The 922,746-nt window shown below is 58.7% G+C and carries 844 protein-coding genes, 11 tRNA genes, 1 other RNA gene and 17 pseudogenes (2 of these 873 only partly in view); 387 read left to right on the top strand and 486 right to left on the bottom strand.

The window, feature by feature from the left end; all coding sequences use genetic code 11:
- From BLU63_RS24720 to BLU63_RS24710, 3 genes are all read left to right on the top strand, one after another.
- On the top strand, positions 1–914 hold the 3' portion of the coding sequence (locus BLU63_RS24720) for an iron-containing alcohol dehydrogenase (RefSeq protein ID WP_083376489.1). It extends 253 nt beyond the left edge of the window; 914 of the gene's 1,167 nt are visible here — the last part of the coding sequence; its start codon lies off the left edge, out of view; its stop codon occupies positions 912–914.
- A gap of 13 nt (positions 915–927) precedes the next feature.
- Positions 928–1,242: an NIPSNAP family protein gene (locus BLU63_RS24715; RefSeq protein ID WP_083376488.1), complete on the top strand. Its 315-nt coding sequence runs from the start codon at positions 928–930 to the stop codon at positions 1,240–1,242.
- A gap of 142 nt (positions 1,243–1,384) precedes the next feature.
- On the top strand, positions 1,385–2,368 hold the full coding sequence (locus BLU63_RS24710) for a cyclase family protein (protein ID WP_083376487.1): 984 nt from the start codon (positions 1,385–1,387) through the stop codon (positions 2,366–2,368).
- On the opposite strand, the gene BLU63_RS24705 is transcribed toward BLU63_RS24710, so the two are convergent.
- From BLU63_RS24705 to BLU63_RS24695, 3 genes are all read right to left on the bottom strand, one after another.
- On the bottom strand, positions 2,361–3,290 hold the full coding sequence (locus BLU63_RS24705; RefSeq protein WP_077749438.1) for a LysR family transcriptional regulator: 930 nt from the start codon (positions 3,288–3,290) through the stop codon (positions 2,361–2,363). The two genes, BLU63_RS24710 and BLU63_RS24705, sit on opposite strands and share 8 nt — an antisense overlap.
- A gap of 82 nt (positions 3,291–3,372) precedes the next feature.
- Positions 3,373–4,956 carry an aldehyde dehydrogenase (NADP(+)) gene (locus BLU63_RS24700; protein ID WP_083376486.1) on the bottom strand — a complete coding sequence of 528 codons (1,584 nt, stop codon included), beginning with the start codon at positions 4,954–4,956 and terminating at the stop codon, positions 3,373–3,375.
- 166 nt (positions 4,957–5,122) lie between these two features.
- Positions 5,123–6,061, bottom strand: coding sequence for a cyclase family protein (locus tag BLU63_RS24695; protein WP_083376485.1), 939 nt, complete (start codon positions 6,059–6,061; stop codon positions 5,123–5,125).
- A gap of 584 nt (positions 6,062–6,645) precedes the next feature.
- On the opposite strand from BLU63_RS24695, the gene BLU63_RS24690 reads away from it, so the two are divergent.
- The 6 genes from BLU63_RS24690 (at position 6,646) to BLU63_RS24665 (ending at position 13,341) form a co-directional block, all read left to right on the top strand.
- A complete protein-coding gene (locus BLU63_RS24690; RefSeq protein ID WP_083376484.1) occupies positions 6,646–6,921 on the top strand; it encodes a hypothetical protein in 276 nt (91 codons plus the stop codon).
- Between the two features lie 286 nt (positions 6,922–7,207).
- Complete coding sequence (gene mgtA, locus BLU63_RS24685; protein ID WP_083376483.1) at positions 7,208–9,928, top strand: magnesium-translocating P-type ATPase; 2,721 nt, start codon at positions 7,208–7,210, stop codon at positions 9,926–9,928.
- A gap of 187 nt (positions 9,929–10,115) precedes the next feature.
- Positions 10,116–11,771 carry a Na/Pi cotransporter family protein gene (locus tag BLU63_RS24680; RefSeq protein WP_083376482.1) on the top strand — a complete coding sequence of 552 codons (1,656 nt, stop codon included), beginning with the start codon at positions 10,116–10,118 and terminating at the stop codon, positions 11,769–11,771.
- Positions 11,759–12,133 (top strand): SLOG family protein, encoded by a 375-nt coding sequence (locus BLU63_RS24675; protein WP_010455279.1) that lies wholly within the window; start codon positions 11,759–11,761, stop codon positions 12,131–12,133. Before BLU63_RS24680 ends, BLU63_RS24675 begins: the two co-directional genes overlap by 13 nt.
- Positions 12,134–12,149: 16 nt before the next feature.
- The gene (locus BLU63_RS24670) at positions 12,150–12,917 is read left to right on the top strand and encodes a hypothetical protein (RefSeq protein ID WP_010455281.1); all 768 of its coding nucleotides are present in this window, start codon (positions 12,150–12,152) and stop codon (positions 12,915–12,917) included.
- Positions 12,918–13,023: 106 nt separating this feature from the next.
- Entirely contained in the window at positions 13,024–13,341 is a 318-nt protein-coding gene (locus tag BLU63_RS24665) for a DUF2388 domain-containing protein (protein ID WP_083376481.1), read from the top strand.
- 63 nt (positions 13,342–13,404) lie between these two features.
- On the opposite strand, the gene BLU63_RS24660 is transcribed toward BLU63_RS24665, so the two are convergent.
- Both BLU63_RS24660 and BLU63_RS24655 read right to left on the bottom strand, forming a co-directional pair.
- On the bottom strand, positions 13,405–14,325 hold the full coding sequence (locus BLU63_RS24660; protein WP_083376480.1) for a pyridoxal-phosphate dependent enzyme: 921 nt from the start codon (positions 14,323–14,325) through the stop codon (positions 13,405–13,407).
- Between the two features lie 100 nt (positions 14,326–14,425).
- A complete protein-coding gene (locus tag BLU63_RS24655; RefSeq protein ID WP_083376479.1) occupies positions 14,426–15,217 on the bottom strand; it encodes an SDR family NAD(P)-dependent oxidoreductase in 792 nt (263 codons plus the stop codon).
- Between the two features lie 124 nt (positions 15,218–15,341).
- Between BLU63_RS24655 and BLU63_RS24650 the strand changes: the two genes are divergently transcribed.
- Together BLU63_RS24650 and BLU63_RS24645 are read left to right on the top strand one after the other, a co-directional pair.
- Positions 15,342–16,289 (top strand): GlxA family transcriptional regulator, encoded by a 948-nt coding sequence (locus BLU63_RS24650; protein WP_010455289.1) that lies wholly within the window; start codon positions 15,342–15,344, stop codon positions 16,287–16,289.
- A gap of 349 nt (positions 16,290–16,638) precedes the next feature.
- Positions 16,639–17,298, top strand: a complete 660-nt coding sequence (locus BLU63_RS24645) for a methyltransferase family protein (protein ID WP_083377297.1) — start codon at positions 16,639–16,641, stop codon at positions 17,296–17,298.
- A 105-nt stretch (positions 17,299–17,403) separates the two neighbouring features.
- Here the strand turns inward: BLU63_RS24645 and BLU63_RS24640 are convergent, their stop codons facing one another.
- From BLU63_RS24640 to BLU63_RS24610, 7 genes are all read right to left on the bottom strand, one after another.
- Positions 17,404–18,072 carry an HAD-IA family hydrolase gene (locus BLU63_RS24640; RefSeq protein WP_083376478.1) on the bottom strand — a complete coding sequence of 223 codons (669 nt, stop codon included), beginning with the start codon at positions 18,070–18,072 and terminating at the stop codon, positions 17,404–17,406.
- Between the two features lie 53 nt (positions 18,073–18,125).
- Positions 18,126–18,527 (bottom strand): response regulator, encoded by a 402-nt coding sequence (locus tag BLU63_RS24635; RefSeq protein ID WP_010455297.1) that lies wholly within the window; start codon positions 18,525–18,527, stop codon positions 18,126–18,128.
- A 111-nt stretch (positions 18,528–18,638) separates the two neighbouring features.
- Complete coding sequence (locus BLU63_RS24630) at positions 18,639–20,246, bottom strand: GMC family oxidoreductase (RefSeq protein WP_010455299.1); 1,608 nt, start codon at positions 20,244–20,246, stop codon at positions 18,639–18,641.
- A 59-nt stretch (positions 20,247–20,305) separates the two neighbouring features.
- Positions 20,306–21,523, bottom strand: coding sequence for a mandelate racemase/muconate lactonizing enzyme family protein (locus BLU63_RS24625; RefSeq protein WP_083376477.1), 1,218 nt, complete (start codon positions 21,521–21,523; stop codon positions 20,306–20,308).
- A gap of 1 nt (position 21,524) precedes the next feature.
- Positions 21,525–22,844 carry an MFS transporter gene (locus BLU63_RS24620; protein ID WP_010455304.1) on the bottom strand — a complete coding sequence of 440 codons (1,320 nt, stop codon included), beginning with the start codon at positions 22,842–22,844 and terminating at the stop codon, positions 21,525–21,527.
- An 84-nt stretch (positions 22,845–22,928) separates the two neighbouring features.
- A complete protein-coding gene (aldA, locus tag BLU63_RS24615; RefSeq protein WP_083377296.1) occupies positions 22,929–24,353 on the bottom strand; it encodes an aldehyde dehydrogenase in 1,425 nt (474 codons plus the stop codon).
- A 137-nt stretch (positions 24,354–24,490) separates the two neighbouring features.
- Positions 24,491–25,423, bottom strand: coding sequence for a LysR substrate-binding domain-containing protein (locus tag BLU63_RS24610; RefSeq protein WP_010455308.1), 933 nt, complete (start codon positions 25,421–25,423; stop codon positions 24,491–24,493).
- A gap of 185 nt (positions 25,424–25,608) precedes the next feature.
- On the opposite strand from BLU63_RS24610, the gene BLU63_RS24605 reads away from it, so the two are divergent.
- Both BLU63_RS24605 and BLU63_RS24600 read left to right on the top strand, forming a co-directional pair.
- Positions 25,609–26,787, top strand: coding sequence for a hypothetical protein (locus BLU63_RS24605; RefSeq protein ID WP_010455309.1), 1,179 nt, complete (start codon positions 25,609–25,611; stop codon positions 26,785–26,787).
- A gap of 213 nt (positions 26,788–27,000) precedes the next feature.
- Complete coding sequence (locus tag BLU63_RS24600; protein ID WP_010455311.1) at positions 27,001–27,876, top strand: LysR substrate-binding domain-containing protein; 876 nt, start codon at positions 27,001–27,003, stop codon at positions 27,874–27,876.
- A 63-nt stretch (positions 27,877–27,939) separates the two neighbouring features.
- On the opposite strand, the gene BLU63_RS24595 is transcribed toward BLU63_RS24600, so the two are convergent.
- The 4 genes from BLU63_RS24595 to fae all read right to left on the bottom strand — a co-directional run bounded on the left by BLU63_RS24595 (position 27,940) and on the right by fae (position 32,382).
- Positions 27,940–29,304: an MFS transporter gene (locus BLU63_RS24595; RefSeq protein WP_010455313.1), complete on the bottom strand. Its 1,365-nt coding sequence runs from the start codon at positions 29,302–29,304 to the stop codon at positions 27,940–27,942.
- Between the two features lie 90 nt (positions 29,305–29,394).
- Positions 29,395–30,828, bottom strand: a complete 1,434-nt coding sequence (locus tag BLU63_RS24590) for an NAD-dependent succinate-semialdehyde dehydrogenase (protein ID WP_083376476.1) — start codon at positions 30,826–30,828, stop codon at positions 29,395–29,397.
- A complete protein-coding gene (locus BLU63_RS24585) occupies positions 30,825–31,859 on the bottom strand; it encodes an aldo/keto reductase (RefSeq protein WP_083376475.1) in 1,035 nt (344 codons plus the stop codon). Before BLU63_RS24585 ends, BLU63_RS24590 begins: the two co-directional genes overlap by 4 nt.
- A 10-nt stretch (positions 31,860–31,869) precedes the next feature.
- Entirely contained in the window at positions 31,870–32,382 is a 513-nt protein-coding gene (fae, locus tag BLU63_RS24580; protein WP_010455319.1) for a formaldehyde-activating enzyme, read from the bottom strand.
- Positions 32,383–32,674: 292 nt separating this feature from the next.
- Between fae and BLU63_RS24575 the strand changes: the two genes are divergently transcribed.
- On the top strand, positions 32,675–33,616 hold the full coding sequence (locus BLU63_RS24575) for a class I SAM-dependent methyltransferase (RefSeq protein ID WP_083376474.1): 942 nt from the start codon (positions 32,675–32,677) through the stop codon (positions 33,614–33,616).
- A 137-nt stretch (positions 33,617–33,753) separates the two neighbouring features.
- On the opposite strand, the gene BLU63_RS24570 is transcribed toward BLU63_RS24575, so the two are convergent.
- On the bottom strand, positions 33,754–34,527 hold the full coding sequence (locus BLU63_RS24570) for a helix-turn-helix transcriptional regulator (protein ID WP_010455323.1): 774 nt from the start codon (positions 34,525–34,527) through the stop codon (positions 33,754–33,756).
- A gap of 111 nt (positions 34,528–34,638) precedes the next feature.
- On the opposite strand from BLU63_RS24570, the gene BLU63_RS24565 reads away from it, so the two are divergent.
- Entirely contained in the window at positions 34,639–35,742 is a 1,104-nt protein-coding gene (locus BLU63_RS24565) for an extracellular solute-binding protein (RefSeq protein WP_083376473.1), read from the top strand.
- 65 nt (positions 35,743–35,807) lie between these two features.
- Positions 35,808–36,935, top strand: coding sequence for a DmpA family aminopeptidase (locus tag BLU63_RS24560; RefSeq protein WP_083376472.1), 1,128 nt, complete (start codon positions 35,808–35,810; stop codon positions 36,933–36,935).
- A gap of 48 nt (positions 36,936–36,983) precedes the next feature.
- Here BLU63_RS24560 and BLU63_RS24555 read toward each other — a convergent pair whose 3' ends face one another.
- Both BLU63_RS24555 and BLU63_RS24550 read right to left on the bottom strand, forming a co-directional pair.
- On the bottom strand, positions 36,984–37,436 hold the full coding sequence (locus tag BLU63_RS24555; RefSeq protein ID WP_083376471.1) for a cupin domain-containing protein: 453 nt from the start codon (positions 37,434–37,436) through the stop codon (positions 36,984–36,986).
- A gap of 145 nt (positions 37,437–37,581) precedes the next feature.
- Positions 37,582–38,031 carry a winged helix-turn-helix transcriptional regulator gene (locus tag BLU63_RS24550; protein ID WP_010455332.1) on the bottom strand — a complete coding sequence of 150 codons (450 nt, stop codon included), beginning with the start codon at positions 38,029–38,031 and terminating at the stop codon, positions 37,582–37,584.
- Positions 38,032–38,238: 207 nt separating this feature from the next.
- Between BLU63_RS24550 and BLU63_RS24545 the strand changes: the two genes are divergently transcribed.
- The 5 genes from BLU63_RS24545 to msrA all read left to right on the top strand — a co-directional run bounded on the left by BLU63_RS24545 (position 38,239) and on the right by msrA (position 41,852).
- Positions 38,239–39,021, top strand: a complete 783-nt coding sequence (locus tag BLU63_RS24545; RefSeq protein WP_083376470.1) for an SDR family NAD(P)-dependent oxidoreductase — start codon at positions 38,239–38,241, stop codon at positions 39,019–39,021.
- Between the two features lie 171 nt (positions 39,022–39,192).
- Positions 39,193–39,612 carry an organic hydroperoxide resistance protein gene (locus BLU63_RS24540; RefSeq protein ID WP_010455335.1) on the top strand — a complete coding sequence of 140 codons (420 nt, stop codon included), beginning with the start codon at positions 39,193–39,195 and terminating at the stop codon, positions 39,610–39,612.
- Between the two features lie 548 nt (positions 39,613–40,160).
- The gene (locus BLU63_RS24535) at positions 40,161–40,613 is read left to right on the top strand and encodes an Ohr family peroxiredoxin (RefSeq protein WP_077749454.1); all 453 of its coding nucleotides are present in this window, start codon (positions 40,161–40,163) and stop codon (positions 40,611–40,613) included.
- Positions 40,614–40,722: 109 nt separating this feature from the next.
- On the top strand, positions 40,723–41,175 hold the full coding sequence (locus BLU63_RS24530) for an Ohr family peroxiredoxin (RefSeq protein ID WP_083376469.1): 453 nt from the start codon (positions 40,723–40,725) through the stop codon (positions 41,173–41,175).
- Between the two features lie 170 nt (positions 41,176–41,345).
- Positions 41,346–41,852, top strand: a complete 507-nt coding sequence (msrA, locus tag BLU63_RS24525) for a peptide-methionine (S)-S-oxide reductase MsrA (protein WP_010455339.1) — start codon at positions 41,346–41,348, stop codon at positions 41,850–41,852.
- A gap of 152 nt (positions 41,853–42,004) precedes the next feature.
- Here msrA and ptrR read toward each other — a convergent pair whose 3' ends face one another.
- Complete coding sequence (gene ptrR, locus BLU63_RS24520) at positions 42,005–42,883, bottom strand: putrescine utilization regulator PtrR (protein WP_010455340.1); 879 nt, start codon at positions 42,881–42,883, stop codon at positions 42,005–42,007.
- Between the two features lie 101 nt (positions 42,884–42,984).
- Between ptrR and BLU63_RS24515 the strand changes: the two genes are divergently transcribed.
- Positions 42,985–44,376, top strand: coding sequence for an aldehyde dehydrogenase family protein (locus BLU63_RS24515; RefSeq protein WP_083376468.1), 1,392 nt, complete (start codon positions 42,985–42,987; stop codon positions 44,374–44,376).
- Positions 44,377–44,451: 75 nt separating this feature from the next.
- On the opposite strand, the gene BLU63_RS24510 is transcribed toward BLU63_RS24515, so the two are convergent.
- A complete protein-coding gene (locus tag BLU63_RS24510; RefSeq protein ID WP_083376467.1) occupies positions 44,452–45,396 on the bottom strand; it encodes an aldo/keto reductase in 945 nt (314 codons plus the stop codon).
- Complete coding sequence (locus tag BLU63_RS24505) at positions 45,383–46,669, bottom strand: NTP/NDP exchange transporter (RefSeq protein WP_083376466.1); 1,287 nt, start codon at positions 46,667–46,669, stop codon at positions 45,383–45,385. The genes BLU63_RS24510 and BLU63_RS24505 overlap by 14 nt, the downstream gene beginning before the upstream one ends.
- 100 nt (positions 46,670–46,769) lie before the next feature.
- Here BLU63_RS24505 and BLU63_RS24500 point away from each other — a divergent pair, with 100 nt between their 5' ends.
- Positions 46,770–47,558: an alpha/beta hydrolase gene (locus tag BLU63_RS24500; protein ID WP_083376465.1), complete on the top strand. Its 789-nt coding sequence runs from the start codon at positions 46,770–46,772 to the stop codon at positions 47,556–47,558.
- A gap of 82 nt (positions 47,559–47,640) precedes the next feature.
- Here BLU63_RS24500 and BLU63_RS24495 read toward each other — a convergent pair whose 3' ends face one another.
- A complete protein-coding gene (locus tag BLU63_RS24495; RefSeq protein ID WP_083376464.1) occupies positions 47,641–48,618 on the bottom strand; it encodes an NAD-dependent epimerase in 978 nt (325 codons plus the stop codon).
- A 610-nt stretch (positions 48,619–49,228) separates the two neighbouring features.
- On the opposite strand from BLU63_RS24495, the gene rfaH reads away from it, so the two are divergent.
- From rfaH to BLU63_RS24415, 15 genes are all read left to right on the top strand, one after another.
- On the top strand, positions 49,229–49,765 hold the full coding sequence (gene rfaH, locus BLU63_RS24490; RefSeq protein WP_083376463.1) for a transcription/translation regulatory transformer protein RfaH: 537 nt from the start codon (positions 49,229–49,231) through the stop codon (positions 49,763–49,765).
- Between the two features lie 27 nt (positions 49,766–49,792).
- Positions 49,793–50,953, top strand: coding sequence for an outer membrane beta-barrel protein (locus BLU63_RS24485; protein WP_077749462.1), 1,161 nt, complete (start codon positions 49,793–49,795; stop codon positions 50,951–50,953).
- A gap of 12 nt (positions 50,954–50,965) precedes the next feature.
- Complete coding sequence (locus BLU63_RS24480) at positions 50,966–51,499, top strand: polysaccharide biosynthesis/export family protein (protein WP_077749463.1); 534 nt, start codon at positions 50,966–50,968, stop codon at positions 51,497–51,499.
- A gap of 2 nt (positions 51,500–51,501) precedes the next feature.
- Positions 51,502–53,817: a GumC family protein gene (locus BLU63_RS24475; protein ID WP_077749464.1), complete on the top strand. Its 2,316-nt coding sequence runs from the start codon at positions 51,502–51,504 to the stop codon at positions 53,815–53,817.
- 168 nt (positions 53,818–53,985) lie between these two features.
- Complete coding sequence (locus tag BLU63_RS24470; RefSeq protein ID WP_077749465.1) at positions 53,986–55,377, top strand: undecaprenyl-phosphate glucose phosphotransferase; 1,392 nt, start codon at positions 53,986–53,988, stop codon at positions 55,375–55,377.
- 47 nt (positions 55,378–55,424) lie between these two features.
- Positions 55,425–56,765 carry a UDP-glucose dehydrogenase family protein gene (locus BLU63_RS24465; protein ID WP_077749466.1) on the top strand — a complete coding sequence of 447 codons (1,341 nt, stop codon included), beginning with the start codon at positions 55,425–55,427 and terminating at the stop codon, positions 56,763–56,765.
- Between the two features lie 13 nt (positions 56,766–56,778).
- Positions 56,779–57,483 (top strand): WecB/TagA/CpsF family glycosyltransferase, encoded by a 705-nt coding sequence (locus tag BLU63_RS24460; protein ID WP_077749467.1) that lies wholly within the window; start codon positions 56,779–56,781, stop codon positions 57,481–57,483.
- 2 nt (positions 57,484–57,485) lie between these two features.
- Positions 57,486–58,568, top strand: coding sequence for a glycosyltransferase (locus BLU63_RS24455; RefSeq protein WP_083376462.1), 1,083 nt, complete (start codon positions 57,486–57,488; stop codon positions 58,566–58,568).
- Positions 58,565–59,677: a glycosyltransferase gene (locus BLU63_RS24450; protein ID WP_083376461.1), complete on the top strand. Its 1,113-nt coding sequence runs from the start codon at positions 58,565–58,567 to the stop codon at positions 59,675–59,677. The genes BLU63_RS24455 and BLU63_RS24450 overlap by 4 nt, the downstream gene beginning before the upstream one ends.
- Positions 59,674–60,987 (top strand): O-antigen ligase family protein, encoded by a 1,314-nt coding sequence (locus BLU63_RS24445; RefSeq protein ID WP_083376460.1) that lies wholly within the window; start codon positions 59,674–59,676, stop codon positions 60,985–60,987. The genes BLU63_RS24450 and BLU63_RS24445 overlap by 4 nt, the downstream gene beginning before the upstream one ends.
- 17 nt (positions 60,988–61,004) lie before the next feature.
- The gene (locus tag BLU63_RS24440; RefSeq protein ID WP_077749471.1) at positions 61,005–61,958 is read left to right on the top strand and encodes a glycosyltransferase family 2 protein; all 954 of its coding nucleotides are present in this window, start codon (positions 61,005–61,007) and stop codon (positions 61,956–61,958) included.
- A gap of 15 nt (positions 61,959–61,973) precedes the next feature.
- Positions 61,974–63,392: an oligosaccharide flippase family protein gene (locus BLU63_RS24435; RefSeq protein WP_077749472.1), complete on the top strand. Its 1,419-nt coding sequence runs from the start codon at positions 61,974–61,976 to the stop codon at positions 63,390–63,392.
- Between the two features lie 30 nt (positions 63,393–63,422).
- Entirely contained in the window at positions 63,423–64,478 is a 1,056-nt protein-coding gene (gene galE, locus BLU63_RS24430) for a UDP-glucose 4-epimerase GalE (RefSeq protein ID WP_083376459.1), read from the top strand.
- 5 nt (positions 64,479–64,483) lie between these two features.
- Entirely contained in the window at positions 64,484–65,956 is a 1,473-nt protein-coding gene (locus BLU63_RS24425) for a family 16 glycosylhydrolase (RefSeq protein WP_200666442.1), read from the top strand.
- A gap of 513 nt (positions 65,957–66,469) precedes the next feature.
- Positions 66,470–67,519 (top strand): acyltransferase family protein, encoded by a 1,050-nt coding sequence (locus tag BLU63_RS24415; protein WP_083376457.1) that lies wholly within the window; start codon positions 66,470–66,472, stop codon positions 67,517–67,519.
- 27 nt (positions 67,520–67,546) lie between these two features.
- Here BLU63_RS24415 and treS read toward each other — a convergent pair whose 3' ends face one another.
- Complete coding sequence (treS, locus tag BLU63_RS24410) at positions 67,547–69,613, bottom strand: maltose alpha-D-glucosyltransferase (protein ID WP_083376456.1); 2,067 nt, start codon at positions 69,611–69,613, stop codon at positions 67,547–67,549.
- A gap of 505 nt (positions 69,614–70,118) precedes the next feature.
- Positions 70,119–71,522, bottom strand: a complete 1,404-nt coding sequence (locus BLU63_RS24405) for an MFS transporter (protein ID WP_083376455.1) — start codon at positions 71,520–71,522, stop codon at positions 70,119–70,121.
- Between the two features lie 129 nt (positions 71,523–71,651).
- On the opposite strand from BLU63_RS24405, the gene BLU63_RS24400 reads away from it, so the two are divergent.
- Positions 71,652–72,551, top strand: coding sequence for a LysR family transcriptional regulator (locus BLU63_RS24400; RefSeq protein ID WP_083376454.1), 900 nt, complete (start codon positions 71,652–71,654; stop codon positions 72,549–72,551).
- A 91-nt stretch (positions 72,552–72,642) separates the two neighbouring features.
- Positions 72,643–74,325 (top strand): dihydroxy-acid dehydratase, encoded by a 1,683-nt coding sequence (gene ilvD / locus BLU63_RS24395; protein WP_010455353.1) that lies wholly within the window; start codon positions 72,643–72,645, stop codon positions 74,323–74,325.
- A 118-nt stretch (positions 74,326–74,443) separates the two neighbouring features.
- Here the strand turns inward: ilvD and BLU63_RS33885 are convergent, their stop codons facing one another.
- Entirely contained in the window at positions 74,444–75,169 is a 726-nt protein-coding gene (locus BLU63_RS33885) for a methyl-accepting chemotaxis protein (protein WP_404940707.1), read from the bottom strand.
- A gap of 132 nt (positions 75,170–75,301) precedes the next feature.
- A pseudogene (locus tag BLU63_RS33880) lies at positions 75,302–76,057 on the bottom strand (MCP four helix bundle domain-containing protein); the annotation flags it as partial.
- A gap of 227 nt (positions 76,058–76,284) precedes the next feature.
- On the opposite strand from BLU63_RS33880, the gene BLU63_RS24385 reads away from it, so the two are divergent.
- Positions 76,285–77,145: a CAP domain-containing protein gene (locus tag BLU63_RS24385; protein ID WP_010455357.1), complete on the top strand. Its 861-nt coding sequence runs from the start codon at positions 76,285–76,287 to the stop codon at positions 77,143–77,145.
- Between the two features lie 38 nt (positions 77,146–77,183).
- Here the strand turns inward: BLU63_RS24385 and BLU63_RS24380 are convergent, their stop codons facing one another.
- The 4 genes from BLU63_RS24380 to BLU63_RS24360 all read right to left on the bottom strand — a co-directional run bounded on the left by BLU63_RS24380 (position 77,184) and on the right by BLU63_RS24360 (position 79,628).
- Positions 77,184–77,543 carry a hypothetical protein gene (locus tag BLU63_RS24380; RefSeq protein WP_077749483.1) on the bottom strand — a complete coding sequence of 120 codons (360 nt, stop codon included), beginning with the start codon at positions 77,541–77,543 and terminating at the stop codon, positions 77,184–77,186.
- Between the two features lie 392 nt (positions 77,544–77,935).
- A complete protein-coding gene (locus BLU63_RS24370) occupies positions 77,936–78,436 on the bottom strand; it encodes a CinA family protein (RefSeq protein WP_077749509.1) in 501 nt (166 codons plus the stop codon).
- Positions 78,437–78,507: 71 nt separating this feature from the next.
- The gene (locus BLU63_RS24365) at positions 78,508–78,780 is read right to left on the bottom strand and encodes a hypothetical protein (protein WP_077749485.1); all 273 of its coding nucleotides are present in this window, start codon (positions 78,778–78,780) and stop codon (positions 78,508–78,510) included.
- A 125-nt stretch (positions 78,781–78,905) separates the two neighbouring features.
- A complete protein-coding gene (locus BLU63_RS24360) occupies positions 78,906–79,628 on the bottom strand; it encodes a cysteine hydrolase family protein (RefSeq protein ID WP_083376452.1) in 723 nt (240 codons plus the stop codon).
- Between the two features lie 152 nt (positions 79,629–79,780).
- Between BLU63_RS24360 and BLU63_RS24355 the strand changes: the two genes are divergently transcribed.
- The 6 genes from BLU63_RS24355 (at position 79,781) to katG (ending at position 88,398) form a co-directional block, all read left to right on the top strand.
- The gene (locus BLU63_RS24355) at positions 79,781–80,674 is read left to right on the top strand and encodes an AraC family transcriptional regulator (RefSeq protein ID WP_083376451.1); all 894 of its coding nucleotides are present in this window, start codon (positions 79,781–79,783) and stop codon (positions 80,672–80,674) included.
- Positions 80,675–80,809: 135 nt separating this feature from the next.
- A complete protein-coding gene (locus BLU63_RS24350) occupies positions 80,810–81,382 on the top strand; it encodes a hypothetical protein (protein WP_083376450.1) in 573 nt (190 codons plus the stop codon).
- Between the two features lie 389 nt (positions 81,383–81,771).
- The gene (locus BLU63_RS24345; RefSeq protein ID WP_083376449.1) at positions 81,772–83,070 is read left to right on the top strand and encodes a sialidase family protein; all 1,299 of its coding nucleotides are present in this window, start codon (positions 81,772–81,774) and stop codon (positions 83,068–83,070) included.
- Positions 83,067–83,681, top strand: a complete 615-nt coding sequence (locus BLU63_RS24340) for a hypothetical protein (protein ID WP_010455373.1) — start codon at positions 83,067–83,069, stop codon at positions 83,679–83,681. Before BLU63_RS24345 ends, BLU63_RS24340 begins: the two co-directional genes overlap by 4 nt.
- 31 nt (positions 83,682–83,712) lie before the next feature.
- Positions 83,713–85,749, top strand: a complete 2,037-nt coding sequence (locus tag BLU63_RS24335; protein WP_077749489.1) for an LTA synthase family protein — start codon at positions 83,713–83,715, stop codon at positions 85,747–85,749.
- Between the two features lie 390 nt (positions 85,750–86,139).
- Positions 86,140–88,398: a catalase/peroxidase HPI gene (gene katG, locus BLU63_RS24330; RefSeq protein ID WP_077749490.1), complete on the top strand. Its 2,259-nt coding sequence runs from the start codon at positions 86,140–86,142 to the stop codon at positions 88,396–88,398.
- Between the two features lie 122 nt (positions 88,399–88,520).
- On the opposite strand, the gene BLU63_RS24325 is transcribed toward katG, so the two are convergent.
- Complete coding sequence (locus BLU63_RS24325) at positions 88,521–89,270, bottom strand: glucose 1-dehydrogenase (RefSeq protein WP_077749510.1); 750 nt, start codon at positions 89,268–89,270, stop codon at positions 88,521–88,523.
- Between the two features lie 197 nt (positions 89,271–89,467).
- Here BLU63_RS24325 and BLU63_RS24320 point away from each other — a divergent pair, with 197 nt between their 5' ends.
- The 3 genes from BLU63_RS24320 to tspO all read left to right on the top strand — a co-directional run bounded on the left by BLU63_RS24320 (position 89,468) and on the right by tspO (position 91,811).
- A complete protein-coding gene (locus tag BLU63_RS24320) occupies positions 89,468–90,391 on the top strand; it encodes an AraC family transcriptional regulator (protein ID WP_083376448.1) in 924 nt (307 codons plus the stop codon).
- A gap of 97 nt (positions 90,392–90,488) precedes the next feature.
- On the top strand, positions 90,489–91,304 hold the full coding sequence (locus tag BLU63_RS24315; RefSeq protein WP_083376447.1) for a DUF1206 domain-containing protein: 816 nt from the start codon (positions 90,489–90,491) through the stop codon (positions 91,302–91,304).
- 63 nt (positions 91,305–91,367) lie between these two features.
- Positions 91,368–91,811: a tryptophan-rich sensory protein TspO gene (gene tspO / locus BLU63_RS24310; RefSeq protein ID WP_083377295.1), complete on the top strand. Its 444-nt coding sequence runs from the start codon at positions 91,368–91,370 to the stop codon at positions 91,809–91,811.
- Positions 91,812–91,845: 34 nt separating this feature from the next.
- On the opposite strand, the gene BLU63_RS24305 is transcribed toward tspO, so the two are convergent.
- Entirely contained in the window at positions 91,846–92,304 is a 459-nt protein-coding gene (locus BLU63_RS24305; protein WP_083376446.1) for a winged helix-turn-helix transcriptional regulator, read from the bottom strand.
- Positions 92,305–92,429: 125 nt separating this feature from the next.
- Between BLU63_RS24305 and BLU63_RS24300 the strand changes: the two genes are divergently transcribed.
- The 4 genes from BLU63_RS24300 to ycaC (BLU63_RS24285) all read left to right on the top strand — a co-directional run bounded on the left by BLU63_RS24300 (position 92,430) and on the right by ycaC (BLU63_RS24285) (position 95,972).
- Positions 92,430–93,713: an MFS transporter gene (locus BLU63_RS24300; protein WP_083376445.1), complete on the top strand. Its 1,284-nt coding sequence runs from the start codon at positions 92,430–92,432 to the stop codon at positions 93,711–93,713.
- The gene (locus BLU63_RS24295) at positions 93,710–94,669 is read left to right on the top strand and encodes an EamA family transporter (protein ID WP_077749495.1); all 960 of its coding nucleotides are present in this window, start codon (positions 93,710–93,712) and stop codon (positions 94,667–94,669) included. Before BLU63_RS24300 ends, BLU63_RS24295 begins: the two co-directional genes overlap by 4 nt.
- Positions 94,670–94,720: 51 nt before the next feature.
- The gene (locus BLU63_RS24290; protein WP_010455390.1) at positions 94,721–95,176 is read left to right on the top strand and encodes a VOC family protein; all 456 of its coding nucleotides are present in this window, start codon (positions 94,721–94,723) and stop codon (positions 95,174–95,176) included.
- A gap of 163 nt (positions 95,177–95,339) precedes the next feature.
- Positions 95,340–95,972 carry an isochorismate family cysteine hydrolase YcaC gene (gene ycaC / locus BLU63_RS24285; RefSeq protein WP_077749496.1) on the top strand — a complete coding sequence of 211 codons (633 nt, stop codon included), beginning with the start codon at positions 95,340–95,342 and terminating at the stop codon, positions 95,970–95,972.
- A gap of 200 nt (positions 95,973–96,172) precedes the next feature.
- On the opposite strand, the gene BLU63_RS24280 is transcribed toward ycaC (BLU63_RS24285), so the two are convergent.
- Positions 96,173–97,081, bottom strand: coding sequence for a glycine betaine ABC transporter substrate-binding protein (locus BLU63_RS24280; RefSeq protein WP_083376444.1), 909 nt, complete (start codon positions 97,079–97,081; stop codon positions 96,173–96,175).
- Between the two features lie 318 nt (positions 97,082–97,399).
- Between BLU63_RS24280 and BLU63_RS24275 the strand changes: the two genes are divergently transcribed.
- Positions 97,400–99,436 (top strand): NADH:flavin oxidoreductase, encoded by a 2,037-nt coding sequence (locus BLU63_RS24275; RefSeq protein ID WP_083376443.1) that lies wholly within the window; start codon positions 97,400–97,402, stop codon positions 99,434–99,436.
- 68 nt (positions 99,437–99,504) lie between these two features.
- Here the strand turns inward: BLU63_RS24275 and BLU63_RS24270 are convergent, their stop codons facing one another.
- A complete protein-coding gene (locus tag BLU63_RS24270) occupies positions 99,505–100,281 on the bottom strand; it encodes a pyrroline-5-carboxylate reductase family protein (protein ID WP_077749499.1) in 777 nt (258 codons plus the stop codon).
- On the bottom strand, positions 100,271–100,978 hold the full coding sequence (locus tag BLU63_RS24265; protein WP_010455399.1) for a TetR/AcrR family transcriptional regulator: 708 nt from the start codon (positions 100,976–100,978) through the stop codon (positions 100,271–100,273). The genes BLU63_RS24270 and BLU63_RS24265 overlap by 11 nt, the downstream gene beginning before the upstream one ends.
- Before the next feature lie 730 nt (positions 100,979–101,708).
- On the opposite strand from BLU63_RS24265, the gene BLU63_RS24260 reads away from it, so the two are divergent.
- A complete protein-coding gene (locus BLU63_RS24260) occupies positions 101,709–102,002 on the top strand; it encodes a fructose-bisphosphate aldolase (protein ID WP_083376442.1) in 294 nt (97 codons plus the stop codon).
- A 53-nt stretch (positions 102,003–102,055) separates the two neighbouring features.
- On the opposite strand, the gene BLU63_RS24255 is transcribed toward BLU63_RS24260, so the two are convergent.
- The gene (locus BLU63_RS24255) at positions 102,056–102,478 is read right to left on the bottom strand and encodes a hypothetical protein (RefSeq protein WP_010455404.1); all 423 of its coding nucleotides are present in this window, start codon (positions 102,476–102,478) and stop codon (positions 102,056–102,058) included.
- A gap of 200 nt (positions 102,479–102,678) precedes the next feature.
- Here BLU63_RS24255 and BLU63_RS24250 point away from each other — a divergent pair, with 200 nt between their 5' ends.
- Entirely contained in the window at positions 102,679–103,128 is a 450-nt protein-coding gene (locus BLU63_RS24250; RefSeq protein ID WP_083376441.1) for a hypothetical protein, read from the top strand.
- A gap of 120 nt (positions 103,129–103,248) precedes the next feature.
- Here BLU63_RS24250 and BLU63_RS24245 read toward each other — a convergent pair whose 3' ends face one another.
- The gene (locus BLU63_RS24245; RefSeq protein WP_010455408.1) at positions 103,249–103,713 is read right to left on the bottom strand and encodes a GNAT family N-acetyltransferase; all 465 of its coding nucleotides are present in this window, start codon (positions 103,711–103,713) and stop codon (positions 103,249–103,251) included.
- Positions 103,714–104,082: 369 nt separating this feature from the next.
- Here BLU63_RS24245 and BLU63_RS24240 point away from each other — a divergent pair, with 369 nt between their 5' ends.
- From BLU63_RS24240 to BLU63_RS24225, 4 genes are all read left to right on the top strand, one after another.
- Entirely contained in the window at positions 104,083–104,580 is a 498-nt protein-coding gene (locus BLU63_RS24240) for a hypothetical protein (RefSeq protein WP_083376440.1), read from the top strand.
- Positions 104,581–104,659: 79 nt separating this feature from the next.
- Complete coding sequence (locus tag BLU63_RS24235; RefSeq protein WP_042932767.1) at positions 104,660–105,091, top strand: hypothetical protein; 432 nt, start codon at positions 104,660–104,662, stop codon at positions 105,089–105,091.
- Positions 105,092–105,348: 257 nt separating this feature from the next.
- Positions 105,349–105,699, top strand: coding sequence for a DUF6152 family protein (locus tag BLU63_RS24230; RefSeq protein WP_077749504.1), 351 nt, complete (start codon positions 105,349–105,351; stop codon positions 105,697–105,699).
- On the top strand, positions 105,699–106,211 hold the full coding sequence (locus tag BLU63_RS24225) for a DUF6644 family protein (RefSeq protein ID WP_083376439.1): 513 nt from the start codon (positions 105,699–105,701) through the stop codon (positions 106,209–106,211). The genes BLU63_RS24230 and BLU63_RS24225 overlap by 1 nt, the downstream gene beginning before the upstream one ends.
- Positions 106,212–106,364: 153 nt before the next feature.
- Here BLU63_RS24225 and BLU63_RS24220 read toward each other — a convergent pair whose 3' ends face one another.
- The 5 genes from BLU63_RS24220 to BLU63_RS24200 form a co-directional block, all read right to left on the bottom strand.
- Positions 106,365–106,841, bottom strand: coding sequence for an NUDIX hydrolase (locus tag BLU63_RS24220; RefSeq protein WP_083376438.1), 477 nt, complete (start codon positions 106,839–106,841; stop codon positions 106,365–106,367).
- A gap of 115 nt (positions 106,842–106,956) precedes the next feature.
- Positions 106,957–107,505 carry a cupin domain-containing protein gene (locus tag BLU63_RS24215; RefSeq protein WP_007946335.1) on the bottom strand — a complete coding sequence of 183 codons (549 nt, stop codon included), beginning with the start codon at positions 107,503–107,505 and terminating at the stop codon, positions 106,957–106,959.
- 417 nt (positions 107,506–107,922) lie between these two features.
- Positions 107,923–109,206: an NAD(P)/FAD-dependent oxidoreductase gene (locus tag BLU63_RS24210; protein WP_010455430.1), complete on the bottom strand. Its 1,284-nt coding sequence runs from the start codon at positions 109,204–109,206 to the stop codon at positions 107,923–107,925.
- A 52-nt stretch (positions 109,207–109,258) separates the two neighbouring features.
- On the bottom strand, positions 109,259–110,749 hold the full coding sequence (locus BLU63_RS24205) for an aldehyde dehydrogenase (protein WP_083376437.1): 1,491 nt from the start codon (positions 110,747–110,749) through the stop codon (positions 109,259–109,261).
- A gap of 222 nt (positions 110,750–110,971) precedes the next feature.
- Positions 110,972–112,348: a glutamine synthetase family protein gene (locus tag BLU63_RS24200; RefSeq protein WP_010455434.1), complete on the bottom strand. Its 1,377-nt coding sequence runs from the start codon at positions 112,346–112,348 to the stop codon at positions 110,972–110,974.
- A gap of 280 nt (positions 112,349–112,628) precedes the next feature.
- Between BLU63_RS24200 and BLU63_RS24195 the strand changes: the two genes are divergently transcribed.
- From BLU63_RS24195 to BLU63_RS24175, 5 genes are all read left to right on the top strand, one after another.
- Complete coding sequence (locus tag BLU63_RS24195) at positions 112,629–113,390, top strand: gamma-glutamyl-gamma-aminobutyrate hydrolase family protein (protein ID WP_077749123.1); 762 nt, start codon at positions 112,629–112,631, stop codon at positions 113,388–113,390.
- A gap of 349 nt (positions 113,391–113,739) precedes the next feature.
- Positions 113,740–114,882 carry a polyamine ABC transporter ATP-binding protein gene (gene potA / locus BLU63_RS24190; RefSeq protein ID WP_077749122.1) on the top strand — a complete coding sequence of 381 codons (1,143 nt, stop codon included), beginning with the start codon at positions 113,740–113,742 and terminating at the stop codon, positions 114,880–114,882.
- 29 nt (positions 114,883–114,911) lie between these two features.
- Positions 114,912–115,793, top strand: coding sequence for an ABC transporter permease subunit (locus tag BLU63_RS24185; RefSeq protein ID WP_167362304.1), 882 nt, complete (start codon positions 114,912–114,914; stop codon positions 115,791–115,793).
- Complete coding sequence (locus BLU63_RS24180; RefSeq protein ID WP_010455442.1) at positions 115,790–116,674, top strand: ABC transporter permease subunit; 885 nt, start codon at positions 115,790–115,792, stop codon at positions 116,672–116,674. Before BLU63_RS24185 ends, BLU63_RS24180 begins: the two co-directional genes overlap by 4 nt.
- Positions 116,675–116,882: 208 nt before the next feature.
- A complete protein-coding gene (locus BLU63_RS24175) occupies positions 116,883–117,980 on the top strand; it encodes a polyamine ABC transporter substrate-binding protein (RefSeq protein WP_083376435.1) in 1,098 nt (365 codons plus the stop codon).
- Positions 117,981–118,131: 151 nt separating this feature from the next.
- On the opposite strand, the gene thpR is transcribed toward BLU63_RS24175, so the two are convergent.
- Positions 118,132–118,671: an RNA 2',3'-cyclic phosphodiesterase gene (gene thpR / locus BLU63_RS24170; RefSeq protein WP_083376434.1), complete on the bottom strand. Its 540-nt coding sequence runs from the start codon at positions 118,669–118,671 to the stop codon at positions 118,132–118,134.
- A gap of 60 nt (positions 118,672–118,731) precedes the next feature.
- Between thpR and BLU63_RS24165 the strand changes: the two genes are divergently transcribed.
- Entirely contained in the window at positions 118,732–118,926 is a 195-nt protein-coding gene (locus BLU63_RS24165; protein WP_010455448.1) for a hypothetical protein, read from the top strand.
- 14 nt (positions 118,927–118,940) lie between these two features.
- On the opposite strand, the gene BLU63_RS24160 is transcribed toward BLU63_RS24165, so the two are convergent.
- Positions 118,941–119,294, bottom strand: a complete 354-nt coding sequence (locus tag BLU63_RS24160) for a DUF1428 domain-containing protein (protein WP_010455450.1) — start codon at positions 119,292–119,294, stop codon at positions 118,941–118,943.
- A gap of 16 nt (positions 119,295–119,310) precedes the next feature.
- On the bottom strand, positions 119,311–120,378 hold the full coding sequence (locus tag BLU63_RS24155; RefSeq protein WP_083376433.1) for a hypothetical protein: 1,068 nt from the start codon (positions 120,376–120,378) through the stop codon (positions 119,311–119,313).
- Between the two features lie 423 nt (positions 120,379–120,801).
- Here BLU63_RS24155 and BLU63_RS24145 point away from each other — a divergent pair, with 423 nt between their 5' ends.
- The gene (locus BLU63_RS24145) at positions 120,802–121,071 is read left to right on the top strand and encodes a hypothetical protein (RefSeq protein ID WP_083376431.1); all 270 of its coding nucleotides are present in this window, start codon (positions 120,802–120,804) and stop codon (positions 121,069–121,071) included.
- A gap of 2 nt (positions 121,072–121,073) precedes the next feature.
- On the opposite strand, the gene BLU63_RS24140 is transcribed toward BLU63_RS24145, so the two are convergent.
- The 3 genes from BLU63_RS24140 to BLU63_RS24130 form a co-directional block, all read right to left on the bottom strand.
- Complete coding sequence (locus BLU63_RS24140; protein WP_010455457.1) at positions 121,074–121,706, bottom strand: Vgb family protein; 633 nt, start codon at positions 121,704–121,706, stop codon at positions 121,074–121,076.
- A 35-nt stretch (positions 121,707–121,741) separates the two neighbouring features.
- The gene (locus BLU63_RS24135) at positions 121,742–122,962 is read right to left on the bottom strand and encodes a helix-turn-helix domain-containing protein (RefSeq protein WP_083376430.1); all 1,221 of its coding nucleotides are present in this window, start codon (positions 122,960–122,962) and stop codon (positions 121,742–121,744) included.
- Positions 122,963–123,151: 189 nt separating this feature from the next.
- Entirely contained in the window at positions 123,152–123,982 is an 831-nt protein-coding gene (locus BLU63_RS24130) for an AraC family transcriptional regulator (protein ID WP_083376429.1), read from the bottom strand.
- A 136-nt stretch (positions 123,983–124,118) separates the two neighbouring features.
- Between BLU63_RS24130 and BLU63_RS24125 the strand changes: the two genes are divergently transcribed.
- The 3 genes from BLU63_RS24125 (at position 124,119) to BLU63_RS24115 (ending at position 125,497) form a co-directional block, all read left to right on the top strand.
- The gene (locus BLU63_RS24125; RefSeq protein ID WP_077749112.1) at positions 124,119–124,637 is read left to right on the top strand and encodes a carboxymuconolactone decarboxylase family protein; all 519 of its coding nucleotides are present in this window, start codon (positions 124,119–124,121) and stop codon (positions 124,635–124,637) included.
- Positions 124,638–124,667: 30 nt separating this feature from the next.
- A complete protein-coding gene (gene grxC / locus BLU63_RS24120) occupies positions 124,668–124,919 on the top strand; it encodes a glutaredoxin 3 (protein ID WP_083376428.1) in 252 nt (83 codons plus the stop codon).
- Between the two features lie 146 nt (positions 124,920–125,065).
- Complete coding sequence (locus tag BLU63_RS24115; RefSeq protein WP_083376427.1) at positions 125,066–125,497, top strand: nuclear transport factor 2 family protein; 432 nt, start codon at positions 125,066–125,068, stop codon at positions 125,495–125,497.
- 72 nt (positions 125,498–125,569) lie between these two features.
- Here the strand turns inward: BLU63_RS24115 and BLU63_RS24110 are convergent, their stop codons facing one another.
- Complete coding sequence (locus tag BLU63_RS24110) at positions 125,570–126,775, bottom strand: NAD(P)/FAD-dependent oxidoreductase (RefSeq protein WP_083376426.1); 1,206 nt, start codon at positions 126,773–126,775, stop codon at positions 125,570–125,572.
- Positions 126,776–127,032: 257 nt separating this feature from the next.
- Between BLU63_RS24110 and BLU63_RS24105 the strand changes: the two genes are divergently transcribed.
- From BLU63_RS24105 to BLU63_RS24080, 6 genes are all read left to right on the top strand, one after another.
- Positions 127,033–127,602 carry an RrF2 family transcriptional regulator gene (locus BLU63_RS24105; RefSeq protein ID WP_010455470.1) on the top strand — a complete coding sequence of 190 codons (570 nt, stop codon included), beginning with the start codon at positions 127,033–127,035 and terminating at the stop codon, positions 127,600–127,602.
- Positions 127,603–127,635: 33 nt separating this feature from the next.
- Positions 127,636–128,037 carry a hypothetical protein gene (locus BLU63_RS24100; RefSeq protein WP_010455472.1) on the top strand — a complete coding sequence of 134 codons (402 nt, stop codon included), beginning with the start codon at positions 127,636–127,638 and terminating at the stop codon, positions 128,035–128,037.
- 11 nt (positions 128,038–128,048) lie between these two features.
- Positions 128,049–128,588: an HD domain-containing protein gene (locus BLU63_RS24095; protein ID WP_077749107.1), complete on the top strand. Its 540-nt coding sequence runs from the start codon at positions 128,049–128,051 to the stop codon at positions 128,586–128,588.
- A 208-nt stretch (positions 128,589–128,796) separates the two neighbouring features.
- Positions 128,797–130,413, top strand: a complete 1,617-nt coding sequence (locus BLU63_RS24090; RefSeq protein WP_083376425.1) for an arylsulfatase — start codon at positions 128,797–128,799, stop codon at positions 130,411–130,413.
- A gap of 69 nt (positions 130,414–130,482) precedes the next feature.
- On the top strand, positions 130,483–131,751 hold the full coding sequence (locus tag BLU63_RS24085; RefSeq protein WP_083376424.1) for an OmpP1/FadL family transporter: 1,269 nt from the start codon (positions 130,483–130,485) through the stop codon (positions 131,749–131,751).
- A 48-nt stretch (positions 131,752–131,799) separates the two neighbouring features.
- Positions 131,800–132,474, top strand: coding sequence for a DUF3313 domain-containing protein (locus BLU63_RS24080; RefSeq protein ID WP_010455479.1), 675 nt, complete (start codon positions 131,800–131,802; stop codon positions 132,472–132,474).
- 33 nt (positions 132,475–132,507) lie between these two features.
- Here the strand turns inward: BLU63_RS24080 and ligD are convergent, their stop codons facing one another.
- The 3 genes from ligD to BLU63_RS24065 are packed head-to-tail and all read right to left on the bottom strand — an operon-like array spanning position 132,508 to position 137,492.
- Positions 132,508–135,108, bottom strand: a complete 2,601-nt coding sequence (gene ligD, locus BLU63_RS24075) for a DNA ligase D (protein ID WP_083376423.1) — start codon at positions 135,106–135,108, stop codon at positions 132,508–132,510.
- Positions 135,105–136,097, bottom strand: a complete 993-nt coding sequence (locus tag BLU63_RS24070; protein WP_083376422.1) for a methyltransferase — start codon at positions 136,095–136,097, stop codon at positions 135,105–135,107. The genes ligD and BLU63_RS24070 overlap by 4 nt, the downstream gene beginning before the upstream one ends.
- Before the next feature lie 9 nt (positions 136,098–136,106).
- A complete protein-coding gene (locus tag BLU63_RS24065) occupies positions 136,107–137,492 on the bottom strand; it encodes an iron-containing redox enzyme family protein (protein WP_083376421.1) in 1,386 nt (461 codons plus the stop codon).
- A 192-nt stretch (positions 137,493–137,684) separates the two neighbouring features.
- Between BLU63_RS24065 and BLU63_RS24060 the strand changes: the two genes are divergently transcribed.
- The gene (locus BLU63_RS24060; protein WP_077749101.1) at positions 137,685–138,125 is read left to right on the top strand and encodes a cupin domain-containing protein; all 441 of its coding nucleotides are present in this window, start codon (positions 137,685–137,687) and stop codon (positions 138,123–138,125) included.
- A gap of 123 nt (positions 138,126–138,248) precedes the next feature.
- On the opposite strand, the gene BLU63_RS24055 is transcribed toward BLU63_RS24060, so the two are convergent.
- Positions 138,249–138,971 carry a tellurite resistance TerB family protein gene (locus BLU63_RS24055; protein WP_083376420.1) on the bottom strand — a complete coding sequence of 241 codons (723 nt, stop codon included), beginning with the start codon at positions 138,969–138,971 and terminating at the stop codon, positions 138,249–138,251.
- Positions 138,972–139,369: 398 nt separating this feature from the next.
- Here BLU63_RS24055 and pcsA point away from each other — a divergent pair, with 398 nt between their 5' ends.
- From pcsA to BLU63_RS24030, 4 genes are all read left to right on the top strand, one after another.
- Positions 139,370–140,092, top strand: coding sequence for a phosphatidylcholine synthase (gene pcsA, locus BLU63_RS24045; protein WP_010455490.1), 723 nt, complete (start codon positions 139,370–139,372; stop codon positions 140,090–140,092).
- 6 nt (positions 140,093–140,098) lie between these two features.
- Entirely contained in the window at positions 140,099–140,485 is a 387-nt protein-coding gene (locus tag BLU63_RS24040) for a DUF488 domain-containing protein (RefSeq protein WP_010455492.1), read from the top strand.
- A gap of 130 nt (positions 140,486–140,615) precedes the next feature.
- Positions 140,616–141,074 (top strand): GNAT family N-acetyltransferase, encoded by a 459-nt coding sequence (locus BLU63_RS24035; RefSeq protein WP_083376419.1) that lies wholly within the window; start codon positions 140,616–140,618, stop codon positions 141,072–141,074.
- Between the two features lie 91 nt (positions 141,075–141,165).
- Positions 141,166–142,092 carry a universal stress protein gene (locus BLU63_RS24030; RefSeq protein ID WP_010455496.1) on the top strand — a complete coding sequence of 309 codons (927 nt, stop codon included), beginning with the start codon at positions 141,166–141,168 and terminating at the stop codon, positions 142,090–142,092.
- A 136-nt stretch (positions 142,093–142,228) separates the two neighbouring features.
- On the opposite strand, the gene BLU63_RS24025 is transcribed toward BLU63_RS24030, so the two are convergent.
- Positions 142,229–143,041: a class I SAM-dependent methyltransferase gene (locus BLU63_RS24025; RefSeq protein ID WP_010455498.1), complete on the bottom strand. Its 813-nt coding sequence runs from the start codon at positions 143,039–143,041 to the stop codon at positions 142,229–142,231.
- Between the two features lie 37 nt (positions 143,042–143,078).
- A complete protein-coding gene (locus tag BLU63_RS24020; RefSeq protein ID WP_010455500.1) occupies positions 143,079–143,348 on the bottom strand; it encodes a DUF4242 domain-containing protein in 270 nt (89 codons plus the stop codon).
- A 183-nt stretch (positions 143,349–143,531) separates the two neighbouring features.
- Here BLU63_RS24020 and BLU63_RS24015 point away from each other — a divergent pair, with 183 nt between their 5' ends.
- Complete coding sequence (locus BLU63_RS24015; RefSeq protein ID WP_083376418.1) at positions 143,532–144,524, top strand: AraC family transcriptional regulator; 993 nt, start codon at positions 143,532–143,534, stop codon at positions 144,522–144,524.
- Between the two features lie 9 nt (positions 144,525–144,533).
- Here BLU63_RS24015 and BLU63_RS24010 read toward each other — a convergent pair whose 3' ends face one another.
- From BLU63_RS24010 to BLU63_RS24000, 3 genes are all read right to left on the bottom strand, one after another.
- Positions 144,534–145,742, bottom strand: coding sequence for a cytochrome c biogenesis protein DipZ (locus BLU63_RS24010; RefSeq protein WP_083376417.1), 1,209 nt, complete (start codon positions 145,740–145,742; stop codon positions 144,534–144,536).
- 172 nt (positions 145,743–145,914) lie between these two features.
- Entirely contained in the window at positions 145,915–146,127 is a 213-nt protein-coding gene (locus BLU63_RS24005) for a hypothetical protein (RefSeq protein ID WP_010455503.1), read from the bottom strand.
- A 48-nt stretch (positions 146,128–146,175) separates the two neighbouring features.
- Positions 146,176–146,442: a DUF2790 domain-containing protein gene (locus tag BLU63_RS24000; RefSeq protein ID WP_083376416.1), complete on the bottom strand. Its 267-nt coding sequence runs from the start codon at positions 146,440–146,442 to the stop codon at positions 146,176–146,178.
- 307 nt (positions 146,443–146,749) lie between these two features.
- On the opposite strand from BLU63_RS24000, the gene BLU63_RS23995 reads away from it, so the two are divergent.
- From BLU63_RS23995 to BLU63_RS23975, 5 genes are all read left to right on the top strand, one after another.
- On the top strand, positions 146,750–147,490 hold the full coding sequence (locus BLU63_RS23995; protein WP_010455506.1) for a response regulator: 741 nt from the start codon (positions 146,750–146,752) through the stop codon (positions 147,488–147,490).
- A complete protein-coding gene (locus BLU63_RS23990; protein WP_083376415.1) occupies positions 147,487–148,797 on the top strand; it encodes a sensor histidine kinase in 1,311 nt (436 codons plus the stop codon). Before BLU63_RS23995 ends, BLU63_RS23990 begins: the two co-directional genes overlap by 4 nt.
- A 105-nt stretch (positions 148,798–148,902) precedes the next feature.
- Positions 148,903–149,535, top strand: a complete 633-nt coding sequence (locus tag BLU63_RS23985) for a CDP-alcohol phosphatidyltransferase family protein (RefSeq protein ID WP_083376414.1) — start codon at positions 148,903–148,905, stop codon at positions 149,533–149,535.
- Positions 149,522–150,121, top strand: coding sequence for a lysophospholipid acyltransferase family protein (locus tag BLU63_RS23980; protein WP_077749092.1), 600 nt, complete (start codon positions 149,522–149,524; stop codon positions 150,119–150,121). The genes BLU63_RS23985 and BLU63_RS23980 overlap by 14 nt, the downstream gene beginning before the upstream one ends.
- On the top strand, positions 150,118–151,065 hold the full coding sequence (locus BLU63_RS23975) for a phosphatidate cytidylyltransferase (RefSeq protein ID WP_010455511.1): 948 nt from the start codon (positions 150,118–150,120) through the stop codon (positions 151,063–151,065). The genes BLU63_RS23980 and BLU63_RS23975 overlap by 4 nt, the downstream gene beginning before the upstream one ends.
- 128 nt (positions 151,066–151,193) lie before the next feature.
- Here BLU63_RS23975 and BLU63_RS23965 read toward each other — a convergent pair whose 3' ends face one another.
- From BLU63_RS23965 to BLU63_RS23955, 3 genes are all read right to left on the bottom strand, one after another.
- Positions 151,194–151,949, bottom strand: coding sequence for an HvfC family RiPP maturation protein (locus BLU63_RS23965; RefSeq protein WP_083376412.1), 756 nt, complete (start codon positions 151,947–151,949; stop codon positions 151,194–151,196).
- A complete protein-coding gene (locus BLU63_RS23960) occupies positions 151,942–152,781 on the bottom strand; it encodes an HvfB family MNIO-type RiPP peptide maturase (protein ID WP_083376411.1) in 840 nt (279 codons plus the stop codon). Before BLU63_RS23960 ends, BLU63_RS23965 begins: the two co-directional genes overlap by 8 nt.
- A gap of 144 nt (positions 152,782–152,925) precedes the next feature.
- Positions 152,926–154,260: an acetamidase/formamidase family protein gene (locus tag BLU63_RS23955; protein ID WP_077749089.1), complete on the bottom strand. Its 1,335-nt coding sequence runs from the start codon at positions 154,258–154,260 to the stop codon at positions 152,926–152,928.
- Between the two features lie 486 nt (positions 154,261–154,746).
- On the opposite strand from BLU63_RS23955, the gene BLU63_RS23950 reads away from it, so the two are divergent.
- Positions 154,747–155,793 (top strand): class I SAM-dependent methyltransferase, encoded by a 1,047-nt coding sequence (locus BLU63_RS23950; protein WP_010455519.1) that lies wholly within the window; start codon positions 154,747–154,749, stop codon positions 155,791–155,793.
- Positions 155,794–155,872: 79 nt separating this feature from the next.
- Positions 155,873–156,724 (top strand): NAD-dependent protein deacetylase, encoded by an 852-nt coding sequence (locus BLU63_RS23945; RefSeq protein ID WP_083376410.1) that lies wholly within the window; start codon positions 155,873–155,875, stop codon positions 156,722–156,724.
- A 104-nt stretch (positions 156,725–156,828) separates the two neighbouring features.
- Here BLU63_RS23945 and BLU63_RS23940 read toward each other — a convergent pair whose 3' ends face one another.
- Positions 156,829–157,731, bottom strand: coding sequence for a LysR family transcriptional regulator (locus tag BLU63_RS23940; RefSeq protein WP_077749088.1), 903 nt, complete (start codon positions 157,729–157,731; stop codon positions 156,829–156,831).
- A 150-nt stretch (positions 157,732–157,881) separates the two neighbouring features.
- Between BLU63_RS23940 and BLU63_RS23935 the strand changes: the two genes are divergently transcribed.
- From BLU63_RS23935 to BLU63_RS23925, 3 genes are read left to right on the top strand one after another with little or no spacing between them, the layout of a single operon-like run.
- A complete protein-coding gene (locus tag BLU63_RS23935; RefSeq protein WP_010455522.1) occupies positions 157,882–158,580 on the top strand; it encodes a CoA transferase subunit A in 699 nt (232 codons plus the stop codon).
- Positions 158,581–158,613: 33 nt separating this feature from the next.
- Positions 158,614–159,279, top strand: coding sequence for a CoA transferase subunit B (locus BLU63_RS23930; RefSeq protein WP_010455523.1), 666 nt, complete (start codon positions 158,614–158,616; stop codon positions 159,277–159,279).
- Positions 159,280–159,290: 11 nt separating this feature from the next.
- A complete protein-coding gene (locus BLU63_RS23925; RefSeq protein WP_083376409.1) occupies positions 159,291–160,472 on the top strand; it encodes an acetyl-CoA C-acetyltransferase in 1,182 nt (393 codons plus the stop codon).
- Between the two features lie 404 nt (positions 160,473–160,876).
- Here BLU63_RS23925 and BLU63_RS23920 read toward each other — a convergent pair whose 3' ends face one another.
- From BLU63_RS23920 to BLU63_RS23910, 3 genes are all read right to left on the bottom strand, one after another.
- Positions 160,877–162,196 carry an Nramp family divalent metal transporter gene (locus BLU63_RS23920; RefSeq protein WP_077749086.1) on the bottom strand — a complete coding sequence of 440 codons (1,320 nt, stop codon included), beginning with the start codon at positions 162,194–162,196 and terminating at the stop codon, positions 160,877–160,879.
- Between the two features lie 77 nt (positions 162,197–162,273).
- Positions 162,274–162,798: a DUF3833 domain-containing protein gene (locus tag BLU63_RS23915; RefSeq protein ID WP_010455527.1), complete on the bottom strand. Its 525-nt coding sequence runs from the start codon at positions 162,796–162,798 to the stop codon at positions 162,274–162,276.
- Positions 162,799–162,808: 10 nt separating this feature from the next.
- Positions 162,809–163,342 carry a chalcone isomerase family protein gene (locus tag BLU63_RS23910; protein ID WP_010455529.1) on the bottom strand — a complete coding sequence of 178 codons (534 nt, stop codon included), beginning with the start codon at positions 163,340–163,342 and terminating at the stop codon, positions 162,809–162,811.
- Positions 163,343–163,506: 164 nt separating this feature from the next.
- Here BLU63_RS23910 and BLU63_RS23905 point away from each other — a divergent pair, with 164 nt between their 5' ends.
- The 4 genes and pseudogenes from BLU63_RS23905 (at position 163,507) to BLU63_RS23890 (ending at position 166,185) form a co-directional block, all read left to right on the top strand.
- Positions 163,507–164,301 (top strand): hypothetical protein, encoded by a 795-nt coding sequence (locus BLU63_RS23905; protein WP_083376408.1) that lies wholly within the window; start codon positions 163,507–163,509, stop codon positions 164,299–164,301.
- A 56-nt stretch (positions 164,302–164,357) separates the two neighbouring features.
- Entirely contained in the window at positions 164,358–165,281 is a 924-nt protein-coding gene (gene yddG, locus BLU63_RS23900; protein ID WP_083376407.1) for an aromatic amino acid exporter YddG, read from the top strand.
- 36 nt (positions 165,282–165,317) lie between these two features.
- Positions 165,318–165,506, top strand: a pseudogene (locus tag BLU63_RS23895) (glutathione S-transferase family protein); the annotation flags it as partial.
- Between the two features lie 91 nt (positions 165,507–165,597).
- Entirely contained in the window at positions 165,598–166,185 is a 588-nt protein-coding gene (locus BLU63_RS23890) for a DcrB/PsbP domain-containing protein (RefSeq protein ID WP_010455538.1), read from the top strand.
- A gap of 3 nt (positions 166,186–166,188) precedes the next feature.
- Here the strand turns inward: BLU63_RS23890 and BLU63_RS23885 are convergent, their stop codons facing one another.
- The 3 genes from BLU63_RS23885 to BLU63_RS23875 form a co-directional block, all read right to left on the bottom strand.
- A complete protein-coding gene (locus BLU63_RS23885) occupies positions 166,189–166,905 on the bottom strand; it encodes an alpha/beta hydrolase (protein ID WP_077749083.1) in 717 nt (238 codons plus the stop codon).
- Between the two features lie 184 nt (positions 166,906–167,089).
- Positions 167,090–168,202 carry a succinylglutamate desuccinylase/aspartoacylase family protein gene (locus tag BLU63_RS23880; RefSeq protein WP_083376406.1) on the bottom strand — a complete coding sequence of 371 codons (1,113 nt, stop codon included), beginning with the start codon at positions 168,200–168,202 and terminating at the stop codon, positions 167,090–167,092.
- Positions 168,203–168,404: 202 nt separating this feature from the next.
- Positions 168,405–169,184, bottom strand: a complete 780-nt coding sequence (locus BLU63_RS23875; protein ID WP_077749081.1) for an ABC transporter substrate-binding protein — start codon at positions 169,182–169,184, stop codon at positions 168,405–168,407.
- 245 nt (positions 169,185–169,429) lie between these two features.
- On the opposite strand from BLU63_RS23875, the pseudogene BLU63_RS23870 reads away from it, so the two are divergent.
- Positions 169,430–170,075 (top strand): annotated as a pseudogene (locus tag BLU63_RS23870) (type 1 glutamine amidotransferase).
- Positions 170,076–170,265: 190 nt separating this feature from the next.
- Here BLU63_RS23870 and BLU63_RS23865 read toward each other — a convergent pair.
- Positions 170,266–170,700 (bottom strand): rhodanese-like domain-containing protein, encoded by a 435-nt coding sequence (locus BLU63_RS23865; RefSeq protein WP_083376405.1) that lies wholly within the window; start codon positions 170,698–170,700, stop codon positions 170,266–170,268.
- Between the two features lie 102 nt (positions 170,701–170,802).
- Between BLU63_RS23865 and ftrA the strand changes: the two genes are divergently transcribed.
- Positions 170,803–171,777 carry a transcriptional regulator FtrA gene (gene ftrA, locus BLU63_RS23860; protein ID WP_010455550.1) on the top strand — a complete coding sequence of 325 codons (975 nt, stop codon included), beginning with the start codon at positions 170,803–170,805 and terminating at the stop codon, positions 171,775–171,777.
- A gap of 109 nt (positions 171,778–171,886) precedes the next feature.
- Here ftrA and cobF read toward each other — a convergent pair whose 3' ends face one another.
- Together cobF and BLU63_RS23850 are read right to left on the bottom strand one after the other, a co-directional pair.
- The gene (cobF, locus tag BLU63_RS23855; protein WP_010455552.1) at positions 171,887–172,642 is read right to left on the bottom strand and encodes a precorrin-6A synthase (deacetylating); all 756 of its coding nucleotides are present in this window, start codon (positions 172,640–172,642) and stop codon (positions 171,887–171,889) included.
- On the bottom strand, positions 172,642–173,202 hold the full coding sequence (locus BLU63_RS23850) for a histidine phosphatase family protein (RefSeq protein WP_083376404.1): 561 nt from the start codon (positions 173,200–173,202) through the stop codon (positions 172,642–172,644). The genes cobF and BLU63_RS23850 overlap by 1 nt, the downstream gene beginning before the upstream one ends.
- Positions 173,203–173,543: 341 nt before the next feature.
- Between BLU63_RS23850 and BLU63_RS23845 the strand changes: the two genes are divergently transcribed.
- The 8 genes from BLU63_RS23845 to BLU63_RS23810 all read left to right on the top strand — a co-directional run bounded on the left by BLU63_RS23845 (position 173,544) and on the right by BLU63_RS23810 (position 181,949).
- The gene (locus BLU63_RS23845; RefSeq protein ID WP_077749076.1) at positions 173,544–174,398 is read left to right on the top strand and encodes a MurR/RpiR family transcriptional regulator; all 855 of its coding nucleotides are present in this window, start codon (positions 173,544–173,546) and stop codon (positions 174,396–174,398) included.
- A gap of 2 nt (positions 174,399–174,400) precedes the next feature.
- Complete coding sequence (locus BLU63_RS23840) at positions 174,401–175,045, top strand: isochorismatase family cysteine hydrolase (RefSeq protein ID WP_010455557.1); 645 nt, start codon at positions 174,401–174,403, stop codon at positions 175,043–175,045.
- Positions 175,042–176,373, top strand: a complete 1,332-nt coding sequence (locus BLU63_RS23835) for a glutamine synthetase family protein (protein ID WP_077749074.1) — start codon at positions 175,042–175,044, stop codon at positions 176,371–176,373. Before BLU63_RS23840 ends, BLU63_RS23835 begins: the two co-directional genes overlap by 4 nt.
- The gene (locus BLU63_RS23830; protein ID WP_083376403.1) at positions 176,357–177,109 is read left to right on the top strand and encodes an N-formylglutamate amidohydrolase; all 753 of its coding nucleotides are present in this window, start codon (positions 176,357–176,359) and stop codon (positions 177,107–177,109) included. The genes BLU63_RS23835 and BLU63_RS23830 overlap by 17 nt, the downstream gene beginning before the upstream one ends.
- Positions 177,110–177,165: 56 nt before the next feature.
- The gene (locus BLU63_RS23825) at positions 177,166–178,515 is read left to right on the top strand and encodes an APC family permease (RefSeq protein WP_077749072.1); all 1,350 of its coding nucleotides are present in this window, start codon (positions 177,166–177,168) and stop codon (positions 178,513–178,515) included.
- 119 nt (positions 178,516–178,634) lie between these two features.
- The gene (locus BLU63_RS23820; protein WP_083376402.1) at positions 178,635–179,651 is read left to right on the top strand and encodes an arginine N-succinyltransferase; all 1,017 of its coding nucleotides are present in this window, start codon (positions 178,635–178,637) and stop codon (positions 179,649–179,651) included.
- A 61-nt stretch (positions 179,652–179,712) separates the two neighbouring features.
- Positions 179,713–180,747 carry an arginine N-succinyltransferase gene (astA, locus tag BLU63_RS23815; RefSeq protein ID WP_010455566.1) on the top strand — a complete coding sequence of 345 codons (1,035 nt, stop codon included), beginning with the start codon at positions 179,713–179,715 and terminating at the stop codon, positions 180,745–180,747.
- 332 nt (positions 180,748–181,079) lie between these two features.
- Positions 181,080–181,949 carry an isocitrate lyase/PEP mutase family protein gene (locus BLU63_RS23810; RefSeq protein WP_010455567.1) on the top strand — a complete coding sequence of 290 codons (870 nt, stop codon included), beginning with the start codon at positions 181,080–181,082 and terminating at the stop codon, positions 181,947–181,949.
- A 176-nt stretch (positions 181,950–182,125) separates the two neighbouring features.
- Here BLU63_RS23810 and BLU63_RS23805 read toward each other — a convergent pair whose 3' ends face one another.
- Positions 182,126–183,367: a M20/M25/M40 family metallo-hydrolase gene (locus BLU63_RS23805; RefSeq protein ID WP_083376401.1), complete on the bottom strand. Its 1,242-nt coding sequence runs from the start codon at positions 183,365–183,367 to the stop codon at positions 182,126–182,128.
- 123 nt (positions 183,368–183,490) lie between these two features.
- A complete protein-coding gene (locus tag BLU63_RS23800) occupies positions 183,491–184,564 on the bottom strand; it encodes a diguanylate cyclase (protein ID WP_083376400.1) in 1,074 nt (357 codons plus the stop codon).
- Positions 184,565–184,746: 182 nt separating this feature from the next.
- Here BLU63_RS23800 and BLU63_RS23795 point away from each other — a divergent pair, with 182 nt between their 5' ends.
- The 3 genes from BLU63_RS23795 (at position 184,747) to hglS (ending at position 188,740) form a co-directional block, all read left to right on the top strand.
- A complete protein-coding gene (locus tag BLU63_RS23795; RefSeq protein ID WP_083376399.1) occupies positions 184,747–186,201 on the top strand; it encodes a flavin-containing monooxygenase in 1,455 nt (484 codons plus the stop codon).
- Positions 186,202–186,223: 22 nt separating this feature from the next.
- On the top strand, positions 186,224–187,171 hold the full coding sequence (locus BLU63_RS23790; RefSeq protein WP_010455571.1) for an alpha/beta fold hydrolase: 948 nt from the start codon (positions 186,224–186,226) through the stop codon (positions 187,169–187,171).
- Between the two features lie 177 nt (positions 187,172–187,348).
- Positions 187,349–188,740: a 2-oxoadipate dioxygenase/decarboxylase HglS gene (gene hglS / locus BLU63_RS23785; protein WP_083376398.1), complete on the top strand. Its 1,392-nt coding sequence runs from the start codon at positions 187,349–187,351 to the stop codon at positions 188,738–188,740.
- A gap of 171 nt (positions 188,741–188,911) precedes the next feature.
- Here the strand turns inward: hglS and BLU63_RS23780 are convergent, their stop codons facing one another.
- The gene (locus BLU63_RS23780; RefSeq protein ID WP_083376397.1) at positions 188,912–189,589 is read right to left on the bottom strand and encodes a type 1 glutamine amidotransferase domain-containing protein; all 678 of its coding nucleotides are present in this window, start codon (positions 189,587–189,589) and stop codon (positions 188,912–188,914) included.
- 416 nt (positions 189,590–190,005) lie between these two features.
- Here BLU63_RS23780 and BLU63_RS23775 point away from each other — a divergent pair, with 416 nt between their 5' ends.
- From BLU63_RS23775 to BLU63_RS23740, 7 genes are all read left to right on the top strand, one after another.
- Positions 190,006–190,521 (top strand): Hcp family type VI secretion system effector, encoded by a 516-nt coding sequence (locus tag BLU63_RS23775; RefSeq protein WP_033058787.1) that lies wholly within the window; start codon positions 190,006–190,008, stop codon positions 190,519–190,521.
- 131 nt (positions 190,522–190,652) lie between these two features.
- Entirely contained in the window at positions 190,653–192,695 is a 2,043-nt protein-coding gene (gene tssI / locus BLU63_RS23770; protein ID WP_083376396.1) for a type VI secretion system Vgr family protein, read from the top strand.
- The gene (locus tag BLU63_RS23765; protein WP_083376395.1) at positions 192,685–193,422 is read left to right on the top strand and encodes a DUF4123 domain-containing protein; all 738 of its coding nucleotides are present in this window, start codon (positions 192,685–192,687) and stop codon (positions 193,420–193,422) included. The genes tssI and BLU63_RS23765 overlap by 11 nt, the downstream gene beginning before the upstream one ends.
- A complete protein-coding gene (locus BLU63_RS23760) occupies positions 193,422–198,068 on the top strand; it encodes an RHS repeat-associated core domain-containing protein (protein WP_083376394.1) in 4,647 nt (1,548 codons plus the stop codon). The genes BLU63_RS23765 and BLU63_RS23760 overlap by 1 nt, the downstream gene beginning before the upstream one ends.
- A gap of 7 nt (positions 198,069–198,075) precedes the next feature.
- Positions 198,076–198,408 (top strand): hypothetical protein, encoded by a 333-nt coding sequence (locus BLU63_RS23755; RefSeq protein WP_010455584.1) that lies wholly within the window; start codon positions 198,076–198,078, stop codon positions 198,406–198,408.
- 378 nt (positions 198,409–198,786) lie between these two features.
- Entirely contained in the window at positions 198,787–199,137 is a 351-nt protein-coding gene (locus BLU63_RS23750) for a hypothetical protein (protein ID WP_083376393.1), read from the top strand.
- A gap of 608 nt (positions 199,138–199,745) precedes the next feature.
- A complete protein-coding gene (locus BLU63_RS23740; protein ID WP_083376392.1) occupies positions 199,746–200,348 on the top strand; it encodes a hypothetical protein in 603 nt (200 codons plus the stop codon).
- A 91-nt stretch (positions 200,349–200,439) separates the two neighbouring features.
- On the opposite strand, the pseudogene BLU63_RS23735 reads toward BLU63_RS23740, so the two are convergent.
- The 8 genes and pseudogenes from BLU63_RS23735 to BLU63_RS23705 form a co-directional block, all read right to left on the bottom strand.
- Positions 200,440–201,092, bottom strand: a pseudogene (locus BLU63_RS23735) (VanW family protein); the annotation flags it as partial.
- Positions 201,093–201,371: 279 nt separating this feature from the next.
- A complete protein-coding gene (locus BLU63_RS23730; RefSeq protein ID WP_083376391.1) occupies positions 201,372–201,950 on the bottom strand; it encodes a hypothetical protein in 579 nt (192 codons plus the stop codon).
- Positions 201,951–202,036: 86 nt separating this feature from the next.
- A complete protein-coding gene (locus BLU63_RS33090; protein WP_010455603.1) occupies positions 202,037–202,210 on the bottom strand; it encodes a hypothetical protein in 174 nt (57 codons plus the stop codon).
- 11 nt (positions 202,211–202,221) lie between these two features.
- Complete coding sequence (locus tag BLU63_RS23725; RefSeq protein ID WP_083376390.1) at positions 202,222–202,464, bottom strand: hypothetical protein; 243 nt, start codon at positions 202,462–202,464, stop codon at positions 202,222–202,224.
- A 62-nt stretch (positions 202,465–202,526) separates the two neighbouring features.
- Entirely contained in the window at positions 202,527–203,582 is a 1,056-nt protein-coding gene (locus BLU63_RS23720; RefSeq protein WP_083376389.1) for a lipocalin-like domain-containing protein, read from the bottom strand.
- Positions 203,572–206,043 (bottom strand): FtsX-like permease family protein, encoded by a 2,472-nt coding sequence (locus tag BLU63_RS23715; protein WP_083376388.1) that lies wholly within the window; start codon positions 206,041–206,043, stop codon positions 203,572–203,574. Before BLU63_RS23715 ends, BLU63_RS23720 begins: the two co-directional genes overlap by 11 nt.
- 1 nt (position 206,044) lies before the next feature.
- Positions 206,045–206,713 (bottom strand): ABC transporter ATP-binding protein, encoded by a 669-nt coding sequence (locus BLU63_RS23710; RefSeq protein ID WP_077749058.1) that lies wholly within the window; start codon positions 206,711–206,713, stop codon positions 206,045–206,047.
- 179 nt (positions 206,714–206,892) lie between these two features.
- The gene (locus BLU63_RS23705; RefSeq protein ID WP_083376387.1) at positions 206,893–208,590 is read right to left on the bottom strand and encodes a sulfatase-like hydrolase/transferase; all 1,698 of its coding nucleotides are present in this window, start codon (positions 208,588–208,590) and stop codon (positions 206,893–206,895) included.
- A gap of 388 nt (positions 208,591–208,978) precedes the next feature.
- Between BLU63_RS23705 and BLU63_RS23700 the strand changes: the two genes are divergently transcribed.
- The 17 genes from BLU63_RS23700 to BLU63_RS23620 all read left to right on the top strand — a co-directional run bounded on the left by BLU63_RS23700 (position 208,979) and on the right by BLU63_RS23620 (position 227,778).
- Positions 208,979–210,331, top strand: a complete 1,353-nt coding sequence (locus tag BLU63_RS23700) for a UDP-glucose dehydrogenase family protein (RefSeq protein ID WP_010455615.1) — start codon at positions 208,979–208,981, stop codon at positions 210,329–210,331.
- Entirely contained in the window at positions 210,328–211,386 is a 1,059-nt protein-coding gene (locus BLU63_RS23695; RefSeq protein ID WP_010455617.1) for an NAD-dependent epimerase, read from the top strand. The genes BLU63_RS23700 and BLU63_RS23695 overlap by 4 nt, the downstream gene beginning before the upstream one ends.
- On the top strand, positions 211,383–212,129 hold the full coding sequence (locus BLU63_RS23690; protein ID WP_010455619.1) for a sugar transferase: 747 nt from the start codon (positions 211,383–211,385) through the stop codon (positions 212,127–212,129). The genes BLU63_RS23695 and BLU63_RS23690 overlap by 4 nt, the downstream gene beginning before the upstream one ends.
- The gene (locus BLU63_RS23685; protein ID WP_010455621.1) at positions 212,130–212,777 is read left to right on the top strand and encodes a CpsD/CapB family tyrosine-protein kinase; all 648 of its coding nucleotides are present in this window, start codon (positions 212,130–212,132) and stop codon (positions 212,775–212,777) included. It begins immediately after the preceding gene.
- 22 nt (positions 212,778–212,799) lie between these two features.
- Positions 212,800–213,825 carry a polysaccharide biosynthesis/export family protein gene (locus BLU63_RS23680; protein WP_010455623.1) on the top strand — a complete coding sequence of 342 codons (1,026 nt, stop codon included), beginning with the start codon at positions 212,800–212,802 and terminating at the stop codon, positions 213,823–213,825.
- A gap of 17 nt (positions 213,826–213,842) precedes the next feature.
- Positions 213,843–215,435, top strand: a complete 1,593-nt coding sequence (locus BLU63_RS23675; RefSeq protein WP_010455625.1) for a GumC family protein — start codon at positions 213,843–213,845, stop codon at positions 215,433–215,435.
- Positions 215,432–216,520 carry a glycosyltransferase family 4 protein gene (locus tag BLU63_RS23670; RefSeq protein ID WP_083376386.1) on the top strand — a complete coding sequence of 363 codons (1,089 nt, stop codon included), beginning with the start codon at positions 215,432–215,434 and terminating at the stop codon, positions 216,518–216,520. Before BLU63_RS23675 ends, BLU63_RS23670 begins: the two co-directional genes overlap by 4 nt.
- On the top strand, positions 216,517–217,884 hold the full coding sequence (locus BLU63_RS23665) for an O-antigen ligase family protein (protein WP_083376385.1): 1,368 nt from the start codon (positions 216,517–216,519) through the stop codon (positions 217,882–217,884). The genes BLU63_RS23670 and BLU63_RS23665 overlap by 4 nt, the downstream gene beginning before the upstream one ends.
- Positions 217,881–218,849: a glycosyltransferase family 2 protein gene (locus BLU63_RS23660; RefSeq protein ID WP_077749053.1), complete on the top strand. Its 969-nt coding sequence runs from the start codon at positions 217,881–217,883 to the stop codon at positions 218,847–218,849. Before BLU63_RS23665 ends, BLU63_RS23660 begins: the two co-directional genes overlap by 4 nt.
- A complete protein-coding gene (locus tag BLU63_RS23655) occupies positions 218,842–219,978 on the top strand; it encodes a glycosyltransferase (RefSeq protein WP_010455633.1) in 1,137 nt (378 codons plus the stop codon). Before BLU63_RS23660 ends, BLU63_RS23655 begins: the two co-directional genes overlap by 8 nt.
- Before the next feature lie 12 nt (positions 219,979–219,990).
- Positions 219,991–220,992, top strand: a complete 1,002-nt coding sequence (locus BLU63_RS23650) for a polysaccharide deacetylase family protein (protein WP_083376384.1) — start codon at positions 219,991–219,993, stop codon at positions 220,990–220,992.
- Entirely contained in the window at positions 220,989–222,293 is a 1,305-nt protein-coding gene (locus BLU63_RS23645) for a lipopolysaccharide biosynthesis protein (protein WP_077749050.1), read from the top strand. Before BLU63_RS23650 ends, BLU63_RS23645 begins: the two co-directional genes overlap by 4 nt.
- Positions 222,290–224,209 (top strand): hypothetical protein, encoded by a 1,920-nt coding sequence (locus tag BLU63_RS23640; RefSeq protein ID WP_083376383.1) that lies wholly within the window; start codon positions 222,290–222,292, stop codon positions 224,207–224,209. Before BLU63_RS23645 ends, BLU63_RS23640 begins: the two co-directional genes overlap by 4 nt.
- A gap of 86 nt (positions 224,210–224,295) precedes the next feature.
- Complete coding sequence (locus BLU63_RS23635) at positions 224,296–224,985, top strand: GNAT family N-acetyltransferase (RefSeq protein WP_010455641.1); 690 nt, start codon at positions 224,296–224,298, stop codon at positions 224,983–224,985.
- Between the two features lie 4 nt (positions 224,986–224,989).
- Positions 224,990–226,207, top strand: a complete 1,218-nt coding sequence (locus BLU63_RS23630) for a GNAT family N-acetyltransferase (protein WP_010455642.1) — start codon at positions 224,990–224,992, stop codon at positions 226,205–226,207.
- On the top strand, positions 226,179–226,970 hold the full coding sequence (locus tag BLU63_RS23625; RefSeq protein WP_083376382.1) for a ChbG/HpnK family deacetylase: 792 nt from the start codon (positions 226,179–226,181) through the stop codon (positions 226,968–226,970). Before BLU63_RS23630 ends, BLU63_RS23625 begins: the two co-directional genes overlap by 29 nt.
- 115 nt (positions 226,971–227,085) lie before the next feature.
- Positions 227,086–227,778 carry a GNAT family N-acetyltransferase gene (locus BLU63_RS23620; protein WP_083376381.1) on the top strand — a complete coding sequence of 231 codons (693 nt, stop codon included), beginning with the start codon at positions 227,086–227,088 and terminating at the stop codon, positions 227,776–227,778.
- A gap of 2,012 nt (positions 227,779–229,790) precedes the next feature.
- Here the strand turns inward: BLU63_RS23620 and BLU63_RS23615 are convergent.
- Complete coding sequence (locus BLU63_RS23615; RefSeq protein WP_083376380.1) at positions 229,791–230,597, bottom strand: class I SAM-dependent methyltransferase; 807 nt, start codon at positions 230,595–230,597, stop codon at positions 229,791–229,793.
- A gap of 179 nt (positions 230,598–230,776) precedes the next feature.
- Between BLU63_RS23615 and BLU63_RS23610 the strand changes: the two genes are divergently transcribed.
- The gene (locus BLU63_RS23610) at positions 230,777–231,163 is read left to right on the top strand and encodes a hypothetical protein (protein WP_083376379.1); all 387 of its coding nucleotides are present in this window, start codon (positions 230,777–230,779) and stop codon (positions 231,161–231,163) included.
- Positions 231,164–231,166: 3 nt separating this feature from the next.
- On the opposite strand, the gene BLU63_RS23605 is transcribed toward BLU63_RS23610, so the two are convergent.
- The 5 genes from BLU63_RS23605 to BLU63_RS23585 form a co-directional block, all read right to left on the bottom strand.
- Positions 231,167–232,594 (bottom strand): sigma-54-dependent transcriptional regulator, encoded by a 1,428-nt coding sequence (locus BLU63_RS23605; RefSeq protein WP_083376378.1) that lies wholly within the window; start codon positions 232,592–232,594, stop codon positions 231,167–231,169.
- Positions 232,563–234,056 carry a sensor histidine kinase gene (locus BLU63_RS23600; RefSeq protein WP_083376377.1) on the bottom strand — a complete coding sequence of 498 codons (1,494 nt, stop codon included), beginning with the start codon at positions 234,054–234,056 and terminating at the stop codon, positions 232,563–232,565. The genes BLU63_RS23605 and BLU63_RS23600 overlap by 32 nt, the downstream gene beginning before the upstream one ends.
- A 103-nt stretch (positions 234,057–234,159) precedes the next feature.
- The gene (locus BLU63_RS23595; protein WP_083376376.1) at positions 234,160–235,191 is read right to left on the bottom strand and encodes an SCO family protein; all 1,032 of its coding nucleotides are present in this window, start codon (positions 235,189–235,191) and stop codon (positions 234,160–234,162) included.
- A complete protein-coding gene (locus tag BLU63_RS23590) occupies positions 235,188–237,995 on the bottom strand; it encodes a multicopper oxidase domain-containing protein (RefSeq protein ID WP_083376375.1) in 2,808 nt (935 codons plus the stop codon). The genes BLU63_RS23595 and BLU63_RS23590 overlap by 4 nt, the downstream gene beginning before the upstream one ends.
- Before the next feature lie 186 nt (positions 237,996–238,181).
- Positions 238,182–239,630, bottom strand: coding sequence for a sensor histidine kinase (locus BLU63_RS23585; RefSeq protein ID WP_083376374.1), 1,449 nt, complete (start codon positions 239,628–239,630; stop codon positions 238,182–238,184).
- A 292-nt stretch (positions 239,631–239,922) separates the two neighbouring features.
- Between BLU63_RS23585 and BLU63_RS23580 the strand changes: the two genes are divergently transcribed.
- The 4 genes from BLU63_RS23580 to BLU63_RS23565 are packed head-to-tail and all read left to right on the top strand — an operon-like array spanning position 239,923 to position 245,552.
- Entirely contained in the window at positions 239,923–241,269 is a 1,347-nt protein-coding gene (locus BLU63_RS23580) for a hypothetical protein (protein ID WP_083376373.1), read from the top strand.
- Between the two features lie 35 nt (positions 241,270–241,304).
- On the top strand, positions 241,305–243,551 hold the full coding sequence (locus BLU63_RS23575; RefSeq protein WP_010455667.1) for an Ig-like domain-containing protein: 2,247 nt from the start codon (positions 241,305–241,307) through the stop codon (positions 243,549–243,551).
- A 60-nt stretch (positions 243,552–243,611) separates the two neighbouring features.
- Positions 243,612–244,073, top strand: coding sequence for a curlin (locus BLU63_RS23570; RefSeq protein WP_077750527.1), 462 nt, complete (start codon positions 243,612–243,614; stop codon positions 244,071–244,073).
- A 27-nt stretch (positions 244,074–244,100) separates the two neighbouring features.
- Complete coding sequence (locus tag BLU63_RS23565) at positions 244,101–245,552, top strand: curlin (RefSeq protein ID WP_010455670.1); 1,452 nt, start codon at positions 244,101–244,103, stop codon at positions 245,550–245,552.
- Between the two features lie 284 nt (positions 245,553–245,836).
- Here the strand turns inward: BLU63_RS23565 and BLU63_RS23560 are convergent, their stop codons facing one another.
- The 21 genes from BLU63_RS23560 to BLU63_RS23455 all read right to left on the bottom strand — a co-directional run bounded on the left by BLU63_RS23560 (position 245,837) and on the right by BLU63_RS23455 (position 269,717).
- On the bottom strand, positions 245,837–246,196 hold the full coding sequence (locus BLU63_RS23560; RefSeq protein ID WP_010455672.1) for a DUF6124 family protein: 360 nt from the start codon (positions 246,194–246,196) through the stop codon (positions 245,837–245,839).
- A 1,205-nt stretch (positions 246,197–247,401) separates the two neighbouring features.
- Positions 247,402–248,268, bottom strand: coding sequence for a CsgG/HfaB family protein (locus BLU63_RS23550; protein ID WP_010455674.1), 867 nt, complete (start codon positions 248,266–248,268; stop codon positions 247,402–247,404).
- 31 nt (positions 248,269–248,299) lie between these two features.
- Positions 248,300–248,719 carry a curli assembly protein CsgF gene (locus tag BLU63_RS23545; RefSeq protein ID WP_010455676.1) on the bottom strand — a complete coding sequence of 140 codons (420 nt, stop codon included), beginning with the start codon at positions 248,717–248,719 and terminating at the stop codon, positions 248,300–248,302.
- The gene (csgE, locus tag BLU63_RS23540) at positions 248,716–249,108 is read right to left on the bottom strand and encodes a curli production assembly/transport protein CsgE (protein ID WP_077750410.1); all 393 of its coding nucleotides are present in this window, start codon (positions 249,106–249,108) and stop codon (positions 248,716–248,718) included. The genes BLU63_RS23545 and csgE overlap by 4 nt, the downstream gene beginning before the upstream one ends.
- Positions 249,105–249,644 carry a type II secretion system protein gene (locus tag BLU63_RS23535; RefSeq protein ID WP_010455681.1) on the bottom strand — a complete coding sequence of 180 codons (540 nt, stop codon included), beginning with the start codon at positions 249,642–249,644 and terminating at the stop codon, positions 249,105–249,107. The genes csgE and BLU63_RS23535 overlap by 4 nt, the downstream gene beginning before the upstream one ends.
- Positions 249,619–249,993 carry a type II secretion system protein gene (locus BLU63_RS23530; protein WP_042932745.1) on the bottom strand — a complete coding sequence of 125 codons (375 nt, stop codon included), beginning with the start codon at positions 249,991–249,993 and terminating at the stop codon, positions 249,619–249,621. The genes BLU63_RS23535 and BLU63_RS23530 overlap by 26 nt, the downstream gene beginning before the upstream one ends.
- Positions 249,994–249,996: 3 nt before the next feature.
- Positions 249,997–250,470: a type II secretion system protein gene (locus BLU63_RS23525; RefSeq protein WP_042932743.1), complete on the bottom strand. Its 474-nt coding sequence runs from the start codon at positions 250,468–250,470 to the stop codon at positions 249,997–249,999.
- Positions 250,471–250,472: 2 nt separating this feature from the next.
- The gene (locus BLU63_RS23520) at positions 250,473–252,308 is read right to left on the bottom strand and encodes a type II secretion system protein GspD (RefSeq protein ID WP_077750408.1); all 1,836 of its coding nucleotides are present in this window, start codon (positions 252,306–252,308) and stop codon (positions 250,473–250,475) included.
- Positions 252,305–252,823 carry a hypothetical protein gene (locus BLU63_RS23515; RefSeq protein ID WP_010455686.1) on the bottom strand — a complete coding sequence of 173 codons (519 nt, stop codon included), beginning with the start codon at positions 252,821–252,823 and terminating at the stop codon, positions 252,305–252,307. The genes BLU63_RS23520 and BLU63_RS23515 overlap by 4 nt, the downstream gene beginning before the upstream one ends.
- A complete protein-coding gene (locus BLU63_RS23510; protein WP_010455688.1) occupies positions 252,823–253,371 on the bottom strand; it encodes a GspMb/PilO family protein in 549 nt (182 codons plus the stop codon). The genes BLU63_RS23515 and BLU63_RS23510 overlap by 1 nt, the downstream gene beginning before the upstream one ends.
- The gene (locus BLU63_RS23505; protein WP_010455690.1) at positions 253,358–253,903 is read right to left on the bottom strand and encodes a PilN domain-containing protein; all 546 of its coding nucleotides are present in this window, start codon (positions 253,901–253,903) and stop codon (positions 253,358–253,360) included. The genes BLU63_RS23510 and BLU63_RS23505 overlap by 14 nt, the downstream gene beginning before the upstream one ends.
- 1 nt (position 253,904) lies before the next feature.
- The gene (locus tag BLU63_RS23500) at positions 253,905–254,708 is read right to left on the bottom strand and encodes a hypothetical protein (RefSeq protein WP_083376371.1); all 804 of its coding nucleotides are present in this window, start codon (positions 254,706–254,708) and stop codon (positions 253,905–253,907) included.
- The gene (locus BLU63_RS23495; protein ID WP_083376370.1) at positions 254,689–256,395 is read right to left on the bottom strand and encodes a GspE/PulE family protein; all 1,707 of its coding nucleotides are present in this window, start codon (positions 256,393–256,395) and stop codon (positions 254,689–254,691) included. The genes BLU63_RS23500 and BLU63_RS23495 overlap by 20 nt, the downstream gene beginning before the upstream one ends.
- An 84-nt stretch (positions 256,396–256,479) precedes the next feature.
- The gene (locus BLU63_RS23490; protein ID WP_083376369.1) at positions 256,480–257,013 is read right to left on the bottom strand and encodes a response regulator; all 534 of its coding nucleotides are present in this window, start codon (positions 257,011–257,013) and stop codon (positions 256,480–256,482) included.
- Positions 257,014–257,232: 219 nt separating this feature from the next.
- Positions 257,233–258,189, bottom strand: a complete 957-nt coding sequence (locus tag BLU63_RS23485) for a peptidylprolyl isomerase (protein ID WP_331716948.1) — start codon at positions 258,187–258,189, stop codon at positions 257,233–257,235.
- An 11-nt stretch (positions 258,190–258,200) separates the two neighbouring features.
- The gene (locus tag BLU63_RS23480) at positions 258,201–259,751 is read right to left on the bottom strand and encodes a cytochrome c/ABC transporter substrate-binding protein (protein ID WP_083376368.1); all 1,551 of its coding nucleotides are present in this window, start codon (positions 259,749–259,751) and stop codon (positions 258,201–258,203) included.
- A gap of 9 nt (positions 259,752–259,760) precedes the next feature.
- Positions 259,761–260,381, bottom strand: coding sequence for an SCO family protein (locus tag BLU63_RS23475; protein ID WP_083376367.1), 621 nt, complete (start codon positions 260,379–260,381; stop codon positions 259,761–259,763).
- Positions 260,378–261,034, bottom strand: a complete 657-nt coding sequence (locus BLU63_RS23470) for an SCO family protein (RefSeq protein ID WP_042932740.1) — start codon at positions 261,032–261,034, stop codon at positions 260,378–260,380. Before BLU63_RS23470 ends, BLU63_RS23475 begins: the two co-directional genes overlap by 4 nt.
- A gap of 13 nt (positions 261,035–261,047) precedes the next feature.
- Positions 261,048–263,000: a cytochrome D1 domain-containing protein gene (locus tag BLU63_RS23465; protein ID WP_083376366.1), complete on the bottom strand. Its 1,953-nt coding sequence runs from the start codon at positions 262,998–263,000 to the stop codon at positions 261,048–261,050.
- 77 nt (positions 263,001–263,077) lie between these two features.
- Positions 263,078–268,903: a manganese-oxidizing multicopper oxidase MnxG gene (gene mnxG, locus BLU63_RS23460; protein ID WP_083376365.1), complete on the bottom strand. Its 5,826-nt coding sequence runs from the start codon at positions 268,901–268,903 to the stop codon at positions 263,078–263,080.
- Between the two features lie 205 nt (positions 268,904–269,108).
- Positions 269,109–269,717, bottom strand: coding sequence for a lytic transglycosylase domain-containing protein (locus BLU63_RS23455; RefSeq protein ID WP_010455720.1), 609 nt, complete (start codon positions 269,715–269,717; stop codon positions 269,109–269,111).
- A 195-nt stretch (positions 269,718–269,912) separates the two neighbouring features.
- Between BLU63_RS23455 and gspG the strand changes: the two genes are divergently transcribed.
- The 3 genes from gspG (at position 269,913) to BLU63_RS33560 (ending at position 272,292) form a co-directional block, all read left to right on the top strand.
- Entirely contained in the window at positions 269,913–270,347 is a 435-nt protein-coding gene (gene gspG / locus BLU63_RS23450) for a type II secretion system major pseudopilin GspG (RefSeq protein WP_077750400.1), read from the top strand.
- A 16-nt stretch (positions 270,348–270,363) separates the two neighbouring features.
- Positions 270,364–271,551, top strand: a complete 1,188-nt coding sequence (locus BLU63_RS23445) for a type II secretion system F family protein (protein ID WP_010455722.1) — start codon at positions 270,364–270,366, stop codon at positions 271,549–271,551.
- 150 nt (positions 271,552–271,701) lie between these two features.
- Positions 271,702–272,292, top strand: a complete 591-nt coding sequence (locus tag BLU63_RS33560; RefSeq protein WP_186543554.1) for a hypothetical protein — start codon at positions 271,702–271,704, stop codon at positions 272,290–272,292.
- Between the two features lie 146 nt (positions 272,293–272,438).
- Here the strand turns inward: BLU63_RS33560 and BLU63_RS23440 are convergent, their stop codons facing one another.
- A complete protein-coding gene (locus tag BLU63_RS23440; protein WP_010455724.1) occupies positions 272,439–273,335 on the bottom strand; it encodes a LysR family transcriptional regulator in 897 nt (298 codons plus the stop codon).
- Positions 273,336–273,496: 161 nt separating this feature from the next.
- On the opposite strand from BLU63_RS23440, the gene BLU63_RS23435 reads away from it, so the two are divergent.
- Together BLU63_RS23435 and BLU63_RS23430 are read left to right on the top strand one after the other, a co-directional pair.
- On the top strand, positions 273,497–274,516 hold the full coding sequence (locus tag BLU63_RS23435; protein ID WP_077750467.1) for an alpha/beta hydrolase: 1,020 nt from the start codon (positions 273,497–273,499) through the stop codon (positions 274,514–274,516).
- 155 nt (positions 274,517–274,671) lie between these two features.
- On the top strand, positions 274,672–276,108 hold the full coding sequence (locus tag BLU63_RS23430; RefSeq protein WP_010455727.1) for a mechanosensitive ion channel family protein: 1,437 nt from the start codon (positions 274,672–274,674) through the stop codon (positions 276,106–276,108).
- Between the two features lie 209 nt (positions 276,109–276,317).
- On the opposite strand, the gene ycaC (BLU63_RS23425) is transcribed toward BLU63_RS23430, so the two are convergent.
- The 5 genes from ycaC (BLU63_RS23425) to BLU63_RS23405 form a co-directional block, all read right to left on the bottom strand.
- Complete coding sequence (gene ycaC / locus BLU63_RS23425) at positions 276,318–276,944, bottom strand: isochorismate family cysteine hydrolase YcaC (RefSeq protein WP_010455729.1); 627 nt, start codon at positions 276,942–276,944, stop codon at positions 276,318–276,320.
- A gap of 68 nt (positions 276,945–277,012) precedes the next feature.
- On the bottom strand, positions 277,013–278,851 hold the full coding sequence (locus BLU63_RS23420) for an amidohydrolase (RefSeq protein ID WP_010455731.1): 1,839 nt from the start codon (positions 278,849–278,851) through the stop codon (positions 277,013–277,015).
- On the bottom strand, positions 278,848–279,441 hold the full coding sequence (locus tag BLU63_RS23415; protein ID WP_010455733.1) for an antibiotic biosynthesis monooxygenase: 594 nt from the start codon (positions 279,439–279,441) through the stop codon (positions 278,848–278,850). Before BLU63_RS23415 ends, BLU63_RS23420 begins: the two co-directional genes overlap by 4 nt.
- A complete protein-coding gene (locus tag BLU63_RS23410) occupies positions 279,434–279,850 on the bottom strand; it encodes a DoxX family protein (protein WP_010455734.1) in 417 nt (138 codons plus the stop codon). Before BLU63_RS23410 ends, BLU63_RS23415 begins: the two co-directional genes overlap by 8 nt.
- 1,250 nt (positions 279,851–281,100) lie before the next feature.
- Positions 281,101–282,021, bottom strand: a complete 921-nt coding sequence (locus tag BLU63_RS23405) for a LysR family transcriptional regulator (RefSeq protein ID WP_010455735.1) — start codon at positions 282,019–282,021, stop codon at positions 281,101–281,103.
- A 157-nt stretch (positions 282,022–282,178) separates the two neighbouring features.
- Here BLU63_RS23405 and BLU63_RS23400 point away from each other — a divergent pair, with 157 nt between their 5' ends.
- Positions 282,179–282,619, top strand: a complete 441-nt coding sequence (locus BLU63_RS23400) for a helix-turn-helix domain-containing protein (RefSeq protein WP_010455736.1) — start codon at positions 282,179–282,181, stop codon at positions 282,617–282,619.
- 55 nt (positions 282,620–282,674) lie between these two features.
- On the opposite strand, the gene BLU63_RS23395 is transcribed toward BLU63_RS23400, so the two are convergent.
- Positions 282,675–283,499 carry an alpha/beta fold hydrolase gene (locus BLU63_RS23395; RefSeq protein ID WP_077748146.1) on the bottom strand — a complete coding sequence of 275 codons (825 nt, stop codon included), beginning with the start codon at positions 283,497–283,499 and terminating at the stop codon, positions 282,675–282,677.
- A 32-nt stretch (positions 283,500–283,531) separates the two neighbouring features.
- Positions 283,532–284,107, bottom strand: coding sequence for a flavodoxin family protein (locus BLU63_RS23390; protein WP_010455741.1), 576 nt, complete (start codon positions 284,105–284,107; stop codon positions 283,532–283,534).
- A gap of 429 nt (positions 284,108–284,536) precedes the next feature.
- Between BLU63_RS23390 and BLU63_RS23385 the strand changes: the two genes are divergently transcribed.
- Positions 284,537–287,389, top strand: coding sequence for an ATP-binding protein (locus tag BLU63_RS23385; protein ID WP_083376364.1), 2,853 nt, complete (start codon positions 284,537–284,539; stop codon positions 287,387–287,389).
- Here BLU63_RS23385 and BLU63_RS23380 read toward each other — a convergent pair.
- Positions 287,354–288,838: an ATP-binding protein gene (locus BLU63_RS23380; protein WP_083376363.1), complete on the bottom strand. Its 1,485-nt coding sequence runs from the start codon at positions 288,836–288,838 to the stop codon at positions 287,354–287,356. The two genes, BLU63_RS23385 and BLU63_RS23380, sit on opposite strands and share 36 nt — an antisense overlap.
- Positions 288,839–289,023: 185 nt before the next feature.
- Complete coding sequence (locus BLU63_RS23375; protein WP_042932737.1) at positions 289,024–289,974, bottom strand: GlxA family transcriptional regulator; 951 nt, start codon at positions 289,972–289,974, stop codon at positions 289,024–289,026.
- Positions 289,975–290,315: 341 nt separating this feature from the next.
- On the opposite strand from BLU63_RS23375, the gene BLU63_RS23370 reads away from it, so the two are divergent.
- A complete protein-coding gene (locus BLU63_RS23370; RefSeq protein WP_010455748.1) occupies positions 290,316–291,038 on the top strand; it encodes a pirin family protein in 723 nt (240 codons plus the stop codon).
- Between the two features lie 195 nt (positions 291,039–291,233).
- Here BLU63_RS23370 and BLU63_RS23365 read toward each other — a convergent pair whose 3' ends face one another.
- Complete coding sequence (locus BLU63_RS23365) at positions 291,234–292,109, bottom strand: LysR family transcriptional regulator (RefSeq protein WP_083376362.1); 876 nt, start codon at positions 292,107–292,109, stop codon at positions 291,234–291,236.
- 114 nt (positions 292,110–292,223) lie between these two features.
- Between BLU63_RS23365 and BLU63_RS23360 the strand changes: the two genes are divergently transcribed.
- Both BLU63_RS23360 and BLU63_RS23355 read left to right on the top strand, forming a co-directional pair.
- Positions 292,224–293,441 (top strand): YbfB/YjiJ family MFS transporter, encoded by a 1,218-nt coding sequence (locus BLU63_RS23360; RefSeq protein WP_083376361.1) that lies wholly within the window; start codon positions 292,224–292,226, stop codon positions 293,439–293,441.
- A 138-nt stretch (positions 293,442–293,579) separates the two neighbouring features.
- Complete coding sequence (locus BLU63_RS23355) at positions 293,580–294,578, top strand: NAD(P)H-quinone oxidoreductase (RefSeq protein ID WP_083376360.1); 999 nt, start codon at positions 293,580–293,582, stop codon at positions 294,576–294,578.
- Here BLU63_RS23355 and deoC read toward each other — a convergent pair whose 3' ends face one another.
- Positions 294,579–295,262 (bottom strand): deoxyribose-phosphate aldolase, encoded by a 684-nt coding sequence (gene deoC, locus BLU63_RS23350; protein WP_077748138.1) that lies wholly within the window; start codon positions 295,260–295,262, stop codon positions 294,579–294,581.
- Between the two features lie 127 nt (positions 295,263–295,389).
- Between deoC and deoR the strand changes: the two genes are divergently transcribed.
- Positions 295,390–296,154: a DNA-binding transcriptional repressor DeoR gene (deoR, locus tag BLU63_RS23345; protein WP_083376359.1), complete on the top strand. Its 765-nt coding sequence runs from the start codon at positions 295,390–295,392 to the stop codon at positions 296,152–296,154.
- Here the strand turns inward: deoR and BLU63_RS23340 are convergent.
- The 3 genes from BLU63_RS23340 to rbsK (BLU63_RS23330) are packed head-to-tail and all read right to left on the bottom strand — an operon-like array spanning position 296,147 to position 299,504.
- A complete protein-coding gene (locus tag BLU63_RS23340; protein ID WP_083376358.1) occupies positions 296,147–297,205 on the bottom strand; it encodes an aldose 1-epimerase family protein in 1,059 nt (352 codons plus the stop codon). The two genes, deoR and BLU63_RS23340, sit on opposite strands and share 8 nt — an antisense overlap.
- Positions 297,202–298,533, bottom strand: coding sequence for an L-fucose:H+ symporter permease (gene fucP, locus BLU63_RS23335; protein ID WP_010455761.1), 1,332 nt, complete (start codon positions 298,531–298,533; stop codon positions 297,202–297,204). The genes BLU63_RS23340 and fucP overlap by 4 nt, the downstream gene beginning before the upstream one ends.
- A gap of 44 nt (positions 298,534–298,577) precedes the next feature.
- Entirely contained in the window at positions 298,578–299,504 is a 927-nt protein-coding gene (gene rbsK / locus BLU63_RS23330) for a ribokinase (RefSeq protein WP_083376357.1), read from the bottom strand.
- A 336-nt stretch (positions 299,505–299,840) separates the two neighbouring features.
- Here rbsK (BLU63_RS23330) and BLU63_RS23325 point away from each other — a divergent pair, with 336 nt between their 5' ends.
- Positions 299,841–300,794 carry an alpha/beta hydrolase gene (locus BLU63_RS23325; RefSeq protein ID WP_083376356.1) on the top strand — a complete coding sequence of 318 codons (954 nt, stop codon included), beginning with the start codon at positions 299,841–299,843 and terminating at the stop codon, positions 300,792–300,794.
- Here BLU63_RS23325 and BLU63_RS23320 read toward each other — a convergent pair.
- A complete protein-coding gene (locus BLU63_RS23320; protein WP_083376355.1) occupies positions 300,766–302,580 on the bottom strand; it encodes an ABC transporter ATP-binding protein in 1,815 nt (604 codons plus the stop codon). The two genes, BLU63_RS23325 and BLU63_RS23320, sit on opposite strands and share 29 nt — an antisense overlap.
- A 188-nt stretch (positions 302,581–302,768) precedes the next feature.
- Positions 302,769–303,128 (bottom strand): DUF6124 family protein, encoded by a 360-nt coding sequence (locus BLU63_RS23315; RefSeq protein WP_083376354.1) that lies wholly within the window; start codon positions 303,126–303,128, stop codon positions 302,769–302,771.
- A gap of 231 nt (positions 303,129–303,359) precedes the next feature.
- Between BLU63_RS23315 and BLU63_RS23310 the strand changes: the two genes are divergently transcribed.
- Entirely contained in the window at positions 303,360–303,836 is a 477-nt protein-coding gene (locus tag BLU63_RS23310; RefSeq protein WP_083376353.1) for a phage virion morphogenesis protein, read from the top strand.
- 87 nt (positions 303,837–303,923) lie between these two features.
- On the opposite strand, the gene BLU63_RS23305 is transcribed toward BLU63_RS23310, so the two are convergent.
- Positions 303,924–304,949, bottom strand: a complete 1,026-nt coding sequence (locus BLU63_RS23305; RefSeq protein ID WP_144443463.1) for a putative phage abortive infection protein — start codon at positions 304,947–304,949, stop codon at positions 303,924–303,926.
- Between the two features lie 323 nt (positions 304,950–305,272).
- Between BLU63_RS23305 and BLU63_RS23300 the strand changes: the two genes are divergently transcribed.
- From BLU63_RS23300 to BLU63_RS23290, 3 genes are all read left to right on the top strand, one after another.
- Entirely contained in the window at positions 305,273–305,674 is a 402-nt protein-coding gene (locus BLU63_RS23300; protein WP_083376351.1) for a hypothetical protein, read from the top strand.
- Between the two features lie 66 nt (positions 305,675–305,740).
- Positions 305,741–306,556 carry a hypothetical protein gene (locus BLU63_RS23295; protein WP_083376350.1) on the top strand — a complete coding sequence of 272 codons (816 nt, stop codon included), beginning with the start codon at positions 305,741–305,743 and terminating at the stop codon, positions 306,554–306,556.
- Positions 306,475–307,539, top strand: a complete 1,065-nt coding sequence (locus tag BLU63_RS23290) for a hypothetical protein (protein ID WP_144443462.1) — start codon at positions 306,475–306,477, stop codon at positions 307,537–307,539. Before BLU63_RS23295 ends, BLU63_RS23290 begins: the two co-directional genes overlap by 82 nt.
- Before the next feature lie 71 nt (positions 307,540–307,610).
- On the opposite strand, the gene BLU63_RS23285 is transcribed toward BLU63_RS23290, so the two are convergent.
- The gene (locus BLU63_RS23285) at positions 307,611–308,846 is read right to left on the bottom strand and encodes an RES family NAD+ phosphorylase (RefSeq protein ID WP_083376348.1); all 1,236 of its coding nucleotides are present in this window, start codon (positions 308,844–308,846) and stop codon (positions 307,611–307,613) included.
- Between the two features lie 331 nt (positions 308,847–309,177).
- Positions 309,178–310,452, bottom strand: coding sequence for an RES domain-containing protein (locus tag BLU63_RS23280; RefSeq protein WP_083376347.1), 1,275 nt, complete (start codon positions 310,450–310,452; stop codon positions 309,178–309,180).
- Between the two features lie 165 nt (positions 310,453–310,617).
- Between BLU63_RS23280 and BLU63_RS23275 the strand changes: the two genes are divergently transcribed.
- The 9 genes from BLU63_RS23275 (at position 310,618) to BLU63_RS23235 (ending at position 317,327) form a co-directional block, all read left to right on the top strand.
- Positions 310,618–311,637 carry a phage protease gene (locus tag BLU63_RS23275; RefSeq protein ID WP_083377294.1) on the top strand — a complete coding sequence of 340 codons (1,020 nt, stop codon included), beginning with the start codon at positions 310,618–310,620 and terminating at the stop codon, positions 311,635–311,637.
- 8 nt (positions 311,638–311,645) lie between these two features.
- Positions 311,646–312,014: a head decoration protein gene (locus BLU63_RS23270; protein ID WP_083376346.1), complete on the top strand. Its 369-nt coding sequence runs from the start codon at positions 311,646–311,648 to the stop codon at positions 312,012–312,014.
- 11 nt (positions 312,015–312,025) lie between these two features.
- Positions 312,026–313,006 carry a major capsid protein gene (locus BLU63_RS23265; protein ID WP_083376345.1) on the top strand — a complete coding sequence of 327 codons (981 nt, stop codon included), beginning with the start codon at positions 312,026–312,028 and terminating at the stop codon, positions 313,004–313,006.
- 3 nt (positions 313,007–313,009) lie between these two features.
- On the top strand, positions 313,010–313,441 hold the full coding sequence (locus BLU63_RS23260) for a gp436 family protein (RefSeq protein WP_083376344.1): 432 nt from the start codon (positions 313,010–313,012) through the stop codon (positions 313,439–313,441).
- Positions 313,441–313,929, top strand: a complete 489-nt coding sequence (locus tag BLU63_RS23255; protein ID WP_083376343.1) for a Gp37 family protein — start codon at positions 313,441–313,443, stop codon at positions 313,927–313,929. Before BLU63_RS23260 ends, BLU63_RS23255 begins: the two co-directional genes overlap by 1 nt.
- Complete coding sequence (locus tag BLU63_RS23250) at positions 313,926–314,144, top strand: hypothetical protein (RefSeq protein ID WP_083376342.1); 219 nt, start codon at positions 313,926–313,928, stop codon at positions 314,142–314,144. Before BLU63_RS23255 ends, BLU63_RS23250 begins: the two co-directional genes overlap by 4 nt.
- Before the next feature lie 7 nt (positions 314,145–314,151).
- Positions 314,152–315,573: a phage tail sheath subtilisin-like domain-containing protein gene (locus BLU63_RS23245; RefSeq protein ID WP_083376341.1), complete on the top strand. Its 1,422-nt coding sequence runs from the start codon at positions 314,152–314,154 to the stop codon at positions 315,571–315,573.
- Positions 315,574–316,098, top strand: a complete 525-nt coding sequence (locus BLU63_RS23240) for a phage major tail tube protein (protein ID WP_083376340.1) — start codon at positions 315,574–315,576, stop codon at positions 316,096–316,098.
- Between the two features lie 83 nt (positions 316,099–316,181).
- Positions 316,182–317,327: a hypothetical protein gene (locus BLU63_RS23235; RefSeq protein ID WP_083376339.1), complete on the top strand. Its 1,146-nt coding sequence runs from the start codon at positions 316,182–316,184 to the stop codon at positions 317,325–317,327.
- 29 nt (positions 317,328–317,356) lie between these two features.
- Here BLU63_RS23235 and BLU63_RS23230 read toward each other — a convergent pair whose 3' ends face one another.
- The 5 genes from BLU63_RS23230 to relB form a co-directional block, all read right to left on the bottom strand.
- Complete coding sequence (locus BLU63_RS23230; protein WP_083376338.1) at positions 317,357–318,625, bottom strand: phospholipase D family protein; 1,269 nt, start codon at positions 318,623–318,625, stop codon at positions 317,357–317,359.
- A 43-nt stretch (positions 318,626–318,668) separates the two neighbouring features.
- Positions 318,669–319,325, bottom strand: a complete 657-nt coding sequence (locus tag BLU63_RS23225) for a hypothetical protein (protein ID WP_083376337.1) — start codon at positions 319,323–319,325, stop codon at positions 318,669–318,671.
- Between the two features lie 430 nt (positions 319,326–319,755).
- Positions 319,756–320,637, bottom strand: a complete 882-nt coding sequence (locus BLU63_RS23215) for a FitA-like ribbon-helix-helix domain-containing protein (RefSeq protein ID WP_083376336.1) — start codon at positions 320,635–320,637, stop codon at positions 319,756–319,758.
- Between the two features lie 699 nt (positions 320,638–321,336).
- Complete coding sequence (locus BLU63_RS23210) at positions 321,337–321,606, bottom strand: type II toxin-antitoxin system RelE/ParE family toxin (RefSeq protein WP_083376335.1); 270 nt, start codon at positions 321,604–321,606, stop codon at positions 321,337–321,339.
- Complete coding sequence (gene relB / locus BLU63_RS23205; protein ID WP_083376334.1) at positions 321,596–321,787, bottom strand: type II toxin-antitoxin system RelB family antitoxin; 192 nt, start codon at positions 321,785–321,787, stop codon at positions 321,596–321,598. Before relB ends, BLU63_RS23210 begins: the two co-directional genes overlap by 11 nt.
- A gap of 562 nt (positions 321,788–322,349) precedes the next feature.
- Here relB and BLU63_RS23200 point away from each other — a divergent pair.
- Positions 322,350–322,712: a DUF6124 family protein gene (locus BLU63_RS23200; RefSeq protein ID WP_083376333.1), complete on the top strand. Its 363-nt coding sequence runs from the start codon at positions 322,350–322,352 to the stop codon at positions 322,710–322,712.
- 114 nt (positions 322,713–322,826) lie between these two features.
- Here BLU63_RS23200 and BLU63_RS23195 read toward each other — a convergent pair whose 3' ends face one another.
- From BLU63_RS23195 to BLU63_RS23180, 3 genes are all read right to left on the bottom strand, one after another.
- Entirely contained in the window at positions 322,827–323,030 is a 204-nt protein-coding gene (locus tag BLU63_RS23195; RefSeq protein ID WP_083376332.1) for a hypothetical protein, read from the bottom strand.
- A gap of 75 nt (positions 323,031–323,105) precedes the next feature.
- A complete protein-coding gene (locus BLU63_RS23190) occupies positions 323,106–323,399 on the bottom strand; it encodes a hypothetical protein (protein WP_083376331.1) in 294 nt (97 codons plus the stop codon).
- Positions 323,400–323,840: 441 nt separating this feature from the next.
- Positions 323,841–324,893 carry an AraC family transcriptional regulator gene (locus tag BLU63_RS23180; RefSeq protein WP_083376330.1) on the bottom strand — a complete coding sequence of 351 codons (1,053 nt, stop codon included), beginning with the start codon at positions 324,891–324,893 and terminating at the stop codon, positions 323,841–323,843.
- A gap of 165 nt (positions 324,894–325,058) precedes the next feature.
- Between BLU63_RS23180 and BLU63_RS23175 the strand changes: the two genes are divergently transcribed.
- The 3 genes from BLU63_RS23175 (at position 325,059) to BLU63_RS23165 (ending at position 327,059) form a co-directional block, all read left to right on the top strand.
- Positions 325,059–325,910 (top strand): 3-hydroxybutyryl-CoA dehydrogenase, encoded by an 852-nt coding sequence (locus BLU63_RS23175; RefSeq protein ID WP_010455783.1) that lies wholly within the window; start codon positions 325,059–325,061, stop codon positions 325,908–325,910.
- Entirely contained in the window at positions 325,897–326,502 is a 606-nt protein-coding gene (locus BLU63_RS23170) for a TetR/AcrR family transcriptional regulator (protein ID WP_083376329.1), read from the top strand. The genes BLU63_RS23175 and BLU63_RS23170 overlap by 14 nt, the downstream gene beginning before the upstream one ends.
- Before the next feature lie 143 nt (positions 326,503–326,645).
- Positions 326,646–327,059, top strand: coding sequence for a VOC family protein (locus BLU63_RS23165; protein ID WP_010455786.1), 414 nt, complete (start codon positions 326,646–326,648; stop codon positions 327,057–327,059).
- A 56-nt stretch (positions 327,060–327,115) separates the two neighbouring features.
- On the opposite strand, the gene BLU63_RS23160 is transcribed toward BLU63_RS23165, so the two are convergent.
- On the bottom strand, positions 327,116–328,342 hold the full coding sequence (locus BLU63_RS23160) for an RtcB family protein (RefSeq protein WP_083377293.1): 1,227 nt from the start codon (positions 328,340–328,342) through the stop codon (positions 327,116–327,118).
- Between the two features lie 598 nt (positions 328,343–328,940).
- Between BLU63_RS23160 and BLU63_RS23155 the strand changes: the two genes are divergently transcribed.
- The 3 genes from BLU63_RS23155 to BLU63_RS23145 all read left to right on the top strand — a co-directional run bounded on the left by BLU63_RS23155 (position 328,941) and on the right by BLU63_RS23145 (position 330,355).
- Positions 328,941–329,141 (top strand): hypothetical protein, encoded by a 201-nt coding sequence (locus BLU63_RS23155; RefSeq protein ID WP_077748130.1) that lies wholly within the window; start codon positions 328,941–328,943, stop codon positions 329,139–329,141.
- Between the two features lie 142 nt (positions 329,142–329,283).
- The gene (locus BLU63_RS23150; protein WP_083376328.1) at positions 329,284–329,991 is read left to right on the top strand and encodes a metallophosphoesterase; all 708 of its coding nucleotides are present in this window, start codon (positions 329,284–329,286) and stop codon (positions 329,989–329,991) included.
- An 88-nt stretch (positions 329,992–330,079) separates the two neighbouring features.
- Positions 330,080–330,355, top strand: coding sequence for a hypothetical protein (locus BLU63_RS23145; protein ID WP_010455793.1), 276 nt, complete (start codon positions 330,080–330,082; stop codon positions 330,353–330,355).
- A gap of 276 nt (positions 330,356–330,631) precedes the next feature.
- Here the strand turns inward: BLU63_RS23145 and BLU63_RS23140 are convergent, their stop codons facing one another.
- From BLU63_RS23140 to BLU63_RS23110, 7 genes are all read right to left on the bottom strand, one after another.
- Positions 330,632–332,275, bottom strand: a complete 1,644-nt coding sequence (locus BLU63_RS23140) for a fatty acid--CoA ligase (protein ID WP_083376327.1) — start codon at positions 332,273–332,275, stop codon at positions 330,632–330,634.
- A 31-nt stretch (positions 332,276–332,306) separates the two neighbouring features.
- Positions 332,307–334,085 carry an acyl-CoA dehydrogenase C-terminal domain-containing protein gene (locus tag BLU63_RS23135; protein ID WP_083376326.1) on the bottom strand — a complete coding sequence of 593 codons (1,779 nt, stop codon included), beginning with the start codon at positions 334,083–334,085 and terminating at the stop codon, positions 332,307–332,309.
- Between the two features lie 7 nt (positions 334,086–334,092).
- Positions 334,093–336,612, bottom strand: a complete 2,520-nt coding sequence (locus BLU63_RS23130; RefSeq protein WP_083376325.1) for an efflux RND transporter permease subunit — start codon at positions 336,610–336,612, stop codon at positions 334,093–334,095.
- 31 nt (positions 336,613–336,643) lie between these two features.
- On the bottom strand, positions 336,644–337,717 hold the full coding sequence (locus BLU63_RS23125; protein WP_083376324.1) for a WD40/YVTN/BNR-like repeat-containing protein: 1,074 nt from the start codon (positions 337,715–337,717) through the stop codon (positions 336,644–336,646).
- A gap of 149 nt (positions 337,718–337,866) precedes the next feature.
- Positions 337,867–339,225, bottom strand: coding sequence for a DUF1329 domain-containing protein (locus tag BLU63_RS23120; protein WP_010455826.1), 1,359 nt, complete (start codon positions 339,223–339,225; stop codon positions 337,867–337,869).
- A gap of 41 nt (positions 339,226–339,266) precedes the next feature.
- Positions 339,267–341,270: a DUF1302 domain-containing protein gene (locus BLU63_RS23115; protein WP_010455827.1), complete on the bottom strand. Its 2,004-nt coding sequence runs from the start codon at positions 341,268–341,270 to the stop codon at positions 339,267–339,269.
- Between the two features lie 127 nt (positions 341,271–341,397).
- On the bottom strand, positions 341,398–341,964 hold the full coding sequence (locus BLU63_RS23110; RefSeq protein ID WP_010455828.1) for an RBBP9/YdeN family alpha/beta hydrolase: 567 nt from the start codon (positions 341,962–341,964) through the stop codon (positions 341,398–341,400).
- A gap of 355 nt (positions 341,965–342,319) precedes the next feature.
- Here BLU63_RS23110 and BLU63_RS23105 point away from each other — a divergent pair, with 355 nt between their 5' ends.
- The gene (locus tag BLU63_RS23105; protein WP_010455830.1) at positions 342,320–343,372 is read left to right on the top strand and encodes an AraC family transcriptional regulator; all 1,053 of its coding nucleotides are present in this window, start codon (positions 342,320–342,322) and stop codon (positions 343,370–343,372) included.
- Positions 343,373–343,614: 242 nt separating this feature from the next.
- Here the strand turns inward: BLU63_RS23105 and BLU63_RS23100 are convergent, their stop codons facing one another.
- From BLU63_RS23100 to BLU63_RS23065, 8 genes are all read right to left on the bottom strand, one after another.
- Positions 343,615–344,625, bottom strand: coding sequence for a YeiH family protein (locus BLU63_RS23100; protein ID WP_083376323.1), 1,011 nt, complete (start codon positions 344,623–344,625; stop codon positions 343,615–343,617).
- Positions 344,622–344,948, bottom strand: coding sequence for a Rieske (2Fe-2S) protein (locus BLU63_RS23095; protein ID WP_083376322.1), 327 nt, complete (start codon positions 344,946–344,948; stop codon positions 344,622–344,624). Before BLU63_RS23095 ends, BLU63_RS23100 begins: the two co-directional genes overlap by 4 nt.
- Positions 344,945–345,610: a DsbA family oxidoreductase gene (locus BLU63_RS23090; protein ID WP_077748122.1), complete on the bottom strand. Its 666-nt coding sequence runs from the start codon at positions 345,608–345,610 to the stop codon at positions 344,945–344,947. The genes BLU63_RS23095 and BLU63_RS23090 overlap by 4 nt, the downstream gene beginning before the upstream one ends.
- Positions 345,607–346,935 (bottom strand): MFS transporter, encoded by a 1,329-nt coding sequence (locus tag BLU63_RS23085; protein WP_083376321.1) that lies wholly within the window; start codon positions 346,933–346,935, stop codon positions 345,607–345,609. The genes BLU63_RS23090 and BLU63_RS23085 overlap by 4 nt, the downstream gene beginning before the upstream one ends.
- Positions 346,936–347,025: 90 nt before the next feature.
- Positions 347,026–348,078, bottom strand: coding sequence for a BKACE family enzyme (locus tag BLU63_RS23080; protein ID WP_010455839.1), 1,053 nt, complete (start codon positions 348,076–348,078; stop codon positions 347,026–347,028).
- 87 nt (positions 348,079–348,165) lie between these two features.
- A complete protein-coding gene (locus tag BLU63_RS23075; protein ID WP_083376320.1) occupies positions 348,166–349,014 on the bottom strand; it encodes a TauD/TfdA dioxygenase family protein in 849 nt (282 codons plus the stop codon).
- Between the two features lie 13 nt (positions 349,015–349,027).
- The gene (locus BLU63_RS23070) at positions 349,028–350,008 is read right to left on the bottom strand and encodes a quinone oxidoreductase family protein (protein WP_010455841.1); all 981 of its coding nucleotides are present in this window, start codon (positions 350,006–350,008) and stop codon (positions 349,028–349,030) included.
- 342 nt (positions 350,009–350,350) lie between these two features.
- Positions 350,351–350,548, bottom strand: coding sequence for a hypothetical protein (locus BLU63_RS23065; protein ID WP_083376319.1), 198 nt, complete (start codon positions 350,546–350,548; stop codon positions 350,351–350,353).
- Between the two features lie 443 nt (positions 350,549–350,991).
- On the opposite strand from BLU63_RS23065, the gene BLU63_RS23060 reads away from it, so the two are divergent.
- Both BLU63_RS23060 and BLU63_RS23055 read left to right on the top strand, forming a co-directional pair.
- Positions 350,992–352,434 (top strand): permease, encoded by a 1,443-nt coding sequence (locus tag BLU63_RS23060; protein ID WP_083376318.1) that lies wholly within the window; start codon positions 350,992–350,994, stop codon positions 352,432–352,434.
- 22 nt (positions 352,435–352,456) lie between these two features.
- Entirely contained in the window at positions 352,457–352,699 is a 243-nt protein-coding gene (locus BLU63_RS23055) for a thioredoxin family protein (RefSeq protein ID WP_010455847.1), read from the top strand.
- 268 nt (positions 352,700–352,967) lie between these two features.
- Here BLU63_RS23055 and arsJ read toward each other — a convergent pair whose 3' ends face one another.
- The 7 genes from arsJ to BLU63_RS23020 all read right to left on the bottom strand — a co-directional run bounded on the left by arsJ (position 352,968) and on the right by BLU63_RS23020 (position 357,635).
- Positions 352,968–354,188 (bottom strand): organoarsenical effux MFS transporter ArsJ, encoded by a 1,221-nt coding sequence (arsJ, locus tag BLU63_RS23050; RefSeq protein ID WP_010455849.1) that lies wholly within the window; start codon positions 354,186–354,188, stop codon positions 352,968–352,970.
- Between the two features lie 9 nt (positions 354,189–354,197).
- A complete protein-coding gene (locus BLU63_RS23045) occupies positions 354,198–355,202 on the bottom strand; it encodes an ArsJ-associated glyceraldehyde-3-phosphate dehydrogenase (protein WP_010455851.1) in 1,005 nt (334 codons plus the stop codon).
- Positions 355,203–355,225: 23 nt separating this feature from the next.
- On the bottom strand, positions 355,226–355,501 hold the full coding sequence (locus BLU63_RS23040; RefSeq protein ID WP_077748113.1) for a protein-tyrosine phosphatase family protein: 276 nt from the start codon (positions 355,499–355,501) through the stop codon (positions 355,226–355,228).
- 12 nt (positions 355,502–355,513) lie between these two features.
- Positions 355,514–356,230: an arsenical resistance protein ArsH gene (gene arsH, locus BLU63_RS23035; RefSeq protein ID WP_010455860.1), complete on the bottom strand. Its 717-nt coding sequence runs from the start codon at positions 356,228–356,230 to the stop codon at positions 355,514–355,516.
- Between the two features lie 112 nt (positions 356,231–356,342).
- On the bottom strand, positions 356,343–356,813 hold the full coding sequence (locus tag BLU63_RS23030; protein WP_010455861.1) for an arsenate reductase ArsC: 471 nt from the start codon (positions 356,811–356,813) through the stop codon (positions 356,343–356,345).
- Between the two features lie 27 nt (positions 356,814–356,840).
- Positions 356,841–357,212 carry a metalloregulator ArsR/SmtB family transcription factor gene (locus tag BLU63_RS23025; RefSeq protein ID WP_083376317.1) on the bottom strand — a complete coding sequence of 124 codons (372 nt, stop codon included), beginning with the start codon at positions 357,210–357,212 and terminating at the stop codon, positions 356,841–356,843.
- 9 nt (positions 357,213–357,221) lie between these two features.
- Positions 357,222–357,635: an arsenate reductase ArsC gene (locus BLU63_RS23020; RefSeq protein WP_083376316.1), complete on the bottom strand. Its 414-nt coding sequence runs from the start codon at positions 357,633–357,635 to the stop codon at positions 357,222–357,224.
- 476 nt (positions 357,636–358,111) lie between these two features.
- Here BLU63_RS23020 and BLU63_RS32855 point away from each other — a divergent pair, with 476 nt between their 5' ends.
- The 8 genes and pseudogenes from BLU63_RS32855 to BLU63_RS22980 all read left to right on the top strand — a co-directional run bounded on the left by BLU63_RS32855 (position 358,112) and on the right by BLU63_RS22980 (position 362,808).
- Complete coding sequence (locus BLU63_RS32855) at positions 358,112–358,489, top strand: hypothetical protein (RefSeq protein ID WP_156877439.1); 378 nt, start codon at positions 358,112–358,114, stop codon at positions 358,487–358,489.
- Between the two features lie 492 nt (positions 358,490–358,981).
- Positions 358,982–359,209: pseudogene (locus BLU63_RS33410) on the top strand (recombinase RecT); the annotation flags it as partial.
- Between the two features lie 34 nt (positions 359,210–359,243).
- Positions 359,244–359,492, top strand: coding sequence for a hypothetical protein (locus BLU63_RS33405; protein ID WP_010455865.1), 249 nt, complete (start codon positions 359,244–359,246; stop codon positions 359,490–359,492).
- Complete coding sequence (locus BLU63_RS23000; RefSeq protein ID WP_083376315.1) at positions 359,492–360,154, top strand: lambda exonuclease family protein; 663 nt, start codon at positions 359,492–359,494, stop codon at positions 360,152–360,154. Before BLU63_RS33405 ends, BLU63_RS23000 begins: the two co-directional genes overlap by 1 nt.
- Positions 360,155–360,156: 2 nt before the next feature.
- Complete coding sequence (locus BLU63_RS22995; RefSeq protein ID WP_083376314.1) at positions 360,157–360,399, top strand: hypothetical protein; 243 nt, start codon at positions 360,157–360,159, stop codon at positions 360,397–360,399.
- Complete coding sequence (locus tag BLU63_RS22990) at positions 360,396–360,857, top strand: hypothetical protein (RefSeq protein ID WP_083376313.1); 462 nt, start codon at positions 360,396–360,398, stop codon at positions 360,855–360,857. The genes BLU63_RS22995 and BLU63_RS22990 overlap by 4 nt, the downstream gene beginning before the upstream one ends.
- Positions 360,858–360,932: 75 nt before the next feature.
- Positions 360,933–361,277: a hypothetical protein gene (locus BLU63_RS22985; RefSeq protein WP_083376312.1), complete on the top strand. Its 345-nt coding sequence runs from the start codon at positions 360,933–360,935 to the stop codon at positions 361,275–361,277.
- A gap of 229 nt (positions 361,278–361,506) precedes the next feature.
- Entirely contained in the window at positions 361,507–362,808 is a 1,302-nt protein-coding gene (locus BLU63_RS22980; protein WP_011920678.1) for an ISL3-like element IS1411 family transposase, read from the top strand.
- Here BLU63_RS22980 and BLU63_RS22975 read toward each other — a convergent pair.
- The gene (locus BLU63_RS22975; RefSeq protein WP_146381596.1) at positions 362,797–363,480 is read right to left on the bottom strand and encodes a DUF2971 domain-containing protein; all 684 of its coding nucleotides are present in this window, start codon (positions 363,478–363,480) and stop codon (positions 362,797–362,799) included. The genes BLU63_RS22980 and BLU63_RS22975 overlap by 12 nt on opposite strands.
- A gap of 173 nt (positions 363,481–363,653) precedes the next feature.
- Here BLU63_RS22975 and BLU63_RS22970 point away from each other — a divergent pair, with 173 nt between their 5' ends.
- On the top strand, positions 363,654–364,019 hold the full coding sequence (locus BLU63_RS22970) for a hypothetical protein (protein ID WP_083376310.1): 366 nt from the start codon (positions 363,654–363,656) through the stop codon (positions 364,017–364,019).
- Positions 364,020–364,041: 22 nt separating this feature from the next.
- On the opposite strand, the gene BLU63_RS22965 is transcribed toward BLU63_RS22970, so the two are convergent.
- Both BLU63_RS22965 and BLU63_RS22960 read right to left on the bottom strand, forming a co-directional pair.
- Positions 364,042–364,275, bottom strand: a complete 234-nt coding sequence (locus tag BLU63_RS22965) for a hypothetical protein (RefSeq protein WP_144443485.1) — start codon at positions 364,273–364,275, stop codon at positions 364,042–364,044.
- A gap of 59 nt (positions 364,276–364,334) precedes the next feature.
- Entirely contained in the window at positions 364,335–365,033 is a 699-nt protein-coding gene (locus BLU63_RS22960) for a hypothetical protein (RefSeq protein ID WP_083376308.1), read from the bottom strand.
- Between the two features lie 47 nt (positions 365,034–365,080).
- On the opposite strand from BLU63_RS22960, the gene BLU63_RS22955 reads away from it, so the two are divergent.
- Positions 365,081–366,886: a DNA cytosine methyltransferase gene (locus BLU63_RS22955; RefSeq protein WP_083376307.1), complete on the top strand. Its 1,806-nt coding sequence runs from the start codon at positions 365,081–365,083 to the stop codon at positions 366,884–366,886.
- A gap of 19 nt (positions 366,887–366,905) precedes the next feature.
- On the opposite strand, the gene BLU63_RS22950 is transcribed toward BLU63_RS22955, so the two are convergent.
- Complete coding sequence (locus tag BLU63_RS22950; protein WP_083376306.1) at positions 366,906–367,556, bottom strand: hypothetical protein; 651 nt, start codon at positions 367,554–367,556, stop codon at positions 366,906–366,908.
- Positions 367,557–367,618: 62 nt separating this feature from the next.
- Between BLU63_RS22950 and BLU63_RS22945 the strand changes: the two genes are divergently transcribed.
- From BLU63_RS22945 to BLU63_RS33395, 3 genes are all read left to right on the top strand, one after another.
- A complete protein-coding gene (locus BLU63_RS22945) occupies positions 367,619–368,200 on the top strand; it encodes a BAR domain-containing protein (protein ID WP_083376305.1) in 582 nt (193 codons plus the stop codon).
- Positions 368,201–368,289: 89 nt separating this feature from the next.
- Complete coding sequence (locus BLU63_RS33400) at positions 368,290–368,508, top strand: hypothetical protein (RefSeq protein WP_231990908.1); 219 nt, start codon at positions 368,290–368,292, stop codon at positions 368,506–368,508.
- A 63-nt stretch (positions 368,509–368,571) separates the two neighbouring features.
- Positions 368,572–368,871: a hypothetical protein gene (locus BLU63_RS33395; RefSeq protein WP_231990907.1), complete on the top strand. Its 300-nt coding sequence runs from the start codon at positions 368,572–368,574 to the stop codon at positions 368,869–368,871.
- Positions 368,872–368,891: 20 nt separating this feature from the next.
- Here BLU63_RS33395 and BLU63_RS32850 read toward each other — a convergent pair whose 3' ends face one another.
- Both BLU63_RS32850 and BLU63_RS22935 read right to left on the bottom strand, forming a co-directional pair.
- Positions 368,892–369,269: a hypothetical protein gene (locus tag BLU63_RS32850; RefSeq protein ID WP_144443486.1), complete on the bottom strand. Its 378-nt coding sequence runs from the start codon at positions 369,267–369,269 to the stop codon at positions 368,892–368,894.
- Positions 369,262–369,648 (bottom strand): DUF6864 domain-containing function, encoded by a 387-nt coding sequence (locus BLU63_RS22935; protein WP_083376304.1) that lies wholly within the window; start codon positions 369,646–369,648, stop codon positions 369,262–369,264. Before BLU63_RS22935 ends, BLU63_RS32850 begins: the two co-directional genes overlap by 8 nt.
- Positions 369,649–369,806: 158 nt before the next feature.
- On the opposite strand from BLU63_RS22935, the gene BLU63_RS33390 reads away from it, so the two are divergent.
- Both BLU63_RS33390 and BLU63_RS22930 read left to right on the top strand, forming a co-directional pair.
- The gene (locus BLU63_RS33390; protein WP_231990906.1) at positions 369,807–370,208 is read left to right on the top strand and encodes a hypothetical protein; all 402 of its coding nucleotides are present in this window, start codon (positions 369,807–369,809) and stop codon (positions 370,206–370,208) included.
- The gene (locus BLU63_RS22930; RefSeq protein ID WP_231990968.1) at positions 370,094–371,275 is read left to right on the top strand and encodes a tyrosine-type recombinase/integrase; all 1,182 of its coding nucleotides are present in this window, start codon (positions 370,094–370,096) and stop codon (positions 371,273–371,275) included. Before BLU63_RS33390 ends, BLU63_RS22930 begins: the two co-directional genes overlap by 115 nt.
- A 69-nt stretch (positions 371,276–371,344) precedes the next feature.
- Here the strand turns inward: BLU63_RS22930 and BLU63_RS22925 are convergent.
- The 9 genes from BLU63_RS22925 to thrS form a co-directional block, all read right to left on the bottom strand.
- A tRNA-Pro gene (locus BLU63_RS22925) sits at positions 371,345–371,421 on the bottom strand.
- An 89-nt stretch (positions 371,422–371,510) separates the two neighbouring features.
- Positions 371,511–371,867, bottom strand: coding sequence for a MerR family transcriptional regulator (locus BLU63_RS22920; protein ID WP_003179985.1), 357 nt, complete (start codon positions 371,865–371,867; stop codon positions 371,511–371,513).
- A complete protein-coding gene (gene ihfA / locus BLU63_RS22915; RefSeq protein ID WP_002553164.1) occupies positions 371,848–372,150 on the bottom strand; it encodes an integration host factor subunit alpha in 303 nt (100 codons plus the stop codon). The genes BLU63_RS22920 and ihfA overlap by 20 nt, the downstream gene beginning before the upstream one ends.
- 3 nt (positions 372,151–372,153) lie before the next feature.
- Positions 372,154–374,535 carry a phenylalanine--tRNA ligase subunit beta gene (gene pheT / locus BLU63_RS22910; RefSeq protein WP_083376302.1) on the bottom strand — a complete coding sequence of 794 codons (2,382 nt, stop codon included), beginning with the start codon at positions 374,533–374,535 and terminating at the stop codon, positions 372,154–372,156.
- Between the two features lie 26 nt (positions 374,536–374,561).
- Positions 374,562–375,578 (bottom strand): phenylalanine--tRNA ligase subunit alpha, encoded by a 1,017-nt coding sequence (gene pheS, locus BLU63_RS22905; protein WP_007905876.1) that lies wholly within the window; start codon positions 375,576–375,578, stop codon positions 374,562–374,564.
- A 109-nt stretch (positions 375,579–375,687) separates the two neighbouring features.
- Entirely contained in the window at positions 375,688–376,044 is a 357-nt protein-coding gene (rplT, locus tag BLU63_RS22900; RefSeq protein WP_007905879.1) for a 50S ribosomal protein L20, read from the bottom strand.
- A gap of 28 nt (positions 376,045–376,072) precedes the next feature.
- Positions 376,073–376,267, bottom strand: coding sequence for a 50S ribosomal protein L35 (rpmI, locus tag BLU63_RS22895; RefSeq protein WP_002553160.1), 195 nt, complete (start codon positions 376,265–376,267; stop codon positions 376,073–376,075).
- A 60-nt stretch (positions 376,268–376,327) separates the two neighbouring features.
- The gene (gene infC / locus BLU63_RS22890; RefSeq protein ID WP_169857083.1) at positions 376,328–376,879 is read right to left on the bottom strand and encodes a translation initiation factor IF-3; all 552 of its coding nucleotides are present in this window, start codon (positions 376,877–376,879) and stop codon (positions 376,328–376,330) included.
- Complete coding sequence (gene thrS / locus BLU63_RS22885) at positions 376,879–378,801, bottom strand: threonine--tRNA ligase (protein ID WP_010455934.1); 1,923 nt, start codon at positions 378,799–378,801, stop codon at positions 376,879–376,881. Before thrS ends, infC begins: the two co-directional genes overlap by 1 nt.
- 372 nt (positions 378,802–379,173) lie before the next feature.
- Between thrS and BLU63_RS22880 the strand changes: the two genes are divergently transcribed.
- Complete coding sequence (locus BLU63_RS22880) at positions 379,174–379,476, top strand: hypothetical protein (protein ID WP_083376301.1); 303 nt, start codon at positions 379,174–379,176, stop codon at positions 379,474–379,476.
- A gap of 290 nt (positions 379,477–379,766) precedes the next feature.
- Positions 379,767–379,979, top strand: coding sequence for a cold-shock protein (locus tag BLU63_RS22875; RefSeq protein WP_007905882.1), 213 nt, complete (start codon positions 379,767–379,769; stop codon positions 379,977–379,979).
- Positions 379,980–380,051: 72 nt separating this feature from the next.
- Here BLU63_RS22875 and BLU63_RS22870 read toward each other — a convergent pair whose 3' ends face one another.
- Both BLU63_RS22870 and BLU63_RS22865 read right to left on the bottom strand, forming a co-directional pair.
- Positions 380,052–380,372 (bottom strand): I78 family peptidase inhibitor, encoded by a 321-nt coding sequence (locus BLU63_RS22870; protein WP_077748043.1) that lies wholly within the window; start codon positions 380,370–380,372, stop codon positions 380,052–380,054.
- Between the two features lie 167 nt (positions 380,373–380,539).
- Entirely contained in the window at positions 380,540–380,845 is a 306-nt protein-coding gene (locus tag BLU63_RS22865; protein ID WP_010455941.1) for a hypothetical protein, read from the bottom strand.
- A 132-nt stretch (positions 380,846–380,977) separates the two neighbouring features.
- Between BLU63_RS22865 and BLU63_RS22860 the strand changes: the two genes are divergently transcribed.
- Positions 380,978–381,190 carry a hypothetical protein gene (locus BLU63_RS22860; protein WP_010455943.1) on the top strand — a complete coding sequence of 71 codons (213 nt, stop codon included), beginning with the start codon at positions 380,978–380,980 and terminating at the stop codon, positions 381,188–381,190.
- A 32-nt stretch (positions 381,191–381,222) separates the two neighbouring features.
- Here the strand turns inward: BLU63_RS22860 and BLU63_RS22855 are convergent, their stop codons facing one another.
- The 8 genes from BLU63_RS22855 to BLU63_RS22820 form a co-directional block, all read right to left on the bottom strand.
- Positions 381,223–382,251, bottom strand: coding sequence for a nucleoside hydrolase (locus tag BLU63_RS22855; RefSeq protein ID WP_010455945.1), 1,029 nt, complete (start codon positions 382,249–382,251; stop codon positions 381,223–381,225).
- A 43-nt stretch (positions 382,252–382,294) separates the two neighbouring features.
- Positions 382,295–382,699 carry a D-ribose pyranase gene (rbsD, locus tag BLU63_RS22850; RefSeq protein WP_077748040.1) on the bottom strand — a complete coding sequence of 135 codons (405 nt, stop codon included), beginning with the start codon at positions 382,697–382,699 and terminating at the stop codon, positions 382,295–382,297.
- Positions 382,696–383,613: a ribokinase gene (rbsK, locus tag BLU63_RS22845; RefSeq protein WP_010455949.1), complete on the bottom strand. Its 918-nt coding sequence runs from the start codon at positions 383,611–383,613 to the stop codon at positions 382,696–382,698. The genes rbsD and rbsK (BLU63_RS22845) overlap by 4 nt, the downstream gene beginning before the upstream one ends.
- Positions 383,614–383,637: 24 nt before the next feature.
- Complete coding sequence (locus tag BLU63_RS22840; RefSeq protein WP_010455951.1) at positions 383,638–384,657, bottom strand: LacI family DNA-binding transcriptional regulator; 1,020 nt, start codon at positions 384,655–384,657, stop codon at positions 383,638–383,640.
- 3 nt (positions 384,658–384,660) lie between these two features.
- Complete coding sequence (locus BLU63_RS22835) at positions 384,661–385,638, bottom strand: ABC transporter permease (protein WP_010455954.1); 978 nt, start codon at positions 385,636–385,638, stop codon at positions 384,661–384,663.
- A complete protein-coding gene (locus BLU63_RS22830; protein WP_083376300.1) occupies positions 385,635–387,188 on the bottom strand; it encodes a sugar ABC transporter ATP-binding protein in 1,554 nt (517 codons plus the stop codon). Before BLU63_RS22830 ends, BLU63_RS22835 begins: the two co-directional genes overlap by 4 nt.
- Positions 387,189–387,243: 55 nt before the next feature.
- A complete protein-coding gene (locus tag BLU63_RS22825) occupies positions 387,244–388,200 on the bottom strand; it encodes a sugar ABC transporter substrate-binding protein (RefSeq protein ID WP_010455958.1) in 957 nt (318 codons plus the stop codon).
- Between the two features lie 175 nt (positions 388,201–388,375).
- Positions 388,376–388,813 carry a hypothetical protein gene (locus tag BLU63_RS22820; RefSeq protein ID WP_077748038.1) on the bottom strand — a complete coding sequence of 146 codons (438 nt, stop codon included), beginning with the start codon at positions 388,811–388,813 and terminating at the stop codon, positions 388,376–388,378.
- Between the two features lie 346 nt (positions 388,814–389,159).
- Here BLU63_RS22820 and BLU63_RS22815 point away from each other — a divergent pair, with 346 nt between their 5' ends.
- The 3 genes from BLU63_RS22815 (at position 389,160) to BLU63_RS22805 (ending at position 391,402) form a co-directional block, all read left to right on the top strand.
- The gene (locus BLU63_RS22815) at positions 389,160–390,248 is read left to right on the top strand and encodes an asparaginase (RefSeq protein WP_010455963.1); all 1,089 of its coding nucleotides are present in this window, start codon (positions 389,160–389,162) and stop codon (positions 390,246–390,248) included.
- Positions 390,249–390,417: 169 nt separating this feature from the next.
- Positions 390,418–390,708, top strand: coding sequence for a DUF1654 domain-containing protein (locus tag BLU63_RS22810; RefSeq protein ID WP_042932723.1), 291 nt, complete (start codon positions 390,418–390,420; stop codon positions 390,706–390,708).
- Between the two features lie 4 nt (positions 390,709–390,712).
- Positions 390,713–391,402, top strand: a complete 690-nt coding sequence (locus BLU63_RS22805) for an endonuclease (RefSeq protein ID WP_083376299.1) — start codon at positions 390,713–390,715, stop codon at positions 391,400–391,402.
- Positions 391,403–391,460: 58 nt separating this feature from the next.
- On the opposite strand, the gene BLU63_RS22800 is transcribed toward BLU63_RS22805, so the two are convergent.
- Together BLU63_RS22800 and BLU63_RS22795 are read right to left on the bottom strand one after the other, a co-directional pair.
- Positions 391,461–392,372 (bottom strand): siderophore-interacting protein, encoded by a 912-nt coding sequence (locus tag BLU63_RS22800; RefSeq protein ID WP_083376298.1) that lies wholly within the window; start codon positions 392,370–392,372, stop codon positions 391,461–391,463.
- 101 nt (positions 392,373–392,473) lie between these two features.
- Positions 392,474–392,839 carry an SPOR domain-containing protein gene (locus BLU63_RS22795; RefSeq protein ID WP_010455972.1) on the bottom strand — a complete coding sequence of 122 codons (366 nt, stop codon included), beginning with the start codon at positions 392,837–392,839 and terminating at the stop codon, positions 392,474–392,476.
- 250 nt (positions 392,840–393,089) lie between these two features.
- On the opposite strand from BLU63_RS22795, the gene csrA reads away from it, so the two are divergent.
- Positions 393,090–393,284, top strand: a complete 195-nt coding sequence (gene csrA, locus BLU63_RS22790; RefSeq protein WP_007938114.1) for a carbon storage regulator CsrA — start codon at positions 393,090–393,092, stop codon at positions 393,282–393,284.
- 185 nt (positions 393,285–393,469) lie between these two features.
- Here the strand turns inward: csrA and BLU63_RS22785 are convergent, their stop codons facing one another.
- Positions 393,470–393,925, bottom strand: a complete 456-nt coding sequence (locus BLU63_RS22785; protein ID WP_077748036.1) for a DUF2214 family protein — start codon at positions 393,923–393,925, stop codon at positions 393,470–393,472.
- Between the two features lie 457 nt (positions 393,926–394,382).
- Positions 394,383–394,577 (bottom strand): hypothetical protein, encoded by a 195-nt coding sequence (locus BLU63_RS22780; protein ID WP_010455982.1) that lies wholly within the window; start codon positions 394,575–394,577, stop codon positions 394,383–394,385.
- Positions 394,578–394,768: 191 nt separating this feature from the next.
- Between BLU63_RS22780 and BLU63_RS22775 the strand changes: the two genes are divergently transcribed.
- Positions 394,769–396,334 carry a methyl-accepting chemotaxis protein gene (locus BLU63_RS22775; RefSeq protein ID WP_083376297.1) on the top strand — a complete coding sequence of 522 codons (1,566 nt, stop codon included), beginning with the start codon at positions 394,769–394,771 and terminating at the stop codon, positions 396,332–396,334.
- A gap of 117 nt (positions 396,335–396,451) precedes the next feature.
- Here the strand turns inward: BLU63_RS22775 and BLU63_RS33075 are convergent, their stop codons facing one another.
- Together BLU63_RS33075 and BLU63_RS22770 are read right to left on the bottom strand one after the other, a co-directional pair.
- Complete coding sequence (locus tag BLU63_RS33075; RefSeq protein WP_167362280.1) at positions 396,452–396,628, bottom strand: hypothetical protein; 177 nt, start codon at positions 396,626–396,628, stop codon at positions 396,452–396,454.
- A 79-nt stretch (positions 396,629–396,707) separates the two neighbouring features.
- A pseudogene (locus tag BLU63_RS22770) lies at positions 396,708–397,961 on the bottom strand (IS3 family transposase).
- Between the two features lie 373 nt (positions 397,962–398,334).
- On the opposite strand from BLU63_RS22770, the pseudogene BLU63_RS22765 reads away from it, so the two are divergent.
- Both BLU63_RS22765 and BLU63_RS22760 read left to right on the top strand, forming a co-directional pair.
- Positions 398,335–398,543, top strand: a pseudogene (locus tag BLU63_RS22765) (hypothetical protein).
- Positions 398,544–398,624: 81 nt separating this feature from the next.
- Complete coding sequence (locus tag BLU63_RS22760) at positions 398,625–398,999, top strand: hypothetical protein (RefSeq protein WP_083376296.1); 375 nt, start codon at positions 398,625–398,627, stop codon at positions 398,997–398,999.
- Here BLU63_RS22760 and BLU63_RS22755 read toward each other — a convergent pair.
- From BLU63_RS22755 to BLU63_RS22730, 6 genes and pseudogenes are all read right to left on the bottom strand, one after another.
- Positions 398,996–400,444, bottom strand: coding sequence for an O-antigen ligase family protein (locus tag BLU63_RS22755; protein ID WP_083376295.1), 1,449 nt, complete (start codon positions 400,442–400,444; stop codon positions 398,996–398,998). The two genes, BLU63_RS22760 and BLU63_RS22755, sit on opposite strands and share 4 nt — an antisense overlap.
- Before the next feature lie 239 nt (positions 400,445–400,683).
- Positions 400,684–401,189, bottom strand: a pseudogene (locus BLU63_RS22750) (lysis protein).
- On the bottom strand, positions 401,186–401,611 hold the full coding sequence (locus tag BLU63_RS22745; RefSeq protein WP_083376294.1) for a cell wall hydrolase: 426 nt from the start codon (positions 401,609–401,611) through the stop codon (positions 401,186–401,188). Before BLU63_RS22745 ends, BLU63_RS22750 begins: the two are co-directional and overlap by 4 nt.
- Before the next feature lie 75 nt (positions 401,612–401,686).
- Positions 401,687–401,926 (bottom strand): hypothetical protein, encoded by a 240-nt coding sequence (locus BLU63_RS22740; protein WP_144443411.1) that lies wholly within the window; start codon positions 401,924–401,926, stop codon positions 401,687–401,689.
- 197 nt (positions 401,927–402,123) lie between these two features.
- Positions 402,124–402,478, bottom strand: a pseudogene (locus BLU63_RS22735) (hypothetical protein).
- Positions 402,475–402,804: an MFS transporter gene (locus BLU63_RS22730; RefSeq protein WP_083376292.1), complete on the bottom strand. Its 330-nt coding sequence runs from the start codon at positions 402,802–402,804 to the stop codon at positions 402,475–402,477. The pseudogene BLU63_RS22735 and the gene BLU63_RS22730 overlap by 4 nt, the downstream one beginning before the upstream one ends.
- A gap of 311 nt (positions 402,805–403,115) precedes the next feature.
- On the opposite strand from BLU63_RS22730, the gene BLU63_RS22725 reads away from it, so the two are divergent.
- Positions 403,116–403,565 (top strand): hypothetical protein, encoded by a 450-nt coding sequence (locus BLU63_RS22725; protein WP_083376291.1) that lies wholly within the window; start codon positions 403,116–403,118, stop codon positions 403,563–403,565.
- 183 nt (positions 403,566–403,748) lie between these two features.
- Here the strand turns inward: BLU63_RS22725 and BLU63_RS22720 are convergent, their stop codons facing one another.
- The 4 genes and pseudogenes from BLU63_RS22720 to BLU63_RS33385 all read right to left on the bottom strand — a co-directional run.
- Positions 403,749–403,982, bottom strand: a complete 234-nt coding sequence (locus tag BLU63_RS22720; RefSeq protein ID WP_231990905.1) for a hypothetical protein — start codon at positions 403,980–403,982, stop codon at positions 403,749–403,751.
- A gap of 3 nt (positions 403,983–403,985) precedes the next feature.
- Positions 403,986–404,135 carry a hypothetical protein gene (locus BLU63_RS32840; RefSeq protein WP_156877437.1) on the bottom strand — a complete coding sequence of 50 codons (150 nt, stop codon included), beginning with the start codon at positions 404,133–404,135 and terminating at the stop codon, positions 403,986–403,988.
- A 160-nt stretch (positions 404,136–404,295) separates the two neighbouring features.
- A complete protein-coding gene (locus BLU63_RS22715; protein WP_083376290.1) occupies positions 404,296–404,766 on the bottom strand; it encodes a hypothetical protein in 471 nt (156 codons plus the stop codon).
- A 59-nt stretch (positions 404,767–404,825) separates the two neighbouring features.
- Positions 404,826–405,131: pseudogene (locus BLU63_RS33385) on the bottom strand (tyrosine-type recombinase/integrase); the annotation flags it as partial.
- On the opposite strand from BLU63_RS33385, the gene BLU63_RS22705 reads away from it, so the two are divergent.
- Positions 405,063–405,272 (top strand): hypothetical protein, encoded by a 210-nt coding sequence (locus BLU63_RS22705; protein ID WP_083376289.1) that lies wholly within the window; start codon positions 405,063–405,065, stop codon positions 405,270–405,272. The pseudogene BLU63_RS33385 and the gene BLU63_RS22705 sit on opposite strands and share 69 nt — an antisense overlap.
- Before the next feature lie 98 nt (positions 405,273–405,370).
- On the opposite strand, the gene BLU63_RS22700 is transcribed toward BLU63_RS22705, so the two are convergent.
- Positions 405,371–405,447 (bottom strand) — tRNA-Val (locus tag BLU63_RS22700).
- A 183-nt stretch (positions 405,448–405,630) separates the two neighbouring features.
- Here BLU63_RS22700 and BLU63_RS22695 point away from each other — a divergent pair.
- Positions 405,631–406,914, top strand: coding sequence for an NAD(P)/FAD-dependent oxidoreductase (locus BLU63_RS22695; protein ID WP_010455992.1), 1,284 nt, complete (start codon positions 405,631–405,633; stop codon positions 406,912–406,914).
- A gap of 120 nt (positions 406,915–407,034) precedes the next feature.
- On the opposite strand, the gene BLU63_RS22690 is transcribed toward BLU63_RS22695, so the two are convergent.
- From BLU63_RS22690 to BLU63_RS22670, 5 genes are all read right to left on the bottom strand, one after another.
- Positions 407,035–408,006, bottom strand: a complete 972-nt coding sequence (locus BLU63_RS22690; RefSeq protein ID WP_083376288.1) for an XdhC family protein — start codon at positions 408,004–408,006, stop codon at positions 407,035–407,037.
- Between the two features lies 1 nt (position 408,007).
- On the bottom strand, positions 408,008–409,243 hold the full coding sequence (locus tag BLU63_RS22685) for a c-type cytochrome (RefSeq protein ID WP_083376287.1): 1,236 nt from the start codon (positions 409,241–409,243) through the stop codon (positions 408,008–408,010).
- Between the two features lie 2 nt (positions 409,244–409,245).
- The gene (locus tag BLU63_RS22680) at positions 409,246–409,785 is read right to left on the bottom strand and encodes a (2Fe-2S)-binding protein (RefSeq protein ID WP_083376286.1); all 540 of its coding nucleotides are present in this window, start codon (positions 409,783–409,785) and stop codon (positions 409,246–409,248) included.
- On the bottom strand, positions 409,778–412,609 hold the full coding sequence (locus BLU63_RS22675; protein WP_083376285.1) for a xanthine dehydrogenase family protein molybdopterin-binding subunit: 2,832 nt from the start codon (positions 412,607–412,609) through the stop codon (positions 409,778–409,780). Before BLU63_RS22675 ends, BLU63_RS22680 begins: the two co-directional genes overlap by 8 nt.
- Positions 412,610–412,793: 184 nt before the next feature.
- Entirely contained in the window at positions 412,794–413,735 is a 942-nt protein-coding gene (locus BLU63_RS22670) for a LysR family transcriptional regulator (protein WP_083376284.1), read from the bottom strand.
- A 125-nt stretch (positions 413,736–413,860) separates the two neighbouring features.
- On the opposite strand from BLU63_RS22670, the gene BLU63_RS22665 reads away from it, so the two are divergent.
- Genes BLU63_RS22665 through aldA (BLU63_RS22650) form a run of 4 tightly spaced genes read left to right on the top strand, consistent with a single transcriptional unit; the run spans position 413,861 to position 418,626 of the window.
- Positions 413,861–415,156, top strand: coding sequence for an MFS transporter (locus tag BLU63_RS22665; RefSeq protein ID WP_010456004.1), 1,296 nt, complete (start codon positions 413,861–413,863; stop codon positions 415,154–415,156).
- A gap of 16 nt (positions 415,157–415,172) precedes the next feature.
- Positions 415,173–416,357, top strand: coding sequence for an L-rhamnonate dehydratase (gene rhmD, locus BLU63_RS22660; protein ID WP_077750338.1), 1,185 nt, complete (start codon positions 415,173–415,175; stop codon positions 416,355–416,357).
- A gap of 14 nt (positions 416,358–416,371) precedes the next feature.
- Positions 416,372–417,172 (top strand): aldolase/citrate lyase family protein, encoded by an 801-nt coding sequence (locus BLU63_RS22655; RefSeq protein ID WP_083376283.1) that lies wholly within the window; start codon positions 416,372–416,374, stop codon positions 417,170–417,172.
- A gap of 20 nt (positions 417,173–417,192) precedes the next feature.
- The gene (gene aldA, locus BLU63_RS22650) at positions 417,193–418,626 is read left to right on the top strand and encodes an aldehyde dehydrogenase (RefSeq protein ID WP_083376282.1); all 1,434 of its coding nucleotides are present in this window, start codon (positions 417,193–417,195) and stop codon (positions 418,624–418,626) included.
- Between the two features lie 146 nt (positions 418,627–418,772).
- Here aldA (BLU63_RS22650) and BLU63_RS22645 read toward each other — a convergent pair whose 3' ends face one another.
- From BLU63_RS22645 to leuC, 22 genes are all read right to left on the bottom strand, one after another.
- Positions 418,773–421,196, bottom strand: a complete 2,424-nt coding sequence (locus tag BLU63_RS22645; protein ID WP_083376281.1) for a TonB-dependent receptor — start codon at positions 421,194–421,196, stop codon at positions 418,773–418,775.
- 67 nt (positions 421,197–421,263) lie between these two features.
- Positions 421,264–422,214, bottom strand: a complete 951-nt coding sequence (locus BLU63_RS22640) for a FecR domain-containing protein (protein WP_083376280.1) — start codon at positions 422,212–422,214, stop codon at positions 421,264–421,266.
- The gene (locus BLU63_RS22635) at positions 422,211–422,720 is read right to left on the bottom strand and encodes a sigma-70 family RNA polymerase sigma factor (protein ID WP_083376279.1); all 510 of its coding nucleotides are present in this window, start codon (positions 422,718–422,720) and stop codon (positions 422,211–422,213) included. The genes BLU63_RS22640 and BLU63_RS22635 overlap by 4 nt, the downstream gene beginning before the upstream one ends.
- A gap of 249 nt (positions 422,721–422,969) precedes the next feature.
- Positions 422,970–423,046 (bottom strand) — tRNA-Asp (locus BLU63_RS22630).
- A gap of 105 nt (positions 423,047–423,151) precedes the next feature.
- Positions 423,152–423,228: transfer RNA gene (locus tag BLU63_RS22625), tRNA-Asp, on the bottom strand.
- A 55-nt stretch (positions 423,229–423,283) separates the two neighbouring features.
- Positions 423,284–423,359: transfer RNA gene (locus BLU63_RS22620), tRNA-Val, on the bottom strand.
- A 182-nt stretch (positions 423,360–423,541) separates the two neighbouring features.
- Positions 423,542–424,315 carry an SDR family oxidoreductase gene (locus BLU63_RS22615; protein WP_010456018.1) on the bottom strand — a complete coding sequence of 258 codons (774 nt, stop codon included), beginning with the start codon at positions 424,313–424,315 and terminating at the stop codon, positions 423,542–423,544.
- Positions 424,312–425,523, bottom strand: coding sequence for an O-succinylhomoserine sulfhydrylase (locus tag BLU63_RS22610; RefSeq protein WP_010456020.1), 1,212 nt, complete (start codon positions 425,521–425,523; stop codon positions 424,312–424,314). The genes BLU63_RS22615 and BLU63_RS22610 overlap by 4 nt, the downstream gene beginning before the upstream one ends.
- A 66-nt stretch (positions 425,524–425,589) precedes the next feature.
- Positions 425,590–427,095 carry an amidophosphoribosyltransferase gene (gene purF, locus BLU63_RS22605; RefSeq protein WP_010456022.1) on the bottom strand — a complete coding sequence of 502 codons (1,506 nt, stop codon included), beginning with the start codon at positions 427,093–427,095 and terminating at the stop codon, positions 425,590–425,592.
- 41 nt (positions 427,096–427,136) lie between these two features.
- Entirely contained in the window at positions 427,137–427,697 is a 561-nt protein-coding gene (locus tag BLU63_RS22600) for a CvpA family protein (protein ID WP_083376278.1), read from the bottom strand.
- 98 nt (positions 427,698–427,795) lie between these two features.
- Positions 427,796–428,458: an SPOR domain-containing protein gene (locus BLU63_RS22595; RefSeq protein WP_010456026.1), complete on the bottom strand. Its 663-nt coding sequence runs from the start codon at positions 428,456–428,458 to the stop codon at positions 427,796–427,798.
- A complete protein-coding gene (gene folC / locus BLU63_RS22590; RefSeq protein ID WP_010456028.1) occupies positions 428,442–429,749 on the bottom strand; it encodes a bifunctional tetrahydrofolate synthase/dihydrofolate synthase in 1,308 nt (435 codons plus the stop codon). Before folC ends, BLU63_RS22595 begins: the two co-directional genes overlap by 17 nt.
- The gene (gene accD / locus BLU63_RS22585; RefSeq protein ID WP_010456031.1) at positions 429,746–430,666 is read right to left on the bottom strand and encodes an acetyl-CoA carboxylase, carboxyltransferase subunit beta; all 921 of its coding nucleotides are present in this window, start codon (positions 430,664–430,666) and stop codon (positions 429,746–429,748) included. The genes folC and accD overlap by 4 nt, the downstream gene beginning before the upstream one ends.
- A gap of 209 nt (positions 430,667–430,875) precedes the next feature.
- A complete protein-coding gene (locus tag BLU63_RS22580; RefSeq protein WP_010456034.1) occupies positions 430,876–431,499 on the bottom strand; it encodes a phosphoribosylanthranilate isomerase in 624 nt (207 codons plus the stop codon).
- Between the two features lie 63 nt (positions 431,500–431,562).
- Positions 431,563–432,387, bottom strand: coding sequence for a tRNA pseudouridine(38-40) synthase TruA (gene truA, locus BLU63_RS22575; protein ID WP_077750385.1), 825 nt, complete (start codon positions 432,385–432,387; stop codon positions 431,563–431,565).
- Between the two features lie 309 nt (positions 432,388–432,696).
- Positions 432,697–435,318, bottom strand: a complete 2,622-nt coding sequence (locus BLU63_RS22570; protein ID WP_083376277.1) for a FimV/HubP family polar landmark protein — start codon at positions 435,316–435,318, stop codon at positions 432,697–432,699.
- Positions 435,319–435,526: 208 nt separating this feature from the next.
- Positions 435,527–436,537: an aspartate-semialdehyde dehydrogenase gene (locus BLU63_RS22565; protein ID WP_010456038.1), complete on the bottom strand. Its 1,011-nt coding sequence runs from the start codon at positions 436,535–436,537 to the stop codon at positions 435,527–435,529.
- A 269-nt stretch (positions 436,538–436,806) separates the two neighbouring features.
- Entirely contained in the window at positions 436,807–437,919 is a 1,113-nt protein-coding gene (gene asd, locus BLU63_RS22560) for an aspartate-semialdehyde dehydrogenase (protein WP_054052925.1), read from the bottom strand.
- 69 nt (positions 437,920–437,988) lie between these two features.
- Positions 437,989–439,071, bottom strand: coding sequence for a 3-isopropylmalate dehydrogenase (gene leuB / locus BLU63_RS22555; RefSeq protein ID WP_083376276.1), 1,083 nt, complete (start codon positions 439,069–439,071; stop codon positions 437,989–437,991).
- Positions 439,072–439,122: 51 nt separating this feature from the next.
- A complete protein-coding gene (locus BLU63_RS22550; RefSeq protein ID WP_077750382.1) occupies positions 439,123–439,890 on the bottom strand; it encodes a class I SAM-dependent methyltransferase in 768 nt (255 codons plus the stop codon).
- 139 nt (positions 439,891–440,029) lie between these two features.
- Positions 440,030–440,674: a 3-isopropylmalate dehydratase small subunit gene (gene leuD, locus BLU63_RS22545; RefSeq protein WP_010456042.1), complete on the bottom strand. Its 645-nt coding sequence runs from the start codon at positions 440,672–440,674 to the stop codon at positions 440,030–440,032.
- 11 nt (positions 440,675–440,685) lie between these two features.
- Complete coding sequence (gene leuC / locus BLU63_RS22540; protein WP_010456043.1) at positions 440,686–442,104, bottom strand: 3-isopropylmalate dehydratase large subunit; 1,419 nt, start codon at positions 442,102–442,104, stop codon at positions 440,686–440,688.
- A 142-nt stretch (positions 442,105–442,246) separates the two neighbouring features.
- On the opposite strand from leuC, the gene BLU63_RS22535 reads away from it, so the two are divergent.
- Together BLU63_RS22535 and BLU63_RS22530 are read left to right on the top strand one after the other, a co-directional pair.
- Positions 442,247–443,137, top strand: coding sequence for a LysR family transcriptional regulator (locus BLU63_RS22535; RefSeq protein ID WP_010456044.1), 891 nt, complete (start codon positions 442,247–442,249; stop codon positions 443,135–443,137).
- 66 nt (positions 443,138–443,203) lie between these two features.
- Positions 443,204–446,482: a PAS domain S-box protein gene (locus BLU63_RS22530; RefSeq protein ID WP_077750381.1), complete on the top strand. Its 3,279-nt coding sequence runs from the start codon at positions 443,204–443,206 to the stop codon at positions 446,480–446,482.
- A 50-nt stretch (positions 446,483–446,532) separates the two neighbouring features.
- Here the strand turns inward: BLU63_RS22530 and BLU63_RS22525 are convergent, their stop codons facing one another.
- From BLU63_RS22525 to gltX, 10 genes are all read right to left on the bottom strand, one after another.
- The gene (locus BLU63_RS22525) at positions 446,533–446,976 is read right to left on the bottom strand and encodes an Hsp20 family protein (RefSeq protein ID WP_010456046.1); all 444 of its coding nucleotides are present in this window, start codon (positions 446,974–446,976) and stop codon (positions 446,533–446,535) included.
- Positions 446,977–447,108: 132 nt separating this feature from the next.
- The gene (locus BLU63_RS22520; protein WP_083376275.1) at positions 447,109–448,068 is read right to left on the bottom strand and encodes a tRNA dihydrouridine synthase; all 960 of its coding nucleotides are present in this window, start codon (positions 448,066–448,068) and stop codon (positions 447,109–447,111) included.
- Between the two features lie 172 nt (positions 448,069–448,240).
- On the bottom strand, positions 448,241–448,678 hold the full coding sequence (locus BLU63_RS22515; protein WP_010456048.1) for an acyl-CoA thioesterase: 438 nt from the start codon (positions 448,676–448,678) through the stop codon (positions 448,241–448,243).
- Positions 448,679–448,726: 48 nt separating this feature from the next.
- Positions 448,727–449,560, bottom strand: a complete 834-nt coding sequence (locus tag BLU63_RS22510) for an alpha/beta fold hydrolase (protein ID WP_010456049.1) — start codon at positions 449,558–449,560, stop codon at positions 448,727–448,729.
- Positions 449,561–449,591: 31 nt separating this feature from the next.
- Complete coding sequence (locus BLU63_RS22505) at positions 449,592–450,131, bottom strand: TetR/AcrR family transcriptional regulator (protein ID WP_008151286.1); 540 nt, start codon at positions 450,129–450,131, stop codon at positions 449,592–449,594.
- A 183-nt stretch (positions 450,132–450,314) separates the two neighbouring features.
- A tRNA-Glu gene (locus BLU63_RS22500) sits at positions 450,315–450,390 on the bottom strand.
- An 80-nt stretch (positions 450,391–450,470) separates the two neighbouring features.
- Positions 450,471–450,546 (bottom strand) — tRNA-Ala (locus tag BLU63_RS22495).
- A 53-nt stretch (positions 450,547–450,599) separates the two neighbouring features.
- Positions 450,600–450,675 (bottom strand) — tRNA-Glu (locus BLU63_RS22490).
- 79 nt (positions 450,676–450,754) lie between these two features.
- A tRNA-Ala gene (locus BLU63_RS22485) sits at positions 450,755–450,830 on the bottom strand.
- Positions 450,831–451,019: 189 nt separating this feature from the next.
- Entirely contained in the window at positions 451,020–452,501 is a 1,482-nt protein-coding gene (gene gltX / locus BLU63_RS22480) for a glutamate--tRNA ligase (protein ID WP_008037650.1), read from the bottom strand.
- A gap of 220 nt (positions 452,502–452,721) precedes the next feature.
- On the opposite strand from gltX, the gene BLU63_RS22475 reads away from it, so the two are divergent.
- Entirely contained in the window at positions 452,722–453,771 is a 1,050-nt protein-coding gene (locus tag BLU63_RS22475) for an HlyD family secretion protein (protein ID WP_077750244.1), read from the top strand.
- 49 nt (positions 453,772–453,820) lie between these two features.
- A complete protein-coding gene (locus BLU63_RS22470) occupies positions 453,821–455,311 on the top strand; it encodes an MDR family MFS transporter (RefSeq protein WP_174604235.1) in 1,491 nt (496 codons plus the stop codon).
- Positions 455,312–455,458: 147 nt separating this feature from the next.
- On the opposite strand, the gene uvrB is transcribed toward BLU63_RS22470, so the two are convergent.
- Positions 455,459–457,474: an excinuclease ABC subunit UvrB gene (uvrB, locus tag BLU63_RS22465; RefSeq protein WP_010456056.1), complete on the bottom strand. Its 2,016-nt coding sequence runs from the start codon at positions 457,472–457,474 to the stop codon at positions 455,459–455,461.
- A gap of 336 nt (positions 457,475–457,810) precedes the next feature.
- Here uvrB and BLU63_RS22460 point away from each other — a divergent pair, with 336 nt between their 5' ends.
- Positions 457,811–459,007 (top strand): amino acid aminotransferase, encoded by a 1,197-nt coding sequence (locus BLU63_RS22460; RefSeq protein WP_010456058.1) that lies wholly within the window; start codon positions 457,811–457,813, stop codon positions 459,005–459,007.
- A gap of 179 nt (positions 459,008–459,186) precedes the next feature.
- Positions 459,187–459,387, top strand: a complete 201-nt coding sequence (locus tag BLU63_RS22455) for a hypothetical protein (protein WP_010456060.1) — start codon at positions 459,187–459,189, stop codon at positions 459,385–459,387.
- Here the strand turns inward: BLU63_RS22455 and BLU63_RS22450 are convergent.
- Complete coding sequence (locus tag BLU63_RS22450) at positions 459,384–459,614, bottom strand: hypothetical protein (RefSeq protein ID WP_010456061.1); 231 nt, start codon at positions 459,612–459,614, stop codon at positions 459,384–459,386. The two genes, BLU63_RS22455 and BLU63_RS22450, sit on opposite strands and share 4 nt — an antisense overlap.
- A 227-nt stretch (positions 459,615–459,841) precedes the next feature.
- Between BLU63_RS22450 and BLU63_RS22445 the strand changes: the two genes are divergently transcribed.
- Positions 459,842–459,917, top strand: a tRNA-Asn gene (locus tag BLU63_RS22445).
- Positions 459,918–460,079: 162 nt separating this feature from the next.
- Positions 460,080–461,132 (top strand): annotated as a pseudogene (locus BLU63_RS22440) (tyrosine-type recombinase/integrase); the annotation flags it as partial.
- Positions 461,133–461,399: 267 nt separating this feature from the next.
- Here BLU63_RS22440 and BLU63_RS22435 read toward each other — a convergent pair.
- From BLU63_RS22435 to BLU63_RS22425, 3 genes are all read right to left on the bottom strand, one after another.
- Entirely contained in the window at positions 461,400–464,486 is a 3,087-nt protein-coding gene (locus BLU63_RS22435) for an efflux RND transporter permease subunit (RefSeq protein WP_077750246.1), read from the bottom strand.
- The gene (locus BLU63_RS22430; protein ID WP_083376273.1) at positions 464,483–465,604 is read right to left on the bottom strand and encodes an efflux RND transporter periplasmic adaptor subunit; all 1,122 of its coding nucleotides are present in this window, start codon (positions 465,602–465,604) and stop codon (positions 464,483–464,485) included. The genes BLU63_RS22435 and BLU63_RS22430 overlap by 4 nt, the downstream gene beginning before the upstream one ends.
- A gap of 177 nt (positions 465,605–465,781) precedes the next feature.
- On the bottom strand, positions 465,782–466,402 hold the full coding sequence (locus BLU63_RS22425; RefSeq protein WP_010456071.1) for a TetR/AcrR family transcriptional regulator: 621 nt from the start codon (positions 466,400–466,402) through the stop codon (positions 465,782–465,784).
- 87 nt (positions 466,403–466,489) lie between these two features.
- Between BLU63_RS22425 and BLU63_RS22420 the strand changes: the two genes are divergently transcribed.
- On the top strand, positions 466,490–468,007 hold the full coding sequence (locus BLU63_RS22420) for an efflux transporter outer membrane subunit (protein ID WP_083376272.1): 1,518 nt from the start codon (positions 466,490–466,492) through the stop codon (positions 468,005–468,007).
- Between the two features lie 226 nt (positions 468,008–468,233).
- Here BLU63_RS22420 and BLU63_RS22415 read toward each other — a convergent pair whose 3' ends face one another.
- A complete protein-coding gene (locus BLU63_RS22415) occupies positions 468,234–469,751 on the bottom strand; it encodes a nucleobase:cation symporter-2 family protein (RefSeq protein ID WP_010456075.1) in 1,518 nt (505 codons plus the stop codon).
- A gap of 254 nt (positions 469,752–470,005) precedes the next feature.
- On the opposite strand from BLU63_RS22415, the gene BLU63_RS22410 reads away from it, so the two are divergent.
- Positions 470,006–470,287 (top strand): BrnT family toxin, encoded by a 282-nt coding sequence (locus BLU63_RS22410; protein WP_083376271.1) that lies wholly within the window; start codon positions 470,006–470,008, stop codon positions 470,285–470,287.
- Between the two features lie 3 nt (positions 470,288–470,290).
- The gene (locus BLU63_RS22405; protein WP_010456079.1) at positions 470,291–470,623 is read left to right on the top strand and encodes a BrnA antitoxin family protein; all 333 of its coding nucleotides are present in this window, start codon (positions 470,291–470,293) and stop codon (positions 470,621–470,623) included.
- 94 nt (positions 470,624–470,717) lie between these two features.
- Here BLU63_RS22405 and BLU63_RS22400 read toward each other — a convergent pair whose 3' ends face one another.
- The 3 genes from BLU63_RS22400 to BLU63_RS22390 all read right to left on the bottom strand — a co-directional run bounded on the left by BLU63_RS22400 (position 470,718) and on the right by BLU63_RS22390 (position 475,119).
- A complete protein-coding gene (locus tag BLU63_RS22400; RefSeq protein ID WP_083376270.1) occupies positions 470,718–471,545 on the bottom strand; it encodes an arylamine N-acetyltransferase family protein in 828 nt (275 codons plus the stop codon).
- A gap of 111 nt (positions 471,546–471,656) precedes the next feature.
- A complete protein-coding gene (locus BLU63_RS22395) occupies positions 471,657–472,451 on the bottom strand; it encodes an exodeoxyribonuclease III (protein ID WP_083376269.1) in 795 nt (264 codons plus the stop codon).
- Positions 472,452–472,548: 97 nt separating this feature from the next.
- Positions 472,549–475,119, bottom strand: coding sequence for a bifunctional diguanylate cyclase/phosphodiesterase (locus BLU63_RS22390; RefSeq protein ID WP_083376268.1), 2,571 nt, complete (start codon positions 475,117–475,119; stop codon positions 472,549–472,551).
- A 420-nt stretch (positions 475,120–475,539) separates the two neighbouring features.
- Here BLU63_RS22390 and BLU63_RS22385 point away from each other — a divergent pair, with 420 nt between their 5' ends.
- Positions 475,540–475,842, top strand: coding sequence for a hypothetical protein (locus BLU63_RS22385; RefSeq protein WP_371859415.1), 303 nt, complete (start codon positions 475,540–475,542; stop codon positions 475,840–475,842).
- Between the two features lie 53 nt (positions 475,843–475,895).
- On the opposite strand, the gene BLU63_RS22380 is transcribed toward BLU63_RS22385, so the two are convergent.
- The 4 genes from BLU63_RS22380 to BLU63_RS22365 all read right to left on the bottom strand — a co-directional run bounded on the left by BLU63_RS22380 (position 475,896) and on the right by BLU63_RS22365 (position 480,597).
- The gene (locus BLU63_RS22380) at positions 475,896–477,302 is read right to left on the bottom strand and encodes a DUF1254 domain-containing protein (protein WP_083376267.1); all 1,407 of its coding nucleotides are present in this window, start codon (positions 477,300–477,302) and stop codon (positions 475,896–475,898) included.
- A 141-nt stretch (positions 477,303–477,443) separates the two neighbouring features.
- Entirely contained in the window at positions 477,444–479,015 is a 1,572-nt protein-coding gene (locus tag BLU63_RS22375) for a sensor domain-containing diguanylate cyclase (protein ID WP_083376266.1), read from the bottom strand.
- A gap of 65 nt (positions 479,016–479,080) precedes the next feature.
- Positions 479,081–479,872 carry an aldolase gene (locus tag BLU63_RS22370; RefSeq protein ID WP_083376265.1) on the bottom strand — a complete coding sequence of 264 codons (792 nt, stop codon included), beginning with the start codon at positions 479,870–479,872 and terminating at the stop codon, positions 479,081–479,083.
- A 20-nt stretch (positions 479,873–479,892) separates the two neighbouring features.
- Positions 479,893–480,597 carry a haloacid dehalogenase type II gene (locus BLU63_RS22365; RefSeq protein WP_077750254.1) on the bottom strand — a complete coding sequence of 235 codons (705 nt, stop codon included), beginning with the start codon at positions 480,595–480,597 and terminating at the stop codon, positions 479,893–479,895.
- A 108-nt stretch (positions 480,598–480,705) separates the two neighbouring features.
- Here BLU63_RS22365 and BLU63_RS22360 point away from each other — a divergent pair, with 108 nt between their 5' ends.
- On the top strand, positions 480,706–481,554 hold the full coding sequence (locus BLU63_RS22360) for a LysR substrate-binding domain-containing protein (protein WP_083376264.1): 849 nt from the start codon (positions 480,706–480,708) through the stop codon (positions 481,552–481,554).
- 110 nt (positions 481,555–481,664) lie between these two features.
- Complete coding sequence (locus BLU63_RS22355; protein WP_077750256.1) at positions 481,665–482,132, top strand: hypothetical protein; 468 nt, start codon at positions 481,665–481,667, stop codon at positions 482,130–482,132.
- A 71-nt stretch (positions 482,133–482,203) separates the two neighbouring features.
- Here BLU63_RS22355 and BLU63_RS22350 read toward each other — a convergent pair whose 3' ends face one another.
- Positions 482,204–483,955, bottom strand: coding sequence for a L,D-transpeptidase family protein (locus BLU63_RS22350; protein WP_083376263.1), 1,752 nt, complete (start codon positions 483,953–483,955; stop codon positions 482,204–482,206).
- An 81-nt stretch (positions 483,956–484,036) separates the two neighbouring features.
- On the opposite strand from BLU63_RS22350, the gene BLU63_RS22345 reads away from it, so the two are divergent.
- From BLU63_RS22345 to BLU63_RS22305, 9 genes are all read left to right on the top strand, one after another.
- Positions 484,037–484,741, top strand: a complete 705-nt coding sequence (locus tag BLU63_RS22345; protein ID WP_010456104.1) for a murein L,D-transpeptidase catalytic domain family protein — start codon at positions 484,037–484,039, stop codon at positions 484,739–484,741.
- Positions 484,742–484,900: 159 nt separating this feature from the next.
- Complete coding sequence (locus BLU63_RS22340; RefSeq protein WP_077750258.1) at positions 484,901–486,601, top strand: copper resistance system multicopper oxidase; 1,701 nt, start codon at positions 484,901–484,903, stop codon at positions 486,599–486,601.
- 10 nt (positions 486,602–486,611) lie between these two features.
- Positions 486,612–487,499, top strand: coding sequence for a copper resistance protein B (locus BLU63_RS22335; RefSeq protein WP_083376262.1), 888 nt, complete (start codon positions 486,612–486,614; stop codon positions 487,497–487,499).
- 56 nt (positions 487,500–487,555) lie between these two features.
- Positions 487,556–487,927 carry a copper homeostasis periplasmic binding protein CopC gene (copC, locus tag BLU63_RS22330; RefSeq protein ID WP_010456110.1) on the top strand — a complete coding sequence of 124 codons (372 nt, stop codon included), beginning with the start codon at positions 487,556–487,558 and terminating at the stop codon, positions 487,925–487,927.
- A 3-nt stretch (positions 487,928–487,930) separates the two neighbouring features.
- The gene (gene copD, locus BLU63_RS22325; RefSeq protein ID WP_083376261.1) at positions 487,931–488,866 is read left to right on the top strand and encodes a copper homeostasis membrane protein CopD; all 936 of its coding nucleotides are present in this window, start codon (positions 487,931–487,933) and stop codon (positions 488,864–488,866) included.
- A gap of 85 nt (positions 488,867–488,951) precedes the next feature.
- The gene (locus BLU63_RS22320) at positions 488,952–489,344 is read left to right on the top strand and encodes a hypothetical protein (protein WP_083376260.1); all 393 of its coding nucleotides are present in this window, start codon (positions 488,952–488,954) and stop codon (positions 489,342–489,344) included.
- A gap of 104 nt (positions 489,345–489,448) precedes the next feature.
- On the top strand, positions 489,449–489,871 hold the full coding sequence (locus tag BLU63_RS22315; RefSeq protein ID WP_083376259.1) for a hypothetical protein: 423 nt from the start codon (positions 489,449–489,451) through the stop codon (positions 489,869–489,871).
- Positions 489,872–489,969: 98 nt separating this feature from the next.
- On the top strand, positions 489,970–490,239 hold the full coding sequence (locus BLU63_RS22310; RefSeq protein ID WP_010456118.1) for a heavy-metal-associated domain-containing protein: 270 nt from the start codon (positions 489,970–489,972) through the stop codon (positions 490,237–490,239).
- A 160-nt stretch (positions 490,240–490,399) separates the two neighbouring features.
- Positions 490,400–491,191 carry a transporter substrate-binding domain-containing protein gene (locus BLU63_RS22305; RefSeq protein ID WP_042932713.1) on the top strand — a complete coding sequence of 264 codons (792 nt, stop codon included), beginning with the start codon at positions 490,400–490,402 and terminating at the stop codon, positions 491,189–491,191.
- Between the two features lie 133 nt (positions 491,192–491,324).
- On the opposite strand, the gene BLU63_RS33380 is transcribed toward BLU63_RS22305, so the two are convergent.
- Positions 491,325–491,525: a hypothetical protein gene (locus BLU63_RS33380; RefSeq protein WP_083376258.1), complete on the bottom strand. Its 201-nt coding sequence runs from the start codon at positions 491,523–491,525 to the stop codon at positions 491,325–491,327.
- Between the two features lie 536 nt (positions 491,526–492,061).
- Here BLU63_RS33380 and BLU63_RS33375 point away from each other — a divergent pair.
- Positions 492,062–492,270, top strand: a pseudogene (locus tag BLU63_RS33375) (hypothetical protein).
- Between the two features lie 383 nt (positions 492,271–492,653).
- Positions 492,654–493,247: a TIR domain-containing protein gene (locus BLU63_RS22290; RefSeq protein WP_231990904.1), complete on the top strand. Its 594-nt coding sequence runs from the start codon at positions 492,654–492,656 to the stop codon at positions 493,245–493,247.
- A gap of 129 nt (positions 493,248–493,376) precedes the next feature.
- On the opposite strand, the gene BLU63_RS22285 is transcribed toward BLU63_RS22290, so the two are convergent.
- Positions 493,377–494,264, bottom strand: coding sequence for a TIR domain-containing protein (locus tag BLU63_RS22285; RefSeq protein WP_083376256.1), 888 nt, complete (start codon positions 494,262–494,264; stop codon positions 493,377–493,379).
- A gap of 599 nt (positions 494,265–494,863) precedes the next feature.
- Between BLU63_RS22285 and BLU63_RS22280 the strand changes: the two genes are divergently transcribed.
- From BLU63_RS22280 to BLU63_RS22245, 7 genes are all read left to right on the top strand, one after another.
- Positions 494,864–496,828, top strand: coding sequence for a hypothetical protein (locus BLU63_RS22280; RefSeq protein ID WP_083376255.1), 1,965 nt, complete (start codon positions 494,864–494,866; stop codon positions 496,826–496,828).
- A gap of 705 nt (positions 496,829–497,533) precedes the next feature.
- Positions 497,534–497,752, top strand: coding sequence for a hypothetical protein (locus tag BLU63_RS22275; RefSeq protein WP_083376254.1), 219 nt, complete (start codon positions 497,534–497,536; stop codon positions 497,750–497,752).
- 69 nt (positions 497,753–497,821) lie between these two features.
- Positions 497,822–499,054, top strand: a complete 1,233-nt coding sequence (locus BLU63_RS32830; protein ID WP_144443412.1) for a HEPN domain-containing protein — start codon at positions 497,822–497,824, stop codon at positions 499,052–499,054.
- Between the two features lie 260 nt (positions 499,055–499,314).
- Positions 499,315–499,611: a hypothetical protein gene (locus BLU63_RS22265; protein ID WP_083376252.1), complete on the top strand. Its 297-nt coding sequence runs from the start codon at positions 499,315–499,317 to the stop codon at positions 499,609–499,611.
- A gap of 255 nt (positions 499,612–499,866) precedes the next feature.
- Entirely contained in the window at positions 499,867–500,115 is a 249-nt protein-coding gene (locus BLU63_RS22255; protein ID WP_083376251.1) for a hypothetical protein, read from the top strand.
- 157 nt (positions 500,116–500,272) lie between these two features.
- Positions 500,273–501,001 carry a hypothetical protein gene (locus BLU63_RS22250; RefSeq protein ID WP_083376250.1) on the top strand — a complete coding sequence of 243 codons (729 nt, stop codon included), beginning with the start codon at positions 500,273–500,275 and terminating at the stop codon, positions 500,999–501,001.
- Between the two features lie 22 nt (positions 501,002–501,023).
- On the top strand, positions 501,024–501,731 hold the full coding sequence (locus BLU63_RS22245) for an SOS response-associated peptidase family protein (RefSeq protein WP_083376249.1): 708 nt from the start codon (positions 501,024–501,026) through the stop codon (positions 501,729–501,731).
- Here BLU63_RS22245 and BLU63_RS22240 read toward each other — a convergent pair.
- From BLU63_RS22240 to BLU63_RS22075, 34 genes are all read right to left on the bottom strand, one after another.
- On the bottom strand, positions 501,728–501,958 hold the full coding sequence (locus tag BLU63_RS22240) for a hypothetical protein (RefSeq protein ID WP_083376248.1): 231 nt from the start codon (positions 501,956–501,958) through the stop codon (positions 501,728–501,730). The genes BLU63_RS22245 and BLU63_RS22240 overlap by 4 nt on opposite strands.
- A 207-nt stretch (positions 501,959–502,165) precedes the next feature.
- On the bottom strand, positions 502,166–502,960 hold the full coding sequence (locus BLU63_RS22235; RefSeq protein ID WP_083376247.1) for a DNA adenine methylase: 795 nt from the start codon (positions 502,958–502,960) through the stop codon (positions 502,166–502,168).
- 150 nt (positions 502,961–503,110) lie between these two features.
- Positions 503,111–503,653 (bottom strand): lysis system i-spanin subunit Rz, encoded by a 543-nt coding sequence (locus BLU63_RS22230; RefSeq protein WP_083376246.1) that lies wholly within the window; start codon positions 503,651–503,653, stop codon positions 503,111–503,113.
- Positions 503,635–504,198: a glycoside hydrolase family 19 protein gene (locus tag BLU63_RS22225; RefSeq protein ID WP_083376245.1), complete on the bottom strand. Its 564-nt coding sequence runs from the start codon at positions 504,196–504,198 to the stop codon at positions 503,635–503,637. The genes BLU63_RS22230 and BLU63_RS22225 overlap by 19 nt, the downstream gene beginning before the upstream one ends.
- Before the next feature lie 57 nt (positions 504,199–504,255).
- Entirely contained in the window at positions 504,256–505,302 is a 1,047-nt protein-coding gene (locus tag BLU63_RS22220) for a phage late control D family protein (protein ID WP_083376244.1), read from the bottom strand.
- Positions 505,303–505,401: 99 nt separating this feature from the next.
- The gene (locus tag BLU63_RS22215; protein WP_083376243.1) at positions 505,402–505,608 is read right to left on the bottom strand and encodes a tail protein X; all 207 of its coding nucleotides are present in this window, start codon (positions 505,606–505,608) and stop codon (positions 505,402–505,404) included.
- Positions 505,583–506,446: a phage tail protein gene (locus BLU63_RS22210; RefSeq protein WP_083376242.1), complete on the bottom strand. Its 864-nt coding sequence runs from the start codon at positions 506,444–506,446 to the stop codon at positions 505,583–505,585. The genes BLU63_RS22215 and BLU63_RS22210 overlap by 26 nt, the downstream gene beginning before the upstream one ends.
- 12 nt (positions 506,447–506,458) lie before the next feature.
- Entirely contained in the window at positions 506,459–509,191 is a 2,733-nt protein-coding gene (locus tag BLU63_RS22205; RefSeq protein ID WP_083376241.1) for a phage tail tape measure protein, read from the bottom strand.
- Between the two features lie 148 nt (positions 509,192–509,339).
- Complete coding sequence (locus BLU63_RS22200; protein ID WP_083376240.1) at positions 509,340–509,660, bottom strand: phage tail assembly protein; 321 nt, start codon at positions 509,658–509,660, stop codon at positions 509,340–509,342.
- Positions 509,661–509,673: 13 nt separating this feature from the next.
- Positions 509,674–510,177: a phage major tail tube protein gene (locus tag BLU63_RS22195; RefSeq protein WP_083376239.1), complete on the bottom strand. Its 504-nt coding sequence runs from the start codon at positions 510,175–510,177 to the stop codon at positions 509,674–509,676.
- A gap of 12 nt (positions 510,178–510,189) precedes the next feature.
- Complete coding sequence (locus BLU63_RS22190) at positions 510,190–511,356, bottom strand: phage tail sheath subtilisin-like domain-containing protein (protein ID WP_083376238.1); 1,167 nt, start codon at positions 511,354–511,356, stop codon at positions 510,190–510,192.
- Between the two features lie 104 nt (positions 511,357–511,460).
- Positions 511,461–511,886: a tail fiber assembly protein gene (locus BLU63_RS22185; RefSeq protein WP_083376237.1), complete on the bottom strand. Its 426-nt coding sequence runs from the start codon at positions 511,884–511,886 to the stop codon at positions 511,461–511,463.
- 11 nt (positions 511,887–511,897) lie between these two features.
- Positions 511,898–513,442 (bottom strand): phage tail protein, encoded by a 1,545-nt coding sequence (locus tag BLU63_RS22180; protein WP_083376236.1) that lies wholly within the window; start codon positions 513,440–513,442, stop codon positions 511,898–511,900.
- Positions 513,435–514,043: a phage tail protein I gene (locus BLU63_RS22175; RefSeq protein WP_083376235.1), complete on the bottom strand. Its 609-nt coding sequence runs from the start codon at positions 514,041–514,043 to the stop codon at positions 513,435–513,437. The genes BLU63_RS22180 and BLU63_RS22175 overlap by 8 nt, the downstream gene beginning before the upstream one ends.
- Positions 514,040–514,927 carry a baseplate J/gp47 family protein gene (locus BLU63_RS22170; RefSeq protein ID WP_083376234.1) on the bottom strand — a complete coding sequence of 296 codons (888 nt, stop codon included), beginning with the start codon at positions 514,925–514,927 and terminating at the stop codon, positions 514,040–514,042. Before BLU63_RS22170 ends, BLU63_RS22175 begins: the two co-directional genes overlap by 4 nt.
- A complete protein-coding gene (locus BLU63_RS22165; protein WP_083376233.1) occupies positions 514,924–515,250 on the bottom strand; it encodes a GPW/gp25 family protein in 327 nt (108 codons plus the stop codon). The genes BLU63_RS22170 and BLU63_RS22165 overlap by 4 nt, the downstream gene beginning before the upstream one ends.
- A 5-nt stretch (positions 515,251–515,255) precedes the next feature.
- Positions 515,256–515,474 carry a hypothetical protein gene (locus BLU63_RS22160; protein ID WP_083376232.1) on the bottom strand — a complete coding sequence of 73 codons (219 nt, stop codon included), beginning with the start codon at positions 515,472–515,474 and terminating at the stop codon, positions 515,256–515,258.
- A gap of 56 nt (positions 515,475–515,530) precedes the next feature.
- Positions 515,531–516,088, bottom strand: coding sequence for a phage baseplate assembly protein V (locus tag BLU63_RS22155; RefSeq protein WP_083376231.1), 558 nt, complete (start codon positions 516,086–516,088; stop codon positions 515,531–515,533).
- A complete protein-coding gene (locus tag BLU63_RS22150) occupies positions 516,085–516,603 on the bottom strand; it encodes a hypothetical protein (protein WP_083376230.1) in 519 nt (172 codons plus the stop codon). The genes BLU63_RS22155 and BLU63_RS22150 overlap by 4 nt, the downstream gene beginning before the upstream one ends.
- The gene (locus BLU63_RS22145) at positions 516,596–517,261 is read right to left on the bottom strand and encodes a hypothetical protein (protein ID WP_083376229.1); all 666 of its coding nucleotides are present in this window, start codon (positions 517,259–517,261) and stop codon (positions 516,596–516,598) included. Before BLU63_RS22145 ends, BLU63_RS22150 begins: the two co-directional genes overlap by 8 nt.
- On the bottom strand, positions 517,258–517,578 hold the full coding sequence (locus BLU63_RS22140) for a head-tail joining protein (RefSeq protein ID WP_010462367.1): 321 nt from the start codon (positions 517,576–517,578) through the stop codon (positions 517,258–517,260). Before BLU63_RS22140 ends, BLU63_RS22145 begins: the two co-directional genes overlap by 4 nt.
- A gap of 2 nt (positions 517,579–517,580) precedes the next feature.
- Positions 517,581–518,576 carry a major capsid protein gene (locus BLU63_RS22135; RefSeq protein WP_083376228.1) on the bottom strand — a complete coding sequence of 332 codons (996 nt, stop codon included), beginning with the start codon at positions 518,574–518,576 and terminating at the stop codon, positions 517,581–517,583.
- A 62-nt stretch (positions 518,577–518,638) separates the two neighbouring features.
- Complete coding sequence (locus BLU63_RS22130) at positions 518,639–518,983, bottom strand: head decoration protein (protein ID WP_083376227.1); 345 nt, start codon at positions 518,981–518,983, stop codon at positions 518,639–518,641.
- Positions 518,980–520,134 (bottom strand): head maturation protease, ClpP-related, encoded by a 1,155-nt coding sequence (locus BLU63_RS22125; RefSeq protein ID WP_083376226.1) that lies wholly within the window; start codon positions 520,132–520,134, stop codon positions 518,980–518,982. The genes BLU63_RS22130 and BLU63_RS22125 overlap by 4 nt, the downstream gene beginning before the upstream one ends.
- A complete protein-coding gene (locus tag BLU63_RS22120) occupies positions 520,131–521,612 on the bottom strand; it encodes a phage portal protein (protein ID WP_083376225.1) in 1,482 nt (493 codons plus the stop codon). The genes BLU63_RS22125 and BLU63_RS22120 overlap by 4 nt, the downstream gene beginning before the upstream one ends.
- On the bottom strand, positions 521,612–521,818 hold the full coding sequence (locus BLU63_RS22115) for a phage head-tail joining protein (protein ID WP_010462377.1): 207 nt from the start codon (positions 521,816–521,818) through the stop codon (positions 521,612–521,614). Before BLU63_RS22115 ends, BLU63_RS22120 begins: the two co-directional genes overlap by 1 nt.
- 1 nt (position 521,819) lies before the next feature.
- Complete coding sequence (locus BLU63_RS22110; RefSeq protein WP_083376224.1) at positions 521,820–523,835, bottom strand: phage terminase large subunit family protein; 2,016 nt, start codon at positions 523,833–523,835, stop codon at positions 521,820–521,822.
- 4 nt (positions 523,836–523,839) lie between these two features.
- Positions 523,840–524,442, bottom strand: coding sequence for a terminase small subunit (locus BLU63_RS22105; RefSeq protein WP_083376223.1), 603 nt, complete (start codon positions 524,440–524,442; stop codon positions 523,840–523,842).
- Between the two features lie 166 nt (positions 524,443–524,608).
- Positions 524,609–524,953, bottom strand: a complete 345-nt coding sequence (locus BLU63_RS22100; RefSeq protein ID WP_083376222.1) for a phage holin family protein — start codon at positions 524,951–524,953, stop codon at positions 524,609–524,611.
- 527 nt (positions 524,954–525,480) lie between these two features.
- The gene (locus BLU63_RS22095; RefSeq protein WP_083376221.1) at positions 525,481–525,840 is read right to left on the bottom strand and encodes a PA0613 family protein; all 360 of its coding nucleotides are present in this window, start codon (positions 525,838–525,840) and stop codon (positions 525,481–525,483) included.
- Positions 525,833–528,049 carry a VapE domain-containing protein gene (locus BLU63_RS22090; protein WP_083376220.1) on the bottom strand — a complete coding sequence of 739 codons (2,217 nt, stop codon included), beginning with the start codon at positions 528,047–528,049 and terminating at the stop codon, positions 525,833–525,835. The genes BLU63_RS22095 and BLU63_RS22090 overlap by 8 nt, the downstream gene beginning before the upstream one ends.
- A complete protein-coding gene (locus BLU63_RS22085) occupies positions 528,039–528,266 on the bottom strand; it encodes a TraR/DksA family transcriptional regulator (protein WP_083376219.1) in 228 nt (75 codons plus the stop codon). The genes BLU63_RS22090 and BLU63_RS22085 overlap by 11 nt, the downstream gene beginning before the upstream one ends.
- Entirely contained in the window at positions 528,259–528,777 is a 519-nt protein-coding gene (locus BLU63_RS22080; protein ID WP_083376218.1) for a phage regulatory CII family protein, read from the bottom strand. Before BLU63_RS22080 ends, BLU63_RS22085 begins: the two co-directional genes overlap by 8 nt.
- Positions 528,778–529,107: 330 nt before the next feature.
- Complete coding sequence (locus BLU63_RS22075; RefSeq protein WP_083376217.1) at positions 529,108–529,368, bottom strand: hypothetical protein; 261 nt, start codon at positions 529,366–529,368, stop codon at positions 529,108–529,110.
- 79 nt (positions 529,369–529,447) lie between these two features.
- On the opposite strand from BLU63_RS22075, the gene BLU63_RS22070 reads away from it, so the two are divergent.
- Positions 529,448–530,179, top strand: a complete 732-nt coding sequence (locus BLU63_RS22070; protein WP_083377291.1) for a LexA family protein — start codon at positions 529,448–529,450, stop codon at positions 530,177–530,179.
- A gap of 12 nt (positions 530,180–530,191) precedes the next feature.
- On the opposite strand, the gene BLU63_RS22065 is transcribed toward BLU63_RS22070, so the two are convergent.
- Positions 530,192–531,484 carry an FHA domain-containing protein gene (locus BLU63_RS22065; protein WP_083376216.1) on the bottom strand — a complete coding sequence of 431 codons (1,293 nt, stop codon included), beginning with the start codon at positions 531,482–531,484 and terminating at the stop codon, positions 530,192–530,194.
- A 152-nt stretch (positions 531,485–531,636) separates the two neighbouring features.
- Between BLU63_RS22065 and BLU63_RS33070 the strand changes: the two genes are divergently transcribed.
- From BLU63_RS33070 to BLU63_RS22025, 7 genes are all read left to right on the top strand, one after another.
- A complete protein-coding gene (locus tag BLU63_RS33070) occupies positions 531,637–531,813 on the top strand; it encodes a hypothetical protein (protein WP_167362279.1) in 177 nt (58 codons plus the stop codon).
- Positions 531,810–532,400: a hypothetical protein gene (locus tag BLU63_RS22060; RefSeq protein WP_083376215.1), complete on the top strand. Its 591-nt coding sequence runs from the start codon at positions 531,810–531,812 to the stop codon at positions 532,398–532,400. Before BLU63_RS33070 ends, BLU63_RS22060 begins: the two co-directional genes overlap by 4 nt.
- A gap of 10 nt (positions 532,401–532,410) precedes the next feature.
- Positions 532,411–532,695 carry a phage antirepressor KilAC domain-containing protein gene (locus tag BLU63_RS22055; RefSeq protein ID WP_083376214.1) on the top strand — a complete coding sequence of 95 codons (285 nt, stop codon included), beginning with the start codon at positions 532,411–532,413 and terminating at the stop codon, positions 532,693–532,695.
- Positions 532,696–532,853: 158 nt separating this feature from the next.
- The gene (locus BLU63_RS22045) at positions 532,854–533,174 is read left to right on the top strand and encodes a pyocin activator PrtN family protein (RefSeq protein WP_083376212.1); all 321 of its coding nucleotides are present in this window, start codon (positions 532,854–532,856) and stop codon (positions 533,172–533,174) included.
- A gap of 66 nt (positions 533,175–533,240) precedes the next feature.
- Positions 533,241–533,660, top strand: coding sequence for a hypothetical protein (locus tag BLU63_RS22040; protein ID WP_083376211.1), 420 nt, complete (start codon positions 533,241–533,243; stop codon positions 533,658–533,660).
- Complete coding sequence (locus tag BLU63_RS22035) at positions 533,657–533,878, top strand: hypothetical protein (RefSeq protein WP_083376210.1); 222 nt, start codon at positions 533,657–533,659, stop codon at positions 533,876–533,878. The genes BLU63_RS22040 and BLU63_RS22035 overlap by 4 nt, the downstream gene beginning before the upstream one ends.
- A 414-nt stretch (positions 533,879–534,292) precedes the next feature.
- Positions 534,293–534,562 (top strand): pyocin activator PrtN family protein, encoded by a 270-nt coding sequence (locus BLU63_RS22025; protein ID WP_083376208.1) that lies wholly within the window; start codon positions 534,293–534,295, stop codon positions 534,560–534,562.
- A 174-nt stretch (positions 534,563–534,736) separates the two neighbouring features.
- Here BLU63_RS22025 and BLU63_RS22020 read toward each other — a convergent pair whose 3' ends face one another.
- Positions 534,737–536,050 (bottom strand): DUF2002 family protein, encoded by a 1,314-nt coding sequence (locus BLU63_RS22020; protein ID WP_083376207.1) that lies wholly within the window; start codon positions 536,048–536,050, stop codon positions 534,737–534,739.
- 110 nt (positions 536,051–536,160) lie between these two features.
- A complete protein-coding gene (locus BLU63_RS22015; RefSeq protein WP_083376206.1) occupies positions 536,161–537,264 on the bottom strand; it encodes a tyrosine-type recombinase/integrase in 1,104 nt (367 codons plus the stop codon).
- 102 nt (positions 537,265–537,366) lie between these two features.
- On the opposite strand from BLU63_RS22015, the gene dusA reads away from it, so the two are divergent.
- Positions 537,367–538,386, top strand: a complete 1,020-nt coding sequence (dusA, locus tag BLU63_RS22010) for a tRNA dihydrouridine(20/20a) synthase DusA (protein WP_083376205.1) — start codon at positions 537,367–537,369, stop codon at positions 538,384–538,386.
- 53 nt (positions 538,387–538,439) lie between these two features.
- On the opposite strand, the gene BLU63_RS22005 is transcribed toward dusA, so the two are convergent.
- Positions 538,440–539,273: an undecaprenyl-diphosphate phosphatase gene (locus BLU63_RS22005; protein ID WP_077748253.1), complete on the bottom strand. Its 834-nt coding sequence runs from the start codon at positions 539,271–539,273 to the stop codon at positions 538,440–538,442.
- A 499-nt stretch (positions 539,274–539,772) separates the two neighbouring features.
- Here BLU63_RS22005 and BLU63_RS22000 point away from each other — a divergent pair, with 499 nt between their 5' ends.
- The 6 genes and pseudogenes from BLU63_RS22000 (at position 539,773) to BLU63_RS21975 (ending at position 545,204) form a co-directional block, all read left to right on the top strand.
- On the top strand, positions 539,773–540,240 hold the full coding sequence (locus BLU63_RS22000) for a hypothetical protein (RefSeq protein ID WP_186543547.1): 468 nt from the start codon (positions 539,773–539,775) through the stop codon (positions 540,238–540,240).
- An 89-nt stretch (positions 540,241–540,329) separates the two neighbouring features.
- Positions 540,330–541,631, top strand: coding sequence for an ISL3-like element IS1411 family transposase (locus tag BLU63_RS21995; protein WP_011920678.1), 1,302 nt, complete (start codon positions 540,330–540,332; stop codon positions 541,629–541,631).
- 3 nt (positions 541,632–541,634) lie between these two features.
- A pseudogene (locus BLU63_RS21990) lies at positions 541,635–541,940 on the top strand (winged helix-turn-helix domain-containing protein); the annotation flags it as partial.
- 28 nt (positions 541,941–541,968) lie between these two features.
- Positions 541,969–542,730, top strand: a complete 762-nt coding sequence (locus BLU63_RS21985; protein ID WP_010456245.1) for an EAL domain-containing protein — start codon at positions 541,969–541,971, stop codon at positions 542,728–542,730.
- Positions 542,731–542,759: 29 nt separating this feature from the next.
- The gene (locus tag BLU63_RS21980; RefSeq protein ID WP_010456247.1) at positions 542,760–543,449 is read left to right on the top strand and encodes a winged helix-turn-helix domain-containing protein; all 690 of its coding nucleotides are present in this window, start codon (positions 542,760–542,762) and stop codon (positions 543,447–543,449) included.
- 360 nt (positions 543,450–543,809) lie between these two features.
- Positions 543,810–545,204 carry an undecaprenyl-phosphate glucose phosphotransferase gene (locus BLU63_RS21975; protein WP_042932702.1) on the top strand — a complete coding sequence of 465 codons (1,395 nt, stop codon included), beginning with the start codon at positions 543,810–543,812 and terminating at the stop codon, positions 545,202–545,204.
- 298 nt (positions 545,205–545,502) lie between these two features.
- On the opposite strand, the gene BLU63_RS21970 is transcribed toward BLU63_RS21975, so the two are convergent.
- From BLU63_RS21970 to galE (BLU63_RS21945), 6 genes are all read right to left on the bottom strand, one after another.
- On the bottom strand, positions 545,503–547,581 hold the full coding sequence (locus BLU63_RS21970; protein ID WP_083376204.1) for a YjbH domain-containing protein: 2,079 nt from the start codon (positions 547,579–547,581) through the stop codon (positions 545,503–545,505).
- Positions 547,578–548,339, bottom strand: a complete 762-nt coding sequence (locus BLU63_RS21965) for a capsule biosynthesis GfcC family protein (protein ID WP_083376203.1) — start codon at positions 548,337–548,339, stop codon at positions 547,578–547,580. The genes BLU63_RS21970 and BLU63_RS21965 overlap by 4 nt, the downstream gene beginning before the upstream one ends.
- The gene (locus BLU63_RS21960; protein ID WP_083376202.1) at positions 548,336–549,001 is read right to left on the bottom strand and encodes a YjbF family lipoprotein; all 666 of its coding nucleotides are present in this window, start codon (positions 548,999–549,001) and stop codon (positions 548,336–548,338) included. Before BLU63_RS21960 ends, BLU63_RS21965 begins: the two co-directional genes overlap by 4 nt.
- Positions 549,002–549,015: 14 nt before the next feature.
- The gene (locus BLU63_RS21955) at positions 549,016–550,125 is read right to left on the bottom strand and encodes a polysaccharide biosynthesis/export family protein (protein WP_049870749.1); all 1,110 of its coding nucleotides are present in this window, start codon (positions 550,123–550,125) and stop codon (positions 549,016–549,018) included.
- Between the two features lie 86 nt (positions 550,126–550,211).
- The gene (locus BLU63_RS21950; protein WP_083376201.1) at positions 550,212–550,454 is read right to left on the bottom strand and encodes a hypothetical protein; all 243 of its coding nucleotides are present in this window, start codon (positions 550,452–550,454) and stop codon (positions 550,212–550,214) included.
- A gap of 141 nt (positions 550,455–550,595) precedes the next feature.
- Positions 550,596–551,612, bottom strand: coding sequence for a UDP-glucose 4-epimerase GalE (galE, locus tag BLU63_RS21945; protein ID WP_083376200.1), 1,017 nt, complete (start codon positions 551,610–551,612; stop codon positions 550,596–550,598).
- Positions 551,613–551,922: 310 nt separating this feature from the next.
- Here galE (BLU63_RS21945) and galU point away from each other — a divergent pair, with 310 nt between their 5' ends.
- Both galU and BLU63_RS21935 read left to right on the top strand, forming a co-directional pair.
- Complete coding sequence (gene galU, locus BLU63_RS21940) at positions 551,923–552,756, top strand: UTP--glucose-1-phosphate uridylyltransferase GalU (protein WP_010456264.1); 834 nt, start codon at positions 551,923–551,925, stop codon at positions 552,754–552,756.
- 27 nt (positions 552,757–552,783) lie between these two features.
- A complete protein-coding gene (locus tag BLU63_RS21935; RefSeq protein WP_010456266.1) occupies positions 552,784–553,191 on the top strand; it encodes a phosphohexomutase domain-containing protein in 408 nt (135 codons plus the stop codon).
- Between the two features lie 4 nt (positions 553,192–553,195).
- Here the strand turns inward: BLU63_RS21935 and BLU63_RS21930 are convergent, their stop codons facing one another.
- The 8 genes from BLU63_RS21930 to BLU63_RS21895 form a co-directional block, all read right to left on the bottom strand.
- Positions 553,196–554,347 carry an SGNH/GDSL hydrolase family protein gene (locus BLU63_RS21930; protein WP_083376199.1) on the bottom strand — a complete coding sequence of 384 codons (1,152 nt, stop codon included), beginning with the start codon at positions 554,345–554,347 and terminating at the stop codon, positions 553,196–553,198.
- 39 nt (positions 554,348–554,386) lie between these two features.
- On the bottom strand, positions 554,387–555,424 hold the full coding sequence (locus BLU63_RS21925; RefSeq protein WP_083376198.1) for an acyltransferase family protein: 1,038 nt from the start codon (positions 555,422–555,424) through the stop codon (positions 554,387–554,389).
- Between the two features lie 12 nt (positions 555,425–555,436).
- The gene (locus BLU63_RS21920; protein ID WP_010456273.1) at positions 555,437–556,540 is read right to left on the bottom strand and encodes a hypothetical protein; all 1,104 of its coding nucleotides are present in this window, start codon (positions 556,538–556,540) and stop codon (positions 555,437–555,439) included.
- Positions 556,540–557,760 carry an MATE family efflux transporter gene (locus BLU63_RS21915; protein WP_083376197.1) on the bottom strand — a complete coding sequence of 407 codons (1,221 nt, stop codon included), beginning with the start codon at positions 557,758–557,760 and terminating at the stop codon, positions 556,540–556,542. The genes BLU63_RS21920 and BLU63_RS21915 overlap by 1 nt, the downstream gene beginning before the upstream one ends.
- The gene (locus BLU63_RS21910; RefSeq protein WP_042932696.1) at positions 557,757–558,869 is read right to left on the bottom strand and encodes a polysaccharide pyruvyl transferase family protein; all 1,113 of its coding nucleotides are present in this window, start codon (positions 558,867–558,869) and stop codon (positions 557,757–557,759) included. Before BLU63_RS21910 ends, BLU63_RS21915 begins: the two co-directional genes overlap by 4 nt.
- 14 nt (positions 558,870–558,883) lie before the next feature.
- Positions 558,884–559,966: a glycosyltransferase gene (locus BLU63_RS21905; RefSeq protein ID WP_010456278.1), complete on the bottom strand. Its 1,083-nt coding sequence runs from the start codon at positions 559,964–559,966 to the stop codon at positions 558,884–558,886.
- A 96-nt stretch (positions 559,967–560,062) separates the two neighbouring features.
- Positions 560,063–562,291 carry a polysaccharide biosynthesis tyrosine autokinase gene (locus tag BLU63_RS21900; RefSeq protein WP_083376196.1) on the bottom strand — a complete coding sequence of 743 codons (2,229 nt, stop codon included), beginning with the start codon at positions 562,289–562,291 and terminating at the stop codon, positions 560,063–560,065.
- Between the two features lie 44 nt (positions 562,292–562,335).
- Positions 562,336–562,776, bottom strand: coding sequence for a low molecular weight protein-tyrosine-phosphatase (locus BLU63_RS21895; RefSeq protein ID WP_042932693.1), 441 nt, complete (start codon positions 562,774–562,776; stop codon positions 562,336–562,338).
- Between the two features lie 306 nt (positions 562,777–563,082).
- Between BLU63_RS21895 and BLU63_RS21890 the strand changes: the two genes are divergently transcribed.
- Positions 563,083–564,048 (top strand): glycosyl hydrolase family 5, encoded by a 966-nt coding sequence (locus BLU63_RS21890; RefSeq protein WP_083376195.1) that lies wholly within the window; start codon positions 563,083–563,085, stop codon positions 564,046–564,048.
- Positions 564,049–564,073: 25 nt separating this feature from the next.
- Here BLU63_RS21890 and BLU63_RS21885 read toward each other — a convergent pair whose 3' ends face one another.
- Entirely contained in the window at positions 564,074–564,457 is a 384-nt protein-coding gene (locus BLU63_RS21885; RefSeq protein WP_010456286.1) for a hypothetical protein, read from the bottom strand.
- 340 nt (positions 564,458–564,797) lie between these two features.
- Between BLU63_RS21885 and tal the strand changes: the two genes are divergently transcribed.
- A complete protein-coding gene (tal, locus tag BLU63_RS21880) occupies positions 564,798–565,724 on the top strand; it encodes a transaldolase (protein ID WP_010456288.1) in 927 nt (308 codons plus the stop codon).
- A 112-nt stretch (positions 565,725–565,836) separates the two neighbouring features.
- On the opposite strand, the gene rssC is transcribed toward tal, so the two are convergent.
- Both rssC and rssB read right to left on the bottom strand, forming a co-directional pair.
- Positions 565,837–566,319 carry an anti-sigma factor antagonist RssC gene (gene rssC, locus BLU63_RS21875; RefSeq protein WP_007935262.1) on the bottom strand — a complete coding sequence of 161 codons (483 nt, stop codon included), beginning with the start codon at positions 566,317–566,319 and terminating at the stop codon, positions 565,837–565,839.
- Positions 566,319–567,500: a two-component system response regulator RssB gene (gene rssB / locus BLU63_RS21870; RefSeq protein ID WP_010456296.1), complete on the bottom strand. Its 1,182-nt coding sequence runs from the start codon at positions 567,498–567,500 to the stop codon at positions 566,319–566,321. Before rssB ends, rssC begins: the two co-directional genes overlap by 1 nt.
- A 276-nt stretch (positions 567,501–567,776) precedes the next feature.
- Between rssB and BLU63_RS21865 the strand changes: the two genes are divergently transcribed.
- Positions 567,777–568,076, top strand: a complete 300-nt coding sequence (locus BLU63_RS21865) for a PilZ domain-containing protein (RefSeq protein ID WP_010456298.1) — start codon at positions 567,777–567,779, stop codon at positions 568,074–568,076.
- A gap of 61 nt (positions 568,077–568,137) precedes the next feature.
- On the opposite strand, the gene BLU63_RS21860 is transcribed toward BLU63_RS21865, so the two are convergent.
- Positions 568,138–568,827 carry an MlaA family lipoprotein gene (locus BLU63_RS21860; protein WP_010456300.1) on the bottom strand — a complete coding sequence of 230 codons (690 nt, stop codon included), beginning with the start codon at positions 568,825–568,827 and terminating at the stop codon, positions 568,138–568,140.
- A 200-nt stretch (positions 568,828–569,027) separates the two neighbouring features.
- On the opposite strand from BLU63_RS21860, the gene BLU63_RS21855 reads away from it, so the two are divergent.
- Together BLU63_RS21855 and BLU63_RS21850 are read left to right on the top strand one after the other, a co-directional pair.
- Positions 569,028–569,648 carry a phosphatase gene (locus BLU63_RS21855; RefSeq protein ID WP_077748234.1) on the top strand — a complete coding sequence of 207 codons (621 nt, stop codon included), beginning with the start codon at positions 569,028–569,030 and terminating at the stop codon, positions 569,646–569,648.
- 109 nt (positions 569,649–569,757) lie between these two features.
- Entirely contained in the window at positions 569,758–570,021 is a 264-nt protein-coding gene (locus tag BLU63_RS21850; protein WP_008151367.1) for a DUF4404 family protein, read from the top strand.
- Between the two features lie 172 nt (positions 570,022–570,193).
- Here the strand turns inward: BLU63_RS21850 and queF are convergent, their stop codons facing one another.
- Complete coding sequence (queF, locus tag BLU63_RS21845) at positions 570,194–571,024, bottom strand: NADPH-dependent 7-cyano-7-deazaguanine reductase QueF (RefSeq protein WP_077748233.1); 831 nt, start codon at positions 571,022–571,024, stop codon at positions 570,194–570,196.
- 61 nt (positions 571,025–571,085) lie between these two features.
- Complete coding sequence (gene copI / locus BLU63_RS21840; RefSeq protein WP_010456308.1) at positions 571,086–571,610, bottom strand: copper-resistant cuproprotein CopI; 525 nt, start codon at positions 571,608–571,610, stop codon at positions 571,086–571,088.
- 155 nt (positions 571,611–571,765) lie between these two features.
- On the opposite strand from copI, the gene BLU63_RS21835 reads away from it, so the two are divergent.
- Complete coding sequence (locus BLU63_RS21835) at positions 571,766–572,446, top strand: heavy metal response regulator transcription factor (RefSeq protein ID WP_010456310.1); 681 nt, start codon at positions 571,766–571,768, stop codon at positions 572,444–572,446.
- Entirely contained in the window at positions 572,446–573,795 is a 1,350-nt protein-coding gene (locus BLU63_RS21830) for a heavy metal sensor histidine kinase (RefSeq protein WP_083376194.1), read from the top strand. The genes BLU63_RS21835 and BLU63_RS21830 overlap by 1 nt, the downstream gene beginning before the upstream one ends.
- A 103-nt stretch (positions 573,796–573,898) precedes the next feature.
- Here the strand turns inward: BLU63_RS21830 and BLU63_RS21825 are convergent, their stop codons facing one another.
- The 3 genes from BLU63_RS21825 to BLU63_RS21815 form a co-directional block, all read right to left on the bottom strand.
- Entirely contained in the window at positions 573,899–575,143 is a 1,245-nt protein-coding gene (locus BLU63_RS21825; RefSeq protein WP_010456313.1) for a lipoprotein-releasing ABC transporter permease subunit, read from the bottom strand.
- A gap of 65 nt (positions 575,144–575,208) precedes the next feature.
- Complete coding sequence (lolD, locus tag BLU63_RS21820; RefSeq protein ID WP_167362278.1) at positions 575,209–575,892, bottom strand: lipoprotein-releasing ABC transporter ATP-binding protein LolD; 684 nt, start codon at positions 575,890–575,892, stop codon at positions 575,209–575,211.
- A gap of 7 nt (positions 575,893–575,899) precedes the next feature.
- Positions 575,900–577,150, bottom strand: a complete 1,251-nt coding sequence (locus tag BLU63_RS21815) for a lipoprotein-releasing ABC transporter permease subunit (protein ID WP_010456317.1) — start codon at positions 577,148–577,150, stop codon at positions 575,900–575,902.
- A 94-nt stretch (positions 577,151–577,244) separates the two neighbouring features.
- Between BLU63_RS21815 and BLU63_RS21810 the strand changes: the two genes are divergently transcribed.
- The gene (locus BLU63_RS21810) at positions 577,245–577,823 is read left to right on the top strand and encodes a PilZ domain-containing protein (RefSeq protein ID WP_010456319.1); all 579 of its coding nucleotides are present in this window, start codon (positions 577,245–577,247) and stop codon (positions 577,821–577,823) included.
- A 14-nt stretch (positions 577,824–577,837) separates the two neighbouring features.
- Entirely contained in the window at positions 577,838–578,560 is a 723-nt protein-coding gene (locus tag BLU63_RS21805; protein WP_010456321.1) for a glycerophosphodiester phosphodiesterase, read from the top strand.
- Positions 578,561–578,602: 42 nt separating this feature from the next.
- Here the strand turns inward: BLU63_RS21805 and sthA are convergent, their stop codons facing one another.
- Both sthA and BLU63_RS21795 read right to left on the bottom strand, forming a co-directional pair.
- A complete protein-coding gene (gene sthA, locus BLU63_RS21800) occupies positions 578,603–579,997 on the bottom strand; it encodes a Si-specific NAD(P)(+) transhydrogenase (RefSeq protein ID WP_083376192.1) in 1,395 nt (464 codons plus the stop codon).
- Between the two features lie 207 nt (positions 579,998–580,204).
- Positions 580,205–581,191 (bottom strand): FAD:protein FMN transferase, encoded by a 987-nt coding sequence (locus tag BLU63_RS21795; protein WP_083376191.1) that lies wholly within the window; start codon positions 581,189–581,191, stop codon positions 580,205–580,207.
- 204 nt (positions 581,192–581,395) lie between these two features.
- Here BLU63_RS21795 and tcuC point away from each other — a divergent pair, with 204 nt between their 5' ends.
- On the top strand, positions 581,396–582,694 hold the full coding sequence (gene tcuC, locus BLU63_RS21790) for an MFS transporter (RefSeq protein WP_083376190.1): 1,299 nt from the start codon (positions 581,396–581,398) through the stop codon (positions 582,692–582,694).
- Between the two features lie 166 nt (positions 582,695–582,860).
- Here tcuC and BLU63_RS21785 read toward each other — a convergent pair whose 3' ends face one another.
- Positions 582,861–584,324 (bottom strand): glyceraldehyde-3-phosphate dehydrogenase, encoded by a 1,464-nt coding sequence (locus BLU63_RS21785; RefSeq protein WP_042932690.1) that lies wholly within the window; start codon positions 584,322–584,324, stop codon positions 582,861–582,863.
- 363 nt (positions 584,325–584,687) lie between these two features.
- Between BLU63_RS21785 and mfd the strand changes: the two genes are divergently transcribed.
- Genes mfd through BLU63_RS21770 form a run of 3 tightly spaced genes read left to right on the top strand, consistent with a single transcriptional unit; the run spans position 584,688 to position 591,418 of the window.
- A complete protein-coding gene (mfd, locus tag BLU63_RS21780; RefSeq protein WP_010456331.1) occupies positions 584,688–588,137 on the top strand; it encodes a transcription-repair coupling factor in 3,450 nt (1,149 codons plus the stop codon).
- Positions 588,138–588,147: 10 nt separating this feature from the next.
- Entirely contained in the window at positions 588,148–588,714 is a 567-nt protein-coding gene (locus BLU63_RS21775; protein ID WP_010456333.1) for a CsiV family protein, read from the top strand.
- A 10-nt stretch (positions 588,715–588,724) separates the two neighbouring features.
- Positions 588,725–591,418 (top strand): DEAD/DEAH box helicase, encoded by a 2,694-nt coding sequence (locus tag BLU63_RS21770; protein WP_010456335.1) that lies wholly within the window; start codon positions 588,725–588,727, stop codon positions 591,416–591,418.
- Between the two features lie 125 nt (positions 591,419–591,543).
- Here the strand turns inward: BLU63_RS21770 and BLU63_RS21765 are convergent, their stop codons facing one another.
- Entirely contained in the window at positions 591,544–594,600 is a 3,057-nt protein-coding gene (locus BLU63_RS21765; protein WP_231990903.1) for a DEAD/DEAH box helicase, read from the bottom strand.
- Between the two features lie 21 nt (positions 594,601–594,621).
- Here BLU63_RS21765 and BLU63_RS33370 point away from each other — a divergent pair, with 21 nt between their 5' ends.
- Positions 594,622–594,858: a hypothetical protein gene (locus BLU63_RS33370; protein WP_231990902.1), complete on the top strand. Its 237-nt coding sequence runs from the start codon at positions 594,622–594,624 to the stop codon at positions 594,856–594,858.
- A 49-nt stretch (positions 594,859–594,907) separates the two neighbouring features.
- Here BLU63_RS33370 and BLU63_RS21760 read toward each other — a convergent pair whose 3' ends face one another.
- The 3 genes from BLU63_RS21760 to BLU63_RS21750 form a co-directional block, all read right to left on the bottom strand.
- Positions 594,908–595,645 (bottom strand): S-methyl-5'-thioinosine phosphorylase, encoded by a 738-nt coding sequence (locus BLU63_RS21760; protein ID WP_083376188.1) that lies wholly within the window; start codon positions 595,643–595,645, stop codon positions 594,908–594,910.
- Positions 595,646–595,657: 12 nt separating this feature from the next.
- Positions 595,658–596,656: a beta-N-acetylhexosaminidase gene (gene nagZ / locus BLU63_RS21755; RefSeq protein WP_174604236.1), complete on the bottom strand. Its 999-nt coding sequence runs from the start codon at positions 596,654–596,656 to the stop codon at positions 595,658–595,660.
- 170 nt (positions 596,657–596,826) lie between these two features.
- A complete protein-coding gene (locus BLU63_RS21750) occupies positions 596,827–597,534 on the bottom strand; it encodes a TetR/AcrR family transcriptional regulator (RefSeq protein ID WP_010456345.1) in 708 nt (235 codons plus the stop codon).
- A 229-nt stretch (positions 597,535–597,763) separates the two neighbouring features.
- Here BLU63_RS21750 and lexA point away from each other — a divergent pair, with 229 nt between their 5' ends.
- Positions 597,764–598,372, top strand: coding sequence for a transcriptional repressor LexA (gene lexA, locus BLU63_RS21745; RefSeq protein ID WP_046026989.1), 609 nt, complete (start codon positions 597,764–597,766; stop codon positions 598,370–598,372).
- A 10-nt stretch (positions 598,373–598,382) separates the two neighbouring features.
- Entirely contained in the window at positions 598,383–598,856 is a 474-nt protein-coding gene (gene sulA, locus BLU63_RS21740; RefSeq protein ID WP_083376186.1) for an SOS-induced cell division inhibitor SulA, read from the top strand.
- A 93-nt stretch (positions 598,857–598,949) separates the two neighbouring features.
- Here the strand turns inward: sulA and BLU63_RS21735 are convergent, their stop codons facing one another.
- From BLU63_RS21735 to BLU63_RS21705, 7 genes are all read right to left on the bottom strand, one after another.
- Positions 598,950–599,183 (bottom strand): hypothetical protein, encoded by a 234-nt coding sequence (locus BLU63_RS21735; RefSeq protein WP_010456352.1) that lies wholly within the window; start codon positions 599,181–599,183, stop codon positions 598,950–598,952.
- A gap of 106 nt (positions 599,184–599,289) precedes the next feature.
- Positions 599,290–599,814 carry a DUF6586 family protein gene (locus BLU63_RS21730; protein WP_083376185.1) on the bottom strand — a complete coding sequence of 175 codons (525 nt, stop codon included), beginning with the start codon at positions 599,812–599,814 and terminating at the stop codon, positions 599,290–599,292.
- Positions 599,815–599,955: 141 nt separating this feature from the next.
- Entirely contained in the window at positions 599,956–602,589 is a 2,634-nt protein-coding gene (gene topA / locus BLU63_RS21725) for a type I DNA topoisomerase (protein ID WP_010456356.1), read from the bottom strand.
- Between the two features lie 114 nt (positions 602,590–602,703).
- Positions 602,704–602,940 (bottom strand): DUF1653 domain-containing protein, encoded by a 237-nt coding sequence (locus tag BLU63_RS21720; RefSeq protein ID WP_010456358.1) that lies wholly within the window; start codon positions 602,938–602,940, stop codon positions 602,704–602,706.
- Between the two features lie 100 nt (positions 602,941–603,040).
- The gene (fadA, locus tag BLU63_RS21715) at positions 603,041–604,216 is read right to left on the bottom strand and encodes an acetyl-CoA C-acyltransferase FadA (RefSeq protein ID WP_010456360.1); all 1,176 of its coding nucleotides are present in this window, start codon (positions 604,214–604,216) and stop codon (positions 603,041–603,043) included.
- Positions 604,217–604,248: 32 nt separating this feature from the next.
- Positions 604,249–606,396, bottom strand: coding sequence for a fatty acid oxidation complex subunit alpha FadB (gene fadB / locus BLU63_RS21710; RefSeq protein ID WP_083376184.1), 2,148 nt, complete (start codon positions 606,394–606,396; stop codon positions 604,249–604,251).
- Between the two features lie 540 nt (positions 606,397–606,936).
- On the bottom strand, positions 606,937–607,374 hold the full coding sequence (locus tag BLU63_RS21705) for a hypothetical protein (protein ID WP_083376183.1): 438 nt from the start codon (positions 607,372–607,374) through the stop codon (positions 606,937–606,939).
- Between the two features lie 104 nt (positions 607,375–607,478).
- Between BLU63_RS21705 and BLU63_RS21700 the strand changes: the two genes are divergently transcribed.
- Complete coding sequence (locus tag BLU63_RS21700) at positions 607,479–607,916, top strand: universal stress protein (RefSeq protein WP_083376182.1); 438 nt, start codon at positions 607,479–607,481, stop codon at positions 607,914–607,916.
- A gap of 128 nt (positions 607,917–608,044) precedes the next feature.
- Here the strand turns inward: BLU63_RS21700 and BLU63_RS21695 are convergent, their stop codons facing one another.
- Positions 608,045–609,964 carry an ATP-binding cassette domain-containing protein gene (locus tag BLU63_RS21695; RefSeq protein WP_077748223.1) on the bottom strand — a complete coding sequence of 640 codons (1,920 nt, stop codon included), beginning with the start codon at positions 609,962–609,964 and terminating at the stop codon, positions 608,045–608,047.
- Positions 609,965–610,177: 213 nt separating this feature from the next.
- Between BLU63_RS21695 and BLU63_RS21685 the strand changes: the two genes are divergently transcribed.
- The gene (locus tag BLU63_RS21685) at positions 610,178–612,106 is read left to right on the top strand and encodes a transglycosylase SLT domain-containing protein (RefSeq protein ID WP_083376181.1); all 1,929 of its coding nucleotides are present in this window, start codon (positions 610,178–610,180) and stop codon (positions 612,104–612,106) included.
- Between the two features lie 74 nt (positions 612,107–612,180).
- On the opposite strand, the gene BLU63_RS21680 is transcribed toward BLU63_RS21685, so the two are convergent.
- Positions 612,181–613,215, bottom strand: coding sequence for a Fic family protein (locus BLU63_RS21680; RefSeq protein WP_083376180.1), 1,035 nt, complete (start codon positions 613,213–613,215; stop codon positions 612,181–612,183).
- Between the two features lie 68 nt (positions 613,216–613,283).
- Positions 613,284–615,050, bottom strand: coding sequence for an ABC transporter transmembrane domain-containing protein (locus tag BLU63_RS21675; protein WP_083376179.1), 1,767 nt, complete (start codon positions 615,048–615,050; stop codon positions 613,284–613,286).
- 256 nt (positions 615,051–615,306) lie between these two features.
- Between BLU63_RS21675 and BLU63_RS21670 the strand changes: the two genes are divergently transcribed.
- The gene (locus tag BLU63_RS21670; protein WP_010456379.1) at positions 615,307–615,486 is read left to right on the top strand and encodes a PA1571 family protein; all 180 of its coding nucleotides are present in this window, start codon (positions 615,307–615,309) and stop codon (positions 615,484–615,486) included.
- 184 nt (positions 615,487–615,670) lie between these two features.
- Here BLU63_RS21670 and pdxB read toward each other — a convergent pair whose 3' ends face one another.
- Positions 615,671–616,813, bottom strand: a complete 1,143-nt coding sequence (gene pdxB, locus BLU63_RS21665; protein WP_083376178.1) for a 4-phosphoerythronate dehydrogenase PdxB — start codon at positions 616,811–616,813, stop codon at positions 615,671–615,673.
- 333 nt (positions 616,814–617,146) lie between these two features.
- Between pdxB and BLU63_RS21660 the strand changes: the two genes are divergently transcribed.
- The gene (locus tag BLU63_RS21660) at positions 617,147–618,556 is read left to right on the top strand and encodes an MATE family efflux transporter (protein ID WP_083376177.1); all 1,410 of its coding nucleotides are present in this window, start codon (positions 617,147–617,149) and stop codon (positions 618,554–618,556) included.
- Here the strand turns inward: BLU63_RS21660 and tusA are convergent.
- Together tusA and rlmM are read right to left on the bottom strand one after the other, a co-directional pair.
- Positions 618,553–618,804 (bottom strand): sulfurtransferase TusA, encoded by a 252-nt coding sequence (gene tusA / locus BLU63_RS21655; RefSeq protein WP_007907805.1) that lies wholly within the window; start codon positions 618,802–618,804, stop codon positions 618,553–618,555. The genes BLU63_RS21660 and tusA overlap by 4 nt on opposite strands.
- Before the next feature lie 166 nt (positions 618,805–618,970).
- Complete coding sequence (gene rlmM / locus BLU63_RS21650) at positions 618,971–620,044, bottom strand: 23S rRNA (cytidine(2498)-2'-O)-methyltransferase RlmM (RefSeq protein WP_010456393.1); 1,074 nt, start codon at positions 620,042–620,044, stop codon at positions 618,971–618,973.
- Positions 620,045–620,266: 222 nt separating this feature from the next.
- Here rlmM and acnA point away from each other — a divergent pair, with 222 nt between their 5' ends.
- From acnA to BLU63_RS21630, 4 genes are all read left to right on the top strand, one after another.
- On the top strand, positions 620,267–623,008 hold the full coding sequence (acnA, locus tag BLU63_RS21645) for an aconitate hydratase AcnA (protein ID WP_077748217.1): 2,742 nt from the start codon (positions 620,267–620,269) through the stop codon (positions 623,006–623,008).
- Positions 623,009–623,252: 244 nt separating this feature from the next.
- Positions 623,253–624,044, top strand: a complete 792-nt coding sequence (locus BLU63_RS21640; RefSeq protein WP_010456396.1) for a CPBP family intramembrane glutamic endopeptidase — start codon at positions 623,253–623,255, stop codon at positions 624,042–624,044.
- Positions 624,045–624,147: 103 nt separating this feature from the next.
- Entirely contained in the window at positions 624,148–625,713 is a 1,566-nt protein-coding gene (locus tag BLU63_RS21635) for a methyl-accepting chemotaxis protein (protein ID WP_010456398.1), read from the top strand.
- Between the two features lie 196 nt (positions 625,714–625,909).
- Entirely contained in the window at positions 625,910–626,413 is a 504-nt protein-coding gene (locus tag BLU63_RS21630; protein ID WP_083376176.1) for a hypothetical protein, read from the top strand.
- 134 nt (positions 626,414–626,547) lie between these two features.
- Here BLU63_RS21630 and BLU63_RS21625 read toward each other — a convergent pair whose 3' ends face one another.
- On the bottom strand, positions 626,548–627,234 hold the full coding sequence (locus BLU63_RS21625; RefSeq protein ID WP_083376175.1) for an alpha/beta family hydrolase: 687 nt from the start codon (positions 627,232–627,234) through the stop codon (positions 626,548–626,550).
- Between the two features lie 95 nt (positions 627,235–627,329).
- Between BLU63_RS21625 and ccoN (BLU63_RS21620) the strand changes: the two genes are divergently transcribed.
- The 8 genes from ccoN (BLU63_RS21620) (at position 627,330) to ccoP (BLU63_RS21585) (ending at position 634,250) form a co-directional block, all read left to right on the top strand.
- Positions 627,330–628,754, top strand: coding sequence for a cytochrome-c oxidase, cbb3-type subunit I (gene ccoN / locus BLU63_RS21620; RefSeq protein WP_010456403.1), 1,425 nt, complete (start codon positions 627,330–627,332; stop codon positions 628,752–628,754).
- 10 nt (positions 628,755–628,764) lie between these two features.
- On the top strand, positions 628,765–629,373 hold the full coding sequence (ccoO, locus tag BLU63_RS21615) for a cytochrome-c oxidase, cbb3-type subunit II (RefSeq protein WP_010456405.1): 609 nt from the start codon (positions 628,765–628,767) through the stop codon (positions 629,371–629,373).
- 21 nt (positions 629,374–629,394) lie between these two features.
- Positions 629,395–629,595 carry a cbb3-type cytochrome oxidase subunit 3 gene (locus tag BLU63_RS21610; protein ID WP_102594714.1) on the top strand — a complete coding sequence of 67 codons (201 nt, stop codon included), beginning with the start codon at positions 629,395–629,397 and terminating at the stop codon, positions 629,593–629,595.
- On the top strand, positions 629,592–630,545 hold the full coding sequence (gene ccoP, locus BLU63_RS21605; protein WP_010456408.1) for a cytochrome-c oxidase, cbb3-type subunit III: 954 nt from the start codon (positions 629,592–629,594) through the stop codon (positions 630,543–630,545). The genes BLU63_RS21610 and ccoP (BLU63_RS21605) overlap by 4 nt, the downstream gene beginning before the upstream one ends.
- Before the next feature lie 483 nt (positions 630,546–631,028).
- The gene (ccoN, locus tag BLU63_RS21600; protein WP_010456410.1) at positions 631,029–632,471 is read left to right on the top strand and encodes a cytochrome-c oxidase, cbb3-type subunit I; all 1,443 of its coding nucleotides are present in this window, start codon (positions 631,029–631,031) and stop codon (positions 632,469–632,471) included.
- The gene (gene ccoO / locus BLU63_RS21595; protein WP_010456412.1) at positions 632,471–633,079 is read left to right on the top strand and encodes a cytochrome-c oxidase, cbb3-type subunit II; all 609 of its coding nucleotides are present in this window, start codon (positions 632,471–632,473) and stop codon (positions 633,077–633,079) included. Before ccoN (BLU63_RS21600) ends, ccoO (BLU63_RS21595) begins: the two co-directional genes overlap by 1 nt.
- Before the next feature lie 5 nt (positions 633,080–633,084).
- The gene (locus BLU63_RS21590; protein WP_003175465.1) at positions 633,085–633,270 is read left to right on the top strand and encodes a CcoQ/FixQ family Cbb3-type cytochrome c oxidase assembly chaperone; all 186 of its coding nucleotides are present in this window, start codon (positions 633,085–633,087) and stop codon (positions 633,268–633,270) included.
- Entirely contained in the window at positions 633,267–634,250 is a 984-nt protein-coding gene (gene ccoP / locus BLU63_RS21585) for a cytochrome-c oxidase, cbb3-type subunit III (RefSeq protein ID WP_010456414.1), read from the top strand. Before BLU63_RS21590 ends, ccoP (BLU63_RS21585) begins: the two co-directional genes overlap by 4 nt.
- A gap of 55 nt (positions 634,251–634,305) precedes the next feature.
- On the opposite strand, the gene BLU63_RS21580 is transcribed toward ccoP (BLU63_RS21585), so the two are convergent.
- On the bottom strand, positions 634,306–635,307 hold the full coding sequence (locus tag BLU63_RS21580) for a metallophosphoesterase family protein (RefSeq protein WP_083376174.1): 1,002 nt from the start codon (positions 635,305–635,307) through the stop codon (positions 634,306–634,308).
- 517 nt (positions 635,308–635,824) lie between these two features.
- Here BLU63_RS21580 and ccoG point away from each other — a divergent pair.
- The 8 genes from ccoG to BLU63_RS21540 all read left to right on the top strand — a co-directional run bounded on the left by ccoG (position 635,825) and on the right by BLU63_RS21540 (position 644,388).
- The gene (gene ccoG / locus BLU63_RS21575) at positions 635,825–637,240 is read left to right on the top strand and encodes a cytochrome c oxidase accessory protein CcoG (protein WP_010456417.1); all 1,416 of its coding nucleotides are present in this window, start codon (positions 635,825–635,827) and stop codon (positions 637,238–637,240) included.
- 11 nt (positions 637,241–637,251) lie between these two features.
- Positions 637,252–637,791 (top strand): FixH family protein, encoded by a 540-nt coding sequence (locus BLU63_RS21570; protein WP_010456420.1) that lies wholly within the window; start codon positions 637,252–637,254, stop codon positions 637,789–637,791.
- Positions 637,792–637,965: 174 nt separating this feature from the next.
- Positions 637,966–640,416 (top strand): heavy metal translocating P-type ATPase, encoded by a 2,451-nt coding sequence (locus BLU63_RS21565; protein ID WP_083376173.1) that lies wholly within the window; start codon positions 637,966–637,968, stop codon positions 640,414–640,416.
- Positions 640,417–640,438: 22 nt separating this feature from the next.
- The gene (gene ccoS / locus BLU63_RS21560; protein WP_042932684.1) at positions 640,439–640,657 is read left to right on the top strand and encodes a cbb3-type cytochrome oxidase assembly protein CcoS; all 219 of its coding nucleotides are present in this window, start codon (positions 640,439–640,441) and stop codon (positions 640,655–640,657) included.
- Positions 640,650–641,333 (top strand): sulfite exporter TauE/SafE family protein, encoded by a 684-nt coding sequence (locus BLU63_RS21555; RefSeq protein WP_042932683.1) that lies wholly within the window; start codon positions 640,650–640,652, stop codon positions 641,331–641,333. The genes ccoS and BLU63_RS21555 overlap by 8 nt, the downstream gene beginning before the upstream one ends.
- Positions 641,334–641,513: 180 nt before the next feature.
- A complete protein-coding gene (gene hemN / locus BLU63_RS21550) occupies positions 641,514–642,896 on the top strand; it encodes an oxygen-independent coproporphyrinogen III oxidase (protein WP_010456429.1) in 1,383 nt (460 codons plus the stop codon).
- Positions 642,897–643,025: 129 nt separating this feature from the next.
- Positions 643,026–643,760: a fumarate/nitrate reduction transcriptional regulator Fnr gene (gene fnr, locus BLU63_RS21545; RefSeq protein WP_010456431.1), complete on the top strand. Its 735-nt coding sequence runs from the start codon at positions 643,026–643,028 to the stop codon at positions 643,758–643,760.
- 79 nt (positions 643,761–643,839) lie between these two features.
- On the top strand, positions 643,840–644,388 hold the full coding sequence (locus tag BLU63_RS21540; RefSeq protein ID WP_010456433.1) for an adenine phosphoribosyltransferase: 549 nt from the start codon (positions 643,840–643,842) through the stop codon (positions 644,386–644,388).
- A gap of 136 nt (positions 644,389–644,524) precedes the next feature.
- Here the strand turns inward: BLU63_RS21540 and BLU63_RS21535 are convergent.
- The 5 genes and pseudogenes from BLU63_RS21535 to dnaX form a co-directional block, all read right to left on the bottom strand.
- Positions 644,525–645,671 (bottom strand): annotated as a pseudogene (locus BLU63_RS21535) (acyl-CoA dehydrogenase family protein).
- Positions 645,672–645,792: 121 nt separating this feature from the next.
- The gene (gene recR, locus BLU63_RS21530) at positions 645,793–646,395 is read right to left on the bottom strand and encodes a recombination mediator RecR (RefSeq protein ID WP_010456436.1); all 603 of its coding nucleotides are present in this window, start codon (positions 646,393–646,395) and stop codon (positions 645,793–645,795) included.
- 65 nt (positions 646,396–646,460) lie between these two features.
- Entirely contained in the window at positions 646,461–647,495 is a 1,035-nt protein-coding gene (locus BLU63_RS21525; protein WP_083376172.1) for an NADP-dependent oxidoreductase, read from the bottom strand.
- A 255-nt stretch (positions 647,496–647,750) separates the two neighbouring features.
- Complete coding sequence (locus tag BLU63_RS21520; RefSeq protein WP_007933349.1) at positions 647,751–648,089, bottom strand: YbaB/EbfC family nucleoid-associated protein; 339 nt, start codon at positions 648,087–648,089, stop codon at positions 647,751–647,753.
- Positions 648,090–648,156: 67 nt separating this feature from the next.
- A complete protein-coding gene (gene dnaX / locus BLU63_RS21515) occupies positions 648,157–650,238 on the bottom strand; it encodes a DNA polymerase III subunit gamma/tau (protein WP_077748209.1) in 2,082 nt (693 codons plus the stop codon).
- A gap of 144 nt (positions 650,239–650,382) precedes the next feature.
- On the opposite strand from dnaX, the gene BLU63_RS21510 reads away from it, so the two are divergent.
- Positions 650,383–651,132 carry a substrate-binding periplasmic protein gene (locus BLU63_RS21510; protein WP_083376171.1) on the top strand — a complete coding sequence of 250 codons (750 nt, stop codon included), beginning with the start codon at positions 650,383–650,385 and terminating at the stop codon, positions 651,130–651,132.
- A gap of 141 nt (positions 651,133–651,273) precedes the next feature.
- On the opposite strand, the gene BLU63_RS21505 is transcribed toward BLU63_RS21510, so the two are convergent.
- Entirely contained in the window at positions 651,274–652,974 is a 1,701-nt protein-coding gene (locus BLU63_RS21505) for a putative bifunctional diguanylate cyclase/phosphodiesterase (RefSeq protein ID WP_083376170.1), read from the bottom strand.
- A gap of 303 nt (positions 652,975–653,277) precedes the next feature.
- Here BLU63_RS21505 and BLU63_RS21500 point away from each other — a divergent pair, with 303 nt between their 5' ends.
- Positions 653,278–653,592, top strand: coding sequence for a helix-turn-helix domain-containing protein (locus BLU63_RS21500; RefSeq protein WP_010456454.1), 315 nt, complete (start codon positions 653,278–653,280; stop codon positions 653,590–653,592).
- Positions 653,593–653,774: 182 nt separating this feature from the next.
- On the opposite strand, the gene ffs is transcribed toward BLU63_RS21500, so the two are convergent.
- From ffs to BLU63_RS21470, 6 genes are all read right to left on the bottom strand, one after another.
- Positions 653,775–653,871, bottom strand: an RNA gene (ffs, locus tag BLU63_RS21495) — signal recognition particle sRNA small type.
- Between the two features lie 184 nt (positions 653,872–654,055).
- Positions 654,056–655,222, bottom strand: a complete 1,167-nt coding sequence (locus tag BLU63_RS21490) for a zinc-binding metallopeptidase family protein (protein ID WP_077748206.1) — start codon at positions 655,220–655,222, stop codon at positions 654,056–654,058.
- 168 nt (positions 655,223–655,390) lie between these two features.
- On the bottom strand, positions 655,391–657,748 hold the full coding sequence (ligA, locus tag BLU63_RS21485) for an NAD-dependent DNA ligase LigA (protein WP_083376169.1): 2,358 nt from the start codon (positions 657,746–657,748) through the stop codon (positions 655,391–655,393).
- A 91-nt stretch (positions 657,749–657,839) separates the two neighbouring features.
- On the bottom strand, positions 657,840–658,694 hold the full coding sequence (zipA, locus tag BLU63_RS21480) for a cell division protein ZipA (RefSeq protein WP_010456461.1): 855 nt from the start codon (positions 658,692–658,694) through the stop codon (positions 657,840–657,842).
- Between the two features lie 258 nt (positions 658,695–658,952).
- Entirely contained in the window at positions 658,953–662,441 is a 3,489-nt protein-coding gene (gene smc / locus BLU63_RS21475; RefSeq protein WP_083376168.1) for a chromosome segregation protein SMC, read from the bottom strand.
- Between the two features lie 2 nt (positions 662,442–662,443).
- Positions 662,444–663,103: a GntR family transcriptional regulator gene (locus tag BLU63_RS21470; protein ID WP_010456464.1), complete on the bottom strand. Its 660-nt coding sequence runs from the start codon at positions 663,101–663,103 to the stop codon at positions 662,444–662,446.
- Positions 663,104–663,369: 266 nt separating this feature from the next.
- Between BLU63_RS21470 and xdhA the strand changes: the two genes are divergently transcribed.
- The 4 genes from xdhA to guaD all read left to right on the top strand — a co-directional run bounded on the left by xdhA (position 663,370) and on the right by guaD (position 669,490).
- Positions 663,370–664,824, top strand: a complete 1,455-nt coding sequence (gene xdhA, locus BLU63_RS21465; RefSeq protein ID WP_010456467.1) for a xanthine dehydrogenase small subunit — start codon at positions 663,370–663,372, stop codon at positions 664,822–664,824.
- Positions 664,817–667,216 carry a xanthine dehydrogenase molybdopterin binding subunit gene (gene xdhB / locus BLU63_RS21460; protein WP_083376167.1) on the top strand — a complete coding sequence of 800 codons (2,400 nt, stop codon included), beginning with the start codon at positions 664,817–664,819 and terminating at the stop codon, positions 667,214–667,216. The genes xdhA and xdhB overlap by 8 nt, the downstream gene beginning before the upstream one ends.
- A 115-nt stretch (positions 667,217–667,331) precedes the next feature.
- Entirely contained in the window at positions 667,332–668,177 is an 846-nt protein-coding gene (gene xdhC, locus BLU63_RS21455; protein ID WP_077748203.1) for a xanthine dehydrogenase accessory protein XdhC, read from the top strand.
- A gap of 8 nt (positions 668,178–668,185) precedes the next feature.
- Complete coding sequence (gene guaD, locus BLU63_RS21450) at positions 668,186–669,490, top strand: guanine deaminase (protein WP_010456473.1); 1,305 nt, start codon at positions 668,186–668,188, stop codon at positions 669,488–669,490.
- Between the two features lie 157 nt (positions 669,491–669,647).
- Here guaD and BLU63_RS21445 read toward each other — a convergent pair whose 3' ends face one another.
- Entirely contained in the window at positions 669,648–670,412 is a 765-nt protein-coding gene (locus tag BLU63_RS21445; RefSeq protein WP_010456474.1) for a GntR family transcriptional regulator, read from the bottom strand.
- A gap of 360 nt (positions 670,413–670,772) precedes the next feature.
- Here BLU63_RS21445 and BLU63_RS21440 point away from each other — a divergent pair, with 360 nt between their 5' ends.
- Positions 670,773–671,963: a benzoate/H(+) symporter BenE family transporter gene (locus BLU63_RS21440; protein WP_083376166.1), complete on the top strand. Its 1,191-nt coding sequence runs from the start codon at positions 670,773–670,775 to the stop codon at positions 671,961–671,963.
- A 93-nt stretch (positions 671,964–672,056) separates the two neighbouring features.
- Here BLU63_RS21440 and BLU63_RS21435 read toward each other — a convergent pair whose 3' ends face one another.
- Positions 672,057–672,359, bottom strand: a complete 303-nt coding sequence (locus tag BLU63_RS21435; protein WP_083376165.1) for a 50S ribosome-binding protein YggL — start codon at positions 672,357–672,359, stop codon at positions 672,057–672,059.
- A gap of 74 nt (positions 672,360–672,433) precedes the next feature.
- Here BLU63_RS21435 and BLU63_RS21430 point away from each other — a divergent pair, with 74 nt between their 5' ends.
- From BLU63_RS21430 to BLU63_RS21410, 5 genes are all read left to right on the top strand, one after another.
- Entirely contained in the window at positions 672,434–674,758 is a 2,325-nt protein-coding gene (locus BLU63_RS21430) for a hypothetical protein (protein ID WP_083376164.1), read from the top strand.
- The gene (locus BLU63_RS33180) at positions 674,724–676,802 is read left to right on the top strand and encodes an integrase (RefSeq protein WP_102595701.1); all 2,079 of its coding nucleotides are present in this window, start codon (positions 674,724–674,726) and stop codon (positions 676,800–676,802) included. The genes BLU63_RS21430 and BLU63_RS33180 overlap by 35 nt, the downstream gene beginning before the upstream one ends.
- 8 nt (positions 676,803–676,810) lie before the next feature.
- Complete coding sequence (locus tag BLU63_RS21420) at positions 676,811–677,425, top strand: hypothetical protein (RefSeq protein WP_083377289.1); 615 nt, start codon at positions 676,811–676,813, stop codon at positions 677,423–677,425.
- A gap of 106 nt (positions 677,426–677,531) precedes the next feature.
- The gene (locus BLU63_RS21415; RefSeq protein WP_229801689.1) at positions 677,532–678,839 is read left to right on the top strand and encodes a tyrosine-type recombinase/integrase; all 1,308 of its coding nucleotides are present in this window, start codon (positions 677,532–677,534) and stop codon (positions 678,837–678,839) included.
- 293 nt (positions 678,840–679,132) lie between these two features.
- Positions 679,133–679,375 (top strand): hypothetical protein, encoded by a 243-nt coding sequence (locus BLU63_RS21410; protein WP_083376162.1) that lies wholly within the window; start codon positions 679,133–679,135, stop codon positions 679,373–679,375.
- A gap of 91 nt (positions 679,376–679,466) precedes the next feature.
- On the opposite strand, the gene BLU63_RS21405 is transcribed toward BLU63_RS21410, so the two are convergent.
- Positions 679,467–680,057 (bottom strand): TetR/AcrR family transcriptional regulator, encoded by a 591-nt coding sequence (locus BLU63_RS21405; protein ID WP_083376161.1) that lies wholly within the window; start codon positions 680,055–680,057, stop codon positions 679,467–679,469.
- Between the two features lie 194 nt (positions 680,058–680,251).
- Here BLU63_RS21405 and BLU63_RS21400 point away from each other — a divergent pair, with 194 nt between their 5' ends.
- From BLU63_RS21400 to BLU63_RS21390, 3 genes are all read left to right on the top strand, one after another.
- The gene (locus tag BLU63_RS21400) at positions 680,252–680,965 is read left to right on the top strand and encodes an SDR family oxidoreductase (protein ID WP_083376160.1); all 714 of its coding nucleotides are present in this window, start codon (positions 680,252–680,254) and stop codon (positions 680,963–680,965) included.
- A gap of 10 nt (positions 680,966–680,975) precedes the next feature.
- Positions 680,976–681,881: an alpha/beta fold hydrolase gene (locus tag BLU63_RS21395; RefSeq protein ID WP_172962176.1), complete on the top strand. Its 906-nt coding sequence runs from the start codon at positions 680,976–680,978 to the stop codon at positions 681,879–681,881.
- A gap of 104 nt (positions 681,882–681,985) precedes the next feature.
- A complete protein-coding gene (locus tag BLU63_RS21390; protein ID WP_083376159.1) occupies positions 681,986–683,311 on the top strand; it encodes an epoxide hydrolase family protein in 1,326 nt (441 codons plus the stop codon).
- Between the two features lie 268 nt (positions 683,312–683,579).
- Here BLU63_RS21390 and BLU63_RS21385 read toward each other — a convergent pair whose 3' ends face one another.
- The 5 genes and pseudogenes from BLU63_RS21385 to BLU63_RS32815 all read right to left on the bottom strand — a co-directional run bounded on the left by BLU63_RS21385 (position 683,580) and on the right by BLU63_RS32815 (position 688,605).
- Positions 683,580–685,016 carry an IS1182 family transposase gene (locus BLU63_RS21385; RefSeq protein ID WP_083376154.1) on the bottom strand — a complete coding sequence of 479 codons (1,437 nt, stop codon included), beginning with the start codon at positions 685,014–685,016 and terminating at the stop codon, positions 683,580–683,582.
- 153 nt (positions 685,017–685,169) lie between these two features.
- Positions 685,170–685,310 (bottom strand): annotated as a pseudogene (locus BLU63_RS33365) (integrase); the annotation flags it as partial.
- Positions 685,311–685,659: 349 nt separating this feature from the next.
- Positions 685,660–686,460: a hypothetical protein gene (locus tag BLU63_RS21375; protein WP_083376158.1), complete on the bottom strand. Its 801-nt coding sequence runs from the start codon at positions 686,458–686,460 to the stop codon at positions 685,660–685,662.
- A 91-nt stretch (positions 686,461–686,551) separates the two neighbouring features.
- Positions 686,552–687,853 carry an ISL3-like element IS1411 family transposase gene (locus BLU63_RS21370; protein ID WP_011920678.1) on the bottom strand — a complete coding sequence of 434 codons (1,302 nt, stop codon included), beginning with the start codon at positions 687,851–687,853 and terminating at the stop codon, positions 686,552–686,554.
- Between the two features lie 89 nt (positions 687,854–687,942).
- Positions 687,943–688,605, bottom strand: coding sequence for a hypothetical protein (locus tag BLU63_RS32815; protein WP_146381609.1), 663 nt, complete (start codon positions 688,603–688,605; stop codon positions 687,943–687,945).
- A 211-nt stretch (positions 688,606–688,816) separates the two neighbouring features.
- On the opposite strand from BLU63_RS32815, the pseudogene BLU63_RS33360 reads away from it, so the two are divergent.
- Positions 688,817–688,999: pseudogene (locus tag BLU63_RS33360) on the top strand (transposase); the annotation flags it as partial.
- A 120-nt stretch (positions 689,000–689,119) separates the two neighbouring features.
- Here BLU63_RS33360 and BLU63_RS21360 read toward each other — a convergent pair.
- On the bottom strand, positions 689,120–689,704 hold the full coding sequence (locus BLU63_RS21360) for a hypothetical protein (protein WP_144443500.1): 585 nt from the start codon (positions 689,702–689,704) through the stop codon (positions 689,120–689,122).
- Between the two features lie 123 nt (positions 689,705–689,827).
- The gene (locus tag BLU63_RS21355) at positions 689,828–690,361 is read right to left on the bottom strand and encodes a hypothetical protein (RefSeq protein WP_197678973.1); all 534 of its coding nucleotides are present in this window, start codon (positions 690,359–690,361) and stop codon (positions 689,828–689,830) included.
- Positions 690,362–690,948: 587 nt separating this feature from the next.
- Between BLU63_RS21355 and BLU63_RS21350 the strand changes: the two genes are divergently transcribed.
- Positions 690,949–691,929 (top strand): IS5-like element IS1384 family transposase, encoded by a 981-nt coding sequence (locus BLU63_RS21350; RefSeq protein ID WP_010466230.1) that lies wholly within the window; start codon positions 690,949–690,951, stop codon positions 691,927–691,929.
- Between the two features lie 134 nt (positions 691,930–692,063).
- On the opposite strand, the gene BLU63_RS21345 is transcribed toward BLU63_RS21350, so the two are convergent.
- Positions 692,064–692,783, bottom strand: a complete 720-nt coding sequence (locus BLU63_RS21345) for a hypothetical protein (RefSeq protein ID WP_083376155.1) — start codon at positions 692,781–692,783, stop codon at positions 692,064–692,066.
- Positions 692,784–693,116: 333 nt separating this feature from the next.
- Between BLU63_RS21345 and BLU63_RS21340 the strand changes: the two genes are divergently transcribed.
- Positions 693,117–694,553, top strand: a complete 1,437-nt coding sequence (locus BLU63_RS21340) for an IS1182 family transposase (RefSeq protein ID WP_083376154.1) — start codon at positions 693,117–693,119, stop codon at positions 694,551–694,553.
- Positions 694,554–694,952: 399 nt separating this feature from the next.
- Positions 694,953–698,105, top strand: coding sequence for an AAA family ATPase (locus tag BLU63_RS21335; RefSeq protein WP_083376153.1), 3,153 nt, complete (start codon positions 694,953–694,955; stop codon positions 698,103–698,105).
- A gap of 134 nt (positions 698,106–698,239) precedes the next feature.
- Here the strand turns inward: BLU63_RS21335 and BLU63_RS21330 are convergent, their stop codons facing one another.
- On the bottom strand, positions 698,240–699,220 hold the full coding sequence (locus tag BLU63_RS21330) for an IS5-like element IS1384 family transposase (protein ID WP_010466230.1): 981 nt from the start codon (positions 699,218–699,220) through the stop codon (positions 698,240–698,242).
- A gap of 81 nt (positions 699,221–699,301) precedes the next feature.
- Positions 699,302–700,603 (bottom strand): ISL3-like element IS1411 family transposase, encoded by a 1,302-nt coding sequence (locus BLU63_RS21325; RefSeq protein ID WP_011920678.1) that lies wholly within the window; start codon positions 700,601–700,603, stop codon positions 699,302–699,304.
- A gap of 141 nt (positions 700,604–700,744) precedes the next feature.
- Between BLU63_RS21325 and BLU63_RS21320 the strand changes: the two genes are divergently transcribed.
- Positions 700,745–702,148, top strand: coding sequence for a hypothetical protein (locus tag BLU63_RS21320; RefSeq protein ID WP_083376152.1), 1,404 nt, complete (start codon positions 700,745–700,747; stop codon positions 702,146–702,148).
- Positions 702,149–702,632: 484 nt separating this feature from the next.
- Here BLU63_RS21320 and BLU63_RS21315 read toward each other — a convergent pair whose 3' ends face one another.
- The 17 genes from BLU63_RS21315 to BLU63_RS21235 all read right to left on the bottom strand — a co-directional run bounded on the left by BLU63_RS21315 (position 702,633) and on the right by BLU63_RS21235 (position 719,659).
- Positions 702,633–703,838, bottom strand: a complete 1,206-nt coding sequence (locus tag BLU63_RS21315; RefSeq protein ID WP_083376151.1) for an MFS transporter — start codon at positions 703,836–703,838, stop codon at positions 702,633–702,635.
- On the bottom strand, positions 703,838–704,578 hold the full coding sequence (locus BLU63_RS21310; protein ID WP_083376150.1) for an alpha/beta fold hydrolase: 741 nt from the start codon (positions 704,576–704,578) through the stop codon (positions 703,838–703,840). The genes BLU63_RS21315 and BLU63_RS21310 overlap by 1 nt, the downstream gene beginning before the upstream one ends.
- A gap of 42 nt (positions 704,579–704,620) precedes the next feature.
- Complete coding sequence (locus BLU63_RS21305) at positions 704,621–705,478, bottom strand: cache domain-containing protein (RefSeq protein WP_083376149.1); 858 nt, start codon at positions 705,476–705,478, stop codon at positions 704,621–704,623.
- The gene (panC, locus tag BLU63_RS21300; protein WP_083376148.1) at positions 705,475–706,359 is read right to left on the bottom strand and encodes a pantoate--beta-alanine ligase; all 885 of its coding nucleotides are present in this window, start codon (positions 706,357–706,359) and stop codon (positions 705,475–705,477) included. The genes BLU63_RS21305 and panC overlap by 4 nt, the downstream gene beginning before the upstream one ends.
- Positions 706,360–706,363: 4 nt before the next feature.
- A complete protein-coding gene (locus tag BLU63_RS21295; protein ID WP_083376147.1) occupies positions 706,364–706,915 on the bottom strand; it encodes a glutathione peroxidase in 552 nt (183 codons plus the stop codon).
- A 24-nt stretch (positions 706,916–706,939) separates the two neighbouring features.
- Complete coding sequence (locus BLU63_RS21290; protein ID WP_083376146.1) at positions 706,940–708,064, bottom strand: acyl-CoA dehydrogenase family protein; 1,125 nt, start codon at positions 708,062–708,064, stop codon at positions 706,940–706,942.
- 42 nt (positions 708,065–708,106) lie between these two features.
- Entirely contained in the window at positions 708,107–708,907 is an 801-nt protein-coding gene (locus BLU63_RS21285; RefSeq protein WP_057005059.1) for a crotonase/enoyl-CoA hydratase family protein, read from the bottom strand.
- Positions 708,904–709,977, bottom strand: a complete 1,074-nt coding sequence (locus BLU63_RS21280) for an acyl-CoA dehydrogenase family protein (RefSeq protein ID WP_077748097.1) — start codon at positions 709,975–709,977, stop codon at positions 708,904–708,906. Before BLU63_RS21280 ends, BLU63_RS21285 begins: the two co-directional genes overlap by 4 nt.
- Positions 709,977–711,125: an acyl-CoA dehydrogenase family protein gene (locus BLU63_RS21275; RefSeq protein ID WP_083376145.1), complete on the bottom strand. Its 1,149-nt coding sequence runs from the start codon at positions 711,123–711,125 to the stop codon at positions 709,977–709,979. Before BLU63_RS21275 ends, BLU63_RS21280 begins: the two co-directional genes overlap by 1 nt.
- 110 nt (positions 711,126–711,235) lie before the next feature.
- A complete protein-coding gene (locus tag BLU63_RS21270) occupies positions 711,236–712,543 on the bottom strand; it encodes an amidohydrolase family protein (protein ID WP_083376144.1) in 1,308 nt (435 codons plus the stop codon).
- A gap of 112 nt (positions 712,544–712,655) precedes the next feature.
- Positions 712,656–713,933, bottom strand: coding sequence for a cytochrome P450 (locus BLU63_RS21265; protein WP_083376143.1), 1,278 nt, complete (start codon positions 713,931–713,933; stop codon positions 712,656–712,658).
- Positions 713,934–714,072: 139 nt separating this feature from the next.
- Positions 714,073–714,576, bottom strand: a complete 504-nt coding sequence (locus BLU63_RS21260; protein WP_172962145.1) for a carboxymuconolactone decarboxylase family protein — start codon at positions 714,574–714,576, stop codon at positions 714,073–714,075.
- Between the two features lies 1 nt (position 714,577).
- The gene (locus tag BLU63_RS21255; protein WP_083376142.1) at positions 714,578–715,753 is read right to left on the bottom strand and encodes a thiolase family protein; all 1,176 of its coding nucleotides are present in this window, start codon (positions 715,751–715,753) and stop codon (positions 714,578–714,580) included.
- Positions 715,750–716,652 carry a 3-hydroxyacyl-CoA dehydrogenase gene (locus BLU63_RS21250; RefSeq protein WP_083376141.1) on the bottom strand — a complete coding sequence of 301 codons (903 nt, stop codon included), beginning with the start codon at positions 716,650–716,652 and terminating at the stop codon, positions 715,750–715,752. Before BLU63_RS21250 ends, BLU63_RS21255 begins: the two co-directional genes overlap by 4 nt.
- 13 nt (positions 716,653–716,665) lie before the next feature.
- Entirely contained in the window at positions 716,666–717,517 is an 852-nt protein-coding gene (locus tag BLU63_RS21245) for a fumarylacetoacetate hydrolase family protein (protein ID WP_083376140.1), read from the bottom strand.
- The gene (locus tag BLU63_RS21240) at positions 717,517–718,581 is read right to left on the bottom strand and encodes an amidohydrolase family protein (RefSeq protein WP_020300781.1); all 1,065 of its coding nucleotides are present in this window, start codon (positions 718,579–718,581) and stop codon (positions 717,517–717,519) included. The genes BLU63_RS21245 and BLU63_RS21240 overlap by 1 nt, the downstream gene beginning before the upstream one ends.
- A 346-nt stretch (positions 718,582–718,927) precedes the next feature.
- On the bottom strand, positions 718,928–719,659 hold the full coding sequence (locus BLU63_RS21235) for a TetR/AcrR family transcriptional regulator (RefSeq protein WP_083376139.1): 732 nt from the start codon (positions 719,657–719,659) through the stop codon (positions 718,928–718,930).
- Between the two features lie 183 nt (positions 719,660–719,842).
- Here BLU63_RS21235 and BLU63_RS21230 point away from each other — a divergent pair, with 183 nt between their 5' ends.
- On the top strand, positions 719,843–721,474 hold the full coding sequence (locus BLU63_RS21230) for an ATP-dependent acyl-CoA ligase (RefSeq protein ID WP_083376138.1): 1,632 nt from the start codon (positions 719,843–719,845) through the stop codon (positions 721,472–721,474).
- 116 nt (positions 721,475–721,590) lie between these two features.
- Here the strand turns inward: BLU63_RS21230 and BLU63_RS21225 are convergent, their stop codons facing one another.
- Complete coding sequence (locus BLU63_RS21225; protein ID WP_083376137.1) at positions 721,591–722,391, bottom strand: SDR family NAD(P)-dependent oxidoreductase; 801 nt, start codon at positions 722,389–722,391, stop codon at positions 721,591–721,593.
- Positions 722,392–722,492: 101 nt separating this feature from the next.
- Here BLU63_RS21225 and BLU63_RS21220 point away from each other — a divergent pair, with 101 nt between their 5' ends.
- Positions 722,493–723,233 carry a DUF2889 domain-containing protein gene (locus BLU63_RS21220; protein ID WP_083376136.1) on the top strand — a complete coding sequence of 247 codons (741 nt, stop codon included), beginning with the start codon at positions 722,493–722,495 and terminating at the stop codon, positions 723,231–723,233.
- A gap of 84 nt (positions 723,234–723,317) precedes the next feature.
- Here the strand turns inward: BLU63_RS21220 and BLU63_RS21215 are convergent, their stop codons facing one another.
- The 4 genes from BLU63_RS21215 to BLU63_RS21200 form a co-directional block, all read right to left on the bottom strand.
- Positions 723,318–723,893, bottom strand: coding sequence for an aromatic-ring-hydroxylating dioxygenase subunit beta (locus BLU63_RS21215; RefSeq protein WP_020300786.1), 576 nt, complete (start codon positions 723,891–723,893; stop codon positions 723,318–723,320).
- Positions 723,894–723,982: 89 nt separating this feature from the next.
- A complete protein-coding gene (locus BLU63_RS21210; RefSeq protein WP_083376135.1) occupies positions 723,983–725,383 on the bottom strand; it encodes a Rieske 2Fe-2S domain-containing protein in 1,401 nt (466 codons plus the stop codon).
- 123 nt (positions 725,384–725,506) lie between these two features.
- On the bottom strand, positions 725,507–726,505 hold the full coding sequence (locus BLU63_RS21205; RefSeq protein ID WP_083376134.1) for a fumarylacetoacetate hydrolase family protein: 999 nt from the start codon (positions 726,503–726,505) through the stop codon (positions 725,507–725,509).
- Positions 726,502–727,203 (bottom strand): SDR family NAD(P)-dependent oxidoreductase, encoded by a 702-nt coding sequence (locus tag BLU63_RS21200; protein WP_083376133.1) that lies wholly within the window; start codon positions 727,201–727,203, stop codon positions 726,502–726,504. The genes BLU63_RS21205 and BLU63_RS21200 overlap by 4 nt, the downstream gene beginning before the upstream one ends.
- 139 nt (positions 727,204–727,342) lie before the next feature.
- Here BLU63_RS21200 and BLU63_RS21195 point away from each other — a divergent pair, with 139 nt between their 5' ends.
- Entirely contained in the window at positions 727,343–727,741 is a 399-nt protein-coding gene (locus tag BLU63_RS21195) for a Zn-ribbon domain-containing OB-fold protein (RefSeq protein ID WP_083377286.1), read from the top strand.
- Complete coding sequence (locus BLU63_RS21190; protein ID WP_083376132.1) at positions 727,741–728,931, top strand: thiolase family protein; 1,191 nt, start codon at positions 727,741–727,743, stop codon at positions 728,929–728,931. Before BLU63_RS21195 ends, BLU63_RS21190 begins: the two co-directional genes overlap by 1 nt.
- 9 nt (positions 728,932–728,940) lie before the next feature.
- On the opposite strand, the gene BLU63_RS21185 is transcribed toward BLU63_RS21190, so the two are convergent.
- The 6 genes from BLU63_RS21185 to BLU63_RS21160 form a co-directional block, all read right to left on the bottom strand.
- Positions 728,941–729,726 carry an IclR family transcriptional regulator gene (locus BLU63_RS21185; protein WP_083376131.1) on the bottom strand — a complete coding sequence of 262 codons (786 nt, stop codon included), beginning with the start codon at positions 729,724–729,726 and terminating at the stop codon, positions 728,941–728,943.
- 88 nt (positions 729,727–729,814) lie between these two features.
- Entirely contained in the window at positions 729,815–731,401 is a 1,587-nt protein-coding gene (locus tag BLU63_RS21180) for an MFS transporter (protein ID WP_083376130.1), read from the bottom strand.
- A gap of 38 nt (positions 731,402–731,439) precedes the next feature.
- Positions 731,440–732,324, bottom strand: a complete 885-nt coding sequence (locus BLU63_RS21175) for a fumarylacetoacetate hydrolase family protein (protein ID WP_083376129.1) — start codon at positions 732,322–732,324, stop codon at positions 731,440–731,442.
- A gap of 1 nt (position 732,325) precedes the next feature.
- Positions 732,326–733,276, bottom strand: coding sequence for a VOC family protein (locus tag BLU63_RS21170; protein ID WP_083376128.1), 951 nt, complete (start codon positions 733,274–733,276; stop codon positions 732,326–732,328).
- Positions 733,277–733,342: 66 nt separating this feature from the next.
- Positions 733,343–734,101 carry an SDR family NAD(P)-dependent oxidoreductase gene (locus BLU63_RS21165; protein ID WP_083376127.1) on the bottom strand — a complete coding sequence of 253 codons (759 nt, stop codon included), beginning with the start codon at positions 734,099–734,101 and terminating at the stop codon, positions 733,343–733,345.
- A 51-nt stretch (positions 734,102–734,152) separates the two neighbouring features.
- Positions 734,153–734,389, bottom strand: a complete 237-nt coding sequence (locus tag BLU63_RS21160; protein WP_020300797.1) for a ferredoxin — start codon at positions 734,387–734,389, stop codon at positions 734,153–734,155.
- A 362-nt stretch (positions 734,390–734,751) separates the two neighbouring features.
- Here BLU63_RS21160 and BLU63_RS21155 point away from each other — a divergent pair, with 362 nt between their 5' ends.
- The 4 genes from BLU63_RS21155 (at position 734,752) to BLU63_RS21140 (ending at position 738,537) form a co-directional block, all read left to right on the top strand.
- Complete coding sequence (locus BLU63_RS21155; protein ID WP_083376126.1) at positions 734,752–736,014, top strand: MFS transporter; 1,263 nt, start codon at positions 734,752–734,754, stop codon at positions 736,012–736,014.
- Between the two features lie 27 nt (positions 736,015–736,041).
- On the top strand, positions 736,042–736,362 hold the full coding sequence (locus tag BLU63_RS21150; protein ID WP_020300799.1) for a 2Fe-2S iron-sulfur cluster-binding protein: 321 nt from the start codon (positions 736,042–736,044) through the stop codon (positions 736,360–736,362).
- A 20-nt stretch (positions 736,363–736,382) separates the two neighbouring features.
- Entirely contained in the window at positions 736,383–737,618 is a 1,236-nt protein-coding gene (locus BLU63_RS21145; protein WP_083376125.1) for an NAD(P)/FAD-dependent oxidoreductase, read from the top strand.
- Between the two features lie 85 nt (positions 737,619–737,703).
- Positions 737,704–738,537 carry an oxidoreductase gene (locus BLU63_RS21140; RefSeq protein ID WP_083376124.1) on the top strand — a complete coding sequence of 278 codons (834 nt, stop codon included), beginning with the start codon at positions 737,704–737,706 and terminating at the stop codon, positions 738,535–738,537.
- 43 nt (positions 738,538–738,580) lie between these two features.
- On the opposite strand, the gene BLU63_RS21135 is transcribed toward BLU63_RS21140, so the two are convergent.
- The 5 genes from BLU63_RS21135 to BLU63_RS21115 form a co-directional block, all read right to left on the bottom strand.
- Positions 738,581–738,931: a nuclear transport factor 2 family protein gene (locus BLU63_RS21135; protein WP_083376123.1), complete on the bottom strand. Its 351-nt coding sequence runs from the start codon at positions 738,929–738,931 to the stop codon at positions 738,581–738,583.
- Positions 738,932–738,938: 7 nt separating this feature from the next.
- Positions 738,939–740,255 carry an MFS transporter gene (locus BLU63_RS21130; protein ID WP_083376122.1) on the bottom strand — a complete coding sequence of 439 codons (1,317 nt, stop codon included), beginning with the start codon at positions 740,253–740,255 and terminating at the stop codon, positions 738,939–738,941.
- A 32-nt stretch (positions 740,256–740,287) separates the two neighbouring features.
- Positions 740,288–741,076 carry an SDR family NAD(P)-dependent oxidoreductase gene (locus BLU63_RS21125; protein ID WP_083376121.1) on the bottom strand — a complete coding sequence of 263 codons (789 nt, stop codon included), beginning with the start codon at positions 741,074–741,076 and terminating at the stop codon, positions 740,288–740,290.
- An 85-nt stretch (positions 741,077–741,161) separates the two neighbouring features.
- Positions 741,162–742,193, bottom strand: coding sequence for a hypothetical protein (locus BLU63_RS21120; RefSeq protein WP_083376120.1), 1,032 nt, complete (start codon positions 742,191–742,193; stop codon positions 741,162–741,164).
- A gap of 51 nt (positions 742,194–742,244) precedes the next feature.
- Positions 742,245–743,522, bottom strand: a complete 1,278-nt coding sequence (locus BLU63_RS21115; RefSeq protein WP_172962146.1) for a cytochrome P450 — start codon at positions 743,520–743,522, stop codon at positions 742,245–742,247.
- 182 nt (positions 743,523–743,704) lie between these two features.
- Here BLU63_RS21115 and BLU63_RS21110 point away from each other — a divergent pair, with 182 nt between their 5' ends.
- Positions 743,705–744,370, top strand: a complete 666-nt coding sequence (locus tag BLU63_RS21110) for a TetR/AcrR family transcriptional regulator (protein ID WP_083376119.1) — start codon at positions 743,705–743,707, stop codon at positions 744,368–744,370.
- Between the two features lie 821 nt (positions 744,371–745,191).
- On the opposite strand, the gene BLU63_RS21105 is transcribed toward BLU63_RS21110, so the two are convergent.
- From BLU63_RS21105 to BLU63_RS21070, 8 genes are all read right to left on the bottom strand, one after another.
- Positions 745,192–746,796 carry a phytoene desaturase family protein gene (locus BLU63_RS21105; protein ID WP_083376118.1) on the bottom strand — a complete coding sequence of 535 codons (1,605 nt, stop codon included), beginning with the start codon at positions 746,794–746,796 and terminating at the stop codon, positions 745,192–745,194.
- 98 nt (positions 746,797–746,894) lie between these two features.
- Complete coding sequence (locus BLU63_RS21100) at positions 746,895–747,716, bottom strand: SDR family NAD(P)-dependent oxidoreductase (protein ID WP_083376117.1); 822 nt, start codon at positions 747,714–747,716, stop codon at positions 746,895–746,897.
- Positions 747,717–747,746: 30 nt separating this feature from the next.
- Positions 747,747–748,565, bottom strand: coding sequence for an enoyl-CoA hydratase/isomerase family protein (locus BLU63_RS21095; protein WP_083376116.1), 819 nt, complete (start codon positions 748,563–748,565; stop codon positions 747,747–747,749).
- Complete coding sequence (locus tag BLU63_RS21090; RefSeq protein ID WP_083376115.1) at positions 748,562–749,533, bottom strand: VOC family protein; 972 nt, start codon at positions 749,531–749,533, stop codon at positions 748,562–748,564. The genes BLU63_RS21095 and BLU63_RS21090 overlap by 4 nt, the downstream gene beginning before the upstream one ends.
- A gap of 46 nt (positions 749,534–749,579) precedes the next feature.
- The gene (locus tag BLU63_RS21085) at positions 749,580–752,111 is read right to left on the bottom strand and encodes an efflux RND transporter permease subunit (RefSeq protein WP_083376114.1); all 2,532 of its coding nucleotides are present in this window, start codon (positions 752,109–752,111) and stop codon (positions 749,580–749,582) included.
- A gap of 35 nt (positions 752,112–752,146) precedes the next feature.
- The gene (locus BLU63_RS21080) at positions 752,147–753,277 is read right to left on the bottom strand and encodes a YCF48-related protein (RefSeq protein WP_083376113.1); all 1,131 of its coding nucleotides are present in this window, start codon (positions 753,275–753,277) and stop codon (positions 752,147–752,149) included.
- Positions 753,278–753,372: 95 nt separating this feature from the next.
- Entirely contained in the window at positions 753,373–754,740 is a 1,368-nt protein-coding gene (locus tag BLU63_RS21075) for a DUF1329 domain-containing protein (protein ID WP_083376112.1), read from the bottom strand.
- A gap of 30 nt (positions 754,741–754,770) precedes the next feature.
- Positions 754,771–756,432 carry a DUF1302 domain-containing protein gene (locus tag BLU63_RS21070; protein ID WP_083376111.1) on the bottom strand — a complete coding sequence of 554 codons (1,662 nt, stop codon included), beginning with the start codon at positions 756,430–756,432 and terminating at the stop codon, positions 754,771–754,773.
- A 420-nt stretch (positions 756,433–756,852) separates the two neighbouring features.
- Between BLU63_RS21070 and BLU63_RS21065 the strand changes: the two genes are divergently transcribed.
- Positions 756,853–757,698, top strand: coding sequence for an SDR family oxidoreductase (locus BLU63_RS21065; protein ID WP_083376110.1), 846 nt, complete (start codon positions 756,853–756,855; stop codon positions 757,696–757,698).
- Positions 757,699–757,769: 71 nt separating this feature from the next.
- The gene (locus tag BLU63_RS21060; RefSeq protein WP_083376109.1) at positions 757,770–758,654 is read left to right on the top strand and encodes a DMT family transporter; all 885 of its coding nucleotides are present in this window, start codon (positions 757,770–757,772) and stop codon (positions 758,652–758,654) included.
- Between the two features lie 60 nt (positions 758,655–758,714).
- Here the strand turns inward: BLU63_RS21060 and BLU63_RS21055 are convergent, their stop codons facing one another.
- From BLU63_RS21055 to BLU63_RS21020, 8 genes are all read right to left on the bottom strand, one after another.
- Positions 758,715–759,902: a phosphotransferase family protein gene (locus BLU63_RS21055; protein WP_102594486.1), complete on the bottom strand. Its 1,188-nt coding sequence runs from the start codon at positions 759,900–759,902 to the stop codon at positions 758,715–758,717.
- A complete protein-coding gene (locus tag BLU63_RS21050) occupies positions 759,899–760,936 on the bottom strand; it encodes an amidohydrolase family protein (RefSeq protein ID WP_083376108.1) in 1,038 nt (345 codons plus the stop codon). Before BLU63_RS21050 ends, BLU63_RS21055 begins: the two co-directional genes overlap by 4 nt.
- Positions 760,937–761,145: 209 nt before the next feature.
- The gene (locus tag BLU63_RS21045) at positions 761,146–762,507 is read right to left on the bottom strand and encodes a DUF1329 domain-containing protein (RefSeq protein ID WP_083376107.1); all 1,362 of its coding nucleotides are present in this window, start codon (positions 762,505–762,507) and stop codon (positions 761,146–761,148) included.
- A 27-nt stretch (positions 762,508–762,534) separates the two neighbouring features.
- The gene (locus BLU63_RS21040; RefSeq protein ID WP_083376106.1) at positions 762,535–764,202 is read right to left on the bottom strand and encodes a DUF1302 domain-containing protein; all 1,668 of its coding nucleotides are present in this window, start codon (positions 764,200–764,202) and stop codon (positions 762,535–762,537) included.
- Positions 764,203–764,266: 64 nt separating this feature from the next.
- Positions 764,267–765,757, bottom strand: coding sequence for an aldehyde dehydrogenase family protein (locus tag BLU63_RS21035; protein WP_083376105.1), 1,491 nt, complete (start codon positions 765,755–765,757; stop codon positions 764,267–764,269).
- Entirely contained in the window at positions 765,754–767,373 is a 1,620-nt protein-coding gene (locus BLU63_RS21030) for a GMC family oxidoreductase (RefSeq protein ID WP_083376104.1), read from the bottom strand. The genes BLU63_RS21035 and BLU63_RS21030 overlap by 4 nt, the downstream gene beginning before the upstream one ends.
- A gap of 52 nt (positions 767,374–767,425) precedes the next feature.
- On the bottom strand, positions 767,426–767,635 hold the full coding sequence (locus tag BLU63_RS21025) for a ferredoxin (RefSeq protein ID WP_083376103.1): 210 nt from the start codon (positions 767,633–767,635) through the stop codon (positions 767,426–767,428).
- Complete coding sequence (locus BLU63_RS21020) at positions 767,632–768,912, bottom strand: cytochrome P450 (protein ID WP_083376102.1); 1,281 nt, start codon at positions 768,910–768,912, stop codon at positions 767,632–767,634. Before BLU63_RS21020 ends, BLU63_RS21025 begins: the two co-directional genes overlap by 4 nt.
- A 239-nt stretch (positions 768,913–769,151) precedes the next feature.
- On the opposite strand from BLU63_RS21020, the gene BLU63_RS21015 reads away from it, so the two are divergent.
- Positions 769,152–769,775: a TetR/AcrR family transcriptional regulator gene (locus BLU63_RS21015; RefSeq protein ID WP_083376101.1), complete on the top strand. Its 624-nt coding sequence runs from the start codon at positions 769,152–769,154 to the stop codon at positions 769,773–769,775.
- 5 nt (positions 769,776–769,780) lie between these two features.
- Here BLU63_RS21015 and BLU63_RS21010 read toward each other — a convergent pair whose 3' ends face one another.
- Complete coding sequence (locus tag BLU63_RS21010; RefSeq protein ID WP_083376100.1) at positions 769,781–770,692, bottom strand: LysR family transcriptional regulator; 912 nt, start codon at positions 770,690–770,692, stop codon at positions 769,781–769,783.
- Positions 770,693–770,834: 142 nt separating this feature from the next.
- Between BLU63_RS21010 and BLU63_RS21005 the strand changes: the two genes are divergently transcribed.
- On the top strand, positions 770,835–771,740 hold the full coding sequence (locus tag BLU63_RS21005) for a helix-turn-helix domain-containing protein (protein ID WP_083376099.1): 906 nt from the start codon (positions 770,835–770,837) through the stop codon (positions 771,738–771,740).
- A gap of 61 nt (positions 771,741–771,801) precedes the next feature.
- On the opposite strand, the gene BLU63_RS21000 is transcribed toward BLU63_RS21005, so the two are convergent.
- The 8 genes from BLU63_RS21000 to BLU63_RS20965 form a co-directional block, all read right to left on the bottom strand.
- Entirely contained in the window at positions 771,802–772,728 is a 927-nt protein-coding gene (locus BLU63_RS21000) for a quinone oxidoreductase family protein (RefSeq protein ID WP_083376098.1), read from the bottom strand.
- A gap of 94 nt (positions 772,729–772,822) precedes the next feature.
- Complete coding sequence (locus tag BLU63_RS20995; protein ID WP_083376097.1) at positions 772,823–774,070, bottom strand: MFS transporter; 1,248 nt, start codon at positions 774,068–774,070, stop codon at positions 772,823–772,825.
- 11 nt (positions 774,071–774,081) lie between these two features.
- Positions 774,082–774,903, bottom strand: coding sequence for an SDR family NAD(P)-dependent oxidoreductase (locus BLU63_RS20990; protein ID WP_083376096.1), 822 nt, complete (start codon positions 774,901–774,903; stop codon positions 774,082–774,084).
- Positions 774,904–774,962: 59 nt separating this feature from the next.
- The gene (locus tag BLU63_RS20985) at positions 774,963–776,327 is read right to left on the bottom strand and encodes a phosphotransferase family protein (protein ID WP_083376095.1); all 1,365 of its coding nucleotides are present in this window, start codon (positions 776,325–776,327) and stop codon (positions 774,963–774,965) included.
- A 38-nt stretch (positions 776,328–776,365) separates the two neighbouring features.
- On the bottom strand, positions 776,366–776,815 hold the full coding sequence (locus BLU63_RS20980; RefSeq protein WP_083376094.1) for a nuclear transport factor 2 family protein: 450 nt from the start codon (positions 776,813–776,815) through the stop codon (positions 776,366–776,368).
- 33 nt (positions 776,816–776,848) lie between these two features.
- Positions 776,849–777,667, bottom strand: coding sequence for an SDR family NAD(P)-dependent oxidoreductase (locus tag BLU63_RS20975; RefSeq protein WP_083376093.1), 819 nt, complete (start codon positions 777,665–777,667; stop codon positions 776,849–776,851).
- A gap of 62 nt (positions 777,668–777,729) precedes the next feature.
- Positions 777,730–779,082 carry a DUF1329 domain-containing protein gene (locus tag BLU63_RS20970; RefSeq protein ID WP_083376092.1) on the bottom strand — a complete coding sequence of 451 codons (1,353 nt, stop codon included), beginning with the start codon at positions 779,080–779,082 and terminating at the stop codon, positions 777,730–777,732.
- Positions 779,083–779,148: 66 nt separating this feature from the next.
- The gene (locus BLU63_RS20965) at positions 779,149–780,819 is read right to left on the bottom strand and encodes a DUF1302 domain-containing protein (protein WP_102594091.1); all 1,671 of its coding nucleotides are present in this window, start codon (positions 780,817–780,819) and stop codon (positions 779,149–779,151) included.
- A 230-nt stretch (positions 780,820–781,049) separates the two neighbouring features.
- Here BLU63_RS20965 and BLU63_RS20960 point away from each other — a divergent pair, with 230 nt between their 5' ends.
- The 3 genes from BLU63_RS20960 to folE (BLU63_RS20950) all read left to right on the top strand — a co-directional run bounded on the left by BLU63_RS20960 (position 781,050) and on the right by folE (BLU63_RS20950) (position 785,877).
- A complete protein-coding gene (locus BLU63_RS20960; RefSeq protein ID WP_083376091.1) occupies positions 781,050–781,499 on the top strand; it encodes a hypothetical protein in 450 nt (149 codons plus the stop codon).
- A gap of 196 nt (positions 781,500–781,695) precedes the next feature.
- Positions 781,696–785,259: an indolepyruvate ferredoxin oxidoreductase family protein gene (locus BLU63_RS20955; RefSeq protein WP_083376090.1), complete on the top strand. Its 3,564-nt coding sequence runs from the start codon at positions 781,696–781,698 to the stop codon at positions 785,257–785,259.
- A 60-nt stretch (positions 785,260–785,319) separates the two neighbouring features.
- Complete coding sequence (folE, locus tag BLU63_RS20950) at positions 785,320–785,877, top strand: GTP cyclohydrolase I FolE (RefSeq protein ID WP_083376089.1); 558 nt, start codon at positions 785,320–785,322, stop codon at positions 785,875–785,877.
- A 39-nt stretch (positions 785,878–785,916) separates the two neighbouring features.
- Here folE (BLU63_RS20950) and BLU63_RS20945 read toward each other — a convergent pair whose 3' ends face one another.
- Genes BLU63_RS20945 through BLU63_RS20925 form a run of 5 tightly spaced genes read right to left on the bottom strand, consistent with a single transcriptional unit; the run spans position 785,917 to position 792,085 of the window.
- Positions 785,917–786,672, bottom strand: a complete 756-nt coding sequence (locus tag BLU63_RS20945; protein ID WP_083376088.1) for an SDR family NAD(P)-dependent oxidoreductase — start codon at positions 786,670–786,672, stop codon at positions 785,917–785,919.
- Positions 786,673–786,690: 18 nt separating this feature from the next.
- Complete coding sequence (locus tag BLU63_RS20940) at positions 786,691–787,743, bottom strand: phosphotransferase family protein (RefSeq protein ID WP_083376087.1); 1,053 nt, start codon at positions 787,741–787,743, stop codon at positions 786,691–786,693.
- Positions 787,740–789,035 (bottom strand): acyl-CoA dehydrogenase family protein, encoded by a 1,296-nt coding sequence (locus BLU63_RS20935; protein WP_083376086.1) that lies wholly within the window; start codon positions 789,033–789,035, stop codon positions 787,740–787,742. The genes BLU63_RS20940 and BLU63_RS20935 overlap by 4 nt, the downstream gene beginning before the upstream one ends.
- A 24-nt stretch (positions 789,036–789,059) precedes the next feature.
- Positions 789,060–789,797, bottom strand: coding sequence for an SDR family NAD(P)-dependent oxidoreductase (locus tag BLU63_RS20930; RefSeq protein WP_083376085.1), 738 nt, complete (start codon positions 789,795–789,797; stop codon positions 789,060–789,062).
- Positions 789,798–789,847: 50 nt separating this feature from the next.
- Positions 789,848–792,085 (bottom strand): CoA transferase, encoded by a 2,238-nt coding sequence (locus tag BLU63_RS20925; RefSeq protein WP_083376084.1) that lies wholly within the window; start codon positions 792,083–792,085, stop codon positions 789,848–789,850.
- A gap of 193 nt (positions 792,086–792,278) precedes the next feature.
- On the opposite strand from BLU63_RS20925, the gene BLU63_RS20920 reads away from it, so the two are divergent.
- Positions 792,279–792,686 carry a VOC family protein gene (locus BLU63_RS20920; RefSeq protein ID WP_083376083.1) on the top strand — a complete coding sequence of 136 codons (408 nt, stop codon included), beginning with the start codon at positions 792,279–792,281 and terminating at the stop codon, positions 792,684–792,686.
- Here the strand turns inward: BLU63_RS20920 and BLU63_RS20915 are convergent.
- The 3 genes from BLU63_RS20915 to BLU63_RS20905 are packed head-to-tail and all read right to left on the bottom strand — an operon-like array spanning position 792,683 to position 795,477.
- Complete coding sequence (locus BLU63_RS20915; RefSeq protein WP_083376082.1) at positions 792,683–793,462, bottom strand: SDR family oxidoreductase; 780 nt, start codon at positions 793,460–793,462, stop codon at positions 792,683–792,685. The genes BLU63_RS20920 and BLU63_RS20915 overlap by 4 nt on opposite strands.
- Positions 793,463–793,486: 24 nt before the next feature.
- Entirely contained in the window at positions 793,487–794,518 is a 1,032-nt protein-coding gene (locus BLU63_RS20910; protein ID WP_083376081.1) for an oxygenase, read from the bottom strand.
- Positions 794,519–794,535: 17 nt separating this feature from the next.
- The gene (locus BLU63_RS20905) at positions 794,536–795,477 is read right to left on the bottom strand and encodes a Rieske 2Fe-2S domain-containing protein (RefSeq protein ID WP_083376080.1); all 942 of its coding nucleotides are present in this window, start codon (positions 795,475–795,477) and stop codon (positions 794,536–794,538) included.
- Positions 795,478–795,798: 321 nt separating this feature from the next.
- Here BLU63_RS20905 and BLU63_RS20900 point away from each other — a divergent pair, with 321 nt between their 5' ends.
- From BLU63_RS20900 to BLU63_RS20890, 3 genes are read left to right on the top strand one after another with little or no spacing between them, the layout of a single operon-like run.
- On the top strand, positions 795,799–796,278 hold the full coding sequence (locus BLU63_RS20900; protein WP_083376079.1) for a MarR family winged helix-turn-helix transcriptional regulator: 480 nt from the start codon (positions 795,799–795,801) through the stop codon (positions 796,276–796,278).
- On the top strand, positions 796,271–797,452 hold the full coding sequence (locus BLU63_RS20895; protein WP_083376078.1) for an HlyD family secretion protein: 1,182 nt from the start codon (positions 796,271–796,273) through the stop codon (positions 797,450–797,452). Before BLU63_RS20900 ends, BLU63_RS20895 begins: the two co-directional genes overlap by 8 nt.
- On the top strand, positions 797,445–798,971 hold the full coding sequence (locus BLU63_RS20890) for a DHA2 family efflux MFS transporter permease subunit (RefSeq protein ID WP_083376077.1): 1,527 nt from the start codon (positions 797,445–797,447) through the stop codon (positions 798,969–798,971). The genes BLU63_RS20895 and BLU63_RS20890 overlap by 8 nt, the downstream gene beginning before the upstream one ends.
- Before the next feature lie 6 nt (positions 798,972–798,977).
- On the opposite strand, the gene BLU63_RS33990 is transcribed toward BLU63_RS20890, so the two are convergent.
- Positions 798,978–800,630, bottom strand: a complete 1,653-nt coding sequence (locus BLU63_RS33990; protein ID WP_083376076.1) for a methyl-accepting chemotaxis protein — start codon at positions 800,628–800,630, stop codon at positions 798,978–798,980.
- A gap of 652 nt (positions 800,631–801,282) precedes the next feature.
- On the opposite strand from BLU63_RS33990, the gene BLU63_RS20880 reads away from it, so the two are divergent.
- The 7 genes from BLU63_RS20880 (at position 801,283) to BLU63_RS20845 (ending at position 810,924) form a co-directional block, all read left to right on the top strand.
- Positions 801,283–802,095: a DUF7014 domain-containing protein gene (locus BLU63_RS20880; protein WP_154501346.1), complete on the top strand. Its 813-nt coding sequence runs from the start codon at positions 801,283–801,285 to the stop codon at positions 802,093–802,095.
- Positions 802,096–802,124: 29 nt separating this feature from the next.
- Complete coding sequence (locus BLU63_RS20875; protein WP_083376074.1) at positions 802,125–803,837, top strand: hypothetical protein; 1,713 nt, start codon at positions 802,125–802,127, stop codon at positions 803,835–803,837.
- Between the two features lie 384 nt (positions 803,838–804,221).
- Positions 804,222–806,009 carry an ATP-dependent nuclease gene (locus BLU63_RS20870; RefSeq protein ID WP_083376073.1) on the top strand — a complete coding sequence of 596 codons (1,788 nt, stop codon included), beginning with the start codon at positions 804,222–804,224 and terminating at the stop codon, positions 806,007–806,009.
- Positions 806,006–807,277 carry an ATP-binding domain-containing protein gene (locus BLU63_RS20865; protein ID WP_083376072.1) on the top strand — a complete coding sequence of 424 codons (1,272 nt, stop codon included), beginning with the start codon at positions 806,006–806,008 and terminating at the stop codon, positions 807,275–807,277. The genes BLU63_RS20870 and BLU63_RS20865 overlap by 4 nt, the downstream gene beginning before the upstream one ends.
- Positions 807,278–807,947: 670 nt before the next feature.
- Positions 807,948–809,435 carry a SulP family inorganic anion transporter gene (locus tag BLU63_RS20855; protein WP_083376071.1) on the top strand — a complete coding sequence of 496 codons (1,488 nt, stop codon included), beginning with the start codon at positions 807,948–807,950 and terminating at the stop codon, positions 809,433–809,435.
- An 11-nt stretch (positions 809,436–809,446) separates the two neighbouring features.
- Entirely contained in the window at positions 809,447–810,298 is an 852-nt protein-coding gene (locus BLU63_RS20850) for a universal stress protein (RefSeq protein ID WP_083376070.1), read from the top strand.
- A 92-nt stretch (positions 810,299–810,390) separates the two neighbouring features.
- Positions 810,391–810,924, top strand: a complete 534-nt coding sequence (locus BLU63_RS20845; RefSeq protein WP_083376069.1) for an NUDIX hydrolase — start codon at positions 810,391–810,393, stop codon at positions 810,922–810,924.
- A 33-nt stretch (positions 810,925–810,957) separates the two neighbouring features.
- Here the strand turns inward: BLU63_RS20845 and tnpC are convergent, their stop codons facing one another.
- The 7 genes from tnpC to BLU63_RS20810 all read right to left on the bottom strand — a co-directional run bounded on the left by tnpC (position 810,958) and on the right by BLU63_RS20810 (position 816,317).
- Positions 810,958–812,493: an IS66 family transposase gene (gene tnpC / locus BLU63_RS20840; protein ID WP_083376068.1), complete on the bottom strand. Its 1,536-nt coding sequence runs from the start codon at positions 812,491–812,493 to the stop codon at positions 810,958–810,960.
- Between the two features lie 61 nt (positions 812,494–812,554).
- On the bottom strand, positions 812,555–812,890 hold the full coding sequence (tnpB, locus tag BLU63_RS33355) for an IS66 family insertion sequence element accessory protein TnpB (protein WP_009684097.1): 336 nt from the start codon (positions 812,888–812,890) through the stop codon (positions 812,555–812,557).
- Positions 812,887–813,219: an IS66-like element accessory protein TnpA gene (gene tnpA / locus BLU63_RS33860; RefSeq protein WP_083376067.1), complete on the bottom strand. Its 333-nt coding sequence runs from the start codon at positions 813,217–813,219 to the stop codon at positions 812,887–812,889. Before tnpA ends, tnpB begins: the two co-directional genes overlap by 4 nt.
- A gap of 37 nt (positions 813,220–813,256) precedes the next feature.
- Entirely contained in the window at positions 813,257–813,523 is a 267-nt protein-coding gene (locus tag BLU63_RS20825) for a BPSL0761 family protein (protein ID WP_231990900.1), read from the bottom strand.
- A gap of 205 nt (positions 813,524–813,728) precedes the next feature.
- Complete coding sequence (locus BLU63_RS20820; protein ID WP_083376066.1) at positions 813,729–814,511, bottom strand: SIR2 family NAD-dependent protein deacylase; 783 nt, start codon at positions 814,509–814,511, stop codon at positions 813,729–813,731.
- 270 nt (positions 814,512–814,781) lie between these two features.
- Positions 814,782–815,198, bottom strand: a complete 417-nt coding sequence (locus BLU63_RS20815; RefSeq protein ID WP_083376065.1) for a hypothetical protein — start codon at positions 815,196–815,198, stop codon at positions 814,782–814,784.
- Between the two features lie 438 nt (positions 815,199–815,636).
- Entirely contained in the window at positions 815,637–816,317 is a 681-nt protein-coding gene (locus BLU63_RS20810) for a hypothetical protein (protein ID WP_083376064.1), read from the bottom strand.
- A gap of 162 nt (positions 816,318–816,479) precedes the next feature.
- Here BLU63_RS20810 and BLU63_RS33855 point away from each other — a divergent pair, with 162 nt between their 5' ends.
- The 3 genes from BLU63_RS33855 to dacB all read left to right on the top strand — a co-directional run bounded on the left by BLU63_RS33855 (position 816,480) and on the right by dacB (position 819,729).
- Positions 816,480–816,761, top strand: coding sequence for a helix-turn-helix domain-containing protein (locus BLU63_RS33855; protein ID WP_020302641.1), 282 nt, complete (start codon positions 816,480–816,482; stop codon positions 816,759–816,761).
- Between the two features lie 357 nt (positions 816,762–817,118).
- Positions 817,119–817,463, top strand: a complete 345-nt coding sequence (locus BLU63_RS20800) for a YggL family protein (RefSeq protein WP_007971486.1) — start codon at positions 817,119–817,121, stop codon at positions 817,461–817,463.
- Positions 817,464–818,268: 805 nt separating this feature from the next.
- A complete protein-coding gene (gene dacB / locus BLU63_RS20795; protein ID WP_083376063.1) occupies positions 818,269–819,729 on the top strand; it encodes a D-alanyl-D-alanine carboxypeptidase/D-alanyl-D-alanine endopeptidase in 1,461 nt (486 codons plus the stop codon).
- Between the two features lie 134 nt (positions 819,730–819,863).
- On the opposite strand, the gene BLU63_RS20790 is transcribed toward dacB, so the two are convergent.
- A complete protein-coding gene (locus tag BLU63_RS20790; protein ID WP_083376062.1) occupies positions 819,864–822,266 on the bottom strand; it encodes a sensor domain-containing diguanylate cyclase in 2,403 nt (800 codons plus the stop codon).
- 141 nt (positions 822,267–822,407) lie between these two features.
- Complete coding sequence (gene rlmKL / locus BLU63_RS20785) at positions 822,408–824,684, bottom strand: bifunctional 23S rRNA (guanine(2069)-N(7))-methyltransferase RlmK/23S rRNA (guanine(2445)-N(2))-methyltransferase RlmL (protein ID WP_010456487.1); 2,277 nt, start codon at positions 824,682–824,684, stop codon at positions 822,408–822,410.
- Positions 824,685–825,215: 531 nt separating this feature from the next.
- On the opposite strand from rlmKL, the gene rmf reads away from it, so the two are divergent.
- Positions 825,216–825,431 (top strand): ribosome modulation factor, encoded by a 216-nt coding sequence (gene rmf, locus BLU63_RS20780; RefSeq protein WP_003223300.1) that lies wholly within the window; start codon positions 825,216–825,218, stop codon positions 825,429–825,431.
- A 314-nt stretch (positions 825,432–825,745) separates the two neighbouring features.
- On the opposite strand, the gene BLU63_RS20775 is transcribed toward rmf, so the two are convergent.
- Positions 825,746–826,765 carry a quinone-dependent dihydroorotate dehydrogenase gene (locus BLU63_RS20775; protein ID WP_083377282.1) on the bottom strand — a complete coding sequence of 340 codons (1,020 nt, stop codon included), beginning with the start codon at positions 826,763–826,765 and terminating at the stop codon, positions 825,746–825,748.
- 231 nt (positions 826,766–826,996) lie between these two features.
- Here BLU63_RS20775 and BLU63_RS20770 point away from each other — a divergent pair, with 231 nt between their 5' ends.
- The 7 genes and pseudogenes from BLU63_RS20770 (at position 826,997) to cobA (ending at position 837,257) form a co-directional block, all read left to right on the top strand.
- Positions 826,997–828,208, top strand: a complete 1,212-nt coding sequence (locus tag BLU63_RS20770) for a CmpA/NrtA family ABC transporter substrate-binding protein (RefSeq protein WP_010456499.1) — start codon at positions 826,997–826,999, stop codon at positions 828,206–828,208.
- A gap of 15 nt (positions 828,209–828,223) precedes the next feature.
- Positions 828,224–828,799, top strand: coding sequence for an ANTAR domain-containing response regulator (locus BLU63_RS20765; RefSeq protein ID WP_008146285.1), 576 nt, complete (start codon positions 828,224–828,226; stop codon positions 828,797–828,799).
- 370 nt (positions 828,800–829,169) lie between these two features.
- On the top strand, positions 829,170–830,381 hold the full coding sequence (locus tag BLU63_RS20755; protein WP_077748200.1) for a nitrate/nitrite transporter: 1,212 nt from the start codon (positions 829,170–829,172) through the stop codon (positions 830,379–830,381).
- A gap of 7 nt (positions 830,382–830,388) precedes the next feature.
- Entirely contained in the window at positions 830,389–832,059 is a 1,671-nt protein-coding gene (locus BLU63_RS20750; RefSeq protein ID WP_083376061.1) for a bifunctional protein-serine/threonine kinase/phosphatase, read from the top strand.
- Between the two features lie 428 nt (positions 832,060–832,487).
- A pseudogene (locus BLU63_RS32810) lies at positions 832,488–833,744 on the top strand (NAD(P)/FAD-dependent oxidoreductase); the annotation flags it as partial.
- A 2-nt stretch (positions 833,745–833,746) separates the two neighbouring features.
- Positions 833,747–836,461 carry a nitrate reductase gene (locus tag BLU63_RS20745; protein ID WP_083377281.1) on the top strand — a complete coding sequence of 905 codons (2,715 nt, stop codon included), beginning with the start codon at positions 833,747–833,749 and terminating at the stop codon, positions 836,459–836,461.
- 10 nt (positions 836,462–836,471) lie between these two features.
- The gene (cobA, locus tag BLU63_RS20740) at positions 836,472–837,257 is read left to right on the top strand and encodes a uroporphyrinogen-III C-methyltransferase (protein ID WP_083376060.1); all 786 of its coding nucleotides are present in this window, start codon (positions 836,472–836,474) and stop codon (positions 837,255–837,257) included.
- A gap of 75 nt (positions 837,258–837,332) precedes the next feature.
- Here cobA and BLU63_RS20735 read toward each other — a convergent pair whose 3' ends face one another.
- The 8 genes from BLU63_RS20735 to ppsA all read right to left on the bottom strand — a co-directional run bounded on the left by BLU63_RS20735 (position 837,333) and on the right by ppsA (position 845,390).
- Entirely contained in the window at positions 837,333–838,367 is a 1,035-nt protein-coding gene (locus BLU63_RS20735; RefSeq protein ID WP_010456516.1) for an OmpA family protein, read from the bottom strand.
- Between the two features lie 107 nt (positions 838,368–838,474).
- Positions 838,475–839,065: an RNA polymerase sigma factor SigX gene (sigX, locus tag BLU63_RS20730; RefSeq protein WP_010456518.1), complete on the bottom strand. Its 591-nt coding sequence runs from the start codon at positions 839,063–839,065 to the stop codon at positions 838,475–838,477.
- A gap of 87 nt (positions 839,066–839,152) precedes the next feature.
- A complete protein-coding gene (locus tag BLU63_RS20725) occupies positions 839,153–839,977 on the bottom strand; it encodes a mechanosensitive ion channel family protein (RefSeq protein WP_008027407.1) in 825 nt (274 codons plus the stop codon).
- Between the two features lie 2 nt (positions 839,978–839,979).
- Entirely contained in the window at positions 839,980–840,228 is a 249-nt protein-coding gene (locus BLU63_RS20720; protein WP_007944521.1) for a hypothetical protein, read from the bottom strand.
- Between the two features lie 63 nt (positions 840,229–840,291).
- A complete protein-coding gene (locus BLU63_RS20715) occupies positions 840,292–841,287 on the bottom strand; it encodes a zinc transporter ZntB (protein WP_083376059.1) in 996 nt (331 codons plus the stop codon).
- A gap of 26 nt (positions 841,288–841,313) precedes the next feature.
- Positions 841,314–841,805, bottom strand: coding sequence for a ribonuclease E activity regulator RraA (gene rraA / locus BLU63_RS20710; protein WP_010456528.1), 492 nt, complete (start codon positions 841,803–841,805; stop codon positions 841,314–841,316).
- Positions 841,806–841,926: 121 nt separating this feature from the next.
- A complete protein-coding gene (locus BLU63_RS20705; RefSeq protein ID WP_083376058.1) occupies positions 841,927–842,916 on the bottom strand; it encodes an alpha/beta fold hydrolase in 990 nt (329 codons plus the stop codon).
- A 98-nt stretch (positions 842,917–843,014) separates the two neighbouring features.
- Entirely contained in the window at positions 843,015–845,390 is a 2,376-nt protein-coding gene (gene ppsA / locus BLU63_RS20700) for a phosphoenolpyruvate synthase (RefSeq protein WP_010456532.1), read from the bottom strand.
- A gap of 174 nt (positions 845,391–845,564) precedes the next feature.
- Here ppsA and ppsR point away from each other — a divergent pair, with 174 nt between their 5' ends.
- A complete protein-coding gene (gene ppsR / locus BLU63_RS20695) occupies positions 845,565–846,383 on the top strand; it encodes a posphoenolpyruvate synthetase regulatory kinase/phosphorylase PpsR (RefSeq protein WP_077748193.1) in 819 nt (272 codons plus the stop codon).
- Positions 846,384–846,506: 123 nt separating this feature from the next.
- Here ppsR and BLU63_RS20690 read toward each other — a convergent pair whose 3' ends face one another.
- Positions 846,507–847,916 carry an aminotransferase-like domain-containing protein gene (locus BLU63_RS20690; RefSeq protein WP_083377280.1) on the bottom strand — a complete coding sequence of 470 codons (1,410 nt, stop codon included), beginning with the start codon at positions 847,914–847,916 and terminating at the stop codon, positions 846,507–846,509.
- Between the two features lie 136 nt (positions 847,917–848,052).
- Here BLU63_RS20690 and BLU63_RS20685 point away from each other — a divergent pair, with 136 nt between their 5' ends.
- Complete coding sequence (locus tag BLU63_RS20685) at positions 848,053–848,940, top strand: DMT family transporter (protein ID WP_167362299.1); 888 nt, start codon at positions 848,053–848,055, stop codon at positions 848,938–848,940.
- A 105-nt stretch (positions 848,941–849,045) separates the two neighbouring features.
- Here BLU63_RS20685 and prpD read toward each other — a convergent pair whose 3' ends face one another.
- From prpD to BLU63_RS20655, 6 genes are all read right to left on the bottom strand, one after another.
- Positions 849,046–850,530: a 2-methylcitrate dehydratase gene (gene prpD / locus BLU63_RS20680; protein WP_083376056.1), complete on the bottom strand. Its 1,485-nt coding sequence runs from the start codon at positions 850,528–850,530 to the stop codon at positions 849,046–849,048.
- A 175-nt stretch (positions 850,531–850,705) separates the two neighbouring features.
- The gene (prpF, locus tag BLU63_RS20675; RefSeq protein ID WP_010456542.1) at positions 850,706–851,896 is read right to left on the bottom strand and encodes a 2-methylaconitate cis-trans isomerase PrpF; all 1,191 of its coding nucleotides are present in this window, start codon (positions 851,894–851,896) and stop codon (positions 850,706–850,708) included.
- A gap of 54 nt (positions 851,897–851,950) precedes the next feature.
- Entirely contained in the window at positions 851,951–854,548 is a 2,598-nt protein-coding gene (gene acnD / locus BLU63_RS20670) for a Fe/S-dependent 2-methylisocitrate dehydratase AcnD (protein ID WP_010456544.1), read from the bottom strand.
- 203 nt (positions 854,549–854,751) lie between these two features.
- A complete protein-coding gene (gene prpC / locus BLU63_RS20665; RefSeq protein WP_077748190.1) occupies positions 854,752–855,879 on the bottom strand; it encodes a bifunctional 2-methylcitrate synthase/citrate synthase in 1,128 nt (375 codons plus the stop codon).
- A 152-nt stretch (positions 855,880–856,031) separates the two neighbouring features.
- A complete protein-coding gene (gene prpB / locus BLU63_RS20660) occupies positions 856,032–856,922 on the bottom strand; it encodes a methylisocitrate lyase (protein WP_010456549.1) in 891 nt (296 codons plus the stop codon).
- A complete protein-coding gene (locus BLU63_RS20655; protein ID WP_010456551.1) occupies positions 856,919–857,641 on the bottom strand; it encodes a GntR family transcriptional regulator in 723 nt (240 codons plus the stop codon). The genes prpB and BLU63_RS20655 overlap by 4 nt, the downstream gene beginning before the upstream one ends.
- A gap of 299 nt (positions 857,642–857,940) precedes the next feature.
- Here BLU63_RS20655 and rloA point away from each other — a divergent pair, with 299 nt between their 5' ends.
- From rloA to pabB, 4 genes are all read left to right on the top strand, one after another.
- Positions 857,941–858,477 carry a retropepsin-like aspartic peptidase RloA gene (gene rloA / locus BLU63_RS20650; RefSeq protein WP_010456553.1) on the top strand — a complete coding sequence of 179 codons (537 nt, stop codon included), beginning with the start codon at positions 857,941–857,943 and terminating at the stop codon, positions 858,475–858,477.
- A gap of 5 nt (positions 858,478–858,482) precedes the next feature.
- Positions 858,483–860,018, top strand: coding sequence for an osmotic stress tolerance membrane protein RloB (gene rloB, locus BLU63_RS20645; RefSeq protein ID WP_077748188.1), 1,536 nt, complete (start codon positions 858,483–858,485; stop codon positions 860,016–860,018).
- On the top strand, positions 860,018–861,004 hold the full coding sequence (locus BLU63_RS20640; protein ID WP_083376055.1) for an alpha-L-glutamate ligase-like protein: 987 nt from the start codon (positions 860,018–860,020) through the stop codon (positions 861,002–861,004). Before rloB ends, BLU63_RS20640 begins: the two co-directional genes overlap by 1 nt.
- Before the next feature lie 239 nt (positions 861,005–861,243).
- Positions 861,244–862,581: an aminodeoxychorismate synthase component I gene (pabB, locus tag BLU63_RS20635; protein ID WP_083376054.1), complete on the top strand. Its 1,338-nt coding sequence runs from the start codon at positions 861,244–861,246 to the stop codon at positions 862,579–862,581.
- A 48-nt stretch (positions 862,582–862,629) separates the two neighbouring features.
- On the opposite strand, the gene thrH is transcribed toward pabB, so the two are convergent.
- Positions 862,630–863,247 (bottom strand): bifunctional phosphoserine phosphatase/homoserine phosphotransferase ThrH, encoded by a 618-nt coding sequence (gene thrH / locus BLU63_RS20630; RefSeq protein ID WP_010456561.1) that lies wholly within the window; start codon positions 863,245–863,247, stop codon positions 862,630–862,632.
- Positions 863,248–863,419: 172 nt separating this feature from the next.
- On the opposite strand from thrH, the gene BLU63_RS20625 reads away from it, so the two are divergent.
- The 3 genes from BLU63_RS20625 (at position 863,420) to BLU63_RS20615 (ending at position 867,044) form a co-directional block, all read left to right on the top strand.
- Positions 863,420–864,160 carry a phosphoadenylyl-sulfate reductase gene (locus BLU63_RS20625; protein WP_010456562.1) on the top strand — a complete coding sequence of 247 codons (741 nt, stop codon included), beginning with the start codon at positions 863,420–863,422 and terminating at the stop codon, positions 864,158–864,160.
- A gap of 562 nt (positions 864,161–864,722) precedes the next feature.
- Positions 864,723–866,258 carry an NCS1 family nucleobase:cation symporter-1 gene (locus tag BLU63_RS20620; RefSeq protein WP_077748186.1) on the top strand — a complete coding sequence of 512 codons (1,536 nt, stop codon included), beginning with the start codon at positions 864,723–864,725 and terminating at the stop codon, positions 866,256–866,258.
- A gap of 57 nt (positions 866,259–866,315) precedes the next feature.
- Positions 866,316–867,044 carry an aspartate/glutamate racemase family protein gene (locus BLU63_RS20615; RefSeq protein WP_010456567.1) on the top strand — a complete coding sequence of 243 codons (729 nt, stop codon included), beginning with the start codon at positions 866,316–866,318 and terminating at the stop codon, positions 867,042–867,044.
- 96 nt (positions 867,045–867,140) lie between these two features.
- Here BLU63_RS20615 and BLU63_RS20610 read toward each other — a convergent pair whose 3' ends face one another.
- Positions 867,141–868,064, bottom strand: coding sequence for a LysR family transcriptional regulator (locus BLU63_RS20610; RefSeq protein WP_010456568.1), 924 nt, complete (start codon positions 868,062–868,064; stop codon positions 867,141–867,143).
- A gap of 125 nt (positions 868,065–868,189) precedes the next feature.
- On the opposite strand from BLU63_RS20610, the gene BLU63_RS20605 reads away from it, so the two are divergent.
- Complete coding sequence (locus tag BLU63_RS20605; protein ID WP_083376053.1) at positions 868,190–868,936, top strand: 3-oxoacyl-ACP reductase family protein; 747 nt, start codon at positions 868,190–868,192, stop codon at positions 868,934–868,936.
- A gap of 119 nt (positions 868,937–869,055) precedes the next feature.
- Here the strand turns inward: BLU63_RS20605 and BLU63_RS20600 are convergent, their stop codons facing one another.
- Entirely contained in the window at positions 869,056–869,751 is a 696-nt protein-coding gene (locus tag BLU63_RS20600; protein ID WP_010456572.1) for an HAD-IA family hydrolase, read from the bottom strand.
- Positions 869,752–870,003: 252 nt separating this feature from the next.
- Between BLU63_RS20600 and BLU63_RS20595 the strand changes: the two genes are divergently transcribed.
- From BLU63_RS20595 to BLU63_RS20585, 3 genes are all read left to right on the top strand, one after another.
- Entirely contained in the window at positions 870,004–874,878 is a 4,875-nt protein-coding gene (locus tag BLU63_RS20595; protein ID WP_083376052.1) for an RHS repeat-associated core domain-containing protein, read from the top strand.
- Positions 874,868–875,269, top strand: coding sequence for a hypothetical protein (locus BLU63_RS20590; protein WP_083376051.1), 402 nt, complete (start codon positions 874,868–874,870; stop codon positions 875,267–875,269). Before BLU63_RS20595 ends, BLU63_RS20590 begins: the two co-directional genes overlap by 11 nt.
- Positions 875,270–875,589: 320 nt before the next feature.
- Complete coding sequence (locus BLU63_RS20585; protein WP_083376050.1) at positions 875,590–875,985, top strand: hypothetical protein; 396 nt, start codon at positions 875,590–875,592, stop codon at positions 875,983–875,985.
- Between the two features lie 580 nt (positions 875,986–876,565).
- On the opposite strand, the gene BLU63_RS20575 is transcribed toward BLU63_RS20585, so the two are convergent.
- The 7 genes from BLU63_RS20575 to BLU63_RS20545 all read right to left on the bottom strand — a co-directional run bounded on the left by BLU63_RS20575 (position 876,566) and on the right by BLU63_RS20545 (position 879,638).
- A complete protein-coding gene (locus tag BLU63_RS20575) occupies positions 876,566–876,778 on the bottom strand; it encodes a hypothetical protein (RefSeq protein WP_083376048.1) in 213 nt (70 codons plus the stop codon).
- A gap of 106 nt (positions 876,779–876,884) precedes the next feature.
- Positions 876,885–877,067 (bottom strand): hypothetical protein, encoded by a 183-nt coding sequence (locus tag BLU63_RS20570; RefSeq protein ID WP_083376047.1) that lies wholly within the window; start codon positions 877,065–877,067, stop codon positions 876,885–876,887.
- Between the two features lie 127 nt (positions 877,068–877,194).
- Positions 877,195–877,623, bottom strand: a complete 429-nt coding sequence (locus tag BLU63_RS20565) for a glycine zipper domain-containing protein (protein ID WP_010456581.1) — start codon at positions 877,621–877,623, stop codon at positions 877,195–877,197.
- Positions 877,624–877,816: 193 nt separating this feature from the next.
- A complete protein-coding gene (locus BLU63_RS20560) occupies positions 877,817–878,188 on the bottom strand; it encodes a hypothetical protein (RefSeq protein WP_010456583.1) in 372 nt (123 codons plus the stop codon).
- 337 nt (positions 878,189–878,525) lie between these two features.
- Positions 878,526–878,711, bottom strand: coding sequence for a hypothetical protein (locus tag BLU63_RS33350; protein WP_010456584.1), 186 nt, complete (start codon positions 878,709–878,711; stop codon positions 878,526–878,528).
- Positions 878,712–878,898: 187 nt separating this feature from the next.
- A complete protein-coding gene (locus BLU63_RS20550; RefSeq protein ID WP_083376046.1) occupies positions 878,899–879,219 on the bottom strand; it encodes a YbjQ family protein in 321 nt (106 codons plus the stop codon).
- A gap of 329 nt (positions 879,220–879,548) precedes the next feature.
- Positions 879,549–879,638: transfer RNA gene (locus tag BLU63_RS20545), tRNA-Ser, on the bottom strand.
- A gap of 307 nt (positions 879,639–879,945) precedes the next feature.
- Here BLU63_RS20545 and BLU63_RS20540 point away from each other — a divergent pair.
- The 3 genes from BLU63_RS20540 to BLU63_RS20530 all read left to right on the top strand — a co-directional run bounded on the left by BLU63_RS20540 (position 879,946) and on the right by BLU63_RS20530 (position 882,705).
- Positions 879,946–880,635, top strand: coding sequence for a crotonase/enoyl-CoA hydratase family protein (locus BLU63_RS20540; protein ID WP_010456588.1), 690 nt, complete (start codon positions 879,946–879,948; stop codon positions 880,633–880,635).
- Positions 880,636–880,849: 214 nt separating this feature from the next.
- Positions 880,850–881,572: a lysophospholipid acyltransferase family protein gene (locus tag BLU63_RS20535; protein ID WP_077748178.1), complete on the top strand. Its 723-nt coding sequence runs from the start codon at positions 880,850–880,852 to the stop codon at positions 881,570–881,572.
- Positions 881,573–881,733: 161 nt separating this feature from the next.
- Positions 881,734–882,705: a magnesium and cobalt transport protein CorA gene (locus tag BLU63_RS20530; protein ID WP_010456592.1), complete on the top strand. Its 972-nt coding sequence runs from the start codon at positions 881,734–881,736 to the stop codon at positions 882,703–882,705.
- Between the two features lie 54 nt (positions 882,706–882,759).
- Here the strand turns inward: BLU63_RS20530 and BLU63_RS20525 are convergent, their stop codons facing one another.
- The 3 genes from BLU63_RS20525 to BLU63_RS20515 form a co-directional block, all read right to left on the bottom strand.
- Positions 882,760–883,488 carry an amidotransferase gene (locus BLU63_RS20525; RefSeq protein ID WP_010456594.1) on the bottom strand — a complete coding sequence of 243 codons (729 nt, stop codon included), beginning with the start codon at positions 883,486–883,488 and terminating at the stop codon, positions 882,760–882,762.
- A 95-nt stretch (positions 883,489–883,583) separates the two neighbouring features.
- Complete coding sequence (locus BLU63_RS20520) at positions 883,584–885,728, bottom strand: 3-hydroxyacyl-CoA dehydrogenase NAD-binding domain-containing protein (protein WP_077748177.1); 2,145 nt, start codon at positions 885,726–885,728, stop codon at positions 883,584–883,586.
- A 25-nt stretch (positions 885,729–885,753) separates the two neighbouring features.
- A complete protein-coding gene (locus BLU63_RS20515; RefSeq protein ID WP_083376045.1) occupies positions 885,754–886,959 on the bottom strand; it encodes an acetyl-CoA C-acetyltransferase in 1,206 nt (401 codons plus the stop codon).
- 598 nt (positions 886,960–887,557) lie between these two features.
- On the opposite strand from BLU63_RS20515, the gene BLU63_RS20510 reads away from it, so the two are divergent.
- Positions 887,558–888,379: a c-type cytochrome gene (locus BLU63_RS20510; protein WP_010456607.1), complete on the top strand. Its 822-nt coding sequence runs from the start codon at positions 887,558–887,560 to the stop codon at positions 888,377–888,379.
- A 120-nt stretch (positions 888,380–888,499) separates the two neighbouring features.
- Here BLU63_RS20510 and BLU63_RS20505 read toward each other — a convergent pair whose 3' ends face one another.
- The 10 genes from BLU63_RS20505 to BLU63_RS20460 all read right to left on the bottom strand — a co-directional run bounded on the left by BLU63_RS20505 (position 888,500) and on the right by BLU63_RS20460 (position 897,640).
- A complete protein-coding gene (locus BLU63_RS20505; RefSeq protein ID WP_010456609.1) occupies positions 888,500–889,315 on the bottom strand; it encodes a transglutaminase family protein in 816 nt (271 codons plus the stop codon).
- Positions 889,312–890,262 carry an alpha-E domain-containing protein gene (locus BLU63_RS20500; RefSeq protein WP_010456611.1) on the bottom strand — a complete coding sequence of 317 codons (951 nt, stop codon included), beginning with the start codon at positions 890,260–890,262 and terminating at the stop codon, positions 889,312–889,314. The genes BLU63_RS20505 and BLU63_RS20500 overlap by 4 nt, the downstream gene beginning before the upstream one ends.
- A 12-nt stretch (positions 890,263–890,274) precedes the next feature.
- Positions 890,275–891,684 carry a circularly permuted type 2 ATP-grasp protein gene (locus BLU63_RS20495; protein ID WP_010456613.1) on the bottom strand — a complete coding sequence of 470 codons (1,410 nt, stop codon included), beginning with the start codon at positions 891,682–891,684 and terminating at the stop codon, positions 890,275–890,277.
- A 393-nt stretch (positions 891,685–892,077) separates the two neighbouring features.
- The gene (locus BLU63_RS20490) at positions 892,078–892,419 is read right to left on the bottom strand and encodes a ribonuclease E inhibitor RraB (RefSeq protein ID WP_010456615.1); all 342 of its coding nucleotides are present in this window, start codon (positions 892,417–892,419) and stop codon (positions 892,078–892,080) included.
- A gap of 214 nt (positions 892,420–892,633) precedes the next feature.
- Complete coding sequence (locus tag BLU63_RS20485) at positions 892,634–892,867, bottom strand: hypothetical protein (protein ID WP_083376044.1); 234 nt, start codon at positions 892,865–892,867, stop codon at positions 892,634–892,636.
- A 175-nt stretch (positions 892,868–893,042) separates the two neighbouring features.
- Entirely contained in the window at positions 893,043–893,918 is an 876-nt protein-coding gene (speE, locus tag BLU63_RS20480) for a polyamine aminopropyltransferase (protein ID WP_010456619.1), read from the bottom strand.
- Positions 893,919–894,165: 247 nt separating this feature from the next.
- A complete protein-coding gene (locus BLU63_RS20475; RefSeq protein WP_010456621.1) occupies positions 894,166–894,357 on the bottom strand; it encodes a PLDc N-terminal domain-containing protein in 192 nt (63 codons plus the stop codon).
- 64 nt (positions 894,358–894,421) lie between these two features.
- Positions 894,422–894,952, bottom strand: a complete 531-nt coding sequence (locus BLU63_RS20470; RefSeq protein ID WP_010456623.1) for a hypothetical protein — start codon at positions 894,950–894,952, stop codon at positions 894,422–894,424.
- 246 nt (positions 894,953–895,198) lie between these two features.
- Positions 895,199–895,717, bottom strand: coding sequence for an ankyrin repeat domain-containing protein (locus BLU63_RS20465; RefSeq protein WP_010456625.1), 519 nt, complete (start codon positions 895,715–895,717; stop codon positions 895,199–895,201).
- A 96-nt stretch (positions 895,718–895,813) separates the two neighbouring features.
- On the bottom strand, positions 895,814–897,640 hold the full coding sequence (locus BLU63_RS20460) for a long-chain-acyl-CoA synthetase (RefSeq protein ID WP_083376043.1): 1,827 nt from the start codon (positions 897,638–897,640) through the stop codon (positions 895,814–895,816).
- Positions 897,641–897,984: 344 nt separating this feature from the next.
- On the opposite strand from BLU63_RS20460, the gene BLU63_RS20455 reads away from it, so the two are divergent.
- Positions 897,985–898,263 (top strand): DUF3509 domain-containing protein, encoded by a 279-nt coding sequence (locus BLU63_RS20455; RefSeq protein ID WP_010456630.1) that lies wholly within the window; start codon positions 897,985–897,987, stop codon positions 898,261–898,263.
- Between the two features lie 205 nt (positions 898,264–898,468).
- Here the strand turns inward: BLU63_RS20455 and mtnC are convergent, their stop codons facing one another.
- The 5 genes from mtnC to aroC are packed head-to-tail and all read right to left on the bottom strand — an operon-like array spanning position 898,469 to position 902,630.
- Positions 898,469–899,152 carry an acireductone synthase gene (mtnC, locus tag BLU63_RS20450; protein ID WP_010456631.1) on the bottom strand — a complete coding sequence of 228 codons (684 nt, stop codon included), beginning with the start codon at positions 899,150–899,152 and terminating at the stop codon, positions 898,469–898,471.
- 4 nt (positions 899,153–899,156) lie between these two features.
- Positions 899,157–899,702 (bottom strand): 1,2-dihydroxy-3-keto-5-methylthiopentene dioxygenase, encoded by a 546-nt coding sequence (locus BLU63_RS20445; protein ID WP_010456634.1) that lies wholly within the window; start codon positions 899,700–899,702, stop codon positions 899,157–899,159.
- 34 nt (positions 899,703–899,736) lie between these two features.
- A complete protein-coding gene (locus BLU63_RS20440; protein ID WP_010456636.1) occupies positions 899,737–900,363 on the bottom strand; it encodes a methylthioribulose 1-phosphate dehydratase in 627 nt (208 codons plus the stop codon).
- Complete coding sequence (locus tag BLU63_RS20435) at positions 900,360–901,505, bottom strand: MFS transporter (RefSeq protein ID WP_010456638.1); 1,146 nt, start codon at positions 901,503–901,505, stop codon at positions 900,360–900,362. The genes BLU63_RS20440 and BLU63_RS20435 overlap by 4 nt, the downstream gene beginning before the upstream one ends.
- A 33-nt stretch (positions 901,506–901,538) precedes the next feature.
- Entirely contained in the window at positions 901,539–902,630 is a 1,092-nt protein-coding gene (gene aroC / locus BLU63_RS20430) for a chorismate synthase (RefSeq protein WP_083376042.1), read from the bottom strand.
- Between the two features lie 129 nt (positions 902,631–902,759).
- On the opposite strand from aroC, the gene BLU63_RS20425 reads away from it, so the two are divergent.
- The gene (locus BLU63_RS20425; RefSeq protein ID WP_083376041.1) at positions 902,760–903,713 is read left to right on the top strand and encodes an alpha/beta hydrolase; all 954 of its coding nucleotides are present in this window, start codon (positions 902,760–902,762) and stop codon (positions 903,711–903,713) included.
- A gap of 99 nt (positions 903,714–903,812) precedes the next feature.
- Positions 903,813–904,604, top strand: coding sequence for a hypothetical protein (locus BLU63_RS20420; RefSeq protein WP_010456644.1), 792 nt, complete (start codon positions 903,813–903,815; stop codon positions 904,602–904,604).
- Positions 904,605–904,730: 126 nt separating this feature from the next.
- Here the strand turns inward: BLU63_RS20420 and prmB are convergent, their stop codons facing one another.
- Positions 904,731–905,639 (bottom strand): 50S ribosomal protein L3 N(5)-glutamine methyltransferase, encoded by a 909-nt coding sequence (prmB, locus tag BLU63_RS20415; RefSeq protein ID WP_083376040.1) that lies wholly within the window; start codon positions 905,637–905,639, stop codon positions 904,731–904,733.
- A 238-nt stretch (positions 905,640–905,877) separates the two neighbouring features.
- Between prmB and BLU63_RS20410 the strand changes: the two genes are divergently transcribed.
- The 10 genes from BLU63_RS20410 to BLU63_RS20365 all read left to right on the top strand — a co-directional run bounded on the left by BLU63_RS20410 (position 905,878) and on the right by BLU63_RS20365 (position 918,945).
- Positions 905,878–906,468, top strand: coding sequence for a cysteine hydrolase family protein (locus tag BLU63_RS20410; RefSeq protein ID WP_010456648.1), 591 nt, complete (start codon positions 905,878–905,880; stop codon positions 906,466–906,468).
- 130 nt (positions 906,469–906,598) lie between these two features.
- Positions 906,599–906,919, top strand: a complete 321-nt coding sequence (locus tag BLU63_RS20405) for a hypothetical protein (protein ID WP_083376039.1) — start codon at positions 906,599–906,601, stop codon at positions 906,917–906,919.
- Between the two features lie 87 nt (positions 906,920–907,006).
- Complete coding sequence (locus tag BLU63_RS20400; protein WP_010456652.1) at positions 907,007–907,564, top strand: Smr/MutS family protein; 558 nt, start codon at positions 907,007–907,009, stop codon at positions 907,562–907,564.
- Between the two features lie 77 nt (positions 907,565–907,641).
- Positions 907,642–908,187, top strand: a complete 546-nt coding sequence (folE, locus tag BLU63_RS20395) for a GTP cyclohydrolase I FolE (RefSeq protein ID WP_003204506.1) — start codon at positions 907,642–907,644, stop codon at positions 908,185–908,187.
- A gap of 101 nt (positions 908,188–908,288) precedes the next feature.
- On the top strand, positions 908,289–908,660 hold the full coding sequence (locus BLU63_RS20390) for a glutathione S-transferase N-terminal domain-containing protein (RefSeq protein ID WP_010456661.1): 372 nt from the start codon (positions 908,289–908,291) through the stop codon (positions 908,658–908,660).
- Positions 908,661–908,994: 334 nt separating this feature from the next.
- On the top strand, positions 908,995–910,344 hold the full coding sequence (locus BLU63_RS20385) for an NCS2 family permease (RefSeq protein ID WP_042932677.1): 1,350 nt from the start codon (positions 908,995–908,997) through the stop codon (positions 910,342–910,344).
- A 72-nt stretch (positions 910,345–910,416) separates the two neighbouring features.
- On the top strand, positions 910,417–911,046 hold the full coding sequence (locus BLU63_RS20380) for a LysE family translocator (RefSeq protein WP_010456665.1): 630 nt from the start codon (positions 910,417–910,419) through the stop codon (positions 911,044–911,046).
- 208 nt (positions 911,047–911,254) lie between these two features.
- A complete protein-coding gene (locus BLU63_RS20375) occupies positions 911,255–914,854 on the top strand; it encodes a calcium-binding protein (protein ID WP_083376038.1) in 3,600 nt (1,199 codons plus the stop codon).
- Positions 914,855–915,088: 234 nt separating this feature from the next.
- Positions 915,089–916,975: a hypothetical protein gene (locus BLU63_RS20370; RefSeq protein WP_231990899.1), complete on the top strand. Its 1,887-nt coding sequence runs from the start codon at positions 915,089–915,091 to the stop codon at positions 916,973–916,975.
- A 110-nt stretch (positions 916,976–917,085) separates the two neighbouring features.
- Complete coding sequence (locus BLU63_RS20365) at positions 917,086–918,945, top strand: hypothetical protein (RefSeq protein WP_231990898.1); 1,860 nt, start codon at positions 917,086–917,088, stop codon at positions 918,943–918,945.
- Positions 918,946–919,101: 156 nt separating this feature from the next.
- Here BLU63_RS20365 and uraH read toward each other — a convergent pair whose 3' ends face one another.
- A complete protein-coding gene (gene uraH / locus BLU63_RS20360; protein WP_010456673.1) occupies positions 919,102–919,455 on the bottom strand; it encodes a hydroxyisourate hydrolase in 354 nt (117 codons plus the stop codon).
- Positions 919,456–919,873: 418 nt separating this feature from the next.
- Here uraH and puuE point away from each other — a divergent pair, with 418 nt between their 5' ends.
- The 4 genes from puuE to BLU63_RS20340 all read left to right on the top strand — a co-directional run.
- Complete coding sequence (puuE, locus tag BLU63_RS20355) at positions 919,874–920,800, top strand: allantoinase PuuE (RefSeq protein WP_008031461.1); 927 nt, start codon at positions 919,874–919,876, stop codon at positions 920,798–920,800.
- Entirely contained in the window at positions 920,797–921,312 is a 516-nt protein-coding gene (uraD, locus tag BLU63_RS20350) for a 2-oxo-4-hydroxy-4-carboxy-5-ureidoimidazoline decarboxylase (protein ID WP_010456677.1), read from the top strand. The genes puuE and uraD overlap by 4 nt, the downstream gene beginning before the upstream one ends.
- A gap of 90 nt (positions 921,313–921,402) precedes the next feature.
- Positions 921,403–922,398, top strand: coding sequence for an allantoicase (gene alc, locus BLU63_RS20345; protein ID WP_059404692.1), 996 nt, complete (start codon positions 921,403–921,405; stop codon positions 922,396–922,398).
- A gap of 116 nt (positions 922,399–922,514) precedes the next feature.
- A protein-coding gene (locus BLU63_RS20340) for an ureidoglycolate lyase (protein ID WP_010456681.1) crosses the window boundary here: on the top strand, positions 922,515–922,746 show its 5' end (the start). Its footprint extends 272 nt past the window's final position; 232 of the gene's 504 nt are visible here — the first part of the coding sequence; the start codon lies at positions 922,515–922,517; the stop codon falls past the right edge of the window.

The following is a 922,746-nucleotide window of genomic DNA, read 5'->3' as shown; positions in this document are numbered from 1 at the left end:
AAAACCACGACTGTGACTCGGTGATCGGCGTCGGTGGCGGCAGCAGCATCGACACCGCCAAGGGCGTGGCAGCCATGGCCACCAACCCCGGCAACATCCTCGACTACGAGGGCTACGACAAACTGCTGCACCCACCCCTGCCGATCTTCGCGATCCCGACCACCTCCGGCACTGGCAGCGAATGCACCGCCTCCACCGTGTTCACCAACACCAAGACCCTGTTCAAAACCGTGATCATCAGCCCGGCGCTGTTTCCGAAACTGGCGATTCTTGATGCCGAGCTGACGCTCAAACTTCCACCGTCGATCACCGCTGCGACGGGCATGGACGCCTTGACCCACGCCATCGAATCCTACGTGTCGAAGCAGGCCAACCCGGTCAGCCAGGCCCTGGCGCTGCAAGCGATCAAGATGATCTGCACGCACCTGCCCAAGGCATTTTTCAGCGGCTCCGACCTGCACGCCCGGGAACAGATGCTGCTTGGGTCGTTCCTCGCGGGCGTAGCCTTCGCCCAATCGAAACTGGGCAACGTGCATGCGATTTCCCATACCTTCGGCGGCGTCTTCAACATTCCCCACGGCATCGCCAACGCCACGCTGCTGCCCTACGTCATCGAATACAACCTGGCGGCCTGCCCGGAGCTGTTTCGCGAGATTGCCATCGCCATGGGCGAAGACATCGACGGCCTGAGCCTGGCCCGCGCCGGGCACAAAGTGGTGGACCACGTGGTGGCGCTGAACAAGGCCATCGGCATTCCCGACAACATCAAGGACCTGGGCGTGGACCTGGATTACATGCCGCAAATGGTCAGTGACTCGATGCGCAGCGGCAACGTGCTGGTCAACCCACGCCTGACCACCGCCGCCGACATTGAGCGAATCATCAGCAACGCCTGGCACGGCATTCATTCCTGAAGAGAACACGCCCATGTTTTACGAAATGCGCACCTACACGATTCAAATCGGAAAAATGCAGACCTACCTCAAGCACTTCGAGGAAGCCGGGCTACCGGTGATCTCCCGCTACACCACGCTGGTGGGCTGGTGGTACACCGAAATCGGCGAGCTGAATCAGGTGATCCACATCTGGGCCTACGAGAGCCTCGACGACCGGATCAACAAACGCGCGGCGCTGTATCAGGACCCTGACTGGCTAGAGGGTTTCGTGCCGAAAGCGTTCCCGATGCTGGAAAAGATGGAATCGAAACTGCTGATCGCCGCCGATTTCTCCCCGATCAAATAAACCCCTGTGGGAGCGAACCTGCTCGCGATAGCGGTATGTCAGACGCATCAAGGTTAACTGGCACTCCCCATCGCGAGCAGGCTCACTCCCACACGGGGATTTGTACTGGCCTGCCGAATCGGCTCAAACCAAGGACAACCTCATGTGCGACCACAATCCCAACAATACCGCCGCCGACCGATCTCCCGACATCAAGGCCTTGCTCGAAGGCCTGCCCACTAACTGGGGCAAATGGGGGCCGGACGATGAAGTCGGTGCCCTGAATTACCTGCAAAGCGCCGAGATCCTCCGGGGCATCGCCTCGGTGCGCCAAGGCAAGACCTTCACCCTGCAAGTGCAGATCGGCCATCCCAAGGGCGAGCCGTTGTGGCCCGGCCGACGCCCGTCGATGCGTGTCAACGTGCTGGACAAGGGCCACTTCCTGGCGGGCAAGACCCACTTTGACGGTCACGTGGAATACGCCGACGATGTGATCTTCATGCACCTGCAAGGCTCGACTCAATACGATGCGCTCGGCCACGTCTGGCACGACAACAAACTGTGGAACGGCTACGACGCCATGAGCACCATCGGCAGCATGGACAAGGCCAGCATCCTGCCGATTGCCGAACGCGGAATTGTCGGCCGCGCGGTGCTGATCGACATGGCGCGCCATCGCGGCAAAGCGGTGCTGGACAAGGGGGAGACCTTCAATCACCTGGACCTGCTGGCCGCAGCAAAAGCCCAGGGCATCGAGATCGAGAAACGCGACATCCTGATCATCCGCACGGGTTGGATCGGCTCGTTCTATGAGCGCGAACCGGAAGAGTTCTACAAGGACTTCGCCGAGCCGGGCCTGACCTTCAGCCGCGAGCTGGTGGAGTGGTTTCACCAGATGGAAATTCCCAACCTGGTGACCGACACCATGGCCAACGAAGTGGCGGTCGACCCCTCCTCGGGCGTGTTGATCCCGCTGCACAATGCCTTGATGCGCAACCTCGGCGTGACCTTCACCGAAGTGGCGCTGCTCGACGACCTGGCCAGTGATTGCGCCGAAGACGGCCAGTGGCAGTTCCTCTACACCGCCGCGCCGTTGAAGATTGTCGGCGGGACCGGTGCGCCAGTGAATCCGATTGTGATCAAGTAGTCAGGTCCTGCTTCAGCTCGTTGATCAGCAGGGTCGCTGCCGGAGACAGGTCGGCGCCGACCCGGCTGATCACACCATAAGGCTCGATCAACGCGCGCATGGACACCGGCAATTTCACCAGCAAATCGTGTTGCTCGCAGAATTGCGCGACTTCCACCGGGATCACCGCCAGCAAGGTCGGGTCCTGCTGCACCAACAGAATGGTGGCGAAGGTCGATGAGGTTTCCAGCGGATAACGCGGAATCTCCAGCCCCGCCTCATTTAACTCACGCTCCAGGGCCTGGCGCATCGGCATGTCCTTGGGGTAGACCACCCAGCGGTAATCGCTCAGTTGCGACAACTGCAACGACTCGGCACGGGCCAACGGATGGTCTTTGCTGGCGACCACCGCCAAGGGCTCTTCGCTGAGTTCGATGCAGTCATAAGCGTCCGAGCGCTGGCCGACGCTGGTGCGACAGATCGCCAGGTCCAGCCGCCCTTGATCCAGCAAACCGAGCAAGGTGGCGCTGGTGTTTTCCACCAGTTCCACGGACAACTCCGGCTGCTTGAGCCTTAATTCGCTCAGGGCCCGGGTCAGCAACGGCACCGCGCCCATGATCACGCCTACCGACAACCGCCCGCCCTGGCCCTGCATGATGCTGAGCATTTCCTCGCGCAAATGTTCGACGTCGCTGTAGATCAGCCGTGCATAACGAATCATGCAACGGCCCATTTCATTAGCAACCAGGCCCTTGGGCTGACGTTCGAACAGCGGCATCCCAAGCAACGACTCGACTTCGTGCAAGGCCTTGGTGGCGCCGGACTGGGAAATCGAAATGTGCTCGGCGGCCTTGTGCAACGAGCCACGATCGTCCAGCGCGATCAGCAACCGCAGTTGTTTGAGTCGAAGCCGCGAAGCGATGCTGCCAAGTGAAGGAACCATATCGGTGTGTGCTCGATTCAATGGACAAATCCGTCAGGCCCACGCCGCCATTTGCCGCCATTTGCCGGCGTGGGCAAAGTGGTTAGCTCAGGGGCGCCCTGCTCCACTGGCCATCGACCAGTCGATTGAGGCTCAGCGGGTTAGCGTTTTGCAGCGCCTGGGGCAGGTACTCATCAGGATAGTTCTGGTAGCAGACCGGCCGCAGGAAGCGATCAATGGCCAAGGTGCCGACTGAGGTGCCGCGGGCATCCGAAGTGGCTGGATAGGGTCCGCCATGCACCATCGCATCACTGACTTCGACGCCGGTCGGGTAGCCGTTGAGCAGCAAGCGTCCGACCTTGTCTTCGAGTAGCGGCAACAGGTCGCCGAAGCGATCCAGGTCCGCCGGGTCGGCAATCAGCGTGGCGGTCAGTTGACCGTGCAAACTGCCGAGCACGGCGCGCAGTTGGTGCCGGTCTGCGACCTCCACCACCACCGTGGCCGGGCCGAAGATCTCTTCCTGCAACAACGGATCGCCGTCGAGCAACAACTGTACGTCGGCCTTGAACAGCTGCGGTTGCGCCTTGGATTTGCCCTGCGGCTGACCGGCGAGGTGATCGACCCGTTCGTGGGCCACGATGTGTTGAAGACCTGCGCGATAGCTGTTCAGGGCGCCGGCGTTGAGCATGGTCTGGGCCGGTTGGCTACCCATGTTTTGCGCGAATACGTCCAGGAACTCGCTGAACTGCGGCGAGTGCAGGCCGATGATCAGTCCGGGGCTGGTGCAGAACTGGCCGCAGCCGAGGTTGATCGACGCGGTCAGTTCCTCGGCGACTTGGCTGCCACGGGTGTTCAGCGCCTCAGGCAGCAGGATCACCGGGTTGATACTCGACATCTCGGCGAACACCGGGATCGGTTGCGGGCGCGCGGCGGCCAGGTCGGACAAGGCTCGACCGCCCTTCAATGAACCGGTGAAACCGACGGCCTTGATGCCATCGGCCTTGACCAACCCCTGGCCGACACCCGCGCCGTAAATCATGTTGAACACGCCCGAAGGCATGCCGGTGCGCTGTGCCGCGCGCACGATGGCGCCGGCCACGCGGTCCGCGGTCGCCATGTGCCCGCTGTGGGCCTTGAACACCACCGGGCAACCGGCGGCCAGCGCAGAAGCGGTATCGCCGCCGGCGGTGGAAAACGCCAGTGGGAAATTGCTCGCTCCAAACACGGCGACCGGGCCGACGCCGATGCGGTACTGACGGATGTCCTGTCGCGGCAACGGTGTGCGTTCGGGTTGAGCCTGATCGATCCGCGCACCGAGAAAATCACCCCGGAGCAACACCTGCGCAAACAAGCGTAACTGGCCCGTGGTGCGATTGCGCTCACCGCGAATCCGCCCTTCGGGCAAGGCGGTTTCCTGGCACACCAAGGCGATAAAATCGTCACCCAGCGCATCGATTTCATCAGCTATTGCGCCAAGAAACTCCGCACGTCGTAACGGCAACAGCTGACGAAACGGGGCAAAAGCTCGCGAGGCGGCCGTCACTGCCAGCTTGACTTCCTGATCATTGGCCTGATGAAAAACATAGGGCAGTGCTTGCCCGGTGCTGGCGTCGAAACTCTGCAACGCTTCGCCGCCCAGAGCGCTGCGCTGCCCGTCGATAAACTGCTGGCCCAAAATAGCGGACATCAAAAACTCCCTCGCCGGCGTTCGGCAGGCGATCATTCGAATTGAAGGGGTACGCCTATGGCGCACGCTTCACTCTATTGGCCGGGCTGATGGGCAACAAATGACAACAACGGGCCAGGGGATGAGTATTCGTCATCCCCCCGCCCGTCATCGGTGGTACCAGGTGTCAGTGAATCGCGACCGGGTTGATGTTGACCTGGGTCGAGCCCTTGTACAGCGGCTGTCCGAGGACAAACATGAACTCCCAGGCCTTGTCCTTCACCAGCGCGCGGCTGTCGATCAATTCAAGGTTGTAGATGCCGTTCTTGGCCAGCATGAACTGGTTGACCGGGAACTCCTGGCCGTCTTTCGCCGGGTAGATCTCCGAGGCCCAGGTGTCGCCGCCGAACGCGACGATCTGCTTGTCTGCCAGCCATTTGGCCGCGGCCATGCCGATGCCCGGCTCCACGGCGAGGAATTTCTCGTTGTCCTTGCCCAGCAGTTCCAGCCAACCGGTGTTGAACAGCACCACGTCGCCCTTCTGAATGCTGATGCCTTGCAGGTCCAGTGCCTTCTGGATGTCGGCAACGCTGAACTCGGTTTTCTCCGGCACGATGGCGCTGCCGTACACGGCGGTCATGTCCAGCACCACGCCACGGGTGACGATGGGCGGGACTTTTTCGATGCCGAGTTTTTTCACGCCTTCGACGGTGACGAAGTCCGCCGCACGGTTGCCGTTGTAGTAGACATTGTCGATGCCGATATGGCCGATGCCGTTGAGTTGGGTGCCGACACCGGTCCAGCCGACCACCAGTTCATCGTTAAAGGTGAACTTGTTAGGCCCCATGGTGGTGCCACCCGCCTCGCCCGGCTGGATGTTGGTCAGGTGAAAACTGCGGTGACGGAAGGCTGGCAGAGTCTTGTCGATGGGCACGGCCAGCGGATAGGTTTTGCCGCTCTTGATCAATTGGGAGGCGTTGATCACCGACTCCGCGTTTAGCAGATTCAGCGCGCCGATTTCATCGTTGGCACCGTATTTCGAGGGGTACCATTTTTCGGCATCCGCCGCGTGAGCTGCATGGAGGGTGAACAACAGGGCAAACGGCAGTACCAATCGGGTCAGCATGAGCGGGTCCTTGTGAGGTTGCAGTGGACCCAAGGTACGCAGCCCGTCTGTGGGGAAACAGACAGGGATGGGCAATACAATTGTTCTGGATTATCACGAGTGCCATCGGTGGGATGTGAGCCTGCTCGCGACAGCGGCAGGTCAGCCGGCATCGACGTCGGCTGACCTGCCGCTGTCGCGAGCAGGCCCACTCCTACAGGGAATGTTGTAAGCCGGAGGGTCATTAGGGGGCTGGCAGCCATTTCGTATGCAACTAACTGTCAATTAGCTGAACCAGTTCTAACTTCAATATCAAGTTTCGATGTTTTCCCCATTCATCTTGGTATTTGGCGGGTATTGGCGGTTGACTTCACCCACCTCCCTGAGTAAATTGCCCGGGCCTTCGACGAAGGCCTTTTTTCAACTCACAAAAGAATCCAATGGACACAGTATCTAGTCGCTGTCGGGTAACTGCGAATTCGCGGAGCCTGGCACATAACCCAGTAAATGACGGGACTCGATTTTTCGGTCGGGTGAGCTGCGCTAGAGCTTGATGCTCCACCGTAACTTGCCTCACCGGCGTCCGTCCGGTCCAGAGGCATGTTATGAACTTCAAAACCACCGTAATGCCGGGCGTGCGCGCCTTTGCATCGACCATGCGGGTCAAGCTGTGCCGTGAGCGCCTGTTGACGACGCGGATCAGCGCCCCGTTTTCCACCCCTTCTGCCCCTGCCACGGCACACCCTCGTGCCAACTGGCGCGTCTGCCCGATGACGGGTCGGCTTCAGCAACGCTGGAGCTTCGACGACAGCCAGGAACCACCGAGTCGGCGCATCGCGCGGATGCTCGGTCTTACCTTCGAGACCCGCGCATTCAGTTGACCTGAAGACACTTTAACGTTCTTCCCCCAGCGTTTTCCTTGATAGGGAATTCGGCAACTTCTTATTGCCTGTTAAAACACAAAGTTATCGGAGTTAGTTATGGACGAAGCCAGTAGAAGGTTCGCTGCGCATCAACTTTCCATTGATACGCAGCGAACGTTAAAACACAAGAAAACAACACTTTCGAAATTGATCGCCTGTTTGCGACTCGACATACATTCGCTCGCCTATGAATAGTTGAGCGAGCCGTGTGTCGTGCCGCAAGACGGCGGCAGGAGCACACACAATGACGACTGTAAAAACGCCGAATACTCGCGCCAAAGGCGCCAGCAGCGATAACGCCAAACTGTCGATGCGCGCCGCCCGGGAAGCGCAAAACAACCTGACCGTGACCCTCGCCAATCTCAACGCCACCCCTGACGGTTTGACTGAACTCGAGGCCGAAGGCCGGCTAGCCCGCGCAGGCTATAACGAGGTCGCCCACGACAAGCCGCCTCACGCCATCGTCCAACTGCTCAAGGCCCTGAACAATCCCTTCATCTATGTCCTGCTGACCCTGGCAGGCATCAGTTTCTTCACCGATTACTGGCTGCCGATCAGCCAGGGCGAAGGCGACGAAGCGGACCTGACCAAAGTCATCATTATCATGACCATGGTTACCCTGAGCAGCCTGCTGCGGTTCTGGCAGGAATACCGCTCGGCCAAATCCGCCGAAGCCCTCAAAGCCATGGTGCGCACCACCGCAACCGTGCTGCGACGCGGACAAAACGGCAACACCCCGGTGCTGCGCGAAGTGCCGATGCGCGAACTGGTGGCCGGCGACATCGTTCAGCTCAGCGCCGGGGACATGATCCCGGCGGACATCCGCCTGATCGAATCCCGCGACCTGTTCATCAGCCAGGCGGTGCTGACCGGCGAAGCCTTGCCTGTCGAGAAGTACGACACCCTGGGCGACGTCGCACAGAAGTCGGCGACCCGCAGCGCTGCCGATCAATCCAACCTGCTGGACCTGCCGAACATTTGCTTCATGGGCACCAACGTGGTCAGCGGCACGGCCAAAGCGGTGGTGGTCGCAACCGGCCCGCGTACCTACTTCGGCTCGCTGGCCAAAGCGATTGTCGGTTCGCGGCTGCAAACAGCCTTCGACCGCGGGGTGAACAGCGTCAGTTGGTTGTTGATCCGCTTCATGCTGGTCATGGTGCCGATCGTGTTCCTGCTCAACGGTTTCTCCAAGGGCGACTGGAGTGACGCGTTCCTGTTTGCGCTGGCAGTCGCGGTCGGCCTGACCCCGGAAATGCTGCCGATGATTGTCAGCGCCAACCTGGCCAAAGGCGCGATGGCCATGGCCAAGCGCAAAGTGGTGGTCAAGCGCCTCAATGCGATCCAGAACTTCGGTTCGATGGACGTGCTGTGCACCGACAAGACCGGCACCCTGACCCAGGACAAGATCATCCTTGAGCACCACGTCGACAGCAACGGCCGGCGCGACGACACGCTCCTCGAACTGGCGTGGCTCAACAGCCATCACCAGAGCGGTCTGAAAAACCTGATGGACCAGGCGGTGGTGCAGTTCGCCAATGCCAATCCAAAATTCAGGGTGCCGTTTGCCTACAGCAAGGTCGATGAGTTGCCGTTCGACTTCGTCCGTCGGCGCCTGTCGATCATCGTCAAGGACAGCCGCGACGATCACCTGATGGTGTGCAAAGGCGCGGTCGAGGAAATGCTGAGCATCGCCAGCCACATTCACGAAAACGGCACGGTCGTGGCACTCGATGCACAGCGCCGCAAAGACCTGCTGGCCCTGGCCAACGAGTACAACGAGGACGGTTTCCGGGTGCTGCTGGTCGCCACCCGCGAGATCCCGAAAGCGCAGAGCAAAAACCAGTACAACACCGCGGATGAGCGCGAGCTGGTGATTCGCGGCTTCCTGACCTTTCTCGATCCACCGAAGGAAACCGCGGGCCCGGCGATTGCCGCGCTGCGCGACATGGGCGTGACCGTCAAGGTGCTGACCGGCGACAACGCCGTGGTGACTTGCAAGATCTGCCGCGAAGTCGGGCTGGAACCCGGTACGCCGCTGCTCGGGCCAGACATCGAGAACATGGACGACACCACCCTCAAGCTGCGGGTCGAAGAACGCACGGTGTTCGCCAAGCTGACGCCGCTGCAAAAGTCCCGGGTGCTCAAGGCGTTGCAGGCCAATGGTCACACCGTGGGCTTCCTCGGCGACGGCATCAACGACGCCCCTGCCCTGCGCGATGCCGATGTCGGTATTTCGGTCGACAGCGGCACCGACATCGCCAAGGAATCGGCCGACATCATTCTGCTGGAGAAGAGCCTGATGGTGCTGGAGGAAGGCGTGCTCAAGGGCCGCGAGACCTTCGGCAATATCATGAAGTACCTGAACATGACCGCCAGCTCCAACTTCGGCAACGTGTTCTCGGTGCTGGTGGCCAGTGCGTTCATTCCGTTCCTGCCGATGCTGTCGATCCATCTGCTGCTGCAAAACCTCATGTACGACATCTCTCAGTTGTCGCTGCCGTGGGACAAGATGGACAAGGAGTTCCTGCGCAAACCACGCAAGTGGGACGCGAAAAACATTGGCCGTTTCATGCTGTGGATCGGGCCGACCTCATCGGTCTTCGACATCACCACTTTCGCCCTGATGTGGTACGTGTTCGCCGCCAACAGCATGGAAATGCAGGGCCTGTTCCAGTCCGGCTGGTTCATCGAGGGGCTGCTGTCGCAGACGCTGGTAGTGCATATGTTGCGCACGCAGAAGATTCCGTTCTTCCAGAGCACGGCGGCGTTGCCGGTGATCCTGATGACCGGGTTGGTGATGGCGCTGGGTATCTACATTCCGTTCTCGCCACTGGGTACTTTGGTCGGCCTGCAACCGCTGCCGTGGGCGTACTTCCCTTGGCTGGTCGGCACCCTGCTCAGCTACTGCGTGTTCGCGCAGATCATGAAGACGATCTACATCCGCCGCTTCAAGCAGTGGTTCTGATGGCCTGAGCCCCCGAAATCCGGGGGCAATCCCAAATGACCTGAACACCACAATCCCCTGTGGGAGCGAGCCTGCTCGCGATAGCTGACGGACATCCAAAAGAGATGTCGACTGATGCACCGCTATCGCGAGCAGGCTCACGCCTAAAGGGGAATGCGCTTAACCCTATCGAAAAGGGAGAGTCCTGATGTCGGGAACGACTCTACTGATCAACCTCGCAGGCTCCATCGCACTCTTGCTGTGGGGCACTCACATGATTTCTTCGGCGTTGTTGCGCGGCTTCGGCACGCCGCTGCGCCAGTGGCTGGGCCACAACTTGAACAACCGCTGGATGGCGCTGCTGTCGGGTATCGGCATCACCGGCATCCTGCAAAGCAGCACCGCCGTCAGCCTGATGGCGACGTCGTTTACGGCCGCCGGGACCCTGGGCCTGGGGCCGGCGCTGGCGGTAATGCTCGGCGCCAATATCGGTTCGACCCTGGTGGTACAACTGCTCAGCGTCGACGTTTCAATTCTCACCCCCATCGTGTTGCTCGCGGGTTTGATGGTGTTCCGGCTGCGCGATGACTCACGCTACGAAAGCGTCGGCTGTGCGCTGATCGGCCTGGGGCTGATGTTGTTGGCCCTGCGCATGCTCAGCTCAACCCTGGCGGACGTCGAAGGCACGCCGGTCTTCCAGCTGATCATGCAGAGCCTGGACGGCGATCTGCTGATTGCGTTGCTGGTGGCGCTGATCCTCACCTGGCTGTGCCATTCCAGCGTGGCGGTGGTGTTGCTGATCGTCTCGCTGGCCGCCACCGGCTTGCTGTCGGGAACCACCCTCGTCGCGCTGGTGCTCGGGGTGAACATTGGCGGTGCGCTGCCTTCGGTGATCAATGCCGGTTCGAGCGTCGGCCGGCGCTTGCCGCTGGGTAATCTGCTGGTGCGTGCGGTCGGTGCCCTGGCGGTGTTGCCGTTTGCCGGGCTGCTGGCCGAGCTGAAGCTGGAGCCGTCGGTGCTGGTGGTGTCGCTGCACAGCGGTTTCAATCTGCTGCTGGCGCTGGTGTTCATCGGCCTGACCGATGTACTCGCCAAAGGGCTGACCCATCTGCTGCCGGCCCCCGAGCGGGATGTCGATCCGGGCATGCCGCACTACCTCGACGAAGCGGGTCTGGAAGTGGCCAACATCGGCCTGTCCAACGCCGCCCGGGAAGCGTTGCGCATGGCCGACATGCTCTCGGCAATGCTCGGCCGCCTGGTGCAGCTGTTCCACACCTCGGTGCCCGCCTGTGCCGATGAAGTGCGACGCGTCGATCAGTCTCTGGACCTGCTGGGCGCGGCCATTCGGGCTTACCTGGCGGACATCGGCAAGGAAGGCATCAGTGACAGCGATGCCGATCGTTCCCAGGAAATCCTGCTGTTCGTGATCAACCTCGAACATGCCGCGGACATTCTTTCCAGCAGCCTGACGCAGTTGGCCATGCGCCGCTTGCGCCGTGGCGAACAGTTCTCGGCGTTCGAGCGGGGCAACATCGCGCCGCTGCACGACGCACTGCTGGAAAGCCTGAGCCTGGCGATCACCGTGTTTCTGCGTGAAGACATTCCCACCGCGCACCACTTGATCCATCGCAAGGAGACGGTCAGAAGGCTCGAAGCGCACGCCAGCCGCGAGCACTTTCGCAAGTTGCAGGAAGACAAGAACACCTGGGCGGAGTCCGGCGACATCTTCCAGCGGGTCCTGCGCGATTACCGCCGCGTGCATCACCACATCGCCGCCCTGGGCTATCCGCTGCTGGAGCGTGCCGGCGAGCAACCGGTCGAGAGCACCGACCTGACCAAGGAGAATTCCTCATGCGCCTCTTGATCTGCGCGGGCCGCTATTACGCCGACAGCCGTCTGTGCCGACGGGTCCTCGACGCCTTCCAGCGCCTGCACCCCGTGCGTGTGCTGATCCATGGTGGCAATCAATACCTGGGCGGTGACATCGAAGAATGGGCCCGGGAACACGGTGCCGACATCGTGCGCTACCCGCCCAACTGGCAGCGCCACGGCAAGTTGGCTGAACGCCTGCGCAACCATTTCATGTTGCTCGACAGCCGACCTGACGTGGTGATCGCCCTGCCCGGCGGCGAAGACACCGAAGAGTTGGTCGCCCGGGCCCGGACGGCCGGCTTGCAAACCCTATCGGTAGAGGATCGGGGGCTGACCGCCGCCGCCATCAAATAACTTCGAGATAAACTTCATGCAAAACCCCACTCGTCTATTCGCGTCCTTCGTGCGCAGCCTGCCAGCCGCTCAAGGCCGGCGCCTGCGCCGCAATCTGTTGTTCGTCAGCCTCACTCTGAGCCTGATTGCGGTGCTCAGCATCATCTCCAAAGCCAACGCTGCCGGCGGTGCATATACGGTGGATGACGCCGGAATCAATGCGCCCGGCGAATGCAACATCGACGCCTGGTATCAAAACGGTCGGCACGGCTCATCCAGCAGCGTGGTGTCACAGGACTGCACGCTCAAAGGCCTGCCCAACGTGCAACTCGGTGCCGCCGTGCAGCACGACCGCGACGACGGGGACTCGGAAACCCGGTTGAGCCCGCAATTCAAGGCGCAAATTTTCTCCCGGGAAGACCTTGGCCTTGAGTTGGCGCTGGCGGGGTCGACTCACTTTGCCTTCAATCGGGCCCACGCCTTCGATGGCGTCGACCTGAACCTGCCCTTCACCTACCAACCTTTCGAAACCCTGCGCCTGAACCTCAATGCCGGCTGGACCCATGCCTATGACGATGGCGAGCAAAACCATCGCTGGGCCTGGGGCACCGGCGTCGAATACGACCTGGCCCGTTCCCTGACGCTGATTGCTGAACGCTACGGCCAGCAAGGCGGCGAACAGGCATGGCAGGCCGGGCCAAGGTTGCATGTCGGTGAGCGCATCGACGTCGATCTGGTGGTGGGCCGCAACCTGACGGGGGAACGGGACCAGTGGCTGACCACCGGAGCAACGCTGCGGTTTTGAACGATTAGGTGCGGATAACGCATCCACAGGGAACTCCTGACGTTCGCCAGGCATCCTAAATGATGAAGTACTCCTTTTTTTGCTTCACGCTTCAGAGGACATTGCTATGCGCCGTCTGATTATCATCTCCTCATTCATGTTGTGTTTGCCCTTCGGTTCGGCCTTCGCCAAAGTGGACGCCGGCGATGTCGCCACCTCTGCGGGGGTTTCCGCATCACTGTACTCGACGTTCAAGGACCACAAACTGGCGATTCCTGCCCGTGATGACGCCTCCAGCTTCGTTGCCAGTGGCGGTACGATTCGCGGTGTGTACCTGGAGTCGGTGTTGAATCAGATTCGCCAGGAAAATCCCGGACTCGAAGCCAGCGACGAAGAGCTGGCCAGAGCCATCCTCATCCACGAAGGCGTTGCTGCTGGCCAATGAAGGTTGAAAAGGTAACGGTGGGGCTCGCGACAGCCGGATAGTCTCCAGCCCTGCCCCTTTGCTTCACCCCGCGGACAAGCGCGCCCACCCGGCCACCAGCTGCGCGCTGATGCTGACGCCGCCACACACCACAATCACCACGTCATGGGCTTCGGCGATCGCCGGATGGTCAAGATAGGCCACCGCCAATGAAACGCCGCACGCCGGTTCGACCAACTGGCGCAGGTCGTTGGCGTAACGCACCACGCCCATGATTGCCTCGTCATCACTGAGCACCACGCATTCGTGAGGAAAGTCGAGGATGTGCTGCACCGGCCACGCGGCCACTTTCGCAGCGCCCAACGATGTCGCGACGGTGTCGATACGCGGCAGCCTGACGGGATGTCCGGCCTCGATGGCGGCGGCAAAGGAGGCCGCGCCTCGGGTTTCGCAGGTGATGATCCGGCAGTCCATGCGATGGTGCCGGATCAAACCTGTCAGCAACCCCGCCAGTAATCCGCCGCCCCCGACCGACGTCACCAGCGCATCGACTTGAGGGCAATCCTCGAGGACTTCATCAATCAGGGTGCTGTGCCCTTCCCACAGCACGGGATGATCGAAGGCGGGCACGTACTCGATATCCGCATCCTGTGAAAACGCTTTGGCCCGTTGGTTGGCCTCGTCCCAGACCTTGCCGTGAACGATGACCTCGGCGCCGGTTTTCCTGATCCTGGCACGGGTGGTTTCCGGGGTGGTGTGCGGCACAATAATGCAGGCTTTCAGCCCGAGGGCAGCGGCGGCCATGGCGGTGGCAAAACCGGCGTTGCCGCCGGAAGGACAGACGACTTTGCTTTTGCCTTGGTCCTTTGCCTGACTGCACAGAAGGCCCATGCCGCGTAATTTGAACGAGCCGCTGGGTTGCAGGTTTTCCAGCTTGAGCCAGATGCGCCGGGTCGGCGTTGACAAGCCAGGGTGCAGAATCAAAGGCGTTCTGATGTGAAGCATTGTGTGCTCCCTCGGCAGCACCGGCCTGTCGAGGTTTCGGCGAGCCGGTGATGAACGATCCTTCTCCAAGCTTAGTTCACCCTGCCCCAGGGCTATCGGTTTACCGGTAGCGCGGTGCCGACGATGAGTGGCCGAACGAGCCTGACAGCACTTGGCGCTGGGCTTCGTAAACGTCCCATTTATCAGCCTCGTGCAGGCCCGGGATGGTCACCACCTCACCCTTCGCCAGGCCGACCAGCGCCGCATCGACCATGTCCTCGGCGGACATCACGATCTCTTGTGGCAGGTTTTCCACCGGGTTGCCGGCCTCGCTCCAGAAATCCGTGGCAGTTGCGCCGGGCAACACCGCCTGAACGCGTATGGCTTTGTCGGCCAGTTCGTGGTGCATCGATTGGCTCAAGCCCAGCACGAAAGCCTTGGTCCCGCCGTAAACGCCGTTGAGGATTTCTGGAGCGATTGCGACGATGGAGGAAATGTTGATCACGGTGCCGGTGCCCCGTGCGACGAAGCCGGGCACCACGGCATAGGACAGACGCATCAGCGCGGTGACGTTGAGGCTGATCATGGCGTCCATGTCGTCCACCGGGCTGCCGAGCAACGGCATCACGCCACCAACACCGGCATTGTTGACCAGCAAGGTGATGCTCGCGTCGTTGCGCAGAATGCTTTCAACCCGTAGCAGACCGGCCTTGTCTTTGAGGTCGGCAGCAACCACTTCCACGGCGCGGCCGGTTTCGTTGCTCAGATGATTGGCCAAAGCGTTGAGTTTGCCCTGGCTGCGGGCGACCAGAATCAGGTCGTAACCCTGCCGGGCGAGACGGTCGGCGTAGACCGCGCCAATGCCCGAAGAAGCGCCAGTGATCAGTGCAGTGCCTTTGGATGAAAGAGCCATGTTCAATTTCCTTCACAGTGAGGCGATAAGGTCGCCGGGTGTGAACTGTTATAAATTGACTGACGCTCGTCTCAAATGACGTTTAAAGTACGTTTTTCGGACATTGGCTTTTGAGGGCACCATCATGACTTCCGTGGCGTTCGTGGTTTTCGAGGGGTTCCAGTCCATGGCGTTGGCGGCGATGCCTGTGTTCGAATACGCCAACTTCAGCGCTGGCGAAGCGCTTTACGAGGTCAGCGTGATCTCTGAGGAGGGTCGCTCCCTGCGGGCTTCCGGCGGCTTGAGTGTCGGCACCCAGGCGTTTGATGAGCGGGTGTTCGACACGGTCATCGTGGTCGGCGGCGATTCGATTCTCGAGCAGGCGCCCGAGGGTGTGTTGGCGTACCTGCGCGACAGCGTGAAAACCGCCCGGCGCACGGCGTCGATCTGCTCGGGGGCATTCGTGCTGGCCCAGGCCGGCCTGCTCGACGGACGGCGGGCCACCACGCATTGGGCCTATGCGCGGGACCTGCAAGCGCGGTTTCCCTCGATCAAAGTGGAAGATGATCGTATTTACGTGGTCGACGGTTCCATCTGGACCTCCGCCGGCATGACCGCGGGCATCGACCTGGCGCTGGCGATGGTTGAAAAGGATCATGGCGCCGACCTGGCCCGTTCGGTGGCGCAGAAACTGGTGATGTACCAGCGCCGCGCGGGTGGTCAGTCGCAGCATTCGGCCTTGCTGGAACTGGAGCCCAAATCCGACCGCATTCAGACCGTCCTCGGCTACGCCCGGGAACACCTGACATCGGCGTTATCGGTGGAGCAACTGGCGGAAGTGGCACGCCTCAGCCCACGGCAATTCAGCCGCACCTTCCGCGCCGAGACCGGGCAGTCCCCGGCCAAGGCCATCGAAAATCTGCGCCTGGAGGCGGCGCGGCAAATGCTCGAGCGCGGACGGCTGACCCTCGACCAGATCGCCGCCGAGGCCGGCTTCACCGACCGCCGCCGCATGCGCGAAGCCTTCCTCCGGGCGTTCGGCCAACCGCCGCAGGTCATTCGGCGTAATGCCAGGTTGCAGATGACGGCGTGAGCATTAGCGCGGGGGAAGCGCTGCTCGCAGGTCGACCGTTTTATACAGCGGCATTAATCACAGGGCCACGCCATCGGCCTGGGCCAGCGGCATCAACCTTTGCATCGCCACCTCGAAGGGGTCCATCCACGCAGGCATCGGGGGCGACCCCTCGTCGAGCGGCTCGAAAAATCATCCCAGTGAATCGGAATCACCAGCCCCTTCCAGGGTTTTCTCGCAGACCCGATTCAAACGGTCCATGCACCTCTGCTTTTGCCTGACCGAAACGTTTCCTGACGCCAGCCCAAACCGGCGAATCGGCATGAACATCTACACTGAAGACATCGGTGCAAAGCGGGAATGGGTGCCCATGAAAATCTCGGCCAGGCTGGCGTTTTTCGCCATCGTTTCCACCCTCGCCTACCTCGGTCTCGCGGTGTGGGGAATCGGCGGGTTTGCGGCGTTTTTTGCCCATGGCTCGCTGGTGGTCGTGGCCATTGCAACCTTGGCGATGGCGGTTGCCTCGTTGTTCACCGAGGTCAATCTGAGCTCCGGCGAACGTGAAGATCGGGCCAATCGCTGGGTGTTGCCGGCATTCGGCGTCATCGGATTACTGAGCGGATTTCTGCCGGCCTATACCGATCGGATCGACGTCTGGACCTTCGGTGGCGAGGATGTGCGCTGGTTGGGGGCATTGCTGTTCATCGGCGGCGGCGCGCTGCGGATGTGGCCGGTGTTTGTCCTGGGCAAGCGTTTCAGCGGGTTAGTGGCGATTCAACCGGGGCACCGTCTGGTAACCGAAGGGATTTACCGCCGCTTGCGCAACCCCAGTTACCTGGGGATGTTGGTCATCGCCGTGGGCTGGGCGCTGGCGTTTCGCTCGGGGGTCGGGCTGTTGCTTGCGGCACTGACGGTAATTCCGCTGATTGCGCGGATTCATTCGGAAGAGGCGTTATTGAAGGCGCAGTTCGGGAATGAATATGAGGCTTATTGCGCCCGGAGTTGGCGGTTGATCCCCGGGATTTATTGACCCTGCACAGTCCCAATGTGGGAGCGAGCCTGCTCGCGATAGCGTCGGCACATCCAGCATCTGTTTGACTGAAAGACCGCTATCGCGAGCAGGCTCACTCCCACATTAGAGTGGGTGCAAGCGGATATGGTTGTCGGGAGCCACTTGCGCCGCAACGGAGTCATAGCCGGCCAATGTCGCATGCACCGTCTGAATCGGATGGTCATGAGTCGAGGTAATGATCACAAGATCCGCCCCTGCCGCCTCCGCCGCCAGAATGCCCACGGCGGCATCTTCAAAGATCAGACAGTCAGTCACCTCGAGGCCTAGCCGTTGAGCCGCCAGGCGATAGCCCGCTGGGTCCGGTTTGCCGGCGCTGACGTCTTCGGCGGTGACCATAACATCGGGTTCGGGAATCCCTGCTGCCGCCATCCGGCGCACCGCCAGTGCTCGCGGTGCCGAGGTGACGATGGCCCATTGATTCTTGGGCAGGGACCTGAGGAAGTTCGCCGCACCGGCCACTTCGACCACCCCCTCCACGTCCTCGATTTCCGCTTCGGTGATCCAGTCGGCTTGGGCCTTGGCATCCACCCCGGACAACGCCAGACGATTAATGGTGTCGATGGCGCGGGCGCCGTGAATGGTCGGCAGAAAGGACTCGACATCCACGCCGTGCTGCAAGGCCCAAGTGGTCCAGATCCGCTCCGCGGCGGCGATGGAATTGAGGACGGTGCCGTCCATATCGAACAGGAACGCGCGATACGGGGTCTTGAAAACGGAGTTGTGGGCAGACAAGGATAAGCTTCCTTCGTGTGTCAGGCAGGTCCGTTAATGTACACGAGCGACACTTACTGTCGCGACTTGAAGGCCGCCTCGACACAATCCAGCAGTTGTCCCAACGCCCAGGGTTTCTTGATGAACGACACCTTATGCCGGACCCCGGAGGATTTGGGAGTTTCAAAACCGGACATGATCATGATCGGCTTGCCGGGCCAGCGATCGCCGAACTCATTGGCCAGATCCGCGCCGTTCCGCTTTCCGGGCATGGTGATGTCCGTCAACAACAGACCGACCTCGTTGGCGTGTTTTTTCAGGTATTCCGATGCGGCATCCGCGCTGACTTGCGGTTCAACCATGAAACCTTCTTCCTGAAGAATTTCACAGAGAAACTCAAGAATAAGCGGGTCATCTTCAACCACCAGAATCAACCTGCCAGGAAGCTGCTCGCCCGCCGTCGGTGTTGGACACATGACTTTGCCACTCCCTGATTACCTAATGAATTCGCAGGCTCAAAACCGCTGCCTACAGGTATGAGCAGCGGATCTGCAGGAAATTCATTTTTGATACACCGAGGCGATAAATCAGGCGTCCTGCAGAATCAGATCGGCCCCCTTCTCTGCCACCATCAACACGGCCGCATGGGTATTGCCGGACGTCACGTTAGGAAAAATGGACGCATCGACAATGCGCAAGTTGTCTAATCCATGAACTTTAAGGCGTTTGTCGACCACCGACCGCTGCTCGTCCGTGCCCATCGCACAGGAGCCGCACAGGTGATAAATCGAACCGCTGTTTTCTCGAAAATACTGCAGCATCTGTTCGTCACTTTCGATGGCGGGCCCCGGCAATACTTCCTCGACCGTGATGCCTTTGAGTGCGGGGGCCTGCATGATTTTGCGCATCAAGCGGCTGCCCTGAATCACTTCATCGATGTCCTTTTGCGTGCTCAGGTAATTTGGATCGATCAGCGCCGCGTCCCGAGGATTTTTTGAAGCAATCTCGATGTGGCCCCGACTGGTCGGACGGCAGGGGTTAAAGCACAACAGGAAGCCGGAGTAGGGTTCGGGCTTGAGGCTGGCTTTGTTGTTTTTCGGAATCTGGTACGAAAGCGGGTTGAAGTACAGCTGCAAGTTCGGGTTGGCCTGCTGTTCATTGCCACGAAAGAACCCACCCGCCTGATTGACGCTCATTGCCAATGCGCCCTTACGGGTGAACAGGTATTTCAAACCCAGCTTGAACTGGCCGAACAACGAACTCAGTTGATCATTGAGCGTTGGGATATTGGCTTTGTAGTAATAACTGGCGCACAGGTGGTCTTGCAGGTTTTGTCCTACCGCTGGCAAGTGCTTGATCAACGGAATGTTGTGCCTGGCCAGCAGCGCCTGATCGGCAACACCGGACAATTGCAGAATCTTCGGAGTGTCCACGGCGCCGGCACAGAGGATGACTTCCTTGTTCGCGGTAAAGGTCCGCACCACGCCATGCTGGCTAATGGAAATCCCTGTCGCACGGGCGTTATCGAACAGCACTCGATCGACCAACGCATAATGCTCGACCGTCAAGTTCGGTCGACTCAATGCCGGATGCAGGTGCGCAAAACTGCTGGAGCAACGCTGGCCGTTGCGGGTATTGACGTCGTAGATCCCCGAGCCTTCGAACCTCGGCCCGTTGAAATCATCGCTGTGCGGGTAGCCGAGTTCGTCGCAACCTTTGAGGAACACATCGCAAATGGGATGAGTCTGGCCCTTCATCGGCGTAATGCTGATCGGACCGCTGCCGCCGTGATACTCCGTGTCGCCCAGCGGATGGTTTTCCAGTTTACGGAAGTACGGCAGCACGTCCTTGAAGCTCCAGCCTTCATTGCCGTTGGCCGCCCAGTCGTCGAAGTCATGGGCCTGGCCACGGACATAGATCATCGCGTTGATCGAGCCCGAGCCGCCCTGGACTTTTCCGCGAGGCGCATAGATTTCACGGTTGTTCAGCTGTTTTTGCGGCTGGCTGTAGTACATCCAGTTGAAGGTCGGGTTGTAATACATTTTGGCGAAGCCAACCGGGATCTTGAACCACAGGGAACTGTCCTTGCCGCCGGCCTCCAGCAACAGTACCGAGTGTTTGCCCGAAGCCGAGAGCCGATTGGCGAGGATGCAGCCTGCGGCGCCAGCGCCAGCGATGATGTAGTCGTAAGTCATGCACGGTTACCGCGTAAGTCGTTTTACAAAAAGCCGCCCGTCATGGGCGGCAAATCCCGTCAGCCGCGGGCTGGCGATATGTCTTTGACGTCAGCCGGCATCGGCGCCATTTGCAGGTGCAGGCGCTCACCGGTGTAGGGCGAATGCTTGCGCACCACGTCCATGTTCAACTCCACGCCCAGGCCTGGTTCGGTGGACGGAATGATGTAGCCGTCCTCCCATTGCAGCGGCTTGGTCAAGACCTCGGCGTGGAAACCGCCCCAGGTCATGATGCTTTCCTGAATCAGGAAATTCGGCGTACAGGTCGCCAACTGGAAACTGGCGGCGGCACCGATCGGTCCGTTGTAGAGGTGTGGAGCGATTTGGGCGTAATAAGCCTCGGCCATGCTGGCGATTTTTTTCGCTTCCAGCAGACCGCCGCAACGGGCGACGTTCATCTGCAGGATCGAGGCGCCCCCGGCCTGCAGCAGCTTGAAGAATTCGTACTTGGTGGTCAGGCGTTCGCCAGTGGCAATCGGGATGCTGGTCTTGGCCGCGACTTGTGCCATGGCGGCTTCCTGACCTGGCGGCACCGGTTCTTCGAACCACAGCGGATCGTATTTTTCCAGACGTTTGGCCAGGCGAATCGCCGAGGACGGCACCATTTGTCCGTGGGTGCCAAACAGCAGGTCGCACTTGTCGCCCACCGCTTCGCGGATCTTGCGGCAGAAGGTTTCGCAGCGTTCCAGCACTTCCAGGGAAATCTGGTGCCCGGAGTACGCGGTGTAGGGCCCGGCGGGGTCAAACTTCACGGCGGTGAAGCCTTTGTTCATGTTCTCGATGGCGCACTCGGCGGCCAGGTCCGGGTCGTCGTAGTCGTACTCACCTTGGCTGTTGACCGGGTACAAGTAGGTGTAGGAACGCAGGCGTTCGTTGACCTTGCCGCCGAGCAATTCGTACACCGGCTTGTTGGCGGCTTTACCGATGATGTCCCAGCACGCCATCTCCAGGCCGCTGACCACGCCCATCATGGTCAGGTCCGGTCGCTGGGTGAAACCACTCGAGTACGCCTGGCGGAAAAAGCGTTCGATGTGATGCGGGTCGTGGTTGAGCAGGTAGCGTTCGAACACGTCTTCGATGATCGGCAGCATGGCTTTGGGGCCGAAGGTCGCGGCGTAGATTTCACCGACGCCTTCGATGCCGCAATCAGTCTTGAGCTTGACGAACAACCAGTACATGCCGCCGACGTGCGGTGGTGGTACGGCAACGATATGAGTTTCAAGGGCGACGATTTTCATCTCAGGCACCTGTCTTGATTGAAGATTTACGGTTAATACGAGCGCGCAAGGTCAGGGCCGCCAGGGTCCCGAGCAGGCCGACGAAAGCGATGTAGCCGAAATACAGCTTGTAACCAAAGGCGCCGGGGTAATGCTCGGTGAGGTAGCCGTTGATCAAGGGAATGAAGGCGTCGGGCAAGTACCCGACCACCGAGACAATGCCAATGGCCAGGCCGGTGATACGCAGCGGAACGTTGCAGGTGTCGAGAATCGCCCAGTACAGACCACGAATGGCGTAGGTCATCAAGCCGATGAAGATCACAGTGCCGACCAGCAGCCCCATGCTGTTGAGCGCCGGGAATACGATCAGACCGACCATCGCCAGCGTCGCGAGAAACAGCGCCACGATCAGTACCGAAATGTTCGAGAACCTGTCACCCAGCCAGCCTCCGCCGATGCCGCCGATAGGCCGCATCCACAGTTTGATGGTGGTGATGGTGCCGGCCATCACTGCGGTCATGCCGCCGCCTTGCAGGTAATCGGAGAAGCTGTAGGTCGCCCAGAAGATGTGATAGCCGCAGAACACGATGGCGGTGACCAGCCACAGCTCAGGAATTTTCACCAGGGTGGTCAGGTCGCTGAGCAGGTTGTACTTGCCCTTCTCCACCGCCGCCGTGTCTTCCATGGACTTTGGGTCCTTGATCAGTACCAGCACACAGCCGATGGCAATACAGGTGAAGGCATAGAGATAAACCACGTGCTTGAAGCCCTCGGCAGCTGACTCGCCACGGGTTTCGGTGGCGAAGGCAAACAGCCCGAGTGCGATGGTTGCCAGCAAGGCTTCGACCAGCCCGCGACCGCCATCGAGGATGCCGAAGAACCGGCCCTGTTCAGTGTGATGAGCGATCATCTTCACGCGCTTGAGCACCGAGGCCCAGAAGGTCAGGCCGGTGGTCAGGCCCCAGCATCCGAAAATGATCATCAAGCCTGTCATCGACGGCGCAGTGGAATACCAAAGGCCTAATACACCGGTGGCGACCAACGAGAAGAAAATCAGAAAACGTGGTGCGATTCGGTCGGCCAGCCAACCACTGGGCAAATAACTAAGGAGAAAGATCGTGCCCAGCATCGAATACAGATAACCCAGCTCGCTGTGGTTGATCTGGAACACGTCGAGCATGGTGGTCTGGTAGACCTGGCGCAGATACAGAATGGGATAGATCGCGCCGGCGGCCAGCACCAGGAGCATCAGTTGGACGTAACGACTTGCCTTGTCGCTGTGACTTTTTGAACCCGCGTTCGAACCCTGAACAGCGGCAGCAGTGGATGCATGCTTGGACATCTGGAAGACCTCGGGCAGCCCGGTGGTCCGGACGCCCCTGATAATTGTTTTTATAGGTGATGCGTGAGGCGTGTTGCAGGTGGATCAGTACTTCATGACCACAAGACGGGTCTGAGTGAATTCGAGCATGCCGTGCTTGCCGTCATCGCCGCCCAGACCGGAGCATTTCCAGCCGGCGTGGAAGCCCTGGTAAGGATCGGCCGGCGTGCGATTGACGTACAACTCGCCGGCTTCAATGGCGTTGGCGACTTTCATCGTGGTGCGGTAATTCTCGGTGTACAGCACCGAAGACAGGCCGAACTGATGGTCGTTGGCCATGGCCAGCGCTTCGTCGATGTCGCGGTACTTGAGGACCGGCAACACCGGGCCGAAGATTTCCTCTTGAACGATTTCCATGTCCTGGCGGCAGCCGCTGAGCAGCGTCGCCGGATAAAAATGACCGCTGCCTTGCGGGATAAAACCGCCTGTTTCCAGTACAGCACCGTCGGCGATGGCACGTTCGACCATCTGGTGGATGTTCTGCTGCGCACTGGCGCTGACCAATGGCCCCATCAAGCTGGCATCGGTCGCGCGATTGCCGGATTTCACCGCGCCCATTTTGGCTTTGAGCAGTACGAGGAATTCGTCATAAACGCTTTCCTGTACGTAAACCCGCTCTACGGCCGTGCATAACTGGCCACAGTGGGTGGTCTTGGAGGCGACGATTGCAGAAGCGGCGGCTTCCAGGTCGGCGTCGGCCTCAATGATCGCCGGCGTCTTGCCGCCCAGTTCCAGCGACGGCTTGGCAATGTTGGCCTTGCAGTAATCGAGCACGATGCGCCCGGCGTTGACGCTACCGGTCAGGGTGATCAGACCGACAACCTTGTGGGTGCATAAGACAGCGGCCGTGGCGTGATCCATGGTCAGGATATTCACCACACCGTCCGGCAGGCCGGATTGCTGCACCGCCTTGGCGATCTCGAATGCCGAGGTCGGGGTGTTGTTGCTCGGGCGCACGACCACGGTGTTGCCGGCAATCAGCGCCGGGGCGATTTTGCGCAGCAAGGTGTAGACCGGGTAGTTGAACGGAATCAGGCACGCGACCACGCCAATCGGTTCACGGTGCAGGAACAGGTTTTCGTTCGGGCTGTCGCTGGGAATGATCTCGCCTTCGATCCGGCGCGCCCACTCGGCGTGATAACGGGTGATCTGTGCGGCATAACGGGCTTCATTACTGGCGTCGGCGACACTCTTGCCGGATTCGGCAGCCAGGGCTTCACCGATGTGGTCGGCGCAGGCGTCAAGGGCGTCGGCCAACGAACGCAAGTGTTCGGCGCGCTCAATGCTGGTGAGTTTCCCCCAGGATTTCTGCGCGGCGGCGGCCGCGTTGACCGCAGCCGTGGTTTCATCGGCCGTGGCCGCCGAGACGTGCCCCACCAAGGCTTCGGTCGCCGGGTTGTACACCGCGATCAGCGCCTCGCTGGCAGGTTCGACAAAGTGACCGTTAACAAAATTTCGCTCGATTCGCATGTGCATCGCCCATCGTTGTTTTTATCCAGTGCTTGCAGTCTTGGCATCTGAATGGCGTTGAACAAACGATTTATTGAGCGATGTAACATGCTAAAAATGCAGGTTACTCCATAGACGAGTGAGTTTCCCTGCGGGAATCAGCTGGCGGCGGTCGACGGCTCGAGCTGCCTGTGCGCCAACCAGATCTCTTCCTGGAGCCACTGACTGAACACTTGTAATTGCGGCATCAGTGTTTGCTCCGGCCGAGTGACGAGCCAGTAGGATTGATGGCCGTCGACATGCACGTTGAGTACCTGGGTCAACTGCCCGCTGGCCAATTCCGAAGCAACCATGTGCCAGTCGGCGATGGTGATTCCCAGGCCGTCGATCGCCGCGCGGATCGCCAGGTCCAGCAGGTCGAATTCGTACCCGCCCTGGGTGTCGACACCGGTGATACGCGCGGCGTCCAGCCAATGTTTCCAGGTCAGGTAGCGTTGGTCTTCCCGGGCCAGTACATGCAGCAAGGTCAGGCGATTGAGGTCGATGCCCTGCCCGCTCCACTCCCGCGCATACAAGGACGGAGCACACACCGCGATATGGCGCTCCTGGATCAGCAGCGAACTGTCCAGGCCATCCCATTCGCCATCGCCGAACCGGATCGCGCAGTCCAGTGTGCTGGTTTCGGCCAGGCTGTCCTGCAAACGCGTGGTGATGCTTAATTCCAGTTCCGGATGCTTCTCGCGCAGACGCCCCAGACGCGGCATCAGCCAGCGATTGGTGAAGGTGGGAGGCGCGTTGATGTGCAGGCGATTGGAATGGGTTTTCTGCTGGATGCTGCGCACCGTCAGTTCGATTTTGTCGAAGGATTGATGCAGCGCCCGCAGCAAGATCCGACCGGCACTGGTCAGTTCGAGGTGATGGTGTCGCCGCTCCAGCAAACTCTCGTCGAGCTGTTCCTCCAGCTGACGCACCTGGCGGCTGACAGCGCTCTGGGTCACGTTCAACAGCTCGGCGGCGCGGGTGAAGCTGCCCGTGCTGCCGGCCACTTCAAAGGCTTTAAGCGCGTTGAGGCCGGGCATTTTGCGTTTCATGGAAAGGCACTCAATTAGGGTGACAAGACGCAAAGCATCCCATGCCCGCCGCGCATTGTCCTACAGGATTTTCTCAGTAACATGCATTTGGCGAAGGTTCTCTCACATTTTTTATCGTTTGTTCAACGCATCGCTCATCGCAAGACTGGCCGGCATCTCTAATAAAAATAACCGAGAGTGGCCCCATGCATTTCCCTGATTCCCTGCGCCTTAGTCCGTCTTTCCTTGCTTTGCTCTGCTCCTTTGCCGCCCCTGCCATGGCGGTACAGGTCACTGACAACCTCGACCTGGGCGGCGCGATTCGCGCCCGGTGGGATTACGACCCGGATCGCGACATTCAGAAGTTCGGCCTGGACACCGTGTTCCTCAGCGCCAAGTACAACTCCGACACCTGGATCGGCGAGGCTCAATACCGTTTCTACGGGCGCTCCTATCCCTATCAGTACACTAAAGACTATGGCGATATCCAATTCGCCAAACTTGCGTGGGTCGGCTACAAGTTCAACCCCGAGCAGCAAGTGCACGTGGGGCTGGACACCGTGCCATTCGGCTTGCAGCCGTACTTCGGCAGTACCTTCTACGAAACCCTGGGCAACGTTATCGGCCTGGAAGATGTACAACAGATCGGCGCCAGGTACATTCAGCAAAGCGGTGACTGGAACCTGCAGGCTGGCTACTACTTGCGCCCGGCATGGCAAGGCAAAGGCACCAGCAAAGGCGTGACATTCTCCAGCGTAGTGTCCGAGGCAGACAGCTACGTCGCCGACGGCAGCGATAACCAGGAACGCAACACCGTCGTGCTGCGAGTCGCCAAGGCACTGGACCTGGGGCCATGGAAATCCGAAGTCGGGCTCTCCGGTCTGACCTCGTCCCTGGAGAACAAAGACACTCACAATGACGGGCGCCGCAACGCAGTGGCCGTGCATTACCTGGGCAAGAACGGCCCCTGGGGCGTGCAGCTGCAAGCAGCGCGACAGCAGATGTCACCGCGCAATCCGGGGACCGATGAAGTGGTGACGCTGGGTGGTTATGACGGCACCTACAACGTTGCCAGTCGCGGCAATCTGTACGTGGCAGATGTGAGTTATGACGTGGCCGGCAAATACCTGTTCGATCAGGTCAGCGGCGTGAAGCTGTACGTCAACTACAGTGCCTTCGATAAATCCGCCGACGATTTCAAGACCTCGCAACGGGTGATCCTCGGAACTTCGTTCTCACTGAGCAAACTGTGGGTCGCGACGGAGTGGATCTACGGCAAGAACGACCCCTACATCGGAGGCAGCAGCTACACCCAGAGCCTGGGGGCGGGTGGTAGCGACCAGTGGGAAAACCAGCTGTATATGAACATCGGCTATTACTTCTGATCAGGCGTTTTCGGGCGTCTGAGGGCACCCTCGCCAGCCAGCTCGCGCCCACAAGGATCACCGAACCTGTGGGTGCGGGCTCGCCCGCGAAGACGCCCGTCCAGACAACACTTGCATCAGCCCCCTCCTGATAGTCAGATAGGCCGCTCAAACAATCCAAAAATAATAAACCGGCCCGACGTGACACCCGAGGCAGGTGCGGAGCCATCTCCCATGCGACAACTGCCCTCGCTCAACATGCTGCGCGTCTTCGAAGAGGTTGCGCGGCATCGCAGCTTCAGCCAGGCCGCGCTGGGGCTGAACGTCACCCAGGGTGCCGTCAGCCGCCAAATCAAACAACTCGAAGACTACCTCGGCGTAGCGCTCTTTATCCGCACGCCCCAGGGTTTGTCATTGACCGAAGCAGGCATCGCCCTCTCCCCCCACCTGACGGAAGCCTTCGATCATATCGAACGGGCCTTGCAAGCCGTGCGTGTACCCAACCTGCGCCAGCGTCTGCGCATTCTTGCCCCACCCACCTGGGCGACACGCTGGTTGTCGGCGCATCTGCGCGAATTCTGCCAGCGTTATCCGGACATCAGCCTGAGCGTGACCAATCAGACCGGCCACGACAACCTCGCGGACATCGATTGCCACATCCGCTTCGGCCTCGACACCGCCAGTCATTGCAGCAGTCAGTTACTGGTGATGGAACGGCACATCGCGGTGGCCAGCCCGGAGCTCTTCAGCGACGGGCAACCGCCGGACCTGCGCCAATTTCCATTGCTGCACATTTTGCACGACGGCAAGCGATTGAAGGTCTGGGAGAACTGGTTGGCGGCGATGGGACGGGACGATGTGGATGCCGCTCAGGGGCTGGAATTCAGCACCTTGGACCAGGTGATTCACACGGCATTGGCTGGCGGCGGGTTGGCGGTGATTGACCGGCAAATGATCGAGAAGGAACTGGCCCATGGCAGTTTGTTGCCGATCACCCCGGTGGAAGTGGTCGGGCCGTATGGGTATTGGCTGGATGTGGCGAACGACAAGCAAGGATTGTCGAAAGTACGGTTGTTCAGGCAGTGGCTGGAACGGGTCAGTAATCCCTGAGGCCATCGACGTTCCTTGTGGGAGCGAGCTTGCTCGTTCCCACATTGGGACTTTGACCGTCTGTTAAACCGGGGCAACTGCCTTCACTGCCACCGTTGCCCCACCCTCTACCGGACTCTGCGCCTTGCACGCCTGGCTCAGCGTCAACGATTTAGTCTCCGGCGCCCAAGCCCAGGACAGCAACGCACCCAGCGCCAGAATCGCCGCCAGAATGCCCATCGTCGGGCTCAGGCCAATCCCCGCTACGCTCACCGGCAACAGGAACGTACTCACTGCCGAGCCCAAACGGCTGACCGCGGTCGCCAGGCCAATCCCGCTGGCCCGCACTTCGGTGGGAAAGCTCTCGGCCGGGAACACGCCCACCAGGTTGCTGACCGCGGACAACACCAGGGTAAACAAGCCAAACACCAACACCATCAAGAACGCAGCGCTACTCGGCAACACCGCCAACCCGAACAACGCAACGGCCAGAATAATGAACGAGTTGATCAGGAACCCCCGGCGGGAGAATTTGATCGTGCACCAGATCCCGATCAGCGCACCGAGGATCAGCAGCATGTTCAGCATCAGTTCGGTGCCAAAACCTTCGGCCAGGCCCATTTTCTGCAGAATCGACGGCAGAAAGGTGTAAATGGCGAAGTACGGCATCACGATGCAGACGAAGAACAGGCAATTGAACGCGGTGCGTTTGCGGTATTCACGGCTGAACAGCACGGCGTAGCCGGAACGGGTTTCGGTGGATCGGGTTTCGTCGAGTTCAATGTTGTCGCCCAAGTGCTTCTTGACGATCGCTCGTGCCTCGGCGATTCGGCCCTGATTCACCAACCAGCGCGGCGACTCTGGCGTGCCAATGCGGGCAATTAGGATCAACGCTGCCGGAATGGCCGACGAAGCCAGCATCCAGCGCCAGGCATCGTCGCCCAGGCTGAGCATGGCGGTGCCGACGAATGTCGCAGCGACGTATCCGAAGGTCCAGATCACGCTGAATGATCCCAGCAGCACACCGCGATGTTTCTTCGGTGCAAACTCGGCCAACATGGCGTGACCGACGCTGAAATCACCGCCCAACCCGATGCCGATCAACACTCGGCAGAGAAATAACCCCATCGCCGTTTCCGCATAGAACTGCATCAAAGAAGCGAGGGTGATCAGCACGAAGCTGACCAGGAAGATTTTCTGCCGCCCCACTTTGTCGGAAATCCAGCCGAAAAACAGACTACCGAGAAACAGCCCGATCAAGGCCGAAGCACCGATCAACCCTTGCCAGAACGCATCAAGCTGCATCTGTGGACTGAGCAATGTGAATGCAATACCGATCAGGCCAAGGATGTAGCCATCGGTAAAGTGCGCGCCGAAGGTCAGGCCGGCGATTTTCAGGTGAAAGCGCCCGATGGGCAGGTCGTCGATTTTTGTTGGTTGAACGGACATGTGCGTCTCCCATTGTTGTTATTGACGGAGAAATGAAACCGTTAACTTGTGTGGGCGCGAGCCCGCTCGCGCCCACAGGAGTTTGAGACCTTAAAGGCCACCCATCAGCAGGTATTTGATTTCCAGGTAGTCATCCAGACCGTACTTCGAACCCTCACGCCCCAGGCCCGATTCCTTGATGCCACCGAACGGCGCCACTTCCGTGGAAATGATCCCTTCGTTGATTCCGACCATGCCGGCTTCCAGGCCTTCGGCCATGCGCCAGACGCGGCCGATATCGCGGCTGTAGAAATAAGCCGACAAGCCGTAGGGCGTGTCGTTGGCCTTTTGCAGCACTTCGGCTTCGTCCTTGAAGCGGAAGCACGCCGCCACCGGCCCGAAGGTCTCGTCCTGGGCGATGAGCATGTCGCTGTTGGCTTCGGCGAGGATGGTCGGCTCATAAAATGTGCCTCCGAGCGCGTGGCGACGGCCACCGCACAACAGCTGGGCGCCCTTCTCCAAGGCATCGCCGACATGCAGTTCGACCTTCGCCAGCGCCGCAGCGTTGATCAACGGACCTTGTTCGGTTTCACCATCCAGTGCGCTGCCAACGCGCATGGCCGCCACGGCTTCGGCGAGTTTGCCGGTGAAGGCTTCGTACACGCCGTCCTGAATGAAGAAGCGGTTCACGCAGACGCAGGTTTGCCCGGTGTTGCGAAATTTCGAGGCCATGGCGCCTTTCACGGCCGCGTTCAGGTCGGCGTCGTCGAAGACAATGAACGGCGCGTTGCCACCCAGTTCCAGAGAGACTTTTTTCAGGGTGTCGGCGGCCTGGCGCATCAGCAGTTTGCCGGTGCGGGTGGAGCCGGTGAAGGACAGCTTGCGCACAATGCCGGAGGCTTGCAGTGCCCCGCCAATCGCGACCGCGTCACCAGAAACAACGTTAAACACACCGGCCGGTATGCCCGCCTGCTCGGCCAATACGGCCAGGGCAAACGCCGACAAAGGCGTTTCTTCCGAGGGCTTGAGAATCATCGTGCAACCCGCCGCCAATGCCGGGCCGACTTTGCGGGTGACCATGGCCAGCGGGAAATTCCACGGGGTGATTGCCGCGACCACGCCAATGGCTTCCTTGACCACGATGATCCGCGCGTCTGCCTTGTGGCTCGGTATAACGTCGCCATAGGCGCGCTTGGCTTCTTCAGCGAACCACTCCAGAAAGCTTGCGGCGTAGACGACTTCGCCCATGGCTTCAGCCAGCGGTTTGCCCTGTTCGCGACTGAGCAACGTGGCCAGGTCCTTCTGGTTGCTCAACATCAACTCGCTCCAGCGCTTGAGCTTCTGGCTGCGCTCCTTGGCGGTCAATTTGCGCCAGGCAGGCAAGGCACGATTGGCGGCGTCGATGGCCAGGCAAGTTTCCTCTGCTCCGGCTTTTTGTACGTCGGTGATTAACTCCCCGTTCGCCGGGTTGAAAACCGGGTAAGTCGGACCATCGCTGGACCACTGGCCGTCGATGTAATTGCCGTTACGGATCAGTGCGCTCATGCCACAGCCTCGGTCAGATTGAAGCGTTCCAGACCTGGACGGGCCGAACGCAAGATGCGCTTGCCGGCGGTGTAATCGTTGATCACGTCGCACGGGGTGTAGTTGCGTTCCAGTTCCTGCAGTTCTTCGGCGTCAAGCCTGGTCTCCAACGCCGCCAGGGCACTGTCGAACTGTTCAGTGGTGTCGGCGCCCACGAGCATGCAATCCACGCCCGGATGGTTGGCGACCCAGGCCTGCGCGATCTGGGCGTTGGATACACCACGAGCACGGGCCACACGTTGTACCGAATGCGCGATCTGGAACGAGGCTTCGTCGCTGTACATCTGTTGGGTAAAGAAGTCGGTCTGGTTGCGGGTCGATTGCACATCACCGGTCAACAACCCGCGAGCCAAAGGACTGAACACCGAGACGCCCAGGCCCTGATCGCGGCAGAACGGAATCATCTCGCGCTCTTCTTCGCGGTAAGCGCAATTGAGCTGCAGCTGCATGTTGATCGGCTTGACCCAACCATTGCGCTCGCAAGCCATGAGGATCTTTGCAAGTTGCCCGGTAAGCATGGTCGACACGCCGATGTAGCGGGCCTTGCCGGAACGCACGATGTCGTTCATGGCGCTCATGGTTTCTTCGACCGGGGTGTTCACATCGAAGTAATGCAGCATGAATACATCGACGTAATCCATGTTCAGACGCTTTAACGAGGCATCGATGCTGTCCATGATGTGCTTACGCGAATGACCGCTGGCGTTGATCCCGGTGCGGGTGCCGTAACCGACTTTGGTGGTGATCACCAGGTCTTCGCGACGGGCCAGGCGCTTGACGATACGCCCGACCACTTCCTCGCCGACACCGGCAGAATAGAAGTCGGCGAGGTCAATGAAATTCACGCCGTTGTCCAGCGCGTGCGCAACGATCGGCTCGCTTTTCTTCTCATCGAAGATCCACGGTTTCCAATCCGGGGTGCCCATGTTCATAGTGCCCAGGCACAGGCGGGAGACTTGCAGGCCAGAGTGGCCCAGACGAATGTATTGCATGGCGCGGACCTCAGGCTTTTGGCGTGTAGAAAGGGTTGCTGATGTGATTGACCACGTCCGCCAGTTGCGCGGTTTCCGGCTTGCCGGTCAGCGCGGCACGGATCGCCGTGCGGCAGGCGTTATAGTTGTTCAGGTAGACCGCATCCAGGTCATCACAGGCCGGGTTGACCCAGTTCGCGGTGACGATCGCCCACTCGTTTTCGGCCTCCGGTGGCAAGGTGCCGTCGAGCAGTGCTTCCAATACGGCCTTGGCAATCCCGGCCTGCGATGCACCCCATGTGGCGTTACCGTGCAAGTCGCTGTTGATCGCGGCTTTGTTGACGTAGAGGGTCATCGGTTTGACCGGAATATTGGGCTGCGCGATGACCATGAAGGGGCAATGTCCCTGGCTTGGCGACGCTAGGCTGTTGGCAAACGCCTGCCCCGCCGGCCCGTTGCGCGGACCGATCAGAATGTTGATGTGCGCGGCGTTGACGCCCGGACCTTCGAAACCTTCACCGATGTACAGATCGAGTTCTTTCATGGGGTTATTTACTCTTCAGAGATAGAGGTTGAGCACAGATGCACGCCGACCGTCGCGGCCGCGTGACAACAGGCGGGAATTGAAGAGCGCAGGACGTGACAATGAGGATGAGTCATGGGGGCAAACGCTCTTTTTGTTGTTGATGAGCTGTGTTTGCGATTTTTTAACACTGGCAGGTTGAGCGGCCGTAACCATTAAAAGTCATGAGGGCATGAGGTTTGGTAATACCCGGCAGAACTGCGGCGCAATTGTGTTTAAAATGCCGCCCCCACCCATTGCTGGCCCCTGCCCGATGAACGCTGACGCTCTCTCCCCCCTTCACGACCATTTGCTGACCGCCCTGGCCGATGCTCCCGCGGAAACCCGCCGGCTGTTCCATGGCCGGGGCCGGTGCTGGCCCGGGCTGGAGCAATTGACCGTCGACTGGCTGCAGGGGGTGGTGCTGGTGTCGCTGTTCAAGGAGCCTGAAGCGGCGCAGCTGGAAGCATTGAAGCGGTTGCTGATGACGATCACTGAATCGGCGCAGTGGCAACAATCAGGGGCGCACACCCTGTTGCTGCAACACCGCTACCTGCTGCAAAGCACCACCGAATGGCTGCTTGGGGAAGCGATCGAGGAATTGATCATCACCGAGGGTGGCCTGCGTTATCGGGTGGACCTGGGCCGCAAGCAGAACACCGGGTTGTTCCTCGACATGCGCTACGGCCGCGACTGGGTGCGGGCCAATGCCGCAGGCAAGCGCGTGTTGAATCTGTTCGCCTACACCTGCGGCTTTTCGGTCGCCGCCATCGAGGGAGGCGCCGAACACGTGGTCAACCTGGACATGTCGAGCCCGGCGCTGAACCGTGGTCGCGACAACCATCGGCTCAATGGCCATGACATGAGCAAGGTGAGTTTTCTCGGCCACGACTTGTTCAAGTCCTGGGGCAAGGTGATCGGCAAGGGCCCTTACGACCTGGTCATCATCGATCCACCGTCCTTTCAGAAAGGCAGTTTCCTGCTGACCAAGGATTACCAGCGCGTGCTGCGTCGGCTGCCGGAGTTACTCAGCCCCGAAGGGACGGTGCTGGCGTGCATGAACGATCCGGCGTTCGGCGCGGACTTCCTGATCGATGGCGTGATGCGTGAAGCGCCGGGCTTGCGGTTCGAGCGGCGGCTGGAGAATCCGCCGGAGTTTCCGGATGCTGATGTTGAATGCGGGTTGAAGGCGTTGGTGTTCACACTGAAGGACTGAGTGCTGCTGACTGTGGGAGCGACGATTCGACTTGCTCGCGATGGCGGTGGGTCAGTCGATATCTGTGTTGAATAATAAATCGCTATTGCGAGCAGGCTCGCTCCCACAGGGGGGCTGGTGTGAGGCTACTGCTTGGGTCAACGCGGCTGCAACACCAGCGCAAACAGCTCGCCGTGACCGTTCACATTGAGCTTGTGATAGAGGTTGCGTCGATGCACTTTCACCGTCTCCGGCGAGATGCCCATTTGCTGGGCAATGGCTTTGCTGGAGAAGCCTTGGAGAATCAGTCGAGCCGTTTCGACTTCGCGTACTGACAATCGCGCATCGAAGCGATCCAGCAAGGTGTCCAGATCGCCGGCCACGGCCTCGGCAGTCGTACCTTGCGGCGGCATCAATTGCTGGTGCCGGCGCATGGCGGACAGCACCCAATCGCGCACGCACAGCAACCGCCCTTGCTCTTCAAGCGTGAACCGCGTCGAGCGACCCAGCGATAAGCCGAGCACGGCGCCGTCGATGTTGACCATGAACTGCAGCTCGTCACCGCCGACCACCGAGCGGAAGTAGCTCAGGTAATACTCGCTCTGCTGAAACTGGTCGGGAGCCACCGAGTCGAGGCTGTGCAGGCCATCGGCAATGCCCGCGCAAGCCGCCTGGTAAAACGGATCGAGCAGGTACATGCCGGCGCTGTAGTCCGCCAGTTCTTCGTGTTCGGTGGCACCACCTTTTGAGTCGAAGTCGATCAGCAAGCGGGGCACTCGCCCCTCCCGCATCACCGCCACCAGTGCGTTGTCCAGCGGCACCAGCAGCCGCAGCGTGTCGACCAGCGCGCGCCAGAAACCGTCCTGACCCAACGCGCCAAATACCCGCGCCAGTCCTTGGTGCACCGGCAACTCTTTCAACAACGCGTCCACGCACTACCCCTTTCGAGTAACCCATGATGGGAATGGGTGTGTACCCCGCCTGCCGATACGCTGCAAGCACCTGTTCATCACCGGCCTGCAGCAGGCCAGGAGTGCCGCATCATGAGTCGTCACCGTCAACAGATCAATCTTGGACTGAGCGCCTGTATGTGCGTTTCGCTGTCGGCGGTCGCTGCCGAGGCACCCACGGTTCATGTCTACAACTGGTATGACTACATCGGCCCCACCACCCTGCACGACTTCAAGCGCGACACCGGAATCGAGCCGGTTTACGACACCTTTGACAGTGCCGAAGTGCTGGAAGGCAAACTGCTCACCAGCCGCAGCGGGTACGACGTGGTGGTGGCGAGTAACTTCAGCCTGCCGACCCTGATCAAGGCCGGCGCCCTGGCACCACTGCCTCGCGCACAGATGCCGGATTTCAAGAACATGGACACCGAGCTGCTGGCGAAACTGGCCAACAACGATCCGGGCAACCAGTACGCCGTGCCGTACCTGTGGGGCACCAACGGCATCGGCTACAACATCGACAAGGTCCGTGCCGCACTGGGTGACAAGGCGCCGGTGGATTCCTGGGACCTGGTGTTCAACGAAGAGAACCTGGCCAAACTCGGCCAGTGCGGGGTGGCGATGCTCGACTCGCCGTCGGAGATGTTGCCGGTCGCCCTGCACTACCTGGGCTTGCCGCCGAACAGCACTAGCCCCGAGGACTACAAAAAGGCCGAAGCACTGCTGCTCAAGCTGCGTCCGCACATTGCCTACTTCAACTCGTCGAAGTTCATCAGCGACCTGGCCAACGGCAACATCTGTGTGGCGGTGGGCTGGTCCGGCGCGATGCTCGAAGCCAAGACCAACGCCGAGCAGGCCAAGAATGGCGTGAAGATCGCTTATAGCCTGCCGAAGGAAGGTGCGCCGGTCTGGTTCGACACGCTGGTGTTGCTCAAGGACGCACCGCATCCAGAGCAAGGCCTGGCCTTCATCGACTACCTGATGCGCCCCGAAGTCATCGCCCCGGTCAGCGATCACCTGTCCTACCCCAACGGCAACCGCAGCGCGACACCGCTGGTGGCTGAATCGACCCGCAACAACCCCGCTGTTTATCCGTCGGCCGAAGCACTGGCGACGTTATTCACCCTTCAACCGTTGCCGCCGGCCATCGAGCGGGTGCGCACACGGATCTGGAGCAAGGTGAAGAACGGGCAGTAATTCAGGCTGCTACAGGGATCGCATCAGCCACGCATTTTTTGAATAAATTGAAGATGAGAGAACCGATGAAACCACGTGCCCGCGACTTGAACATCCAGTTCGGCCAACTGCAACCCGGCCCCCTCAACGCCATCACCGATGTGCCCGGCGTGCGCGTCGGCCACAGCGATGTCCGCGGACGGACCGCCAATGGCCGCGACATCTGCACCGGCGTGACCCTGATCGAACCGCGTGCCGGGTCCACCAATCAGCAACCGTGTTTTGCCGGCGTCCATGTGCTCAACGGCAACGGTGACGCCACGGGTCTTGAGTGGATTCGTGAAGCCGGCTTGCTGACCAGTCCGATCGCCTTCACCAACACCCACAGCCTGGGCGTGGTGCGTGATGCGCTGATTGCCCTGGATCGTCAGGCTCAGCCCGATGACGGACGACTTTACTGGAACATGCCGGTGGTGCTGGAGACCTTCGACGGCCTGCTCAGCGACATCAACGGTTTTCATGTGAAGCCTGAACATGTGGCCGAGGCCCAGCGCAATGCCGTCGGCGGACCGGTGACGGAAGGCGCGGTGGGCGGTGGCAGCGGGATGATCTGTCACGAATTCAAGGGGGGCATCGGCACGTCTTCGCGCCAATTGAGCAAGGCGCAGGGAGGCTGGACCGTCGGTGCGATCGTCCAGGCCAACCATGGCATTCGCAATGAACTGCGCGTCGACGGTTACCCGGTCGGTCGCTATATGGAACAGGCTGACTCACCGTTCCTCAGGGCATCGCTGCCTTATCCGGGCATGGGCTCGATCGTCGTTTGCCTGGCCACCGATGCGCCGCTGCTGCCGCATCAATGCACGCGCCTCGCACAGCGCGCCAGCCTCGGGCTTGCCCGCACCGGCGGCGGCAACGAAGACCACAGCGGCGACATTTTCATCGCCTTTGCCACCGGCAACCAACACGTGCCACCGGCCGCTTATGAAGGCAAAGGTGCCCCCACCTGCAACAACCTGAGCATGGTCAACAACGACCACATCAGCGAGTTGTTTTTGGCCGCGACTGAAGCGGTGGAGGAAGCGATCATCAACGCCGTGCTGGCGGCTGAAACGACGGAAGGTAACGGCCACACCGTACCGGGGCTGGACGCGAAAACACTGCTCAAGGCCCTGCGTCAGGCGGGTTGGCCGGGGGAAACAGTCGGGATCTGAATACGCTTTAACGAAGACGCCCGATGCAGTGCATCGGGCGGCTATCGCTTATTTTTCCAGGATCAACAGCGGCGTGTCTTTTTTCACCAGGTACGTCGCCAGCTCCGAAGCTTTGCCGTCACCGACGTTCTTCGCGACATGCGCAGTGCCTGCGGGGATGTACAAGGAGTCACCGGCCTTGAGCGTGACGGGCGCCCGCCCTTCGAGTTGATACTCAAACGTGCCCGAGATGACGTAGGCGACCTCCACCCCAGGATGAGAATGCTTGGGGGAAGTGACGCCCGGGTCGAAATCGACACGCACCTGAATCACCTCAACCTTGGAAATATCGAGGTCCTGGCGCACCAGGTCCGTGCGGTGCAGGCCTGTCTGCCAGCTTTTTGCCGGAGTGGCTTGCGCCGGCGCTTTGGCTTCTTCAGCCGCGAAAGCGTTGAGTGATACGGCGGCAGCCAGGGCGATGCCGAGCAGGCCTGCGGTGTGACGGGAGTTGATACGGGACATCGCAATTCTCCAATGAATGCCGCGGTTGCGGTGGCTTCATTACGAGGTCGCGGTGTATCGCGCAAGTGTCGAGAACAGCATGGTTTTGTATGCCCAGGTAACTACCGGCGCCGGGGATACGTTCGGATACAACCGCAGATGCGCGTCAGTGCGCTACGCCGAATCTGGTCACGATGTCTTCTGGCTTGAGCTGTCGCCCGTCCATTGAAACCAACTGCAATTTCTGGATTGGCTGACGATCCTGTGCGTCGACCATGACGGATCCCGCTTCGCCGGGTTCGTACAAAAACTCGTTGCCCCACTGCGACAAGGCAATCAGGACGGTTTGCAAAGCCCTGCCCTTTTCAGTCAGCACGTACTCCTTGTAGATGCTTCCATCAGCCGCCGGCTCCATCCGCATCACACCTTCTGCCACCAGGCCTTTGAGGCGGGTGCTCAGAATGTTTTTCGCGACATTCAGGCTTTTCTGAAAATCGCTGAAGCGTTTTGTGCCTGAGAGTGCATCGCGAATGATCAGCAAGGACCACCAATCGCCAATGAGGTCCAGGGATCGAGCGACCGGACACGGACTGCCCTGCAAGCTTTTGCGCTTCACGTAAACGAACCTCCACCAAAAGGGTGCCAACGCTGACGATAATTCGGTCAGATGGCAGGTGGTTGCATAATACAACCCATGCTGGTAAAAATCACTTCCATTGGTTTCATAATGAAACCGACAACCCGATTTCGAGTGATTCCCTGTGCCAGACGCACAGTGATTTCGCCCTCAATGGTTGCATGATAAAACCGTAGGAGATTCCCAATGAAACTGGCTGGAAAAACTGCATTCATCACCGGCGGCAACAGCGGCCTGGGCCTGGCCACCGCCAAACTGTTCATCGCAGAAGGCGCAAAAGTGGCGATCACCGGGCGCAGTCAAAAAACCCTGGATGAAGCCCGGGAGGCGTTGGGGCCAAACCTGCTGGCGATCCAGGCGGACCTGACCGACGTGAAAGAGATCGAGCGCGCCGTATCAGAAGCCGTCGCAGCATTCGGCAAGCTGGACATCGTGTTCGCCAATGCCGGTATCGCCGGACAGACCCCGGTTGGCGGCACTTCGCTGGAAACCTTCCAGACCATTATCCAGACCAACCTCACCGGCACTTTTTTCACCGTACAGGCAGCCGAACCGCACCTCAATCCGGGGGCTTCGATCATTTTGAACGGGTCGGTGCACGCTGTGATGGGATGGCCGGGTTACAGCGCCTACGCAGCAAGCAAGGGCGCCGTTCGTTCCATGACACGGGTGATGGCCGCAGAATTTGCGCCGCGCGGCATTCGCGTCAACCAGATTACCCCCGGAGCTGCACGCACACCGGTCTGGAACCCCCACACGGTGAAAGTGGGAATGGATGCGCTGGAGGAGAAACTGAACACCACAATCCCGCTCGGTCGCATTGGCGAAGCGGAAGAAGTGGCCACCGTCGCCTTGTTCCTCGCCTCCAGCGACTCTTCGAATGTCGTCGGTGCGGAGATTGTTGTCGACGGCGGTGCAACCAGTTCGCCATTGGGCGCACCGGCTCACCGAAAAAACTGGCAGGCGTAACGGGTTTGTATCGGCGTGTATGTTCGCTGACGATCTTACACAGCGATACACAACCAGCGGATCAGGACACATAGGCACTACATAAAGGTGGAACAGTGGGGGCTTCTCCCGTTCGTCCGTAACGCGGCGACATAAACGGTGAGGCCCCCAACCCTTTAGCAGGAACCCGTCATGATCAATGAAATCGACACCGTGCTGTATACCGGAAAGACCCACACCACTGGCGGCCGCGACGGCGAATCGAAGAGTTCGGATGGACGTCTGGACATCAAGCTTTCCCCGCCAGGCTCTTCAGGGGCTGGGACCAATCCCGAACAGCTATTGGCTGCAGGCTGGTCGGCCTGTTTCATCGGCGCGATCGGTAAAGCGGCTGCCGCGCTGAAGGTGACCTTGCCGAGCGGTGTCGCCGTTGATGCCGAAGTGGATCTGGGCAAGACCGACAACGCCTTTTTCCTCCAGGCACGCCTCAATGTCAGCCTTCCTGGTCTCGATCCTGTTGTCGCACGGGCGTTAGTCGATGCCGCCCATCAAACCTGCCCGTACTCCAAAGCGACCCGTGGCAACATCGACGTCACGCTTAATCTGGTTTAAACCGGGCCCATAATGCGGCCTGCCATCCCGGCAGGCTGTACCGAGTTTTTCCCCATAGCATTTATCCATCCTGCCGCCGTTGATCAAGGACGAAATCGGTCTAAAAAGTCCGGTTTGCGTTTCGCAGCCTTTGCTATTCTAAAACCTGTAGGTGAAGACGCAGACTGATGCGCAAGAGGATAGCGAGGAAGCGTGGGGCGCGCTCCTAAGGGTACACGGTTAGAAAGATTCTCCGAGTTGAGATCCAGCCCTTATGCCGTGTGAAGCAGGACAGCACAAAACTGTTCTGTCAGAAGCCTGATAAACCTTGTAAGCCAGAGACCAGCGCTGGCCACCTACTCTATTTCGAAGCCCTCCTTGTGCGGGCTTTTTCGTTGTGTGCAGGACCGGCAGCCAATGCCACCCCCCTCAATCCAACCGTTCGTCGCCAAGCAGGCCTTTCCCCTATTGACTTCAATTGGCGACTGCGCGAATATTATTTACATCGCATACGATACAAACGTATACGCCATACAAACAAACCTAGTACACCTTTGAGGATTCATCCCATGAGCAAGATCGAAAAAGTCCTGGCCTCCGGCAAAACCCACACCACCATGAGCAGCACCGGTACCACTTCGCGCGGCCATAACGGCAGCCTCGACATCGTGCTTTCGTCACCTGGCAGCGACAAGCCCGTTCATGAATTCAAAGGCACCCAGCCACACCCGAAAGCCGAGCAACTGTTTGCCGGTGCCTGGTCGGCCTGCTACATCGCCGCCGTCGGTCTGGCTGCCAAACAGCGCAACGTCGAGCTTCCCTCCGATGTGTCCGTCGATATCGAAGTCGACCTTGGCCAGACCGGCGACGCTTACTTCCTCCAGGCACGCCTGACGCTGCGCGCTCCAGGTCTGGATCAGGCCGTCGCGACAGAAATCGCCCACGCCGCAGACCAGATCTGCCCGTACTCCAAAGCAACACGCGGCAACATTGACGTGGCCCTGAACGTAGTCACGGCCTGATAAACAGCGACGCTTTGACATCATTTGGCTTTCAAGAAACATCATACATATCGCATGCGACTAAAGCGCATACGAAAACAAACCCATTAAAACATTCAGGTAATCATCCATGAGCAAGATCGAAAAAGTACTGGCCACCGGCAAAACCCACACCACCGCCAGCAGCACCGGTAACACCTCGCGCGGCCACAACGGCAGCCTCGACATTGCCCTCTCGTCGCCCGGCAACACCCAGCCTGCGCACGTGTTCGCCGCCACCCAGCCGCACCCGGCCGCCGAGCAATTGTTCGCCGGCGCATGGTCGGCCTGCTACACCGCCGCTGTCGGGCTGGTGGCCAATGACCTGAACGTTGTGCTGCCGGCGGACATGTCTGTCGACATCGAAGTCGACGTCGGCCAGACCGGTGCGGATTACTTCCTTCAAGCTCGATTGACCCTGCGCGTGCCCGGCCTGGCGGACGACGTTGCAAAGACCCTGGCACACACCGCCGACCAGATCTGCCCGTACTCGAAGGCGACCCGTGGCAACATCGACGTGGACTTGAAAGTCCTCACGGCGTGATGCACCGCACGGCGGGTTCGACGTTACCCTGCACGTCGACCCGCCGGGAGGCAGCAACGAATTTCTCGGACGCGACCTGTCTGATGCAGAATGAGTTCACGCCACTGCCGACCTCGATCGAGCGCCTGCGCAACAACCTGATCACATCAATGAACACTGAGGAGTAAGCGATGACCACGCACACTGAAACCGCAATCCTGGCCGGCGGCTGCTTCTGGGGCATGCAGGATCTGATAAGGAAACAGAAAGGCGTGCTGTCGACTCGAGTCGGCTACTCCGGCGGCGACGTGCCCAATGCAACGTATCGAAACCACGGCACCCATGCCGAAGCAATCGAGATCGAGTTTGACCCGGCCATTACCAGCTACCGCCAGATCCTTGAGTTTTTCTTCCAGATTCACGATCCGTCGACCGCCAATCGTCAGGGTAACGACATCGGTCTCAGCTACCGTTCGGCGATTTTTTATCTGAATGAAGAACAGAAGGCAGTGGCCGAGGACACCGTGGCCGATGTGAATGCATCCGGTCTCTGGCCCGGCAAGGCGGTCACCGAAATCGCGCCCGCCGGCCCTTTCTGGGAGGCAGAGCCGGAGCATCAGGACTACCTCGAACGGCTGCCGACCGGTTACACCTGCCATTTCATTCGGCCGAACTGGAAACTGCCCAAGCGCGCATGACGCGGTACACCCTGGGTTCCGGCAGCGGCGTCCAGGCACCGTGGCATCAGGTATTGGCCTCGCAGGGCAGGCTAAACAGCACGCCGACCGACGTCAGTCTCAATACCCTTGTGGGAGCGAGCTTGCTCCCGCAGGGTTTGCGTTTAAAGGATTCAGGCGTCTTGCTGCACCACGCCGCGTTCTTCCAGCAAGCGCACAAACATGGTCAGGCTTTGCGACACCGTCCCTCTGCGCCACACCAGCCAGGTGCGCAAAAACCGGAAGGCTGGCGACAACGGCCAGACACTCACCGTGGTGCAGCCCGGCATGCTTTCGAGCATGCTGCGCGGCATCAGCGCCAGGCCGGCTCCGGCGCTGACGCAGGCCAGCATGCCGTGATAGGACTCCATTTCGAAGATTTTCCCGGGCACTGCCGAGTCCTTGGCGAACCAGCTTTCGAAGTGGTGGCGGTAGGAGCAATTGGAGCGAAACGCATAGATGTTTTCGCCGTTGACCTCCCGCGCGCGGTGGATCGGGGCATGGTTGAGCGGCGCGATCAGCACCATTTCTTCCTCGAATGCCGGCACGCCTTCCAGTGCCGGGTGCAGCACCGGGCCGTCGACAAAAGCAGCGGCCAGTCGGCCCGACAGCACACCGTCGATCATGGTCCCGGACGGTCCGGTGGACAGATCCAGCTCGACCTTGGCGTGCTTCTGGTTATACGCGGCCAACAGCTCGGGGATGCGCACCGCCGCCGTGCTTTCCAGCGACCCTAGCGCAAAGGTGCCTTGGGGTTCTTCACCGGCCACCGTCGCCCGGGCTTCCTGCACCAAGTCGAGAATGCGCCGGGCGTAATCGAGAAAACTCCAGCCGGCGGGCGACAGGCGCAGACGGCTTTTCTCGCGGATAAACAGGTCCACGCCCAAGTCCTGCTCCAGTTGCTTGATCCGTGTCGTCAGGTTCGACGGCACGCGATGGATGTGTTGGGCAGCCACGCTGATGCTGCCGTGCTCGGCCACTGCTTTGAAAATTTCCAGCTGAACCAGATCCACAGTCATTCTCCAAACGTGAACGATATGCTCAGCATTATTCAGTTTCCAGAAAACTAACGCCACCGTAACCTGAGCGCATTCCCACCTAGCAGGACGGTGCCATGACCAACGTTTCCAGTCTCACCCACGCCATTTCGATCAACCCCGCCACCGGCGAGCAGATCGGCCACTACCCATTTGAATCCGCTTCGGCGCTGCAAGCCGCACTGTCCCGAGCCGCTGACGGATTCCGTGTCTGGCGCAGCACAGCGGTGGCGCAACGCTCACAGCTTTTGATCGCCCTGGCGCAAGCGTTACGCGGTAACGCCGCAGCGATGGCGAACATGATTACTCTGGAGATGGGCAAGCCGATTACCCAGGCCCGCGGTGAAATCGAAAAATGTGCCCAGCTCTGCGAGTGGTACGCCGAACACGGCCCGGCCATGCTGACCGCCGAGCCGACCCTGGTTGAAGGCGGCAAAGCACGCATCGAATATCGTCCGCTCGGCCCGATTCTCGCGGTGATGCCGTGGAATTTCCCGATCTGGCAGGTCCTGCGTGGCGCCGTACCCGCGCTGATCGCCGGCAACACCTACGTGCTCAAACATGCGCCAAACGTGATGGGCAGCGCTTACCTGCTGCAGGAAGCCTTCAAGCAAGCCGACTTCCCTGAAGGTGTGTTCGAGGTCATCAACGTCACGCCAGAGGGCGTCTCCACGGCGATCGCTGATCCTCGCATCGCAGCGGTGACCCTCACCGGCAGCGTGCGCGCCGGCATGGCCATCGGTGCGCAGGCCGGTGCAGCGTTGAAGAAATGCGTACTGGAACTGGGCGGTTCTGATCCTTTCATCGTGCTCGACGATGCCGATCTCGACGAAGCCGTCAAAGCCGCGGTGATTGGCCGTTATCAGAACACCGGGCAAGTCTGCGCGGCAGCCAAACGCTTGATCGTCGAACAAGGCATCGTCGAGGAATTCACGCGCAAGTTCGTCGAAGCCACGGGCAAACTGGTGGTCGGCGATCCACTGGCCGCCGACACTTACATTGGCCCGATGGCTCGCTTCGATCTGCGTGATGAACTGGATCAACAGGTGCGCGACACCCTGGAAGAAGGCGCGACATTGTTGCTGGGCGGCAAAAAAGCTGAAGGCCCGGGCAACTTCTACGAGCCTACGGTCTTCAAGGATGTCACCGACCAAATGACTTCGTTCAAGCAGGAACTGTTCGGCCCGGTCGCCTCGATCATCACCGCACGCGATGCCACCCATGCGCTGGAACTGGCCAATGACAGCGAATTCGGACTCGCCGCGACGATCTACACCGGCAACGTCGAACGTGCCCAGCAGATGGCCGGCGAACTGGAAACCGGTGGCGTGTTCATCAATGGCTATTGCGCAAGCGACCCGCGCGTCACCTTCGGCGGCGTGAAGAAAAGCGGTTTTGGCCGCGAGCTGTCGCACTTCGGCGTGCGCGAGTTTTGCAATGCGCAGACGGTTTGGCTGGATCGCCGCTGATCACCTCCAGTGGCCCGGGAGTCTTTTCACGCCCGGGCCTCTGCGCTTTATTCGTTCAGAAAATAGACCTTGTCGTTAACCGACGATATCGATCAACTGCTCGCGCTGCGCACCGGTCAGCATCGGCCCGAAACCGGCGCCGGCGTTGTCCGCCATGTAGCGCGGGTTGCCGGTACCGGGAATCACGCAGGTCACCGCCGGATGCGACAGCAAGAACTTCAGCGCCATCTGCGGCCAACTGTTGACCCTCACGTCCGCCGCCCAGCGCGGCAAGGGTTTGTCCTTCAAGCGGCTGAGCAGGTTGCCGCCGCCGAACGGCCGATTGCAGATCACCGCCACGCCACGTTCGCGGCACAGCGGCAGGATGCGTTTCTCGACGCCGCGGTCATCCAGCGCATAGTTGATCTGCAAGAAATCCAACGGCTCGGCCTTGAGCACCGCTTCCACCTCGTCATACGCCGACGCCGTGTAATGGGTGATGCCGATGTAGCGGATGCGCCCTTCTTCCTTCCATTTGCGCAAGGTCGGCAAATGGGTTTGCCAGTCCAGCAGGTTATGGATCTGCATCAGATCGATGCGATCGGTTTGCAGCAGTTTGAAGGACTGCTCCATCTGCGCGATGCCTTCTTCGCGGCCACGGGTCCAGACCTTGGTGGCCAGGAAAGCGGGCGAACGTGGCTCATGAATCGACAGCAACTCACCGGTCGTCTCTTCCGCGCGGCCGTACATCGGCGAGCTATCGATTACCTTTCCGCCCTTCTCGAACAATGCGCGCAGAACGGCGGGCAACTGCTTGTAGGCGGGGCTCGAAGGCCCGACATCAAACCCGCGATAGGTGCCCAACCCGACAAGGGGCAATGGCTCGGAGCTGGAAGGAATGGCGCGGGTCAGCATGTTCTTGCCTCCTGTGTCCTTCGACGGCGTGGTTGCAGCGAAGGCCGGGCCGAAGGTGAAAACCGCCGAAGCACCGGCAGCCAGCGTGAGTATTTGGCGACGTGTGTATTCATCAGTGTGGCTCATGGAATGACCCTTCCACCTTTTTGCTTTCAACCTGTTTTTCCTGATGCCTGGCCAGCCACAGGCATAACCAGCCCCACAGCCCGGCAAACGGCACGATCACCAGCGCCACCAGACCAAAACCGGCGCCCAATGCCGTCAGACCGACCGACAACCAGCCACTGGCGGCGTCTCCGCCGCGATACACCAGGGTTTCGATCACATTCTTGGCCTTGTACTTTTCCTCGCGGCTGACCACGGTCCACAACACTTCACGCGCCGGCCGCACGATAGCGAACTCGACCGCACGACGCAGCCCCTGCGCCAGGGCGACGGTAGCGGGCACGGGCGCCAGCGCCATGGCGCTAAACGCCACGATGGTCGCCAGCGGCAATGCCACCAGCGCCCCGCCGACACCGACCAGCCGAATCAACGGCGCCGTCAACAGCAGTTGAAAGATCAAGGTCAGCGCCGACACGATCAAATCGACCACGGCGAAGAATTGCGTCCGGCTGGCCACATCAGCATAGCTACCCGCCACAATCCTTCCCTGCTCGAAATACAACAAGGTCGCGGCGCTGGTGTGCAGCAACATGAACAACACCAGTCCCAGCAGATAAGGCGAACGCGTAATCAACGTGATCCCGGCCAGCATGCTGCCGCCCATGCGCCGATCCTCCATCAAGCGGCTGCCGGACTGCGATTGGGTGCGCGAGAGCAGCGCCCGATAGCAGCGCACCGCGACTTCCAGCAGCAACGCCGCCGCGACGGTCAACGCCACCGGGCCCAATCGCGTGGCCATGGTCGCGGCCAGCAACGGCCCGATGAACGTGCCCAGGGTGCCACCCGCGGCGATGAACCCGAATAACCGTCGCCCTTGTTCACTGGAAAACCGGTCGACCAGCACGCTCCAGAAAATGCTGACGATGAACAGGTTGTAGATGCTGATCCAGACGAAAAACACCCGCCCGACGGCCACCGGCGCAATGCGATTGGCGATCAACACACCAAACACCATCATCGACGCGGCGATCACGCGATAGATCAACGGCACGAACCGCGTGGCCGGCAGCCGCGACGCCAGCAATCCGAACACCGGCACCATCAGCAACATCACCACGAACGTCGCCGTGAACAGCCACTGCAATTTGTCGGCACCGCCCTCAAGGCCCAGGGCATCGCGCAACGGTCGCACCAGGTAATAACTGGCCAGCACGCAGAAATGGAACGCGAACCCCAGCATCAGGGCGGTTCTTTCGCCGGGCTGCACGTCGAGCCATTTTGCCGCGATGGGCATGGGCGCCCTCCTCTGTAGCCGGACTTGGTGTGCCCCACTACCGATGAACTAAACTCTGGCTCCGATCCAGTGGATTGGGTTTCTCAGCCCAGAGCCGTCAATGTCGCCCACTAAAGTTAGCCGAATGCAACGAACCCTGGTGTTAATCGTCGTCATCCTGGTCGCGTTGTACCTGGCGCTCTGTGCAGCGCTGTTCGTGTTTCAGCGCGCGCTCATCTACTTCCCGCAGCCCAGCGCCATCGAGACGTCCGAAACGCTGCTCAAGCTGACGGTGGACGATGTGGACGTGGCGGTGTCGATCAGGCCCCACGACGGGCCGAAGGCGTTGATCTATTTCGGCGGCAATGCCGAGGATGTTTCTCGCAACCTGCCAGGGTTCGCCCAGGCATTCCCGGAGCATGCGATCTATTTGCTGCACTATCGAGGTTTCGGGGGTAGCTCCGGCTCGCCTTCGGAGGAGTCAATTCAGCGCGATGCCATGACCTTGTTTGACAAGGTCTACGGCACTCATCCGCACATCGCCGTGGTCGGACGCAGCCTCGGTTCGGGGGTCGCCGTGCGCCTCGCCAGCCAGCGGCCGGCCTCGAGCCTGATCCTGATTACGCCCTACAACAGCCTGGAAGACCTCGCCGTGCGCCAGTTCCCGTGGTTTCCGGTGAAGTGGTTGCTGCAGGAGCGCTTTGAATCTTGGAAGTACGCGGCGCACATCACGATACCGACGCTGCTGATCGCGGCGGAGCACGATGAAGTCATACCGCGTTCAAGCACCGAGCTGCTCTACACGCATTTCGCCAAAGGCGTGGCCACGCTGCGAGTCGTACCGGGGGTGGGCCACAATTCCATTTCCGAAAGTCCCGAATACCTGAAATTACTTGGCGACGCGCTGTGAACAACGCCTGTCTATGACCTGTAGCAGCTGCCCTGCTGGCTTCTCGAACCGGTGGATTTCGTGTCGGATTGAAGCGCCAGACTCAGACCTGGTAGAAGTCGCGATACCACGTCACAAACTGCTTCACGCCTGCATCAACCTCAACCTGGGGCGAGAAACCGACCCAGTCTGCCAGCGCCGACACATCGGCCCATGTCTTGACGACATCGCCCGGCTGCATCGGCAAATAATTGCGCTGCGCTGTTATGCCCAGCGCCGCTTCCAGGCATTCGACAAAATCGAGCAACGCGACCGGTTTTCCACGCCCGATGTTGAAAATCCGGTTGACGCCATTTGCCTCCTTGTCCGGGACCGGCGGCTTCGCAAGCAACCGGGCGATGCTTTCGACAATATCGTCGACATAGGTGAAATCACGCGCCATCTGGCCATGGTTGTAGATATCAATCGGCCGGCCATTGAGCATCGCTTCGGTGAACGTGAACAGCGCCATGTCTGGACGTCCCCAAGGACCGTACACGGTAAAAAAACGCAGGCCGCTGGCACGAATCCCATAGAGATGGCAGTAGCTGTGGGCAAGCAATTCATTGGCGCGCTTGCTGGCAGCGTACAGCGACACCGGTTGATCGACCGGGTCGTCGACGCTGAACGGGAGTTTGCTGTTGGCGCCATACACCGAACTGCTCGACGCATAGATCAAGTGCACAGGCCGGTAGTGCCGGCAGGCTTCGAGCACGTTCAGGAATCCCACCAGATTCGATTGCGCATACACATCCGGGTTATCCAGCGAATAACGAACCCCCGCTTGCGCCGCCAGATGCACGACCTCGGTGAACTTATTGTCTTCGAATAACGCCATCAAGGACGGCTTATCGACAATGTCCATCCTCTGAAAACGGAAACCTTGCAATTCGCTCAGTTGCTTGAGCCGGGCATGTTTCAATTCCACGCTGTAATACGCGTTGAGGTTGTCGATACCAACAACATCACGCCCTTCCAGGCACAATCGTTTGACCGTGTGATACCCGATGAAACCTGCCGCGCCAGTCACGAGAATAGTCATAATACCGCCCCGTTCGCCTAATCACAGGCAGTTAGTTATAGCGTTGCAATTACCATGGATCCAAGTTTAATAACTGGCCCCATCAGGGTGGCATCCTTCCAGTGTGCCCGCCCTCCACGATGACTATTTATAGGTAAAAAAGTTTAATCCGTTCGACGGAAACTTAATTTGCTTTAAAAACAATCACTTGAGCATTGCTGAGTGCACTTTTGGATGAAAGGCATGTTTTTTGACAAGGAACGTTTGACAGCTTATCGTGAGTGGTCAATAACTACACGGGTCTGATGAAACAGAATCCGAGTGCAGTTTGTTCGTTCATCGCTGCTTCTCAGACAACTTCTGAAATCTTTGTTTTTTGCGGCCCCTTCGTATGGACCGTGCGGTAGCTTTGCCTCCGAATAATGACTCAAGCTATATATCCAACAGGCTGTCAGATATAGCGGACATTCATTATCACGCTGTTACGCTTATGTAACACCACCTGATTCAATATTGACACACACCTTCGCCCCTCACATAAAAACAACAACTCTGCCTGGCTTAATTACTTCTCGGGCCTCTATAGAGCCACTGCCTGCCTAAACTTTCGATATATACGGAGTTTACCAGCATGCCAGCAATCCGTTCCGAACGCTCTAACTGGTACCTTCTGCAGTGCAAGCCTCACCAGGATGAACGAGCCCACCTAAACCTGCTTCAACAAAACTATGTCGTATTTCACCCCCAACTGTTGAGTGAACGCCTGATTCGCGGCAAATATCAGAGGGTGCGCGAATCCCTTTTTCCCGGGTATCTGTTTATCCATCTTGGCGGTAATGACAACTGGGCGCCCATACGCTCCACTCGGGGCGTCAGTCGTTTCGTCGAATTCAATCATGGTCCTGCGACGGTGGCTGAGAACGTCATCGAGCACCTGCGTGCGCGCTGTTTCGAATCATCGGTATCCCCAGATGCCCCGCCCCTTACGCCCGGCGACCACCTGCAAATTATCCGTGGACCACTGTCGACACTCGAGGGGATTTTCATCACCTCACATGGGGCTGAGCGCGTCATGATCCTGATGCAGTTTCTGAATCGGGACCAGGCGATCTGCATGCCCTTGAGTGACCTCGAACTTCAGCACCCCTCGTTTCAATCCAATATCTGACTGATCGCTTATTCCAGGAGCCAGGACATGGCCTTGAATTCACGCTGCCCTTTTGCACTGATCATGGCCTCCCTCTACCCTGGAATGGCCTGGAGTATTGATCCGGCACCTATTGATGTTTACGGGTTCGATTTCACACCTACCTTTCTGTTTTCAGAAAGCTATGACGATAACTTTCGAGAACTGGAGAACAACAAACAGTCCTCGATGGTCACGAAGCTGGCGCCCTCTTTCGAACTCAAGGCCGAAGATCGCAACAGCGCTACCCGACTGACCTGGCAGCCCATCCGCTACATTTATCACGACGAGTCGGATGCCTCGAACACCGCACAACGGGTGCGGGCGGACAGCATCATGGAGTTCACTGACCGGCACCGTCTGAAGCTCGACGCCGAATACCGCAAGTGGGAGCGCACCGAGGACACGGCGGTCGACGGCATCAACGACAAGCTCAATAACAAAAGAGTCGGTGGCCTCTATACCTATGGCGCCAGGAGCGCTGACAACCAGATCGATTTTGGCGCCAGTTACGCGGAACTTCGCTACGACAACGCCGACGGCATCAATGACGACAAAGAGCGCAATACCGCCGCCCTGACCAGTACCTGGTATCACCGCATCGGTAGCAATACCCGTGGCCTGCTCGAGTACGACCACACCAATTTTGACTACCAGGAACCCAACAGCCCGCGCAGCAGCAAATCCAACGCGGTACTCGCCGGTGCCGTCTGGGACATTACCGCAAAGACCACCGGTAAAGTCCGTGTCGGTTATGAGAAAAAGGACTTCGACAGCAGCGAATCCAAAGACCTCGACAACCCCACCTGGCAAGTGGACCTGCAATGGAAACCACGCACTTATTCGACATTCACCCTTGTGGCCCGCCAGGCTCTCGCCGAGGGCGACGACGGTGCCGATGCCGTCAAGTCCACCTTCACCCAGGTCGGTTGGCGCCATGGCTGGACCGAACGGATCACCACGATTGCACAGGCCGGGTACGGTCGTTATGTCTACGAAGGCGAAAGCCGAACCGACAACTATCAGGACTACAACCTGGCCGTGGTGTATGCGATGCGCCGCTGGCTGGACATCGAGCTCGGCTATCGATTCCGCGACAACGACTCTGATGCCGACGACCAAAGCTACACCCGCAACGTTGTTCAGATCAGCTTCAACGTCAGCCTTTAAGAGGGTTTCGACATGAACTCACGCACCCTGGGCTTATTGCTCGCACTGCTTGTGCTACCCGATACCTACGCCGCAGACCCTGATACCCAGTACAAACTGGCCGCTGGCGATGTCTTGCGCATCATCGTGTTCGGCGAGCCGGAGCTGAGCATTAAAAAAATCCGCCTCAGCGATGCCGGCACATTTTCCTATCCGTTCCTGGGTGAGATTTCCGCCAAGGGACTCACACCCGGCCAGGTCGAAAAGATCATCGTCGACGGACTCAAACAAGGCTATCTGAACGACCCGAAAGTCAGCTTGAGCCAGATCGAATACCGCTCGTTCTACATCAACGGCGAAGTGAAAAAACCCGGCAGCTATCCCTTCATACCCGGACTGACCCTGGAAAAAGCCATCGCTCTGGGCGGTGGGCTGACCGAGCGAGCTTCCATCAAACGCGTGACCATCTTGCGCGGTGATGGCGGCCCGACCCTCACCGATGAGGTCACGCGAAACACCACGATTGCCCCCGGCGACACCATTTCCATTGCACAAGGCTTTTTCTAATCATGGACAACAGCCCTAGCACCTACGTCGAACGTCCTCTGCAAACGCATCTGCATCAGCAGTACAGCGACGACAAGGACACCATTGATCTTCTCAAACTCTGGAGGGTGATCTGGCGCGCCAAATGGAGCATCGGATGGTTTGTCCTGCTGTGCGGTTTGCTGGCGGTCGTTGTGGTCTCGAACATCACCCCGCAATACGTCGGCAGCACCACCTTGCTGTTCAACGATAAAACCCCGCCGCTGATGTCCTTCCAGCAAGTCAAGGACTCAGGCAGCAACGCCACTGATTACTTGCAGACACAACAGGCGCTCCTGCAATCACGGGACCTTGCCGAACGAGCGGTAAAAAAACTCGAGCTGACGACCAACCCGGTCACCGATCCGCGCCAGCAATCGAAGCCATGGTTCACGCCACGCCAATGGCTGGCCGACCTGAACCTTGATCAATGGATCCCGGGGCTGGGCGGCCTGTTGAAGCCGATGAAAGCTGAGCCAAGTGAAGATGATGTCTTCAATCAGGTCACGCAGAACCTCATGCTGCACACCAGCGTCAAGTTCGTCGGCAAGAGCCAACTGCTCGAAATCGAGGTCGAGCTGCCAGACCCTGTCCTGGCGGCAGCGGCGGCCAACGCGTTGGCCCATGGCTTTACCGACAGTCAGCTCGACACCAGCGAAAAGTCCTCGCAGACCACCACCGCGTGGATGAACACACGATTGGTCAAACTGCGCGACAACCTGCGTGTTGCCGAGAAAAAGCTTCAGGGCTACCGGGAGGAACAAGGCCTGGTCGATGTCGGCGGGGTTGCCACCATCAGCGCCAACGAACTGGAAATGACCGGCAATCGCATGGTCGACGCCCGCCGCAACCGCGCTGAAGCCGAGAGTGAATACCGCCAGGCGAAAGCCCTGAGCAACGGCGACCTGAGCCGACTCTCCAGCGTGCCGGCAGTCTTGAGTAACCCGCTGGTCCAGCAATTCCAGGCGGACCGAGCCAAGGCGCAAGCCAAGGTCGATGAGCTGTCAGGACGCTATGGCCCGAAACACCCGAGCCTGATTTCCGCGCAATCGGAATTGCGCGCCGCCACCACCAGCCTGCAATTGCAGGTGCAGCAAGTGGTCGCCGGGATCGAACGGCAATACCAGCTGGCCTCAGCCAGTGAAGCTTCGCTGCGCCAATCCTTCAACAGCAACAAGGCGCAGATCCAGGACATCGCCCGCAAGGAATTTCAGTTGCGCGAATTCCAGCGGGAAGTCGACAGCACCCGTGCACTGTATGAAACCTTCGTCACCCGCTTGAAAGAAACCGCGGCCACTGCCGATATGGACTCCACCAAAGTGCGCATCGTCGACCCGGCGATTGTGCCAGTGGAAGCGAGCAAGCCACGTAAAACATTGATTGTCGGGATCGTCGGGTTGGTGGCTGCAGTGATCGGCGTCGCGTTGGCGCTGCTCTTCGACAGCCTGAGTAACACCTTTAAAACCGACGAGACGATTGAAAGCACGCTTAACATTCCTCTGCTCAGCGTGGTGCCGCTGGTGATGAAGAAAAGTCGCCGGCAATTGGCGCGCTTGTTCGAAGACAACGACAACCCGCGCTTTTCCGAGACCATCCGCAATCTGCGCACCTGGCTGATGTTGCAAAGCAGTGAAATGCCGTCGCAGGTGGTACTCGTGACGTCGACCGTTGCCGGTGAGGGTAAAAGTACCATTGCCACCAACCTGGCCAGTTCCCTCACTTCGCTGGAGCGAGTGCTGCTGATCGATGCCGACATGCGCCAACCGACCCTTTCACTGAACTTCGATTTTCCGCCTGACAGCCCGGGACTGGCCAATGTCATTGCGGGCACCGCCAGGCTTGAAGACTGCATCGTTTCGGTGGGCAATCTGGACATGCTGCCTGCTGGCATGGTCATGCCGCCTTCGCGTGATCTGTTCACCGCGCCGCGCCTGCCTTCCCCTGCCGAATCGCTTAACCCGTCACGCCAGCCTCCACCGCAGGATCTGCTCAGTTCGCCGCGCATGGCGCGCATGCTTGAGGCGCTGAAGTCGCGTTACCGCCACATCATTATCGACTCACCGCCTGCGGAAATGATCAGCGATGCACTGTTGCTGGCCAAGCATTCGGATGCGGTGATCTATGTGGTCAAGGCCGACAGCACGCCGATCAGTCAGGTGCAGAAGGGCATTGCCATGTTGCAGCAAAGCCATGTGCCGGTATTTGGCACCGTGCTCAACCAGGTAGACCTGCGCAAGGCGCGCAAGTACGGCTACCACCATTCCAAGACGTTTTATAACTACGACTTCGCCCCCCGCTGACACCATAAAATCTGCGGCGAGGCCGAACGGGGCAAGCCCCCTCACCACAGTCTTTCTGCCATCACCACACATTGCTTCACCTCTGCCGAGCTACGGAAAAGCCTGCGGGAGCCACGCCGTGCGCGCCCATCAGCGCTGATGCATTAATTCTGCCTTGAGGTTAAGCCCATGACTCCTCTCTATACCGCTCACATGACACACCGCCGAGGCCTGACGTTCTGGGGGCAGTGGTTGTGTGCACTGACGCTGGCGACTTCGCTGCTGATGCTGCTCGTGTATTGGCGCGTTGGCAGCCTCACCAGCGAATACCGCATCCTGATAGTTCTGACGGTGCTCGGATCGGTGCCGATCTACAGCGTGATGCAGGTTTACCACAAGCGTCACGGCCTGGTGGTCGGGCTCGGCCGGTTGCTGGCCGGCTGGCTGATCCTGCTGGCCGTGCTGGCGGCCATTGCCTTCATCACCCAGACCAGCGCGATTTACTCGCGCCAGGTCATCATGGTCTGGGCGGTGCTGGGCTTTGTCGCCCAGGCTGCGATGTTTCTGCCCCTGCATTACTTCGCCCGGTTGCACTCGCGGATGGTCTGCAACGAGCGTCGTGCGGTGATCATCGGCACCTGCCCGACCGCCCATGAACTGGCGAAAAAACTCTCCAGACCAAACCGTGCGCTGGTCATGGGTTTCATCGCCGCAGCCGACAATAGCGGCCCGGCCCCCAGCATCCTGCCGTTGCTCGGCCACGTCGATTCGATCCGCGAAATCATCACGCGCCTGGATGTGCGCCGCGTTTACATTGTCCTGCCGATGACGCATGCCGCCACCATCGAAGCGCTGTACATCGACCTGCTGGACATGAATGTCGACGTGGTCTGGATCCCGGATTTCGGCAGCATGGTATTGCTCAACCATTCGATCTCGGAAATCGAGCGGATGCCCGCCATTTACCTCAACGAAAGCCTGATCAGCTCCCATCCGGCCAGCCTGTTTTGCAAAGACCTGTTCGAACGCAGCCTGGCCGCCGTGGCCATTATTGTCCTCAGTCCGATGCTCTTGACGGTGGCGATCGCCGTCAAGCTGACTTCCGCCGGTCCCGTGCTGTTCAAGCAAAATCGCCATGGCTGCAACGGCGAAGTGATCAAGGTCTGGAAATTTCGTTCGATGCGCCTCCACGACGATAGCGAAGTGCACCAGGCCACCCGTGACGATGAACGCGTCACGCTGATCGGACGTTTTCTGCGCCGCAGTTCCATTGACGAGTTACCGCAGCTGTTCAACGTGTTGTTCGGGCAAATGGCCCTGGTCGGTCCTCGCCCGCATGCGGTCACCCACAACATTTACTACACCGGCAAAGTGCGCGCCTACATGGCCCGTCACCGCCTCAAACCGGGGATTACCGGATTGGCCCAGATCACCGGGCATCGAGGCGAAACCGAGACGGTGGAAAAGATGCAGCTGCGCGTCGCCCAGGACCTCAACTACATCAACCAATGGTCGCTGTGGCTGGACATCAAGATCCTCATCAAGACCCCCTTCACGCTGTTCTCGAAAAACATCTACTGACCCCTGCCCCCTCGTTGATCACTGTCACGCCGACCTGAGGTTTGATCATGAATGTGAGCGTATTTGGTATTGGTTACGTGGGCCTTGTCCAAGGCGCCGCGCTGGCGGAAGTGGGCCATAACGTCCTCTGTGTGGATGTCGACGCCGACAAGGTACAGGCGCTGAAGGACGGCACGCTGCCGCTCTACGAGCCGGGGCTGAAAAGCCTGGTCCACAGCAATTACCAAAGTGGCCGGCTGCAGTTCGGCACTGATCTCGCCAGCGCTGTCCACCATGGTGATGTGCTGTTGATTGCCGTGGGGACACCGCCGGATGAAGACGGGTCGGCAGACCTCAAACATGTATTGAGCGTTGCGCAAACCATCGCGCTGAACATGGACCGGCATCACATCATCGTCGATAAATCCACCGTCCCCGTCGGGACCGGTGACCGGGTTCGCGCGCACATCGAGCAGGTGCTGGCCGACACCGGTCGCTGCAATCTGACCTTCGACGTGGTCTCCAACCCCGAGTTTCTCAAGGAAGGCTGCGCGGTCGAGGACTGCATGCGCCCGGACCGGATCATCATCGGCACCGACAGCCAACACGCCGAGGAGGTCATGCGCGAACTGTATGAACCGTTCAATCGTAACCGCGAAAAGATCATCGTCATGGACCTGCGTAGCGCCGAACTGACCAAGTACGCCGCCAACAGCATGTTGGCAACCAAGATCAGTTTCATGAACGAAATGGCCTGCCTCGCCGAAAAACTGGGTGCCGATATCGAGATGGTCAGACACGGCATCGGCTCTGATCCGCGCATCGGTTATCAATTCATCTATCCGGGTGTGGGCTACGGCGGGTCGTGCTTTCCCAAGGACGTGAAGGCGCTGATACAGGCCGCCGCCAGCGTCGACATCGATGCTCGGGTACTCAAGGCCGTCGAGTCGCGCAACCACGAACAGAAGGCCAGCCTGTACACGAAGATTTTCAATCACTTCGACGGCGCCCTTCGCGGCAAGACCTTTGCCCTGTGGGGGTTGAGTTTCAAACCCAACACCGACGACATGCGCGAGGCCCCCAGCCGGGTACTGATGGAAGCCTTGTGGCACGCCGGCGCCAGCGTCCAGGCGTTCGACCCCAAAGCCATGGAGGAGGCCCAGCGCATTTACGGTTCACGCGACGACCTGACCCTGGCCGGCACCAAGGAGGCGGCCCTGAAAAATGCCGACGCCTTGATCATCGTCACCGAGTGGCAATCGTTTCGAGCCCCGGACTTCGACTTGCTCGGCCGGCAGCTCAAGCACCCGCTGATTTTTGACGGACGCAATCTGTTCGATCCGCAGCGGTTGAGCAAACGGGGTTTTACCTACGTCTCCGTGGGCCGACAGACCCGCTCAGTCATCTGAAAGGAGCGGCGCCATGATCAGGCTGGAACTAGTCGGGCAATACTCAACGAAGTTACTGGAGGCCAACCAGGCCTATTCCTTCATCAACTTCGCGTCCATTGGCAGTGTTTTCGAGCAGCCCCCGAACACCGTCACCTATTTTTGCGACGGCATGCTGATGTCGACTTTCATGTCGCGTGTGACCGGCAGGAGGATCGGACGGGTCAGCTTTGACTTCACGTCCATCGCCGACCTTGTACTGCGCAGCGCCGAGCAACAGGGCAAGCGCGTGTATTTCGTCGGGGCCCGGCAAGCGGAACTCGAACTGTTCGTCAGCAAGATCAAGGCCCTTTACCCACGGCTGACCCTCGCCGGTTACCACAACGGTTACTTCAATGCGTCCCAGGCCGAGGGCATTCAGGCCGACATCTGCCGCAGCGAAGCGCACATCCTGATCGTGGGCCTGGGTGCCGGACTGCAGGAGCAGTTCGAGCAGGACGCGTTGCGCGCGGGGTTTCGCGGGGTCGCCTTCACCTGTGGCGGGTTCATTCGTCAGGAGGCCCTGGCCACGCGCAACTATTACCCGGCGCTGATCAATCGCCTGCATATGCGCGCGTTTTATCGCATGTATCGCGAGCCCCATACGATCAAGCGCTACCTCATCGACTACCCGAATAACTTTGTGCACCTGTTGGCGCTCATCGCGTCACGAAAAGTCGCCATCAGCGTTGAGGAATGACCATGCACATCCTGTTTATTCTCAAGGATTTCAAGGTGGGCGGCGGCGTCGAGCGCGTCCAGCAACGGCTGTCCGAGCAGTTTCTCAAGGATGGCCAGCGCGTGAGTTTCTTCGTCATGAACGGCGACACGCCGGACACGGAAGGTGTTCAAACGCTCGGCAGCGCCAGCGGCAGCGGCATCGTCGGCCTGCTCAAGTCCATTGTGCAGTTGCGCCGGCTCATTCGCCGTGAGGGCGTCACCCACGTGATTTCCGCCAAGGAGCAAGCCAACCTCTGCGCCTGGTTCGCCACCTTGGGCAGTCCTTGCAAAGTCATTTACAGCCGCCACGCGGCACTGGATTGCACTGAACAGAAAACCGGCCCTTCAAGCCTGCGCCTGCTCTATACGTTGTACCTCTGCGGTAGCGGCAAAGTGGTCACGGTCTCCACCGCCTTGCGCCAGTCCCTCATCGACGTGATGCCCTGGGGTCGGCAACGGATCCGCTATTGCCCCAACGCTGTCGTCACCGAACAACTGCTTCAAGCCGCACAAGCGCCGTTGTCCGCTGATTTGCCCCGCGACTATTGGCTGAGCCTGGGCCGCCTGGTGGAACCTAAAGGGTTTCATCTGTTGCTGGATGCCTACGCCCTGGCGTTGCGCAGCGAAACACTGCCGGATCTGGTGATTGTCGGTGACGGTCCGTTGCTCGACGCACTGACCACTCAGGCAGCCCGACTGGGCATCACGCACCGGGTGCATTTCACCGGATTCCTGAGCAACCCCTATCCGCTACTGAGGCACGCACGGCTGTTCATTCTGAGCTCCGTGCAGGAAGGCATGCCGACCGTCCTGATCGAGGCGCTGGCACTGGGCACGCCCGTGCTGGCATGCGACTGCGAGACCGGCCCGAGGGAACTGCTGGACAACGGTCGACTGGGTCAACTGGTCGCCGTCAACGACGTACCGGCGCTGGCGCGGGGAATGCTTCAAAGCCTGACCGCACAAAGCGGCGTTGCACCTAGCGCAAAAATGCTCAGTGACGCCATCCATCCGTACACCAGCCAGCACGCCGCGCAAGCGTACTACCAGGTATGGAGCCAATGAAAAAGCTGCTGATTATCCTGCATGACCTCGGCGCAGGCGGGGCTGAAAAAATGATGGCGCGCCTCGCCGGCGCCCTGGTGGACGCTGGCAATGACGTGACCTTGCTGTTGCTCACCGGCGGCGGCCTCCATGCGGCGAACCTCGACCCGCGTGTCAAGAAAGTTGAACTGCAAAGCCAACGCACCGCACGTGCGGTGCCGGCACTCGCGCGATTTCTGCGCGCCAATCGCTTTGACGCGCAACTGGCGGCCCTCACGCACGTCAACGTGGTGGCGATCGCCGCAGCCGTGCTGTCCGGCACGCTGGCACGCCTGCACGTCAGCGAACGCAATGCGTTTTCCCATGACAAACACGTCAACCCCGACTTCATGGTGCGGGTCGCGTATCTGGTGGCGCCACTGCTGTATCGGCTCATTCCCAACCCGGTGATCTGCGTCTCGCGCGGTGTCGCCCAGGACCTGGTCGATACCACCCTTGCGCGTCGCCAGGACGTGACCATTGCCGACAACCCGGTGCTCGATAACGACTTCCGCGACAAGTCGCCTGGGCCGCCAAGCCACCGCTGGCTGCTGGAAAAAACCGGCTCGGTGATTGTCGCCGTGGGGCGCCTGGTGCCGCAAAAAGGCTTCGACACCTTGATTTCAGCGTTCGCCGCGTTGCCGGATTCCGACGCCCGCTTGATCATTTTTGGCGAAGGCCCGCTCAGGGCGCAGTTGCTTGACCAGGCCCGGACGCTGGGCGTGGCGGATCGCTTCGACCTGCCGGGTTACACCTGTGAGCCTCTGGCAGAAGTGGCCGCGGCGGATTGCTTTGTGTTGTCGTCACGCTTCGAGGGCAGTCCCAATGCGCTGGTAGAGGCCTTGTCCACGGGTACACCGGTGGTGGCGACGCGCTGCCCCCATGGTCCTCAGGACATCCTCATCGGCGGCCTCGTCGCACCGCTCGTCCCCGTCGACGACCCGATCGCGCTGTCGCAGGCGGTTGCCCTACAACTCTCCACACCACGGGACCTGCAACGTCATTCCCGCCTGGATGCGGCCACCCGGTTCATGAATGCCAGCGCGGTGCAGACCTACCTCGCCGCGTTGCTCGGGAGTCCATCATCATGAGCACACTGCAGATCAGGTATTCGACGTTGCGCGATGGCTTCACCTTGTTTGGCGTGCTGTTCTACATCCAGGTGATCACGTTTGCCCTCAGTCTGGGGGGCGCCTCCAGCTTCGGCGACATCGATAAAGACCTCGAAGGCAACGTCGCCAACCAGATCTGCGGCCTGATCACACTGTTGGTGCCCTTGTTCTTCTTCATCAGCAACAAGGTGTTCCTCAGCAAAACCTTTTACCGCAGCAACTTCTTTCTGCTGGTGTTCATGCTCTGCGTCATCGCATCGATCGGCTGGTCCCACGACCCGATGCTGAGCCTCAAGCGGTTCATTGCGATGCTCAGCGTGGTGTTTTTTGCCGGTTTCATTGCCTACAACTACCCCCTTGAAAAAATCACCTTCATGCTCGGCTGTGCCATCGGCGTGGCGGCGTTGATCGGATTGATACTCGCCGTGGTCATGCCGGGCGTCGCGTTCTTGTCCGGTGGTATTCGCGACGGCGCATTCAAGGGTATTTTTGCCGAAAAGAACGCCGGCGCCCGGCTCAACGCGATTGCCATCCTGCTGTTGCTGCCGATGATCCGCCAACGCAACCGCTGGGCCCTCTTCTGCTCGTTTTTTTCGCTGATTGCCATCCTGCTTGCCCAGTCGGCGACAGGCGTGGCATTGATTCTTTCCGGCACGTTGAGCTACTGGTATTTCCTCACCCTGATCCGCCTGCGTATCAACCGCTCGCAGTGGCTGTTCTTCGGTTGCACGCTGGTGTTCCTGCTGGTTTGCCTGCTGCTGTACAACCACCTTGCGTGGCTGCTGGAGATCGCCGGCCGCGATCCGTCGCTCACGGACCGCACGCTGATCTGGGAGCTGCTCGCGCCCTTTGTCGACCAACAATGGCTCAAGGGTTACGGCTTTGGCGCCTTCTGGGCCAGTCCCGACGCCAATGCGTTCATCCTTCGCTGGGGCTACATCGGCAACGCCCACAGCGGCTACATGGAGACCCTGCTCAACGGCGGCGTTATCCAGTTGACTGCACTGGCGTTGCTGCTGGGCGAAGCGCTGTTCAAACAATACCGCGCCGTGACGGCGAACCAGGCGGCGCAGTTTCGCGCCAGTGCCCTGGTGATCATCGGCTTGTTCGTCGTCACCAATTATGTGGCGTACGTGATTCCCAACTACCGCTCCGCCGAGTTCCTGGTGTTCTGCACCCTGGCCCTGTCCTTTCGGCGTCACCACGCGACCTACCCCGAATTATCACCGACACCCCTGCGCCAGCGTCCGTCTGGCGGGGGATTCCCGCGCGATTCAGCCCAGGCGTAATCAAAGGAGAAACACCCGTGTCAGACCAAACCTCCCCTCTAGCGCATTCAGTGTGCGTCGTAATCCCGATGTACAACGGCGCCGGCAGCATCGAGCAAACGCTGACGTCCCTGGTCGAGCAAACCCGGCTGCCCGATCACGTGATCGTCGTCGACGATGGCTCCACCGATGACGGCCCCCAACGGGTCAAAGACTTCGTGGCGCCGTTTCGCCTGACGCTGTTGCAGCAAGCCAACGAAGGCCAGGCCAGCGCCCGCAACCACGGATTGCGGCACTCGGAAGAGACGTTTGTGGCGATGCTCGATGCCGATGACCAATTTCGTCCACAAAAGCTGGAGCTGCAACTGGCCCTGTATGACGAACTCACTCGTCAGGGACGGTCGGTGGGGCTGATCGACTGCTACACGCAGGTCAATTACAGCGACGGCCGGCGGCAACTGGACAACCGGCGCAAGAACGGCCGGCATTTCTACGATTTCATCCACGCCAACGTCGTCAATGGCGTCTCCACCGCGCTGGTCAAGCGCGAGGTGATCATGCAACTCGGCGGCTTCGATGCCAGCCTGCGTTACTCCGAAGACCGCTACATGTGGACCCGGATTGCCGAACACTGGGAGATCCACACGGTGCCGCAGGTGCTGCTGGAGCGCACGGTCAACGGCGGCAACATGACCGCGCAGCCGAAGAAGTACTACCAGAACAAGATCCGGTTCATCGAGGTGTACCTGGCCCGCTATGGCGCGCAGCTCAGCAAGCAGCAACGGATCGATTTCGTGCTGGGCAACCACACAGATTTTCTCAATGCCTTTTCCCGACGCGACGAGCATGCCGAGGTGCTCGACGTGTACCGGCGAATGCTTGAGTGCTCCTGGCAAGCACTGATCTTCGCCAACGGCAAACCGACCTTGCGCTACCTCTATGCCCGCGCCAGAACCTTGCGCAAGGCAACGGCGTCAACCACCGCTCATTGAACCGGTCCCACACCCATGGCCAATCATCGCCTCATTACCCTAGGGTGGATCTTCACCGAGAAATTCGGCCTGATCTTCCTGTCCATGATTACGTTTGTCGTGTATGCCAGGCTGCTGTCGCCGGCAGAACTGGGTGTGGGCACGGTCATCATTGCCATCGTCGAGTTGATCGGCCTGGTGTACTCATCGGTTCTGGAAGACCCGCTGGTACGACTTGAACGGCTGGAGGACAAACACATCACCACGGCCTTCTGGGCGGCGGTGCTCGTCAGCCTGGTGTCCATCGTCGTCATCTCGGGCGCAGTGATGCTGTACACGCCCGACCCGGTGCTGCAATGGATGACGGCGGTGGCCTCGGTGAAAATCCTGTTCACCATGATGGCGCGCGTCTACGTGGCGCAGATGCGCCGCAACGGCAACTTCAAGATGCTGGCGTCACGCACGTTACTGGGCAAGGTGTTTGGCGGTGTTGCCGGCATTGCTGTCGCACTCTGGGGTCTGGGGGCATGGGCGGTAATTGCCCAAGCGGTGATCATGGAACTGGTATCCATCATCGTATTGATGCTCGGAGACCGGCGCCGCATTGCCTTCCATATCGATGGTCCGGTCTTGCGCGAACTGTTGAAGTCCGGCGCACCGGTTGCCATCAACGCACTGAGTTCACAAACACTTCAGCGCGGGGTCAACGTGGTGCTCGGGATGACGGCCGGCGTCAACGCGGTCGGAATGTTCAACATGGCCATGCGCATCATCGAGCTGCCGCGCACTGCGATTTACAACGGCCTGTTGAGCTATGCGCTGCCGGCATTCGCCCGGCGTAGCGCGGAGCCGTCGCGGCTCCTGGGGATCATTGGCGATTCAACCGCCGTCAGCGGCTTTCTGTTGACGCCCCTGTTCATTGGCATCGCGCTCACGGCAAACGACCTCATCCCGTTGATATTCGGCGCCAAGTGGACCGACGCCATTCCCCTGCTGCAAGTGCTGGCCTGCACGGCGGCCATTGGCAACACCGCCATGTACGCCACGACGGCACTGGTGGCAGTCAACCGCAGCCACCTCACGATCAAGGCTGAAGTGGCAACCACCGTTCTCGCGCTGGCGCTGGTCTACACCCTCGGCAACCTGTATGGCGGCATGGCCGCTGCCCTTGCTCTGCTGGCGCGGATGCTGATCATCACGCCGCTGCAAATCCGTGGGCTCATCGCGGCCATCGGTTACGGCTGGCAGCGGTTCTTCGACTCCAATTACCGCAGCGTGATTGCTTCGGTCGTCATGGCCGCAACCGTCCTGTCTGTTTCACCGCAGCTGGGTTTGCACGGCTATCTGCACCTGTTCTGCAACATCGTGGTTGGCGCGCTGAGCTATGCCGTGGCGTATAGCGTCATGCACCCGCGCTGGCCGCAAGAATTCAAATCGGTTTTCACCGCCCGCTGAATTCAATCCCTGAGACAGGAAGACCTCACCATGCGCAAAACTACGTTGATTACTGGCGGGGCCGGCTACATCGGTTCCCATACCGCGTTGGCGCTCATCAACGCCGGGCACAATGTGCTGGTGCTCGACAACCTGTGTAACAGCTGTCGAGAGTGCATCGGGCGTCTTGAGTTGCTGACCCACACCCGTGTCGATTTCGTCAATGGCGATATTCGCGACCCCATCCTGCTCGACGATATCTTCAGCCGCTACGACATTGATGCCGTGGTGCACTTTGCCAGCCTCAAATCCGTAGAAGAAAGCGTGCGCAAACCACTGGACTACTACGCCAACAATGTCGCCGGCACGCTGAACCTGTGCCGGGCGATGGCGCGCAATAACGTGTTCCAGCTAGTGTTCAGCTCATCGGCCACGGTGTACGGCGAGCCCACACGCACGCCGATTGCCGAAGATTTCGGCACCGGCAAGCCGGTCAATCCCTATGGACGCACCAAGCTCATGATCGAGGAGTTGCTCACCGATCTGTGCCACTCCGATCCGCGCTGGAGCATCGGGTTATTGCGCTACTTCAACCCGATTGGCGCGCACGAAAGCGGGATGATCGGCGAAGATCCCAGAGGCCGACCCAACAATCTGTTGCCCTGCCTGACGCAGGTAGCGATCGGACGAATGCCCGAACTCACGGTGTACGGGTGCGACTACCCAACCGTGGACGGGACGTGCGTGCGCGACTACATCCACGTGGTCGACCTTGCCATCGGCCACCTCAAGGCGCTTGAGGTGTTGCAGCACCACAGCGGCATCAATTTCTGGAACCTGGGCACTGGCATTGGCTACAGCGTGCTGCAGATCATCCAGAGTTTCGAGGACATCACCGGCATCACCATTCCCTACCGTTTCGCACCGCGACGCGAAGGTGACATCGCCAAATGCTGGGCCGATCCCAGCAAGGCCGGGCGGGAACTGGGCTGGACCGCGCAGCGCGATCTTCAACAGATGATTATCGATACCTGGCGGTGGCAGTCGTGTAATCCGCAGGGGTATCAGTCTTCATTCGAAACGCCAGTGCTGAGTGCCGTGAAGTGATGCCGATGTTTAATGCCTCTGTGCTGGCCCTGCTGCTATCGGTGTCGATGGTTTGCAACGCCGCACAAGCGCCCCCCGGTGTACCCACCACCGGGCTCGTGCTGTGGCTGGATGCGGCCGATGCATCTTCAATGACCCTGGATGCGCAGAACCGTGTCCAGCACTGGAGCGACAAATCCGGCGAGTCCCATCACGCCACAGTGGACGATGCCGCCTCGCAGCCACAGCGGATGGCAAACGCCCTGAACGGTCATTCGGTCGTGCGCTTCAGTGGCGTGTCGGCGTTTGTGGGTAAAACCATTCGCAGCGCCAAAGGCCCTGTGACGGTATTGATTGTGTCCCGTCGATTGCCCGAGCAAGCCGAGGCCGATCCCTGGCAACGGTTGTTCAGCTCACGCCCACAAACCGCCCACAACGATAACGTGTTGCCGAACTTCGCCATCAGCCTGCAACAGACCACCGCGTATGTGCCGACCGTCTCCGTCCTGGAGCTTTACGATGTGCCGATTGGTCCGTATGCCGTCGGGCGCAATGTGGTCGGCAATGCCGACAACTTTCGCGGCGACATCGCGGAAGTGTTGGTGTACGACCGTGCGTTTGCCTCCCTCGCAGAACGCCAGCGCGCATTTCAGTACCTGGCGGATAAATGGTCAGTTGCCATTCCCAAACAGGCCGATACCTGGACCCGTGTCGGACCGCTGGGCCGATTGCCGGCCCAGACCAACGCCAACCTGCCGCTGTCCGACCAGGTCAATGCCGGCCAGTGGGTGCTCGACACGAAACTGTCCGACGACTTCAATGGCACCACCCTCGATCTCGAACGCTGGCACGTCAACAACGCCATAGGGAACGAGTCGCTCGGACGCAAACCGGCACTTTTCACCCCGGCCAATGCCAGCGTCCACAATGGCAACCTGAACATTGTTTTTCGCAAGGAAACCCTGCCGCAGAAATACGTACAACTTGGTTTCAAGGACTACACCTCAGCGATGGTCCGGACCAACGAGCGCGGGTTCTACGGGTATTACGAGGCACGCGCCAAACCCATGAACTCGGCCGGTTCCAGCGCCTTCTGGCTCGCGTGGACGGGCATGACGGACAACGCCACCGAGATCGACATCTTCGAAATCGGCGGTAAGACGAAAAACGCAGCGTTAGACCGTTCGTACAACATGAACGCCCACCTGTGGGCCACGCCGCATAGCACCGAGCATATCGCCGACGGCAGCGTCTGGATCAGTCCCTGGCGCCTGGCGGATACCTTCCATGTCTACGGCTTCGACTGGCAGCCCGACACCCTGCGTTGGTACGTCGATGGCGTGCTGGTCAGGGAATCGAAAAACAACCATTTCTTCTTCCCGATGCAGGTTGTGTTTGACAGTGAGGCCATGTGGCAGTGGTTCGGCGTGGTCGACGATGCTGACCTGCCCTCTACCTTCCGCGTCGACTACGTCAAGGTGTGGCAACGGCGTCGATAGCCATTCAATCGTCGCCTGGCTGACGTCGGCTCAGGTGATAGATACGACCTGTTTATCCTGACAGCGCCACCGCCCTGAACTTTCTTTCGACCGCAGGGGTCGACCGCGTTCCAGCCTCCTCCGTGCCACCGACGATTCCCGTACCGGGCGTCTCAACCGGCTCACGGCGACGGTTAAATAACAAAAATGGATGATCACGATGAATTGCCTTATCTGTGTCGGCGTGGCGGAACGCATTCAGTGTCAGGGCCCGTGGGAGGAAAGGGATTGCCCGGATTGCGGGCGCTATCGGGTGTCCGATGAGCTCCTTTTGAACTTGATGGATCAGGGCCAGATCTTCGATATAGACAAAACCAGACGTTGGCTCGACAGCCGACGCAAAGAAGAAGGCATGACACCTTCAATAGAACTCCACGAAGCGCTACTGCTGCTATAGCGTTCAGCCCGGATCAAATTTCAATCGGCAACGTGGTCAGTTTCCATTCAGCGCTAACACGTCTGGAGCGCATAGACATGATCAAAGGCCGGCTGAAAGAACTGGACTTGCTGCGTTTTCTCGCGGCAATCGCAGTCGTGTTTTTTCACTATGCTTTTCGGGGGTATGCAAAAGGCGACATGTCAGTAATGCCCTACCCGTTGTTGGCCGAGCCTGCCAAATACGGTTATCTGGGCGTCGAACTGTTTTTCATGATCAGCGGATTCGTCATTCTGATGACCGCTTCGGGCAATAACCTCAAGGCATTTTTTATATCCCGTGTCGTTCGTCTCTGCCCTGCTTTCTGGGTGTGCTGCACCCTGACGTTCCTGATCACACTTGCCATCGGCCGGCCAAGATTCACGGCTGATATTTACCAATACATGATTAACATGACATTCCTTGGCGACTTGATGGGTGTGCCACCGATTGACGGGGTCTACTGGTCGCTGTTTGTCGAAATAAAGTTCTACCTGATGATCTCCATTCTGTTGGGCTTCAAGAAAATAGAAAAAATAGAGACCTTCCTCGTACTGTGGCTGTTGGTCTCCGCCACCGCAGAAGTCCTGGCTTTTGAAAAGCTGCGCTCGATATTAATTACCGATTACGCGGCCTATTTCATCGCGGGCTCGACGTTCTACATTATCTGGGCCAAGGGATTCACAACGACACGGGTGCTCCTGTTGGCAGGGTCATTGGCATTGGCCAACTACACCGCCATTGCCTGGGCCCAACTGCTCGAATCAAAATATTCAACCGAATTCGATCTTCTGATCGTATGCGGCATGGTTACCCTGTTCTTCATGACCTTTCTTTTGATCGCAACGAATAAAACGGCAGCCATCGGTGCATTGAACTGGACGGCATTAGGCGCGCTCACTTATCCCCTTTACCTGCTCCATCAAATGATCGGCTTTATGATCTTTAACCTTGCCTATCCGGCGATGAACCCGCACGTACTACTGTGGGGCACCATCGCCTTGATGATCAGTGCGTCTTACATCATCCACAAAAAGATAGAAACGCCCATGGCCAGGCAGATCAAGAAAATCCTTTCATTGTCCTTCAAGCGTGTCGAAGCTGATTAGCGCCCAACTGGGCGCCAACCGACGCCCTCAAATCATCGGCGAAGTGCTCACGACGCGCAGTGCCAACCCTTCGTAGGCATCCAGCGTAATGGTGAAATCACCCTCAGGCGTGAGATCACCTTCGACTCGCTCGTTGATGATGTCGACCACCGGGCCCGGCGCAATATTGGGCAGGTGCAAGGTTTCGGTGATCGGCGTCGAGCCGAAGTTCAGCGCAGTGATTTGCGTGCCTTTACCGGCCGGCAATTCGTGGACCATGACCAGCAGGCCCGGGTGCTGGACATCGGGAATCAGGATCTGCCGACTGGCGGCGATATCGTAAGCGCGGCGCGCGGCGAGGATCCTCTTGAGTTGCGAGACGAACGAATCGGAGTCCTTCAACTGGCTGGGCAGGCTGCCGTACAAAGTTTTCGGCCGTGGCATTTGCCCTGCGGACAGCGGTGCGTCCGGATTGAGGTCCACCAGGTCGTAGGCGCCACGATGAATCCAGCGCGTGTCGCCGTCACCCATCAAATGCTCAACCTGTTCCGCCGGCAACGGCAGCGCGCCGACCAGGTCCCAGCCGGACAGCGCAAACACGCCCGGTTGCATGGCGTTGTACATCACCAACAGCAAATGTACCTGGCGAATCTGTTGGATGTCCGCCTCGGTGATAGCGTCGAGATCACGAATTCCCAGCGCTGCCGTGATGATGCTGGCGGTGGTGCAAGACACGCCGTTGGTGACAAATTTCAGGTTGTAGGGCGCGTGCTCGCCCGCCAGACGTTCGTACATCTGCTCGCGAATGTGTTCACGCAGGATGTTGCCCGGGAAGCTCTGGCCCTGATAGAGGTAGGTGTCATGGGCGTGCAGCGTCCAGAAATGCACCAGCTCCAGGGTCAGCTCGTCGTGGTTTTGCAAGGCATGGATCAGCGATCCCGGGTCGATGCCGAGGGTGTGCATCTGCCGCAGCATCAAGCGCAGGAACTCGGTGTCGCCCATCAGCAGCGCGTGCTGGTAGGCCGGTCGGGTGATGAAGTCATAGGAAAGGTCGGCGCCGCCATGGGACATGTTGGCGATGTCGTCGACGGTCAGGTTGAGCTCCTGGAAACTGAAACCGCCGGCCTTGCGGATCGCCCCGGCCAGCAGCTGGTTACCGGTGATCGATAACGGGTGGCTTTCAGACCAGGCCGTACCGTCGAGCTTGCGCTCCACGCCGAGGAATCCGTTGGCGTCCAGGCGCAGGATTTTCGCGCCCATGACGTCAATGGCGTGCAGCGCATCGCCGATGATCATCTGCTGCGCGGCGAAGGTCGGGTCCAGCCAGTTCAACGACGGCTGCCCTTCCTTGAAGTAATGCAGATAGACCCAGCGTCGCGGCTTGCCATCGACGCCGATCACGATTGGCGTCGCGCTCCAGTCGGTCTCCTTGACCCCGGGTTCGAAGAAAATCACCCGTTGCAACTGGCCGACGATGTAGTGCTTGTCCCGGAGCACGTCGACCTGTAGCGGACTGAGATTTTGCGCATCACGGCCATCGGCGATGTCCGGCAGCAACGGCCAGTCCTCTTCGCGGATTTCGACCATGTGGTAGAGGCCCGGATAGTCTTCATAGGCCATCTCGGCCAGGCGGAAGTCTGCGCCTTTGCCGGTGTGCGAAGGGATCACGTCATCGATGATCACCGCATTGTGCGCGGCGGCCATGCGCACCAGCGCCTGGAGCTGCGCCTCGGTGCCCAGTTCCGGGTCGATCTCGAAACTGACGCGGTCAAAATTGCCGTCAATGGTCGGCGTGCGTTGGGTGCCTGTCAGGCCGCCCGACATTTTCAGCGGCCCGTTGTGAATGCCCTGGATGCCGATTTTCGACAGGGCATGCCATAAGGTTTCGTCGCCCAGGGCTTCCAGCACGCTGCCGTCTTCGCGGGTGACGATGGACGCCGGGTAGGCGGTGAACCACACCGAGGCCAAGGCGGAAGCATCACGGGGCCGGGTATGGGCGTAAGGCTGTTGCCACAGTCGACCTTGCCCCGAATAGAGCTTGGCCCGCTGCCTGGCGGCATGCAGCATCGATTGTTCAACCAGCCAGGTCACATGGTTTTTGTCAGCCGCGGTCATAAAAGCAATCACCTGTTGTCGGGGAAAAAGTGCGCGTGGCCATCCCATGCGTACCTGCACCGATGGACCCGTCCTTTTCATATGAGGCCCTGGGTCGGCATTCGTTGCATCACGCGGTGACGATTCAGAATCCGCTTGCTGTTGCAAGTCATACCTGTGGGTGAATCCTTAACACCTATATATCCCTTCGAAGCAACCTAGGCATAAGTGACGTAATTTCGCCTCTGTTGCGGTACGCGTGTAGCGGAAGGCGGGTCTGATCGTTTGATGCAGAACCGTGTTGCCGACGGTGGCTTTGATTTCGGTTCCGACACGAACTCGGACTTCTGCTACGCCTGCCGCTGATCAAGCACCCATTCAATGCTCGACAACAAAACCCCTCACCACAAAAGCTCCACGCTCAGGTGAACAGCAAGACGTCCACAAGGGGCTTTTTCAGTTCCTGAATAACGCTTCCCAAACGCCCGCCAACCCGTTTTTTTGGCGGGCGTTTTTTTCTTCTGCGTTACGCCACCACGGGTTCTCTTTTCAGCGCGGGCAACGCAATGGCGAACGCCAGGCCAATCAGCCCCGCCGCGACCGCAAAGGTGATCGCCATGCCGTGGGCGACCGCTTCCGGGGCTGCATGGGTGATGTCGGGCGTCGAGGACGCCAGCGCAAACACCGCGCCCATGACCGAGGCGCCGGTGATGAGGCCGAGATTGCGTGACAGGCTCAACAGTCCGGCAATGACGCCGCGCTGATCCTGGCTCACATCGGTCATGATCAACGTGTTGTTTGCCGCCTGGAACAGCGCATAACTGGCAGTCATCACTGCAATCGGCGCGAGGTAGCCGATGATGCCGACACGCGCCGGGATCAGCGACAACACGCACGCGCCGAGCGCCATCGCGACGAGCCCCGCCACCGTCATGCGCCGGGCGCCTAAACGATCCACCAGACGACCTGCAGGGACGCCAGCCAATGCAGCCACCAGCGGACCGACGGACAACACGAGCCCGACCAACGCAGCATTCAAACCGAGTGCGCCCGAGAGATAAAACGGCCCGACCACCAGCGTCGCCATCATCACCGTCGAGACAAGCATGCTCATGGCCAGGCTCGCGCTCAATCCCCGATCACGCAACAGCGCCAGTTTGATCAGAGGCGATGCAACTGTCGCCTCGACGAACAGGAAAACGCCTGCCCCGGCAACAGCGATGAGCAATAACGCAAGGTTCAGCGAACCCCAATCGCCTTCGCCCCATGTCATGGCCAGCGCATACGCACCGAGCGTCAGGGCCAGCACCAGCGTGCCGACCAGATCGAATGCGCCGCGCTGAACCTTCGGCGCTTGGCGATCGGCGGGCAAATAGCGATAGGCGAGCACAGCGTTCAAAACACCCAGCGGCAGGTTGACCAGGAAAATCGCCTGCCAGCCGAAGCCGGAAATCAACACGCCGCCGAGCGACGGCCCCAGCGTCGTGCCGATCGCCGACACCGTGCCGAGCAATCCCATGGCGCTGCCGGTCTGCGCCTTGGGCACCGTCTCACCGACCAACGCCACGGTGAGCGCCAACATGATCGCGGCGCCCAGACCTTGCACGGCCCGGGCGGCGACCAGCCACCCCAGCGACGGCGCCAGGCCGCACGCCAGCGAAGCCAACGTAAAAATGGCGATGCCGGCGAGCATCAAGCGGCGACGACCGACGATGTCGCCCAAACGTCCAACACTGACGATCAAGGTGGTTATCGCGAGCAGATAGGCCAGGACGATCCACTGCACTTGCTGGAATGAAGCGTCCAGTGCCTGGGACAAGGTGGGCAAGCCTGCATTCGCGATGCTGGTGTCGAGCGAAGGCATCAGCATCGACAGCGAGAGGCTGGCCAACGCCCAGCGGACCGAACCGGAGGATGCGATAAGTTTCATGGTAGGGCTCACTTGTGAACTGTTGACCTTCAGCGTATGCCGGCGCCTGACAAGGCGGAAGACGCACCGTTTGCACTTGATACCTGCATACAACGCCATGTCACCATCCGGCCGTGCTAACGTTAAAGCATGACGACCCCCGACCTGAACCTGCTGATTACCCTCGATGCGCTGCTCACAGAAGGCAGTGTGGCGCGTGCCGCCCAACGACTGCGGCTGAGCCCGTCGGCGATGAGCCGGGCGCTGGCGCGACTGCGTGAAACCACCGGCGATCCCCTGCTGGTCCGCGCCGGTCGCGGCCTGGTGCCGACACCCCGGGCACTGGAACTGCGCGAACACGTCAGCCAACTGGTGCAGCACGCCGAAGCGGTACTGCGCCCCGCCGAGCAGCTGGACCTCAAGCACTTGGTACGCACCTTCACCCTGCGCACCAGCGACGGCTTTGTAGAAAACTTCGGGCCGGCGTTGATTGCTCGCCTCAGCGAAGAAGCACCGGGGGTACGGCTGCACTTTTTGCAGAAACTGAACCAGGACAGCACCCTGCTGCGGGACGGCACGGTCGATCTGGAAACCGGCGTTGTGGCGGACACCACCAGCCCGGAAGTGCGTACCCGCGCGTTGTACCAGGACCGTTTCATCGGCGTGGTACGGCCGGGGCATCCACTGAGCAAGGGCAAGATCACGCCCGCCCGGTATGCGGCCGGCCGGCATGTCCTGGTCTCGCGGCGCGGACGGGACCAAGGGCCAATGGATGATGCGTTGGACACGCTTGGACTGACCCGTGAGATCGTCACCATCGTCGGCGGTTTTTCCGCGGCCCTGGCGTTGGCCCGGGCCTCGGACCTGATCGCGACGGTGCCCGAACGCCACACCCACACGCTGCGCGCCGGCCTCCACAGTTTTCCCCTTCCGGTCGCCACGCCAGTGATCACCATTTCAATGCTCTGGCACCCGCGAATGGACGCCGATGCCGCGCACCAGTGGTTGCGCGGATGTCTTCGGGCGGTGTGTGCGGGATCGCTGGATTAGCAAACTGATTTTTGTCGCCGCCGGGTCTAGACTCTATGCGTTGCTTCGGGCCACACCGGTCGGGCCAGCGATCTGGATAGAAGGGAACGTCATGAGCGACAAAGACAATTTGCGTAAGTACTCCTCTCAAGTGGTCGACGGCGTGGAGCGCGCGCCCGGCCGTTCCATGCTGCGGGCCGTGGGCTTCACGGATGAAGACTTCAAGAAACCGCAGATCGGCATCGCCTCGACGTGGGCGATGGTCACGCCGTGCAACATGCACATCGACAAGCTGGCCATCGAGGCCGAAAAAGGCGCGAATGCCGCGGGCGCCAAGGGCGTCATTTTCAACACCATCACCATTTCCGACGGCATCGCCAACGGCACCGAAGGCATGAAGTATTCGCTGGTGTCGCGGGAAGTGATCGCCGACTCCATCGAAGTGGTGGCCGGTTGCGAAGGCTTCGACGGGTTGGTGACCGTGGGCGGTTGCGACAAGAACATGCCGGGGTGCCTGATCGGGATGGCGCGGCTGAATCGCCCGTCGATCTTCGTCTATGGTGGCACCATCCGCCCGGGCGCTGGCCACACCGACATCATTTCCGTGTTCGAGGCCGTGGGTCAGCACGCCCGGGGTGACATCAACGAGATTCAGGTCAAGCAGATCGAGGAAGTGGCGATCCCCGGCCCCGGCTCCTGCGGCGGCATGTACACGGCCAACACCATGGCCTCGGCCATTGAGGCTTTGGGCATGAGCCTGCCCGGTTCCAGCTCCCAGGACGCCGTCGGCAGCGATAAAGCCTCGGACAGTTTCCGCGCCGGCCAGCAGGTCATGGAGCTGCTCAAGCTGGACCTCAAACCGCGCGATATCATGACCCGCAAGGCATTCGAGAACGCCATCCGCGTGGTGATCGCCCTCGCCGGCTCGACCAATGCCGTGCTGCACCTTTTAGCCATGGCGCATGCCGTGGATGTCGAACTGACGCTGGATGATTTTGTCGAGCTGGGCAAGATCTCCCCGGTCGTGGCCGACCTGCGTCCCAGCGGCAAATACATGATGAGTGAACTGGTGGCCATCGGCGGCATCCAGCCGCTGATGAAACGCATGCTCGCAGCCGGCATGCTGCACGGCGATGTGTTGACGGTGACCGGCAAGACCCTGGCCGAGAACCTGGAAAACGTGCCCGACTACCCCGAAGGCCAGGACGTGATTCTGCCGTTCGATCAGCCGGTCAAAAAGGACTCTCATCTGGTGGTGCTGCGCGGCAACCTCTCGCCGACGGGCGCTGTGGCCAAGATCACTGGCAAGGAAGGTTTGCGCTTTGAAGGCACGGCGCGCGTGTATCACGGTGAAGAAGGCGCGTTGACCGGGATTCTCAATGGCGAAGTCCGGGCCGGCGACGTCATCGTCATTCGCTACGAAGGCCCCAAGGGAGGGCCGGGCATGCGCGAAATGCTCTCGCCGACGTCGGCAGTCATGGGCAAAGGGCTGGGCAAGGATGTCGCGCTGATCACCGACGGCCGCTTCTCCGGTGGCTCCCATGGTTTTGTGGTGGGGCATATCACGCCGGAAGCCTTTGACGGCGGGCCGATTGCGCTGATTGAAGATGGCGACAGGATCACCATCGATGCTGAGACCCGGCAGATTACGGTGGATGTTTCAGACGCGGAATTGGCCGAGCGCAAGACCCGTTGGGTGCGGCCGGAATCCAAATACAAACGCGGGGTGTTGGCCAAGTATGCGAAGACTGTGTCAAGTGCTTCGGAGGGTGCTGTGACGGATAAATATCTTTAAGGGATAGGTTCTGCGCTGTCTGATCTGGCGCATACGCGAGCAGACCCGCTCTTGCATGGGGTCTGTTCGCGAAGAGGCCTTCAATAACACCAAGAATCAATGGATCAGTGCACAAGCCTCAAAGCCGAAACCGATCCACCGACTGCGACAGCTTGCCCGCCAAGGTCGACAGCTCATCAGTCGTCGAAGCCGTCTGACCAATAATCTTGCTGTTGCCCTCCGACATCCCGGCAATCATGTCCACCTGTTGGGCAATTTCGTTACTGGCCAGGCTCTGCTCGCCGATCGTGCGAGTGATGTCATTCACCAGCTCAGTGGTATTGAGCGTGGCTTCGAGGATTTCGCGGATCGCGCGCTCGACGTCGGCGGTCACGGCCATGCCTTTGTCGACCTGCGCCACGCCCGCCTCCATGCTGGTCACCGCCTCGCGGGTGCTTTGCTGGATGCGCGCGACCATGCTGGCAATTTCCTGCGTGGAGGCACTGGTGCGTCCTGCGAGACTGCGGACTTCGTCGGCCACCACGGCAAAACCACGGCCCTGTTCACCGGCGCGAGCAGCTTCGATGGCGGCGTTGAGGGCCAGCAGGTTGGTTTGATCGGCGATTCCCTTGATCACCTGAATGATGCTGAAAATCCCCTCGGACTCCTTGTCCAGCGTGCGGATCACCTGGGCTGACTGCTGCGCCGAACGCGCAATGCCATCCATATCATTGACCACCTGATGAATCACCCGACCACCGTCCTTGGCCAATGCCTCGGCCTGGTTGGCCATGTTCAGCGCGCGTTCGGCGTGACGGGTGACTTCCTCGATGCTGGCAGTCATCTCACTGGCGGCAGCGGCCATGGTGCTGGCGGCGACGCTTTGCTGCTGGCTGCTGTCCGCAACCTGATGGCAGCCACTGCTTAACTGCACGCTCATGCCGCTGACGCCATGCGCATTGCTGCGAACCACCTCGATCATGCCGCGCAAGTCACGCTGCATGGTCGCCAGGCTGCGGATCAAGGCGCTCGCTTCGTCATTGTGGGTCGGTTCGACAATCGGCTCGCTGAGGTTGCCATGGGCGATGCTTTGGGCAATGCGGCTGGCGGTCTGCAACGGCCCCATGATGCTCAAAATCACCCAGCGTCCCTGGATCAGCAGTAACAACAGGCTGGCGATCAGCACGATACCCAGCGTGAAGTTGGCGCTGCTGATGGCCTGCTCGGTGTTTTTACTGGTCTGTTGGGTGCTGGTTTCGATCACCTCGCTGAGGGCTGCCATCTGGTCTTCCAGTTGGCTGAACGCGGTATTGAACGTGCCGAGTTCCTTTTGCGCGGAATCCGGATTTTCCAGCGCCAGACCGACAATGCGCTCGGCGGCGCTGATGTAGGTGTCGAGGCTCGGCTTGACCTTGCTCAAGCCCGCCTTGATGGTGTCGTTGACCGGCAACTTGAGGTTTTCACCCAGCACTTCACGAAAATGCGCCGCATGCTCCTCGATGGAGCTGTGCACCTCGGCTTTGCTGCTGGTGCTTTTGCCCAGTCCGACCACCATCGCGGACAGCACATCGGCGCGCAGTGCGTCGTGCATCATGTCGGCTTCGAGGTGATTGCGCAGCGCGGTCAAGCTGACCTCGTTGTCCTTCACCGCTTCGGCCATCCGGGTGTTTCCCACGTAACTGACCAGGCTCACGATCAGCGCGGTGAGCAAGCTCGTACCAATCAGCAGCAACAAACGTAATTTTATAGACATGGGGTAGCCCTCTCGGTACGTCGCTTTTATGAACACGTTATCGGCGGCGCCCGCCACTCTTTGATGCCTGACGCCGGACTTTCAGTGTTTTGCGACATGCGGTAGTCACCGCCGCTGTCTCCAGCGCAAATTTCCCCTCTTCACGCCTGAACCTAGTGCCTGAACGCAAGTCTTAGCCGAGCCGTGAATTCCCATTGCCGCTGTCATCTCATCAGAGCTGCCGTCCCATGCGCCAACCTCGCCTTGCCTTGCGTTTTGTCTCGCTCTGTTTCATGCCTTTGCTTGCTTTGTTTGCCAGTCCTGCTTATGCCAGTGGTGAACGGCAACTGGTGGAAGCCATCAACGACTACCGCGCCCACCCGCAACGTTGCGACAGGCGCCCGGCCCAACGTTTGGCCCCGCTGTCATTGAAGTCGAACCTGGCGTTGCCGATTGGCTATGGCGGCGGTTTGCGCGATCGATTGAAGGCTTCAGGCTATGCAGCGGTGACGGTGCGCACCCTGCGTGTGGTAGGCGCGCAGGACGCCGACGAAGCGTTTGACCTGTTTCAGGACGAGTATTGCGGGGCGCTGCTGGATAACCAGTACGCCGACATTGGCGTCAGTCGAGCCCGAAGCGAGTGGCAGATCGTGCTGGCGCAACCCGTTCTCGATAGCCGTGTGGGTGATTCGCGTGCGGCGAGCAAGGGGCTGTTGGCGCAGGTCAATGCCGCCCGGGCCAAATCACGGATGTGCGGTCGTCAGCGCTACCCCGCCGCACGACCGCTGAGCTGGAACCCCGCCCTCGGCGCCGCGGCGCAAGGGCACAGCAAGGCCATGGCCTATGGCAATTACTTTGCACACCGTGACCCCGACGGTGATGGCCCGGCGGATCGAGCAAGGGCCGCCGGTTACCGAGGCCGGCAGATCGGCGAAAACATCGCTGCCGGGCAGAGCTCACCGGGCAAGGCAATGGCAGGCTGGCTGGCCAGCCCCGGGCATTGCGCCAACTTGATGAACCCGATGTTTACCCAGGTGGGCGCGGCGTATGCAGCAGACGCACGCAGTGATGAAGGGGTTTACTGGACGATGATGTTTGGTGCGCCGTGATCCTGATTCTGCGCTGACGCTTCCGATTCGCTCCAGGGCTAGCGCTTGCGCGCCAGGCGTTGCTGCCAATTGCCGCCATTGGCGCGCTGGCATTGTTCTTCAGAATCAAACTGCACATGGGCCGCGACCGATCTGACGTGTACATCCGCTTCGCTTAATGCTGTAGCCGTCAGTTCGACCATGCGTTCGCCCTGCCCGCTCGCCAGCGCCTGATCCTTGTTGGCCTGGGTGTCGAAAACCCAGACAATCCTCAGGCTGGAAGGAAACTCCTCATAATCGACTTCGTGGGTCAGCCATTCAAAGCCGACGATGTGCGCTTTGGCCGTTTCACACGCCTCAGTCAGGGTGGCAATCAGGCGACGCTCGATGTGTGCTTGATCGCGTTTGCTTAAACCCATGGGGAATCCTTTGATGGTCGAAATGTTAAACCGCTGTCAATCGTTCACTTCTTGGGGCAATCGATGCTCCCTGCCAATCAAACCGATTTCGCCGGACTCCAGGGGTTCCTGAGTCGGCCCACAAAAGGCCCCGCCAGCCACTGTCTGATGGAAGCGACAAGATCGGCAGAGCCCGAAACCCGGTACATTTTCCCCTTGTTGAATAGTCCTCAACAGCTCCAGCCGCAACCCTTCCAGATCCTCTGATCGAGCGCCCATGCGCTTGGCGGTAGCGACCAGGTCATCCAGAGGCATCCCGTCGTCCAACAGGGCCCAGATCGTTAGCGCTGATGGTTTTGTTCATGCTATCGAACCCCGACTCACTCGAACGGGATAACCGAAGTGTTCATCATCTAGCCCCGCTCGCCGTTGAGCATGGCCTGATGAAACGTCGGCAATTCTTTCAAAGCATACAACGACGCCTGCTGAAGCACGGACTCCCGACTGCCAGAAAATCGCTGTTTGCGGCTGAATACCGCCATTTCCTGCCCTGCCATGAAGGCCCATGCAAAGCAAACCGTGCCGGCTGGAATACCATCAACATCCTCTGGCCCCAGCAGCCCTGTCGTGGACACCGCCACGTTGGCCGGGCTGTCACGCAGCGCGCCGATGGCCATTTCCCGAGCCACTTCGCAGCTGGTGAGATTAAAGGTCTCGATAGTGATTGCACTGACTGCGAGCAAGCGTTGCTTGGCCTCGGGTGAGTAAACCACGTAGCCGCTTTCAATCAGCTCACCGCTGCCGGGCACCTGGGCCAGCAGCGTGATGATACTGCCCGCCGTGCAGGATTCTGCGGTGGTCAGCCGCAACGACTGTTGACGCAGATAATCGACGACTGTTTCAACGATCGACATCGCACTTAACCCGTTTTCCGTGTTTAACACCGAATCAAACTTCAGCCTCAGCTGTGCACCGGCGAAGCTCATCAACCGCTCCTCTTTCTTAGTGCTCGGTGATAATCCTCGCCCGCGATGGCGCGCAGATACGCTTGATCGGCCTCAACCCTGAGGTCGCGCCATTCCTGCCAGCTCACGATTCCCAGGCGATCCATCTCGTCAGACTGGCGAATCAGCTCCTCGTGATACGCATCGGGGCACTCCATGCGCAGCTTCAAGTCCTCAAGGACAAGATGCCAGGTGTTGAGCGCACGCAGCTTTTGCTCTTGCGCCGGAGTCAGCAGATTGGCAAACGAGTGCATGGCAGCGCCCCCCGAGAGTTCTTTCAGAATGGATCAATCCATCGTGAAAGCGGTTCAGGTGCACCGACCAAAGGCAGTTTTTCAAGGCTGCGCCCCAATGGTGAGACGCAGTCCATTGCCATAGCTTATTTCCCCTTAAGAAACTCGACCGTTTGCGCCGTACTCCACAACGCATTGGCGATGTAGCGATAGTTGATCAGCGCTGCCAGGTAGCCATCGCCCTCGGGAGTCGTCGGGCCGGCGGTGGCGTCCCGAACCACGGTCACTTCGAAGCCAAGCTCCAGCAGTTCACGCAAGTGCGACTCGACACAGAGGTTCGCCGCCATGCCCGCCAAAATGATTTGCGACACGCCGTGCTTGCGCAGCTGCAACGCCAGGTCATTGGTTTCCGGGCCGTACACCTTGTGCGGTGACGCGATGATGGTTTTGCCGTCGAGAATGTAGGGCTTGTACTCGGGCATGAAGTCGGCACCGGAGTTCTCGAAACCGTCGAGGGTCAGCGGCCCCTTGCGATCAAACATGCAGATACTGTGCATGACCTTCTCAAGCGGTCCGCCGAAATGCCAGTCGTGGTCACATGGATAGTAGTAGTGCGGCGAAACGGCGACCGTGATGCCCGCGCCCTTGGCGGCCGCAAACAGCTGGCCGATGTGCTTGACGGTATCGTGCTCGACGATGCTTTTTCCAAACACGCCCCAGCTCACGCCTTCGGGGCTGAGGAAGTCGATTTGCGGATCGATCACCACCAGCGCGGCCCGCGAGAGATCAAGCTTCATGCCGGGATCTGGCAGCGCAGGCTCTGCCGGGTCTGCATACTGGGGGGCGATGCGGTTCGAATCGTTGCTCATGACAGTGGACTCCGGTCGATAACAGGAAAATCGCTCTGCGCCATGGCGCCCGGGTGGGGCGTTGTCTACCATCGGCGAGAACTTCATCCTATTGCCCTGCCCTGCGCGGCTTTTGCCTGGACGTGCAGAGTCTTTACCCGGTCGTCTCTATCATGGATATCCTGTCCGAATTCTTCGAACGCACCAACCTTCAGGGCAGGCTGTTCTTCTCTGGCAGGGTCGATGGCACGCTGGTGCTCGACAAGCCTCCTGGCATGGCGTTCATCCATGTCATCAGTGAAGGCGGGATCGACATGGTGCAACCCGGCCTGCCGAAGATTTCCATCACCGAACCCAGCGTGTTGTTTTGCCCGAGCAGCTGCCGCTACCAGTTGCGCGCCAGTTCGGCACACGGCGCCGAGCTAATCTGCGCCTCGTTCCAGTTCGGGCGCAACGCCCTGCAACCCTTCCCTCTGGGCCTCAAGGAAACACTGGTTTTCCCGTTCAGTGAACTGCAGAACATCACGCCCGTGATCGGCTCACTGCTTGCCGAATTCAAGGATCAGGCCCCCGGCAGAACCAAAGCGCTCAACCTGTTGCTTGAGTACATTTTCGTGGTGTTGGTGCGCCGTTCGGTCGTCGAGCAAAAGATTTCCAGCGGCCTGCTTTATGCGCTTCAGGATGGGCGACTTGGGGCGGTTTTCCAACGTGTTCACCAGGAGCCGGAGGCGCTGTGGACTGTCGAGAAACTTGCTGGCCTGGCGAACATGTCCCGGTCGAAATTCTCTGCGTACTTCACGCAGATCATGGGTGCATCACCAATGGGCTACGTGACGGCCTGGCGGATGAAAGTGGCCCAGGACCTGCTACGCGACGGGGTTCAGATCAAAGTGGTTGCCGCATCGGTTGGATACAGCTCGCAAGCTTCTTTCTCCCGTACTTTTCTCAACGTGATTGGCTGTCCACCGGCTGAATGGTTGAAACGTGATGCCGCTGGGGAGGTGCCGCGGGTGACCGCGCGCGTGCAGCGGGTTCGGTCGGATGACGCGGCAAATGAAACTGCGTGAGCTCGCGCTTTTGTGTCTTCTAGCGCCTTGAGTTTTATACTTCTGTCCCGGTGGCCAATACACCGGGGTGCGGTATCACCACCTCCCATGGAAGACGTCCGCGCACGACAAATCAATCGAATGGAATCCATCACAATGAGTTTCACTGCTATACAAAAAGTCTCCACTAAAGCCTGGTTCGCGCTTGCGGCCCTGGTGACAGTTCTAAGCGGCATTGCAACGATTTACGCCACGTTTCACGAAACCAACCCCAACAATCCCCGCTTCATAGGTCGCTGGACGACCGATTACACCTACCCGATCACCAACGGCACGTTCGAATTCAAGGGAATGACGGAGTACTTCCGCAACGGACGGTACAACGTCAATGGCGTTGTCTTTGTGGACGGAACCGTTGAAGCCAAACCTTACCGGCTTGAGTACAGCGTAAACGGAGCCGGCAGCTGGACGGCCGATTCCAGCCTGCTTTCGTTCACATTGGCTGACATGAAATCAATTCCCAAGTCTTACGTAATCAACGGCACAGCCATTTCCCCCTTGCTGGTTGCCAAGTTTGCCGGGCCCTCCTTGCCAAACTTTAGCGACGGCTTAGCGTCCGGCGCTTCCGACGAACTCAAAATCCTGATGATCAAGGACAATGAGATAACGCTTGAGGGTAAAGACCCGGCAGGGAATGCCTTCACCCTACAGACGTACAGACAGCGCTAGGTTTCAGCAGAAAAAGCGTTTGTGCCTGTGCTGCTGTCTTCGCGGGCAAACCACGCTTCCACAGAGATAGGGGTCGATCACGTCTTGTGTGAACGACGCAGGTCAACCGTAGGAGCGTGGCTTGCCCGCGAAGAGGCCGGAACAAACAGCACATATTCCGAAGACGTCCCTGTTACCGCCCCAGCCTTTGCGACCAACGGCGTAATTCACCTCAAGCCCGCCACAATCCCTCTGGCCCGACAGTCTCCGGCGCTCAATCAAACTGAACGCGACGACATGGCTGGCCGCTACAAATACCTGCTTACAATTTAGCCAGTCATAAAACCCGATCGTGTACTAACGAGTGTTAGTTTGGCCGCCTTATCGGTCCATGAGATGCCAACGTAGTCATGCGCATCAAACTTCCCAGTTTTCCTGCCTTCTGTGCTTACCTTCTACTGTCCTGCCTGTTTGCGACCGCGTGGATCATCAATCCTGCCAATACGCACTCTTCCTTTGCCCTGATCAGCCCCGTGATGGCAGTGGCCGGCAAAGTGGCCAAGCCCATCTATACCAGCCGTTTCGCCTCCTCCGGGTTGGTGGATTTCGTGCATTCCTCGGCGGTCACCGCACTGCCCGACGGCAGTCTGATGACGGTCTGGTTTGCTGGCTCCCGCGAAGGCGCAGCCGATGTACAGGTGCGCTCCGCTCGGTTCGACTCGAAAACCGGCGAATGGGGTGCTGAACAGGTATTGGCCACTCGGGACTCGACCCAACAGGGCACTCGAAAATACATCCGCAAGCTGGGCAACCCAGTGGTGGCGCTCGCGCCGGATAATCGGGTGTGGTTGTTCTACGTGTCCGTGTCCATGGGTGGCTGGGCCGGTAGCGCGGTCAACGTGATGGTGTCCGATGACTTCGGTGAACATTGGTCCGCTCCGCGCCAACTGATCACCTCGCCCTTTCTGAACATCAGCACCCTGGTCCGGTCGGCACCGGTGTTTCATGCCGACGGCTCCATCGGCCTGCCGGTCTATCATGAGTTCCTGGGCAAGTTTGCCGAGTACCTCTACCTGAGCGCAGACGGCGATGTAATCGACAAATTCCGCATCAGCCACGGCATGAATTCATTGCAACCCGCGGTGGTGCCGCTGGATGGCCAGCGCGGCATCGCCTTGCTGCGTTATGCCGGCAACACCCACCACCGTGTCCTGGCGACCCGCACTGAAGACGCCGGGCAAACCTGGAGCGAACCTTATCCGCTCGACCCCTCGAATCCGAATTCCTCGTTGGCTGCCGTCGCAACACCCGAACATGGGTTGCTGGTGGCGCTCAACGACCTGCAGGAGGGGCGCTTCAAGCTGAGCCTGTATGGGACCGACGCCAAAATGGACGATTGGCGCTCATTACGCGACCTGGACAAATCCCCGGATCCACTGGGCGCGCCATTTTCTCCCGAAGCCTACAAGGAGATCATCGGCAGAGAATTCCGCGGTTCCAGCGGCGCACGCCGCCATTCACTGGAAGCGGAGTTCCTGGATAACCTCGACAACCGTGTCTGTAAAACCCAGGGGTGTGAATTCGAATACGAATACCCGTATTTCATCCGCAGTCCTGACGGTATGTATCACTTGGTTTATTCCTGGAACAACACCTTCATCAAGCACGTCACCTTTAACGATGCATGGCTTAGCGAGCGCCTCAAATGATCAGCCTGTGGCAAGCCCATCTCAGCTTCGCAATGATCATCTTCCTGCTGCTGCCGTCGTTCGGCTTGTCCAGGAACTGGCGGATCGCACTGCTGGCCGCCTTGCTGGCCGTCAGCTTCTTCTCGCCGGACGGCTTGTCGTTGGCCGCGTATTTGCGCAGCTACATTGATGACCTTGCGATCACCACCCTGGTGTTCATGGCGTGGGGCTGCTTGCGTCGACTGGACATGCTGCCACCGGCACGCGGCAAAACCGGCGTATTGATCCTCTTCGCCGCGATGGCCCTGGTGTTGTACCCGGCCACTCTGGGCATGAGTGATGTGGACCCCTATCGGTTAGGCTACAGCCCGCGCCCCATGTTGATTTTCTTCGCAGTGCTGACGCTGGGCCTGTTTTACCTGCGCAATGGCCTGGCCGTCTTGATGCTGGCCAGCGCAACCCTGGCCTTCATCGCCGGGATCAAACCTTCGCAAAACTATTGGGATTACCTGGTTGATCCGCTGTTGGGTCTGTATTGCTGCGGGGCACTGCTGACGCTTGCCCTGCGCTGGACCTATCGCCGCTCAAGCAAGCGGCGCGGTGCAGTGAGCGACGAACTCAAATCCGTTTGAGATTTAACGACTTTTTAACAGGGGAACAAGGATGGGTTGGCTGCACTCGAGACGTTTACATTATTGGCTAGGCGCTACAGCGATTGCGTTTGTGCTGTTTGCACTGCTGAGGATGGCGTTCTTCTTCGGCTTTTCCGGGTTCGAACCCAAAGCCCTGATCGACACAAAGGGCGTCTGGGAAACCCTGAGCATCGGCTTCAGTTTCGATCTGCGCCTGGCCATCCTGACCATGTTGCCGTTGGCGCTGCTGGCCTGGATGCCTCGCTGGAACCTGCTCCGCAGCCGCCTGCTGCGCCGTATCGCACGCGTCTATCTGGTCGCCGCCCTGAGCGTTTTGCTGCTGATCTACATCATCGACTTTGGCCACTACGCCTACCTGGGCGTGAGGATCAACGCCACCGTGCTGCGCTTCATCGAGGATGCGCAGATCTCCCGCGACATGGTTTGGCAGACTTACCCGGTAATCTGGATTTCACTGGGCTGGCTGGTAACGATCGCGCTGGTGACACTGGCCCTGGTGCGTCTGGAACGCGTCACGCTGGACCGCCCTCGCAAAGCCATTCGCAAGCTCTCCGCGACGTGGGGCGGTGCGTTGATGGTCGTCCTGGTGCTGCTGGGCATTTTGGGTCGTGTCGAAAACATGAACCTTGAAAACCCCGTTCCGTTGCGCTGGAGCGATGCGTTCTTCTCGGGTAATAACCAGATCGCCGCACTCGGCCTGAACCCGGTGCTGTTTCTCTACGATACGGGCAAAGTCGGCCAATCGCGTTATGACGAGGCGCAAGTGCGCGAACATTACGCGGTCATGGCCAACTACCTGGGCGTCGACAAACCCGACCCCCAGACCCTTGATTTCGTGCGGCACCAAGCCCCCCAACCGTACAAAATCCCGGGCTCACGTCCCCCGAACGTGATGTTCATCATGCTTGAATCGCTGGGCACCAGTGCCGTCGGGGCCTACGGCAACCCGATCAATCCGACGCCCAACCTCGATCGGTTGGCCACTCAGAGCTGGTTCTTCGAGCACTTCTACGTACCCGTAACGGGGACCGCGAAAACCGTCTGGGCCAGCATCAGCGGGGTGCCTGATGTCACGCGACAGGAAACCGCGACGCGTAATCCGCTGATCACCCAGCAAAACACGCTGATCAATGCGTTTACCGGTTACGAGAAGATCTACACCATCGGCGGCAACTCCGGCTGGGCCAACATGAATGCCCTGATCCGGCAGAGCATCGACGGCGTGCGTCTGTTCGAAGAGCGGGACTGGAAATCGCCGGTGGTGGACGTCTGGGGTATTTCCGATCTGGACCTGTTCAAGGAAACCGACCAGATCCTGCAAGCACTGCCCAAGGACAAACCGTTCTTTGCCTATGTGCAGACGGCCGGCAACCACCGTCCGTTCACGATCCCAAAAAGCAATGACGGCTTCGAGGTCAAGCACCCTACCCTGGCCGAAGTGCAGGCCGCCGGATCGCGCAGTGTCGAGCAGTACAACGCCGTGCGCCTGCTGGACTTCAACCTCGGCCGCTTGATGGAAATCGCCAAGGCCGGTGGCTGGTACGAAAACACCATCTTCGTGATGTTTGGCGACCACAACACCCGTATCGCGCAGATCCCGTTCCTGGCACCGGCCTACGAGCAACTGGGCCTGGAGAGCAACGCGGTGCCGATGATCATCCACGCACCAGGCTTGATCGGGACGCGCCAGGTCAAGGAAGCGGTCGGCCTGGTGGACCTGCTGCCCACCGTGGCGGGGATGGCCGGCCTTGAGTTTCGCAACAGCGGCATGGGCCGTGATATCCAGCAGCCCGCGCGCGAGGGTGAACGCGTGGTGCCGCTGGTATTGCGTGAGGGCACGTTCCCGCTGATTGCCGGCGTGACTCAACACTACATGGTGCAGATGGAGCACGACGGCAGTTCGCCGACCCTTCACGACCTGGCCTCGATGACGCCACGGGACAACGTTGCCGAGAAAAACCCTGAAGAGTTCAAACGCCTGTCGGCGCTGACCCGCGCCATGCATGAAACCTCACGGTTGATGCTGTACCAGAACGTTCGAAAGTAACCGTTCAAGCCCCGCAAACCCGCGTCTATGCTCCAGATAGACGCGGGCCCTCCCCGCGACACCCGTAAAAGACTCTGTCTATTACTCCCCAATACTCCACCTATTAGCTGACTTCCCAAGTGGGGTCTAACCTGTATCCAGCGCTGGCGGAACAAGCTGGCCGGTTTAGTGCTGATAAGGAGACAGGAATGAGTCCGAAGCTTGACTAGGCCACCCGTGGGCCACCGCGCAGGCAACTCGATTGCCGCAGTTCAGAATTCCCGTGTGGTCCAGACAATCAGTTGATCCAACTGTGGGTCCTGCAGCCTATGTCATTGAATTCGCTCGTTGCTATCTAACGCCCACCCCGGGCCGATAGCCGGATGAAACACGACCAAAGGTAGCTCACACATGGCAAATGAATCGAAATGCCCGTTCAATCACGCCGCTGGCGGTGGCACGACGAACCGCGATTGGTGGCCGAACCAACTGAATCTGAAGATCCTGCACCAGCACTCGTCCCTGTCCGATCCCATGGACGAGGGCTTCAACTACGCCGAAGAATTCAAGACCCTGGACTTTGAGGCGGTCAAGCGCGACTTGACGGCGCTGATGACCGATTCGCAAGACTGGTGGCCAGCGGACTTCGGTCACTATGGACCGCTATTCGTTCGCATGGCTTGGCACGCCGCAGGCACGTACCGCACGGGCGACGGTCGGGGCGGCGCCGGCTCGGGCCAACAGCGCTTCGCACCGCTCAACAGCTGGCCGGACAACGTCAGCCTCGACAAGGCGCGCCGGCTGCTCTGGCCGATCAAGCAAAAGTACGGTCGCAAAATTTCCTGGGCCGACCTGATCGTCCTTACCGGCAACGTCGCGCTGGAGTCCATGGGCTTCAAGACCTTCGGTTTTTCCGGTGGCCGTGCGGACGTCTGGGAACCCGATGAAGACGTCTACTGGGGCTCGGAAAACAAATGGCTGGGCGGCGACACCCGCTACGGCAAAGACGACAATGCTCCCGTGGAAGCACCCGGTGACGGTCCACTCGTGGCCGAACCCGGTAAAAACGAGGAGAGCCGTACCGAGCACGGTCGCAACCTCGAAAACCCGCTGGCCGCCGTGCAAATGGGCCTGATCTACGTCAACCCCGAAGGCCCGGAAGGCGAGCCAGACCCGGTCAGATCCGCCATAGACATCCGCGAAACCTTCGGCCGCATGGCAATGAATGACGAAGAAACCGTGGCGCTGATTGCCGGCGGCCACGCCTTCGGCAAAACCCACGGCGCCGGCCCCGCCGACAACGTAGGCGCCGAACCTGAGGCGGCGGGCCTCGAAGCACAAGGCCTTGGCTGGAAGAACAGCTTCGGCACCGGCAAAGGCCCGGACACCATCACCAGCGGCCTGGAAGTGACCTGGACCACCACACCCACCCGGTGGAGCAACAACTACCTGGAAAACCTGTTCGGCTTCGACTGGGAACTGAGCAAAAGCCCGGCCGGTGCGCACCAGTGGGTTGCGAAAAACAACGCGGGCGCCGGCACCATCCCGGATGCTTTCGACCCGTCCAAACGGCGTAATCCCACCATGCTGACCTCAGACCTGGCCCTGCGATTCGACCCGATCTACGAACCGATCTCTCGGCGCTTCCTGGCCAATCCGGATCAGTTGGCCGACGCCTTCGCCCGTGCCTGGTTCAAACTGATCCACCGTGACATGGGCCCCCTCTCCCGCTACCTCGGCCCGGAAATGCCCGGCGAAGAACTGCTGTGGCAAGACCCGATCCCAGAGGTCGACCATGCTTTGGTCAACGACAGCGACGTCGCAGCGCTCAAGAGCAAAGTGCTTGCCTCGGGCCTGAGCGTCTCGCAATTGGTATCAACAGCTTGGGCAGCGGCTTCCACCTTCCGTGGCTCCGATAAACGTGGCGGCGCCAACGGCGGTCGTCTGCGTCTGGCGCCGCAGAAATCCTGGCAAGCCAACCAGCCTGAGCAACTGGCGAACGTGCTGGCGAAACTGGAGAGCATCCAGAGCGAGTTCAACAACAGCGGCAAGAAAATCTCGCTGGCGGATTTGATCGTTCTGGCGGGTAATGCAGGTGTCGAACAGGCCGCAAAAAATGCCGGCCACAGCGTCACCGTGCCGTTCACACCCGGGCGGATGGACGCCTCGCAAGAGCAGACGGATGTCGAGTCTTTCGGCTTCCTCGAACCCATCGCCGATGGCTTTCGCAACTACCTCAAATCCCGTTACAGCGTGTCGGCCGAGCATCTGTTGATCGACAAGGCGCAACAGCTGACGCTCACCGCGCCAGAAATGACCGCGCTCGTGGGTGGTCTTCGCGTGTTGAACACCAACGTCGGGCAAACAAAACACGGCGTGTTCACCCAGCAGCCAGAGGCATTGACCAATGACTTCTTCAAGAACCTGCTGGACATGGGCGTGGAATGGAAACCGACCTCAGAGGCCAACGAGGAGTTTGAAGCACGCGATCGCAAAACCGGTGAGTTGAAGTGGACCGGCACGCGGGTTGATCTGGTCTTCGGCTCTCATGCGCAATTGAGGGCGCTGGCTGAGGTGTACGCGAGCAGTGACGCGAAAGAGAAGTTTGTGAAAGACTTCGTGGCGGCGTGGACCAAGGTGATGAACCTGGATCGCTTTGATGTGAAGTGATGCCGTTGTTGAATCTGTGACGCCTGAAAGGGGCCACCTCGATCCAGTGATACGGAGAGGGGTGGCCCTTTTGTCATTTGCGGGTGCCTGTCACCCCGCACCGGTCGCAATCATCACAGTATTCAGTAACCCACTCCACGAACACCACCCGATGCCCGAATGGATTCGCCGGTGACCCAATGCGAGTCGTCGGATGCCAGGAAAACGGCCAGCGGCGCAATGTCTTCGGGCTCACCGAAACGGCCAAGCGGCGTACCGGCGATCAGCTGTTCACCAAACGCTCCGGCGAAGTTGCCCTCCGTCGCCGGCGTATTGGTGTGACCGGGCAAGATCGAGTTGACCCTGATCCCTCGCGGCCCGAGCTCTCTGGCCAAGGCAAACGTCAATGTATCAACCGCGCCCTTGGTGGCCGAATAAACGCTGGAGGCCAAGTAGGGATCGGTGCTGAGAATTGAGCTGATGTTGATGATGCTGCCCGAGGGGCCAAGCAGCTTGACGGCTTCTCGGACCGCCAGGAGATACCCGAGCACATTCAGATTGAATTGCTGGTGGAACGCGTCCTCGGTGAGGTCTTCGATCATTTGAAATACCGCGACGCCCGCATTGTTCACCAGAATATCCAGCGCCCCGAAGTCCGCCTTGACCGTGTCGAACAGGCGGACCACATCGGCTGATTGGCTGATATCCGCCTGAATGGCGACGGCTTTACCGCCCTGCCCCTGAATCTGCGCGACCACCGCATCGGCGTCGGCTTTGCTCGACGCGTAGTTCACAACGACCGTTGCTCCTGCCGCGCCCAATGCTTTGGCAATACCTGCGCCGATGCCTTTCGATGCGCCCGTGACAACAGCAATTTTTCCTTCAAGTTTCATGAGGCTGACCTTTACCTGAGTTGATTGATCCATCGCAGGTCTGCCTGCCATCAGGTTTTGAAGGCCTGAACGCAACCTGCCGCTTGCCCCCAGTATCCGGGCAGGCGAAGGACAAACGTTTGCCAGTTGTTATCGAATGCTTGCCTATTCTTCTCGCATGGCTTGCCCTGCTCGCGGCGATGGCTCATGTTCAGCGCATGAATCCTGCGATCGAAGAACTGCGCCGCCTCGTGATGCGCGCGGAAAACAAGTGGACGGACACCGGGCTGCCGCGTGTGACGATGGTCCAGGCGGAGGCGTGTGCGAGCCAGGTGTATCAGCCGATGCTGCACCTGGTGCTCCAGGGTGCGAAAACCTTGTCTATCGGCGATCAGGTTTATCAGTATCTGCCGATGACTTACTTCCTCGTGCCGGTGGACGTGCCCGCCACCGGTGAGATACACCCCGGCGGACCAGGCTTGCCCTATCTTGCGATCAGCCTGACCCTGGACCCGAACGTCATCGCGACGCTGCTGGCAACCGACATCAAGACGACCGCGCCGCCACCCGCAAGCCGCTTTGCGGCGGTGCCGGCACAGGCTGAAATGATCGACGCCTGGTTGCGCATGATGCGGCTGATGGACCGCCCAAACGAAGCCGCGGTACTGGCGCCGATGCTTGAGCGGGAGATTCTGTTTCGAGCCTTGCAAGGACCGCTAGGGCCGATGTTGCGTGAAATTGCTCGCCCGGATGGCCGTCTGGCGCAGATACGCCGCGCCACCCAATGGATCCGTGAGCACTACACCGAACCCTTTCGCGTCGAGCCACTGGCGACCATGACCGACATGAGCGTTGCGGCGTTTTATCGGCATTTCAAATCCATCACAGGTATGACGCCCATTCAATATCAAAAGCGCCTGCGCCTGCTCAGGGCTCGCTGGTTATTGCTGTTCGACCCTCGCGATGCTGCTTCAATTGCCTTCACCGTGGGGTATGAAAGCGCATCACAATTCAGCCGGGAATATGCACGCCTGTTCGGCATGCCACCGGCGCGTGATGCTGCAAGGTTCAGGGCGCCCGTTGTCCCGGGTGATACTGAGATGACAACACTTGATCTGCAGCCTGAGCTTAATCCTGCCTGACAATATCGACCGAGGGGTTGGTCGAACCCTATCTTCAATCGAACCCCTCCACGCCTGAAAGGTCTGCTCCTGTAGTACTTCTCTGGAATGAGCTCTCATGTCTGCGCACCAAAGCCTTGTTGTACTCGCTCGGGGAGGCTATGCCGCTCGCGGCGTTCTTTACCTGATCATTGGCATCTTCGCGCTGCTGGCGGCTCAAGATTCGACAAAACCCAAAGACAGTCACAGGAGCCTGGAGGCCGTGTTAAGCCAGCCTTTCGGTTACGTTTTAGTCGGATTGGTGGTGGCAGGCCTGCTCGCCTTCGCCTGTTGGCGAGTGCTGCAAGCCCTGCGCGACGTTGATCATCACGGTCACGAAATGAAGGGGTTGGTCATTCGGGCAGGACTGTTGGCAGGAGGTTTGGTCAACGGCGCGCTGGCGTTTTTTGCGTTGGGCTTGCTCATCAGCGGCATCAGCAGCTCGGGCGATTCCGGCGGTGGGCAGACCAAGGATCTACTGGCGCACCTGTTGTCCTGGGAACACTCGAATGTCGTGGTCTACCTCGTCGCGCTCATCCCTCTGGGCGTAGGCATTGCTCACATCATCAAGGGCTGGAAGTCGTCGTTTGAGAAATATTTCGAAGCGGACGAAGACGTCATGCGCTACGTCCGTCCGGTGTCTCGATTCGGTCTTATCGCCCGTGGCGTCGTGTTCATCGAAATAGCGCTGTTGCTGATCATCAGCGGCTCCCGCTATAAAGCCATGGACCCGCCCGGAATGAAGGAGGCCCTCGATGCGCTGCAGAACCTGCCGGCCGGCGGCGTCATCTTGATGGTGATGGCCCTGGGATTGATCGCCTTTTCGGTGTACAGCTTGTCCGAAGCCGCCTGGCGCAAGATCAACATGGATGTGCCAGGCGTACCGGGCGCCTAGCGGCATGAATGGCCGACCGGTTTTTACAACCCCCACACAGCTGACCTCAACGAAGGACTGATGATGACCTTTCTGATTTTTCTTTTAGCCTGCGGCGCGGCGGCCAGTACTGGCCTTCTTTTCAAACCGGGCCAGTGGTACGAATCACTCGTCAAACCGAGCTTCACGCCACCCAACTGGCTGTTTCCCGTCGCCTGGTCGATTATCTATCTGTTGCTCGCCTGGGCCGGTTACCGGTTGTCCCTGATACCTGGAAGTCAGGTGGTGCTGGCGTTATGGGCGGCGCAAATTGCCCTGAATACGCTGTGGACACCGGTGTTTTTCGGCGCACACCGCATTTTCGCCGCGATGGTGATCCTGACGCTGCTCTGGCTGGTGGTCGCAGCGATGGTGGTGATGGCGATGCGGCTAGATGTGATCACAGGCTTGATCCTGTTCCCCTACCTTGTGTGGCTTTGTGTGGCGGCAGCGTTGAATTTTTCCATCTTGCGCAATAACCGCGGATAGCGAACTTCGAGCAGCTAACTCGACTGCTGTTGTTTCACGACTCGCCGTCGACAAGTCTCACCCTGTGGCAGTCAGAAGGCCCCAGTTTTTGCCCGCTTGATGAACGAACATCCATCGGCATCAGAGCCTGGCCGGTCGCGTTGTCCAACAGTACAGAACGCGTTTCCTGCGGCTGGAACAGGAAACGTTCGCCCCACTGCCTCATGCTGACCACCACCGGAAAGATCTCACGTCCTTTGTCCGTCAGGACGTACTCCTTGTAGGCGCTTCCATCTGACGCCGGTCGAACGTCGAAGACCCCGACTTCAACCAATGCTTTCAGTCGCGAGGCCAGGATATTTTTGGCCACGCCCAGGCTCTTCTGAAATTCGCTGAATCGGCGAATATCGTCAAAGGCGTCGCGAAGGATCATCAGCGACCAGCGATCCCCAATCACCTCAAGTGTTCTTGCTACCGGGCATTCGCTGCTTTGCGGTGAAGTGCCTTCGACCATCGTATTTACCTTTTGGATAACGGTTGCCAAGTCTGCCGACCAAGCTGGTTGCAATTTGAAACTTGATTCAGCAATAATCGAATCCGGTTTTTAATTGCAACTAGCTTAACGCCATGGAGGCGCTTATGACAGCAGATGCCGACGCAATAGCCAAACGTAGCACCGGGCAGCCTGTGGGATTGCCGCCTGCGGAAACCGGAGAATGCAGTAGGACTGGCCAATCCTCGGGGCTTTCTCCGTCACTCACGTTATTGTTTTCTGTCACCTGCGCGCTGGCCGTCGCCAATGTTTACTTTGCCCAACCCTTGCTCGCCTCGATGGCTAAAAGCCTGGGGGTCACTTCAGGTGTGATCGGGTTCGTGGTGACGGCCACTCAGGCCGGATACGCGCTGGGGTTGTTGTTCATCGTACCGCTGGGCGACAGGGTCAACCGTAAACGGCTGATTTTGACTCAAGTGATGCTGTCTGCCCTCGCGCTGGCGGCCGTCGGCGCTTCACAGCAGTGGCTGGCTCTCTTGGGCGCCATGATTGTGATGGGCTTACTCGCCGTGGTGGTTCAGGTGCTTGTAGCCTATGCCGCCGCGCTCGCAACGCCCTCACAACGCGGGCAGGCCGTGGGGACCCTAACAAGCGGAGTTGTCCTGGGCATTCTTCTGGCGCGGTTTATCTCTGGGCTGATCGCCGATCTGGCGGGCTGGCGCGCCGTCTATTTCGTGTCCTCAGGATTGATGCTGACCCTCGCGGCGGTCCTGTGGAAAGTGGTGCCCGCCACGGCGTTGCCACGCAATCATGACACCTACCTCGCGCTGATCCGGTCGCTCTTCAAGCTGTTCATGACCGAACCGGTTTTGTGGGCCAGGGGCCTGTTGGCCTTGCTGATCTTTGCCGCTTTTTCAGTGCTGTGGACCTCTATGGTGCTGCCGTTAAGTGCTCCGCCGCTGTCGCTTTCACACACGGCCATCGGCCTGTTTGGCCTGGCGGGCGTTGCCGGCGCCCTGGCTGCCAGAAGAGCCGGCCAGTGGGCCGATAGAGGTTGGGGTCAACGCGTGACCGGCCTTTCGCTGGGGCTCCTGGCGCTTTCCTGGTTGCCCATCAGTTTTGCCGAGACGTCCCTGATCGCGCTGGTTTTCGGCGTGGTCGTGCTCGACTTCGCGGTGCAAGCCGTGCACGTCACCAATCAGAGCTTCATTTTTGCGGCACGACCCGACGCGCAAAGTCGGATGGTCGGCGCCTACATGTGCTTCTACTCGGTCGGCAGTGCGCTGGGGGCGGTCGCCGCAACCCAGGTTTATGCGCGTTGGGGCTGGATGGCAACAAGCGTGCTTGGCGCCTTGATCAGCGCTGCGGCTTTGGCGCTGTGGATTTTTACGAGTCACCTATCACCGACCAATCAAGGAAGATCAGCATGAAAGCCAGGCACCTGCTACTCGCCATCTCGATTACGGCCATCTGGGGTGTGAATTTTTCAGTGATCAAACTGGGCCTCACCACCGTTGACCCGCTGATTCTTGCCGGCATTCGCTTTACGCTTTGCGCACTTCCAGCGATCTTTTTCATTCCGAAACCCGATGTACAGTGGCGCTACATCATTGGTTACGGTCTGGTCTTCGGCATAGGACTCTGGGGCGTCGTCAACCTTGGTATCAAGTCGGGCCTCTCCGCTGGCATCGCTTCGCTGGTGCTTCAGTTCAGCGCTTTTTTCACGATTCTGCTGGGCTCATGGGTATTCAAGGAGACCATTTCCCGCTACCAACTGGCGGGCATGGGCATCGCCTTCTGTGGCTTGTTGAGCATCATCTCGATTGTTGACGGGACAGTGACGACGGCAGGGCTGATGCTGGTGCTGCTGGGCGCGGTGGCCTGGAGTGCGGCCAACGTAATCAACAAAAAAGCCAGAACAACTCAGGTCTTTGCTTTCCTGGTGTGGTCCAGTGCTTTTTCGCCCATCCCTCTTTTCGCGCTTGATTACGCGGTCAACGGCTCGACGGGTTACAGCGCATTGGTGAATCAACTCGACTACCGTGCCGTCCTGTCGATCCTGTTCCAGGTCTACCCCAACACCCTGTTCGGCTACTGGGTGTGGAATTCACTCCTGAAACGATACCCAGTGTCTACCGTCGCGCCGTTATCGTTATTGGTGCCGGTATTCGGACTGCTGGGTTCAGTCATGATTTTCAATGAGCCCCTGTCATTCAACAAAATCGTTGCTGTCGTTCTCATCGTATCGGGGCTTGGCGTCGGTTTATACGGACAGCGTTTGCTCAGTGCCGTGCTCAGGCGAGCAGACCGACGCCATAGTGCAGCAGAAGCAAGTGCATCGCTGCCTCATGGACGGGCAACCAAGGCCACACGAAAATTCTTCTAATGCCGAGGCAGCGGTCGTTACCATGGACACGGGTTCAACCGGAGGAATGCAATGGAGCTGAAGTTCAGTCACGTCGATGTACTGGTCAAGAACCTCGAAGAAGCCTGTGCTTACTACGCACAGATACTGCAAGCCAGGATCTCTAAAACGCTTGTCTGGGAACGCGGTGGTCTGCACGTGCGCTACGCGATTGCGTTGATCGGTGCGGAGCGATTCATGCTGGTACAACCGCTGGCGGGGAACCTGAAGGCGCTTCTGGATTGCGCGGGCGAAGGCATGATTTACCGCCACTGCTACTCCACACCGGACATCGAGAAGGCCTATGACGAATTGATCGCCGCGGGTGTTCAGCCAGAAGACGAGAACGGAAAACCACTCGCCCGCGCGAACCTGCAATCTCCGTCCGGGACCCGCATCATCTGGCTGCCCAAGCGCTTCGGGCACTTCTCCATCGAGATATTGGAAGACAAGGCGTTGGAGGCCTTTATCGAGGATGCGTTTGCCTGAATGGGGCTGCGGTGAATGTCCGCTTTCGCGGGAGTGGGCCTCGATTGTCCCATCCGAGTTGACAGTCAAACCGTTTTCACCCTCTTTTTCCCTTTCCTGTAGATCATTAATCTGAGCCCATGTTGAACGAAGCCACTTACCCCTACAGAGAAAGGATTTCATCATGAGCAACGCCACATACAACCGCCTGAACAAAGACGACGCCGTAGTCCTGATGATCGACCACCAGACCGGTCTGATCTCCCTGGTGCAGGACTTCTCGCCGAACGAGTTCAAGAACAATGTGCTGGCTCTGGCTGACGTGGCCAAGTTCTTCGAACTGCCGACCATCCTGACCACCAGTTTCGAACAAGGCCCCAATGGTCCGCTGGTCCCGGAGCTCAAGGAAATGTTTCCGGACGCGCCCTACATTGCCCGTCCTGGCCAGATCAACGCCTGGGACAACGAAGACTTCGTCAAGGCGATCAAGGCGACCGGCCGCAAACAACTGATCATTGCCGGTGTCGTGACCGATGTGTGCGTGACCTTCCCGACGCTGTCGGCCCTGGCTGAAGGGTTTGAAGTGTTCGTGGTCACGGATTCTTCCGGCACCTTCAACACCACCGTGCAACAGGCGGCGTGGAACCGCATGACGCAAGCCGGTGCGCAAATGATGAACTGGTTCTCGGTCGCCTGCGAGTTGCAGGGCGACTGGCGCAACGACATCGAAGGCCTGGGCAACTTGCTGTCCCAGCGCATTCCGAACTATCGCAACCTGATGAACAGCTACTCGGCCATGGCAGCGCGCCAGGCATAAAGAAAACGGGCGATGATGACCTCATCGCCCGTTATCTTGTCAGCTTCATGGGACAGTCAGACACGCTGCCTTCTATGAATTGGCAGGAGTGGAGCATGACCGTTGTCGAGATCGAAGAGCGGCATTGACGAGGTGGCGGTTGTGTAAGCAGTGAGAATGAAAACAAGGCCGCCTTCGCGGCCTTGTGTGTTTCCAGGTGTTCAAGGCTGTCGCGTGCTGACTCGCTGCCCGCCTTGCTCGAACATCGCTTCGAAACGCGGTTTGTTGGCCGCGTAATAAGCGGCCACGGCCTGGTCAGAGGAGGTTTGGCGTGCCTGCATCATCAGCGCTTCCAGGTCCGCCAGGGGGATCGAGTAATGAGCGAAGAAATACGCCACTTCCGGGTACTGCTGGCTGAAACCTTTGCGCGCCATGGCGTGAATCTGCTCGGCGCCACCAAAGATATGCTTGGGATCATCCAGGTAACGCAGTGACCACTTGGAGAACATCCAGTGTGGGCTCCAGGCATTGACCAGGGACCATTTGTCACGTTTGAGGTTGCGGTCCAGCTCATTGAGCATGCCGGTTTCCGAGGAGGCCACCAGCTTGTACCCGTCGAGCTTGTATTCTTCCATGGCCTTGACCGTGAGCTTGTATTGGCCATTGCCGACTTCAGAGGTGAGGATCTTGCCGTCGAGTTTTTCCCGGACCTGCGGTTTGTTCAGATCCTCGACGCTCGCCACTTCACTGATGGGCACCGAGGTGGGCACGGCCATGCCGATCCGCCCTTCATACAGCACGCCGAGGTCTTCCAGCCGGTCCTTGTACTTGTCGTAAAACGCCTTGTGGGTACTCGGTAGCCACACCATCGGGATCAGGTCGATATTACCGTTGGCCAGCGCCTGGAATTGAATGCCAATGTCGGCCATCACCAGTTTGACCGGTTGCTTGAGATGTTCCTGCAACGCGGTGCTGGCCAGTTTGACGGTGATTTCGGTGTCGGACCAATTGACCCAGCCAATGCGCACGGGCTCGGGTTCAGCAGCCTGTGCCAGTGCTGCACTTGCTCCAAGCGCAAAGCCGAAAAGGCAGGCACAGGCTTTTTTTCGATACGGCGAACGAGCGTTCATCAGGCGTCTTCCTATTGATGTGGGATAGGCAGGTTGTCTTCATTTGAACGGCCTTACGGTCGTGAACAGTGCAGTCTTCGCTGCTTTAAGCCCGGGCAGCGCAGCCCTCTTCTTCTGCCCCTCGCAATCCCATGCATGTCATCCATCCAGAACACTGACGACGGGGTCTCTGCACCCTTTCGAGCTTGATCTTATCGACGAGTTTTGCGGCGCGCAAGAAAAATGTACACCTGTGTCAACGATGATTGACACAGGTGTACAGTTATCCTAATTTCAACTCGCCAAGCCCGATAAAGCCCCACTACGGAGCGCACCACGATGTCCAGCGATCCCTTGCTGCAACCCTACAAGATCAAGCACCTGACCCTGAAAAACCGGATCATGACCACCGCGCACGAACCGGCCTACCCGGTCGATGGCATGCCGCAGGCGTTGTATCGCGCTTACCATGTCGAACGCGCCAAAGCCGGCGTGGCCCTGACCATGACCGCCGGCTCCGCAGCCGTGTCCCGAGACAGCCCTCCGGTGTTCAACAACGTGCTCGCCTACAAGGACGAAGTGGTCAAATGGATGAAGGACCTGACCGACGAATGCCATGAACACGGCGCGGCCGTGATGATCCAGCTGACACACCTGGGCCGCCGTACCCGCTGGGACAAAGCCGACTGGTTGCCCGTGGTATCGCCCTCGCACCGACGCGAGGCTTCGCACCGGTCCTTCCCGAAGAAGATGGAAGACTGGGACATCGAGCGGATCATCAAGGACTACGTGGATGCCGCCGAGCGCATGAAGGCCGCCGGTCTTGATGGCCTGGAATTACAGGCTTACGGGCACCTGATGGATCAGTTCTGGTCACCGCTGACCAATGACCTCGAAGGCCCTTACGGCGGTTCGCTGGAAAACCGAATGCGCTTTACGTTCGACATCCTCAGGGGCATCCGCCAGCGGGTCGGGGAAGATTTCCTGCTGGGTGTGCGCTATACGGGTGATGAACAACTGCCGGGCGGCTTCAATGCCAGCGAGGGCATGCAGGTCTCACACATGCTCAAGGACAGCGGGCTGGTGGACTTCCTGAACGTCGTGCGCGGCCACATCGACACCGACGCGGGCCTGACCGACGTCATCCCGATCCAGGGCATGCGCAATTCCCCGCACCTGGACTTCGCCGGCGAGATTCGCTCCGCCACGGGTTTTCCGACCTTCCACGCCGCGAAGATTCCCGACGTTGCCACTGCGCGTTACGCCATTGCATCAGGCAAGGTGGACATGGTGGGCATGACCCGCGCGCACATGACCGACCCGCACATCGTGCGCAAAATCATCGAGAAGCGTGAAGAGGATATCCGCCCGTGCGTGGGTGCGAATTACTGCCTGGACCGGATCTATCAGGGTGGCGCCGCCTATTGCATCCACAACCCGGCGACCGGCCGGGAAACCACGATGCCCCATGACATTCCCAAAGCGGCGGTGAAGCGCAAGGTCCTGGTCATCGGTAGCGGCCCCGCAGGTCTGGAGGCGGCGCGCGTGGCCGGCGAGCGCGGCCACGATGTCACCGTGCTGGAAGCGGCCGACCGCCCTGGCGGCCAAATCCGGCTGACGGCGCTGAGCGAGCGCCGACGCGAAATGATCGGCATCATCGATTGGCGGATGAGCCAGTGCGAGCGCCTGGGCGTCAAATTCCACTTCAACACCTGGGCCGAGGCCGACACGGTATTGGCCCATGAACCGGACGTGGTAATCGTTGCCACCGGCGGCCTGCCCCATACCGAGGTGCTGTCGCAGGGCAATGACCTGGTGGTCTCGACCTGGGACATCATCTCCGGCGATGTAAAGCCTGGCCACAATGTCCTGATCTTCGATGATGCCGGCGACCACGCCGCCCTGCAGGCGGCCGAAGTCATCGCGCAAAGCGGTGCGACCGTCGAGATAGTCACCCCAGACCGGTCTTTTGCACCCGAAGTCATGGCGATGAACCTGGTGCCCTACATGCGCAGCCTGCAGGACCTGGCCGTCACCTTCACCGTCACCTATCGGGTCGAGTCAGTCGAGAAGCGCGATGGCAGGCTCATTGCGACGTTCGGCAGCGATTACGGAAAGGTCCACAAGCAACGCGTGGTCGATCAGGTCGTCGTCAACCACGGCACGATCCCCCTGGATGACCTGTATTTCGACCTTCGTCCTCATTCGAGCAATGAAGGCGCAGTCGAACAGCACGACCTCATCGCGGGCAACGCACAGCACATCGTCACCAACCCGCAAGGGCGTTTCCAGTTGTTCAGGATTGGTGATGCGGTGTCCGCTCGAAATACCCACGCGGCGATCTATGACGCGTTGCGACTGGTGAAAGATATTTGACTCGACAGCCTCCTTCCCTGAGCGGAAGGAGGCGCTTCGGGCGCAAAGTGTGGGCACGGACCGATCGACTACATGCCTCGCCGGGCCACTTGCGCGCCTTCCTGCACGGCACGCCCCACCATGGCTTCGATGCCCTGATCAGCCATCGACTGCAGCACGGCCGCCGTCACCCCGCGATAAGCCATCAAGTTTTCAATCATTTGCCGGGGATCGTGGCTGGCGAGTAATTGACCGCCGCCCACCACCACACCTTGTGCGGCTCGTTGTGCGATGGCGGCCGGGATGCCCGCCGCCACCGCCTGATTCATCAACGCCTGATGCAACATCGCCGCCAAGGCAGGCCCGGTGCCGGACAGCGCGCTGAGGTAATCGATACAGTCCTCATCCGGCACTTCATCCGCCGTGCCCACGCATTCGAACAACCGTTGCACCAGCGCTCGGTCCTGCTCGCACAGGCTGGCAGGACAGCACCAAGGCGTGAACGATTGCCTGATTTCCACCGCCGCATTCGGCATCGCACGTACCACCACTTCGGCGCCCGTTGCCGCGCGAATAGCCGTCGCCGGGACCCCGGCCATCAGGGAAATCACGAGCTTGCCCCTGGCGTTTATCTGGAGTTGGCGAAATTGTTCTGGCCGGATCGACAGCACAACGATATCGCTGAGATCCACCAGCTGCTGGTTGTCAGCCAGCAGCCGCACCGGTGGTTCGAACGTGTGGGTGCCGGATCGGTTCGAGACCAGCAAACGATCAGGACGGATAAAGCCGGTATCGAGCAGCGCCTGCGCAATCGCGCGGCCCAGCCAGCCGGTGCCACCGATGATGCCCAGGGTTCTATTCTGCATCGGGGGTGGCCTCCTCAAAGCTGTCGACCCGTGACACGAAAACCCCCGGCTCTTTTTCTGCGTAGCCGAATTTCCCATAAAACCGGTCGAGCTCGCGCCGCTTCGGTGCTTTGCCGGTAAATACGGTGACGTACTCAGGGATTCGCCGGAAACGTACGACGATATCCTCAGTGGTTTTCATGGAGATGTAGCCGATCTGGGTGAGATAGATCGTTCTGGCCCGAGCGTCGGCGGCCGCAACCTCATAACCGAACCGTCGGAACATCGCGGCCAGGGCATTGATTCGCGCTTCATCAGCCAGCGCGATTTCGGCGGACACCTCAGCCGATTGCAGCGCCCAGCTGCGCACGGCAAATTCAAACTGCGAGTCAAACAAATCAGGGTTTAACCAGCATTCGAAAACGTTGAGGATCGCTTCGGAAATACTTTCTGAATAACTCTCGCACTGGCCAATCAGGCCGCCGGTGTTCTTGTCCCGCCACCGCGCCAGCAGCGCCGCGAGCAACTGCTCCCGGTCTTCATAAAACCAGTAGAAACTGGTGCGCGACAAATTCAGCCGCTTGGCTAACGGCATCACCCGCACGGCGTCCACACCGGATTCCTTCAGCGCATCGTAAGCCGCGTCCAGCCAGCCATTGACGGAGCCACGCCAACCCGCTTCTTGCGCCTTGATTCGCGTCTTTCCTGCCTGCGGCATTTTGGCTTCCTCTTTGATATCTGATGTCCCGGCAACTGTACGCGGCTGCGTGCAAGGCGTACATAAAATGTACATCAACGTACATTTTTTAGACGGCGGTGGACACTGGAATTATTTTCAAGAGGGGGCATCGGCCTGACTCCACTGCTCACCAGGACTTCACCCTGACAATCGTCGAATCTTGACGTCCGAATTTCACGTAGGAAACCGCCCCCTGTGGCGAGGGAGCTTGCTCCCGCTGGGCGGCGAAGCAGCCCAAAAATCCGACAACATTTTAAACATGCCCACATCCCGTAGCAGCTGGCGAAGCCTGCGTTCGGCTGCACAGCTGCTGCAAATCCGGCACGCACGGTTCAGCTGGCATTAAACACGTTCTGATTTCCCGACTGTTATTCAGCTGAATGCAGGATCCGCCATCAGCCACAAAGTAACGATTTTGGTCCTACACACCCGTTTGCAGGCACCAAAATCGCCGCCTATATTCGACCCGTCGCTGACCAAAGTTAGCGATTGGGTTTCGCAGCCCTACAGAATAGAATCAGCCGGCACCGTCATAAGACACCCAGGCGAGCTTCGCCTGTGTCGCAGTTTATGGCGGCTGTGCGTGGGAGACTTTCGAGTCTGCCGGGTTTGATTCTTCCTGGTCTGCGAACCCGCGCACAGTTGCCACCCATTTTGTTTCGCAGCAAAAAAGGTGGCGGTTCATTCCTTTAATAAAGAATCTTATCCAATGCCAACAAACAATCCGCCCCGCCGCTTCACCCCCATGTCTCAACTCGCTACTGACTACCCCGTCCTGCTCATCGACTACGACGCCCCACTGCGCGAACTCCACAACTGCCTCAGCGAACGCCTCAACGCCGTCCTCAAATACCTCAACCTCATGGCCTGCACCAGCCTCCCCGACTATGCCGAACACGACATCAACACCGTCACCAACATCGCCCGGATCATGGTCCAGGATGTGAGCGATGTGTTTCGGGTGATTGAGCAGCGCGGGTTTGATGCACCCAAGAGTCAGTGATCAAAGTTGAGTCGTAAAAAAACCCGCACTGAGTTGCGGGTTTTTTGTGTTGTTCAGGCCTGTCGAGTTGGCGAGTGAATTGTCTTCTCTATCAGCGCCGCGACATCCTTCGCACCAAAACACCGGAATTTAACGCTGCCAGCGCCGGTATCCAGACGGATGATCTTCGTCATGAACCCGCCTTCAATAGTGACCTTTCGGATGAATGCCAGTGGGAGCTCAATATCCAGCGTCCCGTCCTGAACAAGACGGTTCATGGCATTGGCACTCAAACGAACCATTTTTTGCGTCAGCTCCATCTTCCCGCCAACCCAAAGTCCTCCGTATGCTTCCTTGAAGGCCTCCAGCACATCGCCCAACGCGTCCACATCCCCTGCCTCGGCCATGGAATACAAATCGTCCACGTTGCCGTAATTCACCTCGGCATCGGCCACCAGAAAATTGACCAACTTCGACTTCAAAACCTGTCCAGTCATCCTTGCCTCTCCATTATTGGAAAATGGCGACAGGACTATTTACTCAAATAGTTCTATCACCTTTTCCTGTCACCTTTTTCTTGCCTTTTCTGCCTGGAACTTTACTACAAAATGATGTCGATATGATGGCGCACCACGACATCTTGTCAGTGGGGCTACCAGAGTCAGGCTGATTCCTGATAAAACCATGGACGTATGTGATGAGACTGATCCTTGCTGTGTTTTTGATGCTTAGCGGGTATGCCTACGCGGGTTGTGCCAACATCAGCGACAGTGACCAGCGCAACTACTGTAATGCCAAATCAGGTAACGGGAGTTGTGCGAGTATCAACAACTCGGATTTGCGCAATGCCTGCAACGCGGAGACCGGCAGCGGCAGCGGCAGCGGCAGTTGCGCCAACATCAATGACAGTGACCAGCGCAACTACTGTAATGCCAAAATAGGCAATGGGGGCTGTGCGAATATCAACAACTCGGATTTGCGCAATGCCTGCAACGCGGAGACCGGCAGCGGCAGCGGCAGCGGCAGTTGCGCCAACATCAATGACAGCGACCAGCGCAACTACTGTAATGCCAAAATAGGGAACGGGAGCTGTGCGAATATCAGCAACAGCGACCTGCGTAACCAGTGTGATTCATTGAAGCGATGATCAAACAGTTCATCGAGTGAACCAAGTAGAAGCCACAACCGATTTCAGCCACAAATTACCCGCATCACTGCGGGTTTTTCATGACCTGTATTTACCCCTGCCCGCCTTCCCCGATCAAGGCTAAAGCCTCTTCGCCATAGGCACACACGCCAACTGAAGCCCTGAAGGCGCATGGTAAACAGCAGGTTCGTCACCCACGAAACCGCAGCGCCGGTAAAAATCAGTCGCGTTCAACGTAGCGTCCAGATTGACCGCCTTCAGGCCCAACTCCCGCGCCAGGCATTCCAGATGGCTGAGCATCTTCAAGCCGATGCCTTGTTGCATGAAACCCGGCAGCACAAAGATCGCGCCGATTTCGCTGTTGTCCAGATCAAGCATCCCTGTCGCCACTGGTTCACCTTGAATGCAGCCCAGGTAAAAGTGCTTTTCCATTAAGTCGCCATACCCATCTTTGGCGGCTCCGACGGTCCAGGCGAGCATTTGTTCTGCGGTATAAGCGCCGATGCATTGGTGCCGTATCGCTTGAAGGCGGATATCGAATGCGGTCTGGGCATCGCTTGGTTCGGCGCGTCTGATCTCAAACATTTCATTCTCCTTGAGCCATCGGTGGACGGAGAACTAAAAAGCCCCGTCCATCTCTGGCGGGGCCTTGGGTAACTACGTCAAATCTGATGAACGCGTGACCTCACGGCCCGCCAGCGGCGGTCATGGAGGAACACATCATGTTCATGCGGGAAATGTAGATCATGGGTCGATAGTGTTTTGGATGAACGGGGTTGTCAATTTTGATGGGGAAAATAAATGCGTTCCCTTGTACATATTTCGCTCCTCACACTCTCTTTTTCTGTCTTGGAACTTTTTAACCAGATGATGTCGATATGATGGCGCACCACAACATCAATCAGTGGGCCAACCAGCGCCAGGCTGTTTCCTGGAAAACCATGGACGTGTGTGATGAGACTGATTATTGCAGCGCTTTTGATGCTTAGCGGGTATGCCCACGCCAGTTGTGCCAGCATCAGTGACAGTGACCAGCGCTACTACTGTAATGCTAGAGCAGGTGGCGGGAGCTGTGCGGGTATCCGTAACTCAGGTTTGCGCATTGCTTGTTATGCGGAGACCGGCAACGTCAGAGGCAACGGCAGCGTCAACGTCAGAGGTAATGGCAATGGCAATGGCAACGGCAGCGGCAACTTCAGCGGCAGTTGTGCCGCCATCAGCGACAGTGACCAGCGTTACTACTGTAATGCCAAAGCAGGTAACGGAAGCTGTGCGGGGATCAATAACTCAGATTTGCGTAATGCTTGTAATGCGGAGACCGGCAACGGCAGTTGTGCGGGCATCAATGACAGTGACCAGCGCTACTACTGTAATGCCAAAGCAGGTAACGGAAGCTGTGCGGGTATCAGAAACAGCGACCTGCGCAACCAATGTAATGCCTTGAATCACTGAGAGCACGGCTCATCCGAGTCCCCATTCATCCTGGGCCACTCCGCGCCATGCGGCTCCCGGGCAATCAAGGAAGTGTGCAATGAGACTAATACTCGCAGTGATGCTGATGTTCAGCAGCTACGTTTACGCCAGTTGCGAAAACATCAGCAACGATGACCAGCGTAACTATTGCAAGGCGCGTGAGGGCCGAGGCGGTTGTCAGAATATTAAGAACGACGACCAGCGCAACGCCTGCAAAGCGGAAACGGAGGGTACGAGTGATTGTGGAAACATTCGCGACAATGACCAGCGCAACTATTGCAAAGCCAAGCAGGGTTCGGGAGGGTGCCAAAACATCAAGAACGACGACATGCGCAATGCCTGCAAAGCGCAAACAGAAGGTACGAGTGACTGTGGAAACATTCGCGACAATGACCAGCGCAATTACTGCAAGGCCCAGCAAGGCTCCGGAGGTTGCCAGAACATCAAGGACGACGGTCTGCGCAATCAGTGCAAATCCATGGCGCCTTAGCTGAACGGCACAGCGACAGCCGCGTGATAAAGGTGACAGGTCTTTTATTTAAATAGATCTGTCACCTTTTCCACCTACGTCCCCTTTTACCTAGAAACCACCCTCCGTGGCGAGGGAGCTTGCTCCCGCTGGACGGCGAAGCCGTCCCGGCCTCCCCTCATCAAGAATCTGTACTATTTTTAAGACTCTCTGGATTGACCTGTTCCCGATCAGAACAGGTCGACGGTCATCAATGATCCGTAACAGGAGATTGCATCATGAAGCGCTTGCTTGGGGCTCTTGGGTTCTCAACGTTACTGGTGGCATCGACGGTGTTCGCTCATCACGGCTGGAGTGAGTATGACTCGAGCAAACCCTTGCAGTTGAACGGAACGATCGAGGAGTCCGGTTATTCCCACCCGCACGGGTTCATTCGCCTGAAGACCGACGACAAGACCTGGAGTGTCGTGCTTGCGCCGCCATCGCGCATGGAAAACCGGGGGCTTTCCAGGGAAATGCTGAGTGTCGGAAAACGGGCTACGGTGGTGGGCTATCAGAATCGCAACAACCCCGATGAACTGCGCGCAGAACGCATCACGGTCGACAACAAAACCACTGAGTTACGTTGATGCAGACAACTGGCACCCGCGGTGGATCGGGTCTGGACGGCTGGCTGGACGATGTGGGTGACTCGCCACTCGGGTTGGCCATGCGAAGCGAGTTATGGCTGTATCCGATCGTCGAGGTGGTTCACATCATTGGCTTCGTGGTGCTTGTCGGCTCGGTCGTCATGTTCGATCTGCGGGTTCTCGGGCTGTCGAGAGATCTTCCGGTGACGGCACTGGCCCGCCACCTGCTGAGGTGGGGAGTCGCGGCCCTGCTGTTGATCGTCCCGGCGGGGCTGATGATGTTTTCAGCCCATCCGCACGACTTCGCATCTAACAGCGTTTTTATTCTGAAGCTGTGCTTGATCGGTATTGCGGGCCTCAACGCGGCTCTTTTTCATGTGGGTGTCTTTCGGTCAGTAGCCCGATGGAACACCGACGCCGCGGCGCCAGGAATAGCAAAAATCCAGGCGATATTTTCGATTATGTTATGGATCAGCGTGGTGCTCTGCGGACGATTGCTGGCTTACACCTGACTGGGAGACATCAAAAAAAGTACCAGATCTATGCATCAAATAGATCCGATTTCCGCGTTTACTGGATTGGTCATCGCGATGCTGACCAACGCTTCGGCAGTCAATGTCATTTTCGCTCCTTGAAAGGTGATCGCATCCTTGGCGATCAATAAGTTAAACAGCGCTATTGCTAATGACCGAGCATCCGTCCGGCAGCACAACCTTCTTCAGCAACTCGTATAGCCCAGCAGGCACCAACGGCGTTTCGCCAGTAATACTGTCGAGCGCCAGCCACTTCGCTACAAAGGCAGCGCCATCGCTTTCTTGAGCATCCAAGTGGAGCAGTTCATAGACGCTGGCATCCACGAATTTCGCATCGTAGACCTGCACGATTTCGTGCCCGGGCGTGCCGGCATAGGTGAAGATGTTTTCGAGTGTGCCCAACAGGCGAACATCGGTAATGGATAAGCCAAGTTCTTCATCGACTTCACGTAGTACGGCTTGGGCGCTGGTTTCGCCGAACTCGATTCCGCCACCGATTGGGCGCAAGAAGGGCTTTCCAGTAACGGGGTCGAGTGCTTCGTTGACCAGTATCCTGCCATCGTGATGGAAGATGCAGAGTGCGAGGGCTCGGATGCGGGGCGTGGTCATGAGGTGAAGTCCATTTGCTTTGATCAAACCCTGTAGCAGGTGCGTCCATTGGGCATGGCTGTTGGCCGCGGACGCAGCCTTCGGCAGCTGCTAAAGGATGGCGTCCGTTTTGATATCAGAAGTTGGCCGGGGTGTTAGCGCTGATGATTTCCGCTTCATCCTGGCCAATATTGCGAAACTTGTGAGGCAACGTCGTCGGGAAGTAATAGCCGTCGCCAGCGTTGAGCACGCTGATCTGACCATCAACCGTCAACTCAACCGTCCCCCGCGTAACCAGCCCGCACTCCTCGCCTTCCGAGTGCACAATCGGCTCTTCCCCCGAACTCGCGCCAGGCGCGTATTGCTCGCGCAAAAGGCGCATCTGCCGACTCGGCACCGAAGCGCCAATCAACAGCAGCCGCAACCCATGACGCCCAAGATCCGGCTGTTCATTGGCGCGGAATACGTATTGATGCTCACGCGGCGGTTGGTCGAAGGTGAAGAAATCCGCCAAGGACATGGGAATGCCTTCGAGCAGTTTTTTCAGGGAGCTGACGGAGGGACTGACGCGATTCTGTTCGATCAGGGAGATGGTGGCATTGGTGACGCCGCTACGTCGGGCCAGCTCGCGCTGGGACAGTTTGTAGCTTTCGCGTACTAATTTGAGTCGTGAGCCCGTGTCCATGACAGCCTTATGCGAGAAATACTTAAGGGTTATGGGGGTGGATGGCGGGCGACTTTTGGCCGCGAAAGTACCGCTTCCCTGTCCCGGAAATGTGAAAGGCGGGTATTAAATCACGTTTGGTGGTGTTGCTCAGCAGGTTCGATAACTGGTTAGTGAAAAAGCTGAGGGTGCTCATGTCAGACCGTTTGGCGATGTGGGTTCTGGGGGTGTCAGGCGACATTGATGGTGGCTGATCTGACGCCATCGCGAGCAGGCTCACTCCTACAGTTTGGGCCGGGCGTACACACATTCTGTGCACGCCACAGATCTCCTGTAGGAGTGAGCCTGCTCGCGATGGCGGTGTGTCTGGCGACGTCGATGTTGACTGTGCCGCCGTCTTCGCCAGCAAGCTTGGCGCCTACAGGGATTGCGTTGGGCTTAGATCCCGAACCGATCACGCAGCGCGTAATACGCGGCGCCCATGGCAGTGAGTGGCGCCTGGAAGGTGCGGCCGCCGAGCATCGGCATGTGCGGGAGCGAGGCGAACGCGTCGAAGCGTTCGGCGTCGCCGCGGATCATTTCCGAGATCAGTTTGCCGGCCAGGTGCGAGCAGGTGACGCCGTGGCCGCTGTAGCCTTGCATGTAGTAGGCGTTTTTCTCGATGCGACCGAATTGCGGCATGCGGGACATGGTCAGCAGGAAGTTGCCGGTCCAGCGGTAGTCGATCTTCACGTCCTTCAGCTGTGGGAAGGTCTTGAGGATTTTCGGCTTGATCAGTTGCTCAATGTCGTCCGGTTCGCGGGCACCGTAGACCACCCCGCCACCGTACAGCAGGCGGTTGTCGGCGGTGAGGCGGTAGTAGTCCAGCAAGTAATTGCAGTCTTCGACGCAGTAGTTGTTTTTGATCAGGCTGCGCGCCACCTTTTCCGACAACGGTTCAGTGACGACGATTTGCGAACCGCACGGCATGCTTTTGCGCGTGACGCGGTTGTCGAGGTCTTGTGGCAGGTAGGCGTTACCGGCGATCAGCAGGTACTTGGCGCGTACGACGCCTTTGGCGGTGCGCACGGTGATCGGTTCGCCGTAGGTGATTTCCACGGCCGCCGATTGCTCGTAGATTTTGCCGCCCAGGCCGATGATGGCCGAGGCTTCGCCGAGGGCCAGGTTCAGCGGGTGGATGTGGCCGCCCTGCATGTCGAGCAAGCCGCCGACGTAGTTGTCGCAACCGACTTCGCGCTTGATGTCGGTCGCGTCGAGCATGGTCAGGTTTTTGTTGCCGTAACGCTCCCAGCTGCTTTTCTGCTCGGCCAGGCCTTTGAGCTGCTTTTTGTTCAGCGCAGCGAAGATGCCGCCCGGCTTGTAGTCGCACTGGATGTCGTAGTGCTGTATGCGCTGACGAATGATGTCGGCGCCTTCGAAGATCATGCTGCCGAGGACTTCGGCGGTTTTGTCGCCGTAGCGTTCTTCGATGACATCAACGTCGCGGCTGTAGGAGTTGACCAGTTGGCCGCCATTGCGACCGCTGGCGCCGAAACCGACTTTGGCGGCTTCGAGCACGGTCACGCTGTAGCCCGCTTCGCAGAGGAACAGGGCCGAGGACAGACCGGTGTAGCCGGCGCCAATGATGCAGACGTCGCAGTCCACAGCTTGTTCCAGGACGGGGAAGTCGCCGGTGAAGTTGCGGGTTGCGGCGTAGTAGCTATTTACATGAGTCTGTTTCATAGGTTTCTCCGATGGTCGCCGACACAAGCCGGCGGCCGCCGTTGTAGAAGTATTAGAGCTTGATCCAGGTCGCTTTGAGTTCGGTGTATTTGTCGAACGCGTGCAGCGATTTGTCCCGACCGTTACCCGACTGCTTGTACCCGCCGAACGGCGCGGTCATGTCGCCGCCGTCGTACTGGTTGACCCAGACACTGCCGGCGCGCAAGCCACGGGCGAAGGTGTGGGCCTTGCTGAGGTTGCTGGTCCATACGCCGGCGGCCAGGCCGAAGATGCTGTCGTTGGCAATCGCCAGGGCTTCTTCAGCGGTGTCGAAGGTGATCAGCGACAGCACCGGGCCGAAGATTTCTTCCCGGGCAATGGTCATGGCGTTGGTCACGCCGTCGAAAATCGCCGGCTCCACGTACAGGCCACCGGTGGCTTCGAGGGTGCGACGGCCGCCCGCGATCAGTTGCGCGCCCTGGTCTTTGCCGACCTGGATGTAGCGCAACACGTTGTCCAGTTGACGCTGATCGACGACCGCACCGACGGTGGTTTCCGGATCGAGTGCGTGCCCCGGTTTCCAGGCTTGCAGCGCTTCCACCAGCAGCGGAATGAACTGCTCGCGAATCGAACGCTCCACCAGCAAGCGCGAGCCGGCGGTGCAGACTTCGCCCTGGTTGAAGGCAATGGCACCGGCCGCCGCTTGTGCTGCCGCGCGCAAATCCGGCGCGTCGGCGAACACCACGTTCGGGCTCTTCCCCCCTGCTTCGAGCCAGACGCGTTTCATGTTGCTTTGCCCGGAATAGATCAGCAGTTGCTTGGCAATCGCGGTCGAGCCGGTGAAGGCCAGCACGTCGACGTCCATGTGCAACGCCAGCGCCTTGCCGACGGTATGACCGTAACCCGGCAGGACGTTGAACACGCCTTTGGGGATGCCAGCATCCAGCGCCAACTGAGCGATGCGGATGGCGGTCAGTGGCGACTTTTCCGAAGGCTTGAGGATGAACGAGTTGCCGGCCGCGAGCGCCGGGGCGAACTTCCAGCTAGCCATGATCAACGGGAAGTTCCACGGCACGATGGCGGCGACCACGCCCGCTGGCTCGCGGGTGATGAGGCCCAGTTGATCATGCGGCGTGGCGGCGACTTCGTCGTAGATTTTGTCGATGGCTTCGGCGCTCCAGCGGATCGCGTTGGCGGTCGCCGGGATGTCGATGTTCATCGAGTCGTTGATCGGCTTGCCCATGTCGAGGGTTTCGAGCAGGGCGAGTTCTTCCTGGTTGGCCAGGATCAGATCGGCGAAGCGGATCAGGATGCGCTTGCGCTCGGCCGGGGCAAGGTTGGCCCAGATACCGGATTCGAAGGTACGGCGCGCGACGGCCACGGCTTCGTTGGCATCGGCTTCGTCGGTGCTGGCGACGTTGGTGAGGAAGCGACCGTCGACCGGGCTCATGCATTCAAAGGTGTCGCCGCTGAGTGCCGGGCGGTATTGGCCGTCGATGAATGCGCGGCCTTCGATAGTGAGGGACTGGAAGCGTTGTTCCCAGTCGCTGCGAGTGTTTGTCATGGTTGTGACTCGACGCAGAGGAATAAGAAGTCGTTGGAAGGTGGTGTATCAGGCGAATGCATCGCTGACTGAGCGGCCGTCTTCGCGGGCAAGCCTCGCTCCTACAGGTATTGCAGCGTGCACGGCTTCTGCGCCAGGCACTTCTCCCTGTAGGAGCGAGGCTTGCCCGCGAAGAGGCCCTCACATTCAATATCGAAAGTAATTGCCCCACCGCTCAACCCATCAAACGGTATGCAGATACCAGTTGTACTCAAGGTCGGAGATGGAGTTCTCGAACTCGGCCAGCTCGCTTTCCTTGCACGCCACGAACACGTCGATGTACAGCGGGTCGATATAACGGGCCATGACTTCGCTGTCGTCCAGCTCGCGCAATGCATCGCGCAGGTTGTTCGGCAGGCTCTGCTCGTTTTGCTCGTAGCTGTTGCCTTCCACCGGGGCGCCCGGCTCGATCTGGTTGGTCAGGCCGTGGTGAATACCGGCCAGCACCGACGCCATCAACAGATACGGGTTGGCATCGGCACCCGCCACGCGGTGTTCGATGCGCACCGAATCGGCGGAACCGGTCGGCACACGCACGGCAACGGTACGGTTGTCGATGCCCCAGCTCGGCGAGTTCGGTACGTAGAACTGCGCGCCGAAACGGCGGTATGAGTTGACGTTCGGGCACAGGAAGGCCATCTGCGCCGGCAGGGTCTCGAGCACACCGCCGATCGCGTGTCGCAGCGCGGCGTTCTGCTCGGGATCCTCGCTGGCAAAGATGTTGTTGCCTTCTTTGTCGAGAATCGAAATGTGCACGTGCAAACCGTTGCCCGCCTGGCCCGGATACGGCTTGGCCATAAACGTGGTGTCCATCTCGTGGTCGTAGGCGATGTTCTTCACCAGACGCTTGAGCAACACCGCGTAGTCGCAGGCCTTTATAGGGTCGTTGACGTGATGCAGGTTCACTTCGAACTGCGCCGGGGCGCTTTCCTTGACGATGGCGTCGGCAGGAATGCCCTGCTCTTTCGCTCCTTCAAGGATGTCTTGCAGGCAGTCGACGTATTCATCCAGGTCGTCGATCAAATACACCTGGGTCGACACCGGACGCTTGCCCGAGACCGGCGAACGTGGCGATTGCGGGCGACCGTTCACGTTGTCCTGGTCGATCAGGTAGAACTCAAGCTCGAACGCCGCGCAGATGGTCAGGCCCATGTCGTCGAACTTGCGCACCACATTGGCCAGCACTTCACGCGGGTCAGCGAAGAACGCCTCGCCTTCCAGTTCGTGCATGGTCATCAGCAACTGCGCGGTTGGACGCTTCTGCCACGGCTCAATGCTCAGAGTGCCAGGGATGGGATAGCAGATTCGATCCGAGTCGCCGATGTCCAGACCCAGGCCGGTGCTTTCCACCGTAGAACCATTGATGTCCAGAGCAAACAGAGACGCCGGCAGGTTAATGCCTTTTTCGTAAACCTTATGAAGACTGGTGCGTTCGATGCGCTTGCCGCGCACCACACCGTTCATATCCGCAATCAGAAGGTCGACGTACAAAACCTCAGGATATTTCTTAAGGAATGCGTTTGCTTCGTTGAGTTGAACGGTACGCAGAGGGACCGACATGATGCACCTATTAGCTGTTAATTATTATGTTCACTACCTTGTTGCGAGCCCAGTCAACCCGAACGGCAAAGTGAAGTCAATAGCGAACACTTGGCCTCTCCACCTTTATTTTCGGGCCTTTTCGGGGGACGAGAGTGCCATAACGGTCTTGAGCACCGCGTAAACCCTGAGGATCGGACGATCGGCGTTTAGAATTTTTTACATGAGAGTTGTTAATTAAAATCAACAAGGCTAAGCTCCGGAAAAGCTCGTTCAAGTGTGAAACTTCGAGGTGATAAAAATGGCATTCAAGCCATTGATCGGCGTTACAGCGTGCGTCAAACAGATTGGCCTGCACCCCTACCACATCAGCGGCGACAAGTACTTGCGTGCTGTCAGCGTTGCGGCTTTGGGGCTGCCCGTCGTTATTCCTTCCCTAGGCGAATTGACCGATATCGACGACCTGCTCGCGCAGCTCGACGGTCTGTTGCTGACCGGCTCGCCCTCGAATGTGGAACCCTTCCACTATCAAGGCCCGGACAGTGCCCCCGGCACGGATCACGATCCGGCGCGGGACGCCACCACCCTTCCTTTATTGCGTGCAGCCATTGCGGCGGGCGTGCCGGTGCTCGGCATCTGCCGCGGCTTTCAGGAAATGAACGTGGCGTTCGGCGGCAGCCTGCACCAGAAGGTGCATGAACTGCCCGGCATGCTCGATCACCGGGAAGCGGACAGTCCCGAGCTGGCGGTGCAATACGCCCCGGCGCATACCGTGACGGTGCAACCGGGTGGCGTGTTCGAAGCGATGGAGTTGCCCGCCGAGTTCAGGGTCAATTCGATTCACAGTCAGGGTATTGATCGATTGGCGCCAGGCCTGCGCGCCGAAGCGGTTGCGCCGGACGGTTTGATCGAAGCCATTTCGGTGGAACACAGCCAGGCGTTTGCCGTCGGCGTGCAATGGCACCCGGAATGGCAGGTCCTGTCGAACCCGCCCTACTTGAGCATTTTCCAGGCGTTCGGTGATGCGTGCCGGCGACGGGCCGCGTTGCGTAAAACCCGCTGACTTAAAACAACCCTTTACTGCCCCCGCGAGTCAGGCGGGCGTGTCTTTGCGCGTCCGTGACTTGCGACAACAACACACTGCGATAACAACAAGTACTACCAGGCAGCCAGGACGGCGGCGCCGAACAAGCCCGATCGATGCGGATCAGGCGAGCGCAACCTCTTGTAGGAGCGAGGCTTGCCCGCGAAGGCGGAGTGTCAGTCGACATCATCGTTACCTGATACACCGACTTCGCGGGCAAGCCTCGCTCCTACAGGGTTCGTGCTCCGACTGAACCTTTCCGGGCTAGCAATCCACTCTTAAGTCAGGCCGCGTTGGCCCGACGACTGAAACCTGTTGGGAGTTTCACATGGCAAACGCCTCCAGCATCTACAGGAAGGCTCTTGAGGGTCACCAGGCACCGAAAAAGGTGCTGGTGAAAGTCGACCGCGTCACCAAGAAATTCGACGAAACCACCGCGGTGGATGATGTCTCGCTTGAGATCCATCAAGGCGAAATCTTCGCCCTGCTCGGTGGTTCCGGCTCCGGCAAATCGACCCTGCTGCGCATGCTCGCAGGCTTCGAGCGCCCGACCGAGGGACGGATTCTGCTCGACGGTGTCGACATCACCGACATGCCGCCGTATGAACGGCCGATCAACATGATGTTCCAGTCATACGCCTTGTTCCCGCACATGACAGTGGCGCAGAACATTGCCTTCGGCCTCAAGCAGGACCGTTTGCCCGCCAGCGAAATCGACGCCCGCGTTGAAGAGATGCTGCGCCTGGTGCACATGACCCAGTACGCCAAACGCAAACCCCATCAATTGTCCGGCGGTCAGCGCCAGCGCGTGGCCCTCGCCCGCTCCCTGGCCAAGCGTCCGAAGCTGTTGCTGCTCGACGAACCGATGGGCGCCCTGGACAAGAAGCTGCGTTCGCAGATGCAACTGGAGCTGGTAGAAATCATCGAACGGGTCGGCGTGACCTGCGTGATGGTGACTCATGACCAGGAAGAGGCCATGACCATGGCTGAGCGCATCGCGATCATGCACCTGGGCTGGATCGCGCAGATCGGCAGTCCGGTCGACATTTATGAAGCACCGGTCAGCCGCATGGTCTGCGAGTTCATCGGCAACGTGAACGCCTTCGAAGGCACGGTGGTGGAAGACCTTGAAGGTCACGCGATCATTCATAGCCCGGACCTGGAACAGAAGATTTACGTCGGTCACGGCGTCAGCACCTCGGTGCAGGACAAGTCGATCACCTACGCGATCCGCCCGGAAAAAATGTTGGTCAGTACCCTCAAGCCGGACACTCGCTACAACTGGTCCGAAGGCAAGGTGCATGACATCGCCTACCTCGGCGGTCACTCGGTGTTTTACGTGGAATTGCCTGGCGGCAAAGTCGTGCAATCGTTCATGGCCAACGCCGAACGCCGTGGCGCGCGACCGACCTGGGACGACAAAGTCTACGTGTGGTGGGAAGACGACAGCGGCGTGGTACTGCGCTCATGAAAACACTCAATCAGCGGTTCATGCGGCTGATGCCGAGTGGTCGAAAGCTCGTCATCGGGATTCCTTTCCTGTGGCTGTGCCTGTTTTTCCTGTTGCCGTTCTTCCTGGTGATGAAGATCAGCTTCTCGGAAGCGGCCCTGGCCATTCCTCCTTACTCCGAGATCTACACCTTCGCCGAGCAGAAATTCCAGCTGCTGCTGAACCTCGGCAACTACTCGCTGCTGACTCAGGATGAGCTGTACATCTCGGCCTACTTCGGCTCGTTGAAGGTCGCGTTTTTGAGCACATTGATGTGTCTGGTGATCGGTTTTCCGATGGCCTACGCGATCACCAAGGCCAACAAGGAAACGCAAAACGTTTTGCTGCTGCTGATCATGATGCCGACCTGGACCGCGATCCTGATCCGCGTGTATGCGTGGATGGGCATCCTGAGCAACAACGGTTTGCTCAACGGTTTTTTGATGTGGACCGGGCTGACCGATCACCCGATCGAGATCCTCAACACCAACACGGCCGTGTATATCGGTGTGGTTTACGCCTACTTGCCGTTCATGGTGCTGCCGCTGTACGCCAACCTGGTCAAGCACGATCAAAGCTTGCTGGAGGCGGCGTCGGATCTGGGTTCGAGCAACTTCAATAACTTCTGGAAAATCACCGTGCCGCTGGCCAAGAACGGGATCATTGCCGGTTGCATGCTGGTGTTCATTCCGGTGGTCGGTGAGTTCGTGATTCCGGAGCTGCTGGGCGGCCCTGAGACGCTGATGATCGGTCGCGTGCTGTGGCAAGAGTTCTTCAATAACCGCGACTGGCCGGTGGCGTCTGCCCTGGCGGTGGTGATGCTGTTGATCCTGATTGTGCCGATTCTGCTGTTCAACCGCAGCCAGGCCAAAGAGATGGAGGCACGGGGATGAAACGCTTCGGATTTTCAAAGTTCATGCTGATTTTCGGCCTGTCGTTTATCTACTTGCCGATGCTGATTCTGGTGATCTACTCGTTCAACGCTTCCAAACTGGTGACGGTCTGGGGCGGCTGGTCGTTCAAGTGGTACGCCGGTCTGCTCGACAACACGCAACTGATGGGCTCGGTGGTGCGCTCGCTGGAAATCGCCTGCTACACGGCGATTGCGGCGGTGGCGCTGGGGACGTTGGCGGCATTCGTGCTGACTCGCGTGACGCGCTTCAAGGGTCGCACCTTGTTTGGCGGTCTGGTGACCGCGCCGCTGGTGATGCCGGAAGTCATCACCGGCCTGTCGCTGTTGCTGCTGTTCGTGGCGATGGCGCAGTTGATCGGCTGGCCGATGGAGCGTGGCATCGTCACCATCTGGATCGCCCACACCACGTTCTGTGCGGCGTACGTCGCGGTGGTGGTCTCGGCGCGTTTGCGTGAGCTGGATTTGTCCATCGAAGAAGCGGCGATGGACCTTGGGGCGAAGCCGTTCAAGGTGTTTTTCCTGATCACCATTCCGATGATCGCGCCGTCACTGGCGGCCGGCGGCATGATGTCGTTTGCCCTGTCGCTGGATGACCTGGTGTTGGCGAGTTTCGTCTCGGGGCCGGGTTCGACGACCTTGCCGATGGAAGTGTTCTCGGCGGTGCGTCTGGGAGTAAAGCCTGAGATCAACGCCGTGGCCAGCCTGATTCTGTTGGCCGTTTCGATCGTGACCTTCATGGTCTGGTACTTCAGCCGCCGTGCCGAAGCCACCCGCAAACGTGCGATCCAGGAAGCGATGGACCAGACCGCGAGCGAATCGTGGCAGCAACCTGAAAAGCGAATGGTGGAAGCGACGGTTTAGGTTGTTGAGTTAACTGTGGCGAGGGAGCTTGCTCCCGCTTGAGTGCGCAGCACTCAACCAATTGGCAGGGTCGCCAGAATTCTTGGGGCCGCTTCGCAGCCCAGCGGGAGCAAGCTCCCTCGCCACAGGTTGTGTATTGCCCCACAGGTTTTGTGTTTACCGCATTTTTGCTTTGTGTCACTGAATAAAAAAGAATGGAGTTGTACCGATGAAAATGTTTGGCAGGACTCTGCTGACACTGTCCTTAGTGGGCGCGATTGCCACCGTTGCCCAGGCCAATGACAAGGTTCTGCGCGTCTACAATTGGTCGGATTACATCGCCCCGGACACCGTCAAGAAGTTCGAAGACGAGACCGGCATCCGCGTGACCTACGATGTGTTCGACAGCAATGAAACCCTTGAAGCCCGCCTGCTCGCCGGTAAGTCCGGCTACGACATCGTGGTGCCGTCCAACAGTTTCCTGGCCAAGCAGATCAAGGCCGGGGTCTATCAGGAACTCGACAAGTCGAAGCTGTCGAACTGGAAAAACCTCAACCCGGTGCTACTGAAAAACGCGTCCGCCAGTGACCCGGATAACGGCCACGCTTTCCCGTACATGTGGGGTTCGATCGGCATTGGCTTCAACCCGGCCAAGGTCAAGGAAGTGCTCGGCGCCAATGCACCGACCAACTCCTGGGACTTGCTGTTCAAACCGGAAAACGCGGAAAAACTGAAAGCGTGCGGCATCAGCTTCCTCGACTCGCCTACCGAAATGCTCCCGGCGGCCCTGCACTACCTGGGATATCCGGTGAACTCCCAGGACAAGGCTCAGATCGCCGAAGCCGAAGCGCTGTTCATGAAAATTCGGCCGTCGGTGGCCTATTTCCATTCGTCGAAGTACATCTCCGACCTGGCCAACGGCAACATCTGCGTCGCGGTCGGTTACTCCGGGGACGTGCTGCAAGCCAAGGCGCGCGCCCAGGAAGCGGGCGACAAAGTGAAGATCGATTACAGCATTCCGAAAGAAGGGGCCGGCAGCTTCTACGACATGGTCGCGATCCCCAAGGACGCGGCGAACGTGGAGAACGCCTACCTGTTCATGAACTTCCTGATGCGCCCGGACATCATCGCCGAGATCACCAACAACATCGGCTACAGCAACGCCAATTCGGCGGCCACACCGTTGGTGGACGAGGCCATCCGGGATGATCCGGGGTCGTATCCGCCGCAAGCGGTCATGGCGACGCTGTATGCGATTCCGGATATGCCGATCGGCGTTCAGCGCGTGATGACTCGGGGCTGGACGCGAGTGAAACTCGGGAAATAGTCGCTCAATGATCGTTCCCACGCGTGGGAACGATCACTATCAAAGTTTCCGTTCACGTAGCGCCTTACCACCGCTGCATCCTCTCTGACGAACGGCCTCACCTGGCTTCCTCGGTTAAGGTGAACTTAGGCGCCCTCCTCGGGCGCCTTTTTTATGCGGGGGCCAGCGGCCATTCCGCCAGCGCCCGATACCGCCCCTTATGGGATTCAAACAAGACAAAGCGATCAGCCCGCAGGAAAAATTCGGGCGGCATCGCGGACTCAGGCACCGGCATTCGATAATCACGCATCAACGTCAGGTGCGGCCGAAACGCCTTCGGCGTCTCTTCAACGCCAAACGGCAACATCGCCTGTTCCAGCGCATACACCAGACGCAACAACTCCGGCGGTGCCTGCTCCGGCGCCAGGACCAACACCCCTGCCCGGCGCCAGACCTCCATTCGATCCAGCGCCAACCTCAGCGGTACACCCGGTATGTGGACCTTCCCGGCCGCCGTACAGATCTCGCCAATCTGCGCCACGCCGACAGCCCCCAAAAACAACAATGTCAGGTGAAAGTTTTCCGCCGGCACCGGACGCCCGCTGCGCAGCTCAAGGGCGCTGCGCCATTGAGCAATGGCCTTGCGCTGCTCCGGCGGGCAATTGAGTGCGAAAAACAGCCGCTTGAACGGTTCACGGGATTCGTCAGTCATGCCTGGCAGCTCCTGACATGCACGTTATAGTTGAACCAACCGAATCAACGGGAGGGGGCCATGCGACAGATCATCAGCAAAGAGCCATGGTGGGCAATGCCACCGAAACCGGGGCAGGATGAGTCCGAGCTGGAATGGGGCTGGCTGGTTCACTATAGCGAAGGTGAGCCGCGCTTCGAATTCGTCAGGGAGCGGCCGACGGACAGCGAGATCCGCAACCGCAAAAGTTGCAGGATCACCCCGTCGCCGGAGTGATCCTTTCGACGGGATCAGGCCTTCACGATCATTTCAAAACCACCAAAGACCAGGCGCTGGCCATCGAAGGGCATCGGATTGACGTCCGGCTGCATTCGCGGATCGTTCATCATTTTGTCCATGCCCGCGTTACGGGTGGCCTTGTCCGGCCAGATGATCCAGCTGAACACCACGGTTTCGTCCTCCTTGAGTTTCACCGCCATGGGAAACGAGGTTACTTTGCCGTCCGGCACGTCGTCGCCCCAGCATTCAGCGACGCTGAGCGCGCCGCACTCCTTGAAAATAACGGCGGCGGTTTCGGCGTGTTTCTTGAATTTTTCGCGGTTGGCGGTGGGCACGGCAGCGAGGAAGCCATCAACGTAGGACATGGTGTTTCTCCTTCGGTTATGGAACGGTCTGCTGGGTAGTCGATTCTGTCGGGCTCCAATCGACAGCGCCGCCGCCCGAACTGACCGACGGTACGTCGGCGCTCTCCGCCAGGTTGCCCTCGATCTGCGCCGCCATGTACAGCGTCCCCGCCATGACGCCGGAGGTCGGGTTCTGCACCAGTTTCATCCAGGCCTTGTCGAACGTATTGCCCAGGCTGGCGCGAATCAGCGCTTCGCTGTCCGGCCGGTCATTGGCCTGAATAATCGCCCGAATGCCGGCTACCCCCACCGAAATCAGGGCGCCGGCCAGTTTCCCGGCTGCTGCGGCCACCGCACTGGCCGCGCCTCGCGGGGCCATTTCGGCCTCCATCCGTTGACTGGCGCGCTTGGCCACCGGCGCCATGGCGGTGTCGGTCGAATCAACGCCTTTGTCGCCCCCCGCCTTGTGGATCTTCTCGATCAACGCCGCGTAAGCCGGCAACGAATTCAGCGGTTGGGTGTGCACGACTTGATACAGCGACGCATCACGCGCGGGCGGTGGCCCGAGTGCTATCGCGGGGATTTTCTGGATGCGGCCGTTGAGCTGGGCCATCGGCACGCCGTGGCGCTGGGAGATTCGCTGCAGTTCCTCCTGAAGAATGTCCACGTAGAAGGCCGTCGCCAAGCCGAGAATCGCGTCGGGATCGATCTCTACCGCGACCGGCGCCAGCACGCGTTTCTGGTATTGCTCCAGCAGGTAGGCCGCCAGGCGCTTGGCCGAGGCATCCTGCTCACCCTTGGCACTGAGGCTGTACCAGCTGACCTTCACCGATAGCCATTCCTGGGTCCAGTAACTGCTGAACCAGGGAATGAAGTTCTCTTCGGTCAGTTGGTAGACCCGCATGCGCCAGTAATCCATGGCGCCCCGGGCATAGATTTTGGTCTGCTCGGTCGCGGACTGCGACGCGGCGACAATCTCCTGGTCCACCTGCCGCCACGTGCTTTGCGACACCACCACGACCGGCGCCACCACCGGGGCACGCACAGGCGTGGCGCATCCCGCCAACACCACCATCACGGGGACGATCAGCGAACGCAGGTTCAAGATCGCGGTTCCTACAGTGTTCCCCGGACGGTATGTCCGGTGTTCAAAGGACTGTTTATTTGAGTATAGGTGGCGGGGTTTGTTCGCTTGGAGCTGGTGGTGTTTTCCAGGGCCTCATCGCGAGCAGGCTCGCTCCCACAGTGGTCTGGTGGTGAAACACAGGCTTGCGAACGACGCCAATCCCTGTGGGAGCGCGCCTGCTCGCGATGGGGCCCTGAAGATCACCATCAACGGCGTCGATACTCACCATCGCGACGATTGCCTTCCGCTAAAAAACCGCCAGGCGCAGGATCAACCCATCCCAAGGCAAAAGCCCACACCGGAGGGGAAAATCATGTTGATCCATCTGCTGACCTGCCTGGCCCTGACGGCCGTTACGCTGACTGTCTTTTCCTACATCGTCCTCGCCAAGGAGCGCAGATTATGATCCACGCCATTAGCCTTTGCGTAAGCTTCCCGGTGTTCGGCAGCAACTTCTATTCGCAGCCATTCGTCTCTCGCAAAGAGCTGTCACTGGTGTTCGACAAAAACTTCGAGGCATTGCTGATACCGGCAGCCGCGAACCACTTCAACAATGAAGTGGTCGGGCTCAACGATCAATTCCGGTTCCTCAATGACGTGTTGGTTGAACACCTGCTGGAGATCGAATTGGCCCAGAGCGCGCCTCGGTCTTCGCGTCAATTCACGTTTTAGGATCAGGCGGGCCGACGAACGGCCCTCACCTTTCCACTATTGCCTCCGCCGCAAAAAAATCGGTCCGCACCGTCGGACTCAAGCCCTGACACGCCGACACCGGTTGGTAGCGTGAGGCTTTCCAGCACCTCGCCGGTGTTCGGGTCTACTCGCCGCAATTCACCTTCCTCACCTTCCCAAGTGCCGTGCCAGAGCGCGCCTTCCACCCAGGTCACCCCGGTGACGAACCGGTTGGACTCGATCGTGCGAAGAATCTTGCCGGTGTCGGGGTCGATTTGATGGATCTTGCGTTCGCGATACTGGCCCACCCAAAGCGTGCCTTCAGCCCAGGCGAGCCCTGAGTCGCCCCCACCGCCGGGCGCCGGAATGGTGCCGAGTACACGACCATTCGAAGGATCGATCTTCTGAATGCGATCCTCGGCGATCTGGTACAGGTGCCGGCCGTCAAAGGCTGTTCCGGCATGCGCGGCGACATCAATGGAACGAGGCGTCTTACCGCTTACAGGGTCGAGGGCGTTGAGTTTTTCTCCGGAGGCGAACCAGACATGCTCGCCGTCATAAGAAACGCCATGCACGGCGTCGACGCCCGGAAAAGGTCCGTATTCGTGAATGATCTCGGCAGATGATTGCTTCATGGTTGCATCCTCTTCGTTGGGTGGTGAGATGGATCCTAGTCACCCGGCACCCAAGCTGTGAGTAACAAAGTCGTCGCGAATCCAGGCAGCGGCGGCGTCATCCAGCGTCGGGCGCGCCCGCGACCAAACGATTGCACTTTGCCGGCGGTTGCCAGCGAATCGAGGGCCCGTTGCACCGTGCGTTGACTGGCCTTCAGCGCCAGGGCCAGCGCCGAACTCGACCACGATTCGCCGTCGGCCAGGAAGGCCAGCAGCGCCGCCTGGGGCTCTTCGACGGGCCACGCCAGTACGACAACGTCATCAGCACTCTCTGGTTGCAGCGCAAACCCGCGTTTCGTCGCACTGATACCGGCCAGGGGTTTCAGCGCTTTGCGAAGCCGACCGATTTCGACGCGCAGTCTGGCGCGATGAGATTCATCGGTTAGCTTCTGGCGAAAGGCCTGGGTGATCAGTGTTTCCCGCGCCACATCCTCGGGCCAGGCTTCGGCCAACGCCCGCACGAGGGTGAACAACACCGGTCGTTTGGCCAGGGACACCGACATCCCCGCGCCGCGCACGCCGCATCGGCACGCGTCGACGACCAGAGACGGTGAACTCAGCAATGCTTCCACCTCATCCAGCCGCAGGGGGCGTTCTTCACCCCGGGCAATCAGTCGCGCAGCGGGCGTGTCGAGGACTTGAGCGGCGTGTTCAACCTCGGCGGTGAGCGCGGGAATACCGGCGTCTGAGGCCGCACGTTCGGCCCTTTCGAGCGCAGACCGCGCCCTTCTTGTTTCGAGTCGCCGCACGGCGATCCCGGCCACCACTAATTCATGAACGACGCGCAATGCCGGCGGCAGCGGTGCGGGGTCGAGCTCGGCGAGCAAACGGTCGACTTCATCCAGACGCCCGATCAACAACAAACGTCGAACCTGCAAATACCGCGCATGGGCCGCATTCGCGCCATCGCCATGCGCCTGCAAGGTCACTCGCGCCGCTTCGAGCGCCTTCACCGGCCAGCCGAGATCCCGTGAAGCCAGGGCGATTTCGGCCTCGGCGACCACGCACCGCGCCCGGGCCACAGGCGCTTTCGGACCGAAGGCGCGTGCGGCGCTGCGCACCAACGCCTTGGCCCGGACCAGATCGCCCAATTGCGCCATGGCGATGCCGCGAAGCGCCAGCGCAGGGGCATCGTCGCGCAAGGCAACCCGGTTCAGCGCACCGAGGGGATCGCCCGCCGCGAGTGCGTGCGCTGCGGCGGTGATCAGTGAGTCCATTTGAATTGCGCCACAGGTGTCACTCCCACGGTTCGGTGCCCGTAGATGAGTCTATCTCACGCCCACCCAACCTGTGGGAGCGAGCCTGCTCACGAAAGCGGTGGGTCAGGCGCTATCGATGTTGGATGTGCCGACCTCTTCGCGAGCAGGCTCGCTCCTACAGGGAACGTGCTTGACCAACGGGGGTGGTCACCGCGGGCGTTTGGCGTCTTGCAACCACTCGCGCGGGCTGGCACCGGTTTTACGACGAAACGCCCGGGCCAGCGCCGAGGGGCTTTCGTAGCCGACTTCATCGGCGATCAGCGCGATGGACTTGCCCTCACGCAAGCGTTTCTGCGCCAGGCTGATCCGCCAGCTCACCAGATAGTCGACCGGCGTCTGCCCCACCACCGAGCGAAAGTAGTCGGCGAAACTGGCCCGGGACATATTGGCTGCCGCCGACAGTTCGGCCACGGTCCAGGCCTTGCCGGGCGCGTCGTGCATCAGGCTCAAGGGGCGCGCCAGGCGTGGGTCGGCGAGACCGGCCATCATCCCGGGCGTCTGGTCACGGCTGGTCAGGATGTGCCGCAACAACTGAATCACCAGCAGTTCGAACAGCCGATCCATCATCGCTTCGCGACCACAAATGCCGCCGAACGCCTCGCTGAACAGCCAGTCCAGCGTGCCGGCCAGGGTCGGGATGCTGTCGAGTTTGAGCACCAGGTATTCAGGCAGCGCGGCCGCCAGGGCGTTGCCCGCCCCACCGTCGAACTCCAGAGAGGCGCACACCAATTGAGTGCCCGACGCTTCGCTGGCGAACAAGCGGTGACGATAAGGTCGCGGGAAAAAAATCAGCGTCGGTTCATTGAGCTGCAGGACTCGCTCATCAGCCAGTTTGAGCGTCAGTTCGCCAGTCTGAAGCAAATGCAGGTGTCCGGTGGCCTGGTCGCCATCGAAGGACGTGACGCCGCAAAAATCGCCACTGTGGAAAGTGCCGGCACTGACACCGAAATGCGTGAGCAAGGTGGACAAGCGATCCATGGAACGACTCCCCGGGGAACATATCTGGACGATCTGTCGCATATCCTCGACGATTTGCACCCTCAACGCCAGCGCAGATCCATAGCATGGACCCCGTACCCAGCGCATACCGCGCTTGAATCGACGGAGTCTCAACATGAGCCGCATCGCCCCCCTGAACCTTGAACACGCCACCGACACCACTCGCCCGCTGCTGGAAGGCGTGCAGAAAAAAATCGGCTTCTTGCCCAACGTCTTCAAGACGCTGGCCCATGCCCCCGCCGTCCTGTCGGCCTATCTGCAACAGTCGGTGGCCTTGGGCAAAACATCCCTGAGCGCCCCTGAAAAAGAAGCCATCTTTCTGGCCACTTCGCAGGTCAACGGTTGCGACTACTGCCTGGCGGCGCACACCGTATTTGCCGGCAAGGCCGGGCTGTCCGCGCAAGACATCGTCAGTGCTCGACACGGCCAACTCAACGCATTTGCCACGCTGGCCCGGCAAATCACCGAAAGTCGCGGCCACCTGAGTAACGAGCAGATTGAAGCGGCGCGTGCAGCCGGCATCACCGATGCCAAGATCATCGAGGTGGTCGCCCACATTGCCTCGCAGACACTGACCAACTACCTCAACAACCTGGCCCTGACCGACATCGACTTCCCTGCCATCGATGCTTGAGGCGGATGTCTGACCCGAGGAGTACACCCCATGAGCACTGTGACGCTTTACACCACCGACACCTGCCCTTATTGCCGCAATGCCAAGGCGCTGCTGGCCAGCAAAGGCATCGCCAGCCAAGAGATCAATGTTCAATCGGACCCCGAAAAATTCCAGGAAATGCTCACCCGCAGCGGTCGTCGCAGCGTGCCGCAGATATTCATCGGTGACACGCATGTCGGAGGCTTCGACGACCTGGCCAAACTGGACCGTCAAGGTGCCCTGCTATCGATGCTGGCCTGAAGCTGCAATCCAAACCCCCTCCCTTTAACCGGCAAGACTTCTATCAGCCCATAGAAGTCTTGCCACGTCGTATTGCCACTATTCATTAAATTTCTGCTAGGTTGTACGATGACCGATGAGTAATTCATAACAACAAGGAACTACCCATGAAAAAAGTGAAAGTGCTGATTGGTTTTCTGTGCCTCTTCAGTGGCTACGTGATGGCAGCCCCTGCTCCGGGCGAGAAGGATGTGGCGCAGGCGGTGGACCATCTGACGCAAGCCATGCTCAACAAGAACATCCCCGAACTGAAAGCGCTTACTGCTGAGAACCTGACCTACGGGCACTCGAGCGGCAAGGTCCAGGACAAGAAAGACTTCATCGCCGATATCGAAACGGGCAAGAGCGCTTTCAAAACCCTGGAAATGCAGAACCAGACCATCACCGTCTCGGGTGATGTAGCGCTGGTTCGTCATCATTTTTCGGCACAGGCGATCAAGGGCACCGAGGTGGTCCCGACTGAAATCGAAAACTTCCAGATCTGGCAAAAGAAGTCCGGCAAATGGTTGCTGGTAGGCCGGCAAGCCTTCCGCATCTGAATAAAAAAATCCCGCCCAAGGTGACTTGAGCGGGATTTTTCATACAGGCAGCCTTATCGAGACAGCTGCTTATCAGGCCACAACCGGAATCATCGGGTCCGCAGCCGCCAGCGCAGTTGCGCGGTCAGCGGCCGGCGGATAGATCCACACCGTATTGATCTGGGTCTTCAGCGATTTGCCTTCCTCCTTGACCAGTTTCACCTGGCGATCCCAACCCTCGGTGTACACCGCGCCCCACGCGCCCAGATCCAGACAGGTAACGTACTTGGGCTGGCTGTACGCCTTCGGCGCCACGCCCAGGATTTGCGCAGCGACGTTGTTGCCGGCATGACGGCCCAGCGAGATCGCGTGTTGGCAGGTCATCATGGCGTAGTTGCCGATGTCATCCGCGGCGGCATAAGCCACATCACCGGTGGCAAAGATGTCGTCCTGACCGATGACTTTCAGGTGGGCGTCAACGTGCAGGCGACCGAGGTGGTCGCGTTCGGCCGGGATCTGCTCGGTCAGCGAGCTTGCCCGCACCCCGGTGGTCCAGACCACAGTCTTGGCGTCGATGCGTTGGCCATCGGCCAGGGTCACACCGTTTTCATCGACAGCAACGACCGACGACTTCAAGCGCCATTTCACGCCCAGCTCAGTGCTGGCTTCGGCGATCGACTGGCTGATTTCGCTGCCCATGGACGCCCCGACTTTTTCACCGCGATCGACAATGATCACTTCAATGTCAGCGTCCTCGCCGAGGATGGCCCGCAGACGCGCCGGCATTTCAGTCGCCGTTTCAATCCCGGTAAAGCCGCCACCGGCCACAACCACGGTGTTTCGAGCTGTGCTTTGCGGCAGGTTGGCCAGGGATTTCAGATGGTTTTCCAGGCGTATCGCCTGTTCAATCTGGTCCACGTCAAAGGCGTGTTGGGCCACGCCCGGAGTGTTGGGTAACGCGAGACCGCTGCCGGTGGCCAGAACGAGTTTGTCGTAGCTGCACACCTGTTCGGCACCCGATGCATCGGTGTAGCCGACTTGTTTTTGCTGCACGTCGATGGATTGCGCTGCGCCCTTGATGAACTTCACACCGACGGCATCGAACAGGTCGCCAAGGGGTGCCGCCAGTTGATGAGCATTCGGCTCGTAGAAGCGTGGACGCACCCGCAGCTCGGCCTGAGGCGCCAGTACCGTGACGTCTACGTGGTTGTGATCATGGATGTCCAACAGGCGCGTGGCGCTCAATGCCGTCCACATGCCACCGAAACCTGCGCCGATGACCAGAATGTGCTGTTTCATTGTTTTAACTCCGAAGAAGACCAAAGACTGAACTCGTCGCCGAGCTGACAACGGCGACTATAGTGATCCGAGTTACAAGACGCAACGACCTTCTATCGATGGTTATCATCACACATTCAGATACCTCGACAATCCAGACGCAAGCTTCTATCCATATGCAGCACGGGACAGACAGGCGATCAAGGGCATGCCGATGCTTCGTTGCACCCCTGACAATCGGCTGGTAACATTGGCGACTCTTTCAGTCGGAGATAACCATGTCTCTCTACAGTGCGGGCGTTGAGTACGGCATTCACTGCCTGCTTTTTCTGGTAGGCGATTACGGCGACAGCCGTGAGGCGAGCGTGCGCGACCTCGCTGAGCTGCAAGGCGTGCCGCTGGACTACCTGGCGAAAATCTTCACCAAACTGGCCAAGGCCAAACTGGTGGTCGCGACCGAGGGCGTGCGCGGCGGGTTCAAACTGGCGCGGCCGGCGGACGAAATCAGCGTGCTGGACATCGTTAACGCCATTGATGGCCAGAAGCTCATCTTCGATTGCCGTGATATCCGTGGGCGTTGCGCGTTGTTTGAAGGCTCCCCGCCGACGTGGGCAGTGGAAGGTCATTGCTCGGTTCACGCCGTCATGATGACCGCGCAGCAACGCATGGAAGACGCCCTCGCCCAGCAGACCATTCTCGACCTTGCCCGCAGGGTCGGACGTAAAGCCCCGGCCGAGTTCGGCGCCCAGGTGGACAACTGGATCAATGATCGTCGGGAAAGGAAAACGGTGACCGGCACTCAGCCCGACGGCGAACAGATCATCCCGGTGACCGATATTTCCGACTGACGATTCGTCTGGGGCGCTCTATGATTAAGGCCCATGACGACCTCTGCTCCGATCCGCTCACCCTGCCCGCCCGGCGCCTGCATCTGCGGGCGAGACCCGTTGCTGGAAACACCGGGCGCGGACGTGCGCATCCTGTTTCTGACCCGACAGGAAGAAAAGCGTCTGCTCGATCGTCTGGAAAACCTGGAAAGCCTGGCTGACCTCGAACGCTTGCAAAACCGCATGTACGCACAACTGGGCATCCGTGTGGACATCGTCCCCAGCTTCAATGAAGTGCGTACCATGCGCGGCATCGGCATCACCCTCGGCGAGTTGCCGGGCTTGTGCCGCAAGACCCGCCAGTCGATCCCCGCCGCGATTCGCCGCAGCCTGGAGAAACGCCCGGAGATCGCCTTCGAGATCCTCAACGCCAATGACCTGTTGCGCGACGCGTGAGGTCCGTACCGATGAACCCCCTTCTCGAATTCCCCGTGACCGACGAAATACTGACGTCCTACGCCCTGGCGATCGGTGCCGATTTGTTGGGTTATCGCAATCACATTTACCGGGTGCTGAACTTCTACCGCGCGATCAGCGGCATTGAAGGCCTGCCCTCCGAAGCCGTGCAGATCGCCGGGGCGTTTCACGACCTGGGCATCTGGACCGATCAAACCATTGATTACCTGGAACCCTCGGTGCGCCTGGCCACCGACTACCTCGCCAATCGGCAACTGTCGCACTTGAGCGGCGAAGTGACGGCACTGATCCTGGAACACCACAAAGTGCGGTCCTATGCTGCCGACCATGCGCTCAGCGTCGAGCCCTTCCGACGCGCCGATATCATTGACGTGTCGCTCGGCCTGCTGACGTTCGGCCTGCCGCGGGCCTACATCAAAACGGTGAAGTCGGTACTGCCCAATCATGGTTTTCACGGGATGCTGCTCCGGCAAACCGCACGGCAATTCCTGCGCTCCCCGCTCAAACCGCTGCCAATGTTTCGCTGGTGATGGAGTCGTCGGGCAGGGATTGGTGCGAAAAGATCAGTTGAATCCGGCCATCGCCGACCATGCTGTAAAGCTCATGAGACAGCTGCCCATCACTGTCAATTACTACTGGATATTTCCCAGTTCATACCTACGCTCTTTCGGGGGATACCCCATTTAAAAAAGGTCGGGGGGCCTGACTTCGGTACTTATCAGTACGCAGGAGCTGCTCATGAACCAGACAAAATTAACCCGGTTGTTTGCTGTTTCAATGTTGTTGTCTGCAATGGTTCTACCCGGCATCACCCAAGCGGCCGACAAACCCGCCCCCAACATCGTGGTCATCATGGGCGACGATATTGGCTGGTCCAATATCGGCGTCTACAACCAGGGCATGATGGCCGGCCGGACCCCCAATCTCGACCAGCTCGCTGCAGAAGGCATGCGCTTTACCGACTACTACGCCGAAGCCAGTTGCACCGCCGGGCGTGCCAATTTCATTACCGGTGAACTGCCGATCCGTACCGGCATGACCACGGTCGGCCAGGCCGGCTCACCTGTCGGTATTCCCGCTGAAGCGGTCACCATTGCCACCGCGCTCAAGGCCATGGGTTACTCCACTGGCCAGTTTGGCAAAAACCATCTGGGCGACTTGAACGAATTTCTGCCCACCGCGCACGGGTTCGACGAGTTCTTCGGTTACCTCTATCACCTCGACGCCATGGAAGACCCGGCACACCCCAACTATCCGCAAGAACTTCTGGCCACCGTTGGCCCGCGCAACATGGTCCACAGCTGGGCGACCACCACCGACGATACGACGGTGATGCCGCGCTGGGGCAAGGTCGGCAAACAGAAAATCGAAGACGCCGGTACGCTCTATCCCGAGCGGATGAAAACCGTCGACGACGAAATCCGCGACAAGGCTTTCACCTTCATCGACAAGGCCAAGACCGATAACAAACCGTTCTTCCTGTGGCTGAACCCGACCCGCATGCACATCGTCACGCACCTGTCCGACAAGTACGAAGCGATGCGCAATTCGCAGAATGGCTGGTCGGAGCAGGAAGCCGGCATGGCGCAGCTCGATGACATCGTCGGCGACGTCATGGCCAAGCTGAAAAAAGACGGCATGGATGACAACACCATCGTGATTTTCACCACCGACAACGGCGCGGAAAACTTCACCTGGCCGGATGGCGGCACCACACCGTTTGCCATGGGCAAAGGCACCGTGATGGAGGGTGGCTTCAGGGTTCCGGCGATCGTCCGCTGGCCTGGCAACGTACCGGCCAACACCGTGGCCAACGGCATCATGTCCGGCCTGGACTGGTTCCCGACCCTCGTTGCCGCCGCCGGCAACCCGAACATCGCCACCGAGCTGCTCAAGGGTAAGCAATTGGGCGACAGAACGTACAAGGTCCACCTCGATGGCTATGACCAGACACCGATGATCACCGGTAAAGGTCCGTCGAACCGGCATGAAGTTTTCTACTTCGGCGAAAGTACGCTGGGTGCGATCCGTATCGATGACTTCAAGTACCGCTTCATCGATCAGCCCGGTGGCTGGCTGGGGGCTAAGGTCACGCTGGACATGCCGGTCCTGACCAACCTGCGGCTCGACCCGTTTGAACGCGCCGGGTGGCCGGAAAACATGGCAGCCAGTGGCTCACTGGAGTACTTCGAGTGGTTCAAGTTCCAGTTCTGGCGCTTTGTGTTTGTACAGCAGCAGGTGGTCAAACTGGCTGAAACGGCGGTTGAGTTCCCACCCATGCAAAAAGGCGCGAGCTTCAACCTGGAAGCGGTCAAAGCCAGGATCGAAGCAGCCCGGGCGGCCATGGCCAAGTAGACAGGCGAATTACACGGGTGGCGGATGCCAGCCACCCGCGTTCATGACGGACATCCGCTGAGGTGATCCATGCAATTAAAAACAGCCGTCCTACCCGCCTTCACCCTGTTTGCGCTGTGCTGCCAGCAGGCCCAGGCCGGCGGCATCATGCTCTATGAAATCGGCACCGATAACGTGGGGCTTGCCAACGCCGGTGCCGCCGCCCGTGCACAAGGCCCTTCCACCATCGCCAGCAATCCGGCGGGCATGAGTTATCTGCCAGGTACGCAAATTACCGGCGGATTGCAGGTGCTCTATGGCGACCTGAGCTTTGATCGCGACTCAAACACCAACGGCACGGGCAGCGGCAGTGGCAATGCCTTCGACCCGATTCCCGGCGGCAGCTTTTTCATCAGCCATCAATTCGATGACCACTGGAGCGTCGGTTTCGGCAATTACGGCGACTTCGGGTTGGCGGCCAATTACGACAACAACTGGTCCGGGCGCTATTTTGCGCAGAACGTCAGCCTCGCCGGTTTGTCGTTTGTGCCCAGCGTGGCGTATCGCTTCGATGATCAATGGTCGGTGGGCGTCGGTGTGAAAGCCATGTACGGCATGCTGCAAGCGCAAACCGCGATCGATCGTTCACCCTTTGGCTTCACCGACCGCAGCGACGGCCAGTTCAAGTACAAAGACAACGATTGGGGTTTTGGGGCGAATGTGGGAGTGATCTACGCCCCGCAACCCGGCACCCGTATTGGCCTGGCCTACACCAGCAAGGTCGATCTGGACTTCGAAGACCGGCTGGATGTGAAAGGCGACGGCCGTTTGCTGGAGCGCGTCAACAACACCAATACCCAACTCGACATGACCGTGCCGCAAACCGCGACCCTGAGCCTGTTCCAGCAACTCGACCCGCGATGGGCCTTGCTCGCCTCCGTCAACTGGCAGGACTGGTCCGAGTTCGGCGATATCGCGGTGCAAGTCGACACCACCGCAGTCGGTTCACAATCGACCACCGTCGACGCCCATTTCAAAGACACCTGGCAACTGGCCCTGGGCGCGCAGTACCAGGCCACCCCGCAGCTGTTGTGGAATTTCGGCGTGGCTTACGACAGCAGCGCCGTTTCCGACGGCAACCGCACGTTTACCGTGCCCATGGACGAATCCTGGCGCGTTGCGGCTGGGGCCACCTATGCTCTGAACAAGGTCACCGACATTAACGTCAGCTGGGCCATGGTCTGGCTTGGCGACATGCCGGTCGACCAGACCAAGTCCACGTCGGGCACTCGAACTTCCGGTCAATTCGACAATGCCTGGATTCAAGCGGTGACCGGAAACATGACCTGGCGTTTTTGATGCCTGCAATCGAAAAAAAAAGACAACCCCCATGGAGCACACACCACAATGAACCTGTCCCGGAAATTATTCATCGGCGTCGCATTGACCAGTCTGCTACTCGGGGGCTGCACCTCGAAAGTCACCGAAAAAGACCAGTACTCGGGCTTCCTTACCGACTACAACAACTTGCAGCAAGTCACCACCACCAGTGGCGAAACCGCGATGCGCTGGGTGAGCCCGTCCTGGAATCCAAACGCCTACGACACCGTGGTCTTCAACAAACTGGAGCTCTATCCGGCGCCCAAGCCGACCGAGCGGGTCAATCGGCAAACCCTGGATGAACTGCAGAACTACATGACCAGCAAGGTCAAAGGTGTGTTGGGGCAGAAATACCGCGTGGTATCGAGCGAACAATCAGCGCCGGGCGGTTCAAAAAAACTGATCATGCGCGCGGCGATCACCGGGGTGAATGCCGAAAACGAAGGTATGAGATGGTATGAAGTGGTGCCTGTCGCGGCCGTTGTCGGTGGTGTTTCCGCTGCCAGCGGGCATCGGGATCAGGACTCCACGTTGTTCATCGAGGCCGAGTTTAAAGACGCCAGCACCAACCAGACCGTGGCCAAAGTCGTGCGCAAAGTCTTCGGCAGCACGCTGTCCAATGCCAGCCAGGAAATCACCGCCAAAGACTTCAAGGTGGCGATCGACAAACTGGCCAGCGATTTGCAGGCGTTTGTCCGGTAGCGGCAGCTGCAAAGAGCGCGACTAACCAAGACGCTATTTTTTCATTCCGACCCGCCGACGCATGTCGGCGGTGATGGTTTGCCGGGTTTTCTTCAAGTCTGCCCAAGGTTCATCACCCACTTCAGCCAGTCGTTCCTGCACGTTGTGGATATTCCACTGATTACCGCCCTTGAGCTCTGCCACCTCTTCCCGAAAAATCGGCACTGACACCGGCAACCCTTCGCGGGTGCGGGCGGCATAGGCGCAGATGGTAGTGGCACCCAGTCCATTGCGCAGGTAATCGATGAAGATCCGTCCGACGCGATTCTTCGGCCCTGACACCGCCGAAAAGCGCTCCGGCAGCAACTTCGCCATGTGGCTGACAATTGCGTGGCTGAAGTCCTTCACCTCGTCCCAACCGTGCTTGCGGGTCAGCGGCACCACCAGGTGAATCCCCTTGCCGCCGCTGGTCTTGAGGAAGGCCTTGAGCCCCAGCTCATCCAGCACCGACAGCGTCAGCTGAGTCGCCTCGACCATGCTTTTCCACGGCAGCGCCGGGTCCGGGTCGAGGTCGAGAACGAAGCGGTCAGGTTTGTCGAGATTCTCCGTGGTAGCGTTCCAGGTGTGCAGTTCCACCGTGCTCATCTGCACGGCGCCAATCAGCGCTTCGGCGTTGTTGATGATCATCACCGGTTGGCCGGTGACGTCCTTGTCCAGCGTGGTGATGCCCGGAATGGCCAGGCGCTCGGCGTTTTTCTGGAAGAACAGCTCGCCCGCGATGCCATCCGGGGCGCGCACCAGCGCCACCGGCCGATCCTTGAGCTCGGGCAGAATCCATTCGGCGACGCTGGCGTAATATTCCGCCAGCTGCACTTTGGTGGTGCCGCTGCTTGCATCGATCACCCGATCCGGGTGGGTGATGCGCACCTTGCCGTCGCCGAGGCCGACTTGTGAGGGCGCGGGCGCTGCCTTGGCCGTTTTCTTTTTCGTCGCGGTGGCCGGTTTGTCAGCGGCGGATTTCCTGCTGGTCTGGGCTTTCACGGCTTTCGCACGCTCCTCGGTGATGTCTTCGGCGGGCTTGTCATCGCGCAAGCCATGGAATACGGCATGGCGCACCGATCCGTCCTTGGTCATCTCGGCGAACGCGACTTCGGCGAGCAACACCGGTTTGAGCCAATGCACACCCTTGGCGTCGAAACCGGTCGGCGGATTGACCACCGCCGGTTTTTTTACCTGCAACGGTTTGAGCTGTTCATAAATGTGCTTGAGCGTGGTCTCGTTGAAACCGGTGCCGACCTTGCCAGCGTAGCGCAACTCGCCACTGTCCCGGTCATGCAATCCCAACAGCAGCGCGCCGAAGGCATTGCGCGCACCTTTGGGATCGGTGAACCCGACCACGACGAATTCCTGCCGATGTTTGCACTTGAGCTTGATCCAGTCACTGCTGCGCCGTGACACATAAGGCGACCCCAGGCGCTTGCCGATCAGCCCTTCCATCTGCATTTGGCAGGCACTGTTGAGCAAGGCTTCCGGCTCCTCGCCGAACGCGTCGGAGAAGCGCAGCAAAGGATCTTTATTGGGTTTGAGCACCGTTGCCAGCGCGACCCGCCGCTCCTCGACCGGCACCTCGCGCAGGTCCACGCCATTGAGGTAAGGCATGTCGAACAGGTAATAAAGGATGTTGCCGCTGCGATTGGATTCAAAGGCATTTTGCAGCGCCTGAAAGTCCGGCACACCCTGCTCGTTAGCCACCACCATCTCACCGTCGAGCCAGGCGGACTCCAGGCCCAGAGCGGCCAGCGCCTCGGCCTGTTTCGGCAATTTGTGGGTCCAGTCGTGGCCGTTGCGGGTGAAGAGTTTCACCTCGTCGTGGTCGATGCGCGCCATGATCCGGTAGCCGTCGAACTTGATCTCATAGCTCCACTCGCCCGGCGGGGCTTTTTCCACCAGCGTCGCCAATTCCGGTTTGAGCTGGTCGGGCAGCTTGGCCTTGTGAGCCCCGGTGAGTTGCGCCGACCGCTGTTTAGCCGCGACCTTGCGCGCCGGCTTCTTCACCGGTTTGGGCTTGGCGGCGGTCTTGGCCTTTTTGGGGACAATGGTGCGGTCACTGAGCACGCTGTCGGGTTCGGCGGCGACCACGTCGTAATCACTCTCGGGTTTCGCCGCGCTGTCCTGATGCTTGATCAGAAACCACTGCTCCTGCTTGCCCGGCATGTGCGTGCGAACCAGGTTCCACAAGCCGCCGAGTTTCTCGCCTTGCAGCTCGAACTTGAGCTTGCCTTTGGCATAGGCCTTGGCCGGATCTTCCTGGGGGATCCACACGCCCCGGTCCCAGACAATCACATCGCCGGCACCGTAATGCCCTTCCGGAATGCTGCCCTCGAACGTGGCGTAATCGATCGGATGGTCTTCAACGTGGACCGCCAGGCGCTTGACCTTGGGGTCTAGCGAGGGGCCTTTCGGCACGGCCCAGCTTTTCAGTGCGCCATCGAGTTCCAGGCGAAAGTCATAGTGCAACCGCGAGGCATCGTGCTTCTGGATACAGAACTGCAAGGCATGGTCTTTCGCAGTTTTCTTGCCTGAACGTTTCGCGGCGGGCTCAGAGGTCGCCGAAAAATCGCGCATGCGGTTGTAATCATCCAGATTCTTGTTCATGGCGCACCTGTTGGCTCGACGCGTCCCCCAATGCCGGGGCCGATGCGCGTGACGATCAAGGCCACGACCGCAATCCGCTCCACCCGTTGATAGCCGGGCGTCAGCAACTCTTCACCGAACACATCGGGATCGAGTTCGCGATAGGTCCAGCCGAACATCGGCGATTCAAGGCGCGGGGTCAGTGCCTCAAGAAACGGATCCTGGCCATCGATCATTGCCACCCCGGTGTACAGCACCAAAGAGCCACCGGGCGCCAGTCGAAGCAACGCCTGCTCGACAATGCGCAACGATAACTGCGCACCGAGAGCGCCGCCACCATGCCGGTAAGCGCGCTCGGTGGGGTCGGCCATGTAGGGCGGATTGGCGACGATCAGGTCGAACTGGCCGTCGACGTCCTGCAGCACATCGCTGGCCTCGACCGTGACGTTAGCGACTTCCGCCAGGGCCGCGTTGACCGCCGTCAAACGCAGCGCCGCGGGATTGATATCGACGGCCAGCACCTCGGCTTCACGGCGTGCGCGGGCAATCACAATCGCCCCGACACCCGCGCCGCAACCAATGTCGACGGCGCGCCGGATCGGCGCGAAGGATTGTTGAAGATGAGCGTGGATCAGCTGCGCAAACCGGTAGCTGTCCGGTCCGAAAAACACCGCGTCCGCCGCGTCGGTGGGAAACCCCGAGTGCACGAACAGCAAATCATCGAGGCTGGACCAGCGCACGCGGCTTTTCAGTCGGCCGTTGCTTTCTTGCAGCACGCCCGCCTCCTGCAACTGCCGCTGTTCATCGGTCGACAGCAGGCCCGGTTCGAATGAGCGCGACCAGCCGAACACGTCGCGCAAGGTCCGGGCGTTTTGCCCAAAGGCACGGTCGTTGACCCGCTGGTGCGTGAGCGGCGTCGGGGTGATAAACCGGTAACCATCGGCCTGCAAACGGCGCCCCAGCTGCACCAGCGCCAGATCGGCAGCGCCCAGTTGTTCTTCCTGATTCATGCCGTGCTCCTATCGCAGGCTGGATTTGAGTTCGATGAACCGTCGCGTAGCCATCAGGCCGGCTGGATGGGAATGCCGATGGGCCGACAACCACGGGATCAGCACGGGCATCTGCTCGTGTGCGGCAAGCCCCTCCAGCGAGGTTTGCAGGCTCTGGATATCCGGGTCGTTGTCGGGCACTGGCGGTTCTGTCGCGACACTCGTGCCTCGGCGGACCGCTGTGGCTGAGCGCTCAGGCGTCCAGTTGCCGGCAATCCAGTCATGCAGCAGCTGTTTTTCATAGGGGCTGAATACGCCGAACATGGCGGCACCATCCCCCTCGATCAACTGCCAGAAGCGACTGGCCTGAGGATCCTGTCCGCGCTTGATCCAGCCCTTTTTTTCCATGGCGGCAAGGAACCCTGGCAACTGCTCCGGCGCGGACAGCCATTGGTTGACGGTCTTGCCTTCAAAACGGCAGTAGTCGGAATGCATGTGCTGGCCGAACGGACGCTTGCGCTCAAGCATGTTGAGCAACTCGGCGTCGAGGTCGAACGATTCGATGATCGCGCGACTGCCCTGCCCCAGATCATTGAGTCGATAACCCAGCGCGACCCGACGCAGAAAGTCTTCGCGATCGCCTTCCACCGGCAGCAGTTGCAGCACCGACTGCACGGCTTTTTGCGCGTGGCCGGTGCTGGCGTTGTCGATGGTCACGTGCAGGGTGAAGTAATACGGATCGATGCCCAATTCGCTGAGTTCATAGGCGCTGATCAGCAGGTGCAACGGCAGCTGTTCGTAGCCCAGGTTGTAGCCGATCACCTCCGGCAAAAACTCGTCGGCGGATTCGCCCAGCGCCAGTTGTATCGCGCCCTGCAGGTAATGCTCGTCGGCGATCACCCCAGGGTCTTGCAGACCATGTTCGGCGAGCAGCTTGCGGTAGATCACCACATGATTCTGCGCCGGGTTGCCGTCGCCGAGCTCTTCCAGATAGGTGCAGATCAGCCCTTCGAAACGCGGGTCGCGCCACTGACGCAACAGGCCGTACAACCAGGCGCCGTCGACCAGTTTGGTCGGGGCCACGGCTTGCAGGAAAAACAGCGCGTGGGCCTTGTTAGTGAAAAACTGCCGGGGCCCGCCTTCTTTGCGTTGTTGCAGGTAGTCGGCGTATTGGCGGGCAACGTCGACGCTGTGGTGTTCGACGAACGATTGCAGGGCCGACAGGTCCGTTGGCATTTCTTGAGGCAAGTGGGTGGCGTGTTCCAGCTGCACCTCTAGAAAGCTTCGCGCCAGAGCACGCCGTTGCTCGGAGTCGACGCCCAGCAGCAGGTGTTCATAGGCTTGTTTAAGGCTCCCGGCGGCCGGGATCGGGTGTTCGTGGGCGGGCCGCGATTCAAGTCGTGTCAGGGCAGTCATGGGCGCATCTCTCGGTCTAAGGCCAGTGGCAGGACGTTGAATCAACACGTCTCTACATCAGCAGAGCGATTTGCCCGGAGAAAAATTCAATCGACGTTGAAATCGCCCTGACGGACGGACCTGTGCAGCACCGCCCGCCCGGCGCACGCGGCCTATAATCAGCGGGTGCGGGGTCATCTTCGGAGAGCAGTCATGCGAACGGTGCACGTCATCGAGCAATCGCCGGCACCCGTAAATGTCGTGGGCGAGGCGATCACCATCCTCGCGGGCGGCGACCTCAGCAAGCCCTTTGAGATGCATATTCAGGAAGGCGTGCAAGGTGGAGGGCCGCCGCTGCACTTTCATCCGTGGGACGAGGCGTTCTATGTGGTCGACGGCCAGGTCGAAGTGACCGTGGCGGGCAAGTCCACCACCGTCTCGGCCGGGGGGTATGTGCATATCCCCGGGGGTTCGATTCATGCCTACAAGAACATCAGCCCTACCGCGAAGATGATTGGCGTGGTGTCGGATCCGCGGGGCGGGCAGTTTTTTGCGGCGGTGGATCAATTAAGGGTTCCGGAGGATTTACCGCGGATACTGGAGATTGCCGAAGCGTACGGGGTTATTTTCCTGGTGCCCAAACCGGCAGTTTGACCGCGTTATCGTTCTTCGCTAGCAGGCTAGCGCCCACAGGGACCTTGCGCACACCGCAAATCCACTGTGGGCGCTGGCCTGCTAACGAAGGCGGCCTGAAAGACAACCCGGTTTAACGGGCCCCTAAACCGCACCACCCTTGGCCTGCTGCTCCAGATGCACTTGCAGCTCAGGGTCAATCTTCAGCGCCGCCGCCAGCTCATCCAGATAGTTGCGCTCGGCATCCTGCTGATCGTCCACCAGCATCACGCTGGCCAGGTACATCTCTGACGCCATGCCAGGATCCGTCGCCGACTGCGCCACATCGGCGGCATCCAGCGGCCGGGCCACTTCGTCATCCAGCCATTGCTGCAATTGCGGGTCTTCGGTGTGACGTCCCAGTTCGGTACTGATCATCTGTTTCTCGGCGTCGTCGATCCGGCCGTCGGCCTTCGCTGCAGCAATCAACGCCCGCAGCACAGCATGGCTGTGCTCCTCGACTTCCGGGCCGGACAAAAGGTCTACAGTACGCGGTGCCTGTTGCGGCGCAGCCGCCTGACTGCGTTGCCATGCCTGATACGCCTGGAAGGCCATCATCCCGAGCGAAGCCAGGGCCGCATAGTTGGTGCCGCCACTTGAGCGGGTGCGGGTCGAGCCGCCCAGCGGTGAGCCGCCGCCGAGCAGGCCACCGAGCAAACCACCCAATCCGCCCCCGCCCGTGGCTGAACCACCGCCACCGCCCAACAAGCCGCCAAGCAACCCGCCCAGACCGCCGTCGATGCCGCCCTGGGCAGATGCGCCACCCTGTCGCTCCCTGGAGCCCTGGCCGGCCCGCAGGAGTTGTTCGAGCAAATCGCTGGTGTTCATGACGACGTCCTCATCGATGGGAGTGACCCGGTCAGGCAACAATAGTCCTCGCCGGCAAATGCGCCATTACCGTTTGGCCTGTGGCGAGGGAGCTTGCTCCCGCTAGAGTGCGTAGCACTCACAAAAACCGGCATTGCTGCCACATTTTTTGGGGCCGCTACGCAGCCCGGCGGGAGCAAGCTCCCTCGCCACAAAAACGGGTAAGTCTGTGTGCCAGTGTTCAGTGAACAGCACTGCAGATTAATCCAAAGTATTTTTTGCCGGCCCAGCTAAGATTTACTGGCGGTGAACCTTATTCCCGGATTTCCGGTCGATACCTGCAACCGAACCGGTTTGCCGCCGCCCTTGATAATGAGGGTGATGACTGGCTTGCTTCATCTTTCTGGAGAACGCCCCCCGTGATATCCACCCTACACATCGCCAGACTCAAAGCATGGGGCGCCCATGGTTTTACCGCCACCGGCGTGGTCACTGCCTTCCTCGCCACCCTCGCCTTGCTGGAAAACCAGGCCACCAACTGCCTGCTGTGGCTGGGCGTGGCCCTGATCGTCGATGGGCTGGACGGTGCCCTGGCACGCAAGGTCAATGTGCAGTCGGTGTTGCCGAGTTTCGATGGATCGATTCTCGATCTGGTGATCGACTACCTGACGTATGTGTTCATCCCCGCGCTGTTCATCTATCGCTACATCCCCTTGCCGGACTACACGCTGCTGCTGACCGTGTCGCTGATTCTGGTTTCGTCGCTGTTTTGCTTCTGCAACGTCAACATGAAAAGCAAAGACAATTACTTCCAGGGCTTCCCCGCCGCCTGGAACGTCGTGGCCCTGTGCCTGTACATCATCGCCCCGTCGCCATGGATTACCTTCCTGACGATCATTGGCCTGGCCTTGCTGACCGTGACCCGCATGAAGTTCCTGCACCCGTTTCGCGTGCGCAAGTTCATGCCGATCAACATTGCCGTGACCGCCATCTGGCTGCTGTGCAGCTTGTCGCTGGTGGTCAATCACCCGGTCATCAACCCGATGGTCATGGGGCTTTGGCTGCTGATGTCGGCTTACTTCCTGGGGATCTGCATCTGGCGCACCGCCATGGAGTGGTTCGACGGATCGCGCCAAAAGTAACGCAGCATGGCCATCCATATCGTTCGACTCGGCTCGCCGCGCCTGCCTGATGAAGGGTTGCGGATCGGCACGGTACGCCGCCCCCCTCGTGGTGTACCGAAGGCCGAGTTCGCCCGTCGGGACTTTTATGATGTGTGGCAGCCACTGCTGTCGCCGAGTGCGGAACTGGTGGCCGAAGCCAAAGCGGCCACCGATGACAAAGCCTGGGAGGCCTTTCGGCGCAAGTTCAAGGCGGAAATGAACCACCCGGCGCCCAGTCAACTGCTGGATCTGCTGGCCGCCCTCTCCCATCAAACCGCGCTGGCGGTTGGGTGTTATTGCGAGGATGAAGCGCATTGCCATCGTTCTGTGTTGCGGGAGTTGCTGGCAGCACGCGGCGCACAGATTGCCTAGATCCCTGTGGGAGCGAGCCTGCTAGCGATGACTGCTTTCCAGCCGATGTAGATGTCGACTGACACTCAGCCATCGCGAGCAGGCTCGCTCCCACAGGGGAATTGGATGTTCAAAGGACTGAGGTAGCACCATGAAACCGCAAATACGGCCCGCCACCGCAGCTGACGCGTCCGCCATCAGCCAGGTCATCATCCAGTCGCTGCGCCAGTCCAATGCCCTGGACTACCCACCCGACATCATCGAGCAGGTGGAGAAGAGCTTTTCCACCGAGTCCATTCGCACGCTGCTGACCCAACGCCAGGTTTTCGTCGCAATGATCAACAGTCATATCGTGGCCACGGCCAGCCTTGATCGCGATGTGGTGCGCAGCGTCTTTGTCGACCCGACTCAACAAGGACGCGGCCTCGGGAGGCAATTGATGGCCACGATCGAGTGCATCGCCGCCGAAGCCAAAATCGAGGTCTTGCGCGTCCCCTCCTCCATCACCGCAGAAGCCTTCTACTTCAAGCTGGGCTTTCGAAAAGTCCGCGACGAATTCCACGGAGCCGAGCGCACGATCATCATGGAACGGCGACTGACCTCCCTCTGACTGCCACGCCCACCCAACCTGCGCCGGTCTGACGGACGGGAGGTCGATCATGGTCAATACTTAGGGGATTGAACGACGCGGGAGGTTCGACATGTCTGGTCAATCACGCTTCATGCTGGTCGCCTCGCCACTGATGGAACACAGCCCCGCCTTCGACAGAGCCGCGGCGCTGGCCAAGGCTGAAGATGCGGCGTTGCACATCGTGGCGTTCGATTACCTGGAAGGCCTGGCCACCGCCAGCCTGGTCAACGAAAAGGCCTTGGAACAAATGCGTCTGGGCTACGTTGATCGACACCGCCAGTGGCTCGAAGAACAGGCCCGTCCCCTGCGCAAGATCGGCGTCCACGTCACCACTGAGGTGGCGTGGGTCGAACGCCCGCTGGAAGAAATCCTGATTCACCTCAAAGAGCAGCCGATGGACGTGCTGATCAAGGCGCTGGAGCACGAATCACTGCTGTCGCGGTTGTTGTTTACCCCGCTCGACGTGCATTTGCTGCGTGAATGCCCGGTGCCGCTGCATTTTGTCAGCCATGCCGTTCACGCCCTGCCACGCAAGGTTGTCGCGGCGGTCGATCCTTTTCATCGCGATGATCACTACAAAACGTTCAATGACCGGATCCTGCACGAAGCGTCGAAGCTGGCGAGTGCCTGCAACGCCGAGCTGGACGTGGTCTACGCCTATGACCTTTCCTCGATCAGCGCAGACGAGTTCGGCTTTGACAACGGCTCGGCGTTTTTCAATTCCGGCAAGGCCAAGACCCTGTTCGACTACCAGGAGGACGCCTTCAACGAATTGGCCGAGCGCAACGGCATCGCGCCCGAGCAGCGGCACATGATCATGGGTAACCCGGCCAAGGTCCTGACCCGCTATGTCGACGCCTACGACGTCGACGTGATCGTCATGGGCCGGGTCGGCCATCGCGGTCTGGGCCGGTTGATCGGCAGCACAGTGGAACACCTGCTGTACAAAATGCCCTGCAGCGTGTGGGTGGTGTACACCGAGCGGGTGGATGAGTAACGCCCTCTACAAAACACCGCATCCCCTGTAGGAGCGAGGCTTGCCCGCGAAGACGGAGTATCAGTCGACAACGATGTTGCCTGACGCTCCGTCTTCGCGGGCAAGCCTCGCTCCTACAGGGTTTTGTGTTGTCTGGTTAACGTCGGGTGATGACGACCTCCAGGTATTCACTCGGCACCACCACCGATTTCTCTCCCGCTCTGTTCATCCGGTTGATCAGCTCAGTCAGGTCGCTTTCAAAGGCTTGGGCTCCCTCGGGAGACAGCGCCGCGAAGGCCTTGTGGACCGGGCCGTACCAGGTGCGAAACGTATCGATGAAGTGCGCCGCCGAGCGATAACGGAAGTTGAAGGTGCGGCGCGTCACCTGGACCTGAAAGTCACGCTCATCGAAGTGCGAGTGCAACCAGGCTTCGGTTCCCCAGTTTGAAGGCGGTTGTGCGCCTGGCGGTGGCGGCAGGTGTTTGCCCAGAGTCTTGAACATCTGGCCGACAAAACCTTCAGGCGTCCAGTTGGCCAGGCCGATGCGACCGCCAGGACGGCAGACCCGCGCCAGTTCTGAAGCCGCTTTGGCCTGATCCGGCGTGAACATCACGCCGAAGGTCGAGAGCACCGCATCGAAGCTGGCGTCTTCGAACGGCAGCGCCTCGGCGTCGGCGACCTGGAAGGTCACCTCCAGGCGCTCGGCCCGGGCCCGGTCTTCGCCGCGCTCCAGCAGCGCCGCCACGTAGTCGGTCGAGGTGACGTTGCAACCTCGGCGTGCAGCGGCGAGCGTCGCATTGCCGTTGCCGGCGGCCACGTCCAGCACGCGTTCGTCGCAGAGCAAGTCACAGGCTTCAGCCAGTTGCTCGCCGACAATTTGCAGGGTGGTGCCGATCACGGCGTAATCGCCGCTGGCCCAGGAGACCATCTGGCGGTTTTTCAGGGCAGTGAGATCAAGGGGGGTGCTCATTAAATCTGCTCCGTAAGGATTGGAACGCAAGCCCGGCTTACTCCGCCGTGGTCGGATCGATGATGTTCATCACCTGGGAAATGCGGTTGGCCGGGAAACCGCTCTGCCTCGCGTGCTCCTGGATCAGCGCTTCGCTCGGCGAGATGTATACGCAGTACAACTTGTCACCCGTGACATAACTCTGAAGCCACTGCACCTGCGGCAAATCGCGCAATGCCCGGCAGGACTTTTGCGAAGCGGCTTTCAAATCCCTTTCTGACAGTGTTCCAGCACCTGGAATCTCGCGTTCTATGACGAACTTTGGCATGGCAACCTCTCAGTCTTGTTATTGATGACAGGGTCGGCAGTGGCCCTGTAGGCAAACTATCGCTCCGGCGCGGGCCGGCGTCCTGCCCGATCGTCGGGCAACACTGCCCGATCGTCCGGAGAATTCACGTTACCCGGCAACGCGCTCACAATCAGAAAGCCCTTAGTCGCATGGGAAGTCACCATGGACGCCCTGTCCCAAACCCTGCGCGTCGTCCGCCTGGTCGGCGCGATTTTCATCAATGCCAGGTTCACGGCGCCCTGGTGCTACCAGTCGCCCAGTGCCGACACGGCGGCCCCCTTTCTGGAGCCCGGCGCCGAGCGGGTGGTGATATTCCACCTGATCACCGAAGGCGAGTGCTATGTCGAGATGGGAAACGCTGCGCCGCTGCGCCTGACCGCCGGCGATGTGGTGGTATTCCCTCAGGGCGATGCCCATCGCATGAGCTCGCAACCGGGGCTGACGCCGGTCACCGGCAAGCGGCTGGACGTGGTGCTGGCGCGCCGTCCACGGCAACTGAGTTACGGCGGAGGCGGCGCGGTCACGCGGCTGGTGTGCGGTTATCTGGCCTGCGATACGCGGTTGGCGGGCATGTTGCTGACGGGATTGCCGGCGGTGGTCCGGGTCAATGTGCGCGGCTCCAATGCCGGAATCTGGCTGGAATCATCGGTCCGTTATGCCTTGGCCGAAGCACGCTCGCCCAGGCCCGGGGGCGAAGGTGTATTGGCGAAACTCGCCGAGGTGTTGTTCATCGAGGTGTTGCGCCTGTACATGAACGAGCGCGGTGAAGGCCGGACCGGCTGGCTGGCGGGTGTGGGTGACCGGATCGTCGGTGCCGCCCTGAATGCGCTGCACAAAAAACCCTGTCACGCCTGGACCCTGGATGAACTGGCGCGAACCGCCGGCACCTCAAGGTCGGTGTTGGCGGAACGCTTTGCACAGTTGGTGGGGAGTTCGCCGATGCAGTACCTGACGCAGTGGCGGATGTTGCTGGCGGCGAACCTGTTACGCAGCAGTAACAGTTCGTTGATGCGGATTGCCGAAGAGGTGGGCTACCAGACCGACACGGCCTTCAGCCGTGCCTTTCGTCGAGAGTACGGCGCGCCACCGGCGGCGTGGCGGCGCAATCAGGAGAAAAAACCAATGGCCCGCGGCGCGCAGCCTGTGAGCCATTGATGTCGAGGGTTACGCCGAAGGTGCCTTGGCCTCTTCCAGCAGTTGCTGAATCATTTTCTCCTGGGTTTCGTAGGCGCCTTCACCGAAGTGGGTGTAACGCACCTGGCCCTTGGCGTCGATCAGGTAGTGAGCGGGCCAGTACTGGTTGTCGAAGGCGCGCCAGATCGCGTAGTTGTTGTCGATGGCCACCGGGTAGGTGATGCCGAGCTTTTTCACCTGATCCTTGACGTTGTCGATGATGCGCTCATAACCGTATTCAGGGGTGTGGACGCCGACGACCACCAGGCCATCCTTCTCGTATTTCTTCGCCCAGTCCTTCACATACGGCAGGGTGTGCTGGCAGTTGATGCAGTCGTAGGTCCAGAAGTCCACCAGCACCACTTTGCCTTTGAGCGAATCATTGCTCAGCGCTGGCGAGTTCAGCCACTGGACGGCACCGGACAGCGACGGCATGGCACCCTGGGCGTTGTCCATGGAGTCGGCCCTGACCTTGCTGACGAAGTAGTCGACGACTTTCGGCACGCTTTCCATCACGCCTTTTTCGAGGCTGCTAACGCCTTCGGACGAGGTGCCGGCCAACAGTGTCCGGTCGGCACCGGTGGAAATCACCGCCACGGTCGCCAGCACGGCAACACCGGCACCACGACGCAACCAACCAGTGACCGGGATCGACACTTTCAAGCGATTGACCAAACCGCGACCGGCGAAGATCAAGGTCCCCAGGGACAGTGCGCTGCCCAGGCCGTAGGCCAGCAGCAACAGGCTGGTCTGTGCGTTCGCACCCTGGAGCATGGCGCCGGTGAGAATCACCCCGAGGATCGGTCCGGCACACGGTGCCCAGAGCAGCCCTGTGGCCACACCGATCATGACCGAACCCAGCGGGCCGGACATTTTGCGGGTGTCGGGATCAAGGCGATTGCCCAGCGCCACGAACGGACGGGCCATCCAGTCACCGACACGGGCGGAAATCAGCGACAGAGCAAACAATCCCATCACGAAGAGCGCGACGTGACGACCGGTGTTGTTGGCTTGCACCACCCATTCGCTGCTGACCACCGCCAGGCTGGCGATCAGGGCAAAGGTCAGGACCATGCCGCCGAGGGTCAGCAGAATGGATGAACGGGTGCGTTTGACACCAGCGAACAGGAACGGCACCACCGGGAGGATGCAGGGGCTGAGGACGGTCAATATGCCGCCCAGAAAAGCGATGAGAAACATGGTAATCACCTTGAAAATAGAGAAGAACGACACACCGCCTACCCCCTGTAGGAGTGAGCCTGCTCGCGATGGCGGTGTGTCAGATAACACTGATGTCGATTGACACTCCGCCATCGCGAGCAGGCTCACTCCTACACTGGAATTGTGGTGTTCACAAAACCGGGTTCGGGCATCAGGCCTTCTGGTTTTCCTGTAGCTGACCTTGCGGCGTGCGGCTCGAGCCGTCCTGTGCGAGGAAGGCATGAGCGCCCTGCTCGGCCACCGGCGTCAGCTGGAAGCAGGTCGCACTGCCACAGCTTTTCTGTTCAACAGCGGCATTGGCATGGGCAGCCGCGCCGGCTGCGGAGAAAGCAACAGCGGTCAAAAAGCGGGTGACGTTGTTCATGGTGTTCTTCCTGTTTCAAAGGGGGGTGGCAATCGCTCAGCGAAGGACTCAGTTGTCCGCGTTGCAGCCGTCAGCAAATTTGCGGTAATCCAGCACCTGGGTTTTGTGCTGGGAATCGAGGTAGATCAGCTGGGCATTCACAACCCCGCAGGAAGGCGCGGCGTCTTCTTTCAACGACAGCACTTTCTTGATGTCCAGGTGGGTGCCGTAGGTGTAGGTTTTGGCGGTGACATCGGCGGCTTCGGCGCGGGCCGACAAGGTGCAGATGTTCAGGGCGGCAAACAGGCAAGCGGCGTAGATGGCTTTGGTGTTCATGGCGGTTTCCTCAAGGCTTCAATGGGTAGGTCGTTCGATTGAGCAGAGGCGGTGTGGGTTGCCTCGATGGAACCCATTAGAAGCTCGCGAGGTATCTCGTCTGTGTCGAAAACAGCCGCGTGTAAATCGGTACGTATCAAAGCCGGCCCCTGATACAGAGCGATACAAAACCCCTGGAAAACCGCATTTTTGCCTTTGCATGTATCCGTCGCTACGCCAGATACACTGCAATACAAAGGGCTGCGGGCGAGCGGGCCAAGGCCCGATAGACTGCGCAACATCCCCCATTGATAGAGGCTTGGCCCCCATGGAACACGTCGATCACATTCTCATCGTGGACGATGACCGCGAGATTCGGGAACTGGTAGGCAACTACCTCAAGAAGAACGGCCTGCGCACCACGGTCGTCGCCGATGGACGCCAGATGCGCAGCTTCCTTGAGTCCACGCCGGTGGACCTGATCGTGCTCGACATCATGATGCCGGGCGACGACGGCCTGATGCTCTGCCGCGAGTTGCGCGCCGGCAAACACAAGGCCACGCCGGTGCTGATGCTCACTGCCCGCAACGACGAAACCGACCGCATCATCGGCCTGGAAATGGGCGCCGACGATTACCTGGTCAAGCCGTTCGCCGCCCGTGAACTGCTCGCGCGAATCAACGCCGTACTGCGCCGCACGCGGATGCTGCCGCCAAACCTGGTGGTCACCGAAAGCGGTCGCCTGCTGGCGTTCGGGCGCTGGCGCCTGGACACCTCGGCCCGGCACTTGCTGGACGAAGACGGCACCATGGTCGCGCTCAGCGGTGCGGAATACCGATTGCTGCGGGTGTTCCTCGATCACCCGCAGCGGGTGCTCAATCGCGACCAGTTGCTCAATCTGACCCAGGGCCGCGACGCCGATCTGTTTGACCGTTCCATCGATTTGCTGGTCAGCCGCTTGCGCCAACGCTTGCTCGACGATGCCCGCGAACCGGCCTACATCAAAACCGTGCGCAGTGAGGGCTACGTCTTTTCCCTGCCGGTGGAAGTGCTCGGTGCGCCGTCATGAACCTCACCCTTCGTTGGCCCCGCACCCTGGCCTCGCGCCTCTCGCTGATCTTTCTGATTGGCCTGATCCTGGCGCAGGCGCTGTCCTTCGGCGCGCAGTATTACGAGCGTTACGAAAGCGCGAAAAACACCATGCTCGGCAATCTGGAAACCGACGTCTCGACTTCCATCGCCATTCTTGACCGCTTGCCAGCCGAAGAACGCATGGGTTGGCTGCAACAACTGAACCGCCGCAACTACCGTTATTTGCTCGACGAAGGCTCGCCGGGCGTGGCCATGAGCGACACGCCCATCGCAATGACATCGATCAAGGACGCCATCGGCAAGGATTACCCGATGACCGTGACGGACATTCCCGGCGAACAGAAACACTTTCAGGTGCACCTGAAACTCGCGGACGGCAGCCCGGTGACCATCGACGTCAGGCCATCGATGGTGCCGTTGTCGCCGTGGTTGCCCATCGTTCTGCTGGGCCAGTTGGCGCTGATGATCCTCTGCACCTGGCTGGCGGTGAGAATCGCCATCCGCCCCCTCACCCGCCTTGCCGAGGCCGTGGACAACCTTGATCCCAACACCCACGCGGTGCACCTGGACGAAAAAGGCCCGACCGAAGTCGCCCACGCCGCCATCGCCTTCAATTCGATGCAGGCACGCATCGCCGCGTACTTGAAGGAGCGCATGCAACTGCTGGCGGCGATTTCCCATGACCTGCAAACCCCCATCACCCGCATGAAACTGCGCGCCGAATTCATGGACGACTGCAGCGAAAAAGACAAACTGTGGAGCGATCTCAGTGAGATGGAGCACCTGGTGCGCGAAGGTGTGGCGTATGCCCGCAGCGTTCACGGCGCCACCGAAGAAAGCCGCCGCACCGACCTCGATTCATTCCTCGACAGCCTGGTGTTCGACTACCAGGACGTGGGCAAAGACGTGACCTTGGGTGGCAAAAGTGGCGCGGTGATCGACACCCGGCCCCATGCCTTGCGGCGGGTACTGGTAAACCTGACGGATAACGCTCTGAAGTTCGCCGGCGCCGCCGAGCTGTGGGTGGAAGCGAAAAACGGCGGCCTCTCGGTGAAGATCATGGATCGCGGACCGGGCATTGCCGAAGAGGAACTGGCCCACGTGATGGAGCCGTTTTATCGGGTAGAGAATTCGCGCAATCGCAGCACCGGCGGCACGGGGCTGGGGTTGGCGATCGCGCAGCAATTGGCGTTGGCGCTCGGGGGATCGTTGACGTTGAGCAATCGCGAGGGTAGCGGGTTGTGTGCGGAGTTGAAGTTACCGCTTCGACCTGGCAGTCAGTAAACAGACACAAAGGCCAAGGAAAGCCTTTATATTGTCGGACACCGTCGTGCAGCAGCCGACGGCGATGCCCTGATAGCAACCGACACTTATATGGATATTGGCAAAATGGATGACAACAGAAGGCCCATCAAGACGCGCTCTGCGGGCTGGGCGAAATACATCACCGACCTTCTGGTGAAACGAGACATCTCCCCCAATCAGATCTCCGTCGCCAGCATCGCCTTCGCGCTCGCCGGGGCGGTGGCACTGAATCTCGATAACGGGCTCATCGGCTCGATCCTCTGCGCCGTCGGCATTCAATTGCGCCTGCTGTGCAACCTCTTCGACGGCATGGTGGCGATCGAGGGCGGCAAGAAATCCGACATCGGCAGCCTCTACAACGAATTCCCCGACCGCATTGCCGACAGCCTGCTGATCGTCGCGCTGGGGTATGCCATCGGCTACGCCGATCTTGGCTGGTTCGCGGCGCTGGCCGCGGCACTGACGGCGTATGTCAGGGTGTTCGGCGGTTCGATTGGCCTGAAGCAGAGTTTCATCGGCCCAATGGCCAAGCAGCATCGAATGGCCGTGATGACTGTGGCCCTTCTGTTGAATGCTGTCGAGGCCAGCGTTTATGGCACTCACTACGTGCTGTTGATCGCGCTGGTCATCATAGCGGCCGGATCCGCCGCGACCTGCGTCACGCGAACCTTGGCCATCTCGCGCCAGCTGAAGGGGAATGCTCATGTGGATCAGTAACGCGCTGATTTCTGTTCTTCGCTTCCTGATCGGCGTCACCGCCCGATGGGAAAGCCCGCCGGACCTGACACGCCAGCGCATCTATTTCGCCAATCACTCCAGTCACATGGACACCCTGGCAATCATCGCGGCGCTGCCCCCGGAAGCCCGGGTGAACGTGAAACCGGTCGCCGCTGCGGATTACTGGGGAAAGAACAAATTTCTGTCGTACATCTCGCAAAAAGGCCTGAACGCAGTGCTGATCGAGCGTAACCCGGCGCCCGGCGTCAACGTGCTGGAGCCGATTTTCGATGTGGTGCGCGCCGGCCATTCGATCATCATCTTTCCGGAAGGCACGCGTGGCAGCGAGGCGTTGCCCGGTCCTTTCAAATCAGGGCTGTACCGTTTGGCCGAGACATTCCCCGAGGTGGATCTGGTGCCCATCTACCTGGAAAACCTGCATCGCTCCATGCCGAAAGGCAAACACGTCCCGCTGCCCATTATCTGCACGATCCGTATCGGCGACCCGCTGCCGAGGATAAGCGGCGAGGAAAAACAGGTGTTTCTGGATCGGGCGCGTGAAGCGATTGTGAGGTTGTCGGAATGAATCTTGACGAAAAGTTCTTGTGGTTCTTCGGCGCCATTGCCGTCCTGCTGGCAATCGCTTCGGTCATCGGCCGAATTCTGGCGAAGCGCGCCAAAACAGAAAGCTCGATGTCCACCATCGAGAACCTCAACCAGCGGGTGAATGCCTGGTGGGGCATGGTCATCATCTTCTTCGTGTCCTACCTGCTGGGCGGGAACGCGACGGTTATTCTGTTCGGCTTCATTTCGCTGTTCGCGCTCAGGGAGTTCATTACCCTGACGCCGACCCGGCTGGGCGACCATAACGCGCTGTTTTCGGCGTTCTTCATTCTGATCCCGCTGCAATACGTGCTGATCGGCACGCACTGGTATTCGCTGTTCACCCTGTTGATTCCGGTGTACGCGTTCCTGCTGTTGCCGGCGATTGCGGTGCTGAGCCAGGACACCGACGCTTTTCTGGAACGGGCGGCCAAGATTCAGTGGGGGGTGATGATTTGCGTCTACTGCATCAGCCACGCGCCGGCCCTATTGCTGCTGGACCTGGAAGGTTTCAAGGGGCAGAACGCGCTGCTGCTGTTCTATCTCGTGTTCGTCGTGCAACTGAGTGACGTGTTGCAGTACGTGTTCGGCAAACTATTGGGCAAGCACAAAGTTGCGCCGCTGGTGAGTCCGTCGAAAACGGTGGAAGGCTTGGTCGGTGGCGGTCTGTCGGCCACGTTGATTGGCGGGTGCATGTTCTGGATGACCCCGTTCAGTTTCTGGCAGTCGCTGCTGATGTCGCTGGTGATCGTGGTGATGGGTTTTCTCGGTGGGCTGGTCATGTCCGCCATCAAGCGCAGCCTGAGCGCGAAGGATTGGGGAACCATGATCAAAGGGCATGGCGGCATGCTGGATCGGATGGATTCGATCTGCTTCGCGGCGCCGATTTTCTTTCACCTGACGCGGTATTTCTTTTCCGCCCCATAAAATAGACACCATCCCCTGTCAGTGATCGTTCCCACGCTCTGCGTGGGAATGCAGCCCGGGACGCCCCGCGTCCCTGAAGCGGACGCGGAGCGACCGGTGAGGCATTTCCACGCAGAGCATGGGAACGATCATGCAAACCCAATCACCCCTTCCCCATGCATCTGCCGCAACAATGCCGTGCCACTCGCCATAAACTCCGGCGATCCAACGGCCCCCGCCTCCACTGCCAGCCCTTCCAACTGCGCCTGCCCGTCCAGCTCGGGAAATGCCTCGATCCGCTGCAACAACCGCCACGCCAGCGGGCTCAGCTCGGAAAATTTCACACTCCAGTCCTCGGCTCGACGCACCAGCAGCAAAGTCGGTTGAACCGGTGGCGCTTCCGGTTGATGATCCGGCCCCACCAACTGCACCGGCCAGGCATAAGCCAACGGCCACGCCAACGGTGACACCAGCAACGGTCGCGCCAGAATCAACGCCACATCACTCGGCGGCAACGGCTCGGCTTCGGACTGTTGCAACGCCATTTCGACCCACTCGTAATGCGCCAGCTCCACCATGAACGGAGGCCACACACCTTCGCCCAATGCACTCGGTTCCGAGGCCAGGAACTCGACAAACTCCTGGGCGATTTCGCCGAATTTCGGGGTACGCGCACGACAGTCCCGCAGGAAGATCCGTACCAGCGAACGCCAGCGCTCATCACCAAGAATCTTGATCAGCACCGGAAAGGTCCCGCTGAGCAACAACGACAGGTTGGAAAAAATCAGGTCGCGGTAAACCTGTGCCCGCGCCACATCCATCCCGGCTGGCGGCGCGCAATGGTCCGGGTCACGCAGGTACAGACCCAATGTGTTTTGCTGGTCAAACAGGCCTGGCTTATCCAAGGTTCACCCCCTCGGCCTGCAAGCGACGAATAGTCTGCAATTCAGTCACCAGTTCAGAGAACGCGGGGAAGTTGAAATCCCGCTCCAGCAATGTCGGCTGTGCGCCAAACCGGGCGTAGGCCTGGGCCAGCAACGACCAGACCACCGGTTTCACCGACGCGCCATGGGTGTCGATTTTCAACGTGTCGGACTCATCGAAGTGCCCGGCCACGTGCATCGCCACCACCCGGCCCGAATCGATGCCGGCCAGAAAGGTCTGCGGATCGAAGCCATGGTTGATCGAGTTGACGTAGACATTGTTGACGTCCAGCAACAGGTCGCAATCGGCTTCACGCAACACCGCGTTGGTGAACGTCACTTCGTCCATATCCTGCTGCGGCGCGGCGTAGTAGGAGACGTTTTCCACCGCCAGGCGCCGGCCGAGAATGTCCTGGGCCTGGCGAATTCGCGCGGACACGTGGTGCACCGCTTCTTCGGTAAACGGCAACGGCAACAGGTCGTAAAGGTGACCGTCATCGCTGCAATAACTCAAGTGCTCGCTGTACAGCGGCACGTTGTAGTGATCGAGGAACACCCGCACTTCCTGCAAAAACCCGACGTCCAGCGGTGCCGGCCCACCCAGCGACAGCGACAAGCCGTGGCAAGACAACGGAAAACGCTCGGCCAGGGCCCGCAGCGCATGGCCATGGGCGCCGCCGATGCCGATCCAGTTTTCCGGCGCGACTTCCAGGAAATCGTAATCGCCGGTACGGGCGGCCTGGAGGTCCTTCATTAATCCGCGACGCAAGCCAAGCCCGACGGTCGCTTTCGCTGAGGTGATGGGGGTCTGCATGGTGTCGATCTCAAGGGTTGCCAGTACGGAGTCACAGTTAACCGAAGCGATGTATCGGGGCTGTGTTCCGGTTCGGCAGAACATCGTGGCGGTTGTATCGCCGACGGGCCTGTACACACTCCGGTACAGACCCTTCGGCAGGCGTTACGCCAGGTCGTATTTCTCGCGTACCAGATGGCCGATGCCGATGCGATCGAGCACGTTCATCGGGCACAGGAAGGTCACGCGCACGGTGCCCGGCAGGCGGCTGATGTCGATCGAGCCGGTGATGGTCGCGCGGTTGAGCACTTCGTCATACGGCAAACCGGTGACCGAAGCGGCACGTTTCAAGCCGTTCTCGACGGCGACGTTGAGGTTCTCGCCGCTGCCGATAAAGGTGATCGGCCCGCTCTGCTCGATTTCATGCTGACCCCAGCGCTCGCCCAGTTCGCGGACTTTCTGCCGTTGTCGGGCATTCATGGGCCGGGCCATCGGCGGCAGATCGTCGAGGTTTTGCAGGAGGATCGGCCCGTCCAGGGTCAGGTTCTTCACCACTTGCACCACCACTTCGGTTTCCCCGGAGCAGTCGGTGGCGTGCCCTGCGATCTCGCCGTTGCCTTGCTGGGCATGCATGTCACCCATGTACACACCGGCCCCCGGCACTTTCACCGGGCAGATCAACACGCAGCCTTCGCGGATCGAGTTGGTGTCCATGTGGCCGTCGGTCTTGGCCGCGTGCAGCTCTTCGCGGGTCATGCCGAAACGGTGTGGGGCGTTGATCAGGTATTGGCCGAAATCGGCGCAGTTGTGCGAATCGGGCAAGTCACGGGACGGCGTGGTGCCGATGTTGCCGAGGAACGGGCGCATGTGCGCGGCAACTCCGGGGATGTCGGCACGGGCCAGAGACAGGATCGAATGCTGGGCGGCGAATTCCGGCAGCGCCGACATTTCAGAGGCATTGCCGGCCAGTCGGTTGGCGACGTCCTGGTTGACGGTCAGGCTGACCTGATTCTGTGCATCGAACACGATCACGTAGCCATGGCTGAAGCGAAACGCACTGACCTCGGCGCCGCAGTTGTTACAGCGAATCGACTCCTCGCCAATGCCTTCGACATGACTGGCCGGGTGGTCGGTGCCGCACTTGGAGCAAAATTTGGCGACAAACGGGTCGCCGTTGTAGCGCCCCTCAACAAAGCTCATGACCCCGGACGACGTCGCCAGCGAGGTGACGCGCATGCTCTTGATCTTGATCGCCACGGCGTCGCCGATTTCCGCGCCAGCGATGGCCACCGGTTGCGTCACTTCGTGGCCGCCCTCGAAGGCGGGCGTGATCATCGGGCCCCAGCAACCCGGCGGTGTGCCGGTAATCAGGGTGCCGCCGTCGGCGAGCGGGCCGAGCATCGGCTGGCTGGGGCCAATGAGGCCGTTGGTGTACTGATCGACGCGCAGATGGTTGACGGGAGCGGATTTCAGGTCGGTTTCAGGCACGAGCGTGGTCATTATTGTTCCCTTCACGGAGTCACGAGCAAAGACGGCCGTCTGTTGCGACGACCCTGAAAAGTGCCTCGACAGCCCCGGATTTCGGGCGCTGGGTAGCCTTTACAGTTCATCGCAGGTTTGTATCTGGTCTGTGTTCGGTGGGAGCCGCGAATGAAGTGGAATGTATCGGGACGGCGGCTGGATACAGTGCGATACACGTCGCAAATTCTTGTAGGAGCGAGGCTTGCCCGCGAAGACGGAGTGTCAGGCAATACTTTTGTCGACTGACACGGCGACTTCGCGGGCAAGCCTCGCTCCTACAGGGGATTTGTGTCGGCCAGGGGAATGGCGCTTTCGTCGCTTCAGGCCGCCGCGCACGGGGCTCGGACTAAACTTACTGCACGCGGGACGTGCACAGCGTCCTGTTCATTCCCACGACCACCGCCCAGAGGTGCGCCTCGATAAACAAGGCCTCTGGACCGTGATCCTGCTGAAGGAGCACATGTGATGGACGAGGCCAGACTCAATGACTTCATGGGCAAACTGGTGAACGACATGGGCGGCGCGGCGATGCTTGCCAACGTCATCCTCGGCGAAGAGCTCGGCCTGTACCGGGCCATGGCCGACAGTCAGCCGATCACCCCTGAAGCACTCGCCGACAAAACCGGCTGCAACCCCCGCCTGCTGCGCGAATGGCTCAGCGCCCACGCCGCGTCCGGTTACATGGAACACGAGGGCGGCCAGTTCCGCCTGCCCGAAGAGCAAGCCCTGGCGCTGGCGATCGAAGATTCGCCGGTCTATATCGCCGGCGGTATCGGGGTGGTCGCGTCGTTTTTCCATGACAAGGACAAACTGGTCAACGCCATGCGCGGCAACGGCGCCCTGGCCTGGGGCGATCACCATCCGTGCATGTTCAGCGGCACGGAGCGGTTCTTCCGCCCCGGGTACAAAGCGCACCTGATCGCCGAGTGGCTGCCGGCCCTGGAAGGCGTGGTCGCCAAATTACAGGCGGGCGCCAAAGTCGCCGACATCGGCTGCGGACACGGCGCCTCCACGGTGATCATGGCCCAGGCGTTCCCGGACTCGCGGTTCGTCGGCTTCGACTACCACGCACCGTCCGTCACCGTCGCGACCCAGCGCGCCGAAGAAGGTGGCGTGTCCGGGCGTGCGCGGTTCTTTCAGGGCACGGCGAAAAGCTTCCCCGGCGACGACTATGACCTGATCTGCTATTTCGACTGCCTGCACGACATGGGCGACCCGGTGGGCGCGGCGAAACACGCCTATGACGCTCTGAAACCAGACGGCACGGTGCTGCTGGTGGAACCGTTCGCCAACGATTCGCTGGACGACAACGTCACCCCGGTTGGCCGGCTGTTCTACGCCGCCTCGACCTTCATTTGCACGCCGAACTCGCTGTCCCAGGAAGTCGGCCTTGGGCTCGGCGCTCAGGCGGGTGAAGCGCGGTTGCGCAAGGTCTTCACCGAAGCGGGGTTCAAGACTTTCCGGCGGGCCACGGAAACGCCGTTCAACCTGATTCTGGAGGCGCGAAAATAACCACGCCGCTCACGGGCTCGCATTCGGCAGGTTGGCAAGTGCTACGCTGCAAACACTCAAGATACCCGGAGTGTTGAACATGCTTGACCGCCGCATCCGCGAACAACTCGACCGGCTCCAGCAGCTGATGGCCGAGCAGCCGTTCATGGTCCTGACCGGCGCCGGCATCAGCACCCCGTCGGGCATTCCAGACTACCGCGACAACCAGGGCGTTCGGCGTGGCCGGCAACCGATGATGTATCAGGAGTTCCTGTCGGCCCCGGAATCACGGCGCCGCTATTGGGCGCGGGCGATGCTCGGCTGGCCGCGCGTGCGCCAGGCTCAACCGAACGTGGCCCACGAAGCCCTGGCCAGTCTGCAAAGCAGCCGGCAGATCAGCGGGCTGATCACTCAGAACGTCGACACCTTGCACGATCAGGCCGGCAGCCATGATGTGATCGAACTTCACGGCAGCTTGAACCGGGTGCTGTGCCTGGACTGCGGACAGCGCAGCGAGCGGGATTCGATCCAGCACCTGATGGAGGCGCAGAATCCCTATCTGGCCGGGGTCGATGCGGTGCAGGCGCCGGACGGCGACACGTTGCTGGATCCGGCGTTCGAGGCGCGGTTCCAGGTGCCGCACTGCCCGCATTGCGCGGGTGAGCGGATGAAGCCGGACGTGGTGTTTTTTGGCGAGAACGTCGCGCAGGTGACGGCGGCCAAGGCCATGGCAGCGGTGGAACAGGCGGCGGGATTGTTGGTGGTGGGCTCTTCGTTGATGGCGTATTCGGCGTTTCGCTTGTGCCGGGTGGTGGCGGATCAAGGCAAGCCGTTGATGGCGGTCAATCTGGGCAAGACCCGGGCAGATGACCTCCTGGATATGAAGATTGAGGCCTCGTGCGAACAGCTGTTGCCCTTGCTGGCACAGCACCTCTCCCCCTCATCACCCTAAACCCCTGTAGGAGCGAAGCTTGCTCGCGAAGGCGTCGTGTCAGTCGACTTCAATGTTGAAGGTGCCTTTTCGCGGGCAAGCCTCGCTCCTACAGGGGATTGTGATCAGGGCATGGACACTCGCTCACCCAGATTCTCGGCTTTGAGGATATCGAACAACGCCTGCGCCGCCGCCGACAGTTCCACTCCTGGCTTGGTCAGCACCCCGATCGCCCGCTCCACCACCGGGTCGCGCAAGGTAATGCACCGTGCGCCCAACTCGCGCATCTGCCCGGCGCACAGGGCTGGCACGGCGCTGACGCCCAATCCGCTGGCCACCATCCTTCCGACTGTCGCCAACTGATGGCTTTCAAACTCCACCGGCAATTTCATCCCCCGGGCCTGCAAGTGTTCTTCCAGCATCACCCGTACCGTCGACGGACGCTGCAAGGTAATGAACGGTTCCTTGAGCAACGTCTGCCAATCAATGTCGTGCCGTTGCGCCAAGGGAGAGTCGTCCGGTACCACGGCAACGAAACGGTCCATATACAACGGCGTGAATGCCAGCGATGAACTCTGCGACGGCTCAAACGCCACCCCCAGCTCCACCTGCCGGTCGCGCACCATTTCCAGCACTTGCTCGTTGATCACGTCGTTCACCGTGACGTTGACCTTGGGATAACGGGCGCGAAAAGTCTTGAGGATCGGCGGCAGCAGATTGCCGGCAAACGACGGCATTGCCGCCAGGGTCACGCGCCCGCGCTGGAGGGTGAAACGCTGGCGCAGTTCATCCTCGGCGTTGTCCCAATCCGCAATCAACCGGCGAGCGAGGGGCACCAGGGATTCGCCTTCCGCCGTCAACGCCACATTCCGTGTGTTGCGGGTGAATAGCCGGCCGCCCAGCCCCTCCTCCAGGGCTTTGATGGTCAGGCTCAAGGCCGATTGCGACAGGTGCAACCGCTCGCAGGCCACGGCGAAACTCAGGCTCTGGGCCACGGCCAGGAATGCGCGGATCTGCTTGACTGTCATGGGCGCGGGCTCCAACGTATTAAAGATAAGTGATTGGTGAGTTTTATCTATCAATCAACCTTAAAAATCAACTTAACAAATAAATCATCCAGCGAGACACTCCTACCCATACGGCTAGCCAGCCGCCCACAAAGAATAAAAGAGGTGCATATGGCAGGTTTCGACAAGCGCGTGAGTTCCTATGAGGAAGCTCTGGCAGGTCTTGAAGACGGCATGACCGTGATCGCCGGCGGCTTCGGCCTGTGCGGGATCCCGGAAAACCTGATCGCCGAGATCAAGCGCAAGGGCACCCGTGACCTCACCGTGGTTTCCAACAATTGCGGCGTCGACGGTTTCGGCCTCGGCGTGTTGCTGGAAGACCGGCAGATTCGCAAAGTGGTGGCCTCCTACGTCGGTGAGAACAAACTGTTCGAAGACCAACTGCTCAAAGGCGAAATCGAAGTCGTCCTGACCCCGCAAGGCACCCTCGCCGAAAAAATGCGCGCTGGCGGTGCCGGCATCCCCGCTTTCTTCACCGCCACCGGCGTTGGCACTCCGGTTGCCGATGGCAAGGAAGTGCGCGAATTCCATGGCCGCAAGTACCTGATGGAAGAATCCATCACCGGTGATTTCGCCATCGTCAAAGGCTGGAAAGCCGACCACTTCGGCAACGTGATCTATCGCCACACCGCCCAGAACTTCAACCCGCTGGCCGCCACTGCCGGCAAGATCACCGTGGTCGAAGTCGAAGAAATCGTCGAACCCGGCGAGCTGGAACCGTCGCAGATCCACACCCCTGGCATCTACGTCGACCGAGTCATTTGCGGCACGTTCGAGAAGCGCATCGAACAGCGCACCGTGCGTAAGTGATCCCCAGCCCCCGGACCTGAAGGAAAAATAACAATGGCACTTTCCCGCGAACAAATGGCTCAACGCGTCGCCCGCGAAATGCAGGACGGCTTTTACGTGAACCTGGGCATCGGCATTCCGACCCTCGTTGCCAACTACATCCCTGAAGGCATGGAAGTCATGCTGCAGTCGGAAAACGGCCTGCTCGGCATGGGCCCCTTTCCTACTGAAGAAACCATCGATGCCGACATGATCAACGCCGGCAAACAAACGGTGACCGCGCGTATCGGCGCGTCGATCTTTTCCTCGGCCGAGTCCTTCGCGATGATTCGCGGGGGTCATGTCGACCTGACCGTGCTGGGCGCCTTTGAAGTCGACGTGCAAGGCAACATCGCCTCGTGGATGATCCCCGGCAAACTGGTCAAGGGCATGGGCGGCGCCATGGACCTGGTGGCCGGCGCGGACAACATCATCGTCATCATGACCCACGCGTCCAAGGACGGTGAGTCCAAGCTTCTGTCCAAATGCAGCCTGCCGCTGACCGGCGCCGGGTGCATCAAGCGTGTGCTGACCGACCTGGCTTACCTTGAAATCGAAAATGGCGCGTTCATTCTCAAAGAACGTGCGCCGGGCGTCAGCGTCGAAGAGATTGTCGCCAAGACCGCCGGTAAACTGATCGTGCCGGATCACGTTCCGGAAATGCAGTTCGCTGCCCAGTGAGGAATTCTTCCATGCAAGACGTCGTTATTGTTGCCGCCACCCGAACCGCCATCGGCAGTTTCCAGGGCTCGCTGGCCAATGTGTCCGCCGTTGACCTCGGTGCCGCGGTGATCCGTCAGCTGCTGGCGCAAACCGGCCTGGACGTTGCTGAAGTCGATGAAGTGATCATGGGCCAGGTGTTGACCGCCGGTGCCGGGCAGAACCCGGCGCGCCAGTCCGCGATCAAGGCCGGCCTGCCGTTTACCGTGCCGGCGATGACCCTGAACAAGGTCTGCGGCTCGGGTTTGAAAGCCTTGCACCTGGCCACTCAGGCGATCCGCTGCGGCGACGCCGAGGTGATCATTGCCGGCGGCCAGGAAAACATGAGCCTGTCCAACTACGTCATGCCCGGAGCCCGCACTGGCCTGCGCATGGGGCACGCGCAAATCGTCGACACCATGATCAGCGACGGCCTGTGGGATGCGTTCAACGATTACCACATGGGCATCACCGCCGAGAACCTGGCGGACAAGTACAACCTGACCCGCGAGCAACAGGACGCCTTCGCCGCGGCCTCGCAGCAGAAAGCCACAGCTGCCATCGAAGCCGGGCGTTTTGTCGATGAGATCACACCGATCCTGATCCCGCAGCGCAAGGGCGATCCGCTGTCCTTTGCCACCGATGAACAACCGCGTGCCGGCACCACCGCTGAAGCGCTGGGCAAACTGAAACCGGCCTTCAAGAAGGACGGTTCGGTGACTGCCGGTAACGCCTCGTCCCTGAACGACGGTGCCGCCGCCGTGATCCTGATGAGCGCCGACAAAGCCAAGGCCCTGGGTCTTCCAGTGCTGGCGAAAATCGCCGCTTACGCCAACGCGGGCGTCGACCCGGCAATCATGGGCATCGGCCCGGTCTCGGCCACGCGCCGTTGCCTGAGCAAGGCTGGCTGGTCCATCGACCAATTGGACCTGGTCGAGGCCAACGAAGCCTTCGCCGCGCAATCCCTGGCGGTGGCCAAGGATCTGGAATGGGACTTGAACAAGGTCAACGTCAACGGCGGCGCCATCGCCCTCGGTCACCCGATCGGTGCGTCGGGCTGCCGGGTGCTGGTGACCCTGCTGCACGAAATGATCAAGCGCGACGCCAAGAAAGGCCTCGCCACCTTGTGCATTGGTGGTGGTCAGGGCGTGGCTTTGGCGATCGAACGGGCGTAAAGCGTTCAACAGACTGCGCGGGGACCCACGAAGAACCGCGCAGTCTGGTAACACCCCCGGTGTTCCTGCGTTGCAGGCTTTTGTGGCGAGGGAGCTTGCTCCCGCTGGGTTGCGAAGCAGCCCCAAAATCCCGGCAATTGTCGAAGATTTTGCGAGCGCTTCGCGCTCGATCGGGAGCAAGCTACCTCGCCACAGTCAGTATCTGTCTGGGCTGACAGTCATCAGAAGCACCGGGTTCTTTTTTGCCCCAGCCTTCAGGCAAATCTCACCAGGTTCAGCGTGGGCAACGGGCCGCCCGGAAAACCGCGTTATCGTTCATCGCGAGCAGGCTCGCTCCCACAGGGTTTTGTGTTCACCTCAGATCCACTGTGGGAGCGAGCCTGCTCGCGATGAGGCCGGCCCAGTCACCCCAAAAATTGCAAGATCAACCAGCTATTCGCCCCACTGATCACCCCAAACAACCCCCACGCCAACACCCGCGTCGGCCAGCGATTCACAAACGGTCCCATCAATTTGTGATCGTTGGTCATGCGAATCAGCGGGTACAACGCAAACGGCAACTGCAGACTCAACACCACCTGACTCAACACCAGCAACTTGCCGATCGCATTGTCACCCATCAGCCAGACGCCGATGAACGCCGGGATCAACGCCAGCCCCCGGGTAATCAGCCGTCGTTGCCAGCACGGGATCCGCAGGTTCAGATAACCCTCCATGATCACCTGCCCCGCGATGGTCCCGGTAAACGTCGAACTCTGCCCGGACGCCAGCAAGGCCACCCCGAACAACACACTGGCCAAGGCGCCGCCCACCAGCGGGTCGAGCAAGTGATAGGCGTCCTGGATGTCCACCACATCGGTATGCCCGCTCTGATGAAAGGCCGCCGCGGCGAGGATCAGGATCGCCGCATTGACCAGCAGCGCCAACGCCAGAGAGCCAATGGTATCGATCCGCGCCAGTTTGACCGCGTCCCGCTTGCTGGCCAGGTCCTTGCCGATCATTCGGGTCTGTACGATCGAGGTGTGCAGGTACAAGTTATGCGGCATCACCGTGGCCCCGAGGATGCCAATGGCCAGGTACAGCGGCGCGGCATCGCCAATGGCTGAAAGGGACGGCGTAAACCCACGGGCGACGTCCGGCCAGTACGGCTTGATCAGCAGCAACTCGACGAAGAAGCACACGCCGATGGTGCTCACCAGCACCAGCATGATCGCTTCCAGGCGGCGGAAACCACGGTTTTGCAGGGCCAGCACCAGCAGCGTGTCAAACGCGGTCAGCGCGATGCCGACAGTCAGCGAACAACCCAGGAGCAAGTGGAAGGCCAGCGCGCAACCGAGCACTTCCGCCAGATCGGTGGCGATGATCGAGATTTCCGCCAGCACCCATTGAGTCCGCGCGGTCCGTGTGCTGTAGCGCTCCCGGGACAGCTGCGCCAGATCGCGGCCGGTGGCGATGCCCAGGCGCGAACACAGACACTGCACCACCATCCCCGCCAGACTCGCCAGCAGCACCACGAACAACAGACTGTAACCAAAACGCGAACCGGCCTCGATGGCGGTCGCCCAGTTGCCCGGGTCCATGTAGCCGATGGACACCAGCAAGCCAGGACCGGCAAAGCGCAGCATGCGTTTGAAAAATGAAGCGTTGGGATCAACTGCAACGCTGCCCGCCACTTCCGGCGGGCAAAATGGCGCAGTGCCAACCTTGGGCAAACTGAATTTCACGGACACATCCGTCGACAGGTGGAAAAGCGCAGCTTAGACGTTTCAGCCCCTGCGCCCAAGGGGCAAATGCCCGGGTATCAGGCGCCGTGGCGGCGGAAGAACAAGGTCACCTGGCCCAATTCAACACCAAACTTGGTCATGGCGGAGCGATTGGCCATGGTGTTTTCGTCCAGCAAGTACATCCAGTCGTCGAAATGCACCTGGTAGACCTTGTCGTCCACCGGCAGGCTCAGTTCATAGCGCCAGTGCAGCGCGTTGCCGGCGACCTCACCGCGAGACTCGCCGACCACATCGCCGGCCGTACCGCGCCAACGGCCAGGGCCGTCCGGGTACAACGTCCAGACACGGGTCTGCTTCGTGCCGTCGCTGTAGGTAAAGGCTTCATGCATGATCAGGTTCTGACCGTCCATTCGGCTGTTGATCAGCACATGAAAGCGTTTGACCACCTCGCCCGAGCGCTTCTGGAACATTCCCCAGCCATCCACTCGGCCGACGAAGAACCCGGGTAGATCGAGCTTGGGGTTTTGCTCGCTGTAATGCTGCACATCGACGCTGCAACCCGCCAGGCAGACGCACAACACCAGCAGCAGATTTTTCAACATGTCATGCACCTCAAGGCTTGGCGCTGCCCAGCAACTGCTGGCGCAACTCCGGATTACGTGTACGTGGGTCGAGCCAGATATCGAAAAAGGCCCGGGCGAATTGCGGGTCTTTCACTTCGTGTTGCGGCTGCTGGCCGACAAAGAACCGCGCGCCCTGCCCCGGCAAATAAACGCCGGTAATGCGCATGCCGGCTTTTACGTCGACGAACGACTGTTGCATCTGCACCTTCCAGCGCTCGAGTTGCTCGGTGCTGACCGAGGCGCCGGACAACCGCTTGATTTCATCGACACTGGCCTGCACCAAATCATCGCGGGAAATGCTGCGCTGATAGATCAGCTCCAGGGCAAACGGCTGGTCTGGCGCCAAAGGCCGGGCCGCACTCCAGAGCCGAGCGTTGTAGACATCGAATCCGAACACCCGAAACTCGCCGGCGCCGATGATCTGCGCGCCGGGCAATGCCTCCTGCCAATTGGCCAAGGCCTGGGTGCATGACAATCCCAGCAACAACACACCGTGATACAGGCGCAACCGGAGTCTGTTCATCGCGTTTTTCTCACCATGGGCATCTGTTAAAAACCTATACGCAAAGCTACGTTTTGTACAATTATTTGAGTTGCAAGTTTTGTATACAAAACCCCCTCATTCCTAGAGCAATCCTGCGTCCGCAGTGCTAACGTTGGCGCCTCACTCAGGTCGGAGACGTGTGCGTGCTGATGCTCAAGCTGCTGGTGATTCCAGGCTTCCTCTTGTTGATTTCCCTGGCAGGCAAACGCTGGGGCCCCAGCGTGGCCGGTTGGCTGTCGGGATTGCCGGTGGTGGTCGGGCCGATTCTGTTCTTCCTTGCCATCGAACAAGGCCAGGTGTTCGCCGCTCAATCAGCGACGGCGGCGTTGTCGGCGATGTCCGCGATGATTGCCTTCTGCGTGACCTACGCCCAGGTCGCTCAACGGGCAGGATGGCCATGGGCGTTGACCATTTCACTGCTGGTCTGGTCCGCCGTGGCCGTGGTGCTCTCGCTGATACCCCCCTCGCTGATGTTCTCGGTGATCGCGGCCGCCACCGCGCTGCTGGCGGCGCCGTACCTGTTTCCCAGTGTGCAACCCATCGTTACAGGCCCGGCGCCGAAGTCCGACAGACTGCTGCTGCGCATGATGGCCGGCGCCCTGCTCACCCTCGCCGTGACCTTACTCGCCAGCACCGTCGGCGAAGGCTGGAGCGGTTTGCTCGCGGTGTTCCCGGTACTCGGCAGCGTGATGGCGGTGTTTTCCCAGCAAACCCGCGGCCCGGCGTTTACGGCAGCATTGCTGCGGGCGACGGCGACCGGCATGTATTCGTTCGCGGCGTTTTGCCTGGTGTTGGCGCTGGCGTTGCCCGACATGGGCATGAGCGCCTTTGCCCTCGGTGTTGTGGTGTCCGTGGGGATGTTGGGCATAACCAGGCGCTTGCTGGCGCGACCGATCAACTCGACGACCGAGACTGGACGATCAGCGATCAAACGCTAAGCTCCTTCACATCCAGAGGGCCAGGATGTCGCCCGCTACGTGCTGAAGGAACAGACATGAGTCTCGCATCGTCCCTCGTCCGTCCCCCCCACTCAGCCACCGCCGTTGGCGTGATCGCGATAGTTCTCTGGTCCTGCCTCGCGCTGTTGACCACCCTCACCGAAGGCATTCCGCCCTTTGAACTGCTGACACTGAGCTTCGGCATAGCGTTTGTGGCGAGCCTGGTGATTCTGGGTCGACGCGGGCTCGCCGGCTTCAGTAGCTGGCGACAGCCCTGGGCGGTATGGGTGACCGGGTTCGTGGGCATTTTCGTTTATCACGCGCTGTATTTTTTCGCGCTCAAAGTAGCCCCGGCGGCCGAAGCCAGTCTGATCAACTACCTGTGGCCGCTGTTGCTGGTGCTGCTCTCGGCGTTCTCGGCCGGGGAAAAGCTGCACAAGCGGCAAATGCTCGGCGCGCTGCTGGGGCTGGCCGGCACCGCGTTCATCATGCAACAACACGGCCCGGAGGCTGGCGCATCGATGCCCATCGCCGGTTATCTCGCGGCCTTCGGCTGTGCGGTGATCTGGGCCGGTTACTCGGTGATCAACCGACGGTTCAACAACGTGCCCAGCAGCATCATCGGCGGGATCTGCGGTATGTCGGCCGCGTCTGGTCTGATTTGCCATCTGGCCTTCGAAACCACGGTACTGCCTGATCCCGGCCAATGGACCGCGATTGTGGTGCTTGGCCTCGGGCCGGTCGGGCTGGCATTTCTTGCCTGGGACCACGCCACCAAACACGGCAGTCTGGCGACGCTGGGGGCGCTTTCCTATCTGGCACCGTTGATATCGACGTTATTGCTGCTTGCCGTGGGACGCAGCCAGGCCGGTCCGATCCTGATCGTGCCTGCCGTGTTGATCATCGCGGGGGCGGTGATCGCCACGTCGAGCGCAAGCGATAGAGCGCCCGCAACACGTTCAATTGTTCCGAACGAGTAAAGCTGCCTAACCCGATGAACGTTGCCCTGCTACTCGTCTGGCTACGCGCATTACATCCTCGGGGAGAACGGCCTGGCGGCCGACCCGAACGTCAAGCGTCTGTTCGATGAAATCAGCGCCCGCCCGGGCGCCCAGCGTGCGCAGGGTCTCAGGGAGAAATGGGTGCTCAAGGCCGAGTTCAACGAAGAAACCCGTCATAACCTGTTAGCGCAAAATCAGGCCTGAGACTGTGGTGAGGATGGTTTTCGGCAGCTGCTACAAATCGTGTTCCATGGGATGATTGCGGCGAATGCGCGATCATCCCTGGAGTTTCCGAATGTCATTGTTGAGTAAAAAAGCCGTTGTCCTGTTACTGACGGCGGCCGCCAGCCTGGGGGCGTTGAATGCCTCTGCCGCCAAGGCCACCGCCAGCGATAAAGCGCCAGCGCAAGTGGTCTCGATGCTCGGCGGCAAGTTCAAGTTCACCCTGCCCAAGGGCTTCATCGCCAACCCGCTCCCGGCCGGCGACGCGGCTACCGGTACAGCCGGGGCAACGGGCACCATGTACACCAACCAGACCACCAAAACCGTCGTAATCGCCGCTGAAAACACCATCCCCGGTGGCGCCAACGTCAAGGATAACGACGGTCCGTTCCTCGACTCCGCAGCGGCCGACTTCGCCTCAGAACAAGCCAAGGCGCTGCCGGACTTCACCAAACTCAGCGAAAAAAGCCTGACGCAGAAAGGCACCGGTCTGGGCTTGCGGCAGATCGACAGCACCGCCACCCAGGGCGGCGGCAAAACCCTCGACACCACAGTGATGGCCGCGTCCAACACGCGCATGGCGATCGTTCAGGTGATTTCCCGCCTCAGCGACAACGGCGGCCACGAGACGCTGGTCAAGCAGATCGTCAGCGGCAAATAAGCTTCAGGGGTTGAGGCGCTGCAACCAGGCGCTCAAATCCTGCATTTCGGTGGCACTGATGCTGTGACCGACACCGGGGTAGGCATGAAACTCAGGCTTGAGAGACAGGCTCTGTAACAGGTTGTTGGCCTCGGTGCCGTCGATGTACGGCAAGCGTTTGTCTGCCGTGCCATGACCGATGAAGATCGCCAGCTTCTGGCGTTTTTCATCCGGTTTGAGTTCGGATTTCAGCACCGGCAGAATCCGCCCGCTCAGCGCCGCAATCCCGCCGACGGCTTCGGGATGACGCAGCGCCACCTCGTAGGACATGATCGCGCCCTGGCTGAAACCCACAAGGAATACCTTGTCGGGTTCGGTGTGATACTTCTTCGCCGCCTGTGCAATGAAGTCCAGCAGCACCTGGCCGCTGGCCTTCAGATCATCGGTCTCACCGTTGTAGGCAGCGTTGCCCTTCTCGCGAAACCACTTGTAACTGCCCTCCTCCATCACCATCGGTGCCCGCACTGACAGGAAGGTGTATTGCGCAGGCAATTGATCCTTGATATCGAACAGGTCCTGCTCGTTACTGCCGTAACCGTGGAGGAAAATCACCAGGGGCTGGTGGCGGGACTCGGGATGCGCCTGCTCAAGATATTTGAGCGGCAGATCAGTGTGCAGCGGGGGTTCAGCGTGGACGGTGGCCGAGGCCAGCAGCGTCAGCAGAGCGAGAAACTTCAACATAAACCTTCCTTCACAAGTGCAGGATTCGGGGGGAGCCTAACACTGTGCGCACAGCAAGGGGATTTGTGGCGCTGTTGATGCCGTCTTCGCGAGCAGGCTCGCTCCCACAGTGGATGTGTGTCGCACATCAAACCTGTGGGAGCGAGCCTGCTCGCGAAGAGGCCTTTGGCAATGGCGACAACCCTCAGTCGTTAACCAGTTTCCCCACCCGAATCACCTCACGCCCCGCCACCTTCGCCTGCCACGTCCCCGGCTGCGTATACCGCCCGCGATCAATCGCAAACAACACACCGCTGGTCCCGGCGCGCACGGTTGTCACGCGGTCGCTCAGCGGATCAACCACCTCAAACAGCGCATCGCCCTTCTCCACCCACTCACCCGAATCACGCAGAAAACTGACCACCCCGTGATGCGGTGCAAACAGGTATTCGGTGCCCTCGAACGGCATGCCTTCACAGCACTCGCTGGGTGCCGCAGGCCAGGTGCCCGTGATGAAACCCTGCTCGGCGAGGAACCCCAGAATCGCCTCGCAATTGGCCTGGGCCTGATCGACTCGCGTATCGCCCATGCTGCCCAGTTCCAGCGTCGTCGCCAGATTGGCCGGGGGAATCGCCGCCTCGGGGAAGGCCCGCGCCAGGCGCAGCCACGGCGACGAACAGGACTCATCGAATGAACTGCCGCCGGAGTCTTCACAGAGCAACGCCACCCCGGCCTTAAGACGCGCGGCCAGGGATTGCCACTGCGGCCAGTGTTGTGGCAACGCATACAAATGAATGGCCGCATCGAAATCGCAATGCAGGTCCAGCGTGATGTCAGCCTCGCAGGCGTGCCGCAGCAGCAGGCGGTGCATGGCTTCCAGCTGCGAAGCCGGTGCCGGCAAGTCGTCGAGGACTTGGCCCATGGTCCGGCGAATCAGCGCGATGTTGGCCTGCGCATCTTGACCCAGCTGGTCGCCAATCAATGCGGCCACCGGGGTACTGAGTTCAACGAAGGCGCGGTTGAAGTTCTTGCCGCTGCCCAGCTCGAAGCGCCCCATATGGCTGCCTTGCAGGTGCTGGTCAAGACCGATCGGATTGGCCACCGGCACCAGCTCGATCACGCCCTGCAACTGGCCCCGGGTTTCGAGTTCCGCCAGGCGTTTCTTCAGCTCCCAGGCTGTGCGCATGCCGGGCAACTCGTCAGCGTGCAGGCTGGCCTGGATGTAAACCTTGCGAGGACCCGCGCCGTAACGAAACACGCTGAGGGTGCGTTCGGTGCCCAGGTGGCTCCAGGGCAGAGGATGGTCGATGCGTTGCATGGTCACTCCTGAATGGCTGAACGGCGAAAATCACCTGTGGGAGCGAGCCTGCTCGCGAAAGCGGTGTGTCAGTCAACATAAATGCAGCTGACCTACCGATTTCGCGAGCAGGCTCGCTCCCACAAGGGATTTCATTTCAACACAGAGAGGGCATAAAAAATGGCAACCGCGTCAACGGTTGCCACTTTTTTGAACGGCGTGATTACTGGCCGTAAACGTCAAAGTCGAAGTACTTGTCTTGCACTTGCTTGTACTTGCCGTTGGCGCGGATTTCGGTGATGGCGGTGTTGAATTTGTCGGCCAGCGCAGTATCGCCCTTGCGCACAGCGATACCGGCGCCGCCGCCGAAGTACTTGGCGTCTTCGTAGGTCGGGCCGACGAACGCGAAGCCTTTACCGGCGTCGGTTTTCAGGAAACCGTCGTCCAGGTTGACCGAGTCGGCCAGCAGCGCGTCTACGCGACCGGACACCATGTCCAGGTTGGCTTCCTGCTGGGAGCCGTAGCGAACCAGGTTGATACCGGCCGGAACCAGCACTTCGGTGGCGAAGCGGTCGTGGGTACTGGCGCGCAGCACACCCACTTTCTTGCCCTTGAGTTCGGTCAGCGGGTCCTTGATGTCGGTGCCTGCCTTCATCACGAAACGAGCCGGGGTGTGGTAGTACTTGATGGTGAAATCGACGTTCTTCTTACGATCGTCAGTGATGGTCATGGACGACAGGATCGCGTCGATTTTCTTCACTTTCAGTGCCGGGATCAGGCCATCGAATTCTTGCTCGACCCAGGTGCACTTCACTTTCATCTGCTCGCACAGCGCGTCGCCGATATCGACGTCGAAACCGGTGAGTTTACCGTCAGGGGTTTTCATCGAGAATGGCGGGTAACCGGCTTCGATACCGATGCGGATCGGCTTGGCGTCATCGGCCACGGCGGTCAGGGACAACATCGACAGTGCCAAGGCACCAAACATCACTAGCTTCTTCATTTATAACTCCTGTGTGCGGAGGCTTTTATTGGCAGCTTTCGAATGACTTTCGGTCGGTGAAGATCGAAGTGGCCGGCAGTCTAGAATGGCTTCTAATGGGCAAATTGTTTTTAAGCGACAAATACTTATAGAAACGTGGCTGCTCCATTCAAAGCCCTTGAAGCGTGCGCCAAGGCGGTGCAAGGACTGTAGGACAAGCCCTTTTTTCAGACAAAACCTACACGCAAAAACTACAGAGAGTACCGATGCCCACCTTGAATCTGATCCAGCACCACCCCGCCGAAGGTCCAGGCGCCATTGCCAATTGGGCAGCGTCCAGAGGGGTGACGCTGAACATCTTACGCGCCGACCTCGGCCAGTTACCGCCGGTTAGCGCGGCGCCCGTGATCGTGCTGGGCGGACCTTATGAATCCAACGCCGGGCCGGCGTGGCTGGAAGCAGAACGGCAGTGGCTGGCGGCAAGCCTGGATCAGGGCGCGGCGGTGTTTGCGATTTGTCTGGGGGCGCAGTTGCTGGCGCTGAGTCTGGGAGGAAACGTGCGGCGGATGGATCGGTCCGAAACCGGCTGGACCACCGTGACGTTCGTCGATGGCCGGACGCTGAAGGTGCTGGAGTGGCACGAAGACGCAATCGACTTGCCGCCTGATGCGCAAGTGCTGGCCAGCAGCGATCAATGTGAACAGCAGATGTATCGCGGGGGGCCGACGCGGGTGGGCTTGCAGTTTCATCCAGAGTGGAATGCGGAGTCGGTGGCGATGCTCAATGCGCACTTTGGAGAGGAGTCGCCGTTGCCTCGGGGGGCAACAGGACAGCGCCGCCCATGCAGCCGTGTTCGAATGGTTGCAGGCAACGCTGGATGGCTGGTGGGCAGCGTGCTCAAGCAGTCGCTGAACTAAGGATCGACGGGCTCCTGTGGCCAGTGAGCCTTTGTGGCAACGGAGCTTTTGTGGCGAGGGAGCTTGCTCCCGCTGGAGTGCGAAGCGCTCCCAAAAATCTTCGACAATTGCCAAGATTGCGGGGCTGCTGCGCCACCCAGCGGGGGCAAGCTCCCTCGCCACGATGGTTCAGCGGTGTCTGAATATCAGCATTCGCAACCGATAGCGGTGGTGGCAGGCCGCTGCACCGCAACACTCAGTTCCAACCCCTCATCCAGCCACCCGGTCACGCCGCCGATCATCTCCTTGACCGGGTAACCCAGCGCCGCCAGCTTCACCGCCGCCTTGTGCACACCGTTACAGTGCGGCCCGGCGCAATAGACCACAAACAAGGTGGACGTCGGGTAACCCGCCAGGCTCTCGGCGGTGAGCAGGCGTCCCGGAATGTTGATCGCGCCGGGCACATGCCCGCGTTCGAACGCCAACGGTCCGCGAACGTCCACCAGGACAAAATCCACATCGCCGGACTGCTGGCTGCCGTACACGTCGGAACAATCGGTTTCAAAGGTCAGACGGTTGCTGAAGTGCATCAGGGCAATGGCCGAAGGGGCTGCGGGAATGGCGCGGACCTGGCTGGTCATGGGCTGTACTCCAAAGTCTTGAGTGGGTATGAGAAGACTTTATCCGCCCGACGCTTGCGGCTACAGTGGCGCACAAGACACTTACCGGGAACTTTCCGCCAAATGCAACCGAACCCTGGATTGGTCGCGATTCTGGTCTACGACGGCCTCTGTACGTTCGAATTCGGCATCGCCGTGGAGATCTTCGGCCTGGCGCGGCCGGAGTTCGACTTCCCTTGGTATGAGCATCGTATCGTCGCCGTGGATCAGGGCCCGATGCGCGCCATGGGCGGGATTCAGGTGCTGGCCGATGGCGGCATGGAACTGCTCGAAGAGGCCCGCACGATCATCATTCCCGGCTGGCGCGATCGCAACGCGCCGGTACCGGAACACGTGCTCGCCGCCCTGCGCCAGGCGCATGCGCGGGGAGCGCGGTTGCTGTCGATCTGCTCCGGTGTGTTTGTGCTGGCGGCGACCGGCCTGCTGGACGGGCACGGCGCCACCACCCATTGGCGCTATGCCGCTGAGTTGGCCGAACGTTTTCCGAACATTCGGGTGGACCCGGATGTGCTCTATGTCGATTCCGGTCAATTGATCACCTCGGCGGGCAGCGCGGCGGGGATCGATGCGTGCCTGCACCTGGTGACGCGGGACTTAGGCACGCAGGTGGCCAACTCCGTGGCGCGGCGCCTGGTGATGTCGCCGCAACGCACCGGCGGTCAGGCGCAGTTTATTCCTACGCCCGTCAGCCCGACGCCGCGCAGCGATTTGTCCCGTGTCATGCAGTGGGCCCGGGAACGCTTGCACGAACCGCTGGAGGTTCGCGAACTGGCGAGCGAGGCGGCCATGAGTGAACGCACGTTCCTGCGTCGGTTTACCGAGGCCACCGGCATGCCGCCCAAGGCGTGGTTGCAGCATGAGCGGCTGGCGCGGGCGAAGGAGTTGCTGGAGAGCACCGGGCAAAACACCGACCAGATTGCCGCGCAGTGTGGGTATCGCTCGGTGGAAAGCTTTCGCGTGGCGTTTCGTGGGGTGGTGGGCGTGCCGCCGTCAGTGTATCGGGAGCGGTTTGGGCGTGGGGTCAAAGCCATTATTTGAGGTGCGGTTGAGGGCCTCTTCGCGGGCAAGCCTCGCTCCTACAGGTATTGCGTCGCCTTTGTAGGAGCGAGGCTTGCCCGCGAAGACATCAGCTCAGGCACCGTTTACCTCAAGGCTTGCGCAACAGGTAAGTATCCATAATCCACCCATTCGCCACCCGCGCCGCCTTGCGCACCCGCTCAATCTCCGGCGCCACGTCCTTGAGCTTGCCGCTGATCAGGATTTCATCCGGCGTCCCCAGATACGCGCCCCAGTAAATCTCCGTCTCCTGATCCGCCACTTGATGGTAGGAATCCTCGGCATCGAGCATCACCACGAGGCTGTCGGCATCGCTCACTTGCCCCGCTGCCAGCCGTCGGCCGGTGGTGATTTCAATTGAGCGGCCGATGCGATTCAGCGGTACCTTGTGCTGCGCCGCCAGCGCCTGAACGCTGGTGATTCCGGGGATCACGTCATACTCGAACGCACAACGGCCCGAGGCCAGGATCGCCTGCAAAATCCGCAGGGTGCTGTCGTACAACGCCGGATCGCCCCACACCAGAAAACCGCCGCACTGGCCGTCGGACAGTTCCTCATTGATCAGCCGCTCGAAGGTCTGCTGCTTGGCAAGGTTCAGATCGTCGACACTGGTCTTGTAGTCCACCTCCCCGCGCTCGCGTTCCGGGCTATGGGCTTGGACGAAGCGGTAGTCGTGACCGGTGATGTAGCGCTCGCAGATCTCACGGCGCAGGTCGATCAATTTGTCCTTGCTCTGGCCCTTGTCCATCAGGAAAAACACGTCGACGAGGTTCAGCGCCTTCACGGCCTGCATTGTGATGTAGTCAGGGTTGCCGGCGCCGATGCCAATGACCAGCAGCTTCTTCATCAAATTTCTCCTCCAAGCAAGCGCAGGCGCCAGCGGCCGGTGAACCGCAACTCGACGGCCGACAACGGTTCGACGTCGATCAGGTTGAATGCCTTGGCCTGCAACACCTGCGTCAGTGCTGCGCGAATGACAAAGGGATGGGTGATGGCAAGGACATGCCCCGGTGTTGCCACAAGGGCCTGGAGCCACTGCGCCACGCGTTCACAGAGTTGCGCGACCGACTCACCGCCATGGGGCGCCGAGGTCGGATCATCTAGCCAGGTTTGCAGTGCCTCGGGTTCGGACTTTTGCAGGTCATTGATCCGCACCCCGCTCCACCGTCCGAAGTCACAATCCCTCAGGGCCGAAACGATTTCAACGTCATTGCCAAACAACTCGGCGGTCTGCTGCGTGCGCAACTCCGGTCCACAGAGCACCCGTGGCGCCCCCTCGAACTGACCGCTGCGCGATCCCTTTGCCAATTGGCCATAAAATTCCAACGGCTCATTCGTAGGAAAACTCGCCAATTTTTGTGCGACTGTTCGCGCGTGGCACATCAGGGTCAAACGGGTTGCCTGCACGGTTTATCACCCTGTCGATGAAATGGAAAACGGCTCGATGCCGCCGATAATCACGCAATTGTGCCGCAAGACGCTTGATCCAGGGCGTTTCGTTTGCATCAGCACCGACGGGACGCGAGCTTGTTTAACCCATTAAGTTAGGCAATCTCTGACACCCGTGTGGGCGATGGACTACAAAGCCAGTCGACTTCCGTGTAGCCCTCAGCGCACGGGCTTTTCGCCCCATTTTGGGGCCTTGAAAAACCACGGAAAGTTTCGCTAGACATGTAGCATGCGCTACATAAATACTGTTTTAGCGATTTATGAAACAAAACCGACATACCCATCCAGCAGGAGCCCGGATGCCCTCTCTCAGAGACCTGATCACCGATCCCGCCCTGGACCTTACGCCGGCGGAACGCAAAGTCATCCGTGCCTTGCTGGACCAATACCCGCGTAACGGGCTGGGGCCGATGTCACGCTTGGCCGAACATGCCGGTGTCAGCGACCCCACCATTGTGCGGCTGGTGAAAAAACTGGGTTTCAGCGGTTACGCCGATTTCCAGGATGCCTTGCTCAGTGACATGGACCACCGCCTCCGGTCCCCCAGCGCCCTGTTGCAGCTTCGTTCTCATGTTCAGAAAGACGACGCCTGGAGCCATTACCTGGCGGAGACCCATCGGGCGCTGGTGGATACCCATGCGCTGACCCAACCCGAAGATGTGCGGATTCTGGTGCAGTGGCTGCTCGATACCCGTCATCAGGTTCACTGCTTTGGCGGGCGCTTCAGCAGTTTCCTCGCCAATTATTTGCTCAACCATTTGCGCTTGCTGCGCCCGGGCTGTTTCGCCCTGGAAGACAACGCACAACTGCCGGACCGGCTGTTCGACGTGCAGCGTCAGGACGTGGTGCTGGTGTTCGACTATCGCCGCTACCAGTCACAGGCCCTGCGCGTAGCCAATGCGGCGAAAAGCCGATACGCCCGGGTGGTGTTGTTCACGGACATCTATGCTTCACCGCTGCGGGAAATGGCCGACCTGATTATCAGTGCGCCGGTGGAATCGGTGTCGGCCTTCGACACCATGGTTCCGGCGCTGGCCCAGATCGAGGCGCTGATTGCCTGCCTGACCCTGCGCAGCCCGGAGCTGGCCGATCGCCTGGAAGGCATCGATGCCCTGCGAACCGATTTCGCCACCCACCTGCTGGAGGATAAATAAGGATGTTCACGCTCCCCCACCACTCGCCCCGGGACTTGCCGTTCACTGCCGATCACACCGCGCTGTTGCTGGTGGACATGCAGCGTGCCTGGCTCGAACCGCAGTTCGACCCGCACCTCAACGGACCGGATGGCGAGTACTTCCTGACCCGCACCCACATGCAGGTGGTGCCCAATCAACGCCGATTGCTCAGTGCCTTTCGCAGCGCGCAGCAAAATGTGCTGCACACGATCATCGAAAGCCTGACCGCCGATGGCCGCGACCGCTCGCTGGACCACAAGCTCTCGGACATGCACTTGGCCAAGGGCAGCCCCCAGGCGCGGATCATCGACGACCTGACGCCGACAGAAAACGAAATCGTCTTGCCCAAGACTTCTTCCGGGGTCTTCAACTCCACCAACATCGACTACGTGTTGCGCAACCTTGAAACGCGGCACCTGATCATCGCCGGCATCGTCACCGACCAGTGCGTGGACATGGCGGTGCGTGACGCCGCCGACCGTGGTTACCTGGTGACGCTAGTGGAGGATGCCTGCGCGACCTACACGCCGGAGCGTCATCAAGCCTGCCTGAACGCGATCAAGGGTTACTGCTGGATCACCGACACCCAGACCGTGCTCGGCCGGTTGCAGGAGATGCAAGCATGAGCGAACGCCTGTCGCCGCTGCCCATGACCACCCTTGTCACCACCGACTTGATCGGCGTGACCCGTGGCCGTTCGTTTCCCACGGACGAACTTGAACATTACCTGGCGACGGGCTGCGGCTGGGTGCCGGCCAACAGCGCCCTGACTCCGCAAGACATCATCGCCTCCACCAACCCGTGGGGCGCCTATGGCGATCTGCGGCTGATTCCCGACCTGAGCAGCCGGGTGACAGTCAGTAACGGCCCGGATGCCGCGGCCCCGGCGCTGGACTTCATCCACAGCGACATTCACGAAACCGATGGCCGCCCGTGGGGCGCCTGCCCACGCACGTTGTTGCGCAATGAAGTGCAGCGGTATCGCGCCGAATTGGGCTTGCAGGTCAACGCCGCGTTCGAACATGAATTCAACCTGAGCAGCGGCGCGGCCGATCAGCTGGCGTTCTCCCTTGAGGCCCAGCGTCAGGGCGCCGAGTTCGGTGGCTGGCTGCTCAGCGCCCTGCGCGCCGGTGGCGTCGAACCGGAAATGTTCCTGCCCGAATACGGCAAGCATCAATACGAAATCACCTGCCGCCCCGCCCTCGGCGTGGCCGCTGCGGACCGTGCGGTGAACGTGCGCGAGATCACCCGCGAGATCGCCCGGCAGATGGCCCTGGACGTGAGCTTCGCGCCGAAGACGTCCGAGCATGCCGTGTGCAACGGCGTCCATCTGCATGTCAGCCTGTTGGATCTGGACGGCCAACCGCTGATGTACGACGCCGGCACGATCAATGGCCTGTCGACCCTCGGCCAGCACTGGGCCGCCGGCATCCTGCATTACTTGCCAGCGCTGTGCGCGTTTACCGCACCGACACCGGTGTCCTACGAGCGCTTGCAGCCGCATCACTGGAGCGCCTCCTACGCCTGCCTCGGCCAGCGCAACCGCGAAGCGGCGCTGCGGATCTGCCCGACCGTGAGCCTGGGCGGCAAATCGGTGGCGGCGCAATACAACCTGGAATTTCGCGCCATGGACGCCACGGCGTCGCCGCACCTGGCGATGGCCGCGCTGCTGATCGCCGGTCGCCTGGGCATCGAGCAACGCCTGGCCTTGAACGCGATCACCGATGAAATCCCCGATTCCCTGAACGAAGAACAACGCCAGGCCCACGGCATCGTCGCCCTGCCCGCCTCCCTTGCCGAGGCGCTCGAGTGCCTGCGCAACAGCGAGGCGCTGATCGAAGCCCTGCCGAGCGCGTTGATGGACACCTGGTTCGCCCTTAAAACCGAGGAACTGACGCTGACGGAACAGCTGTCCCCCGCCGAACGCTGTGAGCACTATGCACGCCTGTACTGAATCCGCTGAACTTGGCCAGTACACCGAGCCCGCGTACACCCTGAGCCGCGAAGACTCGGCGCACCCGTTGATTCTGGTGTGTGAACACGCCAGCCGTTTTATTCCACCCGGGTTGAATGACCTGGGCCTGAGTCACGACGCGGCCCGCGAGCATATCGCATGGGATATTGGTGCGCTGGCGCTTGCTGAAGGTTTGTCCCAGGCACTGGGGGCGACGTTGCTGGCGGCCAATTACTCACGACTCTTGATTGACCTCAACCGCCCGCCCCATGCCCCGGACAGCATCCCGCTGCAGAGCGAGATTTATCCGATACCGGGTAATCGGGATCTGGACGAAGTCACGCGCGAGTACCGCCGCGAATGCCTGTTCAAGCCGTTTCATGCCCGGCTGCAAACCTTGATCGACCAACGAATCGCCCAAGGGCAGCCGGTCCGGGTGGTCGGCATTCACAGTTTCACCCCGGTTTTCCACGGCCAACCGCGCGCGCTGGAAGTCGGCGTGCTGTTTGGCGAAGCCAGGGACTATGCCCAACGATTGATTGACGGGTTGAGCCAGCACCCCTTGAAGGTTGCCAGTAATGAGCCGTACAAAATCAACCCGCTGGGCGACATGACCGTGCCGGTCCACGGCGATGCACGGGGACTGGAATCGGTGTTGATCGAGGTGCGCAACGATCTGCTGCGCACCGCTGAAAACGTCAGTCGCTGGGCAGGTTATCTGGCTCCGCTGTTGTAAGAAATCGCGTCAAACCCGCAGCATGCAGCTGCTTTCATCCCAAGGAGTAGGGCTTCATGGAATTAGAAGAATTCGGCTACAAGCAAGAGTTGCAACGTAGCCTGTCGCTGACTGACCTGGTGGTGTACGGGATGATCTTCATGATCCCCATCGCCCCGTTCGGTGTGTACGGTTACGTCAACGCCGAAGCACCCGGCATGGTGCCGCTGGCCTACATCATCGGCATGGTGGCGATGCTGTTCACCGCCCTGAGTTACGGCAGCATGGCGCGGGCCTTTCCGATTGCCGGCTCGGTGTATTCCTACGCGCAACGCGGCCTCAACCCCCATGTCGGGTTTATCGCCGGCTGGCTGATGCTGCTCGATTACCTGCTGATTCCACCGCTGCTCTACGTGTACGCGGCCATGGCGCTGAATCACCTTTACCCCGACATTCCCAAGGTCGGTTTCATTCTGGCGTTTCTGGTCAGCGCGACCTTCGTCAACCTGCGGGGGATTACATTCACTGCCCGCATGAACATTGTCTTTCTTCTGGCGCAACTGGTGGTGCTGGGGATCTTCCTGTTCTACGCCTGGAATGCGCTGCACAGCGGCGGCGGTAACGGTCAACTGACCCTGGCGCCGCTGTACAACCCGGACACCTTCAATTTCGCCCTGCTGATGCAAGCCGTGTCGATTGCGGTCCTGTCCTTCCTCGGTTTCGATGCGATCTCCACCCTCGCCGAAGAAATCAAGGGCGACCCTGGCCGCAGCGTCGGCAAGGCAGCGCTGATTACGCTGCTGGTGATGGGCGTGATCTTCGTCGTGCAAACCTGGATTGCCACAGACCTGGCGGCCGGCATGGGCTTCACCTCCGCCGACACCGCGTTCTATGAAATCGCCGAAATCGCTGCCGGCAGCTGGCTGGCAACCCTGACTGGCGTGGCCACCGCCCTGGCCTGGGGCGTGGCGGTTGCCATCACCTCGCAAGCGGCGGTATCGCGTCTGCTGTTCGGCATGGCCCGGGACGGCAAGCTGCCGAAAGTGCTGGCCAAGGTTCACCCGAAACACAACACCCCCTACCTGAGCATTTACCTCGTAGCGGTGCTGTCGCTGGTGATCTGCTACCTGTTCATCAACTCGGTGGACACCCTCACTTCGCTGGTGAACTTCGGCGCGCTGAGCGGTTTCATGTTGCTGCACCTGACCGTGATCAATTACTACTGGCGTCGGCAGAAGTCCGGCCAGGTGATCCGTCACCTGGTCTGCCCGGTGGTTGGCTTCATCATCGTCGCGGCCATCATGTACAACATGGGGGTCGATGCACAAAAACTCGGACTGATCTGGATTGCCCTGGGCCTGGTGTATCTGTTTTTCCTCAACAAACTAGGCGCCAGCACAGCGTTGCCCGACCCGAGCAACGGCTGACAAGAAAAAGAGCGGCGTCTGACAAGAAATCAGGCGACCGCCGATTTAATGCGTGGAAACCGACAGTGATAGTCAGGTTCGGCACACAGCGCCGAACCCTTTGATACAGGAGTACATCCATGCTGGTCTTACGCCCAGTCGAGTTAGCCGACCTGCCCCAGTTACAGCAACTGGCGCGCGACAGCCTGGTCGGAGTCACGTCCTTGCCGGATGACACTGAACGCCTGCGCCTGAGGATTCTCGACTCCTGCGCCTCGTTCGACAAAGACGTGGAAGGTCATGGCCCGGAGAACTATTTCTTCGTGCTGGAGGATCTCGCGGCCCGGCGTCTGGTGGGGTGCTCGGAGATCCTTGCCACCGCCGGTTTCAACGAACCGTTCTACAGTTTGCGCAACCGTCACTTCACCAGCGCCTCCCGGGAGCTGAACATCGAGCACGGCGTACCGGCGTTGTCGTTGTGTCAGGACCTCAGCGGCCACACCTTGCTACGGGGCTTTCACATCGAAACAGCGCTGGTGCGCACAGCGTTTTCGGAGTTGCTGTCCCGGGCGCGCCTGTTGTTCATTGCCGCCCATTCGCAGCGTTTTGCGCAAGCGGTGATCACCGAGATCGTCGGCTTCAGCACCGAGGAGGCGCAATCACCGTTCTGGGATGCGCTCGGCAAGCATTTCTTCGACCTGCCCTACGCCGAAGCCGAGCGGCTCTGCGGTCTGGAGAGCCGGACCTTCCTCGCCGAACTGATGCCGCAATACCCGATCTACGTGCCGATGCTGCCCCAGGCTGCGCAGGATTGCATCGGCCGGATCCACCCCGATGGCCAGGAGGCCTTCGATATTCTTGAGCGTGAGGGATTTGAAACCAACAGCTACATCGACCTGTTTGACGGTGGGCCGACGCTGTACGCGCGCACCTCGAACATTCTCTCCATCGCCCAAAGCCAGACCGGCACGGCGCAACGGGCTTCACTGATCGATGCGTGCGGCCGTTACCTGGTGAGCAATGACGCGCTGAAGGACTATCGCGCGATCGTCGCCGAGTTGAATGTCCAGGCCGGGCAACCGGTGGAGTTGAGCGCCGAGATGTGTGCCGCCCTGAACGTCACCGATGGCAGCCCGATCCGGCTGATTGCCCTGTGAGCAGCACCCGGCCCCATGCCCAACGACAGCGCCCGAACTGGCGCGAAGAAGGAGCTGCATCATGATTGTCCGCCCGGTTCGCATCACCGACCTGCCCGCCTTGATGGATCTGGTGCAACAGGCCGGCCCCGGGTTTACCACCCTGCCGGCCAACGAAGAACGCCTGGTGCACCGGGTGCGCTGGGCCCAGCGGACCTTCGCCGAGCAGGTCGAGCGTGCCGATGCCGATTACCTGTTCGTGCTGGAAGATGACGATCAGCAAGTGGTCGGCATCAGTGCGCTGGCCGGTGCCGTTGGCCTGCGTGAACCCTGGTACAACTATCGGGTCGGGCTGACCGTCAGTTCGTCGCCGGACCTGGGTATTCAACGGCAGATTCCGACGCTGTTCCTGAATAATGAAATGACCGGGCAATCGGAAATCTGCTCGCTGTTCCTGCGCCCCGATCAACGCCACGGCAGCAACGGTCGATTGCTGTCCCTGGGGCGCTTGCTGTTCGTGGCCGAGTTCCCGCACCTGTTCGGCGACAAACTCATCGCCGAACTGCGCGGCAGCGCCGACGAACACGGCTGTTCACCGTTCTGGGACAGCCTGGGCCGGCACTTCTTCAAGATGGATTTCAGCCACGCCGATCACTTGTCGGGGCTGGGCAGCAAATCGTTCATCGCCGAACTGATGCCGCGCCAGCCGCTTTACACGTGCCTGCTCACCGAACAGGCCCAGGCCGTCATCGGCCAGGCCCACCCAAACACCGAACCGGCACTGAAGATCCTCAAGGCCGAAGGTTTTGTGCATCAGGGTTACATCGACATCTTCGACGCAGGCCCGGTGATCGAAGCCCCGGTCGCGAAAATCCGCACCGTGCGCGACAGCCAACCGCTGGTTTTGGCTATCGGCACGCCCGACGAGCAGGCCCCGGTGTGGCTGATCCACAATCGCCGCCTGGAAAACTGCCGCATCACCACCGCCCAGGCCAGGCTGGTGGGCAACAGCCTGGTCGTCGACCGACTCACGGCCAAACGCCTGCAACTGCAACCGGGTAACTCGGTGCGGGCCGTGCCGTTACCCAATCGGCAACAGCAGGCGGTGGCAGCGTGATCAGATCCTGAGTCCTCCCCCACCCTTGTGGTGAGTGGGTTCACCTGTGGCGAGGGAGCTTGCTCCCGTTGGGCTGCGAAGCGGCCCCAAAACTGCCACCCTAATCTATTTTTCCAGACACACCGCCCCCATCGTTTACGACTGCTGTGCAGCCGAACGGGAGCAAGCTCCCTCGCCACAGGTAAACCCGCTCGTCACAGAGGTCCGCGTCTATCTGAGCCCCCAGCAAAATTCGTCATCATCTTCCCCTCCTTCGCGTGATAGCCTTTTGTTCCTTCGGCGTTGACACCTTTGCTCAAGCCTTTCCATTCCTTTGTATTGGTGGAACTCATATGTCCAGGCTTTCTCATCAAGATTTGCGCCGTAACTTCCGCGAGCTGTTTGCTTCCAACACCTGCTATCACACGGCGTCGGTCTTCGACCCGATGTCGGCCCGCATTGCCGCTGACCTGGGGTTTGAAGTGGGCATCCTCGGCGGTTCTGTTGCCTCGTTGCAGGTGCTGGGCGCTCCCGACTTTGCCTTGATCACTCTCAGCGAGTTCGCCGAACAGGCCACGCGCATCGGACGAGTGGCCCAATTGCCAGTCATCGCCGACGCCGACCACGGCTATGGCAACGCGCTCAACGTGATGCGCACCATCGTCGAACTGGAACGCGCCGGCATCGCCGCCCTGACCATCGAAGACACCCTGCTGCCGGCGCAATTCGGCCGCAAATCCACCGACCTGATCGGCGTGGCGGAAGGCGTCGGCAAGATTCGCGCGGCACTGGAAGCCCGGGTCGACTCGGAAATGGCGATCATCGCGCGTACCAACGCCGGGATCCTGCCGGTTCAGGAAGTCATCAGCCGCACCTGTCATTACCAGCAGGCCGGTGCGGACGGGATTTGCATGGTGGGCGTGCGGGACTTCGATCACCTCGAACAGATTGCCGAACACCTGAGCGTGCCACTGATGCTGGTCACCTACGGCAACCCGCTGCTGCGCGATGACAAACGCCTGGCCGAACTGGGCGTGCGGGTGACCATTGATGGTCATGGCGCGTACTTCGCGGCGATCAAGGCAACGTATGACAGCCTGCGCGAACAACGGCAGATCTTTACCCAGGCGTCGGATTTGAGCGCTACCGAGCTGACTCATACGTATACGCAGCCTGAGGAATATATCCGTTGGGCGGAAGAGTTCATGAGTGTGAAGGAATAGCGCTGCTGCTTGTTGCGCTGTAGGACATCGATTTTACTAACACCAAAAATCCCTGTGGCGAGGGAGCTTGTCGGATCGCCGCACCGTCCCGCTGGGCTGCGAAGCGGCCCCACGAAAAGGGGAGGACTGCTGCACAGTCCCGCGGGAGCAAGCCCCCTCGCCACAGGGAACAATTTTCAGCGCTTCGCCAACTCCATGATCATCCGCGACAGCAGATAAATCCGCGGCGCTACGCTCTCTACCTCCGCGTATTCTTCAGGCGTATGAATATTGCCGCCGACAATCCCGAACCCATCCAGTGTCGGCGTACCCACCCCGGCCGAGAGGCTGGCGTCTGCCGCCCCGCCGCTGCCTTCTTCCGTCAACTTGCGCCCGATCTCGCCGTAAATTCCCTGAGCGATGGCCATCAGCCGATCCGATTCCGCCGTTTGCGGCATCGGTGGCAAACCGCGTTGTAGCGTGGTGGTGACTTCGGTATCAGGAATCAGCTTGTCCTTGGACACCCGCGCCAGGTCCTTCTCGATCCGGTCGAACTCTTCCGGTACCGCCGCCCGCACGTCGGCCTTGGCCGTGGCCTGGTCCGGAATCACGTTGGTGCGATCGCCCGACTTGATCACGGTGAAGTTGATGGTGGTTTTCTTCTCGGCGTCGCCCAGTTTGCCGAGTTGCAGAATCTGGTGCGCCGCCTCCATCGCCGCGTTACGCCCCAGCTCCGGCGCAACACCGGCATGTGCGGCTTTGCCTTTGACTTCCACCACCGCCGTCGCGCTGCCTTTGCGCCACACCACCAGGCCATCCGCCGGGCGGCCCGGTTCGAGGTTGAGGGTCACGTCGTGGGCCTTGGCGGTTTTCTTGATCAGGTCGGTGGCGATGTCCGAGCCGGTCTCTTCGCTGGCATCGAGCAGGAAGGTAATTTGCGCGTAGTCCTTGAAGTCGAGGTTTTTCAGGACTTTCAGTGCGTAGATCCCGGCGACGATGCCGCCCTTGTCGTCCATCACGCCCGGCCCGTAGGCGCGGCCGTCCTTGATATGAAAAGGGCGCTCGGCGGCCGAGCCTTCCTTGAACACGGTGTCCATGTGCGCCATCAGCAGAATTTTCGCCTTGCCGGTGCCTTTGAGGGTCGCGATCACGTGGCTGCTTTTGTCCGGTGTGTTGGGTACCAGTTCGATGGTGGCGCCGAGTTTTTTCAACTCGTCGATGGCGATGTCGCGCACTTGCGTCAGGCCGGGTTCATAGCCGGAACCGGAGTCGATGTTTACCAGACGCTCCAACAGTTTCAGGGCTTCACCCCTGTACTGTTCGGCGTCGGCGAGGACTTGTTTGTGGGGTTCGGCGAAGGCTGCAGGGGCGAATGCGCCGAGGGCGAGGGTCAGGCCAAGGCTGGTGGCCAGCAGGGAACGAGGGAGATTGAGCGTCATGAATCGATCCTTGTTTCGTGTCGGGGGTCAAAAACACCCTACCTGACTACGGCGCAAGGCTCTAGACCGAATGCGACGCACACGAACCTGAGGCCGATCCCGCAGGCGGATGTGTGCAGGCCCTCAGACCGGGTCGAGCAGCTCGTGATGGGGTTTGCCGTCTATGCGGTAGATCACGCGGTTGCGGCCGGTGGTCTTGGCTTGGTAGAGCGCCTGGTCGGCATCATTGAGCCACAACGTGGCGTCGGTGTGTGACGGGTCGAATGCCGCCAGGCCAATGCTCAAGCTGACTTTCAGCGCCGGGTTCTGCTCGTAGCCCAGGGTCGCGAAGCGATCACGCAAGGCGTCCATGGCAGCCGCTGCGCTGTCGAGGGGCAAATCCGGGAGGAGCACGCAGAATTCGTCGCCACCATAGCGCCCCGCCACATCGGTCGCCCGCAGGTTCTGCTTGAGCATCTTGCTCAGTTGCCGCAGCACGATGTCCCCGGCGACGTGGCCGTAGGTGTCATTGATGGTCTTGAAATGGTCGATGTCGATCAACGCAATCGCCCCGCCCTGCTGCTGGCGTTGGCAACGCTGGAATTCAACTTCCAGCTGGTCTTTCCAGGCGCCATGGTTCAGCAGGCCGGTGAGGCTGTCGGTACGGCTCAGGGCCAGCAATTCGCGTTTTTGGCGGCCCAGGGTGGTGGCCTGTTGAAAACAGATCCAGCCCAGCGCCAGCGGATACAGGCTCAGCAAGGGCAGACAGGCGTAGAGCTGCAACGGGCTGGTTTGCGCAACGAAGGCCGGTGTGAACACCAGCAGGCCGACACCCACCCCGAGAATCTGCGCAACCGTGCCCACCAGCAGGAACCGCAAACCGCCGATCGCCACGTTGTTCATGGCCATCATGGACAGCGTCGCCGCGCTCGGCAGCGGATTGAACTGCATGGCAGCGACCCAGAATCCACCGAGAAAGGCATCGACGAGAATGTTGCGATGTTCGGCGTGAAACGGCACCTTCGCCCGACGCGCCCATTGATAGGCAACATGCGGCCAGAGCACGCCATTGACCACCATCAGCCCCCAGACCCATGGCGCCGGGTTGAGTGGATACATCGCCGCGCCTACGCACAACAGGCCCAAGGCCAGGCCCAGGGTTCGCGATGTATAGAGTCTTCTGGCCAGTGAAAGCCCTTTTCCTCCCGTTTTTCCCATAAGGGCCTCTGCGTCACACAACGGAACCCGAAAAAACACGGGGTGCGGGTGTAGTGGGAGTCTATCAGGGCAACGTTAAATAGCCATCACCGGCGGGCAGCCTGAATCCTGCGCAGTCTTTGTCGGCCATGTTTGGGCTATACATGAAGGAAGAGTTGGATAAACAACGATAAAGGAGACCCATGCAGACTTTTCAGGTGTTGATCATCGGCAGCGGTTTTGGCGGTCAGTGCGCGGCGATCAATCTGCTCAAGGCAGGCATCGACGATTTTCGCCTGCTGGAACGACGGGACTTTTTTGGCGGCACCTGGTGCCAGAACACCTACCCCGGCGCGGCCGTCGATGTGCCCTCGCCGCTCTATTCGCTGTCCTTCGCCCCTTACCGCTGGACGCAAATGTTCGCCGGCCAGGCTGAACTGCATCACTACACCCAGTACGTGGTGGAGCACTTCGGCCTGCGGGACAAGGTCGAACTGCAAGCCAATGTCGAGCGCATCGAATGGGACGCCGACGACCAGCGCTGGGCGGTGCACACCGGCGCCAAAGGCACGTTTTACGCGCAGTTCCTGATCAACGCGACGGGGCCGCTGAGTCAACCGGTGGTGCCTCATTTCGAAGGCCAGGAACGCTTCCAGGGCAAGACGTTTCACACCAACAACTGGGATCACACCTTCGATTACCGGCACAAACGTGTCGCCATCGTCGGCAGCGGCGCCAGTGCGGCTCAGGTCATTCCGACCATTGCACCAGACGTCGAGCACCTGCATGTGTTCCAGCGTACGCCGCACTGGGTGTTGCCCCGCGCCGACCGTACCTTCGGGCCTTTCCAGCGTTGGCTGCTGGGCCTCAAACCGGCATACAAACTGCTGCGCTGGATGCTCTACTGGCAGTTCGAATCCCGGGTGATTGCTTTCAAATACTCGAAACCGGCGATCCGCATGGTCCAGCAACACGCCCTGCGCTTCCTCAAGCGCCAGGTGCCTGACCCCGAATTGCGCCGCAAACTGACACCGGACTTCACCATCGGCTGCAAGCGAGTGATCGTCTCTAGCACCCTCTACCCGGCACTCGGGCGCAGCAACGTGACGCTGCACAGCCGCGAACAAGGCATCGCGTCCATCGACGAAACCGGCATCGTCACCCAGGACGGTCAGCACATCGACCTGGACCTGATCGTCTGGTCCACCGGGTACGACGCCACCGACGGGGTGATTTCCTACCCGGTCACCGGTAAAAACGGCACCCGGCTCAAAGACGTCTGGGCCCAGTACCCGCGGGCTTATCTGGGCACCAGCCTGCCGGACTTCCCCAACTTGTTTATCGTCACCGGGCCCAATACCGGCATCGGCCACACCTCGGCGCTGTTCATCATCGAGTCACAGATGAATTACATCCTCGATTGCATCCGCACGCTGAAAGAAAAGGGTTTGCGCAGCATCGAAGTACGCCCCGAGGCAGAACGTACCTACACTGAGATGATCCACCGTGAAATGGAGCGTACCGTCTGGAAGTCCGGGGGCTGCCACAGTTGGTATCAAAGCAAGAGCGGTCATGTGATCGCCATGTTCCCGGGGTTCAGTTTCAGCTATCACCGGTTGACCCGGGCACTGAAACCCGCCGACCACATTTTGTCCTGAACACGTAAAAGGAAGATGCCTGATGCTTGTGTTGGTTGTCCTTATCGCGGTTTTTGTGGCCTGGAGCTGGCTAAGTTACCCGGCCATCGGCTATTGGCTCTATGACCTGAATATGGCCCTGGAAGCCAAGCTGTATCGGCTGCACAAAATCGTCGTACCCATCACGGAAATGACCGTCTCGACCTGGCAAGGCGGGCCCTATGAAGCGTCCAGCAGTGTGCTGATGCTGCACGGTTACAGCGCCGACAAGAACATCTGGCTGCGCTTCGCCCGGCATTTTGTCGGCAACTATCGGGTGATCATCCCGGACATCGCCGGTCACGGCGAAACCGGCTTCAAGGCCGGTGGCGGCTATGACATCCCGCTGCAGGCCAAGCGGATGATTCAGCTGCTGGACGTTTGCGGAGTCGAAAAGGTCCATGTGATCGGCAATTCGATGGGCGGCTACATCGCCGCGTGGCTGGCGGCGACGTACCCGGACCGGATTGCCTCCGTCGCCCTGATCGACCCGGCTGGCGTCACCGCCCCCGAGGCCAGCGACCTGGAGCGACATCTGGCCAAGGGGCACAACCCGTTTCTGATCAACTCGCGGGAAGAATTCCAGCGCTTCTACGCGATGACCATGGCCGAGCCACCGTGGGTGCCGGGCGTGGTGCTGGACGCCATCGCCCAGCGTTATGAACAGAGTCGTGATGAGCTGGAAGAAATCTTCAACGACTTCCGCGCCAGCCCGCCGATGGAGCCCAAACTCCCAGACATCAAGTGCCCGGCGCTGCTGCTGTGGGGGCGCAAGGACCGTCTGATCGATGTCAGCAGCGTGGCGGTCTGGAGTAAAGGCATTGCTGATTTGCGCGTGGACATCTGGGACCACATTGGCCATATGCCGATGGTCGAACAACCGGCCAATACGGCACGGTTGTATCGGGAGTTCCTCGGATCGCTGCGTTCGGAGAGCCGTTCGCACCTATAGTCGCCAATCAATCCTGCAGGACCGCCGCCCGCTCGCTCCTACAGGGTTTGTGGGCAGCCAATAGTGCGAAGCAGTCCTTGGCAGAATGAAGTCCGTAAGATTCTTCGTTTGTCGGCGTTGCAGAAGGCTGCGATCTTTTCCCCCATCCTTCACGTCACCGCGCCAGGAATTTTTTTCATGAGCCACCCAAGCTTCGTCAGCCCTGACCTGATCCGCCAACGCTTCTCCAAAGCGATGTCCGACATGTACCGCGAAGAAGTGCCGCTGTACGGCGCGCTGATGAAGCTGGTGGAGCAGACCAACCGTCACGTGCTCGACAGCGATCCGCAGGTGGCCCGCCAGCTGAACAGCACCGGCGAAATCGAGCGGCTGGACCTGGAGCGTCACGGCGCAATCCGCGTCGGTACCGCTGGCGAACTGGCCACCCTCGCCCGATTGTTCGCGGTCATGGGCATGCAACCCGTGGGCTATTACGACCTGACCCCGGCCGGCGTGCCGGTGCACTCCACCGCGTTCCGCGCCGTGCATGAAACCGCCCTGCAAGTCAGCCCGTTCCGGGTGTTCACCTCACTGCTGCGCCTGGAACTGATCGAAGACCTGGAGCTGCGAGCCTTCGCTCAATCGGTGCTGGATAAACGCCAGATCTTCACCCCGACAGCCCTTGCCCTGATCGACCGCGCCGAAAACGCAGGCGGTCTGAACGAACAAGAGGCGCAGGACTTCGTCGAACAGGCGCTTGAAACCTTCCGCTGGCACCACAGCGCAACCGTCACCGCCGAGCAGTACCAGAAACTCAGCGCACAGCATCGCCTGATTGCCGATGTGGTCGCGTTCAAAGGCCCGCACATCAATCACCTGACGCCGCGCACCTTGGACATCGACATCGTCCAGGCGCAAATGCCCGCCCACGGCATCACGCCCAAAGCCGTGATCGAAGGCCCGCCCCGCCGTCAGTGCCCGATCCTGCTGCGCCAGACCAGTTTCAAGGCGCTCGACGAGCCGATTGCCTTCACCGATCAAGCCGGGACACGTGGCAGCCACAGCGCACGCTTCGGTGAAATCGAACAGCGCGGCGCGGCGCTCACCCCGAAAGGCCGGGCACTTTACGACCGCCTGCTCAACGCAGCCCGTGATGAGTTGCAGGACTTCCCCAACGAGGCCAATGCCGCACGCTACAACGCGCTGATGACGCAGCACTTTGCAGAATTCCCTGACACGTATGAAGGCATGCGCCAACAGGAACTGGCGTACTTTCGTTATTTCGTCACGGAAAAAGGCCTGGAGGCGGATGAGCTGAAATCGTTGTCGCTAGACGATTTGCTCAGCGGCGGGTACTTGCGGGTCGAACCGTTGGTGTATGAAGATTTTCTGCCGGTCAGTGCGGCGGGGATTTTCCAGTCGAACCTGGGGGATGCGGCGCAGGTGAATTATGGCGTGCATTCGAACCAGCAGGCCTTTGAACAGGCGCTGGGGCGGCCGACCATTGATGAATTGGGCTTGTATGCCGAGACGCAGCGGCGTTCGATCGAGCAGTGTTTTGAGACTTCGAGATTGTCGCGTCTGATTTGACTCCACGAACTGCCAGCCAATTGCAATGTGTGGCGAGGGAGCTTGCTCCCGCTTGAGTGCGCAGCACTCACAAAATCTCCGTCATACGTAGAATTTTTGGGGCCGCTTCGCAGCCCAGCGCGAGCAAGCTCGCTCGCCACATAGAATCTTCAATCCGCTGAGATTCCGTGTTTAGCGGAGTTTTGCCAACAGCGCCTCAGCGGCAGCCTCGGACGACGCCGGGTTTTGCCCGGTGATCAGCAGGCCATCGGTGAGCACATAACTTGCCCAATCCGCGCCCTTGGAATACTCACCGCCCTTCTCTTTCAGCATGTCCTCCACCAGAAACGGCACGACCTTCGTCAGTTGCACCGCCTCTTCCTCAGTGTTGGTGAACCCCGTCACCCGCTTCCCTTTGACCAACGGCTGGCCATCCGCACCCTTGACGTGACGCAGCACACCCGGTGCATGACAAACGGCCGCGACCGGTTTACCCGCCTTGATGAACGCTTCGATCAGCGCGATCGAGTTCTTGTCTTCGGTCAGGTCCCACAACGGCCCATGACCGCCCGGATAGAAAACCGCATCGTAATCTTGAGCCCTCGCGGTGCTCAGAAGCGCGGTAGACGCCAATGCAGACTGGGCTGCGGAGTCTTTGCGAAAGCGATCAGTGGCAGCAGTTTGTGCATCTGGCTCGTCGCTTTTCGGGTCCAACGGCGGCTGGCCACCCTTGGGCGAAACCAGGGTCAGCTGTGCACCGGCATCCTTGAAGGCGAAGTACGGCGCGGCGAATTCTTCCAGCCAGAAGCCGGTTTTCTTACCCGTGTTGCCCAATTGATCGTGGGACGTTAAAACCATCAGGATTTTCATGTCGTTCTCACTCCACTTCCAGGTTGTTTGGACGCTCGACGGCGCTGTTTTTATGGACCGCTCAGCCCATCGATTCGTTGCACTGAGTTCCAGACACCTTCACGTGATGGCGCAAAGCCTTGCTGTGCAAGAAGTTGCGCACTGCTCGCACCAAACACGCTTGCAGGATCGCTGATCGCCCGGCCTGCCAGGCTCTCCAGCCAAGTGCGCAAGTTCTTGCGCAGTGCTGCGCAAGAACTTGCGCACATTCATGCGGCGCTCCTTGCAAAAACCTTCCAGGCACTTTAAAAAAATCCTCAATACCTTGATTTGTATAGCCTTAACCGTTTCTGGCACGGACCTTGATAACAGTCAGGTACCCACCGGGCGATACCGCCTCCCGGGCACTCTCACTATATTCAGCAAGGAGCACATCCATGGCTACTCCAGCGTACATGTCCGTCACTGGCGAAAAACAAGGTCTGATCACCGCCGGCGCATTCACCGCCGACTCGGTTGGCAACACTTATCAAGAAGGTCACGAAGACCAGGTCATGGTTCAGGCTTTCAGCCACGACGTGATCATCCCGCGTGACCCACAGTCCGGCCAGCCAACCGGTCAGCGCGTTCACAAGCCAGTCGTGATCACCAAGGTCTACGACAAGGCTTCGCCACTGCTGCAAGCTGCTCTGACCTCCGGCGAGCGCATGAGCGAAATCGTTATCCAGTGGTACCGCACTTCGGCTCAAGGTACCCAAGAGCACTATTACACCACCAAACTGGAAGACGCGATCATCGTCGCCATCAACAACAAAATGCACAACTGCCAGGATCCGTCGAACTCGCACTTCACTCACCTGGAAGAAGTGCAATTCACCTACCGCAAAATCACCTGGACCCACGAAGTATCCGGTACTTCGGGTTCCGATGACTGGCGTCTGCCGGTCGCCTAAGTCAGGCTGACCGTCACAAGCATCGGCCAGCTCTGCTGGTCGATGTTGTTTCCGCCCTTCCAGAATTTCGCGTCCGTTGACCCGGTTTCCGGGTGTCAGCGCATGCCGCAGCACTGCACGAGGAACAAGGGATGTTCGCGCCGGCCAATCAAACTCACTTTGCCCTGACCATCGAAGGTCTTTCCAGCGACTTCCAGGTCTTTTCCCTGCAAGGTCGGGAAGCCATCAGCCAGCCTTTTGTGTTTGAGGTGGAGCTGGTCAGTGAACAGCCGTCCCTGGACCTCGAGACCCTGCTGCACAAACCGGCCTTTTTGCAGCTCTCGCCTGACGGCAGCGGCATCCATGGCCTGATCTATCGCGCCGCCCAAGGTGATTCCGGCAAACGCCTGACCCGCTACGCGGTGACCCTGCGCCCGCAACTGTCCTACCTTGCGCACCGCATCAACCAACGCATCTTCCAGAACCTCAGCGTGCCGAAAATCATCGGCATGGTCCTTGAAGAACACGGCATCCAAAGCAATGCCTATGAATTCAAAGTCGGGGCGATCTATCCCGAGCGCATTTATTGCGTTCAGTACGATGAATCGGACCTGCAGTTCATCCAGCGCCTGTGCGAGGAAGAAGGTATCCACTACCACTTCCAGCACAGCGCCACGGCCCACAAACTGGTGTTCGGCGATGACCAGACGGTGTTCCCGAAACTCGCACCCGTGGCCTACCAGCAAGACTCCGGCATGGTCGCCAACAACCCGGTAATCAAGCGCTTCGACCTGCGCCTGGAAACCCGCACCAGCCGCACCACCCGCCGCGACTACGACTTCGAAAAACCGCGCCTGACCCTCGAAAGCGAAAACCGCGGCGACGCCCTGCCCGACCTCGAAGACTACGACTACCCCGGTCGCTTCATCGACCGCGAGCGCGGCAAACACCTGGCCAAGCGCAACCTGGAACGCCACCGCAGCGACTTCCAACTGGCCGAAGGCAAAAGCGATCAGCCGTTGCTGGTCAGCGGCCATTTCCTGGCCCTGACCCAACACCCTAAGCCTAAATGGAACGACCTTTGGCTGCTGACCGAAGTCCTGCACGAAGGCAAACAGCCGCAGGTGCTGGAAGAATCGGTCACCAGCGACACCACCAGCCTCAAGGGCGATTTCCACCAGGGTTATCGCAACCGCTTCCAGGCCACCCCATGGGACGTGCCGAACCGCCCGCCGCTGACACAAAAGAAACCGCGCATCCTCGGCAGCCAAAGCGCCGTGGTTACCGGGCCCAAAGGTGAAGAGATCCACTGCGACCAGTACGGCCGCGTCAAAGTGCAATTCCACTGGGACCGCGAAGGTCAGGCCGACGACAAGACCAGCTGCTGGCTGCGCGTCTCCTCCGCCTGGGCCGGCGCCCACTACGGCGGCATCGCCATCCCGCGGATCGGCATGGAAGTGCTCGTCACCTTCCTCGAAGGCGACCCCGACCAACCGCTGATCAGCGGCTGCCTGTACCACAAGGAAAACGTCGTCCCCTACCCGCTGCCGGCGAACAAAACCCGCAGCACTTTCAAAACCCTCAGCTCCAAGGGCGGTGGTGGCTTCAACGAACTGCGCATCGAAGACAAGAAAGGCCAGGAACAAATCTTCCTGCACGCCCAGCGCGACTGGGACGAAAACGTCGAACACGACCAGAAAATCCGCGTCGGCAACGAACGCCACGACACCGTCGAGCAAAACAGCTACAGCGAATTCAAGGCCGAAGAACACCACACCGTCTACGCCGACCGCAAAGTCGAAGCCCGGGCGAACGACCACCTGACCGTGGGCGTGAACCAGCACATCAAGATTGGTACCGGGCAATTCATCGACGCGGGCCAGGAGATTCACCTGAGCAGCGGCATGAAAGTCGTGTTGGAAGCCGGCAGTGAACTGACCCTGATCGGCGGTGGCAGCTTTATCAAGATCGACGCCAGCGGCGTGACCATGAGCGGGCCGGTGATCAACATGAACTCCGGGGGTGGGCCGGGAAGCGGGACGGGGGCTGCGCCGTTGTTGCCGGGGGTGTTGAAGCAGACGGATGCGGATAAGGCTGGGGCGGTTTTGACACCGGCGCAGATCAATACGTTGAAGCGGAATGCGCCGTTCTGTGAAGAGTGCGAGAAGTGTAAGGCAGGTGCTTGTGCGATCTGATCTGTTGACGCCACAAGCGTGGCTTGCTGAAAAACCGTTGCAAGCAGACGAACGCCTGTACCTGATCGTCAGCGCCGCCAGCGATGCTGAAGCGCTCAAGACGCTTTATCAAAATGAACCCATGACCCAAGCGACCCCGATCTGGGGCGGAACGCCCTACGCGGGCTGGCAACAGGTCATGCCCTACCTCGTCGAGTTGAAACCCACCTCCGGTTTTCTGCAGTGGATTGCCGAATCGGATGCGCGGGACTGGGGTTGGCTGGCGGTTTCATCCAGCACGCCTGAGGTGGTGTTCGAACACCTTCGCAGTTTGACCCAGGTGCGTATGCCCGATGGGACCGAGGTGTTTTTCCGGTTTTGGGATGGGCGGCATATCTTGCCGATTCTTGAAGGATTGGGTGATGCGGCGGGTGAAGTGCTGCCGGTGTTTGATCGGTATTTGATTAATGGGAAGCGTCTGGAGGTTGGGCCGCGGGTTGTGCCGCCAGCGAAGGATTGGCCGTGGTGGGAAGTGCCCAAGACGTTGCTCGATGGCTTGGCCAAGAAAAACCCGTCAACCCTGATTGGCAACTTGATGCAATGGCTGGAAGAGGAACGTCCAGACATCTACGCCGCTTACCCTGAGAGCAACCTGAAGCTGAAAATCGCACGTTTCGTGGGTCGCCCGGATGCTCCGCAAAACCTGAATGAAGTACTGTTAAACCACCTGATTCTGGAGCAAGGCTGATGGATCGCGTTGCCTACGTTGACAACCAACTGAGTACGTTCAAGGACAGTCTGAAGCTGTATCAGGAACAAACCAAAACCTGGTACGCGAAGGTCGCCGATAAAGGCAGCCGCGCAACAGACCTACCCTCCCTGCTCGGCATGGAACGAGTGATAAAGGTTGCCGGCACCAGTAAATCGGTCAGCATGACCGACGGTGACTTCTCCTCTAACGTGGCTCAGTGTCCCCTCAAAGGCCCGCTGCTGATCGAAAGCAAATTCGAATCGGTCTATGACATTCCGCTGGGCGATATCGAAGTCGAAATCGTCGCGGTAGAAGGCGGCGCGATCAGCAAGGTCAAACTGGATGCTCAAGGCAAAGCGGCCTGGACAGGTGGTGTGCCCGGCAAGTTCTACAAGATCCGCGTTCACAATGAAGTGACATCGGCGCAGATTGATACGTTGTTCAGCTCCTATGGCGGTCTCACCGCGGACCTGGAAGGCTTCCTGCGCAAGGAGTGGGCCGGTTTCAAACCGCAATGGTCCAACGTATCCGCCTCAGGCACCGCCATGGCCGTCGGCAATGGCATTCTTGAGGGTGGTTGGGAAGCGATCAAAGGCGTCTGGGACGGCATCAGTCTGGTGCTCGACATCCTGCAAGACCCGAGCAAGTTTGCGAAGGATCTCGGGGCTGGCACCCAGAAACTTATCGATCTGGCCAAACAAGCGCCCGACGTCATGAAAAAGGCCATGTTGCTGGCCAGCGACGAGGCCGCCCTGTTCCTGATGGTACGTAGCGCCGTTATCTGGCTCGCGGGCCTGCCACCGATGAAGATGGCCGGCGACGTCGCGAAAATGACCACGGCGGCGGTTGTCGGCATCGCCATCGATATCGTCATTTCGATTGTACTGACCATTGCGGCTGAAGGTACTGGCGTCATCTACCTTGCTGCACGGTTGAAGAAGTACGGCGAAATCATCATCAAGGCGGTCACCGGTTTTGTGGAGTCGGTGTTCAAGATCATCAAAGGCTTCATGGAATACGTCACGAAGTACACGGCTGTTGCGGCGCGTGGTGTGACGGCGCAGATGAAGAAGGGTTTGGCGCAGTTGCGTTTTGACGGGAAGAAAAACGCCAAACTGGGCAAAGGGAAGACCGGCGATGACGTTTCCAGACAGGCGACGACACCTGCCGACAAAAGTGCTGAGCCCGCCGCTAAAACCTGTACAGACAAGTGCCCCGTTTCGATGGTCACCGGCGAAGAGCTGTTGACGCTGAGTGATGGCCAGCTCGACGGTTTGTTGCCCTTTGAGTGGACGCGCCTGTACCGAACCAGTGCCGTGGAAATCGATTGTGGTCTGGGTTACGGCTGGAGCCATGCGCTGGCCCACCGTATCGAAATCAACGGTGACGAGGTCATCTGGACTGACCACGAAAACCGGGCCACGCCATTTCCGTTGCCGAGCCAGCAACGCCCCGCCATCACCAACAGCCTGTCCCGGGCTGCGATTTTTATCGGTGACGACCCATCGGAACTGGTACTGGCGCAGGCGGGCAACCGTCCTTCGTTCTACCACTTCCGCTTCAACAGCAAAGGCGCAACCCTGATCGCCATCAGCGACAGCTATGGCAACCGCTTGCATATCACCCGTGACATTCACGGCCGGATCAAACGCCTCGATAACGGTGCCGGTCGCGCCCTGCTCTTGCGTTATGACCGTAAGCACATCGTTGCCGTCGACTATCAGCAGTTCCTTCCGGCAGACAATCTGGAAGACGCCTGGAACACCGTCCAGACGTTGGTTACGTACAGCTATGACGCCCAGCATCGCCTGATCGAAGCGAAGAACGCTGCCGGCGAAGCCGAGCACTATCGCTACGACGATCAACACGTGATTCTTGAGCGGGAACTGGCAGGCGGCGCCAGTTTCTTCTGGGAATGGGAGAGCGAAGGCAAGTTGGCTCGCTGCATCCATCACTGGGCGAGTTTCTCGCAGATGGAAGCGCATTACGCCTGGGACGATAAAGGTAGCGTGACCGTTACCAACGCCGATGGCAGCGAAGAGGTCTACACCCACGACGATAAAGCGCGATTGATCAGCAAGGTTGACCCCGACGGAGCTGAACACCTCAAGGCCTATGACGAAAAAGGCCAATTGATCGCGGAAAAAGACCCACTGGGTGCCGTGACCGAATACCGGTATGACGAAGACGGCCTGATGACGGCTGTCATTCCCCCAGAAGATGAACCTGTTACTTACGAATACAGCAATGGATTCGTTAGCGATGTTCATCGCGGCAAAGCCACGTGGAAGTATCAACGCAACAACCAGGGCGACATCACTCAACAGATTGACCCGGATGGCAACGCCACCCTCTATAGCTACGATCGCCAGGGCCGTCTGCTGGAAATCCGCCACCCCGATGGCAGCCGCCATCAACTGGGTTGGAATAACCTCGGTCAACTGCTGGAAGAAAGCCTGCCCGACGGCGGCCAGCGCAAATACCGCTACGACGCCTTGGGCCGGCAGATCACCCGTCAGGAAGAAACCGGTGCGATCACCCACTACCAATGGGACGCCGCCAATCGCCTCGCACAGATCACCCTGCCCGGTGGCGCAACCCGGGCGTTTGCCTACAACGCCTACGGCAAAGTCACCGCCGAGCGTGACGAACTGGGTCGCATCACCCGCTACGAATACGCCGATGGCCTGCACCTGGTCAGCCGCCGCCTCAACCCGGATGGCAGCCAGCTGCGCTACCGCTACGACAACTCGCGCCTGTTGCTGACCGAGATCGAAAACGAGCGTGGCGAGCATTACCACCTCGACTACTACCCTAACGGCCTGATCCAGCAGGAAACCGGTTTCGACGGTCGCCGCACCACCTACGAGTACGACCTCAACGGCCAGTTGCTGAAGAAAACCGAATTCGGTGACGACGGCAGCGAACTGATTACCGAGTACCAGCGCGATGCCGCCGGCCGCTTGCTGGTAAAAACCCTGGCCGATGGCGAAGAAATTCACTACAGCTACGACGCGTTCGGGCGCCTCGTAAACGTCGACGACGGCCACTGGCCGCTCGCCTACGAATACGACCTGCAAGATCGTCTGATCACCGAGCACCAAGGCTGGGGCACGCTGCGCTACGAGTACGACAAACTCGGTCAACTCAGCCACTGCCGCCTCCCCGATGGCAGCAAACTAGATTATCGCCACCAATCCGGCGGCCGACTGAACAGCATCGACCTCAACGGCTCGCGCCTGACCACGCATCAATTCAGCGCCGGTCGCGAACTACAGCGCCAACAAGGCCTGTTGCTGAGCCAATACCAGTACGACGAACAAGGCCGGTTACAGGCCCACACCGTCAGCCAGCAGGAACGCAACCTGTTCCGCCGCCGCTACGCCTATGACGCCAATGGCAACCTCGCCGGCATCGACGACAGCCGTAAAGGCAATCGCAGCTACCACTACGATCCGCTCGATCGGCTGATCAACGTTCGCGGCAGCACCCCGGAAAGCTTCGCCCACGACCCGGCCGGTAACTTGCTGGGCCAAGGCGACCAAATCAGTGCGAACCTGGCCAACGTCAAAGGCAACCGTCTGCTGATGCAGGGCGACCGTCACTACGACTACGACGCCTACGGCAACCTCACCCGCGAACGTCGCGGCACCGGGCAAAAACTCGTCACCGAATACAACTACGACTGCCAGCACCGCTTGATCGGCGCCAGCCTGCCGGGTGGCAGCGTCGCAACCTACAAATACGACGCCTTCGGCCGCCGTATCGAAAAAACCGTCGATGGCAGCACCACCGAATTCCTGTGGCAAGGCGAACGCCTGATCGCGGAAAGTGCCAATGACCGATATCGCACTTACATCTATGAGCCGGGCAGCTTCCGGCCGCTGGCAATGCTCGACGGTGAAGGCCCGCTGAAGGCCACACCGTATTACTACCAACTCGACCACCTCGGTACACCGCAGGAACTGACCGACTACAGCGGTGAGATCATGTGGTCTGCCAAGTACCGCGCTTACGGGAACCTCGCAGCCCTCGACGTGGCTGAAATCGACAACCCGTTGCGCTTTCAGGGGCAGTACTTCGATGCGGAGACAGGCTTACATTACAACCGGCATCGCTACTACAATCCGGGGACCGGGCGGTATCTGACGCCGGATCCGATCAAGCTTGCGGGTGGGTTGAATAACTACCAGTACGTGCCTAACCCTACGGGGTGGGTGGATCCGTTGGGGTTGGTAACTACAAAACCTCAATGCCCTGGAAATACCAAGACAAAAGTACCGATTAACCATAAACAAAATGGGGATTTGGACTGGAATGGAGTCGATAAAAAAGGACTAACTCGAGCAGACCACGTACGTCGACATGGCGCGGACGACCCCACCAGACCGGTACCTCATGGTGTCTTTACAGAGGAACCAATAAAAGCGACGGAAAATGCGTGGGCGATAGCCAAGCGCGATGGTATAACCCCATACGTCGAACAACCTGGTAACGGAAACTGGATTTACGATGTCCCATACCCAAATGCAGGATTTAAAGGTGGACTCCCAGGCGCAGCGGACGGTCATCCGGTATTGAACTCAATTAGAATTGTAGTTAAACCAAACACAAATAACGTTGTTACCGCATTCCCGATGTGAGGATCATATGGAAAAAATATTCTATGCTGCAGATGCATATGTGAGCACATACGGTCAAGGCGCAGACTTGATAATTATAAAATCGCCAGAAGGCACTATATACGGAGCCGCCTGCGAGTTTGATATATGCACAAAAGACATAACTAAAGTCTCTATTCAACAAGGTGAGACTTTTGATGCTAGTGATAAAAAATTTGAAGAAGCTGAATGGCTTGAATATACAGATGACATAGGAACCACTCCCGCCGGATGGGAAGACATCGTAAACGCAGGTCTATCGGATTTTGTATCCGGATACCAACTAGAAAGTGAAGTTGTAATTCACAGATTCAAAAAATAAAAAAAAATTGACAAAAAGGGGACAGATTTATTTTCACTAGAGAAAATAAATCTGTCCCCATTTTCATACTTACAAAAAGATATCGACCTTAATTAATATAAAATCAACACTCCAACCGATGAAAAAAACCGAAGCATCTAACAAACTAATAGAGTTTGATTTTTATTTTTCTGATGGCAGAGAGTGGTGTCCTGCAGAGTATTTGAGTATTTAAGAGATAAGGGGCTTTTAAATGGAAAATTTAAAATGATAAGCTGGACTAGTCCTGATAATACATTATTGCACCCGACAAATGAACCGCAAAACAGATTATCGTGAAAGGAAAAAAGGGGACGGATTTTTTTCTCCCGTGAATATTTGCCGGAGCAATACGTAAACATGCACGAAGAAGCCTTCAAGAATCAAGGAGGCTCCTTTGTCGTTATTGACGAATGGATTGAACGCTCCAGCTATCCAACATTCCCTCCTAGGAAATTTGTAGGATTGCCGTCCGAAATGGACAATGTGGTTGCTAAGTACAAAGCTAGTGGTGGTAATTGGGAAGTGCTCAACAGGGAGCTCAATCTTGGCTCTGCAGACCTTTCATCTGCCAAAATCTATCTCGTCAAAATCAAGCCTGATGATCCTAGATTTAAATATGAAATTCCAAATGGCAATGAAGCAGGTGCTTATCCAAAAAAATGGGTGCCTGGAGGCGAGACAAAAGTGGAACAAAGGAAGCAGCTCTGATTGGATCTGAAAAAATCAATCACGGAGCGGACATGAATAAACTTTTGAGCCAATTTGATGACTGGGAACAACTTCAATGATCAGCAATTTTGAAAAAGCGTTAAACAGAGATGAATTCCAGAGTACTTCAGAGGTATCGGCATTTATTTCACAAAAGATCCTGACTGGGGAACTCAGTTACACATCATTAACTGGCAAGGACTTTGCGGCTTTCTCAAGACACAAAAAAATCCAGCGTCAGTTCTAAAAAATGCATTTGAAAAATACGTAACGACTGTAAAAAGCACCGTAGAAGACGCGAACGATCTTCTCGAAAATATAGGGTGCTATTACTCCATGCGAAAAAAAGCCCCAGCTTTATCGGAAGATGGATTTGACCTAATCAGGGATATGTCTAGCAAGGAAAAACTGACAATATCTAAATGTATGGAATTCCTGCGCCAAGAAATAAACAAAACGACGAACGCACAGGACATCGAGCTTTACAACAGGCGACTATCAAAGCTGATTAATGATGGCGGACCAACTGATTTAGAGAATCTTTAACAATAAAGATCTCCGAAAAAGCGGTTAAATAGACGGATTTATTTCATGACGGGAGCCTACCGATGCCTTATTCCGAACTGAAAAATGCAATTCAGCGTGCCGGCTTCACCATTAGCGAATTCTCGGACCAGCGAGTATTTTTCGGCTGCTGGTCACTCACTGTCGAAGGTTATGGACAAAGCTACTTGATCGTCAACGAAGGACGTGAGGGTTGGATGATATTCTATCTTAAGGAATCAGGTGGGGCATTTATTGAGCTGGATAAAAAAGAATCTGCCTGGATGGACGACATTGACAGGGCGACCCAATGCCTTATCTGGCTTTCCGGCTCCCGCCTACCTCAGGAGTCCAAGGTCCGAAATTATTACGTAATTGCCGAAAAGGATCTTGTACCGGAGCTCCCCCATAGTTCTGAGTGGCCAAAGTTGATCGGGTATTGTTACGCCGATGACTATTTTCTTTTTTTTGAAGGCAAGGGACATGGATTGGGTGGATCTGCTGTCCCAGCTCACAAGGCCAATAATGCTGAATGGTTGAAACTTTTCTCTGCGCTAAATGCAGAGTGGTTCTTAGAGTTACTGGAAACTTCCCGGTTCGCGTCGGAAGAAGCATTTACCCTGGCACTGACCGCCAAAATTGGCTCGCTTGACGCTCGTAAATATTAAGAAAAATTTAGTGTTCAAGCACGCCTGTATCCGCTTCTACAGGCACAAATTTAAACAACAAAAAACGTGAGATCTTATGATCACCCGTTTTTCATCCATTCACCACCAACAAACTCTCCCCAACCTCACACTTAACAACCACCCAATTCCTATAAAGCCGCTCATTCCCCAACACCTCACTCCCCTGCCCTTTACTCCGCACCTCCCGCCAAATCTCATTCCCCCGAAACACCCGCCCACCCTCGCGCAAAAACCGATGCCCAACCTGATAAATGTGATACCAACCTCCACGCACCCGATCACACAACAATTCCCCTTCCAACTGCTGCTCGCCCACGTTCAACTTCAACTGAAAATGCCGATCCGTCGGGTTATGCAATACCAGATCAACGTAGTTATAAAAAATCGCCGCCCCTGAACCGAATGGCAGTACCCGACCGTCATCAGGAAACCGATCGAAGCTGTGGTTTGACCGCTCCACCACTAAAAGCGGCGACTGAATGGCTACCAAATGACAGGTCCATACCTTCGACGTAACCGCGTTTGCGGGTCAGTCGGCCGACCAGGCGGCAGAGGGAAAAGTATTCACCCGACGCGATGACTATGCCGTAATTGATGACACGGCCTGTTTGAGGTTGATGACTTTGTTGTGTTGCAGCGCAAAATATCGGAGTTGCCGAGTTTACGAGTCAGCTTGGAGGTGTGTTTGAGGTAGCGAAACGGCAAGCGGGATTCGGCGTTGATGTATCGCACCTGGGAGGTGTTCGCCCAGTGTAATGGCCTCGGCAATCCATGCACTGGTAAAGAGCCTTGCCACTGGGCGAACGGGAAGTATTTTAATGGAAGTTGGCGAAGTTGTCCGCATACATAATCATGAAATTTATCGATACAACATTAATTAAATGTCATCTTAAATATTATTTGTACGACAACAAAAACTCACCAGTTCGACCATTAAAACTGATTGTTCTTATACAAAAAAACTGTACGAGAACAATCAATATATAGAGCTAATACTCAACTTCAGTGTTTGCTGGTCACTGTGAGGATATCGGTGTAGGTCACGACGACACTCTGTCCAACTTTCAGGTCTTTCAATTTTGCTTGAACTTCGGGTCGTACAACGTCGATGGTCTTGGACTGGCCAGCAGGATTTTCAAAGGTCAGCTGGTTTTTCTTCAAGTCGATTTTGGTGATTTTCAGCTGAACCTGCACCTGACGGTAGGCTTCGCCGCCCGGGTTGTCGCTGCCGGGGGCGGCACGGACTTCGCCGGTGCGCTCGATGGTGCCTGGCAAACCTTTGTCGACATCGGTGTCGAGGTGGGCGGCGACGGAACTGGTGACCTTGATGTCGACTTGATCGCCGACTTTCAGATTACCGAGGTTTTTCGCCTTATCGGTCAGCTGTACATGGACCTGACGACCTTCCGGCCCTTCCAGGACAACCCGGTGATTAGCCGCGTCGACCGAGACGACTTTGGTGGTGACTTGATCCGCTTCCACAACGGCAGACAGCGGAATATCCGCAGCCATGGCGCCAAGACTGGCGGCAGACAGCAAGGTAGCGAGGGTGATGGCTTTCGTCAGTGCGTGGAGTTTCATAAGCATACTTTCCCTGTGATTGGGTGGCAGCAGACGGCTCTGGCCCGAGGGTCAGCGCCGACTGTGCAACTCAGCATAGACGCAGTTCAGGGATTTTTTGCAGTTTCTTGCGCGGTGGATTCACCGCTTTGCGTGCCCTTGCCGCTTTCCTTGCGCCGGGTCGGATCGGTGGGGCGCAGGGCATCGTTGTCGCGTTCGACTTCGCCGGGTGGTCGCGGTTCGTCAGGGTGTTCGGCGGTGTCGGGGGATTGGGGTTTCATGGTGGTTCTCCTCAGGCTTCGGGATCATCGACTTGTTGTGCAACGTTCACCGCGGGCGAGTCTTTGTGGGATTGCTCGGCCTTGGCCTTCAAGGTCTGCCACTGTTCCAGGTCAATGGCGCCCTGCCCCAGCAAGTCGTCGGCCACCCGCAGCAGTTCGCTGTAGTGGGCGTCGGGGGATTGCTGCCAGTAGGCCTTGTCTTCAAACAGGCGCTGCCAGGCATCGAGGTCAGGTGGTTTGAGGTCTTCGCTCATGACGGGCTCCATTGAATGGGCTTGTTAACTTAGGAGGCCGTCGCCGAACCGAGAGTTCCGACTCAATACCCGGTCATTTCCAGATAACCCGTGCCACCTTTGAATTGCACGGGGCCTTCCCAGTAGGGAATGCGCAAATCCATCCAGGCGTTGGGATTGAGGGCGGTGATGGAGATGTCGAGGTGTTTGGCCGGGATTTTGATCGCCCAGCGCACCGGCATTTCACGCCCGGCGACTTTGGCGGTGTCTTGCGGTGTGAGGCTGATGTCCGAGGCGTGCAATGACTGAGCCTGGCCTTGAGCATCGATCCACGTGCCTGTGAGGTAAGGCGCGCCGTCCTTTTGCCGCATGCGATAAAGCATGACCTGTTCGCCGCTGTCCAGGTGCAGCGAAAACCAGTCCCATCCTGTCTGGTTCGCAGTCAGTGGCTGACTGCTCCACTCGCGATCGAGCCAGGCCGGACCGCTGACCTGATAAGTCTTGCCGTCGATTTCCAGCGCGCCGCTGGCCTGGAAAAACGGTTGGCTGTAGTAATACGACGCCTGCCCTTGTTCGGATTTCTGACTGAAACCCTTGTCACCCTGAAGCACCAGCGGGCGGGTGGACGTTAGCCGCAGTTGGTAGCTGAAGCCCTTGTCCCGGGCGCTGAGTTGCAGGTCCGCCAAGGCATCGGCCCCCTGACTGCTGAAGCGCCAATCGTCGATCCAGGCATTGAACGGTGCGAGACTCACCCCCGCCTGCCCCACGCCACCACGGGCGTAACGTTCGGCCGCGTGATGGGCCGTTGCCGACGTCACGGCTGCGTGCCCCAGCCAAATGGTCTGATTGCCCCAACCCGACTGCTCCGGGACAGCTTTCAACGCGCTGCGAAACAACGTCCATTGCACGCCGAACTCGCGACCCTGATCGTCCTTGAGATTGGCAGTGACGTACCACCATTCGATGCGAAAGCCATCGTGAGGACCGTGATCTGCCGGGAAGCTGAATTCTCGCCCGGGCACTACCGGTGTGAATACGGAGGCGTCACCACCCAGACCTGCGAAGCCTTTCTCGTCAGGCGCGGGGTTGTCGCAGCCGCTCAACAAAACCAATAGCAACACGCCGACCTTAATCCTCATGCGCAAACGTCCTCAGCAGATCCGCCGGTTGAGTGCGGTACAGCGAATACAGCGGCCACGCCGACGCCAGTAACGTTGCGAGCAACGCCAGCCCCATCAATTGCAGCAGCTGCAACGGAAACACCCGCAACGGCAATCGCCAGCCAAACGCTTGCACGTTGATCACCGTGTCCAGGCACCACGCCAACGCGATCCCCAACGGCAATGCCAGCACCAGCGTCAGCGTCGCCAGCAGCCAGGTTTGTCCGAGGTTGAGCAGCATCAATTGCCGGCGCGTCACGCCCAGCGCCCACAGCGGCGCGAGTTGGCCGAGGCGGCTCTGGCTCTGCGTCAGCAGGCTGATGAACAACGCCACACCGGCGACGGCCAGGGTCAGGCTGTTGAGCGCGGCGGTGGCGGCGAAGGTGCGTTCGAACACTTGCGTGGACCAGCCCTTGAGGCGCGCCTGATCGACGATACGGCTGTCGTCCAGGGTAAAACGGCTTTGCAGCGTTTTGAGGAATGGCGCAATCAACGCGGGCTCGATGCGCAGGTTGAAACGATTGGGCGTGAGCTGCGGCCACCCGCGCAGCAAATGGTTGGCGTTCACCAGAAGGTGCCCCTTGGGGTTGCCGTAGTCGGCGTAAATCCCGACGATCCGAGGTGACCACGGGCCGCCCGGTGTGGGGATGGTCAAATGATCGCCGAGCCGCACCTTCAACCGGCGGGCCAGTTGTTCGCTGAGCATCAGCGCATCGTCCTTGGCCAAGCGGTCCCAGGGATTGTCGCCCAAGGCTTCCAGCAGCGGCCAATGCTGGCGATAGGTCGGGTGATCGATCACGCCGAAGATATCCGCCGGCCAGCCTTGCAGCTGGATCGATACCTGCCAGTTGGGCAGCACGGCAGTCAATGAAGGTTGCTGTTTGAGCCAGCTGTGCAGCTCTCGGGACTGGGCCGGGTTTTGCGGATTGACGTAAAGTTCGGCGGTCAGGCGTTGTTCGAGCCAGTCGTTGAAGGTCTGGCGAAAACCGGCGGTCATGCTGCCGGCACCGATGTTCGCCGCCAGCGCCAACAGCAGCGCCATCAGCGCCAGGCTCAGCGCCGGCAGTTGCTGACGGCAGTCGGCGAGAAACCATTGGCCGAGCACCGAATGACTGCGGCTCAGTGCCAGGTTCAAGACCAGATTCAGCACCACCGGCAAGGCCAGTGCGGCCCCGATCAGCAGAGCTGCCATCAGCACAAAACCACTGGCCAGGCTGTCCCCCCGGAACAAGGCGATAAGCGCGATGACAACGGCCAGTGCCGCGACCCAACCCTGACGCCGTAACCAGCGCGCGTGAGCCTGATGCCAGGCTTGCGGGTCGGCCAGGGCCAGCAACGGCAGGCGCGCCGCCCGCAGCAGACTGTTGGCCCCGGCCAGCAGCGCACCCAGCAGGCTCAAGCCCACCCCGCTGAACCACCACCACGGACTGAGGCTCAACTGCCCCGCCACTTCGGCGCCGTACAAACCGCGCAGACTGGCGGCCACGTCCGGCAACAACACGCTGGCCAGCAGGTAGCCGCTGGCGACGCCGGCAATACCGCCGATCATCGCCAGTGCTCCGAGTTCAACCACCAGACAGGTGATCAGCATTTGTGCGCTGACCCCACAGGCGCGCAGGGTTCTGAGCAAGCCTCGACGTTGCTCCAGCGCCAGCCCGATTGCGGCGTGAACGATGAACAGGCCGACCACGAAGGACAGAAAACCCAAGGCATCGAGGTTCAAGTGAAAGCTTTCCGTCAGCCGCGAGAGATTGTTTTCTTCACCGCTGGTTTTGAGCTGCAACTGGCCTTTGTATTGATCGGGCAGTGCGGCGCTGAAATCCTTGGGCAACAACAGGCGTGACAGTTGCTCCGGCAGGCCGAGAATCTGCTGGGCGAAGCCGATGTCCACCAGCAACATGCCGGGGGCCATATCGGTTTGGACGTGCAGCGGTGGCAGAATCTCGCCATTAGAGCTCACTGGCCGCTCACCTTCGTGCAGACCCAACGTCTGCAAGGTCTGCGGTGAGATCCAGGTGCGGCCCGGCGGGGTGAAAAATTCGACAATCTGCTCGATCGCCAGCGACCGCCCTGCCACCGCCGAGCCGGCCGGCAGCGACACCGGTTCGATGCCCATCAGCTGCAGACGTTGTTCCTCATGGCCCTTGAGCGTCACCCGCCCTTGCAGCACGGGCGAGACCGGCCAGCCCGCGCGACGCAGGTCGACAAACACTTGCTGGGAAAAGGTCGCGCCACTGGGCGCACTGAGGCTGGCCTGCGGTTCACCGCCGATCAACTGACTGGCTCGCGCATAACTTTCACGTGCCTGGCTGTTCAGCGCCTCTACACCGGTCAGCAGGCTGGTGGCGAGCCAGAGCCCGGTCAGCACACTGAAAAATTGCACCGGGTGCTGCCACCAATGGCTGAGCAACGCCCGCAGCGTTTCGCGAAAGACGCGCACCTCAGTGTTCGCCCGCGCCAGCCAGACGGCCGCGATGCAGCACCACTTTCTCCGCCAGCCGTGCGGCAACGCGATGACTATGCGTGACCATCAACAAGGTGGTCGGACTGTCGTCGAGCAATTCCAGCAACAACTTCAACACTTCATCGCTGGTGGCTTCATCGAGGCTGCCGGTGGGCTCGTCGGCCAGCAACAATTTGGGCTTCGACGCCAGGGCGCGGCCCAAAGCGACTCGCTGCTGTTGCCCACCGGAGAGCTGCTCCGGGTAACGCCGCAGCAAATCACTCAAGCCCAGCCGCTGCACCAGGTGCGCCTGCCAGCGCGGATCATGCCGCCCGGCCAGGCGTGCCTGAAAAGCCAGATTGTCCTCGACCCGCAAGCTGCCGATCAGGTTGAACTGCTGGAACACCAGGCCGATTTCAGTCCGTCGCCAGTTCGCCAGCTGCCCTTCGTTCATCTGGTCCAGCCGATGCTCGCCGCTTTGAATGCTGCCGCGATCGACCTTGTCGAGGCCGGCGATCAAGTGCAGCAAGGTGCTCTTGCCACTGCCCGACTCACCCATCAGCGCCAGGCTGCTGCCGGGTTTCAATGTCAGGTCGACACCTTGCAGCACCGGCAAAGGACCTTGCGGAGTGGCGTAGCTTTTGAAGACGCCTTGGACCTGAAGCATGAAGGGAGGCTCGCTGAAGTCAGAGCGCCTAGGATAGCCGAGAGTACATCCGAAAACTTCTCTCTGATCTGGCTGACGCCATCGCGAGCAGGCTCACTCCCACAGGGGACTTGTGAACGACAGACACCCCTGCAGGAGCGAGCTGCTCGCGATGAGGCCGGATCAGTCAACCAAAAACCTCACTGCCCCACCGCAACATTTGTAGGCGCCTGCGAAGGCGTCACAATGCTGTTCAGATCAATATACTTCCACTCAGGCTTCGCCCCCAGCCGCGCATTGAACCGATAGTTGAACGTAAAGTCGTCCGCCGTCGGCACACTCAACGGCTTGCCATAAACCGCCTCGATCCCCGCCAGGTCATAGCCCATCAACTGCAACAATGTCGGGAAGATGTTGTAGTGACTCGACCGATCCTTGTTCGCGGCCAGCGCTTTCTGCCAATCCAGCGTGCGCAACTGATCCCCTTGAATCACCACCAGCGGCACCAAGCCCTCCTCCGCCACCGGATCACCGCCGCAGTGCAAATTCAACCCGGGATTGCCCCGTTCATGCAGGTCCTGCCCATGGTCCGAGGTGTAGATCAGCAGCGCATTGCTCATGTCTGCCTGGGCAAACACCCGTGAGAAAAACTCCCCGACGTTCCACAGCAAGGTGTTCTTGTAGGCGTTGCGGTAGAGCACCCAGTCATCCGGCTGACCGTTGAAACCATCGCGCTTGCCGGTGTCCGCGATCTCGACAAACTGCCCCCGAGGCAATGTCGGACGATAGGCCATGAACGCATCCGGGTACTTGTCATGCACCGGAAAATGCGCGCCCACCTTGTTGATCACCACCAGCTCGGGCTTGCCGTCGTTGAGCAGGTCGATCAGTTTCGCCGCGGCCGCCATGTCGCGATCACGCACGCTGGCCTGGTCGAATTGCACAAACTCGTCGATGTCCTTTTTCTCGGCGTCGTTCATCAGGTTCTGCAAGTTGCCCCCGGTGCGCTGGGCATCGATGTAGACGGTGCGCAGGCCGGCCTTCTTCGCGTACTGCCAGATCGACGGCATCGTGCTGTTGATACGCATGTAGTCGGCGCGGGTGCCGCCGTACCGCAGGGTGATGTTGGTGTCGGCACTGCAATTGGCAATGGACGCGGCGTAACCGTAATTGAAGATCGCGACGCCCGGGCGCGGTTCCTTGAGGTTGCTGTGCACACCGAACGGGGCGTTGATGTCCAGGTAGTTGCCGGAAATGCTTTCGTCGATGATCAGAACGATGTCGTGCCCCGGCGGCGCGTCGTTGCGCGCCAGGCTCACAGGCTCGCGTGGGCCGACGGTGTTGTGCAGGGCTTCATAGGTGAACAGGTTCAAGTAGGCCAGCGGCGTGTACATGATCGGCAGGCCACGGGCGCCTTCGCCGGCTCGCACGAACAACACCGCACTGAGCAGCAGCACTCCGAGCACCGGCGCCGCCACCAGCAACGCACCGGGCAGCGGCATTCGCCGACGCGGTTTGAGCCCGATACCAAACAACAGCAGCAAGCCGCCGACCACCCCGCTGATGATCGCGTCGCGGTACTGGTACGCCGCCTCCTGAATGAACCCGCCGGAATACACCAGCGACACGAAGCTGCTGTAGGTCAGGTAGTCGGCCGTGACGCGGGTATAGACATCGAAAAACACGGCAGACACAAACATCATCAGAGCTAATAGATGACGGATCAGCGTCTGGCGAATGTACGCGGTCATGAACAGCGCCACGGTCAGCCCGATAAACATCCCGCCAAACAGCAGCACCGGCAAACCCATTCCCAACGCGCTCAGGCGCTCCAGGTAATAGTCGTAATTTTTGAATAAGTAGAGAACTAAGAGCAGTTCTTTGAGATATCGAATCATAGTATTTCCGATGCTCGCGGCCGTCCGTTGGCCAATAGATTGTCAGCCATTTTTTGACACTAGCACCGGGCCATCAAAGCGCAAGAAATGTCGGGTTTTTACACAAAGCGTCAAAAAAACGTTGACTCAAATCTGACACACCTGACCGGCTACAACCCTTGTGTTTCAAGCCCTACGACCGTTTATCGTTTTCTTCGAATTGTGAAAAACCCGTCAAAACCGCGGCAAATCCAGCAGTGGCAAGCACTTGATGGCAAAACGCCCCAAAAATGGGGCTGTTATAGCTGCGCAACATGTCATTTTGCTGACACGTTTTCCCAACGCTGGGCTATACCCCTTTTGACAGTCTTATTTCAGTTCTTTCAACCGTCTTACGAGGCACGCCAATATGGACGTGAGCGTATTTGGTACGGGCTACGTCGGCCTGATACAAGCAGCGGCACTGGCCGATGTCGGACATCGTGTCTTATGTGTCGACATCGATCCCAACAAGATCAAGCAATTGCAACAGGCCGTGCCGCCGATCAGCGAACCGGGGTTATCCGGTACGCTGGAAGAGAACATCAAGGCCGGCCGTTTGCTGTTCACGACCCAGGCCAGCGATGCGGTCGAACACGCCGAGCTGATTTTCATCGCCGTCGGCACGCCCGCCGATGAAGACGGGTCGGCCGACCTCAGTCACGTACTGAATGTGGCCCGCCAGATCGCCAGTTACATGGAGGCCGATCGCACCCTGATCATCAAGTCCACCGTGCCGGTCGGCACCGCGGACCAAGTGGCCGCCACCGCCCACGAAGAACTGCTTCGTCGCGGCAAGAGCACCCTCAATGTGCGGGTGGTCTCCAACCCCGAGTTTCTCAAGGAAGGCAGCGCCCTCGCCGATTGCATGCGCCCGGACCGGATCATCGTCGGCACCGACGACGAGGAAGCCCGCGGCCAGCTCAGCGAGCTCTATGCGCCGTTCTGCCGCAACCATGAAAAGCTCATGTTCATGGACAACCGCAGTGCCGAGCTGACCAAATACGCGGCCAACGCGATGCTCGCCACGCGCATCAGCTTCATGAACGAACTGGCGAACCTCACCGAGCTGCTGGGGGCCGATATCGAAGCGGTTCGCAAAGGCATCGGTTCGGACCCACGCATCGGTTACCACTTCATCTACCCAGGTTGCGGTTTCGGTGGCTCGTGCTTCCCCAAGGATCTGCGCGCCCTGCTGCATACCGCCGAACACAACGGCATGCCGCTGCGCTTGCTGCGTAGCGTCACCGACGTCAACGACAGCCAACGCCACATTCTCTTTAGCAAACTCAAAGCACAATTCCCCGATGGGCTGGCCGGCAAATCCATCGCGATCTGGGGCCTGGCGTTCAAGCCCAACACCGATGACATGCGCGAAGCCCCCAGCCGTTACCTGATGGATGCGTTATGGGCTGAAGGCGCGAGCGTGCAGGCCTATGACCCGGAAGCCATGTCCGAATGCCGACGCATCTACGGCTACCGCAATGACCTGCACCTGTGCGCCACCCGCGACGACACGCTGGAGGACGCCGACGCCTTGGTGATCTGCACCGAGTGGAAAAACTTCCGCGTGGTCGACTTTGAATTGCTGGCAAGCAAACTGCGTTCGCGGGTGATCGTCGACGGTCGCAACCTCTACAACCCGGAACAGGTGGCGGCCGCCGGTTTGCACTACAGCGGCATCGGCCTGCGGCACATCGTTCCCGAGGCGCCGCGGCCATGAAGATTCTCGTCACCGGAGCGGCCGGTTTCATTGGTGCCCATTGCGTGTTGCGGTTGATCCGTGACGGGCACCAGGTGTTCGGCCTCGACAATTTCAATGATTACTACGACCCGCAACTCAAACACGACCGCGTGAATTGGGTGCAGGAGCAGGTTGGCGCTTTCCAGCTCGCGACGGTTGACCTGGCCGACGGTCCTGCCATCGAGGCCCTGTTTGTCCGTGAAAAGCCCGAGGTGGTGATTCATCTCGCGGCCCAGGCCGGGGTGCGTTACTCCCTGGAGAACCCACGGGCTTACCTCGACAGCAATTTGAGCGGGTTCCTCAACATTCTCGAAAGCTGCCGCAACCACCCGGTCAAGCACCTGGTCTACGCCTCGTCCAGTTCGGTGTATGGCGCCAACCAACACACGCCTTACTCGGTGAAGGACGGCGTCAACCATCCGCTGTCGCTGTACGCCGCGACCAAGAAAGCCAACGAGCTGATGGCCCACAGCTACAGCCACCTGTTCGGCATTCCCTGCACCGGCCTGCGTTTTTTCACCGTGTACGGGCCCTGGGGTCGGCCGGACATGTCGCCGATCCAGTTCGCCCGGGCGATTGCCGAAGGGCAGCCACTGAAGTTGTTCAACTACGGCGAACACCAGCGCGATTTCACCTACATCGACGACATCATCGAGAGCATCGCACGCCTGATCGACCGTCCACCGCAAGCCAACGCCGAATGGGACCGTGAACAACCGGACCCGGCCAGCAGCATGGCGCCGTGGCGGATCTTCAACATCGGCGGCCAGCACCCGGTGGAACTCAAGGATTACCTGGCGCTGCTGGAAAAACACCTTGGACAAAAAGCCCTCGTCGAGTTGCTGCCACTGCAGCCAGGCGACGTGCTCAACACCTGCGCCGATGCCAGCGACCTGGCTCGGGCAACCGGATTTCAGCCTTGTATCGAGCTGGATGAAGGACTCGGGCGCTTCATCGCCTGGTTCCGCGATTACTACCCACTGCCTATCGCCCACGCGCCGCTAGCGGCTGAACTTCAGCGGAGGATTCTATGACTGGACATGAAAAAACGGTGCCGATGCAACAGATGCGCCGAGACAAGCGCCTGGACCCGGAGCACCGAATGCGCCTCGACACCGCGATCCATATGCAGGGTCGTGGCTGGATGACCGGCCGTGACGGCGGTCGCCCCTGGACGCTGTCGCGCACCAATCGCGTGGTCGCCTGCCTCGGTGCGTTGGTGATTCTGCTGCTGATCTCGCCCATCTTGTTGGGCCTGGCACTGGCGATCAAATTCAGCAGCCCGGGACCGGTGATGTTCGTGCAGAAACGCACGGGCTACCGCGGTCGCATGTTCGGCATGTACAAGTTCCGCACCATGGTGGCCAACGCCGAGGAGCTCAAAGAATCCCTGCGTCACCTGAACAAGCACGGAGCCGACGCGATCGATTTCAAGATCGACAAGGACCCGCGCATCACCGGCATCGGTGGTTTCCTGCGGCGCAGCAGCCTGGATGAGCTGCCAAACCTGATCAATGTGGTGATGGGCGACATGCGCCTGGTGGGCCCGCGGCCAACCTCGTTCAACGCCTACCGCTACAAGGACAATCACCTTGCACGCCTGAGCATCTACCCCGGCATGACCGGCCTGTGGCAGATCTCCGGGCGCAGCAACATCGACTTCGACCAGCGCGTTGAGTTGGACCTCAGCTATATCGCCGAGCAGAGCCTGTTGCTTGATCTGAAGATCCTGTTGAAAACCCCCTTCAAAGTATTCAGCGGCCACGGAGCGAGTTAAATGGACGGTTCATCAGCCAAAAGCCTAAGCATTGCCAACCCGAGCGAGTCCAACCTGACCTCGACCGTGCTCGATCAAGATCTGCGGATCCTATTTCTGACCGCCGCCAACCCCGGCGCCGGCACCACCACCAGTGCCCTGGCGCTGGCCAGTCAGCTGGCGAAAATGAGCAGCGGCGAAGTGTTGCTGGTCGATGCCAGTCAGTCATCGACCAACCTCACGCAACAGATGGGGCTGACCAAGGAGCGCGGTTTTCGCGACCTGCTGTTCAACACCCAGAGCCCGCCCCTGCTGCAGGACTGCGTGGTGAACGTCTCCAGCCTGCCCTTCCACATCCTGCCCAACGGCCGGTATGTGCGTGGCACCGAGCACCTGACCCCTGAACGCCTGGGCCCGTTGCTCGATCAGCTCGGCAGTCAGTATCGCTTTGTGGTGATCGACGGCGACGCGGTGTATTCCGCCGCCGACACCATGATCATCAGTACCCAGGTGGACGGCGTGATCATGGTCGTGCGCTCCGAAGACACGCGCTGGGAAGTAGCCCAGGCGGCGGTTCAGCGCTTGACCCAGGCCGGCGCGAAACTGGTCGGCAGCGTCTTCAACCGGCGCAAGTACTACATGCCGAAATGGCTCTACAAAAACCTGTGAGCAATCAGAAAAGGATGACGACATGAACGCCAAAATGCTTGTCCTGCTGTTGCTGCCGCTTGCAGGTTGCTCCAGCACTTCCGAAACCCAGAACATGCCGGTGAATATCCTCACGGCCTCACCGGCCAACGCCCAGGCCACTGACATGCCCAAGGTCGAACAGACCTTGCGGCCACAGGATGTGCTGGACGTGATCTTTCACATCAGCACCAGCGGCTCGGACGCCTACCGCATCCAGTCCGGCGACCAGATCGGCCTGAACTTCACCGCTGCCAGCCAGCTCAACGGCAATCAACTGGTGCTGCCCGATGGCACCATTGAACTGCCGGGCGCCAACACCTCGGTGAAAATCGCCGGGCTGACGTCCGAACAGGCGCGTGAGGAAATCCAGCGCGCCTACCAGCGCAAACAGCTGTTCCAGCCTAACCGCAACCAGTTGTCCGTGCAGGTCATCAGCCCGCTGAGCAACGAGTCGAACCTCAAAAGTGCCCTGAACCACCCCGCTACCGGCATGAGCCGGGAGATCACCGTGGGCACCGACGGTTACGCCAGCTTCCCGGAAATCGGCGCCGTGCCGCTGCAAGGCATGACCGTCAATCAACTGGAAACCTTCCTCAACCAACGCTACGCGAAGCTGCCGGGGCGGATGACCGTCGACGTGCTGCTGAAGTCCACGGCGGGTAACGAAATCTATGTGCTGGGCGAAGTTGGCCAACCGGGGTCCTACCCGATTCGCCGGCCAGTCTCGGTGCTTGAAGCGCTGACCCTGGCCCGTGGCAGCAACACCAAGGCGCGGCTCGATTCGGTGATGATCATGCGCCGCAATGGCAACCAGGTGCAGGCCGTGCGCTACGACGTCGAAAAGGCTTTGGCCGGCGATGCGTCGCAGATTGCGTACCTGCAACCGGACGACATGCTCTATGTGCCGAAGACCAAACTGGCGAGCGCCGGTGAGCTCGCGCGGCAACTGGCAGACGTGGTGTTGTTCCAGGGCGTGGGCTTCAGCTTCGGCTACCGCGTCGACAACAAAGACAGTGACAGCAACTAACTCTCAGGTGACCGACCATGAATCCAAAGGAAAACTACCTGCACGAGTTCTTCAGGATCTTTTTCGCCAACAAGCAGTTGGTGAAACGAGTCTTCCTGGTCTTTGCAGTGATCGCGCTGGTCCTGCCGCTGATGCTCAAACAGAGCTTCGATATCACCGCCCAGGTGATCGTGCAGTCCAAAAAACTCTCACAGGGAGACGCCACAACCTCCCTCAACCAGGAGAACGCCTCGTTCATTCCACCGTCCCTGGCGGACATGGAAACCGAGAGCAATATCCTGCGCTCGCCGGCGTTGATCCGGCAGACCATCAGCGAGTTGCGCGACAAGGGTGAGTACACGCCTACCCCTGGCGTTTTCAACAAACTGGTGACCCAGCCGTTCAAGCAGTACGTGACCACGCCGCTGCGTGAATACGTGATCAACCCGATGAAAGCCACCCTGGGCCTGGAAACCGACCCGGTACGCGACACGGCGCTGGATGCCCTGACCCAACAGGCGATCGACAGTCTGAAAATCGAGACCCTGCCAGGCTCCAACGTGATCTCCATCATCTACAGCTTCGACAATCCAACCCAAGGCACCAATTTCGTTGCAGCCTTGCTGCAGAACTACCTGACGAGCCGTCAGGCACTGCAATCGATCGATTTGCCGCAGTCGTTCTACGAAACCAAGAAGAAGCAATACCAGGTGCGTCTCGATGGCCTGGAAGGCACTCGGCTGGGCTTGCTTGAAGCGGTCGGCTCGTCCGATCCGAAGGAAGAAATCACCTTCCGCCTCAATGCCATCAACACCGAGGAGCAGGCGCTCAACCTGTACCGCGATCGCCTGCTGCAAAGCCAACGCTGGCTCGACTACCTGAAAACCAGCCTGGCCGCAGCGAGCAACTCGAAACTCAACGACTACACCTTCCCCTACACCTTCACCACCACCGTGGACAATGTGGCGTTCGAGGATCGTGAGATCAAACAGATGGGTGAGGCCCTGACCACACAGGTCAGCCGCTATATGAACGACCTGGCGATCTTCCAGCCAAGCAGCGAACCTATGTTGCTGACCCGCGAGCAAATCGCCCGCACCCGTCAGCAGTTTCTGAAAGTGGTCAGCAACCGGATTCAGGAACGCAACACTGATCTTGCGATTGTCAGCTCGGTGATCGACCAGAAAACCAAGCGCATTGCCGAGTTCAAGGAGCGCATCCACCAGTTGCAGGAAACCCAGAGCAAGCTGCGGCAGATGGACACCGAGATCAACGCGTTGCACGCGGCGTTCTCGACCTATGCCCAACGCTTCGCCGAAAGCAGCAGCGCACGTTCGCTGGACAACGACCTGTCCAACGCACGGGTGCTCAGCCCGCCGTATGAGCCCACCGAAGCGGCGTTCCCGAAACCGATGCTGATCATTCCGTTCGGCTTGTTCACCGGTCTCTTGCTGGCGATTGCCCTGGTCTACGTGCGTGAGTTCTTCGATCACCGTTTCAAACACCCAGCGCAAATCACCCACGAACTGGGCTTGCCGGTGCTGTTGGTGATCAACGATCAGAACGTGGAACCCACCAATCCGCACAGCAACTGGTCCTTACCGCGCCTCGTGCATTGGGTGCGCAATTGAACGCGCCGCTCATCCCTTCCCTGCCGATCATTCATTTGCTCAGCAGCGGCGGCTTCTACGGGGCTGAGCGGATGCTGCTGGACCATTGCCTGGCGACGCCGGGGCAGCACCAAGTGCTGTTTCTCGATGCGCCGCCAGACTTGATCGCGCGGTTTCGTCAGGCGGGGGTCGACTGCCGGGGTTGCGCGGGGTTGGGGGAATTACTGGCGCATTTGCGCCAGCGCAGGGCGGAACGGCCGTTGATCAATACGCACAACTTCAAGGGCCTGTTGTTTGGCTGGGTGGGCGCAACGTTATTGCGCCTGCCGCTGGTGATTACCCAGCACGGTTTCACACCGCGCAGCCGCAAGCAGAAGTTCTACACCTGGCTGAGCCTGCAACTGTGCCGCACCGCGTCGGTGAATCGCGTGGTCTGCGTTGCCGAAAGCATCGCCGTGCTGTGCCGTCAGGCCAGCGTCCGGGCGGAAAAGCTGCAGGTGATTCCCAATGGTCTGCCGGCGACTGACGGACTGTTGCCGCGTCACGCGAAACGCCAGCGTTGGCTGGCCGGTTACGTCGGGCGGCTGAGCAGTGAAAAGGGCCCGGACTTTTTTCTCGATGCGCTGATTCCACTCTGCCGGCAACACCCGCAACTGGACGCCGTGATGCTCGGCGACGGCCCGGAACGGGAGACGCTGCTGGCGCGTATCAACGAAGCGGGTTTACAGGACCGCATCACCCTGCCGGGTTACCAGACCGACATGAGTGTGTGGTGGCGACAACTCGATGCGCTGGTGATCAGCTCGCGCACCGAAGGCACGCCGATGATTCTGCTCGAAGCGATGCAAGCCGGTGTGCCGGTGGTGGCGTTCGGCGTCGGCGGGATCCCCGATGTGCTGCAAGACCGGCACAACGGCCTGCTGGCGACACCCGCCGACAGCGCCGCCCTCGCCCGCCAGATCGGCTCGTTGCTGACTGAACCGGCCATGGCCCGCGACCTGATCGACAACGCAAAACGTACGCAATTGGACCGTTACGACCTCAAGGCCCTGGCCGAACGCTGGTCGCAACTTTATCTCCGTACTGCACGGGAGGCACGCGCGTGATCTTTCCGCTCTCGATCGTCAGTTTGTTTGGCCTGGTCTGCCTCGCTTTGCTGGCCAGCCCTTATCCGTATCTGGCGCCGGGAGCGGTGCTGGGCCTGGTCGGTGTCGCGCTCCTTTACCGAAAACCCACCTGGGGTTTGCTCGGGATCGCGGCGCTGGTGCCGTTCGAAGGTTTCTTCAAGGACAGTTCGCTGTCGGGCACCAAGTTCCTCGGCGCGTCACTGGCCGTGATCCTGATGCTGCAACTGGCCATCCACCAGATACCCTCCGAACGCCTGCGCAGCAACATCTGGCGCTACCTGATCTGGTTCATGGTCTTGTACCTGCTGAGCGTGATCAACACCGACAACATGGGCATGTCCATGGGGCACCTGCGAGAACTGAGTGTCGGCCTGGTGCTGTTTGTGATCACCCTGCTGATCGGCCGCGAGCTGAACATGGACCTGTTCGCCAAGATGGTCACCCTCAGTGTCACGGCGACCTGCGTGTTGGCGATGTTCTCCAGCAAATACCAAGACCAGGGGCGCGCCGCCGGCCTGCTGGAAGACCCGAACGCCTTTGCCATGCTGATCGCCTTCGCCGTGCCGCTTGCCTTGCTGCTGGTGGTGCGCAGCCCGCACTTTCTGCATCGAATTTTCTGGGTCGCTTGCTGCATTTTGCTGCTGGGCGGCATGACCAAGACTGAATCCCGTTCGGGGCTGGTGGTGCTGTTCCTCAGCCTGATGATCGGCGTCTGGCATTACCGCGCCGAGCTTAAACGCATCCGTCCTCGGCACCTGGGGTTTGCCATGCTGGGCCTGGTGATCGTGATTCCGCTGGCCATTTATGCGATGCCCAAGGGTTACATCGAGCGCATTCAGTCCTTGAGCATCTTGAGCGCCGGCGCCAAGAGCCAGGACCAATCCCTCGGCCGTCGCGCCTCGTACATTGTGGTCGGCAGCGAGATGATCCGCGAGAACCCGTTGCTGGGCACCGGCCCCGGGACGTTCCCGCTGCACTACGCCACCACCGGTTATGCCAAGGCGTTTTCGGCCAACCGCAAAATCGGCGACCTCTACCGTCGCGCCCACAACACCTACCTGGAAATCTTCAGTGAGCTGGGGATTCCCGCCGGCCTGTTGTTCGTCGGCATGCTCGGCCTCGGTTTGTACAACCTGGTCCGCGCCCGTCGTGCATGGATGCAGCGACGCAACCGCGAACAGGCGGATTTGCTGACGCACCTGAGCATGAGTTTCCTGTCGTTGACGCTGTTTTTGATGTTCCTCAGCGCACCCAATCAGAAGTACGTGTGGATCATGCTCGCCCTGACCAGCGTGCTGCGTTTGAAAGCCGAAGAAAGCCCACTCGCGGAGGCCAAGGCATGAGCCGCATCAGTATTGTTATTCCGATGTACAACGAATCTCGCCACATCGCTCGGACCTTGTTGGCTGCGCAACGCGCTGCCATCGCCGCCGGTCTGGAATGCGAGCTGATCGTGGTCGATAACGGTTCCGACGATCAGGGCCCGCAGATAGCCCGGCAATTCGGCGCTCAGGTGCTGGTGCTGCCGGGCGTGCTCATCGGCGCCTTGCGCAATCGCGGTGCGGCCATCGCCACCGGCGATTGGCTGGCTTTCATCGATGCCGACGTCGAGATGCCCGAGGACTGGCTCACTCTGTTGTTGAAAATCGAGCCCGCGGTTCAGGTCGACGTCCTCGGGCTGGACTTGCACACCCCGGCCGAAGCCCCCTGGTATGCCAATGCCTGGCAACGTCGCACCTTGCGTCCGAACAACGAGACGGTGCAGACGGTGCGCTGGCTGCCCAGTTCCAACCTGTTGATGCGCCGCCCCTGGTTCGACAAGGTCGGCGGCTTCAACGAAACCCTGCGCACCGGCGAAGACAAGGATTTCACCATGCGCCTTTCCCACGCGGGGGCTCGCCTGCTGTCGGTCAATCAGACCGTCGCCCTGCATTGGGGTTATGAGGGCAGCTGGCGTGAATGGATGGGCAAGGAATTCTGGCGTCAGGGCAGCCATCTGCAGTTACTGCGCCGCCATGGGCTGAGCATGCGTCTGCTGCGCTTCCCGCTGGTGTCGCTCGCCGCCTGGATGTTGGATTTCCTGGCAATCTCCGCCCTGCTCGATGGCTTCCCCCACCATGCGGCGCTCATGGTGTTCCTGACCAGCCTACCGGCGCTGGCCTTGAGCATGCGCCAGACCTTCAAACACCGTGATCTGCTATTGACCCTGCAACTCTGGGGCCTGCATTGGTTGCGTCTGCACCTGGCCGGTGCCGCGTTTGTTCTCAGTTTTTGTCATTGGAAAGCCAGGAGGCCTGCCCGTGGCTGAATTCATTTTCTGGTTGTGCCTGTTGCTGCCGGTTTACGCCTATCTCGGTTACCCCTTGCTGTTGACGCTGCTGGCGCCATTGTTTGCGGCGCGGCGTAACGCAATCGCGGAACCGATGAACATCAGCATCGTGATTGCCGCGCACAACGAAGCGCGGCACATCGAACACAAGTTGCGCACGTTGCTCGCTCAGGATTATGAGCCGGCCTCGCTGCAGATCATTCTGGCCAGCGACGGTTCGACCGATGACACCGTGGCCTGTGCGCGCAAGGTGATCGACCCGCGCATCACCATCCTCGACCTGCCTCGCCAGGGCAAGGCCGCGACCCTGAATGCCGGCGTGGCGTTGAGCACCGGGGATATTCTGGTATTCACCGATGCCGACAACCAATGGTCCCGCGACACCCTCGGTCACCTGCTGGCGCCGCTGTGCGATCCCCAGGTTGGCGCGTGCGCCGGGCACATGGTGATCCCGGTCACGGGCGGTGGCCTGAGTATCGGCGACAGTCTCTATCGGCATTACGAAGGCTGGCTGCGCAGGGTGGAAAACCGCACCGGCTGCATGGTCTCCGCCGACGGCGCCCTGCTTGCCCTGCGCCGCGAGTTGTTCCAGGAGGTGCCGGCCGAGGTCAACGATGACTTCTTCATCAGCACCTGCGCGCCGGTGGCGTTCAAGCGCATTGTCTATGTGCCCGAAGCGCAAGTAATCGACCAAGGCGTCGATGAAGCAGACAAACAATTCCGCCGCCGTCAGCGCGTCACCGTCGGGGGCTTGCAAAGCCTGGCCCAACGTAGCGAGCTGCTCAATCCGCTGAAACATGGCCTGTATTCGATTGCCTTGATCAGCCACAAGTTGATCCGCCGTCTGGCACCGATTCTGTTGCTGCCGCTGTTGCTGAGCAATTTCTGGCTGTGGGAAGAACACGGTTTCTATCGCCTGAGCCTGATCGCGCAACTGCTCGGTTACGCCGTGGCCATCGCCGGCCTGCTGGATTCGCAACACCGGCTGCCCAAACCTTTCCGCCTCGCCGCGTTCCTGCTAGTGACCCTGGCCGGGATGAGTATCGGTCTGTGGCAGTTCCTGCGGGGGCAGCGGTACGCCCAGTGGAACCCTGAGCAAAACCGTTGAAAGGACTGAGCCATGGCGATCAAACAACTATTAAAACGTACCAGTGGCTGGCTTTATCTCAACTCGCCGGTGGGCCGCAATCAACTGCAAGGCGCCGGTGTGATCCTGATGCTGCACCGGGTGCTGGCCAGCGACCACGCCGCCGAACTGCCCCATCGCAATGAGCTCTGTGTCGGGCCGAAAGCCTTCGAACACTTGCTGGTGTGGCTGAAAAAACACTTCGACTGCGTGTCGTTGATGGATATTTTGCAACCCGGCACGGTGAGATCGGATCGCCCGAAAATCACCCTGACCTTCGACGATGGTTGGCGCGACAACGCCCTGAACGCCTTCCCGTTGCTGCAAAAATACCAGGTGCCTGCGAGCATTTTTCTCTCCACCGATTTCATCGGCAGCCGCCAGCGGTTCTGGTGGGAGAGCATCGGCGAAACCCTCTGGGGCAGCCACGGTGAACGGGCGCGGATGCAATTGATCGATTGCCTGCGACAAGTCGGTCGGCCGTTGCCGGTAGCCTTCGATGAACTGGATGTGGAACGTCGCAGCCTGGCCTTGCTGCATTTTCTGCACAGCCTGAAAACCCTCAGCCCTGCTGACTTGAATCGCCTGACCGACGAGTGCCCGGACGAGTCATTGCCCCAGGCGCTGGACTGGCAGCAGGTGCGCATGCTGGAAGGCTCGGGGCTGGTGCGGTTCGGTCCCCACGGCGCCAGCCATGCGATTCTCACCGGCCTCGATGATCAGCGTTTGCATGAAGAACTCAGCCGCAGCCGCGACGCCTTGCACAATGGCTGCAACCGTCCGCTGCCGGTCTACTGCTACCCCAACGGCGACAACGATGCGCGGGTACGCGAACACGTTGCCGATCACGATTACCCGTTCGCCCTGGGCACCGGCACCGGGATCTATCGGGGCACCGATGACCCCTTGAACCTGCCCCGTTTCGGCGTCAGCCAACGGGTGGCGCGCAATCCGCAGCTGCTGTCCTGGCGCCTGTTCCGTGGGGCCCGCACATGAGCCGCAGCCATTACCTCAAGCATCTGGCCCTGAGCATGGGCACCAAACTGGCGATGATCGGTTTGCGGCTGATGCGCAACGTGTTGCTCGCAAGGATCCTCGGGCCGAGCGAACGGGGTTTGTTTGCCCTGCTCAGCACCTTGCCCGACCTGATCAGCGCCGCCACCAGCGGCGGGCTGAATTCGGCGGTGGGTTTTCAGGCGGCCAAGCAACGCCCCATGGGGTTGCTGCTGAGTCAGGTGCTGGTGTTCGGTTGCTTGCTGGCGGGTCTTTTGACTTTGCTGGTGGTCGCCCTGGTGCGTGAGTTCGGCAGTGAACTCGACATCACCACGCAACTGGGCCTGCTCGCCTGGCTGTTGTTGCTGGCGGTGCCGCTGACCGTACTCAAGAGCGGACTGCTGACCTTGCACAACGCCTCTGGCGGCGTGGTGGCCTTCAACGCGTTGCGCCTGGTGGAATCCCTGGCGCCGCTGCTGTTGTTCCTCGCCTTGTTCTGGATGTGGAAAGACGCCGCGCTGGAAGCAGCCCTGATCAGTTGGCTGGCAGGCATCAGCCTGGTGGTACTGGCGGGCTGGTTCTGGCTCAAACGCGCTCAGCCCCTGAAATTGCAATGGGACCGCGCCAGCCAGAACGAGCTGCTGCGCTACAGCGCTCGCAGCCATCCCGACCTGCTGTTCCAGCAAGTGATCCTACGCTCCGATTACCTGTTCATCGGCGCCCTGCTCGGCAGCACCGCGCTCGGTCATTACGCCATGGCCAGCGCCGCCGCCGAGTTGCTGCTGATTGTCCCGGAAGCCGTGACCACGCCGTTGATGAAACGCCTGCTGCAACAGGAAGAAGGCATCGACAAAGTGACGCCGCTGGCCCTGCGCCTGACCGCCACGGTGATGCTCGGCGCCTGCGTGACCATGGCGGTGATCGGCGAATGGCTCATCGTGACGCTATTCGGCGCGGCCTATCAGCCGGCGTATCCGGCCTTGCTGGCACTGCTGCCGGGCCTGTTGGGCCTGTGCTACGCGAGCATCCTGCGCCTGGACTTGCTGGGCAAAAACCGTCCCGGCACGATTTCGCTGTTGATGGGGCTGGGCGCCTTGCTGAACCTGGCGCTGAACCTGGTGTTGATTCCGGCCTACGGGATCGTCGGCGCGGCGGCGGCCTCGTCCATCGCCTACCTCGCGGTCACCCTCGCGCTGCTGGTGATGTACTGCCGGTTGAGCGGCGTGCCGGTCTGGCAAACCCTGATCATCCTGCCCAGCGATGTAACGCCGATGCTGCACATGCTGCAACGGAAGTCGGCATGAAACGCCTGGTCCTGCTGTTTAGCCTTGGCCTCGCGCTGAGCGCCCAGGCGGCGCCCATGCGTTGGGCCGATATTCGCGACGGCAGCCTGTACCTGCAACCGGATCGTCCCGACACGCTGACCATTCGCTGGGCGCCGGCGTGGCAGGCGGATGCCAACGAAGAACGCCTGTACCTGCTCGACGGCCAGGGCAAACTCCAGGGCGAGCGCCTGATCGCCGCCAGCGAATCGCGCGGCAGTCAGAGCTGGCCGTTGACCCCGAGTGCCTCCAGCTATCAACTGGAAATTCCGGGCTACAGCTTCCGTCGCTACCGGGTTGAACACGACGAACACACGGTGGCGTTGTTCGCCCCGGCCAAGGTGCATTTCAGCGCCGAAACCCACAACGGCGATGAGCTGTACTTCAAGGTAGCGCCGGGTGAGCGCGCAGTGCTGGCCGGCAAGTTCCACGGCGGTGTCAGCGCCTTGCAAGCGCAGCGCGTGGGCGACGGCAAACAAGTGGCGCTGACGCTGAAACCGTATCGGGGTTATTGGCAGTTCGACAAGGTCGAGTTGCCCGTCGCCACAGAAGCACAGGTCTGGCGCTTGCGCCTGCAAGGCAGCGGCAAGGTGGCGTTCTGGCTAGATGGCACCGCCAACCTCTTCGCCCAGAATCCGCAGCAACTCAAGCCCCTGCGCGAGGACGATGGCCAGGTCCGGCTGACATTGCACAATAAAATGCTGGGGCCGACCCCGAACCTGGGCATCGCCCTGCCCTACGTCAAGGTGCCGGAATCGAGTTATGCAGTGCTCGATGCACTCAAGCCACAGGCGGGCACTTACTACAGTTTCGTCGACATCACGGCGAAGAATCCGCACTACGAAGATGAATTCCGTCGGCTGTATCAGGACCGCTTCGGCATCACCCAGGACATCACCTTGTTGGCCGGGAGCCAGCGCCAGGCTGACTTGCGCGCCGACACCCTGAGCAACGCCGGGCTCGACGCCTGGCTCGCGTCGACCCGGGCCCTGGGTGGCAAAGGCACGCACTACATCGGTTTTGCCGACGAGCCGAACCTCAATTACCCGGACTACGCCAACTACCAAAGCATCTTCAACAGCATGGCCCGGCAAGTGCGCAGCAATCCCGCCAATGCCAAGGCCGGCGTGCGCATCGCCATGCCCGCCAGTTCGCGGCTGGTCAACGGCCCGTTTGCTGACAACGCCGCCGACAAACGCGGCATCGATTGGGCCAAACGCTTGCTGGCCGAATCCGGCGACAACATCGATGCCCTGGCCTGGCACGAATGGATGATTCGCGACCTGCTGGCAACACGGGTCTACCGTGACAGCGTGCGCCGCGCCGCCGACCTGGTCGGCCTCGACGCCCAGGGCCGGCCGCGCAAAGCCTTGCTGCTGGACCAGACCAACATGTCCAGCGGGTCCAGCCTCAGTCCTTACGATCAGGAAACCCACTTCGCGTCGTTGTGGTGGACGTCGGTCGTCATCAACTCGTCTCAGGATGGCTTGCTGGAAATGCTGAGCTGGTTCCAGGCTGCCGACGAACCGAACTACCCCAAAGGCATGTTGCGTGTCCTCGGCGACGATCGCTTCGAGCTCAAGCCTGTGGGTCTGGCTCAGCAGTTCATCCGCCAGCATTGGCTGCACGACGTGATGCTCCTCGATAACGACGCCTTCGAGGTCGACGTGCTGGCCATGGCCGAGGACAAGAAGCGCAACCTTCTGGGCGTCAATAAAGCCACGCGCTTGCAGCGTGTGGCCCTGACTGGAGTCCAGTGTCCGCTGGCCAACGGTTCATTAAGCTACTTCGGTGCCGACAACCGCGCCCGCGACGCACCCTTCAATTGCCAGGACGGTCGCGTCAGCTTCGAGCTGCCAGGACGGACCCTGTTCAATCTCAGCTGGAGCGCCTCATGAATTGCCAAGTATTGAATAGCGAAATCGGCCATTGGCCGCACCTCGCATCACTCCACTCGCGGCCGAGACCGTCAGGAGTCAATAACATGAGCGTTTTGCAGAAACTCAGCCAACACATCAGACAAAAGGGTTGGCGTGCCACCCTCAATAAAATCTGGAAGCACTACGTGTTTTCCCACGAGGAACTGTTGTGGATGGAGCGCGATCTGGTCACTCCGGTGCCGCCTTACAAACTCAGGCCCTACCCGCCGCTGCAGGTAGTGCGCATCACCCCGGAAAACGCCGTGGCGTTCACCCGTTACTTCGGTGACCGCGTGGAGACCATGGCCGAACTGGCCCGTGAAGGCTACACCGGGCATATGCACCTGGACGACAAGGGTGATGCGGTGGCCTTCATCTGGGGCGCGGCGCGCAACTATCACGACAAGCACTACTACGGCTGCTGGTTTCCGGTGAAAGAAGGCGAGTTCTTCGAATTCGGCGGCGAGCTGACCCGCGCGTACTGGGGCACCGCGCTGTCGATGGACGTGCAGACGCAATTGTGGAAAGCCATGCTGGACCAGGGTTGCCACACAGTGGTGGATGTCTGTGAGTCCCACAATGTCCCTGCCCTCAAGCTGCACATACGCACCGGCTACAAGGAACAAGGGCGGATCATGAACGTCTACGAGCTGTTTGGTCGCTGGCGCTTCTACCGCGAAACCCATTACAGCGGCTCACGCCTGGATGCCTTGCGCAAACCGGCACGTGAACCCGCCACAGCAGCGGTGAGCTGACCCTATGGCAGCACGATTCGAATGGCGCACTTCGTTGTGCGCCGCTGATTTCCCGGAAACGGCTTATGAAGCGTTGCGTCTGCGAGTGACGGACCACACACCGTTCAACACACTGGCCTGGATGCGTGCATCCGAACAGGCCCTGACCACCGGGCAACGTTTGCATGTGTTGCTTGGCTGGCAGGGTCATGAGCTGGTCTTGTGTTTGCCGTTAGTGGCCTCCGTCGAGCGTTTCGCCAGGCTGCCGTTTCGCGTGCTGCATCACCTTGGCTACCCACTCGCCGACCGCCTCGCGCTCCTTGCAAAAACGGACTCGGAGAATATCCGCAAGGCACTGATCGAGATCCGCCGACAACTTCCCCACGCCCTGCTGCAACTCAACGAGTTGTCGGAACCGGTCGGCGAAGAAAGCGTGCTGACCGAGTGGATGGCGCACAGCTCGACCGGTGAACGGCGCCTTAGCTGTCGGGTGCCGGTGCACGTGATCAGCGACGCGGACCACCAGGAAGTTTCGGGTGACCCCCGCTATAAACTGCGCCGCGCACGCAAACGCATCGCAGCCTGTGGTGCCCAGGTTCGACGGATCACCCCCGATGCGTCGACCATGGGCCCGTTGTTGCAGGCCATCAGTGAAGTCGAAGCGGTCAGTTGGAAAGGCGATGAAGGCGTCGGGATTTTCGCCGACGAACGTCACCGACAATGGATGGACCGAGCCTTCACCGCCCTCGCCGAACAGGGGCTGGTGCGGGTCGTGGTGCTGGAGCTGGACGGGCGCTGCATCAGCTACCGCCTCGGGTTGCTGGAACAAGGCCGGTTGTACGATTACAACCTGGCGTTCCTGCCGCAATACGCCGATCTGGGCAGCGGTCGGGTGCTGCTCGACGAGTGGATTCGCTGGGGGCTGGACGAGCACTGGCGCTGGATCGATGCCTCGCGGGTGAGCCTGGAAAATTCCAGCCATCAACTGCACGAACGCATGACCGGGCAACTCGAACACTGGCGCTGGAGTTTCTATTCCTGGCGCCCCAGCGGTCTGGCGCTGGGCCTGGCCCTGAGACTCTGGCAGCGGCTCAAACCCTTGTTGCAGAAATGGCAAGCCAAACGGGCAGCAGCGACCGTTGCCACTGCACCGGCGCCCGTTGCCGCAGTGGTCAAAGCAACGAAGCCAACCGACACAAACAGGGAGGGCGACCATGCCTCGCCAAGTCATAGTCAACGCTGACGATTTCGGTCTCAGCCCGTGCGAAAACGCGGTAATCCTGGGCGCCTTCCAGGCGGGGGTGATCAGCTCCGCCACGGCCATGGCCAATATGCCGGCCTTCGAAGCGGCGTGCGTCATGGCCCAGCATCCGTTGCTCAAGGACCGGATCGGCCTGCATTTCAACCTCACGTATGGGCGTCCGTTGAGTCAGTCGATTCTGGGTCGAAGGAACTTCTGTGACAGCCATGGGGTGTTCGATCTCAACCTGTCCCGCCATCGCCTCTGGCTCAGCCGGGGGGACCGCGACGCAGTGCTGGAGGAGCTCAACGCCCAATGGCAACGCTGCGTGGACAACGGTGTACGGCCCAGCCACATCGATTCCCATCAACACGTTCACAACATCTGGCCCATTGGTGAGATCGTCGCCCGCTTCGCCGCGAGCCAAGGGGTGCCCGTGCGCCTTGCGCGCAATCTGGGGCAAAACCTGAGCTTGCCCAAGCGCGTGTTCAAGACCTTGCTGAATAATCGTCTGCAAAGTCTGGCGGGTGTGACCGCGGATTATGTGTGCACACCGGTGGACCTGCGCAATGAAGCCATGCCGACCGATGGTGTGCTGGAAATCGTGGCTCATCCGACTCAGCTTGGCGCTGATTTCGGTGATGCCTATTTGCAGCCAGAAGAGTCTCTAACCCTTGTTCTAGAGCGGCGTCTTCACGGTGTGCCGCGGGCTTCCTATGGTGTTTTGAACAGCCATTTGGTGACCGGTGAAGCCGCGCTCGAATGAGTTACATACGTTGCAACACATTCAAAGCTGGCGCTTTGATATGAACTTTCAAGCTTGACCTATACCCATCAAAAGCGTTTCCACCCACACCCTGGCTTAGGCTAAGGAGAGCGTCATGAGCATCATCGAAAAGCTTCGCGAACGCATAAAACAAAAGGGCCTGAGCCGCACGTTCAAAACGCTGTGGAAACGCTACGTGTTCTTCCATTGGGAGCTTTTATGGATGGAACGGGACCTGATCAGCCCGGTACCGCCGCACAAACTGCGTCCCTATTCGGGACTGCGCATGGTGACCATCACCCCCGAAAACGCCAGCGCCTTCGGCAAGCATTTTGGTGACCGCGTCGGGACCATGGCCGAACTCGCCACCGAGGGTCACACCGGGCACATGTATCTGGACGAAGAAGGCCACGCTGTTGCGTTCATCTGGGGCAGCGTCCGCGACTACCACGACCGTCACTATTACGGCTGCTGGTTCCCGGTCAAACCTGGTGAGTTCTTCGAGTTCGGCGGCGAAATGGCCCGCCCCTACTTCGGCACCAGCCTGTCGGTGGATGCTCAGGTAGACCTCTGGGCGGCAATGGCAGCCCAAGGCTGCAACAAGGTGGTGGACGTCTGCGAAACCCACAACATCCCTGCCCTGAAGCTGCACATCCGCATGGGCTACCACGAACAGGGTCGCGTTACCCACGTCTACGGCCTGTTCGGACTCTGGCGCTTCTACCGCGAAACCCGCTACACCGGCTCACGGCTTGATCCGCTGCGCAAACCGGGACGGCCAGTGGTAACAGGGGCGGCTAGCGCCTGATATCCGATAGACAGACCGAGTTGCGGCCATCGCGAGCAGGCTCGCTCCCACAGTAGATCCTCAGCGCACGCAGATTTTGTGTTCGACGACGATCCAATGCAGGAGTGAGCCTGCTCGCGATGGCGGCGGCACATTCAGTATTGATGTGACTGACAGAGAGCTATCGCGAGCAGGCTCGCTCCTACAAAGGATCTTTAGCGCACGCAGACTTTGTGTTCGACGACGATCCAATGCAGGAGTGAGCCTGCTCGCGATGGCGGTGGCACATTCGGCATTGATGTAACTGACAGATAGCTATCGCGAGCAGGCTCGCTCCCACAGTGGATCTCCAGCGCACGCAGATTTTGTGTTCGACGACGATCCAATGCACGAGCGAGCCTGCTCGCGATGGCGGCGGCACATTCGGCATTGATGTGACTGACAGAGAGCTATCGCGAGCAGGCTTGCTCCCACAGTGGATCTCCAGCGCACGCAGATTTTGTGTCCGACGACGATCCAATGCAGGAGCGAGCCTGCTCGCGATGGCGGCGGCACATGCGGCATTGATGTGACTGACAGAGAGCTATCGCGAGCAGGCTCGCTCCTACAGTGGATCTTCAGCGCATGCAGATTTTGTGTTCGACGACGATCCAATGTAGGAGTGAGCCTGCTCGCGATAGCGGCGGCACATTCGGTATTGATGTGACTGACAGAGAGCTATCGCGAGCAGGCTCGCTCCTACAGTGGATTTTCAGCGCATGCGTATTTCGTGTTCGACGACGATCCAATGTAGGAGTGAGCCTGCTCGCGATGACGGCGGCACATTCGGCATTGATGTGACTGACAGAGAGCTATCGCGAGCAGGCTCGCTCTCACAGTGGATCTCCAGCGCACGCAGATTTTGTGTCCGACGACGATCCAATGCAGGAGTGAGCCTGCTCGCGATGGCGGTGGCACATTCGGTATTGAGGTGACTGACAGAGAGCTATCGCGAGCAGGCTCACTCCCACAGTGGATCTCCAGCGCACGAAGATTTTGTGTTCGACGACGATCCAATGTAGGAGTGAGCCTGCTCGCGATGGCGGCAGCACATTCGGCATTGATGTGACTGACAGAGAGCTATCGCGAGCAGGCTCGCTCTCACAGTGGATCTCCAGCGCACGCAGATTTTGTGTCCGACGACGATCCAATGCAGGAGTGAGCCTGCTCGCGATGGCGGCGGCACATTCGGTATTGAGGTGACTGACAGAGAGCTATCGCGAGCAGGCTCGCTCCTACAGTAGATCCTCAGCGCACGCAGATTTTGTGTTCGACGACGATCCAATGCAGGAGCGAGCCTGCTCGCGATGGCGGCGGCACATTCAGTATTGATGTGACTGACAGAGAGCTATCGCGAGCAGGCTCGCTCCTACAGTGGATCTGCGGTGCACACGGGCTTTGTGTACGGAGGGATTCAAATGTGGGAGCGAGCCTGCTCGCGATGACGGCGGCACATTCAGTATTGATGTGACTGACAGAGAGCTATCGCGAGCAGGCTCGCTCCCACAGTAGATCCTCAGCGCACGCAGATTTTGTGTCCGACGACGATCCAATGCAGGAGTGAGCCTGCTCGCAATGGCGGCGGCACATTCGGCATTGATGTGACTGATAGAGAGCTATCGCGAGCAGGCTCACTCCCACAGTGGATCTCCAGCGCACGAAGATTTTGTGTCCGACGACGATCCAATGCAGGAGTGAGCCTGCTCGCGATGACGGCAGCACATTCGGCATTGAGGTGACTGACAGAGAGCTATCGCGAGCAGGCTCGCTCCCACAGTGGATCTCCAGCGCATGCGTATTTCGTGTTCGACAACGATCCAATGTAGGAGTGAGCCTGCTCGCGATGGCGGTGGCACATTCAGTATTGATGTGACTGACAGAGAGCTATCGCGAGCAGGCTCGCTCCTACAGTAGATCTCCAGCGCACGCAGATTTTGTGTTCGACGACGATCCAATGTGGGAGCGAGCCTGCTCGCGATGGGCGCGACTCGGTCTCAGCGCTTCACCCCCACCCACGTAAAACACAACGGCAACTGCGCCGTCTGCCGCTCATACCGGTCATAGAGTTCCTCGCGGTTGGAATGCGGGTACTCCTTGAAATGGCTGATCTGCAGTCCCGCCTCGATGGCGCCGGTGAAGATGGCGCCCAGGGTGTGGACGAACCAGTAGGACGACGCGGTGTGCTGGTCGACTTTGCCTTCGTAGACGATCGGCTGGTCCTGCACGAACGGCTCGCTGCGAAAGTACGAGCTGTCCAGACGATAGGGATCGGCGGCCTCGGGGTCGACCATTTCCAGGAAGGGGTGGGTTTCGTACACCACCAACGCACCGCCGGGCTTGAGGGTCTGCGCGACATGGTGGAAGAATTCGCCGATGTCGGGCATCCAGTTCAAGACGCCGATGGTGATCAGCGCCACGTCGAAGCGGTCATGCAATTCAGCCGGCAGGTGATGGATGTCGGCCTCGATGAATTCGGGCTCATGGGGTGAGAGTCCAGCCAGTTCCCGCGCCTGATCGAGAAACGCGTCGGACTGGTCGACGCCCACCACGCTGCGAGCCCCCAGCGCAAACAGCGAAAGACTTTCCCGCCCGTTGTTGCAGCCCAGTTGCACCACGTCCTTGCCATCGACGCCGACCTGCTCCAGTACACCGCGAAGTGTGTCATCGATGCAGCAAAAATCGCGATGACTGACCACCTTCACCAGAGCCTGCCAATCGGGCGCGTCCTTGTGGTGTCGGGCGGAGTCGTTCCAGGCGTCGCGGTTGCTGGCGATGGCATTTTTTTTGGTCGGCATTTCCATTGCACACTCCAGAATCCGGGTCATTGTTGACCGGCACGAGTCTAGATCAGGGTGCTGAAAAACCCCATTGGGCGTTTGTTGGAATGTTGTAATCCGGGCGCCGCGAACGCGTGCCCGTAGGGCAGCTATAGTTAATGGCCTTGGGGAAGTGCGGGAAAACCGATTTCGCAGGTGTTGCCATGAAAAAAACTGATCTGACGCTGTTGTTCGCCCTCAGCCTGACCGCCCTCACCGGCGCCCAGGCGGACGATACCCTGACACCCACCACTGACTACAGCAGTGAGTTCAACTATTACGGGGCCGACCAGCCCTTCGCCCACCCGGTGCCGCCCTCCCTGAGCACCGTGCCGCCTCGGTCATACATCCCGACCGCACCTCAGGATTTCATCCCGATTGCCAGCCAGCATGAGTTCCACGACTCAATATTACCGACCGTCGCGGATGCCTCAGTCCGGGTATTCATCCGCTCCTACGATCCGGTACGTGGCGTCTACGTCAACCAGGAAGTCCTCGACCCCACATGCGTGCTCGAATGCCTCATCCGTCAGGGGGCTACATTGCAATAAACCTCACCACTGGCGTTTGTCCGGGCGTGCGAGGCCGAGCTTTTCGATCCGGTAACGCAGCATGTCGCGGCTCAGGCCCAGCAAGCGTGCGGACTTGGTGACGTTCCAGTCGGTCTTGTCGAGCATCTTGCGCACCATGTCGCGCTCCACTTCCGGCAGGTTCATCGACTCGGTGCCGTTGTAGGCCGGTCGCGGTTCGTGGTGCTGGGGTTCTTGCAGTACGATCGGATCATCCACCAGGCTCAGGCAGACGTTGAGCTGATGGGCGGCAATCGTATCGCTTTGCGCCAACAACACGGTTTGCTCGAGCATGTTGCGCAATTCGCGCACGTTGCCCGGCCAACTGTAGCTGAGCAGCAACTCTTCAGCCTGGTCACTGAAATGCAGGTGCGATTTGCCATAGCGTTTGCCGTGGATCGCCAGGAAATGCCGGGCCAGCAGCAGGATATCGGCGCCGCGGGCATACAGGCGCGGCACCTTGATCGAAATAATGCGCAAACGGAAGAACAGGTCACGACGGAACTTGCCCTGTTGCACCATTTGTTCGAGGTTGCAGTTGGTCGCGCTGATTACCCGCAAATCGACCTTGCGTTCCTTGACCGAGCCGACCCGGCGGATGGTTCGGTCTTCCAGCAGCTTCAGCAGTTTGGCTTGCAGCAGCAGGTCCATTTCACCGACTTCATCGAGGAACAGCGTGCCGCCATCGGCTGCTTCCACCAGACCAACTCGACGGTCCTTGGCGTCGGTGAAGGCGCCCTTCTCGTGGCCGAACAGTTCCGACTCCACCAGATTGGAAGGGATCGACGCGCAGTTGAATTCAATGAACGGACCTTTGCTGCGCGGACCGTCGAAGTGCAGCGCCCGGGCCACCAGTTCCTTGCCGGTACCGGTCTCGCCTTCCACCAGCACGGGCGGCAGGTCGGTGTTGGCCATGCGCCGCTCGGCGTCGAGCAACTGGGTAATGGTGTTTTTCAAGTATTGCATCGGCGCCGATTCGCCGATCAATGCCTGTACGCCTGACTTCTGCGCCTCGCGCTCCTGATAAAACGACAGCGTGCGCTCCATTCGATCAGTGGCCAGGGCCTTGTCCAGCAGCAGCTTGAGCTCCGGCAAGGCCACCGGTTTGGTGACGTAATGAAAAGCGCCCTCTTTCATCGCCACCACGGCATCTTCGACGTTGCCGTAGCCGGTCATCATGATCACCTTCAGATCCGGCGCGCTGATGCGCAGCTTCTGGATCAGGTCGTGACCGCTCATGCCCGGCAGCGAGTTGTCGGTCAGCACCACATCAGGGGTGAACGCACCCATTTTATCCAACGCCTCTTCAGCCGAATGGCAGACCGTCACCTCGAAGTCTTTGCGCTCCAGGTAGGTCTGAATATTCTCGGCCAGGAGTTCATCATCCTCGACCAGCAGTATGCTGTGCTCCATATTCCCCTCCCGTTGCCACTTTGAAATTGAGACAGACGCGGGTTCCTTCCTGCTCCTGGCTGGTCAGTTCGACCGAGCCCTCGAAACGCTCCATTATTCGTTTGACGAGGGCCAGGCCAACGCCCAACCCTCCCTGTTTGGTGGTGAAAAACGGCTTGAAGACCGATTCTTGCTGCTGCTTGCTCATGCCTTTGCCGGTATCGCTCAAGGTCATGCGCACCAGTCCGGGTCGGGGTTGTTCAATGGCGATAGTGAGCATGCCGCCCTTGGGCATGGCCTCCAGGGCATTGGCGAACAGGCTATTAAGAATCTGGGTCAGCAGCACCTGTTGGCTGACGACCGGCGGACAGGATTTCGGTGTGAAGTGCACGTGCACGTTTGAGCGCCTGATCAGCGCGTCAAACGCGCTCAGAGTGTCATCAATGGCCAGCACCAGGTCCACCGTTTCGGAGTCGTCGTTTATCGGTCGCAACGACACCAACAACTCCCGGACCCAGCGTGACATGCGATCGACCTGGTTGATGATGTCGCCGATGTTTTTCTGCGCACTCTGGCTGGCGATTTCCTGGGCCAGTTCGGCGCTGGAGCGTATGTTCGCCAACGGATTGCGCAAGCTGTGGGCGACGGCCGAGGACATTTCTCCCAAGGCGACGAAGGTCTCGTTAGTGATCAATTGTTTTTGCTGGCTCTGCAGCAACACGGACGCACGCCGCACGATCCAGAACAGCCCAAGGTAGATAAGCAGGCCACCAAGCAAGGTCGCCAGCCAGATCGCCTTGAAACCACGCTGAATGCGTTCCACCAGGTCCGCCGGTTCCTTGTAGATCTCGACCATGGCAATGACCTTGCTTTTGTCGGCATTGAACATCGGGATGTAATTCTCGATGAACAGGTACTTGGGCTCGCGCAACAGCATCTGTTCGGGACGTTCCTCGTCGATCTGGTGATAGCTGGTGGAGACCGGTTCCTTCATTTCAAAGGATTCGTCCAGTTCTTCATCACCTTCGACGCGCATGCCAATCATCTGTGGATTGGTCGACCAGACCACCGTGCGATCCAGGGCATACACCACCGCCAACAGCGTGTCCGGCAAGTGTTCGACGTGATCGAGAAACTCAATGCGGGCAGCGGCACGGGCACCAGGGTTTACGTCGGGATAGGCGTTGTCTTCGCGCGGATCGAGCATCTCGCCCATGGTTCTTTTCAGGGTGATGCCGGCGTGGCGAATTTCCGCATCACCGATGGCCTGAATGAATTGCGCAGTCAGCATGGAATCACGCTCGATGCTCTCATCGACAACAAACCGCGTGGACACATAACCCAACCCCATCGCCACCGCCGCAATGATGAGAAAGCTTCCCAGCGAAAACCAGCGCAGCAGATTGAACTGTCCACTTCGACTTTGGCCTTCTGCTGCCGGGGCGTCCGGCGCAGGTACTTTTTGTTGTTCCAGTATCTGCATGGGTCTTGTCCAGGGTGCTTGCATCAAGCCTTTTCAGTCATGTTTCGGATCAGTGTAGGTGGCATTGATCGTGGTCGACGGCTTCACTGATAGTATTTCGCCGCTATGGCACCTGCGCCGCTTGTAGCGGTTGCTGGCGATCGGTTTCTTCCTGCAAAAAACCCAGAATTGACTGCGCAGCATTCTCATCCAGACGCAGATTAGGCATCGGGATTTTGTCGAAGCGTTCAAACAGTGCCAGCGCGAGCGGGTCCTTTTCAGCGAGCATGCGGTCCGGTTCGCGAATCCAACGGTTGAGCCAGGCCAGATCCCGTTGGCGCGTCACGCCGACCAGGTCCGGGCCGATGCTGCGCATGCCGATGCCCTGCCCGTCCAGCGGACCCAGGCTGTGGCACGACGCGCATCGGGTGCGAAACAGTTCTTCGCCATTGCTCGGCGGGCGAATCTCGGGCGCATCGGCGTAACTTTGCTCAATGCTGGGTTTCTTCCAGTTCTGCAAGGTGTTGGCCAACTGGTCGGCGAGAATCCACGGGTTCTCGAACGGCGAGGCTTTCATCCAGCGGCCGGTGCCCTGGTTGCCGACGATCAGGCTCAGGTTGTGGTCTTTGCTGCGTCCGTTGTCGACGCCCTCGATGAACAGCCCGAGTTTTTTTCGCAGGTCGGTGACCGCTTCGAATTCACCGGTCAGAAACGTCCAGCCCGGCCCGACCTTGAAGCGTTGTGCGTAAGCCTTGAGCACCTCGGGGGTGTCGCTGAGCGGGTCGATGCTGATGGAATAGAAGAAGATGTCCTGGCCGACCCGGTCGCCCAGCAACTTTTGCACCTGACGCAGGCGTGCGGTTTCCAGCGGACAGGAATCACTGCAAGAGGTGAAGATGAAGTTGATCACCACCACTTTGTCCTTGATCAAGTCATCGAAGAAACGCACCTGCCGACCGTCCTGATCGGTCAGCAGGGTGTTGGGGAAGTATTCGCCACCCCAGGGCGTCGCCGATTCCCTCGGCGACAGTATCCCGTCATGAGCGAGCAGCACCCGAGCCGCCAACAGACAGGTCACCAGGACCAGAATCAGGTGCATGCCCAAGGCGCGGGAGCGCGGCGTATGCGCCGGTGTGTCGGCGCGCCTGCGCTTCATTTTTTCACCGCCACTTGTGGGCCGAAGCCGTCGCCATTGCGGAAGGTTGGCAGCGCAGCGGAGTTGACATAGCGCACGCCATCCCAGCTCGGCAACGGTGTCGGCATCAACTGGAATTGCCCGGGTTTCTCAATGTCCCAGCGCAGCAGCATCGAGTTGTCTTCGTGCTGAGTGTTGTGACAGTGCTCCATGTACGTCCCGGCAAATTCGCGGAAGTTGATCGCCACCTCGACGCTGTCCAGGCCGTCGTTTTCCGAGCCGATGCGGTACACGTCCTTGCGTGCCCATTTTTCCCATTCCGGTGGCGCCTTGCCGCCGCGGCTGAGAATGATCCCCTCCTCGAAATGCACGTGAACCGGGTGACTCCAGCCCTTGCCGCCGGCCTTGATGTTCCACACTTCCAGGGTGCCGAAGCCACTGACGCCGGCATCGGTTGGACCGGTTTTCAACTGGGTCGCCGTATTCAAGCGACGCGGGTCCATGTGGAAGCCGAAACCGCCATCGGTCTTGACCGTCCACGGCGCTTCATCGGTGCCGTCGGAACGTCCGAAGGTGAAGGTGCGGTGGCGCGCCTGGGACAGCAGGACCTTGTCGGTCGCATTGTCGCGGTGGATTTTCAGCGGGATCATCACCAGGCCTTCGGCCTTGCCCGGTTTGGCCGGTTCGTAGGCTGCCGGGTCCATGGCCAGGTCCTGACCGGTGTAGGCCTTGACGTTCAGTTGCAAGACCTTGCCCACGCCCGGGTCACCCTTGTCCCACTGCGGGCCCTTGCTCGATTGCTTGATCACCGCAAGGTATTTCTCCGACAGCACATCGGCCAATGGCACGGGTTCTTTCGGGCCCTTGCCGTCGTCGTGCACCAGCAGGTTGACCACGAACAGTTTGTCGCCGGGCTTGATGCCGTTTTTCGCGAAGTTGACGATGATGTCGAAGCGCTCGGCGATGCCCTGGGTCGGCAGGATCGCGTTGTGATTCTGTTTATCACCGTCGGCATCCAGGTCCAGGGTGCCGTCGAACGGCACGCTGTGTTCCATGATGTTGCCGTCGTTGGCAATCAGGTGAAACGGCACGCGGGCATAGGACACGCCGGAGTTTTTCGGGCCGGGGAACTCGCCGCTGCTGCCCTTGACCTCGCGGACAATGGCGAACTTGAAGTAACGCGACACCGAGCCGTTGAGGATGCGGAACCGGTAGCTGCGGGCGCGTACATCCAGGGTCGGTTTCCACTGCCAGTTGACCAGCACCTGATCACCGAGGAAGCCGTCGGTGTTGAACGGGTTGAACCACAACTGGCCGGCCTGATCCCAGGCCTTGTCGGCGAACACCAGGTTGACGTCGTAGTCACGGTTGCCCCACGGCAAGGCGCTGCCGCTGGGGAAACGCAGGTTGACACCGTCGTTAACCGATTCGTTGCCACGGTCCAGGGCGCTGTAGTAATTCATCATCGCCGCGTTGCCCTTGTAGACGTTCTGCGCGGTGAAATCGAGCATGTGGTCGTGGAACCAGTGGGTGCTCATGGTTTCGCGCCAGTCGCCGCGGATCTTGATCGTGCCGTGGTCGCAGGTCTTGCGGCTGGGGCTGATGTCGTTGGTCCACAGGGTTTCCCCCGGCGAGCAAGGGAACGCCGCGCGCGGATCATGGGCGTCGGTGTTGATGCTGTCGTAGCCGGCCAACTGGATCGGCCAGCGATAGTCGTAATACTGCCCCGGGAAGAAAAAGGCGTTGGCATAGCCATCGCTTTCCGCCGGTGCGTGACCGTTGTGCTCGTGAGTACTGATGGTGTGCAGACCGAACCCCATGTTGGCGGCAGGGTCGATCGGCAAGCCGTTGTAATGACGCATCAGCACCGGCTGACCGTAACGCACCATCAGCAACTTGGGCGGTAACGTGCCGTCAAAGGTCCAGACCGAGTTGTGGTTCTGCACTGGCATGCTCGGGTGGAAACGCGCATCGACGCCTTTGGCGGTGCCCGCCGTGGCTGGCACGCCGGCGACGTTGTGATAAAGGCCACCGGGGCCAAACTCACCCAGCGCATAGCCGTGCATCTGATGACTGTCACGCCAGCCGCTGTTGAGCCTCGCCCCGGTTTGCACGGTTTTATAGGCCATTTGCGGGTAGAACTCGTTCCATCGTTGATGCGACCAGCCTTTTCCTGGCGGACGGCCTTCGGCTGACGAGCCGATATGGCGGTTGAGGAAGACTTCGATCTGCGCCTGCCACGGGTTGCGGTCCACCACGTTGGAGTACTGGCTGGGGAACGGCGTCAGCCCCGGTTGACGCATAAAGGCATCGAGTGCCGCGCTCGGTGGCGCACTGCGGGCCGCGTTGGTGGGGTCCTGTTGTGGCAGCGGGCCAACGGTAGCCGGTGGAAAGCCCAACGGCGCCGCCGGTGTAGTGGGGTCGAGTTTTTCCGGACCGAACTCCTCGAACAACACCATCTGCTGAGTGAACGGCTGAGCGCCGAACAGCGGGCTCGGCTTGCCATTGGTGGGGTAGTTGAAACTGGTTTGCACCGTCGGCGGCAGGACGTTTTCCTGGCGCGTGGTGTCTCGGCTGCCTTTGACGCCATCGGGCAAATCGAAGGAGTCTTCGTTGGCCTCGGGCATGGTCAAGATGGCGTTGAGCGCGGCGGCTTCATCAGCCGGTTCGTCGTAGTAAGCCGAAGGATCGGTAGGTTCTGGCTGTCGCTCGTCATCGATCGGGCTGGCACGCAGGTTCGCTGTGCCGAGCGTCATTGTCAGGAGGACGCTCAACGGCGTCAGCAGGCCGAACCACTTGAAGGGGTACCGCGCGTTTCTGTCCATCACCAGCCGCCTCGAAGTCTTGAAGGGGGTAGTGGTGGTTTTGCAAGGACCTCGCCAGATTTGTAACAGTTTTATACAAAAGCATTAACACTCAAGAAAACAATGGCTTATCAATATCAATGTGCCGCGACCGGGGAAAACGACTGGGTCCAGACACCCGCTAGCGGGGAAAGTTCATACCCGATTTCAGGGAATCCGCTTGAACGACAAGCGGACACTCGTGCCCTCGCCCTCACGGCTGCCCAGGTTTACCGCGCCGCCAAAACGTTCCATGATCCGCTTTACCAGCACCAGCCCGACACCCAGCCCGCCTTGCTTGGTGGTAAAGAAAGGCCGGAACGCCATCCTGCGCTGTTCTTCGTTCATGCCCTTGCCGGTGTCGCTCACGACAACGCAAATTCCCCGGGTGTCGGTCGACTCCAGGGTGATGCTCAGTGTGCCGCCCCTGTCCATCGCTTCCACGGCATTGGCCAGCAAACTGTTGAGGATCTGCGTGAGTTGCACCTGCTGGCTCAACACCATCGGCGTCTCCTGCGGCTCGAACACCACCTGCACACCGGCCTTGGCAATCTGATGCTCGAAGGCCATGAGGCTGTCATGCAGGGCCGCCACCAGGTTCACCGGCTCGGCGTCATCATTGAGCGGGCGTAAGGACTGCAGCAATTCCCTGACCCACTTCGACATGCGATCCACCTGACCGATGATGTCGTTGATGTTCTTGTGGGCCAGGCCAGTGTCGAACTCCAGGGCCAGTTCGGCGCTGGAGCGTATGGTCGCCAATGGGTTGCGCAGGCTGTGGGCCACCGCCGAGGACATCTCCCCGAGCGCCACGAAGGTTTCGTTGGTAATCAGTTGTTTTTGTTGCACTGCCAGCAAAATGGCTGCCCGGCGCACGATCCAGTACAACCCGAGATAAATCAGTCCGCCGCCCAGGGCCGTGGCCAGCCAGATCAGTACCAGGCCGCGCTCCATGCGATCGATCAGGTCCCTGGGTTCCTTGTAGATCTCGACCATCGCCGTGACGGTATTGCCATCGGCATCGAACAGCGGGATGTAATTCTCTATGAAGATGTAGTCCGGGGGCGTGATGAACTTCTGCTCCATGCGGCTTTTGTCGACGTTGTGATAACTGGCCGACACTGGAGTCTTGGAAGCGAAGGCCTGGTCCAGGTCTTCGTCGGCATGGATCGTGGTGCCCATCAGTGCCGGGTTGGTGGACCAGATCACCATGCGGTCAGGGGCATAAATGTTCGCCAGAATCACGTCTGGCAAATGCTGGATATGGTCGAGGAATTCACCACGGGCGCTGGCGCGGGCCATCGGGTCGACGTCAGGAAAGTCCCTGTCCTTGCGCGGGTCCAGCAGCTCGCCCATGGTTCGCACGTTGGGGATCGAGACATGGCGCACCTCGGCGGAGGCAATCGCTTGAATGAACTGGGAGGTGAGCAAGGCATCGCGCTGCACGCTTTCGGTAATCACGAACCGCGTCGACACCGCGCCCAGCGCCACGGCCACCGTGCCGATCACGGCCATGCTGATCAGCGAGAACCAGCGCAGCAGATTGAACGGCTGTTTGCGCGAGCTCAGGCGGATATCGCCCTCTTCTTTCAGGAGGGTGGTGGTCTGACTGGTCATGGACGTTGTTCCCGGAAACTCCCTATAGGGTTATAGCCCACTGTCCGGTCTTTGCCCGACATCGGGTTTTGTCCCCCCCACCCAATTCCCCACATACCCCACTGCCCCCACCTACCCCCAATGCTGGGGACAGTCGCCCGCTTACGCCCTCGCCCCCGCGAAACCGTTTGCGCGCTCCACGCCTTCACTGCGGGCCTCTACCGGCCGTTTTGAAAGATTGGTATGGAAGTTGCCGAAGCCCTCCCAACTGACCCATCCCTACGGGGCAGGTACTCTGATAGAGGGAATACTCATGCACCCTTTACTGTCCAAAACGGCGGCCGCCCTGGTTGTCAGCGCTCTCGCCCAAAGTGTTGCCCAGGCAGCGCTGTTTGCGGTCGACCCCGGTCCCTATGTGCCAGCCAACGGCTCGTTCGCCGCCTGGTATCAGGACACCCATGGTCGAACCCTCGATCTGTGCCTGTCCAAGGCCGTCAGTTCGCGAGTCCCCGGCGCTCCCGGTGCACAGTCGTACATGTGCAACTTGCTGCCGACTCCCGGGGTTTTTGATGATGCGCAACCGGTCGTCTTTCCGACCAACTTCCCCGACGAAGCATTCTGGTTCACAGGCGACGGCGCCATTGTCGATGCCGCCCGGGGCATCGACCTGACCTACGTCAGTGCCATCGAAGCGGCCTTCAGCGGCGGCGACCCGGTCGAAGGTGATCAAATCAGCTTTGCGCGCATCCGCATCCGGGTGGACGTGCCCACCGCTGGCACCTACGTGATCACCCACCCCTACGGCGTCGATGTATTCAACGTCGACACCCCCGGGCGGCGGGCGATCAACATGACCCGGGACATCGGCATCGGCTCACCGAAAACCTACGACGGCGCTCTCAAGGGTGACATCGGACCGTTCCTGCGCAGTGTCAACGGCCCTTACACCGAAACCAATCCGGTGACCGGTGCTGCGGAGCAATTCGTCGGCGACCCGAACCTTTCGGAAGCCTTCACCGGCAGCCCTTTCAATACCAACTACATCCGCATCGAAGGTCCGAACGGACTGGACTTGCGCACCACGGTAATGGCCATCTCCGGCAAGTTATCGACGGTGGTCCGTCCGACTCCGATGATCACCCAGCGCAGTACCTACTCGCGCAAGGCCGGTGAAAGCGCCCCGGTGGCCCAACAAGACGTGTTCGTCATGGCCCCGCCGCCACCAGCCACTGTGACCCTGGACAGCAACAACCCGGCGCTGCACCTGACCGAGGCTGACACCACCGGAAACTGGTATGCGCAGTCCTCGAACAACCCGACGTTGCCGAGCACTCTGCAAGTGACGGCCGACAATCACCTGGCCATCCCCAGCAGCACGCCGACCACCTTGTCCATGCCCCTGACCGACCTGGTGGTGATCCAGCGTGCCGAGTACAGCCTGAGCTCCGGGCAATTGACGCTCGTGGCCTCGACCAGCGATGAAACCTCGCCGCCAGTGCTCACCGCCACCTCCGCCAGCGGTGCCGCCATTGGCGCCCTGAGTGGCGATGGCGCAGTGAAATCCCTGGCGACCGGCATCTCGCCGATTCCACCCGCCAAGGTTCGAGTGACGTCATCCAATGGCGGCAGCGACATCGAAGAAGTGGTCATCGTGCAATGAACGCTCACATGCGCAGATCCTCATCAGGAGGCATCATGAACAATTGGCCACGCCTGGCGCTCAACGCCCTGGGACTGACTCTATCGCTGTCCGGCAGTGCATTCGCGCAACTCGCGGCTGTCGACCCCGGCCCTTATACCTTCGCCACCGGGAAATTCCCGATGTGGTATCAGGACAACAATTTACTCTCGATGGAACTGTGCCAGTCCCGGGCAGTGAGCTCACGGGTAGGGACCACTGTGCCGCCGGCCTACATGTGCATCCTGCTGGCTGAGCCGGGCATTTACGACGATGCCCAGCCAATGATCTTCCCCGACAACTGGCCGCCGGAAGCGTTCTGGTTCCTGGCTGAGACTGCGATCCCGCAAATTGGCAACAGCGGCTATGAACTGGATGCCTACGTCGCCGGGATCGAGGCTGCATTCGGTGGCGGCAATCCGCTCGATGGCGATCAAGTGGCCTTCGCGCGGATTCGCGTTCGGGTCTCGGTGCCCACTGCCGGGGTGTACACCATCACTCACCCTTACGGGGTCGAAACGGTCAACGTCACCACGCCTGGCCGTCGTGCCATCAACATCACCCGGGACATCGGCATCGGTGCGCCTGGAAATTTCAGCGGCACGCTGAATGGCAACATCGGGCCGTTCCTGCGCAGCGTCAACGGTCCTTATACCGAGGTGAACCCGGACACCGGCGCCATCGAAACCTACGTTGGCGACCCGAACCTCACCGAACAGGTCACCGGCAGTCCCAATGACACCAACTTCGTCCGCATCACAGGTCCGGCCGGGACCATTCAAACCAACTTGTTCAACTTGTCCGGTAAAGTCCTGGACAGCCGTGCGCAAACCCCCGTGGAAGTTGATCGCGCTACTTACCGGCGCACCACTTCGGGTACAGGCACCAGCACCCGGGTCGAAGTCTTTGCCAAATCAGACAACAGTTCGACCCTGTGCTTTCGCGAAACCATCGCTCTGGTGCCGGGTCCGCCACTTTCGCCATGCCAGACCAACCTGTTGGGCGACAACAACGGCGGGTTCTTCGGTCAGCACCTGGCCAGCGGCACGCTGCCTTCGATCGTGGTCGTCACCGCCACCAATCCGTCGGGCACCACCCGGCCGACGGCGGTATCGAGCAAGGTCACTGACCTGGTGAAAATCCAGACCGCTCGCTACAACTGGAGCGATCACAGCCTGCTGATCGAGGCCACCTCCACGGATGAAGTGGCCGTGCCGGACATGGTTGCGCAAGGTTACGGACGTCTGTCGAAATCCGGCACCCTGCAACGACTGACCATTGCAGACCTGACTCAGCCACCGGCTACCGTCACCGTCAAATCCGCTGCTGGCGGCAGTGACACCGAACCAGTCGTGGTGGTCGGGACGGCTCCGGATACCGGTGAGAACCAGGCGCCGCTCTCGGTCGCCGACACTGGCAGCACCAGCTTCGGCGTGCCGCTGACCCTCAACCTGCTGGCCAACGACAGTGATCCCGATGGCAACACGCCGCTGAGCATCACCGCGCTGACCCCACCGGCTGCCGGGCAAGGCACCGTGGCATTGAGCGGCACGACTTCGGTGGTCTACACCCCGCCAGCCGTGGTCAATGCACCGCTGACAGCGACCTTCACCTACAAGGCTCAAGACGTCAAAGGCCTGGCCTCGACCGCTCCGGCGACCGTGACCATCACCGTGGCGCCGAACCAGTCTCCGGTGGCCGTCGCCGACAGCATCGCGACCCTCGGCGTGGCGATACCGATCAACGTGCTGGCCAACGACACCGATCCGGAAGGCAACGTGCCGCTCGCCGTCGCCAGCCTGACCCAACCGGCACTCAATCGCGGCAGCGTCAGCACCGATGGCACCGTCATCACCTACACCCCACCAGCGACGGTCACTACGGCCTTCACCACAACCTTCACCTACGTCGCCCGGGACAGCTTCGGCGCCCTGTCGGCTCCCGCTACCGTCACGGTGCAAGTCTCGCCACGGCCTGCTGCGGAAACCTTCACGGTCACCACGGCCACGGTGTCGGCGCGCTCCAACAACCGCTTTACCTGGGACTTTGCAGGTACCTCATCGGTGATTACCGGCAACGTCATCACCGTCAAGGTCAGCACCCCGACAGGGCTGGCAACTCTAGGCACCACCACGGTGCCGGTGACCGGTCGCTGGCGGTTGACGGTGAGCAACAGCACCACGGTGATTCCGTCGGCGAACCCGACAGCCACCATCACCTCGTCCCAAGGCACCGTGCGTACCGTGACGGTCATCTCCAACTGAGCCCTCGCCCCACCCGCCGATTCGGTGGGTGGGGCCGGCCTCTTCCCACAGGACAGCGCCATGAAAACGCCGACCGCCGCCCTGCTCTGCCTGCTTCTGCTTTGCAGCAGTGCAGGCGCGCGTGCCGACGATTTGATGGAGAACGACGACCTGGCACCCTCCGCCGACCTCGGCGAGTTGCCTCCACCGGTTGGCCAGCACGCGCTGATCGACCAGAACGGCCAGGCCAACGTGGCGCTGGTGCAACAGAACGGCCAGTCGTTGCTCGGCACCATCGTCCAGTCGGGCAGTAACCAGGAAGCCTGGATCCTGCAACAAGGCAGCGACCTCATGGCATTGATTACCCAGCAAGGTTCCGGCAACGCCGCCTCAATCACGCAAAACGGCAGCCACAACCGCGCGCAGATTTCGCAGAACGGCAATAACAACGACGCCAGCATCGACCAGGCCGGTACGGGACTTTCAAGCGCCGTGACCCAGTCGGGAAATGGCATGAGCGTTTCGGTCAAACAATATCGCTAAAGCACTGCACCACTTGGAGGTTTCATCATGTTCAAACTGACGCCCCTCACCGCTGCCATCCTGGTCATTGTCAGTGCCCAGGCAATGGCCGACGACAGCGTTTCCAACCAGTCCCAGGTCGGCACCGCCAACATTGCCGAAGTGAAACAGACCGCGGCCCCGTTCAGTACCGCAGCCCAACAGCAACTCGGCGAGGGTAACGATGCCATGGCGGTGCAAGACACCGCCACCGGCACCATCACCCAGGATCAGGCCGGCGACTTCAACGCCGGTTACGCTGAGCAACTGTTCGAGAACGGCAGCACCATCGTCCAGCAACAGGTCGGCAGTCTCAACATCAGCCATGCCAGTCAATCGATCGGCATGGGCGAAAACCAGGCGCTGCAACAACAGACGGGCAGCGGCAATTTCTCGTTCCTCTATCAGGACAGCCAGGAAGCCACCAAAGGCCAGACCTTCCAGTTCGGTGACGCCAACGAGGCCAATATCGAGCAGATTCAACTGGGCATCGCCAACAACGCGACGATCATCCAGTACGGCACCGCCAACTACGGCACCACTGAGCAGATCGCGCACATGGGCGGCGAGATCGGCATCAACCAGGCCGGCGAAGGCAACTATGCCTATGGCGACCAACGCGACGGCAACGGCGGCGTCATCACGATCAACCAGTTCGGCGACTTCAACGGCAGTGAAGTCTGGCAAGGCGGGCAAACCGCTAATAGTCAAGCCACCGTCAACCAGTACGGACAAACCAACGAAACCGTGGTCGACCAAAGCTTCGGCCAAAACAACAACGCCCAGGTCCTGCAAGTTGGCGACGTCAACGCCATCTACGCCGACCAGTTCGACTCCGTCGGCTCGGTGCTCGCGCTGTACCAGCAAGGCACCGGCAACGTGCACTTCACCTACCAGAGCGGCGACAGCCATGTGCTGAACGCCACCTCCGTGGGTACCGAAAACAAGGTCTACGCCAGCAACTGGAAAGGCCCGCAACTGGGCGGCCAATTCGGCAGCAACCAGCGTGCGACCGTCACCCAGGCCGGCAATGGCAACATCGCCAGCTTCAACCAGGATGGCGTCGGCCACATCATGACCACCAACCAGACCGGCACAGGCAACAAAACCACCATCAGCCAGGCCGACTCCTATAACGAGCTGTACTTCGACCAGAACGGCAGCGACAACATCCTGATCGCCGACCAGCGCGGCACCACCAACCTGGCCCAGGGCACCACCAACGGCACCGGCAACACCACCGAGTTCGACCAGTCCGGCACGGGCAACCAGGCATTCACCACGCAGCTGTATGGCAGCGACAACATGATCAGCGTCAAACAGGCTGACACCATGAACGTCGCCTACGTGACCCAGGGCGGTACCGGGAACATGGCCAGTGTTGATCAGAGCGGCGTGACCCAAATGGCGACGGTTCAGCAGTTGGGCAGTGACAACCGGGCGACTGTGTTGCAGCAGTAATCGCAAGGCATAAAAAACCGCGGCCCTCGGGGGGGGGCGCGGTTTTTTTGTGTGAGGCTGAGGCGAATTGGATGCCTGACAAGCCGCTTTCGAACGATTCGCGGCCCACTTGATGAACTCATACTGTGGCGAGGGAGCTTGCTCCCGCTGGACTGCGCAGCAGACCTAAACCCGGCAAACGCATCTCCATTGACACACCGCATTCACTGGTTTTACGACGGCTTCGCCGCCGAGCGGGAGCAAGCTCCCTCGCCACAGAAACCCTCCCGCTCCAAACTCAGCGTTTACGCCTGCGGAACGACGTTATCCAGCGCCCGATTCACCGCCAGCTCGCCCAGCATAATGATTTGCTGAAGGGCCAGCATCGTGTTGCGTTGCGGGCCTTCGAGAAACCCGGCGAAGTCGCTGGCCATGACACTGGCTGAAGCCAGGGATTCGCAGGCATTGACCAACAGGGTTTCAGTGTCGATATCCGGGGCGATGAGGTAAATGGTGCTGGGCTTGCGTGGCGGGATCGCGCTTTTCAGCGGATTGAGATAGTGATCCAGCGCACGGTCGGCGGCTTCGTTGAGCTTCTTTGGGTCGAGGGGATCGTAGGGGGAAACGTCGTCGGAGTGCGGGGGGTTGGGTGTGGCTTTGAACATGGTGAATCTCCATTTATACCTATTGGAACCACCGGCACCTGTCGCTAAACAAGTAAGGGTGGCGGCTGTACGCAGGTTAGCGAACCGAGAGGTATAAGACCCGGCAGACCCGAGGGTCTCCCGCGCACAGCCACCATATCGAAACTGCAGACATCCGCCTGCAATAAAGATAGAGCGTTGTTGCGCTTATACCTGTTCAGGTCGCTAAACCCGGCCGCTGAATTCAGCGACCCGGAAACGATAAAGACCAGGCACAAAGCGCACAAGCCGGCGGATTCTGGCGCAGTCGTAGGCAACGGCGCAAGGAACTGTAGCTTTCAGGAAGTAACGCTAAACACAATTAAACACACCCCTCAAATCAGCACACATTCCCTGTAGGAGTGAGCCTGCTCGCGATGGCATTGGATCAGCCGACATCAATGTTGAATGACACACCCCCATCGCGAGCAGGCTCGCTCCCACAGGGAATGACCTACATCTGCAAGTGATTGTTCGGCTGTCAGACCGCCTTCGCGGGCAAGCCTCGCTCCTACAGTGGAATGGGTGTACCTGCAAGAGATTGGTCGGCTGTCAGGCTGCCATCGCGAGCAGGCTCACTCCTACAGTGGAATGTGGGTACCTGCAAGAGATTGGTCGGCTGTCAGGCCGCCTTCGCGGGCAAGCCTCGCTCCTACAGTGGAATGGGTGTACCTGCAAGAGAATGGTCGGCTGTCAGGCCGCCTTCGCGAGCAGGCTCGCTCCTACAAGGTTTGGTGCATGCCTGAAAGAAAATGGTCGGCTGTCAGGCCGCCTTCGCGGGCAAGCCTCGCTCCTACAAGGGGTTCGGTGTACACGCTTCGCTTTTCACCACTCATTAGGCCGAGCGTTAGCTCGCCTGCTTTTGATCTTGATCTGCTCGCCCCGTCGGGAGGCCGAGTGGAGGCGTTCATCTGGGGGGTGGGCGCGTAGCGCCGTGCGGCGAAGCCGCACACATCGAGAGGAGGTCGAAGCGAAGCCGACCGGAGGCGATGCCCCCAGATGAATGCCGGAGCGAGGGTACGCCGAGCCCAGGCGAGGGGCCGGACGTTGGGGCGAAGCCTTTTGCTTACTTTTCGGCGTTTGGAAAAGTGAGTCGCTGTAAGAGCGAAACCATAAGCAGCCGCTACCGCAGCAATGGATATGTACTCAGTCAACAAGAACCAGGTCGGCCCGAAGGCCGCCTAGGTTCACTCTTCCTCACCCTCAGGCACAACCTTGTTCTGGGTCAGGTAACGATCCAGCGTCGCATTGTTGTCAGGTGAAGAATTATCCCCCGCCACCTGCCACAAACGCCGTTCGATCCCCTGGGCCAACAGGTGCCCGACAGCCGCCTCGATCGCCGACAACACACACAACTGCGCCGGCTCGTTCGTGGTGTACCCGACCTCAGCCTCAAGCAACTTCTTGAACTCGATAAACTTGAACACCCCGGCACTGCGGCCCACGGAATAAATCGTCTTGCTGGTCATCACATTCGCCAGCACCTGCCCACTGCGTACATCCACCGCCCGCAGGTTGACCGTGACCTGATCTATCCGATACTCCCGGGAAATATCGATCCCCAGGTAGCGCGCCCCTTCCCCGCCACTGCGCACATTGGTGTCGTAGGCGATGATCCCGCCTTCGAGCATCATGTTCGCCGCTTGCAGCGGTGGCAGCTCGCCCTGAATGTTCACCGGCGTATTGGGCTTCTTCTGCGAGGCGCGGATGATCTTGCGCTCGGTCAGCAGGTTTTGCAGCCCTTCACGTTCCAGCACCACAAACCAGCCGCTGGCCTGCAACGCATCCATCAACATGCTCGCCGCGCCCTGGGTCACGCTGGTCGAAAACGAACTGGCCGGGGTCGGTTTGTACTGCCCGGTCTGGTCCCGGAAGCCGTACACCACCGCCATCAACCGGCCCTTGGGTCGTGGCATGTTGATCAAGTCGTAATAGGTCGACGCCCGGGGTGTCAGGGTCGGTGATTCGGTGTCCTGCTCGGCACCCACGTTCTCGCGCAAACTGCACCCTTGCAATGCCGCCAACATCAGCCCCAGCGCTATTATTTTTTTCATGTCCGTCTCTCCCCATCAACCCTGATCCCCGTCAAGGGGCGAGGCCATTCACCTGGATTTCCGAAATTTCACCGGTCGCTCGGTCGGTCACTTCAATGGTCAGTGCACCGGAGTCGTCGACGACGTTGACGATAAAGGCGTCGGTGGACAGGCTCCCGGTGTTGCCCGTGGAGATGTTGTCCAGCAACTGCCCCAGCAGCCGCGACTGCAACTGGCTGGTGAAGCGTTCGAGGGCCGAAGTCCCGGCCACAGACGTGCGGTTTTTCAGGTCAGGATCGTCGTAGTCGTTTTGTGCCTGGGCGTTGTTCAGCAACCAGGTGCCGTTCAACGGGTTGCCGCCGAACGAAGGGTTGATGGGCGTGTAAACCAGCTCCGTGGCCTGCACCAGGCTGCAACTGCCCAGCCCGATCAACCAGAGCCCGAGGTTCCGTGAGACCGTTGTCGTTTTCATAATTCGTCCCTCTCAAGGTCCGTAGTGTCCTGCAACAAGGCTTCCAGCTTGCGCTGGACAATCTGTCCGCGAACCCAGTCGGCGGCGTCATAGGCCTCGTCCTTGAGTTCCACGGTGTTCGGCGGCAGGAAGCGTCGATAAACCAGTCGCTGCTGATATTCCACGGTCACCAGGCTGCCCCAGCGTGCCGAAGGTCGTTCGCGTACCACCAGGTTGAAATCCATCGGACTGGTGGCACGCAGGCGTTCACTGAACGAGTAGTAAAAGTCGTGGCCGATGTGCGAGATCGTGTCATCGACGATAAAGCCCAGCATCTCGTCTTCCTCCCCGGCGCTGGCGAACGTCGCCACGCATGCGAGGATCAGGGCCGGCAGCCAGTGGCGGTTCATGGCGACACCGCCTGAGGCGATCCGGCCTGGGTTTTCACCGGCCCCGAAGCACCATCGAGGAAGGCTTTCTCGGCCACGAACTGCCAGTCCTTGTAGCTCGCCATGCCGGTGAAGTCCGACCACTGGCTGGGAAAATCCGACTGCTTCAGCGGCAGGTCCGTGGAAGGACTGCTGAGGCCGGTGATGCGTCCGTCGAACCCACGCATCAGCGTCCATTCACCGCCGCCGATCGGGTCCGGGTAGAGCTGGCGAATGTGATGTTTAGGCGTTGGAAAACGCTCGTCCTGCAACAGGTCTTCAAGTTCTTTCGGGTACTGCGCCAGCCCCGGAGAACTGCGGTAATAACTGCGCAACGCCTGGGCGTATTGCGTGCCGACCCACAGCAACTGACGTTCGCGATCACGGCGCGAGGCGGTTGACCACAACTCGCCGGCACTGGCCAGGCCCATGCCCATCAGCATGATCAGAAACAGCACGCCCAGGTACGTGAACCCGGCCTCGTCGGCGGGCTTACCACTCGGAATAAAGGCTGCCATCACGCGCCCTCCCTGTGGCACCGCTTTTGATATCGGCGACCCCGCCCGGTACGCCGTCAGGCGGCGCGACCAGCACCCAGAGGTCCTTGCGTTCGGAAATCGGGTCCATCGGCGGGTTGCGCAAGTAGCGCTGCTCCACCAGTTGTTCCAGGGAATCGGGATAGCGCCCGGTGTCGCCGTAGTAGTGATCCAGGGCTTCGCGCATGGCCGACAGGCTCTGGCGCAGCGTGGTTTCTTTCGAGGCCTCGAGGCTGTTGAAATAACGTGGCAAGGCGATGGTCATCAGGGTCGCGATGATTGCCATGACCACCATCAGCTCCAGCAGGGTAAAACCCTTTTCCCGACGCATGATTCACCACTCCTTGTACGCGATGCCGTTGAGACCCTTGCCGCGTGCATGGGAGTAAACGTCAAAGACGTCTTCGCCCTCCCGCGGGTTCTGAGCCGTACTGTCGTAAGAGCGCAAGCCCCAACCACCTTCATCGTCACGCTTGACCGGCGTCAGCGGGTCATGGGGCACGCGCCGTAAAAAGTAGAACTTGGCACCCTTGGCGCTGCGCACATCACGCACACCTTCCACCAACACTTGCAGGTTCGGTGGATAGCCGCTGCTGTTCAGCGACTTCTCGATGTAACCGGCGTCGAAGGCGCGTTTGTAGGCGTCGATGGCGTCGCGGATCTGGTACAGCGCCGCACGCAATTCCTGCTCTTTGCCCCGGCGCACCACGGTCTCGGTAAGCGGCGCGGCCATGCCGGCCAGCAGGCCGATCAGGGCCAGCGTCACCACGACTTCGATCAAGGTAAAACCACGTTGCGAGGCGTTCATGATCAAGGCTTCTCGACGACAACAGTGGTGGAATTGACCGCAACCGGCCGATCGATGTGTTCATTCTGAATCGGCGCCTGCATCCGCCGGTCAGGCGCCTGGATGTGCATGCTGGTTTCGGTGCCGGTGGGGAATTCCATGTCCGACGGGCTCTGGTACGGCAGGTTGCGCACGATGCGCGGGGTGATGGAGAGCACCAGTTCCGATTTGCCGACGGTGTCCTTGTTACTGCCGAACAACCGGCCAAGACCGGGAATGTCGCCCAGGCCCGGAATCTTGTTGCCGGTGGCGCCATGGTCGTTACGCACCAGGCCAGCAAGGATCTGGGTTTCGCCGTCATGCAAGCGCAGCGTGGTCTGGGCATTGCGGGTGTCGACCTGAACCGGAATCGTGCCTTGGCGGGTCGGTTCCAGTGGCGTGGCGTTACTGACTTCGAGTGCGATCTTGATCGCCACTTCGTTGTTCAGATGGATGGTCGGCTGCACTTCGAGCTTCAGACCGACGTCCAGGTAGGTGACGCTTTCAGTGATCACCGGACCTTGGGTCGACGGCACGGAGGTGGCGCTGATGATGGGCACACGCTGACCGATGTGGATGCGCGCCTGTTCACGGTTGCTGACGCGAATCACCGGGCTGGCCAGGGTGTTGATGTCATTGTCCTGGGCGTTGATCTTGGCCTGAGGCGATGGCGAGATGGTGATCCGGCTGGAGTTGATGCCTTTGAGTTGATCGAGCAGGGTCACGGCCGAGCCGTCGCTGTTGACCACGCCGAAGGTGTTCGGCCATTGCAGTCCCAGGTCGAGAATCCGCTGAGTCGCGACTTCCATCACCTCCACTTCCAGCACCACTTCAGGGTTGGACTGGTCCTGCGACTGCAAGAGTTTTTCGGCCATGCGTATGGCGTCTTCGGTGTCGCGCATGGTCAGGGTGTTGAGGCGTTCATCGACGAACACGTCACGGGTCTTGAGCATGGTCTTGATCATGTTCAGCGCGGTGTTGGCATCGATGCTGGTCAGGTAGAACGTGCGCATCACCAGCTCTTGATAATCCTTGAGCTTCTGCGGCGAGTCCGGGTAGATCAGCAAGGTGTTTTCATTCACCACTTTCTGATGCAGCTGGTTCTGTTGCAGCAGCAGTTCCACGGCGTCTTCGATGCGCACGTCACGCACGAAGATGGTGGCTTTCATGTCCGGGCGCAGATCCTTGTCGAAGATGAAGTTCAAACCGGCGACCTGGGACAGCACTTCGAAGATGGTTTTCAGGTTGGCGTCGCGAAATTCCAGGGTCACCGGCCGGTCGAGACGGGTGCGCAGTTGCGGATAAGGAATCACGTTGCGGCTTTGCACCAGACGAATATTGTCTTGCAACTCCAGGGCACCGCCATTCTTGGGGTCCAGTTCGAGGATCTGTTTCACCTGACGGTCGGCGCCGTAGATGTCGCCGCGACGCAGGTCACCCCGGGCCAGTTCGAGTTTGTCATCAAGACTGCGCATGTGCTCTAGCTGGCGCATTGAATCCTGGGCGCGGCGGTTGTTGGGTTCAATGGTCAACACCCGGCCATACTCCAGACGGGCCGAAGCGAAATCACGCTGGGCGCGATCCATGTCGGCCTGGGTCAACAATGCCGTCACGGCACGGGCACGGCCGCTGGTCAGGGCCAGGTGCAGCTCGGTATCCCGAGGGTTTTCCTTCAGCCCTTCCTCAATACGCGCCAGGCCGGCTTCGTACTGCCCCGACTCCATCAGGTCGGTTGCTTCCTGCTTGGCGACCTGCGCCGAACTGCACGCAGCCAGCCCTGCGCATATACAAAGGTTCATCAACAAACGGGAACTGTTCATTGCGTGCTCCCCACAGACAAGGTCTGGGACAAATGCAGAGGCAGGTAGACAAAGCTGAGTTCCACATCGGAAATCCCCTCGATCCGCCAGGTGTCGTCGATCACATCCCCTTTGCGCACGACGTATATTTTCTCGCCGTTCTGCAAAAACACTTGCAGGTCGGAACGGTCATTGAGCTTGCCGACGAACTGGAAAGGCATCGGCGGTACGCTGGGGACTGGCACCACCGGGGTCTGGTTGACGGGTTGTTCGGTGACGCTGGCCAGCATCGGTGCAGCCTTCCAGCTGCGGGCGGCGAACAGATCGCCGGACGGGCTCAGGTCCTTGATCACCGCGGGTTTGCCACTGGCTGAAGCGGCCGGCAGCGTGCCGCGAATTTTGCTTTTGGCGGGCGTGGCAGCGGTCGCAACCGACGCCTCGCCTTCGTCCGAAGGCATGAAGTAATCAGGCCCCCAGGTCAGCGCCGCGGCTACGCCGAAGAACGCCACCCAGCCCACTACGCGTTTGGTATTCATCATGACCTCGACAGGTAAAGGGTCATGCGGATCCGCCCGGTAAGGTCGGTGTCGGCGATTTTTTTACGCTGAAACTCCACGTCCTCCACCACCACGGCCGGCAACTGGCCGAGCAACGCGTGCAGGAAGCGCCGCAGTTGCGGGTAGCTGCCCCGCACCGGCAGCAGAATCTGATAACGGGCCAAGTGGGTCTTGGGATCGATGCCTAGTGAATATTCACCGCGCGCCAGGGTGATGTGTTCCTGGGCCGCCAGCGCGTAGATCTTGTCGATGGCCACCGTGGCCTGGGGCTGCGACGGCAGTTTGCTGCGGAAGTCGTCGAGCTGACGTTGCGGCACCACCGGGGCGGCGACACTGCCGTCTTCAACCTTGGCCAGGTACTCGCCGGCTTCGCGGGTCTGCTGGCTGAGGGTTTGCAACGAATTCCAGTCCGGCATCAGGCCACCCAGGGCCCAGGCCAGCGCGAGCAGCAACATCGCCAAGCCTGCCAGGCCGGGCATACCCAGGCCTTGCAGGTATTCGTGGACGATCAATCTAGGGATTCGCATCGCCGATCTCCCAGCTAGCCGACAGGTTGAATTGCACCGGTTGTTCCGGCGATTTCACGACAATTTCGTGGCTGAGCAGCGACACATCGGAGAGCTCGTCGCTGGCTTCGAGACGGCGGTGGAAGTCGAGCATCGCTTCCAGGTCCCGTGCTTCGGCGCTGATGCGCACCTGACCCTTGCGGGCATCCGGGGTCAGGGTCAGCAAAGCGATGTTGTCGCGCGGCATCGCTTCGAGCATGGCGAACAGACGTTCCCAGGGCCGGCGCAGTTGCTGCGAGACCTTGCGCATTTCTGCCAGGTTCTGTGCTTGCTCGCGGGTTTCGGCCGGGCTCAAAGTGACTTTGCTGCCGGTGTCGCCGGTGAGTTCGCGCTGGGCACTTTGCAGATGGCCTTGCTGTTGCGAGGTCTGTTCGGCGACGTGCTGCTGGGCGACAAAACAGGTCACCACCAGCACCACGCCGCCCGCCAGCAGGCTCCAGCCCAATGGGCCCGAGCGGCGGCGCGGCTGGAAGTCGAGCGTCAGGGCGCGCATATCAGGCCACCGCCCGGGACATCACGTACAAACAATCGTGTACGGCTGTCCGGTCTTCTTCGAGGGTGCGCAAGTGCACACCGGGTACGTCGGGCTGTACCTCGATCCGCGCTGGCGCGTGCAGGTAAACGTTCAGCGGCCGTTCGCTGGTGGAGGCTTGCAACTGGCTTTCCCGGCCGATCAGCGCGGTCAGTGCGGCATCGCTGTCGCTGCTGCCCACCGAACGCACCGAGGTCCATCGCCCTTCCCTGGCCAGCAGCAAGACACTGCGTACCGGCTCGGCGACCACGAACAGGAAGTCACCGGCGTCGAGGCTTTTATCGAAGTGATTGAACGCCGCCATCAGGTACGGCTGTACCGACCGCAGGCGCAGGCCGCGACCGCTGACCAGATTGCGCAAACGCGTCAGCAAGTCTTGCGGCAGCGCGGTGGCGATCCGGTCGTAACCCGCAGGTTCAGCCGACAGCACCATGCTCCAGGGTTGGGCCGGTACACCGTAGAGGTCTTCGAAACACAGTTGGGCAAACCCGAGCAATTCGTCGGGGCTGCTGATCTGTTCGCTCCAGGGCACCAGGCAGAAGCGGCTGAAGTGACCGGAGACCACAACGCTCAGTTCCGCACCGGCCGGGGCGTGTTCGCCCAGCAAACGGTCGAGGGTTTCGAGGGCGACGGCCCAGGCATGGAAGCCTTCGTCGATAAAGCCGACGCTGCCCAACCACAAGGTGTCGCCACCCTTGCGCTGACCCAGGCCGACACCACTGGCGCCGAGTACGGCGACATAACGATCACGAGACAAAAGTGACACGATTGATCTCCTCGAGCGTGGTCCGCCCCTCAGCTACCAGTTCCAGAGCGGACTCGCGCAACAAGCGCAAGCCACGATTGCAAGCGTGTGCCTTGATTTTCGAAACGGGTTGGCGCTCGACGATCATCTGCCGCAGTTCGTCGTCCAGGTGCAGCAGCTCGGCAATCGCGGTCCGCCCGCGATATCCGGTGCCGCGGCAATGGCCGCAGCCTTTGCCATGGACGAAGTGGTAGTGATCGACCTTTTGCGGATCGAGCCCTGAGAGGCGTAGTTCTTCATCGGTCGGGGTGCTCGGCGCGCTGCAACTGGCGCACACCAGGCGGATCAGCCGCTGGGCGAGCACGGCGTTGAGGGCCGAGACGAGGCTGTAAGGGTCGATTTCCATCTGGGTGAACCGGCCAATCACGTCGAACACGTTGTTGGCGTGAATGGTGGTGAACACCAGGTGCCCGGTCAGGGCCGATTGCACGGCGATCTGTGCGGTGTCGGGGTCGCGGATCTCACCGACCATGATCTTGTCCGGGTCATGGCGCAGGATCGAGCGCAGGCCACGGGCAAAGGTCAGGCCTTTCTTTTCATTGACCGGGATTTGCAGCACGCCCGGCAGTTGGTACTCCACCGGGTCTTCAATGGTGATGATCTTGTCCACGCCGTGGTTGATCTCGGTAATCATGGCGTAGAGCGTGGTGGTCTTGCCGCTACCGGTCGGGCCGGTCACCAGCACCATGCCGTAGGGTTCGGCGGCCAACCGGCGCAGCTGGCGCAGGGTGTTTTCTTCAAAGCCCAGGGCTTGCAATTGCACGCCGCTGACCTTGTCCGCCAGGTCCTGTTTGTCGAGCACCCGCAGCACCGCGTCTTCGCCAAAAATGCTCGGCATGATCGAGACCCGGAAGTCGATCTGCCGGCCGCTGATGCCGATCTTGAAGCGACCGTCCTGGGGCACGCGTTTTTCGCCGATGTCCAGTTCGGCCATGACTTTGACCCGGGAGATCACCTGCTCGGCGAACTCGCTGCCCTGGATTTTGCTGATGTTGTTCAGTACGCCGTCGATCCGGTACTTGATCACCAGACCGCTGCCGGTGGTGCCCAGGTGGATGTCGCTGGCGTGCATTTTCAGCGCGTCGTAGAGGGTCGAGTTGACCAGTTTGACCACCACGCTGGCGTCTTCACTGATGCTGGTCAGGGACAGGCTTTGCAGGGTGTCGATTTCGACATTGGCGTCGGCCTGGGCGTTGAGCGATTCCACCGCGTGGAAACTCTCTTCGTGACGCGCCAGGTAGGCTTTCAGGTCGTCGGCATGCACCAGGTACAGCGGCGCGCCGTGCAGGCAGTCGTCGATCCACGCCAGACGGGTTGTGTCGAACGGGTCGGCAAACACGCCAATGACCGCATCGTCATGACGCAGCAGGATGAATTCGCGCTTGAGGCATTGGGCCAGGGTGACCCGGTCGAACACCGGGGTGGCTTGAAACAGGGTGTCGGTGTCGAGCACCGGATAATGCAGGGTAGCGCCGAGGCACTGGATGAAGGGCATGGGGGCCAGTTCGCACAACCCCCCGAGGGCCTCCAGAACCCGCTCGCCGGAACTGGTTGCCAGGGCCCGGGCCTGGGCCAGTTGTTCACTGGAAAAGCGAGACGGTACACATTCCAACTGCGCCGGTTCTACGGCAAGGGATAGACGGTCCATGGCATGCTCTCCAACGCCGGGGGCTTTGAGCCCTGTCGACGCGGCAGGCCATTGCGGCGTATGCCGGAACGTCTTGTCGCGCCACTACTCCCCGGTGAGCAATTGTTGGTCGTCTGGTGCCTTGGAGGTCGATGGAGTTCGTCGACGATCTGCCAGCACCCAACTGCCGTCGTACAACTGCAGCGGGAAGCTTTCGGTCCTGCTCTGGCGTCGTTCGACGAATCCTTCGGACTTGCTCATGCCTGCTTTGGGTTCGCGCTCCATCCCCAAAAGGTCACAGACTGCACGGGCCAATTCCGCCAATGGAAACGGTTTGAACAGGATATGGCTGACTCCCAGTTGCCGGGCCCGCTCACAGACTTCAGTGGTTGGGTGTCCGGTAATCAGCACAAAATGGCAGTTCCTGTTCTGGCGGACGGCATCGAGCACCTGAAAGCCTTCCATGTCTGGCAAGCGGTAATCGAACACCATCACATCGGGTGAAAAACTTTTGGCTTCGCCGATAGCTGTTTCACCGTTGTGAGCTATCCGGACTTCCAGCGCTTGCGCCTGCAGGTAACCCTGGAGGTTTTCCGCCAGCAGCTGTTCGTCTTCAACAACCAGTACTTTGTTTAACAAGGTGGACTCCTTGAAACCGCAGGTCCGATATTCGTGCCTGGGAGTACGCGCCTTAATTAGGCTAACGCACACTTCATGCCAGACTGAGCGCCGGTTTTCGACCGCTTCATCTCTATGATTTTCATGAAAAAATCTTTTCCTTCAGGAACCCCGTCCCCCAAAGGCGGGGAAGCGCTCGGAATTGCCCCTGAAGCTTTCCCCACATTTGGGGGGGAACCTTCAATCGTCGTCAATCCGCTCGATTCGATTGCTTGATCGCAACTGCCCCAGAACTTGTAGACGAGCCTGGGACTTTTGCTGTCGGGCAAGGTAAGCCCGAACCATTTCAAGTCCCTGAGCTTCTGAGACATCGGCCGCCTCCTGGTGGTTCTGCAGGTAGATCAAATGCCAGCCCAACGGTGTGCGCACTGGCGCGCTGACGGACCCCGGCGCCAGCGCAAATGCCGCGGCTTCGAATTCCGGCATCATGCGCCCACGGGGGAAATAGCCCAGATCCCCGCCTTCGGTGGCGGAAGCATCTTCGGAGCCGGCCCGGGCAATGCTGGCAAAGTCCTCGCCCTGGCTGATTTTCACCCGCATCTCCTCTAAGCGTAGCCGGGCGGCTTCAACGGTGGCGGCATCGGCGCCCTGAGGCACTTTGACCAGGATGTGCCGCGCCTGGATTTGCTCGGGAGTGCTCATTTCGGCGCGGTGTTCCTCGTAGAACGCGCGGACCTGTTTTTCGTCCGGCTCAGCCACCTGGAGCAGGTCGGCGAACACCTTTTGCGCCGCGAGCTCACGGCGCGTGTACTCGATAAAGGTGGCTTCGTTGAAACCGGCGTCTTCCAGCCGGCGGGCGAACACCTCGGCCCCCCCCATCGCTTGCCGCGTCTGCTCAACCTGGCTTTGTACGACCTCATCGCTGATCTTCACCCCGCGTTTGCGCGCTTCCTGCCACAGCAACTCCTTGTCGATCAGCGCATCCAGTGCTTTCTGGCGCAATTGCTTGTACGCCTTGGGGTTGCGAATGCTGCCCACTGCGCGGCCCTGGTCCTCCAGGTATTCGGCAAAATAGCGCTCGAGACGGAACTCGGAAATTTCCTCGCCATTGACCCGTGCGGCAGCCGGGCCGTTGCTGCAGAAGGCCACGGGGACCCACATCGTCAGCAGAATCAGCAGCGTCTTGAGTTTCATCATCAGCCCTCTTTTCAGGGTGTCACGGCAATCGGTTTGTACGGTGCGACCAGAAAGAAGCGCTGGTCGGGCAAATCTACGGTGACGATGTGGGCACCGCTCAAGCCCAGTCGGCGACCCGGACCGAAGCTGAGCAGCGGGGTCAGCCCGGTGTCGAAATCGTGCAACCCTTCCAGGGCACTGATGAGTTTTTCGCGGCTGGCGTCGCGCCCGGCCTGTTTCATGCCTTCGCTGAGCAGCAGCATCGAACTGTAGGCGCCGACTTGCAGCACCGCGTGCTCACCGCCGAGCCCCTGGTGCTTGCGCAGTTGCGTCAAGGCCAGGCGCCCGGCCAGCGTCCAGTCACTGGGCACGAACGGATAGGCCAGAAACACTCGCCGGGAAAACCCGCTGGGCAATTGAAACAGGTCACCTGCCACCTGATTCGACGCGGCGAACAGGTAAGGCACCTGCCCCGCCGTTTGCAGGCGCTCGGCGAAGCGACTGAAACCGACGCCGCTGCCCAGGTAAAACACCGATCGCGAGCCCAGCGGCAACTCGTCCTGCGCCGAGTTGTAGGCCTGCAGCCGCACTTGCTGCCAGGCGTGATCATGCAGGTACTGGCCGAGGTGCTGCGCCGCCTCCTGTTGGCTCGGCTCGTCCGGGTAGACAATCAGCGTCGGGCCCTGGAGCAAGCGCAAATTGGCGGCACCGTAGTCGGCCAAGGCGATCAGTTGCTCGCGCAGCCCTGACAGCGGTTCGAAAATCTGCCGACTGGCCGGGGCCATGCCCTGCAACGAGAGCGGCCCGATCAGTGGAATGCCGGCGCGTTCCAGCCGCGTGACCAGTTCGGTGTCGAGCGCAGGTGCCAGTGGTGCGATCAGGGCGAACACCTGTTCCTGCTCAATCAAGCGATCCAGCGCCTGTTTGGCACTGGCGCGGTCCGGGCCCGGATCGAGGATGGTCAGGCGCAATTGCCGGCCATGGATCCCGCCCGCCTCGTTAATCCGCGCCACGCTGCCCTTGAGCACCGCCGCCACCGTGGCGCCCTCCGTACTCAGCGGCCCCTGCCTCGGCAACAAGGTGCCCAAGTGCAGGCTGTCGGCGGTCAACCCGGGGTCGCGATCATCGGCCACGCGCTTGAGGTAGGCCGTCAGGTTGCGCTGATCATTCATCGACAGCACGAACCGGGGCATCGCCGGGTCGAGCCGATTGTTCGCCGAATCGCGCCCTTCCTGGATCGCCCGGACCAGTGCGCCCTCGGTGTAGGCCGGGTAATTGCGACCGTTGATCTGCTGTTGCCCGTAACCGCTGGAGAGCCGCGACCAGCTGATGTCCGGCGGCCGTACCCCGCCTTCGGGTCGCCCCTGGGCATCGGCGCCATGGCAATTGGCGCAGGGCAGGCTGGTGGCGGGCAGCAACATGCCCGCCGCGCCCACCCGAGCCATGATCGGCTCACCGCTTGCCGACACGCCCTCGCGATACAGCCGTTTACCGGCGCTTTCGCTGGGGCTCAGCGGCAACGCATTGGCGGCGAGATTGATGCCGCCAATCAGTAGCAGGCCGAGGACGAGGGCAATGTTCATTGCGCGTGCTCAACGACTGGCCACGGGCATTGTCAGCAACTGCAAGCGCTGGGCAATGGCGGCGGCCGGTGCATCGGGACGGATCTTGCTCCAGCGCTTGTTGGCCACGTCACCGACAATCAGCTGCGTCGAGTGCTGCTCGGGAGTCGGCACAATCTGGCCGATGCGCCCCAGTACAAGGTCCATTTGTGCCTTGTCGCCGGTGAGAAAAAGCCAGTGGGGGCCATCGACGCCCTGCTTCAAGGTGTAAGCCTTGAGTACCGCCGGCGTATCGCGCAGCGGATCACTGGTAAGGGAGATAAAGGTGATGCCATCGGCCTTGTCGCCCAGCACTTCGCGGACTTCCTTGAGCTTTTGGGTGATCAGCGGGCAGGCATCGTTGCAACTGGTGAAAATCACGTTAAGCAACACCACGCGGTTTTGTAGCGCGTCACTGTAGAAACGCAGCGTGTTGCCGTTCTGGTCCTGCAACGGCGTGTCGGTGAACCAGGTTTTCGCATCCCGGGTGCCGGTTGCCGGTTGCGCAGCGGCCACCGCTGGCGCCGGCTCCTGGTGTCCTTCGTGGGAAAACGCCATAAAGCTGATGACGCAAAAACACATCGTAAGGAAGATCAAGGCGAGGGCTTTCATGGTTGGTGCTCCATGGCAATGGCCGTGTGTTTGGCGTGGGCGTTGCGCTGGCCGCTGAGTTTCTCGACCTGGCGGGTCAGCACGGTCGGGTCGGTAAAACCGTAATAGCGTGTCCAGTGGCGGCTGTTGCCGTCCCCCACCAGAATCAGCGGTTGATGGCTTTTGAAGTCACCGCTGAAGGAGCCGAGGCCCTTGAGGGTTTCGTTGATCGACTGCGAGCTGCCAGTCAGCCAGCTCCAGCCCGGCCCCTTCTGGAAGCTGCGGGCGTAGTCGTTGAGGCGCTTGGCGTCATCGCGCTGCGGGTCGATGCTGATGGACACCAGCTGCACCTCCTCGCCGACCCGGGCGCCGAGTTGCTTCTGCACCTTGCCCATGATCGAGGACACCACCGGGCACACCGTGGTGCAGCTGGTGTAGATGAAACTCATGACCACGATTTTGTCGGTCACCAGGTCCTTTTCCAGACGCACCGGTTTGCCGTTCTGGTCCACCAGCGCAACGTCGGCGAATTTGACCTGGGCGCTTTCCGAACTGGCACTTTTAGCCGGCATGTCATGCCCGGCGTGTTCATCCGCCGAGTGCGCCAGGGCCTGGCCGATGCCGACGGCCAACAGGCAGAACGTCAGCAGTCCACGGTGTGCGAATCGGTTCATGTCGGTTTCCTCTTCAGTGGGCATCGCCGGGAATCACCCGAACGCTGGCAAAGGTCTTGTCATCGAAACTCGCGCCAAGGGACGCCGCACGCACGTGCAGGTACCAGGCGCCGTTCTGGTCGAGGGTCACCGGGGCTTCATAGATGCCATTGCCCACGTCAAGGGCCGCGACTTGCTGGGCCCGGGAAGTCGGAGCACGGAAGTAGCGCACCTGAACGTCCTTGACCCCGCTGCGCTGTGCCTTCTGCTGGCCCTGAACAATGCGAAACCGCACGGTGTAAGGGCTGCCGAGGGCGGCCGTGGATTTATCGAGCATGAACTCGACTTTTGGCACGCCGGGGAGCGTGGCGAGGTTCGGGTCCGGCTGAACCAGCGCCGTGAAGCAATGGATGATGTTCGGCTGGTTGAGCAGGAACGCCACGTCGAAACGCCCGGCGGCTGGGAGCTTGATCCGTGAACTGTAAAGCCCTGGCTCGACCTCGCGCAGGCTGCGGTCGATGACCATGGCGGCCCGCGCCACCTGCCCGCGATTGGGGTAGCCGGACATCGGCGCGTTCATGCCTTCGGCGTAGAAATAGGTGGTGTTGTCCACCGGGTTGACCACGAACACCGCGTTGTCGTCCCGCGACACCGCCAGGCTCGAAGCCAGGGGCAAATCACCGGCCAGTCGTGGCGCCTGGGGCCCGGCTTCGAAACCCTGACTGATCGGCGTGCGGCCGGCCCCCAACGACGAAAGGTTGATCATCGTGACCTTGGCCGAGGCCAGTCCACGGATGTAGGCGTAGGCCTTGGTGAACACCACTTGGTAGGGTTCGGCGGATACGTCCAGCTCGTGGATCATCGAATCGGTGGCCGCGTCGATCACCGCCACCTGGTTTTCCAGGGTGTTGAGGACGATGCCAAAACGCCCGTCCGCACTGAACCCCATCGGGCCCAGGCCCTGTTTCATTTTGATCACCCGCCGAACCGCGAGGCTGGCGGTATCGACCACGGTCACGCTGCCGTCCTTGCCGTCGGCGACATACACCGCCTGGGACAGCGGCGAGTACGCCACCGACAGCGGGTGCGAGCCGGTCTTGAGTTGCTTGCTGATGGTCAGGCTGGCGATGTCGATGATGCTCAGGGTGCCGTCGTCGCGGTTGCTGACGAAGGCAAAACGGCTGTCTTTGCTGAAGGCGATTTCATGGTGCCCGGCCCCGGTGGCCAGGTGTTTGAGTGGCTTGAGGCTGCGGGTGTCGATCACCGTGACCCCCGACTGCTCGGCAGTCTTGGCATTGTTGCCGACCCACAGCAGGCGCTCGTCCGGCTGCAAGGCTACGCGCACCGGGTTGCTGCCAGCGGCGACCGAGTCGACCAGCTTGAACTGCTCGCTGTCGATCACCGCCACTGCATCGGCGGTCGGCATGGAGACGAACACCCGTTTGTTGTCCTTGGGCGTGGTCCAGTCCATCGGCGGTTGCTTGATATCAATCCGCGTCATGGTGCTGGTGATGCCGCCCACCGACACCGACGGGTCGACCACCGAGACACTGGCGTCGCGGTTCATCACCAGCAGGAAGTAGCTGTTCAGGTCGAGCAGCGGCCGCGCGCCAATGCTGGATTTGAGGAAGACCCCGACCCGGGATTTGCAGCTTTGCTCCCGGCCCTGAGCCTTGTCGGCGGCGATGGTTTCCGGGTCCAGCCAGGCGCCGGGATTGACGCCCGACAACGGCTGGCCCGAGGCACTATCGCTGACGCGGAACTGCACGTCGGCAAACTCGCCTTCACGCAACACACCGTCCTGGGCCAATGACTTGACCTCAAGCGCCACCGAAATCCCGTCTCGGGAGAGGTTCTGACCGCTCCAGGTGTCCGGCAGTGCGACTTCGCTCAGCAGGTTGGGCGGCGCGGTGCGCCAGACGCCGAAGCTGATGAGTGCCACTGCGACGACCAGCCCACAACCGGCGATTTTTGTAGTCCTGTTCATTACCCTCTCCCCTTACAGATCTGTGCCTGCCTTGTCCCTTGTAGGTACGAGCGGTGTCAGCCCCCCAATCCCTGGCTTTACGGTGCCGGTGCCGGTTCTGGCTCGTTGGTCACCCGCAGCAATCCCCAAAGCCCGGCGGTGTTGCCGTAGGCGCCGTAATCGCGGAACAGGTAGTCGCCCGGTATTGCGTTGCTGCCCCCGGCGCTCGGGTGCATGAAGCTGAAGTGCGCCGCCGGCAGGATGCTTTCACGAGCGCCGATGTACATCGACATCGGGTTGTAGCCGAACCGCACCGACCCCACCCCAGGTGTCATCATCGGATAGCCACCGGTATCGCTCTTCTCCGACTGGAACGGGTTGACCGACCAGACGTGACCGTCCAGTTGGAAGGTCGTGCCGCGACTGCCACCGGTCGGCATCAGGATATGGGTGCGGAACGGTTGCCCCGGTTTCACATACAGCACCGGTGTCTGAGGATCGCCCCCGATGAGCGCATTGCTGTACGCCATATGCGCGTTAGGCACGTCACCGTAACCGGCGCCATTGGCGTGCCCGAACGGCGCATCCGGCGCCAACCCGAAGCGGAACCAGATCGGCTCGGCCTTGTAGTTGATGGCCATGCTCGAGTTGTCCTGTGGATCGGTCGGCACACCAAAGCCTTCGGCGGCAATACCTTCCACCGGCCGACCGTTGGCCCAGCGGATGTTCAACGCTTTCTGCCAGACCATCGCAAAGTCGCGGTAAGTGGTCTGCCCTGGTGCCGTGACCGTTGCGTTGGTTTTACGCGCATCCTCAACCCAGGTTGCGCCGATCGGCAGGATGGTCATCGCCCCACCCAAGCCTTTCTGCGGTTGTTTGATGAGGTCCGCCGGCGTGATATTCAGTCCGCCGAACTCCACCGCCGTGGCGTTGATGTTGTCGACACTGCGGCCCAGTTGCGAGATCGGCTTGCCTTCACGCTCCAGGTGCCCGGCGTAGTACTGATAAGTACGGGTCGGGTATGCGCCGCTGTTGCCGATGCGCGGTGGCACGGTCTGGATCGGGTTGGCGCCGACATTGGTGCCATCGGATTTGGTGATGTCATACGCCAGCAGTTGTGCATGCAGGCCAACATGGCTCGAAGGCCGCAGCAGGTTGTTGGTGAAGATGGTCGAGCCCTGGCCATTGTTGCGATCTCGCTTGACCAGCCCTTGCATCACGGCAGTCTGGGTCAGGTCGGGCATGACCACAGGCAAGCGGTTTTCCAGGGTGACGTTGATGCAGTCACCCGCCGCCGCGCGCAATACCAGCGGCTCCACCGGTACACCTGGTTTCATTTTTCCAGTGAGCGGATCGAGGTCGGATTTGCGCACGTACAGGATCGCAGTCGGATCATGCAACGGGCCGCTTTGACCGCCGATGGTGATGGTTTCGCCATCTTCAGGATCGACCACGGTGACCTGAGGGATGTTCACCGGCCGCGAGTTGAACACCAGGGTGCCACCCGCCGGGTTCAACGGCCCACCCACGTGTTGCCCGATACCGGCCGGATCGCCGATGGTCAGGTTCAACGGATTGCGCAGGATGTCGTTGGCCAGCGCCGCAACCACTTCATAGTTGCGTTGCACGGTCGGCCGGGTGCCGATGCCGTTCGGGTTGGCGCCGTACCGTGGGCAGATGCCATCGAACGCCACGGTGTTGCGCATACCGGTCGGTTTCGGGTTGTTTGGCAGTGCGAACAGATCGCTGCGCTGGGTCGTGTAGTTGCGCATCACGCCCCAGATACCGTTCCAGTAACCTTCAATCGAAGCGTCCATCGAGTACAGGTAATCCCCCGTGGCCGCCGCCGAACTGGAGAGCATCGAAACCGGCGCGTTGAAGCCCAACTGTTCGGAGATACCGACCATCTGCGACGAGCGCCAGCCGGAGTTGGAGCTGTTGCCGAAGCCGGAACCGCTTTGCAGCCATTTCACGCCGTGCAGGGTCACGTTGTGCTCTTCTTCGTGACCGCCGGCATGCACCCGCAGCCGCACGTTGTCACCGGTGTAAGTGCGCAACATTGGCGTGAACGGGTCACCCGGTTCCGCGCCGCCACGGTTGACGTGTGGCGGGAACAGTGTGGTGCCGCCGGTTGGACCGGTGGCGGCGGTGACCAGGTTCGGTGCCAGGTTCATCGCCGGGATGGCGCGGTCGGTACGGCTTTGCATGGCGTACGCCAGGTCGCCGCCGAGGCCGTCGGCCTGCATGCCGCGCTTGCCGTCCGGGCCGACCTTGTTCGGGTCGTAGACCCGCAGGGCCAGCGGTTCGTTGCGGTAGTTGACCACGAACATGCCGGGGTCATCGACCGAGATCGCCTGTGGGCATGGCCGAGTCGGACAACCCGGCACCATACCGCCCTGCACTTCGATGATGCCGTCGAGCAAGGTGCTGGCGTTGTTGCGCACTGGCGGGTTGATCGCGTAGCGGAAGCTGTCCGCGGTGGCCGGGAAGGTTTGTGGATCAGGCACGCCGTTAGGACCGGCGCCGACATACACTCCGGCTTCATAGGCGTGCTGGAAGTCGCTGTACTCGAGGAAGAACTCACGGAAGCTGTCGTTCTTGCCGTCGCCATCGATGTCCCCGGTGGACACCACCGCTTGCCACGAAGTCGGCCCGCCGTCCTGGCGCGCGCCGCTGTACAAAGGCTCGCCGGTTTCGGCATGGAACCAGGTGGAACCGGCCGGTTCAGCGAGTACGGTGGCGTACAGGCCAATCTGTTGGTGAGTCGATGGGCCCAGGTGGTCGTGGGTAAAAATGGTCCCCAGTCCACGGTCGACACCTTTGGCGTTTACCACCGGATCGACGAACCAGCGCTGCATCGCCGTGCGCGCGCCCACCCAATCCGCCCGGCCATACTGACCGAAGTACGGGTGATTCCTGGCTTTTGGACAGGCCGGTGTGCCGTCACGTGGATCGGTGCCTTCGCACTGGTTGAACTCGCGAATGGCGCGGATGCGTTCTTGCACAGCCCCCGGGGAGAGCACGCCGTCTTCATAGTTCCAGCCGTTGGCCGAACCGTCGGCCGCCGTCAGGTCCCATTTGGGCAGGTGAATGTGCTGACCGATCACGTCGGTCGGCGTGCGCACCTGATAGTCATCCATCTCATAGACGGCCGGCACCAGGTTGGTTTGCTGGTATTGCACGCAATCGAAGGTGTTCATGCGCATCACCAGCGGCTCTGGTGGACGCTGCTTGGTGATGACCGGCCAGGCGTCTTCCCACAGGGCCAGAATGCGCGCTTGCGGGAAGTGGTAGCCGACCTTGTTGTACACCGCGTCGAACTGGATGTTCGCCGCTTTGTAGACCCGTGGACGGTCGGCGGTAAAGGTCGACGAGCCGGTATAGGACATGCCGTCGATGCGTTCACCGCTGGCAAACTCGCCGGTGCCGGCGCTGCTGGTCAGGCGTTTTTGCCGGTCGTCCATGCACGGTTCGTAATAAGGCGCGCCGGCAATCGGCAAGGCACCGTTGGTGCGGAAGGCCTTCGCCACGATTTGATTGCCGGGCAGCAAGGCAAAGCTTGGATGATCCTTTTTGGCGTGGAAGGCCATGGCCGCCTGTTCGACTTCGGTGCCCTCTTCCGGCATGTAGATCGGTTTGGCGCGGGTCACTTCCTTGGAGAAATCCAGCGACGTGGTAATGGTGTGCGCCACGCCACCGGCGGAGAAACCGTCCAGGGAATGACGCCCCAGGCCGCCATCCCAGCCACCGGACTGCGCCGGGTCGAGGTTGGCCCACAAGGCGTTGCCGCTGGTTTTCAAGGACTGGGCCTTGGCCGCGTCGAGCATGTCCAGCGGTGGCGTCGGCGGACGTTGGCCGACCGAAGTTTCCATGCCGCCGATCCAGAACGGATAGCCAGGGTTTTTCAGGCTGCCGTCGGCATTGCGGTTGGCTTCGCTGCGATCCACCAGGGCCAGGGAACCGATGGCCTGAGCGCCGCCGCTGCTGCCGCTACCGCCGCCGTCGTCATCTTCTTCGTCATCGTCGTCACCACCACCGGCGACCAGGGTCTCGCCGATTTTCGGCACCACCGCGACCTTGCCTGGCATCGGCGCCATGGCTTTGCCCGGCAGCGGCACGACCGCTGGAATCGGCGTACCGGCAATGATTTCGCCATCGGGCAAGGCCCGCGCACCTGCCGCCGGTTTACCGCTGCGTAGCGCGTAAGGTTCGCTGTGGAACCCGTCGGCACCTTGCTGGGAAACTTCGAGTCGGGTGCCTTCTTCAAACACGTCATGCACCCGCCACATGCTCCACATACCTTGTGCGAAGTGCGGATAGAAGTGGCAGTGGTAAATCGCATCGCCCGCTACGCGGTTACGGTTGCCCGAACCACCGTTGGCGATTTCATAGGTGTAGCCGGCACCCGGGCCGATGCCCTGGGCATCCACATAGTCGGAGTTGTCATCGTTGGGGTTGAACAGCCATTGATGACCGTGCAGGTGGAAGATGTGCTGCTCGTGGCCGTTGTGGGTGTTGCGGAATTTGACGAAGTCGCCAATGTAGCTGTGGTTGACGTTGGACGGCTCGGACGGATACAGCGCCATGGTCGCCTTGACCCCAATCTGATCGGCGCTCGGTACCTGCCCAGGAAGAATGCCTTCCAGGCCAGCGTTGGCCGGCACGTCCACCAGCATCGCCACGTCGCCGACAGTGTGCGAACTGAGGAAGAATTCTTCATAGGCGCAGGACAGGCAATCGTGCATCGGCCCGACACCCAGCCGGTTGGCCACCACCTCGGCGCCCATGCCGCCGGAGCCATAGTTGATCATGAACGAGTCGCGGGTCGGCTCCAGCACATGGGCCATGACCGGGTCGGCCCAATATGCGGGGAACGCCTGGGTCGCGGCGGTTTCATCCTGGAACTGCGAGGCGAAATCGCGGAACGGTTCCAGCCGGTTCGGAATCGCCGGGTTGCGTTTGCCGACGGCTTCCAGCGGATAGGTCGACGGCGGGAAGCTGCCGTCGGCGTTGCTGCCCATCACAATCGCGTCGCTTTCGCTGGAGATGATTTCATTGCCGTCGACCATGTTGATGATCGGTGTGCCGGCCTTGCCTTCACGGATCCACGGTTCGCGTTGCGGGTAGCGCGCCTGGTAGTCGACGATCGGTTGACCGGCCGGGGTGCGGCCGCTGCTGGCCAGGCGCATCTCTTCTTCGGTCACGGTGTTGCGGTAGCTGCGGCCGCCCTTGGGCACCACCACGACCTGGCCGAACAGGCCGTTGGCAACGTTGCCCGCATCGCCTTCACCACCGAAAGTCGCGCCACGGCTGCTGGCGGCGAATGCACCTTCGCGCTCGGCGAACAAGGTGTAGGAACGGGTGCCGCCGGGGGCGACCAGCGAATTGCCGTTGCGCCCGGTGTACGAGGCGATGTCATCGATGCTGTTGACCGCTTGCATGCCGTTGACCTGGAAGCCGACGTGGCGGTCGGTGACCTGCTCATCGACTTTGAACTGCTCGACGTCACCTATTTCGACCTCCCCCTCAACCCCTTCCTCGCCGTTTTCGTGGCTGCCGGGATTGGCCTGATACGCCAGCAGGTTCTGCAGGTTGACGGTCAGGCAGTCACCGGCGGCCACCCGCAACACCAGGGGACGCGGACGCTTGTCGGGCCGCAGCGAGACTTTGCCCGGCACTGCCGCGCCGCCCTGAGCCAGGGACACATTGTGGTCGTCGACCACGTCACGGCGCAGGGCGAACATCATGCCGTTGGCGTTCTGCGCCCCGAGGCGGTTGAACATCAGCGGCTGATCCAGCGCCACGACGTTCGCCACCAAATTGCGCTCGCAGCGCAGGGCCGCCTCAGCCAGCTCGATGCCGAACATCGACACCACCAACAGCGCGAATTTAAACAAGGACGAAGTGTTGGGTATGCCGGTCATGATCACGGGCCTCGCTGTGGGTGCTCACAGGGAATAATTCTCGACAAATCCGCTTGAGCAATCCGCATGCCATAAATAATTCAGTTAGTTTTCAGCCACTTGAAGCGACGATCTGAGAACCCGGGGGATATTCCCCACTTATTCCCCACTTTTCGGCCCAGTCCTTGTTGCCCCACTATTGGGGGACGTTCCCCACACTCGCCAATCACAGCGGTGCGTCCATGGCCAAGCCTTGCAAGCGCCGGTACTGGCGCAAAACGCTGGGCACATAACGTTGGGTTTCAGCAAACGGCGGGACCACTCCGCCACGGCTCAGCACCGCTTGCGGCCCGGCGTTGTAGGCCGCCACGGCGAGGGTGATGTCGTTGTCGAACAGGGTCAGCAGGCGCTTGAGGTATTTGGCGCCGCCCTGGATGTTGGCCTTGGGGTCATAGACGTTTTTCACCCCCATCTCCCGGGCGGTATCGGGCATCAATTGCATCAGCCCGCCGGCGCCTTTGGGGGACGTCGCATCCGAGTTGTAGCGGGACTCTTCGCGGATGACCGCGTGCAACAACGCGGCCGGCAATTCATTGGCCGTGGCGGCCGCCGACACCAGCTCTGCATAGGGTTGCCTGGCAATCATCTGGGGCTGCTGATCAAGACCGACCAGCGAGGATTGGGGCTCGTGAATCACCCGTTCATAGGTGCGGCCGGGACGGTGCACATTGGACAGTACGTAACTGCCCTTGGCGTCCACGGAAACGAACACATCGGCCTGTACGACGCTCGTCAGCAGCAAACAGCCGAGCAGTCCTGTGGTGAGTGTTTTCATTTTTTTGTCTCCCCTGCCCGGCCCCGAAAAATGGGGGTAATGCCCCAATGGCCGGTAGTAAACAAGCCATACGCAAGCACTGTGCCGAAAGCGCAAAGGCCCGGAATACAGGGGTTGTGGAAGAATGACCGGGGGTGAGCATGGCAATTGCATACGCCTCCATGGCGACCCTTCTGCCGACTGTGTGAGGTCATCATGAATCAGCGTTTGCGTTCCGCCCCGCGTCCTCAAGGCGGGTTCACCCTGCTCGAACTGTTGGTGGTGCTGGTGGTGCTGGGGCTGTTGGCCGGCATCGTCGCGCCGAAGTATTTCGCCCAACTGGGCCGCTCCGAAGTGAAGGTGGCCAAGGCGCAAATCGAAGGCTTGGGCAAAGCGCTCGACCTGTACCGTCTGGAGGTCGGTCATTACCCATCGACCGAACAAGGTTTGCAGGCGCTGGTCACTGCGCCAAGCGATGAAACCAAATGGACCGGTCCTTACTTGCAGAAAAAACTGCCGCAGGACCCGTGGGGTCGTAACTACAACTACCGCTACCCCGGCGAAAACGGCGAGTACGATCTGCTGTCCATGGGCAAGGACGGCCAACCCGGCGGCGAAGGCGAAAACGCCGAAGTCACCAGCTGGCAATGACGGAGGGGGGCCGACCATGCGCTTTCATCTCAAGGCAGTGGGCAAGGCTGGCGTGGTCTCGATGACCGTCGAGGCTCCCGGCCACAGCGAGGCCCGGCGCATCGTCGAAGACCAGGGCTTGCGGGTGGTCAGCCTGCACGTCGAGCGGCACTGGCGCGCGTTGCGCCTTCGACAGCGCGAGACATTCAATCTGGTGTTGTTCAGCCAGGAACTGACCACCTTGCTCAACGCCGGCCTGCCGTTAATCGATGCGCTGGAAAGCCTCGCAGAAAAAGAGAACGCGCCACAGGCCCGTAAAACGTTGAGCGAACTGGTGCGCCTGCTGTATGAAGGCAAATCGTTCTCCCAGGCATTGGCCCAGCTGTCGGCGGTGTTCCCTCCGCTCTACGTCGCGCTGGTGCAGTCCAGTGAGAAGACCGGCGCCGTGGGTGATGCCCTGGGCCGCTATGTCAGCTATCGCCAGCGCATGGACGAGGTTCGGCAAAAAATCGTCAGCGCTTCGATCTACCCCCTGCTGTTGCTGGTGGTGGGCGGTGGCGTGGTGTTGTTCTTGATGGGTTACGTGGTGCCGCGCTTCAGCCTGGTGTTCGAAGGGCTGGGGTCGAATCTGCCGTGGCTGTCGCAAGTGCTGATGAGCTGCGGGATGTTCCTGCACGCCCACCAGGGTGAGTTCTTCGGCGCATTGGCGGCAATCATCGTCGCCCTCGGCTTTCTTCAGCGACAACCGGCTTTTCGTCGGGGCGTCGACCGTGTGATCGAAAAACTCCCGGCGGTCCATCAACGCATTTTCATGTACGAACTGGCGCGCTTCTATCGCTCCCTGGGCATCCTGTTGCAGGGCGGCATTCCCCTCGTCACCGCCATGGGCATGGTTCGCGGCCTGCTCACCCCCGCCTCCCGCGTGCGCCTGGACCAGGCCTGCGAACGGGTACGCGAGGGGCAATCACTGTCGGCCGCGCTGGAGCTCAATCACCTGGTGACCCCGGTCTCCCTGCGTTTGCTTCGAGCGGGCGAACAATCCGGCAACCTCGGCCAGATGATGGAGCGCAGCGCTGACTTCTACGACGAAGAAATCAGCCGCTGGATCGAATGGTTCGTGCGGCTGTTCGAACCCTTGCTCATGACCTTCATCGGCCTGCTGATCGGGGTCATCGTGATCCTGATGTACATCCCGATCTTCGAACTGGCTTCGAGTATTCACTGACCCGCTGGAACAGGATCGATGTGTACCGTTCATCGTTCATACGCGTTGCCACTGAATTAATCGGCGCGTTGCGGTGTTCTCCCATTGAATCGAGCAGCAAGTTGCATTGTTCATCAACGTTCCAACCTGAATAAGAAGACGGAGAACGACATGCACATCAACAAGCTTTTACTGGCAGTAGCTATTGGCGCAGTTCTGTCGGCGTCTACCGTATTGATCCCGGACAGCTTGTCCGGGGTATCGAGTGCCCAGGCCAAGGATGGTGGTAGTGGTGGCGGCGGTGGATCGGGCGGCGGGGGCGGTGGTGGTGGTCACGGCGGCGGTGGGTCTGGCGGTGGTGGCGGCGGTTCTGGTGGCGGTGGCGGCGGTCACGGCGGCGGTGGTTCCGGTGGCGGAAGCGGGGGCGGCGGCAATGGCGGTGGTCACGGTGGCAGCGGCAGCGGCGGCAATGGCGGCGGCCACAGTGGAAACGGCAGCGGCGGCAACAGCGGCAGCGGTCACAGCAGCGGCGACCATGGTTCGGGACACTCAGGCAGCTCAGCCTCATCCGGGCGCAGCGGCACTCACTCTGAGCCCGGCGACGATCACGGTGTGCACCGCTCGGGCGAAATCGGCGACGACCACGGTGTGCACCGCGCGGGAGAAATCGGCGACGACCGCGGTGTGCATCGCGCGGGCGAAATCGGCGACGACCGCGGTGTGCATGTCGGTGGGGAGCCAGGCGATGACAAAAGGTCCTGACAAGGGCTGATCTTCAAAACCCCACAATCCCTTGTAGGAGCGAGGCTTGCCCGCGAAGGCGTCGTATCAGTCAACGCTTGTTTTGAATGTCACGACGCCTTCGCGGGCAAGCCTCGCTCCTACAAGGAGATGTGTGATCCGGCGTTCTACAACCCACACTCAACCCGATCCAGCCGCTCGCGCAAAAACTCGATCAACGCCAGCACCGGCCGCGAACTCTGGCGGTGCTGCGGATACACCGCCGACAACGTCAGCGGCGGCGGACGAAACTCATCCAGCACCGGCACCAGCCGCCCCTCCTTCAGCGCCGAACCGACGATGAACGTCGGCAAATACGTAATCCCCATCCCGGCCACCGCCGCATCCTTGAGCAACTCCCCGTTGTTGACCCGCATCCGGCCCGTCACGTTGACGCTCAGCGGCTTGCCCTGCCCTTCGAAACGCCATTGCACCTGACGCCCGTGGCCGTAAGGCAGGCAGTCATGGTTGTGCAAATCTTCGGGTTTGAGCGGCGTGCCGCGCTCAGCCAGATAGGCCGGGCTGGCGCAGTACACGCGCTGGATGGAGGCGATGCGGCGGGCGATCAGGGTCGAGTCCTCCAGGATGCCGATGCGCAACGCCAGGTCGTAACCCTCGCTGAGCAAGTCCACCGGCCGATCGCTCAAGTCCACTTCCACCGTGACATCGCGATAGCGCTGCAAAAACAACGGCAGCAAGCACCCCAGATGCGCCAGCGCAAACGACAACGGCGCACTTACGCGGATGGTGCCGCGCGGCTCGGTGGTCTGGCCGGCGATGCCCTGCTCCACTTGCTCGACTTCACCGAGCAAACGTAACGCGGACTCGTAATAACTCTGGCCCAGCGGCGTGACGTCCAGCCGCCGCGTGGAGCGATTGAGCAGGCGCACGCCCAGACGCTCTTCGAGCTGCATCAAGCGCCGGCTGACGAACTGCTTGGACAGGCCCAATTGATCGGCTGCCGAGGTGAAGCTGCCGGAGTCCATGACCTGGCAAAAAATACGCATATCTTCGAACGGGTTCATTGTCACGCCTTGGTTGACAGTCAAACACTTTATAGCTGCTTTTTCCCTTTTGGGCGACCTATTAATCTGTGTCCACGGTGTTGCTGAGGCCTGACCTACAGCGCCAGCAGCGACCTGACCTCAGGTAATCAAAAATTAATTAATTAAAAAGGATTTGCCCCATGAACATCGTCAAACAAACCCTGACCGCTTCCCTTCTCGCCCTTTCCATCGGCAATGCATTCGCCGCCGGCAGCCCGGGTGTCGAACACAATACCCAGGCCTTCCTCGAAGCCCTCGCCGCCGGCGGTGGCAAGCCGCTTGAGCAGTTGAGCCCCAAAGATGCCCGTGCGGTGCTGACCGGTGCGCAAAACTCGGTGAAGGTTGATCTGTCGGGTGTGGACGTCAGCGATCGTGCGATCAAGGTCGACGGGCAAACCATCAACCTGAAAATCGTCCGGCCGGCCAAGGTCAAAGGTGAATTGCCGGTGTTCATGTTCTTCCACGGTGGCGGCTGGGTGTTGGGCGATTACCCGACTCACCAGCGTCTGATCCACGATCTGGTGGTCGGCTCCGGCGCTGTCGCGGTGTATGTCGATTACACGCCGTCGCCGGAAGCGCATTACCCGACTGCGATCAACCAGGCCTACGCCGCGACCCGTTGGGTGGCCGAGCATGGCAAGGACATCGGCGTCGATGGCAAGCGCTTGGCGGTAGCCGGCAACAGCGTCGGCGGCAACATGGCGGCGGTCGTGGCGTTGATGGCCAAGGAACAGAAAGCACCGTCGCTGCGCTTCCAGTTGTTGATGTGGCCGGTGACCAACGCACAGTTCGACAGCGGCTCGTACCAGCAATTTGCCGAAGGCCACTTCCTGACCAAGGGCATGATGAACTGGTTCTGGGACAACTACACGACCGACCAGGCCGAGCGTGCGCAGATCCATGCCTCGCCGTTGCAAGCCAGCGCCGAACAGCTCAAAGGCCTGCCCGCCGCCCTGGTGCAAACCGCCGAGTTCGACGTGTTGCGTGACGAAGGCGAAGCCTATGCCCGCCACCTCGACGCAGCCGGTGTGCCGGTCACGGCGGTGCGATACAACGGCATGATCCACGACTTCGGCCTGCTCAACCCGCTGAGCCAGATTCCGGAGGTGAAAGCGGCGGTTCGTCAGGCAGCACTGGAACTCAAGACTCACTTGAACTGAGTCACCTCGCCTCGCCACACAGCAATGTGTGGCGAAGCTGCTTTTTGTAGGAGCCAGGCTTGCCGGCGAAGGCGTACTTGAGGGCGCCTTCGCCGGCAAGCCTGGCTCCTACAAAAAACTACCGCCAACAACAACCAGTCTGCCGGAGTTCCCCCATGTCTTTTGTCCTCGCTCACCTGCTGTCCTGGAGTGCCCTGCTGCTGGTGATCGACACCGTGCTCTGGCACCTCGCGCCGTTCAAGCATCGCGTCACGCGGGTTGGCGTGCGGCTGGCGTTGTTTGTGCTGTTCAGCGCGCTGGTGATCAATGCCGGTGTGAGCCCGTTGCAGGCACCGTTGTTCGCCGAGGATCGTGTCGCGCAATTGGGCGCCACGGCGTTGGGGATTCTCTGGTGGCTGTACTCCGCGCGGGTGCTCACCGAAGTCATCGGCCTGGTGCTGATGCGCCGCATCGGTCACAGCGGTCGCTTGTTGCAGGACGTCATCGGCGCGCTGGTGTTCCTTATTGCCATCGTCGCGGCGGCCGGTTACGTGCTGGAGCTGCCGGTGAAAGGCTTGCTGGCGACGTCCGGCGTCGTGGCCATCGTCGTCGGTCTGGCGTTGCAAAGCACCTTGAGCGACGTGTTTTCCGGGATCGTGCTCAACACCACCAAGCCGTATCAGGTGGATGACTGGATCATGATCGATGGCGTCGAAGGCAAAGTCCTCGACATCGACTGGCGCGCCACGCACCTGCTGACCAGCGCCGGCAGCACCGCTGTGGTGCCGAATTCGGTGGCGGCCAAGGCGAAAATCGTCAACCTCAGCCGGCCGACCAACATGCACGGCGTGTCCATCAGCATTCAAGTGCCCAACCACATCCGCCCGCGTCGGGTGCTGGATGCGCTGGAGCGCACGCTTCAAGGCAGCAGCAGTTTGCTGCTCAACCCGGCGCCGAAAGCCGTGCTCAAAGAGGCTGGCGAAACCATGTCCGAGTACGTGGCCAGCGGCTTTATCGCCGAGCTCGGCAAGAAGAGCGAGGTGCGCAATCAGCTGTTCGACCTGGCGCACCGGCACCTCGAAGCGGCGGGAATTTCCCGGCAGATCGATGGTGTTATTGAACCGACAACCCGCGCACGGGCGTTGCTGGATGAAGTGAAAGTCTTCCGCTCCCTGAGCGAGGACGAGCGTGATCAATTGGCTCAGTCCATGGTCCCGCAGCAATACGCGGCGGGTCAGGTGGTGCTGGAATTGGGCGAAGTGCCGGACAGCCTGATGGTGATCGCCACAGGCGTGGTCAGCGCCACCGTCCCCGATGGCACCGGGCAAACCGAAGCCGGGCGCATGGGGCCGAGTGAGGTGATGGGTGAACAAAGCGTGCTCACCGATACACCGTCCCAGGCCACCTTCACCACCCTGACCTCGTGCATCATTTACCGGATCGACAAATCCCTGACCCGTGGTTGCATGGAACAACGGGTTGAAGTGGGTCGGGCGCTGAACAAGCTGCAAGCGGTGCGGCAGCAGAACAGCCGGTTGGCGCTGATGGCCAAACCGGTTCCGATCAAGAAAAACGGCTTCCTCAACTGGCTGCAAAAACGCCAACAGGCCTAGTTTTTGTGGCTGCCTGAATGTTGTGGTGGCGTGCTTTTGTGGCGAGGGAGCTTGCTCCCGCTTGAGCGCGCAGCGCTCACCAAAAGGGGCTGCTTCGCAGCCCAGCAGGAGCAAGCTCCCTCGCCACAAAAAACCTCACCACCCCAATGAGGTTGTCCCAGACATAAAAATGCCCGCACAGTCGCGGGCATTTTTATGGATCGCCGGGCTTACTTCGAAGTCAGCGCCACGTAGCTGTTCATCAAGTTGCGATAGTTCGGAATACGCGGCGACAGCAGGTTCGCCAGGCCTTCCATGTCGTTACGCCAGTCACCCTGCAGCTCGCACGCCACCGAGAACCAGTTGACCAATTGTGCTCCGGCCGCCGACATGCGAGCCCAGGCCGCTTGCTGCACGGTTTCGTTGAAGGTGCCCGAGGCGTCGGTCACTACAAACACTTCAAAGCCTTCCGCCAGTGCCGACAACGTCGGGAAAGTCACGCATACGTCGGTCACCACACCCGCGATGATCAGTTGCTTGCGGCCAGTGGCTTTAACGGCTTTGACGAAATCTTCGTTGTCCCAGGCATTGATCTGGCCTGGACGCGGGATGTACGGCGCGTCCGGGAACAGTTCCTTGAGCTCAGGCACCATCGGGCCGTTCGGGCCATTTTCGAAACTGGTGGTGAGGATGGTCGGCAATTTGAAGAACTTGGCCAGGTCCGCGAGGGCCAGCACGTTGTTCTTGAATTCGTTCGGCGAGAAATCCTGGACCAGCGAGATCAGGCCGGTCTGGTGGTCGACCAACAGGACTACGGCATCGTCTTTGTTCAGGCGCTTGTACGGAACGTTGCTCATGTGAAACTCCTCGATGGATGGGTATTACGCAAGGCGCCGACGCAGCGCATCGGCGCGTTTTGTGATCGTCAGAACGCGAAGCACGAGCAGCCGAACGCGCCCCAGAAACCGGCGAAATCGCTGACCGGCGCGTTCGACAACCGGGCCTTTTCATGGCTGTGGGCATGCACGCCGCACGGCCCGCTGCAATGGTGAACCTGCGCCTGCATCGGCGACGTCGGACGCCAATGACCCGGCACCTTGACCACCGGCGACCAGTCCGGCAGCACCGGCACGCTGGCAGGTCCCAGTTTTTCGAAATCGCCGGCGGCGTACACCACCTTGCCGCCGACCACGGTCAACACCGATTCGATCCACTTGATCGCTTCTTCATCGACGCTGAAAAAGTCAGCGCTGAGCGCCGCGACATCCGCCAGTTGGCCAATCTTGATCTGGCCTTTCTTGCCCTGCTCGGACGAGAACCAGGCGCTGCCGTGGGTAAACAGCTCCAGCGCGGTCTGCCGGGACAGGCCCTCGGCATGCAGTTCCAGGCCACCGACGGTGCGGCCACTGACCATCCAGTACAACGATGTCCAAGGATTGTAGCTCGACACCCGCGTGGCATCCGTACCGGCGCCGACCGGTACCCCTTCGGCCAACATGCGCTTGATCGGCGGGGTCGCCTCGGCGGCCTTGGCGCCATAACGCTCGACGAAATACTCGCCCTGAAACGCCATGCGATCCTGAATCGCAATACCGCCACCCAGCGCCCTCACCCGCTCGATGTTCTGCGGCGTAATGGTTTCAGCGTGGTCGAAAAACCATGGCAAACCGTTGAACGGAATGTCGCGGTTGACCTTCTCGAACACGTCGAGCATGCGGCTGATGGATTCGTTGTACGTGGCGTGCAAACGGAACGGCCAGCGCTGCTCGACGAGGTGGCGAACCACCGGTTCCAGCTCATCTTCCATGGTCTGCGGCAAGTCCGGACGCGGCTCGAGGAAGTCCTCGAAATCCGCCGCCGAAAACACCAGCATTTCCCCGGCGCCGTTGTGTCGCAGGTAATCGTCGCCCTGATGCAGGGTCACGCTCGACGTCCAGTTCTTGAAGTCGGTCAGCTCTTCTTTCGGCTTCTGCGTGAACAGGTTGTAGGCGATGCGAATGGTCAGCTGCTGGTCCTTGGCCAACTGTTCGATCACCTGATAATCGTCGGGATAATTCTGGAAACCACCGCCGGCGTCGATGGCGCTGGTCAGGCCGAGGCGATTGAGTTCGCGCATGAACTGGCGCGTCGAGTTGACCTGGTACTCCAGCGGCAACTTTGGCCCCTTGGCCAGCGTCGAGTACAAAATCATCGCATTGGGACGGGCGACCAGCATGCCGGTCGGCTCACCGTTGGCATCGCGCACAATCTCGCCACCCGGCGGGTTCGGCGTGTTGCGGGTGTAACCGGCCACGCGCAAAGCGGCGCGGTTGAGCAACGCGCGGTCGTACAAATGCAGGACAAACACCGGGGTGTCTGGCGCGGCCTGATTGAGTTCTTCGAGGGTCGGCATGCGCTTTTCGGCGAACTGGAATTCGTTCCAGCCACCGACCACCCGCACCCATTGCGGCGTGGGCGTGCGATCGGCCTGGTCCTTGAGCATGCGCAAGGCATCGACCACCGATGGCACGCCTTCCCAACGCAGTTCGAGGTTGTAATTCAGACCGCCGCGAATCAGGTGCAAGTGCGAGTCGTTGAGGCCGGGAATGACGCAACGACCCTTGAGGTCGATGACCTGCGTGCCCGACCCGCGCAGGGCCATGGCTTCGGCGTCGGTGCCGACCGCGACGAAGCGACCTTCGCGGATCGCCACCGCGCTGGCGCGTGGGTTTTCACGGTCAACGGTATGAAATTGGCCATTGAATAAAATCAGATCGGCGTTCATCGCGTTTCCTTGGACGGAGTGGATTGAGACAGCCAGGGCGCGAACAGACGCGTCGCCATCGGCATGAACAGGTACACCACCGAAACGACGATGGTCAGCGTGATCAGGAACGTCGCGACCACGTAATTGGACAGGATGGCGTTAAGTTGCAGCAGCGGGCCCCAGAGCAGCGGCACCAGCAAGGTGTGCGGCAGAATCACCAGCAAGGTCACCACGGCCTGCTTCCAGCGCGGCGGCGGTGGCGAAGCGGCGTCGGCCTGCGGCGCGAACCAGAATTCGTTGACCGGATTGACCTCGGTCTGGTCGCCATCGGCGAGCATCGGCGTGGCTTCCTTGACCAACTCAAGGCGCTGCGGTGAATCGAGCCAACGCTGCATCGCGTCGGTGGAACAAAAGCGCAGCACGCAGGTGTACATGTCCAGGCCAGCGTTTTTACCGCGCATCACGTCCACGCCCAAGTGCCCTTCCTGCTGCCCGGCGATGCTGACAATGTTGCGCAACCAGGCTTCATAGGGCGCTTCAAAACCGGCTTTGACCCGGTGCTTGATGACCAGGGTCACGACTTCCTCGAAACGATTGGATTCAGGCATAACGCAAAGCTCCGGCAAATCGGACATTGAGCGCCAGCCGTCCCGGCCCGGCGATAAGTAGGCTGGTGAACACAATCAACAGCAGCCAACCGAACTGCCCTTCATCGAGACTCCATTGCGCATGCACCACCAGCAGCGCGATCAGCAACACTGCCAGAATCGGCAGACACGCCAGACGCACCAACACCCCTGCGATAATCAGCAACGGGCACAGCACCTCGGCAAAAATCGCCAGCATCAGCGTGACGTTCGCGCCGAGGTGAAACGGGTCTTCGATGACTTGCAGTTGAGCGCTGATGTTAAGCAGCTTCGGCAAACCGTGCACCCACAGTAGAAACACACCGCCAGTGACCCGCAAAAACAGCAGTCCGAAATCCTGCGCCCGCTCATCCCATCGCGATGTATTCATGGGCTACCTGCACAAATGAAAAACCACCGGCGTTCATGCGCCGGGACCTGGTTTGATAGTGCCGGGACGGGAGCGGGGAAAATTGGATGTACGTGCTGTTTTGCGGATGAGCCGGATCTACGACCGACGAAGATCCTGTGGGAGCGAGCCTGCTCGCGATAGCGGTGGATCATTCAGCCTTGATGGTGGCTGATACGCCGCCATCGCGAGCAGGCTCACTCCTACAATTGGATTGGGTGCATCTGCGAAATATTGGTTGGCTGGCAGGCCGCCTTCGCTGGCAGGCCAGCTCCCACAATTGGATTGGGTGTATCCGCAAAATGTTGGTCGGCTGTCAGGCCGCCTTCGCGGGCAGGCCAGCTCCCACAGTGGAATGGGGGTACCTGCAAGAGATTGGTCGGCTGTCAGGCCGCCTTCGCGGGCAAGCCTCGCTCCTACAGTGGAATGGGTGTACCTGCAAGAGATTGGTCGGCTGGCAGGCCGCCTTCGCGGGCAAGCCTCGCTCCTACAGTGGAATGGGTGTACCTGCAAGAGATTGGTCGGCTGGCAGGCCGCCTTCGCGGGCAAGCCTCGCTCCTACAGTGGAATGGGTGTACCTGCAAAAGATTGGTCGGCTGGCAGGCCGCCTTCGCGGGCAAGCCTCGCTCCTACAGTGGAATGGGTGTACCTGCAAAAGATTGGTCGGCTGGCAGGCCGCCTTCGCGGGCAAGCCTCGCTCCTACAGTGGAATGTGGGTACCTGCAAGAGATTGGTCGGCTGTCAGGCCGCCTTCGCGGGCAAGCCTCGCTCCTACAAGGGGTTCGGTGTACACGCTTCGCTCTTCACCACTCATTAGGCCGAGCGTTAGCTCGCCTGCTTTTGATCTTGATCTGCCCGCCCCTTCGGGAGGCCGAGTGGAGGCGTTCATCTGGGGGTGGGCGCGTAGCGCCGTGCGGCGAAGCCGCACACATCGAGAGGAGGTCGAAGCGAAGCCGACCGGAGGCGATGCCCCCAGATGAATGCCGGAGCGAGGGTACGCCGAGCCCAGGCGAGGGGCCGGACGCTGGGGCGAAGACCTTTGCTTCCTTTGGGGCGTTTGCCAAAGGGAGTCGCCGTAAGGGCGAAACCATAAGCAGCCGTTACCGCAGAAATGGATATGTACACCTGAAAGAGATAGGTCGGCTATCAGGCCGCCTTCGCAAGCAGGCTCGCTCCCACATTGGGGATGGGGTACATCAAGGGGAACCTGGTCGGCCCGAAGGCCGCCACGTTCAAGCCGAAACCACCAAAGGCCTAGACATGAACTCACTGATCCGCGACCGCAACCACCGCTCCGCCGGATCATTGTCATGCACCCCACTCCAGGCCATCGACAACTGCGCCGCATCAATGGGAAACGGCGGATCCTCCGCCCGCAACGCACACCCCTCCACCAGCGCACACGCCGCATAATCCGGCACCGTGGCAATCATCTCAGTCCCGGCCAACAACGCCCGCAACCCGCTGAACTGCGGCACACCCAACACCACCCGACGGCTGCGACCGACCTTGGCCAGATCCAGATCGATATTGCCGCTCAAATCACCCGAGAACGACACCATGGCATGCGGACGTTCACAATATTCGTCCAGCGTCAGCATCCCCGGCCGCTTGTCCCCGCGCAGCACCTTGCAAGGAATGTCCCGCAACTTCTTGCACTTGGCATTCGCCGGCAAATCCGTGGTGTAACTCACCCCCACGGAAATCTCACCCGAGGCCAGCAACGCCGGCATCAGCAGATAGTTGGCGCGACGCACCACCACCACGATCCCCGGCGCCTCTTCCTGCAATTGCCGCAACAACGGCGGAAACAAACCGAACTCGGCATCGTCCGACAACCCGATGCGGAACACATCGCTACTGGTCGTCGGATCGAATTCCTTCGCCCGACTGACCGCCCCGGAAATCACATCCATCGCCGGTTGCAGCTCCTTGAGAATAGCCAGTGCCCGCGCCGTCGGCTCCATGGCGCGACCATTGCGCAGCAACAACGGATCGTCGAACAAATCCCGTAACCGCCCCAGCGCCGCACTCACCGCCGGCTGCCCCATGAACAGTTTTTCAGCGACCCGGGTCAGGTTCTTTTCGAACATCAACGCTTCGAAAATCACCAGCAGGTTCATGTCGACGCGACGCAGATCGTTACGGTTCATAGGCACGGTTTCCTTGTGTGTTCAGCCAGGCTTGAGGGTAACGATTGTCTCTGACTTTACGTGAGACTGCCCACCCGGCATGAGGAATTAACAACGTTTAACTCGCCTGACAAGGCCTCGCAACCAAGAATGAAGCTCACCGACACGGACATTTGTCATGGCCCATTCTCAGCAAAACGTCGCCCGTGCGGCAGTCGATGAAGCACCCAGAAAAGCCACCGGCGGCTTGACCCCATGGCGTGAAGAGCTGGCCAAGCAACTGATCCTCGAACGCCTGGGTGAAACCGTTGAAGTCACCGAACTGGCCCGCGCCTGTGCCCTGTCGCGCAGTCATTTTTCCCGAGCGTTCAAGTGCAGCACCGGGCTCTCGCCCCAGGACTGGATTCGTCATCAACGCATCGCCCGGGCCAAGCAATTGATCCAGAACACCGACATGACGCTGACGCAAATCAGCCTCGAATGCGGCTTCTGCGATCAGGCGCATTTCTGCCACATCTTCACCCGCAGCGAAGGCATCAACCCATTTGCGTGGCGTTGCCGTGCGGTGCGCACCCTTCCCCCACGTCGCGCCTGCACCGCTCAAACTCACGCGCTATAAAACCTGTTTTATCAGAGTGAAAACCGGCGCGGGTCCATGCCCGCGCCGGGGCACATCAACCCTTGAGAAACGCCAGCAGATCAGCATTGAGCTGATCCTTGTGGGTATCCGTCAAGCCGTGGGGCGCACCGGGGTAGACCTTCAGCTGCGAACCTTTCACCAGTTTTGCTGAGGCGATGCCCGCCGCTTCGAAGGGCACCACCTGGTCCGCGTCGCCGTGCACCACCAGCGTCGGGATGTCGAACTTCTTCAGGTCTTCGGTGAAGTCGGTTTCCGAGAACGCCTTGATGCAGTCGTAGGCGTTCTTGTGGCCGGCCATCATGCCTTGCATCCAGAACCAGTCGATCATGCCCTGGGACGGCTTGGCGTCCGGTTTGTTGAAGCCGAAGAACGGCCCGCTGGCGAGGTCGATGTACAGCTGCGAACGGTCGGCCAGAGATGCCTGGCGAATGCCGTCGAACACTTCGATCGGCAGGCCACCGGGGTTGGCTTCGGTCTTGAGCATCAGCGGCGGCACCGCGGAAATCAGCCCGGCCTTGGCCACGCGACCGGTGCCGTGGCGACCGATGTAGCGCGCCACCTCGCCGCCGCCGGTGGAGAAGCCGAACAGCACGGCGTCTTTGAGGTCGAGCAACTCGATCAACTGCGCCAGGTCATCGGCGTAGGTGTCCATGTCGTTGCCAGTCCACGGCTGGCTTGAGCGGCCATGACCACGACGGTCGTGGGCGATCACCCGGTAGCCTTTGGAGGCCAGGAAGATCATCTGCGACTCCCAGCTGTCGGCGTTCAACGGCCAGCCGTGGCTGAAAACGATGGGTTGGCCGGTGCCCCAGTCCTTGTAGTAAATCTCGGTGCCATCTCGGGTCGTGAACGTACTCATGCGATGTCTCCTTTGCGAGTGTTGGGGGTGTATCAAAGCGGTGATGGGTTCATTCGTTCAGCCAGCCGCGCCACCCGCTCGCCGAGGTGCGCGGCGGTGCAACGGTCTTCGGGAGGTGGGGCGAGGTCCGGGGTCTGTTCGACATTCGACTGGGCCATGGCGCCGAGCGAGCTGCCGAGGCGATTCATTTGCCCCTCGAAGGCGCCGGTGCTGGAGCGCGCCGGCAGCAGGTCGAGGCCGACCCAGATCATCGAGTGCTGCGCGGCGAATACCGCCATCTGCAGCAAGGTGTTGAGTTTGTCGCCGCACAGGCAGCCGGAATTGGTGAAGCCGGCGGCCAGTTTGTCGCGCCACGGCTGGGCGAGGTAGAACGCCGCCGTGGACTCCATGAAGCCTTTGAACTGCGCCGACGCGCTGCCCATGTAGGTCGGGGCGCCGAAGATGATGGCGTCGGCGCTGTGCAACCGGTCCCAGTGCTGGTCCACTTCATCGACCGGAACCAGCAGGCAGGTGCTGCCCACGTGCCGTTCCACCCCCTGGGCCACGGCTTCGGCCATGACCCGGGTGTGCCCGTAGCCACTGTGATAGACCACCACCACGTTGCTCATCCCGGTGTCCTCATGACAAGTTGATCCCTTTGCTACATGCCCCACTCGCCAGCCCGGCACAATTCCCTGTGGGAGCGAGCCTGCTCGCGATGGCGGCGGCACATTCAACATCGATGCAAGCTGACCCACCGCTATCGCGAGCTGGCTCGCGCCTACAAGACCAGCGGGTGTTGAAGCAGCAGAGTTTTGGGCGTAGACCAGACGCAGGACGAGTTAAACGTTGTTAATTTTCGTTGGCGCGCCAAAAGCCTCAACAGCGGCTTTGCCAAGGTTGCCCCTCAATAAATGCGGCGCCTGCCAGGGACGCCAGGTACAGGCAGTCGCAGCGGACACCCGACAGTCAGGCGAACACCTCGTTGCGTTGCCGGAAAAACCTGAGGAATATGCTCGGAAACCGCGTACCAGACGGCTGCAAGCAGGAGCGACACGTTGACCCTTTCCCCAGAACAGGCCATCCATTTCGGCCCCTACCGGATCTATCCCGGACAACGCCTGGTGCTGGAGGCCGACCAGCCCCTGCGCCTGGGCCGGCGCGCCATGGATATTCTGCTGATCCTGCTGGAGCACGCCCCAAACGTGGTCAGCAAACAGCAACTGATCGCCGGGGTATGGCCCAAAAGCGTCGTCGAAGACATCAACCTGCGCGTGCACATGGCGGCGCTGCGCAAAGCCCTCGGCGACGGCCAGGCCGGCCAGCGCTATATCGTCACTGTCGCCCAGCGCGGCTACAGTTTTGTCGCGCCCTTCTCCCTCGAGTCCATCGAGCAGCACCCTGCGAGCGAAAGCCTCCAGCCGAGCGCCCATAACCTGCCGATCCGCCGGACGCGCATGATCGGTCGTCAATCACTGGTCGAAAACCTGGTCACTCAGCTGTCACGCCAGCGCTTCATCACCCTCGTCGGCCCCGGAGGCATCGGCAAGACCACCGTGGCGCTGCGCGTCGCCGAACTGTTGATCGGCCGCTACCGGGACGGTATTCGCCTGCTGGACCTGGCGCCGCTCAGCGATCCGAGCATGATCAGCGCCCAGTTGGCGACGCTGCTGGATTTGTCCCTGCACGATGCCGAATCTACAAACGGACTGGCCACGTTCCTGCGCGAGCGGCGGATGCTGCTGGTGATCGACAACTGCGAGCACCTGCTCGACGCGGTCGCGCTGCTCTGCGAAAGCATCCTGCGCGCCGCGCCGCACGTGCACATCCTGGCCACCAGCCGCGAGAGCCTGCGGGCCGAAGGTGAGTTCGTCCAGCGTCTCGAATCGCTTGATTGCCCACCCCCCATCGCGGTGCTGGACCGCACCCAGGCGCTGACCTTTTCCGCATTGCAACTGTTCGTCGAGCGGGCCATGGCCAGCCAGGACAGTTTCGAGCTGAGCGATGACGACCTGCCGTTATTGATTGACATCTGCCACCGCCTGGACGGCATTCCGCTGGCCATCGAACTGGCGGCGGCGCAAGTCAGCCACTTTGGCCTGAGCGGGTTGCTGACGCAGTTGCAAGGCAGTTTTCGCCTGCTCACCCAAGGCTGTCCGTCGACGCTGGGCCGGCACCAGACCCTGCGCGCCACGCTCGACTGGAGTTTCGAACTGCTCAACGCCTGCGAGCAAACCTGCCTGCGCCGACTGGGGGTGTTCAGGGGCGGTTTTACGCTAGAGTCGGCCGCGGCGGTGATCGTCGGCGAACACATCGAGCCCGGCGAGGTGTTCGGCTCGATCACGCAACTGGTGGCCAAGTCGTTGCTGAACGTGGAAGTGGGCGACGAAGAAGTGTTCTACCGCTTGCTCGACACCACCCGCAGCTACGCACTGGAAAAACTCGACCAGACCCTGGACCTGCCGGACACCCGAAAGCGCCACGCCGAACGCTGCCTGGCCTTGATGCATCAGGCTCAAACTGACTGGGAGCTGATTTCCACGGGCCTGTGGATCGAGCGTTACGCCCGCAGTCTGGATGACATTCGTTCGGCCCTCGACTGGGGCTTTAACGCCCAAGGTTCGCAGGCGCTGGCGATCCGGCTGACTGCGACGTCGACGCCGCTGTGGCAGGAGTTGTCGCTGCTCAAGGAACATGGCGTTTACGTGCGCAAGGCGCTGGCCTTGCTGGAGGCGGCGCCCGAGCCCTGTCCTCACCTGCAAATGACCCTCAAGCTCGCCCTCGGCAGTTCCTGCTACCACACCCAGGGCGGCACGGCCGAAACCATTGCCGCGTTCGTCAGCGCCAGAACCCTGGCCAGGCACAACAACGACGTGGCCGGTCAACTGCGGGCGGTGTCCGGGCACATGGCGGTCAATCTCAGTTGCGGCCACTACCAAATGGCGCTGGAGCAGAGCCAGCTGTTCGACCGCCTGGGCGCCCAGGGTGACCCCGTGCTGTCGCTGAGCACGCACCGCCTGCGGGTCCTGGCCCTGCACTTTGCCGGCAATCAGCAACTGGCCCGGGTGAATGCCGAACAGGTCATCCAGCGCATGGCCCAGAGCGGGCACCTCAACCGCTTCACCCACGGCTTTGGCGTGCAATACGATCAGAGCGTGGCCGCCCTGACGATTCTGGCGCGCATCCTCTGGTTGCAAGGTCAGCCGGAGCAGGCGTGGCGCACCGCCCGCCAGGCGCTGGACATCGCGCTCCAGATCAACCACGGCACCTCCATTTGCTACACCCTGGCGCTGGCCGGCTGCCTGATCGCCCACTACAACGGCGACAGTACAACCGCACGCAAACTGTTACGGCTGCTACTGGAACAGGCGCAGAAACATTCGGTGCTGCTGTTTCACACGTGGGCGCAACACTACGCGCAGGTGATCGACCAGGCTGGAGCACCGTCGGCGCCACCGCCGGGTGCCGGGCTGATCAAGGAAATCATGGTCACGCTGGACGCCACGTTCGTCGATGACGCCTTGTGGCAACGGGCCGATACCGCGGCAGCGGGCTGGAGCACGGCGGAGATATTGCGGGCCAGGGCTGATGCGTTGCTGACTGAAGAAAATGCGCAAGCAGTGGATGACCCGAGTGAACGCGTTCGCGAGCAGGCTCACTCCCACAAAAGCGAGATGGCGGAGGAGGTATTGCTGCGAGCGTTGAATGTGGCCAGGCATCAGGGCGCCCTGGCCTGGGAGCTGCGCAGCGCCACCTCGCTGGCGCAATTGTGGCAGCGCCAGGGTCGACATCAGCAGGCTCATGAACTGCTGACGCCGATCTACAATCGGTTCACCGAAGGCTTTGCCACCCCGGACCTGAGCAAAGTCCGTCGGCTACTCGACGAGCTGCATGGGCACCTGAACGCCTGAGACCCAGCGTGCCCGGCTGATGTAATGCGAGTAGCGCTGTTCGAACGTACGCAGGTGGCCGCTGTGTTCGAGTTTCTCCAGGGCATAGGTGCGCGTGGTATTGAGCAAGCGGTACCGCGTGGTGCCGTTGACCTGATCCATCGACAGCAGCGACTTGGCGACCAACCGCTGTACCAGCGTCGCCAGTTGATCGGGTTTGAGCAGCTCGCAACTGCTGACGCCAATCGCCGCCTCCAGGGTGAAGGACATCTTGAACACCGAGAGGCGCTGCAACACGGTTTGCTCCCCCTGGTTCAGCCGTTCATAGCTCCAGTCCAGCGCAGCCTTGAGGGTTTGATGCCGGGGCACGGCCGTGCGTCGCCCCTGAGTCAGCAGTTGAAAACAGTTATCCAGCTGAGCCTGCAAGCCGACCAATGCCAACGCATCGATCTGCGCCGCTGCCAGTTCAATGGCCAGCGGCAAACCGTCAAGTCGTCGACAGATCTCACGCACTGCCTTGAGGTCCTGTTCGCGCAAGGCAAACCCTTGTTGACGGGCTCGGGCGCGACTGACGAACAACTGCACCGCCGAGTAGCCCATGGACTCGGCTACGCTGTGCGACGCCGACGCGGGCGGCACCGCCAACGACGGCAAGCGCTGGACTGTTTCCCCCGCCGCCATCAGCGGTTCACGACTGGTGACGAGAATCGACAGCCGAGGCGCCGACGCCAGCAAATCGTCGACCAATGCCCGGCAGCGTTCCAACAGGTGTTCGCAGTTGTCGAGCACCAGCAACATATGCCGATTCGCCAACACGTCCAGGGTTGTGCCGACCTCCAGTTCCAGGGTTTGTGTCAGGTGATCCACCACGCGTGCGGGATCATCGAGCACCGCGAAATCCACCAGCCAAACGCCATCTTTATAGTGCTGCAACAGCAGTTCGGCCACGCGGAGCGCCACGGTGGTTTTGCCGATGCCAGCGGGGCCGACCAAGGTCATGAGCCGCCGAACCGGTAATTGCCGGACCAGGCTGCCGACCATCGAGTCCCGTCCGGTCACGGGTGTGAGCCGCGCAGGCAGGTTGTGTTGATGTTTTTGCGCGGTCTCGATCGAGACCAAGGTGGTCGCCGGCACCGACTCCACCGGGGCGACAAAGCTGTAGCCGCGCTGGGGAACGTTGACGATGTAGCGCTCCCCGTTCTGCCCGTCGCCAAGCGCCCGGCGCAGCGCAGCAATATGCACGCGCAGGTTGATTTCTTCGACCACGGACGTCGGCCAGACGTGGGCAATCAACTCGTCCTTGCTGACCACATGGCCGGCGCGCTCAACCAGCACCTGGAGGATATCCAGGGCGCGACCGCCCATGCGCAGCGGCCGATCACCGTCCAGGATCAGCCGTTGCCGCTGGTGAAAGGCGTAGGGGCCGAACCGCAGCACCGTATCGCTGTTTAAATCTCTGAAGCTGTTCATGCACGTTTGCGTGCTGAAAACCTGGCCCGGCTCACAGTGCAGAAATATCGATCGCACCCACCTTCCAGGCTCCCGCACCTCCATTGCAAAGAGTTCACGGCTATCTTGGCAGGCCTCGGTGACGGTACAACTGCCATGGGGGGAGCGTCACGGCCATTGCGGTGCGCACAACGGCCAAGAACGCTCTAGCTGAACTGTTCGCGGTATTGCGTCGGGGTCAGACCGAGCTTTTCAGCGAACAGGAAGCGCATATGACGCACGCTGCCAAAGCCACTTTTGAAGGCCACGGTCTTGAGTGGCAGATCGCTGGTTTCCAGCAGATTCCTGGCGCAATCGATGCGCGCGCTTTGCAGAAACTCCATGGGCGTCATGTTCACGTCCCGGGCAAACATCCGGGCGAAGTGCCGCGTGCTCATGTTCGCCAGGCCGGCCATGCGTTCGATGCTGAAGGCTTCGTCGAGGTGTTCGAGCACGTGATTCTGCACGCGGGTGATCGGCGTTTCCTGCGGCGCGACAGTGGCCATCAACGGACTGAATTGCGCTTGCCCGCCCTGGCGTTTCATCACCACCAGCAACACCTTGGCCACGTCCTGGGCGACTTTCTTGCCGTGGTCTTTGGCGACCACCGCCAGTGCCAGGTCAATACCGGCAGTGACGCCGCCGGAGGTGATGAGGTTGCGGTCCTGCACGTAAATCTGATCGGTCTCCACCGTCGCCTTGGGGAACCCTTTGATCAGCCGTTCGGTGTAATGCCAGTGGGTGGTGACGCGATAACCGTCCAGCAAACCGGCATGCCCCAACACGAACGCGCCGGTGCAGATCGAGCCGTAGCGCCCGGCGCGATCGACAGCGGCTTTGAGCCAACACAGCAACGGCGGATGTTTTTCGTTGTACGCGCCCGGGCCGCCCGGCACCAGCAGCAGGTCATAGGCTTGATCGGCCTGATCGATGTGCAGATCGGCCTGCACGCTGACGCCGTTGGAGGCCCGCAGCGCGCCATGCTCGGTGCCGATGGTCGCCAGTTCATAACGGTCATCTGCTGCCAGGTATCGATTGGCGATGGAAAACACTTCCATGGGCCCGGCCATGTCGAGCAGCAGAAAGTCCGGAAACAACACCATAGCCACGGTTTTCATGGGTTCACAGTCACTGAAGTCAAAAGAAGGTCCCTCTAACAAACACCAATCCCCTGTAGGAGTGAGCCTGCTCGCGATAGCGGTGTGTCAGTCAGCATAAATATTGAATGTAATGACGCTTTCGCGGGCAAGCCTCGCTCCTACAGGGTTCTTGCCAGGCATTGCTGTGCATTATGGCTAATGTCCGGCGCCAGCGTCGGAGGAAAATGCCTGAATGCCCGTTCATTACTGTCAACCACAAAGCGACAGTATTTCAATTTCCATCTACTTATTGCACCAGCCAGTAACCATTAACCTTCTCCTCACTCGGACGAATCAACGTCCCCACAGGAGATTTCATCATGCTGACCCTTCGCAAAGCCTCGGATCGCGGCGCCGCCAATCATGGTTGGTTGAAGTCGTTCCACACCTTTTCCTTCGCCAATTACCGCAACCCGAAAGAGCAGGGTTTTTCTGACCTGTTGGTGATCAACGATGACCGTGTGGCGGCCGGTAAAGGCTTCGGCCAGCACCCGCACCGCGACATGGAGATTTTCTCCTACGTGCTCGAAGGTGCTTTGGAACACAAGGACACCCTGGGCACCGGTTCGGTGATCCGTCCTGGCGATGTGCAATTGATGAGCGCCGGCAGCGGTGTGGCCCACAGCGAGTACAACCACTCGGCCACGCGGCCGGTGCACTTTCTGCAAATCTGGATCGTGCCGGACGTCAGCGGCGCCAAACCGCGTTATCAGCAAGAGCACTTCAGCACCCAGAAAAAACGTGGGCGCCTGCAACTGATCATCTCCCCCGACGGGGCCAAGGGTTCGCTGAAGGTGCGTCAGGACGCACGGGTGTATGCCGCGCTGATCGACGGCAAGGAAAGCGCCACACTGGAACTGGCCGCCAACCGCTACGCCTATGTGCACGTGGCCCGTGGCAGCGTCGAACTCAATGGCGTGCAGCTGCAAGAAGGTGATGGCGTGCGGGTTCGTGATGAGCAGGTGCTGGCGTTGAGCAACGGTGTGGATGCCGAAGTGCTGGTGTTTGACCTGCGCCCGCAAGAACTGCCGGAAATGCCATGACCGTGACTGACCTGGGGGCTTCTGTGTCCCCAGGCTTTTACCAGCCAATCACATCATCTGTGGCGAGGGAACTTGCTCCCGTTGGACTGCGAAGCAGTCCCCTTCTCTTTAGATAGATAGGGGGCCGCTCCGCAGCCCAGCGGGAGCAAGCTCCCTCGCCACAAGGGTTGTGTGAGTCCTTCGATTAGCGACAACTTACTCGCCGGTACCGGAAAACACCGCGACAATTTCATCGATGACCGCCCGGACCCTGGCCGTGTGCCGCAGGTCCGCGTGGGTCACCAGCCAGACGTCAAAGGGCACCGGTCGCGTGCGCTCCGGCCATAACCTGACCAGCCCGTCCCTCTCCCCCATGTACACCGGAATTTCCCCGACCCCGAGCCCCGCCGCGATGGATCGGCGCACCAGCAGACTGGAACTCAGACTCGCCACAATCCGCCCGCGCCCCAGCGGTTCGGAGACCAGGGTCATGTCTTTATTGCCTTGCAGGTACGGCTGATACACCACCAGGTCGTGCCCTTCGAACGCCGAGCCCGGCGTTGGCACGCCATGGGCATCTACGTAATGCTGAGAAGCAAACAAACCCACCGGCCAGCGTGCGATGCGACGGGCTATCAGGTCCGGGTTGTCCGGCCGGGTGTTGCGCACGGCGATGTCGGCTTCACGTTTGGCCAAGCTGAGAATCTGCGTGGAGGCGTCCAGTTGCACGCGCACGTCGGGGTGCTGTTCATGTAAGTGGGCAATGGCCGGGATCAGAAAATCGATGGCCAGGGAATCGGTGGTGCTGACCCGCACCAGCCCGGTCAGTCGATCGTCGAGCCCCTGAATCCGACGCTCCAGTTCCAGTGCCGAATGCTCCATTTTTTCCACGGCCGTCAACGCCGCCTCCCCCACCGCTGTCAGCGCATAGCCTTCAGAGGTGCGCAGAAACAGCGTCGCACTCAGCGACTTCTCCAGCGCCGTGATCCGTCGACCGACCGTGGCCTGATCGACCCCCAGCACCCGCGCCGCGCCCCGCAGCGTCGACTCTCGGCACACCGCCAGAAACACCCGTGCGTCATCCCAATTCATACGGCTCCCCCACTGAAGCAAATTTGCATCACCATAGCGCAAACTCGCTGCGTTATTACATCAACCGATCGGGATAGCCTGAAGGCCAGCGTAAAACTTTCTCAGGACCTTCCCATGCACAGCACATCGACTACCCCGCGCAGCGCGATCTGGCTGCCGATCTTCGCCGGCCTCAGCGCCAGCCTGGTGAGCATCGGCCTGGCGCGGTTTGCCTACACGCCGCTGATTCCCTCATTGATCCAGGCGCACTGGTTTTCCGCCAGCGACGTGGTGTACCTCGGCGCCGCCAACCTCGTGGGTTACCTGATCGGTGCGCTGATCGGCCGGCCAGTGGCCAACCGCACGTCGAACAAAACCGCGTTACGCCTGATGATGCTGGCCGTGACCTTGTCGTTTTTCGCCTGCGGTTTTCCATTGTCGGTGAGCTGGTTCTTCGGCTGGCGATTGCTGTCGGGGGTTGCCGGTGGCGCAATCATGGTGTTGGTGGCCGCGACGGTATTGCCCCATGTGCCGGCGTCCCGCCGAGGTCTGGCCAGCGGTGCGATTTTCCTCGGCATCGGCCTGGGCATCGCCGGCTCGGGGACGATTGTGCCGCCGCTGCTGAGCCTTGGCTTGCAGCAAACCTGGTTTGGCCTGGGGCTGCTGTCACTGTTTCTGACTGCCACGAGTTGGTTCGGTTGGCCGAAAGAGGCGCATCATCAAGCCGCTGCGGTGTCGATCGAGAAAACCACCACACCAACCGCCCCGGGGGTGTACCTGCTGTTCGCTCAATACGCCTTCATGGCCGCCGGGCTGGTGCCGGCCATGGTGTTTTTGGTGGATTACGTGGCCCGCGGCCTCGGCGCCGGCCCGCACATCGGCGCGCTGATCTGGGTGATGTACGGACTGGGCGCGATCATCGGGCCGGTGAGTTACGGTTTTCTGGCCGATCAACTGGGCGCAAAGCTGAGCATCCGCCTGGTGCTGGTGGTGCAGGCGATTGCCGTTGGCCTGCTGTCGATTTCCAGTTCGTTTACGGCGCTGGCCGTGCTGGCCGTGATCCTCGGTTCGTTCCCGCCGGGCATCGTTCCACTGGCGCTGGCGCGGGTGCATGAACTGCTGCCGAACCATCACCAGCAGCAGATTGCCTGGAGCCGTGCGACGGTTTCATTCGCCACCTTCCAGGCGATTGCCGGGTTTGCGTATTCGGCGCTGTTCAATGCCAGCGGCGGGCAGCATGGGTTGTTGTTTGTGATTGCGGCGGGCGCGATTGTGATTGCACTGTTGCTGGAACAGGCCATGCGTTTGCTGAACAGACCCACTGTAGGAGTGAGCCTGCTCGCGAAGACGTAGGCAGATCCTGCAGCAATGTGACTGATATACCGCTATCGCGAGCAGGCTCGCTCCTACAGGGGGTCGGTGGTTTGGACTGAATTATTGGTTCACTGATGCGATCCCATTTACAGACGACTTTCTCCACAGGACTCCAACATGACTTTGCCCCACACCATGACCCTGATTGAAATCACCGAGCCCGGCGGCCCCGAGGTGTTGAAGCCGCGCCAGGAACCGGTGCCCACGGTCGGCGCAGGCGAAGTGCTGATCCGTGTGCACGCCGCCGGGGTCAACCGTCCCGATGTGATTCAACGCGCTGGCAAGTACCCGATGAAACCCGGCATGAGCCCGATTCCCGGGCTGGAAGTGGCCGGTGAAGTGGTGGCCGTCGGCACCGGCGTCAGCGAATTCATCGTCGGCGACAACGTCTGTGCGCTGACCAATGGCGGTGGCTATGCGCAATATTGCGTTGCACCGGCCAGCCAGACGCTGCCGATCCCTGAGGGCATGGATTGGGTGCACGCAGCGGCCGTCCCGGAAACCTTCTTCACGGTGTGGGCCAACCTGTTCGACATGGGCGGCGCCAGCAAAGGCCAGCGCGCGTTGATTCACGGCGGCACCAGCGGCATCGGCACCACGGCGCTGATGCTCTGTCGCGAATTCGGCGTCAAGGCGTTCGCCACGGCGGGCAGTGAGGAAAAGTGTGCGGCGATCCGCAAGCTGGGCGCCGAGGCGATCAACTACCGTGACCAGGATTTCGTCCAGGTCATCGCGGAAAAAACCGCCGGCAAAGGCGTCAACGTGATCCTCGACATCATGGGCGGCTCGTACCTGAATCAGAACATCGCGGCACTGGGCATGGAGGGTCGCCTGGTGATGCTCGGCTTCCTCGGCGGCGCCCGCGCCAACGATGTCGACCTGATGGCGATCATGGGCAAACGCGCGACGATCACCGGCTCGCTGATGCGCTCGCGCACCCGTGAAGAAAAAGCCTCGATCGCCGAACAGCTGCGCGAGTACGTGTGGCCGGTACTGGCTGCCGGGCGTTGCCTGCCGATGATCGACAAGGTTTACCCGTACACCGAGGCCGCGCAGGCCCATGCACGGATGGAAGCCGGCGATCACATTGGCAAGATTGTGTTGCAGGTGGACTGATCAGTAACCCTCGCCAGCCGCCAATGCGCCGCCGATGATCGCGATGCCCGAGCTGGTGCCCAGTCGCGTAGCGCCGGCTTCGATCATCGCCAGGGCGGTCGGGTAATCGCGCACGCCACCAGAGGCCTTGACGCCGATGTCGGGGCCGACGGTGCGACGCATCAGCGCAACGTCTTCCACGGTGGCGCCGCTGCGGCTGAAACCGGTCGAAGTCTTGACGAACGCGACCTTCAGTTCACGACAAATCTCGCAAGCCTTCACCTTTTCGGCATCGGTGAGCAGGCAGTTTTCCAGGATGACTTTCAGCGGCACCTGGCCGCACGCCTGCAACACCTGGGCGATGTCGTCGCGCACCTGATCAAACAAGCCGTCCTTTAACCAGCCTATGTTCAACACCATGTCGACTTCCCCGGCCCCGGCGGCAATCGCCCGCTCGGCTTCGAAGGCCTTGGTGTCGCTCAGGCCGGCGCCCAGCGGGAAGCCGACCACCGCGCAGATATTCACGCGCTGCCCTTCAAGGCACTGAGCCGCATGAGGGACTTGACCCGAATTCACGCACACCGAATAGAAGCCGTGTTCGGCAGCTTCGCGGCACAACGCAGCGATTTGCTCGCGGGAAGCATCAGGCGCCAGCAAGGTATGATCGATGTACTGCGCCAGCGCTTGGGGTTCGAGGTGTGCCATCGCAAAAACTCCTGTTTGTATATTCAAATGCCCCTGCGCCACAATCGAGGGTGATTCGCGCAAAAACGTTACAAAACTCACAAATAATGTTACTTAAATAACATCAACAATCAACCCCGGAATGCCTGTGGACAGTAAAAAAGCCGAGCGTCTCAAGCTGATTCAACAAGCCCTGCAAGACCAGAGCGCCATTCATCTGCGCGAGATGGCGGCATTGCTGGACGTGTCCGAGATGACCCTGCGCCGCGACCTCAACAAATACACCGACCACCTGCGCCTGCTCGGTGGCTACATCACCAGAATCCACGATGGCAACGAGCCCGGCGATTACCGCGTGGCCGAGCAGGACACCCGCCACGTCGAAGAAAAACGCCGTATCGGCAAACTCGCCGCCGGGTTTATCCAGCCGGGCGACACGGTGTTCTTCGACTGCGGCACCACCACGCCTTTCGTGATCGATTTCATTCCCGACGAGCTCGAGTTCACCGCGGTGTGCAACTCCCTGAACGTGCTGACCAAACTGTCGCAAAAACCCAACTGCCACATCGTGGTGTGCGGCGGCACGTTCCATCGCAAGAACCAGGTGTTCGAGAACACCCGCGAAACCGGCATCCTCGACAGCGTGCGCCTGACCTGGGCCTTCGTTTCCGCCGCCGGCATCAGCCAGGACTTCGGCGTGACCTGCTTCAATTTCAATGAAGTGGAGGTCAAGCAGAAGGTCCTGCGCCAGGCGCAACAGCGGCTGCTGCTGGCTGACCACAGCAAGTTCGACACGGTACGTACCGCGCATTTCGCCAACCTCGGGGATTTCCAGTTCGTGGTCAGCGACAAGAAAATCCCCAAGGCCTACCGCGACGCCATCACCGCCAGCGGCGCGCAGTTGATCATCTGATCAAGGCCTGTTGTTCCGCTGCACTCAGGTAACCGGTGGTGACGCAAAAATCCGCCGTCGCCCCTGCCGCCAGCGAACGCACATGGCCCTTGGCGGACTCGGCGCGATAGCCTTCCGGCTCGCAAGTGGACGGCAGCACAAACGCTGCCACTTGCTGATCGGGGTTGTGCAGGATCCAGCGCGCGGCGTGGTCGAATTGGTCTGGACGGTAGCGGGTGTAGAACGCCGCACCGTCGGGATGGCTCAGCAGAAAATGCGCATGACCGCTGTCGTCCGCCCGCACGCCGTCGAAGAAAAACACGATCTCAGGGTCGTAGAGCCTCGGCTGATCCAGGCAGGTGAACTGCTCCGGGTCTTTGGCCAGCACCTGCATGTATTCAGTCCAGGCCGGCGTCGGTTTGACGTGGGCCGGCACGCTGCTGCGCAAGCGCACGCGCTCGACACCCAAGGGCTCGATGAAGCGGGCGCCGTCGACATAGGCGTAATTCATGTGCGCCATGTACATCAGGTCCATCGGCTTGCCCGCCAGATTGGTCACCTGCATGGCGATGTCGAACAGCCCGGAATCAGCGCGCAACGTCACGCTGGGCGTGGCCAGGTATCGGTCTCCAAACCCTTGCGCATATTCATACTCGCCGCCGAGTCGCAGGAAACCGCCAGCGCTGTCTTCACCGACCTCCAGCCAGGCACGATCCATCGCCGCGCAAGGCATTTCGCCGTGCAGCGGATGATCGTCCTCGGGGCTCGGGCAACCGTTGCGCAACAGGCCACTGTGAAACATGAAACAGCCGTAAGTGCCGATCACCGTCGGGCTCGGCCGGGGCTGGCTGAACAGGTTGCTCATGGTCAGGTCGCAACCGTCGAACACGGCGGACCAGATCATCTGCCCCAGATACGGCAACACCACCAGACGGCCGCGACTGTTGGCCAACTCCAGCGCCAGAACACCACTGGGGTAAACCGAGGAACTGACCGTGAACGCCTCCGACTCCAGCAAAGTTTTGCGCGCCTCGCCGAACTGCGACGGCTGCAGGTTGATCCGTGTGTTCATGAAGTCACCACCGCACCCACTGGCCTCCGTTCGCTGTCGGAATGACGCAGGCAACGCACCGCGTACATCACGATCACGATGAAACACAGCAACGGCACGCTGTACGCCAGTTGCATGTTGCCGCCGCTGTAATCGGACAGCAGACCCTGGAAGATCGGGATCACCCCGCCACCGACAATGCTCATCACCAGCAGCGAACCGCCGACGCCGGTGTCTTCGCCCAGGCCGTCAATGGTCAAGCCGTAGATGGTCGGCCAGCAGGGACCGAGGAATACGCTGACGCCAACGGCGGCGTACACCGCCGTGATGTTCGGCACCAGGATCGTATACGCCAGCAACACAATGCACAGCACGCCATACACCGCCAACACCTTGGCCGGGTGCAGTTTGCGCATCAGCACGTTGGCGATCAGCTTGCCGACAAAATAGGCGGCGAAGGTGGTCAGCAAAAACCACGACGCGCTGCGTTCGTTCATGCCGCCCAACTGCATCGCCAGGCGAATGGTGAAACTCCAGACACCGACCTGGGCGCCGACATACAGAAACTGCGCCAGCACGCCAAAGGTGAAGCGCTTGTTGCGCCACAGTCGCGACAGGCTCTGGCCGAGACTGGCGGATTTCTTGCTGGCCACCTGATTGCCCTTGCACTTCGGAAACCGGGTGATGGCGATCAGGATGAACATCAGCACCAGCACCGCGATCATCCATTTGTACGGCAGCAAGGTGGACTGGATCATTTGCAGTTGCTGGACCGCCGCGTCCGAAGCGCTCATTTGCGTGAGCTGCTCGCGGGTGGCGTCGGTGTCCTTGAACATCACGAAGCTGCCGACGTAGACCCCGGCCATCGCGCCGAACGGATGGAAGGTCTGGGAGATATTCAGGCGACGGGTGCCGGTTTCACGCGGGCCCATCAGCGTCGAATAGGTGTTGCACGCGGTTTCCAGAAACGACAGCCCCGCCGCGATCACAAACAGCGCCAGCAGGAACATGCCGTACTTGGCGGTCGACGCTGCCGGGAAGAACAGCAGGCAACCGAACATGTAGAGCATCAAGCCGATGAGGATGGTGGTCTTGTAACTGAAACGGCGGACCACCAGCGCGGCCGGAATCGCCACGAAGAAATAGCCCAGGTAAAACGCCGATTGCACGAACGCGGTCTGGAAATCGCTGAGCAGAAAGGCCTTCTTGAAATGCGCGATGAGCACGTCGTTCATGCTCGCGGCGGCCGCCCACAGCGCGAAGATGCTGCACAGCAAAATGAAGGCGAACCAGGGCGTGCGGTTCAGGTAGAAACCATCGGCCGTCTGTTGGAGCGGAGGCTTTGTCATTGTTGTTCTCCGTGGTGAGTGGTGAGGGGTGAATCAGCTCGATTTCAAGCGCCGAGCTGGCGCTGGAATTCAGCGAATGCAGTGGCGTCCGGGTAGGAGGTCTGGGTGCCCAGGCCGGTGACCGAGCAGGCGGAATACGCCACGGCCTGGGTCATGGCGGCGCGGATGTCGCGGTCGCGGCTCCAGTGATGAATGAAGCAACCGATGAAGGCATCCCCTGCGCCGGTGGTGTCGCGCGCGGCAACCGACAGGCCGGGAATCTGGAACTCGCCTTCCTCGCCGACGTACAGCGCGCCTTGCTGGCCGAGGGTCACGATGACGTGGCGAATGCCGTCGGCGACCAAGGTCTGGGCGGCTTTATGGGCCGACGCCGGGGAGTCCACGACCTGGCCGGTGATCAGCGCCAGCTCGGATTCGTTGGGCACCAGGAAATCCAGGTGCGCCAAATGCTCACGGCTCAGGCCGGACAACGCTGGCGCCGGGTTGAGCAAGACTGGAATGTTGTGCGCGCGGCCGAATTCGATGGCGTGGTAAGCGGTGTCGACATTGATTTCCAGCTGCAGAACGATCAGCGAGCACTCGCGCAACGCCTGGGCCGCCGCGTCGATATCCGCCGGAACCAGGTGCGCGTTGGCGCCTTTGACGATGAGGATGCTGTTGTGCGAGTCGGCCTGGACGAAGATCGGCGCCACACCGCTGGACACGCCGGGCACGCGTTGCACGTAACGGGTGTCGATACCAAAACGCTGGAAATTGGCCAGGGTGTTGTCGGCAAACATGTCATCGCCGACCTTGGTGAGCATCAGCACATCCGCCCCGAGCTTCGCCGCGGCAACCGCCTGATTGGCGCCCTTGCCGCCGCACCCGAGGGCAAACCCCGGCGCTTCGAGCGTCTCACCCTGGGCCGGCATGCGGTCGATGTAGGTGATCAGATCCACCATATTGCTGCCGATGACTGCGATCTTGCTCATTGCTATCCCACCTTGATCCGGCTTGCCAGACTGATGCTGGACGTTGTTGTTTTGTTATTTAAATAACATTTTGTGTGATTATTCAATCTTTTTGTTGAGCGTGGTTTGAGGCAAAGACGAATGGCTTTGCGAGATGCGTGGGCAGAAGGGACGTCATCGCGAGCAGGCTCGCTTACACATTGGAATGCGTTCCCCTGTAGGAGTGAGCCTGCTCGCGATGGGGCCCTACGCATCACCGACTGATCCGGGCCCTTGATACGACTGTCGAATTTATCCCCACCTCCCCCACGCATCTGTTAAAACCCGAACTTTCCTTTTCACCCTCAGGCCGCCTGCATGTTTTCAAACCTGAAGAGCCGCATAAGCCGCCGCTGGTTGCCCTGGCTGTGCATGGCCACGCTGGTCGTCGGCTTGCCCGTCGGGTGCGGCGCACTTAAATACAAAGAGCGTGAGCTGTTGTTCCGCATCGAGCCGGGCACCGCCGGCTGGTATCGCGGTTTGCCAACAGACGTCCAGGAATTCGATATCAAGCCTGCCAGCTTCAAGGCCGGGCAAAACCTGCATGCCTGGTGGTGGCCGGCCGCGCGTCGCGATGCACCGTCGATCCTGTATTTGCATGGCGTGCGCTGGAACCTGACGGGCCAGGCGTTCCGCATCGAGCAGTTGCGGGCGATGGGTTATTCGGTGCTGGCCATCGACTACCGCGGCTTCGGCCAGAGCAAGGGGGACCTGCCGTCGGAAGCCAGTGTCTACGAGGACGCCCGCGTCGCCTGGGAGCGCTTCAAGACGATGCAACCGGACGCCAACAAGCGCCTGATCTATGGCCATTCACTGGGCGGCGCGGTGGCCATCGACCTCGCGGCAGACCTGGCGGCGCAGGCGAAAAAAAAACGCAACCCGATACCGGTGCGCGGTCTGGTGATCGAGTCCACGTTCACCTCGCTAGGCGATGCCGTGGCGCAGGTGGCCGACAGCAACCTGCCGGTGAAATGGTTGCCGGTGCGCTGGCTGCTGTCGCAGAAATTCGATTCCATCGACAAGATCGTCGACATCGACATGCCGCTCCTGGTGGTGCATGGCCTGGCCGACCCGTTCATGCCCTCGCGGTTCAGCCAGCAGCTGTTCAACGCCGCCAGCGAACCCAAGCGTCTGCTGTTGATCCCCGGCGGCACGCACAACAACAGCATGAGCCGGGGTGGCAGCCAATACCGCCAGGCACTCGAAGGCCTGATGAAAGCAAAACCACCGCAGATCGCCGGGCCTAGCGGTAACCCTGGGCTTGCAGGTTGAACAACTGCGCATAACGCCCGCCCGCCTCCACCAGACTGCCGTGATCGCCACGCTCAAGGATCGCCCCCTGATCCAGCACGATGATGTGGTCGGCGTTGCGCACGCTGGAAAATCGGTGCGAGATCAGCAGCGTCATGCGGCCTTCGGTGTGCTGGCTGAAATGCTCGAACACCGCCGCTTCCGCTGCCGGGTCGAGTGCCGAGGTCGGCTCGTCCAGAATCAGGATGTCGGCGTTACGGCGCATGTAAGCGCGGGACAAGGCAATCTTCTGCCACTGCCCCCCGGACAACTCCTGGCCACCGGCAAACCAGCGGCCCAGTTGAGTGGCGTAGCCTCGATCCAGCCCCTCGATGAACGGCGCGGCCATGCCTTCGGTGGCCGCTTCTTTCCAGCGTTGCTCATCGTTGAACGCCAGCGTGTCGCCGACGCCGATGTTCTCGCCGACGGAAAACTGATAGCGGATGTAATCCTGAAAAATCACGCCGATGCGCCGGCGTAGCGCGTCTTCTTCCCAGGCCTGCAAATCGCTGCCGTCGAGCAGAATGCGCCCGTGATCGGGGCGATACAGACGGGCCAGCAACTTGATCAGCGTGGTCTTGCCCGAACCGTTCTCCCCCACCAGCGCCAGGCTGTGCCCCGGCACCAGGTGCAAGTCGATGCCTTCAAGGGCCGCGCGGCTCGCCCCCGGATAACGAAAACCAACGTTCTCGAATCGCAAACCATCGCCGGGCACGGCGCCCACCGTGAGATGCCCAGCATCGGCCACCACCGGCTCGGCGAGGTATTCGTAGAGGCTCGACAGGTAAAGCCCATCCTCGTAGAGGCCGCTGATGGCGCTCAAACTGTTGCTCACCGCCGTTTGCCCCTGCTTGAACAGCACCAGGTACATGGTCATCTGCCCGAGGCTGATCTGGCCGTGGACGGTATCGACCACCACCCACGCATAGGCCAGGTAAAACGCCCCCGTGCCGAGCAACCCCAGCACAAATCCCCAGCCATCGCGGCGCAACGTCAGCCGCCGGTCTTCGGCATACAGGCGAGCAAACGTCTCGCGATAGCGCTTCAACAGCAGCGGCGCGAAGCCGAACAGCTTGACCTCTTTGATGTAGCCCTCGTGGGAGAGCAGCGTCTCGATGTAGTTCTGCTGCCGACTTTCCGGCGCCCGCCGCGTGAACAGCCGGAACGCATCCCCGGAAAAATGCGCCTCGGCGAAAAACACCGGCAATGCGCCGACCACCAGCAACACCAGCGCCCAGGGCGAAAAATGCACCAGCAACACGCCGAAGCTGATCAACACGATCAGGTTCTGGACCAGCCCCAGCGACTTCATCACCAACGCCAAAGGCCGGGTCGACGCTTCGCGCCGCACCCGCACCAACTTGTCGTAAAACTCGGAATTCTCGAACTGCACCAGCGACAACGTCTGGGCCTTCTCCAGAATCATCGTGTTGACCTTCTGCCCCAACTGCACCCGCAACAACGACTGCTGAACCGACAACGCCCGCTGCGTCCCGGACAACAACGCCAGCACGCCCGCCTCGAACAACACGTAACGCACCACCGGCCACAACGGCGCACTGCCCTGCTGCGCGTGCAATTGCATGGCGAAAACCACTGCGTCAACGATGCGCTGGCCCAGCCACGCGGCCAGCGCCGGAAGGACACCGGCGATCAGGGTCGCCAGCACGAGGCCGAGAAACAGCCCGCGAGAAGTGCCCCAGACCAGGAGCAAGGCGCGCCGGGCCTGGTCGAGTAATGAGGTGAAACGGGAAAGTGCCGCAGGCATGGATTGATGAACTCGGCAAAGGAAGTCGCTGAACACTACAAAGACGTCATGGTACTTCAGCCAGAAATCCCACAGGCGAGAAACACCTGTGGCGAGGGCGCTTGCTCCCGCTGGGTCGCGCAGCGGCCCCAAAAAAGGCACCGCTGCACACCCCAACATCAGTTGCCACTCACCCCGACAAACCGCACCTACTTGGACAGATCAATCCTATCCAATACCCGGTTCGCCGTAATCTCCGCCATCATGATGCTGTTGGAAATACCCAGCAGCGCATAACGCGACTCACCCTCCAGATGATCCACCAACTGATGGACCATCACATCGACCGAGGCCAGCGTCTCGACCAGATACACCGCCAGCGTTTCGGCCGTGGCTTCGGGGTCCACGGAAAACAGGCTGCTGCGTATTCGCGGGGTGGCTTTGATGTCGGCATTCGACGGGAAGTGGAAATCGAGTGCCCGCTCGGCGGCTTCGTTGAGCTTCTTTGAATCAGGTTCGTAGGGAGAGACCGGATCGGTGTCCGGTGGGTTGGGTGTTACCTTGAACATTGGCTCTAACCTCATCTAAGAGTGAGGCTGCAACCCGTTTCAATCACGCCCCCGGCACTGGCCTGGCCGAGGCCCTAAAACACAAGCTGACAAACTCGCTAAATTGAAGGGAACGCAGCAGCCCACACAAAACCTGTGGCGAGGGGGCTTGCCCCCGTTGGGCTGCGCAGCAGACCCAAAACTCAGCCATACCCATTTTCTCTGACACACCCAAGATCGAGCAGGCCCGCCATGTTCACCATCGAACTAGAACATCACCACCTACAACAAACCCTAAACAAAGTGGAATGGGCCATCGGTGACCTCGCGCCACTCATGCGCGGCATCGCCGCCGAACTCGCCAGCCAAACCGAACAAAACTTTGAAAATGAAGGTCGTCCAGAATGGACCGAACTGTCCGACACCACCACCAAGCGGCGGTCAAAAAACGGCAATTGGCCCGGTCAGATCCTACAAGTCAGCGCTGCCGGACTGGCCGCCTCAATCACCACACACGCCACCGACAGCTCAGCCCTGGTTGGCAGTAACAAACCCCATGCGGCCATGATGCAGTTCGGTGGGGAGCAGGTAAACTTTCCGCATCTGTGGGGCGACATCCCAGGTCGGCCGTACTTGCCTATGGATGCGGCAGGCAACCTACAATCGGAAGCCAACGAGGTCATCTTAGAGTTAGCACTAAACCACTTAAGGAAAGCAGCTCGTCCTTAACGGCCAGCAGATCATGCGGCACATGAACGTCACCCCCGTAAACACACGTAAATACTTTCACGTATTATTTTGGGGGGGCTTACCGATTCAGGTAACCATATTTCTCCTGATCGTAGATGCATTACGTGATACTAACTCGCTTTTAACCTTCATCAATGTACCCATATCAATTCTCTCTAAGCCCAAGAAAGCGACATCACTAAAACTTCTAGACATGTAACGCTTCCACCCACCAAAATAACCTCTCCCTAGGGGCTTTAATAGAGAATAAATTTCGGCGTAATATTTCAGATCCGCCCCATAGGGACCAAGACAACTTATTTGTATCAGAGCCATTTCCGACTCACTAAGCTGCGCCCGTACAATATTTGTATATCTTCTCTTTCGAAGATAATCTGTATAAAATCTTTTTTGGTTCGACAATAAAGACTCGACGCCTCTATCCTCCATTGGTACATCTTGATTGGTGTCAATCATTTTCATTATCCAGTATAGATTTCGAAAATAATGACCAGTTGCACTAACCCACTCCTGGCAAAAAGCATCAATTTCGCTCTGTATGCTTTCATCCGTCACGAGATCTGGATATGCAATACCTCCCTTATAGGCGTTAGTTTCTTTAAAGCTTTTCACAATCATGTCAATCGCTTCTCGCCCTTCTCGAGGTTTACTTAGCGGGCCGGTATATTTAATATCCCTAAGTATCTTTGCGTGCACGTCCAGCATTCCAAATAAGGTAGACTCAAACATCTGTCTAGAATATACAGCTGTTTGCTGTCTCTGCTCTTGCGTCGCCGTTTTAGCCTCTTGCTGGGCAGCTCTCATCTCGGTCCGCTGTAAAGCCATGGTTTTCAATACCGCCATTAATGCTAGAAAGCTTAATAAGGGATTCAAAAAACCACCAGCAAAATCACCCAACTGCCCCCAATAGCTAGCCGTATCGTGATTTACCACCGCTATTTTAGGGATGTTAACGCCACGAAAAAAATGTAGATAAAGAACGCCAAACACAATACTGCAAACGGTTATAGCGAACAGAGCCACTCCAACAAAAAATAGGTTTCTCTTCACATATTCCCAAAATTTCTTAAAGACACTGTCACGTGCCCACATTACTTTCCAAACCCACATAGTCGCCCCATGAAATCCACAAAGAAATATTCTTCCGATCCTACTTATTCGAGCTGCAACATCGGTAAGTCTAACTGGTTGAATGATGGCATATAGCCAACAGATGGGGCAATATTTAGTTAACTAGCAGGAAGCCATGTGTATTGCTGGGCGGAGATCGATGATCACGAGTTTTTTTGCAAGCTTCCAGTAAGCACCAACCCAATCATTGGGTGGGTACTGGCGCGGCGCTGTCTAGAAAGCTCGAAAAAATGCTGAAAAGGCTCTATAAAACGAGCTCACGCGCATACACAAGGAGATTCACCATGCCAGTTGAAGGTTTCCGCTCAGAATGGTTCACCATCGGAAAGCATCGTGTTCATCTGGAGGCTCGAGCAAGCTTCCCCGATGAAGACCACAAATTTATAGCGACCGTGGCCGCCAAAACCATCGACCACCACAGTACACAGGCCCGTCTGGTCAGAGTTTATTTCGATGACAAGGCATGCATTTATGCTGTCGACATAGCCACGACGGAAGAAGCGGACAAGGCATTGGAATCGCGAATTACCGAAATTCTGCAATCCATCTTTAATACAGGTAACTACTACTGTGACGTTGCCGTGGTCGAGAAAGGTGATGAGTCATCCGATCATTACCACCATATGGAACACCTGAGTGTGGCCGTCGGTATCGCAACTGATCGTTGGGCCAAGGCGCCAAAGTAGTACTCTCTTTTTAAGCGGCTCGGAATGGGCCGCTTTTTTTCACGTCGAACAGAGGGATTACGCCAAATGAATCGTTCCATGAACAAAATGGAGGAGGAAGTAGTTTATCTACTCGCCGTGATTGAGCTGATCCGCTCAATGGTCAACTACGAAATCATGATGGTTGTAGGAGAGGTAGATGAGCAAAGTATCCAATTCAAATCAATGACCCACAAGCAGTTTTTTTCCATCGCGCTGGTAGACTTTTTATCGCAGACCGACACGAAAGCACCTGTACCGTCAACCTCCTATCTAGGAGCATTAAGAGCTATCAGCGCCAAGCCTAGCTTCAACGTAAACGGCTCAGTGCAGTGTCTCAAGGATGCAGTAATTGCTTTCACAGAATGGTTACGTACAGAAATTGATGTAGACGCCTGGCTGGGATCTATATCGCTGCAAGTAAAAATCCGTATTCCTAGATACCTGGTACTTAAGATTGACGGCAACATATCCAAGCACAACACTTTACGCTCTGTCGGTGTCGCTGAAGAATTACAGCGCCTCCTAAAAAAAGCTGATAAACCGGTCGAACTGTACGAAGCGATGCTTGCGCAGAAAGACATTTATGACATCTTTCACGATGACATCAGTGCTTATCATGCCAGCACAATTGCCGAGTTTTTGAATAACGTTCATTGGGGGATTCAGCGTTATCTCAAGCCCGAGTTCGCTCGCAGCTTCGCACCTGAGGGAGGTGACTCACCCTTTTATAGATTCCTGCCGCCTGATCAGCTTGAGCATCCTTACGCCAAAACGTGCTATTGGAGCTTAATGAATCAGATACGCTCCGAGCCAATATTCAAACCCTTTACCGTTACTCGTCATCTCAAAGGGAATTACTAAATAAACTTGCGACGGCTTTTCAATCGGGATGCAGGCCGATCATATCTAGAGAAGGAGAAACAAATGAATCAGTACAAAGGAGCAGTTTTTTTGTAGATATCTTAGGGATCGGCGCACTGACCAGAAAAAAGGTAAATCTCACGCCAGATGACTATATCGCGTGGGGTATTAAAGATACTTCAAAGCGTAATGAGCATATGTTCTGCGCAAAATTGCTTGTCAAATTTCGCTCTTGCTTGGGGGAAGTTGCAGAAAAGCACGAACTAGTCAGTGTCGCTCAGCTATCAGACTGTGCATTCATTTGGGCTGAAGACGCCGCTGCTGTGGCAATAGCAGCACAAGATATGATGTGTCGTTCAATATCCGCAGGCGTTTTTTGTCGCGGTGGGATTGCTTATGGCGAGATCGTAGAGCCAGACAAAGTAGCGAATTCACTCGGACAGTTCGTCCTTGGGGAGGCTGCGACTATGGCTGTGGGGTTCGAGGAAATGGGTAAAGGCTGTCGAATTTTTACGGACTCAGATTTGGCCGGTTTTCTATTAAGTAAACAGACGTCAATCGCTCGATTCCCTGTAGGTACATTCGCAGAATTGAGGAATCCATTGAGTGGTGAAATTGTCGATGAATTTTGCTGGTACCTCCAGAACATGCCCGGAAAGGCCCCAGTGGACAAAGAAGCAAAACACCTAGCATTGCTTGAGCTGATGTCGTTGCTGATGTACTCCCCTCGATTTAACTGGAATGCTTCTTCTGAAGTCGGAAAAATGCAGCTGGCGTGCAGTATTGCCAGCATATCGGCCGCTACACGCGAATTTTTGCCTTCATCAGACACCGTGTTCAATGTCGAATATCTGATGGTTAGTCTGGGCAAAAGATCTGTAGCGCGTCAAGAGAAAGCATTTAAGCTTTGGGGCGATGAGGCAAAGAAAGCGTTTGATCACAAACAAAGAAATAAGCCCACTGAAATCGCCGACACTCTTTAAATCCACGGAAATCGGCTTGGGCCATTCACTGGCCCAGTTAGCTTCAATCCCTCTGCGGCACACAGAATCATTCAAAAATCCCATGCATCATCGTCAACAGGCGCAGGCAATCTTCCGTCTATCACCTTCTGCGGTTTTGTTTTAAACCGCACCCCTTCGATTTCATGCACTACTAAAGTTTCAGGGACGTATTCTATACCTGGTTCGACAAACTTGGGTTCAAGGTCCGTAAATCTATATTCATCTGGTTCAGGCGTTGTGGAGAGGGCATGAGCAAACAGCACAATATTGTTTCCACTTTTGTTTTGTGCGGAACTAAAGATCACGCCATCAAATCGTGGAGCATGCTGAGTAGCCAAATATTCTGCGATCACTTGAGTGATTAAATACTCACGCTCCTCTCCTGGGAGCACTGGCGTACTGATTTTCTGGTGGAGCATCCTCAGAGCTTCTCGTCGTGCTGTTTTTTCTTGGTAGTTGGGTTCAAAGAAGCTTGGATTTGGTCCCAAATAGGCGGACTCAAGCGTCTTAAAGTTCAACAGTCTTGCGGGGCGTGTGAGCTTAAACCTGCCACTGATTACTCTCCCACCGACGGGAGGTCTTAGCTCCGCAACACACGTAGCACGTGCAAAAGCACCATAAAATGCGGGAACGCCAACGGAATTCATTCGCCCAGCGCTTGCTTTATCTTTCGGTGGTGCAGCAAGCGCTGTCATGGGCTTAGCCATAATTTCTTCTAAATCTTGAGAAGACTTACATAGCCGTGCTCGATAGATTGATTTGCCAGACTGCAATGTTTGCACAAAGCCTGCAGTCTTTTGAAAGGATTTCCGATCAATATCTTTGAACAACCACTTAAGGAATTTCTTGGCATCTTCGTTAAAGTAACGATTACCATGCATCATACCACTTTTAAAATTGACCCAGGCAGATTCTACATTAATAGGCATTGAGGGAAGACCGACATAATACTCGTCGTTTCTAAATTTACGATGTGTCCTACCGTAGCCTCTGGTCAGTTCTTCACATATAGCTACCACTATTTCATCAATGCTATCGCACTGAAATATTTCACTAACCCAGGTAGCGAGATCTTCGCCCTCAGTAAAGTAACTGCGCGGATAAGGCGGCTCGGCTAAGCGAATGTGTGCGCTTAGCAGTTCTTCGACCTCCTTGGCTAACTCTTTCAAGGAGATACATTTTCGATGGCTTTTGCATAAAGTGCAGACGGCACTGACGCCCTTGCGTTTTATGCGCGCCGTAAGGTGATGATCAATAACACAGCTGAAGCAAACCACATCGTTCACTCGAAAGTCCTTTTATCCACTTGGTGAGATCGAAAAATCAGATTAAATGATCGCATTCGTTACGCGTCGAATCCAAAAATTTCCTGGAATTGTGTTTCGAGCCGTTCTGGAACGCACAATTAACGGCCTTGAAGAACCACCCTCTAAGCCATGAGACCACGATCGGGATCTGGCCTCCAGGCGGTTGGTGCTGGCCGACTGGGCAAACAGAATCTAGTGCTGTGTATGAGGCCTGAATATCCGATACCGGCGATGACTCAGGATTAACCAAAGCACACGACGTAAATGCTTTATAAAGCCAGCTAGCGGTCTAGTTGTGGGCGGCAGGGACTTACCAATCCCAGTCATCATCGAATTCTGGATCCCCCGTAGACCAGTCAGGCTCCCCATCGTCTACTTTTAGGTCTTTTGGAGAAAATTCCACGGCGTCTATTTTGTGAAGAACAAGGGATTCCGGAATGTATTCAATACCGATGTCTTGCACGCTCTGATCGGCGCTTGCACTGATCACAGAGCTGGTAAGTTCTCCAGAAACGACATGCGCGAAAAGGACGATGTTCAGTCCTCCTTTTCGTTGAGCAGAAGAGAAAATCACACCATCAATCCGAGGGCTGTGCTGAGTGGATAGATACTCAGCAATCACCTGGGTCGTCAGATATTCATGTTCTTGCTTTGGCAAAACAGGACTGCTGATTTTATCGTGGAACGTCAGCAGAAATTTTCGACGTTCATGTTTTAGTCGATAATCCGGGTCGAACATACTCAAAGGCGCATGCTCATACGCGTCTTCAAGCCGTTTAAAATCGAGAACGCGGACATCCCGTGTCAACAGGAATTGCCCGCTGATAACGCTTCCGCCAACAGGGGGTCTGAGTTCGGCGATGCAGGTCGCTCTGTCAAACGCACCATAAAATACTGGAACACCTGCCGGATTCATTCGGCCAGCGCTAGCTAGCTCCTTGGGTGGCGCTGCGAGGTGCTTCGCGGGGGTGGTCAGAATGTCCAATAGGTCCTTTTGTGAATCGCACTGGCGGGCTCGAAAGAGCTCGATGCAGTCATCGACCGTGATCACGCGGACCACGCTATCGTGTTTGAGATCTGACGTTCTGAAGCTTCTGTACGAATCGATATTGCCAAAAAGCCATTCAAGAAACTCTTTTCCACTCTGATTGAAGAAACGGCTCTTGTGCATGATGCTGGCTCTGAAATCTTGCCATTTCCGTTCAGCTTCTTTTGGGCGTAACTGCCGTGGCATGTAAAGGCCAAACTCATTAAAACGGCTTTCTCCACCTTGCATGATGTCCCAGTGCGAGCAATTAACGAGCTCGCCGCATACATCGCCAACTAAAAGGTCATCAGTATCATCACGGCCTAAAATATCAGCCACATGAAAATTTAGCTCGTCACCCCGCTCCCAAATGGAGGTATCTTCGAAGAACGCGTACATCACATCGGCAACCAAATCAGAAAGTCGTTCTACCGTAATAGCCTTCCTTCTTTTCTTGCAGTAGGAGCATTTGGCCGATGCCCCCTCACGCTTGATGAGCGTTTGTAGGTGCTGATCACCAACGCACCCAAAACAAACCACCGCTTCCTGCTCATCCATTCTTACCCCCCGAAAGCCATATTTGGCCAATCCAAACTGCCTGAATCATCGCACTGGCGCAGGGGCACTCCAAGTGCTGGCTCCCCAACTCGTTAAACCCGATTAAAAGCCCAACCCCAACCAGAACTTCAAGCTCTGCACATTCCCTCTATGCAGCGCACCGCCATGAAACCCCTCCACATCTTCAAACCCGGCACCCACACAGCCATGTGTGGCACCAGCTTTTCCTTCACCGAATCCGACCTAGCCGCCACCGTCGCCGCCTACAACCCAACGCTCCACGAAGCCCCCATGGTCATCGGCCACCCCCAGCACGACGCCCCAGCCGCCGGCTGGATCAAATCCCTGTCAGCCACCGCCCAAGGCCTAATCGCCGAACCCCAACAAGTCGACGCCACCTTCGCCGAACAAATCGCCAAAGGCAGCTACAAAAAAATCTCCGCCTCCTTCTACCACCCAGACGCCGCCAACAACCCCGTGCCCGGCGTCTACTACCTGCGCCACGTCGGCTTCCTCGGCGCCCAACCGCCATCAGTGAAAGGCCTACGCCCCATCGAACTGGCGGACGACGAGCAAGGCGTCATCGAGTTTAGCGACCACGGCCACTACCTCAGCGCCGACCTCTGGCGCCGCTTCCGCGAATGGCTCATCAGCCAGTTCAACAAAGACACCGCCGACCAGGTCGCCCCGTCGTGGGCCATCGACAGCCTCGCCGAAACCGCCCGCCAGCCAGAACAGCCCCTGCAAACCGCCTTCTCAGAACCCACCCAAACCCCACAGGTCACCCACATGCCCGAGCAAGACACCGCCGCCCTAGAGGCAGAAAACAAACGCCTGAAAGCAGACATCGCCCTGCGTGATAACGCGGCTCGCATGGCGGCGCAAAGCGCCATCCACACCGCCAGCGTCGACTACGCCGAGAAGCTGGTAGCGGCAGGCATGAAGCCCGTTCACGCACCAGCAGTCATCGCTGCACTGGACTACGCCGAGTCCAGTCAATCGCCGTTGGAATTCGGCGAAGACGACGCCCGTCAGCCCTTGAGCGAAGGCCTAAAAGCCATCTTCAGCGACTTGGCCGGCGGCATCAGCTTCGCCGAAGTCGCCACCAAATCCCGCGCTGACGTCACCACCAAACCCGCCACCAACCCCTTACTCGCCGACGCCGAAGCCCGCGCCCAACGATAGGAAGCCCCATGGCCACTTTCACCCAACCCAAAGACCTGGGCGACTTGCTGCTGGTCGAAGTCAGCCCCGGCTGGACCCGCTCCAAGGCCACGCTGCTGGCCGGCACCGACTACCCACTAGGGCAAGTGCTGGCCAAAATCGCCGGCAAATACCAACAGCTCGATCCAGCAGGCACCGGCGCCGCCAAGAAAGCCGCCGCCGTACTGGCCGAACCCATCGACGCCACCGCAGGCGATCAACCCGGCATCGTCATCGCCCGCGGCGCCGTCCTCGCGCTGGACCAACTCACCTGGCCGCCCGGCATCACCGAGCCCCAAAAAACCACCGCCCTCGACGAACTCAACACGCTAGGCATCGTCGCCCGCGCCACCCTCTAACGGAGCCACCCATGAACCTGCAAGACCTGTTCAGCGTCGCCAACCTCACCGCCGCCGTGAACAAACTCCCGGCCATCCCCGGCAAAGTCGGCGCCATGGGGCTGTTCGACGAAAAAGGCGTCACCAGCACCACCGTCATCATCGACGAACGCGAAGGCCGTCTGATGCTCGTGCCCAACACCTCGCGCAACGACGACCCGGCCCCCGTCAAAGGCAACAAACGCAAACGCCGCACCTTCGAAACCCTGCACCTGCCCATCAACCGGCCGCTGCTGCCCAGCCAATTGCAAGGCATCGCCGCCTTCGGCCAGGAACGCGCCACCGCGCCCATGGCCACCGTCATCAACGACCACCTGCAAGACCTCAAAAACAGCATCGAAGCCACCCGCGAATTCCAGCGCGTCGGCGCACTGCGCGGTCAACTGCTCGACGCCGACGGCTCGCTGCTGTTCGACCTGTTTGACGAATTCGACGTCAAACAGAAGAAGGTCACCGTGCCCCTCAGCAACCCCGAGACCAACGTGCGCAAGGCCTGTCTCGACGCCAAACGCCACGCCGAATCCAAGCTCGGTGGCGTCATGGTCACCGGCTTCCGCGCCTTCTGTGGGCCGGACTGGTTCGACGCCTTCACCGACCACGCCAACGTCAAAGCCGCGTTCGCCAACTACCAGGAAGCCCAAGACCGCCTCGGCGGCGACCTGCGCACCGGCTTCACCTTTGGCGGCATCGAGTTCATCGAATACGACGTCACCGTCAGCGGCCAGCGCTTCATCCCGGCCGACATCGCCCAGGTTTTTCCCATGGCCCGCGGCGTCTTCCGTTTGTTCAACGCCCCGGCCAACTACAACGAAACCGTCAACACCCTGGGCCAACCGTTCTACAGCAAGGCCGAGCCGCGCAAGATGGGCAAAGGCTGGGACCTCGAAGCTCAGGCCAACCCCCTGGCCCTGTGCTTGTTCCCCGAAGCCCTGGTCGAACTGAAGGTGGGTTGACCCATGCGCTATTGCACCCGCGCCGACCTCGGCCACGCCATCCCGCAGATCACCTTGGTTCAGCTCTCCAACGACGACCCAGCCGCCACGCAGCCCAACGAAAGCGTCATCGACGACGGCGTGCGCCACGCGCAAGAGCTGGTCGATGGTTACCTGCGCGGGCGCTACCACCTGCCGCTCGACCCGGTGCCCACCATGCTGCGCGACGCCGTGGTCTACCTGACGCGGCACTGGCTGTACCAGCGCCGCCCCGAAGGCGCGTTGCCAGACGCCGTCAAAGACAGCCGTAAAGACACCCTCAAACTGCTGGAAAACATCCGCGACGGCGTCGTCACCCTAGGCCTGCCCACCGGCCACGCCGCGCCAGAGCCGGGCGAGATCCGCATGCGCTCGCGCCCTCAACAATTCAACGCTCAGGTATGGGGGCGCTACTGATGACAGAGGTGATTGCCAAAACCCAAACCGAGCAACTGCTGGACGTCACGCTCGCCAAGCTGCAGCACGACGTTGGCCACGAACTGATGGTCGAGCTGTTTCCTGAAAACCCATTGCAATACCGGCTCAACCACCCACGCGGCGCCGTGTTGCTGGCCTACGGCAAATCCACCTTCGGCACCTCAGAAAGCACCGATGCCATCGTCCAGGCCCGTCACGTCGTGCTGCGCCTCACGCTGATCTTCCGCCAGCTCAACGGCACCACTGGCGTGGTCAGCTACCTGGACCGGCTGCGCAGCTGCCTCACCGGCTGGTATCCGCCCAACGCCGATCAAGCGTGTCGTCCGATCTCTGAACAGTTCATCGGCCACCAAAACGGCGTGTGGCAATACGCCCAGGACTTCGCCACCCGCACCACGCAATTGCAATTCATGCCCCTCGACCACGGGCCGGAACTCAAACACGCGACCTTTCAGGAACACCCATGACCCTGACCTGTTACCGCTACACCGGCCCACAAAGTGCCGCCACGTTGCGGGTGGGCGACACCGGCGAACTAGACGTCCAGTTGCTGCCCGGAAAACCCGTCGAGCTGCCAGCAAGTCACGACTACACGTTGGTGCTGTTAACCCTCAAACACCTGACACCGCTACCGCCCTATACCAAGCCCGCCGCCGTACCTCACAAACCAGAGAAGGTATAAAACGACCATGCCAGCCAACTATCTACACGGCATAGAAACCACCGAAGTCGAGCGCGGGCCAAGGCCCATTCGGGTGGTCAAATCGGCGGTCATCGCATTGGTCGGCACTGCGCCGGCCGGGCCCGTCAACGAACTCACCCTGTGCCTCAACGACACCCACGCCGCCCAGTTCGGCACCCACCAAAGCGGCTTCAGCATCCCCGAAGCCCTGCAAGGCATCTACGACTTTGGCGCCGGCACCGTGTTGGTGGTCAACGTACTCGACCCGGCCATCCACAACGCCAAGGTCACCGACCAGCCCCAGCAATTTGCCGACAACGACCTGTTGCAACTGGCGCACGGCGCGCTGCAAACACTGCAACTAAAGTCCGCCGACGGCTCAGTCACCCACGGGCAAGGCACCGACTACACCGTGAATTTACTCACCGGCCAAGTCAGACGCCTGGCCACCGGCAGCATCGCCGCCAACGCCCACATCAAAGCCGACTACACCTACGCCGACCCCAGCCAAGTCACCCCGGCCGACATCATCGGCGGCATCACCCTAGCCGGACGGCGCACCGGGTTGAAGGCTTTTCAAGACAGCTACAACCAGTTGGGCTTCTTCCCCAAACTCTTCATCGCCCCAGGCTTCAGCACCTTAAAAGCAGTGACCGCCGACCTGGCCATCGCGGCCGGCCAGGTCGGCGGTGTCGCCTACGTCGACGCGCCCATCGGCGCTACCGTGCAACAAGTGCTGGCCGGGCGCGGGCCGTCCGGCGCCATCAACTTCAACACCAGCAGCGACCGGGGCCGCCTCTGCTACCCGCACGTGAAGGTCTACGACGCCACCCACGGCGAGCGGCTGCAACCCTTGTCCATCCGCGCCGCCGGCCTGCGCGCCAAAGTCGACCACGACCACGGCTACTGGTGGAGCAGCTCCAACCAACCACTGCTAGGCGCCATCGGCCTGGAACGACCGCTCACCGCACGCATCGACGACGCCACCAGCGAGGTCAACCTGCTCAACGAAAACGGTATCACCACCGTCTTCAACGCCTTCGGCAGTGGCCTGCGCCTATGGGGCAACCGCACCGCGGCGTGGCCCACCATCACCCACATGCGCAACTTCGAAAACGTGCGCCGCACCAAAGACGTCGTCGACGAATCCATCCGCTACAGCGCGCTGCAATACGTCGACCAACCCATCACCACCTCACTCATCACCAGCCTCACCGAAAGCGTCAACCTGTTCCTGCGCAAACTCATCGGCGACGGTGCCTTGCTCGGCGGCGAATGCTGGTACGACCCGGCGCGCAACCCACACACAGAACTGGAACAAGGCCACGCACTGTTCAACTACAAACTCACCGTGCCGCTGCCCTTCGAACGCGGCACCTTCGAAACCGAAATCACCGGGGAATACCTGGTCAACCTGGGGAACGCATAAATGGCAGGCTTTAGCGCGCATCGCATTTCCAACGCAAACATCTACCTGGATGGAAGCAGCTTCTTTGGCAAGTGTGAAGAGATTGACCTGGGCACTATCAAAACCGTGATGAGTGACTTCCAAGGGTTGGGCATGGTCGGGTTGATCGAGCTGCCGGATGGCATCGATAAGCTGGAAGGGAAAATCACCTGGAATAGCCTGTATTTTGAGGCGGCCAGAAAGCTGGTCTCGCCGTTCAAAAGCGTGCAGTTGCAATGCCGATCTAATGTGCAGGTGTTCAATAATGGCGGGCTGGTGGATGAGATTCCGTTGGTCACGACGATGACCATTACCGGGAAGGAGTACCAGTTGGGTACTCATAAACCGCGCGATCCGACCAAGTATGAGACGCCGTTTTCGGCGACCTACGTGCGGCAGATGATCAATGGGGATGAGGTGGTGTTGCTGGATTATTTGGCGAATATTTTTCGGGTGGGCGGGGAGGATCAGTTGGCGAGGTACAACAGGAATCTTGGGATCGCTTGATAGCGTCCATCAGGGCGGCTAGTGGCAGCCCCCCCCTAAAGCCGTGTGTAATCCCGAGTAGTACAACGATTGATACTGGTAGGATGCCACCATTCAAAATTTGGGGGCAAGCGGCTGTGAAATCTAAAGAAAAGGAGATTCACCTTAGTTGGATCTGGATCAGCATGGGGTGTGTTCTGCTGACTCTCGGAGGCGTGTTGTTCACTTTTTATGGCAAGTCCCTAGGACCCATTTCACACGAGCACGCGGCTTGGAGCAGTTTTGGTTCGTTGCTGAGTGGGTTCTTCACGCTCACCGGGACGGTAGCAACAATCGCAACACTTCTTTTCCTGAACAAACAGAATCAGGACCAGCAGAAAGTCACCGAGGCTCAGATCAGTGCAATGACTTTTGAACAGTACATCAACCATCGCAAGCTGTTCATGGACCGTCTATTGGAGCTGCAGGTAACCTTTGAAAACCAGTTAATCTTCTCAAATGGAGAGAAACTGTACAGAGAACTATTCCCGAACAATAGACCAACAAATCTAGAATTTATCGTCAAACCCATACAAACAGAAGCAGTCGAAAATCTGTTGGGACGTCTTGCAGGTCGGCTGGCTCGGTTGGAGGAAATGCTCGATAAGTCTCACTGGAAGGAAGATGAGGTCGAAGACCTCGTTCTGCTTCTGTTAAACGTACATGGCGACCTGCATTTTAGATGGGATGGTGAGGCATTCGACGGGGATGTTTTCTTTTTTGACAAGAATACGGGGATCAATATTTATTCGGTTGATGAGTTTTTAGTACGCGCAAAAGCCATCTACAACTCCTTACTTTTTTATACTGGAAATACTCAATTTGAAGGTCTTGGCAAGGGAGTTTCTCGTTACGTTCGTGAAGCGCTCATCAAATTTTTCAATGGAAGGCATCGTCTGAGAGACGGAGTTGATGTGCTGAAAAATATTCCAGGCCTTGAAATTATGGAACGTCTTCTGTTTGTCACTGACGAGCTTCGTGGGCCAGACCTGAACTGGATAATGGAAGATACGTTTAGAACGCTGGAATCTGCATTTGAGAGTCGGAAATCTGTAGTCAGGCTACGTGATGATTCGTATGTGAATAAGCTCGTGAATACCGGCTACCAAGAAGCCAACATGGCGATGCTCAACATCGATAAGGAAGATAAAAATTACCCTAAGCTCGAGCGTTGCGTTGAAGAAATGACAAACAAGCTAATGAGACGATAGAGATCACAGTAGGATGTTCCGGGATAGGATTAGGCAGCCCGGACATCAAAACCTAGGAAACGCAACGCCTTAGCCATGCGGCCGTTGATCGGCGGCACCTGCTCGGGCTTTAGCGTCCCCACCAGCTCCAACGCACAGAAGCGCCCAAAAGCGCCCAATTTATATCTCTGGTCATACAGCACACCACAGATGCGTTCTGCAAAGTCATCGCTGCCATGCACCAAATAAATCAGCGAGTTTTGCACCCGTAGTAGATCACCTTGGTTCAGCTTCCAAAACTTCGTCGGTAGCGCCTCTTCTCCGCCTTTAGTAAAGCGCAACTGCTGCTTAAAGGCGTGCACACAAATCAACGCATGGGCTAACTGGTCATGATCGCTGGCCCTGATGCTTTCGGGCGTCGCCATTACCTTCCGCAATTCACTCAGCAATTGAAAGTAATCATCCGGAATGTGTGGGGTCGTGGTTGATATCCACTGCTCAGCAAGGCTCTCGACAATGCGTCGCCTTTCGGCCTCAGGCCGCAGTGGCGCCTCCTGCCAAGACGCGTCACCAATGGCGTGTTCAAGGCGCACCCAGTTCAGAAAACGGTTCGTCTCGACTGCCAGACCAAGTTCCGCAAATTCGGGCCGGCGCACCCCTCGATCACGTAGCACCCCAGAAACATCTGCGAAGGCGGGACTGTATTCCTCGTAGATGGACTTCTGTAGATCACTTAAATAATGCTGTTCCGCAGACTTGTGTCCGCTACCTGAAAGCACAGTGGGCGGTTCCACATCACGCAACACCTGGAATGGCGTATCCGGGTTGCTCAAGCGGGACGCTTTATCCCAAGCGTCCCGGAACTGCTTGAACACCTGGAGCGTCAGTACTTCGGCACTGTCCCAGACCTGCGCGAAGAAAAGCTCGATATCTAAAATGCGGTCTTCATCTCCTGGTTGGTCAAGCACCAGGACGGCTTCGCGGTTGCTGGCCATTCCGCCTTCGGTGAGATTGGCCGACCCAAGCATGACCACGCCGTCGAAAAGGAACACCTTGGCGTGGAAACCATCCGTGAAATAGCGCACTACGCAGTTAGGGGAATCAAGCACCCGACGGAGCGCCGAAGGATTTGTGCTTTTATTGAGACCCACCAATAGTTCAACTTTTGCGCCGCGAGCCGCCGCCTGCAAAATCTCCGAGTCGCGAGTGAAATACGGCACTGCGATTCTAATCCTGGATGCCGTAGCCATATGGGCTGTGAACGGCCGCTGTACTTGATCCTGTCTAGGGCTGTTGGTGTAGATTCCAGATTGGGTCATCGGCTTCGGCCGCTCAGGAGCGCCGGTATCGGAATCCAAGGCGTCACTTCTGATCCTCAATTTCTTTAACCATGACTTCTGATTTATTAGAAAACCAGTCCACCTTCAGCACCGTGAGCTGATACTGCTTTTTCCCCAAGGGAAATATCCAGTTGTCGCCCGACTTGATGGTTTCGAAATTCTTCTGGTCTTGGCCAGGCAATGTGACACTGCCAGTTGCAGTGAAGCTGGGTGAAATCTTACCAATACCAATAGTTACGTTAGTTTTGGGATCGACATAGGCCTCACCCAACGACAATGTCTTTGTTCCGACATATGGCAAATTTGTAAATTCAGGGGTGGTGGTTGCGTTTCCCGATGGGGTTGACGCCGGGGTGGCGAGCTTCTGCTGGAGATTCGAATTTTCCTCAGTGAGTGCCTTCAGCTTGGTTTCGAAGTATGGGATGGAATTTGGGGTTGCGGTCAGCCAATCTTGGTACTTCTTGTTTTCATCACGTAAGCGGGAAATTTCAACTTCAAGCACTTCAGTTTTGGCTTTGTACTGGCCCGCGGTCGCTTTCTCGTTCTCTGCTTGTGCTCGAAAGACGCTCACCTTGTTCTCGTCAAATACAAAAGTAAATACGGCCCAAACTGTGCCTGCTACCAGAATCGTATGGAGGATGACGCTTCGTGTCGGTGATTCTTCGAACCAGTTACTCATAATGCTTTTGTTTCCCTAGTTTTTATTGGTGTGGCAGCCCTCCGTAGACTTCCCCTCGGAGCAACTCAACCGACATAAGTGCTATTTTGAAAAATCCGCTCAACAACCCAGCCTAGCGCATCTCAAGCCCTCTTGATTAACCGGCCATCTAAGCCTAAGCGTTCCTTTGATACAAGCTTGAACTGATCCACAGCCAGGCTGCAGCTCACCAGCAAATTCCACGAATGACCCGCAACCGCCGAAGGGATCAACCAGCTCGGGTTCGGCATATCTTTTGGTTGAAAAACCTTGCGAAGCACGTCAGCACATGCGGAGCATAATTTTCGATTGTTAGGGGAGATGCGCTGGCCTGCATCTGCTGGATTTGAAAGCGAATGAGCCCCTAAGCAGCGACGAAGGCGATGCGTCAGCGGTCTCAAATACCCAGACCTCACTCAGCCTCACCATTACCAAACGGCAACTCACTCATGTCCCGCCACAACGGCGAGTTGCCAGCCAACCAGTTGGCTGGATCTTCTCCATCAAACAGCTTCCTCAGCCAATCGGCGCTGTCAGCCGACCGCAAGTAGTACAGCGGATGATGGGCACCTTTCTCCGTATTAAGCTCAGTTTCTTCATAGTTGTAGGCTTTCAGAACGCGGTTGCCGCAGTGCGTTTTCAGAAAGCGAACAAACCGATTGAGATTGCCACTTCCCCCAGAGCCCATTCCCGCCTTCAGCTGGAAGGTTTCATAAATGTAGCCACAGGCAAAGGTCTTCTTGGCGCTGTCGTGCCGAATGCACAACAGCATCCCGTCAGAGCGACCGCCACAGATGCGCAACAGGCTGAAGGTAACGTCCTTGCTTTGCCGGTCATGCAGGAAAAAATCTTGGTAACTACTGCCAATGTTTTCGACAGGAAAAACCGTTCCCATCCCACTGACCAGCCAGTTGTAAGACCCGCCAGACCACGCCACAACACGATCCAGCAGATCAAAAGACGGTGATGCAATGCCTTCCAGGCAATCCAGCAGATGCGCAGGCGTTTCTTCCCCAATGATTCGAGCGATCCCTACGATGCTTTGAGGCTCTCCAAAAGAAAAAACCTTATCTCGGCGCACGAACCCAAACAGCTGATCCAGGCGCTGACCCACACCTCGCTGCCAGCTCTGGCGAAGGGTTTCGATAGGTGCAGGTTTGGCCTCCAAGCTCAAAACATAGCTTTGTAGAATTGAGCGAACTTCGCCCTCGGTCGACCGATTGTTCTTGTCAGCCGACTCACTAATTGCCTTGTGAATAGGGTCTGGTAAATCGCGGATGTTGATTCTCGCCATTGCGGGCTCCTAAATTGTCTTTTTACTCAATTGACTCCAAAACGACACCAAAATGAAGTCAGATTATCCAAAAAAAAGCCCTTCTATTGAGGGCGATTCGGCACTATTCAACATTTTTTCGAACCGTACAAGGGGCAGAACGAGGAATTTCGAGAGTCCCATCAGGGCCCATGCGACTTATAGAGGCTACACAATCCAGCGCAATGGCCTACAACCACAACAGAATCGCCCGGCTGACGCCCCAAGCGCCCATCGATACAGTATGTCCCGTCACCACCCGCAGTGACCGAGCGGAGTCGCTCGTAGCACGTTAGCTCATACGTGCCTCTTCAAAGGGACAGGCAGCCCCTTGCCGGGTATTGATGGTCACTGTACGCCGGGTGCCTTCGGGCAACCGGGATTGCGAAGCTCCCCCAACCGGCTCCTTTCCCGGCGTACAGTGACCATCCTTTTTCAAGCCCGCACGGCCCCCAACCAAGAAGCGACACCACTTCAGCGTCTCCCCATCCACCGGTGACCAACCCGGTATCGCCTACCAAAACCTCAACCCAAAAAACACCACGTCATCGCGCATGCCATGCATGATTTCAGGCGGACGGCGGATGTGGGCGCGCCGCGCCACGCCCGATAAAATGTCGGACGCTTCCTATTGGTTGGAAAAGGTGCGCACGCCCCCTGGCAAACAGACTTGATTGGGGGTCAGGGGTATTCCTGCCTGGCATGCAAAACGGTCACGATCTCGATTCGATCCGTCACCCGGTAGACCACCAGGTAATTGGGGTGCACAACAATTTCCCGCGTGCCGGGCACACGACCAAATCGATAAAGGTAGGGATGTTGCGGCAGGGCCGTAGTAGCGGCCTCGATGGCTTGGTACAGCTCGCTGGCGGCTACAACGTGTCGGTCGCCAATATAATCAAGGATTTGCCAGAGTTCAGCCCGCGCTTCGGGCCGCCACTCAACCAGCATCGCGCTTAGTGCGCTTGGATTCGATAAGGGCTCGCATATCAGCCATCACCTGATCGTGAGGGACATTCGGGCGTGGATCATCGAGCGACGCCTGCACTTTGGCACGGAACCAACGGTCGTAGCTGGCGGCCTGCTCTTCGGTTTCAAACTCTGAAACGATGGGGGAAAGTTCGGCGCTCATAGTGACCTCCGGGATCAATACCTAGCAGTCTAATCGGTATGTGGCTCGCTGTCGTGGCTGTAGAGATGAAGTGCAGCTCTGCAAGCGCCAGGCGCCCCATCTCTCTACCAGACGGCAGCAACCACACTAAACCTCTCGCTTCCGACAGCCAACCCTAAAAAAATGTCAGACGTTTCGTCGATTTTTTTGAAAACTTTCACGCGTTTAATAACGCGCGTTTAAAGACACTCGGTGTTACGTCCCGAAGGCTACAAGACCTTGCGCCGTTGCCTACGGTTCAGACAGAATCCGCCGGCTTGTGCGGCTATCGGGTGGGCTATATCGTTTCCCTGTCACTGAAAAACAGTGATCGGGTTTGGTAGCCCGCTACGAAACAGTCGCATGACGACACCTATGCAGTCTCTTATTTGGGACTCGGCTTTATATGGTGGGCATGCGTGGGGCTCCTTTGCGAGCGCCGGGTTTCCTGTTTCGACCGGTCTACCAACCCGCGTATGGCCGCCACCCGTCGTTTGGTAGCGAGGGTGATGGCTCCTCAAAATTCGAAACCGGAGTTCCATCTATGTTCAAAGTTACACCCAATCCGCCGGGCGCCGATCCGGCATCCCCATATGAGTCTGTCGACTCAAAAAAACTCAACGAGGCCGCCGAGCGCGCCCTTGATTTCTACCTCAATCCGGCAGCGCTCATGAACAATACTCCTCGCACACCCAGCACCATTTTTATGATCTCGCCAGACATCGACCACGAAACCTTACTGGTTCAAACGTGTGAGAATTTGGCCTCGGCCAGTGTCATGGCCGGCGACGTCGCGGCGCTAGTGGAAGGCCCCCATCGGCATACCCTGTTGGCGCTTCAGCAGGTCATCATGCTGGGGGAATTAGCGGCTAACCGCATGCTGGATACCTACGTTCCACCTAAGTAATCACGGCGCCACGTTGGCGGGGGAGCTAGCTCCCTCGCCATTAGTTTCCTGCCTTAAATTGCGGTTTTTCTCAATAAGTCAGAAGCAAGCGCTTCGAACTGTTCAGTGTTGAGACTAAAGCGACGGCTTCGTCTGTTTAATGACACTGCCCGCATAGGAACGTAAGTGGACTCGCGCCGCACTGATGGGGTTGATCCCGCGAAGCTCTGTAAATCGCTGGCTTCCATCAGGCAACGACACCGTCAATGTGTCGTTGGATACGGTGTAGATTGCGGTATGTTCCACGCCGTCGATTTCAATTGTGAGTTCGTCTTCCATTACAGATCTCCGATCTTTTCGCTTCAGCGCGTGAAGGGTGATCGTCCCAACAATCTGGAAACGATCACCTCGCCATCAGTTGGTTTTTAGGCACTCAGGCAGGCCGTTAAACATCTCCAAGCCATAGATGGTCGCTACGTACTCGTGCTCCCCGCGGATAAGCTCTTCATCCTTCAGCCACCGAATACATTCGTACAAAAATGCCTCGTCAGCCGCAGGGATGTAGTAGCAAGACTCGGGGTCCGTCTCGCCTTCAGGGTAGCCAAAATCAGCTGGCCCAATACTCCTGTGCACCGGACAAGCATCGATTAACAAGCTCATTATTTTATAAACAAGATCGTTAAATTTTTCTTTATTTGAGTCACTCATAAATCCATTTCTCCATGTGTATTCGGTTCTGGTCAACAGCGTCCAACGCAACCCGGATCGTCTCTTTAAATCCGATTAAAAGCCAGTGCCTGCACTTTACGCACTGAGCATCGGCGCCGGTCCGGGCAAACAAAGCCGGCTCCCAAATCGCTATGGGCTGTACCACTTTCATCGCTCAACCGAACGGATGGCATCAGATGGCTGAGCGGCAGCGAGCGTCTGAAAATGATGGGCTTTGCCTCGGACTGGATGCGTCCAACCTTGCAGAGGCTTTCGCTGCCGGAAACGCCGTCGTTACGCAAATCGCGCAATGGATCGCCGAAAAACTAATTAAGGCACACTAAACACCAAGGCAGCAGCGACCACCATCTCCGCTGCCTAACCCCAACGTCTCAGTTCCCGAAATTTCCTTGCACCACACGCAACAACCCTAAACCCCATTTACCTCGCACCACCGCCCAAGTTTTTCGCGCTCGGCATCAACTGGGAATCCTGAAACCGCGCCCGATACCGTCCAGGACTCTCCCCCGTCCACTTCTTGAACGCCCGATGAAACGCACTCGGTTCCTGAAACCCCAGCTGCTCAGCAATATCACTAATACTCGCCCGGCTCTCACGCAACTGCTCAAACGCCACCCCACGCCGCACTTCATCCTTGATCTCCTGATACGAACAGCCTTCCCGCTCCAGTTTGCGGCGGAAGGTGCTGGGGCTCAGGTGTTGTTCCAGGGCGAACGCCTGCAAGGTCGGCCATTGGCTGTAATGGCTGTTGCGCAGGCGCTGATGGACTTGTGATGCCAGGCCATGCTGGTTGCGGAAGCGGATCACCAGCCATTGCGGTGCCGTGCGCAGGAACACTTTCAGTGAAGCCAGGTCCTGGACCACCGGCAGGCGCAGGTAGTGGCTGGCGAATTCGATTTCGGTGCGTTCGGCGCCGAAGGTCAGGTTGGGGCCCCAGAGCAGTCGGTCGTCGCTGAGGGACACGCGCTCGTGGCGAAAGTCCGCGCGGTCGATCGGGATGCGCCGCCCGCCCAGCCAGCACAGCAGGCTGATCATCAACACCAGGAACGTCTCTTCACCGAAACGGCTGGCGTCTTCGTTTTGCGCGTGGCTGTCCAGGCTGATGATCGCGCGTTTGCCGCGCACGGTCAGGGTGCCGCGAAAGTCGCGCAGGAACAGCGCGAAGTTGGCCAGGCACTGGCGCATGGCTTTGTGCAGGTCGGGTTCCTGGATCAAGGCGCGGCAGATCAGCGCGAAGCTGCCGGGTGGCATGCCGTGGGAGTCGAGTCGGAAGAACTCATCGTTCAATTCGCGGATTTGAATCAGCCATAGCGCAGCAAACGCGCTCGCCGGCACGCGGGCGGTCGGCTGCTCGATCAATGCCGGGTCGATGCCCGCCTCTTCCAGCGCAGCTCGCGAACGCTGCGGATTGTCCCCCTGCCCATGGATCATCGCCTGCACGAAGTAGGCCGCCACCGAGTCCTTTTCCCGCATTTGAACGCTTCTCTCCCCATCGCCCGAATGGCAAAAAACACCAGCACCGTTGAACAGTTGCGGCATAGGACAACCGCCCTGCCGGTTCTAGACTCGCGGCCAATAGTACGCCTTCGGCCGTTACGTCGGCCAAGGTATCGCAGGGTTTGATCGGAAGGACGGAACATGAATCTGCAAAACATCGGCGTGATCGGCGCGGGCACCATGGGCAACGGCATTGCGCAAGTCTGCGCAGTGGCCGGCTTCAACGTGACCTTGATCGACATCTCCGAGAGCGCGCTGCAAAAAGCCCTGGCCACCGTTGGCAAAAACCTCGACCGGCAGATTGCCAAGGAAACCCTGACCGAAGCGCAAAAGCTCGACGCCCTCGCCAGGATCCGCACCAGCACCGATTACAGCAGCCTGCACAACGTGCAGCTGGTGATCGAAGCCGCCACCGAAAACCTCGACCTGAAACTGCGCGTGCTGCAACAGATCGCCGCGCAGGTCAGCGCCGAGTGCGTGATTGCCTCCAACACCTCGTCGCTGTCGATTACTCAACTGGCCGCCAGCGTCAGCCAGCCTGAGCGTTTCATCGGCCTGCACTTCTTCAACCCGGTGCCGGTGATGGGCCTGATCGAAGTGATTCGCGGCCTGCAAACCAGCGACGCGACCCACGCCCTGGCGTTGGACATGGCCACCACCCTCGGCAAAACCGCGATCACCGCCGGCAACCGTCCGGGGTTCGTGGTCAACCGGATTCTGGTGCCGATGATCAACGAAGCGATTCTGGTGTTCCAGGAAGGCCTGGCCAGCGCCGACGACATCGACGCCGGCATGCGCCTGGGCTGCAACCAGCCGATCGGTCCGCTGGCGTTGGCTGATCTGATCGGTCTGGACACCGTGCTGGCGATTCTCGAAGCGTTCTACGACGGTTTCAACGACAGCAAATACCGCCCCGCTCCGCTGCTCAAGGAAATGGTCGCCGCCGGCTACCTGGGACGCAAGACAGGACGTGGCTTCCATGCCTATGCCTGAGCGTTGCTCGCGCTTCGCCGAGTACCGGGACATCGTGCTGGAGTTGTTCGCCAGCAAGGGGTTCGGGCAGGTCGGCATGCGTGAGCTGGCAACGTGCCTGGGGCTGTCCCCGGGCTCGTTGTATCACCATTACCCGAGCAAGCAGCACTTGCTGCTCGACCTGATCGAGGAGTTCTACGAAGAACTGCTGTCGACCCTGGGGCGCATCGACCAAAAAGGCTCGGCGAAACGCGACAAACTGCCCAACCTGATCCGCGCGCATTTGAATCTGCACCGGGAAATGCCGTGGCATTTTCGCCTGGCGGAGCGCGACAGCGGCTGCCTGAACGCCGAGCAACAAGCGCGTGTTCGACAGTTGCGCGAGCAATACGAGCGCACGCTATTGAAGATGCTCGGCGCCCCGTCCCGCCTCGGCGAACAGGGTTTGATCGCCGCCGGACACGCCATCGCCAACTTGCTCAACAGCGCCCCCGGCTGGCTGGCAAATCACCCGCTGGAGGAAGCGCAGCGCGATGAGTTGCTGGAAAGCCTGGTGATCGGCGCTGTCGAGCGTCTGCTGCGCCCATCGCCCGCCACGCGTGCGGCGGCCTGAGTGTTCAAGCAATAAGCCTCGCTTCTTCCATAGAAAAAACGTCTAAACAAACCCGGCACGATTCCACGTCTAACGCTTTGCTACTTGGAGTCCATTCAAAGGCCAATGTGGGTCTCCAGACCCACGGTTACCGGGAGCAAAACATGAAAATCAATCCCTACCTCATCTTCAACGGCGACTGCAAAGCTGCCTTCACCTTCTATGAGCAAGCCCTGCCAGGCCAGATCGAAATGATGATGACCTTCGGCGAAAGCCCGGCGCGCGAACACTTCCCCGCCGACTTGCACAACCTGATCATTCATACCCGTCTGGCCGTGGGTGATCAGGCGATCATGGGTTCGGACACCACACCGGATCGCCCCACGGATGACATGAGCGGTTGCTCGGTCTCGCTGAACGTCGACAGCATTGCCGAAGCGCAACGTGTGTTCGACGCGTTATCAGAAGACGGCAAGGTGCAAATGCCACTGGAAGAGACTTTCTGGGCGGCACGCTTCGGGATGCTGGTGGACCGGTTCGGTGTGTCGTGGATGGTGAATTGCGAAAAGGATCAGTGACGAGTTCCAGACATCCAACAGCCCGATCAGGAAAGGTTGGGCTGGCGCAGTAGCGCCTACCCCTTCACGCACACCACCTGCCGCAAGGTGTGCAGCACTTCCACCAGTTCGCGCTGGGCGTGCATGACGTGGTCGATGTTTTTGTAGGCCATGGGGATTTCATCGATCACCGATGCATCTTTGCGGCACTCGACGTGGGCGGTGGCGCGGACCTGATCTTCGACGGTGAACAGGCTTTTCGCTTTGGTGCGGCTCATGACGCGGCCGGCGCCGTGGCTGCAGGAACAGAACGATTGCTCGTTGCCGAGCCCGCGAACGATGAAACTTTTCGCGCCCATCGAGCCTGGGATGATCCCCAACTCGCCCTTCTGCGCCGACACCGCGCCCTTGCGGGTGACCAGAATATCCTGGCCAAAGTGCCGTTCTTTCTGCACATAGTTGTGGTGGCAGTTGACCGCTTCCAGAGCGACTTCGAACGGCTTGCTGATCACTTTACGTGTGGCCTGAATCACCGCGTGCATCATCAAGGCCCGGTTCTGTCTGGCGAAATCCTGGGCCCAACCGACGGCTTCGACGTAATCATCAAAATGCCGGCTGCCTTCTTCGAAATAGGCCAGATCACGGTCCGGCAGGTTGGCGAGGTGCTGGCGCATGTCGGCCTGAGCCAGTTGAATGAACAGGTTGCCGATGGCGTTGCCAACCCCGCGTGAACCGCTGTGCAGCATGAACCAGACGCGGTCGGTTTCATCCAGGCACACCTCAATGAAGTGGTTACCGCTGCCCAGCGTGCCCAGATGCCCGCGATTGTTGGTGTTGGCGAGTTTCGGGTATTTGTCGGTGATCGCCTTGAACCGCGGGTTCAGTGCGGCCCAAGCCTGATCGGCCTGTTTCGGAACGCTATCCCAAGCCCCTTTGTCCCGCACGCCACGCCCGACTGTGCGGCCATGGGGCACGGCTTTTTCGATTGCGCAGCGCAATCCATGCAGGTTATCCGGCAAGTCAGCGGCGGTCAGCGATGTGCGCGCGGCGATCATGCCGCAGCCAATGTCCACGCCGACAGCGGCGGGAATGATCGCACCCACCGTCGGAATCACACTGCCAATGGTCGAGCCTTTGCCCAGGTGCACGTCAGGCATCACCGCCAGGTGTTTGAAGATAAACGGCATCTTTGCGGTGTTGATCAGTTGTTGCCTGGCTTCGTTTTCGACCGGGACGCCTTCGGTCCAGAGTTTGATCGGTTTACCGTTGGCGACTTCCAGCAGTTGGTAGTTAGGTGCTTGCATGTTTTCGAACAAGTGGCGCCTCGGCCCCTTGAGTTCCTTGGTTATTCCTGGTTTCCAGGATCTTGTCAGCGAGCGCTTTGACCCGCTTGATCGACAGGTTGTGCGTGGGCACCGTCTGATGAAAGAAGCGCCTCTATCTTACGCCCGAATATTCCCCTGAAACCTCAACGTGATCACAGAACCAGTGGGAGCGTGGCTTGCCCGCGAAGAACGATGACACGCAATACCTGAAAAACCGCAGTGCGTGCTTCGCGGGCAAGCCTCGCTCCCACTGGATTTTCGTCGCTTGTGGACTTAACGGCATCCGCCGAGGCCGCAGATATTGAATGTCGAACGCGCTCTTCAGAGCTTGGCGATGGAGACCTCGGTGGATTTGACGAAGGCAATCACCTCGCTGCCCACGCATTTAAACCGTCGCGCTGAAGCCGACAACCCAGCAGCACGACAACCATTCGTCGCCTATGAAAACCTGGCGCACAACAGGCGGCCCTCTCTGGCTTAGGGATTGCACAAGCCGGTCTTGGCAGCCCCGGAACGACGTAATTCTGACGCGGCGGCCCTCTAATCAATGCTTGGTCAGTCCCCCCGGAGATGTAACGTGTCAACTCTCAATGAAATCGCAGCGAACCACGCGAGAATGGCTATGGCAAAGGCGCAAGAGTCGACCGGACTGAGTGAGCGACATCTTCAAATCGTCGGCAGCGTCGAAATCCGCACCAGCGATGAACAACCGCACGTTCCACTGCACTTCATCACCGTGACGCCGGAAAACCACCTCGCCCAGGCGGCTGGCTACTAACGCCGTCCCCTGACGAAAGAACCCGGCGCAATGGCCGGGTTTTTCTGTTAATCAACCCAAGCCCTTGCCCACGATTGGCGCCGACGCGCCTAAACTCAACTGACAACGAACTCGCCCTGCGATTGGAGGATGAGGCACTGTCATGTTTGAAATCTCAGCGGTGGCGCGGGTGAAGCACTTCGCCGCAAACACGGCCGGCCGGGATTTCGCGGTTGGCGACATCCATGGCCACTTCACTCGCCTGCAAGCTGCGCTGGATGCCGCCAGGTTCACCCCTTCGGTCGATCGCCTGTTCAGTGTTGGCGATCTGATTGACCGCGGGCCCGAATGCCGCGCCGCGCTCGATTGGCTGGACAAGCCGTGGTTCCACGCCGTGTGCGGCAACCATGATGACTACGTGGTTCACTTCGATACCTGTGCCGTCGATAGCTGGATCTTCAACGGCGGCTTATGGTTCACGCACCTGTCGCTGCCCGAACAGAAAACATTCGCCGCGACGTTCGCCGAGTTGCCAATCGCAATCGAAGTCGAAACCGCCCAGGGCCTGATCGGCATCGTGCACGCCGATTGTCCGTTTCCATCATGGGCTCAACTGCGAAACGAACTGCAATCGCCCAAGAGCAGCCAGCGCCTGATGCAAGTCCAAAACCGCTGCCTATGGTCCCGCAGCCGCCTCGAACAGCGGGAAACACAGGGCGTTGCGGGCCTGCGTGCGCTGGTGGTCGGGCATAGTCCCATTCCCGTGCCCGTCAGGCTTGGCAATGTGATTCATATCGACACGGCGGGATGGAGGCCGGCTGAGGGCTATTTCACCCTGCTGAATCTCGAAACGCTTGAGCCGGCGCCTTGAGCATCCTGTACCGCTCGTCCTGACCTCGGCACGTTCACCTTCCATGCTTTTCCAATGGGTACATCCACTCGCACAGCAGGTGCAAACGATGAACAGCAAAATTGCCCCTCTCATGCTCGCCGGACTTGTCTCGATCTGCCCGCTCTACTCGCTCGCAACCGAGAAAACCACGGAAGACGCCACCCTCCCACCCAGCGCACTTCCCGGGCTCAACCAAGGCGAGTCGAATGCAGAAAAGGCTGACAAAAAGGGCGAGGAAGCATCGGGTTCCAATTCCGGCGCGGAATCGCATGAGATAGAAAAAGACGCCGCTGGTTCGAGTGGTTCAGGGAATGAAGGAGCCAAGTCGAAGCCGCAACAGTAAGCCTGCAGGCGAGTGGTGCACGGGCGTGAATACGATAAAGGGCACCCCCCACAGCGCGAACTCATCCCGGCACTGACGGTGATTGGCCGAAAACCCGTCACTTTTTGTGGCGGGCTTTTTTGCGTACGGCGCGTCGGATCGACGTTAGTCAGCCTCCAGTTCCAGGCAAGGCGCGGGCCGCCTGGTCAGGGAGCTTATTTCCCAAAAACACAGGCCTGGTGACAGGACGAATAACCCTGAAATCAAGGCGCTGACCTGTTGCACCCGCCACGCCTTTCAACTCGATACGCTTTTCCGGATGAGTTTCTTGTCAATCTTCCCGACGCTGGTTTTGGGGATTTCGGCGACGAACTTGAACTGCTTGGGGATCGCCCATTTGTTGATGCGGCCGCGCTCGACAAACCCTTGAAGGTGCGTCTCCAGGATCTTGCGGTCGAGGTACTGCCCCGGTTCGCACACCACCAGCGCCATGGGCCGTTCGCCCCATTGCTCATCGGCGATGCCCACGACCGCGACCGACATCACGGCGGCGTGCTCGCTGATCAGGCTCTCCAGTTCCAGGGAGCTGATCCACTCCCCGCCTGTCTTGATCACGTCCTTGATTCGATCCTTGATTTCCACACCGCCCAACCCGTCGATGGAAGCCATGTCGCCGGTGTGCAGCCAGCCATCGCGCCAAAGTTCTGCACCCTTTTCCGGTTCCTTCAAATAGCCCTGGGTCAGCCACGGTGCGCGCACCACGATCTCTCCCAGCGACTCGCCGTCATGGGCAACGTCATTGCCACTGGCATCGATGATTTTCAGGTCGACCATCGGCACCGGCGTGCCCGTCTTGATACGAGCAGTCAGTTGGGCTAGCGGGGATTGTTCGAGGTCTTCGTCACGCAGGTACGTCAGGCACAGCAATGGACAGGTTTCCGACATGCCGTAACCGCTGTGCACCTGCATACCTTTGGCGTTCGCTTCGCTGGCTATGCCCAAGGTCAGCGCGCTGCCGCCCAGGAGCATTTTCCAGCCATCAAAACGGGTGTGTGCCGCTTCCTCACAGCCCAGGATCATTTGCAGAAGGGTCGGCACACAGTGAGAGAACGTGACTTTCTCCTCCCGATACAGCCTGACCAGGCTGTTGGGTTCGTAGCGACCGGGGTACACCTGCTTGATTCCCATCAGGGTGGCAACATAGGGCACGCCCCAGGCATGCACGTGAAACATCGGCGTGATCGGCATGTAGACATCATCCGAGCGCAGCAGCGGCAACCCCTGATAGACGCCCAAAGTGCCCACGGCATTCAAGGTATGCAGGACCAGTTGGCGATGGGTGAAATACACGCCTTTAGGGTCGCCAGTGGTGCCCGTGGTGTAGAAAAGGGTCGCCACCGAGTGTTCATCGAAATCGGGAAAGTCGTATTGGTCTGCGGCCCCGGACAACAGGTTTTCATATTCCCCCAGCACCGGTAGCGACGTGTCGGTTGCTGTGTCGTCCGTGAGCTGCAGGTAACCTTTGACGGTTTCAAGCCGCCCGTGAATCTGTTCAACCAGCGGTAGGAAATCATCATGCACCAGCACCAGGTCATCCTCGGCATGGTTCATGGTGAAGAGCACCTGATCCGGCGAAAGACGGATGTTCACGGTGTGCAGCACAGCGCCGATCATCGGTATGGCAAAGAAGCACTCCAGGTAGCGATGGCTGTCCCAGTCGAGCAGGGCCACCGTATCCCCGGCCTTGACGCCGGCAGCGGTCAAGGCGTTGGCCAGTCGGCGGATCCGCTGGTTGAGGGTCTTGTAGCTGTAGCGCAGTTTGTCGGCATACACGATTTCCCGGCCCGGCTCGTAGCGCACGCCGGACAGCAACAATTGCTTGATCAGCAAGGGGTAGGCATAGGCGCCGTCGGCGGGCGGAATTATTTTTGTCGCCATCATGGTTGTGGTTCCCGGTCCTTTTTACGTGGGCTCAGAACTGCTCTGCATCCAATTGATAGAGGCATTCGCTGCCAGCCTTGGCCGACGCGCTCAACGAGTGGATACGTGGCAGCAGGCGGGCGAAGTAGAAGCGTGCGGTGGCCAGTTTGCTGGCGTAGAAATCGTCTTTGGAATGCGTGCTCATGGCAGCCTTGGCCATTCGCGCCCACATGTAGGCGTACGCGGTGTAGCCGAATACATGCAGGTACTCGACCGACGCCGCACCGATTTCATTCGGGTTGCTCTGGGCTCGGTCCAACAGCCATGCGGTCAGTTCGTCGAGGGTGTCGAGGGCGGCGTTCAACGGTTGGGTGAACTCGGCGAGGTCAGCGCAGGCGTTGGCGGTAAAGTTGCGGATTTCCGAAGCGAACAGCCGGTAGAGCGCCCCGTCGCTGCCGACGATTTTGCGCCCGACCAGGTCCAGGGACTGGATACCGTTGGTGCCTTCGTAGATCTGGGTGATGCGCACATCGCGCACCAATTGCTCCTGGCCCCACTCGCGAATATAGCCGTGGCCGCCGAGGATCTGCTGACCGTGGAGGGTGGTTTCCAGGCCCATGTCGGTGAGGAATGCCTTGGCCACCGGGGTCAGCAGCGACACCCGTTCCTGGGCGCGACTGCGGATCGCTGCGTCATCACTGTACTTGGCGATATCGAGTTGCAGCGCCACGTAGCTGGAGAACGCCCGCCCGCCTTCGTTCAAGGCCTTCATGGTCAACAGCATGCGGCGTACATCCGGGTGAACGATGATCGGATCGGCCGCTTTGTCCTTGTTCTGCGCGCCCGTCGGCGAACGGCTTTGCAGACGGTCACGGGCGTATTCGACGGCGTTCTGGTACGAACGCTCACCCAACGCCAGCCCCTGGATACCCACGCCCAGACGCTCGTAATTCATCATGGTGAACATTGCCGCCAGGCCCTTGTTTGGCGCATCGATGATCCAGCCGGTCGCCCCGTCAAAGTTCATCACGCACGTGGCCGAGGCCTTGATGCCCATCTTGTGCTCGATGGAACCGCAGGACAGCGCGTTGCGTTCGCCCAGCGAGCCATCGGTATTGACCAGCACCTTGGGCACCAGAAACAGCGAAATCCCCTTGGGACCGGCCGGTGCATCCGGTAACCGGGCCAGTACCAGATGAATGATGTTTTCGGTCAGGTCGTGCTCGCCGCCGGTGATGAAGATCTTGCTGCCGCTGATCTTGAAACTGCCGTCGGCCTGAGGTTCGGCACGGGTGCGAATCAGGCCCAGGTCCGTACCGGCATGCGCCTCGGTCAGGCACATGGAACCGGTCCAGGTGCCGGCGTACATGTTCGGCAGATAGCGTTCCTTGAGCTCCCGACTGGCGTGGGCATTGATCGACAGGCACGCACCGGCGGTCAGCATCGGGTACAGGCCGAACGACAGACTGGCCGAGTTGACCATCTCCTCGACCTGAGCCGAAATGGCCTTGGGCATGCCCATGCCACCGAACTGCGGATCACCACCAACACCCACCCAACCGCCGTCGGCGAATGCCTGGTACGCCGCGACAAAACCGTCCGGCGCCGTGACCGTGCCGTTGCTCCAGGTGCAGCCCTGCTCGTCGCTGCTGCGGTTCAGCGGTGCGATAACCTCACCACTGATTTTGCCAGCCTCTTCAAGGATCGCAGCGGCCGTTTCTTCATCGATCACCTCGCCAAGGCCAGGCAATTTGGCCCACAACCGGGACACCTGGAAGACCTCGTTGAGTACGAAGCGCATGTCGCGCAAAGGAGCTTTGTAATCAGACATCGTTGGCTTACTCGGAAGTGGTCAGGGCATGTGGCATGCCGGGACGTTGAGAGATCGGGGTGTTGTCGGCCTGCGTAACAGGCCCGGGTTCCAGCGCTCGTTCGCGAAGGAGGAAATAAGACAGGGCAGGAATCAGCACCAACGCGCCCAGCATGTTCCACAGGAACATGAAGGTCAGCAGGATGCCCATGTCAGCCTGGAACTTGATCGGCGACCAGACCCAGCACACCACGCCAGCCGCCAGGGTGATGCCCACCAGGCCCACGACCCGTCCGGTAAACGACACGGCGTTGCGGTAAGCCTGAGACAGCGGCAGGCCCTGGCGCTGGTAATGCAGTTGCACGCTGAGCAGATACAACGCGTAGTCCACGCCGATTCCCACGCCCAATGCGATCACCGGCAGGGTCGCGACCTTCACGCCAATGCCCATGGCCACCATCAACGCCTCGCAGAGGATCGACGTCAGCACCAGTGGCAACAGGGCAACCAGGGTCGCGCGCCAACTGCGGAAGGTGATCAGACAGAACAGCGTCACCGCCGCATAGACGTACAACAGCATGGTGCGATTGGCCTCACGCACCACAATGTTGGTGGCCGCCTCAATCCCGGCCGACCCGGCCGCCAACAGGAACTGTCGATCTTCGCTGTTGTTCTCCCGGGCGAATTTTTCCGCGATGCCGACCACGGCATCCAGCGTCTCGGCCTTGTGGTCCTTGAGGAAGGTGATCACCGGCATCAGCGAACAATCGGTGTTGAACAACTCCGGCGAGTTGACCGAGGCTTGCTGCGCAGCGTAATTGAGCACGTCCTGATTGCGCTGGATGCTGTTGAGCTTGGGGTTGCCTTCATAGGTGCCAGCGGTGATTTGGCGCACCGCGTTCACCAGCGAAGCCGTCGCCTGCACGCCCGGATACTGCTGCAGCTCCCAGGCCAGTCGGTCAGCGAGAATCAACGTCTTGTAGTTCAGACAGCCTTCCGGTGCGGTCTTGATCATCACTGCGAACAGGTCGCTGGACAGCGCGTAGTGGCGGGTGATGTAGGCGTTGTCACGGTTGTAGCGCGAGTCGGCACGCAACTCCGGTGCGCCACTTTGCAGATCGCCGATTTTCAGTTGCAGGCTGACCATGAAGCCGCCGATGCCCATCAGCACCGCGACCAATACCGCCCCCGTGGCCCATTTGCGCGTGGTGAAACGGTCGAGCACGTCCCACAGTTTGCCGAAGCCTTTGTGCCCTTCTGCGCGCGTGTCGATGTTCAGTGCACGCTCGGCCGCCTTGGCGCCGACGCCGACATAAGACAGCGCCACCGGCATCAACAATAGCGAGGTGAAAATCAGCACCGCCACACCGATACTGGCGGTGATCGCCAGGTCGCGGATCACCGGAATATCGATCAGCATCAGCACCGCGAATCCGACGGCGTCGGCCAGCAGCGCCGTGACGCCGGCAATAAACAGACGGCGGAAGGTGTAGCGTGCGGCGATCAGTTTGTGGGTGCCACGGGCGATGTCTTGCATGATCCCGTTCATCTTCTGCGCCGCATGGGACACACCGATGGCGAAGATCAGAAAAGGCACCAGCACCGAATACGGGTCGATGGCATAGCCGAGCCAGGCGACGATGCCGAGTTGCCAGACCACAGCGATCAACGAGCAGCCGACCACCAGCAAGGTGCTGCGCACGCATCGTGTATAGGCGTAAATGATGACCAGCGAAGTGACCACGGCCAGGCCGAAGAACATCATCACTTGAATCAGTCCGTCGATCAGGTCGCCCATCAGTTTGGCGAAACCGATCACCCGGACTTTGTACGGGCCCTTGCCCTCCTCCCCGGCCTTGCGTGCAGCGCTGTCGCCGGCAAACTCGATCTTGTCGCGCAACTGCTCCTCAAGCATCTGCGAAAAGGCGTGGTAGTCGATGCGCTGACCGCTGGCCGTGGCCTTGTCCAGCAGCGGCACGATCAGCATGCTCGACTTGTAGTCGCTGGCCACCAGACTGCCGACGATACCGGCGCGGGAAATGTTCTGGCGCAGTTGTTCTATTTCTTCAGGCTTGCCCTGGTAGGTATCGGGCATCACCGGACCACCCTGGAAACCTTCCTCCGTCACTTCGGTCCAGCGCACCGCCGGGCTCCACAACGACTTCATCCAGGCGCGGTCGACGCCTTCGGTGAGAAACAATTGATCGTTGACCTGTTTGAGCACGTCCAGGTAAGCAGGGTCGAAGACATCGCCCTGAGTGGTCTCCACGACCACCCGCACCGAGTTGCCCAAGCCTCGCAGTGACTGACGGTTTTCCAGGAAGTTCTGGATGTAGGGCTGGCTCTGCGGAATCATTTTCTCGAAACTTGGACGCAGCTCCAGCCGAGTCGCGGCCATGTAACCGAAGACCAGAGTGGCCAGCGCCATCAACAGCATGAACAGCGGACGGTAGTTGAACACCAGCCGCTCCAGCCGATTGCCGGAATCGCGGTCGAAATCATGCAGATCGCGGATCACCGGCATGGCGTCTTGTTTGATATTGCCCATGTCTGGGTTCTCGCTTTAAGGGTTCGAGGACTTATTCAACGGACAGCGTCCGCGCACCACGGCTGCCGACCACCACCAGCGCATCGTTAACGGCGCGCGTGACGCCCGTCACAGGCACCGGCTGGGCTTGCTGCACCCAACGCTGTTGCGCACCGGTGCCCTGGCTCGCCAGCATCTGCCCGCCCTGGGTAAACAAGCGGTAATCACCATGGGCATCGACGAGGCCGGCGGTGATGCTGACGTGCAGGCCAGTGTCCAGCGAGGTCCAACTGAGGCCTGCATCGGTGCTGCGCAGCACATTGCCGCGCAAGCCGTAGACGAGCACTTCGCCAAATTTGCCGACGACGCCGAAAAAGCTGCCCTGATAAGGTGTTTGCAGGGCGGCGAATCGCTGCTGGGCGTCATCCCACTTCAGCAACAGGCCCTGCTCGCCGACGATGTAAAGCGCATCGCCGGTGGCGGCGATGGCGTTGAGGTGAAAGCCCTGCGGGTTGTCGGTGCGATCCTGGAACGGCGTCCAGCTCTGGCCGCCATCCTCGGTGCGCAGGATCAGGTTGAACACCCCGACCACATAGCCGAGGCGGTCGTTGGCGAACCAGACATCAAGCAAGGGTTTGTCGGCACCCTGCGCCTCCAGCCGCTGACCTTCGGCGACCCGCAGCGGCCATTGTTCATTGCCAGGTTCGGCACGGGCCAACGCCTGGTAATGCTTGACCAGCAAGGCACCGATCTCGCGGCCGTCGAGTTGCTTGCTCCAGGTTGCACCCGCGTCATTGCTGTGCAACACCACGCCGTCGCCGCCCACCGCCCAGCCCTGAGTGGCGGAAGGAAAACTCACGGCATTGAGGTCGGCACTGACTGGCACAGCGGCCTGCTGCCAGTGCTGGCCGGCATCATCGGAATACAGAATGTGGCCACGCTGCCCGACGGCGACCAAGCGGTCGCCGGCGCGGGCCATGTCGGATAACGGGCTGTTGACGGCCAAGGCGCTGACCCTGGCCGGCAGATCCAGCACGTCGACATAAGCGGACGCCTGGCTCAGGCCCTGCAACACTGCAAGCAGAGCGCCGAGCGCCAGCCGCAGGTAACTTTTGTACGAACACATACCGCGTCCTCTTCGGAAAACTGCGCCGGGACACACGTCCGTGTGCCTGACGTTCCAACCTGGCGTCCGAAACGGTCGGTATGCGCCGACCGTCGCGCGATCCCCTGCCTTGCAGGCAGCGGACCGAATGGACGCTTGTCACGGTTTGCTTAACGAATCCCGCTACCTGCCAGAGACTCCGACGACCATTGCGCCTTGGAAAGCGGATCGGTGTACTTGATGCCGCCATAAGGCCCGACCACGCCGTTGATGTTGTAGGAACCACCCACCAGGTCGTAGATCATGAAGGGCGTGGAATCCGGGATCTGCTTGTCGTAGCTCTGGCTGAGGAACGCGAAGGAGCCACGGTACAACTGACCACGTGCGTCGTATTGATCAGAGGCCAGCGCGGTCCAGCTGTCTTCATCGAGGTAGAAGCGGCGCTTCTGATAGATGTGTCGGGCGCCGGACTTGAGGTTGCCTTCCACCACCCAGACGCGGTGTTTTTCCCAACGCACGTAGTCGGGTGCCAGGTGATTGGCCGTGGTCAGCGATTTGGGATCCTGGGCGTAGGTCAGCTTGTAAGTGTTGTAGGGCACGATCATTTCCTGCTTGCCCACCAGCTTCCAGTCGTAGCGATCCAGCGCACCGTTGAACACGAAGACATCGTCGTAAGTGCCCGCGCCAGCGGTGCCAGGGTTAGGCGTGTCGTAGGCCAGGTTCGGTGCCAGCTTGACCCGACGCTGGCCCGGCAGGTACTGCCAGGCACGGCGCGGTTGTTGCAACGGGTTGGCGGCGTCCTTGAGCATCACCGCTTCGCCGGCCCGGCGCGCAGGGCCGGTGTAGGACAGCTTCATCTGGTAATACACGTCGGCGCTGCTGATCGGCTGCGCGAGGTTTTCGTAGATCGGGTAGGAAATGAACGCCTGCCCAGTGGTCGCCAGGCTTGGCACGCCAGCGGAATCGACGTTCCAGGAGTCGTACTTGGAGCTGATGCTCACGCCCTGATATCGCAGCAGGAAGTTCCACATCGCTTCGTTGCCCGACTGCGGGATCGGGAACGGCACGCCCGGCAGTACGTTGTCGATGGCCAGCCCGTTTTCGAGGGATTTGGCGCCGCTGGCGTTTTTCACGCCGTTATCCAGAATGGCCTGGGGCAGCGAAACGGTGCGGTGGGTCGGGAACACATCAACACGGAAAGTCGGGAAACGCTTGGCCAGTTCAACGGTGGTAGCGCTGAGCATGCCCTTGTACTGCTCGACGTTTTTGCCGTCGATCTGCAGCAACGGTTTTTCACTGGCAAACGGATCCGGACGCATGCTGTCACCGGATTTGAAACTGGCCGGCGGCGTGGTCAGGCCACCGTTGTAGGCGGGGATGGAACCATCAGCGTTCCCGGCTTTTTCAGCGCCCACCAGGGTCAGGCTGGTGCCCAACCGGGCAGCGTCCTGAGTTGAAACAGCGGCCTGTGCCTGGGCGGCAAGGACCATGGCCAGCGAAGCGGCCAACACGGTTTTTGCGAATGTCATCTTGTTATTCTCCTGCTTGCATTGAGCAAATCAGTGGTGAATCAAAAAGTGGTTTTCATCGTCAGGTAAACGGCGCCACGGTCCTCAGTCGTGGCCCCGCCACCGGAGAAGGCGGAGTAGCCACCGGCGTAACAGGCGTAGTTTTCGTTACCGCTAAAGGCATTCGGCGCAGCGCCGTCGCCTCCGGTCGGGCCGGTACTCACGCCGCTGACGTTGCACTTGTCGGCCTTGCCGAATGAGTCCACGTACTTCAGGTCGACAAAGTATTTGTTGTACACAACGGCCCCGAGGCCGATGGCGTAGTTACCGGTGTCTTTGGCGCCGCCACCGGAGACCGGTGAAACACCATCGAGACCGACGTTGATGGACATTGGGGCGTTGAGGTCGACACCTGGAAACACCTGGTACCAGGTCGGGGTGAAGTTGACCGCGATGCCCCAGTTGTCCCGGGTCGGCTGGTCGATGCCGCGATAGGTGTCCTTGCCCTTGTAGAGCGCCTCGTTGTTGCTATCGAGCTTGAGCAGGTTGCTGTAATACAGCTCGCCCAGCAGAGTGGCCGAATCGAACACAGGCGTTTTAGCAATGGTCATCAGGCCGTTGAGCGTCCAGTGCAAGGTGTCGCCGGTGGCGGCCATGCTGTCGCCCTTCTGCGGGGTGTCATAAACCACGCCGGTGGCAGCCGTGCGCGCAGGCAACAGGCCAAGACCTGCGCCCAGGCCCAGCGGACTGTTAGTGCTGACAACCGCCGGAATACTGGCCAACGGCATATTGTGACGAATGTTCAGGTCCGAACCGACGCTGATCCCGCCCACGTCCTTGGACAGGCTCAGGCCAACGATCTTGATGTTGTCGGCATAGGCCATTTGATAGGTGGCGGTGCTCAGCGAGTTGAGGGTGTTGACCACCGCAGGCACTTGCCCTGCCGGCCGGGTGCCGTTGGGATTGGCCGAACTCAGGCCTCTGGCATCCAGCCAGGCTTGCGGCAGGATTTCCGAGGTTTCGCGGTAGTAAACGCCGAGGGTCCCGTCCAGCCAGGCTGGCGACCACTTGGCCATAATCCCCCAGTCTCCGCGCTTGTCCGGCGTCAGGTCGTGACCGCGACGCACATTGGTCAAACCGTTGCAGGGTGCCAGACCACACCCCAGCGGACTGCCCGGCACCACACCATTGGTGTTGCCCAGCAGGAAGGATTGCGCACCGAAACCGACCAGATCGGAACCGCCGTAATAAGTACCGGCTTCCGGCAGGCGCGCGGCGTCCCAATCCAGGAAATACTGAGCGCCTACGGTCAACTCGGGATTGACGGTGAACGACATCGACAACTGGTTACGCGGAACGAACAGTTCCTTGGCTTCGGTACCGGGCGAGGCCGCCAGTTTGGCCAGGTCCAGGCCCGATTGGCCGTAACTGTTCGAGTGCACCGGGTTGAGAATAGTCTCGCCCCAGAACACGTTATGCTGACCGGCCTTGACGCTTAACAGCGACTCCTCGCCCACTTCGGTGCTGTAGAACACGAAGGCGTCGAGGATTTCGCCGGAAGGACCGGTGTAATAACGCTGGGCGTAGTTGCTCAGGTGCGGGCTGCCATTGCCGACGTTGTCACGGGTGACCGCGGCCAGACGTGGGTCGTTGGCGACCAGCCCCGACCTTGCGTCGTTGCCGTTGACGAACGGATTTGAATTGGAACCGGTGTTCTCGTAGGCCTTGTCGTACCAACTGGCAGCGCTCACACGGAAACCCATGTGGTTCTGGTAGACCACATCCATCTCGGTCAACAGGTCGACACGGTGGGTGATGTTGGTCCCGGCTTTGCGGAAGTTGTAGTCGCCGTCGTTGTTGTTCGGCGTTGCCAGCATGCGCTTGTCGGCGCTTTCGGTGCGTACGCCGTAGTTGTACTTCACAGTGTTATCAAAACGCACGGTCCAGTCCGGGTTCCCGGTGTCGAGCTCGATCGCCTGCGCGACCGGCACGCCTGCGGCCAGAATGGCCGAGGCCAACAAGGTGTAACGCGAGGGTGCGAACCCGTGACTCTTATTGTTGTGCATTGCGTTGTCTCCGCCTTTTTGTATTTGTTTTAAGCGCAGCCGCCCTCGCGCAACCCCTTGTTCCAGGGGTTTACGTTTTCAGGAGTGAGGGCAAATGCCGGATGGCGCGGGCCAACCGGCGCCTGAATCAGCGGTCCAGTTCGAGGATGAGAGCTTCGGCTTGTGGCCAGCGCCCATACCCGGCGGCAGGATTGAGATGACCGACTTCGCCGAGATTGAGCAGCTCGCTGCCCCAGCCTTCGGCCATGCGCGTGGCGGCGTCCAGACTGGCGAGGTGGTCGTTGGTACTGGCGGCCAGCAGACTGCGGAACGGCAGCCGGCCTTTGGGTAGAGGGTCCCAACCCTGGGTACGCAGGGTTTCAGCGCAGGGGTAGCCCTGCGGCCATTGGGCATCAAGGTCCGGCGGAGCGGCCAGCAGCGCGCCCTTGATCGGACGACTGTGACGCGCAGCCCAGTGCGCAACCATTAGCACGCCGGCGCTGTGAGCGACCAGAATCACCGGCCCGTCGATCTGCGCAAGTGTGTGCTGAATGGCTTCGACCCGCTTGCTGCAATCAAGCTTGTCGGTTTCAAGCGGCGGCACACTGCGCACCTTGCACAGCCTGGATTCAAGCAACGTTTGCCAATGCTCGGCAACGTGCTCACGCAGACCCGGTACGATCACAACGGTTGCGGCAGTTTGCAGTTTGTCCACGTCAACACCTTCGCTTTCTCGATGACTCGACTGGCTCTATTGGCCAGGGGCTTTTTGTAGGAGTGACATTAAAGAGCGCCCGACCGAGGCGCTTTTCATTGGACGTCAGGCACTTTTCTTTTCATGACAAAATTCCGCGTGTTGTCGCGCAGCGACCATTGGTCGAATATCCCCGCAGCTTCTCTCCAGCTCACTGTAATCAATGGGTGCGTGTCGATTTTTACACTGCAACGATGTGATTCCGGCCAGCACCAGGCGAGCGCCCTCGACATTGTCACAACTGTTCAATTGCTGAAGTGCTGGATATAGTCGCCACGCTCATTTGAATCGCAACCGGCCCAGGAAAGACCTTCGCATGCCCAAGCTTGTTCGCGCCGCCGTCTTGACCAACTACCTGGAGGTCACCCAGTACCTGGGGTTCAACCCCCGAGACGTACTGGCCGGCGTCGGTTTGAGTAAAGCCATATTGCAAGCTCCTGAACATCGCATCCCCATCGACGCCGCCGTGCGGTTGCTGGAGGATTCAGCCGCCGCCAGCGGCTGCCAGAGCTTCGGCTTGAGCATGGCCGAGTCGCGCCAGCTCTCGGACTTCGGCGTGGTCAGCCTGTTGCTCTCTCATCAGCGAACGCTGCGTGATGCGTTGCAAGTGTTGGTGCACTACCGTCATCTGATGAACGATTCGCTGGCCCTCTTCATCGAGGAGGCAGGCAAGATGGTGATCATTCGCGAAGAGGTGGTCACCGAATCGCCGATGCCCTGCCGACAAGCCAATGAACTGGCCATCGGGGTGATGTTCCGCCTGTGCGCCGCCCTGCTCGGCGCACACTGGCATCCCTACAGCGTCAACTTCACGCACCAGCCTCCCGACAACCTGCAACTGCATCGCCGCCTGTTCGGCTGCAAACTGGAGTTCGGCAGCGAGTTCAATGGCATCGTCTGCCCCAATGCCAGCCTCGACATGACCAACCCCCATGCCGACCCGGCCATGGCGCGCTACGCCCAGAGCTACCTTGACTCGCTGCTCAGCCACGAAGGCCCTTCGATGCTGTTCGAGGTGCGCAAAGCCATCTACCTGTTGTTGCCGATGGGGCGCGCCACCATCGAGCAGATCGCCCAGACCCAGGGCATGAACGTTCGGACCCTGCAGCGCCGCCTCAAAGACGACGGCTGCGCCTTCAACGACCTGATCAACGACGTGCGCCGCGACCTAGTGTTGCGCTACCTGGAAAACCCGAATTACTCGTTGGGGCGCATTGCCGACATGCTCGGCTACTCCATGGCGAGTTCCTTTACACGCTGGTTCATCACCCAGTTCGGCATGCCGCCCGCGGCATGGCGCAGTGCGCAAAAGCACACCGTCAAAGCACCGCCGGAGCTGACCACCCGGCCCGGCTCCAGCGAACCCTGAACCGAACGCAACAGACCCGGCGTTTTGCAAAAAAAAAAGCGGCGACTGCTGGTACAGTCGCCGCAAAAGAACCGGTGTCTGTGACACCGGCCGAGGAGTCCTGTGGCGAGGGAGCTTGCTCCCGCTGGGGTGCGCAGCGGCCCCAAAAAAGACGCCGAGTAGTTTCTGAAAAAGCGCGGTGGTCTTTGTGGGGCGCTTCGCTCCCCAGCGGGAGCAAGCTCCCTCGCCACAAGTTTGTGTACCTACATTCCCCAACGCAGCAACAACAGCACCAGCACGACGAGGAACACCGTCTCCCCCACCATCAACAAAATCGGCTTGATGCCCACCGCCGCCAGCTCCTTGAGTTGGGTTTTCATACCCAGGGCGCTGATGGAAACCACCAGGCACCAGCGCGACAACTCGTTGACCGACCCTTGCACCACCGGGGCCACCCAGCCGGTGCTGTTGATACAGGCCAACAACAGAAACCCGACGGCGAACCAAGGTAGCAGCGGAGGTCGTTTGCCGGTCGGGTCGGCGCCCTGCATGCGGGTGATCATGGCGGCACACACGATCACCGGCAGCAACATGGCAACCCGCATCAACTTGACCACCGTGGCCGTATCGCCGGTCTCGGTCGACATGCTGTAACCGGCACCGACCACCTGGGCGACATCGTGAATGGTCGCCCCCAGAAACACGCCCGCCACTTGTGGCGACAACGACAGCCAGTTGGCAATCATCGGATACACGATCATCGCCAGGGTCGACAGCGCCGAGACCCCGATCACCGTGAATAACGTCGCGCGTTCTTTCTGCGGATGATTGGGCAATGCCGCCGCCAGCGCCAACGCGGCCGATGCCCCACAAATCGCTGTGGCGCCGCCGGTAAGCATGCCGAACAAACGCTGAAAGCCCAGCGCCTTGGCTGCGATCACTGAAACGCCGATGGTCACCACCACCAGAATCACCACCAGCGCCACAGGCTTCCAGCCCAGCGCAGCCATCTGTTCGAGGGTGATGCGCATGCCCAGCAGCGCCACACCAATGCGCAACACGGTGCGTGCGGTGAACTCGATGCCCGGCTTGCAAACACCGTCACCGGCCAGGAAGTTCAGCGCCATGCCCAGCAACAAAGCGAACAGCATCACCGGCGCGCCGTAGTGCTCGGACAAAAAGGACGCAGCCGCTGCAACGATCAGACTGACGATAAAGCCCGGCGCCAGTTCGCGCGTTCGGCTGTGGATACGGGTGAGAGCGATGGCGCTCATGGCGCGGCCTCCTCGAGAACGATAACGATGAAAGCCTGGCCGTCGATGATCTCAACCGGGTAGTTGGCGACTTTGACTGCGGTGGAATTAAGCAGGTAACCGCTGCGCAAATCGAAGCGCAGGCCATGGGCGCAGCACTGAATCACCCACCCCTCAAGGCGCCCGCCACACAGCGAGGCGCCTTGATGGGGGCAACTGTCGTCGACGGCGAACACGTCACCTTCGACGTTGAATAGCGCCAGGCTTTTGTCATCGAATTCGAACAGTGCACGACCGCCCGCCTGCGGGAGCTTTCCGGCAGGCACGGGGATACGTCGGTTCATGCAGGTTGCCGCTCGTGATCACTTTCTTTCAGGGCCTGGTTCATGGCCCCGAGCAGCGCCTGAGCAGGTTGTGCACCGACCATCGTCATGCGACGGTCGAACTGAAAGCCCGGCACCCCACTGGTCGCGCCGGGAAAGCCGTCAAATGGCGTGGCGTCGCCCTTCAGGCAATCGAGCACCACCTGCGCATCAACGCCGCAGGAGCGGGCAATGGCGAGCAAGGTCTCGCGGCACCCCAGGTTTTCGCGTTTGCGGAAATAAGCGGCGAACAGCCGTTCGAGCAACATTTCACGTTGAGTAGCATTGCCCAGTACGCTGACGCGTTCGAACAAACGGTGCGCGTCTGCGGTGTTGGGCATTGTCTCGATGCGGCTGAAGTCGATGGTCAGTCCAACCGCCGCCGCAGCCTGCTGTACCTGGGCCTGGCGCATGGTCATAGCCTCGGCATTGCCCAGGCGTTTGCGGTAGAAATCGGCGAAGGGCTCCCCTTGTACCGGCAACTGAGGCAGCAACTGCACGCCATGCCACACCGTGGTGACCTGCACATCCGGGTGGCGACTGCGAAACTGTACTTGCGCATGCTCCAATTGGCGTTTGCCGATCAGGCACCAGGGGCAGATGAAATCGAAGAACACATCAATACGTAAACGACGACTACTCACAACTTCACCTCTAACACTGCTTTGCTAACCGAATCGTGGACTTGCTCGCCCTTAAGCCGGGCAATGTCCTTGTGGTAATGACACTTGGCATAAAAGAACACGGCCGCAGCCGCGATGCTGACCAGCGGCACCCATTGAAAGGCAGCCTGCAAGCCAATGAGGTCGGAGACCCTGCCGGTAATGAACGGCCCAGGCGCCAGCCCCAGCATGTTGTTGGCCAGGGTCAGCGTGGCGAAGGCCGTGCCATGGACCGAGTAATGGGTCAGGTTGGCAACCATCGCTCCGCAAGGGCCAGTCGTGCCGGCGGCAATCAACATGCCCAGGCAGATCAGCGCCAGCTGCACAGGCCCTGCCGGCAAGGCAAATGCCGCCGACAACAGCAGGCAACTGCCCAGGCAATAGGCGATGGCCAAAGTGACTTTGCGTTCCGGCGAATGGCGCGACAGTCGATCGCTGAGCATGCCGCACAGGATCATCCCGGCCCCGCTGCACAGCACGATAATGGCCGCGACGCCGCCCGCCTTGTCCGTGGCCATGTCGTAATAGCGATTGAGGTAACTGGGCATCCACACAATCACCGTGCCGCCGACGAACAGTTGCAAGCCACTGCCGATGTAGGCAGCGATCACCGAACGGCTGGAAAACAACGTACGCAACGGACGCTTGACCGCTGCCGCGGCCTTGTTCACCGCCTGGGCGGCACGTTGCGGCGCAATGCGCGCCTCCTTGACGATGACCGGGTAGAGCACGGCCAGCAGCAGGCCGAACAACGCCATGCCGGCAAACGACCAGCGCCAGCCAAGTTTGGCGGCGATTGCACCGCCCAGCGCCATCCCTAATACCGAACCGAACATGCCGCCCGCCATGAAGGCACTGGCCAGCGTTGCACGCAGGTGCTTGGGAAACACCGAAATGACGACTGCGATGCCGACGCTGCCGTACGCCGCTTCGCCAACGCCGACCATGAATCGTGCAATGAACATCTGCTGATAGTCCTGCGCCACGGCGCAACCCAGCGTCGCCAGACTCCACAGCAAGGCCATCAGCGCCAGGCTCTTGACCCGGCCAAAGCGATCTGCCAGCAATGACAGGGGAAATGTCAGCAGCCCCACCATCAGCGCGACAATGCCACTGAGCAAGCCAAGCTGGCCGTCGCTCAGAGCCCATTCGCCCTTGAGCATCGGGAACACCGCGTTCAAGACCTGGCGCGACATGTAATCGGATATCAACAGCCCGAACGTCAGTGCGAAGACGATCCAGGCATACGGTCGCGCAACACCGACAGCACTGTCGTCATCGTCTGCGGCGATTGGGTGAAAGGCCATGCAGCCTCCTCAAAGCTTTGTTTTATTGTTGTTATCAAGCGTGTTGCAGTGCAGCGAGCGGGAGGCCTGACCGCCCGCTGCGTCTGCCGATCAGCCGCGTTGCGGCACACCTTTCTGCCCAGCCTTGCGGTTGGGGGCCATGCCGTTGGCCAACAGCGTTTCTTCGATGCTCTGGTACTGCACGCCGATGCGGTAGATCTCACGGGCTTCTTTGCCGGTGGCGATTTCGCGACCCAGTTCATGGGCGATACGCACGGTCTGCCTGATCTGCGCAACTGAGCCGAAACGATCGCCCTTGTGATCAATGATAGTGTCTTCATTGCCCACTCGCGGGTGCAGACCCATGGCCATCGACATGGTGTTGAACGGCATGACGTTCTTGAGCAGCGACTCGGAGGTCAGGGTGCAACCGTCCGGCGCGCGGTGGATGAAGTTGAAGAAGTTGAACGGATTGGGACCGTCGAAACCGCCGCCAATGCCGATCCAGGTCAGGTTCAACGGACCCATGTAGACGCCCCTGCGCACCAGACGCTCGAGGGTTTCCATCGCGTGCATGCCGGTCAGCTGGAAGTGCGGCTGGATGCCGTTGTCCATCAGACGCTTGAGGTGTTCGGCGACCCAGGCCGGACCTGCCGGAACGGTCATTTCGCTGTAGGCGGCCTGAAACAGGGGATTGGCCAGGGACGTGCCTTCCAGGTATTGCGGATACAGCAACTCCATGATGTTCATCTGGGTGGTGTTGATAGCCACCGTGACCTGATCCGGTTTTGGCGTCAGCTCGGCCAGCATGTGTCGCGTATCGTCAGACAGCCACTTGGCGGCCTCGCCATCGCTTTCCGGCGCGAAGGAAATCGAACCACCGACCTGGATGATCATGTCCGGCACGGCTTCACGCACACCGGCGATCAATTCGTTGAATTTGGACAGGCGCTTGGAACCCTTGCCGTCCAGCTCGCGCACGTGCAAGTGCAAGACGGTGGCCCCGGCCTCATAACATTCGACCGCTTTTTGCACCTGTTCATCCATGGTCAGCGGGATGTCTTCGGGGAAGTCTTCCGGCATCCATTCCGGGCCGTACGGGGCCACGGTGATGACCACCTTTTCCATGTTTTCCGGGTGCAGGGAATCGTCAAAAAATTGCATGAGTTACTCCTGTTCTTATGATTGTCGCGCCCACCCGGGATCATGCCGGGCAGACGCGTTTACGAGTGCGAATGCAGAAGGGGTTGATCAGTAGGTCTTGTCGCCGATGATTCCGGCACGCTCCATCTTGCGATGGCACGGCGGATAATCCATGACGGCGTAGTGCTGGGTGCTGCGGTTGTCCCAGATGGCGATGCTGTTGGGCTTCCAGCGCCAGCGCACCTGATACTCGGGGATGTAGGCCTGGCTGATCAGGTAGCGCAGCAACTCGCTCGCGCCAGGGTTGGCGTCCTGGCCGAAGCGCACCCGCTCGGGGGTGTGGTAGTTGCTCAAGTGCGTCGTGAAGGCGTTGACGAACAGCACCTTTTCCCCGGTTTCCGGGTGGGTGCGAACCACCGGGTGTTCGGCATCGGGATACATCGCCTTGAGCGCCAGACGCTTTTCGATTGGCATGGCAGCACCGAAACTCGCTTCGATGCTGTGGCGGGCGCGCAGGTCGGCAATTTTCACCTTCACGTCCTCCGGCAAACGCGCGTAAGCCTCGACCATGTTGGCCCACATGGTGTCGCCGCCCACCGGCGGGCACTCTACGCAGCGCAACACGCAGCCCATCGGCGGCGCCTCGCGCCAGGTCGCGTCGGTGTGCCAGGCGTTTTCGTAGCGGTCCATCGGCTGGTCCGGATTCTTGTAGATGCGCACCAGCCCGGGATGATCCGGATCGCTGCCGGCCACCGGATGGTCCTCCAACTCACCGAAGCGGCGGGCGAAGGCCACGTGCTCGGCGCGAGTGATGTCCTGATCGCGCAGGAACACCACCCGATGCTTAAGCAACTGAGCACGAATCTCGCAAAAAAGACCGTCGTCATGGACCGCGTCGGCAAGATTTACGCCGATCAGTTCGGCGCCAATGCTGCAGGTCAATTGTTCGACTTTCATGGCAGATCGCTCCTTAGATGACGAAAATCGACGAGCCCGTCGTTTTGCGTGACTCAAGGTCGCGATGGGCCTGTACGGCGTCCTCCAACGCATAATGCTGGTTGATCTCGATCTTGATCCGACCACTGCCGACGTGGTCGAACAGCTCGCCAGCCAGGGCAGCTTTCTCTGCCGGATCGGCGATGTAGTCGGCCAGCGCCGGACGGGTCAGGAACAGTGAGCCCTTCATCGCCAGCATCACCGGGTCGAAAGCCGGAATCGGACCGGATGCGGTGCCAACGCAGACCATCAGGCCCCGACGCTTGAGCGAATCCAGTGATCCCATGAAGGTGTTTTTGCCAACGCTGTCGAACACCACGTTGACTCCCACGCCGGCAGTCAGCTCGCGCACGCGCTGGGCGACATTTTCGTGGCTGTAATTGATGACATGGTCGCAACCATGGGCCAGGGCAATTTCCCCCTTGACCTCGGTGGACACAGTGCCGATGACGGTCAGGCCGAGCAGCTTGGCCCACTGTGAAACGATCAGCCCCACGCCACCGGCAGCGGCGTGCAGCAGAATGCTGTCGCCGGCCTTGAAATCATAAATGCGCCGCATCAGGTACGACGACGTCAGGCCACGCATGGTCATGGCGGCGGCCGTCTCGAAACTGATGGTTTCCGGCAGCTTGATCAGCGGCGCGGCTGCAATCAGTCGTTCGGTACTGTAGGCGCCCAAGGTATTGAGAAATCCGGTGTAGGTGACGCGATCCCCCACCTGAACGTTAGTCACACCCTCGCCGATGGCCTGGACCACACCGGACGCTTCAACCCCCATGCCGTTGGGCATCGGGATCGGGTAAGTGCCATTACGAAAATAGGTGTCGGCATAGTTCAGGCCGACCGCCACATGACGAAGACGGACCTGGCCCGGACCGGGTTCGCCGACATCGACCTCTTCATAACAAAGAACGTCGGGACCACCGGTTTCGTAGAAGCGTACGGCTTTGGCCATTTTTTCTTATTCTCCAGTCTGTGCAGCGTCGATTTACGCTGATTGGACTGTAGGACGCCGCCTGGCCAGCTGCTTTTCATCAGACGACAATGGCTTTTCATTTCATGACAATTGGCCACTGGCGCGCCCTTCTTCGCAAACCCGGTCAGCGCCATAGCGCAAGTCAATTGATGCGCCACGGCCGGCTGTATGGGCTCTCACACTCAAAACCCGGACACAAAAAACCCCGCACTCTGGCGGGGTTCGCAAACAGCAGGTGACTTACCAGGTACCCGTGCCACAAGGATTTTCTTTTGAAGCATAAGGCTTGGTCAATTTGCTGAAACCCAACTTTCAATCGACTTAAGGCTTGGGATGCTCGCTCGATACTGAATTATTGGCATTCACATCGGCCATTTCTTCATCGACAGGCGCCTCGTCGCCCCCTGGCAGCGGAACCTCAGGTTCATTCTCCTTTGGATCATGGCCTGTTTCGTTATCAGTCCCGCCCGTGACGCCCTGTTGGGATTTGTTTCCTGGGGCATTTTCATCAATGTCCATGCTGGCTCTCCGTTCTGATGCACGGGATGTCGGTGCATGAACATCAGAGAGAAGCCAGGCCTTGCTAGTGCCGGGCACTGGACGAACGGCAGTGTGAACTCGGATACAACAGCAGACCGCCGGCATAACAAGCCCGAAAAGTCATAACCCGACCTTTTCACCTGCGTCTCACGCTATAGAGGCAGAGGTCGACCTTGCACAACGCGTTTCATGACAAGCGTTGAGGTTAACCGTTGAACGGTGGGCCCTGACTCCCATTTCGGAGGCTATGCGCAGCGTTTCCGGTTGATCGAGATAGCCACCCTGGAGGCGCCCCTGAATCGGTCTTTCAGCACCACATCCTTGAAAAATTTTTCTGCGTGCAACTGATCGAAGTCAAACCCGGTCAACGCACAGCGGATACCATAAAACCTGACCTTAACGCTAAGGATTGAGGGCTCTCCATGGACCTCGTACTTAAGCTATTCAATGGCGGAGCCGGCAGTCTGGCTTCCTACTTGGCAGCCCACGTCCTTCTTTGCCTGTTGCCGGCGTTTTTTATCGCCGGGGCCATGACAGCACTTATTCCTAAAGCCAGCATCACTCACTGGCTAGGTCGACATGCACCTGTTTACGTTTCCTACCCTGCGGCGGCACTAGCCGGGTCACTGATTGCCGTCTGCTCATGCACAATTGTTCCTTTGTTCGCGGGCGTTTACCGCAAAGGAGCAGGTATCGGCCCGGCGATCACCTTCCTGTTTTTTGCTCCCGCAGGAAACATCATGGCCTTGGCCTATACCGGCAATATTCTGGGAGCGGAGTTTGCAATCGCCCGTCTGATCCTCTGCCTGATCTTCGGCATCGGTATTGGCTTGCTGATGGCTACCCTATTCTGGAAAGACGACCTGACCCACGACGCACAGGCGGATGCCCTGTTCGCAGAGAAGGCCAGCGTTTCCGGGCCTGCACTGGGCGTACTGCTATCTTTGGTGGCCTTGCTGATTGCGGGCACCTTGAAACTGTGGCCCCTGACCGCAGATCTGATCAGTTTCAAAGTCCCGCTTTTCTGGCCCCAGGCGTGGCAGGAAACCTTGTTTGACTGGGTTCCATACGACGCCAGTAAAGGAGAAGAAGGCGTGAGCTTCCAAGGGTCTGTTCTCATCGCCCTACTCCTGATGATTGCCGCCACGGCCAAACGTGGTCTGGATAACATCACTGAAGGTGCCAACAACTGGACATGGGTTGCGCTGGGGCTGACCGCTAGTACCTTGCTGATCGCGTCAATGCGACTGACGCCAGAACCTGGCACATTAGCCTTTACCTTCACGGGTCGTGTATTCGGTGTCGCATTGACCATGCTGTCTGTTGGGTACTTTGCCCGAAAACTGCCAGCCGAAGACTGGCAAGGCTGGCTATGGGAAGCCTGGCGATTCGTCAAGCAGATATTTGTTGTGCTGGTGGTGGGTGTATTCATTGTCGGCATGGTTCGCCAGGTGATTCAACCCGAGTGGATTGAAAGCCTTGCAGGCAGCAACACAGTGATCGCCAATGCCATAGCGGTAGGGTTCGGCGTGTTCATGTACTTCCCAACCCTGGTAGAAGTGCCCGTCGCCCGCATGTTCCTTGATCTCGGCATGCATCCTGGTCCGCTCTTGGCCTACTTGATGGCGGATCCTGAACTTAGCTTGCAGAGCATGCTCATGGTGGCGGCGGTGATTGGTCGCAAGAAGACCGCAGCCTATGTTGGGTTAGTCGCTTCGTTCAGCATCGTGGCAGGCCTGCTATTTGGTGCCTGGGTCGACGGCACCGGCTGGCTTACCCTTGGTGCAGGAATGGCGGCCTCACTGGCCATAACCGCTGCAATTTACCAGTTGATACGTTATCAGCGTAAACAAACAGCAAGCTGACTTACACACTAAGGAGCTTCCAATGCTGAACATCAAAATCCTCGGTTCAGGGTGCGCCAACTGCAAGAAGCTTGAGGCTGTAGCCCGTCAAGCCACGCAGAATCTAAATATCCAGGCCGAATTCGAAAAGATCACCGACATGGGCAAGATGATGACTTATGACATCCTCGCCACGCCGGCTCTGGTGATCAACGAGAAGGTTGTAAGCAGCGGGAAGATTCCGACTGTTGCGGATATCCAGGGCTGGATTTCGACTGCGCAATGATGCGCTGAAGGAGGATATCCCTCATCCCCCTGGTTATTGCGCCACTCACCTGTAAATCATCTCCCTTCAATCGTCTTGTCCATACCGGACGGACGCTTGGAGGGTGTCTCGCCTTTATCACAAGCGCTCAATGCGAACGCTGCAATCACCACGAAAGACAGTGCGGGGATGTGGATAAATTGCCCATGGCGTACCTCCGACAGCTGCTGATTCAGGCTCTACCCCCCCAAACGCACATAGCGCGAAGAGGCTCATCGGCCTGACAGTTTCATATCGCCTCGGCATGCCTTGGCAGCCCGATAGAAATCAGTGCTGCGAGCAGAACGAATGCGCTCGATATCCACAAGCACGCTTGCAGCCCATACACCTGATAAACCCACCCGGACAGTACTGTACCTATCAGCCTTCCCATCGCATTCGACATGTAATAAAACCCCACATCCAGCGACACGCCATCTTCCTTGGCATAGGACACGATCAAGTAGCTGTGCAGCGACGAATTCACCGCGAACAGCGCACCAAAGACCATCAATCCGCCGAGTAGCATCATCTGCTGCGACAAAGCCGTGTTAAGCCCGAGAGCAATTGCCGCAGGCAAGCCTGCCAGTGCAAGGGCCCACAGAAATGCCGCACGACCATCCGGTACGTGGCCGCGTTTCTTGCCAGTGATGTTGGGCGCAAACGACTGCACGATGCCGTAGCCGATCACCCACGCCGCAAGGAAGCCGCCAACTTTCCAGAAGTCCCAGCCGAACACGCTGCTCAGGTACACCGGCAAGGCCACCACAAACCAGACATCACGGGCTCCGAACAAGAACATCCGCGCCGCCGAGAGGATATTGATCGCCCGACTCTTGGACAGGATGTCGCGAAACTTGGGTTTGGCTTTCGCTTTGCCCAAGTCCTTCTTCAGCAGTATCAAGCTGCTGATCCAGATCAGCGCCAGAACACCCGCCATGGCCAGCAATGCACCTTTGAAGCCGATCAATGCCAGCAAGGCTCCGCCGAGAAAGAAGCCGACCCCCTTGAGTGCGTTCTTCGAGCCGGTGAGGATTGCCACCCACTGGTAGAGCCTGCCCTGCTGCCCGTCAGGAACCAGAAGCTTGATGGAGCTTTTGGCACTCATCTTGTTCAGGTCTTTGGCGATCCCCGACAGCGCCTGTGCGCCCATCACCCACGGGATGGTTAGCCAAGCGACAGGAACCGTCAGCATCAACAGCGCCACGACTTGGATGCCCAGCCCGATGTTCATGGTTCGGTTCAGTCCCAGCCGGGCGCCGAGGTAGCCACCCACCAGGTTGGTGATCACGCCAAAGATTTCGTAGAACAGAAACAACGCCGCGATTTGCAGTGGGCTGTAGCCCAACGCGTGAAAGTGCAACACCACCAACATGCGCAAGGCACCGTCGGTGAGGGTGAAGGCCCAATAGTTGCCCGTGACGAGCAAGTACTGCCGCACTTCCGGAGCGAGGGCTGACAACGCTTTCATGACCGCTCCTTAGTCCGCCAGACTGACCAGTCTGGCCAGTTCGACGGCGCGATTGGCATAGCCCCATTCGTTGTCGTACCAGGCATAGATCTTCACTTGAGTACCATTGATCACCATCGTCGACAGGGCATCGATGATCGATGAACGCGGGTCGGTGCGGTAGTCGATGGACACCAACGGACGCTCCTCAAAACCGAGGATGTCTTTCAGCTCGTTCTCGGAGGCGTCCTTGAGGAGTTGATTCACCTCCTCAACAGTGGTGGCACGCTCGACTTCAAAGACGCAGTCGGTCAGCGACGCGTTGGCCAGCGGCACACGAACGGCATGACCATTCAGGCGTCCGCGCAGTTCCGGGAAGATTTCGGCAATCGCGGTGGCCGAGCCGGTGCTGGTTGGAATCAGGCTCATACCCGAAGCACGCGCACGACGCAGATCCTTGTGCGGTTGATCGAGGATGCTTTGGGTGTTGGTCAGGTCGTGGATGGTGGTGATCGAACCGTGGCGAATGCCCAGTTTCTCGTGGATGACTTTCACCACGGGCGCTAGACAGTTAGTGGTGCACGAAGCGGCGGTAACGATGCGATGTTCAGCCGGTTTGAACAACTGATGGTTGACGCCCATGACGACGTTCAACGCCCCTTTTTCCTTCACGGGAGCGCTGACCACCACGCGCTTGACGCCCTGATCCAGGTAGGCTTGCAACACCGCCACGGTTTTCATCTTGCCGCTGGCCTCGATCACCAGATCGCAACCCGACCAGTCGGTGTCGGCAATCGCTTTGTTAGCTGTCACCTTGATGCGCTTGCCGCCAATCACCACCTGATCGCCTTCCGCGCTGGCTTCGTGGTGCCAACGACCATGCACCGAGTCGAAGTTCAGCAAGTGTGCATGCGTCGCCGCGTCACCCGCTGGATCGTTGATCTGCACGAATTCGAATTCTGGCCAGCCCCAGGCTGCTCGCAGCGCGAGGCGACCGATCCGACCGAAACCATTGATGCCAACTTTGATAGTCATGTTGTTGTGCTCTGTATCTGTTGTCAGTGGGAGTTCGACTGAGTGTCGAACTGGCCGATGTATTCGATATGGGCAGGATGTTGAATGGCGCGTGGACGCAACGACTGAACATCGCGGATGGCATCGCTGAATGGCACATCGCTCTCGATCAACAGTTGAGCGGCGACCAAACCGGTACGACCCGATCCGCCCTTGCAATGGATGGCGATGGTGTCCCCTTCGGTCAGCCGCTGCGGGGTGAAGATCAATTGGCCATTGAACTGTGCCAAGGGAAGTACCGAATAAGGGTGGTGTTGCACGGTGAAAAATCCTCAGATGGAGCGCTGATTGACACGTTTCATGAGTTCTTCCGCCGACTCTTTGCGCTCGGAATAACGATCAACCAGATAGTCCTGACGGTCGCGAAGCAGCAGCGTGAATTTCACCAACTCTTCCATCACATCCACGATGCGGTCGTAGAACGGAGAAGGTTTCATCCGGCCGTTATCGTCGAACTCCATATAGGCCTTTGGCACGGAGGATTGGTTGGGGATGGTGAACATGCGCATCCAACGTCCCAGCACTCGCAGCTGATTGACCACGTTGAACGACTGCGAGCCACCACACACCTGCATGACGGCGAGGGTTTTGCCCTGGGTCGGGCGTACCGCACCCATTGCGAGTGGCACCCAGTCGATCTGCGCCTTGAAGACCGCGCTCATGGAACCGTGACGCTCCGGGGAACACCAGACCTGCCCTTCCGACCACAACATCAGCTCGCGTAACTCCTTCACGCGCGGATGGTTGTCGGGGGCGTCATCTGGCAGCGGCAAACCGGACGGATTGAAAATCCGCGCCTCGGCGCCGAAGTGCTCCAGCAGTCGAGCGGCCTCCTCGACCATCAGGCGACTGAAGGAGCGCTCACGGGTCGATCCGTACAGCAGCAAAATGCGCGGCTTGTGGATGGAGGTCTTCTCGATGCCCAGCTTGTCAGCCGATGGAAGATCAACCAGGTCGGTATCGAGTTGGGGGATGTCGTCTTCAAACATAGTCTTTGTCCTGCGCAACAGCGCTCTTGGAGTCATCGAACCAACGGCCCTTCAACCAGATATCGGCCCAGGAAGGAAAGGCGATTTTTACTCATGGTCATTGTTCCTGTGGTTACAGCATGCCAATCAGGGCCAGTTCTGCCTTGAGCTGTTCGGCACTCAGTCGGGCAAGCGGTAAAGCCAAGAAAGCTTCAATACGGGTTTTGATCTGCTCCAAGGTGGCTTCAAAAGCCGCATCGATCTCTTCTTGCGTCCCGTGGTATTCCGAAGGGTCAGCCAGCCCCCAGTGGGCTTTGGTGGCGGGTCCAAAAAATACCGGGCAAGCTTCACCAGCTGCCTTGTCGCACACCGTGATGACGAAATCAGGTGCCAAATTCACATGGACATCGCTGGACTTACTGAACAGCCCGAGCGTCGACATACCAGCGTTTTCCAAAGTTTTGAGACTCAGCGGATGCACGTCGCCTTTGGGTTGACTGCCCGCGCTGTAGGCTTTCATGCCTTGCGGTGCCAAGTGATTGAAGACCGCTTCACAAAGGATGCTGCGGCAGCTATTGGCCGTGCAGAGGAACAGGATTTTCATCGAGCGATCTCGTAGTCGAAGGCGGAATCAGGCGATTTTGCTTTCACAGCACACGGCTGCCCGCTCAGGACGGTCACCCATTTCATCAAGGCGTTTGGAATCAGGGCTCAACCAGTGCTTGTTGCTTTCCAGCACGGTGGTCAGCACTTGATGAACCCAATCAGGGAGATTCGGGTGCAGTCGGTAATACACCCATTGGCCTTGCCGACGGTCCGACAACAGGCCGCAAGTACGCAGTTGCGCCAGGTGCCTGGAGATTTTTGGCTGACTCTCGTTCAACGCGCAGGTCAGCTCGCAAACACAAAGCTCTCCTTCACGGGTGATGAGCATCATCGTGCGGACCCGAGTGTCGTCAGCAAGGCATTTGAAAACAGTGGTCGGTGTCAGATGGTCAGCCATATCGTTTTCTCAGTGCTTGTTTTTGACCAAGACGAACATCTTGATGCGCTCATGAATTTCGTGAAGGGTGTGACGGAAGGCATCGGGTTTGGTGCTGGTGACTGGGTCTTCAAAACTCCAGGCCAATGCCTCACCCGCTCCAGGTAAAGACCGGCATTGCGCAGCGGATTTATCACACAAGGTGATGACGTAATCGAAACGCTCACCATGGAACTCGTCTATCGACTTGCTACGTAATCCTTCGGTGCTCACACCGATGTGTGAAAGCACCTCGAAGGTGCGCGGATCTACCTGAGTTGGAGTTGTGCCGGCGCTGAACGCCTCGAAATGCTCCGAATCGGTATGCCTCAGCAACGCCTGGGCCAACTGGGAGCGTGCAGCGTTGGCAGTACAGACAAACAGAACACGGGCTTTGCTGGTCATTGTGAAGCCTCAGCTCATATGCGGTTTGACGAATATATGTTTTTCCGTATGTAAGGTAAAGAGCCAACGAACATTAATCCATCAAAACGATTGGACGCCGCCGAGCACCTTCAATGAAAGCTTTGTATCAAGGCGCTAGCCAGCCTTCCGTGCCTCTTAAAATATCTGCGACGATGTATATATGGTTTCTGTAATAAACCTGTCACTCACGCAGAAATAGGTCGCCCTTGGTTCAAGGACTACCTGGATGTGCAAAAGAAAAAAAAAGGTCGCCCCTATACCGCCCCGGTCATCGAGGGCGGGTCAGGTTGCTGCGCACTGGGCTTTGCAACAACCCGGCGAGGTACGCTTTGAGTTGCGGGATCAAGTGCGATACGCAACTCGGCGAGCAGGCTCCTGTCAGGTCGGAATCCAGTCGCCACAATGATTGGGTCCACAGGTGGAAGTATCTGGCCTCCCGCCTTCACAACCAACCCTTGGCCATTGCCTACAACCTGATCGATAGCGATGTTTTTAAACAGCTCGATCACGCCGCCATTCAGCAATTGGCGAGTCTTCAGACCGAGCTTTCCGCGCTCTTCCAATTGATCATTCGCACCACCACCCAGAATGCGCTCAAGAGAACTACCCCGAATCGCCCAGACGACATTTCTTCAATGGGTTTTGCGCATGTTTTTAATGACAACCATGCAACCCGACTGGGAGGCGATCGAACGTGCCTACCAGGCGGGGTTGCTTCCATCCGAACCATCGCTGAGCGCCAAGGCACCTGGATGATGAGAGTTTCAAAGTTACTTCCGGGAAGAAAGGCAAACTTGATGGGTTTTTTTGTGTTCTGCAATCTGGGTCTGTAGCTCTTGTCTTCGGTCCAAACTGTAGTCGTGTGCTCCGGCCCAGCTTGCGTCAGTTTCTAGGCGAAGGACTTCAAACCAGATCGATTCACACTCGTCGTTTTGTACAGATGCAAGCCTGGATCGAGCAGTCGATAATTCTGTGTCATTTTGGCGGTATGCCAAATCCCACGCTTTCAAATCGCCAATAAGCTTTTCTTTGTCTTGCTTGAGCTGAACGATTTGAATCGTTAAATAACTGTTCTCGGCCTCAATGCGACCCATCTCTCTGGATTGTTGCGACGAGTATTGAAGGTATGCGAATGCACCACTTCCGCATCCAATCACAATGGCAACGCCGGTACTTATGATCCATTTTGTAGTGTTGTTCACATTTTATCCTGTGACATAAACGAGAAACCCTATACCGCGATGATCTGCCCCTGCAAGTCAGGGCGGGCAGATTGTTCATCCTGATTTTTAGGCTGGCTGCCGAGAGTGTATAAGAACAAAAACGTGAGCAGACCACAGCCTCCCGCGTCACTGCTTGAGTTATCTGAGCTCTCCAGCTTCGGCATTCGCTCGGCCCCAGCTCCAGAAGTGTGGGATTGGCTCCAAGGCGAAGACGAGCCACGCGTCCTGGATCTTCTGCTCACCCAGGTCCACACGCGAAACTCTACGCTTTGGACGGAAGACCCCAAGCAGCAGATTGCTTACCTGGTGACCAAAAAATGGGCGCGACTCTTAGCAGGCTTCAAACACCGCTGCCGCTGCGGGTGTGTCGTTCGGCCTGAAATCCCCGTCGCCGGAAATCGACGGAGTATTCGCAGACCTTTTGCTCGTCGCGAAGCGGCAGGACATCGAAGCCTATGCGGCAGCCTGGGCAGGTCTCAAGCCCAAGCAGCGTGCGGCTATCGGCCTCGAATGCCACGAAGCGCTCAAGAGTATGGCGGCAACAGTTGATGGCGACTTCACCGAGATGACTGGCACCAGCGATGGCCTGTCTCAGGCCGAGGAAGCGGCGTAGTGAGAGCGGAACTTCAAGGCACTGAGAAGTGGAATGCAGACCGATCTGGCCGAGTAACCGCCAGCCGGTTTAAAGACGTGGTGGCCTGGGGTAAGCCCGACAAAAATGGCAAGCGCGAACCTATGGGCGCGCGCACCTCGTACATGCGTGAACTGTGTTTCGAACGGCTGGCAAAGAAGTCGAAGCACAACGTCAGCAGCGCTTCCATGAAGTGGGGTCACACCGAAGAACAGAAGGCTCAGGACGCCTACGAGATGCTAACCGGCAACATCGTCATGCCGTCAGAATTCATCGTCCACCCGAAGTACGACTGGCTCGGCTGTTCGCCAGACGGCCTGATCAATGATGACGGGGGCACCGAATCGAAGTGCCCCTTCAACGAAGCGATACACGTCAGGACTTGGCTCGAAGGCATGCCCGAGGAACATATGCCGCAGGTCCAAGGCTGCATGTTCGTCACGGGCCGGAAATGGTGGGACTTTCTGTCTTTCGATTCTCGCCAAGATGAAGAGTGTCAGCCCTACATCGAGACGATCCACCGCGACGAAGACTACATCGCCAACCTGCACAAAGAGCTGGTCCAGTTCAACTTGGAGCTGAATCGCATGGTTGATGAGGTCGCGGACAAAGCCAGGGCGCAAGCCCATCGTTTAGGAGCCTGATCATGATCAGCAACCTGAAATACGACATCGAGTTCCGGCGTGAGAAGGCGCTGGAGCTTTCCAGCCAGGTAGAACAACACCTGGCCGCGGGCGGGCGCTTTTCCAGATCCGAGCCCGCCAATATCAATCCGGAGCCGGTTGAGCGCTCCAAAAATATCGACCCCGGAACCATCCTCAAGCGCTGTCGGCCCGCCATCAGTGCTGCTGAGCGCAAGGCACTGCGGAAACTCGCGGAGGCATTATGAGCAAGCGCAAACCGCACAACCTCAAGGCCCGCATCGACCGATCCTGTCGTTCGCTGTTGGTCGCCAACCACGTCGCAGTGGTGAACATCGATCCCAGCGGCCACCAGGGCATGATCAATTACAAGTCGCTCAAGAACATCGCGCCCGGGAAGATTGGCCAGGCCATGTGTGGCATTGCCCACCGCTGGACGATCTACCTGAGCGCTCTTTGTATTGATGTCCGCGGCGACCGCTACAGCAAGTCGATAGAGGTGGCGCCGGACGGCGTCTATCTCTCCGACCACCTGGAGGACGTGATCGAGCATTGCTACAGGCAACTGCGCGACTCGGCCAATCAAAGCCAGATGGTGGCTTCTGGATGGATTGCAATTCCGGAGTCCTTGTCGCTCGACGAAGCTCATGCAGCACGGATTTTTGAAGCGGTTGGAGCCTGGAATCAGGTCAAGGTCGCAGCGTGAGACGGTTCCGCGTTCAGCAACGAAAACGACAAACCTGGCTGGCGATGCCGGCCAGTGGGATAGAGGACATAGGCCATGGCCAAGAGTGGGCGAGAACGATCGGCGAAGGCCGCCGAGAAGCGGATCGAGTACGACGAGAAGGAACTGCGACATCGGGTCAGGCTCGGTACCCGGCAGAAGCTTGACGAACTGATGGCCTGGAACGGCATCGAGGAAATCAACGAGGCGGTGCAGAACCTGATTCTGAACGCGCATGCGCTCGGGCCGACCCTGTCATTCCAAGCAATGGAAAGCCCGCGCCACAAAGTGCAGATAAGCGAAAACGTGGCGCGGATGTTCAGCAATGAGAGTCTGGCCGAGCTTAAACGCGATCCGGGGGACGGGTTAATAAATCCAAATTATTCCTTTCAAGATCTATAAGGTATATCCGATTTAATAATAGAGACATTGTGCATGTCATTCGATTGAAGCAAGGATACTAAAGAGGCCTCAGCGAGTGCTTGGTTTGCGATAGGACCAATGTGTATAGATACGATACTTTCCTGGCTCTTCGCATTTAAGGGTGTAGAAAAAATCTGACCGGCTGGAAAAGGAGTCGAGGATCTTAGAAAATGTAAGCTCTCACACCAACAAAAACTAAGCCCCCGACGTGAACAATCTTACCTTTTCTAGCCCTGATCTTTCCAGCTTTTGCCAACTGAATAACCTCGGCCTGACTGCCACTGGACAACATCTTTGTGCAGAGCGCGCCGTCATCGAATGTCGTTTAACCAAAGCACCCGAGCCATGCCCCAAGTGCGGGGCTGCTGGTGTTTCACGCGGTACTGTCGATAGGCATCTTGCTCACACACCTTACGGACAACGACCAACCAGATTGCTGCTGCGTATCCGTCGCTGGCGTTGTGCTTGCGGCTGTTTCTGGCATGAAGATACAAACAGTGCAGCACCTCCACGTTCAAAGCTTTCATATGGGGCGATACGCTGGGCATTAGCTGCCATCGTGCTGGATCATCTGTCGGTATCTCGTGTTGCGAGCCAGCTTGATGTTGCATGGCACACCGCTAATAATGCCATTATCAACGAAGGACGGCGCCTGCTTTTTAATGACTCGACACGTTTTGACGGTGTGACCGTGCTGGGCGTGGATGAGCATGTTTGGCGACATACACGCTGTGGTGACAAGTACGTCACCATCGTGGTTGACCTTACGCCCGTGCGTAACAAAAACGGGCCGGCCCGCTTGCTCGATGTGCTGGAAGGCCGCTCCAAACAAGCCTTTAAGCAATGGCTACAGAGTCGCCCCAAATCGTGGCGTGACCAGATCGAAAGCATTGCCATGGACGGTTTTACGGGGTTTAAATCTGCAGCGCAAGAAGCCCTGCCTCAAGCCCAAACCGTGCTGGATCCTTTCCATGTCGTGCGCTGGGCAAGCAACATGCTGGATGAATGCCGCCGGCGTGTGCAACACGACATCCTGGGCCGCAGAGGGCGTAAAAATGACCCGCTCTACAAAAGCCGTCGAACGCTACTGACTCGGATCAGCTACCTGTCTGACGCCAACAAAAAGCAACTGTTCCAGCTGTTTGCAGATGAGCACCACCTCGAAGTGGATTGCACCTGGAGCATGTACCAACGGGTGGTCAGCGCCTACAACGAGCCGGATCGAAAACGTGGTAAAAAACTCATGGAAGAGGTCATAAATATCATTACAGCCAGCGACTTGCCCAAAGCGCTCATCGAGGTGAAAGGCTTGGGGGAAACGCTGAAAAAATACGCTGAGAGCATCCTTGCCTACTTCGACCGGCCAGGAACCAGCAACGGTCCAACAGAAGCTATCAACGGGCGACTTGAGCACTTACGAGGTACCGCCTTGGGCTTTAGAAATTTAACCAATTACATAGCCAGGTGCTTGCTGAAGTCAGGAGGGTTTAGAAATCAGCTACACCCTTAAATGCGAAGAGCCACTTTCCTTAGGAACCGTCAATTCCATATATGGCACGAGGTGGTCACCACGCGCTCGATATAAAATCTCATCTGCATGATATCCCGCCTCCACCATTCGAACTTCACTCTCAGCCTGAAAGTATTTATTCTTGAACATACCGGCAGTTTTCATGAAATCTAAAAACTCTTCAAAGTGCACATCAAGAATGTCATCAGGGTCTTCATCAAGACCTATACTCAAACTATCTGAGTGCTTTTCCAGAATAGACTGGGCTTTACCATTTTTCTCATCGTCATTATAAATGCACTCATAAAGATTATATTTGCATTCGAGCTGGGACCTTGAGAACTCTATTGCGAAGCTACCGTACGCCCTCCACTGACTAAGTAAATTAGCAGCCCGACTAAAGGAGCATGTATAAATATTGTGATCAAACTTATTTTCAGCATTAGCGTTAAACGCCCCCTTAATAATCCAAGCGCCCCGTGGCACTTCGACTTCCTTAGATACCAAATCGGCAATAAAGAGATCAAGTTGCGTTGACAATATTCTGTATCCCTCGATCAATTCCTGAGAGTCATTCAGAAATCCTGTATTCGAAAGCCTTAATTTTTTGTTTTTTACAATTGAGGCAATCGCTGCAATATCTGTGTAGTGGTATAACGAATCAGAAGTCACGCAGTTCTCCGAAATGGTCAAAATCAAACCAAGTGCCGTTAGGTAAGTAAACAGCAATACCCCATCCACCCCCAAATTGCCACTATCCGGTCACGGGACGGCGCCTGACTGGATAGCTCAGCGCCGACAGACATGGCTGGATCTACCGGCCCACGGAATTGAAGAGGCAGGCCATGGCCGAGGAACAGCAGGAGCCGACGGCGGAAGCCAAAAAGCAGCGCAAGAAGCGCGAGAAGGCAGCAGCGAAGGACGCTGCATTGGGCGTCGAGAAGTTTACGGTTGAAGTCGCCGGGGTGTTTAAGCCTGACGTGAAGAAGGTCATGAAAGCTCACGGCATCAACAGCCAGCAGGAGGTTCACCAGTTGTTGCTGATGAACCTGATCACGGCCGACTTCGAGACCCAGGCTAAGATGCTCCGTTGTGTCACGACACCTATTGTTGTCAGTGAAAAGGTGTCGCGACAGTTGCGAGCTGCCGGACTGCAGCATTTGGCTAAGCATCCAGGCGAGCCAGATGACGAAATTTTCGAACCTTCGTAATAAGCTCACCCCAACAGAGCACCTAGCCTTTAGCCTCCGAGAGCCTTTTACCTTCTTCAATATTCGCGCGCGCACGCTCAATCTCGGCGACAGCGCCTTGCGCATGAGCTTCGCCATTTAACGCTTCCCGCGGGTAGAGGGAAATTAGCTGCTTGGCTCGCTCAGTTAGGTCGGTTAGTGCAACGCCCTGCTGATCTACCGCTGAAAGAACCCCGATTAAAGCGATTTCAAGTGCTCGTTCACGTTCTGTAGACATCGATATCCCCTTGATCCGGCTCCATGCCGGGCCGAACACAAATACCGCACTCATCCTAATCAAGCCACCGATAACTTTTTCTCGATTCTTTTTTCAAGCCTGGCTGAAAGGTCGTTGGCCCGCGCAATCGCGAGTTCGTATGTGTCGCAGCCATTTTCTTCGAACCACGACCAATGAGTTGTGACGGCCTTTCTTACTCGTCTCGCCATGTTGGCTGAAGCAGGGATTTTTCGTGATAAGAGCAAGTAGTTTCTCACGGTCAGAGAACAACGATCAGCAAAGCGAAAAAGGTCCTTTGAGTCTGAACTAAGGTTGATTCTCCAAACTGACTGGCATCGCAAAAGAAGATCCTTTACCTCCAGCTGGGCCTCACTAAGTTCATCCAGTGATTTTTGGAAATCAGCGTCAATCGGCTCAGAAAGCTCGATCGGCGGCTGCTCTGAACCTTGCGCCTGAGCAGCTGCGAACTCCGCAATTGCCCACATTCCGACAATGGAATCTTTATAACGATGAAGAGATATTACGAGGTTGCGGGCCAACTCTAAATCCGCCACCGCATTAACCTGATGCTTCCATGAATTGATACTGGCCGCGGCAACGCAAACAGCCACAATAGTCGCAAGAGCGCCAAGTATTTCAAATAAATCATGGATGTTATCAACAACAAAAAAATCCGTTTTTATTGGAATCTGAGCCCAAACAGCTCCGCATCCGAATAGCAGAAAGCACCCAAGCCAAACCACCCAGTCACGCGTCATAACCCACTCCCCTGTAGATCCCGGAACTATACCGGTGAGGATCCCCTATGTCCGCACAACAGAAGAAACACCAGTTCATCCATGGCCAGCCAAGCATGGGCCTGCCGTTCGAAAAAGAACTGGTGGTGGACCTGTTCGCCGGCGGCGGCGGCGCCAGCACCGGCATCGCCGGGGCGTATCGGGAGCCGGACGTGGCGGTAAACCACAACCCCATCGCCCTGGCTGTGCACCGCGCCAACCACCTGAAGACGGCACACTATGTTGCCGATGTGTACGAGGTTGATCCGCGGGAAGCAACCGGCGGCCAGCCAGTGGCGATCATCTGGGCATCACCTGATTGCCGCCATCACAGCAAGGCGAAAGGCGGAGCGCCGCGTGACCGAGGCGTTCGCGGGCTGGCATGGGTGGTGATTCGTTGGCTGTTCATCACCAAGTCGCGACTTCTGTTCTTGGAGAACGTCGAAGAGTTCTGCGACTGGGGGCCGATCGACGACGAAGGTCAGCCAATCAAGGCAGAGCGCGGGCGCACCTTCAGGGCGTTTATCTCAGCGATCAGCACGGGCCTTGCTGACGATCACCCGGACATGCCGGAGATCATGCAGGCCATTGGCGAATTCGTGCCGATGGAGGCGCTGGTTCGAGGCCTTGGCTACAACGTCGAGTGGCGCGAGCGCATTGCGGCCAACGCCGGCACCCCGACCATCAGGAAGTGCCTGTACCTGGTAGCACGCAGCGATGGCCAGCCAATCGTCTGGCCCGCGCCTAAACGCCACAAGACGCCGACCGCCAAACAACAACCTTGGCGCACCGCCGCGGAGTGCATCGACTGGAACAACTTGGGCCGCACCATCTTTCGCGCCAAGCCGATGGCTGTGAACACCATGCGCCGCGTGGCCAAGGGCTGCTGGAGACATGTGCTGACCAGCGCGAAGCCGTTCATCGTGCCAATGCGCGGAACTTCGGAATCACACACCAGCACCCACGGCACGGACCAAGCACTCTCCACCATCAGCGCCGGCGGTACTCATCACGCACTGGTGCAGCCGGTAGCAGCGCCATTCCTCACCGAGTGCGCCAACGGCTCAGCGCAGCGTAACTTCAGCGCGGTCGAACCGTTGCGCACGCAAGTTGCCCAGGTCAAGGGCGGGCACTTCGCGTTGGCCGCGGCGAACATGGTGACGCTGCGAAAAGGATCGGTCGGAGCTGAGGTAACAGAGCCGCTCAACGTGGTGGCTACCAGCACCGGGCACCATGCGGTATCTGCAGCGTTCTTCGAACAGGCGAATGGCGGCTACTACAGAGGCGATGGCCGTTCGGCCTACGACCCCATATCCACCATCTGCCAATCCGGTGCCAATCAGCGACTGGTCAACGCCTACTTGGTGAAGTACTACGGCAACGAAAAGGACGGAATCTCGCTCACCGAGCCAATGCACACGCTGCCAACGAAAGACCGAGTAGCACTGGTTGAGGTGGTGCAGGTACCGGACACGCTCACCCCGGAGCAGATGGAAGGCGCCCGCCGTTGTGCTGCATTCATGCACTCGTATCTGCCGGAGCATTTCAAAGACCCGGCGCAGATGGTCATGGTCGGTGGCTATGTGCTGGTCGACATCACCCTGCGCATGCTGCAACCGCCTGAGTTGAAGGCTGCGCAGGGCTTCGACAAGGACTACATCATCGATCGCGGGTTGTTCGTTGACCCGGTCACCGGTGCCGAAGAGTGGCGCGACATCAACAAGACGGACCAGGTCCGGCTGATCGGCAACAGCGTCTGCCCTGACGAAGCCGAAGCACTGGTCGCGGCCAATGCTGCTGACATCATCAAGCTTTACCAACACCTAGCAGCTTAAGTAAATCAATACTGAAAGATTAATTTAGGAAAGGAAGCTTTCTCACATAATAGTTATACCCATAACCCTCTTCATCATAACTTGCAGCACTAAATTTTTGCGAGTTAGACGCGCCGCTTCTTGTCTTGTACTCAACGACAACTTCAAAGTCCTCCCACTCATGAAGACCGTCAAATCGTACAGAACAAGAGGCTCCGGTTATGAGTGGGTCAGCGATTCTTTCACCATTATCGGTCGCAAATAACTTTATGATTACTGACTCACAATATTCGCCGGTATTATTTATATTCAGGCTGACATAGAACTCCCCTTCGCTCCATCCACTGTCACTAACGTCTAGATGCAAAATAGGCTCTAGTGTCCTTTCGTAATTCAGCAGATTGGCTTTTTGTGCCGCAACCATTTCGCACTGCTGAACAACGGAATTATTTAGCTCTTGAGCTTGTAACCTGAGAGCATCAGTTCCTTGGCGAAGCTCTATACCTTGCTGAAAAAAACCCAAAACAAGCCAGAGGATTGCTAGAGGGCCAAAAGCGCCAGCTAGAAAATCTCCGACCTCGTTCAGCCCCATAGATCGAAGCGTTTGAATTCGGTCACCAATTAACCACCAAGCAAAAACCGCGTAGAGAACAGTAAGAACAATCCCAATTATCGCAAGCACCCTGCCCATAAAAACCACCTTCCTTATGACCTGCTTCCGACTCTACTGTGCCGAAGCATTGAGGTATCCCCATGTCCCGAGAAAACCATTCGGCCGAGCCCGGCTTTGACCTGAACACGCCAGATGGCGGACGGAGTTACATCGCCAACCTGTTCAAGACTGTACTCAAGCGTCACGACTACCGCCAGTACATCGCTGAGCGGTTGGCCGGCGACTTCGCATGCACGCTGGCCCAGCACTTCGAACGCATCACCGCCGAGCGTGACGCCCTGCAGCTGCGCCTGCACGCAGCGGATCAGCTGATCGACGATTTCTCAAAGGCTTGCGAGTGGAGCCAAGACGACGATAGCGGTATCTGGAACAGCGCCTGTGGCACCACCTGGTCATTCCACGATGACGGTCCGGTAGAGAACGGCATGAATTTCTGCCACTGCTGCGGGATGAGGTTGGTTGTCGACGAAGCTGAAGCCGCGGCCGAGCCGATTGATGACTGGCACATGAACCCGTGCAAACAAGGGCATCGCGATGTCGGTGCAGATGGCGGCGTTGCGCACTGCTACCAGTGCGGCGAGAAGATCGAAGCGGCCACTACTCAAGAAGCTTTCGAACGCTGGAACTCGACGCACCCAGCGGCAGAATCAGCCGAATCCTGACAGGAGTACATCTGTACTCCTCCCGCAAAAACCTTACTCCCTCCCCCTTCAAAGTCAGCCGCTATAGCGGCAAAGAACAGGTAATGCCCATGGAAAACCAAATCGCTGAGCCGGCGCCGAGCCTGGCAACCGGTCACGACCTAGACGCCGCGACGTGGGCCGACTTCGTAGAACGCCTTCGTCATGACTGCAACGGTGCCGGAGTTAAATGGCACCACACAGCGGCCGCGCTGTTCACCGTGCAGACCAAGCGCATCGACTACGGATTCGACATCGACTTCGCCGAAGGGCGGGTGGTTTGCCACTAAGATCGCTCATGGTTCAGCCCAAAGGAATATTGGGACGACCTGGATGATGATGAGCGCGGGGAATTGAACGACCAGCTCATGGCAGATCGGGAATGCCGCTTCCTCGAACTCGATGAAGATGATCAATGGGAAGCCCTCAGCGACTTGGAAGACCATACCGTCACCGGCTGGCACCAGCGCTGGGAGATCGTGAATAGCCATTTCACCAAGGATGCCGCCGAGGCGTTCATCCGACGCAAGAATCATGACTACGGCGAAATGCGCGTCTGCGTCGAATCCCAGTATTACGCCTGGGAGTTCGAGGCCATCAAGGCTGCGATCCTAGATGGCACTCTGACCCACATTCCAAAGCTGCCCGAATGAAGCGTTCCAATCTCAGCGGCTTACTCAGTACTCGACGCCTTGTTCTGTTTGCCAAACAGATATCCCATAGCTAACGTAATGATAGGAACAAATACGTTCCAAGCTTCTTTCAAAATATTCATGCAGTTTTCCCCTTGATGATAATATAAATCAACACCGAAAAGAAAAAACAGCACCCCTGAGGCTAACCTCACCACCCTAGTAATAACATACCAGACAACAGAGTCTTTCGCTTCGTCGCCTTTTCCTATTACAGCTGAAAATGGTGACATCAAAACTGATGACACCCAAGATCGCTTACTTGGACGCTCGTTCTTTTCTACAGTGTCCACTCTATTAGCCGGTCGCGATTTAACGTCTATTGAATCAACGTGATCGACTTTATCTTCGCTATTCATCGGCATCCCCTTCAACCCGATCATCGGTATCCGGCTGAGATGCAAATGTATAGGTCAACACCCTGCTATTGTTTTTCCTAGTAGCTATTATAAAAGAAACGAATAATGCCTCGCCATTAAACAAGCCAACTCTCATAAACTCGTTAGTTTTACCGCGACCGGAAGTAGAGTTTTCAAAAGTGTAGTTTTTTACACTGACCAGCAAAGTTTTATCCTTGCCTTTAATATATAAACCTGGACCACTTTCATCAACCACAAACTCAAATGTAAAGTTAAGCCCACCAAACTCTATAGCAATCTCTTTTATCCCTGCTGGTATAACAACCACTCCAGAGCAGACAACCGTGTAGTCACCAACTTTTACTTTATGCTCGATCATTTATGTCTTCCAACTTTCGATCTACTGCTTCTCAAATTCGGCAGTGCTTGGATGTTAAGAAAGACACCCAGCATAAACTATCCCAGATTGAAATTCTCGCCAAAATCACAACCACTTCCCACACCGCCTGAGCCGCTACAAGCGGCATGGAGACAGCTATGTCCAATCGAAGCGCGGCCCAGGTCGCGCCCATCATCCCGCGCTTCATTCGCGCCGGCGAGGCATACGGCTACCTCGGCATGTGCCGGGATGAATTCAACAAAACGGTCAGGCCGAACGTTCGGGAATTCCCGATCGGGAAACAGGGCATCGGCTTCGATCGGCTGGAGCTCGACCAGTGGGCAGACGCCTATGTCGAGTCCATGGCAATTGAAAAAGCGGTCAATCAGGACAACAATCAGCCCCGCAGTGGGCGCCAAGGAGTCAATAAATGGCGCGAAAAACAATCTCCGGCCTCTATGAGAGGAACGGGATTTGGCACATCGACAAAGTCGTCCGAGGTCAGCGACTTCAAGAAAGCACTGGATCAAGCGAAAGGGAAGAAGCCGAGCAGTACTTGATCCACCGTCTGGAAAAGCTCAGACAGGAGAAAGTCTACGGAGTACGCCAGGTGCGAACCTGGCGCGAGGCAGCTACCCGGTTCCTGGTGGAATTCAAGGATCAGGCATCCATCAGCTTGTCCGCATCGCACATTGAACAGCTGGACCCGTACATCGGTGATCTGCCGATCACTCATATAGATGACGGAACCTTGGCTGCATTTAAGCGAGACCGGCAGCAACCTACAACAACAAAGAGTGGGAAGGTAAAGCCAGGCGTGTCGAACCGGACCGTGAACATCGCATTACAGCGTGTCGTTCGGATCTTGAACCTGTGCCACAGGAAGTGGCGAGATGCGGAGAAGCGGCCGTGGCTGGATAGCGTGCCGATGATCTCGATGCTGGAAGAAAAGAAGTCGAGCAGAAAGCCCTACCCAATGTCGTGGGCAGAGCAGTCGACGCTATTCTCTGAGATCCCTGATCACCTATTGAGGATGTCGCTTTACAAGGTGAATACAGGCTCACGGGAGCAGGAAGTCTGCAAGCTGCAATGGGATTGGGAGATTCGGGTTCCGGAGCTGGATACGAGTGTGTTCTTGATTCCGGCTGACTTCGGCGGGAGGAATGAAAAGTCCGGCGTGAAGAACGGTGACGAGAGACTGGTGGTGCTGAACAAGGTGGCGATGTCGGTCATCGATGGACAGCGCGGTCTGCACCCGACCTACGTCTTCCCGTACGGGCAGACGGACGAGCGTGGACCAACCGCGATGCACCGGATGAATGACACAGCGTGGAAGAAGGCCAGGGTGAGAGCGGCGGCAAAGTGGGAAGCGGAACACAAATCACCGGCTCACCCCGGGTTCAGATCGATCAGAGTTCACGACCTCAAGCACACCTTTGGCAGAAGGCTTCGTGCGGCGGGCGTGACGCTGGAGGATCGGAAGGCGCTCTTGGGGCACAAGAATGGCAGTGTTACGAGCCACTATTCTACAGCAGAGCTTGAGCAGCTGATTACAGAGGCAAACAAAGTGTCAGCCACCGATTCGCGGGGACCGGCACTGACCATCCTGAGGAGGAAAACCGCATGAACCCCCGCAAAAGTCCCTACGCATGAAAAAGGCCAATGCGCGAACATTGGCCTAAGTCATTGAAAAATATGGTCGGGACGGAGTGATTCGAACACTCGACCCCTAGCACCCCATGCTAGTGCGCTACCGGACTGCGCTACGCCCCGACTAGGCGTGAAACTCGTTCCTCTTCTCGAAGAACGCTCAAGAATATATCGCAAGCTTTTGAAAACTGGAAGTATTCAAATGCAGGAAATTATTTCTTGAGGACAACCAACACATCTTCCAACTCAGCAATCATCTGCCGAATCATCTGTTTGTATTGGGTGGTGTCGTCTTTGGCTTCATCGCCGGACAAACGCAAGCGCGCGCCGCCGATGGTGAACCCTTGATCATAAAGAAGCGCGCGGATCTGCCGGATCATCAGCACGTCTTGTCGCTGATAATACCGGCGGTTTCCGCGGCGTTTGACGGGGTTGAGTTGAGGAAACTCCTGCTCCCAATAGCGCAGCACGTGCGGTTTTACCGCACACAGCTCGCTGACTTCACCAATGGTGAAGTAGCGTTTGCCTGGGATGACGGGTAGCTCGTCGTTATGACTTGGTTCCAGCATAAGCCTCAACTCGGGCCTTCAACTTCTGCCCTGGACGAAAGGTGACCACACGGCGAGCCGTGATCGGGATTTCTTCACCCGTTTTCGGATTGCGGCCAGGCCGCTGGCGTTTGTCCCGAAGGTCGAAATTGCCGAAACCGGACAATTTGACTTGTTCGTTGTCTTCAAGAGCGTGCCTGATTTCTTCAAAAAACAGTTCGACCAATTCCTTGGCCTCCCGTTTATTCAGGCCCAGCTCTTCATACAGACGTTCCGCCATCTCAGCTTTCGTCAGAGCCCCCATACGTCACTTCCTTAACGTGGCGTTCAACCTTTGTTCGAGCGAGGTGAGGATGTTTTGCGTCGTGGTATTCACCTCATCGTCATTAAGAGTGCGCGATGGATGCTGCCAGGTCAAGCCGACTGCAAGGCTTTTTCTATCAGGATCAATGCCTTTACCCTGATACACGTCAAATAGCCTGAGGTCTGTGAGCCATTCGCCTGCATTTTCACGGATTACATCCAGTACGGCACTGGCCGCAACGTCTGTGGACGCAATCAGTGCCAGGTCACGACGCACTTCAGGAAAGCGTGATAACTCCTGGAATTTTGGCATTTTTCCCAATGCCACTTCGGCCAGAACCAGCTCGAAGACGAAAACCGGACGGTCGAGACCGAGGGTTTTTGACAATTCAGGGTGGATAGCGCCGACGAACCCAACCAGGCGACCTTCTCGTTCGATGCGCGCGGTTTGACCCGGGTGCAACGCAGGGTGTTTGCCCGGCACGAAAGTGAACGAATCCAGTGCACCGGCAAAGCCCAGCACCGCTTCCACGTCGGCTTTGACGTCGAAGAAATCCACGACATCGCGACCCTGAGCCCAGCCTTCCGGCAGACGGCTACCGCAAACAACACCCGCAATCATCGGCTCTTGCTTCAGGCCTTCCAGCTGACCAACGAAGCGCAGGCCGCTTTCGAACAAGCGGACGCGATCCTGTTGACGGTTCAGGTTGTGCTGAAGCGCCTTGACCAGACCGGGCCACAAGGACGAGCGCATGGCCGCCATGTCATTCGAGATCGGGTTGGCCAGCAGCAGCGGCTCGACACCCGGATTAAACAACTCGAATTGTTTCGGATCGATGAAACTGTAGGTGATCGCTTCCTGATAACCACGCGCCACCAGCAGGCGACGCAGTTCAGGCAGATCGCTGCGCGCTTCGGCTTTGGCTTGCGGTGCCAGGCGAGCTTGCGGGTAGCGAACCGGCAGACGGTTGTAGCCGTACAGACGGGCCAGCTCTTCGATCAGATCGACTTCCAGGCTGATGTCGAAGCGGTGGCTTGGCACTTCAACGCGCCACTGCCCTGCTCCATCTGCAGCAATCTTCAGGCCCAGGCCGCTGAGCAGACGCTCGACTTCGGCCGACTCCATTTCCATGCCCAGCATCTGAGTGATGCGCTGCGCACGCAGGGTGACCGGAGCAATCTTCGGCAGGTGCTGTTCGCTGACGGTTTCGATGATCGGGCCAGCTTCGCCGCCAGTGATTTCCAACAGCAGGCCAGTGGCGCGCTCCATGGCTTCGCGGGCCAATTGCCAATCCACGCCACGCTCGTAGCGGTGCGAAGCATCAGTGTGCAGGCCGTAAGAACGAGCCTTGCCAGCGACGGCAATCTGATCGAAGAACGCACTTTCCAGGAATACATCACGCGTGGTCGCGGTGTTGACGCCACTGTGCTCGCCCCCCATGACGCCGGCGATGGCCAAGGCGCGGGTATGGTCGGCAATCACCAGCGTATCGCTACGCAGGCTGACTTCCTGGCCGTCGAGCAGTACCAGCTTCTCGCCTTCTTCGGCCATGCGCACGCGGATGCCGCCATTGATTTCAGCGAGATCGAACGCGTGCAGCGGCTGACCCAGCTCAAGCATCACGTAGTTGGTGATGTCCACGGCAGCGTCGATGCTGCGCACGTCGCCACGACGCAAGCGCTCGACCATCCACAGCGGCGTAGGCTTGGACAGATCGACGTTACGGATCACACGACCCAGGTAACGCGGGCAAGCGGCTGGCGCCAGTACTTCGATCGAGCGCACTTCGTCATGCACGGCGGGCACGACAGCCACCACCGGACGGGTGACTTCAGCGTCATACAGCGCGCCGACTTCACGGGCCAGACCGGCCAGGGACAGGCAATCGCCGCGGTTCGGGGTCAGGTCAACCTCGATGCTGGCATCGTCCAGGCTCAGGTACTCGCGAATATCCAGACCGACCGGCGCATCCGCCGGCAATTCCATCAGGCCATCGTTGCCTTCGCCGACTTGCAGCTCGGCTTGCGAGCACAGCATGCCGTTGGATTCAACGCCACGCAGCTTGGCTTTCTTGATTTTGAAGTCGCCTGGCAGTTCGGCACCGATCATGGCGAACGGGATCTTCAGGCCAGGGCGCACGTTTGGCGCTCCGCACACAACCTGGAAGGTTTCCGAGCCATTGCTGACCTGGCAAACGCGCAACTTGTCGGCGTCCGGGTGCTGCTCGGTGCTCAGCACCTCACCCACGACCACGCCACTGAATTCACCGGCGGCCAGCGTAACGCTATCGACCTCAAGACCGGCCATCGACAGACGGGCAACCAGCTCGTCGCGACTTACCTGCGGGCTTACCCAGCCACGCAGCCATTGTTCACTGAATTTCATCCTGCTCTCCTAAGAATTCGTTACGACTAGCGAAATTGCGCGAGGAACCGCAAGTCGTTGTCGAAGAACAGACGCAAGTCATTCACGCCGTAACGCAGCATGGCCAGACGCTCAACGCCCATGCCGAAGGCAAAGCCCGAAAACTCTTCCGGGTCGATTCCGGACATGCGCAGCACGTTCGGGTGAACCATCCCGCAGCCCATGACTTCCAGCCAGCCCGTCTGTTTGCAGACGCGGCAGCCTTTGCCGCTGCACATCACGCATTCCATGTCGACTTCAGCGGACGGCTCGGTGAACGGGAAGTACGAAGGACGGAAACGCACGGCCAGCTCTTTTTCGAAGAACACGCGCAGGAACTCTTCGATGGTCCCTTTGAGGTCGGCGAAGTTGATGTCGCGGTCGACCAGCAGGCCTTCGACCTGGTGGAACATCGGCGAGTGGGTGATATCGGAGTCGCTACGGTACACACGGCCTGGGCAGACGATGCGGATCGGTGGTTGTTTCGATTCCATGGTGCGGACCTGTACCGGCGAGGTATGGGTGCGCAGCAACATGTTGGCATTGAAATAGAAAGTGTCATGCATCGACCGGGCCGGGTGATGGCCTGGGATGTTGAGCGCTTCGAAGTTGTGGTAGTCGTCTTCGACCTCAGGACCTTCGGCGATGCCGTAGCCGATGTGGGTGAAGAACTGTTCGATACGTTCCAGAGTACGAGTAACCGGATGCAGACCACCCGAGGTCTGGCCGCGGCCAGGCAGGGTCACGTCAATGGACTCGGCAGACAGTTTGGCGGCCAGATCGGCCTCTTCAAACAGCGCCTTGCGGGCATTGAGAACCTCTGTGACACGCTCCTTGGCAACGTTGATTAGGGCGCCGACTTGCGGACGCTCTTCTGCCGGCAAATTCCCCAGGGTCTTCATCACCTGAGTCAATTCACCCTTCTTGCCAAGGTAGTGAACCCGGATTTGCTCCAGGGCATTGATATCTTCAGCGCTTTGCACAGCCTCTAGTGCTTGAGAGACGAGCGCGTCCAGGTTTTCCATGTACAGACTCCAGATACAAAATAGGGGAAGAGCTTGAAGGCTCTTCCCCTATTTATGACGTTTAACACCTGGTCCCACAGAGGTGAGACCGGGTGACTGTCGGGGGTACTTAAGCCAAGGTGGCTTTAGCTTTCTCGACAATCGCAGCAAACGCCGCTTTTTCGTTCACTGCCAGATCAGCCAGAACCTTACGGTCGATCTCGATGGACGCTTTTTTCAGGCCGGCGATGAAACGGCTGTAGGACAGACCGTTGATACGTGCACCAGCGTTGATACGAGCGATCCACAGAGCGCGGAACTGACGTTTTTTCTGACGACGGTCACGGTAGGCGTATTGGCCTGCCTTGATTACCGCTTGCTTGGCAACACGGAATACGCGCGAGCGAGCGCCGTAGTAGCCTTTAGCAAGTTTCAGAATTTTTTTGTGACGTTTACGGGCAATGACGCCACGCTTTACACGAGCCATGAGTTACTTCCTCTATTCTTGACTAAAATTAACGAAGGCGCAGCATGCGCTCGACTTTTGCCACGTCAGACGGATGCAGCAAGCTGCTACCGCGCAGTTGACGCTTACGCTTGGTCGACATTTTAGTCAGGATGTGGCTCTTGAAAGCGTGCTTGTGCTTGATACCGTTAGCAGTTTTCAGAAACCGCTTAGCAGCACCACTTTTCGTTTTCATTTTTGGCATGTTCGGATACTCCGCATTCAGTTGATAAACATAATCAGAAGGCCTGCCGTGCCCTGATGATTACTTCTTCTTTTTCGGGGCGATGACCATGATCAGCTGGCGTCCTTCCATCTTAGGATGCTGTTCGACCGAACCGTACTCAAGCAAGTCACCTTCAACTCGCTTGAGGAGTTCCATCCCCAGCTCCTGGTGGGCCATCTCACGGCCGCGGAATCGCAAGGATACCTTGGCCCTGTCCCCATCACTCAGGAAACGTACCAGGTTGCGCAGTTTTACCTGGTAATCCCCTTCCTCCGTCCCTGGACGAAACTTGATTTCTTTAACCTGAATCTGCTTCTGGTTTTTCTTGGCCGCGGCAATCTGCTTCTTCTTCTCGAAGATCGATTTGCCGTAGTCCATCAGTTTGCAAACAGGGGGTACTGCATCGGCGGAAATTTCCACCAAATCCAGTTTGGCCTCTTCAGCCTTAAGAAGCGCGTCTTCAATTGACACAATCCCAAGCTGTTCACCTTCAGCCCCAATTAACCGAACCTCGCGTGCCGAGATATTCTCGTTGATCGGGGCTTTCGGTGCAGCTCGTTTATCTTGTCTCATTTCACGCTTAATAGTAATTACTCCGAATCTGGGCGACCACGCCGGGAAACCGCTTGCGCGAGAAACTCAGCGAACTGGGCGACGGGCATCGAGCCCAGGTCAGCACCTTCACGAGTACGCACAGCGACAGTCTGCATCTCGACTTCCCGATCTCCGATAACCAAGAGATAAGGAACCTTGAGCAAAGTATGCTCGCGGATTTTAAAGCCGATCTTTTCATTTCTCAAGTCAGACTTGGCACGAAATCCGCTTTCGTTGAGGGTTTTTTCGACCTCGGCGGCAAAATCGGCCTGTTTGTCAGTGATATTCATGATCACTGCCTGGGTCGGAGCCAGCCACGCAGGGAATGCACCCTCGTAGTGCTCGATCAGGATTCCGACGAAACGTTCGAAGGATCCGAGGATCGCCCGGTGCAACATCACCGGGTGCTTTCGACTGTTGTCTTCGGAGACGTATTCGGCTCCCAGACGGACAGGCAGGTTAAAATCGAGCTGAAGGGTACCACACTGCCAGACACGGCCGAGGCAATCTTTCAGCGAGAACTCGATCTTCGGACCGTAGAACGCACCTTCGCCCGGCTGCAAATCATAGGGCAAGCCAGCGCTATCAAGGGCTGCAGCCAATGCAGCTTCGGCGCGATCCCACAGCTCGTCGGAACCAACACGTTTTTCCGGACGAGTGGACAGCTTCATTTCGACGTCTTTAAAGCCGAAGTCGGCATAAACATCCATGGTCAGCTTGATGAAAGCGGCGGATTCGGCCTGCATCTGCTCTTCAGTGCAGAAGATGTGGGCGTCGTCCTGAGTGAATGCACGCACACGCATGATGCCGTGCAGCGCACCCGATGGCTCGTTACGGTGGCAAGCACCGAATTCGGCCAGACGCATCGGCAACTCGCGGTAGCTCTTCAGGCCCTGATTGAACACTTGCACATGGCAAGGGCAGTTCATCGGCTTGATCGCATAGTCGCGGTTTTCCGACTGCGTGGTGAACATGTTGTCGGCGTAGTTGGCCCAGTGCCCGGATTTCTCCCACAGGCTGCGGTCAACGACTTGTGGAGTTTTGATCTCCAGATAGCCGTTGTCGCGCTGAACCTTGCGCATGTACTGCTCGAGCACTTGATACAAAGTCCAGCCGTTCGGGTGCCAGAACACCATGCCCGGCGACTCTTCCTGGGTATGAAACAGGCCCAGGCGCTTGCCGATCTTGCGGTGATCGCGCTTTTCAGCTTCTTCGATGCGCTGGATGTAAGCCGCCAGCTGCTTCTTGTCCGCCCAAGCGGTGCCGTAAACGCGCTGCAACTGCTCGTTCTTGGCATCGCCACGCCAGTAGGCGCCGGACAACTTGGTCAACTTGAAGGATTTCAGGAAGCGCGTATTCGGCACGTGCGGGCCGCGGCACATGTCGACGTATTCTTCGTGATAGTACAGGCCCATGGCCTGCTCGTTCGGCATGTCCTCGACCAGGCGCAGCTTGTAGTCTTCGCCACGAGCCTTGAACACTTCGATCACTTCGGCGCGCGGAGTGACTTTCTTGATCACGTCGTAATCTTTCTCGATCAGCTGCTGCATGCGCTGCTCGATGGCTGCCAGGTCGTCCGGAGTGAAAGGACGTTCGAAGGCGATGTCGTAATAGAAGCCTTCGTCGATGACCGGACCGATGACCATCTTGGCGGTCGGGTACAGCTGCTTGACCGCGTGGCCAACCAGGTGGGCGCAAGAGTGGCGAATGATCTCCAGCCCCTCTTCATCCTTTGGCGTAATGATTTGCAGCGTGGAATCGCTGTCGATGATGTCGCTGGCGTCGACCAGCTTGCCATTGACCTTGCCGGCCACGGTGGCCTTGGCCAGACCTGCACCAATGGATGCGGCGACCTCGGCTACGGAAACCGGGTGATCGAATGAACGTTGACTGCCGTCGGGAAGAGTAATAGTTGGCATGGCGCCTCCTCTCCTAGTGGTGACCCCTACCAAAGGTCACGTGGGTTGGGATGAGCCAGTACAAGATCCGATCCAGGCCATTCAATGACGAACGCCTGCCTTACAGCGGCAGGAGCCTTGCGGCCAACCGGAAAACCGAACCAGAGTGACTGGGATTCAAATCAGGGTTATTCGCGCCGTTGCCGCCACCGGGACTGAAGGTCATCCGGAGCCCGCAAAAGCCCGAGCGAGGCATGCTAGCACAGATGAACGGTCATCGATGCAACGAGGCTTATGCCGGGGCAAATCTCGCAATTTATGCCAGAGTGCTGAACTTGAACCCCGCTTTACCCCTCAGATAACAAGACATTGACCCACAAGGAGCATCCCAGCATGCGTCTTAATCGTTTGTTCGCAGTAGTCGCCCCCATCGTTCTGTTGCTGCCACTGGCTGCCCACGCCGATTGGCCCAAGGGCGAGCGCGAAAAATACATGACTCAATGCACAGAGGCTGCGACTCCACAGATCGGTGCGGCCGCAGCGAAGGCCCACTGCGCTTGCGGTGCTGATGCGATCAAATCGTATCCGGCTGGCGATATCCAGGCATTGATGGACAATAAGGCCAGCCCGGAATTGCAGCAGAAAGCTCTGGGTCAGATAGCCAAATGCAAGGCCAATACACCGGCGAAGAAGTGACAAAAAAGTCCTTTTGACTCGGCTTATCGCTGATAAAAACCGCTGCATTTGAGCTTTTTCGTACAATTTATGCAGGTTTTACAGGTTTTTTTATCGTCTTTACTTTCGGCTGAAAGCCTTGTAAAACGGGGCTTTCAGCTACATCAAGCAGCAAACGGAACGCGACTGCACGGCAAACAGCACGTCCGGGGGGCTCCCAAAGCGAACATTTCGACTATGATACCCCGGTGTGCCCAGTTGGCCTGAGCAGCACAGCACTACTGAAAATATATGTTTCTTGGAGATACACCATGTCTAATCGCCAAACCGGCACCGTTAAATGGTTCAACGATGAAAAAGGCTTCGGCTTCATCACTCCTCAAGGTGGCGGTGACGACCTGTTCGTACACTTCAAAGCTATCGAAAGCGACGGTTTCAAAAGCCTGAAAGAAGGCCAAACCGTTTCCTTCGTGGCTGAGAAAGGCCAAAAGGGTATGCAAGCTGCACAAGTCCGCGCTGAGTAATTTTCAGCCGCACTAAAAAAACCCCGTCCATGTGACGGGGTTTTTTATGGGTGAAGCAAAAGCCTGAAGCGATCAGCCGCAGTTGACGCGGGTGACCACCCGGCTGGCATCGGTGTTGAGGTTCAGACGATCGGAGCGGTATTCCAGCGTCACCATATCGTTAGGCGACAGGAACCGTGCGTTCTGTGCGCCTGCGCGGGTACGCGCCTGCTCCAACAGTGCGGGCGAAGCCGGTTTGCCGATGGCGAATTCGGCTGCCTTTGCCTCACAACGGCTGTGACCTGTGTCAGACGTCGCTACAGGGTCTGCCGCCGACTCGGAGGACGTGCTACTGCAACCAGCCAGCAAAGTGACGGCGAACAAAGTACCCAATGACGCGAGCTTCCAAGGCATGAAGCCTCCTTTTTTCCAATAGTTAAGCTGAGATCTTGCGACCGCCAATCCGGCATTTGGTTTCAAGGTGAGTGCCATCACTCTGCCCTGGAACCGCACGAGCGGCGAGTTTGCCTGAGCATCGCCGCGCCGTTCATCACTCAATCGTGACTGAATATGAACAGCCCTCAATAGACGTCGATGTAATCATACGGCGGGTTCGGCCAGTTCTCTTTCAGCGCATTGAAGATCTGCATGACCCAGACCTCATCGCTTGCTGCGACCAAGCCTACGTAACCGGAGCCCTTGGCCCACGTCTCCAGCCGAAACAATAGTCCGTTGATATCGGTGCCGCCCACAACACCCGATGAAATATAGGCAACGCCAGCCTTGGTCACCCGCAGTTGCGTATGCTCGTCATCACTGGCAGAAGCCAGTAACTGGTGCACCGCCTTGAGGGTCAAGCCGTCGGGCGTGTTCAAATCGATCTGCACAGCACGGTCCTTGAAAATTCGTCAAAGACCAAGTGTCGCATAGCCCTCCTCTCATGCCTAAGTCGGAGTGCCAAACGCCGCGCAAAATGGTTAACTCGACACTCAGACTTTCCCGACTTCACGAGCGCCATCATGTCCACCATAAGCATCGACGCCAACATCACCGTCAAGTGGCCGCAGGGTCACAGCTCTTACAGCCCGGGCAGCCCGGAAGAGTTCGCAATCATTGGCATCGATCTATTGGTCAAGGAACTGGGAACTGAAGCGGCCAGGAAATTCATCGCGCAGATATTCGAAAAGTACCCCGCCGGCTATATGGGCTTGACAGAGAACGAGCGGGCGTAAAACCCGCAGGCTGGCACCTGCGGGTGTGAAACTTACTTCAGACGAGCCAGACGCTGGGTCAGCAAATCGAAGAATCCCTGGGCGTCGCCGCTTTCTACCCAGAATGCATTCTTCGGCGCTTTCAGGCCGTCATACCAGTCGACGATGGTTTGGCCGAAGGTCGGGCCTTCGCGGCTATCAACGACCACATTGACCGAGCGACCGGTGAACAATTCAGGCTTGAGCAGGTAGGCGATGACGGTGGCGTCATGCACCGGGCCACCTGGAATGCCGTAGTGTTCCATGTCGCCTTTGACGTACTCATTGAGAATGTCGCCCACCAGCTTGCTGGCGTTGTTGTTGATCGCTGCGATCTGCTTCAGGCGCGCCTCACTGGTGAGGATCTTGTGGGTCACGTCCAGCGGCAGATAGGTCAGCTTCACGCCGCTCTTGAGCACCACTTCCGCAGCCTGCGGGTCGGCGAACAGGTTGAACTCGGCCACCGGGGTGATGTTGCCGCCGTTGAAATGCGCCCCCCCCATGATCACCACTTCCTTGATGCCCTGAACGATTTCAGGTTCCTGGATCAGCGCCAGGGCCAGGTTGGTCTGTGGACCGAGCATGGCGATGGTGATGCTGTGAGGCTTGGCGGCCTTCAAAGTGTCGATCAGGTACTCGACCGCATTGCCTTCGGCCAGGCCTTTCTTCGGCTCGTGCACGGTGACGCCCGACAAGCCCTCCTTGCCATGGATGTTCTCGGCATAAATCGGTGTGCGCATCAACGGTTTCGGTGCGCCTGCGTAGACCGGCACCTCCTCGCGCCCCGCCCACTCACGGGCCAGTCGCGCATTTCGCGAAGTCTTGTCCAGTCGCACGTTGCCCGCGACGGTGGTCAGCGCACGGATATTCAATTCTTCCGGCGACGCCAACGCAAACAGCAAAGCGACGACGTCGTCGGCACCCGGGTCGGTGTCGATGATCAAATCGATCTTTTCCGCAGCCTGGGCGCTTGTTGCAGTAATCAGGGACAAAAGCAGCAAACTCCGGAGCAGGTGGTGCAGTTTCTGAGCATAGCGGTGCATATCGCACTCCTTGTGCGTGGGGAAACAGATTGTGTACAGCGGGTCAGAAGGTCACCCCCGAGACCAGCACGATGTTGCAGTACGGCGCACATTCGCCGGTACGGACAATCGCTCGCGCCTGTCGACTGAGGACTTTGAATTGTTCATGGCTGAGCAGCTCACGCTGGCCCAGCGCGCCCTTGGCATTCAGCTCATCCAGAGAGCTCAAGGCGGGTGGTTGTTTGTCCAGAATTTCCTCGGCCAGCACATGGCGCTCAACCTGCATTTCGCTGAGCACGACGTTCAAGGTGCTGACGAAATCCGGAATACCCTGGGTCAGGGCCAGGTCGATCAGTTCGACGCCCGGCGGTACGGGCAGGCCGGCATCGCCGATCACGACCATGTCGCCGTGACCCAAGGAAGCGATCAGCCGAGACAGCGCGACGTTGAGCAAAGGTGTCTTTTTCATGGTGCTTTGTACGCCTGTACTTCGGACAAGGTGGGAATCGAGGGTTGCGCGCCGGCACGGGTGACTGAAAGCGCCGCGGCTACCTGGCCGAAACGGATCGCTTCAGCTTCGGTTTTGCCGGACGCCAGCGCGGCAGCAAAACCGCCGACGAAGGTATCGCCGGCCGCCGTGGTATCGACAGCCTTCACCGTCGGTGCCGGGAAATGTTCGAAGCCTGTACCGTTGGCGAACATTGACCCTTGAGCACCCAGGGTGATGATGACCTTACCGGCACCCAGTGCGATCAATCGGGTTGCGGCGGTTTCGGCGGACGCAAGGGAGTCAACCGGCAAACCGCTCAGCGCCGAGGCCTCGCTTTCATTGGGAATCAGGTAATCGATGGACGCATACCAATCTGCTGGCAGCGGACGACTGGCCGGCGCCGGGTTGAGGATCACGATTTTGCCCAGCTCACGGCCGCGCTTGAGGGCGTGACCCACCGTGGCATCCGGCACTTCCAGCTGACAAATAATCACGTCCGCCGCCTGCAACACGGCATCGAACCGGTCGATCACCTGTGGCGTCAGCGCACCATTGGCACCGGCGACGATCACGATTGCGTTCTGGCTGTTGTCATCGACCACAATCAATGCCACGCCGCTGGAACCCTCGACAGTGCTGACGGCCTGGCAGTCGATCTGCTCGACCATCAGAGCCCCGCGCAGTTCTTCACCGTAAGCATCGCTGCCGACACAACCGACCATCGACACCTGCGCTCCCAGCCGCGCCGCAGCGACCGCCTGGTTCGCGCCCTTGCCGCCGGAAACCGTGGCAAACGACTGCCCGATCAGCGTCTCACCGCCACGGGGCAGCCGTGGAGCCCGGGTCACCAGGTCCATGTTCAGGCTGCCTATCACCACTACTTTTGCTGGCATACATCACTACTCGTCAATTCGGTTTCAGCGGTATTCGTCGAACACACCGGCAAGCGGCGCAGTCGATTCTCGCAGGACAATACTGGGCGTCACGATCCGCTGATCGGTGGCCATGTCGGGTGTTGCGATTCGTCGTAACAGAACCTCGGCCGCCATCTCACCGAGTTGCAGGATCGACTGGCCCACGGTGGTCAGCGCCGGGTAGACATAACGGCTCATCTGGATATCGTCGAAGCCGATCACCGACAGTTCTGTCGGCACACGCACATTGCGCTCGGCAGCCGCTCGCAACACGCCAATGCCAATCATGTCGTTGCCGGCGAAGATCGCGCTGGGCGGGTTCTTTTCCAGCAGAATCGCGGCGGCGTTGTAACCGCCAGTGCTGGTGAAGTCACTTTCCAGCATGCGCTCGCGATGTACTTCCACCCCCGCCTCTTTCAAGGCTCGGCAATAACCGGCCAGACGCATCTGCGCCACGCTGGTACCTGCCGGGCCACCGATGGTGGCGATGTCCCGGTGGCCCAGCTCCAGCAGATGCCGGGTGGCCAGGTAGGCACCGTATTCGTGATCGATACGTACAAGGTCGGCATTTACACCTTCCAGCCCGCGGTCGACGATGACCATCGGTGTGCGCACGCCGGCGAGACCTTCTGCCAGCCCCGCGTCGCCACCGGCCGAGGCCACGATCAACCCGTCGATGCGTTTTTCCAGCAACACGCGCAGGTAACTGCGCTGTTTGTCCGGGTTGTCGTCGGAGTTGCAGAGGATCACGCAATAGCCGTTACGCTCGCAGTAATCCTCAATGCCACGGGCCAGTTCAGCGAAGTACGGGTTGAGGCTGTTAGGCACCAGCAAACCGATGGTCGCCGTGGTCTTGGCTTTCAATGAACGGGCCACGGCGCTCGGCACGTAGTCCAGGGTCTTGATCGCCGCCTCGACTTTGATCCGTACCTCTTCGCTGACCGGCCGGGTCTTGTTCACCACATGGGACACCGTGGTGTAGGAAATCCCCGCGAGTGCCGCTACATCCTTGATCGTTGCCATGACTCAGGTCCGCCGGCTTGCGCGCTGACTGCGATAAGTATCAAGCACCACCGCCACCACGATCACTGCGCCGGTGATGATGCGTTTGGTCGGCTCGGTCGCGCCGATCTGCGCCAGGCCCGCCGCCAGTACGGAAATGATCAGAACCCCGAAGAAGGTGCTGATTACCGAACCACGGCCGCCCATCAGACTGGTGCCGCCGATCACCACCGCGGCGATCACTTGCAGCTCCAATCCGGAGCCGGCATTCGGGTCCGCCGCCTCCAGACGGGAAATCTGAAACAGCGCGGCAATACCGGCCAACAGCCCCATCAGACTGAATACCAGGATCTTGTAGGGTTTTGGATTGATCCCGGCCAGACGCACCGCTTCTTCGTTGGTGCCGATGCCGATCAGGTAGCGGCCGAATACGGTACGGGTCAGCACGGCCTGGGCGATGATGATGATCAGCAAGGCAATGATGAACGACGGCGAGATGCCAAAGGCAATCGGGTTGGACAGCCAGGCAAAGGCGTCACCGATGTAAGCCGTGCGCGAGCCGGTCATCTGATACGCCACGCCACGGGCCATTTCCAGCACGCCAAGGGACACGATGAACGACGGAATTCGCCACGCCACGGTGATCGATCCGGTGATGGTCCCGGCCAATGCCGCGATCGCCATGCCGAGCAGCGCTGCAGGCAGGACGCTCCAGCCCCAGCCAAGAATCGCCACGCTGACGGCCGACGCTGCGAGCGCCAACACCGAGCCGACCGACAGGTCGATACCGCCGATGATCAGCACGAACGTCATGCCGACCGCCAGCACCATCAAATCGGGAATCTGGTTGGCCAGGGTGCTGAAAGTGTCGTAGGACAGGAAGTGGCTGCTCAATACCGAGAACAGCGCGACCATCGCCAGCAAGGCACCGGCCAGGCCCAGATAGGTGCCCAAGCCGTAGAAATTGCCACTACGTTTGCCGGCAGAAGATGCAGTTTTCATGGAAGATCCCTAGGCGCTGCTTCGTTGAGCAACGCATCACGTTTTTGGTAGCCGGCGAACGCGGCAGCAAGCAAATCATCCTGGGTCCAGCTGTCGCGCTCGAAAGTGTCGATCAGGCGCCCCGCCGACAACACGCCGATCCGGTCGCAGATCAGCATCAGTTCACGCAGGTCGCTGGACACCACCACCAGCGCCTTGCCCTGCCGGGTCAGTTCACCGAGCAGCGCATAGATGTCGAACTTGGCGCCCACATCGATGCCACGGGTCGGTTCATCGAACAGCATTACCGAACAGTCACGCTCCAGCCAACGGCCGATCACGACCTTCTGCTGGTTGCCACCCGACAGCTCGGAAACCAGTTGCGTCGGACTCGAACTGCGGATGCGCATGGCATCGATCTGACGTTGGGCCAGGGACATTTCGTCAGCGTTGTTGACGATGCCGCCACTGGAAATCACCGGCATGTTGCCCAGCGCGATGTTGGCGCTGATCGACTGGGTCAGCAGCAGGCCTTCGCCTTTGCGGTCCTCGGTGATCAGGGCGATGCCGTGACCGACCGCATCAGCCGGCGAACGGATGCTCACCACCCGAGCCGGCGAACCCAGCGCAACGGTGCCACTGTCTGCGGTGTCGGCACCGAAGATCAGACGCAGCAACTCGGTGCGCCCTGCCCCGATCAATCCGGAAATCCCGTAGATCTCACCGGCGCGGACTTCGAAGGACACGTCGCGAACTTTGTCCGAGCGAGTCAGCCCACTAACCGTCAAGGCGGGAGCGCCAATGTTGCGCGGCCCCAGGTCGATGTGTTCGCCGAGTTCACGGCCGACCATCAACGTGACCAGTTGCTCGCTGTTGTAATTGGCCATCGGCTCGACGCAGACCAGGTTGCCGTCACGCAACACCGCAATGCGCTGGGCGACCCGCGCCAGCTCTTCGAGCCGGTGGGAGATGTAGATGATCGACACGCCCCGAGCTTGCAGGCGGGTGATCTGCTCGAACAGCATCTCGACTTCACGGGCGGTCAGCATCGCCGTCGGTTCGTCGAGGATCAGCACATGGCAGTCGCCGATCAGATTGCGCGCGATCTCGACCATTTGTTGGTGGCCGATGCCAAGTTCGCCGACCAGGGTGTCCGGGTCGATCGCGTCGAGCCCTACCTGGGCCATGGCCTCGATCGCGGCTTTGCGCAGTTGTTTGCGGCTGATCCAGCCGCCATTGCTGGGAAGGTTGTCGAGAAACAGATTTTCCGCCACTGACAGGGTCGGCAACAGATTGAGTTCTTGCATGACCATGCGGATGCCCAGGTCTTCGGCCTGGGTGCGGCTGCCAGGGCGGTATTCCTGCCCCTGAAATTGCATGTAGCCGGTGGTCGGCGTGACCAGCCCGCCAATGATTTTCGACAGTGTACTTTTGCCGGCACCGTTCTCGCCGGTCAGCGCCAGCACTTCACCGCGCATCAGCGTCAGGTCGATGCCGGTCAGGACAGGTTGGGCGTAGGTCTTGCCGATGCCGCTGACCGAGAGGACAGCGTTCGGGGCGGAAACTGACATAAAACTCTCCATGCGCTCGCCCGATCGGGCGAGCACCGTTGTGCCGCCAGAAAGGTTACTTGGTGACCAGCTCTACCGGCGTTTCGATCACGCCGTTGGCGCCGCTGTCGACCTTCTCGCCCTTGATGATTTTCAGCGCAGTCTCGATACCGAACACGGCTTGCCTGGCGGCAAACTGGTCAGCGGTCGCCAGGACGCGGCCGTCTTTCAACATTGGCTTGATGGCGTTGATGTTGTCGTAACCGACCACTTGCACCTTGCCGGCCTTGCCTGCCGCACGCACGGCGGAAACGGCACCGACGGCCATGCTGTCGTTACCGGCCAGCAGCGCTTTGACGTCCGGGTATTCGCTGAGGATCGAGGCGGCAACCTTGTTGCCCTTGTCGATCTCCCAGTCACCGGACTGCAACGAGACAACCTTGATCTGCGCCGCTTCCATCGCGTCTTTGAAGCCTGCGGTGCGGGCCTGGGCGTTGGTGGTGGTGGACACGCCTTCGATGATGCCGACTTCGTCACCGGCCTTCAGCTGCTTGGCCAGATACTCGCCGACCAGACGAGCGCCTTTGCGGTTATCCGGGCCTACGAACGGGACGGTGATGTTCTTGCTTTTGACCACGGCCGGGTCGAGCTGGTTATCGATGTTGATCACGGTGATACCGGCATCGATGGCTTTCTTGATCACGGGAACCATGGCCTTGGAGTCAGCCGGCGCGATGACCAGCGCATTGACCTTGGCCAGAATCATTTGCTCGACGATGCGCGTCTGGCCCGCAGTATCCGTTTCGTCCTTGATGCCGTTGGAGATCAGCTCAAAATCGCCGGAATGGTCTTTCTGATAAGCCTTGGCACCGTCTTCCATGGTCAGGAAGAACTCGTTGGCCAGGGACTTCATGACCAGTGCGACTTTGGGTTTTTCAGGAGTCTCGGCGAAAGCCGAAGAGACAGGCAGCGCGGCAGATGCGGCGGCCAGCATAGCGACAGCAAGAAGACGTCCAGCGAATGGCAGCTTCATGGGTTCACTCCGATCTTATGATTATTGTGAGCAACGCTTGCGCTGGCGTAAGCTTCATGGCGTCCGACAATGGACGAGCCATCAAGAACAACGCGCAAACGTTTGCGTAGACCGAACTATGCGAACCCTGCTGTGATTTGTCAACGACCTGTTTTGTGTCTCGGTTGGCACCAGATCACGCCGTCGTGCTGACCAGACCACCCGCGCTGGAGTCTTTGGCCAGTTCTTTCACCAGATTCCCGGTGACTTGCGCCAGCGCACCATTGGTCTCGGCGATCTGCCCCTGGATCGACATGACGGCTGTGGCTTTGGCCTCCTCGGTTGGATAGGACGCTGCCTGAGCGGCCGCCAATTGCTGCTGTTGTTCGCGCAACTGCTGTTGCAGTTCCTGCATACGCTTGAGCAACACCTGAACCGCAATACTCTGGCTGCTTTTGCTCTCGGATTTGCTTTCGTCCTGAGCAGCCCCTCCGGTTCTGACCTGGTTTTCTTCTTTTCCAGTCAGCTGTGTCGACGCCTCTTCCGTCGCTTCGCTCAAGGCATTGATCGTCGACGGTGTCTTGCCACCAATGGTGATTGCGCCCGCATTTGGAAAACCGACAGAAAAAGACATGTGCACTCCCGAAAAAAAATCCCTTGAAGGGACATCGACCTGTGCGCGGGTTTCTTTAGCACTGATTTTCTATCTGGCAAGGCGAAGAGTTCACCAGAGGTCGTAGGCCTTTTCGGAGAGCCGAACGCGAAACCTCAACTAATTCGGAAACCCGGACACGAAGCTGTTTAAGGCCGGTAACCCACTGGGTAAATATTGATATAAATCATCCAGTTAAAAGTTTTTCTCATTCAACGTAGGGCTGGTACAGATCCTGCTCTTCACCTAGACCCCAAGCGTTCAGATCTGCCTGGGGCGTATCTAGATGAACTTGCATCAGCACCGTCTCACTACTAGAGAGAAAATAATGAAATCTGCCTTCAACACCTTTATTCCGGGCGCTTTGGCCCTCCTGCTGCTCCTGCCTACCGCTCTTCAGGCAAAAGAAGTCGAAACCCAACAGAAACTGGCCAACGTGGTGATCCTCGCCACCGGCGGCACCATTGCCGGTGCCGGCGCCAGCGCTGCTAACAGCGCGACCTACCAGGCAGCGAAAGTCGGCATCGAGCAACTGATCGCCGGGGTTCCGGAGCTCAGCCAGCTGGCCAACGTTCGCGGCGAACAGGTCATGCAGATCGCCTCGGAAAGCATCACCAACGACAACCTGCTGCAACTGGGTCGCCGCGTCGCCGAACTGGCCGACAGCAAAGACGTCGACGGGATCGTGATCACCCACGGCACCGACACCCTGGAAGAAACCGCGTACTTCCTGAACCTGGTGGAAAAAACCGACAAGCCAATCATCGTCGTCGGCTCCATGCGCCCAGGCACCGCAATGTCGGCTGACGGCATGCTGAACCTGTACAACGCCGTCGCCGTCGCCAGCAGCAAAGACGCCCGCGGCAAAGGCGTGCTGGTGACCATGAATGATGAGATCCAGTCGGGGCGCGACGTCAGCAAAATGATCAACATCAAAACCGAGGCATTCAAAAGTGCCTGGGGCCCGCTCGGCATGGTAGTTGAGGGCAAATCCTACTGGTTCCGTCTGCCGGCCAAGCGTCACACCATGGATTCGGAATTCGACATCAAAACCATCAAGAGCCTGCCTGACGTCGAAATCGCCTATTCCTACGGCAACGTCAGCGACACGGCCTACAAGGCACTGGCTCAATCCGGTGCCAAAGCGATCATCCATGCGGGCACCGGCAACGGTTCGGTCTCCTCGCGTGTGGTCCCTGCCCTGCAAGCCCTGCGCAAGGACGGCGTGCAAATCATTCGTTCGTCCCACGTCAACGCCGGCGGTTTCGTCCTGCGTAATGCCGAACAGCCTGACGACAAGTACGACTGGGTCGTGGCGCATGACCTGAACCCGCAAAAAGCCCGCATCCTGGCCATGGTCGCGCTGACCAAGACCAACGACAGCAAAGAGCTGCAACGGATGTTCTGGGAATACTGATTCGCCCTCGCCCGACCGACTCCGGTCGGGCACTGCATTCACCACTCGCCAGCCTGGGCGAGTGGTTCATACCCCGCCTGATACTCCTATAAAAATTTTCCCTTCTTCCTACACCAAATGGAAAAAACTGCTGTCAGAGGATTTTCTTGAATTTTAAGCAGTTGCGAAAATGCCTACAGTTAAATACTGTATGCACGTACAGCTTAATAAGGATAATTCCGTGGCCTCCACCTCTGCTTCTCCTGATGCCTATCAACGCATGGGCATACGCGTTCAGAAAATCATCAATTCCCCCACCGCTCAGAAAGCCAAAGCCGCACTGATCTTCCGTTTACCGGACGAGCCTGTGGATGAGTGGGAGCAATTGCTCGAAGAAATTGATGAGAACGACAACGTCACCCTCGCCTATCGCGACGATGGCGGTGTGCAGATTTTCTGGGTTGTGCCGAAGGAAGATTGAGTCAATGAGTGTCCGCTGGTTTGCTTTGCTGTTTCTGTTCATCACCCTTGGCGCCCAGGCTGGCGCCCCCCGCACCTTCAACGAAGCCAAGAAAGTCGCCTGGAAGCTGTACGCGCCGCAATCCACCGAGTTCTATTGCGGCTGTAAATACACCGGCAACAAGGTCAACCTCGCAGCCTGTGGGTATGTGCCGCGCAAGAACGCCAAGCGCGCCGCCCGCATTGAGTGGGAGCACATTGTTCCCGCTTGGCAAATCGGCCATCAGCGTCAGTGCTGGCAAGAGGGCGGACGCAAGAACTGCACGCGGTACGATCCGGTCTATCAAAAGGCCGAGGCTGATCTGCACAACCTGGTGCCGAGCATCGGCGAAGTGAACGGCGATCGCAGTAACTTCAGTTTCGGTTGGCTGCCGGTGCAATCGGGTCAGTACGGTTCGTGCCTGACCCAGGTCGATTTCAAGGCGAAGAAGGTCATGCCCCGCCCTTCCATTCGCGGCATGATCGCCCGGACGTATTTCTACATGAGCAAACAGTACGGTTTGCGCCTGTCGAAACAGGATCGGCAACTGTACGACGCGTGGAACAAGACCTATCCGGTTGAAGCCTGGGAACGTCAGCGCAACCAGAGCGTGGCCTGCGTGATGGGTCGGGGCAACGAGTTTGTCGGGCCCGTGGACATGAAAGCCTGCCGCTGATCGACCGCAGAAAACCAAAAAGGCCTCGGGTATTCATGCCCGAGGCCTTTTTAAGTTTCTATCCGCCGCTTTTGTTGTAGCGCCAGTAACCCATCAGATTGAGTGACTCCCGAGCGATGCCACGCTCCTTGATCAAGTACTTGCGCAGGCTCATCACAGCCATCGTTTCCCCGGCGATCCAACCGTAGAAACCATGACCGGTCGAGTCGGAGGTTTCCCAGAGAATCTCTTGGTCGACATCGACCTCGGCCAGCTCCACTGTTGCGTGAGTCTGCGAGGAAGTAACCGGCAGCTCCGCACCACGGACCGCTTCAACCATCAGCGAACCTGCTGCCCTACCGGCGGAATGATCCCGGACCAGCCACCGCACTGACAACCCAGGCCATTCAGGAACCGGCAATGCGTCTTCTGCGCTGGCCACCTCGAAAAATGCCTGAGTCGTCGGCGGCTCGGCCAAGGCAGCCATCTCGTCCAGAATGCCGAGAGCGGCGGGCAATGCCGTGGCATCAGCCACCAGCAACAGATGCTTGAGCGTGTGAGGCGGCTTCCATTCGAAACCTCCCGCGTCTTGCGCTGAAAACTGACGATCAGGCGCAACAATCTGGATTGGCTCGCCCACTCCCGACCGGATTGCCCAACGGGAGGCCGGACCGGTTTCACCGTGCAATACGAAGTCGATGTCCACTTCGCCTTGCTCGGCCCGCAAATGCCGGATGGTGTAAGTGCGCATTGCCGGACGCTGGTGGGCCGGCATTGAACGGTAGCGCGCATACCAATGCTGGTCATGAGCCAGTCTGGCAGGCGACCCGTCTTCGGCTGGAAAGAACAGTTTGACGCGCTGATCCGGCGCCCAGGTGGCCATTTCGGCGACCATCGGACCGGCCAGGGTCACGCGCATTAAATGTGGGCTGAGGGTCTTTTTGTGCGCCAGGACCGCGTCGAATATTTTGTAAGGGGTGGCGGAGGCCATGGAGAGCTCCTTCTGGGAATCGACAGTGACTACGCTTAGAGACGAGTCAATGTGGATCCCCTTTAAGGGGCTTCGACGGAAGGCCTGCGTGAAAAGGGCTGTTACTGGGCTACGGGACGCTCAAGCACCAGCACTTCGATGTTCTGTTTCTTGGCCCGGGTAAGCGCCGCAGCCACCTCGGCCTGCTTGGCTTCGGCCTCGGCTTTCGAATTGAATGGTCCGAGCAGAATGCGAGTCTTGCCGTTTTCCTTGACGATGCTGGACACAAAGCTGTGCTCGATCAGCCAGCCGCTCAGGTCGCTGACAGCCTGGGGCGTTTCGCCTCGCACTTCGACATCCCATTGCGGCCCGGTGACTGCCGCGGGCGCGGAAACGACTGCCGGCTTCGGCTTTTGAGCGTCAACGCCCTTACCTTGATCGCACCCAACCAGCGCCAGTACTGCGATTACCAAGACCATTTTGCGCACAACGTGTCCCTCTGAATGCTGAAAGCGGCGATTTTAGCATTCATGAATACTTCCCGAGTGCCGCAAAATGGGCGCAAAACAACGAGAATGATGGTTGCGGCCTCTGTATAGTTACGCCTTGGGAATTAATGCAGCATCTGCGCGTCAGAAAGAGGCACCCAAACCGTGAGACTTCGCACTAATCTATACATACCACCGACCTCTGCACTGTTCGAATCAGGTGCCCTACAAAGCAATCAAGGAGAAGACCATGCTGATACTCACCCGCAAAGTCGGTGAAAGCATAAATATCGGTGACGACATTACGATCACCATACTGGGCGTGAGCGGCCAGCAAGTCCGGATCGGGATCAACGCGCCGAAAGACGTCGCAGTGCATCGCGAAGAAATCTATCAACGCATTCAGGCTGGCCTGACCGCTCCAGACAAGCCGCAAACTCCCTGAATCCTGTTGCAGTCAGTAGCCAGCCCGTTCAGTCCCGGACATCGGCTGGCTAAAGATTCAAGCGTAGTATTGCCATCCGTTCGCCCCTGCCCGCCAAAACGTGAAGCCGATATTAACGACACGTCCCCTGCCCTGACTGTCAGACGTTTCTGATTATCCCCCAGGAAGAACGTGATCCGACTCGGCTAACCAAACGTTACGCCGCGCGCCATGCCCGTGGCCGCCACCACCATCAGCAACACCAGCAGCCCTTCGATATGACTGATCCGCGCAAACAGCTTTGCGCGCCCGGTATCGATCGCCGCGCCACGACTCAGTGCTACCCGCCATTTGATCAGCGTGATCATCGGCGCCACTTCGAGCAGCAAGATCAGCACGAACAGCGTCATCTTGAGATGGAACAATGGCTGGTGAAGGTAGTAATCCGTACCTTTTTCGTACCCACCGAAGGCCCGCATCCCACCGGAGATCAAGAGGATGACGGCAGAGATCCCCCACAGATTATCGGCCATCAACACTCGGCGAGCCTCCCCCGACCCGGCCGCCAGACGGCTGAATGCGGTTCCCCGCGTCAGTACAGCCCAGAACCCCAATGCGAAAGCCAGCAAGTGAATTGCCGCAAGCGACCAATGAACCAGCATCGATTGACTCCTATCAGACTGAGTTTGAGTTTGGCCAGTCAGTAGTAGTCCAAAAAACCGCGATTCGCCCGGGTTTGCACAGAAGGCGTTTCGCGCTTCTCCATAGAAGCGGCACGGTACACAGGCAACTTTTTCAGAGTGAAGACAGGCGGCGGAGGTGTCCTTGCGATGTTCGAGCGAACCAGGACAAACCTCAGGCAAAAAAAAATCCCAAGCAGCTGATGGACGCTTGGGACTTAAAAATGCATAAACCGTGGTGGTGAACGCGAAGCAATCTTACCTAAAACCGACACTTGTAACAATATATTTTGAGGACCGTTCGGTTAATTAATTTTATAAGTGCTTAAATATCCACACTATTTTTGTGGAGCTTGAACAATCCTATAACGACCAGTGTCGTAACTGAGCATCTATTAGAGCGCCAAACAGAGAGCCCAGCACGATGGCTGGGCCCTGGTTATTTTCTGTTTTCCATCATCTTATCGGCGAGCGCTTTGGCCCTTTCAATCAATAGATTCTGCCTGTCTTCGTGAGTAGCCCCTCCGACAACGGGTGCCGTCAGATTGCTTTCCGCAATCAACGCAGCGCAGAAGTATTGATCCCAAACAGCCTTGCCCTCAGACGCCTGTTTGTTCATTTGGTCGGCGATCATATGCGGCTCCTTTTGGTGGGATAGCACCGCTATCTTACGCCTGAACCGCAAACAACCTCAGCCGCTGAAGACCAACGCAAACGCGCCGCCCCATAAACTTTCCGACACAAGACAGTTTCATTTCCAAGAACTCATTAACCTTTTGCAAATTCTTGCCGATGTCTCAAGCTTAGGGCATAGGAGCAACACAGATGAGAAACAATCAACCCGTTACACAACGTGAGGTTGCCCTTGGACCTCAACAGAAACTCATCTCGACAACGGACTCACGAGGGGTCATCACTTACTGCAACGACGCCTTCGTAGACATCAGCGGTTTCAACAAGTCAGATCTGATAGGCGCGCCTCAAAACATCGTTCGTCATCCTGACGTGCCATCCGCCATATTCGCCCATATGTGGAGCGCCCTCAAACAAGGCAACCCATGGATGGGCATCGTCAAGAACCGCTCCAGGAACGGCGACCACTACTGGGTCAATGCCTACGTCACGCCCATATTTGAAGGGAGCCAAGTCGTTGGTTATGAGTCGGTCCGGGTAAAACCGAGCATCGAACAAATCCGCCGGGCCGAGGCCCTCTATAAACGAATCAACCGGGGCAAGTCGGCAGTCCCCGGCAGCGACAAATGGCAACCTGTCTTGATGGACTGGCTGCCGTTCCTGGCCATGGGCTTAGCGGGGACTTTGGGCGGTGTTTTCCTCAGTCCTCCCTTGGCAGCATTGGTAGCCGTAGGTGTATCGGCTCCGATGGGCCTGATTGCTTCGCGCCGACAGAAGCGCGGTGCGCTGCATCTGCTGGAAATGGCAGAGGCTTCCACTTCCGACCAACTGATCGCGCAAATGTATAGCGACGAGCGAGGTCATCAGGCGCGTCTTGAAACGGCCTTCGTGAGCCAGGCATCACGCCTCAAGACTTGCCTGACACGCTTACAAGACACCGCAGAGCAACTCACCGGGCTGGCCGGAAGATCTGATGCTCTCGCCTCCGACAGTTCACGTGGACTTGATCGCCAACGAATCGAAACCGAGCAGGTATCGGCCGCCGTCAATCAGATGGCAGCGACCACGCAAGAGGTCGCAAGCCACGTCCAGCGCACTGCCGACGCCACCCAGGCAGCCAACGTGCTGACAGGCCGCGGACGTGACGTAGCCCGGGACACCCGCGACGCCATTCAGCGGCTCTCCAATGTGGTCGGCGAGACAGGCCAGACCGTCGCGCAACTGGCCAAAGACAGTAACGAAATAGGGACGGTCGTCGATGTGATCAAAGGCATTGCCGATCAAACCAACTTATTGGCGCTCAATGCCGCAATCGAAGCTGCACGCGCGGGAGAAATGGGCCGAGGTTTTGCGGTCGTCGCGGACGAAGTACGCCAATTGGCACAGCGAACAACCGAGTCGACGACCCAGATTCACGGCCTGATTTCCAAGCTACAGGTCTCTTCAAACAATGCCGTGAAGACTATGGAAAGCGGCCAGCGCCAGGCCGAAGAAGGAGTTGCGTGGGTGCTGGAGGCCGACAAAGCCCTGATCGGCATCAGTGAAGCCGTCGCCAACATCACCGATATGACCACCCAGATCGCGGCCGCGACTGAAGAGCAGTCGGCCGTCGCAGAGGAAATCAGCCGCAACATCACCACCATCGCAACCCTCGCCGATCAGACGTCTGAGCAAGCCAGGCATTCCGCCGAGGTAACCAAGGAACTAACACAGACAGCTAAAACTCAGTATTCGCTGGTTGAGCGCTTTAACCGATAGCCCCTGCTCTTACTGATCAGGGATCTAAATAGAAAAAGCAGGATGATCAATCCTGCTGTTTAAGCCAGTTATCTGCTCGACGCTCAAGATTAGCTATGGCGTAAACGGCCGAGAAGCTCACTTGTTCGTCTGCATCCAGCCGATCAACATAAAGGCGAGCCCTGGAATGAGCAGCCCGGGCGCCATGCCACTGAACGCTGCTTCGTTCCACAAGCCGGTCAAGCCAAAGCTGGATCCGCAAATGGCCAGCGGGATGCCGGTTAGAAACATGGGATTTCGAAATGCCTTATCCATAGCAAGATCTCCTTAACAATTTCGCTGACTGAACTATACCGTTTGTAGGTGAGCGGCTGGAATTGCTAAACGCCAGTGTCTAGTCCTGAAATAGGTTTACACCTGTTTCACCCTAACGCCCGATGCACCGCATCGGGCGTTTTGTATTTCAAAGACAGGTGCGGTCGCTCGCCGTTGTAGATCGATACCGACTCACTCACCATCTTCTTCGCTTGCGTCAAATCCTGCGGCCGCTGAAGCATAAGCTCTGTCTTCAGTATCCCGTTGACCCTCTCTGCCAAGGCATTTTGGTAGCAGTCATAGCCATCCGTCATTGAACATCGAATGCCGTATTTCGCGTGCAACGCTTGGTACATCCCCGAGCAATATTGGATACCTCTATCTGAGTGGTGCACCAACGGCTGCTCTGTCCGACGGTGCTCTACCGCCCAGCTCAGCGCGTGTGCTACCGACTCGGCATAAAGGCTTTCATGGACGTGATAGCCCACGATCTTTCGCGAAAAAGCATCCGTCACAAGGCTCAGATAAGCCACACCTTCCTGAGTTGGCAAATAGGTTATGTCAGCCACCCAGACTTGTTCCGGGCCGCAGGGAACAACCTGATCAGGACCTGGTTTGAGCAGGTTCGGGTGGCGGTGAAAGCGATGATGACTATTGGTCGTCTTGTGATACGCCCGCTTGCGAGCCACCAATAAACGCCGTTCACGCAGAATCGAAAACAGCCGATCTCGCCCCACTTGCAGCTCAAGTTGAGGCTGGCATTGCAGCAAGTAATACAGCTTTCGGGTGCCCAGCCGCGGCTGCCGCAGGCGCTTTTGTTGAACGAAATCGGCAACTTTCTGATCCAGAACCAGACGAGCTGCATCGGCGCGATTGCGTTTGTAGTAAGCCTGGCGGCTTATCCCCATGAACTGGCAAGCCCTGCTGATGCTCAGGTTTTGGATTCGTTTTTGCGCGAGGACTTGCCGGGACGCTTTTTTACGACAGAGAGACCGTAGTCATTTTTCAAGACATCCAAGACCGCCTCGAAAAACTGCGCTTTCTGATTGGACAGCGCCAACTGTTCTTCAAGCTCTTTGATGCGTTGTTCTGGCGTTAATGGTCGGTTTTTGTCGGGCATAGACCCCATCCTCGGCGAGCCAATGTATGTGCCTGGGCTCCAATCCTGCCGACCGTGCTTGCGTAACCACGTCAGAACGGTCGTTTTGCCTTGAATCCCGTAGCGCTCCTGAGCCTCTTTATAGCTCAGCTCGCCTTTTTCGACCTGATCGACTACCGACAATTTAAAGGTCAGCGTGTAGTCTCGCTGACTACGCCTTTTTGCTGATTCCATTACGTCCTCCTGAAAAACAGATCAGAAGGTGTAAACCTTATTCAGGACGGGACACAGACAACAAAAAAGGGCCCACCTTTCGGTGAGCCCCTCTAGACCGCCCAGCAGAGCGGATTTTGTTTGGTAGGCGCGATTGGACTCGAACCAACGACCCCCACCATGTCAAGGTGACCCCGAAACCCATGCAAGCTATTGATCAATAACGATAAAAAGGGGTTTTTAGGGAGGTGAGAAACAGCCGCATAGCCCTATAAGAATCAATAACTTAGCGTTGTATATTCCTACAGTAGTACCCTGTCCTTGGCGTTCTGCCAGCTTGTAAATCCCCTTTAAAATTTCCTGCTACCCTCTCCGTTTCACGGAGGAAATCGCGATGCCTGACTCAGACCTGCTCCCTTCCCTGCTCTACAAGATCAACGAAAACCAACTAGCCTAGAGGCCGCCATCATGGAACTCACCTTGCTGGTTGAAAGTCAGGGCTCAACAATAGCGGGCAACAATGTTCGCGCTGCCCTGGACGTGATCGACCAGAATGAGGAATTTATCAAGATGACGCTTGCGGTCATGATGACGCCGGAGTGACCCGAGGCTACAGTTCATCGCCGCACCCTCGCTCAATTGCCCCGCCTCAATTACTGTACATCCAAACAGTATCGATAAGGCATGACCGTGGACCCCCTCGAAATCGAAGACACCAGCGACTGGCTCGGCTGCCCCACTGAGCTTGAGACCTGTCGCTACTTCCTGCGCATCACCGAGAACGAGGTGCAGGAACTGACCCTGCAATTGCGCAAAGCGCGTGAAGACATCTTCGGCCTGGTGCAGATGCATGCGGAAGTGTCCCAGGAACGCGATCGGCTGCGAGTCGAACTGAACCGTGCATTCGCCACTGCGTCAGATGCCAATAGAAGGGTCACGGACATCGAGACGAAGACAAATTGGGAGTTAATGGCCAACGCCAAGGTGATCAGCGAGCTTCACGCAAGACTGCGTGAGCTGACCGGCGTAGATCCCTTCACGCAAATCCCACCACATTAAGTTGAATGCAGAGCAAACGGATTCACAGGTGATGCTGCCCTGTTTTTCAACCCGCCCAGAAGGCCGAACAGGAAGAATGCCAGGGCGCCAGCGCTCGGCACGATCAGGATATCCCAAGCCATTGCCATTGGGCCGAATGCCATTAAAACAGCAGTCCAAGCAAAGAATCGCTCCGCTGAATGCTCTGTAGCCTTTGTGCCGATGATGGCTGCCTTCAGATTGAGCAGGATCATGACCACGAACGGGACGAAAAAGATCAGCCCACCTTTCCATAGAAGCGTAAGGTAATAAACGTGAGTCGAACTGTTGGCTAGTAGAGCAGTAGATAGCCCTTCATTAGAATATCGTCCGTACCCAGAGAACCCGTTCCCAATGAGGGGACTAGCCATAAACTCTTTGGCGCCGGCAATAGCTAACTCAACGCGACCGGTTGCAAACTGGTCTGCCTGTTTCTCCCACTTTTCCTCCATCAACTCTTCTGGAGTAATCGGGTGCTCCTTTTCCTGTATCAGTTTTTCTAGAGCGATCGAGTGCTCCTTTTCCTCTATTAGTTTTTCTTGAGCGATCGGTTGCTCTAATGGCGCAGGTACGGACTCAGTCGGTACTGAATTGATAGCTTCAATAGAAGCGACCATGCGATTACTGCTCATTCCCCTTGCGTGATTTATAGCGAAGGAAATCAGGATAGATAGCAATGCCACTGCACACATCCGCCGAGCGTTCGCTTTACGTATGGCATACACAACAATGGAGCCTACGATCCACATCAACAGGATCTGCGCACTGCGCGAGTCGCTGCCGACGATTAGGAATGAGGCGCAGAACAGTGCTATCGCAAACAAGGTGAGTACGGGTTTGGTCGCTTTGCCGCCTATGAGCGAACCACACAGGATCATCGCCTGCAAGCACACCAAATGCGCAAGACTCAACACCCCGAATGTTGCAAAAACAGGCATGCCGAGGAATTCAGCGTTCATCGCGGCCAAACCGTAAGGGCCAATGTAGATTCGCACTTCCTGTTCTAGGTAGAAAATACGGGCAGCAACAACAATTAAAAACATTGATGAAAATAAAGACAACCAGTAAAAAACCTTGCTGATATCGTTACTCTTTGAAACGTACTTCCCGAGAAACAAGAAAGACGGAGAAAACATGATTAACACTAACGAGAAAATATGTTTAACCAGTGCACCATCCGCTGATATTTTATTGGCCGCCAATATAGAAGCGAGCCCGCACACTGCGGCAACAATATAAGCAAGCCCGGTGCGACCGAAGCTCATTAGGAACGCTATCCCAATTAGCGGAGCCAGTAAAAATGCGGGGTTAATGTCATACCCCAAGAGTGAAAACATCACTATAGGTAAAGACATGGCTGCGCCAATAGCGGGAACAAGTATTCCACCGCCAGCATTTAAATAGTGCATCTTCTGCGCAACAAACATTCTAACCCTTCCTGGATAGATAAATTACTTGGTACAGAGCCATGAGGAAGAAGCCGAGCAGCCCTCCATCAGTTCTAAAAACCACTCTCAAAGTGCTACGTTAGGACGTAATTCTTGGAGGCATACTGCCAGCATTTCGCGGAGAATACACTCCACAATCGAATGTTTCACTAGGTTGCAATTCCCTGTCAGAGCTCTACAGCGCCCTTTTACGGCGTCCTGCCGACCGAAAACAGTCTCTAATTTTGCAGCTCACGCACATAGGCCTGGCACGCCGCCAATGCAATCAGTCCTTGGTCGCCCTCGTCGGTGATTCCGATAACTCGTTGAGCATGCGCTGGGTCAAGTCTGACGCGCGCGCCTCCATGAACACGCCGACGGCTGCGGTACCGGCAAGCACTGGGTCGCCACTGCCTGGATCCTCGGCAAGGAGGACTGACAGCCGCAAATCAGAAGTGGCAAGGCGATCGCGCAGGCGAGCCTGATTGGTCTGTGCATCTTTCAGTTCCTTGTGGTGGGTTTCGTCGCTGGCCGACAGCCGCTGCTCGATCGCGAGTCGCTTGTCCTGGTTGGCGCGCATCTGGTCGGCGGCCGCGTTGCTGACGGCGGTCAGGTCGTCCTGATGCAGCCCGGCCTGTTCTGCGCGCTGCTTGCCGTAGCGCCAGTCCTGAACCTTCCAGGTGACGCCAGCGGTTGCCAGCACCAGCAATAGGATACCGACCAGTTTCCATGCCGCGGGACTCACGACACATCCTTGAAGAAAACGTGACCACCAAGCCTCCGCGTTTCTTTGGCTTTCACCGCCCAGTCCGGAGCCTTCTTCATGGTGATGGCGTAATAGTGCGTGGCACCGCCGGTTGGATCTGGCACCTTGCCATCGATCACCTGATCAGCAGCGATCCGCGCTTGGGCAAGCTCCCGGAACGGAATCGCTTTGGCCCCGATCAAGGACGGATAGTTCGGGTCGCTCTTATTCCAGCAGCTGAACTGATACGGCGCCTGGCAGACACCGGCATAGCCCTCGCCCCACCACGACTTGGTCTTGCCATCGTTCACACGGTTGCGAATCGTCCAGGCCACGGCAATCTGCCCAGCCAGGCTTTCACCACGAGCCTCGCCCCACAGCGTGCGGGCGAGGACATCGCGGTCTTTCTCGGTAACTGACATCGCTTTTCTCCAGGCGAAAAAAAACCGCTCAATGCGGCCCTGTCGATTCGATGCTGGGTGAAAGCCGGAATCTGGTTATGCAACCTTGACCCGGATGTTTGCGCGGCCGTCAGGCAGCACGTTCTGCACGATACCCACGGCTCGTCGGTATTGCTCAAACGTAAGTACAGAAGCAGGGACTGCGATCCCAATGATGGAATCACCATCCGCCTCAGGAACGATAAAGTCACCCGGATGCGCACCCAGCACATTGACCGGAACCTGTCCGGCGAATGCCATTCGATCCACCTTCATGCGCTCCAGCTCAAGACGCACTTGAAACGCCTCCATCTCGGCTTGGAACACTAGGTAAGGCGAGCCCTCATCACTGAGAGCTCCCCCTGCTTAACGAGCATGGCCAGTCGTGTGGCCATCAGAGCAAAGGCGAAAGGAATCTGCTTACTACCAAGCGTGCGAAGAGCTTTCGAAAGCTCCTCCACATTGGTACGGGCGTCGATCTTAAGCATTTGCCATCACCTATGCTTGCGGCGATCAACCTGCTCGGCTGGGGCTTTATCGCAACCCATGCAGTGTTCGCAGTTGAGGGTTCGGCAGAGCCAGCCTTTAACCGTCAGCCACCACGTAACCATGAAGATATGGCGAACACCGGCCAATGCCAGCGACACATGCAGTGTCAAACCCGCTGTAGTCGGGCTGAAGAAGATGTTCTGGGTTCGAGTCATCACAACGAAGCCACTGATGGCGATCGTTGAATAGATGATCTTCCCGACAATGCCGTCTCTCACCTTCCCGCTCAGCACGCACCAGGTAGCCCATAAGGCAATCAGGCCGCTTGCAATCAATAGAGTTGATTAGTTCGAAGTTCATGGTGGATTACCCCCGCCGAACCGCTGACGGATGATCGCCCAGAGGTCCGCGGCTTTGATGGCGCGATTGATCGCCGCCAGAAGTGAGCCGCTGAAGGTGCCAAGTAAAAAGCCGATGCCGGCGACGATGCTCGGCTCTGTGACACCGAGATAAGCACTGACCATGCCTGTCAGGTACAGAGAACAAGCCACTCCAGTGACCAAGAAAATTGCCCAAGCTCGCCAATCAGTAAGGTCGTCCTTGTGCCACCAACTGGCAACAATTGCTCCAATCAAGCCCGCGATAAGCCATTCAGCTTTGTCGATCAGGCGATGCAGTAGATCCATGCGCTCGACTCCGACTCTGCATGACTTGATTTGAATCAGCTCCAGCAGCACTCCCAGCTCGGAGCAATGGGTGTGGTGGAGCTGAAAACGAAAAAGCCCCGGCGAATGCCGAGGCTCTGTGGACAGTAGAAAGCAAAAAGCCCAACTTCAGAGTCGGGCTTTGCTCGCGGAAAAACCGCAAAGTACCTGAAATCTATAGTTAGCCCCCGGTCCTGTCAACTCCCTCGCGATGTAATATCATGTTGCCTGCATCCTGCGCCAACGACCGCGCCAACGGAGCCACACGCCATGTTCAAAAAAAGGAGTTTTAATTGAAAAGACTATTTATCTTCGCTCTCACATCTGCAATGTCCCTTTCCGCTCAAGCTACCCAATGGCGACAATTCACATCCACTATGTACGTTCTCGATCCAGCGGAGAACCAACAAGTAGTTGCTATGGCAAGCCTGTTCGAAGGAGAACAGATCGTCATGAACCTGGTGGATATGACGGGTTCGTTTTGTAGAGAAGGCCAAAACAGTGCCGTTATGCCAGCTGGCCCTTACAAGGTGAATGGCACGAACGTGAAGTTCGTTCAGGCCTGCATTAACGGAAAAAGAATCCTGTCACCGGAAACCGTTAAAGGAAAAGCATTCTTGGCTAAGGCAATCACTGCTGGCCCAGCAACCGTAGAGCTCGAGGGAAGCATTCTCCTTCATTTCTCTAGCGAAGATTTTCAGTCAGCCAAGAAGGCAATGGTTGATACAAATTCGGCACTCTGACCACCCGAAATACTTGGATGGCGCACAGCGGACTTATGCTGCGGCGCCTTCTCCCTAGCACATTTTTAAGCAGCCACTCGACGAATATCTAAAGCACCATCAATCCAAGCAATTCCTGCCTTCCAAAGCTGCCTGGTCTTCTCTTCACCGAAGCCCAGTTTCTTGCCTACATCCATCAGTGCCTTATCGCGAGAGGTGTAGTACCGCATGAGCACCTGACCACATTCCGGGTAGCGCTTCAGCACGGCCCATCAGACCGTCAATCATCAGTGCATCATCATCGGTGATCATCGGCGACAGGACCGTCTTCTCGCGAGAGGCGCAGCAGGATACACCCGAACCCAGCACGACCCAGCGGCCCCAATGCTCCAGCAGATCCTCGGCGGTACGCTCTTTAAATGTTGGTGTGAAAGCCATGACTCAATCCCCTGTGAAGTTCGAAGCGCCGGCACCGCGGCGGTTGTTCTGTTCGTGTTGTTCCTGGGCACCGCCGATGACATGGCGAGCCTTGGCGATCTCGGTGAGCGCGTCCTTCAAGCGCGCATTGAGTACCGGCACAACGTAGCTCAACGGAAGAGTCTGGAGCGTATGGCCGCAAACCCATCCCGACCCCAGGCAGTGCTCGCACTCGAGAAGTGAAAGATCCCGAGCCGCATACCCTTGCCCAGGTAGATGTTGCATTCGACGATGAACTTCAGTTCGCGCTTCTGGAGTGATCCGTGGAGCTTCTTCATAGCTGACCAGCCATTGCCACAGAATCTTCCATGGCCAATCCGGCAGGCTCAGCCCCTTCCATGCCCTGATCAAATGCAAAGGCAACATATTTGATCGCACCACGGACAGCTTCCGAGAGCGAATCAACCACTGACTTGAGTTGGTCGCGCTCAGATCGAACCTGATCCAGCAGGCAGCCGGAAGTGTCGGTAAATGCATTCAGCCCATCGCAGACCTTTGCCAGCAGCTGGTCTGCCGTAAGTTCTGTAGCGTTGTAGCCTCCAGCACCTAACTGGCATGCAATTGCGCGCATACCTTCGTCGTATCGCTCCTTCTCGGCGATCAGGGCCACGATCAGTTCTGGTTTGCAGGCCGCCTCAAATTGCGCCCAGCGATTGAGCATCTCGACTGTCGTGCCTTTGCCATGGATCGCGTCGGCCAGGCGCTTCAGGTCGGCCAGGTCGGCTAAATCAGCTTGAATTCCCATTTTTAAACCTCGCCTATGGTTGATTCTTGAAGTGCCTCGCAGGCCTTATGTTCCGTGGCTTATGGGGCATTACCGGAATATCCCAATCTACTGCCGGGCAATCCGTGAATCAGGTCAAAACCACACTGATCTAAATGCGCATGCCACTTCTCCAGGGCATCGCGCTTGCGACTCATCACGTCTGATTGGACGTACACCTTCACGTTGTGGCCCATGGAATGGTTGATCAGTAGTTCACTGATCAGATAGTCAATGCCGATGTCTGCCCAGCCGGTACGCGCCACCTTGCGAAGGTCGTGACTGGTCCACTCACCTTTGCCCAGCCGGGTGAACACGGCACTGGCCTGGCCTTCACTCAATGGCTTTACGAGCAGCAGAAATTCCCGACGGAATACATCCAGGCGCTACTGGGCCATGCGGACGAGAAGATGACGAAGCACTATCAGGAGGGGCACGACGAAAAGAAGATCGAGTACTTGGAGGTGAGCGCCGAGTTGGCGTTCTGAGGTGGGAGTTTTGCAAAAGTTTTGCAAATCGCAGAAAGCAAAAAGGGGTCACCGTTTCCGGTGACCCCTCTAGACCGCCCAGCAGAGCGGATTTTGTTTGGTAGGCGCGATTGGACTCGAACCAACGACCCCCACCATGTCAAGGTGGTGCTCTAACCAACTGAGCTACGTGCCTGCTGTGAGGCGGCATTCTACGGAATTCCGGAGGGGTGTCAACACCTTTTTTCGAGCTAACCCTATGAATATGCAAAATATTTAATTTAGCGGCGGTTAAGAAGATTTTCCGGTGGCTGGCGGTCGATTTTTAACTCGGGTAGGATCGAGGCACTCGTAAAATATATTAAACAGAGGCAGCCGGATGGCGAACACCCCCTACCCCGAATCCTATTACGCCGCGTCGGCCAATGCGGTTCCGCCGCGCCCGGCCTTGCAGGATGACGTAGAGACTGATGTCTGTGTGATCGGTGCCGGTTACACCGGTCTGTCCTCAGCCCTGTTTTTGCTGGAGAACGGTTTCAAGGTCACGGTGCTGGAAGCCGCCAAGGTGGGTTTTGGTGCGTCGGGCCGTAACGGTGGGCAGATCGTTAACAGTTATAGCCGTGACATTGATGTGATCGAACGCAGCGTCGGTCCCAAGCAGGCTCAGTTGCTGGGGCAAATGGCGTTTGAAGGCGGGCGGATCATTCGTGAGCGGGTCGCCAAATATAATATCCAGTGCGACTTGAAGGACGGTGGCGTGTTCGCTGCCATCACTGCCAAGCAGATGGGCCATCTGGAATCGCAGAAACGCCTGTGGGAACGTTTTGGTCATACGCAGCTTGAGTTGCTGGATCAAAAGCGCATACGTGAGGTGGTGGCCTGCGAGCAATACGTCGGCGGCATGCTCGACATGAGCGGCGGGCACATTCACCCACTCAACCTGGCATTGGGCGAAGCGGCGGCGGTCGAGTCGCTGGGCGGTACTATTTATGAGCAGTCGCCAGCGGTCCGCATTGAGCGCGGCGCAAATCCGGTGGTGCATACGCCGCAGGGCAAGGTCAGGGCCAAGTTCATTATCGTGGCCGGCAATGCCTATCTCGGCAATCTGGTGCCGGAACTCGCGGCCAAGTCGATGCCTTGCGGCACTCAGGTCATCACCACCGAGCCTTTGGGCGATGAATTGGCCAAGCGTCTGCTGCCGCAGGATTACTGCGTCGAGGACTGCAATTACCTGCTCGATTACTACCGCCTGACCGGCGACAAGCGCCTGGTCTTCGGGGGTGGTGTTGTCTATGGCGCGCGGGATCCGGCGAACATCGAAGCGATCATCCGGCCGAAGATGCTCAAGGCGTTCCCGCAACTCAAGGACGTGAAGATTGATTACGCCTGGACCGGCAATTTCCTGCTGACCCTCTCGCGCCTTCCCCAGGTCGGGCGGATCGGCGACAACATCTACTATTCCCAGGGCTGCAGCGGCCACGGCGTCACGTACACGCACCTGGCGGGCAAGGTGCTGGCCGAAGCGCTGCGTGGCCAGGCTGAGCGTTTCGACGCGTTTGCCGATCTGCCGCACTACCCGTTCCCCGGCGGGCAATTGCTGCGCACACCGTTTGCCGCGCTGGGTGCTTGGTATTACGGGCTGCGGGACAAGTTCGGGTACTAAGAACGACTGAAATCCTTTGTAGGAGCGAGCCTGCTCGCGAAGGCGGCGAAACAGTCAACATGGATGTTGGATGTGCCGGCCTCTTCGCGAGCAGGCTCGCTCCCACAAGGGGAATGGTGTTTAAAGTCGATCCCGTGCGATGCCGCTGCGGATTCGCAGGATGTCGGCGAGTACGGCGAGGGCAATTTCCGCAGGGGTTTTACTGCCCAGATTCAGGCCGATGGGCGCATGAATCCGCGCCAGTGCTGCGTCTCCCAACCCACCAATCCTGCGCAACCGCTCGAAGCGCTTCTGCGAGGTCTGCAGGGAGCCCATCACACCGATGTAAAACGCCTCGGTGCGCACGGCTTCCATCATCGCCAAATCGTCAATGCGCGGATCGTGAGTCAAGGCCACCACCGCGGTGTCGCTGTGGCAGCCGCCATCAGCAATGAACACGGACGGCAATTGACGACGAATCTCAACGTTTTCCAGCACGACACCTTCCAGCACCTCGTCGCGCGGATCACAGAGAATCACCTCGAACCCGAGGCCAACCGCAAACTCCGCGCACGCCTGGGCGACGCTGGAATACCCCGCCAACAGCAAACGCTGAGCCGCGCCGATCCGCACGCGCACCCGATCAATCTCCCGTTCGATGCGCACGCCCTGCTCACGATCAGTGAATAGGCTGCGTGCACCGCTGGCCAGATCGATCTCGCGGATCAGCCGCCGCTGGCCGAGCAACGCTGACTCCAGTTCCCGCAAATGAGCCTGAACCTCGCACCTGGATTCGAGCTTCTCCACCAGTACATCGAGCACACCACCGCAGGGCAAACTCACACGAGAATGCGGATCGTCGCCTTCGCCATAACGGACCACGCTGACCGCATCAACAAACGCGCCCTCGGCGACGCGTTCGAGAAAGTCTTCCTCGACGCAGCCGCCGGACAGCGAGCCGATCCATTGTCCGTCGGTGTTCACCGCCAGCAACGAGCCCGGCGCGCGCGGCGCCGAGCCATAGGTGGCGAGCACCGTGCACAGCCAGATGCGCTGGCCGGCCATCGACCATTCCAGCGCCCGACGCACGACTTGCAGATCGAGATGCTGCATGTCAGTGCGCCTTGTGCTCGAGTGGCGGTGCATCGGCGCGCAACGTCTGCACGTCGCTCACGGCCAGATCACCTGTCTGACCACCCCACCCTTGACGCAGGTAGTTGAGCAGATCGGTGAGTTGCTCGTGACTGAGCTTCTCCGCGAACCCCGGCATCGGTTGCATGTGTTCGAACCCGGTGAATTTCTGCTCACCAATGCCGTCGTCGATCACCCGCACCAGGTTGCGCGGATCTTCCAGGCGCAGCGTGGTGTTGCCGCGCATGGCCACGGCGATGTGCGGCTTGCCCTCGCCGCCGACCGCGTGGCAACCGGCGCAGACGTTCAGGTAATCCTGACGACCGCGCTGGGCGCTGGCACCGAGCTTGTCCAGCGGCACGTCGGTCAGAACCTTCGCGGTCGGCGGTTGATCGCCGAGCAGGAAGGTCGCCATCGCTGCCAGGTCCGGTTCATTGAGGCCTTGGGTGCTGTTGTGAAACACCGGGAACATCTCGTTGAACATCGTGCCCTGGGCGCTCATGCCGTGTTTGAGGAACGTGCTCAGGTCCTGATGATTCCAGCCGCGAGCGGCCAGGTCGTTGGCCAGCAGGCTAGGCGCCAGATAGCCGTTGAGCACTCCGCCGGTCATGCGTTTGTCCTGCTGCATCGCGCCCGGCAAGCCGCGCGGGGTGTGGCATTCGCCGCAGTGACCGAGCACATCGACCATGTACTGGCCGCGCTTCCAGGCTTCGCTTTTGCCGTCGGCCGGTTCCAGCTTCACGTCCTTGCCGTAGAGCATGTTCCAGCCCGTCAAGCCCAGGCGCACGTTGAACGGAAAGCTCAGGCTCGTGACCGGCGCTGCCCGTTCGATCGGCTCGACGGTTTTCAGGTACGCGTGAATCGCATCGGAATCTGCGCGCGGCATCAAGTGATAGGAGGTGTACGGCATCGCCGGGTACAGGTTCGCGCCGTCGCGACGCTTGCCCTCGGTGAGCGCGGCGAAGAATTCGTCATCGTTGTACAAACCGATGCCGTGCTCTTTGCTCGGGGTGATATTGGTGCCGTAGATCGTGCCGAACGGCGAGACGATCGGCAGCCCACCGGCATACGGCGCGCCACCCGGCGCGGTGTGGCAGGCCATGCAATCGGCGGCGCGGGCGAGATAGGCACCACGAACGACTTGATCATCCGCATGAGCCAGCAACACAGACGCAGCCAGACTCACCGCCAACGCCAGACGGGACAGTAAATGCTTCATGCTCAACCCTCCTTGACCAGGCCGAGATCGGTCAGCACGTTGCGCGTCGCGCTGTAATACCGCACGTAGCCGGTGCAGCGGCAGATATGGTGACCGAGGCTGTCCTCGATGACTTTTTCCAGCTGGCTTTTGACGATGGGCTGACGTTGCAGCTTCTCCACCAACACCGTCGCGGCATTTACAAAACCCGGTGCGCAGTAGCTGCACTGGAAGGCAAATTCATCGACGAAGCGCTGCTGGATCGGATTGAGTTCGGTGACCTGGCCCTGTTCATCGCGGGTCGCGTGGCCTTCAATGGTCCGCACTTTTTTGCCTTCGAAATAGTGCGCACCGGTGATGCAGGTGCGCACTTCTTCGCTGGTGCCGTCCGGGTTGTCGACGATCACTACGCAGGCGTGGCAGATGCCCTGGCCGCAACCCAGGCGCGAGCCGGTGAGGTTTTTGTATTCGTGCAGGTAATCGATCATCGGCAGGTCATCAGGAATGTCCACCGGGCTGACGGATTGACCGTTGAGGGTCAGTTGAAGCGGACGGTTAGCCATTGAGGGCCTCCTTGATGCGGGCAGAAGTGATAGGCAGGTCGCGGACCCGTTTGCCGATGGCATGTGCCACGGCGTTACCGATGGCGCCGACCACCGGGATCATCACCACTTCGGCGATGCCCTTGGATGGATCGCTCGGCGACAGCGGCGGCAGGATTTCGGCCGTCTGCGTCCACACCGCTACGTGGCGCGCCATCGGCAAGCGGTAACGGTTGAAGTTCCAGTCACCCTCCCCCGGCCCGCCTTCGTACAGCGGCATCTCCTCCATCAACGCATGGCCGATGCCCATGGCGATCCCGCCTTCGAGCTGGCCCTTGACCAGTTCTTCCACCAGCACCCGACCGCACTCGACCCACGAGTGGTGGTTGAGCACCTGCACTTCGGCGGAGCCCTTGTTCACTTTCAGTTCCACCAGCGTCGCCACCGGGCTGTAATACGTCACCGCCGCGTTGTTCAACTGCGTGTCCGGGTAATGCACGTTCTGGCGATCCAGCAAGTGAAAACCGGCGCTGTTCATCTGCGCCTTTTTCACGCTCGGCGCGCCATCACCGTACTTGACCGCCAAGCCGTCCAGCGGCAGACGTTCACGCACGCCGTCGATGCTGAACTCGGCCTCGGCCCAGCTCCAGCGGTTGAAACCGTGCACGGTCGCGCCGGTCACCAGGCCTTTTTCGTGGGCGTGCCTGGCCAGTTGCTCAAAGCTCAGCGGCTGCATGCCGTTGGCGGTGAGTCGGCCGTCGACCCAATGCGCATCTTCACGGCGCACCACATACGGGTTGGCCTGGCCGCCGTAAGGGCCCTGGCCCCAGATCTGCAACGCCGCCGGCCACAAACCGTGGTTGAACAACACGCGCGCCGCTTCACGGGTGGCGTGGCTGAAGTAATAGGCGGAGTTGGTCGCCGATGAGGCCGAGGCGAGTTTGCCGACCCAGCGCGGATTGCGCAGCACAGTGTCCTGCTCGGCCTGGCTCATGAGGTACGGGTTGCCGCCGGTGATCAGCTGCAACTCTTTCCATTCGGTCTCGCCGGTCTTCACTTCAGTCGCCGGGACGCCAAGGAAATCCGCCACGACCAAGGCTTGCGAGGTGGACATGCCGGTGCCGATTTCGATACCGATGTGGCGCAGGGTGATGTGCCCATCAGCGGTGAATTCGATGCTGGCCATCGGCGCTTCGGAACCGGTGCCGAAGTCTTTCTGGCAGATGGCAAAACCGACGCCGTACCAGTTGTCCGGGTCCCGGGCTTCGCGCTGCTTTTTGATCGCTTCGCGGTTTTTCCAGACTTCGTGAACAGCGGCTTTATCGAGAATTTCGTGCAGGCGCAACGCGCCTGCCGGCACCGCGCCCTGGGTGTTTTTCATGCCCGAGACCATGGCGTTTTTCTTGCGCAGATCAATGGCGTCAATGCCGAGGCGATCGGCAATCTCATCGACCATCATCTCGGTCGAGGCCATGCTTTGCAGGGTGCCGTATCCACGCATTGACCCGGCTTCAACGGCGCGGGAATGGTAGGCGGTGACCTGCAAATCGTTCTGCGGCATGTAGTAGATCGACTGCGCCGCCGTGGCGCCAACCGCCGCGACAGAGGGGCTGTAGTTGATCCGTCCACCGCCGTCGACGTTCATCTCGGCGCGGAAAATCTTGAAGCTGTGATCGGTCTTGTCCACCGCCAGTTGGTAGCGGATGTCGAACGGGTGACGCTTGATGCCGCTCTGGAACTGCTCGTAGCGATCGTTGGCCAGACGCACCGGCACACCGGCGCCGTACAACGCCGCAAGCGCCGCGTAGTACACGAAAATGTTGTGATCTTTGGAGCCATAACCGACGGTGTAGCCCGGGTGCATGTTCAGGTTGGCCAGGCCGAAACGCGACGGTGCGATCATCTTCGCGGTTTCGGTCGCGGTCTCCAGCGGGCACTGGGTGGCGACGACAAAATGCAGGGTTTTGGTCGCCGGGTCGTACCAGCCGTTGCCGTTGTCCGGTTCCATCGCCGCCGGTTCGATCGACGGGGTTTTGTAACGCTCGTCGAACACCAGCCAGTTGTCTGGCGGCGTGTCGATTTGCTGCTTCATGCGCTCGGCGTAGAACAAGCCGCGCTCGGTCAGGTTGCCGTGCAGGTTCGGTTGGGAATTCCACACCGGACGACGGTTGCGCAGCATCGGGAACAGGATCGAATCCTTCAGGCTGGCGAATTCGTCTTCATCCGCCGAGGTCACCCCGCCGACGCGCACGTAGCGGAAACTGCCGTAGGGATCGCTTTCGTAGAACGGCACTTTGTCGCCGTAACGAATCGCTTTGTCATTGAATTTGAGTCTGGCCTTGGCCTGGCGGAAGCGTTCGAAGTCGTTCCAGATCAGGATCGCCACGGGATGGCCGATGAACATCGGCACCTTGCCCTCCGGCAGCAGCGGATCCGGCGCGTGCTCTTCCGGGAAGGCGATGCCGTCCTTGTCCAGGTCGGCGGCGGTGACGATGCGGTCCGGCTGCAAGTCGGCGCCGAGCCACGTCAGGTCGTAACCGGCATAAATGCGATCGGCCTTGGTGGTCTTCAGCAGCATGGCGTGGCCTTGTTGCTGCGGCCAGCCCGGCATGTCCTTGGCGCGGATGTCGCGGGCAAACACTTTGCTGCCGCAGACCTTGGACAAGGCATCGTTACGCGAGCGCGCCTTGCCGTTGTTGCCGAGCCATTGCTCGGAAGGCACGGTCACGCTGTTTTCCATCAAGGCCGCCAGCGCCTGACTGCTGAGCGGCGTGAGCGTCACGCTCACACCCGCCACCAGCCCGCCCTGAAGGAACGAGCGCCGGGATATTTCACGGTTGGACATGGATCATCCTCTGGGCGGTTATGGGTCCGCCCTTCTGGTTATGTTCTGGGGATCTCGAGTCTTGCAGAAGCCCTTTTTGACGAGGCAAAGGGCTGTGTTGACAGTGCAAAGCTGACCGAAAGGTTAACTTTATAGATATATCGGCTTGTAGAAAACAACTGGCAACAAAAATCTGACCAAATAATCAGAAAACCGCCGCTTTCCGGCGAAGCAAATCGATGAACAAACCCAACTCCCGGCTGATGTGTTCGCCCTTGCGCAGCAACAATCCGAATGGCGCCAGTTGCACGTCCAGCTCCACCGGCAGCGCCACCACCAGACCCATTTTCAGGTAGTCGCGCAACGCGGTTTCCGAGAGCACCATGATGGCGTCGGTCAGTTGAATCAGTTGCTGCATCGAGTACACCGAGCTGCATTCGATGATGTCAGCGGGTGTCGGCAACGCCAGGCGCTGCAAGGCCTGATCCAGCCCGATGCGCGCCGGGCTGGTTTCCGGCTGCAGGATCCACGGCCAGCCGCTGACCAGTTCCGAGAGTTCGAGCGTTTCCCGTTGCACCAGGGGATGACCGGCGTGAACGACAACCAGCAACCGTTCGTTGCCCAGTTGTTCGAACTCGTAATGTTCGCTGTCGGTGCCAGCGTTGCGACGGGCAATGGCGAGGTCGATGCGGCCCTGCTCCAGCAACTGGATCACCTGATCGCTGGTGTCGCCCATGATGCGAATGCGCAACTGCGGATTGAGCGCCTTGATTTCGGCAATCGAATCCATCACCAGGTCGGGCGCGGCGCCCATGATGGTGCCGATGGACAGATAACCGTAACCGCCCTGCTGCCGCGCGATCAGGTCTTCGGCGCAGCGGTCGAGGCCGCTGAGGGCGGATTCGGCGAAACGAATCAACTCGCTGCCCAGTGCTGTTGGCCGCATTCCGCGCGGCAGGCGCTCGAACAGATCGCAGCCGAACATGTCTTCAATCTCATGCAGCATCCGGGTCGCCGCCGGTTGCGACATGTTCAGGCTTTGCGAGGCGCGGTGCAGGTTCTGGCTGCTGCTGAGCGTCACCAGCATGTGCAAATGCTTGTAGCGCAGGCGGTTGAGCAGGCTGCGGGAGATGATCGGCGTGGTCATGGCGGGCCTTTGTTATCGATACCCTCAAGGTATCAGTTGTGAGCTAGATTCGATTTGTAACGCATCGATCCGCGGCCGTACAGTCTTTCCCATAAGAACAAATGCCCTACCAAAGGAAAACTGCGATGAAGACTCTACCTGCGCCTCTGCTCGCCAAAATTTCCTGGCGGCTACTCCCCTTCCTGCTACTGATGTACATCATGGCCTTCCTCGACCGCGCCAACGTCGGGTTCGCCAAGCAAGCCTTTCAAGCCGACACCAACATCAGCGACGCCGCCTTCGCCTTCGGCGCCGGGGTGTTTTTCGTGGGTTACGCGCTGCTTGAAGTGCCGAGCAATCTGATCCTGCACCGTGTCGGCGCCCGCCTGTGGATGTGCCGGATCATGGTGACCTGGGGGCTGGTCTCCGCCGCCATGGTCTTTGCTCACACCGAAACCAGTTTCTACGTCCTGCGCTTCTTGCTGGGCGTGGCCGAGGCCGGTTTTTTCCCCGGCGTCATCCTTTACCTCACCTACTGGTTCCCCAGCGCCGCGCGCGGCAAAGCCATGGGCTTTTTCTACTTCGGTGCACCGCTGGCGTTCATCTTTGGCAGTCCGTTGTCTGGCTTGCTGCTGGAGCTGGACGGATTTGCCGGCGTCCACGGCTGGCAATGGCTGTTCGCGGTTGAAGGCTTGATGGCCACGGCGGTGGGCGTCTGGGCTTATTGGTATCTGGACAATCGCCCGGCCGACGCGAAGTGGCTGACGGTTGAAGAACGCCAGCAAGTGCAAGGCATCCTCGATCAAGAAGATAGCCACAAACAGAATCATGGCCGCAGCCTGCTCAATGTTCTGTGCCAACCCTCAGTTCTGTACTTGTGCCTGATTTATCTGCTGATTCAGGCCAGCGTCTACGGCGTGGTGTTCTATCTGCCGACCCAGGTCGGCGGGTTGTTGGGTACCAAGGTCGGGCTGATGGTCGGACTGGTCACGGCGATCCCATGGATCTGCGCGATAGTCGCGGCGTACCTGATCCCCGGCTACAGCGACCGCACCGGCGAACGTCGCCGCACCGCCTGCCTGACGTTGCTGATGTCCGCAGCCGGAATCGCCTGCTCGGTGACCTTCGCCAGCCCGTTCCTCGGCATCGTCGCCCTGTGTTTCGCCGCTTCGGGTTTCATCGCGGTGCAACCGGTGTTCTGGACCTTCCCTTCCAGCTATCTCGCCGGCAGCGCCGCTGCAGCCGGGATTGCCCTGATCAACTCGTTCGGCGCCCTCGGCGGCTTCATCGCCCCGGTCCTGAAGAACTGGGCCGAAGGCGCCTTCCATTCACCGGCCGCAGGCTTGTACGTACTGGCCGGCACCACCGTCATCGCCGCGTTGCTGGTCCTGGGCATCCGCTCACCCGTCCACAAGCCTTCCAACACACCGGCCACCGTTTAACCTGAGGAGTCACACCATGGGCATTCCAACCATCAAACACGTCCGCGCCTTCACGTTGAGAGGCGGCGGCGCGGATTATCACGATCAGGCGGACGGTCACTGGATCGACGATCACATTGCCACGCCGATGAGCAAATACCCCGAGTATCGCCAGAGCCGCCGCACCTTCGGCATCAACGTGCTCGGCACGCTGGTGGTCGAGATCGAAGCCAGCGACGGCACGGTCGGTTTCGCCGTCACCACCGGTGGCGAGCCTGCCGCGTACATTGTCGAAAAACACTTGGCGCGTTTCCTCGAAGGCGCACGGGTCACCGACATCGAAAAAATCTGGGACCAGATGTACCAATCGACCCTGTATTACGGTCGCAAAGGCATCGTCATCAACACGATCTCCGGGGTTGATCTGGCGTTGTGGGACTTGCTCGGCAAGATCCGCAAAGAGCCGGTGCATCAGTTGCTCGGCGGTGCGGTGCGCGACGAATTGCAGTTCTACGCCACCGGCGCCCGTCCGGACCTGGCGCAGAAAATGGGCTTCATTGGCGGCAAGATGCCGTTGCATCACGGCCCGGCCGAAGGCGAGGAAGGCCTGCGCAAGAACCTCGAAGAACTGGCGACCATGCGCGAGCGGGTGGGCCCGGACTTCTGGCTGATGCTCGATTGCTGGATGAGCCTGGACCTCAACTACGCCACCAAGCTGGCGGTCGGCGCCCACGAGTACGGTTTGAAGTGGATCGAAGAGGCTCTGCCGCCGGACGATTACTGGGGCTACGCGGCCCTGCGCAACAACGTGCCCAAAGGCATGTTGGTGACCACCGGCGAACACGAAGCCACCCGCTGGGGTTTCCGCATGCTCCTGGAAATGGGCTGCTGCGACATCATCCAGCCGGACGTCGGCTGGTGCGGCGGGATCACCGAACTGGTGAAGATTTCCGCCCTGGCCGATGCCCACAACGCGCTGGTGATTCCTCACGGTTCTTCGGTTTACAGCTACCACTTCGTCGCCACCCGGCATAACAGCCCGTTCGCCGAGTTTCTGATGATGGCGCCGAAGGCTGACGAAGTGGTGCCGATGTTCCACCCGCAATTGCTCGGCGAACCGGTTCCGGTGAACGGCCGCATGCGCCTCTCGGCACTCGACCAGCCAGGTTTCGGCGTGACCCTGAACCCGGAATGCCAACTGCATCGGCCGTACAACCGCTGAGAAAGGACCCCGCTATGAACATGCCTCACAACGCTTTCAAGGCCGCGCTGAAAAATCCGGCGACCCAGTACGGAATCTGGGCCGGTTTCGCCACCGGCTACGCCGCCGAAATCGTCGCCACCACCGGTTACGACTGGATGCTGATCGACGGTGAACACGCGCCGAACACCGTGCCCGGCGTACTCGCGCAATTACAGGCGGTGGCGCCCTACTCCACGGCTCCCGTGGTGCGTGCGGTGACGGGCGATGCCAACCTGATCAAGCAACTGCTGGATATCGGTGCGCAGACGCTGATGATTCCGATGGTGGAAACCGCCGAGCAAGCGGCCGCCCTGGTGCGCGCCATGCGTTACCCGCCCCACGGTGTTCGCGGCGTCGGCGGCGGTTTGACCCGCGCCACGCGCTGGGACGGCGTGCCGGATTATTTGAACACCGCCCATGAGCAGTTGTGCCTGATCGTTCAGGTGGAATCGCGGATTGGCGTGGAAAACGTCGAAGCGATCGCCGCCATCGAAGGCGTCGACGCGGTGTTTATCGGCCCGGCGGATTTGTCCATCGGCCTCGGCCATGCAGGCAACCCTGGCCATCCTGACGTTCAGGAACGCATCCAGCACGCAGTGAAAGCAACGCTCGCAGCCGGCAAGGCTTGCGGCATCCTCGCGCCGAACGAAGAAGACGCGCGCCGCTATCAAAGCTGGGGCTGTCAGTTCATTGCCGTGGCCATCGACATCAGCCTGCTGCGCCAAAGCGCCACGGCCACCCTGGCCCGCTATCGCACACCAGCCACCGAACACGCGCCGTCGCGCACTTACTGATCAGCCAAGGAGTCGCCCCAATGTCGTCCGTGCCCGTGTACGAAAACTTCATCAACGGCCAGTTCGTGGCCAGCACCGACCATATCGATGTGATCAACCCGGCCACGGGTGTCATGCTGTCGAAAGTCCCGGCCTCGACGGCCGAAGACGTCGACCGCGCCCTTGCCGCCGCGCGCGCCGCGCAAAAAGACTGGTCGCGCAAACCGGCGATTGAACGCGCCGGGCATCTACGCCGGATCGCCGCCAAGCTGCGGGAGAACGTCCAGCACTTGGCCCGCACCATCACCCTCGAACAAGGCAAGGTCAGCGGCCTGGCGGAAGTGGAAGTCAATTTCACCGCCGACTACCTCGACTACATGGCCGAGTGGGCCCGGCGCATCGAAGGCGAAATCATCACCAGCGACCGGCAGAACGAAAACATCTTTCTGTTTCGCAAACCACTGGGCGTGGTCGCCGGGATTCTGCCGTGGAATTTCCCGTTCTTCCTGATTGCCCGCAAGATGGCGCCGGCCCTGCTGACCGGCAATACCATCGTGATCAAACCCAGTGAAGAAACCCCGAACAACTGCTTCGAATTCGCCCGGCTGGTGGCCGAAACCGATCTGCCGGCGGGCGTGTTCAACGTGGTTTGCGGCGATGGTCGAGTGGGCGCGGCGCTCAGTGCGCACAAGGGCGTGGACATGATCAGCTTCACCGGCAGCGTCGACACCGGTTCGCGAATCATGGCCGCCGCCGCACCGAACATCACCAAACTCAACCTGGAACTGGGCGGCAAGGCGCCGGCCATTGTGCTGGCGGATGCCGACCTTGATCTGGCAGTAAAAGCCATTCGCGATTCGCGGATCATCAACAGCGGTCAGGTGTGCAATTGCGCCGAGCGGGTGTACGTCGAACGCAAGGTCGCCGACTCGTTTATCGAACGCATCGCAGCGGCGATGAGCGCCACCCGTTATGGCGATCCGATTGCCCGGCCAGAGGTGGAAATGGGCCCGCTGATCAACCGTCAGGGCCTGGACAGCGTCAACCGCAAAGTGCGCACGGCCTTGAGCCAGGGCGCGAGTCTGATCAGCGGTGGGCAGATTGCCGATTTGCCGAACGGCTTTCACTTCCAGCCCACGGTATTGGCCGGGTGCAGCGCCGACATGGAGATCATGCGCGAAGAGATTTTCGGCCCGGTGCTGCCGATCCAGATTATCGACGACCTCGACGAAGCCATCGCCCTGGCCAACGACTGCGACTATGGCCTGACTTCGTCGATCTACACCCGCGACCTCAGTAAAACCATGCACGCAATGCGCGAGCTGGATTTTGGTGAGACTTACGTCAACCGCGAGAACTTCGAGGCCATGCAGGGCTTCCATGCCGGGGTGCGTAAATCCGGGATTGGCGGCGCGGATGGCAAGCATGGGCTTTACGAGTACACCCATACCCATGCGGTTTACTTGCAAGGCTGAGTCTTGCGGCGTTGCTGATGCCGCTATCGCGAGCAGGCTCGCTCCCACAGGGGATTGGTGTTGTTGATTAAATCTATGCAACAACACAAAACCCCTGTGGGAGCGAGCCTGCTCGCGATGGCGTCGGGTCAGTCAACGCGATGCCGTCAGAAGTCGACGGTCGCCGAAAGCAGATAGGTCCGCGGTGTCGACAGCGTCAACCCTGGCTCACTGTCATCCGACGCCCCGGCCGAACTCCAGTAGCGCTTGTCGGCCACGTTCTCGATGTTGGCGCGCAATGTGATGTTCTTTTCCTCGACCTTGAACGCGTAGCGTGCGCCCACGTCGAAACGCTCCCACGATTCGATCTCCTTGTTGTTGGACTGGTCCAGATACTGCGAACTGGAATAGATGCCCCGGCTGGTGAGGGTCAGGCCCTGCACGGTCGGCACGTCCCACTCGGCGCCCAGGTTGACGTTGTATTTCGGAGTGGCCGGCGCCCGGTTGCCGTCGAAGGTGCCATTGGCGGTGTTGGTCAACTCGCTGTCGATATACATGACACCGCCGAGCAAGCGGAAACCCTCGAGCGGCTCACCGAACACACTCAGTTCCACACCCGTGTTTTCACGCTTGCCGTTCGGGCCGAAAACCCGCGTGGTGGCGTTGGTCTCATAGGCTGGCTGCTTGATCCGGAACACCGCAGCGGTCATGGCAAACGCGCCGGCGTCATACTTGGCGCCGACCTCGACCTGGCGGCTGATGAATGGCGGGAAAATCTCGTCTTCGTTGATCGAGGTCGATGGCGCGATCTTGCCTTGGCTCAGGCCTTCCATGTAGTTCGCGTACAGCGACAGCTTATCGGTGGCCTTGAACAGGATGCCGCCCGACGGCGAAACCTTTTCCTCGTCGTAGGCGGTGTCGCCTTTGACGTTATCCGACCAGTCGTCGACCTTCACCCGCTGCCAGCGGGCGCCCAGGGTCAGCAGCAGCCGGTCATCGAAGAATCCCAGGGTGTCGGACAAGGCCACGCCGCTGAAGCGGTTTTCGGTGTAGACCTTCGGATCCTGTCGCGTCGGTCTGACCGGCGTCGGTGTTTCCACAGGGTTGTAGAGGTTGCTGGGGGCCGCCGCGTAACGTGCGCCACCGTTCTCGAAGTCCATGTAGAAATAACTGGCCGCCAGGTTCACCTCATGGCTCACCGGGCCGGTATGAAACCAGTTGCGCACCCCAGCCGTGGCCGTCCGGACGTTTTCGTCGCGGGTGAAATCACGGGGTTGAACGCTGAAATCGCCCTTGTCGTTGGTGACCGCGACGGCATGCCGGAGAAAATCATGATTGCTTTTGCGCGCGCCCACACCGCCGTAGAGCATCACGGAATCGTTGACGTCGAATTCGGCGTTCACCGTGCCGAAGGTGTCGTTGGTACTCGCCTTGCTCCAGGGTTGCGCATAGTTGTGACGCACATCGCTGGCATGTGGAACCTGCGCGTTGGCGTTGACCTGCACCCGCTCCTGCGGCGCGTCGGTATCACGCTCGGTACGGCCGACGTCCGTCGAGAGACGCAAGCGTTCACCGCGAAAATCCAGGCCCAGCACGGCCATCTCGCGGTCGACATTCTGCTGATCCCATTCGGTGTCGCCGGACTGCTTGACGCCATTGAAACGAATGCCGAACTTGTTGTCTTCACCAAAGCGCCGGCCAACATCCACTGCACCGCCGACCTGGCTGTCGGAAGCGTACATACCGGTAAACGAAGTAATGGGCTTGTCGGTGGCGCGCTTGGCCACCACGTTGATCCCGCCACCCACGCTGCCCCGCGGCGAGATGCCGTTGATCAGTTGGCTCGGACCTTTGATCACATCGACACGATCAGCCATTTCCATGTCGATCGTATAAGTCGGCAGGATGCCGTAGAGACCGTTGTAGGCAACATCACTGTTGAACAGGCTCAACCCTCGAATGGTGAACTGCTCATAGCGCCCACCCGCCGGGTTCGTGGCACGAACCGATGGATCGTTGGCGATCAGGTCGCCCAAGGTCCGCGCCTGCTGGTTCTTGACCACCTCGCTGGTGTAGGTGGTCATGCTGAACGGCGTTTCCATGAAATCTTTGGAGCCCAGCAAGCCTTGCGAACCGCGACGCGCAACCTGGCCGCCGGCATACGGATCACCGTCCACCGGGTCGATGGAACCGAGAATTGAGGTGGCGCCGAGTTGCAGACCACTGCCTTCGGGCGCCGGGGTCAGGATGTAGGCCTGCTCGCCCACCGGTTGCAGTTGCAGACCGGAACCCTGCAACAGCCGCGCAAAGCCCTCCTCCACGGCGAACTCGCCGGACAGACCGGGGCTGTTGCGACCGCTCACCAGCGCCGGGTCCACAGACAGATTGACCCCGGCCAGACCCGCGAAACGGGTCAGCGCTGCACCAAGGCTGCCTGCCGGCACCTGATAACTGCGTCGAGGCGCGTCTTCGGCCCAACCGGCGGTGATAAACAACGGACAGGCACTGAGGCTCAGCAACAGGCTCAAGTGCATTAACGGGCGCAGGCGGGATGAAGCCAAACGCGGACTCGACGGGAACACTGCGGGCATTGAAGAAGCTCTCTTGATTCGTTCACTTGCCTTGAATGACAAGCGACGCGAAAAAAGGGGACACCCTTCAAACACTATTTTTACGCGGCAGCAGCGTGACCCAATAACGCGTACGCGAATGCACCTCCAGCGGCAAGCTGGCCGCTAACAGCGTGAGGATACGATCGGTGTCTTCCAGGCGAAAACTGCCGGTGACACGCAGGGATTCCAGTTCCGGCTCCCAGCGCAGCACACCCGGGCGATAGGTGCTGAGTTCACGCAGGAAATCCCCCAGAGGCTGGTTCTGTGCCATCAACACACCGTCTCGCCAGCCTGGAGCAAGCACGTCGAAGGGCTCCACAGCGCCGGCACCTGCCGCCTGAAGGCTGACTTGCTGGCCTGCGCGCAGTGAAAAGACCGGTCCGCGCAAAGGCTCCAACTGCACCGCGCCGTTGAGCACCGACACCCGGCAACCCGTCGGCCACTGGCGGACACACACTTCGCTCTGACTGACGACTACCTGGCCGAAGTGAGTCTGGATCGTCAGCGGCGACGAACCGGGGACTTTCAGGGCTATTTCGCCCTCCACGAGCTTCAGTAGCCGAGTGTTCAGATCAATATCGACGGCGCTCGCGGTGTTCAATTGCAGCGAGCTGCCATCGGCCAACCGGACTTTCTTGCCCTCGCCGGTCGCCGTGCGCAGGTCGGCGCCCCAGACATCCAAAGGCAACTGCCGACTGATCAGCCAGGCAGTCGGCACCAACGCCACCGCTCCCACGGCGCGCTTGAGCACCGCACGCCGGCTCGGCTGCGGCCTATCCAGACTGGCCATCGCCAATACTGAAGGCAGGTCGCTAAAACGTTGACGCAAGCGTTGCGCTTTCTGCCAGGCCTGTTCGTGACTGGAATGGCTGTCGCGCCAGGTCTGCAACTCGGCACGGTCCTGCTCATTGGCAGTGCCCGATTCCATCAGCGCCAGCCACTGCGCGGCAGCCCGCATGACGTGGCGGGCGTCGGCCGAAGGGGCTGAACCGATCACAGGTCCACCAGCAGGCAGTGTTCGTAGGCTTGGGCCATGTAGCGCTTGATCGTGCGTTCGGAGACTTGCAGGCGCTCGGCGATTTGCTGGTAACCCAGGCCTTCCAGTTGGCTCCAGAGAAATGCCCGTCGTACCGGGGTCGGCAATCCATCGAGCAATTCGTCGAGGGCTTGCAGGGTTTCCAGCAGAATCCAGCGCTGCTCGGGGGATGGCACGCAGTCTTCGGGCAGCAGCGCCAGGGCGTTGAGGTAAGCCTGTTCGAGGCTGCGGCGCTTGTAGAAGTTGGTCAGCAGCCGTTTGCCCACGGTCGCCAGGTAGGCACGGGGCTCTTGCAGGTCAGCAATGTGCTGGGAGCTGGCGAGCACACGCACGAACGTATCCTGGCTCAGGTCCGCCGCATCATGACCATTGCTCATGCGCCGCCTCAACCAGTTTTCGAGCCAGCCGCGATAGTCGCGGTACAAGTCATGGAAGGTTTGCTCCTCCGGCATCGCTGCATCGCTCATTTCAAGAAGCCCTGTGCCAAGGAGTTATCGTAAATGAGAGTGATTCTAATTAATGTCAGGCGTGCGAAGGAAGCCCTTTATGCATCGACTGAGCAGAAAGGTTCATTGGGGAGGGTATGGAGGAGAGAAAAGCCAAATCGCAGACACAAAAAACCCCGGTCTTTCGACCAGGGTCTTTGCTATCGACTCGAAGATTGCCAGCGGCTTTCTTCGTAGCTCCAAGGCGTTCAGCGGGCCTTGAGGCAGATATGGCGCAGCGGACGGGACTCGAACCCGCGACCCCCGGCGTGACAGGCCGGTATTCTAACCGACTGAACTACCGCTGCGTATCGCTTTGAGCTGACGCTCAATTAACTCGTCTGACTGAAAGCTCCGAGACTTTTCAATCTCTCTTTCAGTCTCGAATCAGGTCAAGCCTGACTCGGAAAATATGGCGCAGCGGACGGGACTCGAACCCGCGACCCCCGGCGTGACAGGCCGGTATTCTAACCGACTGAACTACCGCTGCGCGTCGGTGGAGGCTTTTAACAGCTTCCATCTTGCTCTCGCAAGACTCTCGGATTTGGTGGGTGATGACGGGATCGAACCGCCGACATTCTGCTTGTAAGGCAGACGCTCTCCCAGCTGAGCTAATCACCCGTTTGCATCTCCGAGGCCGCGAAATTTACGCAGGTAGCGAACCTAAGTCAATAGCAGGATTGAAGTTTTTTCAAAACAGCTCCAAGTACAAGCTTCAAGCGGCAAGTAAAAGCAGGATCGCGTATTCAGGGCTTGCACGGGCTCGCATTTACTTGCCGCTTGTAGCTTGAGACTTGCAGCTTCTACTTGTAGACCATCTTCTTGGTCATGCCGCCATCGACCACAAATTCCTGGCCCGTGACGAACCCGGCATTCTTCGACAACAGCCACGCCACCATCGCCGCGACGTCTTCGACAGTCCCGACCCTGCCCGCCGGATGCTGGGCATGGTCGGCATCGGTCAGGGGGGCGGCACGTCGTGCCGCCGGGTCTCGCGCGTCGATCCAGCCAGGGCTGACCGCGTTGACGCGTATTTCCGGCCCAAGGCTGATGGCCAACGCGTGAGTCAGGGCCAGCAGGCCGCCCTTGCTCGCCGCGTAAGCCTCTGTATCAGGCTCTGATTGCCCGGCACGGGTCGAGGCCAGGTTGACGATCGCACCGCTGTGAGCGCGCAGATACGGCGCACAGTGTTTGGCCAACAGCATTGGCCCACTGAGATTGACCGCCAGCACCCGGTTCCAGTAAGCCAGGTCGAGGCTTTCCAGGGTGATGTTGTGCGGGTCGGCCACCGCCGCGTTGCACACCAGCGCATCCAGACGCCCGAATTGACCCAGCACCTCGGCAACGCCCAGCGCCACTTGCCCCTCGTTCGAGACGTCCATGGCGACGAACCAGGCGTTTGCGCCCAGCACTTTTGTCACCTTCGAACCACGCTCTCGATCAAGATCGGTCAGCACCACCTGCCAGCCTTCGCTGATCAGCCAGGCCGCGATCCCCAACCCGATGCCGCGTGCAGCACCGGTGACCAGTGCAACGCGGCCATGGGTGCCGGTACCCGGCGTCGCCAACTCGATCACAAGGCCGCCAACCCGCGCGCCAGATCGGCTTGCAGGTCTGCCACGTCTTCCAGACCGACCGCGATGCGGATCAGGCTGTCACGAATGCCCGCCGCTTCACGCTCTTGCGGCGCCAGACGGCCGTGGGAGGTGGTGCTCGGGTGCGTGATCGTGGTTTTGCTGTCACCCAGATTGGCGGTGATCGAAATCAGGCGGGTCGCATCGATAAAGCGCCAGGCGCCCTCTTTGCCGCCCTTGACCTCGAAACTCACCACGGCGCCGAAACCTTTCTGCTGGCGCAGCGCCAGTTCGTGCTGCGGATGGCTCTTGAGGCCAGCGTAATGGACTTTCTCGATGCCGTCCTGCTGCTCCAGCCACTCGGCCAGTTGCTGGGCGTTGGCGCAATGCGCCTTCATGCGCAGGCTCAGGGTTTCCAGACCCTTGAGGAAGATCCAGGCGTTAAACGGGCTCAGGGTCGGCCCGGCGGTGCGCAGGAAACCCACCACTTCTTTCATCTGCTCGCTGCGACCGGCGACAACGCCGCCCATGCAACGGCCCTGGCCATCGATGAACTTGGTCGCCGAGTGCACGACGATGTCCGCGCCCATCTTCAGCGGTTGTTGCAACGCAGGGGTGCAGAAGCAGTTGTCGACCACCAGCATCGCGCCTTTGGCATGAGCGATTTTCGCCAGCTCGGCAATGTCTACCAGCTCTGCCAATGGATTGGACGGCGACTCGACGAACAGCAATTTGGTGTTGGCCTTGATGGCTGCGTCCCAACCGGACAGGTCCGCCAAAGGCACGTAGTCGACTTCGATGCCGAAGCGCTTGAAGTACTTTTCGAAGAGACTGATGGTCGAGCCGAACACGCTGCGCGACACCAGCACGTGATCACCAGCGCTGCACAGGCTCATGACCACCGCCATGATCGCTGCCATGCCGGTGGCCGTGGCGACCGCTTGCTCGGCGCTTTCCAGCGCGGCAATGCGCTCTTCGAACGCGCGAACGGTCGGGTTGGTATAGCGCGAGTAAACGTTGCCCGGCACTTCACCGGCAAAGCGCGCCGCCGCATCGGCAGCGGTACGGAATACGTAGCTTGAAGTGAAGAACATCGGATCACCGTGTTCGCCTTCCGGCGTGCGGTGCTGACCGGCGCGTACGGCCAGGGTATCGAACGCTACGCCTTCGAGGTCGCTGTCCAGCCGACCGGCATCCCAATCCTGACTCATGCTGTCACTCCTTGCCTTGTTCTTTATAAGTAGATACAAAACCGGCCCCTCAGGGCCGGTAGTTACTCAGTTGTTGTACAGATCAATGATCGCGCTGACGGCCTGCGTCTTGACCTTGGAGGCATCGTTACGTGCCTGCTCGATCTTGTTCAGGTAAGCCTCGTCGACGTCACCGGTGACGTACTGGCCGTCGAACACCGCACAATCGAACTTCTCGATCTTGATCTTGCCGCCACCGACCGCTTCGATCAAGTCAGGCAAGTCCTGATAGATCAACCAGTCGGCGCCGATCAGGTCGGCAACGTCCTGGGTCGAACGATTGTGGGCGATCAGCTCGTGAGCGCTCGGCATGTCGATACCGTAGACGTTCGGGTAGCGAACGGCCGGTGCTGCGGAGCAGAAGTAGACGTTTTTCGCGCCGGCTTCACGGGCCATCTGGATGATCTGCTTGCACGTGGTGCCACGAACGATCGAGTCGTCCACCAGCATCACGTTCTTGCCGCGGAATTCCAGTTCGATGGCGTTGAGCTTCTGGCGTACGGATTTTTTCCGTGCGGCCTGGCCCGGCATGATGAAGGTCCGGCCGATGTAGCGGTTTTTCACGAAGCCTTCGCGGAACTTGACGCCCAGGTGGTTCGCCAGCTCCAGGGCCGCAGTGCGGCTGGTGTCCGGGATCGGGATGACCACGTCGATGTCGTGTTCAGGACGTTCGCGCAGGATCTTCTCGGCGAGCTTCTCGCCCATGCGCAGACGGGCCTTGTACACCGACACGCCGTCGATGATCGAGTCCGGACGCGCCAGGTAGACGTGTTCGAAGATGCACGGGGTCAGGGACGGGTTGGTCGCGCACTGACGGGTGTGCAGCTTGCCATCTTCAGTGATGTAGACCGCTTCGCCTGGTGCCAGGTCGCGAATAAGGGTGAAGCCGAGCACGTCCAGGGAGACGCTTTCGGAGGCGATCATGTACTCGACGCCTTCGTCGGTGTGACGCTGACCGAAGACGATCGGGCGGATGCCGTGCGGGTCGCGGAAACCGACGATGCCGTAACCGGTCACCATTGCCACGACCGCATAACCACCGACGCAACGGTTATGCACGTCGGTTACAGCGGCGAATACGTCTTCTTCGGTAGGCTGCAACTTGCCGCGCTGGGCCAGTTCGTGCGCGAACACGTTGAGCAGCACTTCCGAATCGGAGTTGGTGTTGACGTGGCGCAGGTCAGATTCGTAAATCTCCTTGGCCAGCTGTTCAACGTTGGTCAGGTTACCGTTGTGCGCCAGGGTGATGCCGTAAGGCGAGTTGACGTAAAACGGTTGAGCTTCGGCCGAGGTCGAGCTGCCCGCGGTCGGGTAACGCACATGGCCAATGCCCATGTGACCGACCAGGCGCTGCATGTGACGCTGATGGAACACGTCACGCACCAGGCCATTGTCCTTGCGCAGGAATAACCGGCCATCATGGCTGGTCACGATACCGGCAGCGTCCTGGCCGCGGTGCTGGAGGACGGTTAGCGCGTCATACAGCGCCTGATTGACGTTCGACTTACCGACGATACCGACGATGCCACACATGCGACGCAACCCCTACTTAATGGATCTGAACTGAACACAACTCACTGAGGCGTTTTGGCCATCGGCAAGAGGTGATCCTTGAACGGTATCTCAGCGGGTACGCTGATACCGCTGGCAAGCCACTGACTGCTCCACCCGAGGATCAGGTTTTTGGACCAGTCTGCGACCAATAGAAATTTTGGCACGAGCTGTGACTGTTGCCACCACCCGTCCTGCTGTACCGGCCCCAGGCTCAACAGCCCGACCGCCACGACCACCAGCAACACGCCACGCGCGGCGCCGAAGGCCATGCCGAGGAATCGATCGGTCCCGGATAGCCCGGTGACGCGTACCAACTCGCCGATAAGATAATTGATCATTGCGCCTACGATTAACGTGGCGATAAACATGATGGCGCAGCCCGTGATCACACGAGCTGATGGCGTTTCGATGTATCCGGCGAGGTGCTCGGACAATGCACCACCGAACATCCAGGCGACGACTCCTGCGATGATCCAGGTCACCAGCGATAATGCTTCTTTGACGAAGCCGCGGCTCAGACTGATCAATGCGGAGATGGCGACGATTGCAACGATCGCCCAGTCAACCCAGGTAAATGGCACAGTGCAGCCTACAGACGGATAAGGCGGCGCATTTTAGCAGAGCGCATGGCTATCGGTAAGCTGCGATTGTCAGTGCATTTCAAATCGGGGCGATAGTTTTAGTTGCGCTCAGGCTGGAAACGCACCACAAACCCCTTGAGGTTCTTCTGGCGGCCCAACAAGTCGCGCAGGCGATCCGCTTCGGCGCGCTCGATCAGCGGCCCGACAAACACCCGATTCTTGCCATCGGCCGTGCGGATATAGGCGTTATAGCCCTGACTGCGCAGGTCTTTTTGCAAACTTTCTGCGCTTGCACGGCTCGACAGACTGGCCAGTTGCACCGACCAGCTGACCGACAGGCCATTGGCATCGACGCGGCTTTGAGTCGTGTCTGGCTTGCCCGGCGCGGCCGTAATCGGCTGGGCAGGCGGCGTGGTCGGCGCAGCAGGCTTGACCACAGGCGCGGGAGCGACCGGTTTGGTAGCAGGCGCAGCCGCGGCTGGCGCACTCGGGGTGATCGGCGCCACGGGTGCTTCTTGCTGAGCGATCTCGTCATCGCTTGGCACAGGCTCCTGAGGCAGCGCTTGTGGCTCGGGCACCACCACTGGCTCGACCTGCACTGGCGGCACCGAGGGTGCTTGCGGCGCAGCCGGGGCTTCGACCGTCACTTGACGCTGCTCATCCTGGCGGGAAAACAGCATCGGCAGAAAAATAACCGCCAGCGCCACCAGAACCAGGGCGCCAACCATGCGCTGTTTGTATGCCTTATCCAGCAATGCCATTTGCCGCTTCCTCCGTGGAGCGCCGGGCCAGCCATTCGAGGGCCTCGGCGACACAATAAAATGATCCGAACAACAGAATCTCGTCGTCGCTCGTTGCCAGTGCGCACTGCCCTTCCAGGGCGGCGGCCACACTGTCATAAGACGTTACCGCAGCGCCAAGGTTCTGCAACGCCGCCTGCAAATCGGCCACCGGGCGCGCACGCGGCGAATCCAACGGCGCGACAGCCCATTGCTGGACACTAGCATTCAATTCACTGACAACACCATCCAGATCCTTGTCCGCCAACAAGCCAAACACCGCCAGACGCTTGCCGACCGGCGGACGAACGGCCAGACGGCGCGCCAGATACTCGGCCGCATGCGGGTTATGCCCCACATCCAGCAACAGGTTCAGACGCTTGCCCTGCCAGTCGATTTGACGGCGGTCAAGACGACCTACCACCCGCGTCGCTGTCAGCGCATTGATTACTTGCGAATCGACCCACGGCAAACCGAGCAACAGGTAAGCCTGCAAGGCCAGTGCGGCGTTTTCCATCGGCAGATCGAGCAACGGCAGATCATGCAACTCGACCACTCGCCCTTGAGCGTCAAGACCGCGCCATTGCCAATTGTGATCGGTCACACCGAGGTCGAAATCGCGCCCACGCAGGAAAAACGGGCAATTGAGCTCGCGGGCTTTATCCAGCAGAGGTTGCGGAGGATTCAGGTCACCACAGAGCGCAGGCGCGCCCTGGCGGAAGATGCCGGCTTTCTCAAAAGCCACGGATTCGCGGGTATCGCCCAGGTAATCGGCGTGATCGACGCCAATACTGGTGACCAGCGCCATGTCGGCATCGACCACGTTGACCGTGTCCAGACGCCCGCCCAAGCCGACTTCCAGCACCACGGCATCAAGCCCTGCCTGTTGAAACAGCCAGAACGCCGCCAGGGTGCCCATCTCGAAGTACGTCAGGGAAGTGTCGCCACGGCCCGCCTCGACCGCAGCAAAGGCTTCGCACAACTCGGCGTCCGTCGCTTCGACGCCGTTGACCTGCACCCGCTCGTTGTAACGCAGCAGGTGCGGAGAATTGTAGACACCAACGCTCAGGCCTTGAGCCCGCAGCAACGAGGCCACGAATGCACAGGTGGACCCCTTGCCATTGGTGCCGGTGACCGTGATCACCCGAGGCGCCAGCTTGCCCAGTCCCATGCGGGACGCTACCTGTTGCGAGCGCTCCAGGCCCATGTCGATGGCCGAAGGGTGCAACTGCTCTAGGTAGGCGAGCCACTCGCCAAGGGTACGTTCGGTCATAGGTTGGCAGGTACCGGTGGAACCACGATCGGCTCAATGGGTGCGGCAACGAATTTTGGCGTCGGCAGACCCATCATTTGTGCCAGCAGGTTGCCCAGGCGCGGACGCAGTTCCTGGCGGTGAATGATCATGTCGATTGCACCGTGCTCCAGCAGGAACTCGCTGCGCTGGAAACCTTCCGGCAGTTTTTCACGCACGGTCTGTTCGATCACGCGTGGACCGGCGAAGCCGATCAGGGCTTTCGGCTCACCGACAATCACGTCGCCCAGCATCGCCAGACTGGCGGAAACGCCGCCGTAGACCGGATCGGTGAGCACGGAGATGAACGGAATGCCTTCTTCACGCAGACGCGCCAGGACCGCAGAGGTCTTGGCCATTTGCATCAGGGAGATCAGGGCTTCCTGCATCCGCGCACCACCGGAAGCGGCGAAACAGATCATCGGGCAACGGTTTTCCAGCGCGTAGTTGGCAGCGCGGACAAAACGCTCACCCACGATGGCGCCCATCGACCCCCCCATGAAGGAGAACTCGAAGGCCGAGACCACCACCGGCATGCCCAGCAGGGTGCCGCTCATGGAGATCAGTGCGTCTTTTTCGCCGGTCTGCTTTTGCGCAGCGGTCAGGCGGTCCTTGTACTTCTTGCCATCGCGGAATTTCAGGCGATCAACCGGCTCCAGGTCCGCGCCCAATTCTGCACGGCCTTCGGCGTCGAGGAAGATGTCGATGCGCGCGCGGGCGCCGATACGCATGTGGTGGTTGCACTTGGGGCAAACGTCCAGGGTCTTTTCCAGCTCCGGACGATACAGCACAGCCTCGCAAGACGGGCATTTGTGCCACAGACCTTCAGGCACCGAGCTCTTCTTGACCTCGGAACGCATGATCGAAGGGATCAGTTTGTCTACTAACCAGTTGCTCATGCTTTCTTTCTCCAGTACCGGCGGCCCGAACGCTCTGGTTCGCAGCCCCGCGTATGCCCTTGAGCTAAATTCATGTGTGTGGCGATGATCGGTGGATGGCCGGGTCAGCGAAACGTGACCTGCGTACAATCCAAAAATCCTCAGCCGTGCCTGCTTTGTGCAGCGCAGTGCATTTTGGGACGGCGGCAGTCTGCCAGCCGTCACATCAACTACGTGCTACTACGTACCGCCTTGATGAATGCCTGAATCTTTGCGTGATCCTTGATGCCCTTGCTCGCTTCTACCCCGCCGCTGACGTCCACCGCATAAGGCCGGACCCGGGCGATTGCCTCAGCCACGTTATCCGGCGTCAGGCCACCAGCGAGAATGATCGGCTTGCTCAAGCCCTGCGGTATCAGAGACCAGTCGAACGCTTCACCGGTTCCACCGGGAACACCTTCGACATAGGCATCAAGCAGGATACCGCTGGCGCTTGGAAACGCATCGCAGGCCGCCGCGATGTCGTCGCCGGCCTTGACCCGCAACGCCTTGATGTACGGGCGGTGCCAGCCTTCACATTCGGCTGCGGTTTCGTCGCCATGGAACTGCAACAGGTCCAGCGGTACGGCGTCGAGCAGCTCGCCCAACTCGCAGCGGCTGCTGTTGACGAACAACCCCACGGTGGTCACGAACGGCGGCAGCAACTTGATAATGTCGCGCGCCTGCTGGAACGTGACGGCCCGCGGACTCTTGGCGTAAAACACAAACCCGATGGCATCCGCCCCGGCCTCGACCGCCGCCAACGCATCTTCTATGCGGGTAATCCCACAAATCTTGCTGCGAACGGCTGACATGTCGATAAAACCTCAGGGCAAATCCGAGAAAGTCCCGGATGGTAACAAATGCGTTCGAGGGCGTCAGCCGTCAAGTTCAGAGAAGCCGGTGAGGAAGTGTGGGCCGATGTAACGCTCAGGCAATTGGAACTCGTCGCGATACTCGACCTGCACCAGATACAGGCCGTAGGGATGCGCCGTCACCCCGCCAGAACGACGGATCCGGCTCTCCAGCACTTCCTTCATCCACTCCACCGGACGCTCGCCCGCACCGATGGTCATCAAGACACCGGCGATGTTGCGCACCATGTGGTGCAGGAAGGCGCTGGCGCGGATATCCAGGACGATCATCTTGCCGTGGCGCGTGACACGCAGGTGATGCAGTTCCTTGATCGGCGATTTGGCCTGGCACTGACCGGCGCGGAATGCGCTGAAATCATGGGTACCGACCAGGTACTGGGCGGCCTCGGCCATGCGCTCCACATCGAGCGGACGGTGGTTCCAGGTGATTTCTTCGTTGAGATGCGCCGGGCGGATCTGATCGTTGTAGATCACATACCGATAACGGCGGGCGATGGCCTTGAAGCGCGCATGAAAATGCGCCGGCATGACCTTGGCCCAGCTGACACTGACGTCGTGGGGCAAGTTGATGTTGGCGCCCATGACCCAGGCCTTCATCGAACGCTCGACCTGCGTATCGAAATGCACCACCTGGCCGCACGCATGCACGCCCGCGTCAGTGCGCCCGGCGCAGAGCAGCGACACCGGTGAGTCGGCGACTTTGGATAAGGCCTTTTCGAGGGTTTCCTGCACAGTGAGCACACCGGAGGCCTGGCGCTGCCAGCCGCGATAACGCGAACCTTTGTATTCAACGCCCAACGCGATCCGGAAAAAGCCGTCGGCCGCCATTTCGGCAGCCGGGTTATCTATATTTGCCAAGGAGTCACAGCCTGCTGATGTGCGCAAAGGCGGGCATTATAAAGCTGTCCGGCGGGGATACCAGCACAACAGAAAGTACGATATTGAATGTTGCAGCCCTTTCGCGGGCAAGCCCGCCCCCACAGTGTTTCGGGGTGTTCTCAGGTTATGTGACCGCCACAAAACCTTGTGGGAGCGAACCTGCTCGCGATGGCGGCCTGACAGACGCCGTCGGACCACCACTGAAACAAAAACGGCAGCCTCAATCGGCTGCCGTTCTGTTTATTGCCTACCGATCACTCAAGCCAGATGCGAAAGCATCTCCTTGGCCTCGCTCTTCTGGCCAGCATTCCCCTCGGCCACAACCTCATTGAGGATGTCCCGAGCACCGTCGTTGTCACCCATGTCGATGTAGGCCTGGGCCAGATCGAGTTTGGTGGCGACTTCATCGGTGCCGGAGAGGAAGTCGAAGTCCGGCTCGTCCGCCGCAGAAGCCATAGCGTCTTCTGCAGTAAAGGTCGGCTCACTCATGCTCTGGGACAAACGATCCAGCTCGGCGTTGACGTCATCCAGCTCAGCGGCAAAGGCGTCCTTGACCTCAGGCTCGGCCGGGGCGGCATCCATTTCATCAGCCAGCGACAGGTCGAAATCGGCCGGCAGCTCCAGATCGTCCTGAGGCACTTCAGGTTTTACAGGCTCCGCAGGCAGGTCCTTCACGCCTTCGTCCAGATCCAGCAGGAAGTCATCTTCAGCGAGGATGGCCGGCGATGGGTCGCCGCCCAAATCCATGTCCAGATCGAAGTCCGACAGGTCGTCGAGGTTTTCCTTGATTTCGGTCTGTTCCTTCAATACCGATTCAAAGCTCAGGTCATCGTCCAGCGGAAACTCGTCAAGGTCAGCCGCAGCTTCCGGCTCTGGCGTGACCACTGCGGGTGACGCGGCTTCCAGGTCATCCAGACTCAGGTCAAAGGCACTGTCCAGGTCATCGGCCGGTGCTTGCGGCTCGTCCAGCAGCAGGTCCTTGACGTACTGCGCGTCCAGCTCGGCAGCGAGGGCGGCGGCAGCAAGACCACCGGCAGCCGCGATAGCCATTGCCGGGAAGCGGCTTTTAAGCTGCTCGACCTGGGCGAAGTTGTCACCGTTGGCGACCAACTGACGCTCCTGGGCAACAAATGCATCGCGATCGCCCTGCTGACCGTAGACTTCCATCAGTTTCAGACGCAGGTCGCTGCGCTGTGGCTCTTGCTTGATGCCGTCTTCGAGCAACGCAGCGGCCTGGTTCAGGCGACCGGCGGCAATGTGCGACTGAGCCTTGGTCGGTACGTCGTCATTGCGCTCGGCCGCTGGCGACACCAGCGGCGCGGCGATCGGCGTCGTCATTACATCCGGGGCTGGAGCTGGGGCAGGCGCTGGCGCAGGTGGTGGCGTTGGTATCGGCGCGGTAGCGAGTTTCACGCTCGGCGGCGGAACTTCCAAACCTTCGAAGCTGCTTTCTGGCAGGTCCTGCTCGGCAGAGAATTCCTTCTCTTCTTCCAGGGCACGCGCCATGCGCAGGTGTTTCTCGGCTTCTTGCTGGGCCTTGCGGCGACGCGCCAGCAACAGCAGCAGAAGCAGCAGAACCACTGCCCCACCGCCTACCAGACCCAGCAGGACCGGATTGGTCAGCAGTTCGTTGAATTTCTGCTCGTCGGAAGCTACCGGAGTCGGCTCGATTGGCGGCTCGGCAGGCACGGGTGCAGGAGCAGTCTCAGGCGCAGACGTTTCCGGAGCAGGAACCACTTCAGTCGGTGCTGCCGCAGGGTTCGCGGCCAGTTCAGCAGACATTGCCGGCGGGGTCGTCGCTGGAGTCGAAGCCGACGCTCCCGCTGCGCCTTCAGCCTGCAACTTGGCCAGTTGATTGTTCTTCAGCTCGATCAGGCGCTGCAGCTTATCCAGCTGACTTTGCAGATCGGTCATGCGGCTTTTCAGTTCAGCGTTGTCACGACGGGTCGTGTCGAGGCTTTCCTGGGTCACCGCCAGTTTGTTGTTCAAGGCTTTGGCATCACCTGCAGCGCCTTTGCCCTTGCCGGTTTCGGCAGAAACCAGGCTCAGGTTGTCTTTCGCCGTTTGCGATGGAGCTGCGTCAGCGCGGCCACGCTTGGTGGCATCGAGTTGCTGCTGCCCGGTGCCGGGCTTCGCCACATAACGACGACCCTGGCGCCATGCAGTGTTCTGGGCAGCGACTTCAGCGATTGCCTTGGGTTGCGGCAGGCTGGTGCTCTGCGCCTGATCCGGCAAGCGCAGCACCTGACCGGTTTTCAGCCGGTTGATGTTGCCGTCGATGAAGGCATCCGGGTTCAGCGCCTGGATGGCCAGCATGGTTTGCTGGACCGAACCGCCATTACGCACCTTCGCGGCGATTTCCCACAGGGTATCGCGCGGCGTGGTGGTGTATTGGGACGGCTGGGTGGCACCGGTCACCGGCGCAGTGACCGTTTCGGTCGGCGCAGGCTGCGCAGCCGCTTCAGCGGTCTGCGGGGAGAATTTGGAAGGATCGAGCAGCACGCTGTAATCGCGCAGCAAACGACCGTTGGGCCACATCACCTGAACCAGGAATTTCACCATGGGTTCGGACAGTGGTTTGCTGGACGTTACACGCAGGATACTTTTGCCGCTGGCATTGAGCACGGGCGTGAAGGTCAGGTCGTTGAGAAACGCCTGGCGATCGACACCGGCCTTGGCGAAATCTTCGGGTGACGCCAGGCTCGGCACCACTTCTGCGGCGGTGAGGTCCTTGACGTCGAGCAGCTCGATTTCCGCCACCAGAGGTTGGTTCAGCGTCGACTTCAGGGTCAATTCCCCGAGCCCGAGGGCATGCGCCATACCGGAGGACAGCGCCGAGGCGGCCGCTATTGCTAACACCAGTTTGCGAACTTGAACCATAGCCTCATCCTTTGTTTGAACATTCCTCGGCCAGCGAGAAGGTGTTGATAGCCGCTGCCGTAAGGCATTGCGCGCGGCGACGAAGGGTCGTCACGCGCGATCATTTCATAAATGCCCCGGAAAGCCCCGAAGAGTGGCTCGCCATCAGCAATCCGGCCAAGCATAGCGCTCGACTGGACTCATTCGAAAAATTGTTGCCAAGTATCTTTTACAGCAGGTCTTTTATCAACAATTCAGCCACCTGCACAGCATTGAGCGCAGCGCCCTTACGCACGTTATCTGACGTCAGCCACAAATTAAGTTCCGACGGGTCGTCGATTCCGGCGCGAACCCGACCAACGTAGACCACGTCCTGCCCTACTGCATCGCCTACTGCCGTCGGGTAATCGCCGGCTTCCACCAGTTCGATACCCGGTGCGTCTTCCAGCGCCGCGTTGACTTTCGCCAAGTCCACAGCGCTCGCTGACTGCAAGGTCACGCTAAAGCTATCGCCAAAAAACACCGGGGCTTGAATGCAAGTGACAGAAATCTTTAATAAAGGCAGCGCCATGACCTGACGCAGCTCACGCACCAGGCGTTTTTCCAGCAGCGTATGACCCTGCTCATCAGGCTTGCCGACCTGAGCCAACAGGTTGAAAGCCATCTGCCGATCAAAAAAAGTCGGCTCCAGCGGACGCACATTGAGAAGCTCGGCGGTCTGCCGGGCCAGCTCGGTCACGGCTTCGCGCCCCTGGGCGGAAACGGCCAGGCAGGCGGTCAGGTTGATGCGTTGCAGGTCGAGCAAACCCAGCAACGGCGCCAGCACCACGGCCAGCGTGGTGGCCGACGGGCTTGGGCTGCTGACCTGGAACGGTTTTTTCAAACCGGCCAAGACGTCGGCGTTGGCTTCCGGCACCACTTGCGGCGCCTGATTGGCCGGCAAAGCGCCGGACAGGTCGATCAACGAACAACCGGCAGCGGTCGCGCGCGAGGCAAAACTCAGGGTCACTGCCGGACCGGCAGCGAAAAACACCAGCTGAACCTTGCTGAAATCGAATTCGTCGACTTCACGCACCCGCACGTTCTTGCCGCGAAACGGCACCGAATGCCCGGCGGATTCGCTGCTGGCCAGCAAATGGAGGTTGCCGACCGGGAAGTCGCGTTCTTCGAGAATCTGCACGAGCGTTTCGCCGACAGTACCGGTGGCGCCGATCACGGCAATATCAAAGGACTGGCTCATGGTTCTACCTCTGGCGAAACGGGGGGAGCGGCACTTTACCGGGTGGGTGGCGCGCAGGCAATTCGGCTGGGGTTTTGTGGTGTATGCGCCGGCTTCTTCGCGGGCAAGCCTCGCTTCTACGGGTTGTGTGTCGGTCGCGAAATCTTGAAACAACCGCGATACCTGTAGGAGCGAGGCTTGCCCGCGAAGAGGCCCTTCCTGACGACATACCTTCCCAAAAAAAACCCGCACCTCTTTCAAGGCGCGGGTTCTTTGATTACTTCAATCGATCAACGCTCAAGCAGGATCCGCAGCATGCGACGCAGCGGTTCGGCCGCGCCCCACAGCAGTTGGTCGCCGACGGTAAACGCGCCGACGTACTGCGTGCCCATGTTCAGCTTGCGCAGACGGCCAACCGGCACGTTCAGGGTGCCGGTGACTTTCGTCGGGCTCAGTTCCTGAATGCTGGCTTCGCGATTGTTCGGCACCAGTTTGACCCAAGGGTTGTGCTGGCTGATCAGCCCTTCGATGTCGGCGATCGGCACGTCTTTGTTCAGCTTGATGGTCAGCGCCTGGCTGTGGCAGCGCATGGCGCCGATGCGCACGCAGATGCCATCCACCGGGATCGGGCTCTTGAAGCGACCGAGGATCTTGTTGGTCTCGGCCTGGGCCTTCCATTCTTCGCGGCTCTGACCGTTCGGCAGCTCCTTGTCGATCCACGGGATCAGGCTGCCGGCCAGCGGAACGCCGAAGTTTTCGGTCGGGTACGCGTCGCTGCGCATGGCTTCGGCCACACGGCGGTCGATGTCGAGGATGGCGCTGGCCGGGTCGGCCAGTTGATCGGCGACAGCGGCGTGGGTCGCGCCCATTTGCTTGATCAGTTCACGCATGTTCTGCGCGCCGGCACCGGAGGCCGCCTGATAAGTCATGGCGCTCATCCACTCGACCAGACCGGCTTCGAACAGGCCGCCCAGGCCCATCAGCATCAGGCTGACGGTGCAGTTGCCGCCGATGTAGTTCTTGGTGCCCGCGTCGAGCTGCTGGTCGATGACCTTGCGGTTCACCGGATCCAGCACGATCACCGCGTCATCCTGCATGCGCAGGCTGGAAGCGGCGTCGATCCAGTAACCCTGCCAGCCGGCTTCGCGCAGCTTCGGGAATACTTCGCTGGTGTAGTCGCCACCCTGGCAGGTCAGAATCACGTCGAGGGTTTTCAGCTCTTCAATGCTGTAAGCGTCCTTGAGCGGAGCAATGTCCTTGCCCACGGACGGGCCTTGGCCACCGACATTGGAAGTGGTGAAAAACACCGGCTCAATAAGATCGAAATCCTGCTCTTCCAGCATCCGCTGCATGAGCACGGAACCGACCATACCGCGCCAACCGATCAGACCTACACGTTTCATCGCAACTACACCTTCTTTAAAAAGTGGGCCGCTGCTTTCAAGAGTGAAAGTGGCAGCGGGCCCGAGAGATTACAGATTCCGCAGCGCGGCGACTACTGCGTCGCCCATTTCCTGCGTACCGACTTTAGTGCAACCGGCCGACCAGATGTCGCCCGTGCGCAGCCCCTGATCCAATACCAGACTGACGGCTTTCTCGATGGCATCGGCCGCGTCCTGCAGATTGAAGCTGTAACGCAGCATCATCGACACCGACAGAATGGTCGCCAGCGGGTTGGCAATGCCTTTGCCAGCGATGTCTGGCGCCGAACCGTGGCAAGGCTCGTACATGCCCTTGTTGTTGGTATCCAGGGATGCCGACGGCAGCATGCCGATGGAACCGGTGAGCATCGATGCCTGGTCAGACAGAATGTCGCCGAACATATTCTCGGTAACGATCACGTCGAATTGCTTCGGCGCACGCACCAGCTGCATGGCGGCGTTGTCGACGTACATGTGGCTCAGTTCGACTTCCGGGTAATCTTTGGCCACTTGCTCGACGATTTCGCGCCACAGTTGGCTCGAAGCCAGCACGTTGGCCTTGTCCACCGAGCACAGCTTCTTGCCGCGCACCATGGCCATGTCGAAACCGACACGGGCGATGCGGCGGATTTCGCTTTCGCTGTACGGCAGCGTGTCGTAAGCCTGACGCTCGCCGTTTTCCAGGGTGCGGGTGCCGCGTGGCGCGCCGAAATAGATGCCGCCGGTCAGTTCACGGACGATCAGGATGTCCAGGCCCGAAACGATTTCAGGCTTCAGGCTCGATGCCTCGGCCAGTTGCGGGTAGAGGATCGCCGGGCGCAGGTTGCCAAACAGGCCCAGTTGCGCACGAATCTTCAGCAGGCCGCGCTCAGGGCGGATGTCACGCTCGATGGTGTCCCATTTCGGGCCGCCCACGGCGCCCAGCAGCACGGCGTCGGCTGCGCGCGCACGGTCGAGGGTTTCGTCGGCCAATGGCACGCCGTGCTTGTCGATGGCGGCGCCGCCGATCAGGTCGTGGCTCAGCTCGAAGCCCAGGCTGTACTTGTCGTTGGCCAGCTCCAGCACCTTGACCGCTTCGGCCATGATTTCCGGGCCAATACCATCACCTGGGAGAATCAGAATCTGCTTGCTCATGCTTTCCTCATGTCATCAGTCGGTGCGCCCTTGAGCACACCCGGAAAAATTCTATCGTTCGGCCATCAGCACCAGCACATCGGTACTGAACGAACCATCGGCCTCAATCTCAAAATATTCGCGTACTTCATTGCCCATCGACTGCTGCAACTCGCGGATCGCGGCGCGCATCACTTCTGGCGTGCGCATGCGTTCGACCCAGGAGTTGTACTCCAGCCGCAACCGTTGACGCGTAGTGCTACGGGTATGCAACCCCGCTTCGCTGACCTGACGCAACCACTCGCCGGCGGAATAATCGCGCACATGGCTGGTGTCGCGCAGCACTTCGACGCTTTGCAGGTAAGTGTCAAACAACGGACTGCCCGGTGACAACACGTCGATGAACGCCGCCACCCCACCCGGCTTCAGTACCCGCCGGACTTCGCGCAGGGCCAGGCCGAGGTCGCTCCAATGGTGCGCCGAGTAACGACTGAAGACGAAGTCGAACTCACCATCGGCAAACGGCAGGCGCTCGGCGGCACCGTTGACCGTGGTCACATTGCTCAAACCACGGTCCACAGCGGCGACGGTAACCACGTCGAGCATCTGCTGGGACAAATCGTAGGCCACCACTTCCTTGACCAGCGACGCCACGTGAAAACTGACGTGACCAGCGCCACACCCCAGGTCCAGCACCCGAGCATCGCCCTGCCCGGCCAGTTCGGCCTGTAGCAGCGCAAATTCGGTGCCTTGAGCGTGTACGGCGCTGCTCAGATAGGCCGAGGCCTGTTCACCGAATTGCTTTTGGACTACCTGGTTGTGCTGGGCGGTGCGGGTCATGGGGGACTTCCTTTTGGGGTTTAGCCTTGTGTTGTCTGGGCGGGCCTCTTCGCGGGCGAGCCTCACTCCTACAGGGAGACGTATTTCAGCCGTAGGAGTGAGGCTTGCCCGCGAAGGCGTCATCACGCCTTACGCAAACTTACGCGTCGCGAAACAACCAAGGCTGGCTCGCCCGGTGCTTGGCTTCAAACGTCGCAATCGCTTCATGGTCCATCAACGTCAGACCGATATCGTCCAGACCGTTGAGCAGGCAATGCTTACGGAAGGCGTCAATTTCAAAGCTCAACACCTTGCCATCCGGACGGGTAACGGTCTGGGCCTGCAAATCGACCTGCAACTGATAACCCGGGGTCACTTCCACCTGCTGGAACAGCTCATCCACTTCAGCGTCGCTCAAGATGATCGGCAGCAAGCCGTTCTTGAAGCTGTTGTTGAAGAAGATGTCGGCGTAGCTCGGCGCGATGATGCTGCGGAAACCGTATTCCTCCAGCGCCCACGGCGCATGTTCACGACTGGAACCGCAACCGAAGTTTTCGCGGGCCAGCAACACGCTGGCGCCTTGATAACGCTCGGCGTTGAGGACGAAGTCCTTGTTCAACGGGCGCTTGGAGTTGTCCTGATAAGGCTGCCCGACATCCAGATAGCGCCACTCATCGAACAGGTTTGGGCCGAAACCCGTGCGCTTGATCGACTTCAAGAATTGCTTCGGGATGATCTGGTCGGTGTCGACGTTGGCACGATCCAGAGGCGCGACAAGACCAGTGTGCTGGGTAAAAGCTTTCATGCTGCGCTCCTTTAGATCAATTCACGGACGTCGACGAAACGACCGTTCACCGCGGCGGCGGCGGCCATGGCCGGGCTCACGAGGTGGGTACGGCCACCGGCGCCCTGACGGCCTTCGAAATTGCGGTTGGAGGTCGAGGCGCAATGCTCGCCCGACTCCAAACGGTCCGGGTTCATCGCCAGGCACATCGAGCAACCCGGCTCACGCCATTCGAAACCGGCGTCGAGGAAAATCTTGTCCAGGCCTTCCGATTCAGCCTGGGCCTTCACCAGACCCGAGCCCGGCACCACGATGGCCTGCTTGATGGTCGAAGCGACTTTGCGACCTTTGGCGATCACGGCGGCAGCACGCAAATCTTCGATCCGCGAGTTGGTGCAGGAACCGATGAACACGCGGTCCAGCTGAATGTCGGTAATTGCCTGATTGGCAGTCAAACCCATGTATTTCAAGGCGCGTTCGATGGAGCCGCGCTTGACCAGGTCCATTTCCTTCGCAGGGTCCGGCACGTTCTGATCCACGGCCAACACCATCTCGGGCGAAGTGCCCCAGCTGACTTGTGGCTTGATCTGGGTGGCGTCGAGCTCGACGACGGTGTCGAACGTGGCGTCTTCATCAGTCACCAGGTCTTTCCACGCTTCGACGGCCAAGTCCCATTCCGCGCCTTTCGGAGCGAATGGACGGCCCTTCACGTAGGCGACGGTTTTTTCGTCAGCGGCGACCAGTCCTACGCGAGCGCCAGCCTCGATGGACATGTTGCAAATGGTCATGCGGCCTTCGACCGACAGATCACGAATCGCACTACCGGCGAACTCGATGGCATGGCCGTTACCGCCGGCAGTGCCGATCTTGCCAATGACCGCGAGAACGATGTCCTTGGCGGTCACGCCGAACGGCAATTTCCCTTCGACCGACACCCGCATATTCTTCATTTTCTTGGCGACCAGGCACTGGGTGGCGAGCACGTGCTCGACCTCGGACGTGCCGATACCGTGAGCCAACGCGCCAAACGCGCCGTGGGTCGAGGTGTGGGAGTCGCCGCAGACCACGGTCATGCCCGGCAAGGTTGCGCCCTGTTCCGGGCCGATGACGTGGACGATGCCTTGGCGCACGTCGTTCATCTTGAACTCGACGATGCCGTATTCGTCACAGTTGTCATCGAGGGTCTGGACCTGCAAACGCGAGACCTGGTCGGCAATGGCTTCGATGCCGCCCTTGCGTTCCGGGGTGGTCGGTACGTTGTGGTCCGGGGTCGCGATGTTGGCATCGATGCGCCAAGGCTTGCGCCCGGCCAGACGCAGGCCTTCAAAGGCTTGCGGCGAGGTCACTTCGTGAATGATGTGACGATCGATGTAGATCAAGGCAGAGCCATCGTCGCGCTGCTTGACCAAATGCGAATCCCAGAGCTTGTCGTAGAGCGTTTTGCCGGCCATCAGACGGTTTCCTCATCAGCTTGTTTCTATGCCCCGGGCCGTTTGTATAACCCTTTGGCTTGTGAGGTCGATCCTAGGGGGTTACATTAAATAACTCAAATTCATATTTTTCATGCTTTGGATAACCAACTGGAATACCGCAATGGACCTGGCCAATCTCAATGCTTTCATCGCCATTGCCGAGACCGGAAGCTTCTCCGGCGCGGGAGAACGGCTGCACCTGACACAACCGGCGATCAGCAAGCGCATCGCCGGGCTGGAGCAGCAATTGAAGGTGCGGCTTTTCGATCGACTGGGTCGTGAAGTCGGCCTGACCGAGGCCGGTCGCGCCCTGTTGCCGCGGGCCTATCAGATTCTCAATGTGCTGGATGACACCCGCCGCGCCCTGACCAACCTGACCGGCGAAGTGACCGGGCGCCTGACGCTGGCCACCAGTCACCACATTGGCTTGCACCGCTTACCGCCCTTATTAAGGGAGTTCACCCGACGCTACCCACAAGTGGCGCTGGATATTCAGTTTCTCGATTCGGAAGTGGCCTACGAGGAAATCCTCCATGGCCGCGCGGAACTGGCGGTGATCACCCTCGCCCCGGAACCTCATACCTTGGTCAAAGCCACGCCGGTGTGGGACGACCCCCTGGATTTCGTGGTCGCCCCGGAGCACTCGCTGATCAGCAACGGCCCAGTCAGCCTGGCGGACATTGCCCTGCACCCAGCGGTGTTTCCCGGCGGCAACACGTTCACCCATCACATTGTCCAGCGCCTGTTCGAGGCTCAGGGACTGACGCCGAACATCGCCATGAGCACCAATTATCTGGAAACCATCAAGATGATGGTCTCGATCGGCCTGGCCTGGAGCGTTTTGCCGCGAACGATGCTCGACGATCAAGTTGCGCGAATACCTTTGCCGGGCATACAACTGACTCGCCAGCTAGGCTATATCCTGCACACCGAACGGACGCTGTCGAATGCGGCACGGGCCTTCATGGCCTTGCTGGATGCACAAATCGATCTGCCAGGGATTCAAGGCTAACGTGTGCTACTGCCATAGAGCCGCGAACCCCTGCGCCTAACGCCCAATTCAGCCCAAGGCCTGCCAATGCCGAAATCTGTTGACCGTATTCCGCCGATGCCACGTATACAGGCGCTTGACCCGAAACGGTCCGAGCAGAGCTGGGAAAGCGCACCACAGTTGTTGGCCGCCCTCAACGGCGCGCGCCTGGGCGCCTGGTATTGGGACATCGAGCGCGGACAGATCAGTTGGTCGCGGGGCACCCAGGCGTTGTTCGGCTTCGATCCCCGACAGCCGTTGCCGACCGATCTGGAATACCTCGACTTGCTGCCTCCGGAGGATCGGGCAAAAACCATTCGCGCCTTTCATGCCGTGATCGCCGGCGCCCCGCTGGAGCAGGCGATGCACCACCGCATCCGCTGGCCCGACGGCAGCCTGCACTGGCTGGAGATCAACGGCAGCTTGCTGCCGGACAAAGACGGTCGGCCACGGATGATTGGGGTCATTCGCGAAATCACCCATCAGCGCCAGCGCGAACAGGCCCTGAGCAGCTCGGAAAAACGCTTTGCCACGCTGTTTCACCTGTGCCCGAACATGGTGCTGCTGACCCGCCAGGAAGATGGCCTGATTACCGAAGCCAATCAGTATTTCGAAAGCCTGTTCGGCTGGCCGGTGCAGGACGCCATTGGCCGAACCACCGTCGAACTGGGCCTCTGGGTGCACCCGGAACAACGGGACGTGCTGGTCAAGGCGACCAAGGCCAAGGGCGAACTGACCAGCATGGAGGTGCAGTTTCGCGCCAGCAATGGCCAGATCCACGACGGCATCCTCAGCGCACAGAAAGTCGAACTCGAAGGCCAGCCCTACCTGCTGAGCACTTTCCTCGATACCACGGAACGCAAGGCCGCCGAACTCGCGCTGAAAGACAGCCAGGAACGCCTCGACCTGGCCCTGGATTCGGCGCAACTCGGCACCTGGGACTGGCACATTCCCAGCGGCATGCTGTACGGCTCGGCGCGGGCCGCGCAGTTGCACGGGCTGGAGGCCATACCCTTCCATGAGTCCTTCGACGCGTTTTTCGAAGGTGTGCCCGACGAAGAACGCGGCAGCATGCGCGACGCTTATCGCAGCCTGCGCGAAGGACCGGCCGGCAATTATCAGCTGACTTATCGCGTGCAGTTGCCGGACGGCAGTTCACGCTACCTGGAAAGTCGTGCCCGCCTCTACCGCGATGAAAACGGCGCACCGCTGCGCATGGCCGGCACCTTGCTGGACATCACCGATCAAGTGGAGCGCGAACAACGGCTGGTGGCCTCCGAAGAGAAATTCGCCACGCTGTTTCAAGTCAGCCCGGACCCGATCTGCGTCACGCGCCAGGACACTGGCCAGTTCATCGAGATCAACTCCAGCTTTACCCAGACCTTCGGCTGGAGCGCCGCCGAAGTGATTGACCGCAGGGCCGACGAAATCGGCCTGTGGGACGCGTCAGCGAAAAGCCTGCAACGAATTGAACAAGTCATCCGCGAACAGGGGCTGAACAATGTCGCGATCATCGCCCAACACAAAGACGGGCAAGCCCTGACCTGCGTGATTTCCAGCCGGCAGATCAGCGTGGGCGACCAGCCGTGCATCGTCACGACCCTGCGCGACATTACCCAGCAACAGCGTTCCGAAGCGGCACTCAAGGCCAGCGAAGAGAAGTTTGCCAAGGCGTTTCACTCAAGCCCGGACGCGATCACCATCACCGAACGCGATACCGGGCGCTACCTGGAGGTCAACGATGGTTTTTGTCGCCTGACCGGTTACCGCGCCGACGAAGTGGTCGGCCGCACGGTGTATCAAGTCGGCATCTGGGCAGAAGAGAAACAGCGCTCGGCGCTGCTGGCCGAGTTGCAGCTTAAGGGTCGTGTGCATCACCAGGAAATGCTGGGCCGCAACAAGCGCGGCGAACTGCTGACCGTCGAAGTCTCGGTGGAGCCAATCACCCTCAACGAAACCGCATGCCTGTTGCTGACTGGCCGAGACGTCAGCCTGTTGAAAAATGCCGAAGCGCAGATTCGCCATCTGGCCTACCACGACCCGCTGACCAACCTTCCGAACCGCGCCCTGTTGATGGATCGCCTGAGCCAGCAGATCGCCCTGCTCAAGCGCCACAACCTGCGCGGTGCGCTGCTGTTCCTGGACCTCGATCATTTCAAGCACATCAACGATTCCCTGGGTCACCCGGTGGGCGACACGGTGCTGAAAATCATCACGGCTCGGCTTGAAGCCAGCGTGCGCATGGAAGACACCGTGGCACGCCTGGGTGGCGATGAATTTGTGGTGCTGCTCAGCGGCCTTGAGGGCTCGCGCAACGAAGTCAGCGCCCAGGTTCGGGAGTTGGCGGACACGTTGCGTGAACTGTTGTCGGAGCCGATGTTCCTCGACGGCCAGCGCCTGCAAGTGACACCGAGCATCGGCATCGCGCTGATCCCCGACCACGGCTCGACCCCGACCGACCTGCTCAAACGTGCCGACATTGCGCTTTACCGCGCCAAGGACTCGGGCCGCAACATGGCGCAGATGTATCACAACACCATGCAGAAGGCGGCCAGTGAACGCCTGCGCATGGAAACCGACTTGCGCCTGGCCCTTTCCCGGGGCGAGTTCCATGTGCATTACCAACCCCAGGTCGACGCTCGGGGCAACCGTATTGTCGGCGCCGAAGCGCTGGTGCGCTGGGACCACCCGGAACTCGGCCCGCAATCGCCCACCGAATTCATCAAGGTGCTGGAGGACAGCGGGCTGATTCTGGAAGTGGGCACGTGGATCATCGACGAAGCCTGTGGGGCCTTCAAAAAGCTGGTTGCCAAAGGCCTGGTGAACCCGCTCAGCTTCAGCCTGTGCGTGAACATCAGCCCGAGGCAATTTCGTCAAAACGACTTCGTCGAACGCATCGAATACAGCCTCAGCAGCCACGGCCTGCCCTGCTCGTTGCTGAAACTGGAAATCACCGAAGGGATCGTCATCCAGAACCTGGAAGACACCATCAACAAAATGCGCCGCCTGAAAAAACTCGGCGTGAGCTTTGCAATGGACGACTTCGGCACCGGCTACTCCTCGCTGACCTACCTCAAGCGCCTGCCGGTCGACACGCTGAAAATCGATCAGTCGTTCATCCGCGATGCCACCACCGACCCCAACGACGCCGAAATCATCCGCGCCATCGTGGCCATGGCCCGCAGCCTGGAATTGAAAGTGATCGCCGAAGGGGTGGAAACGGCGGAGCAGCTGGAATTTTTGCAGGGGCTGGGGTGCCATTTTTATCAGGGGTATTTGCACAGTCGGCCGCTGCCGGTGGAGGAGTTCCAGAAACTCCTCAAATAACGGGTACAAAAAAGGGCGCCGAATGGCGCCCTTCTCATTGCTCTGACTCGTTACTGCAGAGCGGGTTTTTGCGTCCCGTTGATCGGGATGCGTTTGGCTTTTGCCTCTTCCGGTATCACCCGCAACAGGTCGATGCTCAACAAACCGTTGCTCAGGCCGGCAGCCTTGATTTCGATATGGTCCGCCAGACGGAAGGACAGTTTGAAGGCGCGCTGAGCGATGCCTTGGTACAGATAGGTGACGTCTTCATTCGCGTCACGCTTGCCACCACTGATGGTCAGCACCCCTTTTTCCACTTGCAGATCCAGGTCTTCTTCCTGGAACCCGGCGGCCGCCACGACGATGCGGTATTGGTCATCACCATGCTTTTCAACGTTGTAAGGTGGGTAGGTGCTGCCTGGCTCGTTGCGCAGGGCGGTTTCGAACAAGTCATTGAAGCGGTCGAAGCCCACCGAGGAACGGAACAGGGGCGCCATCGAAAATGCAGTACTCATGATTCAAATCTCCTGAAAACAGATCAGCAAGTTTTTTTGTCTCCGCGACCCGAATTCGGCATCGCGTAATCCCTACATAGGGATCTCCGATTGCTTTTCAAGAGATTATTTTCAGATTTTTTTGGGTTTTTTTCAGGCCGCTTCTGACACCTGTAGCCCCAACAAACGCGAGACTTGATCCAGTTCGGTCTCTCGACGCAACACGGTAAACAGCTCCACCGCCTCAGGATAATTGCGGGTCAACATCGCCAGCCATTGCTTCAAACGACCCGGCGACTGGCGGGCAGTCATCTGCGCCTTGGCTTGCAGCCAGAAGTCCTGGATCAGTGGCAGCAACTCGGCCCACGTCATCTCGACCACTTCTTCACCGGCCCGCGCCGCCGCGATCTGCCGGGCCAGGTCCGGACGCGACACCAGGCCGCGACCGAGCATGATGTCTTCCACGCCGCTGATTTCGCGGCAACGGCGCCAATCTTCAACGCTCCAGATGTCGCCATTGGCGAACACTGGAACCTTGACCACTTCCTGCACGCGGGGGATCCATTCCCAATGCGCAGGCGGCTTGTAACCGTCGGTTTTGGTCCGCGCGTGCACCACGATGTGCGCCGCGCCGCCTTCGGCCAGCGCTGTTGCGCAGACCAGCGAACCGTCCGGGCTGTCGAAGCCCAGGCGCATTTTCGCGGTAACCGGAATGTGCGCCGGCACAGCGCGGCGGACGTGTTCAACGATTTGGTTGAGCAGTTCAGGTTCTTTCAGCAGGACCGCGCCGCCACGGGACTTGTTGACGGTCTTGGCCGGGCAGCCGAAGTTCAGGTCGATCACCTCGGAACCCAGCTCGCAGGCCAGCGCGGCGTTTTCAGCCAGACACACCGGATCGGAACCGAGCAACTGCACCCGCAGCGGCACGCCGGACGCGGTGCGGGCGCCGGTCAATAATTCCGGGCCGAACTTGTGGTAATAGGCGGGCGTGAGCAGTTGATCGTTGATCCGAATAAACTCGGTCACGCACCAGTCGATACCGCCCACTCGGGTCAGCACGTCCCGCAGGATGTTGTCGACCAACCCCTCCATGGGCGCCAAAGCAATTTGCATGAAAAACACACTCAACGAAAAACGTGCGGCAGTTTACTGGATTCTCTGTCGAAAGACTTGCATCTGCCTCTGTGGCGAGGGAGCTTGCTCCCGTTAGAGTGCGTGGCACTCTCCATTGCAAGGGACCGCTTCGCGCTCCAGCGGGAGCAAGCTCCCTCGCCACTGGATCGCGTCAACCTGGAACTTGCAACGCCGGGCCGTAGCCTTCGATGAACTCGGCCGGCATGCGCTTGGGCTTGCCGGTGGACAGTTCGATGCAGACGAAAGTGGTTTGCGCGCGCAGCAACGTAGTGTTATCGCTGGGGCGCTTCAACTGGAAGTGGCGGGTCATTTTCAGGCGCTGATCCCAATCGACAATCCAGGTCGCCAATTGCAACTCATCGCCCTCATAGGCGGCGGCCAGGTAATCGATCTCGTGCCGCACCACCGCCATCGCCCGATCCAGCCGACGATACTCGACCAGGTCCAGCCCCAGCCGCTGCGAGTGACGCCAGGCGCAGCGTTCGAGCCAGGTCACGTACACCGCGTTGTTCGCGTGCCCCAGCCCGTCGATGTCCTCGGCGCCGACTTCCAGATCAATGATAAATGGCGTTGCCCGATCCCAGCCCATGCCCCACTCCCGGTCAGATGATGTCGACCGGGGCAGTGTAACGGATGCTCAGGCCGATTGGCGCGATTGCAGGCTGCGGCCAGCCAGCAGTGATAACACGCCATCAATCACCCGAGGATCGGCCAGCACGCGCTGATGCCCGCCCTCCTCCAGGCGTAACAGCCGGCTGTCGAACCACGCCTCATTGATCAACTGGGACTCCTTGACCGGAACAAAGCAATCATCTTCGGCGTGGACGATCAGCCCCGGCATGTCGAGCTGATAGTGCGCAACATCCAGCGTTGCAGCGCGCATGCCGACATCTTTCTCGACCTGGCGAATAAACGCCGAACGCGCTTTGGGCGGCAGCCGCACGTAACGGGCAAAACCGCGCAACACCCCGAGAATCCGCGCCGGTGCGGCGATGGTGACCAGGGTTTCGGTGCGCAAACCCAACTGCACGGCGAGCATCGCACTGGCGCCGCCCATGGAGTGGCCAATGACGGCTCGCAGCGGCGGCAACTCGGCGGCCGCTTCGAGCATGGCCCGGGCAAACAGCACCACGTTGGCTTCACTGCCCGGTGAGCGACCATGAGCAGGGCCGTCGAGCGCTACGACGGTGTAGCCAGCATCGACCAGCGCCGTGATGAGACTCGCAAACTGTGTCGGCCGCCCTTCCCAACCGTGCATCAGCAACACGGCCGGACCTTGCCCCCAGCGCAGCGCCGAGAGACCGAAACGCAAGGTGATCCGTTCGGATTTCGCCAGCAGCGGCAATTCCCAGTCACGCGGCGGAAGCTCTCGCGGCGTCATGAACGCCAGTCGCATTTTGCTCGCGACCAGTTTCGGTGCAAACCAGCCCAAGGTGCCATTAACGCCACGAACCCACTTCAACGTGCTCATCGCTCTCACTCCTCAGGCCAATGCCTTCAGGTCATAGCACCGCCGACTTGGCGGCGCGCAGCAATCGATCGGACAACTCTCCTGGCCCCAGCGCCCTAGCCAGAGCCAGACCCCCGACCATCAAGGCCATGTCGGCCAGGGCTTTGTCGGTGTCTTCCGGGCTGGCCGCCAACTGCGCGACCATCATTTCCACATGCTCATTCAGCGCCACGCGAAACGCGTCCGGCAGGCGACCCAACTCACCGACAGACGCCGGGATCGGGCACGCGGAATCCGAGGAATCACGGTGTTTGCGCGACAGGTAAAACGCAGCCACCAACGCGCGACGCTCTTCGCCGGTCAATTCGGCGTCCATGTCAGCGATCAAGCCACGGCGGTGACCGAGCAGTTGCTTGAATGCTTCCAGCATCATGGCGTCCTTGCTTTCGAAGTGCGCATAGAAGCCGCCAACCGTCAGGCCGGCTGCGCCCATCACTTCGCCCACGCTCGGTTCGGCCGGGCCGCGCTGAATCAGCGCTGCGCTGGCGGCCTTGAGAATGCGTTCGCGGGTTTGAGCTTTTTTATCGTTCATCGTTGCCTCCGAATATTACGACTAGAATATTATTCTCATAATAATTTTCCGCAAGTCGTGGATGTGACCGCTGGTCTGAAGAACAGTTTGAAAGAAATGGGGGATTTGGCCAAACGCCAGACAAACAAAAGGGCCATTCAATAATTGAATGACCCTTATAAAATCCCGCAGAGCGGGTAATCGTGGCGTCCCCTAGGGGACTCGAACCCCTGTTACCGCCGTGAAAGGGCGGTGTCCTAGGCCACTAGACGAAGGGGACGCAAAACCTTCTATACAACTGATCAGTGCTGAGAGCTGATCGATTCAAGGCCGGTGTGGCCAGACCTTGAACTGTAAAATTGGTGGAGCTAAGCGGGATCGAACCGCTGACCTCCTGCATGCCATGCAGGCGCTCTCCCAGCTGAGCTATAGCCCCGGATTTTTCGCCTCGCGGCGGAGCGACATCTTGCAACATCGCTTCTGTAAAACTGGCGTCCCCTAGGGGACTCGAACCCCTGTTACCGCCGTGAAAGGGCGGTGTCCTAGGCCACTAGACGAAGGGGACGCAAACCCTTCTATACAACAGATCAACGCTGAGTGTTGATCGCTTCAAGGCCGGTGTGGCCAGACCTTGAAGTGTAAATTGGTGGAGCTAGACGGGATCGAACCGTCGACCTCTTGCATGCCATGCAAGCGCTCTCCCAGCTGAGCTATAGCCCCTCATCGCTGAGGACGGGGCGAATCTTAATGGCGCTTCGGAAAGCTGTCAAACTTATTTTTAACAATTTTCAAAATTTTTTGTCGCCATAACAATCACTTACCGCCCTCCCCCCGGAAAAACGGGGGTGGCGCCGAAGATCACGATCAAATGATCGCCACCTCCGGCAGCCCCTACGAGGTCAAACGTCCTCAGGCGATGTTGCCCAGGAGTTTTTCCCACTCCTTGTTTTCCTTCTTCGACACGCCGCCCAGCAGGTCGATGGCCTGGCGCAGACGGAAACGGGTCAGGTCCGGGCCAAGGATTTCCATCGCATCAAGCACCGACACCGAACTGGCCTGGCCAGTGATCGCGGCGAACATCAGCGGCATGGCGTCACGCAGCTTCAGCTCCAGGGATTCGACCACCGCCTGAATCGTCGCGGTGATGCTGTCCTTCTCCCACTGACGCAGGCTTTCCAGCTTCCACAGAATCAGCTGCATCAACTGACGAACCTGGTCGCCCGAGAGCTTCTTCGATTCGAACAGCTTGGCATCCGGGTTCACACCACCGGCGAAGAAGAAACCGGCCAGCGGTGCAACCTGGCTGAAGGTCTCGACGCGCCCCTGCACGTGCGGCGCGATCTTCATCATGTATTCCGGGTTCAGCGCCCAGGTTTGCAGGCGCGAAGCGAACTCTTCCACCGGCAAGTCACGCAGCCATTGGCCGTTGAGCCACGACAGCTTCTCGATGTCGAAAATCGGCCCGCCGAGGGACACGCGGCTCAGGTCGAAATTGTCGACCATTTCCTGCAGCGAGAATTTTTCGCGCTCGTCCGGCATCGACCACCCCATGCGGCCGAGGTAGTTGAGCATCGCTTCCGGCATGAAGCCCATGCGCTCGTAGAACGTCACCGAGGTCGGGTTCTTGCGCTTGGACAGCTTGCTCTTGTCCGGGTTACGCAGCAGCGGCATGTAGCACAGCTCCGGTTGTTCCCAGCCGAAGTATTCATAAAGCAGGATCAGCTTCGGCGCCGATGGCAGCCACTCTTCACCGCGCAGAACGTGGGTAATGCCCATCAAGTGGTCGTCGACCACGTTGGCCAGGAAGTACGTCGGCAGGCCGTCAGTCTTCATCAACACTTGCATGTCCATGCGATCCCACGGGATCTCGACGTCGCCACGCAGCATGTCCGGTACCACGCAAACGCCTTCGCTCGGCACTTTCATGCGGATCACATGAGGCTCGCCAGCGGCCAGGCGCCGGGCGACTTCTTCTTTCGAGAGCAACAGCGCACGGCCGTCGTAACGCGGGGTTTCGCCACGGGCCATTTGTTCGGCGCGCATCTGGTCCAGCTCTTCGGCGGTGCAGAAGCACGGGAAGGCGTGGCCCATCTCGACCAACTGCTGGCAGTACTTCTGATAGATGTCGCCGCGTTCGCTTTGACGATACGGACCGTGCGGGCCGCCAACGTCCGGACCTTCGCTCCAGTCGATGCCCAACCAGCGCAAGGCGTCGAAAATCTGCTGTTCGGACTCCCGGGTTGAGCGCAACTGGTCGGTGTCTTCGATCCGCAGGATGAACTCACCGCCATGCTGCTTGGCAAAGCAGTAGTTGAACAAAGCGATGTAAGCGGTACCTACGTGGGGGTCCCCGGTAGGCGATGGCGCGATGCGCGTGCGGACGGTGGTCATGGCAAGTCTCGAAATGAAGATAAAACAAAGGGCGAATGGTAACAGGCGATACCCGCCCGGCTCCAGTCAGCAGGGCATTTAAGCCAAGGTTGCGTCTACAACGGGCCTGAGCCGCGATGAATGACGGATTATCAGCCGATGGCATTTACCCACTATCGACTGTATGCAAGATTCACCTGCTGATAACTTTCCTTACAATTTCTCGACTACAGTCTGCCCCATGCCTGCCCAACTCAAGCGACGCCTGTTTATTTTCCTGCTGATCGTCCTGCTGATTGCCGGGGGCTTCTTCGCCCAATGGTTCTTCAAGGGGCGGTTTTATGAAAGCACCGACAACGCCTATGTCCAGGGCGAGATCACCCGTGTCTCAAGCCAATTGGGCGCGCGCATCGATCAGGTGCTGGTGCAGGACAATCAGCACGTTGAGAAAGGCCAGTTGCTGATCAAGCTCGAAGGCGATGACTTCCACCTCGCCGTCGACCGCGCCAATGCCACCCTCGCTACCCGACAAGCCGAACGTTTGCAGGCGCAAAGCAAACTGACCCAGCAAGCCAGCCTGATCGCCGCCAGCGAGGCGCAAGTCGCCTCCAGCCAGGCCAGCCTTGGGCGTTCGCAGATCGACTTGTCCCGCGCGCAAACCCTGCGCAAACCCGGCTACGTCTCGGAGGAACGGGTGACCACCCTCTCCGCCGACAACCACATCGCCCGTTCGCAAGTGACCAAGGCCCAGGCCGACGCACAAAGCCAACGCCAGCAAGTCAATTCCTTGAGCGCCGAGATCAAGCGCCTCGACGCGATGATCGCCAATGCCAAAACCGACCTCGCCCAGGCCGAACTGAACCTGACCCGCAGCGAAATCCACGCGCCGATCAGCGGCCTGATCGGCCAGCGCGCGGCTCGACAAGGCCAATACGTGCAGGCAGGCGCTTATCTGCTGTCGATCGTCCCGGACCAGGACATCTGGATTCAGGCCAACTTCAAGGAAACCCAGATCGGCCACATGCAGCCCGGCCAGAAAGCCACGCTGACTTTCGACGCCTACAGCGACACACCGATAGACGCACGGGTCGACAGCCTGTTCGCCGCCTCGGGCGCACAGTTCAGCCTGTTGCCGCCGGACAATGCCACGGGCAATTTCACCAAAGTCGTACAACGGATCCCGGTAAAACTGACGTTCGCTTCGGACAATCCGCTGCACGGCAAGATTCGCCCAGGGATGTCGGTCACTGCCAAAGTGAACATCAAAGACGCCCCTGACGATGGCCGGTGATCAACTGATCCGCCCGGCCGGCGAACCGACCCGGCGGGACTGGATTGCAGTGATGAGCGTGATGCTCGGCGCCTTCATGGCCGTGCTGGATATCCAGATCACCAACTCGTCGCTCAAGGACATTCAGGGCGCGCTGTCGGCGACCCTGGAAGAAGGCTCGTGGATTTCCACGTCCTATCTGGTGGCGGAAATCATCATGATCCCGCTGACCGCGTGGCTGGTGCAGCTGCTGTCGGCGCGACGCCTGGCAGTCTGGGTTTCATTGGGATTTCTCGCCGCCTCCCTGCTCTGCTCCATGGCCTGGAGCCTGGAGAGCATGATCATCTTTCGAGCGTTACAGGGATTCACCGGCGGTGCCCTGATCCCGCTGGCCTTCACCCTCACCCTGATCAAACTCCCGGAACACCACCGCGCCAAAGGCATGGCCATGTTCGCCATGACCGCGACGTTCGCGCCCTCCATTGGCCCAACCCTTGGCGGCTGGCTGACGGAAAACTGGGGCTGGGAGTACATTTTCTACATCAACATACCGCCCGGCCTGATCATGATCGCCGGCCTGATGTACGGCCTGGAGAAGAAAGAGGCGCACTGGGAACTGCTCAAAAGCACCGACTACTTGGGCATCCTCACGCTCGGCGTCGGCCTCGGCTGTTTGCAGGTGTTTCTGGAAGAAGGCCATCGCAAGGACTGGCTGGAATCGAACCTGATCGTGACCCTGGGCAGCATCGCGTTGGTGAGCCTGATCACCTTTGTGATCGTGCAGCTCTCCAAGCCCAATCCGCTGATCAACCTCGGCATTCTGGGTAATCGAAACTTCGGTTTGTCGAGTATTTCCAGCCTAGGAATGGGCGTCGGCTTGTACGGCTCGATTTTCCTGTTACCGCTGTACCTGGCGCAGATCCAGAACTACAACGCCCTGCAGATCGGCGAAGTGATCATGTGGATGGGCGTGCCGCAGCTGTTTCTGATTCCGCTGGTGCCCAAGCTGATGAAATACGTGTCGCCCAAATGGCTGTGCGCAATAGGCTTCGGGCTGTTCGGGTTGGCGAGTTTTTCGTCGGGGGTGCTGAACCCGGACTTTGCCGGGCCGCAGTTCAATCAGATCCAGATCATCCGGGCGCTGGGCCAGCCGCTGATCATGGTGACCATCTCGCTGATCGCCACCGCTTACATCCTGCCGCAGGACGCGGGATCGGCGTCGAGCCTGTTCAATATCCTGCGCAACCTCGGCGGCGCGATTGGCATCGCCCTCCTCGCGACCTTGCTGGACGCGCGAACCAAGACCTACTTTGATTACTTGCGTGAATCCATCGTGCCGAGCAATCCGCAAGTGGCGGAGCGAATGGCGTCGATGACGGACCGGTTCGGCAGTGAGACGGCAGCGCTGGGCAAGCTGAGCGAGATTGCGCATCAGCAGGCGTCGATCATGGCGTACAACGATGCGTTTCACTTTGTCGGGATTGCGCTGGGGATCAGCATGATTGCGGTGTTGTTGACCAAAGCGTTGCCGGTGGGGCTCAAGGCTGGCGAGGCGCACTAACCCCGATTGCGGTGGTGACCTTTCGGACGCCTTCGCGGGCGAGCCTCGCTCCTACAAGGTTTGTGGCGCGCCAGCGAGATGTGAACGGCACAAAATCAGAAGGCGCGAGGCTCGTCCGCGAAGGCGCATGCACATTCACCGCAAATCTCAGACAGTAATCAATCGATCCCGCAACTTGCCAATCTCATCGCGCATCTGCGCCGCCGCTTCAAACTCCAGATCCCGCGCCAGCGCGTACATCTTCTCTTCCAGCGCTTTGATGCGCTTGGCGATCTCGCCCGGCGAGCGCAATTCGGCTTCGTACTTGGCGCTCTCTTCGGCGGCCTTGGCCATGCCTTTGCGCTTCTTGCTGCGCGAACCGGGCACGGTGGCGCCTTCCATGATGTCGGCGACGTCCTTGAACACACCCTTCGGCGTGATGCCATTGGCGAGGTTGAAGGCGATCTGCTTGTCGCGACGCCGTTCGGTCTCGCCGATCGCCCGCTCCATGGAACCGGTGATGCGATCCGCATACAGAATCGCCCGGCCATTGAGGTTACGCGCGGCCCGGCCGATGGTCTGGATCAACGAACGCTCGGAACGCAGGAAACCCTCCTTGTCTGCATCGAGAATCGCCACCAGCGACACTTCCGGCATGTCCAGGCCTTCACGCAGCAGGTTGATCCCCACCAGCACATCGAACGTGCCCAGACGCAGATCGCGGATGATTTCGACCCGCTCCACGGTGTCGATGTCCGAGTGCAGGTAACGCACCCGCACGCCATGGTCAGCCAGGTAATCGGTCAAGTCTTCAGACATGCGCTTGGTCAGCGTAGTCACCAGCACCCGCTCTTCCAGCGCCACACGTTTACCGATTTCCGAGAGCAGATCGTCAACCTGGGTCAACGCCGGGCGGATTTCGATCTGCGGGTCCACCAGGCCAGTTGGGCGAACCAGCTGCTCGACCACGCGACCGGCGTGTTCCGCTTCGTAATTGCCCGGCGTGGCCGAGACGAAAATCGTCTGCGGGCTGATGCTTTCAAATTCGTCGAAACGCATCGGCCGGTTATCCAGCGCTGACGGCAAGCGGAAGCCGTATTCCACCAGCGTCTCTTTACGGGAACGGTCGCCCTTATACATGGCGCCGACCTGCGGCACGCTGACGTGGGATTCGTCGATCACCAGCAAGGCGTCGGCCGGCAGGTAGTCGAAGAGGGTCGGTGGCGCCTGGCCGGATTCACGGCCCGACAGGTAGCGCGAGTAGTTTTCGATACCGTTGCAGTAACCCAGTTCGAGGATCATCTCCAGGTCGAAACGGGTGCGCTGCTCCAGGCGCTGGGCTTCCACCAGTTTGTTGTTGGTGCGCAGGTAATCCAGGCGCTCCTGCAATTCGACCTTGATCCCTTCGACGGCACCCAGCAGGGTTTCCCGTGGCGTCACGTAATGGCTTTTCGGGTAGAAAGTGAATCGCGGCAACTTGCGGATTACTTCGCCGGTCAGCGGATCGAAAGCCGACAGGCTCTCGACTTCGTCATCGAACAGCTCGATGCGGATCGCTTCGAAGTCGGATTCCGCCGGGTGGATATCAATCACATCGCCGCGCACCCGGAAGGTCGCCCGGGCGAACTCCATGTCATTGCGGGTGTATTGCAAGTCTGCCAGGCGACGCAGCAACGCACGTTGATCGAGCTTGTCGCCGCGATCCACGTGCAGCACCATTTTCAAATAGGTTTCCGGACTGCCCAAACCGTAGATGCAAGACACCGTGGTGACGATGATCGCGTCCTTGCGTTCCAGCAGCGCCTTGGTCGCGGACAGCCGCATCTGCTCGATGTGGTCGTTGATCGAGGCGTCTTTCTCGATGAAGGTGTCCGATGACGGCACATAGGCTTCTGGCTGGTAGTAGTCGTAGTAGGAAACGAAGTACTCGACGGCATTGTTCGGGAAGAACGCCTTGAACTCACCATACAACTGCGCGGCCAGGGTCTTGTTCGGCGCCAGCACCAAGGTCGGACGCTGTACCTGGGCGATCACGTTGGCGATGCTGAAGGTCTTGCCCGAGCCGGTCACACCAAGCAACGTCTGGTGCGCCAGCCCGGCTTCGATGCCCTCGACCATCAGGCGGATGGCTTCCGGCTGATCGCCGGCGGGCTCGAAGCGGGTGACTAGCTGGAATTCAGACATGTATACCTCTGATATCGCGCCAGCGCGGTCAAACCGGCAGCAACGAGAAAGACCGCAAACGACTCACGCCGCCCGAGGAAAAAACAGGATTGTGCTCAATGTGGAGCCGATTGCCTGCGCTTTCAAGGCAAACGTCCTACATCCCTTGAAGTCTTTGATGCCGGCATTCGACTAACGGTCGAAAAATAATCGAAAAAACTTACCTGAAAAGCTGATTCGTCTGTCGCCATCAATCGCAGATGGCCTCTATACTAGCTCCCCGTTTGTGCACCGCTCTAGTGCATTCGGCTGGAGCGCGACACGTCCCTCCACACTCCATTCAGAGCCGCCGCAAAAATGAGCCTGTTCTCCGCTGTCGAAATGGCACCACGCGATCCAATCCTGGGCCTCAACGAAGCATTCAACGCCGATACCCGTACCAACAAGGTCAACCTGGGAGTCGGTGTTTACTGCAACGAGGAGGGGAAAATTCCACTCCTGCGCGCCGTTGTCGAAGCCGAGACGATTCGCGTCGCTCAACACGCTTCCCGTGGTTACTTGCCAATCGACGGTATCGCCGCCTACGACCAGGCAGTGCAGAAACTGCTGTTCGGCAATGACTCGCCACTGATCGCCGCTGGCCGCGTCATCACCACCCAGGCCGTTGGCGGCACGGGCGCCCTGAAAATCGGCGCCGACTTCCTCAAGCAACTGCTGCCGAACGCCGTCGTGGCGATCAGCGACCCGAGCTGGGAAAACCACCGAGCCCTGTTCGAAACCGCCGGTTTCCCGGTGCAGAACTACCGTTACTACGACGCCGCGACCCATGACGTTAATCGTACCGGTCTGCTTGAAGACCTGAACGCCTTGCCTTCCGGCTCGATCGTTGTGCTGCACGCCTGCTGCCACAACCCGACCGGCGTGGACCTGAGCCCGGCGGACTGGAAAAACGTCCTGGACGTGGTGAAAGCCAAAGGTCACGTGCCGTTCCTCGACATGGCCTACCAGGGTTTTGGCGATGGCATCGACGAAGATGCCGCTGCCGTGCGCCTGTTTGCTGAATCGGGCCTGACCTTCTTCGTCTCCAGCTCGTTCTCCAAATCCTTCTCGCTGTACGGCGAGCGCGTTGGCGCCCTGTCGATCGTCAGCGAATCGAAAGAAGAAAGCGCGCGCGTGCTGTCGCAAGTCAAACGCGTGATCCGCACCAACTACTCCAACCCGCCGACCCACGGTGCCAGCATCGTCGCCGCGGTCCTGAACAGCCCGAAACTGCGCGCCCAGTGGGAAGAAGAACTGGCCGAAATGCGCCTGCGGATTCGTGGCATGCGCACCCAGATGGTCGACCTGCTGGCGAAAAACGCGCCACAGCGTGATTTCAGCTTCGTCGGTCGTCAGCGCGGCATGTTCTCCTACTCCGGCCTGACGGTTGAGCAAGTCACCCGCCTGCGCAGCGAGTTCGGCATCTACGCCCTGGACACCGGCCGCATCTGTGTGGCGGCGTTGAATCAGAGCAACATTGATGCAGTGACCAAGGCCATCGTTGCGGTGATCTGAGTCTCGCGCAGTACGGAAAACGGGAAGCCTTGGGGCTTCCCGTTTTTTATTCGTCGCAGATAAGTGTCAAAGCGCTATCGGCGCCCTCTAAACTCCACACAACGATGCACCTGCAGGATCGCCGCACCGCTCGCTCCTACAGGTTTTGTGTACACCTGAGAATTCTTACGAGAACCCACATGAAAAACGATGACCTACGCGCCGACCGTGACGAACTGGACCATTTTGTCCCTCGCACACCGGCCAAACGCGGTAACAACCTGGTGCTGCAAGTGGCCGCTGGCGTATTTCTCGGCGGCCTGGCCTTGTGGCTGGTGCAACTGGCAGCCACGATGCTGTACGCCAAGCTGATGCTCGCCACGGTCACCTTCGGCGGTTAAGCCAGTTCGGTCGCACGCTGACTGGCGGCATCGTCATAGGCGACGTAGAGCGATTCGGCGACCTGACTCTTGATCGCTTTGGCGCTTTCCAGACCGAGGACGAAGCCCTCAGCCTTGCCGCCCGCGCGGTTCAGATCGTCAGCGGTGCTGGCTTGGGTGATCGCGTCAAACAGCTTCTCGGCATGCGGGCCGACACCTTTGGGCAGGCTGATCTGAGCGATGCTCATGCGAACACCCCGTTGTCTTGAGGGGTGAGGATTGGGTGATTCATGGCACGTACCTTTTCGGCGAATGGCCGGCAGCGCGTGTAACCACTTCCGGGCGGCCATGGTAGACCTCTGAGGCGATTCTGGTAACCGCCCACTGCCGATAAACCACCGTCCGTCTCCACGAATCCATCAAGTTGCTAACAGATGCTTGACTTCTCTTTCTGAATCAGTAACATACGCGCCATTCCGCGATAGCTCAGTTGGTAGAGCAAGTGACTGTTAATCACTGGGTCCCTGGTTCGAGTCCAGGTCGTGGAGCCAGACAAGGTTCCAGAGAAGGCTTTCAAAATCTCTGCTCCCCCCGAAAAACCCGCCTTATGGCGGGTTTTTTCGTTTTGGCGTTCTGTCGGACTCCGGGGGGTACCAGCCATTTTAAAGGTAGAGTTTGGGATAAAGGTCAGTTCGATAAAAGGGAGTTCCCTTATGTCGCGCACTACTGCTCCACTCTCCGACGCCGCTTGCCGTTCGGCCAAGCCCACAGACCGCGCCTATAAGCTTTTCGACGGCGACGGCCTTTACCTCTAGTCCAACCCAATGGCCGCAAAGGCTGGCGTCTCAGATACGTCAAACCTGATGGCCGGGAAGGACTGACCTCATTCGGCAACTACCCCATCGTTGGCCTCGCGGCTGCGCGCCGCAAGCGCTTGGAGGCCAAGCGAATGCTGGCGTATGGCATTGACCCTATAGGAGCCAAGAACCAAGCCAAGACGAACGCTCTGATCAAAGACCGCACCTTTGAAAGCGTTGCCCTCGGCTGGCACACGGAAATGTCAGCCAAGTGGGCACCGGACTATTCCAAGACAGTGATGAGTCGCCTCACTCACCTCTTCACACTGATCGGCACCCGCGCCATTGTCGACCTTGATACCCACGATCTTATGCAGCCCCTGGAAGCGATTAAGAAGCGCGGAACGGTAGACATTGCTTTAAGGGTACAAAACTACCTGCGGAGCATCATGCACGAGGCAAAGCGCCTCCGGCTTATCACCGTAAACCCTGCTTACGACCTCGTAGGCTCGATCAAAGCCTCGCGGGTCGTCCACCGTCCCGCTTTATCCTTATCGCGCCGGCCTGAATTGCAGGAACGGATCGACACCTATAAAGGCCGCGCACTTACCCGGCTGACGGTCTTGCTGTCGCTGCACGTGTTTGTACGCTCCAGCGAGCTGCGCTTCGCCCGCTGGAGCGAGTTCGACCTCAAACGTGGCGCCTGGGGAAATACCCGACACGCGACCAGCGTTGGAAGGTGTACCCTTTTCCACAAGGGGTACGAAGATGGCAAGCGATACCAAGTCTTGGAAACCAATCTCCGAAAACACGGTGAACAGCGCGCTTCGGAAGATGGGGTACGACACCAAATCCGAGATCTGTGGGCATGGGTTTCGTTCGATGGCCTGCAGCGCACTGATCGAGTCAGGTTTGTGGACGGACACAGCCATCGAGCGGCAGATGAGCCACAAGGAACGCGGTAATCTCTGAAGGTGGGACAGCAGAAACAACTATTGCGCTGAGTTCACTGCACGCCAGGTAAAAATCGCTACGGTCTGGCGAGCCCACAATCCGGCCATGCCTCAAACAACACCGCCTGCAATGACAGGCTGGAGATAGCCCGTCAAACACAGTTCTTCCCTGGAGCCAGTTGGCCGGAGCCACGAAGGGCGCAGCGGGATCAAACTGCTAAGTAATCTGGGCCAACGAGCTCATATCGATTTTCCTTTTTGAGACGATCCAGACACGCAGGTATCAAGCAACATGAGTGTTCGCTGCAAGCTCATGCGCGGGCTCAGGCTTGATCTTGAACCAGAGGGCGTACATCGCTGGCAGGAACACCAGGGTCAGCACGGTGCCAGCAAACGTACCGCCAATCAGGGTGTAGGCCAGCGTTCCCCAGAACACCGAATGGGTCAGCGGAATGAACGCCAGCATCGCCGCCAACGCCGTGAGAATCACTGGCCGTGCACGCTGCACAGTGGCTTCGACCACTGCGTCATAAGGCGACAGTCCGGCTTGCTTATTAGAGTGAATCTGGCCAATGAGGATCAGCGTGTTGCGCATCAGAATCCCTGACAAGGCAATCAATCCCACCAAGGCGTTGATCCCGAACGGCTGCTGGAACAGCAGCAGAATTGGCACCACACCAATCAGGCCCAAAGGGGCGGTGGCGAACACCATCATCATTGCCGACATCGAGCGCACCTGAATGATGATGGTCAGCAACATCAGCGCGATCATGATCGGGAACAACGGCAGCAATGCCTTGTTTGCTTTACCCGACTCCTCGATCGCGCCGGCAAACTCAATGCGGTAGCCCGCCGGCAGCTTTTCGATGATAGGTTGCAACTGCGTTATCAAGGCGTTGGAGACATCGGGAGGCTGAAGACCTTCAGCCACGTCACCGCGCACGGTTATTGTCGGCGTACGATCACGACGTCGCAGGATGGGCTCTTCCATGCGCACATCCACCGCCCCTACCTGGGACAGCGAAACGCGCTGGCCTTGGACGCCGTTCAGCGTGAAGGCGGCAATTTTCGATGGATCCAGACGCGTCTCACCAGCGGAGCGAGCGACCACCTGAACCGAACGAATGTCCTCACGCACCTCGGTGACAGGCACCCCCGTGAGCAGAAATTGCAGCTGTTGCGCGACATCGGTCGAGGTCAAGCCGAATGCTTGCAGGCGATCCTGATCCAGCGTGAGATGAAGTGCCGGCACGCGCTCGCCCAAGTCGGTGTTGACGGTTCTCATCATGGGGCTGGCAGTCATGACCTCACGCACCTGCGCGGCGATATCCCGCAACACTGCGGGGTCGGCGCCCATCACCCGAAAGGCCACCGGATACGGTGAGTAAGGACCAAATACCAACTGCGTCACCCGCACGCGGGCTTCAGGCGCCAAACCATCGGCCGTGGCTTGCCTGAGCCGAATCTTGAGCGCCTCACGCTCTTGCTGATTCGCCGTCAGGACGACGATTTTTGCGAAGGATGGATCGGGTAGCTCAGGGGCCATCGCCAAATAGAAGCGTGGCGCGCCCTGTCCAATGTAAGCGGTGACGATCTTGGCTTCCGGCTGCTGAGCCAACCACGCCTCGACCTTGGCCGCCGCCACATCAGTCTGTTCGATAGAGGTGCCGTAAGGCATCTGCACCTCAACCAGCACCTCAGGTCGGTCGGATGTTGGAAAGAACTGCTTCTTGACCACGCCCATGCCCAGAATCGCAACAACAAACAAGCCCACGACGGATGTCGCCACCAGGCCTTTGCGGCGGATCACACTGCCCAGCAGGCGCCTGAAACGCTGGTAGTTCGGTGTACCGTAAATCGCCGTATGCCCGCCTTCAGGCACCTTGATCTGCGGCAGCAGTTTGACGCCCAGGTAAGGGGTAAACACCACGGCCACCACCCAGGAAGTGATCAGCGCAATGCCAACGATCCAGAACATGTTCGCGGTGTACTCACCAGCGGTCGACTTGGCAAAACCGTTGGGCATAAAGCCGATCGCCGTCACCAACGTCCCCGACAACATCGGCGCGGCCGTGTGGCTCCAGGCATAAGCGGAGGCCTTGATTCGGTCGTAGCCCTCTTCCATCTTCACCACCATCATTTCAATGGCAATGATTGCATCGTCCACCAGCAGCCCCAGCGCCAGAATCAACGAGCCCAGGGTAATTCGATCGAAGTCTTTGCCCGTGGCCGCCATGACAATGAACACGGCCGCCAGAGTCAGCGGCACCGCTGCGGCAACCACAACGCCGACACGCCAGCCCATGCTGAGAAAACACACCAGCAGCACCACGCCCAAGGCAGCAAAAAACTTCACCATGAACTCGTTGACGGATGCGCCAATATTCACCGCCTGATCCGTGACCTTGGTCAGGCTCATGCCCAAAGGCATCTGCTCATTGATCGCTGTTGCCTCAGCATCCAGCGACTTCCCCAAATCCAGGCCGTTCCAGCCATCGCGCATGACCACGCCGAGCAACAGTGCCGGCTCGCCGTTGTTGCGTACCAGGAATGTCGCGGGGTCCTCATAACCGCGCTTGACCTCCGCCACATCGGACAACTTGAGGGTTCTGCCCTGCACTGTCAGCGGGGTATCGCGAATCTTCTGCAGGTCATCAAACGCGCCATCCAGCCGGATGAAAACCTGGGGCCCCTTCGCTTCGACCGAACCGGCCGGCGTTATCATGTTTTGCGTGTTCAGCGCACTGAAGATGTCTCGTGCAGAAATGCCCAGTGTCGCCAGACGCTCGTAGGACAGCTCGACAAAAACGCGCTCGGCCTGTTCACCGATGATGTTGACCTTCTTCACACCCGCTACATGCAGCAAACGCTGGCGCAAGCTCTCGGCTTCGCGCACCAATAGACGTTGCGGCTCGCCCTTGGCCTTGAGCGCATAGAGCGCGAAGGTGACATCGGAATACTCATCGTTGACCATCGGGCCGATCACCCCAGACGGCAACCCCTTCTGCTCATCCAGAATTTTCTTGCGCGCCTGGTAAAACTCCTCCTGGACCGCTGAGGGCGGCGTGCTGTCGAGCAGGTACACCGTAGTGAATGCCAAACCGGGCCGGGTAAAGGTCTCGGTCCGATCGTACCAACGCAGCTCCTGCATGCGTTTTTCCAGCTTTTCTACCACCTGGTCTTGCATCTCCTGGGCCGTCGCCCCAGGCCAGGCAGTGACTACCGTCATTTGTTTAATGGTGAATGCGGGATCTTCCGCACGCCCCAGTTTGAAGAAGGCGTACAACCCCCCCACAGAAATCAGCAGGATCAAAAACAGCGTGATTGAGCGCTCGCGTACGGCCAGCGCCGAAAGATTGAAGCCGCTCATCGACTTACCTCAACCACTGAATTTTGCGGAGCATCGGCGAGTTCAGTCCTGACCTTCTCTCCCTCGCTCAGCAAGTGAGCACCCAATGCGACAACACGATCACCCACCTGCAGATCACCCGTCACGCGCACGCTGGCCTCATTATTCAGGCCACGAACCTTGATCGGGCGCCATGCCACCTGCTCAGGTTCCCCGCCAACCACCCAGACCCCAGGGCCTTTACCGGCGTCGTAGAGGGCCCCCATGGGCACCTGTAATTCCTTGGCATCAGCAACATCCGTGTCAGCGATAACCACTGAGATCGTCGAACCCAGGGTGGCGTTGGAGAGCGCCCCCTCCAGCACATAACGCGCTTCAAACGTTCGGGTCTGTCGGTCGGCAGAGTCGGACAACTGGCGTAACCGCGCATTACCTGCAGTCTGGTGCTGGCCGTACAGCTCAACCCTCGCCGCCGAGCCCAGCGCAGGACGTAACGTCTCGGGCAACTGGATCACCGCCTCGCGCTGCCCTGAATGGGCAACGCGTACCACCACCTGCCCTGCGCCAACTACCTGCCCCGGCTCCGCCAAGGTATCCACTACCACCCCGTCAGCATCCGCCAGCAACGTCGAATAACCGGTCGCGTTTTTCGCCACATCAGCCTGGGCCTGGGCAGCGTTGAGTTGGGCTATCGCCGAGTCGGCAGCTGCTTTGAACCCTGCATAAGCTGAAGCAGATACCGCTCCGACGGACACCAGATCACGGTAGCGAAGCTCGTCATCGGAGGCCTGCCGAGCTCGGGCCATGGCGGCCAGTACCGCTTCCTTCTGTGCCCGCGCGGTCAGCGTCAGGTCGTTGGCATCGATTCGCATAAGGGGCTGCCCGCGCTTGACACTCTGTCCAGCATCCACCAAACGCTCCAAGACCTTCCCTGGCACCCGAAAACCGAGGTCGCTCTGAACTCGGGCCGCGACGATACCGGTGAATACCCGTGCCGCAGGCGCGGAGGGTTGAACCACGCCGATGCGCACCAAGGGCGTTTGAAGGCGAGGATCGGCAGGCGTGGCCTCGTTGCAGGCCGCTAGGGCAAACGGCAACAAAACAATGAAAATGGCTGACATGCGGTGGCGCTGGATCATAAAGACCTCTCGGTAGCGGATGCATCATGCTTATTCAAGTGACCATTTCTGTCAATAGTCACTACCGAGACGAATGAACATCGCCCACTTGATCAGAGCAGAGCAAAGAGGCTCGATATCTAGTTTTTTCAGGCGCACACGCTGATACGGATGCGCAGCGCATCCGTCAGCAGAGGTTTAAGGCATCAGGCTGCGCAGAACAAGATTGGAGATGAGAGAAGGGGCTTCTTCAACAAAATCGAGGTTGTACTGCAATAGCAGAGGATTCATGAAAGGCCGCAGAGCGAGATGAATCGACTCTACCGTCTCGTCCAGCGGAGTCTTGCGTTCAAACTCGCCGAGCTCTCGCCCCTCACGCACGATTTGCAACACGAAGCTCTTAATCTGAGCGTCATAGACTTGTGAGCTGGGCCATCGCTCCGACGCGGAGAACGCTGCGATGTCGTAGAGTTTACGGTCGTTAAAGAACAGGCTCACACCTGTAGCGATTAAGGTTTTGACCAGGCGCCGAAAACGTTCAGTCGGGGAGATGCCGTCTACATTGATGGCTTGCTCCACTGCCGCAACGATTTCAGTCAGGCAATTTGTACAGATTGCTTCACCAATCGCCTGCTTGGATTCAAAGAATTTGTAGATGTAAGCCTTGGAAAAGCCGATGGCCTTGGCTAGGTCAGAAACTGTTGTTTTGCCATAACCGTATTGACTGAAATGTTCGTTGGCCGCCGCAACAATCTGGTCTCGAATGTCGTGATCGGCTGGGCCACGGGCGCTGGGCGAAGAAACTGATGGCTGATTCATGCGAGCAGCTTACTCATCCCAAAGGTGGTTGACAACTTGTGACCAAATTGTAATATCGTCACAAATCGACCCTTTCGCAGGCATCGCATGCACCCTCCTCCTCGTTTCGCCGTCTTACTGTGTTTGGGTATGGTTGCAGGTTGCTCAGTGGGCCCCGACTACTCAGAACCCCGCGTGGAATTGCCCGAGCATTTCTCGGCGCAAACGTCCAAGGCACGGCAAGTGGACGCTGCAAATGCCGATCTCGCCGCTTGGTGGAATGCATTTAATGACCCGATACTCAGTCAACTGATAAATCGAGCACTTGAACAGAACCTCGATTTAGCCCAGGCAAACGCAAGGATCGAGCAGGCTCGCGCCGGTTTGGGCGCAGCTAACGCAGCCCTCCTGCCGTCGGCTACCGTCAATGGTCAGGCGGCCCGAGCCCGTCAGTCATTGGAGACGCCGTTGGGCCAAGTGCTGAATTCAGCCCCTTCCTATAATCGCTACGGCAGCGCCTATGAGGCGAACTTGAATGCCGGCTGGGAGCTGGATGTGTTTGGCGGGCTGCGCCGAGGTAAAGAAGCAGCCTTCGCCGATTATCAGGCCTCGCAAGCCGGAGCAATTGCCACACGCCTGGCAGTGGTCGCGCAAACAGCCGACCTTTACATCAGCATCCGTGGCCTGCAAGCACGTCTGGAAATTGCCCGGCAGCAAGTAGACACACGACAACAACTGCTCACCACCATCGAACATCTCTACGCAAAAGGCCTGGCGGCTGAACTGCAGTTGAACCAGACCCAGGGCGCGCTGAACCAAGCGCAGGCCACCGTGCCGGTACTGCAAGCAGGCATTGACACGGCAATGAATGCGCTGGATGTCATGTTGGGCAAGGCGCCCGGCACTTACAGTGCGCAGTTGACTAAGCTGGCGCCCATCCCTGAGGTGCCAGACCTCTCGGACATGGGCGCTCCAGCCGACCTGCTGCGTCGGCGTCCAGACTTGATCGTCGCGGAGCGCCGTCTTGCGGCATCCAGCGCGCGCATCGGCGAAGCCATGTCCGAGTACTACCCCAAACTGTCTGTGGCTGCGCTGCTCGGCAGTGCTACGTCGGTATCCAGCGCAAACCTGTTCAGCAACGGCGCCAGTCAAGCTTCGGCGGCACTGGGTTTACGCTGGCGGCTGTTCGATTTTGGCCGCATCAACGCCCAGATTGATTTGGCAAAGGGCCAGGAAGCCGAAGCCTTGGCCGCTTACCGCCAGTCCGTTCTGCGGGCCTGCGAAGATGTGGAAAGCGCTGTTTCGGCACGGATCAAACGCGAGCAACAATCGACCCAGCTCGCCCAGGGCGAGTCGGCGTATGCGAAAGCCAGAGCGACATCGTTTGCCGCCTATGAAAAAGGCGTGGTCAGCTTGATCGAAGTGCTGGATGCCGATGAACATCTCCTAGCGGCATCTGATGGCAGAGCCCAGGCACAAACTGAATCGGCTCGCGCTGCAGTGGCCACGTTCAAAGCCTTGGGTGGCGGTTGGCAGCGAGATGATTCAGATGCTCGCGTTGTCTCAAAAAGAGCGGAAACTCGAATGTTTTTTCCTGATCCAGGGATATCGAAAGAACTCCAATAAAATACGGGCTGGATTAGGATAATCGTAGGGATATATCTACTAAAAAGCAGAATAATTTCATTGTAGAACAAATGCTTATTTTTCTGTTCGAGTCCAGGTCGTGAGCCAGACAGCAATATCGAAAAGCCCCTGAATCGAAAGGTTCAGGGGCTTTTTTGTGGCCGCTGGAAAAGCAAAAGGCCGATCTGTCTATTCAACAGATCGGCCTGGTTAGCAGGTGCCGCCGTCAGACATGCTCACTGCTTTTAGCATGAGCCGCTCGATGCTCGCTCGATTCATGGGCCGCTTCCACCACCGGAATCTCGTTCCCGTCGCAGTCACGCAGTTTACCTTCGCTGAAGTAATCCCCTTCACGCAACGCTGCCAGATCCTGATATCGAAGAACCCGCTCGGTACCGGCCGCGAACACCGATTGCTGATCCGAGTTACCGGCAGTGAGGTGGTTGAAGGCCAGGTTGAGCACGATGGCCATGATCGCCGAGGAGCTGATGCCCGAGTGGAAGATGGTCGCGAACCAACTTGGGAAGTGGTCGTAGAAATTCGGCGCGGCGATCGGGATCATGCCGAAGCCGATGGAGGTGGCGACGATGATCAGGTTGACGTTGTTGCGGTAATCAACCTTGGACAGCGTGCGAATGCCACTGGCTGCGACGGTGCCGAACAGCACGATGCCAGCGCCACCCAGTACCGAGGTCGGTACTGCGGCGATGACCCGGCCCATGAACGGCAGCAGACCGAGTATCACCAGGAACAAGCCGCCGGTGGCGACCACGAAACGACTCTTGATGCCGGTCACGGCCACCAGCCCGACGTTCTGGGCGAAGGCGCTTTGGGTGAAGGAGCCGAAGATCGGCGCGATCATGCTCGACAGCATGTCGGCGCGCAGGCCGTTGCCCAGGCGTTTGGAGTCGACCTTGGTGTCGATGATTTCACCGACAGCAAGGATGTCCGCCGAGGTTTCCACCAGGGTCACCATGACCACGATGCACATCGACAGGATCGCGGCAAAATGGAAGGTTGGCATGCCGAAGTGGAACGGGGTCGGGAAGCCGAACATCGGGCCTTGCGTGACCGACGAGAAGTCCGCCATGCCAAGGAACACCGCGAGGATCGTGCCGATGACCATCGCCAGCAGGATCGACAAACGGGAGATGGTCGCGCTGCCAATCTTGCTCAGCAGCAGCACCAAAACCAGCGTCACCGCCGCCAGACCGATGTTGGCCATGCTGCCGAAGTCCGGGGCATGGCTATTGCCGCCCATGGCCCAGCGTGCAGCCACCGGCATGAGCGTCAAGCCGATGGTGGTGATCACGATGCCCGTCACCAGCGGCGGGAAGAACTTGGTGATTCGCGAGAACACCGGCGTGATCAGTAATCCGATCAACGACGCGGCAATTACCGCCCCGAGAATTGACTGAAAGCCGCCCTCCCCGCCGCTGCTGACAATCGCCACCATCGTCGCGACACCGGAGAAGGACACGCCCTGTACCAGCGGCAACTGACACCCGAAAAACGGTAAACCGAGGGTCTGCAGCAATGTCGCCAAGCCCCCCGCAAACAATGAAGCAGCAATCAACAAACCGATGTCCGCCGGCGAAAGCCCGGCCGCCTGGCCGATGATCAAAGGCACCGCGACGATGCCGCCGTACATGGTCAGAACATGTTGCAGGCCGTAAGCCATATTCGCGCCGACCCCGAGGTTTTCGTCCTCAGGCCGTTGGTGTGAAACATGGGGCGTTTTCATGGTTGGGGGGTTCCCTGGTTTTTTGTTATGCGCACACTGTATGCAAGAGTCAGGACAAATGTCTATAGAGTTGTATACAACTCACCAGTCAGATAATGGACACATGTCCATGTCGCCCTTTAGCTGCGCGACTTTCCCCTCCAAAAATCTTGAAATACATCCTTCATCTGCCTGCTCCCCTGCCCGCTAGTCTTTTGCATTCCAAGCGACCTCCGGCACGGACGCCCCTCGCTTATACATATAAAGTATGCATAATGAAGTCATTCGAAATTCAGTATCACAAGGCAAAAAACGCAGCCAACAAATTAAAGCATCGCGGCATCAGCCTCGCCGAAACAGAACCGGTGTTTTACGACGAACGAGCACTGACGATTCGGGACAACCATCACGATGAACAACGGTGGATCGTCATGAGCATGGATGCCAAAGCTCGCTCGCTGGTCGTTGCGTACACCTATCGCGAACCGAATTTCGTACGAATCATTTCCGCGCGCCTCGCCAGCAAAAACGAGCGCCGTCGTTATTTGGAGAATTGAACGATGAAAGACGAATACGACTTCAGCAACGCCAAGCGTGGAGCAGTTGCCTCCAGCAAAGGCAAAACCCGAATTACCATCATGCTCGATGATGTCGTCATCGAAGCAGCACGCGCCATGGCGGAGAGCGAGGGGTATGGCTACCAAACAGTGATCAACAACACGCTGCGCCAGGCGCTGCTCAACACCAAGGAAAAAACCACCGCGCACGATCAGTACGCCACGGTGGCGAATGGCGGGCATTTCAGAGAAGGCGTTACTGCATCCGAACTGAAGAGCCTGGAGAAAAAACTCTCAGAGGTCTTGAGCGAGATCCATCGTGTGATTGAGCCTTGAGGGTGTGCCGTTTCAAGACCCAAGGGGGGAACGGAGCCTGCCCCACGCAAAGAAAAAGGGCAGATGTTTTGAATCTGCCCTCTCGGGACGATGGCTATGTCACCTGAATCAACCGCCCAAGCACCTGCCGCAACCCCGCATGCTCCGGCACGCGAATCCCGAACTCCCCCTCCAGCAACCCGATCAACTCCTCCACATCTGCAACCTGCCGCCGTTCGCTCTCGGCGCCCACCCGATGAATCGCAAAACTGCCGTTGTTCAACGTGCGCCTCCAGCCATCCCCGGTGCGCGCGACCAACAGTTGCTTGGTAAACGACGATTCCGGATGGGTCGAGACGTACCAGTTGCCGAGGACGTAGTCGATGTCTTCCTGGCGTTGCAGATCGAAAATGTACATTGGCCGCCACTCGCCGCCGACGTTGGCGCGAAGGGTGTAGCCGTCTGCATGGCGCTCGATGCGATACGGATCGTGGGGCGTGAGTTGTGCCGCATCGTTGTCGAGCAGGAGCGGTACGGTCGGCACCATGCCGCCGAAGCCGACGTCGGTGATGTAGCGCACGCCGTCCAGCGTGACCAGGCTCAAGCGGTGCGTGCGGGCAGTCCAGGCGCCTTCGGGCTGACCCATGACGACTCGGCCGGTAATGCCGCATGCGTCAAAACCCAATTCCTGAAGCAAGGCTAGAAACGCGTAGTTGAGCTCGTAGCAGTAACCGCCGCGCCCCTCACGCAGGATTTTCCGCTCGATGGATGGCAGGTCGATGCGTACCGGCTCGCCGGACAGCGTGGTGAGGTTTTCAAACGGGAAGGCCCCAGTGTGGCGCAACTGGAGTTGGCGCAAGGTGTCCAGGGTCGGCTCCGGGGGCGCGTCGTAACCCAGGCGCTGCAGGTATGCCGCACGGTTCGTCAGGCGTGGTTCGCTCATTGCTCGGTCCTTATGCAGGGGCCGCGGATCTCTCCGCCGATGGGCGCCATGTATAAGGGAAAAAGCGGTTCGACTGACAATTGATTTAGCCAATCGCCCACCCTCTGAACATCAACGCTGTTTGCGCGAACTCAAGCGAATCCACGTCGGCGCATGGTCGCTGGCGTGCGGCTCGTTGCGCACCCAGGCATCGACCCCAGCCTCGTGCAGATAGGGGCTCAGCGCCGGGTTGAGTAGCAAGTGATCGATGCGCAACCCCGAGTTCTTCTGCCAGTGCTGGCGGAAATAATCCCAGAAGGTGTAGAGCCGATCCTCCGGGTACAGATGACGCAGGGAATCGGTCCAGCCCTGATCCAGCAAACGCTGGTAACACTCGCGACTTTCCGGTTGCAGCAACGCGTCCTTGAGCCACGAGCGCGGGTTATAGATGTCCAGGTCGGTGGGCACCACGTTGTAGTCGCCGGCCAGCACCACCGGATGCTCGCTGCTTTGCAGGTCCTTGGCATAGGCGATCAGCCGTTCGAACCACGCCAGTTTGTAGTCGAACTTCGGCCCGGGTTGCGGATTGCCGTTGGGCAAATACAGGCAGCCCACCAGAATCCCGTGCACCGCAGCTTCCAGGTAGCGACTGTGCGTGTCGGTGTCATCTCCCGGCAGACCGCGCCGACTCTCCAAAGGCAGCGCATCACGGGCCAGAATCGCCACCCCGTTCCACGACGACTGGCCTTGCCAGATAGCGCCGTAGCCAATGGCCTCAAGCTCGGCGGCCGGGAATGCGCTGTCGACCGACTTGAGCTCCTGCAAACAGGCAATGTCCGGTTTTTCTCGCTCAAGCCAGGCCAGCAAATTCGGCAGCCGGGCACGCATGCCGTTGACGTTGAAAGTGGCGATTTTCAGGTTTTTCATAGGCCGGGGCTCGCAACGGATGGACGATATCCAGTTGTGACCGGAGTGCGCCATGGCAGTTGCGACGACAACTGAAGCAGGCGACTAAAGGTCCCCCTCACAAAGGATGCTCATCACGCGATGCCTTGAGCAATGGCAGCAGCGCCTGGTTTTCCATCGGCCGGCTGAGGTAGAAACCCTGCACCTCATGGCACTCGTCCGAGATAAGGAAGTCCAGTTGTTCCAGGGTCTCGACGCCCTCTGCGGTCACCGTCAGCCCCATGGCCTTGCCCAGGTTGATGATCGCCTGCACCACCGCACGGTCGTTACCGGTGCCGCTCATGGACGAGATGAAGCGCTTGTCGATCTTGATCCCGTCGAACGGATACGTGCGCAGATAACCCAGCGACGAATAACCGGTGCCAAAGTCGTCCATGTTCAGTCGCACGCCCAGCTCCTTCAGCGAGTTCATGGTCGCGAGCGCGCCGTCGACATCGTTGAGCATCACGTTTTCGGTGATCTCCAGCTCCAGTCGACTGGCCGGCAAACGACTCTGGATCAACGCCTCCCTGACATCCTCCACCACGTCACTGCGAACAAACTGCACGGGCGACAGGTTGACCGAAACCATCAGCTCACCCGGCCAGGTCAGTGCCGTCTCGCACGCCTCACGTAAAACCCAGCGCCCCAAGGGCACGATCAGATCGGTCTGTTCGGCCAATGGAATAAACGAGTCGGGCCCCAGCAACCCCTGCACAGGATGCTGCCAGCGCAGCAACGCTTCGACCGAGACGATCTGCTTGCCATCGACGTGATAACGAGGCTGATAGTGCATCACGAACTCATTGTTCTTGATCGCCTGACGCAGGTCGTTTTCGAGTTTGCGGCGATGCTGGATCTGGTCGTTCATGTGCGGCGCAAAGTAGCACCAGGTTTTCTTGCCGTCAGATTTGGCCTGATACAGCGCGATGTCGGCACATCGAATCAACTCCTCCGGCATGTGCCCCTGACGCCGGCTCAAGGCGATACCGATGCTCGCACCGATGTGCAGCGCGTGATGGTCATAGTGGATCGGCTGGTGCAGGCTTTGGAGGATACGTTCGCATATGCGGTCGATTTCCGTGTGGATGTCCATTCCATTGAGTACCAGCACAAACTCGTCGCCGCCCAGTCGGGCGACCAGGTCAATGTCCCGCGTGCACTCACGCAAACGGGTAGCCACCTCCAGCAACACCGCATCGCCCGCCGGGTGGCCGAGGGAATCATTGATCGGCTTGAAGTTGTCCAGGTCGATCATCAACAACGTCAGCGGCGCCGAATGCTCCTTCAGCACCAAAGCGTCTTCGAGGTAGCGCGCCAGCTTGTTGCGATTGGGCAGGCCAGTCAGCGCGTCGTGCAACGACAGATGCTGGATCTGCGCATGGGCGGCGACTTCATCGGTGATGTCACTGGCCGTGCCGCGGTAACCCACCACCGCGCCTTTGCTGAGGATCGGTCGCGCCGATACCCGACTGATCCGTTGCTGCCCCGACTGTTCGCGATAGGAGCAACGCAGGTGACTGACGCTGTGCTCTTCGTCGAGCTTGTTCAGCCACAGCGACAAGGGCGTAGTGTCGCAATACAACAACTGCTCGATGCCCTGCCCCAGCCATTGCTGATCGGAAAACCCGGTGACGGCGCCAAAACGCCCCGACAGATACGTGATGCGATGCTGGTCATCGATTTCCCATATCCAGTCAGACGCGGCCTCGGCCACTGCACGAAAACGTTCTTCACTGGCCTCCAGCGCCTGGTTCGACAAATCGAGTTTGATGTAACTGGCATCCACGTGCCCGGACGTGCGCAACACATAACGAAAGAAGTAAGCCGTCAACAACGCGAGAATCAACAGCGCGCCGCCCAGTGGCGGCAGCAGTGACCAAAGCAGCTGATGGCCTGGCTGCTCGAGCTGCGAGACCAAACTATAACCGGTGCCCGTGAGTCCGACCGCAGGCTGACCGGGAGCGAGGGTGTTGTCAGGTGCGAGGCTCAAGTCATGCAAACCATAGTCGGCACTCAAGGCGCTGAGCTTCTCCGAACTCAATTGATCGACGAATACCAGCACCGACGTGCTTTGGGGATCGACCGCCGGTCTTTCGTCATTGGGCACGATCGCCGCCGCCGTCAATAGCGCGGGCTGCCCCTCGAAGAGCGTGAACCGGCTGATGGGGGCAAGCAGGCTTTCCTGGCCCTGCACCTCCTCGATCAGTGCTGCCATCGCTATCGACAGCCAGGCCGCCGCGTCGCCCTGGACCTGAAGGCCGCGCACCACGGCGTATTTGGTTCGCTGAGGGTCGACCACAAAAACGCCGTCGTAATGATCCAGGGTGAACAGGGTTTTGCCCATGTTCTGCTCAACGTAAGCCCACTGCGCGTCAACTTCGCCATTCAAATGATCGTAGGCCGTGGTCCAGTTTGCATAACTGGCAACGTAGTTTTTCGAGGCTGAGATGCGGTTTTCCAGCGCGCGCTGGGTGTAGAACGTGGTCTTGGCCAAGTCCTGGGCATCGAGCCGGCCGGCAATGTTGAACAACGCAACCAGAGCAATCAGCACCCCCAATACAAATACCAGCCCGACAGACCAGACCAGGTTCCGTGTGATCGGTGTATGGCGCGCTGGTGCGGCGGCGGTCGTGGCGGTCAATTCCATGCATGGGATCCTGTCAATCGATTGCCTGCGTCCATTGACCATAGCAGCCAGGGTCCAACATCGCGCCACGACTATTGCCAATCGGCAGCCGCTACCTTGGGAGGGCGCGCGTCACACGTCAACCTGCAACTGAGAGGCACCGTGCGCCACGAACGGATCATGCCGGATGGCCGAACACGCACTCGCTACGGTCCAGCATCATTGATGAGAAATGGCCGTAGGTGCGGGAGAGTCTTGAGAAGAAGCTGAACGGATACAGCCCTCTCTGATACCTGCAAAACGACTGCGGGTACGAGCCAGTTCGCGAAGACGGTGATCACGCTCGTCGATCGGCTCCACCACTCGTCATCCAACCGGCACCAACCGCCCCACCCTTCACACCAACATCAGGTAACGACTCATCTTTGGAGACGTACCCTGATGAACCTCAAAATGACTTCGATTTTTCTGGCCGGATTGCTGAGCGTCGCTTCGGCGGCCACCTTTGCGGCATCCGGCGATGGTGCTGATGCGACCGGTACGAAATCCGGCGCTACCAGCGGTTCGACCATGCCGCCCGATAACACCCCCGGCTCGCCCTCCTCCGGAAACAGTACGGATTCGGGAGGTGGCTCCGGTACCGGCACCAGCGGTGGGGCCAGCGGTTCAGGTTCCGGCGCGGGCGGCGGCACCGGTGCTGCCGGCGGTGGTACCGGTGGGGCTGGAGGTGGAACAGGCAGCTGAACGCATAAAAGCAGGCCGTGATGAACATCGCGGCCTGCTTTCATACGACACCTTCATAGCCGCTTGACGGGGGGTGGCTCCCACTTACCGTTAAGCGCCTCGGGCTTGGGTCCGTACAAGCGCATCGTCAAGTTGAACGGACCTTTTGGCGCGGGCAGCCAATTGGCTTCAAGTTCCTTTCCGGGACTTTCGTTCTGGAAGTAAATATCCAACGATTGATCCGCATTGGTCTTGAACGGCATCCAACTGCTGACCGCAAAACGGTTGAGTTCGTTGCCGACCTGGAACCCTTCAGAGTCGTACAGGGTGATCGACCAGAAAGCACTTACGGGCGGTACCTCTCCCTTGTCGAAATGCAGCACGTACTTGTTAGAACCGTCGAGCGGCCTGCCTTTGTCATCGCCGATATTTAACGGATAAATCGCATCCTCTGGCAGGTTGGCGCCGAGCCCGACTTGCGCAACGATGGCGCGTTTAAGGTAGTAGTTACCATAGACGCCCATGGTGTCGGTATTCATCGACCAACCGTTGACCACGCGCGCGAGGGTTGCAACCTTCCACTTCATCAGCGCCTGAGCTTCCTGGGGCACGGTTTGAAGTGCCGCCTGGACATCGGGATCGATTGCATCGAAATTAAACGGCTTGCCGGCCTCGATACCAATGCGCTGCATTTGCGCCAGTATCGGCTGATCGGTGATGTGGGGCGGATGCACTTTGAGCAGCGCGGCGGCGTAGACGAAGTAATCGGCCGCTGACATCGTATCGATCTGAATTTTTGGCGGCGTCTTCATGTCCACCGCCGGGTCGATGTGCACCTTGATCGGTTCAACCTTTTCGCCTAGCCGCGACAACGGCGTCACGGTATAGCCCGCCTGAATCTTATGCACCGCAGCGTAGTCCGCAACTCCGTCGGTCTTGGTGCGACCAATGACCCAGACAAAAGGTGTGGGGGCGGGTAAATGATTCAATCCGGGCGGCACCGTTCCGGTCCATCCCGGCGGCGTCACCAGAAACTGACTGGCCTCTGTACCTGTCGTGCGCCAACCTGGCGAGGCAAAGACATCGCTCCACATATCAAGCATCGGCAACAAGTAAAATCGCCCGGCGGTGTCCGGTGCACTAATCACCAGCGGCTCCTGGGTCAAGTCGAGCCAGGCGATGGAGTACAGGGTGTCGAAGTTCGACCGCACCACTCCCTTGAAATCTGCGGGCGGGTACTGCGGCACACTCACAAACATGTTCATCGGGCCCTTGCCAAACTCTTTGCCGGGTTCGATGTTGGTGAACTGCTTGCGGGTAAGATCCATGGTCAACAGCGGGTAAAAATACAGGTAGGCATCCACGCCGATGGCGTGAGCTTCTTGCTGCGTGATTTTCGATTGAGCCTGGCTGGCCAGCGGAAAGACAGCACAGGCTGCCAGGGTTAGAGCAACGGCTGTCAATGCTTGAGGTATCAACATTTCGGCGATCGTCCGTGCAATGGGGAGGTCTGCCGGGTTCGGCAGAGCTACGGACACTCTAGACGATCAAAACAACTGGATCTGACAGGGAGACCGACGGACGAGCGACTGTTGCACAGCTGCAACAACTGCAACCAATGCTTAACGATCGGAGCGCATCAACGCCTCCACACCGCCCTCAAGCGACAACACGGCCGAACGGTTTCGACCCGAATGCTTGGCCTGATAAAGCGCCGCATCCGCTCGTTCGATGAACAGTTCGATGCTGTCTCGCCCGGTCGGCACGAACGCGTAACAGCCAAGACTGACCGTCACATATCCCGTGGGTGAACCGTTGTGGTTGATGTTCTTGTCCATGACGCTGCGGCGGATCTGTTCGGCAATCACCAACGCACCGTGAATGTCGGTGTCAGGCAGCAGCACCGCAAACTCCTCGCCGCCATAACGCACCGCCAGGTCTGCTTTGCGGTGGCAGCAACCCTTGACCGCACGCGCCACTTCCGCCAGGCAGTGGTCCCCTGCGACATGGCCGTAAGCATCGTTGTAGCGTTTGAAGTAATCGATATCGAGCATGATCAGGCTCAGCGAACTCGACTGCCGGGCGCCTCGGCCAAACTCGATGTCCAGCGCCTGCTCGAACAGTCGGCGATTGGCCAGGCCCGTCAGGCTGTCATGAGTCGCGATCAGCTTCAGTGCTTCCTTGGCCTTGCGCAAATCGGCCTCGACCCGCACGCCGACGCGCACCTGGCGAACGAACACCCAACCGAACAGACCGACACCCAGCACCACCAGGGCAACGATGACGCAGGACTGAAATGCGGTGTCGTACCAATCCTTGAGAATCGAATCCCTGGACGATGCCGCCGAGACCACCAGCGGATAGGCGTCGAGTTGACGGTAGCCATACAAACGTACAACCCCATCGATCACCGAGCTGATCATCGCGTTGCCGGCGGGCGCGTTGGGCAAGAGTTTATGAAAGATTTCGCCCTTGGCCAGGGATGTGCCGATCTGTGATTCCACAAATGGCCTTCGCGCCAGCAACGTGCCGTCGGTCAGCGCCAAAAACATCGAGCCGTTGTCATCGATGCTGAAGCTTTTGAAGAACTGATCGAAATAGGCCATTTTGATTCCGGCCAACACCACGCCCTGGAAGTTGCCGTTCTTGTCGTTCACCCGTTTGGACACCGGAATGATCCACTCTCCATTTTCCCGACTGCGAAGTGCCGGCCCGATGTGCGCGAGGGTGGATGCGTTCTGCTGGTGGAACGTGAAGTACTCTCGATCCGACACGCCCGGACCGCGGGTCAAATCATCGAACGACGTCACGACCCACTGCCCTTGCTTGTCGAACAGAAATATCCCGTGCAATTGGTCGAGCGCCTGCGCCCGCCGGGCAAAGGTTTTCTGCAACCGTGGCTTTTGGGCCGCGCCGTAGCCATCGACCTGAATCCAGTCCACCAGACTGGTCAACACCAGGTCGGCCTTCATGAAAGTGTCTTCGGCCTGCTGTGCCATGGCGCGAGCCAGGTTCGAAGACGCGACTTGCGCCACGTCCAGCGCGTGGCGCCGCGATTGCTCCAGTTGCAGATAAAGCAGACCACAGAGACACAGGCACACCGTCGCGATAAACAGCACCGCTGCCTTGAGCAGAGATAACCGTTTCAAAGCGCCGCCAGGAGTTTGCTGCGGGTCTTGAGTGAGGATAGGCAAAAGCTCGTCCTGTAAGGGCAAGGCATGGGCAAAGGCCCAAAGCCCTTAATTTTTGTGAGCTTAGTCTACCCGCTAGTGTGGGGCAATTGTCCTTTGGCCAGCCGCCGCATCGCACTGTGCAAATGCGCCCGAGCACTTTCGGCATCGCCCAGGCGCATTTGCTCGTAGGCCCGCCGGGCAATGTCGTGGGGCACCGGCTTGAGTTCGCGCTGGGTCGCCATGGCCATCAGTTGCACTTGCGCGGCACGCTCCAGGTAGTACAAATCATCCCAGGCTTCGGCGATGGTCGGCCCGGCGACAATCACCCCATGGTTCTTGAGGAACAGGATGTCAGCGTTGCCCATGACACTGGCGATCCGGTCGCCTTCGGATTCATCGAGGGCCAGGCCGTTGTAGTTTTCGTCCACCGCCGTGCGGCCGTAAAATTTCAGCGCCGTCTGGCCCAACCACAGCAGCGGCGGACCTTGCAGCAAGCACAACGCCGTGGCGTGAGGCATGTGAGTGTGGAACGCCACTTTCACCCTCGGCAGCTGTTTGTGCAGTCGGGCATGGATGTAAAACGCGGTCGCCTCGGGCTGTCCTTCGCCGTCCACGACATTGCCGTGGAAGTCGCACACCAGCAGATTCTGCGCCGTCACCTCGGCGAATGCGTACCCGTAGGGATTCACAAAAAACAGATCATCCCGGCCCGGCACCATCGCCGAAAAATGGTTACAGATGCCCTCCTCCAGGCCATGCAGCGCGACCAGTTGAAAACACGCAGCCAACTCGGTGCGGGCGGTGATGACGGCATGTGAATCGAGGTTGAGATCGGCATAACGCGCGGAACGCGAACCGCCTGCAAGGGTGTGTGCCATGACGAGGTCTCCGTGTTTTGTTACCAGCCGAGGGATGTGAATAAAGGCACGACCTGATCCAGCGTGCTCAATATCTCATCGGGTCGGTAATCCGGCAGCAATTGCCGACCGGTGCCACGGTCAATCCATACACAACGAAAGTGCATGTCTCGGGCGGCGGTGTGATCCAGTGTCGGGCTGGCGCAGATGTGCACTACTTGATCTCGACTGACACCGAGCTGCTCATGAGCGTAGTCAAACAGGCGCGGATTCGGCTTGTACGCCCCGGCCTGTTGCGCAGTGATGACTCGATCGATATGCCCCCCGAGTTGCGCGACGTTGCCGGCGATGATGTCGTCGTCGGTGTTGGAGACGATGCACAGTTTGAAACCCATTGCCTTGAGTTTCGCGAGGGTCTCGATCACCTCAGGGAACGGCGGCATCCGCGGAATCGCGCCGGCCAACCGCTGACTGTCTTCGGGCCGACTCGTCAGCCCCAACTCCTCCAGGGCGAGCTGCAACCCGAGCGTGCTCAGTTGGCGAAACGAGCGATGCGGTGGAGTCTGCTCCAGCCGATGTTCATGCCGGTCGTAGACCTCGATGAGGCGATCGGCTTCAACGCTGTGGTCGCCCTTGTCGTGCAGGATGTCGGCGACCACGGCCTTGAGGCCTTCATCCCACTGGATCAACGTGCCGTAACAATCGAAGGTTAGCCATTCGGGACGCGGGGTATTTTCGAGTGTCATGTTTGTATCCTCTGAAGGGTGATCTTCAGATTACGAGCCGCTAGTGATAGTGTGAAATTAAATTAATGTCGATTAGTCAGTAGAAAATCAAATATCAAGGAGATCGCCATGCTTGATCTTGAATTGCTCAAGACCTTCGTCTGCGTGGTCGATGAAGGCAGCTTCACCCGTGCCGCCGAACGCGTGCATCGAACCCAATCCACGGTGAGCCAACAGGTTCGCAAGCTGGAAGTATTGGTCGGTCATCCCCTGCTCCTGCGTGACCGAACTGGTCAGAACGTCACCGTCACCGAGCATGGCGAACTGCTGATTCACTATGCCCGACGCTTGTTGGCCCTGTCCTCTGAAGCCGTTGAAGCCTTGGCCAGCGACCTGGATCTGGAGATCCTGCGCATCGGCGTACCGGAGGACTTTGATGCGCGGCGTATGGCGCTGATCCTTGCCGGTTTCAATCGCGCCCGCCCGCACGCCCGGCTGGAAACCGTCAGCGGCATGAGCACGGATCTGAAGCAGAAACTCGCATCGGGTGAGATCGACATCGCCTTGGTCAAACGCGAACCGGACAGCGGACCGTGCTGGGCGGCGTGGCCGGAAGTGCTGGTGTGGGTCAAAGGCGCGGGGGTGGACTCGGCCAACGGCGTGTTGCCATTGGCGTTGTTTCCGCAAGGGTGCATTTATCGGCAGCGGGCAATCCGCTTGCTGGACGTGGCACAGCGCCCCTGGCGCGTGGCGTTTGGCAGCCATAGCTTGACCGGTATCCAGGCGGCAGTCGCTTCGGGGCTGGGGGTGTCCGTGCTGCCGGCTTCGGCGGTGTTGCCGGAACACAGCGTGTGCACCGATCTGCCGGAGTTGCCACCGACGGAGCTGGCGTTGATCAGCCGCGAGGGCGCGTTGACCGGGTTGCAGCGGGATTTGGTGGAGTTTTTGCGGGAGGAGTTGGCGGTCTTGGGCAATTGAGTGTGAATAGAAATGATTTGTCACGCTTGTGTCGCTGACATGACGCAGGGCAAAGCGCGGATAGCAGTGAAGGAGCTACGATTACTCTTACATCACGACAGGGAATCGAAATGAGTAAGGCAGACGAACTCGCGGCGAAGTTGAAACAGACCCGGTCTACCAGCGCAGATCAGATGATCGACAGTTGGCCCGGCCAAGTCTACGAGTTGTATGAGCAGATCGAGGCGTGGCTGAAGCCGCTGACTGAGGTAGGCCTGATTCTGCGACGCAATCCGACACATGTCTTCGAGTGCGATTCAGAGGGTGCGACTTTCGATTACGCGATCGACCAGCTTCTGATCGAAGGCAATGAGCACGGCATTACCTTCGACCCTGTTGCGCGCTTCACTGAAGATGGCGCTGGGCGTGTCGAGATTCACTCGACGGGCAAAGAACTCGCGCTGTTGCGCACAGTGGACGCGGATGGCGAGACACATTGGTGGTTGCAGGTGATTGAGCAGGCCGGACAGCAACTGGATGCGGTTGCGTTGACGGAGAACAATTTACTTTCGGTGGTGCAGGAAGGTCTGCAGCTTTAACACCCAGACGAACAACGAAGACAGATCACCCACACCGGAAAGGGGACGGACTTACTATCAAGTCCAATCCCCTACTGCCGCGCCGGTCCCGCCGCCACCACCGATCCCACCGCCGAATGCAAATCCAGCACTGGCATCGGCGACGGCCGATTCAGCGCCCGCAACACCGGCGCATCGTAGCCATACACATCAGGCTTGAACGCCACTCGCCCGTCGCTGCCCAAATCCACGGTCCAGTACGCCAGCAACACCGGCACTTTCACCGGAAGCCGAATGTTCTCGGTCTTGCCGCTGGCTAACTGCTTTTGAATACCTTCACTGTTCCACCGGACCGGGTCGTTGAACAACAATTCCACAAGCTGCAGCGGATTCTCTACCCGAATGCAGCCCGAGCTGGTCGCGCGGATGGTTTTGGCAAACAACTCGCGGTGCGGTGTGTCGTGGAGGTAAATCGCATAGTCGTTGGGAAAGCGGATTACCACCCGGCCCAGCGAACTGTCAGGCCCGGCGTCCTGGCGCAACGTGAGGCCGCGTGGGTTGGTCCAGTCCACACTCGATGGATCGAGCACATTGCCTTCGCGATCAAGCACTCGAATGCGATTGGCGGCGAGGTAGCCGGGGTTGCTCTGGATCTTCGGCAACACGTCCTCCTTGAGGATCGTCGGCGGCACTGTCCAGGTCGGGTTAAACGTGATGTAGGTAATCTGCGCCTGGAAGACTGGCGTATTGCGCGCCGCTTTACCGACCTGCACCCGGGATCGCCAGATCGGCACGCCATCGCGGTACATCGCCACCTTGTAGCCGGCGATATCGACGATGACGAATGTGCCCTGGAGTTTGTAGAGCAGCCAACGTGCACGCTCCATGTTCACGCGGACCTGGTCGATGCGCGCATCAACGGGCACGTTCAGCGCTGCCAGTGTTGTCGCCCCTGCCATGCCGTCCGCACTCAGGTATTGCTCGTTCTGATACTTTTTCACCGCGGCGGTGACGGCGCCGTCGTACTCGGTGCCGTGGATCAATCGCGGATCGAGAAAACCGGCCGCGACCATCCTCGCGCGCAATTGCGCGACCGCCGGTTCGTCCATGCCGGGTTTGAGCGAATGGTCGACAATCACTTTCGGCCAGCCGCCCCGGTCCCGAATGCCACGCAATTGCGCCAGGGCCTGACGCAAACCGACGTACACCGCTTCTTGCGGCGGTGCCTGGGCAAAAGCCTTGGCCACGTCGTGATTGTCGAGTGCGGCGAAGAAAGCATTGAAGTCGTCACGTGGATCGACGCCATTCGAATCAAAATTCCAGTGAATGTCGAGCCGCGAAGGGTCGACCTTGCCCCGCCGCAACTGCAGCAGCGCGGTGATAAACGTATGCGTGGTCGCCAAATCGAAAGCCGCCCGCTGCTCGGGCGTCACCGGTGTCGTATGCATCGTGGTTTGCGACCGGACCAATTCATCGATATGAAAGTCCGCCGGGGTCAAGCCGTCGGCCTCAGTCGCGTTCAGGCTGGCGATCAATTGCGCGACATCGCTGTCATTGGTCCACGCCGCGCGATAGGCACGATGGGTATAAAAATCCATGACCAGACGGCTGACATCCACTCGACGATTGCGTGGTGCGGTCAGCAGCGGCGGAAAAGCGGTTTTCAGCGGTTCAAGCGTGGCCTGAATCGCTTGACCGACGTTATCATCCGCTCCAGCCTCGATAATGGAGGTAGGCGCATTTAGCGGCTCAATCGACGACGTTTGCCCAAGTGCTGTGCCGCTTATCAGAAAGCCCATAAAAAATACGCGGCTTATGACGAATAACCTTGTTAAAAGCACCATGAATAATCCTTAATCCCCCGCATTCAACGCCCGGCTGGCAACGCACTGCTAGACTCGAACTTAACATGATGAGACATCTGTATGGCGCCACTACGTTTTGGCTATCTATTCTCGGCCCTGCTACTGACTGCAATGTCCGTACCGTCAGCCTACGCCGATTCGCTCGCGGCCGCCCTCATCAAAGCGGCCCCGAAAGCTAACGCCAACGTCATCAACCTCGCCGTTCGCGCCTCGCAATGCAGCATCGCTCAGGGCAAAGCGCCTGTCCAAAGACTTGCGGTTATTGATTATTCGCTGCCTTCGACCGAGCAACGTCTATGGGTGTTCGATTTAAAGAAGCGCAAGTTGCTGTTTCATGAACTGGTCGCCCATGGACGCAATAGCGGCGAAAACATGGCCGTCAACTTCTCCAACCAGAATGAAAGCTTCGCCACCAGCCTCGGGTTGTATCGCACCCAGCAGAGCTATGTCGGACAGAACGGTTACTCGCTACGCATGGAAGGCCTGGAGCCGGGTTTCAATGACAACGCGTTTGACCGGGCCATCGTGATTCATGGCGCGCCTTATGTGAGTCCGGTCCTGGCCCGTGCGAATGGACGTATTGGCAGAAGCCTCGGCTGCCCGGCGGTCAGACCCGCGGTTGCTCGTCGGCTGATTGATTCGATGAAGGGAGGCCAACTGTTGTTTTCCTACTATCCGGATCAGCGTTGGTTGAAGTCTTCTTCGTATATCAATTGTGGCAGCGGCACGGTGGCTGATACATCCGCGCCAAAAAAACACCTTTAAGAATAGGCGCCCGTCCAGTGGCGCCTCCCTCCTGCTTCACCGCGCCTACATCGGTGAAACTGTCAAAACTGTAATCTCAGCCTCAGCCTTCTGAAAGGCACCGCTCGTTAGCCTCATCGTCAAGCTAGCTCCAAGCTGACGGACAGGGAACACAACGGCATGCATTCCAACACTACAAGACGCACCTTCGTGAAAGGGCTGGCCGCAGGCGGACTGCTGGGCGGCCTCGGCTTATGGCGCACGCCGGTCTGGGCAATCACCAGCCCTGGCGAACCTCAGGTGTTGACGGGCATCGACTTCGATCTGTCGATCGGCGAAACCCCGGTCAACATCACCGGCAACCCGCGCACCGCCATGGCCATCAACGGCGGCATTCCCGGCCCGCTGCTGCGCTGGCGCGAAGGCGACACGGTGACGTTGCGGGTGAGGAACAAGCTCAAAGTCGACACGTCCATTCACTGGCACGGCATCTTGCTGCCGGCCAACATGGACGGCGTACCGGGCCTGAGTTTTCACGGCATCGAACCGGGCGGCCTGTACGTCTACCAATTCACAGTCCGGCAGAATGGCACCTACTGGTATCACAGCCATTCGGGCTTTCAGGAACAGTCCGGCGTTTACGGCCCGCTGGTCATCGATGCCAAGGAGCCAGAGCCATTCCAGTACGACCGCGATTACGTGGTGATGCTGACCGACTGGACCGACGAAACCGCCGTCGGCCTGATGAAGACGCTGAAAAAGCAGTCGGATTACTACAACTACAACAAGCGTACCGTGGGTGATTTCATCCATGACGTCAGCGAAAAAGGTTGGGGAGCCACCGTCGCGGATCGAACGATGTGGGCCGAGATGAAGATGAACCCCACGGACATCGCCGACGTCAGCGGCGCCACTTACACCTACCTGATGAACGGCCAGGCGCCGGATATGAACTGGACCGGTGTATTCCGCCCCGGCGAGAAGCTGCGGCTGCGGTTTATCAATGGCTCCGCCATGAGCTACTTCGACGTGCGCATCCCCGGGTTGAAAATGACGGTAGTCGCAGCCGACGGTTTGCACATCAAACCGGTGAGCGTCGACGAGTTTCGCATCGCAGTGGCAGAGACGTTTGACGTGATTGTCGAGCCGACCGAAGCGGCTTACACGCTGTTCGCGCAATCGATGGATCGCACGGGTTTTGCACGGGGTACGCTGGCAACGAAGCCAGGTTTGTTGGCGCCGATCCCGGCCCTGGACCCTCGACCGTTAGTGACCATGGATGACATGGGCATGGGCGGCATGGACCACAGCAGCATGGGCGATATGGCAGGCATGGATCACAGCAGCATGGCCGGCATGCAGTCTCATCCAGAGACGGAAAAGGACAACCCGCTGGTGGACATGCAAGCCATGTCCACCTCGCCCAAGCTCGACGATCCCGGACTGGGCCTGCGCAACAACGGACGCCGAGTCCTGACCTATTCCGACCTGCGCAGCACCTTCGAAGACCCGGACGGCCGCGAACCCGGCCGCACCATTGAGCTGCACCTCACCGGCCACATGGAGAAATTCGCCTGGTCGTTCAACGGCGTGAAATTCGCGGACGCCGAGCCGCTGCGCCTCAAGTACGGCGAGCGCGTCCGGATTGTGCTGGTCAACGACACGATGATGACCCATCCCATTCACCTGCACGGCATGTGGAGCGACCTCGAAGACGAGAATGGCGAGTTCATGGTGCGCAAACACACCATCGACATGCCGCCCGGCTCCCGGCGCAGCTATCGGGTCACCGCCGATGCGCTCGGCCGCTGGGCCTATCACTGCCATCTCCTGTACCACATGGAAATGGGCATGTTCCGTGAAGTTCGCGTGGAAGAATGAGGCGCATCCCATGACCCGATTGACTCAAATATCTTTAGCACTCGTGACCGCGGGCCTGACGCTCTCTTCGGCAATGGCCGCCACTGACGACATGCAGGGTATGGACCATAGCCAGATGACCGGCATGGACCACAGCCAGATGCAAAGCATGGATGACGGCCAGATGCAGCCCGCCGCACCGACTGAAAGCCGCACGCCGATCCCGACGCTGACCGACGCCGACCGCGCCGCCGTGTATGCCAGCCCGACCGGCCACGGCGTGCATGACACCGCACTCAACTATTATTTCCTTGCCGACAAACTCGAATGGCAGGACGCGGACAACGGCAGCGTCCTGGCCTGGGATCTGTCAGGCTGGATCGGCGGTGACATCGACCGCCTGTGGCTGCGCTCCGAAGGCGAACGCACCAACGGCAAGACCGAAGACGCCGAAATCCAGGCCCTGTGGGGCCATGCGATCTCCCCATGGTGGGACGTGGTGAGTGGCGTGCGCCAGGATTTCAAACCCGGTGCCCCACAAACCTGGGCCGCCTTCGGTGTGCAAGGCATGGCGCTTTACAACTTTGAAACCGAAGCCACGGCCTTCATCGGTGAGGGCGGCCAAACCGCTGCACGACTGGAAGGCGACTACGACATCCTGTTGACCAATCGGCTGATTCTGCAGCCGACCGCCGAACTCAACTTTTACGGCAAAAACGATCCACAGCGGGGTATCGGCTCCGGCTTATCCAACACCGAGGCCGGCCTGCGGCTGCGCTACGAAATCCGCCGGGAGTTCGCGCCCTATATTGGCGTGACCTGGAACCGCACTTACGGCAAAACCGCCGATTACGCCAACGATGAAGGTGAGGATCGCAGTGAAGCGCGCCTGGTCCTCGGCGTTCGGCTGTGGTTTTAAACGCTTCAACTCAAAAAAACCAAAAACCAACCGTTGAAAACGGTAAGAGGCCTCGCATGCGCATGATCAAAACCACCGTTGTTGCCCTGGGACTGCTGCTGAGCACATTCGCTCAAGCCCACCCGAAATTACTGTCCTCCACCCCCGCTGAAGGTGCAGTCGGCGCAGCACCCGCCAAAATCGAACTGCACTTTTCCGAAAATCTCATGACCCAGTTTTCCGGCGCGAAACTGGTCATGACCGAAATGCCCGGCATGGCCCACGCCCCCATGCCGATGAAAGCCAAAGTCTCCGGCGGCGGCGACCCGAAAACCATGGTCATCACCCCGCTTTCGCCACTGCCCATCGGCACCTACAAAGTCGAATGGCGCGCGGTGTCTTCGGACACTCACCCGATTACCGGCAATGTTACGTTCAAAGTGAAGTGATGAATGAGCGACTCGATCGGCATTGCCCTGCGGTTTGGCTTGTATGTGGATTTGATGCTGCTGTTGGGCTTGCCGCTGTTTGGGTTGTACAGCCTTAAAGGGCGGGAACGCGTGTCGGGCGCGGTGTTGCCGTTTCGGTTGATGCTGGCGGGAACGGCGGCGCTTGGGTTGCTGTTGTCTATTGCGAGCATGGTAGTGATGGCGAGCGCCATGAGCGGTGAAACGGCCTTTGCCGAGTTACGTCCACACCTCGAGATGATGGTGTTGGAAACGGACATGGGCCTGGCTTGGGTCGTGCGTATCGTCGCACTGGTTGTTGGTGGATTGGCGGTGATGCTCAATCATCGTGCCCCTGGCGTTGGCTTGCTGGTTGCGACGATTGCTGGCGGTATCGCCCTCTCCTCTCTCGCCTGGAACGGACATGGCGCGATGGATGAAGGCATCCGCCGTGTCTGGCATTTCACCACCGACATCCTGCACTTGCTGGCCGCAGGAGTGTGGCTGGGAGCGCTAGTGGCGCTTGCGTTGATGGCGAAAGCCAATGTTCTGCAAACCGAAGAGCGCATCCGGCTGCTGGCCCGCGCAGTGACAAGGTTTGAACTGGTGGGCGCGTTGATTGTGGTCGTCATCACCGTCACGGGTGTTGTGAACTACCTCTTCATCGTTGGGCTGGAGCTTGATGACTTATTTCTAAGCACCTACGGGATTTTGCTGTTTATCAAAGTCACCTTGTTTGCAGGGATGCTGGTGCTCGCCGCGTTGAACCGGTTTCACCTTGGACCGTTTTTGCAGAGGTCGTTGCGCAACGGGCAGTATTGGGTAGCGGCGAATGCACTGCGGCGCAGTGTGGTGTTGGAGTTGGCTGCGGCCGTTCTGATTGTTGGGCTGGTGGCCTGGCTGGGGACGTTGAGTCCAGAGATGGAAATGGCCGCGGAGTAACGTAAAGGGCGCCACTTGATATAGATCAACGACAGCCCCCTACACAGGGCTACGCTCAAAATAACCCTCAGATCGGATACCAGACATGCACGGGCTCCGCACCCATCTACCGCTGCTGATCCGCCAAGTGCTCGCACTGTGGCTGTTAGCCTTTGCGGTAGCGGCGAGCCAGGGTTGTCTTAGCCTGCCCCCCCATGATCTGAACGCCGCCCATGAAATCACCAGCAGCGCTGGCCATGACAATAGTCATGAGCAGCATGCCAGCAGCTGCCTGCAATACTGCGAACACAGCGCCACAGCACTGCCCCCCGCACAGACCTTGCCCACCTTCGAACACGCCCTTTGGGCCGTCCTGTTTCTGCTGCCTGCGCTGATTCTGAGTGTCCGCTCCCAGACTCCGTTCGCGTTTCTCACCTTACACCGACCGGCGCCACCCCGGCCGCCAGCGCGCCTGCGCTTCGTTCGCTTCAACGATTAAAACCATTCTCCGAGCGTCCGGAGTTCCGGCCGCCCCTCCTTTGGCTTCGCCTCTTTAGCGCGGCTCAATAGTTCCTGTACGTCCCTGACTCACTGGAGATTGCCATGCATACGCACTTCAAAGCACTCGTCGCCGCACTGCTCATCAGTAGCCCATTGGTTGCTATGGCCGTCGAGGAGCATCAACCCGACACACCGCCAACCACACCGGCCACCGCCACCGCCGCCACCACCACGCAAAACAAGGCCATGAGCGAACAGATGGAAAAAATGCAGGCGGCCCACGAAAAAATGATCGCCGCCAAAACCCCGGCCGAACGCCAGGCCGCCATGCAAGAAGGCATGGCCACGATGAAGGACAGCATGGGCATGATGCACAACCATTGCCAAGGCATGGGCATGGGCATGGGTATGGGTATGGGCAAAGGCATGTCCGGCGACAAGAACCACTCAGAACAGATGATGGACATGATGATGAAAATGATGGAACAGCAGTCGAGCATGATGAAGATGCCGATGGCGCAGTAACCGCCTGAAAGAAGCACTTGACCTTGCCATCGTGGCAAGGTCAACCATCGAACCCTGTCATCACACCACCGCCACTCATGGCGAAAGAGGTTTACGCAATGAACGGTACAGAATTGCAAGTCGAAGGCATGAGCTGCGGCAGTTGCGTCAAACACGTCAACGCGGCGTTGCTGCCACTGGCCGGGGTTGGTGAAGTGACTGTCGACCTGGCGTCTGGCCGGGTCAAAGTGACCGGGGACATCGACAGCGATGTCCTGTTATCGGCACTGAATGAGGCAGGGTATCCAGCAAGCGTGTTGAAGGGTGAACGCCCCCAAAGCGTCGAGAAAAAGTCGGGGTGCGGCGGCTCCAGTTGCTGCTGTCACTGAGTCCGAACGGCCAGGATGACATCGAGGCCAGACCGCATTTTGCAAACACAACAATGGGCGCTCCCACAATGAGCGCCCTTTTTCGTCGTGGATAGCAGCCGGGAAACTGTTTCACTACACTCCACTTTTTCTAACCCACCCGGATAAAAGCCCGCCAAAAATGAAAACCATAAAATGCACAATGATGCTCGGTGGCCTGCTCGCTCTATCCTTCGGCGCTCAGGCACAGGACGGCCCTTCGCATCTGGACAGCATCATCCAGCAAAACCAACTGCGCGTGTGTACGACGGGCGACTACAAACCCTATACCTCCAAAGCCGAGAACGGCGAGTACTCGGGGATCGACATCGCCATGGCCCGCACATTGGCCGACAGCCTCGGCGTCAAGGTTGAGTGGGTGCAGACCACGTGGAAAACGCTGATGCCCGACATGCTGGCCGGCAAGTGCGACATCGGCGTCGGCGGCATCTCGGTCACCCTGGAACGCCAGAAAAAAGCCTTCTTCAGTACCACACTGGATGTCGACGGCAAAATCCCGTTAGTGCGCTGCGAAGATCAGGCCCTGTACCAGACCGTCGAACAAATCAACCAGCCTTCGGTTCGCTTGGTTGAACCGGCCGGTGGCACCAACGAAGCGTTTGTCCACGCGTTTCTGCCCAAGGCGCAATTGAGCCTTCACGACAACGTGACGATCTTCCAGGAGCTGCTGGATAAGAGGGCTGACGTGATGATTACCGATGCATCGGAAGCGTTGTATCAGCAGAAACTTAAACCCGGGTTGTGCGCGGTTAACCCGAGCCAGTTCATGCAGTACGGCGAGAAGGCTTACTTGCTGCCCCGCGATGACATGACCTGGAAATTATACGTCGACCAATGGCTGCACCTGGCCAAGGTGACAGGTAACTATCAGAAAGTCCTGAGCGAGTGGATAGCAACGCCCGCCCCCAAATAACCGCCACACATCGTTCCACGCAAGCGCTGGCGAAGCCGCGTCCAGCTGAGAAACAGTCCCTCATTCAGCACTCGCGGTACATCAGGTAACAACGCGCCCCGACGGAAACATCTTCCGTCGGGGGCATTACGCCTTAGTCGTCGCGGAGCAACCCTGAGCTGTACTCGCTGAAATTGCTACCGATAGCGCTTCCGCCAAGGTTCAACTTGTTGGCGCCATGGCCATCGAACGATCGGCAGCCATCTGAAAAACAGGTGCTGGTGCTGACGCCTGAGCAGGCGCTTAACAGCAAGGCACTGGTGATCATCATGACTTTGAAGAGATTTGAGATCATCTTTCAGGTTCCTGGGGGGCTGGAAGCGTGGCAGTTCGACTACGCCTCATCCTAGGACGCTAATTCGTCAGACATTATGAAACTTGGCTGGGCGACAGGATTGGTTCAGCCAAGGCGGTTTCTTGAGGCAAAAAAGGCGCTCTGTTCTGCTGCAACGCCACCCCAGTAAGACTCGTCTCCACCTCAAAAGCCCATTCCTGATAAACTCTCCCACCTCCCACCTCCCAGCCCCATCGATTCCAGACCCCCAATGCCCCCAATCACCGCCACACCCGCCCCGCTCTCCCGCCGTTTCTCCGTGGCGCCGATGATGGATTGGATGTAGCCATCCACCGCAGCCGCAGCGTGCCTAGCCCATCCCAGTTTATCGCTTCTTCTTGTAGCAACTTTTAAGCAGTCGGTAAGACAGGCCTGTCATGGGCACTACCGGTTTTTTGTTTGGAGTACTGGAGAGCCGTCCTTGCTGACGAAGGGAAGCAGTAAGTCACCTGCTCAACCTTCAACCGCTACGCTGAATGCTTCACGGAGGATTCTCGATGCCACATGCTGACCTGAGCCCTCCCCTCCTGTTCAGGATCAATGAAAACCAACTCGCCCTAGAAGCCGCGATCCTGGAGCTCAAAAATCAGGTCGAGCAGCGGGGGGCACTGAGCTGGTCGACAACGTGCGCGGTGCCCTGGAGGCGGCCGACCGCAATGAGGAATTCATCAAGATGACACTGGCGGCGATGTTGACGCCGGAGTGACGGATATCGTCAGGGGCGACCATTAACTGTTGTCCGGAAATGGCGAAAGCTCAGCTCACTTAACCTGTGGTCTCCAAATGTTTGATAATGTCCTTTATCACATATAAGAAAGGATACACCCGATGGCTCGACCGTCCTCCCCAATGCGGCTTAATCCAGCCGCTATTCACACGGGCATTGCTCGACTTCAAGCTCGGATCACGGAGCTTGAAGCATTCGATGTCGACGCTTTGGTAAACGGTAGGAGCCCTGAGCTAACGGCATTGGAAGCCGCTATATCGGACACCCTAAACAGGTGCTTTGGGGAAAAGCCTTCGGCTTTTATCCTTTATGAACGGGCGGCAAGTCTTCACTATTTCGGGGGGTCGATTAGACGCAGTCCAGTGGACTACACCACACCAACCCGGCGAAATATCGGGAATGCTATCGCACTGCTTAAACAGGCTAAATTGGCCCTGGAAGCAGACCTTGTCGATCATGAGCATTCGATTGAAGTCGGCTCGTCAGCCGAGAAAGCTGCCGCAGTGCCGTCAAATCGGGTTTTTGTCGTGCACGGGCATGATGAGGCAGCACTCCAGGGCCTTGCGCGTTTCCTGGAAAAGTTGGGCTTAGAGGCCATTATTCTCAAGGAGCAACCCGATCAAGGCCGCACTATCATTGAGAAATTCGAGGACTCGGCAGGAGACGTCGGCTTTGCTGTGGTGTTATTAACGCCTGACGATCTGGGTGGTTCGGTAAAGGCTGAGGCCTCGGACGCTAGAGCACGGCAGAACGTGATTTTCGAGCTGGGCTACTTTGCTGGGACGCTGGGCAGAGGTCGTGTTTGTCTGCTGCGTAAAGGTAATGTGGAAATCCCTTCAGACTTGTACGGCGTCATCTATACCGATATGGACGCTGCTGATGGCTGGCAAACAAAGCTGGTGAGGGAGCTCAAAGCCGCTAAATTGGAATTCGATGCCAATAGACTCTGGCAGTGATGACCATAAGCTGGCCGGATGTTACTGTCCACAACCGACAGCAATGGGTAGACTCCTGCCCGTCGTGACGGGCAGAAAACGGCCAAGAGCGGACGAAGTGTCAAAGTACCGTAAGGTTCGGTCCCTAACTTACGCCCGCATGACCTTATTCCAGTCGATCTCATGTCCGGCGGCTTCAAGTTCACGGCCCAAGGCTTGCTTCCAGCTATTACCTTCCATGGACTCCCATACCACACCCGCGAAATCGCTGGGAATCTCTAGAGTGCCGCGTTTCAACGCGCACACTTTGTCGCGTCCCAGGCGCCCGAGGAAATAGCCGAGTTCGAGCAAGACGTTCTGCCGCGCTCGCGGCTCCGGCGCTCCACCCTTGGTGCAACCCTCGTCATCGGGCGTCAACAGCACCACGGCAAAACCGACCTCCCCATGCGCTTCGACTTTTTCCATGACCGTGCGGCCCTGGTTGGCTTGCTCGTGCAAAATGATGGATTGAAAACCAACTCGTTCAAGGAAGCGAGCAACCATTTCTCGCGAGCCTTCGTCGTGCCCGTGCACGATAAACACCTTACGAGATAGCGGTAACCGACCTTCGTCAGCAGCAACCGGATTTTCCGGCTTGGCCTCGTGCTCATGGTCGGCAAGATCTTCTCTTAGCGTCCGCTGCGCCTCCCCAAGCATACTTATCGATTGCAGAATATTCTTCTGCGTACCTTCTACGTAGTGGTGCCTTTGCGGGTAATTATCTGTCCAAACACCAGGGGAAAAGTGCAGCTGTGCCGCAGATGAAAAACGGTAATACACCGATGTGTTTTCACCAAAGCATCGCACTAATGTGTCTTCGATCGAAGTTGAAAGGGCCACCAGCTTTGGAGAGTCTCCATCGTCGCTAAGTTGTGAAGTGTCAAAATTTGCCAGCTCGCTAATACGCTCCTGCAGACGTGCAATGCCCCGTTCTATGCCTTGAGGGCTCAGCTGCAGTTTGGGAGCGACGTTAGCGGTTGGAGGTTTAGAGCGGGCCATCGGATGAATCCTTTCCTATAGGTGATGAAGGACATTATCACCTATAGGAAAGGATAGTGGTGACTGTCTGCGTTACCTGTCACCACCGTCAGCTTCGAGTCGAAAACAGCCGAAGGATTGCCTTTTTGAAGTCGAGTTGTGGATGGGGATTCGAACCCCTTCAAGCCTCCACCTGGTCCGCTCTAGGCCGCAAAAAGAGGGACTTTAGCAATCTTCGCGAGGTGTGCTGCGGACTATAGCGGTCCTGATCTTGCCCTAAATATGCCCTAAACCCTTCCTCCCATTAGCAGCACTGATCGGCAACAATCGGCCAGAAGCAGTCATTCGCTCAGGGCTTCTTCGTGCTTAGAAGCGGGGACCGCCCCAATCCAGCAGTAGAGTCGACGCAGAGCATTAATAAACTGGACTCATGAAATTTCATCCAGATGGTTTCTCTCTATCGGACATTCTTCTGGATCGTTGTGAATCGCCTTTAGCTACCGCATGAGGCCTCGCACAGCAAGTTCACGCATTAGCAAATTCGTGGCTGGTACTGGTAAACATCTGCTAAATTAACGCCAGGCAATTACTACTCTACGCCTCGCAGGCAATAGCTGGGGATGGACTCCAATCTATTAAGCTTCTGTAAGGATTTCGATGAGGGCAAGATCATGTATTTCTCTGGGCTGCGGCGAGCAATTCAAGACGTTGAAGAGAAAATGTTTTATGACATCGCCCTTCTGTTTCTTCAAAGTGAAGGTTACAAAGAGCTCAGTATTATTGATGGCGCGGGCGATGGTGGCCGAGACGTACTCTGTTCGCGAACCGACCTTCGAATTCAACTGAGCGTAAGAAAAGATTGGGCGATTAAGATTAATGACGAGGCTGACGCCACTCGCGCAGCTGGCAAGCGGCATCTTATTTACATAACAAATCGGCCAATTCGAGACGTTGATTTGGCGTTGTTTCGAAATGATAAATACAGGCAAAAAGGAGAGGTTGATCTTACTGTTTTTGATCTGAATAGAGTATCAACTAGCCTTTCTGCTCCTGGCGTAATTAAAGCTGCGTATGAAAGGCTCGGATACTTGGTGCAAGGGCGGATCGCCGCGAGTCCTAAGGAAATTGCACTTAGTAATCTTCTGCTTTTTTCAAGTGAGGCAAAGGACCTGCGCCAAGACGTTATTGAAAGTAATGTTCGTGCGTTTCTATACAAAAATCCCTCGTCGAAAAGTGGAGACATATTAGCAGGAGTCGTTAAATCCTTGCCGGGTGTTGATATAGAACATGACTCAAAAAATGCATTGGAACGCCTGGCAGGCAAGGGTGATGTTGTTGTTGATGCTGGATGCTATAAACTTTCTGATTCGGCCAGAAAACTAATTGAAGTGGCTGAAGAAGATTATTTGCAGTCAACTAGCCATGATCTTGTTTCTATCGCTGAGAAGTACCGTCTTAGTAGCGAGGATGCGCGACGGGTTATTGAGATGGCACTTGAGATTTCCGCTCGTGAAGGCGCGCTGAACGGTGACGGGATCCAAGAGGAAGCGCTGGCAGACTTCATTTCCAATCACAACCTGGTTCGTAGAAAAAACGAATTGTACGAAGATTTATCCAGACTTTCGGTGGCCAGAGTTTCCCAGTACGGGAAAACGCTAGATCATATTTTTTCAACTAATACTTTTGATATATATAGAGCGCTTGGGAGGACGACTGACGTTAAGATGCTGTTGGACTCAAGCGTTGCAATGCCATTGCTGTTTGGCCTTTGCTTCGGATCAGTAAGGTCTAGATATAGTATTGCTGCTGCTGCACTACAGCAATTATGCGCTAGCCATAAAATCTCAATGGCAGTTCCACGATGCTATGTTAATGAGATTGTATTTCACGGTAAGGAAGCGCTGGAGTACGCGCAGACTTATTCAGCTCTAAATGAAATAAATAAAGAGATTTTAAAGTCTTCGAATAACTCCTACATAAGTCACTATAGCCATCTAAGGGATAAGAAGGAGTTGGCGGATGACTATGCTTTGAAAGATTTCTTGTCGCACTTTGGTTTGGTAGGAGGTGCTCCTCCTCGGAAAGTGGAGAATAAAATTGAGAGCATTCTCGAAGAATTTGGAATCGAAATAATCTCTGCCGGACGATGGGATGCTGATATACGGCAAGAAATTGCAGATGGGAAGCCCGCAAGCCCATCAATTCTAATTGATCATGATGCTTCGGTTTGTACGTTCTTAAAAAACAGTGTCGATGAAGGATTTATTTTTGCCACTTGGGACCGAGTTATGGTTGGTGTTGTTGAGGGGAAATCTCGGATTTTTGCGAGCTCCCCATCAAAAATTGCTGATTTTCTATCAATGGCAAGTGCTTCTGATATCGAAAGCAACCAAAGCTTCAACTTGCTCGGATCTCTTCTCTACTGTGATGAGCGGAAAGTTTCCGCACTAGCCGCAAGGGTCGAGAAGATTGAGTCAGCCGAGAAAGCGTATGAGTTCCAAAGTCTTGCTGCGAGTGCGCGGGGCGAAGCAGTGGACGATGACCCTCAGGGCAATGCCGCCAACGATGATAGCTATAAGGGCTGACGGCTACGTCAAGGGAATCGCCCCGGCCGCCCTAGAGATCGAATGACCTCTAGGGCGCATTTACGGCGAGAGCAAAAAAGTGCAGCAAGGCGGATGTACACTCCCAGCCATCGAACTGGTCGACAATTGTTTTGGCTGCAAGGTGACTAGCGAAACCGAGCCAGCTCATCGATCTGGGTTGACCGTCCGCTTCTGGCCCAGAGTGTGTAAAAACGCTTCGTCAAAATTGAAGTTTGCGCGTCTATGCGAACTCTGAGAGTTATCGGCTGCTCAGCCGATCTGGATTTTGCGTAGAAACGCGATTTTCAGTCCAACACTGGGCTCCAATCGCGCTGAAAAACGTTTTTACACAGCCTCGGCCGTTAGCTGCCCTCCACGAAGGGTAGCTATGGGTCGATTGCTGCCCTTCGTGACCGGTAGCAACCGGCCAGAGGCTGTCATGTACTTCGAAAGGAGGTATTGAGGTATACGGGGAGTTCGAATCTCTCCTTCACCTCCACATTCTGAAAACGCAAACCCCTGATTTTCCTAGAGAAAGTCGGTGGTTTGTGGTTTTTGGCGTCTGAAAAATGGCCCCATGGGACTGATATGGGACTGGCGCACTGTTCTGGTGCAAAAAAGTCACCCCTAAAGAATGGGCGTTGGGCCATTCAATCCGGCCGCATGGACTAGGCTATTCCAAACCCTCACTCCAGGAAGGATCCCATGACCGATAACTCAGATTCCAATATCGCCACGGCAGACGCTCTTACATTGCTTCTGCACAACCAGCACGCGATCGGTGCGGCGATAGATGAACTCACGAAATGGCTTTCAGAGAATGGCGCGGAGACTGTTGCACATAACGCAGTCGTGGCCATGGAAATTTTGGACACAAATGCAAAAGCGCTTACAGAAGCGATTATGCGACTGCGCCAGTCCTAGTGGATCGCACCTGATTCTGCAACCTTAAATGACTGGTCACTAGGAATTTTTTTTCAGAAAGGAGTGTAAATGCCTACGTTACGCGATCATATTGTAGAAGTTGTCAATGCAGGACTGCGCGAGGATCTAAAATTTAGTTTTCCAGGTGAAAGTGCGCGATTTAATGTTCCGGACACGTATCACGCAATGTTGTCAGGTTTGTCTAGTCTACAAAGAAATAACGGGAAGGTTATAAATCTTGGCAATATGCGATCCACACTCAATATTTACAATGTCGGAGAGGCACTAGTTCGCAGGGCGCTAGATGAAGGTGTCGAAAGTTCAGTTGATGCCTTATTTAAATTTATCGAGCAAGATTATAACCCATGTATCGAAGTCGTTTTGTTGCGAGGTATAAAAGTACCTCGCACATTTAAGCTGTTAGATAATGTTTTCATTGCAAGTCCAGACTCAGTGCCATCCACATCTTTGAAAATTTTTTTGAAAGAAAATTCGGAAAAACAAGAAACTTTTGATTTTATGTCGCCGACGCTGCCGGTAGACTATACACCTTCGGCAGGAAAACCTGACTCGGTGTTATACCGTCTTACTAGCGTGCGGCCAAAATTTTTTGACCATGACGATCCTGCGTGTCAAATGTTTGATCTTGATGAGATGAACTATTTAAAGCATATATCGGAATTGCTTACTATCATCTCGCCATCTATCGTAATTAACCGCCGAAGCTATTCGGAATTGCAAGAAGGCTCCTTTCTTTATGGAGTCACTGGTCGCAGTTGGCAATCAAAATATCAAGAGGCCGGCATCGGTCAAGTGCATGATGTTACTTTAGATGAATTAGAGGAATTTAAAAAAACACTTGCCCTCTACTTTGCGTTGCCAAAGGCAAAGCGAGAAAAACTTGAGGTGCCGATTCATCGCATTAATGAAGCTGCCCGTCATGATAACTTGGTGGATCGAGCAATTGACCTGGGCGTGGCGATGGAGTCGTTGTTACTTGCGGGGCTTGAGGATACCGCCCAGCTTTCGTTAACGCTTAGACTCCGCGGTGCATGGCTTTTAGGGCGTGACTTTACTGAGCGTAAGGATATTTATTATCTGCTGCGCGATCTCTATGACTGCCGATCTTCTGCTGCCCACTCTGGCAAATTATCCAAAAGAACAAAAGATGAAGCGCGAGCGGAAATTGCCCTCAAAGATGGCTTACCACTGTGCGCGCGTGCAATTAAGGAAGTCATTTTTCGGGGCGGGGAGTTGACGCCCAATTTCTGGGTTGAATTGATGTTGGGTGGCGGGAAGTAGCACCTTCCCCTCGCTGCGCTATCGCCAGGTTATGGAACCTTATCAGGTGGGCAAAAGCGAAGGATCACTTTGGGTCAATTGCGACGCTTGACGGCAGGTAGATAGAACGGCGTTTATGTTCAACGGGCCCCCACACCTAAACCAGGTGCGGGGGCCTTTTTGGGTGGGCACGGCCACTACCACCCCCTAGACTGGATGACCAGCCCCCCGGTCACTGGTTTTACGCACTGACCGCCAATGACTCGAAAAGGAAAGGGCGCATGACCATTGAGCAAGAAGTTCTCGAGCGCTGCATGTCTGAGCTACATGCTGAGCACCCGGCAGAGGCCGCGCTGACAACGGCCTTAATGGGTGTCTTCGACTTTAAGAAGGGGACTATTCGTAATAAGGCCGCGCAACGTCAAATGCTGTATGCCATGGGTAAGAAGCTGGCCACCAAAGACGCCGATGGGGTCGACGGATGGGACCGTTGGCTGCAACAGTTCGTGAAAGACGGCGCCTTGAGTGCTGAGCAGGCGGCCGCCTTCACGGCGCAAGCCCAGGCGATCCACTCATGAGCGGCCGTGACGGCAACGAAATAAACGACCCGCTGGCCGCGCTGAACCTGCCGCACGCCGTCCGCGCCCAGGCGCTGAAACTGGGGGCGCCATCGAGCAGGCGCGCACCCAGACCGAGGCCTGGCGCGCGGCGGATCGCGCCGAAGGGTTTGCCCTGGGTATCGAAACCCTGCGCGCGCTGAACCCGGGCGAGAATGAACGGCTGTACATGGTCTTTGAGGCGGCGTTGCAGGTGCGCCTGGCGGAGCTGGGCGGATGATTGGCGACGGCATCCACGAGGAGGTGTTGCGCGCCTTGGTCGAACAGCACGCGGTGCGCGAATGCCTGGTGGCCAAGGTCGACGGCGGTCCCACCTGGGGCTTGTCGATCCGCCTGGGCGGCAGCGGTGCGCGCTGGGTGCCGGTGCGCTCGCGGCGTGAGCGCCTGCGCACCTGGGCCAGCTTGACCGCCGTGGGACGTTTTGCCGAAGGCGTGGGCCTCAGCGGATTCACCGTCGAGTTGTGAGCGCTAGGCGCCCATATAGTGTGCATCGCCGGTTCCACGACGTGGACAATCAGCACCGCCCTGACATATAGCGACTGCTCGTCGCCTCCCCCTCGCCTGAGTCTCGGCGCTAGATTACTGTACATACAACCAGTATTTGTACAGCGAATCCGTTCCCATGAATTTCGACCAGGCCAAAGCGCTGAGACTGCAGCAGTGGCGCTCGACCCTCAACAACCACGAATTCCGGATGCAGAACCCGGAGGCACACCGCCAGACCCTGCACGCCATGAGCCAAACCTTGGCCGCCGAGGGTCTAGTCGACCCGCTCGAACAGTTCGACATGGATGAGCTGGCGAACGCCGCCTACTGGCACGCCGTGGAAGAGCTGATTAACGCGCCACCGCGCTACTGCGGGGCGTCGTCCTATGATGTGGTGTTACGCGGCACCACCGACTTATTCGGTCGCATCGGCCGCTCCATTTTTTATGACGTCAGTTCGCTCGCGGATCCTCAGCGGTCTGGCTACGACGGCAAGATCTATCCGGATGCCGGCGGTGCGAACCTAGTGTTTAATTCATCTGGAGTCAGCGCGCGAATCATCGGGCTCACGCTGACTATGCCCGATGGACGACGGTATGACCTGATTGAGACGCAGCGTGTGGTCGAGGGTGTGACCTACCAGCCGATCGATGATCCCGACCTGTACCGTGTACTGGTCGACACGGCGCAAATCGCCCAGGAAAACCAGCATCTGCGCGCCTTCGAAAAACACCGGCCCCTGCTTGAACTGGCGAACTTCTGCACCTGCCCGACCTGCCTGGATCATTTTGGTCTGCGCGACGACTGTCCGACTTGCAGCGGAAACGGGTTTGTAACGAAGGCGATGACCACGGGTCTATCCTGAATACACGGCCAAGGGGGCAATTATGTGCGGACGTCTTTCCCAGTACCGGGGCATTCATGACTTCGTCGCAGCGTTGAGCATGCCGGGTGCGCTGGTCAATAACACGGGGGATCAGCCGTTCGAACGCTACAACGCCGCACCGACCACTCAGCTCGCCCTCTTCCACCTCGAGCAGAACGTGCTACACGCCGACATGGTGCGTTGGAGCTGGCGACCGCACTGGGCCAAAGATCGTGCGGCGCCGATCAATGCCCGAGTGGAGAAAGTCGCCCACGGGCCGTTCTTCCGAGCGATCTGGCCCCACCGGGCCATCATCGCGATCGACAACTGGTTTGAATGGGTGGACGAAGGTGGCCCGAAGAAACAGCCTTACCTCATCCGTCGGCGCGACCGAGCGCCGATCCTCTGCGCCGCCATTGGCCAATATCCGAATGCCGAGCATGAGCCGGGTGAACACGATGGTTTTGTGATCATTACTGCCGACAGCGTTGGCGGCATGGTGGACATTCACGACCGGCGCCCGGTGACGCTGTCGCCAGAACTGGCGCGCGAATGGCTGGATCCGGCCACGCCCAAAGAGCGTGCGGAACAGATGGTGCTGCTACAGGGGGAGCCAACCGAGGCGTTCGAGTGGTTCAAGGTGGACCGCTCAATCGGAAATGTGCGCAACCAAGGACCTGATTTGATCAAACCAATTGGGCCGGAGACTCCGGGTGATGGCTTGTTCTAACTCGAGGTTAGCAACTTCAGCCGTGCTTCCAATGCTGCCTCGAAATTGAGGTAGAGCCGTTCCGCGTCGCCGGAGCGTAAAGCACCGACCGTTTCCATCCCAAGCATTAAACCTTCCGCCCGAGCGCCGGCCTTCACGGCCACAATCAGTGAGTCAGCGCGCACCATCTGCGCCAAAAGGCGCTCCGCTTCCCGCTTCATCTTGTCGTTCAACACCACATCTTGCACAACGCGATCCTCTAATGGGACATCCCATGCATCACCAGTAAGACCACTGAAGTCCAGACGAGTGTCATCAGAATTGATAGTCCTAACAGGTGCTTATCCATGAGCGATCACTTCGAAAAAGCCGAAGAATGAAGTTGAGGCCGACACCCAACAAGACTGGCTGGATGCCATCACGCCGTTACACCGATCAGCTATCCACACGTTCGCCTAAAACAGCCCTCCCAATTCAGCGGGCGTCCAGTTCATGATGACCAGCTCGCCACTGACCTCGGCTTTCCCCTGCCGTTGGTTGGTGTTGCAGTAACGGATGTCCAGCGTCTCGAAATGGAAGCCCTCAAATACGCGACGGATGTCCGGATGGTCATTGATGCTCACCATCACCTTGCCTTTACAACGGCGCATGAAGTCGGCCATGCGCTCATAATTTTCGAACGGAAAGTCCACCCCGTAGCCGGCGGTCTGCCAGTAAGGCGGGTCCATGTAGTGGAAGGTATGCGCACGGTCGTAACGTTCTGCGCATTCAAGCCATGGGAGATTTTCGACGTAGGTGCCGGACAGACGCTGCCAAGCGGCCGACAGGTTTTCCTCGATGCGCAGCAGGTTGATGGCAGGGCCGGTGGTGGCGGTACCGAACGTCTGCCCGGTGACCTTGCCAGCGAAGGCATGGTGCTGCAGATAGAAGAAGCGTGCGGCGCGCTGGATGTCGGTGAGGGTTTCGGGACGGGTCATCTTCTGCCACTCAAACACCTGGCGTGAACTGAGCGCCCATTTGAACTGGCGCACGAATTCTTCCAAGTGGTTCTGCACGACGCGGTACAGCGTCACCAAGTCGCCGTTGATATCGTTGAGGACTTCAACCGGCGCGGCCTGAGGGCGCATGAAGTACAGCGCAGCGCCACCGGCAAAGACTTCGACGTAGCAATCGTGAGGCGGAAACAGCGGGATGAGGCGATCGGCCAGGCGGCGTTTGCCGCCCATCCAAGGGATGATGGGGGTAGACATAGAGAGCAAGACCTTTACTGTATGGATAAACAGGTGCTAGGCTCGCCGCGCTTCGTGCACGGAGTAAGAGCCTTGGCTGGACTTGCAGGGACCATCTGCAGGGACGGCGGTCGGGTTGGATGTTGACGCATCCACCCCGGCCGCTCTTTTTCACTTCGGTGTTGAGACTTCTTTGGCATAGGCCTGACAGGCCGCCAGGGCGATCAATCCTTGGTCGCCGGCATCGGTGATGCCGATAATTCGTTGAGCATGCGCTGGGTCAAGGTGGGCTCTTGAGGGGCCATGAACCACGCCGCTGGTGGCGGTGGTGGCTGACACTGAGTCGTTGCCGGCGGCAACGGTTGCATCGAGTAGGACTGACAGGCGCAAATCAGCAGTGGCAAGGCGGTCGCGCAGGCGACCTTGATCACGTTGGGCATCGCTCAAGACTCGGTAGTGGGTTTGTTCACTGGCTGACAGCCGTTGTTCCAGCGCCAGGCGCTTGTCTTGCTCGGCCTGTTGTTGCGTCGCGGCGAGCTGGGCCAGCTGATTCAGCGTCTCGGTCTGCAGGCGAGCTTGCTCCGCCAGTCGCTGTCCGTAGCGCCAATCCTGAACCTGCCACGCCAGCGCGGCCGATCCGCTGGCCAACGCGGTCAGCAATAGACTGTTGGCTAGCAGCCGATACGGCACAGGGATCAGGTCGAAGAGACGCATAGCACCGCCCTCGCCCGTCCCCACAACTCCAGCCGATCGGCCAAACCATTGAGGCCACCGTTGATTTTGCGGGTGATCGCTTCGAACTCCTCCCGATCGGCCAAAGCGTTCAGCTCTCGAACCCACCAGAACCACGCAGCCGATTCGGTAGCCCATTGCGGCAGCTCCAGCAGCTCAGGGGTGCGCAGCAGACGTTCATCGCCAAACAACGCCAAGCTGCAGCGCAAATAATTGTTGTGGCCGGTGATCTGGATCAAACCGCGACCGCGATAACGCAGGCCATCGCCGTCCGCTTCAGGCGTGTTGCCGAGTTTCACCGCCAGATTGCCGGTGTCGTATTTACTCAGGTACTGCTCACCGCCCAGCTCACGGACGTATTGCAGCTGGCCGGACTCGTGGCCCACTTGGGCCAGAAACGCCGCTTGTCGCTTCGGCGTATTGATTTGCCGGTGCGCCATGGCGGCGTTGAGGGCGGATACAAAAACGCCCGCTTGGCGGCGGGCGTTCGGCATGATGCGTTGTAGCTGTTGCTCGGTGATAGCCATACAAACTCCAGGCATAAAAAAACCGCACTCGGCGGATTGGGATGCGCGATTGCGCGGTTACAGGGTCACGACTTTGAGCGGCTTGGTTTCCTTCTGCTTTTTCTTGCCCTTGGCGCTGGCCTTGCCCGTCTTGCCGCCGTTGCATTCGACGGTGGTCGACCAGCCGGCTTGGGTAAAAACCTGCTCGACGGAGTCGGCCAGGTATTCGCCATCGAGGCCGACCTTGAAGCCCTGGGCGATGATCGAGCGTTCGGCAAACAGGTCCGTGCGGCCGGCCATCTCAAAACGCACGCCGGCGCTCGATCGGTTGAACGCGGCCAAGCGCGCCTTGGCGGCGGATTCGGCGGCGGTTTTGTCGGGGTAGATATGCCGATCGGTATGCACCGCCGGCAGCCCGGCCGGCAGGTCGTCATTGTCCAGGGACACCACCACCAGCTTTCCGGTTTTCTTGTCCTGATGCTTGGCCCCAACCGACTTGTGCGTGTTGCGATCCACTAGATTGAACTGCCAGCGACTGACGTCGCGGCGCGTCAGGGTGATCGCGCCGAAGGCCTTGCCGTTGGCGGTCTGCCCGCCCTGACGCGGCATCACCAACAACTTACCGTCCGCCACCTTGGCCGTGCAGTCGTATTGCTTAGCCAGGCGCGTGATGAAATTGAAGTCCGATTCATTGAGCTGGTCCGCCCGGGCGACCTTCGTCGACACCGGACACCCCGGCGCCCAACCGTTACGCGCGGCGATGTCGCCGACGATCTTCGACAATGGCACGCCCTCCCAACTCCCGCTGCGGATGGTCTTGCCACTGCCGCGCATGTCGCTGGCCTTGCCCTTGATCACGATCGTATCCGGCGGGCCGGCCACCGTGACTTCGTCGACCACGTAGCGGCCCAAGCGGGCCAGCCCCGTCTCGGCATAGCCCAGGTAGACCTCGATCCCGATGCCGCGCCGAGGCAAGGTCACCTGCCCGTCACGGTCATCAATGCGCAGTTCGAAGGTGTCCGAATCCATGCCCGGCTTGTCGGTGGTGCTGAGCTGAATCAGCCGATCGTTGATCAGGCCGGTGATGTCGGTGCCATCGGCCACGATGCGAAACATGGGAGTCATGGATTTTTTCCAAAAGAAATCCCGCACAAGGCGGGCTCAGGGCGGGAGTGGCGCGTTACGCGTAACGAACGGATTCGCCGGCAAGCGCTCCGGACGGCGTCAGTCCCACAAGGTGACTTGTTCCTGGGCGGGCGCCGCCAGATCCGGCAGCACGATCACCACGCCGTCGCGGTACGGCTGGGGCTCATCGGCCAGCCCCTGATTGGCATCAAGGACCGCCTCCACGCTGCCGTTGAGGTGGCCATAGAAGTTATGACAGATGGTGTCCAACAGATCCCCGTCAGACGTTCTGCATGTCGTCGCCATAGCGCACAAACTCCAGAGTGAACCCTTGTTTACGCGGAATGCCGCCCTGCATCAGCGCGCTTTGTTCTTCGTCGAGGCTTTTCAGGCACCAGGTGCCGAGCGCGTCGCCATAGCCCGTGGTCAGGGTCAGCGGCTTGAGCTGGGCGCCGAGCGCGCGCAGCGTGTCGAGCTGCTTCAGGCCGCCCTTGAACCCGGGAAAGATCGCACCCTTGAGCGTGATCTTTTCGTCGCCGATGCCGACACCCTGTTGCGCCGGCCGACGCGACAGGCGCTCCTGAGAGGCCCAGCGGAATTCGGTCGAGCGGCGCAACTCATCAAAGGCCGCCGTATCAAGGTTGAAGAAATACGGCGGCGCCTTGGGGTCTTGCGGCTGGATGATCAGCAGGTGCGGGAACGGTTTCACCGCCTCCGGCGCCGGCGTCTGATCCGTGGCAAAGGCCCCCGTGGGCACGATGTTGGCCAGCGACGGACTGACCTTGCCGGCGATCTTGTTGATCGCCGTCGCCGCCTTGCCCGCCTGTTCCTTCAGCACCCCCATCCGCTCGTCAATCTGCGACAGCGCCCGGGTGGCCGTGCCGTACATGGCCACCACTTTTCCGACCTGGGCCTGAGCCGCATTCACCCCGCGCATGACGCGCTGAAGCTTTGCCCCGATCGCCGGACCGACAAAAGGCAAACCCTCCAGCTCGGACGCCGCGCCGGTGATTTCCCCGATCGCGCCATTCACCGGCCCCAACATGCCGTCCAGGCTGCGCCGGCCGGTTTCCCCGGCCGTGGCCAGAAACTTCATTCCAGACTGTAACTGCTGCAATGCAAAAGTCTTGTTTTGATCAGACATATGCCCTCCCGATTAAACGTGCGGCGCGTCAAAGAGCTGTGCGCTCCCCACCTGCTTGGCCATGTCGCGATAGTACTGATCGAGCTGCGGCTTGATCTGCGCAAAAAGCTGATTGCCATCCTTCACGTCGCCGTTGACCGTCAGTGAAAACGGCGCCTGAATCGCCACGTTTGACTCAACCTTGGGCGTCTCCGCTTTCGCCGCCATCGGCTTGACCAACGCCCCCGCCGCCGCATCGGCGCTGGCCGGCGGCAGCATCATGGCTTTGGCGGCCTCCCCCGGTTGCGGCGCCGGATCTTCCAGGCCCGAACGAATGACTTTCGGTCGACGCAACTCGGAACCGGGGAAACGCACCTTGTTGGCAAAGTGCGGCATCAACATGGCGTCTTTCGAGTCGAGGTCGCGCGGGTCATACGACACCGGCGGCGGGGCCGGAGCAGCAGCCGTCGTCGCGGCGACACTCGCCCCCGGGCCAGCGCCGGGATTGGCCAGCATCAGCGGCCCGGTGGTCGACGGCGCGAACGATTGGGCAATCCCGCCCAGCACCGGCGGGATATCCTTGCCGGCATTGGCCATCATCAGCGGACCGGCGGCCGGCAGGCGCTTCAGTTCGTCGGGCGTGCCAAACGCGGCCTTACCCAGCGCACCGCCCAGGGCGTCACCGCCCTGACTGCCGAGATAGCCGCCAATCAAACCGCCGACAAAGGTGCCGATCACCGGCAGGACCATCGTGCCGAGCGCCGCACCAGCGGCCGCCCCGGTCAGCGTACCCGCCAGCCCGCCCACTGCCGCGCCGTAGCCTTCGGCTTTTTCGTCCTGCGTCACCGCGTTGTCGTAGGTGTCCTTGGCTTTCAAACCGGCCTCAACGACCGCAAAGATGGCCGGCCCCTTGACCCCCGAGGCCACGGTTCGACCGACCCCACTCACCGCCCGCCCGACAGAACCGGCAGCGCCGACCGTGCTGGCCGCCTTGGCCGTGTTTGCGGCGGTCGAGGCGGCACTGGCCAACTTGCCGCCTTTACCGACCCGGCCGCCCTTCCTGCCCTTCTTGTCGCGTTTGCCGTCGTCGTCCAAATCGCCAGCATCCAGACCACCGCCACCACCGCCCACCACAATGACTTTTTGCGGGATGTTCGGATTGCCCATCAGCGAGCCGCGGCCGATGTTGAGCAAGCCTTTGGCGATCTTGAAGGTACTCATCGCGCTCTGAAAGGCGATCACCGCCGCCACGGCCGCGCCGATCCCGGTCACCAGCTTGGGCGATTCATCCGACAGCTTGCTCAACCCTTGGGTGACGTAGGTCAGCCCGTCCGCCACGGCATCCGTGACCGGGCGAAACGCGTCGCCGATCGCGCGCATGGCGTCGTCCGCGCCTTGGGCCATTTCCGACCACTTCTGCGCCGACGATTGCCGACGCTCCTCCAGGTTTTTGTCCAAGATCCCGGTGGCGTTGGCCGAATCCTTTTTCAGACTCGCGTACAGCTCCTTGTTCTGCATGAACGCCGTCAGCGCGCCCTTGACCTGCATGTCGGCGAACAGATCGCCGGTGCGCAAGGCTTGCTCCAGGGACGCAATCATGGCCTTGGCTTTTTCCGGGTCGGCCTCCTTGCTGATCTTGGCCGTGGCCTCGGCCATGGCGGCGGCCTTCTTCGGATCGGTCGCGGCAATGTACTTTTGCGCCAATTCAAAGCTGGACTCCAGAGTGGATTTACCATTCTGCAGCCCGGTATTTATCGACGCCTGATAATCGATCCCGGCCTTTTTATAGGCCTCGACCGTGTCACCCGAGCCGATCTTTTCCATCCAGTTTTTGAGGTTGTTGGCCGCCTCATCGGATCCGCCGGCGGTCTTCATCTGCACCTGAAGCATGGCGCCCAGTTGCGACACCGAGTCCATGCCGGTGATGCCCAGCTTGCCCATCCCCGCCAGCAACTCGGGGAACCAACGCGCCATGTCGGCCGCTTCGAAACTGCCCGCCTGCCCTTGGTAGGCGATCGCCTCCAGGGCCTTCTGCATCATGGCCGGGTCGGTGATCTTGGCGTTTTGTCCCAGGGCGTTGATCATGCGCGCCGTTTCGCCACCGTCCGAGCCCTGCCCCACGGCGAACTTGGCCGCTGTCGGGGCGTATTGCAGGGCCTTGTCCAGCTCCATGCCGGCGCCCACCAGGGCGTTGACCACCTCGGCCACCTGATTGCGCGCCATGCCCGTGTCCCGCGACGTGTCGACGATCTTTTTCGACAGCTGCGCTTCTTCGGGCTTGTTGGCAATGTTCGACTTGATCGCGATGTCCCGAATGATCGCGCCATAGTCCGCGCTGACCTTGGTCGGAATCGCCATCGCCGCCGTGGCGGCCACCGCTTGGCCGACACTGCTTTTGAGTTTCTGCTTGCCTTCGTCGAGTTGCTGGTGACCTTTGGCCTTCAGCTCGGCCTTGTTCGCCGCCTGCCCCATGGCCGCATAGGCCTTGGTCAGATTGCGCACTTCCACGCCTTCTTTCTTCAGGCTGTTGAGGTTGCTTTCGAGTTGCTTTTGCAACGCCGAGGCACCTTTCTCGCCCGCCATGTGCGCCCGGCGCCATTCGTCGCGCAGGCGCATGGTGTCGCCAATGGTCTTTTCCAGCACCCGGGCTTTTTTGCCTTCCGTCTCTAGGCGCTTGATGCGACTGGTGACGTCCTTGAACGCCGAGCCCACCGTGGAGCTGACCGCCCCGCCAATGACCAGACCGAGCGCGAGTTTGTTCGCCATGTGCGTGCCCTATACGTCGGGGAGTTCAAAGGCGGCTCAATCCGCGAGCCACCACAGCATCTGATCGAAGGGCAGGCCCTCAATCTCGGCCGCCGAGAACCCTGTCTCTTTGGCCAAGCGTTGAGCCGTGTCCCTAAGCGTGACGGCGTTAAACGTCGTCTTCTTCGACCAGGCGAAAATAGCCCGCCGAGAGGCGCTGGTAGTCCTTGAATTTCAGGGTCAACAGCTCGACCTCAGACAGCCCGGTCAAGCTGCCGAACAACGACAGCTCCTGCTTTTCATAGTCGCCATTGCCGGCGATCTTGGACGCGCGCCAATCCTTGAGACTGGGCGCCCGCATGGTCAGCGAATCGGTCAATACGCCGCTGATCAGGGTGGGGTATCGGAGCGTTACGGTCACGCCCTCATCGGCCAGCTTCAGCCACTTTGGCAAGGTCGGCTCGCTGGTGTCTTGGGTTACTTGAGTCATGTTCTTTTAGTCCTTAGAGGCCGAGGGCCGAGCGTTCTGCCGCCAGTTGATCGACACCGTCGACCACCTGAATCATGTTGAGCGGGTCGATCTCGTACATGACGCGACCGTCGATTTCGAGCTTGTAATAAATGCCCTTGATCGCATGCTTGATTTCCGCCTTGTCGCCCGGCTTCCAGTCGCCCATGTCGACCTCTTTGATACCGCCGCGCAGGGTGACCACCACCGGGGTGATCGCACCCTTGAGGCCCTTGAAGGCGCCACGGAACACGATGGTGCAAGCGGTCTGATCGGCCAGCCCGAAGTACTTCAGCGATTCACGGCGCACGCCGTTGGTGGTAAACGCCGCTTCCAGCTTTTCCAGGCCCATGCCCATTTCGATCGGGGCAGACATGCCGCCGCCCTGATAGTCGTCGGTCTTTTGCGTCAGCTTGGGCAGCGACAGGGTCGGCACGTCGCCGGCGAAACTCACACCGTCGACAAAGGCATTCATGTTGGAGAGAACTTGAGGAATCATTGAGCGGCCCCCTTAGGCAGTTTCAAGAACTTCGGTCAGCCATTCGTTGGTGACTTCAATGAGGAAATTCGGGTTTTCTGCCGGCGGCACGTCGGTGAAGCGAATGCGCCAGTAAATTTTGCCCTGCTCGATTTGGCTGGCCGTGTTCATCTCCTTGTCCGCATAGACTTCGAAGTTGATCACCGCGCCGGCGTTCTTCTGGTCGCGCATGAATGCCTGAAGGCCTTCGGTCACGTCCTGTACATAGGTCTTGGTGATCGAGCGATCGACCGCCCATTTGTGACCCGCCTGGATCGCATCCATCAGGATGTCGCAGGTGCGCACCCGAGTGACGAACGCCCATTTCGGATCACTGGACAGCGTGCGGTTGCCCCACAGGCGATAACCGCCGTCACGCAAAATCGTGGCGATGTTCGCGTTATTCAGCAGGTTCGCCCGGCAGGTTTCGTCACCGTCCAAGTACTCGATCGGGCGCGTGGTGCCGGTGATGCCGACAAACTCCTTGTTCGACGGCGACGCCCAGTAACCGTAATTGGCATCGGTCCAGGCAAAGAGCCCAGCGACCCACGCCGAACCCGGGGCGTCGACCGTGGCACTGAGAACGGTGTCCCAGTACTTGACGCCGGGGTCGACCAGATACAGGCGCTTACTGCCGAACTCCAGGGCGTAGGCCATGGCCGCCTCATCGGTGGTGTTCGGGCCGTCGAGAATGGCGATCGCGCGCAACTTGCCGGCCAGGGCGTCCATGGCCGTGGCCACCGCCTGGGTCGCCGAGTGCTTCGGCGCAATCAGCAGTTTTGGCTGGGCGTTGTGCTTGCTCTTGCCATCCAGCAGCGCTTGCAGGCCGGTACGCTGACCATCGGCCAGAACGCCACCAATGATGGCGGACGTTTGCAGCGCGCCGTCTTCCAGCTTGGGCACGCCGATGGCGACGATCACCGCCTTGGCCCGCACGTAGATCGCCTGGGCGGCCTTGGTGATTGCCGAGTCAGGGCCAAACGCGGCAATGGCTTCGCGCTCAGAGGTGAGCAACACTAGCTCGCCGGCCTTGGCCTTGCCGCCGCCCTGCAGGCCCGGGATGAAGGTGTCGCACAGACCAATGATCGACGACGACGGCAGCGAGATGGTGCGCGCACCGGTGTCGATCAACGTGGTAGTGACGCCGTGATAGAAACTCATAAGGCTCAATCTCCAGAAACGAAAAAGCCCCGCACGAGCGAGGCTGTCAGGGATGTTCGTGTTACGCGTAACGGAAAAGAAAACGCCCCGTCAGTGCGGGGCGTTTATTGGGCTTGCTCAGCCAACCAGGGCGGCGCGATCGGGCGATGATCGGCAAGCGGAAACTCCCCGCCTTGCGGCCAGTCGCGCAACTCACGACGGTAGACTTGCAAGGCCGTGTATTGGGCGCCCATCAGCGTGGTGGTCTGGCTGCTCTCCAGTTCGTCACGGTGACGCGCCACCATGCCATCAGTAGGAGCAAGCTGGGCATCCCGCCAAGCTCGCTCAATGACCGCCAGTTCGGAAGCCGACATAGGCGGCGGGTCAATCAGAATCGGAAACCCATCCTCCCCCCAGCCGATAACCTGACCACGCTCCTGCCCCACCAAAAGCGCGGCATGAAACTCAACCGAGATTTCCACAGCGTCAGCCGGGATGGAATTATTAATTGAGGCGTCATAAAAACCGCCTGTAGATTTTGCTGCGAACATAGAAAACCCCGTCAAAAGCCGATGGCGAACCACGTCGCCGATAGCGCAGTGCCAGTGTTTGAATTGTAAAAACTCAAATTGGTCAGCGTCCGCCCGAAAATTGAAACCACGTACCCGGTGTTAGGCGAATTTGAATATTGAGCCATGCACCCGGCATTCAAGTTTGTATTCGGGAAGGCCACTGGAAGCGTTACGACTAACGCCCCGCCTGCACTGATTAAGGCCGTAGTTCCCCATTGAAGGATCAACCCACTCGGAAGCTTCTGATACCCGTTGGTGCCCATCAAGGAGCCAAACAATGCCGACGTTCTCAAACATTCAAGGCTTGCATGGGCTCGCCAAAGAACACCGTCCGATATCAGTAACAGGTCCGATCCGCTCGACATCGCGTAAGGCGCTACCACTGACACGTTGTTGATGGCGAGCGAGTCCCCCGCCAGCAATGCCAGATTGACCGATCCCACCGTACTAGAGGTCGTAATCATGATCACGGAGCCTTTCGGAACCGCGCTGGCCTTGGGCAGCGTGAGCGTTCCCGACGCCGACATTTCGATGCGCGTTCCGATATGAGCGGCTGTCAGCGCCACAGCGCCGCCAGCAATCGCCACGCTATTGGCAAAACTACCTTTCTCACGCTGCACGAATTCGGTGGTCGCCAACGACTGCGTGTTATTGAACTGCGCCGGCGTGTTAGCCGTGGGATTGATCAGCGCCGGGGCGTTGATCGCCGCAAAGCCGTGGGTCACGTTCTGGAACGTCAGGGCCGTGGCCCCCAGGACAATTGCCCCGTCGGTGACCAGTTGCCAACGGGTGTCGGCCAGTGTGGTGCCCAGCTCGACAGATACCAATAACGCCGAAGTCACTTCGGCACTGCTGTCGGCATCGAGGGCGCGCGACCAGACGCCTGCTGCCGCGACGTACAGGCCGTTGTCCTTGGCCACCGCCTGATTTTTCACTAACACCCGATCACCCGTTACCAGGGCGACACCGTCGAGGGTCTGAAGACCCGCCAACGCGATGTTGGCCGTGGTGGCCACGCGCACCGACTGCTTGCTGTCGAGCTTGTACAGTTCTTCTTGAATGCGCGTGTCAACGTAGTCACGGGTCGCCAGCACCACGGACGGGTCAATCTTCAACGTGATACTGGCAGTGCTGGACACAATGAAATTCATGCGCACGACTTGCGTGCGACCCGAGCCCTGCGACAACACAGGTTTGAAACTCGGCGCGCAGTTGGCCACCGCCACCAGATCGCCGTCCGCGTCATACAGACCGATTTCGCGAATCCAGAAACCGCCCTCGTCGGACGGAATGACTTGCTCGGCAATGATCACCGCCGGATTGGCTGGATCGATCTTGAGCTGATTGAGCGGACGGCGGCGCCATTCGTGAATCAGTTGGGTTTGCGTTGCGCTCGGGATCGGGTCGGCACCGTTGGCATCACCCACGCCCATTTCCGTAAGCTTCCAGGGAATGCCGAGCGCATCGGCGTTCGCCTGCTTGGCCATCCCCACGTTCGTGAGGATCGCAAAAAACTGCGAATTCGCATCAATCATAATAAACGTCCAGGGTGTCTATGGAGTGTTCGCGGCCGACTACGCCGAAGGTGCCGGTGACCTCGATGTCACGCATGACCGGCGGATACACGTCGATTTCATCGCCTTCATACACGGCGACACTGATGTCTAAAACGCCTTGGGTTTCCAGGCTGATCGCCAGCCCGGTCAGGTGCCGCGTGACGGGTTTCGCGTCGTCAATCAAGCGCTCCAGCTCCTGATACATTTCTTCGGTGATCCCGGTGTCCAGCACGCCGACCTTCAGCGTAAAGGTGCCCGGCGGGCCTTCCGGCACTGTGTTAAACCACTCGACGATTTCAATCAGATAGCCCAAGGGCTCGACCACCCGGCGCAACGCGCCGATGGTCCCCTTGTGGGCATGGATGTAATAAGACGCCTTGATGGCCGCCCGCTTAGTCGCCTCGGCCCACCCGGGATCCCAGCGATCGACCGACCACGCCCACGCCAAATGCGGCAGCAGATGCACCGGGCAGGTATCGGCGTTGTACAGGGTGCGCAACGGGACAATGGTTCGCTCATAAAACGCCGCCTCCAGGGCGCGCTCCAGTTGCGTGCTATTGCTCGGCAGCAGGCTTTTCATGATGCCCCCGCCAGTTTCACGTCATAGCCCACGCAATACGCCGCCTGCGCCTTGGTCGGGGCCAGATCAGACCAGCCGACCAGCTCAACCCGGGCCACGCCGGCCACGTGCAATTGCGCATCCACCGCCGAACGGGCCACCTCGACCCCCAAACGCTTGCGCGGGTTGATCCACTTCGCCAAGCGGCTGGTGGCTTCGGCCAAACTGGCGTCCCCCTCAGGCCCGGCGCCGGCCATGTGCAAAATGGCGTCAATGCGATAGTCAATAATTTGCGCACTCTGCACCGTCACCCGATCGCACACCGGCCGCACGTCTTCGTCATTCAGCGCCGCCTTGACCGTGGCCAGCAGCTCGGCACTGGCCACCCCCTTGCCTTCGGAACTCAACACCGTGACGGTGACGTAACACGGCGCCGGGCTTTCCGCCGTGGCGTCCATCACCAACCCCGAGGCGTTACGGGCATGCAGGATGTAGCTCGCGCGCGGCCCGGCCGTGGTCAGCCCCTCAAAGGCCAACTGGATGCGCTCGCGAAACGGGTCGTCCTGCTCCTTGATCTCCGGCACCGGCGGCACCGCCGACAGATCCTCGGTCTGAATCACCAGGCGCTTGAGGTTGTAATTGGCACCCAGGTGATCAAGGTCAGAGCCGATCGCATGGGCCAACAACAGCGCCTTGCAGCCATCGTTAACCCGGGCACGGTTAGCGACCTTCATATAGGCCCCCACCTCCAGCACCTTAACCACTGGCTCGCTCTCAATCGGTGCGCTCCAGTTGTCGCCCATGTAGCCGCGAAAGGTGCCTAGGGCTTCGTCATAGGTGTCTTCGAAGTCCAACTGCTCCAGCACGTCCGGCGCCGGCAGCGCCGACAGATCCACGATGCTCATACGCTCACCTCAAACAGAAAACGGTCGCCGAGGTATTCGCCGGCAATGCTCAGATTGATTTGCCCGCCCAGCACCGAGAGTGCGCGGACGCGCTCCAGCTTGACGCGCGGCTCCCAGCGACTAATCGCCCGGACCGCCTCGGCCTGCACCGAGCTTTTCCAGCCTTCGTTCACCGGCATGTCGACGTACAAGGGGACATTACTGCCGTACTCCGGCCGGTGCCGGCGACTGCCCACCCGAGTGCCCAGGATGTCGGCAATGCACTGGCGCAGATGCGCGATGCCGGAAATGGGTTGGCCGGTGTGGCGATCCATTCCGATCATCTAAATCACTCCTTCAGCGGCGCGAATTCTTCGTTGGCCTTCAGGAAGGCCAAGGCCTCGGCATCGTCCGGCTGGACTTCCACCAGCCCTTTGGCCACCGGCAACGTGCGGCCGCTTTGGGGAATGATCAGCGTGCGCGACGTGTAAACCAGATCGCGGAATTTCAGCAGCACCGGCGCAGGGGTCGCCAGTTCATCGCCGGCAGGCCTTTCGGTCTTGGCCATCTGTTTTCTCCAGGGCATGAAAAAGCCCGCACGCGGCGGGCTGTTATGGGTTGAAATTAATGCGTGTGGTGATTGCTGTTACCGCCGGCGTCAATGATCGCGCCGGCACTGGTGATGCCCTGCGTTACGTGTAACGGACCGTCGATGGTCACCGCTGCTTTCAGGGTGATATTCCCCGTCGTTACGGTAACGGCGGCATCAGTCACGACCACCTCCGTACTGGCCACCTTGATCGTCACCGTGCCGCTCGGCAGGGTGATGGTGTAGGACTTGGCCTGCCAGTCGTAGACCAGCGAGCCGCCATCATCAAAGCGCCAGACCTCCACATGATCGCGGTTATCCGGCGGCGCGCCGGCGTTGCCGTACAGCCCCGGGACAAAAGTACCAAGGCCGGCTTGGCCGCTGGGATTAAACAACACCCCTTGTTCGCCCAAGCTCGGCGCCCGCCAGTGTCGCGCCTTCCCCGCTGACAGGCTGTGCCAGCGCACCCAGGCGCTCGTCCATTCGCCATTAGTGACGCGCACCATACCCACCGCCAGATCCACACCGACCACCGCACATGGCATCAGCATGGCCGCGATCATGCGGTCATGCTCGGCACTGGCGTAACTCACGGCAGTTCCTCGGGCCTGAAAAACTCGTCCTTGCCGGCGTCGTTGAAGCCAAACAGCAGCGACCCCGGCGGCTCATCTGGCCACGGCCATTCTTCGTCGCCGAGGTAAACCTGCTGCGTCCACTCCACTGACCAGACCACGTAGCCATCCAGCTCCGGCTTGGTCCAGTCCTGCATCGCCTGAACAAACTCGGCAGGCTCTACCTCAAGCCCCCACGTTTGCAGTCGCAACAAGACGGCCAGCTGCGCTGCCAGGTGCGCGGCTTGCTGGCAATACTGGGGCCGTATCGGGTCAACGATGATCCGGGCCTCGAACTTACAAATTAGACTCGTCTGCCCCGTGCCGATGTCGAGGCCAGGTTCCATCTCAGCCAGTTCAATGAACACCGCCGGCAATGCAATGCGATCCTTGATGTTCGGCCAAGCTGTCACCGCGTGAACGCCCGGCAGATGAGCCTTCAGGTGCTGCTCAATTGCCCGGTAGAGCTGGTCGAGATTAAAAGGCTCTTCAGGCATTGGCCGTCCCCTTCAGGTACTTTTGCAGCTCAAAGTTGAATTCCTGCTGCAGGATTTCCAGCAGGCGTGCATCGGCGCGTTTGACCCAGCTGTCGAAGTGCGGGCGGGCTTGCTCCAGTGACACCTTGGCTTTGGCCAGCGGAAAGCGATTGCCGTTTTCCGCCACCCAACCCGAACTGGCGCCCCGGCTTGAAGACACCGTGGTATCGGGATAATCGTCCGCGTTGAAGTGCTTGCTCGCGGTGCGGATCCAGATGTCGGGCTTGTTGCCGTAGACCTTCTTGAGAAAGGCGCCCTGATAACGCCGACCGGCCACCGACACGCCAGTACCAGACTGTCGTGCCCGACCGATCCGACTGGACTCGATGGCATTCAAACCGAACCACAACTTGCCGCTGGTGGCCCCGCCAGCGACCGGGTAGCTGCGCAAGCGCTGACGAACCGCAGCAACTGCAATACGTTCCTGCCGACTGACGGCCCGGGCAATGTGCGTACGCAGCCAACCCAATGTTTTGTTGATCGCCCGACGTTGCGCGGCTGTGGCGGCCTTGGGCACGAGTTTGGCGAAGTCCTCGAACGCTTTCAGGTCCGCCGTCGAGGACTGGATGGAAATCATCCCGCCACCGGCCGAGGGCTTGAAGTAACTGCCGACACTCATGCGCGCATCCTCAGGATCAAGGCGACCAGACCGTCACCGCTCGGTTCCAGCTGCAGCAGGTCGTAATCGCCACCGCCATCCAGCGCGGGCAGATCAATGCTGACCAGCATGCCCTGCTCCAGGCCGTGCGAATCGCTGACGCGGATCTCGAACCTCGGCTCACGCAACCCGGTGTTAAGCTTGCCGAACTTGGGCTGTAACCAGGGCGCGGCGAACATGCCGAGCACCGGTTCTGCTCTGCCCTCGATCCGCGCGCTGTCGCCCAGTGTTTCGAATACCACCGCGTCGACCTCGGCAATCAGATCGCGAAAGCCCAAGATCAGAGCTCCAGCAGGATCTGTGCACGCGGCCGGGTGCACAGGTGTAGCGGGTTGGACTGCGCTTCGCCGGCCATGCCCTTGCCGAACTGCATCGGCTCAATCTTGCTGTAGTACGGAATGCCTTGGGTGTTGACCGTTTCCATGTAGTCAGCCGGTGCGAACACTGAGATGTACAAATCAGGAACACCTTCAGGGACCAGCAACGCCTTGTCGTCGTGGACGAAAGACACACCAGCAACCTTGCCACGGTAGCGCTCCCAAGTAATGCCGCCAAACTCAAAACTCTCCCGAGCATCGCCACGTAACGCCGCAGCCTGTAACGTTCCTTCGTAAGTTTTAACTACTGCCTTATGAGCAATCAGCTTGCTCCAGAAATGCTTGCCGCAGAAGGCGCGGGAACTGGTGCTGGTCACGGCGCCGAGGGCATCTTCTTGCATGTCCAGCGCTTCGAGGCACTTGACCCGCAGTTCAGTGCTTTGATCATTCAGGCCCATGGATAGCTTCTGACGCTCTACACCGAAGCGGTCATACAGGTCCAGCAGCACCGTCGAACCATCGGCATCCAGGATCAGGCCGTTGAGCGCGCCCATACGCTGAAACTCGTGGGTTGCATCCAACTGACGGCGCGCTTTGGCCAGACGGGTATTGACCACATCTTGCACCGCCTGCAACTCGGTGCGGGTACCGAAGGCGCGAATGCCCTGAATCTCGTCGGCCTTGATGGTGAAGCGTTCCGGCAGGTGCACGGTGTTGAACGGAATCAGATTGCGCTTGCTGGCGGCGACCACCAGGCCAGAGCCACCGCGCTCACCGGCCGGCACCAGCGCCAAGGTGTCGCCGTCCTTTTCGATCTGCACGGTCAGGGTGGTAATGCCTTCCTCGCGGAACAGGCCTAGGGCGCTGATGCGGCCCGGCAAGTAGGGTTGATCGTTGAGTGCAGCAGTCAACGCGGTAACGGTAAACGCTTCGTCGTCAAAAATGGCGATCTCGGCCATGGGTACTCTCCAGAAATGAAAAAACCCGCTCAAGGCGGGCTGGGCAAACGTGACTGACGGTCCTAACGAACGATCAGGAAATGGGTGGCCAGGTCTTTTTCGGCCTCGGGGTCCAGCCCGGTCAGGTGCACCTCGCTGACCTCCGCCATGCGCACAACGGCCCGACCCCGGCGTACGATGTCCGACTCGCCCAGTGGCCCGTAGAGAATCGCCACGGCAGCCTGGGTACCGTCTTCAGCGGCCGGGGCATACGGCGCAAATTCGCCTGTGGCCGTCACCAGACCGAGAACCTGACCCGGATTCAGCGCGGGGCCAGCGGCGACGTTGATAGTTTCCCGAGAAATGTTCCCAGCGCCCTCGGACAGCAGAAACTCACCTGCGTGGATCGGCTCTTTTTTGATGGTCATGCTCTTGCTCCTTTCGCGCCGCGCGCAGTTCCAGATTGGGCCGCTTGTCGCGAAGCCCAGATCGAGGTGGGATCAGGTTGTTTGGCCAGCACCTTGGGTGCCGGGTCGTGGTCGAGCGGTAGGCTGTTGTCGATTTCAAATCCCTTGCCACTGGTGACAATCTTGTCGAACAGACGCGCTCGAACCGCTGCAGCGTCCAGCCCCGCTGACACGTACTCGGCGCTGAACTCTGGCAAGCGGGCGGCCACACACAGGTCATTCACCGCCTTGGCACGCGCCAATCCGGCCAAGACGATCTCTTCGCTTTCGAGCTGGGTCGAGCTGAGCAGCGACTCGACCAGGTTGCTGATGCCCGCCGCCGTGCAACGCTGGGTGATCATCAATGCCAACTTGGCCGAATCGACGACCGGCGGCACCAAGGGTGGATCGACCGGATCCAGATCCAGATCCGTTTCCGGTGGTTCGTCGAGCTGGGCCACTAGTTCAGCCGGTGCATGCTGGTAGCGCTGCAGCACGGCCCCTTGGCCGAGGCAGGCCTTGACGGTAATGCCGTCGCCGACTTCATCGGCCAGGCCCAGTGCCACCGCTTCATTGGCCGTCAGCCATGTTTCGGCGTTGACCATGCACCGCAGCTCCGCGTCATCGATGTCGGGCGCCTTGGCCTTGTAGGCCGCGATGATCGCCTCCAGGGTCTGATCCAGCACATCAGCGACTCGACGGAAGTCCTCAGCATCCCCACCGGCGTAGGTGTAGGGGTTGTGGATCATCAGCATGGCGTTCGACGCAATAACTACGCGGTGCGCACCGCACACCGCCACGCTGGCGGCACTGGCGGCCAGCGCATCAATCCGGCCAGTGCAGCGCTCGCCCAGACGCGACAGCGCGTTGTGCATGGCCAGCCCATCAAACAAATCACCGCCGACGCTGTTGAATGCCGCGATCACTGGCGAGACGCCGTCGTCCATGGCGCGCAGGTCCTGTACAAACTGATTGGCAGTGATGCCCCAGGTGCCAATCTCGCCATAGACAAAGACTTCGATCACTCGCTCGGTGTCCTCGCCGCTGGCCTGCAACGCGTACCAGGTTTTATCCTGGACTTGCACCCGCTTTCCTGCTCGGTTGTAAACGCGCGGTCGCGCTTTTTTGCTCATGGTTGCTCCTTGTCGTCGGTTATTTCGACGGCATCCAGGGTGTTGTAGTTGAGGCCCAGTGCTGTTGCCCGCGCCAGATCGGCGGCGTTTTCCAAGTCAACCGTTTCGGCGTCGTAGCCGGTACGCAGGACCATCTCGCTGCGCGAGGAAAAGCCGGCCTGCACTTCCATCCGTCGTGCCTGAACGTCCTGCACCGGTTGGATGTAGGCCCAACCTTGCGGCACCCAACGGGTCCGCAAATAGTCACGGCGCTTCTGCGCGTAATCGCCCAGCACCAGGACACCGGACAACACGGCCATGTCCATCCAGGCGGCCCGTACTGGGCGGCAGAGCTGGTGGACATAAACACCGAATTGCAGTTGTTCCAGGCGGCGGCGAAACTCGTTGAGTACCACACGTAACGCTCGGTCGTTGATCCCGCGCATGTCGCCGGTGAGAATCTCGTAAGGCGTGCCGGACCCAGCGGCGGCGGCCATCAGTTGCTGCCGCATGAAATCCGGGTAGTTGTTGCCCGCGTCCGGTGGCTTGGAGAACTCCACCTCTTCACCGGGACCCAACTCCTGCATGGTGCCGGGCTCCAGCGCGACCATCGGGGTGAAGCCGTCACGATCGAGATCCAACAACTGGCCGGTGACCGGATCTCGTGGCGTCTGCGCCGAGTCCGGAGCCGGCCGGCTGATGAAGCCGGCAAACAGGTTGGCCACTTCCTGGCGAAACAACACCGCGTCGTCGTAGTTGTCGAGACTGCGCAGGCGCTTGAGCACTGGCGACAATCGTGGCACGCCGCGCAGTTGACCCGGCTCGACCGGTTCAAAGATGTGCAGCACCTGCGCCGCCGGCACTCGCACCAGTTGGTTGTAGCCAGCGTTCAGCGACGCCGCATCGCGCGGATGCGACAAGTAAATCCAGTACGCCACCCGTTTGCCGCCGGGATTGAACTCGATCCCGGCGCGGATAACGTTGCCGGATTTGGTGCTCTCGTACTTATCATGTGGGACAAACTCCGGCGCCAGAATCTGCAGCTGCAGCGGAACCGCCAAGCCCTCGTCCAGGCTGCGCGGTCGTAGTCGCACAAAGCACTCGCCAGAGGTTTCAACCGTGCGCGCTACCAGCGCCTGCTGGCCATAGAAGTCGGTGCGTTCATCCGCATCCGATTCATCGACCCAATCGCCCCACAGCTCCTGCAGCAATTTGCGTAACGCATCGTCGTCAGTGGTCGGCCGGGGGGTGATGCCCGTGCCGATCAGGTTGCTGACGCGCTTGTCGATCACGTTGAAGGCATACGGGTCGTTGCGAACCGCTGCCCGGGAGCGCGAACGCAGGTTGCGCAGTGCCGGGGTGTTGATGCTGTTGATCCCGTTGTCGGGAGCATCCCAACCAGTGGAGCGTCGGCCCTCCCCGGCGCCTTCGTAACTGGCCTTGATGTTCGACGGCAACACGAATCCGTTACGGGTGAGCGTCGGAAAGTGACGGGCCATTAGACTCCTTTGCCTCCGTGATACAGCCTGACCACGCGAGAGCGTGGTCCAGCGGCGCTGATCAGTGACGTGCGAATCTCTTCGCGTGCCTTGAGCAGCTCGTCGACGGTGCGGTATTCCACGGTGCGATCGGTGTAGCGGACGACTTTCTCACCGCGTGCGATGGCCGCCTCAACCGCGTCGAGGTGCTTCTGGGTAAATGACATATCAACGTCTCTTCAGGTAACCGCTGGTGGAACTGCGGCGTTGAGGTGGTGTTGCTGCGGGGCGCGGTTGCACGACCGGAACAGCGGGTGGTGACGCCGGTTGCCGAGTCGGTATTGCTGGACTAGGACTATCGACCCGTTCGCCTTGAACGGGCTTGATGCCCAAGGCTTCGTCAAACAGTCCGGACTGCGCCAGGGACTGACGCACGCGCTCCCAGTCGTGCTCCTTGTAGCGATTCAGGCCCAGGTAATGCGCCATGGCCAGGCAATACACCATCAGGTCGAGCGCTTCGTTGCGCTCGGCTTTGCCCTTGACCCACTCGATGCGCTTGTGACCGCGCACGTAGCGCACGACCTTGCGCTCTGCGACGCACTGTTCGAAGAAGTCATCCGGCAGGTCATTGGCAAAATGCAACGCGCCCGGCCCGGACTCGAACGGGTAGCGGTTGTAGATCCAGTCCTTCGCGGTGTCAGTACCGACGAACCACAGCTCGGCGCCGTTGCGTTCGGTCTGGCCTTTCCAGGTCACGTCGACCATGGACGGGCGTTGAGCAATGACCGGCTTGCCGGGTTTGCTTGCACCTTTGATGGCGAACACGTTGCGCCAGCGACGAACACGGCAGAACTGGTAAACCTCATCGGTGTGGTGACCGCCGGAGTCGACAGCGGTGGCCAGAATGCCCAAGCCAACACCGCACGGATGGCGATATTTAGCCTTGAGCAATTCATCCAGAGCCGCCCAGGTGCGCTCGTCGGCGGGATCGCCCGAGACGATCTGGAAATCAACAACCCAGCGCTCCATGCCGGCACCCCAACCCATGGCCATGAATTCCAGCCGGTTGGCCTGAACGTCGACGGCACCGGTGATCATCATCACTGCCGCCGGCAACGAACCGAGCGTAAAGTCTTCCAACCGCGCCCGCTGCCTGAGCACATCCGCTTTGGTCTGCTCTTGCGCCGCGTCCCACACTTTCGCCAAACGAGTGTTGTAGAACACCTGCATGGGTTCAAGATCGCCTTTGGCCTGGGCCTTTTTTGCCTTCTCGAATTGCTTGGACAGTGACTTCCAGTCCATCCAACCCAGCGGCGAATACAACGCGTTGAGGTGGAAGCCCACCGTCTCGCCGTCGCCTTCGGCGTGAGCGCGCCATTCGCCGTTGGCGAGCATTTCGCCCTTGTGGTACTCCTCGATCAGCACGTCACAGTCAGGTCCGGCGCACTGGTAATGCACCACGCTGAAGTCCGGCGAGTAGTGCAGCCGCTCCCACTCAAGGATTTGCATGTACCCACACGTCGGGCATGGCACGTAGTAGTGACGCTGGTCGCTGCCGTCGAACAGGTCGGAGATTCGCGAGGCGCCTTTGATCGTCGGCGAGCTGGAGAAGTAAAACTTGGCGTTGCGGCCAAAGGTACTGCCCCGGGTTTCTGCCAGCTCGATGGGGTCACCCTCCTCGCCGATGTCCACCTCCCAGCGGTCGATCTCGTCGCCGTAAACGTAGCGTGCTGACAGCTCCGACAAGTTGGCGGCCGAGCCGGCGGTGGTCACGTACAACGTACCGCCCTCGAACTCCTTGGTGTCCATGGTGTTGCGCGAATCCCGCGAGCGGTTGGCCGCCACACGCTCACGCAACACCGGCGTCGCCTTGATCGTTTTGCCGATCCGCGAGGACACCCGTTTGGCCAGGCCGAGGCTCGGCAATAGTGCCAGGATATTTGACGGCGCCATGTGCATCAGGCCGCCGATCCAATTCAATCCGATCTGGGTTTTCATCAGCTGCGACGCGACCATGGTGATCACGCGCTTGCAGGGGTGAGCCGGCGACAGGCAACGCATGGGCTCGCGGGCATACGGCGTACGCGAGGTGCGGTACTGGCCCGGTTCAGCGGCGCCGGTGTCACGCGGGATCCGCATGTACTCGTCGGCCCACTGATCGATCCAGACATCCGGGTCGGGCCGTAGCCCACGGAAATACGCCTCGCGGTACACCTCTGCACCGTCAGGAAATCCAGTGGGCATGGGCTTAACTCGTGGTTAGTGCGTGTTCAAGGTCCGCTGAAGACATCCGTTCGGCGTCTTCCAGAGAGCGACGGATCGCCGCCGTGAGGTGCTTCTCGATTTCCCAAGGGTCAGTCATGGAGGCCAGTTCCGGAGCCAGTTGTGGAGGCATGCCCAGCAGTTGATCGCGCAGCATGCGACCCGCGTTGTAGGCACTGGTCTGAACTGCCGACAGAGCCACCAGCGAGCCTTTGGCTTTGTGCAACTCGATCTCGGCGAGCTGTGCCAGGTTGTGTTCGCGGAGTGCGCGGGCCTTCTGAAAGTCGGGGAGCTGCCCCGCAGGGGTAATCGCGATCGGTGGCGCAGCCGTTGAAGTCGGTTCAGCCTGGCTGGATAGCTGACTGTAAACGTCACGCTGAAGCCGGTCTTTGTGGTGGCGATCAGCAACGGCGGTTTTGCTTGGGTCAGCGGTGTCGCGAATCAACGCTTCGCTGGCAGAGACATCAACCTGTTTACCATCGGCGGTCAGCACCAGGCGGTTGTTGTTTTTCAACCAGGTGATGTAGCTGGGCGCCCTGCCGATACGAGCCGCGAAGGCGCTCTTTGACAGGTACATTGGTTCTGTCATAAGCCCTCCTTTTCAACGGCTTTTCAATGGAACCTTTCGATTTCAATGGATTGAATTTCAGTAAGCTGGCAACCCTGCCGCTAACAACTTCCCGCGGGTTTCCGACCCCGTACCCACCGGATAACCCCAGGGTCCCCGGCGGTTTTCGGCTACCCGCCACGTTTCTTCACCCCTGTTCGCCACTGGCAGGTGGCACTTCGGAAACGCCCAGCCGCTTGGCGGCCCAACGTTCGTAAAGACCGATGGCGACATCAGCGCCGGCCATCGCGGTCAGGCAACCCAAGCTGCCGGCCGTCCAGATCGTCATACCCGCGCCGATCATTAGCATCATCGCCGACACCCCGCAGACAATGCAGGCACCAGACCGAAGTGCCAGGCGCCTCAACAACGCCCAGCCCCGCGCGCCGTCCTTGTCTGCTCGCCACATCTCGCCCGACACGCCGCCGACCAAGGCCAGGACGATCACTAACCAGATCGGCATCTCTGCCAGTGCTTGCTGCTCGTTCGTCATCGCCCTACCCCATAAACGCAAAAACCCGGCGCAATGGCCGGGTTTGGTGTGTGGTGCCTGCCGCTCTTTGCGGTCGCACCTATCGAAGATGGGTACTTTTTACAGGTGGATTCCGGTGGCAGCAAGCGAGTTTTAATGCCATGGAGCAATACGGGTGCAACGCGGGTATGACGCAGGTACAACGCAGGTACAACGCATTCAATCGGCTATCGCTTCTGGTGCCCTGTCCTACCTGTCCCACTATGCAGAGTCGAAGTAGGACAGCTACAGGCGCCTAAATTCGGGGCTCTGCCCTACTGTCCTACTTTTATTTAACTTTCTCTTGTGTATAGAGAGAAAACTAAAAACACGCATACGCGCCATGGGCGCGAATACGTGCCCGCTATGCTTACGTGTGCATGGGGCTGGTAGAGGTTGGACAGCAGGACAGCCCAATAACGGCGCGGCCTGCACTTGTCCGACTGCTCTAAATAGCAGTCGGACAAGGCCCGACAGTAGGACAGTGGCACGCAGAGTAATACCAGGGGTCACGCAGCCATCCCCATCATTAAGCCGAAAATCTGAAGATGTGCATCATGCAAGCGCTGGTAATACGTGTCTCGGCCACAACCGCAATGGGCGTAACGCAGGCGCATATCCACATCGAGCGTGCAGTAATGCTCCCGCACCACCGTCACCAGCTCGGACGCAAGATGCTTGTTCACGATCAGCTCAATGTCCAAAGAACTCTCCAAAGGCGCACGGAAGGCACGTCGCCCCCGGATCAGTTGCCCATTGCTCTCCATCATCATGGCAACCATGTTCCCCCCAGCAAGCCCCCCTATCGAGAAGTCGGAATGCAGCTCCTGAGCCCACAACCGAAGCAGCGAATCGATCTTCTTAATCAAAACAAGGCTCCTCTACCAGGGGTGCCTGCAATGCAGATCCACGCCCCCATGTCGCAGGCTTCTGATAGGCCCACTGCCTGATGCCGCTCTTTGCCAAAGCGGGCATGCGCTTCTTCCGCCAGCCCAGGCGATGCATAATCGCACCGACCCGCATCTGCTCCGGCTTGCCCCAATGGCCGAAGTCCAACTTGAGAGCCTGGGTCAGGATCTCGTTACCAGTAGCGGTTTCGCCAATCTGTGACTCCTCTAACCAGGTCAGGATCGGTCCCTCCCACTCGTCAACAACAAAGCGCTCGTCCTGTGCCTCGGCGAACATCCAAGACTCATCCTTCGTCACCCACCAGATATCGCCAGCCTCGAAACAGAACACCGCTTCAGCCCAGAGCTGGTCGCGAATCTCACGCAGCGCTTCCAGATCGACCTTCTTGCAGAACACTGGCCAGTAACGCCGGTTACCTGTGGCGTCCTTGAGGTATTCCTCTTGGTTAGTCGTACCCACGAACACACACTGGCGTGGCACATCGTTCGTTCTGCGGCCGTAGCTTTCGCGGTAGGTGTCAGTGGATGCGGAAAAGAACTGCTTGGCCTTGGTACTTTCCGCCTTGTTGAAGCTGTCCAACTCCCCAAGTTCGACGATCCACTTGCCGCGAATCGCCTGGAAGCTGTCCTTGTCGCCGAGAGCGAAAGGCGTATCCATGAACCACTCGCCACCGAGGATGCCCATTGCCGTGGACTTACCTTCACCCTGCCCGCCCTCAAGAATCATCACCGAGTCAGCCTTGCAGCCAGGGCGCATCACCCGAGCCACTGCCGAGATCGGCCAGCGCTTACCGACTTTGGCCGAGTACTCATTGGCCTGGACCCCGAGCACATCCGTTAGCCAGGTCTCCAACCGAGGTATGCGGTCCCATTCGAGCTTTTCGAGGTATTCACGCACCGGGTGAAACGAATGGTCGTGGGCCACAACGCTGACCGCCTCAATCACATGGGACGCTTTGACTCGCAGGTTGTATTGCTGCGCGAGCCACTTCATCACCCGCATGTCATCGATGTCGGCCCAGTCGCCGGCACCACCGCCAAAGGGAGCGGACCGAAGCTTGACGATTTTAGAGCTGAATACGCTGTAACCAATGACGCCAGCCCAGCGTTCGTCATTGCCCAGTATCAGTTCGACGTTTTGCATATGCGCTATCAAGGAGCCGTTTTCGGTGCGAGCCAGTTGATCCTTCCAACCACCAGCTGCGGGAGGTTTGACCACCGCCAACACCTGGCGGCGGACAACCTCCAACCCTTCCGCAATATGCAGATCGTTGAAGTCAGTCCACTTGATTTCGCGCTCGCCCGAGAAGACCGGCGCGACCACCTGACCACCGACGATCAGTGCCGCGTTATTGGCCTTTTCCTCACCAGGGTTCCATGGCTCGTTATTTGGACGCTTTGTCTTCCAGTCATCGTCTCGGCAGAGGATCAGCGGGCAACCGGGGAAACGCTCACGCATGGCTTTGGAAACAGGTAGCAAGTTGCCCGCGTCGAAGGCAATGGCAACCGTAAGCGAGGTCGCCATGTGCAGACTGGCGCCTGTGGCGTATCCCTCGCACACAAGCACGGGCTCACCCGGTTCAGGGTGCGGGCCGATCAAATGGAACGCGCCCTCTTTCGACATGCCGTAGGGCCAATAGGCTTTGTCGCGACCAGTGTCTTCTTGCTTTGCCGGGTAGATCACCTGCAGGCCGACGATCTGGTCCCGCACGTTGCACATAGGCACCAAAAATGCGCCGGTACGTGGCGCGTAGCGAACCTTGAATCCAACGATCTGTTTTCGATCCAGATAGGTGCTCTTGCCCTTTTCCGGCATGCGCTTGAACAAACCAGCGGCACGGTTGGCTGCTCGCCGTGTCGCGTTGGCTGACACCTCTGCAGCCTTACGTTTGGCGTCTTCCTGCCGAGCACGCATGACTTCGCGCTCTTCCAGACTCATACGGCCGGCCTTTACCTTGATCTTTTGTGACTCGCCCGAACGCCAGTCACCGAAGCTGCCGAAGATCAGCGTTTCGTTCTTCTCGGTGTGATGCTCGTGGACGACATACCAGCCGTTTTTTTCCTTACCCTTGTCCTGGGTGGTTTTGCAGCGGGTGAGCTTACCGAAGATCAGCGGTTGTTCAGGCTCAAGCCCGTAATCTGCGAATTGATTCAATACCTCATTGAGCATGCCGGGACTCCCGCCATTCGTCGATGGACTGGCATCTCACGCATCGGGTACAGCCCGGCAGGGCCAATCGACGCAGCTCCGGAATAGGCTCATCGCAACCTTCACAGAACAGAAACGAATGCGCCACCAAGGCAGGTTTTGCGGCGTTGCGTGCAGCCAGCGCTTGATCAAGCCGCTCCTGCACCAGGTCATTCGCAAAATCAGCGATGTCAGCCATGGTCGGCACCCCGCGTTGTTTGATTCACGTAGGTGGCGCGATTGAACATCCCCAGCAGCCCTTGAATGCCGCGAAACACCTGCAGGCGAATCGCGGCGAGTTCGTGGTCCGTCACCACGCCGTCGCCGATGCTCTTGGCCCAGGTATCAGCCAAGTCTGCTACCTGCCGAAAATACTCGGCTATACCGGTGGTCAAGGTTTCGGGCATATCGCTGGTATACGCCTCTGCCAATTCCTGCCAAGTCGTATCCCCCACCAACGCATGCACCGCATCCAGAATGCGACGGTCCTTAGTCAGCTCCAGGATCTCGCCGAATTCCTGAATGTTCACGGAGTGGCTTGGATGCGTGGGAGATAGCTTGTGCTGCAACGTTGTGGCGTTTCTGCCGGTGGTGGCGGCAATTGCAGCGGCGCCGCCGGGGTAGTCCCGAGCAGCATGGTAAAGCGCTAGATCGAGCGGCAGGATTTCCCGCTGCGCACGTTCTACACAACTCAGAGCGATTCGGCTCATGGCATTAATCCTTGTAAGTTGCCAGAGCCACGCGACATGCAGTGGTGATACATTTGCCGCGTGGCTTGAAAGGGCCCAAACGCCGGCTAGATCTTCAGGATCGACACCGGCACCGTGCCGAAGCGAACGATCCGTCGTTCACCTCTGGCGCAACAGCTGCCCAATCTGTGGTGGAAAAGGCAGCAACACCAAGGCATCCGTGCCTTGGAAAGCGCGGTAAAAATCGACGGTTTGCATGTGGTGTGCCCGTCGTTCTTTATCGCGACCCGACAGCACTGTGGTGGTGTGTGTCGGGAGGAACTGGCGACCCTTGGGTCGCCTTTTTTCTGCCTAAGCAGCAGCTTTCTGCGGTGAAGATGAGCTCAGCAACCAAGCTGAGTCGAAGCCATTGCCCTTCTGCTTTGCTGCTGATGCCAAGAGCACAGCGTATTTGGTTTCACCGGTGTAATCGGTTCGTGGCAGACATGCCGCCAAGCGCCACTTATTCAGCGCCTGATAGCTTCTTTCGCAAACCTTGGCAGCTGCTCCAATTCCGCCTACGGCCTCAAAGGCGAACGCAATGGCATTAGGAAAATCTTCGGGGTTCAACATGGCAACCTCCACTTATCAACTCGAGGTTGATATTAAAGATCAACTGACTATTGTGCAAGCTCCGTGGCACTCTCAACCCATGGTTGATAAAAATGCACTCCGCGCCGCTTTTAGTTCGCGCTTACACGAAGCACTCGACGATGCCGGCATCCGCAGGCGGGGACGTGGCGTGGACATCCATCGCATGTTGAAAAGTTTGGGGGTCAACAAGACGACTCAGGCCGTCAGCAAATGGCTAAACGGGGAAGCCATAGCCGAAGCAGACAGCATGGTTGCCCTTTGCTCTTGGCTGAAAGTACGCCGAGAGTGGCTAGAATACGGCGTATTGCCGAAGGAACAGTCCGGTGAAAGCAATGTGCGTCAGTTGGTAGTCAGTGGCGAGAGTAACGTTAGTGAAATTAACCAGCGCTTTGGCAAGGTTCCATTGATTTCGTGGGTTCAGGCGGGAGCCTGGAGCGAGGCCATATCAAATTTTGAGTCTTACGAAGCCGACGCTTGGCTTTCATGTCCAGTTCCAATTAGCAACCACGGATATGCGCTGAAGGTTCTTGGCGATTCGATGACGAATCCTGGGCCTGGTCGTAGCTATCCGGCTGGCTGCATCTTATTTGTTGATCCCGAAGCAGAAACTAAAACGGGCGACCGCGTAATTGCCAGAGTTCCACGCACGAATGAAGCTACCTTTAAGATTTTAGTAGAAGATGCTGGGCGTCAGTTTCTCAGACCGATTAACCCGCAATATCCAATCATTGATATCACGGAAGAAACACATATTTGCGGAAAAGTAGTAGGATCATTTATACCAGAATAAAATCCCCGCCAACTAATATTTCCCTATCGGCATGCTACCCGCAATTAAAACTTGCTGCGCCACAAATTGAACCAACTCAATCTCATGCTTTAGTTGATCGGCCTCTTTAGAGTATGGAAGAAGTAACTCAACCTCCACGTCCCTAGTATCTGACTTCGTATGAACGATTTTGCACCTAATGTCATATATACGACGCGCAACATCCGCCCGAAGCTCCGCTTCATCTCCAGCAAGAGATACTTTGTGATAAGCGCTTTTGGCTTTATTTGAATAGAACTGCTCTCTTTCGGGATTTTCCAACAAAAACCTTCTAAGCTCGTCATTATGGAGACATTCATCTAACGTTGCTCGCAACTGTGATCTCTCGTCCCCAAAAGCCCCACTTCTACTTACGGAAATAACGTTCAGAAGCTTCGCAACATCTGAATCACGATCACCACGGAACGTTGGGTGTTTCAATACAGCCTTTAGCTTTCTATGCGCTTCGTACTCAGCATAACGAGGATAGTAAAACTCGATGACTTGGTAAAACGCTAAAAACTGCAGGAGCGGCATACCTACAGCGCTCCGACCATACCAGTAAAGGGACAACGGTGCTGATTCGAACTCAGACGTTGGAAATTTCAAATCAGGCAGTTTTTCGACTTTGGCTAGTCTTCTATACTCCCTTGGCTCCCTCTGACGCTTCAAAACCAAAGGAACCCCACTCTCCAGATCTAACTGAAACAACAATGCACCGGCAATATTATTCAGTCGCTCCAGAGTTTCATCGTGATGGGCGATTTTTATATTAGATATTTTCAGAGATAATGTTGAGACAGTACCGTGTCCCGTAAGAATTTTGCAGAGATCCGAAGGATGACCAATTACAACTCTTGGCCCATCTTTCTCACTCTGAAAAACTTTCAAAACAGGCTTCGTTCTTCTCGCATCCCTAATTGAACAGCCGAAGATTTTTTTAAAGACATCACCTATTGGATTTTGTCCCGCAGGCTCTATCAACACCTCGATAATACCATCTTCATAATTGCAGATTGCTTGCATCCCGCTTATGAAAATATACTTTTCGAAGTCATGTGCAGCCAATCTGAGCAAGTCATTTTGATCCCAGAACATTACTTTCCTAACACCACGCCCTGACTTAAAGCCAAAAGTATACTCACCGTCACCATCCTCATCAGCTTCTACGTTAAAGGTGATGCCCGCCGTATTACATCTTTTCTCCAAATCTTCGGAAACCGCTAAAAGCTGATCTGTAGGAATTAGCCAAAATTTATCATCGAGTTCGTCGTCTATTACTTCCATCTACCCACCCCACTACCCTGAAATGTTTGGACGATTTGATTTTTCGATGATAGCGCAGTGCCACTCAGAAAAATATTCATCAACCGAATTGACATTAATCAACCAGTGGTTGATATTTTACTCACTCTTCCACCACAGAGCGAGGCAACACCATGCACACCACAGCCACTCTGCACGTCCACCCGGCCGCTGCTGATCCCACCCGCATCTTCGAGATTCGCCGTTTAGCTCGCGAATCCGGCTGCGCATTCATCCCTTCAAAACCCAAACAGAAATCCCGCACCGCGCCCATGCTGTTCGACCCGAACGGCGGAGGGTTTGCAGCATGAGCAAGTTCAAATTTGACAATCGCGCCCTTCAATTGCTCAACGCTCAGGTCAACCTAAGCGGCACCTTCAATCACGTACTCAGGTCAGCCCCCAAACGCGAAGCCCTAGCGTTTCGTCTCAAGGTGGAGCGCAACGTTTCGGACACTCTCTTCGTCGTTGAGCCGGGCAGCGAGCGGCACACGCTGACCTTGCCGAATGAAAAAAAGATGCACCTCAAGCTGGCAGACTTCATTGAGGAGATCGTCAACGGAACTATTGATGTCAGTAATGCAGCCGACCTGCTGAACGTCCCGCACGCCAGCCGCCAGTACGCCCGCTTCGATATCGAGCATAAGCAAGAAGTGTTCGAGCTAGTGCGCACCGGTGGCGTGGTAAGCCTCGAAATGGGTTTTGAGCTGCCCCTCCATGTCGCGTTGCATCGCACTAAAACCCGCTCTGGTGTCACCACCATCATGAGCATCGGTAAAAAAAACCCGCGCACCAAATGCTTCACCCTGTACGGCAGCGATATCGAGATCTTCGAGAAAGTGACCGAGTCCATCAACCACCTGGCTGTGGCAGCGACACCCGCCGCGCATGCCGCTTGAGGGGGGTGGTATGGAACGCACTCTTGCCCAAGCCGCCACACAATTGGGGCTAACTCGCCCCAAGCTGATCAGTCTCATGCGGGAAAAGAGCCTGCTCAACGAGCGGAACCTGCCCGTTTACCCAAACCGCGACCGCGAGTACCTACGGGTCAAAGACAGCAACTGGTTCCACCACCAACTCGGCATGCAGTACAGCCAGTCAACACGCGTTAAACAACCGGGAATTCGTTGGTTGGCCGAACAGCTGCGGCTGGAGCTATCAGAAATTCCGGTATATAGCCGTGACGTGGCCTAGGGAGTACGCCCGCCAGATCGTCACCATGCGCACACGCGAGGAGCGTAATGCCGCACTCCTTGAAGTGCCTGACCATCTGCGGGAATTGACCAAACGTCACTGCCTAAATGCCTGGAATCACCCATCACGACTTAAACGCAAGGAGGCAGAGCAGCCGCATGAATGACGCCATCCAAACACCGCTACGACTACTGCCAGCGCCGGACAACTCCACCGTTGAGATGCTGCACCGCCTCTTCGGCGACGTGCTCATCCCACTGGAAAAGCTGCGTCTGCACTACTTCAAGAACCTCAATGAAAAAACGTTCACGGAAGCGATCAACAGCGGGCGGATTCAACTGCCGGTGACCACTATCGACGAAAGCGTGAAGGCATTGCGGTATGCCCATATCAAGCACGTTGCCGCGTTGATCGACATCCGTGCCTACAAGGCAGATGAAGACATGCCTCGACCGTCAAACGATAAATCGGACACCTGACAACGAAAAAACAACCAACAAGCGGCTGCCACCACCAGCCAAGCAAAATCACCAGGAGCACACCACATGACCGCAATTCAAATCTGCGCACTCATCGGCCTCATCATCGGCGCCGCCCTTCTCTACTGGACCGGCTACCGAGGTGGCTTGACAGATGGGCGCATTGAGGGCATCGACGAAGGCAAAGCCATCCAACAATCCGACAACTCGGAGGCCATTGGTAGCCTGGAGCACTCACTACTCCAAGTCCGTACTGAACGCTTGCAGCTGTACGGCTACTACGAGCGCGCACTGGCAGCCTCAAATTTGGGCGAGCAGGAGCGTCAAATCCTACTGGCGATCGCTGAAAAGCTCAGAATCGCCGCCGATACATTCAGCGCCTTTCGCACCGGCAAAAAACTCGAACGCGATTCACTCGCCCTCCGTGATCAAGCACTTGCCATTGCGGCCCTTCTGGAACCAGAAGCTCAGGAGGCTGCAGCATGAATCGTCCTATTCCAACGTTACGCCTGACTCCCCAGGCAGCCGGTGAGCTGCAAGGAAAATGCACCAAGGCGACTAATGAGTTGCTTGAGCTAACTCGCTTTCGCAAGGAGTTCGACCGGCAACTGGCCGCAATGATAGGCAACGACGCCCTGCGCAAACTTCACAAGGACACCCATTACGCGCTGCTACTCGCGGACCTGGTCAAGGAGGCTGCATGAGCCCGATTCTCGCCACCACCGAAGCACGGCTCACGCCTCAGCAGCGCCTGATGGACCAACTCGCTATCGAACACCGGAGCAAAGCGGCATGAAAATGGACCATAACATCACCCAAACATCCACCGCTTTGCTCCGCATCACCACTGGAGTCGACAAGACTGAAACAAACAGTCTCTGCTGCGCAGCAGCAGGCATTATTGCTCTTTTCAGCGCCACTGCCGAGTCACGTATACCCCACGAAAAGCTGCGCGAGGCAGCCACTTTTGCTGCCACGCGAATCGCGCCGAATCGCCCGCCCGCGCAGCCTGTGGCGGGGTATTCGCAGGTTGTGGGCGCAGTCGCTTCACCCTGGCCGATAAGAGGCAGGAGCAAATCGAGCACTGATCAGGGCATAGGCATACTGGGAGTCGCGGCATGAATACACTGTTTCTGTTGATGGCCCAATACGAAGGCCAAGCCGTCATTCCCCTCAATCGAGTTTGCGAGGACTACATGCACCTAACCGTTGAAAAGTTTAAGCGTAAACGTTTGGACGGAGAAATCGACATCCCTGTTGTTCGACTGGGGGCTGACAGCCAGAAAGCCGCACTCGGTATTCATCTCAAAGATCTGGCCGACTATATCGACCGGCAGAGGGCAAAAGCTGCCAAAGAGCAAAACCAACTCATGGGACGCGCGGCATAAATTAAGGGGTCTCGGCCCCTTGCTTAACTGCGTAATTGCACTCCGCTCGACCAGCTGTGTGCACTCGACCTGACCAGTCATTTGCATTCGCTCCGACCACCGATTGCATCGGATTACGCTGGTCGAATTGCTAAACCAACAACACCGAACCTCAGATAGGATCTACCGTCGTACTCAGTCAATACTCGAACACCACTCTCGATGTGCGCGGACTGCACCCATAGACAGCCCCGGAGCATCGCCCGTTCGCGCCCTAATTTTCTTACCCGCGAGATCGAAATACTCAGAGGTTTCTAGACTCGGTTTGAGCTGTAACTTGAGATCCTCACAAAGATAAATTAAGCCTCTATCCCATAGTGTATGTAGATCGCTGCGTAGTAGAAGCCCATTACCAATATGATTAGTTTCTGGCCCCAAAAACGGGGTGATATGCGCAGCTTCCAGCACCTGCTTAACTGAGGACCCAGTGATGGCGCAGCGTCCCTCATAGGCGGTAAGCAATCCACTTCGAAACGCTCCCTGTCCCTGACGCTTAGTAATCTCCCTGAGTGTGCGTTCGCGGTTGTCCTCGACTCCTGTTGGCGAATAGCTGGACGGATCTTCGGCAGTTGGGCTTGCCTTGATGCCATCTTCCGCCAACGTGGTGCTCTCAAGGGTAAAAAAGCCGTCCTTCCACGATATAACTTTGGCCAGCCCTAGCATTCGGTACGTCGTAATTTTAGGTTTCTTTGAGAGCTGCACCAGAACGGCTACAGGCACCCCATCATCCATGCACTTCTTCAGCCCTAGGTTAGTAAACAGACTTGCGGAATCACCACGCGGGGATTCCTCTTGAGCGTAGGAGTAATGCCAGCTTCCGTTCTCTTGATAGACAGGCTTTTGATCGCTGTAGGGACTGTCCAGCCTTTGGCTAATTGATAGCGCGTAAACGAGCTCCTTGGGTTTATAGATACCCTTAGCCGAGATCGTAACGGTACCGGGAGCTTGCTGGAGTTGCTCCCAGGTAAGCACTTGCCCAGTGTGTTGCTCAAACCAAGCCAGCAACTCAGAATGGCTGATAAATTGACTTTCTTGTGGAGGCGTGTCGCTCACGGATGCAGGGGGCAATGAGTCAACCTGCTTAGTCTCAAGTGATGGGTACAGAACGCCCAGGAGCCCAAGCAGAGAACTTTCATCTTCCAACGTTATCGGCAAACCGTAGGGGATCGGCTTGATTCCTCGGTTCAGTCGCTTTGGAAACACGTTCATATTGCTATGGTGAACGTAATCGGCCCCTGGAATGACTCCTGGTATCGCTTGGAGTTCCGAAACTTGACTCATCCAATGAGGGTGAATCACTACCGCAGATGTTCCCGAGACAGCCTCCATGTTCACAAACAGCGGTTCACCGTTTTTATACTGCCAGATGTATTTTTTCTTATTGTCGTCGATGACGGTAAAACCTATCTTTTCCAGGAGCATGTTGATTTGTTGGGGTGGCAATTTCATGTTCAGCTCAAATAAAAGTTAGAAGAAATACCGATTGATAGAGGCTTCAGAGTAGGCCGGCGAGGAGCGCCTATCCAACACTGCCACCGACCCTCGCTTTTGAAAAAACCTTAAACAGCGGCACCGACTAATACTTCCCTTAGCCATCGCCAAGATTTATAGCTATCCCCTCTCCCACGTAAATGCGTGTACCGCCTTAGTGAGTTCCAATCGCGATGCCCTGAAACACTCGACACGCGAGGGATGTCCCAGTCCATCTCAAATAAGCGACTAACCCCCTCATGCCGCAGATCATGAAAATGCAGATCCTCAATGCCCAATAGCGGACAGGCACGGGTGAAAGACGCCGACACGGACTTACCGTTGTAGGGAAAGATTTCATCGGCCGTTTTCGGCATAGCTTGAATAATCGCCCAGGCCTCATCCGGCAAATGGCACCACACGTTGTTGCCAATTTTCTGTCCCGGGTTTTTCATGTCGCGCACCAGGACCGCCTGTCGGGCACAGTCCAGGTCGTCCCAGCGTATCCGGGTAATTTCTTCCTGCCGGCGTGTCGAGAAGATGGCGAAGGCGATTAACTTCGGCATGTCAATTTGGGCTTTGCGGCGGGCCTGCATTTCAAAGTAATGTCGCATGAGTTTGTCCAGCTCAGTGAGTGTCGGCCGGCGGTTGCGCTCTTTGCTCTTACTGACCATGCCCAGCTTACGCAACACCTTGCGAGCATCCGACATGGCCAGCGGGTCGACCTCATAACCCCAGGCCGGCCGCGCCACGGACAGCACCGCCCCCAGGTGCGACAAATCGTTGCCGACCGTCTGCGCCTGGACGCCACCACCCTCCTTGCTCATTCGCCACTGCGCGAACTCCACCAGCTTCTGACTACTCAGCGCCGAGTCGTCGAGCTCGCCCAGCCAGGTGTCCTTGATCGCGTTCAGCGTCGCGCTCTTGGTCTTGCCCAGCGGCCGGATCTTCTCGTACTCCTCCAGGTATTGCTCGATCATCTTCTTGATCGTCACGCCTTTGCGGTTTGCGCGCTCGATGGCACCCGGTTCGGCCAGTTCCGTTTCCCGGCGCTTGATCCAGGCCTGGGCGACCTGCTTGCGGTCGAAGGTCTGGCTTTCCTGATAAACTGTCTTCCCGTCCCGATTGATCCGTATCTGCGCCGTGTAGGCTGTCGAGTTGTCCTTGCGCTTGCGTGATGTGATCGTGCCCATTTCCAGTTGCTACATGGCTGAAGTCAGTTGCTACATTGTAGCAACAGACTTCGAAAAACAAGGAAAAATGGGTAAAAACTGCTGTATAAAAGACCAGTGCAAATGAATTTCGAAAAACCTGAAGCGCCTGTAAACACTAGCCCCACCCGTTCTGAGCCGTCCCGCCGCTTCAGCGTGGCCCCGATGATGGATTGGACTGACCGCCACTGCCGTTTTTTCCTACGGTTACTATCGAAAAACGCCCTCCTCTACACCGAAATGGTCACCACCGGCGCGCTCCTCAATGGCGATCACGAACGCTTCCTCCGTCACAACGAAGCCGAACACCCGTTGGCCCTGCAACTCGGCGGCAGCGTCCCTCTCGACTTGGCCGCCTGCGCCCGTATGGCTCAGGACCACGGTTACGACGAGGTGAATCTCAATGTCGGCTGCCCGAGTGATCGGGTGCAGAACAATATGATCGGCGCGTGCCTGATGGGGCATCCGCAGCTGGTGGCGGATTGTGTGAAGGCGATGCGCGATGCGGTGTCGATTCCGGTGACGGTGAAGCATCGGATCGGGATTAATGGGCGGGACAGTTACGAGGAATTGGTTGATTTCGTTGGTACGGTTCGGGATGCAGGGTGCACGAGTTTTACGGTGCATGCGCGGATTGCGATTCTGGAGGGCTTATCGCCGAAAGAGAACCGTGACATTCCGCCCCTGCGTTATGACGTGGCGGCGCGGTTGAAGGCGGACTTTCCGGAGTTGGAGATTGTTCTTAACGGCGGGATCAAGACGCTGGAAGCCTGTCACGCGCATTTGCAAACGTTTGACGGTGTGATGTTGGGCCGCGAGGCGTATCACAACCCTTATGTAATGGCTGAGGTGGATCAGCAATTGTTCGGCAGTACGGCGCCGGTGATTAGCCGGGCGGAGGCGCTGGCGAAGTTGCGGCCTTATATAGCGGCGCATATTGATGCGGGCGGTTCGATGCACCATATCACCCGGCACGTGCTGGGGCTGGGCACCGGGTTCCCGGGGGCACGCAAGTTTCGGCAGTTGTTGTCGGTGGATATCCACAAGGCTAAAGAGCCTTTGGCGTTGCTGGATCAGGCAGCTGAGTTGCTTGAAGGGCGTTAATCCGTTTTATCTTTTAAATACCAGGCTGGTGGGTCCGCAGCCTGGTTCACGTGTCAGAGCGCTGCTGCTTCAGTCCAGTTAACCCAACCGAATGCCCATGTGGCCAGGATCACCAGACCGAATGCAATTCGGTAACAGGCGAACGCGGCGTAGCTGTGGCTGGCGATAAACTTGAGCAAGCCGCGCACGGCGATCATGGCGAAAAAGAACGCGGTGACGAAGCCCAAGGTGAAGACTGGCAGGTCGCCAGCCTGGAACAGATCCCGATATTTGTAGCCTGAGTAGACGGCGGCACCGACCATGGTTGGCATGGCCAGGAAGAACGAGAACTCGGTGGCTGCCTTGCGCGACAGTCCAAATAGCAACCCACCGATAATGGTCGATCCTGAGCGTGAGGTGCCCGGTATCATCGCCAGGCATTGAGCGAACCCGACCTTTAACGCGTCGGTCCAGCGCATGTCGTCAACATGGTCGACATACACCCTATGTTCCCGCCTCTCAGCCCACAACATAACGATACCGCCCACTACCAATGCCACCGCCACGGTGATTGGATTGAACAGATATTCGTGAATCTTATCGGCGAACAATACACCTAATACAACGGCAGGCATAAAGCTGATCAATAAGTTCAAGGTAAACCGTTGCGCATTACGTTGGGTTGGCAAGCCTGTGACGATCTCGAGGATCTTTCGCCGAAACTCCCAGACCACGGCCAGGATGGCCCCAAGTTGAATGATGATATTGAAAGCCATGGCACGCTCACCGCCGAAGCCGAGCAGGTCCGCGACAATGATTTGGTGCCCTGTACTTGATATGGGTAAAAACTCTGTCAACCCTTCCACCACGCCTAAAATCAATACCGTTACGGTAGTCCAAAAATCCATTACCCCCCCTCATCCACAAAAGCAAAACTGCTGACGAACTGACGATTTTATCGCCAACGAGTCAGTAAAACGCATTCAGACCTGCATTAAAACTCAACGTTAATAATTGTCCATGAATGTCAACATCAACCAGAACGTTACATAACAAGAAAAATCAGCTAGTTCCAAACAAAACACATACTAAAACCGGCACTTAAAGCAGCCTAGTTGTGGTAACTCATTAGGCCTCCATAAAAATCCAACTAAGGCAGCTTCAACCGCCCACCCAGGCTTATTGAACTGGAAAAGCGGGACATTGCGCGAAAAGATGGCACAATGATGCCTATTTGCCACTGTGCATGCCAAGCATCAGGGGCACAAAGGATCTCGCCAGATTGCTCAACAATGTTAAAAAAATTGTGACACCTGCTTGAAAACCCGGGAAATGTTACCAATTGTCAGTCACAAATGAGAATTGGTGCTTTAACATCCAAATGTCAGCACCCAGCCGAGTCAAAGCATGATGCTTACAGGGAAATTAACGAATACCAGCCACAGCCACACAAAGGAGGTGACGGGTATTCTCACCATTGGGCGGACCCATAGTTTAGCTGAGGGTTTCAGGACATTAGTTGCAAGCTATGTAGCGCATGATATACCCGTTGACACTATGTGCTTCAACAACTTGTTTAGAAAAAATAAGGGCTCCCATTCATACCGTGCAGTATTCATTGTCATTGACAGCCCTCAGGCGTTTGATGAAAGCATCGCCCTGGTGGAAAATATGCGTGCCGATAACCAGGCCCTTATTATCTTTGTAGCCATCACCGGCAAAGGCACCTACAACAAGATGAGATACTATCTTGCCGGCGCCGACCACTGCATTAAATTCAGTACGCTTCCTGAAGATAACCCGGACGTACTTTCCGAGTTTTTTAATAGCGCAGAATGGCACAAGCAACACAGTTTACTGGCTCTTCGCATTTAAGGGTGTAGAAAAAATCTGACCGGCTGGAAAAGGAGTCGAGGATCTTAGAAAATGTAAGCTCTCACACCAACAAAAACTAAGCCCCCGACGTGAACAATCTTACCTTTTCTAGCCCTGATCTTTCCAGCTTTTGCCAACTGAATAACCTCGGCCTGACTGCCACTGGACAACATCTTTGTGCAGAGCGCGCCGTCATCGAATGTCGTTTAACCAAAGCACCCGAGCCATGCCCCAAGTGCGGGGCTGCTGGTGTTTCACGCGGTACTGTCGATAGGCATCTTGCTCACACACCTTACGGACAACGACCAACCAGATTGCTGCTGCGTATCCGTCGCTGGCGTTGTGCTTGCGGCTGTTTCTGGCATGAAGATACAAACAGTGCAGCACCTCCACGTTCAAAGCTTTCATATGGGGCGATACGCTGGGCATTAGCTGCCATCGTGCTGGATCATCTGTCGGTATCTCGTGTTGCGAGCCAGCTTGATGTTGCATGGCACACCGCTAATAATGCCATTATCAACGAAGGACGGCGCCTGCTTTTTAATGACTCGACACGTTTTGACGGTGTGACCGTGCTGGGCGTGGATGAGCATGTTTGGCGACATACACGCTGTGGTGACAAGTACGTCACCATCGTGGTTGACCTTACGCCCGTGCGTAACAAAAACGGGCCGGCCCGCTTGCTCGATGTGCTGGAAGGCCGCTCCAAACAAGCCTTTAAGCAATGGCTACAGAGTCGCCCCAAATCGTGGCGTGACCAGATCGAAAGCATTGCCATGGACGGTTTTACGGGGTTTAAATCTGCAGCGCAAGAAGCCCTGCCTCAAGCCCAAACCGTGCTGGATCCTTTCCATGTCGTGCGCTGGGCAAGCAACATGCTGGATGAATGCCGCCGGCGTGTGCAACACGACATCCTGGGCCGCAGAGGGCGTAAAAATGACCCGCTCTACAAAAGCCGTCGAACGCTACTGACTCGGATCAGCTACCTGTCTGACGCCAACAAAAAGCAACTGTTCCAGCTGTTTGCAGATGAGCACCACCTCGAAGTGGATTGCACCTGGAGCATGTACCAACGGGTGGTCAGCGCCTACAACGAGCCGGATCGAAAACGTGGTAAAAAACTCATGGAAGAGGTCATAAATATCATTACAGCCAGCGACTTGCCCAAAGCGCTCATCGAGGTGAAAGGCTTGGGGGAAACGCTGAAAAAATACGCTGAGAGCATCCTTGCCTACTTCGACCGGCCAGGAACCAGCAACGGTCCAACAGAAGCTATCAACGGGCGACTTGAGCACTTACGAGGTACCGCCTTGGGCTTTAGAAATTTAACCAATTACATAGCCAGGTGCTTGCTGAAGTCAGGAGGGTTTAGAAATCAGCTACACCCTTAAATGCGAAGAGCCAGTTTACTCTTGGACCCCACGCGTATGTGCCTGATTGGAGACTATAAAAAACTGGATGTTTCGTTTCCGGAAATGAAAATCCTGGAAGCCTTTGCCGAAACAAGAAATCAAATACTGAGCCATGATGAAATCGCCAGAATCATGGGTCTGAATATAACGTTTTATGACCCAAGGGCCTTGGAAAAATCTATCAGTCGCCTGCGCGGCAAGATAAAAGGCATGTATGGCACCAACGCCATTCAAAGTATTCGTGGGCATGGATATCGTCTCGTCAGGGGTCTCATCTCGACCGCCTGATGATTAATATGCAGGGAGTTATTGCATTATGAACGCAACGATGAGCGCGTCACACATCTATCGTGCGAGTCATTATCTGTCTCGACAATTGATCCTTACTCGTGATGACTGCCCATTTGGCAGCGAGATCAGAATACAGTTTGACGACAGTCCGGCTCAGCCAGCCCACGCATCTTTTGCGGCATCCATGCAGCAGATGAGCGGCATCTACAGTGAAGTGCTCATGCAGACCCGGTTGATTGCCTTTTCGCTGAAAGACCATAATATATCCAGCAAAAACAAATACTTAAGTCGTAGATTTGTCTGCGTCGGACAATCAGACCTCGCCGATTCAGCACTCGCGGAAGAGTTGATACAGTCCAGCGACGCCCTGCACAACTTTGGTCAGACGCTGGTTATCGCTTTCAATGAACTGCCTCTTTCGGCGGTCAGTTTCAGTGAAAAAAAGAAGATTCTCAACAATGTGTATCTGTTGAAAGACCACGGCATAGAAATCGCGTTCGATGGTTACAACATCGACAATGAAAGTATCGAGATCTTTACAACCCTGAATCTTTTCGACTATATCAAGATCCCTCTTTCAACCCTAGACTTAAGCCTTAAACTCACGGGCAACCCCGAATTATTCAATCGTCTCCACGAACGCATGACCATGCTGACCCACACCACTAAAGTCGCCTTCATAGCTGACAGAGTGGAGCATGCCGCGAGCCATATACTGGCGCGCGCGCTGCCGTTTGAATACTTTCAAGGGAGCCATTACTCCCCTGCCGACAACCTTTTGAATTAAAAACTGAGTATGCCCTTCAGGAGAGAGACATGGAAAGCAGTACACCCCTCCCCAGAAAATATTTTGTCGTCGTTACTCACAGCCCGGCATTACAACTAGAGCTTGAGGCATTATTATCGAGCGAGCGATATAACTCATTTGGTACGTCGCAGGCAAAGATGTTTGTCGAGGGTGTTGCCCTACCCTCATCCGCCCCTAAACTAATGGAATTTATTTCCCCTCACCTGGACAGAATTGTCCCTCCCGTTATCAGACATGATACACAGCGCATTCTCTCTTCATTCGAATCCGAGTGGCGAGCGGCCCAGTCCGATACGCGGTTCAGCAACATATCCTCACGGGCAGATGAAGACCGGGAAAACACCCAGGATTCACTCCTCAATGAGGCGGTAAAACCGCATTATCCCTATACAGAAGCCTGGCGATTGAGTCATGGCAATGGTGCGTTGATCAAAGATGACGTAGAGGTTGTCTTGACCGGGCTAGAAGCCACACTGGTCAAGAAAATGCTGCACCATGATGAGCGAGTCGTAAGTAAAGATGATCTTATTCGGAGCATCGGCAGAGAACCCGAGCATTATCGAGGCCTGGAAATGTGCTTGAGCAGGCTACAGGAAAAGTTCAAGAGTGCCAGCAATGGTGAACGTTTGTTCCGGGCCGTGAGGAATCGTGGCTATTGCCTGATTCAAAAAATAGTACGGGGGAAAAGTCTCACCTGAATCAATAAGATTGATCGCTATGGTAGTGCATACAAAAACAAAAAAGCACCCCACCATTTCACCCTCCGGCCCCTCCCCTCTCCGCAGACAATCTCGCTTGCCCCTTCCTGAAATCAACTTTCATTATCGACTATTTCTAACACTTCGCCGCCTCTATATAACCAGCACACCAACTTACCACTCGTTAAAAGTCGTCAGACAGCTTTCTGCCCAATAAATTAATCTATTCACTGACGAGCACGCCGCACAGTGGCATTTCGACCGTCAATGTTTTGCCCTCTTATAAAAATAATAATGCTTACCACATCAACTTGGCTCTTGTCTGTCGACACGCGAATGGACGTATTTTGGGGATATCGCATGGTTAACAATCTTCGTATCAATCGAAATACCCACCTCAAAGGATTGACCTTCTGGGGACAATGGGCACTGGGTCAGGGCTTTGTTGTAGCCCTGTTGTTTCTATTGGTTTATTACCACACCGGGACGGTGGAGTTCTATTACCGAGTGTGCGCAATTCTAACGGTACTTGCCTCGGTGCCCGCCTATACCTGGTGTGGCGTCTATGCAAAGAAAGATAATTACCTGGAGGGATTGGGGCGTTTGTTGGTGGGATGGACAATGACCCTGGCGGCATTGGCCTGTGTGGCATTCATCTGTAAGGCCGATGGACTGTTTTCCCGTCAACTGATCCTCATATGGGCAGCCTGCGGTTATCTCGGGCAGGCACTGTTGTACGTGCCGCTGCACGGATTCTCGCAATACTATCAACGGTCACTTCAAAGCGAGCATAAAACCCTGATCGTCGGTACGGGCGAGTTGGCGCTGGGTCTTGCCCGGAAGCTGCGTAGCCTTGAACACTTCCCGCTGGTGGGGTTGGTCAGCACCGACACAACGCTCCCGCTGGCGATGGGCTCACCGCCGATCGTAGGCCCGCAAGAGCATCTGCTGGCGCTGATCAAAACCCATGACATCCGCCGTTTGTACATCACGCTACCCCTGAGTGAAGCGGCAAACATTGAAGCCATGTATATCGATTTGCTGGGGGCCAACGTCGATGTGGTCTGGGTGCCGGACTTGAACAGCCTGATGCTGCTCAATCACTCGGTAAGGGTCGTGGACGGCTTGCCGGCGATCTACTTGAATGAAAGCCCGTTGACCAGCCAGCCAACCGCCGCACTGAGTAAAAGCCTGTTGGAAAAGAGCGTGGCGCTGTTGGCCCTGGTTCTTCTAAGTCCGTTGCTGTTACTGATTGCCCTGGCCGTTAAACTCAACTCTCCCGGCCCGGTGTTCTTCAAGCAGGACCGCCACGGCTGGAATGGCAAGGTGATCCAGGTCTGGAAGTTTCGCTCGATGCGCGTGCACGATGACCTTGAGGTCAAGCAGGCCAGCCGTAACGATTCTCGGATCACTCCGGTGGGACGCTTTATCCGCCGTACTTCGCTTGACGAACTGCCGCAGTTGATCAATGTGCTGCAAGGCCATATGGCTCTGGTCGGACCACGTCCCCACGCCGTTGCGCACAACGATTACTACTCCGGGAAGATTCTCGCCTACATGGCTCGCCACCGAATCAAACCGGGGATTACCGGGTTGGCTCAAATCAACGGTTGCCGTGGCGAGACCGACACCATCGACAAGATGCAAAAGCGTGTGGAGATCGATCTCAAATACATCAATAACTGGTCGTTGTGGCTGGATTTGAAGATCCTGGTGAAGACGCCTTTTACCTTGCTGTCAAAAGACATCTATTGATCACTTGAATACCAGGCACCGCAAAATGACAAGGGGACGCAAGTCCCCTTTTTCATGGGCGTCTATCAGGCGCTGAGTCGCACTTTCGCCCCTGCTACACCAGGCGCCCTGACACACGGCAACACTTGTTCAAGCCGGGAGTTGAGTCAGCCCCCGGCTTATCATTGCAAGTGTGTCGTTTTAACGCAGAGAACCCTGCGCAAGATGGCGCTGCTTACTAAAAGACCTTCGAGGTTGTTCCCTTCCGGTCGACCGCGATGCGATCTACAGCGCTAATCGCCCTGCAGATCGCCCGCGTTCACTCAGTGATCTTGTCGAAGTTACGGTAGAACAAGTCGCTGTCACGGCTATCGGTCATCGAGTGCAGCCAGTAGCTGCGATTGAGCCGTGCACCGCCGTCCCGGGTCAGCGGCGACCAGACGATATTGGCCCGACGCATGGTCGACATGCTCATCAGTTCATCGAACGGAATGGAGATGTAGATGCCCTTGTCGAAACTGCCTTCACCGTATTCCGCTGTCGTCGCAGTGGTCAGCGTGGCCCAGGCACCGAATCGCACACCATTGCGGAACTCCCGTGACAGATCGACTGTGGCGCCCCAATCCCGCGCCAGGTAACGGCCGACACTGACGGCGGCCTGGGTATCGAAAGGCAAGTCGGTATAACCGGTGATATGGCCGGTCACGGTCGAGTAATCGCGCAAGCCAAAACCCTGGTTGAACTCGCGCTGACGCACGTAGTTCAGGTCTGCACCCACCGACCAACGCTGGCCTGCCGGACGGAACAGTACCTCACCGCCCACACCGGCAAACATCGACTCCAGATAGCCGCCGTAGACCATGCCATACAGGTCTTTATCCAGTTGCTCGGCGTGGCTGAACTGGAACGTGGGCATGGTGACGTCAGAGGTCGTCAGGTACTTGCGCAGGTCGGTCCGCACCCGGGGCAAACCACTTGGTGCGTCGTAGGTAAAGTTGTCGTAGTTGTTCACCAGGTTGGCGCTCAGCAGGCCGCTCCACCAGGTATTGCGCGTGAAACGATACTCGGCGTCCGCATCGGCACTCAGCTGATAGAGCAAACCATCAGGGCCGCCGACGTTCTGTTTGTAGCCCAGCCCGACACCATAGCTGAAGGGATCGCGCGCGGCAGTATAGAGGGTGGTCTCGGTATGCGGCATCGCCCCGTTGACCTCAGTGGTTCGGTGCAAGGTTTGCAGCGGCTCCTCATTGTTGACCACTTCGCGGAAGGTCTCGCGCGGCACGCTGGTTTCTTCCAGCGGCATGTCGTAGCGCTTGTTCACCAGGGTGAACCAGTCGATATCGTCGTTGACGCTGTTGTCCAGAATCCGGCTGGCGCGGCCGACGGCTTTGGCCGAATGGAAATAGTTCGTCTGCTCGCCGTACACAAACAACTCGGGGCCGCGCTGAGTGATGCGCTCGACTTTGTAGCCGGCATTTTTCTGCAAACGTTGGGACACGTTGGCCCAGTTAACCTGATCCGGTGGTGTGGCAGGAGCCTGTGTCGGCAGACGCTCCGCGGGCGGATCGTAAGTCTTGGCCGGCGCCTTGCGGCTGACGAAGTTGGTGTGCAGGGTGATGCCGAACATCGCGGTATTGCCGCGCTCCCAACCCGCGCTGAGATCGACCGAATCGGTCAGCTTGAACACGGCGCCGATGTTGATGGGCGAATCTTGCTTGATGACGTTGTCTTTCGGCTCGTTTTTGTAGTCGTTGCCTTCGTACTCAAGCTTCAGGCTGAGCGGCTCCCAGGGTGTCTGGTAGGTCACGCCGCCAAACAATGAAGGTCGCCCACGAAAATAGGCATTGGTGTTGACGTCACCGGTGCCCTCGCCGTCCGGCCGGGTGTTGAAGCGATCAGCCGCCCAGCCCAACGGGTTGTCGAAATCGCCTCGATTGCCGATGTATCCCCAGGCAATACCCGCGCTGAAATCAAAATCGTCATAGCGTTTGTTGGCGACCAGGAATTCGCTGGAGAACAGTCCGGTCCCCCCGACGTCGCGAAAGCCCAGGGCCAGTTCAGGTGCCCAGTGGCTTTCTTGCCAAAGGCGGACCTTGAGGTCCACGGCCTTGTCTTTATAACTCTGGTCGCCACTCAACGACTCGGGGCCATACCGGCGGTTGGTGATCGCGGTATAGCGAAACGAGCCTTCCAGCCATTCAAATGGCTGCAATGAAACGCTGTAACGGGTATAGGGCTCGGTTCGACTGGCATTCACACTCAACTCGCCGGCCGGTGCCATTCGAGCCGTCGGCGTTTGCATCAAGCCCACGCCGCCGAAATCGTTTTGAGTCAATCGCGGCTCTGCATGAGCCAAACCACACGGCAACAACAGCACTGCAGCAAAACGTAAATTCAAGGAACCACCTCAGCCAGTTGCGTGGCAAGAAATTCGGCCAACTGCTGATTCAGTTCAGGTATAGGCGGATTAAGATCATCGGTTTTGACAGGGACCAGGATTTTGCTGCCGGCGGCAGGCACCTGCCCGCTTTCACGATTCCACGGCGCAATGCCGACACGGCGGGTGACCCCGTCAGGCTGAACGATCCAGAGGTAATCGGCTTCGGCATCGGTCAGCGATGAACACCCTTGCAGGTAATCCCGCGCCTCTTGCAGCGGGCGAAAGGCGAGCCGGCACGGTTCGGCGACAGCGCCCAGCACTTCAACCACATCGGAACGCTTCGGGTAGATAAGGCTGTCGCCGTCATCGAGGCGGAAGTTGCGAGCGAAGCCGACCTCCACCGCGATCGGATCAAGGACCGCCACCTGGCGCCCGGTAACCGGCATGCGGCTGACTTGCTCGTACAACTGCAACGCCAACGCCGCCCGGCTGGGCCGATCGAAGAGCAATGCGGTGCGTTGCAGCACCTTCAAGTCAAACAGGACCCCGGTCTTGAGTCGGGTCTGCTCCTCAAGCAATGGTTGTCGCAGCCAGGCGGCCGCCAGCCAGTAGCTTTCAGGATTGGGTTGCGCCAAACGCATCACATCCAGCACGCGCCCCCCGGGTTGCAGCTCGACCGGCCCCGGATTGCGCACATCACCGCTGACGTTGACTGCCGCATTCACGCCACCGCAGATCAACAAAAGGCACGTCCATAACACCTTGGGAAACTTCAACGGACAGCCCCGCGCTCAGAGGTCAACTGCACGATCTTCACCCTGAGTTGCCCTGTCAGTTGCTGTTCACTCTGGAGGATGAAACCGTTATCCGGATCGACCCAATAATGATTGGTCGCGCGCAGGCCAATAGCCGGTGCCTCTATCTGCTCATCGACACGCAGCACGGCGTATTCCTTGTCCAGGATCCTGAGGGTTTCCATGGGTTTTCGGGTAAAGCGGCTGCTCACGGCAACACCCACTTCGTAACCTCGATAGAGATCGATCCAGCGCTGGCTGGTGTATCCATCGGGCAATCGGTGAAGGCCTTGCTTGAACGGCGATTGCGTTTCGATACGGGTCCCGTCCAGGTCACCTTCAAAGCCCAGGCCGACAGTGCGAACCGCCAGGCCGTCGCGCAGCAACAACACCTGCTTGCCGGACGCGACCCAGTACTGCAAGTCACCTCGCTCACGCACCATCGCCAACACCCCTTCGCCGGAAGGGGTCGTCAGCTTGAGTTGCGGATACTGAACCTCGGCCACTTGCGCCGGAGTCAACTCCAGGTCGTCAGGCCCGGTGGCCACGGCTTTGAAGTTCGCCAGCGTGGCCTTCATCAGCGGATTACATCCACACAACAGCAATGCCGCCATCAAGCAGACGCTAACGTTCAACGTTCTCACAGTGGGACCAGACCTTATCTGCTGTTGGCTTCACTTAAGTTGTTTTGTGCCGCCGCGCCCATACCGAGAATCGAGGCCGATGGCACCAATTGACTGATGAAGCGGTTCCAGCGGGTAACGTTGGCAGGGCCTACATAAACAATGTCCTGGGGGCGGACATCGAAGTGAGTGGCGAGCGCCATGGCGGACGGCGACTCGGCTTGTAGTTGATAGATTTTGGCGGGTTCGACATCGAGGTTTTCTACACCGCGAATGACGTACACGGCGTTGCCGTTCGAGGTGGTCTGGTTCAACCCTCCTACCGAACCAATGACGTCGGAAAGATTCATGGTGCGGGTCTTGAAGGTCAATGCACGCGGCTGATTGACCTCGCCCATCACGTAGATCTTCTTGCTGTCGTTGTAGGGCAAATACAACTGATCGCCGCCTCTGAGGTAGACCTTCTGCAACTCGGCATTCTGTTGATTAAGCGCGTCTAGATTCAGCGGATAAACCCGCCCGTTTCGCGTCAACAGCAACCCGGACAAGTCCGCATTCAGCGGATCGACACCGGCCGAACCCAAGGCTTCAACCACATTGAGCGGATTGGTGGAAATCGCTTGAGGGCCTGCTTTCAATACAGCGCCCGACACCACCACTTTCTGACTGGCAAAGCGCAACACGGCGACATCCACTTGCGGGTCCGAGATGAAGGTGGACAACTTCTCGGCAATATCGGATCGCAGTTGCTGGATGGTCTTTCCGGCGGCCTGGACTTCTTTGATGTAGGGGTAATACAGCGTGCCATCGGACCGAACAAGACGGCCGTTTGCATCGATCTGCTGTTGCGCGCCAGAAGGTGCAGTCAGCTCGGGGTGATCCCATACCGTGATGTACAAGACATCGTTGTTACCGATGCGGTATTCGTCGGGCGTGGTCAACAATTCCGGGGGTAATGACTCATGTACCTGAGTGGCCCTGTCCATGGCGATAAGCTTGGGGGTAATCGGAATAAGCTCGACCCGACTGTTTTCGCTTGAGCCTTCGCGAGTGATATCGCTGGTGCTCATATGTTGGCCCGGCGAAAACATACAACCTTGCAAAGCAATACTTGCCAGCATTAAAAAAGGAACGCTACGAATCATAATGGCACTACGCTATTCAAGGGCAAACCCAAAACAAGATCACCCAGTGTTAGCCGGGCAATCTTGGATGACACCTGCGGTATTTATCAGTGTGTGCCGGTGGTACCGGTAGTGCCTGTAGTCCCGGTACTTCCGGTTGTTCCGCCGTTGGAACTTCCGCCGCTGCTGGAGGCAGCCACTGCGCCTGAAACAATCGCAGTGCTGGCCAATGCAGCTTGTGCCGCCGTTACATCACCCAGCACTTTTGTATCCAGCGAAAGAGGTACTTCTACTGCGAAAGCCCCGCTGCTCATCATGGACAATACGGCAATCACCATCATCTTTTTCATATCAAACTCCTTCCTGCGTGTTCTTTATATCTACGGACTTGCGGGACGTGTTTCCAGTCAATTTTCCCGACCATAATTAACATTGCGTCCTGATATAACAGTTCAGCAGAAAAACCAGGGGCTGACGGCCTGTTTCAAGCCCTACTCGACGTAACCCCTGGGATGATTCGATTGCCAACGCCAGGTGTCTGTCATCATCTCCTGTAGATTTCGCGTGGCCTTCCAGCCGAGCTCCTTCGCCGCTTTGGAAGGATCGGCCCAACACTCGGCGATGTCGCCCGAGCGTCGTGGCATCACGCGATAAGGCACTGGACGCCCCGACGCCTGCTCGAACGCCCGCACTACCTCCAGAACGCTGTAACCATCGCCCGTGCCCAGGTTCCAGATATTGATTCCGGTACGCGTCGAGATCGTCTGTAATGCCTTGAGGTGCCCATCCGCCAGATCCACCACGTGGATGTAGTCGCGCACGCCGGTGCCATCGACGGTGGGGTAATCGTCACCAAATATCGACAACTCCTTGAGACTGCCGACGGCCACCTGGCTGATGTAAGGCACCAGGTTATTGGGAATCCCGCTGGGGTCTTCCCCCATGTGGCCACTGGCATGAGCGCCAATCGGGTTGAAGTAACGCAACAGCGCGATGCTCCAGCGCGGTTCTGCCGCACACAGATCCTGCAGCACGTTTTCGATGAACAACTTGGATTGCCCGTAAGGATTGGTTGGCGTGCCGGTGGGGAAATCTTCCCGGATCGGCATCTGCTCAGGCGCGCCGTACACCGTGGCCGATGAACTGAACACCAACCGGAACACGCCCGCCGCCGACATCGCCTGGCACAGCGTAATGCTCCCGCAAACATTGGCCTCGTAATAATCAAGCGGCTTGCGCACGCTCTCGCCTACGGCCTTGAGCCCGGCAAAATGCAGGACAGCATCAATGGAATGCTCCTGAAAAATCCGGTCCAGCAATGCCCGGTCGCACACATCCCCCCGAATCATCGATGCGGACTTGCCGCAGAGGGCTTCAATGGCGTGCAGGGACGCGTCAGAGCTATTGCAAAGGTTGTCCAGCACAACCACATCGAAGCCCGCCTCAAGCAGCGCAAGTGTAGTGTGAGAACCGATATAACCGGTTCCACCCGTTACCAGAATCTTCATAGAGCGGTCCATAGTGGAGTATTGAAGTGCTCAATTACAGGCAATGTTAAATGTGCACATCACCCATTGACGCCAAACACTTATTAGCACTTCAGAACAACCAACACTATTAACAGACCCCGACTAAAATTAACTAAAAGGCATCAGCCCCGACAACTAATAACATTTGCCCCACTCTACGCCTGCTAATAATTGCCAATAAAGCCTCACTCAGGTATTAAAGTACAACCTCAGTAATACTTCAAAACTCACAGCCACACTCGATATTGTTTCTGCGTGGATGTGAATAATGACTTTCCAGGATATATCTATGATTCGTAAATGCTTGTTCCCCGCCGCCGGTTATGGCACGCGCTTCTTGCCTGCTACTAAAGCCATGCCGAAGGAAATGCTGCCGATCGTCAACAAGCCTTTAATCCAGTACGCCGTTGAAGAGGCACGGGACGCCGGTCTGCAGCACATGGCAATTGTGACCGGCCGAGGCAAGCGTGCGCTGGAAGACCATTTCGATATCAGCTATGAACTGGAACACCAGATTCGCGGCACCGAAAAGGAAAAGTTTCTGGCCGGCACTCGGGAGCTGATTGAAACCTGCACGTTCGCCTACACCCGTCAGGTCGAAATGAAAGGCCTGGGGCACGCGATTCTCAGCGGTCGTCCCTTGATCGGTGACGAACCGTTCGCCGTGGTGCTGGCGGATGACCTGTGCCTGAACCTGCAAGGTGACGGCGTACTGGCGCAGATGATCCAGCTCTACAAAAAATTCCGCTGCTCGATCGTGGCCATTCAAGAAGTGCCTCGAGATCAGACTCATAAATATGGCGTGATCGCCGGCGAGTTGATTTCCGAAGGGATCTACCGGGTCAACAGCATGGTCGAGAAGCCGGCACCCGAGGACGCACCGTCCAACCTGGCGATCATTGGCCGCTACATTCTGACCCCCGATATTTTTGATTTGATCGCCGACACCCAACCGGGCAAGGGTGGCGAAATCCAGATCACCGACGCACTGATGAAGCAGGCCCAAAATGGCTGCGTGCTGGCTTACAAGTTCGAAGGCCTGCGCTTTGATTGTGGCGGTGCAGAAGGCTATATCGACGCCACCAACTTTTGCTATGAGCATCTGTATCTCAACGGTCTTTGACCCACTCACTCATCCAGGCAAGCCACTATGACCACTGCAAAACGCTCGGTAGACATCGAACAGAAAGCGGGCAACGTCGGGGTGATGGCCTGGCTGTCAAAAACCCCGTCTTTATCCTCCACTTCGGCGGCCTGGTTTGGCACAGCCTTGTTGGTTGAGCGCATCGGGGTGTTCCCCTCTTCGGGCGATATCCATCGCCCGGTCAGGGACCCTTTTGCACTCTTGAACCATCTGAAAAATCTGTACGCCCACCAGTCCCTGGATATCGATGAAAGCGACGGGCTTAAAGTGATTTTCAATGATTGGCGATTCCGGGTTCGCGTGCGCTATAGCGACCCGGCAATTGTTATCAATATTGAAACGCGATGTGATCCTGACTTGATGCCTGTGAAAACCGCAGAGCTGCTGAGCCATCTGGAACGCTTTGAACGGTGAATGATTATTTCAAAGCGGAACCACACTGGCCCGGCGACTCACCGCCCCCTCCGACAATCAGGCGATACACGTAATCGGCAATAAGCCGACCGCCCGAACCCGGGATAGGGTGGATTTTGTCCGGACCGATCATGGGCGTCGGCCCGTCATTGGCGTAGCGCTTGAAGTCGGGACCGAACGTGCACTGCAAACTCGAATACACGATGTGCTCCGAACGCGCCCAAGGCTCAAGCACCTGGGCGTACTCCGACATCGGATACGCACTGGAGCGCGTTGTGTCCTGACGCAAGATCACGTTGATGCTCGCCGCCGGATGAACTTCGCGAATCATCCGCACCAACCCTTTCATGTTCTCCAGATAGTCGTTGGGCTTGACGCCAAATCCCTGGTCATTACCGCCTAACATGATCAGGTAAACGTCCGCCGGTATCTTGGAAACGATGGCCTTCCATTGGGTTTGCCATAGACGGTCGTTTTTATAAAAGTCACCTGAGGCGCCACCGGAAGCAGCGAGTTTGGAGACCCTGACGCCGCCCTGATTATTGGCCAGCCACAGACCAAACAACGTCGGCGCACCTTTCACAACTTCGAGCTTTAACGACCATTCAGCATTGGCGGGGATACTGAGTTGCACTTCCTGAACCCCGGAACCGGCCAACGTCAAAGGCTGCCAGGTGTCTGAAGGTGTCCACCGATAGCGCATCTCACTGGTTTTTCCATTGCCCAGGTAGAGCAACTTGGCGTCGGTAATGGCTGTATTGATGGATGCCGTTTCTTTGGAATCCACTTCAAGAAAAGCGCCCGCCTGCCCGGTTACGGTGCGGCTGTCCGGACTCGCCTGGCCAAGACTGGAAACGTCCCAATCTCCACCGAAGTACTTCTTGCTGCTGCGGGTGTATTTGAAATTCGTACCGCCGAGCGCGGCACCGTGATTGAACCCGACATAACCAGGCCCGGCGAAACCAAAATCTTTCGCCAAGTGCTGAGTGAGGGCATTGAGATAAAAATCCTGCCCCGCGCTGTAACTGTCGCCAATTACCGAGATGGCCAGCACCTCCCCCGCTTTACCCTTGGTCATTGCAGCAAGCCGATCGCGTGAACTTCTCACTTCGACAACCGGAGCAGGAACGGGGCGCACATCATCGACATCTACCACTGGCTCATTCCTCTATCAGTAAGCCGGCTGAATGGGCACTCAGGATTGAGGCACCTTCAACCCGACCGCTGGAGTCTTTTTGCGGGTAACTCGCTCGCCCAGGAACAGAATGGAAGTCAGGGTGAAGCGGCTAAAAATGTTCGACAACAGCACGGGCCCCAACAATCCGCACAGCACGCCGCCTGCGACCAGAACGCTGTCGTCCGTGACGCCCAAACGACCCAAGGCAAACCGCGAACTGGCAGCAAACAGCACGTGAAAAAGGAAAATGGCGTAAGAATATCCACCCAGCCAGATCAGGGCTTTAGAGCGCATGTCAGTCGACAGTAGCGCGACACAGGACATACAGCCAACGAGCAAACCGACAACGCTTCTACGATCGACAATGAGTTCGCGATCCACGGCGGCGACATACAGCAGCACAGCCGATATCAAGACGAACACGACCGGCCCGATCACTTTCAGCGATTGCTTCAAGGCACTGACCTTTTCGTGGCAAATCATCCCTGTCACGAAAAACGGCAGCAAATAGACCGCGCCATTGATGCCAAACGCGTCAACCGAAAAAGGCGGCAACAAGAAAACCAGCGCCGAAAACAAGAACAGCAGATACAGCCGCGTCGCCGTCTGCAACAGACCGCGCCACTGCAGAAAACCGACAAACACAAAGATGATGAAGACGGCCTGCAAAAACCAGAAATGGTTAACCGGTATGTAGAACGACAACAAGGCGTCGATTAACCCGACCTCCTTGTTAACGCCAGGCCCTACAACCTGCAGCACCGAAAATGGAATACCGACAAAAAACAACGGCACGATCAACCGTCTCACCTTGCCAACGCAGTAAGCGGAGAAGTCATTGCCTCTGATCTTGTATATCGAATAGATGTAGCCCGATATGAAGGTGAACAGCGGCATCCTGACGTACACCATCGAATCCGCCAACACCCGAAAAGGTGACCCCAGGTCGATTTTCAGTCCGCCGCCCAGCGGACCTATCACGTGATAGAGCACCAGCAGCAGGCATGCCAGACCTCTGAGCGTTTCTATTTCCAACGATTTTTTCTTGCTTTGCATAGACCACAAACCTCAGCGCTGAACGCTCGATTCAACCGACTCGGGTTTCTTTGAGCGCAGCTGCAATCCCAGCCCCAGAAACAGCACCGGAACCACCATGGAGAAATGTCGGGCAAACGAGCCGAAGTCAGGCTCGAACAACCCCTGCACCAATAAAAAGGACAGAGGGATCGCAATCAGCTCTTTGACTTTCGGCTCGATGGTTGAGCCCTTGTAGTGACTCGACGTCATCATTTTGAACATCAGTAACGAGGTCATCATCATCAGGACGACGAATATGATCTGCCCCAGGCCGGAGAGCAGGATCAACTCCACCGGGAAAGACAGCCTGAAAAAGATGCTCATCGAGTCCACTGCCTGGGACACGAAATCTCCGCCGTTAATCCATGAAACGATCAATGACTTCGAACCTTCTTCACCCAAAGTCCGCTGTTCATTGTTACTGGCGCGAATGGATGAAACCGAATAGCCGACCAGCAACTGAATGGCCGTCGCGATCACCAGGTAGAACATGAACAACATCACGAAAAAGCTGAAACGCGATACATGCTTCTTCATCACGCACACACCGACCCAGACCAGCGAAAACAATATCCAGTAGGGCCGGATCAGCACACCGTAAAACAGCGCCGAGAGGAAAAAACCCGCGCGGTAGCGTTTCGAAAAGGAGAAAAACAGAATGGCGATCACCGCCACCGAGACAATGATTTCCTTGGTCAGGTTATCGAGAAAAAACGACCTGACTACCCCCCACAGGCACAAGGTCAGGAAGATCGTTATCGGTATTCTTTTGAAGATGAAGATCGGGATAGAGGTGAGAAACAGGTTGCACAACATCCCGTAGGCCCACGCATTGGTCAGGTTGATACCGGTGGGACGCAGCAGGTAAGCGGAGCACTCATAAGAGGACCGGTCTGGTGAAAACGGATTCCAGAAATTGCAGTTGTCTGAACGAACGTATGACGTCCACAAGGTCATCGCATCCGGGCCAGGATCGCGGTGCATCAGCAGCGGCATCGCAATAGACAGAAAAAGACCACACAGCAGAATCAGGAATGAAATGGGTGAATCGAGTTTTCTTCCGCGAAACTCTATGGACGGTAGCGAGATGGCCATTACCAGGCCCCCTTTGACCGGGCAAACCTGGTCAGCAAAGCAATGACGGCCAACTGCACCGTGATCGAAAAGACATTGCCCCACGCCGCGCCATAAATTGAGTAGTGCTTGATGAGCACATAGCTGACGGGCAGTGAAACCGCCAAACAGATCGCTGCACTGGCTAACGAAACCCGACTGTTCTTCGAGGCAATAAGACCGCCCCAGACGATATCGCCGACGGCGCGCAGGGCAAAAGAGAAAATCAGAATCGCTAAAATCCGGTTATCCGGACGCGGGACTGCTGCGTCCACATAATCGAGCAAGATATTGAAGAAAGCATAAATCAGCACAGCCACCGCGCAGGAAACCATCAGGGAGCGCAGCACCCATTGATTAACGAACAATTGCCGGACCGTCAGCGCCTGCTGGCTATTTTTATAACGCTTGGCGAGCACGGGAATGCCCACCACCGCAACAACAGCGTAGGACAGTGCTTGCAACGTGTTGGCGGCAGACCAGGAGTAAACGTATTTGCCGAGGCTGGCATACGGTTCAATGTCCAGAATCAGAAAACGTTCAGCGTACTGACTTAATGCGATCAGCCCGCCTCCCAGATAAAAGGGCAACCCTGCTCTCCAGACCGAAACCGTGGTGACTGCACTGACGCCCCGGCCCTTATGTACGTCAACCACAATGAAGTAACCGGCCACGATGACCAACAGGTTGGTGGCCACCCATAACCAAAGCACATTGGCGATGGTGGACACTACGCCGGTCATCAGTCCGCCCACGGCAAGGAGCGCCCAGAGGCCGGTCTTGATGAAAAACAACAACGCGCCCCAGTTGGCCTTTTGTGCGGAAAAGACAAACGAGTTTATTTCGAAGGACAGATGCTCGGTGAGCAGCAACAGCGTGACGCACGCGATCAACGCGGCACTCGCCTCAACATCACTGAACAGTGAGTAGAGCGCGACCGTGACCACCGATAACAACAAACCAACGGCCAGGTACAGAATCAGTACCTTATCAACGACAAGCTTCGTACTGCCCCCCACGCTGATCAGCCGGTTGATTTCAGAACTGAATCCGACGCTGTAAAACTTGGAAGCAATCAATGAAGCGGCCACCACCACCCCGTAGAAACCCAAAGCCTCATAACCCAGGTAATGCGTGATGGCCAACACCAGCAAGAACTTTGCGCCTAAAGCACCTCCGCGTAGCAACAGCCGAAATATCATCGAACAATCCCTTTGATGATCGTGTCCATCAGCTCCGTTTTGGCTTCGATTTCTTTGCAGGTGTCCGTCAGTTTTTTACCGAATCTGGACAACGCATTCGGCGCGTAAACAGTGTCGATGATGGTGTCGACATTGATGTCCCCGCCGTTGATCACCCAATCTTCCACGCCCATATCCTGATAGGCGCCAAAACCTTTGCGTTCATAGCTGATATGAAACGCAGGCACGCCGGCGAGCAGAGACTCGATGGCTCCGTGCAGCCTTACGGAAATGACCAGGTCGGGCTGATACTTGGACAGGGTCGCCTTCAAGGGCAAGAGATCCTCGGTAATGCCAAGTTCCCGATAGAACGCCCCGTCATCGTTGCCACGAACGGCGCTTTGAACAGCGCAGACCACTTTGCTTTTCGCCCTTAGTCTCTTCAAAAGAAGCTTCAAGTTGGCAACGTAGGCGATCTTTTTCTCTTTGCTCCATTCCGGCGGCTTGCGTAAAACCACGCAGACCACGGCCGGCGATGACGCACAGCGGGTGAACTTGGGTTGCACCAGAATCTTTTTCGCCAACGCCTGGACCGCCAGGTCTGGCGCTCGATAGACATTTTCATTGGATTGGAAAATGGCCGACGACCTGTTGTCACGGACAAACACCGCATCGGCACTGGCGTAGTGTTTTACGATCGCGCTGCTTTCACCGTGGAACGGGCCGATACTTTGCGGCAGGTAAACCGACGGCACCTTACTCAAGATCGCCGTTTCGAGCTGTTTGGCATGGCCCAGTTTTAGCTTGATGTGTTCAAAGGCGCTCTTTGACCGCATGTACCCACCGCCCACCCCGACGATCAGATCGCTGGTGCTCAAGAGGTCGGCGAGTGGCGCGTAAGACTGTTTAAGGAAAACCGCTTCCTTCACGCGTCCCAATCCTTTAGCCGCCATGACCGGCGCGTCATACCGCTTATAGGGAAGGTAACTAAATGATTGGGGGTCTGACGCAACGACATTGATTAACGTGTCAGCACCAAAGTTTCGCAGCACCAAGGCGATTGCCAAATCCACCAGGAGGCCATCACCGGAATTGGATGCACTGTAGCCATGCAAAATAGTTACGTTCATATCTTGATATCTACTTAATAAGTTTGAGCGGAATACACGTCATAGGTTTTCTGGATCATCAGCGTTGCGCTGAACCGTTCGCGCACCCGCTTGCGGCTTTCGGTGCCGAGTTCCAGCAACTTCTGTTTCTTGATGTTCACTAAGATGTTACTGAGCGCCTGGTGATCGCCCGTCGAAAATATGTAGCCCGTGACGTTGTGCGTGACCAGTTCAGGGAGCGAAGTGCAGTCACTGGCAATAACGGGCACGCCCATGGCCATGCCCTCAAGGGGAACCATGGCAAAACCTTCCCAGCGGCTGGGGACAATCAGGGCATCGGCGGTTTTATAGAGGGCATTGACTTCGGCCGGGGTCACCCAAGGCAGGTATTCAACAGCGTCAATGACGGGGCACTCTACCGGTTCCTCATTCACCGCACTGCCAACCACAGTCAGTTTCAAGTCGGTGCGCTCAACTTCCGTGAATGCCTTGAGCAAGACATCAAAGCCCTTCTGATAGTCCAGTCGACCCACAAATAAAAGTTGAATATCCGTGCACTGACTGGACAGGCTCTCATCGTTTTTATAATGAATGCCGTTGTAGATCAGTTTCATACGGCGGCGGTCGATACCAAACGAGGCCGCTTTATCCAGTTCATACTGGCTGACACAGATAATGACATCCGTGACTTTTTGCAAAAGCCGCTCAATCAGAGAATACACTTTCTGTTTGGCAGGAGAACTTTCCATCAAGAACGAAAACGCATGCGGGCAGTAGATGATTTTCGGAGACCGCCAAGGCCGCAAGATTAAACACACACATCGGCCAATGACCCCGGAAAACGTGCTGTGCAAGTGCACGACATCCGGTTTTTCCTTGAAGATCACTCGAATGAGTTGCCAGGCAAAGCGCAGCAGGGAGACGACATCTCTCTTGTTTCGGGAGAAGGTCCTGATGTCTTTTTCATCAATGCCATGCAGTTCTTTCTTCTGGTCGAACGGAATCAAATACACCAGTTCATACTGCTGGGCGTCGCCCTTGGGAGGGGTTGATATCGTCCGGATGACCGTCGCAACGCCACCTTTAATCGTTTCCGCCACATGTAGTATTTTTTTCACAGTTCACCCAACTCCATTATCGTAGTCGCAAGGCGACAGGGACCGGAGAATGGTGAGTCCACTCTCAGTCCATGACCTGGCAAATAGAACCCGCATTTACGACTTGTCAGAGGCGTACTCGTAGTTGTAATAGCCATAACTGCCATTACCGTAATAGCTGGACGCTCGCTTCTCGACACCGTTAAAAATCGCGCCTTTCAATTCGATGCCGTTTTGAGCAAACCGACGAATCGTCAATTCGATCTCTTTGGCCGGATTGACGCCGAAGCGCGTCACGATCAGATTAATGGCGGCTTCACGTCCAACGATGGCCGCATCTGTCACGGCCAGAAGAGGTGGCGTGTCGATGATTACCACGTCGTAGAGTTCACTCAGTTCAGCGAGGAGTTCTCTGAAGTTGGCATGCATCAACAGTTCGGACGGGTTGGGCGGTACTTGTCCCCGACTGATGAAATGCAGGTTATCGACTTCGAGTTTATTGATCGCTTGCTCGATGCTGCAGCGCTTGGTCAACAGATCGGACAAGCCATTGCTGATCGGTGTCGCCAAGGTCTTGTGCAGATGACCTTTGCGCATATCGGCATCGATCAGTACGACCGTCTGCCCACTTTGAGCGATGACCGCGGCCAAGTTGGAAGAGACAAACGTCTTGCCTACCTGGGGACTCGGACCGGAGATCATGATCCGGTTGTTGGTGGCATCCAGCCCTGCAAAATGCAGACAGGTCCGCAAGCTGCGGATCGATTCGATGGACAGGTCCGTGGGGTTACGCAGGGCCAATAAGAAAGACTGGCTGTTGGCTCCGTCGCCCTGTCTGACTTTTTTAGTATCTTCTTCTTGTTGCAGGGTGCTGTAAGGAATGGAGGCATAAACCGGCAGCCCCAGTTGCTCGATGGCTTCCGGCCCTTCGAGTCCTCTGCTCAGCGATTTACGCACTAACACCAGCGCTACACCGACAAAGCCACCCAGCAACGTCGCAATCAATACGATCAGGGCTTTGCGCGGTTTGACCGGGGTGGTGATGTCGACGTCCGCCGTATCAATCAGCCGCGCATTGCCGACCGCCCCGGCCCTGACAATGTCCAGCTCCTGGGATTTGTTCAGCAACTGGGTATAAATCTGTGTCGCCACTTCCACATCACGGGTCAGGTTTAACAGCTCCTGCTGTGTCGCCGGAAGTCCTTGGACTTTCTTTTCCAACCCTTGTCGCTGTTTGTTCAAATCCCCCATCTGCGCCATCAATGCGCGGTAGGCCGGATGCTCCCGGGTGAACTTTCGGTCCATGTCGGCTTGCTGGAGTTTGAGATCCGAGATGCGCGTATCCAGCACCACCATCTGTTCCAGCACAGACTTGGTTTCGAGGGAGATGTTGACTGTATTTCCGTGGGTCTGATAGCTGTTCAGCGCGTTGCTGGCCTTGACCAGATCGTCTTTGACTTGCGGGAGTTGCGCCTGCAGGAACTCAAGGCTCTGGGCCGCCTCGGCAGAGGTGCGTTGCACATTCTGCTGCACATAAAGCCTTGAAATCTTGTTGAGAATCTTCACCGCCAAGGTGTAGTCGGTGCTGGCCAGGGCCAGACTTATAATGCCCGACTCTTTACCTTGCTCGGATACATCGAGGGCGTCCTGGTAATTCTGAATGGTGACAATGCGTGGATTGCGCACGACTTCGAATTTAGTGCCCGGATTCGCGGCCATGCTCGCGATAAGGACTTCGACACCCTCCTGTGCGATGGCTTCGCCTGTGGCACCTTCGGCCAACAAACCGCCGTTGTCATCGTAGAGCTTGAATCGATTGCGCTCTTCGGCGACCAACATCAATTTCTTGCCCAACAGTTCAGCCGGCAGATCGAGCTGTTCGATATAAAGGCGCTCGCCGCCCCAGGCATAACTGTTCATGCCAAAGCGTGGTAGCGAGACACTTTCCGCAGGGCTGCTTTTATAGCGCCGAGCAAGAAAGCCGCCGATAACGGGAAAGGTGTTGGGCGTAATCACAATATCAAGATGCAGATCATCGACCGTTTTACCGATAACCGCACGAGACTTGATAATGCCGATCTCGGTAGCCGCCGGTGATTGTCCACCGAGCATGCTGCTGATATCCGAGAACCCCAGCATGTCGTTCTTTTTCGGCTCGACCTGGACCAGGGCGTTCGCCAGATACACGGGCGGCGATAAAATCGAATACGCGGCACCGGTCACCATGAACGCCCCGGTGATGGCACCTATTAACCATTTATGGTCAATCAATGTGCCTAATAAACCGAGCAGATCAATCTCGTCTCTGTCTTTATCCCGGGTGCTGACTACTGACGGTAACTGCATAAGGTCTATTCTTTTACCATTATTACTAATCTGAAAATCATCCATCAACGTCCGAGGCGCTGCGCCCATGAGCAAACGGCATCTTCAATCAATGCATGGGCATGGACAAACGCAGCTTTTCCTTGACGATACGGGTCCTTTATTTCGCGTTCACTCTGCCACTTCCCCAGAAGAAACACTTTGCCCCTGGCGTGTGATGCAATCTTTAGTACGCCCTGTACATGCTCTTTTTCCATGACTAGGATGAGGTCTGATTCATTGACAATGGCAGGCGTAATCTGCCGCGCTTTAAACCCTTGGTCTTCGTGACCCTGTTCTTCAAGAACCCGAAGTGCGTCGGGCTCCATAGACTCACCCACCCGCGCGTTCAATCCCGCGGAGGTCACTGAGATACCTGAAGGTTGCAGCGCATGGCGAAGCAACAGTTCAGCGGTCGGGCTTCGGCATATATTGCCGACGCAGACCACAAGAATCTTTCTGAACAAGGCTACTCTTCCCGTGTAGTGTCGATTCGGCCCACGTATAGCGAGGCTATAAGTGAGCCAACAAGACCGTCCCGCATTCAGAGTGGGATCCATCATGAAAATACTTTCGTATTAAATACCACGACACACAAAAAACGCCCAACCAGAAAACCGGACCATAAATAACACTCACGATAGGAAAGTTATTTATCCGACCAATATTAACAATGGACGTCTGGGCGGGAAGATTAATGGTATCGCTGTATTAACTGACTAATGCTATGTTCCCCTGCCCTCTACTCTGGACGACTACAGGAACTGCCCGTTATGCCCTCCATGTGTTTTCGACTGATTGCCACTTCAACGCTATTTATACTTGGCGTCTTCAGCCCTGTTTACGCCAGTCAGGCTTTTTCAGCGCTGGCCCAGGACAACAAGACAATAGGCGTTCAGGTGAAGATCCAGAATTTCTCGACCGCCGACGCCCATGAGATCAAGGCGTCAGGGTTTGGATTCGTGCGCTTTGGCGTATGGACGAACAGCCTGGGTAACCCGGCGTATCAACAACACATCAGTGAAGCCTTCGCAGCGGCCAAATCCGCCGACCTGCCAGTATTGATGACCGTTCGCTCCACCAAAGCGTTAACCCACAAAACGCAAAGCAGTGGGATAGATCTCGCCGCTGCGGGAGATTCATTCGCCAACTCGGTGATCGGTCTGGAAAACGCCTTCAGTACGCAGCTTGTCGCCATTGAAATCTGGAATGAACCGGACTTGCCAAAATACTGGCCTACCCAGGATTTTGAAGTAACGTTTGTGCCGTTCATGAGCGCAGTGTGCAACGCGTTACAAAAGCGGGATCACTCAACACCCCTGATCGGCTTTGGATTCGCGAAGGCGCCCACCAAAGACTCCAAGGCGACCGTCGCACTGACTGAGATTCTGAGGGAACACCCACGGTGCCTCAGCGCTGTTTCTTATCACCCGTATGGCATGTCGGGCACCGAAATCAGCCGTACTCAAGCGTTTATCCTTGATAACTTCCATGTGCCGGGGGTCATTACCGAATGGGGAGTGCCATCGCTCAGTTCCATCGGAGGCACCGCCGGACAAGCATCACGCATTACAAGATTTATCTCGGACGTCAAAAAACTGAATATACCGCTGACATCCCTTTACGAATGGAAAAACAGCGACTCTGGCAGCAATGATCGCGAGCGAAGTTTTGGATTAAAGTCGTCCGATGGAACATCAAAACCTGCGGAAGCTGCCGTCAAAATGTTATTGAAGTAGCCCTGATGAATGACCGCGCCCACCATCAAACGGCGCTTTTATTAATCCACTCTGCATAACTTGCGGCGTCCATTGCCAGCGACTCTTCCACCAGCACCTCGAACAATACGGCTTGCGCTTCAAACCGCAGGTCATGTTTGGACTTCTGTGAGTCGCTCATTTGTTCCAGCAACACGCGAGTGACTTGGCTGGGCATGCTGTGTTTCACGCGATTGAGCCAAGCGGGAATTTTCTTTGCGGCTTTCACCCTTCCCATTTCAACCAGACCCGTCATATTGTCCGGATGGTTCTTCTTTGATGCGGCCATCAGCGCTTCAAATACTTCGGTCAATTTTTTCAAGACATAACCGAGAATAATGTCATCAAAGGCCTCCACAATTGCAGACACCCGCTCACCTTGTGAAGTCATTTCCCCATCCAATACCTACATTTATCCGCGCCACATTACACGCCATCCGAGTGGCACTAATTGACATCTTATAACGGCTGAACCTGACCCTTTTTAACACCCGTTGGCGTGCGAATGCAGGCATGCCAGCTCAGGCGCCAGAGTTGCCATAGAGCCGTCAACGGTCAGTTGCTTTGAACCTGCGCGCGGTTTTGGCATCGTATTTACCGAGACCCGCGCCCCACCTTTCAAACATCCGTTCTCCGGTTGTTGCCAACGGGGCCACCGATACGTACATGCGCCCTTGAGTGGCTGTCAGCGCTCGGGTAATGTCATTAGACCCATAGGACAGAGCACGCCCATGACTTCCAAGCTGGAACAACTCAAACAAATGACCACCGTAGTTGCCGACACCGGCGACTTCGAAGCTATCGCTCGCGTAAAACCCGTCGACGCTACCACCAACCCTTCCCTGCTGCTGAAAGCGGCGGCCATTCCCGGTTATGCCGAGTTGCTGAACGCCTGCGTCCACGACTGCAAGGGCGATGTGGGCCTGGCCAGCGACCGCTTCGGCGTGGCGGTAGGCCAGGAAATCCTGAAGGTTGTACCGGGCCGCATTTCCACTGAAGTGGATGCACGCCTTTCGTTCGACACTGACGCAGTATTGAAGCGTGCGCACCGTCTGATCGAGCTGTACGACAAGGCCGGCATCGGCCGTGACCGCGTGCTGATCAAAATCGCCTCCACCTGGGAAGGCATTCGCGCCGCCGAGAAGCTTGAAAAGGAAGGCATTCAGACCAACCTGACGCTGCTGTTCTCGTTTGCTCAGGCGGCGGCATGTGCTGACGCCGGGGTGTTCCTGATTTCGCCGTTCGTAGGCCGCATCTACGACTGGTACAAGAAAGCCAACGGCAACGACTACACCGGCGCGGATGATCCGGGTGTGCAGTCGGTGACGCGTATCTACAACTACTACAAGGCCAATGACTACAAGACCGTGGTCATGGGTGCGAGCTTCCGCAATCTGAATCAGATTGAGCAGTTGGCCGGGTGTGATCGCCTGACCATCAGCCCGGACCTGTTGGAAAAGCTGGCGGCAGACACTGGCAAGCTGGAGCGCAAGTTGGCCCCGGGGCATGCGGGTGAAGGGCGCTTGAGCCTGAATGAAGCGCAGTTCCGCTGGTTGTCCAACGAGGACGCGATGGCGACCGAGAAACTGGCGGAGGGGATTCGTCAGTTCGCTCGCGACCAGGAAAAACTCGAAGCACTGCTGCAAGCCAAGCTGTGATCTAGTCCAGCGCAATGCAAAAAGGGCGACCCCTTACAGGGTCGCCCTTTTTCATGCTTTGGATTCGGGGATTCGCGATGGAGCCCGCCTTCCCTACATCCCTCTCAGGGGATCAATGGCGCTCTAAAGCATTCACCAGGTCATGGAAGGCTTCACGATTGGAGTCGTTCAGGCCCATGAGGATTTTGTGTGCCTCGAGCACTTTGATCCGCACGACTTCCTCGGACTGATCCTGGTCTGGCAGGTCGGTCAGGCATTCAGGGCACGGGATCGGGCGGTCAACGATGTTGAACACTTGCTCGAAGCCCATGGACTGCAGCAGACGGGTGATGTCTTCGTGGGTGGTGACGACGGTCGGCAGCAGGCCGACCTTTTGCCGCGACAGGATCGACAGTTTGGCCAGCAGGCCCAGGGTGGTACTGTCGATGCTGCGGGTTTCGGTCAGGTCGATCACGATCGCGTTGAAGTTCAACGCGGTGAAGATCCGCTCAATAGTCGCATCCAACGCCGAACACAGGGTCAGGCGAACTTCACCGACGAACTTCAGGACGAAGGTGCCATCCTGCTCGGCGAACTGGATTCTACCGGTACTCATTAAAGATTCCTGCTCAACACCAACAGGGCGATATCATCCGGCATCTCCCCTAGCGTGGCCAATCCAAAAACCTGCCGCAGACCATCCAGGCTGCCGCCCGCTGCCTTGACCCGTTGGGGCAAAGCCGCTTCTTTTTCTTTGAGTGTAGGTTCTGGCAAAAGGTCCAGAATGCCATCGGACATCAGCGTCAGGCTGAACGTCGGCGGCAGTTCCAACACGTGGTCTTCATAGGTGGCTTCATTGAAGAGGCCCACCGGCAGACCACGACCTTCCAGATAACGAACACTGTCTGGCGTGTACAACACAGGCAACGGCAAATGACCACCGATGCTATAGGTCAACAAACCTGTCTCCTCGTCGATGACACCACCGACCATTGTGACGTGTTTACCCAGCTTACAACTGATCAGGCCTCGGTTGATATGACCAAGGACCTCTGAAGGCTTGAATTCTGGCAATGTGCCGCTGCGCTTGGATTCGAACAGCAAGCGCGTGGTCATGAACTTCAGCAGCACGGTGACGAAGGCTGAAGAGGCGCCATGGCCGGAAACGTCGGCCAGGTAGAAGGCTACGCGACGCTCGTCGACCCGAAAGTAGTCAACGAAATCACCCGACAGGTACAGCGACGGGATGATCTGGTGGGCGAACTGGAACTCGTCGATGGTCCAGGGGCTGACCGGCAGCATGTTCATCTGCACCTGGCGACCGGCGTTCTGGTCTTCCTGGAGCAGGTTCAAGCTGGCGGCGAGTTCGCGGTTGGCCTTTTCCAGCTTCTCGCGGTAGCGCTGGTTCTCCAGCAGCAGGCGCGCACGATCCAGGGCACGGCGCACAGAATGCTCGAGCACAGCCAGATCTTCGAGAGGCTTGATCAGGTAATCCGCCGCACCCAGGCGCAAGGCCTCGACCGCGTCGTTCATCACGCCGGCACCCGAAACCACGATCACCGGGGTTTGCGGCGACAGCTCGGTGACCTGGCGAATGAGTTCGAGTCCGCCCATCTGCGGCATGCGCAGATCGCAGATGACCAAGTCAGGCTTGTCTTGCTCGAATACCTGAAGACCCTGCTGGCCATTGCTGGCTTGCAGGACACTGAAACCACTGTCTTCCAAGTAGGCCGCGAGGCTCGCGCGCACTACTTCGTCATCATCGATTATCAGCAGCGTGGCACTGGTTTTTGGCATGTGGGCAAACGGCGCCAGAATTAGGTTGGCGTAGCAGGCACGGGGTTTAGCCCGGCTCACACTACTGGATTCGCTTTCTAGCCTCTCTGTCGCACCGTTATCGGGCATTTGCCCTACACACAGGTACACCAGAGGTGCCCTTCTAAGGCGCAGACGGTACTCCCATCCGCGGGGCGTTTCAAGCTCACGCCGATGGTCGCTTGACGTCTTTACTTGTCAAATCACCGGGAGTTATAAGAACAGGCAAAACCGTAACCCAATGGAAGGATGAAGCCCATGAGTCAAACCGATCGGGACTACAGCGAAAAGCGCGATTTCATCCGCATGCGGGTCGATGCCGATGTGTCGCTGATTCACGAAGGCGATGAGGTGCCAGCCGTCTGCATCGACCTTTCCAGCAGTGGCATGCAGGTCGAGGCACCCCGCCTGTTCAAGGTCGGAGACCGGCTCAGCGTGCGCATCGATTCCGATCACGCAGCGCTCAAAGGCCTTGAAGCCGACACCGAAGTGGTCTGGGTGAAGGAACAGGACGGTGGCAGTCAGAAACTCGGGCTTACAATCTTGAAGATGAAATAAGCCCTGATCCAAACGAAAGAAGGCGGCCAATCGGCCGCCTTCTTCATTTCACGGGTAGAGATCAAAAATCGTCTTCGACCTGGCCGTCTTTGACCTTGAACTCGCGGTTCTGCAAATACGCATTGCGAATGAACGTGTATTTGTCGCCAGTGATCAACTTCTCGCTCGACAGCAAGCTGGCGCGGGTGTCGACGATGTTCAGGCCGAAGATCGAGTTACGCACGGGCACGTCGTTGATATAGCGATACGGGCCGGTGTAGCCGTCGACGTACTTGGATGGCGCATCACGCAACGTGCTTGGGCCCAACAGCGGCAACATCACATACGGGCCGCTGCCCAAGCCCCAGTAACCGAGCGTCTGGCCGAAGTCTTCGTCGCTACGATTCAGGCCCATTTTGGTGCCGACGTCGAAGAAGCCCAGCAGGCCGAAGGTAGTGTTGAAGATCAGACGCGCAGTATCGACGCCAGCCGCGGCCGGTTTAGCCTGCAAGACGTTGTTGGCAAGGTTGGTGACATCACCGACGTTGCGGAACATGTTGTGAATGCCGTCTTCCAGAAACTGCGGCGTCACGAACTGGTAGCCTTGAGCGATTGGCTTGAGTGCATAGGTGTCGACGAAGTCGTTGAACTGGAAGATTGGACGGTTGACGCTTTCCCAAGGGTCTTCTTCCGTGGCAGCCTGGGCTGCGAACGGAACCAGCAACACGCTGGCACACACACAAAGCTGAGCTAGACGATTGCTCCAGCGCATAGAAAACTCCTTGGATTGTACTGGCATGGGCACTTGGCCCAGGCGATAAGCTGGCTAGTATAAGACGGAAAAGCCGGTTTAGGGCAGCCTCGCGCGTGAGGACTTACAGATGATTCGTCCTGACTGAGCGCGCTTCACATCAGTGTCATGCAACTGTCACCGGCAACACATAGCCTTGTCGTTATTTCAGGGACGTTGATATGCCGCACGCCGAAGCCTTGCCCGTTGCCGCACCCAGCCTGACCGCCGTACTGTTCGGGCTCAGCGGTTGCCTGGTGGATTTCGGCGCCCGGATGCGCCAGCACGATACTCACACACCAGCGCATGCCGAGGTCACCCCCGGCGCGCTGGACAGTCTGAACAGCTTGCAGCGCCAGCAGATTCCTTGCGCCTGGCTCGACGAGTTGCCCCCCGCCCTCACCCATTCGCTGGCCGGCGCCCTGCCTGCGTGGATCAAACCTTCGCAACACCCCGCAACACTCAATCCATGGCCGGCGCCGAACGCTTGCTGGCAAGCCTTGATGGCATTGAATGTCGAACGACTCGATGGTTGCGTGCTGGTCAGTGGCGAACCGCGACTGCTGCAATCGGGACTGAATGCCGGGTTATGGACGATCGGCCTGGCGTCCTGCGGTTCGCTCTGCGGGTTGGCGCCCAACGAATGGCAGGCCTTGAGCCAAAAGGAGCGCGAACACCTGCGTGGTAAAGCGACCGTGCAGTTGTTCAGCCTGGGTGTGCATTCGGTGATCGATCACCTCGGCGAGCTCGACACCTGCCTGGCGGACATCAGCCTGCGTCGGCTCAAGGGCGAAAAGCCCTGATCGAGATCATGCAGGTTGCGCGGGAGTGGATTAATCTAAAGGCAAGCCATAGACCTTTGGCACGCTGCTGCGGTCTATGCCAGTGCCTATCGATAAAAGGAAGAACGCCATGCCTGCCCGCGAACTGCAACAACAGCTCAATACTCTGCGCGAGCAATTGGAACAGAATCCGCCGCTGACGGAAGCCGAGCGCGAAGACCTGCACGCGCTGATGCAACAGATCGAACTGGAGCTTGAGCTCGAAACCAAAACCCAGGACTCCAGCCTCGCCGACAACGTAAACCTTGCCGTCGAGCGCTTCGAAATCGAACACCCTACCCTTGCCGGCACCTTGCGCAACATCGTGCAAGCCTTGGCCAACATGGGGATCTGAATACGCCAGATGCAAAAAAGCCCCGCCAGTGATGGCGGGGCTTTTTCATACCTGGGAATCGCACTGCAATCCCTTGTAGGAGCGAGCCTGCTCGCGATGACGGCAGCACATTCAACATCGATGGTGCCAGACACTCCGCCATCGCGAGCAGGCTCGCTCCTACAGGAGTATTTTACTGACGGACCAGACGATGGTTCGGCAGCTGCACGTCTTCAGTGCTGCGATACGGGTTGATGTCCAGCCCACCACGCCGCACATACCGCGCATACACCGTCAACCTCTCCGGTTTCAACAACCGCTGCAAGTCGAGAAAAATCCGCTCCACGCACTGCTCGTGAAAGTCCGAGTGCTGACGGAAGCTCACGATGTACTCCAGCAAACTCGCGTGATCCAGGGCCGCGCCACGGTATTCAACCGCCACGCTGCCCCAATCCGGCTGACTGGTGACCGGGCAGTTGGATTTGAGCAGATGACTGTGCACGCTCTCTTCGACAATGCGCGAATCATCGCAACGCAGCAGCTCCGGGCGCGGATGTTCGTAGTTGCTGACGCTGATCTCCAGATCATCGATACACACACCCGGCAACGCCACGACGCCTTCGGCTTCGACATCCTTGAGGCTGCGAATCCGCACGCCAACCGGCTTGCCGGCAGCGGCCGACAGGTCTTTGACCAGCGTCGCTTCAAGGGTCGCGCTATCGGCAAACGGTGTCTGGTTCAACGAGTTCAGGTACAGCTTGAACGACTTCGACTCGATGATGTTCGGCGAATCCGCCGGGATGCTGAATTCGCCAATCGCCACCACCGGCTTACCGGACGGCAACAGCCACGACAGCTCGAAGCAGTTCCAGAAGTCCACACCCTTGTAAGGCAGGGTTTGCGCCGTCAGGCCCAACTCGGCCCATTTCGCGGTGCGCGGGATCGGGAACAGCAAGGACGGCGTATAAGTGGCGATGTATTCGCTGGATTTGCCCAGCGGCGAGTGTTCGGCTGCGGGATGCATGGCGGAAACCTGACTGAAGAATCAGCGGATTCTACCAGCCTTTGCGCCGGCCTTTGAGTGCTTACTGACTGACAGTCAGTTTGCCGACCATGCCCGCCTGGTAATGGCCTGGAATGTTGCAGGCAAATTCCAGGTTGGTGGCCTTCGTGAAGGTCCAGGTCAGCTCGGCCGTTTTTCCCGGCTCGACGAGGACACTGTTCGGGTCATCGTGCTTCATCATCCCGTGATCCATGCCTGCCATCGAACCGTGGTCCATTTCCTTCATGCCTGTAGGCGTGAGCATGCCGCTCTGCTGCATCTTCATCATTTCCTGCTGATGACGGGCATGCATCGCCGCATCGCCGAGGTTGAATTCGTGCAACAACTGGCCTTTATTCACCAGCACAAAACGAATCGTCTCACCCGTTTTGATATCGATCGCCTTGGCCGTGAATGACATGTCATCCATCACCACCTCGACACTTCGGGTAGCCTTGGTTGCCGGGGCCGGCTGACCGAAATCCCGGGGCTGCGCCGACGAGGCCCACACTGGCGAGCTTAACGCCAACAAACACGCGGCCAGCCCCTGATATTTACGCAAAAACATAGTCGTACTCCAACAAGATAAGGTTCAGCCTGTGGAAAACTCTAAACTGTCGCCACTGCCCGCGACCTGACAGCCAAATTACAACTTTGTCAGGTTGGTCTGTATCAACGCTGCCCACGGTATAAAGCCTTCGTTCCACTTGCCTCGAGTTGCCCATGAAGCTGCTGATCGTCGAAGACCAACCGAAAACCGGCCACTACCTGCGCCAGGGCCTGACTGAGGCCGGTTTCAACACCGAACTGGCGGCCGACGGCATCACCGGCCAACAACTGGCCTTGAGTGGTGATTACGCGTTGTTGATCCTTGATGTGATGCTACCCGGTCGCGATGGCTGGCAAATCCTGCAGGCGGTGCGTGGCGCCGGTCTCGATACACCAGTCCTTTTTCTGACGGCGCGAGATGCGGTTGAGGACAGGGTCCACGGCCTCGAACTCGGCGCAGACGATTACCTGGTCAAGCCGTTCGCCTTTTCCGAATTGCTGGCTCGGGTCCGCAGCCTGTTGCGACGCGGCAGCGCTTCGCCTCAGGAAACCAGCCTGCAACTGGCGGACTTGCGGCTGGATTTGATCCGCCGCCGGGTGGAGCGCGGCGGTCAACGCATCGACCTGACCGCCAAGGAGTTCGCCCTGCTGGAAATGCTCCTGCGGCGCCAGGGTGAGGTGCTGCCCAAATCACTGATTGCCTCCCAGGTCTGGGACATGAATTTCGACAGCGACACCAATGTCATCGAGGTCGCGATCCGCCGTTTGCGCCTGAAGATCGACGATGAATTCCCCAACAAGCTGATTCATACCGTGCGCGGCATGGGTTATGTCCTTGAAGAGCGACCTGCCTGATGCGTCGACTCTCGCTGAGCAGTCGCCTGGCGTTGCTGTTTGCGGCCTGTACCGCCGTGGTTTCATTGTTTGCCGGAGTGTTGTTCAGTCGCGCCAGCGAGGCGCACTTCGTCGAACTCGATCAGCAGTTGCTGGACGGCAAACTGATGGGTTTACGCCGCGCGCTGCATGACGTTCAGCCGAGTGAAAGCGAAGTCAGACTGACGGATGAACTGAGTCGGCAGGCCGACCTGTCGCTGCGAATCACTGGCAGCGATGGCCAGCGCTGGTATGACAGTTCGGCGCACCTGCCCCGGGAATTACCTACCCAGGCGGGTTTGTCCACGGTGAGTAGCGAAGGTACCGACTACCGCGTCCTCAATGCTCCGTTGTATCTCGACAAACCTGACTCACCGCAACTGACCTTGCTGCTGGACATCACCCATCACCAGCACTTTCTGCAACGCATGCAGCGCCTGATCTGGATGACCGTCGGCTTGTCGGCGCTGGCCACCGCGTTGCTCGGTGCGTGGGCGGCACGCAGTGGTTTGCGCCCGTTGCGACGCATGAGCGCGATCGCCAGCGGCGTTTCAGCGCAATCGCTCAATGCCCGGCTGCCCGACGAGAATATGCCGTCGGAGCTCGAGGAATTGGCCCACAGCTTCAACGCCATGCTCGGACGCCTGGACGACTCATTTCAACGGCTCTCGGCGTTTTCCGCTGACATCGCCCATGAGCTGCGCACGCCGTTGTCGAACCTGCTGACCCACACCCAAGTCACCCTCACCCGCCCTCGGCCTATCGAGGACTACCGCGAAGCGCTGCACAGCAACCTCGAAGAACTGCAATGGATGGCGCAACTGGTCAACGACATGTTGTATCTGGCCAAGGCTGACCATGGGTTGTTGATGCCCAAGCGCGAACCGCTGGAGCTGGCGGGAGAAGTGGATCTGTTGCTGGAGTTTTTTGCGCCGTTGGCGGAGGACGCGCAGGTCAGGTTGAGTCGTGAAGGCAGTGCGCGCATGGAGGGAGATCGCAGCATGTTGCGTCGGGCACTTTCCAATCTGCTGGACAACGCGTTGCGGTTTACACCAGCCGAAGGCGAGGTTCGGGTGCGGATTGTCGATCAGGTCAAAGCCTTGAGCTTGACGGTCGAGAACAGTGGGGACGGGATTGACGGGGCGTTGCTGCCGCGATTGTTTGACCGGTTTTATCGGACCGATCCGGCGCGCCAGGAAGGCAGTAGTGAACATGCGGGATTGGGATTAGCGATCACTCAGTCAATCATCCGCGCCCATGGCGGACAGATTCATTGCGAATCGAATGATGGGTGGACGCGTTTTGTGATTGAGTTGCCAAAGGGAGATTAAGGCCAGCAGAGCCGGCCCCATCGCGAGCAGGCTCGCTCCCACCGTGACCGAGTTGAATCAGATCCAATGGGAGCGAGCCTGCTCATGACGGCGGTGTAACGACTTACGAATACCGCAACGCGTGTGCTGGCTCGATCTTCGCCGCACGCCAGGCCGGGTAGACCGTCGCCAGGAAGCTCAGGACGAACCCCGCCGAGCAGATCAACAACACATCCCCACCCTGCAACTCCGACGGCAGGTTACTGACGAAATACACGTCAGAACTGAAGATGTGCTGGCCACTGACCCGCTCCATCCACCCCACCAGCTCGCTGACGTTCAGCGCCGCTATCACGCCCAGAACGCCACCGATCAAGGTGCCGACAACCCCGATCACCGTGCCCTGCACCATGAAGATCGCCATGATCTGCCGCGGTGTGGCGCCAATGGTGCGCAGGATCGCGATGTCCGCGCCCTTGTCGTTCACCACCATGATCAACGTAGCGATGATGTTGAACGCCGCCACGGCGACGATCATCAGCAACAGCAGGCCGATCATGGTTTTTTCCATCTTCATCGCACTGAACAGACTGCCCTGGGTGTGGGTCCAGTCATCAGCCTTGTAAGCGGTGCCCAGCCCGCCCGCGATATCGCTGGAGACCTTCGGCGCCGCGTACAAATCCTTCACCGCCAAACGCACGCTCTGCACCTGGTTCGGTTCCCAGTGCTGCATCTGCGCGGCATCGGCGACGTGGATCAGCGCCATCGAGCCATCCAGCTCGGCACCGACCTTGAACACGCCCACTACGTTCAGCCGCTGCATGCGCGGGGTAATGCCGCCCGGTGCGTTGCTGACTTCCGGCACGATCAGGGTGATCTTGTCGCCGACATTCAAGCGGAAACGCCGCGCGGTGATTTCGCCGATCACCACGCCGAACTCGCCCGGTTTCAACGCATCGAGACGGCCCTGAACGATGTGCTGGGCAACGATCGACACCTTGCCTTCCAGTGCGGGATCTACACCGCTGACCTGAATTGGCTGCATCGTGCCTTTATAGGAGAGCATGCCTTCCATCTCGGTGAACGGCACGGCGGCAGTGACTTCCGGGTTTTTCATCGCGGCGGCGGCCACGGGCTGCCAATCGTCGATCGGCTTCACGCCGACGATGGTCGCGTGCGGCACCATTCCGAGGATGCGCGAGCTCATTTCGCGCTGGAAGCCGTTCATCACCGACAGCACCACAATCATCGCCAGCACGCCGAGGGCGAGACCGATCATCGAGGTCATCGAGATGAAGGAAACAAAGCGATTGCGGCGCTTGGCGCGGGTATAGCGCGTGCCGATAAAGATCGATAACGGTCTGAACATTCGCTGGGGCACCGTATAAAAATAAAAGACCCGACGTACTGTTCAGCACGCCGGGTTTCGGCCAATCAGATGGGCGTCAGGCAACCTTCCTGCAAATGCAGGACGCGATCCATCTGGCGAGCCAGGTTCATGTCGTGAGTCACCACCAGGAACGCCGTGCGCATCGAGGTGCTGAGTTCCAGCATCAAATCCTGAATGCCCTGGGCGGTGTGGGAGTCGAGGTTGCCGGTCGGCTCGTCGAGCATCACCAGGCCTGGCTTGTTCACCAAGGCGCGGGCGATGGCAACGCGCTGACGTTCGCCGCCGGACAGTTCAGACGGTTTGTGCTCCAGGCGATGGCCAAGCCCTACCCGCTCCAGCAACGCAGTCGCACGCTGGCGCGCTTCCGGAATCGCAGTCTTGCCGATCAGCAGCGGCATGCAGACGTTTTCCAGCGCGGTGAACTCAGGCAGCAAATGGTGGAACTGGTAGACGAAACCCAGCGACCGGTTGCGCAGCAGGCCGCGTTTCTTCTCGCTCAGGGCCGACAGCTCTTCGCCATCGAGCCAGACGCTGCCCTTGGTCGGCGTGTCGAGACCGCCCAACAGGTTGAGCAAGGTACTTTTGCCCGAACCCGAGGTGCCGACAATCGCCACGCGCTCACCCGGATGCAACTCCAGTTGCAGACCGGCCAGCACTTCTACCGACTCCGGGCCTTCCTCGTAGGACTTGCCCAGGTTGCGGCAGCTCAAGATTGCTTTATCACTCATACCCAACTCACTCATAACGTAGCGCCTCCGCAGGCTGGGTGCGCGCGGCACGCCAGGCTGGATACAGGGTGGCGAGGAAACTCAGGACCAACGCGGCGGCGCAGACCATCAACACGTCCTGGCTCTGCACTTGCGACGGCAGGTAATCGATGAAATACACGTCGGCGTTCAGGAATTTGTGGCCGATCAACCCTTCGAGGGCCGAGATCGCAGCGCTGACGTTCAACGCGGCGAAGATCCCGACCACGGCGCCGATCAGCGTGCCGATCACGCCAATGACCGTGCCCTGGACCATGAAGATCGCCATGATCTGCCCCGGCGTGGAGCCCAGGGTTCGCAGAATCGCGATGTCACCCTTCTTGTCGTTCACCACCATCACCAGCGTGGAAATGATGTTGAAGGCCGCGACGGCGACGATCAGCAGCAACAGCAGGCCGATCATGGCTTTTTCCATGCGGATCGCCTGATACAGATTGCCGTGGGTACGGGTCCAGTCGCGGGCGTAGAAATGGTCCTCACCAAGTTGCTGGGCGATATTCCACGCCGTGCGCGGGGCCTGGAACAGGTCATCGAACTTCAGGCGGATGCCCTGGACCTGATCCGGCTTCCAGCGATGCATTTTCGCCAGATCCTGCAGGTTGGTGACACCCAGGTACCCGTCGATCTCACCGGCGCCGACATGGAAAATACCGACCACGGTAAAGCGTTTCATGCGCGGGAACATCCCGGCCGGGGTCACCGTGACTTCCGGTGCCACGAATGTCAGCTTGTCGCCAACCGCGGCGCCAAGCTTGGCGGCCGCCTTGTCACCGATGACAATGCCGAAGCTGCCCGGCGTGAGGTCGTCGAGTTTGCCCTGCTGCATGAAGTTATCAATGATCGAGACCTGGCGTTCCAGCGCAGGGTCGATGGCATTGAGCAGGACTTTGGAGACCTTGCCGTTGTTGGTCAGCAAACCCTGCATCTGGGTGAACGGCGCAACGGCCGTCACCTGCGGGTTCTGCTTGACCTTGGCGGCCAGGCTTTGCCAGTCGCTGATCGGTTCACCGGACTCGATGGTCGCGTGGGGCACCATGCCCAGCACGCGGGTGCGCATCTCATGATCGAAGCCGTTCATGACCGAAAGCACGACGATCATCACGACCACGCCGAGGGCGAGTCCGATCATCGAGGTCAGGGAAATGAATGACACAAAATGATTGCGGCGCTTTGCACGGGTATAACGCGTGCCAATAAATACGAAGAGAGGTCTGAACATGTCGGGGCTTGTTCGGAGGGAAAAGGAACGTCCTTGTGGCGGGGGTCGATAACCAGCTTTACACTCAGACCACCGCCGCTACCATGGGTTCGCCATGTCGACATTAGATGAAGAAGATCGCCGCGAATACTACCGTATCGAGGACACGATCGCACTGGAAATTCGGCCCCTGTCCGCTCCCGAAGCCGCAGGCCAGGAAGTGTTGCAGGATGCTTCCCCACTGTTCAACTTGCTCAGCGAACTGCACCTGAGCGAATTCGAGTCGCAACACCTGCTGCGCCAGATCAGTGAGCGCGACCGCAACCTCGCTGCGTTCCTGAAATCCCAGAACAAACGCATCGATCTGCTGAGCCAGGTGATCGCCATCACCGTACTCGGGCAGATCGGCGAGCCGCAGCCGGTGATCATTTCCGAAGGCGGTATCGACTTCCAGCACCCGACGCCCATCGCCGTGGGCGCGCACCTGTCGGTCAAACTGGTGCTGATGCCACAAGCCCTCGGCCTGTTGCTGCGGGCCAAGGTCACGCATTGCGATCGCAAGGCTGGCGCCTACGACGTTGGCACCGAGTTCGAATACCCGACCGACGCCCAGCGCCAATTGCTGGCCCGCTACATTTTGCAGAAGCAGGCCCAGGAACGACGTCTGGCCCGCGAAAACGAATCAGGCATTTAATTTAAGGAAGAACCGTGACCCTCATCTACGGCCATCGCGGCGCCAAGGGCGAAGCACCGGAAAACACGCTGACCAGTTTCCAGCAATGCCTCAAGCATGGCGTGCGCCGCTGTGAACTGGACCTGCACCTGTCCATGGACAACGAGTTGATGGTCATCCACGACCCGACACTCAAGCGCACCACCGACCGACGCGGCAAGGTCGTCGAGCACACGGCGGCCGAGCTGGTGACCTACGACGCACGCAAGGGCGGGCCGGGCTGGATCAAGCCTTGCCCGATCCCCACGCTGGAAGAGTTGTTCGAGAAATGCGATTTCGAGCATTGGCAGCTGGAAGTCAAAAGCGCATCTCGCACCCGTGCCGCAACGACCGTGCTGGCGATACGCGAAATGGCTCAGCGTTTCGGCCTGCTCGACAAGGTCACGATCACGTCGAGTTCACGCGAAGTGCTGAAAGCCGCGCTGGACCTGGTGCCGGACGTGTCTCGTGGATTGGTGGCTGAATATGCATGGCTCGACCCGTTGAAAGTCGCCCAGAGTTACGGCTGTGAGATTCTGGCGCTGAACTGGACCCTGTGTACGCCGGAACGCCTGCAGAAGGCGCAGCGTCAGGGGCTGCATGTGTCGGTATGGACAGTCAACGAGCCCGCGCTGATGCGCAGACTCGCCGACTTCGGCGTTGACAGCCTGATTACAGACTTTCCCGGTTTGGCCAGCGCCACCCTCGAGAATTGCTGAAATCGGTCTCCCCGGCCGGCTCAGGCCACCGGCCGGAGCCACTCAAAAAAGCCGGTTGAGGCCATCGTAAGCCGCTACCCGATAGGCTTCGGCCATGGTCGGGTAGTTGAACGTCGTGTTGACGAAGTACTTCAGGGTGTTCAGTTCGCCCGGCTGGCTCATGATCGCCTGACCGATGTGAACGATCTCCGACGCCTGATAACCGAAGCAGTGAACGCCCAGCACTTCCAGGGTCTCGCGGTGGAACAGGATTTTCAGCATGCCCTGGGGCTCGCCGGCAATCTGTGCACGCGCCATGCCCTTGAAGAACGCCTTGCCCACTTCGTAGGGCACCTTGGCCTGAGTCAGCTCCTGCTCGTTCTTGCCGATCGAGCTGATCTCCGGAATGGTGTAGATACCGGTCGGCACGTCGTTGACGAAGCGCCAGCTGTTGTTATCGACGATGCTGCCAGCGGCCGAACGACCCTGGTCGTGGGCGGCACTGGCCAGGCTCGGCCAGCCGATCACGTCACCGGCACCGTAAATGTTCGGTACGCAGGTGCGATAGGCTTCGTCGACTTCGATCTGGCCACGGCTGTTGACCTTCACGCCGATGTTTTCCAGACCCAGCTGGTCGGTGTTGCCGGTACGACCGTTGCACCAGAGCAAGGCATCGGCCTTGATCTTCTTGCCGGACTTGAGGTGCAGGATCACGCCGTTGTCCACGCCTTCGACGCGGTCGTAGTCTTCGTTGTGGCGAACCGTGATGTTGTTGTTGCTGAAGTGGTAGCTCAGGGCCTGGGAAATTTCCGAGTCCAGGAAACTCAGCAACTGACCGCGGTTGTCCACCAGTTCAACCAGCACACCCAGGCCACTGAAGATCGACGCGTATTCGCAACCGATCACGCCAGCGCCGTAAACGATGAGTTTGCGCGGGGTGTGGCCGAGGCTGAGGATGGTGTCGCTATCGTAGATGCGCGGGTGATGGAAATCGATGTCCGCCGGGCGATAAGGACGCGAGCCGGTGGCGATGATGATGTGCTTGGCCACCAGTTTTTCGACCACACCGTTGGCGCAGACCACTTCGATGGTTTGCTCGTCGGCGAAGCTGCCGGTGCCGAAGAACACGTCGACGCGATTACGGGCGTAGTAGCCGGTGCGCGAGGCGACTTGTTTGGAAATGACTTTTTCGGCGCTTTTCAGCACGTCCGGAAACGAGAACCAGCGCGGCTCACCAATGGCCCGGAACATCGGGTTGGTGTTGAACTGCATGATCTGCCGGACCGAGTGACGCAGTGCCTTGGACGGGATGGTACCCAGGTGGGTGCAGTTGCCGCCGACCTGGCGACGGCTATCGACCATCGCCACCTTGCGCCCTGCTTTGGCGGCGTTCATTGCCGCGCCTTCTCCCGCCGGGCCGGAACCCAGTACCACCACGTCGTAGTTGTAGACAGCCATGCGTACTCCTCAGAACAGGCCGCAGTGCCCTCGGCACCTGCGGCTAAATCACGCCGATCTGTGGCGTGAAGGAACAATTTGGGGCCAATGCAGAACCCGGACACAGTCTATAGAAGCGTCAACGCCGGGCACATTAACCCTTGGTCGCGTCGTAGGCTAGTTTTGCCTGCACTACAACGCCAGTCTTCGATGCGCGAACCGTCGCAATCATTCAGTTTTGCCGCCACTGAGGCGCTCAAAAGCCTGATTGGTTCGTGTGACGAAACCTGTATCGGTACGGATCACAAAAAATGCGCCGATATCGTGTTTTTCTGCGTAGTCCCAACCGCGCTCCGGTCCGAGAATCAGCAACAGTGTCGATAAGCCATCGGCCATTAACGCTGAAGGATTAATCACTGTGACCGACGCCAGGGTGTGTGAGACCGGCGCACCGGTGCGGGCATCGAAGGTGTGGGAATAGCGCCGACCGTCCTGCTCGAAATAGTTACGGTAGTCGCCGGAAGTGGACACTCCGTAGCCGTCGACAACAATCACACGTTCGGCCACTTGCTGATCATCCCGAGGCTCTTCCAGAGCGATGCGCCATGGCGAGCCGTCGTGTTTCTTGCCGGCCGCCTTGAGTTCGCCGGTGACCTCGACCAGGTAGCTGCGGATGCCCATCGCTTCGAGTTTTTCGGCAATGGTATCGACGGCGTAACCGGCGGCGATGCTGTTGAAGTCGACTTCGACGGCGGCGTCCTTGCACAGCTGATCGCGATCGATGCGCAGGTGTTGGTAGCCAACCCTCTGCCTTACTTCGGCGAGCGACTGGGCGGTGGGGACTTTTTCCTCACGGGCTTGCGGGCCGAACCCCCAGAGATTGAGCAGCGGTTCCACAGTCAGGTCGTAGGAGCCTTCGCTTTGTTCCGACAGCAGCTGAGCAACGCGGATCAGTTTGAGGATCGGCGCGGGCATTTTCTGACAGCGATTGGCAGGGAGATCGTTGAAGCGCTCGACGTCCGAATCGCTGCGGTAGGTCGAGAATTGTCGATCCACTTCAGCGAGGATATTTTCTACTTCAGCCTGCACCGCTTTCGGCGCGAGCGTGTAGGAATGCCTCACGTATTGAATGGAATAACGACTGCCCATGGCTGGGCCGTCGAAGCGTTCCAGACTGTCGCCGTTGCCACAACCGGACAAAACACCGACCAGCATCACAATCCCAGTCCACCGTCCAGTTAACAAATCTTCATCCCCCCCCCAAAACCGCGCCCGCCATTATGGGCTTCAGAGCGCATGGGAGCCAGACCTGCCTCATCTGCCTGTCAGACGCAAAACCTGTGGGAGCCTCACTTCGCCACACAGGCTCGTGCAAGCGCAGCGCGTTCAAACAAGACGTACCAGAGTGAGTATCTACAAATGTCCTCCAACACGAGCAAAGGCAAGGCGATTTTTCGCGTTGTCAGCGGTAACTTTCTCGAAATGTTCGACTTTATGGTCTACGGCTTTTACGCCACGGCCATCGCGAAAACGTTCTTTCCTGCCGACAGCGCTTTTGCCTCCCTGATGTTGTCGCTGGCCACTTTCGGTGCTGGTTTCCTGATGCGCCCGCTGGGCGCGATTTTCCTCGGCGCCTACATCGACCGTCATGGCCGCCGCAAAGGCTTGATCATCACCCTGGCGATGATGGCTGCCGGCACGGTGCTGATTGCCTGCGTGCCGGGTTACGCCACCCTCGGCGTGGCCGCGCCGCTGCTCGTGCTGTTCGGCCGCCTGCTGCAAGGCTTCTCGGCCGGCGTGGAACTGGGCGGCGTGTCGGTGTACCTGGCAGAGATTTCCACGCCGGGTCGCAAGGGCTTCTTTGTCAGTTGGCAATCCGCCAGTCAGCAAGCCGCGGTGGTGTTCGCCGGTCTGCTGGGAGTCGGTTTGAACTATTGGCTCAGCCCCGAAGAAATGGGTGACTGGGGCTGGCGTGTTCCATTCCTGATCGGCTGCATGATTGTGCCGGTGATTTTCGTGATTCGTCGTTCGCTTGAAGAAACCCCGGAATTCCAGGCGCGCAAACACCGCCCTACCCTGCGGGACGTCGTCCGCTCGATCAGTCAGAACTTTGGCATCGTCATCGCCGGCATGGCGCTGGTGGTGATGACCACCGTGTCGTTCTACCTGATCACCGCCTACACCCCGACCTTCGGCAAAGCCGAATTGCATCTGTCGGATCTGGATGCGTTGCTGGTGACGGTCTGTATCGGTCTGTCGAATTTTTTCTGGTTGCCTGTCATGGGTGCCGTGTCCGACAAGATCGGGCGCAAACCCCTACTCCTGGCGGCGACCATTCTGGCGATCCTTACGGCCTACCCTGCCCTGTCATGGCTGGTGGCGAACCCGAGCTTCAGCCATTTGCTGATCGTCGAGTTGTGGCTGTCGTTCCTGTACGGCTCGTACAACGGCGCCATGGTGGTGGCGCTGACCGAGATCATGCCGGTGGAAGTTCGTACCACCGGCTTCTCCCTGGCCTACAGCCTGGCGACTGCAACGTTCGGCGGGTTTACACCTGCGGCGTGTACGTACTTGATCCATGTGCTGGATAACAAGGCAGCGCCGGGGATCTGGCTCACTGGCGCGGCGGTGCTGGGGTTGATTGCGACGCTGGTGTTGTTCAAAGGCAATCGGCATGAACTGCGGACTGCGCAAGCCGCGGTGGTCGGCGGCGCCTGACAAATCGCTTTCGCGGGCAAGCCTCGCTCCTACAGGTCATTTGCCAGTTTTGAGCGGGCGCATGCCCGCGTAAAGGCCGGCACAAACCACACCTCTGGAAACTGACAAATTGCACAAACAAAAACGCCCCGACCAAAGTCGGGGCGTTTTCATGTGCAGCTAAGGCTTAGCGCGGGAATGCTGGCGGGTTTACACCGGCCATGTCTTCCATCACGCGAACCACCTGGCAGCTGTAACCGAACTCGTTGTCGTACCAGACGTACAGAACAACGCGGTTGTCTTGGGTGATGGTCGCTTCAGCGTCCACAACGCCTGCGTGGCGCGAGCCAACGAAGTCGGTGGAAACCACTTCCTGCGAATTGACGTAGTCGATTTGCTTATGCAGATCGGAGTGCATGGCCATCTGGCGCAGGTACTCGTTGATCTCTTCACGAGTGGTGGCTTTCTCAAGGTTCAGGTTGAGAATGGCCATCGACACGTTTGGCGTCGGAACGCGGATCGCGTTACCGGTTAGCTTGCCGGCCAGCTCAGGCAGTGCCTTGGCAGCAGCAGTGGCAGCACCGGTCTCGGTGATCACCATGTTCAGCGCGGCACTACGGCCACGGCGATCGCCTTTGTGGAAGTTGTCGATCAGGTTCTGGTCGTTGGTGTACGAGTGAACGGTTTCAACGTGACCATTTACGATGCCGAACTTGTCGTTCACAGCTTTGAGCACCGGCACGATGGCGTTGGTGGTGCAGGAAGCGGCGGAAACGATCTTGTCGTCAGCAGTGATATCACCGTGGTTGATGCCGTGAACGATGTTCTTCAGCTTGCCTTTACCCGGCGCGGTCAGAACAACGCGGTCGATACCTGGGCAAGCCAGGTGTTGACCCAGGCCCTCGGCGTCGCGCCATACACCGGTGTTGTCCACCAGCAGCGCGTCTTTGATGCCGTACTGGGTGTAATCCACTTCAGTCGGGTTCTTCGCGTAGATCACCTGGATCAGGTTGCCGTTGGCGGTGATGGTGTTGTTGGCTTCATCAATAGTGATGGTGCCATCGAACGGACCATGAACCGAGTCACGACGCAGCAGGCTTGCACGCTTGACCAGATCGTTCTCGGCGCCCTTGCGGACAACGATGGCGCGCAGACGCAGGCCGTCGCCACCACCGGTTTTCTCGATCAGGATGCGCGCCAGCAGACGGCCGATACGACCGAAGCCGTACAGGACAACGTCGGTGCCTTTGCGAGCGGAAACGTTCTGCTGACCAACGACGTCAGCCAGTTCTTCGCGGACGAACTGCTCGGCAGTGCGGCCATTGCCTTCGGCTTTGAACTTGACCGCAAGCTTGCCCAGGTCAACCGAAGCGGCGCCGAGCTTGAGCTCGCTCATCGCCTTGAGCAGCGGGAATGTTTCGTGGACGGACAATTCGCTGTCATCGGACTGACGATGACGAGCAAAGCGGTGAGCTTTGAGAATCGCAATGACTGAACGATTGATCAGGCTGCGGCCATAGATCGAGCTCACCACGTTGTTATTGCGGTAGAGCTGACCGATAAGCGGAATCATCGCTTCTGCGAGTGCTTCACGGTCGATCCATTCACCAAGACACTGGTCGGGCTTCTGAGTCACGGGAACCTTCCACATGTAGGGGCAGAAAAAAGGGGCTACATTATGCCGCCGAGTGCCTCCCGTAGCAATGCGCGCCTGTCGTGCGATCCGTAACAAAATCAGGTTCAAAAAAATCACGCAGCGATGCAGCCCAGTAAAACCGGGGCTTTCAGCGCAGTCAATTTTTTGGAGATACCGCTGTCTTATCCGTAACCCTCCGTAACACTCGGTCGTTTTGCCACTACATAATCATCAATTTCCGGTAAAAAACCGGCGAATTTTGTCTTTACCACTACATTTCGCCAAACCTGCGTAATAGACACAGTCTGCAACTGACAGGCGGCACCCGGGGCCGCTACAATTACCGACTTTGTCGCAACGCTTGGAGCTCAACCTTCCGTGCCCGTTCTGCGTCTACCGCTTCTCCCTGCCGCGGCAGGTAAACAGCACTGGGGCAACCTGCCCGGTGCCGCCCTTAGCCTGGCCATCGCCGAGGCTGCCAGCGCTGCCAAGCGCTTTACCCTGCTGCTGACCGCCGACAGCCAAAGTGCCGAACGGCTGGAACAGGAGCTGAGTTTCTTCGCCCCGGATTTGCCTGTGCTGCATTTCCCGGACTGGGAAACCCTGCCTTACGATCTGTTTTCCCCCCACCAGGACATCATTTCCCAGCGCATCGCGGCCTTATATAGGTTGCCGGAGCTGAGCCATGGCGTATTGGTCGTACCGATCACCACCGCGCTGCACCGCCTCGCGCCGACCAAATTCCTGCTCGGCAGCAGCCTGGTGCTGGACGTTGGCCAGAAGCTCGACGTCGAGCAAATGCGCACCCGGCTTGAAGCCAGTGGCTATCGCTACGTCGACACGGTGTACGAGCACGGCGAGTTCACGGTGCGCGGCTCGCTGATCGACCTGTTCCCGATGGGCAGCAAACTGCCCTTCCGTATCGACTTGTTCGACGACGAAATCGAAACGCTGCGTACCTTCGACCCGGAAAACCAGCGCTCCATCGATAAAGTCGACACCGTTCGCCTGCTGCCCGCGCGGGAATTCCCGCTGCAGAAAGATGCGGTCACCCGCTTCAAGGCACGCTTTCGCGAGCGTTTCGATGTCGACTTCCGTCGCTGCCCGATCTTTCAAGACCTGAGCAGCGGGATTACACCGGCCGGTATCGAGTACTACCTGCCACTGTTCTTCGACGAAACCTCGACGCTGTTCGATTACCTGCCCCAGGACACACAAGTGTTTTCTCTGCCGGGCATCGAGCAGGCAGCGGAAAACTTCTGGAACGACGTGCGCAATCGCTACGAAGAACGCCGCGTCGATCCGTCCCGTCCTTTATTACCTCCGGCCGAACTGTTCCTGCCGGTGGAAGACTGCTTTGCGCGCCTGAAGAACTGGCCGCGGGTAGTGGCCAGTCAACAGGACGTGGAAACCGGCGTCGGTCGCGAGCGCTTCCCGGCGCGCGAACTGCCGAACCTGGCCATCGAAGCCAAGGCCACCCAGCCGTTGGCGGCGCTGGCCGGTTTCCTCGACGAGTTTCCCGGGCGCGTGCTGTTTACCGCCGAGTCCGCGGGTCGTCGTGAAGTGCTGCTGGAATTGCTCGAACGCCTGAAGCTGCGACCGAAAACCGTCGACAGCTGGCCGGACTTTGTCGCAAGCAAGGAGCGACTGGCGATCACCATCGCGCCGCTCGACGAAGGCCTGGTACTCGACGACCCGGCCCTGGCGCTGGTAGCCGAAAGCCCGTTGTTCGGTCAGCGGGTGATGCAACGTCGTCGCCGCGAAAAACGCGCCGATGCCAACAACGATGCAGTCATCAAGAACCTTACCGAGTTGCGCGAAGGCGCGCCGGTGGTGCATATCGATCACGGCGTCGGTCGCTACCTGGGTCTGGCGACCCTGGAAATCGACGATCAGGCTGCCGAGTTCTTGACCCTGCAATACGCAGAGGGCGCCAAGCTCTACGTGCCAGTGGCCAACCTGCACCTGATTGCTCGCTACACCGGTAGCGACGATGCCCTGGCCCCGCTGCACCGCCTCGGCTCGGAAACCTGGCAGAAAGCCAAACGCAAAGCCGCCGAGCAAGTGCGCGACGTCGCGGCCGAGCTGCTCGACATCTATGCCCGTCGCGCCGCTCGCGAAGGTTATGCCTTCGAAGACCCGAAAGCCGACTACGCAACCTTCAGTGCCGGTTTCCCGTTCGAAGAAACCCCGGATCAGCAAACCACCATCGATGCCGTCCGCGCCGACATGCTGGCACCGAAGCCGATGGACCGCCTGGTCTGCGGCGACGTGGGCTTCGGCAAGACCGAAGTGGCGATGCGCGCGGCGTTCATTGCGGTGCATGGCGGTCGCCAGGTGGCGATCCTGGTGCCGACGACCTTGCTCGCCCAGCAGCATTACAACAGCTTCCGCGACCGCTTCGCCGACTGGCCGGTGAGCGTGGAAGTGATGAGCCGCTTCAAGTCGACCAAGGAAGTCAACGCTGCAGTGGCGGACCTCGCCGAAGGCAAGATCGACATCGTCATCGGCACGCACAAGTTGCTGCAGGACGACGTGAAAATCAAAAACCTCGGGTTGGTCATCATCGACGAAGAGCATCGTTTTGGTGTCCGTCAAAAAGAACAGCTCAAGGCCCTGCGCAGTGAAGTCGACATTCTTACCCTGACCGCCACGCCGATTCCGCGCACGCTGAACATGGCGGTGTCGGGCATGCGCGACCTGTCGATCATTGCCACGCCGCCAGCCCGTCGCCTGTCGGTGCGGACCTTCGTCATGGAGCAGAACAAGAGCACGGTCAAAGAGGCCCTGCTGCGTGAGTTGCTGCGCGGCGGTCAGGTCTATTACCTGCACAACGACGTCAAGACCATCGAGAAGTGCGCCGCCGACCTCGCCGAACTGGTGCCGGAAGCGCGGATCGGCATCGGCCACGGGCAGATGCGCGAACGCGATCTCGAACAGGTGATGAGCGACTTTTATCACAAGCGCTTCAACGTGCTGATTGCCTCGACCATCATCGAGACCGGCATCGACGTGCCGAGCGCCAACACCATCATCATCGAGCGTGCCGACAAATTTGGCCTGGCGCAGCTGCACCAATTGCGCGGCCGCGTCGGTCGCAGTCACCACCAGGCTTACGCTTATTTGCTGACCCCGCCACGCCAGCAGATCACTCCCGACGCCGAAAAACGTCTGGAAGCGATCGCCAACACCCAGGACCTCGGCGCAGGCTTCGTGCTCGCCACCAACGACCTGGAGATCCGTGGAGCCGGCGAACTGCTGGGCGACGGTCAGAGCGGTCAGATCCAGGCGGTCGGTTTCACCCTGTACATGGAAATGCTCGAACGCGCGGTGAAGTCGATCCGCAAGGGCGAACAACCGAACCTTGATCAACCGCTGGGCGGTGGTCCGGAAGTCAATCTGCGCGTCCCGGCGTTGATTCCCGAAGCCTACTTGCCGGACGTGCATGCCCGACTGATTCTCTACAAACGCATTGCCTCGGCCACCGATGAGGAAGGTCTCAAAGACCTGCAAGTGGAGATGATCGACCGTTTCGGCCTGCTGCCGGAACCGACGAAGAACCTGATGCGCATCACGGCATTGAAGCTGCAAGCCGAACTGCTGGGCATCAAGAAAGTCGACGGTGGCCCGCAAGGCGGCCGGATCGAGTTCGCCGCGCAGACGCCGGTCGACCCGCTGACCCTGATCAAACTGATCCAGGGCCAGCCCAAACGCTACAAATTCGAAGGGGCCACGATGTTTAAATTCATGGTCCCGATGGAGCGCCCGGAAGAGCGCTTTAATACTGTAGAGGCGCTGCTTGAGTGCCTCATTCCGAAAACTGCTTGAAGGACGCCGCATGCGCCTGTTTTGTTTACTGACCTTGCTGACCACCCTGGTCGCTCCTACGGCGTTTGCCGATGACCTGTACCAGGTTGAAATGATCCTGGTGCGGCAAAACGCCGTGCCAGCCATTGTCAGCAAAGCCGCACCGGAAGACTGGGCTGCCGGTGCAAAAAGTATCAGCAAGGACAACCTGCGCACGCCAAGCCTGAATAATGAAGTGCAAAAACTCAGCGCCAGCAGCGATTACACGGTGTTACTGCACAAGGCCTGGCAACAGAACCTGGGCGAAGACGCCCGCAAGATCGCCATCAGTGAGGGCAAGGAACAGTTCGGCCAGTTCCCGATCGAGGGCACGTTGAGCTTGAAACTGGGACGTTTTACCGACGTCGACGCGGATTTCTGGGTCAACCAGATCGACGCCAATGGTTTGGTCACCGCCAGCGAACGCCTGAAGCAGGAAAGCCACACCAAGAACGGCCAGCTGAACTTCCTCGACAACGGCCACCTCGGCCTGCTGATCAAGATCACCTCGCTCACCGCCCCTGCGCCTCGGCCAGTCCCCGATGAAATTCCGGACTGATTGAGTCCCTATGTCAGCGACCCTGAGCAAACCCCTGGCACCTTCCTGGGTCAGCCGATTCAAGGAACAGAGCCTGGAGCGTGGCCGTCGCTACGCGCTGGAGAACCGCGTCAGGATCGTCGAGGCTGGCGATGCCACGATCGTCGCCGCTTGCGAAGGCTCTGGCGGTAACGTGTACCGCCAGACCATTCGCCTGCGCGAGTCGGCCAAAGCGACCTTGCTGATGGTCGACGCCACGTGCACGTGCCCGGTTCACGTCAACTGCAAACATTGCGCGGCGGTGCTGCTGAAGGTGCAGGAAACCCTCGCCTACCCCGCCGCCGCACAAGACGCCGAACTGCTGGAAAAACTTCAGGCGGTATTGGAGAACCGCAGCCCAAAGGCGCCACCCCAAGTCCTTGTGGACAACGTGCAACCGATACCGCGCCTGTGGCTGGCGAGCATCGAGTTCAGCGCCTTCGAACCACGCAACGGCAAGATGCAGCGCTACATCCAGCATCGGGCGGCGCTGTCGTTCAGCTATCTGGATGAGTACGTTTCCGGGCAGAAGAACGCCGATGTACTGATTCGCCAGGAAACCCAGACGCTACGGATAAAACGCCACCCGGAAGTCGAACAGGCCTACCGGGAGCAGCTGCGAATTCTCGGTTTCAAGATCGCCACCCGACAAAGCAAGGCCTTGCCGGAAAGCGCTGGCGAACTCTATGAAATGGTCAACGACAGCGCCTGGCTGACCTTCACCCTCAATGAATTGCCGAAACTGCGCACTCAAGGTTGGGAGCTGCAGATCGACGAAGATTTCGGCTTCGACCTGACCGCCGTGGACGATTGGTACGCCACCGTCGAGCAGGCACCGGAGCGCGACTGGTTTGATCTGGAGCTGGGGATCATCGTCAACGGCGAGCGCTTGAGCTTGCTGCCGATCCTGCTGAACCTGATGCGCTCCCACACCGAAATCCTCAATCCGGAACGCCTCGCCCGCCGACGCGACGACGAACTGATTCTGGTGAACATTCCCAACCGCCCGAATTCCCAGCACGGCCCCTTGCAGGTCGCCCTGCCCTTCGGCCGCTTGAAACCGGTACTGGCGACGCTTGGCGAGTTCTACCTGCAAGAGCCCGGCGAAACCACGCTACGCCTGAGCAAGGCCGACGCCACGCGCCTGAATCCGCTGGAAGGCATGCCGCTGCTTTGGGAAGGTGGCGAGCAGATCCGCACGTTTGCCCAGCGCCTGCGGGACATCAAGGATTACACCGCAACAGCCCCCGAAGGCTTGAACGCGACCTTGCGCCCATATCAACTGGAAGGCTTGAGCTGGATGCAGTCGCTGCGGCAACTGGAAGTCGGCGGAATTCTCGCGGACGACATGGGGCTGGGTAAAACCCTACAGACGCTGGCGCATATTCTTAGTGAGAAGAACGCCGGACGCCTCGACCGGCCGTGCATGGTGGTGATGCCCACCAGCCTGATCCCGAACTGGCTCGATGAAGCCGCGCACTTCACGCCACAGCTCAAAGTGCTGGCGCTGTACGGCGCCAGTCGCAAAAAACACTTTGATCACTTGGTCGATTACGACCTGATCCTCACCACCTATGCACTGCTGCCAAAGGACGTCGAACGCCTGGCCGCGCAGCCGCTGCACGTGCTGGTACTGGACGAAGCGCAATACATCAAGAACCCCAACAGCAAGGCCGCCCACGCCGCCCGCGAGCTGAATGCGCGCCAGCGCCTGTGCCTGAGTGGCACGCCGCTGGAAAACCACCTCGGCGAGCTGTGGTCGCTGTTCCACTTCCTCTTGCCTGGCTGGCTTGGCGACGTGAAAAGCTTCAACCGCGATTACCGCGTACCGATTGAAAAACGCGCCAGTGAAGTCAGACTTCAGCACCTCAACGGTCGGATCAAACCGTTCCTGCTGCGCAGGACCAAGGAGCAGGTCGCGACGGAATTGCCGCCGAAGACCGAGATCATCCATTGGGTCGAACTCAACGAAGCCCAGCGCGATGTGTATGAAACCATGCGCCTGGCGATGGACAAGAAAGTCCGCGACGAGATCACTCGCAAAGGCGTGGCGCGCAGCCAAATCATCATTCTTGAAGCGCTGCTGAAACTGCGCCAGGTGTGCTGCGACTTGCGCCTGGTCAACGATGCCGTGCCGCCGACTCGCGGCAGCACCTCGGGCAAGCTCGACAGCCTGATGGAAATGCTGGATGAGCTGTTTGAGGAAGGTCGGCGGATTTTGCTGTTTTCGCAATTCACGTCGATGCTGGCGTTGATCGAGGTCGAACTGAAGAAACGCGGTGTTGAATACGCGTTGCTGACGGGACAGACCCGTGACCGCCGCGCCCCCGTGAAGGACTTTCAGAGCGGCAAGCGTCAGATCTTTCTGATCAGCTTGAAGGCAGGCGGTGTCGGTTTGAACCTGACGGAAGCGGATACGGTGATCCACTACGATCCTTGGTGGAACCCGGCGACGGAAAATCAGGCGACAGATCGGGCGTATCGCATTGGCCAGGAGAAGCCGGTGTTCGTCTACAAGATGATTGCCCGCGGCACGGTGGAAGAGAAGATTCAGCACCTGCAAAAGGAAAAATCCGACCTGGCGGCCGGTGTGCTGGATGGGCGCAAGACTGGCGACTGGAAGTTGCAGAGCGATGATATTGAAGCGTTGTTTGCGCCGTTGCCGGATAAGCTCGAGAAGCGCTGAGGTCTGCGGCGCCCGGCAGATCGATTTCGCGGGCAAGCCACGCGCCCACAGGTTCAGCGATCATCCTGTGGAAGCGTGTCTTGCCCGCGATAGGGTCAACTCGTTTTCAGTCAAGAGATCGGAAATCAGGACTTGAGATTTGGCAACGGCGCAAACAGCGCTTCAATGTCACTCTGCTCAAGCTTCCAGCCACCCGTCGCTCCACCTTCAAGCACCGCCCCGGCCAGCGCGGCCTTCTCCAACTGCAATGCCTGAATTTTTTCTTCTACGGTGCCACGGGCTATCAGCTTGTAGACGAACACAGGTTTGTTTTGCCCGATCCTGTAGGCCCGATCAGTCGCCTGGTTTTCGACCGCAGGGTTCCACCAGGGATCAAAATGGATGACTGTATCCGCAGCTGTCAGGTTCAGACCTGTGCCGCCAGCCTTCAAACTGATCAGAAACAGCGGCACTTTACCGCTCTGAAAGTCCTTGACCGGTGTGCGCCGATCCGTTGTCTCACCCGTCAACAACGAGTAACCCTGACCACGTTGCTGCAACTCGTCCTCAATCAAGGCGAGCATCGAAGTGAACTGTGAAAACAGCAGCACCTTGCGGCCTTCGCTGAGCAACTCTTCCAGCATCTCCATCAGGCTGACCAGTTTCCCGCTGCCAGAACGAAGGGCTTTGGCGGTGAGCGGCGTTTTGATCAACCGTAGATCGCAGCACACCTGACGCAGCTTGAGCAATGCATCGAGGATGATGATTTGACTGCGCCCGACACCACTGCGGGCAATTTCGTCACGCACCTTCTTATCCATTGCTACGCGCACGGTTTCATACACATCCCGCTGCCCATCGCTGAGATCAACCCAATGCACAATCTCGGTTTTCGGTGGTAATTCGGTTGCCACCTGATCTTTCTTGCGACGTAGCAAAAAGGGCTTTATCCGGGCCGTCAGATGTTGCATCCGTTCGTTATTGCCATGCTTCTCGATCGGCGTGCGGTAGTCGCGATTGAAGGTTTTGCTGTCGCCAAGCCAGCCAGGCAGCAAAAAGTGAAATTGCGACCACAACTCGCCGAGATGATTTTCCAGCGGGGTGCCGGACAGACACAATCGCTGGCGGGCCTGCAGGTCTCGGGCTGCTTGAGCCGCTTTGCTGACCGGATTCTTGATGTTCTGCGCCTCATCGAGAATCAGCACACTCCAGACCTGAGGCTGTAAAACCTCCAGATCGCGCGGCAACAGCGCGTAGGTGGTCAATACCAAGTCGTATTCGGCAAGGCTGGCAAAGTCTTTTTGCCGCGCCGCACCATGCAGTGCCAAGACCTTCAACTGCGGGGTAAAGCGCTGCGATTCGTCGAGCCAGTTGGGGATCAGACTGGTGGGCATCACAGCCAGTGCCGGACGATCAAGCCGCCCGGCCTGTTTTTCTGTCAGCAGATGAGCCAGGGTTTGCAGGGTTTTCCCCAGGCCCATGTCGTCGCCGAGAATACCGCCGACCTCCAGTTCTCGAAGGGTTTGCATCCAGTTCAGCCCTTCCAGCTGATAAGGTCGTAGCGTCGCGTTCAGGCCCTCGGGCGCCGGGACATGAGCATGGATCGACTCCCGTAAACGCTTTGCAAAACTGCGCAGTCGTTCACCGCCCTGCCAGACCAGCGGAATGCCTTCCAGCGCACTCAGCCGCGCCGCATCCGGAGCACTCAAACGCAACGAGTCGCCCAGATGTTTACCCAGGTACAACTCGCCAAGGGTCGCCATCAGCGGTTTTATCCGGCCAAAAGGGAGTGCGACTTTGCCATGGGATTTACCACCGAAACGCCCATCGCCAAGTTCAATCAGTAGCTGTTCGTCATCATTGCGCTGGGCCAAGCTCGCAGGTTCCATCAACTGTGGCTGGCTACGTAGCAAATGCAGCAGGATGGGCAACAGGCTATGACGCTCGCCGTTGACGACGATGCCCAGCTGCAAATCGAACCACTGGCGCCCCGACTCCTCCTCGACTTCTGCATACCACTGTTCGACGGGGTGCACGTTGAAGTCAAAGTTATCGCTGATATCGATCAGCCAATTTTTCTCCCGCAGCGCCGGGATGCCATGGTGCACAAAAGCAAGCCAGGCCGCGTCATCCGGCAGGGCGAACATTTCGCCTGGACGATCCAGGTTGCTTTTGCGTGTGGCCTTTTTAAAGCCATGTTTTTGCAGGGCTTGGCGCAAGGCTTTTTCGGCGACAGGGTTGCGCTGGATGCGCTGGATTTCGGTACCCGAAAGGATCAGCACCTCCGGGTTTCGGTCCGACGTCGGATGGCCGTTGTAGGTAAACGCCAATGCAGCCCGGTGCTCTGGCTCGTACTGCCAGCGGACGTAACGCTTGCCGCTGGCGAGCGTCAGGTGAGCCTGAGGAAAAATGCCTTCGACGACCCGTTCCGTCAGGGCGTACGGAGGTGGTGCTGCCCGGGTCGCAGCGGTCATCCGCTGGCTGAACTGCATCGCCTGACCTGCAGGAATATCGGGAGCCAATGACAAGTGACGGGCCAGCTTTTCGTCCAGCTCGCTGAGCAGCGGTCCGACTTGCAGCCGCTCGCGATCCAGATAATACAAGGGTTCCAGGGCCAGGATCGTTTCCACTGGCGCTTCGTCGCTGCCCCATTGAGGACGGAAACTGCCATTGGATTGTTCGGCCCAGGAAAATTGACCTGTTCTTCTCATTCCCGGCGTCAGGGGTTTTGGCTGATCGAGGTCAAGGAAAAAGCGCGAGGTTCGCAACAGCATTTCGATAAGTTCCACCCCACTGCTGCCTTCCAAGGGGTAGCCAGCGTAATGGGCGTGGTGGGAGTGAACGGCGACCAACAATCTGGCGATCCGCAGATCCAGTTCGGTCAGGTAACCGGGTTGCCGAATCAGCATATCCGACAGCGAGTACACCGGCTTGATGTCTTGCAGGCGGCCGTCCTTGAGCTGATGGGCCTTGAAAATTTCCAGCGTCCATTTCCCGGCAGAGGATGTTGCCCTGAGTTTGTAAAACAGGCGCGTGCCTGCTCCCTGCGCCGACTCGTCAGGGGGATTGCTTGCAGAAGGAATACCGTCGATCCAGCGTTCCAGTTCACGATTCAAGTGAACCTGGACGGCACTTTCAGGCGTGTTAACGGGATGTTCTTGCAGGTGATAGATGACTGCGGCGCAGTGCTTGCAATTGAACATGACAGGGCAGGAGCAAACGCATTGGAGCTGCGCTTGCCCACGCCGATCTTCAGTGAGCTCAATGACCTGCTCGTATGCCTGCGCCTGGGAGCCGATGCACGTAGCGATAACCATGAGGTCATCAATTTGACGGATCGTTATCCGATCCTCATCCGCGTACCTGCGAGCTTTTTCCAGAGCACGATGGCTGAACACCTCTGCCCAGGGCAGCGCATGAAGTTGCTCAGTTATTGTGGTCACGACATCAACACCGCTTGAAACTCATTGAATCGTAAAGCAGCCAGGCACCTAATCCGACCGCTGATACTCAACCCGCCAACACCCGCGCCAACGTGGACTTGACCTTGCCCATCCCGTCCTGCAACGCCTGCTCGATCTCGGCCATGGTGATCACCGCCGTGGACTTGCCGGCTGCCGGGTTCACCACCAGCGCCAGACACGCATAATCCAGTTCCAGCTCACGGGCCAACGCCGCTTCCGGCATGCCGGTCATGCCGACGATGTCGCAGCCGTCGCGTTCCAGTTTTGCGATTTCAGCGACGGTCTCGAGACGTGGGCCCTGGGTGCAGGCGTAGATGCCCTGACTGCTGTAATCGACGCCTTCAGCCGCCAATGCCGCGATCAATTGCTGGCGCAGTGGTTCGCTGTAGGGATAGCTGAAATCGATGTGGGTGACGTGATCCAGGTCGCCAGCGAAATAGGTGTGCTCGCGACCGCTGGTGTAGTCGATCAACTGATGAGGCACACAAAAGTGCCCAGTACCCATTGCAGCATGAATTCCGCCCACGGCGTTGACCGCGAGGATCGCCTCGGCACCCGCCTGTTTCAGCGCCCAAAGGTTGGCGCGGTAATTCACCTGATGCGGCGGAAAACGGTGCGGGTGACCGTGACGGGCGAGGAACAGCACTTCCTTGCCGGCGTATTCACCAATCTGCACGTCGGCCGAAGGCGCGCCATAGGGCGTGTCCACCGCCAGCGACTGACGAATGTTCAGGCCTTCGAGTTGGGTCAGGCCGGTGCCACCGATAATCGCGTAAACCGTCATAACGAAAAGTCCTTATTCAATCAGTTGAGCTTCTTTAAGCGCGCCTATGGCAGTCAGCCAGCGCGGGTTCTGACGGTATTCAGTGTTGGCATACGACTGGCCACGCATCCGCGCAATGCGCTCGGATGGCTTGACCTTCAAGCGCTGGGCAGCGCTCAAGGCCAGCTCCGCTGCAGCGCGGTCGTTACACACCAGGCCCATGTCGCAGCCAGCGGTCAGCGCGGCCTCGATACGGCTGGCGGCATCGCCTACCACGTGGGCACCGGCCATGGACAGGTCGTCACTGAAGATCACACCATCGAATTGCAGCTCACCGCGCAAAATGTCCTGCAACCAGCGGCGGGAAAACCCGGCCGGCTGGGAATCGACTTGCGGGTAAATAACGTGGGCTGGCATGACGGCGGCCAGTTGTTTGCTCAATCTGGCGAACGGCACCAGGTCGTTGGCGCGGATTTCATCGAGGCTGCGTTCGTCGTTCGGGATCGCGACGTGGGAATCCGCCTCGGCCCAGCCGTGACCGGGAAAATGCTTGCCGGTGGCAGCCATGCCGGCGCTGTTCATGCCGCGAATGAATGCACCCGCCAGCAGCGCTGCGCGCTCCGGGTCACCTTCAAACGAACGGGTGCCGACGACGGCGCTGCGCTGGTAATCCAGGTCCAGCACCGGGGCGAAACTCAGATCGAGGCCAACGGCCAGCACTTCGGTGGCCATGATCCAGCCGCACTGCTCGGCCAGGTAATCGGCGTTCGGATTGTCGGCGATGGCGCGCATGGCCGGCAGCCGCACGAAGCCTTGGCGCAGACGCTGAACGCGACCGCCTTCCTGATCCACCGCCAGCAGCAGGTCGGGACGAATGGCGCGGATCGCAGCGCTCAACTCGCGCACCTGACGCGGATTTTCGATGTTACGGGCGAAAATGATCAGGCCACCCACTTCGGGCTGACGCAACAATTGGCGATCTTCGGCCGTCAGCCAGGTACCGGCGACGTCCACCATCAACGAGCCTTGCAGGCCAGCAGTCATAGAGATTCCTTGATAACGAAAAACCCGGCGCGCACGCGTTCGCCGCCTTGGGCTGTGCCCGGCAGGTCGGCGACATCAATGGGAAGCGGGTTCAGAACGAGAGTCGGCATGGGCGGCTAGCTTAGCGGATGTCAGTCGCCGCGCCCACCCGTGCGCGGCTAAACCTTGGCGGCAGCCGGGGCCGACTTGCTGCGCGGACGCAGTTGTGCGGTGGCCATGGCCACATCGGTGACGCCTGTTTCGGCACGCATGCCTGCGGCCAGGAACGGCACCATCAGACGCATCACTTGCTCAATGGAGGTGTTAACGCCGAAATCGGTCTCGGCAATGGCGCGCAACGCCTTGATACCGGACATGCTGAACGCCGCAGCGCCGAGCATGAAGTGCACGCGCCAGAACAGTTCGATCGGCGGAATACGCGGCGCGGCTTCGTTGACCAGCATCATGTAGCGGCGGAACACCTTGCCGTACATGTCTTCCAGATAACGACGCAGGTGGCCCTGGCTTTGACTGAACGCCAACCCCAGCAAGCGCATGAAGATAGACAGATCGTTGCCGCTGCGCGGCTGTACGACGAGGGCTTGCTCAACGAGAATCTCGAGCAACTCTTCGAGTGTCGGCTTGTTTTCAGGCTTGGACTGACGCCGCTCCAGCTCTTTATCAAGGCTCAGGCAAAACGGCCCGAGAAAGCGCGAGAAGACAGCCTGGATCAGCGCCTTCTTCGAACCGAAGTGATAATTCACCGCCGCCAGATTGACACCGGCTTTGCTGGTGATCAGACGCAACGAGGTTTCGGCGAAACCTTTTTCCGCGAACAACTGCTCGGCAGCATCAAGAATGCGTTCAACGGTTTCCGACTGGGCCATGGCTACTCCGCCTGACAAACACTTGTTTGAAACATACGTTTCAGCCTGTGCATTGTCAAGCCTGCCGGTTCGTTTTGGGAACGGTCGGTCAGCTATTTAACCATACAACGGCGAGGCTTTAATCAGCTGGCTGATCGACCGTCCAGCGGCCGGCGAAAAAAGGGGCATTGCCAAGACCGTTCCACTGTATATAATCCCAGTCACTGTATAAAAAGACAGAGCGATCAATATGCTAAAGCTGACGCCACGCCAAGCAGAGATTCTGGCCTTCATCAAACGCTGCCTCGAAGACAACGGCTACCCGCCGACCCGTGCGGAAATCGCTCAGGAACTGGGTTTCAAGTCGCCTAACGCGGCGGAAGAACACCTCAAGGCGCTGGCCCGCAAGGGTGCAATCGAGATGACCCCGGGCGCTTCCCGTGGCATCCGCATTCCGGGCTTCGAAGCCAAGGCCGACGACTCTACTCTGCCGATCATTGGCCGAGTGGCTGCCGGTGCGCCGATTCTGGCCCAGCAGCACATCGAGGAGTCCTGCAACATCAACCCTGCCTTCTTCCATCCGCGTGCTGACTATCTGCTGCGCGTTCATGGCATGAGCATGAAGGACGTCGGCATTTTCGACGGCGACCTGTTGGCCGTCCACACCACCCGGGAAGCCCGCAATGGCCAGATCGTCGTGGCGCGGATCGGTGACGAAGTGACCGTCAAGCGCTTCAAGCGAGATGGCAGCAAGGTCTGGTTAATTGCCGAAAACCCTGAATTCGCCCCTATCGAAGTCAACCTGAAAGATCAGGAACTGGTGATTGAAGGCTTGAGTGTCGGCGTCATTCGCCGCTAAAGGAGGCTTTATGCAGTTCCCACACACATCGCAGCAAGCACAACTGCCGTTGTTCGAGGCATTCATGGTGCAGCCGTTGGCCCCGATCCTGAAAGACGTGGTCGAGTCGCCCTGGAGCGCCGAACCCGAAGTCTTCAGCGAGCTTTCACTACGTGGTGCGGCCGGGAATTGCTTGAACCTTTTGGCGCCGATTCTTCGTGAATTGAGTCAGGATCAAGACGCGCGGTGGCTGACACTGATCGCCCCGCCCGCCAGCCTGACTCAGACGTGGTTGCGGGACGCCGGTCTTAACCGCGAACGCATCCTGCTGCTGCAACCTCGCGGCACTCAGAGCGCTCAGCAGTTGACCTGCGAAGCCTTGCGCTTGGGCCGCAGCCATACGGTTGTCAGTTGGCTCAACCCATTGAACGCAAACTCACGGCAACAGTTGATCAGCGCAGCCCGTACCGGAGATGCGCAGAGCCTGAATATTCGCTTGGGTTAATGTATCAATAATGCGCGCAACGCAAAGCGCGGGGCTTCTCAAAGGATAGAGAAGCCAGTTCGTAACCGTATTAGCAGAAAGCGACGAATGGGATCAGTGGAGGACCCGCGAACTCTCATCCGTATTAAATTCGCCTTCAACCAGGCGTCCTGCCATCTGAACACCCACGCTCAACATCGCCTTGGCGACTTCCACGTGTTGGCCCTGCAGGAAAGCCTTGGCATCCTCGGAGAAATCCAAAGTAACCAGAGAACCCTCGTCCTCGGCCCTGCGCAGCTCAATCCGGCCGTCTGGTAACTCGACAATTTCTAGAAAGGACGTTGGCATAAAGGTCTGTTCTCCACGAAAGGCGGGGATTATATAGGCATCGGCCAGGCTTCGCTCGGTAACTTGACCAGCAGCGCTTTTAATCGCACCGCCGGCTCTCAGTCGATCAGCACTCGTTCAAACCTTCGCGAAACCGGATCGCCAACCCTTTGAGGTTCTGACGCCAGCTCTCCAGTTCTTCGCGACTCAATTCCTCAGGCACGTCTTCCTCATCCAGGTTAACGGCCAGGATGAGCGGCTGAGTCACGTCGCCCTTGGGCTTATGCGGAGCGCGAGGCGGTTGAAACATCGCCGCGTGAGCCGCCAGCAGCTTCGCCAGCCAGGTTTCCGGATTCTGGGCCAGCTCGAACATCTCAGCCATCTCCGGAATGGCGATGGCTTCCAGCACTTCGCGGGTCAGCAACATTTCCGCCCGAGGTGCATTGGCCTGAGGCAAGCGGTAGAAGCCGGCGATTTCATGGCACAGCCCCAGCAACGCACCGTACAGGTGAAACAACGTCGACTCGCGCCCAGCCTGAATCAGCGCCAGGGAGTTCATCGCCCGCCCCTCTTCAGCCTTGGCTAGCGCTTCCAGCGACAGGCCGGCGAAATAAATCTTCTGGTTGGTACGGGTATAGAGTTCGTGGGCCATGACGGCAGCCTCCACAACGAAATAATTGCTTCACGCAGGTCAGACAGTGTCGTGGATCCGCCGATCCTACCGCAAGCACAAAACAAAAAGGCCGCATGAAAACCAGTAGGTTGTCATGCGGCCTTTTCAGTACAGCACCTGTTAAGCCTTAGCGACCTTCGCTGGACGCTTGTCTTCGACCGTCCATTTGCCGCCGTCGTAGTACGCCTTCCAGCCAGTCGGCTTACCGTCGACTTCAGTCTGCACGTACTGCTCTTTGGTCTTGCGGCTGTAGCGGATCACCGCAGGCAGGCCGTCCGGATCTTTCTTCGGTGCTTCGCAGAGGAAGTGGTACTTCGGATCGATCTCATCCTTGTGCGGCACAATTTCCATGACCAGCGGAGCACGCGTCTCGCGGTTTTTCGGGAATTGACTGGCCGCCAGGAACAGGCCGGAAGCACCGTCGCGCAGGATGTAGGTGTCGTTGACCTTTTCGCATTTCAGCTCAGGCATCTTCACCGGATCCATCTTCGGCGGCGCCGCATCACCGCTTTTCAGCAGTTTGCGGGTGTTCTTGCACGTCGCGTTGGTGCAACCGAAGAACTTGCCGAAACGGCCGGTCTTGAGCTGCATCTCGCTGCCGCACTTGTCGCATTCCAGGCTCGGACCTTCGTAGCCCTTGATGCGATAGGTGCCCTCTTCGATTTCATAACCAGCGCAATCCGGGTTGTTACCGCAGATGTGCAGCTTGCGCTTCTCATCCAGCAGGTAGGCGTCCATCGCCGTGCTGCAGATCGGGCAACGGTGCTTGCCGCGCAGTACCAAGGATTCCGATTCACCCTCGTCGTCCGCCGCGATTTCATCGCCCGGTACCAGGTTGACGGTGGCCTTGCAGCGTTCTTTCGGCGGCAGGCTGTAACCCGAGCAACCCAGGAACACGCCGGTCGATGCGGTACGAATCTGCATCGGACGCCCGCACAACACGCACGGGATATCAGTCATCACCGGCTGGTTGGCGCGCATGCCGCCTTCGGCGCTTTCGGCTACTTCGAGTTTCTTCTTGAAGTCGCCGTAGAACTCGTCGAGCACGTTTTTCCAGTCGCGCTCGCCCTGAGCCACGTCATCGAGATTCTCTTCCATGCCGGCGGTGAAGCCGTAGTCCATGAGATTGGAGAAGCTCTCGGCCAGACGCTCGGTCACGATGTCGCCCATCTTTTCCGAGTAGAAACGACGGTTGTGCAGCGCAACGTAGCCACGGTCCTGAATGGTGGAAATGATCGCGGCGTAGGTCGAAGGACGACCGATGCCGCGTTTTTCCATCTCCTTGACCAGGCTCGCTTCCGAGTAACGCGCCGGCGGCTTGGTGAAGTGCTGGGTCGGATCAAGCTTGATCAGCTTCATCGCGTCGCCCTGGGCCATGTCCGGCAGCACGTCGTCATCGCCAGGCTTGGCAATCTGCGGCATGACCCGGGTGTAGCCGTCGAACTTCAGGATGCGGCCCTTGGCGCGCAGCTCGAAATCGCCGGCACCGACGGTGACCGTGGTTGACAGGTATTGGGCTGGCAGCATCTGGCACGCGAGGAACTGGCGCCAGATCAGCTCGTAGAGCCGCTCTGCATCACGCTCCATGCCCGACAGCTTGCTTGGCTCGGTATTGGCGTCAGACGGACGAATCGCTTCGTGAGCCTCTTGTGCGCCTTCCTTGCTGCTGTAGACATTCGGGTTTTCCGGCAGGTACTTCTTGCCGAACTCGCCTTCAATATAGGTGCGCGCCATCGTCACGGCATCGGCCGAGAGGTTGGTGGAGTCGGTACGCATATACGTGATGTAGCCGGCTTCATACAGACGCTGGGCCATCATCATGGTTTTCTTCACGCCGAAGCCCAGGCGGTTACTCGCAGCCTGTTGCAGGGTGGACGTGATAAACGGCGCCGACGGCTTGCTGCTGGTCGGCTTGTCTTCGCGCTTGACGATGCTGTAGCTGGAAGCCTTAAGCTTCTCCAGCGCGGCCATGGCCTGGGCTTCGTTGAGCGGCTTGAAGGCTTCGCCTTTCTCGCGAGCCACGTCGAAGCGCACGGTGGCGCCCTTGGCGGTGCCGAGGTCGGCGTGGACTTCCCAGTATTCTTCGGGGTTGAACGCGCGGATTTCACGCTCACGCTCGACCACCAGCTTCACGGCTACCGATTGCACGCGACCGGCGGACAGGCCACGGGCGACTTTGGCCCACAGCAGTGGCGAAACCATGTAACCCACCACGCGGTCGAGGAAACGACGCGCCTGTTGTGCGTTGACACGGTCAATGTCCAGCTCGCCCGGTTTGGAGAAGGCTTCCTGAATCGCTTTCTTGGTGATTTCGTTGAACACCACGCGCTTATAGCGGCTGTCATCACCACCGATGGCTTCGCGCAGGTGCCAGGCAATGGCTTCCCCCTCGCGATCCAAGTCGGTTGCGAGATAGATGGTGTCAGCATCTTTGGCGAGCCGGCGCAGCTCTTCGATGACCTTTTCCTTGCCCGGGAGGATCTCGTACTTGGCTTTCCAGCCATGATCGGGATCGACACCCATGCGCGAGACCAGCTGCTTGCGCGCCTTCTCTTTCGGCGTGAGCACCGGACCTTCACCCGCGGCGGCCTTGCCGCGCTTGGCGGCAGGCTCTTTGCTGGCGCTAGCCGAACCGCTGGTGGGCAGGTCTCGGATATGGCCGATACTCGACTTCACCACGTATTGGTTACCCAGATACTTGTTGATGGTCTTGGCCTTAGCCGGGGATTCCACAATGACCAGCGATTTGCCCATGGATCAGAAAATTCCTGAATTCTAGAAGTGAAAGGCGGTTGGCGCCTGACGCGGCACCGCTATATATAGTGGCTACAAGGTGAGGTCAAGCGCAGGGTCCTGCGCGCACTCAGCTTATGCCTTCGAAAAAAGGCTCGGTTCGGCTTCCACCAAAGCAAAGCGTGGCACCTGTTCGCCGTCAACCTCGACCGACTCCAGGAACATGCTCAAGGGACGCACCCAAAAGCCGTAATCGCCATACAGGGCTTGGTAGAAGACCACTTCTTCCTCGGTTTCCGAATGCCGCGCGATGCTGAATACGCGGTACTGCGGACCTTTGTAATGCTGGTAGAGCCCAGGTTGTATCGGCATGGTTTGGCCCTCACTCAAATCTTTTAAAAATAAAAACAAAAAATAAATTCAGAAAAACAAAAACCGGGGCACTTGGCCCCGGCTTCCGTCAACGAAACGCTTAAACGCGTTCGAAGACGGTGGAGATGCCTTGGCCGAGACCAATGCACATGGTGGCAACCCCGAAGGTGCCGCCATTCTGCTTCATCACGTTCAGCAGGGTGCCGGAAATACGGGCACCGGAGCAACCGAACGGATGACCCAGGGCGATCGCGCCGCCGTGCAGGTTAACCTTCTCGTTCATCTTGTCGAGCACTTTCAGATCTTTCAGCACTGGCAGGGCCTGTGCAGCGAAAGCTTCGTTGAGCTCGAAGAAGTCGATATCGTTAATGCCAAGGCCCGCACGTTTCAGTGCTTTCTGAGTGGCCGGTACTGGACCATAGCCCATGATTGCCGGATCCACACCTGCCACCGCCATCGAGCGGATAACCGCCAGCGGCTGGATGCCCAGGTCCTGTGCACGTTGTGCCGACATCACGATCATGCACGAAGCACCATCGGTGATCTGCGACGAAGTACCGGCTGTCACGGTGCCGCCCTTGGGGTTAAACGCTGGCTTCAGAGCCGCCAGGCTTTCCAGGGTAGTTTCCGGACGAATGGTTTCGTCGTAGTCGAACAGTTTCAGGAAACCGTTCTCGTCGTAGCCTTGCATCGGGATGATTTCGTCTTTGAACTTGCCTTCCAGGGTCGCCTTGTGAGCGAGCTGGTGGGAGCGCACGCCGAAAGCGTCCTGTTGTTCGCGAGTGATGCCGTGCATTTTACCCAGCATTTCAGCGGTCAGGCCCATCATGCCCGAGGCTTTTGCCGCGTACAGCGACATGTGCGGGTTCGGATCGACACCGTGCATCATGCTCACGTGGCCCATGTGCTCGACGCCGCCGACGACGAACACGTCACCGTTGCCGGTCATGATCGCTTGTGCGGCAGTGTGCAGCGCGCTCATCGACGAACCACACAGACGGCTGACGGTCTGGCCGGCAGCAGTGTGCGGGATCTGCGTCATCAGGGACGCCATGCGAGCGATGTTCCAGCCCTGCTCCAGGGTCTGGTTTACGCAGCCCCAGATCACGTCTTCGACTTCGTTCGGATCAACCTTGACGTTGCGTTCCAGCAATTTGCTGATCAGGTGCGCCGACATGTCTTCGGCGCGGGTGTTGCGGTGCATGCCGCCCTTGGAGCGGCCCATCGGAGTACGACCGAAGTCGACAATCACGACGTCTCTTGGATTCAAGCTCATAAAATTTCACTCTCGCTCAAGTGTTGGGACGCTTAACCGAAGAACCGTTGGCCGGTTTTGGCCATTTCACGCAGTTTTGCGGTCGGGTGGTACAGCGCGCCCAAATCAGCGTACTGGTCAGCCAGGGCAACGAACTCGGCAACACCGATCGAATCGATGTAGCGCAGCGCACCGCCACGGAATGGAGGGAAACCAATACCGTAGACCAGGCCCATGTCGGCTTCGGCGGCGGTTTCGACAATGCCGTCTTCCAGGCAACGCACGGTTTCCAGGCACAGCGGGATCATCATCCAGTTGATGATGTCTTCGTCAGTGACTTCGCGCTGCTCGTAAACGATCGGCTTGAGCACTTCCAGCACCGACGGATCGGCCACTTTCTTTTGCTTGCCTTTCTTGTCGGTCTCGTAAGCGTAGAAACCCTTGCCATTCTTCTGGCCCAGGCGCTTGGCTTCGTAGAGCACATCGACAGCCGAGCGACGGTCGTCTTTCATGCGGTCCGGGAAACCTTCAGCCATCACGTCACGACCGTGGTGGCCGGTGTCGATGCCGACCACGTCCATCAGGTACGCCGGGCCCATTGGCCAGCCGAATTTTTCCATGATCTTGTCGATACGGACGAAGTCCACACCGGCGCTGACCAGCTTGGCGAAACCACCGAAATACGGGAACAGGACGCGGTTGACCAGGAAGCCCGGGCAGTCATTGACGACGATCGGGTTCTTGCCCATTTTCTTGGCGTAGGCAACGGTGGTGGCCACGGCCAGCTCGCTGGACTTCTCGCCACGAATCACTTCAACCAGCGGCATCATGTGCACCGGGTTGAAGAAGTGCATGCCGACGAAGTTTTCCGGACGCTTGAGGGCTTTGGCCAGCAAGGTGATGGAAATGGTCGAGGTGTTGGACGCGAGGATGGTGTCCTCTTTGACCTTGTCTTCGACTTCGGCCAGAACGGCTTGCTTGACCTTCGGGTTTTCGACGACTGCCTCGACGACCAGGTCAACGTGACCGAAATCACCGTAGGACAGGGTCGGACGGATGCCGTTGAGCACTTCAGCCATTTTCGCCGGGGTCATGCGACCTTTATCAACGCGGCCGACCAGCAGCTTGGCGGCTTCAGCCAGGCCTTGCTCGATACCGTGCTCGTTGATGTCCTTCATCAGGATCGGCGTACCTTTGGAGGCCGACTGATAAGCGATACCGCCACCCATGATGCCGGCGCCCAATACGGCGGCCTGCTTCACATCCTTGGCGATTTCATCGTAGGCCTTGGCCTTTTTCTTCAGCTCCTGATCATTCAGGAACAGACCGATCAAGCTCTGCGCGGCAGAGGTCTTGGCCAGTTTGACGAAACCGGCGGCTTCGATTTCCAGCGCCTTGTCACGACCGAAGTTCGCGGCTTTCTGGATGGTCTTGATCGCTTCGACCGGTGCCGGGTAGTTCGGACCGGCTTGACCGGCCACGAAACCCTTGGCGGTTTCGAAGGCCATCATTTGTTCGATGGCGTTCAACTTCAGCTTTTCCAGCTTCGGCTGACGCTTGGCCTTGTAGTCAAACTCGCCAGAGATGGCGCGCTTGATCAGCTCCAGGGCCGCTTCCTGCAATTTCTCAGGAGCAACCACGGCATCGACGGCGCCTACTTTCAGCGCGTCTTCAGGACGGTTTTCCTTGCCGGCGGCAATCCACTCGATAGCGTTGTCGGCACCGATCAGGCGCGGCAGACGCACGGTACCGCCGAAGCCCGGGTAGATGCCCAGCTTGACTTCCGGCAGACCGATCTTGGCCTTGGTGGACATGACGCGGTAGTCCGCCGCCAGGCACATTTCCAGACCGCCACCCAGAGCGATGCCGTTGATCGCGGCGACAGTCGGGACGTTGAGGTCTTCGAAATCGCTGAAAATCTTGTTGGCTTCCAGGTTGCCAGCAACAAGCTCTGCATCAGGCAGCTTGAAGTTCTCGACAAATTCGGTGATGTCGGCGCCGACGATGAAGACGTCCTTGCCACTGCTGACGATCACACCCTTGATCGAAGCATCTGCCTTGATGGTGTCTACGGCCTGACGCAGTTCGTTCAGGGTTAGACGGTTGAACTTGTTGACGGACTCACCCTTGAGGTCGAATTTCAATTCGACGATGCCACTTTCAAGAGCCTTAACCGTGATGGCTTTACCTTCGTAAATCATCAACTGATCTCCACGATATGGAAGCTGAACAGTACACGTCGGACGCAGGCAAATGGCTTGGCAGGGACGCTTAACGTCAATGCTACGCCCATCTACCCGGCACACCCGCCAACGCGATAGTCGGGATTCTGTAGGAGCGATGTTAAATACAAACGCTCAATTCATACGCCCGTTTGATTTGGGTACGCCACCTTCACGGAATTTCCGGCAATTGTCAATCGCCCAAAATGCGGGTTCAAACGCGACTTTGCGGTCACTTCCGTACTACGAAGATCTTCAACACGCCCCTGCATGTGAAGCCATTCATAGAATCAATAGTTAGAAAAGTCGCCCTAATTCTCTGCAGCCTTTGTTTAACAGACTACGCTGGCGGGACCTTGAGAAAAAAAATTGAACACTTTTGGCGAACGCCAAGCGTAAGATCGGCGGCACAAAGAATTACCGGCCTGCCTGGCCAACCCCAGCCCGATGATGATGTCGGGCTTTTTATTGCCTGTCTGTCGGAGGTTTCGCGCCATTGCAGCGCGAAATGTCCGTGAGTCACGCCAGTGCTTTCAGCACCGCATCGATGTCTTGCAAAACCGTCGCTTCGCCCTTCTCACCCCAATACAGAGTGATCATCTGTTTGTCCGCTTCAACCTTGTAGACGTTGGCTGGCAATTTTTCGAAATGATTGAGCAGCGCTCGATCTTCGCAAATCTCCTGCCACTGGTTCACCCATATACCCGGCGACTTTTGCCAGTAACTCCAGCAAGCCGGTTGATTGCCACGACGTGGCCGATGGTACTGGGCGCAAGGGCTCGGCGGCTCCTGGCTCAGCCAGTGCGGCCACTCCTGGGGCGCAAGCTGCATGGCGAGGCCGATACGCCGCGCTTCCATGCGCAGAGCCATGCGCCCGCTCTGTCCACGGGACGGTCGCAACCATGCCAGCGGACTCAGCACCACCAGCAGGATTGACACCACTATCCAGACCGTCATATCTGTACTCCCGATTCTTGATGAGCGCTTTGAGTCACTTTGGAACCATTGCGCTTGAAACCAGCCATACTTACCAATATTGCAATCCTCAGGAGGAGCACCTCATGCCCTACCACCATATTCTGGTCGCTGTAGATCTAACCGAAGAGTGCGACCCTGTAATCCACCGTGCTCGCGAGCTTTCAGTGAGCAATGGCGCGAAACTGTCCCTGGTCCATATCGTCGAACCGATGGCCATGGCCTTTGGCGGTGACGTCCCCATGGACCTGTCACAACTGCAACAGCAGCAGTTCGATCAGGCCAAGGAACGCCTGGACCGACTGATCGTGAAGTATCCGGAACTCTCCAAAGAATACTGCCACCTGACCTACGGCCAGCCACGCCAGGAGATTCACCACCTGGCCAAGGAACAGACCTGCGACCTGATCGTGGTGGGCAGCCATGGCCGACACGGCCTGGCATTGCTGCTGGGCTCGACGGCCAACGACGTGCTGCACGGCGCTCCGTGTGATGTGCTCGCGGTGCGCCTGATCAAAAGCTGACAACCCGTACCCTGTGGGAGCGACCCTGCTCGCTCCTACAGGGGATCTATAGCAACGTGTAGATCGCATTCCATACGAAAAGCCCGGCGCTCATCACTGAACGCCGGGCTTTTTTGTTACAGCATCAATCAGGCATCCAGCTCAGCCCAACGCTCGACCATCACGTCGAGTTCAGCCTGCAACTGCTCAAGCTGAGCGATCACGGCAGCGGTCTCGACCGCAGGACGCTGATAGAAACCGGCATCGGCCATCTGGGCCTCGACGGCAGCGATCTGCTGTTCCATGGCTTCGATCTGGGCCGGCAACATTTCCAGCTCACGCTGCAATTTGTAGCTGAGCTTCTTCTTCGCCACCGGCGCTTCGACTGCCGCAGCAATCGGTGCCGCTTCCGCCGTCACGACCGCAGAGGTCAGGTCGGCCTTGCCGGATTTGCTCTCGGTCACGCCCAGCAGGCGCGGCGAGCCGCCCTGACGTAGCCAGTCCTGATAACCACCGACGTACTCGCGCACCTTGCCTTCACCTTCGAAGACCAGGGTGCTGGTGACCACGTTGTCGAGGAATGCCCGGTCGTGGCTGACCATCAGCACGGTGCCGTTGAAGGTCAGCAAGACCTCTTCCAGCAGCTCGAGGGTTTCGACGTCGAGGTCGTTGGTCGGTTCGTCGAGAACCAGCAGGTTCGCCGGTTTGCTGAACAGTTTCGCCAGCAACAGACGCGCACGTTCACCACCCGACAGCGCCTTGACTGGCGTGCGGGCACGCTGAGGGCTGAACAGGAAGTCGCCGAGGTAACTCAGCACGTGACGGCTCTGCCCATCGATATCGATGAAGTCGCGACCTTCGGCCACGTTGTCGATCACGGTCTTTTCCAGGTCCAGCTGATGGCGCAACTGGTCGAAGTAGGCCACGTCGATGCGCGTCCCCTCTTCCACTGTGCCGCTGGTTGGTTGTAGACCGCTGAGCATCAGCTTCAGCAGCGTGGTTTTGCCGGTACCGTTGGCGCCGAGCAGACCGATACGGTCGCCCCGCGTCAGGACCATCGAGAAATCCTTGATCAGGAACGGACCGCCCGGGTGAGCAAAGCTCACGTTCTCGAGGACCATCACCTGTTTGCCGGACTTGTCAGCGGTGTCCAACTGAATGTTGGCCTTGCCGGTGCGCTCACGACGCTCACTACGCTCGACACGCAGGGCTTTCAATGCGCGGACACGGCCTTCGTTACGGGTACGACGGGCCTTGATGCCCTGGCGGATCCAGACTTCTTCCTGGGCCAGCTTCTTGTCGAACAGCGCGTTAGCGGTTTCTTCAGCGGCCAGGGAGGCTTCTTTGTGCACCAGGAAACTGGCGTAGTCGCCGTTCCAGTCGATCAGGCCGCCGCGATCCAGTTCCAGAATGCGGGTCGCGAGGTTTTGCAGGAATGAACGGTCGTGCGTGATGAACAGCACGGCGCCCTGGAAATCCTTCAGCGCCTCTTCGAGCCAGGCGATTGCACCGATGTCCAGGTGGTTGGTCGGTTCGTCGAGCAGCAGCAGGTCAGGTTCGGAAACCAGGGCCTGGGCCAGCAGGACGCGACGACGCCAGCCGCCGGACAATTCGGCGAGAGTCTTGTCGGCCGGCAACTGCAGACGGCTCAAGGTGCTGTCGACCAGTTGCTGCAAACGCCAGCCATCGCGGGCTTCGAGGTCGTGCTGGACGTGCATCAGCTTGTCCAGGTCGGCGTCGGTGACGATGTTCTGGCTCAGGTGGTGATACTGCGCGAGCAGCTCGCCGACACCGTCCAGGCCTTCAGCCACTACGTCGAACACGGTCCGCTCGTCGGCTACCGGCAGTTCTTGCGGCAATTCGCCAATCTTGAGGCCGGGCGCGCGCCAAACGGAGCCTTCGTCGGGCTTCTGGTCGCCCTTGACGAGCTTCATCATGCTGGACTTGCCAGTGCCGTTGCGGCCGATGATGCACACCCGCTCACCACGGGCGATCTGCCAGGACACCTTGTCCAACAACGGCATAGCGCCGAAAGCAAGGGACACATCGCTGAATTTGAGCAGGGTCATGAGCTTCTCCAAAAACCGGGCGCGCATTCTACCTGACTTGAGGCTTCAGAAGGCCGGCAATTTCAATGTCGAAGCACTCTGCATGACAATTGTTGCGAACTTGTGCCGAGAGGCCCGCAAAGCTTTCGCCCGTTGCTGGCAAAAGGCTAAGCTACAGATAATTCGGTGCAGGTTAAGTCTGCACTTGTCGTGATTTCTATGCCCGGACGTCTCATGCGCAGCCGCCTCTTCAGTTTTTTATCTTGCTTGCTTCTTTCTGCCGCTGCCGCTCAAACCGCCCAGGCGGTGGACCTGTCCACCCAGCGCCAATATTACGATGAGGCCAAGCGAGCCTTGGCCAAGGGCGATACCGGCCCATATTTTCGCTACAGCCAGGCCCTTCGTGATTATCCACTGGAGCCATACCTGGCCTACGACGAACTGACCGCTCGGCTGAAAACGGCCAGCAATGCCGAAATCGAAAAATTCCTCGCCGAACACGGTGACCTGCCCCAGGCCAACTGGATGAAATTGCGCTGGTTGCGCTGGCTGGCCGAACGCGGCGACTGGGCGACCTTCGTCAAATACTACGACCCCAAGCTCAATTTCACCGAACTGGACTGCCTGAACGCGCAGTACCAGATTGGTCACAACCAGAAAGCCGAAGGCTACGCCAACGCCAATAAACTCTGGCTGACCGGTAAATCCCAACCCGCCGCCTGCGACGCGCTGTTCGGGCAATGGGCCGCCGAAGGTCAACTGACCGAACAGAAACGCTGGGAGCGCACGAAGCTTGCCGCCCAGGCGCGCAACTATCCGCTGGCCAACAGCCTGGTCAATGGCCTGACCACCCTCGCCCCTCGCGGTCGTTTGCTGGTGGATGTGGCGCAAAAACCTGAACTGCTGAATCAGCCGTCGCGCTTCACCCCGGCCGACGAACCGATGTCCGACGTGGTCAGTCTCGGTCTGCGCCGCCTGGCCCGCCAGGACCCTGACAAAGCCATGAACCTGCTCGACGGCTATGCCAGCAGCATGCACTTCTCCCGCGACGAAAAAGTGGCGATCGCCCGTGAAATCGGGTTGACCCTCGCCAAACGTTTCGACCCTCGCGCACTGGAAATGATGACCAGGTACGACCCGGAACTGCGCGACAACACCGTGTCCGAATGGCGCATGCGCCTGCTGTTGCGTCTGGCCCGCTGGGACGATGCCTATCAGCTGACTCGGCGCTTGCCGCAGGACCTGGCGACCACCAACCGCTGGCGCTACTGGCAGGCCCGCAGCCTGGAACTGGCGCAGCCGCAGAACCCGGAAGTACAAAACCTGTACAAGAACCTGGCCCGTGAGCGCGACTTCTACGGCTTCCTTGCCGCTGACCGTTCACAATCGCCCTACTCGCTAAACAACAAACCGCTGGTACTGAGCCAGGCGCTGATCAACAAGGTACGCAACACGCCAGGCATTCGTCGCGCCCTCGAGTTCCACGCCCGCGGGCAGATCGTCGACGGTCGTCGCGAGTGGTACCACGTCAGCCGTCACTTCAACCGTGACGAAATGGTCGCCCAGGCAAAACTGGCCTACGACCTGAAATGGTATTTCCCGGCGATTCGCACCATCAGTCAGGCGCAATATTGGGACGATCTGGACATCCGCTTCCCGATGGCCCACCGCGAATCCCTGGTGCGTGAAGCCAAGGTCCGTGGCTTGCACTCGAGCTGGGTGTTCGCCATTACCCGCCAGGAAAGCGCCTTCATGGCCGACGCCCGTTCCGGCGTCGGCGCCAGCGGCCTGATGCAGCTGATGCCCGGCACCGCCAAGGAAACCGCACGCAAGTTCAGCATTCCGCTGGCCTCGCCGCAGCAAGTGCTCGACCCGGACAAGAACATCCAGCTCGGCGCCGCGTACCTGAGCCAGGTCCACAGCCAGTTCAACGGCAACCGCGTCCTCGCCTCCGCCGCCTACAACGCCGGCCCCGGACGTGTACGCCAGTGGCTGCGCGGTGCGGATCACCTGAGCTTCGACGTGTGGGTGGAAAGCATCCCGTTCGACGAAACCCGCCAGTATGTGCAAAACGTATTGTCGTACTCGGTGATCTACGGCCAGAAACTCAACTCGCCACAGCCGCTGGTGGATTGGCATGAGCGGTACTTTGACGATCAGTGATCCTGATGTTGAAGTCCGAATAAAAATGCCCGCATCGATTGATGCGGGCATTTTTTTTGGCGTATCCAGAAGGTCTATGCAGACTTGAATCGTGCGGCAGTCTGTTTGCCATGCCGGGTCAGACGATATTTTTGAGCCGGACTGCTTGGTGTCTCGGGGCTGGTCATTTCAATCAAATCGGCAGCCAATGCGGGCCTGAGGTAGTTAGCCCGAAAGGTCGCCTTGTGAGCCAAACCGACCTCAGCCATCAAGTCGCTGATTTTAAGCGGACCATTAACCTGGAGTGCTGAAAGCAATCTCCCTACTGGGTCGGTTACTGGGTCGGTTACTGGGTCGATTATTGATTCGGTATTGCCTGCCTCCTCAAGCGCAATACTCAACGCTTGCAGCATGAACTCGACAAAAGGCGTCGACTCAGCCAACTGGTCCGCAGCCGACAACGCCGCGTAATAAGCGTCTTGCTGCTCTCGAATCACCGCTTCGACTGGCAGATAAGCCAACACCGGCCGCCACTGACTGAGTATCAAGGTTTGCCAGAGTCGCCCCATCCGCCCATTTCCGTCGGCGAAAGGATGAATAAACTCGAACTCGTAGTGGAAGACGCAGCTGACGATCAATGGGTGCCAATCCGATTGACTGAGCCACGCCAGCAAATCGTCCATCAAATGCCCAACACGACTCGGCGGCGGTGCCATGTGGACTAATTTTTCACCACGATAAATACCGACACCGGCTTGGCGAAACCGCCCACAGTCGTCAATCAATCCGCCCATCAGCAACTCATGCGCCCGCAGCAGGTCGGCCCGGTTGCTCGACCGCCACTCAGGCATGGCTTCATACGCCGCAAAAGCGTTACGCACTTCCTGGATTTCTCGCGGCAGGCCAAGTACTCGTCGCCCAGCCAGGACTGCGGTCACCTGCTCGATGCTGAGCGTGTTGTTCTCGATCGCCAAGGAAGCCTGAATCGTGCGAATTCGATTACTACGACGCAGTTGAGGCGTCTGCAGGCGTTCGTCCACAGCCGTCAGCTGACCGATTTGTTCGCTGATCCCGGCGATCAACGCCAGCATTCTGGTGGTCAGGGTCAACGGTGGTTGATAACGGCTCATATCCTCATCCAGGCTCGCAACTGAGGCCGACATAATGCCCGAACCTCGCAGTGTTCAGCAGCTCTCATTCATGCCGCGTCGTGCCCGTCACTGAATTGCAACGCCGCCAACCGCGCATACAGCGCATTGCTCGCAATCAATTCCTGATGCGTCCCTATTGCCACCAGTTTCCCATGATCCATCACCGCGATCCGGTCGGCATTTTTTACCGTGGCCAAGCGGTGAGCGATGACCAGGGTGGTGCGGTTTTTCATCAGGCTCGGCAGGGCTTGCTGGATCAGGTGTTCGCTTTGGGCGTCGAGGGCGCTGGTGGCTTCGTCCAGCAACAGGATCGGCGCGTCCACCAGCAGCGCCCGTGCGATGGCCAGGCGTTGGCGCTGGCCGCCGGACAACCCGAGGCCACCGTCGCCAAGGTGGGTCTGATAGCCGTTAGGCATCTGCTCGATAAAGTCGTGGGCGTAGGCGATTTTCGCCGCTTCCTGAACCTGGGCCAGGGTCGCCGACGGGTTGCCGTAGCGGATGTTCTCTTCGATGCTGCCGAAGAACAGGGCCGGGTTTTGCGAGACCAGGGCGAAGCAGCGACGCAGGTCGAGCGGATCGAGTTGGGTCAGTGGCACGCCATCCAGCAGGATCTGCCCCGAGGCAGGATCGTAAAAACGCAGCAGCAGGTCATACACGGTGGATTTCCCGGCACCGGACGGGCCGACCAGGGCGAGGGTTTCGCCTGCATTGATGGTCAGATTCAAGCCATCGACGGCGTAACTTTCTGGACGTGAAGGGTAGGAAAAGCGCACGTCTTGCAGCGCCAGATTGCCCTTCACCCGATCAGGCAAGGTCACCAGCCCTGTGGTGGGCGGCTGGATGATGTTCTCGGAGCGCAGCAATTCGGCAATCCGCTCGGCCGCACCCGCCGCTCGCTGCAATTCGCCGATCACCTCACTCAAGGTGCCAAAGGCGCTGCCGACGATCAGGCTGTAGAAGACGAAGGCTGCCAGTTCGCCCGCCGAGATCCGTCCGGCGATCACGTCCATACCGCCGACCCACAGCATCACGCCCACCGCGCCCAGCACGAGCACGATCACCAGTGTAATCAGCCAGGCGCGCTGGAAAATGCGTTTGCGCGCCGTGTCGAACGCCTCCTCCACGGTCACGGCGAAGCGTTGCTCGTCCTGGACCTGATGGTTGTAGGCCTGCACGGTTTTGATCTGGCCGAGGGTTTCGGAGACGTAGCTGCCGATGTCGGCAATCCGGTCCTGACTCAGGCGCGACAGGCTGCGTACCCGACGGCCGAAAACAAGGATCGGCGCGATCACCAGCGGCAACGCCACGACCACGATGCTGGTGAGTTTGGGGTTGGTGATAAACAGCAAGACGATCCCGCCGATGACCATCAGCAAATTGCGCAAGAACAGCGACAACGAAGAGCCGATCACTGATTGCAGCAACGTGGTGTCGGCGGTCAGCCGTGACTGGATCTCGGAGCTGCGATTGTCTTCATAGAAACCCGGATGCAGATAAACCAGGTGGTTGAATACTTGCTTGCGGATGTCCGCAACCACACGTTCGCCGATCCACGACACCAGATAGAAGCGCGCAAAGGTGCCGATCGCCAGCCCGACCACCAGCACCATGAACAAGCCGATGGTCTGGTTGAGCAAATGCGCCGATTGGGTCATGAACCCTTGATCCACCAGCAAGCGAATGCCCTGCCCCATCGACAAGGTGATGCCGGCGGTGATGATCAGCGCGAGCAATGCGCCAAGGGCCGGCCAGCGATAAGGTGCAAGAAAGCGGCTGGTCAGGCGAATCGCGCGGCGGTGACGGGCAGAGAGCATCGGGTTATCCAGTACGCAAATGATGGGACCAGCTATACCGCTTAAATGGGGTGGAACTCTGTAAATCACAATGAGTCAGGTTAATTATGACCACAAAGACTAGCCGCTAGACGCTATTGGTCTAATGTCCGGGTGGCAACACTGCGGTATTTCTGGTGGACTGATGTTGCCGCCTTGGAGAGATCGCAGGGAGTTGTCACAGCCTGGTCACCTGGCGGTTTTAAAGTAGGCACACAACCTGATGAGGAGACAGGCCATGTCCTTGCAAAACAGCAGCGAAGACAAGATTCAAGTGATCCGCACACAACCAGACCAGTCTCTGGGTTGCTCAATTATTGATAAGGATGGGCGCGAAGTACCGATCACTGAAGACATGATCCAGCAAGCCTGCAGCGAACTGGAAAAGCGATTGGTCAAGCCTGCCGAACAAGAGTGATATAGCCACCGTCTTCTTGACCCGGCCCTGATGGCCGGGTTTTTTGTGGGTGCTTATCCGGGAAATGCGGGGCAGCCATTCGCGGGCAAGCCTCGCTCCTACAGATTTTGCGTCGTCAACCTACTTAGCGAACACCCAAATCCTGTAGTAGCGAGGCTTGCCCGCGAAAGGGTCAACCCGGTCTCTAGACCGCCGTTGCGCCCAGTGCCGCCACTATCTTCAGCAACTCAGGCGAATCCCCCTCAATCCGCACCTGCAACCCGTCAATCTCCCTGCGCGCAGGATAGTTCTTGCGCAACGCATCAAACGCCGCACGCTGCTCGCTCACATTGCCTACAAGGCTGCGACGGAAATCCGCATCGTCACGACGCGGGTCGTACACGCCGCGGCACAGCATCGCCAGCGCCCAGGCCGGATCGCTCTTCGCGTGAAGGGTCACGTGCGACAACCACGGCGCCGGCAGCAGATCGCTCAAGCTGACCTGGGCCGGTTGCCCGATGAATTCGCAATACGCCTGATAGATCTGCGCCGTCCCCCGTTGTTTGCCATCCAGGCTATAACCGGCAATGTGCGGCGTCGCCAGCACGCAGAGTTCGGCCAGCGCCACATCGACTTCAGGTTCGCCTTCCCACACGTCGAGCACCGCTTGCAGGTCTTCGCGCTGCAACAACACCTGGCGCAGGGCGGCGTTGTCCACCACCGGGCCACGGCTGGCGTTGATCAGCCAGGTACCAGGCTTGAGTTGGTTCAGGCGATGTTTATCGAACAGATGCCAGGTCGACTGTGAGCCGTGTTTCTTCAAAGGGGTGTGCAGACTGATGACATCGCACTGCTCGATGATCTGCTCGAGGCTGACGTAATCGCCACCTTCGGCCGCTTGCCGTGGCGGATCACACACCCGCACGTTCCAGCCCAGCCCCTTCAAGACCTTGACCAGGCGACCGCCCACTTCGCCGGCACCCACGATGCCGTAAGTGCGCTGAGTCAGGTCGACGCCTTCGATTTCGGCCAGGGTCAGCAAACTGCCGAGCACATAATCGACCACGCCCCGGGCATTGCAGCCGGGCGCGCTCGACCAGGTGATGCCGGCCTGCTGAAAATAATCCAGATCCAGGTGATCCGTGCCGATGGTGCAAGTGCCGACAAAGCGCACCTTGCTGCCTTCGAGCAACGCGCGATTGACGTTGGTCACCGAGCGCACCAGCAGCACATCGGCCTGCTCGACGGTGGCGCGGTCGATGGAACGTCCCGGCACCCGGCGAATTTCGCCGAAACTTTCGAAGAAGGCATCGAGCAGCGGGATATTTTCGTCGGCAACAATCAACATGGCAGGCTCCTTTGGCGGGTTGGCAGTGTAGGCGGAGATGACTGTAGTGGGCCAGCGGGCATTAAGGTCACTCCATACCCTGTGGCGAGGGAGCTTGCTCCCGCTGGGTCGCGCAGCGACCCCAACCCTAGCGATCCGGTTTTGACAGGCTTATCACTTGCGAGGCTATGGGACTGCTGCGCAGTCCAGCGGGAGCAAGCTCCCTCGCCACACAGTGTTCAGCATTAACCCGGATCGGTGATTACAAATAGCTAACACAGGATTTTTCCTGACCACTGCGTCAGGGCGTAGAATGCGCCGCCTTGCGCATCAACATCTCTGGACGTTTCGCCCTTGAATTCCGTGACTGACCGCCCCGCCGCTACTTCCCTCACCCGCCCGGCCAGGGTTCGCCTGGAGCTGAAAAACCTGCTTGGCCTGGCGCTGCCGATCATGATCGCGCAACTGGCGACCACCGCCATGGGCTTCGTCGATGCGGTGATGGCGGGACGGGTCGGCCCGCGCGACTTGGCGGCCGTGGCGCTCGGCAACTCAATCTGGGTTCCAGTGTTTCTGTTGATGACCGGCACCTTACTGGCCACTACTCCGAAAGTCGCCCAGCGCTTCGGTGCCGGCACCCACAGCGAAATCGGCCCGATTGTACGTCAGGCACTGTGGCTGGCCTTGGTGGTGGGTTTGATGGCGACCGGCATGCTGTTCAGCGCCGAACCGATCCTGCACATGATGAATGTCGATCCCGAGCTGATCGGCCCGTGCATGCAGTATCTGCACGGCATCGCCAGCGGTCTGCCCGCCGTCGCCTTCTATCATGTGTTGCGTTGTTTCAGTGACGGCCTGGGACGCACACGTCCAGCGATGGTGCTGGGCCTCTGCGGATTGGCGTTGAACATTCCGCTGAACTACATCTTCATCTATGGCCACTTCGGCGTGCCGGCCATGGGCGGGGTCGGGTGCGGCTGGGCCACTGCGATCGTGATGTGGGTGATGGCGCTGGGCATGGCCGGTTGGGAGCGTTGGGCACCGGCGTACCAGTCGAGTCAGTTGTTCAGCCGTTTCGACTGGCCGCAATGGTCGGTGATCAAACGCCTGCTCGGTATCGGCCTGCCGATCGGCATCGCAGTGTTCGCCGAGTCGAGCATCTTCGCCGTAATCGCCCTGCTGATCGGCAGCCTCGGCGCCACCGTGGTGGCCGGACATCAGATCGCCCTGAACTTCAGCTCGCTGGTGTTCATGATCCCTTACTCCCTCGGCATGGCCGTCACGGTGCGGGTCGGCCAGGCGCTCGGCCGCCAGGAGCCGCGCGAAGCACGCTTCGCTGCCGGGGTCGGCATGGGCACCGCGCTGGCGTATGCCTGTGTTTCAGCGAGCATGATGCTGTTGCTGCGCGAGCACATCGCAACGATTTATACCGCCGACCCGACGGTCATACGCGTGGCAGCGATGCTGATTGTGTATTCGGCGCTGTTCCAGTTCTCCGACGCGATCCAGGTCACGGCGGCCGGCGCACTGCGCGGTTACCAGGACACTCGGGTGACGATGATCCTGACCCTGTTCGCCTATTGGGGCATCGGTTTGCCGGTGGGCTACGCCTTGGGCCTGACCGACTGGTTCGGCACGCCGAGCGGCCCGAGCGGGCTGTGGCAGGGTTTGATCGTGGGCTTGAGTTGCGCGGCGCTGATGCTGTCGATCCGCCTGACGCGCAGTGCACGCAAGCGAATCCGCATCAGTCATTCGGCGGGTTAAGCGAGTTTCTTGCGGATCCAGTAGAGGTAGGTGCCTGCCTCTTCGTGCTGCGCGACCAGTTCGTGGTCGAGGAATACGCAGAACTTGGGAATATCGCGACGGGTCGAGGGATCGGTCGCGATTACCTTGAGCAGGCCACCGGGCACCAGGTCACGGATGTGCTGGTGCAGCATCATCACCGGTTCCGGGCAGTTGAGGCCGGTGGCGTCGAGGGTGCCGTCTACCGGCGTATCAATCATTTCACTCATGATTCACTCCTGAAGCTGGCCGGCATTGTCGCGCATTGCCGGGGTTCGGTCATCTGTGTCGTACACCGCCCCCCCTATAGGAGCGAGGCTTGCCCGCGAAGAGGCCCTTGAGGACGCCAAAAGCTTCGCGGGCAAGCCTCGCTCCTACAAGGGGGTGCGGTGTGTATCAGCGGGATTTCGGTTTCTTCACGTCGATCCGGCGCAAGTGGCACGTCACTTCTTCACGGTCGTGATACAGCTGCTTGCAGCCGATCTCGACCCGAATGCCGCGCTCCTTGAAGCCCTCGGCAATGCGTTCCAGCAAGCGTTTCACTTCGGCGTAACGCTGTTTCATCGGCAACTTCAGGTTGACCACCGCTTCGCGGCAATGTCCCTCGCCAATCCATTCTTCCAGCATCGCGGCGTTGCGCGCCGGTTTCTCGACGATGTCGCAGACCATCCAGTCCACCGGTTGCTTGGGCTTGAAGGTGAAACCGTCGGCCATCAGGTGCTGCACTAAACCAGTGTCCATCAAGCTTTCGGCCATCGGACCGTTGTCAATCGCCGTCACCAGCATGCCGCGGTTGACCAGTTGCCAGGTCCAGCCGCCGGGGGCGGCACCGAGGTCGACGCCGGTCATGTCGCTGTGCAGGCGCTCATCCCACTGATCGCGGGGGATAAAGTGGTGCCACGCCTCTTCCAGCTTCAACGTCGAACGGCTCGGCGCCTCACGAGGAAACTTCAGGCGCGGAATGCCCATCGGCCACATCGCCGAGTTGTTGGACTCGGCCAGCCCCATAAACACTTCGCGGCCGCTTTTGAAGGTCAGCAGCAGGCGCGGCTTGTGCGCATCCTCGACCAACTTGCCGGCCGCCATCAGCGCCTTGCGCAGGTGCCCTTCGAATTTCTTGCAGAAGTTCGACAGCTCCTTGCCATCGTTGGTATCGACCATTTCCAGCCACAGGCTGCCGCACAGTGGGAAGTCCGCCATGTGCGCGAGGATCACGCTGATGCGGTCGGTTTCCGGCAGGTCGATGAAAATTCCGCGCGCCCATTGGCGGGGGAAGATCAGCTCGGCGAAACGCTGGCCACGCATCAGGCGCTCGGCGCCGTCTTCTTCGGTGCAGATGAATTCAGCGCAGGCGCTGGCGGTCTTGGCTTTGGCATAACCGGCCACGTTCAGCCGCGCGGCGTGTTCGGAAATCTCGGAACAGACTTCGCCTTCGAAGCCCGGCCGGCAATGCATAAAGAGGGTGTTCATTCTTACTCCTGGGCAGTTGGCGAAGAATTCAGCCACTGCGCGATGCCCAGGCTTGCGTTGAAGCAAAGCCTGTCACGAAAACCGGCGCATGATAGCCGAGTTCGGAACCTTGGACTTGGCCATAGAGTCCAGTTATTAGCTTTAACATTCAAACAGGGCTAGGTTGAAAGCTCTGTCCGTCCCCTCAGTCCGTAGCCGTGCGGACTCAAAGGAGTGATCGCAATGCCGTCCCTCGATAGCCTGAACACCCTTAAAACCCTGCAAGTCGACGACAAGACCTATCACTATTTCAGCTTGCCCGATGCCGCCAAAAGTCTGGGCGACCTGGACAAGCTGCCGATGTCGTTGAAAGTGCTGCTGGAAAACCTGCTGCGCTGGGAAGATGAAAAAACCGTCACCGGCGCCGACCTCCGGGCGATTGCCGCCTGGCTCAAGGAGCGTCGCTCCGACCGAGAAATTCAATACCGCCCCGCACGAGTATTGATGCAGGACTTTACCGGCGTGCCTGCCGTGGTCGACCTGGCCGCCATGCGCGCCGCCATGGCCAAGGCCGGTGGCGACCCGCAGCGGATCAATCCGCTCTCCCCTGTGGATCTGGTGATCGACCACTCGGTGATGGTCGACAAATTCGGCAGTTCCAGCGCCTTCGAACAGAACGTCGACATCGAAATGCAGCGCAACGGTGAACGTTACGCGTTCCTGCGCTGGGGCCAGAGCGCCTTCGACAACTTCAGCGTGGTGCCACCGGGCACGGGCATTTGCCACCAGGTCAACCTGGAATACCTCGGTCGCACGGTCTGGACCAAAGACGAGGATGGCCGCACCTACGCCTTCCCCGACACCCTGGTCGGCACCGACTCCCACACCACCATGATCAACGGTCTCGGCGTACTCGGCTGGGGCGTCGGCGGGATCGAAGCGGAAGCGGCGATGCTCGGCCAGCCGGTATCGATGCTGATTCCGGAAGTGATCGGCTTCAAACTCACCGGCAAGCTCAAGGAAGGCATCACCGCCACCGACCTGGTGCTGACCGTCACGCAGATGCTGCGCAAGAAAGGCGTCGTCGGCAAGTTCGTCGAATTCTATGGCGACGGCCTTGCCGACCTGCCGCTGGCCGACCGCGCGACCATCGCCAACATGGCCCCGGAATACGGCGCCACCTGCGGCTTCTTCCCGGTCGACGACATCACGCTGGAGTATCTGCGGCTCTCGGGTCGCCCACTGGCCACCGTGAAACTGGTCGAGGCCTACAGCAAAGCTCAGGGCCTGTGGCGACTGCCGGGCCAGGAACCGGTGTTCACCGACACCCTGGCACTGGACATGGCCAGCGTCGAAGCCAGCCTGGCCGGGCCGAAACGCCCACAGGACAGGGTTTCGCTGCCAAATGTCGCGCAAGCGTTCAGTGACTTCATCGACCTGCAATTCAAACCCACCAGCAAGGAAGTCGGTCGCCTCGAAAGTGAAGGCGGCGGTGGCGTCGCGGTGGGCAATGCCGATCTGGCGGGCGAAGCCGACTACGAATACGACGGCCAGACCTATCGGTTGAAAAACGGCGCGGTGGTGATCGCCGCGATCACCTCTTGCACCAACACCTCCAACCCGAGCGTGATGATGGCCGCTGGTCTGGTGGCGAAAAAAGCCGTGGAAAAAGGCCTCAAGCGCAAACCGTGGGTCAAGAGTTCGTTGGCCCCTGGCTCGAAAGTGGTCACCGACTACTACAAGGCTGCCGGCCTGACCCCGTATCTGGATGAGCTGGGTTTTGACTTGGTCGGCTATGGCTGCACCACTTGCATCGGCAACTCCGGCCCCTTGCCGGAGCCGATTGAAAAAGCCATCCAGGCCGCCGACCTGACCGTCGCCTCGGTGCTGTCGGGCAACCGCAACTTCGAAGGCCGCGTGCATCCGCTGGTGAAAACCAACTGGCTGGCCTCCCCGCCGCTGGTCGTCGCCTATGCGTTGGCCGGCACGGTGCGGACCGACATCAGCAGCGAACCGCTGGGTAACGACAAGGATGGCAATCCGGTGTACCTGCGGGACATCTGGCCGAGCACCCAAGAGATTGCCGACGCCGTGAGTCAGGTCAACACCGCCATGTTCCACAAGGAATACGCCGAGGTGTTTGCCGGCGACGAGCAATGGCAAGCGATTGAAGTGCCGCAGGCGGCGACGTATGTCTGGCAGGACGATTCGACTTACATCCAGCATCCACCGTTCTTCGATGACATCGGCGGTCCACCGCCGGTGGTCAAGGACGTTTCCGGCGCCAGGGTCCTTGCGCTGCTGGGCGACTCGGTGACCACCGACCACATCTCCCCCGCCGGCAACATCAAGGCGGACAGTCCGGCCGGTCAATACCTGCGCGATAAAGGCGTGGAGCCGCGGGACTTCAACTCCTATGGTTCCCGTCGCGGCAATCACGAAGTGATGATGCGCGGCACTTTCGCCAACATCCGCATTCGCAACGAAATGCTCAGCGGTGAAGAAGGCGGCAACACGATCTACATCCCCACAGGGGAAAGGATGCCGATCTACGACGCGGCCATGCGCTATCAAGCGTCGGGCACGCCGCTGGTGGTGATCGCAGGGCAAGAATACGGCACCGGTTCGAGCCGCGACTGGGCGGCCAAGGGCACTAATCTGCTGGGCGTGAAAGCGGTCATCGCCGAAAGCTTCGAGCGGATTCACCGTTCCAACCTGGTGGGCATGGGCGTGCTGCCGTTGCAGTTCAAGCTGGATCAGAACCGCAAGAGCCTGAACCTGACCGGCAAGGAGACGCTGGATATCCTTGGGTTGACCGGCGTCGAGTTGACGCCGCGGATGAACCTGACACTCATCATCACCCGCGAGAACGGCAGCCGCGAGAAAGTCGAGGTGCTGTGCCGGATCGATACGCTCAATGAAGTGGAATACTTCAAGTCAGGGGGGATTTTGCATTACGTGTTGCGGCAGTTGATTGCGTCGTAACCGCCTGCCGACACAGACACCGCCTTCGGGCGGTGTTTTTGTTTGGGCCTGTTTATAATCGCGCCCCGCAAACAGTGCACACTTTGTGGCGAGGGCGCTTGCTCCCGCTCGACTGCGAAGCAGTCGTAAAACAGCCGATGCGATCTGATTGAAGTATCGGGTCACCGGGTTTGGGGCTGCTTCGCACCCCAGCGGGAGCAAGCTCCCTCGCCACAAAAGCTCTTCAGCCTCAAAGGACTAATTTATGCTCGCCCTGCCATGGACATACCTGGCCCTTCTCTCCCTCGGCTACACCCTCGCCCTGACCTACGGCCACCTCGGCTGGCTGGCCGGCATCTCCGTCGCATTGCTGCTCGTCGCTGGTTTCGCGGTCCGTCAGCAAAAAATCCCCATCGCTCGCTTCCTCGGTCACGGCGTGTTCATCATCCTCGCCGTGGCCCTGGCGATGCATTGGCTGCCCGGTTTCTACAACGGTCGTGGCATCGACCCGCATCGCATCACCGACGATGCCGCGCCGTTTACCATGTACCTGAATCAGGACAAGCCCCTGATCGGCTTTTGGCTGTTACTGGTGTGTCCGTGGATTGTCGGCCGGCGCTCTTTGCGCCTTTCGGTTTATGCCACCGCACTCGCCCTGCCCCTGAGCGCCATCCTGGCCTTGGGTGGCGCACTCTTGCTGGGGATGATCAGTTGGGCGCCGAAGTGGCCGGACCAAGCCGGGCTGTGGGTGCTGAACAATCTGCTGCTGGTGACGCTGGTCGAGGAAGCGCTGTTTCGCGGTTACGTCCAGGGTGGGCTGAGCCGGCACTTCAAACACCTGCCCTACGGTGAAAACCTGGCATTGCTGCTCGCCTCGCTGTTGTTCGGCGTGGCGCATGCGGGCGCGGGTTGGCAATGGGTGCTGCTGGCGGGTCTGGCAGGTGTCGGCTATGGTCTGGCCTACCGTTTCGGCGGATTGGGGGCGGCCATCGCCACCCATTTCGGCTTGAACCTGCTGCATTTCGCACTGTTCACGTACCCGATGCTCGCCGGCTGATGCAATGGCCGTTTTGCGACGCGCCACTGATTATTGAAAAATATTTTCAATAAATTCCTGACGCCGCCGACAACCTCTCAAAGCCTTGCGGATTGAAAAAGCCATGCGTAACAACCAGCCCACCACACAACGCGAACGGACCTTTCCGGCTCAGCAACGGTTGATTTCCACCACCGATGCCAAGGGCGTGATCACCTACTGCAACGACGCCTTCGTCGAAATCAGCGGATTTTCTCGTGAAGAACTGATCCGTGCGCCGCATAACCTGGTCCGTCACCCCGACGTTCCGGCGGCGGTGTTCGCGCACATGTGGGGCACACTGAAACAAGGCTTGCCATGGATGGGCATTGTCAAGAATCGCTGCAAGACCGGTGACCACTACTGGGTTAACGCCTATGTCACACCGGTGTTCGAAGGCAATCAGGTGATCGGCTACGAATCGGTGCGGATCAAACCCACCGCCGAGCAGATCCGCCGTGCCGAGGCGCTCTACCAACGCATCAACCAGGGCAAGTCGGCCATTCCTTCGACAGACAAATGGCTGCCGGTCCTTCAGGACTGGGTGCCGTTCATTCTGGTCAGTCAACTGAGCTTCATGATCGGTGCGTCGCTCAACTCCCACTGGGGTTTCGCCCTGGCCGCCGGCCTGTCGGTGCCGCTGGGCTTGCTGGGCTTGAGCTGGCAACAGCGCGGCCTCAAGCGCTTGCTGGTGCTGGCGGGGCAAACCACCTCCGACCCGTTGATCGCGCAGATGTACACCGACAGCCGTGGCGCCCAGGCACGTCTGGAGATGTCGATTCTCAGCCAGGAAGCACGTCTGAAAACCTGCCTGACCCGCCTGCAGGACACCGCCGAGCACCTGACCGAACAAGCCAGGCAGTCCGACACCCTGGCCCACAACAGCTCCACGGGCCTGGAACGTCAACGCGTCGAAACCGAGCAAGTGGCCACCGCCGTCAATCAGATGGCCGCCACCACGCAGGAAGTCGCCAGCCACGTGCAGCGCACCGCCGATGCGACTCAGGAAGCCAATCGCCTGACCGGTCGCGGTCGCGACATCGCCGGGGAAACCCGCGAAGCCATCCAGCGCTTGTCGGTGGTGGTCGGTGAAACCGGGATGACCGTAACCCAGCTGGCCAAGGACAGCGACGAAATCGGTGGCGTGGTCGATGTCATCAAGGGCATCGCCGACCAGACCAACCTGCTGGCCCTGAACGCCGCCATCGAAGCGGCCCGTGCCGGCGAGATGGGCCGGGGTTTTGCCGTGGTGGCTGACGAAGTGCGTCAACTGGCGCAACGTACCAGCGAATCCACCGGACAGATCCACGCCCTGATCGCCAAGCTGCAACAAACCGCCAGCACCGCAGTGCAAACCATGGAAGCCGGGCATCGTCAGGCTGAAGAAGGCGTGGCGCGGGTACTGGAAGCGGATCAGGCGCTGGTAGGGATCAGCGAAGCGGTGGCCAACATCACCGACATGACCACCCAGATTGCGGCGGCGACCGAAGAGCAAAGTGCGGTGGCTGAAGAGATCAGCCGCAACATCAGCAACATCTCGCAGCTGGCTGACCAGACGTCGGAACAGGCACAGCACTCGGCGCTGTTGAGTGAAGAGCTGACCAAGACGGCGAATACCCAGTATTCGTTGGTGGAGCGGTTTAACCGCTGACAGTCACTGGAAAGACAAAAACCCGGACGGTGAAAACCTCCGGGTTTTTTTATTTTTGCAAATCGTGAAATGTTTTCAAGGAGGCACCTGTCAGTTCTGACAGTAGTCGAAAAAACCCAGGAGGCTTATCAAGGAGACGGTCGCTTTGTCCATCGGACAATGGCTACCGAACTCTTACCAGTAAAAGGATTTCATCATGACAACCCACGCGACCTTTATCCCTAAAAAATGCGCAACGATCGCAAACGAAAACATCTTTCAGTGGAAATACGGAACCATCAAGAAAACTGCAGAATTCAGTGATTTTTACCAAGGTGAATTTTTCGGTGAGTTTTATTGGTCTATTGGTGGAGGAATGGGTACGGCTGCGGAGGAAAACACGTTTGTCTTCAGTATGACGCTACCCTACAACGGTGACGATGCACTGCCAGGTGTCTATACGCTAGATAACGGGCTGAGCTTTCTCCATGGCCACTGGATTCCAGCGCCTCCCGGCTTCAATGGCTTTCGAACGGTGGATGCAGACTCTGCCACGCTGAACATTATCAACTACAATCCCGTGACAGACATCGTCGAAGGCACATTCGAAGCCCTGTTCAAAAGCCATGGTTATCGTCTGAATCCAAAAGGCACATTCACCATGAAAAGACTGCGGCCTTCAACGCAAATGCCAGACGCACAACGGGAAAGCACTCCGTGACTTTTAAACACTCAAAATAATCAGACACAACCCCGCCCCCCATAAGTTTTCGGTGTTGAAGATCTCACTCACAACACAATAAAAAGTGGGGAGCGGGCTTGCCAGCGAAGCGGCCCAAACGGGCACCACCTCTTTCACTGAAGAAATGCAGCCACCCGACTCGCCGCCGAAGCCAAATGCTGCTCATGGGTCAACCCGGAAGCTTTCAATGGCTTCAAGTCATGATCCCCTGCCACCAGCCAGAACACCTCGATGCCCGGCGCCAACGCATAACCTTCGACCGCCTCGCGATTGCCCAGGGCATCGCGCTCGCCCTGTACGATCAACGTCCGGGTCTTGAGCCCGGCCAAATGCTCGACCCGAGGTTTCTCCGGTTTACCCACCGCATAAAACGGATAACCCAGGCACACCAACGCATCCGCCCCCAACTCATCCGCCAAAAGACTGGCCATCCGCCCGCCCATGGACTTGCCGCCAATCGCCAGACGCCCAGTGACATGGCGTCGCACCTCGGCGTACACCTCACGCCAGCACTCCAGCAGTTTCGGCGCCGGATTCGGTGGGCGCTTGCCCCCGTCGACACGCCGCTGCGCCATGTACGGAAACTCGAAGCGCAACACGTTGACGCCTTGATCGGCGAGGCGTGCAGCCATGTCGTTCATCCAGACGCTGTCCATTGGCGCACCGGCGCCATGGGCGAGAATCAGCGTCACAGGGTCCGCCGAAGCATTTGCAGCCGCTTCATTCCACAACCATCCATGTTCCCGCACACACCGCGCCCATTGATCCCCGTCAATACTGGCCTTGTGCTCTTTGTCCATGCTTGCCTCGCTTTTAGTCTGCCTATAACTCCAGGCGAAGGGAGCGTTGCCTTGCGCAAACGCCTTCACTTCGGCTGAACCGTGGATGGGGAACCATGAACACTTCTATCAGTACCGCCTACAACTACAAGGTGGTCCGCCAATTCGCCATTATGACGGTGGTGTGGGGCATCGTCGGCATGGGGCTCGGGGTTTTTCTCGCAGCCCAATTGGTCTGGCCTGAACTCAACTTCGATTTGCCGTGGACCAGTTTCGGCCGGTTGCGCCCTCTGCACACCAACGCGGTGATCTTCGCCTTCGGCGGTTGCGCCCTGTTCGCCAGTTCGTTCTATTCGGTACAACGCACCTGCCAGACCCAGTTGTTCGCGCCGAAAATCGCCGCGTTCTGCTTCTGGGGCTGGCAACTGGTGATCCTGCTGGCGGCCATCAGCCTGCCGCTGGGTTACACCAGCTCCAAGGAATACGCCGAGCTGGAATGGCCGATCGACATCCTGATCACCATCGTCTGGGTCGCCTACGCCATTGTGTTCTTCGGTACGCTGGCCAAGCGCAAGACCAAGCACATCTACGTCGGCAACTGGTTCTTCGGTGCGTTCATCATCACCGTGGCGATTCTGCACATCGTCAACAACGTTGAGCTGCCGGTGAGTTTCACCAAGTCCTACTCGGTCTATGCCGGTGCCACCGATGCCATGGTCCAGTGGTGGTACGGCCACAACGCCGTGGGCTTTTTCCTCACCGCCGGTTTCCTCGGGATGATGTACTACTTCGTGCCGAAACAGGCCGAGCGCCCGGTGTACTCCTATCGCTTGTCGATCGTGCACTTCTGGGCGCTGATCACCCTGTACATCTGGGCCGGTCCGCACCACTTGCACTACACCGCGCTGCCAGACTGGGCACAGTCGCTGGGCATGGTGATGTCGCTGATCCTGCTGGCGCCAAGCTGGGGCGGGATGATCAACGGGATGATGACGCTCTCGGGCGCCTGGCATAAATTGCGCAGCGACCCGATCCTGCGCTTCCTTGTCGTGTCCCTGGCGTTCTACGGCATGTCGACCTTTGAAGGGCCGATGATGGCCATCAAAACGGTCAACGCGCTCTCCCACTACACCGACTGGACCATCGGCCACGTTCACGCCGGCGCCCTCGGTTGGGTGGCGATGATTTCCATCGGCGCGCTGTACCACATGATCCCGAAAATCTTCGGTCGCCCGCAGATGTACAGCATCGGCCTGATCAATGCGCACTTCTGGCTCGCGACCATCGGCACCGTGCTCTACATCGCTTCGATGTGGGTCAACGGCATCGCCCAGGGCCTCATGTGGCGCGCAGTCAACGAAGACGGCACGCTGACCTACTCCTTCGTCGAAACCCTGGTGGCCAGCCACCCAGGCTTCGTCGTGCGACTGGTGGGCGGTGCGATCTTCCTCAGCGGGATGTTCCTGATGGCTTACAACACCTGGCGCACCGTGCGGGCCTCGCAGCCTGCCGAAGTCGCCGCTGCCGCGCAGATGGCCTGAGGAGTCCGCCATGAAACACGAAACAATCGAGAAAAACGTCGGCTTGCTGATGCTGCTGATGGTTCTGGCGGTGAGCATCGGCGGTCTGACCCAGATCGTCCCGCTGTTCTTCCAGGACGTGACCAACAAACCGGTGGAAGGCATGAAGCCCTACACCGCCCTGCAACTGGAAGGTCGCGACATTTACATCCGCGAAGGCTGTGTCGGTTGCCACTCGCAGATGATCCGGCCGTTCCGTGCCGAGACCGAACGCTACGGGCACTACTCGGTGGCAGGGGAAAGCGTGTGGGATCACCCGTTCCTCTGGGGTTCCAAGCGTACCGGTCCGGACCTGGCCCGGGTCGGTGCACGCTACTCGGATGACTGGCACCGTGCGCACTTGTACAACCCGCGCAACGTGGTGCCGGAGTCGAAAATGCCTGGCTACCCATGGCTGGTCACGCAAGCGGTCGACAGCAGCCACACCGAAACCAAGATCCGCACCATGCGCACCCTCGGCGTGCCATACAGCGATGACGACATCAGCGGCGCGGTCGCCAGCCTCAAGGGCAAGACCGAAATGGACGCACTCGTTTCTTATCTGCAAGTGCTCGGCACTGCCATCAAGAGCAAGAGGTGAGCCATGACCATGCCCTTCGAAATAGTGAGCGAGATAAGCAGTGGAATGATCCGCGGCCTGGGCACGGTCGTGGTGTTCGTGGCCTTCGTCGGCCTGACGCTATGGGTGTTCAACAGCAAGCGCAACCCGGAATTTGCCGAAGCGCGTTTGCTGCCGTTCGCCGATGAACCCCTGGCCGACGACGCCACCCAAGAACCTGAAACAAGGAGTACCCGGCCATGACCACTTTCTGGAGTACGTGGATCTGCGTACTGACTATCGGCAGCCTGATCGGCCTGACCTGGCTGCTGGTCGGCACCCGCAAGGGTGAAACCAAGGGCAGTGTCGACCAGACCATGGGCCACAGCTTCGACGGCATCGAGGAGTACGACAATCCGCTGCCGCAGTGGTGGTTCATGCTGTTCGCCGGCACGCTGGTGTTTGCCGTGGGCTACCTGATTCTTTATCCGGGCCTGGGCAACTGGAAAGGCGTCCTGCCGGGTTACGAGGACGGCTGGACCGGTGTCCACGAATGGGAAAAGGAGATGAACAAGGCAGACGCCAGGTTTGGGCCGATCTTCGCCAAATTCGCGGCCATGCCCGTTGAAGAAGTGGCGAAGGACCCGCAAGCGCTGAAAATGGGCGGTCGTCTGTTCGCGTCCAACTGCTCGGTGTGCCACGGCTCGGATGCCAAGGGCGCTTTCGGCTTCCCGAACCTGGCCGACAGCACCTGGCGCTGGGGCGGTGACGCCGAGATGATCAAGACCACGATCATGGGCGGTCGAATGGCGGCAATGCCGGCCTGGGGGGAAATCCTCGGTGAGGCCGGTGTGAAGAACGTGGCCGCGTATGTACGTCATGAACTGGCGGGCCTGCCATTGCCGGCTGGCGACACCGCCGACCTGCAAGCCGGACAGCAAGCGTTCAGCACCACGTGCGTAGCCTGTCATGGTGCAAACGGCAAGGGTACTGAAGCCATGGGCGCGCCGAACCTGACGCAACCGGCCGGGTTCATCTACGGTACAAGCCTGGCGCAACTTCAGCAGACCATCCGCCATGGCCGCCAGGGACATATGCCGGCGCAGAACGAACTGCTCGGCAACGACAAGGTGCAACTGCTGGCCGCTTACGTTTACAGCCTGTCCCACGGTCTGAGCACCGAGCGTTTGCAAGCAGAAGGCAAACGCGAATAAATCTCGACCGCTCTACTGCCGCATTCGCCCGGATGCGGCAGTTCCCTGCCTCTTTGCGACCAAGTGTCGCACCCCTCCGTTGGTCCTCCTTTCGGTTCACCAGATTCGGGTCTAAGCTTGCTCCGATGCGGACTGGCATGAGCCGGTTCCAGGTCGACATTGCCCGATGTGTTCAACGAATCTGCTCGATGACAGGCCGCAAAGGCTGGTAGATACCGGCTGTCGTGCCAATTGCCGTCGGTCATCCGATCGTTGTGTTTGAACACACCCCGTAACAACTGACCTGCCCCCCTCACCCTTTTCGTTCGCTGCGACATTTTGTCCGAGGTCAATTTTGTCCTTACGCGGCGCATGGAAAGGCCGCAGAATCAGCTTTTGAAAGCATTGACCCAGGTCATGGCGCGTTGCAATGACCCCCCGCTTTCTACATACTTGCGGCCGATTTTTACTCCTAATAAAACACCCAAACCGTGGAACCTTAGAATGAGCACAGCAATCAGTCCGACTGCTTATAACTATAAGGTAGTCCGCCAGTTCGCCATCATGACGGTGGTCTGGGGGATCCTTGGCATGGGGCTTGGTGTCTTCATCGCCTCACAGCTTGTATGGCCGGAATTGAACTTCGGTCTGCCGTGGACGACTTTTGGACGCTTACGCCCGTTGCACACCAACCTGGTGATTTTCGCCTTCGGTGGTTGTGCTCTGTTTGCCACTTCTTATTACGTCGTGCAGCGAACCTGCCAAACGCGACTGATTTCCGACAGCCTCGCGGCCTTCACCTTCTGGGGTTGGCAAGCGGTGATCGTCGGCGCGATCATTACCTTGCCGCTGGGTTACACCACCACCAAGGAATACGCGGAACTGGAATGGCCCCTGGCTATTCTGCTGGCCATCGTCTGGGTGTCCTACGGTCTGGTGTTCTTCGGCACCATCACCAAGCGCAATACCAAACACATCTATGTGGGTAACTGGTTCTACGGTGCCTTCATCGTCGTGACGGCGATGCTGCACATCGTCAACCACGCGTCCCTGCCGGTCAGTTTCTTCAAGTCCTACTCGGCCTACGCCGGTGCGACTGACGCAATGATCCAGTGGTGGTACGGCCACAACGCGGTCGGTTTCTTCCTGACCACCGGCTTCCTGGGGATGATGTACTACTTCGTTCCGAAGCAGGCCGAGCGTCCTATCTACTCCTATCGCCTGTCGATCGTGCACTTCTGGGCGCTGATCACCCTGTACATCTGGGCCGGTCCGCACCACCTGCACTACACCGCGCTGCCGGACTGGGCTCAGTCGCTGGGCATGGCGATGTCGATCATCCTGCTGGCGCCAAGCTGGGGCGGCATGATCAACGGCATGATGACCCTGTCGGGCGCCTGGCATAAGCTGCGCACCGACCCGATCCTGCGCTTCCTGGTGGTGTCGCTGGCCTTCTACGGCATGTCGACCTTTGAAGGCCCGATGATGGCCATCAAGACCGTGAACTCGCTGTCGCACTACACCGACTGGACCATCGGCCACGTACACGCCGGTGCCTTGGGCTGGGTTGCGATGATCTCGATCGGCGCCATCTACCACATGATCCCGAAACTGTTCGGTCGCGCGCAGATGCACAGCATTGGCCTGATCAACACGCATTTCTGGCTCGCGACCATCGGTACCGTTCTGTACATCGCTTCGATGTGGGTCAACGGCATCACCCAGGGTCTGATGTGGCGTGCAATCAACGACGACGGCACCCTCACCTACTCGTTCGTCGAAGCCCTGCAAGCCAGCCATCCTGGTTTCATCGTTCGCGCCCTGGGCGGTGCGTTCTTCGCCAGCGGCATGCTGTTCATGGCCTACAACGTATGGCGTACCGTACGTGCCTCGAACCCGGCTGAAGCCAAAGCTGCTGAACAGATTGCTGTAGTTGGAGCTCACTGATGAAGCATGAAGCAGTCGAGAAGAATATTGGCCTGCTGGCCTTCTTCATGGTTATCGCCGTCAGCGTCGGCGGCCTGACCCAGATCGTTCCGCTGTTTTTCCAGGACGTCACCAACAAGCCGGTCGAAGGCATGAAGCCTCGCACCGCCCTTGAACTGGAAGGCCGCGACATTTACATCGCCAACGGTTGTGTCGGCTGCCACTCGCAGATGATCCGCCCGTTCCGTGCTGAAACCGAACGTTACGGCCACTACTCGGTTGCCGGTGAAAGCGTCTGGGACCACCCGTTCCTGTGGGGTTCCAAGCGTACCGGTCCGGACCTGGCCCGTGTCGGCGGTCGTTACTCCGATGACTGGCAGCGTGCGCATTTGTACAACCCGCGCAACGTAGTGCCCGAGTCGAAAATGCCGGCCTACCCGTTCCTCGTGGAAAACAAGCTCGACGGCAAAGACACCGCCAAGAAAATGGAAGTCTTGCGCACGCTCGGCGTCCCTTACACCGACGAAGACATCGCCGGCGCCAAGGATGCTGTGAAGGGCAAAACCGAAATGGACGCGCTGGTGGCCTATCTGCAAGGCCTGGGCACCATCATCAAAAGCAAACGGTGATTTAGATGGATATCGGGATGATTCGTGGCCTGGGCACCGTTGTTGTGATGGTGGCCTTCATCGGTCTGGCGTTGTGGGTATTCAGCCCCAAGCGCAAGTCGGAGTTTGAAGACGCGACCTTGCTGCCTTTCGCGGATGATCCCGAAGCCATCAAGCACGTCGAGCAAGCTTCTAGGAGTAACAAAGAATGACTACGTTCTGGAGTCTGTACGTCACAGTCCTCAGTCTCGGCACGATCTTCGCCCTGACCTGGCTGCTGCTGTCCACCCGCAAGGGCCAGCGCAGCGAAGCCACCGAAGAAACGGTTGGCCACTCCTTCGACGGGATCGAGGAGTACGACAACCCACTGCCGAAATGGTGGTTCATGCTGTTCGTGGGCACCATCATCTTCGCCCTGGGCTATCTGGTGCTGTACCCGGGCCTGGGTAACTGGAAAGGCCTGTTGCCGGGTTACAACTACCTGGATAACGAGAAGCAGACCGCGTTCGCCAACGGCCAGACCGGCTGGACCGGCGTTCACGAGTGGGAAAAGGAAATGGCCAAGTCGGACGCCAAGTTCGGCCCGATCTTCGCCAAGTTCGCTTCGATGCCGATTGAAGAAGTCGCCAAGGACCCGCAAGCCCTGAAGATGGGTGGCCGCCTGTTCGCCTCCAACTGCTCGGTCTGCCACGGCTCCGACGCCAAGGGCGCTTATGGCTTCCCTAACCTGACCGACGCCGACTGGCGCTGGGGCGGTGAGGCAGAAACCATCAAGACCACCATCATGGGTGGCCGCCACGCGGTCATGCCGGCATGGGCTGACGTGATCGGCGAGCAAGGCGTTGCGGACGTTGCTTCGTTCGTACTGATCAACCTCGATGGCCGCAAGCTCCCGGAAGGCACCAAGGCCGATCCGGTTGCCGGTCAGAAGCTGTTCGCCGCCAACTGCGCGGTGTGCCACGGTCCGGAAGGCAAAGGTACGCCAGCCATGGGCGCGCCGAACCTGACTCACCCGGCTGCGTTCATCTACGGTTCGAGCTTCGCTCAACTGCAGCAGACCATCCGTTACGGCCGTCAGGGCCAGATGCCTGCGCAAGAACAGCTGCAAGGCAACGACAAGGTTCACCTGCTGGCCGCTTACGTCTACAGCCTTTCTCACGGTGAGAAAGCGCCGGCGGAAGACGCTCAGTAAGGCCAACGCCTGACGCAACAAACAAGGCCCCGCCAGTGATCTGGCGGGGCCTTTTTCATGGGCGACTGGCCCAGATCGATTTTACCGGTACCGTATCCAACAGCTTTCGGCTCTGCCATTGGTTGTCCGTCACCAGGTTGATCTGCAACTGCTTGCGATCCTCCGAGAAACTGGCAACCAGGTAGGTTTGCTGAGAAGTGGCACCGCTCAGGTACATCGGCACGCCATTCACTTCATAGGCATCACCACCTTTATCATGGAGATGGCCGGCGAAGATGGCAGTGACCTCATACTTCCTGATCATCTGATAAAAGCGCCACTCTTGCTCACTATTACCCATCATTTCGAGTGGCTTGTGCATGTTGATAATGATGGCGTAACCCTGAGTCCGAGCGACTCTCAAATCGTTTTCAAGCCAATCCAGGGTACTGGTGATGTCGAACGTCGTCGGGTTTAACGCATGAGCAATCCTGGTGGCATAGGTCGGCTCATTATTGAGTTGCACCATATGGACGTCCCCTATGTTCTTGGAATAGGCGAGACTGCCGGAATACAGCCGACTCAGAAAATTGCCGGTAATTTTCAAATCAAAATTATCAACCTTATTTTCATGATGCTCTTTAAACTCCACGATACTGCCGGCCGCACAGTTATTGCTGAAGCAATCATCCACGTTGTTCTCATAGTCGTGGTTACCCAGGCCATACAAGAAATCGCCATTGAAGTATTTTTTCAACATCGAGTTCATGTAAGAGCGCTGCCAGCCGTGACCGAAAGCGGTGATGTCGCCATTGATCATCAGCGGCACGTGGGATTGCGCATGGTTCTTGCGGAAGTCGGCAATACTCGCAAACTGAGTCTCCACCAGCCATTTTGAACGTGTATTGAAATCCGCATCGGACTCGGGTTCCCTGCGGTCGAGTTTGTCCGTCCACGGGTACTGCGTATCCGAAGCGAAGATCATATGACGTGGGGCACCTTCGATTGAATAGGCCAAAGGCGCCATAGACAGCAGGCACACGCCCAGCACAAACCGCTTAACTTTCTTAGAAATCATAGAATTCCGTTTCCATTAGTATTAGATAAAGTGTGCAACTAACAAACCGCACCCAATCAACTTATTAGAAACAGACAAAAACTTCAAACAACTCATAAAGACCAATTAAATAAATATATTTCCGCTGCACGTCGTAAAACAACAACTTACCCAACCTCAAGTTGGTTAGTTCAACGCATTGCAAGTTTCAAAACGGCGCCTGAAATGACGGCGGCCATGGCGTAAAGTGCTGCGGCAGGCTTGTGGCATGACTGAGGTCAGCAGTTCTGCTCCCGTCGGCCACGCACCGGCCAGGAATCGCCCCTTCCTCTGACTCTCCATCACGAAAAACCGTCCATAATCCACAAGTCAATTGATTCAAGTCACTACACCATCAATTGAATTTGCCCAACGCGACCAAAGGTCGCACCCTTGAGCCAGAGCGACAGGCGTATCATTGCGCCACTGCAACACCTCTTTTTGACCGCGGTCGGCATGTACTGACCGAGGCATTTTTCCACTGCCGTGGGATGCAATGATGAGCAATCAGATTCCGGTACACGACGTCACACCGCCTGCCAAAGACGCAAACAACAGCGTCGATCTTTACGCCTCTCGAGAAAAAATCTACACCCGTGCCTTCACCGGCCTGTTCCGCAACCTGCGGATGATGGGCGGTGCCGGGTTGTTTCTGCTGTATTTCGGTACGGTCTGGCTGAACTGGGGCGGTCATCAAGCCGTCTGGTGGAACCTGCCGGAACGCAAATTCTTCATCTTCGGCGCGACCTTCTGGCCCCAGGATTTCATCCTGCTCTCCGGGATCCTGATCGTCAGCGCCTTCGGCCTGTTCTTCATTACCGTGTACGCCGGTCGGGTGTGGTGCGGTTATACCTGCCCGCAAAGCGTCTGGACGTGGATTTTCATGTGGTGCGAAAAGGTCACCGAAGGCGACCGCAACCAGCGCATCAAGCTCGACAAGGCGCCGATGAGCGCCAACAAATTCCTGCGCAAACTCAGCAAGCACTCGATGTGGCTGTTGATCGGCTTCGTCACCGGCATGACCTTCGTCGGGTACTTCTCGCCCATTCGCGAACTGACCATCGACTTCTTCACCGGCGAAGCGGATGGCTGGTCGTATTTCTGGGTCGGTTTCTTCACCCTCGCCACCTACGGCAACGCCGGCTGGTTGCGTGAGCAAGTGTGCATTTACATGTGCCCGTATGCGCGCTTCCAGAGCGTGATGTTCGACAAGGACACGCTGATCGTCTCCTACGATCCTCGCCGTGGTGAAAGCCGCGGCCCGCGCAAGAAAGGCGTCGACTACAAGGCTATGGGCCTGGGCGATTGCATCGATTGCACCATGTGTGTCCAGGTCTGCCCGACCGGCATCGACATTCGCGACGGTCTGCAAATTGAATGCATCGGCTGCGCGGCGTGCATCGATGCCTGCGACAGCATCATGGACAAGATGGACTACCCGCGCGGGTTGATCAGCTACACCACCGAGCACAACCTGTCCGGGCAAAAAACCCATAAACTGCGCCCGCGGCTGATTGGCTATGCCCTGGTGTTGCTGGCCATGATGGGCTTGCTGGCGGGCGCGTTCTTCATGCGTTCACTGGTCGGTTTCGACGTCAGCAAGGACCGCGTGCTGTATCGCGAGAACGCCGAAGGCCGGATCGAGAACGTCTACAGCCTGAAGATCATGAACAAAGACCAGCGCGACCATACCTACGTACTGGAAGCCTCCGGTCTGCCGGACCTCAAGCTGCAAGGCAAGCGCGAGATCAAAGTCGCCGCCGGGGAGATTTTCAGCCAGCCAGTCGAACTGTCCATGGCACCGGAAAAATTGCCGTCGAGCACCAACGAGGTGAAATTCATCCTCAAGGATGCCGACGACGACAGCATCCACGTTGAAGCCAAGAGCCGATTCATCGGCCCACAAATTCGTTGAGAGAAGTAATCATGCCCGCAGCAAACGCCGCAAGCCCTTGGTACAAGCATCTTTGGCCATGGATCATCATCGCCATCCTGGCTTGTTCCGTGACGTTGACCCTGTCCATGGTGACCATCGCGGTGAACAACCCGGACAACCTGGTCAACGATAACTACTACGAGGCCGGCAAAGGCATCAACCGCTCCCTTGATCGTGAGCTGCTGGCCCAGACCCTGTTGCTGCGGGCCAGCGTTCACCTGGATGACGTAACCGGCGAAGTCGACCTGCGCCTGAGCGGCAACAGCCAACCTGAAACCCTTGAGCTGAACCTGATCTCGCCGACCCAGCCGGAAAAGGATCGCAAGATCACCCTGGCCCGCAGTGAAACAGAGCAGGGTCGCTACATCGGTCAATTGAGCGACAAGATTGAAGGCCGTCGTTTTGTCGAATTGCTGGGCACTCAGGACGACCACATCTGGCGCATGTTCGAAGAAGAGCTGGTCAGCCATGATAAGGACCTGCTGCTCGGGGATGAGCCGCTGCAAGGCGCGGAAGACCTGAAGAAGTAAGTTCCAGTGAACACGGTCAACTGTGGCGAGGGAGCTTGCTCCCGCTGGGTGCGAAGCGCCCCCTGAAACCAGCAAACCGATTCTTTCAGTCATAGCGCGTTCGCAGGTTTACGACTGCTGCGCAGCCGAGCGGGAGCAAGCTCCCTCGCCACAATGGTTTCCATGGCAGCACAGATGACCACGCCAACCCCCTGCTACCACTGCGCCCTGCCCGTCCCGGCCGGCAGCCGCTTCACCGCTGCGGTCCTCGGTGAAACCCGCGAGTTCTGCTGCCCGGGGTGCCAGGCCGTGGCTGAGGCGATCGTGGCCGGCGGGCTGGAAAGCTATTACCAGCACCGCAGCGAGTCATCGGCCAACCCCGAAGCCTTGCCGGTGCAGTTGGTGGATGAGTTGGCGCTCTACGACCGCGCCGATGTGCAGAAGCCTTTCGTGCGCCACGACGGCGAACTCGCCGAAACCACCCTGTTGATGGAAGGCATCAGCTGCGCCGCCTGCGGCTGGCTGATCGAAAAACACCTGCGCGCCTTGCCGGCGGTGGCAGAGGCGCGACTGAACCTGTCCAACCATCGTCTTCACGTGCGCTGGGCCGACGCGCAATTGCCATTGAGTCAGGTGCTCAGCGAACTGCGCCACATCGGCTACGCCGCGCACCCGTACCAAGCCGACCGCGCCAGCGAACAACTGGCCAGCGAAAACCGCCTGGCCTTGCGCCAACTGGGCGTCGCCGGGTTGCTGTGGTTCCAGGCGATGATGGCGACCATGGCCACTTGGCCGGAATTCAACATCGACTTGAGTCCCGAGCTGCACACCATCCTGCGCTGGGTCGCACTGTTCCTCACCACGCCGATCGTGTTCTACAGCTGTGCGCCGTTCTTCAAAGGGGCGATGCGCGATTTGCGCACCCGACATCTGACCATGGACGTGTCGGTGTCGCTCGCCATCGGCAGTGCCTACATCGCCGGAATCTGGACCTCGATCACCGGCGTCGGCGAGTTGTATTTCGATGCGGTGGGGATGTTCGCGCTGTTTCTGCTGGCCGGTCGATACCTGGAACGCCGCGCCCGGGAGCGCACCGCCGCCGCCACCGCACAGCTCGTCAACCTGTTGCCGGCCTCGTGCCTGCGCCTGAGTGCCGACGGCCAGAGCGAACGAATCCTGCTCAGCGAACTGCGTGTCGGCGATCAGGTGCTGGTGCATCCGGGCGCCATTCTGCCGGCCGACGGCAAGATCCTCGATGGCCAGTCGAGCATCGACGAATCGCTGCTGACCGGCGAATACCTGCCGCAACCGCGCACCCAGGGCGACGCGGTCACCGCCGGCACCCTGAACGTCGAAGGCGCGTTGACCGTGCAAGTGCTGGCGCTGGGTCAGGACACGCGGCTGTCGGCCATCGTCCGCCTGCTGGACCGCGCCCAGGCCGAAAAGCCGCGACTGGCGGAAATCGCTGACCGCGCTGCGCAATGGTTCCTGTTGCTGTCATTGATCGCAGCAGCGGCAATCGGCCTGTTGTGGTGGGAGCTGGATGCGTCGCGAGCCTTCTGGATTGTCCTGGCGATGCTGGTTGCGACGTGCCCGTGCGCCTTATCGCTGGCCACGCCCACCGCCCTCACGGCCGCCACCGGCACGTTGCACAAACTCGGTTTACTGCTGACCCGTGGCCATGTGCTGGAAGGCCTGAACCAGATAGACACGGTGATTTTCGACAAGACCGGCACGTTGACCGAGGGGCGATTGGCCTTGCGTTCGATCCGCCCGCTCGGCGCGCTCGACAGCGATCAATGCCTGAGTCTTGCCGCGGCCCTGGAAAACCGTTCCGAACACCCGATTGCCCGGGCATTTGGCCGAGCGCCGCTGGCGGCCGAAGAAGTCCTCAGCACGCCGGGGCTTGGCCTCGAGGGCCTGGTCGGCACGCAACGCCTGCGCATCGGCCAGCCGGGTTTTGTCTGCGAACTCAGTGGCGCGGCGACACCGGTCATGCCCGATGAAGCCGGGCAATGGCTGCTACTCGGCGACAGCCAGGGGCCGCTGGCGTGGTTTGTCCTCGATGACCGTTTGCGTGCCGACGCCCCGGCACTATTGGAAGCCTGCAAGGCCCGTGGCTGGCGCACCTTGCTGCTGTCGGGCGATACCTCACCGATGGTCGCCAGCGTGGCCGCCGAACTGGGCATCGACGAAGCCCGGGGCGGTTTGCGTCCGGATGACAAATTGCAGGTCCTGCAACAGTTGCACAAGGAAGGCCGCAAGGTGTTGATGCTCGGTGACGGCGTCAATGACGTGCCAGTGCTGGCCGCAGCCGACATCAGCGTGGCGATGGGTTCAGCCACCGACCTGGCGAAAACCAGCGCCGATGCGGTGTTGCTGTCCAACCGCCTCGATGCGCTGGTGCAGGCCTTCAGCCTCGCGCGGCGCACCCGTCGGGTAATCATCGAGAACCTGCTGTGGGCCGGGCTGTACAATGGCCTCATGTTGCCGTTCGCCGCCCTCGGCTGGATCACGCCGGTATGGGCCGCGGTCGGCATGTCCATCAGTTCGTTGACCGTGGTGCTGAACGCCCTGCGCCTGACTCGCCTGCCGAGCGCGCCTGGCGTCCGGCCCACGCCAGAAACCCGCCCGCTGCCGGCCTGAGCCGCGCGGGCATGGAGTCCAGATGCCAGCTCTCTACGTGATGATCCCGGCCGCGCTGCTGATCGTGGCCATCGCTATCTATATCTTCTTCTGGGCGGTCGACAGCGGTCAGTACGACGACCTCGACGGCCCGGCCCACAGCATTCTGTTCGACGACCAGGACCCGAACCACCAAGCCGCAGTCGACGAAGCCAGCGGCCATCCGGCCAAACCGGACGACAAGGCGCCTCCGCATGCTTGAGTTGGCGCCACTGCTGGTGTCTGCGGTGATTCTCGGCCTGCTCGGCGGTGGGCATTGCCTGGGCATGTGCGGCGGCTTGATGGGCGCGCTCACCCTGGCGATTCCCAAGGAACAGCGCAGCCGCCGTTTTCGCCTGCTGCTGGCTTACAACCTGGGGCGAATTCTCAGCTATGCAACGGCCGGTCTTTTGATCGGCCTGGCGGGTTGGGCAGTGGCCAACAGCCCGGCCGCCATGTTCATGCGCGTGATCGCCGGATTGTTGCTGATCGCCATGGGCCTGTACCTCGCCGGCTGGTGGAGCGGCCTGACCCGTATTGAGAGCCTTGGCCGCGGCCTGTGGCGGCATATCCAGCCGGTTGCCAACAAACTGCTGCCGGTGTCGAGCCTGCCCCGCGCCTTATTGCTGGGCGCGCTGTGGGGCTGGTTGCCGTGCGGGTTGGTTTACAGCACGTTGCTGTGGGCGGCGAGCCAGGGCAATGCGCTGGACAGTGCGCTGCTGATGCTCGCGTTCGGGCTCGGCACCTGGCCGGTGCTGCTGGCCACGGGGTTGGCGGCTGAGCGGGTCACGGCGTTGTTGCGCAAGCGCAGTGTGCGAATGACCGGTGGGTTGCTGGTGATCCTGTTTGGCATCTGGACTTTGCCGGGGCCGCATCAGCATTGGCTCATGGGGCATTAGATCGGTGGTGCGGCCTTCGCGGGCAAGCCTCGCTCCTACATTGAAATGCATTCCCCCTGCTAGCGAAGAGGCCCTGACTGGCCACACATATCCTGACCGTTGATGCAAATCAAGATGCCCCGGCGTCGCCCCCCATAGACTTGCGAACACTGCCAGCCTATCCGGGGGAATGCCCGCATGATGCTCGACGCCATTCGTTGGGATACCGATCTGATCCGCCGTTACGACCTGGCGGGGCCGCGCTACACCTCTTACCCCACTGCCGTGCAATTCGACGGGCAGGTCGGCACGTTTGACCTGTTCCACGCCCTGCGCGACAGCCGTAAGGCCCAGCGCCCATTGTCGCTGTACGTGCACGTGCCGTTCTGCGCGAACATTTGTTACTACTGCGCGTGCAACAAAGTCATCACCAAGGACCGAGGCCGCGCCCTGCCCTATTTGCAGCGTCTTGAGCAGGAAATCCAGCTGATCGCCTGCCACCTCGACCCGGCGCAAAAAGTCGAACAACTGCACTTTGGCGGCGGCACCCCGACCTTTCTCAGCCACGACGAACTGCGCCAGTTGATGGCTCAGTTGCGCAAGCACTTCAACCTGCTGGACGACGATTCCGGCGACTACGGCATCGAGATCGACCCTCGCGAAGCCGACTGGTCGACCATGGGACTGCTGCGTGAACTGGGTTTCAACCGGGTCAGCATTGGCCTGCAAGACCTCGACCCGGCGGTGCAACGGGCGGTCAATCGCCTGCAAAGCCTGGAAGAAACCCGCGCCGTGATCGACGCCGCCCGGACCCTGCAATTCCGCTCAATCAACATCGACCTGATCTACGGCTTGCCGAAGCAGACCCCGGAAAACTTCGCGCGCACGGTCGACGAAGTCATTGCGCTGCAACCGGATCGGCTTTCGGTGTTCAACTACGCGCACCTGCCGGAACGCTTTATGCCGCAGCGGCGAATCAACAGCAACGAGTTGCCGACGCCGGCGCAGAAGCTGGAAATGCTGCAGCGCACCATCGAACAACTGACCGCTGCCGGCTACCGCTACATCGGCATGGACCACTTCGCCTTGCCCGACGATGAGCTGGCGATTGCCCAGGAAGAATCGACCCTGCAGCGTAACTTTCAGGGCTACACCACTCACGGTCATTGCGATCTGATCGGGCTGGGGGTCTCGGCCATCAGTCAGATCGGCGACCTCTACTGCCAGAACAACAGCGATTTGAACCAGTACCAGAACACCTTGGCCACCGCGCAACTGGCAACCAGCCGGGGCCTGATATGCAATGCTGATGACCGCGTGCGACGGGCGGTAATTCAGCAGTTGATCTGCACGTTCAATCTGGAGTTCGCGCAGATCGAACAGGCCTTCAACATCGATTTTCGCGGTTACTTCGGTGACCTGTGGCCTCAGCTACAGACCATGGCCGAGGACGGCTTGATCAGCCTCGATAATGAGCGGATCAGCGTACTGCCCGCCGGTCGCTTGCTGGTGCGCTCGGTGTGCATGGTGTTCGATGCCTATTTGCAACAGCACAATCACCAGCGATTTTCGCGAGTGATTTAGTCATCCATTCACTTGTCGGTTAACAAAATGCTGGCTTTATGACCCTGCGGCAAAATCGCCGCGTGCCTGAATGTCCTCCCGTGAGTTACCCTTACGGCTTATGTGTGTTTTCCCACAAGGATTGAAGAAATGTCCGAGCCAGTAAAACTGCGCGCTAACGGCCAGGCCCATTGCAAGGATTGCAGCCTGGCCCCCCTCTGCTTGCCACTTTCTCTGAATCTGGAAGACATGGAAGCGTTGGACGAGATCGTCAAACGGGGTCGCCCGTTGAAAAAAGGCGAGTTCCTGTTCCGCCAAGGCGATACTTTCGATTCCGTTTATGCCGTGCGCTCCGGCGCCCTCAAGACCTTCAGCCTCAGCGATGGCGGTGAAGAACAGCTCACCGGCTTCCACTTGCCGAGCGAACTGGTTGGCCTGTCGGGCATGGACACTGAAAAGCACCCGGTTTCGGCGCAAGCCCTGGAAACCACGTCGGTGTGCGAAATCCCCTTCGAACGCCTCGACGAACTGGCCCTGCAACTGCCACAACTGCGCCGTCAGTTGATGCGGGTGATGAGCCGCGAGATTCGCGACGATCAGCAAATGATGTTGCTGCTGTCGAAAAAAACCGCCGACGAGCGCATCGCCACGTTCCTGGTCAACCTCTCGGCACGTTTCCGCGCCCGGGGCTTCTCGGCCAACCAATTCCGCCTGAGCATGTCGCGTAACGAAATCGGCAATTACCTGGGCCTGGCGGTGGAAACCGTGTCCCGGGTGTTCACACGCTTCCAGCAAAACGAACTGATCGCCGCCGAGGGCAAGGAAATCCACATCCTCGACCCGATCCAGCTCTGCGCCCTGGCCGGTGGCTCGCTCGAAGGCTGACGGACATAATTGCGGCTGAGCGAAACGGTTCAGCCGCCGTTATACTGCGACGTTTGCAGCCTGCCAGGACACCTCGACGATGCTCATCGAATCCTTCGACATCAAATCCCTGATCCGCCCCGTGATCGACTTCCCCAAGCCGGGCGTGATCTTTCGTGACATCACCCCGTTGTTCCAGTCGCCTACGGCCCTGCGCCTGGTGATGGACAGCTTTGCCCACCGTTATGTCGAAGCGGACTTCACGCACATCGGTGCGATGGATGCGCGCGGCTTCTTGATCGGCTCGGTCCTGGCCTATCAGCTGAACAAGCCGTTGGTGCTGTTCCGCAAGCAAGGCAAACTGCCGGCCGACGTGTTGGCCGAAGGTTATGCGACCGAATACGGCGAAGCCTTTCTCGAAGTGCACGCCGACAGCTTGTGCGAAGGCGACTCGGTGGTGATGTTTGATGATTTGATCGCCACCGGCGGTACGCTGATTGCGGCGGCGAACCTGATTCGGCGCATGGGCGCGCGGATTCATGAAGCGGCGGCAATCATTGATCTGCCGGAGCTGGGTGGGTCGCAGCGGCTGGAAGAACAGGGAATTGCGACGTTTTGCCTGACGCAGTTTGCGTTGAGCGAGAAATAAGGCGGCGCCTTCACTGACGCCTTCGCGGGCAAGCCTCGCTCCTACAAGATCAGAGTCGTGTCGGAAACTCGGCTTCGACCGAAAACCGTAGGAGCGAGGCTTGCCCGCGAAGGCGCAAGCCGACACACCGCAAAATTCAAAGCCCCATCTGCTTGCTGATGATCTCGTTCATCACTTCCCGCGTCCCGCCGCCGATCGACAGAATCCGGTTATCCCGATACAGCCGCTCCACCAGGCTCTCGCGCATATACCCCAAACCACCCAAAATCTGCACCGCATCCGTGGTAATCCGGTCTGCCGTGTCGGTCGCGAAGTTCTTGGCCATGGAAATCTCCTTGATTACGCTCTGCCCCGCTGCCATCTTCGCCGCCTGACGGTAAGTGAACTCGCGCGACACCTCCAACGCCGTGGCCATTTCCGCAAGGCGATGCTTGAGTACCTGGAACTTGCCAATGGGTTTGCCAAAGGCTTCGCGCTGACGCGCCCATTTCAGGCTTTCCTCCAGCGCCAGCTGCGCCGTCATGTTGGCCATCAGCGCCAAGGCCAGGCGTTCGCTCTGGAAGTTGCCCATGATGCAGGCGAAGCCCATGTTCTCGGCGCCAATCAGATTTCCCACAGGCACCCGGCAATCATCGAAGAACAATTCGGCCGTGTCCGACGCCCACCAGCCCATCTTCTTCAACTGCCGGCCGACGGTGAAACCGGGTGTACCTTTTTCGATCAGCAGCAGACTGATGCCACCAAAACCCGGCTCACCGGTGCGCACCGCCACGGTGTAGAAATCCGCGCGCACACCACTGGTGATAAAGGTTGCTGCCGCTGACCCGGTAAAAGTCGCCGTCACGCACAGCGCGGGTTTGCAGGTTGGCCACATCGGAGCCGCCGCTGGGCTCGGTGACCGCCAGCGCGCTGATCTTCTCGCCGGCCAGCACTTGCGGCACCACACGATCACGAATTTCGGGGCGGGCCCACTTGAGAATCGGCGGCAGTCCGATGTCCAGCGAACCGAGGCCGGCCACCAGACCGCCGGAGCCACAACGCATCAACTCTTCGCTGGCGGCGACCTTGGCAAACAGATCGCCTTCGTGACTGCCGCCCAGGGAGTCGGGATAGCCGATCCCGAGGATGCCCGCCGCACCGGCCTTGAGATAGAGTTCGCGGGGAAAGCTCTCCGCTTCTTCCCACTGATCAATGTCGGGAAGGATCTCGCGCTCGACGAAACGTCTGACGCTGTCGCGGACCAATTGGTGGCTGGGATCGAAGTATTCCTGAAAGGCAGGCATCGGCGAACTCCACTGAAGGTTCAGCGAAGTTAACCGAGCGCTTGCTTGGTTTTCAACAGGATTGTTGTGAATCTGATGGACCGAGGCGCTTGGCTTGCTGGCGATGGCGTCGGTTCATACGCTACAAAGCGATCGGCTTACGCCCGGCAAACGAATGCGCCAACGTCCCGCCATCCACCAGCTCCAGCTCACCCCCCAACGGCACGCCGTGGGCAATACGCGAAGCGACCAGGCCTTTGTTACTCAACAACTGCGCGATGTAATGCGCCGTCGCCTCACCTTCCACGGTCGGGTTGGTGGCCAGGATGACTTCAGTAAAGGAGCCCGCCTCTTCAATCCGCGCCAACAGCTGCGGAATGCCAATGGCCTCCGGCCCCAGGCCGTCGAGCGGCGAGAGATGGCCCTTGAGCACAAAGTAGCGACCCCGGAACCCGGTCTGCTCCACGGCGTAGACGTCCATCGGACCCTCCACCACGCAGAGCAAGGTGTCGTCACGGCGCGTATCGGCACATTGCGGGCACAGGTCGTCTTCGGTCAGCGTGCGGCATAACCGGCAATGCCCCACCCCTTCCATGGCCTGGCTCAGTGCCGACGCCAGCCGCGAACCCCCGCTGCGATCACGCTCAAGCAGTTGCAGCGCCATGCGCTGAGCGGTTTTCTGACCGACACCCGGCAAAATGCGCAGGGCGTCGATCAGTTGGCGAATCAAAGGGCTGAAGCTCATGGGGAAACGTCCGACAAAACAACGAGACGCGGTTTATACCCGCGCCTCTGATTAGCGTCAATTATTCAGTCCTGGGCGACGCGCACCACCAGTTTGCCGAAGTTGCGGCCTTCCAGCAGACCGATGAAGGCCTCCGGCGCGTTCTCAAGGCCATCAACCACGTCTTCGCGGAACTTGACCTTGCCATCGCGCACCCACGGCGCCATGGCACTGACGAACTCCGGCTGACGATCACCGTAGTCGTCGAATACGATAAAGCCCTGAATACGCAGGCGTTTGGTCAGCAAGGTGCGTTGCAATTGCGGCAGGCGATCCGGGCCGGTCGGCGCTTCGTGGGCGTTGTAGGAAGCGATGAGGCCGCACAGTGGAATCCGCGCCTTGGCATTGAGCAACGGCACCACCGCATCGAACACCTTGCCACCGACGTTCTCGTAGTAAATATCGATACCCTCGGGACACGCCTGGGCCAGTTCATCGGCGAAGTTCGGGCTCTTGTGGTCGACGCAAGCGTCGAACCCCAATTCCTCCACCACGTAGCGGCATTTTTCCGCACCGCCCGCCACACCCACGACGCGCAGGCCTTTGATCTTCGCCACCTGGCCGACCACCGAACCCACCGCGCCCGAGGCGGCCGCGACCACCAGGGTTTCGCCGGCCTTGGGCTGACCGATGTCCATCAGGCCCATGTACGCGGTCATGCCCGGCATGCCCAGCACTCCCAAGGCCATGGACGGGGACGGCAAACCGCTTGGCACCGGAATGATGTTGCGACCGTCGCTGATGCTGTGGCTCTGCCAACCGGTGGCGCCCACCACCAGATCGCCTTCGTGGAATTTTGGATTCAGCGAGCGCTCGACGCGGCTGACAGCGCCTCCGGTCATGACCTCGCCGATTTCCACCGGTGCGGCGTAGGAAGGCGCGTCACTCATGCGGCCGCGCATGTAGGGGTCCAGCGAGAGGTATTGAGTCTTGAGCAGGACCTGGCCTTCGGCAAGCTCCGGCAGTGCTTCCCGTTCCAGGCGGAAATTCTCCGGTGTCGGCGCGCCTACAGGGCGGGACGCCAGGACGATACGTTGGTTGAGGGTCAATGCGTCTGGCATGTGAGCGTCTCCTGTGATCGATGAATTTCGGCGGTATAGGGAGCAGACCGTTGTGGAGGTGTGGCGTTCGATGTTTCGTCCGTTGGACCGAGGTGACTTCTTCGCGGCACCTACAAGGTCAGCGATGCTTCTGTAGGAGCGAGGCTTGCCCGCGAAGGCTGCCTCACAGGCACCGCGTTTCCAACGGGCAGAAACAAAAATGCCAGGCGCGATGCCTGGCATTTTTTTGTAGCTCATCCGACGCGCTTTGGCGAATCAGAACGGCAGTTTCATACCCGGTGGCAGTTGCATGCCAGCGGTCATGCTGCCCATTTTATCCTGGCTGTTGGCTTCGATCTTGCGCACGGCGTCGTTGACGGCGGCGGCGAACACGGCTTCGAGCATCTCTTTGTCGTCTTCGCTCAGGCCTTCAACCAGGCTCGGGTCGATGGTCACGCGCTTGACGTCGTGACGACCGGTCATCACCACGGTGACCATATCGCCGCCGGCTTTACCGGTGACTTCAGCGTTGGCCAGTTCTTCCTGCATCTTGGCCATTTTTTCCTGCATCTGCTGTGCCTGCTTCATCAGGCCGGCCATGCCACCTTTCATCATGGGAATCACCTCAAAAGTACTTGGATTTAAACAGCGCCCGGCCCTTGGGGCCAAACGCCTTCAGTTATTAGCCCTGACTGACCAGGGCTTCGACAGGTTCAATAGTATCGTTGCGAACCACCGCACCGAACTGCTGCATCATTTGCTGGATGAACGGATCACCGTGAATCGACTCCTCCGCCTCGCGCTGACGGTTCGCACGACGACGGGAAGCGGCCTGGGCCGGGGTTTCCTGCTCCGGCTTGATCAGTTCCATGCTCAGGGTCAGCGTGCGCCCGTGAAACTGGTTCAACGCATCGTTGAGACGCCGTTGCTGGGTCGCGTTGAACAAGGCGCTGTGGGCCGGGTCCAGGTGCATCAGCCAGTGGTCACCATCGACGGCGATCAGCGTGCAGTTGGCGGCGATGCTGCCGGTCATGCCAGAGATCGGCAGTTTCGGGAACAGTTCCAGCCATTGCAGGGCCAGGCCGGTGGCGGGCATGGCGGCCGGCTCAGGCTCGGGTTCCGGTGCTGGCTCGGCAGCGTGTTCACTGGCCAGTTCATCGAGGTAGCTGTAGGCCGAATCCATGTCCGGCTCGATGTAGTCTTCGTCCAGCGGCGGCTCGTCATCCAGGTCCACGCCCGGGGTGGCGGCATCGACGTCGGCCACCGACGGTTCCGGGATCGGCGCTGCGGCCCACTCCGGCGCGTCCGGCACCACGCTGTCCGGCGTCGGCAACGGCATGGGCGGCAGATCAGGTTGTTCGCTGGCGGTTTCCAGGACCGGCTCGACGGCGGGTTGCTGGACGGGTTCCGGCTCGACCGGGTCATTCCACGGCAAGTCGACCGCCGCCTCGACCGCGACCGGCTCAACCACAGGCTCGGCCACCACAACGGGCGCCACCGGTTCAGGCGCTGGGGCAGGAATCGCCGCCGCGACGGGCTCAGGCGCTGGCGCAACGGGTGCAACTGCCGCAGCGACTACCGGTGCCACCACCGGCGCGGCAGCCACTGAATTTGCGGAATCAACTGTGGCCTGGCTGATCCCCACTGGCTTTAGCGGTTGCCTCGGGGCGTCCGCGGTGTCCGCCGGTCGGAACGCGAGCATTCGCAGCAGGACCATTTCGAAGCCACCACGAGGGTCCGGCGCCAGCGGCAAGTCGCGGCGGCCGATCAGACCCATCTGGTAATAGAACTGCACGTCTTCGGCCGGCAAGGCCTGGGCCAGTGCCAGCACCCGATCGCGGTCGCCATGACCGTTGTCGACGCCTTCAGGCAACGCCTGGGCGATGGCGACACGGTGCAGAACGTTGAGAATTTCCGAGAGCACGCCATTCCAGTCCGGGCCTTGTTCCGCCAGATGGCGGACACCTTCGAGCAAGGCCTTGGCGTCGCCTTCGATCAGCGCATGCAGAACGTCGTAGACCTGACCATGATCGAGCGTGCCCAGCATCGCCCGCACGTCGGCAGCCATGACCTTGCCTTCACCGAAGGCGATGGCCTGGTCGGTCAGACTCATGGCGTCACGCATCGAGCCGTCGGCGGCGCGGCCCAGCAGCCACAGTGCGTCGTCTTCGAACGGCACGTTCTCGACGCCCAGGACGTGGGTCAAATGCTCGACCACACGCTCCGGGGTCATGTTCTTGAGAGAGAACTGCAGGCACCGCGACAGAATGGTTGCAGGAAGTTTCTGCGGGTCGGTCGTCGCCAGGATGAACTTGACGTAGGGCGGCGGCTCTTCAAGGGTTTTCAACAGCGCATTGAAGGAATGGCTGGAGAGCATGTGCACTTCGTCGATCAGGTAGACCTTGAAGCGGCCACGGCTCGGCGCGTATTGCACGTTATCGAGCAACTCGCGGGTGTCCTCGACCTTGGTCCGGCTCGCGGCGTCGATCTCGATCAGGTCGACAAAACGCCCCTCATCGATTTCGCGGCACACCGAACACTCGCCGCACGGCGTCGAAGTGATACCTGTTTCACAGTTCAGGCATTTGGCGATGATCCGTGCGATCGTGGTCTTGCCGACCCCGCGCGTACCGGTGAACAGGTAGGCGTGGTGCAGCCGCTGGCTGTCCAAGGCATTAATCAGAGCCTTGAGCACATGGGTCTGGCCGACCATTTCGCGGAACGAGCGCGGACGCCATTTACGTGCAAGAACCTGATAACTCATCGAAAACCGTCGCAACGAAGGAACAGAAGCGGCTAATGCTAGCGGAGCAAGGCCAAAATTGCATCCGGTGCGCTCGTCTAATCTGGCTAAGATGCACTTTGGGGGGCTTTTATCGGCTCAGGTTTGCGACGTACCGGAGCGTTTATGCGTTTTGCCTTGGGGGCACTGCTGTGGATAAGTCTGAGCGTCGCCGCCGCCGAAGCGCCGCTGCGTTTTGTGGTGCCCGACAGTTGGGCGATGCCGATGGTGCAACTGGAACGCGGGCAAGTGACCCAGGGCATCCTGTATGACGTGATGCTCAGCCTGGCGACCCAGGTCGGCTTGCCGGCCGAATTTCATGTGTTGCCCCGGGCGCGAGTGCAAAGCGCCATGGAACACGGCGAGGTCGATATCCGCTGCTATGCCGCGCAGTCCTGGCTGCCGAATCAGTCCGGCGACTACCTCTGGAGCATTCCCCTCTGGTTTCAGCGCGACATGCTGATCAGCCGGCAGGATCCGCAGCCTTTGGTGGTGCCTGCGAACTTGTCGCGGCAAGCCATCGGCACCGTGCTCGGCTACTCCTACCCCACCTTGCAACCGCTGTTCAATGCCGACCGTTTGCACCGCGAAGACGCGCGCAACCAGGAACAAGTGCTGGAAAAACTCCACGCCGGGCGCTATCGCTATGCCGTGAGCAATCAATGGACACTGGACTGGTTCAATCAGCGCCTGTTACCCGACAAGCAACTCAAAGGCGTGGCGGTGCTGGAAGAACAGAGCGTCGGCTGCTACGTGCGCAATGACCCCAAGGTGCCGGTGCAACGCATACTGCGCACGTTGCTGCGGATGAAAATGTCGGGGGAGATTGATGACATTATCCGACTTTATATCGGTTCGGGGCCTGGCACACTTTAAGCAAATCCTCTGATCAACACGAAACCTGTGGGAGCGAGCCTGCTCGCGATAGCGGTTTGCCATTCAACACTGATGGCGACTGCCAGATTGCTATCGCGAGCAGGCTCGCTCCTACAGTGGATAAGTGTCGATTACAGAACTTCAGCCAACCTGATCCAGCGCTTGCCATTGCGGCGGAGCGACGAACCCCGCGACCCAACCCGGCACGTCGGCGGGGGGCATTGGCCGGGCGATGAAATAGCCTTGAGCCACTTCACACCCCAGTCGCAACAGCAACTCACCGTGCTCGATACTTTGCAGTCCTTCAGCAATCACCTGCCGGCCAAACGCCCGGGCCAGACCGATCACCGCCGTGGCCAGCGCCAGATCATCGCGATCGTCCAGAATGTCACGCACAAACGACTTATCGATCTTGATGGTTTGGGTGCGCAATCGCTTGAGGTAGCTCAGCGACGAATAGCCAGTGCCGAAGTCGCCCAGTGAAAACTGCACCCCCAGCGCCTGACAGGCCTGCAAACAGTCGCTGACGTGCTGGATATTCTCGACCGCCACCGACTCGACAATTTCCAGGTCGAGCATCTGCGGCGCGATGTCGGCATGCCGGGCGAGGACGTGCCTGAGCCGGTCGACGAAATCCGCGCGCTGAAAATGCCGTGCCGCGATATTAATGCTGATCGGCCAGCCCTGCCCCGCCTGCTGCCAGTGGTGCAACTGCGTCAGCACCTGATCCATCACCCATTCACCGATGTCGACGATCAGGTCCGTCTCTTCCACAAACGGCAAAAACTCCCGGGCCGGCACCATGCCGTTTTGCGGGTGCTCCCAGCGCAACAGCGCCTCGAAGCCGACCACCACGCCAAGGCGCATGTTGACCTTGGGCTGGAAATGCAGACGCAACTCATCGGCGGCCAGCGCCTGGCGCACGCGCTCTACCGTCTGGTGAGTGGCCTTGACCTCCTGATCCCTGGACACGTCGAACAGATGGAATCGGTTGCGCCCGCGCTGCTTGGCCACGTACATGGCTTGATCGGCGTGACGCAGCAGGGTTTCGGCATCTTCATGGTCGAGTGGGAACAGCGTAACGCCGATGCTGGCGAACACATTGATGTCCTTGCCGTGCAAGGTATACGGCGCCGAAATCGCCCCCAGCACCCGGTTCAGCGCCGCGCGCAACTCCGGCAGATCCCGCACGTAACGCAACACCAGCACGAACTCGTCACCGGCCAACCGCGCCACGACATCTTCGCCGCGCACGATGTGGCGCAAACGCTTGGCCACTTCAACCAATAATTGATCGCCACTGGCGTGACCGTAGCCATCGTTGACCGCCTTGAACCCGTCAAGGTCGAGCATGCACACGGCGAGCGGGATGTTTTCCTTTCGGGAGAACTCCAGCGCCTGATCCAGCAGATCCGAGAGGAACGCGCGATTGGGCAGCCCGGTCAGCACGTCGTGCCCGACCCGCCATTGCAGGGAATGCAACAACTGGCGTTTTTCGCTGATATCGAAACGAATCGACAGGTATCGGTCGACCCGTCCGGTGTCGTCATTGAGCACGGGCACCATGGTGCTTTCGACCCAGTACAGGCTGCCATCCTTGGCGCGATTGCAGATTTCGCCCTTCCAGACGTTGCCCAGCGCGATGGTGCGCCACATACCGGCGAAGAAATCAGCGGTGTGCACGCCGGAGTTGAGGAGACGGTGGTTCTGCCCGAGCAACTCGTCGCGGCTATAACCGGACACGGCGCAGAACTGATCATTGACGTGGGTGATCCGGCCGCTCAGGTCCGTCTCGGAAAAAATGGCGGCGGCATCCACGGCCCTGCGGTATTTCTCATCCATGAATCAGGCTCGCTGTCGCTAGCGGTGGGACTGCGCAAACACGTGTTCACTCCATGACCCGCATTTGATGACCGCGCAGAACCGAAGATCGGCTAGTCTCAAAAACCTCGTGCAAGGCCGGCAAAGGAGCGCAATGCTGGCGGTTTGGCGTTGCCCATTTTCTGGAAACAGATCACCAATCACCCCTTATTGGCGGCGATTCTACGAAACGCATCACATTTTGCAAAGCAAGGTGATGGATCATGCGGTTGTCTAATGCGAAAATCTATCGTTAAGTTCTTGATTCTAAATGGGAATTGAGCGATGCAAATTTCAAGTTTGGGTCCGGCCATCCGACGCTACCGCAAGGTCGCGGGGCTTACTCAGGCTGAACTCGGCGAAAAAACCGGTTTTGACCCCAAAACCATCAGCCGCTTTGAAACCGGAACCTATACCCCCAGCGTCGAAGCCTTGTTCTTGCTTGCCGACGTGCTGGACGTAAAGCTGAAAGCCTTTTTCGCCGATATGGGTGATGAAGATGAACAGCGGGCGTATCTGTTCGGTGTCATCCATAAAGCCACCCCGAAGGATCTGGGAAAGCTGATCGCAGCGGTTGACCAGGCCTTGTCCAAGCCTTAGTGGCGGAAATGAAAAAGGAGGCCGACGTGTCTGATACGACACATCGGCCTCCTTTTTTATATTCATTCTAAAAATCAGGAACGACAAAAAACCGCCTGGATCAAGGGCCATGGCAGCAACACACACTAAGTATTTTCAGACAGAAAACGCGAGAGAGGGCTCGCGGTGCGTTATGGAGGCAACCCCACCAGCCACACCCCGGCACACAATGTTCCCGCTGTGGCTGCTTCCTTCCGGATCTGACCAGGTTCACGGGTAATCGTTGCGGGGGGACCGATGGGGTCACCATAACGACGCTCACCTGACGGCGAGCCGCGCCATTGTACCTATCTGGGACGAAGTTACAACCGTTCGGGGGGATTAAAAAATATGTGCTGGTTCAAGGACATGCAAAGTCTGCAGAACACCGTAGTCATGTAGCAGCTATCGAGCTTGCGAGGCTGCTGCAAGTGAATGCAGGCGGCTACAGGTCTTGCAACACCTCATCCGCCCTGCCGCCCTCCTGCTGGATCACCAGATGGATGAAGTGCAGTTTGGCGATAACCGCGGGTGGCAGGACGAACGGATAGAAATCCGGCTGCCCCATGCTCCGCGACAGCTCGTTGAGCATGCCGGCCAGTTCGATCCATGCGTTGACGAACGACAGGAACGCCGCGCCGCCGGGATGCTGTGGATCGTAGAGCGTGTCGAGCGGGAATGGCTGGTAGTCGAAATCCATCTCGCGCGCGCTCATGCCAAACCCCAGCGCCGTGTCCACCGCGTCCATCATGTGCAGGTAATGCGCCCAGGTTTCCGCCCAGTCTTCCCATGGATGCATGGTGGCGTAGGCGCTGACACATTGCTGCTGCCAGTCGAGCGGTGCGCCTTGCTGATAATGGCGTTCGAGGGCGTCGGCGTAGCTGAGACGCTCGTCGCCGAACAGGTTGCGGAACGGTTCCAGCCAATGACTGTTGGCGATCAGCCGGTCCCAGTAGTAATGCCCGACTTCATGACGAAAATGCCCGAGCAGCGTGCGATAAGGCTCGTGCATTTGCACCCGGACCTTTTCGCGGTGGGCGTCATCGGCTTCCTTGATATCGAGGGTGATCAGGCCATTGGCATGCCCCGTGGTCGGCGGTTTGCCTTCCAGGTCAACACCGATGAAATCGAAGGCGAGACCGGTCTGTTCGTCGACGCTTTTGGGAATCACCTGCAATCCCAGGCTGATCAACTGCGCGACCAGACGCCGCTTGGCGGTTTCGACCTGACGCCAGCGTTCGTGGTTTTCGGCAATTGACAGGTCAGGGATGGTGCGATTCAGGCTACAGGCGATGCACAGCGCATCGTGGTCATTGGCGGCCAGCAGCCAATTACACGCAGCCGGGGAATCGAGGTTGGCGCAGCGCCGGAACAGGCCGGCTTCGGGGTCGGCGTCAAGCAACCAGGTATCCGCCAGCACACCCGGTTGCAGCGAGGACAGGCGACTCTGCTCCGGCTGATAGCCCAACGCTGCCGAACAGGCCAGGCACTGGCTGTTACGAAAGAAAAGCGACTGCCCGCAGCGGCACTGCCAGACCTTGCTGTTGCGCGAACTTCCACCCATGAAGGGCGCGGCGATGCGTGAGCTGAGCTGTTCGAAGAAGCGGTACATGGCGATCTCTCCCTGAGGCTTGCCAAGACTAGATCATTCCCCAGCGAGGATCGTTCCGTTTTCTGTGGCGAGGGAGCTTGCTCCCGCTGGGCTGCGAAGCGGTCCCCGAAGTCTTGGCGACTGCTGCGCAGTCGAACGGGAGCAAGCTCCCTCGCCACAGGTTGAGTGTCAGATCGGTATGCCGTGTTTTTTCAGGAAATCGACAAACGCCTCTTCATCTAGCACTTTCAGTCCCAATTCATTGGCCTTGGCCAACTTCGAACCGGCACCCGGCCCGGCCACCACGCAATGGGTCTTGGCCGACACCGAACCGGCCACCTTGGCCCCGAGGCTTTCGAGTTTGTCCTTGGCGATATCACGGCTCATCAATTCCAGCGAACCGGTCAGCACCCAGGTCTGCCCAGCCAGCGGCAGGCCTTCGACGACTTTTTTCTCGCTCTGCCAATGCATGCCGAAATCACGCAACTGCTGTTCAGCCGCCTCAGCTATCTGACGGTTTTCAGCAACCGCGAAAAACGCTCGAACCGAATTCGCCTGCTTCTCCGGCAAGGCCTGGCGCATGTCCAGCCAATCGGCGTTCATGACCGATTCCAGCGAACCAAACTTGTCCGCCAGCTTCTGCGCCCCGCCCGGCCCGACCGACGGAATGTTCAGCTTGTCGAGGAAACCGCCCAGCGTCGTGCTGGCAGCAAATTCGGCCCCCAGCTCGCCCTGATCCTGAATCTGCAGGCCGTGCTCGAGCAACTTCGCAATAACCTGCTGGTTATGCGCATCTTCAAAGAAGCTGTGAATCTCGTGAGCCACTTCCAGGCCGACATCCGGCAAGTACGTGAGCACTTGCGGCAACGCCTGCTGAACCCGCTCCAGTGAGCCGAGAGAGCGCGCCAGGACCTTGGCCGTCTCTTCGCCGACGTCAGGAATACCGAGGGCATAGATGAACCGTGCCAGGCTCGGTGTCTTGCTGTCCTTGATCGCGGCGAGCAGTTTATTGCTCGACAGCTCGGCAAAGCCTTCGAGATCGACAATGTCCTCGAACTTCAAGGCATACAGATCGGCGGGAGAACTCACCAGCCCCTCATCGACCAATTGCTCGACGCTCTTGTCGCCCAGACCTTCAATGTCCATCGCACGACGGGAGACGAAGTGAATGATCGCCTGCTTGAGTTGCGCACCGCAGGCCAGACGACCGACACAGCGGTAAACCGCCCCTTCGCTGACGGTCTCGCGACCCTTGCTGCGCTTGACCAGCTGCGTGCGCTCGACATGCGAGCCGCACACCGGGCACTGCTGCGGAATCTGTACCGGACGCGCGTCGTCCGGACGGCGATCCATGATCACTTGCACCACTTGCGGAATCACGTCGCCCGCGCGGCGGATGATCACGGTGTCGCCGATCATCAGGCCCAGGCGAGCCACTTCGTCCATGTTGTGCAACGTCGCATTGGCCACGGTGACACCGGCGACCTTGACCGGCCTCAAGCGCGCCACGGGCGTCACGGCACCGGTGCGGCCGACCTGGAATTCGACGTCGAGCAGTTCGGTGAGCTCTTCCATGGCCGGGAATTTGTGGGCAATTGCCCAACGCGGTTCGCGCGCGCGAAAACCGAGCTCACGCTGGGACGCGATGCTGTTGACCTTGAACACCACGCCATCGATTTCATAGGCCAGGCCGTTGCGGCGCTCACCGATGTCGCGGTAGTAATCCAGGCATTCATCAATGCCGTGCGCCAGTTTCAGCTCGCGACTGATCGGCAGGCCCCAGGTCTGCAGCTGCTTGAGATTACCGATGTGCGTATCGGCGATATCCGCCGAAATCTGGCCGATACCGTAGCAGCAGAACTCCAGCGGACGGTTGGCGGTGATCTTCGAATCCAGCTGCCGCAAGCTGCCCGCCGCCGCGTTGCGCGGGTTGGCGAAGGTCTTGCCGCCGACCTCCAGCTGCGTGGCGTTCAGGCGCTCGAAACCGGCCTTGGACATGAACACTTCGCCGCGCACTTCCAGGGTCGCCGGCCAGCCGGTTCCCTGTAGCTTCAGCGGGATGTTGCGCACGGTGCGCACGTTGACGCTGATGTCTTCGCCGGTGGTGCCGTCGCCGCGCGTCGCACCGCGCACCAACATACCATCCTGATAAAGCAGGCTGACCGCCAGGCCATCGAGCTTGGGTTCGCAGCTGTATTCCACCGCCGCGCCGCCGCCAAACAGGTCGCCGGCCGGCAAGTCGAGACCTTCCGTTACCCGGCGATCGAACTCGCGCATGTCGCTTTCTTCGAAGGCGTTGCCGAGGCTGAGCATCGGCACTTCGTGGCGTACCTGGGTGAACGCCGACAGCGCCGCGCTGCCGACGCGCTGGGTCGGCGAGTCGCTGGTGACCAGCTCGGGATGGGCGGCTTCAAGGGCCTTGAGTTCATGGAACAAACGATCGTATTCGACGTCCGGAACGCTTGGCTCGTCCAGTACGTGGTAACGGTAGTTGTGCTGATCCAGCTCAGCGCGCAGCTCGAGAATGCGGGTTTTGGCGGCGGTCATGGGTGTTCTCTCATAAAGCAAAAGAGCAGCCGAGGCTGCTCAATCTATTTTGCTGATCGTCCCGCGCACCGCGCGGGGACAACCTTTTGAATCAACGCTTCTGGGTCAGGGCGCGACGTTCGAATTCGACGATGCGCTGACGGTAATGCTCGATCGTCTGGGCGGTCAGCACGCTGCGCTGGTCGTCTTTCAGTTCGCCGTTCAGCTCCTGGGACAATTTGCGCGCCGCGGCCACCATCACGTCGAAGGCTTGCTTCGGATGACGCGGGCCTGGCAGGCCGAGGAAGAAGCTCACCGCCGGCGTGCTGAAGTGGTCGATGTCGTCCAGATCGAAGACGCCCGGCTTGACCGCATTGGCCATGGAGAACAACACCTCACCGTTGCCGGCCATGCTCTCGTGACGGTGGAAAATATCCATTTCGCCGAAACGCAGACCGCTCTCCAGAATGTTCTGCAACAACGCCGGGCCCTTGAAGCCGGCAGCGTCACGGCAGATCACGCTGATCACCAGCACTTCTTCGGCTTGCGGTTGTTCCTTGTCGCTGACCGACGGCGAGGACTTGGTGTCATCCGGGAAGTCGTCGTCACGGCTGCTGAAGCTCGGGCCGCCGTCCAGGTCCAGGCTGAGGTTCATGTCGCCCTGGGAAGGCTCGCCATGGCCACGCTTGCCGCGCTTGGAACCCGATTCACGCGGTTCACGGGCAGGCATGCTCACCGACGGCAGATCATGCTCGTCCAGTTGCGGTTCCTTATGCGTGTCCAGCACGCGGGGCGGGCCCAACAGCTCGGCGCTGGTGTCCTCGTCCGGCAGGTTGGACAAACTTCGGTCAAGACGGAATTTCAGTTTTCCCTTGCCGCCGCGCATGCGACGCCAGCCATCGAAAAGAATACCGGCAATGACAATAATGCCGATGACGATCAGCCACTCGCGCAGACCGATTTCCATGTAATCCCGTGCCTCTATAAAAAATGCTGAAAAATAAGGGGTTTACAACTCGTAAACCGCTTTAAAACGTGGCGCCAACTCTATGTTCTGACAGGCGTTTTGCCCACGTATACGAAAAATTGACATTAAACTAGCACGACCAAAGGCAACTTTACACCGTCTGTCACAATGGCTCGCGCGAATATGTCGATTGGCCAGCAAGTCAAGACAGGTAAAAAAGTCCTATAGACCAAAAATACTTGCCCTACAAGCACCGGCTCAGGCCTCCACCATCGCCATCGCCTCCTCGACATCCACTGCCACCAGACGCGAACAACCCGGTTCGTGCATCGTTACACCCATCAGTTGATCGGCCATTTCCATGGCGATCTTGTTGTGGGTGATGTAGATGAACTGAACCGTCTGCGACATCTCTTTGACCAACCGTGCGTAGCGTCCAACGTTCGCGTCGTCCAGCGGCGCGTCAACTTCATCGAGCATGCAGAACGGTGCCGGATTCAACTTGAAGATCGCAAAAACCAGGGCCAATGCGGTCAGGGCTTTTTCGCCACCGGAGAGCAAATGGATGGTGCTGTTCTTCTTTCCTGGCGGCTGCGCCATGATCGTTACCCCTGTATCGAGTAGATCTTCGCCCGTCAGTTCCAAATACGCGCGCCCTCCACCGAAAACTTTTGGGAAAAGGGCCTGTAATCCGCCATTGATCTGATCAAAGGTATCTTTGAAGCGGTTTCGGGTTTCCTTGTCGATCTTGCGAATCACGTTTTCCAGAGTGTCCAGCGCTTCCACCAGATCGTCGTTCTGCGCATCCAGATAACGTTTACGCTCGGATTGTTGCTGGTATTCGTCGATGGCCGCCAGGTTGATCGCACCGAGGCGCTGAATGCGCGCGGCAATGCGTTCGAGTTCTTCTTCAGCGTCTTTCTCGCTGGCCTCGGCGGTCAGCGTGGCGAGCACGCCATGCAGGTCGTAGCCATCCTCAAGCAACTGATCTTCGAGGGTCTTGCGTCGCACAGTCAGGGCTTGCCATTCCATGCGCTGGGTTTCCATCTGACCACGGATCAACTGCGATTGCTGCTCGGCCTGGTTGCGTCGTTTTTCCGCATCACGCAATTCACGGTCAGCGTCTTCCAGAGCGATCTGAGCCGACTTCATTTCTTCGTCGACCGTCATGCGCTTATCGAGCAACTCTTCGAGTTTCAGGCGCAGCTCTTCCAGCGGTGCCTCGCCCTCCTCCAGATTGAGGCTCAGCTGTTCGCGTTTCTCGGTCAGGCGCTCGGACTGCATCTCCAGGCGTTCCAGCGCCTGACGCGTCGAGTCATGTTGCGCCTTGAGCGAGCCGAGGCGTACCGCCAACTGATGGGCGTGATCCTTGTGTTGCCGGGCTTCCTGACGCACGCGATCGAGTCGCTCGCGCAGGCTGTCGCGCTGGGCCAGCAGCAACTCGCGCTGCTCGGTGTCCAGCGCCATGGCGTCGAGGGCTTCCTGCAATTGCAGGCGCGCTTCGCCGATGTTTTCGTGCTCCAGCGCCCGTTGCTCGGCCAACTCGGTGAGTTCTTCATCGAGGCGGGTTCGACGCAACGTCAGCTGCTCAACCTTGGCCTTGCCGGCCGACAACTGAGCTTTCAATTCGCCTTGCTGACGCGCTTCGTCTTGCAGCAAACGGCGCAAATGTTCGCGACCGTTTTCCTGCTGGCGCTGCTGCGCCCTGAGCGTCTGAAGTTGGGTTTCCAGGGTTTCGACCGTGGCCTCGCGCTCTTCGCGCTCGATGCTCAGACGCTGGATTTCCTGCCCACGGGCGAGCACGCCGCTTTCCGCTTCGCTGGCCCGGCGAACACGTAGAAAGTGTCGGCCAACCCAATAGCCGTCGCGACTGATCAAGCTCTGGCCGACACTTAGCTGACTGCGCAGGGCCAACGCTTGCTCAAGATTCTCAACCGGTTTGACCTGTCCCAGCCAGGGCGACAGATCGATCTGCGCTTCAACCTTGTCAAGCAGGCTGCCCGGTACGCGCACGCCATCACTGGCCGGGCTGAGCAAACGCAAATCGCCTTGGGCAAAACCGGCCAGATCGAAATCGCCGAAGTCGTCCACCAGCACCGCTTGCAGGTCGGCACCGAGCACGGTTTCCACCGCCAGCTCCCAACCCGCCTCGACTTTCAGTCCTTCGGCCAGACGCGGGCGGTCCGCCAGGTGCTGTTCGCGCAGCCATTGCGCGGTGCCGGTGCCCGGATCGAGCGCGGCTTGCTGCAAGGCTTCAAGGGACGCAAGGCGACCGTTGAGGCGCTGCAAATCACCCTGGGCCTGCTGCTGATTTTGCAGCGCTAATTGCAATTCCTGACGCAGTTGCTCAAGGCGTTCGACCTGGGCCTCTTCGCTGGCCTGTAAATCTTCAAGCGTCGCCTCGCTCGCGGCCAGTTGCTCACTGAGCTCCATGATCGCCGCATCTTCCGGGTCCGCCGAGAGGAACGCGCGCTCTTCGCCAAGTCGCTTCTGGCGATCGGCCAGACGCTCCATGCTGGTTTCGAGTTGCTGAATGCGTGACTGCTGGACCTCGGACTGGCGACGCGGCTCGGCGGCCGTGAGGTTGAAGGTGTCCCACTGCTCCTGCCAGCCGTGCATGGTGGTTTCGGATTCTTCCAGCGCAGCGGCGGCTTCTTCGGCGGCGGCGCTGGTGACTTCCTGCTCCGGCGTGAGCATGTCCAGCTCTTCACCGAGGGTCAGCAGCAAGGTGCGGTCGTGGCCGAGGTGAGATTCGGTTTCCAGTCGCGCACGCTCGGCTTCTTTAAGATCATCCTGCAACTGCCGCAAACGCTGCTGACCATGCTGGATGCTCTGCTCGACCCGGGCGATGTCGCCGCCGACCGAATAGAAGCGTCCCTGCACCAGATTGAAGCGCTCGGACAGATCATGGTGCCCGTCACGCAAGCGCTCGATGGCCGCATCGGCGTTGCGCTGTTCAGCGACCAACGCTTCGAACGTGACTTCCTGATTGCCAATGACTGCTTCGCGCTGCCCGACCTGTTCGTTCAAAGCCTGCCAGCGCAGGGCCGACAGCTGGGCCTTGAGCTGACGCTCCTCGCCTTTGTATTCCTGATACTTCTTGGCGGCCTCGGCCTGGCGATGCAAACGCTCCAGCTGACGCTCGAGTTCTTCACGCAAATCGGTCAGGCGGGCCAGGTTTTCATGGGTGCGACGGATACGGTTTTCGGTCTCGCGCCGACGCTCCTTGTACTTGGAGATGCCCGCCGCTTCTTCGATGAAGTTGCGCAGGTCTTCGGGCTTGGACTCGATCAGCTTGGAGATCATCCCCTGCTCGATGATCGAATAGCTGCGAGGGCCCAGGCCTGTGCCCAGAAAGATGTCGGTGATATCACGACGACGGCATTTGGTGCCGTTGAGGTAGTAGGTGGTCTGGCTGTCGCGGGTCACTTTGCGGCGAATGGAAATTTCCGCATAGGCGGCGTATTCGCCAAGCAGCGTGCCGTCGGAGTTATCGAACACCAGCTCGATACTCGCCTGACTCACGGGCTTACGGCTGGTCGAACCGTTGAAGATGACGTCGGTCATCGACTCGCCACGGAGGTTCTTCGCCGAACTTTCGCCCATCACCCAGCGAACGGCGTCGATGATGTTCGACTTGCCGCAGCCATTGGGCCCTACCACGGCCGCCATGTTGCTGGGGAAGTTCACGGTGGTCGGGTCGACGAAGGATTTGAACCCGGCCAGTTTTATGCACTTGAGCCGCACGCTTAAGCGTCCGTCAGGGCAGAAACCACCAGATCGCAACTGCGCTGGGCATAGGCCGTCAGCACTTCGCGGATCAGCGGAAAGTCACGGGCCAGCACGGCGGCCAGCAAACGTTCGAACAACTCCAGGAACTCGCTCATCGACGCCTTGCGCTGGTCCAGGGCGAGGAAATACGCACGGCTCATCGCCGGTTGCAGGTTCTCGACGGTTTCCTGCAAGTACGGATTGTTGGCAAACGGGTACGCGGCGCGCATCACATTGAAGCTGTCGTCGACGAAGGTGCGGATGTCCTGACGCTCATAGCTGGCGGCCAGGCGCTGCTGGATCTGCACGAACGGCGCCATGTCAGACTGGACCTGCCAGCCTTTGGCGACGGCGTTGCCGAGCAAGATGTACAGCTCGCTCATCAGCGTGCACAGGCTCTGCACCTTGTGTGCGGTGAGTTCGGTAACGTGGGCACCGCGGCGCGGCAGGATCGCGATCAGGTGGCGGCGCTCGAGGATCAGCAAGGCTTCGCGGACCGAACCGCGGCTGACATTGAGGGCCAGCGTGACCTTCTGTTCCTGGATGCGCTCCCCGGGCTTCATTTCGCCACGAATGATGCGTTCGGCGAGGTGGTGAGCAATTTGCTCGGCGAGGCTGTCCGGCGCCTTGAACGTCATGGTTGTCCTTCAAACTCTTCGATCTGCACAAGCGGCGCAGTGTAGCGCACATGAAGGGTCATGGCGGAGTGCCCACTCAGCGGTTTTTGGCACGAATCAAGCAAAAAGCAGGCTAACCCGCGAGGGTCAATAATGAAGGAACGAGTCGTTGATCGACAAAATGGCGTTTCCTGACCTTTAAGTCAGAAAATCATTGACCGCAAAGTCAGACCTGATAAATTCGGTCCAAGTCGGTTAACAACAATAATGAGTCTGCGAGGCCTTCCGTGATCCAGTTTTTACTTAACCAGGAACTCCGTAGCGAGCACGCCCTGGACCCAAACCTGACCGTGCTCAATTATCTGCGCGACCATGTGGGCAAACCCGGCACCAAAGAAGGCTGCGCCAGCGGTGACTGCGGCGCCTGTACCGTGGTGGTCGGCGAGCTGCAAACGGATGACGATGGCCGCGAATACATTCGCTATCGCAGCCTCAACTCGTGCCTGACGTTCGTGTCGTCATTGCACGGTAAACAACTGATCAGCGTCGAAGACCTCAAGCACCAGGGCGAGCTGCACAGCGTGCAGAAAGCCATGGTCGAGTGCCACGGCTCGCAATGCGGCTTCTGCACCCCGGGCTTCGTGATGTCGCTGTTCGCGCTGCAAAAGAACAGCGATCAGCCCGACGCCCACAAGGCCCACGAAGCGCTGGCCGGCAACCTCTGCCGCTGCACCGGCTATCGACCGATTCTGGCCGCCGCCGAACAATCCTGCTGCGGCAAGCAAGCGGATCAGTTCGATGCACGCGAAGCCGATACCATCGCCCGCCTTAAAGCCATCGCCCCTACCGACATCGGCGAACTCAACAGTGGCGACAAGCGCTGCCTGGTGCCGCTGACCGTGGCCGATCTGGCCGACCTCTACGATGCTTATCCACAGGCCCGGCTGCTGGCCGGCGGTACGGATCTGGCATTGGAAGTCACCCAATTCCATCGCACGTTGCCAGTGATGATCTACGTCGGCAACGTCGCCGAAATGAAGCGCATCGAGCGCTTCGATGATCGTCTGGAAATCGGCGCCGCCACCGCCCTCTCCGATTGCTACGAAGCCTTGAAAGCCGAATACCCGGACTTCGGCGAATTGCTGCAACGCTTCGCCTCCTTGCAGATCCGCAACCAGGGCACCCTCGGCGGCAACATCGGCAACGCCTCGCCGATTGGAGACTCGCCACCGCTGCTGATTGCCTTGGGGGCGCAGATCGTTTTGTGCAAAGGCGAAACCCGTCGCACCCTGGCGCTGGAAGATTACTTCATCGATTACCGGGTCACCGCGCGCCAGGAAAGCGAGTTCATCGAGAAGATCATCGTGCCGCGTGCCAGCGCCGAACAATTGTTCCGCGCCTACAAAGTGTCGAAACGTCTGGACGATGATATTTCCGCTGTTTGCGCCGCGTTCAACCTGCGTATCGACAACGGCGTGATCGCCGACGCCCGCGTGGCGTTCGGCGGCATGGCCGCGATTCCGAAACGTGCGAATAACTGCGAAACCGTGTTGCTCGGCGCGCCGTTCAATCACGCCACCGTCGAACGCGCCTGCGCCGCACTGGCCGAAGATTTCACGCCGCTCTCGGACTTCCGCGCCAGCAAGGAATATCGCCTGCTCAGCGCGCAGAACCTGCTGCGCAAATACTTCATCGAACTGCAAACGCCGCACATCGAGACTCGGGTGACCGCTTATGTCTAACCATCACGCCGTAGAGAAGACCCAGGCCGAACTGGCTGAACTGTTCGCCAAGGACCTGACCACCGGTGTCGGCCGCAGCGTCAAGCACGACAGCGCCGCCAAACATGTGTCCGGGGAAGCGCAGTACATCGACGACCGTCTGGAATTTCCGAACCAGCTGCACGTTTACGCACGCCTCTCGGACCGCGCCCACGCGAAAATCATCAGCATCGACACCACGCCCTGCTACGCTTTCGAAGGCGTGCGCATCGCCATCACCCACAAAGACGTGCCAGGCCTGAAAGACATCGGCCCATTGCTGCCGGGCGATCCATTGCTGGCCATCGACGATGTGCAATTCGTCGGTCAACCCGTACTGGCCGTTGCCGCAAAAGACCTGGAAACCGCACGCAAAGCCGCCATGGCGGCGATCATCGAATACGAAGATCTCGAGCCGGTGCTGGACGTGGTCGAAGCCCTGCGCAAACGCCACTTTGTGCTCGACAGCCACACCCATCAGCGCGGCGATTCGGCCGGCGCATTGGCGACTGCCGAACACCGCATTCAAGGCACGCTGCACATCGGCGGCCAGGAACACTTCTACCTCGAAACCCAGATCTCGTCGGTGATGCCGACCGAAGACGGCGGGATGATCGTCTACTGCTCGACCCAGAACCCCACCGAAGTGCAGAAACTGGTGGCTGAAGTGCTGGACGTGTCGATGAACAAAATCGTCGTCGACATGCGCCGCATGGGCGGTGGTTTCGGCGGCAAGGAAACCCAGGCTGCGAGCCCGGCGTGCCTGTGCGCAGTCATCGCCCACCTCACCGGCCAGCCGACCAAGATGCGCCTGCCGCGGGTCGAAGACATGTTGATGACCGGCAAGCGTCACCCGTTCTACGTCGAGTACGACGTCGGCTTCGACAGCACCGGTCGCCTGCACGGCATCGCCCTGGAACTGGCCGGCAACTGCGGTTGCTCGCCGGACCTCTCGGCGTCGATTGTCGACCGCGCGATGTTCCATGCCGACAACTCGTACTACCTGGGCGATGCGACCATCAACGGTCACCGCTGCAAGACCAACACCGCGTCGAACACCGCATACCGTGGCTTCGGTGGCCCGCAAGGCATGGTCGCCATCGAAGAAGTGATGGACGCGATTGCCCGCCATCTGGGCCTCGATCCGCTGGCAGTGCGCAAGGCCAACTACTACGGCAAGACTGAGCGCAACGTCACCCATTACTACCAGACCGTCGAGCACAACATGCTCGAGGAAATGACCGCCGAACTGGAAGAAAGCAGCCAGTACGCCGAACGCCGCGAAGCGATTCGTCGCTACAACGCCAACAGCCCGATCCTGAAAAAAGGCCTGGCGCTGACCCCGGTGAAATTCGGCATTTCCTTCACCGCCAGCTTCCTCAACCAGGCCGGTGCGCTGATCCACGTCTACACCGATGGCAGCATCCACCTGAACCATGGCGGCACGGAAATGGGCCAGGGTTTGAACACCAAGGTGGCGCAAGTCGTAGCCGAAGTGTTCCAGGTGGAAATGGACCGCGTGCAGATCACCGCGACCAACACCGACAAGGTGCCGAACACCTCGCCGACCGCTGCCTCCAGCGGTGCCGACCTCAACGGTAAAGCCGCACAGAACGCCGCGGAAATCATCAAGAAACGCCTGATCGAATTTGCCGCCCGGCAGTACAAGGTCAGCGAAGAAGACGTGGAGTTCCACAACGGTCACGTGCGGGTTCGTGATCACATCCTGACCTTCGAAGCGCTGATCCAGCAGGCGTATTTCGCCCAGGTGTCGCTGTCGAGCACCGGCTTCTACAAGACCCCGAAAATCTTCTACGACCGCAGTCAGGCCCGTGGTCGACCGTTCTATTACTACGCCTTCGGTGCAGCCTGTTGCGAGGTGATCATCGACACCCTGACCGGCGAGTACAAAATGCTGCGCACCGACATCCTCCACGACGTCGGCGACTCGCTGAACCCGGCCATCGACATCGGCCAGGTCGAGGGCGGTTTCATCCAAGGCATGGGCTGGCTGACCATGGAAGAACTGGTGTGGAACAACAAAGGCAAACTGATGACCAACGGCCCGGCCAGCTACAAGATCCCGGCCGTGGCCGACATGCCGCTGGACCTTCGGGTGAAGCTGGTGGAAAACCGCAAGAACCCGGAAGACACGGTGTTCCATTCCAAAGCTGTGGGCGAGCCGCCGTTCATGTTGGGTATCGCATCGTGGTGTGCGATCAAGGACGCCGTGGCCAGTCTGGGCGACTACAAGCATCAACCGAAAATCGACGCACCGGCGACTCCGGAGCGGGTGTTGTGGGGCTGTGAACAGATGCGGCAGTTGAAGGCGGCGAAGGCCGTTGAGGCTGAAGCCGAGTTGGCTTCGCTCTAGACCGAGGCGCGCCCTTCGCGAGCAGGCTCGCTCCCACAGTTGATCGCATTCCCCTGTAGGAGTGGGCTTGCCCGCGAAGAGTCCCGAACAGACAACAAAGATGTCGAGGTGAAACATGTACAACTGGATCGACGCCCTCGCCGACCTGCAATCCCAGGGTGAACCCTGCGTGCTGGTGACCATCATCGAAGAGCTCGGCTCGACGCCGCGCAATGCCGGATCGAAAATGGTCATCAGCGCCACCCAGGCCTACGACACCATCGGTGGCGGGCACCTGGAATACAAGGCCATGCAGATCGGCCGCGAGATGCTGGCCAGCGGCAAGCAGGACACGCACCTGGAGCGCTTCAGCCTCGGCGCCAGCCTCGGCCAGTGCTGCGGCGGCGTGACCGTGCTGCTGTTCGAACCGATGGGCCAGGTCCAGGCGCAAATCGCTGTGTTCGGCGCCGGCCATGTCGGCCGGGCGCTGGTGCCGCTGCTCGCCAGCCTGCCCTGCCGGGTGCGCTGGATCGATTCGCGGGAAGCGGAATTCCCCGAGCAGATCCCCCACGGCGTGCGCAAAATCGTCGCCGAAGAACCGGTGGATGAAATCGACAATCTGCCCGCCGGCAGCTACTGCATCGTCATGACCCACAACCACCAGCTCGATCTCGAACTCACCGCCGCGATCCTCAAGCGCAACGACTTCGCCTACTTCGGCCTGATCGGTTCGAAGACAAAACGGGTGAAGTTCGAACACCGCCTGCGGGACCGTGGTTTCGACAGCGCCGTGCTGCAACGCATGCGCTGCCCGATGGGCATCGGCGAAGTCAAAGGCAAGTTGCCTGTGGAAATCGCCATCTCCATCGCCGGCGAAATCATCGCCACCTATAACGCCAGTTTCGGCCAGCAAACTGCCAGCGCCGGATCATCGATCGCCAAACTGCTGCCTGCATCACGCCGCAGCCAAGCCTCCCACTGAGAAAGCTCATGCCTCTGACTCGCAAAGCCTACCGCGCCGCCATCCTGCACAGCATCGCCGACCCCGCCGAAGTGGGCATCGAAGCCTCGTATGAGTATTTCGAAGACGGCCTGCTGGTGGTCGATAACGGCCAGATAAGCGCCCTTGGTCACGCCAGCGACTTGCTGCCGACCCTGCCCGCCGATATCGAGATCACTCATTACCAGGACGCGCTGATCACCCCGGGTTTCATCGACACTCACATTCATTTACCGCAAACCGGCATGGTCGGCGCTTACGGCGAGCAGCTGCTGGACTGGCTCAACACTTACACCTTCCCGTGTGAAAGCCAGTTCGCTGACAAGACTCACGCTGATGAAGTCGCGGACATTTTCATCAAGGAACTGCTGCGTAACGGCACCACCACGGCGCTGGTGTTCGGCAGCGTCCACCCGCAATCGGTGAACTCGTTTTTTGAAGCCGCCGAGCAGCTGGACCTGCGGATGATCGCCGGCAAGGTGATGATGGACCGCAACGCCCCGGACTACCTGACCGATACCGCCGAATCCAGCTACGTGGAAAGCAAGGCGCTGATTGAGCGCTGGCATGGTAAGGGCCGCCTGCATTACGCGGTGACCCCGCGCTTCGCCCCCACCAGCACCCCGGAACAACTGACCCTCGCCGGCCAGTTGCTCAGCGAGTACCCCGACCTGTACATGCAGACCCACATCAGCGAAAACCTCAAGGAAATCGAGTGGGTCAAGGAACTGTTCCCCGAGCGCAAGGGCTACCTCGACGTTTACGACCACTACCAATTGCTCGGCGAGCGCTCGGTATTCGCCCACGGCGTGCACCTGTGCGATGACGAGTGCGCGCGGCTGGCGCAGACGGGTTCGGCGATTGCTTTCTGCCCGACCTCGAACTTCTTCCTCGGCAGCGGCCTGTTCAATTTGCCGATGGCCGAGAAGCACAAACTCAATGTCGGCCTGGGCACCGACGTGGGCGGCGGCACCAGTTTCTCGCTGCTGCAAACGTTGAACGAAGCCTACAAGGTCATGCAGCTGCAAGGTGCGCGCCTGAGTCCGTTCAAATCGCTGTACCTGGCGACCCTGGGCGGTGCGCGTGCGCTGCGCCTGGAAGACAAGATCGGCACGCTGAATCCGGGCACCGACGCGGACTTCCTGGTGCTGGACTACAACGCCACGCCGCTGCTGAGCTATCGCTTGAAGCAGGCCAATAACATTGCCGAGACGTTGTTTGTATTGATGACGCTGGGGGATGACCGGACTGTGCTGCAGACCTATGCGGCGGGGAATCAGGTGCATCAGCGCTAAGCTATTCCGGGCATAAAAAATCCCCCGCAATCGATGGTTGCGGGGGATTTTTTTATTGCTCTTGAAGCCGCCTTCGCGGGCAAGCCTCGCTCCTACAAGGGCTTCGCGTTAAACCTGTAGGAGCGAGGCTTGCCCGCGAAGGCCGCACCTCGATCTTTCAGAGCTTGACCGCTGGCCGCCCTGGCTTTTTGGTCTGCAATAAATGCGAGAACACCGCATGCAAATCATCCGACGCGCTTTCCTCGTCGAGGTTGAGTTTGCTGTCGATGTGATCCATGTGATGCATCATCAGGTTCACCGCCAACTCACCGTTGCGCGCTTCGATGGCGTCGATCAGTTGGGTGTGCTCGTCGTAAGAACAGTGGGAGCGGTTGCCGCTTTCGTACTGGGCGATGATCAACGACGTCTGGGACACCAGGCTGCGCTGGAAGCTGATCAGCGGCGCATTCTTCGCCGCTTCCGCCAGCTTCAGGTGGAATTCGCCCGACAGGCGGATGCCGGCACCGCGATCGCCACGGGAGAAGCTGTCGCGCTCATCGTTGACCATTTGCCGCAACTCGGCAATCTGCTCGGCAGTCGCGTGTTGAACCGCCAGTTCAGTGATCGCCCGCTCCACCAGACGCCGCGCCAGGAACACCTGACGGGCCTCTTCAACACTGGGGCTGGCAACCACGGCGCCACGGTTCGGACGCAGCAGCACGACGCCTTCATGAGCCAGGCGCGACAGTGCACGGCGAATGATGGTGCGACTGACCCCGAAAATTTCCCCCAGCGCTTCTTCGCTCAACTTGGTGCCGGGCGCCAGACGCTGTTCGAGGATGGCCTCGAAGATATGCGCGTAGACAATATCGTCCTGGGTACCGCTGCGGCCTGCTTTGCCTGCTCGCGGTTGTTTCTTTAGGGGCTGCAACTGTTCGTTCATGGGCACTCGAGTCGGGAGAACTGCGGCGAATTGACCGTGACTGTAATACGGCACAGTGGGTCGCTGGCAAGTATCGCGTAATAAACAGCGCGATTGTACACAATGGATGGTGGCAACACGACTGTACGGCTGTTTGTCGCTTCTGCTGTATCGCAACGGTTGGTTACTTTTGAGTTTAGGCTTGATCCCGGAATTCGCCGCTTCCACATAATCCCTTGTAGGAGCGAGGCTTGCCCGCGAAGGCGTCCTATCATTCAACTTTGATGTCGACCGGTACGACGCCTTCGCGGGCAAGCCTCGCTCCTGCACGGGGGTCGGCGGCGTTTCGGCATTTTTACCAGAACAAGGAACACCGCTGTCATGAACGACGCCACGCACACGCAGCTTCGCCCCTTGGCCGATACGTCACCGTCGGCGATTGTCGCCGGCTTCATCGCGATGATGACCGGCTACACCAGCTCCCTGGTCCTGATGTTTCAAGCCGGACAAGCGGCGGGCCTGACCAGCGGGCAGATTTCGTCGTGGATCTGGGCGATCTCGATTGGCATGGCGGTGTGCTCGATCGGCCTGTCCCTGCGTTATCGCACGCCGATCACCATCGCCTGGTCGACCCCCGGCGCGGCGTTGCTGATCACCAGCCTGGGCGGCGTGAGTTACGGCGAGGCCATCGGTGCCTACATCACGTGCGCGGTGCTGGTGACGATTTGCGGCCTGACCGGCAGCTTCGAACGGCTGGTGAGAAAGATTCCGGCATCATTGGCCGCCGCCCTGCTGGCGGGGATTCTGTTCAAGATTGGCAGTGAAATCTTCGTCGCCGCGCAGCATCGCACCGGGCTGGTGCTGGGGATGTTCTTCACTTATCTGCTGGTCAAGCGCCTGTCGCCTCGCTACGCGGTGCTCGCAGCGTTGCTGATCGGCACGGCGCTGTCCGGGTTCATGGGGCTGCTGGACTTCAGCAGTTTCCATCTGGAAGTGGCAACGCCGGTCTGGACCACGCCGCACTTCTCCCTGGCCGCGACCATCAGCATCGGTATTCCGTTGTTTGTGGTGGCGATGACTTCGCAGAACATGCCCGGCATCGCGGTATTGCGCGCCGACGGCTACACCGTGCCCGCCTCGCCATTGATCACCACCACCGGCATCGCCTCGCTGCTGCTGGCGCCTTTCGGCTCCCACGGGATCAACCTGGCAGCCATCAGCGCGGCGATCTGCACCGGGCCGCATGCCCATGAGGATCGCAACAAGCGCTACACGGCTGCGGTCTGGTGCGGGATTTTCTACGGGATTGCCGGGGTGTTCGGCGCAACGCTGGCAGCGTTGTTCGCGGCGCTGCCTAAAGAGCTGGTGCTGTCGATTGCGGCGCTGGCACTGTTCGGCTCGATCATCAATGGCCTGAGCATTGCCATGACCGAAGTGAAGGAGCGGGAGGCGGCGTTGATTACCTTTATGGTCACGGCGTCGGGGCTGACGCTGTTTTCCATTGGGTCGGCGTTCTGGGGGATTGTCGCGGGGGTGTTGACGCTGGTGATTCTGAATTGGCGCAAGGGCTGAGGGACCCGACATCGACTTCGCGGGCCAAGCCATGCACCTGCAAAAAGCAGGCATAAAAAAACGGCGACCCTTGGGTCGCCGTTTTTCATGACATCAAGCTACCGGATTGATCGGCTTTTCCGGGTACCAGACGTCGATCAGCGGGCTGACGGTTGCTTCGGTCAGTTCGCTGCGGCCCTTGAGCCAGGCTTCAACAGCAGCGCGCTGCTCTTCGGACACCGAGCCACGCTTCTGCAGGCAAACCAGACCGAAGTCGTCGCCGCCAACATAACCCAGACCGTTGGCTTCCATGGCTTCTTTCAGGAACGCGTCGAGGAAAGCATCAATGGCTTCATCAGCCAAATCTTCTTTGAAATCCAGGTTCAGTTCGAAACCCAGCTCTTTTGTTTTACTAATTAGCGTCTATCGTCAAATAACCCTAAGAAGCAGTAAACCTTGACGAAGGATAAGCTAACCCGCGGAGAAAAAAAATGACAATTGTCAAAGACTCGCTGGCCATCCGCTTCCACGCGTTCTCCGCAATCGATCAGGACGTAGGTGACCTGATAGCCCAAACAGAATTTGCCCGTGGTGGGGCAGGTGCGAGATCCAACATCCTGATGGCTTTTAAATTTTTGGAAGCTTACTGCGACGTGTCCGCCCATCGGATTTCGATGACGACAGTCAGGCGTCCGGCGATCGAAAAAATTCTTCAAGGTTTTACGGCCGCCATGGCAGGAAAGGAGCTAGTAGACCTTTCGAAGCCGATCGCGAGCCGATACTGCCGAGACATCTATAAGGCGTTTAATTTTGCGAAAATTTTAGATCCGACCCTCCACGCCGTCGATTGGCAGCCAATCTTATTCAAGCCCGACGAGAACGTGTGCGAAAAGGTGTCATCTGCAACCGAATTCAAGAGGTGGTATTGGGCAGGGTGGCCCATGAGCTCGCCACGCCAACCTACTATCTACCTTCGGCTGAGCCAGCTAGTGGAGCCTTACGGACAAAAGCTTGTTGAGCTAATCCACACTTCTCTTGAGCAATTTTTCCGTAACCGCACAAACACTTACCCACCCGAAATCAATCTAATGTTTGATTACATTAGTGCTAACCATGTCTTATGGCCTCTGCGAGAGTTCAAAAATGAAGCAGGCCTGAAGCGTTTCATGAACGACTTCACAATTGCACACTTCACAAGCGCAAAAGAAGAAAATAGAGATGCGAAAGCAAGGATAAAAAGCTGGAATAAATTTCTTAATGCAATCCAACATTGCCTTTGTAAACCAGAAATATGGTCAAGTATTTCATCACCGTTCAAAAGACCCCCTCCGTCAACCAAACATGGTTCAGAGACTCAGGTAAAACAGCGGACCGATGGACTTCTCGTGCAAGAAAAAGCGCTAACCAGCATCCCACTCCATTGCACAGACTCAGAAGCAATCAATGTTATTTTTTTCCACATTAAAAAAGATATAGCGACTGTTCGCGGTTGGGCAACAGCTCAACTAGAAAAATTAAAATCTCGTTACTCGAATCGAGTTCTACTTGCACAGCAAGGCATCCCGATACCCAAATATGAAGGCGGCTCGGGTCGTTCAAAAATGTATAGCCTAGCCGACATTTGCGCCACCTTGGAGAACACGGAGGCCACATATAGGATACCTCCATCATTCCTTTGTAAAGTGTACGAACATAACACGGGTGAAATTTGTGACGCCTTACACCTCGCAAATATTTTTGGTTTTCCTGTAGCAAGGAGCCTTTTCCCCCTCCAATGCCTACTTGTACTAGAGCACCCTGAAATTACAACGGATTTTCTGATTAGTCTCGAGCTGTACGATAACCACGGGCAACTTATCGGCTTCGATGAGGAAAAACGCCTTCTCATTGGCTATAAAAATCGTAAGCAGCCTAATGTTCGGGAGCAGATTGTAGAATTAAGCGACAAATCATATAGCGTAGTAAAGGATATTATTGAGATTACTGATCTAGCTCGAAGGAGCCTTAAAGCTGCAAATAACGACGACCATCGTTTTCTATTTATCACCTCAGGAAAAGCGCTCATGCCTTTTAAAAAGGCAACTGCCACCACGTGGAACGGTGGGAAATTTCGTGTTTATAAAAATTTGCGCGATGAGCTACTTGAGGAGTTCAATCCTCATAGTGATCTTCCTGAGGATGAGCTTGTAGAATTTATAAAGCGAGTACGCTTAACGAAAATTAGGGCATCTAGAGCTATTGAAATATTCATACAAAGCAGAAGTACGGAAGCCATGTCAAAAGCTCTTGGTCATGAGCACTATTATCCAGACTTATTAAGCCACTACCTCCCAGATCCGCTACTCGCATTCATCAAGGCACGGTGGATCCGAATTTTTCAAAAGGCGCTCGTATGCGAAGCAATGAAAGACAGCCCATATCTTTTTCGAGCCACACAATTTAATAGTATCGCGGAGCTACACAGCTTCCTTGAAAACCACCGAATTAAAGAAATCCCCTCGCAGGCATCAGACCCCGAACGCAAAGCGGAGCTAAACGAAGTCGAAACATCGGAGGCTGTTTTTTCAATTAGCGTCCCGTTTCTAGCTTCACTTCTCTCAGTCGAAGCCGCGGTGATTAACTCCACGGACAGAGCTCGAGTCTGTGGCATCGCCGAATATTGGTCGTCGCTGGCAGAGAAGATAAAATCAGAAATTTCTAGCGGGTATAACCGATCTTTAAAAAGACATTTACAATCAGCACTGAAGCTAGTTGACGCAAAAAAAATGGAGACTCTAATCTATGTCCCAGCTCACTGGTCTGACGCCAGGGTATGAATTCCTTAATGACTTCGGCATTTCCGAAGCATTACCGTATACTCTCGCCCCTTGGCTGTTAAATGATTTTTGTGAAAACCAGTGGTTGGTTAAAACGATACAGCAAACTCCTTATACACTCGACTGGAGTGTTCGGCTAGCGGATGGAAGCTTATTAACAGATACGCAACATTGCCAATTGCTGCGTTCCCTGAAGCATTTATTGATCATCAGTACAACTGGCATTAATGGAGAGTTCACAACACTAGGACTCCGCAGTATGCAAGTGCGGCTAGCGCATTCAAAAAAAATAATAGATTATATTTTGATCAATGCTGGTAGTTACGACTTAATACAATATGGTCTTGCAGGAATAAACGGCGATGATCTAAAAGCTATATTGAACAAACTGGCATCGTCACCTTTTGCAGAAGAAACCGTTTACGCATGGCGCGCCCGCGTTTCTAATTTTTGCATTCAAGAAATGAATAGAATCAGCGACCTAGACGTCCAAGAAATACACGCAAGATATCCTAGCATGTTGGAGGTTAGTGATGAAGCACCTGAGAAATTTATGCTAAGCTTCGGCACGTCCGACATCCCAAGAGCTCGGGCAGCACTGATGAAAGCAGGACTATACTACGGTGGCAATCATCAAGGCTACTTCCTCAACACTCGAGCACTCTCGGATATGCTCTATCCGGACACGTTATGGGGTGGTCAATCATCAAAATCACCTTTACAGATTCTTAATTTTTACCCTAACGCACCAACTTATAGAAAAGAGTACGATCCTGTTAGCGTTACAACCACCAATTTAACAGCATTACAAAAGTCGCGATATTTCTATTACAGATATGCACTACTCAGCACTGCAGCGCTAAGCACCTTAGGCCTTCCAACGCCTATCGAATTAGACTCGATAGCCGATTATTTACCTGAACTTAAAACACCATCTCGATTTAAAAGCGTACCATCTACCAATCTGCTTAGACTATTCCGTAGCAGTATTGAATTTCACCTACAATATGGTAGAAAACTACTAAATTGCTTTATCAGGATAGCTTCATTCTGCAAGACTCAAAAAATCGGTATGACTCAATTATCAAATTCTGCTTTTATTGACATCATTGGACCTGAACTGGCTAACCTTGGAATTAAGAAGCTAGGCATCGCTAGCAATCGGCGAATCAAAAGTGGAAAATCACGAAAAGGAAGTAGAAAAGACTATTACAACAATCTTCGGGCTAATCATGGCTTGTTAGAACTGATCTGTGTTTACTTTGGCAGCGCTCAACTCGTGATCGGTATGATCATGGCGCGTCGTGTCGACGAATTAGTCAGTTTGAATGCATCAACCTGTTTAGACGCCAGCAAATCATGGCTAATTTTTGGTCTCGCCAAATCAACAAGAAAAGCTTTCGGGATGCGACAACGTGAGTCGCGCCCGATTGATGCCATTGCAGTCGAAATGATTACTGAGCTTCAACGTTTTCAAAAACTACTAAAAAGACTCAAAGTCATTGACGATCTATCTGATCTATTTTCCAGCCCGTCAGTCTTGGGTACCATTTTTTTCCAGGGCTGCTCACTTTATAACTATAATCGCCACCTAGACTTTGCCTGCGACTACTTCGAAAGCGATCTGAACGAACATGGCGAGCGCTATTATGTACGTCAGCACCAGCTACGACGCTTCTTCGCAATCATGTTTTTTTACACCAATAGTTTCGGCGAATTGGACACCTTGCGTTGGATGCTCGGCCATCGAGATGTTGAACATGTCTGGCACTACTTGACTGAATCTCTAGATGCAAAGGAAATCCGCGGTGCGGGAGTCCGTTACTTTGCAGAACTGGTAAAGAAAGATCGACTTGAAAATTATAAAAATCTGCAGCAACTGCTAGCTGAGAGATTCGGCACTACAACATTCAAACTGGTTGATGAGCAACAAATCGAAGATTATCTCTCCGCTCTTGTTGAGGAGGGCAAGGCCCGGATTGAACCACATTTCTTTAACGACGAGAATGGAAAATCCTTAAAAGTCCTTTTCATTATTAGCTGAGCAATATGATGACAACTGAAACCAAGCGCGAGCTGATTGATAGATCCATCTGTAATATTTTCAGATTACTCAATGATATTATAAATCACCCTGGCTCGTATGCTGAAGATCAACAGGTCATCATTGCGCTAAGGAGCCAGGGCCGTCTCTGCTCCTTGGCGTTCGAATTTACAATAAATAAAGAGCGCTTGACGATCAACCCCATTAGCTTAAATACGCTGAAGAAGAGGCTTACGGCAAGCGCGCCCCCTAATAACTTTGAATGTCTTAACCAGTTAAGAAATCACGCACAGATTACACTTTCAAGGTATGGGAAAGAAAAACCCAGACCTCCAAAAAGGTCCTTAGCCGCGTTACTTGACCAAGTTTCAAACCTGAAATCATCAATATCGTCGTTACAGGCTGTAAATATGGTATTGCTTCAGGTGTTAGAAGTTAACCGAAGAGACCTGCTCACCATTTCTGATACTGCTAATGCAAGTCTGAGGCAAAAGCGCATTGATGATGCTCTCAGCCGGATGATTAGTATCCTAGGTCTGAATCCACCACCTTTTTCTCAACTGAAAACTGTCTCCCCCACAAGCCCACTGAAGTTGGCGTCCGATTATGAAGCGAATCGTTGATTTTCCGGGAACGTCTCAACTATTCACTCCCATCCTTGAGCTCCGACTCTACGATTATGTATCGCGGTGCAAGATACAAACGATTGATGGAAATAATATACCTTTCATGACTTGGCCCGATGGATCCCCTTGTCTACCCGCAAATAGCTATATGATCAAATTGCGGACTCAGCCCGGCCGAGGTGGTCATGGCCCCTCAAGAAGCGGCACAAAAGGAGGGACATTTGGACAATATGCCAGTCAAATCAGCCACTTAATAAGGTTTTGCTATTATAATAATTTAGGATTAACGTCAATTTCTGACGATGACTTTTGTTGCTTTATAGATGGATTAAGAAAAGAAAAAAAACCTGACCAACCTAACCAGCTTAAAAGAACCGAGCGAACCATAACAGGAATCGGCAGACGGTGTTTAAGCTTTCTTACATTTGTTGGCAATCTAAGCGGCACTCCTAATTTTGTTGGCATTGGCGGCACCATCCCTATAGAGATGATAGATGCTTTTCTATATCGAAATGGCAAGGCGTTCAAATGCTCTAGTGTTCACCACAGGTCCTTTAGAACAGCAAACGCCCTTAGAACACGCAGACCTATCAACGAAAAGACCATTGCAGAATTGCGCAATGCAATCGATGAAATCTCTACATCAGAGTTTATCTGCACTCGACGACACATAATGATTTCACTCTTCGAAGAACTAGGTGCCAGGAGAGCAGAAGTTCAATCTATCACTGTCGCCTCTGTGATTTCCGCCGCCAAAGTCGAAAGACCCATGATCACTATTAACACACTAAAGCAAGGCAGGACCGGTGTCACACGAGCTATTGAATTAAGCCCCGCCCTTGTTGACGAACTTATAAACTACATTCGAGGTGAACGCCGCCTGGTGATGAAGCGTTTCAAAGATATTTCAGATCACGGCTTCCTCTTTGTCACTGAGCGTGGGGGACGCCCTTTGGGAATTGACACTATTACGACAGAGTTTTCAATCATTCGACGCGCGGCTGGAATCGAAGAGCAGGCCTGCGCGCACCTATTCAGGCATGCGTTTTGTACCAATATAGCTGCACAACTCATTGCCGAAACCCAAGCGCTAAGCCCCGAATCTTTTAGACAAACACTATTAACCAACAAGATGCTGGCAGAGCGTGCTTTATCCATGAGTGGTCATGCCGTTTTAGAAAGCTTTCTGCAGTACGTCGACAATGCATTTAAGATCAAATCTAAATACGAGCAGATTGTTCATAATGTTCAATTTGCTCGAACGTATGAAGCCTATGAAAAGCGTAGAAAACGGCTATTAGAAGCTTTGAAAAAAGACAGAATATCTAAAGTTAAATTTATTGAACGAGAGGAATTTCTGTCCAAAACAATGCAGCGCGCACTAGAAAATGCCGATCAACCTTTTCGATAAAAAATAGCAAAATGTCTGGTATATGAAATCTGGAAATCCTTTTCTAATAATCAATGGCCAATACCACACTGACCCAACCAATCCGCAAAAATCCAGCACTGGTAATGGTATACAAGGTAGGAGCCTGGGTCAGTAATTTAGGTAGCTGGGGCAATCTGCTCTGGCGATAACATTCTATGGGTCGACTACTGCCCTTCAAGCGGGTAGATGCGACATTTACCTATGACGACATACCGGGGGAATATTGCCACCTGAGCGCCCTGCTACGCGGACCTTAAAACAGAGGATTCGTGATGCTAAACTCACACCTGCTCCCCTCCCTGCTGTTCATGATCAACGATAACCAGCTCGCCCTCGAAGCGGCCATTCTGGAACTGTCCAACTGGATCGAACAGCGTGGCGCTGCCGACGTCGCCGATAATGTACGTGGCGCTCTGGAAGCGCTCGACCGGAATGAAGAATTCATCAAGATGACGCTTGCGGTGATGATGGCGCCGGAGCGACTGCTAACGGCCAAAAGCAGACATTCAAACTAGGGCCGCCAACGCCAATAAGGGTGATAGTGGCGAACCTCGATTCATCTATTTAGCTCATTGCATCAACCTTTTTTATCGCATGTCTTTCCAATCAAACCGATTTGCAGAGCGCGGCGTCGATCATGTGACGCACGCCTCGCAGCACCTCGGCCGACACCTCCGGCCTAGCCTTCGCCGTGGCGCGCGCAACCGAAAGGGCGCCGACCATGGCCGCAACGATGCCCATGGCGGTGGCCAGTGCGTTGACGTCAGGGTTGTTAGCGGCGACCCTGCGCTCGAACGCCCGCACCAGCACCATGTAACCCTCGGTGAACTTCGCGCTGATCGCAACATCCTGACGACCGATTTCGCTGGCGGACGCGGCCATTGCGCAATGCTCGGCGTAGTTGTCTAGGCTGTCCACCGCCAGATAGTCGGACAGGAAACGCTCCAGGTCCGGCTCGCCATCGACTGTGCCCGTATAAAGCTTGGCATTGCCCTGCTCCAGGCTCCACGCCAGTGCCTCGGCGGCGAGCGCTTCCTTGGAGGGGAAGTGCGCATACAGCGCGCCGTGGGTCAGGCCGGCCGACTTGCTGATTTCAGCGACGCCCACACCATCGATCCCTTTCTCGCGAAACAGACGGCTGGCGGTCTCCACCAGCGCGGCGCGATTGGCTTCTGATTTTTCTTTCGAGATTTTCATGATGGGGCTCCTCTGCGCTCATCCTTGCACACTATGATTGCGATCACAATTAACCACAACCACTGCTTTACCATGCTTTATTACGTACAGAATATTTATGTTGACTTTAATAAATGCGACCACCATTATTAATTCAATGATTGCGAGCGCAATCTTACAGGGCGATAACCGCTCATCCAACCGGAGTACATCTCATGAAAATAAAAAATTCCGTAGCCTTCGTTACCGGCGCCAACCGTGGTCTGGGCCTCGCGTTCGCAAAAGAGCTCGTGGCCCGCGGTGCGAGCAAGGTCTACGCCGGAGTGCGCAACCCTGAAGGTGTCAACATTCCGGGGGTGATCGCCATTCGCCTTGACGTCAGCGACCCGGCATCAGTAGCCGCGGCGGTGGCCCAGGCAGGTGATGTGACGTTGCTGGTGAACAATGCCGGCATTGCCCGCCTTCTGCCATCGATGCTCGATCCTGGCCTGGTGGAAGCCGCTCGTGAAATCTTCGAAACCAACTATTACGGCGTCATGCACGTCAGCCTGGCCTTCGCCCCTGTACTTAAAGCCAACGGCGGCGGCGCGATCGTCAACGTATTGTCGGATGCGGCCTGGGTTGCCGCGCCGTTCCTGTCCGCCTACGCGGCATCGAAAGCGGCTGCATGGAGCTTCACCAACTCGCTGCGCATTGAACTCCAAGGTCAGGGCACCAGCGTGCAAGGCCTGCACGTCGGCTTTATCGACACCGACCTGACCCACGGTTTTGACGTACCGAAAGTCCAGCCATCCGACGTCGTGATCCAGTCGCTGGACGGCGTGGAAGCCGGCGTGAAAGAAGTGCTCGCAGACACAGGCACACGCGCCATAAAGGCCAGCCTGTCGACTGAGCAAGCGGCTTACCTGAATCCCGAAACCGTCGCGTAAGGAGCCCACCATGCACCTCTTCCAGCGACTGGCCCTCGGGGCTGTCTTAGCCATCTCGGTCAGCGGCGCCATCGCCGCGCCGGCGGCCACCCATAACAGCGCACCCAATCAATTCGTTGAAGCTGACGGTGTGCGGTATGCCTATCGCCAGTTCGGCGCGCAGACGGGCGTGCCTGTCATCTTGCTCCAGCACTTTCGCGGCAACATGGATTACTGGGACCCGGCTGTGACTGATGGCCTGGCGCAGCAACGGCCCGTCTACCTGTTCGACAATGCCGGCGTGGGCCTCAGCAGCGGTGAAACACCCGATTCGTTCGAAGCCATGGCTGATCACGTCGCTGCCTTTGCTCGCGCCCGCGGGTTGACGCAGGTCGACGTGCTTGGCTTCTCAATCGGCGGCATGGTGGCGCAGGAAGTAGCGTTGCGTCATCCGCAACTGGTGCGCCGGCTGATCCTGGCGGGAACGTCGCCGCGTGGCGGGGTCTCGGGACATGATCCCCGGGTTCCGGGGATTGCGTTGCGCGAATCGATCGCCACGCAGGAAGAGACCGCTTATCTGTTCTTCGATCCGGCACCCGCAAGCCAGCAGGCCGCACGGGAATTCTGGGAAAGGCGTCACCAGCGCACGGAAGGCCTCGACAAGCTCAGTTCGATGAAGGTCATCGCGGCCCAAGGCGCGGCGCTGGGAAAATGGAGCGCTCCCGGTGACGGCACTTTTTCGCAATTGAGCCAGATTACCCAGCCGACTTTGGTGGTTAACGGCAGCAAGGACGTGATGGTGCCCACCGAGAACTCCTACACGCTGCAACAGCATATTCCGAAGGCCAAGTTGCTGATCTATCCAAGTTCGGGGCACGGCGCATTGTTCCAGTACGCCAACGATTTCGTGCAGCAAACCAATGCCTTCCTGGACTAGGCCGAATCCCATCGCTTTCGAAAACCCTTTGAGCGACACGCCGTCGCCGTAAGGAAATCCAATGTAGTCCCTGTTTTATCGCCCCAATCCCCTGGAGTACGACCATGTCAGCACTATCGTTTGCGGCGTTTCGTCGCTGCCTGTTAGCTGTTTCAGTAACCGCTGGTGCCTTGGCACTGGTCGCCCTCGTCTCGCCCTCTTACGCCCGGGCCGCTACAACGCCCGAGGCCGCCGCCATCGTCGAGAAGGACAGCGCCATTCGTCCTTTCAAGGTCAACATTCCTGAGGACGCGGTGGCCGATCTGCGCAAACGCGTCCTGGCGACCCGTTGGCCCGACCGCGAAACGGTCAGCGACCAATCCCAGGGCGTGCAGCTTGAGAAACTGCAGGCACTCGTCGGTTACTGGGGGACGCAATACGACTGGCGCAAAGTTGAAGCCCAACTCAATGCCTTGCCGATGTTCGTAACCAACATTGACGGCCTCGACATCCAGTTCATCCACGTCAAATCGAAACATCCCAACGCCCTGCCGCTGCTGCTCACCCATGGCTGGCCCGGTTCGATTCTGGAGCTGACCAAGGCCATCGGCCCGCTGACCGACCCGACGGCCTACGGCGGTCGTGCCGAAGATGCCTTTGACGTGATCATTCCGTCGATGCCCGGCTACGGTTTCTCGCAGAGACCCATCGACGGCGGCTGGGGGCCTGACCGTATCGGCATGGCGTGGGATGTGTTGGTCAAGCGTCTGGGCTACCAGCGTTACGTGTCGCAAGGTGGCGACTGGGGCTCGGTGATCGCCGACGCCATGGGACGCCAGGCACCGCCCGGCTTGCTGGGGATTCACGTGAACATGCCCGCCACCGTGCCTGCCGATGTCGCCAAGGCCATCAACGACGGCACCCCGCCGCCCGCCGGTCTGTCGGCCAAGGAGACCGCAGCCTATGAGTCGCTGAAAACCTTCTTCGGCAAAAATGCGGCTTACGGCGCCATGATGAGCACCCGGCCACAAACCGTCGGCTACGGTTTGTCGGATTCACCCGCCGGCCTGGCCGCGTGGATGTTCGATAAATTCAACCAGTGGACCTACAGTGGCGGCGATGCAGAAAAATCCCTGACCAAAGACGAAATACTCGATGGCATTTCGCTCTATTGGCTGACCAACAGCGCCATCTCCTCCGCTCGCCTGTACTGGGAAAACAACACCAACAACTTCAATGCCGTGGAACAGAAGACCCGGGATATCAAGATCCCTGTCGCGGTGACCGTGTTCCCTGGCGAAATCTATCAGGCGCCGAAATCCTGGACCGAGCGCGCCTATCCCAACCTGATCTATTTCAACGAAGTGGATAAGGGCGGCCATTTCGCGGCCTGGGAACAGCCTGAATTGTTCGCCAAAGAACTGCGCGCAGCCTTCCGCACCTTGCGGTAAGCATTGCGTTGCATTGGTCTGCCCGTTGAACTACCGGGTAGGCCATACACCGATGTCCATCTGGCTGCTGACGCTGACCGGCTGCTTTGGGTCCAGGCCGTGTGAAAACGCACTGAATACGTCGAAAGTTGAGAGCTACGGGCGTTGCCTGCGAAACCAGCAGACTGAAGCGCGAATTGCCCTCGTCAGCTACATAGGCGTTCGTAAATGCTGTTTGGGCCGCGTCAGCGGCCCAAACAGCCACTCACGGACGATCAAACGGCTGGATTCACGCCCTGATCGCCTCAAGCAGTCCTGCGATGCCGAAAATGCTCATCATTCGTTTGAGGTTGTAGGCGAGCACATGAAGGCTCATTTCGGTGCTTACCCTTGGTAGGGTTTTGGTCAGGAAGTGGGTGGCTCCCATCCAATATTTGAGCGTTCCAAAAGGATGTTCAACGGTCTGTCGGCGACGCCTCATCATCGTTGGATCATTTTCCAGCCGTACCTGCATCGCATCGATTACGGCTTCATGTTCCCAGCGCTTTACCCGGCGCTCCTTACCCGTCGTACATTGCTTGTGCATTGCGCAGGACTGGCAGCCCGAGAACCAATAACAGTGCAGTAGCATGCCGTCTTCCACCGAAGAATGCCGCCGGGTCAGTAACTGTCCCGCAGGGCATCGATACTCGTCCGATGCAGCAAGGTAGATGAAGTCCTGCTTACCAAATCGGCCTTCGGCTTTGCTGCCCGATGTGAGGGGTTTCGGTACGAAGGTAGTGATGCCGGCTTGCTCGCAAGCAAGGATTTCCAGACCTTTGTAATAGCCTCGGTCGGCCACCACCGTTAGCGATTCAGCCTTGATTTCTTCACGCGCCTGGTTCGCCATATTGCTCAGTTGCCCACGATCATTACCAACGTTGGTCACCTCATGGGCAACGATCAGATGGTGTTTGTCGTCGATCGCTGTTTGTACGTTGTAGCCCACCGTTCCGGTGCCTCGGCCGCTTGTGGCCATTGAGCGTGCATCTGGGTCTGTGAGGGAGATCTGCTGGTCTGGACTTTCGTGGAGCTGCGCCTCGATGTCCTTGAGTTTCTGCATCTGCTTTTTCAGTGTTTCTATCTTTTCTTTAAGCCGCTCTGCTTTGGCCTCGGCGACTTCGGGTGTTGCCCGATCCGCCGAATCCATCGCCGCCAGATATCGATCAATACTCTGCTCGATCTGCTGCATGCGTGCCTTCACTTTGCCCTGAGTGAAGTTGCGGTCGCGATTATTGACGGCTTTGAATTTGCTGCCGTCGATGGCGATGATCGACTGGGAGAAGAGATTGAGGTTGCGGCAAAGAACTACGAACTGGCGGCATACGCTGCGAATGGCTTTGCCGTTGTCCTTGCGAAAGTCGGCAATGGTTTTGAAGTCCGGGGCCAAACGCCCCGTTAACCACATCAACTCGACGTTGCGCTCGGCCTCACGCTCAAGCCGACGGCTGGACTGAATCCGATTGAGATAGCCGTAGATATAGATCTTCAGCAACACCGCTGGGTGATAGGCCGGACGACCCGTTGCGGCAGGATCGACGCCCCCAAAACCAAGTGTGCTCAGGTCGAGTTCATCGACGAAAACATCGACCACGCGCACTGGATTTTCTTCGGCTACGTAATCGTCCAGACACTCCGGCAGCAAGGTGACTTGCGTCCGAGCCTCACCTTCAATAAATCGCTTCATGATCGCCCCCGATACGATCTAGACGATCAGAAGGTTAGACAATCACTGGCGTTTTCACACAGCCTGGGTCGTTTGCTGACCCTCACCACAGGCAACAACCGGCCACAAGCGGATGGATTAATCCTGGTCTGAGTTCGCCGATACTTCAGGTCTGAGAGCCAGATCCCGTGCATTCTCTGCGAGCTGAAGCTTGACCCGAATAGACCAGATATTTTTGACTCGGAGGGGAGCTTTCTACCCTGCAAGTTTTCCCTTGTTCCAAGGTCGATGGCGATTTAAAGCAATAGTGTTCATGGCTTGTCCTCCAGGTTGAGGGAGGACAAGGGTGGATCAGTCGCAATGCGTGGTGGTCGCTAATCGACACAAAGCAATCGTTGGTGAAAGCCGGAAAGGGGGACTTTCCGCTCCAGAGTCGTCCTGATGTGAAAAATCAGAGATCGTTGAGTAGCGCCATACTCTTCCGCGCTCCAGCCTTTCGTTGTCAGTGCCCTCGTGGGACACACTCTGGCCCGGAAACGGAAGGCTTAGCTAGACCAAGTGGCTAATAAGTCCGGTTCGCCGAAAGAGATCACGGTTGCGTCAGACGAAAGATGGGTTAATGGTCAGTTTAATCGGATCCTCAAAAAGAGCTGCGTTCCCAGCCTCAGACTGAAATCTGCGGCCACTTAACACCCTTTAGGTGTAAAACTGAGTCATAAAACTCTGACCGCAAAAATAAAATATCTTCCTTCCAAGCTTTTGACAGCAAATCAACCGATGCATCATTCTTCTTCATTATATGAATACCATTTATCAGTGCTTCAGCAATCGCTGCCGCTCTTCGGGGAGAGCCAGGATCGTCCAAGAGGTAAGATTGTGCATTGGAGGTTTCTTTAAACATGGTCTCTCGAAGGGCAATACGTCTACGTTTTTTTTTAGCCTGACTTCCGTACTGGTGATATCCAATCGAACCGAACTCGTGGGGAAGTAGATCCTTGGCTATGATTTCCGCAAGCTTAGGCGACTCGGAGATGAATTTGAAAATCGAAACTGTGGGCTTTTGTTTTAGGTTTATGTTATTTAAAATGTCTGAAAGACTTAACCCTACCAGATAGTTGCAGTTAGCTTGTTTTACCTTACCTTGAGAGAATACAAACTGATCACAATTCAATCTGTATGGAAGATAAAAATCTACGTATTTTAACAATGCCTCTTTTTCTTTGCCATTGAGCAGCCAATAAAAAACATTTAGGAGGGTTTTAGCGTCATCCCCCCCGGAGAAAATTTTGCCATGGGCGCCAGCCAAAACTTCTTCAACGACCCCAAAAGGGTCTGCTACGGACTCAGCTCTCATCATTAGCTGCAACAACTCAACGATCGTACTTATCGGGCAGTTTTTGTACTGATCCTTAACAGCATCAAAGTTTCGGCCAAGCTTCAAGCGCTGATTCTTTGACTTTTTCATAATGATTTTCCTTAAGGTAGGTCAAGTCCTCGGTCCAATTTTCTACAGCTTGCAGGTAATCCGCCTTGGATCGTTTTGCGGCTCTTCGCATTTAAGGGTGTAGCTGATTTCTAAACCCTCCTGACTTCAGCAAGCACCTGGCTATGTAATTGGTTAAATTTCTAAAGCCCAAGGCGGTACCTCGTAAGTGCTCAAGTCGCCCGTTGATAGCTTCTGTTGGACCGTTGCTGGTTCCTGGCCGGTCGAAGTAGGCAAGGATGCTCTCAGCGTATTTTTTCAGCGTTTCCCCCAAGCCTTTCACCTCGATGAGCGCTTTGGGCAAGTCGCTGGCTGTAATGATATTTATGACCTCTTCCATGAGTTTTTTACCACGTTTTCGATCCGGCTCGTTGTAGGCGCTGACCACCCGTTGGTACATGCTCCAGGTGCAATCCACTTCGAGGTGGTGCTCATCTGCAAACAGCTGGAACAGTTGCTTTTTGTTGGCGTCAGACAGGTAGCTGATCCGAGTCAGTAGCGTTCGACGGCTTTTGTAGAGCGGGTCATTTTTACGCCCTCTGCGGCCCAGGATGTCGTGTTGCACACGCCGGCGGCATTCATCCAGCATGTTGCTTGCCCAGCGCACGACATGGAAAGGATCCAGCACGGTTTGGGCTTGAGGCAGGGCTTCTTGCGCTGCAGATTTAAACCCCGTAAAACCGTCCATGGCAATGCTTTCGATCTGGTCACGCCACGATTTGGGGCGACTCTGTAGCCATTGCTTAAAGGCTTGTTTGGAGCGGCCTTCCAGCACATCGAGCAAGCGGGCCGGCCCGTTTTTGTTACGCACGGGCGTAAGGTCAACCACGATGGTGACGTACTTGTCACCACAGCGTGTATGTCGCCAAACATGCTCATCCACGCCCAGCACGGTCACACCGTCAAAACGTGTCGAGTCATTAAAAAGCAGGCGCCGTCCTTCGTTGATAATGGCATTATTAGCGGTGTGCCATGCAACATCAAGCTGGCTCGCAACACGAGATACCGACAGATGATCCAGCACGATGGCAGCTAATGCCCAGCGTATCGCCCCATATGAAAGCTTTGAACGTGGAGGTGCTGCACTGTTTGTATCTTCATGCCAGAAACAGCCGCAAGCACAACGCCAGCGACGGATACGCAGCAGCAATCTGGTTGGTCGTTGTCCGTAAGGTGTGTGAGCAAGATGCCTATCGACAGTACCGCGTGAAACACCAGCAGCCCCGCACTTGGGGCATGGCTCGGGTGCTTTGGTTAAACGACATTCGATGACGGCGCGCTCTGCACAAAGATGTTGTCCAGTGGCAGTCAGGCCGAGGTTATTCAGTTGGCAAAAGCTGGAAAGATCAGGGCTAGAAAAGGTAAGATTGTTCACGTCGGGGGCTTAGTTTTTGTTGGTGTGAGAGCTTACATTTTCTAAGATCCTCGACTCCTTTTCCAGCCGGTCAGATTTTTTCTACACCCTTAAATGCGAAGAGCCCGTTTTGCATTTCGACAGAGGGCAGCGATAGTCTTGGCTAGTTTCATCAATCTAGAAACAGAGTTAGGCCCCCCCCACGATAAGACATAAGAAACACTTAAATCCAAAGTTCGCAAGTCGCCCTTTAAAATATCTTCGAGCACATTGATTCTTTCATTCTTGGTTTTACCATTTTTCCCTACACTATATCCACAGGCAGACAACACACCTACATCATCTATGAACGGGGTCAGAATTTTTTTTAGTGACTCAGGTGCATCAGTAGTCGGCCAACGCAAATAATCGGATAAAACCTGCCTCCAGGGAGTACTGGTGTGAGCCTCTATAGAAGATCTAATATTTTCGATCACATCATTGGTCAAAGCTCGCCGCTTGGTCATCAGCACGTAATCAGAATAGCTTAAAATTATATCCAACTGCTTCGCTGGCGCTGCACCGGAATAGAATGCTGTCACATAAGCTTCGACTTTTCCAAGGCCAGATGAACTTAGAGAAGAAATTTTTTTTAAGATCTTATCCCTTTCTTTTTTATTATAAGAAAAAAAATGCGATCGCTGCTCAAAAAGAATACTTCCAGCCAGTACATCCTGATTTTTCACAAACTTCTGTGATTCAAAGCGACTTAATAGGTTAATAAGATCTTCCATACGCCCAGTCCTTATTGGATGCTCCCGCCAGCCTCAGTATATTAGCGAAAGCGGCACAGAAAGATTAAAAATTTTCTGACGAGGACTAACGCCCTGACCGCAAGGAGTCTCGACAGTCAAAAACGGCTGGTGCACAGTAGTTTTCTGGTAGCAAACCTATCCCAAAGAGAAAGAGCGTTGAGGGCTTAGCCCTCTGAGCGGCTCTTGCATTTGCCCCGCTGGAAAGGCGTTGATCTGGCAATATTCCTACGTTGAAAAATGCCTGAAGTTGCACCGTTATTGGAGTTCGACATGCTAGGGCTGCGTGCTGAAAGCACAGTGCACACCGAGCACGGAACGACGAATTCGGCGCTGGGAACATGAAGCTGTATTGGAGGAAATGCAGCTTCGGCTGGTCTCGTCCAGAAAATGATGAGGCGTAAGGCAGTTATGGATTATAGTGGGCAATATGGGCTCGGGTCTTCGGGGGTGCCAGTAAATTGGATGGTGTTCTGTTATTGTCCCCTCTTTTGATTTATGGCTCATAAAGGCACCCGCCTAGTGGGTCAGTCCAGACCAGATCCCCAGTAGTGGGTCGCCTCATAATATTGTCAATCTTGGCATCGACGTTACCTTCATGGCGCTCCGCAAATTCCGCTGACTTGGCGAGAGTTATCAATATTCCTGCCAAATCTGGATGCTCGTCGGCTAAGGCCCGGCATTGTTCAGAAAGCTCGCAGTTGGCTGGTAAATCATCGTTGTCGTCGAGCAACCCCGACAATATGCAAGCAAGTAAAGTTTCACTGGTCTCATCTACGCTCACTAACCTTTCCACTTCGGCTAACCAATAGAACTCATTTGCGCTTCCTGGGAGTGAAGAATCAGAGGGCCCGACCGCGCCGTAATCGTAAATGATCTCGACAACATTACGGTTGCCTTCGGCCGACTGCTGGGCGAGAAAATTGTGACCGCATCCTTCGAGAGTAAGGCGATAGAGTCTGTTGTCGCGCTCAAACAACATGCTGTTCGATCCTTGGCAAAAAATAGTTGCTTCCTTCAGCGGCTCTTTTGTAAGTATCGTCTGAAAATGAGCACCTTCAAACAACGGTTGATCAGTCATACGTATTCCCCGAACCTGATTTTTGCCAATGGGGTGTAGCTGAGTAAGAATGAGCACGAGAGCCCATTAGAATTAATGTCAATTAGGCTAAACTAGCTTAGGACCTTCAGCTTGGATGAGTTGTTAGATACTGACTCCTGATGCTTCGACCGCAGCTCTTGAGAGGAGGCCAAGGTTACTTCTCGGGTGAGCATTTACCCCTAACCAGTTAGGAATCAAAGCGCCTTGAGCTGCAAAATGCTCAACATGAACCACTGTGATTTTTCCGTCCGTATAAGCAACTGAGCTGATCATTTTCCACACGCCAGGGCGAGCGCGGCGAAATAGGTCATAAGCGGACGCTACATAATTCAGTCCCGTACCCAGACCAAACATGACAACGAGCCGAGTCTCTTCCGGCAGGTCACGGAGGAAGGTAGTTGTGCAGTTAGTTGCGACCGATGCGCCGAACTGGGTAGCAATGAACTTGTCCAGCATGCCGCCACCCGATCCTTTCCAGGATACAGACCTGCGATCGTAGCGCTCTACAGTGCAACGAATGAGTGATGCGAAATGAAAGCGCCCGGACTTATCCGCGATAAGACGGTCTATATGTTTCTTCAGCTTATCGGGTTCGTCGGTGGGGATGAGCCCGACGTGTGCCAGAATCTTGCCCACGTTGAGGCGACTCCCCTTGTACGCAATTTCGTCGTGAGCTGTGGAAGCGAGCGCTCCAGCTTGAGTCGGGCCCTTGGAGAAGCCAAGTACAACGACCTCGGGCTTAGTGCTACCCCATGCCAGAGGGTTGGCTGTAATTCGCCAATCTCCCTCCGAGCGCATGGATACATCGAATTGTGGAGCGATACTACAATGGCAACGTGAGCAGGAGACTCTGCCATGACTCGGTAAGCAACTCATCAATCCTCCTGGAACTGCAAAAGTCAGGAGTCGCCGGCCCCCCATTGGACGGACTCCATAAGCACCTAACTATTACGAGGAAAATGCCTAGCAGTGTCGTTGACGTTACCCATTTGCCATCACAGTGTCCACTGTCCGCTCTTGGCCGAATGCTGCCTGTGGTGAACAGCCGCTCGCGACCTAAAGCGGACGTTCAAGATAGCCCGTGAATAATTAACCACCAGCTAATGCTTGGTCAGGTATTTTTCACCACGTCGTCAGCCAAGACATGTAGATCACCTAAGGAAACTCTGAAAAAGACTTTCTGATTTGGCAAAATACCGCGACCCCACCCACCGAGTTTCCCGATGAAGCAGATGACCTTCGCCGACGCCGAGTACGCTGGCAAGCGCAAGCAAACCCGCAAGGAGTTGTTCCTGATCGAGATGGATCGGGTGGTGCCGTGGAAGGGCTTGATTGCTTTGATCGAGCCACATTATCCGAAAGGTGAAGGTGGCCGTCCGGCCTACCCGTTGATGGCGATGCTGCGTGTGCATCTGCTGCAGAACTGGTTCGGCTACAGCGATCCAGCGATGGAGGAAGCGCTGTACGAAACCACGATCCTGCGCCAGTTTGCCGGGCTGAACCTGGAGCGCATCCCCGACGAAACCACCATTCTCAACTTCCGCCGCTTGCTGGAGAAACACGAGCTGGCGGCCGGCATCCTCGCTGTCATCAATGGCTATCTGGGCGACCGCGGCCTGTCGCTGCGCCAGGGCACCATCGTCGATGCAACGCTGATCAATGCGCCCAGTTCGACCAAGAACAAGGACGGCAAGCGCGACCCGGAAATGCACCAGACCAAGAAGGGAAACCAGTATTATTTTGGCATGAAGGCCCACATCGGCGCCGATGACGAATCGGGTCTGGTGCACAGCGTAGTGGGCACGGCGGCCAATGTGGCGGATGTCACCCAGGTGGACAAATTGCTGCATGGCGACGAAAACGTGGTCTGCGCCGATGCAGGCTACACCGGTGTCGAAAAGCGGCCCGAGCATGAAGGACGTGAAGTTATCTGGCAGGTGGCGGCACGCCGCAGCACCTACAAAAAACTCGATAAGCGCAGCGTGCTGTACAAAGCCAAGCGCAAGATTGAAAAGGCCAAGGCTCAGGTGCGCGCCAAGGTCGAGCATCCGTTCCGGGTAATCAAGCGCCAGTTCGGTTACACCAAGGTGCGCTTTCGCGGCTTGGCCAAAAACACGGCGCAACTGGTGACACTGTTCGCTCTGTCGAACCTGTGGATGGCGCGCCGACATTTACTGACGAATGCAGGAGAGGTGCGCCTGTAATGCGGGAAATGGCCACCGGAGTGGGGTCCGGGTGGCGAAAACGTAAGAAATACTCGTCGAATTGATTGTTTTTTGATCATTTGGCGAGTTTAAAAGTTGCGCTAGGTGGTATGCCGGGGAAATACATGGCTACTTCAGACCATCCCTAATAACAAAAAATGCGTACGCTGTACACACGTATAACGTCCCGGAATATTCTTTTTGATGGCGCACTCCGCAAGTATTTCCAGCGCATGAGCAACTACTGAATGCGCATCTGAAATGCTCTCTATCGAGCGGCTGTTGATCGCTTTTTCGTGCGCAATGAAGTTTCTATCCGCTTGAATAGAATCAATTTTATCCTTGATTCCCGTAGTGTCTTTCCATTTGCAGAGTCTGAATATACGTGCAAGCACACTGCTGTACTTACCTTTAGCTGCGGAATTTGATGCTTTCTCAGCTAGACTGTTAATCAGATTATTAAAATCACCTGCCTTTACCACGTCGGCAAGAAAAACAACTCCAGATTGATCCGCCGAGGTGAGAAAATCATGCATGAGCAGCGGCTGTGAAACAAAAATATTACGAAAAAAATCTTTGGTGGCCACTTCAAAGGTTGTAGACAACGCTAGAACCGTTAATGCCGAAAAATGATCGATTGAATTTGTCAGAGAACTCGAAAGATGAGCATCTATTCTATTTTTAATTTCGACATCGCCACCATTATCCTTTAAAGACATCAGAGTGCGGGAATTGAGGTGAGCATCAATCGCGGCTTTGCTAGAAAGTAATTCGTGCAGGTCTCTGATTGCTATAAAATCCATTAGCGCTTTAAAGTGCCAGTGATCTGCGTCAAAAAATGGTGTATTCGTCACTCGATATATTCCAAGCGGGGATGTTTTAGAGGTACGGCCGTTGGGTATAACAACCAGATATGGGAGGATGTCGAGACGAGTCCATCCTACCATCAGGACTTTAAAAGGACACCATGTTACCGCCGGACCACGATTGTTCGAGCATCGAGCCCCCAGTAACTCACTGTTTTGCGGCAGTGTGCGCCCAAGGCCCTCTCGCTAAAACAACACGTCAACGAGCGGCCGCTCCTGGCCGATAGCTGCGTCTGCCAAAGGCAGCTTTGGGTCCAGGCTGTGTGAAAACGCCAGTGATTGTCTAACCTTCTGATCGTCTAGATCGTATCGGGGGCGATCATGAAGCGATTTATTGAAGGTGAGGCTCGGACGCAAGTCACCTTGCTGCCGGAGTGTCTGGACGATTACGTAGCCGAAGAAAATCCAGTGCGCGTGGTCGATGTTTTCGTCGATGAACTCGACCTGAGCACACTTGGTTTTGGGGGCGTCGATCCTGCCGCAACGGGTCGTCCGGCCTATCACCCAGCGGTGTTGCTGAAGATCTATATCTACGGCTATCTCAATCGGATTCAGTCCAGCCGTCGGCTTGAGCGTGAGGCCGAGCGCAACGTCGAGTTGATGTGGTTAACGGGGCGTTTGGCCCCGGACTTCAAAACCATTGCCGACTTTCGCAAGGACAACGGCAAAGCCATTCGCAGCGTATGCCGCCAGTTCGTAGTTCTTTGCCGCAACCTCAATCTCTTCTCCCAGTCGATCATCGCCATCGACGGCAGCAAATTCAAAGCCGTCAATAATCGCGACCGCAACTTCACTCAGGGCAAAGTGAAGGCACGCATGCAGCAGATCGAGCAGAGTATTGATCGATATCTGGCGGCGATGGATTCGGCGGATCGGGCAACACCCGAAGTCGCCGAGGCCAAAGCAGAGCGGCTTAAAGAAAAGATAGAAACACTGAAAAAGCAGATGCAGAAACTCAAGGACATCGAGGCGCAGCTCCACGAAAGTCCAGACCAGCAGATCTCCCTCACAGACCCAGATGCACGCTCAATGGCCACAAGCGGCCGAGGCACCGGAACGGTGGGCTACAACGTACAAACAGCGATCGACGACAAACACCATCTGATCGTTGCCCATGAGGTGACCAACGTTGGTAATGATCGTGGGCAACTGAGCAATATGGCGAACCAGGCGCGTGAAGAAATCAAGGCTGAATCGCTAACGGTGGTGGCCGACCGAGGCTATTACAAAGGTCTGGAAATCCTTGCTTGCGAGCAAGCCGGCATCACTACCTTCGTACCGAAACCCCTCACATCGGGCAGCAAAGCCGAAGGCCGATTTGGTAAGCAGGACTTCATCTACCTTGCTGCATCGGACGAGTATCGATGCCCTGCGGGACAGTTACTGACCCGGCGGCATTCTTCGGTGGAAGACGGCATGCTACTGCACTGTTATTGGTTCTCGGGCTGCCAGTCCTGCGCAATGCACAAGCAATGTACGACGGGTAAGGAGCGCCGGGTAAAGCGCTGGGAACATGAAGCCGTAATCGATGCGATGCAGGTACGGCTGGAAAATGATCCAACGATGATGAGGCGTCGCCGACAGACCGTTGAACATCCTTTTGGAACGCTCAAATATTGGATGGGAGCCACCCACTTCCTGACCAAAACCCTACCAAGGGTAAGCACCGAAATGAGCCTTCATGTGCTCGCCTACAACCTCAAACGAATGATGAGCATTTTCGGCATCGCAGGACTGCTTGAGGCGATCAGGGCGTGAATCCAGCCGTTTGATCGTCCGTGAGTGGCTGTTTGGGCCGCTGACGCGGCCCAAACAGCATTTACGAACGCCTATGTAGCTGACGAGGGCAATTCGCGCTTCAGTCTGCTGGTTTCGCAGGCAACGCCCGTAGCTCTCAACTTTCGACGTATTCAGTGCGTTTTCACACGGCCTGGGTCGTTTTCTGCCGGTCGCGACAGGCAGCAATCGGCCAATAACGGACGTTCAGCATCATTAGTCTTATGGTCTGTCCTCGATTGTCATGTAGTCCTGATGAACGTCCTTTTTTTGACAAGGGTGATCCGTAGTTAAGCGCCCTAAATTTGAATATCATGCTCAATCCATTGAAACTGCTGACGCTAATTTGAGGGGATGAATCCCCCCCAATAGGAGAAATTTATGAGCATCGCTGGTATCCGTTCCAATCGAGGTGACATTTACCAGACGTTGGTGGCATTTGATTGGGCATTGACAGTATTATCCGATCAAGACTTTCAATGGCTCGAAATAGATTCGATCAGCTATTCCGTAGATGATGTGGTAGTAGGCAAAACTGACGGCACTTTGATTGCGTGTCAGTGCAAAAAAAATCAAACCGATTTCAAATCTTGGTCGATAAGCGATCTTGCAGATGAGTTGGGCAAAGCCTCCTGCTTGCTGGAAGATAATCCGAACGTAAATGTTCGTTTCTATTCAAGAAACAACTTTGGCCCTCTTGCAAAATTAAGAGAACACAGTTCTACCCAGCATAACGAAGCGAGCTACCTAGCAAGTCTAGGCCAAGAGCACCAAGCAGTAGATAAAAGTTTTTCGGCGCTACTTGCTAAATTCTCCCCCGATCTTTCCACCTATAAATTCCTGTGCCGAACGAACTTTATCACCAGTGATGACCTAGATCGTATGGAGGAACTGCTCCGCGAACGCTTACGCAACATGGTGAGCAATACTGACGCTGCATTCGCGGCACTTTGGGCGAGCCTCGACCAACTCGGCGCGCGCACAGGGGGCGATAGCACAACTACAGCCTCGCAGCACCGATTAACTAAAAGCGACCTCAAGACTATTCTTCAAAAGGCGGGAGCAACACTAGTTCCGCCAATGAATCTTGCTGAGGTACGTCTTTCTTTTTCCAGTACATCTGCCATTGGCAGATCGTGGCGAAGGGATATTGCGGGACAACGTATTTCCAACCCAACCCTGGATGAGCTACTTGTATCTATTGATGATAAAAAAAGATCCATCTTGCTGACGGGCCTTCCGGGATCGGGTAAAACGTGCGTGATGCTTGCGTTACAAGAAACATTGGAGAAGCGGGCCGAAAGCAATTCTGACATCGTGCCACTCTTTATCCAGTCCCGCGAATTCGCCGACTTGGCTACATCGGAAGATCGTCTAGCCCAAGGCCTTTCTGAGCAATGGGTCGAAAAAGCTGCTCGATTGGCTGAAAACGCTCAAGTGATTGTAGTAATTGACTCTTTGGATGTGCTCTCCATCGCCCGCGATCATCGCGTTCTTCAATATTTTCTTGCGCAGATAGACCGCCTGCTACTGATTCCTAATATTACTGTCGTTACTGCCTGCCGTGACTTCGACAGGCAGTACGACCGGCGAATTGCGGAACGACAATGGGATTGCGAATTGAAGTGCCAACCGATGGACTGGGAGGCCGACATTGCACCCTTACTTGATACGCTAGGGATTGCGACTGCAACTATTGATGGCGCCACTCGCGTACTGATAAGAAATCCACGCGAACTAGCATTGTTTGTTGAACTGGCCCAACGAGGCGGTAGCTTCAACGTTGTGACTAGCCAAGCACTGGCACAACGTTATCTCGATACGATCGTGCGAGCCGACAACGCTTTGGGAGATGCGGCAATACAAGCAATTGAATCAATTGCCTCGGAAATGCTGAAATTAAGAAGCTTGGCGGTGCCGCATCAGCGCTTCTCAGCCTCTCAAGACATTCAGCGGAAACTGTGTAGCTTAAATGTGCTGCGAGAAACCCAGGATGGAAAGCTGACATTCGGACATCAAACCCTATTGGATGTATTGGTGATAAGCGGAGCCGTGCGAACTGGCGTTACTTTGAATAAGTTCATACATGGCTTGCCGCCGGTACCCTTTGTACGCCCCAGCATCCGCAGTTTTGTCGCACAGTTGGCACTAGGTGAGCGTCGCGAATTTAGAAAACAACTTAGATCCGTCTTGACTGGTAGCGCGGCCTTCCACATCAGGCGCCTAGTAGCGGAGTCATTTGCCGAGCAGATGCCCCAGGAAGAAGACTGGCCATTGCTACGTGATTTGCGGGAAAAACACCGTGATATTTTTCAGGTGATCTATGCCTTGGCTAGTGCGATTGAGTGGCATCGTTTCTGGCTCAAACATCTGGTTCCAACTCTGAAGTCTGCCCAGGATTCCGACGGATTGATTGGGCATGCTTATCGCATTGCTCAATGGAGCAATGAAGATTGTGCGGGAGTGTTGTCATTCTGGATGGATGCGCTTTCACTAGGCTGGCTTGATAGGAATGAAATTGCTGACCGACTCGGAATCCACCTGTCTGAAATCAAATTAGAAAATATGGCACTGGTTGCTCCATTGCTTGAGCGGCTGATCAATATGCCGCTAACTGAGCACAGCGTTCTTGGCCGGGTCATCGCTAGATGCGTAGAGGCAGGTGTAGTGGAAGATGCCCTGCTCTGGCAGTATATCTCAGGTGACATTAACGACGAGGATTTACTTAAATTTAGACTCAATAACAAGTTGCGTTGCCAAAAACATGAATTCGGGGGGCGGGATGAAAAATTTATAAGTAAACGTATGTTGCAGTCCGTTGCTTTGCTGGATTTAGCAATAGAGTCAATCGAGCACTGGAGCAATGTTCGCGCCTTACGCTATGGTAATACTCGCGTAGGCTACAGGAATGTTTTTTTGAACGAGAGTTCATACGAAGATTTGCATAGCCAAAGAGATACAGTTCACTCGAGCAGCATGAACGTTCTACTTGATGCAGTTGAGGCGGCTATTCTGCAGCAAGCAAAAAACAACTCAGGCTGGTGGCAAAAAAACCAAGAGCGTCTTTGTTTTAATCATGAAGGAGCGTTGCTGTATTTCGCGATACTCGCCTGCACTGCCTCGCCTGTGGCGAATATTGAAATAATAGCCCGTATGTTGTGTGATACAAGGATGTTGGAATTTGAATTATCTTACGAACTGGGTTCGCTAATACAGTCGGCATTTAATCTTTTGGCCGTGCCAGTGCAAGATGCAGTGACGACGAGCATTTTAACTATTTGGAACGAAGAAGTTTCCGAGGAATCCAGACTTTGGGTATTGAGAGCGCAAGCGGAGCTGATTTTGCCGATTCCTTGCTACCTGCGCTCCCCCGAAGTGCAAGCGGTAGTGGATTCATATGAGGAAAAAGCAGGAGTACTGGTTCGTCAGCCGAAAATCCGTTCGGCTGGCGGTATGGTAAGCGCACCATTCTCATTTGAAATATTTTTAGGTGCGAGCGATAGCGGGGTATTGAAATTATTAGGGATGGTCTGAAGTAGCCATGTATTTCCCCGGCATACCACCTAGCGCAACTTTTAAACTCGCCAAATGATCAAAAAACAATCAATTCGACGAGTATTTCTTACGTTTTCGCCACCCGGACCCCACTCCGGTGGCCATTTCCCGCATTACAGGCGCACCTCTCCTGCATTCGTCAGTAAATGTCGGCGCGCCATCCACAGGTTCGACAGAGCGAACAGTGTCACCAGTTGCGCCGTGTTTTTGGCCAAGCCGCGAAAGCGCACCTTGGTGTAACCGAACTGGCGCTTGATTACCCGGAACGGATGCTCGACCTTGGCGCGCACCTGAGCCTTGGCCTTTTCAATCTTGCGCTTGGCTTTGTACAGCACGCTGCGCTTATCGAGTTTTTTGTAGGTGCTGCGGCGTGCCGCCACCTGCCAGATAACTTCACGTCCTTCATGCTCGGGCCGCTTTTCGACACCGGTGTAGCCTGCATCGGCGCAGACCACGTTTTCGTCGCCATGCAGCAATTTGTCCACCTGGGTGACATCCGCCACATTGGCCGCCGTGCCCACTACGCTGTGCACCAGACCCGATTCGTCATCGGCGCCGATGTGGGCCTTCATGCCAAAATAATACTGGTTTCCCTTCTTGGTCTGGTGCATTTCCGGGTCGCGCTTGCCGTCCTTGTTCTTGGTCGAACTGGGCGCATTGATCAGCGTTGCATCGACGATGGTGCCCTGGCGCAGCGACAGGCCGCGGTCGCCCAGATAGCCATTGATGACAGCGAGGATGCCGGCCGCCAGCTCGTGTTTCTCCAGCAAGCGGCGGAAGTTGAGAATGGTGGTTTCGTCGGGGATGCGCTCCAGGTTCAGCCCGGCAAACTGGCGCAGGATCGTGGTTTCGTACAGCGCTTCCTCCATCGCTGGATCGCTGTAGCCGAACCAGTTCTGCAGCAGATGCACACGCAGCATCGCCATCAACGGGTAGGCCGGACGGCCACCTTCACCTTTCGGATAATGTGGCTCGATCAAAGCAATCAAGCCCTTCCACGGCACCACCCGATCCATCTCGATCAGGAACAACTCCTTGCGGGTTTGCTTGCGCTTGCCAGCGTACTCGGCGTCGGCGAAGGTCATCTGCTTCATCGGGAAACTCGGTGGGTGGGGTCGCGGTATTTTGCCAAATCAGAAAGTCTTTTTCAGAGTTTCCTTAGCGGCTCTTCGCATTTAAGGGTGTAGCTGATTTCTAAACCCTCCTGACTTCAGCAAGCACCTGGCTATGTAATTGGTTAAATTTCTAAAGCCCAAGGCGGTACCTCGTAAGTGCTCAAGTCGCCCGTTGATAGCTTCTGTTGGACCGTTGCTGGTTCCTGGCCGGTCGAAGTAGGCAAGGATGCTCTCAGCGTATTTTTTCAGCGTTTCCCCCAAGCCTTTCACCTCGATGAGCGCTTTGGGCAAGTCGCTGGCTGTAATGATATTTATGACCTCTTCCATGAGTTTTTTACCACGTTTTCGATCCGGCTCGTTGTAGGCGCTGACCACCCGTTGGTACATGCTCCAGGTGCAATCCACTTCGAGGTGGTGCTCATCTGCAAACAGCTGGAACAGTTGCTTTTTGTTGGCGTCAGACAGGTAGCTGATCCGAGTCAGTAGCGTTCGACGGCTTTTGTAGAGCGGGTCATTTTTACGCCCTCTGCGGCCCAGGATGTCGTGTTGCACACGCCGGCGGCATTCATCCAGCATGTTGCTTGCCCAGCGCACGACATGGAAAGGATCCAGCACGGTTTGGGCTTGAGGCAGGGCTTCTTGCGCTGCAGATTTAAACCCCGTAAAACCGTCCATGGCAATGCTTTCGATCTGGTCACGCCACGATTTGGGGCGACTCTGTAGCCATTGCTTAAAGGCTTGTTTGGAGCGGCCTTCCAGCACATCGAGCAAGCGGGCCGGCCCGTTTTTGTTACGCACGGGCGTAAGGTCAACCACGATGGTGACGTACTTGTCACCACAGCGTGTATGTCGCCAAACATGCTCATCCACGCCCAGCACGGTCACACCGTCAAAACGTGTCGAGTCATTAAAAAGCAGGCGCCGTCCTTCGTTGATAATGGCATTATTAGCGGTGTGCCATGCAACATCAAGCTGGCTCGCAACACGAGATACCGACAGATGATCCAGCACGATGGCAGCTAATGCCCAGCGTATCGCCCCATATGAAAGCTTTGAACGTGGAGGTGCTGCACTGTTTGTATCTTCATGCCAGAAACAGCCGCAAGCACAACGCCAGCGACGGATACGCAGCAGCAATCTGGTTGGTCGTTGTCCGTAAGGTGTGTGAGCAAGATGCCTATCGACAGTACCGCGTGAAACACCAGCAGCCCCGCACTTGGGGCATGGCTCGGGTGCTTTGGTTAAACGACATTCGATGACGGCGCGCTCTGCACAAAGATGTTGTCCAGTGGCAGTCAGGCCGAGGTTATTCAGTTGGCAAAAGCTGGAAAGATCAGGGCTAGAAAAGGTAAGATTGTTCACGTCGGGGGCTTAGTTTTTGTTGGTGTGAGAGCTTACATTTTCTAAGATCCTCGACTCCTTTTCCAGCCGGTCAGATTTTTTCTACACCCTTAAATGCGAAGAGCCTTATTAGCGCACTACAACGGATACTCGAATTGGCATATGGCTGACTTTCTTATCGGGGGCGAGCGGGAGGTTGGCTCGCAATTGCGAGAGGCCTCATCTCGGAACCCCTCCCGATTCTTGGGCTTTTTGTCTATTCACTGGTTAGTAATTCCAGAAAGTTTTCGTGATGACATTATGGATGGGGTAGCTACATATCTAGCTTATCGTTATGGAAATTTACGCCCCCACGATGCATGGCAATCGGTCGAAGAGCCTCAGGTCTCCCTCTTGGTATGCCGAATTTTTGATGAGCTAGAGCTTCATTCAGCCGAATGGCAACACAAACGCTCCACGGCCAAAGCACTTGAAGCCTGTGCAAACGTCATACAGGATGCTCGAGAGGCATCGCGGCTCATATCTTTGGCCGAAGACTTTGTGGGACTTCAAGAAGCTGATCCAGTCGAGGGGGACGGTGTAGATTTAATAGATCTCGGAATCAATATGGCAAAGGGAGACGTTTCTGATGCCTTGATGATCTTGGCTAATAATTTTCTACAGAGAGGCATTGAATTTCCTGAATTGCTAGCGCCCATGTTGCGTCGCTTTGCGAGTGACGAACACCCTGCTATCCGTGCCATGATCTTACGTCGCTTACCGTATTTGCAAAGCACTTATTTCGATCTAGGATGGGAGTTGTTCGATCTCGCCGTACAAGATGGAGGTGGACTTTGGCAAGTCGCCGAACCGTGTCTTTATTATTCTTACCACAATCATTTTGAAGTAGTAAGACCTCTGCTAGCGTGTCTTCGCAACAAGGGGAGCGGCAAAGACCTAGAAACATGGGGACGTATTTCGGCTTTAGCTACCATGACCCAGCACATCAATTTTGCGGAATTCCTAGGAGACTTGAACGCTCTGGATAACACAGACGCTTGGCGTGGTGCAGCAACCGTGTGGACAAACCATGGAAATATTCGGCAGAATCGAGAACAGTGTCTTGCCGGTATAAAGTCAGGTTTAAACACAGGCGGCACTCGTGCCCTAAACGTTGCCGAGCAGATGACTCAAATATTCAACGATGAAGCTGATGCGATTTCGGTTCCAATAGAACTAATTGATTGCTGTTTTTCAGTATTTGAGAATGATGAAGATAGCGAAAATAGACATCATCGTCTCTTCGGATTTCATGAATGGCTTAACGCGATTGTACAAAATGATCCAGAACAAGCTTTGTACGCAACCGAACGCTATCTGGCTTATGTCCGTCATGAAAAGCGACATTTATTTGATCATAAAAATAGTCTTACCCAGCTTATGACCCGGCTCTTTGCGGAAGCAGAAGAACGAGAAGAATCTGACTGTGGCGCGATGCTACGGCGCGTTGTGGGAATACAAGACACTCTACTTTCACTTGGAGTCAATGGCGTAGTCGATTGGCTGAAGGCTGCCGAACGACCGTGATCGGTAGCATGCAGTCGACACTGATCTTTACATGCCATGTTGTACAGGACGGAGATGCCTACCTGGGTGGGGGGTCATAACCCACCAGATGTACTCATTTCGCTCGCCCCTCAACTCCCAATCTAGGCTTGGATTTCTACTCAGCAAAAAATGGCCAGCAAAATAGGACAGATTAATTTTTCATCATGAGCGGCTGCCTTTAGCCAGTGGCAGTCCTTGGTCGAACGTCCGCTATTGGCCGATTGCTGCCCCTTGTGACAGGCATCAATCGGCCAGTAGCGGACTCTCGGCAATCCGGGTCAGACTCCAGCTTGCGAAGAAGACACGTGATTTGGCGCTCTTCAACTTGACCATCGACAGCAAACTACGTGCCTGGGACTTAACCAAGCTGCGAGTCCGAGACTAGCCCATGGGGAACCTTTCGACGTGTCGCACTTTGAAGCGGTACTGCAAGTCGCGTTCAGATCTGGCTGACAAGTCATTATCAGTTACCCAGATGATCACTTCGCCAACATAGGCAGAGCACCACCAAAAACCCGCCTATCGACATCAGCGCCGCACAGAGAAAAATCGCGGCATAGCCAAATCCTGAAGCAATAAGCCCCATAACCGGCCCGGCCATCCCCACTGCAATATCAAAGAACAACGAGAGAGCACTGAGCGCCGAATTTCGGTTCGCGGGAGGAGTGCTCGCCAATGTCTCCACGCCTAGCCCCGGATAAATCCATGACACCCCTATTCCGGTCAGCACTCCACCGGCAATGGCCAGAGCAGGAGACGGCGCGAGCCATATCAGCAGCATGCCCAAAGTCTGTACAAGTAGGCACCCCCCCACCACGCTGTACCCCCTGTATCGCTGCAGTATCCCCGGCGACGACAAGCGCGCAACGATAAAACCCGCCCCGAAACCACTCAGGCAGTAGGCCGCGTGATCCCAGCCCAGGCTGTCGAAATACAGTGCGACGAAAGCGGTCAGTCCGCCAAACCCTACCGAGCTACAGACCAGAACGAGGCCATTGGGCATGACGGCGAACAGCACTCGATGAAAGGCCAGACGGGCACCTGCCACCAACGGCGCCGGACGCTTGCCCAGTGCCAAAACCAGGAACACCAATCCGAACAATACCGTGCACAACCCAACACTGGCGAGGCCCAGTGAATGGCGAAGCAACACACCCAATGGCGCGCCGACCGCCGTACCGCCGTAGGCCGCGATCCCATTCCACGACATGACCTGTGCTGCCCGAGGGGCACCACATAACCCGATGGCCCAGGTGCAGCAAGGCGTGGAGATCATGGCCGTGGACGCACCTAGCACCAGCCTGCCCAGCAGTAACAGAGTCAGGGTCAACCAGAGGTGGGTGGGAAGCATGATGGCGAGTGTCGTCAGGCTGCCGCTCACCATCAGGCCACCGAACCCACACACCACCGCGTATTTGGCTCCCAGTCGATCTGCTACACCGCCGGCCAACGGACGAGCCAGTAGTGTTGCAAAGTACTGCGAGCTGATCATTACACCAGCGAAAACTGAGGTCAGGCCCAAGTCATTGAGGACGTAGCCCGGCAACACCGCAAGCGGCAAGCCACTGCAAACGTAGGAGATAAAGTTGAAGACGATAATGGAAAGGATCAACCGATTGCTGCGGATTGTCTTACCGTTGCCATGACTTAAAACAACGAACTCGCTCATCACTCATGCCGCTCTATACCTCGTACGACATCCGCCAGCAGCTGCGGGTGTGATACGAACGGCTCATGCGCGGTATCGATTTCGATCACCACGCCAGCACCGGCACGTTGCGCAAAACGGCGCTGCCAGTCCACGGGCAAAATGTTGTCGCGCAGTGTGATGATGTAACTCGCCGGAATCATTCCCGAGTATCCCTCACGGCTAATAGAGTCTGTCGCCACACAGAGTGGTGTTGTGTCCTGGCTCACTTCGCCTAACAACCAACCCAGGGTTTGCTCATCCAGGTCGTGACCGAACATGACCACAGCCAGCGCTTGAGGAGTAGTTTGCGCTGGATCCAGCGGCCAACCGACATGTTCCGGGCTTTCGCCGTGTAACGTATTGCCAAGCAACTCCAGAATGGATTGGCCTTCACTGGGCAATGCGCAGGCCAGGTACACCAGCTGCGAATACAACTGAGGAGCGGCCAGCACCATCATCGGCAGCACGGCCCCGGCGATGGAATGCCCAAGCAACATAGCCTGGCTCACACCCAAAGCATGCAGGTCTTCATTGAGTTCGTTGACTACATCGTCCAGCCGCAGGGATGCAACATCCCGACCACGCTTCTTGCCGCACCCAGGCATATCCAGAGTGATCACTCGTTCGAAACATCCGGGTTGCTGGTTTAACGCCTCCACAAAAGGCCCCCAACACCACGAGCCATGGTTGCCGCCATGCAGCAACACTAAATCAGTCATGCGCACACTCCTTGCTGCGGACTCCGGTGGCCCCTGTTCTGATCACTTGATTGCATAGCAGCCCACGGCGACGACGTATCCATTCACTCGCTGCAGAAAAGTCCTCTTGTATTCGTTCTGCCCGGTCATAGGGTTGCGCCATTGATAGGTGATTTCCCCTGCTTCATGCGTATTCATTTGCTTGAGAATGTCCTCGCCAATCGGCTTGCCGTCGGTTGAGCGCAATGACTTGAAGTCGGTACCGATCAGCCGGGGCGAAAAGCCGTGAGCGACGAACCGCTTGGTTTTCAGGTCCACCACAAAGGCATAGAGATCATCCTGGGTAAGCTGCTTATCGTGCTGATTAATGAGCCCGACAGTGGCTTTCGCGTCGCTGGCAACTTGCGACGAAATCTGGCGAAGCAGCTGTTGTGCCTTTTCAGGGCTGGACCGTGGCATGTAATAACCCACGGAGATCACCCGATCTTTCACACGTTGATAGAACACGCGCTTACGCTCGACCTTACCGTGTTGCCAGTTCCACCAGCGGTATTCGGCGCTACGCACAATGCCGTCGTCTGGCTGCGAAATGGCTTGCTGGAATGCAGCCTTGAGGTCGTCGTCCAGAACGCTGACCACCGGTTTTCCGACCAGTGATACCGAAGGCCCTCCGCTGGCAAGCATCACACCGGAGGTATCGACCACGTAGATGTACAGTTCACCATCGACATAGGCTCCCTGGCGACTAAACTCGGCCAGGGCGGTGTCGCCCTTGGCTTTGTATTCGGCGACAGCTTTTAACAACAAGGCGTTGGCACGCTGGGTGTCGGCACCATAGGCATCCGCTGGCGCTTGTTGAGCCATACCGACAAGAGAGACAAGGCACAGACCAAGAACAGTGAACGCTCGATAGAGGCTCATGGATGTTGTTCCTCTGGTGATCTTTTTGATGGCCGAAGGTCCACCGTCAGATTGTCAATGAGCCGCGTTTTGCCGATGCGCGCGGCCACCAGAATCACAAAGTGAGTATCGGAGCTGGTCAGAGGTTTTAAATCCTGAGCATTCCTGACTTCAAAGTATTCCAGCTGAAAACCGGCGTCGCTTATACGTTGATGACATTCAATCAACTGGCGCTCAGTCACCCGCCCCTCAGCCTGGATACTCGCCGCCGTTTGCTTCAAACAAGCGTAAAGGACGGGAGCCACCGAACGCTCATGGTCACTCAGATAGACGTTGCGCGACGATAATGCCAAGCCGTCCGCAGCCCGGATCGTCGGTGCACCGACAACATCAGTCACCATATTGAGATCCCTGACCATCGAGCGGACGACTGCCAGCTGCTGATAGTCCTTTTCACCGAAAACCGCCACGTCTGGCTGAACGATGTTCAGCAGCTTGGTAACGACAGTGGCCATCCCGTCAAAGTGACCAAGGCGTATCGCGCCGCAAAGACCTTCAGACACGTTTGGCACGCTGACGATGGCCTGGTTGAGCATTCCATCCGGATAGATTTGTTCGACAGCAGGGGCAAAGAGCACATCGCAGCCGGCGTTGACCAATTTCTCTCGATCGGCGTCGGGCGTCCGGGGATAGTTGGCAAGATCTTCATTAGCCCCAAACTGGAGTGGATTGACAAAAATGCTCGCGACGACAAAGTCAGCACGCTGCTTCGCGCAATGAATCAGGGAGATATGACCGTCATGCAAGTTGCCCATTGTCGGCACCAGCGCGACTTTCTTGTTTTCACCTCGTGCACGGGCCACGAGCGCACGAAGCGAGCTAACCGTATCGACTGTCAACACCGCTTCACGCCTCTTGGACTAATTGAACTTCGATTGCTTCAAGCAAACGAGGATTATCAGCCGCAATGTCCGGAGCGAAACGAGCAACGACGATGCCCTGCCGATCAATCAGAAACTTTTCGAAATTCCAGAGTACGTCCGTTGTGTTGCCTGACTCGATGCCATAACCCTGCAGACGCTCCCGAAAAGGTCCCTCACCCGTTGTTTCGGGTTGTGCGGCAGTCAGTTCCGCGTAGAGAGGATGCTGGTCCGCACCGACAACGGAGATTTTCGAGAACAACGGAAAGTGAATGTCATAGTTCACTGAACAGAACTCAACGATTTCCACATCGCTACCCGGTTCTTGTTCCTTGAAGTTGTTAGCAGGGAAACCCAGTATTTCCAGGCCTTGGGATTTTTTGTCTTGGTAAAGTTTTTCCAAGCCCTCGTATTGCGGGGTAAGCCCGCATTTTGAAGCGACGTTGACCACCAGCAGCACTTTGCCCCGATAGTCGCCAAGGGTACGGATGCTTCCATCGATCTGCTTTAGCGAAATTTCGTAAAGGGAATTACTCATCTGTTTGCCCCATGCAAGTGTGCTTCAAAGGGTACGGCCGATAATTTCTTTCATGATTTCCGAAGTGCCGCCGTATATGCGGGCCACTCGGGCGTCGACCCAGGCGCGGCTGATCTTGTATTCGCTCATGAAGCCGTAGCCCCCATGTAACTGCAGGAATTCGTCAAGCAGCTTGCCTTGCATTTCCGAGCCCAGCAGTTTGGCCATTGCCGCGATTTCCGGCGTCAGTTCACCGCGCATCACTTTGGCCAGGCAGTCGTCGACGAACACCCGCAACATGGTGGCCTGGGCCTTGGCTTCAGCGAGTTTGAAGCGGGTGTTCTGGAAGTCGATCACCGGTTTCCCGAAGACCTTGCGCTCCCGGGTGTAGCCGATTGTTTCTTCCAGCAGCGTGTCGATGGATTGCGCAGCACGGATCGCGATGATCAGGCGTTCCCAAGCCAATTGATGAGTCAGGTATTTGAATCCCATCCCCTCCTCACCCAATCGATTGCCGACGGGCACCCGGACTTCATCAAAAAATAATTCGGCAGTGTCTTGCCCTTTCAGGCCAATCTTTTCCAGCAGACGCCCCTTGGCGAAGCCGGCTCGGTCTTCCTCAACGCAGATCAGAGTCAGTTCCTTCGCCGCTGGATCAATCTTGGTGGCGGTGACCACCAGGCCGGCATTGCCACCGTTGGTGATAAAGGTCTTCTGGCCGTTGACGATGTAGTCATCACCGTCACGCCGCGCCGAAGTGCGCATGGCGCGCAGGTCGCTGCCAATGCCCGGTTCGCTCATGGCAATCACGCCAATCAATTCACCGCTGACCATGCGCGGCAGCCATTGCTGCTTCTGCTCTTCGCTGCCATAGGCAACGATGTAAGGCGTGACGATTTCCGAGTGGGTGGTGAAACCCACGGCGGTAGCGTTGGCCCGCGCCAGCTCTTCGATCATAACCGCCGAGTGACCAAAGTCGCCTCCGGGGCCACCGTATTCTTCGGGCACCGTGGAGCATAACAAGCCGTTCTCACCGGCCTTGAGCCAGACTTCCTTGGGAACGATGCCGTTCTTTTCCCACTCATGCAGGTAGGGCACGATTTCGCGATCGACGAAACGGCGGGCCTGATCACGGAACATGTTGTGGTCTTCTCGAAATACGCCACGCATTTTGCTTACTCCAGATCGATTCTTGTATTGGGCGATGGATAATCAGCGGTCCTGGTAATTGGGATCGCGCTTATCGACAAAAGCCGCCACCGCTTCATGATGGTCTTCGGTGTGATGCGCCAACGCCTGATACGCCGCCGACAATTCCAGAAGCGAATCGAGGCGCATATGTTGGCCTTCACGCAGCAGACGCTTGCACAGGCGCAACGCATGACCGGGATTACTGGCGATTCGGCGCGCAAGCGCCTGCGCTTCCGATTGCAGCGTTTCGTGGGTGCAGACTTGCTCGACCAGGCCCCATTCCAGCGCCTTGGCTGCATCGATAGCGTCACCGGTAAACGCCATCAGACTGGCTTTCGGGATACCAATGATGCGCGGCAACAGCCAGGCGCCGCCGTCACCCGGAACGATGCCCAGGCGCACGAAACTCTCGGCGAAGATCGCCTTGGGCGCCGCCAGCCGGATATCGCACATACAGGCAAGATCGAGGCCCGCACCGATCGCCGGGCCGTTAACCGCGGCGATCACCGGGATATCCAGCTCATAAATCGCCAGGGGAATACGCTGAATGCCGTCCCGGTAGGTATTGCGCAGTTCATACGGCGAGCCGGCGAAAATGCCGCCGCGCTCGTGCATGTCCTTGACGTTGCCACCGGCACAAAAAGCGCTGCCATTGCCGGTAAGCACCATGACCCGCACCGACATATCACGGCGCAGCTCGGCGCAGAGATCGACAAACTCCTGGATCTGCTCGCGCGTCGTCAGGGCATTGCGCGTGTCGGGATGGTTCATGCGCACAGTGACGATGCCGCCCTCACGCTCAATCTGAAGAAACGGGCTCATACCGGATTACTCGCGAGACGGGTTAAGGGTTGTTGGCCATGGCTGGTGAGCAACGGCCAGTATCCATCGCTGCCGCCTTGGCATATTTGAGTACCCAGGCGCTGACTCCAAAGGCTGGCCGAGCCGAATTCACTGCGCCACGCCCACAACCGACGGGTGAGCAGATGCAGCGGATATTCCTCGGTAAAGCCGATGGCGCCATGCACCGAATGGGCGATGCCGGCACCGACGCTGGCGGCTTCGGCTGTGCTGATTTTTGCCGCGGCAATGGTCAGCGCGGCGAGCCCCGCACTGGATTCCGTGAAGGCCGCCTCGGCCGCGATGCCGGCGGCGGCAGCCTGCTCAGCGAATACTGCGAGCTGTTGTTGAATGGCTTGAAAAGAACCGATTGCCTTGCCGAACTGCTTGCGCTCACCGGCATAGTTGGCGGTCATGTCCAGTAGCGCGTGCAACGCCCCGGCGGACTGCGCCGCGCGCAGCATCGCGCCGCCCAATTCCAGGACATTGGCGTCGAGCCCGCTGGGCAACGGTGCTTGCGCCAATACCTTGGCACTAGTGAAACCCAAATCATCGCGCGGTTCGCCCGCCACATTCAGACTCAACGTCAGTTCGCTTGCAGCGCTACGCGGCAGCAGCACCACATGCGCAACACCGGCTGGGCTATTGGCGATGGCGACGACCGCTTCAACGTTGCGCCCCCAAGGGACCGAGCAGGCGGTGCCATAAACGCGCTCGCCATCAAGCACCAGATCGGAATTGGCGGCCACGCTGATTGCACCCGCCCTTCCCTCCAGGCCGGCCTTGCTCAGCAGCCAGTTGCCGAGCAAGGCCTCACCCAGTGGCGCGGGCACTGAAAAGCGCCCGGCGGCACGGACCAACACATACATATCGGCCCAACTGGCTTCAGCGCCGCCCAGCGCTTCGGATACACCCGCCTGGGTGAAGCCCGACTCGTCCAGCGCGGCCCACAACTCGGCCGGCCATTCGCCGCCTTCACAGCCCATCACGTAAGCCGGCGTCGCCAGATCGGCAAACAGGCGTTCAATCGTCGCTTCGAATATCTCGCGCATTATCGCAACCCCAGGCCGCGGGCAATGATGCCGCGCAGAATTTCGCGAGTGCCCCCGCGCAGTGAGAATGAGGGCGCCATCTGTGTCAGGTAGGCCAGCACGCGTGCATGCTCGCTGCCGCCGTCCTGCCGTGGCTCGGTTTCCAGCAACAGCTGGGCTACCTCGGGGATTTCCTGCTCAAAAGCATTGCCAAGGTCTTTCACACAGGAGGCCGCCCAGGCTGGATGTTCACCCGCCGCCAACTGTGCCGTGACCGACAACGACATATTGCGCAGCGTCAGCAGCTTGGCCGACAGCCGTCCGATCTCCCGCGCTTGTAGTGCGTCAGGGGTCTTGCCCACTGCGTCGATCAGTGTTTTCAACAACGCCATGCAACTGAGGAAACGTTCAGGGCCGCTGCGTTCGAAGGCCAGTTCAGCGGTCACCTGATCCCAACCCTTGCCCTCAGTGCCAATCAAGGCATCGGCGGGCAGCCGCACATTGTCGAAAAACACTTCGTTGAAGTGCTCGCCACCGGCCAGATCGCGAATCGGGCGGATGGTGATGCCGGGCAGGCTCAGGTCGACGATAAATTGCGACATGCCCTCATGCCGGGCTGCTTGTTTCTCACCGGTACGCACCAAAGCAATCATGTACTGCGAATGGTGCGCGTTGGTGGTCCAGACCTTCTGGCCATTGACTAGCCAGCTATCGCCATCACGCACCGCAGTGCTTTTGATCGAAGCCAGGTCCGAGCCGGAATTGGGTTCGCTCATGCCAATGCAGAAGTAGCTTTCACCCCGGCAAATGGCTGGCAGGTAGTGCCGTTTTTGTTGCTCGGTACCGAAGCGATTGATCAGCGGCCCGCTTTGCCGGTCGGCGATCCAGTGGGCCGATACCGGCGCACCGGCGGCCAGCAATTCTTCAATGATCACGTAGCGCGCAAAAGGACCCGCCTCGCCACCACCGTACGCTTTGGGCAATGCCATGCCGACCCAGCCTCGCGCGCCGAGTTTCTTGCTGAATTCAGCGTCGAAGCCCATCCAGGACTGCGCACTCAAGGTTGGGGGGTAATCGGCCAGTGTGTCGAGAATGAACGCCCGCACTTCGGTGCGAAGCGCTTCCGCCTCGGGAGGAATATTGCTGTAGGAAAATTGACTGATGGCCATATGCGCTCTCTAACGCTGAACACAGGCGCAATCGCTTCGAACGAAGCGACCACAGAACGGCAACCGCTCCACAGTCGCCGTTGGCCGGCGACTGTAGGAACAGCGGCAACTTACAACGCGGTTTGCGCGTCAGCGTCGGCGAACATCGCATTGATGTCGCCGGAAGTGACCGGCTTGTTGTCATGGCGACCGTGATCGGCACCACCCAAGCCCAGGGCCGGCTCGATGCTGACGTGCGTGGCCTGAGCCCGCAGCGCGCCGACCGTGCAGTTTTCCCGACCATGGATGGAGAACGGATCAAAGGAAAACTCACGCATGGCGTTCAAGTGAGTGACCTTGTCGATCATCTCCTTGGGCAGGTGCTGCAACCCTTCCCACGCGGTCTCTGGCGAGTTCGGCCAGGTGCAGTCGGAGTGCGGGTAATCGCTTTCCCATGTGACCATCTCGGCGTTCAGATAATCGAGGTTCTTCAGGCCGAAATTATCTTCAATGAAGCAGGTGATGAAGTGCTTGTTGAAGATGTCGCTGGGCATCTTCCCGTCGAAGTTGGAATTGGTCCACGCGTTGTGGTGACGGTGGGTGAAGTCAGCACGCTCCAGCAAATAAGGAATCCAGCCGATGCCGCCTTCGGAAAGCGCCATGCGCAGGTCCGGGAATTTCTTCCACATCGGCGCCCAGATCCAGTCAGCGGCGGAGTTGGCGATGGAAATCGGCATGGAGGTGATCCAGGCGTCGATAGGCGACAAATCCGAAGCGTGTTGAGCTTTCACCCCGGTACCGATATGACAGCAGATCACCACCTTGTTATCGCTGCAGGCTTTCCACAGCGGGTCCCAGTAATCACTGTGGATCGACGGGTAGCCATGAATAGCGGGGTTGTCCGACAGCGAAAGTGCGTGCACGCCCTGTTTGGCCAGACGTTCGACTTCAGCAGCGGCGGCTTTCATGTCCCACCACGGCACGATCATCAGCGGAATGAAGCGGCCTGGCGCAGCGTTGCACCAATCGTGCAAATGCCAATCGTTGTAGGCCTGGATGGCTGCCATCGACACATCGCGGTCAGCGTGTACCTGAAAACGTTGGCCGGCAAAGCCCGGGAAGGTGGGGAAACACAATGAACCGAGCACGCCGTTGGCGTTCATGTCGTCGACGCGGTCCTTGATGTTCCAGGTGCCACGGCGCATCTGGTCGTAGCCCAGTGGCTCCATGCCGTATTCCTCTTTGGGTCGGCCAACCACGGAGTTAAGGCCCATGTAGCCAGTGGCCTGCTCCTCGAAGACCCACACATCACGATCACCCTTTTTGACCACATGCGGCTCACGCCCCTTGAAACGGGCAGGCATATGGCGAGCAAAAGCATTCGGCGGCTCGATCGCGTGGTCATCGACGCTGACAAGAATCAGATCTTCAACTTTCATTGTTTTCCCCTTCGCATTCGGGCTTGTTGTTGTGCCTGAATCATAGTGCACATCACCAACTAATTAAACACATTTTTTGAATGTGTTCATATTAATTCAAGCACACAGTCCATCAGTCCCACAGCACGTGCAGATAGTGCGGACCGCGCAGCTGTGCGCCGACGATCTGCGGCCCGGGTCTGTCTGGGTCGAGACGGATGTTGGGCATCAGATCGAGGATCGCATTCAGTGCGCAGTTGATCTCGGTTTTGGCCACGAATTGACCGATACACATGTGTGGGCCAAAGCCAAAACCAAACGAAGGTTTGGGCTTGCGGTCGATGTCGAATTTATCGGCGTTTTCGAAGGCGTCTTCGTCGCGATTGGCTGAGGTTACGATGCATTGCACCATTGCCCCTTTGGGGATGGCTACACCGCGAATCTCCAGGTCCTTGGCGGCCTGACGCACCTTGAAAGTAGCCACAGGCTCGAAGCGCACCGCTTCGTCGATGGCCTTGTTTACAAGGCTTCGGTCATTACGCACCCGCTCCAGCACATCCGGATTTTGCAGCAGCAACGACATCAAGGTACCGAAGGTGCGAGTCGTGGTTTCGCTGGCAGCCGGGAGCAGTGAGCGTACAAAAGTGGCGATTTCATGATCGTCCAGCGACCGTCCTTGATACTCCGCGTTGATCAGCCGGCTGATCAGGTCATCGCCCGATGCGCCCTCTGCGCGACGCTCGGACACCACCACTTTCACCACATCATACAAAGCCTGAGCGGCCTGCATCGCGGCGCCACGGGCCGCGGCGGCTTTTTCCGGATCGACTTGCGGGCCCGCCAGGATGGCCAGCGCCCAGGCCGCGTACTGCTCGATCTGCTCGGGACGATCCTCGGGAAAGCCGATCAACGAGTAAATCACCCGGATCGGAAAATACAGGGCAAAGTCCATCAGGTCGGCGCCCTTGGCCGGCACCATCGGCTTGAGATACTCCTCGCGAATCACCCGATCGATCTTGGTTTCTTTCCAGCGATTCACCGTCTCGGGCATGAATACCGGTTGCAGCAGGTTACGGATGTTCTTGTGAGCATCCCCGTCCATTGCGGTGAGGATCAAGCCATCGAAAAACGCACCCAGCCCCTCGGCGATAAAACCGCTGGTAAAGGTGCCGGCGTCACGCATGACCGCCATGACATCGTCGTATTTGAACAGTGTGAACGTCGGCCGACTGGCATCCAGGCCGGCAATCGACGGCACGCCCAGACTCGCCATGAAGTTGCCTTGCAGCACGGGCGAATTGGCGCGCATATCGCGGTAAGTCGCGTGTAGGTCGATATCGCTGGTACCGCGATAATTACTGGCTACGTCGGTGAAAGCCTTCGTCAGGTCGTTCTGCGCCGGTGTGGACATGATCGTCTCCGCTATTTTTGTCATTATTTTTTGTCAGGCAGCTGCTGAAGGCCATACCTTCCGACTGATAATAGGCCTGACTAGATCTGTATTGGACACTTATTAATATTTCGATCAACTATTTGTGCTGCGAGACGTGTCAGTAGGCCTGCTGCACCAGTGTCATGCGGCCACCCGCCAACATCAGGGCGCAGTACAGCCCCAGCTCTGCCACCTGGGCGTCGGAGAAAAACTCCCCGAGTCGCAAGAAATGCGTGTCGTCGATCTCCAGGTAGTCGCTGGCAAACAACTCGGCATAACGCAACGCGGCACGCTCGGCTGGCGTGAAGGACTCGCTGTCTGTGGCCATGCACGCAATATCCTCTTCCGTCACTGCGTCGGACTTGCGCGCCAGTTGGCAGGCCTGGCAAGTGGTGATGCTGGCGATTTTCAGCCGCACCAACTCGCGCAAACGCTCATCAAGCAGGCTGTCGCTGTGCAGGCTCTCCATCAAACCCAGCCAGGCCAGGGCTACCTTGGGTCGGTGAGCCCAGACCTGCACCGGCGTCGTTGAACTGAGCATGCGACTGCGCCGGCCCCGCTCTACCGCGTCTTGCAACGCAGACGGCATGGCATCCAGCGGGATCAGCGGTAGACGTGCCATCTCAATCGAGCCGTTCGATGATGGTCGCCGTACCCATACCGCCGGCGCAGCAAATGGCTTGCAAGCCAAAACGCCCGCCTCGGCGTTCAAGCTCGTTCAACAAGGTGGTCATCAATCGTGCACCACTGGCGCCCAATGGATGACCGAGGGCAATAGCGCCACCGTTGACGTTCAACTTGTCGTGCGACACACCTGTCTCCTGCATCCAGGCTAGCGGCACCGAGGCAAACGCTTCATTGACCTCGAACAAGTCGATGTCGTTGATGTTCAGCCCAGCCTGGCTCAACACCTTTTGAGTGGCAGCAATCGGGCCGGTGAGCATTAATGTCGGATCGGAACCGACGGTTGTGAACGCCACAATCCGCGCTCGAGCCCTGAGCCCGAGTTTTTTCGCGGTTTCGGCACTCATTAACAGCAATGCCGCTGCTCCGTCGGAGATCTGTGACGAGTTGCCAGCGGTGATTCGACCGGTGTCCGGACGAAAACTGGTTTTAAGCGTCGACAGTTTTTCCCGCGATGTATCACGGCGAATGGTTTCGTCGTAGCGCAACACAGCAACTGGCTCCGTCAGCACCTGCTCACGTATCTCCTCGACCGCAACCGGCACTATTTCATTATCGAAATAACCGGCATCGGACGCCGCGGCAGCGCGCTGATGGCTGGCAAAAGCGAAATCATCCAGCGCATCGCGACTGAGCGCCCATTTGTCGGCGATACGTTCAGCAGCCTCGCCCTGACTGGTCAGTTCATAGCGTTGCGCTGCCATCCAGCCAAACGCCTCGCCGTGGATTTCACGGTTACTGCCCATGGGCACGCGGCTCATGTTTTCCGCGCCACCCGCCACCACGATATCAGCGGAGCCCGCCGCGATAGCACCAACGGCCAAATGCACGGCCACTTCGCCCGAACCACATTTACGGTCGATAGTCAGCCCAGGCACGGTGACCGGCCAACCGGCACCGAGCAAGGCCGTGCGGGCAATGTTGGCGGACTGCTCACCAATTTGCGTGACATTGCCGAAGATCACGTCATCGATCAGCGTGGGCGACACATCGGCCCGCTCCAGCAAACGACTGATTACCAGCGACCCAAGGTGATCGGCGCGTACGCCGGCCAGGCTGCCTCGGAACTTACCGATTGGCGTGCGGACCGCATCAACAATGACGATATCCTTCATAGCGCACTCGCCTTGAGCCCTGAACCCGGAACCTGTTTACCCTCTTCGTAGCGGTAAACCCCCTGCCCTGACTTGCGCCCCAGCCGCCCGGCAGCAACCATTTTGATGATCAAAGGGCACGGCCTGAATTTCTCACCCAGGGTCTGGTGCAGATAGCGCAGAACAGACAGCCGGGTATCCCAACCGGTCAGGTCACCCAGTTCCAACGGGCCCATCGGATGGTTGAAGCCCAGACGCAGTGCCGTGTCGATGTCTTCGGCGGTCGCGGTGCCTTCCTGCAGCATCCACATCGCCTCGTTACCCAATAGGGCAGACATGCGACTGGTGGTCAGTCCTGGCGATTCGTTGACGATGATCGAGGTTTTGCCAATCTGCTCGCAGAGGGTGCGAGTGCGCGCCACCACCTCATCACTGGTCGCCAACCCCCGCACGAGCTCCACCAGTTTCATTTTGTGCACGGGGTTGAAGAAGTGCATGCCGATCACACGATCTGCACACTCAACTGACGCCGCAATTTCGGTCACGCTGAGGGCCGACGTATTGGTCGCGATAATCGCGTCCGGCGCCAGCAGTGGCGCCGCCTGCGCGAGCACCGCCTTCTTCACTGCCAACTGCTCGGAGACCGTCTCTACCAGCCAATTGGCACCACTCGCCGCTTCACTCAAGTCGCTGCAGGTCAGCAGATTGGCCAACGATTGCTGGGCTTTTTCTTCGCTGACTTTGCCCAGGCGCACGCCATCGGCGAGGATTTTTTCGATGCTCGCCCTGGCGCTTGTCAGGGAAGCGGCATTGGTGTCGACCAACACCGTGCTGAAACCTGAGCTGGCGAACGCATGCGCAATACCGGTGCCCATCAGACCCGCACCGACGACGACTACTTTTTCTTTATTGGCGTTCATGTTTGGCTCTCGATTAGGCGCGGTTCTTTTTACTGACCACATTGCGCAACGTGCCAATGCCTTCGACGCTGGCTTCGACCACATCGCCTTCCTTAAGGAACAGACCGGTGCCCATCCCCACTCCCGCCGGCGACCCCGTGAACAACACATCGCCACAGGCAAAACTCGAGCGCTGCTGGACAAAGCGGATCAGATGATCAACACCCCAGGTCATTTCGCCGGTGGAGCCGTCCTGGCGCGTTTCGCCATTGACTTTCAAGGTCAGGCGCAGCGTCGGTGACCCTTGCGGAAATTCATCTTTCGTGACGATCCAGGGACCAAGTCCGGTGGTTTGATCCTGGCTTTTGGCTGCGAACAGATCCATGCCAATACCCGCCGGCCCGCTACGCTGCAGGTCTCGAGCGCTGACGTCATTGCCGACGGTGTAACCGAGCACGCAAGCAAGCGGGTTTTCCAGGTCAATCTCGTCAGTGCCGATGACCGCTACCAATTCAACTTCGTGATCGAGCTCTTCAGTCAACGGTGGAAAGCGGATCGGGTCATTGGCGCCAATCAGCGCGCCATAGGCCTTGAGAAAGGCGACTGGCTGGGACGGCGCACTCAATCCAAACTCCACCAAATGCTTGGCGTAATTGGCGCCTGCCACGACCACCCGGTTGACGGGCTCTATCGGTGGCAACAGACGAACTTTTGAGAGTGGCAGCGCTGGGCCGGCGAAACGCAACGAACTGATGCCGCGTCCGGCAGCCACGCCGGGCGCCCATTCTTTGAAATTGCCGGAAATCGGCGTCACCTGATCTTGGGCGACATCGACCACCGCCCAAAAAACGCCCGTTTCAAAATACTCACATCGCGCCAGTTTCATCAGGCACCTACCTTGCCCAACTTGGCAGGATCGATGTGCAGCAAGCGGCATGCGTTTTCATAGCGAATCTTGCGCAAGTCGGCGTCGGACAACTTCAGGCCATGGGTCAGGTCGTGACGCACGGCATCGCTACCGCCAAAGTTGCTGCCGTAGAGCACATGGTCTGCACCGATGATATCGACCAAGGCCTGGCGCATCGGTACTTCATGCAGCTCTACGTCGAAGTAGAAGTTTTTCATGTACTCGAGCAGCGGCTTTTTATTATATTTGACGTCGAGGTTCTCGTTGGTCTTGGCCAGACGACCGAGCTGGTACGGGACATAGCCGCCACCATGGGTGATGTACACCTTCAGGTCAGGGAAGCGATCCAGTACGCCACCGCAAATCAGGTTCCAGAAACAACGGCTTTCGTCGTACTGCATGCCAACGATAGCGGTGGTTTCGTAGCGGTCGTCGTTGGCGTTCTTGCCCCAGGTGACCGACTGGTTGTAGCCGTGAATAAACATCGGCAAGTCCAGGTCGCAGAGGGTTTTCCACACCACGTCGAGTTCTGGCGAATCGAATTCCAGGCCGCCGAAGTTGGCGCCGCCAGCGACCAGACCTTTAGCGCCCAGTACGGTGCAGGCGTAGCGCAATTCAGCCGCCGCTGCTTCTGGCGCATTCAAAGGTACGTGAGCCCAGAACATCAGTCGATCTGGGGCTGCAGAGCAGTATTCGGCCAACGTCTCGTTGACGGTGCGGGCGAACGGGACGGCGAATTCGGCTTCGGTCCAGTACATGTAGCAGTGGGACGGGACGGAAACCACCTGCAGGTTTTGTCCCGCAGCGTCCATGCCAGCCAAGCGCACTTTCGGATCAGCCCAGCGCGCAAAATACTCTTCAAGCTTGGGACCTTTGCCGGAGCGGACGGCAGCCTTACGCTCTGGCGACCCAAGACCGAGAATCCAGTCACCAACACGCAGCTTGATATCGCCATCGGCGTGCTGCTCGAAGAACGGCCCCCAGTGAGGGTGCTGGTTGTAATAGCCAGGGTGCGGTGCGTGGGCGTGAAGATCGATAAGCATGTCTAGGTACCTCGAAGTTGGCACTTTTTGTTGGTTATTTGTGCGGTGCCTTCACGTGACCTGGTTCAAGTAGCCACGAAAAGGGGAAGCCGACGGCTCACTGCCAAGACCAGAGCTTAAGATTAAATTGAGCAGAAATCAAAATACTGTTCAATTTATTTTTCCGACGCACGAAGAGGCCTGACCCAGAGCCCTCAACACGCGTCGAAAAATGCTTAGAGGGGTCCAAAACTTCGAGTCAGCCTCGAAAAAGAGTGGAATGCAGGCGGGGAAAAATTAGCGTACGGAAACGCAAAGCCCCCGATATACGGGGGCTTTGGATAGCGTGATGGGCAGTGCTTTAACGTCAGCGGCGTGTGCGCGAGGTAGACCCCATGATCAGCGCGCCCAGGAGTTTTTTCACCCGGACCGGGAACAATCGACGCCCTGCGGCTTCTGGCACGAGAATTTCGCTCAACACGTAACGAATGATCATTTCGCAGATCAGTTCACGATCAAGACGCACCCCGAGGCGTTCGTCCCAGTCGTCGAAAACGATGCCCAGGCCATCCTGAAAGCGCACGATCGAATCGTGGAAAATCCGTCGGAAGAAGCCCAGCGCGTAGTCGGGTGCAACCACGAGAAGACGCCGAGCCCGACTTTGCTCCAGGTAGTTGTCGAGATAGGCAAACAGCGCATTCAAGCGCGCTTCCGGATCACTGATGTGACCGAGTTCCTGGGACAGCGAGCTGTGAAAACTTTCGCGCTTGTGGCGCGAAAAGGTATCCAACAAGTCTTCTTGCGAGGCGAAATAGCGATAAAAGGTGCCACGGGAAACACCCGCGACCTGGCAAACATCCAGGACCGAAATACGATCCGCGCCAGACATCAGCACGACTTCTTCAGTGGCCTTGAGGATGTTGGCAATGGTTTCTTCTGAACGGCGATTCGGCTTGACCTTGGTGCCTGCCACAGAGTTGGCGGCAGCACGGCGTTCTACGGGTTTAACCGGGCTCGCCCCAACATCAGGTGCCGCATTTTTTTTGGATCTGGGAGCCGGCGCAGGCGCCTCTGCTTTCTTGGATGCGGCTTTTGGCATGAAGTGACGGGCTCATGAAGAGTAAGAATTGTGCAACGTTAACACAGGATCTGTGCATAAATAACACTATATGTTCAACTTTTAGCTAAAGACATTTGCGCAGTTTGTATTTAGAATCGGATTCTCTCTTCAAAATAAAATCAGGCAACCCGACCGGTATGGGTGCCTAAAAGGAGAAAACTGATGGGCAGCAGTGGAAATCCAGACACCTGGGCAGTGGGAGAACGAGACACTGTCATTGATGCGTTAGATCGTGCGGTAGCAAGGCATCCAGACAAAATATTGCTGGATTTCAGTGGTGAGTTATACACATATGCTCAGGTTGACTCACTCTCGACCAAGATGGCCAACGCACTGGCCACCCTGGGCGTCAAAGCCGGTGAAACCGTGCTGACGATGCTGGACAACAACATCGATGCCGTCACCACCTGGCTGGCCATCAACAAGCTCTGCGCTGTAAGTGTGCCGATCAACACCGCGCTCAAGGGCGAGTTTCTCCGCCATCAGATCGCCGATACCGGCACCTCGGTGGTGATTTGCGAAGCAGCCTACCTGCCACGCATCACCCCGCTCGCCGCACAGCTGCAGGACGTCCACCACATTCTTCACCGTGGCACCCTTGAGGCAGTACCTGATTGCCCGATTCGCATTGCGCCACTGGATGAATGGCGTGGCCATGACGCCACCCCACTCGTCAATAAACCGCAACCTTCAGACCTTGCCTGCCTGATTTACACCTCGGGTACAACGGGCCCTTCCAAGGGCTGCATGATCAGCTACAACTTCATGTGCAATCTGGCGCGCCTGCAACTTCGCGCCGGCCCGGCCAGTGCCGACGACGTGACCATCACGCCGCTGCCACTTTTCCACATGAATGCACTGTGCGTATCGATCATTGCCAGCATTCTGGTGGGTGCGCGCGCCGCCATTCTTGCGCGATTCTCGGTCTCGAACTTCTGGCCGGAAGTGGAGCGCTCGGGCGCGACCATTGCCTCGATCCTGGGCGGCATGGGCGGCCTCCTCGCCCAGGCGCCAGACAACGAAGCGATGTTGCGCTGCGTCGGGCAGATCCATACCGCCCGCGGCAACCCTTACACCGAAGACACCAAGAAGATCTGGCGCGAGCGCTTCGGCACCAGGCTGGTCGGCGGCAACGGCTATGGCCTGACCGAAGCCTGCGTTATAACTTCGCTGGCTGCCGGGGAATACGCCGCGCCCGGCTCGTCGGGTAAACGAATTGCGGATTTTGACGTCAGAATCGTCGACGACCTCGATCAAGAAGTGCCGCCCAACTCCGCTGGCGAAATCGTGGTGCGCCCTCTCCGTCCGGACATCATGTTCCAAGGCTACTGGCGTCGCCCGGAAGACACCCAGAAGCTGATGCGCAACATGTGGTTCCACACGGGCGACGTTGGCAAATTCGATGATGATGGCTTCTTCTACTTTGTCGACCGCAAGAAGGACTACATGCGTCGCCGGGGAGAGAATATTTCCAGCTTTGAAATGGAAGCCGCTTTTGCTTCACACCCGGCATTGGCTGAGGTCGCAGTGCATGCCGTGCCTTCTGATAAAGGCGAGGATGATGTGAAGGTGACTGCAGTACTGCATGAAGGTGTGACGCTAGACCCGGAGCAGCTGTTCCATTGGGCTACCGATTCGGTGCCCTACTATGCCTTGCCGCGCTATATCGAGTTTCGCAGCAGTTTGCCGAAAAATCCGCAGGGACGAGTGTTGAAGTATTTGCTGCGTGATGAAGGCAAGACCCAAACAACCTGGGATCTGGAAACTACTTCGATTGTGGTGTCCAAAAAGTAATTGTCCTGGCCGCATGTGTCGGCCGCCCAACGTCGAAGCCCGCCTTGCAGCGGGCTTTCGCGTCTCTAGGGCCTTGGTGTCGCCTTTGAGCTTGCTCCTGCATTAATCGGGTGAACTCAATACTCGCGTACGGGAATACCTTTGGGGCGGGAGTTATAACCGGGCAGATGAAGGCCACCATCGACGTGGATGGTTTCACCCGTGATAAACCGCGACATCTCGGACGCTAAAAACACCACCACCGGCCCAATATCCGCCTCAGGCTCGCCACAGCGCCCCAAAGGACGCATCGATGCGGACATTTCGGCAAACCCCGGGTTCTCCGCAGCAAGCTTGTGGAACGTGGCGCCCATCGCGGTAGGCGCGATGGCATTGGTTCGAATGTTGAACCGCCCCCATTCAGAGGCCGCGCTGCGAGTCAGCCCCACGATCGCTGCCTTCGCCGTGTTGTAGTCGCCATGCAACCAGGCACCGATCTCGATATCGATGGAGTAGAAGTTGATAATCTTGCCGCCACCCCGCGCTTTCATGTGGGGCAGCGCGGCCTTCATCGCCCACCAGGCCGCCCACACTGTAGAACCGAGGGTTTTCTCCAGCATTGCATCGGTCTTCTCTTCGAGAAGAACATTGGGCGTTGGCGCAAATGCGTTGTTGACCAGAATGTCCAGCCCACCAAACTGATCAACGGCCAATTGCACGGCGGCTTCGATATCGGCCTTGCTGCACACGTCAGTCTTGATGAACATCGCTTGGGCACCCAGCGCTTTGAGTTCGGCGACTACGGCCTCGCCACTGGTGACATCCAGCTCGGCGACCACCACGGCAGCGCCCTCTTTGGCAAAGTTCAGCGCGATGCCGCGGCCTATTCCGCCACCTGCACCGGTAATCAACGCGACCTGTTTGTTTAGCAGTGCCATAGCCACTCCATTTCTTGTTTTTTAGTGAACATTATTGGTTATAGTGTTCAAATATAGCTGATTTCGTCAGCCAGAACAGTACTGGAACAAGGATATTGAGGATGAGTGTATTTCGTCGGCGCGTGGACATCATTGCTCATCCTGGCAATGGCACGGGTGAAGTCCGCGCCACCCTGGAGGACGACTTCCATCACTTCCGTGTCTGGGTCTGCCACCATGAAGGTGAAGTCACCGCCATTGGCGGTGAAGCGCTACGCTACCCTTATTCCTTGTGTCCGCAGGCTTGCGATCAATTACAGCAGCTGCTGGGTATGAAACTGGACCGGATAGCCCACTCCGTCACCCGACAGACCGATGCCAGTCATCAATGCACCCATCTGCTGGACCTGACGGGCCTTGCCGTCGCCGCTGCCGCACGAGGTACCCACCAGCGCCGATATGACGTCAACATCGGCCAGCGCATCGCCAACCGCACTCGCGCCACGTTGATACGGGACGGCAATGAAGACCTGACCTGGGAAGTCAACGGCACCCTGATCGAAGGACCTTCACCTTATTGCGGCATCAACCTTCGCGAAGGCATGGCACGCTGGGCACTGAATACCCTCAATGAAGAAGCCGCCGAAGCGGCACTTTTACTGCGCCGCTGCACCCTGATTTCCATGGGGCGCGCGTACAACCTCGACGAGCAGATTCACGCCGCCACCACCGCTCTTTGTTACAGCCAACAACCCGAACGCGCGGAGCAGGCATTGCGCATGAAGGGCTCGACCCTGGACTTCAGTCATGAACAGCTGAAATTGTGCGCCCAGGATCAGGAATGGCTGAGACAACGGCACTAGTCGATCCGCTCTTGCGTCAAGAGCAATGCGGCCAATGCTTTCAAAGCACGGCGATCCGGGCTCAATCCAGACCGCCGATACGAACTAGAGGAAGACCGCCAGATTGGGGGTTCCGAGCACCGCTTGGTCGATGATGACTTCGCGCCGCGCCAGCTTGAATCCCGCCTCACTCAGGCGCAGCACATCCCGCCGTTCGCCACTGATGATGTCGACATGGTGGTCTTTGAACCGGCTGCGGGTCAGTAGCAGATAACTGGTCACCACGAACTCATCGCTCTTGTCGGTTTCTTCGACAAACACGTTGGTCACCAGACGCCGGGTACGCGAGGGAGGGTCTTCCGCCCAGGCGCTTTTGCCAGACAGGCGCAGGATTCGGCCCATGATCGAGCGGTAGTCATCGTGGTAATGCTGAACGCTGCGCACGATGGTGGTTTTTAACTCGGCGGCCAAGCGCGTCTGACGCAGCGGCACGGTGTACACCAGGTCGGTGTCCAGGCGTTCGGCCCACTCCTGCAGGCGAATCTGGTCAAGCAGCGTGGCCTCCTCGTAGAGGAAGGTCACCACATCGTTGTAAATCGGCGAACCCACCGGTACTCGCTTGGTACCGACTGGGGAACCCGGCTGGATATCCTCCACACCGCGTTGTTGAACCTGAGCCATGAGTCATTCCCTCACTTTTATTCTTGTGAATGCTGATACCAGCGACGGCGGCCCGCGAGGGCCGCGATCAAACCAGGCGTGACGGACGCTTACTGGTCGTCCGATGCAGTCATCAGCTCATGCCAGTACAACCACCAGTGCCACTGGGTATCGTCCTTGGTAAAGCCTTCGTTGACGATGCCCGGGCCAGGCCAGCCCTCCGGTGCGCCCGTTTCAAATACCGCCTGGTATTTCATCGTGCTCTTGCGGCCCATCGCGCCTTTGGCGGCCAGGGTCATGTGCGGCCAGGTGTCGGAGTCATCCTGCTCAACCATACCGGACGTGCCGAACAGCTGGATGGTTTGCTTGAGCATCTTGTCGCGCAGTTCCGGGGAAGCGTCTTTCTCAGCAAATACCCAGTTGACGAACTCGAGCTTGTCCGGACCTTGCGGCACGTAGGCGTGCAGGGTCATCGAGCCGACGACAGTGCCATCCGGCTGCGGAATGTAGACAAAACCGAAAAGAATGTTCGGGAACATCCCACCAACTTGCGGCGGCATGCTGGTGAGCACTTTCAACTGATCTTCGGTGAGATTGCGTGCCAGCTGTTCGACCATGTCGGCGGTCATGCCGGCAGGCGGCAATGCTTCGAGCTTTTGCTGCACACTCAACTCTGCCGGATCGAGGCCGGTCAGGCGCTTGATCTTGCGCGCCAGGTCGATGCAGCGCAGGGCATGGCCATGGGGCGAGCTGATCTCGACGCCGATCATTTCCGGGCTGAGGTCGGCTGTTTCGCCCTCTCCTTTCTTGGCGTAGTTACCCACTTCACCCAACCAACGATGCAAGGTCAGTGTGTGGAAACCGTCGGCCGCCGATTGCTCGCCAGCCGTTTTCCAGTTGGCGTTAACGATAAAGCGCTGCGGTGGACCGAGTACTTCCATGCCCTTGTCGGAACGGCAGAAGAGCATGTCGTAATACCACTTGGCATCGCCGAGGAATTCGTCAAACGACGGCCCGTCGATATTCCAGGTCGCGAAAACCAAACCGCCATACAGTGTGACCCGAGCCTTTTTCAGGCCCAATTCTTCTTTGGGCAGCATCTTGCCGTGCATGCATTCACGCTCGACAGGCGAGCCGACGAAGTCACCATTCGGGCGGAAGGCCCAGCCGTGATAGATGCATTTATGAATTTGCGTGTTGCCGCAATCGGCAGTGCTGATGCGCATGCCGCGGTGCGGGCACACGTTGAGGTTGACGTACACCTCGCCCTCTTTACCACGGGCAACAATGACCGAGTCGGAGCCCAGGTCGCGGACCATGAAGTCTCCGGAATTGGGAATCTCCGACTCGTGACCCAGGAGTACCCAGATCTTGCCGAAGATTTTTTCCATCTCCAGCTCGTAGATTTCGCGATCGGATAACACGCGCATTTGTACTTCACGGCTAGAAGGATAGATGAGGTCGGAGACCTTGGTTCCATCAGACAATACGGGGCTTGTTCTTGTTAGCATGATTGCCTCCTGATCAGAGCGTCACGACAGTAGTCGCAGCGAAATATAAGACACTTTCTCTATTTATGTACATAGAATTCACTTTGCACTTGTAAGTGAATTCTTCCGTCATTCACGTACGCGTCAATCCTTGCTCGACGCCTTGCCCACTTGAGTGCGCAGCACACCAATGCCGTCGATCTCCAGTTCAACCACATCACCAGGCTTCAAATAACGCAATTGCTCCAGGCCGCAGCCGTTTCCGACTGTGCCGGAACCAAGAAACTCACCGGGGTACAGGGTTTCCGAACGAGACACGTGGGCAATCACGTCTTCGAAACTCCAGCGCATATCGCGGGTATTGCCGCGCCCCCACTCCTCGCCATTGACCCGGGCGACCATGTTCAGGTCATAGGGATCACCCAGCTCATCGGCTGTCACCAGACAGGGGCCCATGATGTTGGCGGTATCGAAATCCTTGCTCTTGGCCGGGCCGAGCATGCCCGGCATTTCCAGGGCCTGGGCGTCGCGGGCACTGATGTCGTTAAAGATGGTGTAGCCGACGATATGCGCCCGGGCGGCTTCACGGCTGATGTCTTTGCCGCGCTTGCCGATGTAGCAACCGAACTCCAGTTCGAAATCCATCGCCCGACTGAAACTTGGCCATTGGAATTCATCGTCGATGCCAATCACCGCGAAACGGTTGCCCTTGTAGTAGATGGGCTGCTTGTTGAAGGTCTCGATGACCCGGTCGTCGGCGCGTGTGTTCATCGCTTTCAGGGTGGCTTCGGGGTCTTCGGTACGCAGCGCACGGGCGCGACGGGCCGCCGCGAAGCTCTGGCGCAGATGCAATTCGAAGCAGGAACAGTCGCGCATTTGTGGAGGTGGCTGGATCGGTGCGCGCAGCTTCACGCTGTCACGCTCCAGCACTGCCGCCGAGGGAGCCTTGGCAACCAACGAACGGGCTAACTCAAGCGCCGGCTCACCGGCCTCAACCAGCGCCAGAATGCTGCTTAATGCCACACTGTCGCGACCTTCCAGCAAGCGGTAAGCGTCTTGCAGGTCGAGGACCTGCTGGTCCCGATTGAGCAATGCTCCCGCGCGATCAAAACCTTCGGCATCGGTATACGTCACCAGTCTCATACGCGGCCACTCACGGGCAGCAGCGCACCGGTTACCGCTGCGGCTTCATCGGATAACAGAAATGCCACGACCGCCGCCAACGCCTGCGGGGTGACCCAGCGGCTGCTGTCGGCATCAGGCATGTCGGCGCGGTTGGCGGGGGTGTCAATAATGCTCGGCAGCACAGCGTTAACCGTTACACCACGATCCTTCAGCTCCTCGGCCAACGCCTCGGTCAACCGGGCCACACCGGCCTTGGAGGCGGCGTAAGCCCCCATACCTGTTGCGGCTTTGACCGAGGCCAGCGCGCCAATGTTGACGATACGCCCTGCCCCGGAATCCAGCAGGTGCGTCAACGCCGATTGGGAACTGACCACGGCGGTACGCACGTTCATCTGGTAAAGCCGATCCCAGGTCAGCAGGCTTCCACCTTCGACGGTCTCCCAGGCAAAACCGCCCGCGACATTGACCAAACCGTCGATACCACCCAAATGCGCCGCAATCTGCTCGAACGCCGCGCTGGCCGATTCGACCGAAGTCAGGTCAACATCGCCCACACACAGCAGATTTTCCGTGTCCAATAAAGCGGCTGGGGCCTCGCTACGATCCAGCAACGCCACCCGGGCGCCACGCGCCAGCAGAAATTTGCCAAGTGCGCTGCCGAGGGCACCAAACCCGCCGGTGACGACTACCCTCTTGTCCAATAGTGATTGGAACATCGCGAAATCCTCTTGTTGTTGTTTTACGGCGCGAACGGTCGATTCGCGCCTTTGTCCGGATGAATATATGACACTTTTAGAAAATATGTACAAATGATACCGTATGACTTCAAGTCAAACACTCACCTGCGGACCGCTGATGCCTAGAAAACTGCCTGCACTCAACGCCGACAACCGCGCCTTCTGGCAAGGCGGTCAACAGGGCGAACTGCTCGTTCATCGCTGCGCAGCCTGTAGCCGGTATTTCCACCCGCCCGCGCCGCTGTGCCCGCATTGCGCAAGCTTTGACGTCGCGCCGCAAGCGGTGTCCGGCAAGGGCAAAGTGCTCAGCTTCACCATCAACTATCAGGCTTGGACCCCCGACCTGGAGGTGCCCTATGTGGTGGCAATCATCGAGCTGGTTGAACAACCCGGCTTGCAGTTCGTGAGCAACGTGGTGGGCATACCGGTCACGGATGTGCATATCGACATGCCGGTACGGGTCAGCTTCCTCAATGTCGAGGATGTGTGGTTGCCTCTGTTCGAGAAGGATCAGTGATGTTCGATCATCGTTATGAGAAAGACGTAGCCATCACCGGCATCGGCCAATCGGAAGTCGGGCGACCCTCGAACAAGTCAGCGATGCGCCTGACCCTGGATGCCTGCCTCGAAGCCATTGCCGACGCCGGCCTGCAACGCAGCGACATCGACGGCGTAGCCTGCTGGCCGGGCGACAACAACAATGGCGACCCGTTTTCACCGGTCGGTCCCAGTGCGCTGAAGAGCGCCCTCGGGCTCAACGTCAACTGGTTCGGTGGTGGTTATGAAGGGCCCGGCCCGCTCACCGGTGTGATCAACGGGGCCATGGCGATTGCGGCGGGCCTGTGCAAGCACGTACTGGTGTTTCGCACCATCACCGAAGCGTCGGCGCGCATGGTCAACAAACAGGCCGGTGCACTGACCAACAAAACCCAGGGGCGCGACAGCAGCTACGCCTGGCAGTGGTTTACGCCGTTCAATGTGCAATCGGGCATCAATCTGATGGCGTTGTATGCTCAGCGCCACTTCCATGAGTACGGCACCCGACCGGAGCAGCTGGCGCAAATAGCCCTTACTTGTCGCCAGAACGCCATGCGCAATCCGAAAGCGCTGTACCGCACGCCGATGAGCATGGATGACTACATGGCCTCGCGGATGATTTCGACGCCTCTGCGCATGTTCGACTGCGACGTGCATTGCGATGCGTCCACCGCCATCATCCTGTCCCGTCGTGATATCGCCCAGGACCAGCCGAACAAACCGATCCGCATTGAGGCCATGGGCGCAGCGTTGAACCAGCCCTGGTCGTGGGATCAGATCTCCCTGACCAAAATGGCCGCCTTCGATGTCGGCGAGATGATGTGGGCGCGCACCGACTACACCCCGCAGGATGTCGAATCTGCGCAGTTGTATGACGGATTTTCGATCTTGACCCTGATCTGGCTGGAAGCCCTGGGCCTGTGCCCCACCGGACAAAGTGGTGCGTTCGTCGAGGGTGGCACGCGCATTGCGCTGCAGGGCAGCTTGCCCATCAATACCAATGGCGGGCAGCTGTCTGGCGGACGCACCCACGGCCTGGGTTACGTGCATGAAGCCTGTCTGCAACTGTGGGGTCGTGCCGAAGGCCGGCAAATCCGCGAACACCGCGTCAGCACGGTGGCAGCCGGAGGCGGCCCGTTGGGGGGCAGCCTGCTTCTGGTTCGCGAGTAACGGCGCGCCTCAGTAGAGTACGCCGGCTACTTCGCTACAGAACTCGATCAGCGCCTTGCCCAGTTCGGCAAGGCCCTCTTCATCCCGTTGGCCACGGAACATCACCGCTGACACGGTGAAATCGATGCTGTTGGTCGGTGAAAAGACCGGCGCTGCAATGGCTAGAATCCCTCCCGAGAAATGCCCATCGTCCATTGCCCAACCGCGCTCGGCAGCTTCCCGGACCTCTTCGCGATAGACCTCCAGCGACAGTGGCTGGGCCCAGCGAATCGTCTCGAAGCTGCTCTGTACTTCCGGGTCGTCGAGGTCGATCTGTGTGGCGAACAACCGGCCGCTGGCGCCCATCAGAATCGGCAGACGCTGACCTTCGGCCATGTCGATACGCACATCGGTCGGGCTCGCAGCGGAGCTGACAATGACGATTCGGTCAGGGCTCATTTTGCGCCACAGGGTGATGGTCACCCGCTGGCGCGCAGCCAGGTTCTGCAACAGCGGTTTGGCCATCTGTACGCGATGACCCTGGGTCACCAATTGTTCGACCAGACGCGCCAGGCCCAGGCCCACGGTGTAACGCTTGGAAAGCGCACTGAAATCGACCACCTCCTCTTGCACCAGGGTACGCAGGATGTTGAAGCAGGTGCTAGGGTTGATTTTCAGTTGCCGGGCGATGTCCACTGAGCGTTCCGGCGTACCCACCTGACTGAGATAGCGCAAGATGCGCATGGCGTTAGAAACCGGCTTGACGAGGGTTGCGCCGGCCGATTTGCTGCTGTCGTTGACGTCAGTGAGTTCCATGCCCGATCCAGTAACTTTAGAGTGGCGCCATTCTAGCCTGAGAATGATTGGCGCCGTAAAAGTTTTATCTGGGAATTACTCGATCACTTCAATCGGTTAGTTTCACTGGCGGCTGATAGATCAAACGGCGGGTTTGCAGATCTTCGCGACGAAAACGCTCGATGAGACGCTCTTGGGCATGGTCGGCCTGGGTCACCCGAACCTGTTGGCGCAAGTATTCCAGCCAGGACTCGACAATAAAGCGCTCGCTGTAGAGTTGCGGGTCCGCCATGTCGCGGTACAAACGCCAGTTTTGCGCGCCGTTGCGCCGTCGTGCCTTGCCTACCGTGTACACCGCGGCAAGAAAGTCATCGCGATCTGGCGCCGCCACCTGGTACACAATCTCCACCGATACCGGTCCATCGGAATGGGACACTGGACTGGCCAGTTGCAGTGTGTCGGTCAAATGAACCTCGGCAAAGTCTGCTTCCTGGCCCAGCTCCACATGGCCATTGCGGGTCAGCGCGATACCGACCAGCAACAACAGTGTCGAGAGCAGCAAGCTCTGGCTCAACCCCAGGTATTCGGCCAATGCCCCCCATATCGCACCTCCGGCTGCCATCGCGCCCATCAGGATCAACACATAGACCGATGCGACCCGCGCGCGTACCCAGTTGGCGGCATAGGTTTGCACCACCGTGGAAATGGTCGCGTTGACCGCCATCCAGCCAAACCCCGCCAGCAGCATCATCGCGCAGACCGCATAGCGGTTGTTGGATAGCGCGGCAGTGAGAGTGGCGAGGGCAAAGGAGAAGGCGCCGCAAACCAGCAGATGACGCATGCCCAGTACGCGATACAGCCGCGGCAAGCTGAGTGCAGCCAACACGGCACCGGCACCAAGAAACGCCATGAGCAAGCCATAACCACCGGCATCCATGCCCAATTCCTGCTTGGCCACCAGTGGCATCAAGGCCCACAAAGCGCTGGCACTCATGGTGAACACCAGAACCTGCTTCATGGCGCTGAACAGGACCGCTGAATGCCGGATGTAGCGCAGGCCACTGCGCATGCCGCCGGTCATGGTTTCCGGTGGCAAGCCCACGGTGGGCGGGTTGGGCGCGATACGAAAGAGGAAGAGCAGCACCGCGAACATACACAGCGCGATTACCAGAAATACCGAGGTCGTGTTCCAGTACGCAATCAGTGCACCCGCCAGCGCGGGGCCCAAAGCGCGGGTGGCATTGATGGAAATTCCGTTCAAGGACACTGCGGCCGGCACTTGGTCGCGGGGCAGTACACCGACCATGGTCACCATCCACGCCGACATGCCCAACGCACTGCCGGTACCGAGCACAAAGGTAAACGCCAGCAAGCCCCAGGTTTCCAGGTGCGCGCTGTACGCCAGCCCACACAATACCAGCGCGGCGAACAGCATCATGCACTGGGTAATGATCAGCCAACTGCGACGGTCCACCCGATCGGCAATCACCCCACCGGGAAAGGCAAACAGGAACACCGGCAGGGTCACGGCGGTTTGCACCAGAGAGACCATGGCTGCCGAGGTCGTCAATGTGGTCATGATCCACGCCGCGGCGACCGTCTGCATCCAGATAGCCATGTTGACCACTGCGGCTGCCAGCCATAAGCCGCGGAACGCTTTATTGCGAAACGGCGCCCACGCCGAGCCCTCGCTCATCTTCACTCCTCAGCGGCTACGCCAGTCAAAATCAGGAATTATTTGTCCAGCGGCTGACCCAGTCGCCCCATCGCCCGCGAAGGGCTGAGCTGACGCGGCTGAGCGATGGAATTGCGCAGTTGGCCGATGCCTTTGATTTCAGCCTCGACCCAATCACCCGGCTGCAGAAAACGCCCGCTTTCCAGCCCTACACCGTGGGTTGAGCCAGTGAACACCAGATCGCCAGGACGCAGACTGATGCGTGCATCCAGATAATTGAGCAACTCGTCCAGGGGAAAAATCATTTGCCGCGTATTGTCCTGCTGGCGCACTTCGTCGTTTACGCTCAGGCGCATATCCAGTGTCGGTTGCCCGGTAATGCCCAGATCGTCGGCGGTCACAATCCAGGGCCCCACTGGCGTGGTGCGGTCCATGGATTTCTGGGTCAACAGGTCAAGACGACCAATCTGCTTGCCGGCATCCCGCGCGCTGATGTCATTGCCTACGGTGTACCCCAGTAGGCAAGCGCTGGCATGGGGTTCATCCAGCAAAGGGCGACCCACCACGGCGACGAGTTCCACCTCGTAATCAAGCTGGGTGGTCAGCGGCGAATAATCGATCTCGTCATTGGCACCGACCAGCGCTGACTCAGGTTTCATGTAGGCCAGCGGGTGCGCCGGCGCCTCACTGCCCAGGCGCTTGAGGTGGCTGAGGTAATTGAGACCCACACCAAATACCCGGCTGCCCGGTTCCAGCGGCGCAAGCAGGCGCGAAGCCGACAACGGCAACCATTCGCCACTCAGGTCCAGGGCGTCTGGCGTAAGATCCGCCCCTAGCCCGGCCCAGTGGGTGAACGGCGCATGAATACGCCGCAGGCGGTCAGTTTGCGCATCCAGCAACGCCCAGAACGCTTGCCCGTCCACCTCGACCCGCGCCAGGCGCATATCAGTGCTTGGCCAGGTACGTCGGCAGGTACTCGGCGTCGAGTACTTCTTCCGGTGTCTTGACGCTGGCACCAAGAATTGGCCCGACCATTTCGTGGCCCCACAGACTGAGCTTTTCCGGATTCAGCTCGTAGGGATCGCCTTGCCATGGCTCGATTTCAGCAATGGTCTCAAAGGCAAACCCGGACGGATTGAAATGGTAGAACGACAGATGGGGGTCCTGGGCATGTTGGCCGAGGGTCATCATCATCGGCAGTTCACGCTGACGCACGATGTCGTAGGTCTCACCGACATCACGCACGTTGCGCACAAACAGCCCGACATGTTGCACGCCCATGCGACCCGGGCCGTGGCCATACGCGATGTCATGACTGGTGTGATGGTTGAGTTTGGAGCGGAAGAAACCGGTTCGTCCTTTGCCCGCACCGGCGCCATACCAGCTGAAACCCATGACGTTAAGCAGGAAGTCTTCCAGTTCCGGTGTGTAGTCCGGGGTGATCAGCACCACATGACCCGCGCCTCGTTCGTCGGCAAGGAAACCACTGTGCGGACGGCCCGGCTGGAACGAGCGCGGCAGCCATTTTTGCCCGTAAAACAATTCGTGCTGATACCCCACCGGGTCACGAAAACGCACCAATTCACGCACGCCACGCTTTTCGCACAGTTCGGCATCACCGCGGGTGTAGTCGACATTGGCCGCCGCCAGCTTCTTGATACCGTCCTCGAACGCCATGCGCCCCACCGCTTCCCAGCCGATGTAGACAATTCGGTCCACCTTGCCTGGGTGGAAAGCAAAGCGATGGCGGCGATCATCGATCTTGAAGTACAGCGAATCGGGATCACTCTCGGGGTTCTTGCCGATGCCAAACCCCATCACCTGCGGGCCATACTCACGCCACGCTTCGAGATTTGGGGTCTCAAAGCCCATGTAACCGATACCGATGATGTCCACGTTATTCACCTTGTTATTGTTCGAGATGAAAGGGTGCCGGTACCCCCTGCCGGGGCGCCGCGCGTGCTAGATCGCGAGTAACCCGCCATCGATGACGAAGTCCGAACCGGTAATGAATGAAGCTTCATCCGAGGCGACAAAGACCGCCATAGCCACCACTTCCTCGGGTTCGCCGGGGCGATCCATCAATACGCCATCCAGCAACATGGCACGCATCTTGGGGTCTTCCAGAAACGGCCGGGTGCCAGGCGTCGCGACAAATCCCGGGCTCAAACTGACCGCACGGATACCGAACGGCGCCCCTTCTACCGCCAATTGGCGAGTGAAGGACACCACCGCGCCCTTGGCAGCTGAATGCGCGGAAATGCCGGCAACTTTCGAGCCACCCCAGGCGGCGGTGGACGATACGTTGATGATCACCCCGCGCTGTTCGGCCAAGTGGTGCCAGGCATATTTGGTCGTATAGAACAGCAGGTCGATTTCATTGCGCATGGTGTACTGCCAATCTTCGATCGACAGCTCGCTGACCAATCCGAAACGTGCGGCGGAAGCATTGTTGTAGAGAATGTCGATGCGCCCGTGTTCAGCCACGGCGGCATCGATCCAGGCCTTGGCCTGTTCGTGATCGCCCAGGTCCACGGGTGCCGAGCCGTACAGGGTAAACCCCTCGGTCTGCATCAACGCTGCAGTCTCCTCGTGACCTTCGGCGTTGAAATCGCAACCGACCACAATCGCCCCTTCACGGGCAAAACGCAGCGCCGCAGCCCTGCCCTGGCCGCCGCCAGTACCGGTAATCAGCGCGACCTTGTCTGGTAATCGTCCCATTAGCACATCCTCACCTCAGTGGTTATCACGTTGCAGCTGACGCTCACGCCATCAAACAGCTTCGTCATCCGGGGTGATGGGTTCAAGCCAGATGGCCTCCGCTGGGCAGGCGGCCGCACCCTCACGCGCCTCCTCCTCCAACTCGGGCGGCACCCGGGCGTCGTCGAGGTACACCATGCCATCGGCATCAAGCTTGTACAGGCTGGGACAAATCGCAGCACACAAACCATAACCACAGCAGCGGCTTCGGTCGGCCACCGCTTTGAATTGCGCTTTTTCTGAACTCATTTTTTTCTCCTTTATCAGGTTCAGCCTCTGCAAATTATGAACACTTATTTATTTTATGTGCAATTAATTTTTAACGCGGATATGCTGAGACTCATCCGCTGTCGCTAGTCACTGCCTTGGCATCGAAACGGGTGAATCGCAGCAGGATGTTGAACACGGCTAGCTTCAGAGTGATTCAACAGTGGGTGCAACGCATGAAAATCGTTTGTCCGTTAGTCAGATAGCGGCGCTGGACAAAGGCGAATTTCTGATTTTATTCTGATTAAAAAACCAGATTCTGTTCAAAGAATCTGCTGGCGGTGGTCCACATCACCACTTGTAGCAGTGCTTGGCTCAACAAAACCTATAAGGAAGCCAACTTCATGCACCCGTCTAGAAACGAAGCGGCAATCGATCTGCGCGAATTCCGCCAAAGCTGGAAAATCCTGATTTTGTCGGTCGCCGGAGTGGCCATCAGCATCAACGCTGCTCTGCTCTATGGCTTCGGCACACTGGTGGTGCCGCTAGGCGATGCCTTTGGCTGGAGCAAAAGTGAACTGCAAGCCTGCATCACCTTTCTGTTTGGCGGCGCGGTGGTGTCATTGCAGTTGGTGGGTTGGTTCAACCTGCGCTACGGCATGAAGCGCGTGACGGTTATTTCCCTGCTGCTGTTGTCACTCGGCTACCTGGCGACCACGCAACTGACCCAATCGATCTGGTCGATGTACATCGCCTTTGCGCTACTGCCCATCGTTGGCATGGGCGCGCTGGCGGTGACCTGGACCCAACTGATAAGCCTTTGGTTCGACAGCAATCGCGGCCTGGCGCTGGCCATTGGTCTGTCCGGGACCGGCGTCACCGCCGCCACCATTCCTCGCCTGATGGCGTGGGGTATCGAGCAATGGGACTGGCGCGCGGCCTTCGTGATTCTCGCGCTGCTCAACCTGTTGGTGCTGCTGCCGCTGATCCTGCTGTGGTTCAAGCTACCCACTGTTGCAGGTCAGCGTGACGACGGTCATGCGCTGGAGCAATTGCCCGGCATGTCTTTTCGTGAAGGTATGGGCTCGCTGAAATTCTGGACCTGCAACCTGGCGCTCAGCCTGGTGATTTCTTCGATTGTCGGCATGGTCACCAGCACCGTGCCCATGCTGCAAGCCCGAGGTCTGTCCGCCGGGGACGCGGCCACCATCTTCAGCTGCTTTGGTATTTCGCTGATCTTCGGCCGCATGCTTATCGGCTATCTGCTCGATCGTCTGTGGCCGCCGATTGTGTCTGCGATCAGCCTGGTGCTGCCCGCCGTCGGTTGTTTCATCTACCTGAGCCCGACCACCGAATTTGCTCCGCTGATGCTGGCGGCGGTGCTGGTGGGATTCGGCGCCGGGGCGGAGTTCGATATTGCCGCATTCCTGATTGCCCGCTACTTCGGCTTGCGCGAATACGGCCGCCTGTTCGGTGTGCATCAGGGCCTGAATACCGTGGCCTCGGCGCTGGCGCCGCTGCTCTTCGCGTACATGCTGGCGCGCACTGGTTCGTATAACGCGATGCTGGTTTACAGCGCCGCCTGCTGCCTCATCGGTCCGCTGTTGCTACTGACCCTGGGGCGCGTACCGCACTTCAATGCGCAAACCATTCCCAGCCAATCCTGAGCCCCCCAACAAGAATCGGAGCAGAACATGCCCACATTGACGTTTATTGAACACAACGGCACCGCCCATCAGGTCAAAGGCGACATCGGCCAATCGGTGATGCAAGCCGCGACCTTCGCCTCGGTGCCGGGTATTTCTGCCGACTGCGGTGGTGCCTGCAGTTGCGCCACCTGCCATACCTATGTCGACGAGGCCTGGCTGGGCAAGGTGCAAGCGGCGGAAGGCATGGAGAACGACATGCTCGAGTACGCTTTCGAACGCCGTGACAGCAGCCGCTTGAGCTGTCAAATGATCATCAGCGAAGACATGGACGGCATGGTTCTGCACCTGCCGTCGTCGCAATTCTGAATGCGCTTGAAGGAGCTCCCATGACCCTCGCCTCAGTCGTTATCGTCGGTGCTGGCCAGGCCGGATTTCAGGTCGCTGCCTCCCTGCGTCAGGAAGGCTATGACGGGCGCATCACCCTGATCGGCGATGAGCCAGGCCTGCCCTACCAGCGCCCGCCATTGTCCAAGGCCTATCTGCTTGGCAAGATCCAGGCGACCAATCTGCTGTTTCGTCCTGCTGATTTCTACACCACCCAGCGCATTGAACTGCTGCATGACCAGGCGACCGCGATCGACCGCCTGAACCGACGCGTGGTGTTGGCCTCGGGTGCTGCCGTCAGTTACGACCACTTGGTGCTGGCTACCGGAGCCCACAACCGCCCCCTGCCGGTTCCCGGCGCAGAGCTGCCGCAAGTGTTCGGTATCAAAACCAAAGCCGATGCCGATGCCCTGGCGCCGCTGGCCAAAGAGGCGCGCAACGTGGTGGTGATTGGTGCCGGGTTTATCGGCCTTGAGTTCGCGGCGGTGGCCGCTGCCCTAGGGGCTAATGTGCACGTACTGGAGCTGGGCGAGCGCCCCATGGCCCGCGCCGTTTCGCGGGAGATGTCGGAGTTGTTTCGCCAGGCACATGAAGGCTGGGGTGTGCATTTTGACTTCCGCCAGGGCTTGAGCCGAATCGACGGCGACAACGGCAAGGTGTGCGCGGTGCAAACCGGTGACGGACGTGCGCTCCCTGCTGACCTGGTGGTGTTTGGTATCGGTGTGATTCCCAATGCGCAACTGGCGACTGAGGCCGGTCTGGACATCGAGAACGGCATCAAGGTGGACGCCAGTCTGCTGACCTCTGACCCACAAATTTCCGCAGTGGGGGATGTCGCCAGCTTCCCGTGCCTGCAAAACAATGAGTTACACACCCGCCTCGAGTCGGTGCAGAACGCCGTCGACCAGGCCCGCGCCGTGGCCGCACGATTGATGGGCAAACTGGCGCCCTATAGCGCCCTCCCCTGGTTCTGGACTGATCAAGGCAACTTGAAGCTGCAGATTGCCGGTCTCTCCCATGGCTATGACATTACCGTCGTGCTCGGTTCAGTCGAAGAACATCAAGCGTCAGTGCTGTGCTTTCGCGATGACCGTCTGGTGGCCGTGGAATCCTGCAATCGCATGGGCGATCACATGGCGGCGCGCAAGATTCTCGCCCGCGCACCCAAGCTGACGGCGGTCGAGGCCGCCGCTGACGGATTCGACCTGAAAGCCTGGGAAGCGGCCAACCGCGACTGAACACTGCGCTGATCTTTCACGCACGCTGCCGCGCCCGCCTCAGAGCTGACGCGGCATTTTTTTGCACAACGACTGGAGCGATGCAATGAACAAAGTCTGGTTTATTACCGGTGCGGCTCGAGGCTTGGGTGCCGCCATTGCCAAGGCCGCCTTGGCCGACGGTGACCGCGTGGTGGTCAGCGCCCGGCGTATCGAAGCGCTGGAAACTGTCTTCGCCGAGTACGGCGAACGTGTGCTGGCCGTGGCCCTGGATGTGACCGACGAAGCCCAGGCATTGGCAGCCGTAGAGACCGCCATGGCGCATTTCGGCCAAATCGATGTGCTGGTCAACAACGCCGGTTATGGCCAACTGGCGCCGTTTGAAGACAATTTCGCCAGCGACGCCGACCAGCAATTCGCGACCAACGTATTTGGTGTGTTCAACGTCTGCCGCACTGTGCTGCCCGTCATGCGTCAGCAACGCAGCGGCCGGGTGTTCAACGTGTCTTCAATGGGGGGCGTGGTCGGGATGGGCGGTGCGGCGCTGTACTGCGCGTCTAAATTTGCTGTGGAAGGTTTTTCCGAATCCCTGGCCCAGGAAGTAGCGCAGTTCGGCATCAAGGTCACGCTGGTGGAGCCCGGGGTTTTCCGTACCGACTTTCTCGACCCCAGCTCAGCAGTCTTCGGTAAACGTGGGCTGGAGGATTACGCCGCCTTCACCGCCAAAGTCAAAGGCGCGTCGGCCGCCTACAACCATCAGCAAAACGGCAACCCGGCGAAACTGGGCGAAGCGCTGGTGCACCTGGCCAACAGCGAACATCCACCGTTGCGTTATCTGGCGGGCTCCGACGCTTATCAGCAGGTCAGTGATAAGCTCAACAGGATGCTCGCGGAAATCGAGCAATGGCAGCAGTTGTCCCATTCCACCGATGGTGTCTAGGCGCCGACGCGCACAGCCTTTCTGACGAGGCTGTGCGCAACGATTACTGGTTGATGAAATAACGCACGGACAACTTTCCATCTTCGAACCGATACAACTCGATCGTTTCGATGCCACCTTCCTGCTCGCGAAAGGCGTTCAGGTGATGGCACGCCGCTTCATTGCCATTGACGATGCACTGGCGTACCTCGACGCGAACCCTGGTTTGCTGCTGCGCCCACATGCCTTCCAGCACCTGCCATGCATCAGCCTGCGGCTTGCCGACGTATTCTATACTCAAGCCGTTGGCCGAGACGCTGCGGTAGTGAGCGAAAAAGCCCTCCTTATCGCCCCGGTTCCAACAGTCGATCTGCCCGTGTAGAAAGTGCTCGATTGCGTATTTGTCCATGCTCATATCACGTTCATCCTCGGGTGGGTTCAGGCGTGTTGCCGTTGCGCAGTTTTTGCTGACGGGCGAGAAATGCCGGCTCCATCCTCAACCACAGCAGAATGGTCGGGCCGATAATGGCGCAGCAGAAACAGCACACCAGCACGGCGGAATAGCTGCCGTACAGGTCATAAAGATGGCCGAACAGCATGGGCACCAGACCGGACACAATGGTGATCAGGCACAGGTGCAGGCCAAAAATCCGCGCGTAGTCTTTCAAGCCGAAATAGCGCGCCATCAGGAATGCCGCTAGATCGAACTCAGCCCCGGCACTGGCGCCGATGCACAGGGTCGCCAGCACCAGCAACGGTGTGTTCTGCGCGCCGCCAAAGAGAAAGATCGCGCAGCCAAATGCGGGTAGCGCCAGGCTCACGGCGGCCACCACCGAAGGTGAATAGCGGTCCAGTAGATAACCCACCAACAAGCGTCCGCCGATGATGGAAATACCAAAGGTGCTGAAGATCTGGCTGGCTTGCTGCGCACTCAGGCCCTTGCTTTGCAGCATCGGCACCATGTTGGTGACCATGCCGACGGTCAACGACACCGACAATATCAACGCGACGTTAAAGCCCCAGTACATCCCTGAGCGCACTGCTTGTTTAAAGGACATGCCGGACAGCTCCGGAAGTTCCTTTTGCGTCGTCGTGTCAGGACTGGCGAGCAGCGCCGGCATGCGCAACCACATCAATGCCAAGGGCAGCGTAAACAGCAACGGCATCGCGCCCAATGCAATAAATCCGGCTTGCCAACCGTAGGCGGCAATCAGCCGCGACAACAAGGGTGGCAGAATCATCGCCATCAGCCCGGTGCCACACAGAATCACAGCCAACGCCAGTCCACGGTTACGCTCGAACCAGAGGTTGACCAATTGTGTCCAGGTGATCGCAATGGTCCCGGCACAGATGATGGGCATGCTGAAAAACGCCAGGTACAACCAGCCGATTGAACCCTGAATCCGCGTGATCGCAAAGTAACCGACGATCTGCAGCACAATCGAAACAATCGCCACCCGGCGCAGACCGAAACGACGGTACAGCCAGCCGACCAGTTGCGTGGAAATCGCCACCCCGGCGAAGAGAAAGGTGATGGAGGCTTGCAAGTCGCCACGGCTCCAACCGAACGCCTGCTCCAGTGGAATCACCAGTGTGCCGAAGGCGTACAGCAACGCAGCGGTAATGCTGGTGCAGATGCCAAACAGGCCTAGGACAACCACCCGCCAGCCGCGCTTGAACTCGGAAAAATCATTGCCAGCGTGGGCAGTGGTGCTGCTACTGCGTGTATCCGATGTCATGACCTGACTCCCATCGCGCACGTGCGACTTGATTAATGGCCCTTGAGGATTTCTTCGACTTTGGGCAGCGCGATCATGGTGGCGCCGCCATCCACCAGCAGCGAGGTGCCGGTGATATAGGAAGCCTCGTTGGAGGTCAGGAACAGGACGGCGTTGGCAATGTCGGCGGATTCGCCCAAACGCCCTACCGGGAAATGTGCGGCGAGTTTATGCGGCAGTTCATTGCCAAGGGTTTCGAGCATGTGGTCAGTGCCGATCAGTCCAGGCTCGACGACGTTGACCAGAATGTTCATGGCGCCGAATTCCACCGCCAGGCCACGGGCGAAGGCATTCATGAAGGCTTTGCTGGAACCATAGGCAATCAGTCGAGGGGTGTATTTACGGTTGGCTTCGCCGGACGAGATGAAAATCAGCCGGCCTTTGTCGACCGCTTTGGACAGGTATGGCGCGCTGTCCTTGGCCAGCCAGAACAGCGACTGAATATTGCTGCGAACGATGTGATCAAAGGTGTCATCGGCCATTTCGGCGATCAGCCCGTGGCTGGTATCGGCGGCGCAATGCACCACAATATCCAGACCACCAAAATGCTCTACACCACCTTGCACCATTGACTTGATCGCCTCGCGGTCGGCGATGTCGCCACCGACCAGACAGGCTTGCGCGCCCAGGGCCTTGATCTGGGCAATGGTTTCTTCGCCATATCGAGCGGTGCGTGCCGACACCACTACCTTGGCGCCCTCTCGGGCATAGGCCAGGGCAATGGCGCGGCCCATGCCTCGGCCGGCACCAGTGACCAGCACGACTTTGTCACGGAATTTCATCGTGATTCCTCATTGTTGTTATTAGAGAGGCTACTGATGCAGCGTATGCGCCGGATAATGATCGCAACCCGGCGCACCCGGCTGATTACAGGTCCTTGCCTGGAACGTTGCGGGCCGAGCCGTTACGCCGGTCCGATTCGCCCCAGCCCAGCCAGTGAGACGGCTCGCGGGTATCGCCCACCCGGCGCCAACGGCCTTCCTGCTGCGCCGTGATCGGGAAGCCGCCGACGAAGTCGATCATCTCGCCCTTCTCGTCCGGCAGGAACTCCCACGCTTCCTCGCCCTCAAGCACAATTTTCGCGGACTTGAGGAAGTAGCTGCCGTCCTTGTGCTCGGTGTGTCCTTCGATATCGGTGGTCACCCGCACTTCGCCTTTTTCATTGTTGAAAATGGCGTAACCCAAGTGGTCGTGACCGACCATGAAAGAACCGGTATCCCACGTGCCGTCTTTATAAACGGTGACGAAAGACCACCAGATCACATGCTTGTTGTTGTTCACCACCAGGTCTTTCTTGAAGTGGATGGCGCCGCCTTCAGCCATGTAAAACTGATCCAGTGCCATCGCGCCTTTGACTGGACGCCCTTCGCAGACGCCGGCGATGTCCCACAACTGCGAAACGTAGAAAGTGCCCCATTCCACGCCGGGTAAATACCACTGCAGTCCCGGACCGAGCAGACGTCCTTCGAGGTTAAACAGGCCTTCTTCTTTCCAGGTCAAGCGTTCGCTGCTGGCCGTTATTTCCCAAGCGTTACCGGCTTCACCCGGTTGGCTGGCCCAACGTGCGACATCGCCTTCCAGGCTGTGCACCGGCAACGGCGTCAGTGCCTGACGGGCCATTTTTTCGTGATCCATGCGCAGGTGAACGTTGTCGACATGGTTGTTCAGGTAGAAGAACTTGGTTGGATTCGGCGTGCCATTTGGCGCCATCAGCGAGCGGACGAAGGAATAGATATTGCCTTGCTCATCGCGCACCGATCCGAACGGCGAACTCTTGCTCAGGTGCAGGCCGAAGAAGCCGCGCTCTGATGACATCGACGCGCCGGTGACCTGGTGCGGCCCAACCAGTTGTTGGAAGCCGAAATCACCGCGTTCGGGGATGGTTTTAAACGTTCTCATAATGCCCTCTGTTGTTTTTGTTGAGGCAGGGAAACGGGATTGCGGCGTGGCTCAGTCCCAGATCACCGGGAGCGTGGACACGCCACGCAACTGCGCGCCGCCGATCTGCGGGACGGGTTGGCTCGGGTCGAGGCGCAAGTTAGGGAGGAGGTCGAGGATTGCGTTGACCGCGCAGCTGATCTCCACCTTGGCAACGAACTGACCGATGCACATGTGCGGGCCGAAGCCGAAACCGAAGGAGGGTTTGGGCTTGCGGTCAATGTCGAATTCATCGGGGTTTTCAAATGCGTCTTCGTCGCGGTTGGCAGACACCACCATGCACTGGACGAACGAACCCTTCGGGATTTTCACACCATGAAATTCCACTTCTTTGGCAGTTTCGCGCACTTTGAAAGTGGCCACCGGTTCAAATCGCGTGGTTTCATCCATCAGCTTGCCGATCAGCGAGCGGTCGGCCTTGACCCGGTCCAGTAACCCGGGTGTGGTGAGCAGCAAGGTCATCACCGAGCCGAACATGCGCGTGGTGGTTTCGCCGGCGGCCGGCAACAGTGAGCGAGTGAAGGTGATCACCTCGTGGTCATCCAGCGTGCGCCCTTCGTATTCCGCGCGCAGCAAACGACCGACCACATCATCGCCCTGGCTGCCCTCGGCACGACGTTGCACCACGACCTCGGCAAGCGCGTCGTACAGACCTTTGACGGCGATCCCGGCCTGTCGCCGCGCTTCGACCATTTTACTCGGGTCAATCTGGTTGCCGCCGACAATTGCCAAGGCCCAGGCCGCGTATTGCTTGTACTTGGAGGGTTCATCCGAGGGGAAGCCCATCAGGGCGTACATGACGCGAATCGGCAGCTCGAGACCGAACTTCATCAAGTCGGCCTTCTTCGCCGGCAACATCGGCAGGATGTACTCCTCACGGATGACCTGGTCGATCTGTGGGCGCCACTTGTTCACGGTCTCCGGCATGAACGCCGGTTGCAACAAGGCACGCACTTTGCGGTGCTCGTCACCGTCCATGGCCAGAATGATCAAACCATCGAAAAACGCTCCCAGTCCTTCGGCAATAAATCCACTGGTGTAAGTCGCACCATCGCGCAGAACCGTCATCACGTCCTGGTATTTGAACAAGGCGAAGGTCGGGCGAGTACCCTGCTGGGTGCCGGCATTGGTCGGGACGCCAAACTGGATGATGAAGTCGCCTTCATAGATGGGCGATTTCAACCGTTGCTCGCGGCACACCGCGTGAATATCCAGGTCGGTGCCACGATACATTTCCGACACGGCGGAGTATGCGGTTGCCAGCTCCAGCGCTGCGCTTTCGTTGCTCATCAGGATCTCCAGTCTTGTTTTTGTTCTTCTTGCATACCAAGATTGCCCGGCTGCCACCCCATGGTATGCGGTTGCCTCTACACCGGTGACCCGCTTCGTTTGACTCGGGGTCAAACGAAGCCTTCAGGGAAAATGCTTCAAGGTATGAATAGCCAGACCCATTCAGGCATAAGGAGTACAAGGTGGCGGTAAAGGCAGGCGAAGGTGGCGAACAGGGCAAACGCAATACGATGAATCGCCTGCTCGCGGCAGCGCGCGTGGAGTTCGCCAGAAAAGGCCTGGCCGGTGCGCGCGTGGAAGAAATTGCCCGGGAAGCCGGCGTCACCAAGCAACTGGTCTACCACTATTACAACTCCAAGGAAGGCCTGTTTGTAGCGGTACTGGATGAGTCTTCGGACAACATCATGTCCGAGCTGGTCAACCTCAATGTCGAAGAGCTTTCACCGCCAGTGGCGATGCGCGCCGTGCTCAACCATTTTTTTGACCAGTACCGTCTGGACCCCTTCCTCGGCAGCCTGGCGCTGGAAGGCATTCGCTACCATGACACCCACGAAACACCGCGTAACCACTTTCTGGAAATGGCACCGAAGCTGATTGCCAAGCTTGACGCGATACTGTTGCGCGGCGCCGCCAGTGGTGATTTTCGCGCCGGCATCAACCCGCGTTTGTTATTGGCCAGCGCTTCGTTGGTGACTACGGGCTGGTTTACCAATCGGTATTCGATGTCGGCACTTGCCGGGCTGGATACGGACTCCGAGCAAGGCATGGCTACGTGGCGGCAGTACTCGGCGGACTTTGTTCTGGCTAGCATTTCGCTGGGGGCCGATAGAACAGTCGACCTTGGTTGATTGTTGGGGATGACGCAGTTTTTTCAGGGGTACATATCCGTTTCTGCGGCGACGGCGGGTATTGGTTTCGCTTTTACAGCGACTCACTTTGAAAAGCCCAAAGTAAGCAAAGGCTCTTGCCCCACCACTTGGCACCTCGCCTAGGCTCGGTGTGCCCGAACGCAGGCATTGCTCCGCGGGTCGCCGCGATGGGCCATCCCTGGCCCAGCGCGGCTAAACCGGCATGCTTGCCGGTTTCCCCGCTGCGCAATGCCTGCGTTCGGCCAGCGTGGTTAACGGGGCGCCTCAGATCAAAATCAAAACCGAGGCGGCCTGACAGCCGACCTTGGCGTCAAGCGGGCGTGCTTCGCTGGTTTGATCGTGTACATGATTTGAATTGGCAATATGACCGTGTAGGAACCGGCTTGCTGGCGATAGCGGTGGGTCAATCAACCTGTTTATTGACTGGACAGCCGCTATCGCCAGCAAGCCGGCTCCTACAGGGATCGCGCACGACCAAAGAACCAGGTCGGCTATCAGGCCGCCTCGCACGATTTTGATCTGGCTTTTGATCTTCTTGCCCCCTCGAGAGGCCGAGCGCAGGTTCTGCGCAGTGGGCAACCCGGCAGGGATGCCGGGTTAGCCGCCCCCGGCCATGGATGGCCGATGGCGGCGGGCCCACGGAGCAGGACCGGAGCGAGGGCATGCCGAGCCACAGCGAGGCACCGAACGAAAGGGGCAAGAGCCCTTGGTTACTTGGGGCTTTTCCAAGTGACTCGCCGTAAGGGCGAAACCAATAGCGGTCGTTACCGCAGGAATGGATATGTACACCTGACTGCGCTTCAGTCAGCCTTTTTACGCAAATACTTACTCACCCGCTTGGCCGCCAACCGCCCGGCCATACCGTTTACCCCTCCGCCCGGATGAATGCCGGCACTCCCTAAATACAGTCCCGCCACCGGCAAGGTATCGCCGCCCAAACCGTACGCCGGTCGCATGGTGCTCGAGCGCATCGAGGTGGTGTCGATATGCACCACGCAGCCATTCACTGTGTTCAAGCGCGCAGTAAAATCCGGAGCCGCCTCGATGTGTCGGCCAATCACCTGCCCCTCGATCCCATCGATGTAGTCATATAGCTGTTCCTGCACTTGGTCGGCCACCCGGTCACGCAGCGCGTCCCAACCTTCATTGGGATTCACCGGCATTACCGGCGGATAGATGTACAACACATCTTGCCCGGCTGGCGCTTGTGACGGGTCGGCCGCACTCGGTGCGGCCACGGTGATATAGGGCAACTTCGGCACTTCACCACGGGCGCAGGCGGCGAAGTTTTCCAGCACGGCTTCTTCGGTACCGATCAGCATGACGGTTTTACGCAAATCCACGCCATCGCCGCGAATGGCAGCGAAACGTGGCACAGAAATCTGCCCACGCAAGGCAACATCTATCTTCAGTGGCCCCGAGCCTTTGCCGTTGGCAGGCGCCATGGCGATGCGGGTCAACAGGTGTTGGGGAATCTCGCCGGGGGTAACCATATCCAGCGCCGGCTTGGGGTGGCAGCCAGCAATGACTGCCCGTGCGGTGAACTGGCGACCATCCGCCAGTTTCACGCCTTTGATCAGACCGTCCCTTGCAACGATTTCACTGACGCTGGCCGACACCAGCACTTGCCCGCCCAGCTCTTCCAGTCGAGCCTTCATGGCATTGCTCAACTGCTGCATGCCACCCAATACCCGGCCCACGCCAAAACGATGGAGGAAACCGAGCAAGGCGTAATAGATGCCACCGCCATCGGCGCTGATGTCCCCCGCCAGGCCAGTGAGTGCGCACATTGCGGAAATGGTCACCGGGTGTTCGAAGCGCTCACGCGCCGCCTGCAATGCAGAGCCCGTCATCAGCGCCATCAATTCGGGTTTCAAGGCTTTGTGTTTGATCGCGGTGCCAAGCATTTTCAGCTTCACACCGAGGTTTGTTTTGGCCGGATCGACACGCATCATCGGCAACGCGATATCGAGGAACATGTCGATGACTTTCATGAACTGCAGAAACGCCTCGGCGTCCTTGCTGCTGAACCGGCGGATCTCAGCGGCGGTTTTCTCGCGATCGCGCCAGAAAATCAGAGATTGCCCATCCGGGTGCAGGTACACGTACCCCGGCGCAAGCTCTATCGATTTGAAACCGTGTCGATCAAGTCCCAACTCCGCTGGTACATGGGAATGCACGCGCATCGACATCATGTCCAGGGCACAGGGATGAACCAGATGCTGCGGCGCTTCCGGTATCAGGTAACCCGAGGAGGCCATTCCGCCAACCTTGTCCAATGCCTCCAGAACCAGCACTTTCTTGCCTTCCAAGCCCAGGTAGCAGCCAGCCGAAAGGCCATTGGTGCCACCGCCGACGATGATCACATCAAAATCCGTAGTGCTCGCATTTTGGTTCTGGTTCATCAATTAATTCCAAGTCGAAGTTCAACCACGGCGGCACACGGCGGCTATGGCGGCAAAGATCAGCCGCGGCGCACCGCACAGGGTGCGCCGGGCAAGGGTTACATGCCGGTGCGACCCATCTGCGCAAACAGCGCGCGCATCGCCACCAGGGAGGGGGTGTGGCTGCTGAAACCACCGTCGGCGACCAGCGTGGTGCCGGTGACGAAGGAGGATTCGTCACTGGCCAGGAACGCCACCACATCGGCAATCTGCCGAGGCGTGCCCAGCTCGGCGGTGCAGTGGTTGTCTCGCAGGATGTCGAGCAAGGGTTCAGGCATGGCGTGTTCCGAAGGCGCCAGGCCGATCTGCACGGCGTTGCCGCGAATGCCTTGTTTGCCGTATTGCGAGGCGACCATGCGCGGCAGCATCATCAGCCCCGCCTTCGAGGTGGCGTAGCCGGTCAGGGACATATCGCCCTGCATGCCCAGCCCCGAAGTGGCGAAGATAATCGAGCCCTTGCCGGTCTCCAGCATGACCGGTATCACATGCTTGGTGCACAGCACCGCGCCACGAAGGTTGACGGCGATGGCGCGGTCCCAGGCCTGCATGTCGAGATTGACGAAATCGCGGTCCAGCTGACGTTGCTCGGCGTTCAGGATCGCCGCGTTGTTGTGCAGAATGTCGATACGGCCAAAATGCTGTTTAACCTGAGCAACCATCGCCCGCACGGCGTCTTCCGAGGACACGTCAGTGGCGATCGCCAAGGCTTGATGACCCTCCGCGAGGAGTGATTGGGCCACGGCTGTGGCCCCCTCGAAATTGATATCGACCACCGCAATACTTGCACCATGCGACGCCAGCACCCGTGCGCACTCAGCGCCCAGGCCGCCACCGGAGCCGGTAATAATGGCCACTCGTCCTGCCAGTTTTCCTGTGCTCATGTTCTGTTCCTTATTGTTTTGGGTGGCGCTTTACTCGCCGGTAAACCGCGGTTCGCGCCGCTCGCTGAACGCCTGGGCCGCTTCGCGGGCATCCTTGGTCGGGGCCAGCAAGGCGAACAGATCAAGCTCCAGATCCAGGCCACGTTTGAGGTCCATGTCCAGTGCCGCCCGAGCCGCTTGTTTGACAAAAGCCGACGCGGTGGGTGGTTTGCTGGCGATGCGCTGAGCAAAGGCACGGACTTCGTCCAGCAGGCTGGCATTATCACTGGCCAAGCGACTGACCAGACCAATGCGCTGCGCTTGCTCGGCACCCACCCGGTCTCCGGTGAGCAACATGTCCAACGCCTGGCCCGGCGCGACCACTCGGGAAAGCCGTTGCGTACCACCGCCACCGGGAATCAGCCCCAGGCCGGTTTCCGGCAAGGCGAACACGGCATCGGGCGCGGCGAAGCGGATGTCACACGCCAGCACCAGTTCCAGCCCACCGCCCATGCAATAACCATGAATGGCAGCGATCACCGGTTTGCTGATGCCATCCAGCGCTTCGATCCAGCGCACCTGTTCCATGCGCTGGCGCACTTGCAGGCTCGATTCCGGGCCGCGGCGCTCCTTGATATCGGCCCCCGCACAAAAGCCCCGCTCCCCTTCCCCGCGAATCACGATCACGCGAATGTCCGGGTCTTGCTGCAGCAGCGCCAGTGCTTGCGGCACGCCCTGACGAATGTCGTCGTTGATGGCGTTGATCTGCCGGGGCCGGGTCAGTACCACCCAGCCCACCATGGCATCACGCTCAAGGCGCACCGCGTCGTTGATCAGCACGGGAGGCTGCGGTTTTTGCGCTGTGCTCATACAGGGCACTCCTCGAACTCGAAGACCTGGCCATTGAGTTCTTGTGGATCGATCTTGATCAACGCACGGCCACCGACGGCCTCCGAGGATTCGATCCACTGGAACCGCGTGCCGCGAGACCGCAGATCCTCAGCCTTGGCTGCCAGGTCGTTGACACCGATGCGGATGTAGTACGGACCCGGCCCCCAGTTATTGACGTAGTGGCCGGCGTCGGTGTTCCAGTAGGTCGCCTCGAGCACATCGAGGGTGGCACTGTTCGGCACGGTGAAACCCATTCGCGCACGGCGGTAACCTTCGCTGCCGATGTTCTCGACAGGCCCGCTCGGTTCCCAGTCAAGGTTGGTCGAGACCTTGCGCAGGGTTTCGTCGAGATCGCGCACCAGGAAGCCACGGGCAGTGACGCGGACCATGTCGCCAGGCTTGAGATCGCGCGGCTGCATCGGCGGTATCTGATAGGTTTCCGGCGGCATCTGCAAAGGCTCGGTCGGCATGATTTCAATGCACAAACCGCCATCCACAGTGGGTTGGTAATACGGTTGCTCGGGAGTAGCACCCAGCCATAAGCGGTCGAAGGGCATTTCCGGGGTGCGCTGCGCCATGCGGAACGGCAAGCGACGACGCATCAATTTGTCGACCAGCGAGTCGAACTTGTCCCCGTGCAGGGCCAGCACGATGGAGTGCGTGAGCATCGGCCGATGATGCCCCTGGAAATCCTTCAGGCTTTCCAGAAAGTCATGGAACAACGGATCACCGGGGTTCGGCCGGTCCAGGTGCCATTGCGGTTCGATGCGCGTGGGCGACACCGCCAGGGATTTGTGCACCCGCAGGAAATGCGCAATGTACGGGTGATTATCGAACGCCTGGCGCCAGCGTTCGTGTTTGTAGATGCCGAGCTTGTCGACCAACATTTCCGTCATGCCGTCCGGGTCCGGAACCATCATGTCGGCACTCATCAATAACTCGAACATTGTTCTCTCCTTGCAGTTGCCAGCCAGGTCTGTGCCCGGCTATTAGTCAGCGGACGCGCCGGGGTAAGGCGAGCTCAGTCAATTGGGGTGCAGGTGCGCCAGCCGCGGGTTTGCGCGGTTCCTGCTGGGCGCGCGCGTCCTCCAGATCGAGGGTCACGCCGGCCTTGGAGTTGCCTTTAGGGTTGAGCAGGTAGTGCGAGAGGGCCGGTATCAGCACCAGCGCACCGAGCATGTTCCACAGGAACATGAAGGTCAGCAGAATGCCCATGTCCGCCTGAAACTTGATCGGCGACCAGGCCCAGGTAATCACCCCGGCGGCCATGGTCAGGCCAACGAGTGCAACGACACGACCGGTGAAGTCAAGCGAGCGGCGATACGCAACCGCCAGGCTGCCACCGCGTTCCTGCACGGCCAGTTGCACACTGAGCAGATACAACGCGTAGTCGACCCCGACACCGACACCCACGGCGATGACCGGCAAGGTCGCCACTTTCAGGCCGATGCCCAACCAGACCATCAGCGCCTTGCAGATGATCGTGGTCATCAGCAAAGGAATCAGTGCCACCAACGTTGCGCGCCAACTGCGGAAGGTCAGCAGGCAGAGCAAGGCCGTAGCGCCATACACCGCCAGGTACATGGTGATGATGCCCTTCTCTACCTCGATGTTGGTGGCGGCTTCGATGCCGGCATTTCCTGCGGCCAAGAGGAATTCCACGGGCTGTTCAGCGCCAGCAGGACTGTTATTTTCCTTGGCAAACTCTTCTGAGACCTTCAAAACCCGGCTCAGGGTGTCCGCTTTGTGATCGGCCAGGTAGGCGATCAATGGAGTGACCGAGCACTGCTGGTTGGTGATCCCCGGAGCAGAAATCATCGCCGCATCCACCGCCGAGTTGGTGATCGCCTGGTCACGGCTGATGGTCAGCCATTTAGGGCTGCCTTCAGCCATGCCAGAGCTGATCATCCGCACGGTTTCGGCCAGCGACTGGGTCGTCTGTACACCGGGCGTCTGGCGCAGGCGCCAGGCCAGTTTGTCCATACTTTGCAGCGACTGGTACAGACGGCAGCTGTCTTCGTTGGTCTTCATGATGACCACAAACTGGTCACTGGAAAGTCCGTAGTGACTGGTGATGTAGGCATTGTCGAGGTTGTAGCGCGAATCCGCGCGCAACTCGGGCGCGCCGGGGTCCAGATCGCCCACCTTGAGGTGCATCATCACCACACTGCAACCCAAGGTCACCAGCAGCGACAAGGCGATGACCGCCGTGGCCCACGGACGTTCGGTGAAGCGGTCGAGACTGTGCCAGAGGTGCCCGAGCAAGCCCCGATTTTCTGCGCCCGCCTGATCTTTGGCGATGGCAATACGCGCGGCTTTCTTACTGACGCCCAGGTACGACAGCGCCACCGGAATCAGCAGTAGTTTAGTGAAAATCAGCACGGCGACACCGATGCTGGTGGTCAGGGCCAGGTCGCGGATCACCGGGATATCAATGATCACCAGCACGGCAAAACCGACGATATTGGTCAGGAGCGCCGTCAGGCCGGTGAGAAACAAACGGCGGAAGGTATAGCGCGCAGCGATGTATTTATGGGTGCCACGGCCAATGTCCTGAAGAATGCCGTTCATTTTTTGTGTGCCATGGGAAATCCCGATGGCAAAAATCAGGAACGGCACCAGGATCGAGTAAGGGTCCAGTTCGTAACCGAGGATTTGCATCAAACCCAGCAGCCACACCACCCCCGCCACCGCCACGCTCACCAGCAGCAACGTGCTGCGCAGGCAGCGGGTATAGAAATAGACGAACAACCCGGCGATCAGTACCGATGCGCCAAAGAACAGCATGACCGAATACAGGCCGTCGATCAGGTCGCCGACCAGCTTGCTGAAACCGACAATGTGGATGCCCACCTTGTCACTTTCCAGCGAGCGAATCTGCGCTTCCAGCTGCTTGGAAAAATCACCGTAATCCAGGGGTTGCCCGGTCTGCGGATTGGTATCGAGCAGCGGCGCGACGATCATGCTCGACTGACCGTCGTTGGCCACCAGGTTGCCAATGATCCCGGAGCGCATGATATTGCGGCGCAGGGCCTTGATTGACTTGTCGCTGCCGTCGTAATCCGATGGCATGACCGCACCGCCATCAATGCCCTCCTCCGTCACTTCTTTCCAGCGAACGATGGGCATCCACAGCGATTTCATCCAGGAGCGGTCGATTCCCGGAATCAGGTACAGGGTGTCGTTGACCTTTTGCAGCGCCAGCAGATAGTCGGCGTCGTAGATATCACCGGATTTGTTTTCCACCACTACGCGAATGCTGTTACCCAGGCCCGGTAACTGGTTTTTATAGGCCAGGTAATTCTTGATGTACGGGCTGGAGCTGGGAATCATTTTCTCGAAGCTGGCATTCACCTGAAGCCGTGTAGCAAAGAAGCCCAACACCACCGTGGCGAGCAAGCAGGCAACGACGACCACCATGCGATGACGGAAAATGACCCGTTCAAACCAGCCACCGGAGTTTTTGTCAAAGTCCTCCAGGTTGGCAATCACTGGCATCCCGCTGTTGAATTTTTGCTCGACCATTTTTTCTTTCTCGTAGGGGAATCGTGCCGACGGCGTTAGTTGGCCTGGGCGATATCGATGACCTTGGCGCCGCTGAAGCGCGTGACAAGCAGGCTCCCAGCCTGTTTGGTGGCACTGGCTGCATACACCTCGCCTACCCGCGCGTCTGCCAGCGGCGTGACCTGCAAACTCTGCCGGTCAACACTGACCAGTTGCCCACCCTGGCTCACGACGATCAAGGCATCACCCTGCTCGACGATGCTGACGAGGCTGCTATTGAGATTGGTTGCCACCGGCTGCCACTGCTGGCCGTCATCACGGCTGGCAAACAGATTGCCGCGCAGTCCGTACGCCAGCAGCAGACCGTCGAAGGCGCGCACGCCGAAGTACGTGCCTGTGTAGGGCGTATCGATTTTCACGAAACGTTGTTGCTGACCATCCAGGCGCAGCAGCAGACCCTGCTCACCGCCGATGTAAAAAGTGCCGGCCTGTTCCGCCAGGCCATACAGGTGCATGCGCCGATCGTTGTCACTGCGCTCGGTCCACGGTTGCCAGTTCTGGCCGTCGTCCGTGCTGTGCAACAACATGCCGAAGGCACCCACGGCAAACCCGCTGCCGTGCTCATCGAACATCACATCGAGAAAGGGTGCGGCCAACACGTCCGGCGTCGCCGAGGTACTGGCGGCCATCGCCACTTCCTTGAGCATCTGGGCGGCGACTTCATCGCCTTGTTCAGCGCGAGGGCCGTAGTAAGCGTTAAGCAAGGTCAACAGGCGGCGCCCGTCGAGTTGCACTTGCCAGCTTTCACCGCCGTCGGTGGTGTGCATGACCACCGCATCGTGACCGACGATCCAGCCATCACGCTCGCCGCGAAACCGTACTTGCACCAGATCGCTGGACACCGGGCTAGCGACCTGTTGCCAAGTGCGGCCTTCATCGGTGGAGCGCTGGATCAACCCGTGCAGGCCGACGCCGATCATCGTGTTGCCCGCCGTGGCGACCGACAGCAAGGGTGCGGGCAGGTGTTCATCGACCCGCTGCGCTGGCACGTCGAGCGAGTCGGCCGACAACGCGGCGGCGCTGTAGGCAGGCGTTGTCAGCAATGAGCTCGCGCCGACCGTCAACGCGACAGCCAGGAGCAGGCGCGAAGTAGAAAGAAGAAAAGAAGCAGGGCAAGGGCTAGTCATTATTTTTATTCCTTAACCATCCCGCGTGGCAAACTCACCTGTTCTGCCTGCCCGGCTTGATGCGCAAACCGGCAGGCAGGACAGGCGAAATCACATCAGCGCTGGGTGACCCGGGCCACAATGGCTTCAGGGTTCATGTCACGCTCGGAGAGTGGTTTGTCGATGAACTTGTAGCCGCCTTTCAAACCATCGTTGAGCAACGCGTACATGCCTTTGTTGAAGTCATACACGACGTTTTTCACGTTGTAGGGAATGTTTTTGTCGTAGAGCTGAACGCCGCTGAGGAAGATCGAGCGATACAACGCGCCGCTCTTGTCCCAGGCGTCATACAGGCCGACCCCGAAAGTATCTTCATCCAGGTAATAGGTGCGTTTGCTGTAGACGTGGCGCATGCCCGGCTTCAACGTCGCTTCCACGACCCACACCCGATGCAGCTCCCAACGCTCGTTCGCCGGGTTGGCGTGGTGCGGCATGAACTGATCTTCCTGCTTGCCGACGCCAAAGTAGAACTTGTAAGCGTTGTACGGGATGTACATTTCCTTGCGACCAACCAGCTTGTAGTCAAAGCGGTCCTGGCTGCCGGAGAACATTTGCAGTTCGTCGAACAGCGTCACACCGCCCTGGCTGGCCACGGGCGTATCGAATGCAAATTCCGGTGCCAGTTTTACCCGGCGCTGGCCTGGGGAATAACTGAACGAACGACGGGCCTTTGCCAACGGATCGAGGAAGTCAGTGAGCACCACCACTTCACCGGAGCGCCGGGCCGGATAGTCATTGCGCGAGAACACCCGGGCGTACATCAGTGGATCGCGATCCGCTTGAGTCACCTGGTAGTACGGGGTTTCTTCGAATGTCGCCTGTTCGGCGGTCTTGGTGATCGAGCCGTTGGCGTCGACTACCCAGCTGTTGGACGAAGACGTGGTCGAGTAGCCGGTGCCGATCTTGTAGCGCACCTGCTGGTTCCACATCACTTCGTTGCCGGTCTTCGGAATCGGAAACGGCAGGCCGCCACGGCAGGATGGATCAACGGCTAGGCCGTCTTTCTGGATCGTGCAGCTGCCGGCGTTACGCACGGTGGCATCGAGCACCGCTTTGGGATAGGCGGTGGTGCGATGGCTTGGGTAAATGTCGATGTAGTAAGTCGGGTATTTCTTGATCAGGGTTTTCTGCCCTTCGCTGAGCTTGTCCGCATACTTGTCGACATTTTTGGCGTCAATGCGAAACAGGGGTTTTTCATCCTTGAACGGATCAACCCAAAACCCGCTGTCGGGCTTGAAACCCGCTGGTGCGGTGGTCAGGCCGCCCTCGTAAGCGGGGATCGTGCCATCGGCGTTACCGGCCTGAATCGCTCCGAACTGCGTCAGGCTCTTACCCAGGTCCGAGGCGTCGCCAGCAGCGGCGGCTGTGAGGCTACAGGTCGCAAAACTCATCAGGACGGCAGTTAATGCAAGTGGACGTTTCATGAACACGTTCTCCGATTCTTGTTTGATTTATCAGAAGGAGGTCTTGAAGGTAAAAGCCAGCCAGCCGCGGTCTTCACCACCTACGTTACCGTTACCGGCGACGGTGCCATTGGCCAGGTTCTTCGGTTGGGCCGCTGTATCGGCATAACGCAGGCCGAATTCATACAACTGGGCATAAGTGAGTTTGACGCCAACGGAGTAAGACAGCGCACCTTCGCTGCCGCCACCGGCTGTTGGTGCGTTGCCATGCAGGCCGTAATTGACAGTGAGAGGTACATCCATGTCCCAGGAAGGGAAGATCGAGATGTATTGCGGAGTGTAGTTGACCGCGACCGCGTAATAATCTTTCGAGGAGCAGCCATCCGACTCACTGCCGGACCCGGCGATGCCTGGGGTTCTGGCGTTGGTGCAGGCGGCTTTTCCGACACCTTTATAGAGCTCTTCGTGTTCGGTCACGCGCTGCAAGTGGCTGTAGGCGAACTCACCGACGAGGGTCCCGTTGTTCGAAATGAAGTTACGCGGCACGCCGTAAACAGCGTTGGCAATAAAGTGAATGGTGTCGCCGCGCGGGCCTTCGTCGTCCAGCGCGCTGACGCCGGTGGCATTCAAGGCACCGTTCATGCGGTAGGACAGTTCAGAGCCGACCGCCACCGTGTTGAATACGCGAGCGAAACTGACACCCGCCAGCTTCACGCCTCGTGGGTAAACCACGCGATACGAGCCGAGTGCGGCTTTGACCTGCGGGGCCAGCCAAGGCTGGTAGTCGTCGAACTGGCGATAGTAGGCGCCGAACGTCGATTCGACTTCTTCAACGTTGAGTTTGGCCATCACACCCCAGTTTTTGCCATCGCGACCGAAGCGCGAATCCTGACGCTGCAACGTCGCTCCGTTAGCCGCCACTGGAAGTTGGTCCGGCCCTTCAAACAATGGGTCGGCCGCGCCGAAATAGGTACCACCATAAGGAATGCGAGTGGGCTCCCATTCATAGAAGTATTGACCGGCAACAGAGAGGTGATCAGTGACCTGGGCCTTGGCCGAGATCTGCCCGACCGGCAGGAACACTTCCTTGGTTTCGATACCCGGACTGGTCGAGGCTTTCACACCATCGCTGGGTGCCTGGGAGTAGGAAACGGCGTGTGCGCCGAACAGCAAGCTCTCACCCCAGTAGTTGGTATGCCGACCGACTTTCAGGTTGACCGGTGTCTCGCCGATGTTGAAGTTGCGCCAGACGAAGGCATCGAGAATCTCTCCCGAAGGGCCGTTCATGTAGCGTTTCACTTCATCGCTGTAGCGGTTGTTGTGATAGCTGGTGGCGTAGCCGGGCACGTTACTTTTCACATCGTGATCGTTATATGCCTGGTCGAACCAGCCTGCACCACTGAGGCGTCCGCCCCACTCGTTGAGGTAGGAAAAGTCGAGTTCACTCAACACATCGAGACGATTTGTAACAATATCGCCTTTATCGAATTTGCCGTCGGACTCGTCGAAGTTCGGCGTGTTCATGATGCGACTGTCCTGACTGTCAGTCCGCATGCCCAGGTTGTAGCGGACTGTGTTGTCCCAGCGCAGGCGATAGTCGGGGTTCGGCAGATCGAACGAGAGCGCCATGACGCCTTGAGCGCCCCCAACCATCATCAGCGTAAGCGCACCTTGAGCCAGTACCAGCCGACTCTGCTTGGTCTTATGATTCATACACACTACCTTTTATTGTTATTTTCAGTCGCTATGTGCGTTCAAACGGTCCTTCCAGCGATTTGCGCAACCCCACAATATCGTTGAATGTCTCGCCTGGACAGTCCGCTCAAGAGGTCTGGCACGCATCCAGAACCGCTTTCCTCCTCAGCTGAAGTCACCGTAACGGATCGCAAAATAAAATTCCACATAAAGATTTCAATTCTCTATATAGAATTGCACACCCGTCAAAGTGAAGAATCGTTCCAGCAAAGGTGCTCCAACCGGTAAATACTGCACACAAAACTAATAAACGTTCAAATAAACTTTGACGCTATTCGGCTTTAGGCTTTCAATAGCCCTGTCATACCCACAGAACTCGTGGCGTTGCGCAGGAAAAACGGCAGTTGAACCGGCAGAAAAAAAACAAGAGGAGCCACCATGAATATTGATTTGAGGGCCAAGCGCGTGATCATCACAGGCGCTTCCCGAGGCATTGGTCTGGCCATCGCCCGGGCATTCGCCGCTGAAGGGGCACGGGTAGCGATATGCGCACGTAGCGAGGCAGACGTCCGCGAAGTCGGCGCGCAACTCGCGGAACACGCTCAGGCGGTGATTGCCCGGGCTGTCGACGTGACGGACAGTGAGGGGGTCAAGGCGTTTGTTGCTGAAGTTGCACACGCGTGGGGCGGGGTCGATGTATTGGTGAACAACGCCGGTCAAGGCCGTGGCGGCAACCTCGACACCCTGACCCCGGAAGTTATCCTCGAACATGCCAACATTCTGCAAATGGGGCATTTCCGCTTCGTCCAGGCGGTGGTGCCGTTCATGCGTGAACAGCGCTGGGGGCGGATCATCGAAATCAACGCCCTGGCCGGGGTGATTCCAACGCCCGACGGCATCCCTTCGGTGATTAACCGCGCATCGTGCATCGCCCTCTCCCGCTCGCTGGGCATGTCGCTGCCCAAGGACAATATCCTGGTCAACAGCCTGAACATGGGCTGGATCGATACCGGCCAGTGGGACCGTCATTACAAGGAAATGGGACCGGGCGTCAGTCGCGAGGAATTCGATGCCATGGTGATGAAGGTCGTACCGCTCGGCCGCTACGGTAAACCAGAAGACGTTGCCGGCATGGCACTGTTTCTCGCCAGCGAATATGCCAGTTTCATCAGCGCCGCCTCGATCGACATTGCCGGCGGCATGGGCGGACAGATCGCCTACTTCCCAACCCTTAAACGCGATTTTGCCGCGACGATCGCCGCACGTAACGCTGCCAGCGAATAACGCGATTACACATCGATAACCGCTCCGGTGCGCACTGCGCACTGCGCACCCTCAACGTTGGCGCACCCGTGATGAACTTGCTGTTCCCTGTTCTTGCCACACTGATCTGGGCCGCCAGTACCGTGGTCAATCGCCTGTCGGTTGGGGTGATTGACCCCGCCGCCATTTCCTTTTACCGCTGGCTGGTCGCGCTGCTGGTGTTGTCACCGGTGTTGTTGCCCAGGGTCTGGCGGTTGCGGCGGCAGATTCGGCCGCACCTGCCCAAGCTGTGGTTGCTGGGCTTGCTCGGCATGTCGCTGTACCAGTCGCTGGCGTATTTCGCTGCGCACACTGTCAGCGCCACTTCCATGGGTCTGATCCTGGCGACAATGCCCCTGCTCACCGTGCTGCTCGCCTTTCCCCTGCTCAATACCCGACCGACCGTGACGTTATTGGTCGGCGCTCTGGTGTCGTTTGCCGGGCTGACGTGGTTGCTGGCCGCAGGCAACCTGCCCTCGCTCTGGGCACACGGGGTTGGCCGAGGGGAATTGATGATGTTGCTGGCCTCGCTGTCGTACGCGTTGTACTGCGTGCTGGTCAAGCGCTGGCAGATTCCATTGCCGACCTGGGAAAGCCTTTACGTGCAAATAATCTGCGGCACTCTGCTGTTGGTGCCGCCCTTTTTGCTGGCCCCTTCGATAGCCCTGACAACCAGTAATGTCCCGCTGGTGTTGTTCGCGGGTCTGTTTGCCTCGGCGCTGGCACCCGGCTTATGGATGCGAGGCCTGCAAACCCTGGGGCCGGAAAAAACCGCCGTGCTGATGAACCTGGTCCCGTTATTTACCGCGGTGTTGGCGATTGTGTTGCTGGGGGAAACATTGCACCTGTACCACGCGGTCGGCGGCGGATTGATTTTGCTGGGGATTGGATTGGCGCAATGGAAACCCGCACGGGTCCTGACCGAAGCCGCTAAGTGACTGACTTGCCCGTGGTTTTGCATTGTCGAGCGAGTCCACACTCTTGCTGGTTGGTCTCGCTCATTTTTCCAACAGGTGCTGGTAGGCTAGCGTCAGTGGCCGCGCATCCTGCCCAAGTAAAGGCGTCCGCCGAGGCTTACGACCATGGGTCAGCAAGCGTACGGTATCGAAGTCTTCTGCGGCGGCGAAGAAACGTTCCACCATCGGCATTCCCGCCTGCCCCCATTCATCCATGTTCGACATCCAGGTCTGCATCCCCCAAACCGGCCAACGCCGCAATTGCTCCCAGGCCGCATCCTGGTCGAGCACACCCTCGGCACCGAGGCTGATCAATTTGTCGCGGTAGATCGCCAGCAATCGCTGCGCATCGGCGCGACGCTCCGCCACGGTCAACGCACCCAGCATGAAGTACGCGACATCGCGCCATGGCCGGCCATACCGGGCGAGCTGCCAATCCAGCCAGATGCGCTGACCGTCGCTGCGTAAAAAACTATTGCCCTGATGTGAATCGCCATGGATCAGACAGCCGGGTGACGTCTGCTCCCGTTCGAAGGCTGCCAATTCGTCAAAGGCATGGCTGAATAACTCCGGTGTCTGGTACATCCACTTTGGCAACAGTCGGTGGTATTCCGGTTTGCGCAGATTGACCTTGATGTAGTTGTACATGCGCAGCAGGCCGTCGCTGTCCACCGGGTTGGCCATCGACACCGGCAGCCAGCCCTGGCCCCGTAGCTGCGGACTGTTCCAGGTGGCAGCATGCAAGGTCGCCAGTGATTCCAGCCCCCGAGCCACACCGTCCACGCCCAGGTGATCGGTGCTATGGCCAAATTGCCCCGCGGCCAGGCCGAGGTCTTCCATCATCACCACGCCTCGGCCGCCTCCATCGGCGTCCCAGTCGGTGAAATAGATTTCTGGCAGTGGCGCGTCGGGCCAGCCGCTCGCCAACTGATAAAAGCGCGCTTCCAGCTCACAGATATCGCCGCTCTCGAAACCTTCGGACCAATTCGACTTCAGGCACACGTGCGCAGGAATACCCGCGCGCTGACCGACCTCATTCAACTCAAGTCTGACGCGGAATTTGGTGGTGTGCCCGTTACGTACCTCCACCGCCGTCAACGCCAGCACCTCGATGCCTGGGTAGCGTGGCTGCAATAATTGCGTAAGCCAGGCGGCGTCGATCTCGCTCAGGTGTCGAGGCAGGCGTCCACTGCGCTGCGGGTAAGGCCGCCCCAGCGGACTATCCGTCACGGTGTCAGCACCCGACCAGCGTTGGCCGGCACCTTCAGCTTGAGCAGTTCAATCGCGTTACCGCTGCGAATCCTCTCGCGGTCTTCAGCAGACAAGCCGATGCCTTCGGTCAGATCGCCATGGTCATAGGCCCCGCCAAAGTTGGTGCCGTACAGCAGACGCTCCGCCCCCACCACCTCGGCAACACCGCGACGCAAGCCGGGCGCATGAACGTCGAGGTCGAAGTAAAAATTCTGCAGGTAATCCATCAACGGCCGCTGATTGCGCGAGTCCGGTGCCATGGCCCGATTCAGTTCGCTCAGGCGCCCCAACTGGAACACCGCCATGCCACCGGCGTGAGTGATGTAGGTTTTCAACGTCGGGAAAACATCCAGCGCGCCGCCGCAGATCAGGTACCAGAAGAACAGCGTTTCATCGACGCAGTCACCAACGATGGACGTGGTTTCGAACTTGTCGTCCGTGTGTTTTTCACCCCAGTAAATCGACTGGTTGAAGCCGTGCACCATGATCGGTACATCCAGCTGGGTGAGTTTTTCCCAGACGGGGAACAGGCGTTCGTCGTGAGCCTCCAGACCATTGAAGTTGGCCCCGCCGACGCACACACCCTTGGCGCCCAACTGAGTCACCGCGCGTTCGATTTCCTTGGCCGCATTCAGCGGATCCGCGAGGTTGGCGTGGCACCAGAAATCGAAGTGGTCGGGATCAGCCCGGCAAAATGCCGACAACTCGTCGTTGCAAATGCGTGCGTATTCATTAGCGAAATCACCCGCCCAATACATAAAGCAGTGAGACGGCGTCGACATCACCAGTTTGTCGACACCCCGCTCGGCCATCAGCTTGCGACGGCTGGCGTGGCTCATGCGCGCGAGGATATTGGCCTGCGCTTCGGCATCCGTCGCGGCTTTGGCCGGTTGCTTGGTGCCGAGGGAAAAATGCCCCACGGTCAGCCCCTGCACTTTCATGAATGGCCCCCAAAACTCGTGGCGGTTCAGCATGCCCTCAGTCAGCAAGTGGGCGTGGACATCAATCAGCATGGCGTTCTCCTTGTTGTAATTAGCCAGCAGACCGAACGACCCGCTCGCAGGGCATTCGGATCAATTTAAGGGATAACTGCACCTCTAATAATATAAACACATTTCCAATATGTGTTCATTTAAATATGAGTCGCAGGGCTGCCTTTTTATAAAATCCGGACAAAAAAAGCGGCCCTCTCAGGCCGCAAATGCGTGTCCACTCGATGAAATCAGCGTTGTGTCTCCTGTGAAACAATCGACTCAGGTTTCATATCGCGCTCCGATAATGGCGCATCGTGTACCCGATACCCGCCCTTGAGCCCATCGTTGAGCAATGACCACATGCCTTTGTTGAAGTCATAGCTGACGTTTTTCACCGTGTACGGCAGGTTTTTGTCGTACAGCTGCACGCCGCTCTGGAACAGTGCGCGATACATCACCCCGCCCTGGTCCCAGGCGTCATACAGGCCGGCACCAAAGGTGTCTTCGTCGAGGTAGTAAGTGCGCTTGCTGTAGACGTGGCGTTTACCCGGTTTCAGGGTCGCTTCCACCACCCACACCCGGTGCAGTTCCCAGCGCTCGCAAACCGGGTTGGCATGATGCGGCTTGAACTGTTCTTCCTGGCCGCAACTGAAGTAGAACTTGTAGGCGTTGTACGGAATGTACATCTCCTTGCGGCCCAATAGTTTGTAGTCGAAGCGGTCCTGGCTGCCGGAGAACATCTGCAATTCGTCGAACAGGTTCACACCGCCCTGGTTGGGCACTGGCGTGTCGTAGGCGAACTCCGGCGCCAACTTGATGCGGCGCATCCCTGGAGTGTAACTCCAGGCACGCCGTGGCTGGCTTTGCGGGTCGAGGTAGTCGGCGAGGATGATCAGTTGCCCGGCGCTGCGGGCCGGGTAACTGTCCAACGCCCAGGCGCGGTAATACAACTGCGGATCGCGATCGGCCTGCTGAGTCTGGTAGTACGGCGCCTCTTCCATGGTCGCGGACTCGGCGGTCTTGGTCACCGAACCCTGGGAATCGACTACCCAACTGTTGGACGATGCCGTGGTGGTGTACCCCGTGCCCTTGTAGCGCAGTTGCTGATTCCAGATGACCTCGTTGCCGTTTTGCGGCAGCGGGAACGGCAGCCCCCCTCGGCACGCCGGATCGACCGCAAGGTTGTCCTTGGTCGTGCGGCAGTTGCTGGCGTTGCGCAGCGAGGCATCGAGCAACGCTTGCGGGTACGCCGCGGTGCGGTGGGTGGGGTAAATATCCAGATAGTAGTCGGGGAATTTACTCAGCAGCATTTTTTGCCCGCCGCTCAAGCGGTCGGCGTACTGCTCCATGTTTTTCGAGTTGATCCGCAGCAGCGGTTTTTCATCCTTGAAGGGGTCGGCCCAGAATCCGCTGTCCGGCTTGAAGCCTGGCGGGCTCTGCGTCAGGCCACCCGTGTACGGGGGAATGCTGCCATCGGCATTACCCGCGATGATCGCGCCGAACGGCGTCACAGTTTTACCGATTTGTGCCACCTGGTCGGCCGGTGCCGCCCCCTGGCTGCAAGTAGCGATGCTCAACAGCGCCAATGCCCATGCAAATTGTCCTTTCATAAACAGGTACTCCGCTTCTTGGCTCTTTTAGATGGAGGTTTTGAAGGTAAAGGCCAGCCAGCCACGGTCGGTTCCGCCCACGGCGCCGTTCCCCCCGACGGTGTCCCCGGGGATATTTTTCGATTGGGCGTCCGTGTCGGAGTAACGCAAGCCAAATTCGTAACGTTGGGCATAGGTCAGTTGCACGCCCGCAGACCAGGTCAGCGCGCCTTCGTTACCGCCGCCGGCGCTGGCGGCGTTGCCCGACAGACCATAATTGACGGTCAGCGGTACGGTCATGTCCCAGGACGGGAATACCGACAGGTATTGCGGGGTGTAATTGACCGCGATGGCCGCGTAATCCCGGGTCGAACAGCCGTCGCGTTTGCCACCTGAGCCGGGCGTGCCCACTCGTGGATCGACGCAGTTACTGCTGTTCTCACCCAGATAAAGCTCTTCGTGCTCGGTCACTTTGCGCAGATGGCTGTAGGCGAACTCGCCCACCAGGGTGGCGTTGTTGGCGATAAAGTTACGCGGCACGCCGTACACGGCGTTGGCGACGAAGTGGAACGTATCGCCACGCGGCCCTTCGTTGTCGGAGGGGTCGACGCCGACCGCGTTCAAGGCACCGCCCTTGCGATACGAGATCTCGCTACCGATCGACACCGTGTCGAGCACAGTCGAAAGACTCAGGCCGACCAGTTTGACGCTGCGTGGGTATACCAGGCGGTAGCTGCCGGTGGCAGCCGAAATTTCTGGCGCCAGCCAGGGCTGGTAATCATCGAACTGGCGGTAGTACGCACCCAACGTCGATTGAATCGCTTCAACGTCGTACTTGGCCATCAGACCCCAGTTGGCGGAGTCGCGACCGTATTTCGATTTCTCCCGATTGAAGGAAAAACCCGGGGCTACCGGCAAGCGGTCCGGGCCTTCGAAAAACGGGTCCGCCGCGCCAAAGTAGGTGCCGCCGTACGGGATGCGCGTGTAGTCCCACTCGTAGAAATACTGCGCGGCCAGGGTCAGGTTATCGGTGGCCTGAGCCTTGACGGATATCTGTCCGATGGGCAAGAACACTTCCTTGGTTTCAATGCCAGGACTGGTCACCGCCTTGGCGCCATCGAGCGGCGCTTGCGAGTAGGAAATCGCATGGGCGCCGAACAGTAATCCTTCGCCCCAGAAGTTGGTATGGCGGCCAATCTTGACGTTCACCGATGCATCGCCCAGGCGAAAGTTCTTCCAGACGAAGGCGTCGAGTATTTCCCCCGAGGGGCCTTCGACGTAGCGCTTCACTTCCGAACTGTAATGATCGTTGTCATAGCTGGTCTGGAATCCGGCAACATGACTGCGCACATCGTTATCGTGGTACGCCTGGTCATACCAGCCGGCAGCGCTGAGCCGCGCTCCCCAGTCCTTGCGGTAGGCAAAATCGAGTTCGGTGAGCAAGTCGATACGGTTGGTGACGATGTCGCCCTTGTCGAACTTACCGTCGGATTCATCGTAGTTGGGGTTGTTCATGATGCGCCGGTCCTGGTCCTCCATGCGCATCCCCAGGTTGTAGCGCAGGGTGTTGTCCCAACGCAGGTGAAAGTCCGGGTTGGACAGTTCGATCGGTGCCGCCAACACCGCACCACCGAAACCCAACGCCATTTCCCCGACCGCCAGCAGTACCATCGCCCGCTGGGCTCGCATGCGCCCCTGTTTACTGATCTTTTTCATGCAAACCACCTTTTGTTTTTATTGTCAGTCGTTTTGTCTGCACCCCGGTCGCAGGGCTGCATGGCTAGCGCCCGATGGGGTAAATGATGGATTTTTCCTGGGTGAACTCTTTGAGCCAGTTCGGCCCGAATTCGCGGCCCAGGCCTGAACGCTTGAAGCCGCCAATCGGCGCATAAGGCAGGCTGCCGCTGCCGCCATTGAGGTACACGCTGCCCGCACGGATGCGTCTGGCCAGGGCGTAGGCGGTGGCGGCATCGGCCGAAGCCACGGCAGCGTTGAGGCCAAAGCGCGAATCATTGGCGATGGCCACGGCTTCGTCATCGCTGTCGAAACCGATCACCACCCCCACCGGCCCGAAGATTTCCTCTTGGGCAATCAGCATGTCGTTGCGCACGTCATCGAACAGGGTGATGTCGCTGAAGAAGCCCTGGCGCAGGTGCGCAGGTCGGCCACCACCACACACCAGCGCGGCCCCGGCATCGCGGCCGCTGGCGATGAAATGCTCGACCTTGGCGCGCTGCGACTCGCGGATCAGCGGGCCCATCATCACGCTGGGATCCGCCGGGTCACCGACCTTCCACTGCCCGGCAATGGCTTTGGCGCACTGCACGAATTGCTCGCGTACCGAGTGATGCACCACGAAGCGCGTCAGCAGCGCACAGCCCTGCCCCGCGTTGACCGCCAGCCCGGCAACGGCCCCCAAGGCGGTGGCCTGAATGTCGGCATCGGCGCGCACGATCAATGCCGATTTGCCGCCCAGTTCCAGATGCACGCGCTTCAGGGTCGGCGCTGCCTGACTCATGATGCTCATCCCCACCGTTTCCGAACCGGTGAACGAGACCATGTCCACACGCGGGTCGCTGCTCAGCAGGCTGCCCACTTCAATACCGCCGGTGACAATGTTGAGCACGCCTTTGGGCAAGCCGATTTCTTCAGCGATCTGACCAAACAACAGCGCCGAGTACGGGGTAAATGGCGAAGGTTTGAGCATCAGGGTGTTGCCGGCCAGCAAGGCGGGAAACACCTTGGCCAGATTGAGCAGAAACGGAAAGTTGTAGCCGGTGATACCGGCCACCACCCCAATCGCCTCACGCTCCACCGTGCCGCTGCCGAGGATCATCGGCCCGGTCGGGTTGAACGGATTGGGATTGGCCTGCACTGGAATCTGCAGGCTGTCGCCGTGCAGAGACTGCGCGATCGCGGTCAGCACATGGCCCAGCGGCATATCCACCTGCATGGCGTAAGTCACGCCTTGCGAGCAGCCGACTTCAGCGATGATCAGCGCGGCAATCTGCTCCCTTTTGGCCACCAAAGCGGCGTGCATCCGCCGCATGTACCCGGCTCGTTCGGTCATGCTCAACCACGGCCAGGGGCCGTTATCAAAGGCGTTGCGAGCGGCGGCAATGGCCGCGTCGGCGCTGTGCAGATCACCGCTCGGTGCATGACCGATGACCGCTTCGGTGGCGGGGTTGAGCACCGCTTCGCGCGGACCGTCGACACCCACCCACGCCCCATCGATGTACAGCTTGTCCAGCTGGGTAAAGGGAACACTCATGGTGTTGGATCTCCTGAGACTTTGCCGGTAATGATTTCTGCAGCGCGCATGGCAATGGCCATGGCCGGGGCATTGGTGTTGCCAGAAACCAGGCACGGCATCACCGAGGTGTCGACCACACGCAGGCCCTCGACGCCACGCACTCGCAGTTCAGGGTCGAGCACCGAGGCGCTGTCGGCACCCATGCGACAGGTTCCGGAAACGTGATAGGCGGTCTGGCCGAAGCGGCGGAACGCGGCAAGAATTTGCGCGTCGCTTTCAACCTTCGGCCCCGGTGTCAGCTCGCCGACAATGAATGGCTTGAGCACCGGCTGCGCAGCCAGACGGCGGAACCAGCGAAACAAGGCAATTGCGGAGGTGCGATCGATCTCGGCGCTCAAATAATTGGCGTTAATCCGGGGTGGAACCGTGGCGTCTGCCGATTGAATGCGCACCTCACCCTGGCTCTGTGGACGCAGGAAATAGCCGCCGATGGTCAGGCCGGGCTGCTTGTCGATTTCGACCTTGTTGCCGTCACCGTCCATGGAATAGAGGCTGACGCCAATTTGCGCGTCCGGTCGCTCCAGTTCGGGGCGGGTCTTGATAAAGCCGCCGGCCTCGTGGGCGGCGTGGGTCATCGGTCCTTTCTTGCGCAAAAAGTATTGGGCCACTGCACCGAGTAACCCAATCCCATGGAAGCAATGATTGAAGCTGCCACGGGTGACCCGGTACTGCATGGCCATGTACACGTGCTCACGCAGGTTGCGCCCGACCTCGGGGGCGTCGTGCAGCACACTGATACCCAGCGAGTTCAACAGTGCGGCGGGGCCGATGCCAGACAGTTGCAACAGCTTCGGCGATTCAATGGCACCGGCGCACAACAACACCTCGCGGCGCACTTCGAAGCGTCCCTTGCCGGCGCTGTTGTTGACCTGCACGGCACAGGCACGGTGCTTGCTGAACTCGATGCGTTGCACATCCGTGCCGGTCATTACCGTCAAATTCGGACGTGCGCGCACCGGGTCGAGAAAGGCCTTGGCGGCGCTGAATCGCTTGCCTTTCCAGGTGGTTTGCGGCTGATAGCCGAAGCCACCCTGAGTGACCGAGTCGATATGATTGGTGTCTTCAGTGCGCGCCACACCCAGCTCACCGGCCGCGCTGATGACGGCATCGCACAGGGCGTGGCCCGACGGGTGCACGGTGACTTTGAGCGGACCACCGACTCCGCGCCATTGGCTCTTGCCCAACTGGTGGTCTTCGAGGGCGACAAACTGCCGGCCCATGTCTTTCCAGCCCCAACCGGCGCAGCCTTGCGCTTCCCAATGGTCATAATCGGCGGGTGCTCCCCGTACGTAGACCATGCCGTTGACCGAACTGGAGCCACCAATCGTTTTGCCCTTGAGCCATTGCTCGTCGCTCATGCCCTCACCGCGTGCCGCCTTGTAGCTCCACACATGCGGATTGCCGGGGCTGAGCAGTTTGCCAATGCCACGGGGCATGGCAATCAACGGGCTGGTGTGATCCGGGCCGCTCTCGATCAGCAGCACCGAAACGGTCGAGTCGGCGGACAAGCGATTGGCCAAAACGCAGCCAGATGACCCCGCACCGATGATGATGTAGTCGTAGGTTTTGCTCATTGTTGTTCTTCTTTTGCGGGTTGCTGAAAGTCTTCCATCAACAGGGCGGCACTCACCGGGGTTCGTCGGATGTCTCGCGAACCTCGATCACCCGTTCCGGGCAGGCCCGGGCGCCCCGTTTCGCCAGCCCCTCTTCCCCAATCGGTACACTGAAGCCGCTGCTGGCGATGTAGCCGTTGTCACCGAGGGGATAGAGCGTGGGCGCGACGTTGTTGCAGCGGGCATGACCCACACAGCCGGATTGATTGATCAACACTTTCATGCGTTGGCCGCCTGTTTGTTCGAGGCGGTTGCCGTGGTGCCCGGCTGGTCCCATTGCAGGTGCAAGTCTTCCATGCCGAATACGCCGAAGGCGTTGAATTTGGGCGTGGTGTCGTCAGCGATGCGCAGGAGCGGCAGCCGTTGCAACCACAACTCCAGGGCAATCCGAAGTTCACGGCGCGCCAGGTGCGAGCCGACGCAACGGTGCACACCATAGGAAAACGCCATGTGCGGCGATGCACCGGCACTGCGCTGGAAGTCGACTTTGTCAGCCTCATCGAATACTTCGGGGTCGAGGTTGGCCAACTCGGTGCTGATCAGCACCATGTCGCCTTTCTTCATCATGACTTCGCCGATCTGCACGTCGCAGGTCACCGTGCGGCGCATATTGACGATCGAGTAAGAGCGCAGCAGCTCTTCCACCGCGTCGCCAATCAGTTCGGGGTTGGCCCGCAGTTGGGCTTGCTGCTCGGGATTGCGCGCCAGATGCCGGAAAAACAAACCCAGGCAAGAGGTCACCGTATCCAGGCCGGCAATGAAAATCAGGAAGTTGATGCCGAGCATTTCATCGTCGGTCAGCGGCCGGCCATCAATCTCGCTGGTCAGCAGATAGCTGGTGAAGTCATCACCGGGATTGGCACGCCGCTCGGCGATGTGGTTGCGGATCCAGTCGGTGATCGCCCGTGCGTTGTCGGTCACCGTTTGCAGGTCGACGCTTTTGATCAGTGTCTGCGTCCAGTGCTGGAACAATGGCCGGTCTTCCAGCGGCCAGCCCATGAGGGTCAAGAAGATCAACGTGGGAAACGGTTTGGCGAACGCTTCGTTGAAATCGCAACGACCGTCGGCTTGCACCTCATCTATCAATTGGTTGGCCAACTGGCGGATGTTCTGCTCCAGGGCCTCAACCTTTTTCGGCGTGAACAGCGGATTAAGCAATGCGCGGTATTTGGCGTGTTCAGGCGGATCGATTTCCAGTGGCCCCAGGCGCCAGCTTTCACCGAGCAACATCGCGTAGGGTGTAAGGCCGACGCTGCTGAAGGTTTGCGGGTCTTGCAGAATACGCCGCAGGTCCTCGGCACGCCGAGGTACCCAGGTGCCGGGTAAGAAGCTTAAACGTGGAATCCAAAAAATCGGCGGGGTTGTCCGGTGCAGTTCGGCGGCCCAGGCATAGGCGTTTTCGCCCTGGGCGGTGAGCTCCGCCCACAGATCGAAATCGCGGACAAGGTGCATGGGGATGTGCGCAGGAACAGGTGCAGGCGTTTCAGGACCGTTACTCATTATTGTTCTCCAGGTCTCTATCGGACTGGAGAAACGGTAAGGCCGCAGGCGCAAAGCCACAACGAACAGAAGCGCAAATCTGTACGGCATAAACGGAATTCATTAACACTTTCGTTGAAGATGTTCTAAAACTAATTCTGCTGGTGCCAAACATCCTCTGTCATTGTGTGCCGATCACCGCCGGGAAGCCCCTGTGCCCGACGTCATGAAACCAATAAAAAGCGCTGCCGAGGTTCAGAATGTTTCACTTAGCTTCCGTGCAAACAGCCGATAAAAACCACTCCAGCCAACGCCACGCCTTGCGTTCCCAACGCACCCGGGAACTGCTGCTGGACCACATGTATCGCCTGGCGCTGGAAAAGGGCTACGAGGGGATCACCGTCCAGCAATTACTGGACAGTACGGGGGTGGCGCGCTCCACCTTCTACGCGCACTTTCGCGACAAGGAGGATCTGATCGTTGCCGGGTACGAAGCCATTGGCATCCCCTCGACCAAGGTCACCGAAGTCGATGGCGACCGCCGTGTCCTGCTGGATGTTTCGGCCTGGCTGTTCAGCGCCACCGAACGCCATGCGGCACTGACGACGGCGTTTTTCAGCGGCCCGGGACAAAACGTGATTCTCGCGCACCTGGAAAATATCCTGATCATCCAGGTCCGGGAGCATTATCGGAAACAGGGGCTGTACCAAGTCGATCAACTACGCGGCGAAGCCGCCGTGCGCTGTTTCGTCGGTGCCCTGGTGGGGCTGTGGCTGTGGTGGGTGCGTCACGATTATCCGAACCCGGCAAGGGAAATGACCGAAACCTTCGACAGCCTGATGAACAACGGCACCTGGCCGCCTGAGAACAGCGTGCGCCAGTAGCGACGCTAGGAGGCACAGGCCATGATCAGAAACTGCCGAAATGCCTGCGCCGGCGCCGACAAACAGTTCTCCGGCAGCCAGATCAGCCCCAGTTCCATGGGTGGAATCACGTCCACCAACGGACGGATTTCAATCTTTTTGCCTTCCAGGGACCAGGCCCGGTACAGCATGTCCGAGAGAATGGTCACGCCGAATCCATGCCCCACCAGCCCGCGCAATGCCTCCATGGATGAGGTGCGAAAAGCCACCTTGGGTGCCAGTCCGCGGGATTCCCAATAGCGCAAGGTCGAGGTCTCCCCCTCATCGACCGTAGCAAGGATATAGGCATGCTCGGCGACGTCTTCAAGATTGATCGAAGTGGCGGACATCAAAGGGTGCTGACTAGCTAACCAGAGCTGGCGGCGCGAACGAATCAGCACATGGTGAGCAAAACCGTGCAGGTTCTGCGTATTGGAGACAATCGCCAGCCCGAGATCGAGATCGCCATTGCTCAGGGCTTCTTCGATGCTCTGGCGGTCCATGTCGATCAGGTCGATCTCGACCTGAGGGTAGCTGCGTTTGAAGCGTGCCAGCAGCGCGGGCAGAAAATAGCCCAGCACAGTGTAGGAGGCGCCTACCCGCACGGTGCCCTGCATCGCATGGCCGAGGAACAGCGGTTCACTGAGCGCATCCTGCAGGGTGTCGAGAATGTGGCGGGCATGCTGGGAAAACTTGTTGCCTTCAGCGGTCAGTGTCACGCCATGGGGCATGCGGTCGAACAGGCTGACGCCCATGGACTGTTCCAGATGCAACACCGCCGCCGTAATCGCCGACTGCGATACATGCGCCTTCAGCGCCGCCTGGGAAAACTGGCCTGCGTCGGCGGCGGCAACGAAATAGCGCAGTTGACGCATCGAAATATCTTTGCCTTTTGTCATCTGATTTTCCGATACCTGGCGCCTGAATATATGAAACAGCTTGGTCCTCACGCTGGTTACACTCGAGACCGGGTAGCTGCCCTGACGTATCGTTATCCTTCGAATTTCAGCGCCAATAATAAAAATGGCTGAAGGTTGAAAAATGAACGCGATCCACTACAGCGAGTACGACTGTGAAGCGTCGGGCAATTTCCTGACTGAAGCTTCATTGGCCAGACAAGGCTTCGACATCCGGGTTGAACATGCGCAATGGTCCAACACCGGCACAGCCTTGATCGAAACCGGCGACAGTTGCCTGATACGCCTGATGCTGCCTGCCAGTTCGCAGATCAAGCCTAACTGCGGCGGTTTTTCCAGCCACGGCGCGCCTCAATTCCAGCCTCTGGGCAAGCTGTTGTTCATTCCCCATGGCACCGAATTCCACCTGCGCCACGATGCCGGTGAGCAAAAGGCCCTGGTGTGTCTGTTCGATCCCTCATCACTCGGCGTCCTCGGCAGCTATCGCTGGAACTGGCAGGACAACGTCAGCGCAGCCATGCTCAATCTGCAAAGCGGTTACCTGCACGCCTCGTTGCAACGGCTGGCCGAAGAAGTCGCCAACCCCGGCTTTGCCAGCGAACTGCACACCGAGTGCCTGCTCACCAGTATTGCCCTGGACCTGCGCCGCGAATTTATCGATGCGCCCGACGAGGCAATCAGTGCCTCACACAACGTAGAAAAACTCAGCCCTCGTCAACTCAACATCCTGCGTGAACTGCTCGACAGCGCCAGTGATGAAGGCCGCTCTCTCAGCCACCTGGCGCGGGCCTGCGAGCTGCCGTTGCGGACACTGTCCAGTCGCTGCAAAAACACCACCGGCATGACCTTGCGCCAGTACGCCGCGCATACCCGATTGCAAAAAGCCGTGGCGCTGTTGGCTGACCCACGGTTGCTGATCAAACAGGTGGCCTATCAGGCCGGCTTCAACAACGCCGCCGCTTTCAGTGCGGCCTTCCGTAAAGAACTCGGCGTCACACCCGAGGAATTTCGCCATCAGCGCCAACGCTGACACTGAACCTGTGGCGAGGGAGCTTGCTCCCTCGCCACGGACCGATCTTCTAATACAGGCCTTAACGACGAATCGTGGCGGTGATTTTGGCGTGTGGCCCATTGACCTGCGCGGCCCAGGCTTCAGCCGCCTGATCGAGGGTGAAATCCAGGTAATCCACCTGTATCTGCTGCTCTTTGGCGATTTTCAGCAGACGCAGCCAGATCTGTTCACGGTCTGCAGGCGGGCGCTGGCCAGTGCCAATGCACGACAAGTTGCGAAACAACAGATCGGCAATATCCAGATTGAGCTGACGACCGGCGCCCGTGCCAATGGTCATGATCCGTGCTCCCCAATTGGTGGCTTTCAGGGACGTCAACATTGGTTGACCGCAAACGAGGTCGAGCACCACATCAAATCCGCCATCAGCTGCATCCTTGAGGGCAGCGACATCATCGCTGCCACCCAAAGTCACCACTTCATCGGCAAGGCCTCGCGATTTCAACCGGCCCAGTGCTTCAGCGGACCGCGCAGCACCGACCACCTTGCCCGCACCCAGACCGCGCGCCAGTTGCAGGGCGATCTGGCCGAGAGTGCCGGTGGCGCCCAAGATCAGCACCTTCTCACCCTTCTGAATCGCGGCTTTTTCCAGGGGCACGATGGCGCCGGTCGCAGCGATGCCCATGCTGATCGCGGTTTTATCGTCCACGTCGTCCGGCACATTCCATACTTCGGCTTGCGGCACCAGGGTGCGCTCTGCCCAGGCACCAAACGGCAACACCGAGCGCTCGCCGAAATACACCCGACGGCCATCCGGCGCACGGCCGACGCCTTCGCCGCGAATGACACAGGGATATTCAACACCCAGGCGGTAGGCGCCGAGTACATCCCAGCCCCCAAGGCCAGCAGTATCGACATCGATCAGCACCGAGCCGTCTTGCGGCTGCGGATCACGAAACTCGCCCACTACCGGCGGCGCATTGCGCTCGGAAATGATTGCTGCACGCATGGCATTCTCCTTGTCTGTTTTATTGTCAGGCTGCACTTGAAGCAATAATTGAACATTAATCTATTATTTGTCCATATTTACTTCGACAGCCTACTCAATTGGCCGCCAACGGCTCGGACCGATATCGCGGATACCCACCCAACGTCAGCAACAGCAAAGGGCCGACGACAAAGCAGATAAAACTGAACAACAGCATGGCCGAGTAGCCACCGGTGAGCTTGAACAAACCGGCGAACAGTAAAGGCGAGATCGCCGCTCCTGCGGTAATCAAACCCAGGTGCGCGCCGAACAACCGGCCGTAGTCGCGCATACCGAAGTAACGGGCAATCAGGAAGGCCGCGATATCGAACTCGGCACCGGCACCCACGCCGACCAGCAACGTGGCGAGGGTGTACATCGCAATACTGGAATCCCCATAGGCAAAAATGCCGCAGGCAAGTGCCGGCACCAGCAGCGCCACAGAGGCAACACCGGGCGCCCACAACCGGTCAATCAGGTAGCCCACCAATAGTCGGCCAAGGATCAGCGACACGCCGAAGCTGGCGAAAATCTGACTGGCCTGCAGGGCGCTCAGGCCACGGTCCTGCAGCAACGGCACAATGTTGGTGACCATGCCCACCACGCACGACACCACCAACGTCATCGACAGGTTGCACACCCAGAACCGCCATGAGCGCAGCGCCTCGCGCAGCAGTAGCCCGCCGGTTTGTTCACTGGTGGCGTGGAGTTGCGTCGAGTTTTGGCTGACATCGGTGGTAGGCAACAGCCATCGTAAAGCCAAGGGCAACGCCAGCAGTACCGGCAATACGCCCAGCGCGAGGAAACCCGCCTGCCAATTCCAGCGGCTGATCGCCCAGGCGGTGATCAACGGCAGCATGATGGCAGCCAGTCCGGAGCCACTGAGAATGATCGCCAAGGCCAGGCCACGGTTTTCCTCGAACCACAAGTTCACCAGGTGCGACCAAGTCACCTGCAACGTCCCCAACCCGGCCAACGGCACCAGGAAAAATCCGAGGTAAAGCGTCCATATCGAGCCATTGATACAGGTCAGGGTGAAAACGCTCAGGGACAACGCCAGCAGTGACAGCAACGTGACCCGGCGTAAGCCGTAGCGTGAGTTGAGCCAGCCGGCCAATTGCGACGCGACGATGGTGCCCAGCGACAATGCGGTGATCGCCGCCTGCAACTCCGCCCTGCCCCAGCCCATGGCCTGCTCCAGCGGAATCACCATAGAACTGAAGCTGTACAGCAGCAACGAACTGGAACTGGTGGCAACGCCGACCAACGCCAGAATCAGCACTCGCCAGCCGCGTTTGAATTCTGCGTTATCAAATCCTTTCATGGTGGGTGACCTCAGTTATTTCCGATAAACACAGCCGCTTCCGCGCTCTTGCTCAGCACCTGGGCACGGCGTGCCGGGCCAGGTGCTTTCAAGACCTCGACAAGGGTATCTTCGGGGTGAATCAGCGTCGGACCATTACCCAGTTGTTCAAGCGCCATAAGCGCGAGGTCTTCTGCTTTGGGCAAGGTCATGGTCAGGGCGTCGGCAATGTTCAGTTTGACCATGGCAGCGCGCATGGTCGGTGTGTCGACAGTGCCGATGAGCAGGTTGAGCACATCGACGCCACGGTCTTTCCACTCGGCCCATAGCGATTCACCGAGGTTAAGGGCAAAGCCCTTGGTCGCGGTGTACATCGCCAGTTTGCGAATTCCCCCCAAGGCTGCCTGTGAACCCACCAACAGCAAGCCGCCCTGCCCGCGCTCCAGCATTGCAGCGCCAAAGGCGTGGCTGCATTGCATCACCGTCAAGCAATTGAGGCGCAGTAAGGCGCCCCAGCCCTCGACCGAGGTATCGAGAAAGCGCGTGATGTAAGGGTCGCCGCCCGCGTTGTAGATAAACAGACCGATTTGGCGTTCACCGACAGCTGCGAGCAAGCGCTCACAGGCATCGGGCTGAGAAAGATCCTGGATCACCACCAGCACCTCGATGGCGTAACGTTGCTCCAATTCGCTTTTCAGTTGCGCCAGGGCGTCGCCACGGCGCGCCACCAGCACGCAGCTGAGGCCACGCTCGGCGAGGGCGTGGGCAAACGCCGCGCCCACGCCATGGGAGGCTCCGGCAATCACCGCCCACGGGCCATACCGATGCTGGAACGCATTATCAGGGACAGACATAAACACTCCGAAAACGAAGGCCCGGCGACCAGCCACCGGGCGAGAAAGGTTTCACCCTGTCAGGCGACGGGTGGCAGGTCGATGTGGCTGGCGGAGGCGCCAATGGCGGTGCTGCCGTAAACCAGCACGCGCCGCTCGATGTGCGCCATGAACAGGCGCAGCAAGGGTTCGTCGTATTCGGGCCCCGCGCTTTTGACGAAGGCTTCCAGCGCTGCATCAATCTCGCTGTAATCATTGAAGGTGCGGTCCAGCAGGACTTGCGCCTCCTGCTGCTCCAACTCGCGCAAATGCAATTCCATGGCATCGCCACGGCCCAGGTACTCCACCAGTTTGCTCACGGCGCGCAGCTTGGTTTTCTGGAAGTCACTGCCGACCTCCACCTGCGCCAAGGCATCGGCGAGCATGGTCAGCAACTGTGCATTCGGGCCGCTGCTGACTATCTCCAGTGTTGGCGTTTGCAGCGGCACCCCCATGGCTTCGGCCAGCGCGTGCACCACCACCCGGCGCAGGGCGATGTCGAACTCGGTGTAGGTGTCGTGGGGGTCGCCCGGTTGTGGCGTGGCCACCGATGCCGAGAACTGCATGGTGCTGACGGTGGCAAACAGCGCGGTGTGGTAACGCACGACATCGGGGTCCGCCGGCTCGCCGGTCACTTGCTGATAGTAGCGATACAGGTCCGCGAAACTGTCTCCGAGCGGCTCGTAATTGTCGCGCATCCGCGCCGACGCAAGGTCAGCCAACGGATCACCAATCATGGCGAATTCAAAATCGTAGAGGCCCTTCACCTGTCCGTTCTCGAACAGGTATTGCCCAGAATCGTACTGCACGAAAGCAGGCCGGGTACGGTGCTGCGGCACATTGCGGCGCAACCAGCCGAGGGCGAATTCGGCCAGAGGCTGAGGCCTGGTTTTATTGCGCGCATACAGCGGGTAATAAGCTTCCAGACCTGCAAGGGTAATGCCCTCGGCACTGGTCGGCAGATGAATGCCCTGTTCAATGAAGGGTTGCAACGGCAGTTGGTGCATGCGCGCCATGGCGTCGACCCACTGACGTGCGACGGCATGGCGCTCGGTATCAGTGTTCGCCGTGCTGACATCACGACTCCCCGGCACCAACTCCATCAAGATGGCTTGCGGGTCTTCGCAGAAGCCGTAGATACGCGGCACCGGTACGCCCTGCTGACCAAGCAAGGTGAGAATATCCGCCTCCCGACGCAGCTCCGGGAATGGACTGACATCACCACCTCGCTCGCCACGAATATGCAATTGGAGGGTTTCGCCATCGCGTTGCAGTTCAAGGTTCCACGCCGGACGCCAGCGCAGCAGACGTTGCATCGCCGTGATGTTCCCACCCAGCAGCCCTTCGACAAAGTTGCGCAGCTTTTCTTCGACCGGATCAACAGTCGCATTTATTGTTGTTGGCATACGGGGTCTTCCTCAGGCGCTGATGTCCAGCGCCGCTCTTAATGGGTGCTGGTGCTACCAGCGTTCGGCCCGCCTACCTGCTCCAGCGGCACGCCCTTTTTCTTCGCCAGATCGGCAGTGTCCAGGTACTCGCGCCACGCACAGATCAGGCCGTGTTCGTCCAGCTCATACACCGCCACCATTGAGTGCGGCATGGGTACGCCATTGCTGACGCAATAATCGTCGCGTTCGGTCATCACCACGCGCTCCGAAGAGACGATGTGACGCGTGGTACAGCGGTTGTGTGTGACATAACTCATCTGCCGCTCGATTTCGCGGCGCAACGCATCTCGCCCACGAATCACCGGGCCACCGGGTACCCACAGTTGCCAGACGGCGTCGTCTGCGAAGGTGGCCATGATGCGTTCGAGGTCCGGCCGGTTGCCATCGCTGCCGTCGCCCCAGGCGGCGAGCATGTCGAGGATGAAGCGTTCCTGTTCGAGTGCCATAAAACGGGCTCCAGTGCAGTGAATGGATCGGGATCAGACCGAGGCCTGGGGCAACAGGAAATTGCGCACCACCGGCACCATCGGCGTGCCGCAACTCATGCCGCCGTCCACGCGCATCAGCGTGCCGTTGACGTAGGCGGCGTCATCGCTGGCGAGGAAAGCGGCCATGGCCGCGATGTCCTCCGGCTCGCCCAGTTGCGGCACGTTTTGCAGGTCGAGAAAGGCCGCCTTCATCGCCTCGTTAGCCCAGCTTTCCATGGCCGGCGTGCGAATCACCCCCGGCAAAATCCCGTTGCAACGAATGCCGCGTTTACCAAAGGTGGCGGCAATGCTTTGCACGTACCAGTTGAGTGCGGCCTTGGAGGCGCCGTAGCTGAACTGAGAAATTTCCCCGGCAATCGAGCTGGTGGACGAGGTGAACAGAATCGAACCGCTGCCCTGGGCCAGCATGTGCGGCAAGGCGTACTTGCACGCCAACACACCGCCCAGCACATTGACCCGCATGCAGTTGTGGAACAGCTCGGTGTTGAAGTTGATGAAGTCGATATCGCGGGTGGTGGCCGGGTTTCTGTACACGGCGTTATTGAACAACACATCGATACGCCCGAAGGTCTCGACGGTCTGCTCGACCATCTGCCGCAAAGCGTCTTCATCGCCGACATCCACTTGCATGGCCAGTGCCCTGGTGCCGATTTCAGTCGCCACGGCCTGCGCCGATTCGGCGAAAAGGTCGGTGACCACCACCGTGGCGCCCTCCCGGGCAAAACGCAGGGCCGAGGCGCGGCCGATGCCACTGCCGGCGCCGGTGATCACGCAGACCTTGCCGTCTAAACGTTGCAGTATCTCGCTCATAAAAGGGTCTCGGGACGGAAAAAAAACGGCGCCCGTGGCGAGCGCCGAAAAGGAGCATGCGGTCAGCGGGTCTGGCCACCGGCGATGGTCTGCGGATTGGCTTCACGCTCAGCGACCGGTTCCTGCCGGTAGCGCGTCGGGCCGTTGCCGAACATGCCGTATTGGTCACGGGTGAAGTCGTACAACGAGTAGGAATCCTGTTGCGGATTATTGGGAATGCCGTACGCCTCGATGTTGTATTGCGAGCCGGTACGGAACAGCGCGCCGCTGTCGTCCCAGGCGTCGTAGACCGCAGCGCCGAAGGTGTCTTCGTCGATGTAGTAGCGACGTTTTTTCTGCGCATGACGTACGCCGTCCTTGCGCGTCGCTTCCACCACCCAGACACGGTGCAGCTCCCAGCGCTCACACGCGGGGTTGATGTGTTTTGGCATGAGTTTTTTGTCCATGTCGCAACCCCATTTCAGCGTGTAGTTGCTGTAGGGGATGAACATTTCCTTCTTGCCCACCAGTTTCCAGTCGAAGCGGTCCATCTTTCCGGAAAACAGGAAGATTTCGTCGTAGAACGCCACCCCGCCGAACGCCGAGTTGGGGGTGTCGTAGTTGAATTCCGGGGCCTTGCGGACGCGGCGCTGACCGGTGCTGTAGCTCCAGGCGTAGCGGGAGTCGGCGACCGGGTCGAGATAATCCCAATACCCGGATGCCTGCCCGGCCGTACGGGCCGGCGCGACGATGCGCGACCAGATGCGCTGGGCGATTTTCGGATCACGCCCGGGAACATCCATCTGGTAGAAAGGTTTTTCGCCGGTGGACCGGTTGGTGTTGGTCAGCGTCGCGTGGCCCTCGTTGACCACATAGGCACTGTGGTTCCAGTCCCAGCCATTCACGCCCTGATAGTTGAGGATGTAGTTCCACATCAACTCCCGGCCATCTCGCGGCAGCGGGAATGGCAGACCGCCCCGGCAGCCTTCGCTGATCGACAGGCCGTCGTTCTCGGTTTTGCAGTCCTTGCGGCTGGCGTTGCGCTGGGTGGCTGCTAGGAAATTCGCCGGAAAGGTCGCCGTCCTGTGGGTAGGGTACACCTCAAGATAATAAGTGTCGGGGTTCTGCTTGAGCAGTTGCAGCTGCCCGGCCGCCAATTGGTCGGCGTACTGGTCGGCGTTGGCCGCCGTAATGCGCAGGCGGGGTTTTTCATTGGCAAACGGGTTGGGCCAGTTGCCGTCGCCGGGCACCAGCCCTGCGGGCACTTTCAGGCCACCGTCGTAGGCCGGAATAGTGCCTGCCGCGTTGCCCGCAAGAATCGCACCAAAGGTCGTCAGCTTGCCGCCCAGGTCGGCGGTGGTAGCGCCCTCATCGGCCACGGCCGACCCCGCCAAAGCAATGGCCACAAGGCCCATCGCATATGCATTAACCGTCATAACGTTCTCCATTCAGATGGGTGATCGCCGAGTCCGGTGATCACTGCATTGCAGTTCAGGCGCGGTTCAGAACGCTGTGCTGAGGGTGAGCGACACCCAGTTGCGGTCGGTCAGGCCGACGTCGCCGGTGCCCCCGACCACGGTTTTTCCGACGCCGGCGACGTCTGCATATTTACGTTCGCTGCCGTAGCCGATGTACGACAGGGTCACGTCGACACGCTCGTCGTAGGTGCCTTTGACGCCGGCCTTCCAGGTGTATTTCCCTTCGTTGCCACCGCCCGTGGCGGCATTGCCGCTGACGCCATAATCCACACTCATGGGAGTGGAAATATTCCAGCCGGGGAACACCCCAAGCCATTGCGGCGCAAAGCTCACGGCCAGGCCGACATAGTTCTTGGTGGCGCAGCCGTAATGCTTGTCCTGCCCCGCCGGGCAGCCGCCATAGCCTTCACCTTTGAACAGTTCTTCGTGCTTGGTCACCCGTTGCACATGACTGAATGCCATTTCGGTGATCAGGCTGCCGGTGTCGAAGTAATCGGTGCGCGGCAGCAACCACAGACCATTGACCACCATGTGCCAGGTGTCACCGCGAGCGCCCTGATTATCGGTGGTGCTGATGTTGCTGGAGACCAGCGAGGTGTTCTGGCGATACGACAGATCGACGCCGAGGGAGCCGCCGCCCAGTACCGGGCCCGCGGAGTAACCCAGGCCATAGAGCTTGACGTTCTCGGCGTACACGTAACGGGCAAAGCTCGGCGCCACTTGCAGGCCCCACGGGTTGTAGTCATCGAACTCGCGATAGAACGCGCTGACCTCCGAATGCAGGAAGTCGAAGCTGTAGGTGCCCATCACGCCCCAGTTGCCCCTGTCCTTGGGTTTGACCGGGTCAATCAAAGGCCGCGAAACACCGCTGAACAACGGCAAACGGTCCGGTCCTTCCAGGGCGACGTCGGCGGAGGCCAGATACGTGCCGCCTTCAGGGGCGCGCGTGGTGTCCCATTCGAAGAAATATTGCGCCGCCAGCGATAACTTGTCGGTGACCTGAGCTTGGGTTGAAATCTGCGTCAGCGGCAGGAAGATTTCGCGGGTTTCGGTACCGGGGTTGCTCACCGCCTTGCGCCCATCCAGCGGTGCTTGCGAGTAGGACACCGCATGCCCGGCAATCAGCAGGCCGTTGCCCCAGTACACAGTGTGGCGGCCGGCACGTACGCTAACCGGAATCTCGCCGAGATCGAAACGGGTAAACGCAAAGGCGTCCAGTAACTCGCCGCTCGGGCCACGGTGATAGCGTTTGGTGAAGCTGGAGTATTTACCATTGGTGTAGCTCGGCGTGCTGGTACCGGGAAACGCACCGGGGTAGTAAACATTCCCCGGGCTGGTTTCGACTTCGGTGTTTTCGTAAGCCTGGTCGTACCAGCCCGCGCCGCTGATGCGAAAGCCGTTGTACTGCTTGTACGCGACCTCCATTTCGCTCATCACATCGACCCGATTGGTCACCACATCGCCGCGATCAAACTTGGCATCGGACTCGTCGTAGCTGGCGTTGTTGGCCAATGCGCTGTCGCGCCCTTCGGCCCTGATCCCGAGGTTGTAACGCACGGTGTTGTCCCAGCGCGCGGTCCAGTCCGGATTACCGGTATCAAACTCGGCGGCCTGCACAGCGCCAACGGTTAAGGCACACCCGGTCACGCTGAACCAGACAGCCAGGCTTAACGGCTTTAGCTTTGCGTCGATCATCGACACTCCCATTACTTTTTTATTGTTGTTGGCAGCCGAAGCTTTGGGCCGTCTGGACCGCGCCTATGAGCGCTGATCCGTGGGCTTTCGGTATGGACTGAAGTAGACGGGACGGGGAGGTTTGAGACAACGATTGGGAGTATTGCTGAAATGCATTTCGGTATTGGTCAAATACTCCCGACCTATACTCAAAGGTCCTGGATCGTACTTTTTGAGTAGAGGAGGTGACCATGAAATCGGGAACCCAGACAGCGGCATTCGTAGCCGCTGCGATGATCGTCGGCTGTACGACTTCATCAAGCCAGACAGTGACCGTTCCGTTGAACGCTACACCGCGCAACGGCGGTCAGATCGCCAATACAACGCTGGCCGTTCAGGGCAATGAGACAGCGTTTTCCTTCGTCGTCAGTGGAGTTCCAAGCGGCACCCTTCGGCCCTTGAATCTCTACACGTTTATCAACAAAGGCAGCTGCGTGCGGCCCGGGCCTGTCGCCTATGCAATGAATGACCGGATCAACACCAATCGCATTTCTGCAACGCGCGGCTGGACCTATTCACGAAGTGCGCCAGTGGCGCTGTCAGAGCTGCTTTCCGGTGGATACTACTTAGTGGTAAGGACCACACCAGCCGATGGCAACGTTGATATTTTCTGTGGCGATATCAAGCCCGAAACAAGGTGAAAGTGACACCAGACCGCTAACAGGCTTTATCCACAACGGCGTAAAGAACATTGTGCATCCAGGTATTTGAATAACCGATACCGATACCCTGTTTTTGTGATTTTACGATGGCAAAACCGCTCCCTAGACTCCAGCCAATAACTAGGCAACGCCGCTCTCCTGGCGTCGCCATGACAATAAAGCCTGGAGGATGAACATGAGTGCGCCCCCGTCTCTGGATGACAAATACGTCAAGCACAGCGGCAACGTTTTGCTCACCGGCATTCAGGCGCTGGTGCGTCTGCCGCTGATGCAGCGCCAACGCGATCTGGCCAATGGTCTGAACACCGCCGGGTTTATTTCCGGGTACCGTGGCTCGCCGCTGGGTGGTTTCGACCAGGCATTGTGGAAGGCGCGCGACTACCTCAAGGAACACCACACGGTGTTCCATCCAGGCATGAACGAAGACCTCGCCGCCACCTCGATCTGGGGCACGCAACAGGTCAATCTCTTCGAAGGCGCCACTTACGACGGCGTGTTCGGCATGTGGTACGGCAAGGGGCCGGGCGTCGATCGCTGTGGCGATGTGTTCCGTCACGCCAATGCCGCCGGCACCTCGAAATTTGGTGGTGTGCTGGCCATTGCCGGCGATGACCATGGCGCACGCTCCTCTTCGCTGCCACACCAGACCGAGCACATTTTCAAAGCGGTGATGATGCCGGTGCTGGCGCCATCCGGTGTGCAGGAATACCTCGACTACGGCATGCACGGTTGGGCCATGTCGCGCTATTCCGGCTGCTGGGTCGCCCTCAAAGCGGTGGCTGATACGGTCGAGAGCGCGGCCGTCGTCGACATCGACATTCATCGCGTACAACCGATCATTCCCGATATTGCGCTGCCCGAAGGCGGCTTGAATATTCGCTGGCCAGACCCGCCCCTGGCGCAGGAACAGCGGCTGCTGGAACACAAATTGTATGCCGCCCTCACCTACGCCCGTGCCAATCGCCTTGACCGCATCGTGATGGATTCGCCGAAAGCGCGCATCGGCATCATCACGTCCGGCAAATCGTACCTCGACGTTTGCCAGGCACTGAAAATCCTCGGCATCGACGAAACACTCGCCCAGCAAATCGGCCTGCGCGTGTACAAGGTCGGCATGGTTTGGCCGCTGGAAGCGGAAGGCGTGCGGCAGTTTGCCGAGGGTCTGGAAGAAATCGTGGTGGTGGAAGAAAAACGCCACATGATCGAATACCAGCTCAAGGAAGAACTCTACAACTGGCGCGAGGACGTACGCCCGCGCATCGTCGGCAAGTTTGACGACAAGGGTGAGTGGAGCCTGCCGCACACGGGTTGGTTGCTGCCAGCCATCAACGACCTGACCCCGGCGATGATCGCCCGGGCGCTGGCCAAACGCATTTTGCGCCTGCATCAAAACGGACCGCTGCAAGTGCGTCTGGCGGTGCTGGATGCGCAGTTTGCCAGTAAAGACCAGTTCAGCAACCTGATGGAACGCGTGCCCCACTATTGTTCCGGTTGCCCGCACAACACCTCGACCAAAGTCCCGCAAGGCAGTCGCGCACTGGCCGGAATAGGCTGCCATTACATGGCCGCCTGGATCTACCCGCAGACCCAGACGTTCAGTCAGATGGGCGGCGAAGGCGTGGCGTGGATCGGCCAGGCACCGTTCACCACCACTCAACATGTCTTCGCCAACCTCGGTGACGGAACCTATTTCCACTCTGGCATTCTCGCGATTCGGGCCGCCATCGCTGCCAAGGTGCAGATCACTTACAAGATTCTCTACAACGACGCCGTGGCCATGACTGGCGGACAACCGGTGGACGGCACGCTCAGCGTCTCGCAAATCAGCCGTCAATTGGCTGCCGAAGGCGTGCAACGTGTCGTGGTGGTCAGCGACGATGTCGAGAAATACCAACACATCCATGATCTGGCCGACGGCGTGCCGGTGCTGCGTCGCGACAAGATGGACGAAGTGCAGGAACAACTGCGCCAGTTCCAAGGCGTATCGGCAATCATTTATGACCAGACCTGCGCCGCGGAAAAACGTCGGCGCCGTAAGCGCGGCAAGTTCCCGGATCCGGCACGCCGGGTCGTGATCAACGAAGCGGTGTGTGAAGGCTGCGGCGATTGCAGCAGCAAGTCCAACTGCATGTCGGTGGTGGCGGTGGAAACCGAGTACGGCCGCAAGCGGGAAATCGACCAGTCCTCCTGCAACAAAGACTTCACCTGCCTCAACGGCTTTTGCCCGAGTTTTGTCACGGTCGAAGGCGGTTCCTTGCGCAAACCCAAAGCGCTTGCAGCCAAAGCCGATGAAGTGTGGGAACTGCCGACGCCGCCAACCGTTGCACTGGATGAGCCTTACAGCATTCTGGTGACCGGTGTGGGTGGCACCGGCGTGGTGACCATCGGCGCTTTGCTGGGAATGGCAGCATTTATCGAAGGTAAAGGCACGCTCAACCTGGACATGGCCGGCATGGCGCAAAAAGGTGGCGCGGTGTGGTCGCACATTCGCATTGCCGCGCGCCAGGATCAGTTGTTCGCACCCCGTATTGCCGAAGGTGAAGCGGCCCTGCTGTTAGGTTGCGACCTGGTGGTCAGTGCCAACACCGAAACCTTGTCCAAGCTGCGCCAAGGCGTTACCCATGCCCTGATCAACAGCGAAGAAACCATCACCAGCGCATTCGTGCGGACCTTCGCCCAACAGGCGGAAAGCGGAGATTTGCTGAAGCACCCGGACCCGAAATTCCATACCCAAACCATGTCGGCACAAATCGCCGATGCGGTTGGCCATGCCCAGGCTGACTTTGTCGACGCGAGCAAAATCGCCACGGCCCTGATGGGCGATTCGATTGCCACCAACACCTTCATGCTCGGTTACGCGTATCAGAAAGGCTGGCTGCCAGTAGGCGAAGCGGCACTGCTGCAAGCCATCGAACTGAATGGCACCGCGGTACCGTTCAACCTTGCCGCGTTTGCCTGGGGCCGGCGCAGCGCCGAAGACTTGCCACGGGTCTTGCGCAAACTGGAAGCAGGCAACGTGCAGAACGCAGACCGCCTGTTGTCGCAAAGCCTTGAAGAAACCATGGAACGACGCGTGGAGTTTCTCACGGCGTACCAGAACAAGGCCTATGCCCAACGTTACCGACAACGGGTCGAGCAATTCATGAAGGCGGAAACGGCGCTGCTCGGGCAACCGGGCAAGCTGTCGGCAAGCGTCGCCCGTTATTACTTCAAAGTGCTGGCGATCAAGGATGAGTACGAAGTGGCACGCCTGTTCACCGATGGCCAGTTCCTGGAAAAAATCCAGGCGGGCTTCGAGGGCGACTACCGCCTGCGCTTCCACTTGGCGCCACCGCTGCTGAACGATAACGGCCTCGGCCGCGAACCGAAAAAGCGCAGCTTCGGCCCGTGGATGCTGCAAGGCTTCAAGCTGTTGGCGAGGCTCAAGTTCTTGCGCAACACCTGGCTCGATCCGTTCGGCCGTACCCACGAGCGCAAGGTGGAACGCAACTGGCTGGCCAGTTACGAAAGCGTCCTCGACGAAGTGCTGGCAGGCTTGACTGCCGACAAGCTGAGCCTTGCTCAGGAGTTGGCGGAGTTGCCAGACAGCGTTCGCGGTTATGGTCCGGTTAAAGAGCGTTTCCTCGGCCACGCCGAACAGCGCCTGGCGCAATTGCTTGGGCAGTGGCGTACTGGTACGAGTGCCATGTTTCACGATGCCAGCCAGGTCACCGGCAAAATTGCCGTGACTCAACTGTAAGCAGCAACCCGGGCGGCATGCAGTGAGCCCGGGAAGTTGGCTAAACAATAAGGTCGACCAATGAACGAAGAACTGGCGAAAAACTACCGGGGAATTCTCCAGGCCGTGGGCGAAGATCCGCAGCGAGAAGGCTTGCTGGATACGCCAAAACGCGCGGCCAAGGCCATGCACTACCTCTGCCACGGCTACCGGCAAACACTGGAAGAAATCGTCAACGGTGCACTGTTCGAGTCCGATAATGATGAGATGATCATCGTCCGGGACATCGAGTTGTACTCACTGTGCGAACACCATCTGTTGCCGTTTATCGGCAAAGCCCACGTTGCTTACATGCCCACCGGAAAAGTGCTTGGCCTGTCGAAGGTGGCCCGTATCGTCGACATGTTTGCCCGCCGCTTGCAGATTCAGGAAAACCTCACCCGACAAATTGCCGAAGCCATTGCCCAAGTCTCCCGTGCTGCTGGCGTGGCCGTGGTTATCGAGGCGAAACACATGTGCATGATGATGCGCGGCGTGGAGAAGCAGAACTCGACCATGACCACCTCGGTAATGCTCGGCACCTTCCGCGAGTCGTACAACACCCGTCAGGAATTTTTGCAGTTGATCCGTAGCCGCTAAGCGCTGTGCCTGGTTCATCCCAAGCACGCGGCCAGCCACTCAACTGAGCATTAACATACCGCCGTCAATCATCAGCGTCTGCCCGGTGACAAATCGCGAACCGTCTCCGGCAAGAAATACCAGCACTGGCGCCAGATCCCGGGCCGGTTCGCCCAGTTGTCCGCCGATGGGCACTTGCCCGGCCATGTACGCGTCGTGCTGCTGCAGTTGTTCGGCGCTCATGCTCGCGCGGGTGGCTTCGTACATCGGCGTCCACATGGCCGGGGCGATGGCGTTGACGGTAATGCCCAAGGGGCCCCACTCCCGCGCCACCGTACGTGTCCACGCCAGCACGGCGCCTTTGCTAGCGGCGTAATGGGCTTTGCCAGGCTGTCCGATGACGCCTGCCGCAGAGGCGAAGTTGATGATCCGCCCACCGCTGCCTTTAAGCAGTTCATAGGCTGCGCGATTGGTCAGGAATGTGCCCCGGGTATTCACCGCAAAGACTTTTTCCCACTCGTCCAGCGTGATGCTATCGGCACTGGCATTCGGTGCGATGCCCGCGGCATGTACCAGCACATCCAGCCCGTTGAGCTGTTCGTTGGCCCAGGCGAAAGCGGCATCCACGGATTGGCTGTCAGCAATATCGCAGACTCGTGTATGCGCCCACCCGCCACCGTCACCTGTTATCGAGGCACCTTCGCCCAGGTCCAGGCTGATGACATGGGCCCCCTCCTCCACAAACGCCTTGACCACTGCCGCGCCGATCCCCCTGGCGCCCCCCGTGACGATGATGCGTTTACCGGCCAGTTGCATGGCTTGTTCCTCTGATTATCAGGCGGTTTGATCAATGCGCTGCAACGCCGTAGCGAACAGCCGCAGAGCCGAGGCATGGTGTTTTTCACCCGTGATCAGGGAAGCCTTGCCGGCACACGCACGGGCGTAACTGACTTCGAGAAAGATGCCGAGCTTGAAGCCGGCCAATACCAGGTACCAGTTGAAGTCTGCCAAGGAGCGCAAGCTGCCGGCGCGGTAATGGGCGACCAGTTCGTCGCTGCTGCAAAAGCCTTCCCAGGGGTGAACTTCGATGGTGCCGGCACCATGACCCTCGGCATCGGGCCAGGTGACCACCAGCCAGGCGAGGTCGAGCAAAGGATCGCCGATGGTCGCCAGTTCCCAATCGACAACTGCGGCCAGTTCCGCGCTGTCTTGGCGGAACATGACGTTGGACAGGTGAAAGTCGCCATGCTGGATGCCGGCCTGGAACTGCGTCGGGCAATGCTCGTTCAACCAGTTGGCCAACTGTGCAAGTCCCGGCAGACCGCTCGCGCCCGGCCAGCCGGCGTAGCCTTTGACGCTGTCCAGTTGTGCCAACCAACGTGAGACCTGACGCTGATGAAAACCCTCGGGCCGGCCAAAATCCTCGAGACCCACCGCCCGGTAGTCGATTTCGCCCAGACGCAATAACGCATCCACCATGGCCAGCCCCATACGTCTACGCATTGCCGGCTGCTGCGCGTGCGGCGCTGGCAAACCTGCCGCGCCGTTGGGATTAAAACCCTGCACGGGTTCCATCAAATAGAAACTGGCGCCCAAAACGTCCTGGTCGACACAATCGGCTATCAGGCTGGCATAGGGCACCGCTGATCCGGCCAACGCTTTTAGCAACCGAGCTTCACGGGCAATGGTTTTACTGCCGACTTCACGCAGTTCTCTGGAAGGCCGCCTTAATACGAATTCGCGCGTACCACGGCGAAAGCGCAGTAACAGATTCTGCGTGCCTCCGGTCAATCGCAGCGGTGCCTCGATGGGGCCGCTTTCCAGGCCTCTGGTGTCCATCCATAGGGCCAGGCGCTCGAGGTCGACCAAATCCTGCCAGTCGTTCATGCGTCGCGCTCGCCAAGGCCGGCCAGGGCATCGGTGTATTTTTCCCGGGCACGGGCCGCGGCGGTGGGCCGGTGGTAATCGGGGAACAGTTCGTCGCAGGGTTGGTAATCGCGTAGCAGCTGTTTGGCGACGGTGATTTTGTGCACTTCGGTGGGCCCGTCGGCCAGTCCCATCTGGAAGGAGCGGACGATGTAGCCGGTAAACGGCATTTCTTCGCTGACCCCCAGCGAGCCATGCACATGCAGGGCGCGCGCGGCGATGTCATGCAGCACCTTGGGCATGATGGCTTTCACTGCGGCGATGTCTTTGCGCACCCGTTTGTAGTCCTGATACTGGTCGATGCGCCACGCCGTGCGCATCACCAGCAAACGAAATTGCTCCAGCTCGATCCACGAATCGGCAATTTTCTCCTGGACCATCTGCTTGTCCGCCAGACGACTGCCTTGGGTACTGCGCGACAACGACCGTTCACACAGCGCATCAAGGGCTTTTTGCGCCTGACCGATGACGCGCATGGCGTGGTGCACACGGCCCCCACCCAAACGTACCTGGGCGACGACAAATGCCTGGCCGGGCGCGCCGAGCATATCGGCCGCGGGCACTCGCACTTTGTCGAATGACAGGTAAGCATGGGTGGCAGCCGGGTCATCGGCGATACCGACGTTGCGGATAATGCTTACCCCCGGAGCATCGGCAGCAACAATAAACATCGACATGCCTTCATACACCGACACGCTTTTATCGGTCACCGCCATCACGATATAGAACGCGGCGTAGCGCGCATTGGAGGCAAACCATTTTTCGCCGCTCAGCACCCAGTCATCCCCCTCACGCACCGCCTCGGTGGTGAACACCGCAGGGTCGGCGCCGCCTTGCGGTTCGGTCATGGCGAAGCAGGAGACGATATCGCCATCGAGCAACGGTTGCAGGTAGCGCTGTTTCTGCGCTGGGGTGCCGTAATGGGCGAGAATTTCACCGTTGCCAGAGTCCGGTGCCTGACAGCCAAACACAATTGGGCCGAACAGCGAACGCCCGAGAATTTCATTGATCAACGCAAGCCGCACCTGGCCATACCCTGCCCCGCCCAGTTCCGGGCCCAGGTGACAAGCCCACAAGTTGCGCGCCTTCACCTGCGCTTGCAGCGGTTTGACCAGTTGCTTGAACAGCGGGTCGTGGATATTCCACGGGCTGCCCAACACGTGATCGAGGGGTTCGACTTCCTCACGCACGAACTGCTCGATCCAATCCAGTTCCACTTGAATCTCGGGGTCGGTCTGAAAGTCCCAGGCCATGGTGTTTCTCCTAGCAAATAGCGATCAGGCCAGCAGCATGCCGCCGTCGACCAACAGGGTTTGGCCGAGCACATAGCTGGCCAGCGGCGAGGCGAGAAACAGGGCCACATTAGCCATGTCCTGAGGCGTGCCGAGGCGCCCTTGAGGAATGGCGCGCAGCGCACCTTCCAGGCGTTTCGGGTTGCTGGTGGTCACCCGTGTCAGCTTGGTTTCCACCAGCCCCGGGGCAATGCCATTCACCCGGATACCATCACGAGCCCAGGCTTCGGCCAAGGTGCGAGTCAGCCCGAAAGCGCCGGTTTTCGAGGCGTTGTAGGCAGGGTTGCCACGGGTAGAATGGAACGCTGCTGCCGAACTGACCGTGATCATCGACCCCTTGGCCTGCATCAGCAGCGGATGAAATTTCTGTGCACAGACCATCAGGCTGGTGAGGTTGACGTCGAGCACGTGCTTGAAGCCTTCAGTGAGGAATTCCTGCCGGTCGTAAAGCACCGTGCCTTGCGCCTGTACCAACACGTCCAGACGGGTGAATGGCACGCTGACGGCCTCGATCAATGACGCATCCGCGACGTCAACCTGGGTGTAGTGCAAACCTTCAAGATTAGAATCCGCCGAATTTTGATAGGCCGCCGCCGAGGCTCGCGTGCCCCAGACATGCACCTCGGCGCCCCGCTGGCGAAAGTTCTGCGCAATGCCATTGCCGATGCCACTGGAACCGCCGATGACCAGCACGGTTTTACCGCTGAAATCCAACTCGTCCATGGGTAATCCTTGTGCTTGTCGATGAATGCTGCCGGGCACCAGGCCCACGATTACAGTGCCACCAGACCAACCGACGCCAATCGTTCGAGTTCGCTGCCGGTAAAGCCGAGGCCTTCCAGAACTTGCCGGGTATGTTGGCCGAGGGCGGGGGGCGGTCGCTGCAGCGATAACGGCAAGTTGCCGAAATCCCAGAACGCGCCGATCTGTTGCAGGTCGCCGTAAACAGCATGCGAGTAATGAGCGTGCAGACCCGCGGCGGCGTGTTCGGGGCTGTCGAGAAAGGCATCCATCTGCGCTTCCAGCACTGCCTGCGCCGGCACCTGGGCTGCGGCCAATGAGGCGAGCGCCGCTTGCCGGGTGTGATTGGCAAACCAGGTTTCGGGCTGATCACCCACCAACGATTCGAAACGTTGCACCTCATCCGGTCGCAGCGCTGCCACCACCAGCCAGGCATCGCTACACCGATACAAACGATGGGCATCACTCAGACCGGTCTGTTGCGCGTCCATGTGGTCGATTGGCGTAAGACTGCCGTCCTCCAGCACCACCGCCTCGCTCATCGACAGCATCGTGGCGCCCAGCAATGACGAACTGACCATTTGCCCGACGCCACTGCGATTGCGCTCATACAACCCCAGGAGCAAGGCATAGAGCGAGGACAGACCGGCAAAAAAATCACCCACGCCGAAGCGTAGCCACATTGGCGCCTGGCCCTCACCGCCCTGCTCGACTTCCCAGCCGCAAGAGGCCTGCATCAGTTGGTCAAAGCCCGGCCAATCCGCGCGCGGGCCGGTCGGTCCGTAGGCACTGACATGGCAATACACCAACCGAGGGTTCAGCGCTTTCAGGCTTTCGTAATCAACCTTGAGTTTGCGTGCCGCCGGCAGACGCATGTTGTGATGCACCACATCGGCCCAACGGGCCAACGCTTCTACGGCCGGTTCGGTTTGCTGATCGCCCAGTTGCAGTGCCACGCCCAACTTGCCACGCTGGGTACCGCTGAAAATCCGCTCCAGGCGGCGCATGGCATCGCCTTTGGGCGCTTCGATTTTGATCACGTCCGCACCCAGGTCCGCCAGCAACATGCAGGCAAACGGTCCGGCAAGATAGGCGCCCAGATCCAGCACTTTCAGACCGTGCAGCGGCGGCAAGGGCGCCGGGCTCGATCCCGGCACTTGCGAAGAGTTCACAGCATCGGCGCCTGGCAATCCGGCGTTCCCCTCACCTGCCACTGGTGCACTACCGCCAACTCGTGCGGGTGGCTGCACCTGCCAGGCCGGGCCTGGTTGCAGGGTCCTGCCCAATTGCACGTCGTCGACTTCAACCACATAGCCATTCAGGCGTGTTTGCTCGTCGAAGTAGATATCACCGAACGCAGCGGCAATTTGCGCAGCAACATCGTGCTGCCAGAAATGTTCGACCCAGTCCTGCGCCGGTCGTGTAGCAATAATTGCCTTGTTGGCGCCGAAGTTAGGCGCCACATGACTGGGTGGCCACAGCGCATTCAAGCGAGCCACTTCGACTTCCCCCAACTCACTGAGCGCCGCGGCCATCCACGGTGATTTATCCGGCGAATAATGCACATGCAACCAGCGGCCATCGGCGCATTGGTGCAACGGAATCGGAATGTGTTTATCCAGGCCCTTGGCAAAGGCCGGGGTTGGCGTTTGCGCGCGGTTCCAATGCATGGTCATGGGTACAAGGGCTGCCTGAGCCAGGCTCGTATGCGCAATGCCGCCGAAGCCATCACGGTCGCGCGCCAGCAACCGCGCCATGACCGCGACCACACACAGCCAGCTCGCCAGCCAATTGGCGAACGGCATGCGGATGAAGGCCGGACCGGGTCGATGCGCGGGTTGCTCGTCCAACAGGCCCAGGCGCGCCAGGATCAATGTTTCCCGAGGCAGGGCATTCGCCAGCGCATGCCGTTGCGGCCAGCCGCTGACCGCCGAGATCACCAATCGAGGGAAGTCTGCGCAGAGCTGCGCGTCAGCCAGGCCATGCGCGTTTGCCACCTCAGGCGTGAAGTCGTGCAGCAGCACATCGGCATCCGCCAGCAGGGATTGCAACTGCTGGCGATCTGCGGCGTTTTCCAGGCTGAGGATGACACTTCGTTTGCCACGGTTAAGCACAGCAAACAGCGCCTGTTTGTCTCTGGTGTGGTTGGTGGGTGGCTCGATCATCACCACTTCGGCACCCGCTTCGCACAGTTGCAAGCCAGCGCTGGAACCGGCAATGCCGGAACACAGACTGATGACGCGAATACCTTCGAGGATTGCCTGGCTCATTCAGCACCTGCCTTGTTCTGCGCTTAGCGTTTTGCAGCAGAGCTGCAGAACGAATCCATGGCGTTACCCTAAGTCATCAAAGCGAAATTCCATAGATAGATTAGTATTCCGAATATAGAATCATAAACATGAATATGAACAACAAATAACAATTCGTCTAAATATCACTAAAAAGCCGATCAGGGGAGTTGCGATGATTCTGCGCATGGACCACTTCACCATCGTCTCCGACCAACTGGAGGCGACACGGGATTTCTATATTGGAATACTGGGGTTGGTGGAGGGGCCGCGCCCGCCTTTCCCGGTTCCCGGATTCTGGCTGTACGCCGAGGGTCAGCCCGTTCTGCATGTGGTGGGCGTATCACAAATGCCGGAGCCGCGACGTGGCGTGCTCGACCATATGGCCTTTCACGCCCGGGGCTTGCAGAGGATGTGGACGCACCTAGATGAGCTCGGCGTGCGCTTCAAGGTGATCCGTGCTCCCGGCGCCGAGCGCACGTGGCAGCTGTTCATGCAGGACCCCAATGGGGTTGAAGTAGAGCTGGACTTCGACGCCAGCGAAGTACCGCCCGCCGATTGGAAAGATCGCCGGGGCGGCTAAATCAATCCGGCGTAACTGCCGCCGTCGATCTGCAGATTTTGCCCGGTGATGTAGCCAGCCTGTGCCGAACAGAGGAATGCGCAGGCGGCGGCCAATTCGCTCGGCTGGCCAAATCGTCGTGCGGCGATCGGCTTGAGCATTTCCACCCGCGCCTCTTCAACACTGAGCTGACGATGCTTGGCCAACTGTTCGGTCATGAAGCGCAGGCGATCGGTTTCAATACGTTCCGGCAGCAGATTGTTGATGGTCACATTGTCCCGCGCCACCTCGACCGACAGGGCTTTGCAAAACGCAGTCAGCCCCGCACGCGCCGCCGTGGACAAACCCAAGGGCAAGCGTGGCGACTTGACCATCGCCGAGGTGATATTGACGATGCGGCCAAAACCTCGCGCACGCATACCGCCGACCACCGCCTGAATCAGCAGGATGCCCGAGAGCATGTTGGCCTCAATCGCGGCCAGCCAGGCCGCGTGATCCCAATCCTCCAGGCGACCAGGCGCGGGTCCACCGTTGTTGGTCACCAGAATGTCGACTACCGGGCACGCGGCCAACAATGTCGCCCGCCCGGCAGAGGTGGAAAGATCCGCCACTACCGTGCGGGGCAGCCGGCCAGTGTGGAGAAAAATTTCCTGCGCGGTTTGCGCCAGGGCATCGGCATCGCGGCCGTTGATCAGGACCTCGCAACCCTCTTGCGCCAATGCCAGCGCACAGGCTTTGCCAAGCCCTCGTGAGGACGCGCATACCACCGCCATGCGCCCGCCAATGCCCAGATCCATAGCCGTACTCCTTGTGTGATGCCGTCAATCGTTCATGCCCAACAAGGCACTGATATCGCGCCCGGGTTCAGCGTCGCTGCCGTAGACGAATTGGCCGGTGCGCTGGCGCTCGACCAATTGCTCCATCTGGTAGCGATAACGAGTTCCCGGGGTATCGAAACGTGAATGCAGGTCACGTCGCTCATCGGTCTCGAAATAGCGCTGATTCTGTGGACGCACCACCGAGTTGTCCTGGGGCTGGATGATGTAGTTGATGCGCGGCATCACGTAGCGAAACGGGGACGGCGCTGCGGTGGTATTGAAAGTGACGTCACAGCGCGAGCGATGCTTGCCCACCGGCGAGAACGGTTGCAGGTTAGGCACGTCATAACCGGGACGAAATCGCGGGTAGGAGATGCATACATTACTGCGCAAATGGATGTGCAACACCGCGCGAAAATCCTGGTATTTGGCGCGCACTCCGCCCACCCAACGCATGATCGGTGCCACTGATTTTTGTGCGACGGTGCGGGTGCGGGTCACCGTTTCAGAGGTCCATTGCACCTCGACCTCATCCGACTCACTGATGCCGTCGCCGATGGTATTGGCGTGCAGGAAATCGGCGTGGGTCAGGTCAATCAGGTTTTCGACCGAGAGCGCCGAAGTTGCATCAAACCGCACGGTACGCTGGGTGTAGCCGGGAAGGCTGCCGTCTCGCGGTAGAAACGGGATGTGCGGCAGCAACAGCGCATCGGCAGCCTCCGGATTGCCGTACCAGACCCAGATATAGCCGTAGCGTTCCACCAGCGGATAAAACCCGCTGCCGCCGGTGAATTCCGTAAGCACGCGCGTATTTTCACGCAGGCGATAGGGATGAAATTCGGCAGCTATCGGCCGCCCGTTCTCCCGCCACAGGTAATAGGGCTGGGCATGAATGATCCGGCGGATTGGCTGTGCACTAAGGTCACGACTGTGGGATACCGGAAACCAGGTGTCACGCAGGTCGTAGTTGATCGGTGTCCAGTCACCCCGCACTTTGCGCGACGGAGTTTCGGTAGAGTAAGGCACGGCATGCATAGTTAGTTCTCCTGTGCTCAGACGACCGCGCTTGCGGGAATCAAATGCGGCTGGCGCAAGGCTCGCAGGTCGCGGGATGGGGCTTGCAGCAGGGCCGCGACGGCTACGCCGTCAATCAGGTTTTTCACCTGGAACGGCGCCTGTTTGCGCGCGCGGGCAAAACGCCAACGCAACGGTGCACGGGCCGGCACCTGCTCATGCACAAAACCACGCCAGCATAGGCTGGTGGTGCCACGGCGGTTAGCCCCGGTTGCGATCACCAGGGTAATGAGCGGCAACTCTTCTTCGTTGAGCAAATCCACCCGAATACTGCCGCCGCTCAGGGGTACGGCGGTGCGCACAATCAAAGGGTAATCCACTACAAACTGCGACGGCAGAAATTGTGTGGACCATACCGCGCCGCGCTCCAACACTACGCGCCCCTGCTCGCTGCGCAGATCGCCAAGGAAGAAATCGGTGAACCGCACATGGGTAAAGCCGAGCAAGCATTCCGGGCCGTCGAGCATCGCCGCCAGATACTGATCGTGACTCATGTTGACGATGGTGGAACCGGTAAATTCGCGACCGCTTGGCTGGTAATCGTTGCTGGGCAGCTCCCCTTGCGGTGCGCCCTCTCCCAACCACACATGGACGAAACCATTGGCTTCGCTCACTTGGAAAGCCCGTGCGGCATAACGCGGCGGCACGCGTTCATCATCGTGCAGGTTGGGAATTTTTGTACAACCGCCACTGGCACCATCAAAGGTCCAGCCGTGGTAACCACATTGCAAACCAGACTCGACCACTCGTCCCAGCGCCAACGGCACACGCCGATGTGGACAACGGTCTTCCAGAGCAAACGCCTGCCCGGCTGCGTTGCGGAACAGGACCAGTTCCTCGCCACCAAAGGCCACGGCCAATGGCTTTTGATCATTCACAGCCTCGGAAAGCGCCATGGCCCACCAGCCAGGGGTTGTCATCGGTTTGCCTCATTGTTGTTGTGTTTTTTGGGCAGTTGTTTGTCATGCAAGCAACGCCAACGGTAGCGCCACAACGCTGTGATGGCAACCATAAAATAAACAGTTAAACATTTTATGTTCATCATCGCAGAACCGTATTAACAGCCCAGAAAACACTCAAAACGCTACAAACAAATGAATATGGAGCCAGATAAATCAATTTACCCACATAAATATGAACATTATTTAATTTTATGCACATTTATTTCTTGAAAAGGTTCGACAGAAAACCTATAAGCCTGATCACCATGAGCATGCTCATTTACTTCAGGTGCGCTGACGATGACCCAATCCACCCTCGGTTTTGTCCTCCATGACGTTGCCCGCTTGATGCGTAAACGCTTCGAACAATGGGCCCGCGCAGCCGGACTCACGCGCTCTCAATGGCAAGTTCTGGCGAAACTGTCCACGCATGAGGGCATTCATCAGAAAGGCCTGGCCGACTTGCTGGAAATCGAGTCGGTCACGCTGGTGCGCTTGCTGGACAAAATGCAGGAGCGCGGTTTGATCGAACGTCGCAACCACCCCACCGACCGCCGTTTTTCCTTGTTATTTCTCACCCCGCAAGCCCACCCGCTGCTGCAATTCATGCGCACCATTGGCGAGCAGACCCGAGTGGAAACCATGGCCGATTTTTCCTCTCAGGAGCACGATCAATTGCTGCAGTACCTCGACCGCATGCGTGAACATTTGCTGACGGCTTGCTGTCAGCCGGTGGATGAGTTCGCTGACCTCGAGGCGGGCGAGGTGACCCATGGCTGAGTCCACAGTGCAGCGCCATGCGGTACGGGCAGAAACCCGACCACTCGACCCACTGGCGAAACCCGAAGCACAGACGCCTGAAGCTCCAGCTCTTGATCGTCATGGGCCAGAAACCTCCGGCGCGGCACGGCAACGCTGGCGCGTCGGCCTGTTTTTGCTGGCGCCGATCATCGTCGTGGCCTGTGGCGCCTGGTATGTGTTGGGTGGCCAAGTGGTCAGTACCGACAACGCCTACGTTCAGGCCGAACGGGTGGGCGTTTCGACCGATGTGGCCGGGATCGTGGCGGCCATTGAGGTCAGCGACAACCAAGTCGTGAGCAAGGGCCAAGTGTTGTTTCGCTTGAAGCCAGAACCCTTTGAAATCGCCTTGGCCAGTGCCCGCGCGCAACTGGAAAGCGCGCGTAACCAGATCCTTTACCTCAAGGCCAGCTACAACCAGTCACTGGCCGAAATCGCCCAGGCTGAAGCACGCCTGCCCTACTACCAGACCAATCTTCAACGCCTGGAAAAGCTGGTCAGTGTTGCCGCCGTATCAAAAACAATCTACGACGATGCCCGTCAGGACCTCGACAATACCCGTCAACAGGTTGCGGTAGCCAAGGCCCTGGCTGCGACGGCTCTGGCCCAACTGGGTGGAAGGCTGGACAGGCCTCTGGAGCAACACCCCGCCTACCTGCAAGCACAATCGGCACTGAATGAGGCCGAACGTAACCTGCGCAACTCCGTGGTGACCGCTGCGTTCGACGGCGTAGTCACCAACGTTGACTCGTTACAAGTGGGCGCTTACCTGCAACCACCGCAATCGGGCTTCAGTCTGGTATCCAGCGAACACTTATGGGTTGCCACCTCGCCAAAAGAAACCGAACTGACCCATGCTCATCCCGGCCAAGGTGCAACCATCGAAGTAGACACCTACCCCGGAGTCACGTGGCATGGCACCGTCGAAAGCATCAGCCCGGCGTCAAGCTCCAGCTTCTCGCTACTGCCGGCGCAGAACACAACCGGCAACTGGGTGAAGGTCGTGCAGCGTATTCCGGTGCGGATCCGGATTGACGACGCGGCGGGAAAACCTGCGTTGCGCCACGGCATGAGTGCCGTGGTAGAGATCGACACCGGCACCGCCCGCGGCCTGCCGAAACCATTGGCCGACTTGCTCGCCCGCCATCATGAGTGAAGTGACCGGGCCTCTGCCGCCTTCGCCGCTGCGCGTATTGATCACACTTTGCGTGGTGCTGGCAGTGGTGATGCAAGCCCTGGACACCACCATCGCCAACGTCGCCCTGCCCTATATGCAAGGCAGCGTGTCGGCCAGTGCCGATCAGATTAACTGGGTGCTGACCTCCTACATCGTCGCCACCGCCATCATGACCCCGCCTTCGGCATTCCTGGCCAGACGCTTTGGTCGCAAGCGCGTCTTGCTGTGGTCGATCTTTGGTTTTGTACTGGCGTCAGTGCTCTGCGGCGTCGCCCGTTCCCTGGAGGAGATCATCCTGTTTCGTCTGCTGCAGGGGCTGGCCGGTGCGGCGTTAGTGCCGCTGTCGCAAGGCATACTGCTGGACATTTACCCGCTCAAAGACCGAGGCGCGGCAGTGGCCTTGTTCGGAGTATCGGTCATGGTCGGTCCCGTGCTGGGTCCGATGCTCGGCGGCTGGCTGACGGAACATCTCAGCTGGCGTTGGGTGTTCTTCATCAACTTGCCTATCGGGTTGCTCGCCTTTATTGGCATGATGCGTTTCATCCAGGAAACCCCGGTCGACAAAACCGCACGCCTGGACTGGCTGGGCTTTGGTTCTCTCAGCGTGGCTATCCTGTCGTTTCAATTGTTTCTCGACCGCGGGGAACAACTGGGCTGGTTCGACTCAGGGGAAATAATCCTGGAGGCGCTGGTGGCCGCCATCGCTTCGTACATTTTCATCGTCCACACGTTTACCCACGACAAGCCCTTTATCAGCTTGAAACTGTTCAAGGACCGCAATTACTCGGTGTCTGTCGTGTTTATCTTCATCATCGGCATTACGTATCTGGCGTCACTGGCATTGATGACACCCTACCTGCAAACCTTGATGGGCTACCCGGTGCTCACCGCCGGACTGGTGATGGGTCCGCGGGGCCTGGGTACGATGCTCAGCATGTTCCTGGCCGGGAAAATCATGGGCAAGATGGATATCCGCTGGATCTTGTTTTGCGGCCTGGCGCTGTCTGCCTGGTCGATGTACATGATGACCGGCTGGACCCCGGCAGTGTCCATCGACACCATCATCTACGTCGGCTTTATCCAGGGCGCGAGCCTCGGCCTGTTATTCGTTCCCCTGACCACCATTGCCTTCACCACCTTGCCCCCACAATTGCGCGGCGAAGCCACCGGCCTCTACAACCTTTCACGCAATGTTGGCTCCAGCGTCGGCATCTCGATAGTGACGGTACTGCTGGCGCAAAACACCCAAATCAACCATGCCGAAATCGGTGCCTATGTGACGCCGTTCAACCACCTGCTCAATGTCTGGCCCGCCAGCAGCCAGCTCAATCCAGCAAGCGCCGCCGGCCGCGCAGCGCTCGACAGCATGGTCACCGTACAGGCCAGTTGGGTCGCTTATCTGGATGACTTCAAGCTCTTGATGCTGTTGTCCATCGCGATCATGCCGCTGTTGCTGATCTTCAGAACGCCGAAGCTTCAAGCCAGCAAACCCTCATAATCGCCGTCAGACTTCGAAGCGAAAACGTCCCACCGCCAGATTCAGCTCATCGGACAGCTCGCGCAAAGACACCACGGCGCCGGACACCTGATGGGTGATTGCATCGCCCTCGCCGGCCATCCGCGCAATGTGCTCGACGTTGGCGACGATGCCCCGCCCGCCTTCGCTTTGCACGCTCACCGCATCGGCAATTCTGTCCACCCCGCGCGTTGAGTCGCCGACCAGTTCCGTCGCCTGTTGCAGGGTACTTTCCAATTCACTCAGCAGCCGGCCGCTGTCGTCCAATGCCACCGTACCGGCACGCAGGGCTTCGTCAACAACCCCGGACTGACTCTCCAATTTCACCGTCAACTGGTTGATCGAGTTTGCTGCCAGCGCAGAGCGTTGCGCCAGGTTGCGCACCTCGTCGGCGACCACGCTGAAGCCGCGCCCGCTCTCGCCGGCCCGCGCCGCCTCGATCGCTGCGTTGAGCGCCAACATGCTGGTCTGCGCGGAGAGGTCCTTGACCTGGCCGATGCTGGCGGTGATCGCCGTAGTGCTCTCGACGAAATCGCCCACCGAGCCGCGGATAGCCGAGAATGCATGCCGCACGCTGTCGATTTTCTCGAGCAGTCGCGCGAGCGCCAAATGCCCGTCCTGCGCACCGCGCAAGCTGGCTTCGGCGCAACTGCGCAGGCTCTCGGCATGACTGGAGATAGCCGCAATCCCGTCGCTCATCTTCTCAATGGTCGTCGACACTGCGCCCACCGCACCGGCCTGTGCCGTAGAGCTTTGCGCCACACGCGCCGAAGCGCCCACTAACTCCTCCGCGGAAAAGCCGACCGATGCCGCGACGCCAGCCACCTTGCGCATGGCCTGCTGGAAGCTATCAATGAGTTCGTTGAATGCCAGCGCAGTGTGACCAACCTCATCTCGCCCCATGACCCGCACCCGTCGGGTCAGATCGCCATCGCGCATGTCGATCGACGCTTGCTCGATTTCCCGGATGGGCCGAATGATCTGCGCACGCAACAGTAGACTCACCAACACCGCCAGTACGCTGCCACCCAGCAAGACCACAACGAGCATCCGTGAGACCTGCCGTTGGGTGGCGCCCGCCTCGGCGAATGCCCCGGAGGTCAGCTCCGCCTGCAGGCCCAACAGACGGTTGAATTGACCTTGTAGACCATTGTTGTCAGCGCGTACCCGCCCCAACAGCGATGCCGCCTGGATCTGGTCATTTATGGCAGTGCGCTTGAAATCGGCAAGGCCCTCACCGACTACGGCGGCCTGTTCCTGTACGGCTTGGTAGAGCGCTTTCTCCTCGTCACCCAAACGGGTTTCAAGGGCTACCTTGTCTAGCCCTGCGCGCATGTCGTCGACACTGGCCTGCATATCTTCAAGATACGACTCAAGGTCCTCCGCGGACGCTCGCCCATTAGATTCGAGGATGCGTGCGCCGGCGGCATAAGCGCCGACCATCGCTGCCTGCGATGCCGCAGCGGTTTCCAGTACTTGGCGGTACTGCTGAAAACGCAACTGGTCGATCTCCTCGATCACCGCTTGTTGCTTGGCCAGCCCGCGGTAGGCCAGCACCGAGACGACCAGTAGAGCGAGCACAAATAAACCGGGAAGCACAAGGAGCTTGGCGCCGATTGAGAAGCCTTTCAAGAATGACATCGTGGGTACCATTTTTGTTTTTATAGGGCATGAATGGGCAGGCGACTCACCCTGCATAATTCTTTATACAGTATTTGATTCTGCTGTAAGAATTTTTAATCAATAATTCCCCGCCAAGGTTTCTTGGTATTTTTTATGAAATTGAGAACGCCAGTCCCGCTATCAGGTACCGAGGCTTCGTTGGAGCACAATGGCTACATGGAAGGCGCACTGGATGCAGCTCAGGTGGTGATTAACAGCCTGCATCAGATTGAAGACAGGAACTGGTGAGCTAGTTGGCGACGCCTAAAAACCATGCTCGACGTGTCGCTTCTGAGGCTTTAGAAGCCCTTCGTGAAAGGCGGTGATCAGTCAAAAACAGATGCTTTCTGTTCCCTCCCCATATGGCTGGAAAATGATCTAAAGATGATGAGACGTCACCGACAGACCGCTGGACCTCCTTTCGGCCTACTTCGGAAAAAAACAAGCCAACGGTTGACGACGATGAGCAGGTGATGGCCATACGACAGCCTTAGTGTCTATGATTCCATAATTTGAGCGGCCTCGAGGTGTCGTAGTGATAGGGAATATCTTCAGCGTTTTTTCTCGACGAAGGGAAAACCAGATTAAGCCGAAAAAACAGCTCACTCAGCAGTTCCGGCAAAGGACGTTCATGCTCATTCGGGACGTTGGTCCGGGCATGGTCGAAACCCTAGAGTTTCTTCATGACCGGCTTTCCTACCTGCTCGGACGCCAAAAACTCTCTGAAAAGAACAATCTTTCCTACGCCGATGACGCTTTCGAGTTTCTGCATACCTGCAGCGACCCCCACTTCCTTGATGCCATTGAATACCTAGTCCATAAGGAAGGATGGCATTACTTAGGCGGTCACCACGAGCCAGTGATTGATCGTTTGAACGAATTTTTGAGCATTGATGATCTTCCCTACTTCGTTACCAAACCGGTATGGGAAACCCGGGAACAAATGTACCGAGGCGCCCTTACGCAGTTCACCGGAATCCGTGAACAGGCGAAGGTCATTCCAAAGGAAAGCCAAGCTATACACGAGACGGCTATCGAGCCCGCTCTGAAGCTATTGCGTCAGCCTGCATTCCTCAATGCGAACTCCGAATTCATGGCAGCTCTGGAAGACTTTCGGCATGGAAAATTCGGCGACTGCGTCACCAAGTGCAACAGCAGCTACGAAAGCGTCATGAAGGTGATCTGCGGACAGAAAGGCTTCGGGTATGCCCAAGGAGACACAACCTCAAAACTCATTCGAACCATCATGCAGAAAACTGAGATGGATACCTTCTGGGAGCAGCCACTGATGACCGTCGGCACGCTTCGCAACAAACTGAGCACTTCGCATGGTGCGGGTGAGGTGCAGAAGGTAGTGCCCGAGCACGTGGCGAAGTACACGCTGAATATGACGGCATCTGCGATCATTTTTTTGCACGATCAGGCTTACCGGGCCAACCCCTGAACTCTTCAATTAGGCTTGCGGGAGTGGAAATGCGTCGTTTCGATACCAAACCTCTGATTGCATTGGCGACGGCTCCAGAGGACCAAGGTGACCCTTGGTACAACAGTGCCGAGCAAGCTGTGCAGTACATGACAGCAAATTCGGAATCAGACGAGATTGTGATTTACGTTAGCGCCCCTTTCCTTCTCATCGTCGGGGCACTCGCACCGACCGCTAATGTCACTCCCCCCGATGGGGACGCGCTTCAAAATCTCTCACTGTTTACCGATGTTACCTGGTGCATCCAGAGGTCCTGGTGTTCCGCGGAAGGACATCGTGTCTACATTGAGGCACCCTTTCCAGAGGACAGCGGGTCTGCTTTAGCAGGCGGTGAACCTCTGGTCATTCGGCGACGTCTTGAGGGGGTTCATACCGGGCCAACACCGATCGAAATTAGCCAAAAGCTCGTACATTGCCTCGACATTCATTATGTGAATGAACGAAAGGCATATTGCCGCCTGAATGATAATGGCGACATCGAAGATGTCATCAGAATCCTGACTCTCCAAATTCCCGACCAGGTGGAGGACCGGGAAGTTGTCACGATCCTTCGTAAGGACTTGGACAATTACATGGCCCTAGCAGACATGGCGTTGGTCATGAAATTTGATTTTACTCGTTACGTGACGGGTAGTTTCAACGGCTGGCAGGGCGCTACTCGATACAACCGAGACGAGCCAGACCTGTTTTACCATGGTGGATCGACCGGGAAGGCGAGCTTCGCGCATGGAGCCATGGTGGTTAGGACTAAGGCCACGGTTGAAGAACAAGAAGAGGCGTGGCGCAAAGATTTCGACGGTGATCCAGATCGTGAGTACGTGGTCTTCAAAATCTATGACCGTAAGAATGACCTCCAGGTCGAGGCCTCTTGCAGCCCCGAGCACATCGTCAGCTATTTTGAGGACAGCGATCTTCCCTGGCAGATATCTCCCGCTTTTTTCAGGGTTGAGGTTCTTAATCGCTTCAAGGGCGATCCTGAGAAGTACACGCTAGAAGACCGGAGCATTTCGTGCAGAGGGACTTGGTACCTTAAATCTTACGATATAAATGAGGCCGGCCAGGTTCATGCGTACATCTGGGATCTATCGAAGCTCCCTTACGATGAACAACTGTACTGGAAAGCCTTCAACGAATGGCCTAAGGCTCCCATCTCCGAGCGGGCGCATCGAACGGACATCGAGGGCGACTGGTACACCGAATATCACCCATTGGATGCACTCAAGCACAAGATCCGAACACTCGACAAGAAAAAGCCTGCCTGGTGGAACCCTCGCGGTGAGGAACTGATCGATAGCGTACTTGCTCCAGCCACAGACTCGCCTAAGGAATGGGGTGACGAAATCATGGCTCTCGATCAATGTCTGTTAGAAGGCTTTCTCGACAAGCCCCTGCGCAAGGTGGCTGAAACTAAAGGCCGCGTCCTGGAGCCAACCTGGCGCTCGCTCAAGTTGTTGTACGAAATTCTTGTGGGAAGCTCAATCAGCGCAGAGGACGCTAAGCAAATCTTGGCGCCGATGAGAAAGCTCCATGAGCTTCGTAATGAGATCCGGGGACATGCAACCAACGAAAAGAAAGCTGTCGCTATTCGGGAAGCCCGCACCACCCATGGAAATTTCCGCACCCACTTCTTCCACCTGGCCGAAGGTTGTGACCATACCCTTGTTGCTGTGTTAAGAGCTCTCGAAATTGATATCGACGAATGAGCAAGGGAATAGTCTCAACAGCTCGCGCCAGCTAGCTGTTGAGGGAAGTCACTAGCAATCCACTACGCTATCCGTTTAGCTGTTGTGAGCATTCAGAAAGAGTCGGCCTAGCAGTGTCGTAAAGCGACTTCAGCCACCACAATGCTGGTGTGTGCTATCACAAACACAGATAACGCTCCTGCGAAAAGACTCATGGTCTGCGCCAGCTCAGGTTTGGACTGAACGTCGCTCTTGCCGCGCACAACGCTTTTTCCTATTCCAAATGATGGAGAAATCATACGGCGCAAACAGCGGGTGGCAAGGGAAGCAATCTAGACTCATACGTGCTGAAGATGATGCTCACCCTAATTCGGTAATCAGGCCCGCCCAAAAAAAGGATTTTGAATGAAAGTCGCAGTATTGGAGATCCAAAACTTCCGTGGAATTCGTCAAGGCAGGATTCAGTTTAAGCAACATCCTGTCCTAATTGGAGCGAACAATACCGGCAAAACCACTGTCATCGAAGCTTTGACATTGCTATTCGGGCGCGAGCGTATGGTGCGAGAGTTAACGGAGCATGATTTCTACGGATCGGATCCACAGCCGGCAGACCGAATTAAACTCGTAGGGACTGTCACCGGTTTTGCATCTCAGGACCCAGTTGACCACATGGAGTGGTTCCGAGACGGTCGAGGGGTCCCGAAATGGCTTGACGAAAGCACTGGCGAAGTGAGCCCAGTACGAACTGCACGAGCAACGCAGTTGTGCTGCCAGATCGGCGCACAAGCCTATTTTGATCAAGATTCGCTTTCGGTTGAGATGGTCAGATACTTTCATGACCATGATCATCCAATAGATCCATTTGCAGACGATGCTCCGGTCGGGGTGCCCTCGAAACTCATCAAGGAGATGGGGTTTTACCTTGTTAGGGCTAGTCGAACTTGGGACAAGGTATTTTCTTGGGGAAGTGAACTATTCCGGCGCACACTGCAGGCAGCTGCTGCGCAGCCTTCATCTGCAATAATCGCGGAGAGGGATCGCCTTAGAAGACCAGGATCGCCCATCGAAGAAGATGAGCAGATTAGCGCGTTGATCAGTAACGTAAATACTGAACTCTCGAAATGCATACCCAACGCACCTGCAGTACAGCTAAGGGTCACCAGCACTGATAGCCGTTCGTTGCTGGATTCGGTGGCAGCACACTTTGCAGTTGGAGATGGCTTGGGTGTTCCCGCAGCCAGGCAAGGAAGTGGTTTGATATCGCTGCAAGGCCTACTCTTGCTACTGGAACTAGGCAGAGGTCGGGCAGAAGCTGGCGAAGGGTTTTTGATGGCTCTGGAGGAGCCTGAGCTGCACCTCCCGCCTGCAGGCCAGCAACAGCTTGTCCAACGAGTGCAGGCTTTATCTACTCAAACGTTCATCACCACCCACTCACCAATGATTGCAGCGGTGTCCGATCCGACATCTGTCTTGATTCTACGAAACGAAAATGGCCAGCTGTCGGCGCTACCGTTTTTGCCTGAGCGGCTACCGCCGCAAGCGCAAAATTGGCAGCGCAGATTCTTTCAGCAAAGCCGTGTAGACGTGCTCTCTGCGCTCATGCATCCGTGCGTCCTGGTTCCTGAGGGACGCGCAGATTTCCAACTTTTGAAGACAGTGCTTCGCCCTCTGATGCTGACGGAAGGTTGGTCCTCCAGCATGGATGCTATGTTCGGTCTGCAGGTTGGCGTGGTACCTACCGAGGACGCAAAAGTAGTCGAAATCTATGAGCTATTGTCTCGCTCGCACAATCGTGTCTGCTGCCTAGTAGACGGGGACGGCGACGGCCAACGATATACAGTAGGTTTGCAGGCAAGTGCGTCCCCTCCGCCAGTAATAATTCGGTGGAAAGAGAACGAGATGATCGAGGACGTCATCGGCTGGATTCTGCGAGCCGATGACGAACATATTCTTTTGGCTCTACGCGACATCCCCAACGAGCCGCCGGCCGATGTTGACGATATTGTGGCTCACTTGAAACTCAAGAAAATGGACGTGATCTGCTACGAAGCGGTGGCGGACGCGATCGTAAACTCTGAGCTATGTCGAAGGAGAGCTTCCGACCTATTTAGTGCTTTAGCACATACCTGTTCTGCTGTCCCTAATCAGCATTTTGCCAGAGCCGCCGATGGTGCGTGGGTGTTCCACGAATGAACATAAGATCATTTTCAGGAGCCGCCGGCTGTGGAAAGACGTACCAGCTAATGGCTACGCTTTCCGCACATTTGGAAGATCGGCCGTTGCAAGACGGCCAGAAAGTCCTTGCCCTCACATTCATGCATGGGTCTAGGCGACGTCTTGATGACCGACTCGCAGGAATTGCCAGACTCAATTGCCGCTATGACTGCACTACGCTTGATAGCTTCGCCTGGCGGATTGTTTGTAGGTGGAGAGCTCTACTAGCCCATCTGGGGGAGGAGTTTCCAGATGTAGGAGCCTATGAACGAGTCTGCGAATTAGCGTCGACTCTGATCGCACGAGACGAAGTTGCTCGCTGGGTAGCAGCGACGTTTCCGGTGGTTGTGGTGGACGAAGCACAGGATCTAACGCCGAGCCGTCTAGCCATCGTCCAAAGTCTAGCGCCGCACGTAGCGCTGCTTGTTGCATCGGACGAATTTCAGTGTCTTGTGGAAGAGTTGCGCCCGAATGCGGCGTGCGAATGGCTTGCAGCTGTGGGGAATGAAGTGGTGTTGGAGCAGGCGCAGCGAACAAACGACCGGTACCTGCTCGCAGCCGCCAGAGCGGTTCGATCCGGGCAGGCTCCGTTAAGCGCGGGCAATTTCAAAGTGGTAGCCACTCCGAATGCGGGAATGGCAGGTACTTGGATTTCTAACGCTATCTGCTGGAATAGAGCGGGAAACAGAGTCGCTATCATAACCCCGACAATGGGTACGTTTGCTAATCAAGTTCGCCAATGGGTGGAGTCTCGGACGACTAGCAGACAGAATGGTCCCCACCGTGTGAGCTTAGAACAACCAGAATCAGTACGTTCTAGAGCGCTTATCGATACGCTCGCTTTACCTGCCCAAGCTAGCTTGGCCGAAGCCAGAGCATTGATTGCAGATCAACCTCGTAGTATCAAACTAGACTTCATAAACCTGCTTGATAGGCAGCGAAGGACCAAAGGTCAGGCGATTTTTTCACGTGAAGAGATGGAATCGGCGATTCTCCAGGTTTTCTCAAATCAACGACGGTTTGTTGGGAACGACGGGGCTGGGGTTCGCCTTTTGACCATTCATGGCGCCAAAAATCGAGAATTTGATTTAGTCCTCGTCCTTTGGCCTGCGGCCATAAGTGGAGATGAGATGCAGAAGCGGCGATTGCTCTACAATGCGATCACACGCGCTAAGAGTCAGTGTTTGGTGTTAGTCCAGAGAGCCCAAGCAATGTCCCTACCGCCATTCACGTACCCAGCACAATAGTATCTTGAAGTCCTTGGCTTAATTGGACAGCCTTATGCTGACTTGGGATTGTCACTCATGAGCCTTAAACCAGTCGTCGATCATTCCTTTTAACCGATCACCGAAGAAGCTCGGGAAGTGACCGCCATCGGGAATACCTGGAACATTTTATGCTCCAGGCATATTTGCAACTAATCGGAAGTCGTAGCCAGCTGGCTTCGCATACCTACCAGTCTTCAGTTGAAGAGCAAAAAACGGGGCCAAATGGTAACCGTCTGGCCAACTCACCTCTCAGCACACAGACCAGCTCAGACAAGAACGGGTGGAAAACAAAGCCTTGCCCGCAGGTATACCCATTGAATAAGCCTGTATCTGACGTAGCTCATGCGGAGCTTGGCAGCGGGTCGCAATCGACGATGGCTTCATTGTATACTTCTGCTCCGCATACCCCTTGAGCTACAGGAACATCAGCATGACTGTACTCCAAACGATCTACTGGCAGCCTACGCCGCCTTAGCGCTACGCCCCCTCGCAACAACCTGCTTCCGCTAGCCTCGCTCGCGGGTGCGCACTGCTGTACGCCTGGTTATACGCCTTAAGCACACAGCAAAAAAATCCTCAAAATTTGAATTTGTATCGATTCGCTCGCCATTCCCTTGGCGTGCGCGATGCTTTGCCTTGGATATTTTCTATGCTGCAAAAACTTAGACAAACGTGGTTTTCCAACGTCCGTGGAGATGTGCTCGCGGGGCTCGTAGTCGCACTTGCGCTGATCCCTGAAGCCATCGCCTTTTCCATCATCGCCGGCGTTGACCCAAAGGTCGGACTTTACGCCTCCTTCTGTATCTGTGCTGTTATTGCCTTTGTCGGCGGTCGTCCCGGCATGATCTCGGCGGCTACCGGCGCCATGGCACTTCTCATGGTCACTCTGGTTAAAGAGCACGGACTTCAGTATTTGCTGGCAGCCACGTTGCTCTGTGGGGTACTTCAAATCCTCGCGGGTTACCTGAAGCTAGGTTCGCTGATGCGCTTCGTCTCTCGCTCTGTGGTCACGGGTTTTGTGAACGCATTAGCGATTCTGATTTTTATGGCGCAGTTACCTGAATTGACCAACGTGACCTGGCACGTCTACGCGATGACCGCAGCGGGCCTTGGAATCATCTACCTGTTTCCGTATATACCTAAGATCGGCAAGCTGGTTCCCTCACCACTGGTGTGCATCCTGACCCTGACTGCCATCGCCATTTATCTGGGGCTAGATATCCGTACCGTGGGGGACATGGGCCAACTGCCGGATACGCTGCCGATTTTTCTGTGGCCTGAAGTGCCGCTGAACTTTGAAACCCTGCGCATCATCTTTCCTTACTCCGCTGCGCTGGCAGTTGTAGGCCTACTGGAGTCGATGATGACCGCGACCATCGTCGACGACCTGACCGATACCACCAGCAACAAAAACCGCGAGTGCAAAGGCCAGGGTGTGGCCAACATCGCTGCCGGCATGCTTGGCGGCATGGCAGGTTGCGCCATGATCGGCCAGTCGATCATCAACGTGAAATCTGGTGGCCGCACCCGTCTCTCGACATTGTGTGCCGGCGTTTTCCTGCTGCTGATGGTGGTATTTCTTGGCGAATGGCTCTCCAAAATCCCTATGGCGGCACTCGTGGCTGTGATGATTATGGTGTCCATCGGCACCTTTAGCTGGGATTCCTTGCGCAATCTGAAAGAGCATCCGCTGTCGACCAACCTCGTCATGGTGGCGACCGTCGTGGTCGTCGTGGCCACTCACAACCTAGCCTACGGCGTACTGGTAGGTGTGCTGCTGGCTTCGCTGTTCTTTGCCAATAAGGTTGGGCACTACCTGGATATCAAGAGCACTTTGGAAGAGACGGAATCGCATCGGACTTACCGCGTCGTGGGCCAGGTGTTCTTTAGCTCTGCGGACAAGTTCACTGAAGTTTTTGACTTCAAGGAAGCGCTCAACAAAGTCACCATCGATCTCACACAAGCGCATTTCTGGGATATCACCGCCGTCGCAGCGCTGGATAAGGTCGTGATCAAGTTCCGCCGTGAAGGCGCTGAGGTTGAAGTGCTCGGTCTCAATGAAGCCAGCACAACAATCGTTGACCGCTTCGGCGTGCATGACAAACCCGGTGCCATCGACAAGCTCATGAGCCACTAAGGAGAACGACAATGACCCACGTAATGGCATGCATTGATAACTCACAATCCTCATTGGCGGTCTGCGATTACGCAGCATGGGCCTCGCAACGACTCAGCGCTCCCCTGACCTTGCTCCATGTGCTGGATAGGGAAAAATATCCTGCATCCGCTGACCTCAGCGGCAATATCGGTCTCGGTAGCAGAGAACATCTACTGGAAGAGTTGGCCACGCTGGATGCGCAGCGTGCAAAACTGGCCTTGGAGCATGGGCAGCACATGCTTGAAAAAGCTCGCGAGCGAACAGTCATCTCTGGCGCCATGTCACCTGATCTGAAGCAGCGCCATGGCCATCTCGTCGAGAGCCTGAGCGATCTCCAAGACGATATTCGATTACTGGTGATTGGAAGAGTCGGTGAGGACAGCACGCGCAGTGCCCAAAGTCTTGGCAGCCAGATTGAAGCGGTAGTCCGAACAATCCACCGCCCCATCCTGATTACAACCAGCCATTTCAGGAAACCTGAAACGATCATGGTGGCATTTGACGGCAGCGCTACAGGCCACAAGACCGTACAGATGCTTGCTTCAAGCCCGCTGTGCGAAGACCTGCCAATTCATATCGTCATGGTTGGTACGGACTCTGAAGAAAACCAGAACGAGCTGGAGAAAGCACGAACCACACTTGCCTCTTCTGGCCCGCTAGTGCATGCCGAGATCCGCCCAGGCGAAGTAGAGTCGGTACTTCATGCGTATCAGGCAGAGCACGGCATTGACCTCTTGGTCATGGGGGCGTACGGGCACTCACGCATCAGGCAGTTTCTGGTAGGCAGCACGACCACGACGATGCTGCGAACATCCACTTTACCCGTATTGCTGCTTCGCTGAGCCAGTTCCACTGGCCACAGTATTTCCAGAACTGCGGAAATGCCGTGGCCACCCTGGACGATGACTAACTGATTTTGCCGTAACGAGACCACATGCAACTCATAACTGAAATTGTTCACCCCGAGCTGAAATCCAAACAGGGCAGAGTATTCCGTCGACATGCAGCACGCGGCATCGTGATGCGGGATGAACAGATCCTGTTGCTGTTCACCGAGCGCTATAACGACTTCAGCTTTCCTGGAGGCGGCCTTGATGGTGACGAGGACATTGTCACAGGCCTGAAGCGTGAGCTTGAGGAAGAGACTGGTGCTCGTGACATAAAGGTGCTCCAGCACTACGGTTACATTGAGGAGTACCGGCCCTACTGGGGGCCACAGTACGATCTGATGCACATGACCTCGCATTTTTATCAATGCGAAGTAGCGCCCCAGCTAGAGCCCGTGAGAATGGAAAGCCACGAAATCGCTAATGGTATGCGGCCTGTCTGGATCAACCTGCATGAAGCCATCACGCACAATGAAGCCGTTATGCAGCGTCACGAGTCTTCGATGGGGCAATCAATTCTGCGCGAAACCTATATGCTGAGAAAAGTCGCTTCCGAATTGTTGATACAAGTCAGCCTTTGAGCTGACTATTTGGCGAAGTCCACTTAGCCTGTCTCAGGCAAGCATCCAATGCTGCGGGAGTAATTGCGTGATTTCGCTCGCCCGCTGTGTCGGCAGCCGCATCAGCACATCCTTGAGATAGGTATACGGATCGTGCCCATTCATACGCGCCGACTGGATCAGGCTCATGATTGCCGCCGCCCTTTTTCCACTGCGCAGCGACCCGGCAAATAACCAGTTCGAGCGCCCAAGCGCCCACGGCCGGATCAAATTCTCGATCTGGTTATTGTCGATGGGTACAGCACCATCTTCCAAGTAGCGCGTCAGCGCTACCCAGCGTTTAAGGCTGTAATCCAGGGCCTTGGCCGTGGCCGAACCCTCGGGCACAAGTTCGCGTTGGGCCAACATCCACTCATGCAGTTTTTCAGCGATGGGCACCGCTGTTTCCTGACGTAATCGCCAGCGGTCTTCGTCGCTCATTTCCTTGGCGTGTCGCTCGACTTCATACAACCCGCCAATCGAGTGAAGCGCCTGCTCCGCCAACTGGCTTTTATTGGCTGCATGCAGGTCGAAGAATTTGCGGCGTGCATGGGCCATGCAGCCGATTTCGGTGATGCCCAGCTCGAAGCTGGCCTTGTAGCCGGCGAAGTCATCGCAGACCAGCTTACCGTTCCACGTGCCCAGGAAGTTACGCGCATGTTCGCCGGCACGGCTGGGGCTGAAGTCGTAGATTACGGCCTTGAGGGCCGAGAAAGGCGTGGTGCTATAGGCCCACACGTAAGCGCGGTGGGTTTTCTTTTCGCCTGGTGCGAGCATCTGAACCGGGGTCTCATCGGCGTGGATCACGCCCTGGGCCAACACATGCTCACGCAGCGCATCGACCAGAGGCTGGAGCTGCACACCGGTCTGTCCGACCCATTGCGCCAGTGTCGAACGGGCGATGGGCAGTCCGGCCCGACCAAAAATCTTCTCCTGCCGGTACAGCGGTAAATGGTCGGCGAACTTCGCCACCATCACGTGGGCCAACAGGCCTGCGGTCGGGATGCCCTTGTCGATCACTTGGGCCGGTACAGGCGCCTGGATCAGTGTTTCACACTGACGGCACGTCCATTTTCCACGCACATGCCGCTCAACGGTGAACACGCCCGGAGTGTAATCGAGCTTCTCGCTGACGTCTTCGCCGATTCGCTGAAGCTGGCAGCCGCACACGCACTGAGTATTCTCTGGTTCGTGACGGATCACGGTTCGCGGAAACTGCGGCGGCAGTGGTGCACGCTTGGGCTTATTACGTGGCTCGGCCGGTGCGGCCGGCGGATTGGCTGCCTTCAGCTCGGCTTCGATAGCTGCGATATCGGTATCGAGCAGATCATCGAGCAGACTGCCTTGGTCGGGGCTCAGTTGCTCGCTGCGCTTGGCGAACTTGTGTCGCTTGAGGATGGCGATTTCATGAGCCAGTTGCTCGTTGACCGTTTCGAGGCGTTGGATTTTCTGGCTCATGGAGTCGACCTGGGACAGCAACTGCATAGCCTGTTCGGCCAAGCCGCGCAGCTGTTCCGGTGTCATCTGGTCGAGATTGGGCGAGGAAGTCATGCCGCTGATTGTGTCAGAGCAGGTCGTCAACAGCGATAAACCGATGGGCTAATGGCAGGGGCTAAAGCACTGTGATCGCGCTGCCTGCGCCGACCCGCTGCCACGGCAAACCCAGTACCAAGGCTTGAAGTTGCTCGTTATCGAGTTCGACTTCCGATCCGTGACGGATGCCGGGCCAATGAAACTTGCCTTGGTTCAATCGTCGCGCTGCCAGCCAAATGCCCACACCGTCATGCACCAAGACTTTCATTCGGTTGGCACGGCGATTAGCGAAGAGGTATGCGCAGTGCGGCTTCGCCACACCGAACACCGCGATCACCCTGGCCAGCGCGGTCTCGGTACCGGCGCGCATGTCCATAGGCTCGGTGGCAAGCCAGATGGCATCGATCCGAATCATACCAATAGGTCTCGCAGAAAGGTGGCACAGGCGACAGCGCTTTCGGTCGGCCAGTTCACTTTGACGGTGCCACGCGGGTGCTGGATTTCAATGCAGATACTCGATGAAGCTGCCTGCGAATGTCCTCCGGCTAGCGGCAAGGGCACTGGAATGAAAGCAGGTTGCAGCGCCATGGTTTTGTTCGTGAGTACCCTAATCCATTTATGGACGAGGTTCGCGTTAAGGCTGTGCTTCTGCGCGACGCTGGCAATCGATGCGCCGGGCTGGGCGCACTCTTGGACAACTTGGGCCTTGAAGGATTTTGAATAGGAACGGCGTTGTGACTGCATGGAAAGACCCGCTTAAAAGGCTAGAAATGGTGTCCACTTAAATTAGGTGGACACCATCGCCTTTGGCGTCGGGGTCAGGAAGGTGAGTTGGCCGGACGGTTACGCCAAATGTACCTACCCCTATTTTTTTCGCTTGCTCTTCAATTCGACCAGCCTGCAGCACATCGTGCTTAGTGGGAAAGTGGCGTAAAAGGAAATGAGCGTTTTGTCTAATGCGCTCGGGCACTTCTGTGTCGCGAGCAAGTTCCGTCAGGAAAGCATGAGTTTGTGCGACGGACCTGCTCCGTTCAAATGGCATCGTCATTTAAGGCTCCACGCGTTGAGGTCGTCAGTCCAACACAAGACGACCAGGTTCAGTCACCTATAATCGCTCTATAATCGCTCTATAATCGCTCTATAATCGCTCTATAATTCCCTATAAACCTGCGTCGTAAGCGGCCACCAAAACATCCTTCTGACGCCTGAAGGGGCTAATGGACAGACCAGGAACACGTGTTCGAAACGCGGCTTCAAAGCTCAAGCTTCCTGGCCCCCCCCGTCTCTATCCTTTCGAGCAGCATCGACAGTACTTCAGCGGCAGCCCCCATCAGCATGAACTCCCTCGGTTCACCCATTGCAACGTCGACCTTGTTCACATGAATGACCGAAGCTCCCGACGCCAACGCAAGATCGGGAAGGCCTGCGGCAGGCATGACGATTCCGGAGGTGCCGACTGAGACCAGCAGATCGCAATCCTTCACCAACTGCACTGCAGTTTTCCAAGCCTGAGCTGGTAAATCCTCTCCGTACCAGACCACTGCAGGACGCAGTTTCCCGTTACACCGCTGACATCTAGGAGGGTCGATCAGAGCGCCTTCATCCGGCACTACTGATTGACTGGGTGACACAACCGCTGGCCGATGGCAGGCGAAGCACTTGGGCATTGCCAAACTGCCATGCAAATGCACCACATTTAGCGAGCCTGCTCGCTCATGGAGATCATCAATATTTTGAGTGATAACAGACACTTGGCGTTCTGAATTAATCATGCGCGGTATCACAAGATGTGCAGCATTGGGCTTTGCTTGAGCAACACGGAGACGCCGCCACAGATACCATCCCCATACCAACGCTGGGTTTTCCCGAAAGGCCTTGGCCGTATCTAAGTCCCTCGGATCGTATCCTGCCCAGATTCCAGAAAGTTTTTCGCGGTACGTGGGAATGCCGCTATCCGCGGAGATGCCAGCGCCGGTGAAAAAGACCACCTTCCTGGCCTTCTGCAGTGCGTCTACAGCTTGCTCTATGGCAGTCATGGCGCCAACCTTCCCGCTTTACACTTCAAGGAGCTGCGGCTGATCATAATTGATGCGTATCGTACGCAGCGCCCTGGTGGTGATCGACCGAGATGGAGAATTCATCAAGATGACCCTCGCGGTAATGATGATGCCGGAGTGAGGATCGGAAGCGACCTGTGCCTCTCCACAAAACGCCACAATGGGTGCGTGACTTACTCATTCAAAACAGCCTGAAACGAGAGTTCATCGTCTATCGATCTGTATATGTCACTGTCAATACTGCGAATTCTATGGTTTTCGACGGCGATTGCCACTAGACGGGCGATCTGTACCTACTCCCGCCAGCGGGCCGGGTGGCTCCAGGCTTCCATCACGATGGCGCAGGTTATTGACCAGCCTCTCATCCAGAGCGCCGAACCCCAAAGTGACTTTCTCTGCCTCTGGCTCAACGTCATCCGTGTTCGACGCTGAGTAGCCAGGGCTGAGCAAATAATGCGAAAGCAGTTTGTGATGGGGATACCGATTCTCAAAAAGCTTTAACAACCCCTTGAAAACTTCTTCCCCTGCCGGAGTTCCGGCAACCCGTCGAATTACGAATTCGGCGATGGCCAAACGCACTTCGATCTCACTCGCATTGAGTGGAAGCTCCTCTGAGGTTTCTTCAAACCACTGGTAGGTCCCGAACTTTAAAGGCTGATCAGTCATCTTGCGGTACCCGTCAGGAATGGAGCTCAGTGATTCACCGGACCGCTCACAAATTCCGGCCAACACCTTTACAGTTGACGTGGCGCCCTTTCAGGCAGTAATAAGCTCCAAAATACTGCAGCCTCATGCAAATGACATCAGCGGAATTCTTGTGCGCGCGCAAGTTGTTGCTGACCTCAATGCATCTTTCCGACGCCCTTGGATTGGGCCCCAGCAGTCACATGACGTGCTCCCGTTGTGCCCGAGGACTCAGCGCTGTATCTAATTCATGGTGCGCTCGTCCTTGGCCTCAGCTCCGCTCTTACCCAAAAAGGGCTGCAAAGACGTCTTCGGGAAAAGTGCTCACTGTAAGGGGAGTCGTGCTACCCCAGAGCGTGCGTTCATGTTTGAAGCGTTCTAGTGCGCATCAAAACGTGCAGTCGTGCTTAGCTCATGGGTCTAAAGGGGCTCGTTTTCGTCACCATAATAGCCCTCGCCTTTCGCACGCTCATTCTTCCAATACTGGATAAGCTGATCGATGCTTTCACTATTATGGGTTTCGAGTTCCCAAAAATCGGATTGCCGCCAATCATCGAAAGTCTGCTCCTGTAGTGCGGTCGCAACCTCCTGACAAGGCATCTGAGGGTCAATAAACTCCTCATAACCCCGGCCGCTAGCAAGCCATTCGTTAGGGCTGTACCCCTTGGGCAGATTGCAAAAGCGCCACCATCCGCGGTATGTCTCGGCAGTTCGACGAATGCAATCAGCGCGAAAATCCTTCTCATTCTTTTCCAACCAAATGCCCTTTTCGATCATGGAGTCGCGGTTGGCATCGCGGTCCACGAAAAAAATTTCGTGCATTTGAGGATCATGTTTAGCCCATTCATAGAACTCGCAGTCGATTCCTGACTGTCCCCACCGCAAAACCGTGCGAACCACTGCTGCCTTTGTAGAGCTAAACACCCATTCATACTCGCGTAAAAAGGTCGGATTGCTGAAGCTTTTCCCCTCACAGGCGTAGAGAAATCTGTGCCGATGGTTACTCCAAAATGCATCCAGCTCATCCAGCGTTCGCAAGCGGACAAAAAAAGTACTGTCTTCAAGCAACGTGCGCTCCGGCAAATCGATGCAGACGGGCATGCATGATGATTTCGTTTCCATAGACGTATAAATCTCGCAGTCTCTGTAGAAAATAACGCCCAGCCCGGTCAAAAAACACCATAAGACGCCAAATTATACTGTGAAGAGTATAGAACAAAATTGCTTTGACCGGCCTTATCGTTCCTTTTGCGAGAAGTACTTATGCGATTGGAACTCAAGCGGGCTATTGGTACCTCCATCAAGTCATTTCGACTTAAGAGAGACATTCCCCAGGAAAGCTTAGGTCCAAGCCAGCCCTACATAAGCAACCTCGAAGCAGGAAGAGGTAGTGCTTCAATTGACAAAATCGAGCAGATGGCAGATGTGCTCGGGGTTCATCCAATGAGCATAATCTTCGCCGGCTATCTCACTTCAAACGAGCATGCCAACAAGGATCATTTGTTTGAAAGGATTCGAATGGAGCTAGCTGAAATAGGGTTCTAACTGATTTCAGCTATGCGGTACCGCTGAAAATGATAGGAGGGGCCGCCCACCGTACAAAACGCAGAATTGAGTATTCTCCCCGCATCCCCTGCGGGAGCTAATTCGATTGCACCCACTGAATCATCTGGACTGAGCTGAGTTGCGCTTTCATAGCTCACTTCGAAAACCGTTGCCAACGCGGTCTTTGCGCAGGTGACCATGAGCATCTGCGGCGACGGCAACTGGCCATCCTCTAAAATTGGGAAGCTTAAATTCGATGGAGCAACTGCTTCGCTTGGCCAGCGCCTCACTCAATCAGGCAGAGGTGCCGCTTAGCTGGTAAGATGCGCGGCGTTATTACTTAAGAGGATTGTTTCAATGGCCACTAACCGTTCCCAGCGTCTGCGCAAAAAGCTCTGTGTAGACGAGTTCCAGGAATTGGGCTTCGAGCTGAACCTGGACTTCAAGGAAGATTTGGCTGACGAGGCAATCGATGCATTCCTCGACGCGTTCCTGAAAGAAGCCATGGAAGCTAACGGTCTGGGCTATGTTGGCGGCGACGACTACGGTCTGGTTTGCCTACAGAAGCGTGGTTCGGTCAGCGCCGAACAACGCGCTGCCGTTGAAGCCTGGCTCAAAGGCCGCACCGAGCTGACCAGCGTTGAAGTCAGCCCGCTGCTGGACGTGTGGTACCCGGAAAAGCCGATCAATCCGGTAGCTTGATGTTCAAAGGGTCATCCATCGTGATGGCCCTTTTTGTTTCTGAAGATAAGAACTCTAATCGTCAATTTAAGTCCCCCCGAACTCTCTCCCCTATTCGCCCCCCCTTACTGTCCGTGATCAAGCACGAGGACGATCCTATTCTTCTCACAGCATGCCTGGCATTTACCGCTTCTCCATTACCGCCCCACATCTGAAACCCTGCATTTAGTATCCGGGGGTCGCCCCCTATCGGCTTGATGACTCCATTCACTATCAAATTCGGAGAAATCGCGGCAAATCTCAATTAGCTTTCGAGCATCTTCCATCTCCTCAAATTGAGGTAAACGGATGGCGGGAGGGCTGCAGGTTGGAATGTTGCGGTGGTGATAGGACTACCGTGGCACACCCCCGAAGGAGTGATCGGCTGAAAGCGGCTTGATGCTTGAAGGGAGAGCGGAAGAGCGGGGGATTCAGAGAAAAAAGTGACAAAGCGTTTTTGACAACATTCGAACTATTTTTTGCTAATCAGCAAAACTTGAAATTCATCGACGCACAGTTTTTTGCGCAGACGCTGGGAACGGTTAGTCGCCATTGGAACAATCCTCATAAGTAATAACGGGCGGCACTTTAGCAGTTTAAGCCGCTAATTGCCCGACTCTCTGGGGCGCGTCGCTGACCGTCGGTAAAAAAATTGCGGATTAGAAGGCCACGGCAAGGCACAAGCCGTTGCACCTTGGGGCATAATGCCGACACTTTCATGACCACTGAGGGAATTTATCTTCATGCCCTCGCCTTTTTTCCCCTCGAATGCAGGGTTCAATTTCACATGATCAAATCTTTGCGTCCCTTGTTACTGGCCGGCGTCCTTCTTCCTCTGGCCTTCTCCGTTTCCGCCGCCACCATCAACACCGGTCTGTCACCCAACGTAGAAAAGGCCCTGAAGGCCAGCAAGCTTCCGGACAACGCCCTGTCGTTGGTGATGATCCCGCTGAACGGCCCGGGTACACCGACCATTTACAACGCTGACGTTTCGGTCAACCCGGCTTCGACCATGAAGCTGGTAACCACCTATGCGGCGCTGGAAATGCTCGGCCCGAACCATCAGTGGAAAACCGAGTTCTACACCGACGGCACCCTCAGCGGTGGCATCCTCAACGGCAACCTCTACCTCAAGGGTGGCGGCGATCCGAAACTGAACATGGAAAAGCTCTGGCTGCTGATGCGTGATTTGCGCGCCAACGGCGTGACGCAAATCACCGGCGACCTGGTGTTGGATCGTGGCTTCTTCGTGCAACCGCAACTGCCTGAGTTCAACGACGATGGCAATGACGACAACAAGCCGTTCCTGGTCAAGCCTGATTCGCTGATGGTCAACCTCAAGGCCTTGCGCTTCGTGGCACGCAACGACAATGGCCGGGTCCTGGTGTCGGTGGAACCGCCGATTGCCAGCATCAAAGTTGAAAACCAGGTCAAAGCAGTCAATTCCAAGCAATGTACCGGTGGCGTGCGTTACAACCCGGTGACCCAGGCCGATGGCAGCGTGACTGTGACGGTCGGCGGTCAGTTGGGCGAAGGCTGCAGCTCGCAGACTTATCTGTCGCTGCTTGACCACGCCACCTATACCGCGGGTGCCGTGCGGGCGATCTGGAAAGAACTGGGTGGCAGCATCCAGGGCAGGGACCGTCTGGCGCCAACGCCGAGCAACGCCAAGGTGCTGGCCCGGGCCTACTCGCCGGATCTGGCGGAAATCATTCGCGACATCAACAAATACAGCAACAACACCATGGCTCAGCAGTTGTTCCTGAGCCTGGGCCAGAAATTCCGCACCGACGCCGACGGTGACGACGCCAGGGCTGCCCAGCGTGTGGTGCGTCAGTGGCTGGCGAAGAAAGGCATCACCGCGCCGCACCTGGTGATGGAGAACGGCTCCGGCCTGTCTCGCGCCGAACGCGTGAGCGCTCGTGAAATGGCGGCGATGCTGCAAGCTGCGTGGCGCAGTCCCTACTCCGCCGAGTTCATCAGCTCGATGCCGATTGCAGGCACCGACGGCACCATGCGTAAACGCCTGAAAACCACGGCAATGCGCGGCGAAGCTCACGTCAAGACCGGCACCCTGAACACCGTGCGCGCGATCTCCGGTTACAGCCGTGACGTCAACGGCAACACCTGGGCGGTGGTGGCGATCCTCAACGACAAGGCCCCGTTTGGCGCATCGTCGGTGCTGGATCAGGTGCTGCTGGACCTGTATCGCCAGCCGAAAGTGCCGGAAACGGCTTCGGTGCTCTGACCCGATCTACGCGACACCACAGATCCAATGCAGGAACGAGCCTGCTCGCGATGACGGCGGCACATCCAGCAATGATGTGACTGACAGACCGCCATCGCGAGCAGGCTCACGCCCACAGGGGTCAGCATGAAGGCTTAGTTCATCTCTGCTTCAACGCGATCCCGTCCCGCCTGCTTCGCCGCATAAACCCCAGAATCCGCCCGCAGCAACAGCGCATCCGCGCCCTCCCCGACTCGCCAACTGGCGATCCCGAAACTCGCGGTCACGACCCCGACGCCTTCGATCGGTGAACTGCGCAAGGCTTGCCACAGTTGCAAGGCCAGCACGTGGGCCTGTTCGCCGCCGATGTCCGGGCACAGCACCATGAATTCCTCGCCACCCAGGCGGCAGAACACGTCGGTACGTCGCAGACGATGGCCGATGCGCTCGCACACGGCCTGCAACACCCGATCACCCACGGCGTGGCCATGCTGGTCATTGATGCGCTTGAAGTGGTCGATGTCGAGCATGATCACCGACAACTCGCCACCCCCGCGCTCGACCCGGGCCATTTCGGTGGTCAGGCGCTCTTGAAAGTAACGGCGGTTGTGAATTCCGGTCAGGGAGTCGGTGATCGACAGCGCCCGCAGTTCTTCTTCCACCCGCTTCAGGTCGGAAATGTCCGAGATGTAGCCATGCCAGAGCACGCCGCCGCCCGGCAGTTCCTCCGGGGTCGCCTCGCCGCGAACCCAGCGCAGACCGCGCTGAGGCAGTTGTACCCGGTACTCCTCGCGCCACGGGCTGAGCGTATTCGCCGATGCGCGTATCGAGTCGCGAACGCGGGTTGTGTCCTGGGGATGAATCCGCGTGAAAATCGCTTCGGCGTTGAGCAGCAAAACGTCCGGCTCGAGTTCATAGATCTCGCGAATCCCGTCGCTGGCGTAGATCACACTGAATCGGCCGTCGAATTCCATCTTGAATTGATAAATGCCACCGGGCACATGGGCGCTGAGCTTTTTCAGCAACAGGTCTCGAGCGGCCAGGGCCTCGTGGACACGCTTGCGTTCGGTGATGTCGATGCAGATCGCCAGATGCCCGACCCACAGGCCTTGCTCGTCGAGCACCGGAGTCGCGAGCATGTTCACGGTCAAATGGCTGCCGTCCTGACGGACCAGCGTCCACTCCCGAGCTTCATGACCGCCCTCTTCTCCACCTTCGACCAACATCGCCTGGCAGGTCGGAATCGGCTTGCCATAGCGCGCACTCAATTCCGCCGAGCGTGCAACCAGCTCTCGGGGAAAGTGCAGGTTTTCCAGGGTCATGCGCCCCACCACTTCAGCGCTGGAGTAACCCAGCATTTGCTCGGCCCCGGCGTTGAAGGTGTTGATGACACCTCGCAGGTCAGTGGCGATGATCGCCACTTGCGTCGCAGCATCCAGCACGCCGCGCAACTGGCCGTGAGTGCCGCGCAATTCCTGCTCGCGGGCGTGCAGCTCCTGGGTGCGCTGCTCGACCATTTTCAGTGCGCGCTGGCGTTGGCTGACCAGCACGTAGAGCAACGCACTGAGCAGCACACTGAGCAAGCCACCGAGCACCACCAGGCTGGTCACCGAGGAATGGTTGGCTTTCAGAAAGGCTTCGCTGGGCAGGATATCGACTTGATAATCGTGGTCGGCCATACGCAACAGGCGTGTCGCGGACAATTCACTGGGCGCAGGCGGGTTAGAGGACTCGTAAAGCACTTCATGCTGATCGTCGGTGGACAGATCGAGGATGCGTACCGAGAGATAGTCATAACTGGCCTCCGGCAACCCGTCCGCCAGCAACTGGCGCATGCTGATCACGGCCATGACATATCCGTAGGGTTTCATGTCCGCCGTCGCCGCATCACGCTGACGCTTCACCGGCGCCACCAGCAGCACGCCACGCGCATACGCCGGCTCGATGCCGACCAGATGCATCGGCTGCGAGACGGCCATGCTGCCCAGTTTGTCCGCCCGATCAAGGGTGGCGCGGCGTAACGGCTGGGCAAACAAGTCGTACCCCAGCGGCGAGCCGAGTCGGCTTCGGGTCTGGCTGTAGCGCACCGCCACGTATTCATCCCGCTCGGCGGCCAATTGCAGCTGGCCCTCGGCATTGAGCTCACGCAGAGTGAAGTCGCTCAAACCGTCTTCTTCACGCACCTTGCGCTCGAACGCCGCCCGCTCGGCACGGGTGACCCGCGCCGCGAATGAATACGCCTGCGTGCGGTGCAGCAGCGGTTGGGTGTAACCGTCGAACTCCGCGCGGGAGACTGACTCGGAATTGGCGAAGAACCGGCGCAGGCCGTCGAGGCGCTGCTCCTGATCTTCGAAACGTTCTTCGATGCGGCTGTAGCGTTCGCTGGCGAGCAGCTGGAAACGTTGCCGTAATTGATGGTGATACAGATTCAGCGTCGACCAGGCCAGCAATCCAGTGAGAACCCCACCGACGAGCAATACCAGCAGCGCGACCAACCAGGCCGAGACATCTTCACTGATAAAACCCAGGATCTTGGGGCGCACGGCGTGCAACGACATAAACGCAACTCAAAACGCCAGGTGCGGGAAAGCCCATTGGCCATGCGTTGAGTTATAGCTATTAGCCATCAATTTGACCAGCACAGAAAGAAGCCAAGAGCCTTTAAAATCAAGGCTCTGTGGATCCAATCCCTATAAGTGTCAACGAGCCGTGATTTTCCAGGCACGGTGGATCTTGCCATTACGGGCGAAATCCGGATCGATGGTCTGGGCGGTGATTTCTTCAACGGCATAACGCGCGCTGAGGTTTTCCTCGAGCGTGAACTTGCGGAAGTTGTTGGAGAAGTACAACACGCCACCGGGCGCCAGGCGCGCCATGGCCAGGTCGATCAACTGCACCTGGTCGCGCTGCACGTCGAAGATCCCTTCCATGCGCTTGGAGTTGGAGAACGTTGGCGGGTCGATGAAGATCAGGTCGTACTCGTCTCGGCAGGCATCGAGCCACGCCATCACGTCACCCTGCTCCAGACGGTTCTTGTCGGAGAAACCGTTCAGTGACAGGTTGCGACGCGCCCAGTCCAGGTAGGTTTTCGACAGGTCGACGCTGGTAGTGCTGCGCGCGCCGCCCTTGGCCGCGTGAACGCTGGCGGTCGCGGTGTAGCAATACAGGTTGAGGAAGCGCTTGCCGGCCGCCTCTTTCTGGATGCGCATACGCATTGGGCGGTGGTCGAGGAACAGTCCGGTGTCGAGGTAGTCGGTGAGGTTGACCAGCAGCTTCACGCCGCCTTCGTTAACCTCGACAAACTTGCCCTGGGCCGCTTGGCGTTCGTATTGCTTGGTGCCGCTCTGACGCTCGCGGCGCTTGACCACCACGCGGCTCTTGTCGATGTTCAAGGCCTGCGGAATCGCCGCCAGGGCATCGAACATGCGCGCCGAGGCTTTTTCCGGGTCGATGGACTTCGGTGCGGCGTATTCCTGGACGTGGACCCAATCGTGATACAGGTCGATGGCCATGGAATATTCCGGCATATCGGCATCGTAGACGCGGTAGCAATCAATGCCCTCGCGCTTGACCCACTTGCCCAACGCCTTGAGGTTCTTTTGCAGGCGGTTGGCGAACATCTGCCCGCCTTCGCTCAAGCGCGGTTGCTCGATCACTACCGGGGCCGGTTTGATCGGGTTGCCGTTCTTGTTGTACTTCTCGTATTTGCCCGGCGCTACGTCGTTGTCGGCGACTTCGACTTCGGCTTGAACTTGTTCACGCTCGACCTGACGCTGTTCCGGGGTGCGACGCTCGCCGGTGACGAACTGGTCCGGCGTGACTTTGATCAGCAGCAATTTGCACGGCAAGGCGCCGTTCCAGAACGAATACTGTTTGTGGCTGCGGATGCCCATGCGCTTGCCCAGGTCGGGCGCGCCGGTGAACACCGCCGCTTCCCAGTTCAGGCAGGCCTGACGCAGACGCTCGCCAAGGTTCTGGTAGAGGTAGAGCAGGCTCGCCTCGTCGCCCAGACGCTCGCCATATGGCGGGTTGCAGATCACCAGACCTTTCTGGTTCTGGTCCGGACGTGGCTCGAACGTGCCGACTTCGCCCTGGTAGATCTTGATCCACTCGCTAAGGCCCGCACGTTCGACGTTGTTGCGGCCCGGTTGAATCAGGCGCGGATCGGCTTCGTAACCGCGAATCCACAGCGGTGGCTTGGCCAGGCCGGCGGCGGCGCGTTCGGTGGCTTCTTCGTGGAGCTTTTTCCACAGCGCCGGCACGTGGCCGAGCCAGGCGGTGAAGCCCCACTGTTCGCGACGCAGGTTCGGCGCCATGTCGGCGGCGATCATCGCCGCTTCGACGAGGAACGTACCAACACCGCACATCGGGTCAGCCAGTGCGCCGCCTTCGGCCGCAATGCGTGGCCAGCCGGAACGGATCAGGATCGCGGCCGCGAGGTTTTCCTTCAACGGCGCCGCGCCCTGCTGCAAACGATAACCGCGCTGGTGCAGGCTGTGACCGGAGAGGTCGAGGGAGAGAATCGCTTCGCCACGGTCCAGGCGCAGGTGAATGCGCAGGTCCGGGTTGAGCTTGTCGATGGACGGACGATCGCCCTGCGGAGTGCGCAGTTTGTCGACGATGGCGTCTTTGACTTTCAGGGCGCCGAAGTGCGTATTGTCGATGCCCGAGCCGTGGCCGCTGAACTCGACGGCCAGGGTGCCGTCATTGAGCATGTGGTCTTGCCACTCGATGTCGAGTACGCCGTGGTACAGGTCTTCGGCGTCCTTCATCGGGAAACGCTTGAGCACCAGCAGCACCCGGTTCGCCAGACGCGACCACAGGCACAGGCGATAAGCGGTTTCCATGGTGGCCATGCCGCGCACGGCAGAGGTGTGCTCACGTGCTTCTTCAAGGCCAAGCCCGACGGCTTCCTCGATCAGCAGGCCTTCAAGGCCTTTGGGACAAGTGAGGAAGATTTCGAATTGATCGGACATTGGAATCTCAGAGCCTTTAGCTAAGTGAACCGGCAACGCATTGCCGGCCCGGTTTTCAATCAGGCGCTTTTCTAAAAGAGCGCCCGCGTGGCACGAAGGTGTGCCGTCCCACCTGTGCTGCTCAGGTTAGAAGAGCTTAGATGCACAGGCAGATAAAAAAGTTGATGCAACAAAATGTCATAAGTCGACCCTTCGTCGAATAATCGTCCTGCTTAACAGGAGCCATTCTCACAAAGGATTAACTCCATCATTCTGTGGGGGGCCGATCATACAGGGCTTTGACCAAGAAACACGGGACAAACATCGAGTTACTTATGGCCGTTGCATCTTTATGGTTACGTTCTTATGACAAAACGATCATTCCCTCGATGTGACGCATTGGTTAGAACTCAACACAGGTTGACGCCGCAACGACGTCAACACCTTGGCTCGCGACGCCGGCAGCGAGCCCCAACGGCAGGAGTTTTTTTCTGCCAGACCTCAATTGAGGTCGACGCGATAAATACAGTCAACAAGTGAGGGCAACACCCTATGAGAAGACTTAAGCGTGATCCGTTGGAAAGAGCATTTTTGCGCGGATATCAATATGGCGTTGGTGGCAAATCCCGTGAGCTTTGCCCATTTACTCTACCGTCGGTACGCCAAGCCTGGATTAACGGCTGGCGAGAAGGACGCGGCGACAACTGGGACGGTATGACCGGCACTGCGGGAATCCACAGACTCAACGAACTTCACGCCGTCGGCTAACACAGGGCACAACACTCCGACACGACAATCTGATTACGTAACGACTTACCACGCACGCCCCATCCGGGCGGCGGGCTCCGGCCCAGGGGCTCCTTCGAGGAGCCCTTTTTTATGCCCGCCAATTACTTGGAATCTGAACACTGCTTTTGTGGCGAGGGTGCTTGCTCCCGCTGGGCTGCGAAGCCGCCCCAGAACCAGCCACAACTCGGAGTGTCAGGTAAAACGCGGTTGCGGGGTTTACGACTGCTTCGCAGCCGAGCGGGAGCAAGCTCCCTCGCCACAGAAAACCTCAGCGCCAGGACCTGCTCAGCCCTTCAGCGCAGCGCCGCGATGGCGTCGACGGACTCGCGAATCAGCGCCGGGCCTTTGTAGATGAAGCCGGAATAGAGCTGCACCAGGCTAGCACCCGCAGTGATTTTCTCAGCCGCATGCTTGCCTTCGGTGATGCCGCCCACGGCGATGATTGGCAAGCGACCCGCCAGTTCCGCCGCCAGTACCTTCACGGTGTGGGTGCTCTTGTCGCGAACCGGTGCGCCGGACAGACCGCCCGCCTCATCACCATGCTCCATGCCTTCAACGCCCACACGGCTCAGGGTGGTGTTGGTGGCAATCACTGCGTCCATCCCGGTTTCGATCAGCGCTTGCGCGACCTGAGCGGTTTCTTCATCGGTCATGTCCGGCGCGATCTTGATCGCCAGCGGTACATGTTTACCGTGGCGCAGGGCCAGTTCCGCGCGACGGGTCGCCAGATCAGCCAGCAATTGCTTGAGCGAATCGCCGAATTGCAGGCTGCGCAGGCCCGGGGTGTTCGGCGAGCTGACGTTGACCGTCACGTAACTGGCGTGGGCGTAGACCTTGTCCAGGCAGATCAGATAATCGTCGACCGCACGCTCAACCGGTGTATCGAAGTTCTTGCCGATGTTGATGCCCAGCACGCCCTTGTACTTGGCCGCCGCCACGCGTGCCAGCAGGTGATCGACGCCGAGGTTGTTGAACCCCATGCGGTTGATGATCGCCTCGGCGTCCGGCAGACGGAAAATCCGTGGCTTGGGGTTACCCGGCTGCGGACGCGGGGTGATGGTGCCGATTTCGACAAAGCCGAACCCCAGCTGGGCAAATCCGTCGATGGCCGCACCGTTCTTGTCCAGACCCGCCGCCAAACCTACCGGGTTCGGAAACTCCAGGCCCATGACGTTCACCGGCATTTTCGCCGGCGCCTTGCACAGCAGACTGTTGAGGCCCAAACGCCCGCCCGCGCCGATCAGGTCCAGGGACAGATCGTGGGAGGTTTCCGGGGAAAGTTTGAACAACAGCTGACGGGCCAGGGTGTACATGGGCGGTTTTGACTCGAATGGCGGCGAAATGAGGCGGCGATTATAGCCGGGCATCGGTGCCGCAAGCGAGGCGCGCAACAAAATCAGCGGACGATGGCATATGCCTTGCACCCTCACTGACATCAGCACTCATGCCAACGGCGGGATGAGTCGAAAGACAAAGGCGTCGTCACTTGGCCTTGCCCTGGCAAGCAGCCCGGTACGACGCTTTTTTTTGGAAGGTGTTTAACCATGAATGAAACCACAGCGGGCCCACTGGCCTGGGTCAATGGCAGCGATGCCCCGGAAAAGACTGAGATCAACCTCGGCTTCATGGCCCTGAGTGACTGTGCCTCGGTGGTGGTCGCGGCCACGCAGGGTTTCGCGCAGCCTTACGGCCTGACCCTGAACCTCAAGCGCCAGTCGTCCTGGGCCAACCTGCGGGACAAACTGGTCAGCGGCGAACTCGACGCCGCCCACAGCCTGTACGGCTTGATCTACGCCGTGCACCTGGGCATCGGCGGCGTGGCGCCGACCGACATGGCGGTGCTCATGGGGCTGAACCAGAACGGCCAGAGCATCAACCTTTCTCATGGCTTGCAGGCCTTGGGGGTGACCAGTCCTGAAGCACTGGACCGGCACGTGCACCAAAGTCGCCCAAAATTGACCTTCGCCCAGACATTTCCGACAGGCACCCACGCCATGTGGCTGTATTACTGGCTCGCGAGTCAGGGCATTCATCCGTTGCAGGACGTCGACAGCGTGGTGGTGCCACCGCCACAGATGGTCGCGCACCTGCAAGCCGGACGCATCGACGGCTTCTGCGTCGGCGAACCCTGGTCCGCCAGCGCGGTAAAACAGAATCTGGGATTCACCATGGCAACGACCCAGACCATCTGGCCCGATCACCCGGAAAAAGTCCTCGGCTGCACTCGCGCCTTTGTCGAGCAGTACCCCAACACCGCCCGGGCGTTGGTGATGGCGATCCTCGAAGCCAGCCGCTTCATTGAAGACGGCAGCGAGAACCGCCGCAGCACCGCGAAGCTGTTGAGCGCGCCCGAATACCTTGATGCACCGCTCGATTGCATCGAACCGCGCTTGCTTGGCGACTACGCCGATGGCCTCGGCAATCGCTGGCAGGACCCGCACGCGCTGCGTTTCCATGCGGGCGGTGAGGTCAATGTGCCGTACTTGTCCGATGGCATGTGGTTCATGACCCAGTTCCGCCGCTGGGGCTTGTTGCGCGACGACCCGGATTACCTCGGCGTGGCCCGTGAGGTCCAGCAACTAGACTTGTACCGTGAGGCCGCCAGCGCAGTCGGTGTTGCCGCCGAGGGTGAGGACATGCGCAGCAGCCAATTGATCGACGGCAAAGTCTGGGATGGCTCCGACCCGACCGGCTATGCCCGCAGTTTCAAGCTGCACGCCATGAGCGAAAGCTCGCACCGAATCGCCAGCCGCTGACAGGAGATTGCGAATATGTTGCGTATCCTGCTGATCAACGACACCGCGAAGAAAGTCGGTCGCCTGAAAGCAGCCCTGACCGAAGCCGGGTTCGAGGTGATCGACGAATCCGGCCTGACCATCGACCTGCCCGCGCGCGTCGAAACGGTGCGTCCGGATGTGATTTTGATCGATACCGAGTCACCCAGCCGCGATGTGATGGAGCAAGTGGTGCTCGTGAGCCGCGACCAACCGCGACCGATTGTGATGTTTACCGATGAACATGACCCCGATGTGATGCGTCAGGCAATCAAGTCCGGGGTCAGTGCCTACATCGTCGAAGGCATTCACGCACAACGCTTGCAGCCGATTCTCGACGTGGCCATGGCGCGCTTTGAAAGCGACCAGGCCCTGCGCGCCCAGCTCAACGCCCGCGACCAGCAACTGGCCGAGCGCAAGCGCATCGAGCTGGCCAAGGGGCTGTTGATGAAGATGAAGGACTGCAACGAGGAAGAGGCTTACACCCTCATGCGCCGCCAGGCCATGAGCCGGCAGCAGAAACTGATTCAGGTGGCGGAGCAGATTATTGCCATGAGTGAATTGCTCGGCTGACCTCTTACCCTTTGTGGCGAGGGAGCTTGCTCCCGCTGGGCTGCGAAGCGGCCCCAAAAAACCCGGCAGCCTAACCGATTTTGTGAGTGCTGCGCACTCAAGCGGGAGCAAGCTCCCTCGCCACAAAAATCTCCTCAACCCACATTCCCGAGGGTTGGCACAGATCTCGCTAAGTAATCCATACAGGTAACCAACGGCGGTTGCCCCACCTACGACAAAGACGTCGCTCACCTCATTTGCCCACGGCGAATCGGGTGGCGGCGTTTTTTCGTTTTGGCCCCAGAGATCGGGGCCGGTGGTGCGGCCGAGGCGGCGCCCCACCTGCAAGCTTCTGACTCCTTCTCGAGACTCCCTACAGCTGAGGTGCGCGATGAATTCAAGCTTCTGGAAATCTGGCCATACCCCGACATTGTTCGCGGCCTTCCTCTATTTCGACCTGAGTTTCATGGTCTGGTACCTGCTCGGCCCACTGGCGGTGCAGATCGCCACCGACCTGCAACTGACCACCCAGCAACGCGGGCTGGTGGTGGCCACGCCGATTCTCGCCGGGGCCATACTGCGCTTTTTGATGGGCTTGCTGGCTGATCGCCTGTCGCCCAAGACCGCTGGCCTGATCGGCCAGGTGATCGTCATCTGCGCCCTGTTCGTTGCCTGGAAACACGGCATCCACAGTTACGAACAAGCGCTGCTATTGGGCTTGTTTCTCGGTGTGGCCGGCGCATCCTTCGCCGTCGCCCTGCCGCTGGCCTCGCAATGGTATCCGCCGCAGCATCAGGGCAAGGCCATGGGCATCGCCGGTGCCGGCAACTCGGGCACCGTGCTTGCCGCATTGATCGCCCCGGTGCTGGCGGCCGCCTTCGGCTGGAGCAACGTGTTCGGCTTCGCCCTGATCCCGCTGATCCTGACCATCATCGTGTTCGCCTGGCTGGCCAAAAACGCCCCTGAACGGCCGAAAGCCAAGTCCATGTCCGACTACTTCAAGGCCTTGGGCGACCGCGACAGTTGGTGGTTCATGTTTTTCTACAGCGTGACCTTCGGTGGCTTCATCGGCCTGGCCAGCGCCCTGCCCGGCTATTTCAACGACCAATACGGCCTGAGCCCGGTCACCGCCGGCTACTACACCGCAGCCTGCGTGTTCGGTGGCAGCCTGATGCGCCCATTAGGCGGCGCGCTGGCCGACCGATTCGGCGGGATTCGCACGTTGCTGGGGATGTACACCGTTGCAGCGATCTGCATCGCGGCGGTGGGTTTCAACCTGCCGAGCTCCTATGCAGCGCTGGCACTTTTCGTCTGCACCATGCTCGGTTTGGGTGCGGGTAACGGCGCGGTCTTCCAATTGGTCCCGCAACGTTTTCGTCGGGAAATCGGTGTAATGACCGGCTTGATCGGCATGGCCGGCGGCATCGGCGGTTTCGCACTGGCAGCGGGCATGGGCGCGATCAAGCAAAGCACTGGCAGTTATCAAATGGCCCTGTGGTTGTTCGCCAGCCTTGGCGTGCTCGCCTGGTTCGGCCTGCACGGGGTGAAACGTCGCTGGAGAACCACCTGGGGTTCGGCCGCTGTGACCGCTGCCCGGGTCTGAGACCGCAATGAGCCTGCAATTGAGTTTTGCCGAAGCGAGCGCCATCGGCCCTCGCGAGGAAAATCAGGACGCCCTGCGCCTGGTCACTCCGGCCCCGGCGCTGGCGGCAAGCAAGGGTTACCTGTTCGCCATCGCCGACGGGGTCAGCCAGTGCGCCGACGGCGGTCTCGCCGCCCGTTCGACCTTGCAGGCCCTGGCGCTGGACTATTACGCCACCCCGGAAACCTGGGGTGTCGCGCAAGCGCTGGATCGCCTGCTGCTGGCGCAAAATCGCTGGTTGCAGGCCAATGGCGGTGGGCAACCATTGCTCACGACTGTCAGTGCTTTGGTCATGCGCGGCAGGCGTTTTACCTTGGCCCATGTCGGCGATTGCCGGGTGTATCGCTGGCACGCCGACACCTTGCAGCGGGTCAGCGAAGATCACGTCTGGGACCAGCCGGGCATGCAGCATGTGCTCAAGCGAGCGCTGGGGCTCGATCAGCATCTGGTCCTGGATTTTCTTGACGGTGAACTTCGCCTCGATGAGAGCTTTGTGCTGCTCAGCGACGGCATCTGGGCGGTGCTGGGCGACACCGCCATTGCGGCGATTCTGCGCGACCAACCGGACCTGCACAGCGCGGCGCAAACCCTGGTCAGCGCAGCGCACCTGGCGGGCAGTCAGGACAATGCCAGCGCCCTGTTGGTGCGGGTCGATGCCCTCGGTGAGACGAGCATTGGCGATGCGCTGATTCATCTGCAGCAATGGCCACTGCCACCCGCACTGAAACCGGGCCAGATGTTCGAGGGCTGGCAGGTCGAAGGGATGCTCGGCCAGAGCCAGCAGTCGCTGCTTTATCGGGTTCGCGACAGCCAACAACACCCCTGGCTGCTGAAAACCTTGCCCGCCGCACTGCGCGACGATCACCTCGCCGGGCAGGCTTTGCTGTCGGAGGAATGGTTTCTCAAGCGCGTGGCCGGACGGCATTTCCCTGAAGTTCATGCCGCCAGTCAGCGTCAGCATTTGTATTACGTGATGCGCGAGTATTCCGGCTCCACTCTGGCGCAGTTGCACGAACGGGTTGCCGCGCTGCCGCTGGCGCAATGGCAGGATCTGGCCGAACGTCTGCTCAAGGCCGTCGGCATGCTGCATCGCCGGCAGATTCTTCATCGCGACATCAAACCGGAGAACCTGTTGCTGGGCGACGACGGTGAATTGCGCTTGCTGGATTTCGGCCTCGCCTACTGCCCTGGTCTGTCAGAAGATCAACCCACGACCTTGCCCGGCACGCCGAGCTATATCGCGCCGGAAGCCTTTGCCGGTGAGGCACCGACACCGCAACAGGATCTGTTCGCAGTCGGTGTCACCCTGTATTTCCTGCTGACCGGGCATTATCCCTACGGCGAAATCGAAGCCTTCCAGCGTCCACGGTTTGGCGTGCCCGTCAGCCCCAGCCGTTACCGCCCCGACCTGCCGGACTGGATCGCGCAAAGCCTGGAGCGCGCGGTCGCGGCGGATCCGGGTCAACGGTTTGAAACGGCGGAAGAATGGTTGCTGTTGCTGGAGCAGGGAGAGCGACGCAGTTTGAGTGTGCGGCCCAGACCGCTGCTGGAGCGCGAGCCGTTGAAGGTCTGGCGGACGCTGGCGCTGGTGATGTTGGTGGTGAATCTGGTGCTGCTGGTTTTGCTGTTTCAAGGCTGATTCCCCGTCGTGCCCATCGCGAGCAGGCTCGCTCCCACAGGGGATCTCCAGTGTCCGGGAGACCATTGTGGGAGCGAGCCTGCTCGCGATGGCGGACTGACAGCCCCGCCAGCCCCATCAGCAACTCGCTCCATTAATGGGCAACGCGCTTTGATTCGGTGCAATAAATCGGACGCTTTGACTCAAAACTGTTATTTCCCGCTCTAAACCCGGGTTCTGACAACTTGGCACAACCACTGCATTACCTCTCCCAACAGACATAAAGCCCAGCCTTCAACGATGAAGGGTGTGCTTCCCGAGAGAACGGGACCAGGACAAAGGCGTCCTCGCTAGGCAACTAGCGGGACGCCTTTTTTTGTTTGCGCAAAATATGTCGAGCAAGACCTGACAGCCCTGATGAGGCGGGTCCGAGCTCCCCGGAGAACCTGATGAAAAAACTAAAACTGGTGATGATCGGCAACGGCATGGCCGGGGTTCGTACCCTGGAAGAACTGCTCAAGTTGAGCAACGAGCTGTACGACATCACGGTCTTCGGCGCCGAACCCCATACCAACTACAACCGCATCCTGCTGTCACCGGTACTGGCCGGTGAACAGACCTTCGACGAGATCGTACTGAACGATCTCGACTGGTACCTGGACAACAGCATCAAGTTGCTGCTCAACCGCAAAGTAGTGGAGATCGACCGGGTCAAACGCCGCGTGATCGCCGACGACGGCACCGAGGCGGAATACGATCGCCTGCTGATCGCGACCGGCTCGACCCCGTTCATCCTGCCGATCCCCGGCAACGCTTTGCAGGGTGTGATCGGCTATCGCGACATCGCCGACACCCAGGCCATGATCAACACCGCGAAAACCCACAAGCACGCCGTGGTGATCGGTGGCGGTCTGCTCGGCCTGGAAGCTGCAAACGGTCTGATGCTGCGCGGCATGCACGTCACCGTGGTGCACATCGGCGAGTGGCTGCTGGAGCGGCAGCTGGACAAAACCAGTGGCCAACTCCTGCAAACTGCCCTGGAAGCCCGCGGCCTGCATTTTCGTCTGAGCGAACAGACTCAGGCCCTGCACGATGCCGGCAACGGCCGGGTCGGCTCGGTTGAATTCAAGAATGGCGACATCATCCCCGCCGACCTGGTGGTCATGGCCGCCGGCATCCGCCCAAGCACCGAACTGGCGGAAAAATCCGGCATCCCCTGCCATCGCGGGATTCTGGTCAATGACACCCTGCAAACCTATGACCCACGGATCTACGCCATCGGCGAATGCGCCAGCCACCGCGGAACCGCCTACGGCCTGGTCGCGCCGCTGTTCGAGCAAGCCAAGGTCTGCGCCAACCACCTCGCGCAACTGGGCTTCGCCACCTACAAAGGCTCGGTGACCTCGACCAAATTGAAAGTCACAGGCATCGACCTGTTCTCCGCCGGCGACTTCATGGGCGGCGAAGGTACCGAAACCATCACCCTCTCCGACCCGATCGGTGGGGTCTACAAAAAACTGGTGATCAAGGATGACGTGCTGGTCGGCGCCTGTCTGTACGGCGACACGGCCGATGGCGGGTGGTATTTCCGACAGATTCGTGAAAATCACGACATCGACGAGATCCGCGATCACCTGATGTTCGGCGACGCTTCGTTCATGGAGCAGGCCATCGGCGACGCAGGACACTCCGGCAGGGAAGCAAGCTGATGAACCAGATTACCGCTTCCACCTGCTGCTACTGTGGGGTCGGCTGCGGCGTGCTGATCGAGCATGACGGCGAGCGCATTCTCGGCGTCAGCGGCGATCCGAGCCACCCGGCGAACTTCGGCAAGCTGTGCAGCAAGGGGTCGACCTTGCACCTGACGGGCGACTTGACCGCGCGAGCGTTGTACCCCGAACTGCGCCTGGGCAAAGGCCTGGCCCGCAGCCGCACCGACTGGGACACCGCCCTCGACCACGCGGCCAATGTCTTTGCCCGAACCATCGCCGAACACGGCCCGGACAGCGTGGCGTTCTACATTTCCGGGCAGTTGCTGACCGAGGACTATTACGCCTTCAACAAACTGGCGCGAGCGCTGGTGGGCACCAACAACATCGACAGCAATTCGCGGCTGTGCATGTCATCCGCAGTGGTCGGCTACAAGCGCAGCCTCGGGGCCGATGCGCCGCCATGCAGCTACGAAGACCTGGAACTGAGCGACTGCGTGATGATCGTCGGCAGCAACATGGCCTACGCCCACCCGGTGCTGTTTCGTCGCCTGGAAGAAGCCCGGTCCCGCCGCCCGCAGATGAAAGTTATCGTCATTGACCCCCGTCGTACCGACACCTGCGATTTGGCCGACCTGCACCTGGCGATTCTTCCCGGGACCGATGTCGCCTTGTTCCATGGGATTTTGCACCTGCTGCTGTGCGAAGACTGGGTCGACCGCGATTTCATCCAGGCTCATACCGAAGGTTTGGCCGAACTGACCAATCTTGTACGCGATTACACGCCGTCAATGGTGTCGCAGCTGTGTGGGATCGAGGTCGAGCAATTACAGGAATGCGCCAGATGGGTAGGCACCTCCACGAGTTTTCTGTCGCTGTGGTGCATGGGATTGAACCAGTCCACCGCCGGTAGCGCCAAAAACAGCGCACTGATCAATCTGCACCTGGCCACCGGGCAAATCGGCCGTCCCGGCGCAGGACCGTTCTCCCTGACCGGTCAGCCAAATGCCATGGGTGGACGGGAAACCGGCAGCCTGTCGAACCTGCTGCCGGGCCATCGCGAAGCGGCCAATGCCGAGCATCGCGCGGAAGTGGCGGCCTATTGGGGCGTTGATCAACTTCCGGAAAATGCCGGGCTTACCGCGATCGAGTTGTTTGAACAGGTTCGCAGCGGAAAAATCAAAGCCCTGTGGATCGCCTGCACCAACCCGGCCCAATCGTTGCCGGACCAGACCGCCGTGCGCGCTGCCCTGGAGGCCTGCCCGTTCGTGGTGTTGCAGGAAGCCTTTCGCACCACCGAAACCGCCGCGTTCGCCGACCTGCTGTTGCCTGCCGCCAGTTGGGGCGAAAAGGACGGCACGGTGACCAACTCCGAACGGCGCATTTCCCACGTTCGCCGGGCCATCGTCGCACCGGGTGAAGCGCGTTCCGACTGGGCGATCACGGTGGATTTCGCACAACGCCTGGAAAAACAGCTGCGCCCCGGGCAAAACAGCCTGTTTGCCTTTGAAACGCCGGCGCAGGTCTTCGACGAATACAAACACCTGACCCGCGGGCGTGATTTGGACTTGTCCGGAATCAGTCATGAGCTGATCGACCGCCTCGGCCCACAACAATGGCCCTTCCCCACTGGCGCCAGCGAAGGCACTGCACGCCTGTATCTCGACGGTATTTTCCCGACCGCCAGCGGACGTGCTCAGTTTGTGGCCGATCCGTATCGCGCGGCCAGGGAACAACGCGACGCACACTTCCCGCTGACGCTGATCACCGGTCGCTTGCGCGATCAATGGCACGGCATGAGCCGCACCGGCACCGCCGCGCAGCTGTTCGGGCATGTCAGCGAGGCCGTGTTGAGCCTGCATCCGGATGAAATGCGTCGGCATCGTCTGCAACCCGGCGATCTGATCAGCCTGAAAAGTCGGCGCGGCGCGGTGATCGTGCCGGTCGCCAGCGACGACAGCGTGCGGCCTGGCCAGGCCTTTCTGCCCATGCATTTTGGTGACCGTTTCCTCAAGGGCGGCGTGAACACCCTCACCCTGCCCGCTTTTGATCCGCTGTCAAAACAACCGGAACTCAAACACAGTGGCGTGCGACTTGAGCCGGTGCAGTTGCCGTGGCAGCTGTTCGCCCTGGTCGAAGGCAATGTTCAACAACATTTTGAGACGCTACGACCGCTCTGCGAGGCGTTTTCCTACGCCAGCCTCAGCCTGGTCGGCCGTGAACGCCCTGCGCTGCTGATACGCGCTGCCAGCGCCGCCGCGCCTGATCCGCAACTGCTGCGTGACATCGATCAGTGCCTGGCGCTCAACGACGGTCCCGTACTGGCCTACGACGACCCACGACGCTCCATCGGCAAACGCGTGCGGATCGAGAACGGTCGGATCACCGCGATTCGCCTGGCCGGCGAAACACTCGCCCAACACTGGCTGCAAAACCTCTGGCTTGAGGGACGCGTCGACGAACAACTGCGCCGTTGGCTGCTGGCACCACTGAGCGCGCAGCCGGGTAACGCGGGCACGGCGGCAGCGGGCACCAAAACCCTTTGCAACTGCAAGAACGTCAGTCAACGCGCGGTCTGCGCCGGCATCAGCCGTGGTCTGGACTTGCAGGGCCTGAAACAAGAATTGGGCTGCGGCACGCAATGCGGCTCCTGTGTACCTGAAATCAAGCGTCTACTGGCTGCCACTGCGCAGCCGATCGCCGTTATCGCGTGAGGAAAATACGATGAGCGCAAAAGTCTGGCTGGTGGGTGCAGGTCCCGGCGACCCTGAATTGCTGACCCTCAAGGCTGTTCGGGCGTTGAGCGAAGCAGATGTGGTGCTGATCGACGATCTGGTCAATGACGCGGTGCTGGAGCATTGCCCCGGCGCGCGGATCATTCCTGTGGGCAAACGCGGCGGCTGTCGTTCCACGCCTCAAGCCTTCATTCATCGCCTGATGCTGCGTTATGCCCGCCACGGCAAATGCGTGGTACGGCTCAAGGGCGGCGATCCGTGCATCTTCGGTCGCGGCGGTGAAGAGGCACAGTGGTTGCGCGAGCACGGCGTTGAAGTCGAACTGGTCAACGGCATCACTGCCGGGCTGGCGGGTGCGACGCAATGCGATATTCCGCTGACCCTCAGAGGCGTAGCCCGTGGCGTGACGCTGGTCACCGCCCACACTCAGGACGGCAGCAGCCTGAACTGGCAGGCCCTGGCCCAGGGCGGCACGACGCTGGTGATTTATATGGGCGTGGCGAAGCTGAGCGAGATCCGCGAGCAGCTGCTGGCCGGGGGGATGGCGGCGGATATGCCGGTGGCGATGATTGAAAACGCGTCCCTGGCGCACCAACGGGAATGTCGGAGCAATTTGACGGCCATGGAACAGGATGCCTCAGCATTCGAATTGAAAAGCCCGGCGATCCTGGTCATTGGCGCGGTAGCAGCCCGCTCTGCGCTTTACTGTGGGAACGAGTCTGCTCGCGAAGCGGACTTGTCCGTCGACATCAATGCTGGATATCAACGCGCCTGACGGCTCGCCCCTCACCAAATCGCAGACAAAGAAAAGCCCGGCCTAAGCCGGGCTTTTCTCAGAGCTGCGGGCTAATTACTTAGCTTGAGCTTCAACCTGCGCTTCTACGCGACGGTTTACAGCGCGGCCAGCTTCAGTTTTGTTGTCAGCAACTGGGCGGGATTCGCCGTAGCCAACAGACTGAACGCGGGTCGATTCAACACCGTACTGGTTGGTCAGAACTTGCTTAACGGCGTTTGCACGACGCTCGGACAGTTTCTGGTTGTAAGCGTCAGGACCGACGGAGTCAGTGTGACCTTCAACAGTAGTGGTGGTGGATGGGTACTGTTTCATGAAATCAGCGAGGTTTTTGATGTCGCCGTAGCTGTTAGGCTTGACTACCGACTTGTCGAAGTCGAATTTCACGTCCAGTTCAACACGAACAACTTCAGCAACTGCTGGGCAGCCATCAGCGTCAACAGTTACGTTGGCTGGGGTGTCCGGGCACTTGTCAACGTTGTCGCAAACGCCATCGTTGTCGCTGTCGGAGCAGACTTCAGCTGGTGCTGGAACTGGAGCAGCAGCAGGCTTGGAGCCGCCACCGAAGTTCACACCGATACCGACGCTTGGAGCCCACTCGGTGTCGCCTTGGTCGATGTTGTACTGAGCTTCAACGCCAGCACGGGCATAGAAGTTGTCAGTGAAGTACAGCTTGGCACCGCCGCCAACGTTGGCGAAGGTCGAACGGTTGCGGCCGTTGCTGCCATTCTGGTCGATGCTCTGGTCCGAGAAACCGGCAGAGACGTAAGGACGCAGCATGTCACCTGGGTTGTTGAAGTGGTACAGAGCGTCCAGAGCGGTGTTAGCGCCCTTGATGTTACGACCGTCGTCGGAACGAACGTTGTGCACTTCGTCGTAGCCCAGACGCAGTTCAACGTCGTCGGTCAAGAAGTAACCGATCGAGCCGCCGAACAGGTTGCCGTTGTTCTTGAAGTTACGAGCGCTGTCGAATTGTTCTTTCTTAGCGAAGCCTTCGATTTCAACTGCGCCTTGGCCTTGTGCCAGAGCGCCGAACGAAGTGGCGGCAATCAAAGAACCAATGGCCAAGCCCAAGGTGTTTTTCAGTTTCATCCGTTAAATCCCCATCTGGTGATTGTGAAGCAGTCCCGCAAACCGGGGGACAACTCGGCGGCAAGTCTATCAGAACTTGCCTACACGTAAGAGATATTTGCGCCGAACTAAGTTTCAGCAATGCCTGCAAATTTCTCACGCAATTTGTCTAGAGCGCGTTTGTACCGCATTTTTGTTGCACTCAAACCCATGTGCATGATGTCTGCGATCTCCTGAAACTCCAGCTCTGCGACAAATCGTAGCACCAGAATTTCACGGTCAATCGGGTTCACATACACCAGCCAGCGATCAAGTCCACCCTTATCCTCGGGTTTCGGCGTCTTTTCTTCAGACGCTTCCTCGAGGGGGTCCAGACTCAAAGCGTCCATCAAGCGACGCTTTCGCCGTTCCTTCCGATACTGTGTGATGCATTCGTTGTACGTGATGCTGTAGAGCCACGTTTTGAACTTCGATTTTCCCTCGAAGTTCTTCAGGCCATACAACACCTTCAACATCACTTCCTGACAGACATCGTCCGCGTCGCGATCGTTCCCCAGATATCGTGCACAGACGTTAAATAATGTTCGTTGGTAACGCCGCATCAGTTCTTCATAGGCGCGTGTTACGTGAAACAGCTCGGTATGCGAGCGCGCGACCAACTCCTCATCAGAGAGCTCGCGGGGGTCGTAGCGCGTGGAGAGCGATTGAGCTTTATTCAAAACAAGTCGGGCCGACAGTCAGGTCAATGTCCGCCGCAGCCCTTACAGGGCACTTTGCGGCGGCATACATTAGCAGGGTTTGCCGGGTTAGCGGCTACTCACATGCTGCTCCAGGAGGATCCGATTGGAGAGAGAGACTAGCTCACCCTCATCGGTCAGCAATGTGGTTTTAACCGTGCCGATCTCTTCGATCTGACCTTCGACCTCGCCAACACGCACTTGTTGCCCAACCTGATACAACTCACGCACATAGATTCCCGCAAGAATCTGACCGGCAATTTCCCGGCTTCCCAACCCCATGGCCAGCGCAACTGCCAGACCAACGGTAATCAAAACGATCACAATCACGTGGTTGAGCAGGTCAGTCTTGACCTCCAACTGGCTGATCGCGACCGAAATACTGATGATAATTACCAGCCCCTGGGCAATTCGCCCCAGGCCCGCAGCGTAATCCAGCCCTACGCCCTCTGCGGCACCACGCACCAGCCCATTGGCCAGTTGCGCCAGCAACACACCCACCAGCAGCACCAGCGCGGCGCCAAATACTTTCGGCAAATACAGCGCAAGCATGTCAAGCGTAGCCGAAACTCGCTCAAGTCCAAGGGACTCTGCGGCAGAAACCAGAAAAATCAGCAGAACGAACCAATAGACAATCTTTCCGATCAGGGTCGAGATCGGCACTTGCAAGCCGGCCCGGGACAGCAATTTAGTCAGACCGGTGCCGCCCATCAGGCGATCAAGGCCCAGCTTGGCGAGCAACTTCGACAGCAAAGTATCCAAAAGTTTCGCAACGACGAAACCCAACAGCAGCACAACCAGCGCGCCGAACAGGTTCGGGATGAAATTGGCCACCTTGGTCCATAACGCAGTCATTGCAGTGACGAGGCTCTGTGTCCAGAGATCAAGTTCCATATTCAATCAGCCTTATCAGCGGTGCGAACGGTAGGTTTACGGTGGCGGGATACCGGCGAGACGTGGGCCGAGCCGTTATTGAGGGCAATCATCAGCGCGGGCAACCAGCGGCCCAGCAGGCTGAACAGATCGCCAGCGCCGACCTGGCGGTTGGCGGTTTTCAGGACACGCCCAAGGCACGCATCGTCGTCACGGGTGGACGGCGAGGCGTTCAGCATGTCGCGCAAAGACTGTTCAAACGGATCGTGCATACGCACCTCTCGTGATGTCTGTGAAAGACGCGGTCAAATTTGCCCGGGTCACATGGCTCATCGTCACACCCAGCGCAAACGTCTAAATAACCACCACTGTCCGAGCGCTACCGAAACCATCATCAGGCACGCGATCAGGAACCCATAAGGGCTGGCGGAGAATGGAATTCCACCGACGTTGATGCCCAGAAGACCGGTCAGAAAACTCATCGGCAAAAAGATCCCGGTGATGATCCCGAAGCGGTACATCGTGCGATTCATGCGCACGCTCAAACGTCGGTCTTCAGCCTCGAGGACCAGCCCCACCCGCTCCCGGGTCAATTCCAGCTCCTCAAGATATCGGGTCAGGCTGTTGTTCAATTCGTTCCAGTAATCGCCATCGTCTTCGACGAACCAGGGCAGTTTTATCCGCGTCAGCTGTCCGAAAATTTCCCGCTGCGGAGCAAGGAAACGTTTCAGTGCAGCAGCCCGTCGACGGATCTGCAAAATGGCGCCGTGCTCGGGTGTATACCGTTCGTCGGCATCCAGTTTTTCTTCTTCCTCATCGACCACTTCCGAGAGGCAACTGACCAGATCCTGCACCTTGTGGGTGAGGTACTGAGCCATATAAAGGATGAGTTCGGAGGCGGTTTTCGGCCCTTTGCCTTCGGCCAGCGTCACCAGCAACTCATCAGTGGCGCGCAATGGACGCAGGCGAAGGGAAATCACACGCTGGGCTGAGGCGAAGATACGCACCGAGACCATGTCTTCCGGTTCTGCGCCCGGGTTCAGGTTGACCCCGCGCAGAAACAGCAGGAGTTCGGAGTCCGGCAGCGGCAGAAGGCGCGGACGGGTGTTCTCTTCGAGCAGCAGGTCACAGCTGAATTCACTCAGACCGCTGGATTTGCGCAGCCAGGTCTGGGTTTGCGGGTGACTGCGATCCCAATGCAGCCACAGGCTTTCATGGGCCTGTAGCTGCAAGTCATCGAGTTCAGTCCGGGCTATCGAACGCGCACCGCCTTTACCATCCAGCACCAGGGCATGCACCAGCCCCCACTGCGCGTTTTCTTCCTCGAACATCCTCACCCCTTTGTTGGTCTTGCGCTTTATTCAGGCATCTTCAGCGGGCTTGGCGAGATGATCACGCCGTTGTTGTCCGCGTAGATGTAATGGCCTGGATGGAAGGTCACGCCCGCAAAGGTCACCGCCACGTTGAGATCGCCGATACCACGCTTGTCGGTCTTCATGGGATGGCTCGCCAGTGCCTGAACCCCCAGGTCGGTTTGCGCAATGACGTCGACGTCACGGATGCAACCATAGATCACCAGCCCTTCCCAGCCGTTGTTCGCGGCTTTCTCGGCGATCATGTCGCCCAGCAGGGCACGACGCAGGGAACCGCCACCGTCGACCACCAGCACCTTGCCATTGCCCTTGAGCTCGGCTTGTTCCTTGACCAGCGAGTTGTCTTCGAAGCACTTGATGGTCACGATTTCGCCGCCGAAAGAATCACGGCCGCCGAAATTGCTGAACATCGGTTCCAGCACCTGCACCAGCTCCGGGTAGGCGTCGCACAGGTCAGGCGTGAGGTAATGGTTCATCGAGAAACTCCTGTAGAGAGGAAGACAATCGAGTGTGTCGCAAAGTGACCGGAACAGCTCAATGCGTCATATCTTAGCCTCAAGCCGAACAGAGCGAAATGCCCTTGTTAGAGCATCAGGCTCAGATTGCCGTGGCCAAATCCGGCTTTTCTCCCAGTAAAGGCGTTTGCTGATCAGCCAGCCAGCGCGCTACCAACGGCCAGACTTCAGTTTGGGCGGCTTTGCTGACGAGCATTTCCACGTGACCGAAATTATCGCCAAAGCCCTGCTCGCGGCCAAGGTTGATGAATTGCTTGTGTTCGGAACCCATTTGATCGAACAACTTGCGGCACGCCCATGCCGGATCCTGGTGATCGCCAGCGGCACTCACGGCCAGCACCGGTATTTGAACGTCGGCCAATCCCGCCCACCAGTCCTTCTCCGCCTCGCCGAAGCGCCCGAACAGGCCATACCAGCGCATGCTTTCCAGGGCCAGGCCAATCGGCTCGTCCTCCGGGCCACGCTTGAGCCGCGAACCGGACAGTTGGGCGAAACGCTTGAGAATGAAGCGCCCGCTCCACTCCACCGGTGGAATTTTCAACGGCCAGTAGGTGCGACTGACCTGCGTGCCGAAGAACGCCGCCGACGCCACGACAGGCTCGCCGATGTATTCCCCACCCAGTGCCGCCGCCAATGTGATGCCGCCCAGCGAGTGACCGATCCAGTGCGGGACCTGACCGCTCTGCTCGCGCACGAACGCGCCAATGGCCGGCAGATCGTAACGGGCGTAGTCGGCAACACGGTTCTTGCGGTAGTTCTGATTACGCTGGGACAGGCCGTGACCGCGCATTTCGGGAATCCAGACATCGAATCCCAGGCGCGTCAGGTAGGCGCCCAGCCCAAGTCCTTTCGGCGAGAACCAGAACCGGCGATTGGAAAAGCTGCCGTGCAACAAAATCACCGGCACGCCACGCACGGACGATTCATCAGCCATGCCAAGACGCGTCACAGCCAGTTCGACGGTGCCGTCAGGGCTGTTGCCAGGTTTCAAACGATAGACATCTTCGCTCAGATCGCCGCGACGCTCGGCGCTGATCAGGGCGACAGGAAATAGGTTGCTGCTGCTTTGCATAATGCTCTTGCACAAAAAAGGGCGGCTTCCAGAGGAGCCCGCCCTACTTGAATCTTAAAGCCCCAGCCACTAAAGCGGCCGGGGCTTCACTCACACCATCAAGCCGAAGCCTGACCTTCAGCCAGGAAGAACCAGGTTTCCAGTACGGAATCGGGGTTCAGCGAAACGCTTTCGATGCCCTGCTCCATCAGCCACTTGGCCAGATCAGGGTGGTCCGAAGGGCCCTGACCGCAAATGCCGATGTACTTGCCAGCCTTGTTGCAGGCCTGAATCGCGTTGGCCAGCAGCTTCTTGACCGCCGGATTACGCTCGTCGAACAGGTGCGCGATGATCCCGGAGTCACGGTCCAGGCCCAGGGTCAGCTGGGTCAGGTCGTTGGAGCCGATGGAGAAGCCGTCGAAGAACTCGAGGAATTCTTCAGCGAGGATGGCGTTGGACGGCAGCTCGCACATCATGATGATGCGCAGACCATTTTCGCCACGCTTCAGACCGTTCTCCGCCAACAGATCGATGACCTGGCTGGCTTCGCCGAGGGTACGGACGAAGGGCACCATGATTTCGACGTTGGTCAGGCCCATCTCGTTGCGCACGCGCTTGAGGGCACGGCATTCGAGTTCGAAGCAGTCGCGGAACGATTCGCTTATGTAACGCGAGGCGCCACGGAAACCCAGCATCGGGTTTTCTTCTTCCGGCTCGTAGAGCTTGCCGCCGATCAGGTTGGCGTATTCGTTGGACTTGAAGTCCGACAGACGCACGATGACCTTTTTCGGCGTGAACGCAGCGGCCAGGGTGCTGATGCCTTCAACCAGTTTCTCGACATAGAAACCGACCGGATCGTCGTAACCGGCAATGCGCTTGTCGACGCTGTCCTTGATGTCCTGCGGCAGCCCGGCGTAGTTCAGCAGCGCCTTGGGGTGCACGCCGATCATGCGGTTGATGATGAATTCCAGACGGGCCAGGCCCACACCGGCGTTCGGCAGTTGCGCGAAGTCGAATGCACGGTCCGGGTTACCGACGTTCATCATGATCTTGAACGGCAGATCAGGCATGGCATCGACGGAGTTTTTCTTGATGTCGAAGCCCAGTTCGCCTTCGAAGATGTAACCGGTGTCGCCTTCAGCGCAGGAAACAGTCACGCCCTGGCCGTCTTGCAACAGCTGGGTGGCGTTGCCGCAACCGACCACGGCCGGGATGCCCAGCTCGCGAGCGATGATCGCCGCGTGGCAAGTACGGCCGCCACGATTGGTGACGATGGCGCTGGCGCGCTTCATGACCGGTTCCCAGTCCGGGTCGGTCATGTCGGAGACCAGAACGTCGCCTGGCTGGACCTTGTCCATCTCGGACACGTCCTTGATGATGCGGACCTTGCCGGCGCCGATGCGCTGGCCGATGGCGCGACCTTCAACCAACACGGTGCCGGTTTCTTTCAACAGGTAGCGTTCCATGACGTTGGCCTGGGTGCGGCTCTTCACGGTTTCAGGACGGGCCTGAACGATGTAGAGCTTGCCGTCGTCGCCGTCTTTGGCCCATTCGATGTCCATCGGGCACTTGTAGTGCTTCTCGATGATCATCGCTTGCTTGGCCAGTTCGCTGACTTCAGCGTCGGTCAGGCAGAAACGGGCGCGATCGGCCTTGTCCACGTCGATGGTCTTGACCGACTTGCCGGCCGTGGCGACTTCGCCGTAGATCATCTTGATGGCCTTGCTGCCCAGGTTGCGACGCAGGATGGCCGGACGACCGGCGGCCAGCGTGCCTTTGTGGACATAGAACTCATCCGGGTTCACCGCGCCTTGTACGACGGTTTCACCCAGGCCGTAGGCGCCGGTGATGAACACCACGTCACGGAAGCCCGATTCGGTATCGAGGGTGAACATCACGCCGGCGGTGCCGGTTTCGGAGCGGACCATGCGCTGCACGCCAGCCGACAGGGCAACCAGTTTGTGGTCGAAGCCCTGGTGGACGCGGTAGGAAATCGCGCGGTCGTTGAACAGGGAGGCGAACACCTCTTTGGCGGCGCGAATAACGTTTTCGACACCACGGATGTTCAGGAAGGTTTCCTGCTGACCGGCGAAGGAAGCGTCCGGCAGGTCTTCGGCGGTAGCGGAAGAACGCACGGCCACGGCCATGTCAGGGTTGCCGGCCGACAGCGTGGCGAACGCAGTGCGGATCTCGGCGTTGAGTTTCTCGGGGAATTCGGCTTCCATGATCCATTGACGGATCTGGGCGCCAGTCTTGGCCAAGGCGTTGACATCGTCGACGTCCAGGGCGTCGAGGGCGGCGTGGATCTGATCGTTCAGGCCGCTCAGTTCCAGAAAATCACGATAAGCCTGAGCTGTCGTGGCGAAGCCACCGGGCACCGATACACCGGCACCTGCGAGGTTACTGATCATCTCGCCCAGGGATGCGTTCTTGCCCCCTACGTGCTCTACATCATGGACGCCGAGCTTATCGAGGGAAACTACGTACTCTACCAAGGTGATCTCTCCACTAACTGTGTTGGAAAAGCTCAGAAGCCGGGCGCTCGGGGGAGCGTTTGCCAGCTGTATGGCCTGGACCTGGAAAATAAGTGAGAATGCGGGCCACTGGCGGCCGGCAAATCGCGCCTATCATATCCAAGATTCGTCACTAGCTTAAGGCCCAAGGTGCAAATGAAACGATCTGCTTTCTTTATTTCCGACGGCACCGGCATCACAGCCGAAACCCTCGGCCAAAGCCTCCTGGCGCAGTTCGAAAACATTACCTTCAGCAAATTCACGCGTCCGTACATCGACAACGTGGATAAAGCGCGGGCCATGGTACAACAAATCAACAAAGCCGCCGAAACCGACGGTTTCCGGCCGATTATCTTTGACACCATCGTCAATCAGGACATCCGTGAGATCCTCGCCACGTCCAATGGTTTCATGATCGACATTTTCTCGACCTTCCTGGCGCCGCTTGAACAGGAACTGACCGAGCATTCTTCCTACACCGTCGGCAAATCCCACTCCATCGGCACCAACTCCAATTACATGGAGCGGATCGAGGCGGTGAACTTCGCCCTCGACAATGACGACGGCGCGCGCACGCATTATTACGACAAGGCCGACCTCATCCTAGTGGGCGTGTCGCGTTGTGGTAAGACACCGACGTGCCTGTACATGGCGATGCAATTCGGCATCCGCGCGGCCAACTACCCGCTGACCGAAGACGACATGGAACGCCTGCAACTGCCCACCGCCCTGCGCGCCCACCAGCACAAGCTGTTCGGCCTGACCATCGACCCGGATCGTCTCACCGCGATCCGCAACGAGCGCAAGCCCAACAGCCGCTATTCGAGCTACGCCCAGTGCGAGTTTGAAGTGCGCGAGGTGGAGAACCTGTTCCGCCGGGAGAACATTCCGAACATCAATTCCACGCATTTTTCGGTGGAAGAGATTTCGGCGAAAATCCTGGTGGAGAAAGGGGTGGAGCGGCGGTTCAAATAGTTCTGCGGCGCCCGTTATAGCGCATTCGCGAGCAGGCTCGCTCCCACAGTTGATCTCCAGTGGACACAAAGTTTGTGTACGACAGAGATCCACTGTGGGAGCGAGCCTGCTCGCGAAGAACGATTACACGGTCTCCGCCAATGCCCTCGCCAATGCTTCAAACCCCTGCAGCAACAACCGATCATCCCCCGCCGAATGACACACACTCGCCCGAATGAATTGCGGCACTGCGGCATGCCCGACCGCAAACGCCTCCGCGGTGGCCACCAGGTAATTGTTCTGCTTGAGCTCCGCCGCAATCTGCGATGCTCGCCACGGTTCGGGCACTTCGATCCAGAAGTGTGGGCTGTGGGGATGAGTCTTGTACCCGACCTCTTCTAACATGGGGCTGACCAAACGCTTGCGGCGACTGATTTCAGCAATCTGCTGCCCCAGCAACTGCTCGGCGATACCGTTTTCGATCCACGCCGTCGCCAGCTCCATCGACAGCGGACTCGCCATCCAGCACGTCCCGCGCACCGCCGCGCTCAAACGTCCGATCAACGGTTGCGGCGCATGCAGATAACCCGCCCGTAAACCCGCCGAAACCGCTTTGCTCAGACTGCCGATCAACACCGAACGCTCCGGGGCAAAGTGGCTCAAGGGCAACGGACGCTGCTGCGCGAGCACGGCGTGGGCTTCGTCCTCGATGATCAGCAAATTATGTTGGCGACAGACCTCGGCAATCGCCTCACGTCGCGGGACGGACATCACCGCCGCCGTAGGATTCTGGAGGGTCGGCGTGCAGTACACCGCCGATACCCGATGATGCTGGCAAACCTCCGACAAAGACTCGGGCAACAATCCTTCGTCATCCATCCCGACACCGATCAGCTTGATGCCGAGCATGCGGGCGACACTGATCAGCCCGGGGTAAGTCAACTGCTCGGTGACCAGAGTGTCGCCGGGCTTGAGCAGCGCCATCAACACGCAGAGCAAGCCGTGCTGGCCGCCATTGACGCAAATAACCTGCTCGGCGCTCGGTACGAAGGCCTGATGCCGCAGCCAATGGGCACCTGCCGCACGATGGCGCGGTAACCCGGCATCGGCCGTATAACCGCTAAGCAGTTGCAAGGTGTATGGATCGCTGGCCAGGGCCTGCAGGCTTTGACTCAGAAAAGCGCCTTCCTGCCCCGGAATCGGCTGATTCCGACTCATATCGAAGTAAGGCTGTGGTTCGTCGCTGACATTGCGAAAGCCGCCATCCCGCACCCGCTCCATCCCCCGCTGACGCACATAGGTGCCATCTCCTACACGAGCCACGACCAACCCTACCCGTTCCAGTTCGCCATAGGCACGGCTGATGGTGCCGATGGTCACTCCCAGGCTGTCCGCTAACAGACGATGGGGTGGCAGCTTGCTGCCGGGTTCGATCAAACCTTCGCCGATACTCTTTTCCAGGGCTTCGGCGAGGCGCTTGTACTTCACGCCGCGTCCCTGAGCCAGGCCTTCGCGCAAGATTGACACCGTGGCAATACTTACTTTGACAGTCATTTCCATCCCGAATAGCGTGCTGAAAACAGGTTCAATCAGGGATAGACCTATTTGGTAACCGGGTCAATTTCGACGACGAAGGAGCACGATCATGTCCACGGCCCTCAGCGCCTTTTCCAGTATCCGAAAACCGTGGCTGGCCGGAGGGGTCACCAGCGTGCTGTTCCTGATCGTTTGCCTGAGTTGGGGCACGACGTGGCTGGGCATCAAGATTGCCGTCGAAAGTGTGCCCCCGCTGACCGCCGCCGGGCTGCGTTTTCTGATCGCCTTTCCGCTGTTTTTGAGCTTCGCCCTGCTGCGTCGCGAGCCGCTGCTGTTTCCCCGGCAAAGCCGCTGGTTTTTCGTGTTCGTCACCCTGTCGTATTTCAGCCTGCCGTATTACTTGCTCAACTACGGCGAGATGCACGTGTCGTCCGGCCTGACCGCGCTGCTGTTCAGCTGCATGCCGGTGTTCATCCTGCTGTTTTCCGCCGTGTTTCTGCGGCAGAAAGTCTACCCTTCGCAAGTGATTGGCATCGCCATCGGTTTTGGCAGTCTGTTCATGATTATCCGCAGCCAGGGGCTGCACCTGGACCATGCCGAATTGTTCGGGGTACTGGCGATTCTGGCGGCGGCGGTCATGCATGCGCTGTGTTACGTCATCACCAAGAAGCAAGGCAGTGCGATCAGTGTGATTACTTACAACACGCTGCCCATCGGCCTGGCCGGTTTGATGCTGTTTGTGGCGGGATTGAGCGTTGAGGCTCCGGTGTTCGAAGACATCACTGCGCGCTCGTGGGGCGCCTTGCTGTATCTGGGACTTGTGGCCTCGGTGGGCGGGTTTATCGTTTACTTTTTGCTGCTCAAACGCTTGAGCCCGATCATTCTGTCGTTCGTGTTTATTATTTTTCCGGTGTTCGCGGTGGTGATTGGCGCGTGGTATGAAGGGCACAGTCTGACCCGGGAGTTGATGGGGTATTCGGCGGTGTTGCTGACCGGGTTTGCCATCACCAAATTACCCGTCGAAAAATGGCTCAAGGGTTGACGCCGGCCGCCCCTGCAGGAGCCAGGCTGCCGGCGAAGGCGTCTGCAAATACGCCGTCGCCGGCAAGTCGGATCGCCGGCCCCCTGTCTTTTGCAGGAATTCGTGTCAGATCACATACAGGTCGACGAAGCGATTGACCGGGGTTGCCTCCAGCGCAGCCTGATCCTTACACAACGCAAAAATCTCCGCACTGCGCTGGGCGGTGAAGCGCGTCGCCAAGTTGGCCTTGAACTTGTCCTCCAGCAACGGAATGCCATCGGTGCGGCGACGGCGATGCCCGATCGGATATTCCACCACGACTTTCTCGGTGCTGGAGCCGTCCTTGAAAAACACCTGGATCGCGTTGGCGATGGAACGCTTGTCCGCCTCCAGGTACTCGCGGGTGTACTGCGGGTCTTCGACGATGACCATTTTCTCGCGCAATACATCAATGATCGGGTGCGCCGCGTGGAAGCTGTCTTCGTACTGCTCGGCGACCAGATTGCCGAATGCCAGCGGCACCGCCGTCATGTACTGAATGCAGTGGTCGCGGTCGGCAGCGTTGGCCAGCGGGCCCACCTTGGAAATGATCCGGATCGCCGACTCGTGGGTGGTGATGACGATTTTGTCGATCTCATGCAGACGATTTCTAACCTGTGGATGAAGCGTCACTGCCGCTTCGCAGGCGGTTTGTGCGTGGAATTCAGCGGGGAAACTGATTTTGAACAGCACGTTTTCCATCACGTAGGTGCCGTATGGGCGGGAGAAGCTGAAGGCGCGTTTGTCTTCGGGCTTGAGCGCCAGATCGTTGTTGGTGTGGCTGAACAATACATCGTAAAAGCCCCACTGCTTCGCCGTCAGCACGCCGGGAATGCCCATCTCGCCACGCATCGCCATGTCCGCCAGGCGCACACCGCGACTGGACGCATCGCCCGCCGCCCAGGACTTGCGCGACCCGGCGTTCGGCGCATGCCGATACGTGCGCAGCGCCTGGCCGTCGGCGAAGGCGTGGGACAACGCTGACAGCAACTGCTCGCGATTGGCGCCCATGAGTTTGGCGGTGACGGCGGTCGAGGCGACTTTCACCAGGATGACGTGATCGAGCCCTACCCGATTGAAGGAGTTTTCCAGTGCGATCACGCCTTGAATCTCGTGGGCCATGATCATGGCTTCGAGCACTGCGCGAACGGTCAGCGGCGCATCGCCATTGGCCAGGCGCTTTTGCGACAGGTGATCGGCCACTGCGAGAATGCCGCCGAGATTATCAGACGGATGGCCCCATTCAGCGGCGAGCCAGGTGTCGTTGTAGTCGAGCCAGCGCACGATGCAGCCGATGTCCCAGGCCGCCTTGACGGGGTCGAGCCGGAATGGGGTGCCTGGCACGCGTGCACCGAACGGGACGATGGTGCCTTCCACGATAGGGCCCAGGTGTTTGGTGCATTCGGGGAAGCGCAGGGCCAGCAGGCCGCAGCCGAGGGTGTCGATCAGGCAGTTGCGGGCAGTGTCGAGCGCTTCCTTGGACTCGATTTTGAAGTTGAGGACGTAATCGGCAATGTCCTGTAGGACGGTGTCGTAGTCGGGGCGGTTGTTCAGGTCGACGTTGGCGCTCATGTTCGATTCACTCTTGAAGTGGTTCGTTGATGGGACCTCGGTTCAGGGATCAATCTCGATGGGTTACAACATTCTTATTGTTGAAATCGGACCTGTAGGAGCCAGGCTTGCTGGCGAAGGCGATCTTGAGGGCGCCTTCGCCGGCAAGCCTGGCTCCTACAGGCGTTAGGTGTTGTTAGAAGGAATCACCCGGCACGCGGACGTAACCTTCCATCAACACCCGCGCACTGCGGCTCATGATGGCCTTGTTCACTTTCCATTCACCGTTCACCAGGCTAGCTTCAGCGCCCACACGCAAGGTGCCGGACGGATGCCCGAAGCGCACGGCATTGCGTTCGATTCCACCCGCCGCGAGGTTGACCAAGGTGCCGGTAATCGCCGCCGCCGTGCCGATGGCAACGGCCGCCGTGCCCATCATCGCGTGGTGCAATTTACCCATCGACAACGCACGTACCAGCAGGTCGACATCCCCTGCCGCAATGGCTTTGCCGCTGGACGACACGTAGTCCGCCGGCTTTGCCACAAAGGCCACCTTAGGTGTGTGCTGACGCTTGGCCGCTTCGTCCAGGTCCTTGATCAGGCCCATGCGCAACGCGCCATAAGCACGGATCGTCTCGAACATCAGCAGCGCTTTCGGATCGCCATTGATCGCCCCCTGCAACTCGGTGCCGGTGTAGCCAATGTCTTCGGCATTGACGAAAATCGTCGGGATGCCGGCATTGATCATGGTTGCCTTGAAGGTCCCGACGCCGGGCACTTCCAGGTCATCCACCAGATTGCCGGTGGGGAACATTGAACCGCCGCCACCCTCTTCTTCCGCGGCAGGGTCCATGAATTCGACCTGCACTTCAGCGGCGGGAAAGGTCACGCCGTCGAGTTCGAAATCGCCGGTTTCCTGCACTTCACCGTTAGTGATCGGCACGTGGGCGATGATGGTCTTGCCGATGTTGGCCTGCCATACGCGCACCACGGCGATGCCGTTCTGCGGAATGCGGCTGGCGTCCACCAAACCATTGCTGATGGCGAACGAACCGACCGCTGCCGACAGGTTGCCGCAATTACCGCTCCAGTCGACGAAAGGCTTGTCGATCGAGACCTGACCGAACAGGTAATCGACGTCGTGATCAGCCTTGGTGCTTTTCGACAGGATCACGGTTTTGCTGGTGCTGGACGTCGCGCCGCCCATACCGTCGATTTGCTTGTCGTAAGGGTCGGGGCTGCCGATCACGCGCAGCAACAAGGCATCGCGCGCCGGGCCGGGAATCTGTGCCGCTTCGGGCAGGTCTTTGAGGCTGAAAAACACGCCTTTGCTGGTGCCGCCGCGCATGTAGGTGGCGGGGATTTTGATCTGAGGTGCGTGAGCCATGATGGTCCTTTTAGGATCGAGCGGGACCGCGGGGTCCCGCCCGAACTCATCGTGTTAAACGGCAACCGCCGATTCTTCGAGGAAGTCCTGAGCGAAACGCTGCAACACGCCGCCGGCCTCGTAGATCGACACTTCTTCAGCGGTGTCGAGGCGGCAGGTCACCGGCACTTCGACGCGTTCGCCGTTCTTGCGGTTGATCACCAGCGTCAGTTCGGCACGCGGCGTGCGCTCACCGATCACGTCGTAGGTTTCGCTGCCGTCGATGGCCAGTGTGTGACGGTCGGTGCCCGGCTTGAACTCCAGGGGCAACACGCCCATACCCACCAGGTTGGTGCGGTGGATGCGCTCGAAACCTTCAGCGGCAATCGCCTCGACACCCGCCAGACGCACGCCCTTGGCCGCCCAGTCGCGGGACGAACCCTGACCGTAATCGGCGCCGGCAATGATGATCAGCGGCTGCTTGCGCTCCATGTAGGTTTCGATGGCTTCCCACATGCGCATCACTTTGCCTTCCGGCTCGACGCGAGCGAGAGAACCCTGCTTGACCTTGCCGTTTTCCTGAACCATTTCATTGAACAGTTTCGGGTTGGCGAAGGTGGCGCGTTGCGCGGTCAGGTGGTCGCCACGGTGAGTCGCGTAAGAGTTGAAGTCCTCTTCCGGCAAGCCCATTTTCGCCAGGTATTCACCCGCCGCGCTGTCCAGCATGATCGCGTTCGACGGCGACAGGTGATCGGTGGTGATGTTATCCGGCAGCACCGCCAATGGGCGCATGCCCTTGAGCGGACGTGCGCCGGCCAGCGCGCCTTCCCAGTACGGCGGACGGCGGATGTAAGTGCTCATCTCGCGCCAGTCGTACAGCGGCGTGACTTTCGGGCCGGTGTCTTCATGGATGGCGAACATCGGGATGTAGACCTGACGGAACTGCTCCGGCTTGACCGACGCCTTGACCACGGCGTCGATTTCTTCGTCGCTCGGCCAGATGTCTTTCAGGCGGATTTCCTTGCCTTCGGCGTCCAGGCCCAGCACATCTTTTTCGATGTCGAAACGGATGGTGCCGGCGATGGCGTAAGCAACCACCAACGGCGGCGAAGCAAGGAACGCGTTCTTGGCATACGGGTGAATCCGGCCGTCGAAGTTGCGGTTACCGGAGAGCACGGCGGTGGCGTACAGGTCGCGGTCGATGATCTCTTGCTGGATCACCGGATCCAGCGCACCGGACATGCCGTTACACGTGGTGCAAGCGAACGCCACGACGCCGAAACCAAGTTGCTCCAGCTCAGTCGTCAGGCCGGCTTCGTCCAGGTACAGCGCCACGGTTTTCGAACCCGGCGCCAGGGACGATTTGACCCACGGCTTGCGGGTCAGGCCGAGCTTGTTGGCGTTGCGCGCCAGCAGGCCGGCGGCAATCACGTTGCGCGGGTTACTGGTGTTGGTGCAGCTGGTGATGGCGGCGATGATCACCGCGCCATCCGGCATCTGGCCAGGAACGTCGTCCCACTGACCGGAGATGCCTTGGGCGGCGAGATCCGAGGTGGCGACGCGGGCGTGCGGGTTGCTCGGGCCGGCCATGTTGCGCACGACGGTGGACAAGTCGAACGTCAGGCCGCGCTCGTATTGCGCGCCTTTCAGGCTGTCAGCCCACAGGCCGGTTTGCTTGGCGTAGTTCTCGACCAACTGCACCTGCTCGTCTTCACGGCCGGTGAGTTTGAGGTAGTCGATGGTTTGCTGGTCGATGTAGAACATCGCCGCCGTGGCGCCGTATTCCGGGGCCATGTTGGAGATGGTGGCGCGGTCGCCGAGGGTCAGCGCGGCGGCGCCTTCACCGAAGAATTCCAGCCATGCGCCGACCACTTTTTGCTTGCGCAGGAACTCGGTCAACGCCAGCACCATGTCAGTGGCAGTGATGCCCGGTTGCAGCTTGCCGGTCAGTTCAACGCCGACGCTTTCCGGCAGACGCATCCACGACGCACGGCCGAGCATCACGCTCTCGGCTTCCAGACCACCGACACCGATGGCGATCACGCCCAGTGCATCGACGTGCGGGGTGTGGCTGTCGGTGCCGACGCAAGTGTCGGGGAACGCCACGCCGTCACGTACCTGGATCACCGGAGACATTTTCTCCAGGTTGATCTGGTGCATGATGCCGTTGCCCGGTGGAATCACATCAACGTTCTTGAAGGCCTTTTTGGTCCAGTTGATGAAGTGGAAACGGTCTTCGTTGCGACGGTCTTCGATGGCGCGATTCTTCTCGAACGCCTCCGGGTCGAAGCCTCCGCGCTCGACGGCCAGGGAATGGTCGACGATCAACTGCGTCGGCACCACCGGGTTCACTTGCGCCGGGTCACCACCTTGCAGGGCGATGGCGTCACGCAGGCCGGCGAGGTCGACCAGCGCGGTCTGGCCGAGGATGTCGTGGCACACCACGCGAGCCGGGAACCACGGGAAGTCGAGGTCGCGTTTGCGCTCGATGAATTGCTTCAGGGATTCGGTGAGCGTGGCCGGGTCGCAGCGACGTACCAGGTTTTCCGCCAGCACGCGTGAGGTGTACGGCAGAGTGTCGTAGGCGCCAGGCTGGATGGCCTCGACAGCCGCGCGGACGTCGAAGTAATCCAGATGGCTGCCGGGCAGCGGTTTACGGAATTCAGTGTTCATCGTCAGGACTCGGTCACGGTAGTTTCAAAAGGTGGGGCCTGGCACAGCACCTGAAATGCACACAATCCACTGTAGGAGTGAGCCTGCTCGCGATAGCGGTCAATCAGTCGACATCCATTTTGAATGTCAGTCCGTCATCGCGAGCAGGCTCGCTCCTACAGGGATCTGCGTAGAGTTCAGATCCCGGTGCAGGCCTTCACCATTCAGCGTTGTTCGATTGGCACGAACTTGCGCTGTTCGACGCCGACATACTCGGCGCTCGGGCGGATGATGCGGTTGTTGGCACGCTGTTCGAACACGTGCGCCGCCCAGCCGGTCAGGCGCGAGCAGACGAAGATCGGTGTGAACAACTTGGTCGGAATGCCCATGAAGTGGTACGTCGACGCATGGTAGAAGTCGGCGTTCGGGAACAGTTTCTTCTGTTCCCACATGGTCGCGTCGATGGCTTCGGAAACCGGGAACAGCACGGTGTCGCCCACTTCTTCAGCGAGTTTTTTCGACCAGCCCTTGATCACTTCGTTACGCGGATCGTTGTCTTTATAGATCGCGTGGCCGAAGCCCATGATCTTGTCCTTGCGCGCCAGCATGCCGAGGGTGCCCTCGACGGCCTCTTCAGGCGACGAGAAGCGCTCGATCATTTCCATCGCCGCTTCGTTGGCGCCGCCGTGCAGAGGGCCGCGCAACGAACCGATGGCTGCGGTGACGCAGGAATACATGTCCGACAGCGTCGAGGCGCACACCCGTGCGGTGAAGGTCGAGGCGTTGAACTCGTGTTCCGCGTAGAGGATCAGCGAAACGTTCATCACCTTGACGTGCAAATCGCTCGGTTTCTTGCCGTGCAGCAAGTGTAGGAAGTGGCCGCCGATGGATTGTTCGTCGCTCACGCAGCTGATGCGCTTGCCGTCATGGCTGAAGCGATACCAGTAGCACATGATCGCCGGGAACGCGGCGAGCAGGCGGTCGGTCACGTCGTGTTGTTCGGAGAAGTCTTTCTCCGGCTCGATGTTGCCCAGGAACGAGCAACCGGTGCGCATCACGTCCATCGGGTGGGCGTCGGCAGGAATGCGTTCCAGTACTTCTTTGAGCGCTTGCGGCAGGTCGCGCAGCTTGCCCAGTTTGCTGATGTAAGCGGCGAGTTGTGCCTTGGTCGGCAATTCACCGTAAAGCAGCAGATAAGCCACTTCTTCGAATTGCGCGTCGGCCGCCAGTTCGCGAACGTCGTAGCCGCGATAGGTCAGGCCTGCGCCCGATTGGCCCACGGTGGACAGAGCGGTTTGCCCGGCAACCTGGCCACGGAGCCCGGCGCCACTGAGTACTTTTGCTTCGGCCATTGCTGTCTCCAGTTTTTCTTGAATTTGTCAGGGAAACTTGTAGGAGCGATGCTTGCTCGCGAAAGCGCTGTATCAGACGACATCAATGTGAATGTCAGTGCGTCTTCGTCGGATCGCCGCCCAGAGCAAGCTTCGCTCCTACAGGGCTTTCGTTACTTCTTCGCGGCAAACAACGCATCGAGCTTCTGCTCGAAGGTGTGGTAGTCGATGCGATCGTAAAGCTCCATGCGGGTCTGCATGGTGTCGATCACGTTCTGTTGCGTGCCGTCGCGACGGATTGCGGTGTAGACGTTTTCCGCCGCCTTGTTCATCGCGCGGAAAGCGGACAGCGGGTACAGCACCAGCGACACATCGGCAGCGGCGAGTTGCTCGGTGGTGTACAGCGGCGTCGCGCCGAATTCGGTGATGTTAGCCAGGATCGGCGCTTTCACGCGGTTGGCGAACAGCTTGTACATGTCCAGTTCGGTGATGGCTTCCGGGAAGATCATGTCGGCGCCGGCTTCGATGCAGGCGGCGGCGCGATCCAGCGCGGATTCCAGACCTTCCACTGCCAGGGCGTCGGTGCGAGCCATGATCACGAAGCTGTCATCGGTGCGCGCATCGACGGCGGCCTTGATCCGGTCGACCATTTCCTGCAGCGACACGATCTCTTTATTTGGACGGTGACCGCAGCGCTTGGCGCCGACCTGGTCTTCAATATGGATCGCCGCCGCGCCGAACTTGATCATCGACTTGACGGTGCGCGCGACGTTGAACGCCGAGGAACCGAAACCGGTGTCCACGTCCACCAGCAGCGGCAGGTCGCACACGTCGGTAATGCGACGCACGTCGGTCAGCACGTCATCCAGGCCGGTGATGCCCAGGTCCGGCACGCCGAGGGAGCCGGCAGCCACCCCGCCACCCGACAGGTAAATGGCCTTGAAACCGGCGCGCTTGGCCAGCAGCGCGTGGTTGGCGTTGATCGCGCCGACCACTTGCAGCGGATGTTCGCTGGCGACCGCATCGCGGAAACGCTGGCCTGGAGTGCTCTTGTTGGAACTCATGACTCACCTCGTTCAGTGGCTGTCTGGTTAGCGCCGTCCTGGTAGTGACGGGCGATATTGCGTTTGGAGGCGCCGATGTGACGGCGCATCAACAACTCGGCGAGCTCACCGTCACGGTCGGCGATGGCGTCGAGAATTCGGTGGTGCTCGGCAAAGGCCTGGTGCGGGCGATTGGGCGTGGTGGAAAACTGGATGCGGTACATGCGCACCAGCTGGTAGAGCTCGCCGCACAGCATCTGCGTCAGGGTGCGGTTGCCGCTGCCCTGGATGATCCGGTAGTGGAAATCGAAGTCGCCTTCCTGCTGGTAATAGCCAACGCCGGCCTGAAACGCCTCATCGCGCTCGTGGGTTTCGAGGACCCGGCGCAGTTCGTCGATTTCTTCGACGGTCATGCGTTCGGCCGCCAGCCGACAGGCCATGCCTTCGAGGGATTCGCGAATCTCGTAGAGCTCCAGCAGCTCGGCATGGCTAAGCGAAACCACCCGCGCCCCAACGTGCGGTACGCGGACCAGCAGGCGCTGGCCTTCCAGTCGATGGATCGCCTCGCGCAACGGCCCGCGGCTGATGCCGTAGGTGCGCGCCAGCTCCGGCTCGGAGATCTTGCTGCCCGGGGCGATCTCGCCTTTGACGATGGCCGCCTGAATGCGGCGGAAGACGTTTTCGGAAAGCGTCTCCGATTCGTCTTGCGTAACCACCGGGGGATCGAGTTGATCCAGCATATTGTCGACACCTTGAAAGCCAATGCCGCAAAAACTAGCGAAAACAGCCGCAACAGTCAAAGGATAAATAGGTATTGTCGACAATCGTCTAATAACCGACTGCACCACAACAAGGCAGCCCTTCTGTTTATAGCCCCCCGCCAGCGCTGGCGCCATAAACCCACCGTGCTAGAATGCCGCCCGCATTTGTCTGTGACATCTGCACGGCTTGTCATAAATAGTTGATAGGCATACGAGGGAGCTTGCGCAGCGATGCCAGGGCCTTGAATTGAAGTACGGACCGCTGCGCACCAGGATTTATGAGACTCAAGCCCCTCCCGACATTCCTTTATCTTCTTTGCCTGCCCGGTTTCGCCGTGGCGGGGGAAAAGACCGTGTACGGCCTCAACGAGTATGCTTCCCTGGACGGCATCAACCTGGAAGTCGCCGCCAAACTCGACACCGGGGCGAAAACAGCGTCCCTGAGTGCCCGCGACATCAAACGTTTCAAACGCAATGGCGAGTCTTGGGTGCGCTTCTATCTGGCCATCGACGCAGCGCATTCGCACCCCATCGAACGGCCACTGGCCCGCGTCAGCAAGATCAAGCGTCGTGCCGGCGACTACGACCCGGAAGAGGGCAAGAAGTACACCGCCCGTCCGGTGATCGAGCTGGATATCTGCATGGGTTCGGCTTTACGCAGTATCGAAGTGAACCTAACCGACCGTAGCGCCTTCCAATACCCGCTCTTGATCGGCTCCGAAGCGCTGAAACGCTTCGACGCGCTGGTCGACCCCAGTCTTAAATACGCTGCTGGCAAACCCGCCTGCGCCACCGACGCACATACCGCAGAGTAATTCCAATGCGCGCTCTTACCCTCCATCTGAAACTGCTGATCGCCATCCTGGTGGTGCTGGGCATTTCAGTTACGGCCTATCAGATTTTCGTGCTCGGCATTCCCGTGACCGAGGACGCCACCGACGACTTGTGGAACATCGACGCCAAGGTCGAGTTCGTCGCCAGTGCCAAAGACCCGGTCAAGATCCAGATGTTCGTGCCGCCGCTGAGCCGCGACTACGTCAGCCTCAATGAGAGTTTCATTTCCAATAACTACGGCGTCGCCGTAAACCGTGTCGACGGCAACCGCAAGGTGACCTGGTCGGCGCGCCGGGCCAAGGGCAATCAGACCCTTTATTACCGCCTGGTGCTGACCAAGCGCTACACCGGCGAAAAATCCAAGGTCAAGGGCCCGACCTTCCGCGACAGCATCGCCGTCGAAGGTGCGGAAAAAATCGCCGCCGAAGCCCTGCTCGCGCCGATCCGACAACACTCGGCCGACGTCGAAACCTTCATCGGCGAAGCCATCAAGCGTGTCAACAATCTCAACGATGACAACGTGAAGCTGTTGCTGGGCGGCGATCCTTCCCCCGGGCACAAGGCGAAAATCGTCGAGTTGGTCCTGTCCATCGCCCACGTGCCGGTGGAAAAGGTCCACACCATCCGTCTGGTGGCCGATCAGCCGCAAACGCCGGAACTCTGGCTGCGCAGCTTCAACGGCACCGACTGGCTGTACTTCAACCCGGAAACCGGCGAACAAGGCCTGCCGTCCGACCGCCTGCTGTGGTGGACCGGCGACGAAAACCTGATCACCGTCGATGGCGGCAAGAAAGCCAACGTGACGTTCAGCCTGAACAACAGCGAAATGAACGCGATTCGACTGGCCAAGCTGACCGACGAAAACACCGACGCCAACTTCCTCGAATACTCGCTGTACGGTTTGCCCCTGCAAACCCAGCAGACCTTCATGATCATGGTGATGATCCCGATCGGCGTGCTGGTAATCCTGATCCTGCGCAACCTGATCGGCCTGCAGACCCTCGGTACCTTTACCCCGGTGCTGATCGCCCTCGCCTTCCGCGAAACCCAGCTTGGCTTCGGCATCGTGCTGTTTACGGTCATCACGGCGCTCGGGCTGTCACTGCGCTCCTACCTTGAACACTTGAAATTGCAGATGCTGCCGAGGCTGTCGGTGGTGCTGACCTTCGTGGTGGTGCTGATCGCGGCGATCAGCCTGTTCAGCCATAAACTCGGCCTGGAACGCGGGCTGTCGGTGGCGCTGTTCCCGATGGTGATTCTGACCATGACCATCGAACGCCTGTCGATTACCTGGGAAGAACGCGGTTCCGGGCATGCGATGAAAGTGGCGATCGGTACGCTGTTTGCCGCCTCCCTGGCGCACCTGATCATGAGCGTGCCGGAGCTGGTGTACTTCGTGTTCACCTTCCCGGCGATCCTGCTGATCCTGGTGGGTTTCATGCTGGCGATGGGGCGTTATCGCGGTTACCGCCTGACTGAACTGGTGCGCTTCAAGGCTTTCCTCAAGAAGGCTGACTCTTGATGTTCGGCTTCTGGAAGACCTGGAAGGCCCTGGAAGCCCGGGGCATCATGGGGATCAATCGGCGTAACGCGGACTACGTGCTCAAGTACAACAAGCGCAGCCTGTACCCGATTGTCGATGACAAGATCATCACCAAGGAATGCGCGATCGCCGCCGGTATTCATGTGCCGGAACTGTACGGCGTGATCTCCACCGAGAAGGAAATCGATAACCTCGACAAGATCATCGGCGAGCGCACCGACTTCGTGATCAAACCGGCCCAGGGCGCGGGCGGCGACGGCATCATTGTGGTTGCCGACCGTTTCGAGGGCCGCTATCGCACGGTGTCCGGCAAGATCATCAGTCATGAGGAGATCGAGCACCATGTCTCCAGCATCCTCACCGGCCTGTATTCCCTGGGCGGTCACCGTGACCGCGCACTGATCGAATACCGCGTGATCCCGGACCAGATCTTCAAAAGCATCAGCTACGAAGGCGTCCCGGACATTCGCATCATCGTGTTGATGGGCTATCCGGTGATGGCGATGTTGCGCCTGCCGACGCGCCAGTCCGGCGGCAAGGCCAACCTGCACCAGGGCGCCATCGGCGTCGGCGTCGATCTCGCCACCGGGCAGACGCTGCGCGGCACCTGGCTGAACAACATCATCACCAAACATCCGGACACCACCAACGCGGTGGACGGCGTGCAACTGCCCTACTGGGACGGTTTCATGAAACTCGCTGCCGGCTGTTATGAGCTGTGCGGGCTGGGCTACATCGGTGTCGACATGGTGCTCGACCAGGAAAAAGGCCCGCTGATTCTTGAGCTCAATGCCCGGCCCGGGTTGAACATCCAGATTGCCAACGATTGCGGCCTGACGCTGCGCACCCATGCGGTTGAAGCGCGGCTGGAAGAGCTGAAAGCGCGCGGGGTTGTTGAGTCGGTTCAGGAGCGGGTCGAGTTTGTTCAGGAGATGTTTGGGCATATTCCTGCCGTCGAAGGCTGATCCGAAACTGAGTCGCTGCCTTCGCGGGCAAGCCTCGCTCCTACAGATCTAGCGTCGTTCACATTCTCGGCGAACGGCACAAACCCGTAGGAGCGAGGCTTGCCCGCGAAGACTGACTAACAGTCACCAAACCTCGCAACCCTGTCCCCAATCTGCCAATCCCCGACATCCCCTCTAGGAGCAAATCCTGCAGAGGACTACAATCGCACCCCCGCCTCGATGGCTGATCTGCCCCGCCCATGTTGACCTGTTCCGTACACCCGCTGCCCTATCGCGCCAACCCCGCCGAGTACTTCGCGGCGATTCGTCATGCCCCCGGTGCCGTGCTGCTCGACAGCGGCCGGCCCACCGCTGATCGCGGGCGTTATGACCTGCTCAGCGCCTGGCCGCTGCAGCAAATAGCCGTATTGCCTGACGAAAGTGGCAGCGATTTCCTGCAACGCCTTCGCGACCATCTGGCACGACTGGGTGAAGCGGCAGTCTCCGATGAACTGCCATTCGCCGGCGGGTTGATCGGTTATCTGAGTTATGACTTCGGACGGCATCTTGAACACCTGCCGAGCCAGGCGCAGGACGACCTGCAATTGCCGGATGCGCGTTTCGGGCTGTACGACTGGGCATTGATCAGCGATCACCATTTGGCTACCAGTCAACTGGTGTTCCACCCGACACTGATCGACAGCGAGCGCCAGCGCTTGATCGCCTTGTTCAGTCAGCCTGCGGTTGAGCCGATCGAGCCGTTCAGTTTGAAAGCCCCGATGAAGGCCGACCTGAGCGCTGACGAGTATCGCCACGCACTTGAGCGCATTCAGCAGTACATCCAGGCGGGCGATTGTTATCAGGTGAACTTCGCCCAGCGCTTTCGTGCGCAATGTGCGGGTGATCCGTGGGCCGCGTATATCGCGCTGCGGGCCGCGTGCCCGACACCGTTTTCCGGTTTCCAGAGCCTGCCCGACGGCGGCGCGGTGTTGAGTCTGTCGCCTGAGCGCTTCGTCAAAGTCAGTGAACGTCATGTGGAAACCCGCCCGATCAAAGGCACCCGTCCGCGTGGCCTGACGGCTGCCGAAGACGCCGCGAACGCTGCCGAACTGCTGGCCAGTCCCAAGGACCGTGCCGAGAACCTGATGATCGTCGACCTGCTGCGCAACGACCTCGGTCGCACTTGCCGCATCGGCTCGGTGCGGGTGCCGGAGTTGTTCAGTCTGGAAAGCTATCCGAATGTGCATCACCTGGTGAGCAGCGTGACCGGCGAACTGGCGGATGACCGGGATGCGCTGGATCTGATCGCTGGCAGTTTTCCGGGCGGATCGATAACCGGTGCGCCGAAGATTCGTGCCATGCAGATCATCGACGAGCTGGAGCCAACCCGACGTGGGTTGTACTGCGGCTCGTTGCTGTACCTGGACGTGCGCGGCGAGATGGACAGCTCCATCGCCATTCGCAGCTTGCTGGTCAAGGATGGACAGGTGTGCTGCTGGGGCGGTGGCGGGATTGTCGCGGACTCGGAATGGCAGGCGGAGTATCAGGAATCAATTACCAAGGTGAAGGTTCTGCTCGACACCCTGCAAAACCTTTGATTCCGGGCTTTTGTGGCGAGGGAGCTTGCCCCTCGCCACAGGTTGTGTTTACAGACTTAAGGCCCGATTCGAAGCCTTGATGAACTCCTGCTTCAAGTCCTCAAAGGTATGCACCGCCGGGAACTGCGGAAACTCGCGAATCACATTATCCGGCGCATGAAACAGAATCCCCGCATCCGCCTCACCGAGCATGGTGGTGTCGTTGTAGGAATCCCCTGCCGCAATGACCCGATAGTAAAGACTCTTGAACGACAGAACCGACTGCCGCTTCGGATCTTTCTGACGTAACTGATAGCTCGTCACCCGTCCCGAATCGTCGGTGATCAAGCGATGGCACAGCAAGGTCGGGAAGCCCAGTTGACGCATCAGCGGCTGGGAAAACTCGTAGAACGTGTCCGACAGAATCACCACCTGAAACCGCTCACGCAGCCAGTTGACGAACTCGATGGCGCCGTCCAGCGGCTTCAGCGTGGCGATCACTTCCTGGATGTCAGTGAGCTTCAAGCCGTGCTCGTCGAGAATCCGCAGGCGCTGCTTCATCAGCACGTCGTAGTCGGGAATGTCCCGGGTGGTCGCCCTCAGGGATTCAATACCGGTTTTTTCAGCGAACGCGATCCAGATTTCCGGGACCAGCACACCTTCGAGATCCAGACAGGCAATTTCCACAAGACACTCCCATTTGTATTGATTATTGAGTCGAGCGAGTAAAAGACTGCCGAACTCTAGCGACTCAGGCTGCCCCGCGCAACGCACAGGGCGCGCCCGCCGCCGCAGGATTTTGTTACCATCAGCCCCATATAGAGCGCCCAGCGCCACCGACCTGTAGGAAGCCGCCCTGATGAGCCCATCGTTCGATGTTGTGGAACTCGCCACGACCTATGCCAACAAATCCGCCCAGGACATCCTGAAACTCGCGTTTGCCGAGTTTGGCGATGACCTGTGGATATCTTTCAGCGGCGCCGAAGACGTGGTGCTCGTGGACATGGCCTGGAAGCTGAACAAGAACGTCAAAGTGTTCAGCCTCGACACCGGTCGCTTGCACCCGGAGACCTACCGCTTCATCGATCAGGTGCGCGAGCACTACAAGATCGACATTGAGCTGGTGTCCCCGGACTACACGAAACTGGAGCCGTTCGTGAAGGAAAAAGGCCTGTTCAGTTTCTACAAGGACGGCCATGGCGAGTGCTGCGGCATCCGCAAGATCGAACCGCTGCGTCGCAAACTGTCGGGCGTGAGCGCCTGGGCCACCGGCCAGCGTCGGGACCAGAGCCCGGGTACCCGCAGCGCCGTCGCGGTGATGGAAATCGACACCGCGTTTTCCACCCCGGAACGCACCCTCTACAAATTCAACCCGCTGGCGCAGATGACCAGCGAAGAGATCTGGGGTTACATCCGCATGCTCGAACTGCCGTACAACAGCCTGCACGAACGCGGCTTCATCAGCATTGGCTGCGAACCCTGCACCCGCCCGGTGCTGCCGAACCAGCATGAACGTGAAGGCCGTTGGTGGTGGGAAGAAGCGACGCAGAAAGAATGCGGGCTGCATGCGGGGAATATCATCAGCAAGTCCAAGGCCTGAGCCCGAGCCGGGTGAATTCCCCTGTGGGAGCGAGCCTGCTCGGGATAGCGGTGTAACAGTCAACAATACTGTTGAATGCCCCGGCAAGCCGGTCTCACTCCCACAGGCTTAGTGTTCTGTTTTATAAATGTGTACACACGAATGTCACCATAGGTGCCATTTATGTGTGCACTTTTGTTTTCTGCGCCCCAAAAAGTTACACCCTCTTTTCCTGACTTCCCCAGTCGAGTTTTCCCACCTCCTCCGACGAAAAATAAATACCTGTTCAACCGGTCAATTTATATCGCCTTTTTTTCAGTTACTTATCGTGATTCATCAACAAAACGAAATGAGAACCTATTTTTATAGATCGGTAGCTGGCATGGATCTGGCTTAAGTGCATACATGTTTTGTATACAATCAACTCAAAACATACACACACTTAGATCCGCAAGCCTGAAGCGCCCTATCCCGTACAGGCTGCAGATGCCCCGTAACCAATGATGCTTTTGCCCGCGACGAAGATTTGTCGAGCTCACGCTCATGCACAGTCATCGCGACGCCAAGCTCGGAGCCTGCCGGAATGCGTACTAGCCTCTCCAATAACAACATCGCACTGGATCTGCCCTCCTTTCCACCCACCGCTCAAGATCAAACTGTTCAAGAACCCGTGGTGCTCAGCCCGCGCCTGCACAACAAGGACCTGGCGCCGACCAAGGCCGAAGGCCGACGCTGGGGCCGCTACAGCATCTTCGCCCTGTGGACCAACGACGTTCACAACATCGCCAACTATTCCTTCGCCATTGGCCTGTATGCGCTGGGTCTGGGTGGCTGGCAGATTCTGTTGTCCCTGGGGATCGGCGCGGCGCTGGTGTATGGCTTCATGAACCTTTCCGGCTACATGGGGCAAAAGACCGGCGTGCCGTTTCCTGTCATCAGCCGGATCAGTTTCGGTATCCACGGGGCGCAAATTCCTGCGTTGATCCGCGCCATTATCGCCATCGCCTGGTTCGGCATTCAGACGTACCTGGCGTCCGTAGTGTTTCGCGTGCTGCTGACGGCGGTGCATCCCGGCTTCGCCGACTACGACCACAACTCGATCCTTGGTCTGTCGAGCCTGGGCTGGGTATGTTTCGTGGCGATCTGGCTGGTGCAACTGGGCATCCTCGCCTACGGCATGGAAATGGTACGGCGCTATGAAGCGTTCGCCGGGCCGGTGATTCTGCTGACCGTCGCCGCGCTCGCCGCCTGGATGTACACCCAAGCCGACGCAACCATCGCCTGGTCGATCCGCGAGCCGCTGACCGGTGGTGAGATGTGGCGCAATATTTTTGCCGGTGGCGCATTGTGGCTGGCGATCTACGGGACGTTGATCCTCAACTTCTGCGACTTCGCCCGTTCATCGCCGTGCCGCAAAACCATCAAGGTCGGGAATTTCTGGGGCTTGCCGGTGAATATTCTGGTGTTCGCGGCCATCACCGTCCTGCTTTGTGGTGCGCAATTTCAGATCAATGGCCGGATCATCGAAAGCCCGACTGAAATCATCGCCTCGATCCCCAACACCTTCTTCCTGGTGCTCGGCTGCCTGGCGTTCCTGATCGTCACCGTAGCGGTGAACATCATGGCCAACTTCGTCGCCCCGGCGTTCGTGCTCAGTAACCTGGCGCCTAAATACCTGACCTTCCGCCGCGCCGGGCTGATCAGCGCAACCATCGCGGTGCTGATCCTGCCGTGGAATCTCTACAACAGCCCACTGGTGATCGTGTATTTCCTGTCCGGCCTCGGCGCCCTGCTAGGCCCGTTGTACGGCGTGATCATGGTCGACTACTGGCTTGTACGAAAAGGCCAGGTCAACGTGCCGCAGTTGTACAGCGAAGACCCCAACGGCGCTTATTACTACAGCCGCGGGGTCAATTTACGCGCCGTAGCGGCGTTCATTCCTGCCGCATTGATTGCCATCGTCCTGGCGCTGGTGCCGGGCTTCCACCTTGTTTCACCGTTCTCGTGGCTGATCGGCGCCGGGATTGGCGCAATGCTCTACCTGATCATCGCCAAGCGACAGCCCCATTACGCCGACGTCAGCGGTGAAAGCATCGCAGTCGACAACGTCTGCCACTAATCCACTCGCGGCCCGCCAGCGCCGGGCCGCAGAACCGCCCTGCAATAAGGACTACTCATGCGAATTCTCGTGGTCAACGTCAACACCACCGAATCCATCACTCAGGCCATCGCCCGATCCGCCCAGGCGGTGGCCGCGCCGGGAACGGAAATCGTCGGCCTGACGCCCTACTTCGGCGCCGACTCCATCGAAGGCAATTTCGAAAGTTACCTGGCCGCCATCGCCGTAATGGACCGGGTCATGGCCTACGACCAGCCCTTCGATGCGGTGATCCAGGCCGGCTACGGCGAACACGGTCGCGAAGGCTTGCAGGAATTGCTCAACGTGCCGGTGGTGGACATCACCGATGCAGCGGCCAGTACGGCGATGTTCCTCGGCCATGCCTATTCGGTGGTCACCACCCTGGACCGCACCGTGCCCCTGATCGAGGACCGGCTAAAACTGTCGGGGCTGTGGGACCGCTGCGCGTCGGTGCGGGCCAGTGGTCTGGCGGTGCTGGAACTGGAATCCGATCCGCAACGGGCGCTGGAGGCGATTGTCCGTCAGGCGGAACTGGCGGTGCAGGAAGACAAGGCCGAAGTGATTTGCCTGGGCTGCGGCGGCATGGCCGGGCTGGATGAACAGATTCGCCAGCGCACCGGGGTTCCGGTGGTGGATGGCGTGACGGCGGCGGTGACCATTGCCGAATCGCTGGTGCGATTAGGGTTGTCCACTTCCAAGGTGCGGACGTATGCGACGCCACGGCCGAAGAACATTATTGGTTGGCCGGGGCGGTTCGGGCGGTAGACCGCGTTATCGTTCATCGCGAGCAGGCTCGCATTGGATCTGTGTCATTCACAAATCCCCTGCTCGCGAAAGCAGCGACTCGGTCTCAAGCCAGGCTCAAACCGCACTGAACCGCTGCACCCACCCCCGCTCCGCAAACTGCTCAATAATGAAATCCACAAACGCCCGGGTCTTGCCCGGCAGCAGTTTGTGTTCCGCGTAATAGATAGAAATGTTGCCGTCGTCGACATACCAGTCCGGCAACACCCGTTGTAACGTCCCGGCTTCCAGATACCCCACAGCAAACGGCATGCTTACCAACGCAATGCCCAACCCCTGCGCCGCCGTCGCACACGCCGCTTCCGAATCGCTCATGGTCATGCGCGCCTTCAGCGCCAGCGGGTTGTGTTGCTGAGTACGACTGGTCAATTGCCAGGAACGCACCCGACCGGTCTGTGGGGAGCGGATCAGGATGCCGTCGTGGTCCTTGAGTTGATCGGGCTCGACGATCACAGGCCGCGCCGCCAGATACTCCGCCGACGCCACCAGCACCCGATGCGCCGGCGTCAGCTTGCGCGCCACCACGCCTTGAGGCAGCTCAAATCCCCCACCAATCGCCGCATCGAAGCCCTGAGCGATCAGATCGACCTGCCGGTTGTCGAAATGCCAATCCGGGTTGATCGCCGGAAAACGCCGCAGAAACTCACCCAGTAAGGGCACCACATATAAACGCCCGAACACCGTGCCCATGCTGACTTTCAGTGTTCCCGCTGGCCGACCCTCAGCGCTGGCGAGGTTGGCCACCGCATTCTGGATCGTGTGAAGGCTGGAACTGACTTCGCCGAGAAACAGGTGACCTGCCTCGGTCAGCGTCAGGCTTCGCGTGCTGCGCTGGAACAGCCGCACACCCAGCCGGGCCTCAAGCTTGGCAACACTTTTGCCCACCGCCGCCGGGGTCAGGCTCAAGCGTCGCGCGGCTTCGGCGAAGCTGCCGACCTCGGCGCTGCGCACGAAGCATTCGATACTGCTGAAGGTTTCCATAGGCGCCACTATAAACTTCTGGTTTACACAGACTATCGCAATTGCCGTCTACACAGCGTGTAATCCGCAATCAATACTAGGCTCCATCAACCGAGGCATCTCGCCTCGGGACTTCGGAGATCGTTATGACTACTCAGAACCTCAGCGGCAAAGTGGCTTTGATTCAAGGCGGGTCCCGCGGCATCGGCGCCGCCATCGTCAAACGCCTGGCCGCTGAAGGCGCAACCGTTGCCTTCACCTATGTCAGCTCCACGGCCAAAGCCGAAGCCTTGCAAGACAGCATCACCGGCAATGGCGGCAAAGCCCTCGCCATCAAGGCCGACAGCGCTGACGCCGAGGCCATTCGCCGCGCCGTGACCACCACCGTAGAAACTTTTGGTCGCCTCGACATCCTCGTCAACAACGCCGGCGTGCTGGCCGTTGCGCCACTGGAGGATTTCAAACTCGAAGATTTCGACCAGACCCTGGCCATCAACGTGCGCAGCGTGTTCATCGCCACCCAGGCCGCCGCCAAACACATGACTGAAGGCGGTCGCATCATCAACATCGGCAGCACCAACGCCGACCGCATGCCCTTCGCCGGTGGCGGCCCTTACGCCATGAGCAAATCAGCGCTGGTAGGTCTGACCAAAGGCCTGGCCCGCGACCTCGGCCCGCGCGGCATCACCATCAACAACGTGCAACCGGGCCCGGTCGACACCGACATGAACCCGGCCGACGGTGACTTCGCTGACAGCCTGATCCCGCTGATGGCGGTGGGCCGTTACGGCACTTCCGAGGAAATCGCCAGCTTTGTGGCCTATCTGGTCGGGCCGGAAGCCGGTTACATCACAGGGGCGAGCCTGACCATCGACGGTGGTTTTGGCGCCTGATGCGCTAGACGCAATCACAATGTGGGGGCGAGCCTGCTCGCGAAGACGGTGCGTCAGGCGACATTGATGTCGTCTGACCTTCCGCTTTCGCGAGCAGGCTCGCTCCCACACTTTTTACTTCAAGCCCATTCGAGGGCTGGCAAACCACAAGCACTCGGCTTGAACGCCTTCAACGAACGAAGAATGCCATCGGCATGCGCATACTTTTCGTCAGCCATCGCCGCGTCGGGAATCGCAATCGCCGTCATCCCCGCCGCTTTCGCCGCCGTGACACCGAACGGCGAGTCTTCGAACACCAGGCAGTCTTCGGGCGCAACGCCCAGGCGCCGCGCCGCCGTGAGGAAGATGTCCGGCGCCGGTTTGGCCGCGCCCACTTCAGGGTCATCGGCCGTCACGACAAAGTCGAACAGCGCAAACCAATCGCGGTGCAAGGTGGTTTTCTGGCCGAACGACTGACGCGAAGAACTGGTGCCGACCGCGATCGGAATGTTGTTGGCTTTCAAGTGCCTGACCAGTTCCTCGGCGCCAGGCATCGCCAGCGCTTGCGGAAAACGCTCGCGCATCAGCGGTTCGCGGATCACCAGAAACTCTTCGGCGGTGATCGGCAGGTCGAGAGCCTCGACCACGTACCGCGCCAGATCACCCGCGCCACGACCGATGATGTTCTGTTTGATGCTCCAGTCGAAGACCCGACCGTAGCGCTCGGCAATCATGGACGTGACCTCGGTATAAATGCCCTCGGTGTCCAGCAGCAAGCCGTCCATATCAAAAATCACGGCCTTGATCGGGCCGTATTCATTCAGCGGTGCATTCATCGCATCTGATCCGTTTTCTAATGACATCCCAGAGGCGGCTCAGGTGCGGCCGGGTCCGTGATCGATTAAAGGATTCAGCAGCATAGCGAGCGCGGCGGCCATCGAGCAACGGGCAATCCCTGACAGATACAAAAAGTGCTCGTCGTCATTTAGCGATTTTCCCTACATAAAACGCCTCCTTTCCCGACTTCTTTACCCGTTGATCCCAAGCAAAGTCCCGCGCTCAAACTTGATCTGCGCGAGGGACTGCGAATGTTCGTACCTGACAAGGTACTGGCCTTGAATAACGCCATCGGCCTGCTGGTGGTTGCCGCCATGGACCCCGAGCGGCCGGATGTCGAAGCGCTGTTCGCTGACTTCCGGCTTTGCCTCAATGACTACGACGCCTGGGCCGAAAGTTTCTGGACCGGCAAGGCGCTGGATATCGAGCAGGTGTTCAAGGTGGGGCACGACGTTCGCCTGGTCGCGCCGAAAAACTCCACCACCCCTGTCAGCTCGACCGTCGCCGCATGCCCGGCAGCGGGTTCCCTGACCCTCGTGCACATGTTCGACGCTGCGCGGTTCGTGCCGATCGGCAACACCCCGGTGATGCTTGAGCCTTTGAACGCTGACGGTACGTTCGGCAAGCCGGTTTATGACGAGATCGGCCCTAGCGGCATCCTCGAAATCCGCGAGTGCGAACGCAGCCTGCGTTATCGCATCACCTTCTTCCCGAATGTTTCCGCTGAGCATGTCAAAGCGCTTTATGCCTCTTATCAAGGCGTCATCAGCGGTCTGGAAGGCTGGCTGCGTAACGAGTGGACGACCGAATTCGAACCCTCATGGGCCGAGTTCGCCGAGGCCGGTTTCATCAAGCGTTACGGCCAGCTGCAACAGGCCGACTGGCGCGGTTTCGAGAATTCGCTGAACGGGTTGTGGGATGACGTGAAGCAGATCTACGCGCTGATCGCGGACCTGCAAGCCAACAGTGAAAAACTCCTTGAATACCTGACCGAAACCGAACTTGAAACGCTGCTGGAGGCTTCAGCGGAATCCATCGCCAACCTGCTGCTGGTGTTGAGTGATGAGCCGCTGATGTTCATTCATCTGGCGGCGATCACCAGTTGGCTGAGGATGTTGCCGCCGCAGTTCATCGCCGAAGTCGTGGCAGAGATTCGCACAGGCATATTGATCGGCTTCCTGCTGGCGCGCCTCACAGGCCCTGCCGGGTTGAAGCTCGGCATCAGCGCCAAGGTGCTGGACAAGGTCAAATCCGACCGCGCGCGCAAATGGCTGGCTGCCGCGAGCCTGAGGTTGGCCGAGCTCGGCACCCAGTCCGACCTGACGCCCCACGCGGGCGTACTCAAACCCCTTGCGGTCAATGTCCGAAATGCTCCGCTAAACCCCGCACCCGCCGTGCCGTTGCAGATCAACCTGGGCACTGCGCCGGTTTTGACAGTGCAGAATCCAGTCGCCATTGCTCGCGACAAATCCGCAGCCATGACCCGATTGGGTCGGCAGGAGCACCGTGACGACGTTCCCGATCAAGCGAAAAATCCCAACGGCGATAGTGCCGATTGCGGGCCGCTGACCTGCACCAACGGTTGCCCGGTGTCGATGGTCACCGGCGAAGAATTGCTGACACTGGACGATGGATCGCTTAACGGCTTGCTGCCTTTCGCGTTTACCCGGTTGTACCGAACCAGCGCCGTGGAAATGGATTGCGGGCTGGGTTGGGGTTGGAGTCATTCGCTGGCGCATCGCCTGGAGCTGGACGCAGAACAGGTCGTCTGGACCGACCATGAAAACCGTCGCACGACGTTTCCACTGCCCGGTCTTTCGCGTCCGGCGATTCATAACAGCCTGTCCCGCTCGGCCATTTATCTCGGAAACAAACCCGAGGAGCTGATTGTTGCGCTGGCGGGTGAGTCTCCACGGTTCTATCACTTTGAAAATGGTCGCCTGACGTCCATCAGTGATGCCTACGACAACCGGCTGCATATCACCCGCGACCGTCAGGATCGCATTCAACGCGTCGATAACGGCGCGGGACGTTCACTGCTGTTGCGTTACGAGCGCCGGCACATCGTTACGGTCGAGTATCAGTCGTTTCACCCCACCGACGGATTGATGGACGCCTGGCGTACAGAGCAAACGCTGATTGCCTACCGCTACGACGCCCGTCACCGCCTGATCGAAGCGACCAATGCTGCCGGCGAAAGCGAGCGATACGACTACGACGACCAACATGTGATTCTCCAGCGACAACTGGCCGGTGGGGCCAGTTTCTTCTGGGAGTGGGAAAGGTCTGGCAAGGCGGCCAGATGTGTCAGGCACTGGGCGACTTTTTCGCAGATGGATACGCGATATGCCTGGGATGACGACGGCGCAGTGCTGGTTAAAAACGCCGATGGCAGCGAAGAAGTATACGTCCATGACGATAAGGCCCGATTGGTGCGCCGGGTTGAGCCGGATGGCGGAGAGCATCTCAACACCTACGACGACCAGGGCCGTTTGACGAATGAGTGCAGTCCGTCAGGGGCAATCACTCAATATCGCTACGACGAGGTCGGGCGGCTGATCGCGCTGATTCCACCGGAAGACGAGCCAACGTCCTACGAATATCGCAACGGTTTCCTGCATGCGCGATATCGCGGTAAAGCGGTGTGGAAATACCAACGCAATGTTCAAGGGGATGTCACCGAGGCCATCGATCCCGATGGCCACATCACTCACTACCACTACGATGCTCAAGGACGGCTGCTGTCTATCCGTTACCCGGACACCAGCCGTCATGTGTTCCTGTGGGATGCCATCGGGCAACTGGTCGAAGAGACGTTGCCAGACGGCAGTCAGCGGCGGTTTTCCTACGATGTATCAGGTCGTCAGATTGCCCGTCAGGACGAACATGGTGCCGTCACTCAATACCAATGGGACGCCGTTGGCCGACTGATCCAGACGGTTCTTCCTACAGGCGCCAGCCGCGCCTTCAGTTACAACGCCTACGGCAAAATCACCGCCGAACGCGATGAACTGGGGCGCGTCACCCGTTTTGAATACGACGATGACCTGCATCTGGTCAGCCGCCGAATCAATCCCGACGGCACGCAGCTGCGTTATCGCTACGACAACGCACGGCTGCTCCTGACGGAAATCGAAAACGAATCCGGCGAACGCTATCGACTGGACTACACGCCTGGCGGATTGATCCGACAGGAAACCGGCTTTGACGGCCGTCGCACAGCGTATGCCTACGACCTCAACGGCCATCTGCTGGAAAAAACCGAATTCGGTGATGACGGCTCGCAGCTGTTTACGAGTTACCAACGGGATACGGCCGGACGCCTGCTGGTCAAAAACCTGCCCGATGGCGTCAACGTCGAATATCGCTATGACAGCCTCGGCCGATTGGTCAGCGTCGATGACGGCCACGACCATCCGCTGGAGTTCGAGTACGACAAGCAAAACCGCCTGATCACCGAACATCAAGGCTGGGGCACGCTGCGCTACGGCTACGACGCTTGCGGCAAGCTCAACCATCTGCGTCTGCCGGACAACAGCCAACTCGACTATCACCACGCCAAGGGCGGTGCGCTGACAGCCATCGACCTTAACGGCACGCGACTTACAAGCCACACGTACAAGTCCGGCCGCGAGCTTCAACGCCAACAAGGCCTGTTGCTCAACCACTACGACTACGACGAACAAGGCCGCCTGAAAGGCCACGCCGTTAGCCAACACCATCAGCCGTTGTATCGCCGCGACTATGCCTACAGCGCCAACGGCAATCTTGAGCACATCGCCGACACCCGTCATGGCCAACGCAGCTATCAATACGATCCGCTTGACCGCCTGATCCGCGTCCGCCACTCCCGCGACCAGCAGCCCGAAAGTTTCGCCCATGACCCCGCCGGCAACCTGTTGATGCAGGACCGTCCAGGCCCAGCCACCCTCAAAGGCAATCGCCTACTGATGCAGGGCGATCGCCATTTCGACTACGACGCCTTCGGCAACCTGATCCGCGAGCGCCGCGGCGCCGCCCAAAAACTCGTCACCGAATACCGCTACGACTGCCAGCATCGATTAATCGGCGTCACCCTGCCGAGCGGCAACACCGCCAGCTACCGCTACGATGCCTTCGGCCGCCGCATCTGTAAAACCGTCGACGACCACATCACCGAGTACTTCTGGCAGGGCGACAACCTCGTTGCCGAAAGTGGCCGCGAACATTACCGCAGCTACGTCTACGAACCCGGCACCTTCCGCCCACTGGCCATGCTCGACGGCAAAGGCCCGCACCAGGCCTGCCCGTTCTACTACCAACTCGACCACCTCGGCACACCACAAGAACTCACCGACTATAGCGGCGACATTATCTGGGCCGCCCAGTACACAGCCTATGGCCGCCTGACACGCCTGAACCGCGATACCCATCAGGTTCTGGATCAGCCATTGAGGTTCCAGGGGCAGTATTACGATGCGGAGACGGGACTGCATTACAACCGGCACCGGTACTACAACCCTGATCTGGGACGGTATCTGACGCCGGATCCGAGTAAGTTGGCGGGTGGGTTAAACGGATATCAGTACACGCGCAATCCAACGGGGTGGGTTGATCCGTTGGGGTTGAATGATTGCCCTGGAGGGGACGGGTGCAAGAGGCCTTCGTTTGGGGATGAGGATCCGGCGGGGAAGGTGAAGGTTGATGAGGGGGAGGCCACTCTTCCTACTCCGAAAGCAGAAATCGATTATCTTTACCGTGGTGATCTTCGTCGTCCCGATGAAATCTTTGACACTGGTTTTTTAAGCTTAGGCAGAAGTACCGATCTATTGCTCCATATATGGGACAACCGAAATCCACCAAGCAATTTCGTAAGTACATCGACTGATCGGGAAGTAGGCATCGATTTCGGCACAAGATACAGAACTACCAAGGGTTACTTGTACACCCTGAAAAAAATCTATGGCCACGACGTGAACAAAGAATTACATCCTGACGACATTCCTTATAGTTATGAGTCTGAAATTGCAATACCTAACGGAATAGAAAGCAAAAATATTCTCGGTGCCACGCCCCTGAAAAAAGATGGTAGTTATGTTGGGTATTCCATTCCGAATCCATCAAGGAATCTGAAAAATGACAATTAAGAAAATACCTATAGTGGTGGGTGGAAAACCCGAAACTGCGACCTTGGATTATGACGAGCGGGTACCTGTGATCCGCTTGGCACTTGAAAATGGTTGGAGCGAAGAATTCAAAGGCTCAGACATCTATGAGTGTCTGGGAAAAATAATTAAATCACTCCCTGAAATTAAATTTCTTTGTAAAGGAGCGAAGTTAAACGTTAGACCATCTAGCATGTCGTCGCAGATGACATCCGGAATAATGGCATACGAGCACAAAATAGGCGTCCGCGCCACAAGAAAAGATATCGTCAACATCTTCGATTATGATGACAAAGAAATAATCAACGAGCCAAGACTACAGACCGAATTCTTTCATCGCTGGTTAGAATCCATAAAAAAAGTTAAAGACTAGGGCGCATACAGAGCAGCGATTTTTTAAAACACAGCCTCCCCTAACATCTCTGTTATTTAAAAAAGCACCTGAAGAGCCCAGTTTGTACTGGGCTCATCTTCTGGAATACTCGGATTAACCTCCGAACCGCCACCTCCACCCGCACTCCCCAAACTCCCACCGCGACTCATCCCTGAACCACCAGAACTACCGGATCCTCCACTCCCACTCCCAGCCCCATTCCCGATCGGGTTAAGGGGACGGGCTCAGGGGACAGATTTATTTAGGACGGATGGCAGCTACAAGGGCTACTCAACTCCCAACCCACGCAGGAAGTGTTCGTGAACAAAACAAGAGAAATATCCATAAACTCCTGCGGAGTCACTGAGAAAGTTTCAATCGAATGCGACCGAAAAAATCTGACATTGGTTTTCACAACAAAAAATGGCTTGAGAAAAACTTACACGGCTTTTGATCTTTACGAATGCTTTGGGCTGTTGCGAGCCGATTTTCAGGAAATGAATTTTCTATGCAAAGGCGCCAAACTCAACGTATATCCCTCGCGTATGGCCTCGCAAATGGCCGGCGGCATAGTGGCGTATGAGCTCCATATGGGACGCGCAACTGAAACTGAAGACGTGGTTAATATCTTCGATTTTAAAGACAAAGACATCACAACTGATATTCAACAACAAAGGGACTTCTATAACCGTTGGCTGCAACAGTTCACGCACTAACCACGAAGGTTAACAATCATATTTAGCCAAAGCACTTTATTAGCAAAAAAGCCCAGTTCGGACTGGGCTTATCCTCCAAGAAGAACCTGGATTAACCGCCGGAACCACTCGTCCCCCCACCAGCACCACCCGTCCCTCCTCCCGCATTTCCCGAACTCCCACCACTCCCACCACCGCTCATCCCTGAACCACCAGAGCTACCGGATCCTCCAGACCCACTCCCAGAACCACTCCCCATCGAACTTCCACCACTCATCGACCCGCTTCCCGCCCCCGGGCTGGTGCTACTCCCGCTCGCATCACCCGCATTCCCACCACCAATGGTGCCAGGCGGCAGCGTCTTCGCATCGCCAGAACCCGCATTCATTTCAGTAGACGGCGGCATCCCGCCCTTATCGACCGGAGCATCGTTGCCGGAAGACTGAGCAAACGCCGCCATTGAACTGATCGACAACACGCTGCTCACCGTCAGGACCATCAATGTTGACCTGATCATGGTGCATCTCCTCTAAAAAGGTGCGTACCTGATTTCTGGCAGCATTGGCTTTTTAAAGGTGCCGCTCAATCGACGAATGGCTTTTCAGCTGGGCTCACCGGAGCCATTGTTACCGGCAATATCCGGGTCTTCGGGGGTGGCCTCAACATCGCCACGTTTCACATCATCAGTCGGCACTTGCTCGACCGCAGTGTCGTCGTCCGGCGGACGTTGATCGCGACTCAGGGAATCGGTGGGCGAAGGCAGCGGGTATTCAGGGGTGTCGTCGTCATCGTCGACTTTCGGATCAGCATTCATAAAGCACCTCTCGAAGGGCCTGAAAAGCAGGCCCTGAAATTTCGAGGGCTGGGCAATGCTTGCGTTCGATCAGTGAGACGATCGGTCGATAGCACATCAACGCCGGTCAATCGTCGTCTTCTTCCTCTTCTTCGTACTCGGCGTTTCCCACATCCCCAACGTCATCGGAGTCGTTGAGCGGGACCGTTGCATCATCCATCAAAGAGCCCGGATCTTCGTTACCTGGGTCATTGATGAACGGAAGCCCACTTGGGCCTTTTTCTTCCTTGCCTTCGGTTTCAGGAGTCATGGCAGTCCTCGCGACGTTGGGGGTGTATGACGTTCGAGGCGGCTTGCGACCAAACGTTCCGGGGACTACCAGGCAGATACGAAAAAACCCGGCCTGGGCCGGGTTTCTGATATCACTCGATGTCGAATCAGTGATGTTTATTCTTGTGCTTGTTTTTGTGCTTATTCTTATGACCGCCTCCGGAATGGGAGCCGCCGTTGTCGTTGCCGAGGTTGTTGCCGACCGCACCACCCGCTGCGCCACCCAGGCCTGCGCCAATGGTCGAACCGGTAGAACCGCCGAGGCTGTTGCCGATCACGGAGCCGCCTGCCGAGCCTAACCCACCACCAATCGCGGCCTCTGTGCGACTGCCCTTGTTCGCGCCAACAGCGCTGCCCGCAGCACCGCCAACGCCGGCGCCAATCGCTGCGCCTGTGCTGCCGCCCATTTGCTGACCCACTACGTTACCCAGTGCGCCGCCAAGACCGCCACCAACTGCAGCAGTGCCATCACCGGCAGCCATTGCACCTTGAGCGACCAAAAGTCCCAGAAACAACGTGGACAATGTCAAACGCATGATATGAACCTCAAATTCCGCATCGGGGGTAAGAGTACGCATTGCGGATGGGCGTGAGTCTAGCACCTGCACTCACTGAATCCGGCCAGCGATGGAGGTTGGACATCTGCAAATTCAAAGTCTGTGAAAAACGAAACATCCAGATACGAAAAGCCCGGCATTTAGCCGGGCTTTTCGAGGTTATCGCTCAGGATCAGTGACGCTTGTGACCTTTGGCCAGATTGCTGCCCACGCCGCCGCCCAATGCGCCGCCCAAGCCTGCACCAATGGTCGAACCAGTCTTGCCGCCCAGGCTGTTGCCGATTACCGAACCACCGGCCGCACCGACGCCGCCACCAATGGCCGCTTTGGTGCGGCTGCCTTTACGTGCTGCCACGGCACTGCCGGCTGCGCCCGCAACACCCGCGCCGATTGCCGCGCCGGTGCTGCCACCCATGCTCTGGCCGACCACGTTACCCAACGCACCACCCAGACCACCACCGATCGCAGCAGTGCCATCACCGGCAGCCATCGCACCTTGAGTCACCAGAAGTCCCAGAACCAGAGCAGGCAGTGTTAAACGCATGACGAAAAACCTCAAAAATAGGGAATACCGAAAAGCCGGGGATTGAATGCTTTCGAGAAGGAAACGTCCACACAAAATCCGCCGCTCCTCGCAATTGGCGACGTTTGGACAGCTTTTATGGAAAAGGTTTTATGACAGGCAAAAAAAAGCCCGCTGGGGAACGGGCTAGGGTACTGCTTTCTAACGGATGAGCTGAGACTACGTACTTGGGTGTGAAAACTTTGTGAAAAAACATCAACAGAAAATTCTCGCTTGTCGGTCGACCATTTTTTGGGGTGTCGAGCCCCTCTAAAAATAAAAAAACCCCACTCATTGGCGGGGTTTGTCCGTTTGACCATTACTTCCTGGATGTCACTCGTTTTGGCAAAAACTTCGACCTGAGCACCTTGGTTGCCGCGGATCTGACTTTGCTGGTTTCGACCTGATCTTCACCGAAGCTCGCCACATACTCCGTCTGGCCACACTGCACGCAATTGTTGATTGGAAATTCTGCCCCGTCGTCTTCGATATACGGATCAGTCATAGCGCTTCCCCTCTCAAAGCGGGATCGATACCGGCAAGCCCTATTGCCTGAAAAATATCGACCACCAAGGCTTTTGAGACTAGCCGGTCATTACCAGACTTGTAGTTCAGATCTCCGCATGCCCGACGAATGGACCCCGCCGTTTCCTACAAAATCAGCTGGCGATCAAACAGATTCATTCCGTCACTCACCTCAGCTTGACTGCCGTCCCGGTCACAAACACCACGACCATCCCACCCTTGCCGGCCGGCATGCTGATCTCAAAATCGAGCCCCACCACCGCATCCGCCTGAAGCGCCCGCGCCCGCTCCTTGATCTCCTCGGTCGCCTGAATCCGCGCTTCCTTCAACGCCCGCTCCAGCGTCTGGGAACGGCCACCGAAAAAATCCCGCATGCCGGCGAACACGTCGCGGATAACGTTGACGCCCTGCACCGACTCGGCGCTGACGATGTCCAGATAGGCGGTGATTTGGCGGCCTTCGATGGCGTGGGTTGTGGTGGTGATCATGGGGATTCCTTCTTCATAGAGGCGCGCATTATTCCTCTGCGGCCAATCGTTGGAAACAAAAAGCCCAGCAACGGCTGGGCTTCGATAATCAGGTATCACAGTTCTTCAGGCATATTTACAGAGTCAAAGAAGCTTGCCGTCGGAAGCCCCCATCCGCTTGGCGCTCCTGCGTTACTTCCCACACGCCTTTCACTATTCCTACACCATTTTCAGAAGCGACTTCGCTTATTCGCTTGAGCCAACAACGGTGCCATGATTCAAATACCAACGCCAGAAACCACAAAACCCCTGATTTCTCTCGAAATCAGGGGTTCTGGTTACATCGAATTTGGCGGTGAAGGAGAGATTCGAACTCTCGATACAATTTCTTGTATACACACTTTCCAGGCGTGCTCCTTAAGCCACTCGGACACTTCACCGTATCTCTTCAAACATGTTCTGTCTGTCGAGGCGCGCTAATGTAGTCGAAAGCTTTTCTGATGGCAAACTTTTTTTGCAGAATTTTCATGCGCTTAGCGTTTCAGTCGATCCTGTCGGTTCCGGGCGATGGCAAACCTGCCAATCTCCGGCTTCGCGCCCTCTTCTATAAGCAGAGGAATGCGCGGCGGGAGTGGCGAGCTACGCTTGCCCGGCGGGGAAAGGGTGACTGGCGGGTCAGTCACGGCGCTTTACCTGGCCTGCGGCGGTGGGTAACGTCTGCCCAACTTTCATACAAGGAATAGCGTCATGAGTGAGTTGATTTCCTACCATCTCGAAGACGGTATCGCGACCCTGACTTTGAGCAATGGCAAGGTCAATGCCATTTCCCCGGACGTGATTGCTGCGTTTAATGCTGCGCTGGATCAGGCGGTGACTGATCGTGCAGTGGTGATCATTACCGGTACGCCGGGGATTCTGTCCGGCGGTTATGACTTGAAGGTGATGACGTCCGGCCCGAAAGAAGCTGTCGCGCTGGTGACGGCCGGCTCGACGCTGGCTCGTCGTCTGTTGTCGCATCCATTCCCGGTGATTGTGGCGTGCCCTGGGCATGCGGTGGCCAAGGGCGCGTTCCTGCTGTTGTCGGCGGACTACCGCATTGGTGTCGACGGCCCGTTCAGCATTGGCCTGAACGAAGTGCAGATCGGCATGACCATGCACCATGCCGGTATCGAGATCGCGCGTGATCGTCTGCGCAAGTCGGCGTTCCACCGCTCCGTCATCAACGGTGAGATGTTTAATCCACAGAGCGCCGTGGATGCCGGCTTCCTCGATCTGGTGGTGTCGGCGGAAGAGCTGCAAAGTGCTGCGCTGGCGGCGGCGCGTCAGTTGAAGAAGATCAACATGACCGCGCACAAGAACACCAAGCTGAAAGTGCGCAAGGCGCTGCTGGATACGCTGGACAACGCGATCATCCTGGATCAGGAACACATGGGTTAAGCCCGGACAGTCTGCACAGAAAAGCCCGACCGTCGTGTCGGGCTTTTTCATACGCACGCTGTTGAAAAATCCACAACCGCTCTAGCACGCGTCTGACCCACAAGTCGGAAACATGCGCACAAACATCGCCTATCTCCTTCCTCTATAGCGGCAATTGCCGAAAACAGTGCACATCCGTACACTGCGCCACCTTTTGTCCAGGTGGGGCCTGTAAATGCTGTTTGCGTTTCGTATGTTATTGATGGGCCTGCACTTTATTTTGGCAGGTGTGCTTGGGGTGATTCTGGGCCTGTGCCGCCCCTTCAACCCGGACAACAGCCGGTTGTGCGCGCGCCTGTATGCTTGGCCGGCGATGTGTATTTTGCGTTTGCGGGTGAAGGCCGATGTCGGGCCGTTGATGGATAAGCCCGACAGCTGCGTGATCATCGCCAACCACCAGTCCAACTACGATCTGTTTGTGTTCGGCAACGTGGTGCCCCGCCGCACCGTATGCATCGGCAAAAAGAGCCTGAAGTGGGTGCCGCTGTTCGGGCAGTTGTTCTGGCTGGCCGGCAATGTGTTGATCGACCGCGGCAATGCGCACAAGGCGCGCCAGTCGATGTTGACCACCACGCACACCTTGCAGCATCAAGACACATCGATCTGGGTCTTCCCCGAAGGTACGCGCAACCTCGGTGAAGATCTGCTGCCGTTTAAGAAAGGCGCGTTCCAGATGGCGATCGCCGCGGGCGTGCCGATCGTGCCGGTGTGTGTCAGCAGTTACGTCAAACACATGCGATTGAACCGCTGGCGCAGTGGGAAAATTCTGATCCGCTCGCTGCCGGCAATTCCTACGGCGGGATTGAGCCTGGATGACATGCCCCGGCTGATGGCACAGTGCCGCGAGCAGATGCGCGAATGCATCGAGTCGATGGACCGGCAACTCCAAGCCGTTTGACAATAAAACCCGCCTAGTGCGGGTTTTTTTCGCCTGTGAACTTCTGCCGGCGAACTCGGCAGATTTCATTGACTCTCAAGCAGCAGACAAGGCTAAGCTGAGCACGGCTCGCCACTGGGTCTTTGTTAATCAAAAGCGCTAATAAGAAGTGAACCAAAATCATGGGTAGAGTTGTTGCTGCTGCGGTTTATAGCGCCGGTAAAAAAGTCACCAATATCACCCTCGACGAAGGCGCGGCCTGGGCAGCAAAGCCTGGCCACTTTGTCTGGATCGGCCTTGAAGAGCCGAACGCGCAGGAACTGGCCAACCTGCAACGCCAGTTCAACCTGCACGAGCTGGCCATCGAAGACGCCTTGGAAAAACACAGCCGACCGAAGCTCGAAACCTTCGGCGATGCCTTGTTTATCGTCACGTATTCACCGGTCCGGCATGAAGGCAAACTGGAGTTCATCGAGACTCATATCTTTGCCGGCAACGGTTACATCATTACCGCGCGCAACGGTCATTCGGCGTCCTACGCCCTTGTCCGCCAACGTTGTGAGGCGCGTCCGCTGTTGTTGGAGCACGGGGAAGATTTCGTCCTCTATGCCATCCTCGATTTCGTGATTGAAAACTACCAGCCGGTGGGCGAAGCGATCCATGCCGAGATCGATGAGCTGGAGCGCAATGTGTTGTGCAGCGCGCTGAATGAACATGACATCCAGAAGCTGCACGGCCTGCGCCGGGACGTCTTGCGCTTGCGGCGTTATGCGGCGCCGATGGTGGAGATCGGTGAGGAACTGCAGAAGCTGAGCTTTCCGTTTATCGACAAGAACATGCGCCCGTACTTTCGCGATGTGCAGATTCACGTCACACGGCAGATGGAAGACCTGACGACCCTGGCGGACATTGCCAGCCAGACCATCGAGGTCGGTGTGTTGCTGGAGGCGTCACGGCAGAGCGTTGTGCAGCGCAAGTTTGCGGCGTGGGCGGCGATCCTGGCGTTTCCGACGGCGGTGGCGGGGATTTACGGGATGAACTTCCAGAACATGCCGGAGTTGACCTGGCATTACGGGTATTTCGCGGTGCTGGGGTTTATTGCGGTGGGATGTGTGAGTTTGTGGGCGAGTTTCAAAAAGTCCGGGTGGCTTTGAAACGCTTGTGTGGCGAGGGCGCCTGCTCCCTCGTCGCACATTCGCTGCAATGTTTTAAACCGCTTTAGCTTCTGGCTTATGCGCCACAAACCGCATCATCCACTCCGCAACGGTCGTGCCGTGATGCTCTTGCTCAAGGCTCGCCACACCTTTCGTATAAACCTGCTGACCCAGTGCCTCCTGTCGAATCTCCAACAGCGCACGGGAATAATCGTGAATGAACTCCGGGTGCCCCTGGAAGCACAGCACCTGATCGTTGATGTGGTACGCGGCGAAAGGACAGAAATCGCTCGAGGCGATAACCGTGGCGTTTTCCGGTAGCGACGTCACCTGGTCCTGGTGGCTGATCAACAAGGTCAGTTCTTCACGCACCGGACTCATCCATGGCGCCTTGGCAGCGAGTTTGTATTTGTGAGTGCCGACGCCCCAACCTTGGGTCGCTCGTTCGCTCTTGCCGCCCAGCAGCAGCGCCAACAACTGATGGCCGAAGCACACGCCCAGCAACTTGTCGCCGCGTTCATAACGCTTCAGCAAGTAGGCCCGCAGGGTTTCGATCCACGGATCGGTGCCGAAGGAATCGGCCTTGCTGCCGGTGACGAGGTAGGCATCGAAGGTCAGATCGTCACTGGGGTACTCGCCCTGCATCACGTTGTACACGGTGAACTCGGCAGCGATGGGTTGCTGCGAAAACAGATTCTGGAACATCTGCCCGTAACCCTGATATTGATCGACCAGTTCCGGACGCAGGATGTCGGTTTCCAGAATGCAGATGCGTAACGACATAAAAAATACCTGACACGTGATGGGAATAATGCACACCCCAGAGCCTGCCTCGAAACACGGTGACAAGGCAAGCCCCGGAAGGCGTCATACGTCCCTTAGAACGCCTCCCCTTTGGCCGCTTTCTCCAGCAATAACGCAGGCGGCGCGAAACGCTCGCCATACTGCTGGGCCAGGTACTGGGCGCGGGCGACGAAGTCTTTCACCCCGTACTGGTTGATGAACTGCAGCGCGCCACCGGTCCAGGCCGCGAAGCCGATACCGAAGATCGAGCCGACGTTGGCGTCCGCCGTCGAGGTCAGCACACCCTCCTCCACACAACGCACGGTTTCGATGGCTTGCACGAACAGCAGGCGATCGCGCACATCCTTTGGCGAAATCTGCCCGTCGGCTTTCTCGAAACGGCTTTTCAGCTCAGGCCACAGATGTTTCTGGCCACCGACCGGGTACTCGTAGAACCCGCCTCCTGCGGCTTTACCGGGCCGCTTGTATTCGTTGAGCAGCAAGTCAATCACGGCGAACGCGGGGTGCTCAATCAGCGGTTTTCCTTCTGCTTGCAGGTCTTTGGCGGTCTGCTGGCGGATATGACTCATGAGGCTGAGGGAAACTTCGTCGGAGATCGCCAGAGGCCCGACAGGCATACCGGCCTTGCGCGCTTCCGTCTCGATCATCGGTGCACTCACGCCTTCGCCGAGCATGGCGATGCCTTCGTTGGTGAAGGTGCCAAACACCCGGGAAGTGAAGAAACCACGGCTGTCGTTGACCACAATCGGCGTTTTCTTGATTTGCAGGACGAAATCGAACCCGCGTGCCAGGGTTTCGTCGCTGGTGTTGGCGCCCTTGATGATCTCCACCAGCGGCATTTTCTCCACCGGGCTGAAGAAATGCAGACCGATGAACTTCGTTTGATCCGGCACGGCGGTGGCCAGGCCGCTGATCGGCAAGGTCGAGGTGTTGGAGGCGATCACTGCGGCCGGGCCGACGACCTTTTGTGCCGCCGAGGAGACTTTGGCTTTCAGCTCGCGATCTTCGAATACCGCTTCAATGATCAGGTCGCAACCGGCCAGGTCGGCATCGTTTTCGGTGGTGTGGATCCGCGCCAGGATTGCCTCTCGCTGTTGCGGGAGCATCTGGGCGCGTGCGACTTTCTTGTCCAGCAGCGCCGCCGAGTGGGCCTTGCCCTTCTCCGCTGCTGCGAGGTTGATGTCCTTGAGCACCACTTCAATGCCGGCCGAAGCGCTGACAAAGGCGATGCCCGCGCCCATCATGCCGGCGCCCAGCACGCCGACTTTTTGCGTGACACAAGGTGCAAACCCCTTGGGCCGCGAGCCGCCGGCGTTGATCTCGTTGAGCTGGAACCAGAAGGTGCCGATCAGGTTTTTCGAAATTTGCCCGGTGGTCAGTTCCGTGAAATAGCGGGTTTCGATGAGGTGCGCGGTGTCGAAATCCACTTGAGCGCCTTCGACAGCGGCACAGAGAATCTTCTCCGGCGCAGGCATGCAGCCCTGGGTTTTGCTGCGCAGAATCGACGGTGCGATGGCGAGCATTTGCGCGACTTTCGGGTTCGACGGCGTGCCGCCGGGTATCTGATAACCCTTCACGTCCCACCGCTGTGCGGCGGCCGGATTGGCAATAATCCAGGCGCGCGCCTTGCTCAGCAATTCATCGCGATCTGCGGCCAGTTCATCGATCAAACCCGCTTGCAAGGCCTGTTGCGGCCGGACTTTCTTGCCTTCGAGCAGGTACGGCAAGGCTTTTTCAATGCCCAGCATGCGCACCATACGGACTACCCCGCCACCGCCCGGCAGCAAGCCAAGGGTGACTTCCGGCAGGCCGAGTTGCACGGATGGATTGTCCAGCGCGACGCGGTGATGGCAGGCGAGGCAGATTTCCCAGCCACCGCCCAACGCCGCGCCATTGATCGCGGCCACCACCGGTTTGCCGAGGGTTTCCAGGGTACGCAACTGGCCTTTGAGCGTCAGGACCATGTCGTAAAAGGCCTTGGCCTCGGGTTTGCCGACCTTGATCAGTTCATTGAGGTCGCCACCGGCAAAGAAGGTTTTCTTGCCCGAGGTGATGATGACCCCGGCAATGCTGTCCTTTTCGGCCACCAGGCGGGCGACGCAGGCGGCCATGGCCTCGCGATAGACCGCGTTCATGGTGTTGGCGCTCTGGCCCGGCATGTCGATGGTCAGGACGACGATCTGGTCCTGACCTTTTTCGTAACGAATGGCTTCAGTCATGTCACTTGTTCCTTAAGGTCGGGGCTCAGAGGCGTTCGATGATGGTGGCAATGCCCATGCCGCCGCCGACACACAGGGTCGCGAGGCCATAGCGCAGACGCCGGGTTTCCAGTTCATCGAGCAGCGTGCCGAGAATGGCGCAGCCAGTGGCGCCCAGCGGATGGCCCATGGCGATGGAACCGCCGTTGACGTTGACCTTGTCCGGGTCGATGGCCATGTCCTTGATGAATTTCAGTACCACCGAGGCGAAGGCTTCGTTGACCTCGAACAGATCGATGTCTTCAACCCGCAGCCCGGCCTTGGCCAGTGCTTTGCGGGTGGCCGGCGCCGGGCCGGTGAGCATGATGGTCGGGTCGGTGCTGGTGACTGCGGTGGCGACAATCCGCGCCCGAGGCTGCAGACCCAGCGCACGGCCCTTGGCCTCGGAGCCAATCAGCATCAGGGCGGCGCCATCGACGATCCCGGAGCTGTTGCCCGGTGTGTGAACGTGGTTGATCCGCTCGACCTGGCTGTAAACGCGCAGCGCGGTGGCGTCAAAGCCCATCAGCCCCATCATCTCGAAGCTGGGCTTGAGTTTGCCCAGTCCTTCCAGGGTGGATTCGGCGCGGATGAACTCATCGTGATCGAGCAGGATGATGCCGTTCTGATCCTGCACCGGTACCAGTGATTTGTTGAACGAACCGTTGGCCCGCGCCCGCGCTGCCTTTTGCTGGGAATGCAGCGCGTAGGCATCGACGTCCTGGCGGCTGAAACCTTCAATCGTGGCGATCAGGTCGGCACCGACGCCTTGCGGGGTGAAATGGCTGTGCAGATTGGTTTCCGGGTCCAGCGCCCAAGCGCCGCCGTCGCTGCCCATGGGCACACGGGACATGGATTCGACGCCGCCGACCACCACCAGGTCTTCGAAACCGGAACGGACCTTCATCGCACCCAGGTTCACGGCTTCAAGCCCCGAGGCGCAGAAGCGATTGATCTGCACGCCAGACACGCTGACGTCCCAATCGGCGACTTGTGCCGCCGTCTTGGCGATATCGGAGCCCTGATCGCCTATTGGCGTGACGCAACCGAGCACCACATCATCGACCTGACGGGTGTCCAGCGACGTGCGCTGCTGCAACGCCGTGAGCAACCCGGCCACCAGATTTACTGGTTTGACGCTGTGCAAGGCGCCATCGGCCTTGCCTTTGCCACGGGGCGTGCGTAACGCGTCGAAAATCAAAGCTTGGGTCATGACGTCCTCGAACCTGGGCGGTGAGTAAATACTGAGCTTCCACCTTAGGCCGAGCCGCCATGGATTCAATGACCGCAATGCTCACTGGCGTTGACGGACACGCTCAGACGGACGGTCACTCGGGTGCGGATTAACCGATTAACGTCACCAAGCTGTCTAGCAAACGGGCGCCCAAGAAGCTGGCAATAGGCCTCATGCCTTTTTAAAAGCTTTAAGCAAGCAAACCATACGAAATGGATCTAAACCAAGCGTGACGCGGGCTCTAAGGTGAACATGTACGAAGTTGTCGTCGGGTTTTGCCGAGGCACTCGTCTTACAGGAAGTTCAGCGCTCTGCCGTCATGGAGATATGCAGGCAGGCATCAGGAAATAACAAAAAAGGCGGTCAAGCCATGTTCAAGCATTCGAAAGTACGTCAAGCCGGGCTCATTCTTTTCGCCACTACGCTGTTGTTGATTTTGCCGAACTTGACCAAGGTGATCGGTTAAGCGGTCTTCAAATAATACGGCGCCAGGTTTTTACATCGCCCTCTTAAAAATGTGACTGGCTCGCTACCCGGGCCAGCGTGGGTGTGCCAACCTTTGCGGCACTTCCACGACATGGACGGCGATCATTTGAAAACGCTCATTCTCTTTGGGGCCTTGCTGCTCAGCACGCCCTCGTATGCCGCACAGCTGAACCTTGAGCTGGGCGCGAGCAGTCGCACCTGGCAGACCGAGGAATTGCTCAAGCATCCTCAGGTCCAGACCATCACTATCAGCGACGACGTTTCCTACAAGCGGGACATGAGTTATCGCGCAGTTCCGTTGGCGGCGTTGTTGACCGGCATCAAGCCTGAAGACCATCTGCAAGCCGTGGCGCTGGACGGATTTGCCGCTGAACTGTCGGCGGCGCCGTTGCTGAACGCCAAGGGCGCGCGCGCGTGGCTGGCGATTGAAGACCCGGCGAAACCGTGGCCGGCGTTATCTGAAGGGAAACCGGGTGCCGGGCCGTTTTATCTGGTGTGGGTCGATCCGCAAGCCGGCAACATCAGCCCGGAGCAATGGCCGTTTCAAGTGGCGAGTATCAAGCGCATGGCGCCCGTGGCCGAGCGCTTTCCTGCGCTGCTGCCGGATCCGGCCTTGAAGGCGGATGATCCGGTGAACAAAGGCTTTGCGCTGTTTCAGAAGAATTGCCTGGCGTGTCATCGATTGAACGGTGCAGGGGATGCGCAGTTCGGGCCGGATCTGAATATTCCGTTTAGCCCGACCGAGTACTTCGGGGCGGATTTTCTGAAGCGCTACATTCGAGATCCGCAGAGTTTGCGCCAGTGGCCTCAGGCGAAGATGCCGGGTTTTGCGCCGACGGTGTTGCCGGAGGGGGATCTGGAAATGCTGGTGGGGTATTTGAAGCATATGGCTGGGCGCAAAGCTAAGCCCTGATCCATTCCCTGTAGGAGCGAGGCTTGCCCGCGAAGGCGTAGTGTCAGTCGACATCAATGTGAATGACAGTACGCCTTCGCGGGCAAGCCTCGCTCCTGCAAGGGGGCCGTGGTGTTCCGGTTATTGCTGCTGAACGGAGATAATCGGCGCTGGCATCGGCGTCGGCGAAACAAACACCTTCGCGTGCATTTGCTCACACCCACCGCCCCGGCGCATCCCGCGTACAGGGCAGGCATCCAGGTAATCCAAGCCCACCGCCAGTTTCAAATGCCGTTCCGGCCGGGCCAATTCATTGGTCACATCGAAGCTGTACCAAGCGTCATCGAGCCAGGCTTCGGCCCAGGCGTGACTGGCCAGGTGTTCGCTATTCTCGCTGTACAAATACCCCGACACATAACGTGACGGAATGCCCAGGCTGCGGGCGCACGCGAGAAACGCGTGCGTGTGGTCCTGACAGACACCGGAACGCCCGGCGAAGGCCTGGGCGGCGCTGGTGTCCACTTCGGTGGAGCCCGGCGTGTAGGTCATGTGCGAATTGAGGCCATGCATCAAGTCGATCAACGCCGTGCGATCCCGGCGTTTTTTGCATTCCTTTTCCGCGAACGCACGCAGGGCTTCGTCGGCTTCGGTCAGGCGCGTGAAGCGCAGGAACGGCAGTGCCGACTGGCTTTCATGTTCGGCTTCGCGCAGCTCGTCGATGTCCACCTGGCCACGGGCGCCGATGATGATCGCCTCGTGGGGTTCGTCCATGGTCAGCACATGCAGGATGTTGCCGAACGGATCGAGTTGCGCGCGTACCGGGCGCGGCAGGTCGAGTTGCCAGCTGAGCACATGCTGACGCTCGCTGTCGTGGGGTGTCAGTCGCAGGTACTGGATGCTCGCCCGCACCTGATCTTCGTAGTGATAGGTGGTTTCGTGGCTAATGGAAAGTCTCATGCAGCCTCCAGGTAGGAACTGTGAATGGCGTTACCCAACTGGCGCACCAGCGGGATGAATTCGGTCAGCCAGGCGTGCAGGCCTTCGTCGAGAATTTCGTTGATGCCGGTGTAGCGCAGGCGCGCGTCCATCTCCGCCGCCAGACGTTGCGCGGGACGGCCATTGGCCCCCGGCAACTGGGCAAGGATCTGGTCGATTTCTTCGGTGCAGGCACGCAGGGAACGTGGCACATCGGCGCGCAGCAACAGCAACTCGGCCACATGCCGGGCACCGGGTGCATCGCGATAGATCTCGGTGTAGGCCTCGAACGACGACAACGCCCGCAACAACGCGCTCCACTGGTAATACGCGTGAGCAGTGCCGTCGCTGACCGCTTCGGCCTGATCGCCGGCCATTTCGTAGCGGGCGTCGAGCAGGCGCAACGTGTTGTCGGCCCGTTCGATAAACGTCCCCAGGCGAATGAAGCGGAACGCATCGTTACGCATGATCGTGCCGTAGGACGCGCCACGGAACAGGTGGGAACGTTCCTTGATCCACTCGCAAAAACGGCTCATGCCGTAGCGACTCAGGCCTTGCTCGGCGATCCCGCGAATTTCCAGCCAAGTGGCATTGATGTTTTCCCACATGTCGGCGGTGATTCGCCCACGCACCGCATGGGCACTGGCCCGCGCCGCGCCCAGGCAGCTGTAGATGCTCGCCGGATTGGCCGCGTCCAGTGCGAAGAAATGCAGCAGCCGCTCGGCGTGCAAATCACCGTGGCGCTCCAGGTAATCGTCCAGGGTGCCGGTAATCAGCAGCGGCATGGCCAGTTCGTGCAGACCGTCACCGCGACCGTCCTGCGGCATCAGCGACAGCGAATAACTGATGTCGAGCATCCGTGCGAGGTTTTCCGCCCGCTCCAGGTAACGCGACATCCAATACAAATCCGAGGCAGTTCTACTTAACATGGCAGGCTTCCTTCAATCCTCGACCACCCAGGTGTCCTTGGTTCCGCCGCCCTGGGAAGAATTCACCACCAGAGAGCCTTCACGCAGGGCCACACGGGTCAAACCGCCGGGCACAACCCGGGTTTCACGGCCAGACAATACAAACGGACGCAGGTCGATATGGCGTGGCGCAATGCCGTTTTCGACAAAGGTCGGACAGGTCGACAGGGACAACGTCGGTTGCGCGATATACGCATGAGGCTTGGCTTTGATCCGCGCGCGGAACGACTCGATTTCCGCCGCGGTCGCCGCCGGCCCCACCAGCATTCCGTAACCGCCGGAGCCCTGGGTTTCCTTGACCACCAGGTCTGGAAGATTGGCCAGCACGTGGGACAGTTCAGAAGGATTGCGACACTGGAACGTCGGCACGTTCTTCAGGATCGGCTCTTCGTCCAGGTAGAAACGGATCATGTCCGTGACAAACGGATACACCGATTTGTCGTCCGCGACCCCGGTGCCGATGGCATTCGCCAGCACCACGTTGCCGGTTCGGTAGGACGACAGCAGCCCTGGAACGCCAAGCATCGAGTCCGGGTTGAACGCCAGCGGGTCGAGGAATGCATCGTCGAGGCGACGGTAAATCACGTCGACCGCCTTCGGCCCGTCCGTGGTGCGCATGAACACCTTGTCGTCGCGCACGAACAGGTCCGCGCCTTCCACCAGCTCCACGCCCATCTCTCGCGCCAAAAAGGCGTGCTCGAAAAACGCGCTGTTGAAGCGACCCGGCGTCAGCACCACCACGCTCGGATTATCGATCGGGCTGGAGCTTTTCAGAGTGTCGAGCAGCAGGTTCGGATAGTGGTCGATCGGCGCGATGCGCTGGGCCGAGAACAACTCGGGAAACAGTCGCATCATCATCTTGCGGTCTTCGAGCATGTAGCTCACGCCGCTGGGTGTACGCAGGTTGTCTTCGAGCACGTAGTACGTGCCGTCGCCATCGCGTACCAGATCGACACCGGAAATGTGCGAATAGATATCGCGGTGCAGATCGAGCCCTTGCATCGCCAGCTGGTATTGCTCGTTGGCCAGCACCTGCTCGGCCGGAATGATGCCGGCCTTGATGATGCGCTGCTCGTGGTAGAGGTCGGCGAGGAACATGTTCAACGCCTTGACCCGCTGGATACAGCCGCGCTCGACGATCCGCCATTCACTGGCGGGGATGCTGCGCGGGATGGTATCGAAGGGAATCAGGCGCTCTGTCCCCTGCTCATCACCGTAGAGCGTGAAGGTAATCCCGGCGCGATGAAATAACAGATCGGCCTCGCGTCGCCGTTGTGCCAAGAGCTCGTCAGGCGTCTCGGCCAGCCAACGGGCAAACTCCCGATAATGCGGGCGGACCTGGCCGCCGGCATCGTACATCTCATCAAAATAGGTGCGGATCATGCCGTACTCCTTGTCACCCGGACATCTAGGCATCGCAAGGCCCGTGCCATCGGCAGAAACGCTTTGTTATCAATCAGTTGGAGAATCACGCCGTTTGCACCGCACCAATCCTGTGCAGCAAACGCCCCACGCTGATCGCCCCCGCTTCATTGCAAGGCGACGTTGTCACCTATCACCAGCATAGTCAGAGTTGATTTCACTGCCCGGCCGGCGGTGCGGATAATCCGCGCATCCGCTGCAAAACCTGACCGAACTTCCCTTTAGCCGCCTGCTCAGGCGGTTTTTTTTGCCTCGGGATTCTTGTTTCAGGGTTTTGCCAAGGGGCGGATGCCACAAACGAAAACGGCCAACCCGAAGGTCAGCCGTTGCTGAGCGTTGTCACTGTTCATAACGTTATGCGAGACGCCCTCGTATTTCCTGCTTGACGCCCCACCCTTCGAGGATGCCGCCCAGAGGCTCAACCACCGCCTCGAAACCCTGTTCGAAATCGCCGATATCATCGTAGGTGGCGTACATGACTTTGCTCAGTTCGAGCGCCCATGCGCCGTCATCGCGCACACTGATTTGCGCGTTCAAGGATTCACCTTTGTATTGCCCTGCCGCCCTGCGTGCCCGCTCCTCGTCCGGGAAAATGGCGTAGAACTCGATGGGATGGAACCGTGAAAAATCGAAACCGCCTTCTTTCATGCGGCGCAACACGCTGCTGCTGATGTCTTCTTGATAGGCTGTGCTCATGAAACGTCCCCCTCAATCATGATGGATAGACTTTCCGTATTCCCGGCACGCGCAACCGATTGGTGCGAGCGATGCGGCAACCAGGTCGCCGGTGGGAAGCAAGCATGTAGCTGACAAGTCCAGACCTTAGCGATCCGTTCGCTGATCTCGATTGCAGAGTAGCCCCAAGACGGAGGCGCTGCCAAGGCCTGGATAAGAATGAGACAGGTGTTGTTCAGATTGGCGTGATGTCGAGGATTTGAATGCTGTTCTGCGCTTTGAGATTTTTTACGCTGGCATCAGCGGTTCGCCCTTCCAGATCATTCAGATCCAGTTCAGCGGCGACAGGAAGGAGCCGGCCTTTGATGAGTTTCGCGGCTTGCTCGTTATCCGGGCACTTGTCGCACTCAAAGACTTCATCGACTGTTTCACCGTGATCATCCACGAAAGTGATTTTCCACTTTTGCATCAGTGCCTCCTCGAACAAACCCGCAAATGGGCTTACATCCATCTGGACTTTTGGCCTGAGTGATCGTTCAAACGGATTACCGCATGCAGGTATGAAAAACATACAGGAACCTGCAGGAGCGAAGCTTTCGCGAGCAAGCTTCGCTCCTGCAAGGGGTTATGCGTACATCTTCAGTTTAGTCGTTGCTTGGCTTGTTGATCGCTTGCAGCACGTATTGCGGCAAGGCGAAGGCGCCGATGTGGATTTCCGGGTTGTAGTAGCGGGTGATGATGCCGCTGCCGGCGAAACGCTGTTGCAGGGTTTCGCGGGACAACTTGCGATAGGCGGTGTTGGTCGCCCCCCAGGCAAAGGTCATCGAGCCGCCGATGTAGGTCGGCACCGCGGCCTGATAGAAGTGCCAGTCCGGGAACAGACTGCGCAGGCGACCCGCAGTGGTTTTGACTTCTTCGATCTGCATGAACGGCGTGCCGTTCTGCGTGACCAGAATGCCGCCCTCGTTCAGGCAGCGACGGCAGGCCTGGTAGAAGTTTTCGGAGAACAGCACTTCACCCGGACCGATCGGGTCAGTGGAATCGGAAATGATCACGTCGAATTTTTCGGTGGTGGTGGCGACGAAACGCATGCCGTCATCGATTACCAGATTCAGGCGGGGATCATCGAACGCACCCTTGGAGTGGTTCGGCAGGAATTCCTTGCACATGTCGACCACGGTGCCGTCGATCTCGACCATGGTGATGTGCTCGATGCTGCGGTGCTTGGCCACTTCACGCAGCATGCCGCCGTCGCCGCCACCGATAATCAGTACACGTCTGGCGGCGCCATGCGCCAGGATCGGCACGTGGGTGAGCATCTCGTGGTAGATGAATTCGTCGGCCTCGGTGGTCTGGATCACGCCGTCCAGCGCCATGACCCGGCCCATGCGCGGGTTCTCGAAAATCACCAGGTGCTGGTGTTCGGTGCGCACTTCGTGCAGCAGTTTTTCCATGCGAAAACGCTGGCCGTAGCCTTCGTAGAGGGTTTCCAGGTATTCGCTGGTGGTGATGTTGCTCATGGGAAGTGCTCCGATGAATGCGGTGGCAACGGACGGTTACCCGCCCATGATGGCCAATCGATCGGCTCGATTAACCGGGAAAGGCGCGCATTCTACGTTGCGGAAGATGACAGGTCGAACCTTCTGACGCCCACATACCTGTAGGAGCGAGGCTTGCCCGCGAAGAACGATAACTCGGTCTCTCTGTTAAACCGTTTAATCGTTTTTCGCGGGCAAGCCTCGCTCCTACAGGGGGGCGGTGTTGGGGTCAGATCCGCACATTGCCCCGGGGCCCGGCGATAGCCCAGATGATCAGGCCCAGGACAGGCAGCAGCAGAATCAGCAGCACCCAGATGATTTTCATCCCTGTGTCAGCGCCACTTTTGAGCACGTTGATGATTGCCCAAATGTCCAGGACAAGAATAATCAGGCCGATCAGGCCATTGAACGTGGAACCCATGGTGTCGCTCCCTAAGAGTGGTGTGCACTCTTAGGATAGCCGGGCCTTGCGAGGGTTCCGTTTTTTAAACGTGGACCGCTATTTTCAGGGCTTCGAGCGATGGCGCGGCGGTGATACCCACTTGCGCGCACAACTCGAGCACGCGCGGTACGTCGTTGCCGTAGACCAGCACCACTTGCAGTTCGTCGTCGAGCAACTGGCTGAAGTTCATCAGCGTGTAACCGCCGTTTTCCTTGTTCATGCTACCCATCTGCACCTGAATGCGGTTGAGCGCTGTCAGGGCTTCGGTCTTGGCCAGTTGCTTGGGTTTGATGTTGAAATCAACGCCGGGGCCGAACGAGGCGACGATCTGGGCGAACAGGTCGACGTAGGTGTCGGCCTGGAACAGCACGGTTTCGGGCAGGCTGCCCACTACAACCCACTCGCCCAGTGGAATCGGGAAGGAGTCGTCGTAGTTGATATCCGGATTGGCCGTCAGAAAAGCCTCGGGATCGGCGTAGGCCTGAGCCGCTTCGTCAGCGACTTTCAGGATTTCGTCATCGCTCATGCACCCGGAGCTGATTTTAGTGATGAGTTCGACGAGTGCGGCTTTCATGGGGCGGATCCTGTAGCGAGTGAATTTTGAGGGCGCGAAGGATAGCGCATTCGGAGAGAGTTACCGAACAGACCAAAACTGCGTGGCGAGGGCGCTTGCTCCCGCTCGGCTGCAAAGCAGTCGTCAATCAGGTGAAAGCGGTCGACCTGATCTACTGCGGTGAATGGTTTTGGGGCCGCTTCGCAGCCCCGCGGGAGCAAGCTCCCTCGCCATAAAAGCCTCGATACCACAGGGGAGCGTGCGTATTCAGGCCAGCAATTTTTGCAACTGCGCGGTGGTATCGACCGCGCCCATGGTTTTCGCGGCGTCCAGCGCGGTGACGCCATTGGCATCCTTGGCTTTCGGATCGGCGCCTTTGCTGATCAGGTAATCGACGATTTCAACGCGGTTGAACATCGCCGCCATCATCAGCGCGGTGCGGCCGTCGAAGGATGAGCCTTCCACTTGTGCGCCACCCTCGACCAACGCCTTGACCACCGCCAGGTCGCCCTTGAACGCGGCGCCGGCAATCGGGCTCTGGCCGTTGTCGTTGCGGATTTCCGGGTCGGCCTTGTGTTCCAGCAGCACTTTCACCGTCTCCACGTGGCCGTGGTAGGCGGCGAGCATCAGCAAGGTGTCGCCCTTGTGGTTGCGCAGGTTCGGCGGCAGGCCTTTGGTCAGCAACGCAGCCATCATGGCCGCATCGCCCTCGCGTGCCTTGTTGAATACCTGTTCGGCAAATTCAGCGGCTTCTTCGGGGGTCATCTGGCGGCTTTGGTCTGACATCGGGGACTCCACTGTCTGTCATTCGGAAAGCCGACAGTTTCCCGAGCAGGCCCAAGGCTGTCACTTCTTTTTTCTCAAGAGCCGCCATAGCCACATTCAATAGCGGTACTTGCCGCCGCGAATATCCGCCAGGATCTGGTCGGTGACTTGCACGTAAGTCTGGGTGCCGGGCAGCCAGGCGTAGATCGGGTCATCGCCGGTTTTGCCGGGGTCGAAGGCTTCGTCCTTGAGCCGGGTCTTCTGGTATTTGAAGGTCCCGGTGGTTTCCATTTTCACTTTCACCCGCAGGAAAAGCGGCACCGCATACGCGGGCATCTGCTGGCGGGCAAACGCCAGTAACTCGCTGAAATCCAGGGTCGCCAAGGATTCGGCAGGCGTGATCGCGGCCATGCCGGCACGTCCGTTGGTGTTCAGGATTTCCACGCCATACGCCACGGCTTCTGAAATATTCGGGTGTTGCAGCAAGATGTTCTCGACCTCGGTCGTCGAGACGTTCTCACCCTTCCAGCGATAGGTGTCCCCCAACCGATCAACAAACTGCGCATGGCCAAAACCGATATTGCGCAGCAGATCGCCCGTATTGAAGTAACGGTCGCCCCGGGTGAACACGTCGTGGAGCACGACTTTTTCAGTCTTCTGCGGATCGGTGTAACCGTCCAGCGGCGCCTTGTCGTCGATTCTCGCCAACAACAGACCCTGCTCGCCTTTGGCGACTTTGCGCATGAAGCCCTTGGCGTCACGAATCGGCTGGCCGCTGTCGTGGTCGTAGGCCACCAGCTCCCAGGCCATCAGGGAAAAACCGATGGTGTTGTCGAAGTTGAGGATGTTGGTGAAGCCGATATTGCCGTCGCTGGCGGCGTATAGCTCACAAATGTGCTCAACCGCAAAGCGCGTCTTGAACTCGCGCCAGGCGCCGGGCCGCAGGCCATTGCCGATCATCTTGCTCACGCGGTGTTTGCTGTCCTCGGCCGTGGGTGGTTGATCCACCAGGTAGCGGCATAATTCGCCGACGTAACCAAGGGTGGTCGCCTGGTATTTGCGCACGTCGTTCCAGAACTGGCTGGCGCTGAATTTGCGGCGGATGGCAAATCCTGCGGCGCCGCTGATCGCCGCCCCCCAACACACGCAGAGCCCGGTGGCGTGATACAGCGGCAAGGTGCAATAGACGACATCCTCAGGCTGCATATTCAGGGCGATCTGGCCGAAGCTCGCCGAGCTGCGCATCCAGCGACCGTGTTTGAACACGCCCGCCTTGGGCAACCCGGTGGTGCCTGAGGTGTAGATATAGAAACAAGGATCGTCGAAGAAAACCTGCTGGCTGCTGGCCGGATTTTCACTGGACGCCTGGGCGCTGGCGCTCATCAGGTTGATGAAACCGTCGGGCGCATGGCCGGGATGTCGATAGGTGTCTTGATCGGCGACGAACCAGGTGCGCGTCGGCTCGATCGACACCCGCTCGCGGACGGCACTGAAAGCCGGGACCAGTTCTTCGCCCACAATGATCGCCGCAGGCGCCACGAGGTTCAGGCTGTGGGCCAGGGTGTCGCGGGTTTGCGAGGTATTGAGCAAGGCACTGATCGCGCCGACCTTGGCCACTGCCAGAATCGTCACCAGCAGTTCTGGACGGTTCTCGAGAAAAACCGCCACCACATCACCCTTGCGGATGCCCTGGGTAATCAGGTGATGGGCGATGCGATTGGCCCACTGATTGACCTGTGCATAACTCAGCGTCACGTCGCCTTGCAGCAACGCGGGGCCATCGGGATTGCGCAAGGTCGCTTGCTCGAACGTCCAGCCGAGGCCACACGCTTGGGTCGGGTCCTTGACGTTGGCAACCTTCATGCCCTTCACCACCCGAGGAATGGCTTTGGCAATGGAAGGCAGTTTGCGGAGCATCATGCCCCAGGTAATCGTGTCGCTCATGCTTGCTCCCGTTCGATCTTTTTATTGTCGGGCGGCGGTCTATGAGTCCGAAAATACGTCAGCGGTTCTTGAGCTGTACACGCGGTTTTTGAAATGTTTTGTATCCGCGCCCCGAGCGTTCGAGATCGCGAACCTCAGCGCGGGTGATTGGTTCCATCCAATCGAGGCCAACCCCGCAAAATGCAGGATGCACGATGGCCATTCATGCAGATTGCACGAAAGCGAAAATCCACCAGAAATATAACTCATTGATTTATAAGGATTTTAAAAATATCAGGTGCTGGCACAATCACTGCAACTACCTCTCCATGCTTGCCAATCAAGTGCTAACGGAGCTGATAGACATGAGCCTGATCCAAGAAAAATTTACCTCCCTGTTCTCCAACTTCGAAGTGAACACCCAACCACGTCCGGATGGTGGCATTCTGCTGACCCTGCGCAGCACCGAAGGCAAAGTGTTCAAGCGTTCGATTTCGTACCAGCAATTGCATGCCGGCGATCAGTTGTCGTGGGTGATCAGTGCAATTCGCCGTGACCTGGCCGAACAGGCCAGCGAACTGCCGCAGATCTCCATGCTGCAGAGCCAGCAGCGGTTTGCCCTGCCGACCTATCACTCGGCGTGAACCTTGCGGTTGTGTAAATAAACGCGCTGTAAAAAAACAGGCCGTGAGAGCTTTCGCTCCACGGCCTGTTTTGTTTTTGAAGCTGCACTGAGCCTTTTTAGGAGCGAAGCTTGCTCGCGAAGGCGATGGTGCAGATGTCAATAATGTTGACGGACACGCCGCCTTCGCGAGCAAGCTTCGCTCCTACAGGTAAGTCGTTTCGACGTTAAAAGGCGGAAAGATCAATCCGGGCAAAACTGTCGACGGTGACATGCCCTGCCAGCGCCCCGCCTTCCCGGGCCAGTCCGCAAGTGGCCATGCCAGCGGCGCGCGCCGCGTCCAGTTCCTCGACGATATCGGACAGAAACACAATCTGCGCAGCCTCCAGCCCGATCGCCTGGGTGATGCGCTCGTAAGAGTGTGCTTCACGCTTGGGCCCCGACGTGGTGTCGAAATAGCCGCTGAACAAGGGCGACAAGTCCCCCGCCTCCGAGCAACCGAAGATCAGCTTCTGTGCCTGGATCGAGCCCGAGGAATACACAAACAGTTTAAAACCGTCCTGATGCCAGCGCTTGAGCGCTTCAACGGCGTCCGGGTAAACGTGACCTTTCAACTGTCCGGCCTGATAGCCCTGCTCCCAGACCATGCCTTGCAATGCTTTCAGCGGCGTGGCCTTGCGGTCTTCGGCAATCCAGCCCAGCAGGATTTCGATCACCCGCTCAACGTCGGCGTCCGCTTCGTTGCTGTCACGGCGCACGGCGGCCAGTTGCTCGGCCACATCTGCGCGCCCGGCGTGTTGGCGAACAAAGTCCGGCAGGTGTTTGGCGGCATACGGAAACAGCACGTCGAACACAAAACTCACCGCGCTGGTGGTGCCTTCGATGTCGGTGAGAATCGCTTTGATCGGCATCGGCTCAGTCCTCAAGACGCGGGAAGCGGCTGGCGATGTCTTCGCCGGTGAAGTTGGCAACCCAGCCTTCAGGGTTGTTGAACAGTCGGATCGCGACGAAGTGCGGATGCTCGCCCATGTCGAACCAGTGCGGCGTGCCGGCCGGTACGGAGATCAGGTCGTTCTTCTCGCAGAGCACCGCGTAAACGTAATCGTCGATGTGCAGGGTGAACAGCCCACGGCCGGCGACGAAAAATCGGACTTCGTCTTCGCCATGGCGGTGTTCGTCGAGGAACTTGGCGCGCAGTTCGGCTTTTTGCGGGTGATCGCTGTTCAGGCTGATCACGTCGACGGTGACGTAACCGCGCTCGGTCATCAGTTTGTCGATCTGTTCCTGGTACGCCGCGATCACTTCTTCCTGGCTGGCGCCCGGCTGGATTTTCGCGGTGGCTTGCCAGCGGTCGAAACGCACGCCCTGCTCGGCCAGGGTCGAGGCGATGTCTTCGAAATGGGTCAGCACCTTGTTCGGAAGATCAGGGCTTGAGACGTGGTAAACGGACAGGCTGCTCATCAGGGCAACTCCTTAACGGTTCATGCGTTGCGGTTCATGCTTGACGGTTCAAAACCGCGCGCATCTTCAACTCGCATTCGAACAAAAATTCAAACGCTTCGATCTGCCGCAGGGCGTCGCTCATGCGCGCGCCCCAGGTGTAGAGGCCGTGGCCGCGAATCAGGTAGCCGACGCAATCGGGATGGGCTTCTAGCCAAGGCTGCACCTTGGCGGCGAGGCGCGCAATGTCCTGGTCGTTGTCGAAAATCGGCACGCGCACCCGGGACTCGTGGGTCGAGACGCCGCTGAAAGCTTTTTGCAGTTCGTAATCTTCGAACTCGATGAAGTCTTCTGGCGTCAGGCGCGACAGCACCGTGGCGTTCACCGAATGGGTGTGCAGCACCGCGCCGATCTCCGGGCGCCAGCTGTAGAGCTGGGTGTGCAGCAGGGTTTCGGCGGACGGTTTTTTGCCCGGTTCCAGGCTGTTGCCCGACAGGTCGGTGACCAGCACATCATCCACACCCAGCTGGCCTTTGTGCTTGCCGGACACGGTCAGCAGCGCTTCGGTCGGCGACAGGCGGGTCGAGTAGTTGCTGCTGGTGGCCGGCGACCAGCCGCGACCGTACAGAAAACGCCCGGCGTCGATGATTTCCTGGGCGAGGTGTTCACGGGTAAGGCTCATGGCCTGTCCTCTTGCATGCGTGTGGCAATGATAACGGCAGCGGCGAAGGCTGCGAGACTGGCAATACTAAAGGTGAACGTGGCCCCGAGGGCGTTCCAGCTGTAGCCGGAATACAACGCGCCCAATGCGCCGCCAGTGCCGGCGAGCGCGGCGTAAAGCGCCTGGCCCTGACCTTGCTGACGCGCACCGAAGCTACGTTGCACGAACTGGATGGCAGCGGCGTGAAAGCTGCCGAATGTTGCAGCGTGCAGCACCTGGGCAAACAGCAGCACCCAAAGGAATTCGGCCAGCGAGCCCAGCAGCAACCAGCGCACGGCCGCCAGCAGGAAACTCACCAGCAGCACCCGACGCACCGAGAAGCGCGCGAGGATTTTGCTCATGGCCAGAAACATCAGGACTTCGGCAACCACGCCGACCGCCCAGAGCATGCCGATCACGCCTCGACTGTAACCGAGCCGTTCCAGGTGCAGCGTCAAAAAGGTGTAATAAGGCCCGTGGCTCACCTGCATCAGCGCCACGCAAGCGTAAAACGCCAACACGCCGGGATTGCGCAATTGCCTGAGAAAACCGTCTCCGGCAATGCGTTCGCCCTGAACCGGTTGAGCGTTGGGCACCCACAGGCTGCTGACGACGATGCCGGCCATGATCAGCACCAGCGCCACCGGGTAAATGTCGAGGCTCAGCCATTCGAACATCCGGCCGAGCGCGACCACGGTGATGATGAAACCGATGGACCCCCAGAGGCGGATCTGACTGTAGCGCGACGTCTGCCCTTTCAAGTGCGCCAGGGTGATGACTTCGAACTGCGGCAACACCGCGTGCCAGAAGAACGCATGCAGCGCCATGACCATCGCCAGCCAGGCGTAGGTCTGGCTGACGAAAATCAGCGAAAACGTCAGCAGGGTGCAGACGGCGCCGAAGCGCACGATGGCCAGGCGCCGGCCGGTGTAGTCACCCAGCCAGCCCCAGATGTTCGGTGCCACGCAACGCATCAGCATCGGGATCGCCACCAGTTCGCCGATGCGCGCGCTGGAAAACCCCAGGTGATCGAAGTACAGCGCCAGAAACGGTGCTGTCGAACCGAGCAAGGCGAAATAGAACAGATAGAAACTGGAGAGCCGCCAGTATGGGAGCGCCGCCACGTCGTCAGACCGCAGCGGCGTTGAGGTCAGCCATTAAAGCTGACCCAGCACCGGCGTGCTCACGCGCACGTCGGCATTCTGCCCGCGATGACGCAACAGGTGATCCATCAGCACGATGGCCATCATCGCTTCGGCGATCGGCGTGGCGCGGATGCCGACGCAGGGGTCATGACGGCCCTTGGTGATGACGTCCACCGGGTTGCCATGAACGTCGATCGAGCGGCCCGGAGTGGTGATGCTCGAGGTCGGCTTGAGGGCCAGGTGCGCAACGATCGGCTGACCGGAGGAGATACCGCCCAAAATGCCGCCCGCGTTGTTGCTGAGGAAGCCTTCCGGGGTCATTTCGTCGCGGTGTTCAGTACCGCGCTGGGCGACGCTGGCGAAACCGGCGCCGATTTCCACGCCTTTCACGGCGTTGATGCTCATCAGCGCATGGGCCAGTTCGGCGTCGAGGCGGTCGAAGATCGGCTCGCCAAGGCCTGGCATCACGCCTTCGGCGACGACAGTGATCTTGGCGCCGACTGAATCCTGATCGCGGCGCAGCTGATCCATGTAGGCTTCCAGCTCCGGCACCTTGTCCGGGTCCGGGCTGAAGAACGCGTTCTCTTCCACCGAATCCCAGGTCTTGAACGGGATCTCGATCGGGCCGAGCTGGCTCATGTAGCCGCGAATGACGATGCCCTGGGTGGCCAGGTATTTCTTGGCAATCGCACCAGCGGCTACACGCATGGCGGTTTCGCGGGCGGAACTGCGTCCGCCACCGCGGTAATCGCGCTCGCCGTATTTGTGGTGATAGGTGTAGTCGGCGTGGGCCGGGCGGAACAGATCCTTGATCGCCGAGTAGTCCTTGGACTTCTGGTCGGTATTGCGGATCAACAGGCCGATGGCGCAACCGGTGGTGCGACCTTCGAACACGCCGGAGAGGATTTCGACTTCGTCGGCTTCCTGGCGCTGCGTGGTGTGGCGGCTGGTGCCGGGTTTGCGGCGATCCAGATCGCGCTGCAGATCCTCAACGGAAATCTCCAGCCCCGGCGGGCAGCCGTCGACAATGGCGACCAACGCCGGACCATGGCTTTCGCCCGCGGTGGTGACAGTGAACAGCTTGCCGTAGGTATTGCCGGACATGCAGGACGCTCCGTGAAATGAACCTGAATACGTAATGCGCGCCAGTATACGCAGGCTACCCAAGTAGTTCATCCTCGAACCTTATGGGTGCCCGCGAGTCCAACCGGCACCTTTGTGAATGATGGCGTGATGATGCTGCGAGTTCTAGCCTTGAGCCTTACCCTGTTTACCGGCTTTGCCCAGGCCACTGTCCTGCAACGCCCGATCACTTTGGATACCGGCACCGGGGAGCTTTTCGGCTCGCTGTTGCTGCCTAAATCCGACACCCCCGTGCCCGTTGTCCTGATCATTTCCGGCTCCGGTCCTACGGATCGTGACGGAAACAACCCCGACGGCGGCCGTAACGACAGCCTCAAGCGGCTGGCCTGGGTGCTGGCCAAACACAACATCGCCAGCGTGCGTTACGACAAGCGCGGCGTGGCGGCGAGCCTCGCAGCGACGCCGGACGAGCGCAATCTGTCGGTGGAAGCTTATGTCGCCGACGCCGAGGCCTGGGGCCGCAAGCTCAAAACCGACCCGCGCTTTGGCCAGCTGATTCTGCTGGGCCACAGCGAAGGCGCCTTGATCGCCAGCCTTGCGGCGCCCAGCGTCGATGCCGCCGCGGTCATCTCCATGTCGGGCAGCGCCCGGCCGATCGACCAGGTGTTGCGTCAGCAATTGAGCAATCGCCTGCCACCGCCGTTGATGCTGCGCAGCAATGAACTGCTCGACAGCCTCAAGGCCGGCATAACCGACGACAACGTGCCGCCGCAGTTACAGGTGATTTTCCGCCCCAGCGTGCAGCCGTATCTGATTTCGCTGTTCCGTCAGGACCCGGAGGCAGCGTTCGCCAAATTGAAAATGCCGGCGTTGATCATCCAGGGCAGCAACGACATTCAGGTCGGCGTCGGTGACGCCAGGATGCTCAAGGCGGCCAAACCGGACGCCGAACTGGCGCTGATCGAAGGCATGAACCACGTCATGCGCATCGTGCCCAACGACGTGAAACGGCAAATGGCCTCTTACAAGGACCCGCAATTGCCGTTGGCCGCCGAACTCGGCGCGCGAATCCTCGAGTTTATTGACGGACTTCGCACCAGTTAGCCACTACTCACCCTCCAGTCCTGAAAAAAACGGCCGATAAGCCTTTGTCGCCAGCGCTATGACTGACGACAAGCAGAGCTTGGACAGGATCTCGCCGTTATGACTGATACCCAGACTTCACCCGACACGACCGCTGAAAAAGACGCACCGCCAGCGGTCGAGCTGCCGTGGGCGGACGTTCACGTCGAGCACCACAAGATGCTCCGCCTGGCGCCGCTGCAAACCGACCGCAATACCGGTGGGCGGCCATTGCGCTTTGTCGAATTCGGTTACGCCGACCGCCACAGCAAGGACCACAGCCTGATGCGCATGAGCATCAAGCTGCCCGGCCAGCGCGTGCGCAAAGAGCAGAACCATCTGGACGTGTGGGTCGATCACACCGCCAAGCGTGTGCATTTCGAGCCTGAAAGCGGTTTGCAGATTGAACCGATGAACCGTGGCATCGGCCGGTTCATGGCCGCCCAGGGCATCACTTGGGCGAAGAAGCGTTGGCCTGGCTACACCGTCGACGGCACGGATCTGAACAATAAAGATGCGTTGAACGAAGACACGCGCCTGCGCCGCGATCACTTTCTCAAGGCCCATGGTTTTGAAGTGGTCTACGCCGACGCCCAGCATTTGAAAGGCAGCGTCAAAGAAGTAAAGGTCGAAGACCTGCTGGGTGACTGGAACAGCGAAAAGCTGCAAGTGGTGGAAATACTCGAAGCCGCGCAGATGCTTCAACAGGCCGAGCAGAACCTGGCCGAGCAGGAAGTGAAGCTGAAGAAACACGAAGAGAAGGTCAGCAAGTACAAGCGTGAAGACGCCGGTCTACGCTTTACCATTACGTGCCTGGTGGCGTTTGCGGTGTTTCAGGCGGGGTTACTGATCTGGATTGCTACGCACCGGTAACGATCCGAGACCGCGGCGCGGTCTTCGCGGGCAAGCCACGTTCCCACCGATTTTGCGTCGTGCCCAAATGATGCGGCACACACAAGACCTGTAGGAGCGAGGCCTGCCTGCGAAAGCGCCCTAAAGTCAGACGCGGGAAGCGAACAGGGCCTGATGATCGCGGCACTGCTCCGCACTCAACATAAACACACCATGCCCACCGCGCTCGAAATCGAGCCAGGCGAAGTCGACTTCCGGGTACAGCGCCTCAACGTGAACCTGGCTGTTGCCCACTTCAACTATCAGCAAGCCCTTCTCGGTCAAATGATCCGCTGCTTCAGCGAGCATCCGTCGCACCAGGTTCAAACCATCATCACCGCAGGCCAGGCCCAGTTCAGGTTCATGCTGATATTCGTCCGGCATGTCGGCGAAATCTTCCGCGTCAACGTAAGGCGGGTTCGACACGATCAGGTCGAAACGCTGACCCGGCAAGCCGTCAAACCCATCACCCTGAACGGTGTACACCCGCTCATCAACGCCATGGCGCTCGATGTTCTGGTTGGCCACTTCCAGCGCTTCGAACGACAGATCAGCCAGCACGACTTCGGCATTCTGGAATTCGTAGGCGCAGGCGATACCGATGCAACCGGAACCGGTGCACAGGTCGAGAATCCGCGCCGGCTCGGCACCCAGCCATGGTTCGAAACGTTTTTCGATCAGCTCGCCAATCGGCGAGCGCGGGATCAGCACACGTTCGTCGACAATGAACGACATCCCGCAAAACCACGCTTCGCCCAACAGGTAAGCAGTCGGAATGCGGTCTTCGATGCGGCGTTTGAGCAAGCGTTGCAGATTGACCAGTTCGTCATCTTCCAGGGCGCAATCGAGGTAGCTGTCAGCGATCTCCCACGGCAAGTGCAAGGCACCCAACACCAGTTGACGGGCTTCGTCCCAGGCGTTGTCGGTCCCATGGCCGAAAAACAGATCCTCCCCATGGAAGCGGCTGACGGCCCAACGGATATGGTCACGCAGGGTACGAAGGCGGGAAATGATCACGGGGGTAAACTCCAGAAAAAACGACTGGCGATTCTAACAGCCAAAACGCGCCACGACGACGCGGGAAAACAGCAGATCAGATGTAGGACATGTCCATTTTTACTGTTGGCTATTGAACAAAACCTGCATCTTGACAAGGCTGCACGCCAGCAACGACGGCGCCTGCGATAGTAGCGATTCACAGAACCGCTCAGCCAGAGGACAATGTCGCAAAAGCCCCACTCCAAGGAGCCCCAGAATGTCCGTTCCAAAAACGATGTTTCAACTCAGCGGCCGCGGTTACGCAGCAGCCAATCTGGGTCATGCGACCCTTGTCATCATCGATGCCCAGAAAGAATACCTCAGCGGCCCGCTGGCCCTGACCGGCATGGATGCTGCCGTCGCGAACATCAAGCAACTGGTGGCCGCTGCCCGTGCCGCCGGTCGTCCGATCGTGCATGTGCGCCATCTCGGCACCGTGGGCGGGCTGTTCGATCCACAGGGCGAGCGCGGTGAGTTTATCCCGGGCCTGGAGCCGCTGGCGGACGAAACCATTATCGGCAAACTGCTGCCGAGTGCGTTTCACGGCACCCCATTGTACGATCGACTGCAAGAACTCGGCTCTCTGGACCTGATCGTGTGCGGCTTCATGAGTCACTCCAGCGTCAGCACCACCGTGCGTGCCGCAAAGAACCTGGGCTTTCGCTGCACCCTGGTTGAAGACGCCTGCGCGACTCGCGATCTGCCCTACAAAGGTGGCGTACTCACAGCCGAGCATGTTCAGCACACCGAAATGGCGATCATGGCGGACAACTTCGCCACCCTCGCGCTCACTCATGAACTGATCTGATCGGCCTCGAAGAGCGGTCAATACCGCCGCTCATCCGCAAAAGCCTCTCATTTGCTGCAATTGACTTAGCCTCAGGAACAACCCGGACAACTCCCGGTCGAAGGGCCGATACCCATTGAGGAAGGTCGGAATGAAGTTATCCGATGGTTTTGACGCACGCCGCTTGCGGCCCAAGGGCCAACGCAACTGGCGTTTTCGATTCGGCGCAGCCTTTGCTGCCTTGCTGGCGACGTGCGGTGTGTTGCTGGCAATGGCCGGCGCCGCCAGCCTGCTCGGCCGCCCTCCGGCCCTGGGCGAATTGAATGCCAGCCCGCTGGGCTCGGCGATCATTCTGGCGGTTGGCCTGTTTTTACTTTATATCGGTGTGTGGCTGTGGCGTCGATGCCGGCGTCGATCGCGCCAATCGCGAGAGCTGAACATGTCCCCGCACCTGATGAAAAAACACGATTGAATCGAAGGCCCGGCTTTTAGGCGGGCCTCAATTGTTATGGATAGTGCCTCGACTTGGGTAAACTGGCCGCCCTTCGCGGAGGCTGACATGCAAGACGACGATTTTTCCCTGTTCAAAAGTGCGATCCAAGGCGTCAAGCCGATCAAGCACGATCGCGCCGAAACCGGCAAACCCAAGGCCGACCGCGCGCAAATCGCCAAGTTGCGTCAGGCCGCGACCGTTCGCACCGATGCCACCACCGTTGATGGTCTGTCCGATCAGTTCGTGATCGACGTCGGCCCGGAAGACGAGTTGATGTGGGCCCGTGACGGCGTTCAGGAAAGCCAGATACGCAAGCTCAAGATCGGACAGATTCCGTTCGAAGGCAGCCTCGACCTGCATGGCATGACGGTAGAAAAAGCCCGGGAAACCCTCTGGGCGTTCCTGGCTGAAGCAACCAAATTCGAAATCCGCTGTGTGCGTGTCACCCACGGCAAAGCCGTGCGTCTGGACGGCAAGCGGCCGATGATCAAAAGCCACGTCAACACGTGGTTGCGTCAGCATTCCCAAGTACTCGGCTTCACCTCTTGCCAACCGAAACATGGCGGTGCCGGCGCGGTGTATGTGATGCTCAAACGGACCATGATGGAAGGTCGCGACGAGTAAAGCTGTCGCTTCACGCTTGCAGCGCCGTGTTTGCCACCGTACCCTTGCCCTTTGCGAAAATCCCCACAGGTAGTTTCATGTCCCTGGAACAGAATTACACCGCGATTCTCGGCCAATTGGGCGAGGACGTCTCCCGCGAGGGCCTGCTCGACACGCCAAAGCGTGCCGCCAAAGCCATGCAGTACCTTTGCCGCGGCTATGAACAGACACTGGAAGAAGTCACCAACGGTGCCTTGTTCAGCTCCGACAACAGCGAAATGGTGCTGGTCAAGGACATCGAGCTTTACTCGTTGTGCGAACACCACCTGCTGCCGTTCATCGGCAAGGCTCACGTCGCCTACATCCCGAGCGGCAAAGTATTGGGCCTGTCGAAAGTCGCGCGGATCGTCGATATGTACGCTCGCCGCCTGCAGATCCAGGAAAACCTCAGCCGCCAGATCGCCGATGCGGTCCAGCAAGTCACCGGTGCCTTGGGCGTTGCGGTGGTCATCGAGGCCAAGCACATGTGCATGATGATGCGCGGTGTGGAGAAGCAGAATTCGTCGATGATCACGTCGGTGATGTTGGGTGAGTTCCGCGAAAACGCCGCGACACGCAGCGAGTTTCTCAGCCTGATCAAGTAATTCGTTACACGAAGAAAACCGGCATTCATCGCCGGTTTTTTTTCGCCCGTGAAAAATCAGGTAAGCTGCGCGCCTTCCGTTCGCCCTGTGAGGCTTATTCCGTGTTCGTAAAAGCGCTTCGTGTCGGCCTTGGCCAACTGATCATCTTCATCGACTTCATTACTCGCCCAGGCAAGAAGCAGCGCCCCGCCGCCGCTCAGGCTCAGGTCGAAACAGCGGCCAAGGACCTGACGCTGTATCAGTTCCACGCCTGCCCGTTCTGTGTGAAAACCCGTCGCACCCTGCGTCGTCTGAATGTGCCGGTAACGTTGCGCGATGCGAAGAACAACGAACAGGATCGCCAGACCCTGCTGGAGCAAGGCGGCAAGATCAAGGTGCCGTGCCTGCGCATTGAAGAAAATGGGCAGACCACCTGGATGTATGAGTCCAAGGTGATTATTGATTATCTGGATAAGCGGTTCGCAGCTGCCTGACACGGCGGATCTCGAACAAAAATAAACCGGCCCATTGGCCGGTTTATTCGTTTCTACCCTCCCCCGAGTCGTTTCCCCGCTTGCTTGTGATGCGAGCCGGGCTCGGTCAGCGGTACGACGAAGGCCTCCCTCCCGGCGATATATCCCTATTGCCAAACTTTTCGTCTACAAAATCAAAAACATTATTTGCTTTATTTGTATACAAAAGCATAATCCACTTCGTGCGAGTTTCTGACCAGCCGGTCAACAAATTCGCAAGTGCCTCAAAGGGCCGCTGCCACCCTCATGGGTCCGGCCCTGGAAATAACAATAAAACTCTTGAGGAGTATTCGCTGTGGAAAGCCGCAAATCCGAAGCCCCGACGCTGGAACTCTCGCCGCCGTTACGCAATGGCTTGCTTGAGCGCATTTTCAAACTCAGCTTGCACGGCACCACGGTGAAGACCGAGCTGATTGCCGGTCTGACAACCTTCATCACCATGGCCTACATCATCTTCGTCAACCCCAACATCATGGCCGACGCCGGGATCGATCACGGTGCCGCGTTCGTCGCGACCTGTATCGCTGCTGCGCTCGGTTGCCTGTTAATGGGCCTGTACGCCAACTGGCCGGTCGGCCTGGCACCGGGCATGGGGCTGAACGCCTTCTTCACTTACACCGTGGTCGGCACCATGGGCTACAACTGGGAAACCGCCCTTGGCGCGGTGTTTGTTTCCGGTGTGTTGTTCATGTTCCTGACCTTCTCGCGGATTCGCGAATGGTTGCTCAACAGCATTCCTGTGAGTCTGCGCTACGCCATGGGCGCCGGCGTGGGGCTGTTTCTTGGGTTGATCGGCCTGAAAACCGCCGGCATTGTCGTTGATAGCCCGGCCACCCTGATCAAGCTCGGCTCCCTGCGCGAGCCCGGCCCGTTGCTGGCCGCCATCTGCTTCCTGATGATCGCCGTGCTCAGCTACCACAAAGTGTTCGGTGCGATCCTCATCAGCATCATCACCGTGACCCTCGCGGGCTGGGGCCTGGGCCTCGTCCACTACGAAGGCATCATGTCTGCCCCGCCAAGCCTGGCGCCCACCTGGATGGCCATGAATGTTGCCGGCGTGTTCAACGTCAGCATGATCAGCGTGGTGCTGGCCTTCCTCTTCGTGCACATGTTCGACACCGCCGGCACCCTGATGGGCGTCGCCCAGCGCGCCAACCTGGTGAACGCGGACGGCCGGATCGAAAACCTTTCTCGCGCCATGAAAGCTGACAGTGCTTCCAGCGTGTTTGGCGCTGTAGTCGGCGTCCCACCCGTCACAAGCTATGTGGAAAGTGCCGCTGGCGTAGCGGCGGGTGGTCGGACTGGTCTTACCGCCGTGACCGTGGGTGTGTTATTTATTGCAGCCATGTTCTTCGCTCCACTGGCGGGCATGATCCCTGCTTATGCAACAGCGGGTGCGCTGATTTATGTGGCGATGCTGATGATGGGCGGCATGGCGCACATCGAATGGGACGAAGCGACCGACAGCATTCCCGCGATCGTCACTGCGATCATGATGCCGCTGACGTTCTCGGTTGCCGATGGCATCGCGCTGGGCTTTATCACCTACGTGGTCCTGAAAGCCTTCACCGGCAAGCACAAGGAAATTTCCGTCAGTCTGTGGGTGTTGTGCGCGATCTTCATCGCCAAGTTTATTTTCTTGTAAGCGTTACGGCGTCAGTGTTTCAAATCAGCCTCACCCCGTCGGGTGGGGCTTTTGCACAAATGGAGGAAAGTGATGAGTCTGGAAACCTGGCTGCTGTTCAGCGGCGCTGCGCTGGTGGTGATCCTGATCCCGGGGCCCCTGTCTTTGCTGATGATCAGCAACAGTCTGAATTACGGTTTGCGCCGCTCTTACCCGGCGTTCCTGGGGGGCGTTATTGCCTCGATCTGCCTGCTCAGTGCCTCGGCGCTGGGCCTGGGCGCCCTGTTGCTGGCATCGGAACAGTTGTTTAGCGCGCTGAAAATCGTTGGTGCGCTGTACCTGTTCTACCTCGCCTGGCAGAGCTGGCAGCAATCGCGCCAGCCATCGGTTGGCGCTGAAGTGCCCCAGGCTGCACCGGTGCCACGTTTTCGTGCCCTCTTCGGACGCGCATTCGTGTTGGGCGCGAGCAATCCGAAGGATATTTTGTTCTTTGCTGCTTTCCTGCCGCAGTTTCTGAGCGCCGAACAACCGTTCCTGCCGCAGTTGCTGATGATGATTGCGACCTGGACTGTGCTGGATCTGCTGTGCAAATTAGCTTATGGGCTGGGCGCTCATGGTGCGGCCAGGTATTTACGCAGTGGCAAAGGACAAAGTTGGTTTAACCGGGTGAGCGCAGGACTCTTCAGTGGAGCGGGCGCAGCCTCCTTACTAAGCAACCACTGATCGTATTGCCCTATTACTTGAACTCTTGATTTCATTAGATGTTATCAACGCCAACGCACTAAGAAGTGTTTGCCAAGGATGGCAACACTTCAACCCCGCCCCGCAACAAACCGCAACACGCGATATAAATATATATAGTTGTCTTTTCAGAACTCCCCCTACCATGGCGCTGCGATTTTGCACACGACGCCAGGAAAAGGAAGTTCCTATGGCAATGGTTTTCCAAACCCCCGATCCCGATCACTACAATGCCGTCGAAGTGACGGATATTGAACTGCAAGCCAATGAGTACTCCCCAACCACTATTGATTTCGATAAAGAAAGCATCGCCTCCGCCCCGCAACAAACAAATGCCAATAAAAGCCAGCTACGCGTTATTGATGAGCTGTTCGGCCCTATAAAAATAGGCACCCACTCGATTACCCGGTGTGCACTGGATGCACTGGGCGCGACATCAAATGGTCAGGGATTGAACGCTCAGAACACGTTCTTTCGACACCCCAAGCGGTCTTTTATCAACGCCTTGCAATTTGACCCTTTATTTATTGAAGCGCGTATGCGATTCACCGGCACCCGGGATGATTACGCACTGCCTTCCTTGCTGTTTGAAATGGCGTCGCAACGCCCACTAACGGCTCCGCCCCTGCTAAGAGAATTACCTGATCCCGCTGCCGATCCTGAACAGTACCGCCACAAACTGGACAAATTGCTGAACGCGGCGCAGAGGCTTGATATACGCCACGCGCACTTGTCCAAAACCACACCTCCCTGGGTGAATCGGGTCAAAAGTAGCAGCATGGTCAGCATGGGGACCGGGCTTCAGGCCTTCGGTATTTACAGCGGGCTGCGCGGCCTGCAAGACGCCATTGCAAGAAAAGATCATGGCGAAGTTGTATTCAACAGCCTCAGCACTTCAGCGGAAGTCACTTCATTAGCCGTCGAAGTGGCGGTCACCAAGCAAGCAAAATACATGATCGAAGCCGGGCAAAAAGCCTACAGGGATTTTGCCAAAACCAGCTTCGGCGTTCGACTGGGGCGTGGCGCGGGGCTGATCGCGAGCGCACTGACGTTGCCCTTCGATGTCATGTCCGCCGTCAAATCCTTTAATAGCGCAGCGGCAACCACAGGCAAAGAAGCCACGGATCACTATGTCGCTGCTGGCTTGAGTGTGACCAGCGCGGCCATGACGTTGATTCTGGGTGCCGCCGCACTGGCAGGTTTCTCCTTTATCGGCCCGGTGGGGCTGACGGCCGGACTTCTGCTGGTGGCAGGTTCTCAGGTCTATGCGGCGGTACGCGTTGTCGACGATATCGATGATTACATCGAACTCACTACCCATGAGCGCCTGCGCACGGGCTGGTTCGCCTTCTGGGGAATCCCCCCCGACGACGACATACAAACCCGCCACGCGATTGCCAAATCAACGGTTGAACATTCGAGACTGTTACAAGCAACCGCCCGAAAATTACTGGAAGGAAAATTAAAAGACAGTACAGAAGTCATTGTAAACGGCAAGTTCAAGGTCGAGCTAAAGCCGACACAGGTGCCTAGCTTCGATTGGGAGGCGCAACAGTACCTATATAAAACCATACAAAAACCGCACGTCATTGATAGTAACGACACGATTGATGCTCGGGACGGTGTAACTGACGACATGCCCGGCGCGGAGTTCGGAACGCCAGGAGAGAACAAAGGTGCGGTGTGGTTTATGGGTGGCGGCGACGACACCATCGTGGGTGTTGAAAAAAAGCCAAACAGATTCTATTACGGCGCAGGTATCAAGCATCTGACCGGGGGAGAGAAAGACGATGAATTCATCTTCGAAGGCGCCGCCGAACTTCTCAAAAACGGTCCAAAAGACCCTCTACCCACTCTTCTGAAAGGTGGTTTGGGCAGCGATACGCTAGTGGTTACCGGGAGCTATCCTGAGGGCAACCGCCAAAGATTCGGGTATTTCATCGATCTGAACGAAGGACGACTGTCCATCATCACCCGTGACCAGACCAATGAGGGCCGTTTCAACTATCGGCACACGCTTCTGGAGAGCATTGAGAACGTCGAAACCCTGGCCGGTGCGCAAAACAAGGTCATCGGTACGGGCGGCCCAAATGTCATCAAGTCGCGCGGTCGCGACACCATTGAGGCGGGCGCTGGGGATGACAAAATCTATCTCCTGAACAATGAAGGTACAGCCGCCGGAGGTCCCGGAAAGGATCACTACGCGGTGGCCCATAAACCCGGCAACGTATTCATTACTGAAGATGGCGTGGAAGAGAGCGTCATTGCACTTGACTGGAGAATGGACCTGATAAAGAGCTGGAAAATCGACAATCACGAACTGGTCATCACCTCAGGCTTTGATCTCGACGATCTTAAAGAGCGGGATGTCTACATCAAGGGCGTCTATAAAACAGCCAACGATCGACGGCAACTGCAGAACAGGAAACTGACTTTCGTTACAAAGGACGGGTTTCATTTGATGCCTGAACTTCCTGAAACCATAGAGGCTGCCGGTTCCCTCGAGATTAAAACAGTCGTTACTCAACAGGGAAAAACCCAGAACCCGGTCATCCTTTACAACCGTGAATACACGATCGCACACGACAAAAACACGAGTTATTTTGTTTCGCGACTCAATAAACATACGATCCTTACAGTAAAACAACGAAGCACAAACACGCTGGCAACCCTTTATCTGGAATATGCCAGCCATGAACTGACGCGGGTCGAGGCTTACTTCAAGGTAGACCTGATGCGCCAACGTGACTTTGATCGCATCATGTATAAAGAGTGTGGTGTGACCTTTCACTTTGACAGTCAGCAATTGACTATCAACAACCTGGCCAGCTCTATCTGGGGCGGCGACCAGAGAATCACAAGCCGACTGACGCGCCCCACCAACGTGTTGAACCAAGCTGTTCTTCTGATCATGAATGACGGTGTTTCTTATAGAGTCGATCCACCCTCCTTGCCCGATTCAGCTTTTTCCAACGATCAGTTCGAAATAAACGGTCCAATGGAGCGCACCCGCCAAGTGCCGCTGCCACTCGCGGCCAGAGATGGAGCGCCTGTTTTTTGTCAGCCCTTGGACAACGAGGCCCATCACCTGGGCAACCGGGAGAAGTGTGTCCAACTGGTCGCTTACCCTGAACAAACAACCATCGAACATCTGGAGGGTGACGGCTCGACGTACCTTGTCCACCTCAGCTCCGAAATGACGCTAGGCATTTCAACGCCAGGCGCTCGAGCGAACGCCCTACTCAAATCGCCATCGGCGTCTACCTGGGAATTCGATGCAACGAGCCTCGCCTACACCAGAATCAAACGGGTGGACGACTGTCTGCTGATCGGACATACCGTCATTCACCTTCCGCACTACGACGACCCACAAGATTTGATCGATCAGATACGGGTCATCACGCCAGACGGCGTTGTCTATAAAGTCGATCTGGATTTCGACGAAGTCTATATCGACTCACTGGATGGCCGGTATTTCAAAGGCGATGTTCTGAACGAGGGCGCCCTATTGGCAGACCTGAGAGCCTTGGAAATGGAGGACCTCGCCGTTCGAAACATAGCCCTGAGAGACGGTACTGTCGGCAGTCTGTCTTACAACCTGTCGGACCGTCGTTGGATACTTGATACAGACACGTCCCGCACGGTCCTTTACGCCGACCTGGTGCCTTTACACCGGTGCGCCCACCAACTCGAACACTGTTATGAGTTGATGGAGTTTGGCACTCGTTCCACCCCTCCGGTAAGCGCCGCCGATCTGCGGATACTTTTAGACACCTGCAAACTTCTATAGCGCCTACGCAAGACTTCAAACCTCAGGATCAGGCAGACGTCTTTTGTAGCAAATACCGCCACACCCTATACATATCTATCGCCTCTCGACGGCTGATCCAATCAAAACTAACCACCGTGTTTTCCAGGGCCGTGCTTCTTCACGAGCCCTGCTTTTCACCCAACTAATTTTTCGTCTGTATCAGCGGCCAGTCCTGATTCAGACCTTCACCTGATTATTATCGGATCTACGGCCATGGCTAAACCACCCAAGAAAATTCCAAACCCTAATACGCCTGGCACTTCATCATCCTCCACCAGACTCTCTTCTGAGGATGACGTGCCCAGGGTTGGCCCGTCCGGCCGCAATGACACGCCCGTGCAGGGAGAACTCACTCCCCTTGTCCCTGCCTCAAATACGTTGCCAGGCGACACTTCCCAGCACCAGCCCGTGGTTGTCACCCACATGCCTGCTCGCACTCCTCACCCCTTTTTGCAACCGGAGAATAGGGTGTCCTGGCCTCTTGAGCAGGTTGATCAACTGATACGCATCGGTGACACCGGGCTCTTCATGAGCAAAGAGCAAAGGTTATATGCCCACATTGAATACGCAGGCATTGGCAGAGTGGAACCGAACGCCAACGGAGACTACCAAGTCTATTTCCCTTTCGCCCCTGACCATGCCGGACCGGTGCTGAAGAAGCTTGAAGGCAAGCCGCTGTGGTCCATTTTTCCGTCAACTCCAGGCGAACAAAAAGTGGGTTCGCGCGTGACCGCTTCGACCTTCGCGGTCCCCGTCCATCTGATCAACAATCCACTGGTGATCAGAAAACTACCCGCCGCTGACGGGCTTGGAATTCGTTGGCACAACCTGAGAAGTTATGTCGAGTTGCTCGACGAAGGCATTGTTCAAGTCGTCAGAAACGCGAATGGCGATTATCAGGCGACCTTCGGCCAGGAATGGACACCTTCCGGCCCCGTACTCGAGAGGGTTGGACTGACACGATTCTGGCGACGTAAAGCTCCGACGCAAACCACTGATCAACTGACGGCTCGTCAACCGTCCTCCACCGTCGAAGAAGCCGGTCCGAGCAAGCGCCAGCGCCTTGAGGAACATGAACAGCAGCCAGGCCCCCGTGGACCCGAGCAACAGGTTATTCCTCTCTACCCCGCCCACCCGACCAATGAAAACCCCTACCTGTGGGCATCCTGGGGAAAGGTCAACAAGCCGCATTCAACGGAATCCATACAGATCGGTGAACTGCATTATGAAACGGTACCCAAGGTCAAAAACGTACCAAAAGTCTTGAATTACCTCCAGCATCCCCAATTCCAGCCTTCTCGTTTCGACTTGTTTGAACAGATGTTGCACGCGAAACCCTGGTTGCAGCCCGTACCGGTAGTCCTGAACAGCGATGGCAAGTGGATTGTGAATAGCACCCGCCGATTGTTTGAAAAACCGATGACAGAGTCTGTTTCAACTACCTTCCCGGACTTTTCACCGGTCACCTCGCGAGCTGTCGCAAAGCGACTATTCGAATATTCGGGGGGATCCGAGGTAATCGCCCGCGACGGCTTGTACACCACCATATTGACGCTGGATCACTGGAAGGAACGGGCGGGCATCTTTGATGCAAAGTTCGAAAATCCGATTGATTTATTGCCTGTCGCTTCACGCATGGATGATGAGGGGACAATCATTTCCATGGTGCCTCCGGAATTTGGCGAACCCTTGCGCAGGCTGGACTTCCTCCCCAGGCATTTCCAGATGGAATGGGACAGCTTTGTCGCGGATCGCTCTGACTACAACCTCAAACGGTTAGTCAGCACCGCATTGATCCGCAACGGGTATGACGTGTTTCCTTTATTGAATGAACATCGCACTCCCAAGTTGATATTCAAACGCGAGGGTCATGACAAGGTTTACTTCCTGAAACTCGGTATCGTCGAGAAAAATGCGATTGGACTAAAACCGTCTCTTGCGCCCGAACTTGCCTACCAGGCGTTAGCTTCACAGGTGGGGAATGAAGCCCGGCAAGCTCTCATTACCGCCGACCAACAAAACAACATTGTCTGGTTATTAGGCGGCGTTCAAACAACGCCGTCTGGATGGCAGTCTGTTTTTATTATCAGAGAGCGCTGATACCGCCTTTCTTCAGTGATAGCCGCACATCATTAAACGCCCCTTATCGGGCCTCAGATACTTATTGTTTAAACATTACCCACTTATATAAACATCCAGGAATACGACCGATGGCCAAACCACCAAAAAGAGTTTCAACTTCCAATACACCTGATACCTCGACAACACTTCCAAGGTCTTCGTCAGAAGACAGCCGGGTACGAGGCGGCCATCAGGCCGCAACGGTTGGCACATCGCGGGGAGACGCCAATCCCGTTTCAGACGCCAATGTGCCAGGTTCATCGCAAAGTACCTTGCCTCGTCAGCCTGTCGTCGTTAGCGACATGTCGGCTAACCCTACAAGCGATGCCGAGATGGCTACCCGCATGATTTCCTGGCCTCGGAACAAGGTCGACGAACTGTTCAGCATCGCCGACACCGGGCTTTTCATGAGCCGCCAGCAGCAGCTTTACGCCGATATTGGAGAGGAAGGCATTTTTCTGATCAGGGCAAACGCGAGAGGCGACTACCAGGTGCCTCTTCCGTTTGCCCCGGGCCAACCCGGGCCGATCCTCACGAAGGTGCCTGGCCAGGCGCAGTGGAAAATCACTCGCGAGGGCATGGTCCTTCCCATCGCAAGCGTTCCCGTGAGGCAGGAAACGCTGGAGATCATTCCTCGGCATCTGGCCGACAAACTGACGTCACCCGATGCCAACGGTCTTCGTTACGACAAGCTGAAGAGAACCTATGTCGACGTGACGGAAGAAGGCACGGTCATGGTCCGCAAAAATACGGACGGCCACTATCAGGCCTCCTCGACGAGCGAATTGATCCCTTCGGGCCCGTTACTCGAAAACATTGAAGGGATGACGCTTTGGCAACGCAAGGCAACCAACACACCAGCCTCAGACGCTGAAGATTCAGGCCCCACCCCAGGCAAGCGCCCTCGTCTGGACGAACAGGTTGAGGCTGCCAACCCCGTGGCCGATAACAACCCTCCTGCTGCCACCCTGAATGACAACCCGTATTTATGGGCCTCCTGGGGGAAAATAACCAAGCCTGATTCGGTGGAATCCATCATGATCGGCCAACTCCATTATCCGATCGTGCCAAAGGGGCCAATGGCCGATCAGCTCCCCCTCGTGTTCATTCAACACCCGGAATTTGCGCCCTCACGCTTCGAGGCTTTCGAGCGCATGTTGCAAGAGGCACCTTCGTTGCAACCCGTCGCCACCAGCCACCACGCCGCAACAAATACCCGGAAAGTCGACGGCGCTGCTCGGCTCTTTGAGAAAACACTGACGCAACAGGTCGCGGATGTTTACAAGGGTTTCACCGAGCCGACATCCCGCGCCGTCGCCAAGCGACTATTTGAGCTATCCAACGAGTCAGCGGAGTTCAACGGCAGCGGTTTGGCCCGAATGAAGCAAACCTTTCGCTACTGGGAGGGCAAATCGAACCTGGGCGTGCCACGGCTCGGCGACCCATTGGACATGTTGCCTATTGCGTCCAGTAATGATGGCGCCAGACGAATCGTCGAATTACACGCTCCGGATTCCGTGACGCCCTTACAGCAGTTGAACTTCAACCCCGAGAGCACTCATGCCTGGCAGTTCTACACCGAGTTGCCCAACGCGCCGGGACGACTTTCGTTGTTGCTCGCGTCGATACTGGGCCACAGCGGTTACAAGGTCTTCCTACCCGCAAACGTAGAGAATGTTCAGCTCACGCCTCCAACGCTGGTATTTAAAAGGCCCAATCACGACAAGGTGTACTTTTTGAAAGTGGGACGTGTGGAGACCGATGCGATTGAAATTCTGCCGCCGTCCATGGCAGAGCTTGACGACCCTCATCTGAAGACGCGAATCGGCGATGAAGCGCACCAGTCACTGGTTGCCGCCGATGCGAAGGGTGATGTGGTATGGCTGATGGGCGGCGTCCAGCACCTGCTCGCTGGAAGCCCTTCGGTGTTCATCATTAAGGAACGCTGATAGCGAAACGTGCGCACCTCGCCGTCCATCAGCGGGGTGCAACCCAAGGTATCCGTGCCAAACACAAGACAAAAAAAAGCCCGCAGTGTGAGCGGGCGAAAGACCAAAGAAGCTATATGCGCAGTCGCTTCCAGGTTGAGGCAGCTGCTTGGGGGATCAGCTGCCGCGGTACGTGGAATAGCTGTAAGGCGAAATCAGCAATGGCACATGGTAGTGATCCTGTTCCGCAGAGATGCCGAACCGCAGCACCACCACGTCCAGGAACGCCGGTTCCGGCAACTGAACACCACGGGCGCGGTAGTAATCGCCCGCATGAAACTGAACCTGATAGACCCCGGAACGGTAGTCATCGCCTTGCAGCAGCGGTGCGTCGACACGGCCGTCGCTGTTGGTGATCGCGCTGGCGACCAATTCCAGCTGCGAGCCTTCAACGCGGTACAACTCGACCTTGATCGAGCTGCCCGGGCAACCGTGTGCAGCGTCCAAAACGTGTGTAGTCAAACGTCCCATTGATTCTGCGCGCCTGCCTGCATGGAGCAGTCAGACCTCGCGCCTCCCGAAGTCAGTTGAAAGGAGACCGCACCGGTTCGGAGCACGAAACGCTGCGGCGAGCGACTGATTAAGACACTTTTCAAAAAAATTGTACACAATAAAAACGACATTTTTCCAACCAGTGCCGCCATCCAGGATTTCATAACAAATCTGACGCCAAACCATGCGCTAAAAGGTCCTTCCATCCATTAGCTGACCATTCGGGCAGGTTTCTTGCAATAACATGCAAAGATGACAGCTCATCAAAAATGCAAAAAATCAGGCTTACAAAGTGAACATAAAGTTGTATACAATCAGCCCATCGCTGTGACGCCAGCCTGTCATCTCACCGCCAGGCCGCCACACAACCTGTCAACGAACAAGAAGGAAGACTGCAGTGAGCGCTGACTACCCACGCGACCTGATCGGTTACGGCAGTAACCCTCCTCACCCACACTGGCCCGGCAATGCCCGCATCGCCCTGTCGTTCGTGCTCAATTACGAGGAAGGTGGCGAGCGCAATATCCTGCACGGCGATAAAGAATCCGAAGCCTTCCTCTCGGAAATGGTCTCGGCGCAGCCGCTGCAAGGCGCGCGCAACATGAGCATGGAATCCCTTTACGAGTATGGCAGCCGCGCCGGCGTCTGGCGGATTCTGAAACTGTTCAAGGAATTCGACATTCCGCTGACCATCTTCGCCGTGGCCATGGCCGCCCAGCGTCACCCGGACGTGATTCGCGCGATGGTCGATGCCGGCCACGAGATCTGCAGCCACGGCTACCGCTGGATCGACTATCAGTACATGGATGAGGCGCAGGAACGCGAGCACATGCTCGAAGCGATCCGCGTCCTCACCGAAATCACTGGCGAACGCCCGCTGGGCTGGTACACCGGCCGCACCGGCCCGAACACCCGTCGCCTGGTGATGGAAGAAGGCGGTTTCCTCTACGACTGCGACACCTACGACGACGACCTGCCCTACTGGGAACCGAACAACCCGACCGGCAAGCCGCACCTGGTGATTCCGTACACCCTGGACACCAACGACATGCGTTTCACCCAGGTCCAGGGTTTCAACAAGGGCGACGATTTCTTTGAATACCTCAAAGACGCGTTCGACGTGCTGTATGCCGAAGGCGCCGAAGCACCGAAGATGCTGTCGATCGGCCTGCACTGCCGCCTGATCGGCCGCCCGGCGCGCCTGGCCTCGCTCAAGCGCTTTATCGAATACGCTAAAAGTCATGAACAGGTGTGGTTCAGCCGTCGCGTCGACATCGCTCGCCACTGGCACGAAACCCACCCGTACCAAGGGGCTGCCCAATGAGCACCTTCCAGACCGTCAAACCTTCGAGCCTGAGCCGCGACGCGTTTGTCGCCGCGTTCGCCGATATCTACGAACATTCGCCATGGGTGGCCGAGAAGGCCTTTGACCTGGGGCAGGACGCCTCGATCGATGAGATCGAAACCCTGCACCAGCGCATGAGCGACATCCTGTTGAGCGCCGATCATCAAAGCCAACTGGCCCTGATCAACGCTCACCCGGACCTGGCCGGCAAAGCCGCTGTCCAGGGCCAGCTTACCGCGGCCAGTACTGAAGAACAGTCGGGCGCGGGGATTCACCAATGCACGGCCGAAGAGTTTCAACGCTTCACCGAGCTGAACGACGCCTACAAGGCCAAGTTCAAGTTTCCCTTCATCATGGCGGTAAAAGGCAGCAACCGGCATCAGATCCTCGCGGCGTTCGAAACGCGCATCCACAATTCGGCGGATACCGAATTCAAATGCGCGCTGGCGGAGATTAACAAGATCGCCCTGTTCCGTTTACTGACTCTCTAGCAAGCTTGGCCCGAGAAACCTCTAGAACGCTTGCGTTTCCCAGGGCCCTGCAAGCATCCCAAGCCAACTTATTAAAGGCAGACAAGAAGAATGAAAGCTTACGCCGTACCTTTCGAGAAGTTCGTCAACCTGGCCGACGCCCGCCTGGGCACCAAAATCATCTCGGTCACCGATGACTGGTTCGCAGACGCCAACCGTCTGTTCCAACCGACCCCGGCCGTATGGAAGGAGGGCGTGTTCGATGACAACGGCAAGTGGATGGACGGCTGGGAGTCGCGCCGCAAGCGCTTCGAAGGCTACGACAGCGCCGTCATCCGCCTGGGCGTTCCGGGATCGATTAAAGGCGTGGACATCGACACTTCATTCTTCACCGGCAACTTCCCGCCGTCGGCCTCCCTGGAAGCCTGCTTCCTGGCCTCGGGCGAGCCGGACGACAACACCCAGTGGACTGAAGTGCTGTCCGCCGTCGAGCTGCAAGGCAACAGCCACCATTACCACGAAATCAGCAATGACCAGGCCTTCAGCCACCTGCGTTTCAACATCTACCCGGATGGTGGCGTGGCCCGTCTGCGTGTCTACGGTATTCCGTTCCGCGACTGGTCCGCTGTCGGCGACAACGAACAGGTTGACCTGGCAGCAGCCCTCAACGGTGGCCGCGCCCTCGCCTGCTCCGACGAACACTTCGGCCGCATGAGCAACATCCTCAACCCGGGCCGTGGCATCAACATGGGCGACGGCTGGGAAACCGCACGTCGTCGCACGCCGGGTAACGACTGGGTCATCGTCGCGCTGGGTCATGCCGGCGAGATCGAAAAAGTCATCGTCGACACCCTGCACTTCAAGGGCAACTACCCGGACACGTGCTCGATCCAGGGCGCGTTCGTGAAGGGCGGCACCGACAGCCAGATCGAAACCCAATCGCTGTTCTGGCGTGAACTGCTGCCGGCGCAGAAACTGGAAATGCACGCCGAACACACCTTCGCCGAACAGATCAAGGCCCTGGGCCCGATCACCCACATCCGCCTGAACGTGTTCCCGGATGGGGGCGTGAGCCGCCTGCGGGTATTGGGCAAGGTCGCTAAATAAGCGGCGCGCCCTTCGCGGGCAAGCCTCGCGCCTACAGGCATCACCGACCGTAGGAGCGAGGCTTGCCCGCGAAGACGCCAGAACAAACAACATTGAATTCGGAAAAGAAGACCAGCATGCGCACATTGACGATTGAACCGCTGACCAAAGAAGCCTTCGCCCCTTTCGGTGACGTGATCGAAACCGACGGCAGCGATCACTTCATGATCAACAACGGTTCGACCATGCGCTTTCACAAACTGGCGACGGTGCAAACCGCCACGCCAGAGGACAACGCGATCATCAGCATTTTCCGCGCCGACGCGCAGGACATGCCGCTGACCGTCAGCATGCTGGAGCGTCACCCGC

The organism is Pseudomonas mandelii, assembly GCF_900106065.1.
Lineage (GTDB): Bacteria > Pseudomonadota > Gammaproteobacteria > Pseudomonadales > Pseudomonadaceae > Aquipseudomonas > Aquipseudomonas mandelii.
This window is presented reverse-complemented; position numbering and strand designations above follow the sequence as displayed.

Bases quoted from the DNA above. Each gene is read 5' to 3' on its own strand.
- BLU63_RS24605 (WP_010455309.1), top strand. From the start codon at position 25,609: ATGCATTTCCCTGATTCCCTGCGCCTTAGTCCGTCTTTCCTTGCTTTG.
- BLU63_RS21855 (WP_077748234.1), top strand. From the start codon at position 569,028: ATGCCGCACGCCGAAGCCTTGCCCGTTGCCGCACCCAGCCTGACCGCC.
- BLU63_RS22760 (WP_083376296.1), top strand. From the start codon at position 398,625: ATGACCGTGGACCCCCTCGAAATCGAAGACACCAGCGACTGGCTCGGC.
- BLU63_RS20655 (WP_010456551.1), bottom strand. From the start codon at position 857,641: ATGCTGGATCAACTCGATCCCCCGGTGGTTACGCAAGACGAATCGGAG.
- BLU63_RS20770 (WP_010456499.1), top strand. From the start codon at position 826,997: ATGAATGAAACCACAGCGGGCCCACTGGCCTGGGTCAATGGCAGCGAT.
- BLU63_RS21985 (WP_010456245.1), top strand. From the start codon at position 541,969: ATGAACGCAACGATGAGCGCGTCACACATCTATCGTGCGAGTCATTAT.
- BLU63_RS24700 (WP_083376486.1), bottom strand. From the start codon at position 4,956: ATGTCCGCTATTTTGGGCCAGCAGTTTATCGACGGGCAGCGCAGCGCT.
- prpB (WP_010456549.1), bottom strand. From the start codon at position 856,922: ATGAGTTCCAACAAGAGCACTCCAGGCCAGCGTTTCCGCGATGCGGTC.
- BLU63_RS22040 (WP_083376211.1), top strand. From the start codon at position 533,241: ATGACCGCAATTCAAATCTGCGCACTCATCGGCCTCATCATCGGCGCC.
- BLU63_RS24095 (WP_077749107.1), top strand. From the start codon at position 128,049: ATGAACCCCCTTCTCGAATTCCCCGTGACCGACGAAATACTGACGTCC.
- BLU63_RS22090 (WP_083376220.1), bottom strand. From the start codon at position 528,049: ATGCTCAATGAGGTATTGAATCAATTCGCAGATTACGGGCTTGAGCCT.
- BLU63_RS21975 (WP_042932702.1), top strand. From the start codon at position 543,810: ATGGTTAACAATCTTCGTATCAATCGAAATACCCACCTCAAAGGATTG.
- BLU63_RS21250 (WP_083376141.1), bottom strand. From the start codon at position 716,652: ATGAACGCCAATAAAGAAAAAGTAGTCGTCGTCGGTGCGGGTCTGATG.
- BLU63_RS20565 (WP_010456581.1), bottom strand. From the start codon at position 877,623: ATGCGTTTGACATTGTCCACGTTGTTTCTGGGACTTTTGGTCGCTCAA.
- BLU63_RS23295 (WP_083376350.1), top strand. From the start codon at position 305,741: ATGAATCGTTCCATGAACAAAATGGAGGAGGAAGTAGTTTATCTACTC.
- BLU63_RS22515 (WP_010456048.1), bottom strand. From the start codon at position 448,678: ATGGGCTGGGATCGGGCAACGCCATTTATCATTGATCTGGAAGTCGGC.
- BLU63_RS22245 (WP_083376249.1), top strand. From the start codon at position 501,024: ATGTGCGGACGTCTTTCCCAGTACCGGGGCATTCATGACTTCGTCGCA.
- BLU63_RS21040 (WP_083376106.1), bottom strand. From the start codon at position 764,202: ATGAAAAAGATCAGTAAACAGGGGCGCATGCGAGCCCAGCGGGCGATG.
- BLU63_RS24385 (WP_010455357.1), top strand. From the start codon at position 76,285: ATGCGCCAACCTCGCCTTGCCTTGCGTTTTGTCTCGCTCTGTTTCATG.
- BLU63_RS21030 (WP_083376104.1), bottom strand. From the start codon at position 767,373: ATGAGCAAAACCTACGACTACATCATCATCGGTGCGGGGTCATCTGGC.
- BLU63_RS23535 (WP_010455681.1), bottom strand. From the start codon at position 249,644: ATGGCAGCCTTTATTCCGAGTGGTAAGCCCGCCGACGAGGCCGGGTTC.
- BLU63_RS24645 (WP_083377297.1), top strand. From the start codon at position 16,639: ATGAAAATCTCGGCCAGGCTGGCGTTTTTCGCCATCGTTTCCACCCTC.
- BLU63_RS21130 (WP_083376122.1), bottom strand. From the start codon at position 740,255: ATGACATCGGATACACGCAGTAGCAGCACCACTGCCCACGCTGGCAAT.
- BLU63_RS20370 (WP_231990899.1), top strand. From the start codon at position 915,089: ATGGCTAAACCACCCAAGAAAATTCCAAACCCTAATACGCCTGGCACT.
- BLU63_RS21720 (WP_010456358.1), bottom strand. From the start codon at position 602,940: ATGCCGATACAACCTGGGCTCTACCAGCATTACAAAGGTCCGCAGTAC.
- BLU63_RS22945 (WP_083376305.1), top strand. From the start codon at position 367,619: ATGTCCCGAGAAAACCATTCGGCCGAGCCCGGCTTTGACCTGAACACG.
- BLU63_RS23130 (WP_083376325.1), bottom strand. From the start codon at position 336,612: ATGGGCAATATCAAACAAGACGCCATGCCGGTGATCCGCGATCTGCAT.
- BLU63_RS22450 (WP_010456061.1), bottom strand. From the start codon at position 459,614: ATGAGCATCGCTCAGATCAGCCTGCCCAAAGGTGTCGGCCCGCATGCC.
- galE (WP_083376200.1), bottom strand. From the start codon at position 551,612: ATGAAGATTCTGGTAACGGGTGGAACCGGTTATATCGGTTCTCACACT.
- BLU63_RS20705 (WP_083376058.1), bottom strand. From the start codon at position 842,916: ATGCAAAGCAGCAGCAACCTATTTCCTGTCGCCCTGATCAGCGCCGAG.
- rraA (WP_010456528.1), bottom strand. From the start codon at position 841,805: ATGAACCATTACCTCACGCCTGACCTGTGCGACGCCTACCCGGAGCTG.
- BLU63_RS21920 (WP_010456273.1), bottom strand. From the start codon at position 556,540: ATGGCCATCTCGCTACCGTCCATAGAGTTTCGCGGAAGAAAACTCGAT.
- BLU63_RS22825 (WP_010455958.1), bottom strand. From the start codon at position 388,200: ATGAAGCTGCCATTCGCTGGACGTCTTCTTGCTGTCGCTATGCTGGCC.
- BLU63_RS23170 (WP_083376329.1), top strand. From the start codon at position 325,897: ATGCCTATGCCTGAGCGTTGCTCGCGCTTCGCCGAGTACCGGGACATC.
- BLU63_RS22510 (WP_010456049.1), bottom strand. From the start codon at position 449,560: ATGAGCACGTTGAAGTGGGTTCGTGGCGTTAATGGCACCTTGGGCTGG.
- BLU63_RS22610 (WP_010456020.1), bottom strand. From the start codon at position 425,523: ATGAGTCAGGATTGGGATGCCGGTCGGCTGGACAGCGACCTCGAAGGC.
- BLU63_RS22680 (WP_083376286.1), bottom strand. From the start codon at position 409,785: ATGGCTAACCGTCCGCTTCAACTGACCCTCAACGGTCAATCCGTCAGC.
- BLU63_RS33560 (WP_186543554.1), top strand. From the start codon at position 271,702: ATGCACATCAACAAGCTTTTACTGGCAGTAGCTATTGGCGCAGTTCTG.
- BLU63_RS21525 (WP_083376172.1), bottom strand. From the start codon at position 647,495: ATGCCAGACGCATTGACCCTCAACCAACGTATCGTCCTGGCGTCCCGC.
- folE (WP_083376089.1), top strand. From the start codon at position 785,320: ATGAACGAAGAACTGGCGAAAAACTACCGGGGAATTCTCCAGGCCGTG.
- BLU63_RS22380 (WP_083376267.1), bottom strand. From the start codon at position 477,302: ATGTTGATACCTCAAGCATTGACAGCCGTTGCTCTAACCCTGGCAGCC.
- BLU63_RS21225 (WP_083376137.1), bottom strand. From the start codon at position 722,391: ATGGCACTGCTAAACAAACAGGTCGCGTTGATTACCGGTGCAGGTGGC.
- BLU63_RS22085 (WP_083376219.1), bottom strand. From the start codon at position 528,266: ATGGCTGACATCGCTGATTTTGCGAATGACCTGGTGCAGGAGCGGCTT.
- BLU63_RS20475 (WP_010456621.1), bottom strand. From the start codon at position 894,357: ATGGGTTCCACGTTCAATGGCCTGATCGGCCTGATTATTCTTGTCCTG.
- BLU63_RS23070 (WP_010455841.1), bottom strand. From the start codon at position 350,008: ATGGCCAAAGCCGTACGCTTCTACGAAACCGGTGGTCCCGACGTTCTT.
- rlmM (WP_010456393.1), bottom strand. From the start codon at position 620,044: ATGAACACCCTCTTTATGCATTGCCGGCCGGGCTTCGAAGGCGAAGTC.
- BLU63_RS22075 (WP_083376217.1), bottom strand. From the start codon at position 529,368: ATGTTGAACCCCGAAGATTTTCCTAATGCCATTGCGTTCGCCTTTGAG.
- BLU63_RS22370 (WP_083376265.1), bottom strand. From the start codon at position 479,872: ATGGCACACACCCTTGCAGGCGGTTCGCGTTCCGCGCGTTATGCCGAT.
- deoC (WP_077748138.1), bottom strand. From the start codon at position 295,262: ATGGCACACCTCGAACCCCAAGCGCTGGCGCAGTACATCGATCATACC.
- BLU63_RS21775 (WP_010456333.1), top strand. From the start codon at position 588,148: ATGCGCCTGTTTTGTTTACTGACCTTGCTGACCACCCTGGTCGCTCCT.
- BLU63_RS23950 (WP_010455519.1), top strand. From the start codon at position 154,747: ATGGACGAGGCCAGACTCAATGACTTCATGGGCAAACTGGTGAACGAC.
- BLU63_RS22965 (WP_144443485.1), bottom strand. From the start codon at position 364,275: ATGTCTACAGAACGTGAACGAGCACTTGAAATCGCTTTAATCGGGGTT.
- BLU63_RS22655 (WP_083376283.1), top strand. From the start codon at position 416,372: ATGAACATGCCTCACAACGCTTTCAAGGCCGCGCTGAAAAATCCGGCG.
- BLU63_RS23255 (WP_083376343.1), top strand. From the start codon at position 313,441: ATGACAGAGGTGATTGCCAAAACCCAAACCGAGCAACTGCTGGACGTC.
- BLU63_RS23730 (WP_083376391.1), bottom strand. From the start codon at position 201,950: ATGAAACTCCACGCACTGACGAAAGCCATCACCCTCGCTACCTTGCTG.
- cobA (WP_083376060.1), top strand. From the start codon at position 836,472: ATGAGCGCAAAAGTCTGGCTGGTGGGTGCAGGTCCCGGCGACCCTGAA.
- BLU63_RS21165 (WP_083376127.1), bottom strand. From the start codon at position 734,101: ATGGGACGATTACCAGACAAGGTCGCGCTGATTACCGGTACTGGCGGC.
- BLU63_RS24665 (WP_083376481.1), top strand. From the start codon at position 13,024: ATGCGCCGTCTGATTATCATCTCCTCATTCATGTTGTGTTTGCCCTTC.
- cobF (WP_010455552.1), bottom strand. From the start codon at position 172,642: ATGAAGAAGCTGCTGGTCATTGGCATCGGCGCCGGCAACCCTGACTAC.
- BLU63_RS22005 (WP_077748253.1), bottom strand. From the start codon at position 539,273: ATGGATTTTTGGACTACCGTAACGGTATTGATTTTAGGCGTGGTGGAA.
- BLU63_RS21375 (WP_083376158.1), bottom strand. From the start codon at position 686,460: ATGAAAAAGTCAAAGAATCAGCGCTTGAAGCTTGGCCGAAACTTTGAT.
- BLU63_RS20935 (WP_083376086.1), bottom strand. From the start codon at position 789,035: ATGGCCTGGGACTTTCAGACCGACCCCGAGATTCAAGTGGAACTGGAT.
- BLU63_RS24320 (WP_083376448.1), top strand. From the start codon at position 89,468: ATGAATCCTGCGATCGAAGAACTGCGCCGCCTCGTGATGCGCGCGGAA.
- BLU63_RS22165 (WP_083376233.1), bottom strand. From the start codon at position 515,250: ATGATCGGAATGGATCGCCACACCGGCCAACCCATTTCCGGCATCGCG.
- BLU63_RS24230 (WP_077749504.1), top strand. From the start codon at position 105,349: ATGAAGCGCTTGCTTGGGGCTCTTGGGTTCTCAACGTTACTGGTGGCA.
- BLU63_RS20720 (WP_007944521.1), bottom strand. From the start codon at position 840,228: ATGCACGATCCGTTTGAACAGTCTTTGCGCGACATGCTGAACGCCTCG.
- BLU63_RS23340 (WP_083376358.1), bottom strand. From the start codon at position 297,205: ATGAACACACGGATCAACCTGCAGCCGTCGCAGTTCGGCGAGGCGCGC.
- BLU63_RS23975 (WP_010455511.1), top strand. From the start codon at position 150,118: ATGAATCTTGACGAAAAGTTCTTGTGGTTCTTCGGCGCCATTGCCGTC.
- BLU63_RS24555 (WP_083376471.1), bottom strand. From the start codon at position 37,436: ATGTCCCGTATCAACTCCCGTCACACCGCAGGCCTGCTCGGCATCGCC.
- BLU63_RS21135 (WP_083376123.1), bottom strand. From the start codon at position 738,931: ATGAGCATGGACAAATACGCAATCGAGCACTTTCTACACGGGCAGATC.
- BLU63_RS22175 (WP_083376235.1), bottom strand. From the start codon at position 514,043: ATGAAAAGCCTGCTGCCGAGCAATAGCACGCAACTGGAGCGCGCCCTG.
- mtnC (WP_010456631.1), bottom strand. From the start codon at position 899,152: ATGCCGATCAAAGCGATTCTCACCGACATCGAAGGCACCACCAGCGCG.
- BLU63_RS24650 (WP_010455289.1), top strand. From the start codon at position 15,342: ATGACTTCCGTGGCGTTCGTGGTTTTCGAGGGGTTCCAGTCCATGGCG.
- BLU63_RS21180 (WP_083376130.1), bottom strand. From the start codon at position 731,401: ATGAGCGAGGGCTCGGCGTGGGCGCCGTTTCGCAATAAAGCGTTCCGC.
- BLU63_RS22780 (WP_010455982.1), bottom strand. From the start codon at position 394,577: ATGATCGCCGACCAAATGAACAAACAGGCGTCTGAGGGCAAGGCTGTT.
- BLU63_RS22220 (WP_083376244.1), bottom strand. From the start codon at position 505,302: ATGACTCCCATGTTTCGCATCGTGGCCGATGGCACCGACATCACCGGC.
- BLU63_RS24225 (WP_083376439.1), top strand. From the start codon at position 105,699: ATGCAGACAACTGGCACCCGCGGTGGATCGGGTCTGGACGGCTGGCTG.
- BLU63_RS21105 (WP_083376118.1), bottom strand. From the start codon at position 746,796: ATGAACCAGAACCAAAATGCGAGCACTACGGATTTTGATGTGATCATC.
- BLU63_RS24035 (WP_083376419.1), top strand. From the start codon at position 140,616: ATGAAACCGCAAATACGGCCCGCCACCGCAGCTGACGCGTCCGCCATC.
- BLU63_RS23440 (WP_010455724.1), bottom strand. From the start codon at position 273,335: ATGAACCCGTTCGAAGATATGCGTATTTTTTGCCAGGTCATGGACTCC.
- pheT (WP_083376302.1), bottom strand. From the start codon at position 374,535: ATGAAATTCAGTGAACAATGGCTGCGTGGCTGGGTAAGCCCGCAGGTA.
- BLU63_RS20755 (WP_077748200.1), top strand. From the start codon at position 829,170: ATGAATTCAAGCTTCTGGAAATCTGGCCATACCCCGACATTGTTCGCG.
- rssC (WP_007935262.1), bottom strand. From the start codon at position 566,319: ATGAGTACCGGTAGAATCCAGTTCGCCGAGCAGGATGGCACCTTCGTC.
- BLU63_RS22985 (WP_083376312.1), top strand. From the start codon at position 360,933: ATGGCCAAGAGTGGGCGAGAACGATCGGCGAAGGCCGCCGAGAAGCGG.
- BLU63_RS21570 (WP_010456420.1), top strand. From the start codon at position 637,252: ATGCCCGCAGCAAACGCCGCAAGCCCTTGGTACAAGCATCTTTGGCCA.
- BLU63_RS33380 (WP_083376258.1), bottom strand. From the start codon at position 491,525: ATGATCTCAAATCTCTTCAAAGTCATGATGATCACCAGTGCCTTGCTG.
- BLU63_RS24590 (WP_083376476.1), bottom strand. From the start codon at position 30,828: ATGAGCGCACTGATCCGTAACGGCAATTACATCGACGGCCAGTGGTCC.
- BLU63_RS23325 (WP_083376356.1), top strand. From the start codon at position 299,841: ATGTTTTCAAACCTGAAGAGCCGCATAAGCCGCCGCTGGTTGCCCTGG.
- BLU63_RS24450 (WP_083376461.1), top strand. From the start codon at position 58,565: ATGAAAAAGCTGCTGATTATCCTGCATGACCTCGGCGCAGGCGGGGCT.
- tnpC (WP_083376068.1), bottom strand. From the start codon at position 812,493: ATGACTTCCTCGCCCAATCTCGACCAGATGACACCGGAACAGCTGCGC.
- BLU63_RS21910 (WP_042932696.1), bottom strand. From the start codon at position 558,869: ATGAACGTAACTATTTTGCATGGCTACAGTGCATCCAATTCCGGTGAT.
- uvrB (WP_010456056.1), bottom strand. From the start codon at position 457,474: ATGTCTGAATTCCAGCTAGTCACCCGCTTCGAGCCCGCCGGCGATCAG.
- BLU63_RS24675 (WP_010455279.1), top strand. From the start codon at position 11,759: ATGCGCCTCTTGATCTGCGCGGGCCGCTATTACGCCGACAGCCGTCTG.
- BLU63_RS24425 (WP_200666442.1), top strand. From the start codon at position 64,484: ATGTTTAATGCCTCTGTGCTGGCCCTGCTGCTATCGGTGTCGATGGTT.
- BLU63_RS20975 (WP_083376093.1), bottom strand. From the start codon at position 777,667: ATGAGCGAGATACTGCAACGTTTAGACGGCAAGGTCTGCGTGATCACC.
- BLU63_RS23210 (WP_083376335.1), bottom strand. From the start codon at position 321,606: ATGCTGGTTGAGTGGCGGCCCGAAGCGCGGGCTGAACTCTGGCAAATC.
- BLU63_RS23030 (WP_010455861.1), bottom strand. From the start codon at position 356,813: ATGAAAATCCTGTTCCTCTGCACGGCCAATAGCTGCCGCAGCATCCTT.
- truA (WP_077750385.1), bottom strand. From the start codon at position 432,387: ATGGCGGCCGACGGCTTTTTCCGGATCGCGTTGGGCGTTGAATACAAA.
- BLU63_RS22395 (WP_083376269.1), bottom strand. From the start codon at position 472,451: ATGAAAAACCTGAAAATCGCCACTTTCAACGTCAACGGCATGCGTGCC.
- BLU63_RS21020 (WP_083376102.1), bottom strand. From the start codon at position 768,912: ATGAGTAACGGTCCTGAAACGCCTGCACCTGTTCCTGCGCACATCCCC.
- BLU63_RS24315 (WP_083376447.1), top strand. From the start codon at position 90,489: ATGTCTGCGCACCAAAGCCTTGTTGTACTCGCTCGGGGAGGCTATGCC.
- BLU63_RS22855 (WP_010455945.1), bottom strand. From the start codon at position 382,251: ATGCACCGCTATGCTCAGAAACTGCACCACCTGCTCCGGAGTTTGCTG.
- BLU63_RS24515 (WP_083376468.1), top strand. From the start codon at position 42,985: ATGACCAACGTTTCCAGTCTCACCCACGCCATTTCGATCAACCCCGCC.
- BLU63_RS20775 (WP_083377282.1), bottom strand. From the start codon at position 826,765: ATGTACACCCTGGCCCGTCAGCTGTTGTTCAAACTTTCCCCGGAAACC.
- BLU63_RS20750 (WP_083376061.1), top strand. From the start codon at position 830,389: ATGAGCCTGCAATTGAGTTTTGCCGAAGCGAGCGCCATCGGCCCTCGC.
- BLU63_RS21640 (WP_010456396.1), top strand. From the start codon at position 623,253: ATGCTCGCCCTGCCATGGACATACCTGGCCCTTCTCTCCCTCGGCTAC.
- hglS (WP_083376398.1), top strand. From the start codon at position 187,349: ATGAGCCACCCAAGCTTCGTCAGCCCTGACCTGATCCGCCAACGCTTC.
- BLU63_RS23115 (WP_010455827.1), bottom strand. From the start codon at position 341,270: ATGCACAACAATAAGAGTCACGGGTTCGCACCCTCGCGTTACACCTTG.
- BLU63_RS23225 (WP_083376337.1), bottom strand. From the start codon at position 319,325: ATGAGTAACTGGTTCGAAGAATCACCGACACGAAGCGTCATCCTCCAT.
- BLU63_RS23195 (WP_083376332.1), bottom strand. From the start codon at position 323,030: ATGGAAGACGAACTCACAATTGAAATCGACGGCGTGGAACATACCGCA.
- BLU63_RS22810 (WP_042932723.1), top strand. From the start codon at position 390,418: ATGCCTACAGTTAAATACTGTATGCACGTACAGCTTAATAAGGATAAT.
- acnD (WP_010456544.1), bottom strand. From the start codon at position 854,548: ATGAACACTGAATTCCGTAAACCGCTGCCCGGCAGCCATCTGGATTAC.
- BLU63_RS22690 (WP_083376288.1), bottom strand. From the start codon at position 408,006: ATGCAGCATCTCGATCTGCAAGTCGTGCGTCGGGCGCTGGAATGGTCG.
- xdhB (WP_083376167.1), top strand. From the start codon at position 664,817: ATGTCTAACCATCACGCCGTAGAGAAGACCCAGGCCGAACTGGCTGAA.
- galU (WP_010456264.1), top strand. From the start codon at position 551,923: ATGATTCGTAAATGCTTGTTCCCCGCCGCCGGTTATGGCACGCGCTTC.
- BLU63_RS21850 (WP_008151367.1), top strand. From the start codon at position 569,758: ATGCCTGCCCGCGAACTGCAACAACAGCTCAATACTCTGCGCGAGCAA.
- BLU63_RS20600 (WP_010456572.1), bottom strand. From the start codon at position 869,751: ATGAATGCACCGCTGAATGAATACGGCCCGATCAAGGCCGTGATTTTT.
- BLU63_RS23640 (WP_083376383.1), top strand. From the start codon at position 222,290: ATGAAACGCCTGGTCCTGCTGTTTAGCCTTGGCCTCGCGCTGAGCGCC.
- BLU63_RS23705 (WP_083376387.1), bottom strand. From the start codon at position 208,590: ATGATTCGATATCTCAAAGAACTGCTCTTAGTTCTCTACTTATTCAAA.
- BLU63_RS20865 (WP_083376072.1), top strand. From the start codon at position 806,006: ATGAACATAAGATCATTTTCAGGAGCCGCCGGCTGTGGAAAGACGTAC.
- BLU63_RS21035 (WP_083376105.1), bottom strand. From the start codon at position 765,757: ATGAGTGTTCCCTTTACCCAGCTGGACAAGCTGTACATCGATGGGGCG.
- BLU63_RS20715 (WP_083376059.1), bottom strand. From the start codon at position 841,287: ATGTTCGAGGAAGAAAACGCGCAGTGGGGGCTGGTGCATGCCCTGGTG.
- BLU63_RS22475 (WP_077750244.1), top strand. From the start codon at position 452,722: ATGCCTGCCCAACTCAAGCGACGCCTGTTTATTTTCCTGCTGATCGTC.
- BLU63_RS22230 (WP_083376246.1), bottom strand. From the start codon at position 503,653: ATGCGTCTCTTCGACCTGATCCCTGTGCCGTATCGGCTGCTAGCCAAC.
- BLU63_RS23370 (WP_010455748.1), top strand. From the start codon at position 290,316: ATGCTGACCCTTCGCAAAGCCTCGGATCGCGGCGCCGCCAATCATGGT.
- BLU63_RS24265 (WP_010455399.1), bottom strand. From the start codon at position 100,978: ATGCCGCAGGCAGGAAAGACGCGAATCAAGGCGCAAGAAGCGGGTTGG.
- BLU63_RS22360 (WP_083376264.1), top strand. From the start codon at position 480,706: ATGCTTGATCTTGAATTGCTCAAGACCTTCGTCTGCGTGGTCGATGAA.
- BLU63_RS21340 (WP_083376154.1), top strand. From the start codon at position 693,117: ATGAAGCGATTTATTGAAGGTGAGGCTCGGACGCAAGTCACCTTGCTG.
- BLU63_RS24485 (WP_077749462.1), top strand. From the start codon at position 49,793: ATGGCCTTGAATTCACGCTGCCCTTTTGCACTGATCATGGCCTCCCTC.
- BLU63_RS21540 (WP_010456433.1), top strand. From the start codon at position 643,840: ATGCTCATCGAATCCTTCGACATCAAATCCCTGATCCGCCCCGTGATC.
- BLU63_RS21410 (WP_083376162.1), top strand. From the start codon at position 679,133: ATGCTAAACTCACACCTGCTCCCCTCCCTGCTGTTCATGATCAACGAT.
- BLU63_RS21230 (WP_083376138.1), top strand. From the start codon at position 719,843: ATGGGCAGCAGTGGAAATCCAGACACCTGGGCAGTGGGAGAACGAGAC.
- ilvD (WP_010455353.1), top strand. From the start codon at position 72,643: ATGAGCGACAAAGACAATTTGCGTAAGTACTCCTCTCAAGTGGTCGAC.
- BLU63_RS24100 (WP_010455472.1), top strand. From the start codon at position 127,636: ATGACGACCTCTGCTCCGATCCGCTCACCCTGCCCGCCCGGCGCCTGC.
- BLU63_RS24530 (WP_083376469.1), top strand. From the start codon at position 40,723: ATGAGCAAGATCGAAAAAGTACTGGCCACCGGCAAAACCCACACCACC.
- BLU63_RS33400 (WP_231990908.1), top strand. From the start codon at position 368,290: ATGGAAAACCAAATCGCTGAGCCGGCGCCGAGCCTGGCAACCGGTCAC.
- BLU63_RS22715 (WP_083376290.1), bottom strand. From the start codon at position 404,766: ATGGGAATTCAAGCTGATTTAGCCGACCTGGCCGACCTGAAGCGCCTG.
- BLU63_RS23935 (WP_010455522.1), top strand. From the start codon at position 157,882: ATGGCAGGTTTCGACAAGCGCGTGAGTTCCTATGAGGAAGCTCTGGCA.
- BLU63_RS22315 (WP_083376259.1), top strand. From the start codon at position 489,449: ATGCATACGCACTTCAAAGCACTCGTCGCCGCACTGCTCATCAGTAGC.
- ccoN (WP_010456403.1), top strand. From the start codon at position 627,330: ATGAACACTTCTATCAGTACCGCCTACAACTACAAGGTGGTCCGCCAA.
- BLU63_RS23650 (WP_083376384.1), top strand. From the start codon at position 219,991: ATGGCGATCAAACAACTATTAAAACGTACCAGTGGCTGGCTTTATCTC.
- BLU63_RS21935 (WP_010456266.1), top strand. From the start codon at position 552,784: ATGACCACTGCAAAACGCTCGGTAGACATCGAACAGAAAGCGGGCAAC.
- uraD (WP_010456677.1), top strand. From the start codon at position 920,797: ATGAGCACCTTCCAGACCGTCAAACCTTCGAGCCTGAGCCGCGACGCG.
- BLU63_RS22185 (WP_083376237.1), bottom strand. From the start codon at position 511,886: ATGTTCGCAGCAAAATCTACAGGCGGTTTTTATGACGCCTCAATTAAT.
- BLU63_RS21060 (WP_083376109.1), top strand. From the start codon at position 757,770: ATGAACTTGCTGTTCCCTGTTCTTGCCACACTGATCTGGGCCGCCAGT.
- BLU63_RS22150 (WP_083376230.1), bottom strand. From the start codon at position 516,603: ATGCCTGAAGAGCCTTTTAATCTCGACCAGCTCTACCGGGCAATTGAG.
- tusA (WP_007907805.1), bottom strand. From the start codon at position 618,804: ATGAGTGAAATGATTGATACGCCGGTAGACGGCACCCTCGACGCCACC.
- BLU63_RS20405 (WP_083376039.1), top strand. From the start codon at position 906,599: ATGAAGTTATCCGATGGTTTTGACGCACGCCGCTTGCGGCCCAAGGGC.
- BLU63_RS22070 (WP_083377291.1), top strand. From the start codon at position 529,448: ATGGTTGATAAAAATGCACTCCGCGCCGCTTTTAGTTCGCGCTTACAC.
- BLU63_RS23515 (WP_010455686.1), bottom strand. From the start codon at position 252,823: ATGAATACCAAACGCGTAGTGGGCTGGGTGGCGTTCTTCGGCGTAGCC.
- BLU63_RS21830 (WP_083376194.1), top strand. From the start codon at position 572,446: ATGCGTCGACTCTCGCTGAGCAGTCGCCTGGCGTTGCTGTTTGCGGCC.
- BLU63_RS21505 (WP_083376170.1), bottom strand. From the start codon at position 652,974: ATGGATGAGAAATACCGCAGGGCCGTGGATGCCGCCGCCATTTTTTCC.
- BLU63_RS24585 (WP_083376475.1), bottom strand. From the start codon at position 31,859: ATGCAATACATTCGTCTGGGCCACTCTGGCCTGCAAGTCTCCCGCCTG.
- BLU63_RS23505 (WP_010455690.1), bottom strand. From the start codon at position 253,903: ATGCGCGCCCTGACGCTCGACTTCCAGCCGCGCCGCCGCTCGGGCCCA.
- BLU63_RS20745 (WP_083377281.1), top strand. From the start codon at position 833,747: ATGAACCAGATTACCGCTTCCACCTGCTGCTACTGTGGGGTCGGCTGC.
- BLU63_RS24185 (WP_167362304.1), top strand. From the start codon at position 114,912: ATGCCGAGTGGTCGAAAGCTCGTCATCGGGATTCCTTTCCTGTGGCTG.
- dnaX (WP_077748209.1), bottom strand. From the start codon at position 650,238: ATGAGTTATCAGGTTCTTGCACGTAAATGGCGTCCGCGCTCGTTCCGC.
- BLU63_RS22775 (WP_083376297.1), top strand. From the start codon at position 394,769: ATGAGAAACAATCAACCCGTTACACAACGTGAGGTTGCCCTTGGACCT.
- BLU63_RS24210 (WP_010455430.1), bottom strand. From the start codon at position 109,206: ATGAAACAGACTCATGTAAATAGCTACTACGCCGCAACCCGCAACTTC.
- prpC (WP_077748190.1), bottom strand. From the start codon at position 855,879: ATGGCCGAAGCAAAAGTACTCAGTGGCGCCGGGCTCCGTGGCCAGGTT.
- BLU63_RS22350 (WP_083376263.1), bottom strand. From the start codon at position 483,955: ATGGTGCTTTTAACAAGGTTATTCGTCATAAGCCGCGTATTTTTTATG.
- BLU63_RS22635 (WP_083376279.1), bottom strand. From the start codon at position 422,720: ATGAGCGATGCAGCGATGCCGGAGGAGCAAACCTTCCATGACTTGTAC.
- folE (WP_003204506.1), top strand. From the start codon at position 907,642: ATGTCCCTGGAACAGAATTACACCGCGATTCTCGGCCAATTGGGCGAG.
- BLU63_RS23200 (WP_083376333.1), top strand. From the start codon at position 322,350: ATGTTCAAAGTTACACCCAATCCGCCGGGCGCCGATCCGGCATCCCCA.
- BLU63_RS22505 (WP_008151286.1), bottom strand. From the start codon at position 450,131: ATGAACGATAAAAAAGCTCAAACCCGCGAACGCATTCTCAAGGCCGCC.
- BLU63_RS22415 (WP_010456075.1), bottom strand. From the start codon at position 469,751: ATGAAAACGCCCCATGTTTCACACCAACGGCCTGAGGACGAAAACCTC.
- BLU63_RS22800 (WP_083376298.1), bottom strand. From the start codon at position 392,372: ATGGCCTCCGCCACCCCTTACAAAATATTCGACGCGGTCCTGGCGCAC.
- BLU63_RS21075 (WP_083376112.1), bottom strand. From the start codon at position 754,740: ATGAAACGTCCACTTGCATTAACTGCCGTCCTGATGAGTTTTGCGACC.
- BLU63_RS24350 (WP_083376450.1), top strand. From the start codon at position 80,810: ATGAGTTTCACTGCTATACAAAAAGTCTCCACTAAAGCCTGGTTCGCG.
- BLU63_RS20485 (WP_083376044.1), bottom strand. From the start codon at position 892,867: ATGCAAAAGTGGAAAATCACTTTCGTGGATGATCACGGTGAAACAGTC.
- BLU63_RS23610 (WP_083376379.1), top strand. From the start codon at position 230,777: ATGAAAAAAACTGATCTGACGCTGTTGTTCGCCCTCAGCCTGACCGCC.
- BLU63_RS21635 (WP_010456398.1), top strand. From the start codon at position 624,148: ATGCGTAACAACCAGCCCACCACACAACGCGAACGGACCTTTCCGGCT.
- BLU63_RS21240 (WP_020300781.1), bottom strand. From the start codon at position 718,581: ATGCTTATCGATCTTCACGCCCACGCACCGCACCCTGGCTATTACAAC.
- BLU63_RS24090 (WP_083376425.1), top strand. From the start codon at position 128,797: ATGAACCAGACAAAATTAACCCGGTTGTTTGCTGTTTCAATGTTGTTG.
- ihfA (WP_002553164.1), bottom strand. From the start codon at position 372,150: ATGGGGGCTCTGACGAAAGCTGAGATGGCGGAACGTCTGTATGAAGAG.
- BLU63_RS24200 (WP_010455434.1), bottom strand. From the start codon at position 112,348: ATGTCGGTCCCTCTGCGTACCGTTCAACTCAACGAAGCAAACGCATTC.
- BLU63_RS21335 (WP_083376153.1), top strand. From the start codon at position 694,953: ATGAGCATCGCTGGTATCCGTTCCAATCGAGGTGACATTTACCAGACG.
- BLU63_RS24405 (WP_083376455.1), bottom strand. From the start codon at position 71,522: ATGAAACTTATCGCATCCTCCGGTTCGGTCCGCTGGGCGTTGGCCAGC.
- ppsR (WP_077748193.1), top strand. From the start codon at position 845,565: ATGAAACGATCTGCTTTCTTTATTTCCGACGGCACCGGCATCACAGCC.
- BLU63_RS21700 (WP_083376182.1), top strand. From the start codon at position 607,479: ATGCCCTACCACCATATTCTGGTCGCTGTAGATCTAACCGAAGAGTGC.
- aroC (WP_083376042.1), bottom strand. From the start codon at position 902,630: ATGTCCGGCAATACCTACGGCAAGCTGTTCACTGTCACCACCGCGGGC.
- tnpA (WP_083376067.1), bottom strand. From the start codon at position 813,219: ATGCAGTCACAACGCCGTTCCTATTCAAAATCCTTCAAGGCCCAAGTT.
- BLU63_RS21555 (WP_042932683.1), top strand. From the start codon at position 640,650: ATGCTTGAGTTGGCGCCACTGCTGGTGTCTGCGGTGATTCTCGGCCTG.
- BLU63_RS23755 (WP_010455584.1), top strand. From the start codon at position 198,076: ATGGAAAAAATATTCTATGCTGCAGATGCATATGTGAGCACATACGGT.
- alc (WP_059404692.1), top strand. From the start codon at position 921,403: ATGAAAGCTTACGCCGTACCTTTCGAGAAGTTCGTCAACCTGGCCGAC.
- BLU63_RS23465 (WP_083376366.1), bottom strand. From the start codon at position 263,000: ATGAACAGGACTACAAAAATCGCCGGTTGTGGGCTGGTCGTCGCAGTG.
- BLU63_RS20615 (WP_010456567.1), top strand. From the start codon at position 866,316: ATGCGAATTCTCGTGGTCAACGTCAACACCACCGAATCCATCACTCAG.
- BLU63_RS23550 (WP_010455674.1), bottom strand. From the start codon at position 248,268: ATGAAAAAAATAATAGCGCTGGGGCTGATGTTGGCGGCATTGCAAGGG.
- BLU63_RS21440 (WP_083376166.1), top strand. From the start codon at position 670,773: ATGAACGACGCCACGCACACGCAGCTTCGCCCCTTGGCCGATACGTCA.
- topA (WP_010456356.1), bottom strand. From the start codon at position 602,589: ATGGGCAAATCGCTGGTCATTGTGGAATCCCCGGCTAAGGCCAAGACC.
- BLU63_RS23580 (WP_083376373.1), top strand. From the start codon at position 239,923: ATGCACCCTTTACTGTCCAAAACGGCGGCCGCCCTGGTTGTCAGCGCT.
- BLU63_RS24135 (WP_083376430.1), bottom strand. From the start codon at position 122,962: ATGGACTCACTGATCACCGCCGCAGCGCACGCACTCGCGGCGGGCGAT.
- BLU63_RS21215 (WP_020300786.1), bottom strand. From the start codon at position 723,893: ATGGCTCAGGTTCAACAACGCGGTGTGGAGGATATCCAGCCGGGTTCC.
- BLU63_RS21050 (WP_083376108.1), bottom strand. From the start codon at position 760,936: ATGCTGATTGATGTCCACGCCCACTTGCTGACTGAGGGCATGCTGAAC.
- fnr (WP_010456431.1), top strand. From the start codon at position 643,026: ATGTCCGAGCCAGTAAAACTGCGCGCTAACGGCCAGGCCCATTGCAAG.
- BLU63_RS32830 (WP_144443412.1), top strand. From the start codon at position 497,822: ATGCCTACGTTACGCGATCATATTGTAGAAGTTGTCAATGCAGGACTG.
- BLU63_RS22265 (WP_083376252.1), top strand. From the start codon at position 499,315: ATGACCATTGAGCAAGAAGTTCTCGAGCGCTGCATGTCTGAGCTACAT.
- BLU63_RS20875 (WP_083376074.1), top strand. From the start codon at position 802,125: ATGCGTCGTTTCGATACCAAACCTCTGATTGCATTGGCGACGGCTCCA.
- BLU63_RS21015 (WP_083376101.1), top strand. From the start codon at position 769,152: ATGTTTCACTTAGCTTCCGTGCAAACAGCCGATAAAAACCACTCCAGC.
- BLU63_RS22990 (WP_083376313.1), top strand. From the start codon at position 360,396: ATGAGCAAGCGCAAACCGCACAACCTCAAGGCCCGCATCGACCGATCC.
- rbsK (WP_010455949.1), bottom strand. From the start codon at position 383,613: ATGCCAGCAAAAGTAGTGGTGATAGGCAGCCTGAACATGGACCTGGTG.
- BLU63_RS21865 (WP_010456298.1), top strand. From the start codon at position 567,777: ATGAGTCAAACCGATCGGGACTACAGCGAAAAGCGCGATTTCATCCGC.
- BLU63_RS21860 (WP_010456300.1), bottom strand. From the start codon at position 568,827: ATGCGCTGGAGCAATCGTCTAGCTCAGCTTTGTGTGTGTGCCAGCGTG.
- BLU63_RS24250 (WP_083376441.1), top strand. From the start codon at position 102,679: ATGAGACTGATCCTTGCTGTGTTTTTGATGCTTAGCGGGTATGCCTAC.
- rssB (WP_010456296.1), bottom strand. From the start codon at position 567,500: ATGCCAAAAACCAGTGCCACGCTGCTGATAATCGATGATGACGAAGTA.
- BLU63_RS23100 (WP_083376323.1), bottom strand. From the start codon at position 344,625: ATGAGCGCCATCGCTCTCACCCGTATCCACAGCCGAACGCGCGAACTG.
- BLU63_RS21025 (WP_083376103.1), bottom strand. From the start codon at position 767,635: ATGAAAGTGTTGATCAATCAATCCGGCTGTGTGGGTCATGCCCGCTGC.
- BLU63_RS23675 (WP_010455625.1), top strand. From the start codon at position 213,843: ATGAATCCAAAGGAAAACTACCTGCACGAGTTCTTCAGGATCTTTTTC.
- BLU63_RS21420 (WP_083377289.1), top strand. From the start codon at position 676,811: ATGACAACTGAAACCAAGCGCGAGCTGATTGATAGATCCATCTGTAAT.
- BLU63_RS21405 (WP_083376161.1), bottom strand. From the start codon at position 680,057: ATGAAAATCTCGAAAGAAAAATCAGAAGCCAATCGCGCCGCGCTGGTG.
- BLU63_RS23595 (WP_083376376.1), bottom strand. From the start codon at position 235,191: ATGAAGCGCAGGCGCGCCGACACACCGGCGCATACGCCGCGCTCCCGC.
- BLU63_RS24215 (WP_007946335.1), bottom strand. From the start codon at position 107,505: ATGGACACGGGCTCACGACTCAAATTAGTACGCGAAAGCTACAAACTG.
- BLU63_RS23355 (WP_083376360.1), top strand. From the start codon at position 293,580: ATGACTTTGCCCCACACCATGACCCTGATTGAAATCACCGAGCCCGGC.
- BLU63_RS22730 (WP_083376292.1), bottom strand. From the start codon at position 402,804: ATGGATCTACTGCATCGCCTGATCGACAAAGCTGAATGGCTTATCGCG.
- BLU63_RS23645 (WP_077749050.1), top strand. From the start codon at position 220,989: ATGAGCCGCAGCCATTACCTCAAGCATCTGGCCCTGAGCATGGGCACC.
- BLU63_RS20735 (WP_010456516.1), bottom strand. From the start codon at position 838,367: ATGAAACTGAAAAACACCTTGGGCTTGGCCATTGGTTCTTTGATTGCC.
- BLU63_RS23800 (WP_083376400.1), bottom strand. From the start codon at position 184,564: ATGGGAAAAACGGGAGGAAAAGGGCTTTCACTGGCCAGAAGACTCTAT.
- yddG (WP_083376407.1), top strand. From the start codon at position 164,358: ATGAGTCTCGCATCGTCCCTCGTCCGTCCCCCCCACTCAGCCACCGCC.
- BLU63_RS24345 (WP_083376449.1), top strand. From the start codon at position 81,772: ATGCGCATCAAACTTCCCAGTTTTCCTGCCTTCTGTGCTTACCTTCTA.
- BLU63_RS23720 (WP_083376389.1), bottom strand. From the start codon at position 203,582: ATGAGGATTAAGGTCGGCGTGTTGCTATTGGTTTTGTTGAGCGGCTGC.
- BLU63_RS20920 (WP_083376083.1), top strand. From the start codon at position 792,279: ATGATTCTGCGCATGGACCACTTCACCATCGTCTCCGACCAACTGGAG.
- rmf (WP_003223300.1), top strand. From the start codon at position 825,216: ATGAGAAGACTTAAGCGTGATCCGTTGGAAAGAGCATTTTTGCGCGGA.
- BLU63_RS21000 (WP_083376098.1), bottom strand. From the start codon at position 772,728: ATGCGTGCAGCAATCATTTCCGAGCGCAATGCGCCGCCGGTAGTGGGC.
- BLU63_RS24435 (WP_077749472.1), top strand. From the start codon at position 61,974: ATGGCCAATCATCGCCTCATTACCCTAGGGTGGATCTTCACCGAGAAA.
- BLU63_RS23275 (WP_083377294.1), top strand. From the start codon at position 310,618: ATGAAACCCCTCCACATCTTCAAACCCGGCACCCACACAGCCATGTGT.
- BLU63_RS21950 (WP_083376201.1), bottom strand. From the start codon at position 550,454: ATGAAAAAGATGATGGTGATTGCCGTATTGTCCATGATGAGCAGCGGG.
- BLU63_RS23925 (WP_083376409.1), top strand. From the start codon at position 159,291: ATGCAAGACGTCGTTATTGTTGCCGCCACCCGAACCGCCATCGGCAGT.
- BLU63_RS24360 (WP_083376452.1), bottom strand. From the start codon at position 79,628: ATGAGCAACGATTCGAACCGCATCGCCCCCCAGTATGCAGACCCGGCA.
- tcuC (WP_083376190.1), top strand. From the start codon at position 581,396: ATGTCCTCCAACACGAGCAAAGGCAAGGCGATTTTTCGCGTTGTCAGC.
- accD (WP_010456031.1), bottom strand. From the start codon at position 430,666: ATGAGCAACTGGTTAGTAGACAAACTGATCCCTTCGATCATGCGTTCC.
- BLU63_RS24295 (WP_077749495.1), top strand. From the start codon at position 93,710: ATGAAAGCCAGGCACCTGCTACTCGCCATCTCGATTACGGCCATCTGG.
- BLU63_RS24245 (WP_010455408.1), bottom strand. From the start codon at position 103,713: ATGTTTGAGATCAGACGCGCCGAACCAAGCGATGCCCAGACCGCATTC.
- BLU63_RS23485 (WP_331716948.1), bottom strand. From the start codon at position 258,189: ATGATGAAACTCAAGACGCTGCTGATTCTGCTGACGATGTGGGTCCCC.
- BLU63_RS23560 (WP_010455672.1), bottom strand. From the start codon at position 246,196: ATGTTCAAAGCCACACCCAACCCCCCGCACTCCGACGACGTTTCCCCC.
- hemN (WP_010456429.1), top strand. From the start codon at position 641,514: ATGCTCGACGCCATTCGTTGGGATACCGATCTGATCCGCCGTTACGAC.
- BLU63_RS22275 (WP_083376254.1), top strand. From the start codon at position 497,534: ATGACCGATAACTCAGATTCCAATATCGCCACGGCAGACGCTCTTACA.
- BLU63_RS21785 (WP_042932690.1), bottom strand. From the start codon at position 584,324: ATGTGGAAGGTTCCCGTGACTCAGAAGCCCGACCAGTGTCTTGGTGAA.
- ccoO (WP_010456405.1), top strand. From the start codon at position 628,765: ATGAAACACGAAACAATCGAGAAAAACGTCGGCTTGCTGATGCTGCTG.
- BLU63_RS20990 (WP_083376096.1), bottom strand. From the start codon at position 774,903: ATGTCTGTCCCTGATAATGCGTTCCAGCATCGGTATGGCCCGTGGGCG.
- BLU63_RS22310 (WP_010456118.1), top strand. From the start codon at position 489,970: ATGAACGGTACAGAATTGCAAGTCGAAGGCATGAGCTGCGGCAGTTGC.
- BLU63_RS23250 (WP_083376342.1), top strand. From the start codon at position 313,926: ATGACCCTGACCTGTTACCGCTACACCGGCCCACAAAGTGCCGCCACG.
- BLU63_RS21295 (WP_083376147.1), bottom strand. From the start codon at position 706,915: ATGAGTAATTCCCTTTACGAAATTTCGCTAAAGCAGATCGATGGAAGC.
- leuB (WP_083376276.1), bottom strand. From the start codon at position 439,071: ATGAGCAAGCAGATTCTGATTCTCCCAGGTGATGGTATTGGCCCGGAA.
- pabB (WP_083376054.1), top strand. From the start codon at position 861,244: ATGTTGACCTGTTCCGTACACCCGCTGCCCTATCGCGCCAACCCCGCC.
- BLU63_RS24105 (WP_010455470.1), top strand. From the start codon at position 127,033: ATGTCTCTCTACAGTGCGGGCGTTGAGTACGGCATTCACTGCCTGCTT.
- BLU63_RS22550 (WP_077750382.1), bottom strand. From the start codon at position 439,890: ATGACCCGCACCGCCCAGCACAACCAGGTAGTCCAAAAGCAATTCGGT.
- BLU63_RS23960 (WP_083376411.1), bottom strand. From the start codon at position 152,781: ATGCAGACCCCCATCACCTCAGCGAAAGCGACCGTCGGGCTTGGCTTG.
- BLU63_RS22035 (WP_083376210.1), top strand. From the start codon at position 533,657: ATGAATCGTCCTATTCCAACGTTACGCCTGACTCCCCAGGCAGCCGGT.
- BLU63_RS22225 (WP_083376245.1), bottom strand. From the start codon at position 504,198: ATGGCTATCACCGAGCAACAGCTACAACGCATCATGCCGAACGCCCGC.
- BLU63_RS24300 (WP_083376445.1), top strand. From the start codon at position 92,430: ATGACAGCAGATGCCGACGCAATAGCCAAACGTAGCACCGGGCAGCCT.
- rloA (WP_010456553.1), top strand. From the start codon at position 857,941: ATGAGACTCAAGCCCCTCCCGACATTCCTTTATCTTCTTTGCCTGCCC.
- ccoP (WP_010456408.1), top strand. From the start codon at position 629,592: ATGACCACTTTCTGGAGTACGTGGATCTGCGTACTGACTATCGGCAGC.
- BLU63_RS21750 (WP_010456345.1), bottom strand. From the start codon at position 597,534: ATGGCCCAGTCGGAAACCGTTGAACGCATTCTTGATGCTGCCGAGCAG.
- BLU63_RS22525 (WP_010456046.1), bottom strand. From the start codon at position 446,976: ATGAGTACTGCATTTTCGATGGCGCCCCTGTTCCGTTCCTCGGTGGGC.
- BLU63_RS21080 (WP_083376113.1), bottom strand. From the start codon at position 753,277: ATGACTAGCCCTTGCCCTGCTTCTTTTCTTCTTTCTACTTCGCGCCTG.
- BLU63_RS23055 (WP_010455847.1), top strand. From the start codon at position 352,457: ATGCTGAACATCAAAATCCTCGGTTCAGGGTGCGCCAACTGCAAGAAG.
- BLU63_RS23315 (WP_083376354.1), bottom strand. From the start codon at position 303,128: ATGTTCAAGGTAACACCCAACCCACCGGACACCGATCCGGTCTCTCCC.
- BLU63_RS20725 (WP_008027407.1), bottom strand. From the start codon at position 839,977: ATGGAACTTGATCTCTGGACACAGAGCCTCGTCACTGCAATGACTGCG.
- BLU63_RS21275 (WP_083376145.1), bottom strand. From the start codon at position 711,125: ATGGCCATCAGTCAATTTTCCTACAGCAATATTCCTCCCGAGGCGGAA.
- BLU63_RS22160 (WP_083376232.1), bottom strand. From the start codon at position 515,474: ATGGCCAAGACCGAAAGGCCTGCCGGCGATGAACTGGCGACCCCTGCG.
- ycaC (WP_077749496.1), top strand. From the start codon at position 95,340: ATGAGCAACGCCACATACAACCGCCTGAACAAAGACGACGCCGTAGTC.
- BLU63_RS22720 (WP_231990905.1), bottom strand. From the start codon at position 403,982: ATGGCTTTCACACCAACATTTAAAGAGCGTACCGCCGAGGATCTGCTG.
- BLU63_RS21685 (WP_083376181.1), top strand. From the start codon at position 610,178: ATGCGCAGCCGCCTCTTCAGTTTTTTATCTTGCTTGCTTCTTTCTGCC.
- BLU63_RS24465 (WP_077749466.1), top strand. From the start codon at position 55,425: ATGAATGTGAGCGTATTTGGTATTGGTTACGTGGGCCTTGTCCAAGGC.
- BLU63_RS23480 (WP_083376368.1), bottom strand. From the start codon at position 259,751: ATGAACATTGCCCTCGTCCTCGGCCTGCTACTGATTGGCGGCATCAAT.
- BLU63_RS32815 (WP_146381609.1), bottom strand. From the start codon at position 688,605: ATGGAAGATCTTATTAACCTATTAAGTCGCTTTGAATCACAGAAGTTT.
- BLU63_RS23230 (WP_083376338.1), bottom strand. From the start codon at position 318,625: ATGACCCAATCTGGAATCTACACCAACAGCCCTAGACAGGATCAAGTA.
- BLU63_RS24575 (WP_083376474.1), top strand. From the start codon at position 32,675: ATGAACGCTGACGCTCTCTCCCCCCTTCACGACCATTTGCTGACCGCC.
- BLU63_RS20570 (WP_083376047.1), bottom strand. From the start codon at position 877,067: ATGACTCCTGAAACCGAAGGCAAGGAAGAAAAAGGCCCAAGTGGGCTT.
- BLU63_RS22970 (WP_083376310.1), top strand. From the start codon at position 363,654: ATGGCCGAGGAACAGCAGGAGCCGACGGCGGAAGCCAAAAAGCAGCGC.
- BLU63_RS21490 (WP_077748206.1), bottom strand. From the start codon at position 655,222: ATGTACCGCTTCTTCGAACAGCTCAGCTCACGCATCGCCGCGCCCTTC.
- BLU63_RS21810 (WP_010456319.1), top strand. From the start codon at position 577,245: ATGTCGACATTAGATGAAGAAGATCGCCGCGAATACTACCGTATCGAG.
- BLU63_RS23955 (WP_077749089.1), bottom strand. From the start codon at position 154,260: ATGACCACGCTCGTGCCTGAAACCGACCTGAAATCCGCTCCCGTCAAC.
- rlmKL (WP_010456487.1), bottom strand. From the start codon at position 824,684: ATGTCCGATCAATTCGAAATCTTCCTCACTTGTCCCAAAGGCCTTGAA.
- BLU63_RS23390 (WP_010455741.1), bottom strand. From the start codon at position 284,107: ATGAGCAACGTGGTGGTGGTCTATCACAGTGGCTACGGGCACACCCGG.
- BLU63_RS23095 (WP_083376322.1), bottom strand. From the start codon at position 344,948: ATGAACCGACGTATCCCCGTGCCTGCCGGAAAGCTCCCGCAGGCGGGC.
- BLU63_RS21220 (WP_083376136.1), top strand. From the start codon at position 722,493: ATGAGTGTATTTCGTCGGCGCGTGGACATCATTGCTCATCCTGGCAAT.
- BLU63_RS22460 (WP_010456058.1), top strand. From the start codon at position 457,811: ATGAGCCTGTTCTCCGCTGTCGAAATGGCACCACGCGATCCAATCCTG.
- rpmI (WP_002553160.1), bottom strand. From the start codon at position 376,267: ATGCCAAAAATGAAAACGAAAAGTGGTGCTGCTAAGCGGTTTCTGAAA.
- BLU63_RS22125 (WP_083376226.1), bottom strand. From the start codon at position 520,134: ATGAGCAAAAAAGCGCGACCGCGCGTTTACAACCGAGCAGGAAAGCGG.
- BLU63_RS33075 (WP_167362280.1), bottom strand. From the start codon at position 396,628: ATGGATAAGGCATTTCGAAATCCCATGTTTCTAACCGGCATCCCGCTG.
- BLU63_RS21385 (WP_083376154.1), bottom strand. From the start codon at position 685,016: ATGAAGCGATTTATTGAAGGTGAGGCTCGGACGCAAGTCACCTTGCTG.
- BLU63_RS21955 (WP_049870749.1), bottom strand. From the start codon at position 550,125: ATGATTCGTAGCGTTCCTTTTTTAATGCTGGCAAGTATTGCTTTGCAA.
- BLU63_RS23980 (WP_077749092.1), top strand. From the start codon at position 149,522: ATGTGGATCAGTAACGCGCTGATTTCTGTTCTTCGCTTCCTGATCGGC.
- rloB (WP_077748188.1), top strand. From the start codon at position 858,483: ATGCGCGCTCTTACCCTCCATCTGAAACTGCTGATCGCCATCCTGGTG.
- BLU63_RS24545 (WP_083376470.1), top strand. From the start codon at position 38,239: ATGAAACTGGCTGGAAAAACTGCATTCATCACCGGCGGCAACAGCGGC.
- BLU63_RS24460 (WP_077749467.1), top strand. From the start codon at position 56,779: ATGATCAGGCTGGAACTAGTCGGGCAATACTCAACGAAGTTACTGGAG.
- BLU63_RS20375 (WP_083376038.1), top strand. From the start codon at position 911,255: ATGGCAATGGTTTTCCAAACCCCCGATCCCGATCACTACAATGCCGTC.
- BLU63_RS22785 (WP_077748036.1), bottom strand. From the start codon at position 393,925: ATGCTGGTTCATTGGTCGCTTGCGGCAATTCACTTGCTGGCTTTCGCA.
- relB (WP_083376334.1), bottom strand. From the start codon at position 321,787: ATGAGCGCCGAACTTTCCCCCATCGTTTCAGAGTTTGAAACCGAAGAG.
- BLU63_RS20890 (WP_083376077.1), top strand. From the start codon at position 797,445: ATGAGTGAAGTGACCGGGCCTCTGCCGCCTTCGCCGCTGCGCGTATTG.
- BLU63_RS21095 (WP_083376116.1), bottom strand. From the start codon at position 748,565: ATGAGCACAGCGCAAAAACCGCAGCCTCCCGTGCTGATCAACGACGCG.
- BLU63_RS23445 (WP_010455722.1), top strand. From the start codon at position 270,364: ATGCGCTTTCATCTCAAGGCAGTGGGCAAGGCTGGCGTGGTCTCGATG.
- BLU63_RS22995 (WP_083376314.1), top strand. From the start codon at position 360,157: ATGATCAGCAACCTGAAATACGACATCGAGTTCCGGCGTGAGAAGGCG.
- BLU63_RS24535 (WP_077749454.1), top strand. From the start codon at position 40,161: ATGAGCAAGATCGAAAAAGTCCTGGCCTCCGGCAAAACCCACACCACC.
- BLU63_RS20510 (WP_010456607.1), top strand. From the start codon at position 887,558: ATGGACGGCGATCATTTGAAAACGCTCATTCTCTTTGGGGCCTTGCTG.
- BLU63_RS23790 (WP_010455571.1), top strand. From the start codon at position 186,224: ATGCTTGTGTTGGTTGTCCTTATCGCGGTTTTTGTGGCCTGGAGCTGG.
- BLU63_RS24060 (WP_077749101.1), top strand. From the start codon at position 137,685: ATGCGAACGGTGCACGTCATCGAGCAATCGCCGGCACCCGTAAATGTC.
- BLU63_RS21900 (WP_083376196.1), bottom strand. From the start codon at position 562,291: ATGCAGTTACCGTCAGTAGTCAGCACCCGGGATAAAGACAGAGACGAG.
- BLU63_RS21005 (WP_083376099.1), top strand. From the start codon at position 770,835: ATGAACGCGATCCACTACAGCGAGTACGACTGTGAAGCGTCGGGCAAT.
- BLU63_RS24305 (WP_083376446.1), bottom strand. From the start codon at position 92,304: ATGGTCGAAGGCACTTCACCGCAAAGCAGCGAATGCCCGGTAGCAAGA.
- BLU63_RS23775 (WP_033058787.1), top strand. From the start codon at position 190,006: ATGGCTACTCCAGCGTACATGTCCGTCACTGGCGAAAAACAAGGTCTG.
- BLU63_RS21765 (WP_231990903.1), bottom strand. From the start codon at position 594,600: ATGTTCAATTGCAAGCACTGCGCCGCAGTCATCTATCACCTGCAAGAA.
- BLU63_RS23260 (WP_083376344.1), top strand. From the start codon at position 313,010: ATGCGCTATTGCACCCGCGCCGACCTCGGCCACGCCATCCCGCAGATC.
- BLU63_RS24085 (WP_083376424.1), top strand. From the start codon at position 130,483: ATGCAATTAAAAACAGCCGTCCTACCCGCCTTCACCCTGTTTGCGCTG.
- BLU63_RS24235 (WP_042932767.1), top strand. From the start codon at position 104,660: ATGAGACTAATACTCGCAGTGATGCTGATGTTCAGCAGCTACGTTTAC.
- tnpB (WP_009684097.1), bottom strand. From the start codon at position 812,890: ATGATTCGGATCGATGCCATCTGGCTTGCCACCGAGCCTATGGACATG.
- BLU63_RS22020 (WP_083376207.1), bottom strand. From the start codon at position 536,050: ATGAAATTGCCACCCCAACAAATCAACATGCTCCTGGAAAAGATAGGT.
- gspG (WP_077750400.1), top strand. From the start codon at position 269,913: ATGAATCAGCGTTTGCGTTCCGCCCCGCGTCCTCAAGGCGGGTTCACC.
- BLU63_RS24610 (WP_010455308.1), bottom strand. From the start codon at position 25,423: ATGAAACGCAAAATGCCCGGCCTCAACGCGCTTAAAGCCTTTGAAGTG.
- BLU63_RS21235 (WP_083376139.1), bottom strand. From the start codon at position 719,659: ATGCCAAAAGCCGCATCCAAGAAAGCAGAGGCGCCTGCGCCGGCTCCC.
- BLU63_RS23065 (WP_083376319.1), bottom strand. From the start codon at position 350,548: ATGGACATTGATGAAAATGCCCCAGGAAACAAATCCCAACAGGGCGTC.
- BLU63_RS23360 (WP_083376361.1), top strand. From the start codon at position 292,224: ATGCACAGCACATCGACTACCCCGCGCAGCGCGATCTGGCTGCCGATC.
- BLU63_RS21400 (WP_083376160.1), top strand. From the start codon at position 680,252: ATGAAAATAAAAAATTCCGTAGCCTTCGTTACCGGCGCCAACCGTGGT.
- BLU63_RS23400 (WP_010455736.1), top strand. From the start codon at position 282,179: ATGGCCCATTCTCAGCAAAACGTCGCCCGTGCGGCAGTCGATGAAGCA.
- BLU63_RS24540 (WP_010455335.1), top strand. From the start codon at position 39,193: ATGATCAATGAAATCGACACCGTGCTGTATACCGGAAAGACCCACACC.
- BLU63_RS21190 (WP_083376132.1), top strand. From the start codon at position 727,741: ATGTTCGATCATCGTTATGAGAAAGACGTAGCCATCACCGGCATCGGC.
- BLU63_RS24660 (WP_083376480.1), bottom strand. From the start codon at position 14,325: ATGCTTCACATCAGAACGCCTTTGATTCTGCACCCTGGCTTGTCAACG.
- BLU63_RS21270 (WP_083376144.1), bottom strand. From the start codon at position 712,543: ATGAAAGTTGAAGATCTGATTCTTGTCAGCGTCGATGACCACGCGATC.
- BLU63_RS24565 (WP_083376473.1), top strand. From the start codon at position 34,639: ATGAGTCGTCACCGTCAACAGATCAATCTTGGACTGAGCGCCTGTATG.
- BLU63_RS23990 (WP_083376415.1), top strand. From the start codon at position 147,487: ATGAACCTCACCCTTCGTTGGCCCCGCACCCTGGCCTCGCGCCTCTCG.
- BLU63_RS23145 (WP_010455793.1), top strand. From the start codon at position 330,080: ATGAACAGCAAAATTGCCCCTCTCATGCTCGCCGGACTTGTCTCGATC.
- BLU63_RS23680 (WP_010455623.1), top strand. From the start codon at position 212,800: ATGAACGCCAAAATGCTTGTCCTGCTGTTGCTGCCGCTTGCAGGTTGC.
- BLU63_RS20590 (WP_083376051.1), top strand. From the start codon at position 874,868: ATGACAATTAAGAAAATACCTATAGTGGTGGGTGGAAAACCCGAAACT.
- BLU63_RS21210 (WP_083376135.1), bottom strand. From the start codon at position 725,383: ATGCTAACAAGAACAAGCCCCGTATTGTCTGATGGAACCAAGGTCTCC.
- BLU63_RS20550 (WP_083376046.1), bottom strand. From the start codon at position 879,219: ATGATCACCACCACAACCCACGCCATCGAAGGCCGCCAAATCACCGCC.
- rbsK (WP_083376357.1), bottom strand. From the start codon at position 299,504: ATGAGCAAGATCGCAGTCATCGGCAGCAATATGGTGGATCTGATCACC.
- BLU63_RS23600 (WP_083376377.1), bottom strand. From the start codon at position 234,056: ATGCAGATACTGGAACAACAAAAAGTACCTGCGCCGGACGCCCCGGCA.
- BLU63_RS22000 (WP_186543547.1), top strand. From the start codon at position 539,773: ATGATGCTTACAGGGAAATTAACGAATACCAGCCACAGCCACACAAAG.
- BLU63_RS24145 (WP_083376431.1), top strand. From the start codon at position 120,802: ATGATCCACGCCATTAGCCTTTGCGTAAGCTTCCCGGTGTTCGGCAGC.
- BLU63_RS21760 (WP_083376188.1), bottom strand. From the start codon at position 595,645: ATGACGGTTTACGCGATTATCGGTGGCACCGGCCTGACCCAACTCGAA.
- BLU63_RS20960 (WP_083376091.1), top strand. From the start codon at position 781,050: ATGAAATCGGGAACCCAGACAGCGGCATTCGTAGCCGCTGCGATGATC.
- BLU63_RS23615 (WP_083376380.1), bottom strand. From the start codon at position 230,597: ATGGAAATGCCGACCAAAAAAAATGCCATCGCCAGCAACCGCGACGCC.
- BLU63_RS23940 (WP_077749088.1), bottom strand. From the start codon at position 157,731: ATGACAGTCAAGCAGATCCGCGCATTCCTGGCCGTGGCCCAGAGCCTG.
- BLU63_RS22455 (WP_010456060.1), top strand. From the start codon at position 459,187: ATGAAAAACGATGACCTACGCGCCGACCGTGACGAACTGGACCATTTT.
- BLU63_RS24445 (WP_083376460.1), top strand. From the start codon at position 59,674: ATGAGCACACTGCAGATCAGGTATTCGACGTTGCGCGATGGCTTCACC.
- BLU63_RS33390 (WP_231990906.1), top strand. From the start codon at position 369,807: ATGTCCAATCGAAGCGCGGCCCAGGTCGCGCCCATCATCCCGCGCTTC.
- BLU63_RS22935 (WP_083376304.1), bottom strand. From the start codon at position 369,648: ATGATCGAGCATAAAGTAAAAGTTGGTGACTACACGGTTGTCTGCTCT.
- BLU63_RS24160 (WP_010455450.1), bottom strand. From the start codon at position 119,294: ATGTCCTACGTTGATGGCTTCCTCGCTGCCGTGCCCACCGCCAACCGC.
- BLU63_RS24025 (WP_010455498.1), bottom strand. From the start codon at position 143,041: ATGAGCACCCCCCTTGATCTCACTGCCCTGAAAAACCGCCAGATGGTC.
- BLU63_RS23365 (WP_083376362.1), bottom strand. From the start codon at position 292,109: ATGAATTGGGATGACGCACGGGTGTTTCTGGCGGTGTGCCGAGAGTCG.
- BLU63_RS20380 (WP_010456665.1), top strand. From the start codon at position 910,417: ATGAGTCTGGAAACCTGGCTGCTGTTCAGCGGCGCTGCGCTGGTGGTG.
- BLU63_RS23305 (WP_144443463.1), bottom strand. From the start codon at position 304,949: ATGTGGGCACGTGACAGTGTCTTTAAGAAATTTTGGGAATATGTGAAG.
- BLU63_RS23760 (WP_083376394.1), top strand. From the start codon at position 193,422: ATGGATCGCGTTGCCTACGTTGACAACCAACTGAGTACGTTCAAGGAC.
- BLU63_RS21735 (WP_010456352.1), bottom strand. From the start codon at position 599,183: ATGCCAACGTCCTTTCTAGAAATTGTCGAGTTACCAGACGGCCGGATT.
- BLU63_RS21815 (WP_010456317.1), bottom strand. From the start codon at position 577,150: ATGTTCAGACCTCTCTTCGTATTTATTGGCACGCGTTATACCCGTGCA.
- BLU63_RS20985 (WP_083376095.1), bottom strand. From the start codon at position 776,327: ATGCCAACAACAATAAATGCGACTGTTGATCCGGTCGAAGAAAAGCTG.
- BLU63_RS24475 (WP_077749464.1), top strand. From the start codon at position 51,502: ATGGACAACAGCCCTAGCACCTACGTCGAACGTCCTCTGCAAACGCAT.
- BLU63_RS21580 (WP_083376174.1), bottom strand. From the start codon at position 635,307: ATGATTTCTAAGAAAGTTAAGCGGTTTGTGCTGGGCGTGTGCCTGCTG.
- BLU63_RS23140 (WP_083376327.1), bottom strand. From the start codon at position 332,275: ATGATGGCGACAAAAATAATTCCGCCCGCCGACGGCGCCTATGCCTAC.
- BLU63_RS20690 (WP_083377280.1), bottom strand. From the start codon at position 847,916: ATGACTGTCAAAGTAAGTATTGCCACGGTGTCAATCTTGCGCGAAGGC.
- BLU63_RS22950 (WP_083376306.1), bottom strand. From the start codon at position 367,556: ATGGGCAGGGTGCTTGCGATAATTGGGATTGTTCTTACTGTTCTCTAC.
- BLU63_RS20940 (WP_083376087.1), bottom strand. From the start codon at position 787,743: ATGAACGACTGGCAGGATTTGGTCGACCTCGAGCGCCTGGCCCTATGG.
- BLU63_RS23410 (WP_010455734.1), bottom strand. From the start codon at position 279,850: ATGAATACATCGCGATGGGATGAGCGGGCGCAGGATTTCGGACTGCTG.
- rbsD (WP_077748040.1), bottom strand. From the start codon at position 382,699: ATGAAAAAGACACCTTTGCTCAACGTCGCGCTGTCTCGGCTGATCGCT.
- BLU63_RS21925 (WP_083376198.1), bottom strand. From the start codon at position 555,424: ATGCAAAGCAAGAAAAAATCGTTGGAAATAGAAACGCTCAGAGGTCTG.
- BLU63_RS23835 (WP_077749074.1), top strand. From the start codon at position 175,042: ATGAGCGAACGCCTGTCGCCGCTGCCCATGACCACCCTTGTCACCACC.
- BLU63_RS21265 (WP_083376143.1), bottom strand. From the start codon at position 713,933: ATGTCCACACCGGCGCAGAACGACCTGACGAAGGCTTTCACCGACGTA.
- BLU63_RS21445 (WP_010456474.1), bottom strand. From the start codon at position 670,412: ATGAACGAACAGTTGCAGCCCCTAAAGAAACAACCGCGAGCAGGCAAA.
- BLU63_RS20460 (WP_083376043.1), bottom strand. From the start codon at position 897,640: ATGAGCGACACGATTACCTGGGGCATGATGCTCCGCAAACTGCCTTCC.
- BLU63_RS23470 (WP_042932740.1), bottom strand. From the start codon at position 261,034: ATGAACCGATTCGCACACCGTGGACTGCTGACGTTCTGCCTGTTGGCC.
- BLU63_RS24380 (WP_077749483.1), bottom strand. From the start codon at position 77,543: ATGGGTTTAAGCAAACGCGATCAAGCACACATCGAGCGTCGCCTGATT.
- BLU63_RS23190 (WP_083376331.1), bottom strand. From the start codon at position 323,399: ATGAGTGACTCAAATAAAGAAAAATTTAACGATCTTGTTTATAAAATA.
- BLU63_RS24355 (WP_083376451.1), top strand. From the start codon at position 79,781: ATGGATATCCTGTCCGAATTCTTCGAACGCACCAACCTTCAGGGCAGG.
- BLU63_RS23880 (WP_083376406.1), bottom strand. From the start codon at position 168,202: ATGCAACGCATCGACCATCCTCTGCCCTGGAGCCACCTGGGCACCGAA.
- BLU63_RS20425 (WP_083376041.1), top strand. From the start codon at position 902,760: ATGATGCTGCGAGTTCTAGCCTTGAGCCTTACCCTGTTTACCGGCTTT.
- BLU63_RS21310 (WP_083376150.1), bottom strand. From the start codon at position 704,578: ATGACTGATTTAGTGTTGCTGCATGGCGGCAACCATGGCTCGTGGTGT.
- BLU63_RS21360 (WP_144443500.1), bottom strand. From the start codon at position 689,704: ATGACTGATCAACCGTTGTTTGAAGGTGCTCATTTTCAGACGATACTT.
- BLU63_RS24600 (WP_010455311.1), top strand. From the start codon at position 27,001: ATGCGACAACTGCCCTCGCTCAACATGCTGCGCGTCTTCGAAGAGGTT.
- copI (WP_010456308.1), bottom strand. From the start codon at position 571,610: ATGTTTTTGCGTAAATATCAGGGGCTGGCCGCGTGTTTGTTGGCGTTA.
- ligA (WP_083376169.1), bottom strand. From the start codon at position 657,748: ATGACCGCCGCCAAAACCCGCATTCTCGAGCTGCGCGCTGAGCTGGAT.
- BLU63_RS22080 (WP_083376218.1), bottom strand. From the start codon at position 528,777: ATGAGCCGAATCGCTCTGAGTTGTGTAGAACGTGCGCAGCGGGAAATC.
- galE (WP_083376459.1), top strand. From the start codon at position 63,423: ATGCGCAAAACTACGTTGATTACTGGCGGGGCCGGCTACATCGGTTCC.
- BLU63_RS24670 (WP_010455281.1), top strand. From the start codon at position 12,150: ATGCAAAACCCCACTCGTCTATTCGCGTCCTTCGTGCGCAGCCTGCCA.
- BLU63_RS21010 (WP_083376100.1), bottom strand. From the start codon at position 770,692: ATGACAAAAGGCAAAGATATTTCGATGCGTCAACTGCGCTATTTCGTT.
- BLU63_RS21290 (WP_083376146.1), bottom strand. From the start codon at position 708,064: ATGCGTGGCGTATTTCGAGAAGACCACAACATGTTCCGTGATCAGGCC.
- BLU63_RS22565 (WP_010456038.1), bottom strand. From the start codon at position 436,537: ATGAGCCAGTCCTTTGATATTGCCGTGATCGGCGCCACCGGTACTGTC.
- BLU63_RS22840 (WP_010455951.1), bottom strand. From the start codon at position 384,657: ATGGCAACGATCAAGGATGTAGCGGCACTCGCGGGGATTTCCTACACC.
- BLU63_RS24080 (WP_010455479.1), top strand. From the start codon at position 131,800: ATGAACCTGTCCCGGAAATTATTCATCGGCGTCGCATTGACCAGTCTG.
- BLU63_RS20995 (WP_083376097.1), bottom strand. From the start codon at position 774,070: ATGAAAGGATTTGATAACGCAGAATTCAAACGCGGCTGGCGAGTGCTG.
- BLU63_RS23510 (WP_010455688.1), bottom strand. From the start codon at position 253,371: ATGCGAATCCCTAGATTGATCGTCCACGAATACCTGCAAGGCCTGGGT.
- BLU63_RS23885 (WP_077749083.1), bottom strand. From the start codon at position 166,905: ATGTTGAAGTTTCTCGCTCTGCTGACGCTGCTGGCCTCGGCCACCGTC.
- gltX (WP_008037650.1), bottom strand. From the start codon at position 452,501: ATGACCACCGTCCGCACGCGCATCGCGCCATCGCCTACCGGGGACCCC.
- BLU63_RS23020 (WP_083376316.1), bottom strand. From the start codon at position 357,635: ATGACCAGCAAAGCCCGTGTTCTGTTTGTCTGTACTGCCAACGCTGCA.
- arsJ (WP_010455849.1), bottom strand. From the start codon at position 354,188: ATGAAAGCGTTGTCAGCCCTCGCTCCGGAAGTGCGGCAGTACTTGCTC.
- BLU63_RS22420 (WP_083376272.1), top strand. From the start codon at position 466,490: ATGCACCCTCCTCCTCGTTTCGCCGTCTTACTGTGTTTGGGTATGGTT.
- BLU63_RS20930 (WP_083376085.1), bottom strand. From the start codon at position 789,797: ATGGACGAGTTGGATTTCAGCGGTAAAACCGTGCTGGTCATCGGCGGT.
- BLU63_RS20625 (WP_010456562.1), top strand. From the start codon at position 863,420: ATGAGCCCATCGTTCGATGTTGTGGAACTCGCCACGACCTATGCCAAC.
- prpD (WP_083376056.1), bottom strand. From the start codon at position 850,530: ATGAGCGCCAACGTCGACCTGAACAACCGCCCCGACTACGACACCGTC.
- BLU63_RS23695 (WP_010455617.1), top strand. From the start codon at position 210,328: ATGAAGATTCTCGTCACCGGAGCGGCCGGTTTCATTGGTGCCCATTGC.
- BLU63_RS23525 (WP_042932743.1), bottom strand. From the start codon at position 250,470: ATGAACGCCTCGCAACGTGGTTTTACCTTGATCGAAGTCGTGGTGACG.
- BLU63_RS22875 (WP_007905882.1), top strand. From the start codon at position 379,767: ATGTCTAATCGCCAAACCGGCACCGTTAAATGGTTCAACGATGAAAAA.
- BLU63_RS23280 (WP_083376347.1), bottom strand. From the start codon at position 310,452: ATGGATGAGCAGGAAGCGGTGGTTTGTTTTGGGTGCGTTGGTGATCAG.
- BLU63_RS23725 (WP_083376390.1), bottom strand. From the start codon at position 202,464: ATGAGCGAAGACCTCAAACCACCTGACCTCGATGCCTGGCAGCGCCTG.
- BLU63_RS24340 (WP_010455373.1), top strand. From the start codon at position 83,067: ATGATCAGCCTGTGGCAAGCCCATCTCAGCTTCGCAATGATCATCTTC.
- BLU63_RS20445 (WP_010456634.1), bottom strand. From the start codon at position 899,702: ATGAGCAGCCTGTCCGTTTACCACGTCTCAAGCCCTGATCTTCCGAAC.
- BLU63_RS24370 (WP_077749509.1), bottom strand. From the start codon at position 78,436: ATGTCGATCGTTGAAACAGTCGTCGATTATCTGCGTCAACAGTCGTTG.
- BLU63_RS22235 (WP_083376247.1), bottom strand. From the start codon at position 502,960: ATGTCTACCCCCATCATCCCTTGGATGGGCGGCAAACGCCGCCTGGCC.
- csgE (WP_077750410.1), bottom strand. From the start codon at position 249,108: ATGAACCGCCACTGGCTGCCGGCCCTGATCCTCGCATGCGTGGCGACG.
- BLU63_RS22340 (WP_077750258.1), top strand. From the start codon at position 484,901: ATGCATTCCAACACTACAAGACGCACCTTCGTGAAAGGGCTGGCCGCA.
- BLU63_RS21195 (WP_083377286.1), top strand. From the start codon at position 727,343: ATGCCTAGAAAACTGCCTGCACTCAACGCCGACAACCGCGCCTTCTGG.
- BLU63_RS22870 (WP_077748043.1), bottom strand. From the start codon at position 380,372: ATGCCTTGGAAGCTCGCGTCATTGGGTACTTTGTTCGCCGTCACTTTG.
- BLU63_RS22400 (WP_083376270.1), bottom strand. From the start codon at position 471,545: ATGAGCGAACCACGCCTGACGAACCGTGCGGCATACCTGCAGCGCCTG.
- BLU63_RS22830 (WP_083376300.1), bottom strand. From the start codon at position 387,188: ATGTCAGTTTCCGCCCCGAACGCTGTCCTCTCGGTCAGCGGCATCGGC.
- BLU63_RS20440 (WP_010456636.1), bottom strand. From the start codon at position 900,363: ATGAGCCTTACCCGTGAACACCTCGCCCAGGAAATCATCGACGCCGGG.
- BLU63_RS22425 (WP_010456071.1), bottom strand. From the start codon at position 466,402: ATGAATCAGCCATCAGTTTCTTCGCCCAGCGCCCGTGGCCCAGCCGAT.
- BLU63_RS24480 (WP_077749463.1), top strand. From the start codon at position 50,966: ATGAACTCACGCACCCTGGGCTTATTGCTCGCACTGCTTGTGCTACCC.
- BLU63_RS22820 (WP_077748038.1), bottom strand. From the start codon at position 388,813: ATGTCTTTTTCTGTCGGTTTTCCAAATGCGGGCGCAATCACCATTGGT.
- BLU63_RS24140 (WP_010455457.1), bottom strand. From the start codon at position 121,706: ATGAAGCAATCATCTGCCGAGATCATTCACGAATACGGACCTTTTCCG.
- rplT (WP_007905879.1), bottom strand. From the start codon at position 376,044: ATGGCTCGTGTAAAGCGTGGCGTCATTGCCCGTAAACGTCACAAAAAA.
- folC (WP_010456028.1), bottom strand. From the start codon at position 429,749: ATGACCGAACGTACCCTTGGCGAGTGGCTCGCCTACCTAGAGCAGTTG.
- acnA (WP_077748217.1), top strand. From the start codon at position 620,267: ATGCCGTCCCTCGATAGCCTGAACACCCTTAAAACCCTGCAAGTCGAC.
- BLU63_RS22135 (WP_083376228.1), bottom strand. From the start codon at position 518,576: ATGGCCGAGATCGCCATTTTTGACGACGAAGCGTTTACCGTTACCGCG.
- BLU63_RS23420 (WP_010455731.1), bottom strand. From the start codon at position 278,851: ATGAACGCCGATCTGATTTTATTCAATGGCCAATTTCATACCGTTGAC.
- BLU63_RS33070 (WP_167362279.1), top strand. From the start codon at position 531,637: ATGCACACCACAGCCACTCTGCACGTCCACCCGGCCGCTGCTGATCCC.
- BLU63_RS23565 (WP_010455670.1), top strand. From the start codon at position 244,101: ATGTTCAAACTGACGCCCCTCACCGCTGCCATCCTGGTCATTGTCAGT.
- BLU63_RS20815 (WP_083376065.1), bottom strand. From the start codon at position 815,198: ATGACTGATCAGCCTTTAAAGTTCGGGACCTACCAGTGGTTTGAAGAA.
- BLU63_RS23575 (WP_010455667.1), top strand. From the start codon at position 241,305: ATGAACAATTGGCCACGCCTGGCGCTCAACGCCCTGGGACTGACTCTA.
- BLU63_RS20530 (WP_010456592.1), top strand. From the start codon at position 881,734: ATGGGTAGAGTTGTTGCTGCTGCGGTTTATAGCGCCGGTAAAAAAGTC.
- grxC (WP_083376428.1), top strand. From the start codon at position 124,668: ATGAGCACTGTGACGCTTTACACCACCGACACCTGCCCTTATTGCCGC.
- BLU63_RS23165 (WP_010455786.1), top strand. From the start codon at position 326,646: ATGAAAATCAATCCCTACCTCATCTTCAACGGCGACTGCAAAGCTGCC.
- ccoO (WP_010456412.1), top strand. From the start codon at position 632,471: ATGAAGCATGAAGCAGTCGAGAAGAATATTGGCCTGCTGGCCTTCTTC.
- BLU63_RS23590 (WP_083376375.1), bottom strand. From the start codon at position 237,995: ATGGACAGAAACGCGCGGTACCCCTTCAAGTGGTTCGGCCTGCTGACG.
- BLU63_RS22570 (WP_083376277.1), bottom strand. From the start codon at position 435,318: ATGGTTCAAGTTCGCAAACTGGTGTTAGCAATAGCGGCCGCCTCGGCG.
- BLU63_RS23180 (WP_083376330.1), bottom strand. From the start codon at position 324,893: ATGCGGGAAAAGGACTCGGTGGCGGCCTACTTCGTGCAGGCGATGATC.
- BLU63_RS22815 (WP_010455963.1), top strand. From the start codon at position 389,160: ATGAAATCTGCCTTCAACACCTTTATTCCGGGCGCTTTGGCCCTCCTG.
- purF (WP_010456022.1), bottom strand. From the start codon at position 427,095: ATGTGTGGCATCGTCGGTATCGTCGGTAAGTCGAACGTCAATCAGGCG.
- BLU63_RS22180 (WP_083376236.1), bottom strand. From the start codon at position 513,442: ATGATTGATGCGAATTCGCAGTTTTTTGCGATCCTCACGAACGTGGGG.
- BLU63_RS22670 (WP_083376284.1), bottom strand. From the start codon at position 413,735: ATGACCACGCCGATCATCTCCCGCAGCCTGCTCAACCGCCTGCGCTAC.
- BLU63_RS21390 (WP_083376159.1), top strand. From the start codon at position 681,986: ATGTCAGCACTATCGTTTGCGGCGTTTCGTCGCTGCCTGTTAGCTGTT.
- BLU63_RS24015 (WP_083376418.1), top strand. From the start codon at position 143,532: ATGGACGCCCTGTCCCAAACCCTGCGCGTCGTCCGCCTGGTCGGCGCG.
- BLU63_RS23045 (WP_010455851.1), bottom strand. From the start codon at position 355,202: ATGACTATCAAAGTTGGCATCAATGGTTTCGGTCGGATCGGTCGCCTC.
- BLU63_RS22045 (WP_083376212.1), top strand. From the start codon at position 532,854: ATGAATGACGCCATCCAAACACCGCTACGACTACTGCCAGCGCCGGAC.
- rfaH (WP_083376463.1), top strand. From the start codon at position 49,229: ATGCCAGCAATCCGTTCCGAACGCTCTAACTGGTACCTTCTGCAGTGC.
- mgtA (WP_083376483.1), top strand. From the start codon at position 7,208: ATGACGACTGTAAAAACGCCGAATACTCGCGCCAAAGGCGCCAGCAGC.
- sthA (WP_083376192.1), bottom strand. From the start codon at position 579,997: ATGGCTGTCTACAACTACGACGTGGTGGTACTGGGTTCCGGCCCGGCG.
- BLU63_RS21160 (WP_020300797.1), bottom strand. From the start codon at position 734,389: ATGAGTTCAGAAAAAGCGCAATTCAAAGCGGTGGCCGACCGAAGCCGC.
- BLU63_RS23265 (WP_083376345.1), top strand. From the start codon at position 312,026: ATGAACCTGCAAGACCTGTTCAGCGTCGCCAACCTCACCGCCGCCGTG.
- BLU63_RS21065 (WP_083376110.1), top strand. From the start codon at position 756,853: ATGAATATTGATTTGAGGGCCAAGCGCGTGATCATCACAGGCGCTTCC.
- astA (WP_010455566.1), top strand. From the start codon at position 179,713: ATGATTGTCCGCCCGGTTCGCATCACCGACCTGCCCGCCTTGATGGAT.
- BLU63_RS21430 (WP_083376164.1), top strand. From the start codon at position 672,434: ATGACAATTGTCAAAGACTCGCTGGCCATCCGCTTCCACGCGTTCTCC.
- BLU63_RS22110 (WP_083376224.1), bottom strand. From the start codon at position 523,835: ATGCCCACTGGATTTCCTGACGGTGCAGAGGTGTACCGCGAGGCGTAT.
- pheS (WP_007905876.1), bottom strand. From the start codon at position 375,578: ATGGAAAACCTGGACGCGCTCGTCTCTCAAGCACTAGAGGCTGTGCAA.
- BLU63_RS24010 (WP_083376417.1), bottom strand. From the start codon at position 145,742: ATGTTTCTCATCGCTTTTCTGGGCGGCATATTGACCGTCCTCAGCCCC.
- BLU63_RS24710 (WP_083376487.1), top strand. From the start codon at position 1,385: ATGTGCGACCACAATCCCAACAATACCGCCGCCGACCGATCTCCCGAC.
- ftrA (WP_010455550.1), top strand. From the start codon at position 170,803: ATGCAACCGAACCCTGGATTGGTCGCGATTCTGGTCTACGACGGCCTC.
- lexA (WP_046026989.1), top strand. From the start codon at position 597,764: ATGCTAAAGCTGACGCCACGCCAAGCAGAGATTCTGGCCTTCATCAAA.
- lolD (WP_167362278.1), bottom strand. From the start codon at position 575,892: ATGAGTGATAAAGCAATCTTGAGCTGCCGCAACCTGGGCAAGTCCTAC.
- dusA (WP_083376205.1), top strand. From the start codon at position 537,367: ATGAATTTCGAAAAACCTGAAGCGCCTGTAAACACTAGCCCCACCCGT.
- BLU63_RS21100 (WP_083376117.1), bottom strand. From the start codon at position 747,716: ATGAGCACAGGAAAACTGGCAGGACGAGTGGCCATTATTACCGGCTCC.
- BLU63_RS24260 (WP_083376442.1), top strand. From the start codon at position 101,709: ATGCCAACAAACAATCCGCCCCGCCGCTTCACCCCCATGTCTCAACTC.
- BLU63_RS24065 (WP_083376421.1), bottom strand. From the start codon at position 137,492: ATGACTGCCCTGACACGACTTGAATCGCGGCCCGCCCACGAACACCCG.
- thrS (WP_010455934.1), bottom strand. From the start codon at position 378,801: ATGCCAACTATTACTCTTCCCGACGGCAGTCAACGTTCATTCGATCAC.
- BLU63_RS23520 (WP_077750408.1), bottom strand. From the start codon at position 252,308: ATGAACAGTTCCCGTTTGTTGATGAACCTTTGTATATGCGCAGGGCTG.
- BLU63_RS23495 (WP_083376370.1), bottom strand. From the start codon at position 256,395: ATGGACCGTCTATCCCTTGCCGTAGAACCGGCGCAGTTGGAATGTGTA.
- BLU63_RS22755 (WP_083376295.1), bottom strand. From the start codon at position 400,444: ATGTTTGTTGCGCAGAAGATGCACTATTTAAATGCTGGCGGTGGAATA.
- BLU63_RS22390 (WP_083376268.1), bottom strand. From the start codon at position 475,119: ATGGAATTGACCGCCACGACCGCCGCCGCACCAGCGCGCCATACACCG.
- BLU63_RS20490 (WP_010456615.1), bottom strand. From the start codon at position 892,419: ATGAGCACAGCCTATCAAGAAGACATCAGCAGCAGCGTGTTGCGCCGC.
- BLU63_RS22385 (WP_371859415.1), top strand. From the start codon at position 475,540: ATGAACCTCAAAATGACTTCGATTTTTCTGGCCGGATTGCTGAGCGTC.
- BLU63_RS20925 (WP_083376084.1), bottom strand. From the start codon at position 792,085: ATGAGCCAGGCAATCCTCGAAGGTATTCGCGTCATCAGTCTGTGTTCC.
- BLU63_RS23215 (WP_083376336.1), bottom strand. From the start codon at position 320,637: ATGGCGAGAATCAACATCCGCGATTTACCAGACCCTATTCACAAGGCA.
- BLU63_RS22835 (WP_010455954.1), bottom strand. From the start codon at position 385,638: ATGAAAACTGCATCTTCTGCCGGCAAACGTAGTGGCAATTTCTACGGC.
- BLU63_RS22880 (WP_083376301.1), top strand. From the start codon at position 379,174: ATGCGTCTTAATCGTTTGTTCGCAGTAGTCGCCCCCATCGTTCTGTTG.
- BLU63_RS21630 (WP_083376176.1), top strand. From the start codon at position 625,910: ATGACAACCCACGCGACCTTTATCCCTAAAAAATGCGCAACGATCGCA.
- BLU63_RS23830 (WP_083376403.1), top strand. From the start codon at position 176,357: ATGCACGCCTGTACTGAATCCGCTGAACTTGGCCAGTACACCGAGCCC.
- BLU63_RS21125 (WP_083376121.1), bottom strand. From the start codon at position 741,076: ATGAAATTCCGTGACAAAGTCGTGCTGGTCACTGGTGCCGGCCGAGGC.
- ycaC (WP_010455729.1), bottom strand. From the start codon at position 276,944: ATGAGCAACGTTCCGTACAAGCGCCTGAACAAAGACGATGCCGTAGTC.
- BLU63_RS23120 (WP_010455826.1), bottom strand. From the start codon at position 339,225: ATGACATTCGCAAAAACCGTGTTGGCCGCTTCGCTGGCCATGGTCCTT.
- recR (WP_010456436.1), bottom strand. From the start codon at position 646,395: ATGAGCTTCAGCCCTTTGATTCGCCAACTGATCGACGCCCTGCGCATT.
- BLU63_RS20620 (WP_077748186.1), top strand. From the start codon at position 864,723: ATGCGTACTAGCCTCTCCAATAACAACATCGCACTGGATCTGCCCTCC.
- BLU63_RS20900 (WP_083376079.1), top strand. From the start codon at position 795,799: ATGACCCAATCCACCCTCGGTTTTGTCCTCCATGACGTTGCCCGCTTG.
- BLU63_RS23455 (WP_010455720.1), bottom strand. From the start codon at position 269,717: ATGAAAACACTCACCACAGGACTGCTCGGCTGTTTGCTGCTGACGAGC.
- BLU63_RS23875 (WP_077749081.1), bottom strand. From the start codon at position 169,184: ATGAAGAAGCTAGTGATGTTTGGTGCCTTGGCACTGTCGATGTTGTCC.
- BLU63_RS22100 (WP_083376222.1), bottom strand. From the start codon at position 524,953: ATGACGAACGAGCAGCAAGCACTGGCAGAGATGCCGATCTGGTTAGTG.
- BLU63_RS20855 (WP_083376071.1), top strand. From the start codon at position 807,948: ATGCTGCAAAAACTTAGACAAACGTGGTTTTCCAACGTCCGTGGAGAT.
- BLU63_RS21520 (WP_007933349.1), bottom strand. From the start codon at position 648,089: ATGATGAAAGGTGGCATGGCCGGCCTGATGAAGCAGGCACAGCAGATG.
- BLU63_RS33090 (WP_010455603.1), bottom strand. From the start codon at position 202,210: ATGAAACCCCAATCCCCCGACACCGCCGAACACCCTGACGAACCGCGA.
- BLU63_RS21145 (WP_083376125.1), top strand. From the start codon at position 736,383: ATGACCCTCGCCTCAGTCGTTATCGTCGGTGCTGGCCAGGCCGGATTT.
- fadA (WP_010456360.1), bottom strand. From the start codon at position 604,216: ATGAGCTTGAATCCAAGAGACGTCGTGATTGTCGACTTCGGTCGTACT.
- BLU63_RS22675 (WP_083376285.1), bottom strand. From the start codon at position 412,609: ATGTCCAACCGTGAAATATCCCGGCGCTCGTTCCTTCAGGGCGGGCTG.
- BLU63_RS20980 (WP_083376094.1), bottom strand. From the start codon at position 776,815: ATGGCACTCGAACAGGAACGCTTCATCCTCGACATGCTCGCCGCCTGG.
- BLU63_RS22595 (WP_010456026.1), bottom strand. From the start codon at position 428,458: ATGGCATTGCTGGATAAGGCATACAAACAGCGCATGGTTGGCGCCCTG.
- aldA (WP_083377296.1), bottom strand. From the start codon at position 24,353: ATGCGAATCGAGCGAAATTTTGTTAACGGTCACTTTGTCGAACCTGCC.
- BLU63_RS24415 (WP_083376457.1), top strand. From the start codon at position 66,470: ATGATCAAAGGCCGGCTGAAAGAACTGGACTTGCTGCGTTTTCTCGCG.
- asd (WP_054052925.1), bottom strand. From the start codon at position 437,919: ATGAAACGTGTAGGTCTGATCGGTTGGCGCGGTATGGTCGGTTCCGTG.
- BLU63_RS22645 (WP_083376281.1), bottom strand. From the start codon at position 421,196: ATGCCCGCAGTGTTCCCGTCGAGTCCGCGTTTGGCTTCATCCCGCCTG.
- BLU63_RS20505 (WP_010456609.1), bottom strand. From the start codon at position 889,315: ATGAGACTTTCCATTAGCCACGAAACCACCTATCACTACGAAGATCAG.
- BLU63_RS20495 (WP_010456613.1), bottom strand. From the start codon at position 891,684: ATGATCCGCACCTATTTTGATGAGATGTACGATGCCGGCGGCCAGGTC.
- BLU63_RS23435 (WP_077750467.1), top strand. From the start codon at position 273,497: ATGAACATCGTCAAACAAACCCTGACCGCTTCCCTTCTCGCCCTTTCC.
- BLU63_RS20500 (WP_010456611.1), bottom strand. From the start codon at position 890,262: ATGTTAAGTAGAACTGCCTCGGATTTGTATTGGATGTCGCGTTACCTG.
- BLU63_RS23235 (WP_083376339.1), top strand. From the start codon at position 316,182: ATGCCACCATTCAAAATTTGGGGGCAAGCGGCTGTGAAATCTAAAGAA.
- BLU63_RS24400 (WP_083376454.1), top strand. From the start codon at position 71,652: ATGACGACCCCCGACCTGAACCTGCTGATTACCCTCGATGCGCTGCTC.
- BLU63_RS24680 (WP_083376482.1), top strand. From the start codon at position 10,116: ATGTCGGGAACGACTCTACTGATCAACCTCGCAGGCTCCATCGCACTC.
- BLU63_RS21625 (WP_083376175.1), bottom strand. From the start codon at position 627,234: ATGGACAAAGAGCACAAGGCCAGTATTGACGGGGATCAATGGGCGCGG.
- BLU63_RS21120 (WP_083376120.1), bottom strand. From the start codon at position 742,193: ATGAGAACGTTTAAAACCATCCCCGAACGCGGTGATTTCGGCTTCCAA.
- fae (WP_010455319.1), bottom strand. From the start codon at position 32,382: ATGAAAGAACTCGATCTGTACATCGGTGAAGGTTTCGAAGGTCCGGGC.
- BLU63_RS24240 (WP_083376440.1), top strand. From the start codon at position 104,083: ATGAGACTGATTATTGCAGCGCTTTTGATGCTTAGCGGGTATGCCCAC.
- BLU63_RS22355 (WP_077750256.1), top strand. From the start codon at position 481,665: ATGAGTAAGGCAGACGAACTCGCGGCGAAGTTGAAACAGACCCGGTCT.
- BLU63_RS23685 (WP_010455621.1), top strand. From the start codon at position 212,130: ATGGACGGTTCATCAGCCAAAAGCCTAAGCATTGCCAACCCGAGCGAG.
- BLU63_RS20910 (WP_083376081.1), bottom strand. From the start codon at position 794,518: ATGCATGCCGTGCCTTACTCTACCGAAACTCCGTCGCGCAAAGTGCGG.
- BLU63_RS20810 (WP_083376064.1), bottom strand. From the start codon at position 816,317: ATGCCCGTCTGCATCGATTTGCCGGAGCGCACGTTGCTTGAAGACAGT.
- ccoP (WP_010456414.1), top strand. From the start codon at position 633,267: ATGACTACGTTCTGGAGTCTGTACGTCACAGTCCTCAGTCTCGGCACG.
- BLU63_RS20880 (WP_154501346.1), top strand. From the start codon at position 801,283: ATGCTCATTCGGGACGTTGGTCCGGGCATGGTCGAAACCCTAGAGTTT.
- BLU63_RS23085 (WP_083376321.1), bottom strand. From the start codon at position 346,935: ATGGCCTTTCACCCAATCGCCGCAGACGATGACGACAGTGCTGTCGGT.
- BLU63_RS24110 (WP_083376426.1), bottom strand. From the start codon at position 126,775: ATGAAACAGCACATTCTGGTCATCGGCGCAGGTTTCGGTGGCATGTGG.
- BLU63_RS21395 (WP_172962176.1), top strand. From the start codon at position 680,976: ATGCACCTCTTCCAGCGACTGGCCCTCGGGGCTGTCTTAGCCATCTCG.
- BLU63_RS21590 (WP_003175465.1), top strand. From the start codon at position 633,085: ATGGATATCGGGATGATTCGTGGCCTGGGCACCGTTGTTGTGATGGTG.
- rhmD (WP_077750338.1), top strand. From the start codon at position 415,173: ATGGGCATTCCAACCATCAAACACGTCCGCGCCTTCACGTTGAGAGGC.
- BLU63_RS24695 (WP_083376485.1), bottom strand. From the start codon at position 6,061: ATGCTGACCCGATTGGTACTGCCGTTTGCCCTGTTGTTCACCCTCCAT.
- ccoS (WP_042932684.1), top strand. From the start codon at position 640,439: ATGCCAGCTCTCTACGTGATGATCCCGGCCGCGCTGCTGATCGTGGCC.
- BLU63_RS20455 (WP_010456630.1), top strand. From the start codon at position 897,985: ATGAGCCTGATCCAAGAAAAATTTACCTCCCTGTTCTCCAACTTCGAA.
- BLU63_RS20790 (WP_083376062.1), bottom strand. From the start codon at position 822,266: ATGTCGTTGCACGCCGTGCGCCCCAAGATCCTGGGTTTTATCAGTGAA.
- BLU63_RS23310 (WP_083376353.1), top strand. From the start codon at position 303,360: ATGTTCACCATCGAACTAGAACATCACCACCTACAACAAACCCTAAAC.
- BLU63_RS22305 (WP_042932713.1), top strand. From the start codon at position 490,400: ATGAAAACCATAAAATGCACAATGATGCTCGGTGGCCTGCTCGCTCTA.
- BLU63_RS21245 (WP_083376140.1), bottom strand. From the start codon at position 717,517: ATGAAACTGGCGCGATGTGAGTATTTTGAAACGGGCGTTTTTTGGGCG.
- BLU63_RS21510 (WP_083376171.1), top strand. From the start codon at position 650,383: ATGCGTTTTGCCTTGGGGGCACTGCTGTGGATAAGTCTGAGCGTCGCC.
- BLU63_RS22960 (WP_083376308.1), bottom strand. From the start codon at position 365,033: ATGACGCGTGACTGGGTGGTTTGGCTTGGGTGCTTTCTGCTATTCGGA.
- BLU63_RS21260 (WP_172962145.1), bottom strand. From the start codon at position 714,576: ATGGCACGTCTACCGCTGATCCCGCTGGATGCCATGCCGTCTGCGTTG.
- BLU63_RS23025 (WP_083376317.1), bottom strand. From the start codon at position 357,212: ATGGCTGACCATCTGACACCGACCACTGTTTTCAAATGCCTTGCTGAC.
- BLU63_RS23105 (WP_010455830.1), top strand. From the start codon at position 342,320: ATGCCCAAGCTTGTTCGCGCCGCCGTCTTGACCAACTACCTGGAGGTC.
- csrA (WP_007938114.1), top strand. From the start codon at position 393,090: ATGCTGATACTCACCCGCAAAGTCGGTGAAAGCATAAATATCGGTGAC.
- BLU63_RS20540 (WP_010456588.1), top strand. From the start codon at position 879,946: ATGAGTGAGTTGATTTCCTACCATCTCGAAGACGGTATCGCGACCCTG.
- BLU63_RS22535 (WP_010456044.1), top strand. From the start codon at position 442,247: ATGGACCTGGCCAATCTCAATGCTTTCATCGCCATTGCCGAGACCGGA.
- BLU63_RS21285 (WP_057005059.1), bottom strand. From the start codon at position 708,907: ATGAGCCCGTTTCTTCAGATTGAGCGTGAGGGCGGCATCGTCACTGTG.
- BLU63_RS23635 (WP_010455641.1), top strand. From the start codon at position 224,296: ATGAGCGTTTTGCAGAAACTCAGCCAACACATCAGACAAAAGGGTTGG.
- BLU63_RS23865 (WP_083376405.1), bottom strand. From the start codon at position 170,700: ATGACCAGCCAGGTCCGCGCCATTCCCGCAGCCCCTTCGGCCATTGCC.
- BLU63_RS24275 (WP_083376443.1), top strand. From the start codon at position 97,400: ATGTCCAGCGATCCCTTGCTGCAACCCTACAAGATCAAGCACCTGACC.
- BLU63_RS21675 (WP_083376179.1), bottom strand. From the start codon at position 615,050: ATGCTCTCTGCCCGTCACCGCCGCGCGATTCGCCTGACCAGCCGCTTT.
- BLU63_RS24690 (WP_083376484.1), top strand. From the start codon at position 6,646: ATGAACTTCAAAACCACCGTAATGCCGGGCGTGCGCGCCTTTGCATCG.
- BLU63_RS23080 (WP_010455839.1), bottom strand. From the start codon at position 348,078: ATGCAATTTTTTGACGATTCCCTGCACCCGGAAAACATGGAAAAGGTG.
- BLU63_RS24180 (WP_010455442.1), top strand. From the start codon at position 115,790: ATGAAACGCTTCGGATTTTCAAAGTTCATGCTGATTTTCGGCCTGTCG.
- BLU63_RS24455 (WP_083376462.1), top strand. From the start codon at position 57,486: ATGCACATCCTGTTTATTCTCAAGGATTTCAAGGTGGGCGGCGGCGTC.
- BLU63_RS24500 (WP_083376465.1), top strand. From the start codon at position 46,770: ATGTCGCCCACTAAAGTTAGCCGAATGCAACGAACCCTGGTGTTAATC.
- speE (WP_010456619.1), bottom strand. From the start codon at position 893,918: ATGAGCAACATCACCACCAGCGAATACCTGGAAACCCTCTACGAAGGC.
- BLU63_RS20845 (WP_083376069.1), top strand. From the start codon at position 810,391: ATGCAACTCATAACTGAAATTGTTCACCCCGAGCTGAAATCCAAACAG.
- BLU63_RS24635 (WP_010455297.1), bottom strand. From the start codon at position 18,527: ATGTGTCCAACACCGACGGCGGGCGAGCAGCTTCCTGGCAGGTTGATT.
- BLU63_RS23585 (WP_083376374.1), bottom strand. From the start codon at position 239,630: ATGACCAGTCAGACCACCACCCTCCTGAAAGAAGAGGGCGATATCCGC.
- BLU63_RS24655 (WP_083376479.1), bottom strand. From the start codon at position 15,217: ATGGCTCTTTCATCCAAAGGCACTGCACTGATCACTGGCGCTTCTTCG.
- BLU63_RS24165 (WP_010455448.1), top strand. From the start codon at position 118,732: ATGCGACAGATCATCAGCAAAGAGCCATGGTGGGCAATGCCACCGAAA.
- BLU63_RS24070 (WP_083376422.1), bottom strand. From the start codon at position 136,097: ATGAATCAGGAAGAACAACTGGGCGCTGCCGATCTGGCGCTGGTGCAG.
- BLU63_RS23805 (WP_083376401.1), bottom strand. From the start codon at position 183,367: ATGACGCTCAATCTCCCTCGTTCCCTGCTGGCCACCAGCCTTGGCCTG.
- BLU63_RS22665 (WP_010456004.1), top strand. From the start codon at position 413,861: ATGAAGACTCTACCTGCGCCTCTGCTCGCCAAAATTTCCTGGCGGCTA.
- BLU63_RS23620 (WP_083376381.1), top strand. From the start codon at position 227,086: ATGAGCATCATCGAAAAGCTTCGCGAACGCATAAAACAAAAGGGCCTG.
- BLU63_RS23175 (WP_010455783.1), top strand. From the start codon at position 325,059: ATGAATCTGCAAAACATCGGCGTGATCGGCGCGGGCACCATGGGCAAC.
- BLU63_RS22345 (WP_010456104.1), top strand. From the start codon at position 484,037: ATGGCGCCACTACGTTTTGGCTATCTATTCTCGGCCCTGCTACTGACT.
- BLU63_RS20970 (WP_083376092.1), bottom strand. From the start codon at position 779,082: ATGACGGTTAATGCATATGCGATGGGCCTTGTGGCCATTGCTTTGGCG.
- BLU63_RS23910 (WP_010455529.1), bottom strand. From the start codon at position 163,342: ATGAACAGACTCCGGTTGCGCCTGTATCACGGTGTGTTGTTGCTGGGA.
- BLU63_RS23245 (WP_083376341.1), top strand. From the start codon at position 314,152: ATGCCAGCCAACTATCTACACGGCATAGAAACCACCGAAGTCGAGCGC.
- BLU63_RS24505 (WP_083376466.1), bottom strand. From the start codon at position 46,669: ATGCCCATCGCGGCAAAATGGCTCGACGTGCAGCCCGGCGAAAGAACC.
- sulA (WP_083376186.1), top strand. From the start codon at position 598,383: ATGCAGTTCCCACACACATCGCAGCAAGCACAACTGCCGTTGTTCGAG.
- BLU63_RS22105 (WP_083376223.1), bottom strand. From the start codon at position 524,442: ATGACAGAACCAATGTACCTGTCAAAGAGCGCCTTCGCGGCTCGTATC.
- BLU63_RS23125 (WP_083376324.1), bottom strand. From the start codon at position 337,717: ATGTGTTCGTACAAAAGTTACCTGCGGCTGGCGCTCGGCGCTCTGCTT.
- BLU63_RS22170 (WP_083376234.1), bottom strand. From the start codon at position 514,927: ATGAGCATCGTGGATCTGTCGGCGCTGCCGGCGCCGGACGTGCTGGAG.
- BLU63_RS22195 (WP_083376239.1), bottom strand. From the start codon at position 510,177: ATGATTCCTCAAGTTCTCTCCAACATGAATGCCTTTGTCGACGGTGTG.
- BLU63_RS22145 (WP_083376229.1), bottom strand. From the start codon at position 517,261: ATGAGTGTCGGCAGTTACTTCAAGCCCTCGGCCGGTGGCGGGATGATT.
- BLU63_RS22955 (WP_083376307.1), top strand. From the start codon at position 365,081: ATGTCCGCACAACAGAAGAAACACCAGTTCATCCATGGCCAGCCAAGC.
- dacB (WP_083376063.1), top strand. From the start codon at position 818,269: ATGATCAAATCTTTGCGTCCCTTGTTACTGGCCGGCGTCCTTCTTCCT.
- BLU63_RS24335 (WP_077749489.1), top strand. From the start codon at position 83,713: ATGGGTTGGCTGCACTCGAGACGTTTACATTATTGGCTAGGCGCTACA.
- BLU63_RS20955 (WP_083376090.1), top strand. From the start codon at position 781,696: ATGAGTGCGCCCCCGTCTCTGGATGACAAATACGTCAAGCACAGCGGC.
- BLU63_RS32850 (WP_144443486.1), bottom strand. From the start codon at position 369,269: ATGAATAGCGAAGATAAAGTCGATCACGTTGATTCAATAGACGTTAAA.
- BLU63_RS21470 (WP_010456464.1), bottom strand. From the start codon at position 663,103: ATGACGTTCAAGGCGCCGGACAGCCTCGCCGAGCAAATTGCTCACCAC.
- BLU63_RS21085 (WP_083376114.1), bottom strand. From the start codon at position 752,111: ATGGTCGAGCAAAAATTCAACAGCGGGATGCCAGTGATTGCCAACCTG.
- BLU63_RS20965 (WP_102594091.1), bottom strand. From the start codon at position 780,819: ATGATCGACGCAAAGCTAAAGCCGTTAAGCCTGGCTGTCTGGTTCAGC.
- xdhC (WP_077748203.1), top strand. From the start codon at position 667,332: ATGTACAACTGGATCGACGCCCTCGCCGACCTGCAATCCCAGGGTGAA.
- BLU63_RS22745 (WP_083376294.1), bottom strand. From the start codon at position 401,611: ATGTCAGTTACCGAGAAAGACCGCGATGTCCTCGCCCGCACGCTGTGG.
- BLU63_RS24055 (WP_083376420.1), bottom strand. From the start codon at position 138,971: ATGAACACCAGCGATTTGCTCGAACAACTCCTGCGGGCCGGCCAGGGC.
- BLU63_RS21680 (WP_083376180.1), bottom strand. From the start codon at position 613,215: ATGAGCCGTTATCAACCACCGTTGACCCTGACCACCAGAATGCTGGCG.
- BLU63_RS22860 (WP_010455943.1), top strand. From the start codon at position 380,978: ATGTCCACCATAAGCATCGACGCCAACATCACCGTCAAGTGGCCGCAG.
- BLU63_RS23750 (WP_083376393.1), top strand. From the start codon at position 198,787: ATGCACGAAGAAGCCTTCAAGAATCAAGGAGGCTCCTTTGTCGTTATT.
- BLU63_RS21090 (WP_083376115.1), bottom strand. From the start codon at position 749,533: ATGTTCGAGTTATTGATGAGTGCCGACATGATGGTTCCGGACCCGGAC.
- BLU63_RS21175 (WP_083376129.1), bottom strand. From the start codon at position 732,324: ATGCGCCTGGCGCGGGTCGAGGTGGACGGGCAAGCGTTCTGGGCGTTG.
- BLU63_RS20850 (WP_083376070.1), top strand. From the start codon at position 809,447: ATGACCCACGTAATGGCATGCATTGATAACTCACAATCCTCATTGGCG.
- BLU63_RS21200 (WP_083376133.1), bottom strand. From the start codon at position 727,203: ATGTTCCAATCACTATTGGACAAGAGGGTAGTCGTCACCGGCGGGTTT.
- BLU63_RS21305 (WP_083376149.1), bottom strand. From the start codon at position 705,478: ATGAGCCTCTATCGAGCGTTCACTGTTCTTGGTCTGTGCCTTGTCTCT.
- BLU63_RS33885 (WP_404940707.1), bottom strand. From the start codon at position 75,169: ATGGCCGCTGCCGCCAGTGAGATGACTGCCAGCATCGAGGAAGTCACC.
- BLU63_RS22250 (WP_083376250.1), top strand. From the start codon at position 500,273: ATGAATTTCGACCAGGCCAAAGCGCTGAGACTGCAGCAGTGGCGCTCG.
- BLU63_RS20560 (WP_010456583.1), bottom strand. From the start codon at position 878,188: ATGCGTTTAACACTGCCTGCTCTGGTTCTGGGACTTCTGGTGACTCAA.
- BLU63_RS20640 (WP_083376055.1), top strand. From the start codon at position 860,018: ATGTTCGGCTTCTGGAAGACCTGGAAGGCCCTGGAAGCCCGGGGCATC.
- BLU63_RS22130 (WP_083376227.1), bottom strand. From the start codon at position 518,983: ATGACCATCAAAAAAGAGCCGATCCACGCAGGTGAGTTTCTGCTGTCC.
- copC (WP_010456110.1), top strand. From the start codon at position 487,556: ATGCGCATGATCAAAACCACCGTTGTTGCCCTGGGACTGCTGCTGAGC.
- BLU63_RS24005 (WP_010455503.1), bottom strand. From the start codon at position 146,127: ATGAACAACGTCACCCGCTTTTTGACCGCTGTTGCTTTCTCCGCAGCC.
- BLU63_RS22255 (WP_083376251.1), top strand. From the start codon at position 499,867: ATGATTGGCGACGGCATCCACGAGGAGGTGTTGCGCGCCTTGGTCGAA.
- BLU63_RS22920 (WP_003179985.1), bottom strand. From the start codon at position 371,867: ATGCTGGAACCAAGTCATAACGACGAGCTACCCGTCATCCCAGGCAAA.
- BLU63_RS24175 (WP_083376435.1), top strand. From the start codon at position 116,883: ATGAAAATGTTTGGCAGGACTCTGCTGACACTGTCCTTAGTGGGCGCG.
- BLU63_RS22280 (WP_083376255.1), top strand. From the start codon at position 494,864: ATGGACTCCAATCTATTAAGCTTCTGTAAGGATTTCGATGAGGGCAAG.
- BLU63_RS22055 (WP_083376214.1), top strand. From the start codon at position 532,411: ATGGAACGCACTCTTGCCCAAGCCGCCACACAATTGGGGCTAACTCGC.
- BLU63_RS24205 (WP_083376437.1), bottom strand. From the start codon at position 110,749: ATGACAAACACTCGCAGCGACTGGGAACAACGCTTCCAGTCCCTCACT.
- BLU63_RS21320 (WP_083376152.1), top strand. From the start codon at position 700,745: ATGGCTGACTTTCTTATCGGGGGCGAGCGGGAGGTTGGCTCGCAATTG.
- BLU63_RS23430 (WP_010455727.1), top strand. From the start codon at position 274,672: ATGTCTTTTGTCCTCGCTCACCTGCTGTCCTGGAGTGCCCTGCTGCTG.
- BLU63_RS23135 (WP_083376326.1), bottom strand. From the start codon at position 334,085: ATGTCTGATTACAAAGCTCCTTTGCGCGACATGCGCTTCGTACTCAAC.
- leuC (WP_010456043.1), bottom strand. From the start codon at position 442,104: ATGGCCGGCAAAACGCTCTACGACAAGCTCTGGGATTCGCATTTGGTC.
- BLU63_RS22805 (WP_083376299.1), top strand. From the start codon at position 390,713: ATGAGTGTCCGCTGGTTTGCTTTGCTGTTTCTGTTCATCACCCTTGGC.
- BLU63_RS23380 (WP_083376363.1), bottom strand. From the start codon at position 288,838: ATGAACAGCTTCAGAGATTTAAACAGCGATACGGTGCTGCGGTTCGGC.
- BLU63_RS21350 (WP_010466230.1), top strand. From the start codon at position 690,949: ATGAAGCAGATGACCTTCGCCGACGCCGAGTACGCTGGCAAGCGCAAG.
- BLU63_RS21770 (WP_010456335.1), top strand. From the start codon at position 588,725: ATGTCAGCGACCCTGAGCAAACCCCTGGCACCTTCCTGGGTCAGCCGA.
- BLU63_RS24195 (WP_077749123.1), top strand. From the start codon at position 112,629: ATGGCATTCAAGCCATTGATCGGCGTTACAGCGTGCGTCAAACAGATT.
- BLU63_RS23075 (WP_083376320.1), bottom strand. From the start codon at position 349,014: ATGAAAGTCGAACAATTGACCTGCAGCATTGGCGCCGAACTGATCGGC.
- BLU63_RS21835 (WP_010456310.1), top strand. From the start codon at position 571,766: ATGAAGCTGCTGATCGTCGAAGACCAACCGAAAACCGGCCACTACCTG.
- BLU63_RS20575 (WP_083376048.1), bottom strand. From the start codon at position 876,778: ATGAATGCTGATCCGAAAGTCGACGATGACGACGACACCCCTGAATAC.
- BLU63_RS21315 (WP_083376151.1), bottom strand. From the start codon at position 703,838: ATGAGCGAGTTCGTTGTTTTAAGTCATGGCAACGGTAAGACAATCCGC.
- BLU63_RS21980 (WP_010456247.1), top strand. From the start codon at position 542,760: ATGGAAAGCAGTACACCCCTCCCCAGAAAATATTTTGTCGTCGTTACT.
- BLU63_RS23630 (WP_010455642.1), top strand. From the start codon at position 224,990: ATGGCAGCACGATTCGAATGGCGCACTTCGTTGTGCGCCGCTGATTTC.
- BLU63_RS23985 (WP_083376414.1), top strand. From the start codon at position 148,903: ATGGATGACAACAGAAGGCCCATCAAGACGCGCTCTGCGGGCTGGGCG.
- pdxB (WP_083376178.1), bottom strand. From the start codon at position 616,813: ATGTTGATTGTTGCCGACGAAAATATCCCGCTGCTCGATGCCTTCTTC.
- fucP (WP_010455761.1), bottom strand. From the start codon at position 298,533: ATGACAAAGCCTCCGCTCCAACAGACGGCCGATGGTTTCTACCTGAAC.
- BLU63_RS22365 (WP_077750254.1), bottom strand. From the start codon at position 480,597: ATGACACTCGAAAATACCCCGCGTCCCGAATGGCTAACCTTCGATTGT.
- BLU63_RS24365 (WP_077749485.1), bottom strand. From the start codon at position 78,780: ATGCACTCGTTTGCCAATCTGCTGACTCCGGCGCAAGAGCAAAAGCTG.
- BLU63_RS24220 (WP_083376438.1), bottom strand. From the start codon at position 106,841: ATGACCACGCCCCGCATCCGAGCCCTCGCACTCTGCATCTTCCATCAC.
- katG (WP_077749490.1), top strand. From the start codon at position 86,140: ATGGCAAATGAATCGAAATGCCCGTTCAATCACGCCGCTGGCGGTGGC.
- BLU63_RS24560 (WP_083376472.1), top strand. From the start codon at position 35,808: ATGAAACCACGTGCCCGCGACTTGAACATCCAGTTCGGCCAACTGCAA.
- tspO (WP_083377295.1), top strand. From the start codon at position 91,368: ATGACCTTTCTGATTTTTCTTTTAGCCTGCGGCGCGGCGGCCAGTACT.
- BLU63_RS23415 (WP_010455733.1), bottom strand. From the start codon at position 279,441: ATGCCTGAATCCAATCGTTTCGAGGAAGTCGTGACCCTGGTCATCAAG.
- BLU63_RS21730 (WP_083376185.1), bottom strand. From the start codon at position 599,814: ATGGCCCACGAACTCTATACCCGTACCAACCAGAAGATTTATTTCGCC.
- BLU63_RS21155 (WP_083376126.1), top strand. From the start codon at position 734,752: ATGCACCCGTCTAGAAACGAAGCGGCAATCGATCTGCGCGAATTCCGC.
- arsH (WP_010455860.1), bottom strand. From the start codon at position 356,230: ATGTTTGAAGACGACATCCCCCAACTCGATACCGACCTGGTTGATCTT.
- BLU63_RS23240 (WP_083376340.1), top strand. From the start codon at position 315,574: ATGGCAGGCTTTAGCGCGCATCGCATTTCCAACGCAAACATCTACCTG.
- BLU63_RS22405 (WP_010456079.1), top strand. From the start codon at position 470,291: ATGAAAGACGAATACGACTTCAGCAACGCCAAGCGTGGAGCAGTTGCC.
- BLU63_RS22210 (WP_083376242.1), bottom strand. From the start codon at position 506,446: ATGTCTGATCAAAACAAGACTTTTGCATTGCAGCAGTTACAGTCTGGA.
- BLU63_RS23795 (WP_083376399.1), top strand. From the start codon at position 184,747: ATGCAGACTTTTCAGGTGTTGATCATCGGCAGCGGTTTTGGCGGTCAG.
- BLU63_RS20905 (WP_083376080.1), bottom strand. From the start codon at position 795,477: ATGACAACCCCTGGCTGGTGGGCCATGGCGCTTTCCGAGGCTGTGAAT.
- tal (WP_010456288.1), top strand. From the start codon at position 564,798: ATGACTTCCAAGCTGGAACAACTCAAACAAATGACCACCGTAGTTGCC.
- BLU63_RS23995 (WP_010455506.1), top strand. From the start codon at position 146,750: ATGGAACACGTCGATCACATTCTCATCGTGGACGATGACCGCGAGATT.
- BLU63_RS22060 (WP_083376215.1), top strand. From the start codon at position 531,810: ATGAGCAAGTTCAAATTTGACAATCGCGCCCTTCAATTGCTCAACGCT.
- BLU63_RS22015 (WP_083376206.1), bottom strand. From the start codon at position 537,264: ATGGGCACGATCACATCACGCAAGCGCAAGGACAACTCGACAGCCTAC.
- BLU63_RS20535 (WP_077748178.1), top strand. From the start codon at position 880,850: ATGCTGTTTGCGTTTCGTATGTTATTGATGGGCCTGCACTTTATTTTG.
- BLU63_RS20520 (WP_077748177.1), bottom strand. From the start codon at position 885,728: ATGACTGAAGCCATTCGTTACGAAAAAGGTCAGGACCAGATCGTCGTC.
- BLU63_RS24620 (WP_010455304.1), bottom strand. From the start codon at position 22,844: ATGTCCAAGCATGCATCCACTGCTGCCGCTGTTCAGGGTTCGAACGCG.
- mnxG (WP_083376365.1), bottom strand. From the start codon at position 268,903: ATGACCGGCATACCCAACACTTCGTCCTTGTTTAAATTCGCGCTGTTG.
- BLU63_RS22200 (WP_083376240.1), bottom strand. From the start codon at position 509,660: ATGACTCAAGTAACCCAAGACACCAGCGAGCCGACCTTGCCAAAGTGG.
- BLU63_RS22115 (WP_010462377.1), bottom strand. From the start codon at position 521,818: ATGTCATTTACCCAGAAGCACCTCGACGCGGTTGAGGCGGCCATCGCA.
- BLU63_RS20610 (WP_010456568.1), bottom strand. From the start codon at position 868,064: ATGGAAACCTTCAGCAGTATCGAATGCTTCGTGCGCAGCGCCGAGGTC.
- potA (WP_077749122.1), top strand. From the start codon at position 113,740: ATGGCAAACGCCTCCAGCATCTACAGGAAGGCTCTTGAGGGTCACCAG.
- BLU63_RS22215 (WP_083376243.1), bottom strand. From the start codon at position 505,608: ATGGCGACGACATGCAGAACGTCTGACGGGGATCTGTTGGACACCATC.
- BLU63_RS23060 (WP_083376318.1), top strand. From the start codon at position 350,992: ATGGACCTCGTACTTAAGCTATTCAATGGCGGAGCCGGCAGTCTGGCT.
- BLU63_RS22695 (WP_010455992.1), top strand. From the start codon at position 405,631: ATGGCGAACACCCCCTACCCCGAATCCTATTACGCCGCGTCGGCCAAT.
- BLU63_RS24595 (WP_010455313.1), bottom strand. From the start codon at position 29,304: ATGTCCGTTCAACCAACAAAAATCGACGACCTGCCCATCGGGCGCTTT.
- BLU63_RS24125 (WP_077749112.1), top strand. From the start codon at position 124,119: ATGAGCCGCATCGCCCCCCTGAACCTTGAACACGCCACCGACACCACT.
- BLU63_RS20820 (WP_083376066.1), bottom strand. From the start codon at position 814,511: ATGACTGCCATAGAGCAAGCTGTAGACGCACTGCAGAAGGCCAGGAAG.
- BLU63_RS21915 (WP_083376197.1), bottom strand. From the start codon at position 557,760: ATGATATTTCGGCTGTTGCTACGCGGAGGTGCTTTAGGCGCAAAGTTC.
- BLU63_RS23780 (WP_083376397.1), bottom strand. From the start codon at position 189,589: ATGAAAATCCTGATGGTTTTAACGTCCCACGATCAATTGGGCAACACG.
- BLU63_RS21140 (WP_083376124.1), top strand. From the start codon at position 737,704: ATGAACAAAGTCTGGTTTATTACCGGTGCGGCTCGAGGCTTGGGTGCC.
- BLU63_RS22430 (WP_083376273.1), bottom strand. From the start codon at position 465,604: ATGATCCAGCGCCACCGCATGTCAGCCATTTTCATTGTTTTGTTGCCG.
- BLU63_RS21115 (WP_172962146.1), bottom strand. From the start codon at position 743,522: ATGAGCAACGAAAGCGCAGCGCTGGAGCTGGCAACCGCATACTCCGCC.
- BLU63_RS20895 (WP_083376078.1), top strand. From the start codon at position 796,271: ATGGCTGAGTCCACAGTGCAGCGCCATGCGGTACGGGCAGAAACCCGA.
- uraH (WP_010456673.1), bottom strand. From the start codon at position 919,455: ATGGGACGTTTGACTACACACGTTTTGGACGCTGCACACGGTTGCCCG.
- BLU63_RS20800 (WP_007971486.1), top strand. From the start codon at position 817,119: ATGGCCACTAACCGTTCCCAGCGTCTGCGCAAAAAGCTCTGTGTAGAC.
- BLU63_RS20915 (WP_083376082.1), bottom strand. From the start codon at position 793,462: ATGGATCTGGGCATTGGCGGGCGCATGGCGGTGGTATGCGCGTCCTCA.
- BLU63_RS20825 (WP_231990900.1), bottom strand. From the start codon at position 813,523: ATGACGATGCCATTTGAACGGAGCAGGTCCGTCGCACAAACTCATGCT.
- BLU63_RS24030 (WP_010455496.1), top strand. From the start codon at position 141,166: ATGTCTGGTCAATCACGCTTCATGCTGGTCGCCTCGCCACTGATGGAA.
- leuD (WP_010456042.1), bottom strand. From the start codon at position 440,674: ATGAAAGCTTTTACCCAGCACACTGGTCTTGTCGCGCCTCTGGATCGT.
- BLU63_RS23710 (WP_077749058.1), bottom strand. From the start codon at position 206,713: ATGCTTCAGGTCCAAGGCGTCTTCAAAAGCTACGCCACTCCGCAAGGT.
- BLU63_RS23270 (WP_083376346.1), top strand. From the start codon at position 311,646: ATGGCCACTTTCACCCAACCCAAAGACCTGGGCGACTTGCTGCTGGTC.
- BLU63_RS21330 (WP_010466230.1), bottom strand. From the start codon at position 699,220: ATGAAGCAGATGACCTTCGCCGACGCCGAGTACGCTGGCAAGCGCAAG.
- BLU63_RS23945 (WP_083376410.1), top strand. From the start codon at position 155,873: ATGCTTGACCGCCGCATCCGCGAACAACTCGACCGGCTCCAGCAGCTG.
- aldA (WP_083376282.1), top strand. From the start codon at position 417,193: ATGTCGTCCGTGCCCGTGTACGAAAACTTCATCAACGGCCAGTTCGTG.
- BLU63_RS21885 (WP_010456286.1), bottom strand. From the start codon at position 564,457: ATGACTTCACAAGGTGAGCGGGTGTCTGCAATTGTGGAGGCCTTTGAT.
- BLU63_RS21070 (WP_083376111.1), bottom strand. From the start codon at position 756,432: ATGAATCATAAGACCAAGCAGAGTCGGCTGGTACTGGCTCAAGGTGCG.
- BLU63_RS21255 (WP_083376142.1), bottom strand. From the start codon at position 715,753: ATGAAGGATATCGTCATTGTTGATGCGGTCCGCACGCCAATCGGTAAG.
- BLU63_RS23660 (WP_077749053.1), top strand. From the start codon at position 217,881: ATGAGCCGCATCAGTATTGTTATTCCGATGTACAACGAATCTCGCCAC.
- BLU63_RS23475 (WP_083376367.1), bottom strand. From the start codon at position 260,381: ATGAAAGCCCTCGCCTTGATCTTCCTTACGATGTGTTTTTGCGTCATC.
- BLU63_RS21890 (WP_083376195.1), top strand. From the start codon at position 563,083: ATGCCCTCCATGTGTTTTCGACTGATTGCCACTTCAACGCTATTTATA.
- BLU63_RS21185 (WP_083376131.1), bottom strand. From the start codon at position 729,726: ATGGAACTCACTGACGTCAACGACAGCAGCAAATCGGCCGGCGCAACC.
- BLU63_RS20400 (WP_010456652.1), top strand. From the start codon at position 907,007: ATGCAAGACGACGATTTTTCCCTGTTCAAAAGTGCGATCCAAGGCGTC.
- BLU63_RS22065 (WP_083376216.1), bottom strand. From the start codon at position 531,484: ATGGAAGTAATAGACGACGAACTCGATGATAAATTTTGGCTAATTCCT.
- BLU63_RS21670 (WP_010456379.1), top strand. From the start codon at position 615,307: ATGTCCTTGCAAAACAGCAGCGAAGACAAGATTCAAGTGATCCGCACA.
- BLU63_RS24290 (WP_010455390.1), top strand. From the start codon at position 94,721: ATGGAGCTGAAGTTCAGTCACGTCGATGTACTGGTCAAGAACCTCGAA.
- BLU63_RS21565 (WP_083376173.1), top strand. From the start codon at position 637,966: ATGACCACGCCAACCCCCTGCTACCACTGCGCCCTGCCCGTCCCGGCC.
- BLU63_RS23930 (WP_010455523.1), top strand. From the start codon at position 158,614: ATGGCACTTTCCCGCGAACAAATGGCTCAACGCGTCGCCCGCGAAATG.
- BLU63_RS24115 (WP_083376427.1), top strand. From the start codon at position 125,066: ATGAAAAAAGTGAAAGTGCTGATTGGTTTTCTGTGCCTCTTCAGTGGC.
- BLU63_RS33350 (WP_010456584.1), bottom strand. From the start codon at position 878,711: ATGACTGATCCGTATATCGAAGACGACGGGGCAGAATTTCCAATCAAC.
- BLU63_RS33180 (WP_102595701.1), top strand. From the start codon at position 674,724: ATGTCCCAGCTCACTGGTCTGACGCCAGGGTATGAATTCCTTAATGAC.
- BLU63_RS24020 (WP_010455500.1), bottom strand. From the start codon at position 143,348: ATGCCAAAGTTCGTCATAGAACGCGAGATTCCAGGTGCTGGAACACTG.
- BLU63_RS23570 (WP_077750527.1), top strand. From the start codon at position 243,612: ATGAAAACGCCGACCGCCGCCCTGCTCTGCCTGCTTCTGCTTTGCAGC.
- treS (WP_083376456.1), bottom strand. From the start codon at position 69,613: ATGACCGCGGCTGACAAAAACCATGTGACCTGGCTGGTTGAACAATCG.
- BLU63_RS23840 (WP_010455557.1), top strand. From the start codon at position 174,401: ATGTTCACGCTCCCCCACCACTCGCCCCGGGACTTGCCGTTCACTGCC.
- BLU63_RS22285 (WP_083376256.1), bottom strand. From the start codon at position 494,264: ATGGCCCGCTCTAAACCTCCAACCGCTAACGTCGCTCCCAAACTGCAG.
- BLU63_RS23320 (WP_083376355.1), bottom strand. From the start codon at position 302,580: ATGCCTGCGGCACTTTCCCGTTTCACCTCATTACTCGACCAGGCCCGG.
- BLU63_RS21695 (WP_077748223.1), bottom strand. From the start codon at position 609,964: ATGACCCTGCTCAAATTCAGCGATGTGTCCCTTGCTTTCGGCGCTATG.
- BLU63_RS22320 (WP_083376260.1), top strand. From the start codon at position 488,952: ATGCACGGGCTCCGCACCCATCTACCGCTGCTGATCCGCCAAGTGCTC.
- thpR (WP_083376434.1), bottom strand. From the start codon at position 118,671: ATGACTGACGAATCCCGTGAACCGTTCAAGCGGCTGTTTTTCGCACTC.
- BLU63_RS21825 (WP_010456313.1), bottom strand. From the start codon at position 575,143: ATGTTCAGACCGTTATCGATCTTTATCGGCACGCGCTATACCCGCGCC.
- queF (WP_077748233.1), bottom strand. From the start codon at position 571,024: ATGCATCCCGCAGCCGAACACTCGCCGCTGGGCAAATCCAGCGAATAC.
- BLU63_RS23375 (WP_042932737.1), bottom strand. From the start codon at position 289,974: ATGAAAACCGTGGCTATGGTGTTGTTTCCGGACTTTCTGCTGCTCGAC.
- BLU63_RS24630 (WP_010455299.1), bottom strand. From the start codon at position 20,246: ATGACTTACGACTACATCATCGCTGGCGCTGGCGCCGCAGGCTGCATC.
- BLU63_RS20470 (WP_010456623.1), bottom strand. From the start codon at position 894,952: ATGAAAGCCGCACTCGTCGAACTCATCACTAAAATCAGCTCCGGGTGC.
- BLU63_RS20465 (WP_010456625.1), bottom strand. From the start codon at position 895,717: ATGTCAGACCAAAGCCGCCAGATGACCCCCGAAGAAGCCGCTGAATTT.
- BLU63_RS33855 (WP_020302641.1), top strand. From the start codon at position 816,480: ATGCGATTGGAACTCAAGCGGGCTATTGGTACCTCCATCAAGTCATTT.
- BLU63_RS21415 (WP_229801689.1), top strand. From the start codon at position 677,532: ATGACTTGGCCCGATGGATCCCCTTGTCTACCCGCAAATAGCTATATG.
- BLU63_RS24325 (WP_077749510.1), bottom strand. From the start codon at position 89,270: ATGAAACTTGAAGGAAAAATTGCTGTTGTCACGGGCGCATCGAAAGGC.
- prpF (WP_010456542.1), bottom strand. From the start codon at position 851,896: ATGGCTCACGCACCTCAGATCAAAATCCCCGCCACCTACATGCGCGGC.
- BLU63_RS23605 (WP_083376378.1), bottom strand. From the start codon at position 232,594: ATGGAGCACAGCATACTGCTGGTCGAGGATGATGAACTCCTGGCCGAG.
- BLU63_RS22530 (WP_077750381.1), top strand. From the start codon at position 443,204: ATGCCGAAATCTGTTGACCGTATTCCGCCGATGCCACGTATACAGGCG.
- copD (WP_083376261.1), top strand. From the start codon at position 487,931: ATGAGCGACTCGATCGGCATTGCCCTGCGGTTTGGCTTGTATGTGGAT.
- BLU63_RS22410 (WP_083376271.1), top strand. From the start codon at position 470,006: ATGAAGTCATTCGAAATTCAGTATCACAAGGCAAAAAACGCAGCCAAC.
- BLU63_RS23915 (WP_010455527.1), bottom strand. From the start codon at position 162,798: ATGTTGAAAAATCTGCTGCTGGTGTTGTGCGTCTGCCTGGCGGGTTGC.
- BLU63_RS23300 (WP_083376351.1), top strand. From the start codon at position 305,273: ATGCCAGTTGAAGGTTTCCGCTCAGAATGGTTCACCATCGGAAAGCAT.
- BLU63_RS24000 (WP_083376416.1), bottom strand. From the start codon at position 146,442: ATGAACACCAAAGCCATCTACGCCGCTTGCCTGTTTGCCGCCCTGAAC.
- BLU63_RS22580 (WP_010456034.1), bottom strand. From the start codon at position 431,499: ATGTCAGCCGTTCGCAGCAAGATTTGTGGGATTACCCGCATAGAAGAT.
- ccoN (WP_010456410.1), top strand. From the start codon at position 631,029: ATGAGCACAGCAATCAGTCCGACTGCTTATAACTATAAGGTAGTCCGC.
- BLU63_RS24705 (WP_077749438.1), bottom strand. From the start codon at position 3,290: ATGGTTCCTTCACTTGGCAGCATCGCTTCGCGGCTTCGACTCAAACAA.
- BLU63_RS21205 (WP_083376134.1), bottom strand. From the start codon at position 726,505: ATGAGACTGGTGACGTATACCGATGCCGAAGGTTTTGATCGCGCGGGA.
- BLU63_RS22190 (WP_083376238.1), bottom strand. From the start codon at position 511,356: ATGAGTTTCTATCACGGCGTCACTACCACGTTGATCGACACCGGTGCG.
- BLU63_RS23845 (WP_077749076.1), top strand. From the start codon at position 173,544: ATGCCCTCTCTCAGAGACCTGATCACCGATCCCGCCCTGGACCTTACG.
- BLU63_RS21045 (WP_083376107.1), bottom strand. From the start codon at position 762,507: ATGAAAGGACAATTTGCATGGGCATTGGCGCTGTTGAGCATCGCTACT.
- BLU63_RS22435 (WP_077750246.1), bottom strand. From the start codon at position 464,486: ATGAGCGGCTTCAATCTTTCGGCGCTGGCCGTACGCGAGCGCTCAATC.
- BLU63_RS20765 (WP_008146285.1), top strand. From the start codon at position 828,224: ATGTTGCGTATCCTGCTGATCAACGACACCGCGAAGAAAGTCGGTCGC.
- BLU63_RS24040 (WP_010455492.1), top strand. From the start codon at position 140,099: ATGGCCATCCATATCGTTCGACTCGGCTCGCCGCGCCTGCCTGATGAA.
- fadB (WP_083376184.1), bottom strand. From the start codon at position 606,396: ATGATTTACGAAGGTAAAGCCATCACGGTTAAGGCTCTTGAAAGTGGC.
- msrA (WP_010455339.1), top strand. From the start codon at position 41,346: ATGACCACGCACACTGAAACCGCAATCCTGGCCGGCGGCTGCTTCTGG.
- BLU63_RS24495 (WP_083376464.1), bottom strand. From the start codon at position 48,618: ATGACTATTCTCGTGACTGGCGCGGCAGGTTTCATCGGGTATCACACG.
- BLU63_RS20945 (WP_083376088.1), bottom strand. From the start codon at position 786,672: ATGCAACTGGCCGGTAAACGCATCATCGTCACGGGGGGCGCCAGGGGG.
- BLU63_RS23405 (WP_010455735.1), bottom strand. From the start codon at position 282,021: ATGAACCGTAACGATCTGCGTCGCGTCGACATGAACCTGCTGGTGATT.
- BLU63_RS23740 (WP_083376392.1), top strand. From the start codon at position 199,746: ATGCCTTATTCCGAACTGAAAAATGCAATTCAGCGTGCCGGCTTCACC.
- BLU63_RS20420 (WP_010456644.1), top strand. From the start codon at position 903,813: ATGACTGATACCCAGACTTCACCCGACACGACCGCTGAAAAAGACGCA.
- BLU63_RS22205 (WP_083376241.1), bottom strand. From the start codon at position 509,191: ATGGCGAACAAACTCGCGCTCGGTCTGGTCATTGGCGGGGCGGTCAGC.
- BLU63_RS21150 (WP_020300799.1), top strand. From the start codon at position 736,042: ATGCCCACATTGACGTTTATTGAACACAACGGCACCGCCCATCAGGTC.
- BLU63_RS24470 (WP_077749465.1), top strand. From the start codon at position 53,986: ATGACTCCTCTCTATACCGCTCACATGACACACCGCCGAGGCCTGACG.
- BLU63_RS23530 (WP_042932745.1), bottom strand. From the start codon at position 249,993: ATGCGTCGGGAAAAGGGTTTTACCCTGCTGGAGCTGATGGTGGTCATG.
- BLU63_RS20365 (WP_231990898.1), top strand. From the start codon at position 917,086: ATGGCCAAACCACCAAAAAGAGTTTCAACTTCCAATACACCTGATACC.
- BLU63_RS21795 (WP_083376191.1), bottom strand. From the start codon at position 581,191: ATGCTGGTCGGTGTTTTGTCCGGTTGTGGCAACGGCGACAGTCTGGAA.
- guaD (WP_010456473.1), top strand. From the start codon at position 668,186: ATGCCTCTGACTCGCAAAGCCTACCGCGCCGCCATCCTGCACAGCATC.
- BLU63_RS20515 (WP_083376045.1), bottom strand. From the start codon at position 886,959: ATGACCCAAGCTTTGATTTTCGACGCGTTACGCACGCCCCGTGGCAAA.
- BLU63_RS24270 (WP_077749499.1), bottom strand. From the start codon at position 100,281: ATGCAGAATAGAACCCTGGGCATCATCGGTGGCACCGGCTGGCTGGGC.
- BLU63_RS21705 (WP_083376183.1), bottom strand. From the start codon at position 607,374: ATGACGGTCTGGATAGTGGTGTCAATCCTGCTGGTGGTGCTGAGTCCG.
- ligD (WP_083376423.1), bottom strand. From the start codon at position 135,108: ATGAACAAGAATCTGGATGATTACAACCGCATGCGCGATTTTTCGGCG.
- BLU63_RS24280 (WP_083376444.1), bottom strand. From the start codon at position 97,081: ATGAACGCTCGTTCGCCGTATCGAAAAAAAGCCTGTGCCTGCCTTTTC.
- BLU63_RS24510 (WP_083376467.1), bottom strand. From the start codon at position 45,396: ATGAGCCACACTGATGAATACACACGTCGCCAAATACTCACGCTGGCT.
- zipA (WP_010456461.1), bottom strand. From the start codon at position 658,694: ATGGAAATCGGTCTGCGCGAGTGGCTGATCGTCATCGGCATTATTGTC.
- BLU63_RS20605 (WP_083376053.1), top strand. From the start codon at position 868,190: ATGACTACTCAGAACCTCAGCGGCAAAGTGGCTTTGATTCAAGGCGGG.
- BLU63_RS24255 (WP_010455404.1), bottom strand. From the start codon at position 102,478: ATGACTGGACAGGTTTTGAAGTCGAAGTTGGTCAATTTTCTGGTGGCC.
- BLU63_RS23825 (WP_077749072.1), top strand. From the start codon at position 177,166: ATGGAATTAGAAGAATTCGGCTACAAGCAAGAGTTGCAACGTAGCCTG.
- BLU63_RS21500 (WP_010456454.1), top strand. From the start codon at position 653,278: ATGCAAATTTCAAGTTTGGGTCCGGCCATCCGACGCTACCGCAAGGTC.
- BLU63_RS23690 (WP_010455619.1), top strand. From the start codon at position 211,383: ATGACTGGACATGAAAAAACGGTGCCGATGCAACAGATGCGCCGAGAC.
- BLU63_RS22685 (WP_083376287.1), bottom strand. From the start codon at position 409,243: ATGAAGCATTTACTGTCCCGTCTGGCGTTGGCGGTGAGTCTGGCTGCG.
- BLU63_RS33990 (WP_083376076.1), bottom strand. From the start codon at position 800,630: ATGTCATTCTTGAAAGGCTTCTCAATCGGCGCCAAGCTCCTTGTGCTT.
- tssI (WP_083376396.1), top strand. From the start codon at position 190,653: ATGTTCGCGCCGGCCAATCAAACTCACTTTGCCCTGACCATCGAAGGT.
- BLU63_RS20595 (WP_083376052.1), top strand. From the start codon at position 870,004: ATGTTCGTACCTGACAAGGTACTGGCCTTGAATAACGCCATCGGCCTG.
- ccoG (WP_010456417.1), top strand. From the start codon at position 635,825: ATGAGCAATCAGATTCCGGTACACGACGTCACACCGCCTGCCAAAGAC.
- BLU63_RS23150 (WP_083376328.1), top strand. From the start codon at position 329,284: ATGTTTGAAATCTCAGCGGTGGCGCGGGTGAAGCACTTCGCCGCAAAC.
- BLU63_RS23810 (WP_010455567.1), top strand. From the start codon at position 181,080: ATGTCCAGGCTTTCTCATCAAGATTTGCGCCGTAACTTCCGCGAGCTG.
- BLU63_RS22120 (WP_083376225.1), bottom strand. From the start codon at position 521,612: ATGGCCCGTCACTTTCCGACGCTCACCCGTAACGGATTCGTGTTGCCG.
- BLU63_RS24130 (WP_083376429.1), bottom strand. From the start codon at position 123,982: ATGGATCGCTTGTCCACCTTGCTCACGCATTTCGGTGTCAGTGCCGGC.
- BLU63_RS23395 (WP_077748146.1), bottom strand. From the start codon at position 283,499: ATGAGTACGTTCACGACCCGAGATGGCACCGAGATTTACTACAAGGAC.
- BLU63_RS22335 (WP_083376262.1), top strand. From the start codon at position 486,612: ATGACCCGATTGACTCAAATATCTTTAGCACTCGTGACCGCGGGCCTG.
- BLU63_RS23625 (WP_083376382.1), top strand. From the start codon at position 226,179: ATGCCTCGCCAAGTCATAGTCAACGCTGACGATTTCGGTCTCAGCCCG.
- BLU63_RS24715 (WP_083376488.1), top strand. From the start codon at position 928: ATGTTTTACGAAATGCGCACCTACACGATTCAAATCGGAAAAATGCAG.
- BLU63_RS20870 (WP_083376073.1), top strand. From the start codon at position 804,222: ATGAAAGTCGCAGTATTGGAGATCCAAAACTTCCGTGGAATTCGTCAA.
- BLU63_RS23160 (WP_083377293.1), bottom strand. From the start codon at position 328,342: ATGCAAGCACCTAACTACCAACTGCTGGAAGTCGCCAACGGTAAACCG.
- BLU63_RS23700 (WP_010455615.1), top strand. From the start codon at position 208,979: ATGGACGTGAGCGTATTTGGTACGGGCTACGTCGGCCTGATACAAGCA.
- BLU63_RS22025 (WP_083376208.1), top strand. From the start codon at position 534,293: ATGAATACACTGTTTCTGTTGATGGCCCAATACGAAGGCCAAGCCGTC.
- BLU63_RS20410 (WP_010456648.1), top strand. From the start codon at position 905,878: ATGTCCGTTCCAAAAACGATGTTTCAACTCAGCGGCCGCGGTTACGCA.
- BLU63_RS22520 (WP_083376275.1), bottom strand. From the start codon at position 448,068: ATGCAAATTGCTTTGGCGCCCATGGAGGGGTTGGTCGACAACATCCTG.
- BLU63_RS21280 (WP_077748097.1), bottom strand. From the start codon at position 709,977: ATGCGCGAGATATTCGAAGCGACGATTGAACGCCTGTTTGCCGATCTG.
- BLU63_RS23820 (WP_083376402.1), top strand. From the start codon at position 178,635: ATGCTGGTCTTACGCCCAGTCGAGTTAGCCGACCTGCCCCAGTTACAG.
- BLU63_RS23545 (WP_010455676.1), bottom strand. From the start codon at position 248,719: ATGAAAACGACAACGGTCTCACGGAACCTCGGGCTCTGGTTGATCGGG.
- BLU63_RS20525 (WP_010456594.1), bottom strand. From the start codon at position 883,488: ATGTCGTTACGCATCTGCATTCTGGAAACCGACATCCTGCGTCCGGAA.
- BLU63_RS24625 (WP_083376477.1), bottom strand. From the start codon at position 21,523: ATGAAAATCGTCGCCCTTGAAACTCATATCGTTGCCGTACCACCACCG.
- BLU63_RS23890 (WP_010455538.1), top strand. From the start codon at position 165,598: ATGTCATTGTTGAGTAAAAAAGCCGTTGTCCTGTTACTGACGGCGGCC.